The organism is Brevibacterium sp. UCMA 11752 (assembly GCF_021532235.1).
Classification (GTDB): Bacteria; Actinomycetota; Actinomycetes; order Actinomycetales; family Brevibacteriaceae; genus Brevibacterium; species Brevibacterium antiquum.
On the sequence record NZ_JACBOS010000003.1, the window covers coordinates 1,611,366 to 2,534,111 of the forward strand.

Annotated in this window: 806 protein-coding genes, 7 tRNA genes, 3 rRNA genes, 1 other RNA gene, 5 pseudogenes and 1 riboswitch (2 of these 823 running past the window's edge); of the genes and pseudogenes, 501 read left to right on the forward strand and 321 right to left on the reverse strand. The window is 62.6% G+C overall.

What is annotated here, in order from left to right; translation table 11 throughout:
* Positions 1-723: the 3' portion of an enoyl-CoA hydratase gene (locus tag HU144_RS07170; RefSeq protein ID WP_235350745.1), read on the forward strand. 36 nt of this gene lie to the left of the window's left edge; only the last 723 of its 759 coding nucleotides appear in the window; its start codon lies off the left edge, out of view; it ends in the stop codon at positions 721-723.
* Between the two features lie 181 nt (positions 724-904).
* Positions 905-2,536: a long-chain-fatty-acid--CoA ligase gene (locus HU144_RS07175; protein ID WP_235350746.1), complete on the forward strand. Its 1,632-nt coding sequence runs from the start codon at positions 905-907 to the stop codon at positions 2,534-2,536.
* A gap of 112 nt (positions 2,537-2,648) precedes the next feature.
* Here HU144_RS07175 and HU144_RS07180 read toward each other — a convergent pair whose 3' ends face one another.
* Entirely contained in the window at positions 2,649-4,592 is a 1,944-nt protein-coding gene (locus HU144_RS07180) for an FAD-binding monooxygenase (protein ID WP_235350747.1), read from the reverse strand.
* Between the two features lie 134 nt (positions 4,593-4,726).
* Here HU144_RS07180 and HU144_RS07185 point away from each other — a divergent pair, with 134 nt between their 5' ends.
* Positions 4,727-5,509, forward strand: a complete 783-nt coding sequence (locus tag HU144_RS07185) for an IclR family transcriptional regulator (protein WP_235350748.1) — start codon at positions 4,727-4,729, stop codon at positions 5,507-5,509.
* A 21-nt stretch (positions 5,510-5,530) separates the two neighbouring features.
* Here the strand turns inward: HU144_RS07185 and HU144_RS07190 are convergent, their stop codons facing one another.
* Complete coding sequence (locus HU144_RS07190; protein WP_235350749.1) at positions 5,531-6,394, reverse strand: hypothetical protein; 864 nt, start codon at positions 6,392-6,394, stop codon at positions 5,531-5,533.
* A gap of 85 nt (positions 6,395-6,479) precedes the next feature.
* Here HU144_RS07190 and HU144_RS07195 point away from each other — a divergent pair, with 85 nt between their 5' ends.
* Positions 6,480-7,433 (forward strand): 3-hydroxyacyl-CoA dehydrogenase NAD-binding domain-containing protein, encoded by a 954-nt coding sequence (locus HU144_RS07195; protein ID WP_235350750.1) that lies wholly within the window; start codon positions 6,480-6,482, stop codon positions 7,431-7,433.
* Positions 7,434-7,511: 78 nt separating this feature from the next.
* Here the strand turns inward: HU144_RS07195 and HU144_RS07200 are convergent, their stop codons facing one another.
* Positions 7,512-7,865, reverse strand: coding sequence for a nuclear transport factor 2 family protein (locus tag HU144_RS07200; protein WP_235350751.1), 354 nt, complete (start codon positions 7,863-7,865; stop codon positions 7,512-7,514).
* A 177-nt stretch (positions 7,866-8,042) separates the two neighbouring features.
* Between HU144_RS07200 and HU144_RS07205 the strand changes: the two genes are divergently transcribed.
* From HU144_RS07205 to betT, 3 genes are all read left to right on the forward strand, one after another.
* Entirely contained in the window at positions 8,043-9,422 is a 1,380-nt protein-coding gene (locus HU144_RS07205; protein ID WP_235350752.1) for an NAD-dependent succinate-semialdehyde dehydrogenase, read from the forward strand.
* 127 nt (positions 9,423-9,549) lie between these two features.
* Positions 9,550-10,929, forward strand: a complete 1,380-nt coding sequence (locus HU144_RS07210) for a short-chain fatty acid transporter (RefSeq protein WP_235350753.1) — start codon at positions 9,550-9,552, stop codon at positions 10,927-10,929.
* Positions 10,930-11,157: 228 nt separating this feature from the next.
* A complete protein-coding gene (gene betT, locus HU144_RS07215) occupies positions 11,158-13,227 on the forward strand; it encodes a choline BCCT transporter BetT (RefSeq protein WP_235350754.1) in 2,070 nt (689 codons plus the stop codon).
* Between the two features lie 129 nt (positions 13,228-13,356).
* Here the strand turns inward: betT and HU144_RS07220 are convergent, their stop codons facing one another.
* A complete protein-coding gene (locus tag HU144_RS07220) occupies positions 13,357-14,241 on the reverse strand; it encodes an aspartate dehydrogenase domain-containing protein (protein WP_235350755.1) in 885 nt (294 codons plus the stop codon).
* 91 nt (positions 14,242-14,332) lie between these two features.
* Between HU144_RS07220 and HU144_RS07225 the strand changes: the two genes are divergently transcribed.
* Together HU144_RS07225 and HU144_RS07230 are read left to right on the forward strand one after the other, a co-directional pair.
* Positions 14,333-14,959: a DNA-3-methyladenine glycosylase I gene (locus tag HU144_RS07225; RefSeq protein ID WP_235350756.1), complete on the forward strand. Its 627-nt coding sequence runs from the start codon at positions 14,333-14,335 to the stop codon at positions 14,957-14,959.
* Between the two features lie 35 nt (positions 14,960-14,994).
* The gene (locus HU144_RS07230) at positions 14,995-15,438 is read left to right on the forward strand and encodes an NUDIX hydrolase (protein WP_235350757.1); all 444 of its coding nucleotides are present in this window, start codon (positions 14,995-14,997) and stop codon (positions 15,436-15,438) included.
* Between the two features lie 39 nt (positions 15,439-15,477).
* On the opposite strand, the gene HU144_RS07235 is transcribed toward HU144_RS07230, so the two are convergent.
* From HU144_RS07235 to HU144_RS07245, 3 genes are all read right to left on the reverse strand, one after another.
* Positions 15,478-15,957 (reverse strand): hypothetical protein, encoded by a 480-nt coding sequence (locus HU144_RS07235; protein ID WP_235350758.1) that lies wholly within the window; start codon positions 15,955-15,957, stop codon positions 15,478-15,480.
* A gap of 13 nt (positions 15,958-15,970) precedes the next feature.
* A complete protein-coding gene (locus HU144_RS07240; protein WP_235350759.1) occupies positions 15,971-16,618 on the reverse strand; it encodes a hypothetical protein in 648 nt (215 codons plus the stop codon).
* 315 nt (positions 16,619-16,933) lie between these two features.
* The gene (locus HU144_RS07245) at positions 16,934-18,103 is read right to left on the reverse strand and encodes a helix-turn-helix transcriptional regulator (protein WP_328284278.1); all 1,170 of its coding nucleotides are present in this window, start codon (positions 18,101-18,103) and stop codon (positions 16,934-16,936) included.
* A 46-nt stretch (positions 18,104-18,149) separates the two neighbouring features.
* On the opposite strand from HU144_RS07245, the gene HU144_RS07250 reads away from it, so the two are divergent.
* Together HU144_RS07250 and HU144_RS07255 are read left to right on the forward strand one after the other, a co-directional pair.
* The gene (locus tag HU144_RS07250; RefSeq protein ID WP_235350761.1) at positions 18,150-19,319 is read left to right on the forward strand and encodes an integrase; all 1,170 of its coding nucleotides are present in this window, start codon (positions 18,150-18,152) and stop codon (positions 19,317-19,319) included.
* A 439-nt stretch (positions 19,320-19,758) separates the two neighbouring features.
* Complete coding sequence (locus HU144_RS07255) at positions 19,759-19,983, forward strand: hypothetical protein (RefSeq protein ID WP_198396593.1); 225 nt, start codon at positions 19,759-19,761, stop codon at positions 19,981-19,983.
* Positions 19,984-20,160: 177 nt separating this feature from the next.
* Here the strand turns inward: HU144_RS07255 and HU144_RS07260 are convergent, their stop codons facing one another.
* Entirely contained in the window at positions 20,161-20,706 is a 546-nt protein-coding gene (locus tag HU144_RS07260) for a hypothetical protein (protein WP_235350762.1), read from the reverse strand.
* Positions 20,707-20,983: 277 nt separating this feature from the next.
* Here HU144_RS07260 and HU144_RS07265 point away from each other — a divergent pair, with 277 nt between their 5' ends.
* Together HU144_RS07265 and HU144_RS07270 are read left to right on the forward strand one after the other, a co-directional pair.
* Positions 20,984-21,973, forward strand: coding sequence for a YihY/virulence factor BrkB family protein (locus HU144_RS07265; RefSeq protein WP_235350763.1), 990 nt, complete (start codon positions 20,984-20,986; stop codon positions 21,971-21,973).
* A 26-nt stretch (positions 21,974-21,999) separates the two neighbouring features.
* A complete protein-coding gene (locus tag HU144_RS07270; RefSeq protein WP_235350764.1) occupies positions 22,000-23,205 on the forward strand; it encodes an MFS transporter in 1,206 nt (401 codons plus the stop codon).
* Positions 23,206-23,217: 12 nt separating this feature from the next.
* Here HU144_RS07270 and HU144_RS07275 read toward each other — a convergent pair whose 3' ends face one another.
* Positions 23,218-23,577: an ArsR/SmtB family transcription factor gene (locus HU144_RS07275; protein WP_235350765.1), complete on the reverse strand. Its 360-nt coding sequence runs from the start codon at positions 23,575-23,577 to the stop codon at positions 23,218-23,220.
* A gap of 16 nt (positions 23,578-23,593) precedes the next feature.
* Between HU144_RS07275 and HU144_RS07280 the strand changes: the two genes are divergently transcribed.
* Entirely contained in the window at positions 23,594-24,082 is a 489-nt protein-coding gene (locus HU144_RS07280) for an SRPBCC domain-containing protein (RefSeq protein ID WP_235350766.1), read from the forward strand.
* 23 nt (positions 24,083-24,105) lie between these two features.
* On the opposite strand, the gene HU144_RS07285 is transcribed toward HU144_RS07280, so the two are convergent.
* Complete coding sequence (locus HU144_RS07285; RefSeq protein ID WP_235350767.1) at positions 24,106-24,636, reverse strand: DoxX family protein; 531 nt, start codon at positions 24,634-24,636, stop codon at positions 24,106-24,108.
* 102 nt (positions 24,637-24,738) lie between these two features.
* Here HU144_RS07285 and HU144_RS07290 point away from each other — a divergent pair, with 102 nt between their 5' ends.
* Positions 24,739-25,299, forward strand: a complete 561-nt coding sequence (locus HU144_RS07290; protein WP_235350768.1) for a TetR/AcrR family transcriptional regulator — start codon at positions 24,739-24,741, stop codon at positions 25,297-25,299.
* 286 nt (positions 25,300-25,585) lie between these two features.
* On the opposite strand, the pseudogene HU144_RS19515 reads toward HU144_RS07290, so the two are convergent.
* Both HU144_RS19515 and HU144_RS07295 read right to left on the reverse strand, forming a co-directional pair.
* Positions 25,586-25,696: pseudogene (locus HU144_RS19515) on the reverse strand (methyltransferase); the annotation flags it as partial.
* A 25-nt stretch (positions 25,697-25,721) separates the two neighbouring features.
* Complete coding sequence (locus HU144_RS07295; protein WP_328284279.1) at positions 25,722-27,149, reverse strand: MDR family MFS transporter; 1,428 nt, start codon at positions 27,147-27,149, stop codon at positions 25,722-25,724.
* A gap of 343 nt (positions 27,150-27,492) precedes the next feature.
* On the opposite strand from HU144_RS07295, the gene HU144_RS07300 reads away from it, so the two are divergent.
* Positions 27,493-27,972, forward strand: coding sequence for a hypothetical protein (locus tag HU144_RS07300; RefSeq protein WP_235350769.1), 480 nt, complete (start codon positions 27,493-27,495; stop codon positions 27,970-27,972).
* Positions 27,973-28,021: 49 nt separating this feature from the next.
* On the opposite strand, the gene HU144_RS07305 is transcribed toward HU144_RS07300, so the two are convergent.
* The 3 genes from HU144_RS07305 to HU144_RS07315 form a co-directional block, all read right to left on the reverse strand.
* The gene (locus HU144_RS07305) at positions 28,022-29,029 is read right to left on the reverse strand and encodes an aldo/keto reductase family protein (RefSeq protein ID WP_235350770.1); all 1,008 of its coding nucleotides are present in this window, start codon (positions 29,027-29,029) and stop codon (positions 28,022-28,024) included.
* A gap of 31 nt (positions 29,030-29,060) precedes the next feature.
* Positions 29,061-29,753, reverse strand: a complete 693-nt coding sequence (locus tag HU144_RS07310; RefSeq protein WP_235350771.1) for a GntR family transcriptional regulator — start codon at positions 29,751-29,753, stop codon at positions 29,061-29,063.
* Between the two features lie 61 nt (positions 29,754-29,814).
* A complete protein-coding gene (locus HU144_RS07315) occupies positions 29,815-31,110 on the reverse strand; it encodes an MFS transporter (protein ID WP_235350772.1) in 1,296 nt (431 codons plus the stop codon).
* A 196-nt stretch (positions 31,111-31,306) separates the two neighbouring features.
* On the opposite strand from HU144_RS07315, the gene HU144_RS07320 reads away from it, so the two are divergent.
* Both HU144_RS07320 and HU144_RS07325 read left to right on the forward strand, forming a co-directional pair.
* Positions 31,307-31,795, forward strand: coding sequence for an enoyl-CoA hydratase/isomerase family protein (locus HU144_RS07320; RefSeq protein ID WP_235350773.1), 489 nt, complete (start codon positions 31,307-31,309; stop codon positions 31,793-31,795).
* A gap of 71 nt (positions 31,796-31,866) precedes the next feature.
* Positions 31,867-32,721: a sulfite exporter TauE/SafE family protein gene (locus HU144_RS07325; RefSeq protein WP_235350774.1), complete on the forward strand. Its 855-nt coding sequence runs from the start codon at positions 31,867-31,869 to the stop codon at positions 32,719-32,721.
* Between the two features lie 12 nt (positions 32,722-32,733).
* Here the strand turns inward: HU144_RS07325 and HU144_RS07330 are convergent, their stop codons facing one another.
* Together HU144_RS07330 and HU144_RS19405 are read right to left on the reverse strand one after the other, a co-directional pair.
* The gene (locus HU144_RS07330; protein WP_235350775.1) at positions 32,734-33,435 is read right to left on the reverse strand and encodes a hypothetical protein; all 702 of its coding nucleotides are present in this window, start codon (positions 33,433-33,435) and stop codon (positions 32,734-32,736) included.
* 72 nt (positions 33,436-33,507) lie between these two features.
* Positions 33,508-34,458, reverse strand: coding sequence for an AraC family transcriptional regulator (locus HU144_RS19405; RefSeq protein ID WP_235350776.1), 951 nt, complete (start codon positions 34,456-34,458; stop codon positions 33,508-33,510).
* Positions 34,459-34,538: 80 nt separating this feature from the next.
* On the opposite strand from HU144_RS19405, the gene HU144_RS07340 reads away from it, so the two are divergent.
* From HU144_RS07340 to HU144_RS07350, 3 genes are all read left to right on the forward strand, one after another.
* Positions 34,539-35,336 carry an NAD(P)H-dependent oxidoreductase gene (locus HU144_RS07340; protein WP_235350777.1) on the forward strand — a complete coding sequence of 266 codons (798 nt, stop codon included), beginning with the start codon at positions 34,539-34,541 and terminating at the stop codon, positions 35,334-35,336.
* Positions 35,337-35,510: 174 nt separating this feature from the next.
* Entirely contained in the window at positions 35,511-36,662 is a 1,152-nt protein-coding gene (locus HU144_RS07345; RefSeq protein ID WP_235350778.1) for a GmrSD restriction endonuclease domain-containing protein, read from the forward strand.
* A gap of 173 nt (positions 36,663-36,835) precedes the next feature.
* Entirely contained in the window at positions 36,836-37,927 is a 1,092-nt protein-coding gene (locus HU144_RS07350; protein WP_235350779.1) for an HNH endonuclease family protein, read from the forward strand.
* An 11-nt stretch (positions 37,928-37,938) separates the two neighbouring features.
* Here the strand turns inward: HU144_RS07350 and HU144_RS07355 are convergent, their stop codons facing one another.
* Together HU144_RS07355 and HU144_RS07360 are read right to left on the reverse strand one after the other, a co-directional pair.
* On the reverse strand, positions 37,939-38,445 hold the full coding sequence (locus HU144_RS07355) for a PaaI family thioesterase (protein ID WP_235350780.1): 507 nt from the start codon (positions 38,443-38,445) through the stop codon (positions 37,939-37,941).
* Between the two features lies 1 nt (position 38,446).
* The gene (locus HU144_RS07360; RefSeq protein WP_235350781.1) at positions 38,447-38,881 is read right to left on the reverse strand and encodes a PaaI family thioesterase; all 435 of its coding nucleotides are present in this window, start codon (positions 38,879-38,881) and stop codon (positions 38,447-38,449) included.
* A 75-nt stretch (positions 38,882-38,956) separates the two neighbouring features.
* Between HU144_RS07360 and HU144_RS07365 the strand changes: the two genes are divergently transcribed.
* The gene (locus HU144_RS07365) at positions 38,957-39,463 is read left to right on the forward strand and encodes a winged helix-turn-helix transcriptional regulator (protein WP_235350782.1); all 507 of its coding nucleotides are present in this window, start codon (positions 38,957-38,959) and stop codon (positions 39,461-39,463) included.
* 30 nt (positions 39,464-39,493) lie between these two features.
* Here HU144_RS07365 and HU144_RS07370 read toward each other — a convergent pair whose 3' ends face one another.
* Positions 39,494-40,651: a calcium:proton antiporter gene (locus HU144_RS07370; protein WP_235350783.1), complete on the reverse strand. Its 1,158-nt coding sequence runs from the start codon at positions 40,649-40,651 to the stop codon at positions 39,494-39,496.
* 213 nt (positions 40,652-40,864) lie between these two features.
* Entirely contained in the window at positions 40,865-41,317 is a 453-nt protein-coding gene (locus HU144_RS07375) for a MepB family protein (protein ID WP_235350784.1), read from the reverse strand.
* 200 nt (positions 41,318-41,517) lie between these two features.
* On the opposite strand from HU144_RS07375, the gene HU144_RS07380 reads away from it, so the two are divergent.
* Entirely contained in the window at positions 41,518-42,150 is a 633-nt protein-coding gene (locus tag HU144_RS07380) for a DUF2268 domain-containing putative Zn-dependent protease (protein WP_235350785.1), read from the forward strand.
* Here the strand turns inward: HU144_RS07380 and mdlC are convergent, their stop codons facing one another.
* Entirely contained in the window at positions 42,151-43,758 is a 1,608-nt protein-coding gene (gene mdlC, locus HU144_RS07385; protein WP_235350786.1) for a benzoylformate decarboxylase, read from the reverse strand. It abuts the gene before it with no gap.
* 43 nt (positions 43,759-43,801) lie between these two features.
* Positions 43,802-44,152 (reverse strand): ArsR/SmtB family transcription factor, encoded by a 351-nt coding sequence (locus HU144_RS07390; protein ID WP_235350787.1) that lies wholly within the window; start codon positions 44,150-44,152, stop codon positions 43,802-43,804.
* A 120-nt stretch (positions 44,153-44,272) separates the two neighbouring features.
* Between HU144_RS07390 and arsB the strand changes: the two genes are divergently transcribed.
* Genes arsB through HU144_RS07405 form a run of 3 tightly spaced genes read left to right on the forward strand, consistent with a single transcriptional unit; the run spans position 44,273 to position 47,329 of the window.
* Positions 44,273-45,370 carry an ACR3 family arsenite efflux transporter gene (gene arsB / locus HU144_RS07395; protein ID WP_235350788.1) on the forward strand — a complete coding sequence of 366 codons (1,098 nt, stop codon included), beginning with the start codon at positions 44,273-44,275 and terminating at the stop codon, positions 45,368-45,370.
* Complete coding sequence (locus HU144_RS07400; RefSeq protein ID WP_235350789.1) at positions 45,367-45,825, forward strand: arsenate reductase ArsC; 459 nt, start codon at positions 45,367-45,369, stop codon at positions 45,823-45,825. The genes arsB and HU144_RS07400 overlap by 4 nt, the downstream gene beginning before the upstream one ends.
* Complete coding sequence (locus HU144_RS07405; protein ID WP_235350790.1) at positions 45,818-47,329, forward strand: flavoprotein; 1,512 nt, start codon at positions 45,818-45,820, stop codon at positions 47,327-47,329. Before HU144_RS07400 ends, HU144_RS07405 begins: the two co-directional genes overlap by 8 nt.
* Here HU144_RS07405 and HU144_RS07410 read toward each other — a convergent pair.
* Positions 47,280-48,047 carry an MBL fold metallo-hydrolase gene (locus HU144_RS07410; protein ID WP_235350791.1) on the reverse strand — a complete coding sequence of 256 codons (768 nt, stop codon included), beginning with the start codon at positions 48,045-48,047 and terminating at the stop codon, positions 47,280-47,282. The two genes, HU144_RS07405 and HU144_RS07410, sit on opposite strands and share 50 nt — an antisense overlap.
* A gap of 26 nt (positions 48,048-48,073) precedes the next feature.
* A complete protein-coding gene (locus HU144_RS07415) occupies positions 48,074-48,712 on the reverse strand; it encodes an isochorismatase family protein (protein ID WP_235350792.1) in 639 nt (212 codons plus the stop codon).
* A gap of 164 nt (positions 48,713-48,876) precedes the next feature.
* Between HU144_RS07415 and HU144_RS07420 the strand changes: the two genes are divergently transcribed.
* Positions 48,877-49,926, forward strand: coding sequence for a GlxA family transcriptional regulator (locus HU144_RS07420; protein WP_235350793.1), 1,050 nt, complete (start codon positions 48,877-48,879; stop codon positions 49,924-49,926).
* Here the strand turns inward: HU144_RS07420 and HU144_RS07425 are convergent.
* The 4 genes from HU144_RS07425 to HU144_RS07440 all read right to left on the reverse strand — a co-directional run bounded on the left by HU144_RS07425 (position 49,919) and on the right by HU144_RS07440 (position 52,823).
* Positions 49,919-50,419 carry a DoxX family protein gene (locus HU144_RS07425; RefSeq protein ID WP_235350794.1) on the reverse strand — a complete coding sequence of 167 codons (501 nt, stop codon included), beginning with the start codon at positions 50,417-50,419 and terminating at the stop codon, positions 49,919-49,921. The two genes, HU144_RS07420 and HU144_RS07425, sit on opposite strands and share 8 nt — an antisense overlap.
* 139 nt (positions 50,420-50,558) lie before the next feature.
* The gene (locus tag HU144_RS07430) at positions 50,559-51,125 is read right to left on the reverse strand and encodes an NADPH-dependent FMN reductase (protein ID WP_235350795.1); all 567 of its coding nucleotides are present in this window, start codon (positions 51,123-51,125) and stop codon (positions 50,559-50,561) included.
* Entirely contained in the window at positions 51,122-52,300 is a 1,179-nt protein-coding gene (locus tag HU144_RS07435) for an LLM class flavin-dependent oxidoreductase (RefSeq protein WP_235350796.1), read from the reverse strand. The genes HU144_RS07430 and HU144_RS07435 overlap by 4 nt, the downstream gene beginning before the upstream one ends.
* Positions 52,301-52,373: 73 nt before the next feature.
* On the reverse strand, positions 52,374-52,823 hold the full coding sequence (locus HU144_RS07440) for a MarR family winged helix-turn-helix transcriptional regulator (protein ID WP_235350797.1): 450 nt from the start codon (positions 52,821-52,823) through the stop codon (positions 52,374-52,376).
* A 213-nt stretch (positions 52,824-53,036) separates the two neighbouring features.
* Between HU144_RS07440 and HU144_RS07445 the strand changes: the two genes are divergently transcribed.
* Genes HU144_RS07445 through fdhD form a run of 3 tightly spaced genes read left to right on the forward strand, consistent with a single transcriptional unit; the run spans position 53,037 to position 56,046 of the window.
* A complete protein-coding gene (locus HU144_RS07445; protein ID WP_235350798.1) occupies positions 53,037-54,536 on the forward strand; it encodes an FAD-dependent monooxygenase in 1,500 nt (499 codons plus the stop codon).
* 59 nt (positions 54,537-54,595) lie between these two features.
* Entirely contained in the window at positions 54,596-55,147 is a 552-nt protein-coding gene (locus tag HU144_RS07450; RefSeq protein WP_235350799.1) for a MogA/MoaB family molybdenum cofactor biosynthesis protein, read from the forward strand.
* 5 nt (positions 55,148-55,152) lie between these two features.
* Positions 55,153-56,046 carry a formate dehydrogenase accessory sulfurtransferase FdhD gene (gene fdhD, locus HU144_RS07455; protein ID WP_235350800.1) on the forward strand — a complete coding sequence of 298 codons (894 nt, stop codon included), beginning with the start codon at positions 55,153-55,155 and terminating at the stop codon, positions 56,044-56,046.
* Positions 56,047-56,088: 42 nt separating this feature from the next.
* Here fdhD and HU144_RS07460 read toward each other — a convergent pair whose 3' ends face one another.
* A complete protein-coding gene (locus tag HU144_RS07460) occupies positions 56,089-57,495 on the reverse strand; it encodes an MBL fold metallo-hydrolase (protein ID WP_235350801.1) in 1,407 nt (468 codons plus the stop codon).
* Between the two features lie 375 nt (positions 57,496-57,870).
* Here HU144_RS07460 and HU144_RS07465 point away from each other — a divergent pair, with 375 nt between their 5' ends.
* Positions 57,871-58,230 (forward strand): hypothetical protein, encoded by a 360-nt coding sequence (locus tag HU144_RS07465; protein ID WP_235350802.1) that lies wholly within the window; start codon positions 57,871-57,873, stop codon positions 58,228-58,230.
* A 48-nt stretch (positions 58,231-58,278) separates the two neighbouring features.
* On the opposite strand, the gene HU144_RS07470 is transcribed toward HU144_RS07465, so the two are convergent.
* From HU144_RS07470 to HU144_RS07490, 5 genes are all read right to left on the reverse strand, one after another.
* Complete coding sequence (locus HU144_RS07470) at positions 58,279-59,451, reverse strand: PQQ-like beta-propeller repeat protein (RefSeq protein ID WP_235350803.1); 1,173 nt, start codon at positions 59,449-59,451, stop codon at positions 58,279-58,281.
* The gene (locus tag HU144_RS07475; protein WP_235350804.1) at positions 59,451-60,398 is read right to left on the reverse strand and encodes a cytochrome c biogenesis CcdA family protein; all 948 of its coding nucleotides are present in this window, start codon (positions 60,396-60,398) and stop codon (positions 59,451-59,453) included. Before HU144_RS07475 ends, HU144_RS07470 begins: the two co-directional genes overlap by 1 nt.
* The gene (locus HU144_RS07480) at positions 60,398-61,141 is read right to left on the reverse strand and encodes a DsbA family protein (RefSeq protein WP_235350805.1); all 744 of its coding nucleotides are present in this window, start codon (positions 61,139-61,141) and stop codon (positions 60,398-60,400) included. The genes HU144_RS07475 and HU144_RS07480 overlap by 1 nt, the downstream gene beginning before the upstream one ends.
* Before the next feature lie 84 nt (positions 61,142-61,225).
* A complete protein-coding gene (locus tag HU144_RS07485; protein WP_235350806.1) occupies positions 61,226-62,464 on the reverse strand; it encodes a hypothetical protein in 1,239 nt (412 codons plus the stop codon).
* A gap of 6 nt (positions 62,465-62,470) precedes the next feature.
* Complete coding sequence (locus tag HU144_RS07490; protein WP_235350807.1) at positions 62,471-63,205, reverse strand: DsbA family protein; 735 nt, start codon at positions 63,203-63,205, stop codon at positions 62,471-62,473.
* A 142-nt stretch (positions 63,206-63,347) separates the two neighbouring features.
* Between HU144_RS07490 and HU144_RS07495 the strand changes: the two genes are divergently transcribed.
* The 5 genes from HU144_RS07495 (at position 63,348) to HU144_RS07515 (ending at position 68,608) form a co-directional block, all read left to right on the forward strand.
* Positions 63,348-63,923, forward strand: coding sequence for a hypothetical protein (locus tag HU144_RS07495; RefSeq protein ID WP_235350808.1), 576 nt, complete (start codon positions 63,348-63,350; stop codon positions 63,921-63,923).
* Positions 63,920-64,309: a BlaI/MecI/CopY family transcriptional regulator gene (locus HU144_RS07500; protein WP_235350809.1), complete on the forward strand. Its 390-nt coding sequence runs from the start codon at positions 63,920-63,922 to the stop codon at positions 64,307-64,309. The genes HU144_RS07495 and HU144_RS07500 overlap by 4 nt, the downstream gene beginning before the upstream one ends.
* Positions 64,306-65,292 (forward strand): M56 family metallopeptidase, encoded by a 987-nt coding sequence (locus HU144_RS07505; protein ID WP_235350810.1) that lies wholly within the window; start codon positions 64,306-64,308, stop codon positions 65,290-65,292. Before HU144_RS07500 ends, HU144_RS07505 begins: the two co-directional genes overlap by 4 nt.
* Before the next feature lie 93 nt (positions 65,293-65,385).
* Positions 65,386-66,660, forward strand: coding sequence for an MFS transporter (locus HU144_RS07510; protein WP_235350811.1), 1,275 nt, complete (start codon positions 65,386-65,388; stop codon positions 66,658-66,660).
* A 151-nt stretch (positions 66,661-66,811) separates the two neighbouring features.
* Positions 66,812-68,608, forward strand: coding sequence for an MFS transporter (locus tag HU144_RS07515; RefSeq protein ID WP_235350812.1), 1,797 nt, complete (start codon positions 66,812-66,814; stop codon positions 68,606-68,608).
* Positions 68,609-68,752: 144 nt separating this feature from the next.
* Here the strand turns inward: HU144_RS07515 and HU144_RS07520 are convergent, their stop codons facing one another.
* From HU144_RS07520 to HU144_RS07545, 6 genes are all read right to left on the reverse strand, one after another.
* Complete coding sequence (locus HU144_RS07520) at positions 68,753-69,508, reverse strand: 4'-phosphopantetheinyl transferase family protein (protein ID WP_235350813.1); 756 nt, start codon at positions 69,506-69,508, stop codon at positions 68,753-68,755.
* Positions 69,505-70,188: an ABC transporter permease gene (locus tag HU144_RS07525; RefSeq protein ID WP_235350814.1), complete on the reverse strand. Its 684-nt coding sequence runs from the start codon at positions 70,186-70,188 to the stop codon at positions 69,505-69,507. The genes HU144_RS07520 and HU144_RS07525 overlap by 4 nt, the downstream gene beginning before the upstream one ends.
* A 112-nt stretch (positions 70,189-70,300) precedes the next feature.
* The gene (locus HU144_RS07530) at positions 70,301-71,284 is read right to left on the reverse strand and encodes an ATP-binding cassette domain-containing protein (RefSeq protein WP_235350815.1); all 984 of its coding nucleotides are present in this window, start codon (positions 71,282-71,284) and stop codon (positions 70,301-70,303) included.
* Positions 71,284-71,490 carry an MbtH family protein gene (locus HU144_RS07535; protein WP_096159599.1) on the reverse strand — a complete coding sequence of 69 codons (207 nt, stop codon included), beginning with the start codon at positions 71,488-71,490 and terminating at the stop codon, positions 71,284-71,286. The genes HU144_RS07530 and HU144_RS07535 overlap by 1 nt, the downstream gene beginning before the upstream one ends.
* 40 nt (positions 71,491-71,530) lie before the next feature.
* Positions 71,531-82,111, reverse strand: a complete 10,581-nt coding sequence (locus HU144_RS07540; protein WP_235350816.1) for a non-ribosomal peptide synthetase — start codon at positions 82,109-82,111, stop codon at positions 71,531-71,533.
* Positions 82,112-82,167: 56 nt separating this feature from the next.
* Positions 82,168-82,392 carry a hypothetical protein gene (locus HU144_RS07545; protein WP_235350817.1) on the reverse strand — a complete coding sequence of 75 codons (225 nt, stop codon included), beginning with the start codon at positions 82,390-82,392 and terminating at the stop codon, positions 82,168-82,170.
* A gap of 187 nt (positions 82,393-82,579) precedes the next feature.
* Here HU144_RS07545 and HU144_RS07550 point away from each other — a divergent pair, with 187 nt between their 5' ends.
* The 4 genes from HU144_RS07550 to crtI all read left to right on the forward strand — a co-directional run bounded on the left by HU144_RS07550 (position 82,580) and on the right by crtI (position 87,121).
* Entirely contained in the window at positions 82,580-82,939 is a 360-nt protein-coding gene (locus HU144_RS07550; protein WP_235350818.1) for a hypothetical protein, read from the forward strand.
* A 113-nt stretch (positions 82,940-83,052) separates the two neighbouring features.
* A complete protein-coding gene (locus HU144_RS07555) occupies positions 83,053-84,588 on the forward strand; it encodes an SDR family oxidoreductase (protein ID WP_235350819.1) in 1,536 nt (511 codons plus the stop codon).
* A 14-nt stretch (positions 84,589-84,602) separates the two neighbouring features.
* Complete coding sequence (locus HU144_RS07560) at positions 84,603-85,490, forward strand: phytoene/squalene synthase family protein (RefSeq protein ID WP_235350820.1); 888 nt, start codon at positions 84,603-84,605, stop codon at positions 85,488-85,490.
* On the forward strand, positions 85,487-87,121 hold the full coding sequence (crtI, locus tag HU144_RS07565; RefSeq protein WP_235350821.1) for a phytoene desaturase family protein: 1,635 nt from the start codon (positions 85,487-85,489) through the stop codon (positions 87,119-87,121). Before HU144_RS07560 ends, crtI begins: the two co-directional genes overlap by 4 nt.
* On the opposite strand, the gene HU144_RS07570 is transcribed toward crtI, so the two are convergent.
* Genes HU144_RS07570 through HU144_RS07615 form a run of 10 tightly spaced genes read right to left on the reverse strand, consistent with a single transcriptional unit; the run spans position 87,085 to position 94,785 of the window.
* On the reverse strand, positions 87,085-87,255 hold the full coding sequence (locus HU144_RS07570) for a hypothetical protein (RefSeq protein ID WP_009884241.1): 171 nt from the start codon (positions 87,253-87,255) through the stop codon (positions 87,085-87,087). The genes crtI and HU144_RS07570 overlap by 37 nt on opposite strands.
* A 3-nt stretch (positions 87,256-87,258) precedes the next feature.
* Entirely contained in the window at positions 87,259-88,086 is an 828-nt protein-coding gene (locus HU144_RS07575) for an SDR family oxidoreductase (RefSeq protein ID WP_235350822.1), read from the reverse strand.
* Positions 88,083-89,582 (reverse strand): cryptochrome/photolyase family protein, encoded by a 1,500-nt coding sequence (locus HU144_RS07580; protein ID WP_235350823.1) that lies wholly within the window; start codon positions 89,580-89,582, stop codon positions 88,083-88,085. The genes HU144_RS07575 and HU144_RS07580 overlap by 4 nt, the downstream gene beginning before the upstream one ends.
* Positions 89,582-90,064 (reverse strand): TspO/MBR family protein, encoded by a 483-nt coding sequence (locus HU144_RS07585; RefSeq protein ID WP_235350824.1) that lies wholly within the window; start codon positions 90,062-90,064, stop codon positions 89,582-89,584. The genes HU144_RS07580 and HU144_RS07585 overlap by 1 nt, the downstream gene beginning before the upstream one ends.
* Positions 90,065-90,094: 30 nt before the next feature.
* On the reverse strand, positions 90,095-91,675 hold the full coding sequence (locus HU144_RS07590) for an FAD-dependent oxidoreductase (protein WP_235350825.1): 1,581 nt from the start codon (positions 91,673-91,675) through the stop codon (positions 90,095-90,097).
* Positions 91,672-91,995, reverse strand: coding sequence for a lycopene cyclase domain-containing protein (locus HU144_RS07595; RefSeq protein ID WP_235350826.1), 324 nt, complete (start codon positions 91,993-91,995; stop codon positions 91,672-91,674). Before HU144_RS07595 ends, HU144_RS07590 begins: the two co-directional genes overlap by 4 nt.
* Positions 91,985-92,338: a lycopene cyclase domain-containing protein gene (locus HU144_RS07600; RefSeq protein WP_235350827.1), complete on the reverse strand. Its 354-nt coding sequence runs from the start codon at positions 92,336-92,338 to the stop codon at positions 91,985-91,987. Before HU144_RS07600 ends, HU144_RS07595 begins: the two co-directional genes overlap by 11 nt.
* Entirely contained in the window at positions 92,335-93,549 is a 1,215-nt protein-coding gene (locus HU144_RS07605; RefSeq protein ID WP_235350828.1) for a cytochrome P450, read from the reverse strand. Before HU144_RS07605 ends, HU144_RS07600 begins: the two co-directional genes overlap by 4 nt.
* Positions 93,550-93,560: 11 nt before the next feature.
* Positions 93,561-94,625 (reverse strand): polyprenyl synthetase family protein, encoded by a 1,065-nt coding sequence (locus tag HU144_RS07610; RefSeq protein WP_235350829.1) that lies wholly within the window; start codon positions 94,623-94,625, stop codon positions 93,561-93,563.
* Positions 94,618-94,785 carry a hypothetical protein gene (locus HU144_RS07615; protein ID WP_235350830.1) on the reverse strand — a complete coding sequence of 56 codons (168 nt, stop codon included), beginning with the start codon at positions 94,783-94,785 and terminating at the stop codon, positions 94,618-94,620. Before HU144_RS07615 ends, HU144_RS07610 begins: the two co-directional genes overlap by 8 nt.
* Positions 94,786-94,858: 73 nt before the next feature.
* Between HU144_RS07615 and HU144_RS07620 the strand changes: the two genes are divergently transcribed.
* From HU144_RS07620 to HU144_RS07635, 3 genes are all read left to right on the forward strand, one after another.
* Entirely contained in the window at positions 94,859-95,413 is a 555-nt protein-coding gene (locus tag HU144_RS07620) for a MarR family winged helix-turn-helix transcriptional regulator (protein ID WP_235350831.1), read from the forward strand.
* 64 nt (positions 95,414-95,477) lie between these two features.
* Positions 95,478-95,792: a general stress protein gene (locus HU144_RS07625; protein ID WP_235350832.1), complete on the forward strand. Its 315-nt coding sequence runs from the start codon at positions 95,478-95,480 to the stop codon at positions 95,790-95,792.
* Positions 95,793-96,205: 413 nt separating this feature from the next.
* On the forward strand, positions 96,206-97,291 hold the full coding sequence (locus HU144_RS07635; RefSeq protein WP_235350834.1) for an aldo/keto reductase: 1,086 nt from the start codon (positions 96,206-96,208) through the stop codon (positions 97,289-97,291).
* Positions 97,292-97,337: 46 nt separating this feature from the next.
* Here the strand turns inward: HU144_RS07635 and HU144_RS07640 are convergent, their stop codons facing one another.
* Genes HU144_RS07640 through HU144_RS07670 form a run of 7 tightly spaced genes read right to left on the reverse strand, consistent with a single transcriptional unit; the run spans position 97,338 to position 102,955 of the window.
* On the reverse strand, positions 97,338-98,381 hold the full coding sequence (locus HU144_RS07640; RefSeq protein ID WP_235350835.1) for an NAD-dependent epimerase/dehydratase family protein: 1,044 nt from the start codon (positions 98,379-98,381) through the stop codon (positions 97,338-97,340).
* Entirely contained in the window at positions 98,378-99,193 is an 816-nt protein-coding gene (locus HU144_RS07645) for an S-methyl-5'-thioadenosine phosphorylase (RefSeq protein WP_235350836.1), read from the reverse strand. The genes HU144_RS07640 and HU144_RS07645 overlap by 4 nt, the downstream gene beginning before the upstream one ends.
* Complete coding sequence (locus tag HU144_RS07650) at positions 99,186-99,719, reverse strand: hypothetical protein (protein WP_235350837.1); 534 nt, start codon at positions 99,717-99,719, stop codon at positions 99,186-99,188. Before HU144_RS07650 ends, HU144_RS07645 begins: the two co-directional genes overlap by 8 nt.
* A 1-nt stretch (position 99,720) precedes the next feature.
* The gene (locus HU144_RS07655; protein ID WP_235350838.1) at positions 99,721-100,947 is read right to left on the reverse strand and encodes a molybdopterin-dependent oxidoreductase; all 1,227 of its coding nucleotides are present in this window, start codon (positions 100,945-100,947) and stop codon (positions 99,721-99,723) included.
* A gap of 3 nt (positions 100,948-100,950) precedes the next feature.
* Positions 100,951-101,604, reverse strand: coding sequence for a class I SAM-dependent methyltransferase (locus HU144_RS07660; protein WP_235350839.1), 654 nt, complete (start codon positions 101,602-101,604; stop codon positions 100,951-100,953).
* Positions 101,601-102,278: a TIGR04282 family arsenosugar biosynthesis glycosyltransferase gene (locus tag HU144_RS07665; protein ID WP_235350840.1), complete on the reverse strand. Its 678-nt coding sequence runs from the start codon at positions 102,276-102,278 to the stop codon at positions 101,601-101,603. The genes HU144_RS07660 and HU144_RS07665 overlap by 4 nt, the downstream gene beginning before the upstream one ends.
* Positions 102,275-102,955 carry a glycosyltransferase family 2 protein gene (locus tag HU144_RS07670; RefSeq protein WP_235350841.1) on the reverse strand — a complete coding sequence of 227 codons (681 nt, stop codon included), beginning with the start codon at positions 102,953-102,955 and terminating at the stop codon, positions 102,275-102,277. The genes HU144_RS07665 and HU144_RS07670 overlap by 4 nt, the downstream gene beginning before the upstream one ends.
* A 79-nt stretch (positions 102,956-103,034) precedes the next feature.
* Between HU144_RS07670 and HU144_RS07675 the strand changes: the two genes are divergently transcribed.
* From HU144_RS07675 to HU144_RS07685, 3 genes are all read left to right on the forward strand, one after another.
* Complete coding sequence (locus HU144_RS07675; RefSeq protein WP_235350842.1) at positions 103,035-104,327, forward strand: hypothetical protein; 1,293 nt, start codon at positions 103,035-103,037, stop codon at positions 104,325-104,327.
* A gap of 130 nt (positions 104,328-104,457) precedes the next feature.
* A complete protein-coding gene (locus HU144_RS07680; RefSeq protein WP_235350843.1) occupies positions 104,458-105,396 on the forward strand; it encodes a quinone oxidoreductase family protein in 939 nt (312 codons plus the stop codon).
* A 104-nt stretch (positions 105,397-105,500) separates the two neighbouring features.
* Complete coding sequence (locus HU144_RS07685) at positions 105,501-106,652, forward strand: XdhC family protein (RefSeq protein WP_235350844.1); 1,152 nt, start codon at positions 105,501-105,503, stop codon at positions 106,650-106,652.
* Here the strand turns inward: HU144_RS07685 and HU144_RS07690 are convergent.
* From HU144_RS07690 to HU144_RS07705, 4 genes are read right to left on the reverse strand one after another with little or no spacing between them, the layout of a single operon-like run.
* Positions 106,618-107,307 (reverse strand): nucleotidyltransferase family protein, encoded by a 690-nt coding sequence (locus HU144_RS07690; protein WP_235350845.1) that lies wholly within the window; start codon positions 107,305-107,307, stop codon positions 106,618-106,620. The genes HU144_RS07685 and HU144_RS07690 overlap by 35 nt on opposite strands.
* A gap of 22 nt (positions 107,308-107,329) precedes the next feature.
* Positions 107,330-109,402, reverse strand: coding sequence for a xanthine dehydrogenase family protein molybdopterin-binding subunit (locus HU144_RS07695; protein ID WP_235350846.1), 2,073 nt, complete (start codon positions 109,400-109,402; stop codon positions 107,330-107,332).
* Positions 109,395-110,429, reverse strand: coding sequence for an FAD binding domain-containing protein (locus HU144_RS07700; RefSeq protein WP_235350847.1), 1,035 nt, complete (start codon positions 110,427-110,429; stop codon positions 109,395-109,397). Before HU144_RS07700 ends, HU144_RS07695 begins: the two co-directional genes overlap by 8 nt.
* Complete coding sequence (locus HU144_RS07705) at positions 110,426-110,938, reverse strand: (2Fe-2S)-binding protein (protein ID WP_235350848.1); 513 nt, start codon at positions 110,936-110,938, stop codon at positions 110,426-110,428. Before HU144_RS07705 ends, HU144_RS07700 begins: the two co-directional genes overlap by 4 nt.
* Before the next feature lie 270 nt (positions 110,939-111,208).
* Here HU144_RS07705 and HU144_RS07710 point away from each other — a divergent pair, with 270 nt between their 5' ends.
* Positions 111,209-112,483 carry a dicarboxylate/amino acid:cation symporter gene (locus HU144_RS07710; protein ID WP_235350849.1) on the forward strand — a complete coding sequence of 425 codons (1,275 nt, stop codon included), beginning with the start codon at positions 111,209-111,211 and terminating at the stop codon, positions 112,481-112,483.
* A gap of 66 nt (positions 112,484-112,549) precedes the next feature.
* On the opposite strand, the gene HU144_RS07715 is transcribed toward HU144_RS07710, so the two are convergent.
* The 6 genes from HU144_RS07715 to ku all read right to left on the reverse strand — a co-directional run bounded on the left by HU144_RS07715 (position 112,550) and on the right by ku (position 118,379).
* On the reverse strand, positions 112,550-113,293 hold the full coding sequence (locus HU144_RS07715) for a class F sortase (protein ID WP_235350850.1): 744 nt from the start codon (positions 113,291-113,293) through the stop codon (positions 112,550-112,552).
* Between the two features lie 42 nt (positions 113,294-113,335).
* Positions 113,336-114,145, reverse strand: a complete 810-nt coding sequence (locus tag HU144_RS07720; protein WP_235350851.1) for a hypothetical protein — start codon at positions 114,143-114,145, stop codon at positions 113,336-113,338.
* A 219-nt stretch (positions 114,146-114,364) separates the two neighbouring features.
* Complete coding sequence (locus HU144_RS07725) at positions 114,365-114,565, reverse strand: CsbD family protein (RefSeq protein ID WP_235350852.1); 201 nt, start codon at positions 114,563-114,565, stop codon at positions 114,365-114,367.
* A 99-nt stretch (positions 114,566-114,664) separates the two neighbouring features.
* Positions 114,665-116,092 carry an MFS transporter gene (locus tag HU144_RS07730; protein WP_235350853.1) on the reverse strand — a complete coding sequence of 476 codons (1,428 nt, stop codon included), beginning with the start codon at positions 116,090-116,092 and terminating at the stop codon, positions 114,665-114,667.
* A 71-nt stretch (positions 116,093-116,163) separates the two neighbouring features.
* Positions 116,164-117,414: a cytochrome P450 gene (locus tag HU144_RS07735; protein WP_235350854.1), complete on the reverse strand. Its 1,251-nt coding sequence runs from the start codon at positions 117,412-117,414 to the stop codon at positions 116,164-116,166.
* Between the two features lie 29 nt (positions 117,415-117,443).
* Positions 117,444-118,379, reverse strand: a complete 936-nt coding sequence (gene ku, locus HU144_RS07740) for a non-homologous end joining protein Ku (RefSeq protein WP_235350855.1) — start codon at positions 118,377-118,379, stop codon at positions 117,444-117,446.
* A gap of 170 nt (positions 118,380-118,549) precedes the next feature.
* On the opposite strand from ku, the gene HU144_RS07745 reads away from it, so the two are divergent.
* The 6 genes from HU144_RS07745 to HU144_RS07770 all read left to right on the forward strand — a co-directional run bounded on the left by HU144_RS07745 (position 118,550) and on the right by HU144_RS07770 (position 124,906).
* The gene (locus tag HU144_RS07745; protein ID WP_235350856.1) at positions 118,550-121,126 is read left to right on the forward strand and encodes an ATP-dependent DNA ligase; all 2,577 of its coding nucleotides are present in this window, start codon (positions 118,550-118,552) and stop codon (positions 121,124-121,126) included.
* A 186-nt stretch (positions 121,127-121,312) separates the two neighbouring features.
* Entirely contained in the window at positions 121,313-121,495 is a 183-nt protein-coding gene (locus HU144_RS07750; protein WP_101584734.1) for a hypothetical protein, read from the forward strand.
* An 89-nt stretch (positions 121,496-121,584) separates the two neighbouring features.
* Positions 121,585-122,478: an SDR family oxidoreductase gene (locus HU144_RS07755; RefSeq protein ID WP_101574662.1), complete on the forward strand. Its 894-nt coding sequence runs from the start codon at positions 121,585-121,587 to the stop codon at positions 122,476-122,478.
* Between the two features lie 69 nt (positions 122,479-122,547).
* Complete coding sequence (locus HU144_RS07760; RefSeq protein WP_235350857.1) at positions 122,548-122,823, forward strand: DUF6480 family protein; 276 nt, start codon at positions 122,548-122,550, stop codon at positions 122,821-122,823.
* A gap of 50 nt (positions 122,824-122,873) precedes the next feature.
* Positions 122,874-123,674, forward strand: coding sequence for an SDR family NAD(P)-dependent oxidoreductase (locus tag HU144_RS07765; RefSeq protein ID WP_235350858.1), 801 nt, complete (start codon positions 122,874-122,876; stop codon positions 123,672-123,674).
* 50 nt (positions 123,675-123,724) lie between these two features.
* Positions 123,725-124,906, forward strand: a complete 1,182-nt coding sequence (locus HU144_RS07770; RefSeq protein ID WP_235350859.1) for an NAD(P)/FAD-dependent oxidoreductase — start codon at positions 123,725-123,727, stop codon at positions 124,904-124,906.
* Here HU144_RS07770 and HU144_RS07775 read toward each other — a convergent pair.
* A complete protein-coding gene (locus HU144_RS07775; protein WP_235350860.1) occupies positions 124,890-125,411 on the reverse strand; it encodes a flavin reductase family protein in 522 nt (173 codons plus the stop codon). The two genes, HU144_RS07770 and HU144_RS07775, sit on opposite strands and share 17 nt — an antisense overlap.
* Before the next feature lie 299 nt (positions 125,412-125,710).
* Here HU144_RS07775 and HU144_RS07780 point away from each other — a divergent pair, with 299 nt between their 5' ends.
* On the forward strand, positions 125,711-126,127 hold the full coding sequence (locus HU144_RS07780) for a ChaB family protein (protein ID WP_235350861.1): 417 nt from the start codon (positions 125,711-125,713) through the stop codon (positions 126,125-126,127).
* A 37-nt stretch (positions 126,128-126,164) separates the two neighbouring features.
* Here the strand turns inward: HU144_RS07780 and HU144_RS07785 are convergent, their stop codons facing one another.
* From HU144_RS07785 to HU144_RS07795, 3 genes are all read right to left on the reverse strand, one after another.
* On the reverse strand, positions 126,165-126,758 hold the full coding sequence (locus HU144_RS07785; protein WP_235350862.1) for a helix-turn-helix domain-containing protein: 594 nt from the start codon (positions 126,756-126,758) through the stop codon (positions 126,165-126,167).
* 61 nt (positions 126,759-126,819) lie between these two features.
* Entirely contained in the window at positions 126,820-127,806 is a 987-nt protein-coding gene (locus HU144_RS07790; protein ID WP_235350863.1) for a malate dehydrogenase, read from the reverse strand.
* Between the two features lie 409 nt (positions 127,807-128,215).
* Entirely contained in the window at positions 128,216-129,070 is an 855-nt protein-coding gene (locus tag HU144_RS07795) for a glycerophosphodiester phosphodiesterase (protein ID WP_235350864.1), read from the reverse strand.
* Between the two features lie 299 nt (positions 129,071-129,369).
* On the opposite strand from HU144_RS07795, the gene HU144_RS07800 reads away from it, so the two are divergent.
* Entirely contained in the window at positions 129,370-131,280 is a 1,911-nt protein-coding gene (locus HU144_RS07800; RefSeq protein ID WP_235350865.1) for a glycosyltransferase, read from the forward strand.
* Here HU144_RS07800 and HU144_RS07805 read toward each other — a convergent pair.
* Positions 131,233-132,351 carry a magnesium and cobalt transport protein CorA gene (locus HU144_RS07805; RefSeq protein WP_235350866.1) on the reverse strand — a complete coding sequence of 373 codons (1,119 nt, stop codon included), beginning with the start codon at positions 132,349-132,351 and terminating at the stop codon, positions 131,233-131,235. The two genes, HU144_RS07800 and HU144_RS07805, sit on opposite strands and share 48 nt — an antisense overlap.
* Positions 132,352-132,508: 157 nt before the next feature.
* Between HU144_RS07805 and HU144_RS07810 the strand changes: the two genes are divergently transcribed.
* The 7 genes from HU144_RS07810 (at position 132,509) to HU144_RS07840 (ending at position 143,196) form a co-directional block, all read left to right on the forward strand.
* Positions 132,509-133,771, forward strand: coding sequence for a CDP-glycerol glycerophosphotransferase family protein (locus HU144_RS07810; RefSeq protein WP_235350867.1), 1,263 nt, complete (start codon positions 132,509-132,511; stop codon positions 133,769-133,771).
* Positions 133,772-133,925: 154 nt separating this feature from the next.
* Positions 133,926-134,315: a glycerol-3-phosphate cytidylyltransferase gene (gene tagD / locus HU144_RS07815; RefSeq protein WP_235350868.1), complete on the forward strand. Its 390-nt coding sequence runs from the start codon at positions 133,926-133,928 to the stop codon at positions 134,313-134,315.
* Between the two features lie 118 nt (positions 134,316-134,433).
* Positions 134,434-135,264, forward strand: a complete 831-nt coding sequence (locus HU144_RS07820; protein ID WP_235350869.1) for a CDP-alcohol phosphatidyltransferase family protein — start codon at positions 134,434-134,436, stop codon at positions 135,262-135,264.
* Positions 135,261-136,184 (forward strand): glycosyltransferase family 2 protein, encoded by a 924-nt coding sequence (locus tag HU144_RS07825; RefSeq protein ID WP_235350870.1) that lies wholly within the window; start codon positions 135,261-135,263, stop codon positions 136,182-136,184. Before HU144_RS07820 ends, HU144_RS07825 begins: the two co-directional genes overlap by 4 nt.
* A 171-nt stretch (positions 136,185-136,355) precedes the next feature.
* On the forward strand, positions 136,356-138,476 hold the full coding sequence (locus HU144_RS07830; RefSeq protein WP_235350871.1) for an acyltransferase family protein: 2,121 nt from the start codon (positions 136,356-136,358) through the stop codon (positions 138,474-138,476).
* Between the two features lie 110 nt (positions 138,477-138,586).
* Positions 138,587-141,247: a hypothetical protein gene (locus HU144_RS07835; protein ID WP_235350872.1), complete on the forward strand. Its 2,661-nt coding sequence runs from the start codon at positions 138,587-138,589 to the stop codon at positions 141,245-141,247.
* A gap of 53 nt (positions 141,248-141,300) precedes the next feature.
* Complete coding sequence (locus HU144_RS07840; protein ID WP_235350873.1) at positions 141,301-143,196, forward strand: glycosyltransferase; 1,896 nt, start codon at positions 141,301-141,303, stop codon at positions 143,194-143,196.
* Positions 143,197-143,211: 15 nt separating this feature from the next.
* On the opposite strand, the gene HU144_RS07845 is transcribed toward HU144_RS07840, so the two are convergent.
* A complete protein-coding gene (locus tag HU144_RS07845) occupies positions 143,212-144,492 on the reverse strand; it encodes a CDP-glycerol glycerophosphotransferase family protein (protein ID WP_235350874.1) in 1,281 nt (426 codons plus the stop codon).
* Between the two features lie 228 nt (positions 144,493-144,720).
* Here HU144_RS07845 and HU144_RS07850 point away from each other — a divergent pair, with 228 nt between their 5' ends.
* The 5 genes from HU144_RS07850 (at position 144,721) to HU144_RS07870 (ending at position 151,315) form a co-directional block, all read left to right on the forward strand.
* A complete protein-coding gene (locus HU144_RS07850) occupies positions 144,721-145,863 on the forward strand; it encodes an acyltransferase family protein (RefSeq protein ID WP_235350875.1) in 1,143 nt (380 codons plus the stop codon).
* Between the two features lie 473 nt (positions 145,864-146,336).
* Complete coding sequence (locus HU144_RS07855; protein WP_235350876.1) at positions 146,337-148,109, forward strand: CDP-glycerol glycerophosphotransferase family protein; 1,773 nt, start codon at positions 146,337-146,339, stop codon at positions 148,107-148,109.
* Positions 148,091-148,813 (forward strand): IspD/TarI family cytidylyltransferase, encoded by a 723-nt coding sequence (locus tag HU144_RS07860; protein WP_198396702.1) that lies wholly within the window; start codon positions 148,091-148,093, stop codon positions 148,811-148,813. The genes HU144_RS07855 and HU144_RS07860 overlap by 19 nt, the downstream gene beginning before the upstream one ends.
* Positions 148,803-149,873, forward strand: a complete 1,071-nt coding sequence (locus tag HU144_RS07865; protein ID WP_235350877.1) for an NAD-dependent epimerase/dehydratase family protein — start codon at positions 148,803-148,805, stop codon at positions 149,871-149,873. Before HU144_RS07860 ends, HU144_RS07865 begins: the two co-directional genes overlap by 11 nt.
* An 89-nt stretch (positions 149,874-149,962) precedes the next feature.
* A complete protein-coding gene (locus tag HU144_RS07870) occupies positions 149,963-151,315 on the forward strand; it encodes a polysaccharide pyruvyl transferase family protein (protein WP_235350878.1) in 1,353 nt (450 codons plus the stop codon).
* A 259-nt stretch (positions 151,316-151,574) separates the two neighbouring features.
* Here the strand turns inward: HU144_RS07870 and HU144_RS07875 are convergent, their stop codons facing one another.
* Together HU144_RS07875 and HU144_RS07880 are read right to left on the reverse strand one after the other, a co-directional pair.
* Positions 151,575-153,515 (reverse strand): CDP-glycerol glycerophosphotransferase family protein, encoded by a 1,941-nt coding sequence (locus HU144_RS07875; RefSeq protein WP_235350879.1) that lies wholly within the window; start codon positions 153,513-153,515, stop codon positions 151,575-151,577.
* 161 nt (positions 153,516-153,676) lie between these two features.
* The gene (locus HU144_RS07880) at positions 153,677-155,413 is read right to left on the reverse strand and encodes a polysaccharide pyruvyl transferase family protein (RefSeq protein WP_235350880.1); all 1,737 of its coding nucleotides are present in this window, start codon (positions 155,411-155,413) and stop codon (positions 153,677-153,679) included.
* A gap of 264 nt (positions 155,414-155,677) precedes the next feature.
* Between HU144_RS07880 and HU144_RS07885 the strand changes: the two genes are divergently transcribed.
* The 5 genes from HU144_RS07885 to HU144_RS07905 are packed head-to-tail and all read left to right on the forward strand — an operon-like array spanning position 155,678 to position 161,897.
* Positions 155,678-156,739, forward strand: a complete 1,062-nt coding sequence (locus tag HU144_RS07885; protein WP_235350881.1) for a TetR family transcriptional regulator C-terminal domain-containing protein — start codon at positions 155,678-155,680, stop codon at positions 156,737-156,739.
* Positions 156,736-158,283 (forward strand): ABC transporter substrate-binding protein, encoded by a 1,548-nt coding sequence (locus HU144_RS07890; protein ID WP_235350882.1) that lies wholly within the window; start codon positions 156,736-156,738, stop codon positions 158,281-158,283. The genes HU144_RS07885 and HU144_RS07890 overlap by 4 nt, the downstream gene beginning before the upstream one ends.
* Position 158,284: 1 nt before the next feature.
* Positions 158,285-159,238: an ABC transporter permease gene (locus tag HU144_RS07895; protein ID WP_235350883.1), complete on the forward strand. Its 954-nt coding sequence runs from the start codon at positions 158,285-158,287 to the stop codon at positions 159,236-159,238.
* On the forward strand, positions 159,235-160,152 hold the full coding sequence (locus tag HU144_RS07900) for an ABC transporter permease (RefSeq protein ID WP_198396709.1): 918 nt from the start codon (positions 159,235-159,237) through the stop codon (positions 160,150-160,152). Before HU144_RS07895 ends, HU144_RS07900 begins: the two co-directional genes overlap by 4 nt.
* Positions 160,152-161,897 carry an ABC transporter ATP-binding protein gene (locus HU144_RS07905; RefSeq protein ID WP_235350884.1) on the forward strand — a complete coding sequence of 582 codons (1,746 nt, stop codon included), beginning with the start codon at positions 160,152-160,154 and terminating at the stop codon, positions 161,895-161,897. Before HU144_RS07900 ends, HU144_RS07905 begins: the two co-directional genes overlap by 1 nt.
* A gap of 154 nt (positions 161,898-162,051) precedes the next feature.
* On the opposite strand, the gene HU144_RS07910 is transcribed toward HU144_RS07905, so the two are convergent.
* Entirely contained in the window at positions 162,052-163,443 is a 1,392-nt protein-coding gene (locus HU144_RS07910) for a polysaccharide pyruvyl transferase family protein (RefSeq protein WP_235350885.1), read from the reverse strand.
* Positions 163,444-163,688: 245 nt separating this feature from the next.
* Here HU144_RS07910 and HU144_RS07915 point away from each other — a divergent pair, with 245 nt between their 5' ends.
* The 5 genes from HU144_RS07915 to HU144_RS07935 all read left to right on the forward strand — a co-directional run bounded on the left by HU144_RS07915 (position 163,689) and on the right by HU144_RS07935 (position 169,052).
* Positions 163,689-164,147 (forward strand): hypothetical protein, encoded by a 459-nt coding sequence (locus tag HU144_RS07915; protein WP_235350886.1) that lies wholly within the window; start codon positions 163,689-163,691, stop codon positions 164,145-164,147.
* Between the two features lie 714 nt (positions 164,148-164,861).
* Positions 164,862-165,362 (forward strand): DUF1206 domain-containing protein, encoded by a 501-nt coding sequence (locus HU144_RS07920; RefSeq protein ID WP_235350887.1) that lies wholly within the window; start codon positions 164,862-164,864, stop codon positions 165,360-165,362.
* 5 nt (positions 165,363-165,367) lie between these two features.
* Positions 165,368-165,757: a DUF1206 domain-containing protein gene (locus HU144_RS07925; protein ID WP_235350888.1), complete on the forward strand. Its 390-nt coding sequence runs from the start codon at positions 165,368-165,370 to the stop codon at positions 165,755-165,757.
* Between the two features lie 46 nt (positions 165,758-165,803).
* Positions 165,804-166,670, forward strand: a complete 867-nt coding sequence (locus HU144_RS07930) for an ABC transporter ATP-binding protein (RefSeq protein WP_328284280.1) — start codon at positions 165,804-165,806, stop codon at positions 166,668-166,670.
* 447 nt (positions 166,671-167,117) lie between these two features.
* Entirely contained in the window at positions 167,118-169,052 is a 1,935-nt protein-coding gene (locus HU144_RS07935; protein ID WP_235350889.1) for a glycosyltransferase, read from the forward strand.
* Positions 169,053-169,125: 73 nt separating this feature from the next.
* On the opposite strand, the gene HU144_RS07940 is transcribed toward HU144_RS07935, so the two are convergent.
* Together HU144_RS07940 and HU144_RS07945 are read right to left on the reverse strand one after the other, a co-directional pair.
* Positions 169,126-169,680: a cache domain-containing protein gene (locus tag HU144_RS07940; RefSeq protein ID WP_235350890.1), complete on the reverse strand. Its 555-nt coding sequence runs from the start codon at positions 169,678-169,680 to the stop codon at positions 169,126-169,128.
* A 130-nt stretch (positions 169,681-169,810) separates the two neighbouring features.
* Positions 169,811-170,575 (reverse strand): winged helix-turn-helix domain-containing protein, encoded by a 765-nt coding sequence (locus tag HU144_RS07945; protein ID WP_235350891.1) that lies wholly within the window; start codon positions 170,573-170,575, stop codon positions 169,811-169,813.
* A 99-nt stretch (positions 170,576-170,674) separates the two neighbouring features.
* On the opposite strand from HU144_RS07945, the gene HU144_RS07950 reads away from it, so the two are divergent.
* From HU144_RS07950 to HU144_RS07965, 4 genes are all read left to right on the forward strand, one after another.
* Positions 170,675-171,718 carry an ABC transporter ATP-binding protein gene (locus HU144_RS07950; protein WP_235350892.1) on the forward strand — a complete coding sequence of 348 codons (1,044 nt, stop codon included), beginning with the start codon at positions 170,675-170,677 and terminating at the stop codon, positions 171,716-171,718.
* A gap of 14 nt (positions 171,719-171,732) precedes the next feature.
* Complete coding sequence (locus HU144_RS07955; protein WP_235350893.1) at positions 171,733-172,917, forward strand: ABC transporter substrate-binding protein; 1,185 nt, start codon at positions 171,733-171,735, stop codon at positions 172,915-172,917.
* Between the two features lie 111 nt (positions 172,918-173,028).
* Positions 173,029-173,823 carry an ABC transporter permease gene (locus tag HU144_RS07960; protein ID WP_235350894.1) on the forward strand — a complete coding sequence of 265 codons (795 nt, stop codon included), beginning with the start codon at positions 173,029-173,031 and terminating at the stop codon, positions 173,821-173,823.
* 8 nt (positions 173,824-173,831) lie between these two features.
* Positions 173,832-174,635 carry an ABC transporter permease gene (locus tag HU144_RS07965; protein ID WP_235350895.1) on the forward strand — a complete coding sequence of 268 codons (804 nt, stop codon included), beginning with the start codon at positions 173,832-173,834 and terminating at the stop codon, positions 174,633-174,635.
* 193 nt (positions 174,636-174,828) lie between these two features.
* Here HU144_RS07965 and HU144_RS07970 read toward each other — a convergent pair whose 3' ends face one another.
* Complete coding sequence (locus HU144_RS07970; RefSeq protein WP_235350896.1) at positions 174,829-176,613, reverse strand: DEAD/DEAH box helicase; 1,785 nt, start codon at positions 176,611-176,613, stop codon at positions 174,829-174,831.
* 391 nt (positions 176,614-177,004) lie between these two features.
* Between HU144_RS07970 and HU144_RS07975 the strand changes: the two genes are divergently transcribed.
* The 4 genes from HU144_RS07975 (at position 177,005) to HU144_RS07990 (ending at position 180,157) form a co-directional block, all read left to right on the forward strand.
* Complete coding sequence (locus HU144_RS07975) at positions 177,005-177,421, forward strand: GlcG/HbpS family heme-binding protein (protein ID WP_235350897.1); 417 nt, start codon at positions 177,005-177,007, stop codon at positions 177,419-177,421.
* Positions 177,421-178,563 carry a glutathione-independent formaldehyde dehydrogenase gene (locus HU144_RS07980; RefSeq protein WP_235350898.1) on the forward strand — a complete coding sequence of 381 codons (1,143 nt, stop codon included), beginning with the start codon at positions 177,421-177,423 and terminating at the stop codon, positions 178,561-178,563. The genes HU144_RS07975 and HU144_RS07980 overlap by 1 nt, the downstream gene beginning before the upstream one ends.
* Positions 178,564-178,605: 42 nt before the next feature.
* Positions 178,606-179,829, forward strand: a complete 1,224-nt coding sequence (locus HU144_RS07985) for a serine hydrolase domain-containing protein (RefSeq protein ID WP_235350899.1) — start codon at positions 178,606-178,608, stop codon at positions 179,827-179,829.
* A 97-nt stretch (positions 179,830-179,926) separates the two neighbouring features.
* Positions 179,927-180,157, forward strand: coding sequence for a GPGG-motif small membrane protein (locus HU144_RS07990; protein WP_235350900.1), 231 nt, complete (start codon positions 179,927-179,929; stop codon positions 180,155-180,157).
* Here HU144_RS07990 and HU144_RS07995 read toward each other — a convergent pair.
* The 4 genes from HU144_RS07995 to HU144_RS08010 all read right to left on the reverse strand — a co-directional run bounded on the left by HU144_RS07995 (position 180,144) and on the right by HU144_RS08010 (position 183,810).
* Positions 180,144-180,911, reverse strand: a complete 768-nt coding sequence (locus HU144_RS07995; RefSeq protein WP_235350901.1) for an OBAP family protein — start codon at positions 180,909-180,911, stop codon at positions 180,144-180,146. The genes HU144_RS07990 and HU144_RS07995 overlap by 14 nt on opposite strands.
* Before the next feature lie 81 nt (positions 180,912-180,992).
* Positions 180,993-181,724, reverse strand: a complete 732-nt coding sequence (locus tag HU144_RS08000) for a GAF and ANTAR domain-containing protein (RefSeq protein ID WP_235350902.1) — start codon at positions 181,722-181,724, stop codon at positions 180,993-180,995.
* 247 nt (positions 181,725-181,971) lie between these two features.
* Positions 181,972-183,447 carry an alpha,alpha-trehalose-phosphate synthase (UDP-forming) gene (locus tag HU144_RS08005; RefSeq protein WP_268826153.1) on the reverse strand — a complete coding sequence of 492 codons (1,476 nt, stop codon included), beginning with the start codon at positions 183,445-183,447 and terminating at the stop codon, positions 181,972-181,974.
* Between the two features lie 66 nt (positions 183,448-183,513).
* Positions 183,514-183,810, reverse strand: a complete 297-nt coding sequence (locus HU144_RS08010; RefSeq protein ID WP_235350904.1) for a hypothetical protein — start codon at positions 183,808-183,810, stop codon at positions 183,514-183,516.
* A gap of 288 nt (positions 183,811-184,098) precedes the next feature.
* Between HU144_RS08010 and HU144_RS08015 the strand changes: the two genes are divergently transcribed.
* The 3 genes from HU144_RS08015 (at position 184,099) to HU144_RS08025 (ending at position 188,149) form a co-directional block, all read left to right on the forward strand.
* Positions 184,099-185,472, forward strand: coding sequence for an NAD-dependent succinate-semialdehyde dehydrogenase (locus tag HU144_RS08015; RefSeq protein WP_235350905.1), 1,374 nt, complete (start codon positions 184,099-184,101; stop codon positions 185,470-185,472).
* 109 nt (positions 185,473-185,581) lie between these two features.
* Positions 185,582-187,384, forward strand: a complete 1,803-nt coding sequence (locus HU144_RS08020; protein WP_235350906.1) for a thiamine pyrophosphate-requiring protein — start codon at positions 185,582-185,584, stop codon at positions 187,382-187,384.
* A gap of 75 nt (positions 187,385-187,459) precedes the next feature.
* Positions 187,460-188,149, forward strand: a complete 690-nt coding sequence (locus HU144_RS08025; RefSeq protein WP_235350907.1) for a peptidyl-tRNA hydrolase — start codon at positions 187,460-187,462, stop codon at positions 188,147-188,149.
* 7 nt (positions 188,150-188,156) lie between these two features.
* Here the strand turns inward: HU144_RS08025 and HU144_RS08030 are convergent, their stop codons facing one another.
* On the reverse strand, positions 188,157-188,333 hold the full coding sequence (locus tag HU144_RS08030) for a hypothetical protein (RefSeq protein ID WP_180959282.1): 177 nt from the start codon (positions 188,331-188,333) through the stop codon (positions 188,157-188,159).
* Positions 188,334-188,499: 166 nt separating this feature from the next.
* On the opposite strand from HU144_RS08030, the gene HU144_RS08035 reads away from it, so the two are divergent.
* Positions 188,500-189,138, forward strand: a complete 639-nt coding sequence (locus HU144_RS08035) for a hypothetical protein (protein WP_235350908.1) — start codon at positions 188,500-188,502, stop codon at positions 189,136-189,138.
* Between the two features lie 121 nt (positions 189,139-189,259).
* On the opposite strand, the gene HU144_RS08040 is transcribed toward HU144_RS08035, so the two are convergent.
* On the reverse strand, positions 189,260-189,802 hold the full coding sequence (locus HU144_RS08040; RefSeq protein WP_235350909.1) for an alkaline shock response membrane anchor protein AmaP: 543 nt from the start codon (positions 189,800-189,802) through the stop codon (positions 189,260-189,262).
* 114 nt (positions 189,803-189,916) lie between these two features.
* Here HU144_RS08040 and HU144_RS08045 point away from each other — a divergent pair, with 114 nt between their 5' ends.
* Complete coding sequence (locus HU144_RS08045; RefSeq protein WP_235350910.1) at positions 189,917-191,449, forward strand: deoxyguanosinetriphosphate triphosphohydrolase family protein; 1,533 nt, start codon at positions 189,917-189,919, stop codon at positions 191,447-191,449.
* A gap of 163 nt (positions 191,450-191,612) precedes the next feature.
* Here HU144_RS08045 and HU144_RS08050 read toward each other — a convergent pair whose 3' ends face one another.
* The 3 genes and pseudogenes from HU144_RS08050 to HU144_RS19520 all read right to left on the reverse strand — a co-directional run.
* Positions 191,613-193,790: a choice-of-anchor G family protein gene (locus HU144_RS08050; protein WP_235350911.1), complete on the reverse strand. Its 2,178-nt coding sequence runs from the start codon at positions 193,788-193,790 to the stop codon at positions 191,613-191,615.
* A gap of 517 nt (positions 193,791-194,307) precedes the next feature.
* Positions 194,308-196,221 carry a hypothetical protein gene (locus HU144_RS08055; RefSeq protein WP_235350912.1) on the reverse strand — a complete coding sequence of 638 codons (1,914 nt, stop codon included), beginning with the start codon at positions 196,219-196,221 and terminating at the stop codon, positions 194,308-194,310.
* A 426-nt stretch (positions 196,222-196,647) separates the two neighbouring features.
* Positions 196,648-197,670: pseudogene (locus HU144_RS19520) on the reverse strand (choice-of-anchor G family protein); the annotation flags it as partial.
* A gap of 588 nt (positions 197,671-198,258) precedes the next feature.
* On the opposite strand from HU144_RS19520, the gene lhgO reads away from it, so the two are divergent.
* Positions 198,259-199,464, forward strand: coding sequence for an L-2-hydroxyglutarate oxidase (gene lhgO / locus HU144_RS08060; protein ID WP_442862644.1), 1,206 nt, complete (start codon positions 198,259-198,261; stop codon positions 199,462-199,464).
* 98 nt (positions 199,465-199,562) lie between these two features.
* Here the strand turns inward: lhgO and HU144_RS08065 are convergent, their stop codons facing one another.
* Positions 199,563-200,087 (reverse strand): Dps family protein, encoded by a 525-nt coding sequence (locus HU144_RS08065; protein ID WP_235350914.1) that lies wholly within the window; start codon positions 200,085-200,087, stop codon positions 199,563-199,565.
* 376 nt (positions 200,088-200,463) lie between these two features.
* On the opposite strand from HU144_RS08065, the gene HU144_RS19410 reads away from it, so the two are divergent.
* The 12 genes from HU144_RS19410 to HU144_RS08125 all read left to right on the forward strand — a co-directional run bounded on the left by HU144_RS19410 (position 200,464) and on the right by HU144_RS08125 (position 207,700).
* Positions 200,464-201,225 (forward strand): hypothetical protein, encoded by a 762-nt coding sequence (locus tag HU144_RS19410; protein WP_235350915.1) that lies wholly within the window; start codon positions 200,464-200,466, stop codon positions 201,223-201,225.
* The gene (locus HU144_RS08075) at positions 201,218-202,396 is read left to right on the forward strand and encodes an SRPBCC family protein (protein WP_235350916.1); all 1,179 of its coding nucleotides are present in this window, start codon (positions 201,218-201,220) and stop codon (positions 202,394-202,396) included. Before HU144_RS19410 ends, HU144_RS08075 begins: the two co-directional genes overlap by 8 nt.
* Before the next feature lie 32 nt (positions 202,397-202,428).
* Positions 202,429-202,839, forward strand: coding sequence for a gas vesicle protein GvpJ (gene gvpJ, locus HU144_RS08080; RefSeq protein WP_198396735.1), 411 nt, complete (start codon positions 202,429-202,431; stop codon positions 202,837-202,839).
* A complete protein-coding gene (locus HU144_RS08085; protein ID WP_235350917.1) occupies positions 202,836-203,588 on the forward strand; it encodes a GvpL/GvpF family gas vesicle protein in 753 nt (250 codons plus the stop codon). The genes gvpJ and HU144_RS08085 overlap by 4 nt, the downstream gene beginning before the upstream one ends.
* 8 nt (positions 203,589-203,596) lie before the next feature.
* Positions 203,597-203,848, forward strand: a complete 252-nt coding sequence (locus HU144_RS08090; protein WP_235350918.1) for a gas vesicle protein GvpG — start codon at positions 203,597-203,599, stop codon at positions 203,846-203,848.
* Positions 203,849-204,316, forward strand: coding sequence for a gas vesicle protein GvpO (locus tag HU144_RS08095; protein ID WP_235350919.1), 468 nt, complete (start codon positions 203,849-203,851; stop codon positions 204,314-204,316). It begins immediately after the preceding gene.
* Between the two features lie 82 nt (positions 204,317-204,398).
* Positions 204,399-204,830: a gas vesicle protein gene (locus HU144_RS19415; protein ID WP_328284281.1), complete on the forward strand. Its 432-nt coding sequence runs from the start codon at positions 204,399-204,401 to the stop codon at positions 204,828-204,830.
* 11 nt (positions 204,831-204,841) lie between these two features.
* Entirely contained in the window at positions 204,842-205,792 is a 951-nt protein-coding gene (locus tag HU144_RS08105; RefSeq protein ID WP_235350920.1) for a gas vesicle protein, read from the forward strand.
* Positions 205,789-206,112, forward strand: a complete 324-nt coding sequence (locus HU144_RS08110) for a gas vesicle protein K (RefSeq protein ID WP_232488392.1) — start codon at positions 205,789-205,791, stop codon at positions 206,110-206,112. Before HU144_RS08105 ends, HU144_RS08110 begins: the two co-directional genes overlap by 4 nt.
* The gene (locus HU144_RS08115) at positions 206,109-206,984 is read left to right on the forward strand and encodes a GvpL/GvpF family gas vesicle protein (RefSeq protein ID WP_235350921.1); all 876 of its coding nucleotides are present in this window, start codon (positions 206,109-206,111) and stop codon (positions 206,982-206,984) included. The genes HU144_RS08110 and HU144_RS08115 overlap by 4 nt, the downstream gene beginning before the upstream one ends.
* Entirely contained in the window at positions 206,981-207,136 is a 156-nt protein-coding gene (locus HU144_RS08120) for a hypothetical protein (RefSeq protein ID WP_235350922.1), read from the forward strand. The genes HU144_RS08115 and HU144_RS08120 overlap by 4 nt, the downstream gene beginning before the upstream one ends.
* A gap of 198 nt (positions 207,137-207,334) precedes the next feature.
* Positions 207,335-207,700, forward strand: coding sequence for a VOC family protein (locus tag HU144_RS08125; protein ID WP_235350923.1), 366 nt, complete (start codon positions 207,335-207,337; stop codon positions 207,698-207,700).
* Between the two features lie 37 nt (positions 207,701-207,737).
* Here HU144_RS08125 and HU144_RS08130 read toward each other — a convergent pair whose 3' ends face one another.
* The gene (locus tag HU144_RS08130; protein ID WP_235350924.1) at positions 207,738-208,259 is read right to left on the reverse strand and encodes a CinA family protein; all 522 of its coding nucleotides are present in this window, start codon (positions 208,257-208,259) and stop codon (positions 207,738-207,740) included.
* 104 nt (positions 208,260-208,363) lie between these two features.
* On the reverse strand, positions 208,364-208,780 hold the full coding sequence (locus HU144_RS08135; RefSeq protein WP_235350925.1) for a ChaB family protein: 417 nt from the start codon (positions 208,778-208,780) through the stop codon (positions 208,364-208,366).
* Positions 208,781-208,929: 149 nt separating this feature from the next.
* On the opposite strand from HU144_RS08135, the gene HU144_RS08140 reads away from it, so the two are divergent.
* Entirely contained in the window at positions 208,930-211,077 is a 2,148-nt protein-coding gene (locus HU144_RS08140) for a catalase (RefSeq protein ID WP_235350926.1), read from the forward strand.
* A 15-nt stretch (positions 211,078-211,092) separates the two neighbouring features.
* Here the strand turns inward: HU144_RS08140 and HU144_RS08145 are convergent, their stop codons facing one another.
* Positions 211,093-212,157, reverse strand: a complete 1,065-nt coding sequence (locus HU144_RS08145) for a hypothetical protein (protein ID WP_235350927.1) — start codon at positions 212,155-212,157, stop codon at positions 211,093-211,095.
* A 371-nt stretch (positions 212,158-212,528) separates the two neighbouring features.
* Here HU144_RS08145 and HU144_RS08150 point away from each other — a divergent pair, with 371 nt between their 5' ends.
* Entirely contained in the window at positions 212,529-212,834 is a 306-nt protein-coding gene (locus HU144_RS08150) for a hypothetical protein (RefSeq protein ID WP_235350928.1), read from the forward strand.
* Here the strand turns inward: HU144_RS08150 and HU144_RS08155 are convergent.
* Entirely contained in the window at positions 212,831-213,487 is a 657-nt protein-coding gene (locus HU144_RS08155) for a TetR/AcrR family transcriptional regulator (protein WP_235350929.1), read from the reverse strand. The two genes, HU144_RS08150 and HU144_RS08155, sit on opposite strands and share 4 nt — an antisense overlap.
* 353 nt (positions 213,488-213,840) lie before the next feature.
* Between HU144_RS08155 and HU144_RS08160 the strand changes: the two genes are divergently transcribed.
* From HU144_RS08160 to galE, 3 genes are all read left to right on the forward strand, one after another.
* Complete coding sequence (locus tag HU144_RS08160; RefSeq protein WP_235350930.1) at positions 213,841-214,881, forward strand: baeRF2 domain-containing protein; 1,041 nt, start codon at positions 213,841-213,843, stop codon at positions 214,879-214,881.
* A 149-nt stretch (positions 214,882-215,030) separates the two neighbouring features.
* Positions 215,031-216,623: an FMN-binding glutamate synthase family protein gene (locus HU144_RS08165; protein ID WP_235350931.1), complete on the forward strand. Its 1,593-nt coding sequence runs from the start codon at positions 215,031-215,033 to the stop codon at positions 216,621-216,623.
* Positions 216,624-216,754: 131 nt separating this feature from the next.
* A complete protein-coding gene (gene galE / locus HU144_RS08170) occupies positions 216,755-217,753 on the forward strand; it encodes a UDP-glucose 4-epimerase GalE (RefSeq protein WP_235350932.1) in 999 nt (332 codons plus the stop codon).
* Between the two features lie 60 nt (positions 217,754-217,813).
* Here the strand turns inward: galE and HU144_RS08175 are convergent, their stop codons facing one another.
* The 5 genes from HU144_RS08175 to HU144_RS08195 are packed head-to-tail and all read right to left on the reverse strand — an operon-like array spanning position 217,814 to position 222,527.
* Positions 217,814-218,479 (reverse strand): DUF6320 domain-containing protein, encoded by a 666-nt coding sequence (locus HU144_RS08175; RefSeq protein ID WP_235350933.1) that lies wholly within the window; start codon positions 218,477-218,479, stop codon positions 217,814-217,816.
* Entirely contained in the window at positions 218,476-219,879 is a 1,404-nt protein-coding gene (locus HU144_RS08180; protein WP_235350934.1) for an alcohol acetyltransferase, read from the reverse strand. Before HU144_RS08180 ends, HU144_RS08175 begins: the two co-directional genes overlap by 4 nt.
* Positions 219,876-220,838, reverse strand: a complete 963-nt coding sequence (locus HU144_RS08185; RefSeq protein WP_235350935.1) for an alpha/beta hydrolase — start codon at positions 220,836-220,838, stop codon at positions 219,876-219,878. The genes HU144_RS08180 and HU144_RS08185 overlap by 4 nt, the downstream gene beginning before the upstream one ends.
* Positions 220,839-220,893: 55 nt before the next feature.
* On the reverse strand, positions 220,894-221,646 hold the full coding sequence (locus HU144_RS08190) for a class I SAM-dependent methyltransferase (RefSeq protein WP_235350936.1): 753 nt from the start codon (positions 221,644-221,646) through the stop codon (positions 220,894-220,896).
* Between the two features lie 14 nt (positions 221,647-221,660).
* Positions 221,661-222,527, reverse strand: coding sequence for an alpha/beta fold hydrolase (locus HU144_RS08195; RefSeq protein ID WP_235350937.1), 867 nt, complete (start codon positions 222,525-222,527; stop codon positions 221,661-221,663).
* A 54-nt stretch (positions 222,528-222,581) separates the two neighbouring features.
* On the opposite strand from HU144_RS08195, the gene HU144_RS08200 reads away from it, so the two are divergent.
* Positions 222,582-222,947 carry a MerR family transcriptional regulator gene (locus HU144_RS08200; protein WP_235350938.1) on the forward strand — a complete coding sequence of 122 codons (366 nt, stop codon included), beginning with the start codon at positions 222,582-222,584 and terminating at the stop codon, positions 222,945-222,947.
* A 127-nt stretch (positions 222,948-223,074) separates the two neighbouring features.
* On the forward strand, positions 223,075-224,883 hold the full coding sequence (locus HU144_RS08205) for a formate--tetrahydrofolate ligase (RefSeq protein ID WP_235350939.1): 1,809 nt from the start codon (positions 223,075-223,077) through the stop codon (positions 224,881-224,883).
* A 39-nt stretch (positions 224,884-224,922) separates the two neighbouring features.
* Here the strand turns inward: HU144_RS08205 and HU144_RS08210 are convergent, their stop codons facing one another.
* The 6 genes from HU144_RS08210 to bla form a co-directional block, all read right to left on the reverse strand.
* Positions 224,923-225,540 (reverse strand): response regulator transcription factor, encoded by a 618-nt coding sequence (locus HU144_RS08210; protein WP_235350940.1) that lies wholly within the window; start codon positions 225,538-225,540, stop codon positions 224,923-224,925.
* Entirely contained in the window at positions 225,537-226,664 is a 1,128-nt protein-coding gene (locus HU144_RS08215) for a sensor histidine kinase (protein WP_235350941.1), read from the reverse strand. Before HU144_RS08215 ends, HU144_RS08210 begins: the two co-directional genes overlap by 4 nt.
* Before the next feature lie 20 nt (positions 226,665-226,684).
* Positions 226,685-227,281 carry a DUF6069 family protein gene (locus HU144_RS08220; protein WP_235350942.1) on the reverse strand — a complete coding sequence of 199 codons (597 nt, stop codon included), beginning with the start codon at positions 227,279-227,281 and terminating at the stop codon, positions 226,685-226,687.
* A gap of 89 nt (positions 227,282-227,370) precedes the next feature.
* Positions 227,371-228,144: an NAD(P)-binding domain-containing protein gene (locus tag HU144_RS08225; RefSeq protein ID WP_235350943.1), complete on the reverse strand. Its 774-nt coding sequence runs from the start codon at positions 228,142-228,144 to the stop codon at positions 227,371-227,373.
* A 107-nt stretch (positions 228,145-228,251) separates the two neighbouring features.
* Positions 228,252-228,719 (reverse strand): SRPBCC family protein, encoded by a 468-nt coding sequence (locus HU144_RS08230; protein WP_235350944.1) that lies wholly within the window; start codon positions 228,717-228,719, stop codon positions 228,252-228,254.
* A gap of 86 nt (positions 228,720-228,805) precedes the next feature.
* Entirely contained in the window at positions 228,806-229,720 is a 915-nt protein-coding gene (bla, locus tag HU144_RS08235; RefSeq protein WP_235350945.1) for a class A beta-lactamase, read from the reverse strand.
* 147 nt (positions 229,721-229,867) lie between these two features.
* On the opposite strand from bla, the gene HU144_RS08240 reads away from it, so the two are divergent.
* Both HU144_RS08240 and HU144_RS08245 read left to right on the forward strand, forming a co-directional pair.
* A complete protein-coding gene (locus tag HU144_RS08240) occupies positions 229,868-230,842 on the forward strand; it encodes a LysR family transcriptional regulator (RefSeq protein WP_235350946.1) in 975 nt (324 codons plus the stop codon).
* Positions 230,839-231,738: a serine hydrolase gene (locus tag HU144_RS08245; protein WP_235350947.1), complete on the forward strand. Its 900-nt coding sequence runs from the start codon at positions 230,839-230,841 to the stop codon at positions 231,736-231,738. The genes HU144_RS08240 and HU144_RS08245 overlap by 4 nt, the downstream gene beginning before the upstream one ends.
* Here the strand turns inward: HU144_RS08245 and HU144_RS08250 are convergent.
* On the reverse strand, positions 231,731-232,738 hold the full coding sequence (locus HU144_RS08250; RefSeq protein WP_235350948.1) for a helix-turn-helix transcriptional regulator: 1,008 nt from the start codon (positions 232,736-232,738) through the stop codon (positions 231,731-231,733). The two genes, HU144_RS08245 and HU144_RS08250, sit on opposite strands and share 8 nt — an antisense overlap.
* Before the next feature lie 108 nt (positions 232,739-232,846).
* Between HU144_RS08250 and HU144_RS08255 the strand changes: the two genes are divergently transcribed.
* Both HU144_RS08255 and HU144_RS08260 read left to right on the forward strand, forming a co-directional pair.
* Positions 232,847-233,248, forward strand: coding sequence for a VOC family protein (locus tag HU144_RS08255; RefSeq protein ID WP_235350949.1), 402 nt, complete (start codon positions 232,847-232,849; stop codon positions 233,246-233,248).
* 94 nt (positions 233,249-233,342) lie between these two features.
* Positions 233,343-233,699 (forward strand): response regulator transcription factor, encoded by a 357-nt coding sequence (locus HU144_RS08260; RefSeq protein ID WP_235350950.1) that lies wholly within the window; start codon positions 233,343-233,345, stop codon positions 233,697-233,699.
* Between the two features lie 186 nt (positions 233,700-233,885).
* Here HU144_RS08260 and HU144_RS08265 read toward each other — a convergent pair whose 3' ends face one another.
* The 4 genes from HU144_RS08265 to HU144_RS08280 all read right to left on the reverse strand — a co-directional run bounded on the left by HU144_RS08265 (position 233,886) and on the right by HU144_RS08280 (position 237,549).
* Positions 233,886-234,722, reverse strand: coding sequence for a MetQ/NlpA family ABC transporter substrate-binding protein (locus HU144_RS08265; RefSeq protein ID WP_235350951.1), 837 nt, complete (start codon positions 234,720-234,722; stop codon positions 233,886-233,888).
* 56 nt (positions 234,723-234,778) lie between these two features.
* Positions 234,779-235,453 carry a methionine ABC transporter permease gene (locus HU144_RS08270; RefSeq protein WP_198396768.1) on the reverse strand — a complete coding sequence of 225 codons (675 nt, stop codon included), beginning with the start codon at positions 235,451-235,453 and terminating at the stop codon, positions 234,779-234,781.
* Positions 235,453-236,421: a methionine ABC transporter ATP-binding protein gene (locus tag HU144_RS08275; protein WP_235350952.1), complete on the reverse strand. Its 969-nt coding sequence runs from the start codon at positions 236,419-236,421 to the stop codon at positions 235,453-235,455. Before HU144_RS08275 ends, HU144_RS08270 begins: the two co-directional genes overlap by 1 nt.
* A gap of 192 nt (positions 236,422-236,613) precedes the next feature.
* Positions 236,614-237,549, reverse strand: coding sequence for a MurR/RpiR family transcriptional regulator (locus HU144_RS08280; protein ID WP_235350953.1), 936 nt, complete (start codon positions 237,547-237,549; stop codon positions 236,614-236,616).
* 71 nt (positions 237,550-237,620) lie between these two features.
* Between HU144_RS08280 and HU144_RS08285 the strand changes: the two genes are divergently transcribed.
* From HU144_RS08285 to HU144_RS08315, 7 genes are all read left to right on the forward strand, one after another.
* The gene (locus HU144_RS08285; RefSeq protein WP_235350954.1) at positions 237,621-239,153 is read left to right on the forward strand and encodes an AbgT family transporter; all 1,533 of its coding nucleotides are present in this window, start codon (positions 237,621-237,623) and stop codon (positions 239,151-239,153) included.
* A gap of 48 nt (positions 239,154-239,201) precedes the next feature.
* On the forward strand, positions 239,202-241,127 hold the full coding sequence (locus HU144_RS08290) for a CocE/NonD family hydrolase (protein WP_235350955.1): 1,926 nt from the start codon (positions 239,202-239,204) through the stop codon (positions 241,125-241,127).
* Between the two features lie 107 nt (positions 241,128-241,234).
* Positions 241,235-242,824, forward strand: coding sequence for a gamma-glutamyltransferase family protein (locus tag HU144_RS08295; protein WP_235350956.1), 1,590 nt, complete (start codon positions 241,235-241,237; stop codon positions 242,822-242,824).
* Between the two features lie 229 nt (positions 242,825-243,053).
* Positions 243,054-244,070 carry a glycosyltransferase gene (locus HU144_RS08300; RefSeq protein WP_235350957.1) on the forward strand — a complete coding sequence of 339 codons (1,017 nt, stop codon included), beginning with the start codon at positions 243,054-243,056 and terminating at the stop codon, positions 244,068-244,070.
* The gene (locus HU144_RS08305) at positions 244,067-245,662 is read left to right on the forward strand and encodes a glucosyltransferase domain-containing protein (RefSeq protein ID WP_235350958.1); all 1,596 of its coding nucleotides are present in this window, start codon (positions 244,067-244,069) and stop codon (positions 245,660-245,662) included. Before HU144_RS08300 ends, HU144_RS08305 begins: the two co-directional genes overlap by 4 nt.
* A 70-nt stretch (positions 245,663-245,732) precedes the next feature.
* A complete protein-coding gene (locus HU144_RS08310) occupies positions 245,733-246,245 on the forward strand; it encodes a GtrA family protein (RefSeq protein WP_235350959.1) in 513 nt (170 codons plus the stop codon).
* A gap of 292 nt (positions 246,246-246,537) precedes the next feature.
* Entirely contained in the window at positions 246,538-246,900 is a 363-nt protein-coding gene (locus HU144_RS08315) for an iron chaperone (RefSeq protein WP_235350960.1), read from the forward strand.
* A gap of 536 nt (positions 246,901-247,436) precedes the next feature.
* Here HU144_RS08315 and HU144_RS08320 read toward each other — a convergent pair.
* Entirely contained in the window at positions 247,437-248,018 is a 582-nt protein-coding gene (locus HU144_RS08320) for a TetR/AcrR family transcriptional regulator (RefSeq protein ID WP_235350961.1), read from the reverse strand.
* Between the two features lie 97 nt (positions 248,019-248,115).
* On the opposite strand from HU144_RS08320, the gene HU144_RS08325 reads away from it, so the two are divergent.
* Positions 248,116-248,520 (forward strand): DoxX family protein, encoded by a 405-nt coding sequence (locus HU144_RS08325; protein ID WP_235350962.1) that lies wholly within the window; start codon positions 248,116-248,118, stop codon positions 248,518-248,520.
* Positions 248,521-248,612: 92 nt separating this feature from the next.
* Positions 248,613-249,392 (forward strand): CPBP family intramembrane glutamic endopeptidase, encoded by a 780-nt coding sequence (locus HU144_RS08330; protein WP_235350963.1) that lies wholly within the window; start codon positions 248,613-248,615, stop codon positions 249,390-249,392.
* Positions 249,393-249,595: 203 nt separating this feature from the next.
* On the opposite strand, the gene HU144_RS08335 is transcribed toward HU144_RS08330, so the two are convergent.
* Positions 249,596-250,270 carry a MerR family transcriptional regulator gene (locus tag HU144_RS08335; RefSeq protein ID WP_235350964.1) on the reverse strand — a complete coding sequence of 225 codons (675 nt, stop codon included), beginning with the start codon at positions 250,268-250,270 and terminating at the stop codon, positions 249,596-249,598.
* A gap of 63 nt (positions 250,271-250,333) precedes the next feature.
* On the opposite strand from HU144_RS08335, the gene HU144_RS08340 reads away from it, so the two are divergent.
* Together HU144_RS08340 and HU144_RS08345 are read left to right on the forward strand one after the other, a co-directional pair.
* Positions 250,334-251,545 (forward strand): MFS transporter, encoded by a 1,212-nt coding sequence (locus tag HU144_RS08340; protein ID WP_235350965.1) that lies wholly within the window; start codon positions 250,334-250,336, stop codon positions 251,543-251,545.
* A gap of 29 nt (positions 251,546-251,574) precedes the next feature.
* Positions 251,575-252,201 carry a hypothetical protein gene (locus HU144_RS08345; RefSeq protein WP_235350966.1) on the forward strand — a complete coding sequence of 209 codons (627 nt, stop codon included), beginning with the start codon at positions 251,575-251,577 and terminating at the stop codon, positions 252,199-252,201.
* A gap of 52 nt (positions 252,202-252,253) precedes the next feature.
* Here the strand turns inward: HU144_RS08345 and HU144_RS08350 are convergent, their stop codons facing one another.
* Genes HU144_RS08350 through HU144_RS08365 form a run of 4 tightly spaced genes read right to left on the reverse strand, consistent with a single transcriptional unit; the run spans position 252,254 to position 257,103 of the window.
* On the reverse strand, positions 252,254-253,561 hold the full coding sequence (locus HU144_RS08350) for a DUF6716 putative glycosyltransferase (protein WP_235350967.1): 1,308 nt from the start codon (positions 253,559-253,561) through the stop codon (positions 252,254-252,256).
* A complete protein-coding gene (locus HU144_RS08355) occupies positions 253,548-254,729 on the reverse strand; it encodes a hypothetical protein (RefSeq protein ID WP_235350968.1) in 1,182 nt (393 codons plus the stop codon). The genes HU144_RS08350 and HU144_RS08355 overlap by 14 nt, the downstream gene beginning before the upstream one ends.
* Positions 254,726-256,132 (reverse strand): alpha-2,8-polysialyltransferase family protein, encoded by a 1,407-nt coding sequence (locus HU144_RS08360; protein WP_235350969.1) that lies wholly within the window; start codon positions 256,130-256,132, stop codon positions 254,726-254,728. Before HU144_RS08360 ends, HU144_RS08355 begins: the two co-directional genes overlap by 4 nt.
* Positions 256,132-257,103 carry a glycosyltransferase family 2 protein gene (locus HU144_RS08365; protein ID WP_235350970.1) on the reverse strand — a complete coding sequence of 324 codons (972 nt, stop codon included), beginning with the start codon at positions 257,101-257,103 and terminating at the stop codon, positions 256,132-256,134. The genes HU144_RS08360 and HU144_RS08365 overlap by 1 nt, the downstream gene beginning before the upstream one ends.
* Positions 257,104-257,329: 226 nt before the next feature.
* On the opposite strand from HU144_RS08365, the gene HU144_RS08370 reads away from it, so the two are divergent.
* Entirely contained in the window at positions 257,330-259,087 is a 1,758-nt protein-coding gene (locus HU144_RS08370) for a polysaccharide pyruvyl transferase family protein (RefSeq protein WP_235350971.1), read from the forward strand.
* Between the two features lie 618 nt (positions 259,088-259,705).
* Here HU144_RS08370 and HU144_RS08375 read toward each other — a convergent pair.
* From HU144_RS08375 to HU144_RS08390, 4 genes are all read right to left on the reverse strand, one after another.
* Positions 259,706-260,332: a hypothetical protein gene (locus HU144_RS08375; protein ID WP_235350972.1), complete on the reverse strand. Its 627-nt coding sequence runs from the start codon at positions 260,330-260,332 to the stop codon at positions 259,706-259,708.
* A gap of 590 nt (positions 260,333-260,922) precedes the next feature.
* Complete coding sequence (locus tag HU144_RS08380; RefSeq protein ID WP_235350973.1) at positions 260,923-261,810, reverse strand: N-acetylneuraminate synthase family protein; 888 nt, start codon at positions 261,808-261,810, stop codon at positions 260,923-260,925.
* Entirely contained in the window at positions 261,807-263,183 is a 1,377-nt protein-coding gene (locus tag HU144_RS08385; protein ID WP_442862645.1) for a cytidylyltransferase domain-containing protein, read from the reverse strand. The genes HU144_RS08380 and HU144_RS08385 overlap by 4 nt, the downstream gene beginning before the upstream one ends.
* 166 nt (positions 263,184-263,349) lie before the next feature.
* Entirely contained in the window at positions 263,350-265,299 is a 1,950-nt protein-coding gene (locus tag HU144_RS08390; protein ID WP_235350974.1) for a dolichyl-phosphate-mannose--protein mannosyltransferase, read from the reverse strand.
* Between the two features lie 175 nt (positions 265,300-265,474).
* On the opposite strand from HU144_RS08390, the gene HU144_RS19420 reads away from it, so the two are divergent.
* From HU144_RS19420 to HU144_RS08450, 12 genes are all read left to right on the forward strand, one after another.
* A complete protein-coding gene (locus tag HU144_RS19420) occupies positions 265,475-266,122 on the forward strand; it encodes a DUF4190 domain-containing protein (protein WP_235350975.1) in 648 nt (215 codons plus the stop codon).
* A gap of 221 nt (positions 266,123-266,343) precedes the next feature.
* The gene (locus HU144_RS08400) at positions 266,344-266,793 is read left to right on the forward strand and encodes a DUF4190 domain-containing protein (RefSeq protein WP_235350976.1); all 450 of its coding nucleotides are present in this window, start codon (positions 266,344-266,346) and stop codon (positions 266,791-266,793) included.
* Between the two features lie 88 nt (positions 266,794-266,881).
* Positions 266,882-267,352: a DUF4190 domain-containing protein gene (locus HU144_RS08405; RefSeq protein WP_235350977.1), complete on the forward strand. Its 471-nt coding sequence runs from the start codon at positions 266,882-266,884 to the stop codon at positions 267,350-267,352.
* Positions 267,352-268,362 (forward strand): 16S rRNA (cytidine(1402)-2'-O)-methyltransferase, encoded by a 1,011-nt coding sequence (rsmI, locus tag HU144_RS08410; protein WP_235350978.1) that lies wholly within the window; start codon positions 267,352-267,354, stop codon positions 268,360-268,362. Before HU144_RS08405 ends, rsmI begins: the two co-directional genes overlap by 1 nt.
* Before the next feature lie 654 nt (positions 268,363-269,016).
* Positions 269,017-269,748 (forward strand): hypothetical protein, encoded by a 732-nt coding sequence (locus HU144_RS08415; RefSeq protein ID WP_235350979.1) that lies wholly within the window; start codon positions 269,017-269,019, stop codon positions 269,746-269,748.
* Positions 269,749-269,981: 233 nt separating this feature from the next.
* Complete coding sequence (gene metG, locus HU144_RS08420; protein ID WP_235350980.1) at positions 269,982-271,577, forward strand: methionine--tRNA ligase; 1,596 nt, start codon at positions 269,982-269,984, stop codon at positions 271,575-271,577.
* On the forward strand, positions 271,577-272,497 hold the full coding sequence (locus HU144_RS08425) for a TatD family hydrolase (RefSeq protein WP_235350981.1): 921 nt from the start codon (positions 271,577-271,579) through the stop codon (positions 272,495-272,497). The genes metG and HU144_RS08425 overlap by 1 nt, the downstream gene beginning before the upstream one ends.
* A 333-nt stretch (positions 272,498-272,830) precedes the next feature.
* Positions 272,831-273,973: a resuscitation-promoting factor gene (locus tag HU144_RS08430; protein ID WP_235350982.1), complete on the forward strand. Its 1,143-nt coding sequence runs from the start codon at positions 272,831-272,833 to the stop codon at positions 273,971-273,973.
* Between the two features lie 559 nt (positions 273,974-274,532).
* Positions 274,533-274,826: a co-chaperone GroES gene (gene groES / locus HU144_RS08435; protein ID WP_009883265.1), complete on the forward strand. Its 294-nt coding sequence runs from the start codon at positions 274,533-274,535 to the stop codon at positions 274,824-274,826.
* Positions 274,827-274,862: 36 nt separating this feature from the next.
* Positions 274,863-276,452 carry a chaperonin GroEL gene (groL, locus tag HU144_RS08440; protein WP_235350983.1) on the forward strand — a complete coding sequence of 530 codons (1,590 nt, stop codon included), beginning with the start codon at positions 274,863-274,865 and terminating at the stop codon, positions 276,450-276,452.
* Positions 276,453-276,724: 272 nt separating this feature from the next.
* Positions 276,725-277,567, forward strand: coding sequence for an ABC transporter ATP-binding protein (locus tag HU144_RS08445; protein ID WP_235350984.1), 843 nt, complete (start codon positions 276,725-276,727; stop codon positions 277,565-277,567).
* Entirely contained in the window at positions 277,564-278,985 is a 1,422-nt protein-coding gene (locus HU144_RS08450) for an FtsX-like permease family protein (protein ID WP_235350985.1), read from the forward strand. Before HU144_RS08445 ends, HU144_RS08450 begins: the two co-directional genes overlap by 4 nt.
* Positions 278,986-279,043: 58 nt before the next feature.
* Here the strand turns inward: HU144_RS08450 and HU144_RS08455 are convergent, their stop codons facing one another.
* From HU144_RS08455 to HU144_RS08470, 4 genes are all read right to left on the reverse strand, one after another.
* A complete protein-coding gene (locus tag HU144_RS08455) occupies positions 279,044-281,653 on the reverse strand; it encodes a PEP/pyruvate-binding domain-containing protein (protein ID WP_235350986.1) in 2,610 nt (869 codons plus the stop codon).
* Between the two features lie 70 nt (positions 281,654-281,723).
* Positions 281,724-282,845, reverse strand: coding sequence for a hypothetical protein (locus HU144_RS08460; RefSeq protein ID WP_235350987.1), 1,122 nt, complete (start codon positions 282,843-282,845; stop codon positions 281,724-281,726).
* Entirely contained in the window at positions 282,829-283,224 is a 396-nt protein-coding gene (locus tag HU144_RS08465) for an SRPBCC family protein (RefSeq protein WP_235350988.1), read from the reverse strand. Before HU144_RS08465 ends, HU144_RS08460 begins: the two co-directional genes overlap by 17 nt.
* Positions 283,225-283,293: 69 nt before the next feature.
* The gene (locus HU144_RS08470) at positions 283,294-284,811 is read right to left on the reverse strand and encodes a class I adenylate-forming enzyme family protein (RefSeq protein ID WP_235350989.1); all 1,518 of its coding nucleotides are present in this window, start codon (positions 284,809-284,811) and stop codon (positions 283,294-283,296) included.
* 72 nt (positions 284,812-284,883) lie between these two features.
* Between HU144_RS08470 and HU144_RS08475 the strand changes: the two genes are divergently transcribed.
* Positions 284,884-285,486, forward strand: a complete 603-nt coding sequence (locus HU144_RS08475; protein ID WP_235350990.1) for a TetR family transcriptional regulator — start codon at positions 284,884-284,886, stop codon at positions 285,484-285,486.
* Positions 285,483-287,180, forward strand: coding sequence for an acyl-CoA dehydrogenase family protein (locus tag HU144_RS08480; RefSeq protein ID WP_235350991.1), 1,698 nt, complete (start codon positions 285,483-285,485; stop codon positions 287,178-287,180). The genes HU144_RS08475 and HU144_RS08480 overlap by 4 nt, the downstream gene beginning before the upstream one ends.
* A 23-nt stretch (positions 287,181-287,203) precedes the next feature.
* Here HU144_RS08480 and HU144_RS08485 read toward each other — a convergent pair whose 3' ends face one another.
* The gene (locus tag HU144_RS08485) at positions 287,204-287,650 is read right to left on the reverse strand and encodes a hypothetical protein (RefSeq protein ID WP_235350992.1); all 447 of its coding nucleotides are present in this window, start codon (positions 287,648-287,650) and stop codon (positions 287,204-287,206) included.
* A gap of 105 nt (positions 287,651-287,755) precedes the next feature.
* Between HU144_RS08485 and HU144_RS08490 the strand changes: the two genes are divergently transcribed.
* From HU144_RS08490 to HU144_RS08555, 14 genes are all read left to right on the forward strand, one after another.
* Entirely contained in the window at positions 287,756-288,766 is a 1,011-nt protein-coding gene (locus HU144_RS08490; RefSeq protein WP_235350993.1) for a pseudouridine synthase, read from the forward strand.
* A gap of 107 nt (positions 288,767-288,873) precedes the next feature.
* On the forward strand, positions 288,874-289,536 hold the full coding sequence (locus tag HU144_RS08495; protein ID WP_235350994.1) for a GntR family transcriptional regulator: 663 nt from the start codon (positions 288,874-288,876) through the stop codon (positions 289,534-289,536).
* Between the two features lie 246 nt (positions 289,537-289,782).
* Entirely contained in the window at positions 289,783-291,309 is a 1,527-nt protein-coding gene (gene guaB, locus HU144_RS08500; RefSeq protein ID WP_235350995.1) for an IMP dehydrogenase, read from the forward strand.
* A gap of 368 nt (positions 291,310-291,677) precedes the next feature.
* Entirely contained in the window at positions 291,678-293,402 is a 1,725-nt protein-coding gene (locus tag HU144_RS08505; protein ID WP_235350996.1) for a pyridoxal phosphate-dependent decarboxylase family protein, read from the forward strand.
* Positions 293,399-294,922, forward strand: coding sequence for a lysine N(6)-hydroxylase/L-ornithine N(5)-oxygenase family protein (locus tag HU144_RS08510; RefSeq protein WP_235350997.1), 1,524 nt, complete (start codon positions 293,399-293,401; stop codon positions 294,920-294,922). The genes HU144_RS08505 and HU144_RS08510 overlap by 4 nt, the downstream gene beginning before the upstream one ends.
* Positions 294,919-297,489 (forward strand): GNAT family N-acetyltransferase, encoded by a 2,571-nt coding sequence (locus HU144_RS08515; RefSeq protein ID WP_235350998.1) that lies wholly within the window; start codon positions 294,919-294,921, stop codon positions 297,487-297,489. Before HU144_RS08510 ends, HU144_RS08515 begins: the two co-directional genes overlap by 4 nt.
* A 209-nt stretch (positions 297,490-297,698) precedes the next feature.
* The gene (locus HU144_RS08520; RefSeq protein ID WP_235350999.1) at positions 297,699-298,721 is read left to right on the forward strand and encodes a LacI family DNA-binding transcriptional regulator; all 1,023 of its coding nucleotides are present in this window, start codon (positions 297,699-297,701) and stop codon (positions 298,719-298,721) included.
* A 119-nt stretch (positions 298,722-298,840) separates the two neighbouring features.
* A complete protein-coding gene (locus HU144_RS08525; protein WP_235351000.1) occupies positions 298,841-299,935 on the forward strand; it encodes a substrate-binding domain-containing protein in 1,095 nt (364 codons plus the stop codon).
* A 20-nt stretch (positions 299,936-299,955) separates the two neighbouring features.
* Positions 299,956-300,780, forward strand: a complete 825-nt coding sequence (locus tag HU144_RS08530; RefSeq protein ID WP_204232885.1) for an ATP-binding cassette domain-containing protein — start codon at positions 299,956-299,958, stop codon at positions 300,778-300,780.
* Positions 300,777-301,988: a sugar ABC transporter permease gene (locus HU144_RS08535; RefSeq protein WP_204232884.1), complete on the forward strand. Its 1,212-nt coding sequence runs from the start codon at positions 300,777-300,779 to the stop codon at positions 301,986-301,988. Before HU144_RS08530 ends, HU144_RS08535 begins: the two co-directional genes overlap by 4 nt.
* Positions 301,989-302,223: 235 nt before the next feature.
* Positions 302,224-302,327, forward strand: a riboswitch (TPP riboswitch).
* Positions 302,315-303,211 (forward strand): hydroxyethylthiazole kinase, encoded by an 897-nt coding sequence (gene thiM / locus HU144_RS08540; protein ID WP_235351001.1) that lies wholly within the window; start codon positions 302,315-302,317, stop codon positions 303,209-303,211. Its footprint overlaps the riboswitch before it by 13 nt.
* Positions 303,208-303,978, forward strand: a complete 771-nt coding sequence (gene thiE, locus HU144_RS08545; protein WP_235351002.1) for a thiamine phosphate synthase — start codon at positions 303,208-303,210, stop codon at positions 303,976-303,978. The genes thiM and thiE overlap by 4 nt, the downstream gene beginning before the upstream one ends.
* Positions 303,975-304,841 (forward strand): bifunctional hydroxymethylpyrimidine kinase/phosphomethylpyrimidine kinase, encoded by an 867-nt coding sequence (gene thiD, locus HU144_RS08550; protein ID WP_235351003.1) that lies wholly within the window; start codon positions 303,975-303,977, stop codon positions 304,839-304,841. Before thiE ends, thiD begins: the two co-directional genes overlap by 4 nt.
* 93 nt (positions 304,842-304,934) lie before the next feature.
* Entirely contained in the window at positions 304,935-305,666 is a 732-nt protein-coding gene (locus tag HU144_RS08555) for a TenA family protein (protein WP_235351004.1), read from the forward strand.
* Positions 305,667-305,770: 104 nt separating this feature from the next.
* Here HU144_RS08555 and HU144_RS08560 read toward each other — a convergent pair whose 3' ends face one another.
* Both HU144_RS08560 and HU144_RS08565 read right to left on the reverse strand, forming a co-directional pair.
* A complete protein-coding gene (locus HU144_RS08560) occupies positions 305,771-306,115 on the reverse strand; it encodes a hypothetical protein (RefSeq protein WP_235351005.1) in 345 nt (114 codons plus the stop codon).
* 15 nt (positions 306,116-306,130) lie between these two features.
* A complete protein-coding gene (locus HU144_RS08565; protein ID WP_235351006.1) occupies positions 306,131-306,325 on the reverse strand; it encodes a DUF1648 domain-containing protein in 195 nt (64 codons plus the stop codon).
* Between the two features lie 647 nt (positions 306,326-306,972).
* Between HU144_RS08565 and HU144_RS08570 the strand changes: the two genes are divergently transcribed.
* Entirely contained in the window at positions 306,973-308,790 is a 1,818-nt protein-coding gene (locus tag HU144_RS08570) for an HNH endonuclease signature motif containing protein (RefSeq protein WP_235351007.1), read from the forward strand.
* 31 nt (positions 308,791-308,821) lie between these two features.
* On the opposite strand, the gene HU144_RS08575 is transcribed toward HU144_RS08570, so the two are convergent.
* Genes HU144_RS08575 through nadA form a run of 4 tightly spaced genes read right to left on the reverse strand, consistent with a single transcriptional unit; the run spans position 308,822 to position 313,979 of the window.
* Positions 308,822-310,111: a cysteine desulfurase family protein gene (locus HU144_RS08575; protein WP_235351008.1), complete on the reverse strand. Its 1,290-nt coding sequence runs from the start codon at positions 310,109-310,111 to the stop codon at positions 308,822-308,824.
* A 1-nt stretch (position 310,112) separates the two neighbouring features.
* Positions 310,113-310,997, reverse strand: a complete 885-nt coding sequence (nadC, locus tag HU144_RS08580; RefSeq protein ID WP_235351009.1) for a carboxylating nicotinate-nucleotide diphosphorylase — start codon at positions 310,995-310,997, stop codon at positions 310,113-310,115.
* A complete protein-coding gene (gene nadB, locus HU144_RS08585; RefSeq protein ID WP_235351010.1) occupies positions 310,991-312,688 on the reverse strand; it encodes an L-aspartate oxidase in 1,698 nt (565 codons plus the stop codon). Before nadB ends, nadC begins: the two co-directional genes overlap by 7 nt.
* A 7-nt stretch (positions 312,689-312,695) precedes the next feature.
* Complete coding sequence (nadA, locus tag HU144_RS08590; protein WP_235351011.1) at positions 312,696-313,979, reverse strand: quinolinate synthase NadA; 1,284 nt, start codon at positions 313,977-313,979, stop codon at positions 312,696-312,698.
* 396 nt (positions 313,980-314,375) lie between these two features.
* On the opposite strand from nadA, the gene panB reads away from it, so the two are divergent.
* From panB to HU144_RS08605, 3 genes are all read left to right on the forward strand, one after another.
* A complete protein-coding gene (panB, locus tag HU144_RS08595; RefSeq protein ID WP_235351012.1) occupies positions 314,376-315,236 on the forward strand; it encodes a 3-methyl-2-oxobutanoate hydroxymethyltransferase in 861 nt (286 codons plus the stop codon).
* Positions 315,236-316,102: a pantoate--beta-alanine ligase gene (panC, locus tag HU144_RS08600; RefSeq protein WP_235352673.1), complete on the forward strand. Its 867-nt coding sequence runs from the start codon at positions 315,236-315,238 to the stop codon at positions 316,100-316,102. Before panB ends, panC begins: the two co-directional genes overlap by 1 nt.
* A 324-nt stretch (positions 316,103-316,426) precedes the next feature.
* The gene (locus HU144_RS08605; RefSeq protein ID WP_235351013.1) at positions 316,427-317,974 is read left to right on the forward strand and encodes a mechanosensitive ion channel; all 1,548 of its coding nucleotides are present in this window, start codon (positions 316,427-316,429) and stop codon (positions 317,972-317,974) included.
* Positions 317,975-318,136: 162 nt separating this feature from the next.
* Here the strand turns inward: HU144_RS08605 and HU144_RS08610 are convergent, their stop codons facing one another.
* Positions 318,137-318,907: a LysE family translocator gene (locus HU144_RS08610; RefSeq protein WP_235351014.1), complete on the reverse strand. Its 771-nt coding sequence runs from the start codon at positions 318,905-318,907 to the stop codon at positions 318,137-318,139.
* A gap of 226 nt (positions 318,908-319,133) precedes the next feature.
* Between HU144_RS08610 and HU144_RS08615 the strand changes: the two genes are divergently transcribed.
* The 8 genes from HU144_RS08615 to HU144_RS08650 all read left to right on the forward strand — a co-directional run bounded on the left by HU144_RS08615 (position 319,134) and on the right by HU144_RS08650 (position 326,608).
* Complete coding sequence (locus HU144_RS08615) at positions 319,134-320,036, forward strand: LysR family transcriptional regulator (RefSeq protein ID WP_235351015.1); 903 nt, start codon at positions 319,134-319,136, stop codon at positions 320,034-320,036.
* 83 nt (positions 320,037-320,119) lie between these two features.
* The gene (locus tag HU144_RS08620) at positions 320,120-321,253 is read left to right on the forward strand and encodes a GuaB3 family IMP dehydrogenase-related protein (RefSeq protein ID WP_198396842.1); all 1,134 of its coding nucleotides are present in this window, start codon (positions 320,120-320,122) and stop codon (positions 321,251-321,253) included.
* Entirely contained in the window at positions 321,213-322,301 is a 1,089-nt protein-coding gene (locus HU144_RS08625) for an SURF1 family protein (RefSeq protein ID WP_235351016.1), read from the forward strand. Before HU144_RS08620 ends, HU144_RS08625 begins: the two co-directional genes overlap by 41 nt.
* Positions 322,302-322,303: 2 nt before the next feature.
* Positions 322,304-322,741, forward strand: a complete 438-nt coding sequence (locus HU144_RS08630) for a DUF3817 domain-containing protein (protein WP_235351017.1) — start codon at positions 322,304-322,306, stop codon at positions 322,739-322,741.
* A gap of 44 nt (positions 322,742-322,785) precedes the next feature.
* On the forward strand, positions 322,786-324,366 hold the full coding sequence (gene guaA, locus HU144_RS08635; RefSeq protein ID WP_235351018.1) for a glutamine-hydrolyzing GMP synthase: 1,581 nt from the start codon (positions 322,786-322,788) through the stop codon (positions 324,364-324,366).
* 93 nt (positions 324,367-324,459) lie between these two features.
* On the forward strand, positions 324,460-325,188 hold the full coding sequence (locus HU144_RS08640; RefSeq protein WP_235351019.1) for a biotin transporter BioY: 729 nt from the start codon (positions 324,460-324,462) through the stop codon (positions 325,186-325,188).
* Complete coding sequence (locus HU144_RS08645; protein ID WP_235351020.1) at positions 325,185-325,955, forward strand: energy-coupling factor ABC transporter ATP-binding protein; 771 nt, start codon at positions 325,185-325,187, stop codon at positions 325,953-325,955. The genes HU144_RS08640 and HU144_RS08645 overlap by 4 nt, the downstream gene beginning before the upstream one ends.
* Positions 325,952-326,608 carry an energy-coupling factor transporter transmembrane component T family protein gene (locus HU144_RS08650; RefSeq protein WP_235351021.1) on the forward strand — a complete coding sequence of 219 codons (657 nt, stop codon included), beginning with the start codon at positions 325,952-325,954 and terminating at the stop codon, positions 326,606-326,608. The genes HU144_RS08645 and HU144_RS08650 overlap by 4 nt, the downstream gene beginning before the upstream one ends.
* Before the next feature lie 52 nt (positions 326,609-326,660).
* On the opposite strand, the gene HU144_RS08655 is transcribed toward HU144_RS08650, so the two are convergent.
* Genes HU144_RS08655 through HU144_RS08690 form a run of 8 tightly spaced genes read right to left on the reverse strand, consistent with a single transcriptional unit; the run spans position 326,661 to position 336,058 of the window.
* Positions 326,661-328,214: an ABC transporter substrate-binding protein gene (locus tag HU144_RS08655; RefSeq protein WP_235351022.1), complete on the reverse strand. Its 1,554-nt coding sequence runs from the start codon at positions 328,212-328,214 to the stop codon at positions 326,661-326,663.
* Positions 328,211-329,752, reverse strand: coding sequence for an amidohydrolase family protein (locus HU144_RS08660; protein WP_235351023.1), 1,542 nt, complete (start codon positions 329,750-329,752; stop codon positions 328,211-328,213). The genes HU144_RS08655 and HU144_RS08660 overlap by 4 nt, the downstream gene beginning before the upstream one ends.
* Positions 329,753-329,779: 27 nt before the next feature.
* Complete coding sequence (locus HU144_RS08665) at positions 329,780-331,267, reverse strand: amidase (RefSeq protein ID WP_235351024.1); 1,488 nt, start codon at positions 331,265-331,267, stop codon at positions 329,780-329,782.
* A complete protein-coding gene (gene menC / locus HU144_RS08670; RefSeq protein WP_235351025.1) occupies positions 331,264-332,379 on the reverse strand; it encodes an o-succinylbenzoate synthase in 1,116 nt (371 codons plus the stop codon). Before menC ends, HU144_RS08665 begins: the two co-directional genes overlap by 4 nt.
* A gap of 3 nt (positions 332,380-332,382) precedes the next feature.
* Positions 332,383-333,201 (reverse strand): ATP-binding cassette domain-containing protein, encoded by an 819-nt coding sequence (locus tag HU144_RS08675; RefSeq protein WP_235351026.1) that lies wholly within the window; start codon positions 333,199-333,201, stop codon positions 332,383-332,385.
* The gene (locus HU144_RS08680) at positions 333,198-334,205 is read right to left on the reverse strand and encodes an ABC transporter ATP-binding protein (protein ID WP_235351027.1); all 1,008 of its coding nucleotides are present in this window, start codon (positions 334,203-334,205) and stop codon (positions 333,198-333,200) included. Before HU144_RS08680 ends, HU144_RS08675 begins: the two co-directional genes overlap by 4 nt.
* 8 nt (positions 334,206-334,213) lie before the next feature.
* A complete protein-coding gene (locus HU144_RS08685) occupies positions 334,214-335,101 on the reverse strand; it encodes an ABC transporter permease (protein ID WP_235351028.1) in 888 nt (295 codons plus the stop codon).
* Positions 335,102-335,113: 12 nt separating this feature from the next.
* Positions 335,114-336,058 carry an ABC transporter permease gene (locus HU144_RS08690; protein WP_235351029.1) on the reverse strand — a complete coding sequence of 315 codons (945 nt, stop codon included), beginning with the start codon at positions 336,056-336,058 and terminating at the stop codon, positions 335,114-335,116.
* 143 nt (positions 336,059-336,201) lie between these two features.
* Between HU144_RS08690 and HU144_RS19525 the strand changes: the two are divergent.
* The 3 genes and pseudogenes from HU144_RS19525 to HU144_RS08705 form a co-directional block, all read left to right on the forward strand.
* Positions 336,202-336,291 (forward strand): annotated as a pseudogene (locus HU144_RS19525) (AsnC family protein); the annotation flags it as partial.
* Between the two features lie 281 nt (positions 336,292-336,572).
* Positions 336,573-337,148, forward strand: coding sequence for an Lrp/AsnC family transcriptional regulator (locus HU144_RS08700; RefSeq protein WP_235351031.1), 576 nt, complete (start codon positions 336,573-336,575; stop codon positions 337,146-337,148).
* 177 nt (positions 337,149-337,325) lie between these two features.
* The gene (locus tag HU144_RS08705) at positions 337,326-338,051 is read left to right on the forward strand and encodes a cysteine hydrolase family protein (protein ID WP_235352674.1); all 726 of its coding nucleotides are present in this window, start codon (positions 337,326-337,328) and stop codon (positions 338,049-338,051) included.
* Here HU144_RS08705 and HU144_RS19530 read toward each other — a convergent pair.
* Complete coding sequence (locus tag HU144_RS19530) at positions 337,950-338,402, reverse strand: glycosyltransferase (RefSeq protein ID WP_442862646.1); 453 nt, start codon at positions 338,400-338,402, stop codon at positions 337,950-337,952. The two genes, HU144_RS08705 and HU144_RS19530, sit on opposite strands and share 102 nt — an antisense overlap.
* Positions 338,403-338,454: 52 nt before the next feature.
* On the opposite strand from HU144_RS19530, the gene HU144_RS19535 reads away from it, so the two are divergent.
* The gene (locus HU144_RS19535; protein WP_442862647.1) at positions 338,455-338,709 is read left to right on the forward strand and encodes a hypothetical protein; all 255 of its coding nucleotides are present in this window, start codon (positions 338,455-338,457) and stop codon (positions 338,707-338,709) included.
* 28 nt (positions 338,710-338,737) lie between these two features.
* Here the strand turns inward: HU144_RS19535 and HU144_RS19540 are convergent, their stop codons facing one another.
* Complete coding sequence (locus HU144_RS19540; RefSeq protein WP_442862648.1) at positions 338,738-339,190, reverse strand: glycosyltransferase; 453 nt, start codon at positions 339,188-339,190, stop codon at positions 338,738-338,740.
* Positions 339,191-340,076: 886 nt separating this feature from the next.
* Here HU144_RS19540 and truA point away from each other — a divergent pair.
* Together truA and HU144_RS08720 are read left to right on the forward strand one after the other, a co-directional pair.
* A complete protein-coding gene (truA, locus tag HU144_RS08715) occupies positions 340,077-340,931 on the forward strand; it encodes a tRNA pseudouridine(38-40) synthase TruA (RefSeq protein ID WP_198396849.1) in 855 nt (284 codons plus the stop codon).
* A 226-nt stretch (positions 340,932-341,157) separates the two neighbouring features.
* Complete coding sequence (locus HU144_RS08720) at positions 341,158-343,839, forward strand: bifunctional metallophosphatase/5'-nucleotidase (protein WP_235351032.1); 2,682 nt, start codon at positions 341,158-341,160, stop codon at positions 343,837-343,839.
* Position 343,840: 1 nt separating this feature from the next.
* On the opposite strand, the gene HU144_RS08725 is transcribed toward HU144_RS08720, so the two are convergent.
* Both HU144_RS08725 and HU144_RS08730 read right to left on the reverse strand, forming a co-directional pair.
* Positions 343,841-345,979 (reverse strand): hypothetical protein, encoded by a 2,139-nt coding sequence (locus HU144_RS08725; RefSeq protein WP_235351033.1) that lies wholly within the window; start codon positions 345,977-345,979, stop codon positions 343,841-343,843.
* Positions 345,976-348,492: a hypothetical protein gene (locus tag HU144_RS08730; RefSeq protein WP_235351034.1), complete on the reverse strand. Its 2,517-nt coding sequence runs from the start codon at positions 348,490-348,492 to the stop codon at positions 345,976-345,978. Before HU144_RS08730 ends, HU144_RS08725 begins: the two co-directional genes overlap by 4 nt.
* A 265-nt stretch (positions 348,493-348,757) precedes the next feature.
* Here HU144_RS08730 and rplM point away from each other — a divergent pair, with 265 nt between their 5' ends.
* From rplM to glmM, 3 genes are all read left to right on the forward strand, one after another.
* Complete coding sequence (gene rplM, locus HU144_RS08735; RefSeq protein WP_009883872.1) at positions 348,758-349,201, forward strand: 50S ribosomal protein L13; 444 nt, start codon at positions 348,758-348,760, stop codon at positions 349,199-349,201.
* A gap of 35 nt (positions 349,202-349,236) precedes the next feature.
* Positions 349,237-349,752, forward strand: a complete 516-nt coding sequence (gene rpsI / locus HU144_RS08740; RefSeq protein WP_235346413.1) for a 30S ribosomal protein S9 — start codon at positions 349,237-349,239, stop codon at positions 349,750-349,752.
* A gap of 251 nt (positions 349,753-350,003) precedes the next feature.
* Positions 350,004-351,356, forward strand: coding sequence for a phosphoglucosamine mutase (gene glmM / locus HU144_RS08745; RefSeq protein WP_198396853.1), 1,353 nt, complete (start codon positions 350,004-350,006; stop codon positions 351,354-351,356).
* A 25-nt stretch (positions 351,357-351,381) separates the two neighbouring features.
* Here glmM and HU144_RS08750 read toward each other — a convergent pair whose 3' ends face one another.
* Positions 351,382-353,244: an ABC transporter ATP-binding protein gene (locus HU144_RS08750; protein WP_235351035.1), complete on the reverse strand. Its 1,863-nt coding sequence runs from the start codon at positions 353,242-353,244 to the stop codon at positions 351,382-351,384.
* Positions 353,245-353,370: 126 nt separating this feature from the next.
* Positions 353,371-354,408, reverse strand: a complete 1,038-nt coding sequence (coaA, locus tag HU144_RS08755) for a type I pantothenate kinase (protein WP_235351036.1) — start codon at positions 354,406-354,408, stop codon at positions 353,371-353,373.
* 143 nt (positions 354,409-354,551) lie between these two features.
* On the opposite strand from coaA, the gene glmS reads away from it, so the two are divergent.
* The 8 genes from glmS (at position 354,552) to HU144_RS08795 (ending at position 363,073) form a co-directional block, all read left to right on the forward strand.
* Entirely contained in the window at positions 354,552-356,426 is a 1,875-nt protein-coding gene (gene glmS / locus HU144_RS08760) for a glutamine--fructose-6-phosphate transaminase (isomerizing) (RefSeq protein ID WP_235351037.1), read from the forward strand.
* An 82-nt stretch (positions 356,427-356,508) separates the two neighbouring features.
* Positions 356,509-356,931: a holo-ACP synthase gene (locus tag HU144_RS08765; protein ID WP_235351038.1), complete on the forward strand. Its 423-nt coding sequence runs from the start codon at positions 356,509-356,511 to the stop codon at positions 356,929-356,931.
* A gap of 70 nt (positions 356,932-357,001) precedes the next feature.
* Positions 357,002-358,309 carry a M20 metallopeptidase family protein gene (locus HU144_RS08770; protein WP_235351039.1) on the forward strand — a complete coding sequence of 436 codons (1,308 nt, stop codon included), beginning with the start codon at positions 357,002-357,004 and terminating at the stop codon, positions 358,307-358,309.
* Positions 358,310-358,319: 10 nt separating this feature from the next.
* Positions 358,320-359,975: an NAD(P)H-hydrate dehydratase gene (locus HU144_RS08775; protein WP_235351040.1), complete on the forward strand. Its 1,656-nt coding sequence runs from the start codon at positions 358,320-358,322 to the stop codon at positions 359,973-359,975.
* A 70-nt stretch (positions 359,976-360,045) separates the two neighbouring features.
* On the forward strand, positions 360,046-361,269 hold the full coding sequence (gene alr, locus HU144_RS08780) for an alanine racemase (RefSeq protein WP_235351041.1): 1,224 nt from the start codon (positions 360,046-360,048) through the stop codon (positions 361,267-361,269).
* Positions 361,269-361,907 carry a tRNA (adenosine(37)-N6)-threonylcarbamoyltransferase complex ATPase subunit type 1 TsaE gene (tsaE, locus tag HU144_RS08785; protein ID WP_235351042.1) on the forward strand — a complete coding sequence of 213 codons (639 nt, stop codon included), beginning with the start codon at positions 361,269-361,271 and terminating at the stop codon, positions 361,905-361,907. Before alr ends, tsaE begins: the two co-directional genes overlap by 1 nt.
* Complete coding sequence (gene tsaB / locus HU144_RS08790; protein ID WP_235351043.1) at positions 361,904-362,587, forward strand: tRNA (adenosine(37)-N6)-threonylcarbamoyltransferase complex dimerization subunit type 1 TsaB; 684 nt, start codon at positions 361,904-361,906, stop codon at positions 362,585-362,587. Before tsaE ends, tsaB begins: the two co-directional genes overlap by 4 nt.
* Before the next feature lie 24 nt (positions 362,588-362,611).
* On the forward strand, positions 362,612-363,073 hold the full coding sequence (locus tag HU144_RS08795) for a GNAT family N-acetyltransferase (RefSeq protein ID WP_235351044.1): 462 nt from the start codon (positions 362,612-362,614) through the stop codon (positions 363,071-363,073).
* A gap of 68 nt (positions 363,074-363,141) precedes the next feature.
* Here the strand turns inward: HU144_RS08795 and HU144_RS08800 are convergent, their stop codons facing one another.
* Both HU144_RS08800 and HU144_RS08805 read right to left on the reverse strand, forming a co-directional pair.
* On the reverse strand, positions 363,142-363,777 hold the full coding sequence (locus HU144_RS08800) for a LysE family translocator (RefSeq protein ID WP_193081393.1): 636 nt from the start codon (positions 363,775-363,777) through the stop codon (positions 363,142-363,144).
* Between the two features lie 69 nt (positions 363,778-363,846).
* Positions 363,847-364,593 (reverse strand): biliverdin-producing heme oxygenase, encoded by a 747-nt coding sequence (locus HU144_RS08805; protein WP_235351045.1) that lies wholly within the window; start codon positions 364,591-364,593, stop codon positions 363,847-363,849.
* Positions 364,594-364,736: 143 nt separating this feature from the next.
* Between HU144_RS08805 and HU144_RS08810 the strand changes: the two genes are divergently transcribed.
* Genes HU144_RS08810 through HU144_RS08825 form a run of 4 tightly spaced genes read left to right on the forward strand, consistent with a single transcriptional unit; the run spans position 364,737 to position 367,930 of the window.
* Positions 364,737-365,684 (forward strand): aldo/keto reductase, encoded by a 948-nt coding sequence (locus tag HU144_RS08810; RefSeq protein ID WP_226829718.1) that lies wholly within the window; start codon positions 364,737-364,739, stop codon positions 365,682-365,684.
* The gene (locus HU144_RS08815) at positions 365,681-366,280 is read left to right on the forward strand and encodes a hypothetical protein (protein ID WP_235351046.1); all 600 of its coding nucleotides are present in this window, start codon (positions 365,681-365,683) and stop codon (positions 366,278-366,280) included. The genes HU144_RS08810 and HU144_RS08815 overlap by 4 nt, the downstream gene beginning before the upstream one ends.
* The gene (gene tsaD / locus HU144_RS08820) at positions 366,277-367,356 is read left to right on the forward strand and encodes a tRNA (adenosine(37)-N6)-threonylcarbamoyltransferase complex transferase subunit TsaD (RefSeq protein WP_235351047.1); all 1,080 of its coding nucleotides are present in this window, start codon (positions 366,277-366,279) and stop codon (positions 367,354-367,356) included. Before HU144_RS08815 ends, tsaD begins: the two co-directional genes overlap by 4 nt.
* The gene (locus tag HU144_RS08825; RefSeq protein ID WP_235351048.1) at positions 367,343-367,930 is read left to right on the forward strand and encodes an NUDIX domain-containing protein; all 588 of its coding nucleotides are present in this window, start codon (positions 367,343-367,345) and stop codon (positions 367,928-367,930) included. The genes tsaD and HU144_RS08825 overlap by 14 nt, the downstream gene beginning before the upstream one ends.
* Positions 367,931-368,079: 149 nt before the next feature.
* Here HU144_RS08825 and HU144_RS08830 read toward each other — a convergent pair whose 3' ends face one another.
* From HU144_RS08830 to HU144_RS08845, 4 genes are all read right to left on the reverse strand, one after another.
* Positions 368,080-369,207 carry a glutamate--cysteine ligase gene (locus tag HU144_RS08830; RefSeq protein ID WP_235351049.1) on the reverse strand — a complete coding sequence of 376 codons (1,128 nt, stop codon included), beginning with the start codon at positions 369,205-369,207 and terminating at the stop codon, positions 368,080-368,082.
* A gap of 62 nt (positions 369,208-369,269) precedes the next feature.
* Entirely contained in the window at positions 369,270-370,367 is a 1,098-nt protein-coding gene (locus HU144_RS08835) for an ABC transporter ATP-binding protein (RefSeq protein WP_235351050.1), read from the reverse strand.
* A gap of 8 nt (positions 370,368-370,375) precedes the next feature.
* Complete coding sequence (gene xylB / locus HU144_RS08840; RefSeq protein ID WP_235351051.1) at positions 370,376-372,028, reverse strand: xylulokinase; 1,653 nt, start codon at positions 372,026-372,028, stop codon at positions 370,376-370,378.
* Positions 372,028-373,098 carry a sugar-binding transcriptional regulator gene (locus HU144_RS08845; RefSeq protein ID WP_235351052.1) on the reverse strand — a complete coding sequence of 357 codons (1,071 nt, stop codon included), beginning with the start codon at positions 373,096-373,098 and terminating at the stop codon, positions 372,028-372,030. The genes xylB and HU144_RS08845 overlap by 1 nt, the downstream gene beginning before the upstream one ends.
* A 190-nt stretch (positions 373,099-373,288) precedes the next feature.
* Between HU144_RS08845 and HU144_RS08850 the strand changes: the two genes are divergently transcribed.
* The 5 genes from HU144_RS08850 (at position 373,289) to HU144_RS08870 (ending at position 379,881) form a co-directional block, all read left to right on the forward strand.
* The gene (locus HU144_RS08850; RefSeq protein ID WP_235351053.1) at positions 373,289-374,647 is read left to right on the forward strand and encodes an ABC transporter substrate-binding protein; all 1,359 of its coding nucleotides are present in this window, start codon (positions 373,289-373,291) and stop codon (positions 374,645-374,647) included.
* A 77-nt stretch (positions 374,648-374,724) separates the two neighbouring features.
* Positions 374,725-375,675, forward strand: coding sequence for a carbohydrate ABC transporter permease (locus tag HU144_RS08855; protein ID WP_235351054.1), 951 nt, complete (start codon positions 374,725-374,727; stop codon positions 375,673-375,675).
* Positions 375,672-376,595 (forward strand): carbohydrate ABC transporter permease, encoded by a 924-nt coding sequence (locus HU144_RS08860; protein WP_198396873.1) that lies wholly within the window; start codon positions 375,672-375,674, stop codon positions 376,593-376,595. Before HU144_RS08855 ends, HU144_RS08860 begins: the two co-directional genes overlap by 4 nt.
* 53 nt (positions 376,596-376,648) lie before the next feature.
* Complete coding sequence (locus HU144_RS08865) at positions 376,649-378,145, forward strand: mannitol dehydrogenase family protein (RefSeq protein WP_235352675.1); 1,497 nt, start codon at positions 376,649-376,651, stop codon at positions 378,143-378,145.
* A 101-nt stretch (positions 378,146-378,246) separates the two neighbouring features.
* Positions 378,247-379,881, forward strand: a complete 1,635-nt coding sequence (locus tag HU144_RS08870) for a glycoside hydrolase family 3 N-terminal domain-containing protein (RefSeq protein WP_235351055.1) — start codon at positions 378,247-378,249, stop codon at positions 379,879-379,881.
* A 116-nt stretch (positions 379,882-379,997) separates the two neighbouring features.
* Here HU144_RS08870 and HU144_RS08875 read toward each other — a convergent pair whose 3' ends face one another.
* From HU144_RS08875 to HU144_RS08885, 3 genes are all read right to left on the reverse strand, one after another.
* Positions 379,998-380,867: a C40 family peptidase gene (locus HU144_RS08875; RefSeq protein ID WP_235351056.1), complete on the reverse strand. Its 870-nt coding sequence runs from the start codon at positions 380,865-380,867 to the stop codon at positions 379,998-380,000.
* Between the two features lie 434 nt (positions 380,868-381,301).
* A complete protein-coding gene (locus HU144_RS08880; RefSeq protein WP_235351057.1) occupies positions 381,302-382,138 on the reverse strand; it encodes a sulfurtransferase in 837 nt (278 codons plus the stop codon).
* 49 nt (positions 382,139-382,187) lie between these two features.
* A complete protein-coding gene (locus HU144_RS08885) occupies positions 382,188-383,459 on the reverse strand; it encodes a class I SAM-dependent methyltransferase (RefSeq protein ID WP_235351058.1) in 1,272 nt (423 codons plus the stop codon).
* A gap of 162 nt (positions 383,460-383,621) precedes the next feature.
* Here HU144_RS08885 and rsmA point away from each other — a divergent pair, with 162 nt between their 5' ends.
* The 3 genes from rsmA to HU144_RS08900 are packed head-to-tail and all read left to right on the forward strand — an operon-like array spanning position 383,622 to position 386,205.
* On the forward strand, positions 383,622-384,530 hold the full coding sequence (gene rsmA, locus HU144_RS08890; protein WP_235351059.1) for a 16S rRNA (adenine(1518)-N(6)/adenine(1519)-N(6))-dimethyltransferase RsmA: 909 nt from the start codon (positions 383,622-383,624) through the stop codon (positions 384,528-384,530).
* On the forward strand, positions 384,527-385,477 hold the full coding sequence (locus HU144_RS08895) for a 4-(cytidine 5'-diphospho)-2-C-methyl-D-erythritol kinase (RefSeq protein ID WP_328284282.1): 951 nt from the start codon (positions 384,527-384,529) through the stop codon (positions 385,475-385,477). The genes rsmA and HU144_RS08895 overlap by 4 nt, the downstream gene beginning before the upstream one ends.
* Positions 385,477-386,205 carry a FadR/GntR family transcriptional regulator gene (locus tag HU144_RS08900; protein ID WP_235351060.1) on the forward strand — a complete coding sequence of 243 codons (729 nt, stop codon included), beginning with the start codon at positions 385,477-385,479 and terminating at the stop codon, positions 386,203-386,205. Before HU144_RS08895 ends, HU144_RS08900 begins: the two co-directional genes overlap by 1 nt.
* 86 nt (positions 386,206-386,291) lie before the next feature.
* On the opposite strand, the gene HU144_RS08905 is transcribed toward HU144_RS08900, so the two are convergent.
* Positions 386,292-387,695 carry a GntP family permease gene (locus tag HU144_RS08905; RefSeq protein ID WP_235351061.1) on the reverse strand — a complete coding sequence of 468 codons (1,404 nt, stop codon included), beginning with the start codon at positions 387,693-387,695 and terminating at the stop codon, positions 386,292-386,294.
* Positions 387,696-387,768: 73 nt separating this feature from the next.
* The gene (locus HU144_RS08910; protein ID WP_235351062.1) at positions 387,769-388,266 is read right to left on the reverse strand and encodes a gluconokinase; all 498 of its coding nucleotides are present in this window, start codon (positions 388,264-388,266) and stop codon (positions 387,769-387,771) included.
* Positions 388,267-388,460: 194 nt separating this feature from the next.
* Between HU144_RS08910 and gndA the strand changes: the two genes are divergently transcribed.
* From gndA to HU144_RS08925, 3 genes are all read left to right on the forward strand, one after another.
* Entirely contained in the window at positions 388,461-390,023 is a 1,563-nt protein-coding gene (gene gndA, locus HU144_RS08915) for an NADP-dependent phosphogluconate dehydrogenase (RefSeq protein WP_235351063.1), read from the forward strand.
* Between the two features lie 99 nt (positions 390,024-390,122).
* Positions 390,123-391,265, forward strand: a complete 1,143-nt coding sequence (locus HU144_RS08920) for an alanine--glyoxylate aminotransferase family protein (RefSeq protein ID WP_235351064.1) — start codon at positions 390,123-390,125, stop codon at positions 391,263-391,265.
* Positions 391,266-391,441: 176 nt separating this feature from the next.
* The gene (locus HU144_RS08925; protein ID WP_235351065.1) at positions 391,442-392,284 is read left to right on the forward strand and encodes a formate/nitrite transporter family protein; all 843 of its coding nucleotides are present in this window, start codon (positions 391,442-391,444) and stop codon (positions 392,282-392,284) included.
* On the opposite strand, the gene HU144_RS08930 is transcribed toward HU144_RS08925, so the two are convergent.
* Positions 392,281-393,039: a MerR family transcriptional regulator gene (locus tag HU144_RS08930; RefSeq protein ID WP_235351066.1), complete on the reverse strand. Its 759-nt coding sequence runs from the start codon at positions 393,037-393,039 to the stop codon at positions 392,281-392,283. The genes HU144_RS08925 and HU144_RS08930 overlap by 4 nt on opposite strands.
* 41 nt (positions 393,040-393,080) lie before the next feature.
* Between HU144_RS08930 and HU144_RS08935 the strand changes: the two genes are divergently transcribed.
* Positions 393,081-393,569, forward strand: coding sequence for a DUF6194 family protein (locus tag HU144_RS08935; protein ID WP_235351067.1), 489 nt, complete (start codon positions 393,081-393,083; stop codon positions 393,567-393,569).
* 310 nt (positions 393,570-393,879) lie between these two features.
* Here the strand turns inward: HU144_RS08935 and HU144_RS08940 are convergent, their stop codons facing one another.
* From HU144_RS08940 to HU144_RS08955, 4 genes are all read right to left on the reverse strand, one after another.
* Positions 393,880-394,929: a homocysteine S-methyltransferase family protein gene (locus tag HU144_RS08940; protein WP_235351068.1), complete on the reverse strand. Its 1,050-nt coding sequence runs from the start codon at positions 394,927-394,929 to the stop codon at positions 393,880-393,882.
* Between the two features lie 217 nt (positions 394,930-395,146).
* The gene (locus HU144_RS08945) at positions 395,147-396,184 is read right to left on the reverse strand and encodes an acyltransferase family protein (RefSeq protein ID WP_235351069.1); all 1,038 of its coding nucleotides are present in this window, start codon (positions 396,182-396,184) and stop codon (positions 395,147-395,149) included.
* A gap of 74 nt (positions 396,185-396,258) precedes the next feature.
* Positions 396,259-396,603, reverse strand: a complete 345-nt coding sequence (locus HU144_RS08950) for a TraR/DksA family transcriptional regulator (RefSeq protein WP_235351070.1) — start codon at positions 396,601-396,603, stop codon at positions 396,259-396,261.
* Positions 396,604-396,625: 22 nt separating this feature from the next.
* Positions 396,626-398,455, reverse strand: coding sequence for an ABC-F family ATP-binding cassette domain-containing protein (locus HU144_RS08955; RefSeq protein WP_235351071.1), 1,830 nt, complete (start codon positions 398,453-398,455; stop codon positions 396,626-396,628).
* Positions 398,456-398,770: 315 nt separating this feature from the next.
* Between HU144_RS08955 and HU144_RS08960 the strand changes: the two genes are divergently transcribed.
* The 11 genes from HU144_RS08960 (at position 398,771) to bioD (ending at position 411,548) form a co-directional block, all read left to right on the forward strand.
* Entirely contained in the window at positions 398,771-399,841 is a 1,071-nt protein-coding gene (locus tag HU144_RS08960) for a BMP family lipoprotein (RefSeq protein WP_235351072.1), read from the forward strand.
* A gap of 74 nt (positions 399,842-399,915) precedes the next feature.
* On the forward strand, positions 399,916-401,514 hold the full coding sequence (locus HU144_RS08965) for an ABC transporter ATP-binding protein (RefSeq protein WP_235351073.1): 1,599 nt from the start codon (positions 399,916-399,918) through the stop codon (positions 401,512-401,514).
* The gene (locus HU144_RS08970) at positions 401,511-402,743 is read left to right on the forward strand and encodes an ABC transporter permease (RefSeq protein ID WP_235351074.1); all 1,233 of its coding nucleotides are present in this window, start codon (positions 401,511-401,513) and stop codon (positions 402,741-402,743) included. Before HU144_RS08965 ends, HU144_RS08970 begins: the two co-directional genes overlap by 4 nt.
* A 1-nt stretch (position 402,744) precedes the next feature.
* Complete coding sequence (locus tag HU144_RS08975) at positions 402,745-404,043, forward strand: ABC transporter permease (RefSeq protein ID WP_235351075.1); 1,299 nt, start codon at positions 402,745-402,747, stop codon at positions 404,041-404,043.
* 28 nt (positions 404,044-404,071) lie between these two features.
* Positions 404,072-404,566, forward strand: coding sequence for a cytidine deaminase (locus HU144_RS08980; protein WP_101573074.1), 495 nt, complete (start codon positions 404,072-404,074; stop codon positions 404,564-404,566).
* A gap of 147 nt (positions 404,567-404,713) precedes the next feature.
* Positions 404,714-406,003, forward strand: a complete 1,290-nt coding sequence (locus HU144_RS08985) for a thymidine phosphorylase (RefSeq protein ID WP_235351076.1) — start codon at positions 404,714-404,716, stop codon at positions 406,001-406,003.
* Between the two features lie 85 nt (positions 406,004-406,088).
* Entirely contained in the window at positions 406,089-406,742 is a 654-nt protein-coding gene (gene deoC, locus HU144_RS08990) for a deoxyribose-phosphate aldolase (protein ID WP_235351077.1), read from the forward strand.
* A 334-nt stretch (positions 406,743-407,076) separates the two neighbouring features.
* Entirely contained in the window at positions 407,077-408,327 is a 1,251-nt protein-coding gene (gene bioB, locus HU144_RS08995) for a biotin synthase BioB (protein WP_235351078.1), read from the forward strand.
* Positions 408,320-409,654, forward strand: coding sequence for an adenosylmethionine--8-amino-7-oxononanoate transaminase (locus tag HU144_RS09000; RefSeq protein WP_235351079.1), 1,335 nt, complete (start codon positions 408,320-408,322; stop codon positions 409,652-409,654). Before bioB ends, HU144_RS09000 begins: the two co-directional genes overlap by 8 nt.
* On the forward strand, positions 409,651-410,784 hold the full coding sequence (locus tag HU144_RS09005) for an 8-amino-7-oxononanoate synthase (RefSeq protein ID WP_235351080.1): 1,134 nt from the start codon (positions 409,651-409,653) through the stop codon (positions 410,782-410,784). The genes HU144_RS09000 and HU144_RS09005 overlap by 4 nt, the downstream gene beginning before the upstream one ends.
* Positions 410,781-411,548: a dethiobiotin synthase gene (bioD, locus tag HU144_RS09010; protein WP_235351081.1), complete on the forward strand. Its 768-nt coding sequence runs from the start codon at positions 410,781-410,783 to the stop codon at positions 411,546-411,548. The genes HU144_RS09005 and bioD overlap by 4 nt, the downstream gene beginning before the upstream one ends.
* Positions 411,549-411,760: 212 nt before the next feature.
* Here bioD and HU144_RS09015 read toward each other — a convergent pair whose 3' ends face one another.
* The gene (locus HU144_RS09015; protein WP_235351082.1) at positions 411,761-413,659 is read right to left on the reverse strand and encodes a phospho-sugar mutase; all 1,899 of its coding nucleotides are present in this window, start codon (positions 413,657-413,659) and stop codon (positions 411,761-411,763) included.
* Between the two features lie 103 nt (positions 413,660-413,762).
* The gene (locus HU144_RS09020; protein ID WP_092106854.1) at positions 413,763-414,572 is read right to left on the reverse strand and encodes a purine-nucleoside phosphorylase; all 810 of its coding nucleotides are present in this window, start codon (positions 414,570-414,572) and stop codon (positions 413,763-413,765) included.
* A 46-nt stretch (positions 414,573-414,618) separates the two neighbouring features.
* Here HU144_RS09020 and HU144_RS09025 point away from each other — a divergent pair, with 46 nt between their 5' ends.
* Together HU144_RS09025 and HU144_RS09030 are read left to right on the forward strand one after the other, a co-directional pair.
* Positions 414,619-415,647: a GNAT family N-acetyltransferase gene (locus HU144_RS09025; protein WP_235351083.1), complete on the forward strand. Its 1,029-nt coding sequence runs from the start codon at positions 414,619-414,621 to the stop codon at positions 415,645-415,647.
* 119 nt (positions 415,648-415,766) lie between these two features.
* Positions 415,767-417,140 (forward strand): amino acid permease, encoded by a 1,374-nt coding sequence (locus HU144_RS09030; RefSeq protein WP_235352677.1) that lies wholly within the window; start codon positions 415,767-415,769, stop codon positions 417,138-417,140.
* 23 nt (positions 417,141-417,163) lie between these two features.
* On the opposite strand, the gene HU144_RS09035 is transcribed toward HU144_RS09030, so the two are convergent.
* The 8 genes from HU144_RS09035 to HU144_RS09070 form a co-directional block, all read right to left on the reverse strand.
* Positions 417,164-420,850, reverse strand: a complete 3,687-nt coding sequence (locus HU144_RS09035; protein WP_235351084.1) for an FtsK/SpoIIIE domain-containing protein — start codon at positions 420,848-420,850, stop codon at positions 417,164-417,166.
* A gap of 142 nt (positions 420,851-420,992) precedes the next feature.
* Positions 420,993-421,430 (reverse strand): pilus assembly protein TadG-related protein, encoded by a 438-nt coding sequence (locus HU144_RS09040; RefSeq protein WP_235351085.1) that lies wholly within the window; start codon positions 421,428-421,430, stop codon positions 420,993-420,995.
* 4 nt (positions 421,431-421,434) lie between these two features.
* Entirely contained in the window at positions 421,435-421,881 is a 447-nt protein-coding gene (locus HU144_RS09045; protein ID WP_235351086.1) for a hypothetical protein, read from the reverse strand.
* The gene (locus HU144_RS09050; protein WP_235351087.1) at positions 421,874-422,278 is read right to left on the reverse strand and encodes a TadE family protein; all 405 of its coding nucleotides are present in this window, start codon (positions 422,276-422,278) and stop codon (positions 421,874-421,876) included. The genes HU144_RS09045 and HU144_RS09050 overlap by 8 nt, the downstream gene beginning before the upstream one ends.
* Positions 422,275-422,508, reverse strand: coding sequence for a hypothetical protein (locus HU144_RS09055; RefSeq protein WP_235351088.1), 234 nt, complete (start codon positions 422,506-422,508; stop codon positions 422,275-422,277). Before HU144_RS09055 ends, HU144_RS09050 begins: the two co-directional genes overlap by 4 nt.
* Before the next feature lie 111 nt (positions 422,509-422,619).
* Entirely contained in the window at positions 422,620-423,558 is a 939-nt protein-coding gene (locus HU144_RS09060; protein WP_235351089.1) for a type II secretion system F family protein, read from the reverse strand.
* Complete coding sequence (locus HU144_RS09065; RefSeq protein ID WP_235351090.1) at positions 423,555-424,484, reverse strand: type II secretion system F family protein; 930 nt, start codon at positions 424,482-424,484, stop codon at positions 423,555-423,557. The genes HU144_RS09060 and HU144_RS09065 overlap by 4 nt, the downstream gene beginning before the upstream one ends.
* Positions 424,481-425,704 carry a CpaF family protein gene (locus HU144_RS09070; protein ID WP_235351091.1) on the reverse strand — a complete coding sequence of 408 codons (1,224 nt, stop codon included), beginning with the start codon at positions 425,702-425,704 and terminating at the stop codon, positions 424,481-424,483. Before HU144_RS09070 ends, HU144_RS09065 begins: the two co-directional genes overlap by 4 nt.
* 440 nt (positions 425,705-426,144) lie before the next feature.
* On the opposite strand from HU144_RS09070, the gene prfB reads away from it, so the two are divergent.
* The 6 genes from prfB (at position 426,145) to ssrA (ending at position 431,710) form a co-directional block, all read left to right on the forward strand.
* Positions 426,145-427,263, forward strand: a complete 1,119-nt coding sequence (gene prfB / locus HU144_RS09075) for a peptide chain release factor 2 (RefSeq protein WP_143923462.1) — start codon at positions 426,145-426,147, stop codon at positions 427,261-427,263.
* Positions 427,264-427,695: 432 nt separating this feature from the next.
* Positions 427,696-428,385, forward strand: a complete 690-nt coding sequence (ftsE, locus tag HU144_RS09080) for a cell division ATP-binding protein FtsE (protein WP_235351092.1) — start codon at positions 427,696-427,698, stop codon at positions 428,383-428,385.
* Positions 428,382-429,296, forward strand: coding sequence for a permease-like cell division protein FtsX (gene ftsX / locus HU144_RS09085; RefSeq protein ID WP_235351093.1), 915 nt, complete (start codon positions 428,382-428,384; stop codon positions 429,294-429,296). Before ftsE ends, ftsX begins: the two co-directional genes overlap by 4 nt.
* 1 nt (position 429,297) lies before the next feature.
* A complete protein-coding gene (locus HU144_RS09090) occupies positions 429,298-430,527 on the forward strand; it encodes a M23 family metallopeptidase (RefSeq protein ID WP_235351094.1) in 1,230 nt (409 codons plus the stop codon).
* 181 nt (positions 430,528-430,708) lie between these two features.
* Positions 430,709-431,179, forward strand: a complete 471-nt coding sequence (smpB, locus tag HU144_RS09095; RefSeq protein ID WP_198396913.1) for an SsrA-binding protein SmpB — start codon at positions 430,709-430,711, stop codon at positions 431,177-431,179.
* A gap of 154 nt (positions 431,180-431,333) precedes the next feature.
* Positions 431,334-431,710, forward strand: a transfer-messenger RNA (tmRNA) gene (ssrA, locus tag HU144_RS09100).
* A gap of 168 nt (positions 431,711-431,878) precedes the next feature.
* On the opposite strand, the gene HU144_RS09105 is transcribed toward ssrA, so the two are convergent.
* The 4 genes from HU144_RS09105 to speB all read right to left on the reverse strand — a co-directional run bounded on the left by HU144_RS09105 (position 431,879) and on the right by speB (position 438,142).
* Positions 431,879-433,531 carry a thiamine pyrophosphate-binding protein gene (locus tag HU144_RS09105; protein ID WP_235351095.1) on the reverse strand — a complete coding sequence of 551 codons (1,653 nt, stop codon included), beginning with the start codon at positions 433,529-433,531 and terminating at the stop codon, positions 431,879-431,881.
* Between the two features lie 327 nt (positions 433,532-433,858).
* Positions 433,859-435,394: a sodium:solute symporter gene (locus HU144_RS09110; protein ID WP_235351096.1), complete on the reverse strand. Its 1,536-nt coding sequence runs from the start codon at positions 435,392-435,394 to the stop codon at positions 433,859-433,861.
* A gap of 49 nt (positions 435,395-435,443) precedes the next feature.
* Positions 435,444-437,129 (reverse strand): thiamine pyrophosphate-binding protein, encoded by a 1,686-nt coding sequence (locus tag HU144_RS09115; protein ID WP_235351097.1) that lies wholly within the window; start codon positions 437,127-437,129, stop codon positions 435,444-435,446.
* Positions 437,130-437,131: 2 nt separating this feature from the next.
* Entirely contained in the window at positions 437,132-438,142 is a 1,011-nt protein-coding gene (speB, locus tag HU144_RS09120; protein WP_235351098.1) for an agmatinase, read from the reverse strand.
* Positions 438,143-438,277: 135 nt separating this feature from the next.
* On the opposite strand from speB, the gene HU144_RS09125 reads away from it, so the two are divergent.
* Entirely contained in the window at positions 438,278-439,741 is a 1,464-nt protein-coding gene (locus HU144_RS09125) for a PucR family transcriptional regulator (RefSeq protein WP_235351099.1), read from the forward strand.
* A 36-nt stretch (positions 439,742-439,777) separates the two neighbouring features.
* On the opposite strand, the gene HU144_RS09130 is transcribed toward HU144_RS09125, so the two are convergent.
* The 7 genes from HU144_RS09130 to HU144_RS09160 are packed head-to-tail and all read right to left on the reverse strand — an operon-like array spanning position 439,778 to position 446,077.
* Positions 439,778-440,887 carry a histidinol-phosphate transaminase gene (locus HU144_RS09130; protein WP_235351100.1) on the reverse strand — a complete coding sequence of 370 codons (1,110 nt, stop codon included), beginning with the start codon at positions 440,885-440,887 and terminating at the stop codon, positions 439,778-439,780.
* A gap of 23 nt (positions 440,888-440,910) precedes the next feature.
* Positions 440,911-441,705: a tetratricopeptide repeat protein gene (locus HU144_RS09135; RefSeq protein WP_235351101.1), complete on the reverse strand. Its 795-nt coding sequence runs from the start codon at positions 441,703-441,705 to the stop codon at positions 440,911-440,913.
* The gene (locus HU144_RS09140) at positions 441,702-442,784 is read right to left on the reverse strand and encodes a vWA domain-containing protein (RefSeq protein WP_235351102.1); all 1,083 of its coding nucleotides are present in this window, start codon (positions 442,782-442,784) and stop codon (positions 441,702-441,704) included. The genes HU144_RS09135 and HU144_RS09140 overlap by 4 nt, the downstream gene beginning before the upstream one ends.
* Positions 442,781-443,755: a vWA domain-containing protein gene (locus HU144_RS09145; protein WP_235351103.1), complete on the reverse strand. Its 975-nt coding sequence runs from the start codon at positions 443,753-443,755 to the stop codon at positions 442,781-442,783. The genes HU144_RS09140 and HU144_RS09145 overlap by 4 nt, the downstream gene beginning before the upstream one ends.
* Positions 443,746-444,198: a hypothetical protein gene (locus HU144_RS09150; protein WP_235351104.1), complete on the reverse strand. Its 453-nt coding sequence runs from the start codon at positions 444,196-444,198 to the stop codon at positions 443,746-443,748. Before HU144_RS09150 ends, HU144_RS09145 begins: the two co-directional genes overlap by 10 nt.
* Positions 444,185-445,069, reverse strand: coding sequence for a DUF58 domain-containing protein (locus HU144_RS09155; RefSeq protein ID WP_235351105.1), 885 nt, complete (start codon positions 445,067-445,069; stop codon positions 444,185-444,187). The genes HU144_RS09150 and HU144_RS09155 overlap by 14 nt, the downstream gene beginning before the upstream one ends.
* Before the next feature lie 12 nt (positions 445,070-445,081).
* On the reverse strand, positions 445,082-446,077 hold the full coding sequence (locus HU144_RS09160; RefSeq protein ID WP_235351106.1) for an AAA family ATPase: 996 nt from the start codon (positions 446,075-446,077) through the stop codon (positions 445,082-445,084).
* 620 nt (positions 446,078-446,697) lie between these two features.
* Here HU144_RS09160 and nrdH point away from each other — a divergent pair.
* The 4 genes from nrdH to nrdF all read left to right on the forward strand — a co-directional run bounded on the left by nrdH (position 446,698) and on the right by nrdF (position 450,642).
* Positions 446,698-446,946 (forward strand): glutaredoxin-like protein NrdH, encoded by a 249-nt coding sequence (gene nrdH, locus HU144_RS09165; RefSeq protein WP_092106910.1) that lies wholly within the window; start codon positions 446,698-446,700, stop codon positions 446,944-446,946.
* Position 446,947: 1 nt separating this feature from the next.
* Positions 446,948-447,361 carry a class Ib ribonucleoside-diphosphate reductase assembly flavoprotein NrdI gene (nrdI, locus tag HU144_RS09170; protein WP_235351107.1) on the forward strand — a complete coding sequence of 138 codons (414 nt, stop codon included), beginning with the start codon at positions 446,948-446,950 and terminating at the stop codon, positions 447,359-447,361.
* A 5-nt stretch (positions 447,362-447,366) separates the two neighbouring features.
* Complete coding sequence (nrdE, locus tag HU144_RS09175; RefSeq protein WP_235352678.1) at positions 447,367-449,493, forward strand: class 1b ribonucleoside-diphosphate reductase subunit alpha; 2,127 nt, start codon at positions 447,367-447,369, stop codon at positions 449,491-449,493.
* Positions 449,494-449,661: 168 nt separating this feature from the next.
* Complete coding sequence (gene nrdF, locus HU144_RS09180) at positions 449,662-450,642, forward strand: class 1b ribonucleoside-diphosphate reductase subunit beta (protein WP_235351108.1); 981 nt, start codon at positions 449,662-449,664, stop codon at positions 450,640-450,642.
* Between the two features lie 205 nt (positions 450,643-450,847).
* Here the strand turns inward: nrdF and HU144_RS09185 are convergent, their stop codons facing one another.
* The 7 genes from HU144_RS09185 to sdhC form a co-directional block, all read right to left on the reverse strand.
* Positions 450,848-451,963 (reverse strand): FUSC family protein, encoded by a 1,116-nt coding sequence (locus HU144_RS09185; protein ID WP_235351109.1) that lies wholly within the window; start codon positions 451,961-451,963, stop codon positions 450,848-450,850.
* A 230-nt stretch (positions 451,964-452,193) separates the two neighbouring features.
* The gene (locus HU144_RS09190) at positions 452,194-452,358 is read right to left on the reverse strand and encodes a hypothetical protein (RefSeq protein ID WP_198396930.1); all 165 of its coding nucleotides are present in this window, start codon (positions 452,356-452,358) and stop codon (positions 452,194-452,196) included.
* Between the two features lie 364 nt (positions 452,359-452,722).
* Positions 452,723-453,976, reverse strand: a complete 1,254-nt coding sequence (locus tag HU144_RS09195; RefSeq protein WP_235351110.1) for a D-alanyl-D-alanine carboxypeptidase family protein — start codon at positions 453,974-453,976, stop codon at positions 452,723-452,725.
* Between the two features lie 141 nt (positions 453,977-454,117).
* The gene (locus tag HU144_RS09200; protein ID WP_096157341.1) at positions 454,118-454,915 is read right to left on the reverse strand and encodes a succinate dehydrogenase iron-sulfur subunit; all 798 of its coding nucleotides are present in this window, start codon (positions 454,913-454,915) and stop codon (positions 454,118-454,120) included.
* Positions 454,915-456,675, reverse strand: coding sequence for a succinate dehydrogenase flavoprotein subunit (sdhA, locus tag HU144_RS09205; RefSeq protein ID WP_096161678.1), 1,761 nt, complete (start codon positions 456,673-456,675; stop codon positions 454,915-454,917). The genes HU144_RS09200 and sdhA overlap by 1 nt, the downstream gene beginning before the upstream one ends.
* Before the next feature lie 10 nt (positions 456,676-456,685).
* A complete protein-coding gene (locus HU144_RS09210) occupies positions 456,686-457,138 on the reverse strand; it encodes a succinate dehydrogenase hydrophobic membrane anchor subunit (protein ID WP_009885235.1) in 453 nt (150 codons plus the stop codon).
* 1 nt (position 457,139) lies between these two features.
* Positions 457,140-457,517, reverse strand: a complete 378-nt coding sequence (sdhC, locus tag HU144_RS09215; RefSeq protein ID WP_235351111.1) for a succinate dehydrogenase, cytochrome b556 subunit — start codon at positions 457,515-457,517, stop codon at positions 457,140-457,142.
* A gap of 316 nt (positions 457,518-457,833) precedes the next feature.
* Between sdhC and HU144_RS09220 the strand changes: the two genes are divergently transcribed.
* The 5 genes from HU144_RS09220 (at position 457,834) to HU144_RS09240 (ending at position 463,193) form a co-directional block, all read left to right on the forward strand.
* Complete coding sequence (locus HU144_RS09220; RefSeq protein ID WP_235351112.1) at positions 457,834-458,949, forward strand: mannose-1-phosphate guanylyltransferase; 1,116 nt, start codon at positions 457,834-457,836, stop codon at positions 458,947-458,949.
* Positions 458,950-459,089: 140 nt separating this feature from the next.
* The gene (locus HU144_RS09225) at positions 459,090-460,316 is read left to right on the forward strand and encodes an amidohydrolase (RefSeq protein ID WP_235351113.1); all 1,227 of its coding nucleotides are present in this window, start codon (positions 459,090-459,092) and stop codon (positions 460,314-460,316) included.
* A 56-nt stretch (positions 460,317-460,372) separates the two neighbouring features.
* On the forward strand, positions 460,373-461,506 hold the full coding sequence (locus HU144_RS09230) for a BMP family ABC transporter substrate-binding protein (protein WP_235351114.1): 1,134 nt from the start codon (positions 460,373-460,375) through the stop codon (positions 461,504-461,506).
* 89 nt (positions 461,507-461,595) lie between these two features.
* Positions 461,596-462,702, forward strand: coding sequence for an adenosine deaminase (locus tag HU144_RS09235; protein WP_235351115.1), 1,107 nt, complete (start codon positions 461,596-461,598; stop codon positions 462,700-462,702).
* A 131-nt stretch (positions 462,703-462,833) separates the two neighbouring features.
* Positions 462,834-463,193 (forward strand): hypothetical protein, encoded by a 360-nt coding sequence (locus tag HU144_RS09240; protein ID WP_235351116.1) that lies wholly within the window; start codon positions 462,834-462,836, stop codon positions 463,191-463,193.
* On the opposite strand, the gene HU144_RS09245 is transcribed toward HU144_RS09240, so the two are convergent.
* From HU144_RS09245 to HU144_RS09265, 5 genes are all read right to left on the reverse strand, one after another.
* A complete protein-coding gene (locus HU144_RS09245) occupies positions 463,169-463,543 on the reverse strand; it encodes a hypothetical protein (RefSeq protein WP_235351117.1) in 375 nt (124 codons plus the stop codon). The two genes, HU144_RS09240 and HU144_RS09245, sit on opposite strands and share 25 nt — an antisense overlap.
* Entirely contained in the window at positions 463,522-464,718 is a 1,197-nt protein-coding gene (locus HU144_RS09250) for an FAD-dependent monooxygenase (protein WP_235351118.1), read from the reverse strand. Before HU144_RS09250 ends, HU144_RS09245 begins: the two co-directional genes overlap by 22 nt.
* Before the next feature lie 39 nt (positions 464,719-464,757).
* Positions 464,758-465,471, reverse strand: coding sequence for a hypothetical protein (locus HU144_RS09255; RefSeq protein ID WP_235351119.1), 714 nt, complete (start codon positions 465,469-465,471; stop codon positions 464,758-464,760).
* Positions 465,472-465,636: 165 nt separating this feature from the next.
* On the reverse strand, positions 465,637-466,323 hold the full coding sequence (locus tag HU144_RS09260; RefSeq protein WP_235351120.1) for a GNAT family N-acetyltransferase: 687 nt from the start codon (positions 466,321-466,323) through the stop codon (positions 465,637-465,639).
* 78 nt (positions 466,324-466,401) lie between these two features.
* On the reverse strand, positions 466,402-466,896 hold the full coding sequence (locus HU144_RS09265) for a MarR family winged helix-turn-helix transcriptional regulator (RefSeq protein ID WP_235351121.1): 495 nt from the start codon (positions 466,894-466,896) through the stop codon (positions 466,402-466,404).
* Between the two features lie 195 nt (positions 466,897-467,091).
* On the opposite strand from HU144_RS09265, the gene sucC reads away from it, so the two are divergent.
* The 3 genes from sucC to HU144_RS09280 all read left to right on the forward strand — a co-directional run bounded on the left by sucC (position 467,092) and on the right by HU144_RS09280 (position 470,666).
* Positions 467,092-468,261: an ADP-forming succinate--CoA ligase subunit beta gene (gene sucC / locus HU144_RS09270; RefSeq protein WP_235345914.1), complete on the forward strand. Its 1,170-nt coding sequence runs from the start codon at positions 467,092-467,094 to the stop codon at positions 468,259-468,261.
* A gap of 18 nt (positions 468,262-468,279) precedes the next feature.
* The gene (sucD, locus tag HU144_RS09275; RefSeq protein ID WP_198396941.1) at positions 468,280-469,176 is read left to right on the forward strand and encodes a succinate--CoA ligase subunit alpha; all 897 of its coding nucleotides are present in this window, start codon (positions 468,280-468,282) and stop codon (positions 469,174-469,176) included.
* A 278-nt stretch (positions 469,177-469,454) separates the two neighbouring features.
* Complete coding sequence (locus HU144_RS09280; RefSeq protein WP_235351122.1) at positions 469,455-470,666, forward strand: threonine aldolase family protein; 1,212 nt, start codon at positions 469,455-469,457, stop codon at positions 470,664-470,666.
* 58 nt (positions 470,667-470,724) lie between these two features.
* Here the strand turns inward: HU144_RS09280 and HU144_RS09285 are convergent, their stop codons facing one another.
* A complete protein-coding gene (locus tag HU144_RS09285; protein WP_235345912.1) occupies positions 470,725-471,129 on the reverse strand; it encodes a universal stress protein in 405 nt (134 codons plus the stop codon).
* 194 nt (positions 471,130-471,323) lie between these two features.
* Here HU144_RS09285 and HU144_RS09290 point away from each other — a divergent pair, with 194 nt between their 5' ends.
* Positions 471,324-472,619, forward strand: a complete 1,296-nt coding sequence (locus HU144_RS09290) for a class I SAM-dependent methyltransferase (RefSeq protein ID WP_235351123.1) — start codon at positions 471,324-471,326, stop codon at positions 472,617-472,619.
* 18 nt (positions 472,620-472,637) lie between these two features.
* Here the strand turns inward: HU144_RS09290 and HU144_RS09295 are convergent, their stop codons facing one another.
* Both HU144_RS09295 and HU144_RS09300 read right to left on the reverse strand, forming a co-directional pair.
* Positions 472,638-473,324, reverse strand: coding sequence for a response regulator (locus HU144_RS09295; RefSeq protein ID WP_235351124.1), 687 nt, complete (start codon positions 473,322-473,324; stop codon positions 472,638-472,640).
* Complete coding sequence (locus HU144_RS09300) at positions 473,321-474,484, reverse strand: sensor histidine kinase (protein WP_235351125.1); 1,164 nt, start codon at positions 474,482-474,484, stop codon at positions 473,321-473,323. The genes HU144_RS09295 and HU144_RS09300 overlap by 4 nt, the downstream gene beginning before the upstream one ends.
* Positions 474,485-474,636: 152 nt before the next feature.
* On the opposite strand from HU144_RS09300, the gene HU144_RS09305 reads away from it, so the two are divergent.
* Together HU144_RS09305 and HU144_RS09310 are read left to right on the forward strand one after the other, a co-directional pair.
* A complete protein-coding gene (locus HU144_RS09305) occupies positions 474,637-475,056 on the forward strand; it encodes a hypothetical protein (protein WP_198396947.1) in 420 nt (139 codons plus the stop codon).
* Positions 475,053-475,286: a hypothetical protein gene (locus HU144_RS09310; RefSeq protein WP_198396948.1), complete on the forward strand. Its 234-nt coding sequence runs from the start codon at positions 475,053-475,055 to the stop codon at positions 475,284-475,286. The genes HU144_RS09305 and HU144_RS09310 overlap by 4 nt, the downstream gene beginning before the upstream one ends.
* A 2-nt stretch (positions 475,287-475,288) precedes the next feature.
* On the opposite strand, the gene HU144_RS09315 is transcribed toward HU144_RS09310, so the two are convergent.
* From HU144_RS09315 to HU144_RS09325, 3 genes are all read right to left on the reverse strand, one after another.
* Positions 475,289-477,808 (reverse strand): ABC transporter, encoded by a 2,520-nt coding sequence (locus tag HU144_RS09315; RefSeq protein ID WP_235351126.1) that lies wholly within the window; start codon positions 477,806-477,808, stop codon positions 475,289-475,291.
* Between the two features lie 63 nt (positions 477,809-477,871).
* Positions 477,872-478,837, reverse strand: coding sequence for an HAAS signaling domain-containing protein (locus tag HU144_RS09320; protein WP_235351127.1), 966 nt, complete (start codon positions 478,835-478,837; stop codon positions 477,872-477,874).
* Complete coding sequence (locus tag HU144_RS09325) at positions 478,834-479,181, reverse strand: PadR family transcriptional regulator (RefSeq protein WP_096145910.1); 348 nt, start codon at positions 479,179-479,181, stop codon at positions 478,834-478,836. Before HU144_RS09325 ends, HU144_RS09320 begins: the two co-directional genes overlap by 4 nt.
* 212 nt (positions 479,182-479,393) lie before the next feature.
* On the opposite strand from HU144_RS09325, the gene HU144_RS09330 reads away from it, so the two are divergent.
* Entirely contained in the window at positions 479,394-479,837 is a 444-nt protein-coding gene (locus HU144_RS09330) for an acyl-CoA thioesterase (protein ID WP_371860657.1), read from the forward strand.
* Between the two features lie 40 nt (positions 479,838-479,877).
* Here the strand turns inward: HU144_RS09330 and HU144_RS09335 are convergent, their stop codons facing one another.
* From HU144_RS09335 to HU144_RS09360, 6 genes are all read right to left on the reverse strand, one after another.
* The gene (locus tag HU144_RS09335) at positions 479,878-480,222 is read right to left on the reverse strand and encodes a TfoX/Sxy family protein (RefSeq protein WP_235351128.1); all 345 of its coding nucleotides are present in this window, start codon (positions 480,220-480,222) and stop codon (positions 479,878-479,880) included.
* On the reverse strand, positions 480,219-480,590 hold the full coding sequence (locus tag HU144_RS09340) for a nuclear transport factor 2 family protein (protein WP_009885139.1): 372 nt from the start codon (positions 480,588-480,590) through the stop codon (positions 480,219-480,221). Before HU144_RS09340 ends, HU144_RS09335 begins: the two co-directional genes overlap by 4 nt.
* 90 nt (positions 480,591-480,680) lie before the next feature.
* On the reverse strand, positions 480,681-481,121 hold the full coding sequence (locus HU144_RS09345; protein WP_235351129.1) for an SRPBCC family protein: 441 nt from the start codon (positions 481,119-481,121) through the stop codon (positions 480,681-480,683).
* Positions 481,114-481,467 (reverse strand): ArsR/SmtB family transcription factor, encoded by a 354-nt coding sequence (locus HU144_RS09350; RefSeq protein ID WP_235351130.1) that lies wholly within the window; start codon positions 481,465-481,467, stop codon positions 481,114-481,116. Before HU144_RS09350 ends, HU144_RS09345 begins: the two co-directional genes overlap by 8 nt.
* Positions 481,468-481,616: 149 nt before the next feature.
* On the reverse strand, positions 481,617-482,996 hold the full coding sequence (locus tag HU144_RS09355) for an APC family permease (RefSeq protein ID WP_096145906.1): 1,380 nt from the start codon (positions 482,994-482,996) through the stop codon (positions 481,617-481,619).
* A 14-nt stretch (positions 482,997-483,010) separates the two neighbouring features.
* Positions 483,011-484,747, reverse strand: a complete 1,737-nt coding sequence (locus HU144_RS09360; protein ID WP_235351131.1) for an amidohydrolase — start codon at positions 484,745-484,747, stop codon at positions 483,011-483,013.
* A gap of 36 nt (positions 484,748-484,783) precedes the next feature.
* Here HU144_RS09360 and HU144_RS09365 point away from each other — a divergent pair, with 36 nt between their 5' ends.
* From HU144_RS09365 to HU144_RS09375, 3 genes are read left to right on the forward strand one after another with little or no spacing between them, the layout of a single operon-like run.
* Complete coding sequence (locus tag HU144_RS09365) at positions 484,784-485,416, forward strand: TetR/AcrR family transcriptional regulator C-terminal domain-containing protein (RefSeq protein ID WP_235351132.1); 633 nt, start codon at positions 484,784-484,786, stop codon at positions 485,414-485,416.
* A 5-nt stretch (positions 485,417-485,421) separates the two neighbouring features.
* The gene (locus HU144_RS09370) at positions 485,422-485,871 is read left to right on the forward strand and encodes an ASCH domain-containing protein (RefSeq protein WP_009885145.1); all 450 of its coding nucleotides are present in this window, start codon (positions 485,422-485,424) and stop codon (positions 485,869-485,871) included.
* A 34-nt stretch (positions 485,872-485,905) separates the two neighbouring features.
* Positions 485,906-486,538, forward strand: coding sequence for a maleylpyruvate isomerase family mycothiol-dependent enzyme (locus tag HU144_RS09375; RefSeq protein WP_235351133.1), 633 nt, complete (start codon positions 485,906-485,908; stop codon positions 486,536-486,538).
* A 33-nt stretch (positions 486,539-486,571) separates the two neighbouring features.
* Here HU144_RS09375 and HU144_RS09380 read toward each other — a convergent pair whose 3' ends face one another.
* The 8 genes from HU144_RS09380 to HU144_RS09415 form a co-directional block, all read right to left on the reverse strand.
* Positions 486,572-487,036: a GNAT family N-acetyltransferase gene (locus HU144_RS09380; protein ID WP_009885147.1), complete on the reverse strand. Its 465-nt coding sequence runs from the start codon at positions 487,034-487,036 to the stop codon at positions 486,572-486,574.
* Positions 487,037-487,170: 134 nt separating this feature from the next.
* Positions 487,171-487,252: transfer RNA gene (locus tag HU144_RS09385), tRNA-Leu, on the reverse strand.
* A gap of 63 nt (positions 487,253-487,315) precedes the next feature.
* A complete protein-coding gene (bcp, locus tag HU144_RS09390; RefSeq protein ID WP_096157327.1) occupies positions 487,316-487,789 on the reverse strand; it encodes a thioredoxin-dependent thiol peroxidase in 474 nt (157 codons plus the stop codon).
* 84 nt (positions 487,790-487,873) lie between these two features.
* Positions 487,874-489,616: an acetyl/propionyl/methylcrotonyl-CoA carboxylase subunit alpha gene (locus HU144_RS09395; protein WP_235351134.1), complete on the reverse strand. Its 1,743-nt coding sequence runs from the start codon at positions 489,614-489,616 to the stop codon at positions 487,874-487,876.
* Between the two features lie 3 nt (positions 489,617-489,619).
* Positions 489,620-491,308, reverse strand: a complete 1,689-nt coding sequence (locus tag HU144_RS09400; protein ID WP_235351135.1) for a carboxyltransferase domain-containing protein — start codon at positions 491,306-491,308, stop codon at positions 489,620-489,622.
* Positions 491,305-492,129, reverse strand: a complete 825-nt coding sequence (locus HU144_RS09405) for a putative hydro-lyase (RefSeq protein ID WP_235351136.1) — start codon at positions 492,127-492,129, stop codon at positions 491,305-491,307. Before HU144_RS09405 ends, HU144_RS09400 begins: the two co-directional genes overlap by 4 nt.
* Positions 492,126-492,926, reverse strand: coding sequence for a LamB/YcsF family protein (locus HU144_RS09410; protein WP_235351137.1), 801 nt, complete (start codon positions 492,924-492,926; stop codon positions 492,126-492,128). The genes HU144_RS09405 and HU144_RS09410 overlap by 4 nt, the downstream gene beginning before the upstream one ends.
* 2 nt (positions 492,927-492,928) lie before the next feature.
* Positions 492,929-494,209, reverse strand: coding sequence for an NRAMP family divalent metal transporter (locus HU144_RS09415; protein ID WP_235351138.1), 1,281 nt, complete (start codon positions 494,207-494,209; stop codon positions 492,929-492,931).
* A gap of 203 nt (positions 494,210-494,412) precedes the next feature.
* On the opposite strand from HU144_RS09415, the gene HU144_RS09420 reads away from it, so the two are divergent.
* Positions 494,413-495,051: a GntR family transcriptional regulator gene (locus HU144_RS09420; protein WP_235351139.1), complete on the forward strand. Its 639-nt coding sequence runs from the start codon at positions 494,413-494,415 to the stop codon at positions 495,049-495,051.
* Positions 495,052-495,520: 469 nt separating this feature from the next.
* On the opposite strand, the gene HU144_RS09425 is transcribed toward HU144_RS09420, so the two are convergent.
* The 6 genes from HU144_RS09425 to HU144_RS09450 all read right to left on the reverse strand — a co-directional run bounded on the left by HU144_RS09425 (position 495,521) and on the right by HU144_RS09450 (position 500,568).
* A tRNA-Lys gene (locus HU144_RS09425) sits at positions 495,521-495,596 on the reverse strand.
* Between the two features lie 110 nt (positions 495,597-495,706).
* Positions 495,707-496,027 carry a GroES family chaperonin gene (locus tag HU144_RS09430; protein ID WP_235345867.1) on the reverse strand — a complete coding sequence of 107 codons (321 nt, stop codon included), beginning with the start codon at positions 496,025-496,027 and terminating at the stop codon, positions 495,707-495,709.
* Positions 496,020-496,310 (reverse strand): DUF3618 domain-containing protein, encoded by a 291-nt coding sequence (locus HU144_RS09435; RefSeq protein ID WP_198396968.1) that lies wholly within the window; start codon positions 496,308-496,310, stop codon positions 496,020-496,022. Before HU144_RS09435 ends, HU144_RS09430 begins: the two co-directional genes overlap by 8 nt.
* A gap of 93 nt (positions 496,311-496,403) precedes the next feature.
* On the reverse strand, positions 496,404-497,147 hold the full coding sequence (locus HU144_RS09440; protein ID WP_096161197.1) for an ASCH domain-containing protein: 744 nt from the start codon (positions 497,145-497,147) through the stop codon (positions 496,404-496,406).
* A 54-nt stretch (positions 497,148-497,201) separates the two neighbouring features.
* Positions 497,202-498,773 (reverse strand): hypothetical protein, encoded by a 1,572-nt coding sequence (locus HU144_RS09445; RefSeq protein WP_235351140.1) that lies wholly within the window; start codon positions 498,771-498,773, stop codon positions 497,202-497,204.
* Positions 498,774-498,882: 109 nt separating this feature from the next.
* Entirely contained in the window at positions 498,883-500,568 is a 1,686-nt protein-coding gene (locus HU144_RS09450; protein ID WP_235351141.1) for a hypothetical protein, read from the reverse strand.
* Between the two features lie 224 nt (positions 500,569-500,792).
* On the opposite strand from HU144_RS09450, the gene HU144_RS09455 reads away from it, so the two are divergent.
* The 5 genes from HU144_RS09455 to HU144_RS09475 all read left to right on the forward strand — a co-directional run bounded on the left by HU144_RS09455 (position 500,793) and on the right by HU144_RS09475 (position 505,723).
* A tRNA-His gene (locus tag HU144_RS09455) sits at positions 500,793-500,865 on the forward strand.
* A 192-nt stretch (positions 500,866-501,057) separates the two neighbouring features.
* Positions 501,058-501,486 (forward strand): organic hydroperoxide resistance protein, encoded by a 429-nt coding sequence (locus HU144_RS09460; protein WP_235351142.1) that lies wholly within the window; start codon positions 501,058-501,060, stop codon positions 501,484-501,486.
* 71 nt (positions 501,487-501,557) lie between these two features.
* Positions 501,558-502,436, forward strand: a complete 879-nt coding sequence (locus tag HU144_RS09465; RefSeq protein ID WP_235351143.1) for a ribokinase — start codon at positions 501,558-501,560, stop codon at positions 502,434-502,436.
* Complete coding sequence (locus HU144_RS09470) at positions 502,433-503,332, forward strand: dihydrodipicolinate synthase family protein (protein ID WP_235351144.1); 900 nt, start codon at positions 502,433-502,435, stop codon at positions 503,330-503,332. Before HU144_RS09465 ends, HU144_RS09470 begins: the two co-directional genes overlap by 4 nt.
* A gap of 141 nt (positions 503,333-503,473) precedes the next feature.
* The gene (locus tag HU144_RS09475; protein ID WP_235351145.1) at positions 503,474-505,723 is read left to right on the forward strand and encodes a choice-of-anchor I family protein; all 2,250 of its coding nucleotides are present in this window, start codon (positions 503,474-503,476) and stop codon (positions 505,721-505,723) included.
* A 34-nt stretch (positions 505,724-505,757) separates the two neighbouring features.
* On the opposite strand, the gene HU144_RS09480 is transcribed toward HU144_RS09475, so the two are convergent.
* From HU144_RS09480 to HU144_RS09525, 10 genes and pseudogenes are all read right to left on the reverse strand, one after another.
* Entirely contained in the window at positions 505,758-506,576 is an 819-nt protein-coding gene (locus HU144_RS09480; RefSeq protein ID WP_235351146.1) for a siderophore-interacting protein, read from the reverse strand.
* Positions 506,577-506,730: 154 nt separating this feature from the next.
* Positions 506,731-508,050 (reverse strand): glutaminase, encoded by a 1,320-nt coding sequence (locus tag HU144_RS09485; RefSeq protein ID WP_198396975.1) that lies wholly within the window; start codon positions 508,048-508,050, stop codon positions 506,731-506,733.
* A 231-nt stretch (positions 508,051-508,281) separates the two neighbouring features.
* Positions 508,282-508,635 (reverse strand): antitoxin, encoded by a 354-nt coding sequence (locus tag HU144_RS09490; protein ID WP_235351147.1) that lies wholly within the window; start codon positions 508,633-508,635, stop codon positions 508,282-508,284.
* A gap of 45 nt (positions 508,636-508,680) precedes the next feature.
* Positions 508,681-509,979 (reverse strand): M20 family metallo-hydrolase, encoded by a 1,299-nt coding sequence (locus tag HU144_RS09495; protein WP_235351148.1) that lies wholly within the window; start codon positions 509,977-509,979, stop codon positions 508,681-508,683.
* 44 nt (positions 509,980-510,023) lie between these two features.
* Positions 510,024-511,313 (reverse strand): Na+/H+ antiporter NhaA, encoded by a 1,290-nt coding sequence (gene nhaA, locus HU144_RS09500; RefSeq protein ID WP_235351149.1) that lies wholly within the window; start codon positions 511,311-511,313, stop codon positions 510,024-510,026.
* Positions 511,314-511,428: 115 nt separating this feature from the next.
* On the reverse strand, positions 511,429-511,578 hold the full coding sequence (locus HU144_RS09505; protein ID WP_235351150.1) for a hypothetical protein: 150 nt from the start codon (positions 511,576-511,578) through the stop codon (positions 511,429-511,431).
* A 65-nt stretch (positions 511,579-511,643) separates the two neighbouring features.
* Positions 511,644-512,372, reverse strand: coding sequence for an LmeA family phospholipid-binding protein (locus HU144_RS09510; RefSeq protein ID WP_235351151.1), 729 nt, complete (start codon positions 512,370-512,372; stop codon positions 511,644-511,646).
* A gap of 49 nt (positions 512,373-512,421) precedes the next feature.
* Positions 512,422-513,174 (reverse strand): LutC/YkgG family protein, encoded by a 753-nt coding sequence (locus tag HU144_RS09515; RefSeq protein ID WP_235351152.1) that lies wholly within the window; start codon positions 513,172-513,174, stop codon positions 512,422-512,424.
* Positions 513,171-514,700 carry a lactate utilization protein B gene (locus HU144_RS09520; protein WP_442862649.1) on the reverse strand — a complete coding sequence of 510 codons (1,530 nt, stop codon included), beginning with the start codon at positions 514,698-514,700 and terminating at the stop codon, positions 513,171-513,173. The genes HU144_RS09515 and HU144_RS09520 overlap by 4 nt, the downstream gene beginning before the upstream one ends.
* Before the next feature lie 302 nt (positions 514,701-515,002).
* A pseudogene (locus tag HU144_RS09525) lies at positions 515,003-515,692 on the reverse strand ((Fe-S)-binding protein); the annotation flags it as partial.
* Positions 515,693-515,914: 222 nt separating this feature from the next.
* On the opposite strand from HU144_RS09525, the gene HU144_RS09530 reads away from it, so the two are divergent.
* Both HU144_RS09530 and HU144_RS09535 read left to right on the forward strand, forming a co-directional pair.
* Positions 515,915-516,661: a FadR/GntR family transcriptional regulator gene (locus HU144_RS09530; RefSeq protein ID WP_235351153.1), complete on the forward strand. Its 747-nt coding sequence runs from the start codon at positions 515,915-515,917 to the stop codon at positions 516,659-516,661.
* Positions 516,662-516,698: 37 nt separating this feature from the next.
* Complete coding sequence (locus tag HU144_RS09535) at positions 516,699-517,619, forward strand: SCO6745 family protein (RefSeq protein WP_235351154.1); 921 nt, start codon at positions 516,699-516,701, stop codon at positions 517,617-517,619.
* Positions 517,620-517,627: 8 nt separating this feature from the next.
* Here the strand turns inward: HU144_RS09535 and HU144_RS09540 are convergent, their stop codons facing one another.
* From HU144_RS09540 to orn, 3 genes are read right to left on the reverse strand one after another with little or no spacing between them, the layout of a single operon-like run.
* Entirely contained in the window at positions 517,628-519,319 is a 1,692-nt protein-coding gene (locus HU144_RS09540) for a SulP family inorganic anion transporter (protein ID WP_235351155.1), read from the reverse strand.
* The gene (locus tag HU144_RS09545; RefSeq protein WP_235351156.1) at positions 519,316-519,705 is read right to left on the reverse strand and encodes an ArsR/SmtB family transcription factor; all 390 of its coding nucleotides are present in this window, start codon (positions 519,703-519,705) and stop codon (positions 519,316-519,318) included. Before HU144_RS09545 ends, HU144_RS09540 begins: the two co-directional genes overlap by 4 nt.
* 56 nt (positions 519,706-519,761) lie before the next feature.
* Positions 519,762-520,331 (reverse strand): oligoribonuclease, encoded by a 570-nt coding sequence (gene orn / locus HU144_RS09550; RefSeq protein ID WP_232488494.1) that lies wholly within the window; start codon positions 520,329-520,331, stop codon positions 519,762-519,764.
* Positions 520,332-520,536: 205 nt separating this feature from the next.
* On the opposite strand from orn, the gene HU144_RS09555 reads away from it, so the two are divergent.
* From HU144_RS09555 to HU144_RS09565, 3 genes are all read left to right on the forward strand, one after another.
* Positions 520,537-522,156 carry a hypothetical protein gene (locus HU144_RS09555; protein WP_235351157.1) on the forward strand — a complete coding sequence of 540 codons (1,620 nt, stop codon included), beginning with the start codon at positions 520,537-520,539 and terminating at the stop codon, positions 522,154-522,156.
* Between the two features lie 171 nt (positions 522,157-522,327).
* Complete coding sequence (locus tag HU144_RS09560; protein ID WP_235352680.1) at positions 522,328-523,272, forward strand: tetratricopeptide repeat protein; 945 nt, start codon at positions 522,328-522,330, stop codon at positions 523,270-523,272.
* Positions 523,273-523,325: 53 nt separating this feature from the next.
* On the forward strand, positions 523,326-525,065 hold the full coding sequence (locus HU144_RS09565; RefSeq protein ID WP_235351158.1) for a hypothetical protein: 1,740 nt from the start codon (positions 523,326-523,328) through the stop codon (positions 525,063-525,065).
* 83 nt (positions 525,066-525,148) lie between these two features.
* Here HU144_RS09565 and HU144_RS09570 read toward each other — a convergent pair whose 3' ends face one another.
* Both HU144_RS09570 and HU144_RS09575 read right to left on the reverse strand, forming a co-directional pair.
* The gene (locus HU144_RS09570) at positions 525,149-525,637 is read right to left on the reverse strand and encodes a hypothetical protein (RefSeq protein ID WP_442862650.1); all 489 of its coding nucleotides are present in this window, start codon (positions 525,635-525,637) and stop codon (positions 525,149-525,151) included.
* Positions 525,634-525,984 (reverse strand): hypothetical protein, encoded by a 351-nt coding sequence (locus HU144_RS09575; RefSeq protein WP_235351159.1) that lies wholly within the window; start codon positions 525,982-525,984, stop codon positions 525,634-525,636. Before HU144_RS09575 ends, HU144_RS09570 begins: the two co-directional genes overlap by 4 nt.
* A 124-nt stretch (positions 525,985-526,108) precedes the next feature.
* On the opposite strand from HU144_RS09575, the gene HU144_RS09580 reads away from it, so the two are divergent.
* The 10 genes from HU144_RS09580 to HU144_RS09625 all read left to right on the forward strand — a co-directional run bounded on the left by HU144_RS09580 (position 526,109) and on the right by HU144_RS09625 (position 539,228).
* Complete coding sequence (locus tag HU144_RS09580; protein WP_235351160.1) at positions 526,109-527,320, forward strand: cysteine desulfurase family protein; 1,212 nt, start codon at positions 526,109-526,111, stop codon at positions 527,318-527,320.
* Positions 527,317-528,510, forward strand: a complete 1,194-nt coding sequence (mnmA, locus tag HU144_RS09585) for a tRNA 2-thiouridine(34) synthase MnmA (RefSeq protein ID WP_235351161.1) — start codon at positions 527,317-527,319, stop codon at positions 528,508-528,510. Before HU144_RS09580 ends, mnmA begins: the two co-directional genes overlap by 4 nt.
* Before the next feature lie 59 nt (positions 528,511-528,569).
* The gene (locus HU144_RS09590; RefSeq protein ID WP_235351162.1) at positions 528,570-530,555 is read left to right on the forward strand and encodes a S9 family peptidase; all 1,986 of its coding nucleotides are present in this window, start codon (positions 528,570-528,572) and stop codon (positions 530,553-530,555) included.
* On the forward strand, positions 530,548-531,681 hold the full coding sequence (locus HU144_RS09595; protein ID WP_235351163.1) for a hypothetical protein: 1,134 nt from the start codon (positions 530,548-530,550) through the stop codon (positions 531,679-531,681). Before HU144_RS09590 ends, HU144_RS09595 begins: the two co-directional genes overlap by 8 nt.
* Positions 531,678-533,849 (forward strand): NAD-dependent DNA ligase LigA, encoded by a 2,172-nt coding sequence (gene ligA / locus HU144_RS09600; protein ID WP_235351164.1) that lies wholly within the window; start codon positions 531,678-531,680, stop codon positions 533,847-533,849. The genes HU144_RS09595 and ligA overlap by 4 nt, the downstream gene beginning before the upstream one ends.
* A 73-nt stretch (positions 533,850-533,922) precedes the next feature.
* Complete coding sequence (locus HU144_RS09605) at positions 533,923-534,441, forward strand: hypothetical protein (RefSeq protein ID WP_235351165.1); 519 nt, start codon at positions 533,923-533,925, stop codon at positions 534,439-534,441.
* 236 nt (positions 534,442-534,677) lie between these two features.
* Complete coding sequence (gatC, locus tag HU144_RS09610; RefSeq protein WP_235351166.1) at positions 534,678-534,983, forward strand: Asp-tRNA(Asn)/Glu-tRNA(Gln) amidotransferase subunit GatC; 306 nt, start codon at positions 534,678-534,680, stop codon at positions 534,981-534,983.
* Positions 534,983-536,485, forward strand: coding sequence for an Asp-tRNA(Asn)/Glu-tRNA(Gln) amidotransferase subunit GatA (gatA, locus tag HU144_RS09615; protein ID WP_235351167.1), 1,503 nt, complete (start codon positions 534,983-534,985; stop codon positions 536,483-536,485). Before gatC ends, gatA begins: the two co-directional genes overlap by 1 nt.
* A complete protein-coding gene (gene gatB / locus HU144_RS09620) occupies positions 536,482-537,963 on the forward strand; it encodes an Asp-tRNA(Asn)/Glu-tRNA(Gln) amidotransferase subunit GatB (RefSeq protein WP_235351168.1) in 1,482 nt (493 codons plus the stop codon). The genes gatA and gatB overlap by 4 nt, the downstream gene beginning before the upstream one ends.
* 179 nt (positions 537,964-538,142) lie before the next feature.
* The gene (locus tag HU144_RS09625) at positions 538,143-539,228 is read left to right on the forward strand and encodes a hypothetical protein (RefSeq protein WP_235351169.1); all 1,086 of its coding nucleotides are present in this window, start codon (positions 538,143-538,145) and stop codon (positions 539,226-539,228) included.
* Positions 539,229-539,278: 50 nt separating this feature from the next.
* Here HU144_RS09625 and def read toward each other — a convergent pair whose 3' ends face one another.
* The gene (gene def / locus HU144_RS09630; protein ID WP_235351170.1) at positions 539,279-539,851 is read right to left on the reverse strand and encodes a peptide deformylase; all 573 of its coding nucleotides are present in this window, start codon (positions 539,849-539,851) and stop codon (positions 539,279-539,281) included.
* A gap of 472 nt (positions 539,852-540,323) precedes the next feature.
* Between def and cysK the strand changes: the two genes are divergently transcribed.
* The 8 genes from cysK to HU144_RS09670 all read left to right on the forward strand — a co-directional run bounded on the left by cysK (position 540,324) and on the right by HU144_RS09670 (position 548,680).
* Positions 540,324-541,250 carry a cysteine synthase A gene (gene cysK, locus HU144_RS09635; RefSeq protein WP_235351171.1) on the forward strand — a complete coding sequence of 309 codons (927 nt, stop codon included), beginning with the start codon at positions 540,324-540,326 and terminating at the stop codon, positions 541,248-541,250.
* Between the two features lie 125 nt (positions 541,251-541,375).
* On the forward strand, positions 541,376-542,056 hold the full coding sequence (epsC, locus tag HU144_RS09640) for a serine O-acetyltransferase EpsC (RefSeq protein ID WP_235351172.1): 681 nt from the start codon (positions 541,376-541,378) through the stop codon (positions 542,054-542,056).
* A gap of 291 nt (positions 542,057-542,347) precedes the next feature.
* A complete protein-coding gene (locus tag HU144_RS09645) occupies positions 542,348-543,526 on the forward strand; it encodes an LLM class flavin-dependent oxidoreductase (RefSeq protein WP_235351173.1) in 1,179 nt (392 codons plus the stop codon).
* The gene (locus HU144_RS09650) at positions 543,523-544,257 is read left to right on the forward strand and encodes an NAD(P)H-dependent oxidoreductase (protein WP_235351174.1); all 735 of its coding nucleotides are present in this window, start codon (positions 543,523-543,525) and stop codon (positions 544,255-544,257) included. Before HU144_RS09645 ends, HU144_RS09650 begins: the two co-directional genes overlap by 4 nt.
* Before the next feature lie 2 nt (positions 544,258-544,259).
* Positions 544,260-544,724 (forward strand): MarR family winged helix-turn-helix transcriptional regulator, encoded by a 465-nt coding sequence (locus tag HU144_RS09655; protein ID WP_198396999.1) that lies wholly within the window; start codon positions 544,260-544,262, stop codon positions 544,722-544,724.
* 54 nt (positions 544,725-544,778) lie between these two features.
* Positions 544,779-545,726, forward strand: a complete 948-nt coding sequence (locus HU144_RS09660) for a 2-hydroxyacid dehydrogenase (protein WP_235351175.1) — start codon at positions 544,779-544,781, stop codon at positions 545,724-545,726.
* 158 nt (positions 545,727-545,884) lie between these two features.
* The gene (gene ilvD, locus HU144_RS09665) at positions 545,885-547,597 is read left to right on the forward strand and encodes a dihydroxy-acid dehydratase (protein ID WP_235351176.1); all 1,713 of its coding nucleotides are present in this window, start codon (positions 545,885-545,887) and stop codon (positions 547,595-547,597) included.
* A 141-nt stretch (positions 547,598-547,738) separates the two neighbouring features.
* A complete protein-coding gene (locus tag HU144_RS09670; RefSeq protein ID WP_235351177.1) occupies positions 547,739-548,680 on the forward strand; it encodes a D-2-hydroxyacid dehydrogenase family protein in 942 nt (313 codons plus the stop codon).
* A 114-nt stretch (positions 548,681-548,794) separates the two neighbouring features.
* Here the strand turns inward: HU144_RS09670 and HU144_RS09675 are convergent, their stop codons facing one another.
* Together HU144_RS09675 and HU144_RS09680 are read right to left on the reverse strand one after the other, a co-directional pair.
* Entirely contained in the window at positions 548,795-549,616 is an 822-nt protein-coding gene (locus HU144_RS09675; RefSeq protein ID WP_198397003.1) for an aldo/keto reductase, read from the reverse strand.
* Positions 549,617-549,808: 192 nt separating this feature from the next.
* Positions 549,809-551,182 carry a PTS transporter subunit EIIC gene (locus HU144_RS09680; RefSeq protein WP_235351178.1) on the reverse strand — a complete coding sequence of 458 codons (1,374 nt, stop codon included), beginning with the start codon at positions 551,180-551,182 and terminating at the stop codon, positions 549,809-549,811.
* Positions 551,183-551,355: 173 nt separating this feature from the next.
* Here HU144_RS09680 and HU144_RS09685 point away from each other — a divergent pair, with 173 nt between their 5' ends.
* The gene (locus HU144_RS09685; RefSeq protein ID WP_235351179.1) at positions 551,356-551,589 is read left to right on the forward strand and encodes a glucose PTS transporter subunit EIIB; all 234 of its coding nucleotides are present in this window, start codon (positions 551,356-551,358) and stop codon (positions 551,587-551,589) included.
* Between the two features lie 64 nt (positions 551,590-551,653).
* Here HU144_RS09685 and HU144_RS09690 read toward each other — a convergent pair whose 3' ends face one another.
* On the reverse strand, positions 551,654-553,708 hold the full coding sequence (locus HU144_RS09690; RefSeq protein ID WP_235351180.1) for an HPr family phosphocarrier protein: 2,055 nt from the start codon (positions 553,706-553,708) through the stop codon (positions 551,654-551,656).
* 83 nt (positions 553,709-553,791) lie between these two features.
* Between HU144_RS09690 and HU144_RS09695 the strand changes: the two genes are divergently transcribed.
* Together HU144_RS09695 and HU144_RS09700 are read left to right on the forward strand one after the other, a co-directional pair.
* The gene (locus HU144_RS09695; RefSeq protein ID WP_235351181.1) at positions 553,792-554,748 is read left to right on the forward strand and encodes a MurR/RpiR family transcriptional regulator; all 957 of its coding nucleotides are present in this window, start codon (positions 553,792-553,794) and stop codon (positions 554,746-554,748) included.
* Entirely contained in the window at positions 554,745-555,197 is a 453-nt protein-coding gene (locus HU144_RS09700; protein ID WP_235351182.1) for a PTS sugar transporter subunit IIA, read from the forward strand. The genes HU144_RS09695 and HU144_RS09700 overlap by 4 nt, the downstream gene beginning before the upstream one ends.
* A gap of 71 nt (positions 555,198-555,268) precedes the next feature.
* On the opposite strand, the gene HU144_RS09705 is transcribed toward HU144_RS09700, so the two are convergent.
* Positions 555,269-555,787 (reverse strand): adenine phosphoribosyltransferase, encoded by a 519-nt coding sequence (locus HU144_RS09705; protein WP_235351183.1) that lies wholly within the window; start codon positions 555,785-555,787, stop codon positions 555,269-555,271.
* 31 nt (positions 555,788-555,818) lie between these two features.
* Between HU144_RS09705 and HU144_RS09710 the strand changes: the two genes are divergently transcribed.
* Entirely contained in the window at positions 555,819-556,448 is a 630-nt protein-coding gene (locus HU144_RS09710) for a protein-L-isoaspartate O-methyltransferase family protein (RefSeq protein ID WP_235351184.1), read from the forward strand.
* 368 nt (positions 556,449-556,816) lie between these two features.
* On the opposite strand, the gene HU144_RS09715 is transcribed toward HU144_RS09710, so the two are convergent.
* The 4 genes from HU144_RS09715 to HU144_RS09730 form a co-directional block, all read right to left on the reverse strand.
* On the reverse strand, positions 556,817-557,239 hold the full coding sequence (locus tag HU144_RS09715; RefSeq protein ID WP_235351185.1) for a hypothetical protein: 423 nt from the start codon (positions 557,237-557,239) through the stop codon (positions 556,817-556,819).
* Positions 557,240-557,299: 60 nt separating this feature from the next.
* Positions 557,300-557,545, reverse strand: coding sequence for a hypothetical protein (locus HU144_RS09720; protein WP_235351186.1), 246 nt, complete (start codon positions 557,543-557,545; stop codon positions 557,300-557,302).
* Between the two features lie 168 nt (positions 557,546-557,713).
* Positions 557,714-559,567, reverse strand: a complete 1,854-nt coding sequence (locus HU144_RS09725; RefSeq protein WP_235351187.1) for an ABC transporter ATP-binding protein — start codon at positions 559,565-559,567, stop codon at positions 557,714-557,716.
* Positions 559,564-561,390, reverse strand: coding sequence for an ABC transporter ATP-binding protein (locus tag HU144_RS09730; protein WP_235351188.1), 1,827 nt, complete (start codon positions 561,388-561,390; stop codon positions 559,564-559,566). Before HU144_RS09730 ends, HU144_RS09725 begins: the two co-directional genes overlap by 4 nt.
* Before the next feature lie 345 nt (positions 561,391-561,735).
* Here HU144_RS09730 and HU144_RS09735 point away from each other — a divergent pair, with 345 nt between their 5' ends.
* The 5 genes from HU144_RS09735 to serA all read left to right on the forward strand — a co-directional run bounded on the left by HU144_RS09735 (position 561,736) and on the right by serA (position 568,529).
* A complete protein-coding gene (locus HU144_RS09735; protein WP_235351189.1) occupies positions 561,736-563,673 on the forward strand; it encodes an acetolactate synthase large subunit in 1,938 nt (645 codons plus the stop codon).
* Positions 563,670-564,182 carry an acetolactate synthase small subunit gene (gene ilvN / locus HU144_RS09740; RefSeq protein ID WP_198397014.1) on the forward strand — a complete coding sequence of 171 codons (513 nt, stop codon included), beginning with the start codon at positions 563,670-563,672 and terminating at the stop codon, positions 564,180-564,182. The genes HU144_RS09735 and ilvN overlap by 4 nt, the downstream gene beginning before the upstream one ends.
* 148 nt (positions 564,183-564,330) lie before the next feature.
* A complete protein-coding gene (ilvC, locus tag HU144_RS09745) occupies positions 564,331-565,362 on the forward strand; it encodes a ketol-acid reductoisomerase (protein ID WP_143922433.1) in 1,032 nt (343 codons plus the stop codon).
* A 151-nt stretch (positions 565,363-565,513) separates the two neighbouring features.
* Positions 565,514-566,806: a GNAT family N-acetyltransferase gene (locus HU144_RS09750; protein WP_235351190.1), complete on the forward strand. Its 1,293-nt coding sequence runs from the start codon at positions 565,514-565,516 to the stop codon at positions 566,804-566,806.
* Positions 566,807-566,936: 130 nt separating this feature from the next.
* Positions 566,937-568,529, forward strand: coding sequence for a phosphoglycerate dehydrogenase (gene serA, locus HU144_RS09755; RefSeq protein WP_235351191.1), 1,593 nt, complete (start codon positions 566,937-566,939; stop codon positions 568,527-568,529).
* Positions 568,530-568,565: 36 nt separating this feature from the next.
* On the opposite strand, the gene HU144_RS09760 is transcribed toward serA, so the two are convergent.
* Positions 568,566-569,360, reverse strand: a complete 795-nt coding sequence (locus tag HU144_RS09760; protein WP_235351192.1) for a phosphatase PAP2 family protein — start codon at positions 569,358-569,360, stop codon at positions 568,566-568,568.
* A gap of 34 nt (positions 569,361-569,394) precedes the next feature.
* Positions 569,395-570,246, reverse strand: coding sequence for an HpcH/HpaI aldolase/citrate lyase family protein (locus tag HU144_RS09765; protein WP_235351193.1), 852 nt, complete (start codon positions 570,244-570,246; stop codon positions 569,395-569,397).
* 189 nt (positions 570,247-570,435) lie between these two features.
* Between HU144_RS09765 and HU144_RS09770 the strand changes: the two genes are divergently transcribed.
* A complete protein-coding gene (locus HU144_RS09770) occupies positions 570,436-571,473 on the forward strand; it encodes a 3-isopropylmalate dehydrogenase (protein ID WP_235351194.1) in 1,038 nt (345 codons plus the stop codon).
* A gap of 151 nt (positions 571,474-571,624) precedes the next feature.
* Positions 571,625-572,716 carry a branched-chain amino acid aminotransferase gene (locus HU144_RS09775; RefSeq protein ID WP_235351195.1) on the forward strand — a complete coding sequence of 364 codons (1,092 nt, stop codon included), beginning with the start codon at positions 571,625-571,627 and terminating at the stop codon, positions 572,714-572,716.
* A gap of 391 nt (positions 572,717-573,107) precedes the next feature.
* On the opposite strand, the gene HU144_RS09780 is transcribed toward HU144_RS09775, so the two are convergent.
* Complete coding sequence (locus HU144_RS09780) at positions 573,108-573,680, reverse strand: hypothetical protein (protein WP_235351196.1); 573 nt, start codon at positions 573,678-573,680, stop codon at positions 573,108-573,110.
* Positions 573,681-573,841: 161 nt separating this feature from the next.
* On the opposite strand from HU144_RS09780, the gene HU144_RS09785 reads away from it, so the two are divergent.
* The 10 genes from HU144_RS09785 to HU144_RS09830 all read left to right on the forward strand — a co-directional run bounded on the left by HU144_RS09785 (position 573,842) and on the right by HU144_RS09830 (position 584,542).
* Complete coding sequence (locus HU144_RS09785; RefSeq protein WP_235351197.1) at positions 573,842-575,380, forward strand: MFS transporter; 1,539 nt, start codon at positions 573,842-573,844, stop codon at positions 575,378-575,380.
* Positions 575,381-575,465: 85 nt separating this feature from the next.
* The gene (locus tag HU144_RS09790; RefSeq protein ID WP_235351198.1) at positions 575,466-576,944 is read left to right on the forward strand and encodes an HNH endonuclease; all 1,479 of its coding nucleotides are present in this window, start codon (positions 575,466-575,468) and stop codon (positions 576,942-576,944) included.
* A gap of 115 nt (positions 576,945-577,059) precedes the next feature.
* Positions 577,060-577,698, forward strand: coding sequence for a GNAT family N-acetyltransferase (locus tag HU144_RS09795; RefSeq protein WP_235351199.1), 639 nt, complete (start codon positions 577,060-577,062; stop codon positions 577,696-577,698).
* Between the two features lie 26 nt (positions 577,699-577,724).
* The gene (locus tag HU144_RS09800) at positions 577,725-580,004 is read left to right on the forward strand and encodes a prolyl oligopeptidase family serine peptidase (protein WP_235351200.1); all 2,280 of its coding nucleotides are present in this window, start codon (positions 577,725-577,727) and stop codon (positions 580,002-580,004) included.
* A gap of 46 nt (positions 580,005-580,050) precedes the next feature.
* Positions 580,051-581,139, forward strand: coding sequence for a lipoate--protein ligase family protein (locus HU144_RS09805; RefSeq protein ID WP_235351201.1), 1,089 nt, complete (start codon positions 580,051-580,053; stop codon positions 581,137-581,139).
* Positions 581,136-581,636: a hypothetical protein gene (locus HU144_RS09810; protein WP_235351202.1), complete on the forward strand. Its 501-nt coding sequence runs from the start codon at positions 581,136-581,138 to the stop codon at positions 581,634-581,636. The genes HU144_RS09805 and HU144_RS09810 overlap by 4 nt, the downstream gene beginning before the upstream one ends.
* Positions 581,597-582,463: a peptidase E gene (locus HU144_RS09815; RefSeq protein ID WP_235351203.1), complete on the forward strand. Its 867-nt coding sequence runs from the start codon at positions 581,597-581,599 to the stop codon at positions 582,461-582,463. The genes HU144_RS09810 and HU144_RS09815 overlap by 40 nt, the downstream gene beginning before the upstream one ends.
* Before the next feature lie 263 nt (positions 582,464-582,726).
* Positions 582,727-583,512, forward strand: coding sequence for an FAD-dependent thymidylate synthase (thyX, locus tag HU144_RS09820; RefSeq protein WP_235351204.1), 786 nt, complete (start codon positions 582,727-582,729; stop codon positions 583,510-583,512).
* Between the two features lies 1 nt (position 583,513).
* Positions 583,514-584,092 carry a maltokinase N-terminal cap-like domain-containing protein gene (locus HU144_RS09825; protein ID WP_235351205.1) on the forward strand — a complete coding sequence of 193 codons (579 nt, stop codon included), beginning with the start codon at positions 583,514-583,516 and terminating at the stop codon, positions 584,090-584,092.
* 15 nt (positions 584,093-584,107) lie between these two features.
* Positions 584,108-584,542 (forward strand): HIT family protein, encoded by a 435-nt coding sequence (locus tag HU144_RS09830; RefSeq protein ID WP_235351206.1) that lies wholly within the window; start codon positions 584,108-584,110, stop codon positions 584,540-584,542.
* Positions 584,543-584,606: 64 nt separating this feature from the next.
* Here HU144_RS09830 and HU144_RS09835 read toward each other — a convergent pair whose 3' ends face one another.
* The 3 genes from HU144_RS09835 to HU144_RS09845 form a co-directional block, all read right to left on the reverse strand.
* Entirely contained in the window at positions 584,607-585,659 is a 1,053-nt protein-coding gene (locus tag HU144_RS09835) for a zinc-binding dehydrogenase (protein WP_235351207.1), read from the reverse strand.
* 68 nt (positions 585,660-585,727) lie between these two features.
* Positions 585,728-586,708: a 3-methyladenine DNA glycosylase gene (locus tag HU144_RS09840; protein WP_235351208.1), complete on the reverse strand. Its 981-nt coding sequence runs from the start codon at positions 586,706-586,708 to the stop codon at positions 585,728-585,730.
* A complete protein-coding gene (locus HU144_RS09845; RefSeq protein WP_235351209.1) occupies positions 586,705-589,488 on the reverse strand; it encodes an ATP-dependent RNA helicase in 2,784 nt (927 codons plus the stop codon). The genes HU144_RS09840 and HU144_RS09845 overlap by 4 nt, the downstream gene beginning before the upstream one ends.
* Before the next feature lie 73 nt (positions 589,489-589,561).
* On the opposite strand from HU144_RS09845, the gene HU144_RS09850 reads away from it, so the two are divergent.
* The 5 genes from HU144_RS09850 (at position 589,562) to HU144_RS09870 (ending at position 593,600) form a co-directional block, all read left to right on the forward strand.
* Positions 589,562-590,368 carry a fumarylacetoacetate hydrolase family protein gene (locus HU144_RS09850; protein ID WP_235351210.1) on the forward strand — a complete coding sequence of 269 codons (807 nt, stop codon included), beginning with the start codon at positions 589,562-589,564 and terminating at the stop codon, positions 590,366-590,368.
* A gap of 166 nt (positions 590,369-590,534) precedes the next feature.
* Positions 590,535-591,947: a glutamate--tRNA ligase gene (gltX, locus tag HU144_RS09855; RefSeq protein WP_235352682.1), complete on the forward strand. Its 1,413-nt coding sequence runs from the start codon at positions 590,535-590,537 to the stop codon at positions 591,945-591,947.
* Between the two features lie 2 nt (positions 591,948-591,949).
* Positions 591,950-593,239: an alpha/beta fold hydrolase gene (locus tag HU144_RS09860; protein ID WP_235352683.1), complete on the forward strand. Its 1,290-nt coding sequence runs from the start codon at positions 591,950-591,952 to the stop codon at positions 593,237-593,239.
* Positions 593,240-593,417: 178 nt separating this feature from the next.
* Positions 593,418-593,489 (forward strand) — tRNA-Gln (locus HU144_RS09865).
* 38 nt (positions 593,490-593,527) lie between these two features.
* Positions 593,528-593,600: transfer RNA gene (locus HU144_RS09870), tRNA-Glu, on the forward strand.
* 196 nt (positions 593,601-593,796) lie between these two features.
* Here HU144_RS09870 and HU144_RS09875 read toward each other — a convergent pair.
* Both HU144_RS09875 and HU144_RS09880 read right to left on the reverse strand, forming a co-directional pair.
* On the reverse strand, positions 593,797-594,708 hold the full coding sequence (locus HU144_RS09875) for a DUF4282 domain-containing protein (RefSeq protein WP_235351211.1): 912 nt from the start codon (positions 594,706-594,708) through the stop codon (positions 593,797-593,799).
* 72 nt (positions 594,709-594,780) lie between these two features.
* Positions 594,781-595,749 (reverse strand): aldose 1-epimerase family protein, encoded by a 969-nt coding sequence (locus HU144_RS09880; protein WP_235351212.1) that lies wholly within the window; start codon positions 595,747-595,749, stop codon positions 594,781-594,783.
* A 180-nt stretch (positions 595,750-595,929) separates the two neighbouring features.
* On the opposite strand from HU144_RS09880, the gene galT reads away from it, so the two are divergent.
* Both galT and galK read left to right on the forward strand, forming a co-directional pair.
* Positions 595,930-597,066, forward strand: a complete 1,137-nt coding sequence (galT, locus tag HU144_RS09885) for a galactose-1-phosphate uridylyltransferase (protein ID WP_235351213.1) — start codon at positions 595,930-595,932, stop codon at positions 597,064-597,066.
* On the forward strand, positions 597,063-598,301 hold the full coding sequence (galK, locus tag HU144_RS09890) for a galactokinase (protein ID WP_235351214.1): 1,239 nt from the start codon (positions 597,063-597,065) through the stop codon (positions 598,299-598,301). Before galT ends, galK begins: the two co-directional genes overlap by 4 nt.
* A 47-nt stretch (positions 598,302-598,348) precedes the next feature.
* On the opposite strand, the gene HU144_RS09895 is transcribed toward galK, so the two are convergent.
* The 4 genes from HU144_RS09895 to HU144_RS09910 all read right to left on the reverse strand — a co-directional run bounded on the left by HU144_RS09895 (position 598,349) and on the right by HU144_RS09910 (position 602,214).
* Positions 598,349-598,669, reverse strand: coding sequence for a hypothetical protein (locus HU144_RS09895; RefSeq protein ID WP_235351215.1), 321 nt, complete (start codon positions 598,667-598,669; stop codon positions 598,349-598,351).
* Between the two features lie 17 nt (positions 598,670-598,686).
* Positions 598,687-600,384 (reverse strand): sodium:solute symporter family protein, encoded by a 1,698-nt coding sequence (locus HU144_RS09900; protein WP_235351216.1) that lies wholly within the window; start codon positions 600,382-600,384, stop codon positions 598,687-598,689.
* Between the two features lie 329 nt (positions 600,385-600,713).
* Entirely contained in the window at positions 600,714-601,463 is a 750-nt protein-coding gene (locus tag HU144_RS09905; protein ID WP_235351217.1) for a DeoR/GlpR family DNA-binding transcription regulator, read from the reverse strand.
* A 34-nt stretch (positions 601,464-601,497) separates the two neighbouring features.
* The gene (locus HU144_RS09910) at positions 601,498-602,214 is read right to left on the reverse strand and encodes an IclR family transcriptional regulator (RefSeq protein WP_009882470.1); all 717 of its coding nucleotides are present in this window, start codon (positions 602,212-602,214) and stop codon (positions 601,498-601,500) included.
* Positions 602,215-602,410: 196 nt separating this feature from the next.
* Here HU144_RS09910 and leuC point away from each other — a divergent pair, with 196 nt between their 5' ends.
* From leuC to HU144_RS09945, 7 genes are all read left to right on the forward strand, one after another.
* Positions 602,411-603,901 carry a 3-isopropylmalate dehydratase large subunit gene (leuC, locus tag HU144_RS09915; protein ID WP_235351218.1) on the forward strand — a complete coding sequence of 497 codons (1,491 nt, stop codon included), beginning with the start codon at positions 602,411-602,413 and terminating at the stop codon, positions 603,899-603,901.
* Between the two features lie 13 nt (positions 603,902-603,914).
* Positions 603,915-604,514: a 3-isopropylmalate dehydratase small subunit gene (leuD, locus tag HU144_RS09920; RefSeq protein ID WP_235351219.1), complete on the forward strand. Its 600-nt coding sequence runs from the start codon at positions 603,915-603,917 to the stop codon at positions 604,512-604,514.
* A gap of 199 nt (positions 604,515-604,713) precedes the next feature.
* Positions 604,714-606,030 (forward strand): UDP-N-acetylglucosamine 1-carboxyvinyltransferase, encoded by a 1,317-nt coding sequence (gene murA, locus HU144_RS09925; RefSeq protein ID WP_198397047.1) that lies wholly within the window; start codon positions 604,714-604,716, stop codon positions 606,028-606,030.
* Positions 606,027-606,794 carry a lysophospholipid acyltransferase family protein gene (locus HU144_RS09930; protein WP_235351220.1) on the forward strand — a complete coding sequence of 256 codons (768 nt, stop codon included), beginning with the start codon at positions 606,027-606,029 and terminating at the stop codon, positions 606,792-606,794. Before murA ends, HU144_RS09930 begins: the two co-directional genes overlap by 4 nt.
* The gene (locus HU144_RS09935; RefSeq protein WP_235351221.1) at positions 606,791-607,804 is read left to right on the forward strand and encodes an NAD(P)H-dependent glycerol-3-phosphate dehydrogenase; all 1,014 of its coding nucleotides are present in this window, start codon (positions 606,791-606,793) and stop codon (positions 607,802-607,804) included. The genes HU144_RS09930 and HU144_RS09935 overlap by 4 nt, the downstream gene beginning before the upstream one ends.
* Before the next feature lie 77 nt (positions 607,805-607,881).
* Positions 607,882-608,415 carry a YbhB/YbcL family Raf kinase inhibitor-like protein gene (locus HU144_RS09940; protein WP_198397050.1) on the forward strand — a complete coding sequence of 178 codons (534 nt, stop codon included), beginning with the start codon at positions 607,882-607,884 and terminating at the stop codon, positions 608,413-608,415.
* A 54-nt stretch (positions 608,416-608,469) separates the two neighbouring features.
* Entirely contained in the window at positions 608,470-609,585 is a 1,116-nt protein-coding gene (locus HU144_RS09945) for a D-alanine--D-alanine ligase family protein (RefSeq protein ID WP_235351222.1), read from the forward strand.
* A 447-nt stretch (positions 609,586-610,032) separates the two neighbouring features.
* Here HU144_RS09945 and HU144_RS09950 read toward each other — a convergent pair whose 3' ends face one another.
* Together HU144_RS09950 and HU144_RS09955 are read right to left on the reverse strand one after the other, a co-directional pair.
* Positions 610,033-610,335 carry a hypothetical protein gene (locus tag HU144_RS09950; protein WP_235351223.1) on the reverse strand — a complete coding sequence of 101 codons (303 nt, stop codon included), beginning with the start codon at positions 610,333-610,335 and terminating at the stop codon, positions 610,033-610,035.
* A 900-nt stretch (positions 610,336-611,235) separates the two neighbouring features.
* A complete protein-coding gene (locus HU144_RS09955; protein ID WP_232488460.1) occupies positions 611,236-611,754 on the reverse strand; it encodes a DUF3515 family protein in 519 nt (172 codons plus the stop codon).
* 32 nt (positions 611,755-611,786) lie between these two features.
* Between HU144_RS09955 and HU144_RS09960 the strand changes: the two genes are divergently transcribed.
* From HU144_RS09960 to HU144_RS09980, 5 genes are read left to right on the forward strand one after another with little or no spacing between them, the layout of a single operon-like run.
* Positions 611,787-612,860, forward strand: a complete 1,074-nt coding sequence (locus HU144_RS09960; protein ID WP_235351224.1) for a thiamine-phosphate kinase — start codon at positions 611,787-611,789, stop codon at positions 612,858-612,860.
* A gap of 1 nt (position 612,861) precedes the next feature.
* Positions 612,862-614,526, forward strand: coding sequence for a DAK2 domain-containing protein (locus HU144_RS09965; protein ID WP_235351225.1), 1,665 nt, complete (start codon positions 612,862-612,864; stop codon positions 614,524-614,526).
* A complete protein-coding gene (locus tag HU144_RS09970) occupies positions 614,523-616,670 on the forward strand; it encodes an ATP-dependent DNA helicase RecG (RefSeq protein ID WP_235351226.1) in 2,148 nt (715 codons plus the stop codon). The genes HU144_RS09965 and HU144_RS09970 overlap by 4 nt, the downstream gene beginning before the upstream one ends.
* Positions 616,671-616,701: 31 nt before the next feature.
* Entirely contained in the window at positions 616,702-617,496 is a 795-nt protein-coding gene (locus tag HU144_RS09975; RefSeq protein WP_235351227.1) for an RsmD family RNA methyltransferase, read from the forward strand.
* Positions 617,493-617,774, forward strand: a complete 282-nt coding sequence (locus HU144_RS09980; protein WP_235351228.1) for a hypothetical protein — start codon at positions 617,493-617,495, stop codon at positions 617,772-617,774. The genes HU144_RS09975 and HU144_RS09980 overlap by 4 nt, the downstream gene beginning before the upstream one ends.
* A gap of 103 nt (positions 617,775-617,877) precedes the next feature.
* On the opposite strand, the gene ehuA is transcribed toward HU144_RS09980, so the two are convergent.
* From ehuA to ehuB, 4 genes are read right to left on the reverse strand one after another with little or no spacing between them, the layout of a single operon-like run.
* A complete protein-coding gene (ehuA, locus tag HU144_RS09985) occupies positions 617,878-618,696 on the reverse strand; it encodes an ectoine/hydroxyectoine ABC transporter ATP-binding protein EhuA (RefSeq protein ID WP_268825867.1) in 819 nt (272 codons plus the stop codon).
* Complete coding sequence (gene ehuD / locus HU144_RS09990) at positions 618,683-619,342, reverse strand: ectoine/hydroxyectoine ABC transporter permease subunit EhuD (RefSeq protein WP_101571292.1); 660 nt, start codon at positions 619,340-619,342, stop codon at positions 618,683-618,685. The genes ehuA and ehuD overlap by 14 nt, the downstream gene beginning before the upstream one ends.
* Complete coding sequence (gene ehuC, locus HU144_RS09995) at positions 619,339-620,142, reverse strand: ectoine/hydroxyectoine ABC transporter permease subunit EhuC (protein ID WP_235345774.1); 804 nt, start codon at positions 620,140-620,142, stop codon at positions 619,339-619,341. The genes ehuD and ehuC overlap by 4 nt, the downstream gene beginning before the upstream one ends.
* 24 nt (positions 620,143-620,166) lie before the next feature.
* A complete protein-coding gene (gene ehuB / locus HU144_RS10000) occupies positions 620,167-621,048 on the reverse strand; it encodes an ectoine/hydroxyectoine ABC transporter substrate-binding protein EhuB (protein WP_235345773.1) in 882 nt (293 codons plus the stop codon).
* Positions 621,049-621,163: 115 nt separating this feature from the next.
* On the opposite strand from ehuB, the gene HU144_RS10005 reads away from it, so the two are divergent.
* The 7 genes from HU144_RS10005 (at position 621,164) to mutM (ending at position 626,089) form a co-directional block, all read left to right on the forward strand.
* A complete protein-coding gene (locus HU144_RS10005; RefSeq protein ID WP_235351229.1) occupies positions 621,164-621,925 on the forward strand; it encodes a GntR family transcriptional regulator in 762 nt (253 codons plus the stop codon).
* Positions 621,922-622,410 (forward strand): pantetheine-phosphate adenylyltransferase, encoded by a 489-nt coding sequence (gene coaD, locus HU144_RS10010; protein ID WP_235345771.1) that lies wholly within the window; start codon positions 621,922-621,924, stop codon positions 622,408-622,410. The genes HU144_RS10005 and coaD overlap by 4 nt, the downstream gene beginning before the upstream one ends.
* Positions 622,411-622,413: 3 nt before the next feature.
* Positions 622,414-623,601: an MFS transporter gene (locus tag HU144_RS10015; RefSeq protein ID WP_235351230.1), complete on the forward strand. Its 1,188-nt coding sequence runs from the start codon at positions 622,414-622,416 to the stop codon at positions 623,599-623,601.
* A gap of 121 nt (positions 623,602-623,722) precedes the next feature.
* Positions 623,723-624,241: a YceD family protein gene (locus tag HU144_RS10020; RefSeq protein ID WP_198397064.1), complete on the forward strand. Its 519-nt coding sequence runs from the start codon at positions 623,723-623,725 to the stop codon at positions 624,239-624,241.
* 2 nt (positions 624,242-624,243) lie between these two features.
* Entirely contained in the window at positions 624,244-624,447 is a 204-nt protein-coding gene (gene rpmF, locus HU144_RS10025) for a 50S ribosomal protein L32 (RefSeq protein WP_009885115.1), read from the forward strand.
* Between the two features lie 3 nt (positions 624,448-624,450).
* Positions 624,451-625,155, forward strand: coding sequence for a ribonuclease III (rnc, locus tag HU144_RS10030; protein ID WP_235351231.1), 705 nt, complete (start codon positions 624,451-624,453; stop codon positions 625,153-625,155).
* 10 nt (positions 625,156-625,165) lie between these two features.
* Positions 625,166-626,089 carry a bifunctional DNA-formamidopyrimidine glycosylase/DNA-(apurinic or apyrimidinic site) lyase gene (gene mutM, locus HU144_RS10035; protein ID WP_235351232.1) on the forward strand — a complete coding sequence of 308 codons (924 nt, stop codon included), beginning with the start codon at positions 625,166-625,168 and terminating at the stop codon, positions 626,087-626,089.
* Between the two features lie 131 nt (positions 626,090-626,220).
* Here mutM and HU144_RS10040 read toward each other — a convergent pair whose 3' ends face one another.
* The 3 genes from HU144_RS10040 to HU144_RS10050 all read right to left on the reverse strand — a co-directional run bounded on the left by HU144_RS10040 (position 626,221) and on the right by HU144_RS10050 (position 629,391).
* Positions 626,221-626,649, reverse strand: coding sequence for a hypothetical protein (locus tag HU144_RS10040; RefSeq protein WP_235351233.1), 429 nt, complete (start codon positions 626,647-626,649; stop codon positions 626,221-626,223).
* A 568-nt stretch (positions 626,650-627,217) separates the two neighbouring features.
* Positions 627,218-629,056 (reverse strand): BCCT family transporter, encoded by a 1,839-nt coding sequence (locus HU144_RS10045; RefSeq protein ID WP_235351234.1) that lies wholly within the window; start codon positions 629,054-629,056, stop codon positions 627,218-627,220.
* Positions 629,057-629,318: 262 nt separating this feature from the next.
* Positions 629,319-629,391 (reverse strand) — tRNA-Asn (locus HU144_RS10050).
* A gap of 86 nt (positions 629,392-629,477) precedes the next feature.
* Here HU144_RS10050 and smc point away from each other — a divergent pair.
* The 18 genes from smc (at position 629,478) to HU144_RS10140 (ending at position 648,184) form a co-directional block, all read left to right on the forward strand.
* Complete coding sequence (smc, locus tag HU144_RS10055) at positions 629,478-633,077, forward strand: chromosome segregation protein SMC (RefSeq protein ID WP_235351235.1); 3,600 nt, start codon at positions 629,478-629,480, stop codon at positions 633,075-633,077.
* 199 nt (positions 633,078-633,276) lie between these two features.
* The gene (locus tag HU144_RS10060; protein ID WP_009885107.1) at positions 633,277-633,678 is read left to right on the forward strand and encodes a hypothetical protein; all 402 of its coding nucleotides are present in this window, start codon (positions 633,277-633,279) and stop codon (positions 633,676-633,678) included.
* Between the two features lie 180 nt (positions 633,679-633,858).
* Positions 633,859-635,001 carry a signal recognition particle-docking protein FtsY gene (ftsY, locus tag HU144_RS10065; protein WP_235351236.1) on the forward strand — a complete coding sequence of 381 codons (1,143 nt, stop codon included), beginning with the start codon at positions 633,859-633,861 and terminating at the stop codon, positions 634,999-635,001.
* 131 nt (positions 635,002-635,132) lie between these two features.
* Entirely contained in the window at positions 635,133-636,353 is a 1,221-nt protein-coding gene (locus HU144_RS10070) for an ammonium transporter (RefSeq protein WP_204232472.1), read from the forward strand.
* A 256-nt stretch (positions 636,354-636,609) separates the two neighbouring features.
* The gene (gene ffh, locus HU144_RS10075) at positions 636,610-638,226 is read left to right on the forward strand and encodes a signal recognition particle protein (RefSeq protein WP_198397071.1); all 1,617 of its coding nucleotides are present in this window, start codon (positions 636,610-636,612) and stop codon (positions 638,224-638,226) included.
* A gap of 160 nt (positions 638,227-638,386) precedes the next feature.
* On the forward strand, positions 638,387-638,797 hold the full coding sequence (gene rpsP, locus HU144_RS10080) for a 30S ribosomal protein S16 (RefSeq protein ID WP_235351237.1): 411 nt from the start codon (positions 638,387-638,389) through the stop codon (positions 638,795-638,797).
* A 1-nt stretch (position 638,798) separates the two neighbouring features.
* On the forward strand, positions 638,799-639,029 hold the full coding sequence (locus tag HU144_RS10085) for an RNA-binding protein (RefSeq protein ID WP_009885102.1): 231 nt from the start codon (positions 638,799-638,801) through the stop codon (positions 639,027-639,029).
* A 301-nt stretch (positions 639,030-639,330) separates the two neighbouring features.
* The gene (rimM, locus tag HU144_RS10090; protein ID WP_143922491.1) at positions 639,331-639,831 is read left to right on the forward strand and encodes a ribosome maturation factor RimM; all 501 of its coding nucleotides are present in this window, start codon (positions 639,331-639,333) and stop codon (positions 639,829-639,831) included.
* A gap of 8 nt (positions 639,832-639,839) precedes the next feature.
* Entirely contained in the window at positions 639,840-640,667 is an 828-nt protein-coding gene (trmD, locus tag HU144_RS10095; RefSeq protein WP_235351238.1) for a tRNA (guanosine(37)-N1)-methyltransferase TrmD, read from the forward strand.
* Between the two features lie 175 nt (positions 640,668-640,842).
* Positions 640,843-641,184: a 50S ribosomal protein L19 gene (gene rplS / locus HU144_RS10100; RefSeq protein WP_143922493.1), complete on the forward strand. Its 342-nt coding sequence runs from the start codon at positions 640,843-640,845 to the stop codon at positions 641,182-641,184.
* Between the two features lie 33 nt (positions 641,185-641,217).
* Positions 641,218-641,841 (forward strand): signal peptidase I, encoded by a 624-nt coding sequence (gene lepB / locus HU144_RS10105; RefSeq protein WP_235351239.1) that lies wholly within the window; start codon positions 641,218-641,220, stop codon positions 641,839-641,841.
* Positions 641,842-641,934: 93 nt separating this feature from the next.
* A complete protein-coding gene (gene lepB, locus HU144_RS10110; protein WP_235351240.1) occupies positions 641,935-642,639 on the forward strand; it encodes a signal peptidase I in 705 nt (234 codons plus the stop codon).
* Positions 642,639-643,370 (forward strand): ribonuclease HII, encoded by a 732-nt coding sequence (locus HU144_RS10115; protein WP_235351241.1) that lies wholly within the window; start codon positions 642,639-642,641, stop codon positions 643,368-643,370. Before lepB (HU144_RS10110) ends, HU144_RS10115 begins: the two co-directional genes overlap by 1 nt.
* Positions 643,367-643,684, forward strand: coding sequence for a DUF2469 domain-containing protein (locus HU144_RS10120; protein WP_092107263.1), 318 nt, complete (start codon positions 643,367-643,369; stop codon positions 643,682-643,684). Before HU144_RS10115 ends, HU144_RS10120 begins: the two co-directional genes overlap by 4 nt.
* Positions 643,685-643,888: 204 nt before the next feature.
* Entirely contained in the window at positions 643,889-644,287 is a 399-nt protein-coding gene (locus tag HU144_RS10125) for a YraN family protein (protein ID WP_235351242.1), read from the forward strand.
* Complete coding sequence (locus HU144_RS10130) at positions 644,284-645,834, forward strand: YifB family Mg chelatase-like AAA ATPase (RefSeq protein ID WP_235351243.1); 1,551 nt, start codon at positions 644,284-644,286, stop codon at positions 645,832-645,834. The genes HU144_RS10125 and HU144_RS10130 overlap by 4 nt, the downstream gene beginning before the upstream one ends.
* Positions 645,831-647,114 carry a DNA-processing protein DprA gene (dprA, locus tag HU144_RS10135; protein ID WP_235351244.1) on the forward strand — a complete coding sequence of 428 codons (1,284 nt, stop codon included), beginning with the start codon at positions 645,831-645,833 and terminating at the stop codon, positions 647,112-647,114. The genes HU144_RS10130 and dprA overlap by 4 nt, the downstream gene beginning before the upstream one ends.
* 113 nt (positions 647,115-647,227) lie before the next feature.
* Positions 647,228-648,184 carry a tyrosine recombinase XerC gene (locus tag HU144_RS10140; protein ID WP_235351245.1) on the forward strand — a complete coding sequence of 319 codons (957 nt, stop codon included), beginning with the start codon at positions 647,228-647,230 and terminating at the stop codon, positions 648,182-648,184.
* 18 nt (positions 648,185-648,202) lie between these two features.
* Here the strand turns inward: HU144_RS10140 and HU144_RS10145 are convergent, their stop codons facing one another.
* Positions 648,203-649,153 carry a D-alanyl-D-alanine carboxypeptidase family protein gene (locus tag HU144_RS10145; RefSeq protein WP_235351246.1) on the reverse strand — a complete coding sequence of 317 codons (951 nt, stop codon included), beginning with the start codon at positions 649,151-649,153 and terminating at the stop codon, positions 648,203-648,205.
* Here HU144_RS10145 and HU144_RS10150 point away from each other — a divergent pair.
* The 10 genes from HU144_RS10150 (at position 649,128) to HU144_RS10195 (ending at position 657,981) form a co-directional block, all read left to right on the forward strand.
* Positions 649,128-649,310 (forward strand): hypothetical protein, encoded by a 183-nt coding sequence (locus tag HU144_RS10150; protein WP_235351247.1) that lies wholly within the window; start codon positions 649,128-649,130, stop codon positions 649,308-649,310. The two genes, HU144_RS10145 and HU144_RS10150, sit on opposite strands and share 26 nt — an antisense overlap.
* Before the next feature lie 587 nt (positions 649,311-649,897).
* Positions 649,898-650,863 (forward strand): 30S ribosomal protein S2, encoded by a 966-nt coding sequence (gene rpsB / locus HU144_RS10155; protein WP_198397080.1) that lies wholly within the window; start codon positions 649,898-649,900, stop codon positions 650,861-650,863.
* Positions 650,864-650,897: 34 nt separating this feature from the next.
* On the forward strand, positions 650,898-651,725 hold the full coding sequence (gene tsf, locus HU144_RS10160; protein ID WP_198397081.1) for a translation elongation factor Ts: 828 nt from the start codon (positions 650,898-650,900) through the stop codon (positions 651,723-651,725).
* 174 nt (positions 651,726-651,899) lie between these two features.
* Positions 651,900-652,652 carry a UMP kinase gene (gene pyrH, locus HU144_RS10165; RefSeq protein ID WP_143922504.1) on the forward strand — a complete coding sequence of 251 codons (753 nt, stop codon included), beginning with the start codon at positions 651,900-651,902 and terminating at the stop codon, positions 652,650-652,652.
* Between the two features lie 151 nt (positions 652,653-652,803).
* Positions 652,804-653,361 (forward strand): ribosome recycling factor, encoded by a 558-nt coding sequence (gene frr / locus HU144_RS10170; protein ID WP_198397082.1) that lies wholly within the window; start codon positions 652,804-652,806, stop codon positions 653,359-653,361.
* Positions 653,361-654,401: a phosphatidate cytidylyltransferase gene (locus HU144_RS10175; RefSeq protein ID WP_235351248.1), complete on the forward strand. Its 1,041-nt coding sequence runs from the start codon at positions 653,361-653,363 to the stop codon at positions 654,399-654,401. Before frr ends, HU144_RS10175 begins: the two co-directional genes overlap by 1 nt.
* Positions 654,402-654,512: 111 nt before the next feature.
* The gene (gene rlmN, locus HU144_RS10180) at positions 654,513-655,820 is read left to right on the forward strand and encodes a 23S rRNA (adenine(2503)-C(2))-methyltransferase RlmN (RefSeq protein ID WP_235351249.1); all 1,308 of its coding nucleotides are present in this window, start codon (positions 654,513-654,515) and stop codon (positions 655,818-655,820) included.
* Between the two features lie 83 nt (positions 655,821-655,903).
* On the forward strand, positions 655,904-656,464 hold the full coding sequence (locus HU144_RS10185; protein ID WP_198397085.1) for a DivIVA domain-containing protein: 561 nt from the start codon (positions 655,904-655,906) through the stop codon (positions 656,462-656,464).
* Entirely contained in the window at positions 656,457-657,140 is a 684-nt protein-coding gene (locus tag HU144_RS10190; protein WP_235351250.1) for a hypothetical protein, read from the forward strand. Before HU144_RS10185 ends, HU144_RS10190 begins: the two co-directional genes overlap by 8 nt.
* A 43-nt stretch (positions 657,141-657,183) precedes the next feature.
* Positions 657,184-657,981: a N5-glutamine methyltransferase family protein gene (locus tag HU144_RS10195; RefSeq protein WP_235351251.1), complete on the forward strand. Its 798-nt coding sequence runs from the start codon at positions 657,184-657,186 to the stop codon at positions 657,979-657,981.
* Positions 657,982-658,304: 323 nt separating this feature from the next.
* Here HU144_RS10195 and HU144_RS10200 read toward each other — a convergent pair whose 3' ends face one another.
* Positions 658,305-659,504, reverse strand: coding sequence for an acyl-CoA dehydrogenase family protein (locus HU144_RS10200; protein WP_235351252.1), 1,200 nt, complete (start codon positions 659,502-659,504; stop codon positions 658,305-658,307).
* 99 nt (positions 659,505-659,603) lie between these two features.
* Between HU144_RS10200 and dxr the strand changes: the two genes are divergently transcribed.
* Both dxr and HU144_RS10210 read left to right on the forward strand, forming a co-directional pair.
* The gene (gene dxr / locus HU144_RS10205) at positions 659,604-660,845 is read left to right on the forward strand and encodes a 1-deoxy-D-xylulose-5-phosphate reductoisomerase (protein WP_235351253.1); all 1,242 of its coding nucleotides are present in this window, start codon (positions 659,604-659,606) and stop codon (positions 660,843-660,845) included.
* 1 nt (position 660,846) lies between these two features.
* Positions 660,847-662,340 (forward strand): M50 family metallopeptidase, encoded by a 1,494-nt coding sequence (locus HU144_RS10210; RefSeq protein ID WP_235351254.1) that lies wholly within the window; start codon positions 660,847-660,849, stop codon positions 662,338-662,340.
* A gap of 21 nt (positions 662,341-662,361) precedes the next feature.
* Here the strand turns inward: HU144_RS10210 and HU144_RS10215 are convergent, their stop codons facing one another.
* Complete coding sequence (locus tag HU144_RS10215) at positions 662,362-663,810, reverse strand: serine hydrolase domain-containing protein (protein WP_235351255.1); 1,449 nt, start codon at positions 663,808-663,810, stop codon at positions 662,362-662,364.
* A gap of 193 nt (positions 663,811-664,003) precedes the next feature.
* On the opposite strand from HU144_RS10215, the gene ispG reads away from it, so the two are divergent.
* A complete protein-coding gene (gene ispG, locus HU144_RS10220; protein WP_235351256.1) occupies positions 664,004-665,152 on the forward strand; it encodes a flavodoxin-dependent (E)-4-hydroxy-3-methylbut-2-enyl-diphosphate synthase in 1,149 nt (382 codons plus the stop codon).
* 59 nt (positions 665,153-665,211) lie between these two features.
* On the forward strand, positions 665,212-666,090 hold the full coding sequence (locus HU144_RS10225; RefSeq protein WP_198397093.1) for a GNAT family N-acetyltransferase: 879 nt from the start codon (positions 665,212-665,214) through the stop codon (positions 666,088-666,090).
* Positions 666,091-666,333: 243 nt separating this feature from the next.
* Here the strand turns inward: HU144_RS10225 and HU144_RS10230 are convergent, their stop codons facing one another.
* Both HU144_RS10230 and HU144_RS10235 read right to left on the reverse strand, forming a co-directional pair.
* A complete protein-coding gene (locus tag HU144_RS10230; protein WP_235351257.1) occupies positions 666,334-666,750 on the reverse strand; it encodes an RNA-binding S4 domain-containing protein in 417 nt (138 codons plus the stop codon).
* Between the two features lie 17 nt (positions 666,751-666,767).
* Positions 666,768-667,580, reverse strand: coding sequence for an NUDIX hydrolase (locus HU144_RS10235; protein WP_235351258.1), 813 nt, complete (start codon positions 667,578-667,580; stop codon positions 666,768-666,770).
* A 241-nt stretch (positions 667,581-667,821) separates the two neighbouring features.
* Here HU144_RS10235 and HU144_RS10240 point away from each other — a divergent pair, with 241 nt between their 5' ends.
* Together HU144_RS10240 and HU144_RS10245 are read left to right on the forward strand one after the other, a co-directional pair.
* Entirely contained in the window at positions 667,822-669,669 is a 1,848-nt protein-coding gene (locus tag HU144_RS10240; RefSeq protein WP_235351259.1) for a proline--tRNA ligase, read from the forward strand.
* A 13-nt stretch (positions 669,670-669,682) separates the two neighbouring features.
* Positions 669,683-670,489: a TSUP family transporter gene (locus HU144_RS10245; protein ID WP_204232448.1), complete on the forward strand. Its 807-nt coding sequence runs from the start codon at positions 669,683-669,685 to the stop codon at positions 670,487-670,489.
* An 89-nt stretch (positions 670,490-670,578) separates the two neighbouring features.
* Here HU144_RS10245 and HU144_RS10250 read toward each other — a convergent pair whose 3' ends face one another.
* Together HU144_RS10250 and HU144_RS10255 are read right to left on the reverse strand one after the other, a co-directional pair.
* On the reverse strand, positions 670,579-671,598 hold the full coding sequence (locus HU144_RS10250) for an aminoglycoside phosphotransferase family protein (RefSeq protein WP_235351260.1): 1,020 nt from the start codon (positions 671,596-671,598) through the stop codon (positions 670,579-670,581).
* A complete protein-coding gene (locus tag HU144_RS10255; protein ID WP_235351261.1) occupies positions 671,595-672,572 on the reverse strand; it encodes a hypothetical protein in 978 nt (325 codons plus the stop codon). Before HU144_RS10255 ends, HU144_RS10250 begins: the two co-directional genes overlap by 4 nt.
* 131 nt (positions 672,573-672,703) lie before the next feature.
* On the opposite strand from HU144_RS10255, the gene rimP reads away from it, so the two are divergent.
* The 22 genes from rimP (at position 672,704) to HU144_RS10365 (ending at position 696,735) form a co-directional block, all read left to right on the forward strand.
* Positions 672,704-673,168 carry a ribosome maturation factor RimP gene (gene rimP / locus HU144_RS10260; RefSeq protein ID WP_204232445.1) on the forward strand — a complete coding sequence of 155 codons (465 nt, stop codon included), beginning with the start codon at positions 672,704-672,706 and terminating at the stop codon, positions 673,166-673,168.
* Between the two features lie 83 nt (positions 673,169-673,251).
* Positions 673,252-674,214, forward strand: coding sequence for a transcription termination factor NusA (gene nusA / locus HU144_RS10265; RefSeq protein ID WP_235351262.1), 963 nt, complete (start codon positions 673,252-673,254; stop codon positions 674,212-674,214).
* A 77-nt stretch (positions 674,215-674,291) separates the two neighbouring features.
* Positions 674,292-674,561, forward strand: a complete 270-nt coding sequence (locus tag HU144_RS19190) for a YlxR family protein (protein WP_328284284.1) — start codon at positions 674,292-674,294, stop codon at positions 674,559-674,561.
* 132 nt (positions 674,562-674,693) lie between these two features.
* A complete protein-coding gene (infB, locus tag HU144_RS10275; RefSeq protein WP_235351264.1) occupies positions 674,694-677,726 on the forward strand; it encodes a translation initiation factor IF-2 in 3,033 nt (1,010 codons plus the stop codon).
* Positions 677,727-678,000: 274 nt separating this feature from the next.
* Positions 678,001-678,429, forward strand: coding sequence for a 30S ribosome-binding factor RbfA (rbfA, locus tag HU144_RS10280; protein ID WP_235351265.1), 429 nt, complete (start codon positions 678,001-678,003; stop codon positions 678,427-678,429).
* Between the two features lie 205 nt (positions 678,430-678,634).
* Positions 678,635-679,546, forward strand: coding sequence for a ligand-binding protein SH3 (locus HU144_RS10285; protein WP_235351266.1), 912 nt, complete (start codon positions 678,635-678,637; stop codon positions 679,544-679,546).
* A gap of 13 nt (positions 679,547-679,559) precedes the next feature.
* Positions 679,560-680,477: a tRNA pseudouridine(55) synthase TruB gene (gene truB / locus HU144_RS10290; protein ID WP_235351267.1), complete on the forward strand. Its 918-nt coding sequence runs from the start codon at positions 679,560-679,562 to the stop codon at positions 680,475-680,477.
* A 120-nt stretch (positions 680,478-680,597) separates the two neighbouring features.
* Positions 680,598-681,221 (forward strand): hypothetical protein, encoded by a 624-nt coding sequence (locus HU144_RS10295; RefSeq protein ID WP_235351268.1) that lies wholly within the window; start codon positions 680,598-680,600, stop codon positions 681,219-681,221.
* A complete protein-coding gene (locus HU144_RS10300) occupies positions 681,205-681,582 on the forward strand; it encodes a hypothetical protein (protein ID WP_442862651.1) in 378 nt (125 codons plus the stop codon). The genes HU144_RS10295 and HU144_RS10300 overlap by 17 nt, the downstream gene beginning before the upstream one ends.
* A 73-nt stretch (positions 681,583-681,655) precedes the next feature.
* Positions 681,656-682,594: a bifunctional riboflavin kinase/FAD synthetase gene (locus HU144_RS10305; RefSeq protein WP_235351269.1), complete on the forward strand. Its 939-nt coding sequence runs from the start codon at positions 681,656-681,658 to the stop codon at positions 682,592-682,594.
* Between the two features lie 92 nt (positions 682,595-682,686).
* Complete coding sequence (gene rpsO, locus HU144_RS10310) at positions 682,687-682,956, forward strand: 30S ribosomal protein S15 (protein WP_009882989.1); 270 nt, start codon at positions 682,687-682,689, stop codon at positions 682,954-682,956.
* A 417-nt stretch (positions 682,957-683,373) separates the two neighbouring features.
* Positions 683,374-685,593: a polyribonucleotide nucleotidyltransferase gene (locus HU144_RS10315; protein ID WP_235351270.1), complete on the forward strand. Its 2,220-nt coding sequence runs from the start codon at positions 683,374-683,376 to the stop codon at positions 685,591-685,593.
* Between the two features lie 68 nt (positions 685,594-685,661).
* Positions 685,662-686,915, forward strand: coding sequence for a M16 family metallopeptidase (locus HU144_RS10320; RefSeq protein WP_235351271.1), 1,254 nt, complete (start codon positions 685,662-685,664; stop codon positions 686,913-686,915).
* Positions 686,916-687,034: 119 nt separating this feature from the next.
* Positions 687,035-687,676, forward strand: coding sequence for a TetR family transcriptional regulator C-terminal domain-containing protein (locus tag HU144_RS10325; protein WP_235351272.1), 642 nt, complete (start codon positions 687,035-687,037; stop codon positions 687,674-687,676).
* Positions 687,677-687,782: 106 nt separating this feature from the next.
* Entirely contained in the window at positions 687,783-688,952 is a 1,170-nt protein-coding gene (locus tag HU144_RS10330) for a Glu/Leu/Phe/Val dehydrogenase dimerization domain-containing protein (RefSeq protein WP_235351273.1), read from the forward strand.
* Between the two features lie 4 nt (positions 688,953-688,956).
* Positions 688,957-691,083: an acetate--CoA ligase family protein gene (locus tag HU144_RS10335; protein WP_235351274.1), complete on the forward strand. Its 2,127-nt coding sequence runs from the start codon at positions 688,957-688,959 to the stop codon at positions 691,081-691,083.
* Positions 691,080-692,807 (forward strand): thiamine pyrophosphate-binding protein, encoded by a 1,728-nt coding sequence (locus HU144_RS10340; protein ID WP_235351275.1) that lies wholly within the window; start codon positions 691,080-691,082, stop codon positions 692,805-692,807. Before HU144_RS10335 ends, HU144_RS10340 begins: the two co-directional genes overlap by 4 nt.
* Positions 692,804-693,970 carry an acyl-CoA dehydrogenase family protein gene (locus tag HU144_RS10345; protein WP_235351276.1) on the forward strand — a complete coding sequence of 389 codons (1,167 nt, stop codon included), beginning with the start codon at positions 692,804-692,806 and terminating at the stop codon, positions 693,968-693,970. Before HU144_RS10340 ends, HU144_RS10345 begins: the two co-directional genes overlap by 4 nt.
* Positions 693,971-694,166: 196 nt before the next feature.
* Positions 694,167-694,793 (forward strand): superoxide dismutase, encoded by a 627-nt coding sequence (locus HU144_RS10350; RefSeq protein ID WP_092107348.1) that lies wholly within the window; start codon positions 694,167-694,169, stop codon positions 694,791-694,793.
* Between the two features lie 121 nt (positions 694,794-694,914).
* Positions 694,915-695,487 (forward strand): GNAT family N-acetyltransferase, encoded by a 573-nt coding sequence (locus tag HU144_RS10355; RefSeq protein ID WP_235351277.1) that lies wholly within the window; start codon positions 694,915-694,917, stop codon positions 695,485-695,487.
* Between the two features lie 40 nt (positions 695,488-695,527).
* The gene (dapB, locus tag HU144_RS10360; protein ID WP_235351278.1) at positions 695,528-696,277 is read left to right on the forward strand and encodes a 4-hydroxy-tetrahydrodipicolinate reductase; all 750 of its coding nucleotides are present in this window, start codon (positions 695,528-695,530) and stop codon (positions 696,275-696,277) included.
* Entirely contained in the window at positions 696,277-696,735 is a 459-nt protein-coding gene (locus tag HU144_RS10365) for a tetratricopeptide repeat protein (RefSeq protein WP_235351279.1), read from the forward strand. The genes dapB and HU144_RS10365 overlap by 1 nt, the downstream gene beginning before the upstream one ends.
* Here HU144_RS10365 and HU144_RS10370 read toward each other — a convergent pair.
* On the reverse strand, positions 696,698-697,993 hold the full coding sequence (locus tag HU144_RS10370) for a heparan-alpha-glucosaminide N-acetyltransferase domain-containing protein (RefSeq protein ID WP_235345713.1): 1,296 nt from the start codon (positions 697,991-697,993) through the stop codon (positions 696,698-696,700). The genes HU144_RS10365 and HU144_RS10370 overlap by 38 nt on opposite strands.
* Before the next feature lie 147 nt (positions 697,994-698,140).
* Between HU144_RS10370 and HU144_RS10375 the strand changes: the two genes are divergently transcribed.
* The 4 genes from HU144_RS10375 (at position 698,141) to HU144_RS10390 (ending at position 703,699) form a co-directional block, all read left to right on the forward strand.
* Entirely contained in the window at positions 698,141-700,138 is a 1,998-nt protein-coding gene (locus HU144_RS10375; protein WP_235351280.1) for an NADH:flavin oxidoreductase, read from the forward strand.
* Positions 700,139-700,160: 22 nt separating this feature from the next.
* Positions 700,161-700,928 carry a TetR/AcrR family transcriptional regulator gene (locus HU144_RS10380; protein ID WP_235351281.1) on the forward strand — a complete coding sequence of 256 codons (768 nt, stop codon included), beginning with the start codon at positions 700,161-700,163 and terminating at the stop codon, positions 700,926-700,928.
* A gap of 166 nt (positions 700,929-701,094) precedes the next feature.
* Complete coding sequence (gene dapA, locus HU144_RS10385; protein ID WP_198398283.1) at positions 701,095-702,018, forward strand: 4-hydroxy-tetrahydrodipicolinate synthase; 924 nt, start codon at positions 701,095-701,097, stop codon at positions 702,016-702,018.
* Positions 702,019-702,052: 34 nt separating this feature from the next.
* A complete protein-coding gene (locus HU144_RS10390) occupies positions 702,053-703,699 on the forward strand; it encodes a ribonuclease J (protein ID WP_198398311.1) in 1,647 nt (548 codons plus the stop codon).
* Positions 703,700-703,884: 185 nt separating this feature from the next.
* Here the strand turns inward: HU144_RS10390 and HU144_RS10395 are convergent, their stop codons facing one another.
* The gene (locus HU144_RS10395) at positions 703,885-705,861 is read right to left on the reverse strand and encodes an L-lactate permease (protein WP_328284285.1); all 1,977 of its coding nucleotides are present in this window, start codon (positions 705,859-705,861) and stop codon (positions 703,885-703,887) included.
* A 215-nt stretch (positions 705,862-706,076) separates the two neighbouring features.
* Here HU144_RS10395 and aceB point away from each other — a divergent pair, with 215 nt between their 5' ends.
* The 4 genes from aceB to HU144_RS10415 all read left to right on the forward strand — a co-directional run bounded on the left by aceB (position 706,077) and on the right by HU144_RS10415 (position 711,928).
* Entirely contained in the window at positions 706,077-707,681 is a 1,605-nt protein-coding gene (aceB, locus tag HU144_RS10400) for a malate synthase A (protein ID WP_235351282.1), read from the forward strand.
* Positions 707,682-707,826: 145 nt separating this feature from the next.
* Positions 707,827-709,287 (forward strand): FAD-linked oxidase C-terminal domain-containing protein, encoded by a 1,461-nt coding sequence (locus HU144_RS10405; RefSeq protein WP_235351283.1) that lies wholly within the window; start codon positions 707,827-707,829, stop codon positions 709,285-709,287.
* On the forward strand, positions 709,284-710,435 hold the full coding sequence (locus tag HU144_RS10410) for an FAD-binding oxidoreductase (RefSeq protein ID WP_235351284.1): 1,152 nt from the start codon (positions 709,284-709,286) through the stop codon (positions 710,433-710,435). Before HU144_RS10405 ends, HU144_RS10410 begins: the two co-directional genes overlap by 4 nt.
* A gap of 107 nt (positions 710,436-710,542) precedes the next feature.
* The gene (locus HU144_RS10415) at positions 710,543-711,928 is read left to right on the forward strand and encodes a heterodisulfide reductase-related iron-sulfur binding cluster (protein ID WP_235351285.1); all 1,386 of its coding nucleotides are present in this window, start codon (positions 710,543-710,545) and stop codon (positions 711,926-711,928) included.
* Between the two features lie 6 nt (positions 711,929-711,934).
* Here the strand turns inward: HU144_RS10415 and HU144_RS10420 are convergent, their stop codons facing one another.
* Together HU144_RS10420 and HU144_RS10425 are read right to left on the reverse strand one after the other, a co-directional pair.
* Positions 711,935-712,396: a universal stress protein gene (locus tag HU144_RS10420; protein WP_235351286.1), complete on the reverse strand. Its 462-nt coding sequence runs from the start codon at positions 712,394-712,396 to the stop codon at positions 711,935-711,937.
* 13 nt (positions 712,397-712,409) lie between these two features.
* Positions 712,410-713,909, reverse strand: coding sequence for a CitMHS family transporter (locus HU144_RS10425; RefSeq protein WP_235351287.1), 1,500 nt, complete (start codon positions 713,907-713,909; stop codon positions 712,410-712,412).
* Positions 713,910-714,051: 142 nt separating this feature from the next.
* On the opposite strand from HU144_RS10425, the gene HU144_RS10430 reads away from it, so the two are divergent.
* Together HU144_RS10430 and HU144_RS10435 are read left to right on the forward strand one after the other, a co-directional pair.
* Positions 714,052-715,872: a sensor histidine kinase gene (locus tag HU144_RS10430; RefSeq protein ID WP_235351288.1), complete on the forward strand. Its 1,821-nt coding sequence runs from the start codon at positions 714,052-714,054 to the stop codon at positions 715,870-715,872.
* Positions 715,869-716,528, forward strand: a complete 660-nt coding sequence (locus HU144_RS10435; RefSeq protein ID WP_235351289.1) for a response regulator — start codon at positions 715,869-715,871, stop codon at positions 716,526-716,528. The genes HU144_RS10430 and HU144_RS10435 overlap by 4 nt, the downstream gene beginning before the upstream one ends.
* Before the next feature lie 363 nt (positions 716,529-716,891).
* Here HU144_RS10435 and HU144_RS10440 read toward each other — a convergent pair whose 3' ends face one another.
* A complete protein-coding gene (locus HU144_RS10440; protein WP_235351290.1) occupies positions 716,892-718,181 on the reverse strand; it encodes an MFS transporter in 1,290 nt (429 codons plus the stop codon).
* A gap of 157 nt (positions 718,182-718,338) precedes the next feature.
* Between HU144_RS10440 and HU144_RS10445 the strand changes: the two genes are divergently transcribed.
* From HU144_RS10445 to dapF, 12 genes are all read left to right on the forward strand, one after another.
* Positions 718,339-718,884 (forward strand): ArsR/SmtB family transcription factor, encoded by a 546-nt coding sequence (locus tag HU144_RS10445; RefSeq protein WP_235351291.1) that lies wholly within the window; start codon positions 718,339-718,341, stop codon positions 718,882-718,884.
* Positions 718,885-719,326: 442 nt separating this feature from the next.
* Entirely contained in the window at positions 719,327-722,095 is a 2,769-nt protein-coding gene (locus HU144_RS10450) for a DNA translocase FtsK (RefSeq protein WP_235351292.1), read from the forward strand.
* Between the two features lie 107 nt (positions 722,096-722,202).
* On the forward strand, positions 722,203-722,877 hold the full coding sequence (pgsA, locus tag HU144_RS10455; protein WP_235351293.1) for a CDP-diacylglycerol--glycerol-3-phosphate 3-phosphatidyltransferase: 675 nt from the start codon (positions 722,203-722,205) through the stop codon (positions 722,875-722,877).
* Positions 722,878-722,881: 4 nt separating this feature from the next.
* Positions 722,882-723,406 (forward strand): CinA family protein, encoded by a 525-nt coding sequence (locus HU144_RS10460; RefSeq protein WP_235351294.1) that lies wholly within the window; start codon positions 722,882-722,884, stop codon positions 723,404-723,406.
* Positions 723,407-723,602: 196 nt separating this feature from the next.
* The gene (locus HU144_RS10465; RefSeq protein ID WP_143922548.1) at positions 723,603-723,932 is read left to right on the forward strand and encodes a helix-turn-helix domain-containing protein; all 330 of its coding nucleotides are present in this window, start codon (positions 723,603-723,605) and stop codon (positions 723,930-723,932) included.
* Positions 723,932-724,159 carry a DUF3046 domain-containing protein gene (locus HU144_RS10470; RefSeq protein WP_101619758.1) on the forward strand — a complete coding sequence of 76 codons (228 nt, stop codon included), beginning with the start codon at positions 723,932-723,934 and terminating at the stop codon, positions 724,157-724,159. The genes HU144_RS10465 and HU144_RS10470 overlap by 1 nt, the downstream gene beginning before the upstream one ends.
* Positions 724,160-724,471: 312 nt before the next feature.
* Positions 724,472-725,584, forward strand: a complete 1,113-nt coding sequence (gene recA, locus HU144_RS10475) for a recombinase RecA (protein ID WP_235351295.1) — start codon at positions 724,472-724,474, stop codon at positions 725,582-725,584.
* Positions 725,565-726,311: a regulatory protein RecX gene (locus HU144_RS10480; RefSeq protein WP_235351296.1), complete on the forward strand. Its 747-nt coding sequence runs from the start codon at positions 725,565-725,567 to the stop codon at positions 726,309-726,311. Before recA ends, HU144_RS10480 begins: the two co-directional genes overlap by 20 nt.
* 39 nt (positions 726,312-726,350) lie before the next feature.
* On the forward strand, positions 726,351-727,847 hold the full coding sequence (gene miaB / locus HU144_RS10485; protein WP_235351297.1) for a tRNA (N6-isopentenyl adenosine(37)-C2)-methylthiotransferase MiaB: 1,497 nt from the start codon (positions 726,351-726,353) through the stop codon (positions 727,845-727,847).
* A gap of 1 nt (position 727,848) precedes the next feature.
* On the forward strand, positions 727,849-728,502 hold the full coding sequence (locus tag HU144_RS10490) for a hypothetical protein (RefSeq protein WP_235351298.1): 654 nt from the start codon (positions 727,849-727,851) through the stop codon (positions 728,500-728,502).
* 12 nt (positions 728,503-728,514) lie between these two features.
* Positions 728,515-729,471: a tRNA (adenosine(37)-N6)-dimethylallyltransferase MiaA gene (gene miaA / locus HU144_RS10495; RefSeq protein ID WP_235351299.1), complete on the forward strand. Its 957-nt coding sequence runs from the start codon at positions 728,515-728,517 to the stop codon at positions 729,469-729,471.
* 106 nt (positions 729,472-729,577) lie between these two features.
* Positions 729,578-730,573 carry a diaminopimelate epimerase gene (dapF, locus tag HU144_RS10500; RefSeq protein ID WP_235351300.1) on the forward strand — a complete coding sequence of 332 codons (996 nt, stop codon included), beginning with the start codon at positions 729,578-729,580 and terminating at the stop codon, positions 730,571-730,573.
* Between the two features lie 82 nt (positions 730,574-730,655).
* Here dapF and HU144_RS10505 read toward each other — a convergent pair whose 3' ends face one another.
* On the reverse strand, positions 730,656-731,270 hold the full coding sequence (locus tag HU144_RS10505) for a class I SAM-dependent methyltransferase (RefSeq protein ID WP_235351301.1): 615 nt from the start codon (positions 731,268-731,270) through the stop codon (positions 730,656-730,658).
* Positions 731,271-731,380: 110 nt separating this feature from the next.
* Between HU144_RS10505 and hflX the strand changes: the two genes are divergently transcribed.
* Together hflX and HU144_RS10515 are read left to right on the forward strand one after the other, a co-directional pair.
* Positions 731,381-732,856 (forward strand): GTPase HflX, encoded by a 1,476-nt coding sequence (gene hflX / locus HU144_RS10510; RefSeq protein ID WP_235351302.1) that lies wholly within the window; start codon positions 731,381-731,383, stop codon positions 732,854-732,856.
* Positions 732,853-734,820, forward strand: coding sequence for an ATP-dependent DNA helicase (locus tag HU144_RS10515; RefSeq protein WP_198398264.1), 1,968 nt, complete (start codon positions 732,853-732,855; stop codon positions 734,818-734,820). The genes hflX and HU144_RS10515 overlap by 4 nt, the downstream gene beginning before the upstream one ends.
* Before the next feature lie 166 nt (positions 734,821-734,986).
* Here HU144_RS10515 and lexA read toward each other — a convergent pair whose 3' ends face one another.
* Positions 734,987-735,742 carry a transcriptional repressor LexA gene (gene lexA, locus HU144_RS10520; protein WP_235351303.1) on the reverse strand — a complete coding sequence of 252 codons (756 nt, stop codon included), beginning with the start codon at positions 735,740-735,742 and terminating at the stop codon, positions 734,987-734,989.
* Positions 735,743-735,976: 234 nt separating this feature from the next.
* Here lexA and HU144_RS10525 point away from each other — a divergent pair, with 234 nt between their 5' ends.
* The 9 genes from HU144_RS10525 (at position 735,977) to HU144_RS10565 (ending at position 744,056) form a co-directional block, all read left to right on the forward strand.
* Positions 735,977-736,309 carry a LysM peptidoglycan-binding domain-containing protein gene (locus HU144_RS10525; protein WP_198398262.1) on the forward strand — a complete coding sequence of 111 codons (333 nt, stop codon included), beginning with the start codon at positions 735,977-735,979 and terminating at the stop codon, positions 736,307-736,309.
* A 9-nt stretch (positions 736,310-736,318) separates the two neighbouring features.
* Entirely contained in the window at positions 736,319-737,452 is a 1,134-nt protein-coding gene (locus tag HU144_RS10530; protein WP_328284286.1) for a histidinol-phosphate transaminase, read from the forward strand.
* 101 nt (positions 737,453-737,553) lie between these two features.
* Positions 737,554-738,150 carry an imidazoleglycerol-phosphate dehydratase HisB gene (hisB, locus tag HU144_RS10535; RefSeq protein ID WP_143922560.1) on the forward strand — a complete coding sequence of 199 codons (597 nt, stop codon included), beginning with the start codon at positions 737,554-737,556 and terminating at the stop codon, positions 738,148-738,150.
* Positions 738,147-738,749 (forward strand): hypothetical protein, encoded by a 603-nt coding sequence (locus HU144_RS10540; protein ID WP_235351305.1) that lies wholly within the window; start codon positions 738,147-738,149, stop codon positions 738,747-738,749. The genes hisB and HU144_RS10540 overlap by 4 nt, the downstream gene beginning before the upstream one ends.
* Positions 738,746-739,375, forward strand: a complete 630-nt coding sequence (hisH, locus tag HU144_RS10545; protein WP_235351306.1) for an imidazole glycerol phosphate synthase subunit HisH — start codon at positions 738,746-738,748, stop codon at positions 739,373-739,375. Before HU144_RS10540 ends, hisH begins: the two co-directional genes overlap by 4 nt.
* Before the next feature lie 76 nt (positions 739,376-739,451).
* Positions 739,452-740,189, forward strand: coding sequence for a bifunctional 1-(5-phosphoribosyl)-5-((5-phosphoribosylamino)methylideneamino)imidazole-4-carboxamide isomerase/phosphoribosylanthranilate isomerase PriA (priA, locus tag HU144_RS10550; RefSeq protein WP_198398258.1), 738 nt, complete (start codon positions 739,452-739,454; stop codon positions 740,187-740,189).
* Between the two features lie 4 nt (positions 740,190-740,193).
* Complete coding sequence (locus tag HU144_RS10555; protein ID WP_235351307.1) at positions 740,194-740,940, forward strand: SseB family protein; 747 nt, start codon at positions 740,194-740,196, stop codon at positions 740,938-740,940.
* A 96-nt stretch (positions 740,941-741,036) separates the two neighbouring features.
* Positions 741,037-742,383 (forward strand): M20 family metallopeptidase, encoded by a 1,347-nt coding sequence (locus HU144_RS10560; protein ID WP_235351308.1) that lies wholly within the window; start codon positions 741,037-741,039, stop codon positions 742,381-742,383.
* A gap of 35 nt (positions 742,384-742,418) precedes the next feature.
* Positions 742,419-744,056, forward strand: a complete 1,638-nt coding sequence (locus HU144_RS10565) for an AbgT family transporter (protein ID WP_235351309.1) — start codon at positions 742,419-742,421, stop codon at positions 744,054-744,056.
* 60 nt (positions 744,057-744,116) lie between these two features.
* Here HU144_RS10565 and HU144_RS10570 read toward each other — a convergent pair whose 3' ends face one another.
* Entirely contained in the window at positions 744,117-745,124 is a 1,008-nt protein-coding gene (locus tag HU144_RS10570) for an NmrA family NAD(P)-binding protein (RefSeq protein WP_235351310.1), read from the reverse strand.
* 159 nt (positions 745,125-745,283) lie between these two features.
* Between HU144_RS10570 and HU144_RS10575 the strand changes: the two genes are divergently transcribed.
* Positions 745,284-745,937 (forward strand): TetR/AcrR family transcriptional regulator, encoded by a 654-nt coding sequence (locus HU144_RS10575; RefSeq protein WP_235351311.1) that lies wholly within the window; start codon positions 745,284-745,286, stop codon positions 745,935-745,937.
* A 31-nt stretch (positions 745,938-745,968) separates the two neighbouring features.
* Here HU144_RS10575 and HU144_RS10580 read toward each other — a convergent pair whose 3' ends face one another.
* Both HU144_RS10580 and HU144_RS10585 read right to left on the reverse strand, forming a co-directional pair.
* The gene (locus HU144_RS10580; RefSeq protein ID WP_235351312.1) at positions 745,969-749,418 is read right to left on the reverse strand and encodes a DEAD/DEAH box helicase; all 3,450 of its coding nucleotides are present in this window, start codon (positions 749,416-749,418) and stop codon (positions 745,969-745,971) included.
* Between the two features lie 146 nt (positions 749,419-749,564).
* The gene (locus tag HU144_RS10585) at positions 749,565-749,936 is read right to left on the reverse strand and encodes a DUF1844 domain-containing protein (protein WP_204232392.1); all 372 of its coding nucleotides are present in this window, start codon (positions 749,934-749,936) and stop codon (positions 749,565-749,567) included.
* Positions 749,937-750,208: 272 nt separating this feature from the next.
* Between HU144_RS10585 and infC the strand changes: the two genes are divergently transcribed.
* From infC to HU144_RS10620, 7 genes are all read left to right on the forward strand, one after another.
* The gene (gene infC, locus HU144_RS10590) at positions 750,209-750,889 is read left to right on the forward strand and encodes a translation initiation factor IF-3 (protein WP_198398250.1); all 681 of its coding nucleotides are present in this window, start codon (positions 750,209-750,211) and stop codon (positions 750,887-750,889) included.
* Between the two features lie 98 nt (positions 750,890-750,987).
* Positions 750,988-751,194, forward strand: coding sequence for a 50S ribosomal protein L35 (gene rpmI, locus HU144_RS10595; RefSeq protein WP_009885053.1), 207 nt, complete (start codon positions 750,988-750,990; stop codon positions 751,192-751,194).
* A 102-nt stretch (positions 751,195-751,296) separates the two neighbouring features.
* Positions 751,297-751,686, forward strand: coding sequence for a 50S ribosomal protein L20 (rplT, locus tag HU144_RS10600; protein WP_009885052.1), 390 nt, complete (start codon positions 751,297-751,299; stop codon positions 751,684-751,686).
* Positions 751,687-751,791: 105 nt separating this feature from the next.
* Positions 751,792-752,682, forward strand: a complete 891-nt coding sequence (locus HU144_RS10605) for a TrmH family RNA methyltransferase (RefSeq protein ID WP_069600389.1) — start codon at positions 751,792-751,794, stop codon at positions 752,680-752,682.
* Positions 752,683-753,077: 395 nt separating this feature from the next.
* Positions 753,078-753,860, forward strand: coding sequence for a hypothetical protein (locus tag HU144_RS10610; protein WP_235351313.1), 783 nt, complete (start codon positions 753,078-753,080; stop codon positions 753,858-753,860).
* 214 nt (positions 753,861-754,074) lie between these two features.
* Positions 754,075-754,734, forward strand: coding sequence for a pentapeptide repeat-containing protein (locus HU144_RS10615; RefSeq protein ID WP_235351314.1), 660 nt, complete (start codon positions 754,075-754,077; stop codon positions 754,732-754,734).
* Positions 754,735-754,791: 57 nt separating this feature from the next.
* Positions 754,792-755,139 (forward strand): SdpI family protein, encoded by a 348-nt coding sequence (locus HU144_RS10620; protein ID WP_235351315.1) that lies wholly within the window; start codon positions 754,792-754,794, stop codon positions 755,137-755,139.
* A gap of 33 nt (positions 755,140-755,172) precedes the next feature.
* Here the strand turns inward: HU144_RS10620 and HU144_RS10625 are convergent, their stop codons facing one another.
* A complete protein-coding gene (locus HU144_RS10625) occupies positions 755,173-756,828 on the reverse strand; it encodes an acetolactate synthase large subunit (protein ID WP_235351316.1) in 1,656 nt (551 codons plus the stop codon).
* A gap of 229 nt (positions 756,829-757,057) precedes the next feature.
* Between HU144_RS10625 and pheS the strand changes: the two genes are divergently transcribed.
* From pheS to HU144_RS10650, 5 genes are all read left to right on the forward strand, one after another.
* Positions 757,058-758,101: a phenylalanine--tRNA ligase subunit alpha gene (pheS, locus tag HU144_RS10630; RefSeq protein WP_235351317.1), complete on the forward strand. Its 1,044-nt coding sequence runs from the start codon at positions 757,058-757,060 to the stop codon at positions 758,099-758,101.
* A 1-nt stretch (position 758,102) separates the two neighbouring features.
* Positions 758,103-760,691 carry a phenylalanine--tRNA ligase subunit beta gene (gene pheT / locus HU144_RS10635; protein ID WP_235351318.1) on the forward strand — a complete coding sequence of 863 codons (2,589 nt, stop codon included), beginning with the start codon at positions 758,103-758,105 and terminating at the stop codon, positions 760,689-760,691.
* A gap of 88 nt (positions 760,692-760,779) precedes the next feature.
* The gene (locus HU144_RS10640; protein WP_235351319.1) at positions 760,780-761,661 is read left to right on the forward strand and encodes an SDR family oxidoreductase; all 882 of its coding nucleotides are present in this window, start codon (positions 760,780-760,782) and stop codon (positions 761,659-761,661) included.
* A 51-nt stretch (positions 761,662-761,712) separates the two neighbouring features.
* Entirely contained in the window at positions 761,713-763,974 is a 2,262-nt protein-coding gene (pabB, locus tag HU144_RS10645) for an aminodeoxychorismate synthase component I (RefSeq protein ID WP_235351320.1), read from the forward strand.
* Complete coding sequence (locus HU144_RS10650) at positions 763,971-764,744, forward strand: aminotransferase class IV (RefSeq protein ID WP_235351321.1); 774 nt, start codon at positions 763,971-763,973, stop codon at positions 764,742-764,744. Before pabB ends, HU144_RS10650 begins: the two co-directional genes overlap by 4 nt.
* Before the next feature lie 172 nt (positions 764,745-764,916).
* Here the strand turns inward: HU144_RS10650 and HU144_RS10655 are convergent, their stop codons facing one another.
* The 3 genes from HU144_RS10655 to HU144_RS10665 all read right to left on the reverse strand — a co-directional run bounded on the left by HU144_RS10655 (position 764,917) and on the right by HU144_RS10665 (position 767,698).
* The gene (locus HU144_RS10655) at positions 764,917-765,390 is read right to left on the reverse strand and encodes a hypothetical protein (RefSeq protein WP_235351322.1); all 474 of its coding nucleotides are present in this window, start codon (positions 765,388-765,390) and stop codon (positions 764,917-764,919) included.
* Positions 765,387-766,742: a hypothetical protein gene (locus HU144_RS10660; RefSeq protein ID WP_235351323.1), complete on the reverse strand. Its 1,356-nt coding sequence runs from the start codon at positions 766,740-766,742 to the stop codon at positions 765,387-765,389. Before HU144_RS10660 ends, HU144_RS10655 begins: the two co-directional genes overlap by 4 nt.
* A 236-nt stretch (positions 766,743-766,978) precedes the next feature.
* Positions 766,979-767,698, reverse strand: a complete 720-nt coding sequence (locus HU144_RS10665) for an aspartate/glutamate racemase family protein (RefSeq protein ID WP_235351324.1) — start codon at positions 767,696-767,698, stop codon at positions 766,979-766,981.
* Between the two features lie 105 nt (positions 767,699-767,803).
* On the opposite strand from HU144_RS10665, the gene HU144_RS10670 reads away from it, so the two are divergent.
* The 4 genes from HU144_RS10670 (at position 767,804) to dctP (ending at position 772,278) form a co-directional block, all read left to right on the forward strand.
* Positions 767,804-768,754, forward strand: a complete 951-nt coding sequence (locus HU144_RS10670; RefSeq protein WP_235351325.1) for a LysR family transcriptional regulator — start codon at positions 767,804-767,806, stop codon at positions 768,752-768,754.
* Positions 768,754-769,290, forward strand: coding sequence for a TRAP transporter small permease (locus HU144_RS10675; RefSeq protein WP_235351326.1), 537 nt, complete (start codon positions 768,754-768,756; stop codon positions 769,288-769,290). The genes HU144_RS10670 and HU144_RS10675 overlap by 1 nt, the downstream gene beginning before the upstream one ends.
* 23 nt (positions 769,291-769,313) lie before the next feature.
* A complete protein-coding gene (locus HU144_RS10680; RefSeq protein WP_235351327.1) occupies positions 769,314-770,858 on the forward strand; it encodes a TRAP transporter large permease in 1,545 nt (514 codons plus the stop codon).
* Between the two features lie 139 nt (positions 770,859-770,997).
* Positions 770,998-772,278, forward strand: coding sequence for a TRAP transporter substrate-binding protein DctP (gene dctP / locus HU144_RS10685; RefSeq protein ID WP_235351328.1), 1,281 nt, complete (start codon positions 770,998-771,000; stop codon positions 772,276-772,278).
* Between the two features lie 152 nt (positions 772,279-772,430).
* On the opposite strand, the gene HU144_RS10690 is transcribed toward dctP, so the two are convergent.
* Positions 772,431-772,820 carry a GIY-YIG nuclease family protein gene (locus HU144_RS10690; protein ID WP_235351329.1) on the reverse strand — a complete coding sequence of 130 codons (390 nt, stop codon included), beginning with the start codon at positions 772,818-772,820 and terminating at the stop codon, positions 772,431-772,433.
* Between the two features lie 333 nt (positions 772,821-773,153).
* On the opposite strand from HU144_RS10690, the gene HU144_RS10695 reads away from it, so the two are divergent.
* The 3 genes from HU144_RS10695 to HU144_RS10705 all read left to right on the forward strand — a co-directional run bounded on the left by HU144_RS10695 (position 773,154) and on the right by HU144_RS10705 (position 776,875).
* The gene (locus tag HU144_RS10695; RefSeq protein WP_235351330.1) at positions 773,154-775,169 is read left to right on the forward strand and encodes an ABC1 kinase family protein; all 2,016 of its coding nucleotides are present in this window, start codon (positions 773,154-773,156) and stop codon (positions 775,167-775,169) included.
* A gap of 110 nt (positions 775,170-775,279) precedes the next feature.
* Positions 775,280-775,921, forward strand: coding sequence for a hypothetical protein (locus HU144_RS10700; protein WP_235351331.1), 642 nt, complete (start codon positions 775,280-775,282; stop codon positions 775,919-775,921).
* A 42-nt stretch (positions 775,922-775,963) separates the two neighbouring features.
* Entirely contained in the window at positions 775,964-776,875 is a 912-nt protein-coding gene (locus HU144_RS10705; protein WP_235351332.1) for a patatin-like phospholipase family protein, read from the forward strand.
* Positions 776,876-777,150: 275 nt separating this feature from the next.
* Here HU144_RS10705 and HU144_RS10710 read toward each other — a convergent pair whose 3' ends face one another.
* Entirely contained in the window at positions 777,151-777,759 is a 609-nt protein-coding gene (locus tag HU144_RS10710; RefSeq protein WP_235345654.1) for a MurR/RpiR family transcriptional regulator, read from the reverse strand.
* A 27-nt stretch (positions 777,760-777,786) separates the two neighbouring features.
* A pseudogene (locus tag HU144_RS19545) lies at positions 777,787-777,966 on the reverse strand (hypothetical protein); the annotation flags it as partial.
* Positions 777,967-778,219: 253 nt separating this feature from the next.
* Here HU144_RS19545 and HU144_RS10715 point away from each other — a divergent pair.
* From HU144_RS10715 to HU144_RS10745, 7 genes are all read left to right on the forward strand, one after another.
* A complete protein-coding gene (locus HU144_RS10715; protein ID WP_235351333.1) occupies positions 778,220-779,965 on the forward strand; it encodes an ABC transporter substrate-binding protein in 1,746 nt (581 codons plus the stop codon).
* A gap of 7 nt (positions 779,966-779,972) precedes the next feature.
* Positions 779,973-780,917: an ABC transporter permease gene (locus HU144_RS19425; RefSeq protein ID WP_235351334.1), complete on the forward strand. Its 945-nt coding sequence runs from the start codon at positions 779,973-779,975 to the stop codon at positions 780,915-780,917.
* Positions 780,917-781,912 carry an ABC transporter permease gene (locus HU144_RS10725; protein ID WP_101598523.1) on the forward strand — a complete coding sequence of 332 codons (996 nt, stop codon included), beginning with the start codon at positions 780,917-780,919 and terminating at the stop codon, positions 781,910-781,912. Before HU144_RS19425 ends, HU144_RS10725 begins: the two co-directional genes overlap by 1 nt.
* Positions 781,909-782,757, forward strand: a complete 849-nt coding sequence (locus HU144_RS10730) for an ABC transporter ATP-binding protein (protein ID WP_101571011.1) — start codon at positions 781,909-781,911, stop codon at positions 782,755-782,757. The genes HU144_RS10725 and HU144_RS10730 overlap by 4 nt, the downstream gene beginning before the upstream one ends.
* Positions 782,754-783,569 carry an ATP-binding cassette domain-containing protein gene (locus HU144_RS10735; protein WP_235351335.1) on the forward strand — a complete coding sequence of 272 codons (816 nt, stop codon included), beginning with the start codon at positions 782,754-782,756 and terminating at the stop codon, positions 783,567-783,569. Before HU144_RS10730 ends, HU144_RS10735 begins: the two co-directional genes overlap by 4 nt.
* Before the next feature lie 87 nt (positions 783,570-783,656).
* The gene (locus HU144_RS10740) at positions 783,657-785,180 is read left to right on the forward strand and encodes a S10 family peptidase (RefSeq protein ID WP_101598521.1); all 1,524 of its coding nucleotides are present in this window, start codon (positions 783,657-783,659) and stop codon (positions 785,178-785,180) included.
* A 73-nt stretch (positions 785,181-785,253) separates the two neighbouring features.
* Positions 785,254-786,981, forward strand: coding sequence for a DUF885 domain-containing protein (locus HU144_RS10745; RefSeq protein ID WP_235351336.1), 1,728 nt, complete (start codon positions 785,254-785,256; stop codon positions 786,979-786,981).
* 66 nt (positions 786,982-787,047) lie between these two features.
* Here the strand turns inward: HU144_RS10745 and HU144_RS10750 are convergent, their stop codons facing one another.
* Positions 787,048-788,553 carry an amidohydrolase family protein gene (locus HU144_RS10750; protein ID WP_235351337.1) on the reverse strand — a complete coding sequence of 502 codons (1,506 nt, stop codon included), beginning with the start codon at positions 788,551-788,553 and terminating at the stop codon, positions 787,048-787,050.
* A gap of 203 nt (positions 788,554-788,756) precedes the next feature.
* Here HU144_RS10750 and HU144_RS10755 point away from each other — a divergent pair, with 203 nt between their 5' ends.
* A complete protein-coding gene (locus HU144_RS10755; protein WP_235351338.1) occupies positions 788,757-790,856 on the forward strand; it encodes a GmrSD restriction endonuclease domain-containing protein in 2,100 nt (699 codons plus the stop codon).
* Positions 790,857-790,994: 138 nt separating this feature from the next.
* On the opposite strand, the gene HU144_RS10760 is transcribed toward HU144_RS10755, so the two are convergent.
* Complete coding sequence (locus tag HU144_RS10760) at positions 790,995-791,771, reverse strand: IclR family transcriptional regulator (protein WP_101570998.1); 777 nt, start codon at positions 791,769-791,771, stop codon at positions 790,995-790,997.
* A gap of 76 nt (positions 791,772-791,847) precedes the next feature.
* Here HU144_RS10760 and HU144_RS10765 point away from each other — a divergent pair, with 76 nt between their 5' ends.
* Genes HU144_RS10765 through HU144_RS10785 form a run of 5 tightly spaced genes read left to right on the forward strand, consistent with a single transcriptional unit; the run spans position 791,848 to position 797,304 of the window.
* Entirely contained in the window at positions 791,848-792,828 is a 981-nt protein-coding gene (locus HU144_RS10765) for a 2-dehydro-3-deoxygalactonokinase (protein ID WP_235351339.1), read from the forward strand.
* A complete protein-coding gene (locus tag HU144_RS10770; protein WP_235351340.1) occupies positions 792,821-793,435 on the forward strand; it encodes a 2-dehydro-3-deoxy-6-phosphogalactonate aldolase in 615 nt (204 codons plus the stop codon). Before HU144_RS10765 ends, HU144_RS10770 begins: the two co-directional genes overlap by 8 nt.
* Before the next feature lie 48 nt (positions 793,436-793,483).
* On the forward strand, positions 793,484-794,632 hold the full coding sequence (dgoD, locus tag HU144_RS10775) for a galactonate dehydratase (RefSeq protein ID WP_101644277.1): 1,149 nt from the start codon (positions 793,484-793,486) through the stop codon (positions 794,630-794,632).
* A gap of 36 nt (positions 794,633-794,668) precedes the next feature.
* On the forward strand, positions 794,669-796,003 hold the full coding sequence (locus HU144_RS10780; protein WP_235351341.1) for an MFS transporter: 1,335 nt from the start codon (positions 794,669-794,671) through the stop codon (positions 796,001-796,003).
* Positions 796,000-797,304 carry an MFS transporter gene (locus HU144_RS10785; RefSeq protein ID WP_235351342.1) on the forward strand — a complete coding sequence of 435 codons (1,305 nt, stop codon included), beginning with the start codon at positions 796,000-796,002 and terminating at the stop codon, positions 797,302-797,304. Before HU144_RS10780 ends, HU144_RS10785 begins: the two co-directional genes overlap by 4 nt.
* A gap of 145 nt (positions 797,305-797,449) precedes the next feature.
* On the opposite strand, the gene HU144_RS10790 is transcribed toward HU144_RS10785, so the two are convergent.
* Entirely contained in the window at positions 797,450-798,667 is a 1,218-nt protein-coding gene (locus HU144_RS10790; protein WP_235351343.1) for a hypothetical protein, read from the reverse strand.
* Positions 798,668-799,346: 679 nt separating this feature from the next.
* On the opposite strand from HU144_RS10790, the gene HU144_RS10795 reads away from it, so the two are divergent.
* The 5 genes from HU144_RS10795 to HU144_RS10815 all read left to right on the forward strand — a co-directional run bounded on the left by HU144_RS10795 (position 799,347) and on the right by HU144_RS10815 (position 810,871).
* Positions 799,347-802,271 carry a RecB family exonuclease gene (locus HU144_RS10795; RefSeq protein ID WP_235351344.1) on the forward strand — a complete coding sequence of 975 codons (2,925 nt, stop codon included), beginning with the start codon at positions 799,347-799,349 and terminating at the stop codon, positions 802,269-802,271.
* Complete coding sequence (locus tag HU144_RS10800) at positions 802,268-805,699, forward strand: UvrD-helicase domain-containing protein (protein WP_235351345.1); 3,432 nt, start codon at positions 802,268-802,270, stop codon at positions 805,697-805,699. Before HU144_RS10795 ends, HU144_RS10800 begins: the two co-directional genes overlap by 4 nt.
* A gap of 52 nt (positions 805,700-805,751) precedes the next feature.
* Positions 805,752-806,903 (forward strand): hypothetical protein, encoded by a 1,152-nt coding sequence (locus tag HU144_RS10805; RefSeq protein WP_235351346.1) that lies wholly within the window; start codon positions 805,752-805,754, stop codon positions 806,901-806,903.
* A gap of 576 nt (positions 806,904-807,479) precedes the next feature.
* A complete protein-coding gene (locus HU144_RS10810; RefSeq protein ID WP_235351347.1) occupies positions 807,480-809,363 on the forward strand; it encodes a hypothetical protein in 1,884 nt (627 codons plus the stop codon).
* Positions 809,364-809,668: 305 nt separating this feature from the next.
* On the forward strand, positions 809,669-810,871 hold the full coding sequence (locus tag HU144_RS10815; RefSeq protein WP_235351348.1) for an IS110 family transposase: 1,203 nt from the start codon (positions 809,669-809,671) through the stop codon (positions 810,869-810,871).
* A 299-nt stretch (positions 810,872-811,170) separates the two neighbouring features.
* Here the strand turns inward: HU144_RS10815 and drmC are convergent, their stop codons facing one another.
* From drmC to drmD, 5 genes are all read right to left on the reverse strand, one after another.
* Positions 811,171-811,887, reverse strand: coding sequence for a DISARM system phospholipase D-like protein DrmC (gene drmC / locus HU144_RS10820; RefSeq protein WP_235351349.1), 717 nt, complete (start codon positions 811,885-811,887; stop codon positions 811,171-811,173).
* Between the two features lie 7 nt (positions 811,888-811,894).
* Entirely contained in the window at positions 811,895-813,937 is a 2,043-nt protein-coding gene (gene drmB, locus HU144_RS10825; protein WP_235351350.1) for a DrmB family protein, read from the reverse strand.
* Complete coding sequence (gene drmA / locus HU144_RS10830) at positions 813,934-817,758, reverse strand: DISARM system helicase DrmA (protein WP_235351351.1); 3,825 nt, start codon at positions 817,756-817,758, stop codon at positions 813,934-813,936. Before drmA ends, drmB begins: the two co-directional genes overlap by 4 nt.
* A complete protein-coding gene (locus tag HU144_RS10835) occupies positions 817,755-821,477 on the reverse strand; it encodes an Eco57I restriction-modification methylase domain-containing protein (RefSeq protein ID WP_235351352.1) in 3,723 nt (1,240 codons plus the stop codon). Before HU144_RS10835 ends, drmA begins: the two co-directional genes overlap by 4 nt.
* Positions 821,478-821,905: 428 nt before the next feature.
* A complete protein-coding gene (drmD, locus tag HU144_RS10840; RefSeq protein ID WP_328284287.1) occupies positions 821,906-825,157 on the reverse strand; it encodes a DISARM system SNF2-like helicase DrmD in 3,252 nt (1,083 codons plus the stop codon).
* Positions 825,158-825,583: 426 nt separating this feature from the next.
* Here drmD and HU144_RS10845 point away from each other — a divergent pair, with 426 nt between their 5' ends.
* On the forward strand, positions 825,584-826,747 hold the full coding sequence (locus HU144_RS10845; RefSeq protein ID WP_235351354.1) for a hypothetical protein: 1,164 nt from the start codon (positions 825,584-825,586) through the stop codon (positions 826,745-826,747).
* A gap of 135 nt (positions 826,748-826,882) precedes the next feature.
* Here HU144_RS10845 and HU144_RS10850 read toward each other — a convergent pair whose 3' ends face one another.
* Positions 826,883-827,857 (reverse strand): quinone oxidoreductase family protein, encoded by a 975-nt coding sequence (locus HU144_RS10850; protein WP_235351355.1) that lies wholly within the window; start codon positions 827,855-827,857, stop codon positions 826,883-826,885.
* A 44-nt stretch (positions 827,858-827,901) separates the two neighbouring features.
* Here HU144_RS10850 and argC point away from each other — a divergent pair, with 44 nt between their 5' ends.
* The 15 genes from argC (at position 827,902) to HU144_RS10925 (ending at position 846,145) form a co-directional block, all read left to right on the forward strand.
* Positions 827,902-829,011, forward strand: a complete 1,110-nt coding sequence (gene argC, locus HU144_RS10855) for an N-acetyl-gamma-glutamyl-phosphate reductase (RefSeq protein WP_235351356.1) — start codon at positions 827,902-827,904, stop codon at positions 829,009-829,011.
* Entirely contained in the window at positions 829,008-830,186 is a 1,179-nt protein-coding gene (gene argJ / locus HU144_RS10860; RefSeq protein ID WP_235351357.1) for a bifunctional glutamate N-acetyltransferase/amino-acid acetyltransferase ArgJ, read from the forward strand. The genes argC and argJ overlap by 4 nt, the downstream gene beginning before the upstream one ends.
* The gene (gene argB / locus HU144_RS10865; protein WP_235351358.1) at positions 830,183-831,184 is read left to right on the forward strand and encodes an acetylglutamate kinase; all 1,002 of its coding nucleotides are present in this window, start codon (positions 830,183-830,185) and stop codon (positions 831,182-831,184) included. The genes argJ and argB overlap by 4 nt, the downstream gene beginning before the upstream one ends.
* Positions 831,177-832,394 (forward strand): acetylornithine transaminase, encoded by a 1,218-nt coding sequence (locus HU144_RS10870; RefSeq protein ID WP_235351359.1) that lies wholly within the window; start codon positions 831,177-831,179, stop codon positions 832,392-832,394. Before argB ends, HU144_RS10870 begins: the two co-directional genes overlap by 8 nt.
* 93 nt (positions 832,395-832,487) lie before the next feature.
* Positions 832,488-833,411 (forward strand): ornithine carbamoyltransferase, encoded by a 924-nt coding sequence (gene argF / locus HU144_RS10875; protein WP_235351360.1) that lies wholly within the window; start codon positions 832,488-832,490, stop codon positions 833,409-833,411.
* Positions 833,408-833,953: an arginine repressor gene (locus HU144_RS10880; protein WP_235351361.1), complete on the forward strand. Its 546-nt coding sequence runs from the start codon at positions 833,408-833,410 to the stop codon at positions 833,951-833,953. The genes argF and HU144_RS10880 overlap by 4 nt, the downstream gene beginning before the upstream one ends.
* 102 nt (positions 833,954-834,055) lie before the next feature.
* Positions 834,056-835,528 (forward strand): argininosuccinate lyase, encoded by a 1,473-nt coding sequence (gene argH / locus HU144_RS10885; RefSeq protein ID WP_235351362.1) that lies wholly within the window; start codon positions 834,056-834,058, stop codon positions 835,526-835,528.
* A gap of 82 nt (positions 835,529-835,610) precedes the next feature.
* Positions 835,611-835,856 (forward strand): type II toxin-antitoxin system prevent-host-death family antitoxin, encoded by a 246-nt coding sequence (locus HU144_RS10890; RefSeq protein WP_235351363.1) that lies wholly within the window; start codon positions 835,611-835,613, stop codon positions 835,854-835,856.
* Positions 835,857-835,949: 93 nt separating this feature from the next.
* Positions 835,950-836,057, forward strand: coding sequence for a type II toxin-antitoxin system RelE family toxin (locus tag HU144_RS10895; RefSeq protein ID WP_328284317.1), 108 nt, complete (start codon positions 835,950-835,952; stop codon positions 836,055-836,057).
* Between the two features lie 71 nt (positions 836,058-836,128).
* Positions 836,129-837,415 carry a tyrosine--tRNA ligase gene (gene tyrS / locus HU144_RS10900; protein ID WP_235351364.1) on the forward strand — a complete coding sequence of 429 codons (1,287 nt, stop codon included), beginning with the start codon at positions 836,129-836,131 and terminating at the stop codon, positions 837,413-837,415.
* 298 nt (positions 837,416-837,713) lie between these two features.
* A complete protein-coding gene (locus HU144_RS10905; protein WP_101570952.1) occupies positions 837,714-838,115 on the forward strand; it encodes a YccF domain-containing protein in 402 nt (133 codons plus the stop codon).
* Positions 838,116-838,658: 543 nt separating this feature from the next.
* A 16S ribosomal RNA gene (locus HU144_RS10910) occupies positions 838,659-840,190 on the forward strand.
* Positions 840,191-840,626: 436 nt separating this feature from the next.
* Positions 840,627-843,739: ribosomal RNA gene (locus HU144_RS10915) — 23S ribosomal RNA — on the forward strand.
* A gap of 157 nt (positions 843,740-843,896) precedes the next feature.
* Positions 843,897-844,015: ribosomal RNA gene (gene rrf, locus HU144_RS10920) — 5S ribosomal RNA — on the forward strand.
* Together the 16S, 23S and 5S rRNA genes form the textbook arrangement of a ribosomal RNA operon.
* A gap of 333 nt (positions 844,016-844,348) precedes the next feature.
* Entirely contained in the window at positions 844,349-846,145 is a 1,797-nt protein-coding gene (locus HU144_RS10925; protein WP_235351365.1) for a BCCT family transporter, read from the forward strand.
* Between the two features lie 157 nt (positions 846,146-846,302).
* Here HU144_RS10925 and HU144_RS10930 read toward each other — a convergent pair whose 3' ends face one another.
* The 4 genes from HU144_RS10930 to HU144_RS10945 all read right to left on the reverse strand — a co-directional run bounded on the left by HU144_RS10930 (position 846,303) and on the right by HU144_RS10945 (position 852,128).
* Positions 846,303-846,716: a PaaI family thioesterase gene (locus HU144_RS10930; protein WP_219618927.1), complete on the reverse strand. Its 414-nt coding sequence runs from the start codon at positions 846,714-846,716 to the stop codon at positions 846,303-846,305.
* A gap of 232 nt (positions 846,717-846,948) precedes the next feature.
* Positions 846,949-848,511, reverse strand: coding sequence for a GMC family oxidoreductase (locus HU144_RS10935; protein ID WP_235351366.1), 1,563 nt, complete (start codon positions 848,509-848,511; stop codon positions 846,949-846,951).
* A 13-nt stretch (positions 848,512-848,524) separates the two neighbouring features.
* The gene (locus HU144_RS10940; protein WP_235351367.1) at positions 848,525-850,003 is read right to left on the reverse strand and encodes an aldehyde dehydrogenase family protein; all 1,479 of its coding nucleotides are present in this window, start codon (positions 850,001-850,003) and stop codon (positions 848,525-848,527) included.
* A gap of 997 nt (positions 850,004-851,000) precedes the next feature.
* The gene (locus tag HU144_RS10945) at positions 851,001-852,128 is read right to left on the reverse strand and encodes a hypothetical protein (protein WP_235351368.1); all 1,128 of its coding nucleotides are present in this window, start codon (positions 852,126-852,128) and stop codon (positions 851,001-851,003) included.
* Here HU144_RS10945 and HU144_RS10950 point away from each other — a divergent pair.
* The 24 genes from HU144_RS10950 (at position 852,075) to HU144_RS11065 (ending at position 877,012) form a co-directional block, all read left to right on the forward strand.
* The gene (locus HU144_RS10950) at positions 852,075-853,262 is read left to right on the forward strand and encodes a hypothetical protein (RefSeq protein ID WP_235351369.1); all 1,188 of its coding nucleotides are present in this window, start codon (positions 852,075-852,077) and stop codon (positions 853,260-853,262) included. The genes HU144_RS10945 and HU144_RS10950 overlap by 54 nt on opposite strands.
* A complete protein-coding gene (locus tag HU144_RS10955; protein WP_235351370.1) occupies positions 853,259-854,296 on the forward strand; it encodes an HAD-IIA family hydrolase in 1,038 nt (345 codons plus the stop codon). The genes HU144_RS10950 and HU144_RS10955 overlap by 4 nt, the downstream gene beginning before the upstream one ends.
* A complete protein-coding gene (locus HU144_RS10960; protein WP_235351371.1) occupies positions 854,289-854,576 on the forward strand; it encodes a hypothetical protein in 288 nt (95 codons plus the stop codon). The genes HU144_RS10955 and HU144_RS10960 overlap by 8 nt, the downstream gene beginning before the upstream one ends.
* A complete protein-coding gene (locus tag HU144_RS10965; RefSeq protein WP_235345614.1) occupies positions 854,573-855,376 on the forward strand; it encodes a TlyA family RNA methyltransferase in 804 nt (267 codons plus the stop codon). Before HU144_RS10960 ends, HU144_RS10965 begins: the two co-directional genes overlap by 4 nt.
* Entirely contained in the window at positions 855,373-856,314 is a 942-nt protein-coding gene (locus HU144_RS10970; protein ID WP_235351372.1) for an NAD kinase, read from the forward strand. Before HU144_RS10965 ends, HU144_RS10970 begins: the two co-directional genes overlap by 4 nt.
* A complete protein-coding gene (gene recN, locus HU144_RS10975; RefSeq protein ID WP_235351373.1) occupies positions 856,315-858,018 on the forward strand; it encodes a DNA repair protein RecN in 1,704 nt (567 codons plus the stop codon).
* A gap of 15 nt (positions 858,019-858,033) precedes the next feature.
* A complete protein-coding gene (gene steA, locus HU144_RS10980) occupies positions 858,034-859,272 on the forward strand; it encodes a putative cytokinetic ring protein SteA (RefSeq protein ID WP_235351374.1) in 1,239 nt (412 codons plus the stop codon).
* Complete coding sequence (locus HU144_RS10985; protein ID WP_235351375.1) at positions 859,265-860,221, forward strand: copper transporter; 957 nt, start codon at positions 859,265-859,267, stop codon at positions 860,219-860,221. Before steA ends, HU144_RS10985 begins: the two co-directional genes overlap by 8 nt.
* Position 860,222: 1 nt before the next feature.
* Positions 860,223-861,092, forward strand: a complete 870-nt coding sequence (locus tag HU144_RS10990; protein ID WP_235351376.1) for a hypothetical protein — start codon at positions 860,223-860,225, stop codon at positions 861,090-861,092.
* The gene (gene murJ / locus HU144_RS10995; protein ID WP_235351377.1) at positions 861,089-862,813 is read left to right on the forward strand and encodes a murein biosynthesis integral membrane protein MurJ; all 1,725 of its coding nucleotides are present in this window, start codon (positions 861,089-861,091) and stop codon (positions 862,811-862,813) included. The genes HU144_RS10990 and murJ overlap by 4 nt, the downstream gene beginning before the upstream one ends.
* A complete protein-coding gene (locus HU144_RS11000) occupies positions 862,810-863,955 on the forward strand; it encodes a glycosyltransferase family 4 protein (protein WP_235351378.1) in 1,146 nt (381 codons plus the stop codon). The genes murJ and HU144_RS11000 overlap by 4 nt, the downstream gene beginning before the upstream one ends.
* A 33-nt stretch (positions 863,956-863,988) precedes the next feature.
* Positions 863,989-865,125, forward strand: coding sequence for a group 1 glycosyl transferase (locus HU144_RS11005; RefSeq protein ID WP_235351379.1), 1,137 nt, complete (start codon positions 863,989-863,991; stop codon positions 865,123-865,125).
* A gap of 8 nt (positions 865,126-865,133) precedes the next feature.
* Positions 865,134-866,816, forward strand: coding sequence for a CTP synthase (locus HU144_RS11010; protein ID WP_268826220.1), 1,683 nt, complete (start codon positions 865,134-865,136; stop codon positions 866,814-866,816).
* Between the two features lie 12 nt (positions 866,817-866,828).
* Positions 866,829-867,518, forward strand: coding sequence for an NUDIX domain-containing protein (locus HU144_RS11015; protein WP_235351380.1), 690 nt, complete (start codon positions 866,829-866,831; stop codon positions 867,516-867,518).
* A gap of 10 nt (positions 867,519-867,528) precedes the next feature.
* On the forward strand, positions 867,529-868,476 hold the full coding sequence (gene xerD / locus HU144_RS11020) for a site-specific tyrosine recombinase XerD (protein WP_235351381.1): 948 nt from the start codon (positions 867,529-867,531) through the stop codon (positions 868,474-868,476).
* A gap of 39 nt (positions 868,477-868,515) precedes the next feature.
* Entirely contained in the window at positions 868,516-869,385 is an 870-nt protein-coding gene (locus tag HU144_RS11025) for a ParA family protein (RefSeq protein WP_235345602.1), read from the forward strand.
* Positions 869,386-869,459: 74 nt separating this feature from the next.
* Entirely contained in the window at positions 869,460-870,233 is a 774-nt protein-coding gene (locus tag HU144_RS11030; protein ID WP_328284318.1) for a segregation and condensation protein A, read from the forward strand.
* Positions 870,230-870,862, forward strand: a complete 633-nt coding sequence (gene scpB / locus HU144_RS11035; RefSeq protein ID WP_235351383.1) for an SMC-Scp complex subunit ScpB — start codon at positions 870,230-870,232, stop codon at positions 870,860-870,862. Before HU144_RS11030 ends, scpB begins: the two co-directional genes overlap by 4 nt.
* An 18-nt stretch (positions 870,863-870,880) precedes the next feature.
* Positions 870,881-871,741, forward strand: coding sequence for a pseudouridine synthase (locus HU144_RS11040; protein ID WP_235351384.1), 861 nt, complete (start codon positions 870,881-870,883; stop codon positions 871,739-871,741).
* On the forward strand, positions 871,738-872,865 hold the full coding sequence (locus HU144_RS11045; protein WP_235351385.1) for a prephenate dehydrogenase: 1,128 nt from the start codon (positions 871,738-871,740) through the stop codon (positions 872,863-872,865). Before HU144_RS11040 ends, HU144_RS11045 begins: the two co-directional genes overlap by 4 nt.
* Positions 872,862-873,521 (forward strand): (d)CMP kinase, encoded by a 660-nt coding sequence (gene cmk, locus HU144_RS11050; protein ID WP_235345598.1) that lies wholly within the window; start codon positions 872,862-872,864, stop codon positions 873,519-873,521. The genes HU144_RS11045 and cmk overlap by 4 nt, the downstream gene beginning before the upstream one ends.
* Positions 873,518-875,029 (forward strand): ribosome biogenesis GTPase Der, encoded by a 1,512-nt coding sequence (gene der / locus HU144_RS11055; protein ID WP_235345597.1) that lies wholly within the window; start codon positions 873,518-873,520, stop codon positions 875,027-875,029. The genes cmk and der overlap by 4 nt, the downstream gene beginning before the upstream one ends.
* Positions 875,030-876,307 carry an AI-2E family transporter gene (locus HU144_RS11060; protein ID WP_235351386.1) on the forward strand — a complete coding sequence of 426 codons (1,278 nt, stop codon included), beginning with the start codon at positions 875,030-875,032 and terminating at the stop codon, positions 876,305-876,307.
* Positions 876,308-876,391: 84 nt separating this feature from the next.
* A complete protein-coding gene (locus tag HU144_RS11065) occupies positions 876,392-877,012 on the forward strand; it encodes an L-threonylcarbamoyladenylate synthase (RefSeq protein ID WP_235351387.1) in 621 nt (206 codons plus the stop codon).
* A 44-nt stretch (positions 877,013-877,056) separates the two neighbouring features.
* Here the strand turns inward: HU144_RS11065 and HU144_RS11070 are convergent, their stop codons facing one another.
* The 5 genes from HU144_RS11070 to HU144_RS11090 form a co-directional block, all read right to left on the reverse strand.
* On the reverse strand, positions 877,057-877,761 hold the full coding sequence (locus HU144_RS11070; RefSeq protein WP_235351388.1) for an ABC transporter ATP-binding protein: 705 nt from the start codon (positions 877,759-877,761) through the stop codon (positions 877,057-877,059).
* Positions 877,761-878,531, reverse strand: a complete 771-nt coding sequence (locus HU144_RS11075; RefSeq protein WP_235351389.1) for an ABC transporter ATP-binding protein — start codon at positions 878,529-878,531, stop codon at positions 877,761-877,763. The genes HU144_RS11070 and HU144_RS11075 overlap by 1 nt, the downstream gene beginning before the upstream one ends.
* Positions 878,531-879,661 carry a branched-chain amino acid ABC transporter permease gene (locus HU144_RS11080; protein ID WP_235351390.1) on the reverse strand — a complete coding sequence of 377 codons (1,131 nt, stop codon included), beginning with the start codon at positions 879,659-879,661 and terminating at the stop codon, positions 878,531-878,533. Before HU144_RS11080 ends, HU144_RS11075 begins: the two co-directional genes overlap by 1 nt.
* The gene (locus HU144_RS11085) at positions 879,658-880,524 is read right to left on the reverse strand and encodes a branched-chain amino acid ABC transporter permease (protein ID WP_235351391.1); all 867 of its coding nucleotides are present in this window, start codon (positions 880,522-880,524) and stop codon (positions 879,658-879,660) included. The genes HU144_RS11080 and HU144_RS11085 overlap by 4 nt, the downstream gene beginning before the upstream one ends.
* A gap of 85 nt (positions 880,525-880,609) precedes the next feature.
* The gene (locus tag HU144_RS11090) at positions 880,610-881,833 is read right to left on the reverse strand and encodes an ABC transporter substrate-binding protein (RefSeq protein WP_235351392.1); all 1,224 of its coding nucleotides are present in this window, start codon (positions 881,831-881,833) and stop codon (positions 880,610-880,612) included.
* A gap of 382 nt (positions 881,834-882,215) precedes the next feature.
* Here HU144_RS11090 and HU144_RS11095 point away from each other — a divergent pair, with 382 nt between their 5' ends.
* Together HU144_RS11095 and HU144_RS11100 are read left to right on the forward strand one after the other, a co-directional pair.
* Positions 882,216-882,959: an SDR family oxidoreductase gene (locus tag HU144_RS11095; protein ID WP_198396432.1), complete on the forward strand. Its 744-nt coding sequence runs from the start codon at positions 882,216-882,218 to the stop codon at positions 882,957-882,959.
* Positions 882,960-883,034: 75 nt separating this feature from the next.
* Positions 883,035-884,234: an acetyl-CoA C-acyltransferase gene (locus HU144_RS11100; protein ID WP_235351393.1), complete on the forward strand. Its 1,200-nt coding sequence runs from the start codon at positions 883,035-883,037 to the stop codon at positions 884,232-884,234.
* A 93-nt stretch (positions 884,235-884,327) separates the two neighbouring features.
* Here HU144_RS11100 and HU144_RS11105 read toward each other — a convergent pair whose 3' ends face one another.
* A complete protein-coding gene (locus HU144_RS11105; RefSeq protein WP_235351394.1) occupies positions 884,328-886,886 on the reverse strand; it encodes an HNH endonuclease signature motif containing protein in 2,559 nt (852 codons plus the stop codon).
* A gap of 314 nt (positions 886,887-887,200) precedes the next feature.
* Between HU144_RS11105 and HU144_RS11110 the strand changes: the two genes are divergently transcribed.
* Both HU144_RS11110 and HU144_RS11115 read left to right on the forward strand, forming a co-directional pair.
* Positions 887,201-888,517 (forward strand): MATE family efflux transporter, encoded by a 1,317-nt coding sequence (locus HU144_RS11110; RefSeq protein ID WP_235351395.1) that lies wholly within the window; start codon positions 887,201-887,203, stop codon positions 888,515-888,517.
* A complete protein-coding gene (locus HU144_RS11115) occupies positions 888,514-889,218 on the forward strand; it encodes a GNAT family N-acetyltransferase (RefSeq protein ID WP_235351396.1) in 705 nt (234 codons plus the stop codon). The genes HU144_RS11110 and HU144_RS11115 overlap by 4 nt, the downstream gene beginning before the upstream one ends.
* Positions 889,219-889,306: 88 nt before the next feature.
* Here the strand turns inward: HU144_RS11115 and HU144_RS11120 are convergent, their stop codons facing one another.
* Both HU144_RS11120 and HU144_RS11125 read right to left on the reverse strand, forming a co-directional pair.
* Positions 889,307-890,605 carry a M1 family metallopeptidase gene (locus tag HU144_RS11120; protein WP_235351397.1) on the reverse strand — a complete coding sequence of 433 codons (1,299 nt, stop codon included), beginning with the start codon at positions 890,603-890,605 and terminating at the stop codon, positions 889,307-889,309.
* Positions 890,598-894,614, reverse strand: coding sequence for a non-ribosomal peptide synthetase (locus HU144_RS11125; RefSeq protein ID WP_235351398.1), 4,017 nt, complete (start codon positions 894,612-894,614; stop codon positions 890,598-890,600). Before HU144_RS11125 ends, HU144_RS11120 begins: the two co-directional genes overlap by 8 nt.
* A 198-nt stretch (positions 894,615-894,812) precedes the next feature.
* Between HU144_RS11125 and HU144_RS11130 the strand changes: the two genes are divergently transcribed.
* Positions 894,813-896,027: a metal-dependent hydrolase family protein gene (locus HU144_RS11130; RefSeq protein WP_235351399.1), complete on the forward strand. Its 1,215-nt coding sequence runs from the start codon at positions 894,813-894,815 to the stop codon at positions 896,025-896,027.
* A gap of 198 nt (positions 896,028-896,225) precedes the next feature.
* Entirely contained in the window at positions 896,226-896,726 is a 501-nt protein-coding gene (locus tag HU144_RS11135; RefSeq protein WP_235351400.1) for a DedA family protein, read from the forward strand.
* A 75-nt stretch (positions 896,727-896,801) separates the two neighbouring features.
* Here HU144_RS11135 and HU144_RS11140 read toward each other — a convergent pair whose 3' ends face one another.
* The gene (locus tag HU144_RS11140; RefSeq protein WP_235352689.1) at positions 896,802-898,202 is read right to left on the reverse strand and encodes a sugar porter family MFS transporter; all 1,401 of its coding nucleotides are present in this window, start codon (positions 898,200-898,202) and stop codon (positions 896,802-896,804) included.
* Positions 898,203-898,483: 281 nt separating this feature from the next.
* On the opposite strand from HU144_RS11140, the gene HU144_RS11145 reads away from it, so the two are divergent.
* Positions 898,484-899,914, forward strand: coding sequence for a sodium:proton antiporter (locus tag HU144_RS11145; RefSeq protein WP_235351401.1), 1,431 nt, complete (start codon positions 898,484-898,486; stop codon positions 899,912-899,914).
* Entirely contained in the window at positions 899,911-901,134 is a 1,224-nt protein-coding gene (locus tag HU144_RS11150) for an MFS transporter (RefSeq protein ID WP_235351402.1), read from the forward strand. Before HU144_RS11145 ends, HU144_RS11150 begins: the two co-directional genes overlap by 4 nt.
* A 169-nt stretch (positions 901,135-901,303) precedes the next feature.
* Here HU144_RS11150 and HU144_RS11155 read toward each other — a convergent pair.
* Positions 901,304-901,377 (reverse strand) — tRNA-Pro (locus HU144_RS11155).
* A gap of 232 nt (positions 901,378-901,609) precedes the next feature.
* Here HU144_RS11155 and gcvH point away from each other — a divergent pair.
* The 4 genes from gcvH to HU144_RS11175 are packed head-to-tail and all read left to right on the forward strand — an operon-like array spanning position 901,610 to position 904,934.
* Entirely contained in the window at positions 901,610-902,014 is a 405-nt protein-coding gene (gene gcvH / locus HU144_RS11160; RefSeq protein ID WP_143923801.1) for a glycine cleavage system protein GcvH, read from the forward strand.
* Positions 902,014-903,033, forward strand: a complete 1,020-nt coding sequence (locus HU144_RS19550) for an FHA domain-containing protein (RefSeq protein WP_442862652.1) — start codon at positions 902,014-902,016, stop codon at positions 903,031-903,033. Before gcvH ends, HU144_RS19550 begins: the two co-directional genes overlap by 1 nt.
* Positions 903,034-903,085: 52 nt before the next feature.
* Complete coding sequence (locus tag HU144_RS11170; protein WP_235345580.1) at positions 903,086-903,529, forward strand: bifunctional nuclease family protein; 444 nt, start codon at positions 903,086-903,088, stop codon at positions 903,527-903,529.
* A gap of 10 nt (positions 903,530-903,539) precedes the next feature.
* Complete coding sequence (locus HU144_RS11175) at positions 903,540-904,934, forward strand: class II 3-deoxy-7-phosphoheptulonate synthase (protein WP_235351403.1); 1,395 nt, start codon at positions 903,540-903,542, stop codon at positions 904,932-904,934.
* Positions 904,935-905,078: 144 nt separating this feature from the next.
* Here the strand turns inward: HU144_RS11175 and HU144_RS11180 are convergent, their stop codons facing one another.
* Positions 905,079-907,154, reverse strand: coding sequence for a protein kinase domain-containing protein (locus HU144_RS11180; RefSeq protein WP_235351404.1), 2,076 nt, complete (start codon positions 907,152-907,154; stop codon positions 905,079-905,081).
* Positions 907,151-908,269, reverse strand: coding sequence for a lytic transglycosylase (locus HU144_RS11185; RefSeq protein WP_235351405.1), 1,119 nt, complete (start codon positions 908,267-908,269; stop codon positions 907,151-907,153). The genes HU144_RS11180 and HU144_RS11185 overlap by 4 nt, the downstream gene beginning before the upstream one ends.
* 156 nt (positions 908,270-908,425) lie before the next feature.
* Here HU144_RS11185 and HU144_RS11190 point away from each other — a divergent pair, with 156 nt between their 5' ends.
* On the forward strand, positions 908,426-908,776 hold the full coding sequence (locus HU144_RS11190; RefSeq protein ID WP_198396418.1) for an Rv2175c family DNA-binding protein: 351 nt from the start codon (positions 908,426-908,428) through the stop codon (positions 908,774-908,776).
* A 33-nt stretch (positions 908,777-908,809) separates the two neighbouring features.
* Here HU144_RS11190 and HU144_RS11195 read toward each other — a convergent pair whose 3' ends face one another.
* Together HU144_RS11195 and HU144_RS11200 are read right to left on the reverse strand one after the other, a co-directional pair.
* Positions 908,810-910,015, reverse strand: coding sequence for a polyprenyl synthetase family protein (locus HU144_RS11195; RefSeq protein WP_235351406.1), 1,206 nt, complete (start codon positions 910,013-910,015; stop codon positions 908,810-908,812).
* Positions 910,012-910,554 (reverse strand): hypothetical protein, encoded by a 543-nt coding sequence (locus HU144_RS11200; protein WP_235351407.1) that lies wholly within the window; start codon positions 910,552-910,554, stop codon positions 910,012-910,014. Before HU144_RS11200 ends, HU144_RS11195 begins: the two co-directional genes overlap by 4 nt.
* A 66-nt stretch (positions 910,555-910,620) precedes the next feature.
* Between HU144_RS11200 and dinB the strand changes: the two genes are divergently transcribed.
* Positions 910,621-911,880 (forward strand): DNA polymerase IV, encoded by a 1,260-nt coding sequence (gene dinB / locus HU144_RS11205; protein WP_235351408.1) that lies wholly within the window; start codon positions 910,621-910,623, stop codon positions 911,878-911,880.
* Between the two features lie 130 nt (positions 911,881-912,010).
* Complete coding sequence (locus tag HU144_RS11210; protein ID WP_235351409.1) at positions 912,011-912,421, forward strand: DUF3040 domain-containing protein; 411 nt, start codon at positions 912,011-912,013, stop codon at positions 912,419-912,421.
* Positions 912,422-912,874: 453 nt separating this feature from the next.
* Here HU144_RS11210 and HU144_RS11215 read toward each other — a convergent pair whose 3' ends face one another.
* Genes HU144_RS11215 through HU144_RS11230 form a run of 4 tightly spaced genes read right to left on the reverse strand, consistent with a single transcriptional unit; the run spans position 912,875 to position 917,595 of the window.
* Positions 912,875-915,247 carry a transglutaminase family protein gene (locus HU144_RS11215; RefSeq protein WP_235351410.1) on the reverse strand — a complete coding sequence of 791 codons (2,373 nt, stop codon included), beginning with the start codon at positions 915,245-915,247 and terminating at the stop codon, positions 912,875-912,877.
* A complete protein-coding gene (locus HU144_RS11220) occupies positions 915,211-916,359 on the reverse strand; it encodes a DUF58 domain-containing protein (RefSeq protein WP_235351411.1) in 1,149 nt (382 codons plus the stop codon). The genes HU144_RS11215 and HU144_RS11220 overlap by 37 nt, the downstream gene beginning before the upstream one ends.
* A 4-nt stretch (positions 916,360-916,363) precedes the next feature.
* Positions 916,364-917,353 (reverse strand): AAA family ATPase, encoded by a 990-nt coding sequence (locus tag HU144_RS11225; RefSeq protein ID WP_198396412.1) that lies wholly within the window; start codon positions 917,351-917,353, stop codon positions 916,364-916,366.
* Positions 917,354-917,367: 14 nt separating this feature from the next.
* Positions 917,368-917,595, reverse strand: coding sequence for a hypothetical protein (locus HU144_RS11230; protein WP_235351412.1), 228 nt, complete (start codon positions 917,593-917,595; stop codon positions 917,368-917,370).
* Positions 917,596-917,949: 354 nt separating this feature from the next.
* Between HU144_RS11230 and mraZ the strand changes: the two genes are divergently transcribed.
* The 5 genes from mraZ to HU144_RS11255 form a co-directional block, all read left to right on the forward strand.
* Positions 917,950-918,381, forward strand: coding sequence for a division/cell wall cluster transcriptional repressor MraZ (gene mraZ, locus HU144_RS11235; protein WP_009883133.1), 432 nt, complete (start codon positions 917,950-917,952; stop codon positions 918,379-918,381).
* Positions 918,382-918,547: 166 nt separating this feature from the next.
* Positions 918,548-919,510: a 16S rRNA (cytosine(1402)-N(4))-methyltransferase RsmH gene (gene rsmH / locus HU144_RS11240; RefSeq protein ID WP_235351413.1), complete on the forward strand. Its 963-nt coding sequence runs from the start codon at positions 918,548-918,550 to the stop codon at positions 919,508-919,510.
* Positions 919,507-920,073: a hypothetical protein gene (locus HU144_RS11245; RefSeq protein ID WP_235351414.1), complete on the forward strand. Its 567-nt coding sequence runs from the start codon at positions 919,507-919,509 to the stop codon at positions 920,071-920,073. The genes rsmH and HU144_RS11245 overlap by 4 nt, the downstream gene beginning before the upstream one ends.
* 49 nt (positions 920,074-920,122) lie before the next feature.
* On the forward strand, positions 920,123-921,904 hold the full coding sequence (locus tag HU144_RS11250; RefSeq protein ID WP_198396409.1) for a peptidoglycan D,D-transpeptidase FtsI family protein: 1,782 nt from the start codon (positions 920,123-920,125) through the stop codon (positions 921,902-921,904).
* Positions 921,904-922,746, forward strand: partial view of a UDP-N-acetylmuramoyl-L-alanyl-D-glutamate--2,6-diaminopimelate ligase gene (locus tag HU144_RS11255; RefSeq protein WP_235351415.1) — the 5' portion only. Its footprint extends 720 nt past the window's final position; the window shows 843 of its 1,563 coding nt (coding positions 1-843); it begins with the start codon at positions 921,904-921,906; its stop codon lies beyond the right edge, outside the window. The genes HU144_RS11250 and HU144_RS11255 overlap by 1 nt, the downstream gene beginning before the upstream one ends.

Sequence of the window (922,746 nt, forward strand, 5' to 3'; positions counted from 1 at the left end):
GTCGTGACTGTCACGATCAATCGCCCCGAAAGCCTCAACGCGCTGACCAGGGAGACCCTTGAAGGAGTCGGGGATTCCGTCGCCGAGGCGGCAACCACGGCTCGTGCGCTCATCATCACCGGCAATGACCGGTCGTTCAGTTCAGGTGCCGACCTGCAGGGGTCCGTGCAAGGGGGAGGGCTCGGCCTTGATCGGGCCAACGCCATCATCCGATCGATCATCGATCTGCCGATTCCGACCATCGCCGCGGTCTCCGGCCCGGCCGCCGGCATCGGCTGCTCCCTGGCCCTGGCCTGCGACTACACCGTGATGAGCGAAGAGTCCTATCTGATGCTGGCCTTCACCAAGATCGGGCTCATGCCCGACGGCGGGGCAACGGCACTCGTGGCAGCCTCGGCGGGCCGGCATCGAGCCATGAGGATGGCCCTGACGGCACAGAAGGTGTGGGCGAAGGAAGCAGCGGATTGGGGCCTGGCCAGTCTGGTCACTCCGGCGGGCGAGCACCTGAGCCGGGCGCAGGAGATTGCTGCGCAGTGGGCTCAGGGCGCACCTCTGGCCTTCGCGGCCTCGAAAGAAGCCATCAACGCGGCGACATTGACCGAACTGGACGATGCATTCGATCGGGAGCTCACAGGGCAGACGGACCTGCGGGCGAGTAAGGACTTCGCCGAAGGAGTCGCCGCATTCATTGAGAAGCGCGGACCGAACTTCATCGGCGAATAGCCGACGGGCCCGGAACTCGACGACCATGCGTTTCTCGACGCCCACACGTTTCTAATTGGTAACGTTGCAGCGAAAGCTGTGAGCGGTATCACTTGCCGGGATAGTCTGACGATGAAAATAGTCCGGATATCTGCACGGCACCTCCACCCCAGCACGACCACCAGATGACCAAAGGAGTCTCATGCTTACAGGCATTCCATCCACTCTCGGAGACAGCTACCAGCTCAACACCACCAGTCTGATCCGCCATGCGGCGACGGTGTTCGGCGAGTCAGAGGTCGTCTACCGCCGGTCCGACGGCTCCTGGGGCCGTTCGAACTATGCCGATGAGTACAAGCGGATGGCTCAGCTGGCCCACGGTCTGGATCAGCTCGGTGTCGGCGCAGGCTCGATGGTCGGCGTCATCGACTGGAACTCCCGTCGCCACCTCGAACTCTACTTCTCGGTGCCCGGCGTCGCCGCCACCATGCTCCAGCTCAATCTGCGCCTGGCTCCCGAGGACCTCGCCTACGTGGTCAGCCACTCGAAGTCCGACTGGATCTTCGTCGACGAGTCCCTCCTCCACGTCGCCGAGGCGCTCGCCCCGAAGCTCGACGTCAAGGGCTGGGTCATCATGACCGACAAGCCCGCCTCCGAGATCGAGACGACGCTTGAGAATGTCGTCTTCTATGAAGACCTCATCGCCGACAAACCCGAGACCTACGACTGGCCCGTCGTCGACGAGAAGACCGCAGCCTATGCCGGTTACACAACCGGAACGACCGGCCGCCCCAAGGGCGTCTACTACTCCCACCGGTCCATCTACCTGCACACCATGGGCGGTCTGGCCGCGCTGGACGCGACCTTCGACGACTGCATCATGCCGATCACCCCGATGTTCCACGTCTTGTCCTGGGGTTTCCCGCAGAACGCTGTCGCCGCCGGTGCCAAGCTCGTTCTGCCCGGCAAGTTCGCCGCAGAGGAGTTCGGTGCCATCGGCCAGGCATTCATCGCGGAGAAGGTGACGCTGGCCAACGGGGCTCCCGCGATCTTCACTCCGATGCTCGAGATGATGAAGAATATGCCCGAGACTCCGGACCTGAGCGGAGTTCGTCTCGTCTCAGGATCCTCCGAACCGCCGTTGTCGATGATGCGCGGATTCAAGGAGATCACCGGCGCCGATGTGATCCACGGCTACGGTGCTACCGAGACCACCCCGCTGGCGACGACGAACTGGGCGCTCAAGTCCGGTATGGACCTGAGTGAGGAGGAGCGCTGGGACCTCAAGCGCTCTCAGGGGCTTCCGATCGTCGGCGTCGAGGTCAAGATCGTCGATCCCGCGGGCGCTGAGATGCCTCGCGACGGCAAGTCCGTGGGCGAGATCGTCATGCGCGGTCCGTGGATCACGGAGTCCTACTACCAGCTGCCCGACAACGCAGACCGCTTCCTCGACGGCTGGTGGCGCTCAGGTGACGTCGGCGTCATCGACGCGCACGGGTACCTGAAGATCACCGACCGGCTCAAGGACGTCATCAAGTCCGGCGGCGAGTGGATCTCCTCGATCGACATGGAGAATGCGATCCTCGACAATCCCAACGTCAAGGAAGCCGCCGTCATCGGAGTCCCTGATGCGAAGTGGGACGAGCGCCCTGTGGCCTACGTCGTGGCCAACGACGGCAGCGAGGTGACCCGTGAGTCCATCATCGAGACGCTGGGCGAGCGCTTCGCCAAGTGGCAGATGCCCGATGAGGTCAACGTGGTCACGGAGATGCCGCGCACCTCGGTGGGCAAGCTCGACAAGAAGCTGCTGCGCAAGAACTGGGAAGAGAAGTAAGCGTCATAGAGAAGTAGGCATCAAAGAACAGGAGGAGTGCTGGGGCCCAGCCGAACCCCAGCGCTCCTCTTTCTGTTGTCGCCTGCGGGCAGCTGCTCAGGCCGCGGCCTGCTCAGGCTGCAGGCAACATGATCCGGGAGAAGAATTCGACGAGATCGGCATGGGCGTTGAGCGGCAGCACCGTGGCAACGTACTGGTCCGGGCGGACGATGACCAGGGCGCCCGCACTGCGGTCGATGCCGCGGGCGTCGAAGATGTCTGGACCCGATCTGAGGTCCGGGCAGAACATCTTCTCGTAGTCGATGAGACCGAAGCGTCCCTTGCGCGGCAGCAGGAGCTGCGGCATCGACTCGACAGACAGGTCACGGTGACCCTGTTGGAAGATCGCACGGACGTCGAAGACCGCATCGGGGTCTGCCCCAGCAGGCGTGTGGCGGCGAACCGGGGAGTCAGGTGCCCTGGCGAGGAAGTCGCACAGCTGGTGAATCGCCGAGCTCGTCGAAGCTGGATCTGCGCTGTCGGCGAAGACGTAGAGGCGCCAGCGACCATCGGCCTGCGCCTGATGTCCGAGTTCGAGAGGCTTGGCGTCGGCGAGGCGGATGGTGGGAGCCGAGTGGAAGCGCTCGCCGATCGGGAAGCCGGTCGCGAGATGCTCGTGGGTACCCTCGCCGGTGATCATGTTAGGCGGATAGTCGGTGGCGAAGCCAGCGGTGAACCGTCCGCCCGCGGTGAAGATCTCCTGCCGTTCGGCAGCGCTCATGCCGCCCGCATCCGGATCATTGGGATCGGCAGGCTTCGCGGCCATGGCCTCTGACCAGGTGAGGTCGAAGTCGATGAGCTCCTGGGCGATGGCCTGACGTTCCTGGGCGTAGGTATCGAGGAGCGTGCTCGGACTGCGGCCCTGCAGCACCGCGGCGAGCTTCCACCCCAGATTGAACCCATCCTGCATTGATACGTTCATGCCCTGACCGGCCTTCGCCGAATGGGTGTGGCAGGCATCGCCGGCGATGAACACGTGCGGTGAACGGGTGCCGCGCTCCGTCTCGGGGACGTCATCGAAGCGGTCGGCGATGCGCTGGCCCACCTCGTAGACCGACCACCAGGCGATGTCGTTGACCTCGAGCGTATAGGGGTGGAAGATCCGCTGCGCGGCTTCGATGATCATGTCCGAGGTGAAGCGACTGCGCGCACCGGAGTCGTTGGGATCGAGATCGCCGAGGTCGACGTAGAGGCGGACCATGTACCCGCCCTCGCGCGGAATGAGCAGAACGCTGCCGCCGGACGCTGACTGGATCGCCGACTTCAGCCGGATATCGGGGAAGTCCGTGACTACGAAGACATCCATGACGCCCCACGCGTGGTTGCGGGCATCCCCATTCATCTCAATGCCCATCGATCGGCGCACGGCTGAGTGAGCGCCGTCGCAGCCGATGACGTACTTCGCGCGGATCGTGCGCGAGGCCATTGGCCGGCCGTCGGCGGACTCGGCCTCGGAATCATTCGGGGCCAGGGTGACGGTGGCAGGGTGCTCGGACTCGGCAGAGTCATCAACACTGACATCGGTGACTTTGAGGCCGTAGTCGGGGACGAGCCGTGAGGGGGAGTCGGCCATGCGTTCCAAGAGGTAGTCCTGCATGCGGGCCTGGTTGACGATGACGTGCGGGTATTCGGACAGTCCCTCTTCGACGTCGTCCATGCGCCCGGTGCGAGCGATCTGGGTTGGGTCCGCCTCGGCTGGACCCCAGAAGGTCGTCTCGTTGACCCAATAGGCTTCGCGTACCAGGCGCTCGGCCAGGCCGAAGGCGCCGAACATCTCGACCGTCCGGCAGGCGACTCCGTCGGCATGACCCAGCTCGAGTGGTCCCTCGCGCCGTTCGATGACGCGGGTGGTGATATCGGGGAACTCGGCCAGCTGTGCGGCGAGAACGGTTCCCGCTGGCCCCGAGCCGACGACGAGGACGTCGACCTCCTCGGGGAGCCCCGGCGTCTGCGCCTGGGTGCTCGCAGAAGGCTTTTCGGGGTCGCCTGGCTGGAATCCATTGAGGTAGAACTGCATGCCGCTCCTATCGTTTGCAGAATCGTCATCGATCAGTGACGTGTCTGATTCCACTGTGGTCGTGGTCACCACCAGGGGGCAAAAAAATTCTGCTATGTGGAAAAGATGCGGCGGCGGGGCACTACGATGAGCGGATGGAACGTCGTGTGGTGGCCCAGGAACCGGCTCATCTGCTCGGATCGGTCGACAATGCGCTCCGTCTGCTGCAGAGGCTGCGAGACACCGGGGCCGTCTCGATCACCGATGCCGCAGCCGATCTGCAGGTCAGCCCCTCGACCGCGCATCGCCTGCTGAGCATGCTCGTCTACCGCGGCTTCGCCATCCAAGACGAGTCGCGCATCTATCACCCGGGACCGGGAATCGTGGCCAATGTCGAGGCCCAGTCGGCCCATCGCAGTCTGCTGCAGATCCTGCACCCACATCTCGAATCACTGTCGGAGACGACCAGAGAGACCTGCAATCTCCTCGTCCGCGTCGGCACCACAACGCGCTTCTTGGCAAGTGTTGAGGGCCCCGATCGGATTCGGATCGGCAGCAGGGCCGGAGAGATCCTGCCTGCACGCCTGACCTCGGGCGGGCAGGTGCTGCTGGCCGACCTCTCGTCACAGGTCCTCGCCGGTCTCTATACCTCGAATGCGGCCCGTACCTCGGGCGAATTCCTCGACGCCGAGGCGTTCAATCGCTTTCGACGCCAGCTCGACCACATTCGAAAGACCGGATCGGCGCTCAACCGTGAACGAACCGAACGCGGAGTCTCTGCTCTGGGAATGCCCGTGCGGGGACCCGAGGGGCCGATGGTGGCCGCGATCAGTGTGTCGGTTCCGAGTCCGCGGGATAAGGCCCTCGGCTCGGAGCGAATTCGATCGGCGCTCAGTTCAGCCTGCCAAGCAGGAGCCGCCGACCTTATTGGTGGCTGACTCAGCTTCAGGGTGGTGGCCTCAGGGGTGGTGGAGCAGGTATGTGCCGCCCTTGAGGCAGGTGTCGAGGACCCAGCCGTCGGCGACGAGCGCGGTCAGCGAATCGCGCAGGGCGCTGCGCCACCGTGAGGCGAGCTCAGCGTCCTGGCCGCGCAGCGTCTCGATGTCGGAGGGAATGTCAAGGGAGACCAGACCGGCTTCCTTGGGCACCTCGGCGACCACGGGCTCGCCGCTGTCGTCACTGCGCAGACATGCGAAGGCACCGTCCGCCTCGGCGAGGGTCGCGCGGGCGGGCTTGTCCAGCGGCCAGGACACGACCATGCGGTCACTGGCCTGACCGACGTTGACGCCGTCGCGCATCTGTCCGTAGAAATCTTCGAGGTATTCGACCATCCCGACGCCCAGGCGCTGGAAGTTGAAGTAGGCGTTGCGTGCCACCAGCGGATCGAAGGTCCAGGTCATCTCCGTGATGCCGAGGTTGAGGCACCACAGACGCTGGTGCAGCTTCATCGCAGAACCTGCTCCGCGGCCGATGACCTGGTGCCGCACGCCGGCGATGTGTGAGTGCATGACCGTTCCCAGCGGCTGGCCGAAGAAGCCGATCGTGACTCCGATCATCTCGTCGGGCTCATCGAGGCTGTACGCGGCAGAGACATAGTTGCCCGCATGGGCGAAGGCGACGATGAGCCCGGGCTCAAGCACATTGGTGCCCGTCTCGTCGACGCTCCACACCTCGTCGAGCAGCAGGGCGGCCTCGGCGGCTTCGGCGGCAGTATGGATCTCGCGCACCTCGATCCGTGCGGACTCGGCTGCGGCAGCGTATTCGTCCTCGGCCAGGGCGATGATCTCCGAGTCCACTGTTGTCAATCCTTCGCGCGGTGTCATGGTGTTATTGTGCCACTGAAATTCCCATCTGAACGGGCCCGGACATGCTTCTGAGCGGCATTCGCACAGGTATAGCCTTGAGGATATGAGCTACTGTGTTGCTGTCATCGGGGCCGGGACGATCGGCCGCTCCTTCGCCTGGCTGTTCGCTCGCTCTGGGTATTCGGTGCAGGTATTCGACCCCAGAGACGACCTCGCCGAGGTGGTCACCAGTCTGCAGGCCGACGTCAGTGCCGACGCTGCCGCCCACGGCATGCTCGCCTCCGAACTCGGGTCCATCGGGCTCGCCGAATCCGTCGAAGCCGCCGTGGCCGACGCCTCCTTCGTGCAGGAATCCGGACCGGAGGATCCGCAGGCCAAGCCGACGCTGTTCGCTCAGATCGCTGCCGGTGCTCCGAAGGACGCGATCATCGCGACCTCGTCCTCGACCATTCCCGCGTCACTGATCGCCCGACATCTGCCGGCCGATGTCGCGGCACGCGTCATCGTCGGCCATCCGTTCAATCCTCCCCACCTCATGCCCCTGGTGGAGGTGGTTCCGGCCCCGGCGACCAGCTCCGAGACTGTCGAGCGAGCCCTCGAGTTCTACCGCAGCTGCGGACGTGAACCAGTGGCGCTGAATCGCGAAGTGCGCGGCTTCGTCGGAAATCGTCTCCAGAACGCACTGATGAAGGAAGCGATCTCGCTGGTGGAGAACGGAGTCATCTCAGCCCCCGACCTCGACGCGGTGATGAAGAATTCTTTGGGCCTGCGATGGTCCGCGGTGGGGCAGTTCGAGGCGATGCACCTCGGCGGGGGAGAGAAGGGCATCCGCGGGTTCATGGACCACATCGGGACCTCGTTCGCTGAGATCGGGCAGCTTCCGCTCGACCTCAGCGATGAGGGGATGACCGAGGTCTATGACCAGGTGGAGCAGGCCTACGGCAATACCCCGAGCCCGGCCGGCGCCGAGGCGCGTGATCGTGCTCAGCGTGCGGTGCTCGAATCGCGTGGTCACGGTGGTGCGCACTCGGAGGGGGCGACGCCTGCGCACGGCTGACGCGGGTCCCAAGCGCAGTGACCCGTGAGGCGAGTGTCTGGTGCCATGCGGCCCAGGCCCGAGCGGTATGCGGTTCGCTCAGACTGCGGCTTGGTAGAAGTAGGTGGTGCGTTCGGCGATGAGGCCCTCGGTATCGAAGAGGAAGAAGTCGGCGAAGCCCACGGACGTTTCGGTCCCGTCCTTCAGTCGGCCGGTGAAGACCCCGCGGCTGGAGGCCCGGTCGCCGTCGACGAGGATCTCCGCCAGGGAGTGTGACCCGGATTCGATGACGCGCTCGCCATGGTAGAAATCGGTGATCTGAGTTCCGATCATGGTCGGATATCCGGGCCGATCGTAGTGACCTTCGGCCGCGAAGAGTGCCGAGGTGGCACCCGCGTCTCCGGCATCGACGGTGGAGTAATAGCGCTTCACGAGTTCAGTCACACTGTCCATGGCAACACAGTAACAGCGATCACATTCGAGGCCGTGTTCAAGGGGTGGGATGGGGAATTGCCGCCGAGGTGATTGGGCCATAGCGTGGGAGATGAATCCATTCGTCGATCGGTGCCGGAGACTCGGTTCCGCGCCGTTGGATCGAGGTCAACAACCCCCGCAGAAATGAGGCTCGACATGTCCACCATGTATCGCGTGACCAACCCGGCAACCGGCGAAGTGGCCGAAGAATTCGCCACAGCGACCGACTCAGAGATCCTGGCCGCACTCGATCGATCCGCGACCACCTTCACCGAATGGAGTCAGACTTCCGTGGCCGACCGCGCCGCGATCCTCGTCCGCGTCTCCGAAATCTACGCGGAGCGGGCCGAAGAGCTGGCGAAGGTCATCCAATTGGAGATGGGCAAGGCAGTCCCCGAAGGCAAGGGCGAGGTCGGACTGAGCTCCGCCATCTACCGCTACTTCGCCGATAACGCCGAAGCATTCATGGCCGATGAGCCCCTGCGCGGACCCGATGACGGAACCGCGATGATCCGCCGCAAGCCGGTCGGATCCCTGCTGGGCATCATGCCCTGGAACTTCCCCTACTACCAGGTCGCACGCTTCGCAGCGCCCAACCTGGCCCTGGGCAACACGATCCTGCTCAAGCACGCCCCGCAGTGCCCGCGTTCGGCTCAGATCATGGAAGAGATCTTCATCGAAGCCGGACTGCCCGAAGGTGCCTACATCAACATCTATGCGAGCAACGAGCAGGTCGCAGACATCATCCTGCCCGACCCACGCAACCACGGAGTGTCCCTGACCGGTTCCGAGCGCGCAGGTTCGGCTGTGGCCGCCGAAGCCGGCAAGAACCTCAAGAAGGTCGTCCTCGAGCTCGGCGGATCCGACCCCTATATCCTCCTCGACACCGCCGATGTGGAGAAGAGCGCGAGCACCTTCTTCAAGACGCGCATGGGTAACACCGGGCAGGCCTGCAATTCTCCCAAGCGCATGATCGTCATGGATGACGTCTACGACGAGTTCCTGTCATCGATCACCGAGGCGGCCAAGAAGTTCACCCCCGAAACCCCCGGTGCTGAAGGTTCCCGGCTGTCCCCGCTGTCATCGACTGCGGCTGCCGATCGCTTCATCGAGCAGGTTCAGGACACGGTCAAGGACGGCGCCACTCTGCTCGCCGGCGGCAAGCGCTACGACGGTGGCGGCGCCTTCGTCGAACCTGTCGTCCTCGCCGATGTGGAGAAGGGTATGCGCGGCTACTACGAAGAGCTCTTCGGTCCCGCCGTCATCGTCTACCGAGTCAGCAGCGAGGAAGAGGCCGTCGAGATGGCCAATGACACCCCGTTCGGACTCGGCGCCGCTGTGTTCTCCAACGACCTGGAGCGGGCAGAGCGCGTCGGTTCCCAGATCGACTCCGGAATGATCTTCCTCAACACACCAGAAGGCACGCGCGAGTACCTGCCCTTCGGCGGGGTCAAGCGCTCCGGTGTCGGACGTGAGCTGGGACCGTTGGCCATGGATGAGTTCGTCAACAAGCAGATGGTGTTCAAGAAGAGCTGAGGCTGAACTCCTGACGCACCACGTCGTCTGAGCCGCCTGCCACTCTCAGAGCGCTGATCGCATAGGCGATCAGCGCTCTGATTGTAAGCTGAGGACACACACAGTCTTTTCTCAGCAGGAGGATCTCATGTCGGCACCGAAGCCGTCGCCCCAGGTCAACGCCGCGGCCTCACAAGGGTTCATGCGTCCGATCAACCGCTTCCTCGAACAGTGGATTCCGTCAGCACTGACGTTCGCCATCGTACTCACCCTCATCGTCGCCGTCCTGGCATTCATCCTCACCGGGGCCAGCCCGGTCGATGTTGTCACCGGTTGGGGTGAGGGACTGGCAGGACTCCTCGAGTTCATGACCCAGATGTGCCTCATCCTGCTGCTGGGCCACATTCTCGCGAACACCGGACCGGTGCAGAAGCTGCTGACATGGCTGGCTCGAGTTCCCGGCAGCCCGGCCTTCGCCTATGTCTTCGTCTTCCTCGTGGCCGCGATTGCCAGCCTCATCACGTGGGGCCTCGGCCTTGTCGTCGGTGCCCTGCTGGCGCGTGAGATCGCCGTGCAGGCGCGCAGCCGCGGATACAAGGTCCACTTCCCGCTGCTCGTCGCCGCCGGGTACTCGGGCTTCGTGGTCTGGCACATGGGCTACTCCGGTTCGGGCCCGCTGACCGCAGCAACACCCGATTCCTTCCTGGCGAAGTCGCTGGGCGGTGAAGTCATCCCCGTCAGCGAGACCATCTTCTCTACTTGGAATCTGCTCGCCATCCTCGGCGTCATCGTCGTCTGTGGGGCTCTCTTCTACCTCATCGCGCCGAAGAAGGACGCAGCCGTCTACGAGTTGCCTGAGTCGATCACCTCCGAATCGAGATCCACTTTCGACGAGGAGGTCGTGACTCCGGCCGACCGCATCGACGCCTCGCGGATCCTCACTCTCATCGTCGGCCTGGCACTCGTGATCTACCTGATCATCCACTTCGCCCAGGGCGGGGGACTGACGCTCGACATCGTCAACTGGTCCTTCCTCGCGCTCATCTTCCTGCTCGTGAAGAACCCCTTCGAACTCATCCACCTGACGAAGGAAGCCGCCTCGAACGTCGGCGAGATCCTGCTCCAGTTCCCCCTCTACGCGGGAATCCTGGGCATCATGTCCGGCACCGGCCTCATCGCCGTATTCTCCGACGCTCTCGTCTCGATCGCGAACCCGACGACCTTCGGCGTCCTCGCGCTGCTCTCGGCAGGTCTGGTCAACTTCTTCGTACCCTCGGGCGGTGGACAGTTCGCAGTCCAGGGGCCGATCATGCTCGACGCCGCCAACCAGTTGGGAGTCGATCCGTCGATCGCGATCATGGCGGTCTCCTACGGTGACCAGTGGACGAACATGCTGCAGCCCTTCTGGGCTCTGCCGGTGCTGGCGATCGCGGGACTGAAGATGCGTGACATCCTCGGGTACACCTCGGTGACCTTCATCGGATCCGGGGTCGTCATGGCCCTGGCTCTGTTGCTCGTCTCCCTGTGAGCCGAGGCCGGATCGACAGAGTGTGAGCGAAGAGACGGACCGGCGCTGTGATCGCCACAAGGTGCTGTGACGGCCACAAGGTGCCTGGTGAGGTCACAGTTTGACCTCTATCCGGTTACCGACGGTTACGATATGGTAGCCTGCATGGTTGGTCTTCACCGGGAGCCCGGTGTGCAGAAACAGGGAAATCGATGTGGACGCGAAGTCGTCCGCTGAAGGAGTGAGCCGATGACAGCCACAGTGGACAAACCTGCCAAGTCGCCGAAGGGCGGTGTGAAGAAGGTTCTGCCGCCGGTGAACAAGCCGGTCTTCATCGCAGCAGCCCTCGGCACTCTGGCCATCACACTCTGGGCCTTCTTCGCTCCGGCCAACGCCGAGGCTGTCCTCGGTGCAGTCGTCGGCTGGACGTCGGACTGGTTCGGTTGGTTCTACGTCCTTCTCGTGGCCGTCGTCCTCGTCTTCGTCATCTACCTCGCCGCGTCCAAGTACGGAAACACGAAGCTCGGCCCCGAACATTCGAAACCCGAATACGGGCTGTTGGCCTGGGCCTCGATGCTCTTCGCCGCAGGCATCAGCACCGACCTCATGTTCTTCGCCGTGGCTGAACCAGTCACCCAATATCTGGCACCGCCGAGCACGGAACCCGAAACAGTCGAGGCCGCCCGTGAGGCCACCGTCTGGACCCTGTTCCACTACGGCATCAGCGGTTGGGGGCTCTACGCCCTCATGGGCATTGCCCTGGCCTACTTCGCCTACCGGATGAATATGCCGTTGGCGATCCGCTCCGCACTCGCCCCGCTCTTCGGCAAACGCGTCAACGGCGGACTGGGCGACACCGTTGACTTCGCAGCACTGCTGGGCACCGTCTTCGGTGTGGCCACCTCCTTGGGTATCGGCGTGGTCATGGTCAACGTCGGTCTCAACACGGTCTTCGGCCTTCCCATCGGTGTGGGCTCACAGATCGGCATCGTCGTCGTCGGCGTCGCTGTTGCGACGCTCTCGGCCGTCTCCGGCGTCGACAAGGGCATCAAGTTCCTCTCGATCCTCAATGTCTTCCTGGCAGTGGCACTCAGCCTCTGGGTCCTGGTCGCCGGCAACACCAAATTCCTGCTCAACGCCTTCGTCCTCAACGTCTTCGACTTCGTGCGGATGTTCCCGAACATGGCGGGACAGACCTTCGCCTTCGAAGACACCGGAACGTGGATGACCGACTGGACTCTGTTCTTCTGGGCTTGGTGGATCGCCTTCGCCTCATTCGTCGGTCTCTTCCTTGCCCGCATCTCGCGCGGACGCACGATTCGTCAGTTCGTCCTCGGCACCCTGACGATCCCGTTCATCTACATCTTCATGTGGATCTCGATCTACGGAAACTCCGCCCTCGACCTCATCCGCAATGGGGACAAGGAGTTCGGTGAGAAGACGATGCTCAACCCCGAGGGCGGGTTCTATGAGCTGCTCTCGAACTACCCGGGATTCGTCGTCATCGCAGCACTCGCGACGATCACCGCGCTGCTGTTCTACGTCACCACGGCCGACTCCGCTTCACTCGTCATGGCCAACCTCTCGTCGCGCCTGCCGACCCCGCAGGACGACGGTCGGCCGGGGCTGCGCATCTTCTGGGCTCTGGCTACCGGTGCGCTGACGATTGCCATGCTCATCGTCGGCGGTGTCGGGGCATTGCAGAACGCAACCGTCGTGATGGGTCTGCCGTTCGCCTTCGTCGTCATCCTCGTGATGGTCGGTCTGTACAAGGCGCTGCGGGTCGAGGCACACCGAGTCGACAGCGTCTCTCAGAGTCTGCCTGGTTCCTTGGCAAGACGCTCGCGCACAGTCGACGGTCATGAGCCTTGGCAGCGTCAGCTCGGTCGAGTCCTGTCCTTCCCCAGCGGAAGCAAGGCACGCGACTTCGAACGTGAGGTCCTGCTGCCCACCTTCGAAGAGGTCGTGGCAGAGATGGTCGAGCGCGGTGTCGACGCCCACTGCGGTCGTGTCGACACAGAAGGCACGTTCGTCGAAGACGGTGAGCTCATCCAACTCGAGGTCGACGGAGAGGGACAGTACCCGTTCCGCTACCAGATTTGGCCGCACAAGGTCAGTGTTCCTTCGTTCGGCGGACACATCCCGCGCGGAACCGAGGACTACTTCCGGATGGAGGTCTACCTCGACGGTGGGACCGGTCAGGGATACGACGTCATGGGCTACTCGAAGGAACAGCTCATCGACGACATCCTCGACAAGTACGGTCGTCACGTGGAGTTCCTGCAAATGCAGGAGAACATCGCTCACCCCGACGACTGACATCGTCTGCACCCTGTCCCCGGTCCAGCCATCTGCCCTCGAGGTTGATGTCCGTGCCGGGGACAGCTGTGTGTCTCGGGGCAGTTGTCTGTGATCTGGCAGCCACTGTCTGTGACCCAGCAACCACGGTCAGTGCCGGCGCAGGCCCTCCACACATGTCCGCAGGGTCCGAGCGACCGAGAGCGCAGTGAGACCGCTGGTTGCCGGGTTCTCCGGGCTCGGCGTCGACGAGATCGAGAATGTGAAGTCACCTGCCGATCCGCTTGCGGTGATCTCGTGGTGCGAGTCCACCTGACTGGGATCAGCCCTGATCTCCACCTGCGTCCGGTGCAGAGCCTCCTCCATCAGCTCGTCATTCTCGGCTGCGTCGGATCCGAGCCCACGCGTCGCCCAGGCAAGCGCGACGGTGATGTTGACGTTGGCCGGGAACCTTACGATCGCCTCGGCGGGGGAGCCGGTGAAGATGGTCTGCGCCCCATCTGCCGGAGTCAGCTCATTGAGCCGGCGAACCTCCTCGGCGTCCATCCACGGTTGGATGAGACCGGCCGGGGCCTTGGCCGTCCTGATCGACGCGTCGTCGAGAGCCTGTGCCTGAGCAGCGGCCTCGAGGACATCGAGCCCGCCGATCGCCCCATTCGTCACATGCAGCTCGCCCGGGCCGGCCAGAAGCGCCTGCCTGGTCGATCGATGCGCGAGGGCACCGACGCTGGTGAGCACGATCGGAGTGCCAGCGGCCACCACGGCCGGACCATAGGCCTTGGCAGCTGGAACCCCCGCACATTCGACCACGGCATCGGCCGTGAGCTCGGCCCAGCGCGGACCCTCAGGATGCTCGACCTCAATGAGATCGGCTCCCAGGCCCCGATGCTCGGAGTGCTTGTCGAGGTCTCGGACCAGCGCTGTCAGCCTCAGCCGCCCACTCGAAATCTCCGGATGCAGCAGCCGTGCGACATGTCGCCCGATCGCCCCGAAACCAATCATCGCCACCGTTGCCGTTTCCCGCTCTGGACTCATGAGATCAGGGTACACATCGCCACTGACGCGCAATGTCAGTGCACCGGGGTACCGTAACGGTGTGGATGAGCGAGGCAGTGGAGAGGGACCGATGACAGAGACGAATGCCGGCGATGGAACAGCCGCAGACGGCGCGGTGGCAGGCGAGGACGGGCTCGCCCGAACACCGTGGGCCTATGGTGACCCGCTGCTGCGCACGTACTACGACACCGAATGGGGTATGCCCGTTCGGGACGAATCCGGGATGTTCGAACGATTGAGCCTCGAAGGATTCCAAGCCGGATTGTCGTGGCTGACGATTCTGAAGAAGCGTGAACGCTTCCGACAGGTCTTCAAGGACTTCGACGCCGAGGCGGTCGCGAAGTTCGGTGAGCCCGAGATCGAATCTCTGCTCGCCGATGCGGGAATCATCCGGCATCGCGGCAAGATCGAAGCCTGCATCGGCAACGCCAAGGCAACATTGGCGATGCGCGAGGAAGGTGGCCTCGGCGATTTCATCTGGAGCTTCCAACCTGAGACCACCCCGCGTCCCCGCGTACTGAGCGAGATTCCCACCACGAGCCCTGAGTCTCTGGCGCTGTCGAAGGCGCTGAAGAAGAAGGGGTTCCGGTTCGTGGGACCGACCACCATGTATGCGCTCATGGAGGCGGTCGGTATGGTTGACACGCACGTCCTCGGATCCCATCGCCGAGGTGCCTCCGGAGTCTGGAACGACTGACGGAAAGGCTGACGAATGACTGACGAAAGGCTGGAATGAACGATATCCGAGTCAGCGCACTCGTCCTGCTGCACCCGTTCGAACCTCTTCTCCTCATGGTTCGCAAGGAGGGCACGACGTCGTTCATGCTCCCCGGCGGCAAACCCGAATCCGGTGAGAGCGCCGAAGAGACGATCATCAGGGAGATCAGCGAAGAACTGGGCCTGGCGCTGGAGGCCGACTGCCTGGCCCCGCTGGGCACCTTCGCCGCGGATGCAGCCAATGAAGCCGACCACAGAGTGATCGGGGACGTGTTCTGCTATGAGGGCCTGCCCGCTGAACTCGACGTCGATCGCATCAACCATCAGGCCGAAATCGCTGAGGCCGCGTGGTTTCCCTACGCCCCGATGCCGGTCGACACCGCTGAGCGTCAGTTCGCTCCACTGACCCGTCTGCAGGTCATTCCCGCGTTGGAAGCACGAGGCCTGCTCGCGCGATGAGGCTCGCGCTGTGAGGCTCGCGCGGTGAAGCGATGAGGCTCAGACGCCTCCGCGTTGGAATGCCAGCTCGAGCACGAACAGGTGGACGGCATGCCCCAGCACCAGGCCGGCCGTGAGGAAGCTGAGGACGATGTCGAAGACACCGAAATCCGTGTAGGCCGGAGGGTCAACATACCCGGGGGACTGCAGCAGTGTGGATCCGACGGCGGTTGATCCCACCAGGATTGCGATCAGACCGCTCGTCGACAGTTTTCCCATGGCCGCGAAGGCCAACAGCAGTGCTGTCAGAAGGAGGACCAGCAGCGCCATCAGGTCGTAGCCGGGTCCGAGACGCACCACTTCCTCCCACAGGTTTCCGTAGATGATCGAGCTGTCTGGTTCTGACTCGTAGTAGGGGAAGAACGTCAGCGAGATGACCAGCAGGCACAGCGGTCCGTAGAAGCGGGCGTAGATGGCGTTGCTTCGCGTGATCCGTGAGTTGAGGAGTTCGGCTCGGATCATCTGCTCGGGCAGAGTCATGTGCTGTCTGTCCTTACTGTCGGTCATCGCTCGTCGAATTCGGTGACTTTCGGGCCACGACGGCGGTTGCGGCTGCGGCGAAGACGAGGGTGAGCATGCTCAGGCCGACGCCGAAGACCGAGAATCCCGGACTCGGCGGGGCCTGAAGCCCGTTGCTCGTCTGTAGCCCGATGCTTCCCACCGGTGTCGTGGCCGCGCCGGTTCCGGCACCGGTGTCTGTACCGCTGGTGGGGATGACGGGCAGGACCGAGAACGATTCGCGCAAGTGCTTGTCGTCCATGCTCTGCTCCGAAGTGATCTCAGCCTGGTAACCGCCCGCGTAGGCGTTGAGCGGTCGGCCGGGTGGGCCGCCGATTGGAAACGTCACGGTTCCATCGGCTCGAGCTCGTCTTCTGTCGTGGATGGCTTCGATGCCTTTCGGTGTGGATGCGATTTCGAGTCGCACCTCCTCACCTGGAAGGAAGCCTGTGGCCGTGATGGTCACCGCTTCGCCGTCGGTGATGAAGTCGGTGGTGGCGACGGCCCGTGGACTGATGTCGATGACCCTCGGCACTCCGTCTGCGTATTCGTCGGCCGCAGCTGGGCCAGGTTGCAGGGAAGTTCCCAGAATGCAGGCGGCGGCCGTGATGGCCAAGGCGATCCGCCATTTAGGTGGACGCATGTGTATTCTCCAAGCGAATGTCGATTGCGATTGTTCAGATGTGATTGGGTTCTGATTGAATTCGTCCGCAGGCATTGAAATGGACCATTGCCTCGGGAAAAGAGAACTGTGGTGAAAATCGACCACAATGATTTCTCGGAATAGTCGCGGTGTAACTTCGGCGATTGCTAAGAAAGCTACAGTTCGACGATTGCAGGAGACAAGGAAAGGACAAGACTCACGAGTCATGCCCGCGAAAAGCCGCGTGACACTATGGATTTCGCGGACACGTCGGGTGAGGATCGTTCGGTGTTGGACTCAACCGCTAACAGCAGGCTATATCGAGGTGGGACGGTGCGCAGCAGCCGGTCCTGCCTGCGTCGTCGCACGCAGCAGTCGATCCGAGAGTGCACGGAGCTCCGCATTGAGCTCCGGTGAGTCCTCGACGACGAACTCGACGTCGAGCCTGGCCAGCGTCAACGCCATGGTGCTGACAGTCTCGGCCCCGATCTTCACCGTCGAGCGTTGTTCGTCGAGAGCTTCGACGGTACCTTCGGCCGGCATCAGCATCTTCATGACCTCGGATGCCTCAGCGTCTACGGTGACTGTGGCTGCGTGTTTCCACCTGCTGGCCGAGACGTTGCGCTCGACATAGGCTCCGATGTCTTCGGCCGGGAGGGCCCGGGGCTCGAAGCGTCGGCCTCCGGGCAGTTTGGGCACGATGTGTTCGACCCGGAAGATCATCCAAGCCTCTTCCCCGGGGTCGAAGGTGAGGAGAAACCAGCGATGCTGATGGTTCACCAGCCGGTAGGGCTCCACCTCGAACTCCCCGCCGCGCTCCCTATTCGACGGTGTGCCTCCTGGATCCGAAGAGGCGCCGGTCTCTGAGGTGTAGGTGAATCTGAACCGCTCGTGGCTGTGACAGTACTCGATGATCAGGGTCAGCAGATTCGGATCGACGATCGGCATCGGATGGTTGCCGGCCAGCGGGACTGTGAAATGGGCGAGGTTCTTCACACGGTTGCGCACGGTGGCGGGCAATATCTGCTCGAGCTTCGCCAGGGCCTGCGCCGAAGTCTCTTCCATTCCGCCGATGATGCAGCTCAGACCGGAGTGGAGCCCCACAGCAACGGCGACGGCTTCGTCAGGGTTGAGCAGCAGCGGCGGCACAGCAGATCCGCCGGATCCCAGGCGGTATCCGCCCTCCCCACCGCGGGTTCCCTCGACAGGGTAGCCGAGGTCGCGCAATGTGCCGATGTCGGTGCGTACCGTGCGTGAGCTGACGTTGAGGCGCTCCGCCAACTCCGTGCCGGACCAAGTGCGAGGAACCATCAGCAATGACAGTAATCCGAGTAGCCGCGCTGCAGTTTGTGACATTTTCTGTTGTCTCCCTCGATTTAGGAAGACCTCCTGCCTAATCAAACAATAGCATCGGAGTTCTGAAATCGTAATGAGCTGCATGCGGCAGCGAAGTCGTGACGAAAATGGAGGAACAGAGGAATTCATGCATACGCAATTAGCTCCTCATTCTGGTTCGAGGAGACAACGCGGGATGATCGTCAACGATTATCTGGATCGCTACAGATCAGCTCGGAAGCAGGACAAAGGCTGGATTCTCGACGAGATCGTCGTAATGACTGGGTGGTCACGGGACCATGTCCGCAGGCTCTTGGCCCAGTTGGCACGAGGGCAGAGGCCGGCGCTGGACGAAGCTGACAGGCCGCGTCGCAGAGAGGGCAAATATTCCGACGAGGCCAGGGCTGCATTGGAGCAAGTCTGGGATTGGTCCGGTCGGCAGAGTGGAAAGTATCTGGCCGCCGCCATGCCTGTGCTGCTCGATGCTTTGGAGCGTCACGGTTCGCTGACAGACGGTGTGGATGGATACAGCCGGGGAGTGCGAGACGAGCTGCTGTCCGTCAGCCCGGCCTCGATCGACCGTTACCTGCAGTGTGCCCGAACCTGTGACTTTGCGACTCGCAATGTGTCAACGAGGCGCTCTCACGCGCCCAGTGCCGAATTCCTCGACTTCGCCGGCGGGGAGAATGAGAATGAACCTGGCTTCTTCATGGCCGATACCGTTGCCCACACGGGCCCAGCCCTCAGCAAGGGTTCCGTATTCACCCTCAACGCTACGTGCCTGCACACTGGGTGGGTGTTCACTCGAAGCCTTGCAGACAACGCTCCTGACCTCGTCGCCGACACTCTGCAGTGGTCGCTCGACGAAATTACGGGCATTCCCTTCTGGGTCAACGCCGTCGAATTGAGCAACGCATGTGAGAGGGTCCATGAAGCGGTCGCCTCGTGGGCGCAGGCACTTGATATCCACTACAGCCCCGTGTCGAAGGATCATCGGCGAGACCGACTGCCGGAGGCTTCGAAGCATCAGCACCTGGTCCACGAGTACGGGTTCGTCAATCGCTATGACACCGAGGAGGCCAGGTGGGCGCTCAATCAACTGTGGAGGGCAGTCAATGATCGGTTGAATTTCTTCACGCCGATCCGGAAACCCGTCGCCTGGGTCAGGGACTCGGCCGGTCACCGCAAGCGGATCTACGACGACCCTGCGACGCCGCTGCACCGTTTGAGCGTCGCGGGCATCATGTCACCTGTTCAGGAGGCCGAGCTGATCACCTACCGCAACAGCCTCAACCCCGCGAAGCTCGCTGCAGATATCAGCCAGTGGCAGCACGAACTCAGTGAGATCGCCGATCTGGCGGGGTGAGTGGGCTGTCGCTCGTGGCGGGCGCTCCGGTAATCAAAACTTCAATCTTAGCAGGCAACCCTGCCAGGAAGCCACCCCGAAAGCGACTTTGGGGCAAGTCGATTTTGGGGGATTACAATCGCGTAACTTCCGGGTACAGTAAAGATCGATTGTGATCTGACGAACCTTCGAAACTCGGCACAATGTTACGTGCCAACCCGAGTCTGAATCGCACCCGTTCGACTGGGATGCGGTCTTTCAGAAGGGACTGACCGAGGGTGGAGACGGACCACCTTCGCTGAGGATGTCGGTGTGCAGCCCGGCCGTCCTCGAGCACCGGGCGAACCGGTTGTCAGAAGAGCGTCTTGGGAGATGGCTATGGAGTTGCGTGCACTGATGGAAGAGAACGACTGGTGAGGGCAAGCGGGAGCCTGGCGCGGCGCAGCGTACGGGAGAACTCATGATCCAAACCGTCGCCATCGCCATGATCGCCTATGCGGGAGTGGCCGTGTTCATCATCATCCTGCTGTTGTCTAAAGCCGATTATGGACGATCATGGCGCGATCGCAGAGATGCGGCGCGGATGGGATTCTTCGTCCCTGTCTGGCCGCTGTTGGTGGCGTACCTGATCTTCCGCGCGGTATCGCGCATGTGGCACATGGCCGATTGGGGTCAGGCCCGCTGAGGATGGTGCCTCCGATTGTCGGGGCCCTGACGCCAGCGTGACTGACATCAGCGTGCTGACCTCTGTCACGCCGACGTCGGATATTCACAAGATCAGATGGGCAAGCGCACTGCAGCCCACCTTGTGCCAGTCTGGGCTCGGGCTCAGTCGTTGCTTCGACTCAGTCTGTGCTTCGACTCAGTCGTTGGGCTGTCGCGAGTAAGCGATGAGCGCCCGGTACAGATCGAGCGGTGCGCAGTTGGCACCCTTGGCCAGTGACTTCACCAGTTTCCGATAGGTCTGGTAGTCAGTGTGATTCGGGTTGGGCGATTCAAGCAGACCGTATTCGTGGAGGACACCCGTGGCGCGCGAGTCCATGATGGTGAATTTCTTCGGGTCATACACGGTGAGCAGAGTGCTCGCGAGCGGTCCGCCGACACCGGGCAGAACCTTGAGGAACGGCAGCCGCAGATGGTTGGGTGTGTCCTCATCGAGGGACACTGCGGTCACATAATCGATGTCATCGGAGTCGAGGCCCTCAAATGTCGCCTGAGCAGCAATGGCCTTCCACTCGGCGACCTTGAGGAAATGCTTGCGCTTGTACGACTCGCGCTTGACGACCTTGGGCCCAATGGAATCGAAGATCTCAGCCTCGGCTTCCGTGACCATGTACTGAGGTTCGAACCGCAGGACGAATGCCGTGTCAATGACGCCGCTGGAATGGGTTTCGGTAGAGGAGTTCATTCCGCGATTGTACAGAGGGGCCTTGACGTGAAGATGAACATCTGACAGCGCCGCAGTCACGCCGTACCGTCATTGAACCGTCACTGAACTGTCGCTGAACCGCCGCCGCACTGTTGCCTGAGCGCGCGGTCCGCAGACTTCCTTGTCCAAGGCGCTGAAACCTGGAATGGGAGAAACCTGGGGCGGCATGGCGGAGCTGAGTGCACGCTGTGTACGACTACGATGTCAACGTATCGCAGAGTCCCCAGTCGGCTGTTCCCGCGGTCAGGAGAATGTCATGGCAGAAAAGATCCCCACTCATGTCGAGGCACTCGCGACTCGTTATGAGACGCCGGCGCGCGAGCCCTCGTCACAGCCGGTTGCCTCCTCCGGCCATGATCGAGCGCTGAGAGACCGACTGGGAGATCAGATGAGAGACCGGACGCAGTCGCCGGAACGCGGCAAGAAGAGTATCGTCACCAACACGATCCGGCACGTGATCAGTGACCAGGGACTTGATCTGGCGGCGGGCTTGGCGTTCTACGCGTTGCTGTCGATGGCCCCGGCCACCCTGGCGCTCGTGTCGATGCTCGGCGTCGTCGGGGAGGCGAAGTCCACCACCGAGGCGGTTCTGGGCCTGGCCTCGGACCTGTCGGCCGAGGCAGCCGAGGCGGTCCGCCCGCTCGTCACCGAACTGGCATCGTCACCGGCTGCCGGTCTCACCCTTATTGCCAGTGTCGCCGTCGCGATCTGGTCATCATCGAAATACGTCGGTGCCTTCGGTCGCGCGGCGAACCGAGCCTACGCGGTTGAAGAGACCCGGCCGCTCTGGAAGCTCAAGCCGATGATGCTGTTCATCACCCTGGTGCTTCTGCTGCTGATGGCCGGACTTGGCCTGCTGCTTGTGGTCTCTGGGCCGATTGCCGAGTCGATCGGGCGTCTTGTCGGCTTGGGACCGGTGGCCGTGATGATCTGGAGCATCGCCAGGTGGCCGGTGGTGATCTTCTTCGTCATGCTCCTGATCGCCCTCCTCTACTATGCGACTCCGAATGTGAAGAAGTCGAAGTTCCGCTGGTCGAGCATCGGAGCCTTCGTCGCGCTGATCACGCTGATCCTCGTCTCTCTGGGGTTCGTCCTCTATATCAACAACTTCGACAACTACAACGCCACCTACGGTGCCATCGGCGGTGTGATCGTCGGATTCGCGTGGCTGTGGATGGTGAATTTAGCCCTGATCTTCGGCGCAGAGCTTGACGCTGAGATCGAAAGGTCCCGGACTTCGGACTGAGATGGTCGGTGCCGTATGGTCAAATCATGAGCTCCGACAGGTCTGATGCTTCGACGTTCACCCCAGCACTGCTGGGTCTCGTGTGGACCGCGATGTTCGGATTTTCGGCGTTCTTCTTCAGTTATTCGACGATGGTCTCGATCGCGGCCGTCAACGGACTCTCGACAGTCACCGGCGGTTCGGTCCTGACGACGATGATGATCGGCGTCATCGCTGCACAGCCCTTCGCGCCGTGGGTGGGCAGGGTGCTCGGCCTCAAAGGCGCACTGTTCTTCGCCCTCGGCCTGCAGCTGCTGGGACAGATCCTCGGTCTCCTCGTGCCCGCTCCGCTGCTCGGACTCGTGCTGGCCGGACTGTGTGGGGGAGTGGGGTTCGGGCTCTTCGTCGTCCTGGCCAATGCCGCCGTGCCGTCCACGACCTCCCCGGGCCGTATCGGCAAGGCGCTGGGGATCTTCGGAGGAATCACCTCTCTGGCCTCTGCCGTCGGCGCGCCGCTCGGGTTGTGGCTGGTCGGCACGGTCCCCGTCTGGACCTTCAGATTGATTGTGTGCTTTTCGCTGCTCCTCGCGGTGCCGACTGTCGTGAAATTCCTGCCAGGCCGAGAACGCACACCCGCGAAGGCTTCGACGAACGATTCCGGGGCGACGGTTCGCAGCGGCACGAGAGGGCGCAGGTCTCAGCGAAGGGCAAGTCGAAGCCTCGGCGAAATCCTGTATCTGGTCATCATGCTCTCCCCGTTCCTCATCGGCATGGTCGTCTTCGGTCTGATCATCGGATTCGGCCCGGGCGAGGACGTCGCTGGAGCTGCTCTGTACATCGGCGCAATGCAGGTGTCGGCCGTGGTCGGACGGTTCGCCGCCGGAGCCATCGCCGACCGTTTCTCCCCGTTCGCACTCAACCTTCTGGGCCTAGCCCTCGCCATCATCGGGCTCGTCGTCACCGTCGTCGCATTCGGCGGAATACTCTTCCTCGCGATGATGATCATCGGCCATGGGCTGGGCACACTGCAGTCGGCGAGCCTGGTGATGGCGTTTTCCAACGTCAGCACTCCGGCGAAGGCCAGTGTTGCCTGGAACATGAATTTCGACATCGGATTGGCCATCGCCGGAGTCCTCGGCGGACTCGGGTTCACCTACCTCGGAGACTCTGCGACGTTCCTCGTCTGCGCCCTGCTGCTGCTCTTCGCCGGTGTCGGGTCCTGGATACTGCAAGCTCTGCGCCGCTCACACTAGGCTCTGCGCCGGTCACGCTGAGTCTGTGGACTGGTTCTCCAGGTCGGCCAGCAGTCCCACAGCGGCCCGCGTGTATTCGCCGATCCAGCGATCGTGGATGCGCTTGATCGGCAACGGGGCCAGCGCCAGCTGACGAGTCCTGCCGAGACGCCGCCCGCCGATCAGCTCCGCTCGCTCCAGGACGCGAATGTGTTGGAGGACCGTCGTGCGATCGAGGTCGGAGAAGGCGGCACAGACCTCTCCGGTTGTCCGGGGCTCGTCGCGCAGCATGTCGAGGATCCGGCGTCGGGTGGAATTGGCCAGCGCCTTGAACACGGCATCGTCGCGTTCATCTTCGTCGACGGGTGAAGCCATTCCATTTGCTGACGACATGTGATAAAAATATCACATGAATGATGAGCAGAGCACCAAAGATGCACAGCTGGAAGAACTGTCTTTCACCGTCATGGGCTACATCTCGAAGACCCCGCATGAGACCTTCGAAGCCGTGGCCGATCCGGCGCAGCTCTCGAAGTACTTCACCACAGGCGGTGCGTGCGGACGTTTGGAGTCCGGCGCCGAGGTGACCTGGGATTTCGCGGACTTCCCCGGTCGGTTCCCGGTTGAAGTTCTCGAGTCCGTTCAGGATGAGAAGATCGTCATCGCGTGGGAAGGCACGGAGCATGCCACAGCGAAGTCCACGACGACGACCTTCGAGTTCTCGCCCGTCGATGACGGAGCACGGACTCTAGTCACGGTGACCGAGAAGTCGTGGAAGACGACAGTCGGGGGCGCAGAGGGTGCCTTCGGCAACTGCATGGGCTGGGCCGGAATGCTCGCCGCTTTGAAGGCCTGGGTCGAATACGGCATCGACCTGCGAGAAGGCTTCTACAAGTAGTCAGCCCGGTCTTCTTCAGGTGATCAGTTCGAAGGGATCCGATCAGCGGACTCAGGGGGATGGGGTGGGGCGCTGGTCAGCTTTACTCCTCGTCTCGCCTGAATGTGCCAAACGAAAATCGACGAGGTTGCTGCCAGGAAGATCGCCTGTAGGGCGGTCCTCGGGAGCAGGGTGTCATCCCAGGCCAGGTCCGTTCCGGTTGCACCGGTTCCGGAAAGAGCCTTGTAGATGTTGGCCGGAAACATGGCGATGAGCATCAGTGAGAGCCCGCCCGCAGCCCAAGGGCGAGTCCCCGCCCAGAGCAGTCCGAGCGCGCCGGCCAGCTCGAGAACTCCGGTGAGCGTGACCAGAAATTCCGGTGCGGGCATACTCGGGGGAACCATCGATACGAGCTCGGCGCGCATGCCGATGAAATGCGAGGATCCGGTGACGAGGAACATCACGACGACGCCCGCGCGAACGGCAATTTTCCAGGGCCGCCACGACGGCCTGAGCGTGCGACCGATGAGGTGGACAATGATCATGGTCACCAGAAGGAATGCCAGGGGCGCCATTGGGTGGTCTCCTTTCGGGTGGAGCGAGGGAACTTGACGCTGTAAAGATACCCATAGATCGAATATCTTGTCAATGAAAAGATTCCTCGCTAGGATCCACTTATGGCCTATCATCACGGAGATTTGCGCCGTACTCTGCTCTCAGCAACCGCCTCGGCGATCGACGAAGAAGGCGTTGCGAAACTGAGCCTGCGCGCTGTAGCCAAGCGGGCGGGTGTCTCCAACGCAGCTCCGACCCACCATTTCGGGGATAAAGCGGGCCTGTTGACGGCGCTGGCTGCCGAAGGATACGACCTCATGGCTGACGCGATGTCGGAGTCGGGACGGCGGTTGAGCCTCGTAGACATGGGAGTCGCCTACGTGACTTTTGCGCTCGATCATCCTGCGCATTTCTCCGTCATGTTCCAGCCGCACATGCTCCGCACTGACGACGCTGATCTCAACCGCGCGCAGCTCAGGTCGCGGATCGCTCTCAGCGAAGGCACCACGCAGTCAGTTCAAGATGCCGGGGGCGAGCCGAACGAGGATGCCCAGCTTGCCGCGTGGTCGCTCGTCCACGGCTATGCGACGCTGGTGCTCAGCGGAGCCATCACGGAGCCAGACCCGGTTGCCCGCTCTCGGACCATTGCGAGTCACTTCGCTGCAATCGTTGAACGGTCCTGATCTGCAGACAATCCGATGGATGTTGCAGGGCATCTGGGCTCGCAGAGGACTGGGCGGCCCTCGTGAATCGGCAACGACCTCATCTTTCGGGCCGTGCTCTGCTTGGCTCTGCATCGAGTTTGGCCAGGCCTCCGTTGAGGATCGACTCGGCCTGCAGGTCTGGTAGAACCATGACCCTGTCCTCATCGGCGGCGATGCAATCACCCGGGTGGCACACCACTTCTCCGATGGAGGTCGGGACCTGATGGCGTCCGGGGCCGTGGCGATAGGACCCGCCGGCATCACGAATACGCTCGACGATCAGCTCACCGATCAGAGCGCGCTCCGTCTCTGCGCTATCCTCAATGACGACGACATCGCCCGGACGGATATCGGCGATCGCGTCATGGATCGCCTTGTTGTCGCCGGACCTGTCAGCTCCCTCAGTCCTCTGCCTTCAGCCCGTGCGAGTTCTTGATGAAGAAGGACCCGATGACGCCGAATATGCCGATGACCGCGGCTACGAAGAAGGCGACGTCGGCACCGTGGACCAGACCTTCGACTCCGTAGACTTCGGGGTCGCGTGTTGTGGAGACCATGATGGTGACCAGGACAGCGGTGCCCACCGAGGCGGCGATCTGTCGGAGGGTGTTGTTGAGTGCAGTCCCGTGTGGGATGAGACTCTGGGGCAGCTGATTGAGTGCCGCCGTCGTCACCGGCATCATCACCATGGCCACACCGAACATACGGATCGTGTTGACCACGGCGAGGAAGGTGAACGAGGTGTCGGCCTCGAGATCGGCAAACAGGAATGTGGTGACGGTGAGCAGGGTGAACCCGGCAACAGCCAGCCACTTGGCGCCGATGGCGTCGAAGATTCTGCCTGTGACCGGCGACATCAGCCCCATCACTGCCGCACCCGGCAGAAGCACAAGGCCCGATTCCATGGCGGAGAAGTCGTTCATGTTCTGCATGTAGAGCGGCAGGATCATCATGCCGCCGATCATGACGATGAAGACGCACATGCCCAGTGCGGTGTTGAGGGTGAACATGCGGTAGCGGAGCACTCGGAACTCGAGCATCGGCTGGTCCAGCTTGAGCTGGCGCGGCACGAAGATGGCCAGCGAGATCACACCTATGGCCAGCGGGATGAGTACTTCCAAGCTCAGCCAGCCTGCGTCACCGGCGGTTCCGAAGCCGAACAGCAGCCCGCCGAAGCCGAATGTCGAGAGAATGATGGAGAGGACGTCGAGCCTTGGGAAGGTGCGTTCGGTGACGTTCTTGAGGATGAAGTAGGCGACGATGATGTCGATGATCGCGATCGGCAGCATCATGTAGAAGAGAACTTCCCACGGCAGGTGATCAACGATCCAGCCGGAGAGGCTCGGGCCGATGGCCGGGGCGAAGGCGATGACGAGTCCGAACGTGCCCATCGCTGTGCCGCGCTTCTCCACCGGGAAGATCGCGAACAGAATCGTCTGCATCAGCGGCATGATGATGCCACCGCTCGAGGCCTGAATCACACGTCCAAGGAGAAGGACGGGATAGGTGGGCGCCAGCGCACAGACGAGTGTGCCGACGATGAAGAGCAGCATTGCGGTGAGGAACAGGCCGCGTGTGGTGAATTTCTGGATCAGGAAAGCCGTGATCGGAATCATGATGCCGTTGACCAGCATGAAGCTCGTCGTCACCCACTGCGCGGCGCTGGCCGTGATGTCGAAGGACTGCATGAACGCGGGCAGTGCGGTGTTGAGCAGCGTCTGGTTGAGGATGATGACGAAGGCACCGGAGACGAGGACTGCCAGGACCACATTCCGATTGATCGGCTTGCCATCGGCTGCTGTGTACTGCCCGTCGTCCTGTTTTGTCACTGAAATTCCCTCTTTCCCTTCAACGTCTGCCTTCGCCGGCGCAGTCGGCAGCGGTACAGATCCGACCATCCGCATCGCGTCGGTGCTCAACCGGGCCGTGCGAGTCTACTCCCCGTCGGATCGGACTCTAGGGACAGGGTATCGGCAGAGGTCAAGGCACAGGTGTCATGGAGATGTCTCGGAGGCGACCGCCTGGCCTCAGTCCTCAGGTGAGAAAGGCTCATAGCGGAGGAGAACATGTCGGTGTCCATGTCGAATCAATGTCCGTGTCGAAGGGAACGCTGCAGAGCTTCGCTTCGCATTCGACATCGGCGACAATGGTGAGGAGCGAAGGGAGACGGGAATGGCCTTCAGTAGATGGGGCACACTCGGTCGGTTCGTGCTGCTGACTTCGGGTATCGGCGCTATAGCCGCACTGGGTCTGTATCTGTTCAACGCGCCTCCTGCCAGCTTCTTCGAACTGTTGGAAGGGCTCGCCTATATACTCTTCTTCCTGGTGCCAGGTGCCGTTCTGGGACTGATTATCGGAGTGCCGGCCTACGGAGTACTTCGTCTCAGTCTTCGTGCGCTGCCGGGTCGTAAATCTGCTCTCGCCTTCTTCTTCGTCCTCGGCGTCATTTCGGCGCTGATCGGGTTCGCAGTGCTCCTCGTTCTGACCGGCGGCCCGTCAACATATACCTTCGAGTCGCTGGGAGACGTCATGCGAGCACTCGGTGGGCCGGCCTTGACGGCTGGAGTCTTCACTGCTGCCGCGTCATTCCTCATTGTGGAACCCCGCAGCAACACTGCACAGCTGACTCCGCTGCGCAACAGCAACAGCTAGTAGCTGAGGAGACTTTCAGAGACGCCTATCAGCCGATGCTCCTACTCGCTTACACGATCCGGGTCGGCGGGGACTTGGTCTTCGACGGATCCGTTTCGGGCAGATCACCGAGGGCGTCATCGATGCGCGCGAGCACCTCGGCGTCGAGCTTCACCCCGGCCGCGGCGACATTGGACTCCACCTGCTCGGGACGTGATGCGCCGACGAGAGCGGTCGCAACATTGTCGTTGGCGAGCACCCAGGCGATGGCGAGCTGCGCCATAGTCAGGTTCAGGTCGGCCGCGATCGGCTCCAGCTTGCCCACAGCATTGAGCGTCTCATCGTCAAGATAGCGGTCGGTGATCATGTCCTTGCCGCCCTTCTCATCGGTGGCACGTGACCCGGCAGGGGCAGGCTGGCCCGGCTTGTATTTGCCGGTGAGCACACCCTGGGCGATCGGTGACCACACGACCTGCGAGATCCCGAGTTCCTTCGAGGCCGGGACGACCTCGGACTCGATGACGCGCCAGAGCATGTTGTACTGCGGCTGGTTCGACACGAGCTGGATGCCCAGGTCACGGGCCAGATAGTGTGCTGCACGCAGCTGATCGGCGTTCCACTCGCTCACGCCGATGTAGAGTGCCTTGCCGGCGCGCACGAGATCCGCGAACGCCTGCATGGTCTCTTCCAGCGGTGTCTCATAGTCGTACCGATGGGCCTGGTAGAGGTCGACGTAGTCGGTGCCCAGGCGGGATAGGGAGCCGTTGATGGACTCCATGATGTGTTTGCGGGACAGCCCGGTGTCGTTGTGACCTTTGGGGCCGGTTGGGAAGTACACCTTGGTGAAGATCTCCAGGGACTCGCGACGCTGACCCTTGAGCGCATCACCGAGGACCTGCTCGGCAACGGTGTTGGCATACACGTCCGCGGTGTCGAAGGTCGAGATGCCGTTGTCCAGGGCTGCATGAACGCACTTCGTTGCCGTGTCGTTCTCCACTTGGGAGCCGTGGGTGAGCCAGTTTCCGTAGGTGATCTCCGAGATCTTCAGGCCGCTGTTTCCAAGATATCTGTGCTCCATGGACCCAGCCTACTGCTGGAAGGCGCGCTTGTCAGTGCTGTCGGAGCATCGTGGATTCGAATGCCGCTGACGTCCTCGCCGAGGTGGCCGTGGGCGGTGCGTTCTCCGCGAGGTGTCCGCGCAGGATGTTCGCGAACCCGGTCGAGTCGCCCGTGCGCAGGTGTTCGACCAAGGAGACGTGCTCGGCGATGATCTCCTCGCACCGGTCGAGGAGGCGGTCCCCGGAGGCGAAGAGGATGAAGCGGTGTCGGTCGGAGAGCTGGGAATAGAGTTCGAGCATCACGTGGTTGTCACCGGCTTCGACGAAGCCGCGATGGAACTGCAGCGTCAGGTCGATGAAAGCGGCGATGTCACCGGCGTCGAAAGCCTCGCGCTGAGCGTGAATCGAGGCGTCGAGGGCATCCGCCAGCTTCTGCCGCAGCGCATCCGGGGCCCGGTCGACGGCCGTCGTCTCCAGCACGAAGCGGGCATCGGCGAGTTCGGCGACGGTGCGCTCATCGACTCCTTGCACGATGGCCCCGCGCTTGGGATAGATGACGATCCACCCCTCGTCCTGGAGGCGAGCAAGAGCAACCCGCACCGGTGTGCGGCTGACCTTGAGGTCGGATGCCAGGCCGGTCTCGCCCAGCATTGTCCCAGGCTGGTGAGTGCCGTTGAGGATTTGAGCGCGGATGAGCTGGTAGGCGCGCTCGGCCGCACTCGGGGTCTTGCCGCTGCTGGTCATGACCGCAATCCTCTCATCTGCCGGATCGGATTCCCTCCTGCGTCTGTGTCAATCTGCCCTCTCAACTTACATGCGAAGCTTCCTCGACGTCCTCCACCGAGCCGGATCTCTGCGTCCGCCCGGGCCAACGCATCAGAGGAACGGCCCGGATTGAGAATGCCAGGGCGATGAGGAGCACGATGCTGGCCATCATGTTGATCCACAGGAAGCCTCCGGCCTGCAGCACGGTGCCGGCCAGACCTGCCACGAGAGCGCCGCCGAGGTTCATCGCCGCATCCGATGCACCCTGCAGGGGGACCTTCGCATGACGCGGCACCGAGGCTGTGAGCAGCGCGGACCCGCCGATGAGGAACATCGACCAGCCGATGCCGAGGAAGATCAGCGCCGTGCTGAGCAGAATCATGGACGAGACCTCGGCGGCGGCGTCGACGACGCCGAGGGTGATGGCGGTGGCGAAGATGACGACGCCGCCGGCAATCACCGTTCCTGGTCCGAAGCGATCAGCCATCCACCCGAATACGGGGGAGAGGGCGTACATGCCGGCGATGTGCACGCTGACGACGATGCCGATCGCGCCGAGAGAGAACTCCTGGTGGTCCATGTGCACGGGCGTCATGACCATGACGTTGGTCATCATCATCTGACCGGCGATGATCGTGACCATGGCAAACAGCGGCACCGGGCGGGCAGCGGCGAAGCGCAGCGCCGGACCAAGCTTCATCGTCGCAGTCTCAACGGCGGGCTCATCGGACTCAGCGCTCGCCTCGGTGGCTCCCGGTTTGATCTTCTTGGTCAGCGTCGATGCGACCAGGGTCGCCAGCCCGAAGGCAGTCATCGAGATCAGGTAGGGACCGGCCAGTTCGTTCATGCCCAGTGCCGCGCCGAGGTGAGCGCCGGGTTCGGTGAAGCTGGGCCCGAGGACAGAGCCGATGGTCGTCGCCCACACCACCAGTGACATGGCCCGCCCAGCGGATTTCGGATCGACGAGGTCGACGGCCGCATAGCGAGCCTGCAGGCCAGATGCGGTCGCGGAGCCGCACATCATCATGCCCACCATGAACAGGGGCAGGAACGAAAACGCGACGCCGAGGAGGACGACCGTCGCACCCAGGGCGCCGATGCCGAATCCCAGCGTCAGTGCGGTTCGCCGACCGGCTTTGCCCGCCAACACGGCCAGGGGGTAGGCGATGAGGCCGGCACCGAGGATGACGCTCATCTGCGCGATGCCCGCCATGGATGTCTTGCCGGTGATTTCCTCGGCCAGCAGACCGCCGACCGCGTAGCCGGAGGCGATTCCGGCTCCAGAGAGCAGCTGCGCGGTGATCAGTTTGGCCTGTGCCGAAGTGCGGGTCTTCATCGACGCCTTCCGTGTTCTGTGGAATATACTCACACAACGTATCTTGGATCCATCTTGGATACAAGACGATCTCACCCCGGGCGGGGCCGCTCCATGGCGATCGTGATGTCCTTCGCGTCACCTCGGCGTGGGACGATATTGGGGCCGACTCGCACCCGCACCAAGCCGTTCCGCATTCACCGAAAGTGAGCCCTCGATGATCCGACCCACCCGTAGCGAGAATGGGATCCTCACAATCACGATCGACAACACCACCAGCGCGAATGCGCTGCGCCCGGGCATGCTCGACGCTCTCATCTACGCCTTCGAAGCGGCATCGGAGAATCACGAGCTGCGCGGTATCCTGCTCACTGGCGCGGGTGACAAAGGCTTCTCCGCAGGAATGGACACCGCACAGTTCAACCACTCGAATCCGAGCCGGGCATTTGACACGATCACCCAGCTGGGGCAGGTGTGCGAAGCGATCAAGAACATGGACAGATGCGGCTTCCTCAACACGGTCGTCGAGGACAGTGCGGTTGCAGCCTGGGCGCTGGAGTACCTCCACGAGACGATGAAGGCCGATCGTGCGGTCATCGCGCAGCAGAAGCGTCTGCACCGCACGTGGAAGAACAGCTTCGAACGAGAGGCGCTGGCCGACAGCCGGAAAGAGTTCGCGCTCGCGTTCGCACGGAAGAACGACTGACTGGCTACAAGGACTGAGCGACGAAGCGGCCAGGGTTGCCCGCCGAGGTGCCCGTGGGGTGAGATGGGCGAGTGGACTTTCTGGGATTGGTGTTCGTCGGCGCTCTGGTCGGACTGACCACTGTGCTGTTCGGATTCGGCGGCGGCTTCGTCACCGTCCCCATCATCACCCTCGTCCACGCCGACCTCGGCAGTGACACGGCACGGGTGGCCGCAGCCACCTCGGCGCTGGTGATGCTCGTCAACGCCGTCGTCTCCACGATCTCAACCAAACGCGAAACCTTGACTCACCTCAAGGGGGAGTGGTGGCTGTTCATCCTCCTGGCGGCAGGTGGGGCGTTCGGCGCTTTCTGCGCGAAATTCGCACCCGAAACGCTCGTGAAGTGGGGCTTCGTCATCTACATCGCCGTGACTGCGATCGACCTCCTGGCCCGCCCCGGCTTCTTCCGCCGAGGTGGGGCGAAGGCTCGCACGAAAGGTGGGAAGGGCGGCGATAGCCGGGATGGTGGAGCCAATGGAGTCGGAGGCGATGAGAATCTCGGTGAGGGTGGTCGAGGCATCGCCGCCCTGTTCGGGTTCCCGATCGGAGGCTTGGCGTCTTTCCTCGGCGTCGGCGGCAGTGTGATGACCGTGCCGATGATGCGCCGGTCCGGGGCGACGATGACCGTGGCCACGACGCTGGCCAACCCGCTGACCTTGGTCATCATGCTCCCCGCGGTCCTCGTCACAATCACCACTCATGCCTCCACCGAGGTCCCGGGAATGGTCGGCTCTGTGGATCTGCGCTCGGCACTTGCTCTCCTCATCGGTGCGATTCCGCTGATAGTTCTGCTGCGTCGTCGAGTGCCCAAGATCCCGGAGATCATCCACGCCTGGGGCTACGTCATCCTGCTGATCACAGCCGGAGTCGTGGTCGCTGTGTCGTGATCGGACCTCGTCCTATCCGTCCCGACGGCGCTCACGCAGCACGGCGGGCAGGCCGAAATAGATGGGCGGTCGCAAGGAGACTTCCGGCGCACGGGCGGAGAATCCGGTGCCAGCAGTTCCCGTGCTATTGGGTCCGGTGCCACCGGATCCCGCGCCAGCAGATCCTGTGTCGCTCGCCCCACTCAGCGTCCATGCGCTTTCCCAGCTGATGAGTTCACCGGCGTGGCAGACGGGATCGCCGCCGCCGTAGGGCGGTTCGGCCCACAGCCAGAGGTTGATGCCGTACTCGATGAGGGTGAGCTTCTCTCTCTGTTCCCGGGCCGTGTTCTCTTTGACCAGCGCCGCACGCACCCTCGCCGAGGCGGTCTCGAGCTCCGTCCACCCGTCCTGTCGGTGGGGAAGGAATATCCACGTCCCCGCGGGGACGTCGGCGGGCACAACCTCCTTCGCGCTCATGGCCGTGATGAAATCGTCCGTGGCACGGGTGTCGGTGTCTGAACCAGCGCTGCCCAGAAGCTCGGCGAAGCAGGTGCGGGCCACCTCGGCAGTGGGGGAGACGATGAGAATGTGGGGCGCCTCGGCCTGGACCTCGGCAAGACTGAGGCGGGTGAAGGGGTTCGCACGCATCGTCGCCAACACCTGGATCCAGTGCTCGGGAACCGGGGCGTCAGTGATCAGGCCAGTGGTCTGCGGTCGTTCTGCATCGTGTCGCAAGATCGCCTCCCTTCTTCCTTCGTCACCGACGAATGCGTTCTCCTCCACCATGGCACGAGCCGGTGTGCTGCCTCAGCTCTTTGCCTGTTTTCCTGTCGCCTGACGGTGCTGACTGGGCCGGACGCCGTATTCGCGGTGGAAGGCGGTGCTCAGAGAGTAGCCGCTGGAATAGCCGACCTCGTGGGCCACGGACTCAACTGTGGCATCGGTGCGCTCGAGGAGGTCGGCGGCCAGGCACAGTCGCCACCCGTTCAGATACGACATCGGAGGCTCGCCCAGCAGATCCGTGAAACGGCGCGCCAAGGTGGCACGCGAGACGAGTGCCTGACGCGCCAGCGCCTCGACGGTCCAAGCTCGGTGTGGGGCCTCGTGCATGGCTGTCAATGCGGTGCCCACGATCGGATCTGAATTTGCCCGATACCAGCCCGGCGCCCTCGCCTCAGGCAGGGCGAACCAGTCACGCAGGGCACCTGCGAGCACCAGATCGAGCAATCGGTCGAGGATGGCCTGCTGTCCCGGTTCCTCACGCAGGATCTCTGCCTCCATCAGCTGCAGCGCCGCTGTGCGCTGCACGGCCCGCGGCACGACGAGGACCCGTGGCAGAGTGTTCAGCAGGCGATCGGCGATGCGCCCCGTGACGGTGAATGAACCGGTCAGCATGGCGTCATCTGCATCCAACTGCACCCCGCACGTTCGAGCGCCCAGAGCAATGTTCTCGGACTGCGCGCCGCCATCAGCGAAGCAGACTCCGGTCTGGGTCTGAACGTACATGGGGATGGGATTCGCTGCGGGGTCGCTGGTCACGTCGAAGGGTGCTGGTCCGACGACGATGGCGATGTCGCGGGGGAAGAGCTCATGGGATACTTCGCCGTCGACGATCCATGCTTCCCCGCGCAGCATCGTGATCAGTGACAGGGAAGCGTCCTCTGCAAAGGTGGCGCACCAAGGCGGGTTCGCGAGAGTCCTGCCCACCAGAGCGCCAGAGGAGCGGATGTGTGTGAGTACATCGGAGAGCGTGTCCACTCTCTCAGTTTAGACGCTGAATGATTTTTATGAGACTGTGGGCGATTCTGCGTCTCACTCATGTGCGGTGAAATTGGCATATGAACTCATTTCATGAACCTACGCCAGGCCGCGCCCACTGGGTCTACACGCACCCACGGGCAGACTCCTTCAACCAGCATCTGTTCCGGGCAGGTTGCTCTGCACTTTCCGAACATTATGACGTGACTGTGTCCGACCTCTACGCCGACGGATTCGACCCGGCACTGAGTGAGCGTGATCTGGGAAGCCTGTCCACGGTCCCCGGCAACGTCTCGGACCTGGCAGGCGAGGCGTATGCACGTGGCGAAGTTGAACCCGAGGTCAGGCGAGAACAAGAGGCCCTGGCGGCCTCTGAGCTGCTGGTGCTGCAGTTTCCGCTCTGGTGGTACGGGCCTCCCGCGATGCTGAAGGGGTGGCTTGACCGGGTGCTGCAAACCGGATTCGCACAGGGGGACGTCGACGAGGACACAGGGCTGCCGCGCCGGTATGGCGACGGTCGGCTGATGGGGAGGAGGGCTCTGATCATTGTCACCGCTGGGGACGACCAGCGCACGCTGAGCCCGCGCGGAATCAGCGGCGACCTGGAATCCCTGTTCTTCCCGTTGACGCATGGTGCCTTGTGGTATGTGGGGATCGAAGCGCTCGACCTCCACGTGGTCTATGACGTGGCCGGTATCGGCGACGCCGGGCGCGAGGAAGAACGACAGCGACTGACGGACCGGCTGGCGGGCCTTCCCCGCGAGCGGGTCCGCCCGTATCGGACGATGCTGGGCGGAGATTACGACCGCAGGACCCGGGCCCTGGTCGACGATGTGAACCCCGGACGCGTGGACCTGGGCATCCACCTCAGCGACTGAACGGGTTGGGGGAGTGACCTGCACGACGTCGATAACGAATGCGTCTCTATGTGTCCGCAAGTCGTGCAACGGGTGCGGTTCAGCCATACACTTTCTGTAGTGGATCGGGGGTCGGCAGCAGTGCCGGTCACGGTCCACGACCACGTTCCCACCCCTTTGCACGACTGGACACCCATGCCCTTTTCCGCCTTCCTCAACCATGCCTCGAACCGTCTGCGTGCCGGAATGGTCTTCGCCTTCATCACAATCCTCAGCCTCGCACTTCTCTCCGGCTGTGCCGATGGCGGCGACGTCGATACCAGTGCCGATGATGCATCCTGGACCTCGGAAACCAGCCCCGCGACTGAAGAGGCCACGGAGCCGGAAGCCGAGCCCGAGACCACAGCACCAAACGAGGACGCCGAGGACAGCGAAGGCCAGGACACGCCGGCGGAGACAGAACAGGGCCGCGCCGGCGGAACGACTGCCGCTACAGCTCTGGCGATGCTTCAGGAGCTGGAGGTCAAGGGCAGGGCTCCGAAGACCGGCTACGACGGGGACCTGTTCAAGTGGCGATCGGATGCCGACCACAATGGCTGCGACACCCGCAATGACGTGCTGCGCCGGGACCTGAACGACATCACCCTCAAGGCTGGGACGAAGGGCTGCGTCGTCATCGCCGGCGATCTGAACGACATGTACAAGGGCGAGACGTACGCCTTCGACCGGGACCCGAACAACATCGACATCGACCACATCGTTGCCCGCTCCAACGCCTGGCAGACCGGTGCCGCAACGTTCGACGAGGACACGCTCAAGGAATTCGGCAACGACCCGCTCAACCTGCTGGCCGTGGACTCGAGCCTCAACCGGCAGAAGGGCGACGGGGACGCCGCGACCTGGCTGCCACCGGCTAAGAGCTACCGCTGCGAATACGTCTCCCGTCAGATCGCGATCAAGCACAAGTACGAGCTATGGGTCGTCAAAGCTGAGAAGGCCGCGATGGAGCGAGTCCTCAGCGCGTGTGATGATCAGCCCGCGTTCACGAAGAACGTCGCATGGCCAGAACTCGGCGCGGGCGACAATGTGAAGACCGCAGACGACACTCCGACGACGAAGAGACCGGCATCGTCCGGTTCGAAGTCGAGCACTGGTTCGAAGTCGAGCTCCGGTTCGAAGAGCAATTCGGGTGAGAAGTCGACGTCATCCGGCTCGGGATCGTCGGGCTCGAACTTCTACAAGAACTGCACCGCGGTTCGTGACGCCGGTGCCGCACCTGTTCGCCGAGGTGACCCGGGGTATGCGTCTCACCTTGACCGTGATGGTGATGGAATCGGCTGCGAATAGTCGTCGAAGGCGCCGAACATGAGAGTTTTATGACAGTTTCGATTTCAACAGATAACGAATCGGTTACCGAATGCTCAGGGTCGTTCCCTATAGTGACAACCTGCCCTAGCATTTCAAGCGTGTCCAATTCGATGAACTCCGCAGTCGCGACTCGCAGCACTCGAATTCGGGCAATGTCCCTTTTTGCCATATTTGTTCTTGCCTTGCTCTCCGGGTGCGGCGGCAGCGGTTCAAGCCAGGTCAATGGAAGCGAAGTTGCCTGGTCGACTGGCGGAGGCGGCACAGCAGATTCCGACCCGGTGCCCTCACGACCTTCAGCCTCGGCGGCACCCGGCCAGGAAACTCGACCGCACAATGACCGGGAAGTGCCCGCGAATTCGGGTCGTGATGTCGCCGCGCAGAACGAGTCGAAGCCTGCAGCCGATGGTGAAGACGGCAGCGATTCTCCACAGGACAGCGCAGGCACCGCCGGGTTGAGCCCGGCACGGGCGATGCTCGACGAGCTTGAGGTCAAGATCAAAGACCACAGGACCGGTTACGACCCGGAACTCTTCGACTGGACCTCGGACGTCGATGACAACGGCTGCGATACACGCAACGATGCGCTCAGACGCGACCTCAAGGAACTTAAGATCGAGGCGGAGACCAACGGCTGTGTTGCCATCGCCGGTGATCTCGACGACAAATACCTTGGTGAGTCATACGCCTTCGAGCGTGGATCCGCCAATGTCGACGTCGATTACATCGTCTCCGGCTCCAACGCCTGGCAGACCGGTGCCGCAGGCATGTCCATCGACGAACTGCGGGACTTCGGAAACGACCCGCTCAACCTGCTGACCGTGAGCGCAAATGTCATTCGACAGAAGGACGGCGGCGACGCAGCCGCATGGCTGCCGCCGAACGAGGACTTCCGATGCGAATACGTATCCCGGCAGATCGCGATCAAGCACAAGTACGGACTGTGGGTGGCCTCTGCTGAGAAGGACGCGATGGAGGCCGTGCTCGACACGTGTGCGGATCAGCCCGCCTTCGACGGGGAAGTAGCCTGGCCGGAACCGGGCGAGGGCGAGAGCGTCAGTGCCGAATCAGCCACCGAAGAGACCCCCGCAGGGACTTCGGACGAGCCCTCGGGAGCAAACTCAGCAGAATCCTCAACGAGTCCGACCGATGGCGCCACAAATCCGAATGACGGCGACGCAGACTCGACCGACGGCCGCGCGGATGGCTCGACCGATGAAACAGGGTCCGCAGCACCGGAGGAATAGACCGCGCGCTACTAGGCTTCCAGCGGGAAGACGAGCAGACTGCCCGAAGCTGTGGCGACGGTCTTGCCCTTGTTGTCGACGACTTCGCCTTCGGAGAAGATCACTCGGCGACCGGGCTTGACGACTCGACCTGTGGCGACAAGCGGCCCGCTGTCGGCCGTGACCGGGCGCAGGTAGTTGACCTTGATCTCAATCGAGGTATAGCCGGTGCCCTTCGGCAGGGTGGTGTGCGCTGCGCACCCGAGCACTGAATCGAGCAGGGTGCAGACCAATCCGCCGTGGACCATGCCGATCGGGTTGTAATGGGACTCATCCGGATGGCCCCGGAAGGTGACCGTGCCCTCGCCCACCTCGGCGATCTCCATGCCCATATGGGAGCCGATGGGTGCCCCGGGGATTTCACCGGCCGCCATCTTGCGCAGGTAGTCGATGCCGTCCAGCGTCGGCAGAAGTGCCAGCCCCTCCGAGGGGTCGCTCCACGTCACCGTTGTTTCGCGCGTACTTGGTTCGGTGCTCATCTCAGTTGGCTTCCTTCGGCATGGGGACGTTCTGCAGGCGCAGCTGGCCACGGGCAAGAACTTTGTCCGAGGAGGTGTCGGTGATGATGACCTCCCACAGCTGCTGGGTCCGGCCCTGGTGCAGGGCAGTGCCCTCGACTGCGACGCGCGCACCTGTCGTCGGGCGCAGGAAGTCGGTGGCGTTGTGGATGCCGACGGCGAACTCGCCGCGATCGGATACGGCGTGGCTGGCTCCGATGCTGCCGGCGCTCTCCACGAGCGTTGTGTACACGCCGCCGTGGACGACGCCCCAGGGCGTGTGATGGTCGGCGCCCAGGTCGGCATGCCCGCGGACTGACGTACTCGTGACCTCGTCGATGATGAGTCCCGAGGCGGCGACGAATTTGCTGGCCGTCTCAAGTGAGACGTCCGGAAGTGAGTCTGACTGCGGATTCATGAGTTCTCCTTCGAGCTGGCTGAATAATTTGAAGTTAGCCTACAATGGATCAGGCGGTCAAACGAAGGAGCGCATATGGACTGGCTGGATTTCGATACTGCCGACTGCTCGATCCAGAAGACGCTGGACATCATCGGGGAGAAATGGACCGTGCTCATCCTCCGTGAGGCGTTCAATGGAGTGCGCCGGTTCGACCAGATCCGTGACCATGTCGGCGTCTCGGACCCTGTGCTCTCCGACCGGCTGCGCAAGCTTGTCACCGCGGGAGTCCTCGCGGTCAAGCCCTACCGCGAGGTGGGACAGCGAGCCCGCAAGGAATATCGGCTGACGGACAAAGGTCTCGACCTCTACCCCGTGATGATCTCTCTGCTGCGATGGGGAGACAAACACGGTTCTGGGCAGAATGTCGGATCGGGCGGTGGCCAGGATGTCGGCCCAGGCGGCCCACAGCTCGAAGTTCTGCATCGCGACTGCGGCGAACCAGTGAACGCCATCGTCGAGTGCGCCGCGGGCCATCCCATCTCCTCACCCCGGGAATCCGTGACCCGCATGAGCGACGCCGATCGATCCCGCGCGAGCTGAAATCGAGCGCAGTGCCAGCGGCGGGCCGACTCAGGAGAAGAGCGTGATCCCGAAGATCGCGAACACGACGAGGTGGGCCGCACCGTGCATGGCTGTGACTCTCTTCGCCGCAAACGAGGTCACCGACAGCAGCAGCGTGACGCCAAGCAGAAGCAGGTTCGCCGGGGACTCCGCAAGCACGATCGGCTGATCGGTGAGCAGCCCGATGAGCAGCACAGTCGGAATCGTCAGCCCGACCGTGGAGACCTGCGCCCCGTGGCACAGGTTGCTCACCCGCTGGATCTCGCCCTGCCATGCCGCTCTCACCGAGGTGATCGTCTCCGGGAGGAAGACGATGAGCGCAATGACGACTCCGGACAGAGCCACAGGAGCGCCGAGGCGGCCCAAGCCGTCATCGAGCAGCGACGCCATATCGTGGGAGAGCAGGACGATCGGAGTGACCGTGGCGATGAGCAGCACCAGACGCACGATGATCTCGGTGCGGTGGGTGGAGATGATCTCGACGATGCTCAGTTTCGGTGGCACGGAATCGCTCGCACCCACCTCGGCGGGGATCTGGGTCAGTCGCGGATCGACCTCGTGGAAGTCCGCGGCCTGGGCGCCCATCTGACGGTAGAGGAAGAAGGCGTAGATGCCGATCGTGAGCACGATGATCGGGATCTCCTGCCATTCCTCGTAGCTGCCGTTTGCGCCGATGAGCGCCGGCAGGGCGAAGGCGAGAGCGGCGAGGACGATGATGAGTGACAGATACGTTGAGACGCCCGTACGGTTATGGGCGAGGCTGCCGTGGCGCAGCCCCGCGACCAGCAGACACAGACCGATGACGGCATTGAGAATGATCATCGACACAGCCATGACTGAGTCACGGGCGATCGTGGCGTGCTCTCCGGGGCCGAGGAGGACGGCGGCGATGAGAACCACCTCGATGAGCACGATCGAGAGCGTGAGCACCAGCGAACCATAGGGATCGCCGAGGCGGCGGGCCAGATGCTCGGCCTCGTGGACGACGCCGAAGGCGCAGATGAGGATGACTCCGACGATGATGATCAGGGCGGTGACGAGGAGCGGGCCCGCAACGGGCGGAGTCAGCAGTGGGCCTGCGAAGAGGAGAGCGGCGAAGGCGCCCCAGCCGAGTATCAGGCGAACGATGGCAGAGGGAGTGAGGATGCTGCGAATGGCGGCAGTCATGACGGGCATTCCTGTTCTTCGAGGCCGTCCTCATCGTGACTGATGCGTTCGGGTCGTCCCGACCGCTTCTTTCCTAAGGTGCTGATGTCCAGGATATCCAGTCGAGACTATGGGGGACAAACTGCGACACCGTTCTCCGAAAGACTCTCGAGTGACAAGTCAGCCGATTGATATTGCAGCCGATGAATGAGTCAGTCGGGTCATCCGAACGATTCAACAGATCCGTTCGAAGAATGGAGCTTGTCTGCGTTGAGTTCGAGTCGCTTGGGGATTCAGCGAGGTGGACCACGGCGGGTAGAGGCGGAATCCGCGTTTCCCGGGTGAACGTCGGGAAGAGTAGATTCCCAGCTCGACCAGGCTGGCGGCAGTGAATGTGAAGACTCCGAAGTGTTCTTCTTCGGAGACGAACACGAGAAGGCCTGCGCAGTCATCGAAGCCGTCCTCGCCGCCGGAGAACGGTGCGGTGACGCCCTCCGGTGTGCGACCCCAAGCGGCCACGAATGCGCCCGGTTTGGTTGGAGTGACGCGGGCAGTCCGGATCCGCCACCAGGTCGCGTCGAGCATGGCACGGCCAGACTCATAATCGCTGTTCTGCTCCTCAGCGACCACCTCTGTCGGGGTCAGGCCCATTGTCTGCGCGTAGTGTTCCAATGCCCTGAATCCCATGCGGATCAGCTTAGGCGATTCACCTTGACCTTGACGCGACGTCAACATCTACCGTCATACCTATGACTGTTTCACTCATTGACAGTTCCTCAGGAATGCGTCGAATCGGAATCGCTGACCCACAGCATCGTGCCGACTTGGTACGTCAGCTGTGGGAGCCGATGGCTGGGATGTATCACTTCCTCCCACGAGGCGTCGACATGGCTGAAGTGCACAGACAGAACTTCGGATTTCCCTTCGTCGATTCAGGTGATTCGGCAGACCTCATCCGTGAGGCCCTTGACGCCCTCATTGAAACAGACGCCTGGCAGCGTATCGAGACAGCACTCGCCCGTGGAATTAAGGCCCTGGAAGCGGGTGATCCCGGCGCCAAGATTCCCGACCTCAAGGTCCTGCTGGTGCTGGGGGATCCCGGCAACGAGCACTTCATGAACGAGGTGCAGGGACTGTCTGGGTTCGGAGGGATCAGCGGCTGCATCGTGTTGACTCTCTGGCCCACTCCGCGCGTACTTCAACGATTGGAAGCTATCGCAGTCCACGAGCTCGATCACAATGTCCGCTACTCGCCTGGGCGCGTGGTGTGGGATTCGGCCACGGTCACCGTGGGAGAACACGTCGTGTCCGATTGGGTCCTCGGTGATGCCACGGCGCGCCAGTTCGGAAGCGAGCCCGTTGGGCTGCCGACCGGTGCAGGCTATGCGGCAGGAGTCCGACTCGTCGGCGCCGGTCTTGATGCGGGCGGAGGCACTGCGGCTGCGAATGTCAGACGGCCGGCCGTAGACATCATCGAGACCGCTTTGCTGCGTCTCGGACTGAAGCCGCTCAACCCTTAGTCACGAGACGATCGAGGCGTCGATGAGCACCGGGCCCGACGCTTCGAGTGCCTCCCGATAGGCGGCAGCGAACTCGGCACGGGTCGACGTCTGCTTGGCCGGGACCCCGTAGCCCTGGGCCAGGGAGACGAAGTCGATCCCGCCCAGGGTCAGACCAGGAACCTTGGGCACGCCCATGCGCTGTGCAAAGCCGGCCAAGGCGCCGTAGCTGGAGTTGTTGATGATGACGAACACGGTTCGCGTCTGCAGCTGGGCGGCCGTGTACAGCGCAGTGATGCCGTAGTTCGCGGAGCCGTCACCGACGGTCGCAACGATCGTCTTCTCCGGTGCTCCGATCGACATTCCGACGGCAACAGGAAGCCCGAAGCCCAGACCGCCGGAGGCTGGGAAGCTGTACATTCCTGGTCTGTCGATGGCGACTCGTTCGAGGTAGTCGAGGTCCAAGGTGGTGGTCTCGTTGACGTAGGACACCGAGTCATCGACGTGCTCGTTGAGCACTTCGAGTACCTCTCCGCCGGTCATTCCCTCCGCCGAGGTGGCCGCTGGGCTCATGATCCGTGAACCGCGCTCGCCGCGACGAGTACCGCGATCGGTGATCTGCTTCGCGAGAGTCACGGTGGTGCGGCCGACATCAGTGATGACGGCTTTGCCGAACGGTGCCCGGGTGGCCTCGCGCGGGTCCTGGGTGATCTGGATGACCTCGGTGCCGGGAGTCAGGTAGTTCGAGGGCTCCCAGCGGTGATATCTGAATACGGCCGCACCCAGGACCAGGACGAGGTCATGGTCGGCCAGCTGGTCGCGCACGGACTGGATCCCGGGGACAAGGACTCCCTCGAAGTTCGGGTGGGTCGTCGGGAAGGGACAGCGGGTGGGCGACGGGGCGATGTAGACGGAGGCGTCGAGCTTCTCCGCCAGCGACATCGCTGCTTCCATGACGCTCGAGTCAGCAACGGCGGCGGCATCCACCTGGGGGCCGACCACGAGGGCCGGACGCTTCGCCCCGTTGAGGGAGGTGAGCAGCTCCTGTTCGAGCTCCGGATCAATACCACGCCCGGTCGACACCGATCGCTGCGGCAACAGTTCGTCATCGTCGAGTGCCGGTTCGTCCCAATCGTCCAAGGGCACCGAAACATAGACGGGACCGCTCGGCTGGGTGGCTGCTTCGAATGCGGCTTGGGACAGGGTCCGGGGGACGTCGGCGGCAGACAGCGGTTCGTGGGAGTACTTCACCAGCGGCGTCGGCAGTGCGGCGGCATCCGCGCTGGCCAGCATCGCTTCCTGACCGACCGTCCGGCGGACCTGCTGGCCGGCGAGGACGACCAGCGGAACGTGGCCGTAATGAGCATTGGTCAGCGCGCCCATACCGTTGCCGGAGCCGGACGCAGCATGCAGGTTGACCAGAACCGGACGTCCGGTGACGCGTGAGAAGCCTTCGGCCATGCCGACGACGACCTGTTCATGCAGGCCGAGGACGAAGCGGAAATCATCGCCGAGTCCCGCGAGGAACGGCAATTCGTTCGATCCGGGGTTGCCGAATATCGTCGTCATTCCGTGGGCGCGGAAGACATCCAGGCTTGCCTGAAGGACAGTCTTGCCAGTCGTGGCCATTGACCTCTCTGCTTTCGTCCGGGGGAGTGGTTCGTGTTGCATCTTACGCAGGGGAGAGGAATGCAGCGATGCGCTCCAGGGTCTCTGCCGCCAGCGAATAGTACGACCAGATGCCGCGCTTCTCACGGTGAAGGACTCCCGCGTCGACGAGGATCTTCAGGTGGTGTGAAACCGTGGGTTGGCCCAGCCCGACCGGATCGATGAGGTCACATGCGCAGGCTTCATTGCCTTCGTGGGCGGCGACCAAGGAAACCAGGCGCAGCCGTGTCGGGTCGGCCAGGGCTTTGAAGATCCGAGCGAACTCCCGTGCCCGATTCTCGTTCAGAGGCTCGCCGGTCAGTGTCGTGCAGCAGGCCGCCGAGGCGGGTGCGGGCAATGTCTGTTCAGTGGTCACTCCTCCATTATGCCTATACATTGACAGTTGTCGATATGTAGTGCTTAGATTCATATCGATAACCTTCGATGTTTGTGGCCGGGGAATCTCGGCCCTGAACAGATTCGTCCCAGGAGTCCGATGAGCACCCCAGTGACAGCCCTCACCAGTGAACCGGCACAGACCAAGCTGTCGACCCTCGATCGTTTCCTGCCGGTGTGGATCGTCGCAGCGATGATCCTCGGTCTGCTGCTCGGCCGGCTTGTGCCCGGACTCGCTGCGGCCCTGGATTCGGTCAAGGTCGCCGATGTGTCACTGCCGATTGCTCTGGGACTGCTGGTGATGATGTATCCGGTGCTGGCCAAGGTCCGCTACGACGAAACCGGGCGCGTGCTCAGCGACAGAAAGCTGATGATCACGTCCCTGCTGATCAACTGGTTGGCCGCTCCCGCCTTCATGTTCGCTCTCGCGTGGCTCTTCCTGCCTGACCTTCCGGAATATCGGACGGGATTGATCATCGTCGGCCTCGCCCGCTGCATTGCGATGGTCTTCATCTGGAACGATCTTGCCTGCGGGGACCGTGAAGCCGCTGCCGTCCTCGTTGCCATCAACTCGGTCTTCCAGGTCTTCGCCTTCGGTCTCCTCGGCTGGTTCTACCTGCAGTGGCTGCCGAACCTGCTCGGATTGCCGACGACGAGTGGCGAATTCTCGTTCTGGGCGATCACGCTCAGCGTGCTCGTCTTCCTCGGTATTCCGCTGTTGGCCGGGTTCCTCACTCGCCTCATCGGCGAGAAAGCCAAAGGACGGACCTGGTACGAAGACCGGTTCCTGCCGAAGATCGGGCCTTTCGCGCTCTATGGACTGCTGTTCACCATCGTTGTGCTCTTCGCCTTCCAGGGTGACGAGATCACCTCGAACCCCTTGGACGTCATGCGCATCGCTCTGCCGCTGCTCCTCTACTTCACCGTCGTCTTCGCCTTCGGCATGGTAGTGGGCCGTGGCCTGAAGCTGGGCTATGAGAAGACGGCCACTCTGGCATTTACCGCCGCGGGCAACAACTTCGAACTCGCCATCGCAGTGGCCATCGGCACCTACGGAGTCGCCTCCGGACAGGCCCTGGCAGGAGTCGTCGGTCCGCTCATCGAAGTACCCATCCTCGTCGCCCTCGTCTACGTAGCACTATGGTCACGTCAACGTTTCTTCACCGAACAGACCGGACGATCGGAGTCCCAGAAATGACAACTGCCGAACAGAAACCGACCGTCCTCTTCGTCTGCGTGCACAACGCCGGCCGATCGCAGATGGCCGCAGGATTCCTCCGCGAACTCGGAGGCGACCGAGTCGAGGTCCGCTCCGCCGGCAGCCAGCCCGGGAAAATGCTCAACCCGACCGCCGCCGAGGCGATGGCTGAGATCGGCATCGACATCACCGACCAGCACCCGAAGATCCTCACCCCGGACACGGTGAAGACCTCGGATGTGGTGATCACCATGGGCTGCGGCGACGCCTGCCCCATCTTCCCCGGCAAACGCTACGAAGACTGGGAGCTCGATGACCCTGCGGGTCAGGGAATCGAGACGGTGCGCACCATCCGCGATGACATCCGCGCCCGCGTCGAGAGCCTGCTGACCAGCCTGTCCACAACCACGGCCTCTGCAGACGACGCGCTTCCAGACAGGACGACTCATGACTGACACCACCACAGGCGAACTCCCCGTTGCCGTCATCGGTGCCGGGCCGGTTGGTCTTGCCGCCGCGGCGCACGTCATCGCTCGCGATTTGGAGCCGCTCGTCTTCGAGGCAGGTGCGACACCTGCGGCCGCTGTCAGCGCGTGGGGCCACGTCGGTCTCTTCTCACCGTGGAAGTACAACATCGACGAGGCTGCACGAGCGCTGCTCGGGCCGACAGGATGGGTGGAGCCCAATGGCGACGACCTGCCCACCGGGGATGAACTCGTCGCCGAGTACCTCGCTCCCTTGGCAGCAACCCCACAGCTGAACAACGCGATTCGCACGCAGACACGAGTCATTGCGATCAGCCGCGTCGGCAAGGATCGCACCCGCACTCCGGGGCGCGACGACACTCCATTCCTTGTTCGGACTCAGAACGAGCTCGGAGCAATTTCGGATCATCTCGTTCGTGCCGTCATCGATGCCTCAGGCACCTGGGAGACCCCGAACCCGCTTGGCCAGGCGGGGCTGCCGGCCATCGGTGAACCCGAGGCCCGAGAGGCCGGACTCGTGACCTCACCGCTGCCCGATGTCCTCGGCCGGGACCGGGCACAGTTCGCCGGCCGTCACACGCTGGTCGTCGGAGCCGGTCACTCGGCGGCCAACACTCTGCTGGCTCTGGGAGAGCTCCGCGAGGCCGAACCGGCCACCCGTATCAGCTGGGCCATACGAGGAACTGATCCTGCCGGTGTCTACGGTGGTGGCGACCAGGACGGACTCCCAGCCCGCGGAGCTTTGGGCACCCGATTGCGCAACCTCGTCGAAGCCGGACGCATCGAGGTTCACACCTCGGCGACCATCACGAGGCTAGGCATCACAGACCGGAGCGCCACCTCGGCGACCAGCATCGGGCACAACGTCACAGCTTCAGGCACTGCAATCGAACTCATCGTCACCGGTACCACTCCAGACGAATCAGTCTCCCTTGACGTTGACCGGGTCGTTCCCACCACAGGATTCCGGCCGGATCTCAGTTTCCTCCGCGAAATCCGACTCGACCTCGACCCGATCGTCGAGGCGCCCACGGGCCTGGGCCCACTCATCGATCCGGAACACCACAGCTGTGGAACCGTCGCACCACACGGAGCTCGCCTCCTGGGCCACCCGGAGAAGGACTTCTACATTGCGGGGATGAAGTCCTACGGCCGCGCGCCGACGTTCCTCCTGGCCACCGGTTACGAGCAGGTCCGTTCGATCGTCGCCGCGATCGCCGGCGATCAGGAAGCGGCCGACAAGGTCGAACTCGTACTTCCGGAGACCGGAGTGTGCTCGGCAGACATCGGTTCGTCATGCGATGCACCATCAGTCGGTGCGGTGACTGCCGACAGCAGTGGGTGCTGCGAGGCCGCGCCTGCACAACCGGTCTCGCTTGGTATCCCCACCGGGCTGGAGCACGGTCGCAGCGCATCCACAGGAGTCAGAAGCGCAGGACCTCTCCATCCTCGGGCACCAGCACACGGTCGGTGATCGCGTGCGCCGATGCTGCGGCGCGAACATCTTCGCGTGTGGCGGGGCAGTGGTTCAGCGCTTCCAGATGGGAGGCCACGACCTTTGCCTGCGGAGCGAGTCCTGCCACCTCCACGACGTCCTTAGGCCCCATGATGATGGGCCCCAATGTCGAAGGAACCGCCTCGCCGGTATTGAGGACGACGACATCGGGAGCAACCTCGGCGAGGTTCCGTCGGACCTCATCGGTCATGATCGTGTCGCCGGCGATGTAGACGACAGGGTCGTCGTCATGTCGCAGGACCACACCCATGACCTCCCCGATATCGGGCATCGACTCGAGGATCTCGTCGGAACCGTGCTGGCCGCCCGCGCGGGTGAACTCGACACCGGCGACCGTAGTGGTGGACTCGAGAATCCGCACATCGGTGAATCCCTCGTCGGCGATCAACGCGGCGTCCTCGGCGTGCTGGGCGAGGATGGGCGTGTGACGCGGCAGGAGAGCCGCGGCCGCAGGGTCCCAGTGATCAGCGTGGGTATGCGTGACCACGATGACGTCTGGTGTGAGAAGCTCGTCGAGGGAAACGACGAGGTCGACCAGAGGATTGCGGCTGGTGTCCCCGGTTGCACAGGGGAACGGGGGCATCGAACCCTTGGCCCCGAGCATCGGGTCGATGAGGACCGTGGCGTCGTCGTACGACATCACCATCGTGGCGTTGCGCACCTGCGTCATCTTCATTGTTGGAGTTGGCCTTTCAGTCTGGATCAGTTCTGCCCTGCCTTCTGCGCACCCGTGACTGCCGAACTGCCCAGGTCTCCCTTCGGCAGCGGCTCCTGAGAAGTCAGTGCCTGGGTCCAAGCCTCGGTGGTCGCGACGGACGCCCAGTTCGAATGCAGGAGCGCCATCAGCGTCGTGTGCACGGTCTTGGCATCGGCGAAGCCGGCATCATTGGCGATATTGATGGCACCGGTCGCATCGGAGAGCACTTCTGTGGTGAAGCCGAGAACCTCAGCCCCCGCCGCCGAAGAGAGGATGCAGTTATTGGTCATGTAGCCGACCAGCGTCACAGTGTCGACGTCCTTCTCGCGTAGCCACGTCTCCAGATCGGTGTCTGCGTAGACGGAGCCGTATTCCTTGACCACTGACTTCCAGGACTCGGTACGACGGCTTTCGACCTCTGGGTGGAGAGCGAATCCAGGCTGATCCGGGTTGAAGACCGGGGCGTCGGTGCCCATGGTGTGCTGGAAGACGGCGACGGGAATGTCGGCAGCAACAGCGGCGTCGATGGCTGCAGTGATCTTCGGCAGTGACTGGTCATGGCTCGGGTACTGGATCTCCAGGGGGCCGTCGAAGTACTGCTGCTGCACATCGACGAGGACAAGGGCACGGCGGGCGGTAGTCATAGCGAACTCCAAGGTTGTGGTGAGTGAGAACGTGGCGCGCAACTGCGGCACACCTCCAGTGTGCGAGAGCCGACCGCGCACTACCAGTAGCACAAATGCTCATCTACGATGGAATTACGCCAAAGTTCAAGTGCCTGCCACCAGTCAATCAGGAGGAGCCCGACGTGCGCATCGCCATCTATGCCTTCACCGGCATCACCATGTTCCATCTGTCGGTGCCGCAGATGGTCTTCGACGAGGTTGCCCGCCAGGGTCTCGCACCCTGGGCGACGGTCCTGTTCTCCGACGACGGTGAGCCGATCACGACGGCGGAGGGGTATCAGATCACCGGGGTGAGCGGGCCGGAAGCGGCATCCGGCGCCGAGGTTGTCGTTGTCCCGTCCTGGTACGACGATGGTCGCCCGGCTGGGCAACCCCTGCGACAGCTGCTCGTTGACAGCCATGACCGGGGTGCTTCCATTGCCGGACTCTGTCTGGGCACGTTCCCCATCGCAGACGCGGGTCTGCTCGTCGGCCGCAGGGCGGTGACGCACTGGCAGGGGTTCGACCAGCTCACGGCTCGACACCCGGATCTGGAGATCGACGATTCAGTTCTCTACATCGACTATGGCGATGTCATCACCTCGGCGGGCACAGCCTCGGCGTTGGATGCCTGTCTTCACATGGTGCGTACGAGATTGGGGGCCGACGCTGCGAACCAGGTGGCACGCAGCCTGGTCATCGCACCGCACCGCGACGGTGGGCAGGCGCAGTACATTCAGCGACCGCTGCCGGAGCATGCCGATGACGACCCCATCTCTCGGGTTCTCGATTGGGCAGTCGATCACCTCGATGAATCGCTGCCGGTCGAGAGGTTGGCCGAGGTTGCACACATGAGTGTGCGGACATTCATCCGCACCTTTCGGGCATCGACGGGGGCGACGCCTGCTTCGTGGGTGCGTATGCGTCGCCTCGATGAGGCCCGTCGGGCGCTGGAGACCACGAGCGTGTCGATCGATCAGATCGCCGTGAACTGCGGATTCGGCAGTGTGGTCACTCTGCGGCAGAACTTCGCTGCCGCGTTCAAGACGACTCCTTCGGAATATCGTCGCCGGTTCGAAGCGCGGCCTGCTTCAACTGGGCCAACCCCAGTCGGGCCAACCCCAGCCGGGCCGACCTCAATTGGTTCGGCGTCTGAAACCGCTTCGGCGTCTGATCAGCCTGCGGCTATTTAGCCGGCGTCCGTTCGGCCGGAGCGGAATCTGCGCTCGTTGCTGCGGCGCTTCGCGACTGCTTCGACCCCTTCTTCCCTCTGAGCAGGAACCTGTCGACGCTGAAGCGACCTGGTCCCATGGCGGCCAACAGCAGGGCGCCGGCAGCCAGTGCTGCGACGAGTTCCCAGCCGCCCTGGTCGACGAACGGCACGGGGACCAGGTGGACGATGACCAGAGCTCCGACGAGGTTGGCCGCCAACAGGACCCCGACGATCGGAGTCAGGGCGCCGAGGATGAGGAGCGCGCCGCCGATGAGCTCGACGAACGTGGCGAACGGCGCCGCGATGTCCGGCAGCGGCACGCCCATCTGTGCGAATGACTGAGTAGTTCCGGCAATGGTCCACTCATTGAACTTCTGCCAGCCGTGGGCGATGAAGATGGCGCCGAGGGTGACCCGAGCGATGACGGTGATGATGTCGCGAGCGATGGTCGGGAATCCGGTCGTGGCGTACACAGCGATCTCCAGGGTTGATTGAAAGTGCAACTACAGGGTATGCGCTGGGCTTGGCAAGACGCTGACAGCAGTTTCGCTTGTCATCTGAGACAATCGCGGACGGCCGTCGCTGACGACGCTGGCCGTCGGAGTCTGATACTCAGAACCCGTAGGCGGCGTCCCTCGCCTCCCGGATCGAGGCGTAGGTCCGTGTGAGCACGAGGGTGTCCTCGACGAGCCGGTCGAGGCGGGCGATGACATCGGTGTTGACGATCTGGTTGCGCAGCAGGTCCTTCTCCTCGACGAACACATAGGGCTGCACGACCTGAGCCTTCATATACGTGAGAATCGGCTGCAGCTGCTGCTGGGGGATGAGATAGTGCTTGGCCGACCCGGCGGTCGCGACCATGGCCACGACCTTGTCGCGGAATGCATTGACCGGCAGCAGGTCGAAGATGTTCTTCAGCGTCGCCGGAATCGAGGCCTGGAAGATCGGCGTGCCGATGATGATCGCATCGGCGTCCATGAGAGCTCGGGTGACACGACCGGTGTCACCGGTGTACTCGGTGAAGTTGCGTCCGTCACTGAAGACCATGTCGACCTCGGCGAGGTCGATGAGCGTGGCCTCGACGTCAGGGTCCTGGGCCATGACCGTCTGAGTGACATGCTCCATGACGGTCCGCGTCTTGGTCCCGACGTTCGAACCAGAGATCGCAACGAGCTTCATCGGGCAGTCTCCTCGGAGGCATGGTGGTTCGCTGCCGGGGCAGTCGTGGCAGAGGTGGGAGTCGGTGCGGCCGTGTACTTCTTCAATGCGGGGATGATCTCGGAGCCGATGGTCTCGATCTGCTTCATCACCTGGTCATAGGGCATGCCGCCGAAGTCGATCTGTCCCAGGTAGCGCTGATGGCCGAAGGCCTCGTGCTGATGGAGAATCTTCTCCACGATCTGCGGGGGGCTGCCGAGGTTGACGATGCTGTGCGGGTCCACCGCCTGGGCGAAGAGTTGCTTGGGCATGCCCTGCCCATTCGTGTGCTTCATCCCCTCGTTGATATGCGGGTAGAGACCGCGCAGCGCCTCCTGCGAGGTCGCGGCGACGTGGAAGAAACCTGCTGTCGCAATCGGCAGCGTGCCAGGATCGAAGCCCTGGTGACGTGCCGCCTCCCGGTAGGCATCGACTGTCGGCTTGAACGACGAGGTTGTCCCACCCAGGTGCGCCATGACCATGGGCACCCCGGCCAAGCCCGCCTTGATCGCACTCGTCGGGGCACCGCCCACGGCCCGCCAGATCGGAAGCGGATCCTGTGCGGGGCGGGGGAGCACCTCGGCGTCGTTCAGCGGCGCACGGAACTTGCCCCTCCAGCTGAGCTTCTGCTCGCGATTGATTCGGCCCAGCAGCTGGAATTTCTCTTCGAACAGCTCCTCGTAGTCGCGCAGATCATAGCCGAGCAGTTCGAAGAGCCCGACACGAGAGGCTCTGCCGGCGACGAGTTCGGCCCGGCCGCCGGAAATGTGGTCGATCGTGGAGAAGTTCTCGAACACGCGAACCGGGTCCGAGGTGCTCAGGATCGTTGAGGTGCTGCCGATGCGGATGGTGCTCGTCGCCTGGGCGATCGCACCGAGGATGACGGCGTGAGCCTGCGAGGCGAAGTACTCCTGGTGGCTCTCACCGACGCTGAAGAAGTCGAAGCCCGCGTCCTCGGCCGCCTGCGCATAGCCGATGAACTCTCGGATGCGCTCGCCCGCACTGATTCTGGACCCGTCGGCTGGGTTCGGCAGATGATCGCCGAGGCTGTACATCCCGAACTGCAGTCCCTGATCGGGCGTGAACCCGAAGTGATCCATCATGTTCAAGTGATCCATCATGTTCGCAGGCTCAGTGTGGGCGGTGGTTTCGGTCATGATCTCTCCTCGGTGACGGCGGCTTCGAAAGTATCGTTTGCCATGTCAACTGATGGGTGCGGAGAAAAATTCCCTAGGGCTTTTCGTCTGCCTCGCGACGCTTGACGCTGTGCTCGTAGAGCTTCTTCATCAGCGCATGCAGCTGTGTCTTCTCATCCTCATCGAGGGCCTCGTCGAAGAGCGCGGACTGGAATTCGATCTGGGCCGGGTAGGCCTTGTCGAGCCGCTGCCTGCCGACGTCCGTCAGAGAGATGAACTTCGTCTTCCAGTCCTGGGCGCGCGAGATCAGACCATCGCGTTCGAGCCGGGAGACCATGCGGGACACACCTCCGCCGCTGACCGTGAGCCCCTTCGCCAGATCCGACTGGGTGACCGGTTCAAAGGCGCGAATATGGCTGAGCATCTCGAACTGGGCGATGGTGAGATCGAAGTGGTGCAGGTGAGTATTCGACATCTGGTTGCTGTTCTGAACGAAACGCACCATGCGCAGCCAGATCAACGTGCTCAGCGACAGATCCTCCATCGCGCCTCCTATGATCTCGGGCCGAGTGTGTCGGCGGTGCTGCCTGATGGTCAATCTACATCGTGGCGAAGCGACAGATGATAGAGACAGACGACGAAGGCAAGGAACTCAAAGTTCCTTGCCTCTATTTACTTTATAGTGCAGATGGGGACTTGCGGCAAGACCCCTTTGGTGAAGGAGACTAGTACCTCGCGTTGAGAGAGTGGAGCAGTTGTGACTGAAGTGATCATCGTCGGTGCCGGGCCGACCGGCTTGATGCTGGCCGCAGAGCTGGCTCTGGCAGGGGTGGACAGCGTTCTTGTCGAGAGACGAGCAAACCAGGAACTGGTCGGAACGCGTGCGCTGGGACTGCAGTCGCGGACCCTTGAGATGCTCGATCAGCGCGGCATCGTCGATCGTTTTCTCGATGAGGGCCAAGTCGCTCAGGTCTTGGGGTTCGGCAACACGCGACTGGGCATCATCGACTTTCCGTCACGACACCCGTACGGATTGGGCCTCCGGCAGCAGCGCACCGAACATATCTTGGCCGGGTGGGTCGAGGAGCTCGGGGTGAGAATCGACTACGGCGTCGACGTCACCGGATTCGATCAGGACCGCAGCGGAGTTGAGGCTCAGCTGTCCGATGGTCGTGTGCTGCGCGCTGACTACATCGTCGGCTGCGACGGAGGGCGCAGTCGGATCCGCAAGGCCGCGGGGATCGATTTTCCCGGTTGGGAGCCGACGATGAGCAGCCTCATCGCCGAGGTTGAGCTGACCGAAGAACCGGAATGGGGAGTCCACCAACACGAATTCGGAACGCAGGCGTTCAGCCAGCTTCCGAACGGCCGGGCAAGTCTCGTCGTCTCTGAGAAGGAGCCACAGGAGAGCTCGGAGCCCACTCTCGATGATCTGCGCTTCGCGCTGACCGAGGCGTGGGGACAAGACTTCGGAGTTCGCGATCCGAGTTCGCTGACTCGCTTCACCGACATGGCTCGACAGGCCGCTGCCTATCGTTCTTCCCGGGTGCTGCTGGCCGGTGACTCGGCGCATGTCCATTCGCCGGTCGGCGGCCAGGGCCTCAACACAGGAGTCCAAGATGCTGTGAACCTGGGCTGGAAACTCGCACAGGTGGTCAGAGGGACATCGCCGGACAGTCTCCTCAACACCTATCACTCGGAACGTCACGCAGTCGGCGCGCGAGTCATCCACCACAACCTGGCCCAGACGGCACTGATGCGAATGGACGACCGTGTCAACGCCCTGAACGAAGTGATCGATGGCTGGCTCCACATGGACGAGCCGCGCAAATCACTTGCCGGCGACCTCTCCGGCCTCGCCATCCGCTACGAGGCGCGAACCGACGTTGCCGGTACAGCCGATGCTGCCAATGGAACCGATGACGCCAGCTCAGACGTGCACCCACTGGTGGGTCGTCGCATGCCCGACCTGGATCTCCACACTCCAGCGGGGGCACGGCGAACATTCACGCTTCTCCACAGCGCTCGCCCAGTGCTGCTCAACCTCGGCGATGCCAGTGATATCGACATCACAGCATGGGCAGATCGTGTCGATCGTGTCGATGCGCGCTACTACGGTGTGTGGGATCTGCCGGTCATCGGCGAGGTGTCGGCTCCCACTGCCGTGCTCATCCGCCCGGACGGCTATGTGGCGTGGGTCGGGCAATCGTCGGCCGCAGGGCTCAGCGAAGCGCTGGGATTCTGGTTCGGTCTCTAGCTCTTCGTGGAACAATGGGTGGCAGAGCTCGCGTGTGCGCCGGGAAGAAGGATTGATTCGTGAATAGCCAGAACTCAGCTGTCGGTGAGACTGACGACCGCCTCGGCGCGGGACGGACTGCCGCCGTCATCATCGCCTCCACCTCGGCAGCCAGGGGAGAGGCGGCCGACACCACCGGCCCGATCCTCGTCGACTGGCTGCGCACCCGCGGATACGAGACTCCCGATGCCATCGTCGTCCGTGACGGCGAACCGGTCGGCCAGGCACTGCGCACGCTCCTCATCGACACCGACGAAGACCGGCGCCCGCGCATCATCGTCACCAGCGGCGGCACGGGACTGGCACCGGATGACCGGACCCCGGAATTCACCGCCGAACTCCTCGAGCGGCAGTCACCGGGGCTCGTGTACGCGATGTGGCGCAAGGGCTTGGAATCGACCACCTCGGCGGTGATGAGCCGCGGAGTCGCCGGCGTTCGCGGCCGCAGCTTCGTCATCAACTTCCCCGGCTCGAAGGGCGGAGTCAAGGACGGCATCACCATCATCGATGACCTCCTCGAACACATCCAGACCTCGATCGAGGACACCACCGACCACGGACCACGGGTCTGATCGCCATGGTGCAGCGCAGGGCCGTTCGTGCCCGAGTCCACAGATTCGACGCCACCGGAGAGATCTCCGCCGGCCCCGACTCCCTGGCTGGGGAAGAGCCGCTGGAGGTCCGCCTCAACGGGGAGCAGTTCTCCGTCACCATGCGCACACCCGGCAACGACATCGACCTTGTGGCCGGCTATCTCCTCTCCGAGGCGGTCATCACGACCATGGCCGACATCGAGGAGATCGACTTCTCCACCGGGCTCGCTCCCGACGGGACCCGGAACCACAACGTCGCGGCTGTGCGGCTGCGACCCGGAATCTGGAGCGCCGAGGCGGCCCCCGCCCGATCCGTCTATACCTCGTCCTCGTGTGGGATCTGTGGAACCGCGGCCATCGACGCGGTGACGAAGACGTCCCCTTACCCCCTGATCCCGGCCTCCTTCCACCACGATGAGGACGACGGTGAAGAGTACCGGTTTCCGCCCCTGCTCTCGGCCGCACGCATCGGTGAACTGCCCGACCGGCTGCGCACACAGCAGGACGTCTTCGACAAGACCGGAGGAGTCCACGCCGCCGCACTCTTCGCCGTCGGCGAGGATCCGAACGATGAGCCGGAGCTCCTCGTCGGGCGTGAGGACGTGGGCCGTCACAACGCCGTCGATAAGGTCATCGGCTGGGCGATGTCACACTACGGAATCGGTCTGCCGCTGAGCCGCACGGTCCTCCAGGTCTCAGCGCGCGCCTCATTCGAGCTCGTCCAGAAGTCCGCAATGGCAGGCATCCCGATGATGTCGGCCGTGAGCGCACCATCGGCACTGGCCGTCGATCACGGCAAGAGTGTGGGTGTCAGCGTCATCGGCTTCAACCGCAGGGGCCGTTTCAATGTCTACTCATACCCGGAGCGGGTGGCCTGAGCCCCGGCCTGATTCCGGGCACGGTGTTTGTGGCCCATCGGGTCACTGCACCTGGAGTCCCTGCCTCTTCAGGGCTGCCTGCCAACCGAGATAGCTGCCCTCGAGTTCGATGACGCGGTGCCCGGCTCGCCGCAGAGCACTGGAGGCCACCGAATTGCGCACACCGCTCTGGCAGAAGCTGACGATCGTACCCGAAGCCGGCAGCCGATCCTGATGCCACAGGACCCGCCCCGCACTCAGCTGCACTGCGCCGGGGATCGTGCCCTGCGCGAATTCCGATTTGTTGCGAACGTCGAGCAGGAGATCGTAATCGGTCGAGTCGAGGTCCTCCGGCCCCACCAGATCGGGGACAGCTGCGGGAAGGCCGTCGGTGCTGGTGACATAGCCTTCGGTGGTGTCGATGCCGACCCGAATGAAGTGGCTTCGCAGATGCTTGGCGGTGTCCGGGCCATCGGCCAGAAGCACGAGCGGCCGAGGGTCGGACTCCGGATCAAGCACCCAGCCCGCGTGGACGGCAGGCTTGTTCCAGGCTGGAATGTTGATCGCGTCCTGCACCGTGCCCGCATGGACACCGTGCTGATCTCTGGTGTCGATGAAGGTCAGAGAGGCGTTCCTCAGGCCCTCGCGGACTGCAGCGACACTCAGTTCTGGCAGGTCGGACTGTGGACCGAGAATCGCGGGGCCCTCCCGGTTCTGTCGTTTCATGCGGCCGAAATAGGAAGGAGCGTCCGGTTGTCCGTCCAGCAGCTCGTCGACGAAGCCCTGCTCATCGCTGGCTGCGAGATGGCGACCCCACCATGAGAAGGTGCGTTCGTAGCCGACCGTGGTCGACGGTACGGACCCAAGCGCCTTGCCGCAGGCACTTCCGGCACCATGCGCGGGCAGGATCTGCACATAGTCGGGAAGAGGCAGCAGCTTCTCACTCAAGCTGCGATAGAGCTGCGCCGCCCCGACATAGCGGGTATCGACTCCACCAGCTGCCTCGTCGAGGAGGTCAGGTCGCCCCAGATCGCCGACGAAGACGAAGTCACCGGTGAACATGAACCCGGGCTCCTCCGCTGTGGCGGTGTCGGTCAGGAGGAATGAGAGGTGTTCGGGAGTGTGTCCCGGCGTGTGCACCGCCTGCAGGACGAGGTTGCCTACGGTGATGGTGTCACCGTCGGCCAAGCGTTCGCCCTCGTAGCCGTATTGCCAATCAGCTCCGCCTTCACCGGACAGATGGGCAGTGGCGCCGGTGGAATCGGCCAATTCTCGGGTGCCGGAGAGGAAGTCGGCGTGAATGTGCGTCTCGGTGACGTGGACGATGCGCATCCCCTTGGCTTCGGCCAGCTCCAGGTAGGCGCTGATGTCCCGGCTGGGATCGATGACGATGGCGTCGCCGGTGGCCTGACAGCCGATGAAGTAACTCGCGTGGGAGAGGTCCTCATCGTAGATTCGCTCGAGTAACATGATGTTTCTCCTGTCGCGCCGCCAGGGTGAGGCTGCTGCACCGTTGCAGGGCATCGTCGTAGATGCTGTGAGTCAGACCTTGGGCGAGTTCCTCGAGGGTCAGCCATACCCGACTTATTGTCGGGGGACTCAATTTCAGAATACGCCGCACGGGCGGCGGGGGACAGGCATCAGCGGTCATCTCTAGGTCACGAGACGTCATCAATGTCGACGGCGAGGCGTGGCACATTGGTCTGCTCTGTGGCGAGTCAGTCGGGCCCGAATCCACCGCGGGAAGGAACAGCAGATCAGCCTTCAGTGGGAGGTGGCCCCGGCAGGTGCGCGCATACGCTGAATTCCTGGGCTACCCCGCCCAATTGAGACAAAGGATTCGCCATGACCGAGCTCACCATCAACAACAACCGACTGACGATCATCTTTCCCGGGTGGGAGCGAATGATGGCACGACGCCGTTTCCATTCTGTTCCCCTCGATGCGATCCGCGCCTTCGAAGTCACCGGGTGGCCGTCGGAGTTTTTGGGTCTGCGATCTGGAATGAACATCTCCGGCTACCGGAAGCTCGGCACCTATCGGCACCCGAACGGCACACGTCGTCTCGTGGCGATGAAGACCGGTGAACCGGTGCTGCGCATCGGCTTGATCGAAGGCTCTGAGAACGGGGGATTCGATGAACTGCTCATCTCCACTCCCAATGCCGAAGAGGTGAGCGCCGCGCTGCGAAGGTCACCGAGGTGAGCGCCGCGCTTCAGGACTGAACTTGCGCAGCTGCGGTCGGCGGCAGCACTAACCTTCTGTGGATTCCTCGACCACCCTGTCTGTGGCCAGCAGGGTCCGGTCTCCGGCTCGAAGAGTACCCACACCCCTCGATGTGAAGACGTCGGGAACTGCCACGATGCCCGAGCCCTCGGCAGGGTAGCCCCTGGCGATGCTGCCGGTGGCTGCGTTGTGGACCCGCAGACTCTCGCCCTCGCGCAGGTAGATGAGCCCGCCGACGGCAGCCTCTAAGACCACGGGCTCGGGCAGAGAGACGGGCAGTTCGTTCGTGGCCGTCTCATCGATGACCGTCAGGCCCTGCTCGTCCCTTGTGATGATCATCTCCGAGTTCGCATCTCGAGCGATCTCGCTGGCGGACTCGTCGAGGACATCACCAGTTTCTGCATCGATGACGGGCCCGGTCCCATCGTCGGCATCGAGGTGGATGAGACCGTCGACCTGTTCGGGGAAGGCTGTGAGCCCCTCGACGCTCCAGTTGTGATCCGCCAGCGGAATCTCCCACGCGGTGTCTCCTCCGTCCGAGGCGGAGAGAGTGTCCTGATCAACACTGAGGATCGTCCCCTGATACTCGCCGAGGACTCGCGAGGTCGAGGATTCCTCATCTGCGACTTCACCGGAGTCAGAGTCGAGTGCCACAGCTTTTCCGTCATCGGTCTCGCCGTCATCGTCGGCGGGCGAGAAGACCGTTCCCGGGCCGTGCAGCGGACCGGGCACGTCTGTCGGGCCCCACCGCTGCTCACCCGATTCGAGGTCATAGGCGCTCGCCGTCACCTCGGTGCTGCAGCTTTCGTCAGATGCCGAGTCGGTGAGCACCGCCAGCGGCCTCCCCTCACTGTCGGCGGTCACGGTGAACCCGGTGCAGCCCGTGGGTCGCTGGGCCTGCCACAGGGTGGTGCCGTTGCTGTCGACGGCGCTGAAGTCCAGCCGATCCTCGCTGCTGCCTGCGGACAGGAACACATCGCCGAGGTGCTTGACGTCGAGATCCCAGTCCGGCTCCACGAGCTCGAGCGGTTCGACGATCAGAGGCAGCTGCAGGTCGGAGGCATCGACTGCGTCGAGTTCCGTACCGACCTGCTTCGGTTCGCGTTCGAGCTCGGGCGGTTCCTCGGCCGAGGTGCAGCCAAAGAGGGCCAGTATGGTGGTCAGCCCGATGGTCAGACTGACGAATCCTCGCCTGGCCATCAGGGCCTTCGCTCGTCTCTGACCCGGTTCGGCGCCTTCGCGGTCTCGGTCCCGGTCTCGGTCTCCGATCCGGTCGCAGTCTCTGTCTGCTCCTGACTCTCGTCCCTGCCCGTCCTGTCCCTGTTGCGACGGCGCTCATGCCGGAACCACAGGGCGATGGCGACGACTGCCAACAGGCAGACGACGAGGATGTCGACCGTGGTCGACGTCCAGGAGCTCGCCCATTCCTGAATATGGGCAAGGGTTGAGGTTGAAACCAGAGACGGTGCCGAGACCAGACCGTTCGTCATCCAGAACACGATGCCGATGAGGACCATCAGGGCTCCGGTGATCATCGAGATGACGGGTAGCCGGCGGCCGAAGAAGTTGACCGAGCCTCCGCGCATGACCGACCTGGCTCGCGGCCCCATCCGCGACCACAGGGCCGCGATGATGAACAGCGGCACGACCATGCCGGCACCATAGATCGCCAGCATCACACCGCCGAGGAATACGCTGCCTCTCGTGGCCGCCAGAGTCAGGACCGCGCCGAGGATGGGCCCGGAGCAGATTCCGGCAATCCCGCTCGTGGCACCCAGGAGGAAGGTCTTCGTTGCTCCTGTCGCCGTTGCGGACTTCGACCTCATGGCGTCGGCACCCGGCAGCGCCCGAGCGGGGTCGAACCCGAATCCGAAGAACTGGACGATGCCGAGGATGACGAGGATCACCGAGGCGACGAGGACGATCGTTCCGCGATAGGCCGTGAAGATTGCTCCCAGGGTCCCTGCTCCCATCCCCAGGGGGATGAGGACGAGCAGCATTCCAACGTAGAAGATGACACCGTGGAGCAGCAGTCGTGACCCGGCCCCTACCGTGGAGCCGAAGAAGGCTGGCAGCAGCAGTGCCGCGCACGGGCTGAGCAGTGCGAGGACTCCGCCGATGAAAGCGCTGAGTAATCCGATGTCCATCAGTTCGCTCCTTCCAATTTCTGTTCTATGGCGTCGACGAAGACGCTGGTGGGTTGGGCTCCGACGTAGGGTTGATCGCCGAGGATGAACGTCGGAGTCGAGAAGGCGCCGAGTTCGGTGCCCATCTTGGCGTTCTTGTCGACAGCCGCGGCTGTTTCAGAGGAGTTCATGTCTTTCTCGAACTGGTTCATGTCGAGGCCGATATCGGCGGCCACGGATGTCAGCGCTTCGGGAGAGAGCTCCTCCGGCGGACGTGGTTTGCCTCCGGCGAACAGCTTCTCGTGGAACTCCCAGTGCTTATCCTGCAGAGCGGCCGCGTATGCCGCCTTGGCGGCCTGTTCGGACGCGGAGCCGAAGACGTTGACCTCGCGCCATTCGATGCGCAGATCATCGGAGTCGACGTAGTCGAGCATCTTCGGCAGAGTGTCCTGAGACCAGGCCGCACAGTACGGGCACTGATAGTCGGAGAAGACGACGAGAGTAACCGGAGCATCCACAGGACCGTCGGCCAGAGGGTCGTCATCGTCGCTGTCGAAATCGCTGACATCCTTCTGCTGGGGATCCTCGACCTCGGTGACGACGACATCCGACTCCTTCTGTCCGGCGGCGGTCGTCTGGCCAGAGTCGTCGCCCTGCTCTCGATCCATGAAGAGGATCATGAGCACGAGAGCCAGGGCCGAGGCGGTGACCACGAGAGGTATCCACCAACGGTATTGGGGCCTGAGCGCTTCGTGTCTCGGCATATCACCACTCCTGAATTGCTATGAAACTTAATAAAGTGCATGTCATGGCGGACCAGTGCTGCCACGTTCATTCCTGACTCGTGATCAACAGCGGTGTCTGTGGATCACCGATGAGCGCGGCACCGGATTCGGAGATGTGGTGTGGGGCTCCGAGCTGCTTGGTCGCCTTGAGCAGTGGAGTGTCCTTCTTGATGGGACTGCCGTCGCGAGCGGCTCTGGCTGTGACTGACTGCTCCTCCTGGTCCGAGTCGCTCTCGTTCTCCGGCTCGCTCCCACTCTCTGAGTCGAAGGTGATGAGACCTGTGCGCCCACTGCGGAAACCTCGGCGTGGGCAGGCAGCGGTGTGCTCCAGCGTTTGGTCCCATCGGCGTCGAAGCCGTGCAGTTCGGACCCGACCGTGACCAGGGTGTCGCTCGATGAATCGAACCAGGCCCCAGAGATCTCGGAATCGACGGTCGCACCCGAGCGCATGTCGATCAGAGTCCGCATGTCGCTGCCGGCGTCGCCCAGCAGTGCATGAGTGGTGCCGATCGGTTCCCAGGGCACCTCCCTGGCCTCGGACGTTGACATGCTGAACTCCTCGGCGGCTCGGTTCCATAGCTTTTGTCCATCGAGATCCTCGCCGACGATGTCACTGCCCTGGCTGCGAACGAGATGTTCACCGAACAGCGCCACCACACGTGGCGAGGCGTCGCCACCTTCACCTGCGTCCTCTCCTTCGGCGGCGACCACGTCTCCGGTGGCCGGGTCGAGTGCGGTGCGGGGACCGCTGGGTCCGATGTAGTCCTTCGGTGCGCCTGCGAAGATGAGGCCGTTGCCCAGCATTGCGCCGGGCGTCTCCACCGGTCCCCACTGTTTCTGACCGGTCTTGAGGTCATAGCCGCTAGCGGTAGGTGTGAGTGAGTTGCCGGTCGAGAGGTCTTGGTCCATTAGGACTGCAATGGGCCCATCATCGGTTGTGGTGACGAGATAAGCGGAACAGGCTCGTGGACGCCGCGCAGTCCACAGGACCTCCCCGGTCGAATCGACAGCGCGATATTCGAGGCTGTCATCGTTCTCGTGCATCGACAGGAACGTCCCGTCCGCTTCCTGGGCTGAGGCGTCCCAACCCGGGTCGACGGTGCGAGACGCAGCGGAATCGCTGTCTGCCTCCCCATGATTGGAGCTCAAAGCTTCACCGGCAGCGAAACTCGGAGCTCGTGACCCAGCCGAGCTCGGCTCGGATGACTGGGACTCCGAACCGAACGCAGAGCAAGCGCTGAGCGGCAGGACGACGGCGAGCGCGAGTGGCAGAACCGCTGAGGCGATGGGCCGTGGTCGCACGCCGCCTTACCCTTCCGCCTCGGCGAGGGCATCGTCGACGGCACCGACGAATTCCTTGGTCGGTTGGGCACCCACAAGGGGTTTGCCGCCGATGACGAACGTCGGGGTGCTGGCCACGCCCAGGGAAGAGCTCTCTTGGGCGTTGGCCTCGAACTCCTCGTGAGCGTCGACCGAGTTCAGGTCTCCCTTGAACTTGGTGGGGTCGAGGCCGAGTTCCTTGGCCGTGGACACCAGTGAGTCGTCGTCGAGCTCGGATTTCGGAGGGTGCTCACCGCCTTCGAACATAGCATTGTGGAACTCCCAGTATTTGTCCTGGAGGCCGGCGGCATAGGCTGCGCGGGCCGCCCTTTCGGACTCCTCACCGAAGACGGCGAGGTCACGCATCTCAATGCGCAGATCACCCTTGTCGACGTATTCCATCATGGTTGGCAATGTCTCCTCGTTCCAGGTGGCGCAGTAGGGGCACTGGTAGTCGGAGAACATGACGAGAGTCACCGGCGCATCGACATCGCCGACGGCGCGGCTGTCGTCTTCGACCCGGTGCTCGACGAACGACAGGTCGACCTCTTCGCCCTCGGAGCCTGAATCGCTGCCGGAGCCCGCTTCGCTCTGCGAGTGTGCGTTCGCACTGTCGTCAGAGGGGCCTTGGTTGGCGATGACCACGCCGATGAGCACCGTAGCGAGAACGATGACGGCTAAGGGCACGAGCCAGACCATGGGGCCGCGATCGGAACGGAACACGGGAGCCTCCTTGAAAATGTCGGGTTGGGAGTCGGATCGGCACGCATTCGAGGCAGCGTGCCATGGAACTTTACTATCTGGCATAGTATACTAACTTCCATAGTAAACGTTTTGTCCGAAGCTGCGCAACGAAGGGACCCTCATGCTGTTCTCCTACCTCTCTGAGGCGGCCCAGTCGCTTCGGATATGGGGCACCCGCCGCATCGTCGTCGCCATCGCGGCGGCCGGTGCTTCCGTGTTCGTCATCGGATTGTCCACGGTGCTGATTCCCAACTCCTTCTTCTCCAGAGACATCCCTCCCGAGTGGTGGGACTACCCGGTCTGGATTCTCATGTCGGTCCTCTTGGGCCTGCTCATTGCCACCTATGTCCGCGAGCCCGGCCCTCGCAGAACCGGTTCCCGTGGGAACAAAGACGTTGCCGATGCGGTCGACGATGACTTGGCCGATGAGGACGTGGTCGATGAGAGGGCTGAACGTCGCGGCGGCACCTTCGGCACCGTGGGCGGCATGCTCGGATGGTTCGCCGTGGGGTGTCCTGTCTGCAACAAGATCGCGCTTCTGGTGCTCGGCTACACTGGGGCTCTCACATACTTTGCGCCGTTGCAGCCTGTGCTGGCGGTGCTGTCGGTCATCCTGCTGCTGGTCGCGGTGGTCGTCCGCCTCAAGGGGCAGTTCTCCTGCCCGGTGCCCAATCGTGAAAGGAGCCGTCTGTCATGACATCAGCGTCGGATTCGACTGAGAAGTCATCACCGATTCGCCTCGGTGCTCTCGAGCAGCAGGTCATGGACCTGCTGTGGGACGAGGGGGCGTTGACGGTCAGGCAGATCATCGAGGCCTCGGACAATGTTCCCGCCTACACGACGATCGCGACCGTGCTGACGAACCTTGAGCGGAAGGGCCTCGTGCGGCGTGAGCGACAGGGCCGATCGGTGCTGCACCGTCCGATCATCAGCCGCGAGGAGCATGCGGCGACGCTCATGCAGAAGGCGCTGCTCAACGGGGGAGACCGGGCGGCATCGATCCTGCACTTCGTCGAAGGCATCGGAGCCGAGGACGTCGAGCTCCTCCGTGGCTATCTCAACTCCAAGGAAGAACGCGGATGAGTCTGCTGCTCATCGGCGCCGGCGCAGTCGCTCTGTTCGCCCTCATCTCCTTCATCGGTCCTCTTCTCGTGAGAACGGCCGCGCCGGTTCTCATGCGGGTACCGCGGTTGGCCGTGTATGGGCTCCTGTTGGTGTCCCTCATGTGGTGGGCCGTCGTGGCAGCGCTGAGCCTCATGGCGGCCTCGCTGTTCAAGGGTCCGGATGTTCTGCCCGTTCCCCTTGCCGATGTGTGCCAGCGGTGCCTCATCGCAGCCAGTCCCTTCCCCGGGCTGGCGCAGGTCGACACATTGGTCCCGGTCGTCCTCTTCCTCATCTTCCCGCTTGTGCTCTCGGTGGTCTCCGCCGTCTGGGCGCTGCATCAGCGGACTCGTCGCAGGCAGGCGAATTCGGCTGCAGCTCAGCGACTGCGCCGGGACTCGGCGGTCGCCGATATCAACGGGCATTCACTGAACGTCCTCGATGGTCGGGCCCCGTTCGCGTTCTCAATGCCACAGAAATACGGCGGTGTGATCGTCTCCGAAGCTTTGTGTGCGACCTTGGAGAAGAATGAGCTCACCGCCGTGCTCGAGCACGAAAGAGCCCACGTCGAGGGCGGGCATCATCGGGTGATGGCAATCGTCGACACCTTCGTGCGACCGCTGTCGTTCATTCCCTTGTTCGCCGAGGTGGCTGCTTCCATTCCCCTCTACCTCGAGATCATTGCCGACAGCCGAGCTCGGCAGGTTGCCGGCACGCCGGCTCTGGCCAGCGCTCTCCTCAAGATCGGGCAGCCCGCGAGCCACAGCGACCACCTCGGCGGCCTCCATGCTCTCAATATCGCCGGACCTGACCGCATTCGACAGCTGGTCTCACCGGCCACTATGACATCCGGGGTACTGCCGGTGGTGGCTCTGGTCAGCGTGCTCGCGGCATTCGTCACCGTCTTCTCCTCAGTCTTCTACTCCTACGCCACGGTGCTGGCCACCGGATGCGCCATACCCTGACTCACCTCGGTGAAGTGGTCACCGCTCGGACTCAAACCACTTCGACCACTCAGATGCATATCATGCTGGAAGGGAGCATGAGGAGAGCGCTGAGTGGATAGTCGAGAACAACAGGGGCCGAGCAGGGGAATGCTGACGGTCCTGCTGGGCGCTGTCGGTGCCGGACCGCTTCTGCTCTACGGGCTCAGTGCTGTCAGCGACTCGATCATCGTCGACCTGGGCATCTCGGAGGCTCAATTCGGTCTCCTGGCCACCGCCTGCTTCACCTGTGCGGCCATCGGCAACGCCACACTGGCACGTGTCGCCGACAGGCATTCGGACATGTCCCTCATGACCATTGTCTTCGCACTCGCCGCCGCGGCATTGGCGCTGGTGGCGGTCCCGGCGGGATTCGGAATGCTGCTCGTCGCTGCAGCCCTGTCGGGCATTGCACAGTCCTTCCCCAACGGGGTCACCAACCGGATCCTCCTCGAACGCGTTCCGGTGCAGAAGCGGATCGGCTGGGTGGGAATCAAGCAGTCGGGGGTGCAGGTCAGCCAGCTGGTGGTCAGTGTGGTCTTTCCGCTGCTGGCCGCGGCCGCAGGGTGGCGGGGCGCGGCCCTGGCCATCGCACTCGTCCCGCTCGTCCTTATGGTGATGACCTGGCGTGCGCTGCGTGCCGCACCGCTGTTGGCCGAGACGTCGGCACCGGTTGCCGAATCTGATCCCGGCGAACCCGATCTCGCCGAGGCTGACGACGCCAACGCTGATCCTGCCGCACCGGTGACGCCGGCACCAGCCACCTCGCCGCGGTACCCGGGCATGATGTGGGCACTGGCGGCCTTCGGCCTGCTCAACGGCATCGGGGTCCAGGCAACCAATGTCTATATGCCGCTGTTCTCCGTGCGCGAGTTGGACTTTCCACTCGTGCTCGGCGGTGTCACCGCCGCGGTGGCCGGTGCGATCGGTGTGGCCGCCCGAGTCGGTTGGGCCAGGCAGATGGCCCGCGGTGCTTCCGGGCCTCGCGTGCTGCTGCTTCTTGCGCTCATCGCCGTCACCGGTGCCGCCTTGTTCTTCGCCGCTGGTGTGACCGGATGGGCGTGGCTGCTGTGGATCGCGGCGGCACTGCACGGCACCTCGGCACTCGGCGTCTCTGTGGTACTCATGAGCGCTCTCATGCGGTCGATTCCCGCGACCGCGATGGCGTCGGCAAGTGGAATGGTCACCGCCGGCATGTTCACCGGGTTCGCGCTCGGCCCTGTTGCCATGGGGCTGTTGGTCAGCTCACCCGGTGGCTTCTCGCTGGGCTGGGCCGTTGTCGGACTGGTCTACCTGCTCTGCGCGCTGCTCGCTGTTGTGCTCATTCGCGCAGCGAACAGAGCAGCCTGATCCGGCCATTGATGCGACTGTTCCGAACAGCGGAGGATACTCTCCCTCAGACAGTCACACCAGGTCTTGTCTGTTGTGTGGAGTCTGCTTAAACTTCCCGATAGATGGCGCAGACAGGTAGCCGGTGCGAACTGATACAGCGAGGTGTCTGATGAGCAAGGATGTTGAACTCGGAACCATCACAACCGATGTGCCGGCTCGGATAGACCGACTCCCGTGGGCTCGATTTCACTGGATGGTTGTCGTCGGCCTCGGCAGCGTGTGGATCCTCGATGGACTCGAAGTCACAATGGTCGGCAATGTCGCCGCCCGAATGACAGAGGAAGGCAGCGGCATCTCGATGACCGCCGGACAGATCGGCACCGCGGGGGCCATCTACGTGCTGGGGGCGTGCGTCGGCGCCATTGTCTTCGGTCAGCTCACCGACAGGTTCGGTCGCCGCAAACTCTTCCTGATCACCCTTGTCCTCTATCTCGTCGCCACTGTGGCCACGGCGTTCTCCTTCTCACCGTGGTACTTCTTCCTCGTCCGCTTCCTCACTGGTGCCGGAATCGGCGGCGAATACGCGGCCGTGAACTCTGCCATCGACGAGCTCATCCCCGCCCGGGTGCGCGGACGCATCGACCTCATCATCAACGGGTCCTACTGGCTCGGTGCTGCCGGAGGAGCGGCGACGACCTTGTTCTTCCTCAACACCGACATCTTGCCGCAGATGATCGGCTGGCGACTCGCCTTCGCCGTCGGCGCACTGCTGTCGATCTTCGTCTTCGTCGTGCGCAAGAACGTGCCGGAGAGTCCACGCTGGCTGTTCATCCACGGACAGCAGGACGAGGCCGAACGCATCGTTGAGAATATCGAGACCGACATCGAGGAAGCGACTCAGGACAAGCTTCCGGCACCGGATCAGACGATCACGATCCGCCAACGCAAGACGATCTCCTTTGCCGAACTGGCGAGGGTCGCATTCAAGCTCTATCCGCGGCGGGCGATTCTCTGCCTGCTCCTCTTCGTCGGTCAGGCCTTCCTCTACAACGGAATCACGTTCAACCTAGGCGGCATCTTCAACGGCTTCTACGGGGTGGCCGCGGCGAGTGTGCCGATCTTCATCATTCTCTGGTCTTTGAGCAACTTCGCCGGGCCCGTTGTCTTGGGCAGGCTCTTCGACACTATCGGACGCAAACCCATGATCGCGTTCAGCTATCTCGGATCAGCGGTCGTTGCAGTGGTCCTCGCGTTCGTCTTCAACGCGGACATCGGCAACGCCTGGGTCTTCCTCATCATTCTCGTCGTCTGCTTCTTCCTCGCCTCCTCCGGCGCCAGCGCCGCGTACCTCACCGTCAGTGAGATCTTCCCGATGGAAACCAGGGCCCTGGCGATCGCCTTCTTCTACGCGATCGGCACCGCCGTCGGTGGCATCGCAGGGCCACTGCTCTTCGGCAACATGATCGAGTCAGGTGACCGGTCGCTGGTCGCGATGGCATTCTGCATCGGCGCAGGGGTCATGGCTCTGGGCGGGGTCGCCGAGATCTTCCTCGGTGTCAAGGCCGAAGGTGCGAACCTCGAGGACATCGCCCGCCCCCTGACAGCCGAGGACGCCGACGAGGCCAAGGATGAGGTCGAGGAGAAGAAGTCTTCTGAGGAGGGGGAGCGGAAGGTGCCGCAGAGCCGAAGGCAGAGGCTGCGTCCTGGCCCCGGTTCGGCGGGGATGTACTCCCCATGGCCATCGGTGTCCTCACGCGATGTCCCACCCGAGGTCTCAGCCAACGAGGTGCAGGGCATCATTGACTACGTCGGCGACATGCAGCCTGTCTCAGAGACGGAGCTCTACCGCGCCATCGGTGCCCGCCATTGGGGCCCGGGGCGTTTCCACTCTTCGGTGCGCGAAGCGATCAGGCAGGGACACATCCGGCGCAATCGTCGCGGCAGACTGGAATTGACTGCCCATTGAGCGGAAATGACGGGACTGCACAGGCGTCCCGCGTAGAATCAGGACTATGCGTAAACGTGTGCTCTTCATCGTCTTGGCCGTCATCGCGGTGCTCGGATTGATCGCCGGTATGCTCACCGGCACCCCCACGTGAGGGCCGCCCCGTCACTCGATGAGAAGGTCCGAGAGGGTCAACGCTGTGACAGGCAGCCGGTCGGCGCAGCTGAGTGCCGCCGCATGAGAAGGACGACAGGGCACGGAAGCCAGGTTCAATCCATCGATGTCCGGATGGTCGGGGGCTCTGATCGACGATGCCCAAGCACCGCTGCCGTCGAGAGATGACGTTTCCTCACCGGTTCGGACCACTTCGGTTCGGACCACTTCCAGCTTGTTGGGCTCCACACTCAGACCATGTCCAGTCGTCTTCAGCGCAGCTTCCTTGGCTACCCAGAGTTCGAGCCGCCTCCGATCTGAGTTCGTGCAGGCGGAAGTGCGCTCACCTGGGGCCAGCACGTAGTCATCGAATCCGGGGAAGACCTCGCTCGGAAGACCTTCGATGTCAACGCCGATCGGTGAGGACGGCGGCGCAGAGCCGACCAGCACCATCGTTCCCGAACGCGACAGGCTGACTTCTGCGTCCGTGACCTGGGGCTTGCCGTGTGGGCCACCGCAGCTGCGGCAGCAACGCGTGAACTCCAGGTCACCAGCACTGCGAACATCGGCGCCGAGTCGACGAGCAGCGACGAGGCGCAAGACGAGATGTGCACAGCGATAAGCGATCCGATCGGATGCGTGGCGCAGGCGATCGGAGCGCTTCACCTCAGCCGGTGAGAGCAGTGAGGCGAGCCAGGGGTGAGCCGACTGAGTCTCGCGCATCTCGTTGATGTCGCACACCAGGTACTCGATCCCGGCAGCGGTCATCTCTTGCTGATCCCCCGGTACTGGGTCACCGCAACGGTGGAGAAGATCGCAATGACTGCCACGCAGCTGATCACCGCGTAGAGCATCGGGTTGTCTGCCGCCCATCCGGTGCCTGAGGTGTACCCGGCGGGGGAGACATTGCCGAACAGTTCTCGGACGCTGGTTGCCACTGCAGTGACGGGATTCCATGAGGCGATCGCCTGCAGCGGTCCAGGCAGTGAATCGACCGAGACGAAGGCACCGGAGAGGAAGGTGACCGGAAAGAGCCAGATCAGGCCGAGGCTCTGAGCCACCTCGACACTTCGCGCTGTCAATGCGATGAACGCTCCGATCCACGACATGGCGAATCCGAAGAGGAGCAGGAGCAGGATGCCGAGGAGCGCTGACCATGGGCCTTCGGTGATGCGCCACCCGATGATCAGTCCGCAGACCATGGTGACGGCGAGGGAGATCACACCGGTGGCCAAGTCGGAGGTGGTCCGGCCCAGGATGACTGCCACGCGGGACATCGGCAGCGATCGGAACCGGTCGATGAGCCCCAGCTGAAGGTCCTTGGCGAGGTAGACGGCCGTGAATGAGGAGTTGAAGGTCAGCGTCTGGGCCAGGATTCCCCCGATGAGGAACTCCCGATAGGGTGCGCCGCCCAGGCTGCCGCCGAAGACGAATGCGAGCAGGAACACGAAGATCACCGGCTGCACGACGCCGGTGACCAGTGCTCCGGGGTTCGACCCACGTTGAGGAGATTGCGCCAGGCGATGACGGAGCTGTCGCGTGCCGCCGAGGTGATGGTGCTCATGCTCCCACCTCGACTTCCGACTGCGGCTGAGGCGATGGTTCCGCAGTGGCCGGGCTTCCAGTCAGCTCCAGGAAGACGTCGTCGAGCGTCGGACGGCACAGTGCCGCCTCGGTGACGACGACACCGGCTCGGTCCAGGGCGCCGAGCACCTCCAGCAGAGTCTTCTGTCCCTGCGGGGCCGGGACTGTGAGGCGCTGACCCGTGGAATCGCGCTGCGGTGTGACCGAGCCTCCGAGGATACGCTCGATGACGCGCAGTGTCTCGGCGAGGAAATCGGGGCTGACCAGGGTCAGCGAGATGCGTTCTGCGCCGAGGCTGACCTTGAGTTCGTTCGAGGTCCCCTCGGCGATGACTCGACCGGAGTCGATGACGGCGATACGATCCGCCAGCTGATCGGCTTCCTCCAGATATTGGGTCGTCAGCAGCACGGTGGTCCCTTGGCTGACAAGAGTGGAGATGACGTCCCAGGTGTCCAGCCTGCCGCGTGGGTCGAGGCCGGTGGTGGGCTCGTCGAGAATCACCACCGGTGGCCTGTAGACCAGAGCCGAGGCCAGGTCGAGACGCCGTCGCATGCCGCCTGAATAGGCGCCTGCTCGTTTGTCTCTGACGTCGACGAGGGCGAACTCCCTGAGCAGTTCGCGAGCTCGAGCTCGCGACTCGGCGCGGCTCATCCCGTAGAGGCGGGCGACCATGAGGAGGTTCTCGTAGCCGGTGAGCTTCTCATCGACTGCCGCATACTGTCCGGACAGTCCGATGCTGCGGCGCACGGCGGTGGGATCGGCTGTCACCGAGTTCCCCGCGACGGTCGCGTCTCCCGAGTCGGGACGGATCAGCGTGGACAGAACCTTGACCGTGGTGGTCTTGCCTGCCCCATTGGGCCCCAGCAATCCGAAGATCTGTCCTTGGTCGACCTGCAGGTCGATTCCGTCCAAGGCTCTGAAGCTGCCGTAGTTCTTCCTCAGTTGGTCAATGCGGATCACTATGACGCGATCTCGGCGAGCCGGCGCGGAGTGATGTCCGTCCAATTCGCCTCGACGAATTCGAGGCATTCATCGCGCTGCGCCGGGCCGAAGGCGATGACCCAGCCAGCGGGTGCATCGGCGAACGTCGGCCAGAGGGAATGCTGTTGGAGGTCGTTGACGAGTACACGGAAAGTGGCGGTGGTGTCATCAAAGGGGTTTTGCACTTTTCCTCATCTCCTGTCGATTGCTGCTGAGATATAACGCTTACGTCTGTGGTTCGGCGTCATCGTCCAAGTGGATTGCCATCACGGGAAGAATTTCTCGAAGGGCAGGCACTGTGAGCATGTCTGCGTGTCGTGCCGGGACTTCGGTGACGTGAATGTGACCAGTGACATAGGGCCGCCATGATTCGGCAGTGGGGGTGCCGGGCGGAACATCCTGGGTGGCTGTGAAGACCACGACATCGCCGGCGAATGTCTCCGCTGGAGATTCCCGGATCAGTCGCGACATGGTGAAGAACCCGTCGGTCATCGCCGTCATGGTCTCAGTCGAGACATTGCCCAGCGGATCGCCGAGTTCGCGCAGCACCTCCAAAACCCCTTCGTCATCGAGGTCGTCCGTACCGACCCGAGCGCCAGGATGATTGGCACCGAGGTAGTCGGCCCACAGCTCCGGACCCACGACCATGTCGTCGGCACCCTGACCGTCGGGGAAGGCGTCGAGGATCCCGAGGAAGGCAACGTCCTCACCGAGCTCCTGCAGCCGCGCGGCCAGGCGGTGCGCCAGAATGCCGCCGAAGGACCAACCCAGCAGGTGATACGGACCCTCCGGCTGCACCGACCTCATCTGCGTGATGTAGTCGTCGGCGAGCTCGGTCAGCGTGTGAGCAGTGATCTGCTCCGGGTCCTCCGGTGCCAGTCCCGGCATCTGCAGGCCGATCAGCGGACGCTGTGCATCGAGGCCGTGGAGCATCGTTGCGAAGCCCCAACTGATGCCGGTGGCCGGATGCACTGTGAACAGAGGAGCCTTCGTGCCCGTCGTTCGCAGCGGAAGCAGACGCTGCAGGCTGTCCCTGACCGAATCAGCGTTCTCCTGGCCAGCTTCGGCCACCAACTGCTCGACTGTCGGCGAGCGGAAGAGGGACTGGACCGAGAGCTCGGCACCGAGGGCCTCGTTGACGGCTGCGATGAGCGGTCGGGCGAGGAAGGAGTGGCCGCCGAGTTCGAAGAACGACTCGTCGATCCCGACACGGGGCAGGGAGAGCACATCGGCGAAGATGGCGGCCACGGTCTCCTGAAGTGGCGTGCGAGGTGTCGAACGCGACCCGACCTCTGTCTGTGATGGGTCGGGAAGGGCTGACTCATCGATCTTGCCGTGCGCAGTCAGTGGGATCTCGTCGATGACGACGATCCGCGGCGGGACCATATAGTTCGGCACCATCGACCGCACATGTCGCCGAGCCTCATCGGCGAGGTCTGCACGCGACTCTCTCGCTCCCGGGGCATTGGTCCCGGTCGCCACGACATAGCCGACCAGCGCCATGGTGGCGGCATCAGCACCGAATGGCCTCACGAGTGCGTCCTTGACGTTCGGAGCCGAGCGCAGTGCTCGTTCGACCTCGCCGAGTTCGACCCGGAAACCGCGGAGTTGGATCTGGTTGTCGCTGCGACCCAGGAAGCCGAGGTCGCCGTTGTGATGACGAACAACGAGGTCCCCGGTCCGGTACATGCGTTCGCCGGGCTCACCGTAGGGATCACTGACGAAGCGTTCTGCGCTCAGTCCGCTGCGGCCTCGGTATCCGTGTGCCAACTGGTGCCCGGCGAGATAGAGCTCTCCAGTCGTCCCGGCTGGCACATGGTGGAGTCGTTCGTCGAGCACATAGCCGCGCATGTGCTGCAGCGCCGAGCCGAGAACCGGAGTCGCGGAGGCGGCGACGGGCCCGGCAAAGGCGTCGACAGTGGTCTCGGTGGGGCCGTAGAGGTTGTAGGCACTGATGCCCGGACGTTCGCGCAGCCACCCCCAGAGGTCCTCATCGATCGCCTCACCGCCGAGGGCGAGAGTCACAGGAGCATCTGCCCTGGCTGCCTGGTCGATCAGTTCCAGGAAGTCTGGTTCTGTTCTGAGCTGACGCAGGTAGCTGGGGGTGGTCTCCCAGAACCCGATACGCAGATCGCGGAGCAGGCGTGCCAGCTGCTGTGGGTCGCGCTGGACCAGTGTGGAGGTGATGTGGACGCGGTGCCCGACCATCATCCACAGCAGGGGGTCCCATGCGGCGTCGAAGCCGACACCGGTGGTGTGAGCCACCGTGATCTGCTCGGCAGCGGTGGCCGGGGTCGGCAGATAGGTGGCGCGGTGGGAGGCGAGCAGGTTCGCCAGCGCATCGTGGCCGACTTCAACGCCCTTAGGCCGTCCGGTCGAGCCGGAAGTGAAGGTCACATAGGCCGCCGGATCGAGTTGTCCCGCCGGAGGCGTCTGTTCCGGTGGCGCAGCCACCGAGCCCGACCACGGCCAGGTCGACCGGGCATCGTCGACTGTGCCGTCGAGGGCCGAGATCTCGACGATGGGCGGGGCGATCCCGGCCTCGGCGAGGACAGGTGCCAGCTCCTCAGCGGTTCCTGTTTCGGCCAAGACGATGCTCGGTGTCGCATCGGCCATGATCGCAGTCGTGCGACCTGCGGGGTAGTCGATGTCGATCGGGTTGTCGGCAGCACCGGACTTGAGAACGGCCAGGGTGGCGACGATGATGCCTACGCCGCGGCTCAGCCGCACGGATACCGTCGACCCGGGCCCGGCACCGAACCTGAGGAGTTCGCGGGCCAGCAGATCAGAGGCTTCGTCGAGTTCCCTGAACGTCAGCGAGGTCTCGGCTGATTCCACCGCGGTGGAATCGGGCAGCTGGCGCACAGTGGTGGCGAAGACATCGAGGACCATCGGCAGGGAACCCGAGGAGACCGGACCGGCGAGTTGGTCGATTGCGTGAGTGACCTCTGCAGTCTCGAGGAGGCAGATGTCCGAGATCGACCGCTCGGGCTTCTGCACGAGCTCGGCGACGAACCGGGACAGATTCTCACACATGTCGCTGATCGTCGCGGCCTCGAACATCGAGGAGTTGTAGTCGAGCACGACGTCCAGGCCAGGTTCGGGAGTCGACCTGCCTGAGGCGGTCCTGCGGAAGGTGAAGGAGAGGTCGAACTTCGCGTCTCCGGTCTCGACCTCCGGTTCGATGCTCGTGTCGACTCCCGGGAGGTCGAGGAGGGGAGAGGCCGTATTCTCCAGGGAGAGCATGGTCTGGAACAGAGGATGGCGACCCAGCACCCGGGGCGGATTGATGGCTTCGACCAGCCGCTCGAATGGTACGTCGTCGAGTTCCAGCGCGTCGATCACCGCGGTTCGGGTACGCGCAAGCAGGGTGTGGAAATCCGGTTGGGAGGAGACATCGGTGCGGATCGGGACGGTGTTGACGAAGAGCCCGACCATGTCCTCGAGCTCTGGGTCCGAACGTCCGGCGCTCGGCGAGCCGATGACGACGTCCTCACTGCCCCCGACTCTGCTGAGGAACCCGGCGAGCACTGCGTGCAGTGCCATGAACAGGCTGGCTCCCGCCTCGGCGGCGATGGCGGTCAGTCGTTGCGTCGTGCGGTCGTCGAGGTGGAAGTGATGGTGACGGCCGGCTTGACGGGCGGTATGCGGACGAGGATGGTCCGAGGGCAGCGGCGTTTCGGACGGAATGCCCGCCAAGCGATCGCTCCACAATTGGGTTCTGTGCTCCAGGAGCGGACGATCGTCACCGACAAGAGTCTGCGTTTCAAGCACATGACGCTGCCACAGAGCAAAGTCAGCGTACTGGACGTCGAGCTTTCGTCGCATCGGTTGGGCGGAGCCGCGCAGTGCGGCATAGGCGGTCGCCAGGTCCTGAGTCAGCGGGGCCAAGGACGCTCCGTCGGTGGCGATATGGTGCATGATGAGGTGAAGGACCCATTGGTCTCCTTCGGCGAAGAGGACAGCCCGCAGGGGCAGGTCGGTGCTGAGGTCGAATCCTCGGGCGGCTTCCCGGGCCATCTCCTCTGTGGTCGCGGCCGGCGACGGGGTGGTGCGGCGATCGAGGATGCCGTGTCCGGCCTCCGGTGGCAGGATGTGCTGGACAGGACTGCCATCGATGGTCGGATAGATGGTGCGCAGGATCTCGTGGCGAGTGATGACCTCGTTCAGAGCCTGGGCGAGGATATCCGGGTCCAGGTCTCCCTCGAAACGAGCCGCGAGAGAGATCGTGTAGTCGGAGGCCCTGGTGTCGAGCTGATTGAGGAAGTGCATCCTCGCCTGCCCGAAAGACAAGGGGATCGCGTGAGGGCGAGCACCCTGGGAAGAGCGTTTCCACTCGGACAGGCGCAGCCCCGAAGTGGCACCGGGGTCAGCGGTGGGCACCTCTTCGGTGCGTGCCGACCTGCCTTCATCCAGTCCGGCCGGCAGGCTGCGGGACGAGCCATCGAGGCGGCCCAGCAGGGCCGCAGGAGTGGGAGCATCGAAGATCGTTCGCAGCGGAAGATCGGCGTCGAATGCCTCACGGATGTGACCGATGAGGGAGACGGCGAGCAGCGAATGACCGCCCAGCTCGAAGAAGTCGTCGTCGAGTCCGACATGCTCGGCCTCGAGCACGAGCGAGAACTGCTCACACATGGTGCGTTCGTCCGGAGTCTGGGCGGCGCGGGAGGACCGGGCTCCCGACAGATTCGGAGCCGGCAGACGACTGCGATCGAGTTTGCCGTGAGATGTCAGCGGAATCGAGTCGACTGGAATGAGCACGCGTGGGACCATCGGTGCCGGAAGCCAGCGGACGAGGTGGTCGCGGATGGCGCTCTCCTCGACGTCGCCGGCATAGTAGCCGAGGAGCCGTGCCGATTGCGGGTCCTGCGGGTTGTCGACTACGGCCGCAGCCTGTTCGACGCCCTGGCAGGCGGTCAGCGCATTTTCGACGTCTCCGAGCTCGATCCGGTATCCGCGCAGCTTGATCTGGTCGTCGTCACGGGAGATGAAGTCGAGGCGTCCGTCCGAGGTTCGACGGACCAGGTCACCCGTCCGGTACATGCGCTCGCCGTCACCGAGCGGGTTCGCGACGAACCGCAGCGAGGTCTCTGCCATACGGTTGACATAGCCGGTGGCGATTCCGTCTCCTGCGAGATAGAGCTCGCCGACGACGCCATGGGCAACTTCGCGAAGATGCTGGTCCAGGACCAGAGCCTGAACGTTCCTGACCGGACGACCGATCGTGGTGTGCTCTCCTTCGATCTTCGCGATGACTGAGTCGACGGTGAATTCGGTGGGACCGTAGAAGTTATAGGCTCGCGCACCCGCGTGCTGGGCCAGTTCACGCCACAGGTCATCAGGCACGGGTTCTCCGCCAAGAGCGATCGTCAGCACAGGGGCCTTGCGGTGCTGCGCCTCGCCACGGCCGTCGGCGTGATCGACGCGATCGGCGTCGTGTTCGAGGGTCCCGATGTGGTCAAGGAGACCGGAGGCAATCAGCTGACGCACAAATGAAGGTGTGGTCTCGAGCGCATCGATCTGCTGCACACGACAGAATTCCACGAGCGCCTCGGCATCTCGGCGCACATCCTCGTCGACGATGTGCAGGCTCGCTCCGGCCACGAGCCAGAGCACCGGGTCCCAGGCGGCGTCGAAACCCAGACCGGCGGTGTGTGCGACCCTGATCGACTCTTCGCCCAGACCCGCCTCGGCGAAGATCGTCTCCCGATGGTGGGCCAGGAGATTGGCCAGCCCGCGATGAGGCACAGCGACGCCCTTGGGTGTTCCGGTGGACCCGGACGTGTACATCTCATAGGCGCGGTCATCGAGATTCGGACGATAGTCGTCTCCGCGAGCGAATGCCGGATCGGCATGCAGATCTGCGGTGGAGATGGCTGTGCCCGCTCGCACCGGCACGTCGGGGGAGTCGATGACGACGGCGACCGGGTCGCTCACGTCGAGGATCAGCCGGATCCGTTCCTGCGGGTAACTGAGGTCGATGGGAACGGCGATGGCTCCGATGCTCAGCACCGCCAATGGCACGATGATGGCATCGGCGGATCGGGGCAGAGCGATAGCGACCCGCTGACCGGGTCCTATACCCCGACGGCTGAGCGCGCGGCCGTAGCGGTGCACGCGGTCCCCGAGTTCGGCAAAGCTGAGTTCGGTGCCCTCGGCCACGAGTGCGGTCCGCTCGGGTTGACGGTGGACAGTGGTGTCGAGCGCGTCGATGATCGTCGTCTCGACTCGCTCGCGATCGGCTCCGCGGCTCTCCTCGCGAAGAGTGTCGAGCTCTGGTTGGCTGAGCACCTCGACGTCTGAGAGAAGACGGTTCGGTTCGGCGGCGAACTGTTCGAGCACGGCCACGAACCTGGCGGCGATCCCGCGGGCAGTGGAGTCGTCGAAGAGTGCGGAGTCGAATTCCAGGGAGCCGCTGATCCCGGCCGCCTCACCACGGCGTTCGGCCAGATCGAGGAGCAGGTCGAACTTCGCCTCCGAGACCTGCGGGCCGGAGTCCGGCTCGACGTTGAGGTCGCCCATGTCGATATCGACAGGCGCCGTGTTCTGCAGTGTCAGCATCACCTGGAACAGGGGGTGAAGACCTTCGGAACGCGGTGGGTCGAGCTCGTCGACGACGCGCTCGAACGGGGCATCCTGATTGGCGTAGGCCGCGAGGTTGGATCCGCGGACTCGGTCGATGACGTCGGCAGCACTCGGATTGCCTGAGGTGTCGGTGCGCAGGACGAGCGTATTGACGAAGAACCCGACGAGTTCGTCGAGCTTTGTCTCGGTTCTGCCTGCGACGGGGGTGCCGATGGGGATGTCACTGCCCGCACCGAGCTTGTCCAGCAGCACGGCGAATGCCGCCTGCAGCACCATGAACAGGCTGGCATTGCGCTCGCTGGAGAGTCTGCGCAGTCCGGCATGGACCGTGGGGCTGATGTCGACCGGAATTGCACGGGAGACAGATCCTGCGATCTGCGTGTCTCTGGACCGGTCGGCTGGAAGGCGCAGCTGTGAGGGTGCGTCGGCCAGCGACTCCTTCCAAAATGCCAGTTGGTGGGAGAGCGCACTGTTCGGGTCGTCCTCGGTTCCGAGGGTCTCTCGCTGCCACAGGGCGTAGTCGGCGTACTGCACGGGAAGAGGGGGAAAGGCCGGGGCCCGTCCCTGCCCGCGAGCGCGATAGGCGGTGGAGAGGTCTCTGGCCAGGGGGCCGAGTGACCAGCCGTCGGCGGCGATGTGGTGCAGAGTCAGCAGCAGCACATGATCATCCTCGCTGAGCCTGATGAGGAGTGCCCTGATCGGAAGTTCTCTGGAGACGTCGAATCCTCGGGTGGCCTCAGCTTCCACGGTGTGGTGGACGAGTCCTTCACTGACGCCGACCGTGGACATAGCGATGCGGGCGTTGGCCGGATTGAGAATGACCTGCTCGGGCTGCCCGGCCGTCCAGGGGAAGACGGTGCGCAGGCTCTCATGCCGCGCGATGACGTCATTGATGGCCGATTGCAGCGCATTGACGTCGAGTCGTCCGCGCATGCGCAGAGTCAGAGGAATGTTGTACGCCGCGGAACTCGGATCGAACTGGTTGATGAACCACAGACGGGCTTGGGCATATGAGAGTGGTACCTGGGTGGGTCGGTCTGCGGCGACGAGCTCATGACCCGAATCGTCGGTGATGGCCTTCGGGTCGAAGCAGGCGCTGAGCTCGCGGACGGTGGGGTGTTGGAAGACCTCGCGCAGGGCGGGTGCGGTGGCGAAGCTCGTGCGCAGGGAGGCGACCAATTGGGTGGCGAGCAGCGAGTGTCCGCCGAGTTCGAAGAAGTCATCGTCGATGCCGACGGAGTCGATGCCCAGCACGTCGCTGAAGGCCTCGGCCACGATCCGTTCTTGGGAGTCTCTCGGCGCTTCGGATTCGGAACGTGCCGATTCCGGTTCTGGGAGGGCCTGGCGGTCGAGCTTGCCGTTGACTGTGAGTGGAATGCTCTCAATCTGCATGATGAACGAGGGAACCATGTAGTCCGGGACACGGGCCTTCATGCTTCGGCGCACCTCGGCGGTATCGAGCTGCGAGGGAGAGGTGACGAAACCGAGCAGCTGAGCATAGCCGGCCTGGTTCTGCCTGAGTTCGACGACGGCCGAACTGATCCTGGGATCAGACTGCAGGGCGAGTTCCACCTCAGAGAGTTCGACTCGGTAGCCGCGCAGTTTGATCTGCTCATCGGCGCGGCCCAGAAACTCGATGCCGCCGTTCAGGGGCCGGCGGACGATGTCTCCGGTGCGGTACATCCTCGAACCATCGTCGGCGAACGGGTCGGCAACGAAGCGCTCAGATGTCGTTCCGGGACGGTCCACATAGCCGCGCGCCAGGTTGAGCCCTGCGATGTAGAGTTCTCCGGTGGCCTGTTCGGGCACAGGGGCCAGCCGGGAATCGAGGACATAGTGCCGGGTGTTCGTGACGGACTGGCCGAGGATCGGCGACGTGTCGGCAGCGATGGTTGCGGTCAGACTGTCGACGGTGGTCTCTGCCGGTCCGTACAGGTTGTAAGAGGTCATTCCTTCACGTGCGGCCAGCTGTTTCCAGAGTCCGCTGTCGACTGCTTCTCCGCCCAACGCGACGACGCTGGGGTGGCCGTCCGCGCCGAAGCTGCTGTGAGCCAGCAGAGCCTTGATGAAAGAGGGCGTCGTCTCGATGGAGTCGATGCCATGGGTGGTGAAGTAGGCCGTCAGGGCCTCTGGGTCGCGGCGAGTGAGCGAGTCGATGAGGTGGAGTTCATGTCCGGCGAAGAGCCAGAGCAGCGGGTCCCATGCGGCGTCGAATGAGATCCCTGCGGTGTGTGCCACCCGCAGCCCGCGACCGAGGCGTTCAACGGCCGGAGCGAAGATGGTCTCCTGGTGGCTGAGGAAGAGATTGAGCAGCGACTGATGTTCGACGCCGATGCCCTTGGGTCGGCCGGTCGACCCGGATGTGAAGATCACATAGGCGAGGTCGTCGGGTGCCGGAGTGGCCCCCGGCACCGTCTGCGAGGTCCTGGACGACAGCGCAGCGGCGAGCACGTCCGAATCCAGGTCGATGACAGGTCGGTCTGTGAGAATCGTGGTCTCTCCGTCAGGGCCGGGCACGCTTGAGGAATTGAGTACAAGGGCCGGGGCCGCGTCGGCGACCATTGCTTCGATTCGGGCCGCCGGATGATCGGGATCGAGAGGAACGAATGCAGCTCCCGCCTTGAGGACCCCGAGCACAGCGACCGGCATCGCCGTGGTCCGTCCGATGCGTGCGGCGACGCGTGTGCCCGGACCGGCGCCCTGCTGGCGCAGATGGCAGGCCAATTGTGTCGAACGGCGATCGAGTTCGCAGAAGCTGAGATGCCCGTCATCGGCGACCACGGCGGAGGCGAAGGGGGTCTGATGCGCGTGGCTGACGAATTCGTCGACCACGGTGTGGTGGGGGATGTCCTGGATTCGCCCCTGTCCGCCGGCGATGACCTCGTCTGCCTCGCTGTCGTCGAGCAGAGACAATCCCGCCAGAGACTGAGCGTGACCGGGTTCCAACTGAGCGTGACCGGGTTCCAACTGGGCCAGGACGGAGAGGAAGCGTCCCAGGTGATCGGCGAGACTTTCCTGGGAGTAGAGCTCGGCATTGGCCTCAAGCCGAACGATCGCAGTTCGTGAGTCCCTGCCGGAGGAGTTCTGGTCCGCTCCCAGGCCGTGGACGATGATCGACAGATCATCGACGGGCCCCGTGGACAGAAGATGAAGGGAGGCCTGAGTTTGACCGAAGCTGATGTCATCGACGGCAGGGAAGATGTTGACCGAGGGCCCGATGTAGCTCGTATCGGTATCGAGTTCCTGATATTGGAATCGTTGGTGGATGAGTGTCGAGCGCAGGGCGGAACCCGTGCTCTCAAGGAGTTCGGGGAAAGTGGTCTCGGGTGCAGTGGTCAGCTGCAGCGGCAGGATCTTCGACATCATCGACGGCACGGATTTGGCCAGGGGGCTGCGCCGGGCCGTCACAGGCAGGCCCACGGAGACGGTCTTGCGACCTGTCATCCTGTGCAGATAGGTCGCAGCCGCTGCGAGGATGAGCGTCGGTGCCGATTGGGCACTCGCCAATTGTCTGGCCAGCTCCGGGGGTATGTCGGCGTTTGCCGTGACCAGCTGTTTCGCCGAGGCAGGCGGACGTCCCGCCAAGCCCGTGGCGGTCTCCGACTCGGCGATGGTCTGTGACCAGAAGTCGGCATCCGTGCGGAAACGCTGTGACGCCCGGTAGTCCGCCTCCTCGGCCACCAGGGCCTCCAGGCTGCCGAAAGGCGAATCCGATGGCTGCGCGGCAGGATCAGCCAGCTCGCCGTACAGCTGCGACTCGCGTCGCAGGACGAGCACGGCAGAGTAGCCGTCGACGAGGAGGTGGTGGGCTCGCTGGTAGAAGATCCAATGGTCCTCGCCGAGGTGGAACAGCTCAGACCTGAGCAGCTCACCGGTCTCGAGATCGTGAACGGTGGCGAGGTCGGCTTCCATGAGGGCCTGGGCCTTTGCCATGGATTCGTCGACCGACCCGCCTCGCAGATCATGGAAGTGTAGGTGACTGCGAGGCGAGCCGTGCTTTTGGAAGACTCCCTGCTCGTCTTCGCCGAAGACGACGTTGAGCGAATCGGCCTCGGCTACGGTGGTGCCGACGGCACGTCGCATGACATCGACGTCCAGAGGCCCGAGAATTTCGACGTACAGCCCGATCTGGAATGTCGGGTTGTCGGGTTCGATCTTCTGGGCATACCAGATGCCTCTTTGTGCGGACGTGAGTTCGATGCGGGGGGAGTCTTCAGTCATTGTGTCTTTCGAACGCGAGAGTGTGATGCGGTCTTGCTGAAACGGCAGAAGAACGGTTACTGGAACTGTCCGATGTTGATCGTGCCGATGAGGTTCATCAGATCTCCGAGATCGATGAGCGGTCCTTCGATCAGTGAGCTGGAGGTGTCTGCAGAATCTGTCTGTGGTGCTTCAGCTGCCGAAGCTGCGCCGGGGGCGGCGAAGACTCCGACCATCACGGCGAGAGTTGCGATTGCGGCACCGCCGATGGTCCGAAGACCTGTGCGTTTGAGGCTCAACATTGTCCCTGTCCTTTCCTGACACGGCGTGCAGATCATCTGCACCGGGCAAGCAGAACTGGTTCGGAGGGTTCGTGCGTTTGGATTGACGATTCGCGAGATTTCTCGGAATCCTCAGACTGACAGCTGCTGAGAGCCGCGTTGACGCGCACGCTTCACGCCTGACCGAAAGCAGAGCATAATAGAACGTATGAACGAATATCAGCGACCAGAATGGCTCAGTCGATACCAGGACTTCAAGTCGCTGTGCTCAGACGTATCGGGGGAGTACATCCGCTTCTACCTCACCACGGGCTGCGAGCAGATCAGCTATACGCATTCCCAGAACACCGAGGGGCTGCCGAACTACTCGTGCCGCCTCACGGCAGAAGACGGTACGGTGCTGCTGTTGCCGCTCGACGACTGGCGGCACCGGATGGAAGAGGTGCCTGGCCTGGTGCGCACCTGGTTGCAAGAGCATGCGGATCTCAAGGGCTGCAAGCCCTCAAAGTCGCACTATCAGGGCGACAGGTACTGGTTCGAGCAGTGGCAGCTGGCGAATCCCTGGTGAGCCGGTGACGCGAGCTGATCTCTGGGTGCACGCACACTGAAGCGTCGCATGGTCGTGAAGCCGCTACTAGTGCATTACTAGCCAAGCTAGCGAATATTGCCTATGGTGACAGAATGGCGCATTCGCAACCCGAAACCATTGACCCCTCGCCCCTCCCGCGAACCGTTCTTGTGCTCGGGGCCACCGGTTATATCGGGGGGAGGCTCGTCCCTCGCCTTCTGCAGGCCGGCCACCACGTTCGCGTTGCCGTGAGATCGCCGCACAAGCTCGAACAGGTGCCCTGGGCCGACGAGGTCGACATCCATCGCGTCGATCTCGACGATGGAGACGGCCTCCTCGAGGCCGCAACCGGAGCTGAGGTCATCCACCATCTGGTCCACTCGATGGGATCGGGGCGTGACTTCGAAGACAAGGAAGCCGCAACGGCCAGGCGGGTAGCCGAAGCGGCAGAAGCCGCCGGCGTTCGACGTATCGTCTACCTCGGCGGACTCCACCCCGACAAGACTGACCTGTCCATGCACATGCGCTCGCGAGCGGCGGTCGGCCGGATTCTCCTCGATTCGTCTGTGCCCGCCGTCGCGTTCCAGGCAGGCATCATCATCGGATCAGGCTCGGCATCATTCGAGATGGTTCGTCATCTCGCCCTGACATTGAGACTGATGCCGGCGCCGAGGTGGGTCAGCAATCACGTCGAACCGCTGGCGGTCCGTGATGTGCTCTACTACCTCCTCAAGGCCGTCGACATCGACGGCGACGTCAACCGTACCTTCGACATCGGATCCCATGATGTTCTCAAGTACGCCGAGATCATGAGAAGATTCGCTGCGATCGCCGGACTCAAACCCCGGCACGTCCTCACACTGCCTCTGCCTGCACCCACACTGTCCGGCATCTGGGTCGGACTCGTCACCCCGCTGCCGTTCGCACTGACGCTGCCGCTCGTCCAGTCGCTGCAGGAGGACGCGGTGACCAAGGACCGTGATGTCGACGAGGTCATCCCTCCACCGCCCGAAGGACTGCTCGACTTCGAGCAGTCCGTGCGTCTGGCTCTGCTGCGCGAAGCCGAAGGAGCCGTCGACACCAATTGGGATGCCGACGCCGGAGGGCTTGCCCAGGCGGCGAAGCCGCTGCCGAACGACCCCGAATGGGCAGGAGAGCGCGTCTTCACCGATGATCGAACACTGCACTTCCCCGATCTGACTCCCGAACAGCTCTGGCCGGTCATCGAAGGCATCGGTGGGAAGAGTGGCTGGTACTCGTGGCCGTTGGCATGGCGGGTACGGGGCGTGTGGGACAAGATCGTCGGCGGCGCCGGCCTGAATCGCGGGCGGAGACTTCCGGATCGGCTTCGGGTCGGTGACCCGGTCGACTGGTGGCGAGTCGAAGAGCTCGAGCCTGAGCGTCGACTGCTCCTGCGGGCAGAGATGCGGGTTTCGGGCAGAGCCTGGCTCGAATTCACCACCACCGATGCCGGTCAAGGCTGCGACTTCAGGCAGCGGGCGATCTTCATTCCCAAAGGAGTTCGCGGTCGGATCTACTGGGCCTTCGTCTCCCCATTTCATCGACTCATCTTTCCTGCCATGGCGAAGAACATTGCCGCGGCTGCGAAGAAATCTCACCCCGGGCGACGTCAGAAAGGAATTCGTTAGCTAAGCTAACGAATATGTTCCCGCAGACGCACGAAGTGTTCAGCCACACGGCCCAGCAGGCGGCAAAGGTCGTCATCTCGAACTATTCGACGTCCTTCGGCCTGGCCACCAGACTCCTCGGGCCCACCTATCGGCACCACATCCGCAACATCTACGCCCTTGTGCGGATCGCCGATGAGATCGTTGATGGTCTTGCCGCTGATGCTGGACTTGATGCAGGCGAGCAGCGGCAGCTGCTGGACAACTTCGCTGCCGCAACCCGCAGCGCACTGCACTTCGGCATCAGCGACAACCTCGTCATCCACGCGTTTGCGCAGACGGCCAGGACTACCGGAATCACGTTTGATCTCATCGAGCCGTTCTTCGCCTCAATGAGGGCAGATCTGAGCGCCCCGAGTGCGCCCATCCGCAGTCTCCCTGCGGACGAACACCGGGAATACGTCTACGGTTCCGCCGAGGTGGTCGGCCTGATGTGCCTCAAGGTGTTCCTCAGCGACCAGAACCGCACCCCCACCGAGGTTGAGACCCTGGAATTCGGTGCGCGGCAGCTCGGGGCGGCGTTTCAGAACATCAACTTCCTCCGCGATCTGGCCGACGACAGTGTGCGCCTCCATCGCAGCTACCTCACCACTGAGAGTCGACTCTCAGACTCCGACAAGACCGCGTGGGTGATCATCATCCGACAGCAGCTCGCAGACGCTCGGGCCACGTTCTCGCTGCTGCCGAAGGATGCCAGAGCAGCGGTGAGAAGTGCTGCTGCACTCTTCGCCGCTCTCAACGACAGGATCGCTCTCACTCCCGTAGAGCGCCTCTATCAGGAGCGTGTGCGCATCCCCAACGTGGTGAAGGTGCGTCTGGCATCGCGAGCCATCCTGTCCACCGCGAGGGAAGGCCGGCCATGACACAACGCATCGGTGTCATCGGTGGAGGTGCGGCAGGCCTCGCCACCGCAGCCCTGTTGGCACGCGAAGGACACACGGTCGACCTCTTCGAGCAGAATTCCACGCTCGGCGGTCGTATCGGTTCGATCGAGCGGGACGGCTATCGATTCGACACCGGGCCCTCCTGGTATCTGATGCCGGAGGTCTACGAACATTTCTTCAACCTCGTCGGGACCTCTGCGAGTGCCGAATTGGATCTGCGCAGTCTTGACCCGGCCTACACCGTATTCAGCCCCGGCTCGACATCCGCACCAGCGCAGACGATCACGATTCCGCACGGCAGAGATCGAGTGCTCGAGGTATTCGAACGCGTCGAGAGGGGCAGCGGCCGTTCTCTGAGCCGATACCTGTCATCGGCCGACCGCACCAAGAACATGGCGATCGATTACTTTCTCTACAATCCCTTCACCTCACCGATTTCGATGCTTCGGTCAGAGATCATGACCGCGCTCCCGACCTTGGTTCGTCAGCTCGGAACATCGCTTGAACGCTTCTCCTCGGCCTCGGTGAGGCATCCCGTGCTGAGACAGATCCTCCAATACCCGGCAATCTTCCTCGGCACGGACCCGCGGACGGCACCTGCGATCTACCACCTGATGAGTGCCTTGGATCTCGACGACGGAGTCCGATACCCGATGGGAGGATTCAGAACCATCGTCGACGCATTGACCCGCATCGTCGCAGAATCCGGAGTCCGCGTGCACACCAACGCCGCGGTGGAGCACATATCTGCCGTCCCGCGCAGCGGTCGACGCCGGAAAGCCACCGGTCTCGTCTGGACGGATCACGAGGGCCGAAAGCACGAACACCGCTGTGACATCGTCGTCTCCGCCGCTGATCTCCACCACACGGAGACTCAGCTCCTCGATCCTGTCGATCGGAGCTTCCCTGCAAGCTGGTGGGAGAAGGTGACGAGCGGGCCGGGCGCCATTCTGGTATTCCTCGGAATTGAGGGCGAAGTCCCGCAGCTTCCCCATCACTCGCTGTTCTTCACCGACGACTGGTCGACCAACTTCGACGACATCTTCGGCCCTCGACCGAAGATCTCCTCCCCGGCATCGGCCTATGTGTGCAAACCCAGCCACACCGATCCCAGCGTGGCACCACCCGATCACGAGAATCTATTCATCCTCATACCCGTGCCCGCTGATGCAGGCCTGGGCGCAGGCGGCAGCGATGGGCAGGGAGATCCCCGCATCGAGCGTGCAGCGGATCGAGCCATCGATCAGATTGCGCAATGGGCAGGCATTCCTGACCTGAGAGCTCGGATCAGATTTCGGCAGACACAGGGCCCGACGGATTTCTCCAGCACCTTCAATTCGTGGCTGGGCGGGATGCTCGGGCCTGCCCATACGCTGCGGCAGAGCGCGATGTTCCGCCAGCAGAATGCCTCCAAGAAGGTGGAGGGACTCTTCTACGCCGGTGCAACGACGGCACCCGGTGTCGGTGTGCCGATGTGCCTGATCAGCGCTGAACTGGTTCTCAAACACATCCGAGGAGACTCAAGCCCGGGCCCACTGCCGGTCGCCGGCGGCATCCTCGACGCAGCGATGTCTCAGCCGTTGAACTGCTCGAGCTCGTCTGCGCTGTAGTAGTGCTGGGCCAGGTCGTTGACCCGAACGAGGTACTTGCCCCGTTCCTCGTCGAAGACCTCGACCTTGCCGGTGTTGCCATTCATGGGTTCGCCAGTGATCGTCACGGTGTCGCCTGTGTTGAAATCAGCCATACCTCAGTTTAGGCGCGCCCTCGCGCGATCGCGTAACTGGTGCCGGTATCCGTGGCGAGACGTCGGAAACTCCAACGATCCGATGAAGTCACGGAGGCGGGTGTTCTCGATCCGTCTTCCCGCCTCGGGCTCTTCCCTCAGGTCTGGCGGAGCCGAGACGTTCAGCGAGGAGGCCAGGAATCCCACGACCTCGCCCAACTGAACTGGACACGAGTCCGCAGCATGTAACAGCTGCGGCGGGTCAGAAGTGAACAGCAGAGCTTCCAAGACTCGGATGAGATCTCGGCAGTGAATGCGATTCGTCCAACGTCGGTAGTTCACTGCTCGGCCGGAGAGGACTCCGTCGACGAGGCGAGAATCCTCGCGACCATAGATCCCGGCGGCCCGCACGATCGAGGCGGAAGGGAACGTGCTGCGAATCAGATTCTCGGTCTCCCAGAGAGTGCGTGCAGGACCCGACTCAGGCCGGGGCACAGTGTCCTCATCAGCGGTCTCGCCAGGCGACGCGCTGCCGAGGACCCGAGTCGAGGACACGAGGATCACCCGCTTGGGCCGGGATCTCAGAATGCTGATCAGACCCTCGACTCCACGGCCATACGTCTGCTCATAGCCCGCATCGGAATAGTCATCGGGAGTCAGCGTGATGACCACTGCATCGATGCCGTCGATGGTGGTGTCACCAGGGTTGCCGAGGTCCACCGCAAGCGTCTCGAATGAGTCAGGAAGCTGCTCGGGGTGTCGGCGTGCACCGACGACCTCATGGCCGCTTCGCACCAGCCGCATGCCCAGGCGAGTTCCGAGATCACCACATCCTGCTAGAAGCACCTTCATGATCGGACCGCCTTCGTATCGTCATCGCCTGCGGACACAGTTTCTGCGGACACAGCTCCTGCGGACATATTCTTCATCCGGTCGTAGGCACTCAATGCGGCCTGTCGCGAATCCGCGAGGTCAACGATGGGAGCAGGCGCCGCTGCTGGGGGATACGGAAGCCAGTCGTCGACGTAGGCGCCGTCGGGATCGAAGCGTTCGCGTTGGCGTTCGGGATTGAAGACTCGGAAATAGGGAGCGGCATCGGCTCCGCTTCCCGCGACCCACTGCCAGGAGACCGGGTTGTTGGCCTCATCGGCGTCGACGAGGGTGTCCCAGAACCACTGCTCACCGCACCACCAATGCTGGAGGATGTTCTTGGTGAGAAAGCTCGCCGTGACCATCCGAACTCGATTGTGCATCCACCCGGTCTCCCACAGCTGGGCCATGCCGGCATCGACGAGTGGATAGCCTGTGGTCCCCGACCTCCAGTGGGCCAGAGCCTCATCGTCGTCTTCGTAGGGGAAGTTTCGGAACTCACTCCTGATCGGCGTGTAGTCGATGTCGGGGTAGTGGTAGGTCAGATGCCAGGAGAATTCGCGCCAGTAGAGCTGACGGACCCACGCTGCGCGGTCGTCTGGGGTAACGGACGTCGTCGTCTGGGCGGTGTGGAGGAGCTGCCGCGGTGACAGTTCTCCGAACCGCAGCCTCGGCGAGAGTCGAGAGGTGCTGTTGGCATCCGAGGGAACATCCCTGGTAGAGCTGTAGCCGTCGATGCCCACCGCCAGATCGTCGAGCTGGTCGGCAGCGGCCCGGGTTCCCGGCAGCCAGTGGCAGGCGATGGTGTCCTGCCACCATCGGGGGCCGTGGACTGCAGCGAAATGTCCTGAACCGGTCCCAGTGCCGTCGAGGAGTCCCAGTCCGTCGAGGTCGGATACGGCTGTGCAGTCTCGCGCGGATTCCACCAGGGACGGGTCGATTGGTGACTGTGGTTCGGGCGTTGGCAGCACGTCACCGACTTCACGTCCTGACACGGCTTTCCAGAACGGGGTGAAGACCTTGTAGTGGTCACCACCTTGAGGTGCGGCCGTCCAAGGTTCGACGAGGAGAGACCCGGTGTGGGAATGGACAGCGAGGCCCTGCTCGCGGAGTACGGTCTTGATCTGGCTGTCGAGAGCCCGGGAGGCGGGGGCGTAACGGCGCGACCACCGGACCACGCCGACGCCGAGGCTGTCGGCCAGCTGCGGAATGATCTCAGCCGCCTCTCCTGCAGCGAAGAGCAGAGGAATTCCCAGATCAGAGAGTTCTTGGTGGAGAACTGCCAACGATTCGTGCGCCCACCACCGGCTGGCCCCGCCCAGTGGCCTTGGCCCCAGTCCCTGACTGTCGCGAGCCTCACGAATCCACACGGCGATGACGCGGCCATCGGCACGCGCCGCCGTGAGTGCTGCGTGGTCACTCACGCGCAGGTCATCACGAAACCACACCAGAGTGAGGTCCTCGTCGGTCGTGCCCATCAGCGACCGCTCGGATTGAGACGCAGGATCTCCGCGTTGAGAACTGTCGCGAATCCTACCCACGCCGCGTACGGTGCGAGCGCTGCAGCCGAGACCCGATCGACCTTGGCAGCCTTCGTCAGCAGTCTCAGCGTCGATGCTTCCAATACGGCCGAGGTGAGGAGAGAGGCATCCGGACGTCGAGCGGAGAAGAACAGCCAACTCCATGCCACATTGACTGCCATGTTCGCCTCCAACTCACCCAGATACGCTCGTCGGTCCCGACTGTTCGGCATGCGATTCAGAACGCGGCCCGATGCGAATGCTGTCAACGAATACAAGGTTGTCCACGCGGGCCCGAAGACCCGGCCCGGTGGTTGCCAGGCAGGCTTCTTCAGGTTCGAGTACCAATCGGAGTCGACCTTTGTGCTGAGTGCACCGAGCGTGGCTGCTCCGGCACATACAGCCGACGGAAGGATGAAGCGTTTCCAGTCAGTGCTCATGAGTTCCTCTCTGTGATTCGCAGTGATGTCTCATCCACCCAGCCTGCCCAGCACCCCGCGCCCCAGGCGCACCAGGCCCCCGAGCACGCCGCGTCTCAGCAGTCCGCGAGTCGGTGGTGACCACAGCGGGGTTCCTTCGACCCTCCACGAGGCGAGAAGGTGATTGGCCGCCATATAACCGGTGGTCGCGGCCCGTTCCATGAGTGCCACAGGCAAGTTGCAGCGCACATAGTCACCGGCGATGACCAGACCCGGAATCGGGGTGGCAGCTTCGGGCCGCTCATCCCAGGGGCGGGTGTCCGTCAACGCGCAGTCTGCTTCGATGAGCAGCTCCTGGTCCACGATGGGCAGATGGGCGGTTTCGGGGTAGACCTGATGCAAGTCCGAGAGCAGACGGGTCACGATGCTTGCCCTGTCCCGCTCAGACGGATCAGCGTCGATGTCGAGCGCGTAGGCGTGAAGTTCCAGTACCGAACCGTTGTGTGATTGCGCCCACTGCTTGGCCCCTTCCTCGAAGCGTTCGAGCACAGAGACATTGTCGAGGACGTCATATCCGCTGGTGCCCAAAAACTCTGGCCGATGGTCAGCCACGGGTGCACCGAGCCAGAGACGCAGCACCGCGAAGGCGGGTGCGTTGGTCAGCGAGTCGATGTTCTCCAGCCATCCCTGCGCGGCTGCAGCGGTGCGGACGGGCGAGTCGCGGCTGGCTGTCAGCAGCTCACGAGCTCGCGCGGGATCGGCCGCGAGGACAACTGCATCGCCGTGGACCTCCTGTCGCTCGGTCGCCACCATCCAACCCGACGAGGTGGCTTCAAGCGAGGTCACCATCTCCCCGGTGTGGATCTGCACACCGATTTCGGTGAGATAGTCGGCCAGAGGGGCCCAGAGCGCGGTGTCGTAGTCATCGACGGGGACGTCGAAGAGCAGGCCCTCTGCCGATCCGGCGAAGTAGGTGTGGAACATGGCGATGAGCTCACCGGCGGAGAAATCTTGCGGATCGGCGAAGAAGGAGCGTGCGAAGACCTCAAGAGCCAGATGTCGGGCTTCGTCGGGGAAGCGCAGCCGGTCGAGGAAGTCGGCGGCGGACTCACCATCGTAACGTCGATAGGTGGCGGGGAACTCGACGTCGATGAGTTCAACCGCAGCCGGGATGTCGACGTCGAGGAACCGGCGGAGGGGGAACGTCGGACTCTGCCAGACGAACCCGAGGAGATTGAATGGTGGAGTCCGGGGGATCGAGGCGAAGGTGTCCGTGGAGCCTCGGCGATGGCGGAGGGGGTAGTCGTCGACGGGCCGCAGGCGGTGAAGCTCGGGATCTGCCCGACTGAGCAGATCGCGAAGGTTGTAGTACTGCCGAAAGAATGCGTGGAATCCTCGGCTCATGGTCCGATCGTCCCCGACCGGCCATGCGCCCACACGCCCGCCGAGGTGGTCCTCGGCCTCAATCACAGTGACCTTGACGCCGTGTTCGGCGAGGATCGTGGCCGCGGCCAATCCCGCGATGCCCCCGCCGATGACCGTGACCCGTTTGGGTCTGAGAGGGCGAAGACGTCCCTGCGGTGCGGGGATGTACTGCGCACGTCGATCTCTGGGTCGTGGTCCAGGTGTCATTCGGTGCCCTTCTGCAAACGGTTGAGCTGCCATTGCCACACCATGAGCACAGAGGTGATCATGGCGAATCCGAATCCGAAGTCTTCGATCGGGATGTCCCAGGGGAAGCGCAGATTCAGGAACTGAGACGGGTTGTAGATGACGATGGGATCGGTCAGTTTGGTCAGCCAGCCGTCGACCAGGCATTGGAATCCCAGGCAGATGGCGAGCGCGATCCAGTACTTCGCGCGTCGGAAGATCCCGCTGCGAAAGACGAAGGCCTCGAGCCCGATGACGACCAGCATCCCGAGGATCGTCATCAGCGTGTATTCAGGCATCATCGTTGCCTCCCTTCCTGCTCTTGGCCTTCTTCGTGAAGAAGTTGAGCACGGTGCCCACTGCCTCGTAGCTGAGCAGGGCGCAGATGGGGATGACGATGAAGAAGACGATCTCTTCCAACGGCAGGTTGCCGAGGTGGATGCCGGTGACGTATTTCGGGTTGTAGGTCCAGTGATCGCGGGAAATGGCGACAATGTCCCAGAGCGAGAAGATGAGGACGATCGGAACAAGAGATCCGATCAGGATCTTCCAGCGTCGATACACCTTGGCGGAGAACACCAGCTCCAGAGGAAGTGTGATCAGCAGGCAGGCACCCATCAGCGCCAGATATTCGAATGAGCTCATATCGGCTCTCTCGTGGCTGCTGGACGCGACCTTTCCATCAGGCTCAGGTCCATGCCGCGCAGACGGTACCCCTCGATGAGGTTGTCCCAGCTGACTTCGGGCTTCCGAAGGATGCGTGGGCCGGTGGCCAGGAGCTTGTGGACAAGGGCATCGGTTTCGTAGAGAGCCAGGGGCTGGCCGGGGCACGCGTGGGCTCCGTCGCTGAAGCTCAGCCCCGTCGCGGCCTTCCCCCGTCCGAGATAGCGCCCGGGGACGATCGCCTCCGGGGCGGTTCCCATCGCGTGTGGGTCGGTGTTGGTCTGTCTCACACACACGTCGATCAGGTCGCCTGCGGAGATGGTGTGGGGGCATCCGTTGTCCGAGACCTCGATATCGGCTTGCGCTCGACGGTAGAGGTGGCCGACGACAGGGTCGAGGCGGATGATCTCCTCGAGGATCTTCAGACGGGTGGGCTGTGAGGACTCGGTGTAGCGACGGCCCAGCTCTTCGTCCGTCAGCAGGTGCCAACACGCCATGGTGATGAATTCGCGAGTCGTCACCATGCCGGCGGTGCCGTAGGTCATGCACTCGACGAGGATGTCGGCGGTGCTGTAGCCGGCGGAGAGCAGATGCGAGAGCACATCGTCGCGGCGTCGGCTGCGCCGGGAGCGGATCGCCGGTTGCACATCGTGAACGTAGAACCGTCCGATGGGCAAGAGGCCGTTGACGGCCGCCTGGGCCCATTGCCGACGGGTTCGGCCCATCGCAGGAGCGGCGAGGTCGACAGGCGGCTGTCGGAAGAACCCGACGAGACGCTTGGCCATCGCATCGGTGGAGGACTCGGTCAGTCCCACGATCTCGGCGGTGACTTCGACGGAATAGTTCAGAGCTGCCTCATCGAGGCGAAGCCCGCCGTTCGCGACGGCGCGGTCGACGAGGGCTTGAGCGCGCTCGTTGATGAATTCTCCGTACTTCGCAGACACCACTGCGGGGGCGAAGTAGCGAGCGACCTCTTTGCGCTGAGAATCGTGATCGTCACCGTCAGAGATCAGTATGGGGTGTTTCCGAAAGTACCCGCGCGGGATCTTCTCTGCGGTGAATCCTGCCTGAGTGGTCCGATGACGCGCACGCAGCACGGTTGTGGCTGCCTCGTAGGAGCGGATCCTCCACATGGTTCCATCGTGCTCGACGCGTGGTTCGGTCTCATCGTGTACTCCCGCTGCTTTTCGCATGCCCCCCGAGTTCATGCGATGCGCGAGCTGCAGTCGGAGGTCAGCTGGATCAGCTGGCGGCTCAACGCCGACGGCAGGGCTGCATCGGAGATGAGTCGATACAGGTCCTCGCAGCGCTGAGTGATGATGGATTCGACGAACACGAGAGCTCCTGATTCCTCGATGATGGTCCGCAGCCGATCACCATCGGCATCGCTCAGCGTCCTATCCCCGAAGAAGGGGCGGACCTCGGGCCAGGACGGATCGGAGCGAGCGAACGTGATCAAGAGAGTCTCCTTGCCTTCACGGAGATCACTGACATTGGATTTCCCGGTCTCCCGTTCATCGCCGAACAGTCCGAGTACATCGTCGCGCAGCTGGTAGATGACTCCGATCTGTGCAGCGATAGCGGCCAGTTCGGCAGTCTGGGTGCTGCTTGCTCCGGCCAGAACAGCCGCGATGAGCAGGGGAGCCCGAAACGAGTACACGGCGGTCTTCTGCCCTGCCATCTCGAGGACCTCCTGGGAACGCGCCTCTTCCAGATGCAGGCTCAACCACACATCTGAGTGCTCTCCCGCGGCACTCTGGAACACCGTGTCATCGAAGATGTCGAGGATGGCCCGACGTTTGGCGTCGTCGACATCGAGCCGCGCCAGCAGAGAATGGGCGAGGGTGAGCATCAGGTCACCGGCCAGCAGCGCTGTGGCGTCTCCCCAGACTTGAGCCTCACGCCGGCCGGCGCCGCGGCACAGTGCGTCAGAGGCGAACTCTCCGGAGATATTCGCCTCACCACGACGAATGGTGTCATTGTCGATGACGTCATCGTGGATGACGAGTGCGATGTGCAGCAGCTGCATGGCGCAGGCCGCGTCGACGGCGGCTGCCTGGTCATGTCCGCCCAGGCCGCGATGTGCGTCCAGGAGCAGGCGTGGTCGGATCAGCTTGCCGCCTGTGGCCATGTGTGTGAGTGAGTCCCAGAGCAGTCCGTACTGTGCAGAGAATGTGCGAGAACGGTGCCGTCCCTCCGTCAGCACCTGGGAGAGCCTGTCCTGGAACGAGAACGCGATGTCATCGAGTGGGGTGATCGAATCAGTCATTGTGTCCCGCCTCGGCGATGTGCTCTGCGATCTGCGGTGCAAGTTCAGGGACGTGCTCGACCGACCACGGGCTGAACGCCCACGGGGCAGAGTTCGTTCTCTTCGTCAGTGCACGCCGTGTGAAGAGGAGACGGCCGTGTCGGTCGACGAGAACAACCATTTCCACTGTTCGAACCCACTTTCGTTAGCCAGGCGAGAGATCTAATCTAGTGTAGCAACGGTATGCTGTCATCGTGTCGAGCACAGAGCGAAGAATCCACCCGGATTCAGAATTGAAGTACTTTTCGAACGATTTCGAGTTCTCCGATCGTTCGCAGCTGACGCAGTCCGAAATCACGCAGTGCATGTCCGTTATGGAGTCGCTGCGCCTCTGGCGGGAAGCCGATCGGGCGCTGGCGGAGGCGTCCAGGCGGTATATGCGCCTCAATGAGAGTGACATGCGCGCCATCCGAATGCTCATGCTGGCGCAGAAGCAAGGGCAGATCATCACTCCCAGGGACATTGCCGTTGAGGTGGGGATCTCCAGCGCATCGACGACGAAGCTCATTAACCGCCTCGTCGCTGCAGGCCACCTGATCCGTGCGCCGCATCCCAAAGACCAGCGGTCGATCTGCATCAGTGTGACGCCTGAGACCGCACAGGCGGCACGTGAGACGATCGGCCGCCAACACGCGCGCCGCTTCGATGCCGCCGCCGCCATGAGCAGTGACGAGCGTGAGGTCGTCATCCGGTTTCTCACGGCACTGGCCGAAGCCGATGAGCCGCAGGGAGATCTCACAGCGCAGTGACTTCGGTGGACGCTTGGTGAGATACTGCCGGTAGTCACTGGTTCGAATGAGGAGCTGAACTGGAATGAAGCCAACGGTGAAGGCATTTCAGGACGATATCGGGTTGCTGAACGAGCTGAAGAAGCAAGCATCGAAGGGTGTGCCGAAGGAAAGTCTCCATGTGTTCGCCCACGATGACGAACGCATCGACTGCATCGTCGGCGATGCCACCTCCCAGCCTGCCGATATCGCGGACTTCGTTGCCGATCGCTGGAACGAAGAGGAATCTGAGCTCAGAACCGTCTTTCGCGGATTCGGCTTCGATCCAGAAGAGTGCGATGACCTCGAGACGAAGCTCGAGAGCGGAAAGCTCCTGTTGGTGATCGGTCAGCCAAACTGATCGCGGTCGAGTTGCCCGATACGGCATTATCGCGGACAAGCTGCGATCAGGCCACCCCCTTCCGTCGGTTGACATGAGTCACTAGCATGACCACTCCACACTGATCCACCGCGACAAGAGGAGCGATCATGGCAGTCTGCGATACCTGCGGAAATGACTACCACAAAGCATTCACAATCACCCGAGGCGCGGAGACCGGTGTCTTCGACAGCTTCGAGTGCGCAATAGCGAAGATGGCCCCCAGCTGCGCGCACTGTGGCTGTCGCATCATGGGCCACGGCGTCGAATCCGGGCAGACCACGTTCTGCTGTTCTCACTGTGCTCGTGAGATGGGTCATTCGTCTGCGACGGACTCGAAGAGCTGAGATCTCCTCGAAGAGCTGAGATCTCAAGGAAGATCAAGGAGACCGACGATGGAATATACACGACTGGGCAATTCGGGTCTGTACGTGTCCAGGGTGGCGCTGGGGACGATACCCTTCGGCTCAGGGGGAGGGTTCGAGAAGATTGCAGGCGTTCGGGGTCACGACGCGGATCGTCAATTCAGCGAGGCACTGGAACGCGGAGTGAATTTCATCGACACCGCCAACCTGTACTCGGCTGGCGACGCGGAACGAGTCCTCGGCGAGATCATGGGCAGCAGACGCGACGACGTCGTCCTCACGTCAAAAGCGCGGATGCCCACAGGCGACGGGCCCAACGACTCAGGGGCGAGTCGGCACCACCTGATCCGGGCTGTCGATGACAGCTTGAGTCGTCTGCGGACCGACCACCTGGACCTGCTCTACATCCACCAGTGGGACGGACAGACACCGATCACCGAGACGATCGCCACTGTCAACGAACTCATCAGAGTCGGAAAGATCCGGTACTGGGGAGTCTCCAACTTCAACGGCTGGCAGTTGGCGAAGACGGTGTATGAGGCGAAGCTGGCCGGTCTCGAGGGGCCCATCGCTCAGCAGGTGTATTACACCCCCGAAGCCAGGGAGATCGAGTACGAGATCATTCCGGCCGCTCGCGACCTTGGCGTCGGGACCTTCGGGTGGAGTCCGCTGGGCGAAGGGCTGCTCAATGGGAAGGTGCGACGCGGCAAGCAGACTCCCTCGGACACTCGGCAGGGAACGGGTTGGCCGGAGCCGCATGTCACGGATTGGGCCCGCGCCTACGATCTCATCGAGCTTCTCGATGAGATCGCCGATGACGTGGGGTGGTCGATTCCTCAAGTGGTGATTTCCTGGATTCTGGGCCGCCCTGGAATCAATGGGACGGTCATCGCGGCGCGCAGCTTCGAACACCTCAAGGAGGACCTCGATGCCGCTGAGCTGACCTTGCCCCAGGAAGCACGCGATCGTCTCACCACTGCTTCGCAGCTTCCCGCTTATTACCCGCTGTGGCACAGGATGATGACGGCTCAGGACCGGCCGGAGGCGGCGGAGTCCGAGTACTGTGCCGAACAGCACGAACACGTCTTCGGTCCCGGGACCAAGACAGAGTTCTGAACACGTACGGCTGGGGGACGAGTCGGTCAACCCGAGGGAAAGCGCCCTATCGGTGGCGCAAGGGTGCCGTCGCGAGTTCGGCGATGCCCTCGTCAGGTCCGATACGCGCCTTGAATCCCAAGTCTTCGAGAGCAGCCCGAGGCGAGGCCGCTACGTGTCTGACGTCGAAGGCCCGATATTCGCCGTTGACCACCGGCTCCGGTCCGCCCATCACCGTTGCCAATCGTCGGGCCATGTCGCCGATGGTGTAGGTCTGTCCCGAGCAGATGTTGTAAGCCCTTACCCCAGGACTATGTGCCCCGACCGCTTCGATGGCGGCGACGTTCGCGCGGGCGAGGTCGGCAACGTGGACGAAGTCGCGTATTTGGTTGCCGTCCTCGAATACCTGGGGCGGTTGACCGCGCTCGAGTGCCGAGCGGAAGATGGCTGCGACCCCTGAGTAGGGTGTATCCGCCGGCATGCCGGGCCCATAGGCATTGTGGTAGCGCAGTGCGATGGCGTGGCCCGATTCCAATGTGCACCAGGCGGCGGCGTAGTGCTCCTGCGCGATTTTCGACGCGGCGTAGGCAGTGCGTGGAGCGAAGGCCGCGTCCTCGCTGATCAGGTGTGGCTCGATCTTTCCCCCGCAGTGCGGGCAGCGAGGGTCGAACAGGCCCTGCTGCAGGTCTCTGTCCTGCCGGGGGGCCGGGGGCACATCGCCGTGGTCGGGGCAGGTGTATCTTCCCTCACCGTAGACGACCATGGAAGAAGCCAGTACCAATCGCTTCGTTCCGGAGCGGGCCATCGCCGCCAGCAGGGCAGCGGTGCCGAGGTCGTTGTGGGTGGCGTAGCCGGGCAGGTCCTGGGCGTCGACGCCGTTGCCCACCGTGGCGGCCTGATGGCACACGACGTCGACATCGGCCAGCAGCTCATCCAGCAGAATCGGATCACGGATGTCGCCGTGCACCACACCTGCGGGCAGCACTGCGGTTGTCCCATGGGCCTGTTGCAGCAGCATGTCGACGCCGGTGACTTCGTGACCGGCCGCCGTCACCGCCTCGGCGATGTGTCGTCCGATGAAACCGGCCGCGCCGGTCAGCAGCACCTTCATGGCAGCTCCAATGGCAGTGTCATACCTGTCAGCGACTGGGAGCAGCTGCATGAACGCTCGGCCGATAGGGAAGCGATCACTCTTCGCAGACTCGATTTCAGCTTTTCGTTGTGCTCGGCGAAGACTCGGAAGACGTCCGCCTGGTCGACGGCGTGCGTCGAGTCGATGCCCGCGTCGAGGTCGGTCACCAGCGCAGCAGTCGCGTAGCACAGCTCGAGTTCACGCGCCAGGATCGCTTCGGGTTGGCCGGTCATGTTCACGACGTCCCAGCCCTGTGCTGCGTACCACTGGGACTCAGCGCGGGTGGAGAACCTCGGACCTTCGATCACCACCATGGTTCCGCCGTCGACCGGCGGTTCGTGGTCATCTGCAAGCCCGTCCAGCAGGGCCGTGCGCAGCCTGGGGCAGTACGGATCCGCGAATGAGACGTGGCAGGCGCCCCTGTCGAAGTACGTCTGCTCCCGGCCGTACGTCCGGTCGACCAACTGGTCCGGAACCACCAGTGAGCCGGGCCCTAGGTCCGTATTGAGCCCGCCGACTGCGCACGGCGCCAGCACCTGCCGTACTCCGAGGCTGCGCAGCGCCCACATATTGGCGCGGTAGTTCACGCGGTGCGCAGGGAATTCGTGGCCTCGTCCGTGCCGGGGCAGAAACGCCACGGTGCGGCTCGTGTCCCCGTGTTCGAACCTGCCGGTCGCGATGGGCGCCGACGGCGGGCCGAAGGGCGTTTCGACCTCAATCTCCTGTGGGTCATCGAGGAAGGTGTAGAAGCCGGAGCCGCCGATGATGGCGATGTCGGGTGATTCAGTCATCACGCTCTCTTTCGATTGATCGCATTGTTCTCAGACGGCCTGCGCCGTAACGGATTGAGTATGCCAGGACACTGAGGCAGCAGAACAGGACCGTGAGCCACAGCCAGCGTCCGAGGAACGGATCCTGGGTGTGGCCCGTGGCAGCCAGGTGGCTGCCCTTGCCCTGCTCGATGATGCCGGGGAAGAAAAGCAGGAGCAGCAAGCCGCTGGCCAGCACGGGCACCCGGATGTAGTTGACGATTGGCACCCGCAGGCCACGTCTCCGGGGTGTCCGCTCAGCTCGGAGGACGGCATTGAGCACACGGTCCGCCGCGGAGCAGAGCGGAAACAGCACGAGGTCGACGGCGATGGCCCCGCCCAGGAACCAGACCGCAGGGGATTGCCACCATACGTCCGAGTCGAACAGCTGATCCGGGCCCAGCTCCAGCACCGCGTATCCGGCCAGAAGGAAGCACCCGGTCAGCACCAGCAGGTGCCGAGGTCGGGCTCCATAGATCTGTTCGAACCATCCGGGGTGTGCTGGCATATCAGGTCCTGAACTCGATCGAGCGCACCCATTTGGTGTTGTGCACACCGGGCAGGGCTGGAACGATGATCCGCGCGGGAAAGCCGTGATCGATCGACAGGTCTGCCCCGTTGACTCGCAGGGCGAGCAGCGAGTCCGGGTCGAGTACCTGGTTGTGCTGCAACGCGGCATCGTTGAATGCGCCGGATCTCTGAAGTGATTCCACCTGTGCCGAGGCTGGTTCGCCGACTCCGGCCAGACGTGCCAAGTAGGCCAATCGGACGCCGGTCCACGTCTGCGTTGTCGACCATCCCTCCACACACGCGATCGGCAGGTCAGCGGTATGTTGGGGCATCGCCAGCAGCTGCGGCCGGCTCAATGAGACGTCGCCGTCGCCGCCGCGCAGAGTCAGTCGCCAGACCTCGCCCGTGTCGTCGCGACTGATGCGCGCGGCCGCGGCCGTCCGGTTGACCTGAAAGTCATTGGGCCCGTCACCCAGCACGCGTCCCCGAGGCAGCAGCGCGGACAACGGCCGGAGCACTCCGCCAATCGTCTGGCCGACGCTGAGAAGGAGCACAAGTGCGGAACCTCCACCGACAAGGGCCAGGGCACCGCGGCGGCTCATAGTCGGCGGAGCCGGGTCAGATGACACCAACCCATCGGCATCGGGCGGCTCCGGGTGAGTTTCGGCCAGGGGAGTGCGCAGCTCAGTGCGCAGGGACCGGGAACGCAGGGACTCGATCATTCTCGGCAGCTTGAGGCACACGTGCGCTATGAATGCCGCGATGAACACCCACGCCCCGAAATAGTGCGCTGCGTAGAAGCTGAACCCGAAGATGTAATCGTACTGAATGTTCAACACGCCTGTGGCCAACTCGAACAGGACGCTGCCGACGAGGAGCAGCAGGGACAGCCGTTCGAGGGCGTGCGCCGGAGAGCGTACCGGCGGCAATGTGAACAGCTTCGGCGTCACCGACCACAGTTTGGCAAGCACCACGGGAATGATGACCATGCCGAGGACGACGTGGATCCCCTGGTTGAGTTGATAGAGCCAGGCAGGACTGGTGGGCCACTGGAAAGTCGGCAGCTTCAGCCAGCCCACGTCCCCCGGTATAGCCTGGCCCAGCTGTGGTGCGTATGCGAGGTAGGAGAGCAGACCGGTCAAGGTAACCACCGGCAGCGCGGCCAGCAGCACCGCACCGAACACCGAGGTCAGCCACGGCCCACGGATCGGACTGCGCCAGCGCATCGGCTAGGCGTGCCCGTCACGCGTCAGCGCGGCCATGTATCGGCCCTCATGCTGGTGCAGTCGGCAACCGTGGAAGCCTGCTGCAGCAGCAACCCCGGCAATGGCCTCAGCATCGACCTGCGACCAGTTGAACGCTCCGGTCAGCTGTCCCTGGACGCGCAATCGAACACTTTCATGCACCAGGCCCGTCCCGGGGGCATCGACCTCGACCAGGACTGACCCATCCGGATGCACCAGCTGACGAATCCGCCGCAGCAGTCGGACCGGATCGCCGCCGATCCCGACGTTTCCGTCTGCCAGCAGAGCGTCCTGCCAGCAGCCTTCGTCGGGCACGTCATCGAAGACATTCATGTGAACTGCGACCGCCCCGCGTTCCTGGGCCAATTTCACTGCGACGAGGGAGATGTCGATGCCCAGGGCCTTCTTGCCGCGCGCAGTCAGGGCCCCCGTCAGACGCCCTGGACCGCAGCCGACATCGAGGGTCGGACCCGTGCAGTGGTCCAAGAACAGTGCATGGTCCGTCGCGTCGGGCGCACTCGTCCATTGCTCGACGTCCAATCGGGTCGCTGTGCCATCGGCCCTGATTACGTCGCAGGCGTGGCCCGCCATGGCCGCGTTCAAAGCGTCCAGGGGTGCGAAGTCAATGGTTTCGGTCATGGTTGGGACCCAATCTGTTCACGGTCGCCTGCCCGAGCGACCTCAGCGGCGAAACGGCTGTGCGGAATGAGGGAAGCGACCGCGTGTGAGTCCTCCCAGTAGTCGACATCGGCCATGACGGGTACGGAGGCGACCCTGGCGCCGCTGCGGACGAGCGCCGCCTTGGTCTGAACGCCGGTATCAGGCCTCGACATCGCCACCGTGTCCAGGCAGGACGTCCAACGGGGGCTTCGTGCTGCCAGTATCCACCAACCTCCGTCCTCAGCCAGGCCCAGCGCTGCGTCATGGCATTCCAATGCCGCTGCCGCCGTCTGCAGGCTCTCTGTGGTGACTTGAGGTGTGTCCATACCGATTTGAACGACCCCGTTGCCGGCATCGGCGTCGTGGTGAGCGGCAACGAGCCGGGCCGAGAAGGAGCCTCCGCGCTGGGCGATGACGCGGTGCCTGCCGCATGCCGAGGCGAGTTCATCTGACTTTGCCGCCTCGGCGAGGTCACCGGTCATCGCGATGACCACGGGCCACCCCAGACCGCCCACGACGTCCAGCGTGTCCAGCAGCGAGGCCGCGGCGATCCGTGCTGCCGCGTGATCCCCGACAGCTGTCGCCAATCTGGTTTTGGCTTGGCCGGCAACCGGCGCCTTGGCGACCACCAGCATCGTCGGTGGTTCGCTCATGTCAGCACCCTGGCGAAATCGGTGATGGTCCGCCACGTCCCCAGCAGTGTTCCCGAAACCTTGGACTTCGTGCCTCGCGCGCGCCTGCGGTAGACGATGTCCCTCTCGTGCACAGTCCAGCCCGCCCGCGAGGCCTTGATCATGAGCTCAAGCGGATAGCCGAACCGTCGGTCGGTGATATCCAACGCAAGAAGGTCGTCCCGGCGGCAGACCCGCATCGGAGCCAGATCATGCACACCAAAGCCGCTGCTGCGTCGGATCCACCAGGCCAGGACAGCTGTTCCGGCTCGTGCATGCCAGGGCCAGACGCCGTTTCCCTCTGGTCTTCGGCGTCCGATCGCCATCGTGGCCGCCCCTCTGCTCACGACCGAAGCCAGCTCGGGCAGGTCGGCAGGATCCATCGAACCATCGCCATCGAGCACTGCCACCAAGGGCGCCGTGGCCGCGAGGATTCCGGCGTGAACCGCAGCGCCGTAACCGGCGACATCCTCGTACACGACTTCGGCGCCCAGGCTGCGGGCGACCTCGGCGGTGCCATCGACCGACCCGTTGTCCACGACGATCACGTTCATGCCATCGGGGATGGTGCTGAAGACTCCGGGCAACGCCAGCGCTTCGTCGCGGCACGGAATCACCACAGTGCAGGCAAGCGGCTCACGTGCGAGAGGATCATTCATAAGGTGACAGTACCAGTGTTAAAATGTGATTGTGCCCACGCAAGCATCCTTACTTTCCCGCCGGGCCTGGACTGCAGCGATGGTCAGTACACTCATCGGTGTGGGGTTGGTCGCCGCCGCCATCGTCTGGCCGCGCGCGACGGGAACGGATGTTTTCATCCACTGGCCCCCCTTGAAGGCGAGATGGACACCTGATCCGGCACCCACCTTGGTGCTGCCGGTGCTCGTGGCACTGACCGGGTTTCTGTGCTGGCGACGCATCAGCTCCGCACTGAACTGGGGCCCCTATCTGGTTGCGGTCTTCGCCGGATCCTGGCTGTGGACGGCCGCGTTGGCCCATGTCGGCGGCAAGGAAAGCGTCAGCAAGGTGTTTGCACGCCCCAGCGAATACTTCGTCGATGCCAAAGAAGTGTCCTCGATCCCCGCGTTCTTGTCCGGATTCATCGAAAAAGTGCCTCTGCGTGCGCCCGACCACTGGCCCATTCACATTGCCGGGCATCCACCGGGCGCGACGCTGTTCTTCATCCTGCTCGACCGGATCGGCATCGAGGACCCGTACACAGCTGGTGTCATCGTCATGACTCTTGGTTGCACCGGAGTCGTCGCAGTTCTGCTGACCGTCAAGACCTTGGCCTCGCAGAAGTTCGCCCGCCGCGCAGCGCCCTGGCTGATAGCCGCGCCCGCGGCGATCTGGATGGGCGTGTCCGCTGATGCGCTGTTTACGGCAGTGGCCGCCTGGGGACTGGCGCTTCTGGCGCTGGCCGCGACAACAGACCGCAGCTCACGACTGATCGGCTTTGGTCTCCCCGCAGGGCTGTTACTCGGCCTGAGCGTCTATCTTTCCTACGGACTGCTGCTGCTGGGGATCCTCGCCATCGCTGTGATCTATCTCGGCGGCAGATGGACGGCACTGCCCTGGGCACTCGGCGGTGCGCTGCTCGTCGTTGCGGCATTCACCCTGGCCGGATTCCGGTGGTGGGAGGGGTTCCCCGTACTGGTCACCCGCTATTACGACGGGATCCAACACAAACGGCAATTCGGCTATTGGGTGTGGGCGAACCTGGGCGCCTGGACGTTCACCAGCGGACTGGCGGTATGGGCGGCCTTTCCCCGCGGCATCGCCGAAGCGTGGCGGGGGGCCGACAAGGGGCGGCGCGTGGTCGCTGTCCTGGGGTGCGCCGGCTTCGTCTCGATCCTGGTGGCGACGCTGTCGGGCATGAGCAAAGCCGAGGTCGAACGGATCTGGTTGCCATTCACAATCTGGACATTGGTGTTGCCATCGCTGTTGCCGCTGCGTTGGCAACGGCCCCTGCTTGCCACACAGATGGCATCCGCGGTCGCCATCGAGTGCCTCTTGACGACGCAGTGGTGAAGGTTGCGCAGTCGGAGTGGACATCCTTCGGATGAACGGACGGTCGCGGTGTACGTGACGAGGCTAGCCGCGAAGTGGCGACTCGCGTAGCCTCGAACCAGACTCATTTCCTCGTCGTCAGGAGGTCGACATGCAAGTCGTCGGATTTCATCAGCCAGGTGGGCCTGAGGCGCTGGAGGTCATCGACCTCCCGACTCCGCCCCCGGGCGCGGGAGAGGTTCTGATTCGCGTTCATGCGGCGTCTGTGAATCCCACCGACACCATGCTTCGCAGCGGCACACGCGTTCGGCGAACCGAAGAGGAGCCCCAGGTGCGGGTGCCCGGAATGGACGCCGCCGGAGTCCTCGAGGAGCTCGGAGACGGCGTTGAGACCGATCTCGCAGTCGGCGACCATGTGATGGCAGTGGTCGCGCCTACGGGAGCGCACGGTGCCTATTCGGAACATATCGCCGTGCCCATCGAGTCAGTCGCCCGCGCCCCGCACGGGTTCGACGATCAGGAGGCGGCCACGTTGCCGATGAATGGGCTCACCGCCCGTCTGGCGTTGGATACCCTCGGGCTTGAGAAGGGCAGCGTGCTCGCGGTGACCGGTGCAGCCGGCACGATGGGCGGGTACGCCGTGCAACTGGCGAAGAAGGACGGGCTCACAGTCATTGCCGATGCCAAAGACTCCGACGAAGAACGTGTCACCGGGCTTGGAGCCGATCTCGTGCTCCGCCGAGGCGACGACTTCCCGCAGCTCATACGAGAGCGGTACCCCGACGGTGTGGCTGGCGTGATCGACGGAGCGCTGATGCACGAGAAGATCGCCCCGGCCGTCCGCGATGGGGGCACAGTCATCACGGTGCGCGGATACGACGAAGCAGGTGAGCGCGGTGTCACGTTCACGCCCATCTGGGTCGTCGACTATGCACGAGAGCACGGCAGACTCGATGAGCTCCGCCAACTCGCTGAGGACGGAACGCTCACTCTGCAGGTGACGGAGACATTCTCCAAAGACCAGGCTCCGGCAGCGCATCGTCGCTTGGAGGCAGGCGGCGTCCGCGGGCGACTCGTCCTGGAATTCTGATCACGAGCGGACTCCGGGACGAGGCTCAGGCACCCGTCATCGGTGCCGAGGTCGCGCTCCTCGTGCCACAAGATGCGATGGAACACAGGGTATAGGCTCCTAACATGTTGGACGTCCTCACCGCCGCACAGCAGCGGCTCTACGATGCGGAGGAACCGCAGGACGTTGCGGTCGCGACCATCGTCGGGACCGATGGTTCGGTGCCGCGGCCGGTGGGGACCTCGATGCTGGTCGACGCTGCAGGCGAGGTCCACGGTTCCCTCACAGGAGGATGCGTCGAAGGCGCCGTCCTCGAAGCTTGCCAAGAGGCGCTCGCCACCGGAGCGGGCACAGTTCAGAGATTCGGCTACAGCGATGACGATGCCTTCGCCGTCGGTCTGATGTGCGGTGGCAGCATCGACGTGCTCGTCCAGCCCTTCAGAGCCGGTCGCTCGGATCTGCGACAGGAAGCCGATCAGCAGGATCCGATCGCGATGGTGATGAGACTTCCCGCTGTCGACCACGATGAGTCCTCCAGCGCCCTTGCCGTCAGCGAAGACGCACTCGAGAAGAGTTCCGGACCGGCTGCGGGCTCTCTTGCCGCGGGTCTGGGCACGGTCGTCCCGCCCTCGGTGCTCGACTCCGCGGTCAGTCATGCTGAGTCGATGATCCGCAGCGGGAGCACGGGCACAGTCCGCATCGCTGCGCCCGAAGGCGACCGCAACCCGATCGATCTCTTCATCGAGACCCGGATACCACCGGCCCACCTGGTCATCATCGGAGCGAACGCCTTCGGGCGGGCCCTGGTGGAAGCTGCCCTGCCACTGGGCCACCGCATCACGCTGTGCGATCCCCGCCCCGCCTTCACCGGCCCGACGTCGTTTCCCGGCGCCGAGGTGGTCCGAGCCTGGCCGCACCGTTTCCTCACCGAAGCTGCCGACTTGGGAGCGGTCGATGAGCGCAGCATGATCTGCGTCCTCAGCCACGACCCGAAGGTCGACATCCCCACACTGGTCCGTGCGCTCGACCTCGACGTCGCCTATGTCGGGGCGATGGGCTCACGCCGCAGCGACCGCGACCGACGCAAAGCCCTGCAGGAGGCCGGAGTCGACAGCAGAGCGTTGGAGCGGCTGCACTCTCCGATCGGTCTCGATGTGAACGCGATGACGCCCGCCGAGGTGGCCGTCTCGATTCTCGCGGAGATCCTCGCTGTGCGCGGCGGCAGGACGCAGGCCGTGCCCCTCAGCTGCCGGTCGGGGGCACTGCACCCTCACTGACCGTGCGATCCGGTCGGTCGAGAAGATGCAGATCCGCGGGCACATCGATGTCGTCGCCGTCGTCGAGGTCGCTGCAGTCGACCAGCGCAACGATGTCACGGTGGGCGATGAGCAGCTCGCGAGCACCGATGTCATCATGGGCGGCAGCGGCCACCTCGGCGGTCCAGATCGCATCGAAGACAACAGGGTGTCCACGGTGCAGCCGCCCGCTCCGATCACGATGGGCGGCCGCGGTGATGGCGCCAGGACGATGAGCGGCGATGACGCGTTCGACTTCCGCCGGGCAGATGCCAGGTCGGTCGACGGGCGTCACCAGGACAGTGCGTCCGGGGCCGATCGAGTCCAGGCCGCGGCGCAGCGATGAACCCATTCCCTCATCCCACTCAGGATTGTGAGCGACTCGGACATGATCCCGGCCTTTCAGAAGTGTCGCGACCTGCTCGGCTCCGGCTCCGGTGACGACCGTGACGTTGCAGCAGCCTCCGGAGAGCAACGATTCCACGAGGGACTCGACGAGGGTGCGGCCGTTGCTGGACAGCAGTGCCTTCGGTCCCAGGCCCAATCGACGACCTGCGCCGGCGGCGAGGACGAGCCCGCACGGGCCCTGCAAGGCTGCAGAGTTGATCGGCGGCTCCCGGTCGGGGCTCGCGGTCATCGTGGCAGGTCGAGCTTCGCTGTCATCGGGGCAGGAACGCGTCACCGAAGAGCGGCAGATCGCGCACCCGCACCCCGGTCGCGTTGTAGGCGGCATTTGCGAGTGCTGCCGCCGCACCCACGATGCCGATCTCCCCGATCCCGCGCGCCCCGAGCGGGCCGGCCTGCGGGTCCTGCTCGTCGAGCCAAGCCGCTTCGATGTCTGTCACGTCGGCATTGACGGGAACGTGGTATTCGGCGAGGTCGTGGTTGACGACGTGGCCGAACCGGGGATCGAGTTCGCCCTTCTCATGAAGCGCCATTCCCAGGCCCATGGTCATCCCGCCGATGAACTGTGAACGAGCGGTGCGCGGGTTCACGATCCGTCCGGCGGAGAACATTCCGAACATGCGGTTGACACGGATCTCGCCGGTGGCGGCGTGGATGCGGACCTCGGCGAAATGAGCACCGAAGGAGTGCAGAGCGAACTTCTCTGCTGCCGGGTTCGCCTGTGCCTCACCCTGCGATTGGGCTCCGGATGCGGGATCGGTTCCGTGCTCGCGTCGGAACGTCTCGGCCGCGGCGAGGACCGCAGCACTCCAGCTCGCCAACCCGGTGGAGCCGCCGGCGACAGTCGCGTTCGGCAGGTCGGTGTCGCCGATCTGCAGCTCCACCTGCTCGATGGGAACGTCAAGGGAGTCCGCTGCGACCTGGGTCAGGGCAGTCCAGGTGCCGGTGCCCAGATCCGCGGCCGCGATGGCCACCTCGTAGCCATCAGAGGTCCGGCGGATCCGTGCGACAGAGCCGGGCTGCCTGCCTGCCGGATAGGTGGCGGAGGCGACACCCATTCCGATGAGCCAGCCGTTATCCCGCCGAGTGCGCGGTTGAGAACTTCGCTCGTCCCAACCGAAGCGCTCCGCCCCTTCGCGGAGGCAGTCCACGAGACGGCGCTGATTGAACGGCAACCCGGTGTCCGGGTCGTTCTCGGGGTCGTTGCGCACACGCAGCTCGATCGGGTCGATTCCGCTGGCCACAGCAAGTTCGTCCATGGCGATCTCGATCCCGACCATGCCCGGGGCCTCCCCGGGAGCTCGCATCCACGAGGGCACGGGCACATCCAGAGGAACCACTCGCTGGGTGAGGCGGCGATTGTCGCCTGCGTACATCATGCGGGCCGGCTTCGTCGCCTCCTCCGGGAACTCCTTGGTCTGCGACGACATGGACACCGCGTCGAAGGCGAACGCTGTGATCGTGCCGTCGGCTCGTGCGCCCAGACGAACATGCTGCAGGGTCGGGGCCCTGTAGCCGGTGATCGAGAACATCTGCTGCCGGGTCACGGCGTACTTCACGGGACGTCCCGGCACCGCTTTGGCCGCGAGTGCGGCCAGCATCATATCGGCGTGGGGCACGCCCTTGGAGCCGAAGCCCCCTCCCACATGCGGGGAGACGATGCGAAGCTGGTCAGGCTCGAGACCGAGGATGGGTGCCAGTGTCGACCGTGTGGGGTGCACGCCCTGGGTCGACGTCCACAGTGTCAGTTCGCCTCTGTCCCAGCGGGCGATGGTGGTGTGCGGTTCCATGGGGTTGTTGTGCTCCATGGGAGTGCTGTAGCGCTGATCGATGCTGACGGCAGCCTCGGCGAGGGCCGAGTCGACATCGCCGACGGTGACGTCCCCGCCGCCGGACTCCGGAGTTCGGGAAGCAGGATGGTCCTCCCGCAGCTCGACATCATGGTCCTCCTGCACGTAGCTGACGGTGATGAGGTCCGCAGCGTGGCGGGCCTGCTCCGGGGTGGTGGCGATGACAGCACCGAGGTACTGTCCGCGGAATCCGATCTCCGGAGAGCGCAGGATCGCCAGCTCCGCGTCATCCGTGCTCTGCAGGGCCGGTGCGTTCTCGTGGGTGAGCACATGCACGACCCCGTCTGCTGCCTCGGCCGCCGAGGTGTCGATGGTGGCTGCGCGTCCCCGCGCGATCATCGCCAGGAGGGGGCAGAGGTAGAGAGGGTCGTCGACCGGATGCTCGTACGCGTAGGTGGCGCGGCCGCGGACCTTGTCGGGTCCGTCCAGACGCACCTGCCGGGTGCCGATGGCTGAGGTTGCCAGCAGATCACTCATGAGCGTCCTCCGTGGTGTCGTCCAGCTTCGACTCCAGGCCGCCGGTCAGCTCGGTGAGCACCGTCGTGATCGCACCGCGCGCCATCTGGACCTTGAAGCGGTTGCCTTCCAAGGGCTCGGCGGCCGCGAGTTCAGCATCGGCGGCCTGCAGAAACGTCTCCTCGTTCGGCTCCGCGCCTCGCAGCACTGCCTCGGCGGCGCGTGCACGCCAGGGTTTGTGGGCGACGCCACCCAGAGCGATCGCGGCCTCGCGGATCACCGGCTTCGGTCCCGAGTCATCGACGTCGACCGTGGCGGCGACCGAGACCAGCGCGAAGGCGTAGGACGCACGGTCACGGATCTTTCGGTACGTCGAGCGTCCAGCGCGTGGGGGAGGGAGTTCGAGGGCGGTGATGAGCTCCCCGTGCTCAAGGATCGTGTCCCGCTCGGGTTGCTCGCCGGGCAGCCGATGGAGTTCGTCGACCGGAATCCGGCGCTCACCGTGAGGACCGAGGACGACGACAGTGGCGTCGAGAGCGGCCAGCGCGACCGCCATATCTGACGGGTGGGTCGCAACGCAGTCCTGTGAGGCGCCGAGGATCGCGTGGTAGCGGGTGTAGCCGCCGATGGCCGAGCAGCCGGAGCCGGGTTCGCGTTTGTTGCATGGCGTCGAGGTGTCCTGGAAGTACACGCATCTGGTGCGCTGGAGGAGGTTGCCGCCCATGCTCGCTGCGTTGCGCAGCTGACCGGAGGCACCTGAGAGCAGGGCTCGCGAGAGCATCGGATAGTCGCGGCGGACTCGCAGGTCAGCGGCGGCATCGCTGTTGCGCACCATCGCACCGATGCGCAGTCCCGAGTCATCGAGGCCCTCGATGTCGGTGAGGTCCAGGCCGTTGATGTCGACGACCAGTCCCGGTTCCGTGACACCGAGCTTGAGGTGATCGACGAGGTTGGTTCCGCCTGCCAGAAACACCGCGTCCGGTCGCTCGGTGAGCACGGCGACGGCGTCAGCGGTGTCGGTGGCGCGTGTGTAGTCGAAGGGGTTCATCGCGACTCCTCGGCGGCTTGGCTGACGGCCGCGACGATGTTCACGTAGGCTCCGCACCGGCACAGATTGCCGCTCATGCGCTCGCGGATCTCCTCATCAGTGAGGTCGACCGGAGCCTCCAGATCCTCAGTGACCACGCTCGGGGCGTCGTCGGCCGCTTCCTGCAGCATGCCGGCGGCCGAGCAGACCTGGCCCGGAGTGCAGTAGCCGCACTGGAAAGCGTCCTGTTCGAGGAATGCGCGGTGCAGCGGGGAGAGTTCACCGTCTGTGGCCAGGCCCTCGGAGGTCGTGACGTCAGCAGCGTCATGGGTCAGCGCGAGCGCCAGGCAGGAGTTCAGCCGGCGGCCGTCGACCAGAACCGTGCATGCGCCGCATTGACCATGGTCGCAGCCCTTCTTGGGAGACATCACCCCCAGTCGGTCGCGCAGTGCATCGAGCAGAGTGGTTCGGGGGTCCACGGCCAGCGTGTGCTCCTGGCCGTCGACGGTGAGGTTCAGCGGATGGTCCACGAGAACCGCCTCCAGACAGCGTTGTCGACGTCTGTCAAACCTACCCCCGCTGCGGGAGGTGGACAAGGGGGTCGTCGCGAACAAGCCGGAGTATCAGAACACCCGCGCTTTCGGAACACCCGTGTCAGAGAACCGGGCAGTCATCAGATCGGGGAAATGCCGGTCATCTCGAGACGGACGTGAGTTAGAGTGACAATTGGTCAGTATCATTGCGGGCCGGGATGCCACCATCTCCAGCTGGCACTCATCTGCGAAGGAGCACCGTCGAACATGTCACGGATCCTCGTACGCATCTGGCACCGTTACCGGGATACAAAACTCCTTGTGAAGATGACAGTCGGCTTCGTGCTGGGGCTGATCGTTGCACTGGTGTTCGGTCAACAGGCTCAAGTGCTCTCACCAATCGGTGACATTCTGCTCAATCTCCTGCAGCTGGTCGTCATCCCCATCATCATGCTGACGTTGATCGACGCGGTCAACACCACGCAGTCCGGAAGCCTTGTCAGGGTTGCCTTCAAGACCTTCGCCTTCTATCTGCTGACGACCGTCGCCGCCGTCATCATCAGCCTGTCGCTGGGGCTTCTCATCAACCCGGGAACGGGGCTCAACCGTCCTGAGAACGGCACAGAGACGCCCGAACCGCCGTCGTTCACCGACCAGCTCGTCGGAGTATTTCCTGAGAACCTCTTCCAGGCCCTGACCGATGGCAAGATTCTTGCTCTGATCTTCGTGTCCATGATCATCGGCCTCACGCTCGCGGGTATGCGGCGCTCGTCGGACGCGACGATCTCGGACTTCGGAGCCCTGCTGCACAAATTCGTCCTGGCAGCCAAAGAGATGACGTTCCGCATCCTCGCCGGCATCCTCCAATATGCGCCGTTCGGTGTCTTTGCTCTCGTGGCCAGCGATATCGGCAGTCAAGGATTCGATGCACTGGCAGCCCTGGGCAAGCTGACCGGGGCCGTCTATGCGGGACTGGCTGCGCAGATCCTGCTGATCTACATTCCATTGCTGCTGATCAATCGGGTTCCGATCGGCGGGTTCTTCCGAATCGCCGGTGAGCCGATGGCCACGGCGTTCACCACCCAGAGCAGTTCCGGCACGATCCCGGTGTCGCTGCAGGCGACGAAGAAAGCGGGAATCCTCCAGGAGGTCGCGGGCTTTGTGATCCCGCTGGGAGCGACCATCAACATGGACGGCGCAGTCATCCGCCTGGGAGCCTCGGTCGTGCTGGCCGCCAATATCGCCGGACATGACATGTCCCTCCTCGAACTCGGCGCAATCGTGCTCACCGCCACATTCGTCTCCATCGGCACTGCAGGAGTCCCCGGCGCTGGACTCATCGGCCTGACGATCCTGTTGCAGCAGGCTGGGTTGCCACTCGAAACTGTGGCGTTGGTCGCTGGTGTCGACGTGATACTCGGGATGGGGGCGACGATGATCAACATCACCGGCGACCTCGTCGGAGCCCACCTCATCGACAAGAGCGAAAGGCGGATCAGCAGGAGACACGCAACCTCGACAAGCGAGGGCAGCCCTTCGTAGCAGTGTGGCCGACGGGGGCGATGGTATCGACTTCGCAGAAGGAGCGAGTCCACGACGGTCGGGGAATCAGTTCTGACTGATCAGATGGCCGGTGACGACGATGTTGTCCTCGTAGTGGCCGGTCTGTTCGTCGAAGTCCCCACCGCAGGTGATGAGTCGGATCTCCGGGTCCTTCGTATTGCCGTAGACCTGGTAGTCGGGGAACGAGTCCTTGCCGTAGTCGGTGACGTCATCGACGCTGAAGGTGGCCTTCGAACCATCCTCGCGGGTGACGGTGAGTGTGTCGTTGCGGTGCAGGGCACCGAGGTCGAAGAAGACGGCGGGCCCGTCTTTCGCGGAGTCGACGTGTCCGACTATGAGTGAGGGCCCGACCTCACCGGGTGTGGGAGAGCGGTCGTACCAGCCTGCCGGTGCGTCCTTGCCCAACGGAGGGACTTCGAGCTCATCGTCGTCCGTGAGACCAAGCTTCATGATGCTCGTGTCGACGTCGATGGCCGGGATCGTCAACTGCGTCGGCGCCGAGGCACCCATTGCGTTATCAGGTGCGGTGTCTGCAGCGACATCGCTTGGGGTGCTGGGGTCAGTCTCGGCGGGCGAATCGGTCTCTGCAGTTGAAGGGGCAGGCGCGGCAGGGTCATCGCTGCTCTCTGCAGTGGCAGATTCGCTGCTGGACGCTGCATCCGGCTGGGGCGGTGACTGGCCGCGGACGAGGCCGATCGTGATGAGTATCGCCGCGACGACGAGCAGGGCAAGACCCACCGCGGCCCAGGTGTTGATGCCGCGATGAGTCCTTGCCTGCTTGTCAGTCATGACTGGTGTCTTCCTCTCCGCTGTGGGACAGCCTGGACTCGATCAGTGAGCGCTGGTCGTCTTCTTCTTCCGCGAGATCACAAAGGCGGCTCCCGCTGCGACGAGCACGCCGCCGCCAGCGGCCAGCATCACGGTGTCATCAGTGCCAGCGGTGCTTCCGCCACCGGTGTCAGGTCCACCCTTGGGCGGCTGTCCCATCTGGCTGTCCGCGAGAGTTCCGCACAGTGCAGGAGCAGTGGCGGCCTGCGGCAGGCTGTCATCGAGCGGGCTCTTCGCGTCCTGGACATCCTTCGACAGGTTCTCTGGGTTGAGGCCGTGGACGACGACAGAGGCGCGGCCGTCCTTGATGGCGTCTGCGGTCTTGTCATCGAGATCGATGGTGCGCTTGTATGTCGCCGAGCCGCCCTTGACGCCGGCGTGGTCGACATCGACGGCCGCTTTGGCACTGGTGTCACCGGAGTCCGTCAAGGTCGTGGCGACTTCACCGTAGGCGGCTCCGCCTTCGGGTGTGTTGACGATGCCGTCACCATTCTCGTCGGCTGAGGGTGTGGGGCATTCGGCGCTGCCATCGGCCTTCACGTGGATGTGCTGGACGTGCGGGTAGGGCCCGTCCATGAACGTCTCGGCCAGGCCTTCGACGTGTTCGGTGACCATCGCCTGATTGCCCTTGAGGGTGATCATGATGTCTCCTGATGCTCCGCTGTCATTGATTTCGCCGAGGTCGGCCTGGTAGGTCCAACTGTCTTCGCCGCCGGTATCACTCGCGGTCGCCGCGGCTGCGGGGCCTGTTGCCAGACCGAAGGCAGTCAAGGCAAGGACGGGTGTGAGCATGAGCTTCTTTGCTGTGCGCATGGTGCTTCCCTTCTCTTCTGTGGACAGTCCCGTTCGGGACCGCACATTGTGTATTCGGAGAAGTCGGCTCAGCGGATTGCTCGTCAACCGTAGTTTTTCGAATTCGCACTCATCAGGTGTCCGAGCAGTTTCCGCGGCGTCCATGCCGCGATGCTTGAGATACACAGAGGAATGGGAGCGGCAATGAACTGCCACTCCCATTCTCAGATCAGTTGCGTCTCAGCTCTCAGGGGAGTCCTTGAGCGAGTTGGCGACGCCGCGAGCGGCGTCCTTGGCTTTCTCGCCAGCCTCTTTGCCTTTGGCCTGGACCACGTCGGCTTTTCCCTCTGCCTGGAGAGATTCGTCATTGGTGGCCTTGCCGGCAGCGGCTTTTGCCTTGCCCTTGAATTCTTCGGCCTTGTGGGAGTTCTCTTTGCTCATTGCTCTTCCTTTCGGTTGGGCAGCAGGTCCTGACCCATACGAGGCCTGCGGCCTATCTGTCATAATCGCGCCATCAGCAGGGCTGGCGCAAGGGGGTTCTCAGACGCTGTCATCAGCCTCGGCACCCTTGTCGTTGAAACCGATGAGCTCATAGCCCATGTCGGCAAGCTCCTCGTCTTCGGAGCCCGGGGGAGTGACGCCGTTGATCGGACGTCCCGCCGTCTCATTGAAGAAGTGGATGCCGATGAGGCCGATGATCCCGGCCCCCGCAAGGTAGAAGGCCGGGAACAGATCGAACCCGGTCTTTTGAATGACGAAGGTGTTCACCGCTGCCGTGGTCCCACCGAAGATGGCGGTGGAGATGTTGTAGCCGATGGCGAAGCCGGAGAACCGCACCTGGGTGGGGAAGATCGCCGGCAGCGTCGCCGAGACGCAGGACTGCATCATCACCTGCAGCAGCGCGATGATGCCCAGTCCCAGGAATTGGAGCCCGCGGCTTTCGGCGTGCATGAGCATGAATGCCGGGATGGCGAGCACAATGAAGCCGATCGCCGAGGTGTAGAGCACCGGTTTGCGCCCGATCGTATCCGTGAGCCTGCCCAGCGGACTGACGACAGCTATCATCGCCAACAGCAGCCCGACGAGCATGAAGTTGCTCGTGACCTCGGAGTGGCCCAGAATGCCGCTGAGGTAGGTAGGCATGTACGTCAGCACCATGTACTGGCCGACGTTGAGCAGCACGACGAAGGCCATGAGCATGAGGATCTGTTTCTTGTACCCGGTGAACAGCTCCTGGAACGGCTTCCGGTTGGCCTGCTGCCGTGAAGTGGTCTGTGAGAACGCCTCCGGTTCATCGAGTTTCATCCGCAGCCAGAGGGCGATGGCACCGAGGGGGAGGGTCAGCAGGAAGGGCAGTCTCCACCACCCGGCCTCCATGCCGTCCGAGCCGACGACGACCAGGAGGATGGTGCAGACGAATGCCGCCGAGGCTGTTCCCGCCAGGGTGCCCATCTCGAGGAAGGACCCGCAGAAGCCTCTGCGTCTGTCGGGTGCCGATTCTGCCATGTAGACGGCGGCACCGCCGTACTCGCCGCCGGTGGAGAAGCCTTGGACCATGCGGCACAGCAACAGCAGGATCGGTGCGAATGCCCCGAGTGTGGCATAGCCGGGCAGAATTCCGATGAGCGTGGTCGGAATCGTCATCATGATGATAGTCAGAACCATCACGTGCTGGCGGCCGACCTTGTCGCCCAGGGGCCCGAGGATGAAGCCTCCCAGGGGCCGGAAGACAAAAGACAGAGCGAGAACTGCGAAAGTGAGGACGACACCCCACTCGCCGGGGAAGAAGGCGCTGGCGATGTAGACGGAGACATAGGAATAGACGCCGTAGTCGAACCACTCGACCGCGTTGCCCAGTGCCGAACCGCCGATGGCTCGCTTGAGCGTGCGCTTCTTCTCGGGTGGCATCTTCGTCATGTCGATGCCGTCAGGGGTGGGGATCTTCTCATCGTGTGACGAATAGTTCATTCCAGTCCCTTCTTCGCTGTCTACGGTTTCCGCTCGCGCCTGGCCGGCACCTCTGATCAGATACTCGTACCTCAGATGTCTGAACCTGGTCTGCCCGAGTAGTGGAAGACGAACCCGCTGCGCGGCAGTGCGGGGAACTGGTTGAGGGGAATGGACAGGTCCTGCGTGGGCACGTCGAGTCCGCTGCTGACCAGCAGACGCACGGCTCGTTTGAGGATTTCGACCGTGCTCCATTCCCCGGGGCAACGATGATTCGCGGAGTGCCTGCCGGCACCTTGCGCGATCAGCGTGTTGGGGCGCTCGTCCCAGCTGAAGCCGCGGAAGCGCTCGGGCTGAAAACTGTTGGGGTCCGTCCACAGTCTGTGATCGTGACAGGTGCCGTAGAGGTCGAGGATGACACGGTCGCCTTCGTCGAATCGGTGCCCACGCCAGAGGAAGGGCTCACGGACTCTGCCCGGGACTGCCGGGAAGAACGGGTAGAAGCGACGGACCTCCTGGACGAACGGTTCCAGATCGGACTCGTCACCGGAGGCGAACGTATCGCGCCAGCGCGGATGGTGAACGAGAGCGACAGCGGCGAAGACGATGAAGCGGGCAACCGCCGCAATCGGACGCAGGATGTTGATGAGTTCGACCGCGGCCACCTCTGCGGAAAGCTTCTGGCCAGTGGAATCTGTGTGATGGGCGAAGACGAAGAGTGCAGAGCCCGGCGCCGGTGACAGAGCCCCCTGACGAACCTTCTCGATGAGACCGGCCGCCCAGGTTTCGGTGCCGCGTCTGCGCCACTGCGCATACCAGTTCGCAGGGCCGGCTTTGGCAACGTGATCGATCATCATGCCCAGTTCACTGCTCAGTTTCCGGACATCGGTCGCCTCCAGGGGGACCCCCGCCCACCGGCAGGCTGTGCGAGTCAGCACGTCCCGGGCGAAATCATGAAGAACGATGCGTCGTGGCCCAGGACGCGTTTCCAGCGTCTCGGCCCACTCTTCGTCGAAGATCTCCCCGAGGTCGGACATCGCGTCCTCGCCCATCAGGGACAGGAATGCCTGCTTTCTCCGGTGGTGCTCGTCCCCGTCCAGAGCTTGGACTGACCCCTTGTCCTGCAGCAGGTGCTGAACACTCGGGGGCACGGCGGCCTCTCGGGTGAACCGATTGCCCTCATAGAAGAGCCCAGCTGCTTCCTCGCCCCGGATGAATGTTGTCGGCTGAAGGAACAGTCTCGTGGTGAAGAGATCGGTGTCCCATGTGTCACAGCGAGAGGAGACGAATGCGTATCCCTCGTTGAGGAAGGAGGCGGTGCTGTCGAAGGGACGGCGTATCATGCGAACTCCTCTGCTGTTCTTGCTTCGCGTTATCCTGTCTTCTTCTTCGCACCCGACTTCGAGGACGAGGACTTCCCAGACGACGACTTCGAGGACGACGACTTCCCAGACGTACTCTTCGCACCCGATTTGCTCGAACTCTTCTTCGACCCGGATCTGCTCGAGCCCTTCTTCGAGGAGCGTGAGGTGTCGACGGATTTGCGCAGCGCCTCCATCAGGTCGATGACGTCGCCGCCGGGTTCTTCGTCCTCGTCCTCGTCAGGGAAGGCCTTTTCCAGGTCGAGGGTCTCTCCCTTGTCGATCTTCGCGTCGATGAGCTTGCGCAGTTCGTCCTGGTAGTCGTCGTTGAACTCCTCCGGTGTGAAGTCCTCCGAATACGATTCGACGAGTTTGGCTGACATCTCCATTTCCTTTTTGGAGATCTTCGCCTGGGAGTTCACGCCCTTGAAGTCGACGTCGCGGATCTCATCGGCCCACCGCAATGTCTGGATCATGAGCACCTTTCCACACACTCGCAGGACCGCCAGTCGGGTGCGGGTGCGCAGAGTGATCTTCACGATGGCCGTGCGGTCGGTGTCTTCGAGCGTCTGCCGCAGCAGCAGATAGGCCTTCGGCGTCTTCGACGTCGGCTCCAGGAAATACGATTTCTCCAGCATGATCGGGTCGATCTGATCGTTGGGCACGAACTGGAGGACGTCAAGGTCGTCATTCTCATCGGCGGGCAGAGCTTCGAAATCGTCTTTCGTGAGAATCACGCGGTTCTCGCCGTCGTCGTAGGCCTTGACCATGTCGTCGAACTCAACGACTTTCCCGCACTCCTGACAACGGTGTTGATTGCGGATGCGTCCGCCGTCCTTCTCATGCACCTGGTGCATGCTGACATCGTGGTTCTCGGTGGCCGAGTACAGCTTCACCGGCACGTTGACGAGACCAAACACAATCGATCCGGTCCAAATGGCTCTCATCCCTCCATTGAAACTCAGTCTCAGCACCTTGGCTACCCCCATCGGCTGGCCCTGCTGGCCGCCCGACCTGGAAGGGCTCCAGCGCGAAGGTGGTCGTGGCATCGCCACCGTCCGTGCCCCCTCGTGCACTCTGCTGTGAGCGGGTACCGTACAGACCACAGGAGGTGTCCATGTCACGCCAGGAACAGAAAGTCACCGTCGACGGGCATCGGTTGACGCTGACCAATCTCGACAAGGTCTTCTATCCCGAGACAGGCACAACCAAGGGCGAGGTGCTCGACTACTACGCTCGCATTCACGAACATCTGATCCGGCACGCCCATGACCGCATCGCCACCCGCAAACGTTGGGTCGACGGTGTCGGCACACCGCAGAAACCGGGAGACGTGTTCTTTGAGAAGAACCTCCCCGATTCCGCACCATCGTGGCTCACATCCCGTTCCATCCGTCATTCCACCGGATCCAAAAGGTACCCGCTGGTCCAGGACCGTGCGACATTGACCTACCTTGCCCAGATGGCCTCACTCGAGATCCACATCCCTCAATGGCAGGTCGCGAAGGGGTCATCCGACCCGGGCACCATCGAGTCGACGACACGGCATCCTGACCGCATGGTCTTCGACCTCGATCCGGGGCCAGGACGCGAACTGGCCGACTGTATCGAGGTCGCACAGCTGGTGAGAGACCTGCTGACCGGGATGGATCTCGACGCCTACCCGGTGACCAGCGGCTCCAAGGGGATCCATCTCTATGCGCCGCTCGATGGATCGGCATCAAGCCAGCAGATCTCCGACGTCGCCCACGAGTTGGCGCGCAGCCTCGAAGCCGATCACAAGGACCTCGTCGTCTCAGCCATGAAGAAGACGCTGCGAGAGAACAAGGTGCTCATCGACTGGTCTCAGAACTCAGCGGCGAAGACGACAGTGGCCCCCTATTCTCTGCGCGGCCGGTTCACCCCCACAGTGGCGACACCGCGGACCTGGGACGAACTCGACGACCCGCCCGCTGTCGAGCAGCTGCGCTTCGAGGAGGTCCTTGATCGGATCGATGACCTCGGCGATCTGCTCGAACCGTTGGCGAAGACTGCCGGCGATTCAGCAAATCCGACCCCCACCTCGGCGGGAGCCGCACCCGCTTCGACGAAGGAATCGTCGAACTCATCGAAGGCGCCGCGCGACCGCCTGGACATCTATCGGTCCAAACGGGACCCGAAGCACACCAGCGAACCGGTGCCCGACAGCCACGGAACCAGCGGGGACGAGCTGTCCTTCGTCATCCAGGAACATCACGCCAGCACCCTGCACTGGGACTTCCGACTCGAACACGAGGGTGTGCTGGTCTCGTGGGCACTGCCGAAAGGACCGCCCACCGATCCGAAGCACAATCATCTGGCCATCCAGACCGAGGACCACCCGCTCGAATACGGAAGCTTCGAAGGCACGATCGAGAAGGGACAGTATGGTGCGGGCGAGGTCACGATCTGGGACTCGGGGACCTACGAACTCGAGAAGTGGAAGGAGGGACGCGAGATCATCGCTGTCCTCCATGGGGCCGAAGACGGCGGCCTAGGGGGAGAACGACGATTCGCACTGTTCAACACCGGCGAACACGGGCCGAACAAGGAACCCGAGAAGAACTGGATGATCCACCTGACCAAGGACTCATCCGCGAACTCATCCAAGAACTCGCCGAGACGGGGCAAACCTTCGCCTGAGCACGCCGATTCCAAGCGAAGCGGGTCCACGGGCCCCGAACGCACCGGTTCCACAGATGTCCAGCCCACTGACATGGCACCGATGCTGGCCAGTATTGGGGACATCGACTCCGTTCGCCGACAGGCCGAGGACTGGGCATTCGAAATGAAGTGGGACGGCATCCGAGCGCTCGCCTCCGTGCGCGCCGGCACCGATGATTCGTCCGGGTCGATCGCGCTGACCAGCCGCAATGGTCACGATATGACGAAGACCTACCCCGAACTCATCGAGCTCGCCGACTGCGTGGACGCTGATTGCATCCTTGACGCAGAGATCGTCGCACTGGGCCCGGGCAGTCGCCCCGACTTCGGGCGGCTGCAACGCAGGATGGGGCTGACGCGTGAGAGGGACATTGAGCGTGAACGTGAGCGCACACCGGTGTACCTGATGGTCTTCGATGTGTTGAACGTTGGTGGCGCTTCATTGCTGAAGACCCCATATCTCGAACGACGTGAACGTCTCTTTGGCCTGGTCACCGAGGGTGAGCACATCCATGTGCCGGCGGCCTTCGAAGGAACCGTCGACAAGGCGATGGAGGCCAGCCAGGAACTCCAGCTCGAAGGCGTCATGGCGAAGCAGACCGACAGCACCTATCTGCCGGGCCGTCGGACACACACCTGGGCCAAACTCAAACACACCTCCACTCGCGACGTGATCATCGTCGGGTGGCGCACCGGCAAAGGGGAGCGTTCCGAGACCTTCTCTTCGCTGCTGCTGGCAGCCCACGGAAAGGACGGTCTGGTCTATCTGGGTCGTGTGGGCACCGGCTTCGACGACCACCAGCTGCAGGCTCTGCGGGCGCAGCTCGATCGCCTGAGCCGGAAGACACCTTCCCTGGATGTTCCTGCCGCCGAGTCACGTGATGCGAACTGGGTGCGGCCAAGCCTCGTCGGTGAGGTCCGATACGGAGGTATCACCGAGGCTGGTCGTCTGCGTCATCCCGTATGGCGCGGACTCCGCGAGGACATCGACCCGGAGGAGGTCACCGCCTGAGCCAGGAGGGGGGCCGAGCATGTTCTCCCGCAGGCCACGTCGGTCACAACGGGGGTTACGAGACTCCGAGGAGACTGTTAATGTGACGGCACCGGGACAGTACGGAAGCTTCAGAGAGCCCCGTGCTGACCAAGATCGCAATGAGTCTGATGATCGCGGATGCGGCATCAGTGAGAAGAGGCGACGATGACGAATGATCGAGATGCCGAGAGCATGGAGGAGACCCTCAACACTGTTCCCGATGAAGCGCCGCACGATGTTGCTGAAACGCCCGGAACAGATCACTCCACTAAAGAACACGATGATGAGTTGGTTGATGAATGGGAAGACGAGTCTTTTCCCGCGAGCGACCCGCCAGCGCATTACTGAACGGCTCATCTCTCAACAGGCGGCTTATCTCTCAACAGACCCTGGCCAGCCGAAGCGAATCGACCACCAGTTGAAAGGAGCCACAGCTCATGAGCGACCAACTGACTTTCCAGGATCCGGTGAAACGATTTCCGGACATCTCTCCACCCAAACAGGACCAGCCTGAGCCGGGCCTGGACGTTGAACTGATTCCAGGCACTGACCGTGGCGAACAGAGCTATCGCGGCACCGGTCGGCTCAAGGGGCGCAAGGCGCTGATCACCGGTGCCGATTCCGGCATCGGCTCGGCAGTCGCTATCGCGTTCGCTCGCGAAGGAGCAGATGTCGCCCTGTCGTACCTTCCTGCTGAGGAGGACGACGCACGCCACGTCTGCGACGTCATCCGCGAGGCCGGCGGCACAGCGGTGCCACTGCCTGGTGACCTCGCCGACCCCGACTACTGCCAGCAGGTCGTCCATGATGCGGCAGACGGGCTGGGCGGACTCGACGCCTTGGTGAATAACGCGGGGCGCCAGATCGCGGTCGAAGAGATCGAAGATCTCTCCGATGAGCAGTGGGGCAATACCTTCGAGACCAATATTCGCGCCATGTTCCGCGTGACGAAGACGGCAGTCGGCTATCTGCCCGCCGGCGCAACGATTGTGAACTCGACGTCCGTTCAAGCGTATTCTCCATCGACCCACCTGCTGGACTATGCGTCGACTAAAGCTGCGATCAACAACTTCACCAAAGGACTGGCCACTCAGCTGGCTCCACGCGGCATCCGAGTCAACGCAGTTGCTCCCGGCCCGATCTGGACACCCCTTCAGGTCTCTGACGGTCAGCCGAAGGAAGCACTGCCCCATTTCGGGAAGAACACTCCCTTGGGGCGAGCCGGTCAGCCGACTGAGCTCGCGCCAGCTTATGTGTTCCTCACCTCGGCGGAGTCGAGTTACGTCCTGGGTGAGACCCTCAACGTCAATGGGGGCCAGCCCACGCCGTGACAGAACGTTCTCGGCCAACACCGTTGTAGGCCCCGGCCGGCAAAGCGACACCGGAGGATGTGAATACGAATGAATTCGAGAAACGACGGAATCCCAGACTCATCGAAGCACACCACTGGCAACCCCAACCTTGATCCGGACCCCTCAGGTGACCCCGATCTTGATGGGGGAGGCAGTGTCCAACCCGGCGCCACGCCACCGGAATCCAACTCAGCCACGGCATCTCCGCCACACGCACCCGATAGGAGACCTCCGCGGACGAAGTGGGTGGTCGTCGGAATCGGCGCACTACTGGCCATCATCATCCTGGTGTTCGTCGCCTACGCCGTCGGTCTGTTCAGCTGACGCCAGCTATTCGAGGCGAAGAGGTCGCAAACGCTCTGAAGGGAGACTCCATGGATCTCAACATTCGTGGACGCAAAGCACTGGTCACCGGCGCCGATTCAGGCATCGGGTTCGCCACGGCACAACTGCTGTTGGCTGAAGGTGCCACAGTCGTCATGACTGACCGTGAACCGGACAAACTCCATCACGCAGTCCAACAGCTGCCGGGTTCCGAAAACCGCCCACACGCCATTGCCGCCGATGTCACTGATCCTGCAGCCATCGAGAGACTTGCGCAGAAGGTGGAGGACGAAGTCGGCGACCTCGACATCCTCATCAATGTTGCCGGGATCCATGGTGAAGGTGGTCTGTTCCACGAGATCAGCCAAGAGGGATGGGACCATACAATCGATGTCGACCTGATGGGGCCCGTGCGTGTCACGCGGGCTTTCCTCCCGGGCCTGAGGCGCGGCGGCTGGGGGCGGATCGTCTTCGTCTCCTCCGAAGACGCGGTCCAACCCTATGACGACGAGCTGCCGTACTGCGCTGCCAAAGCAGGACTCCTCTCCCTGGCCAAGGGTCTCTCCCGCACCTACGCCTCTGAGGGGCTGCTCGTGAACACAGTATCGCCGGCATTCATCGAAACCCCGATGACCGACGAAATGATGAGCAAACGTGCCGAAGCGTTGGGAGTGCCCTTTGATGAGGCGATTGCGTCGTTCCTGCGCGAGGAACGGCCATTCATGGAACTTGGCCGGCGGGGCAAACCGGAAGAGGTGGCCCACGTCATCGCATTCCTGTGCTCCGACGCCGCCAGCTTCGTCAACGGTTCCAACTATCGCGTCGATGCCGGATCAGTCGCCACAATCTGAATGTTGTGACCACGGGCACGCGGTAGACGATATGAGAAGGAGTCTGAACCATGCAGGATTTTCGCTATCTGATCCTCGGCGGAGGAATGGCCGCTGACGCAGCTGCCCGTGGCATACGGGAGCTCGATTCCGACGGTTCCATCGCGATCATCAGCAACGATGTCGATGAACCCTACACACGACCTGCACTGAGCAAGAAGCTGTGGACAGACCCGAGCTTCGGACAGGACGACAACTACCTGTCGACCGTTGCCGACACCTGGGCACAGCTCCATTTGGGCACTGAAGCGACCAGCGTTGACCCTAAGGCAAAGACGGTGACGGCCTCGGACGGAGAGTACAGTTTCGAGAAGCTGCTCTTCGTCACGGGTGGGCAACCGAAGCAGATTGACCTCGAGGAAGGTCAGCGTGTCGTCTATTTCCGCGGGTTCGATGATTATCGTCGCCTGCGTGAATTCGCTGGAAGGAATCTCAATGTTGCCGTGATCGGAGGCGGGTTCATCGGCACCGAGCTGGCGGCGGCACTGGTGCAGAACGCAACGAATACGACGCTTCTGTTCGACGATGAGACTCTGTGCGGTTCCGTCTTCCCGCCCGATCTCGCCGATCATTTTCACCAGCTCTATCGCGACCAGGGAGTGACTCTGGTCCCCGGCACCAAGGTGACCGGTGGCCGTGCCGAGGGCCAGCAGGTTGCACTTGACTACGGCGATGGCACTCACGAGTTCGATGCTGTCGTGGTGGGCCTGGGAATCGATCCGTCAACCGATCTGGCCGAAAAGGCAGGAATCGCTGTTGATGACGGAATCACGGTCGACGGGTCCTTGCAGACCTCTCACCCTGACATCTATGCAGCCGGTGACGTTGCCCATTACCCTGACCGGATCCTCGGCCGACAGCGCGTCGAGCATGTGGACAATGCGACCCAGATGGGCACCGTGGCCGGACGGATCATGGCAGGGAGTGACGAGACCTACACGCACACACCGTATTTCTACACCAACGTCTTCGACTTCGGCTATCAGGCGGTGGGAACGCTGAGTTCAGACCTGCAGACGATCGAGGACTGGCAGAAACCGCAGACGGAGGGCGCGGTCTATTACTTGAACGACGAGGGCCGGGTGCAAGGCGTGCTCCTGGTGGATCTGGACGGCGGTCTGGACACTGCTCGGGCCATCCTGGCTGAAGACTGGCCCCACTCCCGCAGCGACCTGGTCAGCCGCCTGCCTTAGGATCGATCGCTCGTGAGTCATTGTCGCGGCCTGCAGAGAGGTCGCCGATGTGGGACAGCCGCAGGGGCGCGAAGGGCCCGGTGGTCTCACTCGAGATCACCCGCGCGGTGATGCCGACGTGGTCGCCTCCGTCGTCGAGCATGGCGATGCGCTCGACGACTATCCGGTTGGGCAGAGCACTGAGCAATGGCACCCCCTGCTCGGTGGAGTGGGTATCGAGACCGCGGAACTTGTCAGTGTCCTCACCAGATCGGGCACCGAAGCGCTGCGCCATGGCGAGATCTAGGGCAGTGAGAAAGTGAATCGCGAAATGGGTCGCCCGCAGACTCACCTGATAGGTGTGGTTGGCCTTCGACAGCCAGAAACCGTACTGCTGAGGAGACATGCTCGACTGCGAGTGGAATCCCACCAAGCAACCTGCACATTCGTTCTCTGCAGCGGTGGTCACTACGATCAGAGCGGCATCCGTGGACACCATCAGGTCGTCAAACGTCTCCTCATCCATGGCGGATCCCTTCTGCGTCAGCGTGCTGCAATGAGCCGAGTTCGGTGTTAGACCCTGCGCTGATGCGCCGGATTTCGTATTCAGCGGTGTCGTCGTGCGTCAAACGTACGCCCCTGCTCAACGGCGGACAAGAGTCACCGGCCCCGGAGTCATTTCAGTCGGTCTCAGCACACCGGCGATAGTGGGGCGCGACGATATCGACGCCGAGGATGTGCGGCACGGTTCCTGACATGCGAAGGTGATCTGCGTTACCGTCGGAATAACCGTGACACCCGCGTACGTGAGGAGAAGTGGTCACCATGCCGAAGATGAGCAGCTCAGGAGTGCCGAAGAAGTCAGAGCTCCCAGCGACCTTACGACATTCGGATGCCAAGGCCCAGCGCACTTTCGCGAAGACCTATGACTCCGCAATGGAGGAATACAACGATGAAGAGCGCGCCCACCAGGTGGCCTACGATGCGCTCAAGCACACTCACGACAAGGTCGGTGACAGATGGGAACCGAAATCCTCACCGGGGCCATCCGACGCACAGGCCAAGGGCGGGAAGAACACCGATCGCCCGACCGCTGGCGGGGTGGACGCCAATGCCACGAAGGATCACCTGTACCAAATGGCAACTTCGCTGAAGATCCCGGGACGTTCGACGATGACCAAGAACGAACTCGTCGAGGCCCTCGAACGTGAAAACAACAAGCAGACGAAGAAGAGCGCCTGAAGTCTGGCCGAGGCCTGAACCTTCTGAATACCGGGCCTCAGAACACTGGGGGAGTCATCGTGGCGATGATGACCGCCTCGGCGTCTCCGATGACACGGAACCAGTGCGGCTGGTCGCCCTGGTAGGTGATGCTGTCACCCGCTGCCAGCGTGTATCCGTCCTCGCCGACCTGGAAATAGCAGGTTCCCTCGAGGACGAACAGGCACTCCTCGGCGCGGTGATGGTTGAAGGGCACCGATTCGTTGGAGTACCCCGCCGGGACACGCACCTTGAGCACCAGCAGCTGACCGTTCATGGTCGGAGTCAGCAGCTCGTAGACGAGTCCGCGGTCGGTGACCTGCAGCTGCCGACGCTTGTCGGCGCGGACCACGCGATTGTCGGCCGGTTCCTCACCCTGGGTGAAGAACCGGCCGACGGGCACATCGAAGGCCTTCGCGATCTTGAGCAGCGTGAGATATGCAGGATTCCCGCGACCGCGTTCGATCTGGCTCAGCAATCCCTGGCTCACCCCGGCGACGCGGCTGAGGTCGGTCAGGGTCATCCCGGCCGATTCCCGCAACTGGTGGATGAGCGCACCCATGTACTCGACACTGGGATCAGCCGCATTCGGCGGGACATTCTCGGTGCTCATGGGTGCCTTCGGTCACGGGGTCATCTGAAGCTGAGAATATCAGCACCCAGCCGACACGATCTCAGATCAGACCGAGAGCGGTCACCGTCTCACGTTCCTCGGCGAGCTCAGCCGTGGTGGCGTCGATCATCTTGCGGCTGAAGTCGTTGATCTCCAGTCCCTGCACGATCTCCCAGTTCCCGCCCGAAGTTGTCACGGGATAGGAGGAGATCAGCCCCTCTGGCACCCCATAGGAGCCATCGGAGACCACAGCCATCGAGGCCCAGTCGCCTGCGGGTGTGCCGTGCAGCCAGTCGTGGGCGGCGTCGATCGTCGCCGCGGCAGCGGAGGCCGCTGAGGAGGATCCACGCGCCTCGATGATTGCGGCACCGCGCTCGGCAACCGTGGGGATGAGATCGTTCTCGATCCAGGCTTGGTCGCCGATGACCTCGGCGGCATTCACCCCGCCGATCTCTGCGTGGTAGATGTCGGGATACTGGGTGGCTGAGTGGTTGCCCCAGATCGTCATCCTGGATATGTCGGCGACCGATACTGCGGCCTTTTTGGCCAGCTGTGCTAGGGCCCGGTTGTGGTCCAAGCGGGTCAGCGCGCTGAAACGTTCGGCGGGGATGTCGGGCGCATTGTGCATGGCGATCAGCGCATTGGTGTTGGCCGGATTTCCGGTGACGCCGATGCGGACGTCGTCGGCGGCGACTGAGTTGAGGGCCTTGCCCTGGGCGGTGAAGATCGCACCATTGGCCTCAAGGAGGTCGCTGCGCTCCATGCCCTGAGACCTGGGGCGAGCGCCGACGAGCAGGGCGAGGCTGACGCCGTCGAAGATGTGCTCGGCCGAATCGCCGATCTCAACCGAGTCGAGAGTGGGAAAGGCGCAGTCCTCGAGTTCCATGACCACGCCTTCCAGGGCGGTCAGTGCTGGTGTTATTTCCAGCAGGCGCAGCTGAACTGGAGTCTGAGGGCCGAAGAGAGCGCCGCTGGCAATGCGGAAGAGAAGACTGTAGCCGATCTGACCGGCCGCACCGGTGACGGCGACTTTGATGGGGGTATTCATCGATTGTGCTCCTTAGCTGTAACGGGAGTTTGCCGCAGGCGATGCAGGCTGTCCTCTCGTGTGCAACGGCGTTGTTCATCGGTGAATACGCCGTGAGGTCACTTCAGTGAAGAGGAGGCCGAGCGGCATGACGAGGAGTCGACTTCCTTGTTGAGGCCCGTCAAGGTCGCTTGTGCGGCATCGCTGCGTTGGACATCACTGCGACTCCTCAGGAGAGAAGTGTGTGACGAGCCGATTCTATCGGTTCGCCGCCAAGGGGCATCATGAACGCGTCATATTGTGTCTCCGCACACTCAGTTCGCGCTCACCCGGTGGCCCGGGCCTCACGAGTTCGGCCTCGGAAAATCATCAGAGCTCTGTTGACTTTCCGAGGCCGAAGACGTTGCTCGCTGTTTCGGGGCGTCGCCGGCTAGTTCGTCCAGGCGTCGTCGGTGAAATAGCCGTCGATCCAGCCGGGCAGGCGGTGCCCGTCCTTCGACGTCGCGAGGGTATAGGGCGCAACGTGGAAGCCTGCCTTGTCGAGTTTGCGCAGGTCTCGGGTCGGCAGATTCTTACTGGGCCCAACCCATTCGATGCCGGCATCGGAGATCTCGTCGAACGATTCCGTCGGCAGCGTTGCTCCTGTGAGGTAGAGCGAGGTGTAGCCGCGTTGCGCGATTGTCTTCGCCGCGTCGAAGTCGAAGGACTGGACGACGAGTGAGTCCTTGAGTCCGCGTTCGTCGAAGACATCGAGAACCTGATCGACCTCCGCCGAGGTGGCCCCTGGCTTGATCTCGGGAACCATGACGACATCCCCGCCGAGTTCGTCGAGTGCCTCATCGAGGGTGACCGTCTGCGCCGGCGCTCCACCCTGCGGGTGCTTGATGGTCGCGGAGTCCCATTCCTCGCGACTGAGATCGCGGATCTTGCCACTGACACCGTTGAGGGTGCGGTCGGCTGTGTCGTCGTGGATGAGGACCGGGGTGCCGTCTTCGAGGAACTGAATGTCCATCTCGGGCAGGAATCCATCCTTCGCCGAGGCGGTGAATCCCTCCATGGACTCCTCCGGATAGACGTCGGCTCCGCCGCGGTGGGAGACCGTGACGGGAAATTCGAGTTCGGCGACCTTGTCAGGTGCTGACGGTGCGGATTCAGACGGCGAGCCGAGACCGTGGGCGGAAGCCGAGACGACTCCGGTGCTGACGGTTGCAGCCAGGGTGAGGACTGCCGCGGCGAGGATCGATGACGGACGGGGACGGAATGATTTCTGCTCTGAAGTAGTCACTCCTGCGACGCTAGGGATGCCGAACGACATTACAGCGACAGGGGGATGAACGGTGGGACTAGAGAAGACGAAGGGCAGGGAACGTCAGCTGCTGGCGGCCTACTTCGGTGTCGCCAATGTTTGTAGGTAATGTTACGAACAGGTCACATTTGTCGTTTAGTTGCGATTATCACATTCAAGTGTCGGTCGTGAAAAAGCCATGGAGGCCGCGCATTTATGCTGGTCTGCAGCCTGTTGCGCCCCGGCCGATAGGCGGCGTCTGGCAGAACTCAGCTACTGAGACATCTATAGTTAGATAAATGAAATTCATCCCTAAATCCCCCTCGATTCAACCGAAATATCCCCACCGTTTCCCTCACAGGGGTGTTCTTCCTGAAGGGCACTACTACACACTGACGTGGGGCATTTCGTATGACTTCGGGGGCATGACGACTGTGGCCCTGGAGCGGAGCTCGGCCTTTGCGCGCCAGGACAACCGGCAGGTCGAGATCTTGACCCTCAGTGCCGAACTGAAGGACCAGGATCGAGAGCGAGAACTTCGGGCCGAGGGACGAATCGATCGTCGAGTGCACCTGCGCAATATCTGGAAAGACCTCACTTCCTGGTCTGACCGAAAGCTGCGAAAGATGGTCGGCACGTCCGAGCTGGACCATACGGCCATCAACGATGTCCTGAAACGCTCCGGCTCGGAGTGGACTGAAATCCGCAGAGACTCAGATGAGAACGACCTCCAAGTCGATCGCTATCGCGATAGTGGGGCACTCCTGGTCAGCGACCGTCTGGACTTGAACAAACGCGGGATACGAGGAGGCAGGAGAATCAGCCTCTTTGATCGTGAGCAGAACGTCATCGCTCAATGGTCAACTGCCCGTGCGCTCTACCAGGCGTGGCTCGATGTGGTCATCGGCAGCAAGCCGTCGTACCTAATCTCTGACTCATCGTTCGCCGGCGGTCTGGTCGTCGATTACAGACGCGACAACGTCATCCTTTGCCAAGTAGTGCACAACCACTTCCTCGATAATCCCAATGGAAGCAACTTCGGCGAACTGACCGAGGGAAAATTCAGCTACATGAGGCGCCTCGACTCGTTCGACGTCGTCACCACACTTACCGATCAGCAACGTCACGATATGGAGGAAGCGGCACTGTCTGACAGATTCAGAACGGTATCGAACCTCACCGAGAAATTGAAAGGTGATCCGAGCACGCCACGTGTACGTAAACTGGGCGCCATGGTGGCGCGGTTAGTGCCGCAGAAACGAGTTGAAGACGCCATCAGGGCGATCGATAAAGCCTCCGCCCAGGCGCCAGGGGTGACTCTCGACGTCTACGGCGAAGGTGAGGATCGGCCCGAACTCGCAGACCTTATCGACGGCATTGGCATCACAGATTCGGTCCGAATGCACGGTCACATTCCCGGGGCAAAAATCAACTTCCGTACGAGCGCTTTCAGCCTCCTCACGAGTCGCTTCGAAGGCCAGGGACTCGTGATCCTCGAAAGCATGTCAGCTGGCTGTATCCCCATCTGCTACGCCATCGACTACGGACCAACCGACATTATCGAAGACGGTGTCAACGGGTTCGTCGTTCCACCCGGAGACGTTGACGCACTGGCTCAAGCAATACTTCGATTCCTCTCCATGCCCGAAGACGAGGTTGAGAAGATGCGGCGTGCCGCAATGGCCCGAGCCGCCGACTTCTATGAGGCACCCATCATTCGGCGCTGGGGTGAGGTGTTGAACGAACAGTCATTCGAGCCCATCGTCCATCTTGATCGGCTGCGTGCGGCACTCACCGAAGCGACATCGACTGATGAAAATATCGATGTCATCATCGACCTCGAGAGCCTTGAGGAGTACAAGCCGGACAGCGTCTACATTTCCTGGAAATCGCGCATCGGAAACTTCTATGGCCGTGTGGAGGCGAGCTTCGATGACGGCGTCGTTCGTGCAACGATCCCAACAAGTCGTCTCTTGCTCATTCCCAACGGTTATCTCGATATTTCAGTAGATCTCGTCTCTGGTCGCAGCTTCAACCGAGCTCGCATAAAGAGCGATAACTCGAACATATGCAATTTGGGAGATTCATTCCGCCTGTACACAACCAAGCACGCCAACCTCAGTGGTCAGCTTCTCCAGTCTCAGTACAGCTCAAACTCGTCCTCACATCCACTTCTTCACCTTGAAAACGATGTAAAGGACTACGCCTAGACCTACCATCAATCCGAGTGCCATGGGATAGCCGAACGCCCAGTGCAGTTCGGGCATGTCGTCGAAGTTCATACCGTAGATCGCTCCGATCAGGGTGGGGGCGAAGAGAATCGCGGCCCATCCTGAGATCTTCTTCATGTCTTCATTCTGACGCTGGGCAACCAGGGTGGAGTTGACGTTGAGGATCTGTGACAGGGCTTCGCGTAGTTCGGCTGCCTCGGCGAGGACTCGAGTCAGATGGTCGGTGACGTCGTCGAGGTAGGCCTGCAGCTCGGTTGGGATCGAATATTTGGCGGCACCGTTGCCCAGTCTCTGGGTGAGGCGGTTGAGGTGCGTCGTCGTATGGAGGACGTCGATGACCTCTTGACTGAGCAGATAGATTCGTGCCGCTGCCGCGGTGTCTCCGCTGAAGACCTGTCGTTCGATTCCGTCCTTGTCGTCCTGCAGGCCGTCCAAGACAGGGAAATAGGTGTCGACTGCGGTGTCGAGCAGCCGGTAGAGGAGCGCCTCGGGGCCCAAAGAGAGAAGCTCCCTGTCCGAGGTCCACTGGCGTTTTTCCTCCCTGAAATAGGCGTCCATGTCTTCAACGCCTTGGGGGATGGGTGATCCGTCGATGAATCGATCGTCCTGGCAGATGATGACGAGAACATCGTCCTTCATCAGCAGGTGGAATTCCTTGAACTCGACCTCCTCGGCCGAGTCGATGTAGACCGCGGATTTGAGGACGACGAAGAGAACATCGTCGTAGCGATCGATCTTGGGGCGTTGGTTTGCATGGAATAGGTCCTCGACGAGGACCGGGTGTAGCTCCCACACCGAGGCGACTTCGGCGAGAAGTTCCGGCGTGGACTTGGGGACGACGATCTGAGTAAATGATGCCGAAGTGGGGGAGTGATCGGTCTGTTGCTGAGCAAGGGCTTCGGCGAAGGCCGACGAGACCGACAGGTCGCCGGGCTCGCTGTCGACGATCCGGTGACTGAGCAGTACCGGCTTCTCAGATTCGCGTAAGGCAACCGTGCTGCGTTTGCGCTTGGAGATCGGTTCGGATTTGTGCCTGCGTACTCGTGCCATGGTGAATCTTTCGGTCGACTAAGACCCAAACGTAGCCGAGTTCGAGGAGGTGGGCACAGTTCTTCACTCAGCTCGAACGATCATAATGCCAAGTCATGTTGCGTAAAAAAGGAGAGTCGGTTCAGGGTCTTCGAATCTGCATGTGCACAATAGTCCTATGACCAATCTTCCGGAAGACCTGACGCATCAAGCGGTCAAGGGCGCCAATTTCGCACAGTCGGCGGCCAAGCTTGGAGCGCGAAAGTTTCGCGACCGCATTCACGAGTCGAGGCTCCCGGCTGACTTCTATCCTCAGGACACGGACGAATTCATTGCCGCTGCGTACTTCGGTGTAGGGATGGACTCGGTGTATCAGCTTGAACAGTGGCTCTGGCCGTTCGAGCAGCTGGAAGCAGAGTTGAAGCGATCAGGCCACAGTGATCAGCCATTTGGAATCATCGTTCGCAGCCCAATGGTCGCGAAGCACTTGAGGAACGTCACCCATCTCCCGGTTCGATTCTCGCGTCTCACGAAGGGCCTTGACGCGTTCATGACGTCCTCGTCATTGAGAACCGTCTTCTATGTCAACCAGTCAACTCCGAATTTTCAGGCATTGCGTTATCCGAACCCGGCCCACGTGCATCTCAGCCACGGTGAGAGCGAGAAGATCTCCATGATCTCCAACCAGCTCAAGGCCTACGATTATGTCTTCACCGCAGGGGAAGCGGCGAGGGAGAGAATTGAGCACTCCCTGGTGGGGATGGACTCGAAACGTCTGCTCGATGTCGGTCGGCCCCAACTGGACCGCCCGCGTGAGATTGCCCAGGCATGGCGTGAATTCGACGCCGACGCTCCTGCAGGCACGACCGTGTTCTATGCGCCGACGTGGGAGGGTGATTCGCCATCGATGGCCTATGGCACCCTTGCCGACAATGGGGCCAGGTTTGTCTCCGCCATGCTGGCTGCGGGGTATCGTGTGATCTTCCGCCCGCATCCGCGTACAGGAGTGCGCGACCGCAACTTCAAAAGGGCCTTGGACGAAGTCCGTTCGATCATCGAGGCGGATCCGAGGGGATTTATGGATCTCACGTCAGATGTTTCGTGGCAGTTCGATGCAGCCGATCGGGCACTGGTGGAGATGTCATCGGTGGCCTTTGACTGGCTGTCGACCAGCAAGCCGCTGGTGATGATCAAGCCCTGTCATTCTGACTCCATGGTGCTGCCCGGCGGCCTGCTCGATTGCAATCCCACTATCGGCAAAGGTTCAGAGGACAGTCTCATTGAGCTGTTGTCCGATCAGACAGATTCTGTCGAGACGGCTGCACGACTGTGTGAGCACTATCTGGGCTCAACCGTCCAGGGAGCGCAAGTCAATCGATTCATTTCGGCTGCCAAGCAAGTCATAGCCGAACGCAACAGTAGCCTGACTGGCTGCTCATGAGAGACGCGCATATGAGGGAGTCACGATCAGCGGCCGGCCGTCGAGTGAATTCAGACCCCAGGTAACAAAATGGTAAAGTTGCGATGAAATTCTTTGGGTACCTGTGTCCAGTCATGCTGGACTGTGCTCTCCTGGACGATTGAAATGAGGACTGATGCGCCGAGTCATTACCTATGGCACCTTCGACCTGCTCCATTACGGTCACATCCGTTTGCTACAGCGGTGCAAAGAACAAGGCGACTATTTGGTTGTTGCACTCTCCAGTGACGAGTTCAACGCCGGCAAGGATAAGAAGTCCTACTTCTCTTACGCAGAGCGCAAACACATGCTCGAGGCGATTCGCTACGTTGATCTTGTCATCCCGGAAGATAATTGGGAGCAGAAGGTCACGGACGTCGATAAATACCATATCGACACCTTTGTGATGGGCGATGACTGGGAAGGCAAGTTCGACTTCCTCAAGGATAAATGCGAGGTCGTGTACCTGCCCCGCACCCCTGAAATTTCAACTACTCGGATCAAGACGGAGCTCGGCAAGTCCTGACTGCCCCGTTGCCATCCTGTTTCATTTCACCCCTGCGCGTTCTCAGGGGCACCCGATGTGGTGAAAGTAGAATGCCCCACAACACTAAACACTTGCCTTGAAGCAGAGAGGAGCGGGTGTGTCTACACGGGAACCGCAGAGCCACCCGACCTTGGCTGAGCTTCGGGCTAAAGCTCAACCCATCGAAGTTCGCAGTCGTAAGAATGCCGAGCACTGGAGCGCGCAGCTCTATCTCAGACACTTTTCGATCTATTTCACGATGATTCTCGTGCGTACGAGGATCAGTGCAAACGGAGTCACAGGTCTGATGATCCTCGCCGGCTGGTGCATTGCCGCCAGCTTGCTGATTCCTGGGATCTGGGGAGCAGTCCTTGCGGTGTTCTTCTCCCAGGTTCAGATGTACATCGACTGCTGCGATGGTGAAGTGGCCAGATGGCGCGGGACCAGCGGAGCAAAGGGCGTCTTCCTCGACAAAGTCGGGCATTACACTACGGAGGGCCTAGTCGCTGCAGCGCTGGGCATTCGAGCGGTGGGGGAGTGGAAGCACCTCGGAGACGATCCCGCCGGAACCTACCCTTACCTGCTGGCCGGAACCGTCCTGGCTGGATTCGTTCTGCTGAATAAAGCACTCAATGACATGGTTCACGTCTCGAGAGCGTTCAACGGCCTGGACAAACTCGCGGACTCACAAGCGGCGACTGCGCTGAACCCGGGGTTTGTTGCGAAGCTCAAAAGAGCAGCTCGATTCGTACCGTTCCATCGCATCTATCATTCTGTGGAGATGTCGATCCTCGCCTTGGCTGCGAGCATCGTCACCATTATTGCGGCGTCGGCTGGTGCTGTTCCTCTGTTCGGTGAGCGTTGGCTTGTCGTTATTCTGGCGCCCTTGTGTCTCCTATCTGTCATCGGACACTTCATGTCGATCATGGCCTCGAGGAGGTTGTCATGACCGATCCTTCGCGCATTCTGTCACAGCGTTTCGAAGAGAGCCGCAAATACTCATTTGGTGTTGTCGTCCTGTCACAGGGGAAGCGATTGGACGACCTCAACCGCGGATTCGAATCCTTGCTGGCGCAGAAGGGCGTCGAACTCGACGTCGTCTGCGTAGGCAATGGCTGGGACCCCGAGGGTATACCAGCCGAGGTCAAGACTCTCGCGCTACCGGAGAACTTGGGGATCCCTGCCGGACGAAATGCTGGAGTTCCGCACGTCAAAGGTGAATTTTTGTTCTTCCTCGACGACGATGCATGGTTACCGGACGACACCACACTGATGCGCATGGCTCAACTGATGCGGACGAAACCCAGAATTGGTCTGATCCAACCTCGGGTAGAAGAACCTGGCGGGCCGGATGCTCCGAAGCGATGGATCCCGCGTCTGAAGAAGGGCGAAGCCGAGCACTCCTCCAACGTCTTCTCAGTCTGGGAAGGTGCCGTCTGCATGCAGCGGAAGGCATTCGACGAATGCGGCGGCTGGCCAGGACCATTCTGGTACGCCCACGAGGGCATCGAACTTGCCTGGAGAGTGTGGGACGCAGGTTACACAGTCTGGTATATGGGTGACCTGGCAGTGGCACACCCCGTGATCGATCCCAGGCGGCATGACGAATATTTCTACATGAATGCAAGGAACCGCGTCTGGTTGGCTCGGCGCAACCTGCCGTGGCCCTTCAGCTGGGCCTACGTCGGTTCTTGGACACTGATGCAGTGTGTGAAATGGGCGAACAAGCCACATCAGCTGCGGGCATGGATGGAAGGGTGGCGCGCGGGTTGGAGGCTCGATCCATGGGCAGAGGACGAGGACCGACGGAAACTCTCGAAACGAGGCGTGTTGAGGATGTCTCGACACGGACGCCCTCCCGTCGTCTGAGCCGAGCACGCGCGCGAATCTCTGTGATCTGCGCAGGGTTCTGCAGAAATTCTCATTTCGCTCGATCAGAATCGATACGCAGCGCCGCGCAATGCTCCGCAGGCATGAGGAACGACAGCGACCGCAGCCGGGTCCGATCCAACCGGTTGAGAAATGTTTTGGAAGCGATAAATGCAGTTGACATCCACGCACGTTGAAAAACCACCGAGCACGGACGCTAAGCCGCGCAGGTCAGGATTCCGTGCCGATATTCAAGGGCTGCGTGCCTTGGCCGTCGGCATCGTCCTGCTCTACCATTTGTGGCCGAATCGTTTCGTAGGCGGATTCATCGGCGTCGACGTATTCTTCGTCATCTCCGGTTTTCTCATCACTAGTCACCTGATCAAGTCTCCGCCGAAGAACTGGCGGGATGTCACTCACTTCTGGGCTCGACGAATCCGGCGTCTGCTCCCGGCTTCTCTGCTCGTGCTCTTCGTCGTTGGAGTGGCTACTTATCTGGTGGCTCCACAATCGATCTGGGTCGATACCGGACGACAGATCTTTTCCGCCGCGCTCTACGTGGTCAACTGGGACTTCGCGAGTTCAAGCGTTGACTACCTTGCGGCGGACAACGCTCAATCTCCGATACAGCACTTTTGGTCGCTGTCGGTCGAAGAACAGTTCTATTTCGTCTGGCCCATGCTCATCGGTCTCGCATTTCTGGTCGGTAAGAAGGTGGGACGTCCAAAGCAAATCGTGGGCTTCACTGTCGTCGCCGTCTTCGCCGCTTCGCTGGCGTTTTCAGTCTGGTACACGATCGTGCAGCCGGCCATGGCCTACTTCATCACTCCGACTCGTATGTGGGAGATGGCTGCTGGTGGGCTCGTGGCAGTGTTCGTCATCTATATTCGGCCAAAACGGCTCCCCTTAAGCTCGCTGATCGGGTGGGTCGGACTGGCAGGAATCGTCGCAGGTACATTCCTTATCCGTGCGGACATGCCGTTCCCCGGTTATATTGCGCTACTCCCAGTGGTCTCGACAGCGCTGGTCATCGTGGCTGATTCCCGTGGACGCTTCTCTGTGCTCCCGCTTCTGTCGCTGAGACCGGTGCAGTTCCTGGGCGACATCTCGTACTCTGTGTATCTCTGGCATTGGCCACTCATCGTCCTTGTTCCCTACTTGTCAGAAAAGCTGGGAACTACGGAGAACCTTGGCCGCTTGGACAAGGCATTGATCATTCTCTTTTCGATCGTTGTCGCGTGGGCGTCCACGACCTGGGTCGAAAATCGCTTCCGAAAGACTTCGCTCCTGAACAGCCCGAAAAGGACCTTTGGGTTTGCGATCGTGGCCATGGCGCTTGTCAGCGCGCTCGGCCTCAGCCAGATGTGGGTCTCGGACCGGATCGTCGAGCAGAATAAGGACAATCTCGAAATTGCGATGTCTGACCCGGACTCCTGTCTGGGCGCAGCAGCATTGCTTCCCAGCGCGAAGAACAACCCGAAATGTGATGATACGGATTCTCTGATGATGGAACCGGCTGCCGCTAAGAACGACAAGTCAAAGGCTTATGCAGACGGGTGCTGGGCGAGCGAGCCATACACTGATCGCCCCGAATGCACATATGGTGATGGCGAGAAGCAAGTCGCACTGGTCGGCAATTCGCACGCGGGCCACTGGCTGCCGACTCTTGAAAGACTGGCTGAGAAGAACGACTGGACTATCACCACTTTCCTAGCCTCGAACTGCAGCATCTCGACTCTTCCGCAGGATCTGGGTACCCCAGAGGGAGTCAAGGGCTGCCAAGACTATTCTGATTGGGTAGTCGATCGCACAACAAGCGGCGGATTCGACGCAGTGATCACCTCGGAACGTCAGTCGACACCACTGGACGGAATGTCGTGGGAAGAGACTGAGAAGAAGGCACCTGAGGGACATGAGGACATATTGCAGAGCTGGGTCGACGCAAAGCTAGATGTTGTCGTCGTCAGAGACACTCCTTATCCAGGAGGGGACGACATCCAGGTGCCCGACTGCGTAGCCAAGCATGAGGATGAGCTCGAAGAGTGCTCGGGAACTCCGGAATCATGGCACTGGATGGATCCTCTTGCCGCGTCAGCTAAGGAGATTGACTCGAAGCATATGTCAATCATCTATCCCGAAGATTGGTTCTGTCCGGACGGACGATGCGAACCGGTCATCGGCGGAGTCATCACCTATTTCGACACGGCGCACATCACCGCCACATATGCGAAGACTCTGGCTCCTCAGTTCAATGACAGGTTGCGCCAGACCGGCTTGGATACCTTCGACTGAGTGATCAGCAGAACGATCTCTTGCCGATTCATCAGGCGAATTCGATACTGTAAAACCGATTGATCGTGACAACCGACGGACCACCGAAACCTCTGCAAAGGACTAGGCGAGTGAGCAATCAACGAAAAGCGACCGACCGTTTCATCAGCAAAGGAAGAGAGCTGATCAAACCCGTGGTCCACGGCATCGCTCGGCGTGCTCTTCCTGCTGTGGAAAGGGCTTCCGGAACCAGATACATTCGAGAGCGTGGCGAAGCAGGTGCCAAAGGAACCTCGAAGTCCGTTGGCGGCTCGAAGAAGATCGCGGCTGACACAGCTCGTTCTTATCGGAATCTGGCTACTGGTCTCAAAGGTCGTACCGCCGCTGATACCGACGGCTGGACAGTCGCGCCGACGAAGAAGGAAGTCGAGGCCAAACTCCGTGAACTCGCACGCCTGAAGGCAGATTCAGTTCTGGCTGAAGCTCTGATCAGCGGGTCGTCATTGGGCGGGTCAATGGTCGAGGCGGGCAGAGCGCTCATCGACGCTGGTCTCCACGGTGAGGCTGTGTCGATCGGATTGAACCTGCGCCGTCGGCCCGAACACGATCAGATCGGCCGAGTCCTATTGGGAATGGCATACCACCGCTCATCGGATCCGGACGTTGCTTGGGCCGAATTCGAACGCGTTGAGGATCGTGAACTCATCACCGCCGCGGCTGTGGAGTACTACCCAACCGCCATTGACACACTTGGTGATGAAGCGCTTCCGCTCATTGAACGTTCAAACCAGACGGGCGACACTGAGCGATGGACCTCCAAGGCTGTGCTGCGCACAGCCGAATCCGCCTTCTGCATCGATGCCTTCGAACATGTCCGCACGCTTATCGAGAGTCGCCTCGCATGGGGAGCCGACAACCTTGAGACGTCCATCCATTACGAACTCACGAGGATGCGAGATTGGCTTCCGGGCGGAGTGCATCTGCAGCCTCTTCCGACGACACCTGGGAAGCGCAACTTCGGTGTGCTCAGCTACGACCAGCCCGGCATCCGCTCGCGCAACATCGGCGACTACATACAGACGGTGGCTTCAATCGGACACCTCCTGAGATATGAGAATCTGAGCTTCACGGGAGACCGCGGGCTGACGGAGCTCTTTTCGAAGCTGCGGAAATCAGTCAAAGCCGAAAGGAAATACGAGGGCCCCGAAGCTGAGCTCAACCTGGTCGAGGTCTATCGTGACGGCAACGTTTACCAAGACATCCCAGAAGACACGTGGTACATCTCCTTCGGGTGGTATATGCACGACATCTTCGGAAAATCATTCAATATTCCATTCCATCCCAATCTCCGCCCGATCCTGCTGTCGGTGTTCATCCGGTATCCCGAAATGCTCACCCCAGATGCCATCGCCTATCTGAAGAAATATGGGCCGGTGGGCTGCCGGGACTGGCAGTCGGTGGCAGTGCTGCGGGCCGTCGGAGTTCCGGCCTTCTTCTCAGGCTGTCTGACCACGACCATCGATACGGTGTTCCCAGCCCGCGAGCCTGACCGTCGTACCGGCACACTGCGGATCGACTGGATGAAGGGCGGCAAAGGGCCCAAGAAGAAGCAGACTGTCACCGCGATCCGAGACAAGACTTTCCCGGAGAACCTCGAGTTGGCGCGGAGCTGGGTCGGCGACTACGCCTACAAGTACAAGCGTGTGCTGACGTCGCGGCTGCACGCCAACCTTCCGGCGCGGTCGGTGGGCGCCGAGGTCGAGTTCGAACCCAAGAACAAGTCGGACTCTCGATTCGGCGGACTGTACGGAATCAATGACGCCGAGTTCGATGCGATCCGAACCGGAATCCTGGACAAGCTCTCAGTGATCATCCCACTCATCGCATCCGGAGCCGCGGAGAACGAGGTCTATGCCAAGTGGACTGAGATCACCGAAGCCGATATGGCCGTTGCAGACGAATACCTCGCCACGGCCCATCTGCCCGACGTCGCGAGCGCTGAAATCGCCACCGCGACTAACGCGGCCGAACGACCCCTGCCCGAAGCAGGGACTGCCGATGTCTATCTGTCGGTAAACAAGGGCGAAGAGCACCTGGTGGGCGCGACTGCACAGTCCATAGACGATCATGCCTCCGGTCCTTATCGGCTGTGGGTGGCATCGGGCGCTCTCACCGCGGATCGAGTCGATGACATCCGGTCTAAACTGACCAAGGGAACGATCCGTGTGCTCGACCCTGTGTCCATTCCTGGCATCAACGAGAAAGACGAGCTGGTCCAGGCCCTCCTACCGACGCTGTTTGCCGACAATGAGAAGCTTGTCGTCATTCCAGCCGCGGCTGAGGTGACCGCAGACATCGCAGAACTTGCGAGTATCGACTTGGGCACGTCTCTTCTCGCAGCGAAAAGAGACGTGAGGAAGACTCGGACCAGCGGTCTCACCCTCATGCGACGGGTAGCCAGCTCATTCAAGGATGACTACGAGAGTGCGCTGGACTTCGTCTTCGCCAGCCACAGCACGCTGAGTGAAGACTTCGTACTGTTCGATCCACAGGTTTCCGTGCTCAATCTTGCCCGCCTTCGCAGCGAGGGCATAGCAGAACGAGTCATCGGCCTGTTGAAGAACGTTGGTATCAACTATGTTGACTCCCTCCAGATCTCGGTGGGCGGGCGATATATCGAACTCGACACCGATTGGAACGTTCGCGCTCACTGGGAGACTGCAGACAGCCCCAAGATCGTGAACTGGCGACGTCAGGTTCGTCATCACGGTCATATGGCTCTGCCGGCGTGACACCAGCCGTGGTCAACGATGACACAAGTGGGAACTGAGGAAGGAAGCAAACAGTGAGCCTGATTAATCGACTGTTCCATGGCGCTCCTGATGTCAGTCGGGAGACGGTCGACCACAAGGTTCCCCTTGGGACCGACGCAGTGCATGTCTACAACGCTGTTTGGGGCATCCCGGAATCGATCGGAGGGATGACGACGGCTGCACTGCGTCGGATCCGCAGTTTTCAGGAATATGGTCATCCGCTGTCGCAGACGCTGCTGACTTTCAGTCCACGAATGGATGTAGACGCAACTCGGGCTCGGCTCCTCTCAGAAGGACGGATCGACGAGCATGTCGAGCTGGTCAACATCTGGCAGGACTTACGTGACCGGTCTGACTCTGACCTGGCCTCATTGGGTGGGAAGACTCCAACAGTCCCCGTGCCTCAGGCGGACGGTGAAGTTGAGAGCATCACCGAGTTCTACGATGTGTTCCGCACTTCGAGCACCAGCGGTATCGTCCGTCGTGACTATCTGCGGGCCGATAACAGCCTGCTGCTCACTGATGTGCATGATCCCAAGATCGGTCGTCGCTTCGTTCTCCACTCGGCAGCGGGCGACCCGATCGCCGAATGGAATCGACCACGAGACTTCTACAATGCCTGGATCACGGCGACTATCATTGACGAGCCTGCCGTCCTCATCGTCGATGACAAGAAGATCAGTGAGTTTGTCCACGAGATCTCGGATCGTTCATTCGCGCTGGTCCTGTTCATGCACGGCTCCCATCTTCGCCATCCCTGGAACGGACCGCATGGGGAGTTTCTTCGTCGTCGAGTGGAGACCATGCGCAACTTCGACCGCTTCGACGCTGTCGGGATTCAGACTCAACAGCAGGCTGAGGCGGTCACGGCCACGGGAATCTGCGGTTCGAACATCAAATTCCTGACAGGTGAGCTGCCGTCCGGGGCTGTTCTGGCCGAAGCACCGACGGACCGCAAGGTGAACAGCGCTGTGATGATCGCCAACCTCATTCCGCTGAAGCGGGTGGATCATGTGATCAGAGCTGTAGCGCTGCTGAAGGACAGGGGAGTGGACATCACGCTCACGGTCCTCGGAGAGGGCGGCGAACGTCAAAAGCTCGAACAGCTCATTGCGGACCTCAACGTCAAGGACCGCGTGGAACTCCCAGGATACGTCAACGACGTTCCTGAACGACTGCGATCTGCGTCCTTCTCCACTCTGACCAGCACCAGTGAGGGGCTGCCGCTGGCGATGATGGAATCAATGGGTGCCGGATGCGTGCCCATCGTCTACGACATCACCTACGGCCCCAGAGATCTGGTGGAGCAGGGACACAACGGCTTCGTCACTCCTCGAGGTGACATCGGGGCACTGGCCGATCAGATTGAGGCGTTCCTAGGACTCGGCCCGGAACGCATCGCCTCGATGCGGAGGGCCGCGATGACGACGGTAGAAGAGTATCTTCCAGGAGTCGGCTACCAGCGTTGGAAAACGGTGCTTGAAGCGCTTAAGCCTGTGCCACTTCCGAACATCGGCCCTCGGGAGTCCGTCCAAGCGATCAACGCGAACGCACTGCGAGTCACCCCATCTGCGCAAGGGTCACGTATCGAACTCGAGTTCGGCCAAATCCAGGAATCGGCCGCGGCTCCCTTGCAGCTCGTACTGGTTGGACGGAAGCGGAACAACTACTTCCTGTGTACCGATCCGATTGTCGAACGCCGGGCGTTTGGGCGTGGAACGAAGATCGTATTCGACATCGCCGCTGACAAATTCTCCGAGTCGAAGGGCGAGACCTTCGATGTATGCCTGCGACGTCCACAGGATCCGTGGAACGCTAAGCGAAGAATCCGACCGCCGAAAGGCTACGCTCCGAAGAGCGTCGGTGCCCGAGAGTGGTACTCGACGAATCTCGGCAACTTCTCTGTACGTCCCCGGCCTCTGGGCTGAGACCAGAAGCCACAGCTACTCGTCGCTAGCCTCGGCGTTGGTGCTCTCGAAATGATACTTGGACATATCCGACGTTCTATTGGCAATCAGCGTGCTGATGGCATCCGCGAAGAGCACGGTCGACGTGCCCTTCTTTCCTTCACCGAAGTAGTGGCGGCGTAGTTCCTGGCGGGCCTCGGCCGACCCATCGTCCGTCAGCTGCTCTCGCAGCAGAGCATCTGTCTGGTTCACGGTCGTTCCGTCGATAATGGGCGTAGCTCGACTGACTGGTGCCTCGTCGTTGAGCTTTGCTGTATCGTCACGGCGATCTGTCAGCACCAGAGGCTTCTCCGGGTGCATATAGAGGTAGTCGAGACCGACGCTGGAAATGTCCGTAACGAGCAGATCGACGGCATCGAACATCGCGAGGATGTCACCCTCCATCAGGATCTGATGCTGCAGAGACTCGTCGGTGATGGATTCGTTAGCGGTCTCGATGAGTTCTATGATGCGTGCATTCGACTCCGCCATGGCGGTGTTATTGGAGGCTGCAACACGGGGGTGCGGCTTGTAGATGACACGAGTATCGTCGAGGCCCAGTGCGGCTTCGATGATCTTAGGGCCGAACAAGTCGACGGACGTATAATTGTTCGCGTCGTTCTCGCCCTCCCACGTCGGTGCGTACATGATGGTCCTCGTCGACGAGGCCTCCAACTCGGGAACCCTGTCTATGTCCAACTGAGGCCTCCCTATCTTGGTCAGAGCAGACTCATCAAAATCGATGAGTGATTTGCGGTACCGGTTGATTGCGGCATCGCCAGCCACGAAGACCTTGTCATACGACTTCGCCTGGTTGGAGACCATGCTGAGTTTGTCAGACTCACCATGATTGACGTGAACGTGGACCATAGGTGCGAACCCGAGTGACTGGAAATTCGACATTCCGTTGTTCACATAGAGTGCCAGCTTGAAATCGTTGGCATGGTAGAAGGTGTGGAGTGGATCGAATCTGCGTTTGAGGACCATGGGCAGGCGCGTGATCTCACGAGCCTGAAGCAATGAGGAGGGCTTGCGCAGCACGAGAACGACTCTGTGCGTCCGGTGGAGCTCTTCGAGAACCGGTATCCACTGACTGAGCTGGTAGAACTTGGGCTTACGATCACCGAAGTAGACGACGACGTCGCCCCTGACATAGCTGCCATCGTAGTCGTCTTCGAGCTGCTTCCAGCGTTCTGTGCCCCTGATCCATTTGCTGGTCTTCTTCCATGCAGACGACCGCACAGCCTTCAGCGCTGTCTTACGAACCAGGTTTTTCACAGTGGACCTTTCATTGTGCGGGCGGAGCGGGGCAATCCATCTCGCGATCGATGCCTTGACAATGATACTGGCTATCGACTGCACCATGCTGGTCTCGAACCATGGTGATGAATGACTCGACCATCCCGATTAAGCGTTCGGGATCGAGGAACCTGAACCTTGGTCCGAGTGTGGTTGTCTGGATGCCGGTAGGTGAGTCATGAATGAGTGTGTGCGTGGACATCCTTGATGACGCTTGAGACACATTCACCTGTGTTCGAACCTGCATTTGCAGGTTCGGTGTCCAACTGCTTGTCCGAAATGCTCCTTGCAACCGTCACAGCCCGGATTCACTCGGTATGGTTGAAGATCATGAAGACTCGCGACTTCAGGCTGGACAAAGCTAAAGGCCTGCTCATCTTTCTCGTCGTTTCAGGGCATCTTATGGAACGGCTCCCTGGCTGGGACATGGGGTACAGCCGTGTGCTGCTGACTGGAATTTACTCATTTCATATGCCGGCATTCGTTTTGCTTGCAGGAATCACGGCGAGGTCAAATCGCCTAGTTGATCGGACCCTTGTCTTTCTGGTCCTCGTCGTGACAGCCCAACCCATACTCTATTACTGGGCTGATCTCTTCGGGAAACCACCTAGTCTCGAATTCGGTGAGCCGTACTGGATCACCTGGTTCCTACTTGCAATGGTGTGGTGGCTTCTCTTGCTACCTCTCGTTGAACGGTTTCCAGTGTTTATGTTGGTCGCATCAATTGCGATGGGCTTGTTGGGCGGAATCCTTCCTGAAATCGACTATGAGTTCACCGTCGGGCGGTCGTTGACGTTCTTCCCGTTCTTCGTGATCGGGAAGCTCTACGGACAGCGTCTGCTGACCTGGGCTGCAGAGATGAAGATGGCACAAAAGCTGGGGTTGTCAGTTTTGGCCCTTCTGCCAATGGCTGTCTTCTATCTTCGTGATTTCGACCATCGATGGTTCTACGGAGCACGGGGTTTTGAGAACTTGGGAGAATCGATTCCCTACGGTGTGGGAATGAGGACTCTCATCGCTGCAAGCGCTTTGTTGACGATTGTTGTTCTCTTCGCTTGGTCTGAGTCTCTGCCTTCGTTCCTCATACCAGCAGGACAGCACACACTCGCGATCTTCATCTTGCACGGTTTCATTGTCCGGGCCATTGATGAGCCACTCAACACTCTCCTGGACGAGACTTCAGGTTCAGTAGCGATAGCACTGAGCATTGTCCTTGCAGGCCTTGTCACGTGGTTGCTCTCTTGGCGAAGGCTGGACCAAGGCATTCGCTGGTATAGCTCAGCCCTGGCCACGCTGTTTCGTAGGGTGCTCCCGCCATACCGGACGCGGAAACCTAAGTCTCGTCACTGAACCCACATGGACTTTGCCCGGTATCCGCGGCCCGTTTGCTGGCGTTCGTTCTGGCAGATGACGGCACAGTCTTCAACGAAGTCGCCCGACTCAGATTCTTAGCAATGGACTGGCAAGGTGTGGGTGAAGTTTGAGAGCCAAGGGGCGGCTGAAGCCTCTGCAGTCGGCACTGCTGTCTGCTGTTCTTTTGGCCCACCGCTCAGATTGATTGGTCCTATGGCTGCTATGAGCCGCGCCGAAGTACAGATTTGCTGCGGCGAACCGGTAAGCAACGAGCACCAACCGTGTGTCGACGAGGCTTCTTCGAAGGATTCGAGAGCATCCGAAGTATTCATGTGAATTTCGTTGCAACTTCAATCGGGGACGCAGCGGGTCGGTTAGAGAGCGGCGTCTACTGCTCCTGTTATGCTGTCTGAATTACGAAACGGTGAACTACGCGTATCGAACGATCACATGCGCACGCAAGGGGAAATGTGTCAGAAGAACTAGAAATAGTCGACATAAAGTGGGAGCGGGTCAACGTCACCTACATTGTCGAGTTCACTGGTGACGAGGTGGAGGCCTTCTACCTCACGTCAAACGCGAACCCCGGTGAGAAGCTGTATCCCATTGCATTCGAGCGAGTAGACACCACTCGATATGAGTTGACGATCAACGTCACGCTGTTTAATCGTCGAGGTCAAGTGCCCAATGGAACCTACTTCCTTGTAGCATTGACAGGTGTGGATCTTCACCCCGCGAATTTCCCACTGGCCAATGTAGGCGAGCTGGATGAACACTCTAGAGCCTTCGTCTACAACAAGAATCGTTCTGCATACACTGTGACATTCGGAGTCTCAGACAACGATGGTGCGCCATATTTTCTGATGCGCACTTATTCGTTCGGTCGTTCCGCAGGGAAGCCGTCGTCGACACGTGCTCGAATGAAATCAAAGTTGAAATCGAAATGGGTCAAGGCCAAACGTAAGACATTGCGTGGCGTATTCGCTGTAGCCGCCAAGACGCGACCTGCCGAGGGAAACAACGTTCTGTTCGCTTCCGAGGCGCGACCGAACATGCAGGGCAATCTGAAAGCAGTCCACGACAGGATGCTTGAACGTGGTCTCGATCAGGACTTCAACTTCGGCTATTCATTCCGAACCGGCCGGACCAGCTCGCGCCAGAATGCGCTCAACCTCGCCTGGCAGATGGGCAAAGCGAACACCATTCTCATCGACGATTACTTTGCCGTCTTGAAAGATCTCGGAGATCGAAACAAGCAGAAGATCATCCAGCTGTGGCATGCGGGTAGCGGATTCAAATCGGTTGGATACAGCCGTTTCGGGCAGTACGGGTCACCGAATCTCCGTAACGCGCATCGCCTGTATTCCTACGCAATCTGCGGGTCACAGCATCTGCGTGACGTATACAGTGAGGCATTCGGCATCGAGAGGGAGGCCGTCTTGGCGACAGGGCTGCCCCGAATCGATGGATTCCTCCGAGAGGGTCGAGCCGACGAAATCCTCCCGGAATTTGAGGCTGAATTTCCGGATTCCCGAGGCAAACGGAAGATCCTCCTTGCTCCGACATTTCGCGGACGGGGCTCGGGCGATGCCCACTACGATTACGAGGAGATTGACTTCCCCGCCCTCTACGAGGCATGTGGTCAAGACACCGTCGTCCTATTCCGCCAGCACCACTTCATTCCAGAACCGGCCCCAATTCCTTCTGAATTCAGTGATCGGCTCATCGACGTCGCTTCGTTCCCAGATACCAACGACCTGTTGCTGATCTCAGACGTTCTTGTCACGGACTACTCCTCAGTCATCTACGAGTATTCGCTGCTGGAACGTCCGATGATTTTCTTTGCCTACGACCTTGAGACGTATTCGGCGACGCGGGGTATGCACAGGGCATACGAGGAGGCGGCTCCTGGAAGTATTGCCACGACGTTCGACGAATTGGTCGCGCTGATGAGAGAACCTGAACTGAGTGTCGAGAAGACGAAGGAGTTCGTGCGGGAGAACTTCGATCACGTCGACACAAACAACTCAGATAGAGTTATTGACACTCTGGTTCTTGCTGATCCGATAGTCGAGTTCGCTTCCGATGGTCCGATCAGCTACGACGATCTGAGAGATCGTGATCTCGAAGAAGATCCGGAGCATGATGCAGAAGAGCACCTAGCAACTCCTGCCGATGATGATGCAACTGCTGTGGCCGGTGTAGAAGAAAATAAGGAGAACCAATGGCAAATATCGCGGTAGTCTTCGCCGGAGGAGTTGGAGCCAGGATGGCTCACAGTTCCAGGCCCAAGCAGTTTTTGGAGATTCACGGTCGCCCTGTCATCGTCCACACGCTGGATGTCTTTCAGCAGCATCCAGAAATCGACGCCATAGCTGTTGCGATCCTTCCGCAGTTTCGAGAGCAGCTGGAGCGGTTGGTCAATCGATACGAGCTCGATAAGGTCAAATGGATCGTTGACGGCGGATCGACGGGCCAGGAGTCCAGACACAATGCGCTGAAAGTCGTCGCTGAGAGCAACGATCCGGATAGCCTCGTCCTCATCCACGATGGAGTGCGTCCGCTCATCGACGCAGACCTCGTCACTCGCAACATTGAGAGCGCACTCGAGTTCGGGTCCGCTATCACTTGCACCAAAATGACCGAGACTGTTGTGGTTGAAGAGGGGGCCGGCATCAAGGATGTCATCCCCCGCGATCCACTCTGGACAGCGCAAGCGCCCCAGACGTTCCGTCTGAAAGACGCACTTGCCGGATACGATCGTGCCGTCGCCGAAGGCGAACACGACTCCATTGATACGTGCACTCTTCTGCATGGCTTCGGCTACGACGTCCATCGGGTTGAGGGCCCACGTACGAATATCAAGATCACCACGGCTTCCGACTACTATGTGTGCCGGACATTCTTGACGCTCATAGAGGATCGGGAGGCATTTGGTGGCGAATGACGTTGCGCTCTTTGACTCACCAGTATTCCAGGAAGACGTTCAGCAGATAGTCCAGGAGCCTCTGCCGTGGGAAGCGTACCGCGGTCAGAACGTCCTCGTGACTGGTGCTTCTGGGATGATCCCGTTATATATCGTCGGGGTGCTCCTGGCAGCAAACGACGAGCACGGACTCGGAATGCATATTTCAGGCATGGTGCGCAACGTCGCCAAGGCTGAGCGTCGACTCAGCGGGGCGCTTGCGCGAACAGATTTCACGTTAGTCGATGGCGACGTAGCTGAGCCAATGGAATTCGACCAGAAGTTCAACACCGTATTTCACGGAGCGTCTCCCGCCCGGCCTGTACTGCACAACGGCTCTCCCGTTACAACACTCAAAGCCAATACGTTGGGAACGATCAACCTTCTGGACAGTCTGGTCGCTGCAGGCGGAGGTTCCTTCGTCCTCCTGTCATCGTCGGAAGTGTACGGCTCTGTATCGGGAGTTGATCTCATCCAGGAAGATTCAGTCGGGGCGCTGCAGCACTTCGCACCGCGGGCGAGTTATTCAGAAGGCAAGCGGATTGCTGAAACAGCACTAGCCGCATATTCCGCAGAATTCAGTATTCGACCGTTGACTATTCGATTCGGTCATATCTATGGGCCTGGGATGGCTCTTGACGACGGTCGCGTGCAAGCGGATTTCCTGGCCGACGTCGTTCGCGGACGCGACATCAAGATGATGAGCGCGGGCGCCCCTACACGGACGTATACCTATGTGGCAGATGCGGTGCTCGGGCTCTTCTACGCACATCTGATTGGCAGCGATTCCGTCTACAACGTGGCCGATCCTCAAGGCAACGTGAGTATTCGACAGCTCGCTCAGAAGTTTGCTTCTGCGCGACCGGAGCGCGGCCTGAAATTGGCATTCGCCAATGAGGCTGATAGTGGTGCATATTCGCCCGTCGCTTCTTTAGGGTTGGCCTCTGACCGAATTCAGTCTTTGGGGTGGGCCGCGAAAACAAATCTCGAATCCGGCGTATCGCGTGCAATCAGATCTTTTGAACAGGGACCGTTAATCTAGCCGTACACGTGCATTCCTGGGGCAGCTCAAGTCTCCGAAGAATGCGGAGCAATGACGATGCGTGCGCCGACTCTACGAATAGAGCAGAAGTGAAGAAGACTCGAATCCTTCTATTGACCAATAGAGACTCTGACAACGTAGGCGATCAAATAATTGAGGCCTCAGTCATCAGCCTGTTGAAGACTGTCGCAACGAATTTGCGCCTCGACGAGGACTCTTTTGAAATATCGAGTCGTGCGGCCGGGATCATCAGCAAGAAGTATCTGAAGACGGGCGACGAGTCATTGCTGCTTTCCGCGAGAAAAGCAATCTCGAATGCTGATCTGTTGATCTTCGGGGGAGCCCCACTCTTCAATTACAAATATCAGTCCTTCTACCGCAGGACGATTCGAACGGTGGAACTTGCGCAAGAATACGGAGTCCCGACGCTGTTCTCAAGCATCGGGGTCGAACCGTACTCAGAAGATGATCCTCGTTCACAGGCCCTTAAGAAAGCTCTGAATCTTCCGGTCGTTCGACAGATCACTACCAGAGATGACTTGCAGTCGGTATTGAAGTATGTGGAAGGATCCCAGATATCGACTTCCCTTGTCGCCGATCCCGCAGTGTTTGCGGACAGGGTATTCGAAAAGGTCGGGGAGCTGCCCGCATCCTTTGCCAAGCAGGGTGTGCCGACGATTGGGTTGGTCGTTACTCGCGGCGGAATCTTTGCTGACAACAGCATCGATTTTTCAGAGCGTGACCAACAGGACCTCTGGCTTGGCGTGATCAAGCTGTTGGAGGAGCGAGGGTACGGGTATCGGTTATTCACCACTGGGCACTTTACGGATGAGATATTCCTCGATTCCTTAGTGCGGCAACATGGTGTCCCTGGGAAGAACGTAACATTCGCGGTGAACTCCCCAGACGAGCTGATCCACGAGTTGCGAAAGTGCACCGCAGTGATCGCCTACCGATTGCACGCAAGTATCACGTCATTCGCTCTAGGTACGCCTTCCGTGGGCTTGTCCTGGAACTTCAAGGTGACAGAATTCTACAAAGAAGTCGGATATGCCGAACGCGCGATCAGCCCGGACGAATGGAATCCGCGCTCCATTGTCTCGGCAGTGGAGGCTGCACTCAACGGGGGCGTGGAGAAAGACGACAACTATCTGTACACCGTTTACGCAACGCTGTTCGCAGGAGTGAAGGGCGTCCTCTCACCGAACGAGCCGGTAGAGCCCTATTCTTTGGACGAAGTCGTCGAGGCGCTACCACGCAGTTCGAAGACACCGTTGCGTGAATATCGCGCGAAAGTACAGCGAAAACTCAGACGTTCATATGATTTCTACGCCAATCAGACGAAAGCGCACAACGTCGTAGCGAAGAAGGCGCGGGTTCTGCCAAGAGTTCAACGAGTTCAACAACGCATGAAGCGGATGCTGCGCAAAGTTGTGGCGTAACCGTCTTCTCTCAAAGCCGAGACCGAGGCTGTGGTCGCGGTTCGCGCTGCTGAGCAGTGATCTCTGAGTCTGGAGGGGTCGAACCTCGCGTGGACTACTGTCCGTTCAGTTCGTAGTCGATTGAGCTCCACTATCACCGGCGCCTGAATTCGTCACCGTTCTTCCAGCACAAATCCAAGCTCGGCGCAGCCGACCGCTCACCGGCGGTTGCTGCGAGACGGGGTACCCACGAGGTCTAGGGTGAGCTACGTTCGAATTGCTAAGATCGTTGTCCGAAACCAGCTCGCTTGCGCAGCCACCGGTACGACCGTGAGATGAGCTTTCGTCTTCGCGTTCCATAAGGGAGCACGTAAGCCGTTGCCCGTTCCTTAGAGGTGCTGACGTGTGTTGAAAGAGCTTTCCACTTGTCTGCCGTCGTTACGGTGCCAGAGCTGGCGAAATATGCAAGTGCCAACTCTTCGTTGGGAAGGTCTGCTGCGAGATATACGTTGTCGAACTTCGCATCATCCAGACGTCTACGATACTCTCGCGAGAAGATCTTGCGCAGAGACGGGCTTTTTGCCAACTGGGACTGCGTTGTCTCGAAATCCACATAGTATTGGTTCGAGAAGTCGTTGAAGGCCGCTGCCTCGTCTGACAGAACGACAGGGGACTCGGCCTCATATGAGTACGTGGAGATGTCATCTCCGAATGATTTGATCTGCGCCATGGATTCCTTTCCAATGGACGCATTGCGTTCAACGATAAGCACTGTCTGCTCAAGAGGCGAAGCAGCCGATTGCATCAATGACTGGAGGAAGTTGGTGGCTCGTGGGCCGGGGCGCAAGTCTCCGGCCCAGAAAGCGGCGGTCGGTCGCTTGCCGTGCGAATTGCGAAGCTGGACGCCTTCGGTACTGTCTTCAAAGAGAAAATTGACTGCGCGCTTAGAGGCGTATCCGTCATCGTGAGGGCAGAAGCGCTCCTTGGCTGCTTGGTATTGACTGCCCTGGAGTGGCCGTGACGAAAAGTCAAAGTCCGGACCAAGCTGCGTGACCTCGGCAGCTACCGACCCGATGGCCTCTAGTAGCTCATTGCGTGAAATGGCAACGTTGCCCGGCAGCTCGTCGACGCTGAGATTGACGCCGCGAGTGCGGGCATAGTTCTCAACATCGTAGAGATAGTGGATGATTGGGCGTCCGGTGGGGAGGAAGTCAAAGAAGATGCTCGAGAAATCGGTGATAAGGACATCGACGACAGAGAGCAGGTCATTCGAACTTATGTCGTGGGGCGGGATGATGATGTTGCCGATCTGGTCCCCGACGGATGCGTCTTTGATCAATCGGTCCATCCGATGATGGCCACGGTACAGCAACTGAATATTCGGACCGGACATGGCCTTGAGATCGTCGATTAGCTGATCGGTGTCGACGACGTCTTTGTCATTCTCCGAACGCCACGTGGGTGCGTAGAGGACCGTGGGGCGGTATGTTCCGGGTGAACCGTGAGTCTCCAGCCCGAGCGATTCGCGTAGATGTGTCTTCTGAGCCTCATCCGCGTTCAGTGTGCGGTCGACCCGTGGGTAACCGATCTCGGCGATCACTGCATTGGAGACACCCCTCATTGAGTACGCCGAGATGATCTTATCTGTGGTGAACTTACCAGGGGTGAGAATATGTGTTGCTTTTGTGAATGTGGCATTTCCCACCGGAGAGCCGAATCGTGCTTTGGGCGTATTGCGGCCTAGAGATTTGTAGGGCACTCCGTGCCAAGTATTCAAATATTTCTGCCGCTCTCGACGTGTATAGAAGACCGGCAGATTTGCGTTGCAGACAACGTAACCAGCGGAGGCTAGGAAATACGTGTAGGAACGAGTGTTGCGGCGGACAAATATTACGTCTGAGGCGTTCTCGTACTCTGGAGCGATGCTTCCTCGAGCGTCAACGGACCAAACGTGCAGAAACTCACCATGCTCAGGGTGTGCTCTTAGGTACTCAAAAATCCCATATGGGTTGTCGCCCATGCGGGCGCCCGACATGGACTCGTAGAAGATCACCTTTGTGTTGACGGGAGCATCGATGCTGTCTCTTGCGTACTGATCGCGGACTCCTTTCGACTTGGCGTTCTTACCGAGGGGCTTCTCCCAGAATTCTTCGGGGTCGAGCTCGGAATTCAAATCCGCGCTTTCCAATGCATCGCGAAGTAGAGAATTATCCTGGTTCATCCAGCAGCGTCCTTTCGCCTAGTCGAATCTTCCCGAGTATAGCGGTTTACGGTGATCCTCTGGCTGATATCGGGGTGTGCCAACGTCACTACAGGCGAGAACGAGACCCTGCTTAAGCCAGACGCAGTTCGCGAGTTCGCGATGATTGCGGGTGGTGACCACTACCTAGTCGAAAATTTGTTCTTGAGCTCAACGAATTTGGATTTCACCGATGGTTTCGACGTTTCTATATAGACTTTTCGCCATCTTGCGACGAAGACTGCCGAGGAAACGCTATTAACTGGTACGTGTGGAATCCGGCCCCCGTCGTCAAGCACCATCTTTCGATAATCAAGGTCGGCTCCCTTGGTGTCTCCGTGTATCACTGTGCCGTCGTTGAGCAACCAGAACCACCGGTTGTCTATTCTGAATCGGAGGGTCCACCCAGCTAGCCGATGTGTGGGCGTCTGGAACAGGTTTGGCCCCATCGTTCCGGTGCCGTCGTTGCTGTTGATTGATCCTGGAGTCGAATATTCTAGTGCGCCGCTCTTCAGCTTCTTTACCTTGAGCCCTTGCTGATGATTCTCGCTGATCCCTACCGCGGTGGTGTTGCTGGAATTGACCAGAGCCCCGCTGTGGAAGTGTGTCGTATAGGTGATCTCCCTACGCCTAGCTTCCAGCCTTGATCTATCGGCTGTTGACGAGGTTCCAGTTGACGCCTCTGCCTCATGCAGGGCGGTGAGGAGGAACTCTTCTGATTGCCTGCGGCGATTGTCCAAATGCGTTCTAGCCCGTGTGAAATCCACGGTGTCGCCGAGGTTTGCAACGCTGTCTTCGGGAGAAAACTGCTGGCTTGTGAGACTGAACTCGGAGAGGAAGTTCGGCACTTTGTTCCCGTTACGTCTACAGACGAAGAACAATGTATCGAAGATGAGTGAAAAGCAGCACCCGTGGAATGAATTTGTGAAAACCGCATCGGCATGAGCGATGTAACCGAGCCACTCCTCTGCGGAAACGTCGTAGCGTGGTACGTGTCTGACTCCGGGATCAGTTAACTTTCCGTGCGGGAGCGGCCGGTCGGAGAGCTCTACAACTGTGAGGCTGTGGGCTTTGGCGTATTCGACGGCCTTTGCGACTGTGTCAGTGGATCTTTCCATGACGTAATACAGAAGAACGTACTTCTGTTCTGGTGGAGGAATCGCGACCTTGGTCCAGAATTCTTGATCGTGCAGAAGAACAGGGTCGACCACAGTCGGTACGGTTCGTCCAGTGTTCTCTTCTATGTACTGACTGAAGTCTCGTTCTCGAGCGCTGATCGAATCGATATCCTCAAGGTAATTGAAGAATTCCTTGGCGGACTCTGGCTCAAAATCGGATCGTGCACCTCTGCTTGGTGCATAGGCGATCTTGGGTTTGCCTTCAAACGCCTTGCTGCCAAGCATGTACCCGCGATCGAACGAGTAGTCGGGTAGCCAGGGCTGCCAGATGACGGCTGTCACACAGATGTAGCAGTCTATTCCGGGATCTTCGACTTCGAGCAGGTCCGAATCGTACACCTCAGCGGTGAAGCCCATGTTCTCGGATATGAACGCTTCGAACTTGTCGTAACGGGCCTTGCGCTCTTCAGTTGGTGCTCGATAGCCCATCGCCACTTCGGTCCATCTTCTTGCGTCCGCATTTCTCTGCTTGACTGCGGCGGGTGAGTTGGCTTTTGCCGCGATGGTTGATCGGTACTTGGCTTCCGCGAATTTGGCTGGTTCCCGAAGGTCCATATTTTCAAAATGGACTGGCTTGTAGTCAACGAAAGTCGCGTCATAGCTGCGGTTCGTCAGATACTGCTGAAAGGCGAAGGCATGCAGGTTGCAGGCAAAATTGAGGTAGTCCGCGTAGCGGTTAATGCCAATGAGGCCAATTTTCATTGATCGCCCCCTTCGCGAGACTACAACAGTTGAGTAGCTAGCTCATACGAGAGGCAACCAAGATGCGGTAGACCCGCTCGAGTTTCACCTGGGCGCGTTTATGCAATGAGCCCGACGTGTAAGGAACGTCCCAACACGCTGCGACCAGATGCATCCGAATCTCGGAAGGCAGGCACAGGTTCCGTCAGGCGACAACATCACGAAAAACTAACAAACTCCCCAGTAACTATTGCCAAAATCGCAACTTCTGTGCAGAATGTAGTGGTGGTTGAGACGAGCAATGGTGCAGGCAACAGCCAGGAGTCCCTGCTGAGCCGTGTCCGTGACGCGATCCGAACTGCTGGAATCAACCACAGCGAAGTCGCCCGCAGCATCGGCATCGAGCCGAGCAAACTCTCCAAGTCTCTGGCTGGGACACGGAACTTCCGGGTCGAGGAGATCTCGGGTATCGCCTCCCTGACCAACGTCAGTACGGACTGGCTCACGACCGGACGGTCGATACAGCCACCTCGGCGAGCGACTGTTCCACATTTCCACGCCGTCCCAGGAGGCGCACAGACCAGAACCGATGAGACCGCTGGAGTTGGTGGCAGCGCGGCGTCGCGGGACTTACCCGAGCCATTGCCGGACCGGGCGAAGACTGGGGCAGGGGAGTGGATGTCGAAGGGCAAACGCAACCGGCACAAGATCGTCGTCGCGGCCTGGGAGCTCTACGCCGACCGGGGTGTTGACGATGTGCGTACGGAAGATGTCGCGCGGGCCAGTGGGCTGAGCACCTCGGCGGTCAACTATCACTTCCGCTCCAAGGCGCAGCTGTTGCAGGCCACACTGCGCCACACCCTCGACGTCCTCTCCGGCATCCGCGGGCTGATCGATCCCGAAGATCCTTTGAGGACTCTGCGCGAATTCGCGCGCGTCCACGCCGGCGTCAACGACAAGATCCGACGCGTCTGGTCCATATGGGTCCAAAGCTGGGCCCGGGCTGCCGTTGACGAGCACGCCCGAGCCACCCTCACCGAGGTGTACTCGGAGTGGTTCGAGATGTTCGCCTCCGTCGTCCTCGCCGGCCAGAAGGTGGGCACCATCCGCGCCGGTGACACCATCCTCATGGCCAAGGGCCTGAGCGTCTTCATCGACGGGCTCGGCGTTGCACGCAGCACGGGTCAGATGAGCATCACCGATGCCGAAGCGCTGCAGATGCTCGATGACTATCTCAGCGAACACATCGCGGCCACCGGGCGCGACCAGGTCCTGGCCGCAACGGACTCGCCTGGCACCACGACACCTGACCGACCCGCACCGCACCCGCAGGAAGAAGGCACATGAACACACCGAATCGAAGACAAGCGCTGGGGGCCGGGCTGTCGATATCAGCACTCGCCGGCTTGAGCGCCTGCGGGGGCGGCTCCGTCGGTGCCGCCGACGCAGGGAAACCAATCAAGGGCGGAAGCCTGCGCGTGGGAGTCACCGGCGGCAACTCCGCGGATACCGTCGACGCCCACATTCCGGTCAACAGCGGCGACGTCTGCCGCGCCGTGAACCTGTACAACGCGCTCTACGGGTGGGATGACGACTCTCAGGTCGTGCCGCTGCTGGCGGAGTCCTTCGAATCCAACGCCGACGCCACCATGTGGACGTGCACCCTGAAGCAGGGCATCAAGTTCTCCGACGGCAGTCCGATCACCCCGGACGATGTGATCTTCACCTTCAAGCGGATCACGGACCCCGATGATCCCAAGACCGCGGCAGCGAACTTCTCCATGCTCGACAAAGTCGTCGCCAAGGATGACCGCACCGTGGAGTTCCACCTCAGTGAGGCCAACGGACTGTTCAAGGACGCAGTCGCCGAATACACCGCGGCGATCGTCCCTGAAGGCTACGACCCGGAGAACCCCGTGTGCTCAGGGCCATTCAAACTCAAATCGTTCACCCCGGCCCAGTCGACGGTGCTCGTGCCCAATGAGCACTACTTCGACTACGACAAGATGTACCTCGACGAGGTGCAGCTGCTGAACTTCAACGACTCAGACGCACTCATCAACGCGCTCCTTTCAACCCAGGTCGACGCGATCGCGCAGATCCCTGTGGCACTGGTCGAGGTCATCGCCGCCGATGAGCGCATGGCCATTCTCAACTCCGAGACCGGCATGTGGCTGCCGCTGACCATGCGGGTGGACAAGAAGCCGTTCGACGACGTCAAGGTGCGCCAGGCCTTCCGCCTCGTCGTCGACCGGGAGCAGATGATCGAACAGGTCCTGTCCGGCTTCGGCACCGTCGGCAACGACATGTTCGGGCCGCTGAGCGAGAACTATCCCGAGTTCCCGCAGCGCAAGCAGGACATTCCGAAAGCCAAGAAGCTCCTCGCCGAGGCGGGCTACCCCGATGGTCTCGACGTCGAGTTGGTGACGGCACCGATTCAGTCCGGTGCCGTCGAATCCGCTCAGGTCTTCGCTCAGCAGGCCGCCGAGGCCGGCATCCGGGTCAAGATTCGCAGGGTCGACGCGACGACGTTCTTCGGCGAGGAATATCTGCAGTGGGACTTCGCGCAGGACTTCTGGTACACCCGAGATTTCCTGCCGCAGGTCATCTCCTGCGCTCTCGAAGAGTCGCCGTTCAACGAAACTCACTGGGACGACCCCGCCTTCAACAAGGTCTTCGACAAGGTCCGCGGCATTCCCGAGGTCGAGAAGAGACGCGACGGCGAACACGAACTGCAGAAGATGCTCTACGACGAAGGCGGCTACATCGTGTGGGGATTCGCCAACCAGGTCGACGCTTTCCAGAAGTACGTCGGCGGGCTGGTCAAGAACTCCACCGGGCGGCCCCTGGGCGGCTGGCGGTTCGACCGCGTATGGATCGGAAAGGTGTGACATGTTCGGAAAAGTCATCGGACGTAGGCTGATCTTCTCCGCCTTCATCCTCCTCGCAGTCTCCCTCCTCGTCTTCGGCGCCACGTTGCTGCTGCCCGGCGACGCGGCTCGAGCCATTCTCGGCCAGCAGGCCACCCCGGAGCGCATCGCCGCCCTCAATGAGCAGTTGGGTCTCAACCAGCCTGCCTGGCAGCGGTACTTCTCCTGGCTGGGTGGACTCTTCGTCGGCGACTTCGGCACCTCGACGGCCAGCGGCGGTTCCGTGGCGCAGCTTCTCGGCGAGCGAGTCGGAAACTCGTTCATCCTCATGGCCGCAGCCGCCATCATCTCAGTGCCTCTGGGCATCGGCTTGGGCGTCTACCAAGCGCTGCACCGTGGTGGCCGACGTGATCAGGCCATGACGGGCCTCAGCCTCGTCTTCGCGGCCATGCCGGAGTTCGTCATCGGCATCGGCCTCATCGCGATCTTCGCGACTTCCGTCTTCCAGATTCTGCCGGCCGTGACCCTGGCTCCGCCGGGCGAACCCGTGTGGGGTCGACCCGAGCAGCTCATCCTGCCTACCCTGACCCTCATCCTCGTCGTCACGCCCTACATTGTGCGGATGATGCGCGCGACGATGATCGAAGTCCTCGACTCCGGTTTTGTGGAGATGGCCCGACTCAAAGGCGTACCCGAGACACGTGTCATCATGCGCCATGCTGTGCCCCACGCGCTGGGACCGGTTGCGCAGGTCGTGGCGATCCAGCTGGCGTGGTTGGCCGGCGGCGTGGTCGTCGTCGAGTTCCTGTTCCGCTATCCCGGTCTGGGCCAAGCGCTCATCGATGCGGTGACCTACCGTGATGTGCAGGTCGTGCAGGCGATCTCCATGCTTGTGGCCGCTGTCTACGTCGTGGTGAACCTGGCGGCCGATGTCGTCGGCATCCTCACCAACCCGAAGCTGAGGAGTGCAGCATGAGCACGAACACGAATAGCCTCGACGACCTCAAATCCGCAGCGGTCGACGGTGGTGAGGTGCCCAAGGAATCACAGACCACCTACACGCCGTTCTTCAAGCGCGTGCTGGCACAGAAGCAGGGCAAGATCGGTCTGACACTGACCATCATCGTCCTGCTCCTGGCCTTCTGCGGACCGCTGCTGCTGCCCTGGGCCACCGGCAACACGGCAACCGAATTCGTCGCCAAACCCTTCAGCCCACATGGGCTCTTCGGTTCGGACAACCTCGGCCGCGATGTGCTCTCCCGGTTCTTCGCCGGTGGACTCACCCTCATCGTGTATTCGGTCCTTGCCACCGCGCTCGGCATGATTCTGGGCGCGATCATCGGCATGCTCGCAGCCTATGTGGGAGGGACCTTCGATGCGATCATCATGCGCCTCAACGATGTCATCCTCGCCGTCCCACAGCTGGTGTTCGCGCTGCTGGCCATCACCGTGCTGGGTCCACAAGGGTGGGTGCTGGTGACCGTCATCGGCGTCACCCACGCCCCACGCATCGCCCGCGTTGCACGTTCAGCAACTCTGGGCGTCATCACCGAGGACTACATCCTCGCCGCAGAGATGTATGCGATGCCGCGGTGGAAGGTGCTGCTGCGTGAGCTGCTGCCCAATATCACCGGGCCGCTGAGTGTTGAGGCCGGGCTGCGCCTGACCTACTCGATCGGCTACATCGCGTCTCTGTCGTTCTTGGGACTCGGCCTGCAGCCGCCCGCGGCTGACTGGGGCCTGATGATCAACGAGAACCGGATCGCGCTGAGCATCCAACCCTGGGGTGTGCTGCTGCCGGTGATCGCCATCGCGCTGCTCACCATCGGCACCAACCTGCTTGCGGACTCCTTCGCCAGGGCCACCGCATCGACGTCAGTGGAGGCATGATGACCACCGAGACAGCCACCGTCCATCATGATGATGCGAACCTTCCCAATGAGAAGATCGTTCTGCGTGTGACCGATCTGAAGATCGCGACGACTGCTGGTAATGAGATCCTCCACGGCGTGAACTTCGCGCTCAGCCGCGGCGAGATCCTCGGCCTCGTGGGGGAGTCGGGATCGGGTAAGACCACGGCCGGTCTGGCCTGCATGGGCCACTTCCGGGAAGGCCTGAAGTTCGCTTCCGGGTCCGTGAGCCTGTGGCCCCGCGGTGATGACACCGCCGTCGAGGTGGTCGAACTCGACGAGGTGGCCGTGCGGTCCCTGCGCGGGTCGCGGATCGCCTACATCCCCCAGGACCCTGCACTCTCGCTCAACCCAGCGATGCGTGTGGGCGAGCAGATCCGTGAGGTCCTCGACATCCACGAATTCGGCAACTCCGAGGCCGAACGCACCGAGCGGGTGGCCGCAGTTCTCGTCGATGTCGGACTGCCCGGTGACAAGGCATACCAGAAGCGGTGGCCGCACCAGCTCTCCGGCGGTCAGCAGCAGCGCATCGGCATCGCCATGGCCTTTGCCATGTACCCCGATGTGCTCATCCTCGACGAACCCACGACCGGTCTCGACGTGTCCACGCAGGCCGTCGTCCTCGATACGATTCGGCAGATGACTGTGGCGAACAATGTCGCCGGTCTCTACATCACCCACGACCTTGCGGTGATCAAGGACATCTCCGACCGGGTGGCCGTGATGCTGCGTGGTGACCTCGTCGAAGAGGGCCCGGTGACCGCAGTGCTTGAGAACCCTCAGCACGAGTACACGAAGATGCTCATGTCCGCCGTGCCGGACCTTGCCGGTCGCAAGACCATCGGCGAAGGTGCGGCAGCGGAACCAGAGCCCGAGCCCAAGGCCACACACATCCTCGTAGTGGCAGGGCCGTCAAAGTCGGAGTCGTCTGAGGGCACAGCGGACTCTGCGGAGGGCACAGCCACCTCGGCGAACGCACCATTGCTGCAGACCACGGACGTGGCGCTCGCCTACGGGAAGGCGCAGATCCTCAACGGCATCAGCCTCACCTTGGAACCCGGCGACTGCACTCTGCTGTTGGGCGAGTCAGGGTCGGGTAAGACGACTCTGTCGCGCTGCATCGCCGGACTCAACGACGACTACTCCGGTGCAGTGCGTCTGCGCGGGACGGAGCTCGCGAAGTCGACGCGCAAGCGCACGAACGAACAGCGTGTGGGCATCCAGTACGTGTTCCAGTCGCCGTTCTCCTCGCTCAATCCCAGGCGTTCGATCGGGCAGTCGCTGACGGTGCCGTTGGAGATGAGCGGTGAGGGAACGGCGGCAAGTCGGAAGGCGCAGGTCGAAGAGGCCTTGGACGCTGTGCGTCTGGGCCGGTCGTTCTATCATCGTCGGCCGGGCGACCTCTCCGGCGGTGAGCGGCAGAGGGCTGCGATCGCCAGAGCGCTGGTCAACCAGCCGTCGGTTCTCGTCTGCGATGAGATCACCTCGGCACTCGACGTCAGTGTGCAAGCTTCGATCGTCGGCCTGTTGCGGACTCTGCGCGAGGAGCACCACCTGGCGATGCTCTTCGTCACGCACAACATTGCGCTCTCACGTCACATCGCCGACAACCTCGCGGTGCTCAACAAGGGAGTGATCGTCGATTACGGTCCGACCGGCTCGGTGCTGGAGAATCCCACGCACGAGTACACGCGGACGCTGATCGCGGACGTGCCGAAGTTCTGAAGCGTCTGTGAGCTGCGCGGCCTTCTGGCGTCGCAGCACAGTCCCAGTCGGATAGCTCATGTATGGACTAGGACAGCCCCTACCGCAGCTACACCGGACCACCGGTGTCCCGCACCCGGCTCAGATAACTGCGCCGGGTGCATGACGGGTCCGATCAGCGGCCGGTACGACGCGCTACCCGTCTTACGTACCCCGCGAGTCGAGTCGAGAAACGTCGATTGATCTCTGTCTGAAGTTCTGCGTTCCGCTGAGTGAGTGACTCCACTTCTGATGAGAGGGAGTCAACTTCTGACGACAGGGAGTCAACCTTCTTTGTGAGCGTGCCCAACGTCGTCCGATTCTTGCGCTCTGATGTGAACTGCTTGAGGTACGCCCTTTCAGCTTTCCCTAGTTTACGGCGAAGGTCGAACTCATCCGTATCAAGGATCTGCGACCTAGCCACCAGAGAGTCCGCGACTGACCGGAAGGCATACCTTTGTACACTGGCGTTCGTATTAAGCACATGGGCGCCTAACGCCTCATGTATGTAGTTGTACGTGGACATCAGATAGGCCGTGTACTTGGGGTTATCTTCGGGCGCCGAACTTGCCTGATCGAGGATCTGGAATGTTTGTTCAGCATTCCACTTATCGAACGGAAGCACGCGCTCCGTGTGTCCTATTGCCTCGTAGAAATGGGGCAGTTTGTCATTCCACTCCAGAGCGACAGTAGGAATGCCAAACGAGTAGGAGATGATCGAGGAATGCATTCGTATGGATGCAATTTTTGATCGGGTCGCGATCGCCTGGACAACCTCTCGGGTCGTTTGCGGGAGGATGATTTGCTCATCTGAGAGACCGTGTTTCTTGGCGAAGAATCGCAAAGTATTGTTGTCTCCCAAGCTCCCATTCGTATACAGCTTGGGGGTCATGCCGTGGGATTCTGCGAGAGTGACAAGGTTGGCCAGGTACGACATTTCCTGCGAGAGTCCCCAGTCACGCTGGTTAGCTCTGAACAATCCGCCGCGGACTACATTGATCCCGATCGTGCCATCGGGAACGACGTCAGTCATTCCATAGACAAACTTGGTCCAAGTTGCCGGATCCGCAACCTGTCGCACCTCGAATGTTGCGTCCTTGGCTACTTCTTGGAAAAGAGGTAGATTCTCGCGAATAGACAGAGCTCGGACACAGTTCTTGTTCACGATCTTGGCTATAGCGTCGACTCGACTATCGTCGGCACCCATGTTGTTCAAGCCCATCGAGGAGAACACCACGGGAATCCCACGCTCGTCGGCTGCGGCGGTGATCCGGTCCATATACTCGTAGAATCCAAGATATGACTGGCCGAAGAGCCCACCGCCGCAAAAGAAGATGGCATCACAGCGTTCGAGTTGAGATTTTTCGAAGCCCTTCAGCGACAGCGGAACGAGCTCATAGTCGTCGGAGCTAAGGCCATAGTTCTCCAGAGCAACTTCGAGCAACGCGAGAAAACTGGTGCCAATGAGGTTGTCGCCGAAATTGTCGTCGACATAGGACACTGTTGCAATTCGTAGTGACGAGGCCATGTGTTGGACACCTTCAAGTTATCTGCTAATGAGAAGCGAGGGATTCTAGACGAGCTGCGAGCGAGTCTAACTGATCAGTGGACTAGAGAGTATGAACAGGGCACCGGCAACGGATCCAACCCAAACCAAGACACACCTACCTCATCGAACCGCTTCAGTGAGCGGACTCAATCCGCGTGTCAGCCGCTCGTGATTCCTGGCGCACCGTCAAACAGTCCGACGTCGGGCTTGCGAGGTGACCCTCAATGGCGTTTGAAGGCAACGACCATCTAATTGAAGTCCGAGCTTTAGTCGACCAAGTGCAACCTGAATCAGTGGAGTTTCACGAAGTGTCCGCGCGCCGTTTCGACTCCGGGCCGGTCGGCGAGGGCGGAGAGACCTCGATCGAAGTCCAGATCAGAAAAGGTTCAGAAGGTTTTGGTGTTCGCTTGAAAGCCACGGCAGAAGTGGCAGTCGCCGAGGCCGTCGTCAGCGTAGCCGGCAAGTATTCTGTGTCCGAAGGGGCCGACCCCAGCAGTCGGTCGATCAAACAGTTCGTCAACGAAGTTGCTGTCATGACCGTGTTGCCCTATCTCCGTGAGGGAATGGCCACGATCACTGCGAAAGTGTTCGGAACGGCGCTGTATATTCCGATCATTCCGCGGGGCAATATTGCCGTGGAGCTGGACCATGAGGGCGTTGCGAAAGACGTCGCTCAGGCGTAGTCGGGTCAGCCGAACGTCGATCCACCCCGGCGCCGGTCATTACGGTGAAGCCGCTGCGGTGATCTGGGCTGAGATGCCAGCTGACCGCCGAGCACTCAGGTCACCTTCTGCGGGAAGCCCTGACCGCACCTGCCAAGTCACCCGCGAACTCCTGCCGGGTGAGCTGGGTGAGCCGGCCGATTGCCCTGATCAGACCGTCGGATCCGCGGTAGCCGAATCACCGCTTTCGAGCCCTGTGTTCGGCAGTGTCCACGATCGCCTATCGTCGACCTCGGAAGCGACGCGATCAGAGCACGCGCACAGGTCCTTGCGCCCGAGGACCGGGTGAGTACGAGGTGGAGCACGGGTTCGTTATGGATGAAAGGACAGTCAGACATTTCACCAACGAAGTCCGTGTGATGACAGTGTTGCCATATCTGTGTGAAAGCGTGGCCACGATTACGGTGGAGGTATTCGGCTCGTCTGTACATCTGCCGATCATTCCACGCGGTGAGATCGCCATCGACCTCGCTCATCACGGTATGGGCGAACGTGCTCAATCTTCTCTGGAGCCCCTGCCCACGAAACGTGGCTGGCCCGGCGGAGGCTTTCTACGAGCCAACGCGGGATTATGGTCGCGGCCGATGCGCAGTCTCTGGGTGTGAATGCGCCACAGCTGTAATCATTCGGTCTCGGAGTCGCCGCCGGAATGGCGGTCGTCCGCGGTGCTGTTGTGTGGCAAAAGCTCTCCACGACGGACCTTCGGTTCAAGGCCCGGCAGCACGCTGCAGCGATCGCGCGGCGAAGATGAGTACCTCCGGCGCCGCCGCCGCGGGCGCGGCCACGGATTCAAAGACTTTCGAGGTGATAGCGCGAGCCGGCTTCGCAATGAACGGGCTGCTCCGCGTGCTGATCGGCGCTACCTCGATCCGCGTCGCGAGCGGCCACAGTGGGAGGCCGAGCCAGGCCAGCGTCATGACCGATATCGCCAACGTGCCCGAGGGGTTCATCGTGCTCTGGGCGGCGTTTTTGGCTTTCGCAGCGCTGGGAGTTTGGCAAGCGTTAGAGGTCGTGTTCGGTCACCGGTACCGGACCACACGCCACCGCGTTGTTCAAAAAGGGGGTTCGATCCGCCTGACCGTCATCTATATCGCTCTCGCGGTTGCCACTGCGATGTTCGCGCTTGGCGTGTCGGACAGCAGCAGAAGCCGCGCAAAAAATCAGACCTCAGCCTAGAACTGATGCAAACGCTTCAAGGACGTCTGATACTGGCTGCCGTCGTCGCAGTGATATTCCGCTTTGGTGTGTTCTTCGTCGTCAAAGGCATTCGGCGCGGCCATCGGAAGAACCTGGACACCATCGACGGAGGGTTCGGGCGGACAGCCGTCGTCCTCGGCGCCATCGGTTATATAGCCAAAGGCGCAATCGTCTGTTTCGCCGGAGTGCTAGTGGCCTATTCCGCGCTTGCCTTCGTTCCGAGGAAGGCTGAAGGCATCGGTGCCGTATTCCAAACCATGCGCCAGCAACAATTCGGCCCCGAATTGCTGAACGCAGCGGGCGTCGGGCTCATCAGCTATGGCCTCTTCCTGGCCTGTCGAGCGAAAATCGGGACGATGGCAAACGACTATTGACCTGTCATCATGACGCCGTCGGAACGCCCTTCGTATAGCCAGCGGGATGGCCCGCAAGGCCACTCACATTCTCGTCTCCACGGGTGGGCCGAAGGACGCGACCGAATCTGCAGGAGCGCAGGGTCGAGCGCATTCTGCCGACGGCACAGCCGCCTCGGCGAATGCACCGCTGCTGCAGACCACGGATGTGGTGCTGGCTTACGGGAAGGCCCAGATCCTCGACGGGATCAGCCTCACTCCGGAACCCGGTGACTGCACGCTGCTTTTGGGCGAGTCAGGGTCGGGTAAGACGACCTTGTCGCGCTGCATCGCCGGCCTCAACGATGACTACTCCGGCACCGTGGCACTGCGCGGAACGGAGCTGGCGAAGTCGACGAGGAAGCGGACAAACGAACAGCGAGTCGGCATCCAGTACGTCTTCCAGTCACCGTTCTCCTCACTCAACCCGCGCAGGTCCATCGGCCAGTCACTGACCGTGTCGTTGGAGATGAGCGGTGAGGGCACCGCAGCGACCCGGAAGGCGCAGGTCGAAGAGGCCTTGAACTCGGTGCGGTTGGGTCGCAGCTTCTACCATCGCCGCCCGGGCGACCTGTCCGGTGGTGAGAGGCAAAGAGCCGCGATCGCCCGCGCACTGGTTAACCAGCCATCGGTGTTGGTCTGTGACGAGATCACCTCGGCACTCGACGTGAGTGTGCAGGCCTCAATCATTGGGCTGCTGCGCACACTGCGAAAGGAACACCAGCTGGCGATGCTCTTCGTGACGCACACTATTGCGCTCTCACGCCATATCGCTGACAACCTTGCAGTGCTCAACAAGGGCTCGATCGTCGATTACGGCCCCACCGCCGAGGTGCTGGAGAACCCGAAGCACGAATACACCCGCATGCTCATCGCCGACGTGCCGAAGTTCTGAGGGGGCTGCTTGGTCTAGCCAATAATCGGCGACGAGTACAGACGAACAGCCTGCGGCATCAGCATTGGGAGCGTTCCGTCAGGTCCTCCAGATGCAGAGCGGCAAGCGGCTGTAAAGTTCATGCCGCAAGCCAACATTTTCCGGTAGAAGTATGAGAAGTACTGTCGATAGTTCGCGGGCCTGCTTTGTGAGTTTCGTCGGACTCTGGATGAGTGGACCGCCAGCCCTTAATGTATTTCCAAGCAGGCGTGGTGCGCAAGAGTGCAGAAACCTCACTGATAAACTTAAGAAGTGATTTTTAATCGGATTCGAGTGCGTAGTTTAGGGGCTGGGGAATGCGTGTTTCTGCACAACAGCCTGCGGGGCGTCAGCGGAACGCGGTGGTCGATGTCTTTGCCTTGCACGCATCGCGATCGCCTTCGGACTCCTTGTTCGAGGTAGGTTTGAATGCTTGATTCTGAGACCGGTCACTTTCTGCCTGACCACCACTATCTAATTCGGCATACTCTCAGCGACCAGGCGGGTGGGGGGATGCAGGCGATGCTTCGGCGAGCAAGCGCTTTCGCCGACTACTATGGCATGCCTGTCGACTTGCTCACGTATGGATTTCAGCCGGAACTGACCTACTTCGAAGCGTCTCTTCGTGAATCTGGAAGATTAGCTCCGGAGGTACGCGTGCAAAATTTGTGGAACATCCTGTCGGAAATCACTCGAGAACCATCCGCTGAGCTATTTCAAGAGTGGCACGGAGGCAAGCCTTTAGGGCAGCCGAGCGGAAGTTCAGAGCCTAACGGAGTCATGGACAGCGGTCTTCAGCGTATGACGCAGTGTTGCGGAGACTCTGAGGAAATCGAATCCATCGACTACCGCCGAGAGGACGGAACTCGATTTGTCAGCGATATTCGGATGGAAGAGGGGTCGGCACTCCGAAGGAAGGTAGCGCTTTTAGCTCCCGACCAGCACATCCTGAAATCGTGGAACAACGTGACGGATATGTTTGCATGGCTCTTGACGAAAGGATTGGGGCGAGAGAATTCCGTCATAGTGGTCGACCACCCGGCTATGGCCAATTCGATTGCTCGGAACGGCTATATTGCTCCAAACAGTGTCCTCATAAAGTGCTACCACAGTAACCATTCGGCCGCACAGTCGGACGTCGGGTTCGGGGTCCTTTCGAAACGGCACATGGTGTCGATGGAACGAGCTGATGTGTTCGATGCCAACGTCTTCCCGTCGTCGGGCCAGATTGATGCCGTTGCAGATCTGATAGGTGAGTCCTCAAACTTGTGGTCCATCGGGAACATTATCGAGCCGGCGGTTGGTGCTTCGTCAGAAGAGGAGCATCGAAAAGACACGGGTGTTGTCATTAGTCGACTTGTCCGCGAGAAGAACGTAGATCACGCAATCGATGCCGTCCTCATGGCCAACTCTGAGCGATCGGCGAACGAGGCACCCACCATGTTGTCGATTTTCGGAACTGGCACTGACCAGTCGAGGCTGGAGGGCCTCATCGACGAACACGACGTAGGCGATCAGATCAAACTTCTCGGGTACACAAATGACGTCTATGACGAGTTCAAACAAGCATCATTCTCGATACTTCCTACAAACCAAGAGGCCTTTGGACTGTCCATCGTTGAAAGTATGGCGTGTGGTTGCATACCGATTGTCTACGATGTCCCCTACGGGCCGGGAGAGATCATCACGGACAGAGTCGATGGGTTCTTGGTGCCTTTCGGAGATATTCGTGCGATTGCAGACTGCGTGCGAACACTGCGAACGATGAGCGACCTGGATTTAGAGAAGATGCGGGACGCCGCGAGGAACCGAGCGAGCGACTACGGCAGTCGGGAGATTGCTCAAGCGTGGGCCCGCGTGATTGACGTCACACGGAACCGCAAAGACAGCACAGCGAAGTCCGCAATAGCCCAGCGGGAGCTTCAGATAGCGTCTATCACTCCACTTGATGGTCCAAATGGCCCGTCAGCGGCGACCCCATCGCTTGACGTCGAGTTGTGTGTCGATTCACGGATCAAATCTGCCGACCTGCCAGGTGTAAAAGTGTTCTTGTCCTTTCGTGGCAGGGGGAGCACTTTGCGTATCCGCGTCCCAGGCTTCCTACGAATAAGGCGACACGGTTTCCTACGCCGACAGCAAACATTGGTCATGAAGTTTCCCATACCGACTTCGCAATTAAACCGTGCGCCGCGAGAGATCATGGACACCTTTGTGCGTATCAATGATGGGGTAACAGTCCGCGAATTTCGTCTCAAAGCGGCGGGAGTTGACTTGGCGGCGTTCAAATTGCCTGCTGTGCTAGATGCTTATGAGACTAAAGGCGGATACCTCAGCCTTCGTAAGCCGATTCGTAGGGACTTTTGAGCTGACTAGACTCTCAAGCGTCAACTATTGGTACTGGCCCTTCTGGGGAATCGGCCCTTCCGGGAGGACGTCCTCAGCGAGGGGCCGCGATCGACAGCAGGGTTCCGGGCGCGAGCGTGAGGTCGTAGGCCTCGAGCTGCTCGGATTTGAGCCGGCTGCCTGTGGCGAATTGTGGATCGAGGCTGATGGCGACCAGATCGTTGTTGGACAGCAGGATTGCATTGGGGCTGACGACTTCCAGTAGCGATTCGATTTCTTCCTCCAGGCTGCGGACCGTCATGTCGATTCCTGCGACCCCGTAGAACTCGCCGGATATCTCCAAGGGGGCGGTAAAGGTGAACGCGAACTGGTCTGTGCACATGTAATCGACGAAGGGGCCGGTCATATGCGGACGCCCCGTGGTTGCAGGCACCCGGTACCATTCGATGTCCTCGAGTCCGGCTTGATATGTGCCGAGCTCGGTCAGATCGGCGTCAAGAGGCAGTGGCTCCACACGACTGTTCTCGCGCTGCGTCACCCACCACAGCAGGGACCGAGATCGGGCAAGCACCGTGGGGTGGACGCTGACGATGCCCGCGCCAGCGAATTTGCGTGTGGAGTCGAGCACGTCGAAAACGACTTCCTCCATCTGTGCTTGAAGTGACCGGGAATCGGTGGATATCGCGTCGATTGCAACGGTCGAAATTCTCTCAATCGTCTCTGGAACTCGAGCATGCCAAGCGGTGATGACATCAATCAACCTTGTGATCTCAGGTGTTTCAGCGATTGTTCTCACGTTCGTGCCTTTGTGCGTCATTGCGTCTGGACAACAGCCATCTCAGTGAGATGGTAACAGCTTCCCCACGGGCCGCGATCGCGGCGTCCGTGTGTCCTGAGATCATCTCATCGAGCATTGTCCCATTGAGAGCGAAGATCGAACTGCGGAGGTCGGTGTCGTCCAACCCGATCCACAGGAGTGCCCCGAAATCATTCTGAATTCGGATCTGTTCGTGCACCAGACGAACCGATTGGGACTCACCTGCCAAGCGAAGATCCAAACCACCTTGAACCGACCGAGCTTCGGCGCCGTCAGCGGGATCTGCACGCAGAAATGTCTCGCGCACGGCGCCCAGATTCTGCTCGAGGCCCATGGCGGAAATCGTCCGCAGCACACCATCGACGATCGTTCGGTAATAGGTGGCCAGATCGGTGATCTCTGCGCGAGAGAGCGCGGCGATACGTCGCTCCAGCAAGGCCTGTGCGTGACTGGAATCGACCGCGACGAAGCTGCCGCCACCCCGCCCTTGCTTGGTGTAGAGCAGATCAGTGGCACGCAGATGTTGGAGTGCTTCTCTGACGGTGACGAGTGAGACTCGAAACCGCGATGCCAGAGCCGACTCCCCGGGAAGTCGATCGCCTGGGGCGAGAACTCCCGTCGCAATGGCGTCTTCAAGCCGTTGTCGGATCCTGGAAACCAGCGCCTTCTCTCCGATCGGGGCGTAGATGGCCGCAGTGACCGAAGAATGTGAACGGCTATCTTCCATATGCCCATTATCCGAGTGGATACTGAGAAAACCTTGAAACATATGGTTTCATGTGTTTATATGATTTACGACACAGACAATTGGCTTGAGGAGCGCACCATGACAGCAACCGCGGCAACCGCGATCTCCCTTCGGGGCGTTGAGCGCCGATTTGGTGATGTCGCCGCAGTCGATGGGGTCGATCTGGATATCACTGAAGGAGAGTTCTTCTCGATGCTGGGTCCATCCGGTTCCGGAAAGACCACGGTGCTGCGGCTGATCGCCGGCTTCGATGAACCTACAGCCGGCACGATCGAACTCTCCGGCAAACCGGTCCAGCGACTCGCCTCCTACGACCGCGACGTCAACACGGTGTTCCAGGACTATGCGCTCTTCCCGCATCTCAACGTGATCGAAAACGTCGAATTCGGTCTGCGCATCCGCAAGGTGGCCAAATCTCGCCGCCGCCAACTGGCGCGAGAGGCCCTTGAACGGATGAGGCTGGGGGCCTTTGAACAACGCAGGCCAAGCGAACTCTCCGGCGGACAACGGCAGCGTGTGGCTCTTGCCCGTGCCATTGTCGTGGATCCGAAGGTCCTCCTGCTGGATGAACCCTTAGGTGCACTGGACAAGAAGCTGCGCGAGCAGATGCAGGTCGAGCTCAAGGACCTGCAGCGCAACCTCGGCATCACTTTCGTCTTCGTCACCCACGATCAGGAAGAGGCTCTGACCCTCTCTGACCGAATTGCCGTCTTCAGCGACGGGCAGATCCAACAGGTCGATACACCGGAGAATCTCTACCGTGCACCAGCGACAGAGTTCGTCGCATCATTTGTCGGAACATCCAACCTCTTCGACGAAGAGCACTCCCAGCGACTGTTGGGTATGAACGGAACGTTCACAATCCGACCAGAGAACCTGCGGGTCACATCTGCCGCAGATGCACCCACCGGGCGGTTGACGGGAACGGTCCGCAACCGGATGTTCATCGGTGCGAACCATCGGACGATCATCGATGTCGACGACATCGCAGTGTCCGTTCTCGAACCTGCCGCCTCACCCAGCCGCAGCCTCGGCGAGCAGGTCAACCTCGATTTCAACGACTCTGACGTTCGGAAACTCCGGGCGGACGAACAATCAGCGGCACACGTCGCACTTGATTAAGGAGAACAGTGAAGATGACACTGACAAAGCGCGCCAAAGGAGGCGCGGCCCTCATTGCGGCGCTGGCATTGACGTTCGGGATGAGCGGTTGCGGAACATCCTCAGGTGAGAAATCTGATTCCGGGGCCACGGAGCTGAAGGAACTCGGCAAGGCCGAGGGCGAGGTCTCGCTCCTGGCGTGGCCGGGGTATGTGGAGGACGGGTCGAACGATCCCGATGCGGATTGGGTGACTCCCTTCGAAAAGGAAACCGGCTGCAATGTGAAATCCCAGACCTACGGCACGAGTGATGAAGCGTTCAACCTCATGAAGCAGGGTGGGATCGATGTCGTCGCCGCCTCCGGGGACCTGTCTCTGCGACTCATCGCCGCGGGCGACGTGCAGCCGATCAACAACGATCTCGTTCCCAACTATGAGAATGTCTATGACTTCCTGAAGAACCGTGACTGGAACTCACTCGATGGCAAAAGCTACGGTGTTCCGCACGGCTACGGGGCGAACCTTCTGATGTACAACAAGAAGGAATTCAAGAAGGCCCCAACCTCGTGGGACGTCGTCTTCGATAAGTCCGACGAGCATAAGGGCAAAGTGACAGCCTATGATTCGCCGATCTACATCGCTGATGCCGCGGTCTACCTGATGGATCACAATCCGGAGCTGGGGATCAAGAACCCGTACTCGCTTGATGAGAAGCAACTGGATGCGGCCGTCGAGCTGCTGAAGAAGCAGAGTCCGAATGTGGCGGAGTACTGGTCGGATTATCTGAAGTCTCTGCAGGGCTTCGAAAACGGCTCGGTTGTCGCTGGCACAGGATGGCAGGTGACGATGAACGAGCTCGACCCGAAGAAGTTCGGTTCCGTCATCCCCGATGAGGGGACCACCGGCTGGAGCGACACCTGGATGGTCTCGGCGGATTCCGAGCACACCACCTGCTCGTACAAGTGGCTCGACTACATGTCCAGCGCCAAGGGTTCGGCAGCAGCAACTGAGTACTTCGGCGAAGCTCCGAACAACCCAGGTGCTTGCAAAGAAGCCGAAGATCCGAACTTCTGCGATACCTACCATGCCGGGGACGAAAAGTACGCCGAGGGCATCTGGTATTGGACGACACCAATCAGTGAGTGCCTTGACGGGCGAACCGACGTCAAATGCACAGATTACGCCGCGTGGACCAAAGCGTGGCAGCAGATCAAAGGATGATCAAGAATGAGCCAGTCCAGTAATACAGACAGCCGAATTCAACCTCCGCCGAGAACCGCGGGGCGACGCCTATCGAGCTTCTTCGGCTCGCACCAAAGGTTGTCGCTGACCGTGCTTCTCGCGGCGCCACTGGCCTGGCTCATTCTCATCTACATCATTGCGCTGCTCCTGCTGCTCGTCACAGCGTTCTGGTCGACCGACAGTTTCACTGGTCAAGTCGTCCAAGACTGGACATTGAGCAACTTCCAAGCAGTGTTCACCGAGGCCCTGTACAGGGCGGTGACGGTGCGTACCCTCCTCATCGCAGTCTCGGTGACGGTCATCGACGTGCTCATCGCTCTGCCCGTCGGGTACTTCATGTCGAAGGTTGCCGGCCCGCGGCTGCGAGGCGCGCTGGTTGTCGCGTTCCTCATGCCGCTGTGGGCCGCGTACCTGGTCAAGGCCTATGCCTGGCGCACAATCGTCTCGCCTCACGGTCTGCTCGAGTCGATCGGAGCCTCGCCCGGACTGGGAATCGCGGCCACCATCATCACCATGTCCTATATCTGGCTGCCCTATGTCGTGATGCCGGTGTACACCGGGTTCGAAAGGATCCCGAACAGCCTCATCGAAGCAGCCGGTGACCTGGGGGCAAAGGGGTGGAAGACATTCACTGCGGTGATCATCCCCTTGGTGTGGCCATCGGTCATCGCCGGGTCGATCTTCTCGTTCTCGCTGACTCTGGGTGACTACATTGCCGTGCAGATCGTCGGCGGATCGCAGCAGCTTCTGGGTACCTTGATCTACTCCAACGTCGGAACCGGTGGCAATATGCCTTTGGCTGCGGCCACGGCGTTCATTCCGATTGCGGTCATCCTGATCTATCTGACCGCTGTTCGCCGTACCGGCGCACTGAAGAATCTTTAGGACACTCCATGAGAATTCCCCTGCCGGTCAAAGCCGTGCTCAGCGTCATCGTCTGTGCGGTCCTGGCCTTTGTCTATGTTCCTCTGCTCATCGTCGTCATCAACTCCTTCAACTCCAGCCAATCGCTGGGTTGGCCACCGCAGTCATTCACCTTCGAATGGTGGATCAGGGCATTCAGCGACCGAGGTGCACTGTCGGCTCTGGGAACGAGCCTCCTAGTGGCAGCATGTGCGACGGTGATCGCGCTCATCCTGGGCACCCTGGCTTCCCTGGCCCTCGACAGGTTCGATTTCTTCGGCAAAGAGAGCGTGAATCTGCTGATCGTCCTGCCGATCGCTCTGCCCGGGATCATCACCGGTATCGCTTTGAATAATGCGTTCACGACAATGCTGGGGTGGAAGCTTGGTCTGCTCACCGTGATCACGGCACACGCCACGTTCTGCATTGTGACCATCTACAACAATGTGTTCGCTCGAATGCGCCGGCTCTCCGGGAATCTTCGTGACGCGGCGATGGACCTCGGGGCCGATTCTTTCACCACGTTCCGCCTGGTGACCTTCCCTCAGTTGAGAAGTGCTCTGCTCGCCGGTGGTCTGCTGGCGTTCGGGCTGTCATTCGATGAAATCATCGTCACGCAATTCACTGCCGGTACCGGCGTGCAGACCCTGCCGATATGGATCTTCGACAACATGTTCCGGCCAGGCCAGGCTCCGATCGTCAACGTCATTGCGACCTTCCTCGTCATCGTCTCGATCATTCCGATCATGCTGGCGAACCGCATTGGAGGAAAAGCAGCTACTGGAGCGCCGTAAACACTCGAAAGAAGCCACTGCCTCGGCCAGGCATCGCCTCCTGGTTCACACGTGGCCGTGTTGGTGGGGGAGACCCCGAAGCACGAGTACACGCGCACGTTGATCGCGGACGTGCCGAAATTCTGACACCTCGGGCAGAGCACAAGAGATGTGCTCTGCCCGAGGTGAGTTGTTCAGCTGTGTGTAAGTAGGCTCAGCTGTTGCTTGAATAGACCGTGCGTGATCCGCCCTGGCTGCGGTGGCGTCCCCGAGTCTCGGCACTCGTGCCTCGGTTATCGGATCCGCGTCGGTTGCCGGTGTTCCCACGAGTGTTGCTGCGGGTGCCTTCGCTGCGGCGGTTGCCTGAAGCGCCCGCACCTGAACGACCGCCGCGGCCGTTCGCTGCGGGGCGTCCCTCCTGGGCATTTCCACCCGAGCGGCTGCCCTGCGAGTTGTTCCTGGCGGTGCGACCGCCCGAAGCGTTTCTGGAGTTGCGGCCGCCTGCTTGGCCACCGCGACCGCTTTCACCGCTGCGACTGTTGTCTCCGCCGCGGCTGTTCTCACCACTGCGTCGGCTGTTTCCGCCGCGACCTCCGCGACGACGCCCGGATGAGCGCTGGCCGCCCTGCGGCTGCTCCGCCTTCTGCTTCTCTGCTGCGGCCTGGATTGCGATCTGCGGATCGACATAGTCAGCGGTTTCGCCCACCAGGTCGGTTACCACGGGGGATTCCGCTGTGACCTTCTGCGGAGTCACTTTGATCGCTGCCTTGCGCAGCAGCACCATCGTGTCCTTGCGCTCACCTGGCAGCATGATCGTCACAACTTCGCCGGAGCTGCCGGCACGTGCTGTGCGACCGGAGCGGTGCAGGTAAGCCTTGTGCTCGGTCGGTGGATCAACGTGGACGACGAGTTCGACGGAGTCGACGTGGACTCCTCGGGCGGCGACGTCTGTGGCGACGAGCACGCGCACGTTCCCCTCGCTGAACGCTGCCAGGTTGCGATCTCGTGCCCCCTGGGACAGGTTGCCGTGGAGATCCACGGCGGGAATGCCCTGCGCGGTCAGCTGCCGGGTGAATCGCTTCGCCCGGTGTTTGGTGCGGGTGAAGAGGATGCGGCGGCCGGTGCCGGAGGCGAGCCGCTGGATCAGATCGTTCTTGTCCTCATCGGCGACCTCGAAGACGTGGTGCGTCATGGCGGAGACGTGCGAATTGGGATCGTCTACGGAGTGGCGGATCTCGTTGTGGAGGAACCGGCGCACCAGTTTGTCCACGCCGTTGTCCAAAGTCGCAGAGAAGAACATCCGCTGGCCGTGCTCCGGAGTCTTGGCGAGGATGCGGGTGACACCGGGCAGGAAGCCCAGATCGGCCATGTGGTCGGCCTCGTCGAGGACGGTGACCTCGATGTCATCCAGGGAGACCAGGCCCTGCTGGAGCAGGTCCTCGAGCCGTCCTGGGCAGGCAACGACGATGTCGACGCCTGCATTGAGCGCGATTTCCTGGCGTCTCTGCTTCACGCCGCCGAAGATGGTTGTCGTCGACATACCGTAGGCCTGGGCCAGGGGATCGACCACGTTCGTGATCTGGGTTGCGAGCTCACGTGTGGGTGCCAGGATGAGACCGCGTGGAAGGCGGCCCTTCTTCCGGCCGGCAGCCCCGGCCTCTGACAGGCGCGTCACCATGGGAATGGCGAACGCGAGTGTTTTGCCGGAGCCGGTCTTGCCTCTGCCCAGCACGTCACGGCCGGCGAGAGTGTCCGGAAGTGTGTCCTTCTGGATGGGGAAGGCCTCGGTCTTGCCCTCCGCGCGAAGACGATCGGTCAGGGCAGAGGGAACGCCGAGCTCGGTGAAAGTGACGGGAGCGGCATCTGACTTGTCCGCGACGGCATTCGCCGGCTCGGGGTTCGCGGCCTTCGGTGTGGCTGGTCGTCGCTGCCTCGTGGAGGAAGAGACGGAATTCGTGCTGGAGTCATGTGGGGGAGTGATGGGATAGCCCTTCGACATGCCGGAGAACTCACCGATGCCACCGAATGGTGACGGGAGCCGGTTCCGGACAAGGTGTGGGAACGCCGTTTGGCGCTCTCGATCGCCGAGAGGAAACGGCTTCGGAAACACGCGCCGGATATTATTCACGGCCGCAGAGACGAGGCGTACTGTCGACGCAGGGAACCCGTAGACGGGTTCGCAGGTACTACCAGCATACATGCCTCAGAGGTGTCGGTTCGACGTTGCCGCCTCAACGTCAGTCATCTCATACTTCCGGATGCCCGCAGTGCCTCCCATCGCAGGGGGTTCCCTGCTGCGAACTGCGGGTCCACAATGGCGCGTAAGGCGATTTCTGGTCGCGCGCGCAGATGACCGCGTGCACAGAGGACCGTCTGGAAGGAGTGCAATCATGACCAGCACCATCAAGGATGTTTCGCTCGACCAAGCACAAGGCGCCGTTGACGCAGGGCGACGACGAGCCCTCGAATTGGATCTGCTGATGAACGTCGCCGTCGTCGACGTCGGCGGCAACCTCAAGGCCTTCGCCAGGATGGACGGGGCGTGGCTGGGCAGCATCGACATCTCGATCAAGAAGGCTCGCACCGCCCGGTATTTCGATATGCAGACAGCCGAACTCGGCCCCACCGTGCAGCCGGGACAACCGCTCTATCACATTGAATTCTCCAACGGTGGACTGATCACCTTTCCCGGTGGCATTCCACTGACCCTTACCGATGACACCGTGATCGGTGCCGTCGGCGTGAGCGGATCCACCGTTGACAACGATCAGGCCGTCGCCGAGGCGGCCGCGGAGGTGATCTCCTGATGAAAGCAGTCGTGTACAAAGGACCACGTGAGGTTGCGGTCGAAGACGTCAAGGACCCGGTGATCGAGGATCCGACGGACGTCCTCGTCCGCATCACCTCGACCGCGATATGCGGTTCGGATCTGCACATGTACGAAGGCCGCACCGATGCTGAACCCGGAATCACGTTCGGCCACGAGAACATGGGCATCGTCGAAGAGGTCGGCCAAGGCGTCACTCGGGTCGGAACCGGCGACCGCGTCGTGCTCCCGTTCAATGTGGCCTGCGGATTCTGCGACAACTGCCGCGCCGGCAAGTCCGCGTTCTGCCTCACCGTCAACGAACCGGGTACGGCAGGCGGCGCATACGGGTACGTCGGAATGGGCCCTTACGGAGGCGGGCAGGCAGAGCATCTGCGAGTGCCCTTCGCAGACTACAACTGCGTACCACTGCCGCCGGGCGATGAGTATGAGAAGGACTTCGCGATGCTCGCCGATATCTTCCCCACCGGTTATCACGCCACGGAGCTGGCCGGTGTGCAGCCCGGTGAAACGGTTGCAGTCTACGGGGCCGGCCCGGTGGGGATCATGGCCGCGTACTCCGCTCGGCTGAAGGGCGCCAGTCGCATCTTCGTCGTCGACCATGTGCCCAACCGACTGGACTTGGCCCACGACCTGGGAGCGGAGCCGATCAACTTCGACGACGGCGATCCGGTCGAACAGATCACCGACGCCCTCGACGGCTACGGCACCGATCGCGGAGTCGACGCCGTGGGTTATCAGGCCACGGCCGCTGATGGTGAAGAGCAGCCGGCCACGGTGCTCAACCAACTGGTGGGGACAGTTCGCCACACCGGCGGAATCGGCGTCGTCGGACTCTACCTGCCGTCTGATCCCGGCGCCCCTGACGAGCACTCGGCCAAGGGTGAGCTGTTGGTCAAAATGGGTCGACTCTTCGAGAAAGGGCAGTCGATCGGCACAGGCCAGGCCGATGCTAAGCGCTACGCTCACCGGTTGCGCGATCTGATCATCGCAGGTCGTGCCGAACCCGGCTTCGTCGTCTCCCAGGAACTGCCGCTGAAGGATGCCCCCGACGCCTATGACAGGTTTGACCGCCGTGAGGAGGGGTATTCCAAGGTCGTCTTGCACCCCGGCATGGGATGATGATGAGCAGACCCCGGAGCTGAAGGAGCTGTCTGCCCACTGATGATCGACCTCAAAGATGGTGGCACGTACACGATGGAAGTCGACCAAGGCAGGGCAGATGGCCTGCTCCGGGCTGGGGCCCTCGATCGCCTGGTCACGGTGTTCCGGCATCACGCCGGGCAGTGCCAGGGCGGGATGGCCTTCAGCGTCTACCGTGCCGGCGAACCGGTCATTCGGTTCCGGGCCGGTGTCGCCGGCAAGCGCACAGACACCTCGGCGAGGGTGTGGGACGAACGGACCCTGGCGGTGTTCTTCTCCGGCACCAAGGGCCTGGTCGCGACGATTGCGGCCAAAGCTGCGGGGGAGGGGTTGCTGGATGTCGACGCTCCGGTCGCCGACTATTGGCCGGAGTTTGCGGCAGCCGGTAAGGGGGCGGTGACCGTCGCCCAGGTCCTCTCACACACGGTCGGCCTGCCCTATGTCGATCCGGATCCTTCACTGGATGCGAACAACAGACCGCGCGTCGGCGACGAAAAGTGGGCGTTCCTCGACTCCCGGGCAATGGCCGCCATCCTCGCGCAGCAAACTCCACTGTGGGAGCCAGCGACCAAGGTCGCCTACCATGCGGTGACCTACGGGTACCTGATGTCGGAGATCATCCTCCGCGCTACCGGCCGCACCGTGGCACAGTGGCTGCAGGACGACCTCGCCCAACCTTTCGGCCTCGACCTGCACCTGGGATTGCCCGCCGAGGATGAAGACCGTGTAGCCCCGATCATCCAGGCTCCTGGCTACTCGATTTCGACCTATCTTAAGAACGACCCTACGCGTCGGGCTGTCATCGACCGCATGTATGCCTCACTCCTGGCACCGAGCCTGCCGATGAACACCCGAGCCTTCCACGCCGCGGAGATCTCAGCTGGTGGCGGGATGGGCACTGCAGATGCGATGGCGAAACTTTACTCACTGCTGGTCACGCCCGGTCACCTCGGCGGGGGCATCGTTTCAGCTGACGCGATGGACAACGCTTTGCGGACACGCTCAGAGGGACTCGACGTCCTCAACGACCGGCCCCTGCGCTTCGGCCTCGGCTTCGAGCTCACCGACCCGCTCGGCACCTATGGGCCCGTCGACGAAGCCTTCGGACACTCCGGTGCCGGTGGGAGTCTGCACGGGGCATGGATAAAAGAGGGGATCGGGTTCTCATTCCTGAGCAACGAGATGCTCACGGAGAACGTCGACCGGCGGGCCAAGGATCTGCTGCAGGCGCTTGCTGGGCGGTGAGCACGCTGAGGCTTTCTGCACCCCCTTGTCAGGTGACGCTGAGAGTGCCACGCTGAAAACAACTCCTACTCGTCCTCAGGAAGCGAAGGAGAAGACAATGCTCATCATTTTTTGGGTCGTGGCGGCGATTCTCACCGTCTCAGGCGTCATCTTGCTGTTCCGGAAAGAGTTTAAGTGGGGCATCATCCTCATCATCGTGGCGTGCATCGTCGGTCCCTTGCTGGCGAACTTCTTCGGAGGGCCTCCGGCAGGCCCGAGAAGCACAAGTGAGTCTTCCCCTTCGTCGGACGCCGCCATCGTATCGATGAGGGTGGTCAGTCAGGTCTGAGCGTCGACCGGAACGGCACATCCTCTGTGGTCGTCTGCAGGCTCCTGCCGCGCTCCCAATGATTGGCTCCAGGATCGACCTGCGGGGTCGGGATGTCCTCCCGACTGGCTCGTTTGCTCTGGGTCGACACTCCGACTCTGGCATCCCTGGCCCGGATGATGTCCTCGTTCGCCTGTCCGTCGGCGGTGAAGCCCATCATCAGCTGCGGAACACCGTAGGGGAAGTCCTCACGGTCGTACTGCCATGTGTGGAAAGTCTTGCCGTAGGTCGACACCAGATCTTTGAAGTAGGAATGTTCGGCGATCTCCGGCACTCCCGGCGCCGTGAGGATGCCTGACTTCACCTCATAGTGGTGACTGTGCCACAGCTTCTTCTCCGCAGCGGGGAGAGTGCGGAATCGTTCCTCGCTGATGATGTATTCGATGCCGATGAGTCGGGCATCGGTGGCATTCCTATCGAAGATCACGCATTGGTGGAGGTCGTGACGAAGGTGGATGCAGAAATGTGCGGCTTCGACCTGCCGCCCCATGTCATCGGCATACATGTGCAGTCCGTTGAGATACGTGCTCATGGCATCGATTGGGTATTTCGCTTGGAGTGCTCCGGACGCCAAGTCCAGCACACGGTGCTTGAGCGGATGACCTTTGCCGACCTTGACTTTCGTGACGAGCTGTCGGCCCAGTGTCGCACCGACCGTGGCTGCTGCTCCGGTCACAATTCCGAGTCCGAGGGATGTCAGCTGGGGCACGTTCATATCGACAGGCTAGCGTCGATCGGTCGGTTACGTAATCCCCCTCATTCGACCCGCATCAATGGCTGGAGAACACCGTGGCGATCAATCTTCGAAGGCGGTGATCGGTGCCGACTGACCAAGAGAGGCAACCAGGTCCTCCGCCAGGTCGCGCAGCTTGATATTCCTATGTGACGAGGCGGTCTTGAGGATGGTGATGGCTTCATCCTGGCTGCACTGAGCCTGTGCCATGGTGATGCCCACAGAGATATCGATGATCGTGCGCGACTCCATTGCGCGTTGTCGAGCGTCTGAGAGTTCCTCATACCTCGCGATTCTGATGGCCACGCGCAGGGCTCTCGAGACCAGGTCGGCGAATCGCTGAGCGGTGGCTGACCTCCTCTCGGTGAACGCACCGGGAACGGTAGTGTAGAAGTTCATCGCGGCCTTGGCCGTGGCATCCAGTTCGAGGGGGATTGCGAGCACGCTGCGCAGTTCATGTTCGCGCACCGCCGCCATGTAATCTGGCCACCGAGTTTCGTATTGGACATCAGGGACCTGCACCACCTCTTGATAGGTTTGGGCGTGCAGGCAGGGGCCTTCCATGAACCCAGCCTGAACCTCATCCATCTTCCGGGCCTCGGCGTCGCTGCTGCCGACGATGATGGTGCGCTTGTCTCGTTCAAGCGTGATTCCGGCCAGTACGCGAAGATCTCCGGTTACTTCGCTCGCTGCCACTGCGGCGAGCTCATTCAAGAAATCAGCGAGCTCCCGGTCTGCAGCGAGAAGGTCGTGGAGCAGTTCAGCCGTTGACAGCTGTGCGGGCGTGGAGTCCATGACGGGCTCCTTCCAGAAAGAAGTGCAACCCGTCACCAGGTCGGTTCACAGATTGAGCTCAAGCCTACGCTCCGTGGTCGTTGTCTGCTGTGAACCTTCTGATGACCTTCAGGGTGATGGGGCAAGTAACCGTGATGGCCATTCGGCGACGTCGAACGTCGACTGAGGCACTCCTCCTCATCAGCACTTTGCAATGGTGGGCAGCCTCCAGCGTTTCAACGGCCTCGCAGTATCTGAAGCTTCAGAGTCATCGCGCAATGTGTACATGACGTTTCCTCGGCAGGAGGGACGAGCGGGGACCGCGTGCCGGCGGCCCCTGCTGCGCCCTAGGACTGATCGGCCGAGATATGTCGTGGTTCGCTGCGAGGTCAGCCGGCTCCAGGGCCTCGAGGAAGGTTCGAACCCACCATCGGGCATCGTGGTCGGTGACGATCTCAGCCATCGAATCGATGCGTCGTCGTGCTTCGTCGTCGGTTATCGCCACTGCCCGGCATACGGCCAGTTTGAGTTCGTCGATGTCGTAGGGGTTGACCAGCAGCGATTGGTGGAGCTCCGCAGCCGCACCGGCGAATTCGGATAGGACGAGGCTGCCCCCACGGCCATGACGAGCAGCAACGAACTCCTTGGCGACAAGATTCATTCCGTCACGGAGTGAAGTGGCGAGGAGAGTGTCAGCGGCGAGATACATAGACACCATCTGCTCAAGCGAATACGACCGGTGACAGTAGTAGATTGCGGCGCGTCCAAGAGAACTGAATCGACCGTTGATGCGTCCCACCAGCTGTTCGACCTCGGCACGCAGTTCGTCGTTCGATGAGTGGCCTTCTCGTGACGGGACAGCAATCTGGACCAGCGCCGTCGTCTTGGGGTCGATGGCACCCTCGTTCAGAAGCTCTTCGTATGCACGCAGTCGGTGGACGATGCCCTTCGCTGGGTCAAGCTGATCGATTCCAACGAGGAGTTTCTCCGGGTTGCCGAAGCTCATGCGCATCCGACGTGCTTCCAGCTGAGTCGTCGCGGCCGCCGCGAGATCACGGATGGTGCAGGCATCGATCGACATGGGAAAGGTGCCCAAGACTTTGTCGAGTGCGCCAGACTCAACGTCGGAGAAGTGCAGTGCTGCGCTGCGAAAGTTATTCAGGTCTGAGTCCTGCTGGAAGCCGATCACATTCGCGCCCAGCAGCCCACGAACAATGTCGGCCCGCCACGGCAGCTGAGCAAACAGTTCTCGCGGAGGAAAGGGGAGATGACTATAGAATCCGATGCGAACATCCGGACGTTGCGCGCGGATCATCTCCGGGACGAGTTGGAGATGATAGTCGTGGACCCACACGGTCGCCCCAAGCGCGGCTGAGTCGACCGCTGCCTGAGCGAAGCGAGCATTGACCGAGCGATACGCGTTCCACCACGCAGAGTGGAACTCGGGGCGAACGATCACGTCGTGATACAAGGGCCACAGTGTGGTCTTCGAGAACCCGTCGTAGAAGGCGAAGTGCTCCTCAGCTTCGAGGTCGAGCGGAACGAGCCTCACACCGTCGAGCTCGAACTGCTTGCACTGCTCAGCACTGGTCGAACCGACCCACGCTCCACCGCGATCCCGCAGCATCGGTATCAGACTTGAGGCGAGTCCGGGAGACAGAACCGAGCGCCCAGAAAAGCGTTCGACCGGCAACCGATGAGAGACGACGACGAGTGAACGTTTCGCATCCTCTCCTGACCTCATTGTCTCTGCGCCGACGCTGCGGTCGTGGGCAGGCCGTGTGGGAGGAGTTGTTTTGAACACCGAGCTTCAACCTCTCTCCGGAAGCGAGGAATCATGCTGTTCTGGAGCCTGAGTGTTTGCTCGGAGATGTTTGAGGGCGATCGGGCAGGTGATCGTCGTCTTCAACCGTCGGTTCAGGCTCTCGTCCCATGCGCGTCGCATCAGTTCTCTGCAATGGCGCTCTGCCTCTGCCATCTCGATAGCTTCGCAGTAGATGAACAGCATCTCGTTCTCATCGATGGAGTAATGCAGAGAAGCGACGAGCTGGCCGGGAAGGTAAAGGTCGAATTTGGACGCACTTCGATTATTGAGCATCGTATACACACAGGCCCCATGAGATAGCGGGCCGACTGCTTGACCGGTATTCACTATATGCGCAGTTATCTTCGATCGGCAACCTTCGGTTCATCGCAGTGGCAGCCGCCTCCGTCATCCGTCTCCGATTTCGCACACGAGGGCTCACACTGAGACACCGTGCAGTGAGGGCGAAGAGCAATTTTAGCGGCAGATCGTCGATCTGGGGAGGGCTAGCAGGAACCGCCTGGATTTGGGACGGTTGATTGACAGGCCGCAACAGGGCCTCGGAAGCTCGGTTCCACGAAAGGAGTCATCATGAGCGCGAAATTCGCAACCATCAATCCCGCGACAGGTGAGACCGTCAAGGAATTTCCCACAGCTGACGATGCGACTATCGCAGCGCTGATCGAGGACTCGGATGCAGCATTCCAAAAATGGCGCACCACCCCGCTCGAAGACCGAACCGCGCCTCTGTCCAAGGCCGCCGACCTCATGGATGACCGCAGAGACGAACTCGCCGCCCTGCTGACACTCGAAATGGGCAAACTGCCCGTTGAAGCCCGAGCAGAGGTCGAACTGTGCGCAAGTATCCTGCGCTACTACGCCGAAGAAGCCCCGCGACTCCTGGCCGACGAGAAGCTGTCACCGAACAGCGGAGGCCAAGCGGTCCTCAAACACGAGCCGATCGGACCGCTGCTCGGAGTGATGCCGTGGAACTTCCCCTACTACCAGGTGACACGGCTGGCCGCACCGAACCTCGCGGCAGGCAACACGATCATCCTCAAGCACGCCTCGAACACTCCCCAGTCCGCGCTGGCCTTCGAACAGATCATGTCAGATGCACTGCTTCCGAAGGACTGCTACCGCAATGTCTTCGCCGACAACGATCAGATCCAGACGATGATCGCCGACGAACGGATCAGGGGAGCCTCCCTGACCGGATCGGAAGCTGCCGGCTCTGCGGTAGCCGGAGGGGCCGGCACGAACCTGAAGAAATCGATCCTCGAACTCGGCGGCAGCGACCCGTTCATCGTTTTGGACGACCAGGATCTCGAGGCCACGGTCAGTGCGGCAGTGGCCGGACGCATGGCGAATTCAGGACAGAGCTGCATTGCGTCGAAGCGCTTCATCATCAATGAAGACATCTACGACGATTTCGTGGCGCTGCTGACGGAGAAGATGTCGCAGTTCGTCGCGGGCGACCCGAATGATCCAGACACAACAATGGCACCGTTGTCCTCCGAGCAGGCGGCCGTCGATCTCATAGAACAGGTTGAGGACGCAATCGACCACGGCGCACATGTGCACACAGGCGGCAAACGCGTCGATCGCGCTGGCGCGTTCGTCCAGCCAACGGTGCTGACAGGAGTGACGCCGCAGATGCGTGCCTACTCGGAGGAGCTGTTCGGCCCGGTCGCGGTGGTCTACTCCGTACACGACGAGGACGAGTCGATCGCCTTGGCCAACGACTCCTCGTTCGGCCTCGGCGGGACCGTGGTCAGCGCCGATGTCGAGAAAGCACAACGAGTGGCAGACCGGGTCGACACCGGGATGGTCTGGATCAATCAAGCCACCTGGACCGAACCTGACCTCCCATTCGGCGGTACGAAGCGTTCAGGCGTGGGACGCGAACTCGGAGCCGAAGGAATACAGGAGTTCGTCAACAAGAAGCTCATTCGGACTCCCTGACCCCTCACGGTGGAGCCAGTCGGCTCCAAACAGTGAGAGGTCGTGACACCGGAGCCCGAGAAGCCGGCACAGAGAGCAAACCGGACAAAGAACTGCGAAGGTGATAGCAATGGCGACATCAGTGAGCGACTTCATCATCGATCGACTCATCGAGTGGGGGTTGCACCAGTGGTATGGCTATCCCGGCGACGGCATCGGCGGCTTCGACGGTGCTATGGGCCGTGCCGAGCGAGACGGCAAGGACTTCCGGTATGTTCGGCCCACCCATGAAGAGGAAGCCGCATTCATGGCCACCGCTCACGCGAAGTTCACCGGCGAAGTCGGCGTGTGCATTTCGACTTCCGGGCCCGGGGCCATCCACCTCATGAACGGTCTCTACGACGCCAAGGGAGACAACGCACCGGTCCTCGCGATCGTCGGTCAGCAGGCGCGAGTATCACTCGGGTCCGAATTCCAACAGGAGATCAACCTCGAACGCATGTTCGCCGACGCCGCAGTCTTCGTCCAAACCGTGGCCACACCCATGCACGCCCAACTCGTCGTCGACAAAGCGGTGCGGATGGCGAAGGCCTACCGGGGGCCCGCCGTCGTGATCCTGCCCGCCGACGTCCAAACCATGGATATGGAAGAGCCCACAACTGAGCATTTCGTCTCCCGCAGCGGCATCGGCTTTGTGGAGGATCGGCTGCGGCCCGATGACAATGCCCTTGTCAGAGCCGCAGAGGTGCTCAACGCCGGGGAAAAGGTCGCGATGCTCGTCGGACAGGGCGCCATCGGTGCCACGGATGAGGTGCTCGCCGTGGCCGATCGCCTCGGTGCCGGTGTCATCACCACGCTCCTGGGCAAACAGGTCGTGCCCGGCGACGTGCTCTACCACACGCAGCAGCTCGGGCTTCTGGGCTCACGACCGAGCTACGACATGATCCAGAAGTGCGACACCCTCCTCATGGTCGGCACGAACTACCCCTACGGTGAGTTCATGCCTCCAACCGGACAGGCACGAGGCGTCCAGGTCGACCTGTCGCCGCGACATCTGGGAATCCGCTATCCGACCGAAGTGAACCTATGGGGAGATGCGCTGACCACACTCTCAGCCCTGCTGCCGCATCTGGACCAGCACAGCACCGAATGGCAGCAGAAGATCGCCAGCCAACAGCAGAACTGGAGGAAAGAGAACACGCGGGTGGCGCAGACCGAAGCCGACCCGATCAATCCCCGCAGCGTCTATGTCTCGCTCAACGAGAAGCTGCCGGACAACGCGATCATCACCGCCGACGCAGGAAGCACGGCCGACTGGTACGGCTTTCACATCGAACTCGGCCCCAACCAGATGGGCAACCTCTCTGGCCGGATGGCTTCAATGCTTGCGGCCATGCCCTACGCCGTCGCCGGGAAGTTCGCTCACCCCGAGCGGCCCGTGGTGTGCACGATCGGCGACGGTGCCTTCCAGATGATGGGAATGAACGGTCTGCTTACGGTCAAACGTCATTGGAAAGAATGGGCGACCCCCTCCTTCATCGTGCTCATCATCAACAACGGTGACCTCAACCAAGTCTCCTGGGAGATGCGCGAAGCAGGAGATCCGCGGTGGGACACCGCGCAGATGGTGGAGTCGATGGACTATGCCGGATATGCGGAGCTGCTGGGCCTCAAAGGTGTGAGAGTGGAAGAGCCGAGTGAGATCGGACGCGCCTTCGACGAAGCATTCGCCGCCGACCGACCGGTCGTCCTCGATGTGAGATGTGATCGGAACACGCCACCCTTGCCTGCACATATCGCACTCGCGCAGGCCCAGGGGCTCGCCGAATCGCTCCTGTCCGGTGACCCCGAGATGGGGCGCGTGGTCAATCAGAGTTCGCGTGCGGCCGCGGCTCGACTCTTCGCCCGTATGGGTCTGATCACAGATGACTGAACCACGGTCGGCACGCGCATCCCAGGAATGAGCCGATCACTCCACGAGTGCGACTGCGCTGGCTAGGATTGCACCATGACCGAGCACATGCGCAGACACGAGTACGACCACGAGATTCCGTGGTCCCTGCCGATCGTGGTCCGGCGGTCGAAGACGAACATCGCCCGCAACATCGACGTCGTCGAAGCCACCGCCCGAGCCGTCGTCGCCTTCCTCGACGACCCGCGCTCGCAACCTGAGGGCGAATGGCACGAAGCGGTCGAGTACTGGCGTGACGGGGCCATCCGCAAGGTCGTTCGCCGCGGAGACGGGCAGAAACTCGACGATGCACGAGCCTTGGGCTGCGTTGAGGTGAAATTCGGCGGCACGGATGACTTCGGTCCCGCCGAGGCGTTTGTCTTCCCTCCGGGTCCGGTCGAGCCGCTGCCGAAGGAGTTGAAGAAGCTGCAGGTCGGCGGCACCGAGTTCCCCGATGAGGGAGGCACCTCAGTGACCGCGGACATGGCCGTCGTGACGATCGAACTTTCACCGCTGGTGACGCTGACGACGGGGAAAGCCGCGGCACAGTGCGGCCACGGTGCGCAGCTGGCCTACGAGCAGATGCCCGCCGAGGTTCGCGATCGGTGGCGCGAAGCAGGATTCAGTCTGCGCGTGGTCACACCCACGAAGGCCGAGTGGGCAACAGATCATCGACCCGTGAGCGTCGTCGACGCGGGCTTCACCGAGGTGGACGGACCCACCGAGACCGTTCGAGCCTGGTGGTGAGGGGCGGCTACTCCGCGGCGTCCTCTTTCTCGTCGTCGTAGAGGGGACGTGTCTTCGTACCGTTTCCGAATTCGTCGAGGATGATCATGTGCTTGACCATCTCACCGGCCTCTTCATCCCAGACGTCGATGATGTCGCCCGGATGGGTCCCCGGCTGATAGAAATCTTCGTTGACTCCAGTCATTGAACTCACCTCCTGTTGTGCCTATGACGCTACGCCACTGTGATGCAAGTCTCAAGGATTGTGGGCGGCTGGCCGGGGATATCATTGTCCGGGGCCGCTCAGCAGGGAGCGGCATGGATGAGGGGATCGTGGTGCCCGGGTGACGTTCAAGGCCCAAGTAGTCTGCATGTTCTTTCCCGGAGCAATTCTCCTCCTCATCTGTGGAACATTGGTTCATACCCTGCCGGGCCTCGCCCAAGGGGTGGGGGCAATCGGTGCCCTCGTGCTCGTCGGGTGGCCGATCTTCACGATCGTCGTCCACGTCCGTCACCGCCGCCGCCTCAAACGTTGTCTCAATGCGCATGAGTCCGAACCCGTGAGCATCACCGAGGTGCGCAGCTTCGTCGAAGACTTCGGCGTCCGAGAACCGTTGCACGCCTTCGTCACCAGTGTTGAGGCTTTCATCCTCACCATCGGTCTGCCGGTGCTCTTTCTTGGCGGCATTGGGATCTTCTGCCTGGTCACCGTCAATGACGACCCTGGCAAAGGGGCCTTCAAAGCCTTCGCCGGGGTCGGGGTGCTGGGCCTTCTCGGCGCCTATCTGGTCTTCCTCGTGTTCGGACGGAACAAGCGCACGCTGAGAATCGGCGGCGTCGCACTGATCGTATTCGGCCTCGCGGGCACCTTCGCGGTCGCCTCGGTGCTGGTCGAAGAGGGGATCACCAGTGTGAGTGACATCGTCATGGCCGGTGCCAGTGTGGTGATGACTGTTCTGGGGATATGGCTGGTGGTCACCGGGCGGAACACCTTCAAGCGCACGGACTGATCCCGGCGGGCAGGGCGCTGCCGTCGCCTCGAGATGCAACGACACCCTCGAGATCCAACGAAGCGGCCCGCTGGAATGAACTGGTTTCCAGAAGCAGGCCGCTTCGTCGTATCCCTTGCTGTCACACGCTGGTGCGGGCCTTGCGTTCCTGATCAAGCCAGTAGCACAGCTCGGGCTTGCTCACTGCAAGACCGTTCGGAGCCCAGAGCACCTTTTCCTCAGTGCCGTCCTCTGACGTGCTCGTCGCCACTCCGGGGCCGGCCGCGGCCTGGCGCTCAGCTTCTTGTACGGTGATGACCAATTCGATGAAGACGTTCGAGTTCTGCTTCACCGCGCGGACGTCGACGAGCTGTGACCAAGGGACGAGTCGCGCCTTGGCGGTCTTCATGGTGATGCCTTCGGGGGAGACCGTCAGCGCCGGAGTGCGGGCGAAGAGCCTGCGGACCATGACGATGAGGCCGAGGAGGAAGAAGACGACTGCGATCCAGCCGATGATCATCCACATGATGCTGCCGCCGAAGGCCATCGCAAGACCGATGAGGATGAAGATCACGCAGGCGATGATGAGCCCGATGGTCTTACCGCGCGAGAAGAGGAAGGGTACGGGCTGACCCTGGGCGAGAGTCGCCGCCCATGCGTCAATGTCCTTTTTCGGTGTGGCCATGCGAGCGGGTCTCCTGAGGGTGCGCGGCGCCTGAGTAGGCAGAACACCTTATGGTAGACCAACGCCGCCTTGTCGTACCCGGCCGGGGTAGCGATTCTGTAGGCTGGGGCCATCATGACGGAGAGACTGAAACTTCACAACGACGGTGGACGCGACCGCGACGTCGCCGAGGCGGGTCAACCTGGCGAGGACGAGTTCCGTGTCGATATCGAACGGATCCGATTCTCCCCCTTCTTCTCACGGCTGGCCGCCGTGACCCAGGTGATCCCGCAGGCCGGTTCAGGCACAGTCATTCACAACAGGCTGACGCATTCGCTCAAGGTCTCCGCCGTGGCCAGGTCGATCGCCATCACCTTGAACAACTCCGACGAGCGCACTCGATCAGTGCTCGCTGAACTCGGCGGGTGCGATCCGGTGGTGGTTCAGGCTGCTGCCGCAGCCCACGATATGGGGCACCCTCCGTTCGGCCACCTCGGCGAGAAGGAACTTGATCGTGTCTCACGGTCGGTGCTGCGCCTGCCTGACGGCTTCGAGGGCAATGCGCAGACCTTCCGCATTCTCACAGCACTCGACAGCTGTGATGCCACGGCTCGGGGGCTCAATCTCACTCGGGCGGTCAAGGCCGCAGTGCTGAAGTACCCGTGGGCGCGCAGCGATTGGACGCAGCATCAGCGTCTGAGTTCGGCCGAGATGCCCAGGGGAGTCGGTGATGAGGTGTCGCAGGGAGCGATGAAGTTCTCTGCCTACGCGACCGAGACGGCCGAGATGCACGATGCACTGTCGGTGTTCCCGCGCATGGGCCGGTACCAGCAGACGCTGGAGTGTGCGGTGATGGATGTCGCCGATGACATCGCCTATGCGGTGCATGACCTCGATGATTTCTACCGGTCGAACATCCTGCAGTACACCAGTGTCTCTGCCGAGTTGGGCCGGTGGCTGGGCGACTGCCGTGAGCTGGAGCAGCTGCATGACACGGAGCTGGATCGCCGCCGGCCGGGCCATGCGCTCGAGTCGATGTGGCGCCACATTCAGGAGAAGGACCCGTGGATCGCCGATGAGGATGCGTTCCGACAGTCGGTGCAGCGGGTCAATCGAGATCTTGTCGAGGGGCTGCTGGCAGTGCCCTATGACGGGGGACTGGAGGCCGACCGGGCCGTCACCGCGTTCACGCGGCGGTGGATCGATCGGCTCAAGGCCTCCATCGTCGTCGATGCGCAGCCACATGTCCGCAGCGGGCATGTGCGCCTGTCCGACACCGCCTGGCACGACGTGGTGGTGTTGAAGTTCGTCCACTCGAGGTTCGTGCTCGAACGTTCAGATCTCGCGGTGTATCAGCGGGGGCAGACCCGGATCATCGCCTCCCTGGTGGAGGGTTTCCACGATTGGCTGCGCGATCCCGACGAGGCGACCACGATTCCTCGGCGTCTCCTCGATTCGGTTGAGGCCGCCACCGAGGAGTACCAGGAGCTCTACGACAGGGATCCGGCCAGCCTCGGCGAAGAGGGCGCCGGTGCCATCGTCAGACTGGGACGGGCCCGGGCGGTCGTGGACTACATCGCTTCCTTCACCGATGCGCAAGCCATGTCCGTCAACGCCCTGATCACCGGTTCCTCGGAAGAGCCGTGGGAGGCCGGACGCGGACTGTAACCGTGTGCAGTGCGCGTGCGTTCGTGGTTCTGACGCTTTCAGTCGGACGAAAGAGTTCAGGCAGACGAAGGATTTCAAGCAGACGAAAGGCGGGGCCGGAGTTTTCACTCCGACCCCGCCTTTCGCGTGGTGTCAACCGTTCAGGCGGTCACGAGACTAGGTCTCAGAGGCCTGCACGGTGGCGGCGCGTCAGGTAGATCGCGATTCCACCACCGGCGACGAGGAGGGCAGCGAGCCCACCCAGAGCCAAGGTGCCGTTGGCACCGGTGCGGGGCAGGTCGCCACCGTCAGCGGCAGCCGATGCGTCGACATCGTTGCTGGCGTTCGCGTCATCAGCTGAGTTCGCCGAGGAGTTTGCCTCGTCGTTGCTGTCAGCGGAGGCGTTGGCGTCATCGGTGGCAGCTGCGGAGTCATCCGCGTTGGCCGATGCGTTCACGTCAGCGTTGGAAGCAGCCGAGTCATCAGCGTCAGCCGTTGTGTTGGCCTCTTCGTTGGCGGCTGCCGAGTCATCAGCATCTGCGGTAGCGGAAGCCGAGTCATCAGCGTCAGCGGTTGCCGAAGCCGAGTCGTCTGCGTCAGCGGTTGCTGCTGCGGAGTCGTCTGCATCTGCAGAGGCCGAGTCATCGGCATCAGCGGAAGCGGTGTCGTCAGCGTTTGCGTCATCGCCTGGTGCTTCGTCGGCTGCGGTCGCACGGACCGAGGACGAGGCCAGGTTGATGTCAGCAAGTGCGTCGGCTGCCTGAGGGGCGGCCTGTGCGCCGCCCGCTGAGGGGACGCCGCCTGGCAGCAGCTCGAGGCTGACGGCGTTGACGGTGAAGCCGTCAGCGTCGGTGCCCTTGACGTTGCTGTCTTCAGCAGGATCGCGCTTGGTGGGCTGCTCGTTGATCGTCAGGTCGACGATCTTGTTGAGGCCTTCGAAGACGGGGTCGAGACCCGAGAGGATCGGATCGACGGCGTCGGTGACTCCGCCGGTGACCTGGTCTGCTGTGGTGTTCACGATTCCACCGATAAGCGGCTGGGTGACTCCCAGGAGTCCCTTGAGCAGGGGATCGGTGATCGTGTTGATCAGGCTGCCGAGGTCGACTCCGGCGACTTTGAGATCGGTGGTGATCTTCGGGTCGCCTTCGCCGGTGCCGGCAAGCTGGCCGAGGGTCGCATCGATGTCGATCTTGCCGTCAGCTGGGATGCCCGCAAGTGAGCCCTTAGCAGGCAGGGAGATCTTGGCATGAGCGTCGTTGAGGCCGTCTTTGAGAGTCTCGTTGAACTTGCCGCTCAGCGTGCCGAGAGCTTCAGCAACTGCGTCGGTGATCTTTCCGATGGTCTCGGAAGTCAGGACCTGGGTGTTGGGGTCGAGGCCGTTGAGGTCCTCGCCGTTCTCACCGTTGACGACCTTGGCGAGGTCGATCTTGATGTCACCGTTCTTGAGGTCGATCGAGGCGATGCCCGCCTTGTCTTCAAGCTTTTCGTTGACGACGTTCTCGACGACGCTGTTGAGAGCATCCTGAGCTTCAATGTCAACGGTGGTGCCTTCGCCGCCGAGGCTGAGGTCAGCCACACCGGCGTTGAGGTCGATGCCAGCGTTGGCCAGCTTGTCAGCGAGGCCTTCCTTGGCGATGACATCTTCGAGGGTGCCGCCGGCTCCGTCGACAACCTTGGTCAGCGATTCGTTGAGGTCGCCCACTGCTGGGCTGGAGACGGTCATGACGCCGTCGGCGACAACGTACTCGGAAGAAGCTTCGTCAGATCCCTTGGCCTCTGCGGTCGAAGCAACCGCACCGAGGGAGAGCGAGAGCTCGTCGACGATGTTGTCGGTGACTCCGTCGATGCCGGCCTGTCCCAGAAGCTGGGTGAGGTCGACTTCGGCGTTTCCGTACTCACCGTTGTTGATGTCGTCCACGTTGAGGGCGCCATCCTTGCCGACTGCACCGGCACTGGCCTTGGCGCTGTCTGCCGAAGGAGCGTAACCGTAGGAGTTGAGCGCTCCGGCTTCGCCGAGCTTCAGGAGGCCTTCGCCACCTGGCTGGCTGATGACTGGCAGCGAGACGCCGTCACCCAGATCCAGATCGATGGCGCTCAGTGCTTCTGCATTGAGAGGGGTCTTGGCTTCCTCAGGATTGCTGGGGAAGCTGCTGTATGCACCAGCAGCATCGACGAGCTGATCGTCGAGGAGATCCGACTGGACCAGCTGGCCGAGCGACTCAGCGTCTTCGTTTGGGTCCTGCTCGATGGCTGCAGCGCTGGGTGAGGTGACCATGACAGTCAGCCCCAGAGCGGTGACTGCGGCTGCGCTACCGACGGCGATCTTTCGCACGGGCGGCTGCCCGTTACGGAGCTTCTTCATACTTCTCCACTTCCATTTGTGAGGATCGACCGACGGTGTTTGCGTACAAGGGACATGGTGCTTTTCGGCCGAACGGATTTCACCCTACAAGGTCATTGGCAAATAATGCGAAAGTAATGTGAAAAGTAACGGAACTGTAACGGGAACTGTGTGCTCGCAGGTGGGTGGGGTGCAAGTGAATGATCAATGAACGATGCTCAGGGGTGTCGGGTGAAGACATTTTGGTGTAGCCGAGGTCATTCCTTGAGATGCTGGGGATCGCATTCGGCACGCCCGCGCAGCCAGGGTCCCTTGTGTCTCAGTGTGTGAAATGGCAATACTTTTGGTCGAACTAAAGTCCGACTTCTGTGGGTCGAGTCACGGAGCGTAATATGACGAAATTGTCATGTGTGGCGTGTCGGTAATTACTTATGAGTAACGACTATTTATGTTGCAGGTCACAAAGACGGCGGGGCCGGAGCTTTCACTCCGACCCCGCCGCTTAGGCGCTCAGCTCAGTGGCTGAGTGTCATGTGTATCAGTGCTGACCTGCCGAGGCGCGGTAGCGGCGGGTTCCGTAGATCGCCGCTGCACCGCCTGCAATCAGCAGGGCTGCGATGCCAGCCATGGTCAGGACGCCGTCGGCGCCTGTCCGTGGCAGGTCTCCGCCGTCGCTGCTGCCTGAGGCGTTGGTGCTGGCACCGGCTGAGCTAGCCGAAGCGTTCGACTGGCTCGAAGAGCTGGCCGAGGCTGCCTGATCGGAATCTGCGGATGCAGCTGCCTTGTCAGCATCGTCATCCGAGGAAGCGCTGGCTTCTGCACCATCGGCGTCTGCAGAGGCTGATGCCTCTGCTTCAGCTTCGGCGGCGTCAGCTGATGCCGAACCTTCGGGGTCAGCGTCAGCATTGCCCTCTGGATCCGCAGAGGCGTTAGCCGCAGCCGCAGCCGAGGCTTCAGCCGAAGACTCAGCATTGGCTGCAGCGCTTGCTGCTGCTGCCGGATCGGCGTCAGCAGCTGCGGTGGTGTCAGCGTTAGCGGAGTCCTCATCGGTTGCGTCGGCTGTGGCAGTGGCTGCTGCCTCTGCCGAGGCCGAAGCATTCGTCTCTTCAGTCGCGTCAGCTGAAGCTTCAGAGGAGGCTTCCTCGTTGGCGGCGGATTCTGCGGCTGCTTCAGCGTTTTCGTCAGCTGCTGCCGATGCTGTGTTGTTGGCATCTTCGTCAGCTGCGGCCTGTGCGGCTGCCTGCGCCGATGGGTCACCATCGTCATCTGCAGCTGCTGAGGCTGAAGCGGACGCCGAGGCGTTCACATCGGCGGTCGTGTCATCGCTGGCGTCTGCGACTGTCGAGTCGTCAGCATTCGCGGCGGCCGAGGCCGATGCTTCGCTGGACGAGTCTGCTGTCGATGCCGCGCTTGCCGCTGCGGCAGGGTCGGCATCGGCCGCGGCTGTGGTGTCAGCGTTGGTCGAGTCCGAGTTGTCCGCATTGGCGGCTGCGTTCGCTGCCTGCTGTGCCGAAGCGTTGGTTTCCGTGGTCGCGTCGGTCGAAGTCTGCGAGGAGGCTTCTTCGTTGGCGGCGGATTCTGCGGCTGCCTCAGCGTTGGCGGTTGCTGCTGCCGATGCCGTGTTGTTGGCATCTTCGTCAGCGGCGGCCTGTGCTGCTGCTTCGGCTACGGCATTGTCATTGTTGTCAGCGTTCGCCGAAGCTGAAGCCGAAGCTGCAGCATTCACATTCGCATCAGCATCGTCTGCAGCGTTAGCGTTCGAGTCATCGGCTTCTGCTGTTGCAGAGCCTTCAGGATCGGCCGAGGCATTGGCTTCAGCTGCGGCCTCAGCAGATGCGTCGTTCGAGGAATCCGCGATTGCGGCGGCCTCGGAGGCTGCGGCTGGACCAGCATCGGCGGCAGCGGATGCTTCTGCATTCGTGTCGTCGGTGTTGTCAGCCTGTGCTGCCGCATTGGCAGCGGTGGTTGCCGAGGCATTCGTTTCCGTGGTGGCTTCAGCAGAAGTGTCCGAAGAAGCGTCTTCGGTTGCTGCAGACTGCGCAGCAGAAGTCGCGTCGATATCGGCAGCAGCAGAAGCTGTAGTGTCGGCGTCGTCCGTTGCAGCGGCCTGGGCGGCTACGTCAGCGGATCCGTTGGAGTCATCATCCGCGGTTGCTGATGCGGCAGCAGATGACGAAGCATTCGTGTTTGCATCCGGGTCTGGCTCTACGGGTGCTTCATCAGCAGCACGAACCGAAGAAGACGCCAGGTTGACATCCGCCACAGCAGCTCGTGCTGGTGAGTTGGGTAGCAGTTCCAAGCTCACGGCGTTAACAGTGAACCCGGAGACATCTCCTTCACCTTCAACCTGACTGTCTTGGCCCTTCTTTGTTGGCTGCTCGTTGATTGTCAGATCGACCACATCAGTGAGTCCGTTGAATACTGGGTCAAGGGGATCGATGACTGACTTCACTGCGTCGGACAATAGGCCAGCGACATCGTCAGCTGTTGAGTCGAGCACGGTCTTCACAATCGGACCGAGAGTGTCCAGTAGAGAAGTGATCAGAGGTTCGGTAATAGCGTTGACAATTTGGCCAGCGTCGACAGTAATGTCAGGGACAATGGGCAAGTCGATCGCAAGTTTCAAATCGGTTGTGATTGTCGGCTTAGTGTCGTCATCTCCGGTAAGCTGCCCGAGCGTCGCGTCAATGGTGACTTTTCCGTCCACATTGCCTACGCCAACAAGTGCTGAAAGCGATGCTGGCAGTTCGATCTTCAGGTGAACGTCGTTCAAAGCGTCTTTAACGGTAGTGGTGAGACTGTCCGTCACCGACCCAACTGCTTCAGCCACCGCTTCAGTGATTTTGGTGATTGTGTCTGCGCTAAGTACTTGTGTGTTGGCAGGCAGTCCGTTAAGGCTGTTTGCAGTGTCGGCGCCGACGATCTTGGCAAGGTCGATCTTCACATCGCCAGTTGAGAGATCAATTTCTACGATTCCAGCGTCGTCCGCAAGCTTGGTCTTAATGATGTTGGCAACCACAGAGTCGAGCGCATCGCCGACTTCGATTGACGCTTTGGATCCTTCTCCGCCGATTTTAACCTCTGCGAGACTACCGCTACCGATAGGATTTTCCAGAAGTTTTACGTCAACTCCTGCATCTAGCAACGCAGAAGCGAGGCCGGCTTCTCCCAGTGCACCGTCGAGGGTGTCTCCAGCCTTGTCGACAGCTGTATCTAGAGCGGCGGAGACATCTTTAACCGCAGGACTCTTGATTGTCAGAACACCGTCTGTAACAACATACTCTGACGAATACGTTGAACCCTTAGCCTCTGCAGTCGATCCGACAGCTCCCAGTTCGACGCTGAGTTCCGAAACGAGCGTGTCAGTCAACTCATCTATACCGGCCTGCCTGAGGACAGATGTGAGATCTACCGAGGCGTTCTTGAAGTCGCCGTTGTTCTCGTCATCGACGTTGAGAGCCCCGTCGGCGCCAACGGCGCCCGTGCTCGACTTCGCTTGGTTGTATGCGGTCGACTTGGAGTAGGAGTTGAGAACACCTGTGTCTCCTAGGTGGATCAGGCCGCCGCCATCCTCGCCGCTGATAACAGGCAACGAAATGCCGGGCACATCGACACTGAGGAGGTCGTTGAGTACCTCTGCGTTGATCGGCGCTGTCGTCTCACCTTCGGCTGTTGGGGAGCTGTTATAAGCCGATGCTGCCTTCAGCGCATCGATATTGAGCAAGCCAAGGTCGACCAGCTGGGCGTAAGCTTCGGCATCCTCAGAGGGTCCAGTGTCTGGGCGGGCAGCGGCTACACCTGGTGACGTTGTCATCAGGGTGAGCCCTAGCGCTGTGGCGGCGGCAACGCCTCCGACAGCTATCTTGCGACCGGTCGTGTGCCGGCCTCGGAGCATCTTCATGGTTCTCCACTCGTTCGAAACTTGAACATCCGCTGGACGGAAACAGGCAGTCTCCTGGCAGATCCCTCACAACAATACGTAGTAACAAAAAAGTAATCACAAAATCACGGGCAAAGTTACAATCTCGTTATAAAACTGAACGGGCGTTCTCGCTCGAGATTGTGAATTCTCCATGAAGTCAAGCTTCGGAGGGTTCTGCTGTCCTGTCGTTTCTGGCCCATCTGCTGAAGGCGGCCATGGCGTTCTGGTCTGGATGTATGAGCGTCTTGCGAGGTCATAGCCTAGTAGATCAACACCGCCTGGACTTCCGCTTCTTGAGGGAGGGTGGCTCGAGAGAAGTCGGCAAGGTCATGCTGCATTGTCATTCTGTGGTAACTACTGAAGTGACTTGCTAGTAATTTAAATCATGACAAGTTTGTTGGATATGAGACCGTATCGCGACCATCGGCAGAAAGTGCGGTCATTTCGAGACCTGAACCCCGGCTGCTGGGCTGGGAGAAGTCTGTCTGTGGCCTGTTTGCGCGGTGCACAGCGCCGCAATAGGGTCATCACAACCGAAGCAGCAGACGAAGGGGTTGAAGTGTGGGCGTGAAGAAGCGTTTTGCTGTGATCGGCGCTGGCATCATCGGCGCGGCTGTGGCTCGCGGTCTGGTCCAGAAACACGACGGTGCAGACGTCACCTTGTACGAAAAGGAAGACCATCCCGCAGCGCATCAGACGGGGCACAATTCGGGCGTCGTCCATGCCGGTCTCTACTATGAGCCTGGAAGTCTCAAGGCGCTGCTCTGTCGTCGAGGTGTCTCGCTTCTGCTGGATTTCGCGCGCGGACACGACGTTGCATTCGAAGAGTGCGGAAAGGTCGTCGTCGCGACGAACGATGTTGAAGTCGAGCGGTTGAACGGAATCCATGCTCGCGCCCGAGCGAACGGTGTCCCTGATGTCGAACTGCTGGACCGCGACGGACTTCTCGAGGTCGAGCCGAATGCTGAGGGAGTGGCGGCCCTGCACTCACCGCATACCGCAATCATCGACTATCGAGGGCTGACGGAAGCACTCGTCGCCGATTTTCGTCGTAGCGGCGGTCGGGTTCGCTTCTCTGCGGAAGTGAAGAGGATTGAGCAGCGCAGCGGGAGCGCCGGCACCACCGCGATCGTCCACTCGGGCGTCGACTCGCAGGAATTCGACCAGGTCATCACCTGCGCCGGCCTGCAGGCGGACCGACTCGCAGCACGCTCAGGCGAAGACAAGAGCCCCAGCGTCGTGCCGTTCTTCGGTCAGTACTTCATCCTCGAACCGCGCTTCAATGATGTCGTCAACGGCCTCATCTACCCGGTCCCAGACCCGAAGTACCCGTTTCTGGGCGTCCACGTGACCCGCCGCATCGACGGCGGCCTGATGATCGGACCGAATGCCTTCCTCTCCTTCTCCCGGGAGGGGTACAAGGGTCTCGGCCTCAACGTCCCCGACTCCCTGGCGGTGGCAACGGATCCGGGATTCTGGAAGTTCGCCGCCGGCAATATGGCAACGGCTGCACGTGAGATCGGCGGGGTCCTCTCGATTGAGAAGTTCGTCGCCGAGGCCGCCCGCTACGTCCCGGCCCTCTACGGAGCCGACGGTCACCGGGCCACTAGGGGAATTCGCGCTCAGGCGATGCACCGGGACGGCAACTTAGTCAATGACTTCGTCATCGATCGTGCGGGAGCCACGATGTTCGTCCGGAATGCACCCTCGCCCGGAGCCACCTCGGCGCTGGCGATTGCCGAACATCTCATTGACACCGCGCCCCTCACCTGAACTGTGTCGGGATGCCGCGATCGGTGTGTGAGTTTTGAAAGGCCCCACCTGCCGAACAAGCAGATGGGGCCGGAGGCTGATCAGTTCAGGTCATCGGCTCACTGGGGCGTACGGGTCTCGGCGCTGATGAACCAAGCCTGCTGTTCGAGCTGAGCGATATATTCGTGGAAGAGATCCGCGGTTGTCGGATCAGCGGAATCGACCTCATCATGGCAATTTCGCATAGTCCCCACCGTTGTCTCGATGGTCTTGACAATGTGATCAATGGCTTGGTGAGTCGTGATCTCACCGTCAGGGAACTCAGGCAGCCGGGTCTGCTCGGCCACAACTGCCGGCCTGCCATCTGGTGATCCGTGAAGAGCACGCATCCTCTCGGCCATCGTGTCGCTTCCGGCACGAGCGATGCTCACTACTTCGTCGAGGTTGAGATGGAGATCTCGGAAGTTCGTGCCGACGATGTTCCAGTGCGCCTGCTTGGCCGTCAGGCTGAGAGCGATGAAATCGACCAACACGCCTTGCAGGTTCTTAGTGAGGGCTTCAGAAGCTACGAAACCCCGCTCGGCGTTCTCTCGCTGCGTCTTCTCTGAGCCATGGGGTTCAGGAACGTTGACTGACTGTGCCATGTGACTTGCTCCAATCCCTCCGGTTGCCGGAGTAGAACACCACCATATCCGTGTCGACCATTGGCTGAAAGCCCCCTTAGAGCAATCCCGACCCCCCTTGACGGATTGGTAGTCAGCAGGCAGATTGAAGTTGTAAGGGCACATCGCTCTTGGCTTCGAACCAGATGCGAAGCTAGCAGACACAGAGAGGAATCTGCTGCAGCTCCGGACAGGAGAACTTCAAAACACAGGTGAAGACCTGTCTCCCCTGTCACCTCGGAGAGACAATTCATATAACGACACGGCATGGTGGACCATTCTTGGCGGCATTGTCGGAACACCGTGTTCAAGGGTCCGATAACCACATGCGTACTGCGCAAAGATTCGGAGGTACCCAGTGAACGACAAGATGAAACTCACAGGCCTGATACTTGCGGGCTACATGCTCGGCAGAACCAAAAAATTGGGCTTAGCGCTGACAATCGCCTCCTCGGTTGCTGGGACGACTGCGATGAAGAATCGCGAGAGCCTCGTAGGCGGATTGAAGGAGTTCGCGGACTCCTCTCCGGAGCTCAAGAGCCTCCAAGAGAAGATCACGGGACGTTTGGCAGACTCCGGGAAAAGCGCGGCCAAGGCCTTAGCCGCTAAAGGCGTCGACCAATTGAGCAGCAGGCTCCAGGATCAGACCGAGAAGATGAAAGCGACCCTGGACGAGACGGCTGAGAATCTCGATCCCAGCTCGGATGAAGCAGACGAGCCGGTCAGCGAAAGCGCCGAAGACGAGGCACCTGAGGCAGAGGACGAGCAGGCCGAAACGGAAGAGGCCGAGGAACCTGAAGCCTCCGAGGAGCCTGAAGCTTCCGAGGATTCGGACGAGCCCGTAGAGTATGAACCGGCTGCGGAGGAAGAAGCTCCGAAGAAACCCGCTCGTAGGCGGTCCTCATCATCGAGCCGTTCAACGAGCAAGACAGCTGCGTCGAGCCGGACAGGTGGAACATCCAAGCGTTCGACCACCTCAGCCAAGTCAGGCACGACCTCGACCAAGTCAGGCACTAGGTCAGCCTCAACGCGAAAGCGTTCGACTGCGGCGAAGAAGCCTTCTGCTGCGGCGAAGAAGCCTTCTGCTTCCAGCAAGTCCAAGGAGGCTTCCAGTGAGTGATGATTCCATTTTCGGTGGCCTGAAGAACCAGGTCGCAGACTACGCTAAGACCCTCGGCCGCAAGGCGCTGAGTTCCGCTGGCGACCAGGTCGACAAGATTGCCGATCGGTTCGATGGTTCTGGCGGTGGCAGCGGAGGATCCTCAGGCGAGGCTGCAAAGGCCGGTGCCGAGGAGATCGCTGAAGGCAAATCACCAGCCAAAGCAGCGCTCTCTGCCGCTGCAGCGGGGGCCAAGGACAAGATCAAAGGTGCCTTCGGCGGAGGATCGGGCGGCTCCGGCGGTTCCGGCGACTTCAAATTCTCGAACATCGTCGAAACAGCCGATGTCGGTGTTCCACTGTCCGTGGCCTACAACGCATTCACGAGCTTCGAAGACTGGCCCGACTTCATGAAGAAGGTCGAGAACGTCGAATGGACGGACGACGTCAAGCTCAGCGTCAAAGGCCAGGCCGTCTGGTCCCACCGCACGTGGGAAGCGACGATCACCGAGCAGGTTCCCGACTCGCATATCGTGTGGGAATCGACCGGCAGCAAGGGATACATCAGTGGCAGCGTGTCATTCCACGAGGTCACTCCGACGCTCACCCGCATCATCGCGATCGGCGAGTACCACAAACAGGGCTTCGTGGAAGGTGTCGGTGCTCTGTGGTTCACCGTTCCACGCCGGTTCCGTCTCGAGCTGAAGTTCTTCGTCCATCACGTAATGACGCAGACGATACTCGATCAGGAAGGCGTCGAAGGCTGGCGCGGAGAGATCCGCGATGGCGAACTCGTCACCTCTCACGAAGATGCCCTCGAAGAGGAACAGGCGCAGGCCGAGGAAGGCGACGACGAATACGAGGATGCCGCGCCCCAAGACGAGGGGGAGGCGGATGAAGAGTCGTCCGAGACCGCCGAAGACGAGGAACCCGCCGAGGGCTACGAAGACGAACCCGCTGAGGACGAACCCGCAGAAGATTACGAGGACGAACCCGCAGAATACGAGCCCGAGGACGAAGAACCCGCCGAAGACGCACCTGAAGAGGAACCCGCAGAAGACGAACCTGCGGACGAGGAACCCGCCGAAGGTGAGGAGGAGCCGGTCGAGGACGCAGACGAGCCAGTGGAATACGAAGAAGACGAACCAGAAGAGTACGAAGAATCCACCGAAGATGAGGAAGGACGCCAGTAGGCGCCCGACCTGTTTGAAAGTAGGTAGCGAGAATGAGTACAGGAACCGTTGAACGCTCACGCGGCAGCTATGTCGATCGTCCATCGTCGAGCTCGTTGGCAGACGTCGTTGAGATCATCCTTGACAAGGGGCTCGTCATCGACGCATATGTTCGAGTCTCACTCGTCGGCATTGAAATTCTGACAATCGACGCCCGCATCGTCATCGCCAGCGTGGACACCTATCTGCGCTTCGCCGAGGCGACCAACCGACTCGATCTGACTCAGCAGGGCGGTCGCGATCTGCCGGAGATGATGGGCGGCATGATGCAGGACGGCGCTAAGGGCAAAACCCAAGGAGCCGTGGAAGGCGTCAAGAATGCGTTGACGTCCGATGACGATGAGGACGAAAAGCCGAAGCGTCGCACCAAGCGTCCCGCCCGCAGCTCCTCGGACTCCGAATGAGCGAAGACACCGTCGTTGACAGCGACAAATATCTGTACGGCATCGTCCTGACAGATAGCGGCCTCCCGAGCGGAGCTGACGGTGTGCAAGCAGGCCAGCTGCACACCGTCAGCTCCGGCAGGGTGGCGGCAGTGGTGTCCGATCTCGTCGAGCCCGACATTCTGGGTACCCCAGATGATCTGAGGGCCCACATCGAGGTGCTCGACGGGATTGCCACCACGCAGCCTATTCTTCCCCTCGCCTTCGGGACCGTGGTCCCGGGGGACACAGACATCGCCGGCGAGGTACTCGCCCCACGCGAAGCCGAGTACACCGAGGCTTTGGAGAAGCTGTCAGGACATGCGCAGTTCACTCTTCTGGCTCGGTACGATCGCGACACGGTTCTCGGTGAGATCATTCTCGATAACCCTGAGGCTGCTGAGCTGAGGGGGAGAATCGTCGGCACGAGCGAGGATGAGACGCGCACAGAGCGCATCCGCCTCGGCGAGATCATAGTGAAGACGATGGAGAGCTGGAAATCGTCCGAAGCTCCTCCGCTTCTCGAGCAGCTGGCGCCTCTCACCGCTGACATGTCAGAACGAGAGTCTGGGCAGGCCGAGGACGTCACCGAGGTGGCGGTGCTCCTTCGCCATGACGCGATCCCGAAGTTCAATGACCTAGTCGATGAGATGGCGGAGGCTCATCAGGAACGTTTGAGGTTTCGGCTCGTTGGACCGCAGGCCCCCTACGACTTCGTACCGGAGATATAGGAGCTGTCATGGGAATCTTTTCGGCGATCATCGGCGCACCCTTGGCCCCGCTCAAAGGCACTGTCTGGGTCGCTGAACAGGTTCGCGACGAAGCCGAGAAACGCCATTACGACCCCGGTGCGATTCGACGGCAGTTGGAAGAGGTTTCGGAAGCCAAAGAATCCGGCGCAATCAGCAAGGACGAGGCCGATGAACTTGAGCGCGATCTTGTTGCCCGATTGCTTGAATCCACCCGTCGACGAAACTCGAAGGAGCGCTAAATGAGCGACCAGGCCAGTACAGAAGAGAAGCCCACAGGCGACACCAAAGCGTCTGCAGACGGGCGAACTGAGCAGGGGAGTGACGAGAAGCGACGCCCACGACGGGCCGCGTCGGGTGAATCTTCACGCCGGACCTCGTCTGCAGAGTCATCGTCTGGAACACGGCCCACGAGGTCGAACCCCAAGGAGACGAAGAGCGGGTCGGCCGGGGGCAGGGTCTCCGCGGTCCAAGCAGTCAAGAAGGCCGTCGAGCAATTCAGCGACCTGACCGGCAGAGCGCCCGAATCCGTCGTCGGAACGAGATGGAACGAGGACCATTGGGCGGTCAGGCTGGAAGTCGTGGAGTCACGGCGAATTCCCGACACCGCGGATCTGCTGGCCGAATACGACGTGGAACTCGACGCGCAGGGCGAGCTCCTCTCATACAGCCGAAAGGACCGTTACGTGCGTGGTCGGCCTACCGAGTGATCAATCCGCCCCGTCCGACCTGGTCGGACCACTTTCCATACCCACTCGGGACAGAGGCAGCAGCCGATAGGAGGCCGACGACATGAGCATCATGAACCAGTCGAACAGTGCGATGCAGCCACAGCGCAGCCAGGAGGGCACGCTTCTTCAGGTGGTGGAGACGCTGCTGGACAAAGGTCTCGTTCTCAACGCCGACATCATGGTGTCGGTGGCGGGTGTGGAGCTTCTCGGAATTCGCATCAGAGCAGCTCTTGCCTCGTTTGAAACCGCGGCACGCTACGGTTTGGACTTCCCAGCTGGCACCGACAGAGACACGGTGGCGTGGAAAGAGGCGATCGAGCAGAAGGACACCTGCCCGGAATGTGGCAAACGTGCCGAGCTGGCGCAGCTGATGAACGAGTACTGCCCGTGGTGCGGCTGGCAGAGTGCTCATTCCGAGCGTGTGGAGGCGGGGGAGTCAGCGGCGCTCAATAAGTCTTCTGGTGACTCTGAACGCTCGTCCGACAGCGAATAGGGCACAGCCAGATGGCTGAAGACGCGATCATGCAACCCACCCGGGATCCTCGTGCGACACTGCCGGACCTCATCGAAGTGCTCCTCAACAAAGGTGTGTACCTCAACCTTGATCTCCTCATCTCGGTCGCAGACATTCCGCTCATCGGAATCAACCTGCGTGCAACCATTGCCGGAATCGAGACCATGCTCGAATACGGAATGATGCGCCAGTGGGACAAGGAGACCCGAGAATGGGTGCAGAAGTCGGTGCGCACGCACCTGCCCTTGGCCGAGGGGGAGGAAATACTGGCGAAGATGGCCGGCGGGCACTACCAGGACAACTTCTACCGCACCTGGAGACCTGGCAGCGCCTATCTCACTTCGCAGCGACTCATCATCCACAGGCGCGATCCGGCGGAGACCCTGTGGCAGGCGAAATTGAGCTCGATCGAATCCATCACTACGCTGCGAGAACCGTCGATCGGGGGCGAAGAGCGCACCAGAATCTTCGTCCGACTCGATGACGGCAGCGAATCGAAGCTCTCGGCCCTGGAACCTGAGCGCCTGATCTCCCTGGTCCAGGAGCAGCGAGGCGCAGCGGCCGAGACCTCCTCCGGTCGAACGCTGGGGAATCCTACTCAGCCGTTGAGACATGGCCGAATGTGGTACCTGGAGACTGTGGCGACGGGAGGCACCTGGCGGGGCGGTGAAGCCAGCCTGACGGAGAAGGAGCTGACCTGGAAGTCTCCGATGGACAGCCGTGCTCTGGTGAGGGCATCCGCGGGCCAGATGCGAGACCTGCGCTGGGAACGTCACAACAATCCCACCGACGGGCGCCGGATCCTCACCTTCGACACAGACCGTTCCACCGTGCGTCTGGCCGCAGACGACATCAGTGACTGGCACGAGGAACTCGAGCGGTGGCGCACGGCAGACCAGCCGATCCCCGCCGAGGCGAAGATTGATGGAGGAGAAGAATGACACTGAATGTGGATGAGGAGAGCCTCAAACACGGCGTACTCACCTTGGTCGTCACCCTCGTCGAGGTGATCCAGGAAGCGCTGGAGACTCAAGCTGTGCGACGGATGGAAGGCGGAGACCTCACCGATGACGAGCAGAACCGCCTCGGCGAAGCACTCCTCGAGCTCGATGAGGCGATGGACCAGATCAAGGCGGAGCACGGCATCACCGGTTCCGTCGACGATCTGCATCGCGGACTCGACGATGTTGTCGACGAAGTCGTTGACAAGCTCATCAATCCCAGCAGATGGGCCGAAGAGAACGCGAAGGACATTCAATGACAGACCGCACCCCGGCCGCAGGCCAGGCCTCGGCCGTCGAGAATGAGCCGTCCAGACTCTATGTCTACGCAATCGTGTCTGCCGAAAGCTACGCTCCGACGACCACCGGCATCGACGGTTCGGCCCTGCACATGGTGGGCGACGCGAATGGTCCACGAGCGGTGGTTCATACTCACCGCGGGGGCCCTTACGACGGACCCGATGACGACGTCAAACGATGGGTCCTTGAGCACAGCGAGGTCATTGAGGACGGTTGGAAGGGGGCCGGAAGTGTGCTCCCGGTGTCGTTCAATGTCATTGTCCGTCCGGACATCGACTCGGGCGCGTCGGCGACCGCGCAGCTCGAAAGGTGGCTCCAAGCGACCAGCTCATCGCTGTCCGAACGCTTAGAAGAGCTGGGCGGAACCTCCGAGCTGCGCGTCGAGATCGCCCTTGATCGGAGCGCTTTCCTCGACGGCAACGAGGAGATTCGCAGTATCAGAACCGATATGGCTGAGCGTCCGGCAGGCGTGCGCCGGCTGCTTGAGAAGCGTCTGGAGAAAACCGAGAAGGAACTCGCCGATCGTGCCGCCGACGATCTCTATCCCGCGGTGAGAGCCCGGATCGCGGAACGGTGTCTGGCCATCGAGGAGTACCGCACGCCGGCCCGTAACGCGGGACAGACTCCCATTCTCACGGCGTCTTGTCTGGTGACGGAGCCCGGCATTCAGAACCTCGGCGCCGAACTCACCGCCATCCAGAATGAACTCCCTGACACTGAGATCCGCTTCCTGGGGCCGTGGCCACCGTACTCATTCGCGGATATGTCCGATTCCGTCGCTGAGATGTCCGGCACTGAAGCGCAGCAGCGCGAAAGTCAGGAGAGCACTTGAGAGTCGCAGTCACCGGGGCCACCGGGAACGTGGGCACCGCGATCCTGAAGGTTCTCGCGCAGACCCCAGAGGTCACCTCGGTGGTGGGGATCGCCAGACGAATGCCGAGGTATTGGCCGGTGTCGATTCCATCATCCATCTCGCGTGGCTGATCCAACCCGACAGCGACCGTGATCTGATTGACGCAGCATCGGAGATGAAGCGCTGCTTCCTCGCCTCCTGGATGCCCTTGCCGCATCCCCGGGGCATTCAAGATCCACATCTGCTTTGCAGACGGGGCTTGCCGATAGGCCTCCTGGCGACCAAGATGGACATCAGCAGCACACCGTCGGACGGAAGAAGGATCAACGATGATCGGTACCTTGAACACGACAGCCATGGACTGCCCCGTTCCCTTGGACACCGCCAAGTTCTATCAGGCGCTCCTCGGCGGCTACATCTCTCCAGACGAGGACACGGATTGGGTCAACCTGTTCGAGCCGTCAGGGAGGCAGATTCTGTCCTTCCAAAGGGCGGACGACTATGTGGCTCCGACCTGGCCGGACAACACCGTCCCATTGCAGGTGCACATCGACATTCGGGTCGATTCCTATGAAGATGCCGAACCGACCGTCCTCGCCGCAGGCGGGAAACTGATCGATGATTCCACACAGCATCCTGATTTCCGGGTTTATGCCGATCCGGTCGGCCGACCGTTCTGCCTGGTGCTGTGCTGATTGCCGAAGACACTCTTGGTCGCCGACTAGTCTGCCGTCAGCTCGTTGACGTCTGTTCCGGCATATTGTCGTAGCGTTTCTGGAGCGCCTCGAGCAGCATTGCCAGCGCGCGTTCCTCGGTGTTGGACAGGATCTTGATCGGATCCCCTTGGAATCTGTGAAGCTCGGACTGCACCTCGTCGTCAACGAGAACTGCGATCCACGTGGTTCCCGGCTCCTGCCCGTCCTGGCTGGTTGGGCCGCCTGCACCGGAGGCGGCTACACCGGCATCGGCTTCCATCAAGCTGCAGACGGAACGCGCCATCGCTTCAACCGAGGCTTGGGAGATGACCGAACCGCGCGGCACATCGAGAAGACGGTGCTTGACCTCGCTCGAGTATGCCACGACGCCGCCAGCGAACCAGCTGCCCGAACCGGGTGCGGCAGCTAGCTGGCTGGAGATCTTGCCGCCGGTGAGTGATTCTGCGACGGCCACACGGACTCCGTGCTCGTCACACAGCTCGGCAAGACTGCCGGCGATCTTGGCGGCGATCTTCTCCTGCTTCTTATAGCTGGTCACATGCGTACTCTACTCTGGTCCACGGTCGGTGGTCAGGGCGTGAAACACGGTGCGTTCTCGATCCGGTATGACCACCAAGGTCGTGAATGACCTTGACATGACTGTCACGAGTTCTTGCTGGTCGCCCGATTGCTCTCCTTCTCAAGGGCATCGACGAGCTGCTTCTTGGTCATCGTCGATCGCCCGGAGATATTGAGCTTCTTCGCTTCCTTGTACAGATGGTCCTTCGACGCATTCGCATCGATACCACCAGCGGTCTCGCGGTTCGTATTCTTACCACCAGCGCTCTGTGCGTCTGAGGGCCCGGAGGACTTCTTCGGCTCCCAACTGTCGCCGACCTTCTCATAGGTGTGCTTCAGTGCGTCATAGGCGACCTGGTGTGCGCGCTTCTCGTCGTTGTACTCCTCCATGGCGGAGTCGTACGCCTTGGCGAACGTGCGTTGAGCCTTCTGATCCGACTTCTTCAGGGTGGACGGCAGTTCCGACTTCTTGGGTTTTCCTGACGCAGTGGTTTTCGGCATGATGACCACATCTCCTCACACGTGTAGAGGTCACGGTTGTCGCCAGGATAGCCCACATACACAATCCCCGTAAGGGGGATTGTGTTCGCGGGAATCTGGTCATAGCGTGACCCTGAACAGCAGCAATCGCCGAGGTGAGGACAGCAAAGATGCCATCCGAAGACAGCCCGTTCATCCCAGGAAAACCGGCGTCCTCAACGCCGAAGTTCGATGAGCCACAGCATCCGCAAGGTCCTCCGTCGCCGAAGTCGGACCAGAGTGGGCCTAAGCCGACGACTCCCACCGGAGCCGACAGCGCCGATGGGCAGGCCGAACAAGGACAGCAAGGCGAATACCATACGACGGCGCAAGGCGGCAGACTGCCAGACACGAACCATTCGCTGAAGGCGGGGCCCCGAGGGCCAGTGCTCCTGCAGGACCATCACCTGCGGGAGAAGATCACCCACTTCGACCATGAGCGCATCCCGGAACGGGTCGTCCATGCCCGTGGAGCAGCCGCGCACGGGACCTTCGTGTCATACGGAACGGCGAGCAACGTGACGAAGGCAGGCTTCCTGCAGTCCGATGCCCAGACCGAGGTATTCACACGCTTCTCAACCGTCGTCGGATCACGCGGGTCAGCCGATGCCGCTCGAGACACTCGAGGCTTCGCCACGAAGTTCTACACCTCCGAAGGCGTCTTCGATCTCGTGGGCAACAATTTTCCGGTGTTCTTCATCCAAGACGCGTTGAAGTTCCCCGATATCGTTCACGCTGCCAAACCTCACCCGGACCGTGAGATTCCACAGGCACAGAGTGCACACGATACATTCTGGGACTTCGTGTCTCTGCATACCGAAGCGACCCATCACACCATGTGGCAGATGTCGGATCGTGCGATACCTCGTTCCTTTCGTATGATGGAAGGCTTCGGCGTCCACACCTTCCGCCTCGAGAACGCCGCCGGCGAGACTTCGTTGGTGAAGTTCCATTGGAAACCGCAGAACGGGGTCCACTCCCTTCTCTGGGAAGAGGCGCAGATGGTCAATGGCTTCGATCCGGATTTCCATCGCCGAGACCTTGCCGATGCGATCGAAGCGGGCGCCTATCCGAAGTGGGAGCTGGGGCTGCAGGTGATGCCGGACTCCGAAGACGAAATGTTCGAGGGCATCGACCTTTTGGACCCCACCAAGCTTGTGCCTGAAGAGCTCGCCCCGGTCAAAGCAGTGGGGGTGCTCACCCTTGATCGGAATCCGGAGAACTATTTCGCCGAAACCGAACAAGTGGCATTTCATCCGGGTCACCTCGTACCGGGAATCGATGTCACCAATGACCCCCTGCTGCAGGGACGCCTGTTCTCCTATCTCGATACACAGATCAGCCGCCTCGGCGGACCGAATTTCAGCGAGCTGCCGATCAACCGTCCCCGGTGCCCGGTCAATGACATGTTCCGCGACGGAATGCACCAGACAGCGGTCCACCAAGGCATAGCACCATACAAACCGAATTCCCTTGATGGGGGAAACCCCTTCTCAACCGACGGCGAACATGCACTCATCGACATTCCACAGCGTGTCGCCGAATCGGTGAAGGAACGACGAGCACCGAAATCCTTCGACGACCACTTCAGCCAGTCGAGTCTCTTCTGGAAGAGCCTGACCGCAATCGAGCAACAGCATCTGGCAGACGCCTTCATCTTCGAGCTCGGCAAATGCTATGAGGAGACGATTCGGCGCCGCGAACTGAAGAACATCGCCGCGATTGATGCCGAACTCTGTGAAACAGTGGCCACAGGTTTGGGTTTGGACGCCCCTCAAGCCGGTGAACAACCACCAAAAGAGGTCACGCCAAGCCCCGCACTGTCCCAAATCAAGGGGCTATGGCCCGTCACCGGTCGGAAGGTGGGCATCGTCACCTCCGCGGACACGCCTTTCGCGCAGATCACAACGGTGCGAGCGGCTGTTGGCAACTCAGGCATGGTGCCCCTGCTGATCGCTCCGAGAGGTGGCAGATTGGGCGAGGGCAGCGAATCGATCGCAGTTGAACGCACGTACGCCACGATGAGATCGGTGGAATTCGACGCTGTGGTGCTGACCGAAGGGATCGAAGCGTCGACGGAAGTCGACCTGCTGATCTCCGAATCCTGGCGACATCTCAAGGCGATTGCCACCTGTGGCAGCGCTGTGCGCCTGCTTGAAGAACCGGGGATCGGGCACAGCGATCCAGGAATCTTCTGCGACGGCGAGCCGGGAGAGGTGACGAGGCAGCTGATTGAAGCGCTCAGCGAGCATCGGGCGTGGGCGCGCGCCGAGATGTGAGGCCGGCGACAGCAGTCAGCCAGACTCATCTTCGGAGTAGACACGCATTCGCAACCGCTGTGCATGGGTGAGATTCTTGATGTCGGCATCCGAATCGAAAGTTGAGCCCAGCGCGCCGGCGACGACCCCCAGAGCGGCGCTGAGCCATGCAATGTCCAGGTAGTTGCTGAAGGTAGCGGGGGACTTGATGGTCTGGCTCATAAAACCCGGATCGATGATGATCAGACTTCCGGCGAGAATCCCAGCGACAAGCGAGACGTACAAGGTGACGACGCAGAGGAGCAGCGTCAGGATCGTGGACAGGTTGTAGTAGAGGACGACTGGAGCCAAGCGTTCGCGGACGGGGCGATCCCATAGGCGATTGACCGTGATGAGCCAGGCGACCATGACGGCAATGGCGATCACACCGATTGAGATCAGTCGTACGACCGACAGGTGGTGCGACATCTGCCAGATGGAGTTGTAGAAGATGCCGAACGCTCCGGTTGCTGAGGCCGCTGCCAATGCCCGCGACAGTTTCGACGCCATCCGCACAGGATTGTTCGCGCTGGTCATCCCCAGAACGAGACGTGGGCCGCCGGTGAAGGTATGGGCGTGAAGGGTCTGGCTCCCCGACTCAGTTCTGTCGGACCAGTGGCCCCACCGAGGCATGAACGGGTAGGTGTCGGCGGGAGGGCCATAGGGGAGCAGCTGATTGGCACAGCTGGTCAGCACCTGCTTGACTCGACGTTTCGAGGGCCAGGCGCCCAAGGTGGGGTACGAAACGACAGCGACCGTCCTATCGGCCAATATTTCAGCGACGAGTGGTTTCCCATCCGTATGTCTGGGGATACCCGTCAGCATGAGAACCGCGTCGACATCGGGGTAGCTGTTGACGAATGAGTCGAGAACCGCCAGCTCCAACTGATGGTCGGATTGCACCCGAACGGTCTGAGTGCACGTTTCGAGATATACGTCCATGTCGAAGACCTGGCGCAGCTCCTCCTCGAGTTCATCCGTGAGCGAAGCTATCCGCTTACTTGCGGCCCCGGGGTCCGCGATGATGAGCACATGCAATAGTCTCGTTGCCGATTCGGTCATCCGAGCCTTCTCCCTCCCGGCACCATGAGGAGCCTGGTTGTGCGGGTTGCGACCACAATACGATTACTTCCTGGAAAAGTCCCACATGCACACGAGACCCCGTCTGCCCTTGAGCTTCGTCGCGCCTTCCTTTGCCGACGATGCGGCAGCAGCACGGAATTCCGTTCGGTAGACGAAGGGTGCGGGAGATGGAGTGCGGGCGACAGAACTATTGCTATGCACAGTCTGTGAGGTAATGTGACGTACGAAACGTTTACGCAGTAAACTTCGGATTCAGATCACCGGCCCGAGCAGAGAAGCGCCCGGCATCGAAGCTCTGCAGTGAGTGCGAAGCACAGGACACGACAATCACCGAACTGAGAGGACTCGCTATGTACACACTGCTCAATAATCAGGAAGCTTCGAAGTTCGATCTCTATCTCCCGGGAAAACTTGTGGCCTCTCTGCACTATACGATCGACGAGAAGGAGGTCATGTTCATCTATTGTGAAGCGATCGAGACCCTCGAAGCGGCTCGTCACTGCAGAGAACTCATGACCAGGTCCCTCAAAGATGTGCGCAATCGCCACATGAGGGTCACCGTCACATGCCCTATTGCGCTGAAATTCCTCGATTCCCCCTCAACTGACCTGCCGCCCGGCAGCCGCACGATCGTGTCCGGGGAGACATCGAGCTAGGAGGCCAAGTTGCTTCGTATGCGCTCGATCAGATCGTCAAGACCATCGTCGAATTCGCGCTGGGAGTGGTCTTCTGCGAGTTTCACCTGCAGCTCTTTGAGAGTCGGATACTGTTCGAGAGAGCCCTCCTCGATCATCGAGGCTTCTTCAGGGCTGATTGCCACGCCTGCAGCCGCGACTTGAAGCAGCAGAGCGCCGAGGAGGAAGCTCGTGAATGTCTTGTACGCATCCACGGCAGCAGAATCCGAAAACCCGAAATCTCGCAGAGCGGCAAGGAAGTGGTCAACCCATTTCAGGCTGCGCAGAGGCGGGCGCAACCATGGTGCCTCTGGAGGATGCGCGGTGACCAGGGGGAAGATCTTCGGGTGTTCAAGTGCCAGATTGCGCATGGCGTTGGCCACATGTTGGAAGTAGTCTTCCCAGGAGTTCGGCTCTGCCGTCATCAAGGTGTCGTTGAACAGATCGTCGATGACCTGATGAACGACGGCAGCGACCAGCTCGTCCCGGCCGGCGACATGTCTGTACAGCGCCATTGCCTCGACGTTGAGCGTTGCCCCCAGCCGACGCATCGTCAATGATTGGATTCCATGCTCATCGATGAATGCGATGGCGGCTTCGACCACGTCATCGCGATTCAGTCGCTGACGAGCCATCGTTCACCTCTTCCGTCGGATGGTTCATATGTCTGCGGTGCCTGTACTCGACAGTAGCGCAGGTGGCCGATCCCCATAAGAGGGGTCAGGGTCTCACATAAGAGGGGGTAGGGGCTCACGGGTTCGGAATTTCTCAAATTGATGTGGCGATTCGAATGGGTATTTACAAGCACAGGGATAGGTGCAAGTCTGGGGAGACCAGACGTATATGTGGCATGGACGAAGAACGGAGCTGATTGAGCCACCGTGAGTCGGCTGAGGCGAAGGCCGAGTGTTCTGCCTGATCGCCCAGCCTTTTTTGGACTTCCCCCGGTCGTCGGCAGACGCCGACGAGAACAGATGAGGAGCTGATGATGAACCTCGAGAATTTGCGCACGGTATATGACAACCAGGGACCTTTCGCTACCGTCTACCTGGAGGGACGCTCGCCCGCGGCTGATTCCGAGCAGCAGGTGCGACTGAGGTGGGACGGACTTCGGGAGAACCTGGCGAATGCCGGGGCAGCGGAAGAGATCCTGTCACATCTCGACGACACCATGATCGTCGACGACATCTCAGAGGTTCAGGCCGACGGGCGAACCGTCGTTGCCAACTCGGCCGGGGTTGTCCTTGACGAGCACTGGGACGCTGCGCTCGGCACAGGCGACGCTGCGCACTATTCTGAGGTTCCTGAGCTGGGCGCCTATATCCGTGAAGGAACTCGCTTGGTGGACGTGGTCCTCATCATCGCCGATCAGGAGGGCGCCACCATCCGTGAGCTGCGGGTATCCCCACAGCATGAAGCAAAGCAGCACGATGAGTCGCTCATCACCGGCGACAATGATGAGGATATCCACGCACCTCGAGAGGGGGCGATGTCCCACAACCAGATCCGGCGCCGGGCCGATGAGATCATCAAAGACAACGCCCGCGCAGTTGCCGAGCATGTCGATGGGATTGTGAGGGCCCGCGTCCCGGACCTCGTTGTCGTTGCCGGAGAAGTCCAGGGTCGCACCGCAGTGAAGTCCGAGCTGTCGACCAGAGTCAATGAGCTGATGCACGAGATCTCACAAGGAGGCACGGACGACGATGCGGCTGAAGAGGCACTTTATGCCGCCTTGAAGTCCCTGGCTTCCGACCACATCCAGGTTAAGCAGAGCGAACAGATGGAGAACCTGTCCTACAGCAAGGCTCACAGCCTCGCAGTGGAAGGTCATGAGAAGGTCTCTCAAGCCGTTCAGCGGGGCGCCGCAGCGACCGTGCTCCTCAACTACGACGTCGGATCCGAAGGCGAGGGAGCGATTCTGGCCGAGGCTGTACTTTCCTCAGCAGACGTCGGCCTCATCGAGGGTGAGGCGGCCGACGGAATCGCGGCGATCCTGCGCTATGACGTCTCAGCGGCCTTGGCCGACTGAACAGCTCGTCACGCTGGCCGGCCAGGGGTCGTGACTCTAGCTGCCCAGAGGCCGTGACACTGGCTAGCCGGTGACCGAGTGCAGATGCGGGATGCTGCCTTCTCAGCCGGAGAACACGCCACGAATTGGATGTGTGTGAGGAGAGCAAGATGGGCCGTTTCCTGATCCTTGGATCATTGTTCGTGGTGCTGGTTGCAGTGGGCTGGGCTGCGGTCGCGGGGGCATGGGCCTGGTGGGTGCTGGGAGCAATTGTTCTGGGCCTGGCGGGTGTCGCCATCTACGACCTGACGCAGAAGAAGCATTCGATTCTGCGCAACTATCCGGTGGTCGGTCATATGAGGTTCCTGCTCGAAACTCTGCGGCCCGAACTTCAGCAGTACTTCATCGAACGCAACTGGGACGGTCGGCCTTTCGACCGTGACATCCGCTCGATCATCTACGAGCGGGCTAAAGGCATCCACGGAGAGAAGGCCTTCGGCACGGAGCGCGATATCAGCGCCGCCGGGTACGAATACCTGCTCCACACCACTGCACCTGTCGCGCAGCCGGAGCAGACTCCACGGGTGCTGATCGGTGGTCCGGACTGCTCGCAGCCCTACAGCATGTCACTGCTCAACGTCTCCGCCATGAGCTTCGGATCTTTGTCGCCCAACGCCGTCCTGGCACTGAATAAAGGTGCGGCGATGGGCGGCTTCGCTCACGACACTGGGGAAGGTGGGATCTCTCCTTACCATCTCGAGAACGGCGGCGATCTGGTGTGGGAGCTTGGGACGGGATATTTCAGTGCCCGTACTTCCAATGGTGATTTCGATCCTGAACAGTTCGCGGATCAGAGTTCCCGGGAACAGATCAAATGTGTTTCGCTCAAACTGAGCCAGGGCGCCAAGCCAGGTGTTGGGGGAGTGCTGCCGGCCGCCAAGGTCAATGCGGAGATCGCCCGCACACGGGGCGTTCCCGAAGGCGAGAAGTGCGTCAGCCCGTCGGCGCACAAGGTGTTCGAGACGCCGACCGAACTCATCGAATTCATCGCCCGAATGCGAGAGCTTTCGGGCGGAAAACCAGCTGGTTTCAAACTCTGCGTCGGGTCCAGGTCTGAAGTCTTGGCTATGTGCAAGGCGATCCTCGACGTCGGCACTGCGCCGGACTTCATCATCGTTGACGGTGCCGAAGGCGGCTCGGGAGCAGCACCTCTGGAATACGAAGATCACGTGGGCACTCCGCTGACGGACGGGCTGATCACCATGCACAACGCCTTGGTGGGAACCGGCCTGCGCGAGCGGATTCGCATCGGTGCCAGCGGAAAGGTCGCTGCGGGAAACGACATCGTCAAACGCCTCATCCAGGGCGCCGACTACACCAACTCGGCTCGCGCGATGATGATGGCCGTCGGCTGCATCCAGGCGCAGATCTGTCATACGGGACTGTGTCCGGTCGGAGTCACGACACAGGATCCTAAACGGCAGCGTGCTCTCCACGTCGGAGACAAGAGCCAACGCGTGCTGAACTACCACGAGTCCACCGTCGAACAGGCAATCGAGATCATGGCATCGTTGGGGGTCAACGACCCCAAGGATCTCCACCCGGGGTTGCTGCAGCAGAGCAGCGGCAGCAATGAGCATCGTAAGTACGCCGATCTCTACGAATGGCTCAAGCCCGGAGAACTGTTGACTCAGCCTCCTGAGTCCTGGGCCGATGATTGGAACGCGGCAGACTCCGGATCCTTCGGTTCGCGTCGAGCATAGTGCCTCGCTGGAATCTCGGTTCAGGCACCCAGTACTCTTAGGTGAATACCGTGGTCGGCAGCGGTGCTGACCGGGTAGCAGACCACGTGTGGCCATCACTTGCAACCGAGGCATGAAGGAGAGGACGAGGCATGACAGTTCTGGTGACCGGAGGGGCCGGATACATCGGCTCCCACGTAGTGCGGCTGCTGTCCGAACGCGGCGACGACGTTCTTGTCGTCGACGACCTTTCCACTGGTATCGAGGCTCGCGTCACCGGCCTGCCGATCGTCAGCATCGACCTTGCCGCCGCCGACGCCGAGGATCGTCTCGTCGCTGCGATCGAGGAGCATTCGGTGGACTCGATCATTCACTTCGCCGCGAAGAAGCAGGTAGGGGAGTCGGTCGAAGAACCCATCATGTACTACCGCCAGAACGTCGGCGGACTCACGAATGTCCTCGCCGCAGCCGAACGCACCAACATCGAATCCCTTGTCTTCTCGTCTTCGGCCGCGACCTACGGCATGCCCGATGTCGAGATGGTCGCCGAGGACCTCGACTGCCGACCGATCAACCCCTACGGACAGACGAAGCTCATCGGCGAATGGATGATCGACAATGCGATCACCTCGGCGAGGATGCGCGGTGCGAAGTTCAACGCCGTGAAGCTGCGCTACTTCAACGTCGCCGGAGCCGGCTGGCCCGAGCTCGCCGACACGGCAGTCATGAACCTCATCCCGATCGTCCTCGGCCGCATCGCAGACGGCAAAGCGCCCATCGTCTTCGGCGACGACTACGACACCGCCGATGGCACGTGCATCCGCGACTACGTCCACGTCAAGGACCTCGCCGAGGCGCACATCGCTGCACTCGACTACATGAAGTCAGGTGCCACCTCGGAGACGGTGTTCAACGTGGGCACCGGCACCGGAGCATCGGTGAAGGAAGTCATCGACGCCATCGCCGAGGCGACCGGACGTGAGATCGTGCCCGAAATGGGCGAGCGTCGCGCAGGTGACCCACCCGCCCTCGTCGCCGACGTCTCCCGCATCGGTGCGCAGTTGAGCTGGAAGGCCGAGTTCGACCTCGACGAGATCGTGCGCAGTGCCGTTGAGGCAGCGGGGATGCTGCCCGAACGGTCCAGTGACTGAGCTCGAAGCCTCGGCGAGGGCTGCTCTCGACTGGGCGCGCAGCAGATCTGTGCGCGAGGTTCAGACATGCAGGCGCCTGGCGAGTTCGAGGCGGACTTCCCGGCCCCGAGCAAGCTGCAGCAGCACCAGAGCGAAGATGCTGAGGCCACCGCAGAGAGCCGATGGCAGGGGGTACGTGACCCAGCCGAATGCGAGGAACACGATGGGCGCCAGACCCAGCACCGCCGCCAAACCGCTGTAGAGGATATGCTCCGTCGCCTCGAAGCGCATCGCCCTGACCGTGATCAGGAGGGCAGCGATCGAAGAAGCGCAGACGATCGGCAAGGCGTACGTCAGTGACCAAGCACGCCAGCCGGTGAGGTAGTCCCAGTAGACGCAGACCAGACCGATGAGGACGACGAGATAGATGGTGCCCTTAGCGACATTGCGTCGTTTGCGAACTGCCATGAGGACCACAAGCCACATAGCGGTGACCCCCAGCCAGCCGGAGCGAAGCACTCCGAAGCCTTCGGGTTTGTGGCCCAGCAGGAGCTGGGCCGCCAAGGACCCAGCGATCACGACGAGCGAGGTCAGGAACAGTATCCTGAGCAGCCGGCGCCTCGAGAACGTGAGGGGAACCGTCGGCAGCGGACTCGGCACCGCGTCCCCCATGACAGGAGCGTTACACAGGGGACATCGGGTCCAAGCGCCCTCAATGGCGACGGAGCACTCGGGGCATCGTTTCATGATTGCCCCTCCGCGATCTCATCCTCGGTGACTCGTTCAGCGGCGACCGTGACATCGACCCCCTCGGCAGTGAGCATCCGAGTGAATTCCCTGATGTGATCGGTTTCGACGAATGGTGATGTGAAGCTGACGGCGAGAAGTCCGGCGTGGGACGTCGCGCAGAATTGCGGGCGGACTGCGGAGACATGGAACAGGACGCGGCCCACATGCGAATCAGCTGGTTCGGGCAGGCTCATGCGCCCCAAGTTCGAGACGGCGACGCTCAGACCACGGTTGCTGTGCCTGTTGGCCATCCCGAGGATGACATCTTTGAGCGGGCGCGGCATGATCCTCAACCCGGGCATCCGCTCGACTCGGATGAACCATCGCAGCTTCTTCTCCAGCGCCTCGTGGGTCGCCTGGGGCAAGAACTGGCTCTCGAGCTGTTTGCAGATCGAGCCGAGATCGTCCTCGCCCTGGCCGTAAGTGTGTTCCACACGGACGGTTGCGAAGAAGTTCCGTGCAGACTCCGAGGGAAAGAACTGGCGCAGATTCACCGGCACCGAAGCGGCCAGAGTCCGAGCCCGTCCCAGACCACCCGAGGAGATGCGAATGGACTCGAAGAACAGTGCCGTCAGGTACATCGTGAGCGAGACGTCGGCGGCTCGCGCAAGCCCGAGCACAGCGTCCGTGGGCATGGTGAGTTCGACAGCGCGTGTGCGGTTGTCCAGGGTGCGGGTTCCTCCGACCCGGTGGACCTTCTTCTCCGCCGGACGGCGCAAGCGGCTGATCTTCCAACGATCGGCAGGCGACTGGGAGCTGTTAACGAAGGAGAATGTGGCCGACCGGGCTGCCCGGCTGAAAACGGAACCGGACGCGGGCGACTGATGCCGTTGCCGGAAGTGATCCGCAAAGCTGTCGATGCTCAGCCCATGTACCGGTTCGGCCGGTGCCTCGTCGACTTCGGTGTTGTCTTCGAGCTGCGGACTCAGGTCGGAGTCGGGATACCGCAGTCTGATGTATGCGTTCACCAGGTCGGAGAGGAACCATGCCGCACCGGTGCCATCGGACAGCGCGTGGAAGACCTCGAGGCTGATCCGCCGACGATGGTGGACAACGCGGAACAGCAGATTGCGCCGACCAGCCTGGTAGATGGGGGCACACGTGTGCTGCTCATCCGCGGTGACCTGCGGGTGCATGTCACTGTCCTGCAGGTAGTACCAGAATAGGCCGCTCTGCAGCACTGCGTGGTAGAGCGGGTACCGGTGATAGGTCTCGTCCAGTGCCTGCTGCAGCAACTCGGGGTCCACGTCGTGATCCACCTCGGCACTGAGGCGAAAGACTTTGGGATCCGCGGCGCTGCGAGCCGCGAGGAAGATGTTCGAGGCGTTGTCGAGTCGTACCCAGTCCCGGTGGGTCATTTCGACTCCTGGGCAGGCTGCTCGCCCTCGACTGTGTCGTCGTTGAGGAACGCGTTGATCACCTCATAGGCTTCTTGGACGGACTGGGAGAACCTGGGCAGCGAGATGAAGCCATGCAGCGCTCCGGCTACCCGGTGTATCCGCACCGCGTTCCCGGCTTCGGTGAGGGCGTGTCCGTAGGCCTCACCCTCATCGCGCAGCAGGTCCAACTCCGCGGTCATCACCAGGGTCGCCGGTTGGTTGGAGAGGTCGTCTGCCACCAGCGGAGCGACAAGAGCGTCGAGCCGCTGCTGACGGTTGGGAACGTAGAGGTCGAAGTAGTCTTCGACCTCGGTGTTGGTGAGTAGATAGACCTCGCCATGGGTGCGCACCGAGCCGAATGGGGAGGACTTCGGGTCGTGGTCCCAATGCGTCACCGGATAGAGCAGGATCTGCCGGTTCGGTAGGCGAAGTCCGCGTTCTCGCAGCAGCAATGAGATGACAGCAGCGAAGTTCCCTCCGGCAGAATCTCCGACCAGGACGATCTGGTCGGCGTCTGCGGCACCCACCCGATGCGGTTCGTCCAGCAGCAGTCGGGCGACGTCGTAGCAGTCCTCCAATCCTGCCGGGAACGGGTGCTCCGGCGCGAGCCGGTAGTCGACGGAGGCGACGACACAGCCAGTGAGGTCCGCCATCCGGGCACACGCCGGAGTGTACGTCTCGATGTCTCCGGTGACCCAGCCACCACCATGGAAGAAGACGAGGACATCCTCGCGGCGTTTCTCCTTCGGCTGGAAGATCCGGACAGGGACATGGGAGTGTCCGTCGCGAGCTAGGTGGTGCCAGCGCGAGGTCCTATACGGTGGCATCAGCAGCACGGCGAGCCGGCGCTGCATCCGGCGGACCTTCTCGTAGTCCTCACGCATGTTGAGCCGGGGCGCGGCGAACAGGCGCAGCACTGCTCGAGACAGTCTGTTCACGCGCGGGAGCCGGTTCGGGGAGTGGAATCTTCCATGCCGCCAGCTTAGAGGCAGGTCAGTTGGGTTTCCGAGCCGCGATGAGATGGCGAGTGGAGTGCGCGACGAATGGGTCGCCTCGGCGGAACCGGCCATCGAGTTCTTGCAGCTGGGACGGGTAGTCCTCGACGCTGAAGCCCGGCACCCACCAGGGGCATTTGCGCAGGATCCAGATGACGGCACCGATATCGTAGAACTCCATGCGGCAGCGCGCAGTGCGCAGGCTCTCGAGTGCGAGTCCGGCCGCCTCGGCGTCATGGACCTCTGTGTCAGGATGGCGGCTCCTGCGGTTCTCCGGCTGGGGCCCGACGAAGAACTCAATGAGTTCGAACGCCGAGGCCGGTCCGACGTGTTGGGCGAAGTAGGTGCCTCCGGGGACAAGGACCCGCGCGATCTCCGACCACTCGGGACGCACCGGATGGCGAGAGCTGACCAAGTCGAAGCTGCCATTGGCGAAGGGGAGACGCTCGGGGCTGGCCTCGACGACATCGACCCCGCGCGGGCTCAGGCGCTTCCGGGCGGCGACGACATTGGGCGGGTGGGCCTCAGTAGCGGCCATGCGCGGTGGCAGCAGTGGAGCCTCGTCGATGACCTCACCACCGCCGGTGTCGATGTCGAGGGCGGCGCTTGCAGTGGACAGGCGTTGGGCGAGCAGTTGGGCGTAGCCCCACGGTGGCCGTTCTTCGGTGGCGCGTCCGTCGAGCCAGGAGAAATCCCACCCGGCGACATCGGCGGCCTGTGCCTCGGTGACCAGTGTGTCGAAGGTGCGCATAGTGCAATCGTTGCCTATGCGTCGAGTGCTTGTACAGGTGGTCCTGCGAAATCGGTGGCAAGCCAGGCCTTGACCTCTGTTGCGAGTGACGACGGTGCTTCGAGGGGCACGAGGTGCCCAGCTCCCGGGAACCAAGTGACTTTGGGATTGCCAGGCAAGGTGCGGGCGAGTCGCTCGGCCTGTTCGGCAGGTATCCACGGATCGTCCGCTCCCCACCCGATGCGTGTCGGACAGCGAACCTCGCCGAGGCGGTTGACGATCGGGTCCGTGTGCTCGGGCCGTAAGCTGGCGATCTGGTGGTAGAAGGCTGGTTGACCTGCGCCTGTGCACCAGGGAGCCGCGAGTTCCTGGACTGACGAGTGGCCAAATCCCTCGCCTCCCGCGCCGGCGATGTATTCGGTGACAAGGGCGCTGTGCAGTTGCGGAGGAACTGCCGCGAAGACCGGTTCGTTCTCAGCCACCAAGCGGAAGAACGGTGAGCCCCATGGGTCCAGGGTCACGATGTCGAGCAGGTACAGCGAAGCGAAATCGCGGTTCTCGAGCAGGTGCGCGCCCAGGGCGACGGCTCCTCCGATGTCGTGGGCGATGACATGCGGCTTCTGAATGCCCCAGATGTCCAGAAGCTCTGCCAGACGACGACGTTGGGTGACGAGGTCAACGGCAACGGCCTCCTCGGCGATGGAATCACCGTATCCGGGCATGTCCCATAGAAACACTCGATGATGGAGGCTGAGCTCGCGGGCCAGCGGCAGCCACATCCGCGATGACCATGGTGTTCCGTGACAGATGACGATATCGCCGAGGTTGTCTTCGTCTGAGGTCGGTCCGATGACCTGAGTGGCCACCACGGGGCCGTCGTGAAGTGTGATGTTCTCTTTCATATTTCGAACGTAGAACTTCAGGTCAACCTGAAGTCAAGGTGTCATCATAGTGGCATGAAGATCGGTGAAGCGGCGCAGCGCCTGGGGATCGCCGCACATGTGCTGCGGCATTGGGAAGACGAAGGGGTCGTGGTTCCTGACCGCACGGCCACAGGCCACAGACTGTACGAGTCTGAGCATCTGGCTCGGTGTCGGATCGTGCTCTCCTGCCAGGACGTGGGGATGAGTCTGGCGGAGATCCGGGCGATCGTGCACCGTGGTGAAACGGGGCGTGCGGAGATCATCGCGGCACGGATCGCCGCCATCCGGGCCCAGCGCTCTTCACTTGATTCAGCTGAGAGGTTCCTGCTCCATGTTCGTCAGTGCCGGCACGACCTCATGGCCAGGTGTCCGGAGTGCTCGCAGTATTCGCAGGCCTGATGCCCAAGGCCCGAGGTGAAGTTGAGATATGGCGTTCACGATTGCTCAGCAGCGCCACCTCGGTGTCGGGTGAATTTCATCCTTCGAAGGTGGTCACAAAACACCTCAGAAGCGGCATGATGGCACTATGACCACAGATATGGATATTGCGCTCAACGCCGAGCTCGACTCGATCATCGATATCGCCGCCGGCCTGGGTCTGAAATCACAGGACATCATTCCCTACGGATGGACCAAGGCCAAGGTCCCCATCGACGTGCTTGACGCCGCTGCCGAGACCGCCACCGATGGGAAACTCATTCTCGTCACCGCCATGAGTCCGACACCGGCAGGTGAGGGTAAGACCACGACGAGCATCGGACTGGCCGACGGTCTCAACGAACTCGCCCGGTCGAAGCCCGAAGTCGGCAAAGCTATCCTCGCGCTGCGTGAACCGAGCATGGGGCCGGTCTTCGGCATGAAGGGCGGAGCAGCCGGCGGGGGATACGCCCAGGTGGTGCCGATGGAGGACATCAACCTCCACTTCACCGGTGACTTCGCGGCCATCGCAGCTGCGAACAACCTCGCCGTGACCATGCTCGACAACCACATCCATCACGGCAATGAACTCGACGTCGACGTCAGGCGCGTCCACATCCGCCGCGTCGTCGACCTCAATGATCGAGAGCTGCGCGGCGTCGTCGTGGGCCTCGGCGGCCTCAACGGGGGAGTGCCCCGTGAAGATGCCTTCGACATCGTCGTCGCCAGCGAGGTCATGGCGGTCTTCTGCCTCTCGACCTCATTGACCGACCTCAAGGAACGTTTGGGACGGATCGTCCTCGCGCACAGTCGCTCACGAACCCCGATCACGGTCGCCGACGTCGGTGCTGCCGGCGCGATGACTGCTCTGCTGCGTAATGCGCTGGAGCCCAACCTCGTCCAGAGCCTCGAGCATTCGCCGGCATTCATCCACGGTGGTCCGTTCGCCAACATCGCCCACGGCTGCAACAGTCTGCTGGCGACGAAGGCCGCGCTGACCTTGGGTGATTGGACCGTGACCGAGGCCGGCTTCGGTGCCGACCTGGGTGCAGAGAAGTTCCTCGACATCAAATGCCGCGCCGCCGGCATCTGGCCCTCGGCCGTAGTCGTCGTCGCCACCTTGCGAGCGCTGAAGTACCACGGCGGCATCGAGGTCAAGGACGTGCAGACGCCCAACACCGAGGCGGTGATCGGGGGAATGAGCAACCTCGAACACCACTGCGGGAACCTGCTCAACATCTACGGGATCACCCCGGTCGTGTGCTTCAACCGGTTCCCCACCGACACCGACGAGGAGATGGCAGCCGCGATCGCGCACCTGCGCTCGAAGGGCATCTCGGCCGTCGAGTCCACCCACTGGGCCGATGGCGGCAAGGGTGCGCTCGCCCTCGCCGAGGCGGTCGTTGAGGCTGCCGGTGGTGTGGGAAATGCCGGCGCTGCCGTCGACGATGGCTCAGTGTTCGTCGCGGGAACAGCCTCGGGTGATGCTGAAGCTCCACCACCTGGCACTTCGTCAACCGGCACCTCGTCGGATGGGTCGCCGCGGGCACAGTACAGCTACGAACTCGACCTGTCCCTGGAGGAGAAGATCCGTACGATCGCACAGCGGATCTATGGCGCGGCCGATGTCGACCTGCCGACCACGGTCACACGCAAGCTCAAGCAGTTCACTGACGAAGGCTACGGTGATGCCCCCATCTGCATCGCCAAGACCCAGTACTCGCTGAGCACGGACGCGAGCCTGCGCGGTGCACCCAAGGATCACATCATCGAGGTCAAGGACGTGCGCCTATCGGCCGGTGCGGGCTTCGTCGTCGTCATCGCCGGTGACATCATGACGATGCCCGGCCTGCCCAAGGTGCCCTCGGCTCTGAAGATCGATGTCACCGAGGACGGGAACATCACCGGGCTGTTCTGAGCCACCAGAGTCAATGCATTGAGACGCGGTTGCGGCTGTTCAGACCCAGCCCTCGTGGCGGGCGCTGTGCAGTGCCTCTGCGCTGTTGCGTGCCCTCATTTTGCCGATCGCATTCGAGAGATAGTTGCGAACGGTGCTCGGTGACAGGTGGAGAGCAGAGGCGATGTCGGCAACAGGTGTTCCACCGTCTGAGGCGATGAGCACCTGGACCTCACGGTCCGACAGCGGATTCTCCCCGGCGCTGAGCGCCTGTGCTGCCAGCAGCGGATCGATGACCGTCTCACCGGCGACAACCCGACGGATCGCCGCGGCGAGTTTCTCCACTGGATCATCCTTGACGAGGAATCCTCGTGCGCCGGCATCCATGGCACGGCGCAGATACCCGGCTCGTGCGAAGGTCGTGACGAAGATGATGTGTGTGTCGGTCTCCTCGTGGGCTCCGGACAGGTGCAGATCTTCGAGCGCCTCGAGTCCACTTTGACCCGGTAACTCGATGTCGAGGAGAAGCACATCCGGGCCGAGGTCCTGGACCAGCTGGGTCACCTCCTCACCGCGCCCCGATTGCCCGACGACGGTGATGTCGTCTTCGAGGTCGAGGAGGCTGATGAGCGCAGACCTCATCAGGGTCTGGTCCTCGACGACGGCGATTCTGATCATGACTGGTCCTCTCTCATCGGCACAGTGACCGAGACTGCGAATCCTCGCTCATCGGTGAGGATGTCTACTCGACCGCCGAGGCGCTCGGCCCGTTCGCGCAATCCGGTCAATCCGGATCCCCGCTCGCTGCCGTTCGCACCCCGACCGTTGTCGCTGATGTCCAGAGTGGCGGTCCCGTCGCGGACGGCGACCGTCATCGAACAGGTCGAAGCGTGCGCATGGCGCAGCACATTGGTCGCGGCTTCTCTGACCACCCAGGCAAAGAGCGTGTCCGTGGCCCGGTCGAGTGGGGGCAGCGGGTTTGTGACCTCGGCCTTCACCCCTGCATCGGCGAGGGCATCGGTGGCAAGTTTAAGCTCCTCGGTCAGCCGGATCTCGCGATAGCCGACGACCGCCTGACGGACGTCGGCCAAGGCGGTGCGACCGATGTCCTCGATATCGCGAGCATGCGTGGCCGCAGCCTTAGAGTCCGCCTCGGCGAATCGTCGGATGGCTTCAGACTTGACCACGATGACCGACAGCGTGTGTCCGAGGAGGTCGTGCAGGTCTCGTGAGAAGCGCTGACGTTCTTCGACGACGGCCAGCGCGGCCAAGCGGCTGCGCGTGGCCCGCAGCTGTCCGACCAAGTCGGCGAGGCAGCGGATGAGGTAGGTGCTGGCCCCGGCCATGACCGTGGCGAAACCGAACTGGAGCGCATTGCTCAGCGACATGGTTGCGAATCCCTCGGCGAAGGTGCCGCTGATCGACAGTCCCATGACGAAGCCGAAGGCCGCACGGCGTCGAATCGCCGTTGCCGCGGCGATGGCGAGCAGCGGGTAGAGGAAGCCCTGACCACCTTGAGAGAAGACGAACTGGATGACGACGAGGGCTGTCAGCCCGAGCGTGCACAGTTCACCCGCCCACTGCGGCCCATCGCTGTGGGCCACGATGATCGTGACGACGTAGACGACTGCGATCACGAGATAGATGCTCAGGGTGAAAGTGTTGCCGGCCATCGCGTTCGACACGATCGGTGCCAGAAGGAGGATGGGCAACCAGATCAGGGCGAACACTGGCCCGCGGGTGCGTGCGACCCAGCGAGTGAGCTCGTCATTGTGGTCCGTGGCAGGAGCTTGTGTGGTCATGGGTGCCTCCGTTTCGTACATTACTCGGAGACCGTCGGGGTTGCGGCGACAGCGTGGTTCGGATCGAAGCTGGCTGGCTGCGTGCGGCGGCGATTGCGCTGTGGCAGGACGAGTCTGAAACCGGTGAGCACGGTGGCGCCGACGACCAGATGCATGAGCTCGAGTACCAGCAAAGACGTGCCTGAGGCTCCCGAGAAGGGAGGGGCGGCCAGTGACGCGAGAAGGACCACGCAGCCGAGCACCGTCCATTCGGTCAATCCGCCGCGCAGACTGCGCAGGACGATGAGCGCCAACCACGCGGCGCAGCCGACGAGCAGTGCGGTGGAGACGACCGCCGCGGGTCCAACCGTTGTTGCGGCAGTCGAGAGGGAGACCCCGGCGACCGGAACGGCCACGATCCAGATGGTCAATGCGGCTGCGGCCGCGGCAGCGATCGTGACGAGTCCGCCGAGCAGGGTCCGGCGGCGGGACGGCCTGTCAGGTACAGGTGCTGATGTGCTGTGATGGCGCATGGCGAGCCTCTCATCGAATCTGATGCCGGAATCTCCGACATCATCAACGCTATTGCGGCTCAGCCAAGCGGAGTAGGGGGCACAGTACCGAAAGGGAAGTGACATATGTCCTGCAGGGCACCTCGGCGATCCTTGGTTCTGTTCCAGCGGTGATCGCAGAGGGCTGGCAAGCACAGCGCGTGAGAGCGGTTTCCTCAGTCCTTGCCGGTCACTCGGGCGAAGACGCGGTCGAGAGAGGTCGAAAGTGCGGCGACGTTGTTCTCGTCCATCCACTCTCTGTGAAGCATCTCGTTGAGGCCGCCCGGGGTCTCGTGCCCGGCGACGAGATCTGCGAACGAGGAATCGGTTGTGGCGAGCTTGTTGCCCAGTCCGGCGAACTGGCCGCGGACGATGCTGTCGGCATCAGTTCTGCCCCACCCCTGCTGCACAAGCCAATCTGCGATCGTCTGCAGGTAAGCGTAGTAGGCCGACATCGTCGCAGTGGTGGCCGACAGTGTGCTGAAGAGCTGTTCCGAATCCGCGACGACGGTGCCGCCGAGGGCGTCAAAGAATTCTTCGACGCCGAGGTGAGCGGGGTAGACCGGAGTGACGCCTTGGCGCTCACGCACGGGCGGCAGCGGGATCACACGGACGATGGTGGGGTTCTGCGGCAGCAGTGGGGAAAGCTCCTTGACCGAGACTCCGGCAACTGCACTGATGAAGGTGCGATCCGCGGGAATGTCGAGTTCGGTGAGCACCGCTTGGGTCTGCTGGGGCAGCACCGCGAGGATGATGTGCTCACTGCAATCGATGACTTCTTGATTGCTCGCACAGACCTTGACCCCGTCGAAGTCGTTCGCCAGCTTGGCTGAGCGTTCGGCATTCCTGGGAGAGAGGAAGAAGTCCGGGTGATCGTCACCGCCACATGATCCTTCGACGATCGCAGATGCGATCTCGCCGACTCCGATGATCCCGATTGCGGATGTCATTGCGGTCCTCCTGGTGACGTCGTTGTAAACGTGGGAGCGGGGGAAGCCCCATAGGCGCATTGTGCCACTGCTCAAGAGGCGATACAGCGGAGACTCGGAATCCAGGCTCAGCGCTGTTCGATGACCTTCTTGATGGCAGCGAGGGTCTCTGGGATGCCGGCTCGCGCGGCCGAGGTTCGTTCGGCGATCTGCTCGGCGGCTTGGTCCCCGTATTTCTCCTCGAAGAAGGCCTGCCCCTCCGGCAGGAACTCCCACGACTCGGTGAGCAAAGTGCCTCCATCCATTGCCTCCACACGGTAGGTCCAGTGAACCCGGCCCGGCCCCACGCTCCACCCGAAGGCACGCCCATCATCGGCGACGACAACCTGGCTTCGGGTCTGCCACTCACGACCCGGGGTGACGTTGCGCCCGGTGAACCACGCTCCCATTCGTGGACCGTCGCCCTCGTCCCACCAGCACTCTTGGCAGATCGGTGACCATTCGCCGGTTCGGGTCACGTCCGAGACAGTCTCGTAGACGGTAGCCGGATCGGCATTGATCAGGATGGAATCGGCAAAGGTCAGAGATTCGGTCATGCTGGCAACTTTACCGATTTCTCAGATCGGCTCCGACTCGCAATGTGTCAACGTGGTGCGCATAGCACTACGCTGCGACGGTCTCCTCATTCGAAGCTGCCGAGAACGGCCTCCGCAGCTGCCTTGACGATGGCCGGCCCGTCCTCGGAGTCCGGATCTTCGGTCTCGGTGAGCACTGTGATGACGATGGGGTCCTCACCCGGCGGGTAGACGAAGGCGATGTCGTTCTGGATGGCATCGGAATGTCCCGACTTGTCCTTCACGATCCACTCCTCTGGTGCACCCGCGCGGATGAGGGGGTCACCGGTCTCATTGTCCGACATCCATTCGAGCAGCACAGCACGGTCGTCCGGAGACAGTCGGTCGGGGTTGAGCAGGCCCTGCATGTCAGTTGTGTAGGCAGCGGGAGTCGTGGTGTTGTCGGGGCTGCCGGGGTCGATGGCGTTGAGTTCCGGTTCTTCGTCGATGACCTCGGTGGTCGGGTCGCCGGCGTCTTCGAGCGCCTCATCGAGTCCCTGGGGTCCGCCGATCTCGTCGAGCACGATGTTCATTGCCGCATTGTCACTGACCCGCAGCGCGCTTTCGGCAATATCTTCCAGCGGCAGTCCGGTATCGACGTGTTTCTCCGTCACCGGTGTCCAGCCGGCGGCGTCGACATCGGCCTGGGTCCATGTCACCACTTCGTCGAGTTCTTCGGGTGTGGTTGCGGCGAGCAGTTCGGCCACCGCGAACACCTTGAGCGTCGATGCGAATCCGAAGCGCTCATCGGAGCGATGGTCCACGGTTGAACCGTCTCCGGTGTCGATCGCGCTGACTCCGACTCTCGCTTCGTATTCGTTCTCGACTGCTTCGAGCTGCGCTGTGACCTCCTGCTGCTGCGTTCGGTCCGGACTCGGTGTCGGACTGGCCGATTCCGTCTGCGCGTCGGCGGGTGAGCAGCCAGTGGCCATGACAAGCGTCAGGGCTGCTGCGGTCAGAAGCTTCACTGGTCGTCTGTTCATATGGTTGATCCGTTCTCTCATCGGTTCACATCTCATGCCGGGTTCGCCCTGCTGAGAACTACTGTTCACGACTTCTCTCATGCGGTCGAACACGGTTTCAGTGCATCGCATACCGAAAACGCATAACAGGACGCATACTATGGGGTGATGGACCTGATTGAGGCCTGCCGTACATTCACCGCCGTCAGCGAGCTGGAAAGCATGACTCTGGGCGCCGCGGCCAATGGAATTCCCCAGCCGGTCGCCAGCAGGCGCATCGCCGGGCTGGAGAAGCAGTTCGGGGCACGGCTGCTCGACCGGACTGGCAGGGGAGTCAATCTCACACCGTTCGGCCGTGACATGCTCGCCTCTGCGACGCGCTTAGTCGAACTGGCCGATGAGATGATGCTCGATGCCGACAGAGCCAAGCTCCGACCGGTCTCCCTCGCAGTGCCGACGTCGTGCGCGACGCGCGACCTCGCGGTGTTGGCCGCCTCGGCGAATTCTCGGGGCCTGCGCATCGACTTCCATACCGGACCGCCGAGCCGAAGGGATGAAGACCTCACCGCTCGTCGGGTCAGAGCGGCACTGCGATCCGTCCCCGCCCAAGAAGGCGTATGGGCCGTTCCGCTGGGGTGCGCACACCGGTCCGGGATGCTGCATCCGGTGCGGATCGCCGATCTGCGGAGGGCACGGACACGGGTCCCGGGCGACGGCGTGAGGCTTGCAGGTCAGAGGCTCAGGTTGTTGAGCGAGGACAATGTGCCGCATGTACGTGATCGTATTCGGCGGGCCGCGGAAGAGTCTGGCCTTCTGCCGTATCAGGTGGTGACGGATCTGTCCGATCCCGCTGCTGTCGCCGGGGTCCTGGGGGAGGGGGACCTGTTGGTCTGCAGCGCGGACGAAGCCGCGAAACTCGAACTCTCATGGGCTCCGCTGCTTGATCCGGTCGTCGCGAGGGGATATGTCCTGGCAGCCACCTCGGCGGACGATGTCTCGGTCCTCGGGGAGTTCGACGAGGAGATCGCCGACTGTCTGGGCGCGACTTCGGGCGCTCCTGCCTCGACTACGTCGACCGGAGTCGAATCACCTACAGGAGCTGCGTCGACCGGAATCGACTCACCGAGCGAGGCTGCGCAATGAGGAGCGAGGCACGACTGGCCAGGGAGGTCGGCGATGAGCTCGAGGCCGCGGGACTGCGCGCCCGGATCGTGGTCCGCGACCTCGATTCGCAGGCTGAGATCTCGATCGCGGCCGACGGGCCGGTTCCGCTGGCCTCTGTCGTAAAGGTGCCGATCGCCCTCGCCGTCCTCAACCGCATCGCCGATGGTCGGCTCGAAGCCGATCGCCAGGTTCTCGTCGAGCCCCGCCGATGTGAGGCCGGAAGCCTGATGGCTACGAGCCGCTTTCGCCATCCCGCGCGGATCGCAGTTGATGATCTGCTCATGCTCTCGGTGTGCTTCAGCGACAACACGGCCACCGATGCCCTGCTCGACCTCGTCCCCACCGAGGTGGTTCAGCGTGACCTTGACGACCTCGGACTGGGCGGAATCCAGATCCGACACCACCTCGATGCACTGGTCCGGACTCCTCTTGAGAGTCTTCCGCCCCCAGAGGCTCACCTTGCCTACGAACTCGCTCACGCGAACCCCACGCAGGGCGCTGGGCATCGGATCTGGCAGCTCGACGTCTCGCAGGCGAATGTCGCCACAGCTGCAGGGCTGACCGACCTGCTTGCTGAACTGTGGCGCCCCGAGAGGATCGACACTTCGGCCGCTTCCCGGCTGCGAGAGCTCATGGCTGGCAACGTCGTGCGCCACCGACTGGCCCCCGACCTCATGTCCGATGTGGCACGGTGGTCGTCGAAGACCGGCACTCTGCTGCACCTCCGACACGAGATCGGAGTCGTCGAGCACGCCGATGGGCAGACCATAGCGGTCGTGGTGCTCAGCGAATCGAGCAACTCGGCCGCGGTGCAGCCAGCCGCGGAGGCGGCTCTGGGAGCAGCAGCGCGGGCACTGCACGATGCGCTCAGATGAGCTGATCGAATGACAAGTCTCGGCCGTACTCGATCAGCTCGGCGCCGATCCGTGCCAACTCGGCGCGAAGCTCGGGCGGTGACAGCACTTCGACCGTTTGCCCCCACCCGGCCAACTGTTCGGCCAGTGCGACGATGAGGTGGGCCCTCACCTCGGCGATGGTGAAATCTGAGTCCCCGGTGACGACGGTGAAGTACCTGCCGAAGTGTGCGGAGAGGATCGAAACGGTCCAGTTCGGACAGCGGATCGTCGCCGTGACGGATGAGCGAAGCGCCTCCACCTCCTCGACATGCGCGGCCCAGTAGGAGGCGAGGTCGAAATCGAGATCAGTCGCCGAGGCAGTGATGTGTCCCGAAGTCATACCGCCGGGGGCATCGGCATTCGGTTCCACAGCCTCCGCCTCGGTGATGCGGTCAACGCGATAGGTCCGCACCCTGTCGGTGCGGGCGACGAGGTACCAGGTGCCGGCCTTCGCCACGAGCCCGAGCGGACTCGCAGCATGCATGTCGGTGGTTCCATTGCGCCCGGTGTACCTGATGTTGAGGGTCTGGTGATGCACGAGCGCATTACGCAGAGTGCCGAGGCGTTCGTGTCCGTCGTCTGTTGGTGGCGCTTTTCCCCACGTGGTGTGGTCATAGTGGATGCTCGTGGCCAGTGCCTCGGCTTCGGCTCGCAGTGACTCGGGGAGGGCGCGGATGAGCTTGCGGGTGGCCACGCGGGTTTCTGGACCGGAGAGGCCCGCGGTGCCGAGCATCCAGAACAGGGCCCGTGCCTCGTGTCCGGAGAATCCGGTGAGGTTCGTCCTGGCCCCGCCGATGAGCTGCCAGCCGCCGCCTCGACCGGGCTGAACATAGACAGGCACGCCGGCCGTGGACAGTGCCTCGAGATCGCGGCGAGCAGTGGCGATCGAAATCTCGAGCTCCTCAGCAACCTGGGCAGCGGTGACCTTCCCGCGGGTCTGCAGGAAGAGCAGCAGGGCAAAAAGTCGGTCTGCGCGCATAGACGAAGTCTCTCACTAAAAGTGCTCACTTGATGATCACTTTGACTGTGAGACTCGGAGATATCGACCGCACCAGGCGGATGGCAACGCAGAGCGAAGGACAATGACATGAGCATTCTCAAAGGGCTGACCACGATGGTTCTCACCGCAGACGACGTCGACGCAGCAGCCGAGTGGTACGCAGATTTCCTCGGGCAATCTCCCTATTTCCGGCAGCCGCCTGAGGGGCCGGCCGCCTACGTCGAGTTCCGGATAGGTCCAGACGAGGACGAGCTGGGCATCATGGACCGCTCGTATGCGCCGGAGGGAACGGCCGCGGGAAGCAGTTCGGTCACGCATTGGCATGTCGAGGATGTGGAGAAGATCTTCACCGACCTGGTGAGCCGCGGTGCGACGGTGCACACGCCCCTCACGCCGCGTGGACCGGAGTTCGTGACCGCTGCGGTGATGGACCCGTTCGGCAATGTGCTCGGACTCATGTACAGCCCGCACTGGTCTGGCCAGCACTGATCTCGGCAGCACTGGTCAGGCCAGCACTGATCGCGAAGTGAGACGGGATGTGGCGCCGCAGGCGGACTCAGGCGTCGCGCTTGCGCAGCACCAGATGACCCAACAGCAGTCCCGCCGCGGCCCAACCCAACAGCACCAAGACCGCGGTCGGCTGGCGGGAGGCGCGGCCTTCCTCTCTCCGCGGTTGGCGCACCGCGTGATCGATCGGTTCCGTTCCGGGCCCCGACCCGATGCCGCGGCGCAGGAATCCGTCGCGGCACTGTCCGCTCGAGAGCGCGATGTGCTTGCGCTGGTGGGAGCGGGAAGAGCGAACTCCGAGGTAGCGCGAGAGCTCTACCTCACGGAAGGCACCGTCAAAGGCTACGTCAGCGCGATCCTGAGCAAACTCGGCGCCGAGAATCGAGTGCAGGCTGCGATCCTGGCCCACCATGCCGAGTTTATCGCGGAGTGATCGTCGGCGTGCCGAGATCGCCGTTCGGCGACGCAGACCCTCTGGACCAGGAGGTCGAGGCACCCATGAATGTGGGCCCGCGTGCGATTCTGACTCAGAAATCGCACGCAGGCCCACAATGACGAGCTTCAGGAGCGTGAAATGCTCACTTGGAACTCAGAATCTCACGATTCAGAAGCCTCCACCTCAGAAGCTGGGCAGGACCGATCCGTCGGACCACTTCTTCTCGATGAACTTCTTCACCTCGGGGGAGTGGAGGAGCTCGTCGAGCTTCTTGATGTTCTCATCGTCCTTGTTCTCGGTGCGCGTGGCGAGGAAGTTGCCGTAGGGGTTGTCCTCGGCACCTTCGAGCAGGATTCCGTCCTTGGCCGGGTTGAGGCCGGCTTCCAGGGCGTTGTTGCCGTTGATGACCGAGGCGTCGACGTCTTCGAGGGTGCGCGCCAATTGAGCGGCGTCGGCTTCAACGAACTCGACCTTCTTCGGGTTGCCCTCGACGTCGGAGAGCTTCGCATCGACCGCGTCGACACCGTCCTTGAGTGTGATGACCTTGGCCTCTTCGAGCATCTTCAGTGCACGGCCCTGGTTGGCAGGATCGTTGTTGATGCCGATCTTCGCACCCTTGGGCAGGTCCTTGACGTCCTTGATGTCGTTCGAGAACAGGGCGAAGGGCTCGAGGTTGATCGGGTCGAACGCGGTGAGCTCGTAGCCCTGTCCTTCGATCTCGGAGTCGAGGTAGGGCTTGTGCTGGAAGTAGTTGGCGTCGATGTCGCCATCGGACAGAGCCTTGTTGGGCAGGGTGTAGTCCGTGTATTCGGTGACCTCGATGTCGAGGCCGGCATCCTCGGCGAGATTCTCGTCGACGAAGTTCAGGATGTCGCCCTGCGGCACCGGGGTGGCACCGACGGTGAGCTTGGTGATGTCGCCGTCCTTCTCGCCGACGGAGTCGGTTCCGCCGCCGACGAGGCCGCAGCCCGAGAGTAGCAAGGTCGCACTCGCAGCGATGGCGATGAGTTTGGTCTTCATGGTTCTCCTTGAGTGATGTGCTTCGTCGCAGTGACGAGATTTCAGGTGGTTCAGGTTCAGCGGTGGTCGACGGCGCGGGCGATGCGGTCGCCGATGAATTGGATGAGGGTGACGATGACGACGAGGACGATGATGCAGGCGATCATCGTGTCCGCCTGGTAGCGCTGATAACCGTAGGAGATTGCCAACGCACCGAGTCCGCCTCCGCCCACGGCCCCGGCCATGGCCGTGTAGGACACCAGAGTCACCGAGGTGACCGTTGCGGCTCCGATCAGGCCGGGCTTCGCCTCGGGGACGTAGACCTGCCGGACCACCTGCCCGTTCGACGCCCCCATCATCAGTGCCGCCTCGACCTTCCCTTCCGAGACCTCACGCAGGGAGTTCTCGACGAGGCGGGCGTAGAAGGGGATCGCACCGATGGTCAGCGACACCACGGTCGCCTGCCAGCCCAAGGCTGAACCCACGACGAAGCGGGCGAAGGGGATGAGGGCGATGATGAGGATGATGAAGGGTATCGAGCGCGTGATGTCGACGATGATCGACAGCACTCGGTAGAGCACGGGACGCGCTTTGAGCCCGCCTTTTGAGCTGGTGAACAGCCAGATACCCAGGGGCAGTCCGATGAGGACGGCCAGCCCGGTCGACCACAGGGTCATGAGCAGGGTCTCGATGGTGGCGGGCAGCATCTGCTGCGTGATCGCCGGGTTGTCGAACCATGTCGGATCGTTCATCAGGCTGCCACCTCCGCGTAGATTCCGTCGGCTTCCAGAGCCGTGATGAGCTCCTTCGACGCAGCGGCAGAGCCGACCGTGAAGCGGATTCGCCCGACCTGGCTGCCCTCGATGGTTTCGACGGCACCGGCGAGGATCGCATCGGCGCTGACTCCGGCCGACTGCGCGCTGGTCAGGACCTTGGGCAGGCTCGTTCCGGACAAGGACACCTCGACGAGTGCGGTGTCCCCGTCATCAAGGCCGATGGGCGGAAGGGGGACGAGATCCTTGGCCAGGGTTGAGCCGGGTTCGGAGATCACCTCGGCGAGTTTGCCGGTCTTGGCCACGCGACCATCGGCCAGGAGAGTCACCGAGTCGCAGATCTCGCGGATGACGGACATCTCGTGGGTGATGATGAGAACGGTGATGCCCAGGCGATCGCGCAGGGAGCGGATGAGGCCCAGGATCTGGTCCGTGGTGGTGGCATCCAGCGCCGAGGTGGGCTCATCGCACAGGAGGACCTTGGGTTCGGCAGCCAGCGCCCGGGCAATGCCCACGCGCTGTTTCTGTCCGCCGGAGAGCTGGGCGGGGTAGTTGTCGGCACGGTCGCCGAGGCCCACGATCTCGAGCAGCTCACGGGCCTTGGCCAGACGTTCGGACTTGGCGACGCCGGCGATCTGGAGTGGGTGGGCCACATTGTGCAGGGCGGTGCGCGAATCGAGGAGGTTCACGTGCTGGAAGACCATGCCGATGCTGCGGCGAGCCTCGCGCAGTCCCGAACCGGACTGGTCGGTGATGTCCACCTCGTCGATGGAGACAGTGCCGGAGCTCGGGCGTTCGAGTCCGGTCAGACACCGAATGAGCGTGGATTTGCCGGCACCGGAGCGGCCGACGATGCCATGGATCTCTCCGGCGGGGACCGACAGATCGATCTCCTCCAGAGCGACGGTGTCTCCGAACACCTTCCGCAGACTGCGCAGCTCGATCACAGGCGGCTCCTCTTGTGGGTGGGATGGGGTAATAGCGACATGAACCTACGGTTCAGTAGTGCCGATGATTCAGCATGTCAAGGAGTCCGCTCTGCCTCGGGCATCGGCGTCATAAAAAGACGCACAACCGGGCGTTCGTGACCAAGGACACGCGGTTTGGGTGCATTCGCCCCACCTTCGCGGGATCGATGCTCAGGGTGACTTCTTGGCACGGGCATCCTCGAGAGCGAAATAGATTTCGTCATGAGCCCGAATGGAGTCAACCCCTAGTCCATCTAACTCCTCTGTGATCACAGCAAGAAGAACATGGATGAGGGCTGATGCTGCGACAAGTGAAGGGAAATGTGAACTTCCCTCGGCAGGGATGACCAGCATGTCATCGATGTAAGGCGTCAGGTGGGAGAATCGGGTGTCAGAGATGAGCATGACCCGAAGCCCACGGTCCTTGGCTACCCTGGCAATTGCTTCGAACTCGGCGGGAGTGCGCCAAAAATTCATGATGAGGATGACATCTCCGATGTCGGCGGAGGACATCGCAGTGTGAGCGGCCCTGCCGCCCCATCCCACGGGTATCGTAGTGAGGCCAAGTCGCGCACCGACATGAGCGAACTGTGTCAACGGGCCCAAATAGCTTCCCGACCCGTAGAGGAGAATCTTCGCCAAGGCTTCGGGGTGCTCATGAGTGCCATGGATGAGGTTGTGCGCAAAATTGCGACACATCTCGGGGTCGAGTGAATTCCTCAAGTTGTTCATGGTCACGACATCAGAGAGAAGCGCCGCGTCGATGACAGAACCTTCATGATTGGAATGGATCTCCAATAGGTCATTGGCATCGAGGTCGGCGAGAAACATTGCGCGCAGCTCCTGCTGCAGATCGGTCCATCCATTGCATCCGAGTAGTTTTGCACTGCGCATTACGGTGGCCGGGTCCACCCCGACGCGACGAGCGAAGTCAGCGACCGTCGCAGACGTTGCATACTGCGGCGAGCCCGCTAATGCTCGAACAACGCGCGACGATTGCTTCCCCAGGCGGCGATGTCCGAGCTTGGAGAGAATCCATTCCTCAACGCGACTCACTGGGTCGGCAGACTGAAATTCACGGTCTTCATCAGAACTTTCGTATTGCATAATCCCTACTTTGCAATATAGCCTCGTGTTTGTCACAGAGTCGTGCCCACCAGATGTTGAGGAACTCATACATGTCCGACAAGCACACCTTGAGCCGACCCGGGGTCGGAATCCGTACGCTCAATGTAATAGAAAATATAGGAAACCGACTGCCGCACCCAGTCTGGCTCTTCGTTGTACTTTCGATCGTGCTCGCGCTGGCCAGCGCTTTGTTGAACCTCGGCGGAGTCGTCGCAGTCAAGCCAGATGGCGAAGAAGCACCCATCAACAATCTTGCCAGCATTGATGGCATCCGCTTCGCTTTATCAAGCGTGATCGACAACTTCATGACCTTTCCGCCTCTGGGCGTTGCTCTCGTCGCCCTGCTCGGACTGGCGGTGGCAGATCGTTCTGGGTTGATCACGGCATTCATGCGCCAATCGCTGGCACGGGTCTCACCGCGGTTTCTCACGCCCGTCGTTGCCTTCACTGGTTCAGTGGCACACGTGGCGGGTGACGCTGGGTACATCATCCTCATTCCACTTGCAGGAATCATCTACCGCTCAATGGGGCGAAGCCCTATCACCGGTGCACTCGTCGCATTGGCGGCGCTCTCCGGAGGATCGTCAGCAAGCCCGATCCTCATTCCCAATGACGCCATCTTCTCCGGATTGACAACCGCAGCCGCACAGACTGTCGACCCGAACTACGTGATGACTCCAGTCGGCAACATCTACTTCACCGTCGTCTCCTCTCTGTTTCTCACCCTTGTCATCACCGTCGTTGTCGATGGTTTTCTATCTAAACGCATCGAGGCAAGACTTCCTGTCGACACCGCCAAGCTCGAAGAAGCTCACCATGAACCTCTATCTTCCATTGAGATCAAGGCACTGCGGAATGTCGGAATCGCCCTAGTCGCGTATACGATCGCCATCGTCCTCGCGATGATACCGGCCGGATCTCCTCTGCGTGGAGAGGACGGCGGCGTCATTGATTCGGTGCTGATCAAAAGCGTCGCAGTATTCCTAGCACTGTTCTTTGCCATCGCAGGAACGGTATATGGAATCACGATCAAGAAGATCCGGACCAGCTCGGACATTCCAGATCTTGCCGCCGACGGACTCAAAGACATCACACCCATCTTGGTGCTGTTCTTTGCCGTTTCTCAGTTCCTTGCCTACTTCAATTGGACCAACATCGGAACTCTCATCGCCACTCGCGGCGCGCATTTTCTCGAAGGTATCGATGCTCCCGTACCGATCATCTTTGGCGGCATGCTGGTCATCGTCAGCGTCATGAACTTCTTCATCACCAGTGGAAGCGCTCAATGGTCTCTCGTTGGTCCCGTCTTCGTCCCGATGTTCATGCTCTTGGATATCTCACCAGAGACAACTACTGCGCTTTACAGGATCGCCGATTCCTGTACCAATATCCTGACACCTATGAGCCCCTATTTCGCGCTGACCATCGGAATCATGCGTGGATATCGCAAAGACATCGGAATCGGCAGTCTCTTTTCACTGACCCTTCCTCTATCGATCGCGCTCTTCGCCGTGTGGACAGTCGTCTTCGCGCTGTGGTACCTCATTGGTCTCCCACTCGGCCCTGGCGCACCAATTCGTTGAACTCGTTAGTGAATGCTGTCGAACGAACCCGGAAACGAAAGAGATGAAGTGAACGAACCACGCACTGCCCCACAGTCGGCCACCGATCGCAACGCCTATTCCAGTTGGCGACTCTCACCGACGGCATACAGCGCCAAACGCAGTTTCGACTTCGAGGTACCCGTCACCCCGCAATCTCTCTACATTTCCATGGCTGACGAGGTTCGGCTGGCGGCCGACGTATTCCTCCCCTCGGTGTCTGGGGCGCCAGCGGAGGGAGAACGTCCAACCATACTGATCTTCACTCCGTACTACCGCCGATTCGCGCTCGAGGCCGACGCCGATTCGTCAGCGGTAGAAACGTCACCCAACACCGCCCGCTATCGCGATTTGTTCACACCCGCCGGATACAACGTCGTCGTCGTTGATGTGCGCGGCACTGGCGCAAGCTTCGGCCATCGGGAAGGCTTTCGTTCGCCCACCGAACGCAATGACTATTACGAGGTGGCGGAATGGGTGTGCCGACAGAGCTGGTCGGACGGGCGAATAGGCGTCACCGGAATCTCCTACCTCGGCGCAGCAGCTGACTTCCTTGCGAGCACCGGACATCCGGCGGTGAAGGCAATCGCACCCCTGTTCTCGGTATGGGACACCTATGAGAACAATTATTTTCCCGGTGGAGTCCAACTCTTCGATCTTATCGAGTCCTATTCGCAGTTGATGATCGGACTGGACCAGGACGATCGGGAGGCAATTCGACCGTTCGAATCATACGCACACCCAGCATTCGACGGTCCTGCTCCTGTTGATGAGGGCCTCAACGAAGTGGACCGGGATGCAGCGCTTCTTGATCACCGGGCGAACTATCGTCATGCCGACATGATGCGCGAGTTCGTGATGAGGGAGAAGCCACTGCCTTATGATCCGGACTACTCGTCGGCCAGCTTCAGTCCCTACTTCTATAGCGACGGCATTCGAGAGGACGTGGCAATCTATTCGGTATCCGGTTGGATGGATGGTGCCGGGTATGCCAACGGAGCGATAGCGCGCTTTCTGACGAAGAATCGGAACCCGCATCACTTGCTGCTCGGGCCCTGGGACCATGGTGCGCGCAGTCATGTTTCGCCGTGGAGCGACGAGGGGAAACCCGATGAGGTCTGGTGGTTCGAGATACTCCGTTTCTTTGACGAATATCTTGCTGGTCAGGACACCGGCATTCGCGAGGAGGCTCCGGTCCACTACTACACCATGCATGCGGAAGAATGGCGATCGAGCACGTCCTGGCCATTGGCCTCCGCGACAACACGGTATGAACTTGCCGCTGATGGAAGTTTGAAACTGCAGCCGAAGACTGCCGTGGCAAGTGAGCTGGTCGCCCAGTCGAACGTACGGGCTGACCAGCATTCGACGATCACACGCGATTGTGACCTGGTCGACTACGCGGTCGATTTTGGTGCGGGGACTGGAAACAGTACAAGATTTGAGCGCATTGCTGGTAAGTCGGTATCGAGGTACTACTCCGATTGGCAGGGCCGAACTGACCACCACCTCGTCTTCGAAACATCTGCATTGAACGAGAACATCGAACTCGTGGGACATGCAATTGTCACCCTCCAATTGTCGAGCGATCAGGCCGATGGCACGGTGTTCGTCTACCTCACCGAAGTGGAGGCGGATGGGACCGAACGCTACGTCACCGAGGGGCTGCTGCGCCTCATTCACCGAGTGGAGTCCGATAATCCAGGCACCATAGAGACAACCTGGCCTTATCGCTCCTTCAATGAAAGCGATGCGCAGCCAATGATCCCGGGCAAACTGGAATCAGTTCGCATTCCGCTCCTCCCCACGGCCTGGCGTTTTTCACCGGGCAGCTCAATTCGCCTGTCCCTTGCCGGCGCTGATGCCGACCATGCAACTCAAAGTCCGCACGGTCGCCCGCCTCATTTGAAGTTCGGAGTCAACGGTCCGTCCACCATTGAATTCCCTACAAGTTGACCGATAACTCTGAACAACTGAAGTCACGATCTTCGCTCACCGCTGAGCCATACCGAGGAGGCCCCTTGCATTTCACCCCCGTTCCCCGAAAGAACTCGTACAGGTCAATGATCGTCACGCCACAGCCTGAGGCCACCGATGCAGGCGCGATGGTCCTGGGCAACGGCGGGAACGTCGTCGATGCAATCGTTGCGGCATCTCTTGTTCAATCGGTTGTCGATCCGCTGATGTGCGGAATCGGCGGCATGGCCGTTATCAACATCACTGCGCCCGACGGGCAGCGAATCATTATCGACGGTTTGGGATCTAGCCCCGCGGCTGTCACGCCCGACATGTGGGAAGCCGATCTTCTGGGCCCAACTCCCGATGGATTCGGATACAGAACAAAAGACTACGTAAACGAAACCGGCGCCCAGGCGATCATGACCCCTGGAACCCTGAAGACTCTCGCCGTTGTCCACGGGCGTTTCGGTTCTCTGCCCTGGTCGGATCTGTTCGGTGAGGCCTTGCGGTTGGCCGAGAGCGGTTGGATAGTACGTCCCCACCTGCAGACCTTGATGGTTCAGGATGAGACCAAATACGGCCGCATGAACTTCGGCGATAAATTAACCTCGACGCCTGATGGTCAGCGAATCTATGCCCCGAGCGGAGGGTTACCCAAGTTGGGCGACATCATTTCCAATCCTGACCTTGCCGAGGTGCTGAAGCATATCTCTGCTGAAGGTGCAGAAGATTTCTACCACGGAGAACTGGCGCAGGCGATCAGTGACAGTGTGCAACTCGACGGCGGCGTTCTCAGCGCCGATGACCTGGCCCAATACACGGTGAAAGACCTGACGCCTATCACCGGACACTACCGCGGGCTCGAGCTGTCACTTCCTCCACAGCCCGCTGGAGGTGTGCAGACCATGCAGACACTGGGCATCATGAATCACCTCGACTTCTCGACCCTGGATCACAACAGCCCCGAGCACCTGACGGTTATCGCTGAAGCAATGAAGCATGCACTGCGCGACAAGGAGGACTTGTGGAATCGTGGCCAATCCACGGACGACGACTATTCCGCGCTACTCGATCCTTCGAGATTGGATGAGACCGCACATCGGATCCGGAATGGTGAGAAGGTAGACGTTGACGGTCCACGGTACGAGTCCAGGAACACAACTCATCTCAATGCCATGGATGCCGAAGGCTTCACCGTCTCGATGACGCATACGCTGGGAAACCCCTCCGGTTATATTCCTCGCGATCTCGGATTCATGCTCAACGGCGGAATGAGTACGTTTGATCCTCGTCCTGGAACAGCGAATTCGATCGAGCCGGGGCGGAGGCGCAACACCACATCCTGCCCCACTATCGTGTTCGATGATGCCGGTCCGATGATGGCGATCGGCGCACCGGGGGCCTCGTGGATCACGCCGGCCATTGTCCAGACGATCTCGAACGTCATCGATTTTGGGATGAACGTCCAGGACTCCGTTTTGGCACCCCGAGCCGTGGCCACCTCGAACACGATCGATATCTCCAACAGGATCCCGCGCTCGACGGAACTCGGTTTGCACGATCGCGGCTATGAGGTCAGACGCTCTCCATTGAGTTACGCGTTCGCTGGAGTTCATGCGATCACGCGTCACAACGGAGTGCTTTCCGGAGCCGCCGATCCACAGCGCGATGGGTATGCAGCAGGAGTTCGCTGAGTAAGACGGGATCTATTGGTGCGCCCCACCTTCGCGGGATCGATGGACAACCTCGGTGGGGAAGTGACGGGAGTGTGAACGTTGGCGGAAGCTGGGGGAAAGCAGCGGCGCAGTTCGCGTTCTCGTAACCTCACCGTCACTTCGCGCCCGTATCCCTGAGTAGCTAAGGCTCATGGCCGCTTGCTGTCTCGGCACGGTGGTCTGGCGAGGACGACGATGGGAATACCGCATGCTCGAGGACACCACCAGGATCGCTGCGATCGTCCCCTGCCACAATGAGGAGATCACGGTTGCGACGGTGGTCAACGACCTGAAGAAGGCTGTCCCCGGGATCACCGTCTACGTCTACGACAACTGCTCCACCGACCTGACCTCGCAGAGAGCCGCCGAGGCGGGCGCGATCGTTCGCAAGGAGAACTCCCCGGGCAAGGGCAACGTCGTCAGGCGTGCGTTCGCCGATATCGAGGCCGACATCTACGTGATGATCGACGGCGATGACACCTACGAGGCCTCCCACCTTCCCGAGATGATCGAGACCCTGGTCTCCGGGCCGTATGACCATGTGCTCGGGGTGCGCCAGGACAATCAGGAGTCCACCTCCTACCGGCCCGGGCACGAAGCCGGGAACATGATGTTCAATCGGCTCACCGGGTGGCTGTTCCAATCCCAGGTCACCGACATGCTCTCCGGCTACCGGGTGTTCTCCCGCAGGTTCGTGAAGTCGTTCCCCGCTATCAGCAAGCGCTTCGAGATCGAGACGGAGCTGACCGTGCACATGATGTCGTTGCGTCTGCCCAGCACCGAGGTGCCCATCGACTTCCGTGACCGTCCCGATGGCAGCGAGTCCAAACTCTCGACGTTCAAGGACGGGTTCCGCATCCTCGGCCTCATCTCCGCCCTGGTCAGACACGAACGGCCGAGGCTGTTCTACGGTGTCATCACCACGATCCTGGCCGCATTGTCACTGCTGTTCGGGTTGCCCGTGGTCTGGGAGTTCTGGCAGACCGGACTGGTGCCCAGGTTCCCGACGGCCATCCTCGCCGCTGCCCTCATGGGACTGGCCTTCCTGCTCGGCAGTGTGGGGCTGACCTTGGACGGTCTGCGCCGTGCCAGGCGTGAGACTTCGCGGTTGGCCTACCTGGGGTTGCCGGCGGTCAGTGTGCCTGAAGCCAGCACCTCGGAACTTGACCTGCCGCGTCAAACTGTTCGTCAGTCGCCAGCAACGAGGACCTCGCTCGCCTCATGACGGCACCGAAACCAACGAATCGGGCGACGAGCACGACGAATCGGGCGACGAGCACGACGGTGAACGGTTCCAAGCTGCGAGGCTTCTTCGCCTCGGCGCTTGCCTGGGACGCCTTCCTTGCGCTGCTGACACTCATGCCGGCACTGGTCTTCACCGCGCTCTTCTTCCCGGGGCGAGCCAATGTCGACATCGCCAACCAGTATGCTCAAGCCACGGGCGACATCCCGTTCTCCGACTGGCACCCACCCGTCATGAGCGCCGTGTGGCGGGCTCTCATCAGCATCACCGGTGCAGCCGGCAGCCTCTTCGTCCTCCAAGTCGTCATTCTCGCGCTCGCCTGCTGGGGCCTCGGCGTGATCGTGCACCGGTGGGGCGCACCTCGGTGGATATCGCTGGTCGGGCCGGCAATCATGGCCACCCCGTGGGTGGTGTCGCAGATGACGACCATGTGGAAGGACACGCAGATGGCCGTGGCCATGCTGCTGGCCGTGGTCCTCCTCATCATCACCCGCTTCGTCCCGAAGACGTGGCTGCTCTGGATCCCGGCTCTGATGCTGCTCGTGTATGCGTTCGGGCTGCGGAAGAACGCCATCTTCGCCATCGTCCCGATCGCGGTCTATATCGGGTACCTGCTGGTCAAGCGGCTGCGCAGCAGTCGACGTTTCTCTAAGATCACGGGTCGGTTCGGCACACGGGTGGGCGCTCGTTTCGCCGCACGGCAAGGGATTGCGACGGCTGTGGCCTCGCTGCTCGTCCTCGTCGTCCTGGGCGCGGGCGTCAAGGCCACGGACTTGGCCATCGCCTCGCAGGAAGATGTGCAGGCCACCGGTCAGATCTCGCAGATCTTCCTCGACGACGTCATGTTCTCCGTGCCCAACGGCGATCTCCAGGCCTCGGACGCCCCTGCCGAGCTCAAGGACAAGATCGGCACAGCCCGCGACAAATGCCTGGAGAAGGGCGAGATCTGGGATGCCTACTGGAACTGCTACGGCAAGGGAGCGACCGGGGAGCCGTTCTCACCGATCGGCCACCAGGAGGAGCTGAAGGACCTGTGGTTGACCGAGGTGATCACCCACCCACTCCGCTATGCCGAGTACCGGGCGGCCGTGTTCTCCTTTTACTTCTTCACTTCGGCCGTGGAGTACTGGCCAGCCGCGTGGCACTACGACGCCGATAAGGTCGGCCTCGAACAGGGCAATGACAAGGCCGACTACATCGTCAAGCCCTATGTCGAAGACTTCGCGCTCGACACGTTACCGATGCTGTTCAAGCCGTGGTTCTGGACCCTCCTCGCAGGCCTCCTCCTGGTCTTCGCATACCGCGCTCGAACCCGGGGTGCGACCTCGGTGAAGACCGCCGGCACACGGGCCTTCTGGCCCGAGATCACGATGCTGTCCACCTCGGCGCTGTTCTATGTCTTCGGATATTTCCCGATCGTCCCGTCGAACCATTTCCGATATACGTTCTGGCCGGCGCTGGCCGTCACCACCGCGCTGCTGTTCGTCCTGGCGATGTGGCGGAGTCGGAGAGGCCCGACAACCCGGCGAGGTTCGACAGCCACGGATGATTCGAGCCCGGGGGAGACCCTGTGATCGCCGGGCACGCCGCGATCGGGGGCATTCAGCGAGTCCGAAACCTGGCCGATTAGACTCGGTGACTGTAATGAAAGAGTCATTTTCGGCCCGTATGCGGCGCCTCGCGGTGGAAGTGTTCAAATTCCTCACTGTCGGTGGTTTAGGCTACATCGTCGACGTGGGGCTCTCCAACGTCCTCGCCTACGGCCTGGGATCGATCCCCCCACTGCTCGAGGGCAGCCCCATCAAGGCGAAGATCGTCTCCACCATCATCGCCATGATCGTGGTGTGGATCGGCAATAAGCTCTGGACCTACGGGGACCGGACCACCGATTCGAACCTGCGCGGCATTCTGCTCTTCGCGGCCGTCAACCTGGCCGGAATGGCCATCTCCGTCATCCCGTTGGGCGTGACCTGGTACCTGTTCGACATGCGTGACCAGCTGACCTACAACATCTCGACGAATATCATCGGTGTCGGCCTGGCCATGATCTTCCGCTTCTACGCCTACCGGACGTGGGTGTTCAAGGATGCCTCCCGGGACGCCGAGGTGGTTGTGGAGCTGGACGAGCCCCGCACCGTTCCCGACGACCGTAAGTAGGGTTGCAGCGCTGACTTCATCGGCACAACGGTGGAGCTTCGAGCCTCCTGTGCGGGCACCGTCGTTTCGGCGCTCCACCGTTGTGCCGTAGCGAGGACTGACGCGACTGGGAGCCGAAGCCTATAGTTGGGCAAACCAGGAAGCGGGAACATCGGCGACTGGTGTGGAGGCACAGGTAATGAAGACAGCGGAGTCCTACCTGGGCAGGACCTGAAGTCCTCAAACGTTCCGATGGAGCACGGAGCAAGTAGTGCATCGTTGCTTGCGGGACTACGAATAGAGGGGAAATGTGATGAGTGAAAAGGCGACGACCGTCGACGAATATCTTGATGGTGTTGATCCGGCGTTCCGAGCGGAGCTACAACGGATTCGTGCGCTCGTAACCGAGCTCGTGCCGAACGTTGAAGAGCCGATAAGTTACCGCATGCCAACACTGAAATACAAAGACCGCGCATTGGTATATTTCACCGCCTCAAAGAAACACATGAGCCTATTCCCCTCGTCTTGGGCGATCGAAGAGTTCAAGGACCGACTAGAGGACTACAAGACCACTGTGCACGCGATTCAGTTCACGCTGGCGAAGCCGCTGCCCACCGACCTGATCGAGGACCTCGTGTGCTTCCACCAGCGCCAGATTGACGAAAACCGACAATGAACAATCCCCATATGGCCGTCCATGGGCGACGAATGCGAAGACCTCGCTTGGGCTCAGGACATGTTCGTCGACAGTGTTCGTGCGCGCAAAGGTGATCTGACGATCATCGAGCTTCCTGCGGCAGAACACAGATTCGAGAACTCAGGCCATGTTGATGGTCGGCGAGCAGGAGGCGACCGGCTATGAAACCGGTTGAGAGCCTCCTGCTCAGCAGACTTGCAACACCTCGGCTACCAGGGATGAGGTGCGTCGACAACTACTTCCTCAAGCGACGATAGGCGCGAGCCGACAAGGGCAGGAACACGGCGGTGATTGCCAATGGCCAAGCGATTGCAGCAAACAGGCTTGAATCAGCCAGCCATCCACTTGTGACGCCTGTGGGGTTGCCGAACAGTTCCCTGGCTGCCGTCGCTGTTGCCGATATGGGATTCCACGCTGCAACCGCGCCTAGCCAGTCGGGCATGAATTCCGGAGCGACGACGACATTCGACAGGAAGCCGACTGGCCACACCAGGACCTGGAGAATTCTCGGAGGACTATTTCGTGAAGGGCAACGCCTGCGTGGCAAGCCTCAGCGTGTCGATCTCACGCGTCAGAGCCGATTCTGCAGTTGGCAGCGCTCTGCTGACGACGAGGCCATTGACCACACTGAGAAGGAAATGCGCCCTGGCCGTGTTGTCACCTTCTTCCAACGCCCGCTGCTCAACGAGGATTGCGAGCCACGTCTCAACGCGGCGCGCGGCCTGTTCTTCAAAGGCAATGTGTGTCGCGCGGATGTCGTCAGGAGCTTCTGGACTGATGTAGTTCCGGTACAGCTCGCTCCATCGAATCCGGGCCTCATCTCCTGTACCGATGGCAGCGACGAGCCTGCCCAAATTGTCGACGAGGCGTTGTCGTGCCGGCAGCGCCGTGTCGTGAATGCGATCGTCGGGCATTGCCGAGTCATACATCGAGGCAAGTACGGCATCGAGTAAAACTCGTTGCGTCGGGAAGTAGTGTCGCAAAGTTCCCATCCCGACCCCAGCCCGTGCAGCCACTGCACGGACAGTCAGGCGTTGCTCTCTTCCCTCCTGAACCATCGAGGTGGCCGCGTCCAGGATCTTGCGTTGTGTGCTCATGATTTCTCCCCCCGAATTGAAGCAACATCATGCTAGCACGGTGTGCTAGTCTTCGATTAGCACAACGTGCTAACTGACTATGACGAATGGAGCCGACATGACCACAACATTGCCCTCCGCCCGTACTCGACCCGTCGCCGGCAAGATCACCCTCTGGGCGATGCAAGTATTGCTGGCCCTTATCTTCGTGTTCATGGCTTTTCCGAAGGCGATGGGCAACCCGATCGCCGTCGCGCCGTTCGACTTGATTGGGCTCGGTATCCCCGGCATGGTTGTCGTCGGATGGCTGGAACTCGCTGGGGCAATCGCTCTGCTGATCCCCCGGTTGTGCGGCCTCGCTTCGATCTGCCAGGTCCCGCTCATGATCGGCGCGACGATCCTGAGTGCCCTAGTCACTCCGAACTTGGTCGTCATTCCTGCACTTACCTTGGGGCTGGTATGTATCGTGGCCTGGTTCCGTCGCTATGACATCGTTGCTCTGATTCAGATTGTTCGTCGCTGATGCACACTGCCGGGGGAGAGTACCGTCCGGACTCTTCTGTTCGCGCCGACGAAGAATGCGACCCGCCGAACCTCTCGCCAGGAAGGACAGATATGACCGAGTACTCCCCAGGAGATGCTGACCGTACGACCAAAGAGCCCTCTCCTCGGCACACTGTTCAGCGCCCCAACCCAGACAGAGCCGTCCCAGAACGCGTCTCGGCAGCCGGTGTGGCGCCGGGCTGGCGCGAGCTGGTCGTCGCAGTCCTCGTGTACCTGGCTACGTATGGGCTCGTGTTCCTGCTCCTGCCGCTGATCGCAGACGATGCCGTGTCGGGCGTTGTCGGGCTGTTCGTCTCCGGGGCCATGGGAATCGTGGCGTTCTTGGCCGCATGTCTCGTTCGACGCCGCAGGCTCAGTATCTTCGGGATCCGTAGAGCTCGACCGCGCTTCCTCTGGATGGGTGTCGGCTTCGGGCTCGCGGCCTATCTGCTGGGGGTGGTTGCCGCATTTGTGTACATCGCGGCAACAGGGGACGCCCAGAACGTTCAGACCAGCTATCAATCCGCTGCTCGGGGCAGTGCCGGAGTCCTCGTCCTGACGCTCGTCGCTGGCTCCATTGTCACGCCGATCGGTGAAGAACTGATGTTTCGCGGTGTGGTCGCCAACGTGCTGTTTGCTCGACTCACGGCGTGGGTGGCGGTCCCGCTCAGCGCTCTGATCTTCGCCGTTGCCCACGGCATCAACCCCGTCTTTCCCGTCGCTTTCGTCGTCGGAGTTCTCGCGGCCCTGCTGTTCAAGTGGTCGGGCTCGATCTGGCCCGGGGTCATCATTCATGGGGTCAACAACGCCACAGCGCTGGTCGTTCCGTTGGCGATCTCGAGCCTGGTCTAGTCGGTCCCGATTCTGGTGGTCTGCGCCAATGCCCACGCTTGGACACGAGCCGCTGGTCCAAGCACGAACTCCAGAGGGCCCAACGCCGAGTGGAGATCCACCGCCCCAGGTGGCGGGAAGGCTACCCATACCCGTAGCGAGCAGTTCCCCTCTGCCAGTGAGAACAGCGGAAGGCGCACCACGGCGGCGGCCCGCGCAGGACCTCACGTGAGGCGACGGACGAAAGCGCGCTGCCAGTCATTCAGGTCACGTTCTGCGAGTGTGAGTAGCAGACGGGATTCCATTTCCGTGACGGTCGGCACCTGACTGAGGAACTCCGAGACGATGCCGTCGATGTCCGCTACGAGATTGTCGAGTTCGGCAGTAGTCGTGTTCTCGTCGATGGCCTCGAACCGCCTCTGCGCTGCAATGATCCGGGATCGCACCTCAGGGCACTGCAGCGTCTCGGCTAGGCGATCGGCCCGCTCGCCGTCTCCGTACAGGTGAGCGAAGAGGGTGGAGGCAGAGATATCCGACGGTGTCATGACGAGCGCAGCGGCCAGCTTTGACAGCCCGATACGTCCGGCAGCGCGGGCTGCGGCCAAGCGCTCCCGCTGGTCGGTGAGGGCCGCGATGCGCTGACCAAGTGCGGCATCGACCTCGTCGAGGGTCTCGTCCCCCGACGCGCCAAAGCCAGCGACAATGGCGCCAGCGTGCTCCAGAGAAAGACCAGACTGGGTGAGCTGACGGATCCGCACCAAAGCGACGAGGTGGTCAACCGTGTAATCCCCGTATCCGTTGGCGCGGCGTTCAGGCTCGGCAAGGACACTCTTCTGGTTGTAGTAGCGGATCGTCCGGACAGTCACGCCAGCGAGATCCGCGAGTTCTCCGATTCGCATCGGTAACCATCTTACAATCGTCGACTTGACCACGACGTGGCGTCACGGTTTCAGATAGACGATATGGAACGTATTCGCTTCTTTTACCTTGTTTCTTTCGCCACGTCGCTCCTGGGTAACTCGATCACCGCGATCGCATTGCCTCTGGTGGTGCTGTTCACCACAGGCAGCCCATTGGGTGCGGGCATCGTGGCGATTGCCGCCGCGGTGCCAGCGGCCCTTGCCGGGTTGCTTATGGGCGCGCTCGTTGACCGGTTCAATCGCCGAACCGTCGCCATCCTCTCCGACGTCATCTCAGCGGTGGCTCTGCTCATCCTGCCGATCGTGCATCTGACGATCGGGTTGAACTTAGGCTGGTTCGTCGCCGTCGCCATTCTGAGTTCTTTTGGGGACGTCCCCGGCATCACCGCACGAGAGGCGATGCTGCCGGCGATCGCGAAGGCGGCGAAGCTCGACCCCTCTCGGCTGATCGGCATCCGAGAATCGCTGTCCGGGGCATCGCTGCTGCTCGGACCGGGAGCCGCCGGCATCCTCGTCGCCGCTCTCGAACCGGTCTCAGTGCTATGGATCACCTCAGGCCTGGCGGTATCCGCGGCGCTGCTCACTCTCGTCATCCCCGCGCGCGCGACCGTGCTCGCCGGCGAGACCGCCGAGGCCCCTTCCTCGAAGTCCGCGATGTCGATGTTCCGCGGCCTGGGGATCATCTTCCGCTCGCCGCTGCTGCGTGGACTCGTGGCACTCGGACTGGCCCTGGCGATTGTGCTGGCTGCCACCCAGGGAATGGTCATGCCCGTCCACTTCGCCTTCCAGGGCGAACCACAGTTCGTCGGATTCGTCCTCAGCGCTCTAGCCGCCGGTTTGATGGTGGGCGGTGGATTCTTCGCCGCCCTCGGCCACCGCATCCCGCACCGTGTCTGGTTCATCGCCGGTCTGATCATCGTTGCGGCAGGCTTCTCGATCATCGCCATCCTTGGCCCGGTGTGGTCCATCTTCGCCGGAGCAGTCGTGGTCGGCATCGGCGGCGGTGCCATGAACGCTGTAATTGGACTGGCCTTCGTCGAAAACGTTCCCGACGCCCAACGCGGAACGGTGCTCGGCGCCCAGAACGCGCTGATGACGCTGGTCCCCGCGTTGGGCATCGGAGCCTCAGCCGTGCTCATTGAGGCCGGCGGCATCCAGCTGACTGCCGTCGCTCTCGCCGGCCTGTGGATTCTCGCGACCATCGCCGCTCTCCTCACCCCCCGCCTCCACCGACTCGGCCACGCCGAAGCCTGACACCGACTGATGACAGAAAGGACAACACCATGAAGATTCTGAGAAACTTACGAACGACGCTGCGAGAGAACTGGCGCACCTACATCCTCCTCAACGTCGCAACCTACGGTGCGCTGGTCGTGATGATGAGCGTGACCTCGCTCATGCCCGGAATGCGAGAAGAGGGAGTCGAAGGGTCGACGGCTTTTACTAACCTGCCCGGTCTCTCGGCCGTCGTCGACGCCTACGCCTCCGGCAACGTCATCGCGGCAGCCCTCCTCACCTTCATCGCGAACCTCCTCTTCGCAGCCGTGCTCACCACTACCCTGCCTTCTCTCATCATCCCGTTCTTCGCAGTCGTCGCAACGGTGGGGCGTGCCGGCCTCATCGGGATGTGGCTTGCCCCGGGGTCTCCCGGCGAAGCGCTCGCGCTCATGCCCCACGCACCGATAGTCATCATCGAATTCCAGGCCTACATCTTAGCCGCGCTCGGCGCTGTCATTATCTGGCGAAAGACACTCGGGCACCGACGACACGGATCCCTCTCAGCGTGGGCCGGATACCGGATCGGCATCCAAGACAACGTACGCCTTTATCCCGTCATCATCGCCATACTCGTCCTCGCCGGCTTCCTTGAAGCCATCGAAGTCATCTACCTGAGGCCTCTCCTCTACTGACACCTCGGCGAGTCATTGCTCGGCAGTCAGTCCGTTGAGGTTAGCCCGGATTTCAGCGCGAGTACCGCAGCTTCCGATAGGCGCGGATGACCGGGGCGGGAGCTATGGTCCGCAGTTCCGCCCGAATGAGAAGTCGCTTCTGCCTCCACACTGCACGGCGCCTATTCGGCAGCTGACCGGCCCTGGCACGTGTGGCCAGCAACGCCAGATGATGATGCATTCTTCCGTCGTCGGAATGGAAGTAGTTCTGAGCCAACCACGCCGAAGTGGGGAAGCCGATTGTCCCGGCTGCGACCTCGGCGAGGGTCCCCGTAGCGCCGGAGTCCGCGAAGGCCTCATTGAGCAGGTGACGGTCGAAGCCGAAATCGGAGATCAACAGAGTGGGGATGCCACGGTCGAAGGCTTCTAGAGCCGCCGTCGATGACACCGTCACCAGCGCGGCACCCGGCACGAGGAACTCGTCGAGAGGACCATAGCCGAGCCCGATGCGATCGGCGCCTGAAATGCCTTGGTCACGCAGGGATTCGAGGATGTCGAAGTACGAGTGCTGTTCGTGATGAGTTTCGTGCTCACCCGGCCGGGAACGCATTTTGATGATGGTGCTCGAGCCTTCGTGACGAGAGGCGAATTCGGCGAGGGAACGAACGATCGCCTCGCGATCGTCGAGTGTTGCGGGCACCTTGGCCTGCGGCGCGAACACGAGTGTCTGGGGGACGCCGACCTGTGTGAGGGGCTCGGGGGCTCCACCAGTGACGGCTGGCTGGGGGATCCCGGCACGTTGCGGGATCCCCACTGAGCGCAGCATCGGCAGACGGGCCAGGTAGATCTCACAGGGCACTTGCGTGAGTGCACTGACCTCGGTGTACTGCGCCACCTCGGCGAAGGAATGGGTGATGAACGCATCCATCAGCCGGCGATAATTCATGCCCTTGCAGCTGGCGGGCAGCCCCATGCCGGGCAGGCCCGAGACCAGAGCAGGGCGCTGTTCGAGCAGGTGCGCGGTGAGGAAGAGCTGAGCGACGATCGGGCCGGTGGCGGCCCCGAGCACGATGTCGGCATGATGATCGGCGATGATGTGAGCCACGTCGGTGCGCTTGATGACGGGGATGCTGCGGCCAGCCCAGGCGGTGCCGGCGATGGAGTGGATGATCTGCTCAGAGGTGGGCAGGATCGGGCTGTCGATGAGGTAGACATGGGCCTCGATACCGGGCAGAGAACTCAGCAGCTGGGTCGCCCATTTGAGGTAGGACTCGGAGTCGGAGACAGAGACGACCCGGATCGGTGCGTCAACGGTCGACGAAGCCGGTGGATCAGTGTGCGGTGAGCGATCCGTGTGTGATCGTGGTTCAGGAGTCGACATCTGCCTTGACCGATTGGGCATTGAGGGACTTACGCAGACTATCGGCTGAGGCTCCGGTCCACCATTCTGCTGGAATCTCGGTGACGGCGATCGTCACGTCCGGGTTGAGTGTCGACAGGGAGATCGCTGCGGTGCTGGGCAGGCTGCGGATGATGGAATTCGGCGGCAGATTGACCAGGCGCAGCTCAATCGGCAGACCAACGTGTTTGATGCGCACGCGCTCGTCACGGTCGAGCTCGGCCAGGAACTCGTCGGTCTCGCGGCGGTGCGGGTAATAGGTGATCGGTCCGTTGGCCATGAGCTCTTCGAGCCAGGCGCGGTAGGCATCGGCGTGGATGAGTCCGTCGGCGACCAGGGCCGAGCCGATGACTGGGTTGTCCCTCGGGTGGCTGCCGCCGGTGGGCAGGGTCTGCAGGTGTTCGAACTTATGGCGGGTGATCTCCGCACCTGTTTTGAGGAAGGCCTTGCGCATGGTCTTCGACACCGGCAATGCGGTGTGCCAGCGCAGTTTCCCTGCCGGGGCCAGACCACGAAGCCGGTCCGCGACGTGTGCGGACATGACCGCGCGTGAGGCCTTGAGTTTCTGTCGCGGGCGCACGAGGGGTCCGCGTTTGGCGGTGAGGATCTCGATGGTCGAGTAGGTGGCCAGACCGTCGTCGAGGATGACGACCTCGGGCATGCGACGTTCCAGGTAGGCCAGCGCAAGTGCCTTATGGACCTGCCCGGAGCAGGCATCGCCGATGTAGATGCGATCGAAGACCTGTTTGCGTAGGACTCCGGGCTTGGCTCCGACACGTTCGAGGGTGATGTTCTTCGGCAGCCAGGCGGAGTCGAAGGCATCGAGGAAGGAAGTCATGCCCTTCGCATTGGCTCGGGCCCGAATCAGCAGGTCCTCGTCCGGTTCGTGGGCTTCGAGTGCGGAGAGGAACTGGAGCGGCGACTCGACGAAGGCGATCGAGGTCAGCCGAACCTTCTTCGACTTCTTCGCCTTCTGCGGTGAATGTTCAGCCGCCGGTGCGGCTTCCTTCTGGGCGGGGGCTTCTGCGTCCTTCGTGATAGTCATGGTGACCTCGTCTTTCTTCGGGACCGACTTCTTCTTATCCAGTTGCTGCTTGTCCAGCTGCTTCTTGCTCGACTTCTTCTTCGCGGAACCCTTCTTTGCCATCATCGGTCTCGCCCACCTCCAAGCTTCGAGCTCAGCGTCGACCTCACCTTCGGGACGAGCTTCGGTGCGTCGATGGAGATCCCGTAGGTCTTCAGCGTGTGCTGAGCGCGCTTCGCCTGCGAGCGCAGACGTCGCTTGGCTGAGCTGAGCCCCTTGCGATGGCGTGGAATCTCCAGCTGTCCGGGCAGGTCCAACTTCGACAGGCGCTTGCGTTTGAAGTACTTCATGTCCTCACCGCTGACGGCCGATTCGAGGAACTCGATCGCGTTGCCTCGCAGGTGGGAAGCGGTCTCGGACTGCATGCAGTAGGTGACGGCGTCGATGAGCGGACCCAGGTCCTGCAGGGCATGTCCGCCCGTGTGCAGGGCATCGACGATCGTCAGCGGGATCCGGTTGCTGTTCTGGTACGGGGCGAGGACCTGCAGCATCATCGAGGTGCCGATCGCGGCCGTGGCGGTCCCGAACAGGGCACGAGCCGTCGCGAGTCCCGTCGAATAGCAGGACACGACGAGCTGCGGTCGGGTGGTGGCGATGACGATCTCGGCCAGCAGGGGCACATCGGCGAGGACGAATTCCAGTCCCAGTTCGTGGCTGCGTTGGCGCAATGGTTCGATCGTCGTCCGCGCCGAGGTGGGGTGGGGTTTGAAGATGACAGTGGAGAGTCCGCGAGCCTTGACCTCATCGATCATCTGCAGGTGCAGATCCAGCTCTTCCTCGGCGGTGATGAGGTCGATCTGAGCGAGGTACTGGCCGAGGACCATGGCAGCGTCGGGGACCGGATCGGCGAGATCCGCCGCCGCCAACTCCGGAGCCACCTCGGCGGCCATGTCCTCGATGACCGACTTCAGATCCGCAGCCGGCAGGACCACACGATCGGGGGAGTGCTCGGCCAGCTGACGTGGGGTGATGCCCGGCAGAAGATCCGTGTAGTAGATCGTCGACAGCCGCTGGTACTGGGGCAGGGACAGCGGATTGCGGACCGGACCGTAGCTCATCAGCCCATCGGAGTGGACTGAGATCTTCGCCGTGGTGAAGATCTGGGTGAGCACACCGGCCGGATGACCGGGCAGTGACTCGACGATGAGGTCGATGGTCTCGTCATCGGCGATCGCCCATTCCGAGTGCAGCCACCGCTGCATGAGCGGGGCACGTTCACCGGAGATGCCGAAGGCCTTCGGGTGGTTGGGCCAGATGGTGGCGTTCCAGTCGATGATGAGATCGAAGTGGGTCAGCAGGCTGGCCGAGCCGGGCATGTCATCGGCGGCCGGCGTCAGCTCTGGGGCGAAGGAGTTGTTGGCGATGACGAGGATCCGCCGCTCCTTCGCCTCACCGAGGTGTCCGGCGCGGATCAGGGCAACGATGTTCGCGAGCTGGTACTGGGTGGAGATCTGGATGATCTGGGTCATCAGCGGGCCCTCCTGACGATCGACTCGATCACGGGCAGTCGGTGCTCCCCGTAGTTGTGCAGGGCCTGGTCGATGATGTCGTTGTCGACGCCCTGCAGGGTGTTCACGGCACCCACGTTGAGCTTCGACCTGACCTCGTGGTTCATCGAGGAGCCGCGGTTGTGGATCTGGAAGTAGAGGATGGAGAGGAAGTTGCGGACGGCCTTGCGTTCGAAGCGACGGAACTCCGGCTTCTCCTCGAGCATCGCGAACACGGAGCGGAATGCGGGGATGAAGTCGAGCTGGCGTTCGTCGAAGATCGCCGTCAACGAGGTGGCGCTGCCCTTGCGATAGCACAGACCGGCGGTGTCGACGACGGCGAAGCTGTCGGTCTCGAGGTGGTGGCGCCAGGTCCAGGGGCGATCCTCGCAGGTCCGCAGGGCCGGGTTGAACTCGAGCAGGCCACGCTGCGCCATGGACCGGGAGTAGATGCCGGTCCAGCACTCGGGGAAGTCGACCATTGTCGAGGCATCGTGGGGGAGGATGAAGTCCCTGGGGTTGAGTGCCGTGTTGTGGGTGAGGCAGGGGGCCGTGCGCAGTTTGCGTTTGAACCCGTTGACGATGAGGTAGTTGGTCTTGACGAAGTCCACGCCCAGACCCGTGATCGAATCCGTCAGGGAGCGCAGATGGCCAGGGGCGTACCAGTCGTCGCCGTCGAGGTAGGTGATCGTCTCACCTGTGGCAGCTTCCAACGCGGTGTTGCGTGCGGTGGAGACGCCGCGTGACTCCGCGTTGTGGATGGTCACGAGGTTGAGGCGGTCGGCGAATTCGGCAACGACTCCAGCCGTGTCATCGGTGGACCCGTCGTTGACGACGATGACTTCCAGTTCGTCACGGGCGAAGCGCTGGTTGACCAGGCTCTTCAGGCTCCCGCCGATCGTTTCCTCGGCGTTCTTCGCAGCGATGATGACACTGACGACTGGGACTGTCATTGGGTCCTTTCGCGGTGGTGCTGTTCACTCGTGGAGTTCGTGTCGTGCGCTGGTGTGTGCACGGCTTCTCCGGGGCGGACGGGCTGTGTGGTTCGCATTCGATTGATCGTAGAATTCCTAAGCGAACGGTGGGTAGCGCCGAGGTTGACGGTTCAGACAGCGCGAATTCACCTGGCGTTCGCTTGCCGCCCATAGTCACGTTGTCGACCACTCATAGCCTGATGTGATGCCGAACCTGAAGCTGTTCCACTTCGACATCCCGACCTGGGGAAACTACGGCGACAAGGCCCTGTTCCCCGTGGTCAGGGACGCCTTCCGGGTGATGGGCGGCGGCGAGGCGGTCGGCACCCATGTTGTATCGGGCCGAGCGCCGGGCCGAGCGCCGGACTCTTCGACGGTCGGTCAGGTCAACTTCACCTCGGCGGCGGCACTGCGACGCGAGGTGGACATGGCCCTGGTCGAGCGGATCAATTCATCGGCCGATGCTGTTGTCATCGGCGGTGGCGGACTGTTCCTCCAGGACACGAACCCGAATCGGCTCTCCGGCTGGCAGTGGAAGATCTCCGCCGAGGCGCTCGCCGCCATCGAAGTTCCGCTCATCATCTATGCGCTCGGTGACAATCGGTTCCGCGGTCAGCCCGAGTTCGACGAACTGATGCGCACCCATGTCAGCCAGGTCCTCGACCAGTCCGTGTTCTTCGGCCTGCGCAACACCGGCAGCATCGAGACGATGTCTCGTTTCCTGGGCGCCGGCGGGGATCGGATCCGCTTCCAACCCTGCCCGACGACTATCGCGGGTCTCCTTTATGAGCCATTGATCGGTCGGCGCCCCGATCCGAGCCAGAAGATTCTGGCGATCCAGATGCTCGTTCATCCGCGCCAACAGGCTGCCGGCTATGACGCCGAGGTGATCCACCAAGCCACGATCGAAGCCGCCCGCATGCTTGTGGCCAAGGAGTGGACCATTCTCAGCGTTCCCTTCCACCCCGATGACGCCGAGGTGTCGAGGCAGTTGGTTGCCGAGGTGCCCGAAATTGAGGAGGTCAGGCTGTATGGCTCCGACGTCGGGTTCTTCGCCGGCTTCGATCTGTTCGCCAGAATTCCCTATGTGCTGGGCGGTCGTGGGCATGCGCAGATGATCCCCTTCGGAGTCGGCTCGATCCCGATCTCCCTCGACCTGCACGCCAAGCTGGGCTACTTCGCACACGACATCGGGCACCCGGAATTCGTCGTGCCGGTGGGGCCGGAAGGAATGGCGGAGGAAAGTGCGACCGCGGAAAGTGGCACCGGCGTCAGCGGCGGCGCAGTCAGCGGCGACGGTGCCGGGCCTGACGGTCCGGGTGGCGACGTGGCGCGGCGGGTACACGCGTTGGCACAGCGGATCGTCGACACGATCGAACATGCCTACGCGCAGGGCAATGACCTGCAAGACGACCTCGCATCGACGCGGCAGAAGCACTTCGACACCACTGCAGAGAATCATGCCGACATCCGCGATGCGCTGCGGCCCGCGTCGGGCCCGGGCGCAGACGTAGATCCTCGTAAAGACTCCGACATCCGAGCCGAGGAGTTCCACCTCGCGGCAGTCGCCGAGGCTGAGGAGTTCAGCACCGCTCAGACGCGAGAACTCTCGAAGACCCGTCGCGAGCACAAGCAGAAGCTCGACGATGCGGCCACGGAGCGCAAGGCACTCGAGGCGGAACGTGAGAAACTCTGTGCACAGCTCAAGCACAAGGAGACTCTGCTCGAGCGACAGTCTGCGGAGCTTGACGCCCAGACCACGAAACTCGCCACTCAGACTGCGGAGAAGAACCGGCACGCCGACGATGCCGCCGACCTGCGGAAGCGGCTCGCCGAATCCGACGCACAGCTCAGGTCGGTCAATGACCGTACAGCCACCGCCGAAGCGAAGGTCCTCATCGACAAGACGGCGCACGGGCTGAAATGGAGAGCACGGAGAATCAAGCGCGCAATTAAGCGCTGAAGAACGGTACAACCACCCAGAACGGTTCGACCACCGCGGCGAAAGAACACGCAACGACCCCACCACCTCGGCGAGTTAATGATGCCACAGTGTGGATGTAGCCCGGAAGCTGGTTGCTAAGGCGCCCGAGGTCGAGGAGATCAGGCTGTGTGGGGCCGTCTTCGGATTCTTTCCCGACTTCGATCTTGGCTCGTCCGCCTCTATGTCCTGGGAGGTCGTGGACACTAGCAGATCCGATTGGCGCGAACGGGAAGCCCGGAACTGTGTCTGTGGTGCTTCACGAGCGGACCAACCATAGATTCACTTCGATCCGTCTATTTAGCTATTCGCGAAGTTCCCCCCATGCGAAAGAAGTTTCGGCTATTTCGGATTGAAGTTGTTCGAAGAACCGTTGTTTGGCCTCCTCTAACGATTCAATGACATCTGAATCCGATACGAGTACTCGAATTCTCTCACCGCGAACGCAGAGTCTTGCCCAGAGCATGCGTAGGTTGGGGCCATCGGACTCGATTGAGACTCTGTCAAGCTCTCCATCTTTTAGTAGACGTTGCAACGCTGGAAAGACGATCTCGTCTATCCGATCTATACTCCACTGATTTGGATCCGGGATTTCCATGCCTAGCTCGTGAATTTAACTTTGCCGGCAATTTTTATGGTACCAATATCTAATCCAACCGGGAAAGAGAATTTATCGCTATATTGAATTGTTTGATTGTCTCTAGCGGTAAATGTGCCATGGAAGTGGTAGTTTTTATCCACTTTATGATCTGCCTGCCTACCTTGCCTTTTTCCAGCAACTGTCGAATCCATGCCTCGTTCCTTAATCTTTCCGGTAATTCGCTTTTGAATATTATCGTTTATCCAGAATCCCCATGGAGATTCATTGTTTCCGCACTTGTGCTGCATTTCTATGTGACCGTTTGAATCTATCTGACCAAATGGTGTGCTGCATTTTAGTTTAAACGTCTTCGAGTTAGTTGCGTGTGTGGCTGTCCCGCCAAGTTCTGGTGTGACTGGGCCATTTGATTCGGGGCTATCCACTAAGTTTTCCACCTGAGACTTCGCGGATTCTCGCGGAATCGGTTTAGCAAATTTAATAGTCAGGGTTGATTCAAATCCGTCGGACTGTTCTGTAATTGAATATTCTTCGACAAGTTCGCTGGCTTGCGCAATACCTGTTGGGCTTAAGATAAGAGAGGCGGATATTGCAGCGAGGGCAACTATGCCAGGCGACCGAAGTCTCATTGTCTTCATCCGTGATTGGCTTATTGTGTAATGGTGTTTGTCGGAATATGATTGAACTACCGTGGAGCGTATCATGCTACGTTGTCGTAGCGGAGGTATTTCTTGATCGAGCTGGCCTGGCGTCTCAGTCAAGTTTGGCTTCCAAGCGGTCAACAAAAGCGGTGGAGCTCAGTGGTCAGTCTCATGGTGTGGCACCTACAAGATGAAATCTAAGCAGAAGAAGACTGCAACCTTTTCGGGGTCAGCGAGATCGAGCAAGTCGCGTCCTTGCGCGAGAAGGCTTATGAAGGACACAGTTTCGGGCAAGAACTACTACACGAGAGCGACGTTCTGCACAGGCCTGTAGATGCTTAGATACTTCAGCGCGCTCCCGTTTGCCCTGCCTGCTTTCGTCGCGGGAACAGTCGCCTCGGCCCTCTTGCGAAATAGTTTGGGGCGCGGGGTGGCCCACTCGACGTGGGCGGATTATGGCAGTCCCGCTACTTCGGTGCGGGAACACGACAACGGCCCCACCACCTCGGCGAGGTGAAGGGGCCGTTGGCAGCCGATCAGATCAGAGCGCGATCAGATCAGCTGAGGATCAGGTCAGATCAGACGCTGACTTTGCGCAGCGAATCGATCTTCGACTCTTCGCCCGGCATGACGCGCTTCTCGCCGTCGCCGAAGGCGGTTTCGAGAACGCGCACGCCCTTGACGAGCGAGGTGAACTCGCGTGGTTCCATCGAGGCGGACTGGTCCGAGCCCCACATCGAGGAGTCCAGCGTGATGTGGCGTTCGATGGTCACGGCGCCCAGTGCTGCGGCGGCGAAGGAGATCTCGAGGCCCAGCTCGTGGCCGGAGTAGCCCACGGGCACTCCGTAACGCTCGCGCATGGCGGTGATGGCCTTGAGGTTGACCTCTTCGGGAGGCAGCGGGTAGGTCGAGGTGGCGTGCATGAGGACGAGCTTGTCGCGGTCGAAGACCTCGACGGCTGCATCGAGCGTGGCCCAGTCGGACATGCCCGAGGAGCACAGGACGGGCTTGCCGGTGGCAGCGATGGCGCGGAGGAGTTCGAAGTCCGTCAGCGAGGCGGAGGCGACCTTGTAGGTCACAGCGTCGAACTCGTTTTCGAGGAAGTCCACGGAATCAGTGTCCCAGGGGGAGGCGAACCACTGCAGTCCGACTTCCTTGGCGTAGCGGTCGATCTCGGCGTATTCTTCCTGGCCGAACTCGACGCGCCACTTGTAGTCGAGGTAGGTCATCTCGCCCCACGGGGTGGAGCGCATCTTCGACTTCTGGTGTTCGGGCACAGCCACATCGGGATTGCGCTTCTGGAACTTCACGGCCTGGGCACCGGCGGTGACGGCGACATCCATGAGCTGCTTCGCGATCTCGACGTCGCCGTTGTGGTTGATGCCGATTTCGCCGATCATGTACACGGGCTGATTCGGGCCGACGAGGTGATTGCCGATGGCCACGGGGGCGAGTTGATCAGTCATGAAACCTGCTTTCGATTGGTACGCAAACCTTCTGCGTGATTCGTGAGCAACGGCTGTTGCTGCTGGATGGATGGTCGGTGAGCATTGGTGTGTGAGTCGGAGTCCAGTACGGATGTCAGACCCCGTGTCGGCAGCTGCTGCGTTGCCTGGTCTGGCACTGGAATGAGGTCGCAGACTTCACGGACCGCTCCCTTTCCGCCGGGCCGATCGAGGACCACTCGAGCCGCTGCGAGCACCTTGGGGTGGGCGTCCGCGACTGCGATGGGCCAGCCGACGACGTCGAAGGCTTCGAGGTCGTTGATGTCGTTTCCGACGTAGGCCACCCGGGTTGCGTCGAGGCCCTGTTCATCGATCCACGACTGCAGAACCTTCGATTTATTGTCGACGCCCTGGGTTACGTCCACGTGAAGTTTTTCCGCCCTGCGGGTGACGACTGGGTTGCGTTCCTTCGACAGGATCATGACAGGCAGCCCCGATCTGACGAGGCGTGAGACTCCCATGCCGTCGCCGCGATGGACGCGGACCTGTTCGTTGCCGTCCTCATCGACGTAGGCGCCGTCGTCGGTATGGACTCCGTCGAAATCGGTGACGAGGGCGTCGACGTCGATGACCTGCGCGGTCTCCTGCGTGGAGGCGATCGCGCGGACCAGTGACAGGTCGGACATGTCGTCGATTTCCCGGGCGTGCTCGGGCGGGACCTCTTCGATCGTGACGCGGCCGAAGAAGCGGTGCTCGTGTTCGATCAGGCCGTCGGTGCGCATGACGTAGAACGCGCCGGTCTCGTTGTAGTGCTTGGCCCTGTCCTGGCGACGCGGCCGGAAACTGGCTTCGTGACCGACGGCGACTGCCGATTCGCCATCATCGAGACGCCACAGGAACGAGTGGTCCTCGACGGCGGAGAACACGACGTCGGCGTCCCCGTCACGCACGGCGGCGACCGCGTTGTCGATCGAGGCCGAGTCGATGAACGGCGAGGTGCACTGCATGAACACGGTGGTGTCGAATTCCTCGCCGAGGTTGGCCAGCGTGTAGATCAGAGCCGATTCGCTGGTCGCGGTATCACCGGCGATGTCAGCGGGACGGTGGGACACCTCGGCGCCGGCGCGAATCGCCTCTGCGGCAATGCCCTCATGATCGGTCGAGACGACCACGCGGTCGATGCTCGGCGTTGAATTGGCTGCGTTGATCGCGCGCGCCAGAAGCGAGACCCCGGCGACCTTCTGCAGGTTCTTCAACGGAATTCCCTTGGAGCCGCCCCGGGCGGGAATGATCGCCACGGCCCGATGCGGCCGTGCTGCGCTCTCATTGTCAGCGGGCGCTGTGGCCACGCGATCGGTGGGCGCTGGGGGAGTCAGAGTCGATTGGTAGTTCACAATGATTCGACGCTAACGACGGCATATGGCCCCCAGGTGAACGATCAATGTCGCCGAGGCGACGCCTTCGTGGCGGGTGTATGTCGAGGTGCCATGTGGCAGGGTTTCTCGCCCGAGGCGGGGCTGAGTCGTCAGCGCCAGGTGACGTCGGAATGGCTGGGAGCGGTCAGCGCCAGGTGACGTTCCACATGCGGTTGTTCCAGGCTTCGAACGGGATGACTTCGCCGGTGTAGACCGGCCAGAAGTAGGCGAAGGCCATGATCGCGGCCACAAGGATGAGGCCCACGGCCATCCGACGGCCGAACAGGGACCAGGGGATTCGCGTGCCGCGACCGGCGAAGAGAGGGCCGCGCGGTTGGGGAGCGAAGTGGGTGGAGCCTGCGGGGTCGGTCGGGATGCTCGGGTCGGTCAGGAGGCTCGGATCTGCGGTAGGGACTCGGCCCCAGAGGAGTGTGAGGCAGTAGGTGAACGCGAGGACGACGAAGGGCACCATGACGATCGTGTAGAAGGTGAAGATGGTGCGTTCCTGGTAGGCGAACCAGGGCAGCCAGGTGGCGGCGAGTCCGGCCAGGATGACTCCGGCGCGAACATCTCGGCGGATGATCCAAGCGACCAGTGCGACGAGGATGGCGATGGGCGCCAGCCCCCAGATGACCGGATTGCCGACCGAGGTGATCGCCGCAGAGCAGTGCTCAACGGCGCAGCCCATACTTCCCTGGTCAGGGGATTCGTAGTAGAAGGAGGTCGGCCGCCACTGGACGATCCACCCCCACGGGTTCGACATATAGGGGTGTTCCGAGTCGAGGCCGACATGGAACGAGTACGCCGTGTAGTGGTAGTGGGCCAGAGACGGCAGCCACAGCAGCCAGTCCGGCAGCGCACTCCACCAGCCGCCGTTCTCGAACGCCCACTGCCGGTCCCAGGCACCATCGGATCGGATCCAGCCGGACCACGTGATGATGTAGGTCAGCAGCGCCACGGGCACGAGTTTGATGAACGCGGGAATGCTGTCGCGGATGAGCATGCCCAGCCAGGGGTGGACGGTCCCGGCGCGGTGACGCGAGTGCACGTCCCAGGCGACGACGAGGATCCCGAATGCGGCAACGGCATAGAGCCCCGACCACTTCACTCCCATCGCCAGACCCAGGCTGATGCCTGCGGCGATGAGCCAGGGGCGCACGCCGAGGCGGGGCCCGAAATTGATCAGATCCTTGCTTCGCGATGGGTGACGGTGGCGATATCGCTCTGCTTCCGGGCCCGATGTCGAGCCTGCCGGCGGTGTGGCCGAGTATGCCGGGGGAGCGACCGACGCTGTGAAACGGGCGAGGCGCTTCGTGACGAATTCTCGGTCGAGAACGATGAAGGCGAAGGCAAGGAGGATGAAGGCCATGAGGATGATGTCGAGCAGACTCGTGCGCGAATGCACGAAGTGCTCACCATCGATCGAGAGCAGGCCAGCGGCCACACAGGCGAAGAACGCGGAGCGGAAGAGCTTCCACGCGATGAAGCCCATGAGGAAGATCGTCAGGGTGCCGACGATAGCGACGGAGAACCGCCAGCCGAAGGAATCGTCGGCGCCGAAGAGATGGATGCCGGCACCGATGATCCATTTGCCCAACGGTGGGTGGACGACATATTCGGGAGTGGACTCGATGACGCTCGGGTCGCCGGCGTTGAAGGAGTCATCGGCATTCTCCGGCCAGGAGCGTTCGTAGCCGAACTTGAAGACTGAGTAGGCGTCCTTGACGTAATAGGTTTCGTCGAAGATCAGACGGTGAGGGAAGTCGAGATTGAAGAGCCGGAGGACGCCGCCGATAGCTGTGATGATCAGCAGGGCCGGCCACATCCAGATCGGTGCGCGAGTCGCCCACATTCCAGCGCTGAAGGTGCGCCTGCGGATGGCAGCGGCATTGGCGCGGATCGATTCGCGCCGGTCAGCACGACGTTCCCGGGCGATGAGCTTGGTGGCAGCCGAAGCCGCTGCGGACGAGGGAGAGTCGGCTACTGAAGTCGCTGCGGATGAGGGGGAGTCGGTTTGGGCGTTTGTGGGGTCGGTGGACTCATCCGCGGGGTCGGTGGACCACCTCGGCGCCTGGGGATCTTCGGGTTGAGTCATTATCGTCAAGTTTAAGGTCCGAGGAGACGCTTCTTCCCATCTGGTCCTCAGGGTGAGTCGTTCATGTGCGGCGGGAGATCGGCGCGAGCGGCGGGTTGGGGGACGTCGGCGTATTGTCCTTCGGACCCTCAGGACGACTAAGGTAGTCCTCAACAGGCGGCAAACGAATGAAACGGTGAAGAGCGTGTCATACAACCCGAACTATCGCCCGAGCGATCCACCACAGGTCGGATCCCAACAGTTCAACAATGGGTACGGCGCGTCACAGCCGCAGCCAGGGTACGGCTCAGGCCAGTACCAGTACCAGGACCAAGGCCAGTACTCGAACCCGAACCCGTATTCGAACCCGAACCAGTATCAGCAGCCCCAGTCCGGCCCAGCGGTCTACATCCAGCCGGGCACGTATGGCTACAGCCAGCCGGACGCGTACGGGTACAGCCACCCGGCGGGATACAGCCAGCCGATGACCTACGGGGCACCGATGATGGTGCGGCCAGCAGTGAACACCCTGTCGGGCTGGGCGATGTGGATGGGCATCATCGGGCTCGGCGGCGGCTTGGTCTGCAGCATCTTCTCCCTGGTCCCTGTCATCGGCATACTGTTCTCAATCGTGGCGATGTTCCTGTGGATCGCCCCGATCCTCGCCGTCATCTTCGGTCACGTGTCTCGCGGCCAGATCAAGAGAACCGGCGAAGACGGCCGAGGCCAGGCCACCGCAGGGCTGGTCATGGGCTACATCGGCATCGGCTTCGCTCTGCTGATGATCGTCATCTTCATCGGCGTTCTGGGTCTTGGATTCCTCGCTGCCGGGATGAGCTACTGAGGGATCGTCAGGACCGTCGTCGGGAGAGCCAGGTGCTGGGAAACCGTCTTTGGGAGGCACAGCTCATGAGAATCCATTTTCTGCCCTGACACCGGTGGTGCAGGATTGCAACAGGTTCGCCCCCGTCGAAACTGTGCGGCTCGATAGCGTTGTAGTCAGACGCAAGGGGAGCATCCCTTCAGCAGGGATCATCCCGTGAGCGCAACAGGAGCGAACCAGATATGCACACTCGGCAACTGTCCGCCAGCGGCAGCAAAGAAGCTTCGGGTCATTCGGCAAATGGTGGCTACCCAGGCTATTCCGCCTACTCACAGTCAGCCGCATACGGACCCAACCCGGGGTTCGGACCCAACCCGGGATTCGCGGGCCCCGTCACGTACATCTATCAGCCGATCGCGCCGACCAACACGGTGGCGATCATCGCCATGGTGCTGTCACTTGCAGGGGCCATGACATCATTTGTCCCCGCAGGCATCGCCGGGATCGTCATGGGCCACATCGCTCGCAGACAGATACGTCAGCGGGGCGAACGCGGAGACGCGATGGCGCTGACCGCACTCTGGGCAGGCTACCTCGGGACTGGATTCTGGCTGATCTTCTGGGGCCTCTACATCGGGGTCATGGTGCTCGCAATCATGATGGGCGTTGCTGCTGAAGAAGCGACCTATTGACTGAACTGAGACGCATCTGTAACAACCTCACCTTTTGTCCCAGAGAACGACTCGGTACCGTTGTAGGCATACGCAAGGAGAACGCGCCATGAGCAGTCAGAACAACTGGAACAATCCAGACATGTACTACCAGCAGCCGCAGTCAGGCCCCGCAGCGGGCAGCGGCTACACCAATGCGAATGCCAACTACGGCGCTGCAAGCTATAATCCCAACGCCGCGTATAACCCGAACGCCCAGTACACCGGTGGGGCACCCGGGGTGGCCTACGCCTATCAGCCGCTTCCGCCCACGAACACTCTGGCGATCATTGCTCTCGTCGCCTCGATCTTCGGAGTGATGAGCAGCATCTTCCTCGCGGGCATCGCCGGAATCATCATGGGTCATATCGCCCGTAAGCAGATTCGGCAGTCAGGCGAACGCGGAGACGGTATGGCCGTCGCCGCGCTGTGGGTCGGCTACGTCGGCACCGCACTGTGGCTGCTGTTCTGGGTCGGCTACGTCGGAATCATGGTTCTCGTCTTCGGAGTCGCCATGGTCGGTGCGGGGTCAGCCGGTTGATGTCCGGAAGACCGGACACCGACGCCACCCATGATCACGCGGCCGATGACCACGCCGCCGATGACCACGCCGCCGATGACCCCGTCGCCGATGATGCGGAATCCTCCCCGGTTGTGCAGGACGACGTGGACGAGGTGCACGAGGACGTCGACCCAACGGGTTCTGACCCTGCCTCAGCCTCAGCCGGCGGCAAACTCGTCCTGGTCGGGACTCCTATCGGCAACCTCGGCGATGCAAGTGAGCGCATGCAACGCGCCATCGCCGGCGCCGATGTCATCGCAGCCGAGGACACTCGCCGTTTTCTGTCGCTGACGCAGCGTCTGGAACTCACACACACCAAACGAGTCATCAGCGTCTTCGACCACAACGAGCAGTCCCGGGCACCCGAGCTGGTCGAGCTCATCCGCTCCGGCCAGACCGTCGTCCTGCTCAGCGACGCGGGTATGCCGGCCGTTTCAGATCCCGGGTACCGTGTCGTCAAAGCATGCGCGGAGGCTGGACTTCCGATCACCTCCACACCCGGACCGTCAGCCGTGCTCATGGCTCTGGCAGTATCCGGGCTGCCCAGCGACCGGTTCAGCTTCGAAGGTTTCCTGCCGCGCAAATCGGGGGCACGCAAGAACCTCCTCGAGGAGCTGCGCGGTGAGAAGCGGACCATGGTGTTCTTCGAAAGCCCTCACCGTATCGCCGACACGATGGGTGACTTCCTTACGGTCATCGGTCCAGACCGGCCCATGAGCATCAGCCGCGAACTGACGAAGACCTACGAGGAGACCCTGCGCGGTACCGTGTCCTCGCTGCGCGAACTCGCAGCCGACGGACTGCGCGGGGAGCTGACTCTTGTCCTCGCAGGAGCAACCGCGGTCGAGACTGCCCCGGAGGATCACCTCGAGGCCGTCGCTGAACTCGTGGGGTCAGGAGTGCGCGCGAAGGATGCCGCGGGGCAGGTCGCGAAGCAGTTCGGACTGTCCAAACGTGAGATCTACGAGGCCTGGCTGCACCGGGAGTGAGACCCGAGGACCCTCCGAGTTGCGCGTATGAGGGTGTGGATAGATCCGAGCACCGTGTTCCACAGTCGAAGTCAGATTGAGTTGGTTGCAAGCAGCTCACTCTGACTTCGACTGTGTGTATCCTGGCACGGCTCTCTGGAAACAGCGCGGCCGAGCTAGCAGGCTGACCGTGCAGCTGCTCAGATGAGGATCAGCCACTTACGTGCGAAGCCCTGTGAAGGAACGAATGACCTCGGCGTAAGTGTCCGGTGGACGAATGCAGCTCGTCCACAGGGCTCGTCTTCGGTCTGGTGAATGTGGGTTCCGTCAGCTGACTATGACGTGATGTACAACGTTGTCTATTTTCGTGATCTCAGAGCCGCAGGTGCGACGACGACGCTCATCCGTTCGTCACTGGGCTGCTGTCTGCCCAAATTATGCCGAGGAGTGTACTCGGTGGTCCGGCGATGTGGCGCTCCTGCCCACAGCGTCTTCCTGATCTTCGCAGAGAATGACGAGTGGATTCGTTATCACGAAGAGGGCACATACCTGGAGCGCTCGCAGAGACCCAAATACCTCGAACACCTCGATCGCCTACGGGTCCTCACCTATCCGTCGTATCGATATGGTGATGTGGTCTGGGGCGTATCGGCTGCGCGACTTCATAAACTCGGGATGTTCGGGATCGACTCTCATCCGATATCTGTTATCAATCCGCGGGCCGGTTCGAGAAGCGGTGAGCTCGTTCGCCGTCAACGTCGGATCATAGCTGGGGATGTGGAGATCCGGGACGGGGTTGCTGTGACGAACCGGGCCAGAACTGCACTCGATCTCATTGGTGTCCTCGGTCCCGCAGGGGGATTCGCTGCTATGGAGCAAGTGCTCCGCGCCTCGATGCTCGGCGACGACGAAGACGCAATCTTTCGAAGAGGTTACCCGCAAGACCTCATGTACCACTTGCCCGAGAAAGTCTCCGAGCTGTTCGGTCCGGGGAGAGCTCGAATGGCCGCCGGGCGGAAGCGCGCACTGACTCTGTGTGGGTTGGTCTCGCCGCTGTCAGAAAGCTACGCGGAGAGTCGTGCTTCGTTGAATCTGCACCTGTTGGGGCTACACGATTTCATTCAACAGTTCGACGTCAAGGAGGGGTACCGAACCTTGACTCGACTGGACTTCCTATTCAAAGCTGCCAAGGTCGCACTGTATGTGGACGGGACCCAGAAATACGTCGATGCCGGATTCGACCGGATGAATAAGGAGAGCCACCAGCACAACCGTCTGCTGTCCATGGGATACACAGTGATCCGTTTCAAGTTCAACGAGGTCCCCGACATGGGGACCTTTTCACGGAAGCTGTTTGCCCAAGCACCGCAGCTGAAGAAGAGTTGTCAGAAGAAGACGGCTATCTGAGGTCGTTGCAGGCGCAGGAGAGGCGTCGGATGTGGGGCTCCCCAGTCGAAGTCAGGTTGAGTTGGTTGCAACCAACTCAACCTGACTTCGACTGGAGAACGGCCCCTACTCCGCCCACCCCGCGGCTGCGCACCACCTCTGCGCCCCAACGCACCCACCCGTCCGCGCTCGGGGGTCCAGTCCCGCGGACCCTTGCGCGCCTGCGGGCTGGCGTCCCTTAGACTGAGTGGCCTATGGGTTATTACTTGACGACAGCTATCGCTTACCCCAATGGGGCCATCCACATCGGGCACGCATATGAGTACATTGCGGCCGATACGATCGCGCGCTTCAAGCGCCTCGACAACCACGATGTGTTCTTCTCAACCGGCACCGATGAGCATGGTCTGAAGATGCTGCAGGCAGCCAACAAGCTCGGGATCACGCCCAAGGAGCTCGCCGACGACAACGCGAAGAACTTCCGCGACACACAGCTCGCGCTGGGTTCGACGTTCGACCGGTTCATCCGCACCACCGACGAGGACCACTACGAGTCATGCAAGGCGATCTGGCGCAAGCTCGAAGAAGCCGGCGACATCTACCTCGACACCTACTCCGGCTGGTACTCGATCCGCGACGAGGCCTACTACGCACAGGACGAGACCGAGGTCGTCGACGGTGTTCGCCTGTCCACGGAGACCCGCACCGAGGTCACCTGGACAGAAGAGGAGTCCTACTTCTTCCGTCTGTCCAAGTACCAGGACAAGCTGCTCGAGCTGTACAAGGACCACCCGGAGTTCATCGGCCCCGATTCGCGCCGCAATGAGGTTGCCTCCTTCGTCGCCTCGGGCCTGAAGGACCTCTCCGTCTCGCGCACGACGTTCGACTGGGGAGTGCCCGTGCCCGGCAACGAGAAGCACGTGATGTACGTGTGGATCGACGCGCTGACGAACTACATCACGTCCGCCGGATACCCGAACGACGAGGAGTCGTTCAAGAAGTGGTGGCCCGCCGATGTCCATATCATCGGCAAGGACATCATCCGCTTCCACAGCGTCTACTGGCCCGCGTTCCTCATGAGCGCCGGCATCGAGCTGCCGGGGCGCGTCCACGCCCACGGGTTCCTCTTCAATGCCGGTGAGAAGATGTCGAAGTCCGTCGGAAACGTCGTCGACCCCATCGACCTCGTCGACGCATTCGGCCTCGACACCCTGCGCTTCTTCCTCTTCCGCGAGTTCTCCTACGGCAACGATGGGTCCTACACGAAGGACTCGATCATCACCCGCAAGAACTCCGACCTCGCTAACGAGTACGGCAATCTCGCCCAGCGTTCGCTGTCGATGATCGCGAAGAACTGCGAGGCACAGGTTCCCCGTCCCGGTGAGCTCACCGAAGACGACGAGAAGCTGTTGGCATTGGCCCGCGCGGTCCCCGACACCGCCCGCCGCCACGTCGACACCCAGGCCCTCCATCTCTACGTCGAGGCCTGCTGGAAGGTGCTCTCCGAAGCCAACCGCTACTTCTCCGCCCAGGAACCCTGGAAGCTGAAGAAGACCGATGCCGACCGTATGGCCACAGTGCTGTGGGTGACGATCGAGGTCGTGCGCATCATCTCGATCCTCATCCAGCCGGTCATGCCCGATTCCGCCGGCAAGATCCTCGATCTCCTCGGCGTGCCCGAGGGCAACGGTCAAGCCGGTGCGAAGGTGCTGCCGACCGCGACTGACAGTGGTGCCGGCGCCGAGGTGGATCCTCGTTCCTTTGCTGCGATCGACTTCCCGCTGGAGCCGGGCATCCCACTGCCGAAGCCGGTCCCGGTCTTCCCCAAGTTCGTGGAGGAGACCGAATAATGGCCTCTCGCGCCGCCGGAACCTATCCTCCGGTGCCTGAGCCGCTGGCCCACCCCGTCGTCGATACCCATACGCATCTCGATATCTGCACGGGCGTGCGACTGCCCTTGGGCACCGGCGAACCCGAGCCCGAGGTCAGGCCCGACGAGGACGAAGAGTTCCCGAGCCTCGACTTCTTCTTCGACACCGCCCAATCTGCTGGAGTCCAGCGCATCGTGCAGATCGGCTGTGACCTGCCGGCCGCACGGTGGACGACCGAGCTGGTCACGCAGCAGTCACGGCAGGGCCGTCAGTGGATGCTCGGCGGTGTGGCTTTGCACCCGAATGAGGCGCCGAGGCTGGCCGAACGAGGCATGCTCGACGATGCCCTCACAGAGATTGAGTCACTCGTGGCCTCCACTGACCGTATGCGTGTGGTGGGGGAGACGGGCCTCGACTACTTCCGCACCGGTGAAGAAGGTGTCGCCGAACAGCAGCGCGCCTTCCGTGCTCACATCGAGATCGCCAAACGCACGGGGAAGGCCCTGCAGATCCACGACCGTGAAGCCCACGCTGACGTGCTGCGAATCCTCCGTGAGGAAGGTGCCCCCGAAGTCACGATCTTCCACTGCTATTCCGGCGACGAGGCGATGGCCCGCGAGTGCGCGGACGCCGGATACTACATGTCCTTTGCCGGCAACCTCACGTTCAAGAACGCCGATGAGCTCCGACGTGCCGCGGCTGCGGCTCCGCTGGATCGGCTGCTGACCGAGACCGACGCTCCTTTCCTCACCCCGCACCCGCACCGCGGCAAGCCGGGCGGTCCGTATCTGGCCGCGGTGACGGCACGCAAGCTCGCCGAGGTGCGCGGGATGAGCGAAGAGGATCTCTGCGCCGCAGTGTGGAAGAACGCCGAGACCGCACTGGGAAGCTGGGACTGAACGGTCACCGCGGCGAGGGCGGGACGAAACGACCACCTCGGCGAGGGTGGGACTGACGCTCGATCAGCCACCTCGGCGGGGAAATGTCACGATTGTGACCAAGCCCGGAAACACGGGGAAGTCCTGGTCAGAGCGCCAGCTCAGGGACCCCCGCTGTTACATGTTCGTAATGTTTTGCGTATCTTGTAACGAATCGGTTACAGTAGATGAGTTGATGACCTCTGCCCCAGGGATATTTTTGTGATTGATTTTCTCAAGAACCGCAAAGTGCAAATTGCTGCACAGGCGGTCGTGATTACCGGACTCGTGGGTGGCACGGGTGCCGTGGTCACCATGAACAAGCCAGTGACATTGGATGTCAATGGTCAGTCCGAAGAAGTTCGGACCTTCGGCGGAACCGTGGGGGACGTCCTCGACAGCCGCGACCTCGACATCGAGAAGAGCGACCAGATCAAGCCAGGCGTAGACAAGAAGATCTCGCGGGATATGACGATCACCGTCAACACCGCGAAGGAAATCTCACTGTCCGTCGACGGCAAGAAGAGCGATGAGACCACGCATGCGAACACCGTCGGTCGGGCATTGGCCGACCTCGGTGTGGACGCGAAGAACGCGGATCTCAACACCAAGCCGAATCAGAAACTCAAAGATGAAGGCAACGACATCGATGTGACGACCGCCAAGGATCTCACAATCGTCGCCGATGGCAAGGACCACAAGGTCTCGGCCGCAGCAGAGACCGCCAAGGAGGCCCTCGCTGAGACCAAGCTGAAGCTCGACAAGGACGACTTCATGTCTGTGCCTCTCAGCTCCAAGGTCTCCGACGGCCAGGTCCTCACCCTGAACCGCGTGAAGAACGACACGGTCAAGGAGAAGGAGGCCATCGAGCCTAAGACTGAGACCAAGAAGTCGGACTCCCTCTTCGAGGGCGAGACCAAGGTCGAAGACGAAGGCAAGGCGGGCCAGAAGCAGGTCTCCTACAAGGTCAAGACCGTCAACGGCGATGAGGTGAAGAAGGAGAAGAAGGCCGAGAAGGTCCTCTCCAAGCCTGAAGCCAAGGTCGTCATCGAGGGCACCAAGAAGAAGGAAGCCCCAGCTGAGGAGCCAGAAGACTCCGGCAGCGGTTCGGACGCCGGGACCGGCGACGGCGGCTCCGACAGTGGTTCGGGCGGCTCCGACGACGGTGACAAGAGCACCGGCGGCGGCTCCGGCGGTGGCGGCAACATGAGCACCCAGGAGATCAAGGACATGCTCGGCGGACCAGGAACCAAGTGGTACTCGGTCGTCGAATGCGAGTCGAACTTCGACCCGAAGGCATCGAACGGCAGCCACTTCGGTCTGTTCCAGTTCCTGCCAGAGACCTGGCACGCAATGGGCGGCAGCGGCAACCCGTCTGACGCCAGCCCGCAGGAGCAGTTCGACCGTGCCAAGAAGCTGCAGGCTCAAGAGGGCTGGGGACAGTGGGCCTGCGCCTGAACCAGAGTGCAGCCGCTGATCTGAAGCTAGCTGATCTGAAGCAGGCTGACCTGAAGCTATAGGCACACGAGCTGAAGCGATAGACAGCAAGCACCAAGTGCGGATCCGGGAGTATCCCGGGTCCGCACTTCTGCATTCACCGCCGATGCCGCATGAGCGCTCTCCGCTGACGATGCGCGGGGATGTGTTGGTGCGAAGCGGCCGCTCCACGGCAACTGTCGGCCGCTCCACGGCAACTGTCGGCAACTGTCGGCGACTTGTGGTCGAAATCGCCCACGATCGTCGACCGGGACTTGCCGACTGTTCGGTCTCCAGGGCGTCTCAGGACCGTCTTCGAACACCTTTTCTGGGGTTTCGCCCAGAGCGTGGACAATCCTTGGCACTCGAGTTGACCGAGTGCTAAGAGCGTTCTAAAGTCGAATTAGCACTAGCACTCATTGAGTGCCAGTTTTATGAGACGGTCGATCTGCTCGGCACCCGCGACGACGAGTGGATCATGGCATACGCCGCCGTCTGACTCAAAGAAGAATTGAACCCCAGCGAAGGGAGAGGGCCCGATATGTCGGTCTCCATCAAGCCACTCGAAGATCGGATTGTCATCCGTCAGGTCGAAGCAGAGCAGACTACCGCCAGTGGTCTGGTCATTCCCGAAACCGCCAAGGAAAAGCCTCAGGAAGGCGAAGTTGTCGCAGTGGGCCCAGGCCGCGTTGCTGACAACGGAAACCGCGTCCCAGTTGACGTGGCCATTGGCGATAAGGTCATCTACTCCAAGTTCGGCGGCACCGAAGTCAAGTACGCAGGAGAAGAGTTCCTCGTGCTCTCGGCTCGTGACGTGCTCGCCGTCATCGGCTGAATCCCCTGAACAACTACTTCACTGACAGGAGGACGAATGCCTAAGAATCTTGAATTCAACGACGAAGCTCGTCGCGCACTCGAAAAGGGTGTGAACACTCTCGCGGACACCGTCAAGGTGACCTTGGGACCCAAGGGCCGCAATGTCGTGCTCGACAAGAAGTGGGGCGCACCCACGATCACCAACGATGGTGTGACCATCGCTCGTGAGGTCGAGGTCGATGACCCGTACGAAAACCTCGGCGTGCAGCTGGCCAAGGAAGTTGCCACCAAGACCAACGACATCGCCGGTGACGGAACCACCACCGCGACTGTCCTGGCGCAGGCCTTCGTCAACGAAGGACTGCGCAACGTTGCCGCCGGCGCCGCACCAGGTGCCCTCAAGCGCGGAATCGAAGCCGCCGTCGAGGCTGTCTCCACCGAACTCGGAACCATCGCCCGCGATGTCGCCGACTCCTCGGAGATCGCACACGTCGCCGGTCTGTCCGCACAGTCCGAAGAGATCGGCAAGCTCATTGCCGATGCCTTCGACAAGGTGGGCAAGGACGGCGTCATCACGATCGACGAGTCCCAGGCCGCATCTGTGGAACTCGAGATCACCGAGGGAATGCAGTTCGACAAGGGATACCTCTCGCCGCACTTCGTGACCGATGCTGATCGCCAGGAAGCTGTGCTCTCCGACGCGCTCATCCTCATCAACCAGGGCAAGATCTCCAACATCCAGGAGCTCCTCCCTGTGCTTGAGAAGGTGCAGCAGGCCGGAAAGCCTCTGTTCATCGTGGCCGAGGACATCGAAGGCGAAGCTCTGTCGACGCTGGTCGTCAACAAGCTGCGCGGCATCATCAACGTTGCCGCCGTCAAGGCTCCCGGATTCGGTGACCGCCGCAAGGCGATCCTCGAGGACCTCGCAGTCCTCACCGGTGGCCAGGTCGTCACCGCTGATATGGGCATGAAGCTCGACCAGGTCACTCTGGAAGAGCTCGGCAACGCCCGCACCATCACCGTCACCAAGGACAACACCACCATCATCGATGGTGCTGGCTCCGACGAGGACGTCAACGGTCGGGTCGCCCAGATCCGCAGCGAGGTCGAGAACACCGACTCCGATTGGGACCGCGAGAAGCTGCAGGAGCGCTTGGCTAAGCTCTCCGGCGGTGTCGCAGTCATCAAGGTCGGCGCCGCCACCGAGGTGGAGCTCAAGGAACGCAAGCACCGCGTCGAAGACGCAGTGTCGGCTACCCGTGCAGCCATCGAAGAAGGCGTCGTCGCCGGCGGTGGATCGGCTCTGATCCACGCATCCAAGGTTCTGGCCGGAAACGACCTGAGCCTGACCGGCGATGCAGCCACTGGTGCTGACATCGTCAAGCGCGGCGTCGTCCAGCCACTGCGCTGGATCGCTGAGAACGCCGGCCAGGACGGCTACGTCGTCGTGTCCAAGGTCGAGGAGCTCGCTTCCGGCCAGGGATACAACGCCGCCACCGATTCCTACGGCGACCTCATCGGCGCCGGAATCATCGACCCGGTCAAGGTCACCCGCTCGGCACTGCGCAACGCCGCTTCGATCGCCGCACTGGTTCTCACCACTGAGACACTGGTCGTCGAGAAGAAGGAAGAAGAAGAGGACTGAGTCCCCATCTGATTCGCATCGGCGCGCAGCGACTGCGCTGAACTGATACACCTGTGGCCCGGAACAATGTTCCGGGCCACTCGTGTATTCACCATCAGTCAGCCAGACACTCCACCAGCGACCTGTTCGGCCTGCTGGTCGACATCCAGCCTCGCAAACGACGCGAATTGCACAGGCGGCTCACACCTACTGATCAGTCAGATCCTATGTTCCTTGCCGTGGTGGGTCGCTAGTCTGGATGAGACAGTTTGATGCACCAATGTAGGGACCATATGACGACCGCCTCACCGATGCCCATCGCTCAGCTTCGTAATGTCTCGAAGATCTTTGATCCCGACGGGGCAGCGCTGGTGGCTCTCAACCAGGTCTCCCTCGATATCGCCCCTGCCCGACTGACGGCCGTGATGGGACCCTCGGGTTCGGGCAAATCCACGCTCATGCATATTCTCGCCGGACTCGATCGGCCGAGCTCGGGCACTGTGCACATCGGTGAACGTGAGATCACCGCATTGCACGAGGACGAGCTCACGGCCTTGCGCCGGCAGCGGATCGGCTTCGTGTTCCAGGCATTCAACCTCGTGCCGACCCTCACCGTCAGGGAGAACATCGTCCTGCCCTTCGAGCTCGATGATCGAAGGCCCAATGCCGATGAACGCGCCTGGATCTCCAGCATCATCAAGCGGCTCGGCCTCGACGGGCGGCTCAAGCATCGGCCCAGCGAGATCTCGGGCGGACAGCAGCAGCGCACCGCCATCGCCCGGGCCCTGGCCACGAGACCAGACATCCTCTTCGCCGACGAACCGACCGGCAACCTCGACGGCCGGTCGGGGCGTGAGGTCATGGCCATCATGTCCGAGGCCGTGCGCGAGCTCGGACAGTCGATCGTGCTCGTGACCCATGATCCGATCGTGGCAGCCTATGCCGACCGCGTCGTGTTCATCGCCGATGGCACGCCCGTCTCAGAGCTCAACGACTCGATCAGCGCCGAGGTGATTGCACAGACGATGCTCGATCTCGACGCGAAGGCCGAGGCCGCGGAGAACGCAGCCGCCGGATCCCCGCAGCATCCCGTACGGTCCCCGCAGTATGCCGCGGAGACCGGAGGGCGCCGATGAACCCGATGCGGGAGATCCGGACCAACCCGCGTCAGTTCGCACCCAGCTTCCTCGTCGTCTTCATCGCTGCGCTCTTCGGCACCGTCATCATGCAGGGCATCGAGATCCTCACAGCCTGGATGTCCTCGGCGAAGATCGTCTCCGAGTCAGACACGGCGCAGGGGCTGCTCACCACGGTGGGTCTGGTCTTCTTCGTCATTGCGCTGTTCGTCTCAAGCATCGTCATCGCCAATACGTTCTCCATCATCATCGCCGGTCGCAGCCGTCAACTGGCACTGCTGCGTCTCATCGGAGCTTCCTCGCGACGGTTGCGCCGGGCCGCCTCGGCGGAGGGGCTGCTCGTTTCGATACCCAGCGCCGTCGCTGCGTTCCTCGTCTCCACCGCGCTCGCGAAGGGTGCGGCGGCCTACCTCGGCGGACAGATCACCGTGGAGCCGGATCTGCTCAGTCCTAAGATGATCCTCCCGGGGGCCGCGACCATCGTCGTGACCTGGTTCTCAGCGTATCTGGGTGCCCAACGCATCAGCGGCATCTCGCCGATCGAGGCCACTTCGCAGGCTGTCGAACGTCGCCCCGAGGATGCGCGTGCATCGATGGGGGCCCTGGCGGGTGCACTCATCCTGCTGTCCATGGGGATCACCCTTCTCATCAGCGGCGTCGTCGGCGCCAGCGGGAACACGGTGAGTGTCCTTGGTGTGCTCCTCGTCGCCGTCGGTGCCGCTCTGACCTTCGTGGGCGTCATCGTCGGCAACCCCTGGATCCTTCCTCCGCTGCAGACGCTCACCGGCTTGCTGCTCGGCCGTACGGCAACCGCGCGTCTGGCTGCGTCGACGATCGCCCGTCACCCCACTCGCAATGCGCGCACGGTGATCGGTCTGGTCATCGGCATCACCCTCATCGTCATGTTTGCCACGGCCATGACGACATTTCGAGACCAGCTTCTCGACTACGCCGAATCGCTCGGCGACGACGGGTGGGGCGGCTTCGAGGATGTGCTGAAGACGATCATCGACCAGACGATGATGTTCTTCCTCGGCATGGTCCTCTTCTCCGTCGTCATCGCCGTCATCGGAGTCGCGAACGCGCTCACGCTCTCCGTGCGGCAGCGCACGCAGGAGATCGGTCTGCTCATGGCCCTCGGTCAGACGCCGCGACGGGTGCGACGCATGATCGTGGCCGAGGGCATGCAGCTGAGCGTGACCGCCTGCCTGGTCGCGGTGCCCCTGGGCATCGCATTCGGTTGGATCGGTGCCCTGGTTCTGCTGTCCCCGTTGACCGGATTCTTCGCTCCGTCCGTGCCCTGGTGGGTCATCATCTCCGTCGTCGCCGGCTCTCTTCTGGCTGTGCTCGCCGCCAGCCGTGCCCCGGCGCGGGCGGCCACGTCGATCAGCCCCGTGGACGCTCTCCAAGCGGTATAGGTGATGACCCTCGCCGAGGTGGTCGTGCAGTCCCGGACTGACCTCGCCGAGGTGGGTCTCAGTTCGGTGTCACCGTGCCGTTGCTGCCGTTGACGCTCACCGTCTGACCCGAGGTGAAGCGGCTGGTGGCATCGCGGACGGCCATGACTGCGGGCAGGCCCAGCTCACGGGCTGTGACCGCACCGTGGGAGAGTGCACCGCCGCTTTCCGTGATGACGCCGCTGGCCTGGTAGAACAGAGCCGTCCAAGCCGGGTTCGTGGTTCGGGCGACGAGGATCGCCCCGTCCGGGAAAGACGAGAAGTCCTCGGGACTGTGGACGACGAAGACCTCGCCCGTGACCTCGCCGGGACTGCCGGCAGTTCCCTTGATGAAGTCACCGTCTGTGTCATCACCGACCTCGGGGGCACGACCGTGCTCCCATTCGGGGGTCCGCTCGACCGCTTCCTGGTACCCGGCCTTGTTCTTCTCCGCGATCGCGGTCAGGCCGGCCAGAGCCTCGGCGGGGGAGTGCTGCCCGTCGGCAGCGCGGATCGCCGCGTCGAGAGGCTCATAGTTGATGAAGTAGACATCCATGGGATCGGTGAGGACACCGTGGTCGACGAGTCGCTGACCCAGCTCGCGCAGGGCCCGTCGCATCGGCAGCGTCAGGCGTGTGGTCTGGTAGTGCTCGAGGTCATCGAGCGCCGTGTACGAGCGTGCCAGGCGGATGACCTCCTGCACCAGATAGCGCAGCTTCTCCGGGGCGGCATTGACCACGGCCCGTTCGGTCTCGGCCTGCAGGACCTTGCGCTCCAGATCGGAGTCCGCAGAGGCGTTCGTCGCCCGGTCGGCCAGCAGTCGGACCTGATCGAGGACGATGTGCGGGGCCTCGACCCAGGTCGGATGGTAGGCGTCGAAGTCGAGTTCCCGGTGGCCGTGCTTGGCGAGGAAGGTCGCGAACTCGTCGAAGAACTCGGGGAAGTCACCGAGAACCGCCAGCCCGTCCTCGCCGGTGTGGCTGCGCAGCGTCGACAACAGTTCGGGATTGCTGCGCACAATGCGTGAGAGCTCCCAGAGTTCGGTGTTGACCTGCGAGGTCTTCGTCTCCGTCGATGCCAGCAGTCGCTCGAAAACGAGGCGCGCCGTCTCTTTGTCCAATGCCATCTCGAGCATGTGCGAGAGCGCGCCGTAAAGTGTCTGCTGCGTCAGGGAGATCGCGATGTTGGGGCGGAAGTACTCCGTGCCGAGGTCGCTGATGGCGATCACGTGAGCCCACACCTCGGCCAGCGATTTGTCCTCCAGCGGTTCGTGGGAGAGCTTGCCGATGCCCATGAGGTACGTGTCGAGGTCTCGCATCCACCGCACGGGAAGTTCCTGCACCCAACCGAACTGAGAGGCGATCTCCGGCAGCGATTCGGTGATGGTCTCCACGCTGGAAAGCATCTTCGTCGGCAGTCTCCCGGCGTAGAGATCGACGGCCGTCTGGTTGCCGTAGATGTAGAAGTCACGCATCACGAACCACTTGTCGTCGAAGGGCGGCAGACCCATGAGGTCGAAGCTGTGGTTGAGTGAGTAGTGGAATCCTGCCTCGACAAGGTCCCAGGTCAGAGGCGTGACCGGAGTGGGGAATCGTTCGGCCGATTCGTCGCGGGTCCAGCGGGGTGCGACGCGAGTGATCGGCCGCGACTGCAGGAGGAAGAGGTCGTCACCGCTGAAGGCCCACTCGATGTCCTGTGGGAAACCGAAATGATCCTCCGCGCGGACGGAGAGATCGGCCACCGCTCGGGCCTGCTCCGCAGTCAGTGCCGGACGAGTCCGCTGATCCTCGCCGAGGTGGACGACCGTCGTCCTGGCACTGTCGTGTCCGCCGTGATCGTCGTGATCGTCGTGACCGCTGTGATCGTCCTGTTCGTTGTGATCGCCGCGACCGTCGTCGTTCACCTCGTCGGCTTCCGTAGGCTCACGCATGACGAGGGCCTTCGGTTTGTCCGCGATTTCGGTCGCGACCTGGGTTCCGTCGGCGCGGGCGATCCGGAACTCGTCGACGGGTTCCTCCCCGCCGACGACGGTCTCGCCCAGTCCGAACGCCGCATTGATGAGGACTTCGTCCGTGTTGCCGCGCACTGGGTCGACAGAAAACGCGACGCCTGCTGCCTCCTCGGCACCGACTGCGACCATGAGCTGGACGACGACGGCCATCTTCGCCTCCAGCTGTTCCACGCCGAGCTGCTGGCGGTAGCGGAAGGCGTGCGGATTCCACAGGGAGGCATAGCAGTCGCGCACCGCCTCGGCGATGGACTTCGTTCCGCGAACCCCGAGGTAGGTGTCGTGCTGTCCGGCGAAGGCCGCCCCGGGCAGATCCTCCATGGTCCCCGAGGAGCGGACCGCCACGGCCTGACCGTTCAGGCCGGCAGCCTGGGCCGCCGCCTCGAAGTCGGCGAGCCACGCATCGGGGACAGGAGTGCTGCGGATGAGCTCGCCGATCGCCTCGGCGGGGTGGTCTGTGTCCATGAGCTCGCTGATCCGCGACTGCAGGGGTGCGACGAACTGTGTGTAGGCCTCGGCGGTGACGATGAAGCCTCCGGGCACGGGCAGATGCTGCGCGGACTTCGCGAGGCTGGCGCCCTTGCCGCCGCTGGTCGCAAGTTCGGTGGCGAGAGGATCGGTGAAGCTGAGGGTGAGGGTCACGAGTGCTCCTAGAGGGGTCTCAGGTGGGGCGGGCTGATATCGAGGGGACAGTGGACGGTGGTCGATCGGGTCACAGACGGAAGCGACGCAGGCCCAGAAGCAGCCAGCCGCCCACCGCACTGACGAGGCCGATTCCGATGACCAGGGGCCAGAAGAAGGCGGCAACGATGAGTACCGGTACCCAGACCATAACCGCTGCGAAACCGCCGAGGAGGCGGAAGAATGTGACAGTATTGCGACCGTCCGCGCGCGATCCGGCAAAGCCTGCTGCACCGAGCACGGGAGCAAAGAGCCACATGAGCGCGAGCCCGACCCAGCGCAGGACCGTGATCGCAGGACTCGCTGCGGCGGGTGGCCCGTCAGCCGCAGCTGTGGAGGTATCACGCTGCAGGTCCAGGAAGGCCTTCGCGAACGTGGCCGCTGCGCCCGGTGTTCTGCGGGCGACGTTGAGCGCATTCGCCTGGATCCGCTCGAAGGTCTCTTCGTCGGGACAGTTCACCGAAACCTCGTCGAGGGCCGATCCCAGCGCCGAGGCGACCTCGGCCTCCCATACGGATCGATCCTGGCCATTGCGATAAGGAATCATGATCGGCCTCCCGCGGACCACCTCGGCGCGGGAGCGGAACCTGTCAGGAGTCGAATAGAACAGGCCCACCGGGATCACCTCGAGATCGATGCCCTCCTCGAGCAGGGTGCAGGCGATGCGGGCAGCACCGGATTTGTAGGGTTGGGGTCGGTGGCCCCATTCGCTGCTGGCTTCGGGGAAGATGCCCAGGTCACCGCCTCGGCGAAGGTGTGAAGTGCCGGCTTCGACCGGACTGGCCACCGATGCTGGGTCGAGGTTGTAACGTTCGACGTCCTTGGGTCGGACGACGGGGATGCCGGCGATGAAGAGACGCAGGAACCAGTGGCGGATGAGCTGGATCGAGATGAGGAACTGCGTTCGCGGGAATGCGGCGAGCACCTGATGGCCGTCGATGGCGCCATTGCGGTGGCTGGAGATGATGAGGCGCGGGCGAGGATGCTCGTGTGCTGCGGACTCAGCACTGAGATCCAGGACAGGGATGCGGCCGAAGTACAGGGTGCGCATCGCGGCATTGATGAACCGATGCCCCCACCCCAGGGAGGCTTCAGGTGGCAGGGCGGCGTCGCGTCCCAGGGCAGCACTCGGCCGCTCAGCCTTCGAGGACATCGCGGAGTCGTTCCAGATCCTTCTGCACTGCTTCGATGTCGCGGGCGAATTCCTCATCGCTGACGTTCGGGAGGCGGTAGACGGTGAAGACGACCTCGCTGACATCCTCATTGTGGAGAATTCGCAGCGGATTGTGTACGGCGGTCCCGTCGGGGAAGATCACGTCGTGGTCGAGGATGCCGAACTCAATGCCGGGCCGGAAGCTGACCTCGACCTCGCCCATCGGCGAATCGGTGATCCAGCGTCCGGCCTCATTGCGGATGCCTTCGCTCAGACCGGCCGCCCACTGTGGGAGGTTGGCTGGATTGCCGGCGAAGACCGCGATGTCGGAGGGGTCCCGGCGGATCGTCTGTGAGATGTGGCGCGCGTCGAAGCTCATGCACCAAGTGCACCACAGCTGTCACGATCGGGCCAGGGCTGAGAGCGTGTGTCCGGCACTACCGTGACCTCAGCCGGCAGCCACCTCGCTGCGGAGTTTGTGCTTGAGCAGCTTGCCCGAGGGATTGCGGGGGAGCTCCGCAGTGATGATGACCTCGCGCGGCAGCTTGTACCGCGCGAGCTTGTCGGCGAGGTAGTCACGCAGCTCCTCGACGTCGAAGGGCTGCCCGTCGGCAGTCGTGATGAAGGCGACGACCTTTTCGCCCCATTCGGCATCCGGCTTGGCCACCACTGCGACATCGGCAATCCGTTGGTGGGCAATGATCGCCTCCTCTACTTCGAGGGAGTAGACGTTCTCACCGCCGACGATGATGACGTCCTTGCTGCGGTCGACGATGAAGAGATAGCCGTCCTCGTCGAGCTTGGCGATATCTCCGGTCTTGTACCAGTCGCCCTCGAAGGCGGCCTTCGTCGCCTCGGGGTTGTTGAGATACTCGCGCATGCGGGTGTCACCAGTGAACCAGATCTCGCCCGTCTCCCCGGGGCCGGCATCTGCGCCGTCAGCCTTGACGACACGCATGGCATTGCCGACCATCGCCGTCCGCCCCACCGAACCGGCCTTGCGCAGTTGATCCTCCGGCCGGAGCATGCAGCCAGTGGGCCCCATTTCGCTCATTCCGAACAGGTTGAAGAACTGGTCGGTTCCATAGGCGTCGATGAGCATGGCCGCGGTGGACCGGTCGATGGGCGATCCGCCGTAGTTCCAGCGTCGGATAGTCGAGAAATCATAGTCCGAGAATTCGAGGCCGAGCTTCTTCGCCGTCATCACGGGTGCGACATAGGCGATGGTCGGCCCGAAGAAGGTGGTGATCTTCTCTTCGGCGATGATCGTCATCGAATCCACCGGATGGAACGCACGCTGGAGGACAACCGTGCCGCCGGTGAGGATGGTGGGAATGAGGCTGATGTTCAGAGGAGCCGAATGCCAGATCGGCATGCAGATGAGATAGCGGTCGTCGCTGCGATAACCCATATTGAGATTGATGAGGGTCGCGACCTGGGAGATGTTGCGGTGAGAATGCACGCACCCCTTGGGTGAACTTGTGGTGCCCGAGGTGTAGAGGATCTGCGCCACGTGCTCGTCCGTGAAGTCACCCGGTATGGCAGGTTGGGCCGCCTCCAGCGCAGAGTCGAAGCTGTCCGGTGCCGCGGATTCGGTCTCCAACCAGGTGATGCCCGGGGCGCCCGCGCGCGCAGTCTCGGCCAACTCGGCGCTGACGATGCCCAATTTCGCACCGGAATGCTCGATCGTGTACTTGACCTCTGGTGCCTGCAGCTTGTGATTGACCGGAACGACGATAGCTCCCAGATACCAGGCGCCGAAGGCCGCGAAGACGAACCCCGGCACGTTGAAGGTCATGATTCCGATGGTGTCACCAGCCACGATGCCCTTGTCTTCGAGCACACGGGCCGCCTTGAGAGCGTAGTGGCGAAGCTCGCCATAGGTGTACCTCTCATCCCCATAGACCAGCGCTTCGTGATCCGGGTCGCGCAGGACGGTGGAATCGAGCAAGGTTCCCAGCTTCATTGCTTCTCCTTGTGACGAGTGCCATACTTTCAACAATTGAACCACGATTCATTTCTTTGTGGAAGGGCAGCTGTGGCCTATCGCGAAACTCCCAGAACTCGCGCCAGAGCCGAGCACAGACGCGCCCGAATCGAACGCGCAGCACACCAGGTCATCGCCTCTGGCGGGTTCGAATCAGCGAGCATCGCCGCTGTCGCGCGCGAGGCCGAGTGCAGTGCAGGTCTCATCTACACCTACTACGAGAACCGCGACGAACTGCTCGGGATCGTGTTCGCTCACGCAGCCGGCCACGAACTCGCCGTCGTCGAAGCAGCCATCGGGCAGACGGGGGACGCCGGGGGACTCGTCGATGCAGTCACCGAGGTCTTCATCCGGCGTGCCGTCATCGGCCGCGCACTCGCTCACGCACTCCTGCTCGAAGACGTTCCCAGCACCGTTCAGATCGAACGCCGGGCGCTGCGACGCGGATACGTATCCGCCATCGCATCGAGGCTGGAGGAGCTCTCGACCAGCGAGATTCCCGCCGAGGTGGTGGCCCGGTCCTTAGTCGGATCCATCTCCGAGAACCTCGTCGACGTACTCGACCCCGAACGGAGTCCTCCGAACTCAGCCGACGTCGAATCCCTCATCGCCGCACTGTCCACATTCGCGCGCACAGCCATAGGAGAACAATGAGTCACGCACCCTCTGCAGCCCGACCGGAAGCAATGACCAGGCCCAGCACATCCGCCACGCACGATGTCTTCAACCAGGCGCCACCTCGGCGAGACATCAACGAATTCACCCTCAACACGGCACTCCGCGAGGCCGTGGACAGATACGCACCCCATGCGTCGAGGGCTGAGCTGGAGCGGATCGGGGGACTGGTCGGCAGTGCGGATTTCATCAATGACGCACGTCTGGCCAACGAACACGGACCGGAGCTGAGGACCCATGACGAGTGGGGCAATCGCATCGATGCGATCGAATTCCATCCTGCCTACCATCGCATCATCGGCGATGCACTGCGCAGTGGTGCGCACTCACGCGCCTGGACCCATCCCGGTCCAGGTGCGAACGCGGACCGTGCCGCCAGATTCATGCTCTTCTCCCAGATCGAACCCGGCCATGCCTGTCCGGTGTCGATGACCCATGCCGTCATCCCGTCTCTGCAGGCCGACCCGAAATTGTCCGACTTCTGGGTCCCGAGGGCCACCGCGAACGACTACGACCCGAGGCGCATCGACCCGGCTGAGAAGACTGCTGTCACCTTCGGGATGGCGATGACCGAGAAGCAGGGCGGCTCGGATGTGCGAGCGAACACCACCCGCGCGGTCCCGGACGGCGATCACTATCTCATCACCGGGCACAAATGGTTCTGCTCGGCGCCGCAGTCCGATGCGTTCCTCGTGCTCGCCCACCTCGAAGAGGGGCTGAGCTGCTTCGTCGTCCCTCGCATCCTGCCCGGCGGCGAGCTCAACACAGTGCGGATCCAGAGACTCAAGGACAAGCTGGGCAACAAGTCCAATGCCTCCTCCGAGATCGAATTCGACTCCACGGCAGGTTGGCTGCTGGGCCTACCGGGCAAGGGCGTGCGCACGATCATCGAGATGGTGTCACAGACTCGGCTCGACTGCATCCTCGGCTCCACCGCGGGCATGCGCCAGTCAGTGGCAGAAGCCGCATGGCATGCTCGAGGCCGGGCTGCATTCGGTGCGACGCTGATCGACCAGCCCCTCATGCGCGCCGTCATCGCCGATCTGCAGCTCGAGTCCGAGGCCGCGACCTTCACCGCCATGCACCTGTCCGCCGTCCACGATGACGATGGCGGTGATGCGGCGGACTTTCGGCGTCTGGCCACTGCTGTCGCCAAGTACTGGATCTGCAAACGCGGTCCCGAGCACGCCTATGAGGCGCTCGAATGCCTGGGCGGAAACGGCTACACGGAGGCGTTCCCTTTGGCCCGGCGCTATCGCGAACAGCCGGTGATGGCCGTATGGGAAGGATCCGGAAATGTCATCGTCCTCGACGTGCTGCGCGCCCTGGGCCGTGAACCGCGAGCAGCAAAGGCCTTCCTGGGCTACCTCGAAACCGGGCTGGGCCGCCACCCGGACTTCGACGCCGCCTATGAGGAGCTTGCCGCTTCCCTCCACAGCTCGCTCGAGGCAGTGACCAGCGAGGATCCTGCCAGAATCGCAGGCATCCAGCGCAGCGGTCGTGTCATGGTGGAGAAGATGGCGCTGCTCCTGCAGGCCACGATTCTCTTCGATTCCGCCCCCGCCGAGGTGGCCGCAGGGTTTGTATCGGCACGGTTGGGTCCCAACCGGGGCCGGGAATACGGTGCCCTGCCACGCGACGTCGACATCGACTTCCTCGTCGAGCGCGCCTGAGCTGTGAGCCGCTGTGGGCCGAGTCAGTCTCTGCGGTGGGCGGATCGGCAGCGGCGCCGGTCGAGGCGGAGATTGCGCGAGCGGATCCTCAGCAGGCGCATCGCGCATTCCGGAGGTCCGCTGAAGGTCGGGCGAACCATACGTCTGAGACTTGGGCGGGGAGCATTGTGTTCGTCGGCCTCCCACTCCTCGTCGCGGAGCTGCCCGATCTCCGACCGGTCGATGAACGCTTGGAGCTCGGCGATGAGCTTCAGCTGGAGGTCGTTGACCGACTCGACGCCTTCCGAGTATTCGAGGGGGATGTCGACGGCCTCCCAGTTGGCGACGACCCTGACAATCCACTTTCGTGCGTCGGTCGGGTCGTGATTCATCCCGTAGCTGTCCCATTCGTCGTTGGCGAACATGCCGAGAACGACCGGAGCGATGACCTTGTTGAGGAGGAACTCTTCCGTCAATTCGGTGTTGTCCATACCTCCCACCATAGGACTCCACGCTCCAGATTTCTCGCAGGCCCACGGCAGGTCCCGCAGGTTCAGAGCCGAGTGCGGCATCACGTGGACAGTTAGACTGATCCGATGCCACGCAGCCCGCTTTCACCCCGAGAAGGGATCTCCGCGACCTCGCTGCGCGCTCCCGGCGGGAAGGCGACGCACGATAAGAACCATCTTCCGGTCCCGGACACGATCGGCGGGTGGCTGGAGGAAGAGTTCCCCGACGCCGATGATGAAGCGCGACGCGGCCTGCTGAGCACAGGCGATATGCGCGATGAGACGGGTGAGCCGGTGAACTGGGATGATTCCGTCATCCCCGGCGGCTTCTACTTCTTCCACCGACCTGTTCCGGTCGAGGAGCGGATTCCCTTCGAAATCAGCATCGTCTTCGAAGACGAGGATCTGCTCGTCGTCGACAAACCCCACTTCCTCGCCAGCACTCCCAATGGGCGGTTCGTGCGCGAATGCGTCGTGACGCGAGCTCGCCAGGATTTCAACCAGCCCGACCTGGTGGCCATCCACCGCCTCGACCGCGTCACAGCGGGACTGCTCATCCTGTCGAAACGACCCGAGACCCGTGGTCGATATCAGAGTCTGTTCCAGGACCGATTGGTGACCAAGACCTATCGCGCCCTCGCAGCGATGCCGCCGACGGATATGGAGTTCCCACTCAGCAGGGAATCCAGGCTCGTCAAACCGCGCGGCGGCAGACAGGTCCTCGAGGTCGACGGTGAGCCCAACGCCTTCAGCACGATCAGCCTGCTGGGTGAACGAACCCCGACCTCGCCGAGGTGGTCCGACGCAACCGTGCCCCCGCCTCGGCGATCGGTGGGGGAGTGCCCGTCGATCGGCGAGTACGAACTTCATCCGTTGACGGGCAGGACCCATCAGCTGCGGGTGCACATGAACTCGCTCGGGCTGCCCATCCTCGGCGATCCGGTCTATCCTGTCGATCTGTCTCCGGACCCCTACGATTTCAGCTCACCGCTGCAGCTGCTGGCGGCGTCGATCGAGTTCGACGATCCGCTGACGCGGCGCCCGCGACGCTTCGAATCCGGGCTCACTCTGGGGCTCACTCTGAGACCGACGCCGTAGACGCCGTGGACCGCTGGAGACGTATATTGTGTCTCGACTCGGCATCATCGTCGAGAGCTGCGCCCGGGCTTTGCCCACGAGCGGTGGGGACACGGTAGCCTGGTGATATGAGTCCAAACGCACCCGGATGTACCTCAGAGGCGATCGTTGCCCTGGTCCGGTCCCGAATCACGACCGGCGAGTACCCTGCCGGCTCTCCGGTCCGGGATGGTGCGCTGGCGAAGGAATTCAACGTCTCGCGCAACACTGCTCGTGAATCCCTGTCCCTGCTCCGCTACGCCGGTCTGCTGACACAGGAGACGAACCGCGGCTTCTTCGTCCGTACCTTCGACCTCGACGAACTCAAGGACCTCTACCAGGCCCGACGTGTCTTCGAGATCCGTGCCGTTCAGGAATCACAGGACGCCACGGAGGCGGCGATGAGCCGTGTCGAAGCATCGGTCGTCCGTGCGGAGACTGCTCCCAACAACGAGAGCTGGACCGACGCACAGGAACACTCCGCCTCATTCCACCGGGCAATCGTCGGACTGCTCGGATCGCCGATGCTCGACGAGTTCTACGTCAACCTCATGGCCCGGCTGTCGACGACGTTCGCCCGCTCGAAAGAACCAGGCAAATACCACTCCCACTGGGCAAACCCGCACCGCGACATCCTCGAGAAGATGCGCTCGGGGGACCGACACGGAGCCGAAGGCCTGCTGCGCATCCATCTCGATGACTCGGAAGCCTCGACGCTCGACCTGGCGCGCTCTGTCGGCGAGGGCCGCTGACCACGTAACAGCAGGACCGCCTCGGCGGGAGCGCTAGGTGGTCGTTTTGGACTGATTTTTCTGCGCTGAACCAGACCAAAACGTCCAGTTAGCCGATGCAGCGACGGATGGACCGCCTCGGCGAGAAGGAACCCTGCTGCCGGTGTCGGCAGTCTCACAGTGCTCGGTACTTGAAACGCTGGATAAGCGGTGTATGACTTCGATAGCATTGACCCACCGAACTCACCGCGTCGAAAGGCTGTACCCATGGGGATTCCCGAGCAGGAAACACAGGCCGCAAACGATCCGTTCTCGCTGACGGGCCTCACGTATGACGATGTCCTCCTCCTGCCCGGTGACACCGATGTCATCCCTTCAGATGCCTCCACCACGACCCGCCTGACCAAAGAGATCGAGCTCAACATCCCGCTGGTCTCGGCCGCCATGGACACCGTGACCGAGTCGCGCATGGCCATCGCCGTGGCCCGCATCGGCGGACTGGGCATCATCCACCGCAACCTGTCGATGGAAGACCAGGCCGCCCAGGTCGACTACGTCAAGCGCTCCGAGTCCGGGATGATCAACGACCCGCTGACGATCACCCCCGAGAAGACTCTTGAAGAACTCGACGAGATCTGCGGAAAGTACCGGATCTCAGGTCTGCCCGTCGTCGATGAGAACAACGTGCTGCTGGGGATCGTGACCAACCGCGACCTGCGCTTCGTCACCCGCAGTGAATTCCCGACCCGCACCGTGGCCGACACCATGACCCGGATGCCGCTGATCACCGCCCCGGACGGCGTCTCCCCGGAGAAGGCCTTCGAGCTGCTCGCCGAGCACAAGGTCGAGAAGCTGCCCCTGGTCGATGAGAACAACGTCATCAAGGGCCTCATCACCGTCAAGGACTTCGTCAAGACCGAGGAATACCCCCTGGCCACGAAGGATGACGAGGGTCGCCTGCGCGTGGGTGCGGCCGTCGGATTCCACGGCGATGCCTATGAACGCGCAACCCTCCTCGCCGAGGCGGGCGTCGACGTCCTCGTCGTCGACACCGCCAACGGACACGCTCGCGGTGTGACCGACATGATCAGGAAGATCAAGGCCGATTCGACGTTCGACAAGGTCCAGATCATCGGCGGAAACGTCGCCACGAAGGAGGGCGCACAAGCCCTCATCGACGCAGGTGCCGACGCCATCAAGGTCGGAGTCGGGCCGGGATCGATCTGCACCACCCGTGTGGTGGCCGGCGTCGGTGTCCCGCAGGTCACCGCCGTCTACCTCGCCGCTCAGGCGGCCCGCGCGGCCGGTGTGCCGGTCATCGCAGACGGCGGACTGCAGTACTCCGGCGACATCGCCAAGGCCATGGTCGCCGGCGCGGACACCGTGATGCTCGGCTCCCTGCTGGCCGGCTGCAGCGAATCGCCCGGCGAACTCATCTTCGTCAACGGCAAGCAGTACAAGGCCTATCGCGGCATGGGCTCACTGGGTGCCATGGCCCCACGTCAGGGCAAGTCCTACTCGAAGGACCGCTACTTCCAGGACGACATCGACACCGACACCGACCTCATCCCGGAGGGCATCGAGGGCCGCGTCGCCTACCGCGGACCGCTCAAGCAGGTCGCACACCAGCTCACCGGTGGTCTGCGCCAGTCGATGTTCTACGTCGGCGCCCCCACCATCGCGGACCTCAAGGCCAAGGGCAAGTTCGTTCGCCTGACCACAGCGGGCCTCAAGGAGAGCCACCCGCACGACATCCAGATGACCGTCGAAGCACCGAACTACGTCGTCAAATAAGGGTCCTCGGAGACCGTTCTCTGACAGCGCGTCGCGACTGTTCTCTGGCTGTCCCGCGATTGCCGACGGCCGTAGCTCCTGCCTCCTGGGCAGGGACTACGGCCGTTTTCGCTGTCTCAAGATGTCAGACGAATCGCCCGGATGTGATGAAAGCCACGTGCGATTTTTTAGGCCGTATACACCTGTCGTCGACCGCGGGCTTGGCCGCGCGAGGATTGACGAAGACGCTTCTTGCGCCGGGCTGAGGTCACTTGTGTAGTGATATTCGGCAGTACCACTTGCCTTGCTTCTCGCTTTACTTAGGGTAGGTTTCCCTAATGTAGTCCGGCCTTACCGGACCCTGAACCGAAGGAGGCAACCGTACCGCTATGACTTCACTGCTCTCTGACACCCCGACTCCACTGACCGAGGCGAGCCCAGCTCCACTGAACGAGGCACGATCGCTGCCCGATGCAGCTCCGAGCGATGCACCATTGCTGCCCGATGCAGCTCCTCTGTCGAACACTTCGCTGCGCACTGAGGATGCCCTGCTGGGGTCGCACAGCGCCGATGCCTACGCCGAGCTCATGCACGAGGTCGTCGATGCACTCGCCCAGCGTTTCGCGAGTGTTGACGCGCCCACCTCGGCGAATGACCGGACCAGCCTGGAAGCCGAGGTCGCAGACTTCGACCTGGACGGACAGGGGATCGGGAACATCGCAGCCCTGCGTGAGGCCGATGATCTCTACGCCCGCAACGCCGTCTGGTTCCATCACCCCAGCTACGTCGCCCACCTCAACTGCCCCGTCGCCGTGCCAGCCGTCGCGGCCGAGGCGATGCTGGCTGCGATCAACACTTCCGTCGACACCTACGACCAGTCCGAAGTCGCCACACTCATGGAGCGCCGCCTGGTGCAGTGGGCCTGCCGGCACGTCGGATTCTCCGGTGGCGACGGGATCTTCACCTCGGGCGGCACCCAGTCGAACCTGCAGGCACTGTTCCTGGCCCGCGAGAATGTTCTGCGCGCACAGCAGGCACAGAGCGCACAGCAGGCACAGAGCGCGCAGCAGGCGCAGAGCGCAGAGCAGGCACAGGTGCTCGGCAGTGCCCAGCCCGGCCGCGGCGAGCCGTCACGCCGCGAGATCATGTCTCAGCTGCGGATACTCACAACCTCCCAGACTCACTTCTCGATATCCCGCGCCGCACACATCCTCGGCCTCGACCCCGAGGCCGTCGTGACCGTGGACACCGACGCCGCCGGACGCATGGACGCCGAGGCTCTGGCCGAGCTGATGCGCGACATCGACGACACCGGCGGCATCGTCATGGCCGTCGCCGCCACAGCCGGGACCACCGACCTCGGCGTCATCGACCCGCTCGACGCCATCGCCGAGATCTGCGAGAACGCGAACGTGTGGATGCACGTCGACGCCGCATACGGCGGGGGACTGCTGTGGGCACCACGACGCAGACACCTGCTGCAGGGAATCGGCCGCGCCACCTCGGTGACCATCGACTTCCACAAGACCTTCTTCCAGCCCGTGTCCTCAAGCGCACTGCTGGTACGCGACCTCGCCCTGTTCGACCCGACGCTTCATCACAACGACTACCTCAACCCGGCCGCCGAGGCCCAGGGTGCCGATGCCGAACCGAACCAGGTCGACAAATCCCTGCAGACCACCCGACGCTTCGATGCCCTCAAACTCTGGACGACTCTGCGCGCCCGCGGTGCCGCAGAGATCGGTTCGATGGTCGATGACGTGTGCGATCTGGCCGCCGAGGTCCGAGAACTCCTCGACGCACAGCCGGACTTCGAGGCGCTGGGAGCAACCGACCTGAGCACGGTCCTGTTCCGGTTCGCCCCCGCGGCCGCCGATTCTGCCACCGCCGATGAGCTGGTGCCGATGATCCGCCGCGTCCTCTTCCGCTCCGGGCGCGCAGCGATCGCCCGCACCACCATCGACGGCACCCCCTGGCTCAAACTCACCCTGCTCAACCCCGACACCACGGTCGCAGACATCACCGCCGTGCTCGACCTCGTCCGCGCCACCGGCCACGGGATCCTCGCCGGCCGGCACCTGGAGAGCACGACCCTCGAAGGAGGCGCAGCATGAGCACACCTGAGTCACACATCCACGACATCGTCGGCATCGGCATCGGACCCTTCGGCCTGGGACTGGCCGCCCTGTCCGACCCCCTGCCCGATGTCGACGCCGTCTTCCTCGACCAACGCGAGGAATTCCGCTGGCACCCGGGCATGATGATCGAAGGTGCGACGGTCCAGGTCCCGTTCCTCGCCGACCTCGTGACCATGGCCGACCCCACCTCGCGCTTCTCCTTCCTGGCGTTCCTCAAGGACAGCGGCCGGCTCTATCCCTTCTACATCCGCGAATCCTTCTACCCTCTGCGCGCGGAATTCGACGAATACTGCCGATGGGTCGCCGCTCAGTTGGACACTCTGCGCTGGAACCGCACAGTCACCTCGGTGACCAGGAATGATGACATCTACACCGTGACCGCCGAGGTGGCCGATCAGTTCGGTCAGACGCTGAGGACCGAGTCCTACCGCGCCCGCCACCTGATCCTCGGTGTCGGCACCGAACCGGTCCTGCCACAGGCCCTGCAGAACCTGGAGACTGAGGGCACAGGCCCGGTCATCCACACATCGAAATACCTCGACCACAGAGACGCACTGCTCGAGAGCGGATCAATCACCATCGTCGGCAGCGGACAGTCTGCGGCCGAGATCTACCGTGATCTCATCGACGACGCTGAAGCCCGTGACGTGCGACTGGACTGGGTGACGCGCTCACCGCGCTTCTTCCCGATGGAGTACACGAAGCTGACCTTGGAGATGACGTCCCCGGAGTACACGGATCATTTCCGAGCCCTGCCCGATGACCTGCGCGAACAGCTCGGACGTGAACAGCGAACCCTGTACAAGGGCATCAGCGCCGAGCTCGTCGACGACATCCACGACACCCTCTACCGGCTCAGCCGCGGAGGCAGGAAGCTGCGCACCAACCTCCTCGCAGAATCAGAGCTGATTGCCGCCGACCACGATGCGAACACCGGCGACTATGCTCTGCGCTTCCGCAACACGGCACTGGACAGGTGCTTCGACCGGCGCGCCGGATCGGTTGTCTCTGCCACCGGCTACAAGTCCCAGGTCCCGGCCTTCCTCTCCCCGCTGGGAGATGAGATCCGCCTTGATGCCAAGGGCCGCCTCGACGTCAGCCGCCACTACACGGTCAACGACGCAGGCACCATCCACGTCCTCAACGGCGAAGAGCACACCCACGGAGTCACCGCACCCGATCTTGGCTTCGGGCCCTGGCGAGCATCGGTCGTGCTCTCACACGTGACCGGGCGCGAACCGTACCCGATCGAGAAGACCATCGCCTTCCAGACCTTCGGAGTTCCGGACGACGGGGCTATCGACGACGGAGCTCTCGTCAACGGAGCTCTCGACGACGGGGCTCTCGACACGACTCCTCTGAGTGCTCAGGACGACGTCGAATCGCACTTCGACTTCGCCGACACTGACACCGATTCCGACTCCGATTCCCAGCCTGATTCCCAGCCCGACTCCGATTCCCAGCCCGCAGACGACAGGGAGATGTCACACGTATGACCACCGACCTCATCAACGACGCACCCGCACCCTCAACGGCAAGCTCCGCGCTCACCGTGGACATCCGAGCCGTGGACCCAGCCCGGGATACCAAGAACATCCACGTGTGGTTGACCCACCCGCGCGCCCACTACTGGCAGATGACCCACCTCGACGATGCCGGAGTCCGCGACTACCTCGGCGCCGTCCTCGGCTCCGCCGACGAGAACGGCTGGGTGGGATCGGTCGACGGCATCGACTGCTTCTACGTCGAGACCTATCTGCCCTCCACGCTGATCCCACACGATGTTGTTCCCATCGGACCCGATGACATCGGAATGCACCTGCTCGTCGCCCCGCCTGATGGCGATGGAGTCCGGGGACTCACGAACCAGATCATGGCCGAGGTCATCGACTTCTGCCTGCGTCCGATCGAACGAGGCGGCCGCGGCGGTCACCGAGTCATCGTCGAACCCGACGTGCGGAACACCGCAATCCTCGAGAAGAACCGGGCGGCGGGTTTCAGTCCGGTGAGCGAGGCGACCATCATGATGGGGGAGGAGCGGAAGCGCGCCCTGGTCAGCGTCTGCGCTCGTGAGGACTTCGAAGCCAGCGAGCTGGTCACACTTCTGAGCCGTGAAGACGTCGAGGCCGTCCGCCCTGATGACGAAGACCTCGCCTCGCTCGCCGCGACTGCCGAGCCATATTCCCATCTCAAACCCGACACCTTTGCAGTCGCCCAACGCCACCTTGTGGCCAAGGCACTGTCCGAGTTCGCCCACGAACGACTGATCGCCCCGGTCCGCGCCACCGGCCCGGATGCCGGGCCCGATGACTGGGAACTGACGATCGATGACACCGGATCGAAGGACGCAGGTCAGCCCGAGGACGCAGGTCAGCCCGAGGACGCAGGTCAGCCCGGGGACTCAGATCGGCCCGAGGACGCTGCCGAGTTCCCGGATGGTGGCTCCGTCACGTACTCGTTCAACGCCCGAGTCCTGCCGCTCGAGCACTGGGTCATCGACGAGGCCAGCATCACCCGCCGACGAGGTGACACGCAGCTGGGACTCGACGCGCAGGAACTCGTCGTCGAGCTCCAGGATGCCCTCGACATCCCGGAGAACCTGATGTCGACCTACCTCGAGGAGCTCGCGTCGACCCTGGCCAGCAGCGCCTTCAAACTCGCCGAGGCGGTCAACGGTCACCGCCCGGACTCCACAGATCTCCTGACCTCCGACTTCCAGGCCACCGAGGCGGCCATGACCGAGGGCCATCCCGGCTTCATTGCGAACAACGGACGCATCGGATTCTCCCTCAGCGATTATCGGAAGTGGGCCCCAGAGAACGGGCTCACCACCCGCATCGAATGGGTGGCGGCGACCCGCGAGCACAGCCACCTCTCACTCGGTCAGGGATTCGACGAGGCCGCACATACCGACTGGGCACTCAGTGCCGAGGAGCGCGAACTCTTCGACTCACGAATCCGGTCAGTCGGCCGTGATCCGGAAGACTTCCACCTCCTTCCGGTCCATCCTTGGCAGGCCGACCACCGGCTCGCGATCACCTTCGCCGCCGACATCGCCCGCGGAGATCTGTTGCCCCTGGGCGCTGGCCTCGACGAGCATCAGCCGCAGCAGTCCCTGCGCACCTTCTTCAACCGAACACGGGCCGATGCCCCGTATGTGAAGGTCGCGCTCGCCGTACAGAACATGGGGTTCCTGCGCGGACTGTCTCCGAAGTACATGCGCGATACTCCGGCCATCAATGACTGGGTCGCCGAGGTGATCGGCACCGATCCCGCCTTCGGGGACGCCGGGTTCCAGGTCCTGCGGGAACGCACTGCGCTCGGCTATACCGGGGATGTCTACCACCGAACGCAGGAGACGAACCCGCACCGCAAGATGCTTGCCGCCCTGTGGCGGGAGAACCCTTTGACCGTGCTCGAACCTGGCCAGAAGGTCGTCACCATGGCGTCCCTGCTGCACCGCGATCACAGGGGAGTCGCCTTCGCCAGCGAACTCATCCGCGCCTCAGGTCAGGCGTCCGAGGACTGGGTGCGGTCCTACTTGAGGGCCTACCTGCACCCGCTCGTCCACGCACTGCTGGCCCACGATCTGGTGTTCATGCCGCATGGGGAGAACCTCATCCTCATCCTGGACGACCACGTCGTGACCGGTGCCTTCATGAAGGACATCGGCGAGGAGGTCGCCGTCCTCGGCCACCGCGAGCTGCCGGGTGACGTCGAGCGGATCCGGGCGCTGGTCCCCGGCGATGAGAAGGCCCTGTCCGTGTTCACGGACATGTTCGACGGAGTGCTGCGCCACCTCGGCGGGATCCTCGATGCCGATGGTGTGCTGAGTTCGGAGTCGTTCTGGACCTTGGTCGCCGAGGTGCTCGATCATTACGAGGCCGAGCATCCGGAACTCGCCCAGGGTCTGGCCGGGGATGTGGACCTGAGAGCCGAACGTTTCGCCCATTCCTGCCTCAACCGTCTGCAGCTGCGCAATACCGTGCAGATGGTCGACATCGGCAACCAGGCCGAATCGCTGCTCTACGCAGGAACGATGAGGAACCCCGTGGCGCGCTGAGCCCACCGCACGATCGTGTAGAGCACTGCACCGCACCCGCCGAGGTGGCCGCTGGAACCCAGCGGCCACCTCGGCGTGGATGCGGGGTCCGGGCCGAATCGCCGGACCATCTGCGACCATGCGAGCGCCAGCGGCTATCATCATTCCTATCGGTCGCCCGCGCGCAGACCGCAAGCGGTCCGTAGGATTCCCGACTCAAAGGTGTGGTCATGGCGAAGCAGAACGATCGGCCGACCCTGGCCACGGTCGCTTCGCGCGCAGGAGTCAGCATCAAGACCGCTTCCCGAGTGCTCAACGGCGAAAAACATGTGGCCGCGTCGACCGCTGAGAAGGTCGAAGACGCTGCGGCTGAGCTGGGATTTCGCCTCAATTCCACGGCCAGGCGCCTGCGTGCCGGTGGCAGATCTCCCTACATCGGTGTGGTCATGAGCGACGGAGATGACCCCTTCCAGGCTCGTCTCTTCACCCTGCTGGAGGCCGAGCTGAGCAGGGTCGGACTGCGCCCGGTCGTCACGGTCACCGCCGACGATCTCGACCGTGAACGCGGCTTCCTCGAGGAGTGCCTGGCCAATGACATGACCGGAATCTGCGTCATCCGATCGCACCCGGACGCCGCACGGTTCTACACCGATGCGACGTCGGCTGACGTGCAGATCGTGTCCTTCGACCCATCGACTGCAGGGGCGGGTGTCGACCTCATCGCCGGTGATGAGGAACGTGCCGGACGTCTGGCGGCGACTCAACTGCTCAATCACGGGCATATCAGCCTCGGCGTCATCGGCGATCATTCGACCAGTCCCATCACGACCGCCAGGCTCGCCGGAATCCAATCGGCCTTCGCCGGACGCTCGGACATCGGGTGGCGCGCCTACATGCGCGAAGACGCCCACGACCTGGCCAGCGCGAAGAACGTCGTCGCGGCCTGGCTGGGTTCGCGCAGCGCGCCCAGCGCACTGATCACCCTGTCCGGGACCCTGACTCAGGGAGCCATCGACGCCTGCCGGCGCCTCGATGAATGGCCGGCTCTGGTGGGCATCGACGATTTCCCTGCCGCGGACCTCTTAGACGTGACCGTCATCGATCGTGATGTCAGCTCCATGGCCGCCGAGGCGGTACGACGTCTGCAGGATCCGCCGGGTTCCACGTCGGGTAGAGATCCAAATCAGGAGCCGACTCAGGTTCCCGTGCACGTGATCGCTCGCGGCAGCGGCGAGGAATCTCCGGACAAGTGACACTGTTCGGAAAGAGACCCCGAACACAATTTTTCGCCGAAACAGTTGACACCGAGCTCCGATCAGCGAATTATATTGATCAGCCTGACAACGTTGTCAGAAAAATTGAAAGGGTCACAATGAGGCACAACCTGCAGTCTCGGAAGAAGTTCGCCGTTCTCGGCGCCTCGGTTGCTATCGGCGCTCTCGCGCTCAGTGGCTGTGGGAGTCAGAAGGGACAAGGCAATGAGGAATCCGGCGGCGGTTCGGCCGGAGACGGTGAAGTCACCATTGCTCTGCTGCTCCCGGAGTCCAAGACCACCCGTTACGAATCTCTGGACAAGCCGAACTTCGAGAAGTACGTCAAAGAGGCCAACCCTGATGCGAAGGTCGAGTACCGCAACGCGAACCAGGACGCGACCCAGCAGCAGCAGCAGTTCGAAGCCGCTGTGACCGAGGGCGTCGACGCCATCGTCCTTGACCCCGTCGATGCCTCGGCGGTGTCATCGGCTCTGTCGAAGGCCGAGGCCAAGAAGATTCCGGTCATCGCCTACGATCGCTTCTTCGAAGGTGCGACCTATTACACCTCGTTCGACAACAAGAAGATCGGCAACCTCCAGGGCCAGGCCGTCCTCGACGGGCTCAAGGCCGAGGACAAGGACCCGAAGTCGGGTCCGGTCTGGATGGTCAACGGCGATCCGAAGGACCCGAACGCCGCAGACTTCAAAGCCGGTGCCGAGGAGACCCTGAAGAAGGCCGGTGTCGACATCACCGAAAGCCACGACACCCTCGATTGGAACCCGGACGACGCCCGCCAGTGGGTCGAAGGTCAGCTGCAGAGCGCGGACAAAGAGCCGATCGCCATCTACTCAGCCAATGACGGCACCGCCGGTGGTGTTCTCGCCGCCACCAAGAAGGCCAAGGTGAAGCCGGTCGTCACCGGGCAGGATGCTGAGGTCGACGGTCTGCAGAACATCCTCAGGGGTGACCAGTACGCCACGATCTACAAGTCGATCCCACCGCAGGCTGAGTTCGCTGCGAAGGCAGCCGTTGCACTTGCCGGAGGTGAGGAACCGAAGGGTGGTACAACCTATAAGGACACTCCGACGGACTTCGTCGAGGCCAAGGTCGTCACGAAAGACACTGTGAAGGACATCGTCGGGGATCAGATCAAGGCTGAAGACATCTGCACCAAAGACGTGAAGAAGCTCTGCGAAGACGCCGGCGTCAAGTAGAAATCGGCGAGTAGGAATATATGAATTCTCAACCCAACGATCCGGCGCCCGCGAGTACGCGGGTGCCGGAGACCGGAGCCGAACCAGTCCTCGAGCTGCGCGGAATCAACAAACGATTCGGCGCAGTCCAAGCTCTGACCGATATCAACCTGACCATCGGCCGCGGTGAAGTCGTCGGCCTCGTCGGCGACAACGGCGCCGGCAAGTCCACCCTGGTCAAGGTCATCGCCGGAGTCCACGGAGCCGACGAAGGTGAGATCATTCTGGGCGGACGATCCCAGAAATTCGCAGCGCCGAAGGACGCACAGAAGGCGGGAGTCGCCACAGTCTTCCAGGACCTCTCCCTCTGCGAGAACCTCGACGTCGTGGCCAACCTGTTCCTCGGCCACGAGAAGACCCGCGGCGGTGTTCTCGACGAGGTCACCATGGAAGCAAGGTCGTGGGAGCTGCTGCGCAGCCTGTCGGCGAAGATCCCCAGTGTCAGGGTGCCGATCGCGGCTCTCTCCGGCGGTCAACGTCAGACGGTCGCGATTGCCAGGTCCCTCCTCGGCGAACCCTCGATCGTGATGTTGGACGAGCCGACCGCGGCCCTCGGCGTTGCGCAGACCGCCGAGGTGCTCAACCTCATCGAGCGGCTGCGTGAACGTGACCTCGGAGTGCTGCTGGTCAGCCACAACATGGCCGATGTCCAGGCCGTGTGCGACCGTGTCCATGTTCTGCGTTTGGGCAAGGATGCCGGTGACTTCCCAGGTGACGAGCGCACGGACGTGCTGGTCGCCGCGATCACGGGAGCCAACGACAACGTCGTGACTCAGAGAGCGACCCGGAGGGGTGAGCGTCGATGACCCGCAACTCGTTCATCACCGACGAACGCATTTCGAGCGAGGGGTTCCTTGCGACATTCGTTCGTCGAGTCAAGGAGGGCCAGCTCGGCTCATTCCCAGTGATACTGGCGCTCATCGTCATCGTCGTCGTCTTCCAGTCGGCGAACAGCAAGTTCATCTCACCGGCCAACTTGGTCAATCTCTCCACACAGGTCGCGTTCTTGGCGATCCTGGCGCTGGGCATCAACCTCATCCTGCTCCTCGGTGAGATCGACCTGTCGTTGGCTCAGCTGGGTGGACTCTCTGCCTCACTACTGGGTGTGCTGGTGGTCAGACAAGGGGTCCCGCCCCTGATCGCGCTGGTCATCATGCTGGTGTTGGGCCTCGTCGTCGGAGCGATCCAGGGGTGGTTCTTCGCGGTGGTCGGCATCCCGGCCTTCGTGGTCACACTGGCCGGTCTGCTGGCGTTCACCGGACTGACTCTGACGACCTTGGGAGTGCAGAAGAACCTGTCGATGGCCGATACCTTCGCCTTCGACTTTGCCAGCTTCTACTTCCCAGCCATCTGGGCCTACGTGTTCGGAGCAGTTGCAGTCATCGGCTTCGGTGCCGGGATCATCTACTCGAAGCTGCGCCGTCACAACGAGGGACTCGACAGCCCGAGCTGGACCTCGGTGATTGTGCGCATCGTGCTGCTGGCAGCCATCGTCTTCGGCTTTCTCATCCTGGTCAATCAGGACTTCGGACTGGCGATGCCGTTCTTCCTCATGATCGTCATCGCGATCGGAATCGACCTGGTGCTGCGCAAGACCAAGTACGGGCGTTCGATCTACGCTGTCGGCGGCAAGGTCGAAGCCGCCAGGCGCGCAGGTATCAGGGTCACCTGGGTGCGCATCAGCGTATTCATGGCCGCCGGTGTTCTGGCAGCATTGTTCGGCTTCATCAAGACCGGTGTGACGACAAACGCGGGATCGACGCTGGTGAGCACGCAGGACCTGCTCAACGCGATCGCCGCCGCGGTCATCGGCGGCACCTCGCTGTTCGGCGGTCGCGGCACAGCCTGGGCCGCCGTGCTCGGTGCCCTGGTCGTCGGTGCCATCAACAACGGTCTGTATCTCATCGGCTTCAACTCCGATGCCCAGCAGATCATCACCGCGCTCGTCCTGCTCACGGCCGTCGTCATCGACGCCCTGAGCCGCCGCGGACAACGCTACGTCGGACGCGGTTAGCTGCCGAGAGACGCAGATAGCCCCGCTCGATGCGGTAGCGAAACGTCGAGAGCAGAGCTGAGCCTCGAGAGCGCACTCCCTGGAGTCTGCTCTCGACGCTCAGCTCTGCTCTCAATGAAACCTGTTCCTCGCCGAGGTGGGGCTGAGGTTCCAGCTCGGCAGTCCCGGGGCCGCTGCATCAGCCCTTCTCGGGCGCCGGCATCGGCGGTGCTGGGACTGAGCTGATACAGTCGTGGGCAATGACATGGGGTGCCTGACGCCGTTCGCGTGAGGCTGAGAGAACACCCATCGAACCTGATCTGGGCCATACTAGCGAAGGGATCGTCATGGTTGACTTCGACCTGCGTTCTGCCAATACACGACTGCGTGCGAACAATCCACTGATCCAATGCATCACGAACACCGTCGTGCAGCAATTCAGTGCCAACGTGCTCCTGGCCATCGGCGCCGCTCCGGCGATGCTCGACCACGATGCCGATGCCGCACAGTTCACCCGCATCGCCAGTGGACTGCTGGTCAACTTCGGCACCGCCACGAACCAGCAGTTCCTCGCCGCCGACGCCGCCATCGACGCAGCCAACGAAGACTCCAAGCCATGGGTGCTGGACCCGGTGAGCATCGGAGCCGTCGACTTCCGCACCACGCGAATCCGCCGCGCGGCGAACTCTTCACCCACAGCCATCCGCGGAAACGCCTCCGAGATCGCAGCCCTGGCCGGCATGGGTTTGGGCGGGCGAGGTGTGGATTCCACTGACGAAGTTGATGCGGTGATTCCCGCCGCGGCCGCACTGGCCCGGTCCACGGGTGCCATCGTTGCCGTCTCCGGACCAAGGGACGCGATCGTCGCTCACATCGACGGTGCCGATCGTGTCGTCCGCCTCGACGGGGGTCACTCCTATATGCCACTGGTCATCGGCACCGGCTGCTCACTCGGCGCAGTCACCGCTGCCTATCTCGTGGGCGCAACGACCGCCTCGGCGAGGTTCGAGGCCGTCGTCGCCGCCCACGCTCACTTCAAGGTTGCTGGTGAAGCTGCCGCTGAGGGAGTACGCGGACCCGGCAGCTTCTCCGTGAACTTCCTTGACGTGCTGCACACGGTAACGGGCGAGGAGCTGGCAAGGATCCAGGTCGAAGCAGGCACAGTCGCAGCAGGCACAGTCGCAGCAGGCGCCGTCGGGGCCGACGCGGTCGGGGCCGACGCGGTCGACGGAGCACAGTCATGAGCCCCTCGATTCCCGAGGTGAATTCCCGCCTGGCCGGTATCGACGCACGCCTGGCCGGAATCGATACTCGGCTCTACCTCGTCACGGACTCGGCCCAGTGCCGAGAAGCCGGACGCAGCGTCGCCGATACCGTCCGCGAAGCTGTGGCCGGGGGAGTGGGGATCGTGCAGGTCCGGGACAAGGACATCGACGACGATGCGTTCTACACGCTGACCTGCGAGGTCATCGCCGCAGTCGACAGCGCGGTGGCCGACAGTACGAGCCTCGACTCCGCTTCGGCAGGCGCGGAACGCAGTGTGCCCATCGTCCTCAACGACCGCGTCGCCGTCGCCCAGCGCCTCCTTGCCGAAGGTTCGCACGTCCACATTCACGTCGGACAGTCGGATACTCCGGTCGAACAGGTGCGCGAACTCATCGGCCCCGAACCGCTCATCGGCCTGTCGGCGGCCAACAGCAGCGAATTCGCAGCCGCCCGGGACTCCGGCGTTGTCGACCTCGTCGGAATCGGGCCTGTCTACGACACCACGACGAAGACCGATGCACCCGATGGGATCGGGCCGGACCGCCTCGGCGAGCTGGTGAGCGAAGCAGAACTTCCGGCGGTCGCCATCGGAGGAATCAGCACTGCTCGTGCCGCCGAACTGCGCGGCCGGGGACTTGTCGGGATCTGTGTGGTCTCGGCGATCTGCCGCGCCGAGGATCCGCGTGCTGCAGCCGAGGAACTGCTCGCACAATTCGGCGACGGACGTGCGGAGGCAGCGCGATGACCACGCGTCCACCCATCGCACTGTCCATCGCCGGCACCGACCCCAGCGGGGGAGCCGGCATCCACGCCGACCTCAAAACCTTCACCGCCCGCGGAGTGCTGGGCACCACGGCCATCACGGCTCTGGTCGCGCAGAATACGCACGGCGTCTCTCGGGTCTACGGAATCGATGATGACTTCGTCTCGGATCAGCTCGACAGCGTCCTGGACGATATGCCCGTCGACGCCACGAAATCGGGGATGCTCGGCTCACGGTCTCTCGTGGAACTCGTCGTCGCGCGAGCGGCCCAGAGCCACCTGGGCTTCTACACCGTGGACCCGGTCATGGTCGCGACCTCCGGGCACCGCCTCCTCGAGGTCGATGCCGTGGCCGCGGTCCGTGACCACCTGCTGCCGGTCTCCGACCTCATCACCCCGAACCTGCCCGAGGCGGCGCTGCTGATCGGTGACGATGAGCCGGTGGCGCAGAATCCGCAGGAGATGTTGGCCCAGGCCAGACAGCTTGTCGACCGCGGGCCTCGCGCGGTGCTGCTCAAGGGCGGGCACGCGATCGAGGGTGATGTCGCCGACGTTCTCGTCACGGCCGAAGGCACGGTCACCGAGTTCACCCACCCGCGAGTGGCAACCCCGAACACCCACGGCACCGGGTGCACATTGTCGGCCGCAATCACCGCCGAGGTGGCCGTGCTCAAACGTGAACGTGCAGTTGACGAGGTGGGCCCGGATCTACTCCACGAAGCCGTCGACAATGCCCTGAACTATCTGGCCCGCGCCTTGAAATCCGCCGCGAACTGGCAGGTCAGCCTGGATCCGAAGGGCGCTCACGGTCCCGTCGACCATCAGGTCGACATCGTCCGCCGCTAGAACAACCAGCTAGACACCCGGATGGCTTGCCATCCGGGAACCGCACAATGACGCTTCGGGGCCGCCGTGGTCCCTTGAATATGGGAGATATCAATGACGACAGACTTTTCCGCAGGACCTCAGACCACTCAGCTGTGGGACCGGGTGCGACCAATCGTTGAGGAGATCGAGAGGCTGCCGTTCCTCGGCCAGCTGGCCGACGGCAGCTTGGACGTGAAGGCATTCACGAACTACATCATCCAGGACGGGATCTACCTCACCGGCTATGCCAAGGCGATGTCGTTCCTCGCTGCGCGCGCCAACGACCGTGACGCATCACGATTCTGGGCCAGCTCCGCCGCCGAAGCGATCTCGGTGGAAGAGGAGATGCACGGAGAGCTGCTCGCCGATTCTCGCCTGGCCGCAGCCCACGAGGACCTGGTCAACAGCGGGGCCGGATTCCGAGCCTCACCGACGACCATGGGATATGTGTCCTACCTCGTCGCCACCGCCGCCAGCCGCTCCTACGGTGAAGGTGTGGCCGGAGTGCTCCCGTGCTTCTGGGTCTACGCGCATATGGGCAAGGTGCTCGTCGAGCGGGCCGGAGCGATGAGTGCGGACCACCCGTACCGGACCTGGGTGCAGACCTATGACTCACCCGAGTTCGACGAATCGACCCGGCAGGCTGTCCAGCTGCTTGAGCAGGAGCTCACCAATGCCCCCGCCGAGGTGGCCGCACAGATGCGTGCCACCTTCGAGCAGGCCTGTGTGTACGAACTTCACTTCTGGGCCTCGGCGCATGCGCTGCAGGACTGGGACGCCGGAGTGTTCGTGCCGCAGAGCTGAGCACCATTCGTCAGTGACGAGGCTTGGCCGGGATCTGCGGATCTTGCGGTGTAAAGCTCGGTCCGGCAGATCGTCTCGGTTCATCTTTCGGCCTATATTTCGGTCTATCTTTCGGGTGTGAGCTCGCGGTCGTCTCTGCCGCCGGGTTTGAGACGGCGGAAGAGATTCCACATTGCGATTGCGACGATGGCAAGGAAGACGCCGGTCGGGAGGACCAGAAGGCCATCCGGCCACGATTTGCCGATCCCGACGCTGAGCGTCTGCGCCAGAGACAATGCAAACAGCAGAGCACACGCGCCAGCAGTGATTCGCATGAACTCCATCAGACAGTCGACGAGATAGACCCGTTCGCCGCGTTGCAGCCAGTACTCCTTGTGAGGAATGTTGATGAGGCCGATCGGCAGCTTCTCAAATATCCAGCGGATGGAGAGCACCACTGGGATGCCCACTCCCAAGGGAACGAGTCATCCGAAGACTTCACCCTTTGGCGACCAGTCGTCGGGCTGACTGTTTGCCCCGAAATGGCTCGGCACCTGGTCGGGTGCGTTGAACCAGAACCAGAAAGCGACACCGATGAGGACCAGGAGGGACGCCACTGCGAAGAGCAATGCGGCGGTTCCAGGGCGTCGGCTCGTGTCCGGCTTCGTTGAGGAAGGCACATTGCAAGGCTATCGGGTGCCGGGTGCCGGTTATCGGGCATCGGTGATCGGCGATCCCGTTGAGACAGATCAGGCCGGGTGGTTTCCTGACGGTCCGCTTCTGCCCGGGGCGATAGGCCCCAACAAACCCATTGCGTGCCATCCGCGACGCAGAGTGGTCCACAGGAGAACATGGTCGACTTCCATCAGGGGCACGCGGTCGTGTCTCGGACAGGCAAATCGTCCGACAAAGAAAACAATCGTGGCGAAGCACACCCCGATGATAAACAGAATAAGCAGATCCATGACGGCCTCCTCACGCCCGTATCGAATGCGTGTCTCCATTTTCCACCCGGGTAGAAGAGAAAGATAGGGCCACCTTGCAAGAAGTGGCCTGCGTGCCGCACTCGGTTCCTCATATGCGTTTGCCCGCGAGATCATCGTCACCGAAGTCGGAAGTGACCATGTGGCCGAGATGATACTTCGACCGATTGGGGTTTTACGTCCTGACCTGGGGTGTTGCGAGTCTTTCCGATTTTTGAGCCAGCAATTGATACGAGAATTGAGGAATGAACGAACTGAAATAGAAACTCAGGGTGCAATTGGGTGAAATGAATGTATAATTAAGGGAAGAGCAACGACGATGTTGGCGAATGGACTTCAGTACCATGACTCTCACCCCCGACCGCACACCAGGAAACCCGGAAGAGCGTGACCCACGCCCCGGTCACGGTGATGCTGTGGCGGGTTCAGGTGCCGCTGATGCTTCGTCTTCTGCGGGAGAGTCGTCCTCTTCGGCAGTGGGACAGCAGTCTCTGTTCGACCAGCTCAAAGACTCCAACCTCGACCTCACCGGCCACCCACTGGCGGGCAAGTTCGAATCCCTCGCGGCCGTGCCGACTGGTAAACCAGAGGTATCGAATGATCGCGGTCAGGCGAACGAAGATGTGGAGCCGACAGCCAGCACTTCGGACGCAAGCGTTTCGGAGGCTGGGTTTTCGGGGGCCACAGAGACCACCCAGAGCACCGATCCGGTGGCTGGCGACGGCAGTGGCAGCGAAACCAGCAGCCCGAGTCCTCATCCTCTGCTTTCGAGCGAAGAGTGGACAGATCTGTCACGGTTCGCTCCCGAAGTCACGACCAGCCTCACCGCGCTCAGCGGACTCAAGGACGGGCTGCGATCCTTTGACCGGCCGATGGGTCCCGATGATGCGATCAAACTCATCGACGGACTCGAAGCACTGGGCCGAGTCAACGAGGCCCTATCAACTCTGGCTCTGGCCGTGTGTGAACGAGTCGGAACGCCCACCGACTATGGTGCGAAGACAACGAAGGCCCTCATCCAAGACAGGCTCAACATCACCGCCCGGGAGGCCAACCGTCGGACCGATATGGCCAAGAGCCTCGGCGGGAGAGTCACTCTGACCGGACAAGCACAGCCACCACTGTTTCCCCTGGTTGCTGATGCCTTCAATGAAGGTAGACTCTCAGCCGATCAGGCCAGGGTCATCAAAGACTGTTTGACGAAGCTGTCCACGTGGGTCAGTCAGGATAATCGTGATTATGCCGAGTCGACTCTCGTTGAGAAGGCCCCGAGCGTGCGGGTCCATGACCTGCGGGCGATCTTCGCGCGGATCCTGGCCCATATCGATCCCGACGGTCAAGAGCCAACAGATGCCACGGATCGGACCATGTACAAGGTGACTTTGCATGCTCGTGATAATGGTGATTGGGAGATCTGTGGTCTCCTGGACCCGGTCACGGGTGGTGTCCTCAATGGGTTGCTGACGCAGAGAACGAAGATCGCGAAGAGCGTTGAGGGCAGTTTAAGTGCGGGTGGATCCGGTACGGAGTCTGGTGTCCTCGAAGACGGAACTCTCGTTGACATGACGGGTCAGCGACTGTCTGCCCAGGAGTGGATCTACGAACGCTTCGCGACTCTCATTGGCCGGATCGATATGACGCGGACCGGTCAAGGTTCGCCCTACGCTCTGGTGGTCACGGCAAAGGCTGAAGACCTCGCCAACGGGACTGGTGCTGGGGTGACGGGGACTGAGAATCCGGTCCCCATCAGTGAGCTTGTCCGTCATGGTTTGAACGGGGCGGTGTTCTTCGATCTCATCTCTGACAAGGCGAAGACGATGCAGGTGGTCACGGAGAATCGGTTTGCCAATGCCAAGCAGATCGCGGTTCTCACGGCTCGTGATCAGGGGTGTACGTTCCCCGGGTGTGATGCTCCGCCGGGGTGGTGCGATGCCCACCATATTGTTGAGTGGGCACAAGACGGTAAGACGGATGTCAATAATATGATGTTGAGTTGTTCTGCCCATCACCATCTTTTGGATAGGTCGGAGTGGGAGACGGTGATGCTCAAAGACGGGCGTCCTGCGTGGGTGCCTCCGGCATCGATTGATCCGGCCAGGCGGCCGGTATTGCATGCGAGGTTCGTGGCTCAAGACGTCATCGACACACTCTTCAACGAGTGACTCTTCAGGTTACTCAAGCCGCTCAGGCCACTCAGGTGTAGCTGAGAGCCAAATTCTTCACCGCCGTAGATACGGCATGCGCTGCTCGATGACCCTCTTCGCCGGTGAAGTCTGCCGGGAAGGTGAAGCGCACACTGGTCTTGGCGAGATCATCGTCGATGCCCAACCCCGTGAGCACATGCGATGGCTCATCTGAGCCGACGGCGCAGGCTGAGCCACTTGAGGCAGTGACGCCCAGGCGTTCAAGCTCGAGCAGCACGGCCTCGCCGCTTGTACCTGAGAAACAGAACGAGGCGTGATTCGGAGTGCGCAACGACTCACTGCCTGTGAGGAACGCCCCGGGAACCGTGGCCAGAACCTCGGCGATGAAATCATCTCGGATGGCTTGGACACGGCCGGCGGTTTCGGTCCGCTCCGCCTCGGCGAGTTCCAACGCGGTGGCAAAGGCGACGGCGAGGGCAACGTTCTCTGTTCCCGACCGACGCCCAGACTCCTGACCACCGCCGTGGATGAGGGGTTCGAGAGGGATCCGTGCACGAATCGCAGCGACCCCGATTCCCTTCGGCGCACCGACCTTGTGCCCGGCCAGGCTCATGGCGTCGACGCCGAGCCCACCCAACGGGAGCCATCCTGCAGCCTGCACAGCATCGGTGTGGAAGAACGCGCCGGCATCGTGAGCAACCCTGGCGAGGGCTGCAATATCGGCGACCGTGCCGATCTCGTTGTTCGCGTACCCCAGGCTGACCAGGAGCGTGTCCTCGCGCAGCGCCGAACCAAGTGCTTCGACCGTGATCGTGCCATCGGGTCCGACGGGCACCTCCGTGATCTCGAACCCGTGCCGCCGAACCAGGAAGTCCGCCGCGGCGAGCACCGCCTCATGCTCAAGGGCAGAGGTCACGATATGGCGCCGAGCTGGCCGACCATACGACGCCGCACCGGAGTCAGCAACGCCACCGAAGCCAGCAACGCCACCGAAGCCAGCAACGCCACCGAAGCCAGCATCGCCACGGGAGCCAGCATTGCCATCGGCTCCAGCCCCGAGAGCGATACCGATGATCGCAAGATTGTCGGATTCGGTGCCGCCGCTGGTGAAGATGATGTCGGTGCTGCGCATGCCGAGCACCTTCGCCACCCGTCGACGCGCGTCCTTGAGCGCGTCTGCCGAGGTACGGCCGACCTCGTGATGGCTCGACGGGTTGCCGAACGCACCGGTCAGATATGGCCAGGCCGCCTCGAGCGCCTCCCTGCGCACGGGTGCCGCCGAGGCGGTGTCGAGGTAGAGCGGAACACCGCCGCTATCGAAGGGCGATTCGAGCGCCATATCAGCCCGCGTCCAGAATCAGGTCGAGGCCCAGGTCGATCGCACGGACACTGTGCGTCAGCGAACCCGAGGAGATGACGTCGACCCCGGTGTCGGCGATGTCTGCGACGGTTTCGATGGTGACGTTGCCGCTGGCCTCAACGATCGCACGTCCGGCGATGAGCTCGACTCCTGCACGCAGATCGGTCAAGGTGAAGTTGTCGAGCATGATGATGTCGGCACCGCCGTCGAGCACCGCATGGATCTGCTCGAGACGATCGACCTCGACCTCGATCGTCGTCGTGTGTGACAACTGAGACCGAGCCGACCGGATCGCGGCACTGACATCGGCGTTCTCACCAGCGAGAACAGCGAGGTGGTTGTCCTTGACCATGACCGCGTCAGAGAGCCCGAACCGGTGGTTGTGCCCACCACCGCAGACCACCGCGTGCTTTTCGAAGGCCCGTAGTCCGGGCGTGGTCTTGCGGGTGTCGACGATGCGCACACCTCGACCGTCCGTGTTCGCGCCTACGGTATTCGACGATGCCGCATCGACGAAGGCCCTGGTCTGCGTCGCGATTCCGCTCATGCGCTGGCAGAAGTTCAGTGCGATCCGCTCGGCTCGCAGAACCGCACGTGCCGGCCCCGAAACCGTAGCCACTGTGTCGCCAGCTGCGAAGGCATCTCCATCGATGCTGGTGAGATCCACATCGACGCTCGGGTCGACAAGGGTGAAGGCACGAGCGAATACATCGATTCCAGCCAGGACTCCGGCCTCGCGTGCGCTCAGCTTCGCCGTCGCCGAGGCAGTGGCCGGGATGAACGTCTCGCCGGTGATGTCGCCCCACGGTGCGTCCTCGTCGAGAGCAAGCCGGAGTGCGGAGTCGATGGTTGTGGCGCTCAGCATGAGGCGGCCTCCTGAAACAGGGAAGTGGTGGGAACGGGTTCAACGGATGCAGGCTGTTGTCGCGTCGGCAGTGTGCTGGACACAGGGAAGTCGGTGCGGGTGTGGGCACCTCGGCTCTCCTGTCGGGCGAGGGCATGAGCCGCAATGTGGCGCGCGATGAGAGTGAGATTCGCGGTCTCGAGTCCCTCACGATCAGTCACCGACGGGCCTCCCTCGTGGTCTGTCGAGGACCGGCCTCCCCCACGATCCGTCAAGAACGGGCCACCCTCGCCGAGGCGGTCGAGCAGTGCCCGCAGCCCTGTTTCATTTCGTTCCACGCCGAGGTGGGCCCACGCGAGATCCCTCAGCTCGTCCCGCGACATAGGCATGGAGGCACAAGTAGCATCGCCGAGTTCTCCTCTGAAGTCCGGCATCGGCTCCATCGATTGCGTAACGTCCGCCGCAATCGCCTCAGCCGCGCGGACTCCGAACACCGCACCTTCGAGCAGAGAGTTCGACGCCAGACGGTTGGCGCCGTGCACACCGGTGCAGGCGACTTCACCGACTGCGAAGAGTCTGTCGACCGAGGTTCGGCCGTCCAGATCGGTGGCGATACCGCCCATAAAGTAGTGCGCCGCCGGAGTGACGGGGATCAGATCGGTGGCGAGGTCGAGCCCGTGGGCCGCAAGACCGCGTGTGATGGACGGGAAACGAGCGGTCACCTCGGGGATGGCTCTGGCATCGAGATGGCAGAACTCCCCGTTCTGTGCCGCCATCGTCCGGTGGATCGCCAGGGCCACGACATCACGTGGTGCGAGCTCAGCTCGGGGATCGATGTCGGGTATGAAGCGGTGACCGTGTGCGTCGAGAAGCACGGCACCGGCACCGCGGACCGCCTCGGAGATGAGGAACCCCGCGCCAGCAAGCGCAGTCGGGTGGAATTGAAAGAACTCCAGGTCGGCAATGTCAGCACCGGCACGGATCGCAGCGGCCAGACCGTCACCGGTCGCAGACAGCGGATTCGTCGTGTGTGCGAAGAGCTGCCCAGCGCCACCCGTTGCCAACACCACCGCATCGGCAGCCACCATTTCGAGCGCACCGTCCTGGAGCAGGCTGACGCCGGTGGCCCTCTTAGAAGCGACGGCATCGACCGCGCGGCCATTCGCACTGACCGTCGGTGGGTGACTACGCGGGCCGGTGCCCGCCCACGCGCTGCCGCGATCGTTAGTCTCGCTGACGATGTCGACGAGCATCGAATGCTCACGCACAGCGATTCTCCCAGCGGCCGCCTCGGCGCGGGTGGCCTTGACCAGGGCACCGGTGATCGCACGACCGGTGGCATCGCCGCCGGAATGGAAGATGCGCGCCACGGAATGCGCACCCTCCATGCCCCTGGCCCAGCGCCCGGAGACATCCGTGTCGAAGTCGACACCGGCGGCGGCGAGTTCGAGGATTCGGTCGGGGCCCTCGGTGCACAGCACGCGAACGGCGGCCTCATCACTGAGTCCGGCGCCGGCGATCAGGGTGTCGTCGATGTGCGACTCGACGCTGTCCTCGGCAGCGAGGACACCGGCGATCCCACCTTGAGCCATGGCCGTATTCGACTCGCCCAGACCGTCTTTGGTCACGACGGTGACGTCATGTCCATCTGCCAGTCGTAGGGCGGCGGTCAGTCCCGCGATCCCGGAGCCGATGATGACGATGTGAGCCATGAGTCGCTCAGATCCGGGGCTTCGCGGCGAGCATTCGCTCAAGAGACACCCGAGCAGGATCGGCCACCTCGGCGTCGACGGAGATCTGGTTGATCACCTGGCCGTCGATCAGGGACTCAAGGACCCAGGCAATGTAGCCGGGGTGGATCCGATACATCGTCGAGCACGGGCACACGACAGGATCGAGGCAGAAGATCGTGTGCTCGGGATGTTCGGCTGCCAGGCGTTGGACGAGGTTGATCTCGGTGCCGATGGCGAATGTGGTCGGCTCGGTCGCCTCGGCGATGGCCTTCGTGATGTAGGCAGTGGACCCGGATTCATCGGCCGCGGCCACGGTCTCCTGTGGGCATTCGGGGTGGACGATGACGCGCACATCGGGGTGATCGACGCGTGCCTTGGCGATCTGCGCGGGGGTGAAGCGCTTGTGCACCGAACAGAACCCCTGCCACAGGATGACCTTCGAGTCCTCGATCGTGTCGGGGGAGTTGTTGCCCAGAGGCCGCGCCGGGTTCCACAGCGGCATGGCCTCAATGTCGATGCCCATGTTCAGGGCGGTGTTGCGGCCCAGGTGCTGGTCGGGGAAGAACAGCACGCGCTGGCCGCGCTCGAACGCCCACTCAAGGACCACCTCGGCGTTGGAGGAGGTGCACACGATGCCGCCGTTGCGGCCGCAGAATCCTTTGATTGCGGCCGAGGAATTCATGTAGGTCACCGGAATGACCGGAACCTTGCCCTCCGAATCAGGCTCGTCGCCCAGCAATTCGATCAGCTGCTCCCAGCAGTCCTCGACCTGGTCGATGTCGGCCATATCGGCCATCGAGCAACCCGCAGCGAGGTTGGGCAGGATGACCGACTGCTCAGGTGTGGAGAGCAGATCGGCGGTCTCGGCCATGAAGTGTACGCCGCAGAAGACGATCGCCTCAGCCTCGGGATGATTCTGGGCTGCCTTGGCAAGCATGAACGAGTCGCCGATGTAGTCCGCGTGCTCGACGACCTCGACCCGCTGGTAGTGGTGGCCGAGGATGACGACCCGATCACCGAGCTTCTCCTTGGCACGGATGATCCGGTCATTGAGCTCCCCCGCCGAGGCATCCCTGTACTCAGCGGGGATCTCACCCTGGCGTGGGGCTGCGACGGGAATCGGATCGTCCATCGAAGCGCCGGGCCCGTATCCGGGCTTGACATCGACGTCCCACGGGGCATCGATGAGGTCGGTTGAACACATATCGTCGTTCGCACCCTTCGCGGAGATGTCTTTGAGGGTGAGCTCGATCGAAGCTGTTGTGGTCATCATCGTCCTTCGCAGAGTGGAGCGGTGCTCCCATGGAATGGAGCTGCGCGCCCCTGAAAAAGTTTTGCGCAGATTTGAGCTTAATCATCAATGCTCGTAATGTAAAACACCACCGTGCGGTGGACCAGGGTCGATGATCTAGTCTGGAAACTGGCTCGCAATCCGAGTCGACCCGAACGTGAACCCGCGTGATTCGGCCGGCGCCACAGCTTGCCGCCGACTTGCGCCTACGCGGCGCTGACGATGCGCAGCCACCCAGACGAAGGCCGACCGAAGAGGATGCCCATGCCCCTGCCCCAGAATCCGACACCAGATCGTCCCGAGAGTTCCGCACCGGCAGAGCCCGAGAGTTCCGCTCCAACACGGCCTGAAAACTCCACGTCCGACCAGCCCGAGATGACTCCGCCTTACGGGGGCGGTCCCAGCCAGACTGCAGCTGCCGGTGTATCCGCGGCCCCACCTCGGCGCGTGCGGACTCTCGACCTCATCAAGGCCAAGTCAGAGGGTCGGCGCTGGGCGATGCTGACCAGTTATGACCAGTACACAGCCGCACTGTTCGAGCAGGCCGGAGTCGAGGCGCTGCTGATCGGAGACTCCGCGGCGAACAATGTCTACGGCCACGAGACCACTCTGCCCGTCACCGTCGATGAGCTCATTCCACTGGCGCGAGCGGTCTCCGGTGCGACCTCGCGGGCGCTGATCGTCGCGGACCTGCCCTTCGGCAGCTATGAGATCTCCGATGAGCAGGCGGTCGCGACGGCAGTGCGGTTCATGAAGGAAGCCGGTGTCCACGCGGTCAAGCTCGAAGGGGGAGTGGCCGTGGCCTCGAGGATCAAGGCGATCACGACCGCCGGCATACCGGTGATGGCACACATCGGATTCACGCCTCAGGCCGAGCACAACCTCGGCGGGTACAAGGTCCAGGGTCGTGGGGATGCCGGTGATGCGCTGCTGGCCGATGCTCGTGCCGTCGCCGAGGCGGGGGCGTTTTCCGTGGTCATGGAGATGGTTCCAGCCGGATTGGCTGCCCAGGTGACGGCGGAGATGGCGATTCCGACAGTGGGGATCGGCGCCGGAGCCGACTGCGATGCCCAGGTGCTCGTCTGGCAGGATATGGCGGGTCTGCGCACGGGCAAGGCGCCACGGTTCGTCAAACGGTATGCCGACCTGCATTCAGTGCTCTCCGATGCTGTCGGCCGCTATGTCGATGAGGTCAGAAGCGGCGAATTCCCCGAGCCCGAGCGGAGTTTCCAGTGATGGAGGTCGGTGGAATCCAGGCCCTGCGTGCCTGGCGGAAACGGCAGTCGGGCACCGTGTCGCTGGTGCCGACGATGGGTGCCCTGCATTCTGGTCATCAGGCGCTGATGGACAGGGCCCGAGCATCGGGTGATTCGGTGGTGACCAGCATCTTCGTCAACCCGCTGCAGTTCGGCACCGACGAAGACTTCTTCCAATACCCGCGACCCTTCGAAACAGACTTAGAAGTCTGCGAGGCCGCGGGAGTGGACTTCGTCTTCGCGCCGGCGCTGGGGGAGATGTATCCGTCTGCGCCCGAGGTCACCGTGTCCTCCGGGCGGATGGGTGCGGTGTACGAAGGCGAGGCGAGGCCCGGGCATTTCGACGGAGTCCTCACCGTCGTGGCCAAGCTCTTCACCCTGACGGCACCGGACTCGGCGGTCTTCGGCCTCAAAGACATCCAGCAGTTCTGCCTGGTCAAACGCCTGATCTCCGACCTCAACTTCGACATTGAGTTGATTGGTCTGCCAGTCGTCCGCGACGCAGACGGACTGGCGATGTCGAGCCGCAACGAATATCTGGCACCGGCGGATCGAGCGGCTGCATTGGCGATTCCTCGCGCACTGGACGCCGCGGCCCAGGCAGCAGCCGACTGGTCTCCGAGCGATGAGCCTCCAACCGTCGTCGAGAGAGCGGCGAAGCTGGTGCTCGACCCCGCCTCCGATCGCGGCGACCTCACTCTCGGCTATCTCAGCCTTGTCGATGCGCGAACTTTTCAGCCCTGTGCGCCCGACTTCCGTGGGCAGGCGCTGCTGCTCGTATCCGCGACGGTCGGGGGAACGCATCTCATCGACAATGTGCCACTCGAATTCGTCAGTTCTCCATGAATTCGCGAGTGATTCACCTTTTGGAAGATTGATGGATTCTCTTTGCGGCATTCCTCGAATTCTCTGTTTCGGATTGGGATATTTCGATCATGTCATCGCTTCGACGCCGAATTGTGATCTGAATATATAGGAATTGTTAAGATGCTGAAATGCCCATGTGGATGGGTTTGCATGACTTTATCGATCGCGTCATTATTCGGCTCTAAGCAGTCATCTGCCCTTGTTCTGAGTGTCTGATGTGAATAGACTCCACATCAGCAACAGTGGAAATAAGAGTGTTCATTCGCCACGAATTCGAGTGATCATTCGCCTCAGCCGAAGGAGATGACGGAAATGCAAATGTCGGACTTGTGGTCGGTTCTTGCGAAAGTGGGACTGGCGATACTCATTCTTATCGTTACATGGATAATTGCATCGATCGTCAAATGGGCGATCGGAAAACTGGTGGCGAAGGTCCCGGCATTGCAGCGTGACGGCAATGATGGGCAGCAGATCGGAAAATCGATCGGGCAGATCGGGAGCCTGATCATCTGGCTGCTCGGCCTCATCGCCGTTCTGCAGCTGTTCAACCTCGACCAGGTGCTCACACCGCTGCAGGGTCTGCTCGACGGAATCTTCGGCTTCCTGCCGAACATCATCGGTGCCGGGGTCATCTTCTTCATCGGATTCGTCTTTGCGAAGATCGCCAAGCAGCTGGTCCAGACTGCGCTCAATGCCGTCGACCTCACCAAGCTGACATCGAAGTTCAGCTCGCTGGGAGACCGCGCCACAGGAGTCGTCGGTGCATCGACGGGGGCCGAACCGCAGCACAACAACATCAATGCTCAGCAGGCCGCCTACGACCAGCCTCATCAGGGTCAGCCGGGTCAGCCGGGTCAGCCCGGTCAGCCCGGTCAGCCGGGTCAGCCGGGTCAGCCGCAGCAGGGTGCCGGAAACCCGAACGCCGAGGCGAATGCCAAGATCTCGTCGCTGGCGGGCAACCTCGTCTTCGGAATCATCATCATCGTGGTGTCGATTTCGGCACTCCAGGTCCTGGGCATCGCGGCCATCTCACAGCCGGCACAGCAGATGTTGGAACTCTTCCTCAACGCCATTCCTGCCATCATCGCGGCCGGCATCCTGCTGGCCATCGGCGGAGTCATCGCGAAGTTCCTCGGCAACCTGCTTGAAGAGCTCTTGCGTGGAGTCGGCACAGATCGTGCTGTCAGCTCTCTCGGAATCGCTCCCGAGGGCACCAGCGCCTCGAGCGTGATCACCAAGGTCGTCCAGGTGGCCATCATGATCTTCTTTGCGATCATGGCGACTCGGATGCTCGGGTTCCCCGAGATCACGAACATCCTCAACGAGATCCTCGACCTCGGCGGCAGCGTCCTCTTCGGCGCTGCGATTATCGCTGCAGGCTTCTTGGTTGCGGGCTTGATCGGAAAGTTCATCACGAACTCTCTTGCGAGCAAGGTTCTGCGTTACTCGGCCATCGCACTCTTCATCGCGATGGGTCTGCGTTATATGGGACTGGCCGATTCGATCATCAACCTGGCCTTCGGTGCTGTGGTCATCGGGGGTGCGGCCGCTGCTGCACTCGCCTTCGGCTTGGGCGGTCGCGATGCCGCGGCGAAGATGCTCGACAAGGTCGATGTCGAAGCCGCTGTCGACAATGACGGTGGAGCCGATCGCCATTCCGGCAGCGCCAACACCGCCGGCAGTGGAAACAGCGGAATCGGAACCGGCGGAGTCGGCGGCACCGGACACGGCGGAGCCGGAACCGCAGGACATGGTTCGGCCGGAACTGTCGGGCACGGCGGAGCCAGCGCCGGAGACGACGGTCCACTCGGTGGTCCCGGTGGCAGCGGTCCCGTACCGCCTGCCAGCTGACCAGATGACATGACGAAGGTGCGGGCCGGGGACTATTCCCGGCCCGCACCTTCTTCGGCTTCAGTTTCGCCTGCAATACGTTCGCCTGCAATAGGTTCGCCTGCAATACGTTCGCCTGCAATACGTTCGCCTTCGTTGCGCCCGCCTCGGCGTCGCTCGGCGCTACACCGGGATGGCGATGACGGCGATGCCCATGACTACGAGGACAGCGGCGGAGACCGCTTCGATGTAGAAGTCGGTGCTCCTCCTCTGGAGGGCGGCAGCTGCCATGCCGGCGATGAAGGCGAGAAGAATCTGGTAGGCCAGCATCAACCCGATCACGACCGAGATGAGCAGCAGGTAGTCGACGCCGGCGGCGGAGGACGGCACCAGGGTCGGCATGACGGCGAGGAAGAACAGTCCCGCCTTCGGGTTGCTCAATGAAGAGAACAGGCCCCGACGATACGAGATGACCGACCGCAGCTGTCCCCACGACTTCTTCGCACCGGGTTCAGTGCCGACCCCGGTGCCGGCGATCGCATCAGCAGGGGAGCCGGCACTCACCTCGGCACCCACCTCAGCGGTCTCAAGCTCGCCGAGGTCATCGGTGGCCGCCACGATCTCGCTGACCTGTCCGCGCGGGGGTGTTCCACGCAGTTCGGCGCGGATCCGCAGGGCCTGCCGGGCAGCCAGCACACCGAGCAGACACAGGTAGAGCCCGCCGACGACTTTGAGGACCAGCAGTGCAGAAGGGAAGGTTGTGAGCAGCGCGGAGATTCCGGTCAGCGCTGCGATCATCCAGACCGTCATGCCGGTCGCGGAGCCGAGCGAATAGATCAGACCTGCCTTGCGGCGCAGGGCTGAGAGACGAACGGTGAGGATCGTCTCGGGGCCAGGGGTCACGGCAAGGACGGTCGCAGCTCCGGCGATGGTGATGAGCTCGGCTCCGGTCATGGTGCTCCTTCAAGGACAGCGACCAGGCAGGTGACCTGGTCGGAGTGGAAAATGCGACGCTGCACGATGACGGCCCGCGATGCTGCGTACGAATCGCTCTGACCCGGACGCGAAGGGCTCTTCCCCAAGTCTGCCGCAGGTCACCCCGAGAGAACAGATTGGGAAAAGCAATCATTTGCTAACGACCATTCGGCATGACCGAACGATCATCGACTAGTCTGAGGGCATGTGGGATCTCAACCGACTGCGCATCTGGCGGGCCGTCGTCGCCACGGGCTCGGTCGTCGACGCAGCGAGGAGCCTCAACTACACATCGGCCACGGTCAGCCAGCACATCACCACCCTGCAGAAGGCCGTCGGAGTTCCCCTCTATCGCAGGTCTGGGCGCGGCATCGAGATCACGGATCTGGGCAAACGACTGGCCGAGGAATCTGCGGACGTCTTCACAGGTCTGAACAGGCTCGACACCGTGGTTGAGAGCTTCCGCACCGTGAATCGGCCCCGAATGCGCATCGCGGCTTTCACCTCCTTCAACGCCGGGCTGCTGCCGGGGATCATCGAACCGGTCGCACTCGAACATCCCGACATGCGCTTCGACATACAGCTCAATGAACCGGCCAAGGTTCGCCGCAGCCACTGCACGATCGAGATCCGCAGCGAAGTGCCACAGGATGACGAGGTCCGCCTGCCCGGAATGATGCGCACGGTCCTCTTCGACGACCACTACCGGGTCGTGGTCTCGGACAGGCACCGGTTCGCGAGCCTCGAATCCATCCCATTCAAAGACCTCGAAGACCAACGGTGGGTCGACTACGACCTGTGGGCCGGTCCGACGAGCAAGGTCGTCGACCTCGCCTGCGCCGCGGCCGGATTCGAACCCCGGACCTTCGCCGCCTCGGAGGACGAGTTCGCCGCGCTGGCCCTCGTCGCCTCGAACCTGGCCATCACCGTCCTGCCGCGTCTGTCGTCTGCCCAGCTGCGACCTGGTCTGAGAGCCGTGGGCCTCACCGATCCCACGCCCGTGCGCCGCGTCGTCATGCATGTGCGCGAACGCGAAGCGCACCTTCCGCACGTGCGGTCCTTCGTCACCGCCACCGAGGCAGTTGTGGCTGACTACCTGGCCCGCTGAGAGGCCGTACTGCCCAGGGAGACGCACCGTTCCTCATAGTGAGCTGAGTCTTCGGCGTCAGGGCGGTGGGATAGGCTGTTCGGGTGAGTTCTGAAATCGAAATCGGCAAAGGCAAGCGCGGTCGTCGCGGCTATTCACTCGACGATATCGCCGTCATCCCTGCTCGGCGCACCAGAGATCCCGAGGACGTGTCGCTGGACTGGCAGATCGACGCCTATAAGTTCGACCTCCCATTCATCGGTGCCCCCATGGACTCCGCCATGTCCCCGGAGACCGTGATCGCCCTGGGCAAGCACGGTGGCCTGGGCGTTCTCGACCTCGAAGGACTGTGGACCCGCTATGAGGATCCCGCTCCGCTGCTGGCCGAAATCGCCCAGCTGCCGGCCGAGATGGCGACCGCACGGATGCAGGAGCTCTACTCCGCACCCATCCAGGCAGAACTCATCACCTCTCGACTCGAACAGATCCGCGAAGCAGGAGTCACCGTCGCCGGTGCCCTGACACCACAGCGGACTCAGCAGTTCTACAAGACCGTCATCGACGCCGGTGTCGACATCTTCGTCATCCGCGGCACCACGGTCTCTGCCGAGCACGTGTCCTCGCAGTCCGAGCCGCTCAACCTCAAGCAGTTCATCTACGAGCTCGACGTGCCAGTCATCGTCGGCGGCGCCGCCACCTACACGGCGGCACTGCATCTCATGCGCACCGGTGCCGCCGGTGTCCTCGTCGGCTTCGGCGGGGGAGCGGCGGCGACGACACGCAAGACCCTCGGCCTCCACGCGCCGATGGCCACCGCGATCGCCGATGTCCACGCCGCTCGGCGTGACTACATGGATGAATCCGGCGGTCGCTACGTCCACGTCATCGCTGATGGCGGACTGGGCACCAGCGGTGAGATCGTCAAAGCCTTCGGCGTGGGGGCCGACGCTGTCATGCTCGGCACCGCGCTGGCCCGGTCGACCGAGGCTCCGGGCCGCGGAATGCATTGGGGCGCCGAGGCGCATCACCCTGAACTTCCCCGCGGGCACCGCGTGGAGCTGGGAACCGTGGGCAGTCTCGAACAGGTTCTGTTCGGACCCGGACGCACCGCCATCGGCGAACTCAACCTCGCCGGTGCCCTGCGCCGTGCTCTCGCGACCACAGGCTATGTCGATCTGAAGGAATTCCAGCGCGTGGATGTCACCGTCTCGCCCTATCAGCCTGGATCGGTGGTTTGATCTGTTCCGCCTGGCGCTGACCCCCAAGTGGTTGGGGTCCCTGCTCTTCGTGCTCATCCTGGTCACCTGCTTCGTCGGACTCTCCGCATGGCAGGTCGACCGGGCTCAGCACAAGAACGAAGCCGTCGACTCGGCGAATGTCGAAGAGATCGTGCCGTTCAATGACGTCATGGAGGCCCAGGCCCCGATGCCGGGAATCCTGGCCGATCAGCGGGTGAGCCTGTCCGGACACTGGCTCCCGGACGATCAGGTCGTCGTCCCCGGGCGCGTGCTCGATGGGGACAACGGCTACTGGGTTGTGACGATGTTCGCACCCGATGATGCCCGCCTCGGCGATTCGGCCGGCCCCGATGCCTCTGACAAGACCATTGCGATCCCCGTGCTGCGCGGCTTCACCACCGATGAGAAAACCGCCATGGAGTCCCGTGCGGCAGAGGGCCCAGTCGAGATGAAGGCGCAGATCGGCCCCGTTGAGGGTCCGATGCCCGGCAACTCGCTGCCCGAGGGGCAGGTGCGCAGCGTCTCGACGTCACAGCTGATCAACCTGTTCCCCGACCTTCTGACCTATTCGGGCTTCCTCATCCCCGAGGAGGCCACTGGGGATGCCGCTTCCATCGCGACCGACGGTTTGTCCTTCGTGCCGCCGACGACGACGCGGGAGGAGGGCGGATTCGATCTGCAGTCCGCTGGCTACGCGATCGAATGGCTCATCTTCGCCGTCATGGCCCTGTATATGTGGTGGCAGCTTCTGCGCGACGACTTCGTGCGCCGCCGGCTCGGCAGCGACCCTGATTCTCAGGATCCGACAAACCGAGTCGAGTATGTTGTCGTCAAGTCCGCAGGCCAGGCCTCGATCGATCCCGAGGTGATGTCGGGGCTGACCGGCCTTCCTGCCCACAGGCATGGAGCGAAGAAGCCTCGCCGCCGTCGCGGCAGACCCGAAGCAGGCAACAGACCCGCAGCCGGCGGCAGCGACGGGCCGACCGACGACGACTCGACCGACACCAACGCCAATTCGACCAACACCACCCCGACCGGAGGAAACTGAGCGTGAGCGAAGAACCCGAGTCCCTGGATTCCCGCCCCGACTTCGATGACGGCGATGTGTGGAGTGTCAAGCGCTTCACCTCGGCGCGCAACGCCCTGAAGTTCTATCGCGTGATGGCCATCATCACGGGAACGATGCTCCTCATCCTCACCGTCGAGATGATCTACAAGTACCTCATCGCCGCTGATTCCTCGACGGCGCTGAACTTCGGCGGCTTCAACCTGGCCGCCGCGATCGCAATCTGCCACGGCTGGTGCTACGTCGTCTACCTCATCGGCTGCTTCTGGCTCAACCAGCAGATGCGTTGGACTTTGGGCCGCTACATCGTCTTGGCCCTGGCCGGCGTGGTTCCGGTGATGTCGTTCATCCTCGAACGCAGAATCAACCGCCAGGTCGAAGCCGAGCTGGCAGCGGCCGTGGTGGTCGCTCCCAAGAGCTGAGGCCAGTAGTTGGGCACTCGGTGCCCGGTGTTTAGAATTGGGTCATGACGCAAACCCAGAGCACACAGGTGCCTCCTGTCCTCGTGGTCGATTTCGGTGCGCAGTACGCGCAGCTCATCGCCCGACGGATCCGCGAGGCCGGACTGTATTCCGAGATCATCGCCCATGACGCACCGGCCGCGGAGTTCGCGGCCAAGAATCCGATCGCCATCGTGCTCTCGGGCGGACCCTCGAGCGTCAACGACGAGGGCGCCCCCGGATTCGACACCGCTGTCTTCGATCTCGGCGTGCCCACCATGGGCATCTGCTACGGCTTCCAGCTTATGTCGACCACCCTCGGCGGACGGGTGGCCAAGACCGACAAGCGCGAGTACGGTTCGACCCCGGTCACGATCTCCAGCACCGGTTCGCTTCTGGCCCAGACCCCGAACAGCTACAAGGTCTGGATGTCTCACGGAGATTCCGTCGCCGAGGCGCCTGCTGATTTCGATGTGCTCGCATCGACCCCGGACACCCCGGTCGCCGCCTTCGAGTGTGCGGCACGCAAGTTCGCCGGTGTGCAGTGGCACCCCGAGGTCCTCCACTCCGAGTACGGACAGCAGATCCTCGAGAACTTCCTGTTCGATGTCGCCGGTCTCACCGCCGACTGGACAAATGCTTCGGTCATCGACGAGCAGATCGAACTGATCCGGCAGCGCGCCGGTTCGAAGAAGGTCATCTGCGCCCTCTCAGGCGGAGTCGACTCCTCCGTGGCGGCGGCACTGGTTCACGAGGCCATCGGCGACCAGCTCACCTGCGTCTTCGTCGACCACGGTCTCCTGCGTGAGAACGAACGCGAACAGGTTGAGAACGACTACGTGAACTCGATCGGTGTCCGTCTGGTCACCATCGACGCGCGTGAGCAGTTCCTCTCCGAACTCGCCGGCGTCACCGATCCGGAGACCAAGCGCAAGATCATCGGCCGCGAGTTCATCCGCACCTTCGAGCAGGCCGCAGCCGACCTCGTCCTCGAGGCCAAGGACGAAGGTGAAGAGATCGGCTTCCTGGTCCAGGGCACGCTCTACCCCGACGTCGTCGAATCCGGTGGCGGATCCGGGACTGCGAACATCAAGAGCCACCACAATGTGGGCGGGCTGCCCGATGACATCACCTTCGAACTCATCGAACCCCTGCGGGCCCTGTTCAAGGACGAGGTCCGCGCCATCGGCCGTGAGCTCGGAGTCCCGGATGCCATCGTCTCCCGCCAGCCGTTCCCCGGCCCCGGGCTGGGAATCCGCATCATCGGCGAGGTCACGGAGGACCGCCTGGCGATCCTGCGACGTGCCGATGCCATCGCCCGCGAAGAGCTGACCAAGGCCGGCCTCGACGGAGAGATCTGGCAGTGCCCGGTCGTCCTCCTCGCCGACGTCCGCTCCGTGGGAGTCCAGGGCGACGGACGTACCTACGGCCACCCGGTCGTGCTGCGCCCGGTCTCCAGCGAAGACGCGATGACTGCGGACTGGACACGGGTTCCCTACGACGTCCTCTCGGTCATCTCCAACCGCATCACGAACGAGGTCGACGACATCAACAGGGTCGTCCTCGACGTCACCTCCAAGCCTCCGGGCACCATCGAATGGGAATGATTCTGTTCCCCGACTACAACTCCTGAACAGTGTTCAGTTAAGGTGGGTGGTGCCCGAATAAGTCTCGGGTGCCACCTCACCATCGGAGAACTCATGTCACAAGCGCACACCGGCACCACCGCCTCGGCGAGGGGCTCGCGAAGGAACTCTGCCGGCAGAGCCGGCGATATCGCCCTGATCGCGGTCTTCGCCGCTCTGCTGGCGGCATTCGCGATCATGCCGCCGGTCCCAGTGGGCCCGGCCGGTGTGCCGATCACCCTGCAGACCTTCGCCATCGCCCTCTGCGGCCTGGTGCTGGGACCGTGGCGCGGCGGGGCCGCTGTCCTGCTCTACGTCGTCCTGGGCCTGCTCGGTCTGCCGATCTTCTCCGGTATGAGCGGCGGCATCGGCGTGCTCGCCGGTCCCAGCGCCGGCTACATCACCTCGTTCACGCTCTACGCATTGGCCACAGGCTTCGTCGCCCGCTGGGCCATTCGCCGCTTCCGCGGAACGAAATTGTGGGTCGCGCTGTTCCTCGGGGCACTCGGCTCGAGCCTGCTGCTCAACCACCCGCTGGGCATCCTCGGGATGTCGATCAACGCCGACCTGCCCCTGGGCGTGGCCGCCGTCGCCGACCTTGTCTACTGGCCCGGCGACATCATCAAGAACGTCCTCGCCGTGTCCGTCGCGATCCTCATCCACCGGGCATTCCCCGATGTCCTCCGCCGCCGAGGTGGCCCGACGGTGGTCCCGAACGCGAGGACTTCGGGCGCCGGCTCTGCGGGTGCTGGCACCGAAGGAACCAGTGTTGAGGGTGCAGCCGAAGGCACTGCGGCACAGTGATCTTTAGACGCAGACCAGATCCCGATTCCGCAGAACCGGCGGGGGAACAGATCTCGTTCTCCGAGGTCTCGGTCGGAGTTTTCGACGACACCCCGACCGGAGACGTCTACCGCCCGATACTGACCGACGTCAACGTCACTCTGGACGAGCCGACGGTCGCGATCATCGGCGCCAATGGGTCCGGGAAGTCCACGCTGCTGCAGCTGTTCAACGGGCTGGTCACAGCCGACTCCGGCCGAGTTCTCATCGACGGACTCGATCCGGTTGAGGAGGCGAAGCAGGTCCGCTCACGGGTGGGCTTCGTCTTCACCGACCCTGCCGCGCAGCTCGTCATGCCAACCCCGCTCGAAGACATCGAACTCTCCCTGCGCAGACGCGTTCCGAAGGCGGAGCGCCGTGCCGCTGCTCTGGCTGTGCTCGAGGAACTGGGCATCGCTGACCTGGCTGAACGCAGTGTCTACGAGCTCTCCGGCGGACAGCGGCAGCTCGTGGCTCTGGCCGCCGTTCTGGCTGTCGACCCGCAGGTCCTGGTCCTCGACGAACCCACCACGCTGCTGGACCTGCGCAACAAGGAGAAGCTGCGCAAACTCCTCGCAGACCTTGTCGCCAGTCGAGGGGTGCGCGTGATCTTCTCGACCCACGACCTCGACTTCGCTGGGCTGGCCGACCGTGCCCTGGTCGTCGATTCCGGCCGCATCGTCCACGACTCCAACCCCGCCGAAGCGACCCGAATGTACCGTGAGCTGATCATGAGTGACTCCCCATGAGCAGCCGGTTCCGGGCAGGCAGTCGGTCCCGTGCCGGCATACGGCCACGACCGCAGCTGTTCGGGAAGGTTGCGCACACTCCCGGTTGGCTGCACAGAACGGCTCCAGGGGTGAAGCTTGCCGTCATCGCCCTGATCGGAGTCGTCGCACTGATCTTCCGCGACCCGGTCATCAACTGGTCGATGTTCGCCGTACTCGTGATCCTCGGCTTCACTGCGAGGCTGAGACCGCACCACTTCCTCAAGACCTGGATCTATGCGGCAGTGCTGATCATCATCGTGGTGGCCATGCAGTACTTCTTCGGATCGCTGCGCGCCGGCCTCACAGTCGGCGGCACCGTCTTCGCCTGTGTGCAGGCCGCGCTGCTGCTGACATTGACCACAACCGTGGCGCAGCTGCTCGACACCTTCACCGTGATCGTCTCACCGCTGCGATTCCTCGGCGCCAGTCCTGACACGATTGCTCTGACCGCAAGCCTCATGGTTCGCGCCATCTCCCATATCTCCGGACTGCTGGGGGAGGCTGATCGTGCTGCCCGAGCCCGCGGCCTCGATTCGAGCATCAAGGCCAGAGTGGTCCCCGCGATCCTGCGCTCGGTGAAGTACGCCCAAGACACAGGCCGGGCACTCGACGCTCGCGGAATCGTGGACTGAACGGGGCAGACGGAATCCGTGCCGAACTCGACGGTTGACTGTGCTTTGATGTCTATTTCGTACCGGGGCGAACATTGTAGAAGATGTCCCCGGAAGCAGCGGTGAACTCGTGGCCGTCGAATCCTGACCTGATGCCAGTTGTCGTGGACCGCGCACCGAATTTGAGCGCGGGCAGGTAATCGTAGAAGGCCTTCTGCAGATCATCCTTTGCAGAGACAGCCTGATCGGTGCTTGGAGCATGAACGATCGAGTCGAAGGCGTCTTCGATCTCCGGACTTTCAGTCCACCCGGGCCACACGGGATCGAAGAACACCTGGGTGAGAGGCGTGGAAGTCGGTGAGAACCCGGTGATGAAGATTTCATAGCTCTTGTCATCCGTTCGGTTCTGGAGCACTGTGGCCCAATCGGTGACGATGAGTCGAGACTTTATTCCGACGTCGTTGAGCTGCTGATCCATGACGACAGCGTTGTTGTAGTGTTCTTCGTACTCTCGGGACGTAAGGATGCGAACTTCCTCACCCTTGTAGTCCGCCCTGTCGAGAAGTTCTGCCACCCGCTTCGGACTTGGATGGTTGTAAGTGTCGAGGCCTTCCGTCGAGTACCAGTCGGAGGTCTTGGGCATGAGCGCCCCGTTCGTGTCGTAGAGCTTTTCCGACGAGAACGCGGCCTTCTGGATATCGTCGATGTTCGTTGCGGCCAGGACAGCTTTGCGCATATCCGGATCGGACATCACCCCGGTCTTCTTATTGAAGATCGCCGCGTTGAATCCGTTGTCGCCTGTTGTGAGGTTGATGTTCTCATCGCTGTCGAGCATGTCCAAATTGTCTGGAGGCAATGCGTTCGCGGCATCATATTCGCCGGTCTGGAGTCCGGACATTCGAGTGGAAGGATCATTGACGAAATAAAAGAACATTGAGTCGAAGGCGGCCTTCCTCGCGCCCGCGGTTCCATTCGTTTCGCCCTTCGGTGAGACATAGTCATCGAACCGAGCCATCTGAACATACTGATCGGTGTTCCATTTCTCCATTGTGTAGGGTCCTGTACCGACGAATTCTTCGACGGGGTCGTCGCCTGCCGCGTCGAGAATCTCCTTGGGCTGGATCGCTGGGAGTTGTCCCTGGTCGGCGATGAGTGGGAGTGCGAGGAAGAGCGGTTCGGGCAGCTTGATCTCCACCTTGTCCGACGATGACGACGAGACCTTCGCATCTGAAAAGAAGAGCTGCCCCACCGATGCCTTCGCAATCCACGCCTCGAGCGAGGCGACGACATCCTCGGCCTCCATTGTCGATCCGTCATGGAACTTCACGTTCTTGCGGAGGGTGAAGCTGACAAGGGTTCCGTCATCCGAGAGCGAAAACGACTTAGCCAGCACAGGTTTGACCTGGTTGTCGGCATCGATGGTGATCAGGGGTTCGAAGAAGTTGCGAGAAATGTCGCGCGTCGCCGTGGATGTGGTCATCAGAGGATCGAGCGTCGGAGGCTGAGCGTTCCACGCGACGATGAAGCTGTTGCCTTCACCACGCTGTGCGTCGCCGAGCCCGCCGCCAGTGCAGGCACTCAGAGGGAGCAGCACAGCTAAGGCCGCTCCAAGCAGCAATCGTCTCATTGCGTGCCTGCCTGTTCTGCCACTGAGGCGGTCGCCAGAAGCGCGCGGCCGCCCTTTGCCACCGCGGTCTCGGTGGTCTCACGATTCTCAATGAGCATTTCGCCGTTGACGAAAAGATAGACGACACCCACAGCGGTCGTCACAGGGGCGGGTTCGAACCGCGGCACGGCTGTATCGATGTCGATGATGACGATATCTGCATCGGCACCTACACCGAGGTGGCCCTTTGCTTCGAACGAGGGTGCGCTCCTTGCCAGGATCCTAGCCGGGATGTCACTTGAGCGGCTGACGACGTCACTGAGGTCCATGAGGCCGGTGTCCCGGTGCAGCCAAGCGATGGCGCGGATGAAGCACGAGCCGCTTCTCGGGTGGACAGCGTATCCGGGAGGAACAGGCAGTGCCGTTGGGAAGGGCTTGCCCTCATCGCCTCCTGTGAGCCGGGTCAGTGGCATCGCATCTGAGGCAAAGGCTGCTCCCGGGAACGAGAGCGTGGAGATCAGCTCATCGACTCCCACAGGCAGATCGGGGCCGTAGTACTGAATGAGGCACAAACCGCCCGGGTCCTGAGCTCGCAGCTCGGCGAGCCTGTCGTAGGACGACACCTGTTCCGAACCTGGCAGATAGGTGATGGTAGAGGCGGGAGTACTATTGCTCCGGAGAATCTCGGGAGACAGGAAATCGGCGCCGATCACCGTGGACGCGAACTCGAATGGGTAGGATTCCGTGGTCATCGGCAAGCCGCGGTCGATCGCATCCGAGAGCACTCGAGTGGATTTCTTAGCATCCCCGGCATTCGAACTGGCGAAATGGCAGATGTGAATGCGCGCACCTGTCGACTCACTGAGTTCGACGAGTTCGCTCACGGATTCGTGAGCAGTATGACCCTCGATCTCGGCACCGTAGCGTGCATGGACGAACAGCGTCGTGTTGCGATCCGCCGCGAGTCGAGCCAAGGCGTGGAGTTCTGCGGAATCGATGGCGGGTGCGTAGCCGAGCAGGACCCCGATCCCGATGGCGCCATCATCGAGTTGCTGGGACACCAGTTCAATGATGGCGCGCCGCTCCTCCTCAGACGCTGGCTTCGCCCAATTGCCACTGCCTTGCATTGCGCTGAACATCTCTAGCGGGAGTGTGGGAAGGCGAGCTACCTGATCGGAGTCCATTCCTTCCATGACCATCATGCGCGCAAGCAGCCAAGATGCGGAATACCCGTAGTTCAGAGCTCTCCCTTCCTCCGCGGCTGCGTTGAGCGTGCGATTCAGTGGTGCAGCACCGCATTCGAGTTCGAGACTGGTGGTGACGCCGTCGTAAGCCTGGAGGAGATGTCCGATCTCGTTCTGGGCGTGACTGTGCATATCGACGAATCCCGGAGCGACAACGAATCCCGTAGCGTCGATGGTGTGGGCAGCCGTGATCGGCTCGCTGTCGACGTGGACGATGCGCCCATCGGTGATGCCGATTGTGAGCACCTCGTCGATGTGATGACGTGGGTCGACCACTCGGCCGCCCGTGATGAGTGTTTGGCACTGTGATGTCATGAGATGAGTTCCTTCCCGAGTCCTCGCTCAGCGGATGTCTGGATACTGGTCAAGAGGCCGTGTTCGATTGATGTCGGGGACAGAATTCCATGAGCCGATGCGGTCTTCGACCCGTTTGGCGATCTCGAGCAGCCTGGCTTCATCACGGAATCGTCCGACGAGCTGAATCCCCACTGGCAGTCCCATGTCGGTGAAACCCACTGGAACCGAGATCGCCGGATGGTTTGTCGTTGTGATGATGCTGGGAAGCGTCATCCAGTCGAGGTAGTCCGACATCAGAGTCCCGTCGATCTCCCGGGGATAGCGTATTCGAGCGTCAAAGGGAGGAACTTGAACCGTAGGGGTGATGAGAACGTCCACTGTCCGCAGGAAGTCAGCCATTGCCGACCACGATTGGGACTGCGCTGTCAATGCGGCGGACGCTTCTTGGCCGGTGACACGACGTCCGGCTTCTATGTTCCACAGGGCGTCATCTTTCATGCGATCGCTATGGTCATCCGCGATGGGTCCCAAGCTTGCTAACATCTGAAGACCGCGCAAGGTGCGGAAGGCTTCTTTGGCTTCAGGCAGAAGCGGATGTGCACGCTTGATTTCGAAGTCCGCGCTGGAGAGTTCGGCCACTGCTGCCTCCACGACGGACCTGACCGAATCGGCGACGGGAAACATTCCTGAGAAGTCCAGCGAATACGCGGCGGTGATCATTGGTTCCCCAAGCGTGGAGCCTAAGGTTGACGTTGCCACTTCCTCCAAGGCGGCAGTGTCGACGGTGTAGGAGAATGGGTCGGCAGGGCTGAACCCGACCATGTTCGCCAATAGTCGAGCGGTGTCTCGTACCGTACGAGCCATAGGCCCTTTGACCGAGAGCGTCCCGTACGCGAAGCCGTTGGGGGAGTTGGGGACGGTTCCCAGTGAGGGGCGCAGTCCGACGACATTGCAGAAGGAAGCTGGGTTGCGCAGTGAACCGCCCGTGTCGCTGCCGTCTGCGATGGGAAGCATGCGGGAGGCGAGGGCCGCCGCCGCTCCGCCGGAACTTCCTCCGGCTGAATGATCGAGGGAATACGGGTTGCGAGTAAGCCCTGTGACCTCATTGAATGTATGCGAGCCCAGTCCGAATTCCGGGGTATTCGACTTCGCCACGACCACCGCACCGGCACGTTTCATTCGCTCGACGAGGATATGGTCTCGTGTCGCAACTCGATTCGCGAAAATCGGGCTGCCCTGGGTATGGCGAAACCCAGCGGCGGGGATGAGGTCCTTCACCGCCACAGGCAGACCTGCCAAAGGGAGACTCTGCCGTTCGTTGAGGGACAGCTCATCGATTCGCTGTGCTTCGGCTAGGGCCGCCTCAGGATGAACATCGAGTAGAGCATTGATACTCGGATTCGCAGCGGCGATACGTTCAAGATGCGAAGTGACCACCCGGACAGCTGTGAATTCACCGCGATGGACACCAGCGACGAGGCCGAGAGCTGTTGAGTCGTCGAGGTTGATGTCTGGTGTAGTGGGCGCGCTCATCGACCGTCGACCTCGACCGAGTGCTCGGATGTGGTGATGGCTTCGAGTTCTGCCACATCGATATCGAAACCGATGCCGAGTCCTTGCGGGACGTCGACGCTGCCACGGTTCATTGTGACTTCTGGGATGATGACATCTCTCTTCCAGTAGCGAGCCGATGGTGCTGTATCTCCTGGCAGTGTGAAACCGGGGAGTGAGGCGATTGAAAGGTTGTGGGCCCGGCCGATGCCGGATTCGAGCATTCCTCCGCACCACACGTCAAGGCCTTCGTCTCGGCACAGCGCCTCGATGTCCTTTGCTTCGCTGATTCCTCCGACGCGTCCGATCTTGATGTTGATGATCCGGCAGCTGCCCAGTTCGATGGCCTTGCGTGTGTCGGCGAGGGAATGGATGCTCTCGTCGAGGCAGATGGGTGTGCGAAGTGCCTGCTGAAGGTGACGGTGGTCGACGATGTCGTCGTGAGCAAGTGGCTGTTCGATCATCGTGAGATTGAGATCATCGAGATGTCGGAGATGGTCGGTGTCGGCCAGTGTGTAGGCATTGTTTGCGTCGGCCATAAGGGGAACATCGGGATGTTCGGCTCTCACAGCGCGCAGGAAGGACAGATCGGCCCCAGGCTTGATTTTGACCTTGATTCGGGCGAAACCTTCGTCGACAGCTTCGGACACGAAATCGACGAGTTGGTTCTCTGAGTCCTTGATGCCGACGCTGAGTCCGACTTCGACGGATTCTTTCGTCCCCCCGATGGCGTTCGCAAGAGAGACGCCCTGCGTCTTTGCCCAGAGGTCCCAGATCGCTCCTTCCACGGCAGCCTTGGCCATGTTGTTGCGCTTGATTGGCGCCAGAATGTCACGGATTTCGCGCGGATGAGTGATTTCGGCACCGATGAGGAGAGGGATGAGTTGCTCGATGAGCACGAGTTCGCAGCCGGAGGTGTATTCCTCTGAGTAGTAGGGGTAGGCGAATGCACCGCATTCGCCGAAACCTGTCTTGGCACCGGAGGCGGCCTCGACGATGAGGAAGTCACGGTTGGACTGAGTGGAAAAGCTGGTTGTGAAGGGCGTGATGAGGTCGAGTTCGGCGCGGCGGACGGTGATCTTTTCGATGTTCAATGTTCAGCCCTTTGCAGAGGTTCTCTGGGACGGATGGTGGATCGGTACAGAGGCGAGAAGGCGCTTCGTGTAGTCGTGCTGTGGGTTGGCGAACAATTCCGCGGTATCTGCCTCTTCGACGATCTTTCCCTGATGCATGACGCCGACTCGGTGAGCGAGGTATCGGACGACGGACATGTCGTGGGTGATGAAGAGGTAGGCGAGTCCAAGATCAGCCTGCAGGCTGCGAAGCAGGTTGAGGATTTGTGCTTGGATCGAGACGTCAAGCGCCGACACGGGCTCATCGCAGATGATGATCCGAGGTGAGGCGACAAGTGCACGGGCGATGCCGATCCTCTGCCGTTGCCCTCCGGAGAACTCGTGGGGGTAGCGCTGGGCGTGCTCATCCGAAAAGCCCACTGCTGAAAGGGCTTCGTCGACCTTGGAGCGCAGCGTTGTCGGATCCTTTTCGCCGATGATGCGCAGAGACTCCTCGAGAATGCTGCGGATGCGCCGGCGTGGGTTGAGTGAGGAGTAGGGGTCCTGGAAGATCATCTGCACATCCCGATTGGAACGCTTGGTGCTCTGCGTCAACTTCGACCCGTCGGCGGCACTGACATTCACTTCTCCTGCAGTCGGTGTGATCAGTCCTTGAAGCAGGCGACCGGTCGTTGACTTGCCTGACCCCGACTCTCCGACGAGTGCGTAGGTTCTTCCTGCTGTCAGAGACAGACTCACCTGATTCACTGCTTTCGTCTCGGCCACAGTGCGTCCCACAAGCGATCGAGTGACGAAGGTCTTAGACAGATTTCGCGCTTCCAGCACAGTCTGTTCGTGGGTCATCTGGCCATTCCGTTCTTCACTGGAGAGTTCCCGATGAGCTCCTGGCTGCGGATACACCGTGACGTGTGGTCGGGAGAGAGAACCTCGAGTTCGATAGTCCTTTCACGACATTCCGGTAGTGCGAAAGGACATCGATCGGCGAATCGGCACCCGCTAGGCACATTGTGCAATGTCGGGACGACTCCTGGAATGATTGGAAGGTCCACGCTGGGATCGGAACCGACATCTGGGGTCGAAGCCATCAGCCCTCGAGTGTAGGGATGTGCCGGGTTGTCGAACAGGGTGTGGACATCCGTGGATTCGACGACCTCGCCCAAATACATGACGACAACGCGGTCGCAGATCTCCGCCACGACGCCGAGGTCGTGGGTGATGAAGAGAATGCCGGCGTTGAACTCGTCTTTGAGTTCGATGAGCAGCCGGAGGATCTGCGCCTGAGTGGTGACATCGAGAGCCGTCGTCGGCTCATCGGCGATGAGCAGTTCCGGATCGCAGGACAGAGCCATCGCGATCATCACACGCTGACGTTGCCCTCCGGAGAGCTGGTGCGGATATTGTTTCATTCGACGCTCCGGCTCGGGGATTCCAGTCTTGTCGAGGAGGTCGACGGCCGCTGACCGTGCGCGGCGCTTGCCGATTTTCCTATGGGCGAGGACTGCCTCGGTGAGCTGGTCGCCAATCGTGAATACCGGGTTGAGCGCGCTCATCGGGTCCTGGAAGATCATCGCGATCCGGTTCCCACGAATTCGACGCATCGCTTCGTCACCGAAAGTAAGCAGATCCTCACCGTCGAAGTTCATCTGTCCCGAATAGCGCGTTGACGAGGGGTCGAGGAGTTGGAGGATCGACTCGGCAGTCACACTCTTTCCACACCCGGACTCACCGACGATGCCGACGACTTCGCCCTGGGCAACATTGAAGGAGACTCCGTCGACGGCTGTCACTGTGCCATGCTCAGTGTCGAAGCTCGTGCGCAAATCGATTACGTCCAGCAGCTTGGTCATCGTGGTGCTCACTTCCTACGGTTGAAGGTCGGGTCGAGGAGGTCTCTGAGCCCATCACCGAGGAGGTTGACGGCAAGGATCGTCGACATGATGAACGCTCCGGGGAACACCGTCATCCACCATGCGCTGTAAATCAGAGTCTTTCCGTCGAGGAGCATATTTCCCCAGCTCGGAGCCGGGGGTGGGACACCAGCGCCGAGGAAGCTCAACGCGGCCTCGGTGATGATCGAATCGGCAAACACGAAAGTCGCCTGAACGATGAGTGGCGAGAGGACATTGGGAAATATGTTGATCCACAGAATCCGGAACAGGGATGCCCCCTGCGAGCGCAAGGCCTCGACATAGGTCTGTTCTTTGGCGACGAGGGCCGCCGAACGCACGATCCTCGCGACATAAGGGGTGAAGACAATGCTCAGCGCTATGATCACGTTTGATGTCTGCTGGCCCATTGCGGCCATGATGGCGATGGCCAGCAATATGGCGGGGAATGCCATCAGGCCATCAGAGATACGCATGAGGATGGTGTCGGCGATTCGATTGTACGCAGCGAACAGCCCGACAATCGCCCCAAGGACCGAGGTGATTAAGGCTGTCACCGCACCGACGAGTAGAGAGACCCTGGCGCCGGCGACTGCTCTTGCGAAGGTGTCTCTTCCGTAGTTGTCCGTGCCGAAGAGGTGGTCGAGGCTTGGCGGAGCGAGCCGTTGCGACGGATTGAGTGTAAGAGGATCGCCGGCAAACACGGGGCCGAGTATGGCAACGGCAACGACGATGGCCAGGACGATGCCGCCGGTCATCGCCAACTTATGTGCGCCGAAGCGTCGGAGGAACATCGAGCGTCGTGAGTAGGTCTTGTTGAGGCGGTTGAGAGAACCGACTGTCATAGTGTCTGTCATGATTGGTCCTCCTCAGGAATAGCGCACGCGTGGGTCGAGGACGCTGTAGAGAACGTCGACAAGGAAGTTGATGAGGACATAGGACACAGCGATGAGGAGGATGACCCCTTGGATGACGACGATGTCCCGTCGTTCGATTGAGTTGACGATCAACTGTCCGATACCAGGAACATTGAACACGGTCTCCACGACGGCGGCCCCGGCGACGAGTGTGCCGAGCGTTTGCCCAATTGTGGTGAGGATGGGCATAGCCGCATTGCGCAGGGCATGTTTGTAGATGATGCGATTGCCCGAGAGCCCTTTGGCTTTCGCCGTCTTCAGGTAAGGCTTCGACAGGGTTTCGAGCATACTGGTGCGTGTCATTCGGGCGATCAGTGCCGCCTGCATGCTGCCGAGGGCGACAGCGGGAAGGAGCAGGTACTTCAACGTTTCGAAAATTCCGTCTTCGAGCGGTGAGTACCCGGCGACCGGTAGCCACCCGAGCAGAACAGCAAAGATAAGCATGAGGAAGAGACCGAGCAGGAAACTGGGCACCGAGATTCCTAAGAGTGCTCCGACCATCACCGTCTGGTCTGTTCCAGTTCCCTGTTTGCGGGCGGCGACGATGCCTGCGGGCACACCGACCAGGATGGCAATGATCTCAGCGAAGATCGCAAGGTTGATCGTCGGCGCCAACGCGGCTTGGATGACGGTGGCTACCGGGAGCCCGATGAAGAACGACTGGCCGAGATCGCCTTGCAGCGCGCTGACAACCCACGTGAAGAACTGCGCGTAGAGAGGTTCATTGAGGCCAAGGCTCTGTCGAAGTGTTTCGACCTGGGCAGGGGTGGCCTCCGGCCCCAGCATCACTGCGGCGGCATCACCGGGCATGAGATGGATGAGGAGGAAGGTAACTATCGCAACCACGATGAGCACGGGGATCAAGGCTGCGGCTCTGCGCAGGAGGAAACCAACCATATGAACTCCTGTCGTTGACGCACATCACATCCGTGGAGGCTGCGTCCAGTATTCAGTCAGCGAATATGGAGGTCAATGTATTCGCGCACAATGGTGATATCGGACACACTGATGACTGTTTTTATGCATGAGAAGGGAGGGCGGTGGCTGAAAATCACACGAATCAGAAGATTCTCGAGGCGCTCCACATCGATGGCCGTGCATCTTGGCAGAAGATCGCCGAGGCGATCGGTGAGAATGAGAGGACTGTTGCGCGGCGAGGGAACGCTCTGATCAGCGAAGGCATCGTGAAGATCGTTGCGTTCAATGTGCCTGCCCATGGTTTCGTCGTCGCAATCAACAGCGGCCCGGGACAGGCGAGAATGACCTCGATGGCACTGGGCAAGCTCGACTCGACGATGTGGGTTCACCTGACAACCGGAACTAGTGACGTGATCGGTGCGGTGGCGGTGCCCGGCACTGAGCAGGAAGAGTTTCTCCTCGACGAGATTCCAGCGATACCCGGAGCTTCACAGTGGCAAGCCTTTCCCGTCCTCCGCTACTTGAGGACGGCTCGGATCTGGCGGCCGGGTTGCTCACCTCGGCACAGCGCGAAGGTCTCATCGAAGCCTGTCCGCAGGCTCCAGAGCTCAAGTTGGGCTTTGAGATCGATCTCGATGACGAGGATGCCACGATACTCAAATCATTGAAGGAGGATGGACGGAAGAGTTATGACGAGCTCGCCCGTCAGGTCGGGACGTCGGTTGCAACTGTCAAACGCAGGTTGGATCGACTCCGCCGTGAGGGGAAGCTGCAGATTCGTGCAGCGATTGCTCCCTGCCACCTCGGGCTCCAGACAGAGATCGTAATGTGGTTGCGTGTTCGGGACTCCGATATCGAGCCCGCAACTCAGGCGCTGGTCGGCGACGACACGATCAAGTATGCCGTTCGAATTGCCGGAGATTGGACCTTTGTCCTTAAGTTCGACGTCGTTGACCGTCATTTCGTAGACGCGTTCTTGAGGTCGCGAGAATGGACACAGTACGTCGATTCCAGCAGCATGTCGGTCGTGGTCGCGACGACTAAGCGCAACAATACGAGAAGCTCCTAGATCTCTACTTGGCCGCCGTGTGCATTGCGAATGTCCTCCGAATCAGGTCAGATGCGGGCGGTCGATCGGGAGGAGTATCCTCGGCGAAGAAGTGGTCCTCGATTCCAGGACCAGGTGAGCTGCACCCTCGCGAGGAGACACACAATGGCTGCGAACCATCGTCCCGTCCTGCTCGCTATGGACTTCCAGAACGGCATCGCCGGTGATGAGGCCTTCACCAAGACCGGCGTCCTCGAACGTGCCCGCGATGCTGTCGCTGCTGCCAGGGAGAAAGACATCCCTGTCATCTGGGTGCGCGTGGCATTGCGCGACGGTCACCCACAGCTCCCAGAGACCGCATCATTCAGGCAGATAGCGGCCCATGGTGACCTCGATGAGGCACACGCTTCGACGAGCATCCACGAGACGCTGGGGCGGCATGAGGGCGAACCGATCGTGACGAAGCGCCGCATCAGCGCCTTCACCGGCAGCGATCTCGAAGTTCTGCTGCGAGGCTACGGTGCCGACACTCTGATCCTCGCCGGCGTCGCCACCAGTGGTGGTTCTCTCTCGACCATCCGGCAGGCCGCCGACCTCGACTTCCGCCTGACGGTGCTCTCCGACGCCTGTGCAGATCGCGATGAGGAGGTCCACCGAGTACTCACGAGACAAGGTCCCTTTTCCCAAACAGGCCACGGTACTCACCGTCGACGAATGGACTGCGCACACCTGAAACGGCGTTGCTGGGTCCGATTGCGAACTTGCCGCCAGCACCCCGCAGGTCGTTTTTTTCGTCGAGAGCACACCTCAGCATCGAGCGTCTCACGTATAAGCGTGGGCTGTCGACGCCAAGGTACGCGCTCGACGCTGATCGGTCTCAGAAGCTTGAGGGATCCTCGACATCGGCACCTGTCTGCACGGTGAAGCCGCGGCCCAGTACCTGCGGGTGCGGGTTCTCGATCGCCCGCGAGTAGTGTCCGATGAGCTGTGAGCACACGCTCTTCCAGCTGCGCGGCTCTGCACCTGATGACGTCCGGCGACTCCGAACGCCCGACGCTTCGCCTCATCGCCGAGGAGGTCCGTGACATGCCCGCGCATCGCCGCTCGATCCTTCGGAGTGTAGAGCCACCCCGTGTGGGAGGAGTCGACGACGAGATCCAGCGGGCCGCCTCGGGCGGGGGCGATGACGGGCACCTCGGAGGCCATGGCCTCCTGGATGGTCTGGCAGAAGGTCTCGAGCTCGCCGGGGGCGACCATGACATCGAAGCTCGCCACCGCCTGGGCCAGGGCATCGCCGCCAGGAAACCAGCGAAGTGCGCATTCGGCAGTGAGCGTTCGAGCCGAGCTCGCCACACGGGCCGTCGCCGACGATGACGAGCTTCGAGTCGGGCACATCGTCCAGAACGGCCAGATCCTCAACCTGCTTCTCGGCCGCGAGTCGACCGACGTAGCCGATGATCTCTCACCGTTCGGTGCCACGGACCGGCGCCAGGCCTCTGATCGGTGGCTGGGGTCGAAACGGGAGGAATCGACCCCGCGGGCCCACAGATCCACCTCGGCGACTCCGAGTCCGGACAACTGATCGAGGGTGTAGCTCGATGGGACCAGAGTCAGGGAGGCGTGCTGATGGATGTTGCGCACATGCGACCACAGCATGGCCTCGATACCGTGCATGCCGTACCGCGCGGCATAGGCGGCACCTCGGTCTGATAGATCGCCACCGTCGGCAGATCGAGGCTCTGAGCGGCCAGGAACACCACGCCAGCCGAGCAAAAGGGGCTGGCCAGGTGGACGACGTCGGGGTTGAAGTTCTCCAGCAGTCGTTTGATGCGGCTGACTCCGCCGGGAGCCACACGGACCCGACGGTATTTCGGCAGGGCGATCGATGGAACACGGATGATGCGGGCTCCTGCGACCTCCTTGGGTCCGTCGCGCGTGTGCCCGGTGCGATGATGAGGACTTCGTCGCCGCGGTCGGCCAGATGGTCGAGGACGCGGAGGAGTGAGTGGGTGACCCCATTCATGTTGGGGAGGAAGGACTCTGCAATGATGCGCTACTCTCACAGAACTCAGTTCACCCCCTCAAGGTGAAGGACGGGCGACATCGAGGCGTCTCTCCGGCGACGAAAGGCCGAAATCGCTGCGCACGGTCGGATCTGGAATCGTGCACGATCGGGGGTGATGCAGAAACAGTGGGGATTCCGGTGACCAGCCGGCGGCTGTTCGCGACGGGTCTGAACCCCGAGTAAACTTAAGTGTCGGGAATGCGAAAAAGAGGGGAGACGAGATTGGTCTGGTTTCGTCGTCGGGGTATGCGTCCTCGCCCTCGTCGTCCTCGCACTGGCCCTCACCTTATTGAGGTTCAACCAGCTGTCGATGGCCCGCTCGCTCTGCGATGAGGCCAAACGCCAGCTGCTGGTCGAACTCCGCGGTCGGCACGCCCTTGTGCCCGCCTACATCGGGACCCTGCAGCAGGTCACCACACGAGATCTCAGCACTGTCGAGCTTGCGCTCGCCTCGGCCGAGCGTGCACCGTTCGGCCCTCGCGGTGCGGCCGCGGAACGCGCGCTGACCCGAGCCGTCGACGATGCGGCACAGATTCCCAGCCAGGTCAGCGACAGAGCCAGCGCCTCTGATTCGGCCCTGGCGATGCAGACGGGCCCCCGTGAAGAGCTCGACACAACGATCGCGCTTCTGCACGGCCAGCTGAACGTGCTGACCGAACGCATCCGGTCCGGGCCCGCATCTACAACGCGAATGTCGATCTCTACCACCGTCAGCGCGAACGAGCCTTGTCGCGGATGTTCCAGAATGTGTTCAAGTCCCGCGAACCCTTCACCGAAGCCCGACCTGAGGGCCCCTCCGCCGAGGCGGAGTCTGAGCAGTCGTTCACCGAGGCGGAGTCTGAAGAACAGTCTGGAGCCCGGGACCACACACGACCAGCCGGATCATGACGCGGTTCCGCATCGACCTCGGCTACCGCGGCACCGACTTCCACGGCTGGGCGAAGCAACCCGGCCTGCGTACCGTACAGGCATCGCTCGAGGCTGGGCTGTCCCGGATCACCGGCGACGAGGTGGCCACCGTCGTTGCCGGGCGCACCGACGCGGGCGTCCACGCGAGACGACAGACCGTCCACATCGACCTGCCCGCAGCAGGCATCGAGAAGCTCATCGGCAAGGCCTCCCGGTCCGCCGAGGCGGCTCTGCTGTCGCGTCTGCGCGGTGTCCTCACGGTCGATGACACCGATGACATCATCATCCATGCCGTATCCGAGGTGTCGGGGGACTTCGATGCCCGGTTCTCCGCACTGTGGCGGACCTACCAGTACAGACTCGCCGACCGTCGGTCCTTCATCGACCCGCTGCTGACCCCCGTGACGCTGCGGCACAAGGGCGAACTCGACGCCGAGGCGATGGCCGAAGCCGCGCGAGAGGCCCAGGGCCTGCACGACTTCCTTCCCTTCTGTAAGCCCCGGGCAGGTGCGACGACCATCCGCACCCTTCATGAGCTCGACGTCTCCCGGGATCAGGAAGCGGTCATCACGATCGATCTGCGTGCCGATGCGTTCTGCCACCACATGGTCCGTGCCCTGGTGGGCGGGCTGATCAAGGTCGGATCCGGCACTTGGCCGGTGACTCGTCCCGCCGAACTCCTCGCCGAGGCGGACGCCGGCATCGAACCCGATACGCCGATGTTCGTCACGCCCGCACACGGGCTCGTCCTCACCGGAGTGGGTTATCCCGAGGCAGAATTCTATGCCTCCCGCGCGGCCCAGACGATGGCCCGTCGCACTCAGGATTAGCGCCTCATGCTCAGTATGTGGCCCCTCATGCTCCGCATGTGATCAACGTCGGCTGGGTGCCTTGTCATCTTTTTGAGAGAATCCCTCTTCCCAGATGTGAAAAGCCTGTGTACATTCACATGTAGGTAACTCCCCGTTCTCTTCGGCACTGCAGGATGAGTCTGCTTGATCCTCGCGAGGCACAGTGGTTGTGCAGTGGATGAAATGACCAAAGGAACTTGAACACATGTCGAAACTTGTGATGAAGATGTTGGCAACAGGAGCGGCAGTGTCGATGCTGACGCTGCCAGGCGCCGCTCCTGCTGTTGCCTCGTCCCTCGGAGGTGATTCCGTCAGGCAAGCACCCGCCGAGGCCAGCCTTCCCGACCCATCCTCAGACAACTCGTCACCTGATGACTCATCCGATGCAGCCTCGTCCGCTGCCGACGCCGAAGCCGCTGCCGACGCCGAAGCCGGTCCCGACGCCGAAGCCGGTCCCGACAACACTGCGGACAAGACCGCAGACAACACTGCGGACAAGGACGCCTCTGCTCAGGCGGCAGCCGAGGGCACTAAAGTCCAGCTGCTCAACATCACCGACTTCCACGGACGAATCGCCGAGGCCGGCACGCAGCTCGCCTCGGTCGTCGAGGAAGAGCGCGCGAAGTATGCGGCGCAGGAAGGCACAGCCGGAACCGGGTTCCTCTCCGCCGGTGACAACATCGGAGCCTCCACCTACGTCTCCTCCTCTCAGCAGGACAGCCCGACACTGGACGTACTCAATGCCATCGGCACCCAGGCGTCGGCCGTCGGCAACCACGAGTTCGACCAGGGCATCGACGATCTGACCGGCAGAGTCTCCTCCGAATCGGACTTCCCCTACCTTGCCGCCAACGTCTACGACAAGGGCACCACGGACGTCGTCGACGGGCTCGACGGCTATACGACGATCGATGTGGGCGGTGTGAAGGTCGCCGTCATCGGCGTCGTCACAAAGGACACCAAGTCCTTGGTCTCACCCGCCGGCATCGCCGGCCTCGATTTCGGTGACCCCACCGACGCCGTCAACCGTGTCGCCGGTGAGATCGAGGCGCTGCCCGATGACGAACAGCCGGATATGACGGTTGTCGAGGCCCACCTCGGCGCCTCGAGCACCGAGAGCCTGGGAGATGCGCAAGCATCGAACGCCGAATTCGACAAGCTCGTGAGCGAAGCAGATGCGTCCGTCGACGTGCTCTTCACCGGCCACACCCACCTGCCGTACTCGTTCGAGGCCCCTGTGCCCGGCGAGCCCGACCGGACTCGCCCCGTGGTCGAGGCCGGCAGCTACGGCGAATACGTCGGCCAGGTTCAGCTCGAAGCAGATGCCGAGGGAAACTGGACGACCGAGAACTCCGATCTCATCAAAACGGAGAAGAAGAGCTACGATTCGCCCGTCGTCGATGAAGTCGCGAAGATCATCGCGGACGCCGATGAGAAGGCGAAGGTCCCGGGCTCTGTCGTTGCAGGTGAGATCAGTGAGGACATCACACGCGCCACGAAAGACGGCGAAGAGGACCGCGGTGCGGAGAGCACCCTGGGCAACCTCGTCGCTGACGCCCTCAAGGACGGAGTCGAAGGCACACAGCTCGACGAGGCCGACTTCGGCATCACGAACCCGGGCGGACTGCGCACGGACCTCAGATGCGATGACATCTACAACACCGAGGACAAATGCGAAGTCACCGCCGCTGAACTCAGCTCGGTCCTGCCCTTTGCCAATGACCATGGTGTCGTGACGATGCAGGGCTCCGACGTCATCGGGCTGTTCGAAGAGCAGTGGCAGCCAGCAGATGCCTCGCGGCCGTTCCTCCACCTCGGCATCTCCGACGAGCTCGAAGTCGTCTACGACTCCGATGCGGCGAAGGGCGAGCACGTGAAATCTGTCGAGGTCGATGGCAATAAGCTCGACCCGAACAAGGAGTACAGGGTCGCGACCCTGAGCTTCCTCGCCGCCGGGGGAGACAACTTCTCCTCCTTTGCCAAGGGCGAATTCGAGCTCTCCGGGCTCACTGACTTCGAGACCTGGGTCGACTACTTCGAGAAGAGCACGGACGAGAACGAGAAGGTCTCGCCGGACAACGACGAACGCCAGGCCGATCTGGCCAAGGACGTCATCGACAACGGTGACCTCACGGTCGATCTCGCTGCCCCCGACAATGGCATCGAGCCCGGTGAGAGCAAGGACTTCGTCCTCAACACCACCGCCGAGGCGGAGGTCCCAGGACCGGTGGACGTGACCGTTGACCTGCCCGAGGGATACACCGTCAGCGCCGCTGACTCCGAATCGGCCGGAGCCCAGAAGGCAGCGAAGTCGGAGACGGCGAAGGCCCCCGAGGTGAAGGTCGACGCTGCGGCGAAGACGATGACCTTGGAATCGATCCCAGCCGGTGCCAGCGACGTCGCCATCAATGTCACCGCACCCGATGATGCCTCCGGTGAGGTCACCGTCGAGGTGGGTCTGAAGGCCGGCGAGGGCGAGTGGTGGGATGACAACCCGCTGCCGGTCAGCCACGAATTCGATGCCACGGCACAGATCGGCGATGAGGCGAATGCGGCGGCCGGCGATGACGGCGGTGTCGATGGCACCTCTGACGTTGCAGGATCGGATGCCGACTCCAACGCCAGCGCCGACGGTGGTGCCGGTGGTGCCGGTGGTGCCAACGCATCGGGATCGGATGCGAATGCCGACGGCGCAAACGCGGACGTCTCCGGGGCCGCCTCGGCGAATGCGGACGGCAGTGGAGTCGAAGCCGACGGCTCGAAGGACGGCGGGGACCTGCCTCGCACCGGCTTCGAAGCCTTGAACCTCGTGGCTGCGGCACTCGCACTCATCGTTGCGGGCAGCATGGCCGTGACCATGGTGCGTCGGCGCAAGACCACCGTGTGAATCAGATGCGGGATTGTTCCGTCTGACCGTCGCTGTCTGCCGTCTGCTTCGTCTCGAAGGTTTCGAGGTGCACGAGGACGGGGACGAGGAAGAGGATGCCCACGGCAGGGACGACGATTCCCGAGTCGTTGATGATCGTGCCGACGCCCAGCAGGATGGCCAGGCTGATCATGCCCGCTCGCAGCAGTGTGATCCGATTGTAGGCGTCGGTCATCCCCTGCAGCGAGAAGCGCTGCGGTTCCAGTGCCAGCCAGAACACGCCGATGATGATGAGCGGCAGGACCAGCGTCATCCACGACTGGGTCAGGATGTCGATATTCATGCCGATCTTGCGGGCCAGCACGCTCAGGGCCTCGCCGCTGATGATGGAGTCGAAGAAGCGGCCGAAGTGGGTGCGCTGATCGGCGGGACGCAGCCAGTCGATGAACAGGACCGCCAGCATGACGAAGCCTGCGATGCCCACGGTCAGTCCCATGCGTTTGAGCGAGAATCGGATTCCCGCGGCCGCGAGGACGAGGTAGGCGACGCCGATGATCAGCGTCGGGACGGACCCGAACTTCGTGCCCAGTCCCGGAGCGGCCAGGATGACGCTCGAGACGAGGATCGGCACGGTGACGATGATGATGCGCATGATCGGTCTCGTCGTCAACGATGCGAAGCCGGCCACGGCCAGCAGCAGAGCACAGCAGTAGAGCGCGAGAGCGGAATTTCCGATGCCGTAGAACCTCGATGCGATGAGCAGCGGTTCGCCCAGCAGCGTTGACATCTGGAGCTGAGAACCGGTGGTGACGTCGTAGGCGAGGACGAGGACCGTGACGACGCTGACGAAGAGCACCGGCCCGAGTTTGTACCCACGCCACGGACCCAGCAGCGCGATGGCCCCGAGTATCAGTGACCAGCCGGCCAAGGCTCCCAGCATCGCAATATCAGGGTTGGTCGCCCTCTCCCAGGGCACGGTGTTGACGAGATAGGTCGACACCGGCATGGCTGCGAAGACGATGCCCAGCCGGTAGGCCCCGGAATGGACGAGGGCGCGATGGTTCTTGCGCAGGAACCAGGCCAGGACCAGCAGGCCGACCATGAGGGAGGCGACGACGGGGAAGAACCAGGTGGACAGCTCGTTCTGGGTCTTCACCGCCACCTGACGGTCGAGAACGGCCTGGAAGCGCGATTCCCAGCTGCTGTCTGCGCTCTGGTTGGCCATCGGGGCGCCGGCCGCGTTCCGCATGGCCTGCCCATCGCTGAGTTCGACGAGCGTCGGGGCGATATCGGGCACCTGAATGAGGCCCGGTTGGCGAGTCGACGAAGAGCTCAGCAGTCCGGCAGTCCCGCCAGGACGCAGCATCATGGTCGACTGCATCGACGAGCTCTTGCCTGAACCGTCGGCGATCGACGAGAAGATGATCGGCGAGGTGCCCACGGTCAGACGTTCGGGGTCGTCACCGTCGACCCACCCGGCGGCTGCCAGAATCTCTCCGAGATGTGTGTCAAGTGCTTTGAGGGAGTACCCATCCGAGGTGGTGTCGCCGAGGTCGACGAGTGTGAGCTCACCGTTCTGTGAGGCCCGATTCGCCTTCTGGGCCAAGTCGTCGCCGATCGGTGACCAGTTGTCGACATTGCCCCTGTGGTCGGCCGCCGCGATCGCGGCACCGGGCCCGAAGGCAGCGATGTCGGGCACCGACTCCGCCAGATCGCCGAGGCCGGCGTCGTAGTTGTCGCTTCTGGCGACCTGGGCATAGACGTCCCAGTCGGAGACCCAGCCGTCGAGCGGCGGAGCCGGTTCGCGACACTGTTCACGGGGTTCGTCGGCGGCCCGTCGTCCCGAACCCACGCCGAGCCAACCGTCGACGGGGCAGCTGGTCGCCCGTACGCTGCGGGGAGTGATGGTGCCGATCTGCGCGGTCTGCATCATCCTCCACAGATTCGGAGTGGTGCGTGGATCGAGGTCCTCGAAGCTGAAACCGGAGACGCCGATGAAGATGGGACCCTTGCCCGCCGAGGCGGCTTCCGCTTCCGATGCGCTCTGTCCATCCATGCCCCGAGTCGGCGCGGCTTGAGAGACCTGCGGCATCCCGAGGACGAGCAGGGCGATGACGAAGAGTCCGAGCAGCATGCGCACGGACAGCGAGGATGTTCTCATGCTCGATCCGCCTTCTTACCGGCGAGAGACTTCACTGCGACTTCCTCTGTCGCGTATTCGGCGCTCAGCGCCAGCAGGTAGGGCAGGAGCACCATGGCACCAGTCGACGGCACGGCGATGCCGGAGTCCGTGAGCACCAGTCCCACGGCCATGCCTGTGACTGCGGCGAGGAAGCCGAAGTGGACGTCCTGGTCCGAGAAGACCTGCGGCAGGCGTCCCCGCCACTTGTTCGCCAGACGACCGGCGCGACTGGTGGCAGCGATGCTGGGGAAGTGGAGCAGATAACGGAGGAAGAACAGGATGGCGATGACCGCGAGGGGAGTCACGATCGCCAACGCCGGGTTGATCTGCATGATGTGGAGATTGGCGCCGAGCTTTCGCCCGACCACCTGCAGCGCCTCACCGGTGACGATCTGGTCGAAGAAATTCCCGAAGTGCGACCTGGCCCCCGGCTCACGCAGCCAGTCGAGGAACGCGATGCCCAGCAGCACGGCCAAGGAGGCCAGCCCGATGAGCATGAGGCGGAAGATGGAGAGGCGGATGCGGCTGACGAGAGCCAGCAGCACGAGAAGGCCGGCCAAGGTGGCGATCGTGCCGCCGAACTTCGCTCCCCAGGACGGATTTCCGGACACGAACACTGCAAGCAGTCCGAGGACGAGGGGAAGGATGACCACCATCCGGCGATGCCCCTTGGCCCGCAGCCAGGAGATCGCAAGACCCAGGAAGATGAAGAGGCTGACGATGAAGATCGCCGCACCCTGATTGCCCAGGCCGTAGTAGCGGCCGCCGACGATCGGGTTGTAGCCCAGCAGCGAGTTCCCCTGCAGATGCGAACCGGTGATGAGGTCTGCGGAGAGGATGAGGAAGCTCAGCAGCGAGAGTGCGGCCACACGTCCGCGCCAGGTCCGACCCCACGGCGGAAGCAATGAGGCACCGAAGAGCAGCGCGGCTGAGACTGCGATCGAAACACTGAGGCCGACCCCTGGGTGCGGGAGTCTGGCCCACGGGAACAGGCCGGCCAGGAATGCGCTCATCGGCAGGGTCGCCACCGCGAGTGAGGCCCAGGCGAGGAATCTGTGCACGGTCGGGGCGATCGTCGCACCGCCTCGGCGACCGAGGAGATTCCGGCTCAGGAGGAGCCCGCACAGGATGAACAGAAGATAGAAGGTGATGTCGAGGAGCAGGGAGAACGTCGACAGGTGCTGGTAGATCGACGTCGCCTTCTGGGACTCGGACACCAGGTCGTCGATGCGTTCCTGCGGGTCGTCATCGGTGGGTGTGTTGTCGAAGGAGATGCCGCTGGGGGAGGAGACGCCGAACTGGTCGAGGATTCCCGGGGCGATGTCCGTGAGCTGCAGGAGGCCGGGGGTGCGGGTACTGGCCGAGGACAGGCTGCCTGGTTCGTAGCCGGGACCGGAGGCGATGAATGCACGCAGCTGCGGCAGACTCGAACTGTCGCCGAGGCCGGCGACCATGATCGTGGGCTCTTCACTTCCCGGTGTCGCTGAATCGCGGGCCTCCTCCAGCTTGGCACCCAGACGTTCGTCGGCCTCGGCGACGCGTTCCTCGCGGTCGAAGAACACGGGGACGGTGTAGGAGTATTCGGGGATCGGATCGTAGAGCCAGGCCGAAGAGCCGATCGAGCCCAGATCGACTAGGTCGAGCCGGCAGCCCGTGGCCGCGGCGTCATCGGTGTAGTTGGCCACGATGCCGTTCTCGTCGGCCACGGCGTAGGCCGCTCCCGGGCCCTCGGCGGCGACGCAGGATTTCAGCTCTGAGTCGCCTCCTGATTTCCCCTGCTCCCGGACGAGGCGGGCGAGCATCCCGTAGTCCACCGAGTAGCCGGAATCGACGTTGGGCTCCTTGATGGACTCGAAGTCCTCGATCGTCGCGGTGGCGGTGCCCTCAGCGGAACTGTCGGCGAGATCTTCATCACTCGATCTCTGTGCCTCGGCGCCTGATTTCGTGGCGTCATCCGCATCATCCAGTGCCTTCTCTACGACACCGTCGCTGGTCGACGGGGCACTCAGAGGGGGACAGGCGGCCCTGCTGCCTTCCTGTTCCGGATCGGTGGGTGGGCCCGCCTGAGCGCGGGCGCCGGCGCCCATGGACAGCCAGCCGGACCCGGGGCAGGTGGCCGAGCCGATGGTGCGCACATTGAGGTTGGCAGCCGACCCCTCGGAGAGGAGCTTATAGAGGTTGGGCGTGCGCACAGGATCGATATCGTTGATGGTCAGACCGGGTATGCCGTAGACGATGGTCTTGCCGGCGGGCCCCTGCGAGCCTGCCGAATCCTCACCCGATGTTCCGGTGTTTCCCGATGCTGCGGTGGCTGACGATGCTGCGGTTCTCGCAGCCGATGCGGAGGGTGATTCGGTGGCCGATGACTCCTGGGCAGCGGCAGTCGGTGAGAGTGCCGGTCCGAGGACGAGGATCAAGAGCCCGAGAACTGATCCCAGCACCAGGAGTCTGAATGCGGGAAGGCGCGTGGGCACGAGGGATGGAGGCGGCACAGCTCAATAGTATCGGCTCAGCTTTCCACCCGCTCTGGCACTGGCCTGAGCGTTTGCTCCGCGGGAGAGAATGCATGTATATTTGATTGTCGTTGTGTGTGTCCGTCGTGCTCCCTTACATAGCCTCATGCGTTGCAGGCCCGTAGGTGAGGGGACGACTTCGATGGACAGACCCGATTCAAGACAACGAGTGCCTTGACTCATCAGACTCACGACCGGATGAGTCATCAGCACTACACCAAGAGATACGAAAAGAAGGCTACTTTTGCGTACGTTCACACCCAAGCCCGGCGATATTGAGCGCCAGTGGCACGTCATTGACGCCACTGACCAAGTGCTCGGTCGTCTTGCTGCCCAGGTTGCACGCCTGTTGCGCGGCAAGCACAAGACCACCTTTGCTCCTCATATCGACACCGGTGACTTCGTCATCATCATCAATGCAGACAAGGTCGCATTGACCGGTGCGAAGCTCGATCAGAAGCGCGCTTACCACCACTCGGGTTACCCGGGCGGTCTGAAGAGCGTCAACTACGCCGAGCTTCTCGCCACCAATCCCGAGCGCGCAGTCGAAAAGGCTGTCGGCGGTATGGTTCCGAAGACTCGTCTCGGACGTGCCCAGATGCAGAAGCTGAAGGTGTACCAGGGTGGAGAGCACCCACACGCCGCTCAGAATCCGCAGCCGTACGAACTCAGCCAGGTCGCGCAGTAAAGCGCGCCCCAGCTCTAGACATACCGAGGAGAACCGTGGCTGAAGAAACCACTACTGCGACAGAATCTGTCGAAGAACCAACCGTCACCGAATACACGTCTGAGACCCCTGAGTCAGCTGGCCTGGGCGAGCAGACCGCTGGTGGACGCGGACAGTCCCTGACCGCTCCCGGCAGCGCAGTCGGACGTCGCAAGCAGGCAATTGCTCGCGTCCGCCTGATCCCCGGATCCGGTGAATGGACCATCAACGGACGTACTCTCGAAGAGTACTTCCCGAACAAGCTGCACCAGCAGCTCGTCAACGAGCCCTTCCGCCTGCTCGACCTCGAAGGACGTTTCGACGTCATCGTGCGCATCGGCGGCGGCGGACCTTCCGGCCAGGCCGGAGCCGTTCGTCTGGGCATCGCCCGTTCGCTCAACCAGATCGACGAAGAGTCGAACCGTGCTGAGCTGAAGAAGGCAGGCTACCTGCGCCGCGACGCACGCGTCCCCGAGCGCAAGAAGGCCGGTCTCAAGAAGGCACGTAAGGCACCTCAGTTCTCGAAGCGCTGATTCTGCTGTCAGGACTGCGCCTGGTCTGCCGCTGAAGCGCAGCCCCCGACAGTTCAGCTCGAAGAACACCGCAATGCGGCCCCGAACCGGATTCGGGGCCGCATTTCGTGCATTCACATGCTTTTCGCCCTCCCCCGCCTGGACACAGGCAGCTTCATCTCATACCGATTTCGCGGGTCGTACGGTCCGGCACCACCGCCTCGGCGGCGCCATGGACTAATATCGACGAGAAATTGAGGAAAGGACTTTCCATGACACGACTCTTCGGCACCGACGGTGTCCGTGGACTTGCCAACCGCGACATCTCCGCCCGGCTGGCACTCCAACTCTCCGTTGCAGGCTCGCGGGTTCTGACCCGCGGTTGGCCGGAGGGCAAGCGCCCCTTCGCCGTCGTCGGCCGCGACACTCGAGTCTCCGGTGAGTTCCTCTCCGCCGCGATCTCCGCGGGCATCGCCTCCGCCGGAGTCGACGTGCTCGACGCGGGAATGCTGCCCACCCCCGGCATCGCCAGCGTCGTAGCGGACACCGGTGCCGCCTTCGGCGTCGTCATCTCCGCCTCCCACAATCCGATGCCGGACAACGGCATCAAGTTCTTCGCAGCAGGCGGGACGAAGCTCGATGACTCCGTCGAGGACTCGATCCTTGCAATCCTCGACGAGGATTGGGTCCGTCCCACCGGCGCCGAGGTTGGTCGCATTTCCCGTTACCCCGCCGCTGCCGACGAATACACGGAGAAGCTCGTGCGGTCCCTCGACGCCGAGGGCACACGTCCCCTCTCCGGGCTCAAGGTCGTCGTCGACTGCGCTCACGGTGCCGCGTCCATCGTCGGACCCGCTGCCCTGCGCCAGGCCGGTGCCGAAGTCATCGTCTCCGCCGCCGAACCCGATGGCTTCAACATCAACGACGGGGTCGGCTCCACTCACCTCGAACCGCTCCAGCGTCTCGTCGTCGAAACCCAGTCCGATCTGGGTGTGGCCTTCGACGGCGACGCCGACCGATGCCTGGCCGTGGACTCACTGGGTCGTGTCATCAACGGTGACCAGCTCATGGGCATTCTGGCGATCGGCCTCAAGGAGCTCGGCGAGCTGAAGGGCAACACGCTCGTGACGACCGTGATGTCGAACATCGGCCTCAGACACGCGATGGACAAGTACTCGATTGAGACCGTCCAGACCGCCGTCGGTGACCGCTACGTCCTCGAACGCATGCTGGCAGACGGTTACGTCCTCGGAGGGGAGCAGTCCGGGCACGTGCTCATGCTCGACCACGGCACGACCGGCGACGGCGTGCAGACGGCTCTGCACCTGATGAAGCGCATGGCCGATTCGAAGCGGACGCTGGCCGATCTGGCTGCCGAGATCCCGCAGCTTCCCCAAGCACTCGTCAACGTCAAGGGCGTCGACAAACACGGTGTGGACCACCCGAAGGTCACGGCCGAAGTCAACGCCGTCGAGGCCGAACTCGAAGGCTCGGGTCGTGTGCTGCTGCGGGCCTCGGGCACCGAGGCGCTGATCCGCGTCATGGTCGAAGCAGAGACCGAAGACATCGCCCAGGCTCAGGCCGAACGTCTGGCCGCCAACGTCAAGGACAACCTGGGGCTGTAGGAATTCCTCGTCGCGGTTGCTCCGCTCAGCTCGCGGCGAACTGGGTGGCGTAGAGCTCCGCGTAGCGACCGCCCTGGGCCAGCAGCTCGTTATGAGAACCCGACTCGACGATGCGACCGGCCTCGACGACGAGAATGGTGTCGGCCTGGCGGATCGTGGAGAGCCTGTGCGCGATGACCATGGCGGTGCGGCCGCTCATGGCGCGAGAAAGCGCCTGCTGGACTGCCGCCTCATTCGTCGAGTCCAGGGCAGAGGTCGCCTCATCGAGGACGACGACCTCTGGGGCGGCCAACAGCATCCGAGCGATCGTCAGACGCTGACGCTCACCGCCGGAGAGTCTGTAGCCGCGCTCACCGACGATCGTGTCCAAGCCATCGGGCAGCGAGGCGATGACGTCGTGGAGCTGCGCGCCGTCGATGGCCTCATACAGCTCAGCATCCGTGGCCTCCGGCTTCGCCAAGGACAGGTTCGCCCGGATGGATTCGTGGAACACGTGCCCGTCCTGAGTGACCACGCCGACGGTGCTGCGCAGCGTCTGGGCAGAGAGCTCGCGCACGTCTACTCCACCGATCGTGATCGACCCGGAGGTGACGTCGTAGAGACGGGGCAGCAGCGAGGCGATCGTCGATTTCCCGGCGCCCGAGGAGCCGACCAGGGCGACGGTGTGCCCAGCTGGGATCGTGAAGTTCAGGGTGTGGAGGACCTCGTCGCCGCCTCTGGTGTCGAGCACTGAGACATCCTCGAGGCTGGCGAGGCTGACCTGTTCGGCGCTGGGGTAGGCGAAGCCGACGTTGGAGAATGTCACATCAAGACCTCCGGAGGGCAGTGGCTTCGGTGCCTTGGGCTCCTTGATGAGGGGGACGAGATCGAGGATCTCGAAAACGCGCTGGAAGCTGACGACGGCGCTCATGATGTCCAGTCGAGCGTTGGCCAGCATTGTCAGCGGCGTGTAGAGCCGGGTCAGGAGCAGTGCGAGGGTGACGACCTGGCCGGCGTTGAGGTTGCCCACCACCGCCTGGGCACCGCCGATGCCGTAGACGAGGGCCAAGGCGAGGGCGGAGACGAGCGTCAGCGAGGACACGAACGTCGACTGCAGCATGGCCACCTTGACGCCGATGTCGCGGACCTGAGCGGCACGGTCGGAGAACTCCTCGTTTTCGGTCTTGGGGTTGCCGAAGAGCTTGACCAGGGTCGCACCTCCCGCGGAGAACCGTTCGGTCATCCGCGTCGACATGCTCGCAGAGTTGTCTGCGGCCTGGAACTGCAGAGAGGCAAGCTTTCCGCTGAGCAGCTTGGTGGGGATGATGAAGAGCGGCAGCAGCAGGATCGACATGACGGTGACCTGCCAGGAGATGGTGACCATCACGCCGACGGTCAGCACCAGGGAGACGAAGTTCGACACGATGCCCGACAGTGTGTTGGAGAACGCACGCTGGGCTCCGATGACATCGGTGTTCAGACGTGAGACCAGGGCACCGGTGCGGGTGCGATTGAAGAACGCGATCGGCATCTTCTGCACATGGTCGTAGACCGCGGTGCGCAGATCGAAGATGAGACCCTCGCCGATCTGCGAAGAGAGGTACCTGTTGAAGATCGAGATCGCGGCGTCTGCGATCGCCAGACCCCCGATCGCCACGGCCAGCCAGATGACGGTCTCGACGGGTCCGCCACTGGTGATCGCGTTGACGACGTCACCGGCGAGCACGGGGTTGAGGACGCCGATGACGGCCGTGCCGACGGACAGCGTGAGGAAGACGATGAGCTTCTTCTTGTGCCTGGTCGCGAACGAGGCGATGCGACGGTAGGTGCCCGGCTTGATCGAGGTCTGCGGAGTTCTCTTACTCGACACCGAGGTGTACATCACCCTGTGCGCTGACTGCATACTCATCTCGTCGCCTCCCTCACCCGGCCCTTCCCGGGCAGGTCCGAACGTTCACAGACTTCAACCTCCGGACCTGCAGATCTATTTCTCAATCAGCTCAGGGCGAAGTTCCACCGTGAAGCAGCCGACCATTCAGAGCTTGCGCAACTGGACCTTGCGGATCGTGTGGTCATCCGATTTGTGCAGCACGAGGTCGGCACGACCCCGGCTGGGCTGGACGTTCTCACGCAGATTGGGGAAGTTGATCGAATCCCAGATCTCCGTGGCCAGGGTGATCGCCTCGTCGTCGTCGAGCTTCGAATAGCGGTGGAAGTAGGAGTCCGTGTCCTGGAAGGCACCGTGCTTGAGCTTGAGGAACCGGGAGATGTACCACTGTCGGATGTCTCGGGACCGGGCATCGACGTAGACGGAGAAGTCGAAGTAGTCGCTGATCGACAGCCCCAGGGTCCCGTCGCTGCGGGGCCGGGCGGGCTGGAGGACGTTGAGGCCTTCGACGATGAGGACATCGGGGGAGCGGACAACCACCTCGGCGCCGGGGACGATGTCGTAGGTGTGGTGCGAGTACACGGGGGCACGCACCTCGGGGGAGCCGGACTTCACGGCGGAGATGAACCGCAGCAGTTTGCGCCGGTCGTAGGACTCGGGGAAGCCCTTGCGCCCTGTGAGCCGTCGACGATCGAGTTCGGCGTTCGAGTAGAGGAAGCCGTCGGTGGTGATGAGCTCGACGCGAGGGGTATCGGGCCAGCGGGCCAGGAGTTCGCGCAGGACACGAGCGGTCGTCGACTTGCCGACGGCGACGGACCCGGCCACGCCGATGACGAAGGGGGTGCGCTTGGCCTCCTGCGGTTCGAGCCCGATCTCGTGCAATGGGGAGAAGAACTCCCGCGTCATGTCGTGCTTGGCGCGGCGGGCGGAGACGTAGAGGTTGAGCAGCCGCGACAGGGGCAGGTACACCTGAGCCACCTCGTCGAGGTTGATCCGGTCGCCCAGACCGCGCAGACGTTCGATGTCGCGCTGCTTCAGCGGCAGGGGAGTGGCCTGGGCCAGAGTGCCCCAGACCTCGCGGTCGAACTCCCAGAACGGGGACGTCGGTTCGACCTCGGGCTTGCGCCCGATGTTGAGGCCGGCCAGGCGTCGCGCACGGTCAAGGATGGGATCGACATGAGACATGAGCACAATTGTGTCATGCGTCATGTCTGAGCTGAACGCCGAGGTGGTCCGTGAGATTCCGAACGTGATCTTCGTGATCGGCGAGGTGATGGTCGGGCAGGTCGATTCCACGTTTCTTGACTCGACTGCGTAAAATTCCACTCATGTGTGGAATCGTTGGTTATGTATCCAAAGCAGACGTTGACAATGCTGATCACTCGGCGCTCGATGTGGTGCTCAGCGGCCTGAAACGGCTCGAATACCGGGGCTATGACTCTGCGGGAGTCGCCCTTGTCACTCCTGCCGGTGATCTGGAGACCGCGAAGAAGGCCGGCAAGCTCTCGGCGCTGACCGATGAGCTCGAGGTCAACCCGCTGCCGAAGGCTCAGACCGGCATCGGACACACCAGGTGGGCCACCCACGGTGGACCGACCGACCTCAACGCCCACCCGCATGTGGCCGACGGTGGAAAGCTGGCGCTGATCCACAACGGCATCATCGAGAACTTCGCTCAGCTCAAGCGCGATCTCACCGCCGAGGGTGTTGAATTCCAGTCAGAGACCGACACCGAGGTTGCGGCCGCTCAGCTGGCCAAGAACTTCCAGGAGACCGGCGACCTGACGAAGGCCATGCGCGTGACCGCCACCCAGCTCGAAGGCGCCTTCACCCTCCTGGCCGTCCACGCCGACGCTCCCGGACAGGTCGTCGCCGCACGCCGCAACTCGCCCCTGGTCATCGGCCTGGGCGAGGGAGAGAACTTCCTCGGCTCCGACGTCGCCGCCTTCATCGACTACACCCGCACCGCCGTCGAGATCGGTCAGGATCAGGTTGTGACCATCACCCCGGACTCAGTGGTCATCACGGACAACGACGGCAACGAGGTCGACGGTGTGCAGTACGAGGTCGACTGGGACGCAGCTGCTGCGGAGAAGGGCGGATTCCCCTCGTTCATGGACAAGGAGATCCACGACCAGCCACAGGCCGTCGCCGACACCCTGCTGGGCCGCCTCGACATCGACGGCAAGCTCACCCTCGACGAGATGCACATCGACGAGACGGTGCTCAAGACCATCGACAAGATCGTCGTCATCGCCTGCGGCACCGCGGCCTACGCCGGCCAGGTCGCCAAGTACGCCATCGAACACTGGTGCCGTGTGCCCGTCGAGGTCGAGCTCGCCCACGAGTTCCGCTACCGCGACCCTGTTGTGACCGAGAAGACCCTCGTCGTGGCGATCTCCCAGTCGGGAGAGACCATGGACACGACCATGGCCGTGCGACACGCACGTCAGCAGGGCGCGAAGGTCATCGCCATCTGCAACACCTTCGGCTCGACCATTCCCCGCGAATCCGACGCCGCGCTGTACACGCACGCCGGTCCGGAGATCGCGGTCGCCTCGACGAAGGCCTTCCTGTCCCAGGTTGTGGCCTGCTATCTGCTGGGCCTCTACCTGGCACAGCTGCGGGGCAACAAGTTCCGCGACGAGATCACCACCATCCTCGAAGAGCTGCAGACCATCCCGGAGAAGGTTCAGAGCGTCCTCGACAACGGCAAGCAGCAGGTGCTCGAGCTCGCCCGTCGCAACCAGGACGTCGGCTCTGTGCTGTTCCTGGGCCGCCATGTGGGCTTCCCTGTGGCCATGGAGGGTGCGCTCAAGCTCAAGGAGCTCGCCTACATCCACGCCGAGGGCTTCGCCGCCGGTGAGCTCAAGCATGGTCCGATCGCGCTCATCGACGACGGCCAGCTCGTCATCATCGTCGTGCCCAGCAAGCGCGGCCGCGATTCGCTGCACGCCAAGGTCATCTCGAACATCCAGGAAGTCCGGGCCCGCGGCGCGAACACCGTCGTCATCGCCGAGGAAGGGGATGAAGAGGTCCGCGAGTTCGCCTCCGAGGTCATCTACGTTCCCCAGACGACGACGCTCATGGCACCCCTGCTGACGACGGTTCCGCTGCAGATCTTCGCGATGGAACTGGCCACGGCCAAGGGCCTCGACGTGGATCAGCCACGCAACCTGGCCAAGTCCGTGACCGTGGAGTAAGCGGTCTGGCGCAAACGACATCGAGTCGGCACCGGGACTGGACAGTGCGGTGCCGACTCGCTTACAGAGTTGAGGGAAGAGCATGGCGATTCTGGGAATCGGGACTGATATTGCCGATGTGCCTCGGTTCGCCGAGCACATCGAGCGCGTTCCCGAACTGCTTGATCGCCTGCTCACCCCTGCCGAACAGCTCAAACGCAATGGCAGACGTCGCACGGATGCCTCTTTGGCGGCGAGATTCTCTGCTAAGGAGGCTCTGAAGAAGGCGATCGGCTTCCCAGGGTGGCTGCCTTGGCAGTCCGCCGAGGTGGTCCCCGCCCGGTCCGGTGCGCCCTCGTTCCGCCTGCGGGGACTCGTGCTCGAACACTTCCACCGCATCGGCGCCACGAACATCCACCTCTCCATCACCCATGACGCGAACCTCACGATGACCTTCGTCATCGTCGAAGGCGAAGGGCCATCGCTGAGTCCCAGCGTGGAATGGGATGCGGAGCATTTCGGGTAGGCAGATGGCTTCCGTACTTCGGCACCACACTTCGGCACCACCTCGGCGCGGTCGGCAATAGACTCAGACCATGAGCTCTCCTTCCAACACCGATACTTCCCACACCGACACTTCCCACACCGAGACTGCAGCCACGCCCGCCACTGCCCTCGACATCCACCTGCCCACCGCTGAGGACGCAGCGGACATCGCGGACGGGTTGGTCACTCTGCGCCGGGCACTGCATGAGAACGCCGAGGTGGGGCTTGATCTGCCCATCACCCAGAAGCTCGTCCTCGACGCCATCGAAGGCCTTGACATCGAGGTGACGAAGGGCAACGGACTCACCTCGCTTGTCGTCGTACTCCGCGGTGGTCAGCGCGCCGAGGACTCGACCGGTGTCGTCCCCGCCGTGCTGCTGCGCGGAGACATGGACGGACTGCCTGTGCCGGAGGCGACAGGCTTCGACTTCGCGGCCACGACCGGGCGGATGCACGCCTGCGGCCACGACCTGCACACGACCGGCTTGGTCGGTGCACTCAAACTTCTCCACCGTGACCGGGACTCCCTGCCTGGAGACGTCGTCTTCATGTTCCAGCCCGGTGAAGAAGGCTATGACGGGGCCGGGAAGATGATCGACGAGGGTGTCCTCGATGCCGCGGGCCCCAGGGTGAAGGCCGCCTTCGGCATTCACGTCTCCGCAGACCAGGACCTCGGCGTCGCCTACTGCCGACGCGGCTCGTATATGGCAGCGTTTTCGAAGATGTCCATCACCGTCCGCGGCAAAGGCACCCACGCCTCCCGCCCGGCAACGGGCCGCGATCCCATCCAGGTCGGTGCGATGCTTGTGGGTCAGCTCCAGGAATACGTGACCAGGCGCTTCGACATCTTCGACCCCCTGGTCATCACCGTCGGCCAGTTCAACGGCGGCACCGCCCCGAACGTCATCCCCGACTTCGCGCAGCTCGTCGTCAGCATCCGCACCTTCTCCGACGAGGTCACCACACGAGCCGAGGCCGAATTGCCGCAGCTGGTCACCGAACTGGTCGCCGCTCACGGACTGGAAGTCGAGGTCGACTACGAGCGGGTGCTGCCGCCGACGATCAACAATGACGACGAAGCCGACTTCTTCCTCGAAACCTTCGCCGACCTCTTCGGACCCGACCGTGCCGTCGTCCGACCGAACCCGATCCCCGGCTCCGAGGACTTCTCCCGCGTGCTCGAACAGGTTCCCGGCGCGTACGGCCACTTCGGCGTGGCACTGCCGAACCTGCCCGTCGAGGAACGCGAAGCCAACCACTCGCCCCGAGCCCGTCACAGCGACGAGGGACTGGCCGATCAGGCTCTGTTTCTGGCTCACCTGGCCGGACGCAGACTCACCCGCCTGGCCCAGGAATGAGGAGGCACTGATGTCAGTCTTCGCCTACCCCAGCACCGTCATCGTCGAGGCTGAACGACCCCTCCTCGACGCGGGCGTCGACCTTATGGCCTGCGCTTCTCGAGCCTTGGCCCACTTCTGCGCCGATATGCTGCGAGAGTCTCGGGGCCAGATCTTCGGCTCCCGTGTGTGCGTGTTCGCAGGTCCTGGCAACAACGCCGGAGACGCGCTCTTCGCTGCCGCGGCACTGGCCCGGCGCGGGGCCCACATCACCGTCGTCACACTCTTCGACCGCACCCACGATGAGGGACTGGCCGCGGCTCGGCGGGCGGGAGCCGGTGTCATCGCCTTCCCGAGTTCGGACGAGACCGCTGACCCGAGCGTCGAGGCGGCCGGCCAGTGCAGTGCCGAGGCTGGGGCACATCTGCGCGCCGATGTGCTGCGGGAACTCTCCCGGTCCGATCTCGTCCTCGACGGCATCCTCGGCACCGGCGGCCGACGCGGCCTGCCCGAGCACATCGCCTCGCTCATCCGCGACTGGCGACACTCTAACGGAACAAGCCTTTCTGCCAGAACAAACAGTGCTGCCGGCGCCGGCACATCCAGGTCCGGCACCGGCACGTCCACCACACAGACGCTCATCGCTGTCGACATCCCGTCTGATCTGTCCCCGGCTGAAGCAGGTTCCGAAGACAGGATCCACGCCGACCACACCGTGACCTTCGGCGGACTCAAAGCCGAGCTGATCGACCCCCGCGTCGCCGCGTTCACCGGCACCGTCCACCTTGTCGACATCGGCCTCGAACTGCACGAGGACCAGGCCACCGCCGAGGTTGTCGACACCGGTGATCTCAACGCGGGCTTCCCCCGCCCCAAACCGGATGGCCACAAATACTCTCGCGGAGTCGTCGGCATCCTCGCCGGGTCTGAGGAGTACCCGGGTGCAGGAGTGCTGACCACCACCTCGGCGGTCAACTGCGGGGTCGGCATGGTCCGGTCCCTGGGATCGCAGATGGTCGCCGAATACGTCATCGGCCTCCACGCCGAGGTGGTCACCGCCTCGGGCCGCATGAACGCCGTGGTCATGGGTCCAGGCAACCCAGAGGACGAATACGTCCACGCCTGCGTCGACGCGTTGGCGAACACGAACGTTCCCGTCATCCTCGACGCTGGGGCGCTGGACATGGTCGGACGCGCAGAATCGGTCAAGGGCACATGGCTGGCCGAGAGGCCCGTGGTCCTGACTCCGCATGCCGGTGAGCTGGCCCGGCTGCTCAGCCGCCTCCTCGGCGAGATCATCACCTCGAGCCGGATCAACGCCGACCCCATCGGCTGGGCGCGGAGAGCCGCACAGTCCAGCGGCTGCATCGTCCTGCTCAAGGGACACCAGACCGTCATCGCCGCCCCGGACGGGTTCTGTGTGCTCCCCGAGGTCGGACCGGCCAGCCTGGCCACCGCGGGGTCCGGGGACGTGCTGGCTGGGATCATCGGTGCTCTGGTCGCGACCTTCCACGCGAAGAATCAGCATGAGCCAGCGTTGCCGGAACGCGAACTGGCCCACATCGTCGGACTTGGCGTGCTGGTGCACAATGCTGCGGGTCGACGGGCCGTGAACGCCGGAGCACTCGGCGATGCCGTCGCCGAGGTGGCTGGGGAGCTCATCCACGGAGGATCCCTGATCGAGTGATCGCGTCCCGTCATCGAGTCAGCGGGTCCCTGTCGGAGTGAAAGATGACGGTCCACGGTATTCTTATCCAGTGACATCAACCGATACCCCAGGGGCACTGGTGAGGGCTGAGATAGACGTGACCGCGCTGCAGGCCAACGCCGCTGTCCTCGCCGCACGGCTCGCCCCCGCCCGACTCAAATGCGTCGTCAAGGCCAACGCCTACGGCCACGGCATCGACATCGTTGCCCCGGCGCTGTTCGCCGCCGGGTGGCGGGACTTCTGCGTGGCCACTGTCAGTGAGGCGCTGCACCTGCGCGAGCTGCTGGGAGACGACGTTGCCATCACAGCATGGCTGTACGGACCGACCACTGACCTCGACGCTGCCGTAGCCGCCGGAATCGAGTTGGGCGTGTCCACAGTGGACAGCCTCGATCGACTGCAAGACGCGGCCCGCCGCACGAACTCCACCGCCCGCCTCCACCTCAAGGTCGACACCGGGCTCGGACGCAACGGCCTGGCTCCTGCGGACTGGAAGCGTGCACTCGAGAAGCTGCAGAGCCTGGATGCCGGGCCCGAGTCGGATGAGGCCGATGCGAGTGCGGTTGCCCCGGATCTTGAAATCGTGGGCATCATGAGCCACTACGCCGTCGCGGATGAACCCGAACGTGTTGAGACCGCGCAGCAGACGCACGTCTTCGGCTCAGCCTACCGGGAGCTCACGGCGGTGCTCGACGAGGCCCAGGGGCGCCTCGGCGAATCGGAAGGACTCGAGGTCCACATTGCGAATTCGCCGGCCGCGCTCACGCTCTCACCGTTCCCGGGCACCTCGGCTCGGGTGGGCCTGTCCCTGTACGGTCTCTCCCCGCTCGAAGATCAGAGTGCGCAGGATCTGGGACTGGTGCCGGTGATGCGACTGGTCTCCCAGATCGTCAACCTCAAAGACATCCCCAGCGGTCACGGCGCATCCTATGGGCTCACCTTCACCGCGGCGGCCGACACCCGTTTCGCTCTGGTGCCCGGCGGCTACGGGGATGGGCTTGCCCGTTCGGCATCGAATAGGGCCGAGGTCTCCATCCGCGGCAACAGGTATCCCGTCGTCGGCCGGATCGCGATGGATCAGATGATCGTCGAGGTCGGTGCCGGCGAGGTCGCCATCGGCGATGAGGTCGTCATCTTCGGCCCCGACGGTCCCAGCGCGGCCGAATGGGGAACCTGGGCGGACACGATCAACTACGAGATCGTCACCCGCATCAGTGAACGCGTCGACCGCGTGGAAGTTCAGCCACAACCTGTCGACGGCGGAGGTCTGTGATGAAACTTCAGCTGACGTCCCTTGACCAGATGAGGACCTTCGCCGAGCTGCTTGCCGGGCACCTGCGGGCAGGTGACCTCCTCATCCTCAGCGGCAACCTCGGCGCAGGGAAGACGACATTCACGCAGTCCCTGGGCCGTGCCTTGGGAGTCGCCGGGCGGATCACCTCACCCACCTTCGTCATCGCCCGCGAACACCCGTCGTTGCACGAGGGCCCCGCACTCGTGCATGTCGATGCCTACCGACTCTCCGGCGCCGAGGAGCTCGGGGACCTCGATCTCGACTCGGAGCTCGAGGAGTCGATCACAGTCGTCGAATGGGGTGCGGGACTCGCCGAACAGCTGAGCAGCGACTACCTCGGACTAACGATCACGCCGATGTTCGACCTCGCCGCCGACGGCAGCGGGGCCGAAGGCGACGCGACTGCCGACGATGACGCCGACGAGGCTGCCGAGAAGGCTGCTGAGGATGACGCCGACGAGGACGAACGCCGCCTTGTCGAACTGCACGGCCACGGCAGCTCCTGGGATGCACGGCTGCAGCGGGTGAGAGACTCGCTCCGGACCCTGGCAGGTGCGATCGAGGTCAGCGAATTCGACGGGTCAGACGGGTCCGCCGACGAGGAGGACAGCCAGTGATCATACTCAGCATCGATACCTCCCAGGCCGCCTCGGTGGCTCTGGTCGACACCGAATCCGGGACCGTCCTGGCGGCAGAGCAAGCCGATGACCAGCGCAGACACGTCGAGTTCATCGGACCCGCTCTGGCCAAGGTGCTTGCGAATTCGGCCCAGCCGGACCTCGTCGTCACCGGAATCGGTCCGGGACCATTCACCGGGCTGCGCGTGGGAATCGCCGCAGCCATCGCGGTCGGTCAGGCTCGTGGGATCCCGGTCAGGGGCCTTCTGTCTCAGGCCGCGCTCGCCGAGGAGCTGCGCCGAACGAATACTCAGACCACGGGGCCGGTGCTCATCGCCGCGGATGCACGACGCAAGGAAGTCTATTTCAGCGTCTACGAGAGCTCAGACGCGTCGCTGCAGGCCGGACCCTTCGTTGCGAAGCCTGCCGAGGTCGACGATGTCCTCGCAGCTGAAGGCCAGACGGACATCAGCGGCCGCCTCGGGCGCGGATTTCTCCTCTATCCCGAGGTCCTCGGACAGTCCGGCTTCCCTGCGATCGTCGACCCACGCGCCGAATACCTCGCGTTCGCCGCAGCCAGCGAGATCGCGGCCGCGCGAGAGCTGGCCGAACCGGTTCCCGAATACCTGCGCGAGCCCGACGCCAAGTCGACTCCGGTGCGTGAGAGCACACTGAAATGAGTGCCCTGAAATGAGTGCCGGGAAATGAGTGCAGGCGCGTCGCACGAACAGGCAGGCATCGACGAACTGCGCTGGTGGGATCTGAGCGAGGTCGCGGACCATGATGCCGCCATCTTCGGCCCCACCGCGTGGACGCTGACGTACTACTGGGCTGTGAAGGCTCAGGCCGGAACGGCGATGTTCGCGGCACGGACCCCCACCTCGGCACTGGCCGGGTGGATCGTCATGTCAGCCGCCGGCGGTGAAGCGGACGTCATGACCATTGCCACCACCGAAGTCGGACGCGGTCAGGGCATCGCGCGAGAGCTGCTCCGGGTCGGGATCGACTGGGCCCTGAGCCGAGGGGCCCAGGCCGTGCATCTCGAGGTTGATGAGCACAACGAACCGGCACTGGGCCTCTACCGTTCCTTCGGATTCTCCGAATGGGGCAGGCGCCCCGACTACTACCCGGGTGCCGACGCGATCCTCATGCGCTTCCACCCATAAGTCGGAGTCGCCGAGGCGCTCACGGACTCAAGCTGCGTGCAGTCGGCAGGCCACAAACAGTGGTCGGTCTACGCCCGAGCTTCGGTCGCCAGGCGCACGCCGAGTGCGATCATCACCGCGGCGCTCGTGCGATCGAGCCAGATCTTGACCCGTTCACGGGTGAGGATGCCGCGGGCACGGGTGGCAAGAAGGACGATGGCGGCGTGCCACACTGTGCCGATTGTCAATGCGATGGCCACGAGCAGCACACCCCATCCGGCGGCCGTCGGGACTGTCGGCAGGAACTGGGGCAGGATGCTGATGTAGAAGACCCCGACCTTCGGGTTGAGGAGGTTGCTGGTCATGCCGCTGCGGACCGCACTGACAGTGCTCTGGGAGGGAAGATCGTCAGCCTCGGTGGCCGTTGCTCGGTTGCGGGGCAGAGATTTCCAGATCGCGGTGCATCCGAGCCAGACCAGATAGCAGGCTCCGGCGATCCGCACCACATCGTAGGCGAGGGTGGACGCCGCAAGCAGGGCTGTGAGGCCGATGAGGCTGGCAACCGCCCAGACGGCGTGGCCCATTTCGACTCCGATGACGGCGGCGAAGCCGGAGCGCCTGCCGTGAAGCAGCGTTGACCTGAGGACGATCATGAGATCGATCCCGGGTGTGGCAGCCCCGATCACGGCCACAAGGGCCCATGCCAAAAGCTGGTGTGAATCCATGTCTGTCTCTCGAACTGTTCGTCGTTGCAGCGGGGATGCTGCTTCAGCTTACATCTCCCGGTTCCGCCGTCAGGAGCGGCCGAGCACGGCTGCCGAGACAGACGAAGCTGCGGGACGGGTGGCAGTGGGACCGGCAGCAGCGGGACGGCCGGAAGCGGGACGGTCGGCTGTGTGACGGTCGGACAGAGACGTCAGCTCCGAAAGAAGTTCGCCATTGAGTTCGAACGCGGTCATCGTCTCATCGATGACGGTCTGCTCGTTCCCACCGGTGCCTGCTATGTCGTTGAGGCGCAGACGGTAGGAGTCCTTGTACGGTTTCGTCTTGCCGAGTTCGGTGAAGTCCCAAATCGTCAGTGCGCTGGCAGGGGTGTCGTAGTGCCTGCCCATGAGCGCTCCGATGGCCTGCCCGCCGGAGAGATCGCCGAGGTAGCGCGTGTAGTGGTGCGCGATGACCTGCTCAGGCTTGTCGAGTTGGCCCAGATGTCGTGCATATGCTTCGGCGCTGCGGGTGATGGGCAGGTCGACGTCGTTGAGCGTGAACTCCTCCGAGCCGGTGAGTTCCTGCAGGTCCCGGACGATGCGTTCAGCCCGGAACAGATTCGCGTCGTGAAAAGGGGCAAAGATCGGGTCCTCGGCGAACTCCCGGGACTTCGCCTCAAGTGCTGCGTAGATGACCGTGTACTGCTTGAGCAGGAGGGCGTAGGCGCGTGCGTCGAGCCTGCCCTCCATGAGATCGACCATGAAATTCGTGTGCTCGACCTCGTCGTGGATCGTGGCTGTGCTGGCCTTGAGGCGAGCTGAGAATGGTTCAGTCATGATGTTTCCTCATTGAGAGATCGATGATCCGGAAGTGTCGTGATGGTCAGGGCTACTACAGTACTTGTTTTCATCTTAGCCGAGCCTGCCCTAACCTGCGTCCCATACAGCCGCCGACCACTGCCAAAGGGTAGGCTGGAGCCATGGAAAGAGTGCAACTTGCTGACACGAATCTGATGGTCCACCCCCTGCATCTGGGAGGCAATCCTTTCGGTTGGGGCGCAGACCGGGATCAGAGCTTCGCAGTCCTCGACGCCTACGCCGAGGCGGGAGGAAACTTCATCGATACAGCGGATGCCTACTCCGTGTGGGTCGACGGCAACTCCGGCGGTGAGTCGGAGACCATCATCGGCGAATGGATGGCCTCGCGTGGCAACCGCGATGACATGGTCATCGCCACCAAGGTCGGAGCGCATCCGAAGCACAAGGGGCTCGACCCCGCCAATATCCGCAAGTGCATCGACTCCTCCCTGCGTCGTCTCGGCACGGACCACGTCGATGTCTACTACGCCCACGCCGACGACGAGAGCGTCGATCAGGTGGCGGTGGCGGAGACCTTCGACGCCTTGGTGCGCACCGGGAAGGTCAGCTACCTCGGCGCCTCGAATTTCACCTTGGATCGCCTGCAGTCGGCGATGAAGATCAGCGCGAAGTACTCACTGGCGTGCTACCGCGTCGTCCAGGATCGGTACAACCTCGTGGCCCGCAGCGCGGTGGATGCACAGAAGCAGGCCTACCTGCGGTCCAACGGCATCGCCGAACTGCCATTCCACTCCTTGGCCTCGGGATTCCTCACGGGAAAGCACACCGGCGGAGACTCCACCGGAAGCGTGCGCGGTGAACGCGTCGCCGACTTCCTCGACAACCAAGAGGCGCTTCGGGCTCTCGAAATCCTCGATGACGTGGCCTCGGCGCATAACGCAACCATGACCGCAACCACACTGGCCTGGCAGCTGTCACACGATTTCATTCCCTCCACCATCGCCTCGGCGCGGGTGCCTGAGCAGCTGACGGAGCTGCTCGCGGGAACCGAACTGCAGCTGACCGAGGACGAGATCACGGCCCTCAACGAAGCATGGGTGGAAGCATGACGAGCACGAGTCCACGCCTTGTGAAATGGGAGAATGGCACCGATCTTGTCATCGAACTGCCGCTGGCGGTCGACATTGCGACCGTCTGGTCCAAGCTCGTCGACAGTGAGACCGCTGGCTCCTGGTTCGCCTCCTTCGCAATCGACGAGGCAGCTGGCGAAACTGACAGTGCCGAGACCGGCGGCGATGACAGCGTTGACGCTGCCGGCGACGGTGGAGAGTCCAACCCCACGATCACGTTCGACCTCGGAGAAACCCAGCTGCACGGCGAGATCCTCAGCTACGAGGCCGAGGATCATGTTCTCGTCGAACTCGAGGACTTCGGCGTGCTGGGAATCCAACTGCTTGCTCTTGAGCTCACGGACGGGGACGCAACCCTTCTGGTCTTCACCCAGTCTGCGCCCGACGCTGAGAGCGCGCGCCTCAAAGCCGCGGACTTCGGCCCGATGTGGGATACCCACATGCGCCTGTTCGCTCGGGCACTTGGACTCGACGCTGTCGAGGTCGAGGAGGCAGAACTGCTCGCTCTCTATGCGGACCTCGAACTTGAGGACAGCGAAGTCGACGACAGCGAGGACGGGGCGAACGAGGCATGAGCGAACCCCTGGTGCTGGGCATCGAATCCTCGTGCGACGAGACCGGAGTCGGAATCGTTCGGGGCCGGACGCTGCTGACCAACACGGTCTCCTCCTCGATGGATGAGCACGTACGCTTCGGCGGCGTGGTCCCCGAGGTCGCCTCACGCGCACACGTCCAGGCCATCGGACCGGCCATCGCCTCCGCCTGCGATCAGGCAGACATCGCGCTGAGTGACCTCGACGCCATCTCCGTGACCGCTGGCCCAGGCCTCAGCGGTGCGCTGATGGTCGGAGTCGGTGCCGCCAAGGGCCTCGCCGCGGCGCTCAACCTGCCGCTCTACGGGGTCAACCACCTTGCCGCACATGTGGCGGTGGACCTCATCGCCACCGACGTCGACGGCCTGACCACGCCGACCATCGCACTCCTCGTCTCCGGTGGGCACACCGAGATCCTGCGCATCGGCGATGTCGTCGATGACATCGAACTCATCGGCGCCACGATCGACGATGCCGCCGGCGAAGCCTTCGACAAGACCGCACGGCTGCTGGGACTCAACTACCCGGGTGGGCCGAACATCTCCAAGGCGGCTCTCGGGCAGCTCGACGGAAGCGGAATCCCCGGTGACCGCACCGCTGTGAAGTTTCCCCGCGGACTGGCGAAGAAGCAGGATCTGCGCGATCCAGAGCGTCGCTTCAACTTCTCGTTCTCCGGACTCAAGACCGCCGCTCTGCGGGAAGTCACGAAGGCCGAAACACTGGGAACGGACCTGCGGGTCGCCGACATCGCAGCAGGATTCGAGGACGCCGTCGTCGACGTCCTCGTGACCAAGACCCTGTTGGCGGCGGCCGACACCGGAATCAGTCACGTCGTCCTCGGCGGGGGAGTCGCCGCGAACTCCCACCTGCGCGCTGTCCTCGGAGCCAGGTGCGCCGAGGCGGGGGTGGAGCTGAGGGTACCGCCGTTGAGTCTGTGCACGGACAACGGAGCCATGGTCGCAGCTCTCGGTGCCGAACTCGTCCGCCGTGGAATCGGACCCAGCGACCTGTCATTTGCCGCAGTCTCTTCATTGGATGTCGATCATGTCCTCGTCTGACCCGAACGCCGGCGACCAGAACGCCTACACACACGAACGCAGCGGTGCCTCACGCGATGAGACCGCGTACGGTCCGAACTCGAAGGATCTGCCGGACTACCTGCCGCCTCGGCGATCAGGCGATGGATGGACTCTCGGCTCGGACGGGAAGAAGCACTGGGGGCTCAACGGGGCAGCAGGGCTGATGCTGCTTGACCCTGCGCAGGGGATCCTCATGCAGCACCGCGCCCTGTGGTCGGTTGAGGGAGGAACCTGGGGCTTCCCCGGCGGCGCCCGTGACCTGGGCGAATCCGCTCTCGACGCGGCCGTCCGCGAGTCCTGGGAAGAAGCAGGTGTCCCCGACAGCGACGCCTCGGGCATCGAAGTCCTCGAGACCCATGTCCTCGACCTCGGGGACTGGTCATACACGACGGTCATCGCCCGGGCCCTGCGTCATCTCGAACCGGTCATCAGTGATCCTGAGAGCATCGAGCTCGCCTGGGTGCCGATCGACCAACTCACGGATCTCAAGCTGCACTCCGGTGTCGCTGCGTCCCTGCCGGAATTGCTGGAGCTCCTGCGCCCCTACCTGTGAGTCGCGGCCGCTGACGGGCTGCAGCGGACCCCGACGACGGCTTCATCGACAAACGGGGCCAGCGTCGACAAACGCGTTTGTGCGTGCGTATATCGACGCTTGACCCGTTTATCGGTGGGAGGGTGCGGCGGGCTCGCGGTCCGAAGACCTCAGGTATACGAGGTGCGCAGGTCGCTGATCAGGGAACGAGTCACCTCGGTGAGTGATTCGCTGTCCTTGAACACGTTCTGCAGCCGCTGGTAGGGCACACCGCGGTCGATGATCGAAGTGATGGAGTTCAGTTCGTCGACGCAGCCCAGCCGCTGTGCCACAGGGGCCAGGCGCGCGACCTCATCGGCCAGGCATTCGGTGACCAGGCGTTCATCGGCTTCGGCGTTCTCGATGATGATGGCGTCCATGCCGTAACGGGCGGCACGCCACTTGTTCTCGTCGTGGAACCAGTCCGGCATCGTCGGCAGGGTCTCACCGGCGTCGAGGCGAGCGGAGAAGTCGTCGACGAGGCACTGGATGAGGGCCGTGATCGCAGTGATCTCCTCGAGCGTGGGAAGACCGTCGCAGACCCTGACCTCAACGGTTCCCCAATTCGGGGCGGGACGAATATCCCAGCGGATCTCATTGATGTTGTCGATGATGCCGGTGGTGAGCATGTCGGCCACGTACTTCTCGTAGTCCGACCACGCCTCGAACTGGAACGGCAGTCCCGCGGTCGGCAGCTGCTGGAACATCATCGCCCGGTTCGACGCGTAACCGGTGTCGGTTCCGCCCCAGAAGGGTGATGATGCGCTCAGCGCCTGAAGGTGGGGGACGTAGGCGAGGAGGGCGTTGACGATCGGCAGCACCTTGTCGCGGGAGTCGATTCCGACGTGGACGTGGACGCCGAAGATGAGCATGTTCCGACCCCACCACTGGGTGCGGTCGACGAGCTCGAGGTAGCGATCCTTGGCGCGAACCTCCTGGGACTGCCACTGGGCGAACGGGTGTGTGCCGGCGGACATGAGTTCGATCCCACGGTCCTCGGTGAGCGTGCGCAGGGCACCCATGGACGCGGCCAGATCCTCGGCGATTCCGGAAACCTGCTTGTGGACACCGGTGACGAGTTCGATCGTGTTCGTGAGCATCTCACCCACGATCCGCTTCTCGAACTCGGGTGCACGCTGCGCGACATCGGCGAGGAGAAGCTCCGCGGCGGAGGTCAGATCAAGGCTGTCTCCGTCCAACAGAGCCAGTTCCCATTCGACTCCGATGGTGGAGCGGGGTGAGCGTGCGAAATCGACCATGGATCGATCATAGTATTCCGCACCGGGTTTTCTGGCTTCTGACCGTTTATCGGCCGTCACATTCAGGCCGCATGCTCACTCTCGTCAGACAGTCGTGCACCGGATTGCGAATCGAAGAGGTGGAGGCGCGAGAGCTCCGGGACGGCTCTGACGCTGTCACCTCTGGCTACGCGCGTGCGCCCGCTGACCCTGGCGACGATCGGAGTGTCATCGCCGCCGGTCGTCGCCCGACCATGCACGTAGGCATCGGCGCCGAGCTCTTCGATCAGATCCACACTGATTTCCAGGCCGCCGGTCGGCTCGAGGCGGAAGTCCTCCGGTCGGATTCCGGCCGTCACCCGATCAGCTGTGAGCTCCGAGAGCTGCGCGCGGCTCAATCGGATCTCGGACTCGCCGAGGTGCAGCGCCCCATCCTGGAGCGGAAGGTCAATGAGGTTCATCGCCGGAGAGCCCATGAAGCCTGCGACGAAGAGGTTGGCGGGGCGGTCGTAGAGGGCCCGCGGAGTGTCCACCTGCTGCAGCCGTCCGTCAGCGAGCACCGCGACGCGATCGCCCATCGTCATCGCCTCGACCTGGTCGTGGGTGACGTAGACCGTGGTGACGCCGAGGCGGCGGGTGAGGGAGGCGATCTGTGCACGTGTCTGGACCCGCAGTTTGGCATCGAGGTTGGACAGCGGTTCGTCCATGAGGAACACCTGCGGAGAGCGCACAATGGCGCGTCCCATGGCTACGCGCTGCCGCTGCCCGCCGGAGAGGGCCTTCGGCTTCCGATCGAGGTAGGGTTCGAGGTCGAGCAGCTGAGCGGCCTCACGAACTCGCTCATTGCGTTCGGCCTTGCCCACACCTGCGATCTTGAGTGCGAAGGCCATGTTCTCCCCGACGCTCATATGTGGGTAGAGCGCATAGTTCTGGAACACCATCGCGATGTCGCGTTCGCGGGGAGAGACGCCGGTGACATCGTCCTCACCGATTCTGATGTGCCCGCCGTCGACGGGTTCGAGGCCTGCCAGCATGCGCAGAGTCGTGGACTTTCCGCAGCCTGAGGGACCGACCAGAACGAGGAACTCGCCATCGGCGATGTCGAGGCTGATCTCGTTGACCGATGGAGTCAGCGCCTCTGGGTACTGGCGCATTGCCTTATCGAAAGTGACTGTTGCCATGGTGAATCTCAACCTTCCACGGGTGCGTGGGCACCCGACGATCCGCGGTGATCATTGTCTGAGTTCTCGTCGGCGGGGGTGGTGTCGCCGGTGATTGTGGTGGGAGCAGTGTCGCCGGTGAGGCTGGCTTTGGGAGGGACGCCGGCATCGCGAGTGACGCCGGCATCGGGGGTGACGCTGGTGTGGGCGTAAGAGCGGTACTGCTCGCGTACACGTGATGGTCTCGGGTGCAGAGTCGCGACGAGCTCGACCTGCCACCTCGGCGAGGTTCCGGTCAGTGTCCAGGCCGCTTGACGGGCGGCCCCGATGGCCACGTACTCGGCCTGTTCGGGGACGTCGATGGGAACGGTGAAGATGTCTCTGGCCACCTCGCGCACTGCTGGGTTGCGGGCCGCCCCGCCGATGAGGAGGAGCCGTTTGACGCTCAGGCCCTGTCGCAGCACCGCCTCGAGTCCGTCGGCCAGTCCGCACAGCATGCCCTCGACGAACGCTCGAGCGACGTTCTCCGGGGACGAATTCGCCAAGGTCATCCCCTCCAGGCGGGCTGTCGCATCCGGAAGATTGGGGGTGCGCTCGCCTTCGAAATAGGGGACGAGGATGAGGCCGTTCGCCCCAGGTGCCGAGGCCAGTGCCAGCGCAGCCACGTCGGTATGACTGGCGCGCAGCAGCACTGCCGCGGAGTCGAGGACGCGGGCGGCATTGAGCGTGGCGACGAGCGGAAGGCGCCCCCCATCGGCCGAGGCGAATCCGGCGACCATTCCCGAAGGATCGTTGATCTCGAGTCGGGTGGGACTGAAGACCGTGCCCGAGGTGCCGATCGAGATGACGACGTCGCCCGGGCCGGCTCCGAGTCCGAGTGCAGCGGCCGCATTGTCCCCGGCGCCGGGCCCCACGACGATGCCCTCGGGAGTGTGGCCGGCGCTCTCATGGGGCCCGAGGACACGGGGCAGGACGACGGTCGCGGTGTGGGGTGTGCTGTCGGGGCCCCGGCGAGCATCGGGTCCGGCTGCTTCCCGTGCTGTGGCGCCGAATGCTGTGTGGAAGAGTTCGAAGTCGTAGCGGCCGGTGACCGCGGAGAAGTACGCGGTTCCGCTGGCGTCGGAGGCATCGGTGACGAGCGCCTCGAGGTCAGGGCCCCGTGGGGCGGATGAGCTGCTTGGTCCACAGCCCAACAGCCGCCAGGTCAACCAGTCATGGGGCAGTGCCACGGCTGCCACGCGGGAGGCATTGTCGGGTTCATGATCGCGCAGCCACCGCAGCTTGGCCCCGGTGAAGGATGCAACAGGAACGATGCCGGCACGGTCGACGAACTCATCTGCTCCGATCTCGTCGATGAGTGCCCGTGCTGCCGCGTCGCTGCGCAGATCGTTCCACAGCAGAGCGTCGCGGATGACCTGCCCGTGACTGTCGAGAGTGATGAGGCCGTGCTGCTGTCCGCTGATGCTGACGGCGGCGACGTCAGCGAATCCACCTGCGGCAGAGATCGCCTCCTGCAGGGCCGACCACCAGGCTTCGGGATCGACCTCCGTCCCGACGGGGTGCGGGGCCGATCCGCTGCGCAGAATCTCACCTGTGGCGGGATCGACGATGACGACCTTGCAGCTCTGGGTCGAGGAATCTACGCCGGCGACCAGTTCGCGCGGTTCGAGGTCGGCGGCCATCACGGCTCCTCGGTCCGCGCGGCTACCGGTATCTGAGCCTGCGGCGCGGCCTGCGAGGCGGACTTCGGGGTGGCCTGCGAAGTGTTCTGCGGGGCGGCCGGCGAGTTGTTCTGCGGGGCGGCCTGTGCCCCGGGCACCGGGCTGTCGAGGATCTCTCGGGCCAGCGCTTCGTCGACGATGGCGACATCGAGGATTCCGGCGGCGCAGGCTGCACGGACGGCCTCGGCGCGTTGTGCTCCGCGAGCCACACCGACGGTGGTTGCTGCGCTGCGCAGCTGGTCCAAGGTGACGGCGATGACGCGATCGTCGATCGTGTCGACCTCGGCCCCTGCAGCATCGAAGAGGCGCCCGGAGGCTTCGGCCACCGCACCATCGGCCAGCCCTGCCGCTCGCTGCTCCGGGCTGCATTTCTCCCAGACCGAGGACTGTTCCTGCGCCCACGCGGCGACCGAGATGACCGCGAGATCGAGATCGTCTGCGGCAGAGAGGGCACTGGAGATCTCAGGCAGAGCACTGAGATCTGCCGCGGTATCCGCCTCGGTGACCAGCAGCGGAGCCGGCAGTCGAACCATGGTCACGGCGGCATCCTGTCCCAAGCGGGCGAAGATCCCGGCGCTGGGCCGATGCGAACCGAGTTGAAGCGCACCGGCGAGCTGGACGATTGTGCAGCGGGGGAGTGCGGGGGCGAATTCTGCTGCTGCGTCGAGTGTGCGCGACCAGGCCAGTCCGATGCGCATCCCCGAGCGGGCGTGACGATCGACGTAGGAAAGCGCGGCACGACCCATTCGCTGTGCGGCGTGGGTCTCGTGTTCGAACTCGACGATGACGGCCGACCTCAGCCCGAGCGCGGCAGCGAGCCGTTCGGCCCTACCGTCCTCGTCAGCGGCATCGGCTTCGATCGAGATCGTGACGACTCCGCTGTCAACGGCCTCTTGCAGCAGACGAGCGATCTGGAACCGGCTGAGTCCGTGCGCTTTGGCCAACTCCACCTTCGAGCTGCCCTGGACATAATGCTCTCTGGCCAGTTGAGCCAGGAACCGGCGGTGTCTGGCGGTGGGTGCTGGGCTCATGACTCTCCCCTTCCGAACTCACGGAGACCACACTCACAGCGACCAGCCTGCCGCTCATATGTGATCTATTGCACATCTGATCAGATTATGACACAGTATTGCACATGTGAGCACGGATGCTCATATGTATTTCGTCAAGCACACCCGATGGCGGGCGGCAATCCCGCAATGACGAGGGAAGGCAATTACGATGAAGCAGAAGATCACGGGCCGGGCTGTCACAGCGGCGGCCATCGGAGTGGTCGGAGCACTCACACTCGCAGGGTGTGGTGGCGCCGGGGGAAGTTCGAGCGGCGGGGGCAACGAAGAAGTCAACGTTCTCATGGTCAACAATCCGCAGATGCAGGACCTGCAGAAGCTCACCGCGGATCATTTCACCAGTGACACCGGCATCAAGGTCAACTACACGGTGCTGCCGGAGAACGAAGTCCGCGCCAAGATCGGGCAGGAGTTCTCCGCGCAGGCCGGCAACTACGACGTGGCTTCGATGTCGAACTACGAAGTGCCGACCTACGCCAAGAACGGGTGGCTGACCCCGATGGATGAAGGCGTCGTCGATGCCGAGGGATTCAATCAGGACGACATCCTCGCCCCGATGGCCGAATCGATGACCTACGAGGACAAGATCTACGGAGAGCCGTTCTACGGGGAGGGATCCTTCCTGATGTACCGGAAGGACATCTTCGAGAAGGCGGGCGCGACGATGCCGGAGAATCCCACCTGGGACGAGGTCGCCGATCTGGCTGCGAAGGTCGACGGTGCCGAGAAGGGCACCAAGGGCATCTGCCTGCGCGGCCTGCCCGGATGGGGAGAGATGTTCGCGCCCCTGACCACTGTGGTCAATACCTTCGGCGGAACCTGGTTCGATGAGAACTGGGACGCACAGGTCGATTCCAAGGAGTTCAAGGAGGCGACGAACTTCTACGTCGATCTCATCAAGGACCACGGCGAATCGGGAGCACCGCAGGCCGGGTACACCGAGTGTCTGACCAACCTCCAGCAGGGCAATGTGGCGATGTGGTATGACTCGACGGCGGCAACAGGAACCCTCGAAGCCGATGACTCACCAGTCAAGGGCAAGATCGGATATGTCGCAGCCCCGGTGAAGGAGACGAAGTCGAGTTCGTGGCTCTACACGTGGGCCTGGGGAATCCAGAAGGAAGGCAAGAACCAGGATGCCGCCAAGCAGTTCGTGGCCTGGGCCTCGTCACAGGACTATGAAGAGACCGTCGCCGAAGAACTGGGCTGGCAGCACGTGCCCGCCGGCAAACGCACCTCGACCTATGAGAACCCGGACTACCAGAAGGCTGCGGAACCGTTCTACAAGCAGACCGAGGACGCCATCAACTCGGCAGATCCGAAGAACCCCGGTGTGCAGCCGCGCCCGACTCTCGGAGTGCAATTCGTGACCATTCCCGAATTCGCCGACCTGGCCACGGGCATCTCCGAGGACGTCAGTTCGGCGATAGCCGGACGCACCACGGTGGACAAGGCGCTTGAGAAGGGACAGAAGCAAGCAGAGAAGGTCGGAGACAAGTACAAGAAGTAGCAGAAGCGCCGGGCGGAGACGTTCGCGTCTCCGCGCAGGCACCCGGCCCCACTGCCACCCATCACCGGAGGTTGTCCATGTCAGCTCCTGCGCAAGATCGCCGCACTCAGGCGGCGCCCGCGCCCACATCGCCCAGACCCGCATCCTCGAGCGCTCGAGAGCGGTGGTCGCGGCGAGTCCCCATGCTGCCGGCGCTGATCTTCGTCATCCTCGTCACGCAGATTCCCTTCGCAATCACGATCGTCATCTCGTTCATGAAGTGGAACGCGGCCTATCCCGATGACATCAGCTTCGGCACCCTGCAGAACTACATCACCGTCTTCACGAATGCGGACCTGCTGCGCGCGGTGTTCGTCACCATCGGGCTCACCGTCTCGGTCGTGCTGGTCTCGGCGGTGCTGGGTCTGGCCATCGCGCTTCTCCTTGACCGGAAGTTCATCGGCCGCGGGTTCGTGCGCACGCTGATGATCACCCCGTTCCTGATCGTGCCCGTGGCTGCGGCGCTGCTGTTCAAGCATGCGATCTTCAACCCGTCCTACGGATTGGTCAACGGACTGCTGACCAGCGTCTTCGGTGACAACGCCCCGCAACCGGATCTGATGAGCACCTATCCGCTGTTGGGAATCGGCATCGTCCTCGTCTGGCAGTGGACCCCGTTCATGATGCTCATCATGCTGGCGGGTCTGCAGTCGCGTCCCATGGACGTCTACGAGGCGGCACTGGTCGACGGCGCCGGACCGGGTCAGACATTCCGATTCATCACATTGCCGCACCTGCGCCGCTATATCGAACTCGCGGCGCTGCTCGGCACCATCTACATCGTGCAGAACTTCGACACCGTCTTCACGATGACCTCGGGCGGACTCGGAACCGCGAATCTGCCCTATGTCATCTACCAGGAATTCTTCGTGGCCCAAGACTATGGAGTCGCCTCCGCCGTTGGCGTCATCGTCGTCATCGCCTCACTTGTCATCGCGACCTTCGCGCTGCGAACCGCGTCCACTCTGCTCAAGGAGGAGAACTCATGAGCACCCCAGACATCACGGCCACCACCCCAGACATCACGGCCTCGCCAGGAGCAGAACGTTCCCGGCAGAAGGCGAGGGCGCAGAGACGCCCGGGTCAGCGCCGAATCGGCAAGGTCCTGCTCGGTCTCTTGGCCTGGCTGGTCGGCCTCCTCTTCGTGTCCCCGCTGCTGTGGATGCTGCTGACCAGCCTGCATGCCGAGACCGACGCCTCGACGAACCCGCCCAGCTTCTTCGCGCCGCTGACGCTGGAGTCCTATTCCAACTTCTTCGGCGGCGGCAGCGGTGCGAGCCCCTGGCCCGCCCTCATCAATTCGGCGGTTGCGGCGATCGTGTCCACCCTCATCGTCTTGGTTCTGTCGACTATGGCCGCGTACTCGCTGGCCATTCGTCGGATCCAACGCTGGTCGGATGTGCTCTTCTTCCTGCTCTCGACCAAGATGCTGCCGATGGTCGCGGGACTGCTGCCCGTCTATCTGGTCGCGCAGGCATTGGGCATCCTCGACACCTGGCTCCTGCTCATCATCATCTACTCCGCGATGAACATGCCCATCGCAGTGTGGATGATGCGATCATTCCTCGCCGAGGTGCCGATTGAGGTGCTCGAGGCCGCTGAGCTCGACGGTGCCCGGCTTCCTCGAGTGTTCATGCAGATTCTGCTGCCCCTGACCGCTCCGGGCCTCGCAGCCACGGCCCTCATCTGCTTCATCTTCTCGTGGAACGAGCTGCTCTTCGCCAATGTCCTGACCTCGACGGCGGCATCGACGGCGCCCGTGTTCCTCACCAGCTTCGTCACCTCCCAGGGACTGTTCCTGTCCCAGGTGTGCGCGGCCTCGCTGATCATTTCGGTGCCTGTGCTCGTCGCCGGCATCGCCGCCCAGGACAAACTCGTCCAGGGCCTGTCGATGGGTGCGGTGAAGTGATGTCGACTTCCCCGGATTCTGCACACGTTGACCGTGCCTACCGAGACACGGACATGCTGCCCCTGCACGGAACGAACCTTGAACGGATTGCGGCCCGCGGCGTCACCGTCCCCGACTACGACCGGAGCACAGTGACTCCGGGCATCGTGCACTTCGGCGTCGGCGGCTTCCACCGGGCCCATATGGCCATGGTCCTCGATGACCTCATGAGCGCGGGAGAAGCCACAGACTGGGGGATCGTGGGAGCCGGCGTCCTGCCCCACGATGTGCGCATGCGAGACGCACTGGCCGGACAGGATCACCTCTACTCGCTGACACTCAAACACCCGGACGGCACCCGCGAACGACGGGTGATCGGATCGATCATCGACTACCGCTACGGACCCGACGATCCGCAGGGACTCATCGACCTCCTCAGCGAGGCGAGGATCCGCATCGTCTCACTCACCGTCACCGAGGGCGGATACAACGTCAACCCGGTGACCGGGGAGTTCATCACCGAAGATCCGATGATCGTCGCAGATGTGGCCGCATTGGCCGCGGGGGCGCTGCCGGGCACGGTCTTCGGATATGTGATCGAGGCTCTGCGCCGCCGCCGCGATGCAGGTGTGCCCCCATTCACCGTGCAGTCGTGTGACAACATCTCGGAGAACGGGAATGTGGCGAAGAAGATGTTCTGTGCTTTCGCCCGGCTCGTCGACCCTGAGCTCGCCGACTGGATCGACGAGCATGTGGCCTTCCCGAACGCGATGGTCGATCGCATCACCCCGGCCACCACCGATGACGACCGGTCCGACCTGCGCGGTGAAGTCGGGATCGATGACGCCTGGCCCGTGGTCGCCGAACCCTTCTTCCAGTGGGTGCTCGAGGAGAGGTTCACCTCCGGCAGGCCCCCGTACGAACTGGCCGGAGTCCAGGTCGTCGACGATGTCAGGCCCTACGAGCATATGAAGCTGCGTCTGCTCAACTCCGGGCATCAGGGGCTGGCTTACTTCGGTCTCCTCGCCGGCTACACCTATGCCCACGAGGCGATGGAGAACCCGGATATCGCGGTCTACCTGCGCAGATACATGGATGAGGAGGGCACACCGAGCCTTGAACCGCTGCCGGGCATCGACCTCGACGGATACAAAGACTCACTCATCGAACGCTTCAGCAATCCCGAGATACGCGACACCTTGGCCCGACTCGGTGCCGAATCCTCCGACCGCATCCCCAAATGGCTGGTCCCCGTCATCGGTGACAATCTTGCCTCAGGTGCACCGGTCGAGGTCTCGGCCGCGATCTGCGCTTCGTGGGCTCGCTACGCCGAGGGCAGCGATGAACAGGGGGCGCCGTTCATTATCGTCGATCGTTTTGCCGCCCAGCTGCAGCAGGTCGCGACGTCACAGGCAGCCGATGCCTTGGCCTTCGTCCGGCAGGAGCAGTTCTTCGGTACTTTGGCTGACGAGTCCCGTTTCACCGAGCACTACCTGGCGGCTCTGGGCTCCCTGCACGAACGAGGCGCGAAGGAGACCGCCAGGCGACTCGCCGCCCACGAGAGGCTCTGAGGAGGCGCCGACGTCCGAAACAGCGCCGACGTCCGAAGCAGCGGTGGCACGCCCTGTGCGCGTTCAACCGTAGGTTCATCTTCGACGATTAGCATGGTGCTATGCGCTCCAGACTTGGCATCATCGCTGCAACCGCCGTGCTCGCCCTGACCGGTTGCTCCGGGGGAACGTCCGACCCGCAACCGGAGAAGACCGGGGGAGCCGGAGCCCCGCAACCGGCGCAGAAGGCCGAACCTGAAAAGGCCGCCGAGCCCGCAGACATCGGCCCCGCTGACTTCGCCGACGAGGCGAAGGAGATCGTCGAATCGTTCTCCGACGATGAGCTGGCCGGGTCCCTCATCATCGGCACCTGGTCGGGCACCGACACCCAGACCGGGGTCAATCTGCTGAAGAACAACAACCTCGGCGGGGTCATCGTCATGGCCGACAATCTGCCCGAGAATCCGACTCCTGACCAGGTCAAGGGTGTCACCGAAGCAGTCAACGGCGCACGTTCGAAGGGACAGCCCGTGTCGATCGGCGTCGATCAGGAGGGCGGTCCGGTCTCGCGGCTCGGCACCGGCGCGCTGCCGTTCCCACCGCTGATGGCGCTCTCAGCGGCCCAGGATCCCGAACTGACGCAGACCGCGACCAAGGTGCAGGGCCAGAACCTCAGCGACCTGGGCTTCACCATCGATTTCGCCCCCGACGCCGATGTCACAACCGGTGAGAAGGACGTGGCCATCAACGTACGTTCGGCCGGTGACGATCACAAGGCCGCCGCCGAGGTGGTCGCCCAAGCCGCGACCGGATACCACCTCGGCGGTGTCGCCAGTTCCGCGAAGCACTTCCCCGGCCACGGTCGACTTCACGTCGACTCCCACGAAAGCCTGCCGGTGTCGAAGAAGAGCATCAAGGAACTCGAGGACACGGACCTGCTGCCGTTCAAGTCCGCCGTCAAGGCCGGCATCCCGATGGTGATGATGGGACACATCGGCCTGCCGGATGCGAAGACGACGCCGGCAACGCTGAATGAGAAGGCCTACAAGTCACTGCGGGACACGCTCGACTTCGACGGAGTCATCATCACCGACGCCCTCAACATGAAGGCCGTGGACCAGAACCAGAGCGGGAAGGAGACCGTCAAAGCACTGTCCGCCGGCGCCGATCTCGCGCTGATGCCACCGGATTCTGCCGCCGCACAGAAGGCGGTGGCCAAGGCCATGGAGGACGGTGACCTGAAGAAGTCCGATCTGCAGAAGAAGGCAGAGCGCGTGGTGGCGATGCAGCTGGCCACCGCCGAGACCCAGAAGACGATGACCGACGATTCCGGTGGGGACGACTCCGGGCCAACCGGTTCCGAGAATCCGCAGAAGGTCCTCACCGATGTGGCCGAGAAATCACTGACGGTCCTCAAAGGGGAGTGCGCATTCGAGGGCACCGACTCGATCTCCATCGTCGGCGGCAGCGAGAAGGAGAAGACCGAATTGACCAAGGCGGCCAAGGACGCGGGTCTCACAGTTCGCTCCGGAGGGACGAGCGTGAGCCTGAGCCCGGACACCTCCGCCGAGGTGGCAGTCGGCACCGCTGCACCGTGGACGATGCGAAATACCTCGGCACAGTCGGCCGTCACGGCCTACGACAGCAATCCCAATGCGCTGAAGGCCGTGGCGAAATGGCTCAAGGGCGATCTCAGAGCCTCAGGCAAGCTGCCCGTCGACTACGACGGAAGCGACAAGGCTCCAGACTGCAGCTGAGGCAGCGCCGCTGACCGCAGCAGCGCCCCAGACCGCAGCAGCGCGGCAGGGCACGAAAAACCCCTCGTCCGGCTGGGACCATCAAGCCGGACGAGGGGTTTCTTCGTATAACTGGATCAGAGAACGCGGATGAAGGTGACGTCACCCATCCAGCTGTAGCTGCGCTTCGAGGTGCCTGACCCTGGTGAGCCGGCATCGTACATCTGTCCGTCACCGGCGTAGATGCCGACGTGACCTGGGTGCCAGATGAGGTCACCGGGCTTGGCCTCCGACTGGGAGACGACCTGGCCAGCGGCCTTCTGTCCACCTGAGTTGCGAGGCAGATCGACACCGACCTTGCCGTAGACCCACTTGGTGTAACCGGAGCAGTCCCAGCCGCTCTGAGAGGTCCCGCCGTAGACGTAGGGTGTGCCGGTTCCCTTCTCTGCCCAGCTCATGACCTGCTCGGCCTTCGAGCCGTCCATTGAGCCTGCATCGGAACCGGAGTCCTTGCTCTCGCCCTTGTCCTCGTCGCCGGAGTCCGAAGAACCGGTGTTGGCGGAGTCGTCCTCTGCGGGTTCTGGAGCCGGAGCAGCCTCGTCGGCTGGTTCGTCTTCGGCGGTCTCGACGGGTTCTGGCTTCGGCTTCGGCTTCGGTTTGGGAGCGGCCTCAGCAGTGATGTTCTCGACGTCGACACCGATGGAGGCGCCCTGCTTCTTGTCCTTGTCCTGAGAAGAGGAGCCTCCGTCCGCAGCGACGGTCGCCGACTGGTTCTTGAACTCGACCTGTGTCTGTGCTTCTGACTCCGCGGAGACTGAGGCTTTGTCCTCGGCCCCTTGTCCTGCTGCCGGAAGGACTGCTGCGGTGAGCAGGCCACCGCTGGCAGCGACAACGGCTGCACGGCGTCCGAAGACGGCGGAGTTGGCGTTCAGGATATCGGTCAGTTCGGTCAATGGAGTTTTGACCTTGGCTTCTGCGGCGCGGCGGCCATGCTGCTTATTTGCCACGTTTTCCTCTCGTCACCTATTGGAAGAATCCCAACCGCCACTTTCGGTCCTTAGTGATTTCACATCGAGCGTGGCGTGCGGTTCTCGCTGTGAAGTCGGCACTCTCGCGACCGACCTTCACAACTGTAACCAATCAGTGACCTAATGTCACGTTTTCGTTACATTGGACGAGAATTTTTCATGGAAGTGTGTAACAGTGCAGGTCAGAAGCCTGATGAGCGTTGAAGTTTCTGTAACAGTTGCGCGTTTGCCTGGTGTTGCCCGGTGGTGATATGACCTATCTCTCGTCATCTTCCCTGCCTGTATGTAACAGATCGGCCTATGCAACAGACCGAAAATGACATTTTTGCGACAAGGAATGCCCACTCGAGAACGAGGGCAGAAGTTCGACTCAAAGGGAGCAGTTCGACTATGCGGGTGAGGCCGGTGGGTCCTCAGGCTCCAGTTGCGACCGGGCGGGCAGGGTCGGATGACCATCCCGACCAGCTGGCTGGGTACAGGCTCGTCTCAATACCGAGGCTCGCCAGGGCCAAGGCATTGTGGCAGGCGCTGACGCCTGAACCGCAGTAGACGCCGACGGGCTGGTCGAGAGCGCCGAGGGCCGAGAAGCGCGATCGCAGGGACTCCTCGTCGAGGAACTTTCCGTCTGCGGTGTTGTCGCTGGCGGGCGCGCTCGTGGCGCCTGGAATGTGGCCAGCCTGTGAGTCGAGCGGCTCGGTCTCTCCGCGGAAACGATCGCCGGCGCGGGCATCGAGCAGGACCCCTGTCCATGCTGCTGCCGCGTCGGCGTCGATGACGGGCATCGAATCGGGGGAGATCGTCACGGTGCTCGGCTGTACGGGGTCACTGGCTCCGGTGGCCAATTCGCCTCCGGCGGCAACGAAGGCCTGCAGGCCGCCGTCGAGGACACGTGCCTTCATTCCCGCCCACTGCAGCAGCCACCAGGCGCGCGCGGCGCCCTGGCCCGAGTTGTCGTCATAGACGACGACGTCGGTGAGCTGGTCGATGCCCCAGGCCCGGACCTGGTCCTGGAATGCTTCGGCAGTCGGCAGCGGGTGTCGTCCCGCTGTGGGGTCGGTCTCGGAGTGTGCGGCGAGTTCGGTGTCCATGTCGACGTAGATGGCTCCTGGAATGTGCCCGGCGGTGAAGTCGTCACGGCCATCGGGCTTCTGCAGTGTCCAGCGGACGTCGAGCAGCCTCGGCGTGGATCCGTCATCGGAGAGGCGAGCGAGGAGTTCGTCGGCGGTGATGAGAACGTCGGAGCGGTTCATGGGGGATTCTCCTAGTGGGGTGAAGGGAGTTCAGCAGGGTTGGGGCGGATCAGCAGGGTTGGGTCAGGAGGACGGCATGACGATCGCCCAGGCGGGTGAAGACCAGTGTCGCCTTGTCTCCGGCCGGCAGCTTGAGCTGACGCCTGACCTGGTCAGGAACAATATCAGCTCCGCGCTTCTTGATCACGACCGAGCCGATGCCGCGGCTGATGAGGGCCTTGCGCAGGCTCGGGATCTTCGCCGGCAGCACATCGGTGACCTCATAGGCGGTGACCCCGGCTGAGGCCGGTCCGATCGGTTCGACGTCCGTTGTCAGATAGGCGATCTTCGGGTGGACGCGGCGAGCCTGCAAGGGTCCGCACAAGGCGGTGACGAGTCCGGCGCGCACGATCGCGCCGTCGGGTTCGAGGAGGTACTGACCGAGCTCACCGATGCCGTTCTCATCGTCGGCGGGAAGATCATCTTCGTGGACGAGGAGTGTGCGCTCGCCCATCACAAGGGCGCTGCGTCCGGGACGCTGCCGGGCCTCGCCGAAGTAGAGGCAGACCTCGACGACTTCGCCGAGGTGGGAGACCCATTGCGCCTCGGCCTCGTCGGGGATGAGGCTGTGGTCGAGTGCCGGTCCGAGTTTGACGCCTGCGGCCTTCGCCGCGAGCGCCTTGTCGATGACCCAGGACAGAGAAGGAGAGAAGTCTGCGGGATCGAAGATGCGAGCGGTGGAGCCGCTCTTGGTCCCCTTCCCGACCGTGCGGCGGGCCGGGTCGAACCACAGGGCGTCGAATGCAGAGGTGTCGATATCTTCGGCGCGGGCGTGCTCGATGCTGGCATTGGCCAGGTGGCGGAGGTTGAAGCTGGCGATGGCGGCAGTGACCTCGTCCGCGTCGACGGCGGTGACCTGGGCGCCCATCCCGGCGAAGGCGAAGGAGTCGGCTCCGATCCCACAGCCCAGATCTGCGATCGTGGGTGCGGAGTCTGCCGCCTCTGCGCCGGTGTCCTGGCCGCCATCGGTGTTCGTGTCGCCGCCGGTGTCCTTACCTTCGCCGAGGAGGCGGCGGGCGTGATGGGCGGCCACCGGCAGCCGTGTGGCTTGGGCCAGACCGTCGCGAGTGAACAGCATGTCCTCGGCGAACGGACCGAGTTTCTTCACGGCGTCCTTGCGCAGCTGGGCCTGCGTGAGCAGGGCGGCGGTCACCTCGGCGGAATAGCCTTCCTTGCGCAGCGCCGATGATCGGGCGAGCTCATCGGCAGGCAGGTCCTCGATCCGGTCGAGCCGGTCGAGGACGGAGACGTCGAGGAGTTCGGTGAGTGTCTGCGGATCCATACTCTTCACCCTATCGTCCTGGCATCGGTCATCTGACTGCGCTGGCCAATCGAGAGCCTGCGCTGCTCGGCCATCTGCCTCCGATGTTGCAGGAGCATAAGGAAACGGCGACAGAGGCGTTCGGTGATTGTGCCTGCTAATGAGTGCTGTAAGTTGTTGGCTGTGACGTTATTGACCGCACGCGACATTCGCGAAATCGCCGCCGACATCGGTCTGCGCCCGACTAAGCAGAAGGGGCAGAACTTCGTCATCGACCCCAATACCGTGCGCTCGATCGTCACGTCCGCGAAGCTTCAGGACCGCAGCAGGGTCGTCGAGATCGGTCCCGGCCTGGGATCGCTGACGCTGGGACTGCTGGAAGCCGGACACCATGTCACCGCCGTTGAGATCGACGACGTCCTGGCCGCCCGCCTGCCTGCCACGGTTGAGAAGTACGGGAAGAGAGCAGAGGGGCACGGGCAGAGCACAGCCGCTGCCGACGAGACCGCGAACTTCGAACTCGTCAATGCCGATGCGCTCAGAGTCACCGAGTTGCCCACGGCCCCCGACGCTCTGGTCGCGAACCTGCCCTATAACGTTGCGGTCCCGGTGCTGCTGCACTTCCTCGAGATCTTCCCGAGCCTGGAGTCCGTGCTCGTCATGGTCCAACTCGAAGTCGCAGAACGACTCGCTGCCGGCCCCGGATCACGCACCTACGGTGTGCCCAGCGTCAAGGCCCAGTGGTACGGCGAGGTCACTCTGGCCGGACGCATCGGCAAGAACGTGTTCTGGCCGGCCCCGAACATCGACTCCGGACTCGTCCACATCGACGTGACCCGCACTCACCGTGACCCGGAGCAGCGTCGTCGCCTCTTCAGCGTCGTCGACGCAGCCTTCGCCCAGCGCCGCAAGACCCTGCGCGCCGCCCTGGCCACGTGGGCCGGCAGCCCCCAGCGAGCAGAAGAGCTGCTGCGTGCTGCAGACGTCGACCCCAAGACGCGCGGCGAAGCCCTCGGAGTCGCAGACTTCGAACGACTCGCCGCAGCGGGCGCCGCACAGGGTGAGGCTTCCGCAACGGGAAGCGCACAATGATGAGCGCACAGCTGCACTCGTGCCCGAGGACCCTGACACCGGTGAAGGTGCAGGCACCGGGCAAGATCAACGTCCACCTCGGCGTGGGTGGGGCCGGCGAAGACGGATACCACGAACTCGCGACGGTGTTCCAGGCCCTCAACCTCAACGAGACCGTGACTCTCGTCCCCGGCGGGAGTTCCTCGATCGTCGTCGGCGGTCGCTATGGTGACGCCGAAGTGCCCCAGGGCGAGTCGAACTTCGCCCGCAAGGCCATCAACCTCCTCATCGCAGCCCTCGAAGACGAACGCGACGTCGACGTCCTGCGCGAGCTCGACATCGTCATCGACAAACAGGTCCCCGTCGCCGGCGGCATGGGCGGGGGATCGGCCGACGCGGCCGCAGCACTGTGCGGTGCCGCCCACCTCGTCGGGGGAGTCGACGAGTCGATCCTCCACGACTGCGCGGTCGGAGTCGGCGCCGATGTCGCCTTCCTCCTCCATGGGGGAACGGCCATCGGCCACGGACGCGGGGAGAAACTCACCCCCGTCCTCACCCGCGGATCATTCCACTGGGTCATGGCCACCTCGGCGGGGCAGCTGTCGACACCGGCGATGTACTCACGATTCGACGAACTCACCCCGAACCCCGAACCAGCGGTCGTGCCCGCCGAGGTGCTCACGGCGCTCGCCGCCGGCGACCCGGACACCCTGGCCACAGCGGCCGCCAACGACCTCACCGATGCCGCGATATCGGCCATGCCCGAACTCGCCGAGGTGATGGAGGCCGGGCGTGCAGCCGGTGCCCTCCTGCCCCTGCTCAGCGGCTCAGGCCCGACGATCGGCTTCCTCGCCCGCGACGCCCACCACGCCCTTGACCTCGCGGTCCTGCTCCAGGCCACGCGCGGAGTCAAGGAAGCGCTGCGGACCACGGGACCTGCCCCCGGCGCCCACATCATCGAGCACTGATGGCCGAAGCGAAGGACAGCGGCAACCTCCACGAACGTCTTCTCAATTCGATCGGCACTGACATCGTCACCGGTGACCTGGAAGCGGGAACGGTCGTCCGGGCCGAGGAGCTGCGTGTGAGGTACGAAGTCTCGCTGTCCGTGGTGCGCGAAGTGGTGCGTGTTCTGGAGTCCCTGGGGATGGTCAAGCCGATCCGCCGCCTGGGGCTGGTGATTCTGTCCATGCGGGAATGGACCATACTCGACCCTCTGGTGGTGCGGTGGCGAATGGCCGCAACCCCGGCAGTCCAACTGCGTTCCCTGACCGAACTGAGAGTCGCGATCGAACCTCAGGCGGCACACTTGGCCGCCGTCCATGCCTCGGCCGAGGCGGCCGAGGAGATCATGGGATTGGCCGCCAGAATGCGCACCAGCGGACGCAAGGGCGATGTTGAGGCGGTGCTGGAGGTCGATATCGCCTATCATCGGGCAGTCCTGAGGGCCGGCGGCAACGAACTCTTCGCTTCCTTCGACTCGGTCGTCGCCGAGATCCTGCGCGGTCGAACGCACGCCGGACTGATGCCGAAGTTTCCCCATCCAGAGGCGCTGCAATGGCACTTCGACGTCGCCGATGCCATCGGCAACGGGGACCCCGATCGTGCTCATGCCGCGATGACGAAGATGATGGATCGAGCCTTCGCAGAGATGGAAGATGCCTGGGCAGGCCAGCCGCGCCTCAAGACGGACTGACGGGTCTCCGGACAGGCGAGGCTGACGACTCTCAGGACAGGCTGAACGCCCCTCAGGGCAGGCTGACGACCCTCCAGACAGGCTGGTCAGAACGCGCTGACGACACCGTAGAGGGCGAGGCTGAGGGCGAAGCCGACCAGACCGAGAATGGTCTGAGCCACGGTCCAGGTCTTCAGAGTGGTCTTCGTGTCCATCCCGAAGAACCGGGAGACCAACCAGAAGCCCGAATCGTTGACGTGGCTGGCGACCACGGAGCCTGCGGCCAGAGACAGCACGATGGCGACGACCTGCAGACTCGAGAAGTCCGGGTTGCCGACGACGACTGGCTGCATGAGTGCCGCCGCAGTTGTGAGCGCGACCGTGGCTGAACCTTGGGCGATGCGCACGATCGCGGCGATGACGAATCCGGCCACGATGACCGGCAGACCCAGTGCCGCCAGGGAGTCGGCGATGGAATCTCCGATCCCGCTGGCTCGCAGCACACCGCCGAACATGCCGCCGGCTCCGGTGATGAGGATGATCGAGCAGACTGGGCCCAGAGCCGAGTCGACGATGTTCTCGACCATGCTTCTGCCCTTCTTCTTCCGCCACCCCAGCAGCCACATGGCCGCCAATACCGTGATGAGCAGGGCGATCGGAGTCTCACCGAGCATGCGCAGCGAAGTGACCAGAGTGGACTCGGCATCGACCCAGCCGGCCTCACCGGCGAAGTTGAGGCCGGTGTTGAGGAAGATGAGCACAAGCGGAAGGGCAAGCAGGACGAGAACCGTGGAGAGTTTGGGCGAGGACCTGAAGTCGGCGAACTCCTCGGCTGGATCGTGGGCCAGGAGCGAGGGAACCGAGACCTCGATTCGCTTGCCGATGAAGAGCCCGAACAGATACCCGCACAGATACCAGGCGGGGATGGCGATGATCAGACCGCAGATGAGGACGAGTCCGACGTTCGCGCCCAGAAGCCCGGACGCGGCCACGGGTCCGGGATGCGGAGGGACGAAGATGTGCATGGCCGAGAACGCGATCGCCGATGGCATGGCGTAGAGAAGCAGAGATCCGCCGAGGCGTTTGGCCACCGTGAAGATGATCGGCAGCATGACGACGAGACCGGCATCGAAGAAGATCGGGAAGCCGAACAGCAGCGAGGTCAGGCCCAAGGCCAACGGCGCACGCTTCTCTCCGAAAGCCTTGATGAGCGCATCCGTGAGCACCTGTGCCCCACCCGAGAGTTCAAGCATCCTCCCGAGCATGGCCCCGAGCCCTACGAGGAGTGCGACGCTGGCCAGGGTGGACCCGAAGCCGTCGTACATGACGGGGACCAGATCCCCGGGGGCGATTCCCGCGGCCAGGGCGGTGACCACACTGACCACGACGAGCGCGATGAAGGCGTGAAGCCTGAAGCGGATGATGAGGACGAGCAGTACGGCGATGGCCGCTGCGGCGAGGCCGAGCAGCGCCGGGGCCGACAGCGTCCAGTTGAGTTCGATCTCAGTCACAGTTTCCTCTTCCTTGAGGTTGGGTCGTGGTCAGGTGGAGGTTCGATAGTGGTCAGGTGGCGTTGGAAAGTTCTCAGGTGGCATGGGGGAGACGCTCGATGATGTATCGACGCACCTCGGCGGGGGAGAGATCGATGGGCGCGAGGAAATGTGCTTCCTCGACGGTGAGTGGTTCCAGCGTCTCCAGCTGGGAGTCGACAAGCGTCGGTGACATGAATTCGTGTGAACGGCGCGCGAGATGCTCGACGATGATCTCGCGGTCCCCGGTGAGATGGACGAAGAAGGTGGCTGGTGCCTGTGTCCTCAGATAGTCCCGATAGCTGCGTCGCAGCGCGGAACAGGCGACGATGGGCGGTGGAGTCGAGGTCAGCTCACTGGCCACGGACTTCAGCCACGGCCACCGGTCCTCATCGTCGAGGGGGACTCCGGCGCGCATCTTGGACTTGTTGTCCTGGCTGTGGAGATCGTCGGCGTCGACGAACTCGACTCCGAGCTCCGCAGCCAAGCGGCGACCGATCAGTGTCTTCCCCGTGCCGGACACCCCCATGATGACAAGCGGGGGAAGATCCATCTCAGTTGGCCTCTCGTAAAAATATGATGACATTGCTAAACTGCACTCATTAAATCAGATTTATAGAAATCTAAATGAGACGGGTGAAACTGTCAACCGCTGCGAGAACCTGTCAGCTGGGACAATTCGCCGTAACTGGACATTTCGCCGTCACTGTCAGCCATGACTATCAGCCACGAGGAAGAGGATTGGGTATGACCGCGGAAGTGGGCGTGATCGGCACCGGAGTGATGGGCTCGAACCTCGCACGAAACCTCGCACGGAATCTGACCGGCCGGACTGGAGCGCGAGTCGCCATCTACGACCGCGACGTCGACCGAGCTCGAGCACTGGCGGCCGACCATCACGAAGCGGACTTCCTCGTCGCCTCATCGCCGGCGGATCTGGCCAGCAAACTGTCGGGTCCACGCGTGGCGATCCTCATGGTCAATGCCGGCCCGGCCACGGACTCGGCGATCAGCGACCTGCTGCAGGTGTTCGAACCCGGAGACATCATCGTCGACGGCGGAAACTCGCTGTTCACCGACACCATCGCCCGCGGCGAGAACGCGGCCAAGGCCGGCATCGAGTTCGTCGGGGTCGGCATCTCCGGGGGAGAGGTCGGTGCGCTTGAGGGGCCATCGATGATGGTCGGCGGCACCGAATCCGCGTGGGCAAGACTGCGGCCCATTCTCGAACCCATCGCCGCTGGTGCCGAACCCATCGCGGCTCGTGCCGAATCCGGCGACGGGCGTCCCGAACCCAGCGCCGGGCGAAGCGCACAGGCGGCCCCGGAATCGTGCATCGCCCATGTGGGCACCGATGGGGCCGGCCACTTCGTCAAGATGATCCACAATGGGATCGAGTACGCTGACATGCAGCTCATTGCTGAGGCCTTCGCACTGCTGAGGAGCAGGCTCGGTCTCACCCCTCCTGAGATCGCAGAGGTCTTGAGAGAATGGAACCGAGGAGATCTCGAGTCCTATCTCATCGAAATCACCGCCGAGGTCCTCGACCACACCGATGCAGCCACAGGCGAGCCGTTCGTCGACATCATCGCCGATTCCGCCGGAGCCAAGGGCACCGGCGGCTGGACGGTGAAGACCGGCCTCGACCTTGGCGTGCCTGTCGCCACCATCGCCGAGGCGGTCTCGGCCAGGTCCCTGTCCGCGGCCTCCGTACTGCGCTCCTCCGGGACGGCGTTGGACGGTCCTTCGACGCTCACCTCGGCGTGCGAGGAAGCCCGCGATTCGGCGCTCGACGATGGCTCCGCCTCGGCGCCGGTCGACCGTGACACGGTCATCGAGACCGTGCGGCAAGCGCTGTTCACGGGAAAGATCCTCGCCTATGTGCAGGGCTTCCACGAGATCGCCGCAGGTGCGCAGGAGTACGGCTGGAACACGGAACTCGGTGAGGTTGCCAGGATCTGGAGGGCGGGCTGCATCATCCGGGCCAGATTCCTCGACCGGATCACGGGAGCCTTCGACGCCGATCCGAATCTGAGCTCACTGTTGGCCGCTCCGTACTTCCGGGATTCACTCAACGCCGGGCAGCAGGCTCTGCGGGATACGGTCGCCGATGCCGCCTCCTCGGGCGTGCCGATTCCGGCCCTGGCCTCGGCACTGTCGTACTTCGACGGCATCCGCACCTCAAGGGCTTCGGCGGCGCTGGTGCAGGGTCAGCGGGACTTCTTCGGATCCCACACCTACGGGCGCACAGATCGACCGGGAACCTTCCATACGCTGTGGTCGGGTGATCGCAGCGAGGTGGCGCTGTGATCACTGAGGTCTGTTCCGCTGGAACGTCTCTTCCGCGGCGACGTCTCTTCAGTTGAGCGGCAGTGGCCCAAACTCGTCGAACGTGGCAATGTTGGTGACATGACTCTGCCACATGAAGATATCGATCCAGACGGCCTGCTCGAATACTCGGTGGTCTTCACCGACCGATCACTCAACCACATGTCGGGTCGGTTCGTGTCCGTCATGCAGGACATCAACCGCATCCTGCGCGAGGCCTACGACGCGCACAGCGTCGCCATCGTCCCCGGTGGCGGCAGCTACGCCATGGAATCAGTGGCCAGGCAGATCGCGACGGGCAAGAAGTGCCTTGTGGTCCGCAACGGCCTGTTCTCCTTCCGCTGGTCGCAGATCCTCGACGCCGGATCCATCGCCAGTGAGACGACCGTGCTCAAGGCGTCCCCTCTCAGTGACGAGCACCAGTCGGCCTGGGCTCCTGCCCCCATCGCCGAGGTGGTCGCCGCCATCGAACGCGAGCGCCCGGCCGTCGTGTTCGCTCCGCACATCGAAACCGCCTCCGGCATGCTTCTGCCGGACGACTACGTGCGCCAGGTCAGCGACGCGGTCCACAGCGTGGGTGGTGTCTTCGTCCTCGACTGCATCGCCTCGGGTGCAGTCTGGGCCTCGCAGGAGAAGCTGGGCGTCGACGTTCTCATCAGTGCGCCGCAGAAGGGCTGGAGCGGTTCGCCCTGCGCCGGCTACGTCATGCTCAGTGAAGCCGGCCGCGCCGCCGTCGACGAGTCCACCTCGACGAGCTTCGCCATGGATCTGAAGAAGTGGCTGTTCATCGCCGACGAATACGAAGCGGGCCGGGCACCGTACCACGCGACCATGCCCACCGATTCGCTCGCGCACAATGCCGCCATCATGCTCGAGACGAAGGAACGCGGCTTCGACAAGCTCGCCGCCGCACAGTTCGAACTCGGCGATAGGGTCCGCAAGGTCTTCGCCGATCGCGGACTGCCTTCGGTTGCGGCACCGGAATTCGCCTCACCCAGCGTGGTCGTCGTCCACACGGACAACCCGCAGCTGGCCACCGGCGCTCAGTTCAAGGAAGCCGGAGTTCAGATCGCTGCCGGCGTGCCCCTGCAGTGCGACGAGCCCGAGGACTTCTCCACCTTCCGGATCGGTCTCTTCGGCCTCGACAAACTCGGCGACATCGACGGCTCGATCTCCCGCCTCGAAGCCGCACTCGACTCGATCGGCGTGACGCCCCAGGGCTGACGCCTGACGCTGAATCCTCAGGGACGGTGCCGCAGATCAGGTGCCCCACACCAGGAGCGCTGAAACATCTCGTTGCAACGGGGTGTTTCAGCGCTCCTGGTGTGTAGTGAGGGGCGAATCGCTCCAAGTGTGCAGCGGGTCCACCAACGTGCAGGTCTCGCGAATACACTGTGACAATGACTCAGAGAGAGCAGCGTCAGCGACTAGGGACGAATGACTTCGACCTCGAAGACGAATTGGTCGATGAGGCAACAGCGACCGTGATCACAGGGGCGAAGCGCCTGAACCGGAAGTGGCCGGAGCTCGTCGTCACCGGGTTCTTCGGCGGTGTCGACGTGGGCCTGGGTATCCTGGCGATGATTCTGGTCAAGCAGGCGACGGGGTCAGACGTGCTGGCCGGTCTTGCCTTCGGCATTGGTCTGCTGGCGCTGAGGCTTGCCCACTCAGAGCTGTTCACCGAAGAGTTTCTGCTGCCCATCAATGCCGTGATCGCGGGTCAGGCCAATGTTCTTCAGGTAGTCCGCCTGTGGGCGGTGACCCTGGTGACCAACCTCGTCGGGGGCCTCGCCTTTGCCGGGCTGATGGTTCTGGCGCTTCCTGACTACCACTCGACGATGATCGACACGGCCATGAAGTACATCGACCAACCATCCTTGGTGGTGATGATCGCGCTGTCGCTCTTGGCCGGTGCCACCGTCACCTTGTCCACCCGGATGTCACAGGGCACCTCGAACGACGTCGTCCTCGCCATCGTCAGCATGGCATCGGGTCTGCTGCTCATCGGCCTCGGCATGCTCCACGGTGCCCTCAACGCGATCGTCATCTTCGCAGCCATGTTGGCCGGGGCGGATATCTCGATGCTGGATCTGCTGAAATGGTTTGGAATCGTCATCCCGTTCAACATGCTCGGCGGGCTGCTGCTCATCACTCTGCCCCGGGTGGTTCGGACCTATCGTGTGCTTCGAGCATTGCGCAAGGGCACGGTTTCCCTCGAAGATCTCGAGACGCAGCCCAGCTAGGCGGTGTTGGCCATACCGTTGTTGACGGCTGACGAGCTCAACAGACCTGCGAGGTCTGAGCCCGCGCACAGGAGCGCCTCGGAGCGGGCGGCGATGCTCTTCATGCGGTCCTGGAGGGCATCGCGCGCGTCTGTAGTGTCACCGAGTGAGCGCAGGGACGTCATGACACTGTGGACTGCGGGTATCCGATATCCGCCTGCGCGAAGAGCAGCGACGATCCGGGCGTCTCTCACAGCGTCGGGCGGGTAGCGCCTGGCGGAGAGGTGCTCCGCTCGTTCGGGAGTGATCAGGCCTTCTTGTTCCCAGAATCGCAGGGTGGACGAGCGTACGCCGAGCGCGGCGGAGAGTTCGGTGATGCTCATCGTGTCGCCTGGTGCTGGGGGAGCGTCGTGGGCGCTTTCATCGACGATGCTGTCGAGTGCGCGGAGCGCGGCGACCGTGTCGCCCCGGGAACGCGCGAGGTCGACGTGGAGCCCGACGATTCGAGCGACGGCTTCGTCATGTGTCACATGGTGTATCTCGCGCATCATTGCGCGGGCGACCACGGGGCCGACCGCGATCGCCAGCCCGCGATATGCGCGCAGCGCGGTCACGTGCACGCCGGTGAACTGTCGGTATCCGTTGGGTTGACGAAGTGCCGACGGGATCACCTCGAGGCGTTCGAGATCTCGGATCTGCTGCACAGAGTAGCCCGAGGCAGCGGCGAGACGGCTCGTCGTATACCGCTCTGAATCATGTGCATCCGTGCTCGTCATGCGATAACCCTCCATAAGCACTTCAAGTTCATACTTGAAGTATGTCTATGAAACAGATCCTTTCAGAAATTCGGACCTACGACGGCCTCCTCGAGCTCGCGCCCACTCCAGGGAGCGAACACCCCGAGATCTCTTGGGGTGACTTCTTCTTCTACTACGCCCCGGACGAGCAGTTGCCGCGCAATCGCCAGCCGTATGCGACGATCGTGACGAAGGACTACCCGGACGATACTCAGTCTCGTCTCGACGCCGATGGTCGCTGGCGGCTGAATATCCACGTCGGATCAGAGGTCTTCACCGATCTGCTCGGTTACCCGCCCGAGGAGATCGACGAGATGGGGGTGGACTACGGCATCACCGACGCGTTCTTCCCTCACCCTCTGTATGGCGCATACGGGTGGGTCTGCGTCGTGAACCCGGGGAGCGAAACCATCGAGCGTGCTCTGGAGGCGCTCCATGGTGCTCATCTTGCCGACCGGCGGCGAGTGGAGCGCCGTCAAAGCCGGAGCAATGCTTCGCGAAACGCATGAGCTGGCCGAAGAGTTCCTCTACGCCCGCACTGGCTCTCAGAGCAGGAGCGATCATCTGGAATCTGCATGACAACTACCACCGATCCCGCGGCGCACACGACGGACAACAGCCCGCGTCCGCGGCTCCGGTGATCGTCAACAACGTCATGACCCGCAACTGCTGGGCGATGACCGCCGCTCGCTGCTGGCACCGGTAGCTGTGCTGCAGACACTCAGTGCCATAACCTCCCGTTGCGGCGGGCGGTTATGGCACCTGAGGTGCGTTGAGATGCAGACTCCTTCGTGCAGGCGGTGCTGCTGATTGCCTGCCTCAGGCGGTGGAGCCGAGCGCGACGACGTTGTCGGCGAGGCGTTCGTTGTCTCCGTACATGAAGTGGTTCTTCATGTTCTCCGAGAACCGGCTGGCATCGGTGGTCAGTCCGACCGCCTCGGCGACCTCACGGATGTGCATCGGAGTCGCGCCGCAGCACACGCCGATGTAGTTGACGCCCAGGTCGTGGACTTCCTTCGCGAAGGCACCGATCTCGTAGCGATTCGTCTGCAGCGGATCGAGAGCCGTGGGGAAGGTGCGACCGTGCGGGGAAGCCACCTCGGCGCGGGGGTCTGAGAGGTTGAAGAACGTGGGCTCATCCTTGGTCGTGCGGTAGGGGATGGGCAGGGCACCGACGTGACAGGACACGGCCGCGCGGATCTCCTTCAGCCACGGCAGCATTGTCGCGGGTCCGCGGAAGCAGTTGAGGCCGACGACGTCGACGCCCAGCTGTTCGAGCTTCTGTGCGGTCTCGACGATGCCGACGCCATCGGCCATCTCCTGGAAGGCCATGGGAGCGAGGGTGAGGACGACGGGCAGTCCGCTGGCCTTGGCGATTTCGGCTGCAGCAATGGCTTCGCCGGCGAAGTAGAAGGTCTCACCGATGATGAGGTCGGCGCCTTCATCCACGGCCCAGCCCACCATCTCGGTGAACATGGCACGGACCTCGGCCTGGCGATCGGTGTTCTCGGGATCCCAGATGTTGGAGTTCGAGATGTTTCCGGCCATGAAATTGCCGGGCTTGGCATCGGCAACGCCACGGGCGATCTGCAGGGCGGAGCGGTTGAGAGGTTCGAGCAGATCCTCCTTGCCGATGACCCGCATCTTCTCGCGGTGTCCGTTGTAGGTGAAGGCCTCGACGATGTCCGAGCCGGCACGTTGGAAATCCACGTGCAGGGAGCGCAGGGCATCGGGGAATTCGAGCGCGACCTCGGGCACGAACTCTCCGGCGGACAGGTAGCCGCGCTTTTCGAGTTCGAACAGGAATCCCTCGGCGCAGATCACTGGTCCGGCATCGAGGCGTTGGGTCAACGGGTTGGACTGAGTCATGAGTGCTCTCCGTACGGAAGGTAGAGGACAGGCGATTGAGCTCGCTCAGGCTGAGGGCCCGAACTCTACGCATATAACCATCTTTGGAAATGTTACCGAGGTCACATCGACTTAATTCTGTCATATGACGCTCGGAGTCACTCTCAGCGACTCCGAGGTTCTCGTCAGACTAGAGGATGGGCTCCGTTAGGGGAAGGGTGTGGAAAGAAGCCTTCTCCTAGCCTCTGCCGGAGGATCTATCCGAGTGTCTGCCGGGTTCCGGACGCAAGGATGCAAACGGTGCGAGCAGCAGTCGAGTCACGGTTGAGGAATACCAACGCAGTGCCTTCTCGAACGGTGCCCACGAAAGCACGTACGTGGCGAGGAGAGCGACGAAGAAACAGACGACGAGGATCAGGGGAGAGCTGAGTACGCCCTCGACATCATCGAGCAGAGGCTGAAGACCGCGGACGACGAACCCGTGGAGGACATAGACAGCCAGGCTGTTCCGGCCGATCTTCGCGATGATGGTGTCTTTGTCGCCGACCCACATGAGCAGCGCCAATGTCATCAGCAGTGCTCCGATGTCGACGATGAGGCGGATGCCGACGCCCTCGGGGATACTGACATCGAAGTGGGCGAAGTTGAGGCTGCCGTAGAACCACTTGTAGTAGACCTCATCGAGGTAGAAGTAGCCGATCGCGCCGAAAGCAGTCGCCGTGAAGAACAGCTTCTGCCAGATGCGCAGGCTGCCGGCCCAGTTGAGAATCTGCTTGCCGTAGAGCTTGCCGATGACGAAGAAGGGCCAGAAGATCATGGACCGTGACGCCGAGAGCTCCGTGTCGAGGATCGGCAGAATTCCACCGAAGAGCCCCACCACCACCGAGGTGACAAGGATTGTTCGTGGGAATCGTTCGATGAACGGCACGGTGATGATCCAGCACGCCATCGACAGCAGGAACCATGTGTACCAGAACGGGGTGAGGAAACTGTAGTCAGGATTGAGGTCGAAGACCCACATCCATCCCCACATCAGAGGCAGGACGGTGAACAGCAGGACCAGGAAGGTCAGGACGCGTTCGGGCAGCCTCGTCGACTTCGCTGTGATGCCGGCCAGGAAGACGAAGGCCGGCATGTGAAACGAATAGATGAGGTACATCGGCGCACGAAGGACATCGTCATCCCACGGTGATGTCCTGGCCAGCAGGTGGCCGAGGACGACAGCGAAGATGAGGATGCCTTTGGCGCGGTCCAGTCGGTGATCTCGTATGGGCACCACGCCACGATAGCGCGTCCGCGCCTCGAAGCAGAAAGATCTCATCGCGCCCTAAGGCGGAATCCAGGGGCTGTTCAGCTTGCGCAGGCGACGCAGGTCGGCGCATAGGGGCGAATCTCCAACCGCGCCTCGGGGATGGGGTTTCCGCAGTTCGTGCAGATTCCGAAGGTGCCGCGCTCAAGCCTCTGCTCCGCCTCGGCGATGGCTATCAGGCGCTCCTCGGACTGGCGCAGCAAGGTGTCCGCCTGTGATCGTTCGAAGGCGAGAGTCGAACCTTCAGGGTCGTGCTCGTCGTCGCTGTTGTCACCCTCGCGTGCCGCCGAGAGATCTTTGATGTCCGAGGACAGTGTGGCGATGAGCCGCCTGGTCGCGGCATCTTCTGCATGCAGGAGCTCCCGCACTCGATCCGAATCGGCCATCAGCCCTCCTCGCCGTTCATCATCAGGCGTCCAGAGCCTCGTTGGCTTCGAGCCAGCGCTCCTCCAACTCGGTCATTTCGTCCTTGAGCTCCTGCAGGGAAGAGGTGAGCTTCTGCAGCCCTTCGAAGTCGGTCTGGTCGTGGTCGGCCATCTCATCGTGGGCACGGGCGATGCGCTTGCTCAGCTTGTCCATACGACGCTCGATCGAGGAGACTTCCTTCTTCGCCGCTCGGGCCTCGGCTCCGGAGAGTGCGTCTGCGCCCGAATCAGCAGACGAATTCGCATTGCCCGAGCCGGAGTTCCCTGCACCTCGACCGGTGACAGTTCCCTTCGACCCACCGGATTTGGCGTCCTCGGCACGCAGCTCCAGATATTCGTCGACGCCGCCGGGCACGTGCCGCAGACCGTGATCGAGGATCGCGTACTGCTGATCGGTGACGCGTTCGAGCAGGTACCTATCGTGGGAGACGACGATCAAGGTCGCCGGCCAGGAGTCGAGGAGGTCCTCCATCGCCGCCAACATATCGGAGTCGACGTCGTTGGTCGGCTCATCGAGGATGATGACATTGGGCTCGGACATGAGGAGCAGGAGCAGCTGCAGGCGGCGCTTCTGTCCTCCGGAGAGTTCCTTGACGCGGGCCGAGAGGTGCTCTTTGGCGAAGCCGAGGCGTTCGAGGAGCTGTGCCGGAGTGTAATCCTTGCCTTCGATGTTGAAGCTCGTCTTCGACGCCGACAGAACTTCGCGGACCTTCTGTCCGGCGATGGCGTCGAGTTCCTTGAACTGCTGGTCGAGGACTCCGACCTTCACGGTCTTCCCGCGCTTGACCCTGCCCTCATCCGGTTCGAGTTCACCGGAGATGAGGCTGAGCAGGGTCGACTTGCCGGCACCGTTGGGCCCCAGGATTCCGGTGCGTTCGCCGGGGCCGATGCGCCAGGTGACATTGTCAAGGATCTGCTGATCCCCGAAGCTCAGTGACACATCGAGGAGGTCGACGACGTCCTTGCCGAGTCGGGCCGTCGCCATCTTCTTCAGTTCGATCGGATTGCGCACCTCCGGGACATCGGCGATGAGCTGGTTTGCCGCCTCGATCCGGAACTTCGGCTTCGAGGTCCGGGCGGGAGCACCTCGGCGCAGCCATGCCAGTTCCTTGCGCATGAGGTTCTGGCGCTTCTGTTCGGTTGCGGCAGCGATTCGGTCGCGTTCGACGCGTTGGAGGACATAGGCGGCGTATCCGCCTTCGAAGGGTTCGACGATCTGGTCGTGGACTTCCCACGTCTTGGTGCAGACCTCGTCGAGGAACCACCGGTCGTGAGTCACCAGCAGCAGAGCACCGGAGTTCTTCGACCAGCGGTTCCTGATGTGCTTGGCCAGCCACGAGATACCGTCGACGTCGAGGTGGTTGGTGGGCTCATCGAGGATGAGCAGGTCCCAGTCTTCGATGAGCAGTGCCGCCAGAGCCACTCGTCGGCGCTGGCCTCCGGAGAGGCTGCCGACTGTGGCGTTCCAGTCCAGGTCGGCGATGAGACCCGAGATGATGTCGCGGGCTTTGGCGTCGCGGGCCCATTCGTGGTCGTCCATGTCGCCGACGACGGAATAGCCGACGGTCGCGTCGGAGTCCATGGTGTCGCGTTGGCTGAGCATGCCCAGGCGCATTCCGCCCCGGTAGGTCACGCGGCCGGAATCGGGTTCGATGGTGCCGGCGAGCATGCCCAGCAGGCTGGACTTGCCGTCGCCGTTGCGGCCGACGATGCCGATCATGTCTCCGGCGTCGACGCCGAGCGTAACCGAGTCGAAGACGATGCGGGTGGGGTATTCGAGGTGCAGGGCTTCAGCCCCGAGAAGATGTGCCATATCGCCTTCTAGTTTAGTGCACAAGGGGGCCGGGACCAGCATGGGCGGGCAGTCGGGGGACCGGGGACGGAGTCGGTGCCCGGGATGGTCGAGCGTCGGGGTGAGGCAGAGCGAACATGAAGTTATGTTGCGTTTTCATATCGGTGTCGACGATTCGGATGCTAGTGGACCCTGTTATGGGTCTGAGGTGAATTAGACTGACGGAAAATTCATTGAAATATGAGTGATCATCCAGTGGTTTCACAAATTCGGCGGAGGACTCTGCGCCCGATCGACGCCAGTGCTGGACATGAGCAACTTGAGAAAAGAGTAAACGTGAAGAAGCTCGTATCTGCGGTGTCGATTGTCGCCGCATCTGCCCTCGTTCTCTCCGCCTGCGGATCCGGAGACAGCGGGGACTCCAAAGCTGAAGACTTCCTCGGCTGCATGGTGTCGGACTCCGGCGGCTGGGATGACCAGTCGTTCAACCAGTCGGGCCGTGAGGGTCTGACGAATGCGAAGAAGAACCTCGGTATAGAGGAAAAGCTGGCCGAGTCGCAGGGTGACGCGGACTTCAAGCCCAACGTGGACAACATGATCCAGCAGGGCTGCAACCTCACCTTCGGCGTCGGCTTCCTGCTCGAGGACGCGATCCAGGAGGCTGCTGAGGCCAACACGGACCTCAACTTCGCTCTCATCGACTCCACCTTCTCCGATGCTGACGGCAAACCGGTGACGCTGGACAACGCTAAGCCTGTTGTCTTCAACACGGCTGAGGCCGCCTACCTCGCCGGCTATGTGGCTGCGGCATCGTCGGAGTCCGGCAAGGTCGGGACCTTCGGCGGCATCCAGATCCCCTCGGTGACCATCTTCATGGACGGATTCGCTGACGGCGTGAAGAAGTTCAACAAAGAGAACAAGAAGAACGTCAAGCTCCTCGGCTGGAACAAGGAGAAGCAGGACGGATCGTTCTCCGGCGACTTCGAGAACCAGGGGCAGGGCCAGGCGCTGACCAAGCAGCTCATCTCCCAGGGCGCCGACGTCATCATGCCCGTCGCCGGTCCTGTCGGACTGGGTGCAGCCGCGGCCGCGAAGGAAGCCAAGGACGTCAAGCTTATCTGGGTCGACTCCGACGGATACGAGTCCACGGAATACGGTGACATCATCCTCACCTCGGTGGTCAAGCAGATCGCCAACGCGGTCGAGGACACCGTCGCCGAAGCCCAGAAGGGCAAGTTCTCCTCCGAGCCCTACGTCGGCACGCTCGAGAACGAAGGCGTCGGGCTTGCTCCGTACCACGACTTCGATGACAAGGTTCCTGAGGACGTGAAGAAGAAGGTCGAAGAGCTCAAGAAGCAGATCATCGACGGATCGCTGACCGTGGATTCCGAGAGCACGCCCAAATAAGCGAATAGGTTAAACTGCAGGGCCGAGTGGTTTCGGCCCTGCAGTTTTCGAATTTGTGAGGAGTACCGGAAGCAGTGAAACTCGAGCTTCGCGGGATGACGAAGGTGTTCGGATCGTTCGTGGCCAACGACCACATCGATCTCACCATCGAACCGGGCGAGATCCACGCCCTGTTGGGTGAGAACGGCGCCGGAAAATCCACCATGATGAACGTCCTCTATGGACTCTACGACGCCGACGGGGGAGAGATCCTCCTCGACGACAAGCCTGTGACCTTCGCCGGTCCTGGTGATGCTGTGGCTGCCGGGATCGGCATGGTCCATCAGCACTTCATGCTTGTGCCCGTGTTCACCGTCGCCGAGTCGGTGGCGTTGGGCTATGAGCCGACGAAGTCCATGGGACTCATCGACCTCGCCGAGGCACGGAAGAAGGTCAGGGAGATCTCTGCCCGCTTCAACTTCAACATCGACCCCGACGCCCTCATCGAGGACCTCCCGGTCGGTGCCCAGCAGCGCGTGGAGATCATCAAGGCACTGTCGCGCAACGCGAAGATCCTCATCCTCGATGAGCCCACCGCGGTGCTCACCCCGCAGGAGACCGACGAGCTCATCTCGATCATGCGCCAGCTCAAGGAGCAGGGCACCTCGATCGTGTTCATCACCCACAAACTGCGTGAGGTCCGGGCGATCGCGGACTCCATCACCGTCATCCGCCGCGGCAAGATCGTCGGTGAGGCCTCCCCTGATTCCACCGAGGCGGAGCTGGCCAGCCAGATGGTCGGCCGTCACGTATCCCTGACGACGGAGAAGGATGACGCCGATCCCGGTGACGCCACCTTCCAGGTCCGCGGCCTGACCGTCGTCGACAAGGCCGAGAACGTCGTCGTCGACGATGTCAGCTTCGACGTCCGCCGTGGTGAGATCCTCGCCGTCGCCGGCGTCCAGGGCAATGGTCAGACGGAGTTGGCCGAAACGATCATAGGGTTGACCGACCCCAGGTTGGGTTCGATCACTCTCGATGGGAAGGACCTCGTCGGCAAGTCCGTCAAGGACCGTCTGGGTTCCGGCATCGGGTTCGTTCCTGAGGATCGGTCCACCGACGGCATCATCGCCGAGTTCACGATCCGCGAGAACATGATCCTCGACGTCTACGACCGCCCTCCGTATGCCAATGGCCTCAATCTCAAGTCCGCTGTCATCAACGACGAGGCGAAGAAGAAGGTCGAGGAGTTCGACATCCGCCTCGGCAGCGTCGTCGACCCGATTGCGACTCTGTCGGGAGGCAACCAGCAGAAGGTCGTCCTCTCCCGTGAGCTCGGCCGCGACCTGCGCCTCTTCATCGCCAGCCAGCCCACCCGCGGCCTCGACGTCGGCTCGATCGAATTCGTTCACAAACGTGTCATCGCCGAACGCGATGCCGGCACACCCTGCCTCATCGTCTCGACGGAACTCGACGAGGTCTACGGACTCGCCGATCGGATCGCGGTCATGTACTCGGGCCGCATCGTCGGCATCGTCGGTGCCGACACCTCGCGTGAAGCCCTGGGCCTGATGATGGCAGGCGTCCCTGCCGATGAAGCTCTCGCCGCCACCGCGGCACCTGAGAAGAGCGACGCCGCCACCGCGGCATCCGATGACAACTGCGCCACCACCTCGGCGGAGGAGACGAAATGACAACCGATATCTCCCCGGCGGCACCGTCGGCGACCCCGCCTCCGAGCGCCGAAGCCCAGCCGGACAAAGAACCGAATCTGCTGCAGGAAATCCTGTCCGGTTCCTGGTTGGTTTCGGTGCTGGCCATCGTCGTCGCCCTTCTCCTCGGCGGTGTCCTCATCGCCGTGTCTAACGCCGAAGTCGTCGAAGCGGCGATGAACATCTTCGCCGCCCCCGGGGTCTTCTTCTCAACCCTGTTCTCCACCGTCGGCGACGCCTACTCCGCACTGTTTCGCGGTGCGATCTTCGACTGGGACGCCCGCACCACCGAGCGCGCCATCAGGCCCCTGACCGAATCCCTGGTCAGCGGCACCCCGCTCATCCTCACCGGCCTGGGCATCGCCCTTGCCTTCCGTTCGGGTCTGTTCAACATCGGCGGTCAGGGCCAGGTCATCCTCGGCGCCACGATCGCAGGCTTCCTCGGCTACGCCCTCCACCTGCCGCCCGTCGTGCACATGCTCATCGCAGCCGTCGGCGGCATCATCGGCGGCGCGATCTGGGCCGGCATCGCCGGTGTGCTCAAGGCACGCACCGGCGCCAACGAGGTGATCGTGACGATCATGCTCAACTCCATCGCCGGCTACCTGTTGGGCTACCTGCTCAAGCAGAGCTGGTTCACACACACCGACTCGGCGAACCCGCAGTCACGGACACTCGATGACTCATCGCAGATGTTCCTGCTCCTGCCCTCACCGTTCCGTCTGCACTTCGGCTTCATCATCGCCATCCTGGCCACGATCTTCGTCTGGTGGCTGCTGGAACGCTCCACGATCGGCTTCGAATTCAAGGCCGTCGGTGCCAACCCGCATGCGGCTCGCACGGCAGGCATCTCCGTGTCGAAGGTGACGATCCTCGTGATGATCGTCGCCGGTGCCCTCGCCGGACTCGGCGGCGCGGCTCAGGTACTCGGCACCGAGTACAAACTCACCGGCGGAATCAGCGGCTCGATCGGCTTCGACGCCATCACCGTGGCTCTGCTGGGGCGGTCCAAACCCTTGGGGACGTTCCTCGCAGGTCTCCTGTTCGGCGCCTTCAAGGCCGGCGGCTACCTCATGCAGTCCCAGACCGGAACGCCCATCGACATCGTCCTCGTCGTCCAGTCCGTCATCGTCCTGCTCATCGCGGCCCCACCACTTGTGAGGTCGATCTTCCGGTTGCCCACACCGGTGCTCAAGCGGAAGGAGGCCTGACATGAGCGCTCAGAACACCGCCGCTGCGAGCCCGGCAGCGAAGTCCTCGGCACAGTCCAAGGCACTGACCCCGATCGCGTGGAAGTTCCCGATCACCTACTCGATCCTGGCCCTCGTCTCGCTCATCTTCTTCGGCCTCATCGGTCGTGACGGTGATACGACGTTCCGGATCGCGACCGGCGGAGACCTCTTCGCCATTCCCGATGTCGTCGTGTCCTCGACCGTGGCAGGGCTGGTCCTCTCGCTCATCCTCGTGATCATGGCCGCAGCCTCGATCTACCTCGCCATGAAGCGGATCACCCTGGCCGGATGGTTCCCGATGGTCTTCGGCATCCTCTTCGTCGTGTCCTTCCTGGCCTGGGCCGGGGGCGGCAGCGGCGGCGTGATCCCGCTGACCACGCTGTTGGCCGGCGCCCTGGCACTGTCCGTGCCGCTGATCTTCGGCGCCATGTGCGGGCTCGTCGGCGAACGCTCCGGCATCATCAACATCGCCATCGAAGGTCAGCTGCTGGCCGGTGCCTTCCTCGCCGCAGTCGTCGCCTCAGTGGTCAAGAACCCCTATGCGGGTCTCCTGGCAGCCCCGATCGCCGGCGCGCTGGTGGCTGTGGTTCTCACCTTCTTCGCGGTGAAGTACTGGGTCAACCAGATCATCATCGGCGTCGTGCTCAACGTCCTGGTCGTCGGAGTCACCAGCTTCCTCTACTCGACGGTCCTCACACAGAACCCGGGCCTGTGGAACTCCCGGCAGCAGCTGCCTAACCTGCCGATCCCGCTGCTCTCGGACATCCCCATCCTGGGACGGGTGCTCTTCGACCAGAACATCCTCGTCTACATCATGTACGTCGTCGTCATCGCCCTCCAGATCTTCGTGTTCCGCTCGAAGTGGGGGCTGCGGATGCGGGCCGTGGGCGAACACCCGAAGGCTGCCGACACAGTGGGCATCAAGGTCAACTTCACCCGCGTGCGCAATACCCTCATGGCCGGTGCCATCGCAGGCCTCGGCGGTGCCTTCTTCACCGTCGGATCGGGCCTGGCATTCGGCAAAGAGATGTCGGCCGGACAGGGATACATCGCCCTTGCAGCGATGATCCTGGGCAAATGGAACCCGAAGGGTGCCCTGCTTGCCGCCCTGCTGTTCGGCTTCTCCAAGAGCTTGGGCAACACTCTGCAGTCCATCGGAACTCCGGTGGCAAACGAGCTGCTGCTCATGCTTCCCTACATCGTCACGGTTCTCGCCGTCGCCGGTTTCGTCGGCCGGGTTCGCCCACCGGCGGCCGAAGGCGTGCCGTACGTGAAATAGTCCAACCCTGAAGAGAGAGGTATCCCCTATGACTTCCACAGATGTCGAAGCCTCTGAACACGTGTGGAGCGTGGAACCCACCCCCGTTTCGGTCGACGACCTGAGCGAGGACACCTGGTCGCTGCTGCGAGATGAGGCGATGAGAGCGATGCGCTGCGCATACGTTCCGTATTCGTCCTATCCCGTGGGCGCGGCCGCACTGGTCGATGACGGTCGAATCGTCAGCGGCGCCAATATTGAGAATGCCTCGTTCGGGGTGACGCTGTGTGCAGAATGCTCACTCGTCTCCGATCTGTTCATGTCCGGCGGAGGCCGGATCGTGGCATTCGACTGCGTCGATGGTGCGGGAGCGACCCTGGCCCCGTGCGGACGCTGCCGGCAGCTCCTGTTCGAACACGGCGGCACGGAGATGATGCTCAACATGCCCAGCGGCAGGGCTCCTATGTCAGTTGTGCTGCCCGATGCCTTCGGACCAGATCATCTGAGCGGTGATGCGCCGGGCGCAGGCTCCGCCAAGCACTGACCCCGATATCGCCGAGGTGGCCCCGCGATCCGAGCGCCACCTCGGCGATCAATGGTGACCACCAGAACGGTCACCCCAGTGGCCGCCACATCGGCCACCCCAGTGGCCGGGTCGTCGGCCACACTCGAAGAACGAAGGACTGACACTGTGAGCGTAGAGGCATTCGATGCCGTCGACGTCATCGCCGCCAAACGCGATGGCCGTACCCTGAGCAGAGAGCAGATCGACTGGGTGATCGATGCCTATACCCGCGGTGTCGTCGCCGATGAGCAGATGGCCGCACTGGCCATGGCGATCTTCATCAATGACATGGAACCTGGTGAGATCGCGGACTGGACGCAGGCGATGATCGCCTCGGGCGAGCGGATGGACTTCTCATCCCTGTCCCGCCCGACCTCGGATAAGCATTCGACAGGGGGAGTCGGGGACAAGATCACCCTGCCTCTGGCCCCGCTGGTCGCGGTCTTCGACGTCGCCGTCCCACAGCTCTCGGGTCGCGGGCTGGGCCACACCGGGGGGACCCTGGACAAGCTCGAGTCCATTCCGGGCTGGCAGGCGGGTCTGAGCAACGAGGCCATCCTCGACCAGCTCGAGGACCTCGGCGCGGTCATCTGCGCCGCAGGCTCCGGCTTAGCTCCTGCGGACAAGAAGCTCTATGCACTGCGCGACACCACCTCGACGGTCGACTGCATTCCACTCATCGCCTCATCGATCATGTCGAAGAAGATCGCGGAAGGCACCGAAGGACTTGTCCTCGACGTCAAGGTCGGATCCGGCGCATTCATGAAGGACCTGGCCAAGGCCCAGAAGTTGGCTCGGACCATGGTCGACCTGGGCAAGGCGGCCGGGGTCAGGACCTCGGCGCTGCTGACCGACATGTCCACCCCGCTGGGGCTCACAGTCGGCAACGCCCTCGAGGTCCGCGAGTCCGTCGAGGTCCTCGCCGGCGGCGGCCCCTCCGACGTCGTGGATCTCACCGTCGCCCTGGCCGAGGAGATGCTGCGTCTGGCAGGGAAGACCGACGTCGATGTGCGTGCCGCCTTGGGTGACGGCCGGGCCATGGACGTGTGGAAGAAGATGATCCGGGCCCAGAACGGTGACCCCGACGCCGCTCTGCCCGTCGCCGAGCACACCGAAGTCATCACGGCGCCTGCGTCCGGCGTCCTCAGTCGGCTCGATGCATTGTCCGTGGGAGTCGCCTCCTGGCGCCTGGGTGCCGGACGAGCACGCAAGGAGGACCCGGTCCAGGACGTGGCCGGCATCGAACTCCACGCCAAGCCTGGCGACACCGTTGCCGAAGGCCAACCGCTGATGACCCTGCACACGGCGACTCCAGAACGCTTCGCCCGAGCGATCGAATCTCTCGAGGATGCCGTCGAGATCGGAGGCGACCTCAGCGCGGTCTCCGCGTCGATCGTGCTCGAGAAGATCACCTGAGTCGCCGTCACGCGCATTGCATCACCGCAGTACCAACTCACGCAGTACGAATCACACCGCACCATCCACCTTGGAGGACAACCACATGACCAGCAGAGCCGAAGTCGCAGCGATCATCGACCACACGCTGCTCAAGCCCGAAGCCACGTCTGCAGACGTGGAAGCACTCGTGTCAGAGGCGAAGGACCTCGGCGTGCTCGCGATCTGCGTCTCCCCGTCGATGCTTCCCGTCACCGATCCCGGCGAGCTGGTCGTGGCCACCGTCGTCGGCTTCCCCAGCGGCCAGGTCAAGCCAGAGATCAAGGCCGCCGAGGCTGCACAGGCCGTCGCTGACGGTGCCGACGAAGTCGACATGGTCATCAACATCGGTCAGGCCATCGCTGGAGACTTCGATGCTCTGGAGGCCGACATCCGCGGAGTCGTCGACGCCAGCGGCAGCGCCCTGGTCAAGGTCATCATCGAATCCGCGGCGCTCAGCGACGACCAGATCGTCGAAGCCAGCCGCCGCGCCGAGGCTGCAGGGGCAGGCTTCGTCAAGACCTCCACAGGCTTCCATCCCGCAGGCGGAGCCAGCGCACACGCGGTCTCACTGATGCGCGAAACCGTGGGCGATCGCCTCGGCGTCAAGGCCTCCGGCGGAATCCGCACCGTCGACGCTGCAGAAGAGATGATCGCTGCAGGAGCCTCACGTCTCGGGGTGTCGGGATCCGCTGGGATCCTCGGAGGACTCAGCGACTGAGCGTTTCCTAGGCGGCTCCTGCCCGCGCGCTTTCTACAGTCGAAGTCAGATTGATTTGGTTGCAACCAACTCAATCTGACTTCGACTGTATGTGTCCGGGCTGCGGCTGCTGTTCCCCGCTCGCTGCGCCTACACTCAGAGCCCGAAGAAGTCCTGCCACGCCATCAGACGGGTGGAGACGCTCACCACCGGTGGTGAGCCGAGTGGCACTTTGTTCACCGACGTTCCGGCCATTGATCATTCCGAAGGCAGAGGACCTCTGACGGCAGCGGATGCGGCTGCGTCCGTAGAGCTCGATTTTGCTCGCTCCTGAACAGTGTTCAATAATTGGTTCATGGTCAACTACTTGTCACTCGCCGAGCGTGTGCTCTCCGGCACCCCGGCCACCGCCTCCGATGCCCGCGCGATCCTGTCGTCCCCGAATGAGGACCTGCTTGACATCGTCGCAGCCGCAGCCCGGCTGCGACGCGAGCACTTCGGCAAGCGCATCAAGGTCAACTACCTCGTCAACCTCAAGTCCGGACTGTGTCCGGAGGACTGCAGCTACTGCTCGCAGCGCCTAGGCTCCGAAGCGGAGATCCTCAAGTATTCCTGGCTGCCCAAGGAGGAGGCCAAGCGCCAGGCGGAGTTCGGCCTGGCTGGAGGTGCCTCGCGCGTCTGTCTCGTCGCCTCCGGCCGCGGTCCGTCGAACCGGGATGTCGAGCGCGTCTCGGGAATGGTCGAGGAGATCAAATCTGCCACTCCCGGCGTCGAGGTCTGCGCTTGTCTCGGATTCCTCAAGGATGGCCAGGCGCAGCGCCTCAAAGAGGCCGGGGTCGATGCTTATAACCACAACCTCAACACCGCTGAGTCCCACTACGCCGACATCTGCTCGACGCACACCTTCGCCGACCGGGTCGACACCGTCGACAGGGCTCGCCGCGCCGGGCTCTCCCCATGCTCGGGACTCCTCGTCGGCTTGGGCGAGACGAACGACCAGATCATCGAGGCGATCGAATCGCTCAAGGCCGTCGACTCCGAGTCGATCCCGGTCAACTTCCTCATCCCCTTCGACGGCACTCCTTTGGAGGGCACCAACACGTTGACCCCGCAGCACTGCGTGAGGATTCTGTGCGCTGTGCGCTTCCTGTGCCCGGATCGCGAACTGCGCATCGCCGGCGGCCGCGAAATGCACCTGCGTTCGCTGCAGTCGCTGTCGCTGAATGTGGCCAATTCGCTGTTCCTCGGCGACTACCTCACTTCGGAGGGTCAGGCTGCCGAAGAGGATCTCGACATGATCGTCGATGGCGGGTTCGAGATCGTCGGCGCGGAGAGTGCGCAGCAGTTGCGCGACGAGCTCAAGGCCCACCGGGCAGCCCATCAGGCTGCCTTCGACGGCGAAGCACCCGGCCATGCGAACGGCGACGATACGTTCGCTGCCGGCACCGGCGCATCGTACGAGACTGCACCGACTCCAGTCGCAGCCGGCACACTGCCGTGCGGCAAACCGCTGGCGCCTGTCGGTTACGAGGCTGGCAACTCGGGCGTGACGATTCCGACAATCCGTCGCCGCGGTGCTGGCACAGAGGTCTCTCCCAATGCCTGAGCCGGTGCGGTCAGATCCCCAGAGCACGTTGGAGAGGGATGCCGGTCTCCTGTGGCACCCCTATGGTCCGCTCGATTCTGGGGCGCATTTTTCAGTTACCGGTGCGGCCGGTCCCTACGTGGAACTGTGTGATGCGTCCGGCACGACACATCGGCTCCTGGACGGAATGAGCTCGTGGTGGGCGGTTGTCCACGGCTACAGACACCCGGTCATGGACGCGGCACTGACAGCCCAAGTTCGCTCGTTCTCGCATGTCATGTTCGGCGGTCTGACTCACGGGCCGGCCGTCGACCTGGCCGAGCGTCTCGTCGCGGTCACACCGGCCGGACTTGACCATGTCTACCTGGCCGACTCGGGCTCGGTCTCGGTCGAGGTTGCGCTCAAGCTCGCCATCCAGTACCAACGGGCTCGCGGACGCGACCGAGGACGTTTCCTCGCCCTCGAAGGCGCCTATCACGGTGACACGAGCGGAGCGATGAGCGTATGTGATCCGGTTGGCGGGATGCACGCCGATTTTGCCGGACTGCTGGCCTCTCAGCTGTTCCTGCCACGCCCTCCGCTGCCCGAGGCTTCCACCACCGAAGTCGAGGCATGGGTGGCCCGGGCCGAGAACCTCGTCGACGCGCATGGGTCCGAACTCGCCGGTATCATCGTCGAGCCCCTCTTTCAGGGCGCTGGCGGTATGCGCCCCTATCATCCGGCCGCCTTGCGGGCGCTCCGGCGGCTCGCCACCGAGATCGACGCTGTGCTCATCGCCGATGAGATCGCCACCGGCTTCGGCCGCACCGGCGCCGATTTCGCCTGCCGGTCGGCCGGCATCACCCCGGATGTCATGTGCCTGGGCAAAGCGCTGACCGGCGGCTATCTTACGCTGGCAGCCCTCATGTGCAGCGGCCCGATAGCCGAGGTCATCACCGCCTCCTCTCACCGGGCGCTCATGCACGGACCGACCTTCATGGCCAATCCGCTGGCCTGCGCGGCAGCCACCGCCTCGGTCGGGCTGCTCTTCGCCGATGACACGAGCGGCTGGGAACCGGCCATCGCCCGCATCTCTCCGGCTCTCGAATCCGGTCTCGCCCCGGCGCGACAGCTGGCGCACGTCACCGAGGCGCGTGTGACCGGTGGCATCGGCGTCATCGAACTCGATCGCCCGGTCGATGTCGGACTCACCACGCGCATCGCCGCAGAGCATGGCGTGTGGCTGCGGCCCTTCCGGCAGCACATCTACACGATGCCGCCCTACATTTCGACGCCGGAGACGATGGAGACGATCACAGCAGCGATGGTCGCAGCCGCCGCGGCGCACTCCGAAGGAGAGCTGCAGTGAATGCCATTGCCTCCCGCCTTGCCGCTGCAGCCGAACGCCGCAGGTCCGCCGATCTGGACCGCAATGATCTGGTGCTCAACGGACTTGACCTCGCCTCCAACGACTACCTGGGCCTCTCGCAGCATCCGATCGTGCGTGCGGCGGCGATCGAGGCGATCGAACGCTATGGCACCTCAGCCAGGGCCTCGCGACTCGTCACCGGAACCACACCCGCCCATCATCGGTTGGAAGCCGCGCTGGCCGAACGGCTGTGCCACCCGGCATGTGTGACGTTCTCCAGCGGATATCTGGCCAACATCGCCGCGGTCACGACCTTGGCCGGGCCGGACACACTCATCGTCTCCGACTCCCATAATCACGCCTCACTGATCGACGCCTGTCGCCTGACGAAGGCCTCGCTGACCGTCGTTGCCCACAACGATCCGAGCGCCGTCGAAACCGCCTTGGCTGATCGTGAGCAGGCAGAGGCACTCGTGATCGTCGAATCGGTCTACTCCGTCCTCGGCGACGCAGCCGATCTGCCGCGACTGATTCAACTCTGCGTCCGCTACGATGCTCTGCTGCTCGTTGACGAGGCTCACGGGATCGGCGTGGCCGGTGTCGAGGCACACAGCGGAATGGGCGCCGCCGCAGGCCTGAGCGAACACCGTGACCGGCTCGTCGTCACTGCGACCCTGTCGAAGTCGCTCGGCTCCCAGGGAGGAGCGCTGCTGGGTTCCGAGCTCATCCGCGATGCCGCCGTCAACACTGCCCGCTCCTTCATCTTCGACACCGGGCTCGCCCCGGCCAATGCGGCAGCTGCCCATGCAGCGCTTGGCCTCATCACTCGCGACAAGGTGGCATCGATGGAAGTTGCGCGCGCCCAACTCGCAACTGCGCTTGAGGTGCCGATTCCTGCCGGCGCTGTGCTCTCAGTGCCGATGCCGACTCCGGAATCCGGAGTGCGAGCCCGCGCTCTGCTGCGTAGGGAGGGGATCCTTGTCGGCTGCTTCCGCCCGCCATCCGTCCCTGATGGGATCACGCGGGTGCGGCCGACCGCGCGTGCTGGTCTGAGCTCCGATGATCTGGCCCATGCCTGTGAGCGGATCCGGTCGATCACCGACGCCTGTGGTTCGACGGCAGCACAGTGATTCCGCGCTTCCTGCTCGTCACGGGAACGGACACCGGTGTCGGCAAGACTATCGCTGCTGCGGCGCTGGCCGCGACGCTGACAGCCGCCGGGCGGCGGGTCGTCATGTGCAAGCCGATCCAGACGGGGCACATCGGCTCTGACGACCCTCAGCGTGAGCAGCTTGAAGCCGACTACAGCGATGTCGTCACCGAATCCGACGCTCAGATCATTGCCCGGCTGACCGGAATCCATACGTTCACGAATATCACACTGCGTCTGCCGATGGCTCCGCTTCCGGCTGCCCGCGTGGAGTCGGCCGGATCTGTGTCTTCTGCTGCCGGCGCAGTTTCGATCCTGCCCAGCGCAGCCGAGCATGCAGAGCTCATCCGCACAGTTGCCGAACGCACCAGTGCTGACCACGTCCTCATCGAAGGCTCAGGGGGAGTGCTCGTCGACTTCGGAGGCCATACCGCCGCCGACATCGTCGCCTGCCTATCGGCCGACAGAGACTCCATCGGTGCCGTCATCGTCGCCCGCTCGCGCCTGGGCACCCTCAACCACACCGCTCTGACCGCCGAATCGCTCAGGAGTCGGCAGATTCCGGTCACCGGCATCATCATCGGCTCGTGGCCCGAGCCTGCGCCGATGGTCGACCGTGACAATCGCTCTGCGCTGTCCGCTATCGCCACCATCCTCGGCGCGGTTCCCGCCGGAGCCGGTCACTGCCTCGGGCGCGGCGAGTTCACTGCACAAGCACCCGGTTGGCTCCATCTGCCTCAGTGAGAAAGATATGACTGCGCTGCTTCACACGTGTATCAGGCAGGTTCGAGCCACCTTCTGAATTGGCGCTGGTCGTCATTGCACTCAACCTCACAGGAGCCGCGGCAGTCCTGACTGGGGAGGGGCTGCCGCTTCCAAGCCACTGGAGATGCGCCCAATCCTCGAGGCACTCACCATGATCAGAATTTGTGCCAACATCCGGGTCAGGTATCGGATCAGAGACCGAAGAAGGCCTTGAGCTCGGTGCTGATAGAGGTCAGACGCTCCGTCAGGGCCGGTGTGAGGGAGGCACTCGCCGAGGTGACCGGCAGCCGCATCCCTGCACTGACCGCGGCCCGGGTGTCGGCGTGGATCGAGGCCTCCAGCTCGGAGGGTTCGGCGACGACCTCGAGGTAGCACTTGAGCTTCGGCTCCGTGCCCGAAGGCCGGATGATGACTCGGGAGTTCGACTCCGAGAGCAGCAGGATCCCGTCGGTGGGAGGAATGTCTCCGTAACCGGCTGAGAGGTCGTGGATTTCGACGACGGGAGATCCAGCCAGGGACACCGGCGGACTCTCCCGCAGCTTCGCCATGGCCGTAGCGATGAGAGAGACATCGTCGAGGCGAAAGCTCAGCGGGGCGGTGGCGAAGAAGCCGTCGCGCTTCCGGATCCGATCGAGTTCTGCCTCGATGCTCGACCCGTGTTCCTTCAGCCTCGAGACCAGCGCTGCGAAGGTTACGGCCGCAGAGATTCCGTCCTTGTCGCGCACCGCAGACGGGTCGACGCAGTAGCCCAGCGCCTCCTCGTAGCCGAAGACGAGGCCGGCGACGCGGGAGATCCACTTGAACCCGGTGAGCGTGTTCGCCGCCGCGAAGCCATGACTGGCGGCAGCTGAGGCCAGCCCTCGAGAGGACACAATCGAGTTCGCAAACACCAGAGCAGGTGATTCCGCACCCCCGCCAACGACGTCCGATGCCTCGGTTTCGACCGAATCCGAGGCGCCGGGCGAGGATCCGAGCTGTGCCGCATGATGCGTCCCGGCAGCCAGCCGGACCGCGGCATCCTCGCCCAGCAGCAGACCCACCTCGTCGCCGGACAGCTGCCGGTACCCGGACGCAGTCGAGGCATCCGGAATGGCCGCGGAGAACCGGTCGGCATCGGGGTCGTTGGCGATGACGAGTTCGGCACCGACCTCACGGGCCAGCGCATAGGATTCGTTGAGGGCCCCGGCCTCCTCGGGGTTGGGGAACGAGACCGTCGGGAAGTCCGGATCCGGAGCCTGCTGCGAGGGCACCGGGTGCACATCGGTGAAACCGGTGCGTGTCAGAGCCGCCTCGGCGACGGAGGCTCCGACACCGTGGAGCGAGGTGAGTACGATAGACAGCTCTGACTCTGCTCTCACCCCCAGAGCATCGATGCGAGCCAGGTAGGTCTCGACGATTGAGTCATCGAGGTGTTCCCAACCGGACTCGGCACGCGGGACCGAGGCCACAGATTCGACTGCCGCGATCTGCTCAGCGATGAGAGCATCAGCGGGACTGACGATCTGAGCACCGGCACCAGCCTGGGCGGCGGACGGATTGGTCTCGATCGCCAGCAGCGGACGCTGGCCCAGGTAGACCTTGTAGCCATTGTCAGCAGGCGGATTGTGGCTGGCGGTGACCATGACACCGGCATCGGCCTGCAGGTGGGACAGGGCGAAAGCGAGCAGCGGAGTGGGCAGCTGATCGGGCAGTTGGATGGCGGTACCGCCGGCCGCCGTGACGACGGCGGCTGTGTCGGTCGCGAAGTCTGAGGACTTGTAGCGAGCATCGCATCCGATGACGACAGTGAATCCCTCACCCACGGTGTTCAGGAGGAAACGGGAGAGACCTGCTGCGGCGCGGATGACGACGGCGCGGTTCATACGGTTCGGTCCGGCCGCGATCTCTCCGCGAAGCCCCGCGGTGCCGAAGGTCAGGGGGCCGGCGAAGCGATCTTCGAGGTCGGCCAGAGCCGTTTCGTCACCGGTCGTCGCGGCGGTGAGGATTGTGCGCAGGGTGGTTGCTGTCTGCTGGTCGGGGTCGTCGGCGATCCATGCCTCGACGACGTCGGCATCGAATCCGTTGCTGAAGCGATCGGCTACTCGGGTCATGTCTGTCCTTGTCCGGTGTTGTCGGCGAGAGGGATGCGGTTGGGCGGGCGAGTGATGCCGGTGCGTCTTCGGGGCAGCAGCTGCTCAGAGTGTCCGGGCTCGCTCAGAGCTTCGAGACGATGTCGGCGAGCAGCTGTGAGATCCGCGGTGCGGCTGCGACTCCGGCCTCGATGACCTCGGCATGGGAGAGCGGGGTCTCCTGGATGCCGGCGGCCAGGTTCGTGACCAGAGAGATGCCCATGAGTTCCAGACCGGCCTGACGTGCGGCGATGGCCTCCAACGAGGTCGACATTCCAACGAGGTCGGCGCCGAGGACTCCGGCCATGCGCACCTCGGCGGGAGTTTCGTAGTGCGGTCCCCGGAACTGTGCGTAGACGCCCTCGTCGAGGCTGGGGTCGATCTCCTTGGCGATGGCACGCATGCGCGGGGAGTACAGATCGGTGAGGTCGACGAAGTTCGCACCTTCGATGGGGGAGGTGCCGGTGAGGTTGAGGTGGTCGGAGATGAGGACCGGGGTGCCGGCGGCCCAATTGCGATTGAGTCCTCCGCAGCCGTTGGTGAGCACCAGGTTCTCGCATCCGGCGGCAGCGGCGGTGCGGACCCCGTGGGCCACAGCGCGCACGCCCTTGCCCTCGTAGTAGTGGGTGCGGGAACCGAGGACGAGAGCGTGCTTGCCGCTGGCTTCGATTCGGATCGTGCGCAGGGTGGCGCCGTGGCCTTCGACGGCGGGCGCGTGGAAGCCGGGGACGTCCGCGGCCGAGATCTCGCTGATCGTTTCGCCGAGGAGCTCGGCTGCTCCGCCCCATCCCGAACCGAGAACGAGAGCAATGTCATGGGCCTCGATGCCGGCTTTGGAGTTGATGGTCGTGGCCGCGGCGCGAGCGGCGGCGGTAGGATCGCTTAAGTCAGTCATGACGCCAAGATTATCAAGTTCTCGACCCGTTCAAGGAGCGCACACAATGCCGATCAGAGACCTGACCGATGGTGACGACCTGCGGTTGAACGAGGTGTTCGCCGACGCCGATACGCCGGCCGCTCATATGGCCAGGTCCCTGTTCCGCCCGTCCTCGGATTCGCCTCTGCTGCGATCCGTCATCGCCGAGGTGGTGCCTGAGGTTCCCGTCGGTGCTGCCGCGATCGCGCAGTCCCCGCTCCACCCGTACCGGGCGTGGGTCCACGTCGAGGTCGCGGCCGAGGAACAAGGCCACGGTCAGGGACGAGAACTCTTCGAAGCAGTGTGTGCCGAGACCGTCGGGACTGCCCTGGAAGGACTTGACCTGCGCACACGTGTACAGGCCGGGAGCTCAGGTGCGGGATTCGCGCAGGCCCTCGGCTTCGCACCGCTGACGACGACACGGGTGATCAAGGTCGCCGCCGGTGCACTGCCGCCCAGCGGTGGCGGACGTGCCGAAGACCTCGAGATCGTGGCCACCGGATCGGTCAAGCTCACGAAGGCCTTCCTCGCGTGGTACACCGCCGTGAACAAGGACGACGCTGTCGGTCCGCTGACGATCGGTCAGGTCAACAACGCGTTCCTCTCCGAAGCTGCCGGTGCCCACGGTGCCGCACTGCTCAACGGCGAGGCCGGCTCGTCCGACGACTCTGGACTCAGCGCCTTCGCCGTCTCCTACGCTCGCGAGGCCGACCAGACTGGTGTCGAGATCACGGATGCCATGCCGGCACCAGGCGATGACGAAGAGGCCCCCACTGAACTCATCATCGGGTCGATGTTCGAAACTCGCGAGGAAGCCGCCGACACCACGAGCGAGCTGTTCAGGGCAGCGATCGCTGACGCCGAGCTTCTCCTCGCCCGACTCTCCGTCGATGCCGACGTCGTCCTCGAAGTCACAAGTGGCATGCCGGTGGTCTCCGCCCTGGCAGACCGTCTGCTCGAATCCGGCCAGGCGAGCGAACTCTACCGTTACGAAACACTCACGGGTCCTCCTGCCGACCCTCGCCGAGTCGAGACTGCTGCCGGCAGAATCTGACAGAAAGTAGGACACCAGTGTCTTCGGCTGACAGTGGGGGCAGAGAGACGATCACCCCTGACACTCACACCCAGAACGTGGGCCTGCGCAGGGGACTGACCGCCCGGCACATCCGCTTCATGGCTTTGGGTTCGGCCATCGGCACGGGGCTGTTCATGGGGTCTTCGGAGTCGATCCAGGCCGCAGGCCCGTCCGTGCTGGTGGCCTACATCATCGGCGGTGCCGCCGTCTTCATGGTGATGCGTGCGCTGGGCGAAATGCTGGTCCGCCACCCCGTCTCGGGATCCTTCGGCCAGTTCGCCTCGCACTATCTCCACCCATTCGCCGGTTTTCTCGTCGGCTGGACCTTCGTCTTCGAGATGATCCTTGTCGCCGTCTTCGACGCCACCGCCATCGGCGTGTACATGGGCTTCTGGTTCCCTGGAGTACCTCGCTGGACCTGGGTACTGGCCGTTGTGCTCTTCATCGCCGCGATCAACATGATCGGCGTCAAGGTCTTCGGCGAGCTGGAGTTCTGGTTCGCACTCATCAAAATCGTTGCGATCATCGCCCTCATCGGCGCCGGCGTGGCCATCATCATCTTCGGCTTCGGCATCGCCGACCACGATCAGATGGGTCCGCGTGCACTGTTCGACCACGGAGGAGCGTTCCCACACGGACTCTGGGGTCTCCTCTCATCATTCACGATCGTGATGTTCGCCTTCGGGGGCATCGAGATCATCGGAGTCACCGCCGGTGAGGCACAGAACCCGAAGAAGGTGCTGCCGGCCGCCATCAACTCGGTGCCGGTGCGCATCCTGCTCTTCTACGTGCTCACCCTCGGCGTGATCATGTGCATCCTGCCCTGGAACCAGATCACCTCGGAGATCAGCCCCTTTGTCGCGATCTTCGACTCCGTCGGCTTCAACGCGGCAGCCGCCATCCTCCAGGTTGTGCTCATCACGGCGGCGCTCTCGGCCATCAATGCCGATATCTTCGGAGCTGGTCGGATGCTCCACGGTCTGGCGGAACAGGGGCAGGCACCGCGTTCCTTCGCCCACACCACTCGCAACGGAGTGCCGGTGATGACCGTGATCACGATGATCGTGGCCCTGCTCGTCGGCGTGCTCCTCAACTACCTCTACCCCGACCAGGCCCTGTTCCTGCTCGGCGCATTGGCGACGTTTGCGACAGTATTGGTGTGGCTGGTCATCCTCACGGCTCATATTCGGATGAAACGGGTGCTGGTCCAGGAGAACCGACTGCGCAGTGAGTTCCCGATGCCGCTGTGGCCAGCGGGGTCCTGGGTCACGGTGGCATTCATCCTCTTCGTCATCGTCATGGTCGGAATCGTTCCTGATTCCCGTCCGGCACTGTGGGTAGGTCTTCTCTGGGTCGGCGCGCTGTGGCTGTGCTACTTCGCCTTCGTCCGGGGTGAGGGTCGCCGACACTACCAGCTCATCGACCACACCGAGCCGCTGCCTGCAGGCAGACACAAGGAGAGTACTGACTGATCGTCGGCTCGAATCGTGATCGGTCAGACGACCTCCACCGTGAGATCAGCGGTTCTCTCAGCTGAGAAGAGCCTCTCCGCTGAGAAGAGCCTCACAGCTTGAGTTCGCTGCTCGGTGACGAACCATGCCGTCCCCGGATCCCCATCGAGTGGCGGCAGCCTGAGCAGACCCAGATTGCTGAGGTCCTGCCTACTGTGGGCACCGAGGATCAGCATCGGACCCAAGCCCTGCACCTTAGCCAAGGGGGAACCGTAGCCGGGAGTGAACCGCACCGGCATGGTCACGACATGCAGGCCGCCGTCGAGGAGATCGAAGGCGTCCGGTTTCGTCTCCTGATGCGCATCGTCATGGACCGTGAGCGCCCGACTGCTGACTGCCGCCGCAGCGGAGCACGTCTGCCGCAGCATGGCCGCGGTCGCACTCTTGCCAGACTGCGGTGATCCGCGGACACTGAGAACCTCTCCGTCACGGACCGGATTCCACACGACGAGCGTCCCGAAGGGGTCGATTCCCAGCGGGATCCCCGTGCTCGCCGAATCCAGCCGCGCGGCCACGTGTCCCGGCGCCTCCGTGAGTCCCGGTGCCACCGTGAGTCCGCGCCATCGTGGTCTGAAGCGTCCGCGCCCGTCATCGCAGTCGTCCGCCCGGGCGATATTCTGCCGGTGCGGCACCAGCTGCACATCGGCGCCGTCACCGCCGGCCTCCTGCGCACTGGGGCCGACGAGCACTGCCCTGTATTCGGGCCATGTTCCGACGAACCGCTGCCGAGACAGTCCGACGCTGAGTCCATCACCTCCTGCACCGGGCGGGAAGATCACCTGTGATGTGAAGGCCGCGCTTGTGCTCGTAGACGTGCGGCACCCGGCCAACAGGAACGTCAACCCCAAGCCAGATCCGTGTTTGAGCAGCCGTTCCGTCTCGGCGGCCATCTGGTGGTCCATGGAGTCGATGAACTCATTCCAGTTGCTGCAGACAATGATCGTGGCCGGCAGGTCTGCGCCGGTGGGACCGTCTCCTCCTGCAGGAGTACGGTGCAGATGGTCGAGGATCGTGTGGAACCGCCACCCGGTGTCCATTCCGCAGGTGACTTCGGCCCAGCCCATAGACGATGCGATGCGTCCCAGCGCCACGATGCGGTGAGTCGCAGCGGCACTGGATGCCATTCGTCGCATGACTGACGTGATGACATCAGGATCGGTGCCGACGATGATGGTCGAGCCATCGACAGCAGGAGAATATGACCAGGTGCTCTGCTTCTGGTGGCTGGGAATGTCCACGATCCCGGTCACCGTGGTGCCCGTCACCCCTGGATCATTCTCTTCTGAGCCACCCTCACCAGACAACGATGAGAGCAGCACAGGGACATTCTCAGGATCGGGCAGTGGTGGGAGAACCACAGGACGAAGTGGATGAGGCGATAGCTGTGATTGCTCGCAGGACTCACGATGGGCCTGTTGGAGATTGCCGACGCGGATTCCGTTGACGCTGTGTTGGGTGGGAAGACCTCGGCCGGGCTCCCACGGTCGGAGACGAGGCCGATGACGCACCTCGGCGGCGGCAGAAGTGGAGGTGGGGACCGCGACCCGGAACTCAACGACCGACGAACCCGAGTCGAGGCACGCCGCTCCCGGTCTGTCCGGCGGCAGATGTGCGGCATCGTTGACACCGATGACGTCGAAGGAGTCCGCATCCTCGCGCACGCGCAGGCACACCCTGATGTTGATATTGGCCTTCATCTGTCCGGTGACGACGCCGAGCGGGCGCTGCGTGGCGAGGATCAGATGCACTCCCAAGGACCGGCCCAGCGCTGTCAGGTGCTCCAGCAGATCAGCTGCCTTCGGATGGGTCGCCATGAGTGCGTGGAATTCGTCGATGACGACGACCAGCCTCGGCGGGGGATCGTCGAGTTCGAGGACATCGGAGCATCCGTGATCGGCCAAGAGCCGTTCGCGACGGGTGATCTCGGCACGGACGGAGACCAATGCGCGGAAGGCCGCTGCCGAATCGAAATCATCGAGGACGCTGTCCGTGTGCGGCAGATCCTCCAACGGGGCAAATGTCGCCCCACCCTTGAAATCGATGAGGACGAACGTCAGCCGCCGAGGTGGGTGTTCCAGGGCCATTGCAAGCAGCCAGGTCTGGAGCAGAATGGATTTCCCGCTGCCGGTCGTGCCCGCCACGAGGGCGTGGGGACCGTCGTTGAAGAGGTCGAGGGTGACGTCCCCGTCGTCTCCGCGTCCGATCGTCACCGGCCCGGGAGGAGTTCGTGCCCAGCGGTGGCGAATGGCTTGTCGCCCGTCGTCGTAGAGGTCGCCGAGGCCGTGGTTCGGCAGCCTCTCGGCCCCGGTTCTGCTCACCTGCCGTTGGTCGAGGGTGAGGTACCGGCCGGGTGGCATGAGTGCGGCGATGAGCGTTCTGCCCGGCACTGGGCCGTCTGCTGCCGATGAGTCGTCGGTGCGTGCCTGGGCCAGACTGCCCAGGGACAGCGAGATCGATGCGGTGGGCGCAGGTGCGTGCAGCTGCAGCGTCGTCGGATTCTGGTCGGATAACCGCACGTCGATCGTCGACTCGCTTTGGTCCTCGTGGCGGCTTCCCTGCAGCTCCGGCAGTCGGAGCAGTTCAGGAGAGGGGCGCCAGTCGTAGGTGGAGTCGGCCAACCAGGACAGGGCCATGCGACGCAGCTGTTCGTGATCGCCTGTGACAGTCACCGAGGTTGTGCGCGGGTCGATGCGAAGCGGCACGTCGTCGATGATGACCGCTCCATCGAAATGGTTGGTGCCCTCGCGGAGTTCATCGGCAATGGTGATGGGGCTGCGAGCAGATCCGAAGCCGAGGCACAGACCCGAACTGGTCTGCAGCCAGAGTCTGTGTTCGGCGACCAGGGTGTCCAAGCTCTGCCGTGCTGTCTCGACCGCTGCTCGTCGGTCGATGACACATCGGGCGCAATCGCGGACGTACCGACGTTTCTCCATGACATAGGCGACGTATCCGGAGATGGGTGCGGAGACGCTGAAGAGGAGGAACCACCACATTCCGGTGACGAGCGCGAGCACTCCACCGATGGCGATGGGGATGAGGAATGCCCACCATTGGGGAGGTTTCGCGGGGCGAGGGTCGTCGATGGCTGCGGGCGCCACGTGTGTGGGCTCGCGCCCGGTGCTGGTGGAGGCTCGAGGAAGGGGAAGGCGTGAGCAGGCTTCACTGGCCTGGGTTCTGGCAGGGGAGGTCGGTGCGAAGATCGTGGTGCCCAACGACGAGTATGTTCGCTCTCTGGCCGGACTCAGCTCCAGTCGCGCTGGCTGGCGGGACATGCAAGGGTCGACGATGGTCAGACAGTCGGGATGGCTGATGCGGCTGAGCAGAGGGGAGCGGGGGTCGATGCCGATTGTGAACCCCGAATCGGGCCCCGCGAGCACTGAGACGGAAGCAGATCCGGATCCGCGACAGAGAAGGAACACTCCGAGAACTGTGACAGGGTTCAGCGACTGCCACCGCCCCCAAGCCATGGATCTCACCATGGTCTCCGGGTTCTCTTGTGTGCCGGGGTCCCTCGGCAGTCGGTTGCCTGCGACGAGGTCGGCCGAGGTCAGGATAGGACCGAAGACGGTGCGAAATACCTCAAGGACTGGCAGCTCAGAGTCTGCCTCGATCACATCGGTGCGAATGTTCGCATTGGCGTCGATGCGATGAATGAGGCCGAGCGTGTTCATGCTCTCAGGATCACGAGCTGTGCCGCACCGGGCAAGGGCTTCTCACCCCGCTGTGGACAAGAAGCCTGTGTCCACAGGCTATTCGAGCAGAAGTGGGGGAGACATCAACAGGAGAACACGTCGGAGTCGTTGGATTGGAGCCTCACGAAATGCGCAGCGAGCCCCGAGCGTATGCGGTGGCCTGCAGCTCGATGAGGTCGGGGACGAAACGTGACAGCAGCGCGGGCGTGTAGTCGGCTCGCAGACGGATCACGACCGAATGCTGCCCGTCCGCATCGGCACTGAGCTCCACATTGTGCAGTCCCTGCGGGGTCGGCACCGCGGCGACATAGCGACTGGCAGCTCGTTTCGCAGCAGGTGGTGAGAACACGAGCCCGGGCTCACTGCCGGGAGCCGGTTCGAACGAGTCGGAGGCGGCCAGCGCCGCAGAATCCGCCACGCTCTGCAATTCTCGTCTGGTCATGTGCAGATCCGTCAGCGCTGCGATGAGGAAGGCCAGCAGCAGGGCGATGACGACGAAGCCGATCGCCAGTGGAGTGATCGACCCTTCATCCGCGTGGCCCCGGTGCTGCTTTGGCATCATCTCAGGCCTCACCTGCGGTGGCGACGACATCGGTGTGGGTGGCACGAAGAGTGATGTGCGGCGAATGCTTGGTGCCGAAGAGGAGCGGGAACCCGGGCAGAGACACCTTCGTCTCGACCCGTGCGGTGATGAGGGAACCTGCCTGTCCACAGGGTCCAGAGCATGAGTAGTCGATGGTGATGGGGACACCGGTGAGTCCGAAATCGGTGAAATGCATGTCGGCAACTTGATGGGCCCTGCGTTCGGAGGGGTCGGCATCGCGGGCGGCGATCCGGGAGGCCGAGATCGCCGTCGACGTGGTGGCATAGCTGGCGGCCTGCAGCTGGGAGATCGCGAGCATGAGATAGACGACGGGGATGAGCAGCACGATCGAGGCGAAGATGAATTCGATGACGGCCGTGCCCGCATCGGGATGGTCCTCCGGCATCTGTGCGTCAGTCTCAGTCACTGTCGACGTCCTCAACGATGGACCGTCCGCTCAGATCCCACACCTCGGCAGGACCCCACAGGCCGAGGACGGGCAACGGCGTCCGCACTCGGACCTCGACGATGTCGACTTGACCGCGTTCCCCCGTTGTGACGGTGATCGACTGAGCATAGCGCTCGCCCACAGATACGGTGATGAGCTCGGAAGCCAGGCGTTTGCCGTCTGCCATTGACTGATCGGCGAGGCTGGCTTGGCGGGCACCGGCGATGGCCGAATCGATGACGGTGTTGCGGACGTGGATGACCAGACCGATCTGCAGGGTTCCAGCCAACACGAGCGCCAGGAGCGAACCGATGAGGGCGAACTCGGCGATCGCGGAACCGGAATCAGCCCGAGCTTTGCAGTCCTGGTGACTCACCCGGCGCCCCGAACCTTGTTCATCGCGTCCTGGAACATCGAGGTGAAGGCTTCGCCGGCCAATGCCCACAAGGCGACGACCAAACCAGCTGTCATCAGCGTGATGAGGACCCAGCCGGGAACATCACCACGGTCCGGTCGGTCACCTCGGCGCTCGCCTCGGCGGTCTGGGTCGTCAGTTGAGAGGCCGATGACGAACACAGCGAATCGGTTCATCAGGTGGTGGAACATGGTGTCTCCTTCTGCAGTGCAATCGGTTGGCGGGCTAATCAGATGCTGAGGCGATCAGACGGTGGCGGGACCGGGCTGCGAGTGCGCGTCGGCTCAGGTCATGGACGCAGATCATGGGCTCAGGTCGAGGACGGTGAGTGAGGGAAAGACGGCGAAGATGACGGTCACCGGGAGCACGAAGACGACCACAGGCACCAACATTCCAATCTCCTTCTTCCCCGACAGCTCGAGCAGACGACGCCGTGATTGTTCCCGCACATCGGCAGCTTGGGCGCGGAGGACCTCCGCCAGCGGGGTTCCGCGGGTCATCGACACGGCCAGACCGTCCACGAACTGCACGATCTCGGGGATGGCGATCCTGGTGGCCATCGCGTCGAGCGCATCGACGAGTGGTGTCCCGGTTCGCGTCGTCGCCAGCGCTGTGCGCAGCTCATCGATGAGGTCTCCCGAACAGGTGCGGCACACCCGTTCGAGTGCTTCGACAATTCCCTCACCAGCGGTGATGGACAGGGCAAGGAGTTCGGCGACGGTGGGGAACTCTGCGAGGACACGCGACTCGTGACGAGCGATGGCTTGGCTCAGGCGCCAGTCGTTGGTGATGTGTCCGGCGATGCCGCCGCTGATGATGAGAACGAGGGTGACAACGGGGGAGAAGCCGCGTTGAGCCGAGAGCAGGCCGGCCACGCATCCCGCGGCGATCATGCCTGCCAGAATGCTCAGAACCTGGTTGATGCGGAAGCGCTCCAGGGATGCACCCCCGCCGAGCCGGTTGATCCGCAGGTTCAATGTGGCGTCGGTGGTGATCCGGGATGTCACCCACATGGTGGCGCCGAACGTGGCGGACTTGAGCAGTCCCAGCAGCCCCTCCGTGCGGGGAGTCGGCGGAGCGTAGATGTCGACCAGTGATTCCTGATCACGCAGATACGGTGCGATGCGAGATGACAGCGTTGGTCGCCGCAGAGGCGGCAGGGAGAGGACGAAGATGCAGAGTGCGAGCCCGTTGAAAGCCCCGAGAGCAAGGATTGTGAGCGGATCGGTCAGCGCGCTCACAGCACCTCACTGCCTTCGGCCGAGCGGCGGAACGACGAGGAGGACAGGGATGATCCTTCAATGACACGCGGTTCTTGCGGGAGCCTGCCGATCCGCTTCATCGCCTGATATGCCAGCAGCGAGACGACGAATCCGGAGGCCAGGAGAAGCAGACCGGTCTGGGAGTTGTAGGCAGCCGCTGTCTCCGGCCGGGTCGACAGGAACGCGAGCACCACCCAGGGAGCGGCCACCGCCAGCCGAGCACCGTTGACCGTCCACTGCTGCCGGGCGGAGAGTTCATTGCGGGTGCGGGCATCGTCGCGGACGAACTGGGCGAGGGCTCGCAGCATCGTGCCGAGGTCACTTCCGCCGACCTGCCTGGTCACGCTGAGTGCGACGACGATCCGGTCGGCCACAGGGTCGGCGCTGACCTGGCGGAAGCGTTCAAGGGCGATGGCGAAAGAGCCGCTGGCCCGGTACTCCTCGGCGAAGACTTCGAACAGCGGTCGCAGAGGTTCAGGCCCCCGGTGGGCCAGCGAACTCAGAGCCTCGGGCAGTGACAGGCCGGCGCGCACACCGGAATTGAGATGGTCAAGGGTCTCGGGCCACAGTTCGCGGCGCATCACCTGTTTGCTCCGAGCACGATGTTGAAGCAGTCTGTGCGGCAGCCACGAGGCGAAGAGACCGAAGCACAAGGCGATCGCCCAGGAGCCGGTGAGGACAGTGGCGACGACGCTGACGATGATGAAGACGGCGATCGAGATGAGGATCAGGTGGCTCGGGTGCAGCCGTGGGAAGCCGGCCCCGGTGAGCATGTCGTCGAGTTCGCGTACCCATCGTCGCTGCACCCGTCTCTTCGACTGTTTCTGCCACAGCGACATCCACAGTAGGAAGAGACCGGCGCCGAAGCACGCGCCGATGAGAAGACTGAATTGGGAATAGCTCATGCGGCTTCCAGAATGGAATGGAGATCTTTGCCGATGGCGGCGAATCGTTCGCCGAGGTGGCCGAACCCCTGTCCACGAACCAGCTGTCCCTGCGGCGAATGGAAGATCGTGTCGAGTTCGACGACGTCGCCTTCGACGCCACCGGGGACGGCGCAGATCTCACTGACGAGGCGGGTCCCGTTCGCGTCACGTCGCAGGTGGACGACGACGTCGATGCTCACTGCCACGGTGGGGACGACGAAGGAAGAGGAGATGTTGGCCCCGGCCAGAAGCGGCAGAGTGCAGATCTTCGTGATCGCGGCGCGGGCGGAGTTCGCGTGGATCGTTCCCATGCCGGGCAGGCCGGAATTCAAGGCCACAAGCAGGTCGAGGCTCTCGGCCTCACGGACCTCCCCGACGATCATGCGGGTCGGTCGCATGCGCAGAGCTTCCTTGACCAGAGAGCGCAGGGTGACCTCGCCGGTGCCCTCAAGAGACGGCTGGCGACACTGCATCGGAACCCAGTCGCGGCTGGGCAGGTTGAGTTCGAAGACCTCTTCACAGGAGATGATGCGCTCTCTGGCGGAAATGGAACCGGCCAGAGCATTGAGCATGGTGGTCTTGCCGGCCTGGGTTGCCCCGGAGACTAAGATATTCGCACCGCTGGCCACTGCCGCATCAAGGAATCTGGCGGCCGCCGGTGTCAGGGATCTCTGGGCGACGAGGCCGGCGAGGTTGCGCGGACGCTGAATGAATTTGCGAATGTTGACCGCAGGAAAGGAACGGGTGATATCGGGCAGGACGACATGGAGTCGGGAGCCGTCGGGAAGCATGGCATCGACGAATGGCTGTGACAGGTCGACCCTACGACCTGAGGTGCGCAGCATTCTCTCGATGAGATCATCGAGTTCACCTGCGGTCAGTTTCGTCGTCGTCAGCTGATGGAGCCCGTCGATGGCGATGAAGACTTCGCTGGGAGAGTTGACCCAGATCTCTTCGACCCGGGGATCATCGAAATAGTCCTGCAGCGCACCGAAGCCCGAAAGCTGGTTGTCGATGGAGCGAAACGTGGCTTCCTTGTCTTCCAAGGGCGGAAGATCCGCGACCAGGCTGCGCTCGTCGTACTCAGAGATGACAGTGCGAATGACCTCTCGCGAGCGTTGCATATCGGCGCGAGGGTCCACGTCGAGGTCTCTGATCCTCTTATGAACTTCGCTCTTGATGACCTCGGTGGCTTCCACATTGAACCCCTGGCGTCCCGAATACGAATCATGTTTCTAACAGCTGGATTTGTTTTTAACCTATATGTAGTCGAATCAAGAATCCAGTGATTTCTCGAATCTGTGGATAACTCTCTTCGTGGCGGGAAAATGTCATAACTGTAGTTTCAGCACGAAGATTCAGGGTCGACTCGACACTGCATCCGCATTGCGCATTCCCGTAATCGGGTATAGATTCTCATCACTGTTGCAGGGCTTTCCGCTCAAGCCTCGCGCACTACGGACCGCGTCACCGGCGGGATGACTTGATCTCCTGCCGGTGGCGCTCAACTGTGCCGGTGCCCACCCGATCCCGCGCCGAGGTGGTACGACATGACGTACCACCTCGGCGCCGGTCGTCGCTGGGAGTCGGCGCCGAGGATTCAAGCCTGAGGGCCGCGATGCACTAGGCTTGACTCATTATGGCCATTGATTATTCTGCTGAAATCGCCAACCTCCGTCAGACCTACAAGGCGATCCTGGATGTGTCCGATCTGGACAACCTTCGCTCCGAGGTCGCCGAGATGACGGAGCAGGCATCGGCGCCGTCCTTCTGGGACGATCCGGACTCGGCGCAGAAGATCTCGGCCACGCTCTCGCACAAGCAGGGAACCCTGGAGAAGCTCGAGAAGTTCGGTGAACGCATCGACGATGCCGAGCTGCTCATCGAGATGTCCGAGGACGAGGGCGATGAGGACTCGAAGGTCGAAGCCGAACGTGACCTCAAGAAGCTTCACGACCAGTTGGCCGAGCTCGAGATCTCGACGCTGCTCAACCACGAATACGACGAGCGTTCGGCCGTCGTGACTGTGCGCTCCGGCGCCGGCGGCGACGACGCCACCGACTGGGCGCAGATGCTCATCCGCATGTACATCCGCTGGGGCGAGAACCGCGGGTACAACGTGCAGCAGCTGGACACCTCCTACGCTGAGGGCGCGGGCATCAAGTCCGCCACGATCCAGGTCAACGCCCCCTACGCTTACGGAACACTTTCCGTGGAAGCCGGCACCCACCGTCTCGTGCGCATCAGTCCCTTCGACAACCAGGGACGTCGCCAGACCTCCTTCGCCGCCGTCGAGGTTGTGCCGCTCATCGAATCCACTGACCACGTCGAAATCGATGAGAACGACCTGCGCATCGACGTCTACCGGTCATCGGGTCCCGGCGGTCAGTCCGTGAATACGACCGACTCGGCCGTGCGCATCACGCACGAACCCACCGGCGTCGTCGTCAGCATGCAGAACGAGAAGTCCCAGATCCAGAACCGCGAAGCCGCGATGCGCGTGCTGCAGTCACGCCTCCTTGACCTCAAGCGCAAGGAAGAGGCAGCGCAGAAGAAGGAACTGGCCGGTGACATCAAGGCCAGCTGGGGCGACCAGATGCGCTCCTACGTCACCCACCCGTACCAGATGGTCAAGGACCTGCGCACCGGCTACGAGGTCAACAACCCCTCGAACGTCTTCGACGGTGACCTCGACGGCCTCATCGAAGCCGGAATCCGCTGGCGCAAGGAGCAGGAGATGGCCGAAGAGGCTTCCTGACCTCTGGCCGCAGCAGGCTGACCCTCAGCCACAACAGGCTGACCTTCAGCCGCGGCATGCGGAATTCAGTGACGATTGCGTGACTGACAGCTTTGAGTGTGGGCTTGCGTTCGTTTTTCTCGAGGAATTCGAACGCAAGCCCACACTCAACTGCCGTCGAAAGCTGCCGTCGAAAGCTGCCGTCGAAAGCTGCCGTCGAAAGCTGCCGTCGAAAGCTGTCGGCGAAAGCTGCGCCTCCAGCGGGGCTGGCGAAAGCTCTGCCTCCAGCGGGGCTGGCGATAGTGCCTCTTCCCGCGCATGCCGAGCTCGCGCCTCGGCGGCTGTGAACTTCCTCCGATGCGCAACACACGCCCTTGAGCCTCCCAGAACATGACGGAGCTGTTACGTACAGTGGAAGCGGCCGAGCCATCCGCGACATGATTGAAGACCCTCTTGATCAAATTCGACTCAGTTTCGAAGTCCTACGACGCACGCTCCCGCAGAGCACTCGACGACATCTCGTTCGAGGCCGAGCGCGGAGAATTCGTGTTCCTCGTCGGGGCTTCGGGCTCGGGTAAGTCCACGGTCATCCGCCTCATTCTGCGCGAAGAGGTCCCCAGCACCGGGCGCATCCACATCGCCGGAAAATCGGTCGTGAAGATGCCCAGCTGGAAGGTGCCCTACCTGCGGCGGGGGATCGGCACAGTCTTCCAGGACTTCCGCCTGCTGCCGAACAAGACCGTCTTCGCCAACGTCGCCTTCGCCCTCCAGGTCATCGGCAAATCCCGGGCGTCCATGTCGACCCTGGTCCCCGATGTGCTCGAGACCGTCGGACTGGCCGGTAAGGAGAAGCGCTACCCCAGCGAACTCTCCGGCGGTGAGCAGCAGCGGGTGGCCATTGCCCGTGCCGTCGTCAACAAGCCGGGTATCCTGCTCGCCGATGAGCCCACAGGCAACCTCGACCCGACCACAAGCGCCGACATCATGTCGGTGCTTGAGAAGATCAACCGCAACGGAACCACAGTGCTCATGGCCACTCACGATGGAGAGATCGTCAACCGGATGCGAAAACGAGTCATCGAACTCTCCGAGGGGATCATCGTCCGCGACGTCGAAGAGGGCACGTACGGAGTCGCCTCATGAGGGCCGGATTCATCCTCTCCGAGGTCTGGTCAGGGTTGCGCAAGAACGTGTCCATGGTCCTGTCCGTGGTGCTCGTGACCTTTGTGTCCCTGCTCTTCGTCGGCGCCGCGATCCTGCTGCAGATGCAGGTGGGCCAGATGAAGGACTATTGGTACGACCGCGTCCAGGTCTCCGTCTTCCTGTGCCCACCCGACTCCGAAGCCACCAACTGCGTCGAAGGCGAAGCCACCGATACGCAGAAGAAGAACATCGAAGATCAGCTGAAGAGCTCAGAGCTTGCCCCCTACGTCGACGAGGTCTACTTCGAAGACAAAGGTGAGGCCTTCGAGCACTTCCAGGACCAGTTCAAGGGCACCAGCCTCGAAGGCACCGTTCCCGAAGACGAGATGAACGAGTCGTTCAGGGTCAAACTCCAGGACGCTGAGAAGTACGACATCATCAAAGAATCGTTCTCCTCGACCCAGGGCGTCGAGGAGGTCGTTGACCAGAACCAGCTCCTCGATCGCCTGTTCAGCGTCCTCAATATCGCCACCGTCGTCGCGGTCGCGATTGCCGGAATCATGCTGCTGTGCGCCATGCTGCTCATCGCCACGACCATCCGACTCTCTGCGTTCTCAAGGAGACGCGAGACGGGAATCATGCGCCTGGTGGGTGCGTCGAACACCTTCATCCAACTTCCGTTCCTGCTCGAAGGTGTCATCGCCTCGGCGATCGGTGCGACCCTGTCTGCCGGTGCACTGGGACTCCTCGTCCACTTCGGCGTCAGCGGCTGGCTGGAAGCGCAGGCGACGGGCTTCAGCCTGATCTCCGGAGTCAACGTCCTCATCGTTGCCCCGATCCTCATCGCCATCGGTGTGATCATGGCCGGTGCATCATCCCTGATCACCTTGAATAAGTACACGAAGGTCTGACATGAAACGCAGACTCGGCTTAGCGGTTACGGCAGCGGTGCTGGCTGTCATCCTGCCCGTCAGCTCGGCGGGGGCCAATCCCCGCGATGACAAGAGCAAGGTCGATGACCGGGTCAAGGAGCTCCAGCAGGAGTTCGAGGGACTCGACGAGGACCTGGCCCGAGTCATCGCCGAACGCGACGCGGCGGAAGAGAAGCTGCCCGACGCTGAGGCCGCGTCGAAGAAGGCCGACGATGCTCTGAGTGAGGCCATCGAGAAGGATGACGCCATGGCCGCTCGGCTCACCTCGGCGGAGAATGCACAGTCGGACCTCAGGACCTCGATCAAGGACGGCGCGGAGGAGATCGACAAGCACAAGACCTCTGCCGCGCGCATCGGGCGTCAGGCATATCAGAACTCGGGCATCACCTCTGACCTGGCGATGCTGCTGCAGATGGCCGAGGGGACAAGCGCCGACGGTGGAATCGGGCGCGTGGACTCCGCCGTCCGGTCACAGCAGCGCACGATCGACAACCTCTCCGAGCAGCGAGCGGTCAACAAGAACAACGAGGAGCGCCTTTCGGGTGTCACCGATGAGATCTCGGACCTCAAGGACGAAGCCGCCGAGGCGGTGTTGGCCAAAGAGGCTGCACAGATCGACGCGAAGAAGAAGTCCGATAGCCTGGCCGACATCATCTCCGCGAAGGACGATGCGGAGAAGACGATCTCTGACAACAAAGCCACGACCGAGGAACAGCTGCAGAAGGAGCAGGACGAACAGGACCGGCTGGCGAAGAAGGTTCGCGAGTGGGAGAAGGAGCAGGAGAAGAAGGGCAAGTTCGTCTATGGAGACGGCGAGCTGGCCAATCCGGCCGAGGGGTATCCCATCACCTCGCCCTTCGGCTACCGTATCCACCCGATCACCGGTGCGAAGAAGCTGCACTCGGGCACCGACTTCGGCGTCCCCTGCGGCACCCCGATCCGGGCCGCCGGCGACGGCATCGTCGTGACCTCGGGATGGACAGGCGGCTACGGCAACCGCGTCGTCATCTCCCACGGAAAGATCAAGGGCGACTCGATCGCCTCGACGTACAACCACAACACGGACCTCAAGGTCCACGATGGTCAGAAGGTGAAGAAGGGTCAGGTCATCTCGGATTCGGGTACGACCGGCGCATCCACCGGCTGCCATCTGCACTTCGAGGTCATGAAGAACGGCGGATACGTCGATCCGATGCCCTACATCTCCTGACCGCAGCCGATTGAGCCCGGCCTCGCCGAGGTGAGCCTTCGGTAGGCGGCACCGTGGCCTTTCGCACGCGATATCATTGAGATAGAATTGTGGGTCTGCGTGTCTACCCGGTTGAGCAGTCTTCTGAGACTGAAAGCCGGGGCCGGACAGGCTGATTTGAGACAGAGGAAGGAGGCCGGTCATGCCGAAGGAAACTGGCAAGAAAGTCATCGCGAGGAACCGTAAGGCGCGCCACGACTATCTCATCGAAGATACGTGGGAGGCCGGTCTCGTGCTGAGCGGAACCGAAGTGAAGTCACTGCGAGAGGGCAGGGCGTCGCTGACCGACGGGTTTGCGCTGATCTTCCAGAACGAAGCGTGGCTGGAGGGTGTCTACATTCCCGAGTACGCACAGGGGACATGGACGAACCACACTGCGCGCCGTCGCCGGAAGCTGCTGCTGCACCGCGAGGAGATTCTCCGACTGTCGCAGAAGGTCAAGGAGTCGGGGCGCACCCTCATTCCGCTGGAGCTGTACTTCGACGGATCGCGCGTCAAGGTCGAGATCGCGTTGGCCAAGGGCAAGCGTGAATGGGACAAGCGTCAGGCCCTGCGTGAAGCGCAGGACAAGCGTGAGGCTGAGCGGGCGATCAAGTCCAAGCAGTTCCTCTGAACCTGGCCCTCTGACATCGAAGATCTGATTGAATTCCCGTCCGCGGGAATGCAATTGGGTCGTGTGGTGTTGTGGGAGTATGCTGGTTATTCTGGTCGGCGCATGAGCCTGTTTGCGCAGGTGGATGAGCTGGGCAGTTTTGGTAAAAGAATATGGGGATGATCGGTTTCGACGTCGGACACTGCGACGGGAGAAGCGGGCCGAGAATGTAGAGTCATCTCGTTAATGTCCTCTGCAAAACAATAGGTGCTAAGTCTAATAACCGCACCGATTTCGCCCTCGCTGCCTGATTAGGCCGAGCTGCGAATCCGTCAGTCTAGAGTTGCTTCCACTCTAGGTCCTGGCGTCGCTTAGGGAGCCACTGCTTCAGATATTCGTTGAGGGTATCTGTGGGACTTTTACTCAACTCCGTTCGTTGGTCCACATGTTCGTGTGAGGGCCAGAACCTAAGAAACTACTTCACGAACTGCGCCCGGAGAAGTCCTGACAATCTGCCGACGGACGCGGGTTCGATTCCCGCCATCTCCACTTCAAAGCCCTGGGTTCCTTGTGAACCCAGGGCTTTTTCTGTTGGTTCCCGGCACCCTTGTTCCAGGGACTCGTCTCTCCCCGACCTCCAGAACACGAATGATCAGGACTGAACGACTCTGGCAATTTGATGTCTGAGTGGCCAGAACCTGGATACGTCAGCGCCGATCTCTACGAGTTCACACGGATGACTTCCTCCTGATACGGGGCAATGACCGCACCCGAGATCCGCAGGTCAAGCACCAGGAACCTCCGATCGTCGACCGGAGTCGCCTTCCATTCGTTGACGACTTCGAGGTCGGCCAGCGAGTGGACGGCAACCCCGCGGCCTCCGGCGGCGCTGCCCAGCGCCGCGAAGTCGATCTCATCGATGAGCATCGGTGCCTTATTCAGTCCCTTGAGTCCGTACAGATTCACCTCTGCACCATATGCGGCATCATTGAACACGACGGCCATGCCGCGGCCTCCGGCTGAACGGATTGCGGTGTCGAGGTCTGACAGGGCCATGGCGCCACCCCCGTCGCCTGTGGTGAGAACGATCGTCGAATCCTGATTGGCGCGTGCCGCTCCTGCAACGCTGTGCCAGCCGAGACCGATCGACTGGAACGCAGTGCCGACCATCGCCAGACGGTCGGGTGCGCTGGGCTCCCAGAACATGTTCGCCCACGCGATGAAGTGACCACCATCGGAGACCACAACTCGGTCCTCGGGCATCAGCTCACCGAGGCGTGCTGCCGCAGCACGTGGGTCCAGGCGACCATCCTCGGCGAATTCCGTACCCATTTCGTAGGCACGGTCGGCAGCCGTATCCACGGTCTCGCGCCACCCGCTCGCCACCGCACCCGAGGCCTCCAGTCGTGTGACCAGCTCGCGGGCAGCAAGTTTCACATCACTGCGGATGAAACCGGTGACCCGGGCATTCGTGGCCCGATCATCGGTGTCGATCTGCCAGACCGCAGTCACCGGGTGGAACAGCTCGCCGAAGCGCATCGTGAACTGGTTGAGCGAAGCCCCGAAGACGACGGCGAGGTCCGCCTCACGGATTCGCTCCATGGCCTCAGGGGCGCCGAATCCTCCGGCGACGCCGAGGTCATGGTCAGCGTCCGGGAAGACATTGCGGCCAAGAGCGGTCGTCGTAGTCAACGCCCCTGTGGCTTCTGCCAGGGCGCCGAGCTCGGCCTCTGCACCTGCCAACCACGCTCCTCGGCCGGCCAGCAGGATCGGTCGTTCCGCCTCGGCGAGGGCAGCCGTCAGACGAGCGAGCGAGGTCTGTGAGAACTCGGACGAGGGTGCCAGGGGAGTGGGCCGCCCGGGTCCTGGAACCGAGGGAATCTCACCGATGTCGAGGGTTGCGACATCGTAGGGGATCGCGAGGACAACGGGCACTCGGTATGTCAGCGCGTGTTCGATTGCGGTGACTGTCGCGGCCGCCGCATCGACGCGACCGACGGTATAGGTGCGCACGCCCACCGCCGAGGCCATGGCGATCTGGTCGACGTCCCAGGGGCGTGGGCCGGACGTGGGTTCGTCACCGACGACAAGGACAAGTGGAACTTTAGCCTGCGCGGCTTCGGCCAGCGCAGTGAGGGTGTTCGTGAACCCGGCGCCGTAGGTGGTGGTGGCCGCGGCGATTCTGCCGGAGGTGCGGAAGTGCGCATCGGCGGCGACGACGGCACCGGCTTCGTGGCGAACGGCAGTGTAGGTCGCCGAGGTGGAGGTCAGAAGAGCGTCGAGGAAGTAGGCGTTGCCGTTGCCCATGAGTCCGAAGACTTCATCGATGTGGCGGGCCAGAGTGTGGGCGACGTGTGCCGAAGTGTGAGCCATCAGGGGCCTTTCGCGGATGAGAGATATGGAAGAGAACGATCCATATATGTCTCACACGCGGGTCCCGCGGCTTCGCGCTCCTTTTTCGAGCGCCGGCTGTTCGGCAGCAACCGGATCCCACGTTGGCACCGGCCTGACACCATCGAATATAGATCACGGCAGGCCGGTCGGCAAAGTTCGTCTGGGCCACATGGACTCAGCTGGACCGCGAAACGGGCCGAGCGTCGAAAAACGCACGCGCGCATGAGAGATTCGACGCAGCGTGCGTTTTTCGATGGCGGGTCCGCGGCGCAGCCAGCTGTGGGACTGCTGGTGGTTGGGGGCCCGCTACCTGTTCAGGCGTTCCTTCCATGCGGCCATGACCTCTGGTGGTGTCGGCTTCGATACCAGGGAGCCGATGACGTAGCCGAGCAGTGATGCGATGAGGCCCAGGTAGATGGCCTCGTTCGAGTAGATTCCCATGGTGATCATGATGACGATCGTGGTGAGCGAACCTAGGATCATGCCCGCCATGACGCCGATGATGTTGCCGCGTTTGAAGATCAGACCGCCGAGGATGGGAATGAAGAGTCCGGCAACCAGCAGGTTGTAGGCGACCGTCAGTGCCTCGACGACACTGGGCATGATCATCGCGAGGATGAGGGTGACGACGCCGAGTCCGATGAGGTAGATGCGAGAATCACGGATCTCGTCTCCGGTCTCGCGGACCAGGGACTTGACCAGCGTCGACTTCGTCGCCCCGCCGGAGCTGAGAGGAGAATCGTCGCCGTGCACCGAATCGGCGTCACCGGACGAACTGACCCCACCGGCTGCTTCGGCGGTCACCGGAACGATGTCCTTGCGAGCAAGCAGGGGTTCGACGATGTCCTGGCGGCACACCGTCGCAGCCGCCATGAGCGAGCCGGAGGCCGTCGACATCATTGCGGCCAGTGCCGCGGCGAGGACGAGTCCGCCCAGGAGAGGCGACATCGCAGCATCGACGACGGCGACGAACACATCGTCTTGGACTTCGATGCCGGGAACGATCTTCGTGGCGGCCATGCCGATGAGCGCACCGGCCACAGCGTAGAGGAGGCAGTAGACGCCAGCCGACAGGCCGCCCCACCTGGCCACGCCCGGGCTGCGGGCAGTGAACACGCGCTGCCAGATATCCTGTCCGATGAGCAGCCCCAGAGTGTAGATGAGGATGTAGCCGAGAATCGCCTGCCAGCCGATGCCCACCGGGCTGGTCTGCTCGGCCGGCAGCGATGAGAACAGCTCACCGATGCCACCGGATTTGCTCAGCACGATCGGCAGCATGATGAGGAAGATGCCGATGGTCTGGATGAAGAACTGCACGAAGTCGGTCAGCGTGATCGACCACATTCCGCCGAGCATCGAGTAGAGGATGACGATTCCACCACCGATGAGCACGGACCAGAACTTATTGATGTCGAAGAGCGCGTGGAAGATCGTCGCATAGGCGACCGTCGACGTCGTGGAGATCATCAGCCCGTAGGCGGTCATGATCGCGCCCGAGACCAGGCGGGAGCCCTTTCCGTAACGCAGCTCCAACATCTGTGAGACCGTGTAGATCTCCAGCTTCTGAATCCGCGGGGCGAAGAACAGCGACAGCACGATGATGCCCAGGCCGATGCTGAACACGAGCCACATCCCTGACAGGCCCGAGGTGTAGCCGAGGCCGACGCCGCCGATCGTCGAGGCCCCGCCGAGGACGACGGCGGACATCGTGCCCGTGTACAGCCACCCGCCCAGGCGGCGGCCTGCGACGAGGAAATCGTCCTGATTCTTCGCCTTGTACCGGCCCCAGATTCCGAATCCCACCATTGCGGCGAGATAGATGATGACGACTAGAGAGTCCACGTCGACCCTTTCATGATTGATTGCGCGAGCAATCGGCTAAGTGGGTGCCTCAGCACCCGACGGTGATGTGAATGGTGGTGGGAATGTTCCGATCGAGCGCCTCGGCGACGGCGGTCGGGAGCAGCTCGTCGATGTCGGACTCAGCAATCGTGACTCCGACTCCGCCCATGGACTGGCCCAGGGCCGCGAAGTCGGGACGGGCGAGTCTGACTGCGAACGGCTCGATCGTCCGGTCGACCATCTGAGCTTCGATTTCGGCGTATCCGCCGTTGTCGACGATGACGAAGGGAATCCCCAGCCCCAGTTCGCCCGCCGTCATCAGCTCCTGGATGGAGAACATGGCAGCTCCGTCTCCGAGGATGCAGGCCACGGGGCGCGCATCGTCGGCCAGCTTCGCCCCGATGGCCGCAGGAATTCCGTAGCCCAAGGTCGCAAAACCGGGCATGTAGAGCAGCTGATCGGGTGTGCTGGCCGTGAGCGCGTGCACCGATCCGTCGTACGTGACCTGGGACGAGTCCCCGGCGACGACCAAGGACGGTCCCGCGCCCTGTTCGACGAGGCGAGTGACACGAGCGCCGATGGACTCGAAGTCGAAGTCCGAATCCCAGGAGGCTCGGATCTCCTGAACGCGTTCGGCTCCGCTTCCGGTGGAGGTGACTTCTCTCGCCGAGGTGGTCGTGGGCGCGTTCTCGTCCAGCTCGGTCATCAGCGCGGTGAGGAATTCCCCCGTATCGGCGCAGGCGAGGATGTCCCCGCCGAGGTTCTTGCCCAGCTGGTCGGGGTCGATATCGCAGCGGATGACGACCTGAGTGGAGGCGTCGTCGCGGATGCCAGCCGATGTCTGGGCGCCGATGAGCCCGCCCCAGAGGTCGGAGTCGGCGAGTTCGGAGCCGAGGACGATGAGCACATCGGCTGCCGCGGACTCGGCTTGAACGCTGGGGAAGCGAACGTTGGAACCCAGGGACAGCGGGTGGTCCTCGGAGATGATGCCCTTGCCATTGGCGGTTGTGGCCACTGGGGCATCGAGTTCCTCCGCGAAGGCCCTGACCGCGGCGCTCGCCTTGCGGGCCCCGCCGCCGGCGACGATGAGCGGACGAGTGGCACCGGCCACCGCCTCAGCGGCACGGGAGACTACTCGTGGATCCAGGCCCGGACGGCGGCCCGGGATCCGCGTCGGCACACTGCCGTTCCAGACGCCTTCGAGCACGTCGAGGGGAACCTCGATGTGCACGGGACCGGGACGTGAGGAGGAGAACATGGCGAACGCTTCGGCGACGGCCTGCGCAGCACCCTCGGCCGTGCGGGTGCGCTGAGAGGAGACCAACAGGCGGTTCAGCGCTCCGGAGGAGTCCTTTGTTTCGTGCAGCATTCCGACATCGGCGCGCTCGAGCCCGGTGGGCACACCGGGGGAGAGGATGAGCATCGGGCGTGACTCCGCATAGGCGGTCGCCGCGGCCGTGATGACATTCGTCAGCCCCGGACCCGAGGTGGTGATGACGACTCCGGGTTTGCCGGAGACGAGGAAATATCCGTCGGCACCGTAGCCGGCACCCTGCTCGTGGCGTGGTGTGATGGCACGGATGCCGAATTCGCTCAGGTGTCGGTAGAACTCGAGATTGTGTGTGCCGGGAATTCCGAAGATCGTGTCGACGCTGTGCGCGGCGAGGGTCGCGATGACGGCCCGGCCGCCGTTGCGGAACTCCTCGCCGGGCGCGATGTTCTTGTCATCTGCCATCGTCAGACTCCGAGTGCTTCGCCGCTGGGACCCGACGGTCCGGTGAGACCATTGGCCTCGGCAGCCCACAGGGAGAGCATTTCGTAGCCGACATGGGCGGCGGCGAGTCCGGTGATCTCGGCATGGTCATAGGGGGGCGCCACTTCGACGATCTCGGCTCCGACGACATTGAGCCCCTGCAGTCCGCGAATCGAGTTGAGCAGTTCGCGGCTCGTCATGCCGCCGGCCTCGGGGGTGCCTGTGCCGGGGGCGGCAGCAGGGTCGAGGACGTCGATGTCGACGGACAGGTAGACGGGTGCATCGCCGAGTCGTCTGCGGATCCGAGCCACGACCTCCTGGACGGACGAGAACTGGTAGTCGTCGCTGCGGATGATCTGGAATCCGAGCACAGCGTCGTCTTCCAGGTCCTTCTCGCCGTAGAGCGGTCCGCGGATGCCGACATGCATGCAGGACTCGAGGTCGAGCAGACCTTCTTCGCTGGCGCGGCGGAACGGGGTGCCGTGCGTGTACGGGGCACCGAAGTAGGTGTCCCAGGTGTCGAGGTGGGCGTCGAAGTGCAGGACCGCGATCTTGCCGTGCGTCTTGTGCAGGGAACGCAGGTTCGGCAGGGCCAGTGTGTGGTCGCCGCCGAGTGTGAGCAGCTTGGCCCCATCAGCACGCATCTCATCGGCGGTCCGTTCGACCTCGGTGATGGCCTCTTCGATGTCGAAGGGGTTGACGCCCAGGTCACCGCAGTCGGCGACCTGCTGCCAGGTGAACGCGTGGACGTTCGTTGCCTGGTTGTAGGGGCGCAGCAGCTTCGAGGACTGGCGGATGTGAGCGGGACCGAATCGTGCGCCCGGACGGTAGCTGACGCCGGCGTCGAAGGGGACGCCGAGGATCTTGACGTCGATCTTCTCACCCGGTCGCTGTGCTTCGACCTCGTCGATGCGCGGGAGCAGGCCGAAGGTCGGTGGCCCCGCGAAACGTGGTGTCTGGCTGTAATCGGCGGGTCCAATGGGCTGAGTCGACATCGGCTCTCCTCTGAAATCGTGAATGCTCTCGGTGGTGCGTGATTGCCATCAGCCTAGGACGTGGCTCACACTACGCGAATATCCATCATGGAGTATTTGGAAAAGAGGATATCCATTGCGGATAGTATGGATCCCATGGTCACATTGGGGCAGCTCTGGGCACGTCAGGAACTCGCGCTCGACGTCGTCGTCGATTCGCCGAGCGCCGGATCGGCCGACGTTACGATCGTGCACTCCTCGGAGCTGCCCGCGGTCGACGAATGGTTGGCCGGGGGAGAGGTCCTGCTCACGATCGGCGTCGGCCAGGACCTCGGAGGCGAGGGCGTGGGTGACTATGTCGGGCGCCTCAAGCGTGTGGGTGTCCTGGCACTCGGCATCGGCCTGGGTTCCGCTTTGCCGTGGCAGGCGCTTCCACCGGCACTGATCGAGCATGCAGAAGCTCAGGAGCTTCCACTGTTCGGGGTCCCCGAACCTGTTCCGTTCGTCGCAGTCGTCGATGCCTTCACGAGAATGCGTGAGGAGGAGACGACCCGAGAGCTCACCCGGGCCAGCAGTGCGGGGCGGCGGTTCGCCACCGACCTCGCGCACCAGGGGCCCGCCGCGCTTGTCGCTGATCTGGCCAGCACTTTGGGCACGGACGTTCGGTTCGTCTCACCCACAGGCAGGGGACTGACCGGCACCGATGCCGAGAACCTTGTGCGTCATGACCTGATTGCCGAAGCTCTCAAACCCTCGATGGCCCCACGTCTTCTGCGTACTGAGCTGGGAATCGTCGAAGCCGTTCCGGTCGGAGACGAGCAGGTTCGAGGATGGATCCTCGCCCCCGCCGAGGTGACCGGCAATCCGCGCACCCGTGGCCTGCTGCTGTCCACTGCAGCGGCACTGCTGAGTCTGAGCGTCACAGAGGTCCCACCTCGGCGATCGGATTCAGAGCTCTTCACGACTCCCTTGACGGCAGGACAGGCTCGGGCCGAGTGGGTGCGTGAGACCGGCCTGGCTCCGGTCTCGCGAGTGAAGTTCACGGTCTTCGGCAATGTGCGTGGTGGAGTCCCGGAGACGCTGATGGGTGATCTGGGTGATGGAACATCCCTGGTCCGCGCCGGTTCGATGCTCGGGGTCATCGAACCCGGTACTCAGAGTGCGGACTCGGGCCGCCTCGATGTGGCCGAACTGGCAGCGGATCATGCGAGTACGGTCGATCGGGTTGCGGAGGTCACCGGACTCGACAGGCTGTTTGCGAAGATGATCCCACTGACCCAGGTCCACCACACCTGGACCGTATGGCGAACGCAGAACGAAAGCGCGACCTCGGATGTGCGGGCGCTGCTGTCGTCGATCGATGAGTCAGCGGCGCAGAGATTCGTCGACCGAGTACTGGGCACACTCCTGGCTTCACGCGATGAACAGGACCTGCTGCTGACGCTGCGAGCGTTCATCGCAGCAGGAGGAGTGCGGGATGCGATCGCTGCTGAACTCGGCATCCACCGCCACACAGTGCGTGCACGGATGGCGAAGATCGAGACGCTGTTGGGCCGCGACCTGAACCGGGCGGAATCGGTCCAAGCCGTGGCCTTGGCCCTTGAGCTTGCAGAGCTCTGAAAGGTGCCCCGGGCCGGCCCGGCCGGCTCGATGTGCTCAGCCGAAGTGCTCGGAGTAGAAGGCTGCGGCGATCGCGAGGACACGGTCGAGCCCTTCTTGTTCACCGATGCTGATACGCACCCCGTCGCCGAGGTTGCGCACCGCAATGGCCTGCTCGACGCAGGCATCTTCAAAGGCTGCCGACAGCTGGCCAAGGGGCAGCCACACGAAGTTCCCCTGCGCTTCAGGCACGTCCCAACCCTGCTCGCGCAGCGCGTGGGCGAAGCCGTCGCGAACGGCCGCGATCTCCTTGGCCCGGACGTCGACTTCATCGCTGTGGCGCAGTGATTCCAGGGCGGCCGCCTGGCTGATATCGGTGACACCGAAGGGGATGACGGCCTTCAGCAGCCCTTGGATCACGGCGGTGTGAGCGAGGGCGTATCCGACCCGCAGGCCTGCCAGGGCATGAGCCTTGGAGAAGGTCCTGACCAGGACGACATTGGGATGATCGGCCACAAGGTCGACGCCATTGACAACACCCTCGGCGGTGGCGAACTCCCAATAGGCCTCGTCGAGGGCGACGAGCACATGATCTGGCACCTGCGTGAGGAACCGGCGGACCTCATCGTCGCGAAGTGCTGGTCCCGTCGGATTGTTCGGGGAGCAGAGAATGATGAGAGTGGTTCGATCGGTGATCGCCGCCGCCATGGCCTCCAGATCGTGTCGACCGTCGTCGCGTACCGGCACCTCGACCCGTTTCGAGCCGGCCAGCCCTGTCGTCTGAGGATACATTTCGAATGACGGCCAGGGGTAGATCGCTTCCGTGGTGGCGTCCGAAGTGATCTGAGTCAGTGCCACGAGCAGTTCGCTGGCGCCGGTGGTCACGACGAGTTCATCGATGCTCACGCCGAGGCGCTCGGCCAGCTCGGTGCGCAGCGCCAGTGCTCCGTCATCGGGGTACAGAGCGGGGTTCTTCGCGTGAGCGACCATGGCGTCGGTGACCGCCGGCAGCGGCTCGAGGTAGTTTTCGTTCGAGGACAGCTTGAACGAGGCGAGCCCGTCGATTCGCTTGGGCGCCTTCCCCGGAACGTACGGCGGGAATGTCTTCAGCGAGGCCCGCAGCCGCGGGGTCGAAGTGCTGCCAGCAGAGGTGTCCGGAGAGTTCATGGACTCATGATTTCACAGTTGCCTCACCACGGTTTGTCCGGGGCGGAACGGCCCCCATCGCCGCCGGGGCCCTGCTGGCGCTGCTGACGTTCAGAGTCCTCGCCGCGCTCCTTCAGCTTGTCGCGCTTCTTCTCCTCTTCGGACTTGCTTTCCGAGTCGTCGGATTTCTCCTCGCCTTCGCCGGAGTTCTGATCCTCGTCCTTCTTCTTCGAGTCGTCTCCGGAGTCGCCGTTCTTCGGATCCTCGCCCTCGGAGCCATCTGAGTCGTCGCTCTCGGTGCCTTCCTGCTTCGACTTCTCTCCGGCCTTCTTGTCCTCGACGCGCTTCTTCGCTTCGTCGCTCTTCTGCTTCTCTTCGCTCTTCTTGGGCTGGCATTCCTTCGGAGCATCTTCCAAGGTCTGCAGCGACTGGTCGTAGAGTTCGTCCGACTGTCCTGGATCTTGGTCCGCGACCTCGTCGGCGAGTTTCTCATACACGTAGGACAGGTTGATCCTCACGGCACATTCGTCACGGACAGGGGCGATCTCAAGCGCGGATTCGAGGTCTGCCTGCGCCGGTTCGAAATCGCCGACGGCCGCCTCCGCGGTGCCGCGGTTGTAGTAGCCGATATGGCGTTGGATCGGGCTGAGTGTCAGGAACGCGGTCGAGGCACTCTTCGCTCCCGGGAAATCATTCGACGCATAGCGAACCTGAGAAGCCGCGCCGAAGTAGAGGGTCACAGCCACATAGCCGAACACGAGGAGGAGGACGGATCCGATGATGAGGTTGACGCGAGAGAGCCGGCGCATCGTCGACCAACTGCGAGTGATCCGGTTCATGACCGTCCTCCTCGTGGTGTGGGCGCAATCGTGCGCAGCCGCAGCAGCTCGCGGACCCCGAAGACCATTTCGACCGCGATCCATGCGAACACGAGAAGCAGGGGGACCCAGAAGTATTCGTCGACGGTGACCCGCCCATCCTTCTTGACCAGCGTCTGATCGTACTTCGGGGCTGTGTACACGCTCGACATCGAGGCTCCGCCGTCACGGTGGTGGTACTTCACACCGAGGTCGTCAGCGATATGTCTGAGGTTCGTCTCGTCGATCGTTGAGATCCCAGGATTGCCCTGTCCGTCGAGGATGTACTCGTCGTCCGTTCCGGCGGACCCGGCACCATCTCCGGTCCCGCCGGTGTCACCAGGATCACCGAGACCGGGCTCCCCGCCTGGACCCGCACCGTAGCCGAAGGGCTGGGACTCCTTCATCTTTCCGCCTTGAGACGTTCCGTATCCGAAGACCGCGCCGCTGTCGATGCGGGAGGAGAAGGATGACCACGAGTCGACGGGGGACTCGGCGGTCTGCTCGCCGTCGCCGAAGTAGAAGACGAGGTTCTTGTTGTCCGGACGATCTTCCTGATTGGACTTCATCCGCTTGTCCAGCTCAGCACCCGCCTCGGTGATGGAGGATCCGTTCGAGTTCACTGACATCTCCGGACTGAGGACGTCCACGGCCGAAGCGAACGCCGCGTGGTCGGTCGTCAGGGGCATGACCGTCGATGCAGTCGAGGCGAAGGAGATGATACTCATCCTGGTGCCGGGGAACTGCTCTGCCAGCTCCAACATGTCCTTCTTCACCCCTTCCAAGCGGGTCTTGTCACCGTCATAGTCCTCGGCGGCCATCGAGGTCGTCGTATCGACGAGGAAGTAGACGTCGGCAGCTGCCTCATATTCCTCGGTCGAGGACTTGATGGGAATGCCCGGTCGGGCCAGGGCGAGGGCGAGCACGGCGACGATGCCCATGCGTGCGAACCATTTCCAGCGTGGTCCATCCCCGCGCACTGCCGGGATGATGCACACGGTCAGCAGGGCGAGGACGAGGAAGCCCCATCCGAACCAGGTGAAGACGGGATCGAAGATCATGATTTCGTCCTCCAAGCCAGAACGAAGACACCGGCGAGGCCGAAGACTGCGATTCCGAGGGGAACTGCGGGCATGTCATGGACGACGGTGTAGGAACGGCCCGGAGTGTTCTCGGCCTCCTGGCTCTGGATCTCTGCGACGATCCGATCGATCGTCGATGCCGAACCCATGTCGAACTGTTTGCCTCCGGTGCGATCGGAGACCGACTCCAGTTCCTTGGTCTGCGGGTTCGTGAGCACCGACGGGGGAGAGAGGCTGTAGACCCTGACCTCGGAGTCCACAGCGATGTCGGTGGCTTCGTCGAGGTCGAACAGAGGGTCACCGGCAAGCATGTTGTCGGTGGCGAAGATGATCGAACGAGACCGATCTTCGTCCTGACGGTCGAAATTGTCCACGCAGGAGACGAGTCCGTCTCCGATGAGGGAGGAACCGCCGATGTTGGGAGGCGAGGTCGACCAGGAGTAATCGGTGCCTTCAGAGCCCCAGGTGCGGAAGCCCTCCTCGGCTTCCTCGAGATAGTTCTGGACCATGTCGTAGTCATCGGTGAGCGGGAAGGCGGAGACTGCGGTCGAGTTGAACACGGTCATTCCGATGCGTTCACCGTCGAATCGGTCGACGAGCTCCTGGTAGGCCTCGAGGAGGTCGGCGTCATAGCCGAGCATCGAACCGGACACGTCGAGGCAGAGCATGACATCTCGCAGCTTCTTCTCCGGATTGACGGTCTCGACCCAAGCGGGGCGAGATATCCCTGCAAGGGTGGAGAGACCGGTGAGGGCGATGACGGCGAGGAAGGCGACGGTTGTCATCAGACGGGCCCGCATGGCTTTGCGGAAACTGGGCAGGCTTGTCATACGGCCGCTGTGCGCCACGGCCAGTGACGACGCGGTGGCCTTGGGTCTGCGGAAGAAGAATACTGCGGCCGCGGCAAGCACGAGGAGGATGAGGGCCAGCCACCAGAACATCAGGACCATCGGGTCACCAGCTTTCTGGCGCCGGCGATCTGGGGTCCCAGATCATTGGCATCGTCCTCGGCGAACTCTGCTTCGTAGAGGCCGGACAAGGACTCCGCGAGGTCGTCGAGACCCGCCACAGCGGCATCTCGGTAGGTGAGGTGTTCGGCCTTGACGCCCCATGCGTGATGGGCGAACTCGCGCACGATCTTCGCCAGTTCCCGAGCAGAATCGCGGACATCGACTTCGCCCGCATCCAGTTTCGACTCGACCGCGGCGATCCGAGACATGAAGGTGCTGCGGACAGGGATGGGAATCCGCGGTCGGGACTTCATCCCTGATCCCGCCGCCGCGCGCAGCAGCGGAGCGAACAGGTTGAGGACGGCGGCCAGCAGAACCACGGCGGCGGCGACATACCACCAGACCGAGATCTGCAGGGGGCCGACGAGCTCAGCGGGGCCCACGGCGGTGCCTCAGCAGAAGAGTGTGGAGGTTGCCCAGGGCTTGGTCCGGATGGGCGATTTCGGTGTGTGAGATTCCGAGCTTCGAGAGCAGGTCGATTCGATGCTGCTTGCGGCTTGCTTCTGCAGCGAGGAATTCATTGCGTACGTTCGGGTTGGCCATCACGGAGGTGGGCAGGCCGACATCAGGACGGGAGACGTCGAACGGCGCCGAGGTGGCCGGCAGCTGTGCCAGGTCCGCGTCGGTGATCGTGATCCACAGGATCTCGTGCTGGGCACGCAGGCGTTTGATTGTGGCTTCCTCCTTCGCGCCGAGCGGAGCCTGGTCGGAGATGACGACCACAAGCATCCGGTGGTTGATGTGCGAGGCGATCCACTGCAGCTGCTCATCGATCGAACCGTCTCCGTCGGTGCCCGCCTCGGCGAGGATCTGCTGCAGAAGGTTTTCCAAGTGGGCTTCGCTGCCCTTTCGGGGGGACGCGGTGGTGCGCTGTGCGCTGCCGTGGATGAGCATCACGTCATCACCATGGCGGACGGCGAGGTATCCGGTCATGCCGGCCATGAGGATCGCGAGCTGTCGCTTATCGACCCCGGCCGAAGTCACAGCGTCGAAGTTCCGGGACGAGTCGACGACCAGCGCGAGAATGTGCCTGCGGTGGGCGACATAGCGTTTGACCAGCGGGTTCGAGTGTCGGGCCGTGGCCTTCCAGTCGATGTCGCGGATCTCGTCGCCGGGAATGTAGTCGCGCAGGTCATCGAAGTCGAGGCTGTGCCCGTGGAAGACAGAGGAGTAGTCCCCGTCGAGGAGCCTGCGGGTGCGACGGTGCGCGTGGATGGTCATCCGCGCTTTGATCCGATTGAGCAGAGCAGTCATCGATGCACCCGATCAGGGAGTGGGGACGGCCATGAGGAGGGCATCGACGACCTGTGCGCTCGTGATGTTCTCCGCTGCGGCTTCGAAGTTGAGTTGGATGCGGTGAGCGAGGATTCGGTGGGCAAGATCCTTGATGTCTTCGGGGATGACGTAGTTGCGGCCACGGATCATCGCCAGCGCCCGTCCCGCGTTGGTGAAGGCGATCGAGGCGCGGGGGCTGGCGCCATATTCGATGAAGGGAGCCAGGCGACCCAGATACTTCGTGGTGTTCCTTGTCGCATGGACGAGCTCGACGAGGTATCGGGTGATCGACGGGTCGACATAGATGGTGCGCGCATATTGCTGCAGCGTCTCCACATCCTCGAGGCTGCACGAGGGCTTCGGGACAGAGTCGCGATCGAAGACACCCGAATCGAGTCGCGACAGGATCTCCATCTCCTCATTGGGGTTCGGATGGGTCAGAAGGTCCTTGATCATGAACCGATCGAGTTGAGCTTCGGGCAGCTGGTAGGTGCCCTCCTGTTCGATCGGGTTCTGCGTGGCCATGACGAGGAAAGGACGGGGAAGTTCGAACCGCTGGCCGCCGATCGTCGTCTGCTTCTCCTGCATCGCCTCGAGCATGGCGCTCTGCGTCTTCGCCGACGAGCGGTTGATCTCATCGAGGAGGACGATGTTGGCGTGCACAGGGCCGAGGACTGTATTGAAAGAGCCTTCGTGGGCGTTATAGATCTGCGAGCCGATGATGTCTGCAGGCAGCAGGTCGGGCGTGCACTGGATGCGGGAGAACTTGCCATCCACAGCATTGGCCAGCGCCGCCGCCGCAGTTGTCTTGGCAAGCCCGGGAACACTCTCCAGGAGAAGGTGGCCGCTGGAGAGGAGACCGATGAGCAGACTCTCACGCAGGCGCTGCTGTCCGACGACGAAATGGTCCAGATAGGATTCCAGACCGCCCAGGATCGATTGAGCGTGTGCGATCTCTTGAGTGTTGGCGGGTGCCGTTGCCGTCATGGTGGTGCCTCTCGAATCTCAACTGGCTGACAGAACAAGCATATGGGTTGACCCTGACACCGGACTGGACTCTTTCGTGTCAGTACCGACACATACCATTTGAAGACCGACACGCAAGTGTGAAGGACGGCGCGAAAGAAGCAGGGCTGACCGTGGGAAGGAGGTCGGAGCGACCGTGGAATTGGGATGGGAACGCCCGTTCAAACGGGTGGAGACGGCCGCGAAATGGGACGCCGGGCGTTCGGAGAAGGAATCGAATGTGACACGCCGAGGAAGTACCCACAGGGGAAAATTTTATCTGTGGACAGGTGTGGAAAACGGTCCTGGGCGAAGTGTCTGAATATGGCTTTTCGGCCCCATGGGCCAGTGTCCTCGCAGGTGATCGAACTACATCGGTGTCATTCATGACTTGTGGATGACTGTGGACGGTTTGAACACAGGTTGTGGATGGTCAAAAGAACACTGGTGTAACACTGGATATAGGGGTAGAGTCGATCACGAACACAACATCTAGTGGTCACACTCGGGCATGATCTGCGTGATATTCGTCATTGTCAAGGTCATGCACCCGGTGGAAATACCGTGAAGTCTAAGCCGAAGTGCAGAAATGAGGAGTCGCGATGATCACCGTGTACACCAAGCCAGCTTGCGTCCAGTGCAACGCCACGTACCGTGCGCTCGATGCCAAAGGGCTGAAGTACAAATCGGTCGATCTCAGTGTCGATGAGAATGCCTTGGATGTCGTCAAGGCCATGGGCTACATGCAGGCTCCCGTCGTTGTCACGGATAACGACCACTGGTCAGGTTTCCGTCCGGACAAGATCGCCACTCTGGCCGGAGAGCAGACCTCGGTTTCCGTTGTAGCCTGACATGCTCCTGGTCTACTACTCGAGCAGCTCTGAGTACACCGACCGATTCGTCAGCAAGCTGCGGCACCCCTCACGCCGACTTCCCCTGCTGACAAAAGATGAGACGCTGGCGATCGACGAACCGTTCGTCCTTGTGACTCCCACCTACGGAGCCGGCCCCAACAGAGGCGCCGTCCCCAAGCAAGTGATCAAGTTCCTCAACATCGAATCGAATCGCCGCCACCTCGTCGGCGTCATCGGCGCCGGAAATACGAACTTCGGCGAAGAATACTGTCGCGCGGCACGCAAAGTGGCCGCGAAATGCAATGTACCCGTGCTGTACCGTGTCGAACTCCTCGGAACCCCAGAGGACGTCGAAGCAGTGAATTTAGGATTGGACAAACTGTGCGCGAGCTCGCAGAAGACCGCAATGTAGAAGACATCATCCGCGAAGAGACGGATCTTGACTACCATGCGCTCAACGCCATGCTGAATCTGTATGACCAGGACGGTCGGATCCAGTTCGAGCGTGACAAACAGGCTGCCAGGCAGTACTTCCTGCAGCATGTCAACAACAACACCGTCTTCTTCCACGACCTCAAGGAGAAGCTCGACTACCTCGTCGAGAAGGAATACTACGAGCCCGAAGTCCTCGATCAGTACTCCTTCGACTTCATCGAGGAGCTGTCGAAGCACGCCTATTCGGCTAAGTTCCGGTTCCAGACCTTCCTCGGTGCTTTCAAGTTCTACACCTCCTACACGCTGAAGACCTTCGACGGAAAGCGCTACCTCGAACGCTTCGAAGATCGCGTCGTCATGGTCGCACTGTTCCTCGCTCGCGGCAACGAGATTCTGGCTAAGCAGCTCGTCGACGAGATCATCCACGGTCGCTTCCAGCCGGCCACCCCGACCTTCCTCAACGCGGGCAAGAAGCAGCGCGGCGAGCTCGTCTCGTGCTTCCTGCTGCGCATCGAGGACAATATGGAGTCGATCGGCCGCTCCATCAACTCCGCACTGCAGCTGTCGAAGCGCGGCGGCGGTGTGGCCTTTGCACTGACCAATATCCGCGAGTCCGGTGCACCGATCAAGAAGATCGAGAACCAGTCCTCGGGTGTCATCCCCGTCATGAAGCTGCTCGAAGACTCCTTCTCCTACGCCAACCAGCTGGGTGCACGACAGGGTGCCGGAGCTGTGTACCTGCACGCTCACCACCCCGACATCTACAAGTTCCTCGACACCAAGCGCGAGAACGCCGATGAGAAGATCCGGATCAAGACTCTGTCATTGGGCGTCGTCATTCCGGACATCACGTTTGAATTGGCCAAGCGCAACGAGGACATGTACCTCTTCAGCCCCTACGACGTCGAGCGCGTCTACGGCATGCCCTTCTCTGACGTCAACGTGACAGAGAAGTACGAGGAGATGGTCGACAACGCAGCCATCAAGAAGAACAAGATCAACGCACGCGAGTTCTTCCAGACCTTGGCAGAGATCCAGTTCGAGTCCGGTTACCCCTACGTCATGTTCGAAGACACGGTGAACAAGGCGAACCCGATCGACGGCAAGATCATCATGTCGAACCTGTGTTCGGAGATCCTTCAGGTCTCCGAACCCAGCAAGTACGACTCCGATCTCGGATACGACGTCGTCGGCAAGGACATCTCCTGCAACCTCGGTTCTCTCAACATCGCACTGACGATGGATTCCGAGAACTTCGGGCGGACCATCGAAACCGCGATCCGCGGACTGACGGCAGTCGCTGAGACCTCTGACATCCAGTCGGTTCCCTCGATCGCTCGCGGCAATGACATGTCGCATGCCATCGGACTCGGGCAGATGAACCTTCACGGCTACCTTGCCCGGGAGCACATCTACTACGGTTCGGATGAGGGTCTCGACTTCACGAACATGTACTTCTACACCGTCGCCTACCACTGTGTGCGGGCGTCGATGGAGATCGCCAAGGAACGTCAAGCCGCCTTCGCCGGATTTGAGAGGTCGAAGTACGCAACCGGTGAGTACTTCGACAAGTACACCGAGGAAGCGTGGGAACCACGCACCCAGCGTGTGGCCGAGATGTTCACCGAAGCCGGCGTGCATATCCCAACTCAGGATGATTGGCGTGAGCTCAAGGCTGCAGTTGCCGAGCACGGCATCTACAACCAGAACCTGCAGGCCGTTCCACCCACGGGTTCGATCTCGTACATCAACAACTCGACGTCGTCGATCCACCCTGTGGCCTCGAAGGTCGAGATTCGCAAGGAGGGCAAGATCGGGCGTGTGTACTACCCGGCACCCTTCATGGACAACGACAACCTCAAGTACTACCAGGATGCCTACGAGATCGGCTATGAGAAGATCATCGACACCTACGCTGAGGCCACGAAGCACGTGGATCAGGGGCTGTCGCTGACCTTGTTCTTCATGGACACCGCCACAACTCGTGACATCAACAAGGCGCAGATCTACGCGTGGCGCAAGGGCATCAAGACCATCTACTACATCCGGTTGCGCCAGCTCGCGCTGGAGGGCACCGAGGTCGATGGCTGCGTATCCTGCATGCTGTGACCGATGGGTTCAGCGGGTCGGTGTGAACCGGCCCGCTGAACCCATGACCCGGAGCCCGCGAGTTCTGCGGACCTGAGTCCGCACAACTCGCGGAGCCGGGCAGAAAGCATTCTCAGTCTGCTGGGCAGACCACTCGTACGTACGACGTACCTGCAACTTGGAAGAGAGATGGAAACGTTGGAGAACCTGACTTTGGCGTCGCACGTCGACGCCATCAACTGGAACCGTGTCATCGATCCCGTCGATGATGACGTCTGGGATCGCCTGACCGGAAACTTCTGGCTGCCTGAGAAGGTGCCGCTGAGCAACGACATCCCCTCGTGGGCGACACTCACGCAGGAGGAGAAGACGCTGACGATGCGCGTCTTCACCGGTCTGACGCTGCTCGATACGATTCAGGGCACCGTGGGTGCGATCTCCTTGATTCCCGATGCGGTGACACCGCATGAGGAAGCAGTGATGACGAACATCGCGTTCATGGAGAGCGTGCACGCGAAGTCATACTCTTCGATCTTCTCGACCCTGTGCTCGACGAAGGAGATCGACGAGGCGTTCCGCTGGTCGAGGGAGAACACCTACCTGCAGGCCAAGGCTGACATCATCCTCAGCTACTACCGAGGCGATGACCCGCTCAAGCGCAAGGTTGCCTCAACACTGCTGGAATCATTCCTCTTCTACTCGGGCTTCTACCTGCCCATGTACTGGTCTGCACATGCGAAGCTGACCAACACTGCGGACCTCATCCGCCTCATCATCCGTGACGAGGCTGTCCACGGCTACTACATCGGCTACAAGTACCAGAAGGGCCTGGAGTCACAGTCCGAAGAGCGCAAGCAGGAGCTCAAGGACTACACGATGAACCTCATGTTCGAGCTCTACGAGAACGAGGTCGCCTACACCCATGACCTCTACGACTCTGTGGGTCTGGCCGAGGACTGCAAGATGTTCCTCCACTACAACGCCAACAAGGCTCTGATGAACCTCGGGTACGAAGCGATGTTCCCGAAGGAGGTCACCGAGGTCAACCCGGCGATCCTCGCGGCTCTCTCGCCCAACAGCGACGAGAACCACGACTTCTTCTCCGGATCCGGCTCCTCCTACGTCATCGGCAAGGCCGAACAGACGGAAGACGACGACTGGGACTTCTGAAACACAAGGTCAGCGGCTCATCCAGGCAGGAGTGCTTGGGTGGGCCGCTTTCGTGTGGGGCCACAGTTCGGCCACCATCGGGCAGCGGTGAAGCTATCGAACCGGCCGAGGAGGACATCGTCTTCCAAAGGGAGAACGCACGGACAATGCTTGAGGTCCAAGACCCTGCAATTCATCAGGGCTGGAGAACTGAGGCTGAAGGGTGTCAGCCAGATTCGCGAGCCGATCGTGCCGAGGCGACGTCGTCGACGATGACAGCGATATGCTGCATGCTTGCGATCAGCGACCCATAGAGGGGCCAAGAACGCTCCGGGAGCCCCTTGTCCTCGACCATTCTCACGGACAGCTGTTCGAGCCGCTGGTAGATCGGCTCCACTTCCGCATCGGGGTCGGCAATCGCCCGTCCTGCATCCCGGACGACGGAGGTCCATTGCTCACGGAACCGCGTGTCCCATTGGCCGTTCTCATACGACCCTTCGCGCAGAGTTCGCGTCAGATGGCGCAGATGGGAGATGCCTTCATCCACGCGCTGCAGGATGTTCTCGTAGCTGGCATCTTCAGAAGATGTCTGGGAATCCTGAGCCTCGTCCGATGGAATGCGCTTGCGGCGAAGGCGATCACGCGGATTCGCCTTCTGGCTCTCACGGGCGAATCTGACCGACTGCCATGCCGAGTTCAATTCGTGGCTCATCGATTCGGTCTCCTTGAACCAATCATCGGCTTCGGCGGTGTCCCAGTCGTCATCCAGTTCATCTGCCATGTCGACCAACATGTCACCCATGCGCCGGTTGATGCTGTCGACGTACCGTGCTGCCTGCTGATCCCGCAGAGGCGGAATCACCAGGAGGTTGACGACGATGCCGACGGCGACGCCTATGCAGAGCTCCAGGATCCGCTCCCCGAGAAAGGGCTGCTGACTGTCGAAGCCGCTGCCGAGGACGAAGATTCCGGTTGTTGCAATCGCAATACCTTCATCGCGGATCCACGGCAGCCGCGCAGCAGTGAGGCCGACCAGGAGCGCGAGAGCAAAAGTCCAGACGCTCACCCCCAGGTAGTTGCCGATGACGAAGGACAAGGCAACACCGAGGGTTGAGGCGATCGTCGACTGCGCTCCGCGAGACAGCGAGCGGTGGACTGTGGCATGGACTGTCAGCAGCGCCGCCCAGGGAGCCAGGAACGGCATCTGGGAATTCAGGACATTATCAGACAGCCACCAAGCGCCGGTGGCTGCGATCACCGTCTTGACGACCTGCAGGATGTCGGTGATGACGTCGGGGCGTCTGGCCAGAAGCGATAACTGGGGTCGCGAGTTCTGCTGCAATGGTCGCCCTTTCGGACAGAGTTCATGTCGGACAGAGTGCATGGAGTTATCACCCTACAAGGCACATATGGTACGTGACTGGCACGGGCGAGGGGCAGTGGGCGGAAAATGGAAATGCCCGACATGTCGCAGATGAAACCTGCGACATGTCGGGCAGTGATCAGGCTGTCTTGGTTCTCGCTCTGCTTAAAACCCAGCAGTGCGAAGGAAAACCTGACAGACGGCGGCGATCAGGCCGCCAGCGGCGTGATCTCACGCAGCGATGAACCGGTGAACAGCACGACGCGGCCGGTCATGTCACTGATCGTGACTTTGCCGTTGCGGGTGCTGATCTTAGGATCAATCAGTCCTGCATGCTCAATGGCACGCTGGACCCACTGTGGGAACTGAGTCATCGTTCCCTCCTTTCTTAGCTACTTCGTCGAACGGCATGCATCAACGCATACCGTTCTCATTGTTTTCGTGGTGGCGACGGGGCAGTCGCCGAGGTGCTGGCCGAGTACCGGAGCGAATCGGATGCTGGCCTGCTGAAATGTCACCGTGGTGTGGGTTGATCCTTCACGATGGGGGATCTGCGATTCGAAGTGAGACAGTGTCCGTGGCGAATCATTTGCAATGTCGAACCTGGATCTGATTTTTCGCTCATGAGCGACGTGTCATCGTGCTCAGCGGATCAGATCGTTCAATGAAGCCGGACGACTTCGAACGCAAGACATCAGCTTAACCGCATCGGAAACGATAAGTCAAAACAGTGGTTGATCAGCGGAAGGTCTTGCCCCGACGCAGACTCAGCAGGATGATGAGCGCGGTGATCAGAAGCGCCGCCGCAACGACCAGCATTCCGACGGGGAGCAGCGTTTCATTGGAGACGCCGAGGATCTTCGCCGAGGCCTTGGACTCAGTCGCCTCTGCACCATCGCCTGAGTCAATCTCGGTCCCGACCGAAGCGGCGTCGGCGCCGCCGGCATCACTGCCGCTCTCCGAGGCAGTCGCATCGGCACTCGGCGTCATCGACTCGCCGACAGGGACTGTCTGAAGAGACTTCGGATCCTTCTGGGCGAAGTCCCATTCGAGCAGGTCGACCGCGGCTTGGCGGGAGTTGTTGTCGATGCCGAGCATCGTCGAAACCACACGGTGGCCGTCGCGTTCGGCAACGGCGATATAGGCGCCCTTGGCTTGGCGGGTGAATCCGTTCTTCAGGCCCAACCCTCCATCGACCTGACCGACGATCTTCGTGTGGTTCTGAATCTCGTAGCCCTTGAACTCCTCCTCGGTATCCGGGTTCTTGCCGCCCGGGAATTTGTACGTCTCGGTGCTGATGACGTCCATCAGATAGTCGTTCTCGCACACCGCCCATGCCAGCTTCATCATGTCTGAAGCCGTCATGTGCTGATTCGCGTCGTCGAGGCCTGAGGTGTTGGCTGCATGAGTGTTCGTCATGCCCAGCTCTTCGGCCTTCGCGTTCATGAGCGCCACGGCCTTCTCCTGGCCTCCGGCGGCCCGGCCGAGGGCGTTCGCGGCATCATTGGCACTCGACATCAGCATCGCGTGGAAGAGCAGATCGACAGTGTATTCGTTCTTCTGCATGAGACCGACCTTGGTGCCGTCGATCTCCATGTCCTCGAACTCTGCCTCGACCTTCTGTTTGGGATCGTCGAGCACGTCGACAAGAGCCAGAGCGGTCAGGAGTTTGATCGTCGAGGCGGGTGCGTGCTTCTTGTCGATATCGTGCGCCGCCTGAACTTCTCCCGTGTCGAGGTCTCCCACCAGCCACGACGTGCCCACCGGCTGCGGCGGCTTCGCTCCATCGCCGAGGTCGGCCGGCGATTCGTAGACCTTCTCCTGCTTCTCACCCGGTTGGCCCACACCGTGCGAGGCGCCGGGGGAGAGGACCAACTGCGCCCCGATCAGCAGCAATGTGAGTACGGCGCTGACGATGAGACGAAGTCCTGAGCGAAGTGAACGGGGGAAGGCCGCAGCACGCGTCAGAGAAGCAGGATGGTGAGAACGCATGCGCACCAGTCTACGACCGTGGACAATTGAGAGCTGTCAGGAAACCCGGTGCGATACAGCACAGGAGATGCAACCGCGTGGACGCGAAAAGCGGCCGTGCACGAAAAGTGCACGACCGCCTCGGCGATTCAGATGTTCAGATCAGAATGCGCGCTGCAGGACTGCCTGCTTCACCTCGGCGATGGCCTTGGTGATTTCGATGCCACGAGGGCAGGCCTCGGTGCAGTTGAAGGTGGTGCGGCAGCGCCACACGCCTTCCTTGTCGTTGAGGATCTCCAGGCGCATGTCTCCGCCTTCGTCACGCGAATCGAAGATGAAACGGTGCGCGTTGACGATGGCAGCTGGGCCGAAGTACTGGCCATCGGTCCAGAACACGGGGCACGACGAGGTGCATGCGGCGCAGAGAATGCACTTGGTGGTGTCATCGAATGCCTCACGCTGCTCGGCCGACTGCAGACGCTCACGCGTCGGCTCGTGACCGGACGTGATGAGGAACGGCATGACCTCACGGTAGGACTGGAAGAAGGGCTCCATGTCGACGATGAGGTCCTTCTCCAGAGGCAGACCCTTGATCGCCTCGACGGTGATCGTCTTGGACGTGTCAAGATCCTTCAGCAGGGTCTTGCAGGCCAGACGGTTACGGCCGTTGATGCGCATGGCATCGGAGCCGCAGACACCGTGGGCACAGGAGCGGCGGAAGGACAGCGAGCCGTCCTCCTCCCACTTGATCTTGTGCAGGGCGTCCAGGACACGGTCGGTGCCGTACATGGTGACCTTGTACTCCTCCCAGTGCGCCTCTTCGTCCTGTTCGGGATCGAAGCGTGCGATCTGGAAGGTGCAGTCGAACGACGGGATCGAACCGCTGTCGCCGGCCACATGGTCGGGCAGGTCGATCTTAGAGGCCGGCTCCGGGGTTTCGGTTGAGGTATCGGTGCTCATCAGTACTTACGCTCCATCGGCTGGTAACGGGTGACGATGACGGGCTTCGTCTCCAGACGCATGCCCTTGATGCCGTCGGTCTCGGAATCAGGATCGAGGTACGTCATCGTGTGATGCATGAATCCTTCGTCGTCACGATCCGGGAAGTCCTCTCGGAAGTGCCCACCGCGTGATTCCTTACGGTGGATGGCGGCGACGGAGATGACCTCGGCGAGTTCGAGCAGGAAGTTCAGCTCGACGGCCTCGAGGAGGTCGAGGTTGAAGCGCTTGCCGCGGTCCTGAATGCCGACGTTGTTATAACGTTCACGCAGTTTCGCGATCTCGTCGAGCGCTTCGCGCAGGGTCTCATCGGTGCGGAAGACCTGGACATTGGCGTCCATGAGCTCCTGCAGATCCTTGCGGATGGCGCCGATGCGTTCGGTGCCGTCCGAGGTGCGCATCTTCTCGAGAAGTGCGACGGTGTCGCCCTCGGCACCCTCGGGCAGCTCGACGAAGTCAGCTGTCTTCGAGTATTCCGCGGCGGCGATGCCGGCGCGCTTGCCGAAGACGTTGATGTCGAGCAGCGAGTTCGTGCCCAGACGGTTCGAACCGTGCACGGACACGCAGGCAACCTCACCTGCGGCGTAGAGGCCGGGAATGACGTTGTCGTTGTCCGCGAGCACCTCGGCGCCGATGTTGGTCGGAATGCCGCCCATGGCGTAGTGCGCGGTCGGGAAGACCGGCACCGGTTCTGTGTAGGGCTCCACACCGAGGTAGGTGCGGGCGAACTCGGTGATGTCGGGCAGCTTCGCATCGATGTGTGCGGGCTCGAGGTGCGTGAGGTCGAGCAGGACGTAGTCCTTGTTCGGACCACAGCCGCGGCCTTCGCGCACCTCATTGGCCATGGACCGGGCCACGATGTCACGAGGAGCGAGGTCCTTGATCGTCGGGGCGTAGCGTTCCATGAAGCGCTCACCGTCGGAGTTGCGCAGGATCGCGCCCTCACCACGGGCTGCCTCTGAGAGCAGGATGCCCAGGCCGGCCAGGCCGGTCGGGTGGAACTGGAAGAACTCCATGTCCTCGAGCGGGATGCCCCGGTTGTAGGCCACGGCCATGCCGTCGCCGGTCAGGGTGTGGGCGTTCGAGGTGGTCTTGAAGACCTTGCCCACGCCGCCGGTTGCGAAGACGACCGACTTGGCCTGGAACAGGTGGATCTCGCCGGTGGCCAGTTCGTAGGCGACGACGCCCGCCGGACGGCGGACTCCGTCGACCTCGGTCATGGCCAGGTCGAGGACGTAGAACTCGTTGTAGAACTCGACGCCGTGCTTGACGCAGTTCTGGTACAGAGTCTGGAGGATCATGTGACCGGTGCGGTCGGCTGCGTAGCAGGAGCGACGGACCGGGGACTTGCCGTGGTCACGGGTGTGACCACCGAAGCGACGCTGATCGATCTTGCCTTCGGGCGTCCTGTTGAAGGGCAGCCCCATCTTCTCGAGATCGAGGACGGCGTCGATGGCTTCCTTGGCCATCACCTCGGCGGCATCCTGGTCGACCAGGTAGTCACCGCCCTTGACGGTGTCGAAGGTGTGCCATTCCCAGTTGTCCTCTTCCACATTCGCCAGTGCGGCGCACATGCCGCCCTGGGCCGCACCGGTGTGCGAACGTGTGGGGTAGAGCTTGGTCAGGACTGCGGTTCGGGCACGCTGGCCCGATTCGATCGCTGCACGCATCCCGGCGCCACCGGCACCGACGATGATGACGTCGTATTGATGTACCTGCATGTTTCTCCTTCTATGCGGCCGAGCAGAACGACGCCAGCAATGCGGGGTCGGCTCCGGCCGGGCAGGGATCGAATGTGAAGATGACGAGCGTGCCGAGCACGATGACGATGATCGAGGCGATGTAGAGGATCACCTGGAGCGCCATGCGGGTGCCTGGCTTCTCGGCATAGTCCATGATGATGGTGCGCAGGCCGTTGGTGCCGTGCAGCATTGCCAGCCACAGCATCAGCAGATCCCAGATCTGCCAGAACGGGCTGGCCCATTTGCCGGCCACGAACCCGAAGTCGATGGCCTGGACGCCTTCTCCGGCCCAGAGGTTCACGAAGAGGTGACCGAAGATGAGGATGACGAGGACGACGCCGGAGATGCGCATGAACAGCCATGCGAACATCTCGAACTTCGAACGTGTTGATTTGTGGCGCGAGTAGCCGGTGCGCGGAGCCGGGATCGATGTTGTGCTCATGTCATCCTCCGAACGTGTGCATCAGCTGGCGGGGGATGAAGGCGATCATAATGATGAGCCATACGATGATGACTCCCCAGAACAGCTTCTTCTGATTCTTCGGTCCGCTCTTCGAGAAGTCGACGAGAATAACGCGAAGGCCGTTGAACGCATGGAATGCGATTGCGGCAACGAGTGCGATCTCGCCGATAGCCATGACCGGTGTCTTGTAGGTTCCGATCACGGCATTGTAGGCCTCGGGTGAGACGCGAACGAGTGCAGTATCGAGCACGTGGACCAGCAGGAAGAAGAAGATTCCGACGCCTGTGACGCGATGCGCGACCCAGGACCACATTCCTTCATTTCCTCGGTACAGAGTGCCCGTAGACGCTTTGGCCACGGAGCATCCTCCATCTTGGATTAATCGACTGTGTACATCAAGAAACTACGCCGAACGCCGCCTGGTTGCCAGTCGAGCCACGCCTGAGCGTGGTGGATCACATTAAGTTCCTGGCAGTTCCCTCACAGCCGTCATTCTCGGATACGACGAAATTCAATTACATCACACCCTTGTGTGCTAACTATTCTAGCCGTCGGGCTGACCTGGTGAGTCGGGACCCTCTCCGGGTTTCGGCCAATCCGGTTACGGTTCTCCTCACCCCGACACGGCGGACAACATCGGTCAGAGAATGCCCGAACTTTGAGACACTGATGATGTGAACACACACTTCCACGCCATCATCCCCGCCGGCGGGTCCGGAACCCGGCTCTGGCCGCTCTCACGCAAGGCATCGCCGAAGTTCCTCCATGACGTGCTGGGTACGGGCCGAAGCCTGATCCAGTCCACCTGGGATCGTGTCGCACCGCTCGTCGGACCCGAGAACGTGTGGGTCGTGACGGGAGAGAGCCACCGCGACCAGGTCGCCGAGCAGCTTCCCGAGATGCCGGTCCACAAGATCCTCGCCGAACCGTCCCCGAAGGATTCGGCAGCCGCGATCGGTCTCGCAACCATGCTCATCGCCAAGGAGGACCCGGACGCGATCGTGGGTTCGTTCTCCGCCGACCATTCGATCACCAACGTCGACGAATTCCGGCTCGTCATCGATCAGGCCTGCGTAGCCGCTGAAACCGGCGATATCGTCACAGTCGGCATCATGCCCCGCAATCCCGCCACCGCCTACGGCTACATCGAGACCGGTGATCTGCTGGGACTCGACGGTGCGCCGACTGCCCGGCGCGCCATGGCCTTCGCCGAGAAGCCGGCCGCGAGCACCGCCCGCACCTACGTCAACTCCGGTCGCTACCGCTGGAACGCCGGCATGTTCATTGCCCGAGCCGCTGCCCTCCTCGAAGTCCTCGAGACCGAGGATCCGACCCTGCACGCGGGACTGTCGCGGATCGCTGAGGCCTGGGGGACCGATGCCCAGGCGCAGGTGCTCGCCGAGGTGTGGCCCGGGTTGGAGAAGCGCGCCATCGATTACGTTGTGGCCGAGCCCGCTGCCGCGGCCGGCCGTGTCATCGTCATCCCCGGTGACTTCGGCTGGGACGACGTCGGCGACTTCGACTCGGTGGCCCGTCTGCGCCAGCCGGTGCCCGGAGAACCCGCCGGGGTCATTTCTATCGGTCAGAACTGCGACCTCCTCGAAATCGATGCCTCAGGGGTCGTCTTCTCCGAATCCCAGAAGCCGCGGACGGTTGCGATCGTCGGCCTCGATGACCTCGTCGTCGTCGACACCGAAGACGTCCTGCTCATCACCTCCCGCTCCCATGCCCAGGATGTGAAGAAGGCCGTCTCTGCCGCCGGTGAGCGCGGACTCGATGACCTGCTGTAGGCAGGCGCTGAATCTGGTCTCCGAAGCCGTCTCCGGGACTGGAGCTCATTCAGTCTCCGGGACTGGAGCTGCGTGCGGAGTATGTCGAAATTGGTCGCAGTGCGCCCAAATGTGACGCTGAGTGCTTAGCATTGCAGTCAATGTCTCAGATATCCGAACCGCGCCCCGACGGCGTCGCGCTCCCAGAAGGACCAGACGTGATCAGCTCGACAATTGCTGAGATCGGTGCAGAACTCATCGATTTCCGCCGCGACATCCATGCGCACCCGGAATTGTCCTTCCAGGAGTTCGACACCACGGCCAAGATCGTCGCCCGTCTTGAGGCGGCCGGTCTGTCACCTCGGCGGCTCGAGGGCACAGGCGTCGTCTGCGAAGTCGGCGAGGGTCCCATCGCCCTGGGGCTTCGAGCCGACATCGACGCGCTGCCCATCGATGACCTCATCGACGAGGACTTCGCCTCAACAGTGCCCGGTGTGGCACACGCCTGCGGCCACGACGTGCACCTGACCGGACTCGTCGGCGCAGCCATCGCCCTGCAGCGACTCCACGAATCCACACCCGGCGGACTCGGCGGACGCGTCCGCCTCATCTTCCAACCCGGGGAGGAAGTCACCCCTGGCGGGGCGCTGCGCATCATCTCCCAGGGTGTCCTCGACGATGTGCCCGAGGTCTATGCCGTCCACTGCGACCCCAATGTCGACGTCGGTCGGATCGGTTCGCGCATCGGTGCCATCACCGCAGCCGGCGATACCGTCATCATTCGCCTCTCCGGTCATGGCGGGCACACCTCGCGGCCCCACCTGACCGAAGACCTCGTCTACGCGCTGGGCAAACTCGCCACCGATCTGCCCTCGACGCTGGGCCGACTCATCGATCCGCGCCACGCGATCTCCCTGGTCTGGGGCGAGATCAGCGCCGGCCACGCGGCCAATGTCGTCCCCAGTGAGGGGATCCTACGCGGAACCCTGCGCTGCCTCGACGTCGACGGCTGGAATCAGGTCGCCGAGGTGCTGCCCGAGTTGGTTGAGAGGATCGCCGGCCCGTACGGGGTCGACGTCGACCTCGACCATCGCCGAGGTGTTCCGCCGGTGGTCAACACCGAAGATCAGGTCGCGCTCATCGAGTCTGCGGTCCGTGGCGAACTCGGCGAGAACTCCGTCCAGCTGACCCCGCAGTCGATGGGCGGGGAGGACTTCGCCTGGTACCTCACACATTGTCCTGGGGCGCTGGTGCGCATGGGCACCCGCACTCCCGGGGGAGCGACGTATGACATCCACCAGGGTGACCTGCTCATTGACGAGGGCAGCGTCGAGATCGCTGCCCGCATCTTCACCGCGACCGCGCTGAAGGTCCTCGAGAGGAACTGATGCCCCACCGGGACTCAGGCGGAACCGATAATCTTGGAGACATGAGAGTGAAGGTCATGAGCACGGTGCTGGGCGCCGGCTTCAGCGCATTGAGCCTGGTGGCACTGAGCGCCTGCTCGATGACGGCTCCCGAGCCAGTCGAAGATGCCACGCTCGGGTGCATGATCTCGGCTCCGGCAGGATTCGACGATCACTCGGCCGGGGCTCTCACCCTGGCGGAGACGGAGCTGGCACGGTCTCAGGGACTGTTCTCCGCGACATCGAGCCAGCGGGTGACCAACTCATCGGCCACCTCGGCGGCTCTGAAGAGGATGAACGATAAGGACTGCGCGCTGACGACAGTGCTCGGGCCCGGGGGCGCCGACGAACTGGCAGACCAGGCCAGAGCCCACTCCAAGGGCCTCTACCTGGGTGTGGCCAGTGGTCACGATGACTTCCCGGACAATGTGCTCAGCATTGACTTCGACCTCGTGCCGCCGGCCTTCATCGCCGGGTACATTGCGGCCACGGCGAGTGAATCGGGTGAGGTCGCCACGGTCGTGTCACGAGGGTTCCCACAGGCGGAGAAGATTCTCGACGCCTTCGATGCCGGCGTCGACCTCTACAACGACGAAGCCGATGAGGATGTCGAGCACGTGAAGTCCTTCCGGGAGGAAGCGGTCGATGATCGGACCGTCGCCGACACCAGCGATGCGGGGAAGGACTTCTTCGACGCAGCCCATGATTCGGACGTCGATGTCCTCGTCCCCTTCGGGTCGGCGGCTGCGATGGGAGTGGTCACCGCGGCCACCGAGAAGCAGCAGGCTCTGACCACCGAAGAGCCGAAGCCGGAGGACAAGGGAGAAGACCCGTTTCTGCCGAAGGTCATCTGGTATGGAGCACCGGGGGCCTTCAGCGACACGATCATCGCGACCATCGAACCCAACATCCGCAGGGGTCTGCGGAGCATGTTCCCCGAATGGCCGCAGAGCAAGAATCCCGACGAGGTTGCCGAAGCGTCGAAGGAGGATCCCACCGAGATGGGTGGATTCCTCGTTGCCGACCGCCGCTACAAGGGCACGATCGACAACGGCGGTGTGAGGATCGCCGCCGAGGACGGTTTCCTCAGCCAGACGTCCGACGCAGGGCGCAGCATCGCCGATCTGCGGGAGCGGATCAAGAGCGGGGACATCGATCCAAGGAAGTCCTGAGCACGGGGTGAGGCACCGACGGCGGTGACATCGACGGCGGGGCATGTTTCGCACATCGTTCTTCCACGCTGATCCGATAAGCTGTGCGGGTGTTGAATAATCCCGCTGGTGTCGCAGCAGACGACCCGATCCTGCAGTTGCCCAAAGTCTCCCTCCATGATCACCTCGACGGTGGCCTGCGCCCCGCCACGCTGATCGAACTGGCTGCCTCTGTCGGCCACGAACTGCCCGCCACCGAACCGGATGCGCTGGCCAAGTGGTACCGCGACTCCGCGAGCTCCGGTGATCTGGTCCGCTATCTCGAGACCTTCTCGCACACGGCTGCCGTGATGCAGAGTCGAGAGGGCCTGATGCGGGTGGCCAAGGAATGGGTCCTCGACCAGGTCACCGACGGCGTGTTCTACGCTGAGGCCCGCTGGGCTCCGGAGCAGCACCTGGAAGGCGGACTCGAACTCGACGAGGTCGTCGAAGCCGTTCAGGAAGGACTCGAAGCCGGAGTCATCGAAGCCTCCTCGGACGGCAAGTTCATCCGCGTCGGTCAGATCATCACAGCCATGCGCCAGGCGGACAATTCCATGGCCATCGCAGAACTGGCCATCAGGCACCGCGAGAAGGGATCCGAATCCGGAGTCGTCGGCTTCGACATCGCCGGTCCTGAGAACGGCTTCCCGCCCTCGGCGCACCTGTCCGCGTTCAACGCACTCCACCAGGCCTATGTGCCCGTGACGATCCACGCCGGTGAGGCTGCCGGCAAGGACTCGATCCACGAAGCTCTCACCATCTGCCATGCCCAGCGCATCGGTCATGGTGCCCGCATCGTCGAGGACATGGACATCGTCGAGGGCGAAGGTCAGCTGGGCAGCCTGGCTGCTTGGGTTCTCGATCAGCAGATTCCGCTCGAGCTGTGCCCCAGTTCGAATCTGCAGACCGACATCGGCGGCTCCATCGCCTCCCATCCGATCACCGGACTCAAAGACTTGGGCTTCGCTGTGACCATCAACCCGGACAACCGACTGATGTCAGCGACGTCGGTCACGCGTGAGATGCGTCTGCTCGTCGATGAGGCCGGCTGGACTCAGACAGACCTCGAATGGGCGACTGTCAACGCTGTCACCGCGGCGTTCCTGCCCCTCGACGTGCGCGAGCGCATGCTCGACGAGATCCTCATTCCAGGGTTCGCCCGGGTGAATATTTGAGTTCACGGGACAGGAGTTCGAACACACCCGGCGGCTCTTCTCCGTCGGGTGGTTCATCGGCGTCGGGACGATCAACAGGCACGGGCGATTCGTCGGCGTCTGACGGTTACGGTGTTCCCACCCCACGAGCGATGCTGCTGGTCGTTGTGGTTCTCGGGATTCAGGTGCTTGCCCTGCTGGGGTCCGCCCTGTCATTCATCCTCACCGCTCTCAGTGCAGGTGCTCTTGCAGGTTCGCTGCTGGGGCTGGCCGTCATGTTCCTCATCTTCGCTGCCGGCGTGGCCGCTGCGGCGCGCGGATCATGGAAACTGCATCGTTGGGCCCGGCCGGCGGCGATCGCCTTCGAACTGCTCGTCATCGTCTTCGCCTTCAGCGTCATCGCCGGAACCCTGTGGCTCGGGCTGGCCTGTCTGGTCACGGCGCTTGCTGTGCTTCTGGGGTATTTCCTGCCCTCGGTCGTCGACGCCTACAACCGGGCACTCGAAGGCTGAGGCCTCGGACCTCGGTGCCGCATTCCCTCGAATCGTGTCAGGACGTTCGTCAGCCGCTGAGCCAGCGGCGCGAGTTCGACAACTAGCGCCTCGAACTCATCGAGGACTTGTGCGTCCCAGCCGGCGTCGGAATGATCGTTGGTCGCGAAGGCTTCATCGGCCGTGGGCCTGATCTGCCAGTCGATGGTTGCGTTGAGCATCCGGGCGACGAGGGCATCTGCCGCCCCCGCTGCAATGGACGGGATTCCCTGACGTGCCTCGCCCGTGATGTGACACATCGGGCGAACAAGCTCTGCCAGCCGCCAGCCGCCAGCCGCCAGCCGCCAGCTCAGGCGCTCGGCGGGTGCCACTTCTGTACGCTGGCGGCTTGGGCCGCCGTGACCTTGGCAGGCGCAGCAGAGAAGATCGCATCTCGGATTCCGGACAGGAACGGTGACTGCATCTGGAAGACGGCACCGAGAATTCGAGACTTCGCTGCAATCGACTGACTGCGCCTCTTGCGCAGCCGGTCGTAACGCCGCAGCTGAACGTCGACTCCTCCTGCTGACGTCGACGTACCCGCTGAGCTCACCGAGTCCGCTGGGGACACTGGGCCGGACGAGTCCGCGATGACCGGTGCCAGCAGCGCGGTCAGCGTCGCTGCATCCTCGAGGGCCTGACCGCCGCCCTGACCCAGATTCGGGGTCATCGCATGGGCCGCATCGCCGAGGAGGACGACGCGTCCCCGGTGGTAGGTCGCCAGGGGAGTGGCCAGGTCTGAAATCGCGGTCCGCCGGATTCGGTCACTCGGTGTCGTGGCTATGAGCTCAGCGATCGGTGCGTGCCAGGAGGAGAACAGGTCCCGCACAGCCGCCTTCTCATCGGCGAAACTCGCGTGCTGGGGCATGTTCGCCACCGCGAACCAGTACACGCGCTCGTCCTTGAGTGGAGCGATGCCGAAGCGCAGGCCCCGACCCACGGTCTCGCCAGCGGCTCCATCGAGGTCGACCGGGCGTTCGGTGATTCCACGCCAACTCGAATATCCCGAATAGCGAGGTCCGATTCCGGACTTGATGGTCTCTCTCACCTGGCTGTTGAGACCATCGGCACCGATGACGAGATCGAAGTTTTCCTGGGGACCGGGTCCGACCGTCACCGTTCCAGCGATGCTCGCCGAGGTGACGAAGGCGTTGGTGCGCACGGTTCCCTCATCGAGGGCATCGAGCAGTATCCGATGCAGGTCGGCTCGGTCGACGATCCGCAGCTCTCCGACGCTGTCGGTGGGAAGGCGTGCGATCCAGCGTCCGTCGGGGCGTCGTTGGCCCGCAGCGAAGGACTCTGCCTTCTTGTCAGTGATCGCTGCGAACTGAGGGCCGAGGCCCAGGGATTGGAGGGCCCTGAGCCCATTGGCGAAGACGGACAGACCTGAACCCCCGGCGCGCACCTCGGCGGCCCTTTCGAACACGGTGACCTGTGCGCCGGCCTTCTGCAGGCCGACGGCGGCTGAGAGTCCGCCGATGCCGGCTCCAACGATCGCGATCTTCATGGGGTGTGGTTCTCTCGTGCGAGTTCTGAGGTGTCTGCCTTACTGCTGAAGGTACTCCCCGCAGGCCTCGGTGAGGAAGTCACCAGCGACTCCACCCTCTTGGTTGAGGCTGGCTGCGGTCTTCTGAATGCCCCACCAGACCTGGGGAGAGGCGCCCCACTGCTGACGGAAGTCCTCACGCTTATCGGGGTCATCGGCCAGATCTTGAGCGGCCAGCGAGATTCGGTCCTGAGCGTCCTCGGCCGTGCACCGAGCCTCATCATCGGGGCCCTTCGGGTCGAGCTCCGGTATGTCATCGGAGTTCTTCGCCTTCAGGGTGTACGCGGACCCGCCGATCTCCTCAACGGTGAAGGTCCCCTGAACGAGCAGGAACGGTGACTTCTTCGTATCGACGTTCTCGGCATCGACGGTGACACTGACACTGTCCGGAGTGTCGGCGGTGATGGTGGCCTCACCGGAGTCGGGAACGTCGGGGTTGCCGGTGTGGACATAGACCTTGAGGTAGGCCTCGGACTTGTTCGCGGCCGCCTCGGCGAGGCCCTGCCACAGGGGATCGGCGTCCTTCGCTCCGCCGGGGGAGGAGTCGACGATGGAGACCTTCGGAGCGTCATCGGGGGTCTCGACCGGGGTGACCTCCTCTTCGCTGACGGAGGGACGCGGGGCCGGCCGGGTCTCCTCCGAGGTGGGAACGCAGGCTGTCATCGTGGCCAGCACTGCGGCGGTGGTCAGGAGGGCAAGAGAGCGAATTCGCATGGTTCCTCGTGAGGTGGTCGTCGTGGCGGTGCCGGGCCCAGGGCCCGGTCTCGCCTTCCAGCCTAATCCGAGAGGTCGCGCTCGCACCGGTGGACGCGCTGGCCTGGGCCCGATTGCTGGGGTCCGACTGCTCGGCTTGCATCGAGCTCGTGCGTTCACTGCTGTCTACTGTGCTCGGTTCGGCATGAGATCGCTCAGGCTGACCTTCTGCGCTCCGGCCTCGTCGAAGTTGTCCTCATCGAGCCACCGCACATAGGCCGCGCGCAGGCTGGGCCATTCGGTGTCGATGATGGAGAACCATGCGGTGTCGCGGTTGCGGCCCTTGATGACGAGGTGCTGTCGGAACAGACCTTCGAAGGTGAAGCCGAAACGCGTCGCTGCCTTCTTCGACGGGGCATTGTCGTTGTCGCACTTCCATTCGAAGCGCCTGTACCCGCTGGCGAAGGCAAGGTCGGCGAAGAGGAAGAACGCCTCGGTGGCTCCTCGAGTCTGTGACAGGGCCGGTCCCCACAGGATGTTGCCGATCTCGATGACGCCGTTGTTCGCATCAATGCGCATCAGCGCCTGTCGACCCTCGGCCCGCCCGGTGCTGCGGTCGACCACGGCGAAGAACAGCGGATCGGTCGATTCGGACGCTGTGCGAATCCACTCGTCGAAGTCCGAGCGTGCGGTCTGCGGCGTCTGCGGCAGGTACCGGAAACGCTCATCCGATCCGTCCGCCGAGGCTGCTGCGAAGAGTGAATCCGCATGGAGCTGGGGGTCGAGGGGCTCGAGGTCGACATAGCGACCGTGGATCGTCTCCCGCCGAGGTGGTTTGACCCCGGTCCAGTCGGTGAGGTTCGCGTCGGTCATGACATCTCCTTCTCGTTCGTCATTGAACTCTTCCTTCCGTCGGACTGGGTCTGCCCGAGTGCACCCTGTGACAGGTGCTCAGTTCTCGTCGGCGTCGAATCCGGTCGAGAGCTGCCGCAGCAGTGAGGCGAGCTTGCGACGTCCTGCCGGAGTCAGGTCGCTGAGGATCTCGCGCTCCTTGACCAGCAGGTCGGCAAGAGCGGAGTCGACCGTGGCGCGGCCAGCGGCCGTCAACCGCACGAGCACACCTCGGCGATCTCCGGGGTCTGGCAGTCGTTCGACCCAGCCGGCGGTGACGAGTCGATCGATGCGGTTGGTCATGGTGCCGCTGGTGACCAATGTCTCCTGCAGCAGAGTTGAGGGGGAGAGCTGATAGGGCTCACCGGAACGGCGCAGGGCGGAGAGCACGTCGAAGGCCCACCCCTCGATGCCGTAGTCGCTGAAGCTGGACTTCCGTGCCAAATCCAGTTGGCGGGCCAGCCGTGAGACGCGGGAGAGTATCTCCATCGGTGACACGTCGAGATCCGGGCGCTCGTGGCGCCATGCCGCGACAATCCGATCAACCTCGTCCATGTTCCGATTTTACGTCCAGATCAAGATTCTTTGGACCAAAGATACTTTTTAGCGAGACATTTCTTACTCATTGGCTGATTTGGCCTGCACGTTTGGATGGACGGGGCCACTTGGGAATAAAGTGGTCATGGTTGTTGCATCCGTCAACGCACCTGCGGGGCCAAAAGACCCGGCAGTAGAAACGAAGGAATACACGTGGATCTTTTCGAGTATCAAGCACGTGACCTGTTTGAGAAGCACGGAGTGCCCGTGCTCAAGGCTCAGGTCGCGACGACACCAGAAGCAGCGAAGAAGGCAGCCGAAGACCTCGGCGGCGGAGTAGTCGTCGTCAAGTCTCAGGTCAAGATGGGCGGCCGCGGCAAGGCCGGCGGCGTCAAAGTTGCGAAGAATCCTGAAGAAGCCGAAGCTCGCGCCAAGGACATCCTGGGTCTCGACATCAAGGGCCACATCACCGAAAAGGTGATGATCGCCGAAGGCGCAGACATCGCTGAAGAGTACTACTTCTCGGTCCTCCTCGATCGGTCCAACCGCACCTACTTGGCCATGTGCTCCAAGGAAGGCGGAGTTGAGATCGAGCAGCTCGCTGAGGAACGCCCGGAAGCTCTCGCCAAGATACCAGTCTCTGCCATCGACGGAATCGATGCTGCGAAGGCCGAAGAGATCGCCAAGGAAGCAGGCTTCGACGCGGAGACCGCCGCTAAGGTGGCCCCCGTGCTGATGTCCCTGTGGACCGTCTTCGAGAAGGAAGACGCATCCCTCGTTGAGGTCAACCCGCTGGTCAAGACCGGTGCCGGTGACATCATCGCGCTCGACGGAAAGGTGTCTCTCGATGAGAACGCCGACTTCCGCCAGCCTGAGCACGAGGAGCTGCGCGACGACAGCGCAGAGAACCCACTCGAGCTCAAGGCCAAGAAGCTCGACCTCAACTACGTCAAGCTCGACGGCGAAGTCGGAATCATCGGAAACGGTGCCGGACTCGTCATGTCGACCCTCGACGTCGTCGCCTACGCCGGTGAGAAGCACAGCAACGTCAAGCCTGCCAACTTCCTCGACATCGGAGGCGGAGCCTCTGCTGAGGTGATGGCCAACGGTCTCGAGGTCATCCTCGGCGATGAGCAGGTCAAGTCAGTCTTCGTCAACGTCTTCGGCGGAATCACCGCCTGTGACGCAGTGGCCGACGGCATCGTCAAGGCCCTCGAGATCCTCGGCGACCAGGCCACCAAGCCGCTCGTCGTCCGCCTCGACGGAAACAACGTCGAAGAAGGACGTGCGATCCTCAAGGAAGCCGCGAACCCACTCGTCACTCTGACCGACACCATGGACGGTGGAGCCGATAAGGCCGCCGAACTGGCTGCTGCCAAGTAAGGAAAGGTCTTTACATAAATGTCTATCTTCCTGAATTCCGATTCGAAGATCATCGTCCAGGGCATCACCGGCGGCGAAGGAACCAAGCACACTGCGCGCATGCTCGCAGCCGGATCCAACGTCGTCGGCGGTGTCAACGCCCGCAAGGCCGGCACCACCGTCAAGCACAACGACAAAGACGGCAACGAAGTTGAGCTGCCCGTCTTCGGATCAGTCGCCGAGGCAATGGAAGCCACCGGTGCCGACGTCTCCGTGGCCTTCGTGCCGCCTGCATTCTCCAAGGATGCGGCCATCGAAGCCGTTGACGCCAAGATCGGTCTGCTCGTCATCATCACCGAGGGCATCCCGGTCCAGGACGCCGCCGAAGTCTGGGCACGTGCTCAGGCCGCAGGCAATGCGACCCGCATCATCGGACCCAACTGCCCGGGCATCATCTCGCCAGAGGCATCGCTGGCAGGCATCATCCCTGCCAACATCACCAAGAAGGGCAAGCTCGGACTGGTCTCCAAGTCCGGCACGCTGACCTACCAGATGATGTACGAACTGCGTGACCTCGGCTTCTCCACTGCCATCGGAATCGGTGGTGACCCGGTCATCGGCACCACGCACATCGATGCGCTCGAAGCGTTCGAGAACGATCCTGAGACCGAAGCCATCGTCATGATCGGCGAGATCGGCGGAGACGCTGAAGAGCGTGCCGCTGCCTACATCAAGGACAACGTGACGAAGCCGGTCGTCGGCTACGTTGCAGGCTTCACAGCTCCCGAGGGCAAGACCATGGGCCACGCCGGCGCCATCGTCTCCGGCTCCTCAGGTACCGCTGCGGCGAAGAAGGAAGCCCTTGAGGCTGCAGGCGTGAAGGTCGGCAAAACCCCGACCGAAACCGCCGACCTCATGCGCGAACTCCTCGCCTGAGTCGTCCCGCTCGACAACAGCGCGGTCAGGGTGCGACCGCTCAGCACACACGCTGGGCAACTGCACCTTGACCGCGCTTTTGCGTGTCCGCAGGAAAGTGAGCGGCTGGCGGCGGCGCGTACCGATGCGTCACGCACCGGGAGCAGCAATTCACACCCGGGCTCGCTTTCCCTCCAGTTGGTTCAGCAACCCATCCCGCCAGCATCAAATCACCCCGTTGCAACGGGTGGTTGTGGAACGGACTGTGCGGGGCCGGCGCGGGAGGCTAATCTGAACGTGTGAATGATCAGACACCGCTGTCCCAGAACATACCGGCCGGCCAGGCGACGCCACCCGGCCAGGCGATGCCCCTCGACCAGGCGACGCCCCTCGACCAGGCGACGCCCCTCGACCCGCAGCCCCTCGACCCGCAGCCCGTCGACCCGCAGCCCGTCGACACCTCGCCTTCGGCTCACCCGCGCAACTTCGGCTCCGACAATTGGGCCGGTGCCCACCCGGAAGTCATCGCCGCAATCACGGACGCCAATGTCGGACACACTCCCGGATACGGGGGCGACCCCTGGACCGCGCGCCTCGGCGAGGTGATGAAGGGCCACTTCGGCCCCTCCGCCCAGGCGTTCCCGGTCTTCAACGGCACCGGCGCCAACGTCCTCGCGCTGCAGTCGGCGCTGCCCCGCTGGGCGGCCGTCATCACCGCAGCCTCCGCCCACATCAACTATGACGAAACCGGCGCACCGGAAAAGGTCGGCGGACTCAAGATCATTGGCGCAGCTACCCCCGACGGGAAGCTGACTCCCGAGATCATCGAAGGCGCGGTCCTCGGCCGCGGCAACGAACATAACGCTCAGCCCTTGGCCGTGAGCATCTCGGAATCGACCGAGTGGGGCACGACATACACGCCGGAGGAGATTCGCCAGATCGCCGAGACGGCTCACAGGCTCGATATGATCCTGCATGTTGACGGTTCGCGTCTTGGCAATGCCGCGGCCTACCTGAACACTGAGCTCGGATCGCTGACGACGGCGACCGGCGTCGACATCATCAGCCTCGGTGGGACGAAGAACGGACTCCTCGGCGCAGAAGCGATCGTCGTCCTCAACCCCGACATCGGCCAGGGGATGAAGTTCCTGCGTAAGATGAACCTGCAGCTGTCATCGAAGATGCGATTCCTCTCCGCCCAGCTGGGCGCCCTCTACGATGGCGAGCTGTGGCGCACCTCCGCGAGTCACGCCAACACCATGGCCCAACGATTGGCAGCTGGCCTCGCCGAGGCGGCCGCCACCGGCCGTGCACCCGATATCTCGATCGTGGCGAAGACCGAATCCAACGTCGTCTTCGTGCACATGCCTGAGGAGGTCGCAGCACGAGCTCGGCAGAAATTCGCCTTTGCCGACTGGCCCATGGCCAAGAATGTCGTGCGCCTCATGTGCGCCTTCGACACCACTGCCGAGGACGTCGACGACCTCATCGCAGCCATCGTCGAGGCCTAAGCTACAGCGTGCTCAACGGTAGGTATGTGCTGCGTGGGAGTGAGTCCTCCCCAGCGCACTACTTCTTCTTGTCGGCCTTGACAGAGACGACAGGAACGTCGGCGTCGAGGATGATGCGCTGAGCGGTTGAGCCCATGATGAGTTTGCCGACGGGGGAGCGGCGACGCGATCCGATCACGATCATGCGGGTGTCTTCGGTCGCCTCGGCGAGGGCGAGGAGCTCCTCAACAGGGTCATTGCCGCGTAGGAACTGCAGGATCTCATGGGAGACCTCGGATGAGCGCAGCGCCTCTTTGAGCTCGTCCATGTCCTGATTCGTCGCGACACCGCGTTCGTCGGGGGTCTCTCCGATGCCGGCATTGAGCACGATCACGGTGTCATCGAAGGCCCTCGCCTGGTCGATGCCGAACGTGACGGCAGCCTTGCCTTCGGGTGAGGGGGAATAACCGACGAGAATTGTCATGATCTCTCCTGATACGACACTGGACGAAGCTCCCTCAATTAGTAGCACATCTGCGTGCTGCGACGCTCCTCAGTCCGCCCCAACCTGCACGCAAATCAGTCTCAAGCTGCACCGCAGATCTGTGTGAATCGGTCGTTCCTGGTGGTGGCGCATCCGCGACTGAAGCAGGGGCTCAGTCCGACTAGACTGTTCTAATGCCTTCTACCCTCCTGTCGCCGGATTCTTCTGCCCGCCACCGCAGTCAGGAGCTGCTGGAACAGTTTCCCGAGCTCGCTGCAGTTCCGGGATTCCCACAGGCCAGGATCCTCACCGACTATGTCCTGGGGAGACGCAGCGGAGAGCTCGACGTCTCCGGGCGTGCGACGGAAGGAACATTCGTGGACGCCGAGGCGGTTGCCGGGCTTCCGCACGAGGTCCTCATCGTCGATGACGGCCAGGGACTGCAGTCGCGGCTGTTGAGCGAGATCGTACCCGTGCGCACCTACAACGATCGTGTGGACGAAGCGCGCACCGTCGCCGAGGTGGCAGATCAGGCCAGTGCCATCGACGATCTCGCTGTCTTCGCCCCGGAAGCGCAAGAAGTCTGGGCGATCGTCAACGCACCGAAGGCCACCCAAGCGTTGGCCGAGACGATCGCCGCCGTCCAGGCGCACGTGACCACGATCGTCGTCATCGGCCGCAGCGATTCGATGAGCCGAGCCGTGAACAAGGAATTGGCGCGTGGTTTCGCCCGCGTCGATGTCTCGCCAGGCGTCGGCAAGCACCGCATGATCATCGGCAGCCGCCCGCTGTCATCGCCGAGCCTACCGAGCTTTCCCAAGCACAGCAGAATCGATCATCCGGCCACAGGTCCGCTGCAGGTCAGAGCCCACGGAGCCTGCTTCTCCGGGGTCAAAAGCGATGAAGGCTCGGCCGCGCTGCTCACGGCTCTGGCAGCCGAATCTGAGTCCGCCGAGGCCCAGTCTTCCGAGGCCCGGTCCGCCGAGACTCAACTCGCCGAGACTCAACTCGCCGAGGCGGGACCTGGGTCCCCGAACTCGGTCCTTGACCTCGGGTGCGGGAACGGATGGCTGCTCACAGCTGCGATGCAGGTGACGGCCGCGGAGAAGGGCACCGGAGTGGACGTATCGAAGGCGGCGGTCGCCTCGACGAGGGAGACCGCAGACGCGAACGGACTCGATGTTGAGACCATCCTCGCCGATGCCACGGATGTGCAGGCTCTGACAGGCGCAGACTCTTCGGTGCGCACTGGCGGGCACGACCTCATTCTGCTCAATCCGCCGTTCCATCAGGGCACGACCATCGAAACAGCCACCGCTGCGGGACTCATGCGCACAGCGGCCGAGCTGCTGGCACCTGGTGGGCGGGTCTTCACGGTCTACAACTCACACCTGCACTACCGCGAGACCTTGGAGCGTGTCATCGGACCCAGCGAACAGGTCGCTCGCACCAGCAAGTTCACCGTCGTCCGCAGCCTCAGACGCGGTTGAGCTCACGCGAGCGATCACTCATGTCTGGCCGTTGCCTTCCGGCACCGCATCTCCGGGGACGACAAGCCCGGACTCGTAGGCGAGGACGACCAGCTGTGACCGGTCACGTGCTCCGAGTTTGCCCAGCAGCCGGCTGGCGTAGGTGCGCGCAGTCTCCGGGCTGATGAACAGGCTGGCACCTACCTGCTGGTTCGACTCACCGCGACCGATACGTGCCAGAACCTCCCTCTCGCGATCGGTGAGCGCCTCGAGCAGTTCGGGTCGCGGCATCGCCTTCTGCCCGGCGTTCAATCGTCGCAGCACCGTATTGGTCACCGACGGGGAGAGGAGCGAATCACCGCCGGCGACGGAGCGGATGGCCGAGCGCAGATCGGCCGGTCTGATGTCTTTGAGGAGGTAGCCGCTGGCGCCGACCTGGATGGCGGACACGATGTCCTCATCGTCGTCGAAGGTCGTGAGCATGACGACCTTAGTGGAATTGAGCCCAGGGTCGCGGGTGATGAGCCTCGTCGCCGTGATCCCATCCATCACAGGCATCCTGATGTCCATGAGCACGACATCGGGAGCCAGCTGTCGCACGAGGCCGAGCCCTGCTCGACCATCTGCCGCCTCGGCGACGACATCGATATCTCCATCGCTGACGGCCAATTGGCGCAGTCCGGTGCGCACGAGTTCCTGATCGTCGACCAGCAGAATGGAGATCATGAGTCGATCCTCCTCGGCAGCGTGGCATGCAGGGTGAAGCCCCGATTCGGGGCGGACCGAGTGCTGAGTTGTCCGCCGAGGAGGCGCACCCTCTCGCTTATCCCCTTGAGTCCGTGTCCTCCCGCGCTCTCTTCTCCGAGCGTGGCAGCGGAATCGGTTCCAACTCCGTCGTCAGCCACTGTCACAGTGACGTCGTCAACGCTGAGTCCGATCTCGACGCTGACAGCCGTCGCCGAGGCATGTCGGAGCACGTTCGTGATTCCCTCCTGGACGACGCGGAAGATCACAGCCTCGACAGGGGAGGGCACCTGGCCGGGTGAGAGCCCGACCTTTGACGAGATCGAGATCCCCATGGACCTGGCCTGTTCGAGGAGAGCCTCAACGCCGTCGATGCCGAGGGTGGTGCGGGTCGTTTCGTCCCCGGAGCGCAGGAGACGGACCATGGATCGCAGATCGCTCAGTGACTCTCCGGCTTCGGCGCGAACACGGTCAAGCGCATCTGCTGCCTCCGAACGATCCTCTCCACCCTGTTCGATCGCCTCGATGCCGACCGCAGCATGAAGAGAGATGACCGAGAGCTTGTGCCCAAGCGTGTCGTGGAGGTCGCGGGAGAGCTGCAGTCTCTCGTGCTGGATCTGTCTCTCGGATTCCTTGCGCAGGTGCTCGTCCTGGAGATGGAGCAGCTGGGTGTGTTGGTCGAGAAAGCGTCGGTGGGAGGCCACAGCATGTCCGAGGGCAATCGCCGCAGCGATGAGTGCGATCGTTGAGATCGACTCGGCGCCGAGAAGACGACCGAGCGGAAGCGAATCATCACGAATCCGAAAGGCGGTCGACACAAGGAACACCACGGCTCCCGAAACGACGGCGAATCGGGTCAGCCCCACCTCGGCGACGGAGAAGAGCGCAGCGACCACGGGGAGAGCGACCCCGATCGGGACGAGGTCAAGGCTGTAGTAGGCGAAGGTCCCCAGGACGCTGAGGACGACGACGGACCTCGGCAGTCCGCGCCGCAGAAGAAGCACGGCGCCGAACCCGAGCGCGAAGACGAAGGGCAGCGACCGCAACGGTGTCCCAGCGTCGATCTGTGCCAGTGCAATGATGGCTGCCAACGACACTGTCACCACAATGGCGAGAATGGCGTCGGTTCTTCGCGGTCCCATGATCCCAGCATAGAGTCGTCTCACCTCAGTGGGCACCGCCGGAAGCGCCCGGCAATGTCGCTTCTCGACGTACGGGACGGTCCTCAGAACTCGACGCCGGTCGCGCGTGTGAGCCGATTCGGCAGGATGTCCAATGACCCTAATCTTGAAGAATGAAGTATTTTCGCGAACTCAAGTGGCCTCTGCTCATCATTCTCGGGTTGCTCGGCCTCGTCCGTCCCGTGGCGCGTATCGCCCTCGAGAGCTCCGGGCTTCCCACCCAATCCATCGCTCTCGGAATGACGGCGCTCGTGACACTGGTGTGGGTGCTGGCCCTAGGGCTGTCTCGGTCGGCGAACCCGCTCCTCAGCGGGGGCATCGTCGGACTCGTCTACGCCCTCGGTGCCATCATCCTCAGCGGCATCCTGTCCCCGATTCTGCTGGGCCACCTCGAGGGGCCGTTGGCGCAGCCCCTGGCCATCATCCCCATGATCGTGACGAACGCTGTCTGGGGTGTCGTCGCCGGGGGACTGGCACTGCTCGTCCGCCGTCTGCGATGGGGAACCTGGACTCTGAATCGACTCGGACAGTGACCGGGAACGAAGCCCGCCGAGGTGGTCGGCTCTGGGCGCGTGTCATCGGTCTGATGATGCTCGGGTTCATTGGAGGAGCCCTCGCCATGATCATCGTCAACGACCTCATAGCAGGGATCTGGCAGGAAGCGGTGCTGGTCATTGCCCCGGTGAGCCTCCCTGTCGGTGCGCTCGCCGGAGCCGGGTTGGCAGGTGGCTTCGGGTACAGACGGCTGACCCGCCGGAACTGAAGTCAGCCGTCTGCAGCGCCTGAGCCCGCTGTGCCGAATCGACGTGCCAACACCGAGGCCGTGGCCCCGACACCTGCCGTGGCGACCTCGTCCGGCCGGCCGGAGGCGACGATGTGACCGCCCTGGGGACCAGGTCCAGGGCCCATGTCGATGAGCCAATCCGAGCCGGCGGCCAGCTCCATATTGTGATCGGCGATGAGGATCGTATCGCCCTCGTCCACGATCTGGCGGAAGAGCCTCCCCAGGACCCGAGCATCACTGGGGTGCAGGCCGTTGGCCGGCTCATCAAGGATGAATAGTGAGCGCTCACGTCGCTTCCTGGCTCGCATCACCGCGGCCAGCCGCAGCCGCTGCGCCTCACCGCCGGACAGCGTCGCCGAGGACTGTCCGAGCAGCAGACCACCGAGGCCGACCCTCTGCAGGACCTCGAAATGGGCGACGAGACCGAGGCGTTCGGCGAACACCGTCGCCGCCGCATCGATCGACAGATCGAGGACATCCGCGATGGTCAGCTCCTCGACTGTGACCTCGAGTGTCTCCTCTATGAATCGGCGGCCCTCGCATTCGGGGCAGGTGCCGCTGGAGGCCGGCAGGTGGACGAGATCGATGGTGATGATGCCCAGGCCCTCACAGCGGGGGCAGCGTCCCCGGGCGGTGTTGAAGGAGAACTGTGAGGCGGTGAAGCCACGACTGCGCGCCAGATCGGTCTTCGCGAACAGGCTGCGGATCTTATCGAAGATGCCCAGGTAGGTGCCGATGACTGATCGCGGGGACCGGCCGATGGTGGACTGATCGAAGCTGACCACCCGGTCGAAGACCTCGAGCCCGGCAGCATCGGCCTCGGCAAGATCTCCTCCCTCACCACCGCTGCCACTGCGCCGGGATATCGTCGACGGTTCCTCCTCACCATCGAACGGGGAGGCTCCAGCGCTCCTGGCCAGTATCGCCACCGACCGCAGCACCGAGCTCTTGCCCGCTCCGGAGACTCCAGTCAGAGTGGTGAGACCGCCGATGGGAAAGGACAGTGCCAGACCGCGGAGGTTGTTCGCCGACAGACTGGTGCACCGAGCCCAATCTTCGAATTCCTGGGGTGCTCGCCAAGGTTCGCTGGGAGCCTCATTGCGCAGGCGGACAGCGGTCGAGCTCTCCCCGTCGAGTGCCTCGGCGACAGGTCCGGAGAACATGAGCTGGCCTCCACGTGCACCTCCGCCGGGACCGAGCTCGATCACCCAATCACAGCGGCGCACGATCTCCATATCGTGTTCGACGAGGATGACCGTATTGCCCGCATCGCGCAGAGCCTCGATGTGGGTGAAGAGGTGATCAGTGTCCTTCGGGTGCAGACCGGTGGAGAGTTCGTCGAAGACATAGACCATGCCGTGAAGGCCGCTGTGCAGATGGGCTGCCAAGCGCAGTCGCTGCAGCTCACCGGGGGAGAGGGTGGCCGCTGACCGTTTGGGCGGAAGGTAGCCGACGCCCAGGCGCTCGATCACGTCGGTGCGCTTGTCGAGTTCGTCGAGGAGGACGTGGGCGGCCTCATCTGTGGCTGCGGAGAATCGCTTCGATTCGCTGGGGCCGCGTTCGAGGTCGGCGGCGATGGCGGCGTTGATCGTCACGGCTAGGTCTGTGAGGCGGTGGTCGCCCACCTCGGCGATATTCGCCCCGCCGATCGTCACCGCCAATGCGGCAGGGTTGATGCGACTCCCATGGCAATCGGGGCAGAGGTCGTTGCTGAGGAATTCCTCGGTGCGCTCGCGGATCGTGGCACTGCTGGTCGTGACCATTGTGTCGAGCAGGTACCGGCGGGCGCTGCGGAATTTGCCTGTGTATTCGCGGGCGACGTGGTCGAGTATCTTCTCCGGCTCGACGGTCACGGATGGTGTGTCTTCCGTGGTCAGCAGCCAGGTGCGGGTGTCAGCGGGCAGGCGCTTCCAGGGAATGTCGACGTCGATTCCCAGTGCCTCGACAAGGTGTTTGAAGTTCCGGCCCAACCATCCTCCCGGCCAGGCGGCGATGGCGCCCTCGCGGATGGTCAGGGTCTCGTCGGGCACTGCGGCGTCGAGGTCGATGTCATGGATGCTGCCCTTCGCCGCGCACGTCGGGCAGGCGCCTTCGACCGTGTTCGGGGAGAATGCCGAGGCAAGCAGACGGCCCTGGTTCGCGGGGTAGTCGCCGAAGCGGGAGAACAGCACCCGCAGCAGATCAGAGACCTGTGACAGGGTGCCCACGCTCGAATTCTCCGGGGGAGTCGACACGAGCTGTTTGACTGCAATTGCGGCAGGAAGGCCCGTGATCCGGTCGACCTGGGGCGCGGAGACCGCGCCGAGGAGGTGACGGGTGAACGGGGAGACCGATTCGAGGTAGCGGCGCTGGGCTTCGGCGTAGATGGTGTCGAACGCCAACGACGACTTGCCCGAGCCCGATACACCACAGATGCCGATGAGCTGCCTATGCGGCAGAGAGACGGAGAAACCGGACAGGTTGTGCTCGCGAGCGCCGACGACGCCGATCTCTTCGGTCATGAAATGGCCACTTCCTCTCGTCCGGGTGCAACGGTGAGGTTGCACCCGGACAAGGCTACGCGGTCAGCGGTTCGCTCGGTGGGCGCGCCACGTGCTGATCTGATCCCAGATGACGATGGCCCAGATTGCGATGACGGTGATGATCTGCTGCACCTCGGCGCCCGAAGCGGATGTGAGATCCGGGTGCAGCACCTGCTGCGTCAGCAGAGCGATGGTGAGGAAGACGGCCATCGCCACGTCGAGGACCACACCGGTGATGATCAGCGCGGCACTGGTCGAAGAACGGACCAGCTTGATGACTTCGATAACGGCCATGAGGGCCAGGAAACCCCAGTAGCCGAGCAGCCATCCTGATCCCAGGTCGGGATTGATGAATGTCTCGCCGTTGTTGAGATGCCCGACGTAGACCAGCGAGGTCGGGATGAGCGGGATCAGCGCCAGAAGGACGAGGAAGATCAGGTTCAGGACCGCCTCGGCGCGGATCTGGTTCGCCTTCGCATCCGTCGCGCGCAGCTGATCGACTGACCAGTCCTTCTTCGTGCCGGCGATCTTATCTGCTGCACCTCCGCTCATCTCTTTGTCGCCGAGGGCGAAGATGATCGTGATTGCGGCGAAGGCCGTGAGCAGCGCGACGATCGTATTGCCGACGAGCTGACCGATGAGCGCCCCGATCTGGACCTCATCGTTGGTGGCGATGAACGCGATTGAGTTCGTCACGGCCGCGGCCACGGCGACGAGCGGAAGCACCCAGCGTATCGCCCAGATGAAGACCGGGTAGGACTTCGGCCCGATGAGATGCTGTGGCGAGTTCGTGTACTCCCGGGAGAGCTGGGCCGGATCGCCGAGCTCTTCGAGCACCTCGCGTTCGGCAGCCGCGGTCTGCTCGTCTGCAGGATGTTCCAGGTCGCCGAGTCGGTCTTCGACCATATCGTCGATTGTGGCCTTGATCTCTGCCGCGATGTCACCTCGGGAGTCCTCCGGGAGGTGGCTGACCACATTGTCGACGTAGATGGTGGTGAGCGCACTCATGGTGTTCCTTCTTTCCAGAGTTTCGTGATGCTGGTGTTGAGTTCCAGCCATTGGGAGTGGAGTGCTGCGGCGACTTCGGCACCACTGGTGGTGACGCTGTAGTACTTGCGTGGACGCGCCTGTTCGGTGTTCCACTCGGCACTGAGCAGCCCTTGTTTCTCAAGTCTTCGCAGCAGGGGGTAGAGGGTGTTGGCCTCTGTGGCGATGCCGGCTTCGGTGAGAGTCGTCAGCAGGGAGTACCCATACTGAGGCTGACGGCAGGCAACGAGGCTGGCGAAGACGACGGTGCCTCGTCTCAGCTCTTGTTCGTGTGTTGCCAGTGCCTGCTCTTCATCCTCGTTCATGCTTCACACAATAGTGTGTGACACACACTATTGCAAGAGGCGGGGTATAGTGTGAGGCCGGAATTAGGTGAAGAGGTGGGGTGAAGCGCGAGAATCTGCAGGAGTGCCGTGATGAAACCAACTGGAAATGTTCGCTTCGTACCCGAAATGCCGGCGAAATATCCCTCGGCTAGCCTGTGCTCAAGAGCGAGAGAACAGCGATAGGGATGGCGATGAACGACTCGGCAATGACCTCGGCGAATACGACTCATCGAGTCGATGGAATGAACTTCTACACACGCAAGTGGGTTCGCCCAGAGGACCTCAACGCGAACGGCTCGCTCTTCGGTGGAAGCCTGCTGAAGTGGATCGACGAGGAAGCTGCGATCTACGCGATCATTCAGCTCGGCAGCCACAGCGTGGTCACGAAACTCATCTCCGAGATCAACTTTGTAGCTTCGGCTCGCCAGGGGGATCTCATCGAGATGGGGCTCGTCGCAACTCGTTTCGGCAACACGTCACTGACGATGCGAGCTCAGGTGCGCAATATGATCACGCGCAAGTCCATTCTGAGCATCGATAGAATCGTCTTCGTCAGCGTAGGGGAGGCGGGGCAGCCAGACCCTCACGGCTATTCATCGATCACCTATGAGCGCGATCGCATGCCCGTGGTGTGAAGCGGCGGGTACTGGCCAGCTGGTCGGGCCTCACAGGGCCTCACCTAGGTGCTCGGTTGTAGTCGAGCGCAAATGAGAGCCACAGTTCCAGGGGGGCCTCGTCGACGAGGTGGTCGGCGGCGACGGTGATCCAGCCTGGTCCCATGGTTCGTCCCGTTCCCATCTCGGCCTGTTGGGCCCCGGGTTGCTCCAGCAGCAGTCGGTCGTGGTCTTCAGCGGCGATCCTGACCAGCAGGGAGCCGTCCTTGCTGGCGCTGACGATCATCTTCTCGTTGACCATGAACGAGCGACCGCCGAACATCGAGACCTCGCGTTGAACGGGTTCATCGGCGATTGAGGTGCGGATGCGTTCTGCGAGTGACCTTTGCGCGGATGTCACCGTCATTGCGCACCTCGGTCCGGATCCGGCGGGCCATAGGAGAGTCGGTCGAAGATGAGCACACTCTCGCTGATCAGGCCATCACGAACTGTGAAGAACTCAGCTGCCGGTGCAGTCGTCGTCGCTGCCGTTTCGGGGTAATAGAACAGTGCGACCCTGTCGGAGTCGGCGAACTCGGCAATGTCGGTGATGCCGGTGAGCGTCGGCGCGAATCCGGCGATGAACGACTGATAGGCCTCCTTGCCGTCGAGGTCGACTCCTGGGGCTCGGCATGCGATGTCCTCGTCGATGAGATCCATCGCCCCATCGATATCACCGCTGGTCCACGCGTGGTGATATCGGCTGACGACGTTTTGGGCCGATTCGTAGGTCATGAGAAGCTCCTCTGCGATCGATGGTTCCGTGTGAGTGTGCAAACGGATGTGTGTGAACTCTGGCACAACGCAGCTTGTTGTATTGTCCCGTCAGGTCATTGTCGCGTCTGGCTGCCAGTCATCGATTCCTGCATCTCCGCCCGAACCGGCGATGATCAGGCGGGGGAAGAAGTGCGCCCAACCGTCGGCGTGACCGCGGACCTCAGCGTCGGGCAAGTGCGAATGGAGCAGATCGACCTGCGTTCCCGATCCAATGGCGGTGAGGGTGAATTCGACCCGGGACGCACCAGGGGGAAGGTCCGCGCTGCCGGCGAATCCCCATGACACGACCACACGATAGGGGCGACTGACCTCGGGGAATTTCCCTCGGACGGGGTGCCCCGCGATGTCGACGGCGAATCGGCCCCCAGCCGTCGCCTCCAAATCGGCGTACTGGCCCATCCAGGCCGTCATGCCTGAGTTCGTCGTCAGGTACTCGAAAACCGTCTCCGGCGAGGCGGCGATCTTGATAGAATCTCGGAATTCAGCCATGGGTCTCGCCGCCTGCATTCTCGGGTTCGTCTCGTGCCTCGATAGCAGCCTTGAGCTCCGAGAGTTTGGTCGGCCAGAAGTCGTCGAGGTAAGAGCGAACTGCCGCAAGGCCATCGGTCTCGACTGCGAACAGGTGGCGTGTGCCTTCGCGGACGCCGACGGTAAGGCCGGCTCTTCGAAGCACGCCCAGATGGTGCGATGTCGTCTGCTGGGACAGTCCGACTACCTCGGCGATGGACCCGACCGGGAGCGGATGGCCGCGGATCGCATGGAGAATCGACCGGCGATTGCTGTCGGCGAGCGCTCGCAGTGACAGGTCGAGGTCGATGTCGGGTTCAGCAGTCATCGTCGGCATCCTTTCGCTCGGATGCAGACAGACTACCACAAATGAATGTTTGTACTCATAGGTGTTGGTGGAACAGGGGGCTGTCTAGGCTACGAGAAGCGTTGCCTCACATGACTGCTCGTCAACTCGTTGCACTACGGGCCCGCCCCTTACCCCGCGAGATCCAGTGTCGGAGTCGGACGGCGGAATCCGCGGGTGACGAACGCAAGGTACCCGATGCCGAGGGCCAGCCAGATCGCACCGATGAGCAGCGTGCGCGGTGACAGGCTCGTCCACAGCCACAGGGTGAGGCAGAAGCCGATTCCGGGCAGGACGATGAAGTTGATGATCGCGCGCGATCCGCGACGATTCCCATCGATGATGAAGTGCTTGATGACCGAGAGGTTGACCGCGGAGAACGCGATGAGTGCACCGAAGCTGACCATCTCGGAGATGAAGCTGAGGTCGACGGCCAAGGCGAAGAGCGATACCACTCCGACGCAGAGTGTCGCGAGGATCGGAGTGTGGAAGCGTGGCGACAGACGCCCGAAGAAGCGCTTCGGCAGGACACCGTCACGACCCATCGCGAAGAGGATGCGTGAGACCGAGGCCTGAGATGTCAGCGCGGAGCCGCAGGCCCCGGCGACATAGGCGGCGGTGAAGAAGATCGCGAGGAACTCTCCACCCGCAGCTCCCATGACGTCGAGGGCTCCCGAATCGACGTCGGCGAAGTCATTCGACGGGTAGACGAGCTGAGAAAGGAACGAGAGCACGATGTAGATGAGCCCGCCCGTGACGGTGGCGATGACGATGGCACGCGGGACGGTGCGCTGCGCATCTTTGGCCTCCTCGGACAGAGTCGAGACCGCATCGAAGCCGAGGAACGACAGACACAGGATCGCGGCACCGGCCATGACATTGCCGAAACCGGGTGCGCTGCCGTCACCGGTGAACGGTGCCATGAGATCGACCGTGCCCGAGCCTGACATCGACGCAATGCCGAGCGCTGCGAAGGTCAGGATGAAGATCGCCTGGGCCGCGATGATGACGATGTTCGCTCGTGCCACGGACACAATGCCGATGACATTGAGCGCCGTGACGAGAACGATCGCCGTGAGCACGAACACCCAGGCAGGGATCATCGGGAACGCTGCGGACAGATAGATGCCGACGACGAGGTAGTTGATCATCGGCAGGAACAGGTAGTCGAGCAGCAGCGCCCACCCGGCCACGAAGCCGATGCCTGCCCCGAAGCTCTTCTGCGTGTATGTGTAGGCGGACCCGGCGAAGGGCAGCTCGTGCGCCATCTTCGCATAGGACCTGGCAGTGAAGACCATCGCGAGGAGAGTGATCACGTACGCCAGCGGCACCCGACCTCCGGTGACCTGAGTGACGATGCCGTAAGTCGTGAAAATAGTCAGCGGCACCATATAGACGAGGCCGAAGAACACGAGAGACGGGACCCCGAGAGCACGCTTGAGCTGCCCTTCGCCGCCATCGTGATGTCCTCTGCCACCTTGGGGCGCGCTGGTGTCGTGTGAGTCGGACATGGTGGTCCTTTCGCTCAGGTCGATGAATGCACGGCAACGCCGCCGAGGTAGGTGGTGCGAACGGCCATCTTCGCGAGTTCCTGCGGTGTCACGTCCCGAGGGTCGTGATCGAATCGGATGAGGTCTGCACTCGCCCCGGGGCGGATCTCGCCCCAGACTGCGGGGGAGTGATCGGCGAAGGCCTGGTGGGCCACTGCGGTCGAATAGCAGTCGAGGGCACGGTCGATGTCGACGATCTCCTCCGGAGTCCACCCGCCTGCGGGTTCGCCCGCATCGGTCTGTCGGCTCGTGCCGATCGCCAGGCCCTCGACGGGTGTGCCCGAGGTGCACGGCCAGTCCGAACCGAACGACAGGCGTCCACCGCGTTCGAGGATGGTCCGCATCCGGTACTGATGACCGGCCCTCTCCTCGCCGAGGCGGGGGAGGGTGAGCACGGTCATGAGGTCATCGAGCTGCGCCCACAACGGCTGCATGTTCGCGATCACCCCGAGCTCGGCGAATCGTGAGAGGTCGTCGGCATCGACGAGCTGCGCATGGGCGATGACCGGCCGGCGATCCCGTGGACCGTTGCACGTCATCGCCGACTCGATGGCATCAAGGGCCTGGCGGACGGCGGCATCGCCGATGGCGTGGATGCGGACCTGGAATCCGGCCGCGTCGACGGCACGAACCGCTTCGGCCAGGGTCTCGCCTTCCCACACCCGCAGGCCGTGATTGTGCAGGGACGAGCAGTACGGTTCGAGCAGCGACCCGGTTTCGTTCTCGACGACGCCGTCGGCGAAGAACTTCACGGTCCGGGCACTCAGCAGCGGATCGCCGCGCACCTCGACGCGCCTCCTGGCCTCGACCATGGCAGGCAGCTGCTCAGCGAAGTGACGCGGATCCGCATAGAGGGCGAGATTGAACCGGACCTTGAGTCTGCCCTGATCCGAGGCGGCCAGATAGGTCTCGACATCGGCCGGTTCGACCCAGGCGTCCTGGACCCAGGTGACCCCGCGCTCGAGGTAGTAGTCGGCTGCCCGTTCGAGCGCGCGCAGCCGCATGGCCTCGTGCAGCGGCGGACGCACGGCGTCGACGAGATCGACCGCGCCCCATTCCCGCAGTGTCCCCAGTGGCGAACCATCGCCTCGGCGAGGGATCTCACCGAGCTCTGGTTCGGGTGTGCCGGCGGTGATGCCGGCGAGTTCGAGGGCCCGGGAATTGCACCACACTGTGTGATAGTCCCAGGCGCGCAGCACCACGGGTCGGTCCGCTGCAGCGTCGTCGAGCCAACGGGAGTCAAAGAGCCCGCCCTCGACGAGGCTGCCGTCATAGGAGGCGCCGGTGATCCACTCGACCTCAGGGTTGGCTTCAGCAAAACGTCGCACCTCGGTCACGATCTCAGCGACGCTGGCACAAGCGCGCACCTGCGGTCCCTCCGCTTCGAGCCCGCCGAAGATCGGATGGGCATGACCATCGCCGAAGGACGGCATGAGGAAGCCGCCATCGAGGTCGACTGACTCGGACGAGTCTGCGGGTGGGTGCTCGAATGAGGACGAGTTCAGGTGCCGGTCGACCTCGGCGGAACCGATCGCGATGATGGTGCCGTCTCTCACGAGCAGCGAGTCGGCGGTGCCGCTCGAGGCTCCGCGCCAGATGGTGCCGTTGTGGAAATGCGTCAAGGCCAATTCGCTTCGTCCCCCGCTTCGCTGCGTGTGATCTCTGACCCGCCACAGCGCACGAACAGTGTTCGTATTTGTGACTGAGAACACGATACACTCCGAGGGAGGACAGGGAAAGAGGTCGGCATGAGACTCAATCGGGAACGACTCGTCGACGCCGCGCTCGCCCTCGTCGACGACGACGGATCCGAGGCGCTGTCGATGCGCACTCTGGCTGCTCGTGTCGATCGGCAGGTGTCGTCTCTGTACAACCATGTGTCGGGTCGAACCGAACTCATCGAACTCATGCGCGCCCGCATCGTCGCCGACATCGATGTGGCGGCGTTCGCCTCGGTGGGCACATCTGCGAGGGCGATTCCATGGGAGAGGGCACTCGAGTTTTGGGCACGGTCTTACCTGCGAGCATTCGCCGCCCACCCCAATCTCATCCGCCTGCTGGCGACGACGGAGATTCGGGATCTGTCGACGTACGAGATGTACGATGCGGTCATCGCCGGCCTGCGCCGAGGCGGCTGGCCGGAATCGAGGATCGTGGCGGTCATGCGCACGGTCGAAGCCCATGTCCTCGGATCCGCCCTCGACATCATCGCTCCCAGTGACCTCATCGCACAGGATTCGGCTGATGTCCGGTTCTCCGAAATCCGTACCGCCCTCGACCCACGATTCGTCGAGACCTCTTCGGCGACTGCCGCATTCGAGCTCGGGCTGAACGCACTCATCGATGGGCTGCGGCTGCAGCTGGAGGCAGGAATTTCGTGAATAGTATGTTGCTCGAAGACTTCTGGTCGGCCGCACGGTCCGCAGTACCGGAGCTGCCGGTGCACGCACCCCAGCCGTGGGCCTTCGGTGCGACGCCCGAGCATGCCGATGACCTCCTCGCATTGGTCCTTGACGGGACGAAGACCGGCACAGCCTCTGCGCTCTGTGACATCGAAGCCGAAGGGGAAGAAGTGCCCAGAGTCGGTGAAGTGAGCATCATCCTCGACGGCCGCGACAGTCCCCGAGCGGTCATCGAGACCACTGCCGTCGTGACTGTTGCCTTCGACGAGGTGACTGCTGAGCATGCTCACGCCGAAGGCGAAGGCGAACGGACCTTGGCGGCCTGGCGGGAGATCCACGAGAGGTTCTGGCGAGACTACAGCCAGAGCTCAGAGGGTTTCGCCTCGGATATGCTCGTAGTGTGCGAGCGGTTCCGGCTCGTGTTTCCACGGTGACCTGTAGACGCAGGTAATCGGACGGAAGGATGAAGTGTCTGAAACTGTCGATTGGTGGAGTCTCATCCATGCCGAACGTGCCCGCTTGGTCAAACTGCTGGAGACGCTCGAGTCTGAGCAGTGGAGCGCTGACACGCTGTGTTCTGATTGGAGCGTCGACGAGGTCGTTGCCCATCTCAGCGCGGCGGCGAACACGGGCAGGTGGGCGTGGATTCGCAGCATCGTCGCCGCCGGATTCAACGCTGACCGGCACAATGCCCGACTCCTGGCCAGGTTCCGAGGGAGGTCGCCGGAAGAGGCTCTGGGGATCTTCCGCACCTGCATCACGGCCACGATCGTACCGACGAAGGACTATCCTGCGTTCCTCGGCGAGGTCATCGTCCACTCTCAGGACATCGCCCGGCCACTCGGGCTGACTCTGACTCCCGACCCCAGCGCAGTCCTTGAGGTCGCTGGCTTTTATGCCGCGAAGGACTTCGCCGTCAACAGCAGGACCCTCGTCAAAGGGCTGACTCTCGTCGCAGACGATGCTGACTTCAGGGTCGGAAGCGGACCGGCGGTCAGAGGCAGGCTCCTGGATCTGGTGATGGCGATGGCGGGACGTCCGGACTTCGCTTCGCTGCTTGAGGGCGAAGGCGCCGAAAAACTGCGAACTCGCATGAGTTGAGGTCCGCGCACAGACGCTTGAGAAACTTCGTCCTTATGCTTCCTTCGGCTTCGCGTCGTAGGTGAGCCAGTTGGTCTTCGTCGCCACCTTGTCATAGAGCACCTGAGCTTGAGCATTGTCGTCGGCAGTGATCCAGCGGACGACCGAACGCCCTTCGTCCGCGGCGATCTCCTGAAGACGGGCGATGAGCGCACGTCCGGATCCTGTTCCGCGGGCCTGAGGATCGGTGAAGAGGTCATCGAGCCAGAGACCGACCGTGCCGGTCGACGGACGCGAGAATCTCCGGAAGTCCGCGATTGCGACGATGCGGCCATCCGCCTCGGCGACCAGGCCTTGGCATTCGTGTGCTGTATCCATGAGCCAGCCCCACACCCGGGAGACGATGTCCTCGGATTCCGGCAGGTGATAGAACTCGCGGTAGCCGCGGAAGAGCTCACGCCAGCGAGCCTCGTCTGCCGAGTCAACAGGGCGAACGGAAGTGGTCGACGAATCTGCCATGACTGTCCGGGCCTTTCCTTATAGTTCTGCGGGGTGACATGTGAGCGCCGCAAGGCGACATGTACTGCAAGAGTATGTGAAAAAGCCCCTGGCCGGGAGGATATTTCCCGAACCAGAGGCCGTTCTCCGCTCTGTACGCGAGGGGGGACTTGAACCCCCACGTCCGCAGACACTGGAACCTAAATCCAGCGCGTCTACCAATTCCGCCACTCGCGCGCGACGTCCTCAAGATTAGCAGGACGAGGGCGCGATGCTGAAACGATCAGATAACGCAGCCGGTCAGGCGGCGTCGATGCCCAAGGCCTTGCGCACACGAGCCACATGACCGGTGGCCTTGACGTTGTACTGTGCCAGTTCAACGGCGCCCTCAGCGTCGATGACGAGCGTCGAGCGGATGACGCCCTGGACGACCTTGCCGTAGTTCTTCTTCTCCCCGAATGCGCCCCACTCTTCCATCATGGACTTGTCGGGGTCGGAGAGAAGGTCGAAGTTCAGCCCCTCCTTCTCCGCGAACTTCTTCAGCTTCTCCGGCTTGTCCGGCGAGATGCCCAGAACAACCAGTCCGGCAGCAGACAGCGCCGAAAGCGAATCACGGAAGTCGCAGGCCTCGGTCGTGCAGCCGGGAGTCATGGCAGCAGGGTAGAAGTAGACGACAACCCGCTGTCCCTTGAATTCGCTGAGGGTCACGGACTTCCCATCCTGATTGGACAGGGTGAAATCCGGTGCGGTGTCGCCGACTGACAGACGTGGCATAGTGTCTCCTCTTCTCGTTCGGAACTTCTCCGAAGTTCTCAGTTCACAGACCACTCTAGTCCGAGACCAGGACACAGGTCAGCCTCACCCGATGCGAGCGATGACCTCACCGACAGCCACCATGTCGCCGACCTTCGCCACCTGCTTCAGGGCACCTGCCGCCGGTGCCTGCACCCGGGTCTCCATCTTCATCGCCGACAGCACAGCGACATCGTCGCCCTCGGCCACCTCAGCACCGTCGGCGACGAGATAGTCGACGAGGTTGCCGGGCACTGGAGCGCTCACGGCCCCATCCGCAGCGCCTCCCTCAGATCCGTCCGAACCGATAGCACTGGCAGAATCGTTGCCAGCGCCGCCGGCGGTGCCCAGTCCAGCCAGCAGCGCAGTCGGCAGTCCGAGCCGGGTGAGTCTGCCGTCGATTTCGATGTCCATACGCTGCAGCGAGGACTCGGGAATCGGTGCCGGCCGGTCCTGCGTCGTCATGCGGGGGAGGAGCTCGGATTCGATCCACTGGGTATGGACGCCCAGCTCGGCTCCGGTGAACGCCGGATCCCTGAGAATCTCAAGCGAGCAGGGAAGCACCGTGGCAGGCCCTTCCACGTGCAGTTCCTTGGCAGCAGTGACCGTGCGCGCGATCGCAGAATCACGGTCGGGTCCGTGGACGATGAGCTTGGCGAACAAGGAGTCGAAGGCCGGTTGTACGCTGTCACCGGCACGGACACCAGCGTCCCAGCGCACCCCGGGGCCACCCGGCACGGTCAGGGTATCGATGCGGCCCGGAGTGGGCAGGAAGCCGCGTCCCGGGTCTTCGGCGTTGATGCGCAGCTCGATGGCATGCCCGCGGGGCTCGGGAGTCGACGACAGCGACAGCCCCTGGCCGAAGGCGATCCGGAACTGTTCGGCGACGAGATCAACGCCGGACACCGCCTCGGTTACGGGATGTTCGACCTGCAGCCGGGTGTTGACCTCGAGGAAGGTCATGGTGGAATCGGCGGCGAGCAGGAACTCGACGGTGCCGGCACCCCGGTAGTCCACGTCGGCGCAGATGGCCTCGGCCGAACGGTGCAGGCGCTCGCGTTGATCGGCGCTGAGCCCGGGGGCGGGTGCTTCCTCGATGAGTTTCTGGTTGCGGCGCTGGGCTGAGCAGTCGCGGTCGCCGACGGCTACGACCCGTCCTCGGCCGTCGCCGACGATCTGGACCTCGACGTGGCGGGGACGCTCTAAGAACTTCTCAACGAAGCACTCGGAGCGTCCGAAGGCTTCCACGGCCTCACGGGTGGCCGATTCGAAGGCGTCGGCGACCTCGGCGAGGTCGTGGACGATCTTCATTCCGCGCCCGCCCCCACCATGGGCTGCCTTGATGATGATCGGCAGTCCGTGTTCGGCCGCGAAGGCCTCAACCTCGCCGGCGTCCTTGAGCGGCCGGTCGATGCCCGGGGCCAGCGGGGCGCCGACCTTCTGAGCCAATTGGCGGGCGGTGACCTTGTCACCGAGCGCGGTGATCGTATCCGCGGTCGGGCCGATCCAGATGAGGCCCGCGTCCTCGACCGCAGCAGCGAATTCGGCGTTCTCGGACAGGAAACCGTACCCGGGATGAACGGCATCGGCCCCCGACTTCTTGGCCGCGGCGATGATCGCGTCGATGTTGAGGTAGGTCTCGGCCGCACTGGATCCCGGCAGGGAGTAGGCCTCATCGGCCAGCTGGGTGTGCATGGCTTCGAGGTCCTGGTCGGCGTAGACGGCGACCGATGTGTGGCCGTAGTGGGAGCAGGCGCGGATGACGCGGACGGCGATTTCGCCGCGGTTGGCGATGAGGATCTTCGGCATGATTCAGTGTCCGTTCTCCGGTGAGTCGTGTGTGTGGTCGGCGTCGTTCTGTCGAGGGTCGTCGGTGACGAAGCGGATCTTGACCCCGGGTGCCAGCTGTGCTGCCAGGTCCGTGTCATCGACGCTGGCGATGATCGGATAGCCGCCGGTCAGCGGGTGGTCGGGGCCGAAGAGCACAGGCTGTCCGTTCGGCGGGACCTGCAGTGCCCCGGTGGCAGCGCCCTCGCTGGGCAGCTCACCGGTGCGGGAGCGCTCGAGTGGGACGACGCCGGCGAGCCTGAGCCCGACGCGATCGGATTCGTGGGTGACCGTCCACTCCTGGCCCAACAGAGTCTCGACTCCTGCCGAGGTGAACCAGTCATCACGCGGTCCCAAGGTCACCGACATCTCGATGGTCTCGCCCGGTGCGGGCAGGTGCCGTTCGTGGCCTGAGCCGCGGGCCGGATCGACGAGGTGGGGTGCCGACTCCGGTCGACCGAGGGCAACCGTCGTGTCCGGTTCCAGTGGTGCCGGGCCGAGATGGGCCAGGGTATCGGCCGAGGCGCTGCCCAGTGCGATCTCCGTCTCGATCCCGCCCCGGAAGGCGATATAGGCTCGGGTTCCGCGCTCGGTCATGCCGAGTTCGAGTTCGTCCCCGTCGTCCAGTGAGAAGGCCTCGCCGAGGTGGTGCCGGAACACGGCACCTTCGGCAGATGTCACGGTGATCGCGGCATAGGCCCCGGTCACAGCGGCCACACCGGCACCGTTGATGGCCAGCTTCGTCCCACCGCCGAAGCTCTCCAGCCCGGCCGTGGTCTCGGCATTGCCGACGAGGCGGTTGGCGGCCTGCAGCGCCGAACGGTCGGCGGCTCCGGCGCTTGAGACGCCCATGGCGGCGAAGCCGGGCCGTCCGAGGTCCTGGATGAGCAGCTGAAGTCCGGGGCGAATGACCGTGAAGGCATGCGCCGATGCGACTTCTCCCGGCTGTGACGATGACTCCGGCTGCGCAGGCGCACCCTGCTGCGAGGGCGAAGACGGTTCCGCGCTCGCCTCGCCGACATCAGTCTGATCGGCGACCGTGACTGATTCCCGTTTCGCCTCGCCGAAGGTCACGATGGTCCCGGGGACGAACAGGGCCGGCGGTTCGCGTTCGAGGTCCCAGAGTGTGGCGTCGGTGCGCCCGATGAGCTGCCAACCACCGGGGGAAGCACGAGGGTAGACGCCGGTGAATTCCCCGGCCAGGGCCACAGCTCCGACGGGCACACGGGTGCGTGGTGAGGACCGGCGGGGAACGTTGAAGATCGGATCGTCGCCGGCCAGGTAGCCGAATCCGGGGGCGAATCCGGAGAACGCGACCTGCCAGCGTGCACGCTGATGCCGGGTGATGACCTCGGCGGTCGACAGCGACAGAAGATCAGCCACCTCGGTGAGGTCCTCGCCGTCGTAGTGGACGTCGATCGTGACCTCACGGGGCTCGGTCGAGTCCGTGCCTGTGTGCTCGAGACGGCGGATCCGGTCGGCAAGCACCGGTGCCGAGGTGCGGGCTGGGTTGAAGCGAATGAGCACGGTTCGGGCGGCTGGGACCAGTTCGTCGACGCCGTCGAGCTCAGCTGCCTCCAGCGCTTGGTGCAGGTGCATCGTCGAGGCCAGGTCGGGACATTCGACGAGGAGATGACGGCGAGAGGCGGTGTGGAAGTCGAGGCTGTCGATCATTGGCGGTAGTTGCCTTCCGGCGCATCGGTGATGAACATCCTGCCCGGCGAGTGCGTGATCGCGAACGGTGGGGCCGAGGCCTGGATGGCGAGCTGGGGTGTGACGCCGCACGCCCAGAAAACTGGGATGTCGCCGTCCTGGATTGCCGGGGCATCGCCGAAGTCGGGGGAGTGGAGGTCGGTGATGCCGATCTGTTCGGGTTCACCGATGTGGACGGGGCCACCGTGGACGGCGGGGAAGCGGTCGGTGATGCGCACCGCCTCGGCAACCTGTCGGGCAGGGATGGGGCGCATGGACACGACCATGTTGCCATGGACCCGACCGGCGGGCTGGCAGGCGATCGAGGTGGAGTACATGGGGACGTTGCGGCCGGCATCCTGGTGGCGGATCGGGATGCCCGCGTCCAGCAGCCCGGTTTCGAAGGTGAAGCTGCACCCGATGAGGAAGGACACGAGGTCGGGATGCTGGGACCAGGCAGCACTGGCGTCGTCGACCTCGTCGACGAGCGACCCGTTCTCCCACAGTCTGTAGCCGGGAATGTCGGTGCGCAGGTCACTGCCCGGGGCCAGGGCTGATTCGACCTGCCCAGGCTCGAGGACGTCGATGACCGGGCACGGCTTCGGATTGCGTTGGGCGAAGAGCAGCATGTCGAAGGCCCAATCGGCCGGAACCGCGATGAGGTTGGCCTGAACCAGACCAGGAGCCAGACCCGAGGTCGGTTCCGTGGACCCGGCCCGGATGCGCTCGCGGGCCTGCGCCCCAGCCGAGGTCTTTGCCCCAGCCGATCTCTGTGCCCCAGTGGAAGGTCGTGCGTTGCTCATCGACCGGCACCGGCGAACGCAGCGATCCTTACACCCGAGGATTCGAGGAGCTCACGCGCCGCGCGGGCCATGTCGATCGAACCCTGACTGTCGCCGTGGAAGCAGATCGACTGGGCGTCGACATCGACGAGGCTGCCGTCGATGGCCTCGACCTGCCCAGTCTGGACGAGTCTGAGCACGCGTGCGGCCACGGCTTGCGGGTCATGCAGCACTGCATTGGGTTCTGTGCGAGCGACCAGCGAACCGTCGGGGTTGTAGGAGCGATCGGCGAAGGCCTCGGCCGCAACCTTCAGCCCCGCCTCGGCGGCGACGCGGTTGGCCACACTGCCGGCCAGACCGAGGAAGACCAGGGAGGAGTCGACGGCCTTGACCGCGTCGACGACGACCTTGGCCTGCGCCTCGTCACGAACAATGGCGTTGTAGAGGCCGCCATGGGGTTTGACATAGGCGACCGAGCCGCCGACGGCTGCGGTCAGACCCAGGAGGGCACCGATCTGGTATTCGACCTGTGCCTGCAGGGTAGCGGCGGGAACGTCGAGGGGTCGGCGGCCGAAGCCCTCGTAGTCGTCGTAGCCGGGGTGAGCGCCGATGACGACTCCGCCCTGCGTCGCCGCTGCCAGAGTCGTCCGGATGCCCTCAGGGCTGCCGGCGTGGAACCCGCAGGAGACGTTGGCGCTGGAGACCAGGCCCAACATGGCCGAATCGTCGCTGATGACGCGGTCGGGAACGTTCTCCCCGAGGTCCGAGTTGAGGTCGATGCTCACCGTGCTGGTGGCGTTCTTATCTGTGGCGGTCATTGTCACCCTCCGATTCCGATCATTGCGAAGATGGGGCCGACCGATCCGACGGCCGTGTACCACATCACCAGTGTTGCCGCGGTGCCGATGATCAGCAACCACCTGGGGTACTTGTCGACCCGCAGCAGGCGTGGCCTGAACCAGCCGATGTACATGAAGATCGTCAGGCCGATCGGCAGGATGAGTCCGTTGAATCCGCCGACGAAGACGAGCAGGGTCGCCGGTGCTGTTCCGACGATGAGGTAGATGATGAGGGAGACGGTGATGAACGCGACCGTGGCCAGCTGCAGCGGCCATCCCTTGCCGAGGCGCTTGGAGAACGCGGACAGGAATGTCGCCGAGGTGTAGGCCGCCCCGATCACCGAGGACAGTGCCGCGGCCCAGAAGATGGCACCGAAGATGCGCATTCCGGCATCGCCGAGGACGGCTGCGAACGCCTGACCGGCAGGGTTGGCGGCCTGACCGCTGAGGTCGAGGACGACTCCCGAGGCCACGACGCCGAGGATGGCCAGAAACAGGATGTAGCGCATGACGCCGGTGACGAGGATGCCTGTGAGCGCCGAGCGCATCACTGAGGGAGCATGCTCCGGTCCGGTCTTGCCCGAGTCGAGGTAGCGGTGGGCTCCCGAGTAGGTGATGTAGCCGCCGACGCTGCCGCCGACGATGGTCGTGATGGTGGCGAAGTTGATGGTGTCGGGCAGGAAGCTCTGCTTGATCGCTTCGCCGACCGGTGGGTCGGAGGCGATCGCGACGATGACGGTGAGGATGATCATTCCGACGCCGAGGACCATGACGACGGTGTCGACGACCTTGCCTGCGCGTTTGAACAGGAAGATGCCGATGGCCAGCACACCGGTGAGCAGACCACCGAGCTTCGGGTCGACGCCGAGGAGGGCGTTGAGTCCCAGCCCGCCGCCGGCGATGTTGCCGATGTTGAAGGCCAGACCGCCGATGACGATGAGGATCGACAGGAGGATGCCCGTGCCCGGGATGGCGCTCGAAGCGAGCTGGGCGGCCCGCTTGCCCGAGGACGTGATCATGCGCCACACATTGAGCTGGATGGCGATGTCGATGAGGATCGAGATGAAGATGGCGAAGGCGAAGGCTGCGCCCATCTGGGCGGTGAAGGTCGCCGTCTGTGTGATGAATCCCGGGCCGATCGCCGAGGTGGCCATGAGGAAGATCGCGCCGAGGATCGCGCTGCGGCTGACCTTGACCGAGGACTTCGCTGTCTGGTCATCGGGCACCTGATCGTGCGGCGTCTGTTCTTGTGGCTGTGACATGGGGTCTCCAAGTTGCCTGGAATGTGGTCTGCATCCCGATGCGATAGGGGGCCAGCCGCGGTGGTGGTCCGCATCACTATCGGAGAAGCGTTAGACAATCTAGCATGGATTGTTCAACAAGAATAGATCTGAGTCACAATGCAGTTCTGGAATTGTCCTCACGATTCTGGACGATATGTTGCCCCGATCACTAGGATGGAACCGTGAATCACGAATCGTCCCTGGTCAATCAGCTCACCGACCGACTCATCGCCGGCGAGCTTCGCCCCGGTGTCCGTTTGTCCGAAGCTGCCTTGGCGAAGGAGTTCGATGTCTCCCGGAACACGCTGCGCGAAGCCTTCCGTGTGTTGGGGGAGCAGGGGCTGGTCAATCACATCCCCCATCGTGGGGTCTCGGTGGCCTCGCCGAACACTTCGGACGTCATCGATATCTACCGGGTGCGGCGGCACATCGAATGCTCAGTGCTCGAGAACGCTCCGAAGAACCACCCGGGCGCCGAGGAGATGCGCCGGGCCGTCGAGGCTGCGCACACGGCCGCGGCCTCCGATGATTGGCTGCGGGTGGGGACGCTGAATATGTCCTTCCACAATGCCGTGGTCTCACTGTCGGACAGTTCGCGTCTGATGCGCTCATTCGGGAACGTGCTGGCCGAGCTGCGCCTGGCCTTCCTCAAGGTCGAGGTCCTCGACTTCCTCCATGCGCCGTTCGTCGAACGCAACCAGGAGGTTCTCGACGCCTACCTCAATGAGAGCCCGAGGGGGGCGGCCGCGAAACTCGGCGCCTACCTCGGTGACTCCGAACGTCAGGTCCTCGGCGCATATGCGCGGGCCGGCCAGGCCTGAGCGCACTGATCTCAGCACAGGGCGCGCTCGGGCCCGACTGCTAGACTGAGTACGACGTGTTTGTGCAAATTGCATACGCCCATGTCGGCCCAGAGCCTGCATGTCTAATGGCAGATCAGACAGTGGTCGATCTGCAAGGAGTGCGCAATGAAGTATGCACCATATCTCTGTCCCGACTGCTACGGCCGTCTCATTGACACCGCCGCTGCTGCGGATCCCGGTGAGGGAATCAACCTGAACCCCATGCTTGAGTGCGCAGACGGCTGCGGCGTTTCGGAGAATGCACTCAAGCCGTATAGAACCCGAATGAACGGCAGGGTCCGAGCGGCAGGCAGGGCGCCGGTCCGATCTGCGTCTAAGGCACCTGCTCGACGCCAGCGCTAGCAGCCCGCACCCCGGGCAGCTGTATGCCATAGGAGATTAACAAGAAACCGCCGTTCGGATGATCCGAACGGCGGTTTCTTGGCTGTGGTGCACCCCCCGGGACTTGAACCCGGAACCCACTGATTAAGAGTCAGTTGCTCTACCAATTGAGCTAGAGGTGCGAGCTGCGCTTGCCGCGCAACGAGAATTAATATTACTCAGGTTGCCAGGGTTCTTGCAAACTGAGAACCGCTCATTTGAGGTTTTGTGAGGTAGCTCGCATCCTTGCAGGTCAGAGGTACATCCCGGATCTCGATTGTTCCGGTGGTTCGGAGATCGCGTGGACGTCGCGCTCACGCAGGAGCACATACGCGCTCCCCTCGAGCTCCACCTCGGCGAGTTCCTCAGGGTCGTAGAGGACTGTATCGCCGAGGTTGGCCTGCCTCACGTGTGGGCCGGCCGCGACGACCTTGCCCCACACGAGACGTTTCCCCATGCTTGCGGTTGCCGGGATCACGATCCCGGCCGAGGATTTGCGCTCCCCGGCCTCCTCACCCGGATCCAGAAGGATCCGGTCATGCAGCATGCGGATCGGCAGAGAAGCTTCAGCCACGTTTGCTGCGGCCGGAGAGACCCACGATCAGTGCGGCCACGCCGAGGACGGCGCCGACACCGAGTGCGACCACTTCGGGCTTGACCGAGCCGCTCTCCTCATCGACGACGCCGGACTTCGCCTTGTTGGCGGCGCGAGTCGCAAGGACCTTCGGGTGGACACGGCCCACAAGTTCATCGATGTTGTCCGCGATGCGCTCTTCGCGCAGGCGAATCGATTCCGCCAGCTGGCTGGGTGACGCTGAGTCGACGGTCACATCTGAGGTGTAGACATTGTCAGTCATCGGGGCAGGTCCTCCGGGTCGAGAATACATTCATGCACGTGACGGGGTGCCAGCGTGCCTCGTGTCAAGCTTAACCGCTTGATTCTCCCAGTGTCAGATATTGACCGCGGAGAGCCGAAAAGTCAGGATCTCGACGTCGGCGTCTTCGGGCATGGTCGGATAGTGATCGCGCAGATTGGTCACATATCCCTCGATGCTCGACCCAGCCTGCAACTGCAGAATCTGCGGTGTCAGCTCGCTGAGGCGATGGGTGTTCACCGAGGTGATGTCAACGGGCAGCGGCCCGTGTTCGGTGTGTTCGAAATAGGCCAAGGCAGGGCCTGGCGAGTGGGATTCCTGCCACCGCACGGTCAGGTTCTTCCTCCCAGAGGTGGTCGCCTCGTAATAGCGAGGGTGGAACCTCAGGAGGCGTTGGGGTGCCGAATCCGGCTGACGGTAGTAGTGGGGGACGAGCGCGGAGATCGGAGCGATCATGGCAGACCCGGCAGAGCTGGCAGGCCCAGCAGAGCCAGATCTGGGGACTGCGACGAGTGCGTCGGGGTGCAGGTCGAGGATTACCTGACGGCAGCGTCCGCAGGGGGATAGGAGGCCCCGGCCGCCATCTCCGGCGGCTGCGATCGTGACCAGCGGACCTGCTCCGGCGGCTGCCGCATTGCCGATGGCGACGAGCTCAGCGCAGGGCCCGCCGGTGAAGTGGTGGACGTTGACGCCGGTGTGGATGCGACCATAGGTGTCCATGACGGCGGCTGCCACCGTGTGATTCTCATCGGCTCCGAGTGTGGCTGCCAGAGATTCGGCGACGTCGATCACCTCGAGTTCTGAGTCGTAGAGGTCCATGCTGTGATCTTAGAACAGCATGGACCTGTGAGGTGGGCTCAGTTCTGAGGCGGGTCAGTTCTGCTTATTGCGTCGGCTGACGATCCAGATGATGAAGCCGACGGCGGCCATACCTGAGGCTGCGAGGATGAAGATCGGCCACGAACTCGCAATAGTTGACACAATCGACTCACCGAACGAGGTCGATGGTGGTTTGTCGCTGCGAGGCTTGGGAGTTTCGCCTCCGGTGATGAGGTCCTTGTCATCATCCGGCACTGGAGTGTCAGGGTTCTGCGGGACGGGATCCGAGTAGTCCGGAGGTGGGGAGTCGCCGTTTCCGGGCAGCCAATCGTCGCCGACATCTCCAGGAATCTCATCGCGTGTGTCCGAGGAACCGTTGCCGGTCGCAGGGTCTGGGGTGGAGTCATCGCCGACTGGCCCGCCATCGCTGTCGCTGGAGGTTGTTCCGGAGCCGTCTTTGTCTGCGGAGCCTTTGTCGTCCTTGTCCGAGCTGCCTTTGTCATCGGAGCTGCCTGAATCGGAGCCGTCGGATATTGATGAGGAGTTCGAATCAGAATTCTGCTTGGACGAATCGGCGTCTGACGATGACGAGGTGTCGGATTCCTTAGAATCAGCTTTCGCAGAGTCTGAGGATTCGGAGTCGGAGGAAGTGTCGGACGAGGACTTGCTCTCCGAGTCCGATGAGGTGTTGGAATCCGAGTTGTCGCCGGCAGAGGTTTCGACGTCCGTGCCGTCGGTGCTCGACTCCGAATCGGTGGAGGCGCTCAGATCTGCGTTGTTGGCTGAGTCCTTCGCACCGTCATCGGTGGTGTCTGCGCCGCTGTCATCCGCCGTGCCGCTGCTGTCAGCTTCCTGATCGTCTGTTGCGTTGGCTGTGTCCCCGCCGTCGCTGTCGTTCTTGTACTCGTCACCTTCTATGACAGTGACTGTTCCGCTCTCGGACTGAATCTTCCATTCAGGGTCGTGATCGAAATACTCGAACTTCATCGGCTCCGAGGTGAGCGAAGACGCATCGACGATATAGCCTTCGTCGTCGAACTTATACTCTTCAGGAACGTTGGAATCGGCTTCCGAAGGCACCGGTTTTCCGCTGTCGTCAGTCTCTGCCGCTTGGCTTTGTGAGTCCTGAGTCGGTACCCGTTCCTGTGACTTGGGGCCGCTGAACGTCTCGTTGTTCCAGCTCTCGGGTATCTCGGCGGGATCTACTTTCAGTGTTTTTTCGGTGTCGTCCCACTTCGGTTCCAATGGCGTTTCAACCGCGCAGGGGTCCCCATCGGAGGTGTCGTCGTCAGGCGCGCACTTGGGATCGTCTGTCCCGCCGTCGTCGTCCGCATTGGCCTCGGGGGTCGCCCCTTCGTCTCCAGCGGCGTTGTCGGCATTGGAGTTCTCGGAACCGGAATCAGCCGTGGCGGAATCTATCGCCTCACCTGGGTCCAATGCTGTTGCACCTTCGGGAGATCCGTCAGGATCGGAAGTGGTGGTCCCCGAGCTTGATGAGCTGGTCTGGTCGGAGTCCGTGACACTCGCATTCGCATGAGCGATTGTGCCTGTGATCGGCAGGAGCATCAGGGCAAGAGCAGTGCCGAGGGCGGCCGCCGTGCGGCTGAGCTCGTGTGTAACTGGCACTGTGTTCCTTCGCAGTGGGGGCTCCGGCATCAAACATACAAGGGGACATGACAGACAGGCACGTCGCTGTCCATCCTAATGGCTACGCCCAGGGTGAGAAAGTCAGAGTCTATTTCTCGCTCGTTTCGGACGTCTTATCGTAAGCGCGAATCGTCGAATCGGCGCCGTCGACGATGGCAGTTCCGCCGTCGTTGGTCAGCGCCAGCAGGTTGGTGTCTGTGCGGTAGGCGTGCTTGCCCGCCAGCAGGCAGGAGTCGTCGTTGTCGACGGTGCAGGGGACGATTGTGCCCCGCGGTTCAGACAAGTGGATGTCCTTGCTGGAGGTGTCCATGAGCAGCAGCCCGGATTCCAGATTGAAGAGGTACGGGCCGATGTACGCCCGCTTTCCGCCCTGCCCGCGCACCCATGACATCTCCCCGACGATGTCTGTTGTGGTGGTCACAGTCGACAGGATGGACCCGTCCTCCAAGGAGTGGACGACGAGTTGGATGCGGTGGCCGGAGTTCGTCGAGGCCCCCTGCTCACCCCACAGGGTGATCGCTTTGCCGTGGCCCGCAGAGACCCATTTGATGATCTGGAGCTCATCGGCGGGTGCCTCGAGCTCGATGGAACGTTCGTCACCGGACTTGATGTCCTTCGCCTTGACGGGACCGTTCCAGTCGGAGCTGAAGAGCTCGTCGTTCTCGATCGCCATCGGCGTCGACCCTGATTCGGGAGTCGGGACGTTCTCGAGTCCATCTGCGCCGAACGTCGACAGTCGGTTGCCCGACTTGATGAGGATGCTTTTGCCGGCCGATGTGATGCGAGCATTCTCCGGCAGCTGGTAGGACTTGGGCTTGTCCGCACCGTCGATGAGCGCCTCAGCAGTATTACCGGCCTGCCACAGCAGTGCGGGCTTGCCGTCGATCATCGTGTCGACGGCGAACGTCGGGGCTTCGCTGGTCTTTCCCGAGTAACGGGTCTTTCCTGTGCTGGAGTCGAGCACCTCGAGCTTGCCCTCGTCGACGACGAGCACACCACGATCCGAGGCTGTCACTGAGGCGTCCTGAGGGATCTTCGTCTCCCACTTCGGCGAGTTGTCGAACCCGGGGACGACGTCTTCGGTCTTGTTGACCGAGAGTTCGGAAGCGGGATTGATCTGCTTTTCGGATTCGATCGTCTGCGGCGAGTCCTGGGAACCGGCCGGGACGATGTTCGGAATGACGAAAGCCCCGATCATCAGGATCACGATGCCGATGAGCACGAGGCCGGGCACGGTGATCTTCTTCAGGCGCTGGGGCCGGCTCTGCGGGGAGTTCCTGTGCTGTGGTGCATGCTTGCGCACCCGAGTGCGCTTGACCGTCGGAGCGCTGGGGGCAGCCGGTCCCGAGAAAGGGGTGCCCAGGGGGTAGTCGTCCCCGCTGCCCGCCTCGGCGTCGGCCTTCGGCTGCTGCGGATGCGCTGCCTGCTCCTCAGCAGAGGTGATGTCCATCGCCGAGGTGGTTGCGGCCTCATCTGCCGAGGTGTCCCCGTTCGACGCAACAGGTGCCGCCGAGGAAGAAGAATCCTGAGGTGGCACGGGAGGAGGCGCCGGGGATGCTGAAGCGGCGGGGGCGATCTTGCCGGTCTCGTCGAGGAGGACGTCGACTTCCTGCTTGCCATCGTCGATGGTCACAGGCACTTGGGTCGCTGTCTCCCTGGCATAGTCGCCAAGGTAGGTCATGGCCTGTCCGGTGTCGGAGTAGCGACTCGTCGCCCCATTGAGGGTGAGATAGGTGAACCCGTCCTGAGAGACGGAGATCAGCGCACGAGCCATGTACAGGGTTCCTTGAATAAAATTGAGGGTGGGACCGTGACAATACTATTGAATACGGTCGGGTGCTCCTACCGTTTTTCCGAAACCGTTATACATCGCTACTGAATCGTTGCACGTCAGGAGATCTGTGTCTCATTGTGCACCATATGGGCTGTGAGTTTGCCCGGGTGCCGGAGTGAGGTTAGGATATATCTTGCTGTCTGCGCCAAGGTGCAGCACATGTGGTGGGTATAGCTCAGCTGGTAGAGCGCCGCGTTGTGGTCGCGGATGTCGCGGGTTCAAGTCCCGTTACTCACCCCGAGCAGACAAGCCCCGGAGTCCGAGAGAAATCAAGGATTCCGGGGCTTTTCTCATCCCTGTTCCTCTTTCAGCTGATCGCAGGGCCACCCCCTGGACTTCCATCGGTGAAGTGACAATACTCGGTCTCAGGTGCCTTCTTCGTGAGGGACCCGATCTGTGAATCATGATTCGACGAACAGGAGACGGTTTATGAATACCCCAGAGAGCATTGCCTACACCGCAAAGGCCGAGATCACCGGGGGCCGCGACGGTCACGGCGCCACCGATGACAAGGCAGTCGACGTCGACCTGCGCACCCCCAAGGAGATGGGCGGACCCGGCGGAGGGACGAATCCGGAACAGCTCTTCGCTGTCGGATACGGAGCCTGCTTCCAAGGCGCGATGGGCCTGGCCGGCAAGGAGCTCGGGGTTGACACCTCGAAGTCCGTCGTCAACTCCGAAGTCGGAATCGGCAAGGAGGGGGAGAGCTTCGGCATCAGCGTCAAGCTCACCGTGACCATCCCCGGCGTCGACCAGGACACCGCTCAGAAGGTCGTCGATCGTACCCACGAGCTGTGCCCCTACTCGAAGGCCACTCGCGGCAACATTCCGGTCGAGCTCGTCGTCAACGGCTCCTGACCATCAGTTTCTGACCATGTCGGCACCCGAGGAAGGTTTCCCGGGTGCCGACATGGGTGATGGACGACCACATGAGCATTGACCTTGATCTCACAGTCGTCGGCAGCATCAACGCCGATATCACCGCGATCACGCACCGACTGCCCGAAACAGGTGAGACGGTCGGCGGTGGGCGCCTCATCCACAGCCCTGGCGGCAAGGGCGCCAACCAGGCCGTAGCCGCGGCACGACTGGGCGCACGGACGAGGATGGTCGGCGCCGTCGGCTCTGATGCCACGGGCACGGCGATGAGACAGGCTCTGCAGAACGCTGGCGTCGGGACCGATGACGTTGCCGTCGTCGATTCGGAGACCGGAACCGCTCTCATCATGGTCGATGCGCACGGCGAGAATCAGATCGCGGTCTGCGAAGGCGCGAACGCGCACGTGAGCATCGCTGGTCGCAGCTTCCCGGCGCAGGAGACCGTGCTCACTCAGCTCGAAATCTCCCTTGACTTGATAACAGAATTGTCACATTCCGTCGAAGGACGGTTCGTCATCAACGCAGCCCCGGCTCTGCCCCTGCCCGCCGAGGTGGTCGAGCGGGCCGATCTCATCATCGTCAATGAAACCGAATACGATCTGCTCCCGCAGCTGCGCGAGGCTCGGCTCGTGGCCATCACCTATGGTGCGAAGGGATCTGCTCTATACGAACGCGGTCGGCAGGTGGCCTTCGCGAACGCTCTGCCGCGCCGTCCGATCAGCACTGTCGGTGCCGGAGACGCCTTCTGTGCGGCACTGACGATCGCGCTGGCCTCGGGTCACTCCCACAACCGAGCACTGGCGGTGGCCAACGCCGTCGGTGCCGATGCCGTGATGGACCCTGCAGCCCAACCAGAATTCCACCCACTCGAGCACTACCTTTCATCGACGACATCCACATCGACGACATCCACGGAGACGAAGACATGACATTGTTCACGGGCCTGAGCGCCTTCCCCCTCACCCCGATCCGCGACGAGGAGATCGACGAGGCTTCGTACGTGGGGTTGATCCAGCGTCTCGTCACGGCCGGCGTCGATTCGATCACCGCCCTTGGCTCGACCGGGTCGTACGTCTACCTCAGCACTGAAGAACGTGCTCGAATCGCACGGCTGACCGTCGAGCATGCCGACGGGATCCCCGTGTTCGTGGGCATCGGCGCCCTGCGCACGCGTGAGGTCGTGGCCAATGTCCGCTCGGCGGAAGCCGCTGGCGCCCAGGGGCTCCTGCTCGCCCCCGTCAGCTACCAGCAGCTGAGCGCCGACGATGTGTTCGAACTCTTCCGGACGGTCACCTCGGCGACCGATCTTCCCATCGTCGTCTACGACAATCCGGGCACCACGCACTTCACGTTCACCCTTGATCTCTACGCACGGCTGGCCCAACTTGAAGGCGTGGTCTCGATCAAGATCCCTGGACAGGAGATGTCGCCACCGGACTTCACCACACATGTCGAGCGGATCCGTGCCGCCACCGACAATCAGGTGACGATCGGGATCTCCGGCGACGCGTTCGGCGCTGCCGGCCTCACCGCCGGCTGCGATGCCTGGTACACGGCAGTCGGAGGAACCCTGCCGACTCCGATGCTCGCGATCACACGAGCCGCCCAGAACGGCGAGGCAGACCAGGCGTTGGAGCTCTCCGCCGAACTGCAGCCGCTGTGGGATCTCTTCGCCGAATTCGGCGGCAGCCTCCGAACCACCGCCGCCATCGCCGAACATCTGGGTTTGGTCGCCCCGCATTCGCTGCCGCTGCCGATCCTCGGTCTCACCGATGCCCAGAAGGGAAAGGTCGCGGAGGTGGTGGAGACCCTCAATCTCGACTGACCGGCCCGGCGCGGACTTCTCCGGAGCAGGACAGTTCATCCGGAATCCATCCAGAGTTCGAGGCAGGGACAGGCGCTGTGCCTATATATGAGTGGTTGCGGGCAGTTTCGCCCTCTCGATCACCTCGACTCCGTAGAACCGATGACGCATCCTTCCACTTCGCGCTCAATCACGGCCGCACTGACCGCCCTGCTGCTGGCCACGGGCCTGAGCGCGACCGCGACGGTGATCGGCTCCGGTGGGGCATCGGCGGCAGAGGTGGCGGAACCGATCAGCCATTCCGCCCCGGACGCGAGCCTGAATCTCGGGTTCCTCGGCTCCCATGAGACCGGCCAGTTCGACGAGTCCGCCGCGGAGATCACCGCTGTTCACGGCGACACCGCATTCACCGTCAATGCTCAGGCCGCGACGGTCGACATCATCGACATCTCGGATCCGGCGAAACCTGAGAAGACAGGTGAGGTCACCGGCTCCGGTGTCGCGAACTCCATCGCCGTCCGCGATGACGGGCTCGGCGTCGTTGCGCTTGAGAACGAGGACAAGACCGCACCGGGAACGCTGATGTTCTTCGACGCAACAACCACCTCGGCGACGGTGCTGGGAACGGTCCCGGTCGGATCGCTGCCGGACATGGTGGCGCTGACCTCGGATGGTTCACACGCACTCGTGGCCAACGAAGGGGAGCCGTCCGGGGACTTCGCCACGGATCCCGAAGGTTCCGTGGCCGTGGTCGACCTGCCCGCCGAGGTGGCCGCACCGAAGGAATCGGACGTGCACACCGCTGACTTCCACGACTTCGAAGAAGGCGGTTCGAAGACGCTGCACGACGACGTTCGCGTGTTCGGGCCCACGCCGCACGAGGATCTGCCGATCTCTCGCAATCTCGAACCCGAATACATCACCGTTGCAGGCGACAAGGCCTACACGACCCTGCAGGAGGCGAATGCGATCGCCGTCGTCGACATCGCCACAGCTGAGGTCACCGACGTCCTGCCGCTGGGCTTCAAAGATCATGGGCAGGCAGGGAACGGGCTCGACGCCTCAGACCGCGACCCAGAAGACGCGCCGGAGACGAACATCGCAGAGTACCCGGGACTCAAGGGCGCCTACATGCCCGACACGGTCTCCTCATTCTCTTCCGGAGGCACCGACTACTTGGTCACCGCGAATGAAGGAGACTCAAGGGAATGGGGCGACTTCGTCGACGCGGCCAGGGTCAAGGACCTCGGCGAGGACGAACTGGCGCCCGTGTGCGAGAGCTCTCCGCTGGCCGGCCAACTCGGTGACGAGGCTCTGGGCAGGCTCAACATCATCACCGACCTGGGCTTGAGCGAGAGTGGTGACTGCTATGAGGAGCTCTACGCCTTCGGCACCCGCTCCTTCTCTGTATGGACGACGGATGGCGCACTCGTGGCCGACTCGGGCGACAGCTTCGAACAGTTGACCGCAGAGGCGATTCCAGACTTCTTCAATTCCAACCACTCGGAGTCGAATCGTGAGGGACGCAGCGATGACAAGGGCCCAGAGCCCGAGGCCCTGACCATCGGTGAGGTGGGGGAGACAACCTACGCTTTCGTCGGCTTCGAACGGGTGGGCGGAATCGCCGCCTTCGACCTCAGCGACCCTGCGAACCCGAAATTCGTCACCTACTTCAACAACCGTGACTTCTCGGTTTCCGTTGAAGACGAGATCGAGGACGACTCCGATCCCGAAGCTCTGCTCTCCAAGGCCGGCGACCTTGGTCCGGAAGGAATTGCCTTCCTGGGTGCTGATGAGTCTCCGACAGGCGAAGCGGCCCTCGTCGTCGGCAACGAAGTCTCAGGCACCACCAGCCTGTACTCTGTCGCCGATCTCAACGACGACGGCGCGGGCGCCGATTCCGATGACTCGGCGGATGCAGGTGCTTCGGTCGACTCCGACGCTTCGGTCGACTCCGACGCTTCGGTCGACTCCGATGGTGCAGCCGAAGATGCCCGCGCTGACTCCGATGGGACAGAGTCCGACGCGGCATCGACCACTGCCGACTCAGACACTGGAGACGAAGCCGACTCAGACACTGGAGACGACGCGAACTCGGGTTCATCGTCGACGGGCTCGGAATCGTCTGCGGCAAACGCCTCGGCATCATCCAACGCCTCGAACTCGGGGGCGAAGGGCGACGCAGGTTCGTCCGATGGAACAGACGCGGCTGACGACAACGCGGGCTCGCTCCCGCGCACCGGTGCTGATCTGGGCCAGTACCTCATTCTGGGCGGAATCGCGCTGGCTCTCATCGGCTTCGGCGTCCTGGCCGTCTTCCTCACACGTCGCCGCGGCCAGCGCCGCCGAGGCGAACGAACCGGTTCGGCAGGATCGATCGTCGAGGGCCTCGGCTCAGCCAGCTGGGACTGAGCGCTGGCGCGACGTCAGTCGAGTTGACGCTGCGTCAATCGATCTTGCCGATGGGTTCGCGCTTCTCGGCCTGGAACTGGTCCTCGGCACGACCGCGTGCCCAATAGGCTGAGATCGACAAGGACTCCCGCGGAACATCGTGTTCCTTGAGGGCCTTGCGGATCGTCTTGATCGTCTCCCGCTCACCGTGGGCGAAGACCTGCGGGATGTCCTCCGGCCAGTCGAGACCGCGGACTGCTGCGATGAGCTCATCGTCGTTGTCGACCCAGGTCACGGTGATGCCGTCCGGCGTCTCGGGCAGCAGTCGGTCTGCCTCATCGGGGACGGCGGCGATGACGAGGCCCCGCGCCTCGGCGTCCATGGACTCAAGGGCGGTGCTCACGGCCGGGATCGCGGTGTGGTCGGCGATGAGCAGGTGCCAGGAGGAATCAGGGCTGGGCCGGTATTTGCCGCCGGCACCCACCATGACGAGGGTGTCGCCTGGCTGTGCCGATGTGGCCCACGGGCCCGCAACGCCCTCATCGCCATGGATGACGAAGTCCAGTGTCAGCCATTTCTCGTCCTCGTTGACCTCCCGCACGGTGTAGGTGCGGTTGCGGGGCAGCTGCTCGGGAGTGTTCTCCCGCAGTTCTGTCAGATCATAGGGCGGGACGAGGCCGTGCCGGGGATCGGCGAACATGAGCTTGACGTATTTGTCGGTCGCCTCGTTGATGGACAGGGCGTCGAAGCCCTCGCCGCCGACCCTGACCCGAATCAGGTTCGGGGTGATCGAGGTGACGTCTTGGACGGTGAGGATGGCTTGCGGGCGGGGCGGGCGAGCTGAGTTGTTCTGCGTATTGGGAGCAGCCGACATGGAGAACCTTCCGGGTATGCGATCGCGCCGGGCTGTTCTTATGGGCCGCCTCGGCGAGGGCCTCAAACTGCGCCTGTTTGATCAGGTTAGTTAGCCTAACCTTAGCAAACGCCGGTGGTGGGCACTCACATCGGGTACCCACGTCGCGGCGACGTCAGACGGCTCTCTGAGACCAGTCCTCACGCAGCCGACGCAGGCCCTTGAGCGCCTTGGGGGAGTCGACGTATTCGACGTCTGGCAACGCGGAACTCGGGCTCTTGCACAGGAGCATGTCTTCGGGGTCCATGAGCGCTATCCGCTTTCCGTCCTCCTCGAGGCGACTCATCGCCTCGGTGAGCATGCGCCTGGCCACCCCGTTGATCTCATTGACCCGGCGCAGGTCGAGGACGAAGGCCTCAACATTGGATTCGGGGGCGTCCATCGTCCGGATGACGTTTTCGGCACCGCTCCACTGGATGAGGCCCTGCAGGCTGCAGATGCGGACCATGACACCTTGAGAATCCACGAAGCGACGGTCACGGCGGATGATCGAGCGAGCAGGCTCGGGTGCGTCCATGATGTGAAGACTCAGTTCGCGGGAGAGAGTCCTGAAGATGTTGGCTCCGCGAACGCTCGTCCCGTGCTTATCCAGCCGCGGAGAGAAGGTCGCGATCCCGACCTGCCCGGGCAGGACCCCGAAGACTCCGCCGGAGACACCGGACTTGGCGGGTACGCCGACCTCTGTCATCCAGTCACCGGCAGCATCGTACATTCCACACGTCATCATGACGCCGAGAACCTGGCGGTTCACGCGAGGTGAGAGGACCTGCTTGCCGGTGACCGGGTTGAGTCCGCCCGCTGCCAGAGTGGCGGCCATGATTCCCAGATCCTTGGTGGTGATGAGGATCGAGCACTGGGCGATATACCCCTGGACCACCTCGTCGGGCTGGTCTGTGTAGACACCATAGGACCGCAGCATATTGGCGATCGCGACATTGCGGTAGGCCTCACCCCATTCGCCTTCAGCCACCGAGTCATCGACGCGCAGCTGGCGGCCGGCGAACTCGGACAGGCCGGCTCGCACGATTTCGATCCGTTCGGCCAGCGAGGTTCCCGGTTCGCCCAGGAGCGAATGGATGACCATGGCACCGGCGTTGATCATCGGGTTGAGCGGTTTGCCGGACATCTTGTCCAAGGAGAGTTCGTTGAAGGCCTCCCCGCTGGGTTCGACACCGACCATGTCGAGGACTGCGGCCAACCCCTCCTGCTCGATCGCCATGCCGTAGATGAAGGGCTTCGACATCGACTGGATGGAGAACTCGAACTCCGAATCCCCGGAGGTGTATTCGATCCCATCGAGTGTGGAGATGCAGATGCCCAGCTTCTCGGGGTCGGCCGACGCCAGATCCGGAATGTAGTCCGCGTTCGCACCAGACCGGTCTGACCTGTGACGATCGAGCGTCTCGTCCAAGAAATCAGGGATAGGGGATCGCATTGCACCTCCTGCAGCGTGGTGAAGATCGTGGGATGAGAATGGGCTGACTGCGTTGCGGACCGCAATAACCCGACTGCTATTCTCACACACCCCGTGCTGGTGAGGAGTCCAACACGGGGCAGAGAACTGGGCTGTCGCAGTCGTCGCAGAGGCCCACCACCCGCATCCCCGATATGCCACCGGATCGGGCCAGATATCCCGAACAGGCGCTGACCCCCGAAGTGAGAATCCTCAGGGGCGAGTTTCGCCCTCGTCGTTGCGAGGATTCACATCGGGCCGCTGTTCGCCGGCCGGCCGCTGCTCGTCAGTGGAGCGCTCACCAGGGCGCTGATCGCCGGCCGGGCGCTGGTCATCGGACTGGTTGTTCTCCGAGTCGCCATCGCTGCCGACTGCACGATCGGCGGCGTCTCTGGCCTTCTGGATCTTCTCGGTGTGCTTGCCCTTGGTCAGGGACTCGGCGACTCCTGCGGCCTTGTCGAGAATCGAATCAGTGGCCTTCTCTCCCTTTTCGGAGTTGAGCTTTTCGCGAACCTTCGGGTCGTTGGCCAGGTTCTTGGCCTTGTTGATGAACTTGTCGAATGGCATGATGTGGCCCTTCTCAGCAGACGGTCGTGTCACCACCGATCTTAGTCACTTTGACTGTGCTCCACCTGACTGCGCAGTCCCACGGGAGGCCGCAGGCCCGCCTGACGGAGCAGCTTGGTCGATGCGCAGCACGGTCTCGAGCAGGACCTCGATTCCGGGCAGGATGTCATCGAGTTCGGTGAATTCCTCGGGACAGTGGCTGCGGCCATCATGTGAGGGAACGAAGATCATGCCCACCTGCGTCTTGGCGGCGATGATTCCCGCGTCGTGGCCGGCACCGGAGAACATTGTGGCCCTGGAATGACCAAGGTCATCGGCCACCTCGGCGATGGTCGACGTGATCGGTTCGTGCAGGGGCACGGGCGCATCGTCCGTCGTCCACTCCATCTCCACGCGCACGCCGCGCTTGTCAGCATTCTCCCCGGCAGCATCGGTGAGCCTGCGCTGTGCCTCATGCAGCCAAGAACCGTCAGGGCCGCGGAACTCGCCCTCGAGACTGGCATTGGCCGAGACGACGTTCACGGCTTCCGGAGTGAATTGGATCTGACCACTCGTGCCGCGAGTGTTCGTCCCTGACTCGGCGATCGATTCGACGGCGAGCACCGTGCCGGCAGCGGCACACCCTGCATCGGCACGGACATCCATCGGGGTCGTGCCTGCATGGTCCTGACGGCCGGTGAAGAGCGCCTTGAAGTGGTTGATGCCGGTGATCGTCTCAACGACGCCGATCTGTTTGCCGATCCGCTCCAGCTCGGGTCCCTGCTCGATGTGGAGTTCGAGGAAGGCGGTGACCTTCGAGAAGTCGTAGCGCGCGTCTAAGAAGGCTTCCGGGTCGATGCCGGAGTCCGGCAGAGCAGCGGCGAGGCTGCGGCCGGTGGTGTCGGTGGCGGCCAGGGTGGTGCGGTCGACGAGTCCGGTCATCGCCCGGGAGCCGACGCAGAAGAAGCCGAAGTCGTTGGGCTCTTCGTTGAAGAAGACCACGATCACGAGGTCATGGTCGAGTCGAATGTTGTTCTCCCGCAGCAGCCGCACGACCTCGATGGCACCGAGGACACCGGTGATCCCGTCGAAACGGCCCCCGCCGTCAACGGTGTCGGTATGGGACCCGAGCATGATCTCCTGCCCGCCGAGGCGACCGGGCAGCACCCCGATGACGTTTCCTGCCCCGTCGACTCGGGTCGCCAGCCCTGCCTGCTTCATCAGGGTGCGGGCATAGTCGCGTCCGGCGATATCGAACTCGCTCAGAGCCCGCCTCGTCCAGCCCGGACGTTCGGAATCGACGAGGGTTGCGAGTTCGGCGAGTTCGGAGCCGAAACGTTCGCCTACGGGCGTGATCGTGCTCATCGTTGAGCCTTTCTGGTGGTGCCGTCAGTGGTGGTGTGCGGTTCTCAGAGGTGGTCCACATCCAGGGTAGCGCCCTCAGCCGTGCGGTACCGAGAGTTCCTGCTGCCCAAGACCAGCGTGGCCAACAGGGCGGCGATGACCGAGGCGCTGAGGATTGCGACCTTCGCATAATCGTGTTCAGGGGCGCCGGGGATGAAGCTGAGTTCGGCGACGAGGAGGGAGACCGTGAACCCGATTCCGGCGAGCAGACCGACACCGGCCAGATCCGGCCACTTCAGACTCGGGTCCAAGCCCGCCGAGGTGAATCTGGTGACCAGCCACGTCGACGCCAGGATCCCCAACGGTTTGCCGACGACGAGGGCCGCGATGATCGCAAAGGTCAACGGCTGGGAGAACGCGGTGGCCAGACCGTCGAGTCCGCCCACGGCCACACCTGCGGCGAAGAATGCGAATACGGGCACCGCGAATCCCGCGGACAGGGGCCGGAGGCGGTGTTCGAGCACCTCGGCGAGGTTCGGGCGGTCATCGTCATCTGCCTGACGATCCTGACCTCCGCGCCGGCGGCTGGCCAGGGCGGGGATCGTGAACCCGAGGAGAACACCGGCAATCGTCGCATGGACACCTGAGGCGTGCATGAGTGCCCAGGCGATGAGCCCGAGGGGCAGCAGAATCACCCACGCGGCCCAGGCTCGTTCGACGAAGAACGTTTGGAAGCGGGCGGCGATGAGACCGTAGACGACGATGACCGCGACTGCTGTCAGGAGTGGAACGAGAGAGATGGTCTCGGTGTAGAAGACGGCGATGATGCCGATCGCCAGCAGGTCATCGACGGCGGCGAGGGTGAGGAGGAAGATGCGCAGAGCCTTGGGCAGGTGGGAGCCGATGATCGCGAGGATTGCGACAGCGAATGCGATGTCCGTGGCCGTGGGAATCGCCCATCCGCGCAGCGTCTCCGGGTAGGAGGTCAGGAGAGCTGTGTAGATGATGGCGGGGACGATGACGCCGCCGGCTGCGGCGGTGATCGGGACGATGGCAGTGCGGAATCTGCGCAGATCTCCGTGGGTGAATTCGGTCTTCAGCTCCACCCCGACGAGGAAGAAGAAGATCGCGAGCAGGCCGTCGGCGGCCCAGGTTCCCAGGCTCAGCTGCAGGTGCCAGGCGGCGGGGCCGAGCTCGACGTCTCTGAGAGCGAAGTATGAGTCCGCGAGGGGAGAGTTCGCCCAGATGAGGGCCACGACGGCGGCGATGACGAGGAGTCCGCCGCCGACGGTGTCCTGGCGCAGAGACGCGAGCAGGCGAAAGCCGGTGCCAGGTGCTGGAGATGGTGAAGTCACGGTGATTCCATTTCGTTGCCGGAAGATGTGCTTCTCCGGCCCGAAATGCATGCGGGCGCTCTGTCAGAGCGATCAGTGATCGAGCGCCGAGGCGGTCGTGCTTTTGACGGTCTGCTCAGAAGGTGGGCCGGAGTCGTTCTCCAGCCGGAAGTGGAGCTGTCCCCGACAGCATCATGCCCCACGACGTGATGTAGCCGTTGGTGCCCGGGTGTCCCAGGACCCACACTTTCGGTGTGAATACAGCGCCGGGTGTGGTGGGAGTCATCACCGTCAGTGTACGCGAAAGCAGAATGCTCACGCACGTTCAGAGCCTCCCCAGTCGTCCCCGGCTCAGTTCAGGGAGATGCCGGTGCCGTGGAGGCTGATCTTCAGACCGGCATCAGTGGATTCGATGTCGGTGAGCTCGAGGCCGGCGGGCAGGAAATCGAGGTCGATGACGATGTCTGAGATCGACGAGGTCAGAAACGACGGGAGCGAGTCGATGTCGACCTCGGCGGATCCGAGTCTGATCGTCGTGGCGTTGACCACGACCCGTCGTGACTGCGCCTTCGATTCGATGCCGATGAGCAGATCCTGTCCGAGCAGCGAGCCTTTGAGATAGAGCCCGCCGTCGATCGTGGTGAACGACATGCCATCGGGCAGCGAGGCGTGTTCGGTGGCCAGCGAGTCGATCGTCGACAGCGGAATCACCGCGCTCGCATCAACCGTGCCGATCGGGCGTGAGGTGTCGACGGGAACGTCGAAGAGCTCGGCATCGACGTCGGTGAAGTCGACGTTCTCATACTGCGCCCGATCAGCAGTGACACGAACGGTATCGAGAGTTCCCCCGGCCATCTGCGTCAGCACGGGGAAGCCCTCGACGTTCACATCGGCATCGCCATAGGGCTCGAGTCCGGCGGCGATCTTCTGTTCGGTGGTGAAGTCGACGACCCGGTCGGCGGCGATGAACCCGACGAGGAGGGTGGCCACGACGATGACCGCGGTGACGATGAGCGTCGTCCGGCGAGATCTCCGTCGAGGCGGTTCGTGCGGGTACTCCAGAGTTCGGGCCGTCGTCATGGACCCCATTCTTCCGTACGGCGATTGCCTGTGTCGTGCTGGGACCGACTCACGAATCGACGATGACCACGTCGAGGGTGCGCGGACCGTGGACGCCTTCGACACGTTTGAGTTCGATGTCGCTCGTCGCCGAGGGCCCTGAGATGAAAGTCAGAGCCGCATCCGGAGTCAGACGTGCGATCCCCTCGGGAACGATGTCGACGATATCGGCGACGCGGACGATGCACACGTGATGGTCGGGCACGAGCGTGATCGCCCTCCTGCCGCACTCCGGCGATCCGTCGAGGACGATGGTTCCCGTCTGTGCGATCGCCACCGCCGAGGCTGTCACCACTGCCGCCTGTGCGTCGAGTTCGGGGATGGACAGTTCCTGACCGGGAGCATCGACCGAGATCTCACCGGTGAATGACGCCAGCCAGGAATCGTCGAGCCCGCGTGGGACGACGATGGTCGACCCCGCGTCGAGAAGCCCGGCGATGGTCTTCGCCGGGTCGCCGCTGACACGGTGGACATTGGCCTTGTAGTCCTCGAGGCGGTCGATGAGAAGCTCGATGAGATCCTCACCCGTGTGCGTTCCCGTTCGCAGATATTCAGCGCTCTGGTTGACCGTCCCGCCGCCGGCGGCGGGAGGCCCCGGGTCCGTGTTCTCCTCGGTGCCCTCGTGCGAGCCGGCGTGTCCGGTGGCTGAGGACGAAGCTGCGGGGACGGTCCCGGAAGCAGACGAGACATACTCGCCCCCACCTCGGCGACCGAGGGCCTGATTGATGCGGCCAAGAATCTCTTCACGTGCGGTGTCCGTCATCTCTCGTCGTCCTCTCCCTCTGCGCGGGCCTCATTCTCGGCCCACAGCTGTCTGAAGCTCTTCTCCGGCAGGGCGGGGATGTCACGGCTCGAGGTCCATGCCCCGGCGATTCCCGGCAGAGAGTTGATCTGTTTGTCCCCGGCCACCGCGTGGGCGATCGGCAGACCGGATTCGGCTGCGGCCATCCTCTTGCCATCGCCCATCATCCACGAGGCACCGGTGAGTGCCGCGTCGAGTTGGGAGGAGACGGGGGAGTGGTTGGCCTCGACGTCCTCGCCGCGCAGGTGGACGAGGATCTCCGGGATGTTGATCTTGACCGGGCATACGTCGTAGCAGGCTCCGCACAGACTCGAGGCATAGGGCAGCGAGCCGTTCTCCTCGGCTTCGACGCCGGTCATCAGAGGCGAGAGGATCGCACCGATCGGACCCGGATACGTCGACCCGTAGGCATGCCCGCCGGTGCGCTCATACACGGGGCAGACGTTCATGCAGGCCGAGCAGCGGATGCAGTTGAGCGCGCTGCGCCCGTGCTCATCGGCCAGGGCACGGGTGCGTCCGTTGTCGAGGAGGACGAGATGGACGTTCTGGGGGCCATCGCCGGGGGTAGCGCCCGTCCAGAACGAGGTGTAGGGGTTCATCCGCTCCCCGGTCGAGGAGCGTGGCAGCAGCTGCAGGAAGACTTCGAGATCGTCGAAGCTGGGCAGCAGCTTCTCGATGCCCATCACCGTGATCAGGGTCTCCGGGAGGGTCAGGCACATGCGGCCGTTGCCCTCTGATTCGACGACGCCGAGCGTCCCGGTGTCGGCGATGCCGAAGTTCGCTCCGGAGATCGCGACCTTCGTGGTCAGGAACTTGTGTCGCAGATGCCTCCGGGCCGCCTCGGCGAGGACCGCGGGCTCATTCGTCAGCTCTCCTGCATCGGGCATCTTCTCCATGAAGATGTCGCGGATCTCGTCACGGTTGCGGTGGATGGCGGGCACCAGGATGTGGCTGGGCTTATCGTCGCCGAGCTGGACGATGAGTTCGGCCAGGTCGGTTTCGAAGGCGTCGATGTCCTGGGTCTCGAGGTGCTCATTGAGTCCGATCTCCTGGGTCGCCATCGACTTCACCTTGATCACCTCGCGACGGCCGGACTCGAGCACAGGAGCGTTGGCTTCGACGAGCTCTGTGACGATGGTGTTGGCCTCATCGGCGTCCCGGGCCCAGTGGACGACTCCGCCGGCAGCGGTGAAGTTCTTCTCGAACTGCGCCAGATACTCGGGCAGATTCTCCATCACCTGGTTCTTGGCCCGAGAGCCTGCTTCGCGCAGGGCCTCCCAATCGTCGAGTTCGGCGACGACCTCGGAGCGTTTGTCGCGGATCGTGGCGGTCGCATGTCCGATATTGTTGCGCAGCTGCTGATTCGACAGGTGCTGGTGCGAGACCTTCTCGAAGGACTCGTCTTCGACGATGTTGCCCTGTCCGCCCGGGATCTCCTGGTCGTCGTGTCGTGTGGACCGCAGCAGCGGCATTCCCAGAAATGTCATCGCAGACTCCCTCCGCTCACGGTTGCTCCTTCACTCTGGACCCGAAGCGGGTCCTCCTTCGTCGACGCCAGGATCCGGGCCAGGTGGACCGTCGACTGGCCGACTCGCAGACCCGACTGCTGCAGGCTCGGTTCCTGCGGCCGCGTGCCCTGTTCGCCGGGGACACGGTGATCGTCGTCATCGGCACCGACGACCGCGGTGAGGCCATCGATGGTGTCATCGGCTCCCACTCTGCCGCTCGTCTGCTTCACATGCACCGCAGTGACGTCGGGGGTGCCTTCGAAGTTCCCCGTGCGTTGGAATCGGGAGAGTCCGCCGCCCATGTGGAGCAGACAGGACGCGTCTCCGCCGGTGCACACCTCGGCGCCGGTGGACTGGACGGTCCGAATCTTGTCCGCGAGCATCGCCGAGGACACTTCGGGGTTCTTCACCGAGAACGTCCCACCGAATCCGCAGCAGGAATCCGCGAGCGGAAGTTCGACGTAGTCGATCCCCTCCACCGAACGCAGCAGATCGCTCTGCCGGTCACCGAGGCGCAGCAGGCGCATCCCGTGACACGAGGGGTGGTAGGTCACCCGGTGCGGGAAATACGACCCCAGATCGGCGGCGGCATCGGTGATTCCTAAGACATCAGTGAGGAACTGAGAGAGTTCGTAGGTGCGGTCGGCGATGTCGGCGGCCTCGGTGGCCAGAGCCTCATTGCCCATCCGCCTGGCGACCATGGGCTGCTGATGTCCCAACGAGGCCACGCAGGAGGCCGAGGGGGCGACCGCGGCGTCCCATTCGGTGCTGGAGAAGGCGCGGGCGTGGGCGGCGATCACGGGTTCGGCCTGCGCGAACTTTCCCGAGTTGATGTGCATCTGGCCGCAGCAGGTCTGACCCTCGGGGAAGATCACCTCGTGACCCAGCCTGCGCAGAATCGTCACAGTCGCCTGCGCGACCTCCGGATACATGACATCGACGATGCACGTGGCGAACAGTGCAATCTTCATCTGACCTCCAAGCCGAGTTGCCTGCAGTGCCAAGAATCGGATCCGGGGCATGATCCCTGAGCGGGGACCGCTCGAATGCGACGGAAGTGGTTCTTGTCACAAATGTGGTCAGACCATAACATAGGGGGATGTCCCAGCAGAGAACTCGGCGCTGATGCCGGTGACGACTGCGCAGATACCGGGCGTGCTGCCGAAGTCGCGGACGGTGAAAGGGCAATTAGGATGAATAAGGCTTATGAAATTGTCCTTGCCGGAATTGAGCGTGCATTCCTCGACGGCAGCCTCACCCTCGGAGATCGGCTGCCGGGGGAGCGGAGCCTGGCCGAGCGCTTCGGCGTCTCCCGGTCGAGTGTGCGAGAGGCCATCCGCATCCTCGACGCCGTCGGCCTCATCCGCTCCGCCGTCGGATCGGGACCAGGAGCCGGATCGGTCATCGTCTCCGAACCCGCGGTGGGCCTGTCACGGGCACTGAAGCTTCACGTCTCGGCCCGGCATATCGCCCCCGCAGACGTGCTGACGACGCGAGTCGTCCTCGAATCCGATGCAGTCGCCAATGCCGCGAAGGCCGTCGCCCAGGTCGCGACCGGTCCGAACGCACGGACACCTGGACCGGGCGATGTCCACCTCAGGCGAGCCGGTGAACTCCTGGCGAAGATGCGCGACCCCGGCATCGCCAAAGAGCGCTTCCATGATCTCGACGCCAGATTCCATCGTGAACTGTGTGCCGCGGCAGGAAACCCGGTTACCGACATCATCCTCGCCTCGCTGTCGAGCAGCATCCTCGACTATGTCTCCGCGGCTGCTGCCGCCACCGACGACTGGTCGTGGGTGCAGGCCGAACTCACGCGTCAACACGCTGGTCTCCTCGACAGCATCCTCGCCGGCGATGCCGAGCGGGCTCGACGCGAATGCGCGGCCCACATCCACTGGTTCGCCACGACCACAGGCATCGACGCAGCTGACAGCTGACCGGAGAATGCGACCACCTGACCTTAGGATTGGCACCATGAACTCGCAGCGCACGCAGAACATCAGGACCGTCTCCTCCCGCCTCAACTCATTCCACTCGGCCATGTACTTCTCCGAGACCGTGGGCCGGAAATATGCCGAACACGGACTCGAACCCGGGGTCGAAGGGAATCTGGCGGCACGATCTGCCCCGATGGGGCGTGTGAACGCCGGCGTCGTCAGCGCCGCCTACTACAACTACTCGCATTCCTACCTCGCAACCCAGTTCCCGAAGCTGTGGGACACGGTCTCTCCCGAGACGATGGTGCAGGTGCGCTTCGATGCAGTGACCGCCTTCATGTCCGAGCTCTTCGACGTTCGCGAGGACATCGCACTGCTCACCGAGGCGGCCACGGAGCTGGCCACGGCCATGACCCCCGTGCTGGCGAACATGGATTTCTCGGGCCGGGCACTGGCCCAGGCCACGACGGACGCACTGGCCGCGCACACACCGAAGACCGCATTCGAGCAGCTGTGGAACGTGGCCACCATCGCCAGAGAATTCCGCGGCGACGGTCACGTCGCCTCGCTCGTGACTGCGGGTGTTCCGGGCATCGACGCCCTCATGCTCGACGTGGCCACGGGTGCCTCCTTCAAACCGCGTGCGGCACAGAAGACCCGCGGATACACCGATGAGGAATGGAAGACTGCGCAGACGCGCCTGGCCGAAGCCGGTCTCCTCACCGTCGGTGAAGACGAACGCGGATTCGACCTGCCTGCCATCACCGATGCAGGACGTGACCTGAAGGAACAGGTCGAACAGCTCACCGACGGCACCGTGGCCGCCGCCTGGTCAGCTTTGACCGATGAGGAGATCGAGGCGCTCGTGTCGCCCAGTCGCAGTCTGATCAAGGTGCTGGCGCAGTCCGGAGCCTTCCCGTCCTCGGTCTTCGCCCAGCCGGCGAAGAAGACCAGCTGAAGCGCGGCTCAGCTGCGAGCCGATGCCCGCTCCACATGTGAGCGGGCATGCTCGATCGCACTGGGCAGATCATCGAAGAGGTGCCTGTTGTCCCTGAGCGCACGAAGGACCCCGACGTGCCGGAACAGATCGACGTGGGAGTCCTTGACTCCCTTGATGAGCACCGTGATCCCGCGGCGTTCGAAGGTGTGCACCACCTCGGCGAGGATGCGGGCGCCGGAGGCATCGACGAGTTCGAGCTGGGACATCCGCAGAATCACCACCACGATTCCGTCCAGCTCCATGACTTCGTCGAAGATGCGGTCGGATGAGGCGAAGAACAGCGGCCCATCGAAGCGCACGATCGAGATCGAGTCATCGCCGGGATATGCGGACTCTCCGGCGGAGACCTCTTCGATCGTGACTCCGGTCGTCCGGGAGAGGTTGCGCAGAGCAAAAGCGGCAGCCACGGCCATGCCGATTCCGACGGCGAAGATGAGGTCGAAGGAGATCGTGATCAGCGCGGTGACGATGAAGCCGAAGGCGTCTGAGCGCGTCGAGCGCATGATGGCTCGCACCGTTGTCAGGTGAACCATCCGCACGGCGGTGACGAAGAGAACGCCGCCCAGAGCCGCGAGGGGAATCTGCCCCACCGGCGCGGCTGCGGCGAGGACGATGGCGAGCAGGACGAGGGCATGGACGATCGATGCCAGCCTGGTGCGACCACCGGCACGGATATTGACAGAGGTGCGGGCGATCGCGCCGGTGGCGGGCATGCCGCCGAAGAGTGAAGAGCCGATGGACGCGATTCCCTGTCCGACGAGCTCCCGGTCGGGACGGTAGGCACCGGAGTCCGACATCGAGGAGGCCACCCTGGCAGAGAGCAGCGATTCGATGGCTGCCAGCGCGGCGATCGTTCCCGCGGCCGGCAGCAGCCCGCCGATGGCGCCGAAATCGATGTCGGGGATGCTGGGCAGCGGCAGCGAGCGTGGAATCTCTCCGATGGTCGCGAGGGGGTTCGGAACGAGTGCGGCGAGGACCGTGACGATGATGATGCCGACGAGCGATCCGGGGATCGAGGGGTGGATCTTCGGCGCGATGACCATGCATGCGACGACGATCGCGACCGCCGTCAGCGAATAGGGAAGATAGGACCAGTCGGCCTCGCCGATGAGCTGACCGGCCGCGACAAGTGCGTTCGTGCTGTGCTCACCAGGCTGCGCATCGGTCGCCGTCGTGACGAACGGGATCTGCTGCAAGAAGATGATGGCCGCGATTCCCAGGGTGAATCCCTCGATCACGGGCCAGGGAATGAAGGAGACCGCACGTCCCAGACGCAGCAGTCCGGCGGCGACGACGATGATCCCGGCGATGAGCGTCACCGCCACCACAGCCTCGGCGCCCTGGGTGGCGACGATGGGCACGAGCACGACGGCCATGGCGCCGGTCGGTCCCGAGATCTGAACATGCGAACCGCCGAAGACCGCGGCGAGGAGTCCCGCCACGATCGCAGTGATCAGTCCCTGCTCCGCAGTGAGTCCTGAGCTCACACCGAAGCCGAGCGCCAGGGGAAGTGCGACGATGCCGACGGTGACGCCGGCGACGAGATCCCTCGGCCACGACCGGCGGGTCTCGCCGTAGTCGGAGGCGCTGGGCAGCAGTGAGCGTGCCCGTCTCAGGCCGCTGAGTATGGCCGCGGAGGCGGTGGCGGATGAACTCATGAAGCGGACTCGGTTGCGGACGCGGGTCCGCCTGGAATCTGCGGCAGCGTCTGGGCCTCGGCCAGGCGGCCCTCGTCGTCTTCGAGTATCGACAGCAGCAGTGACCGGGCCACGGAGAGCAGCTCGGCGGTGCGTCGGTCGGCCAGACGGTAGTAGACATGGCTGGCCCGCCGCTCGGATTCGACCAGGCGGTGTCGGCGCAGAACGGCGAGGTGCTGGGACAGGTGGGAGGCTTCGAGTTCGGTCTCGGACTGCAGGTCGGTGACGCTGACCTCCGGAGCACCGGCGAGGAGTTCGAGGATCCGAATCCGATAGGGGTGGGCCAACCCTTTGAACAGGTTCGCTTTGACCTCGTAGAGGGGGCGCTGCTGGTGACTTAGTGGCATGATGAAATCATCATTTCACATGGTCGCCTGAAACGGCGAATGGCTCTCAGGCCGAATCAGCGGGAGATGTGTGAGCTCACCTCGGCGGCGATGGACTTCGCCTCGTCCGATGTGGGTCCTTCGGCGGAGAAGACCGCCCGGCGGTAGTACTGGAGCTCGACGATCGAGTCGAGGATGTCGCCGAGGGCACGATGGCCGCCGTGCTTCTCCGGTGACTGGAAGTAGGCGCGGGGGAACCACTGTTTGCTCAGTTCCTTGATCGAGGACACGTCGATGATCCGGTAGTGGAGGTGATCGACGAGCTCGGGCATCTGCTTCGTGAGGAAGACCTTGTCGGTGCCCACCGAGTTGCCGCCCAGCGGTGCCTTGCCCGATTCCGGGACGTGCTTCTTGATGTACTCGAGCACCTGGGTCTGTGCCTCGGCGACCGTCGTGCCGGCATCGAGTTCGGTGATGAGTCCGGAGCTCGTGTGCATCTGGGTGACGAAGTCGTTCATGTTCTCCAGCGCCGCGGCGGAGGGTCTGATGACGATGTCGATGCCCTCGTCGAGGGGGTTGAGATCGAAGTCGGTGACGACAGCCGCCACTTCGATGAGTTCATCCCTGACTTCGTCGAGGCCGGTCATTTCACAGTCGATCCACACAATTTTGTCGTTGCTCACCAGTCCAGCTTAAGGCAGAGTGGCGGCTCTGAGCATTCCGCCCGGCTGTGCGCACCGACACACGCTGAGTACGCGCACAAAACCAATACGCGCGCAGTGACTTAAACTTGGATTGTCCCACGAGTGAACGTGGGGCCAGAAGACACTTTGTTGAGGGAAGGGTTCGTACGTGCGCTACACACTTGCTGTGATTCTCATGGTGGTGGGTGTCGTTGTCGGAGGCCTCGGTGTTCTGCAGAAGACCCTGTGGGCGCCGGACGACCAGATCACCGCGACCACAGAGATCGATGCAGACACACCGGCCGTCGTCATCGACCCCGGGATGCTCAATCTCTACGAAACCCCCGCAACACTCGAAGTCAAGGGCTCGGGGGATCTCACGATCGCCCAGGCGCCGGCCGAGAACGTCGATGCGTGGGTGGGCGACTCAGCCTCGGCGCATGTGACCGGGCTGGCACCCGAGGGCAAACTGACGGTGAAGGCCCAGGACGGCAAGGCTAAGGTGCCCAACCCGGCCGGGGCGGACCTCTGGACCTCCGAAGTCACCGGAACCGACTCCGTGACCCTTGATTGGACCGACGACGCGAACCGGACGGGCTTCCTCATCGCCGGCAGCGGTGAGCCAGGCGACGTCAAGACCGTCACCATCTCTTGGCCCAGCCATGCGGAGACCCCCTGGGCCATTCCGCTGATGATCATCGGCGGTGCGCTGTTCGTCGGCGGCATCGTTGTCCTCTTCTTCAACCGCAACAGCGCGAAGAAGGAGAAGAACCGACGCACGGCCCGTCAGGAGCGCCGTCGCAAGCTGGCAGAATACGGAACCGCATTCGCGATCGTTCCGGTTCTGGCTCTCAGCGCCTGCGGACCTGAAGAGCTGCCCAAGCCTGAGCCTTCGGAGGCCCCGAGCTCTGCCGCGGCCGGAGTCAATGACGACCAGGCCAAACGGATCCTCGACTCCGTGGCCGAAGACATCAAGGCAGCCGACAAGGGCACAGACAGCACCGAGCTGAAGAAGAGCGCCACAGGGCCCGCCCTGCAGCAGCGCGAGGATGCCTACAAGGTGAAGAAGAAGGTCAAGGATCAGAAGCTGCCGCCGGCAGTGGCCAATGAGAAGGTCGTCGTCAACTACACCGCGGCCACCGACTCCTGGCCGCGCATGACCAGCCTCATCACCTCGGCGGGCAAAGACACCCAGCTGCTCGTGTTGACTCAGGAAGATCCGCGCTCCGATTACAAGCTGTGGTCGCAGACCCAGCTGGTCCCGGGCACAGAACTGCCGGAGATCCCCGATGCCAGGCAGGGCTCGCAGCTCCTTGATCCCAAGACCAAGGACTTCGCGATGACACCGGAGAAGGCAGTGTCCGACTACGCGAAGGCGCTGGGCTCGGGGAAGGACTCGAAGGAAGCGAAGAAGTTCGAGTCCGATGACTTCTCGAAGTCGATCTGGAAGAACCAGCAGGCGCAGAAGCAGAGTGCAGAAGACGGCAAGGCCGAGGTCAAGTACAAGTACACCCCCGGCAAGGAGATCGTCGCGCAGGGAACTGCAGGCGATGCCGCTGTCGTCACCGGAGTCATCGAGGCCGAGTCCACGATCTCTCCGGAATCGGTTGACGGACGCACCGGAACCCTGACTCTCTCGAGCCCACAGAAGGAGCTGACCGGATCCGACAGCACCAAGCAGCCGGTGACGACGAAGACCACTCAGGTCCTGACGTTCCTCGTGCCCAAGGACGGCAAGGCGCGCCTCATCGGCGGACTGGAGACCCTCAGCGGAGCCGAACTGGAATAGTCCGCACCGGAAGAATAGTCGCAGGTCCGGCGGTGTTGATACGTTCTATGCTGGATGTCATCAGCACCGTCGAAGCTTGAGAGTTCCCGACGAACGTCTGGACCAAAAAGCTCCCGACGGACGCGCACCGTAGAAATTCGCACTTCCCGCAACAAAGGAGACCACGTGTCAATGGATCCCTCGCAGGACAACACGCAGCCCAACCAAGGACTCGATCTGTCCGCGGTGCGCAGCAGAAACCTGCCCCATGAGGAGCAGAGCGGTGGACAGGGGCAGGCCGCTGGCGGACCTGCTGACCCGAATGCGGTTGCCGTCCCGGCGCTGACCTTCGACGTCGACGAGGCCAGCTTCACCGAGGTCGTCGCAATGTCGGATCGGGTTCCCGTCGTCATCGACCTGTGGGCGGACCGGAGTGAAGCGGCCAAGCAGCTCTCGCCGATCGTCCAGCGCGTCGTCGAATCCTTCGGCGGCCGACTGGTCCTGGCCCGGGTCGACGTCGATGCCAATCCGCGACTGGCGCAGGCCTTCGGCGTCGAGTCGATCCCGAATATCATCGCCATCGTCAAAGGTCAGCCTGTCCCGCTGTTCCAGAGTGCACTGCCCGAGCAGCAGGTGAGGGCCTACTTCGATGAGCTGCTCAAGCTCGCCGGAGAGAACGGCGTCACCGGACACGCCGTCGTCGCCGGAGCCGAGCAGGAACCAGCAGGTCCTGCCCACCCGGAGGCCGAAGAGGCGCTGAGCCGGGGAGACTTCGACACTGCAGAATCCCTGTTCAAGACAGCTCTGGCCGCGTCACCGGCCGATGAGGAAGCGAAGTTCGGTCTGGCCAGAGCCGGACTGGGCCGCCGCCTCATCGACGCCGATCCGCAGCAGCTCATCGCCACTGCAGATGCGAACCCGAAGGACTCCGAGGCGGCCAAGGCGGCTGCCGACGCAGAGATCGTCGGAGGCAACCCGAGCAGTGCCTTCAACCGACTGATCTCGCTGATCCGCGTCAGCGCGGGCGACGAGAAGGAAGCGCTGCGACTGCGGGTGCTCGAACTCTTCGAAGTCCTGGGTGCGGATGATCCGGCCGTGACCAAGGCACGCACAGCATTGATGAGGGCCTTGTTCTGATCCAGAGAATCCGTCTCACCACAGCCATACTGTTCACGTTCGCAGCGGTGATCGTGGCAGTACTGGTCATCTCCGCGCTGTCCGTCGTCGGCACCGACGAGGTCACGGAGACCAAGGACTTCACCGTCAAGGACGGCGCCCACGCTGTCGTCCTCGACGAGGCGATCGTTCCCTATTCGGGCACCAACGTGACCGTTGAGGCCGCGAACGCCGATGGCAAGAAACTGTTCGTCGGCACGGCGAACGGCGTCGACACCGACAGCATCCTCGACGGAGTGGCGCAGGAGCAGATCAGCAACGTCGAGTTCCCCAACACCGTCGAGCACCGGTTCATCCCCGGTGACGACGCTCCCGAAGCGACGCTCACCGATAGGGACTGGTGGACCAGCAAGGACACGGGAGAGAAGGTGGCGAAGACCTTCGACCTCGACGCTGACCCGCAGGTCCTGGTCATCGCCGCCGCGGACGAGGGCGAAAATCTTGATGGAACCACAGTCTCGCTGAAGATGCGTGTGGAGGGAGTCCTGGCTTTGAGTTTGGTCGGAATCGCGTTGGGCATCATCTTGACCGGATTCGGCGCCTACTTCTTCCTGCGCTGGTTCAACGGGCGCATCCGGCCCGAGAAGAAGCGGTCGGTCGCCCGAAAGACCGGTCGCGGTCGCGGTCGCGGCCCAGGCCCGGGGCCCGGTGCCGGCCCGGGCCCCGGCGCTGGGGCTGACCCCAACGGGCCTATGACGAATACCGGCAGGGTGCGGAGTTCTCGCCTCGTGAAGAACCCTGGCGGCGCGACGGCGCAGCCACCTCGGCGGGCGAACTCACGGGGCAGACGATCGCTGCGCATCGTCACAGCCGCGTCGCTGACGACCGGGTTGGCATTGAGCGGATGCACCGCACTGCCGGTGGCGCAGCCGCACAGCCCAGACATCACGCCCTATGAGCGCGCGGCGATGCGCCCGGGTGAGGCCGGGGAATTCATGACCGGCTACACCGAATCACTCGATGAGATCCTCAACGATGGAGGAAAGGACCTCGAAAAGATTCAGGGCGAGCCCCTGATCGATCGGACCCGCGCACAGATGCAGATCGCGAAGAAGGCGAAGCAGAAGCTGCGGGCACCGAACTTCAGCGAGGTCGTCGCCGGCAGCCCGAGCTTCACCGAGTACCCGATGTGGTTCTACGCATTCGGCACCGCAAAAGGGGACGCGAAGCTCACGCAGGTCCAGCTGGCCACCCGAGAATCCGCCTCAACCGAGCCGATCGTGCGCACTGCCTCCTATATTCCCAGCGATCAGATGCCGACGCTGATGGCCGACGGGAAAGGGGCCGTCAAGCCCGGCCCAGAGGGATTCGACAAGGAGATGACGGCGACCGCGGACCAGGTCTCGAAGTTCCTGGCCGACGGCAAGGCCGACGCCGCGGATGCCGACGGGCTCAAAGAAGGCGGATTCAAGGACTTCAGAGGCTACCTGGGTGACCTGCGGGGTAAGGACTCAGGATTCGACAAGGTCGATATCTCCTGCAAGCCCTATGAGAAGCTCGACTTCACCTCGATGACCCTGAGCACCGAGCACGGCGCCATCGGAATGGGCGAGGTCCGCTGCACCCTGACGATCGAGATCCCCGACGACTATTCGGTCGACCTGGGCGACACCATCGAAGCGGTGAAGACCAACGACAAGGATGGAAACACCGTCAAGGTCGACACCGCCCACCCGTATGTGCTGATGAAGACCGGTGATGAGCTGAGCGCCGTGGCCACCGATTGGAACGTGCTGTCCTCACGCATCGAGTGAGCGCAGCCGTCTTCACGCAGCGAGTTTCAGGACCAGTCAGGCCCCAGGATCAGTCAGGCCCCGCCGAGGTGGGGCCTGACTTCTCAGCTGGTGCGGATTCTGCGCCCCACGAGGTAGAGCCACCACAATCCGACGAGGGGCAGGATGAGCGGGATGTATCCGTATCCGCTGCCGAAGGATGACCACACGGAGGGCTTGGCGAAATCCTCCGGATGGGTGAAGCTGAGGATGCCGACGATGATGACGCCCACGAACTCGACGAGACAGGCGCCGATCGCGATCCGGTGCGAGGTGCGGTTGCCGATGACCAGGCAGATCGTGGCCACGATGTAGATAACGGCGGCGATCACAGACAGCGAATACGCGACCGGGGCCACGTCGAACTCGCGGATGACCTGATAGCCGGCGCGCGCAGTCGCCGAGAGCGCGAAGACCCCGTAGACGGCCGTCAGTGCTCGGCCTGGGCCGGTGTGCATCGCCGAGAACGGTGAGCGGTTGCGCTTCGCGGCCCGTTCCTTCTTCGCCGAGGCGGCCGCTGCGCGGGCACCGCCATCGTCGTTTCGCTTCTTCACTGCCAAATCTGGTCCAATCTCTCGATCATGACGATCACCGTCAGTCCTGCCGCCGCGAGCACTCCTGGCCCCCAGCGGCTCAGTTCCGCGAACGCCCAGAAGCCGGCCAGAGCGATGACGAGGATCGCGGTGATGACGTAGCCGAAGTACAGGAGCGGATCGATGCCGTGGGTCGACCCGAATGTGGCGATCGAGAGAACCAGCTGCACGATGAGCAGGAGCAGAAGCAGAGCGGTCGCGCCGAGCAGCAGTTTGCCGGCGGGGCGGTTGCGAATGGTCTCGATGATCGACCAGATGGCCAGGACGGCGGAGACGGCATAGAGCACGATGGTGAAAACGGTGAACACCCGGCCCAGTTTAGTCGGCGTGAACGCGGCCCCGGAACGTCAGGTGCCCGCCGACGGCCCAGCATCGGGTGAGATGCGGCACTGATCCTGGCCGAAGTGCCCTTCACGGCCTAAAATAGGGAGAGTGCCGATTTACCTTGACCACGCAGCCACCTCGCCGATGCCGGCAGAGGTGCTCGACGTCTACACCGCTGAGCTGAGCCGACGCGCCAATCCTTCGGCCCTGCATGCCGTAGGTCAGGCCGCGCGGATGCGCATCGAGACGGCTCGTGAGGACATCGCCCGTGGTGTCGGCGCCGTAACATCATCCGAGGTCATCTTCACCTCCGGCGGCACTGAGGCCGACAACTTCGCGCTCAAGGGCCTCTACCTCTCGCGTAACAACTCCACCTTCGAGGCACCGGTTCGCCCACGCGTACTCACCACGACGATCGAACATCATGCGATCCTCGACTCCGTGGAATGGCTGGCCAGTCAGGGTGCCGAGATCGTCTACCTCGACGTCGACGAAGAAGGACGCCTCGACCTCGACGCGGCCCTGGCCGAACTGCGCAGCGCCCCAGAGCGCACTGCACTCATCTCCATCATGGCCGCGAATAATGAGATCGGCACACTCCAGCCGATCGCCGAAATCGGTGCAGTCGCGAAGGAACTCGGTGTTCCCTTCCACATCGACGCCGTGCAGGCTCTGGGCCAGATTCCGCTGAACTTCGCCGAGCTCGGTGCCACCGCCATGTCGATCACCGCTCACAAGATCGGCGGACCCGTGGGCATCGGTGCACTGCTGCTCGACCGCGGTGCCGCCCCCGCGCCGATCCTCCACGGCGGGGGCCAGGAACGCGGTGTCCGCTCGGGCACACTTGACGTCGCCGGTGCCGTGGCCTTCGCCAAGGCCGTCGAACTCGCCACCGCCGACATCGAGACACGAGCCGCCCGCTTCTCATTCCTACGCGACCGTCTCATCGCCGGCATCGAGGACACAATCGTCAATGCCACATTGTCCGGTCGCCGAGGTGGGGGCAGGCTTCCCGCGAACGCGCACTTCACGTTCTCCGGATGTGAAGGCGACTCCCTGCTCTTCGGCCTCGACGCGAGAGGACTGGCGACCTCGACGGGTTCGGCCTGCTCAGCCGGGGTCTCACGTCCCTCACATGTGCTGCTGGCCTGCGGCATGGAGGAAGACGTCGCCAGATCAGCCCAACGATTCAGCCTCGGCCACGACTCGACCGAAGAAGAGGTCGATCGTCTTCTCGAGGTTCTGCCCGAGGTCGTCGAACAAGCACATCAGGCCGGAATGGTCTCGGCCACTCCGCGCTGGATGCAAGGAGCATCATGAAAATTCTCGTCGCCATGTCCGGCGGAGTCGACTCATCAGTCGCTGCGGCACGTGCCGTCGACGCCGGCCACGAAGTCGTCGGCGTCCACCTCGCCCTGTCCCGCATGCCCGGAACCCTGCGCACAGGTTCACGCGGCTGCTGCACCATCGAAGACTCCAGGGACGCCCACCGCGTGGCCGGGATGCTCGACATCCCGTTCTACGTGTGGGACTTCTCCGAACGGTTCAAAGAGGACATCGTCGATGACTTCATCGCCGAGTATGCGGCCGGACGCACACCCAATCCGTGCATGCGCTGCAATGAGCGGATCAAGTTCGCGGCCCTCCTCGACCGTGCCCTGGCACTGGGCTTCGACGCCATCGCCACCGGCCATTACGCCGAGGTGCTCCGCGACGAGGACGGGCGACCGGAACTCCACCGCGGCGAGGATCTCGCGAAGGACCAGTCCTACGTCCTCGGTGTGCTCTCCGGCGATCAGCTCGAGCACTGCTACTTCCCGATCGGCGCGACCGCGTCGAAGGCAGAAGTCCGCGCCGAGGCTGCCGAGCGCGGATTCTCCGTGGCCAACAAGCCTGATTCCTACGACATCTGCTTCATCCCCGATGGTGACACGAAGGCGTGGCTGGCGGACAAGATCCCCATGCGCCCAGGCCTCATCAAAGACGCCGAGGGCGAGACCCTGGGCGAACACGACGGTGCGATGACCTACACCATCGGCCAGCGCAAGGGCCTGGGCATCCAGAAGCCCGCGGCCGATGGTCAGCCGCGCTTCGTCACCGGCCTCGACCCGGCCTCGAACACCGTCACGGTGGGCTCCCGCAGCGATCTCGGGGTCTCCCACCTGACCGGGATCCGGACCACATGGGCCGGACCGCCGCCGGCAGACATCGGCAGCGAACCGGTGACCGCCATCGACTGTGAGGTCCAGATCCGGGCCCACAGCGACCCGGTTCCGGCTCGGGCCTGGCTGGGAGACTACATCTCCGAGGCACCCGAGCATGAAGTGAACCCGATCGTCGACGAGGTCGACGTGCCGGCCGCACGACCTGCCGGACAGCTCATGCACATCGACGTCGACGAGGAACTCTCCGGCGTCGCACCCGGGCAGACCATGGTCATCTACCGCGGAACCCGGGTCCTGGGCCAGGCCACCATCGATGTGACAGCCAAGGACCGCCTCGGCGTCTGAGGACAAGGACAGCCTCGGCGTCTGAGCTGTGCTCCTCGCCCCTGCGTTAACCTGGGGGTATGAAGGAATTTCCCCAAGATGTCGTCACGGCACCTTTCGGAACCTGGTCATCTCCGCTGAGCGCTGCGGAGGTGGCCGCCGGTTCCGCACCGATCTTCGATGCCGCATTCCGCGGTGAGCACATCTACTTTTCCACGAAGGTTCCAGCGGAGAATTCCCGCACCGGGCTGATCCGGACCTCACTGTCGCATCCGGGACTGAAGGAGCAGGTGCTGCCCGCGGAGTTCAACATCAGGTCCTCCGTGCACGAATACGGGGGAGCCGCCTGGGCCCTGGACCCCAGCAGCGAGGTCATCTACTTCGTCAATGCCTCCGACCAGCGGATCTGGCAGATCATTCCGGGCAGAGCCCCGCATGCGCTGACCCCGGACACCTCGGGCCGCATCCGGTACGGGGACCTGACGATGACCAGTTGGGGTCTGCTGTGCGTGCGTGAGGACTGCCGGTCCACGCACAGGGAACGAGCCATCGTCCTCATCACCAGGCACGGAACGACGAATGTGCTCTCGCGCCATTCCCACTTCATGGCCTGGCCCCGACTGTCCCCGGACGGCTCCACATTGGCGTTCATCGGGTGGGAGCACCCCAACATGCCCTGGGACTCGACGAGCCTGTGGCTCATCGACGTTCGCACCCAGGACACTCCCGTCGCCGCGGTCATGCACGGACATGACGTTTCACTCCTGCAGCCGGATTTCACCTCGGACTCCTCGCTCATCGTCAGCTCCGACCACAACGGTCACTGGGCCCTGTACTCATTGGACTTCGAACCGATCGACTGCCTGGCTCGCGACAGACGTGTGGCTGCGAAGGGCTCCGGGGAGGAGAGCGACGCCGGTGAGGAACTCGACATCTCCGCGCTGCGGCCGGTCCTCGACACCGGCGCCGAGATCGGCGGCCCGCTGTGGCAGCTGGGCACCACTTGGCATCTGAGCGACGACGAGGAGATCTGGGCCCACTCCCAGTCCGCGACCGCCTCCCTGATCAGAGCGAAGCACGACGGTGAGGCCGAGGAGATCAGGCCGCAGGGGGAGCGGTTCGGCAGCCTCGAACTCCATGACCTGAGCCGCAGCCATGTTCTCCTGACCGGGAAGTCCGCGGACTCGACCGGAGCTCTGTACGCCGTGGACCGGGCCAGCGGCACCTTCATTGAGATCGCCCAGGAACGCCTCGATGCCCATCAGGACTACTATTCTCGCCCCCGCGCCCGGGTACTCGGCGGTGTCCCCGTCGTCATCCACCCACCGCACAACCCGCGATTCACCGCCCTCGGCCGTGAACTTCCGCCCTATGTGATCTCCATCCACGGCGGACCGACAGGTCAGGCGACCCCTGACATGTCGGCCCGGTCCAGCTACTTCGCGTCCCGGGGAATCGGCGTGATGGAAGTCAACTACGGCGGCTCGACCGGATACGGGCGCAGATGGCGCGATCGCCTGCGCGGACAGTGGGGGATCGTCGACGTCTCCGACACCCTCGCCGCCCTCGAAGCACTCGTGGCCGAGGGGCTGGCCGACCCTCACCGCATCGCGATCTCCGGGGCCTCCTCCGGTGGATGGACCGTGCTGTCGGCGCTGGCCTCATCGGAGGCATTCGCCTGCGGCACCTCCTATTTCGGTGTCACCGACCTGATGCGCTTCGTCGTCGACACCCACGACTTCGAGAGGCATTACATCGACGGTCTGGTCGGTCCCTGGCCGGAGGCACAGGACGCCTACATCACTCGGTCCCCGATTCGACGGACGAGTCAGATCAACGTTCCGGTGGCCATCATGCAAGGCGATCGGGACCCGATCGTACCGCCCAGTCAGGCCCAAGAATTCGTCGATATGTTGGAACTGACCGGAGTGGAGTACATTTACCGTCTGTACAAGGGTGAATCCCACGGATTCGTCCGCGCCGAAACCATCATCGATTCCCTGGAAAGCGAGTTCGGGTTCTATGCCGACGTCTTCGGAATCCCACGCAGCCGCAACCATGGCTGAACCAGTCGAGACTCCAACCACCCTTCGCCCGGCAGGGACGACCACCGGAGTCTGGATCCCCGGCCCCAGAGCAGAGACCGGGCCCGGCTCCATGTCCGGTGCTTCCGGATACATCGCGAACAGTCCCGTTCGTGAGGCGGCCGCAGCGGCCTTCACCCACCTCGGTGAGCAGCTGCCACCGGTGCCGCTGAGCGCCCATCGAGCCGAGGATCGGTGGGGCGCCGACGCGATCGGCCGTGGCGTCGGGCTGCTGACCGACCTCCACGTCGACCGGGCCTCCTTCGGCTGGCGACTGACGAGCGCAGCGGGGCGAGACGAACGACTCGAGTCCTCGGCGCTGAGTGAGGCCTTCGACGCCATCGCCGAATACGGGGACGGCTACACCGGTGGGGTCCAGATCTCCCTGCCGGGACCCTGGACCCTGGTCACCGCGCTGAGCCTGACTTCCGGGGCTCCTGTGCTCGGCGATCTCGGCGCCCGCCGCGATGTGATCCAGGCCTATGCCTTCGGTCTTGCCGCCTTCGCCGACAAACTCTCCACACTCGGCATGCAGCCCGTGATCCGCCTCGTGGAGACCCGCCTGCATCCGGTGCTCACCGGCACCTGGCCCACGGTCTCCGGCTGGGCCACCCTGCCCGCGGTCAACGAGACCCAGGTCTACGCTGCCCTGCAGTCGACGCTGCGCCACCTGCCCCCGGTCCTGCTCAGCCTCCCCGACTTCGACCCTCTGCAGCTGCAGGGCAAAGAGATCACCGCCGCCGAGGTGGTCCGCAACTCCGGTGCCACCGCCGTGTCAGTGCCGTTGGCTAGCCTGAAGGCACAGAGTTGGGAACAGCTGGCTATGATCGCCGAAGCCGGGATCGGAACATGGATGGGGCTGCCGCCGGCCGCAGGTTCGAGACCACAGGAGGTCAAGCACTGGCTGAACCGGACCATGACGCCGTGGAACCGCATCGGTATGAGTGCGAAGAGTCTGCGCGATTTCGGAGTCCTCGCAGGCGAAGAGCTTCCGATGACCTATCCGCCCCTGCTGACCTCGGTCGAAGGGGACGGTGCGAAGAACATCAGCACGGGAACGATGATGATCGCCGCAGGCCTGCGGCGTGCCTTTGAGGAGATCGAATGACTGCAACGCCCGACAACTCCGAACTGTCGGATGCCACCGCCCGTGCTCAGGCGCATGCTGATCTCGTCGAGAAGATCGAAGAGCAGCGCGCCGCCTACTATGCGGATGATTCGCCGCTCGTCTCCGATGCCGAATACGACGAACTCGTCCACAGGCTCGAAGACCTCGAGGAGAAGTTCCCCGAACTCGTCACAGACTCCTCACCGACGCAGACCGTCGGCGGCAGCGTCGACACCTCAACCTTCGATCCGGTCGAGCACATCGGTCGGATGTACAGCCTCGACAATGTCTTCGACTTCGAGGAGCTGAGGGGATGGTACGACCGGGTCCGCGCGGCCACCTCGGCGAGGTCGAAGTTCCTCTGCGAACTCAAGATCGACGGACTCGCCGTCAACCTCCTCTACCGCAACGGCGAACTCGTTCGCGCCGCCACCCGCGGTGACGGCCGCATCGGTGAGGACATCACCGCCAATGTCCGCACCATCTCCGATATCCCCGACCACCTCGACACCGACTACCCACCCGCCGAGGTCGAAATCCGCGGGGAGGTGTTCTTCCCGCTGGAGAAGTTCACCGAGCTCAATGCCGCCCTCGTCGAAGAGGGCAAGGCCCCGTTTGCGAACCCCCGCAACTCGGCCGCGGGATCCCTGCGCCAGAAGGACCCGGCCGTCACCGCTGTGCGACCGCTGCACATGCTCGTCCACGGCATCGCCGTATGGACCCCGGCCGATGATTCGCACCCTGAACCAGCTCACCAATCCGAGGTCTATGAGCAGTTCCGGTCATGGGGGCTGCCCATCAGCGAATATTTCAAGGTGCTTGAGACGATCGATGAGATCGAAGAGTTCATCACCTACTACGGCGAGCACCGCCACGATGTCACCCACGAGCTCGACGGCATCGTCATCAAGATCGACGACATCGCCGTCCAGGAGACCCTTGGCTACACCTCACGAGCGCCGAGGTGGGCGACGGCCTTCAAATACCCGCCCGAAGAGGTCACGACGAAGCTGCTCGACATTCAGGTCCAGGTGGGAAGAACCGGTCGAGTCACCCCGTTCGCGGTGATGGAGCCGGTCACCGTCGCCGGCTCCACGGTGGAACGAGCGACCCTGCACAACGGCTACGAGGTCAAGCGCAAGGGCGTGCTCATCGGCGACACGGTCACCCTGCGCAAGGCCGGCGATGTCATTCCCGAAGTGCTGGGCCCGGTGGTCGCACAGCGCGACGGCAGCGAATACGAGTTCGTCATGCCCACCCACTGCCCTTCATGCGGAACCGAGCTGGGGGAGCAGAAGGCAGGGGACAAGGACAAACGCTGCCCGAACTCCCGGTCATGCCCCGCACAGCTTGCCAACCGCATCTTCTACCTGGCATCCCGCGCCGCCTTCGACATCGAAGCCCTGGGCGAAGAGGCGGCGCTGGCACTGACTGCTCCGGCCGAGCCCGAGCAGCCGCCGCTGACCTCTGAGGCATTCCTCTTCGACCTCACTGCCGAAGACTTGGCCGATGTGAAGATCTGGCGGAACAAGAAGGTCAAAGGGGTGGAGACCGGCGAGCGTGAACTCGTGCCCTACTTCTACACGCGAGCTGTTGCGAAGAAGCCGAGTGCCCCGAGCGCCAATACGACAAAGCTCTTCGAGGAACTCGACAAAGCCAGAGATCAGGACCTGTGGCGAGTCCTCGTCGCACTCTCGATCAGGCACGTCGGCCCGACCGCAGCACGCACCCTGGCCGCACACTTCCGCACACTCGAGGCGATCCGGGCCGCTGAGCTCGAAGAGCTCTCAGCCGTCGACGGCATCGGATCGACGATCGCGGCGAGCATCCGCGACTGGTTCGCCGTTGACTGGCACATCGAGATCGTCGAAGCGTGGGCTGCCGCCGGAGTCCGGATGGAGGACGAGGGACAGGAAGCAGGCGCGCAGACCCTGGAAGGTCTCACGATCGTGGCCACAGGCTCTCTGAGCACATTCACGCGTGACGGGATCAAGGAGGCGATCCTCTCCGCCGGTGGCAAGGCCGTCAGCTCGGTGTCGAAGAAGACCGACTATGTGGTGGCAGGTGAGAATGCAGGATCGAAGCTGGACAAAGCCGAATCACTGGGAGTCAGGGTCCTCGACGAGGACACATTCCGCACGCTCCTGGAGACCGGCAGTGTGGACTGATCAGCCATCGAATTTCAGGATCGTCACAGGCATATTCAAGTGGGGAAACAGCTCAGTCTGAAAGAGTGAAGGCATGAAATCAATCCCCCGGTTGGTCGCTGGCACTGCTGTCGTCCTCGCCGCTGTACTCACCACTGCTCCGGTGACAGCCGGCATCGCCGACTTCGTTCTCAACCCGGGACAGCCGCCGATCAAACGCGCAGCCCCTGCACTCTCCGGTTCGACCGCTGAGCTTCTGGCGCCGGTGAGGTCTCGTGGCGAAGACCGCGACGGCGTCGACAACGACACCTCTCACGGCACAGAGTCCGACGGTGAGCAGCCGAACGATTCGTACCGTCTGCACGGAGGCCCCAGCGAAGCAGCCGGCACGGTATCGCAGGCCAGTGACTTCGTCGTGCGGGCCGGAGATTCGGCGGGCTTGGTCGCACACACCGCTGCCGACGCCCAATCGCGTGTCTCAGATCTTGCGAAGGACCTGCAGACCGGTGTTGACGCCGGTGAGTACACCCAGGACGACGCAGACAGGGTGCTCAGCGAGCTCTCGAGCTACATCAAGGGCGAACGCACGTGGCCAGAGCGCACCGAGGCCTGAGCTCAGGATCCTGAGCCCAGGCCCTGTCTGAGTCCGGAATCCTGCCTGAGCCCGGAACTCCGCCTGAGCCCAGGACCCTGCCTGGCGACACTCGTGCACCTCGGCCTGGTTGGGCAGTGAAGCTCGGCGAAGCTGCGCAGTGAAGCTCGGCGAACCTCACATCGATCCGATCTGAAGCGGTCCGGCAAAGAGACTAGACTTGCTGACGAGTAAACAGAGACGATGAAAGGCAGGGAATGACGGAGTCCTCCGCAATCACCCCCGAGCAAGTCGAGCATTTGGCCTCGCTGTCTCGGATCGCCATGGGCGAAGACGAGCTGAAATCGCTCGCCGGTGACCTCAGCACCATTTTGAGCAATGTCGCCAGGGTCAACGAAGTGGCCGGCGAGAACGTACCGGCGACCAGCCATCCGATCGCACTGTCGAATGTGCTGCGCCCCGATGTCGTGGGCGAGACCCTGACCAGCGAGCAGGCTCTGGCCTCGGCTCCGGCATCCGCCGATGACAAATTCCTCGTCCCACAGATCCTTGGGGAGGAATGATGAGCGAACTGATCAATAGGAGCGCCCTTGAACTCGCCGCAGGATTGAAAGCCGGCGAGTTCTCCTCCGTCGAGGTGACCCAGGCTCACCTGGATCGCATCCACGCCACCGAAGCCGACTTCGGCTCCTTCATCACCGTCACCGACGATCTCGCGCTGGAGACGGCCAAAGCAGTCGATGCCGAACGCAGCGCCGGTGGAGACGTCCACGCCCTGGCCGGAGTGCCCGTGGCGCTCAAGGATCTCGTCGTCACCGAAGGCGTGCGCACGACAGCGGGCTCGAAGATGCTCGAGAACTGGGTTCCACCCTACGAATCCACCGTGCACAAGAAGGTCAAGGCCGCCGGACTCCCGGTCCTGGGTAAGACCAACCTCGACGAGTTCGCGATGGGATCGACGACCGAGCACTCGGCCTTCGGCACCACCCACAACCCGTGGAACCTCGAGCACGTTCCCGGTGGTTCCTCCGGCGGCGCTGCAGCAGCCCTCGCCGGTTTCCAGGCTCCGCTGTCGGTCGGCACGGACACCGGCGGATCGGTGCGACAGCCCGCCGCGTTCACCGGCACCGTCGGTGTGAAGCCGACATACGGTTCGATCTCACGTTTCGGCATCATCGCCATGGCCTCGAGCCTCGATCAGGTCGGTCCGATGGGCCGCAACGTCGCCGACGCCGCTGCTCTGCACGAACTGCTGGCCGGGCACGACCCGCTCGATTCGACCTCTTTGCCGGACCCGGTGGCAGGTTTCGTCTCTGCAGCACAGACGTCGGATCTGGGGGGCAAGAAGCTCGGTGTCATCAAGCAGCTGCGTGGTGAGGGCTACCAGGACGGCGTTCGCGACGCCTTCTCCGCCGCCCTCGATGTCGCCGCCGCTGCTGGTGCTGAGATCGTCGAGGTCGACTGCCCGTCGATCTCCTACGCACTCGACGCCTACTACCTCATCATGCCTTCCGAGGTGTCATCGAATCTGGCCCGCTACGACGGCATGCGCTACGGGCTGCGGGTCGACCCCGAGTCGGGCCCGGTCACCGCTGAGACCGTCATGGCAGCCACCCGCGCAGCCGGTTTCGGCAATGAGGTCAAGCGCCGCATCATCCTCGGCACCTACGCGCTGTCCGCCGGTTACTACGACGCCTACTACGGGTCGGCACAGAAGATCCGCACCCTGGTGCAGAACGATTTCGCGAAGGCCTTCGCACGCTGCGATGTCCTCGTCTCACCGACGGCACCGACGACCGCGCTGAAGTTCGGCGCCGAGGCGGCATCCGACCCGATGGCCCTCTACCTCGGCGACGTCGCGACGATCCCAGCCAACCTCGCCGGAATCCCGGGACTGTCACTGCCCGCAGGACTGGCCGACGGACTGCCCGTCGGATTCCAGATCCTCGCCCCGGCACGTGAGGATGTGAAGCTGTACGAGGTGGCCGGCCCGCTCGAAGCCGCCTTGGAAGCCTCCGGGACTCGGGTGCTCGATACTCTCGCGGAAGGACTGACCACCAAGTGAAATACGAAGAGGCGATCAAGAAATACGATCCGGTCATCGGCATCGAGGTCCACGTCGAGCTCGGCACCGCGACCAAGATGTTCGACGCCGCCCCCAACACCTTCGGCGGGGGACCGAACACCAACATCACCCCCACCTCGCTGGGACTGCCCGGCTCCCTTCCCGTCGTCAACGAGAAGGGTGTGGAGTACGCCATCAAGATCGGCCTGGCGCTGGGCTGTGAGATCGCAGAGACCTGCCGCTTCGCCCGGAAGAACTACTTCTACCCGGACGTTCCCAAGGACTTCCAGACCAGCCAGTCCGATGAGCCCATCGCCGCTGAGGGTGAGGTCGAGATCGAGCTCGAAGACGGAACGATGTTCACCATCCCCGTCGAGCGCGCCCATATGGAAGAGGACGCGGGCAAGAACACCCATATCGGCGGCGCCACCGGCCGCATCCACGGAGCCGACCATTCCCTGGTCGACTACAACCGCGCCGGTGTGCCCCTGGTCGAGATCGTGACCCACCCGATCACCGGGACAGGGGATCGGGCCGCCGAGGTGGCCTCCACCTACGTGCGCACGCTGCGCGACATCTTCCGCGCCCTCGACGTCTCCGAAGCACGCATGGAACAGGGCAACGTCCGAGCCGATGTCAACGTGTCCCTGCGCGAGAGCCCCGATGCTCCACTGGGCACCCGCACAGAGACGAAGAACGTCAACTCCTTCCGCTCGATCGAACGCGCGGTCCGCTACGAGATCGCCCGCCAGGCGACCCGGCTCGAAGCCGGAGAGAAGATCGTGCAGGAGACCCGTCACTTCCATGAAGGCACGGGGGAGACCTCGTCGGGGCGCCCGAAGTCCGACGCCGATGACTACCGCTACTTCCCGGAGCCCGATCTGGTGCCTCTCGTCCCCAGCCGCGATTGGGTCGAGGAGCTGCGGGCGACTCTGCCTGAACTGCCTGCGCAGAAGCGCCGCCGTCTTGCAGGCGTGTGGGGCTTCTCCGACCTGGAGATGCGTGACATCGTCAACGCCGGTCTGCTCGAAGTCATCGAGGAGACGGTAGACGCCGGCGCGAAGCCTGCAGCGGCACGCAAATGGTGGACCGGTGAGGTCGCCAGGCTGGCCAACCAGAAGGATGAGCCCACCGCCGAGCTCGTCACACCGAAGCAGGTCGCAGCTCTGATCGGACTGATCAACGAGGGCAAGCTCAATGACAAGCTCGCGAAGGACGTCCTCACAGCCGTTGCCGACGGAGAAGGCGAACCGGCCGAGGTGATGAGTGCGCGTGGTCTCGAGATCGTCGAAGACACCGGTGCGCTTGAGGCCGCCGTTGAGGAAGCCATCGCTGCGAACCCCGACGTGGTCGAGAAGATCAAGGGCGGGAAGATGCAGGCCATCGGTGCCCTGATGGGACCGATCATGAAGGCCACCCGCGGTCAGGCCGATGCCGGAAAGGCCAAGGACCTGATCCTGGCCAAGATCAACGGCTGATTTCTTAGGCTCTCGCTTCAGCAGGCGACCGAACAGAACTCAGGATTGATCCAGCCACACCCTCTAGACTCGGATACCAAAGAAGTCCGGAGGGTGTGGCTGTTCGCATTCTCACGGGCCAGACGCTGACAGCGCCGGACCAGGATTCGGCGGATCAGGCGTGAGGGTGCCATCCGTACGTGGAGGTGAATGCGGTGTCCCAGTCGTGGAAGTCGTTGTGGAAGAGCGAATGCGGGAAGTCGATCCCGATCTATCGCATCCTTGTGCCCGAAAGCGTCAACCAGGGCATTATGAAGGCCTGGAACGCTCGCGGGTACCGCTACACCGCCGGAGCACCGAGCGCGATCATGCTCACCGGGGGAATGCGTCGGAACTTCTTCCGCTCCAGCATGCTGTTCAAGGGCGGCACAGGCGCTGGAGCCGCCGTCACTGCGGGCTTCGCCGCGCCGGGCGGTTTGGCGCTGCTGTCCGGATTCGCCGACGCCGCGCTGACATTCGGAGCGCTCGGAGGAGTGACCGCAGTGGGCACCGGTGTGTTCGCCGCAGTCACCGGACCGAAGTACTTCCGTGATCCCAAACGGCTGAGCCGGAAGAACCGTCAGCAGGTCGGACAGGCACAGTGGATCACGCCCGCTTCGCTGGGGTTCCAACCTGGCCGCAAGGAAGGCCGCGACACCGATGAGCAGCGACTGTTCCACCTTTCGGTGACGATCGCGCGAAAGATCGTCCGGACACGCGCCTGGACCCACCCGATCCTGCGCGACCACGTCTCACGTGTCGACCTCGACCATGCTGTCGCCTCGATCGGAGTGCGACTGGCCGAACTGGTCAGGCTGCGTGAGGAGATCGAGAGCATCAGGGACGCGGGCACCGCGAAGTCGGTGGAGACGTACCTGTCGAAACTCGCAGTGGCCTTCACCTCGATGGCCAACCGTGTGCTGTCGATGCACGAGTACTATGAGCATCTCATCGCTCTCGACGAGCAGCTCATGCTGCTTCACAATTCCGAACGCTCACGTGAACTCGGCGACCGCGTCCTCGACGTTCTGTCCCGGACGGCCGCCGATGACTCTGCGGACTGGCAGTTCAGGGAGCTGCGGATCGATGCTGAGTCACAGTCCTCGATCATCTCGGGCCTGGTTGCCGAGCTCGACCAGACCGCAGACGACTTCGACGATTTCGACACACGTCTGGCGGCTGCCCAGGAGTCGATCGACGCGCTCGAACCCAAGCCCTCATCGGGGCAGGACCGCCGCCTGGAGTGATCCGAACGCAGACGTCGGGGCCAGTGGTGTCGGAGTCAGTGGTGTCGGGATCAGTGACCGAAGGGATCGGGATCGACACCTGGCGTCCATGAACGCCCGGGAACGTCATACCCGTTGGCGGCCTGCTCCTTCTTCCACTTCTTCGACCAGCGCTTGTCGAGTCGGTCCACATAGAGCGTGCCCTGCAGATGATCGTATTCGTGCTGCATGATGCGGGCGAACCAGCCTTCAGCGGTCAGAGACACCGATTTGCCGGTCTCATCGACACCGTTGACCGTGACACGATCCGCGCGCTTGAGTGGAAAGTCGAGACTGGGTACCGAGAGGCACCCTTCGGTCTCCTCATCGGGATCCGGCCGAGTGTCGGGGATCTTCGAGGCGATGAGCAGCGGGTTGATGAAAGTACCGCGTCTGCGCACTCCTGCGTCATCCTCGGCGTTGAAGACGAAGATGCGCTTGGCCACGCCGATCTGCGGAGCGGCCAGGCCGACACCGTTGCTGGCATCGAGGGTCTCATGCATATCGGCGATCAGGGTGGCGAGATCGTCGTCGAAGTCGGTGATCTTCTCCGCACGTTGGTGCAGCACAGGCTCGCCGTAGATGACGATGGGATGAATAGGCATGAGGACAATCGTATCGGCTTTCCCCACAGCATTCCGCCTGCCCTTTTCGCCCGATGCTCTGCACGGTCAGTCGCAGATCCACGATCGTCTCGGCGTCTCAGATTCGCACTCCTTCTCCAGTGTCGAAACCGTGCTGCGGCGTATCGACGGTGGAGCGTCAGGGGTGGCAAAACCGACATTCGCAGCCTTGATTGTTCAGCGGTTCTCTCGGATCAAGCCCTTCTTGCCGCGGTCAGAAACGGGTTCTCCAATGACTATGAATCGCGATGGCATGATATTTCGCCCGAAGCGAACATGGATTGTTGAGCAACCGTATGGGGAACAACCTCGAATGTGCCGTGGTTATGATGGTGATGAACCGTCTCGGTCCACGAGACGAGATCAGCAGCTGAAGCCTTCGGCTGATGGTCGCGTGACTGATTCGTCACAGCCCTCAGCACCGGGCGAACAAACAAGCTTGAAAGGACATGTCTTGACCATCTTCAACAATGTTTCCGAACTGGTCGGCCGCACTCCGCTCATTCGCGTGAACAAGGCCAGCGAACGTTCCGGCGCAGAGATCGTCGCTAAGCTCGAATCCTACAATCCCGCGAACTCGGTCAAGGACCGCATCGGTGTCGCGATGATCGACGCCGCCGAGGCCTCGGGTGAGCTCAAGGAGGGCGGAACCATCGTTGAAGCGACCTCCGGCAACACCGGCATCGCCTTGGCCATGGTGGGCACCTCACGTGGATACAAAGTTCTGCTGACCATGCCGGAGTCGATGTCGAAGGAGCGTCGTGCACTTCTGCGCGCCTTCGGTGCCGAACTCGTGCTCACCGAAAAGGCCAAGGGCATGAAGGGCGCCGTCGAGAAGGCGGAAGAGCTTGCCGCTGAGGGTGCGGTGCTCGTCCGCCAGTTCGAGAACCAGGCCAATGCCGACATCCACCGCGCTACGACGGGTCCGGAGATCCTGGCTGACACCGATGGCAAGGTCGACATCTTCGTCTCGGGCATCGGCACCGGCGGAACCATCACGGGAGCCGGCGCCGCTCTGCGTGAGGCCAACCCGGACGTCAAGATCGTCGCCGTCGAGCCCGCAGCCTCCCCGCTGCTCTCCGGTGGAGACGCAGGCCCGCACATGATCCAGGGGCTCGGTGCCAACTTCGTCCCCGGCGTGCTCAACACCAAGATCTACGATGAGGTCATCACCATCGAGAACGAGGAATCCTTCACCCGCGCCCGCGAGGTCGCGAAGGAAGAGGGGCTGCTCGTCGGAATCTCGTCAGGTGCCGCACTCATCGCCGCAGAGCAACTGGGTGCACGCCCTGAGAACGCAGGCAAGCGAATCGTCGTCATTCTGCCCGACTTCGGCGAACGCTACCTGTCGACTCCGCTGTTCGCCGAGTACATGGACTGAGCGGAGGAACTTCGGCCGAGCACTGCCAGAGGCAGATGCAGGTTGATTGGTGAGGGCGTCAAACACATGTTTGGCGCCCTCACCGCATTGAGGATTGACGATCACGAGCGTGAAGGACTGTTGAGATGAAGGCACTGTGGACTCTGGCGGCTGGGGCGATCGGCGCAGCCGCCTACGGACTGAGCCGACCCGGGGTGCGCGCGGCTCTGCGCGAAGACCTCGATACCGTTCGCAGACGCGATCCTGCGGCCAGGAACGACTTCGTCTCGCTGGTCTCCTACCCGGGCATGCACGCGATCTGGGCACACCGCGGGTTGCACCGCCTGTGGCAGAACGACACCACCAAGGTGCCGGCCAGGCTGATGTCCCAGGCCGTGCGAACTCTGACTGGCGTCGAGATCCATCCCGGCGCCCAGATCGGTCGACGCTTCTTCATCGACCATGCCAACGGAGTCGTCATCGGCGAGACCTCTGAGATCGGTGACGACGTGATGCTCTACCATCAGGTCACCCTGGGTGGAACGTCGATGGAGCAGACGAAGCGTCACCCGACCATCGGCAATCACGTCCTCGTGGGAGCCGGTGCGAAGATCCTCGGACCTGTCGTCGTGGGCGACAATTCCTCAGTCGGCGCGAATGCGGTCGTCGTCAAGGACGTCGCCGCCGACTCGAGTGCAGTCGGAATCCCGGCAAAGGTCAGGCCCTATAAGAAGCCCACCGGCGCCGAGGCGGCTATCTCGGATGCCGATAGTGCGCGGTCCAAGTACGCCGACTTCGAACTGATCGACCCCGCCATCTGGATCTGATCGCCAACCAGATCTGAGCGCCAGCCAGATCTGAACGAGAGGCTTGCTCACCTGCCTCACCCAGAACCGCAGTCTTCGCCGGGCCCGCCCCGTCGGCATCCCTGGAGGATTTCGACGCGGAGGGCCCGGCGATTGCTGTCTCACGGAGTCCGAGGGCGCCGCGTGATCACTGTGTGACGAAGTTAGGGAATACTTACCCGGCAGTGTCTGTTAAACTTTCAACTAGTTACTTCAAAACTGAAGTTATTCAGTTCAAGGAGAGTTCGCGAGCAGCGAGCAGAAGGAGCAGGCATGGAACTCGGAATCTTCACCATCGGAGACGTCACCAGCGATCCCACCAATGGGACGACGGTGTCTGAGAATCAGCGCATCAAGAACACGGTCGAGATCGCCAAAAAGGCTGAAGAGGTCGGCCTCGACGTCTTCGCCACCGGTCAGCACCACAACCCGCCGTTCGTCGCACCCGCGAACCCGCCGGTCCTGCTTGCGAACATCGCGGCCCAGACGGAGAAGCTGCGTCTGTCGACAGCCACCACGCTGATCACCACCACCGATCCGGTGCGCATCGCCGAAGACTACTCCTATGCTCAGCACCTCTCCGAGGGACGCATCAGCCTGATCATGGGGCGTGGCAACACGGGCCCCGTCTACCCCTGGTTCGGCAAGGACATCCGCTCGGGCATCCCACTGGCGGTGGAGAACTACAACCTGCTCTACCGCCTTTGGCGCGAGAAGAACATCGATTGGGAAGGCAAGTTCCGCACGCCTCTCAACGGGTTCACCGTGACACCGACACCACTCGACGATGTCCCACCCTTCGTGTGGCACGGATCTATTCGGAGCCCCGAAATCGCTGAGCAGGCCGCCTACTACGGCGACGGATTCTTCCACAACAACATCTTCTGGCCGATGTCGCACACCGCCCGCATGGTCCAGCTCTACCGTCAGCGCTACGAGTACTACGGACACGGAGCCGCGCACCAGGCGATCGTCGGACTCGGCGGTCAGGTGTTCATGCGCAAGAACTCGCAGGACGCCGTCAACGAGTTCCGTCCGTACTTCGACAATGCGCCGGTCTACGGCCACGGCCCCAGCCTCGAGGACTTCTCGACGCAGACCCCGTTGACCGTCGGATCGCCCCAGCAGGTCATCGAACGCACACTGAGCTTCCGCGACTGGGCCGGTGACTACCAGCGCCAGCTCTTCCTCATCGACCATGCGGGCCTGCCGCAGAAGACGGTGCTGGAACAGCTCGACCTCCTCGGCGAGGAAGTCGTTCCGGTTCTGCGGAAGGAATTCGCGAAGGACCGTCCGGCCGATGTTCCCGATGCACCGACACACGAGTCACTCGTCATCCGTCACCGCGAAGGCCGAGACCCCATCCCCGGCGGCGGTCCCGGATCGCGTGCCTATGCCGACCGTCAGGCCAAGGCTGCAGAGCAGAATGAGACCCAAGGAGCTGATCGATGATGCGCATCCTCAGCATCACGACCTCGCTGAGCGAGGACTCGACCACACTGAAACTCTCGAACAAGATCATCGCGGCGGCCACCTCGGCGGCAGACGATGCGGGATTGAGTGCGGAGACCGACCACATCAACGTGCGGAACCTGAGCTCAGACCTCACCGATATGGCCCTGACCGGGTTCCGTTCGGAGAACCTCGAAGCGGCATTCGCACAGGTCGCCGAGGCGGACGTGATCGTCACCGTCGCACCCGTGTACAAGGTCGCACCAGTGGGCCTGCACACCTTGTTCTGGCAGCTCATCGACGAAAAGGCACTGGCGAACAAGCCCGTGCTCATCGGCTCGACCGGCGGCACACCGCGGCACTCACTGGCCGGGGAGAACGTGCTGCGTCCGATGCTGTCCTACCTCAAGGGCATCGTCGTGCCGACGACGGTCTTCGCCGCGACCGATGATTGGGGCAGCATCGAAGGCGGCCGCAGCCTCAACGCCCGGATCGCACAGGCCAGCGAGGAGCTGATCGGATTGGCAGCGAGCCTGAACGGTGTCGGCGCCGGTTCGAGCGCCGGCCCTACTGACGAGAGCGCAGGCCCTGCTGACGAGGGCGACGACACCGACACTGCGTCCACGACGACCGGCGAATTCGGCCGGCGTGGCGCGCGGCGAAACCCAAGCATCGATGATGAGTTCGATCCCGAACTCATCACCCCCTTCGCTCAGCTGCTTGAGGGATGACGATGGTCGAGATCAAGCTCGGCCGGGATCGTGACGCGCTTGCGCAGAGATCGTGGCGGCTGTACTTCGAGACCTCGCAGCGTCTCCGGCAGAACCTCGAGGGCAACCTCAAAGACAGGGCCGGTCTGACCGTCAGCGACTACAACACGCTTCTGCTGCTGTGGGAGGAGCCGACTCACCTGCTGACGATGAGTGTGCTGGCCAAGAAGTTGGTGTTCTCACCCTCACGGCTCAACTACCGGATCAAAGTGTTGGAAGACGCCGGTCTGGTGACGAAGACAGAATGCACGGAGGACAAGCGGGCACACAACGTCGGCCTCACCGAGGCTGGAGCGCAGGCCTTCCTCAGCGCGGGACGTCAGCACCGGGAGAACATCGACGAGGTGTTCCTCTCCCACGTCGACGATGAGGAGCTCGAGGTCATCGAGCGAGTATTCGCAAGGATCGGCAAGGCGCTGCCCGAATAGGATCTCCCTGATCAGACCCTGCCCGAGTGAGGCTGTTCGTGGGACAATGTGTCTATGTCGATCAAGACCATTGCCTTCCCAGATTCTGAACTCCGCAACCGCGTCATCGCCCGGATACCGGCCCACCAGCGTGCCAACGTCGACCTGGTCGTCTACTCGGACGCCGAGAAGTCGGCGAAGCTGAGCCGAGACGATGTCGATGTCGTCGTGCTTCCGTACCTCGATTCGGGTGCGACCATCGAACTGCTCGACGAGCTGCCGAACCTGAGCCTGGTCGTCACCCAGACCACCGGCTACGACCCAGTCGCGCACCTTCCCGAGCGCGGCATCCAGGTGGCGACCGCCTCGGGCGTGCACACCGGCGGAACGGCCGAGCTCGCCCTGACTCTGACCTTGGCCAGCCTGCGCGGCATCGATGACGCCGTGCGCGCGCAGAGTGCAAGGATCTGGAACCACAAGCGCAACCGTTCCCTGCAGGACCGTCGCGTCATGATCATCGGCGCCGGTGAGATCGGGTCGGCGATCGCCGATCGATTCGCACCCTTCGAAGTCGACCTCACACGGGTCGCGACGAGGGCACGCGAAGACGATCGCGGGATAATCCACAGCGTCGAGGAGCTGCCGACGCTGCTTCCCCACACCGAGGTGGTCGTCCTCATCACGCCTCTGACCGAGTCGACGAACAAGCTTGTCGACAAGGACTTCCTGGCCCAGCTGCCCGACAACGCTCTCATCGTCAACGTCGCTCGAGGCAAGGTCGTCGACACCGACGCGCTCGTGGCCGAATTGAGCACCGGTCGTCTCCATGCCGCCCTTGACGTGATGGATCCCGAACCTCTGCCGGAGAACCATCCGCTGTGGGGGACGCCGAACACTCTCATCACACCTCATGAGGGAGGTGACACCTCGGCGTTCGAGCCTCGGGTGGTGCAGATCCTGGCCGAGCAGGTCCGTCGTCTCAACGACGGCGAGCAGCCGCTCAACCTCGTCTCCACGGAGTGATCGGGACTCTCTTCAGGGAGTGATCCGGACTCGCCCTACGGAGTGATCGCAGCAGCTGACGAAGAACAGCCGGCAAGTTCTCGATGAACTGCCCAAAACAAGTTCCAACATGCGAGAACTTGGCATATGCATGCCGGACTCCGGCGTAGAGTGCCTGCATGAGCATTGATACGAACTCCACCACCCCGGACATCAAACCCCGATCCCGCGACGTCACTGACGGACTCGAAGCCACTGCCGCACGCGGCATGCTGAGGGCAGTCGGAATGGGAGATGACGACTGGGCGAAGCCGCAGATCGCCATCGCGACCTCATGGAACGAGATCACCCCGTGCAACATGTCTCTGCAGCGTCTCGGCGCGGCTGCCAAGGAAGGCGTCCACGAATCGGGTGGATTCCCCTTGGAATTCGGCACGATCTCCGTGTCCGACGGCATCTCCATGGGCCACGAGGGCATGCACTACTCGCTGGTCTCCCGCGAGGTCATCACCGACTCCGTTGAGACCGTGATGAGCGCCGAGCGTCTCGACGGATCCGTCCTCATGGCCGGCTGTGACAAGTCGATCCCGGGCATGCTCATGGCATCGGCCCGTCTCGGCCTGTCCAGCGTCTTCCTCTACAACGGTTCGATCATGCCGGGCACCGCGAAGATGGAGGACGGCACCGAGAAGGAAGTCACCCTCATCGACGCCTTCGAAGCAGTCGGCGCCTGCCGTGCAGGGACCATCAGCCAAAAAGACGTCGACTCCATCGAGCGTGCCGTCTGCCCAGGTGAAGGTGCCTGTGGTGGCATGTACACGGCGAACACGATGGCCTCGGCCGCTGAGGCGATGGGCATGTCCCTGCCGGGATCGGCTGCACCACCGGCCATCCACCGCGATCGCACCATGTTCGCCCGCAAATCCGGCGACGCCGTCGTCAACCTGCTGCGTCAGGGAATCACGACCAAGGACATCATCACCCGCGAATCGCTGCACAACGCGATCGCCGTGGTCATGGCCTTCGGCGGCTCGACCAACGCGGTCCTCCACCTTCTGGCCATCGCCCACGAGGCCGGTGTCGAGCTCAAGCTCGATGATTTCAACGAGATCGGCGACAGGGTCCCGCACCTGGGCAACGTCAAGCCCTTCGGCCAGTACGTGATGAACGATGTCTTCAAGATCGGCGGCGTGCCGGTGATCATGAAGGCTCTCCTCGACAACGGCATGCTCAACGGTGACTGCATGACGGTGACCGGCAAGACTGTGGCCGAGAACCTCGAGAGCATCAATCCGCCGGACCCCGACGGCAAGATCCTGCGCGCAATGAACAACCCGATCCACGCCACCGGCGGCCTCACCGTGCTCAAGGGCTCGATGGCTCCGGAGGGTGCGGTCGTGAAGTCCGCTGGCTTCGATGCCGATGTCTTCGAGGGCACCGCTCGTGTGTTCAACCAGGAGAAGCCGGCCATGGATGCCGTGCTGAACGGCGAGCTGAAGAAGGGCGACGTCGTCGTCATCCGTTACGAGGGACCCAAGGGCGGACCGGGGATGCGCGAGATGCTCGCCATCACCGGTGCGATCAAGGGTGCAGGCATCGGTAAGGACGTTCTGCTCATCACCGACGGCAGGTTCTCCGGGGGCTCGACCGGCCTGTGCATCGGCCACGTCGCGCCCGAGGCCGTCGATGGCGGACCGATCGCGCTCGTCGAGGACGGCGACAAGATCACCGTCGACATCGCGGCCCGCTCGATCGAACTCCACGTCGAAGAATCGGTCCTCGCCGAGCGTCGCAAGACCTGGACGATCCCCGAGAACCACCGCCTCACCGGTGTGCTCGGCAAGTACGCCAAGCTCGTGCAGTCGGCCTCCACCGGAGCCGTCTGCTTCTGAGCAAGGACCACCCGATGATCTGATCATCGATCAGTCTCCCAACTGAAACGCGGGGGAGTGATCCATCGCCGAGGCGGTGCGGACCGATGTCCGCACCGCCTCGGCGAGCATCAGGGGCCGACCAAGATGAGAGGGACAGGCATGCACATCGTCGTGCTCGACGACTACCAGAACGTGGCGGCAGGTTACGCGAATTGGGAGGCGCTGGGGGCTGAGATCGACTTCGTCTCCCGCCCGATCCGGGACACCGAGGATCTCGTGGCGACGGTGGCCGGTGCCGAGGTTGTCGTTGCCATGCGTGAGCGCACCCTCTTCTCCGCCGACCGATTGTCACGCCTGCGTGATCTGAAGCTGCTGGTGACCACCGGCCGAGTCAACGCCTCCATCGATCTGGACGCCGCCCGCGCGCAGGGGATCACGGTCTGCGGAACAGAATCGACCACCTCGGCGACTCCGGAGCTGACCTGGGGACTCATCCTCTCCGTGCTGCGCAGCATCCCCACCGAAGATGCCGCCATGGACTCAGGTGGCTGGCAGTCCACCGTGGGCGGTGACCTCTTCGGGCACAGGCTCGGGGTCATCGGATTGGGCAGACTGGGCACCCAGGTCGCCCGTGTCGGAGCAGCTTTCGGCATGGACGTCGTGGCCTGGAGCCAGAACCTCGATGAGGAGCGGGCGGCCGATGTCGGGGCACATGCGGTGAGCAAGGAGGAGCTCTTCGCCACCTCCGACGTGCTGACCCTGCACTACAAGCTCAGCGAGCGCAGCCGCGGACTCGTCTCTGCCGCGGAGCTGTCGCTGATGAAGCCGAGCAGCATCTTCATCAATACTTCGCGAGCGGGCCTCGTCGACATGGAAGCACTGAAGGACGCATTGGCAGAAGGTCGCATTCGCGGCGCGGGGATCGACGTGTATGACACCGAACCGCTGCCAGTCGACCACCCTCTGCGCAGCACTCCGAGGACCGTGCTGACCCCGCACCTGGGCTATGTCACCGACGACACTTATCGAATCTTCTTCACTCAAGCCGTCGAGGACATTGCCGCGTGGATGGCGGGGGAGCCGGTTCGTCAGCTCACCTGAGTCAGCGAAGTCCGGAACGGAGAAGAGCCCACCCAGACGCAGCGAAAAGGCCCGCCGGGAGCAAAGGTGCTCGGCGGCGGGCCTGAACGCTCAACGTCAGTTCAGTTCAGAACGTCAGTTCACGTCGGCAGGATCACCGGACACGCGACCGCCGTTTTCCAACGCATCGATGGCGGCCACCTCGGCGTCGGTGAGTTCGAAGTCGAAGACATCGAAGTTCTGGGCCATGCGATCGCGGTTGTTCGACTTCGGGAAGACCACATGTCCGCGCTGCAGGTGCCAGCGGATGATGGCCTGTGCCCAGGACTTGCCATGGGTTGAGGCGATCTCACCGATGACGGTGTCGGCGTAGTCGACCTTGCCCTGTCCCAGCGGGCCCCAGGCCTCGACCTTGATGTCGTGCTCGGCCAGCAGCGGACGGGTCTCGACCTGCTGGAACTGCGGATGGCATTCGATCTGGTCGACGGCCGGGATGATGCCGGTGTCGAGGATCTGGGGCAGGTACCGGTGGTCGAAGTTCGAGACACCGATCGAGGTGGTCAGACCCTGATCGCGGTAGGAGGGGAAGGCCTCCCAGGTCTCGACCGAGTTGTTGTTCTCCGGCGTCGGCCAGTGGATGAGGTAGAGGTCGACATGGTCGAGGCCCAGCTTCTCCAGGCTCTCGCCCAAGGCGCGCTTCGATTCCTCGGCGCCGTGGCGGTCATTCCACAGCTTCGTGGTGACGAAGAGTTCATCGCGGGCGATGCCGGACTTGGCGATCGCGCGGCCGACACCTTCCTCATTGCCATAGACGGCGGCTGTGTCGATGTGGCGGTAGCCGACCTCGAGAGCGTCGGTGACGATGCGCTCGGTCTCCTCGGGGTCGACCTTGAAGACGCCGAAGCCCAGCTGGGGAATGGTCTTGCCGTCATTGAGTGTGAGTGTGGGAACCGTCAAGGTGCCGCCTTTCGTCACGGATTGGGGGGTCTGTCGTACTGCAGTGCCAGGCACCGCGGTGGCGGTGCCAATGCGAGCCTATAACGCTGAGGCGGGTCTGCCGTATTCCTGAGATGGTCGCCAAAGAACCTCGGCGCTGCTCCACGGCGCTGATCCACGGGTGTTGAGCCTCGCCGCCTATCGAAGCCGGGACTAACTTCGTCCTTCGTCCTGGGCCCGCTTCTTACCTGTGGATCTGTCGGCGGCCTCCTGCGCCTCATCGAAGACCGAAGGACCACCGGTGCCGGCCTCGTCGTCCTCACGGCCGGGCGTGTGCAGGTTGAATCTGATGATCGCCCAGCGAAAGAGGAAGTAGTAGATCACCGCATAGGCGAGGCCGATGACGAGGAGCAGCAGGACGGGACCGATGCCCCCGGACAGTTCGGAGGCACGGCCGAGGTTGAGCACATAGTCGATGGCCCCGGCGGAGAATCCGAAGCCGGACTTGATGCCCAGGGCGTTGACCACCGCCAACGATGTACCGGTCAGGACTGCGTGCACCGCGTAGAGCGGGAAGGCCACATAGGCGAAGGCGTACTCCAGCGGTTCGGTGATGCCGGTGAGGAACGCCGTCAGCGCTACCGATAGCATGATGCCGCCGACGACCTTGCGGCGCTTCGGATGGGCTGTGCGGTAGATCGCGAGAGCCGCTGCCGGCAGCGCGAACATCATGATGGGGAAGAACCCGGTCATGAACGATCCTGTCCAGGCTGCTGTCCCATCGACTCCGCTGTAGAAGCAGGTGATGTCACCGTGCAGGGTCTCACCGGAGGCATTGGTGCACGAACCGAGTTGGAACCACGGCAGGTTGTTGAGCAGGTGGTGCAGGCCGAAGGGGATGAGCAGCCGATTGACCGTGCCGAAGACGAAGCCCGTGCCCGGGTTCGAGCCGTGCTCCATGAGGAATCCTCCCACACCCTTGTTGATGAGCGTGTCGAAGACGGGATAGATGATGGCCATGACCACGGCGATGAGCATCGCCGCGACCGCCGTGACGATCGGGACGAAGCGTCTGCCGCCGAAGAATCCGAGGTAGGCGGGCAGCTTGGTCCGGTGGTAGCGCTGATAGAGCAGCGCGGTGACGATGCCGATGATGATGCCGCCGAGCACACCGTAGTTGATCACCATCTCGCCGTCGCCGCTGTCCGATCCGAACGAAGGGGCGAGGGCCGTGAACACTCCGTCGAGAACCATGTAGCCGACGACAGCCGCCAAGGCCGTGGAGCCGTCGGCCTTCTTCGCGAAGCCGATCGCTACGCCGACGGCGAAGATGAGAGGGAGGTTGTCGAACAGGGCCGAACCGGCCGCAGCGAGCGTATCAGCCACCGGCAGCAGCCACGGTGCGAACTGGGCCAGTCCGTCGGCACCGAGCATGTCCGGTTGCCCGAACCGCTGCAGCAATGCCGCCGCTGGCAGCACCGCAATGGGCAGCATGAGAGATCGCCCCACGCGCTGCAGCTGAGCGAAGCCGGGAATTGACCGCTTTTTCTTCTTCTGCGGGGCATCATCGGTGGATGCAGTGGTCATCGGATTCCTCCTAGTGGTGATGCGCCCGGTAGGGGAGTTCCTCCACAGGCGGTGGCCCGCCGGCGAAGTGTGCGTTTCCGGCACTGTCCGTGGGTCGCCGTAGACTTGTGACGAACATCGCAGAAAACAACCCCGGCACCGGTACGTGAGTGCGGGAGACGAAGGCAGTTGGTATGAGCAAAGCAGAGCAGATCGTGGCCGGACTCGGCGGCGCGGACAATATCAATGAGGTCGAAGCGTGCATCACGCGGTTGCGCGTGGAGGTCGGCGACGAGGATCTCGTCGACGAGCGTGCCCTCAAGGGCGCGGGAGCCTTCGGGGTCGTCGTCCAGGGCAGTGCCGTGCAGGTCGTCGTCGGTCCCGAGGCCGACAGCCTGGTCGACGATATCGAGGATCTGTTCGACTGAATCGAGGATCTGCTCGTTGGGTTCGGGCCGACGAGGGCCAGCGCCGAGGTTGTTCCACCGCATCTCAGGCCTCCCCGGTGGCGGCCGCTGCCACAGCCGCGACCGCAGCGGCGGCGTCCGTGCCGGACGCGCTGACCTCGACATCGTGTCCCGGGTCGATGCCGAGTCCCATGATGTCCATGACGCTGGTCGCCGAGGCGGTCGCATCGTCGCCGGTCCGACGCAGGGTGACCTCGGCGTCGAGTGCCTTCACTGCCCGGGCGAGCAGAGCTGCCGGCCGAGCATGGAGTCCTGTCGGTGCCGTGACATGGATGGTGCGCTGAATCGTATCGGTGTGGGTGTCCGCGTCGACTTCGGCGGTGGTGTCCGAATCGGTGACGGACGCTTTCGCCCTTGCATCTGGTTCGGCCTGCGCGGACTGCTCGTGTCCCGCAGCATCAGCATCGTCGCTGCTCCACAGGGTCCCGTCCAGTGTCTGTCGGGCTCGATCGCGAGCCTGCTCAAGGCTCACCTCGGCGAGGCGAGCGGCGACGCGCTGCAGAGCGGGCGCCGACATCGACAGCGTCGAGACCCCCAGGCCAACGAGGATGACGGCGAGCTCGGGATTGGCAGCGGCTTCCCCGCAGACCCCCACGGGAAGTGGGGCCGCATCAGCGGGCGTGCGGGAAGCCGAACGCGGATCTTCACCGGCACGGGCGGCACCTTGAGCGGTGGCTTCGATGAGTCGGAGTACAGCGGGGTGCCCGGTCGACTGCAGATCCTCGTAGTCGCCGAGCTCGCGGTCGAAGGCCAGTGTGTACTGTGTGAGATCGTTCGTGCCGATGCTTGCGAAGTCGACCGGGCGCAGGACGGAGTCGGCGCACAGTGCCGCGGCCGGGGTTTCGACCATCACACCGGCGGAGTCCAGTCCGGCGTCGCGGACGAGCGAGGCGAACCGGGCGGCCTCCGATGTGGTGGTGATCATCGGCGCCATCACCTTCACCTCGGCGGTGGTCGGCTTCGACGCGCGGGCGATCGCCTCGATCTGGCGTGCCAACACCTCGGGTGCGAAGGAATGCGTGCGGAAGCCGCGCATGCCCAGAGCCGGATTGGGTTCGCCACGGTTGCCCCGAAGGAACGGCACAGGTTTGTCCGAACCGGCGTCAAGGGTGCGGATGACGACGGGACGGTCAGGGAAATGGGAGAAGATCTCCGCGTACACGTCTGCCTGTTCGGCCACGCTGGGCTCTTCGTCGCGATCGAGGAAGAGGAATTCCGTGCGCAGCAGCCCGATTCCTTCAGCACCGGCCGCAGCGGCGGCGCTCGCCTCTGCAGCAGAGCCGACATTGGCCAGCAGCGGGATGCGTCTCCCGCAGGCGAGCTGGCCGTGGCCCGAAAACGCCGGTGCGGTCCGCCGTGTTTCGGCGAACTGTGCGGCCCGGTTCTTCTCGGCCTCGGTGGGATCGTCGCTGAGGACTCCGGTGGAACCGTCGACGAAGACCTCGGTGCCTGTGCGGATGTCGATGACCTCGTCGCCGGCTCCGACGATGGCAGGAATGCCCAGTGCCCGGGCGAGAATCGCCGAATGGGACTGTGCTCCGCCGGTGGCCGTGACGATAGCCAGCACGGCAGCGGGATCGAGACCCGAGGTGTCGGTGGGGGACAGTGCCTCCGCGACGAGGACCGACGGTGTCGTGGGCAGGGTGATCGTGAGAGAGCCGCCGCGCAGAGCGGTGATGATCCGGTCCCGGATGTCATCGACGTCCGCGGCCCGCTCTCCCAGATACCCGCCGACTGCCTCCAGACGTGCCCGCAGCTCGCCGGTGGCCTCCCAGGTTGCCCGCTCGGCCGTGAGCTGTCTGTCCTGGATGTGATGGTTCGCGAGGGCAGTGAGTGCGGGATCGGCGGCCATCTCCGCCGTCGCCTCGAGCACATCACGTGCTGTTGACTGCGCGGCGCACGCCGCTGCCGACTGAGATTCTGCAACGGCCGAGGCCGCGGCGTGGAAGCGCTCGAGTTCGAGCTCTGTCTCGGAATCGGCCGGACGTGGTGTGTCGGAGGGTTCGACGACCGTGCGCATCACACGGTGGACCGGTCCCAGGATGCAGCCTTGGCTCGCACCGATTCCCTGCACCCTCACGGCTTCTCCTCGCCCCGACCTCGGTGTCGGAGCCTGATAGTGATCTTTGACACATCGTCAGTCTAGGTGCAAAACTCCAATTTATGGGAAGTGGTGCGGAGAAGAACTCCATCGGAGGTGTTGTGGGCACCGCCACCGACAGCGCGAGCGCAGTCAACTCTGTGACCCCTGCTTCCCTGCTGGTTCGCCTGCGCTCACTTGTGCCCACGCTCAGCCGCGGTCCGGCTGCGGTGGGACGCACTGTGCTCGAGGATCCCCGTGTGGCTGTGCCCATGACCGTCCAGCAGCTCGCATCGCATTCGCTGGCCTCTGAAGCCTCCGTGATCAGACTCGCCCAGGCCGCCGGTTGCCGCGGCTTCCGGGAATTTCGCACCCTGCTCGCGGCAGCCACCGCGCAGGAAGAAGTGAGCCGACCCAGCGGGCTGCCCGCCGACATCAGCGCCGACGACGATGCCGTCACAGTCGTGGCCAAACTCGCGGCCGAGGAGCAGCAGGCGCTCGCCGATACCGCGGCCTCCCTCGACATTCTCGCGCTGGAGGCTGCGGCCGACGCCATCATCTCGGCACGACGAACGGTGATTGCCGGCATCGGAGCATCGGGGCTCGTCGCTGTGGACCTGTCGACGAAGCTGGAGCGCATCGGACTCACCTCGCGCGCCGTCACCGAAGGTCACATGGCGATGACGCTTGCCGTGCTCATGGAACCCGAGGAGCTGCTCATCGTCATCTCCTCCTCGGGAGAGACCTCCGACATCGTCGAACCCCTCGCCGCCGCACTGGAGTCCGGGGTGCCCACGGTGGCCCTGACTGTTCGTCCCCGCAGCACCCTGACCTCGGCCGACCACGTCCTCATCGGCGTCGCAGCCCGGGAGTCGGGCATGCGATCGGCTGCGATGAGTTCGCGAACGGGCCAGCTCTTCATCGTCGACGTTCTCTTCACCCTTGTATTCCAACGCCGTGGGGCTCGTGCGCGAGACGCCGTCGGCACCTCCCACCGCCGCCTGGCACCCCGTCGCAGAAGGGCAGGAAACCAACCATGACACTGACGATCTCCTCACCGGTGAACGGCACCGTGATTCCACTCGCAGATGTTCCCGACCCCGTGTTCGCCGAGGCGCTTGTGGGCCCCGGAACGGCGATCGATCCCGGAGGCTCAGCCTCCGTCACGGCCCTGGCGCCGGTGTCCGGCACTCTCACCTCTCTCAAGCCCCACGCATTCGTCATCGTCACCGAGGCCGGTCCGGGGGTGCTCGTCCATCTGGGCATCGACACCGTCGAACTGGACGGAGACGGATTCACCATGCACGCCGAGGCGGGGCAGACGGTGCACACAGGTGATCGGCTCATCACCTGGGACACCGCACCCGCCCGAACCGCTGGCAGATCTCTGGTCGTGCCGGTCATCGTGCTCGAGGGGGAGGCGGAATCGCTGACGGTGACGGAAGAGGGTTCCGTGAGCGCCGGGGATCGGCTCCTCGAGCAGGCTTGAGTTCGCGGCAGGGACGTGTGGACTTGTAGTCTGTCCGGTCGGGACGGGTCCCGAGCAGGTCGGTGTCGACCTCAGTCTTTGAAGACGGTGTGCACATCGCCGGTGAGCTTGCGCCCGCCGAGCGCTTCGAGCTCGAGGACGACCGCCGAGCCGATGACCTCCGCGCCGAGGTCCTTCACGAGCGCATGAGCGGCAGTGAGCGTCCCACCTGTGGCGAGGATGTCATCGACGAGCAGAACGCGTTCGCCGGACTTGAGCACATCGGGGCCCTCGATCGTGGCGGTTCCGTACTCGAGCGAGTACGACACTGCTGCTGCCGGTCTGGGAAGCTTGCCGGCCTTGCGGATGGGCAGGATGCCGACACCTGTCATCGCCGCGATGGTTCCGGCGAACAGGAAACCGCGAGCTTCGAGGCCGCCGACGATGTCGAATTGTCCCTCGAACGGTGCGATGAGCGCCTCGGTGACGGCACGCATGGCGGCACCATCTGCAAGCAGGGGAGAGATGTCACGGAAGTTCACCCCCGGCTCCGGATAGTCGGGAATCGAAGTGATCAGTGTCTTCGCGCGTTGGAGATCTGTATTCGTCACGGGTCAACGATACTCGGTGGGGAGTATCGTAGTGGACACCGGAATGGGGGTCGCCATGGAGTCCAAGCATCCACAGGTCTCGGTCCCAGAGGCCTTTTCCCAGGTGCCTCGTGAGCTGTTCCTACCCGAGGAAGAACGACACTTCGCCTCCAGCAATGTGCCGCTGTCAATCGGCGAGAGGCAGACGAACTCCCAACCAAGCACCGTTGCGGACATGCTCGAGCTGCTCGAACCGCGGCCCGGGCATCGGGTGCTCGACGTGGGCTCAGGCTCGGGGTGGACAGCGGCTCTCCTCGGCGTCCTCGTCGGTCCGCGTGGACAGGTGACTGGCGTGGAACGCCACCATCGGCTCATCGAACGCGCACGGGCGTCGCTGCGGCGGCTCGATCCTGACACTGTCGATCTGAGCAACGTCGAGATCATCACTGCGGACCCGGGAACCCTCGGCCGGCCGGATGCTGGCCCATTCGACCGGGTCCTCGTCTCGGCTGAAGCACAGACTCTGCCAACCGAACTCATCGAGCAGTTGAGGGTCGGCGGCGTCATGGTCATCCCCGTGGCAGGGGAGATGTTGAAGGTCGTGGTCACCGGATCCGGTGACCACGACGTCTCCATCACGCGGCACGGACAGTACCGCTTTGTCCCGCTCATCCGCGACTGATCGCGTGACTTCTTCCGGGAGCGAAGCTTCCTCCGCAGGCAAGTCGTAAACTACGGCAGCCATCAGCTACGTGTACCCACAAAAGCACAGTGCAGGTGGTGTGCTTTTGCAGGTTGGGGTATCTGAAGTGAGGTATTTTATTAGTGTTTATTGTCATATGATGACATTAGATGCAATATTGATGCATGTACCAGGTATTCGACACTGCTCGATTGCTCAAGCTCGGGCTGTCTGAGCGTGATATTCGCAAGGCGGCCGCATGCTGCTTGGAACGCGTCGCCCGCGGTCGATTCGCTGTCCGACGAAGATGTGACAATGAACGGCATCGGCGAGTTTGGGAATCTGTCGACCAAGAAGATGCAGATCTTCTAGTGAATACGAACGATTTTCGCGATGTCCTCGAGCGACTGAAAGTTCTCATCAGAGCTCGCGCAGATAGAGTGAGCGATCGCCAGCAGAGCGCGGGTGGCCGAGTGCGAAATGAAGTCTTCTCCCATATTTCGGCCGCTCTCCTGTGGACGCTTGAGGTCGCTCGGCCGATCGAGGGGCGCGTTGAAGTGATTCGGCCGGGTATCAGCCGGCGCCACGCAAATCTGATCGTCAGAAGACGAACGCTCCCGCCGGAGCATGTTGCCAGAATCGGAGATGTCGCCGTCACCACTCTTGCTCGGACCCTCGTCGATGTCGCCCGAGACTACGGCTTGGACGTGAGTGTTCCTATGCTCGACAATGCATTGCGACGAAACCAAGTGTCGAAGGCTCAGCTCTTCGACGTGGTACAGGCTGCCCATGAGGTGAGGAACGAGAATCGGGTCACTGAGGCAATCAGCTTGACGGATCCCCTCAGAGAGTCACCTGCCGAATCGATTGTCGCAGTTCGGTTCTTCGAAAACGGAATCCTCGATTTCGAGTCTCAGGTCGAAGTCCGCGATGCGCAGGGTCGCTTCATAGCCCGTGTCGATTTCCTGCATCGAGGGGCGATGATCATCGTGGAGTTCGACGGACGAGGCAAATACTTCCTCGACGACCGTGATCACAGAGTCGCCTTTGACAGAGAACGTGAGCGTGAGCGGCAGCTGAGAGCGCTTGGCTATCATGTCGTGAGGATCTTTTGGAAAGATCTATTTCGTCAGCAGAAGTTCACCGAGCTGGCTCGACTGGTAAGGGCACGTATGGCTCAGTCACCAGCTACGTGAACCCACAAAAGCACAGTGCAGGCGGTGTGCTTTTGTGGGTTGGGGTAGCTGGGAGCAAGCAACTGCCATTCACACCAGCGAGTCCCGCCACGCCTTGTGGAGTTGGGCGAACTTGCCTGCACCGGAGATCAGCTCATCCGGCGTGCCGTCCTCGATGATGCGCCCGGAGTCCATGACGAGGACACGGTCGGCGATCTCCACGGTCGACAGCCGGTGGGCAATGATGATCGCGGTTCGGCCTTCGAGGACTGTCGCCAGCGCCTTCTGCACCAGCCGTTCGGAGGGGATGTCGAGGTGGGCGGTCGCCTCGTCGAGGACGACGATGTCCGGGTTCGCCAAGAACACGCGGGCGAAGGACACAAGCTGGCGCTGTCCCGAACTCAGCCGGCCGCCGCGCTTCTTCACATCCGTCTCGTAGCCCTCGGGCAGATTGCGGATATAGGGGTCGAGGCCGACGGCCACAGCAGCGGCGAGGACCTCGTCATCACCGGCATCGGGATTGCCGATGCGAATATTGTCAGCGATCGTGCCCGCGAACAGGAACGACTCCTGGGTGACCATGACCACGCTCTGACGCAGCTGAGCATCGTCGAGATCACGCAGATCCACCTCGTCGATGGTGATCCGACCTTCACTGGGATCGTAGAACCGCGTGACCAACTTGACCAAGGTCGACTTGCCCGCGCCTGTGGCGCCCACGAGGGCCACGATCTCTCCCGCTGGGATGCGCAGGTCGAACCGGGGGAGGACATCGGGACCGTCGCCGTAGGAGAAGCGGACATGGTTGAGATCGATCGAGCGCCCGCTGGGCTTCGAAGCCAGCTCCTCCGCCGCCGAGGTGGTGCCTGAGGTCTGGTGGGCACTGTGAGCAGGCAGGGCCTTCGGACTCGTCGGTGCCACCACCTCGGGGTCGGTGTCGAGGACGGCGGCCATCTTCTCCAGCGCCGCCGAGGCGGACTGATAGAGGTTGAATGACTGAACCAGTTCATCAAGTGGACCGTAGAACCGGCGCAGGTAGAGGATGAACGCTGCGAGCACGCCGATCTGAGTCCAATCCTCGATGACGAGCCACGCGCCGACGATGATGATGACCGTCTGCGTGACATTGCCGACCAGCCGAGTCCAGCCCGCGAACCAGGCCACGCCGCGCAGAGCATCGGTGTTGGCGTCGCGGTACTGGGTGTCCTCGTCCTTGAGGGTGCCGCGGCGATCGGGCTGCCGGCGGTAGGCCTGAACAGCACGGATCCCGCCCATGGTCTCGACGAAGTGGACGATGACCTTGGCGATCGAGGTCCGAGTCCGACGGTAGGCGTTGCGCTGTGATGTGTGGGCGGACTTGGTGATGAAGAACAGCGGAATGAACCCGAGGAAGACCACGATGGCCAGGGGCACGTCGAGGACGATGAGAGTGACGGCGATGAACGTCATCTCGAACAGGGCCAGCGCCGTGTCGAAGAGCGAGTAGGTGAGGAACTGCTGCACCGACTCCATGTCAGAGGTCTGCCGCGACACCAGCCGACCCGAGGTCGACCGCTCGTGATACCCCAGGTCGAGGCGTTGGATGTGATTGAACAGCCGGGAGCGGAGAGTGTAGACGACCTTCTGGGCGGTGATGCCGACCAGCCTCGTCGAGGCGAAAGCGAGCACCGCCGAGGCGATGGCAGAGATGACGAATGCCGATACGGCCCGAATCAGCGGTCCCGGATCGCCTTCGACAGCTTTCGGGACACCATTGTCGAGCGCATCGGCGATGAAGATCGGACCGATGACGAGGAACAGTGCGGTGAGCACGACGATGACGAACAGGAAGATCGCCATCGGCAGATGCGGGCGGACCAGTGAGAGCAGCAGCGCACGGGCCTTCTTCGCGATGTCCGGCGGAAGCTGCTCGACCTCGTCCTCATTGAGGCGTGGAATGCTCATCGAGTGCCCCCTTCCGCCGAGTGCTCCGCTGCCGAGTGCTCCGCCGCCGAATGCTCAGACGCCGCGGATGCGCTCTGTGTGCGCGCGGTCGTGGCAGTCGCCGCGCCCATGAGCTCACGGTAGAGCGGTGAGGATCCCAGCAGCTCGTCATGGGTGCCCAGCGCGACGATGCGGCCCTCGTCGAGGACGGCAACGGCATCGGCCAGCGCCGAGGTGGACGGACGGTGGGCGATGATCAGCGTCGTCGAATCGGGCAGGATCTCCCGCAGCGCCCGTTGTACCCGATCCTCGGTATCGACGTCGACCGCGGACAGCGGGTCGTCGAGGACGAGGATGCGGGGCGCACCGATCACCGCACGCGCCAAGGCCAGGCGCTGCCGCTGCCCACCGGACAGAGACAGGCCCTGCTCGCCGACCTGCGTATCCAATCCCTCCGGCAGTCGCTCGACGAAGTCCTTCGCAGCCGTGATCTCCAAGGCCTGCCAGATCGCGTCGTCGTCGACCCCGGGCGCACCCATGCTCACATTCTCAGCCACCGAGGTGGAGAACAGGATCGGGTCCTCGAAGGACACGGACACCAGGTTGCGCACCTCGTTGACGGGCAGATCGCGAATATCGGTGCCGTCCACGCGCACGGAACCGCCGGTGACGTCCTGCAGGCGTGGGACGAGGGAGGCCAGAGTCGTCTTCCCCGACCCGGTCGCACCGACGATGGCAAGGGTCTGGCCCGGCTCGATATGCAGATTGAGGTTCGTCAGGGTCTCACGGTCGGTGTCGGCGAAGTGGAAGGAGACGTCCTCGAAATCCAGCTCACCCTTGTAGCGACCTACATCGGGGGCATCTTCGATCCGACCGTCGGCGTCGGTGATGTCGTGCCGGATGTCGATGACCTCCCAGTACCTGGCCGCGGCGGTCAGGGCCATGAGGGCATCGGCGAGGAGGAAGCCGAGCATTTCGATCGGCATCCGCATCACCATCGAGATGGTCACGCCGGCGACGACGGTGCCGATCGTCGTCCACCCCTGCACGACGCCCCAGGTGCCCACCGCCACGATGGCGGCCTGGGCGAGTGTGGGCAGAAGGATCAGCACACTCCAGAACCAGGAGTCGAGCTTCGCCTTGCGCACTTCGATGCTCTGGAACTTCCGTGACAGCAGGGAGAACCGCTGTGCCGCCCAGGGGGAGCGGCCGAAGGACTTGAGGATCCGGATCCCCTGAATCGACTCCTCGACCTCGGTGGTGATCTCACCGACGGTGTCCTGGGAGAGCCGGGAGGCCTCTCGGTACCGCTTCTCGAAGACGGTGACCGTCGCAATCGTCGGTACGGCCATGATCAGCATGATCAGACCGAAGACCGGATGCAGGAAGGTGAGGATGATGGTGCCGATGATGATGATCAGCGGGGTCGTCACGAGGAAGGGGATCCCGAAGGCGAAGAACCGTCGCAGCTGGGAGAGATCATTGATCGCGCGCGAGAGCAGTTGTCCTGATTCCCACGAATCGTGGATGGCCACCGAGGTGTACTGGAGTCGGTCGAAGAGACGTGATCGCCAGGTGATCTCCCACTGGGCGACGACCGGAGCGACGAGGAGTCTGCGACCCCACAGTGCCACCGCCTCGGCGATGCCGATGACGAGGACCCCGAGCACGGGCAGCCACAGACCCGAGAGATCACGGTGGGCGATGGGGCCGTCGATGATGTGACCGGTGATCAGGGGGATGATCAGTTGGATGCCGTTGGCCAGGAGTGTGAGGGCGAGTACAGCGATGTACACGCCGATGCGAGAACGCAGATCGGGCCAGAAACGTAAGAGGGGACGCACCTTTGAGAGCCTAGTCGGGGCGCGTGTCGTAGTCCATGGTTCTCACAATCGAACCTTCCCTTGCTCCGTGGGCGGCTTGATAGCCGCGATTGCGGACCCCGGCCTTCGGTCTCACCCTTCAGTCGACGTCAGTCCCAAATTTCGAGACGATCCATTGCGACGTTTGACACGCTTATTGCCAGCGGTGAACTATTGAGCCATGACTCACCTTCTTGTCGTCGTTATTACTCAGCGCGCGGATCTTCCGTAGCCTGTCAACACGACACGTTCCGCGCGCCCCTACCGAAACCGGAGGGGCTTTTTTCATGCGGAGACAAGATGGATCACTAGGAAGGATACGAAACGATGGCAGCCACGCCCTCGGCCCAGTCAGCGGGAACTGGCACTGCGCCCAGCCCAGCCCCGGTGACCGCGACCCCGTCAAGCATTCGACGCAACTCGACCCCTGAGGTCCTCACCGGAGCACAGGCGATCGTCCGCAGCCTCGAGCTCCTCGAAGTCGAGACGGTCTTCGGCCTTCCCGGCGGCACCATCCTTCCGACCTACGACCCGCTGTTCGAGACCGATAAGATCCGCCACATCCTCGTTCGCCACGAACAGGGAGCCGGGCACGCGGCCGAAGGCTATGCCGCAGCATCGGGCAAGCTGGGCGTGTGCATCGCAACCTCGGGTCCGGGTGCGACGAACCTCATCACAGCGCTCGCCGACGCCCATATGGATTCCGTCCCGATCATGGCCATCACCGGTCAGCAGAGCTCGAAGCTGCTGGGCACCGACGCCTTCCAGGAGGCCGACATCGTGGGAATGACGATGCCGGTGACCAAGCACAGCTTCCTCGTGACCAAGCCCGAGGACATTCCCTCGGCGATCCTCAACGCCCATCACATCGCGACCACTGGCCGGCCGGGCCCGGTCCTCGTCGACGTCACCAAAGACGCACAGACGGGCACCGCTCCCTTCGTCTGGCCCGAGGAGCCGCAGCTGCCCGGGTACCGTCCCATCCTCAAGCCGCATGCGAAGCAGATCCGCGAAGCCGTCCGGCTCATCTCGGATGCCCAGCGCCCCGTGTTCTACATCGGCGGCGGTGTCATCCGCTCCCAGGCGGAGAAGGAGCTGCTCAAGCTCGCCGAGGCGACCAACATTCCCGTGGCTACGACCCTGATGGCCCGTGGTGCGTTCCCCGATTCGCACCAACTGCACCTGGGAATGCCGGGTATGCACGGCAGCGTGCCTGCTGTGACCGCCCTCCAGAAGTCCGACCTCCTCATCACCATCGGCGCCAGGTTCGATGACCGAGTCACCGGCAACCTCGATTCCTTCGCCCCGAACGCGCAGGTCATCCACGCCGATATCGACCCGGCGGAGATCGGGAAGAATCGTGACGTCGACGTCGCCATCGTCGGTGATGCCCGCGAGGTGCTTGCGGAGATGCTCACCGAGATGCGCGGCAAGTTCCCCAAGGCTCTCGAGCGTCAGCGCGAGCCCTGGTGGCGCTTCCTCAATCGCCTCAAGACGACCTACCCGCTGGGCTATGACACACAGGATGAACTCTGCGATCCGCAGTATGTGATCTCGCGGATCTCGGCCCTGACCGGACCCGAGGCGGTCTACGCGGCCGGTGTCGGCCAGCACCAGATGTGGGCCGCTCAGTTCGTCGAGTTCGAGCGTCCCAAGTCATGGCTGAACTCCGGAGGGCTTGGCACCATGGGTTACTCGGTACCCGCAGCGATGGGGGCGAAGGTCGCCGAACCGGACCGGGTGGTCTGGGCCATCGACGGCGACGGATGCTTCCAGATGACTAACCAGGAACTCGCGACCTGCGCGCTCAACGACATCCCGATCAAGGTCGCGATCATCAACAACTCGTCACTGGGCATGGTTCGTCAGTGGCAGACCCTGTTCTATGACGGCCGGTACTCCAACACCGATCTCAACACCGGCCATGAGACGATCCGGATCCCCGACTTCGTCAAACTCGCCGAGGCCTATGGCTGCCTGGCCCTGCGCGTGGACAGCAACGACGACGTCGATGCTGCGATCAAGACGGCGCTGGAGACCAACGACCGTCCCGTGGTCCTCGACTTCACGGTCCCACCGGACGCCATGGTGTGGCCGATGGTCGCCGCCGGAGTCTCCAACGACGAGATCGAATACGCACGCGGCATTCGCCCCGAGTTCGACGGCGAAGGCGACGAGCAGGCCGAGAACCAGATCGCGGACGCAGGCACGGAAGAAGACGGCACGGTTCGCTCCGTGGCACAGATCGAAGGAGGCCTGGAATGAACAACCGGCACACACTCTCAGTCCTGGTCGAGAACAAGCCCGGCGTGCTCACTCGCTTCACCGGCCTCATCGCCCGCCGCGGCTTCAACATCCACAGCCTCGCAGTGGGCGTGACCGAACACGATGAGCTCTCGCGAATCACGGTCGTCGTCGACGTCAAGGACGTGCCGCTGGAGCAGGTGACCAAGCAGCTCAACAAGCTGGTCAACGTGATCAAGATCGTCGAGCTCGAACCGGCCACCTCGGTGCGACGAGCCCACATCATCTACAAGGTCAAGGCCAACGCCACCACCCGTCCGCAGGTCGCTGCGGCAGTGGAGATGTTCCGTGCGAAGATCGTCGACGTGGGTCCCGACTCCGTCAGCGTCGAAGCCACCGGCGAGCTGGGCAAGGTCGAGGCCCTGCGCGAAGTCCTCGAGCCGTTCGGGATCAAGGAGATCGTCCAATCGGGCACCGTGGCCATCGGCCGCGGATCGAAGTCGATCACCGACCGCGCTCTGCGCAACTGAACCTGTGACACTGCGCAGCTGAACCCTGCGCAGCTGACGTCCTCACGTTCCACTTCGTGGAACGTGAACCATCTCAACAAGTGAACAGCAGTACCGAACTGTGAAACAATGGGGGCGTACCCCAAACCTCTGAAGGAGCAAGAGAACTATGGCAGCAGAACGCTATTACGACGACAACGCAGATCTGTCCGTCATCCAGGGCAAGAAGGTCGCCGTCATCGGCTACGGCAGCCAGGGCCACGCGCACTCACTGAGCCTGCGAGATTCCGGTGTCGAGGTCCGCATCGGCCTCAAGGAAGGCTCCGCCAGCCGCGACAAGGCCGCAGCCGAAGGCCTCGAGGTCGGCACCCCGGCCGAGGTCTCCGAATGGGCCGACCTCGTTGTGATCCTCGCTCCTGACCAGGTTCAGGCCGAGATCTACAATGCTGAGATCGCGCCTAACCTGTCGCCCGGCAACGCTCTGCTCTTCGCCCACGGCTTCAACATCCGCTTCGACTACATCCAGCCGCCAGAGGGCGTCGACGTCATCATGGTCGCACCCAAGGGGCCCGGACACGTTGTGCGTCGCGAATACGTCGATGGACGCGGCGTCCCTGTTCTCGTGGCCGTCGAAGCAGACGCCACCGGCAGCGCCTGGGAGCTCGTGCTCTCCTATGCCAAGGGCATCGGCGGACTGCGTGCAGGTGGCATCAAGACCACCTTCACGGAGGAGACCGAGTCGGATCTCTTCGGCGAGCAGACCGTACTCTGCGGCGGCACCTCCCACCTCGTGCAGTACGGCTTCGAGGTCCTGACCGAAGCCGGCTACCAGCCGGAGATCGCCTACTTCGAGGTTCTCCACGAGCTCAAGCTCATCGTCGATCTCATGGTCGAGGGCGGAATCGCCAAGCAGCGTTGGTCGATCTCCGACACCGCTGAGTACGGCGACTACGTCTCCGGACCTCGCGTCATCACCCCGGACGTGAAGAAGAACATGGAAGCCGTCCTCGCGGACATCCAGAACGGCAAGTTCGCCGAGCGCTTCATGAACGACCAGAAGAACGGTGCGGCCGAGTTCAAGGAACTGCGCTCGAAGGAAGAGACGCACCCGATCGAGACCACAGGCCGCGAACTGCGCAAGATGTTCGCGTGGCTCAAGGATTCCGATGACGACTACACCGAGGGCACTGCCGCTCGCTGATCGTCACACCACGAAGCCCCGGAAGGCCGCTTGGCCTCCGGGGCTTCGTCGTACCCGCTCCAGACGGAACACGACTATGCCACTGCTCGAAGCGACTATTTCCACTCATTGGGGACCCGCAATCCTGGTGATGTGAATTACTGTTGGAATCGTGACGAATTACAGGTTCGAGAACTTCAAGCCCGCCTTCGACGAGTCCACCGGCGCCCCCGATGAACGTACGCAGGGATACTTCGCGTCGACGAGTGTGGGGTTCCACGACGCCCGGTCCACCGATGATGCGCTGAAGAACCGTGTCGAGCGCGCCATCGCCGACGGGCGGAATCTCACCGCCGTCTACGCGAAGCAGGAATACGAACACGCCCTCGACGCCAGCGTTCCCGTGGCGACCTTCGCGTGGTTTGAGAAGCTGGTCAACGTGGGCGGCGGGCGTCTGGTGCCCGGTCACCTGATCACATGGGTGACAGTGCGCCCGACGCATCGCCGACGCGGACTGCTGCGGTCACTGATGACGAGCGACCTCGCCGAGGCGAAGGCCGACGGATACCCGTTCGCCGCACTGACAGCGACCGAAGGTGGGATCTACTCCCGCTTCGGCTTCGGCGTCGCCACCTGGGCCCACTCCATCGAGGTCGACACCTCACCCGGTTTCAAAATGGTCCACGAACCCGATCGTCGAGTCGAGATGTGTCTGCCCAGCGAACTGCGCGAACTGGCCCCGAGGATCTACGGGGAGTTTATGCGCACCTCCCCGGGTGCGATGGAACGCCAGCAGACCTACATCGAGCGCGCCACCGGTGCATTGAACACCGATACAGGCGAAGCCGACCGCGGTGTGCGTGCCGCCCTGCACTTCAACGAGCAGGGAGAGCCCGACGGCTACGTGTCCTATAAGTTCGCCGGCTGGTCGAAGAATCCGCCGACGATCGATCTCATCGACTTCGTCGCGGTCACCGACGCCGCCTATGCCTCACTCTGGTCGTTCCTGGCTGCCATCGATCTGTCGACGAGAGTGACATTCGGAGAGTCCGCCGAGGACTCGCCGCTGCCCTGGCTGCTCACCGACTCCCGCCGCGTTCGAACCGTGTCCACGGAGGACAACATCTGGATCCGGATCCTCGATGTCAAGGCGGCACTCGAAGCCAGGCCCTGGTACGTGCCCGGCACATTGGTACTCGAGATCGACGACTCACTCGATCTGGCTGGCGGTCGCTACACGATCACCTCCGACGGTGAGAACGCCGTCGTCGAAACCGCCCCCGATTCGGCCTCTGCCGATCTGAGCATGGGCATCGCGGAACTCGGCTCCCTCTACTTCGGCGGCGCCGACCCCGTCATCCTCGCCCGCGCAGGACGCATCGACGAGAACGTGCCGGGTGCTGCCGTACGTGCCAGCTCGATGTTCAACCTGGGCCGGATGCCGTACTCACCCAACGGGTTCTGAACTCACTCAACGGTTTCTGAGACTCACACCTGAGTGAGCGGAGACTCCCTTCCCAGAGTTTGAGACTTTGTGAAAGCATTCACAAAGTCTCATAAGATGGACGCGTCCCGGACGCAACAGGAGGAACTCAGTGCCCAAGCCCATCGTGCTCATCGCCGAAAATCTGTCACCGGCCACCATCGATGCCCTCGGAGGCGACTTCGAGATCCGTCACACCGAAGGTGCTGACCGCTCTCAGCTCCTCAGCGACATCGTCGATGCCGATGCGATCCTCGTCCGCTCCGCCACTCAGGTCGATGCCGAGGCGATCGGTGCGGCGAAGGGTCTCAAGGTCATCGCCCGTGCCGGCGTCGGACTCGACAATGTCGACGTCCCGGCGGCCACCTCGGCGGGTGTCATGGTCGTCAACGCTCCGACCTCGAACATCATCTCCGCGGCGGAGCTGACCATGGCCCACATCCTCGGGTCCGCACGCTACTTCGGTGCCGGCAACACCTCGCTCAAGGCGGGGGAGTGGAAGCGTTCGAAGTACACGGGCGTGGAGCTCTACGAGAAGACTCTGGGCATCGTCGGACTCGGTCGCATCGGCGGTCTCGTGGCCGAGCGTGCGAAGGCATTCGGCATGCGTCTGGTCGGCTACGACCCCTACATCACACAGGCTCGCGCCGCACAGATGGGCGTCGAGGTCGTCGACCTGCCCGGGCTCTTGGCCGTGTCCGACTTCGTCACCGTCCACATGCCCAAGACCCCGGAGACGATCGGCATGATCAGCACCGAGGAATTCAAGATCGCGAAGTCCGGCGCTCGGTTCATCAATGTGGCCCGCGGCGGCATCATCGACGAGGACGCCCTCGCCGAGGCGATCGCCGTAGGTGAGGTCGGCGGCGCCGGCATCGACGTGTGGAACACCGAACCTCCGGAGCACTCGGCGCTGATGGAACTCGACGCCGTCAACGTCACGCCCCACCTCGGCGCATCGACCGCTGAAGCACAGGAGAAGGCCGGCGTCGCCGTGGCCAAGTCCGTGCGCAAGGCCCTGGCCGGAGAACTCGTTCCCGACGCGGTCAACGTTGCCGGCGGAGCCATCCACGAGGACGTGCGCCCGGGCATTCCCCTGGCCGAACGACTCGGCCGAGTCGTCAACTCGCTGGCGAACTCCTCTGTCACTCACTTCAAGGTCGAGGTCAACGGCGAGATCGCAGACAAGGACGTGTCCGTCCTCAAGCTCTCCGCGCTCAAGGGCCTGTTCAAGGACGTCGTGTCCGATCAGGTCTCCTACGTCAACGCACCGCTGCTGGCCGAGGAGCGTGGCATCGGGGTCGAACTCGTCACCGATCCGTACTGCGAATCCTTCCGCAATGTCACGCGGCTGACCGCGACGACGAGCGAAGGGCAGCGGATCTCGGTCTCGGGCACCGTGACCGGTCCGAAGCTCGTGCAGAAGCTCACCGAGGTCAACGACTTCGACCTGGAGATCGAGCTCACCGACAACCTGCTCATCTTCCGTTATGAGGATCGTCCCGGCATCATCGGTCAGCTGGGCCAGGCTCTCGGCGCCAACGACATCAACATCGCCGGCATGCAGGTCTCGCCTTCGGCGACCGACAACGATGCACTCTCCGTGCTGGCAGTCGACTCGGCGGTATCCGAGGAAGTCGTCAAGGCAGTGGCCGGAGCCGTCAACGCATCAGCGTTCAGCGGAGTCTCACTGAGCGAGGACTGAACTCCACCGGAAACAGCAGATCGAAGAAGGACCCGTTCACCTCTGACGATGAGGTGAACGGGTCCTGATCGTCACCCAGGTCCAGAGCTCGTCGGCGAGCACTGCAGCCGAGATGCCGATGAGGGCTCCGGCGATCGTGTCGGAGAGCCAGTGCACCTGCAGCGCTGTGCGCGACCACATCATCAGCAGGATCCACGCGAAGGCCAGGACCATCGACCAGTGGAACCGCAGGCGCACCGGTTCGAGCGGGGCAGTGATCTCGGCCGGAGCGGCTGCGGTTTCGGTGGGGACAGTCTCGGTGTCAGTAGGGACAGGCTCGGTCTTGTTCTCCGGTGGGATCGCCAATGGGGCGACTGCACCTACCTCGGCCAGACGCAGCATATGCGCACGGGAGGCAATGAATGCCAGCCCCAAGGCCAGTGCGGCCGCGCCCATGGAATGGCCCGAAGGATAGGAATAGCCCAGGGAGTCATAGAGCTGCTCACTGGGGCGGACCCGAGTGACCACGGCCTTGAGCAGCTCGGATAGGACGATTCCCATGAGCATGGTGGTCACGAGGACGCCCGCCGAGCGGAATCGTCGCAGGAGGATGAAGATCGCGGCCAGCAGGCCGGTGCAGATCACGGCCCCCGTACCCCCGCCCACCTCGGCGAGGATGACCGCCAGCCAGTACCCGGAGGTGTCGGGCTCAAGGCCGACGAGATTCAGCCAGTCCTGGTCAACGGTCGTGGGCCCGGAGACATCGACCCTCAGCCACAGGCCGAAGGCAACGACGAGGAGGACCGCCGGCAGGGTGGACCACAGAATCCACGAGGGTTGACGGACCGACACTATTGAGGGCTCGGACTCAGACTCAAGATCAGGCTCAGGCGTTCCAGAGTCCGTAGGTCGATGCCAGTGACGCAATCTTCTTCGCGCGGGCCAGGCGTGGCAGGTATGAGCCGTCCGTGATCTCGGAGCCGCCCTCGGCAGCCTCGAGAAGCTGGCGGGCCCAGTCGCGCTCGTCTTCGCTCGGGCTCATCGATTCGTTGAGCGTCACGACCTGATCGACGTTGAGCACGAGCTTTCCGGTCATGCCCATCATGTGGGTGACCTCGGCGTCCTGGCTGACCTGTTCATCGGTGGCCGTCGCTGCGGAGGGTCCGTCGATCGCGCCGGGAAGACCGCCCATACGCGAGGCGATTGTCAGTCGTGAGCGGGCATAGGCCAGTGCCATCGGATCGCCGGAGAAGCCGGTGTCCTTGCGGAAGTCGTTCGTTCCGAAGGCAAGACGAAATGTGCCCGGCGCCTCGGCGATCTTGGTCGCGTTCTCCACACCCATCGCAGATTCGAGCAGAGCGATGACCGGGAGTCCTGCCTTCGCACGCATCGCGGTGTAGGAGACCTGCTCGGGACGTTCTGTCTCGGGCAGCATCACTCCGCGCAGGCCGGGGAGCATGGCGATGGAGGCAAGGTCGTCGTCCCAGAACTCGGAGTCCATCTTGTTGATCCGGACCCATGCGGACATGCCGCCTTCAAGCGCACGTACGACATTGTCGCGGGCGGCGAGCTTCTTGTCGTCGGAGACCGAGGCCTCGAGGTCGAAGATGACGGAATCCGATTCGGAGATCTGCGCCTCGGTGAAGATCTCCTCCTTGGCCGCGTTGACCAACAGCCAGGAGCGGGAGAGCTTGGCGGGAAGTGCGGCGGCACGGGCGTTGCGGATCGTTTCTGTCAATGATCGACTTTCTCTGGGGTTTCGGGGTGTTCCTCCCATCTTCGACGCTCGGGCCGCGGAATTGTAGTCGGGAACGAAGTTTGAGACATGAAATTGTGGATCACGGGATTCACCGACCCCGGCAGCCGAGATGTGTCCGAATAGTAGGACGATCAAGTTGCATGCTGAGATGAGTTCTAGTCTGAGTCCATGAAGTTTTCAATTGCAGTCATGCCCGGCGACGGTATCGGCAACGAGGTCGTCCCCGAAGGCCTCAAGGTCCTCAAGCGCGCCATCGAGGTGTCCGGCGAACCCGTGGAACTCGATCTCACGGACTATGAAGTCGGTGCCAAGCGCTGGCACGAGACCGGCGAGACACTCACGGACGACGAGCTGGAATCGCTGCGTTCCCACGATGCCATCTTCTTCGGCGCCTGCGGTGACCCAAGTGTGCCGTCGGGTGTGCTCGAGCGAGGTGTGATCCTCAAGATGCGCTTCGGCCTGAGCCACGCAGTCAACCTGCGTCCCTCGAAGCTCTTCGCTGGAGTCACCAGCCCGTTGGCCGACCCCGGCGAGATCGACTTCGTCGTCGTCCGCGAAGGCACCGAAGGCTCCTACACCGGAATGGGCGGCTCGGTGCGCACCGATACTCCCTACGAGGTCGCGACCGAGGTCTCGATCAACACCTGGTACGGCGTGGAGCGGGCAGTCCGTGATGCGTTCGAACGTGCACAGGCCAGGAACAAGAAGCTCACCTACGTCCACAAGCACAACGTCATGGTCCACGCGGGTCACCTGTGGCGTCGCGTCGTCGAGAAGGTCGGCGCAGAATACCCAGAGGTGACATTCAACTACGAGCACACGGACGCGTGCACGATCTACATGGTCACCGACCCCGGCCGCTATGACGTGATCGTCACCGACAACCTCTTCGGTGACATCCTCACCGACCTCGCCGCGGCTGTCACCGGCGGCATCGGTCTGGCCGCCTCGGGCAACCTCAACGTCGAAGGCACGGGACCGAGCCTGTTCGAGCCCATCCACGGATCGGCACCGGACATCGCCGGACAGCAGATCGCCGATCCGACCGCTTCGATCCTCTCCGGTGCGCTCATGGCCTCGCACCTGGGGCTCGATGTCGTGGCGAAGTCGATCGAGACCGCTGTCGAAGCCGATCTGGCCGACCGCGACGGAACCAAGCGATCCACCGCCGAGGTGGGCGACGCGATCGCTGCTCGCCTGAGCTGACAGGGCCTGCAGGGACCGAGGTTGGGCACGACCACCTCGGCGCGGCGAGAGCCGACTGGACGATTCGTGAGCCATCACCCCGGTGCGACGCGCACCGGGGTGATGGACTACCCTGACAGTGTCACTCATCACAAATGAGAAAAGAGTTCTTATGACTAACTTTGCCGTTCTCAAGAATGTCCAGCCGCAACCCGAGCTGGTGCGCGAGAACATCAAGAAGGACCCCGGATTCGGGCTCTACTTCACCGACCACATGGCCCATGTCAGGTACACCCTTGACGATGGATGGCACGCTCACGAGGTGAAGCCGTACGGCCCGCTGGTGCTCGATCCTGCGTCTGCAGTGTTCCACTACGCGCAGGAGATCTTCGAAGGTATGAAGGTCTACCGCCACGCAGACGGCTCCGTCTGGACCTTCCGTCCCGAGCGCAACGCCGCGCGCATCAACAAGTCCGCCGAGCGTCTTGCGCTGCCGCAGATCTCGGAATCCGACTTCATCGAATCGATCAAGGCGCTGGTCTCACTCGATCAGCAGTGGGTTCCCACCCCTGAATCCGAAGCCGACGAATCGAGCCTGTACCTGCGCCCCTTCATGATCGCCACCGAACGGTTCCTCGGCGTGCGCTCCAGCCATGAGGTCGACTACTACGTCATCGCCAGCCCCGCCGGGCCCTACTTCTCCGGCGGCATCAAGCCCGTCTCGATCTGGCTGTCGCAGAACTTCAACCGCGCCGGCGCCGGCGGCACCGGATTCGCCAAGTGCGGCGGCAACTACGCGGGCTCGCTGGCGGCGCAGAACGAAGCTGCAGCCCAGGGCTGCCAGCAGGTGCTGTTCACCGATGCGGCAGAGAACAAATACGTCGATGAGCTCGGCGGAATGAACCTCATGCTCGTGACCAAGGATGGCCGCCTGCTCACCCCGGAGCTCGGTGATTCCATCCTCGACGGTGTCACTCGCCGGTCCCTGCTCGACCTCGCCCCGCAGCTGGGCCTGAAGCCGGAAGAGCGCAAGATCTCCGTCGAAGAATGGCGTAAGGGAGCTGCCAATGGCGACATCGTCGAAGCCTTCGCCTGTGGCACCGCCGCAGTCGTGACTCCGATCGGCCGTGTCATCGGCACCGAATCCACGATCGACCACGGTGAAGAGCCTGGTGAGAAGACCATGGAGTTCCGTAAGACTCTGCTCGACATCCAGTACGGTCGCGCCGAGGACAAGAACAACTGGATGGTTCGTCTGGCCTGAAGTCTGGGGGCTGCTCAGACGAGGCGGCTCGGGTCGTCCTACATTGAGAGGGTCGGGTGCTGCGATTTCGATCGCGGCACCCGGCCCTTTTGAGCTGCAACAGGACTTTTTGATGTGGCATGCGAATTTCGACAGAACGGACGCTGGGGTTCAAGGAGGCATGGCTCGGCTGGCGTGACACAGTCGACGTGGCTCGGTCTGCTCGACACAGTCAACGTGGCTCGGCAGGCGTGGTTCAGAAGGTGGACATGGTTCAGATGGTGTGGCGAATCCGCGAGAGCACGCGAGCTACCGAAGCCGCGTCGACGAGGTCGGAGTCGGTGAGGCCGCCGACCAGGCGATCGGCTGCGATTCCGCGGCTCAGGTCCTCCGCCGCGCCGCCCGAACGGAGTTAGACAGCCGCGAGCGGAGAAGCAGAGACTCCCTCCAAGGGAGTGTCGGTCGACCGGATGCGGAATGCCGTTCTCAACATGAATATTCCGCTGGCCAGAAGGAGCCAGGTGAGCGGGAGGACACAGACCCCGAGGACGACGTCGCGTCCTGCCCCCAGTGCGATCAGCAGGGTGGCAATAGCGATGCCGCCGAGGACTGTGAGACCGCCCAGCACGAAGTCTCGGCGAAAATAGCTGCGCTGTCCGATCCTCTTCGACAGGCGAACAACACCTGCCCGGCCCATCACGACTCGAACCACGCCACTGCGATCGGCGACGAACTGCATCAACGACGCTGCACCCCAACGAGTGAAGACGATTGTCACCGCAGTGCCGAGGACGATTGAGACCGGGATGATCCAGAGCAGTGAACTTGGCTCAGGTAGGAGCAGCAGCGCGATTCCCAGCCACAGGGCCATGCCGACGACGAAGATTCCGCAGGCGCTGACGCTGAGCCGAACCCGCCTGGGTGTGGTTCCCGTTGCAAGTGCATTGACGATAGCCGACGAAGGCGGGACTCCGTTGCGGAACATGGGCTGTGCCCTCCTGTTGGTCGAGTCCTCCTGGGGATCCGTTGGCTGGAATTCTACAGAGTCGCGCAAACGCCTCCGACTTCCATCGGACTGGATCCAAGCGCGCAGACAAGATGCAGGCAATTTTACTCACAAATGCGTTAAAGAGGTATTGTGGCCTCGTGTCTACTGCAACCTCGGCGTCTACGCCGACCGCTTCCGAAGTCGTCGCCAACCTTCCGTGGCGGTGGCGAACCCAAGGTGCCATCTTCATCATCGGCGGCCTCGGGTTCATGTTCGACGCTTGGGACGTCGCCCTCAACGGGTTCCTCATCCCACTGCTCAGTGACTACTGGAACCTGAGCGTAGGCCAGGCCGCCTGGATCGCTACGGCCAACCTCATCGGCATGGCGTTGGGTGCCTTCATCTGGGGCGGCATCGCTGATGTCATCGGCCGCAAGAAGGCCTTCACACTCACACTCCTCGTGTTTTCGATCTTCACCGTCGCTGGAGCCTTCTCTCCTGCGTTCAGCTGGTTCATCCTCTTCCGATTCCTCGCTGGATTCGGGCTCGGCGGATGCATCCCCGTCGACTATGCCCTCGTCGGAGAATTCACCCCCAAGAAGCACCGTGGTCGGGTCCTGACCGCAATGGACGGTTGGTGGCCGATCGGCGCCTCGCTGTGCGCCTTCGTCTCTGCAACGCTGCTGGACGTGGGGGATTGGCGCCTCATCATGCTTGTCATGATCGTGCCCGCGCTGCTGACGGTTGCCGTGCGTTTCGGAATTCCCGAATCCCCCCTCTACCTTGCTTCCGTCGGACGGTACGCCGAAGCCGACGCCATCATCTCCCGGCTCGTTGAGCGCACCGGCGCCGAGGTGACGACGTGGACCCACGATGTCCCCACCGCGGGCGCGACCGACGCTTCCGGTGCCAGCGGCACGACCGCGCCCCAGGCCACCGACACGACCGCGGCCCGGGCCACCGACACGACCGCGGCCCAGGCCACCGGCACGGGCGACGTAACCGGCGCGGCCCAGGCGCCGGTGAAGACATCGGACTCGGCTGGAACGGTGACTTCCGTCAACAAACAGCTTCGTGCAGCCAGCGGCCAGCTGGTCCAGCTCTGGCAGTACTCGGCGAAGACGACTCTCGTCTCCTGGTCGCTGTTCGTGTCCGTTCTCCTTGTCTACTACGCGGCACTGACGTGGCTGCCGGGCATCCTGAAGAAGCAGGGCATGGGCGATCAAGCAGCATTCATGGTCACCGGGTCGATGACCGCAGTGGGCATCCTCGGCGTCATCGTCTCGGCTCTGATCGTCGAACGTGTGGGCCGAAAATGGGTGCTCGGCGTGACCTCGATCGTCTCCGCCCTCCTCTTGGTCGGCGCTGCAGTGTTCATCGAGGCCTCAGGCTCAGAGCTGACCTTCGCCGCTAAGGCCAGCATCATCGGATTCGGGTTCGTCGTGCAGATCGCGATTCCCACTCTCTACACCTACGTGTCGGAGTTGTACCCGACTCGGCTGCGAGGTTCGGGGTTCGGCTGGGCATCTGCCGCCTCACGCATTGCAACCGGTATCGCTCCGCTGGTCTTCGGTGCATTCATGTGGCCAGTCCTCGGACTGACAGTGACCTTCATCCTCACGGGACTGCTCGTGATCGTGGCCGTGGTCCTGATGGGACTGCTTTCGCGCGAGACCACGGGCGAAGCGCTCGATTGAGGTTCTCATCGCTTGGCTTCACCTCTGACCTGGGTTGACACTGATCGGAAATCTCGTGTCAGGACCGACCGCTACTGTGATTGATATGGAAGCGGAGTCGGTTTCAGACGTGATCACCGAGATTCATCGGTGGCGCGAAGTGCTGTCCGATCTGCCGCCAGCGCAGACGGAGGACGAAGCGATCGACAGAATCACTGCGTTGGAAGAACTGACCTCAGTGAGTGCGGCAGCTCAGGCAAGAGAGACGCTGACATTCGACATGCACCGTCGGAATCGTGAAGCCGAAGAAGGAATGTCGCGCCGCAGACAGGGCAAGGGCCTCGGTGCCGAGATCGGGTTGGCTCTGAAGGTCTCACGGGCCAGAGGCAGCAAACTGCTCGGCTTCGCGAGGTCCCTGTTGATGGATCTGCCGAAGACCTATGCCTCCTTGAAGAGCGGAGACATCTCAGAGGAGAAGGCGCGAGTTGTTGCGAAGGAGACCGATTGGCTCCCCAGGGGCAAGCGTCACCAGGTCGATGATCGGATGGCCGACCGCCTCGCCGAGGTGGGTGTCGGTCGGCTGGGCAACGAGGTTCGCGCACTGGCTCAGCAGCTCGACCAGAAAGCAGCCGTCGAACACCTCGACAGATGTGTGGAAGAACGTGCCGTCACTGTGCGTCCTGCACCAGGAAACATGGCGTATCTGACAGCGCTCCTGCCCCTGTCACAGGCGGTGGCGGCGTATTCCAACCTGTCGAGATCGGCACAGTCCATCGTCGGGACAGGACTGTCCGAAGGGCGAACTCAAGGACAGGTCATGGCCGATCTCTTGGTCGAGAGAACCACGGGCCAAGACAGTGCTGAGGCTATTCCTACCGAAGTCCACGTGGTGATGAATGAGAACAGCCTCTTCGACCCAGGCGAGACTCCAGCCTGGTTTCCCGGCTTCGGCCCGATTCCGGCAAAGACGGCACGCGAATTCATCGCCCAGAACGAAGCTTCAGTCTTCATCCGCAGGTTGTACACGCGTCCGTCCGACGGACAGCTGGTACGAATGGACTCGAAGCGACGTGAGTTCTCCGGACTGCTTCGACGCATGGTGGTCATCCGCGATGACGTCTGCCGATCACCGTGGTGCGATGCCCAGATCAAACACGCGGACCACTCGCAGGCATTCGCCGCGGGTGGTGAGACCGACTGGGACAATGCATCGGGACTGTGCGCTGCCTGCAACTTCCTCAAGGAGCTGCCAGGTTGGCGACACGAGGCCACAGCAGAAGAGTTGGTCGTCCGGACTCCCACAGGGCACAGATATCCGATCGGCACCAGACCGCTCGGGACCCCGACGAGGAATTCCAGTGAGCTTCCCCGCTCCAATCTCGCCAACGAACCGACATCGAATGAAGCCAGCAACCCCAACACCTTCACAGTGAGGATTCCTCCATTTCGAAAGGTCGAAGCGCCGAGGCTTGAGGGAAGATTCGAATCCCTCAAGGTAGATATGTGGCACCGTCGTGAAGAGCCGCCGAGCGAGGTGGAGATGTGCCTTGTCGGACAACTGGCCGAATTCGTCTCTGCAGTCTGATGCACCAGGCTCTCGGCACTCTGATGCACCCGGCAGAGCATCATGTCCTCGGCCGCGCAGCGAGAATTCCCTCTGAGTTCAACTGCGCGACTGCCGACGTGGCTAGGCTGGGAGCATGGACGAATATGCCGAGTGTGAGGTTCTCGGAACTTCACCTGCAGAGCTCAACGTCGAACTCGTGTGGGGTCTACCAGGTGGGCTGGGCCAAAGCTGGGAACCCGTCGGCTCCGCAGCCGGAATCCCGGGAATGCTGCCTCCTCCCCACGAGGTCGAAGAACTCTACGCAACGGCGGCAGCCGAACCGCCTTTGAGCGAAGATCCGACGCACGCGTCACTGTTCGCAAACCTCTACGACCTCTCGGTCCGAAATGGTCAGGTCCTCGTCGTGGCAGGGCGATCCGACGGGCGCTTACGATCGATCGCCTACGGACATTTCTGGTCGTGGCTGGAACAGGATTACGACTGGGCACATGAGCTCCGCTCGGCTCTCGGAGACGCCGCTCAGACAATCGAATGGTCTTTCGCGCTCAACCTGTTGGCACGTGACCCAAATCTGCGCAGTTCTGGTCTCGGACGGGCCACTCTGCAGACGTGGCTGGCCGGAATCAGCGGATACAGCTGCTGGCTGCAGACAAGTGACATCGACAGCCCCGCCCGCCGACTCTATGAGAGCCTCGGATTCTTCACGCTCGGTCATGGGCCGCTGGCACCCAACGGCAATCCGGGGCTGGTGATGTTCAGGCCAGCAGCCTGAGCCGAACCGTTCACTAGAATGGTGGCATGCGCAAAGAAGCTCCGGCAGACAATCAGAAGACCGAAACCTCCACCACGGCCGCAGAGCCGCAGAGCACGGAGTCGCAGAACACTGCCCCGATGCCACACGACGAGAACCTGTGGCTCGAAGACATCCACGGTGACGAGCCGATGGACTGGGTCAGGGACCAGAACGCGAAGACCATCTCCCGGTTCCAGGACGACCTGTTTGACTCCATCGCCGGAGACATTCGGACGGCGTTGGACTCCGAGGGCAAGATCCCGATGGTGGCCAAACGCGGTGAGTACTACTTCAACTTCTGGCGTGACTCCAAGAATCCCAAAGGCATGTGGAGACGAACCACATGGGACAGCTACGTCTCAGATTCCCCCGAGTGGGAGATCCTCATCGACCTCGACGAACTCGGCGCAGCGGAGGAGACGCCGTGGGTATGGGCCGGAGCCTCGGTGCGTCGTTCGGACGATTCCCGAGCACTCGTCTCACTGTCTCCCGACGGTGGCGACGCCCACCGGGTGCGCGAATTCGACTTGGTGACCAAGACCTTCGTCGACGGCGGCTTCGATCTGCCCTCGGCAAAGACTCGCTTCGCGTGGTTGGACGATGACACGATCATCGTCGCCACCGATACCGGCGAAGACTCACTGACCACATCGTCCTATCCGCGACAGGCTCGTGTCCTCACGCGCGGACAGGCCATCTCCGATGCCCCGATCGTGGCCGAAGTTCCCCACGACCATGTCGCCATCTTCGTGGGCAGCGATGTGGGAGCGGCAGCAGCCGACGCGGTCGACCGAGCGTTCGCCATCGATGCCATCGACTTCTTCAATACGCAGCTCAGCTTCATCGACCTCGACGCAGTCACCGATGAGTCGGGGCCCGTCTCAACCGTCGCCTCGGCGTGGGAGAACAACTGGACCGTCGTCGAGGTGCCGACCGATGTGGAAGTCGGGTTGGAAAGGGACAACGTCCTCTTCCGTCCCCAATCTGAGTGGATTCACGAGGATTACTCGGTCCCGGCCGGAGGTCTGGCCGTCGCTGACATCGCCGAGGTGAAGGCCGGGACAATCGCACCGACCGTCATCTTCACCCCGGATGAGCACACGTCCCTGCAGTCATGGACGTGGACACGGGACTACCTGATCCTCGAGCTGCTGACCGACGTGCAGTCGCAACTGAGCGTTCTTGACCCGAACGACGACTTCTCGTCGTCCTCCCTGCCAGGACTCCCCGCCAATCACATGGTCGGGTTGGGAGCCGTCGACAAACATGATGACGCGAGCGCCAACGACTATTGGCTGGTGAGCACGGGGTTTCTGACTCCATCGACCCTGTCGTACGGGAGCCTGGAATCGTCGAAGGGTGACAGTGAGCCCGTCGTCATCAAGTCGGCTCCAGCACTCTTTCCCAGCGACGGGTTCAGCGTCGAACAGCACTTCACCACCAGCGAGGACGGGACGAAGATCCCCTACTTCCAGATCGCCGACAGCACGCTGGTCCTCGATGGGAGCAATCCGACCCTCCTGGACGGTTACGGCGGATTCGAAGTCAGCCGGACTCCGGCGTACTCCCCGGTGATGGGCATCGGCTGGTTGGGTCGCACGACGACCGGAACCCGACACGATCCCGCCGATCAACATACCGATGAGACCGCCGAGGCACCGATTCCCGCAGGACGTCGTGGGGTCTATGTCCTCGCCAACATCCGCGGCGGTGGAGAATACGGGCCGCGGTGGCACACCTCGGCGATGCGGGAGAACCGGATGCGAGCCTATGAGGACTACGCCGCCGTCGCCCGAGACCTCATCACCCGTGGGGTGACGAACCCGTCGAGCTTGGCCTGCGCCGGCGGATCCAACGGTGGGCTGCTGGTGGGGAACATGCTCACACAGCACCCCGAGCTCTTCGGTGCGATTTCGTGCGGAGTGCCTCTTCTGGACATGCGCCGCTACACCAAACTCAGCGCCGGCTATTCGTGGAAGGCCGAATACGGTGACCCCGATGTGGCCGAGGACTGGGCGTTCATCCAGAAGTTCTCGCCCTACCATCTGCTCGAAGACGGCACAGACTATCCGCCCGTGCTGTTCTGGACGGCGACCTCTGATGATCGTGTGGGACCAGTGCAGGCACGCAAGATGGCTGCGCGGATGCAGAATCGCGGCATCTCGGATGTGTGGTTCTTCGAAGACACGGAAGGCGGACACTCAGCGGCATCGGACAACAGACAGGCGGCATTCACCCGAGCCCTGAGCTACCGGTTCCTGTGGAACTCACTGACCGGAGAGTGAGCAAGTTCATAGCCTCGAAGAAGCCCCCGAGAGTAGGTTTGGAACCATGACGAACGACATGCACGAACCCCAGCGTTTTCACGCCGAATACAAGGTCATCGGCGGGAAGCTTGTGGTCGCCGATGTGGAGACCGACGGGAAGCACATCACCGAGGTCAAAATCTCCGGTGACTTCTTCCTCGAACCCGAAGAGGCCTATTTCGACCTCGCCCCCGCTCTTGTAGGCGCCAGCGTCATCGCCGACAACGCGAATCTGCGGCAGCGCCTCGATGCGGCGCTCGCCGGGTACGGCTCGGAACTGGCGATGCACGGATTCTCCACCTCGGACATCGCCACCGTCGTCCGCCGTGCTCTGGGGTCGGCGGCGAACTTCACCGACTTCGACTGGCAGGTCATCCGCGGCCAAGTGCTGCCCACGCAGCTCAATGTCGCACTCGATGAGGTGCTGCTGGAGGAAGTGGCGGCGGGACGTCGGAAACCGACGCTGCGATTCTGGGAGTGGGACGACACCGCCACGGTGATCGGAGCCTTCCAGTCCTATGTCAACGAACTCCGCCCAGAAGGCGTGGAGAAGTACGGCGTGCAGGTTGTGCGTCGCATCTCCGGCGGGGGAGCGATGTTCATGGAAGGCGGAAACTGCATCACCTATTCGATGTTCGTGCCGCCCTCGTTGGTCGCCGGCCTCGACTACGAGGAGTCCTACGTCTTCCTCGACCAGTGGGTGCTGGCAGCGCTGAAGAGCCTCGGCGTCGAGGCCTTCTACAAACCGATCAACGACATCTCATCCACCGGCGGCAAAATCGGGGGCGCGGCACAGAAGAGACTGCGCGATGGCACTCTGCTCCATCACGCGACGATGAGCTACGACATCGACGCCGACAGGATGGTCGAAGTCCTGCGCATCGGTGAGGCGAAGATCTCCGACAAAGGAGTCTCGAGCGCCAAGAAACGCGTCGACCCCCTCCGCAGCCAGACCGGCGAGGCGCGCAAGGACATCATCGATGTCATGGCCGATACATTCGCCGACCGCTACGGAGCAGACTTCGACACCTTCACCGCCGATGAACTGGAGAAGGCTCAGATCTTGGTTGACGAGAAGTTCGGCACCGAGAAGTGGACACACCGGGTGCCATGAGTGTGTCCCCAGGCGATCAAGGCCCCTGGTGGCAGGCCCAAGCGATGGCCCTTGCCGTGGAAGCGCAACGCCGGGAGCGACGGCAGGGAACCGTGCTCATCATCGTTTCGGCCGTGTTCGTGGCGGTCTCGTTGCTGTGTATGTTCGTCGGCGTTCTCCGCTTGATCGGTCTGGTGTGTCTGGTCTTCTTCGGTGCCTGTCTCTTCGGCGGCATCCTGAAGCGCAGGGACTCCAATTCCCGGACCACCTTCGTGCTCACGCTGTGGGTGGCGCTGCTGATGGGGCTCGGGATGGGACTCATGTTCATCTTCACACTCGCATCAGCGCTGACCTACGGGGCGAGCGGTCATCAGATCGTGGTGCTCGTCGTCGCAGCAATCGGCTTCCTGTTCTTCGGAATCGGTGCCATGGTGGCATTGGTGAAGGCTGGCCGAACGGGGCGGGAAGCCCGAGACCAATGGCAGAGCAGACGACCTCACGGGCCCACAGGGCGATGACGGATGATGCTCTGACACCCTCGACGATCATCGCTCTCGGTGGTGGCGGGTTCTCGATGTCGGAGTCCGGGACATCCGCCATCGATGACTACCTGCTTCGGCTGGCTAACACCGTCCACAGCAGACGCAGGACAGAAGCCGACCACCGCCGAGGTGGTGGCGAGCTCCCTCGCGTGTGCTTCGTCCCGACCGCATCGGGAGACAATCCCAATTACATCCACCGATTCGAGGCCGCGTTCGCCGGACGGGCCGAAACATCCGTGCTCTCGTTGTTCGGACAGAGCCCCTGGGGCTACCAGGACCCGAAGCTGCTTCTGAATATGGATCTCATCTACGTCGGTGGGGGATCCACCGCCAACCTGCTGACGCTGTGGCGTGACCACGGAGTCGATGACATGATGGCGCTCGCCGCTTCGCGGGGCACCATCCTGGCCGGAATCAGTGCCGGTGCCAACTGCTGGTTCGAGGCCTCGTCGACAGATTCGTTCGGGCCCCTGGCTCCGCTGAACGACGGCTTCGGACTCATCCCCGGAAGCGCCTGTCCGCACTATCACGGTGAACCCGGGCGGGCCGAGACCTTCCGAACATGGATCGAAGCCGGTCAGCTTCCTGGCCCCGGACTTGCCATCGATGACCATGCTGCGGTCGTCTTCGAAAACTCCAGAGCCGCCTCGGTGATTGCGGAGAAGTCCGAGGCACACGCCTACCTCGTCGACGGCCGAGGCGAAACACGACTCGACGCCGGCGGCGACAGAGGTGTCGACAGCGATCCTGTGAACGGCACCGACACCCACGCCGGCACTGTGCCCAGACAGGTGCTGCGATGAAGGATGAGCAGCAGACGGAGGCTCTCGCCTTCGCTCAGCGGCAGCAGCGCGGCGCCGCGTACCCTTCGTCTGCCAGCGCCGCACGCCCCCTCCCCAGCCAGCGCCGCATGCCCCCTCCCCGGCGGAACGGCCCTCCCGACAGTTCGCTTTTTCGCAGGCGATGAAGGTGTCTGGAAACATTCGGCACGGACCGTCGGACCACCTCGGCGATCTGGTCTGTAGGATTGGGAATCAATCAAGCCATACCCTGCACAAGGAGAGCCATGCGCCAGGTCGAACCGTCCGTAGAACTGCTCGCTAAACCCAGCATCGACTGGGAATCGATGAGGACATACCTCGACGAGGTGGGCGGAACTACCTGGGCGGATCGTGTCGAAGAGGCCGAGTCCCCGGACGCCGAGGACATCGTGGAGTTCTCCGGGCGCATGTGCTACCGCTCGTGGGAGCCGGGACTGAACCCGAACGTGTCCCGCGTGCGCACGGATTCGGCCCAGTATCTGGGCAACGTCATCGCCTCCCAGCATGGTTCGGTGCTCGAACACGCGAACTTCACCTTCGTGCTGCACAACGTCTCGCGGGTGCTCACCCACGAACTGATCCGCCACCGTGCAGGATCGGCGTTCTCACAGGAATCCCTGCGCTACGTCCGCCTGGCCGACATTCCGTTCTGGTTCCCCGAATGGGCACGTGAGGACTCGGAACTCATGGAACGCTCCCTCAAGGTCCTCGACACGCTCGAAGAGCACCAGAAGTGGATGACCGAGCACTTCGAACTCGACGAAGCCAGCACCAAGTTCTCCCACAAGAAGCACATGACCTCCTTCATGCGTCGCTTCGCTCCCGAGGGCCTGGCCACCGGCATCGTCTACACCGCCAACCTCCGCTCCCTGCGTCACGTCATCGAGATGCGCACCGCCAAGGGCGCTGAGGAAGAGATCCGATTGGTGTTCAACAAGATCGGTGAGGCCATGCTCAAAGAGGCCCCAGCGGTCTTCTCCGACTATGAAGTGGTCGACGGGGAATGGATCCCCGGGACCCGAAAGGCATGACATGGCTGACATCTACAACGCCGAACTCAATCCCGGAAAACTCGACGTCATCTCTGCCTGGCTGACCAAGCAGGCGTGGGCAGCCGAGGCCGATGTGGCTCCGGACTCGCTGCAGAAGGTCAGCTCCTACCGGTTGGATGATCCGGAAGGCAAGGTTGGGGCCGAGATCCACATCGTCGCCGCCGGTGACCGTGTCTTCCAGGTGCCCCTGACCTACCGCAGCGCAGAGTTGGCAGGTGCCGACAAGCACCTGATCGCCACCATGGAACATTCCATCCTCGGCAAGCGCTGGGTCTACGCCGGGATGGGCGACCCTCTCTTCCGGCAGCGACTGGACCACACGATCGCCACCGCCGGGACTTCTGCGAAGCAGTACCAAGTCGATGACGAGGGCAACAGAATCGAAGAGATCACCGATGTGGCTCATGCCTGGGGCACGGGTCCGCTTGCCGGAGCCGAAGACGTGCAGGTGCTGTATGAGCTCAACCTCGACTCACCGGCGGAGGGATCTGATGCGGGACTGCTCTTGGGCCGTTGGTCGGGCCAGGAGTCCGCGGTCGTCCTCGCCGTCATGGTGTGACGGGCTGACGCGCCGATGAGTCAGGACTGCCTGTTCTGCGGGATCGTCGCAGGTGACGTGCCGAGCGCGAAGGTCGCTGAGACGGATACGACCATCGCGTTCATGGACATCCAGCCGGGCTCCGACGGGCATCTGCTCGTCGTCCCGAAAAGTCACAGCACCGATCTGTGCGATATCCCGCCTGCCGACCTTGCCGACGTGGCGATCGAATCGCAGCGCATCGCGAAGCAGGTCTTTGACGTCTGGGGTGCCGATGGAGTCAACCTGCTCAACTGCTGCGGCAAGGACGCCTGGCAGTCGGTGTTCCACTTCCATATGCACGTCATTCCGCGCTACCGCGACAAGGGCAAGGACCGGCTCAGGCTGCCGTTCGCACCCGGAGTCCGCGGTGACGCCGAGCTGAACGAGGATCTTGCAGCGTCGATGAGGTCGTCGCTGGAGGATCGCTGAGCCAACTCAGCGGCCAGAATGCACCAGGTCGACGACCGGAATGCACTGGCTCAGCGACCCGATTTCACCGATTGAGGTCGATGATCGTCATCCCCGAACCGGTATTTGAGCCCAGAGCCTCCATGGCTGCTGGCGCCTCCTCGAGTCCGATGACGTTCGTGACCAGATCCTGCGGGCGCAACTTGCCGTCGACGACGAGGTCCAGCATCTCCGGGTATTCGGCCGCGGCCGTCCCGTGGGAGCCCAGCACGCTGAGCTCGAGGCCGATGACTCGTCCCACGTCGACGACAGGCGGCGCGGCCAGCAGTCCGATCTGCACGTGTCGACCCAAGGGCGCCAGCGAGGCGATCGCGGCAGTGATCGTGTCCTCACGGCCGAGGGCATCCACGCTCACTGCCACACCTTCGGGGCATCGATCCGAGATCTGCGCGACCACCTCGGCGGAGAGTTCGTCCGGGTTCTTGCCGGTGGCGTTGACCGTGTACGCCGCTCCATGCTCACGCGCCCGGTCAAGCGCAGCCTCGCTGACGTCGACCGCGATGACCCGAGCACCGATGGCACGGGCGATCATGATCGCAGACAGGCCGACTCCGCCGCAGCCGAAGACGGCAACTGTCTCACCCTCGTGAAGGTTCGCCCGCACGCGCAGTCCGTGGAAGGCTGTGGCGAATCGGCAGCCGAGTCCCACCATCGCCGAGGCGGGGAGATCCTCCGGAACAGCGATGAGATTGGCATCGGCGTTGTGGATGACCACCTGATCCGCCCAGGATCCGAGGTGGGTGAACCCGGGCTGAGTCTGATCGGGACACACCTGTGCGTTCCCGCTCAAGCACCACTGGCAGCGACCGCAGCCGCACACGAATGGCACGGTCACACGCTGTCCGGTGTGGAATTTCGTGACGTTGGGCCCCGCTGAGGCTATGCGTCCGACCAGCTCGTGCCCGGGCACGTGGGGCAGCGTGATCGTCGAATCGTGGCCTGACCAGGCGTGATTGTCGCTGCGACACACTCCGGTGGCTTCGACGTCGATGACGACGCCAGAACCGGGGGTGGAGGGAGGCTCGATGTCTCTCAGCTGAGGGAGGACAGAGAATTCTTCATAGACGATTGCGCGCACACATCGATCCTATGCAGAGGCGTTCCTGTTGCACAGCGCGGTCCACACTGTGTGCCGGCCGACGAAATCTACCGGGCGTGGATTCCGACGTGGTTCAGAGCGTCGAGCAGTCGCTGCCGCAGGTCCTGCGCACGTTCGGAGAATGCCTTCTGCCGGTCCATGTATTCGGCCTTGCCCGCGGCGGTTTCGATGGCGACGACACCGTAGCCCCATCCGCGCAGATCGTAGGGTGAGGCCTCCATATCGAGGGTGCGGATGTCGAGCGCCAGATCGAAGCAGTCGACGACGAGGTCGGAGGGGGCGATGGGGCCGATCTTCATCGCCCATTTGTACAGGTCCATTCCTGCGTGCAGACAGCCGGGCTGTTCGTTGGCCACCATGGACTCGCGGGTGGGTTGCAGTGTGTTGCGGGGCCGGGCGGGTTCGGTGAAGAAGCGGAACGCGTCGTGGTGCGAGCACTGGATCCGGTGGCTCTCGACGACGGCATCGGTGGCCTCATGGCTGAGGCGCAGCGGCACCTGCTGGTGGCGGCGCTGTTCTTCGCTGAGTTTGTAGACCATTGCCCATTCGTGGATGCCGAAGCACCCGAAGTTCGCCTCACGGTGGAGGGTCGACTGGAGCAGTGAGGCGATGAACTTCGCCCCATCGCCCCGGTCTTCGCGCCAGGCTTCGACATCGACCTCGGCGACCGTGCCGGCAAGGTTCGTTTGGTACCAGCGTCGGTCGAAATAGGACCGATCGGCTTCAGTGGCCAGTTCGAGCAGCACGCCGGGGCCGGGGTTCCATTTGGCCAGCTGACCCGCTTTGAACGGATAGTAGGTGAATAGGAAGTCTTCGACCGGGTGCTTCTCGCCCTTGAGACGGCGGGCGAGGTGCGCATCGGTCCTGTCTGCGATCCTCGTTGCGTGATGATCACGCAGGCCGCGCCACCTGGACGCGCTGATCGCAGCACCGGCGGTTCCTGCAGCACCGGCGGTTCCTTCGGCAGCATCATTGGCAGCACCGAGCAAGTCGGTGCTGTCGGCTGTCAGCGAGGCGGCGGAGGTCACCGCTTCATTGTCCCAGACCGCTTGGTCCCGCGCAGCGGGGGTGCTGTCAGCGGATCCTCGGGCCATGAATGCTTCGGATACCGTCCGCGGTTCTCCGCTCTGACGTGGGAATACGCATTTGCCCAGAAGGATGCGAGATCGCTGGTGACCGCCAACGGTCGACGGGCGGGGGACAGAAGGTGGACCACAACGGGCACCCGGCCCTCACACACGTTCGGAGCCGTCTGCCAACCGAAGCACTCCTGGAGCCTGACCGCGAGAACCGGCCCCTGCTCGGACTCGGAATCCGAATCCACAATGTCGGGATCGGGGTAGTCGAGGCGGATCCGTGAACCGCTGGGCACCTCGATGCTCACCGGCACCAACTCCTCGAAGCGGGCCGCCTGCGGCCAGGGCAGGAGCGTGCGCAGCGCCGACACCAGATCGACCTTGCTCGGGTCCGCCCCACGTGCGATCCGATCCAGGGCCGCCGGGCACCAGTCGATCAGGGTCTGGGACAGCCGCGACCAGCGCACGTCCGGCCACGGAGGCCCATAGACGGCGTACAGCAGCCCCAATCGGGACCGCAGCTCTTCGAATGCCTCGCTGGGTCGCAGAATCTCGCGGGCCCCGCGCTGGCGCACAGACGCGGCGATCGCCGACCGGGCCAGATCCGGGCTCGCCTTGATCGGCGTGGCAGTGAGTTCGATGCCGCCGAGGCGGGTCCGGCGCACCGCACGCACCTTCCCCTGATCGAAGGTCGCAGTCTCCTCGGTCGCCATCAGTCCGGCGCCTGCAAGCTCAGCGGTGTCCTCGTCGATGACCACAGCAGCCCTGATTACGGCGCAACCGCCCGAGAGTCCGACGTCGGAGATCGCCAACCACGGGCTGCCCTGCAGAGACGAATTCCGGGGCAGGGACGCCGCCGTGCCGGATGCCAGCAGATACTCGGACGCAGAGGAGCTGCGCAGCCGCCCGATCTGCAGCGGGTGGGCAAGCGCCACCACGAGACCCAGATCATCGGGGCGCAGGGAACCACCCCGAACTGAGCTGTGGTCCTGCGCTTGGCGGACTGCTGCGTCGCGGCTGGCTGTGTCGTTCCCGGCTGAATTGCGCCCGGCAGCCTCGCGTGCAGCAGAGTCTCGTGCAGCACCGCCGGGCGGATCCGAGAACTCCGCGGCCAGGCCCGCGAAGCGCTTCACATCGTGGACGAACCGCCGGTCCTTGCTGCGCCGCAGCTCGCGCAGGGTGGCCACGAGGTCGGCGCCAGGAGCCCGCTGCTCAGATTCGATCACAGCGATCGCCTCGGCTGCCGCGGTCGGGGACAGCATTGCGGCTCCGTCGAAGAGACCTCGCGCCGACCACACGGAGGCGGGAATCCGGGCGATTGCCCGCCCCAGCTCCGTCACGGTGACAGCGGCGTCCCTGAGCGCCCCAGCCTCGGCGCTCGCCCTGCCTTCACCGACCGTCTTCTCTGCGGATTCTGCGATCTCGATCGCCCCGAGGGCCACGAGATTCTCTATGGCCAGGCGGTGCGGGCCCTCTGGCATCGGATCCGGCAGCAGGTCCGTGTCGCCGCCCCACACGGCGAGGGTCAGGACTGCCGAAGTGAGATCGGAGGTCGCGATCTCCGCCGGTGTGTGCTCGGGCAGACTCGCCCAATCCGGTTCGGACAGGCAGCGATAGACCGTGCCCGGGCCCAGCCGTGAGGCGCGACCACCACGCTGAGTTCCCGAAGCCTTGGACTCACGGGTCGTGACCAGCCCCGACATTCCACGACGAGTGTCCAAACGCGGGCCTCTGGCCAGTCCCGAGTCGACGACGATGCTCACCCCGGGAACAGTCAGAGCCGACTCCGCGACCGAGGTCGACACGATCACGCGACGATGGCCAGCCTCGGCGGGATGGGGGCGCAGGATCGCATCCTGATCCTTGGCCGGAGTGCGTCCGAGCAGAGTGTGGACTTCTGTCCCCGCGTCGGTGTGAGGCGACCGGGTGATCCGTGCAGCGATCTCCTCGACTTCCCGGGCGCCGGGGGCGAACACGAGCACGTCGCCGCGCTCGTGCCGAGACAGGGAATCGATGGTCGTTCGCGCCACGTGATCGAGGAAGTCCCAGGTCACCCCGCGTGCATTCAGAGGTCGCTGCTTCGCCGGTGCCCACCTGACGTCGAGGGGATGGACCTCGGCGGCGACCGAGAGCAGCACGGCAGTGCTGTCTCCGGAGCCCAAGCGTCTCGCCCACAACCTGGCATCAAGGGTCGCCGACATGACGACGAGACCAAGGTCATCGCGCAGATCGACGAGCTCTCGACACAGCGCGAACGTCAGATCGGTGTCCAGTTGCCGTTCGTGCACTTCATCGAGGATGACCGCCGAAACTCCTGCCAACTCGGGATCGCGCAGCAGCCGGCTGAGCAGCACTCCCGTGGTCACGAACTCGATTCGCGTGCGCGCAGAGGTTCGCGATTCGCCGCGAACCGTGAACCCGATGTCCTCGCCGAGGCGGGTCCCCGTCAGCGTCGACAGTCGCCTCGCCGCTGCTCGAGCCGCCATGCGCCTTGGCTGGGTGACGATGATGCGCCCCAGGTCAGCGGATGAATCAGCGGGCCCGGTCAGTCTCCCGGTCAGATGCTCGGCGATGAGCGGGGGCACCAAGGTGGTCTTGCCGGTTCCAGGCGGGGCCTCGACGACCAGACGGGGGAAGGTACCGACAGAGGAGTGCGCCAACTGGTCGATGAGCGCAGCAGCGGGCAGGCCCGCAGAGATGGTCTGCAGGTCGAAGCGTCGAGAATCGGGCATGTCCCCAGTGTCTCAGCCGAAAGCCTGAAAGCCCGTGTGCCAGGGACTCAGGCGACTGACTAGACTGGGGCACATGCGTATTGCCAGATTTGTGCACCAGGATGAACCCAAATACGGAGTCGTCGAAGGCGACGTGCCGCAGATTGAGGACGGCACGTGGGACACGTCCGGTCTCAGCCTCGCCGTTCTCGACCAGGACCCGTTCTTCGCTCCGGCCCAGTCGACGGGGGAGCGGCTGAAGTTCGACGATGTTCGTCTGCTCAGCCCGATCCTGCCGCGGTCGAAGGTCATCGGCGTCGGCCGCAACTTCGCCGATCATGCCGCCGAGCTCGGCAATGAGGTGCCCGTCAGCCCACTGACCTTCTTCAAGCCCAACACCGCGGTCATCGGCCCCGGAGACCCGATCCGTCTGCCCGCCATCAGCGAATACGTGTCCTACGAAGCCGAGCTGGCCGTCATCATCGGGCGCGTCGCCAAAGGCGTGAAGGCAGAGAACGCCTTCGACTACGTCCTCGGCTACACCGCGAGCAACGATGTCACACTGCGGGACATCCAGAAGTCGGACAAGCAGTGGACCCGGGCGAAGGGCTTCGACACCTCGAGCCCACTTGGACCATGGATCGAAACCGAACTCGATGTCGATGACCTCTCCATCCGATCCTGGGTCGACGGGGAGCTGAAGCAGGACGGCACAACCGCCGACTTCATCTTCGACATCCCGACGATCATTGAGCACCTGAGCGAAACGATCACCTTGCTGCCCGGAGACGTCCTGCTCACCGGCACTCCCGCCGGCGTGGGCCAGATTGTCGCCGGAAACCGTGTCGATATCGCTATCGACGGCCTCGGAGTCCTTACCAACATGGTCATGGACGCCTGAGACCAGCACACACATCACCAGCTCAAGCCCCACACCGCAGCAGCCCCACACCGCAGCAGCCCCACAACGCAACAGCCGCACAACTCGCAGCACCAGAGACCGAAGGATCACAGTGAGCGTCAAAGTTCGTTTCTGCCCATCACCCACCGGCACCCCGCACGTCGGTATGGTCCGCACCGCCCTGTTCAACTGGGCATATGCGAAGCACACCGGCGGAAAGTTCGTCTTCCGCATCGAGGACACCGACGCCGCCCGTGACACCGAGGAGAGCTTCGGCCAGGTCCTCGAGGCCATGAAGTGGCTCGGCCTCGACTGGGATGAAGGCATCGACGTCGGCGGACCCGACGGGCCCTACCGCCAGTCCCAGCGCGGCGACATCTACGCCGGCGTGATCGAGAAGCTCAAGGCCGCCGGACACATCTACCAGTCCTACTCGACCAACGAAGAGGTCGAAGCCAGGCACAAGGCCGCAGGCCGCGACCCCAAGCTCGGCTACGACGGCTACGACCGGGACCTCACCGCCGAGCAGATCGCCGGTTTCAAGGCCGAGGGCCGCGAACCCGTCTGGCGTGTGCGCATGCCCGCCACCGACGTCACCTTCACCGACCTGGTGCGCGGAGAGATCACCTTCCGAGCGGGCACCATTCCCGACTACGTCGTCGTCCGTGCGAACGGTCAGCCGCTGTACACCCTGGTCAACCCCGTCGACGATGCCCTCATGGGCATCACCCATGTGCTGCGCGGTGAGGACCTGCTGTCCTCGACCCCACGTCAGGTCGTGCTCTACGAAGCGCTCAAGGACATCGGAGTCGCCGAGGCAACCCCCGAGTTCGGTCACCTGCCCTATGTGATGGGCGATGGCAACAAGAAGCTGTCCAAGCGCGATCCGGAATCCAACCTGTTCCTCCACCGCGACAACGGCTTCATCCCCGAAGGCATCATCAACTACCTGGCCCTGCTCGGCTGGTCCATCGGACCCGACCGAGACGTGTTCAGCGTCAAGGAGTTCGTCGAGGCCTTCGACATCCACGATGTTCTGCCTAACCCCGCCCGCTTCGATGTGAAGAAGGCGACGTCGATCAACGCCGACCACATCCGGCTCCTCGACGTCAGCGACTTCCGTGACCGTCTCGTGCCCTATCTCCAGGCCGCCGAGGTGCTCCCGGAGAAGCCATCGGAGGCTCAGCTGGAGATCCTCAGCCAGGCGGCTCCGCTCGTGCAGACGAGGATGAACCTCCTCGGTGAGGCACCCGGCCTGCTTGCATTCCTGTTCACTCCCGATGCCGAGCTGACCATGGCCGAGGACGGTCTGAAGACCCTGAAGGATTCGGCGCCCGAGGTGCTCGCCGCCTCGATCGAGGTCCTCGAAGGAGTCGAGGACTGGACGACGGACACGCTGCACGAAACGCTTCAGGTCAAACTGGTCACCGAGATGGAGATCAAGCCTCGACTGGCCTTCGGCCCACTGCGCGTGGCCGTGTCGGGACGTAAGGTCTCACCACCTCTGTTCGAGTCGATGGAGATCCTCGGCAAGGACTCGTCACTGACTCGCCTGCGGGCACTGGCAGCCCAGCTGTGACGATGCTCAATCAGGCGGCCTGGACGAGTGGGGGACTGCACCTGAAGGACGTGACCTTCGAAGCCCCGCTCGACCACTTCGGTGGGGGAGCAGGACGGTCCGCGGCCACCTCGGCGCCCATCGAGGTCTTCGCCCGGATCACCGCGGCCGAGGCCGACAGCACCAAGCCGTACCTCGTGTACCTGCAGGGCGGTCCGGGTGTCGAAGCACCCAGACCCACCACCCCCGTCGGCGAGTCCACCTGGTTGGCGCGAGCACTCGAGGACTTCCAAGTCGTCATGCTCGACCAACGCGGAACCGGGAGATCGAGTCCCATCGGCTCCGTGGACGGACGCATCACCGGTCTCGACGGGCTCGGCGAGGCCCCTGCAGACATCGCTGCGGCGCTGAGCCACTACCGTGCCGATTCGATCGTCGAGGACGCTGAGATCCTGCGCCGCGGGCTGGGAGTCGACTCCTGGTCGCTGCTGGGGCAGTCGTTCGGAGGATTCACCGCCCTGCGGTATGTCTCCGCGCATTCGGAATCGCTGAACGAGGTCTACTTCACCGGCGGACTGCCGGCGATCGGCACCGACCCCGCCACCGTGTACGCCACGACGTGGGAAGGCATGAAGCGGAAATCAGAGCAGTTCTACCGAGCATTCCCCGGTGACCGCGACAAGCTCGCCCGGATCATCGACCTCGCCGAGGCGGATGGGGGCATCGCGCTGCCCGGCGGAGCCCGCGCCACGACGGAACGCATCCGGCTCCTCGGGCACTTCCTCGGAGCCTCCGACGGACCCGAGAAGCTGCACTACCTGCTGGACCTGGACCCCGCCTCGGCGGCATTCCGTCATGATCTGGCTGCCGCACTGCCGTTCTCTGGACGAAATCCGCTCTACGCCGTGGTCCACGAGTCCTGCTGGGCCGACGGTGCGGTCACCAACTGGGCAGCTCGGCGGGCAATGCCTGCGGACGTCGAATCCGATCCGACCCTTTTGGCCGGCGAGCACGCCGGGCCCGAGTCACTTGCCGAGGATCCGGAGCTTGCCCCCTTCGCCGAGGTGGCCCAGATCGTGGCACAGCACGAATGGCCCAGGCTCTACGACGTTGATGCGCTGCGGGCCTCAAACGTGCGCGGAGGCGCAGCGGTGTACTTCGAGGACGCCTACGTTCCTCCGGAGTACTCACTGGCCACAGCGGACCTCCTCGACGGAGTCACGCCATGGGTGACGAACGAGTACGAGCACAACGGACTGCGTGCTGACGGATACCGGGTGCTCGATCGCCTCATCTCCCTGGCGCGGACGTGAATTCGTTCGTGCACGTGGCACATCGTTCGAGCGAGAGGCAAATCGTTCTCGCTGGAAGCAATGTTAAGAAGGTCACACCGGAAATGAGCCCCGATGATTTGGAGTCGAGCGGGGGGTTTGTGTAGAGTTATATCTCGTTGCTCAGGGAAATTCCTTCGGGGATGAGCCTGGATAACATTGGGGTATGGTGTAATTGGCAGCACGAGTGTTTCTGGTACATTTAGTCTAGGTTCAAGTCCTGGTACCCCAGCGAACAGCATCGGGAGTATGACTCTGAGCTGTTTATTGGCCCCCGTCGTCTAGTGGCCTAGGACGCTGCCCTCTCAAGGCGGAAACGGCAGTTCGAACCTGCTCGGGGGTACGGTTGAGTCCCGCATCGAGGAATCGGTGTGGGGCTCGCTCTAATTCACGGCCATTCTTCTGCAGAAGTGCGAGCCGCCTTGAGCCTCGCCGGTCCGGATGTTGCTGAAGCAGTTCGCTCTGAGTCACAGGGCTCGGCGTCGAAGCCGATCACTGCAACTCAGAGCGAATGAACTCAGAGAGACTGCTGAGGCGACTCAGCGTCCGAGGGAGTCCGCGATCCTCTTCGTGTTCTCCGCAGTCTTGACGTTGGCCACGATGAGCTCGAGGGCCAATCGGACGAAGATCACCCAGAGGGCCGGAATGATCCAGCCGAAGATGATCGCCAGCAGCAGCGGCCACGGGCTGAAGCTCGGGCCGTCGCTGAGATAGCTGGTCGCCGCTCCCGCTGCTGCACCTGTGACGATTCCGCCGATGATGGATCCCAGCCAGGACAACGCGGCCACAACGATGGCGATGATGTAGATGAATCCCGCCCATCGCACGGCGATGAGATTATCGAAGCGGAAGTCGAAGAGCGACTTGAAGAAACCGCCGCTTCCGCCAGGCTTCTGCTGCGCTGCCGGCTGCTGGAAATTGCCCACCGGAGCGTGCTGAGAGCCGGCGTAATTTCCTTGGTTGTATGCAGCGTAGTCAGCATCCTGATAGTACTGACCCTGCTGGGCTGGCTGCCCGTATTGACCGTACTGATTCTGTGGGTCGTACTGACCACCTTGGTCGTACTGATCCTGAGGCGTGTACTGGCCACCTTGGCCGCCTTGCCCAAATTGCTGCTGCTGACCGAACTGGCTCTGCTGGTTGTACGGTTCCGACTGACCGAACTGGCTCTGTTGGCCGTTGTGCTGATCGGCCTGGCTGTACTGACCGCTCTGACTGAACTGTGAGCCTTGGCCATACTGGGCAGTGCCAGCATGCGACTGGGGGTCCCCTGGCTGTTCACCGAGACCGGGATCGTGAGCAGAGGGTACGTTCGCAGATGGTTCATGGGCCGTCTGTTCGTCGGCCGCGGGATCCTGCGGCCGGTTCAGGTCAGGATCAGGCTGATCGCCTGGGATGTTCTGATTGTTCTCTTCATCCGAACCGGAGTACGGGTTCTGTGGTGTCGACATAATCTTCCTTCGCACGAGTTGAAGCCGATAGTCGCAACTTATCAGTGCAAGCTGACTTTGCAGCCAGAACTCCTAACGCAAGGAGATGCTCCATTCCACGCTGAGTTCGCCCTGCGCGTCTATGACATCGAAATCCGAACCCGAGGCGAAGGCGTTGGGTGGACACGTCATCGGTTCGATGGCGATGGCGCTGCGGCGAAGCTGCGGGTCGAGTTCGTCTCCGGTGCACAACTGCCAGGCCCGGAAGTTCTCATCCATTCCGATGGTGACCGTCCTGTCGTCGGCTCCTCTCAACCTCACGCGCGACCACCCGTCGTCAGCGCGCTGCGGGGTGCCGAAGGCGTCATCGAGGATCGCCGGGCCAAGAGTGCGCAACGCGCGGAAGTCCTTGCAGAGGACGCAGGATGCTTCTTCAGGCCCGTGATCGGCGGGGATATACGATCCGGTGTCGAAATGCCGGATCGCCTGGGGGATGAGTCTGTCATCGGTCTCGAACCAGGTCTCTGCCGGAATGAGGAGCTGTGCCTGATCGACTCGTTCCGCGCCCGGATGGACCCAGGGATGAAAGCCGAAACCGAAGGGAGCGGGCTCCTGCCCGATGTTTCGCGCGAGAGCCAGGACCCGGAGCTCGCCACGGTCCTCGTATTCATGCCCACATTCGCCCTCGTCTTCACTCTCGACGAGGGTGTAGGTCACCTCAAGGGACAATTCAAAGGGATACCCCGGCGGGCCGGAGATGTCTGTTTCGAGCCGTACCGAGACTTCATTGCGTTCACTGACTTTCCAGTCGGTCTCGGCCACAAGACCATGCAGAGACGTTCCGCGTGAGACCTCGGTGATGGGCAGCTGGTGGGAGCGGCCGTTGAAGTCATAGCGTCCTTCGGCGATACGGTTCGGCCACGGTGCCAGCACAGCGCCATCGAAGGCAGACATCTGGACGACGACAGGACGACCCCCGACGGTGTAGTCGAGCAGAGCTGCTCCGCCTGTGGAGACGACTGCGCTGTCGTCGCCCAGGGCGAGCTCGATGAGATCGGTCATGCGACTCCTGAGCAGCTGGTGAGCGGATGTTCCAGTGTCCCAGAATTATACGCGAGATCTGGGATCTCTCCCATGCAGATGTTAGCATTATGATCGAAAATGATCAGTTTTGGGAGGTCTGATGGGTCAGTGCCGTTTTTCTCAATTCCACCGACGAGCCGTTGAACTCGTGGGCGTCCATTGAGCACGCATGTTCGTCGGAACACGCTTGCCGACGGCAGAGACATCCTGTTCTTCCAGGACGCAGATTCGACGGCGGCACCAGCTGCCGAGGACCATCGCCCCGCAGAACCGCGTCCGACCGGCGGACAGCTGCGCTTCGATCTGCTCACCGGCGAGTGGGTGGCCGTGGCCACACATCGCCAGTCGCGGACACATCTTCCCGCAGCCGCCGAATGTCCCCTCTGCCCCTCGACACCCGGACGACCAACCGAGATCCCCGTCGCCGACTACGACGTCGTCGTCTTCGAGAATCGGTTCCCTTCGCTGGGGCCTTCACTCGGAGTGGTGCCTGCTGATCCGAGGCAGAGATTCGCCGAGGCGGCCTCCGAGTCCGCACTGATCGCCCCGGCCCATGGGCGCTGTGAGGTCGTCGTCTTCTCGTCCGAGCACAACGGATCGTTCGCCGACCTCGACCCCGTGCGTGCCCGCACGGTCATCGATGCCTGGGCGAACCGGAGCAGCGAGCTCTCCGAACAAGAGGGAATCGAGCAGGTCTTCGTGTTCGAGAATCGTGGTGAGGAGATCGGTGTGACGATGAACCACCCACACGGCCAGATCTATGCCTATCCGTTCGTCACCCCGCACACCGTAATCACCTCGGCTCGAGCGGTGCAGCACAGACGTGAGACGGGCAGGCCGCTGATGGGCGACGTCCTCGACTTCGAACGCGGCTCGGGGGAGCGGATGGTCCTTGAGTCGGCATACTTCTCTGCCTTCGTGCCCTTTGCAGCTCGGTGGCCGGTCGAAGTTCACATCGTCCCGCATCGGCAGGTGCTGGGACTCGACGAACTCGACGAGGCCGAACGCGACGACCTCGCTGGCATCTATCCCGAGGTGCTGCGAAGGATCGACAACCTCTATTCGACTCCCACTCCATATATCGCAGCTTGGCATCAGGCGCCGGTCAACTGTGCCGACCGCTCGGCAGAGTGGATGCATCTCGAGATCACCAGCCCCAGGCGTGCTGAGAACAAGCTGAAGTTCCTCGCCGGATCCGAAGCGGCCATGGGAGCTTTCGTCGGCGACGTCTCCGCCGAAGAGACCGCTGCACGGCTGCGTGCGGCGTCGCCTGCGCTCAAGGACGGTCGCAGATGAGCGCGGCCACTGCTGCGACGGGTCCGAGCCTGCGCCGCGAGTTCGAAGCGGTGTTCGGCTATCGGCCGAACGACTGCTTCCGTGCTCCGGGGCGTGTCAATCTCATCGGAGAACACACCGACTACAACAACGGGTTCGTCCTTCCCATCGCCATTGACAGGGCTGTCCACGTGGCCATCGGCCGGCGTCCTCAGGACCGTTCGGAGGACCATGGACACGAAACTGCGGCACCGCCTCGGCGCGAGGAGAGCATCCGGATCGTCTCCGACCATCGGGACGAGTCGGGCGAGAGGCTCGCAGGCCAGTTCGCGGCCGAAGAACTCGTACCTGGAGCTCTGCCGAGCTGGCTCAGCCATCCGGCGGGTGTCGTCGATGAGATCGCCAAGACGACGGGCACAGTCGTCGGCGGCATCGACCTCTACATCGAATCGAGTGTCCCCGTGGGAGCCGGTCTGTCTTCCTCCCATGCCCTTGAGGTGGCGGTCCTCATCGCCCTCGACGAGATCTACGGGCTCGGACTCGACGATCGAGAGAAAGCCCTGCTGACCCAGCGCGCCGAGAACGACTTCGTCGGCGCTCCCACCGGAATCGTCGATCAGGCGGCCTCGATCATGACCGAGGCAGGGCATGCACTCTTCCTCGACTGTCGGGACCTCCGGACTCGACAGATCCCCTTCGATCTCGAAGCCGAAGGGCTGGCGCTGCTCGTCATCGATACCCGCGTGTCCCACTCCCACAGCGAGAGTGGATACGGCGACCGGCGGCGCACCTGTGAGGAGGCCGCCAGGATCTTCGGAGCCACGAGTCTGCGCGAACTGGATGAGAGCGTGGACCTTGGCCCGCTCAACGAGGAGCAGAAGAAGCGGGTGCGGCACGTCTTCAGTGAGAACGCCCGGGTCCGGGCCACCGTCGAACTCTTAGACGGCCACAGTGATGAGAGCCGCAGCATTCGCGGAATCGGCGAACTCCTGCTTGCCTCCCACGAGTCGCTGGCCCTCGACTATGAGGTCTCATGCACCGAACTCGACACCGCTGTTGCGGCGGCCATGTCGGCCGGCGCGATCGGAGCGCGGATGACCGGCGGCGGCTTCGGGGGATCGGCGATCGCACTCGTCGACGCGGCGAGTGTCGACCGGGTCGGCGAGGCCGTGCGCGCGATGTTCGCCGACCACGGATTCCGCAGGCCCGATATCTTCGCAGTCAGCCCGGGAAAGGGCGCTGGCAGAATCGCCTGACTCCGCGGCAGAATCGACCGACCGCGCAGCGGAGCCGCCTGGCCGGGCTAGGCGCGGGTATCGCCGGTCTCTGTCGTGCCGGTCCCGTCAGTTGCCTCGTTCCCGTCGCCCACCTCCGTCGACTCATCGGCGATGATGCGAATCGGGCGCAGCCTGGCCCAGGCGATGAAGAAGACTGCTGTGAGGATGAGGCCGATTCCGGTCCAGAGGTTGGCATCGATTCCGCCGGTCCGCTCCGCCTCGTCGGGGGTGTAGTCGACCATGCCTGCGATGACGAGGATGATTCCGAAGATCCCCAGCAGCACGCCGATGAAATTTCGGATGTCGAAGGCACCTGCGGTCTTGGTCAGTTCGGTGGCTTTGCTCATTGTTCTCACTTGCTCCTTCAGCCGAAGACCACGTTGAGGATGATGACGAGGACCAGCGCGACTCCCGCAACGGGCACCGGGCGTTTCCAGATCGGGGGCTTCGGTTCACTGAGATCGTCGAAGTCGGTCTTCGGCGTCTCCGAATAGACGAGCCCACGCAGTTCATGGGCAGGCTTCGGTGCGGTCCTGAAGGTGACGATCACCGAGAGGACGATATCGACGACGAACGCCGTGCTGGCGGCGAGGAACGCTGCTCCCTGACCGGGCAGGTCGAACACGCCGGTCTCGCTGAGGACGAAGACCGCGACGGCCGAGAGGGTGCCGCCGACCAGGCCGACCCAGCCGGCAGTCGGGCTCATGCGCTTCCAGAACATGCCGAGGATGAAGGTGGCGAACAGCGGTGCGTTGAAGAAGCCGAACAGAGTCTGCAGGTAGTCCATGAGGTTGGCGAAGTTGCCGGCGATGAGGGCGGTGAAGATCGCGACGATGCAGGCGCCGACCGTGGCGTAGCGGCCGACCTTGAGGTAGTAGGCGTCGTCGCGGTCCTTGACCACGTACTGCTGCCACAGGTCATAGCTGAAGACGGTGTTGAACGCAGAGATGTTGGCGGCCATGCCGGCCATGAACGCGGCGAGCAGGCCGGCGATGGCAACGCCGAGGAGACCGTTGGGCAGAACCTCGCGCATGAGCAGCAGGAGCGCATCGTTGTAGGTCACACCGGTCTGGGACTGGGCGGTCGCCTCGTCGACGCTGGACGCGATCTGCTTGAACTTCGTCATCTGGGTCACGAGGACCGCCGAGATCATTCCGGGAATGATGACGATGAACGGAATGAGCATCTTCGGGAAGGCGCCGAGGATCGGAGTCAGTCGTGCGGCATTGATGCTCTTCGAGGCCATGGCACGTTGGACCTCGACGAAGTTCGTCGTCCAGTAGCCGAAGGAGAGCACGAAGCCGAGCCCGAATACGATCCCGACCACCGAGAGCACCGGGTTGGAGAATCCGGAGAGCTGCTCTCCCGGCCAGCTGCTCAGCTGCTCTGCCCCGAGCATGCCGTCATTGCTGACCTTCGCCACGAGACCGTCCCAACCGCCCACGCGATTGAGGCCGATGATCGTCAGCGGCAGCAGGGCCGCGACGATGACGAAGAACTGAAGCACCTCGTTGTAGATGGCAGCGGTCAGCCCGCCGAGTGTGATGTAGGACAGAACGATGGCGGCAGCGACGACCAGGGCGATCCACAGCGGCCAACCGAGGAGACGATTGACGATCGTGCCGAGAAGGAAGAGGTTGACGCCGGCGATGAGGATCTGAGCGACGGCGAAGGACAGTGCGTTGACGAGGTGGGCGCCGGTGCCGAAACGCCTGCGCATGAACTCGGGAACGGACCGGACCTTCGAACCGTAGTAGAAGGGCATCATGACCACGCCGAGGAAGAGCATCGCCGGGACCGCGCCGATCCAGAAGTAGTGCATGGTCGGCATGCCGTACTGGGCGCCGGTGGCTGACATCCCCATGATCTCTACTGCACCGAGGTTCGCCGAGACGAAGGCCAAGGCTGTCACCCACGCCGGAAGGCTGCGCCCGGAGAGAAGGAATTCGATGCTCGAGGAGATGCCGCGCTTGGCGAACCAGCCGATTCCGAGGACGAATACGAAGTAGATCGCGATCAGCAGATAGTCGATCCACTGAGCGTCCAGGCGGATGTCTTCCAAGGTTCCTCCAACGTCTTCGGTGAATGGCCCCTTGTGATCAAAGCCACCTCAAACGGATACTCTAGAGGACAGATCGACCGATCTCCAGTGATCGAACATGAAAAGTTTTGATTGTTTATGATCGCTCGCCTGTGAGCGGGGATCCTTCCTCCGCCCTCGGCGTGTCGGAGGCAGCCACGACCTCGCCTGCGCCAGTACCTTCGCCGTCGGCCCCGTCGGCCTCAACTCCGCGTCTGCGCTCACGCTCCTTCGCCTGGACTCGCGAAAAGAGGACCTGTGCGACCGAGACGAGAATCCCCACGAAAGCCTCGCCCGGCGCAGGTCCTCGCTCAGCTCGCCGAGGTGGTGGTGACCTCGACATCGACGCCGGCGATGCGCAGTGCATCCAGCTCGGAGTCATCACTGCCGGAGTCCGTGATCAACTGGTCGATCTCCTCCGTGGGGACCGTGAGCACCGAGGAGCGCAGGCCGACCTTCGTGTGGTCGACGAGTGCGGTGACCTTTCCGGCTCCGGCGGCCATGGCTCGGTCGGTGTCGGCCACAGGGAATGCGGGAGTGGAGAGGCCGAAGTCCGCGGCCAGCCCGTTGCCCGAGAGGAATACCGTGTCCGCTCTCAGGCCGGTCAGCTGTGAGACCGTGCCGCCGCCGACGAAGGCTCGGATCGAATGGCGCAGAATTCCCCCGACGACGATGACTTCGACGTCGGGGGAGGAGACCATCGCCTCGGCGACGAGGAGGGAGTTGGTCACGATGCGGATGCCCGAGCGATCGCTGAGCTCCTTGGCCAGCAGCTCGGTCGTGGTGCCGGGGCCCAGGGCCACGACGTCACCGTTGCGCACATGCTTGGCTGCGGCCCGCGCAATCGCGGTCTTCTCAGCCAGTGCCTGCTCGAGCTTCTCTGCATACGACGATTCGCGGGCGCTGGAGAAGGCCACCGCGCCTCCGTGGGTGCGGGTCAGGCGTCCTTCATCGGCGAGCTGATCGAGATCGCGACGGACCGTCACCGCTGAGGTGCTCAGCAGATCCGAAAGGGCGGCGATGGAGACCGCACCGTCTCGTTCGATCGTCTCGATGATCACGTTTCGTCTTTGGGCGGCGATCATTAGGTTGTTCTCAGCCTCTGATGAGAGCTTCGCTCAAGGTCCGAGCCGCTTCGATGATGGACTTCGCGTGCAGGCGTCCCGGTTGACGTGTCAGACGGTCCACGGGACCGGAGATCGACACGGCGGCCACGACGCGATTGCTGGGTCCGCGCACCGGGGCCGAGACGGAGGCGACGCCTCGTTCACGTTCGGCTATCGACTGCGCCCAGCCTCGGCGACGGACACCGGAGAGCATGGTGGCGGAGAAGCGGGCACCACGCAGGCCGGTGTGCAGACGGTCGGGTTCCTCCCAGGCCAGGAGGACTTGGGCGGCGGAACCCGCGCGCATGCTCAGGGTGGCACCGATGGGCACCGAGTCGCGCAGGCCGACGGGACGTTCGGCAGCGGCCACGCACAGGCGCAGGTCGCCCTGACGGCGGAAGAGCTGCGCGGACTCGCCGGTCTGGTCGCGCAGCTGGCCGAGCACCGGTCCGGCCGCAGCGAGCAGGCGGTCCTCGCCGGCGGCCGAGGAGAGTTCGGCCAGACGTGGGCCGAGGACGAAGCGACCCTGCAGGTCACGTCCGACGATGCGATGGAATTCGAGCGCAACGGCCAGACGGTGGGCAGTGGGTCGGGCGAGTCCGGTCAGTGAGACCAGTTCGGCCAGTGATGCGGGTCCAGCCTCAAGGGCGGAGAGAACCATTGCGGCCTTGTCGATGACTCCGACGCCGCTACCATTGCTTGTCATAGACACTATTGTGCGCGTCTCAGTGGGCGAGATGCAAGTTCGAAATGCGATACGGGCGAGTAGGTTTCCTGTACGAACTCGTTGAGCGCACATCGCGCACTCGCCGAGTGGTCAGATCGAATGTCACCCACGCCCGAACACGGGCCGTCACAGCAGTAAGCACGTACAGGCAATCCCTGTACCAGCGGGAGGAATCATGCCACGCACTTTGGCCGAGAAGGTCTGGGCCGATCACGTCGTATCCCTGGGCGAAGACGGTGCGCCCGACCTCATCTACATCGACCTCCACCTCGTCCACGAGGTCACCAGCCCGCAGGCATTCGACGGTCTCCGACTGGCCGGGCGCCCCGTGCGCCGCCCCGACCTGACGATCGCCACGGAGGATCACAACACTCCGACCTGGGACATCGACAAGCCCATCGCCGAGCCCACCTCTGCCACGCAGATCGAAACCCTGAGGCAGAACACGCAGGAATTCGGCATCCGGCTGCACAGCCTCGGCGATGCCGACCAGGGAATCGTCCACGTCGTGGGCCCACAGCTGGGCCTGACCCAGCCGGGCACCACCGTCGTCTGCGGTGACTCGCACACCTCCACTCACGGCGCCTTCGGTGCGCTGGCACTGGGCATCGGCACCTCAGAGGTCGAGCACGTGCTCGCCACCCAGACGCTGAGCCTCAAGGCGTTCAAGACGATGTCGATCACCGTCGACGGCGAACTGCCCGAAGGCTCGAGCGCCAAGGACATCATCCTCGCCATCATCGCGAAGATCGGCACCGGCGGCGGGCAGGGCTACGTGCTCGAATACCGCGGTTCGGCGATTCGTTCGCTGTCGATGGAAGCACGGATGACCATCTGCAATATGTCGATCGAGGCCGGAGCCCGCGCCGGCATGGTCGCCCCGGACGAGACCACCTTCGACTACGTCAAGGGCCGTCCGCACGCACCCGAGGGCGAAGACTGGGACGCCGCGGTCGAATACTGGAAGACCCTGTACACCGACGAGGGCGCCACCTTCGACCACGAGGTCGTCCTCGAAGCCAAGGACATCGAACCGTTCGTGACCTGGGGAACCAACCCGGGCCAGGGACTGCCGCTGTCGGCCTCCGTTCCCTCGCCCGATGACTTCGCCGACGAGAACGACAAGGCATCGGCCGCCAACGCCCTGGCCTACATGGGTCTGACGCCGGGCACCCCGCTGCGCGAGATCGAAGTCGACACCGTGTTCCTCGGTTCGTGCACGAACTCACGCATCGAAGACCTGCGTGCCGCCGCCGAGGTGGTCCGCGGCCGGAAGAAGGCCGAGAACGTCCGCTTCATGGTCGTTCCCGGCTCAGCGAAGGTGCGCCTGCAGGCCGAGGACGAGGGTCTCGACACGATCTTCAAGGACTTCGGGGGAGAGTGGCGCTTCGCCGGCTGCTCGATGTGCCTGGGCATGAACCCGGACCAGCTGGCCGACGGCGAACGCTGCGCCTCGACCTCGAACCGCAACTTCGAGGGTCGTCAGGGCAAGGGCGGGCGCACCCACCTCGTATCCCCGCTCGTGGCAGCGGCCACCGCCGTGCGCGGGACGCTGTCCTCACCCGGTGACGTCAAGGATCTCCCACGCGACGCCGAACCGGTGGCGTGGACGGACGATAAGCCCACCTTGACACTGACACCCACCCCCACCTCGGCGAACGCTTAAGGAGTGAAGACTGATGGAAGCTTTCAGCACACATACCGGCATCGGCGTCCCGCTGCGTCGCGCCAACATCGACACCGACCAGATCATCCCGGCGAAGTTCCTCAAGCGGGTCACCCGCACCGGGTTCGAAGACGCCCTGTTCTACCGGTGGCGGACGAACGATGACTTCGTCCTCAACGACCCCGACTTCTCGGCCGGCTCCGTCCTCGTGGCCGGACCCGATTTCGGCACCGGCTCATCGCGTGAGCACGCCGTGTGGGCGCTCAAGGACTACGGTTTCCGCGTCGTCCTCTCCTCGCGCTTCGGCGACATCTTCCGCGGCAACTCCGGCAAAGAGGGCCTCCTGGCAGCTCAGCTGGAACAGGACGACATCGAACTGATCTGGAAGATCCTGGAGAACCACCCGGGCACCTCGATCACCGTGGACCTGAACGAGAAGACCGTGACCTGCGATTCGGTCACGGTGACGTTCCAGATCGATGATTACACGCGCTGGCGCCTCCTCGAAGGCCACGACGACATCAGCCTGACCCTGGCCAAGGAAACCGAGATCTCCGATTTCGAGTCCAAGCGGGCGACGTTCAAGCCGACGACTCTGCCCGCGAAGGTCTGAAGCTTTCTCAGCGAAAGTCTGAAGCTTTCTCAGTGAAGGACTGATCCCTTCTCAGTGAAGGCTCGAATCGTCGAACGCGACGGTCTGAGAGCCGTGACACAGGGGACCCACGCCGCGTCTGCGCTAGTCTTGGACGAGTCCGGACTAGTCTGGGCCACGTCCGGATCCTACCGGGTGCAAGTGTGACGCAGGGAGGAACATGCTCGAAGTTCGCGGCGGTAATCCGTTAGGTGGAACCGTCCAGGTCAGAGGTGCCAAGAACTTGGTTCCCAAGGCCATGGTCGCCTCATTGTTGGGAGAGACGCCCTCCGTGCTGCGCGGGGTGCCGCAGATCAGGGACGTTGAGATCGTCACCGGTCTACTCGAGCTCCACGGGGTTCGGGTCACGCCCGGGGCCGATGGACAGCTGTCCGACGGTGAACTTCACCTGGACCCCTCCGATATGGCACAGGGATCGATCGTCGACATCGACGCACACGCCGGTTCCTCACGGATCCCGATCCTCTTCTGCGGACCTCTCCTGCACAGTCTGGGCCAAGCGTTCATTCCGGATCTGGGCGGCTGCCACATCGGCGACCGTCCCATCAACTTCCACCTCGATGTGCTGCGGCAGTTCGGTGCCGAGGTCGACAAGACCTCCGGCGGCATCATGCTCACCACCCGGGGACGACTCCAGGGGACGAAGGTCGAACTGCCCTTCCCCTCTGTGGGGGCCACCGAGCAGGTTCTGCTGACCGCGGTCCGCGCCGAAGGTGTGACCGAGCTGCGCAATGCGGCCATCGAACCCGAGATCATGGATCTCATCGCCCTGCTGCAGAAGATGGGCGCGATCATCACCGTCGACACCGACCGTGTGGTGCGCATCGAGGGCGTGGAGAGCCTGCGCGGATTCATCCACCGCGCGCTGCCGGACCGCAATGAGACCGCCTCGTGGGCCTCTGCCGCGCTGGCCACCGGCGGAGACATCTTCGTCGAAGGTGCCTCCCAGCCCGAGCTCATCACCTTCCTCAACGTCTTCCGCCGCATCGGCGGCGAATTCGAGGTCGAGGAGACCGGGATCCGTTTCCGCCACCCCGGCGGCAAGCTCACGTCCTTCGCGCTGGAGACCGACGTGCACCCGGGCTTCATGACCGATTGGCAGCAGCCGCTCGTCGTCGCCATGACCCAGGCCGAGGGCCTGTCGATCATCCACGAGACCGTGTACGAGAACCGCTTCGGCTTCACTCACGCGCTCGGTGAGATGGGCGCCCAGATCCAGCTCTACCGCGAATGCCTCGGCGGCACACCCTGCCGCTTCGGGCGCCGCAACTACCAGCATTCAGCCGTGGTCTCCGGGCCCACCGAACTCACCGGAACACGCATCGACGTGCCCGACCTGCGGGGTGGGTTCAGCCACCTCATCGCAGCCCTGGCAGCACGCGGCACCAGCCAGGTCCACGGCATCGAGCTCATCAATCGCGGATACGAGAACTTCCTCGACAAGCTTCTCGGTCTCGGGGCCGAGGTGGCCGCATGAGTGCGGTGACCGAGCCGGACTCGAATGATCACGACCTCGTCTCCTTCGACCCCGCCTCAGTGCGTGCGCAGAACCGGGCCGGCACCATCGCCGCCACCGCTGCCTTCGGGCTCATGAGGACGGCCACGAAGATGACGGTCACGGGGGCCGAACATCTGCCGCCGCCGGGCAAGGCCGCCATCATCGCCGCCTACCATGCGAACCACCTCGACCCGATTCTCGTGGGCCTGGCCCTCAAACGTCACGGTCGAATGCCGCATTTCCTGGCGAAGTCGTCTCTGTTCTCGGGCGTTCTCGGAACGATCCTCAAGACGATCGGCCAGATCCCCGTGCTGCGAGCCTCGGGGCAGGCCGGGGACTCGCTCGAATACGCCAAAGATGCTTTGGCCAATGGCCAAACCGTGGTCATCTACCCCGAAGGAACCTTGACCAAGGACCCAGACTTCTGGCCCCAGCACTTCAAATCCGGCACTGCCCGGCTCGCCCTTGAAACAGGAGCCCCGATCATTCCCGTCGCCCACTGGGGGCTCAACGGAATCTATCCGCGCGGATCTCGGCTGCCGAGGTTCAAACCGCTGAGCCACGACTGCGTCGTCAGATTCGGGCCTTCCCTCGACTACGAGGACCTGTGGCCCCACCGCGAGGAGAAGAGGGCCAAGACGGTGCTCACCCACCGTCTGACGAACACCATTGCAGCGATGGTCGGCGAGCTTTCGAACCGTGAGCTGCCGGCGAGATTCCACAACAAGGAGGTCGGCGAATGAGCGTCGAGAAGACCGCAGTGCTGGGCGCCGGATCATGGGGGACAACCTATGCCGCCGTCGTCGCCGATGCCGGATTCCCCGTCACCCTCTGGGCTCGCCGGTCCGAGGTCGCCGAGGAGATCACCTCCTCACACACCAACGAACGGTACCTGGGCGACCGGGCCCTGCCTGAGCTGCTGAGTGCGACCGCCGATGACATCGCCGCCGTGACAGACGCCGAGGTCATCATCCTCGCCGTTCCCGCGCAGACTCTGCGGGAGAACCTGAGCCGGTGGAAGCCGCACCTGCGCCCAGGTGTGAAGCTCGTGAGCCTGATGAAGGGCATCGAGGTCGACACGGGCAAACGGATGTCCGAGGTCATCGCCGAGGTCGCCGAGGTGGACTCCACCCAGATCGCGGTCGTCTCCGGCCCGAACCTGGCCCGTGAGATCGCCGATCGTCAGCCCACAGCCACCGTCGTGGCCTCGGAGAGCATCGAGACCGCCGAGGTGGTCGCTGAGATCAGCGCGAACGGCTACTTCCGGCCCTATACCAACACCGACGTCGTCGGTGTCGAGATGGGCGGTGCCGTGAAGAACGTCATCGCCCTGGCAGTCGGCATCGCCGATGGTCAGAAACTCGGCGACAACTCGAAGGCCTCGATCATCACCCGCGGCCTGGCCGAGACCTCTCGTCTGGCCGCTGCCATGGGCGCCCAGCCGCACACCCTCTCGGGGCTGGCCGGACTCGGCGACCTCGTCGCCACCTGCGCCTCACCACTGTCGCGGAACAGGACATTCGGGCGCCACCTCGGCGAGGGTATGAGCCTGGATGATGTCATCGCCCACACCTCGCAGACCGCTGAGGGAGTGAAATCGGCGACCGCCATCCTCGCCCTGGGCCGCAGGTACTCAGTCGACCTGCCGATCACGGAAGCCGTGTGTGCGGTCCTCGGAGGAAAGCTGAGGGTTGACGAACTCGCCGGTTTGCTGTTGTCTCGGAAGCGTAAGCACGAGGGGCCACCAGCCTGAGCAGCTCAGGCTGTCCGGCACCACAGCGTACGATCACTGCATCGCACGACCACTACATCGCGTTACAAGGAGCAGACATGAGCGTCAACTCACCGTTCTACAACCTTTCTGATGTCCCGACATTCACCCTCACCAGTACAGATATCGAGAACGGGGCCGAGCTGAGCGGACCGCAGCTCTCGGGCGCGATGGGCGTCGACGGCGGCCAGGACGTCTCCCCGCAGCTGTCCTGGTCGGGCTTCCCCGCAGAGACCAAGGCCTTCGCCGTGACCTGCTATGACCCCGACGCTCCCACCGGCTCCGGTTTCTGGCACTGGGTCGTGACCGACCTTGACGCATCGACGACCAGCCTGCCCGCCAACGCCGGCGATCCATCGGCAGACTTGTTGCCGGCAGGAACAGTGACCCTGCGCAACGATGCGGGCGAACCTCGCTTCGTCGGTGCCGCCCCACCCCAGGGCCACGGACCGCACCGTTATTTCTTCATCGTCACGGCACTGGCGGAGCCGCTGGGCCTCGACGAATCCGCCTCACCGGCCTTCGCCGGATTCAACATGTTCTTCAAGGGCATCGCACGTGCGTGGCTGGAATGCACGTTCGAGCTCAAGTGAGCTAGAGTTTTCCAGTCCGTACAAACGGTCACGCGCTTACGACCAAGGATTTCTATGCCTGAATCTGATCACCGGCCACTCGTCGCAGTCCTCTTCGGCGGACGATCGAGCGAACACGCCGTCAGCTGCGTCACTGCTGCCGGGGTCATCCAGGCCATCGACACCGACGCCTACCGTGTTCTGCCGATCGGCATCACGAAGGCCGGTGTGTGGCGCATCGTCGAAGACTGGTCGACGATGGCCTTCGACCCGGCTGACATGCCCGAGGTCGTTGACAACGGAACCGAGGTCATCCCGCCGATCTCCGCGCAGGGCTCACCTCTGCTGCAGCGGGACGCCGAGGGCCAGTACACCGAGCTCGGATCCGTCGACGTCTTCTTTCCTCTCCTGCACGGCCAGTACGGGGAAGACGGAACCCTGCAGGGCCTGTTCGAACTCAGCGACACGGCCTACGTCGGCTCCGGCGTCTTCGCTTCGGCGGCGAGCATGGACAAGCACTATACGAAGTCCCTCATGGCCCACGCCGGAATTCCGACGTGCCCCTGGGAGCTCGTGACCGAAACCATGTGGGAATCAGAGCAGGCTGATTCTGAGGCTCGGATCACCGGACTTGGTCTGCCCGTATTCGTCAAACCGGCACGGGCAGGATCCTCGATGGGAGTCAGCCGCGTCGAGTCCGCCGAAAGTCTGGATCAAGCGCTGCGCTCTGCCTTCGAGCATGACTCCAAGGTCATCGTCGAACCACAGGTCGTCGGCCGTGAGATCGAGTGCGCGGTGCTCGGCTCGGTTCATGACCGTGAGGTCCGCGTCTCGTTCCCCGGAGAGATCGAAGTCTCAGGCGAGCACTCGTTCTATGACTTCGAGGCCAAATACCTCAACCTCGCCGATGCGCAGCTGACCTGTCCGGCGCGCGTCGATGAGAAGACGACGGCCCGGATCCAGGAACTCTCGGCTCAGGTCTTCCGGCTCTTCGACTGCACAGGACTCTCACGAGTCGATACCTTCGTCACAGATGCCGGTGACGTCCTCATCAACGAGATCAACACGCTCCCAGGTTTCACCCCCACCTCGGCGTACCCGTTCATGTGGTCGAACTCGGGCATCGAGTACCCCGCGCTCATCTCAGAACTCATCACCATCGCCCTAGTCGACCACGCCCGCACCCACTGAGTGCCGAGTCACGCACCCACTGAGTCCCGAGTCACGCACCCATTCAGTCCCGCTGGATCTGGGGCACGCACGCGCTGAGTCACGCACCCATTCAGTCCCGCTGGATCTGGGGCACGCACGCGCTGAGTCACGCACGATATGAGGGTGTCTGCAGTCCCTGAGCACACCTGTAACCCCGAGCACACCTGGCGGGCATGCTGCATCTGCCATTGGTCATCGAGCGGACTACTTAGCGTCGAGGGGCCACGCTATAAACTCGCCCCTCGTCGATAAGTGGTCCCGCCGGTGCTGATGGCCGACGCTGCTCCCGAGCTTTGGCGCGATCTCAGGTGCGTCGAGACGGTAGCGGGGGTCGTTTCAGTGTCGGGGCGGCAACTTGTGACCATGGGCGCCGTGGTGGTTTCGGGCTGACCGCAATGTGCCGCTGTCCTCTTGAGCCTCCGCCTGTCAGCCGAATTCAGCGATTGCTGCTCTGATCTTGGTGAACTCTCTCGCCCGGAAGAGATCTGCCCAAACGAGGTTGAAGACGCGGTATCCGGCGTTGAGCAGCTTCATATGTCGTTCATGGTTCTCAGAGCTGGCGCGATCTGGACCCGCGTTGTTGAGATAGTACTTTCCCACTCCATGGAACTCGACGATCAGGGGATGCTTGTCATGCCGGAAGTCATTGCGGGCGATCCACGCTCCGGCAGCGTCGTAGGTATTCACCTGCGGAATCATCCCGATGATGTTGAAACGAAAGAACTTCACTGCGCATAGCGCCTCACCCGAGGATTCGTGAGCCGGACTGGCCAAGTCGAAGGCTTGGGCTGCCCGCCTGCAGCCTCGTGTGCCCGATCGGATGCTGCTGTGCAGTGATTCGTGGGACGCGAGACCTCGACGCAGTGCCTCAGAGATGAAAGGTACCGAGACTTCAAGCGGATAGTCAGTCGCAAGGTCGACAAGTGTTCTGCCGACAGTTGTCACAGGCAAATCGCCGACATGTGTGAGTTCTTCGGAATTCGGCGAACGGTCACGGGTCCGCAGAGTCTTCTTCGCTCGGTGAAATCCGGGCCGAACCACCTCCGCCGAATCGGTTGCAGGAAATGGGGGGTCCAGACCGTGTATGAGTGCTGCGGATACGTGAGAGAAGACCGCTTCTGACGGGAGTTCGTCGGCATAGGAGCGGATCAGCACCCTGAGCCACTCCGAATTGTCTCGGATGTCCCCATATCGTCGCGGGTAGTCTGTGGCAGTGGTGTTGTGTAGTAGGTGGAGCGGCATGTGGTCCGTCGTGTTGCAAGGCGAGTCCAAAACGAAGTGCCCGCGACGTATCCTGCGCAGGCAACAGTTCAGTGCATCGCGAATGTCTGCCTCGGTGAATCCGAGGTCATGGAGTGCCTTGGATCTAAACACCGAGACCATAGTGCCATTATGATCCTCAAGTGATATTAAATGCAACAAAAGCCATTAAAAAATAGCAAAAAGCATGTAAAGATCACATTGGCCATCGCTCGCTGTTGACAGGCGCCTCAGGCTGCAAACGCCTCCTCGGTCACTTCTGTCGAGAGGGCTACTTTTCATCCAGCGGCTACCGTATAACGTCTCCCGTCGATGCTAAGTGGGCCGCTTGACGACAACTCATAATGCCTGGGCGAAGGTGTGGGTGGCTCAGCTGTCGAGGTCCTGGGCTCCCACGCACTTGGCCTCAGGCTTCACAGCGGTCAGCGCCGGTGAGATCGCTGCGAGTACATTGTTGCCCGATTCCGCCTTGCGGTTGACGAGGACCTCGACTGCCGGGGTGCGACCGTAGCTGGTGAAGACCCAGGTGTCGTCCTCCTCGGAAGCCTTGGAGATCCAGTCGACGCTGCTCACGCTCACACACTGATCGGTGGTCGGACCGGGTGGGGTGACCCCGCAGCGGACGACTGCGATGTTGGGATCTCCCCACGCCTTCGTGCCCTGGGAGGACGTCGTGCGTGACTTCGCGCCGGCGATCTCATCGGGCATGCGCAGCATGATGTCGGCGCAGTCGGGATTCTGTGCGTCCTGAGCAGGCTCGACGACGACCGTGCGCTCACACCCTGCCAGGCTGATTCCGGCAACCACAGTGGCGATGGCTGCCAGGGCGATGGTGCGCGCCTTCCGAGGCGAAGGTCGAGGCGACGGGCGGAGGCGACGAGATCTCATACAACTACCGTATCTCCCGATAACCTTGAGCCATGACTCGACTGTCCGAACTTGGCGAATCACACGTGCTCGAACGCATCCTCTCTCACAATCGCAGCGGTTCGCAGGTGATCATCGGACCCGGAGACGATGCCGCGGTGACCGCGGTTGACGGCAACCTGGTGTCGACCGCGGACATGCTCGTGGAGAACGAGGACTTCACCCGCGCCTGGCTCGACTGGGGCCGGCTCGGGATCAAAGCCGCAGCGCAGAACCTCTCCGATGTGTGCGTCATGGGCGCCAGGCCTCATGGGCTGCTGGTCTCACTGGCCGTGCCGAACTCGACCGAGATAGAGGACCTCGAAGCGCTCTTTGCCGGCATTGTCGCCGAGGCGGGGCGTGCCGGTGAGGAACTGGGCTGCGAGATCCCGATCATCGGCGGAGATCTCTCATCCTCTGGCCTCATCGTCATCGCGATCACTGCTTTGGGCACCGTCGCCGATCATGCAGCGATCACCCGCTCGGGTGCACGGACGGGCGACTCGATCTACCTGGCAGGAACCATCGGACGCGCGGCAGCCGGGTTGGATCTCCTCTTCGCCGGTGTCGACGGGAACGCCGGGAACGACGGGAACGCCGGGGACGCCCGGAACGATCCTCAACTCGATGAAAGCCTGACGACACTCATCACCACCCAACTGGCTCCACAGCCGGACTATGCGGCCGTCCTGAACATGGGGGCCGCCTCGGCGATGATCGATGTCTCCGACGGGCTGAGCACGGACTTGGGACGGATCGCGTCGGCCTCGGGAGTCCACGCTCGCATCGACCGCGCCTCACTCCAAGAGCTCATCGATGAGCTGCTGCCTGCAGCACGGCACCTGGTGGGCGCCATCGAGGGTGCTGAGTCGGACGGAGTGACCGCACAGTCTGCCGCAGAGGCCGAGGAGTTGGCGTTGACCTGGGTGCTCAACGGGGGAGAGGACCATGGTTTCGTCGCGTCGTCGGCGCAGTTCGACACACCTCCGGTAGGCTGGCGGAGAATCGGAGAGATGAGAGTCGGCAACGGGGTCAGTCTCGACGGCGCACCGGTGCCGACGAGCGGCTTCAGCCATTTCGGGAAGTGACATGAGCGGACCCAATCAAGCCATCGGCCTCAACGGGCGTCTGGCCGCCAGGTGGGCTCGGCGGGCCGTTGATCGTCTGCGCAAGGAACGCGTCGAAATCGATGAACTCAACGTCTTCCCCGTCCCAGACGGTGACACCGGCACGAACATGTACCACACCCTGCGCGCCGCCTACCTGGCTGTCGAAGAACTCACCGGACCAGTCACGCTGCCCCAGGTCGTTGCGGCTCTCGCAGAGGGGGCAGGACGCGGTGCTCGCGGAAACTCCGGACTCATCCTCGCAGTCGCACTCCAAGGCGTCGCCGATGCGCTGGACGGCGTGACCGTAGCGACGCCCGAAGCCATGGCCGCTGCCCTCGAACTCGCCTCCGCCAGGGCTCGGCAGTCTGTGGCCAGACCTGTCGACGGCACCATGCTCACGGTCCTCGACGCCATGGCCACGGAGGCAGCAGAGAAGGCTGAGAATGGGGTGAACCTCATCGAACTCATCTCCGCGGTGCGCCTCCGCTCCCGCTCGGCACTGCGTGAGACCACCGGGCAGCTGCCAGTGCTGCGCGAAGCCGAGGTCGTCGATGCCGGTTCGACGGGGATCGTGGAGCTCTTCGATCTCCTCTACGCCACGGTCACCGGCCGGACACCGCAGGATTCGATGCTCGGCGAAGTCACCAGGTCACCGCGCATCGTCCATCAGGCCAGTGCCGATGAACTCGAGATCGTCGCCATCCTGGCCACGTATCCGGCATCCACAGATTCCGAAAAGACGAGGAACACCCTCGCCGAGGCGCTCGATGACCTCGGCGGGACATCGATCGTCATCAACGGACCCAAGGTTCACGTCCACGTCGCCGACGAGGCCACAGCCGTGACCATTCTCGACCACCTCGCCGGCTACGGCATCGCCCGTCTGGACATGGAAGACCTGCGTCTGCACGAGGAAGAGGGCGAAACCCACCTGGTGGCCATCGTCTCGGGCACCGGACTCCTCATGCACTGCGCGCTCAACGGGGCAAGTGCCCTGACGCCGGATTCCGGTGACGTGCGGGCCATGACCAAAGACATCATCGCAGAGGAAGAACGTGCGGTCATCGTCGTCCCCAGCTCGACGACCGTCCTGAAAGCACTGGGACAGGTCTCCGGTGGACAGGTGGTCCGCTCCCGCAACGTCGCCACTCTGCTCTCGGCGCTCGCGGTCCATGATCCCTTCGCCCCGTCCGCGGAGATCTTCGCCGATATGACCGAGGCTGCCGCCGGCACCCGTGTGGGCACCATCGTCTCGGCCGAACAGCTTGCCCTCAACCCGCCTACAGGTGCCCTGCCGGTCATCGACGATGTTCCGGGAGCGAATTCGGATCCTGACTCCATGCTCGACTCCAGCACGGTGGGCATGCGCAGGATTCCGCTCTCCCATCCCTCGCAGTTCTACCGGGTCTTCATCGACGGGAAGGTGAAGACTCAGAGCACCGAACTCACGACCCTGGTCGAGAAGCTCGCCGATCGTCTCCTGGGCGCCGGGGGAGAGCTCCTCACCGTCGTCCACGGTCCCGGGTGTGCCCCCGATGTCCTCTCGCACCTGCGGGACTGGATCGGCAAATCACACTCTCAGGTGAGGTTCCAGGACATCGACTCGAGGGACCGGGCGACGCTCCTCATCATGGGAGTCGAATGAGCGCCCGCCTCGACGACTACTTCACCGCACGAGACCGCGGTGCACTCAAGAAACGAGGAATCACCTCGGTGGCGGATCTCTTCCGCTTCTTCCCGCGCAGATTCCTCGTGCCCGGAGAGAAGACGCCCCTGGGCGGACTCCCGTTGGGGGAGACCGCGATTCTCCAGGCCGAGGTCATCTCCGTCGACACCCGGCGCATGCAGAAACGCCGCGGCACCATCACCGATGTGATCGTCCACGACGGACAGCAGTCGATGAAGATCGCCTTCTTCAACCAGCGCTGGCTGGACAGCCAGCTGGTGCCCGGACTCACCGTCGTCTTCGCCGGGAAGGTCGAAGAATACCGCGGGCAGCTGACCCTGAACTCGCCCACCTGGCTCAATCGGGACGAACACGATGAGAAGTGGACCCCGGAGGACCTCAACTCCCCGTTCCCCGTCTACTCACGGGTCAAGGGCATCGCGCAGACACGACTGTGGAAGGCCATCAAGGTTCTCCTCGACGTCGCGGACCCTGCCGAGTTCGAGGACCCCCTGCCGACCGCCATGCGAGAGAACCTCGACCTGCCCGACTTGCGCACCGCATTCAACGATATGCATCGGCCCAGGTCAGCAGCGGCGACGGAGAAGGCCAAACAGCGCTGGAAATGGGAGGAGGCGCTCGCACTGCAGGCGGAGTTCGTCTCCCGCAAGGCCGATTACGAAAAGCTCGAGGCCACTCCTCTGCTCAACGTCGGAGCCAGAAGCGAACGCTTCGACAACAGTCTGCCCTTCTACCTCACCGCCTCACAGCTGCGGGTCGGAGAGGAGATCGAAGCAGACATGGGCAGGCGTTCGGCGATGCACCGCCTCCTCCACGGCGACGTCGGCTCCGGCAAGACCGTCGTGGCGCTGCGGGCCATGCTCACTGCCGTCGATTCGGGAGCTCAGGCTGCGATGCTCGCGCCCACAGAAGTGCTGGCCACTCAGCATTTCCGCTCCATTGAGAACCTCCTCGGCGACCAGATGGCGCTGAGCCCTCTGCTCTCGGGCGATGACCAGGTGAGGGTGGCGCTGCTGACCGGGTCGATGCCGGCCCGGGAACGCAAACAGCTGGCACTCGACCTCGCCACCGGTCAGATCGACATCGTCGTCGGCACACATGCGCTGATGTCGGATACGACGATGTTCGACAGACTGGGCCTCATCGTCGTCGACGAGCAGCATCGGTTCGGCGTCGAACAACGCGAGGCACTGCGGGCGAAGGCCGGACTCAAAGTCCCGCACACCCTCGTGATGTCCGCGACGCCGATCCCGCGGACCGTCGCGATGACGGTCTTCGCCGATCTCGATGTCTCCACTCTCGACGAGATGCCCGCCGGCACCAAGGACATCACCACCCACGCTGTATCACTGGGGGACCACCCGAACTGGCTGGGCCGAGTCCTCCAACTCATCGACGAGGCGGCCGAGGACGGCCGCGGCACATTCGTCGTCTTCCCACGGATCGACCCCTCCGACATCGAAGATCCCGAAACGGGCGAGGTGGTCGGCAGCAGAGAGGGAATTGAGGACCTGCGGGACAAGCTGAAGAACTCCGATGAGCTCGGGTCCCGTTCGATCGAGCTTCTCCATGGGCGGATGTCACCGGTGGAGAAGGACAGGACGATGGCTGCGTTCGTCTCCGGCGAGACCGACATCCTGGTCTCCACGACCGTCGTCGAGGTGGGAGTCGACGTGCCGCGGGCGACCATGATGGTCGTCTTCGAAGCGGAGCGATTCGGTGTCGCTCAGCTCCACCAGCTGCGCGGCCGCGTCGGACGAGACGGCAGCGCAGCCATGTGCTTCCTGCTCACCCAGGCATCCGAATCCGATGAGAGCTTTGAGCGCCTGAGTGAGGTCGCTGGCACCCTCGACGGTTTTGCCCTAGCCGAGTACGATCTCGGCACCCGGGGAGAAGGCGATGTGCTCGGAGCATCGCAGTGGGGCGGATCGTCGCTGAAGCACCTGTCCATTCTGCGCGATGCGCCGATCGTCGAAGAGGCGAGAACCATTGCGGAGAAGATCATCTCCGTCGACCCCGATCTGAGTTCACTGCCGGCCCTGCGTACCTTCATCAATAGAGTCCTGCCCGCCGAATCGGCTCACTTCATCGAGGCGAGCTGATGTCGGATCACCCCACTGAGGAGGAAGCGCAATGAGAATCATCGCTGGTGCTTTCAAAGGATCCAAGCTCGTCGCACCGGGCGGATCCAACACACGCCCGACCTCAGACCGGGTCAAGGAATCCCTGTTCTCCATGCTCGATGGCTATGGGGTCCTCCAAGCCGCGAACGTCCTCGACCTCTTCGCCGGCTCCGGCGGACTGGGATTCGAAGCCATGTCCAGGGGTGCGGCCGAAGTCGATTTCGTCGATTCGGCCAGCGCTTCGGCTCGAGCAGTCGAGTCGAATGCCCAGAAGCTCGGAATCGATCACTCGACTCGGATCCATTCCTCGGATGTCGTCTCCTTCCTCAGCTCCCAGCGTGGTCCGGGACAGCATACGTCGGTGCAGCGGCGACCCGAAGGACTTGCAGGAGGAGCGGACCCCGAAGGCCACGCAAAGGGAGCGGACGACGGAGGGCGAGCATCGCTTGGCAGCGGCCTTGATGAGGTTCAGGACGGTCAGGTGTTGGAGGCCCGCAGCGATCGTGATGACGATGGGGGTCGCATCTTCGACCTGGTGTTCATGGATCCGCCCTACCCGTTGGGGGAGGACGCCGTCACCCAGATCCTGGGTCGACTCGCTGGGCTCCTCGACATGGAATCCATCGTTGTGGTCGAGCGGGCATCACGAGCGCCCGAACCGACGATGCCGGCCGCCCTTGAGGTCTTCCGTTCGAAGACGTTCGGTGAGACCGCACTGTACTTCGTCCAGCTCAAGGCCGAATCTGAAGAGGCAGCGGATGTCGCCAGCGGAGCAGGTGCAACGGCAGCAGACGAGTCGGCGTGAGCTCTCACCGTCCCTGGTACCGCACACCCTGGGTGTTCGCGGCCTGCGGGGTGGGTCTGCTGCTCCTCTGGTCGGCACTCAGGTGGCTGAGAAGTCAGTCGGAGGCTGATGCGGGTGCTGGCGGGAGCGACGCGGGCACGAATGCAGCGGATCCGGTGGGGCGCTCCGATGTGTTCTGGGCCGGGCCTTCGGACATCCTGTTCTGGGTGGCCATGGTGCTCATCGCCGTTGCAGTCGTCGTGAGGGTCTGGCGGCTCGTGCGCCGCATCCGCAGCTGAGGCCCACCGCAACGGCTGAAGCCCACGAAACAGCTGAAGCCCACGGAACAGCTGAGGCCCACCGGATCGCACACCGGTGGGCCTCAGCTGATCGATCGTGAAGCTACTGCACGCTGGAGAGAAACGTGCGCGTCCGCTCATGCTGCGGATTGTTGAAGATCTGATCCGGCGGGCCCTCTTCGAGGACCTGGCCGCCGTCGAACATCATCACCCGGTGTGAGACCTCGCGGGCGAACTGCATCTCGTGAGTGACCAGGAGCATCGTGATGTCGGTCGTCTCTGCGATATCGCGGAGGACTCCGAGGACATCTCCCACAAGCTCCGGGTCGAGAGCCGAGGTCACCTCGTCGAGGAGGAGGATCTCCGGACTCATCGCCAGTGCCCGTGCGATAGCCACACGCTGCTGCTGACCGCCCGACAGGCGAGTGGGATGCTCATCGGCCTTGTCTGCAAGTCCGACCTTGTCCAACAGTGACTTCGCCTCCGTTACGGCATCGGCCTTGGATCTGCCCAGCACGTGGATGGGCGCCTCGATGATGTTCTCGAGCACCGTCATATTGGGGAAGAGGTTGAACTGCTGGAAGACCATTCCGATCCGCGTCGTCATGGCGCGGGTCGTCTTCGACGGCAGTTCGACTCGCTTGCCGTTCTTCTCCGTATGTGTCAGCGGTTCGCCGTCGACGAAGATGTAGCCGCCGGTCAGTTCCTCCAAGGTCATGACGAGGCGGAGGATCGTCGTCTTTCCCGAGCCGCTGGGCCCGATCAGAGTTACACGCTCCCCGGGAGCGACGCTGAAGTTGAGGTCCTTGAGGACGGTGGTCCTGCCGAAGGACTTCTCCACGTCTTTGAACTCGATCGCCGGTGTGGCCGAGCTTGCGGGGTCTGCCGTCGGAGTTGATGAGGTGCTCTCAGTAGGTGGCAAGGCGCTTGTCCAATCGTTGGATGAGCAGGGACGTCGGGTAGCTGGCGGCGAGGAAGATGATCCCGGCTAAGGTGAAGGCTTCCGTGTAGGCGAACGTGGAACCGCCGAAGTCCTTCGCGGAGCTGACGAGTTCGACCACCGAGATCGCGAACAGGTAGGGGGTGTCCTTGAACATGGCCACGGCGTAGTTGCCCAATGACGGGATCGTGGCGCGCAGCGCCTGCGGGAGGACGACGGCGGTGAACGTGCGCACCGGTGGCAGGGACAAAGCTGTGGCAGCCTCGCGCTGACCCGGAGGCACCGAATCGATGCCCGCACGGTAGCTTTCTGACATGTATGTCGAATAATGGATGCCGATGACGATGCAGCCGATGACGAGCGCCGGAATGCTCTTCAGTCCAGGGAGGTCCGAGAACGCAAAGTAGACGAACATCAGCTGCACGATCAGCGGCGTATTGCGGACGAAGGCGACGAGCAGTCTGACCAGCCAATTGATCCAGCGGGGCAGTGAGCGTATAGCCACGGCAATGAGGAGGCCCAGAATCGCGGCGATGATGGTGCCGACGACTGTGGCGATGAGTGTGTTGACGAATCCGCGGAGGAGGATCGGCAGCGCTTCGGCGGCGAATTCCCAGTTCCAGATCACAGGCCACCTCCTTGACCGGCAGGACCTGGCTTGGAGGCCCCGTCGTTGGCAGCAGCATGAGATTTGAGATGATCGCGCTTCGATTCCACACGAGCATCTCGACGGGCTTCACGTCGATCGGACCGGGAGTTCGGGCGTCTGCGTCCCAGCCGTTTGGTGGCTTGGCGTTCGAGAAGGTTCATGCCCTCCTGGATCAGCCACGCGATGACGAAGTAGATGAGGAGGCCGACGGTGAACGCAAAGTAGGTGTCGCCGGTTGACTGGCGCAGCTGTTGGATCTTGTCCGTAAGGTCGCTGAGCGTGATGAAGAAGACCACTGCCGTGCCCTTGAGGAGCTGGATGAGCAGGGTAGCCAGGGACGGGATCATCAGGGCCCACGCCTGAGGGAAGATGACGCGGATCATGCGCCGTGTCGGTGAGAGACTGAGCGCGATGGCTGCCTCCCACTGGCCGGGGTTGACCGTTTTGATCGACGATCGGACCACCTCGGCGGAGTAGGCACCGTAGTTGAGCGATAGGGCACCGATACCGCACATCAGGGGATCGAGTTCGACTCCGAGGAGCGGAAAGACGTAGAAGAGCCAGAAGATCTGGACCAGCAGCGAAGTGCCGCGGAAGAATTCGACGATGATCCTGGCAGGGATGCGCATCCACGCGTGAGGGGAGGTCATCGCGAGTCCGAGGATGAGGGCGATGATGATGGTGCCGATCGAGCCGGCGATGGTGAGGATGAGCGTCGTCTGAATTCCCTCCCACAGCTGTGGGAGGAAATTCAGCAACGTTGTGACATTGTCAGTCATGATCGGCAGCGACTAGGGGCCGGTTCAGGACTTGGCAGTGGGCAGTTCGCCCTTGCACAGCTGATCGGTCGTGATCTCACCGTCAGGGCGCTCTTCCTTCGTGAAGCCGAAGTCACCGACGACATCGAGGTACTTCTTCTCGTCGCCGACGATCTCGTCGAGCTTCTCATTCCACTTGTCGCGGAGTTCGGTGTCATCGGTGCGGAAGACTGTGGCACCGGCACCGATCTGTGGGACTCCCTTGATCTCCTGGACGAAGGAATCGCCGACCTCGACGCCCGCGTCCTTATTGTTCTTGGCCATCCAGTTGAGTGAGATGGCGGTCAGCGCGAAGACATCGGCACGGCCCGTGGTCACGGCGTCCATGCCGTCCTGCGGAGTGCCGACCTTCTGCGATTCGATGCCGAGGTCCTTGGCGTAGTCTGACTCCACTGCGCCAGTCATGGTCGCGAGCTTGAGACCCTTCTTCTTCACATCATCGATGGTCTTCATACCGTCCTGCTTGCCCTTCTTGGTCATCAGGGCGGTGGTGTACATGAACTCCGGGTTGCCGAAGGCGGCCTGCTCACAGCGATCGGGGAGGATGGACATGCCCGCTGAGATCGCACCGAAGCGGTCGGCGTTCAGCCCGGGAATCAGCGAACCGAATTCGGTGTTGACGCCCTCGACGTCGTCGACGCCGAGTTCCTTGAAGACAGCCTTCGCCATAGCCACGGAGGCTCCCTGGAGCTCGCCGTCCTTTTCGAAGCTGTACGGAGCCTCACCGGCGAAGCCGACGGTGATCTTTCCATCGTCGACGGCCTTCTGGAGAGCGCTCTTATCGGAATCGCTTCCACCGCATGCTCCCAGTGTGAGCGTCAGGGCGATGATCGAGGTCGCGGCGGCAAGCCCCTTGATGGCTTTCATAGCTGTCCCTTTCATTGAACGTCGACACATCTTCGTGACATGCGTCTCAAGAACACTATTCAATACTTTTGTTGTCCGGATGTCACACTGTCAGACAACGTTATATGATCGTGATATGCCTCAACCCCCAACCTCGGAGCTTCCTGTCCTGCGCAAGGTCATCAGATCCTCGACGATCGACCTCATCGCCGACCAGATTCGGAACGCCATCTACAGCGGCTCACTGGCACCGGGGCAGTCCATCAACGAGGTGCGCACGGCGGAACTCCTCGTCGTCTCCAGGCCCTCACTGCGGGAGGCTCTGCAGCGACTCGTCAGCGAAGGGGTGATGACACACGCGCCCGGCCGAGGCGTCTGGGTCAAGCGGATGACGACCGACGACATCGATGACGTCTATGCCGTCCGAGAGGCCATCGAGGCGCAGGCGGTGAAGATCGTCATCCGCTCGGGCAAGCCGATTGCCCGCATCCACCAGGCGCTGGCCAAACTCGAGCTCGCGATCGAGGAGAACACCGCCCGCACCATCGGCGACGCCGACCTCGACTTCCATCACTCGATCGTCGCCTGCTCCGGGTCGGTCAGGCTCAGCGGCCTGATGAAGGTTTCGATGGTCCACACTCGGTTGCTCTCACTCTCCGACCCGCGCGGATATGAGGTCAGGTGCGACCTCATCGAGACACACAGAGAACTGAACGAGGCGATCGCAGTCGGGAACGAAGCACGGTCCCTGGCAGTCGTGGGCAGGGTCATGGCCGGAGCCGCTGCTCGACTGCACAACCCCCTGACGGAACCCGGGGCTGTCATCGTCAGAGCCGACGATCAGGACGAGCTCGTCGACGACCAGTGGTCGCAGCTGAGAGATAAGATGAGGTCATGAAGGTTGTCTGCCCCGGTTCCTATGACCCGATCACCATGGGTCATCTCGATGTCATTGCCCGCAGCGCCCGACTCTTCGACGAGGTGGTCGTTGCCGTCGTGCACAATCCCAAGAAATCCGGACGATTCGATCCCGAGGTCCGCGCCGATCTCATCCGCGCCTCGCTGGCCGACGATGAGCGGACCCGAGAGACGAAGAACGTCACCATCGAGACCGTCGCCGGGGGCCTCCTCGTCGACTACTGTGCCTCCATCGGAGCGCCTGCAGTGGTCAAGGGGCTGCGCTCGGGCACGGATTTCGCCTACGAGCTGCCGATGGCACTGATGAATAAGCATCTGAGCGAGTTGGAGACCATCTTCGTCCCCGGCAGCCCCGAGTACGAACACGTCTCGTCCTCGCTCATCAAGGAAGTTCACTCCGGCGGCGGGAACATCGAAGGTCTCGTTCCGGGCGCAGTGCTGTCGGCGCTGAACGCCAGCCGCTGACGCATGCCGATTCCCTCTTCCTCCTCTCGGGCGTGGTTCCTCGGCCTCATCTTCCACACCGTGGTCGCTCATGCCACCTACAACGGCGTGCGCGTTCTCATCTCCTACCGGACCCTGGAACTCGGCGGCAGCGGAGTCGTCCTCGGTCTCATGACCGCCTGCTATTCCCTCGTGCCGCTGCTCACGGCACTCCTCGTCGGCCGACTCGTCGACCGCGGATACGCCACCGCTGTGCTGTGGACGGGAACGATCCTGTCGATCGTGCCCGTCGGACTCGCAGCGATGGCCCCCAACCTCGGCGTGCTCCTCATCGCCACGATGTGCCTGGGCCTGGGACAGCTGCTGACGACCGTTGCATCGCAGGCGCTGATACCACAGAGCTTCCCCGCCTCGGCGCTGACCTCGAAGTTCGGCTACCTCACCCTCGGCGTCTCGATCGGGCAGACGATCGGTCTGCCCGTGGCAGGAGCCATCGCCGGTGCGACGGACGGTGCCCCGCAGATCGTCAGCGCCCTGTGGTTCATGACGGGGATCTCCGCGCTGACACTGGTTGCTGCGGTCATCGTCATGCTCCGCGGCCGGACCCCTCACGTCTCCCGCGCCGAGGCGGCCAAGGGTGCCCGTACGCCCTGGTCCCTGCTCTCGATCCGGGGGATGAAGCCCGCGATCCTCGCGTCGATGACGACTCTGGCCGCCGTCGACCTGATGACGGCCTACCTCCCGCTCATCGGACAGCAGAACGGGCTGTCGGTGACGACGGTGACCTGGCTCCTGACTCTGCGCACACTCGCCTCGGTGATCTCGCGGCTGATCATCGGGCAGCTCACCCGCAAATGGCGCAATCTCTCGCTCCTGTGGACCGCCTCGGCGGCAGCAGGTGTCTGCATCATCCTCATCCCGGTGTTCACTCAGCCGTGGATGCTGGCGATCCTGCTGATCCTGGCCGGATTCTGCTTCGGACTCACCCAGCCGCTGACGATGACCTGGGTCTCGACCTTGTCGGATCCGGCCAATCGGGCGGCGGTTCTGTCGATCCGCCTTGCCGGCAACCGACTCAGCCAGGTGGCGATCCCCTCGGCGGCCTCCCTGCTCACCGTCGTCGCCGGATCCGGAATCGTGTTCACGATCTCCGGGGCACTGCTCCTGGCCGCCGGCGGGGTGACCTGGCGCAACCAGCACGAGAAATGGTGACTAGGAACACCTGCGCATACTTCGAAGCTCGATTGGTAATGACAGGCGATGATGACTAGAATGGTGAGTCGCGTGTGAACGCAGGAGTAAGCATCCTCAATCACGTAAAGGAGGAGTGAGCATGAAGAAGCAGTCTGAGTTCGTCTACGATCTCAGGTCGATGGGATTGCTCGGTCATCCTGGTGAATGGGAACGGGTGAACACCACCCTGTCTGCTCCAGCGGATCTCAAGATCGAAGTGATCGGGGTCGCAGAAGGTTCACCACTGACACTCGAGCTGATGTTCGAAAGCGTGTCGGAGGGAATCTACGTGTCGGGCACAGTCTCGGCCACGGCCCGCGGCGAAGACGTGAGGACTCTCGACGAAATCGAGTTGCCTATAGATGTCGACATCCAAGAGATGTATGTCTATGAGCAGGCCGATGGCGACGAGGATTCCTACCTCATCGACCGCGATCAGCTCGACCTCGAGCCCGCGATCAGAGACGCTGTTGTCATGGCTCTGCCCTTCAGTCCGTCAAAGGACCGGAGTGAAGAGTTCAGCTTCACCCTCGGTGAGGACCTTGAGGTCGACGACAGCGAATCGGATTCGCCGTTCGCATCATTGAAGAGTTTGTTGGATGAGAAGAAAGAGAGCTAGACGTGGCTGTTCCAAAGCGTAAATTGTCGCGCAGCAACACCCGCCACCGTCGTTCGCAGTGGAAGGCACAGGCTCCCAGCCTGGTCAAGACTGTGGAGAACGGTCGCGTTGTGTACTCGCGCCCTCACCAGGCCAAAGTTGTCGAAGACGCAGCCGGCACCCCGCTGTTCCTTGAATACAAGGGACGCAAGGTCGCTGACGTCTGACCTGTGGAAACTGACACCACAGCAGAACTGCAGAAGAGTCTCGGGATCGATATTGATCCCGAGACTTTTCGTCTCGCCCTGACACACCGCTCCTTCGCCTTCGAAGCCGGCGGCATACCCACGAACGAGCGCCTCGAATTCCTCGGCGACTCCGTCCTGGGCCTCGTGGCCACCGAGTCGCTGTACTACGACAACCCGGATCTGGCCGAAGGTTCACTGGCCAAGATGCGCTCTGCCGTGGTCAACACCAAAGCCTTGGCGTCGATCGCGCGCAGACACAAGATCGGCCCCCACATACTCCTGGGCAAGGGCGAAGAGCTCACCGGCGGCCGCAACAAGGACTCGATCCTCGCTGACACTGTCGAGGCCCTCATCGGCGCGACCTTCGTTGCCCGCGGACGTGAAGAGGCCTTCGCCTTCGTCCACCGCCTCATCGACGGCATGCTCTCCGACGCAGTGAATCTGGGTGCCGGAATGGACTACAAGACGACCCTGCAGGAAGCAGCGGCCGATCTTGATCTGGGCGCCGTGAGCTATGAGATCGTCTCCTCGGGGCCAGACCACGCCATGGTCTTCACCGCCACCGCCCTTCTGGGTGAAAACGGCTGGGGCACCGGCGACGGCTCGTCGAAGAAGAACGCCGAAGCGGCAGCCGCGGAAGTCGCCGTCAAGGCCATCCGCACCATCTACCCGGACTACACGCGCTGAGGCATTCCTGATGCCCGAGCTTCCCGAAGTAGAGAGTGTGCGCCTCGGCGTCCACGAATGGACTGCCGGCACCACCATCACCGGCGCCGAGGTGATCGACCCCCGAATTCTCGGCACCACGTCCCAGCGTCGCATCAATGCTTCCGCAGCCGACGAGTTCGTCGCAGCGGTGACCGGGCGGCGAATCATCGGCGCCGAACGTCGCGGCAAGTTCATGTGGCTGACATTGGGGGAGGACCTCGGTGCCGGCCCGGCTGCCGAGCCGGCGGCCCCCGAACTCAGCCTGCTCGTTCACCTCGGCATGAGCGGACAGCTGCGCGTGCACGATGCCGCTGACGAGATCCACAAGCATACGCGGGCGATCCTCCACCTCGAGCGGGGGAGCGAGAGCCTCCAGCTGCGCTTCATCGACCAACGGATCTTCGGCCATCTCGGCGTACAGCCCCTGGTGCACGCCTATGGTCGGCTCGTGCCCGCCTCGGCGAATCACATTGCAGCCGATCCTCTGGAGCCGGCCTTCGAACCCGGCCTCGCTCTCGAACAGCTCTCCCGCAAGCGGACGGTAGTCAAATCAGCGCTGCTCGACCAGTCCCTGGTCAGCGGCATCGGCAACATCTATGCCGATGAAGCACTCTTCAGGGCCGGCATCCACCCTCTGGCGATCCCCGCTCGCACTCGCAAGTCCCGCCTGGCCGCGGTTCTCGACTCAGCCTCGCGGGTCATGAGCGATGCGCTGGCCGTGGGTGGGACCAGCTTCGACGCCCTCTACGTCAACGTCAACGGGGAGTCCGGATACTTCGACCGTGCCCTGCTCGTCTACGGGCGCGGCGGCCAGGAGTGCGTGCGCTGCGGCACCGAGATCGAGAAGATGACGATCGGCGGACGAGGCAGCCACTTCTGCCCGAACTGCCAGCGCCCGCCGCGGTATCGCTGATCGTTCTGCTAGTCTTTCGGCGACGTTTCACGCCACCTAGGACGGACGTCGCAAACTTTCGCAAAGGGCTTCCCAGTACGAGCCCGGGCTCCGCGACCAGCGGCTGGTCTGGGGGCGCCGAATGTGGGTGCCTAGTAAGCCGTGTTGTATCCGCGTTCGGTGTGGTCCCAAATTTTGGCTACGATAACTGATCCGTCTCCGGCCTTTGCGCCTGTAACTTTCTCGACGACATCACGGGTGTACTGGTATCCCCATTCGCCTTTGTCAGGCTTGGAGGAGATGGATACCGTCTTGTAGTCGAATTTCACGCCCTCGCCGACGTCTTCGAGGACTTTCAGCGTCCGAGCCTGGTCTTGGAGTTCTGAGTTTTTGGATTCGACGCCAACCATAAGGTCGCTTCCGCTGTTGAGTTTTGCTCTGCCCTCATATTTGTCGGCGATGTGGTCGTTGAATGTTTCGATGTCTGCGAACTCGAGCGGGGTTTCTTCGGGGTCACTGCCTGAGCATCCAGCGATGGCGAGCAATGCAGCGAGTCCTACTGCGGTTGTTGTTCGTCTCATGTATGCACTCTATCGGAGGGCGCGGACGCTAAAACTGCCCACGTCTGTCGTCCTTTCTAGGACGACTAGTTTCGCCCTTACCTGTCAATTGCATTAAGCCGCGTTTGTCACCGTCTGTTTGAGGACGGATCCGATGTGCCACCTGGTCTCTTTGATGGCGGTCTCGCAGTAGCCGCCGAGGTGTCCGCGGCGTCCGACTTGGTGGATGGTGGGCACGGGGACGGGGAGGATGGCTGCTATGTCGACGGCGGATGCGTGAATGTCGGTGGCTTGAGTGAGGAGTCCTTGCCTGCCTGCTTCAACGTCGATGGTGGTGCTGCAGGCCTCGTCGTTGTCGTTTCAGTTGGTGCATATGGTTCCGGTGCGTCCGTCTTTAGCGTAGACGGCTTGTCCGACGCGGTACCAGTAGATCGGACGCGCCGAGACTGCGTAACGCTGTCGCCTCGGCCCGTGTCGGCATTACAACACCGATGCGACAGGCGAAAGGCGGCCGGCGAGACTCTCATCGAGTCTCACCGGCCGCCTCTGGCAATCACCGATGTCGCGCGGTCAGCACCGCGACAAGGGGTTACTTGACGGTGTCGCCGTGCTCGTGATCGGCGTCATCGAGGTCAGACGATTCGGAAGAGCCCGCCTCGGCGTCTTCCTTGTCGTCTTCGATCTCCTCGACAGGAAGCTCTGACGTCTCGAGTCCGAAGACCTCTCCGTCGTACTCGTTGACGGCCGTGGCGACCGACTGCTCGAGGACGTGATTGGCCAGCTGTCCCTGAATGATCAGCGGATCTCGCGAGAGGTCCTTCCATACGGCCACGCAGAGAAGCAGCATGACGATGACGAAGGGCAATGCCGCCACGATCGTGATGTTCTTCAGACCCTCGAGGGCCTCGGCGGGATCAGAACCTCCGGCCAGGAGCATCACCGCTGCCACTGCACCGGTAGCCACACCCCAGAAGAGGACGAGGCCCTTGCCGGGCTCCTCTCGACCGTTGGCCGACAGCGTGCCCATGACGATCGACGCGGAGTCGGCGCCCGTGACGAAGAAGATCGCAATGAGGATGACCGTGACGACCATCAAGATGATGGCGATGGCGTTGGGCAGAGGCAGAGCGCCGAGGAGATCGAACAGGATCGTATCCATGTTGATGTCCGGTTCACCGTCGACGATCTTCGCCAGGGCCTTGACTGTGCCTTCGCCGCGCTCAGCGCGTTCCTGGATGCCGATGGCTCCGCCACCGAAGATCGCGAACCAGATGGTCGAGACGACCGAAGGGACGATGAGGACGCCGAGAACGAACTGACGCACGGTGCGGCCGCGCGAGATGCGGGCGATGAAGAGGCCGACGAAGGGCGACCATGAGACCCACCAGGCCCAATAGAAGACCGTCCACGAGGACAGCCAGGTGTTGACGTCCTGGCCATTGGCCGCGGTCCGGGACGCCATCTGCGGCAGATCTTGGATGAACGAACCGAGAGAGGACGGAATGACGTTGAGGATGAACAGCGTCGGCCCGCCGATGAACACAATCAGCGCGACGATGATCGCCAGCACCATGTTGATGTTCGACAGCCACTGGATGCCCTTCTCGACACCGGACACAGCCGAAGCGACGAAGGCCGCGGTGAGGATCGCGATGATGATGACGAGAATCGGCGAGGAGACATCGGACATGACGCCCGCTGATTCGATGCCGCCGCCGATCTGGATCGCACCGAGGCCCAGCGAGCAGGCCGAGCCGAAGAGCGTCGCGAGGATCGCGAGGATGTTGATGACCTTACCGCCGGCACCGTTGACCGCACGTTCGCCGAACAGCGAGGTGAACATCGACGAGAACAGCTGGGAGCGACCGAGACGGAAGGAACCGTAGGCGACGCCGAGGCCGACGATCGCGTACATGGCCCAGGGGTAGAGGGTCCAATGGAAGAGAGTGGTGCCCATCGAGGTGCCCATTGCCTCGGCAGTGGATCCATCGACCGTGTTCGGCGGGGGAGACATGTAGAAGAACAGTGGCTCACCGACGGCGGAGAACACCAGCCCGATGCCCATGCCGGTGGCGAACATCATCGAGATCCACGATGAGGTCTTGAACTGAGGCTTCTCATCGTCCCTGCCCAGCGGGATGCGTCCGAACTTGGACAGGGCGACGATGATGACGAAGATCGTGAAGATCGTGGCGGCGATGACGAAGAGCCAGCCGAAGTTGTCCATGACGCCGGTCAGCATGGTTCCTGCGACAGCCCCGAGGCTCTCGGGAGAGAAGAAGCCCCAGATGACGAAGGCAACTGCGAGCACGCCGGCCGTGAAGAACACCACTTTGTCGACGCCCTTGCGGATCAGCGGTCTCTGTTTTGTGGTCGGATTCTTCAGGCGCCGTATCAGGTCCTGAGTCTTTGTCGTTTCACTGCTCATAGGGATGCGTGCCGGTCAGCAGCGTCGCAGGTGTCCTGCAGGCGGTCGTGATCGGCGCTCCTTCCTGTTCATGGACGGCATTGATTGTCTTCGGCCGATTGGGGCGCGGAGTCCAAACTGGTCCGATTTGTCAGTTTCCTATCGGTTCACACCATTGATCTTCTTAGATGAGACGCGAAGCTGGTCAAGACTTCGCCGTTGTGACGGCGATTCTTCCCGGGCATGGTCAAGGCCCCGCCGCGAACGACGGGGCCCAGATCAGCTCCCCCGGCTGGGCTCGAACCAGCGACCCTTCGATTAACAGTCGAATGCTCTGCCAACTGAGCTACGGAGGAAAGGCACCTCATTCGGCGCACGAGGGAACACTCTATCAAAAGATTCGAGAATTGTTGGAACTCCTTCGGGATATGCTGGGTGGACAATGCATCTCAAAAGCCTGACCCTGCGAGGATTCAAGTCCTTTGCCTCGGCCACGACTCTCAGATTCGAGCCGGGCATCACCTGCGTTGTCGGCCCCAACGGCTCCGGCAAGTCCAACGTCGTCGACGCGCTGTCCTGGGTGATGGGCGAGCAGGGTGCGAAGAATCTGCGCGGCGGAAAGATGGACGACGTGATCTTCGCCGGAACCTCGAAGCGTCAGGCATTGGGCCGCGCCGAGGTGGCCCTGACCATCGACAACACCGACGGAGCCATTCCCGTCGACTACACCGAAGTCACGATCTCCCGCACGCTGTTCCGCACCGGGGGAAGCGAATACGCCGTCAACGGGACCCCGGCACGACTCCTTGACATCCAGGAGCTGCTCAACGACTCGGGCCTGGGCAAAGAGATGCATGTCATCGTGGGGCAGGGTCGTCTCGACGCGATTCTGCACGCCGATCCGATCGAACGTCGCAGCTTCATCGAGGAGGCCGCCGGCGTCCTCAAGCACCGCAGGCGCAAGGACAAGGCCGTCCGCAAACTCACCGGCCTGCAGACGAACCTCGATCGCCTCTCCGATCTGCGGACCGAACTCAACCGGCAGCTGGGGCCGTTGGGGCGCCAGGCCGAGGCCGCGCAGAAGGCTGCCACCGTCCAGGCCACCCTGCGCGATTCCGCTGCACGACTGCTGGCCGATGACACGGTGCGCCTGCAGGCCTCCTTGGCCTCCACCTCGAGCGCTGAGGGCGAGGACGGCAGCGACCGCATCGGCGACCTCGAGCATCGCCGCTTCCGTACTGAGCAGCGACTACAGGAGATCGAGGCACGTCTGGGCACTCTTGACGCCGAGCTCGAGGATCTGCGCACCGCCGAATCACGGACACAGACCCAGATCGTGCGTGCCAGAGGAATCGCCCAACGTGCCGAGGACAAACGCTCACACCTGCTCTCCGAGGTCGCGAGTCTGGGCCGCCGGGAGACGAAGTCGCCCGAAGAGCTGAGGTCCCAAGCCGAGCACCACAAAGAGGAGCTTCGCACCGCGGAGGAGGCGGTGGAGGAATCCGCGGCAGCACTGGATCGCAGTCAGATGCGCAAAGAAGAGCTTGCACTGGCACTGAAGAAGGCCGAAGACGAGGTCAAAGCCACACAGCTGGCCATCACCGAGGCGATCAAGAACAGGTCGGCACTGCAGTCGAAGAGCTCCCAGGCGCGTGAGCGCATCAGCGACCTCACGGCTCGGATCGAATCCAACCGGGAAGAGATCGACACCGCATCGACCCGCATCACCGAACGCCGCGAGGAACTGAGCACCGCTGAGGCGGCCGTCGAAGGGGTCGAGGCAGGAGAGAGCGAACTCGACACGGAGTACGAAACCGCCAAGGACGCCCAGACCACGCTGGAGACCGACCTCGAGGGACTCCGAACGCAGAAGGCGAAGACCGCATCGGAGCTGGCATCGGCAGAGGCCCGAGCAGAGGCGCTGTCCCTCGGCACAGCCTTGGAAGCCGATCTCGAGGACATCGTGAACGCGGATCTGCCGGGAGTCGGCTCCGCTGTGACCGAGCGGCTGTCGGTGGCCAATGGGTTCGAGATGGCCGTGGCGGCAGCCCTGTCGAACACGGTCTCAGGTGTGCTCGTCGACTCCGCTCAGGTAGCACTGACAGTGCTCGACCACCTCGGCGAGGACACCAATGTCCACCTCACGATCCCGGCAGGGGCGAGGACGGGCGCTGCAGCAGGCGCCGGCGCAGGTGCCGGCAAGGGCTCGAACCAGTTGACCAGCACGAGCTCTGCGACCATGGCGCTACCCGAACTCAGCGGGACCGGCGACGGTGCACCGTCGGTCCGGTGGCTCAGCGATGTGGTCAGCAGCGACGTGCCCGAACTGAACGAACTGCTGAACTCCGCGCTGGAGACGGTCGCGTGCGTTGACGATGCTGCCAGCGCGCTGTCCATCATCGACTCCCGCCCCGAACTCACGGTGGTCACCCTCGGCGGTGAGATCCTCACCGCAACCCGGGTCAGCCGGGCACGCACCGCCTCTGGCACCCGCCTGGCCTCACAGACCGCGCTCGAGGAGACTCGCTCCTCCATCACCGAACTGCAGCAGGCGCGGACCCGAATCGATGCGGACATCGACGGGGTCGAGGCGAAGCTGGCCGAGGCGAAGGCAACAGCTTCCGCGGCGCTGGAGAAACTGCACTCCTCGGACGCGGCGATCATGGCGGCCGGGGAGGAAGTCTCGCGAATCACGGGCGACATCACCACAGCCCAGACTCGACTGCAGCGGGCCAAGGACAACGAAGCGGAGCTCGCGACACGCCTGGAGACGGCCGAACGCGAGGCCCGCACCGCCGAATCCGCACTCGCCGGGGCAGACGACGTCGAAGAGGTCGTCGACACCACCGAACGAGATGAACTGAGCCGGAAGGTGTCCCAGTCCTCCGAAGACGTCATCGAGACCCGAATCAGTCACAAGGCGGCCACGGATCGGGCTCGATTCCTCTCCGAGCGGGTCGACTCCCTGCTTCGCCAGGCAACGGCAGAGGAGACCGCACGCGAGCAGACCCAGCGGACGATCGCACGTAAGAACAGATCGGCCGCCTCGGCGCTGCTCATCGTCGGCACCGCACAGAACGCGACTTCAGCCGCAGAGACGACGGTGTCCGAGCTCGGCTCCGAGATTCAGGTCCTCGTCGAAGAGCGCGGGCAGCTGCGGGAGGAGAAGGGCCGCCTCGGCGAGGAACTGGGCACCACGCGCACAGAACTGCAGCGACTCAAGGACGCTGCCGCCGAAGCCGAACTCGCCAAGGAACGATTCCGGCTCAAACTCGAAGAGATCGAGAACCGGGCGGGGGAGGAGACCGGACTCGGCCTCGAGCGGCTGGTCGAACTCTATGGCCCTCATATTCCAGTCCCGGCCTTCGACGACAGCGAGGAGGAACGTCCCTATGTGCGGTCCGAGGTCGAGAAACGACACAAGCAATCGGCCGCCGCCCTCAAACGCATCGGAACGGTCAACCCCCTGGCACTCGAGGAATACGAGGCACTCAAGGAGAGGCACCAGTTCCTCGAAAAGCAGATCACCGACATCGAGTCCTCGAGGAAGGACCTGATGAAGCTCGTCGACGAGGTCGATCGGCACGTCGAACGGGTCTTCGCTGAGGCCTATGCGGACACCGCGCGGGAATTCGAAGACATCTTCTCCCGCCTGTTCCCCGGCGGTGAGGGATCCCTGAGCCTGACCGACCCCAACGACATGCTGACCACCGGAGTCGACGTCCACGCCCGGCCCGCGGGCAAGAAGGTCAAGCGACTGTCCCTGCTCTCCGGCGGTGAGCGGTCACTGGTCGCCGTCGCCATGCTGGTGGCGATCTTCAAGGCCAGGCCCAGCCCGTTCTACGTCATGGACGAGGTCGAAGCTGCCCTCGACGATCTCAACCTGTCCCGCCTGCTGACCGTGTTCGAAGAGCTGCAGGACTCGTCTCAGCTCATCGTCATCACCCACCAGAAGCGAACGATGGAGATCGCCGATGCACTCTACGGGGTGACGATGCACGGAGATGGCGTGTCGAAGGTCATCTCGCAGCGGATCCCATGAGCGGCAGCCATTCGCGGGAGGCCGATTCGGCAGAGATGTCCAGGGGAGTCCCAGGGAATTCTCCAACAGGCTCACGGCCCCTGAACACGAATGTCGTGGATTTGGACGATAGACTTGAGCGCAGGGAAGCATTGTCGAAAAGCTTGAGGAGCGGGACGTCCATGGCCGAGTCGGCTGAATCACGAGGTGACTCGCGAGCATGAATGCAGTACTCGTCGTCATCGTCGGACTCGCCGTATCGTTCGCGCTGGCCCTCATCGTCGTGCTCCTCGTCGCACTGCCGGGCCTGAGAGCTGAGGGTCGCCTGAAGTACTCATCCGATGTGCAGCGGTTTCGACTGCCGGGGCAATGGACCGGGTACGACGACGAGGTCCACGAATTCTTCGGTCATGACGACGGCACCTCCCACCTCGCGACTCGCGAACAGGCCGCGGTCACCGCGATCCGGGACCACTCCTATGTCCTGCGGCCCCAGCCGCGCCGTCACGCCGCACCCTCACTGCTGACGGTGAGGCCGCGCACCCGTCATTGGAAGATCCCTGAGTCCGGCACAGGGTGGAGAACCACAGCCGGCCTGCTCTTCGGCAGCCGAGGTTCCTGACCGGACCACACGACATCATCACACGCGCCCCGAGACAGCGGGGCGCTGGGGTGCGGGCCACCGCAACGCACAACGGCCTCGAGCCGATGCGTGCAACACGGCCGGCTCAGCACCCCTGACCGGCGGTCACCGCGCGAGAACGTGGGGCCAGGGAAGGTAATCAAAGGAGGACGTACGTCAATGGATCAGCCGATCATATTGCTCATCGTCGCAGCCATCGTCTTCATTCTGGTCGTCGGGCTGGGCATCACCCTGCGCGTCAACGCCAAGAAGAAGGGGCTGCGCGATGAACGCAGCATCGACGCCGATGTCACCGGCGAACGGGGGATCGATGACATCTCCGAGGCGGTCGCCAAGGAGAAGGCTGCCACACGCGGATCTGAGGTTCCCACCGAACCAGGGAACCGACTCGTTCGTCTGCGCGAACGCCTCGCGAAGTCCAATTCCGGACTGGGCCGCGGGCTACTCAGCCTGCTCTCGCGGGACAACCTCGACGAATCGACCTGGGAAGAGATCGAAGACACCCTCATCCTCGCCGATGTCGGAGTCGACCCGACCACCGAACTCGTCGACAGACTGCGCGAACGCGTCAAGGTCCTCGGTACCCGTGAACCGGAAGAGGTCAGGGGACTGCTTCGGGAAGAACTCATCAAGCTCGTCGATCCCTCCATGGATCGTGAGCTTGCCACCGCGGGCACCGACGGTGACCCAGCCGTGATGCTCGTCGTCGGAGTCAACGGTGCCGGCAAGACGACGACCGTGGGCAAGATCGCCCGTGTGCTCGTCGCCGAAGAACAGAGCGTGCTGCTGGGTGCTGCCGATACGTTCCGTGCCGCGGCCGCCGAACAGCTGTCCACCTGGGGCGGTCGCGTCGGCGTGGAGACCGTCCGCGGCGAGGAGGGGGCCGACCCCGCCTCCGTGGCCTACTCCGCCGTCGAACGCGGCAAGGAAGACGGCACCGACGTCGTGCTCATCGATACGGCCGGACGTCTGCAGAACAAGATCGGCCTGATGGACGAACTCGGCAAGGTCAAGCGTGTGGCCACACGCCCTCTGGGCGAAGGACACGAGATCGACGAGGTGCTCCTCGTCCTCGACGCCACGACGGGGCAGAACGGAATGCAGCAGGCCAAGGTCTTCGCCGAGGCGGTCAACATCACCGGCATCGTGCTGACCAAACTCGACGGCACCGCCAAGGGCGGAATCGTCGTGGCCGTCCAGCGTGAGCTCGGGGTTCCGGTCAAGCTCGTCGGTCTCGGTGAGGGTGCCGACGATCTGGCGCCGTTCACGGCCGAAGGATTCGTCGACGCACTGCTCGACTGACCGTAATCTTCAGCGTGAGAGCACCTGTGTCACATGCTGGAAACATGATCGACTCACTGGTGTGACAACTGTCATGGACACTGTCACTGTTCGGTTCTAAACGGAGCCGACAGAGACGTGAAAGAGACGACATGGAACTCGACGCAGTGAATGTTTGGATGATGGTCGCGGCCGGTCTGGTCCTGCTTATGACCCCTGGTGTGGCCTTCTTCTACGGCGGCATGACCCGAATCACCTCGAGCATCAACATGATGATGATGGTGTTCTCGGCAATGGCGATGGGCGGACTCGTCTGGGTCCTCTTCGGATACGGACTGAGCTCCGGGGATTCCGTGCTGGGGATCTTCGGCAATCCGCTGTCCCAGATCGGCCTCGCCGACGCAGTCGCCAACGAACCCGAAGCCCTCATCTCGATCGGCTACGGCTCGACCTTCGCGATGATTGCGATCGCACTCATCGCCGGTGCCGTCGCTGATCGAGCGAAGTTCTCCACCTGGCTGGTCTTCGCCGGACTATGGGTCGCCTTGGTGTACTGCCCTCTGGCCTTCATGGTCTGGGGCGACGGACTGCTCAGCGAGTCAGGTGTGATCGGCAGCGCCTTCGGGCCCGCGATCGACTTCGCCGGCGGAACGGTCGTGCATATCAACGCCGGAATCTCCGCCCTCGTGCTCGTCGTCGTCATGGGTCGTCGGGCCCGCTATTCGACACCGCACAAACCACACAACATTCCGATCACCGTTCTCGGTGCCGCGCTGCTGTGGTTCGGCTGGTTCGGATTCAACGGTGGAGCCGCCTCGACGATCGAGCAGGCCGGACTGATCTGGGTCAACACCCTGGCCGCCCCTGCCGCCGGAATGATCACCTGGATCGCGATCGAGCGGATACGGGCGACTCGCCCCAGCAGCATCGGCAGCGTCTCCGGCGCGATCGCCGGTCTCGTGGCTATCACCCCCGCCTGTGCGAACGTCGAACCGTATGCGGCGATCATCATCGGAATCGCGGCAGGCGCAGGAGCTGTGCTCGCTGTGGAGGCGAAGAACCGCCTCCGCTACGACGATGCTCTCGACGTCGTCGGCGTCCACCTCGTCGCCGGTGTCATCGGCACTGTGATGATCGGACTCTTCGCGGTCCCGAGCGCAGACTCGGCCGCCGGCCTCTTCTACGGTGGAGGACTCGGGCTCCTCGTATCGCAGATCGTGGCCACGATCGTGGCCCTGATCTACGCCGGAGGCGTGACCTTGGTGATCGCCCTCGTCCTGCGCAAGACCATGGGGCTGCGCATCGACCCCAGAGACGAGCTGTCGGGCATCGATGCCTTCGAACACGCGGAGCAGGCCTACTCGTTCCGCTGAATCCCGAAATCTCCCGCCAGGGGGCCGGTCGGTCTCACCGGCCGCCTCGGTGAGGGGGAGTGCGTGAGCGTACTCACCGATCGCCTCGGTGGGGTGGAAGCAGCCACCCCACCGAGGCGATCGGTCATTCAAGGCCCATCGACAGGGTCCGGGCTGAGGGGGTTGTGGGCGCTTTCCCAGCTTTCTCGGTTTCAGTCGGACACCGGTGAGTTGTTAGGCTAGGGAGTCGACCAATTATCGTGAAGAAGGCTTGTACGTGTTTAATTCTCTCTCCGACAGGCTCACCGCGACGTTCAAGAACCTGCGCGGCAAGGGCCGGCTGTCCGAAGCCGATGTGGATGGCACCATCCGCGAGATCCGTCGCGCCCTCCTGGACGCCGACGTCGCCCTGCCCGTCGTTCGTGCATTCACCGGACGCATTCGCGAGCGGGCGCTGTCCGAAGAGGTCTCGGGCGCGCTGAACCCGGGCCAGCAGGTCGTCAAGGTCGTCAACGATGAACTGGTCGGCATCCTCGGCGGGGAGACCCGTCGCCTGAACTACGCGAAGCGCCCGCCCACGGTCATCATGCTCGCCGGCCTGCAGGGTGCGGGTAAGACCACTCTGGCCGGTAAGCTCGCCTATTGGCTGAAGTCCGAAGGTCACCGTCCGATGCTCGTCGCTGCCGATCTGCAGCGTCCGAACGCGGTCAACCAGCTCGAGATCGTCGGAGAGCGTGCAGGTGCTTTCGTCTACGCACCAGAGCCCGGCAACGGCGTCGGCGACCCGGTGCAGGTGGCCACCGATTCGCTTGAAGTCGCTAAGTCGAAGCTCCACGATGTCGTCATCGTCGACACCGCCGGTCGTCTCGGCATCGACGAGGAGCTCATGCAGCAGGCTGCCGACATCCGCTCGGCAGTCAACCCGGATGAGGTTCTGTTCGTCATCGACGCGATGATCGGTCAGGACGCGGTGAAGACGGCCGAGGCCTTCCTCGAAGGCGTCGACTTCACGGGTGTCGTGCTCTCGAAGCTCGATGGTGACTCACGCGGCGGTGCCGCGCTGTCCGTCGCCGAGGTGACCGGCAAGCCGATCATGTTCGCGTCGACCGGTGAGTCGATGAAGGAATTCGAACAGTTCCATCCCGATCGGATGGCTGACCGAATCCTCGATATGGGCGACATCATGACCCTCATCGAGCAGGCCGAGAAGAACTTCGATGAGAAGGAGACTGCGAAGCTCCAGAAGAAGGTCGAAGCCGGTGAAGACTTCGACCTCAACGACTTCCTGACGCAGATGTCGGGCCTGAAGAAGATGGGCTCGATGAAGAAGATGTTGGGCATGATGCCCGGCATGAGCCAGTACAAAGATCAGCTGGAGAACTTCGACGAACGCGAAGTCGACCGCGTCGAAGCCATCGTTCGGTCGATGACTCCGGCAGAGCGCACCAACCCGAAGATCCTCAACGGATCACGTCGGGCGCGCATCGCCAAGGGTGCAGGCACCACAGTGACCGCGGTCAACCAGCTGATGGAACGATTCACTCAGGCGCAGAAGATGATGCGCGGGATGACTCGCGGCGGCGGTATGCCCGGAATGGGCGGAGGCGGCGGCATGCCGGGTATGGGTGGTATGCCCGGAATGGGTGGAATGCCCGGCGGCGGAGCGAATCGCAAGAAGAAGGCTGTGGGGAAGAAGAAGGGCCGCAAGGGCGGCCAGTCGGGCAACCCCGCCAAGCGTGCCCAGCAGGCTCAGGCGCTTGAGGACAAGAAGTCCGGCAAGACGAAGGATCCGGTCGGCTCGGCCTTCGGAGGCGTCGATCTCGACGGTGACGAAGACTTCGATATGAAGAATCTGCCGAAGGGCTTCGGCGGGATGTTCCCAGGTGGAAAGTAATAGGGCTTTCTGGCACAATTGAGTCTTGTACTTTTGCTTCCGATGTGGGCCCTCTCTTCCACGTCGAAGTGATAGTCCAGGTCACAGACTCCAACAGGTCAACCCCACGATTCTTCTGGAACCTCTGTGCAACAAAAACACAAAAGGAGACACCACTAAAGTGGCAGTCAAAATTCGCTTGACCCGCATGGGCAAAATCCGTGCACCGTTCTACCGCGTCGTCGTGGCCGATTCGCGCACACGTCGCGATGGTAAGGCCATCGAACAGATCGGCATCTACCACCCGACACGCAACCCTTCGGTCATCGAGATCGATTCGGAGCGTGCGCAGCACTGGCTCTCCGTCGGTGCTCAGCCGACCGATCAGGTTCGCACCCTGCTCAAGCTCACCGGAGACTGGCAGAAGCACACCGGCATCGGCGAAGCAGTGAACACTGTGAAGCCACAGCCGGAGAAGGAAGCCTACGTGGCTCCCACTGCCGGATCGGTGATCAAGGAGGCCATCACTCCTAAGGGTTCGGACAAGGCTGCGGAAGCACCTGCTGCTTCCGAAGAGAGCGCTGAAGCCTGACATGTTGGCTGATTCGCTCGAACACCTGGTCCGCGGCATCGTCGATCATCCAGACGATGTTGCTGTTCGATCCCGCTCGTCACAGCGCGGGACCACGCTCGAGGTTCGGGTTCACCCGGAAGACCTCGGTCGTGTCATCGGTCGCGCGGGGAGAACCGCAAAGGCTCTGCGCACCGTGATCAACTCTCTTGCCGGCCGCGAGTCGGTGCGAGTGGACCTCATCGAGGCGTAACACCTTCATCGGGAAAGGGGGACGCGGCGTGTCATCGCCGCGTCCCCCTTTCCTGTATTCACCGGACTGCTGTCGGCTAGTCACCGCACTTCAGTTGGCTAGTCACCGCACTGCTGTCGGTGACGACGGTCGTTGCAATCCCGATGCGGCGCAGATATGTCGAACCCAGCGGACTAAACTGTGTGCTGGAAGTGAATGCGGACCCACATCGTTACGGTCACTCGCGCCTTCACACAGATCTTCACACGCACGAATCTGAGCGCTTTCATGAACGAGCGCTTTCATGAACACGAGGAGCAGTATGGACACGGTGATCGCCCGGTTGGGCAAACCGCACGGCATCAAAGGCGAATTCACCGTCGAGGTGCGCACCGACCGGCCGGATGAGCGATTCGTCCCCGGTCAGACCTACTCCACCGATCCCGATATCGGTGAGCTGACTCTGACCTCGGCGAGGTGGCACCGGGACCGTCTGCTGCTGAGTTTCGATGAAGTCCCCGATCGGAATCGGGCAGAGGAGATCCGAAACACCCTCATCCTCAGTGATCAGGTCGAGGACGAGGTCGAGGATGACGCCTGGTACCTCGAAGACCTCATCGGGCTTCGTGTCCTCGAGGGTGAGACACAGGTCGGGGAGATCGTCGACGTGACCAACGGCACCGCCCAGGATCTGCTCCACATGAAGCACATCGACGGACACCAGGCGCTCATTCCCTTCGTCACTGAGATCGTCCCCGAGGTCGACGTTGAAGGCGGATGGGTCAGAGTCACGCCTCCGGCTGGTCTCTTCGACGCCTCGTGAGTCCAGCCATGAAGATCGACGTCGTCTCCATCTTCCCGGAGTATCTCGCCGGGCTTCAGCTCTCCCTCATCGGCAAGGCCGTGGATCAGGGGGTGCTCGACCTGAACGTGCACGACCTGCGTGACTTCACCTTCGACCGGCACAACACCGTCGACGACTCACCGTACGGTGGGGGCGCCGGAATGGTGATGAAGGCCGAGCCGTGGGCGCTGGCACTCGAGCACATCCTCGGCGGGGATTCTCTTGGGACAACCAGCGTCGAGCAAACGGACGGTGCAGACACCGGCGACAAGGAACCTGCCGCAGCAGGCAAGCCGATCCTCATCGTGCCCAGCCCTGCCGGCCCCGTGTTCAACCAGCGCATCGCAGAGGAACTCTCCGACGCCGACCACCTCGTGTTCGCGTGCGGACGGTATGAGGGGATCGACCAGCGAGTCATCGACTGGTCGGCCGAACATTTCGATCTTCGCCCCATGAGCATCGGAGACTATGTGCTCAACGGGGGAGAGGTCGCCTCGATGGTGATGATCGAGGCAGTCAGCCGCCTCATCCCCGGAGTCATCGGCAACCCCGAGTCACTGACAGAGGAAAGCCATGAGGACGGGCTCCTCGAATACCCGATCTACACGAAGCCGGCCAGCTGGAGAGACCGGGACGTGCCCGAGATCCTGCTCAGCGGAAACCACGGTGCGATCGCACGGTGGCGCAGGGACCGCAGGCTCGAACGCACAGCCGAAGTCAGGCCGGATCTGCTGGCTGAACTCAACGGTCTCGACAAGCAGGATCGCGCCGTTCTGGAACGGTTTGAGTCCGGGGACGATTCCGTGAAAGAATAGGTCGTCGCGTTTGTTGGCATTCACCTGCTTCAGGGGGATGGATGCCCAAGACCGTTCTCAGATGCCAGCATCGGAGAATTTCGGGGAGTGATCCCGACAGACGATCCAATCACCGGTTGAACCGGTCCGATATGCGTGTCCTCGACCTGAAGCTGGGGACACATGGAGAAACACAATGCAGAAGCTTGATGTTGTTGATGCAGCCTCGTTGAAGTCTGACGTTCCTGAGTTCCGCCCAGGCGACACCCTCAACGTTCACGTGCGCGTGATCGAAGGATCGCGTTCGCGTATCCAGGTGTTCAAGGGAATCGTCATCCGTCGCCAGGGCGACGGAATCCGCGAGACCTTCACCGCTCGTAAGATCAGCTTCGGCGTCGGAGTCGAGCGCACCTTCCCAGTGCACTCGCCCATCGTCGAGAAGCTCGAAGTCCTCGCCCGCGGTGACGTTCGTCGCGCCAAGCTGTACTACCTGCGCGAACTGCGCGGCAAGGCTGCACGCATCCGCGAAAAGGCCTGATTATTGCCTGGCACTGTGGGTAATGATCACGCCGTGCCGAATAACCAAGAGAACGCGACCTTCGGGTCGCGTTTTCTTTATTCGGGCCGCCTCTGGAAGATCGTGGCTGTCATCGCGATTCTCATCATCGTCATCGGCGGATCGGTTCGCGGGTTCCTCATCCAGCGGTTCACGATCCCCAGCGAATCGATGGAGCCGACTCTCGACGTCGGCGATGACATCACCGTGTGGCGTCCCGATGCGCTGAGTTCAGACATCCAACGCGGAGACATCGTCGTCTTCGACGGCCGTGGCTCCTTCGTCGACGATGCTCTGCCGACCCCGCTGCAGAAGGTGGGGTCATGGGTTGGGCTCGGGAACCGAGACGTCTACTACGTCAAACGCGTCATCGCTCTCGGCGGTGACACACTCCAATGCTGCGATGCGCAGGGGCGGCTGCTGCTCAACGACGAACCCCTGGAGGAGGACTACGCGCCGCACCCGGCCTCATCCACTGAATTCTCGATCGAAATCCCTGCCGACACCATGTGGGTGATGGGGGACAACCGGAACAATTCTGCAGACTCGCGGGCACTGATGGGCAAGCCAGGAGGCGGATTCATTCCGCTCGACCGTGTCATCGGGCCCGTGATCGAGCATGGTTCCTCGGTCGACTGAGATGATCGCCGCCTGAAAGATGCCGCGGCGGGGTGCTGGTACGCTCATTTCAGTCCCATTGCGGAACCTGTGGTCCGATGCGAAAGCGAACGAATGTCAACCGAATCAGAAGCTTCCCCACCTTCACCCTCGAAGAGATTCCTCCGTGGCCTGCTCGAGACCGCAGCGATCATTGTCGTCGCGATCCTCATCTCCACCGCACTCAAGACCTGGGTCGTCCGCTCGTTCTACATCCCTTCGGGATCGATGATGGAGACTCTGCAGATTGATGACAGGGTCCTTGTCAATCAGCTGGCGCCGAATTTCGGGCCGGCCAACCGCGGCGACATCATCGTCTTCGACGACCCCGACCATTGGCTCAGCCCTGAAGAGATCTCGGAGTATGAGCCCAATCCTCTCCTCGAGTTCGTCGGACTGGCTCCCGCTGACGGGGGCCAGCAGCTGATCAAGCGCGTCATCGGCGTCGGCGGGGACACCGTCGAGTGCTGCGATGCGCAGGGACGCATCCTCGTCAACGGCGAACCCATCGATGAGACATACCTCGACGACGGCACCGCACCGTCGGAGGTGGACTTCAAGGTCACCGTCCCAGAGGGCCACTATTGGGTGATGGGTGATAATCGCAGCAACTCCGCAGACTCCAGGTACCACGCCGACACGCAGCCCTATGTGTCCGAGGACAACGTGGTGGGCACTGTCTTCCTCATCAACTGGCCCTTCAAACACTTCAGTTGGATGTCCAACCCCGAGTCGGTCTTCGCCGACGTCCCCGACTCCGAAGGAATCACCGGCAGCTGATGGCACAGATCGGATTGCACGACCTCAGCTGTGAGCGCGCCCTGCTCGCAGAAGGCTACGAGTTCGTCATCGGCATCGACGAGGTCGGTCGTGGGGCACTGGCAGGGCCGGTCAGCGTGGGAGTGGCCCTCTTCGACCTCAGAGAGCTCACCGGCGCCGAGGTGCCTGCGGGCATTCATGATTCGAAGCAGCTGAGCGCGCTTTCGCGTCAGACCGCGACAGATCGAGTCAACGGGTGGGCGCGAGCCACGGCAGTAGGGGCGACGACGCCGAGCGAACTCGACGAACTCGGGATGACCATGGCACTGAACCTGGCGGGCCGTCGGGCACTGTGTGACATGCTGATGCCTCTCGTCGGCTCAGCGGTTCTTCCACCATCGACGATGGTGCTCCTCGACGGCAAACATGACTGGCTTTCAGCTCCACTCACGCTCGACTGCCTGGGGATATTCGGGCCCGCAGCAGACCTGGAACTGCCTCAAGTGCGGACCGTGATCAAAGGTGACGGCAGTGTTCCTGTCATCGCCGCGGCAAGTATTGTGGCAAAAGTGCACCGAGACGAGGCGATGATCGCACTCGCCGAGGCTCATCCCCAGTATGGTTGGGAGTCGAATGTCGGGTACGGAACCAGCAGACACCGTCGGGGCATCGCCGACTTCGGCCCCAGCATTCACCACCGGAGAAGCTTCCGCCTGCTAACGGCGCACGATGCGAAGGAGGGATCGTCATGAGCACTGATGATCTGGACGATTACGAAGCTCAACTGGAGCTTCAGCTCTACAAGGAGTATCGCGATGTCGTGGGACTCTTCGCCTACGTTGTCGAGACCGAACGTCGCTTCTACTTGGCCAACCACGTTGATCTCAAGGCCCACAACGACGCCGGAGATGTCTACTTCGAACTGACGCTGCGAGACGCTTGGGTGTGGGACAGCTACCGGTCGGCGCGTTTCATCAAAACCGTGCATGTGCTGACCTTCAAAGACGTCAACATCGAGGAGATCGCCAAAAGCGATCTGGAACCACCGACGTCGATCAGGGGCTGACGGCGGCCAGCGGCCAACAGCTGATCAACCAGAAGTGATGATCTGATCAACCAGAGGCGCTGCTACTGGAGAGGCACTCGCACGCTTAGGTCTGTGGACCGGACCTCGACTTGCACGTGATCGGCCTGTGGACGACGAAGCGCCGTCCACAGGCCGATCGTCTGCTCTTGTCACGTCTGCATCGCCGGTGGTGGTCTGTCACTCATGGGACCAACATCTGGCAGACGCAGCACAACGACACCGGGAATGCGTCAGCGCGCTCTGGGACAGACAGGGGAGGACCTGGCAGCAGAGTTCCTGCAGCGGCAGGGCATGGTCATCATCGAACGCAACTTCAGATGCCCACGGGGAGAGATCGACATCATCGCCCGAGACGGTGAGACCATCGTCTTCGTCGAGGTGAAGACCCGCAGAACGCTCGCCCTCGGATCTCCCCTCGAAGCCGTGACCAGGGCGAAGTTGAAGCGGATCAGAATGCTGTCGGCAGTCTGGCTGCGTGGGCAGAGCGACTTCTTCGCCGCCATCCGCATCGATGCCCTCGGCATCGTCATGGAACCCGAACCCGAGTACTCACATCGCCGCAACCTGCAGGTCGACTCGTGAGCGAAGAAGCGAAGCTCAACGTGATCGGACGTGCCTCCGCCGTAGCGCTCTGGGGGCTGGCAGGCAAGATCGTGTCCATCGAAGCCTGCGTCAGCGCCGGCCTGCCGGGCATCGACATCGTCGGTCTGCCCGACGCTTCCGTGAGCGAATCCCGGAAACGACTTCGCGCCGCACTCGCCTATCTGGGGATACCCGTGGCCACGCAGCATCTGACGATCAACCTCACTCCAGGCACGGTGCCGAAGATCGGCACCGGATTCGATCTGGGAATCGCCGTGGCCGTACTCAAAGCTCAAGGCGTCATCGACGAAGCCGACACTGAATCGATTATCCACTGCGGTGAACTGGGCCTTGACGGGCGCATCCGCCCCGTCACCGGTGTGCTGCCGAGCCTGCACAGCGGCCTGCAGGCCGGCTTCGAACGATTCGTCGTGCCCGTGGGCAATCGACAGGAATCAGCACTGCTCGGGGGAACCAGGGTCCGAGCCATCGCCTCGCTGGCCGAACTGATCAACATCTACGGCGGAGACCTCAGCGTCCCGATGCTGCCACCGGTCATCGACGCCGAAACTGTCGACCCGGAGATTTCCGAACGCCACGACCTCTCCGAAGTCCAAGGCCAGGCTGAAGCACGATTCGGACTCGAAGTCGCGGCGGCCGGTGGGCACAATCTGCTGATGCGAGGCACACCGGGAGCCGGGAAGACGCTGCTGGCCCAGTGTCTGCCGGGGATACTGCCACCATTGGACGACCCACAGGCGGTCGAAGTGGCGGCGGTGCGCTCGCTGCGTGGAGAGCTGCACAGCGGCGAAGGGCTCGATCATCGGCCTCCATTCGAAGCGCCCCACCACCGCAGCACCGCCTCGGCGCTCATCGGTGGGCGCAGACCCGGGTCGATCGGAATTCTCAGCAGAGCCCACCGCGGCGTCCTCTTCATGGACGAAGCTCCCGAGTTCTCACGCGATGTACTCGAAGCACTGCGTCAGCCGATGGAGGCTCGACAGGTTCACATCCATCGGGCCTGGGGCTCCATGGTGCTTCCAGCATCGTTCCAACTGGTGATGGCGGCGAACCCCTGCCCCTGTGGAGCTGGAATGCGCGGAGCCGACTCCACGTGCCGGTGCACTCCGATGGACAAGCGCCGCTACCGCAATCGACTCTCCGGTCCTCTGCTGGATCGCGTTGACCTGCAACTCGAACTGTTCCCAGTCTCACCGGCCGACATCCGCCTTGGTGGGGCACAGGAGGACAGCGGTGCCGTCGCCGCACGGGTCAGACTCGCCCGGCAGCGACAGGCTGACCGATACGTCGACTGTGAGTGGACGCTGAACTCGAACGCACCCGGGGCCTGGCTGCGTGAGCACTTCTCCCTGAGTCCGAACAGTCTGCGCGACCTGGACCGCGCACTCGAGACAGGAAGGATCACCATGCGTGGATACGACCGAGTGCTGAGGGTGGCAACGACCCTGGCCGACTTGGAAGGGGCCAAGGCGCCGACACCGGACAAGATCACGACGGCGCTGGCTCTGAGGACACAGGACTCATGAACGACGACATTAAGAACGACGACATTATTGACGACGAGAGTGGAGACATTCGAGCGGCTGTGGCCGCCCTGCTGAGGATCGGCGAACCCGGCGACGGACTGCTCACAGGACTCGTTGACGAGATCGGTCCGATAGCAGTGCTCAAGCTGATCCGGGCCGTGGCAGCAGGAACATCATCAGCGGCCGAGGCCGCCGACAGCCTGACGCCGATCGTGAACGCGGTCGCGGGCAGCGGACAGCTCGGAGAGGCACTCGATCGGTGGGCCGTGCGAGGCGAGGATGCGCAGGGATATCGTGACCTCGAGGCAGTGCAGAGACTGGGCGGGCGGCTCGTCATCCCCAGCGACGACGAATGGCCGATTGCTCTGAGCGACCTCGGACCGGCGGCACCACTGGGGCTGTGGGTCAGGGGCAAGGCGCGACTGAACGCAGCGCTGCAACGGGCAGCCGCTATCGTCGGAGCACGAGCGGCCAGCAACTACGGCACCAAATGTGCCTCAGACCTGGCCTGGGATCTGGCAGCGAGGGGCCTGACCATCGTCTCCGGCGGAGCATTCGGGATCGATGCGGCCGCCCACCGAGCAGCCATCGCCCGCGACGGCACCACGATTGCCTTCATGGCTGGGGGAGTCGACCGGTTCTATCCGGCGGCCAACACCGAGCTGTTCCACCAAGTGCTTGAGTGTGGAGCGATCGTGTCCGAAACCGCTCCCGGGATGACTCCGATGCGACACCGCTTCCTGCTCCGAAACCGTCTGATCGCCGCCTCGTCCCAGATCACCGTCATCGTCGAGGCCGGTTGGCGCAGCGGAGCACTCAATACCGCCAGGCACGCACTCGAGCTTTCACGTGAAGTCGCGGCATTCCCTGGATCCGTGTATTCGGCGTCGTCGACGGGCACCCACAGACTCATCCGGCACCGTGAAGCGGAGTTGGTGACCAGCTGCGAAGACGTCATCGAACTCATCAGTGCGGCCCAACCGAAGCTGTTTGACGACGGCAGCCTTCCATCCGAAGACCCGCGCACCCTGTCCGAAGGCCCGCGCCTCCGCTCCGAGGGACCGGGCCGGTCGCCGGCAGATCCGATCGACGACCTCGCCGAACGAGAGAAGATCTGCCTCAATGTGCTCTCGGCGACCAAGGCGCTGGATGTCGGAACCGTGGCGGCTCGGGCCGGACTGACAGTGCCGAACACACTCTCCGCGCTCGCAGTCCTCGAACTCGCCGGTCTGAGCGCTCGCCGCGATTCCGGCTGGGTCAAACTGCGCAGACAGAAATGACTCTTTGAGGCAGACAGTGATGAGATGTCGAAGCAGAAAGAGATGAGTCCTCGATAAGGAGCCGCTGAGTGAAGGTCCACCGCGTGGCCCGGGCGATCGCGTAACCTGGGGCTGTGACCCCTCCCATGACCATCGCCGAGGTGGTGTCCGGCTATGCCGACCACCTGAGATCACGCGACGTCTCCGCCCACACCTCGCGGGCCTACATCTCAGATGTCACAGACTTCTTCGACCACGCGGCCCACTCGCCGGCTGCCCGCACCCGAGCGGGCACCTCCGAGCCCAGCGTGGGCGACATCGATCTCAACGATCTGCGTTCGTGGCTGATCACCCTCGACGATGCCGGAGCGGCTAAATCGACCGTGGCCCGGAAGATCGCAGCCGTGAAGTCCTTCTTCGCCTACTGCGTGAACCACCAGGGACTGACGAACAATCCGGCGGCGCGCCTGCGGACTCCCAAGAAGGACTCTCGTCTTCCCACCGTCCTCAAACCTCAGCAGGCTGCCGAACTTGTGTCCCGGGGGCGTGCTGCTCACACCGAGGCTGACAGCAGCGATCCAATTGACGCAGCTAAGTGGGCCAGGGACGCAGCCATCCTGGAGATGCTCTATGCCACGGCAGTGCGCGTATCAGAGCTGACCGGGCTGAACCGCAGCGACGTTGACCATCAGCGTTCGATGATCACTGTCCTGGGCAAGGGGAACAAGGAACGACGCGTCCCCTTCGGCAAACCCGCCCAGTCGGCATTGCAGCAATGGCTGACACTGCGGGAGACCTTGGTCTCGAACGCCAGCGGTGATGCGCTCTTCCTTGGTGTGAGAGGCGGACGAATCGGAGCCAGACAGGTCAGAGAACTCGTTCATCGGTACGGCTCCGATCCCAGCGCCCCCGATATCGGCCCGCACGGGCTGCGGCACTCGGCGGCTACGCACATGCTCGACGGGGGAGCGGACCTGCGACAGATCCAGGAGCTGCTGGGGCACTCGACTATGAGCAGCACGCAGATCTACACTCATGTTTCGATGCAGCGACTGCAGGAGACCTATCGGCAGGCCCACCCCCGGGCCTGATCTGACTCGCTGGGGGCTTCACTTTCGGAATTCCCAGTGCCACGGCTCAGGCAGCGAACCGCTCTGACGGGCCCAACCGGGATGGATCCATCCGAACTTCGGTGCGTTGGCACGCATCCACTGGTGTTCGGCGGTGCCGAAGGAGTTGATTCCGCCTCCTAGGTCGACGGCCAGCGCCCAACCGTGATTCGAGGTTCCGGGAGTCGCTGCCATCCGACCCTTGCGTCTCTTCAGGATGACCTGGGTGTCATAGTCACGGTAGGCATCCGTGACGGAGATCGGAGTCGAGAATCTGGCTTCATAGGCGTGGGACATCCGGTCGAAGGCCGCTTGGGCATCACAGCGCAGCATCTGTCCGGCTGCCGATTTCAACGCGCACATTGCAGCGGCGGGGATTCGACCATTGCGATGTCCACCCCAGGCACCTGCTCCTGATGTCGTGGAGCCCCCGGTGTGTTCCTCTGCCGGTTTGCGTGACAGCGGCAGGAGGATCGACTGCTCCTGCCCGAAGAAGCCTGCCGGGTCGATGTACTTCTTCACACCTGCTGACTTCCAGGCACCGATGTGCAGGCACGATTCGTCGCAGTGACCGCCTTCGGCAACTGTTGCTATCTCCGCACCGGCGGGAAACGCCTCTCCTATCTCCAGCGTCGACTCGGCCGGTTGGAAAGAGATGACGTATCCGGAGTCCGTCTCGATGCTCATGGTCGCGGTCCCGGCCACAGAGCCGCGGAAGCGAATGGTGCCTGCAGCGGGCGCACGTACCGGTTCACCACTGACCGTGAGGACATCGATGCCGCGATGTCCCGCCAACCATGCCTCTGAGGGCGGATCGAAAGCCTCGGTGATCTCCATCGCAGGGACGGGCGAGACCCACGTGGGTTGAGCCTCGGACGCTGGTTCGGCAGCTGCCGTCCGGCCCGGTGCCCCCACCTCGGCGAAGGTGAGGGCCAAGACGATCAGAGCCATTGCAGCAATAGGTCGCAGCCACGACGATGCCGGCCGCGACGATGCCGGCCGCGACGATGCCGGCCGCGACGATGCCGGCCGCGACGATGCCGGCCGCGACGATGCCGGCCGCGACGATGCCGGCCGTGATCGAACCGAGGTGGAGCGGACGGAGTGAGGAGAATCGACGAAGAAGTCCATGGACCCATGGAAGCCCGGTCGCTTCGAGATGTCAGGCGCACGGACAGCGCCTGTGGACGACCCGCTGACGTGCACAGGTGAAACGAACACAAGTGGTGTGGCGATGCACAGGAAAAAACGAGTAAGTGGCGAAGCGCAGCGCCTGATCAGACAGGTGTGGAGGTGCTGACCCTGAACGGCCGGGCGCAGCCTCGGTGCAGATGAACCAAGGTGGGATCAGGATATCCACACCTCAGTGGACATGAGTCGAACGAGATCTCCTGTCCAGAGCGGGCCAAATGCCGGCCAGGGTGTGATGCAGCCCATTCCTCGGGTGCTGGATCGATTGGAAAAGCCTTGGGCAACGGGGATAGGATGGCCTCAGCAGAAGCGTGTCTTCTGACTACGCGTATTCGATTTCTTCTCCATCCCATGGTGCAAATAGTCCGCGAGGGCGAATTTGTGGGGCGGATGAACCGAATACCAGGAATCAACCGAAAAGGTCACTGTTGCCGACGGCTCAAAGCCGACGGACAGCACTGACGTAAAAGCGCCTTCGGGCGCAAGAGAAAGGAGGGCGTCGGCATGGCCGTCGTCACCATCCGCCAGCTGCTCGACAGCGGCGTTCACTTTGGACACCAGACCCGTCGTTGGAACCCGAAGATGAAGCGTTTCATCTTCACCGAGCGCAACGGCATCTACATCATCGACCTGCAGAAGTCGCTGGGCTACATCGACTCTGCATTCGAATTCGTCAAGGAAACCGTGACCCACGGTGGCTCGATCCTCTTCGTCGGCACCAAGAAGCAGGCACAGGAATCGATCGCCGAACAGGCCAAGCGCGTGGGGCAGCCCTACGTCAACCAGCGTTGGCTCGGCGGTATGCTCACCAACTTCCAGACCATCTCGCTGCGCCTGCGCCGCCTGAAGGAACTCGAAGAGATCGACTTCGACGACGTTGCAGGTTCTTCGCACACCAAGAAGGAACTGCTCATTCTCCGTCGCGAGAAGGACAAGCTGGAAAAGACCCTCGGCGGTATCCGCGACATGCAGCGGACCCCTTCGGCTGTCTGGATCGTTGACACCAAGAAGGAACACCTTGCTGTCGACGAAGCACGCAAGCTGGGCATCCCGGTCATCGCGATCCTCGACACCAACTGCGACCCTGACGACGTCAACTACCCGATCCCGGGCAACGACGACGCCATCCGCTCGGTGTCCCTGCTGACCCGCGTGATCGCCGACGCAGTTGCAGAGGGCCTCATCGCCCGCCACTCCTCGGACGACGACAGCGGAGAGAAGAACGTCTCCGCCGTCGAACCGATGCCTGAGTGGGAACGCGAACTGCTCGAGGGCAACGCTCCTGCCTCTGAGGAAGCTGCCGCTCCAGCTGCAGACGCTGCTGAGAAGCCGGCCGCTGACGCCGCTGCTGCGGCTGAAGAGGCGACCGACGAGCCTCCAGTTGAGGCCGCTGCTGAGGCCGCTGACAAGGCGACCGAAGCACCTGCCGCAGAAGCTGCTGCAGACTCCACCGAGTCCACAGAGTCCTGATTTCCTTTAACTCCACCAACTTTTAGGAGAAAGAATGGCAAACTACACTGCCGCTGATATCAAGGCGTTGCGCGAGAAGACCGGCGCCGGAATGATGGATGTCAAGAAGGCTCTTGACGAAGCTGACGGCGATCAGTCGAAGGCCATCGAGTTCCTCCGTGTGAAGGGCCTCAAGGGCGCCACCAAGCGTGAAGGTCGCTCCACCTCCGACGGCCTCGTGGCCACACAGATCGACGGCGGCGTCGGAACGATGATCGAGCTCAACTCGGAGACCGACTTCGTTGCGAAGTCCGATCCCTTCGTTGCACTCGCCGACGAAGTTCTGGCCCTGGCCGTTGCCGAAAACGCTGATTCGGCCGAGGCTGTCCTCGAGTCCACGAAGGACGGCAAGCCCGTCTCGGAGTTCATCACCGAAAGCGGTGCGACCCTGGGCGAGAAGGTTGCCCTTCGTCGCGTCGGACGTCTCGAAGGCGCAAACGTCGAGTCCTACCTGCACCGCACGAACAAGGACCTGCCCCCTCAGGTGGGCGTCCTGCTGGCATACGAAGGTGACGACGCAACTGTCGCACACGACGTCGCCGTGCACATCGCAGCGATGAGCCCGAAGTACTTCTCCCGTGACGAGGTCCCTGCTGACCTCGTGGAGAACGAACGTCGCATCGCTGAGGACACCGCGAAGAACGAAGGCAAGCCTGAGAAGGCTCTGCCCAAGATCATCGAAGGCCGCGTCAACGGCTTCTTCAAGGAGAACTGCCTGCTCGACCAGGGATTCGCCAAGGATCCCAAGCAGTCCGTGAGCAAGGTCCTCGAAGCTGCCGGCGTCAAGGCCACCGGATTCCTGCGTTTCCGCGTCGGAGCCTGAAACACCATTGACCGTTGAGCGAGTCGCTTTCCGACCCGCCCAACAGTCGTCTCGCTTGAGAGTGAACTCATAAGCGGCTGACGGGGTCGGACCATTCGGTCCGGCCCCGTTTTCGCTACACTGACACCGACGACTCATCCGGGCTCCTACCTGCCCAGACGGAAGAAGGACTAAATGACATCCACCCCGGTTCACGAATCCAGCTACGCCAGCAGACCGGTCCGCACCCATCGCCGCCGTGTGCTCCTCAAGCTCTCGGGCGAGGTGTTCGGCGGAGGAAAGATCGGAGTCGATCCCGATGTCGTCGCCGCTGTCGCCAGAGAAGTCGCCCCCACCGTCGACGAGGTGGAAGTCAGCATCGTCGTCGGCGGCGGAAACTTCTTCCGCGGAGCAGAGCTGTCCCAGCGGGGCATGGACCGCACGCGCGCCGACTACATGGGCATGCTCGGCACCGTGATGAACTGTCTGGCACTGCAGGACTTCCTCGAACAGACAGGCGTCGATACCCGGGTTCAGACTGCGATCCCCATGTCCCAGGTCGCCGAGTCCTACATTCCGCGCCGGGCCATGCGCCACATGGAGAAGAACAGGGTGGTCATCTTCGGCGCCGGAGCCGGACTGCCGTACTTCTCCACCGACACCGTTGCCGCGCAGCGTGCCCTGGAAATCCACGCCGACGAAGTCCTCATCGCCAAGAACGGCGTCGACGGCGTCTACACCGCCGACCCGAACATCGACCCCACAGCAGAGAAGATCAGCGAGATCACCTACCAGGAGGCGCTGCAGAAGGGCCTCAAGGTCGTTGACGCAACCGCATTCTCCCTCTGCATGGACAACAAGCTGCCGATGCACGTCTTCGGCATGGAAGGCGAAGGCAATCTGCGCAAGGCGATTGTCGGCGACAAGATCGGCACCGTAGTCAAATAAAGCCCCAGGGCACATTGCCCTGGGCACTCAGCGCCTCGAAACACCTCCTCAGACGAAATCCAGGACTCTCCCTGGATCAATCGAGTGCGGCATTCGTGAGCTATGACCCATAGAATGAACCCAAAGCTCCCATCGACGGAAAGAGTGAGTCGTGATTGAAGAAACACTGGCAGAGGCCAGAGAGAAAATGGACAAGGCCGTGGAATTCACACAGGAGGACTTCTCGTCCATCCGCACCGGCCGCGCCAACCCCGCGCTGTTCGCTTCGATCGAGATCGAATACTACGGTGCGCCGACCCCGCTGCAGCAGCTGGCCTCATTCCAGACCCCGGAAGCCCGCACGATCCTCGTGACTCCCTACGACCGGGGAGCGCTGGGCGACATTGAGACTGCTCTGCGCAATTCGGACATCGGCGCCAACCCTGCCAACGACGGCAACGTCATCCGCGTGGTGCTCCCGGAACTCACCGAGGAACGCCGCAAGGAATACGTGAAGATCGTCAAGGGCAAGGCCGAAGACGGCAAGGTGTCGATCCGCAACATCCGTCGTCACGCCAAGGAGACCCTTGAGCGCATCAAGAAGGACGGCGAGGCCGGTGAGGACGAAGTCGCACGCGGAATCTCCGAACTCGACGATCTGACGAAGAGCAAGGTCGACAATGTCGACAAGCTTCTGTCCCAGAAGGAAGCTGAGCTCCTCGAGGTCTGATGATTTCGTTGACCGGGCCAGACAACCCAGCGTCAGATCCGGCTCCCCTCGGGGGGCCGGATCCGGTTCCGCATACGTCAGGGTCTGACGCCCCATTCCCGAAGCGCAGGGACCTGCGCAACTCCGGCAAGGACTACTCGCCGGAAGAGCCGGAGACCAACCCGGCCGCGGCGACCAACTCTGCCGCGGAGACCGGGAAGAACGTCCCCGAGGTGGCAGAGAAGGACTACGGGAAGGCCGGACGGAACCTGCCGGCTGCGATCGGCATCGGGCTGCTCATCGGCGGAATCGTCCTGGCCTCCCTCATCGTCTTCCCGATCTCCTTCCTCTTCATCATCCTCATCGCCATCGTCGCCGCGATGTGGGAGCTGGCCAACGCACTGTCGCGTTCGGGATCACTCGTGTCGCGGATACCGACCATGGTCTCGGCCGCCTGTATGGTGCTCGCGACCTTCGTCGGCGGCCGCGAGGCACTGTGGGTGACCTTCGCCGCCAGCGCCGGCGCGGTGATGCTCTTCACCATGGTCGAGCGACGCAAGAACGCGGTCAAAGATGTCTCGCTGTCCCTGTTCGCGCTGACCTATGTCGGACTCATGGCCTGCTTCGTCGTGTACCTGCTGACCCAACCCGACGGCAATCTCTACGTCATCCTGTTCCTCGCCAGCGTGGTGGCCTCGGACACCGGCGGCTACGTCTTCGGCGTCCTCTGGGGCAAGCACCCGATCGCCCCGAGGATCTCCCCGAAGAAGTCGTGGGAGGGCTACATCGGCTCGGTGGTCTTCGCCGCAGCAGTCGCGACGACCCTGGCGCTGACGCTCTTCGATGCTCCGTTCTGGACCGGACTGGTCTTCGGAGTCGTCATCCCAGCCTTCGCCACGCTCGGCGACTTCAGCGAATCGATGATCAAACGCGATCTCGACCTCAAGGACATGGGAACTCTGCTGCCAGGTCACGGCGGTGTCATGGACCGACTCGATTCGATCCTGCCCACCGCACCGGTTGCTCTGGTGATGTTCTCGGTTCTGCCCGGCTATCTCTGATCCGCTGCGATCCGACTCGTATCGGCGTCCCTCACGCGCCGATGACTCTCACTTATCCGCCGTGGCGGCGCACACACCCCACGAGAATTGCTCTCATGAGACAATGGACGAGTGAGTTCTCAAGCAGGTAACAGGCAGACCAGGCCCGTCGTCGAACACGCAGACGGCACGACGTCGAAGACACCGACGCGTGATGGCCGTCCGCTGCTCAATTTCAAATCTCCGCGAGCCAGTCAGCCGAAGCAGCATCTGGCCGACATGACGATGGACGAACGCATCGACGCGGTCAAGGAGATGGGACTGCCCGCCTTCCGCGCGAAGCAGATCTCGACCCACTACTTCTCGCACTACCAGACCGATGTCGAGTCCATGACGGACCTGCCCAAGGACCTGCGGGCGGACCTGCAGGAACGGTTCTTTCCCCACCTCCTGACCGAGGTTCGTCGTCTGCGAACCGCCAACGGCGACACGATCAAATTCCTGTGGCGCCTCTACGACGGCGCGCTCGTGGAATCGGTGCTGATGCGCTATCGCAACCGCGTCACCCTGTGCGTCTCCAGCCAGTGCGGCTGCGGCATGAACTGTCCCTTCTGCGCGACAGGGCAGCAGGGTCTGACACGCAATATGTCCGCGGCCGAGATCGTCGAACAGGTCATCCGTGCCAACCAGGTCATCGCCGCCGGCGAACTCGCACCGGCACCCGCAGGGGACATGCCGGCGGAGGGGGAGACAGCGCTCGGTGCCGAATCCGATGAGGACCAAGGTGAGACCTCTGAGGCCACGGTCGACGCATCCGACACGACCACCTCGGCGACGGGACCCGAACGGGTCTCCAACATCGTCTTCATGGGCATGGGTGAGCCACTGGCCAACTACAAGCGAGTGATGAACGCGGTGCGCCGGTTCGTCGAACCCGCACCGCAGGGATTGGGAATGTCGGCCCGCCGGATCACCATCTCCACGGTCGGCCTGGTCCCGGGCATCAACAAGCTCGCGGCCGAGGACATCCCCGTCACTTTCGCCCTCAGCCTCCACGCACCCGATGATGAGCTGCGCGATGAGATGATCCCGGTCAACACCCGGTGGAAGGCCGATGAGGCCATCGACGCCGCGTACAACTACTACCAGGTGACGGGACGTCGCGTGAGCATCGAATACGCGCTCATCAAGGACATGAACGATCACCCCTGGCGGGCAGAGCTGCTGGCGAAGAAGCTCAACGCTCGCGGTCGCGGCTGGGTCCACGTCAATCCGATTCCGCTCAACCCGACTCCGGGCTCCGTGTGGACCGCGTCGGAGCCGGAGGTGGCAGACGAATTCGTGCGCCGGCTCGTCGACCAGGGGATCCCCACGACGATCCGCGATACCCGCGGATCGGACATCGACGGAGCCTGCGGACAGCTCGCTGCCGCCGACTGAGAAGTCGCGAACACGCATTTTCCGCGTCCGCCATTTATCATGGTGGAAATGACCAATACGCACGATTCGCTTCTGGAGGCAACATGGCGGACACGACTTTCCCCCGAATGTCCGGATGGAAGAACGGCTACGACCCGAAACAGGTCGACAGCTTCTTCAAGCGTGCGCGCGAATCCTTCGAACGTCCCACCCCACAGCCCGGCGACCTCGACTCCCGGGCGGTGCGCACGGTCGGCTTCGATCTGGTGCGCAAGGGATACCACGTCGCCGTCGTCGATGCCGCACTCGACCGACTCGAAGACGCCTTCGCCAAACAGGCACGTGACCGCCTCATCGCACAGTCGGGCCAAGATGCCTGGGTATCCGAACTGACACGTGTGGCCGCGTCCCTGCGGGGACGCCTGGTCCGCGAACCCGGTGAGCATTTCGACAATCCGGCCCCCGGCGTCATCGGCTACGACATCGAACAGGTCGATGACATGTGCGAGAAGGTCAACGCCTACTTCACGCAGGGTGTCGCGATGAGCGTCGACCAGGTTCGCCGTGTCCTGTTCAAGACGGCCAAAGGCAACAAGGCCTACGACGAGGACCAAGTCGATGCCTTCATCGACCGCGTCGTCGAAGTGATGGCCTCCGTTGACTGATTTCCACTACTTCGAACAGCCAAGCGACACGTCCTCAGGCTCGCTCAACCCTGTGTTCGAGCTGCTCGACTACCCGATCGTCATGGGCGGCGCCGATGACATCGTCCTGACCGGTCCGACTCCGGACAGACCACTGGTCGATGGCCGCGAAGTCACCGATCCGCGGCTGATCAGAGCACTGTCGAAACCCGATGAGCTCGACCGCGCCGAGGTGCTGGATCGGAGCGCGAAGTTCGCCGGTGTCCTCCGTGCCATGGGGATCACCGGCAGCGAGGGCGAGCGGATCCTCATCGCCGAGGATGTGCCGCCGATCTCGCGGGCGTTGAGCATCCTCGGTGCCATCCGCATCGGACTGAGCATCGATGTACGCTCCGAACCCGCCGCCGACGACAGCACAACAGACAGCACCACGGTGTTCGTCCACCCGATCGAAGCACCACCCGTCGAATCGGGACGGGCGTCGGTCAAGGCCATCCGCTCACGCTTCGAAGGCGTGGGAATCGCGATTGCGGGGGAGACAGCGAACCTCGATCAGGCGATGAGAGACTCACGAGTCGAGCCGACAGAAGTGGTCGCACTGACACCCGACCAGGCTCTCATCCACACCGACGAGAAGTCCCTCGACGCACGATCGAGCCTCGAGTGGCTGACCCGGGAGATTCTCGCTGAGGCCTGACGCCTCCGCTCCACACGAATCTGCGCAGCCCGACCAGCCCACGGTGGCGGCCCGACTGCGCGCAGCAGGGTGCGTCTTCGCCGAAGACGAAGCCCGCATCCTCATCGATGCGGCGACGTCCTCTGCGCACGTGGCGAGATCGCCCGGCCTCGCAGCTCAGAAGAACAATGGCCTCCTGGCCGAACTCATCGCCCGCCGAGTTGCCGGCGAACCTCTCGAGCAGATAGTCGGATGGGTCGAATTCGCGGGGCAGCGACTACACGTCGCCCCCGGCGTGTTCGTGCCTCGGCAGAGAACCGCGCTGCTGGCGAAGGCGACGATGCGCGCCGTGGAGGCAGCCGGGGCCGGGGCACGGTTCCTCGAAGCCTTCTGTGGAGTGGGGCCGGTGGCTACTACGGTGTCCCGGGCACTGCCGGAAACGCAGATCCACCTCGGCGATCAAGACGATACGGCGCTTGAGTGTGCACGGAAGAACGTCGGACCACGCGCTGACTGTCACCGACTCACATGTCTGGAGGGTCTGCCGCAGTCTCTGCTGGACAGCATCGATGTCATCTCCGCAGTCCCGCCCTATGTTCCCGACGCTGCTGCGGAGTTCCTTCCCAGAGAGGCGATTGAGCATGAGGCACCGACAGCGCTGTTCGGAGGAGCTGACGGTTTGGACCTCGTGCGCTGCCTCATCCGGGACTCAGGCGAGTGGTTGGCCCCGGGAGGGGTGCTGCTCATCGAACTCGGCCGCGAACAGCGGCACACGGCTGCTGACTTCGCAGAGACCCGGGGATTCAGCGCCAGTTGCCTCCTCGGCGATGACTCGCAGACCACTGTGCTCGAGCTGCGGTGACCGGGGCCAGCAGGCCACACGACCTCAACTGATGCCTGAAAGTTGTGCCAAGCGCCCGGCAGTAGTACCCGGCGCCTGACGCCTGGGGCCCCGCAGTTGTACCCGGCACCTGACGCCTGACAGTAGTGCCCGCGCAACGTCGACAACCGCTTGCCGGAAGTGTGGGAGTACAGCATTTGTGCTCTACGTACACACTTCCGGCAAGCGGTTGCTGTCCGGCACTGAGAGCAGGCGCGGCGCCCCTGCAGCCGCAGGCGCGGCGCTCAGCGCAACGAGGTGCTGCCGCTGCCGCACTGCAGCCGCTGGCGCTCAGCGCGTGAGCGTCAGTTGGCGAAGGCGTTGATTCCGGTGAGGCTGCGGCCCAGCGTGAGCTGATGGACCTCGTGGGTGCCCTCATAGGTGAGCACGGTCTCGAGGTTGACGGCATGGCGCAGCGGTGGGTATTCGCTCGTGATGCCCGAACCGCCGAAGAGTGCGCGCAAGTCACGGCAGACGTTCATCGCGGTGTCGACGTTGACCATCTTGCCCAGGCTGATCTGCTCGGGACGCACTCCCTGCTCCGAGTCCTTGAGCTTACCCAGATGCGCGGCGAGCAGCGTGATCTGCGAGTACTGACCGAAGGCCTTCGCAAGCTTCTGCTGGCTGATCTGGAACGAAGACAGCGGACGGTCGAACTGAATGCGGGTCCCGGTGTACTCCAGCGCAGACTGCAGGGCGTCGCGGGCAGCACCGGTGACGCCGAAGACGATTCCGTAGCGGGCCTCGGACAAGCACGACAGCGGCCCCTTCAGGCCCTTGGCCTTGGGCAGCATGGCGTCTTCGGGCAGGCGCACGTTGTCGAGGACGATTTCGCCGGTGATCGAGGCTCGCAGTGAGATCTTGCGGTGGATCTCCGGCGTCTGGACGCCCTCAGTGTCGCTGGGGACGACGAATCCGCGGACAACGGGCTTGCCCTTGGAATCGGTCTCCTCGGTCTTGGCCCACACGACCATGACATCGGAGACGGGGGAATTCGTGATCCACATCTTCGCGCCGTTGAGGATCCAATCGGATCCGTCCTTCTTCGCGGTCGTCTTCATGCCCGAGGGGTCGGAGCCGACATCCGGTTCGGTCAGACCGAAGCAGCCGATGGCCTTGCCTGCTGCCATCTTCGGCAGCCATTCGTCCTTCTGCGCCTCGGAGCCGAAGTGGTGGATGGCGAACATGGCCAGTGATCCCTGGACCGATACGAGCGAACGCAGACCCGAGTCCACGGCTTCGAGCTCCCGGCAGGCCAGACCGTACTGGGTGGCGGTGGATCCGCCGCATCCGTAGCCATCGAGGTGCATGCCGAGGAGGCCGAGTTCGCCGAGGCCCTCCGCGAGCTCTCGGGCGGGGATCGTGGCATCGAGGAAGTAGTCGCCGATCTTGTCGCGGACGTTCTCATCAAGCCATTTCTTCACGATCGACGCGAACTCGAGGTCATCTTCCTCGAAGACCGAATCCAATCCCAGAATGTCGTCGGGGCTCAGCGTTGCACTCATAAAAACCTCTCTCGCCTTTGATTCGCATTGCATATCTCACGTCGCCGATGACACCGATGTCGAGTCATTTCCCAGAGAACTTTGGCATTATCGGTAGGCGTGAGCAAACGTAGAATCATTGTAGTCGGCTCGACTGGTTCGGTCGGCACCCAGGCCCTCGATGTCCTGACAGAGAACGCAGCGGACTTCGAGGTCATCGGCCTCGCTGCCGGAACCCAACTCGATGCGCTGGTCGTCCAAGCCCTCGATTTCTCGGTCCCCGTCATCGGTCTCACCAGCCCACCTGAGGGTGGCCCGAGTGAGATCCGGCAGCGTCTGGAGCAGGCCGCAGGTGAACGCGGGATCAGTGATCCCGTCCGTGAGATCCACGTCGGCCCCGATGCCGCCGAGGTGGTCGCTGGGGCAGCTGCCGACATCGTCCTCAACGCTGTGACCGGAGCCGCCGGACTCGGTGCGACCCTGGCTGCTCTCGACCGCGGCACCGACGTCGCGTTGGCCAACAAGGAGTCTCTGATCATCGGCGGCTCGATCGTCCTCGATGCTGCGGCCCGGACCGGAGCCGCCCTGATCCCCGTCGACAGCGAGCACTCCGCGATCGCCCAGGCTCTGCGCTCGGGCACCCACGGCGAGGTGAGCAAGCTCGTCATCACCGCCTCCGGCGGACCGTTCCGCGGCATGACCCGCGATGCGCTGCGCCGTGTCACCCCGGCTCAGGCACTCAAACACCCCACCTGGTCGATGGGATCGATGATCACCATCAACTCCGCGACCCTGGTCAACAAGGGTCTCGAAGTCATCGAGGCCCACCTCCTCTTCGACATCGACTTCGACCACATCGAAGTCGTCGTCCACCCGCAGTCCCAGATCCACTCGATGGTCGAGTTCAGCGACGCCTCGACGATTGCGCAGATCTCCCCGCCGGACATGCGCCTGCCCATCGCCTATGCCCTCGGCACTCAGAGCGACGGCCAGACTCGGCGGCTGGCATCCGGAGCGGTGGCCAACAACTGGGGACAGCCGATGCACTGGTCCTTCGAACCCGTCAACCACATCGCCTTTCCGGCACTGGGCCTGGCCGTTGAAGCAGGACGGAAGCGGAAGAGCTTCCCCGCGGTGTTCAACGCCGCAAACGAGGTCCTCGTCGAAGCCTTCATCGGCGGTGAGATCCCGTTCACCGGAATCGACAAGGGAATCGAACGGGCGCTGCAGGCCCACGAACCCGCCGCCGAGCACACCGTCGAGACCGTCCTCGCCGCCGATGCCTGGGCTCGCGAGTTCGCCCGTGAGGACCTGAGAGCCCAGACCACGTCCGCACAGGGCAAGAACGTCGGCGGCTCCTGATATGACAGTCGTCCTCTACATCATCGGGATCGTCCTGTTCCTGATCGGGATCTCGATTTCGATCGGACTCCACGAGCTCGGCCACCTGACACCGGCGAAGAAGTTCGGAGTCAAGGTCACCCATTACATGGTCGGCTTCGGCCCCACGGTCTTCTCCTTCCGCCGCGGCGAGACGGAATACGGCATCAAGGCACTTCCGCTGGGCGGATTCATTGCCATGCCGGGAATGTACCCCCCGCTCAAGGCGACGACGCGCCGGGCCGGTGCGACCTCCGGCAGCGCTGCCCAGCACGCTGACGACGCGATCGGCGATGACCACCTCGGCGATGGTGCGGTTGAGGGAACCGCCGACACCGACCTCGCCACCGATGTTCCCAGCCGATCGCGGAGGCAGCGGCGCGGGCGCCTGTTCGAGAACACGATGGCCGATGCCCGGGACTACTCGAACCAGGAGATCGAACCGGGGGAGGAGCACCGGACCTTCTACGCCCTGAACGTGCCCAAGCGGCTCGTCGTGATGTTCGCAGGCCCCCTGGTCAACCTCGTTCTCGGGATCATCATCATGGCGATCTCACTCATCGGCATCGGGATCATGACCCCGACGACCACGGTGCAGACCGTCGTCGAATGTGCAGTTCCCGCCTCTGAAGCAGCGGAGCGTCCCGCGGACCAGAAGAAGAGCTGTCAGGACGATGATCCGCTCACCCCCGCATGGGAAGCCGGAATCAAACCAGGCGATGACATCACCTCTGTCGCCGGAGTCTCCACCGACAGCTGGGACGAACTCTCCAGCGTCATCAAGGACCATGCCGGCCAGCGGGTCGACGTGGAGTTCACCCGCGATGGTCGCACTCAGAACGTCAACGTCCCGATCATCGCCCATGAGCAGGCCCGTGTCGATGACAGCGGACAGCCCGTGATGAACGCCGACGGCACACCGCAGACCGTGACTGAGGGATTCTTCGGCGTCGGTCCCGTCCAAGAGCGTCAGGGACTGCCGCTGAACGAGTTCCCCGGTGCAGTCTGGGATCAGGTCAGCGGCGTCTTCCACGCAATCGTGACCCTGCCGGTCAAGCTCGTCGACATCGCCGAGGTGGCCACCGGTTCGAAGGAACGTGACGCCGAGGGTCTGGTCGGGATGGTCGGAGTCGGCCGGATAGCCGGCGAGATCGTGTCGACGGACCAGCTCCAGATCGTCGACAAAGCCCAGGTGGGGCTGGGCATGTTGGGATCACTCAACATCTTCCTGTTCGCCTTCAACATGATCCCGCTGCTGCCGCTCGACGGCGGACACATCGCAGTGGGCCTCTACGAGGGCGCCCGCCGGCAGATCAACACGATCCGCGGGCGCGGCAAGATCGGGCCCTTCGACACGGCCCGGCTGCTGCCTCTGACCTACGTCGTCATCGGTCTGATGCTGTGCATGACGGCGCTGCTCGTCTACGTCGACCTCGTCAAACCCGTCACGCTCGACGCGATCTTCAACTCCGGGTAGGCAGACTCCGGAGAGGCACCCTCAGCTGCTCAGCGAGATCGTCTGCACCTCGCCGAGGTGGTCCAAGCTCACCGTGATCGTCGCAATCGTGTTCGTCGCAATCGTGTTCGCCGAGTCGGTTTCGCCTCCGGTCCGCGAGTCAGGAACAGTCACGGTCCCCTTCAGTGGAGTCGTCATGGTGACATCCTCAGGTGTGAAGGGTTGGCTCAGCTGCAGCCCGTGTCTCCACGCGTCGAATCGTTCACGGCGTTCGGCACGGGGCTCGTCGAGGTCCATGTTGACGGTGAAGAGTTCGTCGGCGACGCTCTCGTCGAAGTCGATGACCAGGTTCGCTGCCCGCAGCACGGTCGCGGACTGTTCGGGTGCGACGAGGTGGTGAGGCGCCGGCACCGAGGTGGATGTGCGTGTCAGTCGCAGACCGGGATCGCCCGTGGCCGCTGCCCAGCCGGCGTCGACGGCGTCTCTGACGGTGCTTTCGGCCGGGTAGTACGTCGTATTGCCGAACACGACGATGCTCAGGCCCAGGTCTGGGAACCAGCGCATGTGTGAGCCGTACCCGGGGTAGCCGCCGGAATGGCAGACGACGCGACCGAAGCGGGAGTCGAGACGGGGCTGCAGGCCGAAGCCGTAGTTGACGGATTCGGTATGGTGCTCGCTTCTCTGCACCTCGACGAGTCGATGCGACTGCTGGTTGTCCGTGAGGATCCGCGGCAGTGCTCCCGGCGCATAGGCGTCGAGGTCGTCCAGGGCGTCCATATGGGCATTCATCCAAGTGCCGATGTCGTTGACCGTGGAGATGACTCCGCCGATCGGGGAGAAGACGCCTGGGCCGGTGAGTTCGGCCGGGTGGCCTTCGCCGTTGCGGTCGATGCGGATGCCGGGCATCAGGTCTGGGAAGTCGGCGACGTCGAAACCGGTGCGACTGAGACCGAAAGGATGCAGCACCTCGGCGGTGACGAATTCGATGAACGACTTCCCGGTCAAGGACTCCGTGACGAGCCCGAGGAGTGCGTAGCCGAGGTTGGAGTACTCGTATCCGGTGTCGGCGGGAGCGATGGGGATGGCTCCGCGCTTGATGTAGTCGATGAGTTCGGTGCGCGTCATCGCCTCCACCCGATCGGCCCAAGGGTCGTCCTTCGTGAACCCGGTGCCCATCGTCAGCGCCTGTCGGCAGGTGCGGTCGGCAATCGAAGTGCCTGCAAGTTCGGGGATGATCCGGTCCAGCGGGCTGTCAAGATCCAGACCATCGGCGGCGAGGAGACCGACGGCGGCGGCCGTGAAGGACTTCGTCATCGACGCGATCCGGTACGGAACGTCGCCATTGGCAGCTGTCCCCGTCTCGCCTCGGCGAAAGACACCCCAGGCGAGTGTTCCGCCCTGCTCTGCGAGGGCATCGGCTGCAGTCTCGAGGCGACCGACGATGGCCTGGACATCGGGGTGGGTGAACGGCACGGAAGCTCCTCGGCTCATAGATATCTCCTCTACTCGGATCTGCTCGGATCTTCTGATCGGACGGCAAGTTTCCTTCACAATACCTGCGAAATGATGCTGTGGTGAGCGATCACACCGTGGTCGAGGAGCCCGGACACGGTTTGAAGTCCTACAATATGAATGACTCGAACGATCAGTCTGGTCACTAGTCGTCAATGAAGGGATTGTCTTCGTGACATCGGTCAACCTCGGAATGCCTGCCCCACCGCCTCCTGTCCTCTCGCCGCGACGGAAGACGAGACAGATCCAGGTCGGAAAGGTCGGCGTCGGTTCCGATTTCCCTGTCAGCGTCCAGTCGATGACGACGACTCAGACCACAGACATCAACGCCACCCTGCAGCAGATCGCCGAGCTCACAGCCTCGGGCTGTGACATCGTGCGTGTGGCCTGCCCGTCGCCCGATGATGCTGCGGCGCTGCCGGCGATCGCGCAGAAGTCGCAGATTCCGGTCATCGCCGACATCCACTTCCAGCCGAAGTACGTCTACGCCGCGATCGACGCCGGCTGTGCCGCTGTGCGCGTCAACCCCGGCAACATCCGCAAGTTCGACGATCAGGTCAAGGAGATCGCGAAGGCGGCAAGTGACGCCGGAACCTCGATCCGGATCGGTGTCAATGCCGGATCGTTGGACAAGCGGATCATGGAGAAGTACGGCAAGGCCACTCCGGAGGCGCTCGTCGAGTCCGCCGTGTGGGAGGCATCGCTGTTCGAAGAGCACGACTTCCACGACTTCAAGATCTCCGTCAAGCACAACGACCCTGTGGTCATGGTTCGGGCATACGAGATGCTCGCTGAGCGCGGCGACTGGCCCCTGCACCTGGGCGTGACCGAGGCCGGGCCCGCCTTCCAGGGCACGATCAAATCCGCCACCGCCTTCGGCGCACTGCTGTCGCAGGGCATCGGCGACACGATCCGCGTCTCTCTCTCGGCTCCTCCCGTGGAGGAGATCAAGGTCGGCAACCAGATCCTGGAGAGCCTCAACCTCAAACCTCGCAAACTCGAGATCGTCTCGTGCCCGTCCTGTGGACGTGCCCAGGTCGACGTGTACTCGTTGGCGGACAAGGTCACAGCTGGACTTGAAGGTATGGAAGTTCCTCTGCGAGTCGCTGTCATGGGCTGCGTCGTCAACGGTCCCGGTGAGGCGCGCGAAGCCGACCTCGGTGTGGCCAGCGGCAACGGCAAGGGCCAGATCTTCGTCAAGGGTGAGGTCATCAAGACCGTGCCCGAGGCCCTGATCGTCGAGACCCTCATCGAAGAGGCTAATCGCATCGCAGCGGAGTCCGACGCCCCGTCCGGATCTCCCGACGTCGTCGTCGGCTGATACCCGACCCGTTCGGAAAATTGTCCGGTGTGTGAGGATCAGAACAAGGAGGCTCTCCCGTGCTGAGAGTCACTCGTCTGGGACATCAGCACACCGGTTGGCTGAAGAGTCTGCTCGCGCTCAACCCGTGTGAGAACGTCTACCTCATCGCGCTGCTCGAAGTCACGGGTACAGCGCAGATGGGCTCACCCGCCGGTTCCCTGCTGGGTGTCTTCGATGGCGATCGGCCGGTGGCAGCCTACTGGGTGGGCGGCAACATCATTCCCGTGGCGGCGACCCCGGGAACGAATCAGGCATTGGCGCAGAAGCTCAATGCCGATGGGCGCTACTCCTGCTCCCTCATCGGTTCCCGTGAGATCATCCTCGATCTGCACAGCCGCCTGAACTGGGGACGCCCCCGCGGCATCCGTGACCGGCAGCCGCTGTTGGCGATCAGCTCAGACCCCTTGATCGAACCCGACGAGGCGGTGCGACTGGTCACGGTGGAACAGCTGCCCGCGGTGTTCTCAGCCAGTGTCGACATGTTCACCAACGAGGTGGGCTTCTCTCCGATCGAAGGCGGCCAGTCAAGCTACCTGGCTCGCGTCCGCAACATCATCAGGGGTAAGAACTGCTTTGCCCGCATCTCGGACACACTGCCCCAAGGTGGCCCGGTGCGACGCTGGCCTGCGACGGATCAGCCCGAGCAGGTGCTGTTCAAAGCAGACATCGGCATCCGGGCACCGCGCATCGTTCAGGTTCAGGGCGTCTGGGTCCATCCCGACGTGCGGCAGCAGGGTCTGGGTGCCGCAGGAATGGCGGCAGTCGTGGCGCAGACCAGGGCGGCCGGGCACTCCACTGTGAGCCTCTACGCCAATGATTACAACGAGGTGGCCCTGCGTATGTACACACGGGTCGGCTTCGAACAGGTCGGCACCTTCGCCACGATCATGTACTGACCGGCCGCAGCGACGGCTTCCGGCCGGCCCCCGACCGGTCTCCGACCAGCCCCGGACCGGCCACGGGCCAGTGACAACGCGTGGCAGAATCTCGCGTCGAGAGCAGAGCTTCGCGTCGAGAGCAGAGCTCAGAATGGAGAGCCGACTTCAGGGAGTGTGCTTTCGAGGCTGCGGTCGTCTCTCGACGACGTCAGTCGCAGTGACGGCAGCGGCCGCAGCGACGGCATGAGTGCAGCGACGGCTTCAGAGGTCTCGGCGACCTCGGTTCCGAGGCTTGGCCATGTCGCCCAGGAACTTCTCCATCTCCCGGCGGTCCTTCTTCGTCGGCCGACCCAAGCCCTTGTCTCTGCGGGGGACGAATCCGCGCAGAGCAGGATCCGGCGGCGGGGTGAGATCCTCATAGCACTGCACTGCGATCGATGACTGCGGACGTGTGGGTACGAAGCCGGTGATCTTCCAGATGAACTCGGTGCTGGCCTTGCGTACGCGCACCTCTTGGCCGATGGAGACCTTCTGAGCTGCCTTGACACGCTGGCCCTCGACTTGGACGTGACCGCCACGGCAGGCCTGAGTGGCCAGGTTTCGGGTCTTGAACATCCTTGTCGTCCACAGCCACACGTCCACGCGAACGTGCTTGCCGGGTGAGCGGTCAATCTCCACAGTCAGCCTCCACTACCTCAGTGTGCACCATCATCAGCGTCGGTCCTGGGGCCTGCGATGTCTGCATCGCGACGCAGGGCGATCTCGGCGCGGCGGGTGAATGTCTGGGCGGGGCGGCCGCGTCCCTGGGACACGGCCTGACCGGTGGGTGCCAGCAGCGGCAGCATCGTGCGGCGGAAGGTGTCTGCCTGCAGATCCTCTCCCGAGACGATCTCATGCAGCTCACGCAGCTGCCGCAGCGAGAACTCGTCCGGAAGCAGCCCGAACGGGTCGGGCGTGCGCTCATGCAGCGAACGCAGGCGGTGGACCGCAACTCGGACGATCTCCTGATGTTCGGCGCTGAGCTCACGGACCGAATGCACGGGTGCCAGTTTGCGCCGGCGCGCGTCCTTAGGGTCGGGCTCGGTCTCCGGGGAACTCGCGTCTCCGAATCCCACATCTCTCGTCGACAGCACATCGAGGTGCGCCACCGAGATCACCCACCCGCGATCGTCACGATCGGGCTGGTCGAAGACATGGAGCTGAACTGGGGCGCGATCGATGAGCCGCGCCTTTTCACGCAGGCACCGGGCAACAGCCTCGGCGAGCCGCTCCTGGGGCCGAAGAATCGACCCCGGCAGCTGCCACGCGCCGTCGCCGGAATGGGTGAGGAGCACGTGCAGGCCACGTCGGGGGACGGGGCAGAGGACCGCGGTGTCGACCGCGACCGAGGGCCGCGGGAACTGCGTCAGTTGAGTGGAATCAGGCATGCTCTTCGTATCGGTCAGCGAGTCGGTCGGGTCAGCGAATCGGCCTGAATCGCTCAGGCCCTGGTGGACGTGTGTGCCCACCAGTCTAATTCGCTTCCATCACCTGAGAAATCCAGGCCCTTCACCTGACGAATCCGGGCCTATCACTCGACGGATCCATGGTCGGCTCGCGGCAGAATCGGACCTGCCAGATGTCTGTCCTCGGTCGCCGGTCTGACCGGTTCTGCCTCATATCTGATCGGTTCTGCCGCATAATTGCCGTGCGGATACTCGCGTGCGATAGTGTTCGATCTGAGTCTTGACAAGTTGAGGAGTATCACCCATGGCCCTGCGCATGTCGTCCCTGTTTGTGCGAACCCAGAAGGAGGACCCGGTCGGAGCCGAGGTCGCCAGCCACAGACTTCTGCACCGTGCGGGATACATCCGCCGATCGGCCCCGGGGATCTACACTTGGCTGCCGTTGGGACTGAAGGTCCTGGGCAAGATCGAAGCCATCGTGCGCGAGGAGATGGCCACAGCCGGATCACAGGAAGTCCATTTCCCTGGTCTGCTGCCCGCCGATCCGTACCGGAAGTCCGGCCGCTGGGAGGCCTTCGGTCCCGATCTGTTCCACCTCAAGGACCGCAGGGACAACGACTACATCCTCGCCCCCACCCACGAAGAGGTCTTCACCCTCCTCGTCAAGGACCTCTACTCCTCCTACAAGGACCTCCCGCTCTCGATCTTCCAGGTCCAGACCAAATACCGTGACGAGGCCAGGCCCCGCGCAGGCCTGCTGCGCGGACGCGAGTTCATCATGAAGGACGCCTACTCCTTCGACATCGACGACGCCGGACTCGACGCCTCCTACGAAGCGATGCGCGTGGCCTATTTGCGGGCCTTCGCCCGTCTCGGCCTGCCCTGTCTGCCGGTCAAGGCCACCCCCGGAGCCATGGGCGGCTCCGGCACCGAGGAGTTCATCTACCCCTCCGAGGTCGGCGAGGACACCTTCGTCCGCTCACCCGGAGGATACGCCGCCAACGTCGAGGCCGTGACCTCGATCGTGCCCGAGCCGATCTCGTTCGAGAACTCACCCGCCGCACACGTCGAGGACACCCCGGACACACCTACCATCGAGTCCCTCGTCGATGCCGCAAATGCGAACCACCCTCGCGAAGACCGCGCCTGGACCGCCGCCGATACGCTCAAGAACGTCGTCTGCGCCGTCACCCACCCCGACGGCACCCGCGAGATCATCGTCATCGGCCTGCCCGGCGATCGTGATGTCGACCTCGACCGCGCCGCCGGCACAGGAATGCTCGGCAACGGCGAAGTCGACCTCGAAGCCGCCACCGCCGAAGACCTCGCCGCCCACCCGGAACTCGTCAAGGGCTACATCGGACCGGGCCTCGACCTCGACAATCAGGTCCTCGGTCTCGAGGGCACCTCGAAGCTCCGGTTCCTCCTCGACCCACGTGTCGTCGAGGGTACCCGGTGGATCACCGGCGCCAACGAACCAGGCCGGCACGTCTTCGACCTCGTTGCCGGTCGCGACTTCATCGCCGACGGCACCATCGAGGCCGCCGAGGTGGTCCTCGGTGACCCCGCACCCGACGGTTCGGGCCCGCTCGAGTTGGCTCGCGGCGTTGAGATCGGTCAGATCTTCAAGCTCGGCCGCAAGTACGCCGAATCCCTTGACCTCAAGGTCCTTGACCAGAACGGCAAGGCCACGACCGTGACCATGGGCTCCTACGGCCTCGGCGTCACCCGTGTCATGGCCTGCATCGCGGAGGAATATCACAGCGATTCCGGTCTCCTCTGGCCCCAGCACCTGGCCCCGGCCGATGTGCACATCATCGAGGCAGGCAAGGGCGAGGAGATCGCCGAGGCGGCCGAGAAGCTGACATCCGAACTCGAATCCGAGGGCGTCACCGTCCTCCTCGACGACCGCTTCAAGGTCTCACCCGGCTTCAAGTTCGCCGATGCTGAACTCATCGGCATCCCGACCGTGATCGTCGTGGGTCGCGGACTGGCCGAGGGCAAGGTCGAGGTCCGCGATCGACTGGCCGATGAGAAGTCAGAACAGCCTGTCGCCGAGGTGGTCGCAGCCACCGTGGCCACGGTCCGTGCAGCCTACGCCAAGGCCGATGCCGCGGCAGACGAGGCGCTCTCCGAAACCTCCGCACGTTGAACCGACGCAGGTGATGGAGGCACTCACCGCAGGCATCGATGTCACCCTCGGTATGCTTCTGTGGCTCCTGGCCGCAGGAGTTCTGGCCGGCTGGATCGATGCCGTCGTCGGCGGCGGAGGTCTGATCCAGCTGCCGGCACTGCTGCTGGTGCCGGGAATGACACCGGTCCAAGCGGTCGCCACGAACAAGGTGGGCTCGATTGCGGGTACGACCGCCTCGGCGGTGACCTATCTGCGCACGATCACCCCGGACAGGTCGGCGACGATCCCTGCCGCCGCCACGGCATTCCTCGGAGCCGTCTTCGGCGCCAAACTCGCGACCTTGGTCCCAGGTGAACTCTTCACACCGATCATCCTCGTCGCTCTCATCGGGGTCGGAGTCTTCACGGTCCTCAACCCCAGCCTCGGCGCCGATGCGAGCCTGCGGTTCGGCGAATCCTCGAAACGTCATCACGGGCTGTCGTGGCTGATCGGGCTCACGATCGGCGTCTATGACGGAGTGCTCGGCCCGGGCACCGGATCCTTCCTCGTCATCGCGTTCGTCACAGTCATCGGGTTCTCATTCCTCCAGGCCTCAGCCACTGCGAAGGTCATCAACTGGGCGACGAACTTCGGGGCACTGGTCTTCTTCATCCCCGATGGCCAGGTCGTATGGGCGCTCGGTCTCGTCGTCGCCGTGGGCAACGTCGCCGGTGGAATCTTCGGTGCGCGCACGGCACTGAAGAAGGGATCCGGATTCGTGCGGGTCGTCTTCGTCGTCGTGGTCTCCGCGATGATCATCAAACTCGGCTACGACGTGGTCTCCGGCCTCATCCACTGAGGCATCCCCTCGCTCAACCTCCCCGACGTCACTGATTGCGCCCGGCGCCATGCGGTATTAGTGACGTCGGGGAGGTTGAGTGGGGGTGCTCAGCCGATGGGTTTGAGCGCGTGGGCATTGACGCCGGCGACGTCTGCTCCCGACAGTGCCCGGGCAACCCACAGAGACCTCGCGGCATCGGCCAACGCACCGGTCGATCCGCTGCGGGCTGACCTGAGGTACCAGAACATGTTCGTGACCTCCCGAGCGACGGCCGCACCCATCCCGTACTGCGGGTCCATGCCCGCGCACAGCGCGAGGTCGGTGGCGAATCCGCGCAGCCACGCGGCCTGGGCCTGCGGATGTTGGGACGGAATCTCCGCGAGACGGTTCCACAGCACCGGCGCCAAGGTGTAGGCGGTCGGTCCGGACAAGGGCTGCGGGTCGATGGCCTTCCAGGTCGAGATGCCCGCGGCATCGGGGTTGCCGGCGAGGATGTTGTAGTAGTGCAGATCGGCGTGGATGAGCCAATTCTCCTCAGACGCGGCAAGAGTGCGCATCCAGTTGCGCGCGAAGGAGAGCAGGAGAGAATCACCAGGGCCTGCCTCAGTCCAGCCGCTGAGCAGACCCGCATCGGCGTCAAAGGTGCTCAGCCATCCTGCGGCCACATCCTGGACACGCAGGAAATCGGAACCCGAGGGGATCTCAAGCGACTTCTGCAGGGCACCCCAGACCGGGGGCACATCGGCCAGGGGCAACACGGAGAGATTGTCCTTCGTTCGCAACCGCTCCTGCAGGGTGACCCTGAAGCTGTGATCGTCCCTGATCACCCGGACAGCGCCGTGCCCGTTCCACATCTTCAGCGCCCGCAGCGCCTGCGCATGTGCAGCCGATGCCGCCGAGGTGGGGGCGGCGAAGCGCAGCACCCCCTGATAGTTCTCCTGAGTCAGAACCGGGATGACGAGGCTTTCGCAGCCGGCCCAGGGTGAGCCCGGTACTTCGTCGAAGCTCAGCTTCCACCGGTCGATGAGCTCATTGGCCATGAAATCCAGTGCGGCGACCCAGGACGAGGTGCGGTACTCGCCGATGATGTCGCGAGTGGAGTTGTACAGGACCGGGGGGACCTTCACTTCTGCGCCTCTGCCTCTCCCGAATCTCCGGGATACGAGTACCGCAGCACCTGCGGGCTGGCGAAGATGGTGCGTGTTCGAGCCGACTCCCACAGCCGCAGAGCGGCCTCCGAATCCCTCTGCAGCCAGGGAAGGATCGCTGCTGCCACACCGTCTTCGAGGGCCAGAGCCAGTTCCTTCGCGGTCTCCGGGTCACGTGGGATGGGGTCGAGTTTCCACGAGGGAGCATCAGGTTCAGCGTTCTTCTCACCGAGCTTTTCGAGCATCTCGCCGGCCAGTGAGCCTAAGGACTCCAGTCGCGCCACGGCACTGCTGCGCTCGCGTGACTTCGTGTCGAAGTTCACAGCGAGCCGCTCATAGCCATAAGTCGCTGCCCTGGCCTGGTTGAGGATGTCATTCCACACCGGGGGAGAGGTCGAATCGTCCGCGGATGGCGGCTGCGACTCGGGTGAGTTCGAAGCCGCCGCGGGTTCCGATGAGCCGGAAGCGTCGGCAACGCCGGATTTGCGTGAGTCACGGATCAGGGCGTCGGCGCTGCGAATGAACTCTGCGTGCTCGGTGCCCGCAGTCAGCGCCAAACCGGTTGCCACGTCCACAAGCACCGGAATGAGGGTCGAGCCCAATGTCGGTAGGGCGGTGAAGACGGCATCCGACACCACCTCGGCGGCCTCGATGTAGGTGCGGGGATCTTCCGACGGTGGGGGCTCGGTGGCCATTTCGGTTGGTGGCGACCACACAGGACCGATGGCGTCCCGGAGTTTCTGCAGGTCCTCACCAGCGGTCTCCGGGTCGTTGTCTCCGGCGGTGGTGGCGGCGAGGATTTTGGCGATGCGGTTGCGCAGCTGGTTCGTCTCATCGAGGGTCGGCACGTCCGGGGGAGTATCGATTCTCACACCGCATCCCGACAGCAGGCTCAGACTCGCCCCGCCCACACCGTAGAGGAGAAGAGCGCGGCGGCTGACGGGAAAACGCATAGGCCAATCCTAGCGGATGCTTAACCTCGCCCGGGGAGTCGCTTAGGGTGGTGCTAAGGCAAATGGCAGGGCAGAAGAGACGTCGCCGCGCGGGGCACACCGTCGTCAGCGGGACGAGGACTGGAGGACACATGGACGAGGACGTGGCGCAGATCGAGAAGATTCTGCGGGAGCCGCTGCAGACCTCTGGGTTCTACCTGGAGTCGGTGAAGGCCGTGGCTGCCGGACAACGTCGGGCGCTGACGGTCGTCGTCGACCTTGATGAGTCCAGCACAGAACCCATGTCGATGGAGAAGATCGCCGAATCCAGCCGACTCGTCGGCGACGCCCTCGACGAGGTCGAGGTCTTCCGCGACAAGCCCTATCAGCTCGAGGTCACGAGTCCAGGAGCAACGAGGAAACTCGAATCCCCGCGGCACTTCAAACGGGTACTTGGTCGCCGACTCGAAATCAGCACGAAGAAGGACTCCTTCAAGCTCGATCTCGATGATGTGGGGGAAAACTCAATTTCTGGAATCGATCCCGCCAGTCGGGAGAAGCGGACAGTCTCGCTCGGTGACATCGTCAAGGCGCAGGTCGAACTCAAATTTCGGTGAGCGTAATCTGAGATAGAATGTCACGCCTGCATAAATGAAGACCGACAATTCAATGCTCGAGGGAGCCGGAGAGGATATAGGCCATGGATATCGACCTCAGTGTTCTGCGCATTATCGAGCGAGAGCGGGAGATTCCGCTCGATACTCTGATCGAACTCATCGAACAAGCTCTCTTCCTTGCCTATCAGAAGACCGAGGGCGCGTGGCCAGATTCCCGCGCCGAGTTGGACAAGACCTCCGGCGAAGTCCGCATCCTCGCCGTCGAGTTCGACAACGACGACAATCCGATCGGCGAATTCGACGACACTCCCACCGGCTTCGGACGCATCGCTGCGCAGACGGCTCGCCAGGTCATCCACCAGCGTCTGCGCGATGTCGCAGACGAATCGGTGCTCGGCAGCTTCAAAGGCCGCGAGGGTGAGATCGTCTCCGGCACCATCCAGCAGGGCCGGGACCCGCAGATGGTGCAGGTCGACCTCGGTGATGTCGAGGCAGTTCTGCCGCCGCACGAGCAGACTCCCGGCGAGTCATACCGCCACGGAACGCGCCTGCGCGTCTATATCGCCGACGTCCACAAGGGACCAAAGGGAACATCGGTCACTGTTTCGCGTACGCACCCGAACCTCGTGCGCCGACTGTTCGCGCACGAAGCACCGGAGATCGCCGACGGCACTGTCGAGATCGTCTCCCTGGCTCGTGAGGCCGGCCACCGAACCAAACTGGCAGTTCGCGCCACGAAGCCCGGTGTGAATGCGAAGGGCTCATGCATCGGTGAACTCGGTTCCCGCGTGCGGGCCGTGATGAACGAGCTGGGCCAGGAGAAGATCGACATCGTCGACTACAGCGACGACCCGGCCAAGTTCATCGGCCATGCACTGTCACCAGCCAAGGCGACGAAGGTTGACATCCTCGATGCCGATCTGCAGGAATCACGCGCCATCGTGCCCCGTGACCAGCTCTCCCTGGCCATCGGCAAGGAAGGGCAGAACGCACGCCTGGCGGCCAAGCTCACCGGCTGGAAGATCGACATCGTCCCAGGCGAATAGGCATCGGGCGTGATCTGAACCACTCGGGGTGTGGCACGGGTGGGGACGGAAGTGCTGTAGAATTATGTACTGTGATTGTGGGCGCGGCACCTCGAAGGACGTGCATCGCCTGCAGGCAAAAGGCCGACCGGGACGAACTCACACGATTTGTGATTCGACCCGATCAGCATCCAGCCATCGTCCATGACGTGTCAGCGACACTTCCGGGACGAGGAGCCTGGGTGCACCCGGACGCCACATGCCTGAAGAAGGCATTGACGACCGCATCCTTCGCTCGAGCCTTTCGAACGAAGGTCACCGCCTCGGACCTGCCGAGGATGGATACCGAACCCAAGAAGAGCGGGTAGCCCGAATGGATGACAAGTTGTGAGTGTCGTGCGATGACACCGCTATCGGAATTCGAGAGAGCAGTGAAATGAGAACTGCTCTTCATTGATGAGGTTCTTTCCTGACCGGGAAAGAACCCGGACAGGAGAACTGTGGCAAAGCCCCGTGTCCATGAGCTCGCAAAAGAGCTCGGCACTACAAGTAAGAACGTCCTCGAGAAACTCCAGGGCCTGGGCGAATTCGTTCGCTCCGCTTCCTCGACCCTCGAAGCACCCGTTGTGCGCAAGGTGAAGGAAGCATTCGCCGAGTCCGCTCCGGCCGACTCCGGCGACAAGACATCCGGCGCATCCGCCGACTCGAAGCCGGCTGCTAAGCCAGGCGCCAAGCCTGCCGCGAAGCCCGGAGCTCCCAAGCCCGGTGCAAAGACTTCTGCCAAGCCAGGAGCCAAGCCCGGCGCCAAGCCAGCTTCGGCACCGACCGAAGCAGCTGAATCCACGCCTGCAGAGGCGAAGCCCGCAGCTAAGCCGACCGGTGCGAAGCCGAGCGCGAAACCTGCTGCAGAAGCCAACCCCGCTGCAGAAGCCAACCCCGTTGCAGAGGCGAAGCCCGCTGCAGATGCCGAGGTTGCTGACACGGACGCGTCCGCTGGAGACACCAAGTCTGCTGATTCCCCGGCAGAGCCGGCCAAGCCTGCGGCCCGCTCGAACGCGCCGAAGCCTGGTGCTGCTGCGAAGCCCGCTGCGGCTCCCAAGCCAGGTTCGGCACCCAAGCCGGGCTCTGCTCCGAAGCCGGGCGGTCGCTCGCCGGCCCGTCCCGGAAACAATCCCTTCGCCCCAGCACAGGGCATGCCCAAACCGGCAGGACGCGGTGGACCGAAGTCCGGCAATCGTCCCGGCGGCCAGGGGGGCCAAGGCGGTCCGGGTGCGCGCCCGGGCAACAACCCGTTCGCAAACTCGCAGGGGATGCCGAAGCCAGGCCAGAAGCCACCTCGTGCATCCGGTGAGGAAGGCGCAGCAGGTCCACGTCCGGCACCACGTCCGGGCGCACCTCGCCCCAACCCATCGATGATGAAGAACTCTGCGCTGAACAAGCCGGCTCCAGGCCGCGGTCGAGGCGGAGGACGCGGCAACGCGCCCGCCGGCGGCGGCGCACCCGGTGCGCCAGGCGCAGCTCCAGGCGGTGCACCTGCAGGTCGTCGCGGACCCGGCGGCGGTCCAGGTGGTCGTGGTTCAGGTCGCGGTCGTGGAAGCACCCAGGGTGCATTCGGCCGTGGAGGCGGTCCCCGTCAGAAGGGACGCAAGTCGAAGCGGGCCAAGCGCGCCGAGTTCGAGCAGATGCAGACACCGTCGGTTGGTGGCGTCTCTGTTCCACGCGGCGACGGCAATACTCCTCTGCGTCTGCGTCGCGGATCCTCGCTGGCCGATTTCGCTGAGAAGATCAACACCGATCCGACGAACCTCGTGACGGTGCTCTTCCACCTCGGCGAGATGGCGACCATCACCCAGTCTCTGGATGAGGGCACATTCGAGGTCCTCGGCGAGGAGCTCGGCTACAAGATCGAGATCGTCTCACCCGAGGACGAAGACCGTGAGCTGCTCGAGACCTTCGACATCGACCTTGACGCGGAAGCCGCGGAAGAGGCCGACGAGGATCTCACAGCACGTCCACCGGTCGTCACTGTCATGGGTCACGTCGACCACGGTAAGACCAAGCTGCTCGATGCCATTCGCTCTGCGAACGTGGCTGCCCGCGAAGCCGGCGGAATCACCCAGCACATCGGTGCCTACCAGGCCGAGGTCGAACACGAAGGCATCGATCGCAAGATCACCTTCCTCGATACACCAGGTCACGAGGCGTTCACCGCTATGCGTGCCCGTGGTGCGAAGTCGACGGACCTCGCGATCCTCGTGGTCGCGGCCGATGACGGCGTGATGCCGCAGACCGTTGAGGCACTCAACCACGCTCAGGCGGCGAACATTCCGATCGTGGTCGCAGTGAACAAGACCGATAAGGAAGGCGCTAACCCCGCCAAGGTCATGCAGCAGCTGACCGAGTACAACCTGGTTGCCGAGGAATACGGCGGCGAGACTATGTTCGTGCCGATCTCTGCGCTCAAACGCGAGGGCATCGACCAGCTGCTTGAATCCGTGCTGCTGACCACCGATGCTGCGCTGGACCTGAGGGCCAATCCGGACAAGTCCGCTCGCGGCATCGCGATCGAGGCCAAGCTGGACAAGGGCCGTGGCGCGGTTGCGACCGTGCTCGTCGACTCCGGCACACTGCGTCAGGGAGATGCCATCGTGTGTGGCACAGCCTACGGACGTGTGCGTGCGATGTTCGATGAGAACGGCAACCTCGTCGAGGAGGCGGGACCATCCCGTCCGGTCCAGGTGCTGGGGCTGTCCTCCGTGCCGCGTGCCGGTGATACGTTCATCTCCACCGAGGACGATCGCACCGCCCGTCAGATCGCTGAGAAGCGTGACGCCATCGAGCGCAATGCTGCTCAGGCTCGCGGTCGCAAGCGCATCAGCCTCGAGGACTTCACCAAGGCACTCGCCGAGGGCAAGGTCGACATGCTCAACCTCATCCTCAAGGGCGATGTGTCCGGTGCTGTCGAAGCACTGGAGGATTCGCTGCTCAAGATCGATGTGGGCGACGACGTCGACCTGCGCATCATCCACCGCGGTGTGGGTGCGATCACGGAGAACGACATCAACCTGGCCACGGTCGACAACGCGATCGTCCTGGGCTTCAACGTCCGTCCGGAGGCGAAGGCTCGCGACCTGGCCGAGCGCGAAGGCGTCGATGTCCGTTACTACTCGGTCATCTACCAGGCGATCGACGACATCGAGAGCTCGCTCAAGGGCATGCTCAAGCCGGAGTACGAAGAGGTCCAGACGGGCACCGCGGAGATCCGCGAAGTCTTCCGGTCCTCCAAGTTCGGCAACATCGCCGGCTCCATCGTTCGCGATGGTCACATCACCAGGAACGCGTCTGCTCGCGTCACCCGTGATGGAGTGGTCGTCGGGGACAAGGTCAAGATCGAGTCCCTGCGTCGCTTCAAGGACGATGCCACCGAGGTCCGCGAAGGATTCGAGTGCGGCATCGGCCTGGGCAGCTTCAACGATCTGCGCGTCGGCGACATCATCGAGACCGTCGAGACGCGTGAGAAGCCTCGCGACTGATCGACACGTCGCTCTCCCATACCGGGTTCTGAACGGGGAATGTGCGAGCGGGTGGCATGAGTCCACTCGCCAGCACACCTCCCGGGCAGGACCCGGTCTGCGGTTCGCAGGCCTCTGCGCTGTTCCGCACTGACGTCCCCGGCGATGAGAGAATGTGCCGGGGGAGTTCTCCCCAGACGCACAGACACACAGACTTAGACACAGACAGATACTCAAGTGGCAGTTCCAACCGAACTCAGTCACTGTCACAGTTCAGACGAAGAAGGAAGTCACCATGGCAGATGCAACTCGGGCGCGTAAGATCGCCGACCAGATCAAGGTCATCGTCGCCAGCACGATCGAACGCAGACTCAAGGACCCCCGTCTCGGTTTCGTCACGGTCACCGATGTGCGCGTGACCGGAGATCTGCAGCACGCCTCGATCTTCTACACTGTCTTCGGCGACGGGCAGGATCTCGAGGCCACAGGCAAAGCACTGGAGTCCGCGAAGGGCTTCATCCGATCAGAGGTCGGCAAGGGCCTGACGATCCGACTGACTCCCAGCCTCGAATTCATTGCCGACGCCGTGCCGGAGGCCGCCGCTCACCTGGACGGTCTTCTCGCCAAGGCCGCAGCAGATGACGCACGGGTGGCCGGACTGGCCAAGGACGCGAAGCCCGCGGGAGACGAAGACCCCTACAAGAGGGCCGACGAGGAAGACTGACTGGTCACAGCGCTATAACGAAGCACCGGTGCGACAGTGCTCCGGCTGTGTCCTCTCGGTTGAGCGCAGCGGGCCTCGTGCGAGCAATCGCGATCTCTGTCACTCTCGGGAAAAAACTTCACGTAACAGTTTTGTAATCTTTCACTTCTAGTTTAGACTTTTTCTGGTAACGAAATGATTACGACTCTGTTAAGGGATTTCTGCATTGGGTAAGCACTCTTCGCCAAAGCCTGGCTTCGCTAAGCAGCTGGTCCGGGATCTGACTCCCGCCGGCAAGGCAGGCAAGGCCGGCAAGCGCTCGGCCGGTCGGCACTCCTCGGACGCGCCGTCGACCGCCACCTCCGTGCTGGCAACTGTCCGGCAGCGTCCCGTCGTTGCCGCGATCGCGGTTCCGGCCGCAGCCACCGCTGCCGTCGTCGGCTCCACTGTCGTCATGAGCCCGCCCGAGGCCGGCAATGTCACGACCGAGGCTGCTGACACCTCAGCGCAGGAGGCGAAGTCGAGCCCCTCGGCCGTCAGCCAGGATGAGATCGACGCCCAGCGCGAGAAGGCCGGCGAAGAGTACCTCAAGGACGTCAAGGACGATCCCAAGTACAAGAACAAGACCTCGAAGACGACACTCGACGTCAAGACTCCCAAGCCCAAGCCGTCCCCGACCACGGAGAAGGCTGAGACGGAGTCCGGCGGTGCGAAGTCGACTGAGGAGAAGTCCACCGATTCGGATGAGAAGTCATCAGAGGGTTCAGACACTCCAGAGGGCATCTCGAACGAACCATGCTCGGTCTCGTCCTCGATCGAATCCGGACTCCAGCCCAATGCCGTCAACGGCTACCGCGCCGTGTGTGCGAAGTTCCCCGAAGTCAAGACCTACGGTGGCGTTCGGCCGGGGTCGGGCACCTCGGATCACTACACCGGCGGAGCCGTCGACATCATGATCACCGGGTCCACCGGCGACCGCATCGCCGAGTACCTGATCCAGAACTCCGGAGCACTCAACGTCAAGTACGTGATCTGGGAACAGCGTATCTGGAACCCGGGCAGCGGTTGGAGCAGCATGGAAGACCGTGGTTCACCCACGGACAACCACTTCGACCACGTGCACGTCTCCTTCAACTGATCGAACCTGACACGTGAGTGATACTTCCCCACAGGGTGTCCTTGTCTGCGACAAGCCCCAAGGCCTGACTTCCCACGGCGTCGTCTCCCGGATTCGGCGCTGGTACGGCACCCACAAGGTCGGCCATGCCGGAACCCTCGACCCGATGGCCACGGGCGTGCTCGTCCTCGGGCTGGGTCGCGGGACCAAACTCCTGGGCTACATCACCGGTGTGTCCAAGACCTATCTGGCCACGATCCGTCTCGGCTCGGCCACGCCGACCGATGACGCGGACTCCGAGCCGGACCTCTTCGCCGAGCCTGCGGCACTGGCGGCAGTCACTGATGATGGGATCGCCCACGGCGTCTCGGCCTTGACGGGATCGATCGACCAGGTTCCCAGCGCGGTCTCCGCGATCAAGGTCAACGGGCAACGCTCCTACGCCCGCGTCCGTGCCGGTGAAGACGTTGAGCTCAAGGCGCGCCGAGTCGAGATCTCAGACTTCACCATCCTCGCCACCCGCTACTCCGTTGCGCAGGGCCACATCGATGTCGACGTCGAAGTCGACTGCTCGTCGGGGACCTATGTTCGTGCACTCGCGCGAGATCTCGGCAGCAGCCTCGGCGTCCATGGTCATCTCACCGCTCTGCGGCGCACTCGAGTGGGCGCCTTCAGTCTCGACGAAGCGGTGACGATCCCCGATGATCTCGACACCGACGCACCCACTCTGACCTCTCTCGCCGAGGTGGCCCGGACGCTGCTCCCGACCGTGCACGTCGATTCCGCGGAGGCCAAAGCCCTGATGCAGGGCAAGACGATCGACACCGATCGAAGCCCGGATCAGGGTGATGAGGTGGCCGTGATCGTCGGCGAGGAGCTCGTCTCGATCGCCGAGGTGCGAGCCGGGGGAGTGCTGAAATCCCAGACGGCCTTCGCCATCGACCTTGCCTGAGAGCACAACGACGCCGCGGGCAGCACAACGTCACTTCGGGCAACACAACGTAATCGCTTGTATTTGATAGATACAACTGAAACGGTTGTCTATCGTGGTGGACTTTGGTGTACTTGAGTCATGTACGTCATGACCATCGACCAGCGAGGATCTCGTGAGCGCACCGATGAGGTGCCCGGGTTGCTCGACATTCTGGCCCGCGTTGAGACCCAGCGGGGCTTCGAGCGCACGATCGGCGATGAGGTACAGGGCGTTCTCGACTCACCCGAACAGGTGACTCTGGCCGTCCGTCTGCTGGCCGCACGAACCGGGTGGCATATCGGAATCGGCATCGGCCCGGTCGACACCCCATTGCCGGCTTCCACCGCCGAGGGCAGGGGGGAGGCCTTCTACGCGGCCAGGCGCGCGGTCGAGGCGGCAAAGGGTGCACCCGCTCATCTTGTCGTCGACCCGGAGACAGCGCACTCGAGCCTGGCTGAAAGCGCTCTGCGCCTGGTGGTCTGGACGTTCGAGAACATCCGGTCCCAGTCTCGGCGCTACATCGACCGCAGGCTCGACCATCCCGACTCCACTCAGCACGACATCGCTGAACACTTCGACGTCTCCCAGCAGGCTGTGTCCAGGGTGCTCTCCCCGGGCGGTGTGGAACTCATCGAGGGTGCCTGCGCACTGTCGACCTTTCACCTGGCCCATGCAGGAGAGACCGGGGACAGCGACTCTCAGGCAGGTGACCATGTGGTTTGACGTACTCATCGCTGCTATTGCGGCGATCGTGTCCGCAGCAGGTGGCTACCTGCTCGTTCCGCTGTTCCTGCGTATGACCCACGACGGGCCCGGCTCGAAACCTCGGCGTACCGGCAGCGAGGACATCGAAGTCCTGCGCGGCGGAATGTGGATCGGCATCGTCGAGCGCGCACTCATCGCCGGAGCCATTGTGCTGGGGAGGCCCGAACTCATGGCCGTCGTCGTCGCAGTCAAAGGGCTCGGGCGCTTCGCGGAGATCAAATCCTCGGCGGCCGCGGGCGAGCGATTCATCATCGGAACGTTCCTCTCCATCGCAATCGCATCCCTGGTCGGCGTGATCGGCTGGGCCATCATCTCCTGAGGCGTGCGTGGGTTAGCACGTGAGAACATCTCTGCGATAACCTGAGTCGGTGCACGGAAGGAGCAAGCGTCGAGTGGAGCTTTATCACGGACTGAATGAGGTCGGGACCGACGATGTCGGCACCGTCGTGACCCTGGGCAACTTCGATGGGGTCCACCGCGGTCACCAGACTGTTCTCCAAGCCGTAGCGGCACTGGCCAGCGAGCGATCACTGCGCTCCGTGGCCATGACCTTCGACCCGCACCCGCGCACAGTCCACCGCCCTGATGAGCCGACGCTGATGATCACGAGCACCGAGCAGAAGGCCGATTTCATCGCGGACACCGGCATCGACGCCCTGTTCGTCCAGCACTACGACCTCGACTTCGCGGCCCAGAGCGCCGAGGAGTTCGTGCGCACCTACTTCGTTGAGGCCCTGCGCTGTGAGATCGTCGTCGTCGGTGATGATGTGCGCTTCGGCAAGGACAACGAAGGCACCATCGAGACCCTGCGCCACCTCGGCGAGAAATACGGATTCCGGACCGAGACGATCGAAGAGGTCGGACGCGGGGGACGGTACTCCTCCTCGCGGATCCGGGAACAGATCGTCGGCGGAGATGTCGCCGAGGCTGCTGATCAGTTGGGTCGTTACCACCGGGTCGAAGGGTCCGTCGTCCACGGCGACGCCCGCGGTCGCGATCTCGGATTCCCGACCGCGAACCTGTCCGAAGATGCCGCAGGCCTCATTCCCGCCGATGGTGTCTATGCCGGGTGGGCGACATTCTCCGAAGAGGATCAGGCATACCCCGCAGCCATATCGGTGGGCACCAACCCCACGTTCGAAGGCAGCGTTCGACGGGTCGAGGCGCATGTCCTCGATAAGGAGTTCGGCGAATTCGACGTCTACGGCAGGCACATGACCCTCGAGTTCGTCTCACGCATCCGTGGGCAGGTGACGTTCACCGGCATGGACGAGCTCGTCGTGAAGATGCACGAGGACATTGCCGATGTGCGCGAGGTGCTCCACACCTGATAAACTGAACCTTGCCGTTTTCACCGGCCGCGGTTCGATAGTGCTGAGACTGACAGGTCTCGGCGCCGCGCAACGATCAAAAGGAGAAGTCCATGGCTCTCAGTACTGCTGAAAAGCAAGAAGTCATCAAGGAATATGCAACTCACGAGGGCGACACCGGTTCTCCCGAGGTTCAGGTTGCGCTGCTGACCCGCCGGATCACCGAGCTCACCGAACACTTCAAGGATCACAAGCACGACCACCACTCGCGTCGTGGCCTGCTGCTCCTCGTCGGCCAGCGCCGCCGGATGCTCAAGTACTTGCAGCGCGTCGAGATCGAGCGCTACCGCTCGCTCATCAAGCGCCTGGGCCTGCGTCGCTGAGACCAGCCCCATGACATTGAGTGCGACTCGGACGAACTGACACAGACTCGAACGAGACACCTCAGACGAAACGAAGCGTCCTGCATCATGCAGGGCGCTTCTTCGTCTTTCCCGGCAGCTCGACTGCCCGTGGCATGCCGGAGACTGCCCATGGCATGCCCGGGTGGAATGCGAGGCAATGGCTCACAGGGGCAACTGCGGTAGACTTCAACGTGGACAACCATGCCATGGACGTTTCGGTCCTCGGTAGTGGCTTCCGGAAGAGCACGCATGCGCATGCTGATTCCGTGGGCCCCGATCGATGACCGGCTTGGATCCATGGGGTTGTCCGAGCCAATATCCACCGGATCGACGCGGGCTTTTTTCGCCTTCATTCTTCGAAGGTGTCCGCGTACCGGTTACAAACAAGGAGATTACGTGGGACTCAACCCTGAATCCGCCGTAGCGCACATTGACAATGGCAGCTATGGTTCACACACCATCCGCTTCGAAACAGGACGGCTTGCACAGCAGGCCGCCGGTTCTGCCGTCGCCTACCTCGACGACGAAACCATGCTGTTCTCGGCCACCTCGGCGGGCAAGAACCCCCGTGAGGGCTTCGACTTCTTCCCTCTGACCGTCGACGTCGAAGAGCGCATGTACGCCGCGGGTCGCATCCCCGGTTCGTTCTTCCGCCGTGAAGGACGCCCCTCGACCGACGCGGTCCTCACCTGCCGCCTCATCGACCGCCCTCTGCGCCCCTCCTTCGTGAAGGGACTGCGCAACGAGGTTCAGGTCGTCGTCACAGTGATGTCGATCCACCCCGACCACATCTACGATGCACTGGCCATCAACGCGGCCTCGATGTCGACTCAGCTCTCCGGACTGCCCTTCTCCGGCCCCATCGGCGGCGTGCGCATCGCACTCATCGACGGCCAGTGGGTTGCCTTCCCGAACCACTCGCAGCTCGACGACGCCGTCTTCAACATGGTCGTCGCCGGCCGTGTCGTCGGTGACGACGTTGCGATCATGATGGTCGAGGCAGAAGCCACCGACAACGCCATCGACCGCATCAAGACCGGTGCCCCCGCACCCACCGAAGAGGTCGTGGCCGAGGGACTCGAAGCCGCGAAGCCCTTCATCAGCGAACTCTGCCGTGCGCAGCAGGAGCTGGCGGACAGCGCTGCCAAGCCCACCGTCGAATTCCCTGTCTTCAAGGACTACCAGGACGACGTCTACGAGGCTGTGCGCGAACTCGCCGAAGCCAAGCAGACCGAGAACTTCCAGATCGCTGACAAGCAGGAACGCGAAGCAGCAGGCGAAGTTCTGCTGTCTGAGCTCTTCGACAAGCTCGGCGAACGCTTCGCCGGCCGCGAGAAGGAAATCGCCGGTGCCCTCAACGCACTGACCAAGCAGGTTGTGCGCAAGCGCATCCTCACCGAGCAGATCCGCATCGACGGTCGCGGTCTCAAGGACATCCGTCCGCTGACCGCCGAGACCAACGTCATCCCACGCGCTCACGGCTCGGCCATCTTCGAGCGCGGAGAGACCCAGATTCTCGGTGTCACCACGCTGAACATGCTCAAGCTCGAGCAGCACATCGACTCTCTGTCGCCTGTGACGACGAAGCGCTACATGCACCACTACAACTTCCCGCCCTACTCGGTCGGAGAAACCGGTCGTGTTGGCAGCCCGAAGCGCCGCGAGATCGGACACGGTGCATTGGCTGAACGTGCACTCGTGCCGGTTCTGCCCAAGCGCGAGGACTTCCCCTACGCCATCCGCGAAGTATCAGAGGCACTCGGATCCAACGGTTCGACCTCGATGGGTTCGGTCTGCGCATCGACTCTGGCCATGCTCTCGGCTGGTGTGCCGCTGCAGGCTCCCGTCGCAGGCATCGCCATGGGACTCGTCTCCGACGTCATCTCCACCGACACCGGTGACCAGACCGCATACGCGGCACTGACCGACATCCTCGGTGCCGAAGACGCCTTCGGCGACATGGACTTCAAGGTTGCCGGTACGCGTGACTTCATCACTGCGATCCAGCTCGACACCAAGCTCGACGGCCTTCCCGCCTCGGTGCTCGGTGCCGCCCTCAAGCAGGCGCAGGAAGCCCGCATGGTCATCCTCGACGTCATCGCCGAGGCTATCGACGCTCCGGCAGAGATGGCTCCGACTGCTCCGCGCATCATCTCGGTGAACATCCCGGTCGACAAGATCGGCGAGGTCATCGGACCCAAGGGCAAGATGATCAACCAGATGCAGGAAGACACCGGCGCTGACATCAGCATCGAAGACGACGGAACCGTCCTCATCGGTGCCGCCGACGGAGCAGCCGCAGAGGCCGCCCGCTCGATGATCAACGCCATCGCCAACCCGCAGGTGCCCGAAGTCGGCGAACGCTACCTCGGAACCGTCGTGAAGACGATGAGCTTCGGCGCATTCGTCTCCCTGACACCGGGCAAGGACGGCCTGCTGCACATCTCCGAGCTGCGTAAGCTCAACGATGGCAAGCGCGTCGAGGACGTCGAAGACGTCGTCGGAGTCGGCCAGAAGGTCCAGGTCGAGATCACGAAGATCGACGACCGCGGCAAGCTGTCACTCTCGCCTGTCAGCGACGATGACGATGAAGCAGAAGAGGAATCAGACAACTGATACTCAAAGATTCTCACACCGGGGAGGGCAGCCGAATCGATCGGTCTGTCCTCCCCGGTGGTTTGACAGTGACCACCGAACACATGCCCGGACTGGCGTCGGAGACCATCGGCATCTGGGTCGCGGCAGGTTCGCGTGACGAATCGACCGAGACCGCCGGATCGACCCATTTCCTCGAACACATGCTCTTCAAGGGAACGCCGACGAAGGACGCGAAGACGATCGCGGCAGCCTTCGACCGGACCGGGGGAGACTCCAACGCGATCACAGCCAAGGAGCTCACCTGCTACTACTCGCGCTGCCTGGTCACGGACCTGTCGGACATCACCTCGCTGCTCGTCGACATGGTGTCGAACTCGAACCTGGACGCCGAGGAGTTCGAGCGCGAACGCGGCGTCATCATCGAAGAGCTGGCGATGTCTGCCGACGACCCCGGTGACGTCCTGTTCGATGACTTCGACGAGCTCATCTTCGGCGACCACCCATTGGCACGTCCGGTGGGGGCGACCAAGGACCAGATCCGCGTGCTGGGTCATCACACACTCCTCGAGCACCATTCGACGACCTATGTTCCCCCGCGTCTGGTCATCGCCGCAGCCGGCGGAGCCACCCACGAGGAAGTCCTGGGCATGGTCGATGACGCATTAGCTCAGGCCGGTGTCGGCTCACAGGCCGGCTCACACACCTGGGACAGCCCCGCCGCGACAGCAGGCCGGGTGCCCGACCGCAGCGCACGTGAGGTGCCGACGTTCAATTCGGGCCGCTCACACACGGTCAAAGACACCGAACAGCTGGGAATCCTGCTCGGCTGCGAGGGTCTGGAAGAGGGCCATCCGGATCGCTTCGTCTATTCGGTGCTGCTGACGATGCTCGGCGGAGGAATGTCCTCCCGACTCTTCCAGAGCGTGCGCGAAGAACGCGGTCTCGCCTACGCCGTCAACTGCATGGCGAGCCAGTTCACCGACTTCGGAACGTTCGGCATCTACGCCGGCTGCACACCGGAGAACGGGCAGGCCGTCGTCGACCTGGCACTGGCCGAATGGGACCGTCTGGCGCAGGAGGTGCCAAGTCGCACCGAGTTGGATGCGATCGTCTCCCAGCTCTCGGGTTCGATGGTCCTCGGACTCGAGTCCTCGGCCGCACGCATGAATCGACTGGCCCGATCGGAGATCTTCGGAATCCCACTCGAATCTCCGCTGGACCTCATCGAACGCGTCCGATCGGTCACGGCTGAGCAGGTGTCGACGATGGCAGGAGACCTCATGGCTCGCCCGAAGTCGCTGTCCCTCGTGGGGCCCCAGGCCGACGTCGTCCTGCGCTGAGGTTGAGATGACGCCAGCCTGAGGCGATGCCCGCAGGCCCCGAACCATGAGCATCTAGAATGGCTGTACAACAAGATTCTTGTTGTACGGCCAGTTCTGTCTGTGTGGGGGAGAGATTCATGCCGCGAAAGAGTGCATCGGTCCGCCGGGAGGAGATTCTGGCCGCGACCGTGGAGGAGATCGAGAGCACGGGCCTGCGCACCCTCCGAGTCGCCGATGTGGCGCAACGGCTGGGGCTGAGCCCGAGCCTGGTGATCTACCACTTCGTGACGAAGGAGGCACTCGTCGCTGCAGCCTTCGCACACGCCGGGGAGAACGACCTCTATCGCGCGCGTCGACTCGCCGCGACACGGAAGCCGGCAGCGCAGCGGCTCAGAGACGTCGTCCAGTGGTACATGCCGTCAGGCTCGACGAGGAGCTGGAAGATCTGGATCGACGGGTGGTCTGCCGGACTCTTCGACGATGGGGTGAAGTCGACGTTCTCCAGCCTCGACCGAGAGTGGAAGACAATACTGTCCGAGCTCATCGTCGCTGGACTCGAGGCGAAGGAATTCCGATTCAGCCACGCTCGAGAAGCCACGGAGGCGTCGGCGAACGGGCCCACTGGCGCCACCGTTTCAGAGATGGCCGATGACTGCGCCACGAGGATCCTCGCGTACCTCGACGGGCTCGCGGTCCAACTCATCTTCAACCCCGAATCCGTGACGCCTGCGACCCTGGCGAACTGGGTCGATGCCTTCGTCGCGCGCGAATTGGACTGAGCTTCGCACTTACCCCGAATCGCTCTTGACGCGGCAGGCCTCCGACGGTCAGACTGATGGTCTGAAGCTAACTGAATGGCGGTTCAGTAAAATTATGGGGAGCAACATGTTCATGGACATCACATGGCAGGATCCGGTCACCGGCGCACACGGTTTCGTCGTCATCGACACGCTGGTGAGGGGAACCGCTTCGGGCGGTCTGCGAATGCGTCAGGGATGCACCCTCGAAGAGGTGCGGGGACTGGCTCAGGGGATGACGCGCAAGGAGGCGATCCATCTGCGGCCGGGCCGGCACTACGTTCCCGTCGGCGGCGCGAAGGGCGGCATCGACTTCGACCCACGTGCCCCCGGAGCCAGAGACATCCTCGAACGCTTCCTCGTCGCCATGAACCCGATCATGCGCGCCTACTGGGCCCTCGGCGAAGACCTGGGCGTGCGCCAAAGCGATATCGACGACATCCTCGCACAACGTGAGCTCGGAAGCGGGCTGGCAGCCGTCGAGAAACTGCTCACAGACCCGCAAGCCGCCACAGAGCGAGCCGCGACGGCCTTCTCCACGATTGTCGACGGTGTGGGACAGGACGAACTCGTCGGTGGACTCGGAGTGGCCACCTCGGTGATCGCTGCACTCGAAGCCGAGGGGAGAGACCCGGCCAACTCGAGCGCAGTGATCCAAGGATTCGGATCGATGGGCGGCGCGAGCGCCCGGTTCCTCGCCGAGGCGGGGGTGGCCATCCTCGGCATCGCTGATGCCGATGGGTTCGTGTCCAACCCGGCCGGCCTCGACGTCGAGGCCCTGCTGGCGACACGGGATCCCTTCGGCGGCATCGACCGGGCCGCACTGCGGCCCGAGGATCTGGACGGTGACCGTGGAGACTGGCTGGCCGCCGACTGTGATGTGCTGGTCCCCGCCGCTGTCAGCTACGCGATCACGCCTGAGAACTGCGAGACCATCACCGCCGGGCTCATCGTCGAGGCCGCGAACATGCCCGTCCTGCCTGAGGCCGAAGACCGTCTGCAGGCTCGCGGTGTCACAGTCGTTCCCGATTTCCTGGCGAACTCTGCGACGAATGCATGGTGGTGGTGGGTGACGTTCGGTGATGTCGATGGCAGTTGGGAGACCAGCAGGTCGATCGTGACGAAGACTCTGCGCGATCTCACGACACAAGTGCTGGGCGATGCCGGCCGGCAGCACATCACCCCCAGGCAGGCAGCGCAGGCGAGGGTCGACGCGAACCTCGAAGCCCTCCGGGCCGACTCGATGGCAGATCGCTAGAACCATGAACCGGTTCTTCGACCCCGGCAGCGTCGCCATCCTCGGAGCCTCGAACGACCCGGCGAAATGGGGGTTCTGGCTCTCCGCAGGTGCGCTGCAAGGCACCGGCAGGCGTCGGGTCTACCTCATCAATTCCCGAGTCGCCTCAATCCAGTCCGAGCCCACGTTCGCGAGTTTCGCTGACCTGCCGGAAGCCCCGGAACTTCTGGTCATATCGATCCCAGGCACGGGGGTTGCGGCCGTGGTGGACGAGGCGCTTGCCGCTGGCGTGACGGCCTTCCTCATCATCTCGTCCAGGGTTCCCGGCGCCGCCGAGCTGGCAGAGCGCATCGTGTCTGCGGGGGCACGTCTCATCGGGCCCTCATCCTTGGGCGTCGTCGATTCGGGCAACGACCTCCTTCTGGCCTGGGGGAACTTCACCCCAGGCTCTCTGGCCGTGGTGACGCAGAGCGGTCAATTGGGAACGGAGATCGCCACCCTCTCCGCGCGCAGCGGACTCGGAATCTCACGTTTCGCCTCCATCGGCGGACAGTCCGATGTCCGGGCAGCAGAGATCTTGAACACACTCGTCGACGATGCCGACACCACACAGGTCGTTCTCTACCTCGAATCCTTCACCGGCGGCAGTGCCCTGGTCTCGGCCATGCAGGCACTGCGCGCGGCCGGAAAACCCACGATGATCCTCACCACGGGCCAATCGGACGCCGGCGCCAGGCTCGCGAAATCGCACACCGGATCACTCACCTCGGCGATGGACACGGTCGATGCCGCCTGCCGCGCCGCCGGTGCGATCCGACTCTCGACACCCGGTGAGGCGGTCGAACTCGCCGGTTTCCTCGCCACCTCGTGGCTGCCTGCAGGGAAGCGGATCGCCATCATCTCCGACTCCGGCGGACAGGGCGCGATCGCGGCAGACCGAGCCGAATCCCACGGACTGCGCGTCAACGTCCTCGACGCCGCCACCAGTGACCGCATCGCAGAACACCTGCCGCAGGCCGGGCACATCGACAACCCGATCGACCTCGACGGGGCAGGGGAGGCGGACCTGTCGGTGCATTCGCGTCTCGTCGCTGAGCTCCTCGCCGATGAGGCCATCGACGCAGTCATCCTCAGCGGATACTTCGGCTGCTACGGCGAGGACATCCCCTCTCTCCTCGACGCAGAACTGGCCGAGGTGGGGCAGCTGGGCGACACCGTACGCTCGCACCGCAAGCCGCTCATCGTCCACTCGATGAGCGCCGATTCGCCCGCCGTCGCCGCGCTGTGGGAGAACTCGATACCCGTCTACACCTCGATCGAATCGGTCATGCGCGTCGTCGCCGGAGCAAGCTTCTACGCCTCACACGCCGGGCGCATCACCGAAGCTCTGGAACGCTCGGGTCCGGTCACCCCCTGGGGGACCGGCTACACGGCGGCGCGGGACACGATCTCGGCAGCTGGGGTGCCGGTGCCGCAGGCTCTGACCGTGAGGCGCGGAACCGAACTCGCCGAGGCGATGGCCAGTTCGGACCTGACTCCGCCGTTCGTGCTCAAAGCCGGTTGGCCCGCACACAAAACGGAACTCGGGGCGATCGCGCTGGGCCTCAGCGATGCCACAGCCCTCGAACACGCCTATACGGAGATGGTGGTCCGCCTCGGCGAGGGCGAGTACATCGTCGAGGAGATGGACACCCGCGGTGAGGCCGTCGAAATCCTCGTCGGTGGCCGACAGGACGAGAACTTCGGGCCCATCGTGATGGTGGGAGCCGGAGGAACCGAGACCGAACTCTACGGCGACACCTGGCTCGAGCTGGCACCGGTGACGCATGCGGAAGCACTCGACATGGTGTCCCGACTGACATGCTATCGGCTGCTCACCGGGTGGCGTGGACGGCGTCCGGCGGACCTTGACGAACTGGCCGAGATCATCGTCTCGGTCTCCCGTCTGGTCGCTGGCAGCAATGAGATCCAAGAGGTCGAGATCAACCCGGTGCGCGTCACCCCCGATGGAGCGCTCGCCGTCGATGCACTCGTCGTGACCAACCGAGACGAGGAGGACGATGGCAGCACCGATGACGACAGCGACAGCAGTGGAATCACTGACAGCCCCGACAGCGACGATGATGGCAATGGCGATAAGGAGTCACGATGACAGAGGAACAGTCAGAGATCACAGGCGGTGCACACCTGGCCCGGGCGCTGACAGCCGAGGGAATCACACGAGTCTTCGGAATCCCCGGCACCCACAACCTTGAGATCTTCGCCCAGTTGGCGGCCGAGGGCATCGACATCGTCTCACCTCGCCACGAACAGGGAGCCGGGTACATGGCCGACGGTGCGGCCCGCGTCACCGGCGCGGTGCAGGTCGTCGTCACGACGACGGGACCGGCGGTGTTCAACGCGCTGACCGCGCTGCTGCAGTCCTTCACCGATTCGGTTCCAGTCCTGCTCATCAGCCCCGGCATGCCGCTGACCCACCCGGGACGCGGCAACGGACTCCTCCACGAGGTCCGCAACCAGAGCCAGGCGATCGAAGCAGTCCTCGGTGACAGCCATCGGGTGACAAGCCCCGGTGAGGTGTCCCTGGCAATCGGACAGGCCCTGTCGCGCATGCGCACAGGGCGCGCTCGCCCCGCCTACATCGAGATCCCCCTCGACCTCATCGAAGCAACTGGTCCCGGTTGGGCCCACCCTGCGGTGGCCCGTCCCCATCCGAGCCCCGAGCCCTCGGCAATCAAGTCCGCCGCCGAGGCGCTGGCAGACTCCCAGCGTCCCCTCCTCATCGTCGGGGCCGGGGCCCGCAGTGCCGGAGTCGAGATCGAAGAGCTCTCCCGGGTGCTCGGGGCCGGGGTCATCCTGTCCTCGAACGCGAAGGGCACGATCGACGATGAGTTCGAGAACAACCTCGGCGCCATCGGAGTCCTCGAAGTCCTGCCGGAGGTGCTCAGTGCTGCCGATGCTGTGGTGGCCATCGGCACTGAACTGGCTCCCAGCGATTTCTGGCCCGAACCGATGCCGCTGCCGCACACGGTTGTGCGCATCGACCTCGACGAGGTGCAGATGCTGCGCAATGCCCGCGTCACCCACCCCATCCCAGCCGATGCCACGGACGCGACGATCGCGTTGACGCACCAACTGCACCAGACCAGGTCGACCAGCCGCTCACGGGCCGCAGTCGAGTGGCTGCGCGGCTGGCAGGACACGATCACGGCCGCAGCCAAGGATGAAGGAGCACCCTGGGCGCAGCTGTGCGGCGGGCTCAACGACTACACCACCTCGGCGATATCACCGGTCATCGTCGCCGCGGATTCCACGATGTGCTGTTACTACGGTGTGCAGACCGGATGGATGGCACGCCGAGGTGATCGCTTCCTCTACCCGGCAGGCGCCGGAACCCTGGGGTACGGTCTGCCCGCAGGAATCGGTGCGAAACTCGCCGTGCCCGCAGCCAGGGTCGTGGCGATCGAGGGCGACGGGGGAGCGATGTTCACGATCGCCGAACTCGCCGCGGCAGTGCAGGCGCGAGTATCACTGTCACTCATCATCGTCGACAACGGCGGGTACGGGGAGATCCGCAACGAGATGGCCGACCGCGGCGATACCCCTGCGGGAGTGGAACTGCTGGGACCCGACTTCCCGGCCCTGGCTCAGTCGATGGGCGCTCGCGGTCTCCACGTCGAGACCCAGGAGCAGCTGGCGACGGCACTGCAGCAGGCCGAGGACTTCGCCGGACCCACCCTCATCCACATGACCGAGGACTCCCGCGCGGCTACGGACATGCTGGGTGCGGCCCGGCAGGCACAGAGTTCGCACGAGTCGACACAGAGTTCGCATGAGACGACACAGAGTTCGCACGAGAAGAAGGACCTGACATGAGCTATACACCCTGGCCGCTGAGTGATGAGCAGAACGACATCATCGAGCTCTGCGCCACCTTCGCCAAGGACAAGATCCGACCCGCAGGCCCCGGCGTCGACGAAGCGGACACCGAGTCCCCGGTGGAGCTGTTCCGCGAGGCGGCACGCGTGGGCATCACCGACTTCATGATCCCCGAGCAGTACGGGGGCGGCGGCTTCACCGACGTCTTCACCCAATGCCTCGTCCAAGAGCAGCTGTGCTTCGGGGACCCAGGCATCGGCAACCTGCTGTGCTCCAACGGCTTCTTCGCCGATCCGATCCTGGCACTGGGTACCGAAGAGCAGAAGGAGACCTGGCTGCGTCCCCTGACCGGACCAGACCCGGTCTTCACGGCTCTGGCAACGACCGAACCGGGTTCTGGATCCGACTCCGCCTCGATCACCACCAGGGCAGAGGCTGTTGACGGCGGTTACCTGCTCAACGGGCAGAAGGTCTGGATCTCGAACGCCGGACTCGCCGAGGGCTATGTGGTCTTCGCCAAGACCGATCCTGCGCAGCGCTCACGTGGGGTCACCGCCTTCCTCCTGCCCAGGGAAACCGAGGGTATGGAGTTCGGGGCCCCGATGAAGAAGATGGGCCAGCGGGCGATCGTGTGCAGGGAGATCTTCTTCTCCGACGCGTTCGTGCCGACCCACAACCGCCTCGGCGAGGAGGGGCAGGGCTTCTACGGGCTGATGCGCACCTTCGACATCTCCCGTGTGGTCCTCGGTGCGGCAGCGCTGGGCACAGCCAGAGCAGCCTACGAATACGCCCGCGACTATGCGCGTGAGCGCACACAGTTCGGCAAAACGATCATCGAACATCAGTCCGTGGCCTTCCGGCTGGCAGACATGTCGGCGCGCATCGATGCCGCCTGGCTGCAGGTCCTCAACGCGGCCCGGATGATCGATGCCGGTGACGGCGTGGAGCGGGAGAAGGTCACCGCCGCGGCGGCCATGGCGAAGCTGGGTGCCTCGGAGACGGCGATGTTCTGCACCTGGGCCGGAGTCCAGACCTTGGGCGGGTGGGGCTATTCGCGAGAGCATCCGGTTGAGCAGTGGATGCGGGATGCGAAACTCGAGGAGATCGAGGAAGGCACCTCAGACATCATGCGGCTGCTCATCTCACGAAATCTGCCCTGAACCGGGGGCGTTGCCCCGCTGTTGGGCGTATGGCGTGTGGATGCATTCGTGCGGTGCCGCGATCTTTTCCGAGGTCACTTGGCGTCATCTGGAATAGTCCTCACGATTACCGTGTTGTTCGAGATGAGACCCTGCTATAGGGTCGAAATGAAGCCGCCGACTCTGGCGGACATCAATTCTCTTCAGGAGGAATTTCATGGCTGAGCAGTACGTCCTTCCGGAACTGCCCTACGACTACTCCGCACTTGAGCCGCACATCTCGGCTCGCATCATGGAGCTGCACCACGACAAGCACCACGCAACCTACGTCAAGGGAGCCAACACCGCCGTTGAGCAGTTGGCTGAAGCCCGCGAAAGCGGCAACCTCGCCAACGTGCCGAAGCTGACGCGCGACCTCGCGTTCAACCTCGGCGGACACGTCAACCACTCGATCTTCTGGAACAACATGTCTCCAGACGGTGGCGACAAGCCCGTCGGCGAACTCGCAGCAGCCATCGACGACCAGTTCGGCTCCTTCGACAAGTTCCGTGAGCACTTCACCACGGCAGCCACCACGATCCAGGGCTCCGGCTGGGCCGTGCTCGTCTACGATCAGCTCGGTGGAAACCTCTTCATCGAACAGCTCAAGGACCAGCAGTCGGACATCCAGCTCGGCGGAACCCCGGTTCTCCAGCTCGATATGTGGGAGCACGCCTTCTACCTCGACTACCAGAACGTCAAGCCTGACTACGTCAAGGCCTGGTGGAACATCGTGAACTGGGCAGATGCAGGCGCACGCTTCGACCGCGCCGTGGCTCAGACCAAGGGACTCCTGCTCGGCTGATAGCCGTACAGACCCAGAAACGGCGGCTCCGACCCATCGCGGCGGGGCCGTCGTTTTCGTATCCGGGGACTGGCCTGCAGACCGCGACAGGTTGCACCCGAGTCCTCGTTAAGCTGTGGCCATGGCCGAATTCCTCAGACGCTGGCGCCGCGATGATGTGAGTGCTCTCGCCGACATCTATGCCCGAGCCGATACCGACCTTTTCAACAACATCCCCGACGACCGCTCACCAGCAGGTGCGAAGGCATGGCTCGATAGGATCCGAAGTGCCGAGGACGAGGGGACCGCGGCGGCCTACGCAATCGTGGCCGCTGACCTGTCTCCGGTCGGCAATGTCATGGCAACAGCCATCGAGCAGCGCCATTCGACGGCCTGGATCTCCTACTGGCTCGAACCCAGTGTTCGCGGGCACGGACTGGCCGCGGCCGGAGTGCGCAGCCTCATTGACCATCTCCATGACGAACTGGACGTCTATCGCCTGGAACTGGGATACCGCGTGGACAATCCCGCATCGGGCGCAGTCGCCAAGAGCGCAGGATTTGCAGTCGAGGGCAGAGAACGCGAACGCCTTCTCTACGCGGGGGTCCGGTTCGACACCGAGGTGTGTGCCCGCCTGCGCGGAGATCAACGAGCCTCGGGTCGTCGACTGCCGATCACGTCACCTGATGACGGTGGCAGCGCCGTGAGTCGTTAGACTGGCCTGCGGAGATCGTCGAGCAAGGAGTTACGAACTTATGAATGCGATTCGGGTAGCCGTCATCGGAGCACAGGGCCGCATGGGCGCCCACGCTGTCGACGCCATCACCGAGGCCGAGGGCCTCGAACTCGTTGCGAGCCTGGGCAGCAGCGACTCCCTGGAGAGTCTGCTCGAGAAGAGCGTCGACGTTGCGGTCGAACTCACGGTTCCCGCCTCGACGGAGGCCAACGTGCGCTTCCTCGTCGAGCACGACATCGACACCGTGGTCGGAACGACCGGCTGGGACGCTGAGAAGCTGTCCGGTCTCGAAGAGCTCCTGGCCAAGCATGCGGAGACCGCTGTGCTCATCGCCCCGAACTTCTCGATCGGCGCGGTCCTGGCCATGCGCTTCGCTGAGCTGGCCGCACCGTACTTCGACTCCGCCGAGGTGGTCGAGATCCACCACCCGCGCAAGCTCGACGCTCCATCGGGAACGGCCAACCACACTGCGCAGCGAATCGCGGCAGCCCGGAACGATGCCGGCCTGCCTCCGGTACCTGATGCCACCGAAATCGATCCCAACGGTGCTCGCGGCGCAGTCGTCGACGGCATCCACGTGCACGCGATCCGACAGCAGGGCATGACAGCCTCGGAGGAGATCCACTTCGGTTCCAGCGGCGAGGCCCTGACGATCCGGACGGACTCACACTCCACCTCGGCGTTCATGCCGGGAATCGTCACCGCAGTGCGGTCGATCTCCGACTACACCGGCCTTCTGCACGGCCTCGAGAATATGCTCGACCTCTGATGTCCAAAGGCAAGGTCGGGGCGATCGTCGTCTCAGTGGCGCTCGTCTTCTACTTCATCCTCATGGGGCATCGAGCCTGGGTTCTGGTCAGGGAACCCGATCTGATTCCACGACTGATGGGCATCGCCCTCTTCATCCTGCCGCTCATCGGAGCCTGGACGCTGATCGTCGAACTCATGTTCGGTGCCCGGACCGAGAAGTTGGCGCGCATCCTCAAATCAGAGGGTGGGCTGCCCGTCGATGATCTTCCGCGAACTCCGGGCGGGAGGATCATCCGCGAATCCGCCGACGAAGCCTTCGGCCAGTACCAGGCCGAGGCAGAGGCGACACCCGAGGACTGGCGCTCATGGTTCCGCCTCTCCTGTGCCTACGACGCGTGCGGAGATCGCAAGCGCGCCCGATCAACGATGCGCAAGGCCGTCACGATGCATCGGGCGGGTGTGAAGCAGAATTCCTAGCCGGCCCGGGCCCCGGAACCGGCGACGCGGATCGGATGATCGCCGCGACCCCACCCTCAAGCGGGCCATGGGCGCCGATCGCCAGCTTCCACATCAGAGCGAAGCCGATGAACACGAGAGCATGCAGACCGAACTCGACGGCCTGCGGTGACATCGCCTCACCACCGAGCATCGGATTGGCCTCGATCCAGGGACGAGTGATCTCGAGCAGGACGACATGGGCGGAGTACACGCTCAAGGGCATTGAGCCGGGAGCCGTCAACGGCGCCAGCACCCAGGTGCTGCGCCCCAGCAGCATCGCCAGCGACTGACAGACGACGATGGTCGTCAGCGCGGTCCCGGCCGTGGACAGCAGGTCGAAGGGCGTGCCTGAGTGCGGGCCCGCGATCGCCAGCCACCACCACGACGTCGTCGGCGTCACCCCATAGCTGCCGGTGAACAGCGCCGCATTGAGATCGGTCCCATACAGCTCGGACACCCGAACCAGCACAGGACCGCCTCCAGCGAAGTTGATGAGCAGCCAGGAGACTCCCTTGCCGACGAGAAACAGTCCCAGACCGGCGGCAAAGAGAGACATGAGGTGCCTGCCGATATCGACCTTCGCGACCGCCATCCCCAACAGGATGTAGGACAGCCACTGCAGAATCGGGTAATAGCCGGTGAGCACCAGGTCGTGGAGCATCGTCCCAGGGGTCGCGAAATCGAACCATGACATCGACGAATACATCGGCTCCAGGCCGAACTGGCTGCGGACGAGCATCGAGAGCACAGGACTGAGGACCATCCAGGCACCGGCGATGACGAAGAGTGTGCTGGCCCGCAGGCGCAGGAACAGCATCGCAATCGCGAACATGACCCCGTAGTTGACGAGGATGACAGCCAGCAGCGACGAGATCGACCCCAGGCACAGTCCGATGATGACGATCGCTCCCGCCCGGATGAGCACACTGGGCACGGCATCGCGCAGACGTCCCGAAGCTGCCATCCGCGAACGCGTCGAGAGTACCAGCGAACAGCCGGCCAGGACCGCGAACAGTGCCGAGGCACGCCCCGCGAACACAGCTGCCCAGGTCGGGAGGCCCTCGGGATCGGACAAGGCGAAGATGTGCGTGACCATCATCGCGAACAGGGCGATTCCGCGAGCGGCGTCGAGGCCGATGAGTCGGCCGGCGGGGCTCAGGCGATCACGGACCGTTGTCCTGTCATCAGTCGTTGTGCTGCCAGCAGTCGCCGAGGTGGGGGAGCGGTGTGAGCTCATGCCTCGATTCTCACATGGTCAGGCACATCCCGGTTGTACTGAGTCGAGCACTTGGGTGTTCTGAACCGAGCATGGGCCTTCCACAGTTATTCATACCGTGATATGAATTACCTGTCAGGACCCACCCCGCATGCATCAAGGACGATCATGTCTTCACTGTTCCCTCACCTCTTCGAACCCATCACGCTGGGCGCGAAGACCATTCGCAACCGGATCGTGTCCTCGGGCCACGACACCGTACTCGACGACCACGGGATGATCGGCGACGATCTTGTCGCCTATCACGAAGAGCGCGCCAGGGGCGGCTGCGGTCTCATCGTCCTCCAGGTCTCAGGCGTCCACGAGACCGCCCGTTACACGAACCATGTGCTCATGGCCACCGACGATTCCTCGGTGCCCGGATACCGGGCCGTCGCCGAGGCGGTCCACCGTCACGGTGCCACCATCTTCGCTCAGCTCTTCCACCCGGGACGCGAGGTCATGGACGGCGAGCGTGGCATGGCACCTCGCGCCGTGGCTCCCAGCGACGAACCGCAGGAGAGGTTCAAGGTCGTCCCCGAGGCATTGAGCACCTCCGCGATCAAGGACATCATCGCCGGGTATGCCACCGCCGCGAAGCGCATCGCCGACTCCGGCATCGACGGCGTCGAGATCGTGGCCAGCCATGGGTACCTGCCCATTCAGTTCTTCAACCCGCGAGTGAACACGCGCACCGATGAATACGGAGGCAGCCCGGCCAATCGTCGTCGTTTCCTCGCCGAGGTGGTCGCCGGGGTTCGCGAAGCGGTGGGCCCAGACGTCGTGGTGGGCCTGAGGATCTCGGGCGAGGAGAAGACCGAGGACGGTCTGGTCGCCACCGAAGTGCTCGACCTCATCGGCCACCTCGACGCGATGAAGGTCGCGCGTGGATCCGGTGAGCAGATGGACTGCCTCGACTACTTCTCGATCACCGCCGGAGACTCATCGACCCTGCAGGGTGCGGTGCACATCGTCCCCTCGATGCAGATCGATCCGGCCTATGCCGCGACCCTGTCCGAACAGGTCAAGAAGATCACCGACCGACCGGTGATGGTCGCCGGACGGATCAACCAGCCCCACGAAGCAGAGAAGGCCATCGCCGAAGGCCGCACCGACATGGCGATCATGACCCGGGCGATGATCTGCGACCCGGCCATCGCCAACAAGGCCCAGGACGACGCGGTGGACGAGATCCGAGCCTGCATCGGCTGCAACCAGGCCTGCATCGGGCACTTCCAGATGGGCGTGCCCATCTCGTGCATCCAATATCCCGAATCGGGTCGGGAGTTGACGTTCCTGCCTCGGCCAAGGGTGAGGACCCGACGTCGAGTGCTCGTCATCGGGGGAGGCCCCGCCGGGCTCAAGGCGGCAGCGGTGGCAGCCGAACAGGGCGATGACGTCGTCCTCTGCGAACGCGAGTCCCACCTCGGCGGGGCCGTGCTGCTGGCGCAGGAGCTGCCCTACCGGTCCGAATTCGGGGGAGCGGCGACGAACCTGAGCGCCGAGGCGCGACGCGCAGGAGTCGACATTCGAACGTCGACGCCCGTGACCCAGCAGATGCTGGCCGAGGTTGCCCCCGATCACGTGATCGTCGCGACGGGCGCCAAGGCGCGTATGCCACGACTTGAGGTCGACGATGAGGCTTTCGTCATCGGTGCCCGCGACTATCTGAGCGCCCAGCCGAGTCTGCCTTCAGGCCGTGTGCTCGTCGCCGACTGGAAGGGCGATTGGATCGGTCTGGGCATCGCCCTGCGCTTGGCCGAAGCCCGCGTACCGGTGACACTGGCGACTGCGGCGAACTTCGCCGGAGCCGCAATCCAGCAGTACACGCGCACACTGCTCATGTCCCAGGCTCTGCGGGCGGGAGTCGATTTCCTCAACGACGCCCGCCTCGTCGGAGTCGATGCGTCGACCGGCTACCTGCAGTCGACGCTGTGTGAGATCGTCCACGAGGTCGACGGCGTGGCGGCGACTATCGTCTCCGGCGCACCGCAGTCCGTGACCCCAGATCTCGATTTCGGGTCCGCGAGCGTTCGCACGATCGGGGATGCCGTGGCACCGCGGACCGTCGAGGAAGCCGTCTTCGAGGGACTGCAGGCCGCGAGCAGGTTGGCGGGCGTCTCGTGAGCATCGTGAGATCGGCCATCTCGTGAGCCCGCGTCCTCAGCACTCCGCGGCAGAGGTCGCGTCCAGGCGCAGCGCCATCGTCGAATCCGCCCTTGACCAGATTGCCCAGCACGGTCCGGAAGCCGTGCGGATGAAGGACATCGCCGAGGCAGCTGAGCTGTCCGTGGGTACTCTGCAGTACTACTTCGGGTCCCGGGAGTCTCTGCTCGACCATGCCTTCTCGACCCACGGCAGCAGTGTCGTCGACGCCATCGCGGGCCTCACCCAGGAGCAGGGGACAGCGTGGGACAGGCTGCAGTCGAGTCTGCGCGCCGTCCCGAGGATCGGTGACCTGCAGCGGCGCTCGCAGGTGTGGATCGAACTCGTCGCCGCCTCGCCCCGCAACGAGTTCCTGCGGGGTTCGGTCGACGCGATCTTCGACACATGGAGTGCCCACTTCCGGGCGCTGATCGCCAGCGGCATCGACGACGGGAGTTTCCGGCCGCACGCCGATGTGGATCTCATCGTCGACACTCTCATCGCGGTCATCGACGGCTTCGATGTCGGTGTGGCCGCCGGTCGCAGTGCCCCGACGCCCGATCGGATCGCGGCATCCCTCGAACTCACCGCCAGAAGCCTGCTGGGCGTCGACGAAAGGGCCGGAGCCGATGTCGCTGCCGCCGGCTCTGCCGCTGCTGCCGCCGGCTCTGCCGCTGCTGCCGCCGGCGCTGCTGCCGCCGGCGCTGCTGCCGCTGGCAGCGCCGCAGCCGGTGCAGGGGACAGTACAGGGGCCAGCGCCCGGTCGGTGTGATCTGTCTCTCGTGGTCTCACTGCCTTGTACGGTCCCAGCTGAATGCCGCGTCCGCCGCCGATGAGCGGCATACGGCCACGGGTGACAGACGGCGATAGGGAAATGCACTGGTGGCGCGCGGATGGCCACTGCCGCAGTCATGAGCTGTGCGCGGTATCCTTTTCGTATGGCGATTCTCGGTGACAGCGCAGCAGCCGCTGCAATTGATGCGTTCGGTACGGTCGGCACGGCGATGGTGACGCCGTTCAAGGACGACGGAACCATTGATTATCCTGCCGTGGAGAAGGTTGCGAACCACCTTGTCGACCTCGGCAACAACATGCTCGTGGTGTCCGGAACCACCGGCGAATCACCGACGACGACCGATGATGAGAAGATCGAACTGCTCAAGGTCGTCCGCGGTGTCATCGGCAACCGGGCGAAGATCATTGCGGGTACCGGCAACAACGTCACCTCGCACACCATCGATCTGTCCAAGCGCTCGGCCGAGGCCGGTGCGGATGGAATCCTCATCGTCACGCCCTACTATTCGAAGCCGACACAGCCGGCCATTGCCGCCCACATGCGCGCAGCAGCCGACTCCACCGACCTTCCCGTCATGCTCTATGACATCCCGGGACGATCGGGCGTGCCGATTCGGACGGAGACTCTCCTCGAGTTGGCCGATCACCCCAACATCCTCGCGGTCAAGGACGCCAAGGGCGACCTCTTCGCCTCGGCGCAGGTGATGAACCGCAGCTCGCTCGTCTACTACTCGGGTGAGGATGCGCTCAACCTTCCGCTGCTGGCTCTCGGCGCCCTCGGTGTCGTCTCCGTGGCGGGCCATGTCTGCACACCGCGGTTCGCTGACATGGTCGACGCCGTGGCGAACAACGACCTCACCACCGCCCGCGCGATTGCCCATGAAACGGCAGACATGGTCGACGCGCTCATGAACCACATGCCGGGAGTCATCTCGGCCAAGGCCGCACTACAGGCCCAAGGAATACTTGACAACCGCGGTACGCGAATGCCGCTGCTCCCAGCAGATGACGAGCAGATGGCCCTCGTGACCGCCCAATTGACCAGGAGTGGTTACCTCAGTGAATAATGCATTGACTCAAGAACTGAAACTTCCGCCGAAGATGGACCCGGAAGCCGTCCGCATCGTGGCGCTCGGCGGCCTCGGCGAAGTCGGCCGCAACATGACCGTGTTCGAGTACCACGGCAAGCTGCTCATCGTCGACTGCGGCGTCCTCTTCCCGGAGGAGGACCAGCCCGGCGTTGACCTCATCCTCCCCGACTTCGCGTACCTCGACGATCGCCTCGACGACATCGTCGGCCTCGTCCTCACCCACGGGCACGAAGACCACATCGGAGCCGTGCCCTACCTGCTGCGCCGCAAGGCCGATATCCCGATCCTCGGTTCGAACCTGACGATCGCTCTCATCGAGGCCAAGCTCAAGGAACACCGGATCAAGCCGATCACCCGCGTGGTCAAAGAGAACGACCTCGATCAACTCGGTCCCTTCGACCTCGAGTTCGTCGCCGTCAACCACTCGATTCCCGACGCTCTCGCGGTCTTCATCCGCACCGGCGCGGGCAATATCCTCCACACCGGCGACTTCAAGATGGACCAGCTCCCGCTCGACGGCCGGATCACGGACCTGCGCGCCTTCGCCCGCCTCGGCGAGGAAGGCGTCGACCTGTTCATGACGGACTCGACGAACGCCGAGGTCCCCGGATTCACCGCTCTGGAGAAGGACATCGGGCCGGTTCTCGAGAACCTCTTCGGCCACGCCGAGCGCCGGATCATCGTCGCCTCGTTCTCCTCGCACATCCACCGCGTCCAGCAGGTGCTCAACGCCGCAGACGCACACGGCCGCAAGGTCGCACTCGTCGGCCGGTCGATGGTGCGCAACATGAAGATCGCCGAGGACCTCGGATACCTCGAGGTTCCCCGCGGTGCTCTCATCGACATCAAAGAGGTCGACAAACTCCCCGATGACCAGGTCGTGCTCATGTGCACCGGTTCGCAGGGCGAGCCGATGGCGGCCCTGTCACGCATGGCCAACCGCAGCCACCGCGTCGAGGTGGGCGACGGCGACACCGTCATCCTCGCCTCCTCACTCATCCCCGGCAACGAGAACTCCGTGTTCAAGGTCATCAACGGGCTGATGAAGCTGGGCGCCAACGTCATCTCCAAGGCCGACGCCAAGATCCACGTGTCCGGACACGCCTCCGGCGGCGAGCTGCTCTACTGCTACAACATCGTCCAGCCCCGCGGCGTCATGCCCGTCCACGGCGAATGGCGACACATGCTGGCCAACGCCAGGCACGCCGAGGCGACCGGAGTGAACCCGGACAACATCGTCCTCGCCGACGACGGTTGGGTCGTCGACCTCAAGGACGGCCACGCCGAGGTTGTAGGCGCAGTCGACTGCAACTTCGTCTTCGTCGACGGCTCCTCAGTCGGTGAGATCACCGAGGCGGACCTCAAGGACCGTCTCGTGCTCTCCGGCGAAGGCTTCGTCACGATCTTCATGGCCATCAACAGCCAGTCCAAGTCCCTCATCGCCGGGCCCGAGATCCACGCCCGCGGTGTAGCCGAGTCCGATTCTGTCTTCGACTCGATCATGCCGAAGGTCACGAAGGCCGTCGAAGATGCACTCAAGGACGGCAACACCGACCAGTACCAGCTGCAGCAGGTCGTACGTCGCACTGTGGGACGCTGGGCGTCCTCGAAGCTGCGTCGCAAGCCGATGATCGTCCCCATGGTCGTCATCGTCTGAGTTCGTTCGACACAGTTGATTCGACAGAGTTCGTTCGCCAAAGCACACACAGACCGACCGCCGCGCACCGCCTCGGCGACTGTCGAGTCTTCTTCAGATACCTGAACCTGCAAAAGCTCCCCACATGTGGGGAGCTTTTGCAGGTTCAGGGTGCCGATGCGGTGAAATGGCGGCGTGCCGATGCCTCAGGACTCTGAGGACTGTGCCTCTGAGGACTGGGCCTTCGGCGTCGGAGTCGCCTTCTTCGCAGGCCGTGGTTCCGTCGTGGCCACGAGCTCCTTGCCCGGCGATCTCCGGGCAAGAAGGACGGTCGCGATCAGGCCCACGAGCACCGCTCCGAAGACCACGGTTCCGGCGTTGAACCCGAGTCCATTGATGCCGATGAATGCCAGGGCACCGGCGGTGAGTGAATAGACGAGCATCGGGATGGAGGTGCGCCTGATGAGCTCGCCCTCGCGTCCGATGAGACCGACCGTGGCAGAGGCGGCCACGACATTGTGGACGGCGACCATATTCCCTGCTGCACCACCCACAGCCTGAGCGGCAACGACCGTTTCAGGACTGGCCGCCCCGATCGCCGTTCCGGTGGAGAACTGGAACTGCGAGAACATGATGTTCGAGACCGTGTTCGAACCGGCGACGAATGCGCCCAGGGCTCCGACGAAGGGGGCCAACAGCGGCCAGCCGCTGCCCACCGTGCTCGCGGCCGCCTCGGCGAGGGTGACCGGCATCGAGTCCAGGCCGGAGGCGTTGTAGTCGCTGCCGGAGTTGATGAACACACGCACCAGGGGCAGCGAGCACAGCAGCGCCACGGCGGCACCGGCGATCTGCGAACCTGCGATCTTCCACGAACCGGCGATCTGCGAACCGGTCATCCGGTGAATCAGGTAGGTGCAGAGGCAGGCGATGACGAAGATGAAGCCCGGGGACCACAGGAAATCCATATCCGAACTGATTGCGGTGCCGAAGATCTCCTTGATATTGATGACGGCAGGCCCGGTGAGGAATTCCTTGACCGGGGGCACATTGCGAGTGACGAGCAGGAGCGCGACCACGATGAGATAGGGCGACCACGCTCGGATCATCGACATCTTCTTCGTCAGCTCCGCTGCCTCATCGGCCGGGTCCACAGTGCCCATCCAGTGCTTGGGCCACATCTCGCGTGGGGCGAAGTCCCAGTTCTTCTTCGGCATGAGGAATCCGGACTTGCTGGCGGTGACGACGATCGCCAATCCGACGAGACCGCCGATGAGCGAGGGGAATTCGGGACCGAGCAGATTTGCCACCAGGAGGTAGGGCACGATCATGGCCAGGGCCGAGAAGATGGCGAACGGAGCGATCGCCAGGCCGTCGGCGAAGCGCCTGGTGCGACCGAAGAATCCTGTGAGCATGCAGGACAGCAGCAGCGGGATGAGAATTCCGCAGATGGCGTGCATGAGAGCGACCTGGGTGGCTGTGTGGGCGATGAATTCTGACTGGCTGAGACCGAGTTCGGAGGCTCTGGCCGCAACATCGGCAGACATGCTGCCGTCTTCCTTCGACAGCCCGGTGCCGATTCCGACGACCATGGGTGTTCCCACAGCGCCGAAGCTCACCGGTGTGGACTGGATGATGAGACCGGCGAGGACCGCGGCGATGGCTGGGAAGCCGAGGGCGAGCAGCAGCGGGGCGACCACCGCGGCGGGAGTGCCGAAGCCTGCCGCTCCTTCGATGAAGGAACCGAAGAGCCAGGCGATGATGATGACCTGGACGCGTCGGTCGGGAGAGATCGAGACGAAGCCGGCGCGGATCGTCTGGATCGCGCCCGAGCGCGTGACGGTGGCCAGCAGCAGGAGGGCTCCGAAGACGATCCACAGCAGCCCGATGGCGGTGAGCAGTCCTTGCACCACCGAAGCGCTGATCGTCACCCAGTCGATCTGCCACGCGAAGTTTGCAACCAGGGCCGCTGCGACCAGGCCGATCGGCATCGCATACTTCGCGGGCCAGCGAAATCCGATGAGCAGGATGCCTGCCAGGAGAATGGGGGCGAGCGCCAGAAGCGCTGCGACAGCGAGGTTGTCCATCGTGAATCCGATCCGCGGCGTCGTTGCCGCTTGGTCGAGGAGTCCGACCCGGCGCCTCTGATCGATTGACCAGCAGACGATATGGTGCAGACTCTGCAAACGAAGTACCTTCGTTCATCGTGCCTGGTGGTGTGTTGTACCGTCAAGGGACCCGCCAGTCTCACCTCGAGGGAAGCGTTTGACGAGAGGTGCATCACCTCCTATTCTTTTCGTTGTGTGAACAATAAATTTCACGATGTGAAAGTTTCGCAGCCTAAACCCCGCTGCCAGCAATACGCAACGCACCCCTCTGGTGCACCGAAGGAGAACCACCGATGACTGCTCAAATCGAGAATCTGGACATTCCAGAGGGCATGGAGATCACCGGCGAACTGCCGGACGGGGCAGAGAAGGTACTCACCCCCAAGGCCCTCAAGCTCATCGTCGAGCTGAACCGGAAGTTCAACGGCACCCGCCTCGAGCGCCTGGAGGCCCGTAAGGAACGCCAGGCTCAGATCGCCGCCGGCACCGATCTCGACTTCCTCCCCGAGACCGCCGAGATCCGCAACGATCCCAGCTGGAAGGTCGCACCACCGGCACCCGGTCTCGAGGACCGGCGCGTGGAGATGACCGGACCGACGTACAAGAAGATGACGATCAACGCCCTGAACTCCGGAGCCAAGGTGTGGCTGGCCGATCAGGAGGATGCGAACACCCCACAGTGGGATTCGGTCATCGGCGGGCAGCTCAACCTGCTCGACGCACTCAACCGCGAGATCGACTTCACCTCGCCCGAGGGCAAGAGCTACACGTTGGCCCCCGACGAGGAGCTGCCGACCATCGTCGTCCGCCCCCGCGGCTGGCACATGCCCGAGAAGCACATCCTCGTCGACGGCGAGGAGACATCAGGCTCGCTCGTCGACTTCGCGCTCTACTTCGCCACCGCCGGACAGCTCCAGATCGAAAAGGGCAAGGGCCCGTACTTCTACCTCCCGAAGATGGAATCCCATCTCGAGGCACGCCTGTGGAACCAGGTGTTCGACCACGCAGAGGACTCCTTCGGTCTTGACCGTGGGACCATCCGCGCCACCGTGCTCATCGAGACCTACCCCGCAGCCTTCGAGATGGAGGAGATCCTCTACGAACTGCGCGAGCACTCCGCAGGTCTCAATGCCGGTCGCTGGGACTACATCTTCTCCGTGATCAAGAACTTCCGCGCCCGCGGTGCTGACTTCCTGCTGCCCGACCGGTCTGACGTGACGATGACGGTGCCGTTCATGCGCGCCTACACCGAGCTCCTTGTGCACACCTGCCACAAGCGCGGCGCACACGCCATCGGCGGCATGAGCGCCTTCGTGCCGGCGAAGGACCCGGAGGCGAACGAAGCCGCATTCAACAAGGTCCGCGAGGACAAGTCCCGTGAGGCCGGCAAGGGCTTCGACGGCTCCTGGGTCGCCCACCCCGGCATGGTCGCACTGTGCAAGGAGGTCTTCACCGAGACCTTGGGTGAGAACGCCAACCAGATCGAGAACAAGCGCGATGACGTCTCCGTGTCGGCAGCCGAGCTCCTCGACGTCAAGTCGACTCCAGGATCGATGACGGAGCAGGGTCTGCGGACCAACGTCTCCGTCGGCATCCAGTACCTGCGCGCCTGGTTGGAAGGAAACGGCGCCGTCGCCATCAACGGACTCATGGAAGATGCTGCGACTGCAGAGATCTCACGGTCCCAGGTCTGGCAGTGGATGGACGCCGGAGTCGAACTCGACACCGGAGTCACCGTCACCGCTGACTTCGTGCGCCAGGTCGTGACCGAAGAGGTTGCGAAACTCCCAGGTCAGGAGTCGGACTGGAAGGATGCCACCGACACGTTCCTGTCCGTGGCCGTCGCAGACGAGTACGTCGACTTCCTGACGCTGCCGGCCTACGCGCGTATGCCCTGACAGACAGGACCGTGCAGGCCCTGAGTCTGCGCGGGTCAGGAGTCTCACCACGTAAGAACGCCGTCGAAAATGTGCCGCGGAGCACATTTTCGACGGCGTTCTTCGCTAAGCTCGACATCATCGACGCAAGGAGGCGGGAGTGGACATGAGCAGAATCGAATCGGTCCTCACACGGATCGAACCACATTTGCCACCAGGGGCGATCGTCACCGACGAGAACGAGCGCAAGACCTACGAGTGCGACGGTCTGGCCGTGCACAGGACCGTTCCAGCGCTGGTCATCCGCGTCACCTCCACCGCCGAGGTGGCCCTGACCGTGCGTGCCTGCCATGAGTTCGACGTCCCCTTCGTCGCCCGCGGTTCGGGCACCGGGCTCTCCGGTGGGGCCCAGCCGCACGCAGAAGGCGTGCTCATCGTCATGTCGACGATGAGGGACATCCTCGACATCGATCCGCTGGCCCAGCGCGCGATCGTGCAGCCTGGCGTCATCAACCTCAATCTCTCCAATGAGGCCAACCCCGACGGCTACTACTTCGCCCCGGATCCCTCGAGCCAGAGCGTGTGCTCGATCGGAGGCAACGTTGCCGAGAACTCCGGCGGCGCCCACTGCCTCAAATACGGTTTCACCACCAACCATGTCACCGGCCTCACCCTCGTCACCGCCCAGGGAGACACCGTCGAAATCGGGGGACAGGCTCCCGAATACCCCGGCTTCGACCTCCTCGGCGTGCTCTGCGGATCAGAGGGGACACTGGGCATAGTCACGGAGGTGACCGTGCGTCTGACCCGGCTGCCCGAAGCCGTGGAGACGCTGCTCATCGGGTTCGAGTCGACCGATGCGGCAGGAGAGGCGGTCAGTGACATCATCGCCGCGGGGATCATGCCCGCCGCCATCGAGATGATGGATGCGTTGGCTATCGAGGCCGCAGAGAAGGCCGTGGCCTGTAACTATCCGGACGGTGCAGGTGCCGTCCTCGTCGTCGAACTCGACGGACCGGCCATCGATGTCGATCTCGAGCGGGAGACGGTCATCGCCAGGGCGAAGGACCACGGTGCCGGTGAGGTTCGCGTCGCCGTCGACGATGTCGAACGCGGTCTGATCTGGAAGGGCCGGAAATCGGCCTTCGCCGCCGTCGGTCGGATCAGCCCCGACTACATCGTCCAGGACGGAGTCATCCCACGATCCCGGCTCGGGCCCGTGCTGGCGTCGATCTCGACGATCGCGGAGGAATGCGGAGTGCGCGTTGCCAACGTCTTCCACGCCGGCGACGGCAACCTGCATCCGCTCGTCCTCTTCGACGGCAGCATCGAGGGCCAGACCGAACTCGCAGAGACGGCCTCGGGTCGCATCCTCGACCTGTGCCTGAGCGAAGGTGGATCGATCACCGGCGAACACGGAGTCGGATCCGACAAATCCAAGTTCATGCCGCGCATGTTCACGAACGAGGATCTCGACACCATGCAGATCCTGCGCTGCGCCTTCGACCCTGACTATCTGTCCAACCCGGGAAAGGTCTTCCCGACACCACGACTGTGCGGGGAACCACCTCGGCGAACATCGGGGGAGCATCCCCTCCAGGCAGCAGGAAAGGCGGAGCTGTTTTGACCGCGGAACTTCCCAGATTCGCCCGACCCGAGAGCGTCGAGGAGCTCTCCGAGATCATGTCGGCCGCACACCGAGACGGACACAGCGTCGCTGTCTACGGCGGCGGAACGGCCCTCGACGATCACCCGCCGGGTCAGACACCGGGTCTCTTCATCGACATGAGCGGACTCAACCGGGTGATCGAACATTCTCCTGGGGACCTCATCCTCGTCGCCGAGGCAGGTGCACCGATCGCCGCTCTCAAGGACGTCGCTGACACCGGTGCCCAGGAGCTCCTCTCGGACTTTCCTGCGGATCGAGTCGACTCCGGGTCGACACTGGGAGGCGCCATCGCAACCAGAGCCGTGGGACCACGGCGAATCGGCCGTCTGCCTTTGCGTGAGGTCGTCCTCGGCGTCACCGTCGTCCTCGCCGACGGCACCATCGCGAAGGCCGGTGGCAAGGTTGTGAAGAACGTGGCCGGCTACGACATGTCAAAGCTCATGACCGGATCCTGGGGCACACTGGGGATCATCGCCAGCGCAGCGATCCGGCTGTACCCGAAGCCGGAAACCCAGGGCTACGTCGAGATTCCCGGCGCCGAGGCTGCGCTGAGAGTCCTCGGCTCCCAGATCGCGCCGGCGGCCGTCGAAATCGACCGGTCGCCGGGTGCAGAGGCCACGACCGTCGTCATGGTCGAAGGACTCGCGGAGTCGGTCGAGTCCCGAACCCGGCAGATCATCGAGGCCTACCCCGGTGCGAAGGCGGGCATCGAGCCGAGCTGGTGGGCACGGCGGGCTCAGGCCCCCGTGACGATACGGGCCTCGGTCTCACCGGCGCTGGTGCCGGAGCTGGTGGCTCAGATCGCCCGACTTGAAGACGCCATCGGCTACCCGATCCAGCTGCGCGGCAGCGCCATGGGAGTCTTCGACCTCGGCGTCGGCGCCCCCGACATGGACCCTGCGATCGCAACACGGGTAGTCCTCGAACACCTGCGGACCTGGGATCGCAAGCAGCTGGTTGCGACGCTGCTGTGCGCACCGCCTGCAGTGTGGAACGAGATCGACGCCTGGGGCGAGATCCCCGGGTTCGCGCTCATGGCCACCATCAAGGACCAGTTCGATCCGAACGGTCTGCTCTCACCCGGACGTGGAATAGGAGGACTGTGATGTCATGCGATTGCGGTGGCGCAGGAGGCTGCCAAGGCGGCGGTGCCCCAAGCCAGAGCGGTGGTGTTCCGGGCCAGGTTTCCGGAGCGACGGCGTTGGAGGAGACGATGGCCTCGGCCGGCCAGATGACCATGCAGATGGAACCTCCGACCATGGACCACTCGGCCTTCGACGTCTTCAACCCGCCGGACCCGAGTCTCATCGCCGACTGCGTCCACTGCGGCTTCTGCCTTCCCGCCTGCCCGACCTACCAGCTGTGGGGAAATGAGGAGGACTCACCGCGCGGACGCATCTACCTCATGGAGAAGGGCCTGGAGGAGGGGCCGATGAGTGCGTCCATGGTCGAGCACTTCGACGCCTGCCTGGGATGCATGGCCTGCGTCAGCGCCTGCCCGTCCGGAGTCCAGTACGACAAGCTCATCGAAGCCACCCGCGGACAGGTCGAACGCAACGGAAAACAGCATCGCAGCCGCGGCGAGGTGGCGCTGCGGGAGGCGATCTTCCAGCTGTTCCCGTACCCCGATCGTCTGAAGACCATGTTGGCACCCCTCAAGCTCTACCAGCGGACGGGACTGTCATCGGTCATCCGCAAGTCCAAGATCCTCGAGAAGCTCTCACCGACTCTGGCCACGATGGAGGCCATCGCACCGCCGGTGACCAAGAAGGTCACCATCCCGGCGTCGAACCCACCACGCACGGCCGAAGGCGAAAGCCTGCCTGTCCGGTCGCGGGTGGGGATGCTGCTGGGATGTGTGCAGCGAACCTTCTACCCCCAGGTCAACGCCGCAACGGTGCGTGTTCTCAACCTGGAAGGCTGCGAGGTCGTGGTGCCCCAGTCACAGGGCTGCTGCGGTGCCCTGTCCGTCCACGCCGGGCGCAGCGAAGAGGGCGAGGACTTCGCACGCAGAATCGTGGACACATTCACCTCGGCGGACGTGGACTATCTGGTCGTCAACTCCGCAGGCTGCGGATCGACGATGAAGGAGTACGCCGACATCCTCGCCGATGATCCCGCTTACGCTCAGCGCGCGAAGGAGCTGGCGGACAAGGTCAGGGACGTGACCGAGATCCTCGTCGAACTCGGACCCAGCGCCCCACGGCACCCGGTGGCCCGCGGAGGGCTGCGTGTGGCCTACCACGACGCCTGCCACCTCTCCCATGCCCAAGGTGTGCGCAACCCGCCACGTGAGCTGCTGGGCCAGATCCCCGGGGTCGAACTGGCTGCGATCAAGGATGCCGACACCTGCTGCGGATCGGCCGGAATCTACAACCTGGTGCGCCCGGAAGCGGCCCGCGAACTGGGGGACAAGAAGGCCACGAACATCGCCGCCGCAGGGGCCGATCTCGTCGTCACCGGCAATCCCGGCTGTCTGCTGCAGGTCACCGACGCCCTTCGACGACAGGGTGAGGCCACACTGCCGACGGCGCACACGATCGAACTCCTCGACGCCTCACTCACCGGTGCAGGAGCAGGGGACCTGTTGGCACGGTGAGCCGCGCTACTTGACGATGAGCACCGGGCACTCGGCCTCGAGGATCACTCTCTGCGTGCTTGAGCCCAGAAGCAGCTTCACCACGGGGGAGCGGCGCTTGGAGGGCATCACGATGAGCTTGGCCTGCCACGCCTCGGCGAGGTCGATGATCTGGGAGGCCACATCGGAATCGGCGCGTTGGATCTCGAACTCGAGGTCCGCCTCGGCGAGCCGAGCGGCCAGTTCCTTCGTCTGGGACAGGGCACCGGTCGACGGAGCGGTCGTCGTATCCGATTCGAAGTGGACGGCGCGCACAGCCGCGTTCTCTCGCCGGGCGCCGGCGATCGCCTGCTCGAGGAGGGCCGTGGAGGAGTCCGAGCGGTAGGCCAGGACGACCGTGGCCTGGGCATCGTCGATGCCGGCCGAGGCCTCCACGCGCAGCGAGGGCGCCGGGAAGCGGTGACGAGGGGCTGAGTAGAAGTCAGTCATATCGGTCGTGTTCCTATCCGATTGCGATGACGCCGATGAGGACGCCGACGGTCAGCATCACCAGGGACACGATGAGGGCGCGCCACAGGACCTTCTTGTGGTGGTCTCCGAGTTCGACTCCCGAGAGTGAGACGAGGAGCAGGATCGCGGGCACCAGCGGTGACTGCATGTGCACCGGCTGGCCCGTGATGGAGGCTCTGGCCATATCGGCCGCGGAGATCCCGAAGTGACCGGCGGTCTCGGCCAACACGGGAAGGATGCCGAAGTAGAAGGCGTCATTGCTCATGAAGAACGTCATCGGGATCGAGAGCAGCCCGGTGATGACGGCCATGTAGGGGCCCATGGATGTTGGAATGACATCGACGAGCCACTCGGCCATGGCGTCGACCATGCCGGTTCCGCTCATGATGCCGGTGAGAACACCGGCGGCCATGACCATGGCGACCACGGCGATGATCGCCGAGGCGTGCGAGGCCAGCTCTTCCTGCTGTGCCTTGATATTAGGGAAGTTGACCATGAGGGCGATGACCATGGCGATCATGAACAGGTAGGGCAGGGGCAGCAGATCGGCGATGAGCATGACCATCACGGCCACGGTAAGCGTCAGGTTGAACCAGAAGAGTTTGGGACGCAGCGTCGCCCGGTTGGGGTCGAGCGCGGTGTCGGTCAGAGCGGAGCCGGAACCGGAACCGGCTTCTGAACCCTCTTCGGCACCCGCGGTCTGCGCGAGCGATGATCCTGCCGAGGCTGATGCGCCGTGATCGGATCCCGACGCGGACCCGGTGCTGGGACCGGAATCTGAAGCCGAGGCTGAACCCGCGTTCGAGCGGGCGACGGCACCGACGAGCTCGGAGCGCTTCGATCCCGAACGGGACTCATCGACCCAGGTCACACCGTTCTTGGCCAGGCGACGTCGTTCGGAGATGCCGAGGAAGTAGGCGAAGACGAAGCACACCAGCAGGCCCGCAGTCAGAGCCGGGACCATCGGAGCGAAGATCTCATTGGCATCGATCTGCAGGGCCGAGGAGGCGCGTGCCGTCGGACCGCCCCAGGGGACGATGTTGAGAGTGCCGTTGATCAGACCCGCGACACAGGTCAGCACCACTGGCGACATCTCCAGGCGCTGGTAGATCGGCAGCATTGCGGCGGTGACGACGATGAACGTCGTCGACCCGTCGCCGTCGAGGGAGACCGCTCCGGTCAGCAGGGCGGTGCCCATGACGACTTTGACGGGATCATGGCCGGCGACTCTGAGGATGAACCCGACGAGTTTGTCGAAGAGCCCGACGTCGATCATGATGCCGAAGTAGATGATGGCGAAGAGCAGCAGCGCTGCCGTCGACGACATGTCTGCGATGGCGTCCATGACCATTTCGCCGATTCCCAGGCCTGCGCCGGTGAACAGTCCGAATACGGTCGGGACGATGATCAGCGCCAGGATCGGCGAGAGTCGCTTCGTCATGATCAGCGTCATGAAGACGATGATCATTGCGAAACCGAGAACTACGAGCACGTGCTTCTCCTATGAAGGCGGATGTGATGCCCGATACACCCTAGATCGCGTTCTGGTGCGGCGCGCGTTTGTGTGCACTGAACACGTTCTGCCTTTTTGGCACCTTTTGCGCATTTCGCTCATGCGTGGTTAGTGTGGGTCGGTGCGACGCCCCACCCGATCCTTCTCACGCCGTGTGCTGCTCAGCCAGCTCGCGGTCATTGTGGTGACGTTGGCGCTGGTGACCGGAGTCTTCGCGTGGATGGGTGCGCGCTCGGTCACCGAGGTCACCGAGACCAAGGCGCTGGCGACGGCACGGACGCTGGCGATCGATCCCGAAGTGAGGAAGGGCTCGACCCAGGCCTCGGCCCAGCCTGCAGGGGAAGCCGAGGAGGCGATCACCACTCCGCTGCTCGAGATCACCGATGACCTGCGAGACTCCTCGGGCATCGTTTTCGCGGTCATCACCGACGACCGGGGCATCCGACTGACCCACCCGGACCGGGACAACATCGGCAAACGGGTGTCGACCTCCCCGGATGAGGCGCTGGCGGGCCGGGAGTCCGTCACGCATGAGCGAGGCACTCTCGGTGAGACGGTGCGTGCCAAGGTGCCGATCTATTCCACCTCCGATGACGAGACCGTCGTCGGGGAGGTCTCCGTGGGCATTCACGCTTCGGTGCTCGATGCCGACCTGCGAAGAGAATTCCTCGTTCTCGGCTCGGTCACCGTCCTCGCCCTGGTCATCGGCGTGATCGCCTCGCTCGCACTGGGACGCAGGCTGCGCCGCGAGACTCTGGGCGTGGGTCCCGAGGAACTCGCGGAGATGGCACGTGATCAGGGTGCAGTGCTGCGCGGCCTCGACGACGGAGTACTGGCGTTCAGCTCATCCGGAGAGCCGACCCTGAGCAATTCGACGGCCGAAGAGCTGCTCGGGATCGCCCATGTCGATGCCGACGAAGACGATGTCGACACACGCGAGGACACTGCTGCCTCGGTCACGGGCGGACCCACGAGCGCCTCACAGGCGGACGTACCTGAGGTGATCAGAAGCATGATGCTCGAGGCACCCGATCACGGTGCCCTGCGTCGGCGAGTCACCGTCGGCGATCGGATCCTGTTGGCCACGGCAGTTCGCGTGAGCCGTGATGGGGTCTCTGTCGGCGGGGTCGTGACCCTGCGCGATGAGACCCAGGTGCTCACGATGGCCCGTCAGCTCGAATCGGTGACGTCGATGGCCCGGGCCCTGCGCACCCAGCGCCACGAGTTCGCCAACCGGCTGCACACTGTCCTCGGCCTCGTCGACACCGGTGCCACCGATGAAGCACGCAGCTACCTCGCCACGATCCTGCGGACCGGACCGATCGCCACCCCCGTCGAAGGCATCGAGGTGATCTCCGACCCGTATCTTCGTGCGCTGCTCGAGGCGAAGGGGACCACCGCCGCCGAGGCGGGTGTGGCCCTTGCAGTCACCCCGGATTCCTTGGTGCTGGGTCGGGTGAAGGAGCCCGAAGACGTCACACTCATCCTCGGCAATCTCATCGACAATGCAGTGCGAGCGGTGGTGACGAATGCAAGCGGCAGGGGAGCTGACGGCGCTTCTCGAACCGATGACGTGTTCGGCAGAGTCGAGGTGACGCTGCTGGGCTCCGGTCCGGAGCTGCACGCCGTCGTCACCGACTCCGGTGGGGGAGTCGATGACGCTGATGCCGAGTCCATCTTCGACGAGGGGGTCAGCCGCGCCGATGGCCTGGATCCAGAACATGGCCACGGCATCGGTCTGGCGCTGTGTCGACGGACCGCACGGCGACACGGCGGCCTGGTGTGGCTGCTGGCCGGCCACGATCCTGAACTGGGCGGTGCCGGCTTCGCCGTGCGCCTGCCCGATGTGCTCAGCGACGATGTGGACGACACTTCCGCAGGTGACGACCATGCAGATGAAAGCCCTGCAGACGAGCGTCGCACAGACGACAAGGAGAGATGATGGTCAACGTTCTGGTTCTCGACGACGACTTCTATGTGGGGCAGATCCACTGCCGCTACGTCAACGAGGTCGCAGGATTCCACGCCCTGGAACCGGTCAGAGATCTGCGAACCGCGCGCACGATCATCGCCGAGGAAGATGTGGACCTGCTGTTGGCCGACTACGTCCTGCCCGAAGGCAACGGTGTCGACCTGATCCGTGAGACCGATGTCGATGCCATCGTGCTCTCGGCCGTGGCTGATCGCGACGTGGTGCGCTCGGCCCTGCGGGCAGGAGCGATGACCTATATCATCAAACCCTTCGCTGCCGAGGAGCTGCAGGACTTCCTCAGGCGCTATGCCCGCTTCCGGCGCTATTGGGACCGCGAGAAGGTCAGCCAGCCGGAGCTCGAACGTCAGCTGCGCAGTCTGCATGACGTCTCCTCGCCGGGGAGCGCACCGGCCAAGGGATCAGGTTCGTCAACCAGCGGCCGGATCCTCGAAGCACTCGAGAGCGCTGACCAGCCACTGACGGCGATGGAGGTCTCCGAAGTCGTGGGCACCTCCCGCGCGACTGCCCAGCGCCACCTGGCCAAGCTGGCCGAGTCCCGAGCCGTGACTGTCTCGCTCCAATACGGAAGCACCGGCCGACCCGAGCACCTCTATGGAGTGGGCTGAGGGGTCAGCGATCCGGATCGCACGCCCGACCGTTCCGCCGAGGAAAGTGTGAGTATGAATGAAAGAATCAGAATCAGGATCAAGGCACATTGGGTCAACAGTTGGTTTCTGAAACTGGTGTCGAAACCCGTGGCGGTGGTGGGTCGTGCAGAGCACCCGCTGGACTGGTCAAAACCCACAGAAATCGAGATTGAGCAGAATACATCGGTCCGGATCGGTGTCGGTGTCCGGTATTTCGGGAGAGGAAAGTTGCTCGGTGTCTCGATGACCGAGGTGCCGGCATACAGCACGCTCGAACTCAGGCCAGACGTCATCACATATCGCAACGGATTCTGGAATCACGAACCATTCAAGTTGGTTGAGCTAACCTCGGTCGTCCCCGGCGGCACCAAGCAGGTCCAGCTCGCGCGGCAGAGTCCGCATCCGCAGGAGCGGGGAGGCGAGCACGGGAATCGACGCGGCAAGCGAACAGGCCGCGAGAATCCACATCGTCGTGGACACGCCGAGCCTGTCACCGAGGAATCCGGCGAGCAATGAACCCAGCGGCATCGGCCCCCAGACGAGGAACCGAATCGAAGCGTTCATGCGTCCCAACAGCGGCTTCGGACACAGGCGCTGGCGGAAGCTGACCTGGGCGACGTTGTAGACGACGACCGCCCAGCCGGTGACAAGACTGGCTGCGAGCATAGTCGGGAAGACCGGCAGAACCGTGGCCAAAGGCATCCCGAAGAAGCTCAACCCACCGAGCATTGCGGACACCGAGATGCTCGTTCCCTCACCGAGTCGTGCCTGCACCGAGGCGGCACTGAGGGCACCGAGGATTCCCCCGATCGCACTGGCCGACATGATGATGCCGAGCTGAACTTGGCTCAGTCCCAGTGTCGTCAGCACGAACAGCACCAGGAGGGCGAAGATGCCCGAGGCTGCGAAGTTCGTGAGGCCCGTGCATGCGATGATCCGGCGTAGCAGGTTGTGCCCGAGCACGAAGCCGAGTCCTTCACGGATCTCGGAGATGAAGCCGGTTCGGGTCGCCGGTTCCGGCGGTGCTTCACGGTGGCGGATTCTGCTGACGAAGAGACTCGACAGGCCCATGCAGACACTGGTCAGGCCGACTGTCAGCGGGGCTCCGATGGCGGCGACGAGTCCGGAGGCCAAGGTCGGTCCGACGACTCCTGCTGTCTGCTGACTGGCCTGAAGCTTGCCGTTGCCGTCCCCGATGGATTCGCCGTCGATGAGGTCGGGCAGATACGACTGATTGGTGATGTCGAAGAAGACGGTGACGATCCCGACTCCTGCCGCCACCAAATAGAGCTGGATCATGCTCAGAGCACCGAGCGCCCAGGCCAGCGGGATCGTCAGCAGGATGACTGCGCGCACGATGTCGCCGGAGACGATGACGATCTTCTTCGGCTGCCGATCGATCCAAGCGCCCGCCGGCAGACTGATGACGAGGAATGCTGCCGATTCCAACGCCGCGAGAAGACCCATCTGGAAGGCATTCGCGTCCAAGAGACTGACTGCGATGAGGGGGAGTGCGAAGAAGACGAGCTGAGACCCGAACACCGAGACGGTGTCGCCTGCCCACAGTTTCATGAAGTCGCGATGGGCCCACAGGGGTGAGCGTCTCGAGCGTGCGGTGCCGGATGTGACCATGGCTCGTCCTTGAGTCGGGGTGTCGTGATCTGATGGGGAGAGCAGATCAGGAGTGATTGAGAACTCTCAATCGCAAGTCTGTCAGCAGTGATTGAGTTAAGTCAATCACTGCGAGGTGACCAATTGACTTCTCCCGATCGCTCGTTAGCGTTGAGGTATGAATGCTGAGCGCGCCGAAAATACAGCGCGGACTGTCGCGCGAGCCGTCGAGCGCCGTGATGCCACCGACGCTGAAGCGAAGGCCTTGGCCTCGAGTCTGCGCATTCGCATCCTGCGGCTGTGCCTCGACGAGGCGCTGAGCAATCGCGAGATCGCCGAGGCGACCGACCTCAACCCCGCGACATCGCTTCACCATGTGCGGATGCTCGCCGACACGGGTTTCCTCGAGGCGCAGGAGTCGAGGCGGGGACGCCGAGGTGCGCGGGAGATCCCCTACCTAGCGACAGGCAAGAGCTGGTACATCGATGTCGGCGACGTGACGAATCCGATGATCGAGGCCTTCACCGCCGAATTCACTGCGGCTCCCTACGAGGAGCGGACGATGGGGCGGATGGCGGCGATGCTCACTGATGATGAGGTTGAGGAGTTCCGCGGCCGCATCGATGCTCTCTTCGAAGAGTTCCGCTCCCGCCGCAAGAAGCCGGAAGCCAAACAGTGGGGGCTCTTCATCGCCATGCACCCGAGCAGCCACGCACCCGAGTAACCACGAGCGATAGCCATCAAGACGCACGCTACGCGGCGATCTACGACGTTTCCGAGGGGCCAGAGCGGGACGACTTCGAGGCCTATGCGGCGATGGTCGCGGAGCTCGGAGCCACCTCGGCGTTGGAAGCGGGATGCGGAAAGTCTGAACCAGGTGCGTTAGGTGGTCATTCCGGGCTGAAATTCCTCGGGCGGATCAGCCCGGAACGACCATCTAGCGCGGCTGCACAGATAGGCTGACGGCGCGCCGAACCCTGCGGATTTACTGGGCAGGAGCGCATAATCGCCCTAAGATAAGAAGCATGGCGACCAGAACGACTTCCCCCGCTTCTGGTAAAGGAAAAGGCACAGCGCGCAAAACTGCTGGTCGGACCGGGCAAGCGGGGAACAAGGAAGACCCCGGGACAAACGTTGTCACCGGTGCGTGGAGGGGAGTGGCCCACATGGCCGGAAACCGTGCGCGAAAGATCCTCAGTGACGAGCCGAGCGATCAGTCACCGACCAAGAGAGACGGCACTGCCTTCTTCCTCATCGGTCTCTCGATCATCATCGCTGCCTTCGAATGGTGGAACATCCCCGGCGCCATCAGCGACGTCGTCCGCAACGTCGTCGAAGGCACCTTCGGCAGAGTGGCACTCGCGCTGCCGGTGATCTTCACCTGCTACGCGATTCGACTGTTCCTGCGCGGAGACGATAACCGGGGCAATAACCGGATTCTCATCGGTATCATCCTCCTGCTGCTCTCCGCATCCGCACTGGCCCACATCTCCGCAGGCAACCCCACATTCACCAACTCCACTGATGCTATGGCCAACGGCGGCGGCGCACTCGGCTTCGTCGTCTCATCGCCACTCGTGATCGCAACCACCGTCTTCGTGGCCGTGCCGCTGCTTGTGCTGCTCGGTCTCTTCTCCCTGCTGGTCATCACCGCAACACCCGTGCGTTCGATCCCCAAGCGTCTGATGGATCTCTACCTGCGTCTGACCGGGGGAGCGCGCCCCAGTTCTGAGAAGCAGGATGGGCAGGAGTCGACCGACCTCGTCGCTGAGAACGCGCGCACCTCCACCCTCAAACCCGTCAGGGGTACCAAGCGCCGGTCCAAGAAGTCTGAGCCCGGTGTCGGCGGTGCCGAGGATGACACGACGACCAAGGCCTACGACAAGGCCTACATCCATGAAAACGACGTCAGCGATGAAGAAGCCGACACCACCGTCATCGAACGGCCGAAATTCAAGCCGGGTGAGCGTCGCCCGACGAAGGCCGAGCGGGAGACCGCCGCGCTGAAGAAGACCATCGGGATGGACGACGACTCGACCACGGCGGCGAACAAGTCCGACTCGGGAGCCGCCTCGGCGCCGGTGCCTGTCACGAACGCTCCGGTGGCCCCACCCACTGAGCAGCTGCCCGAACGGGTCGAGCAGCTCACTCTGGCTGGGGACGTCACCTACACGCTTCCGAGCTCGGACAACCTCACGCCCGGCCCGCCCGCGAAGGAGCGCTCCGAAGCCAACGACCGTGTCGTCGAGGCACTGCGCGACGTGCTCGAGCAGTTCAAGATCGACGCACAGGTCACCGGCTTCTCACGTGGCCCCACGGTCACCCGGTACGAGGTGGAGCTGGGATCGGGCACCAAGGTCGAGAAGGTCACAGCGCTGTCGAAGAACATCGCCTACGCGGTGGCAAGTGCCGATGTCCGCATCCTCTCGCCGATCCCCGGCAAGAAGGCCATCGGCATCGAAATTCCGAACTCCGACCGTGAGAACGTCTCCCTCGGCGATGTGCTGCGGTCGAAGGCCGCCCGCAAGACCGAGAACTCCCTGGTCATCGGTGTGGGTAAGGATGTCGAAGGCGGATTCGTCGTCGCCGACCTGGCGAAGATGCCCCACCTGCTGGTCGCCGGTGCGACCGGTGCCGGTAAGTCAAGCTTCGTGAACTCCATGATCACCTCGATCATGATGCGCGCGACCCCCGACGAGGTGCGCATGATCCTCGTCGACCCCAAGCGCGTGGAGCTGACGATCTACGAAGGCATCCCGCACCTCATCACCCCGATCATCACGAACCCCAAGAAGGCCGCCGAGGCGCTCGAATGGGTTGTGCGCGAAATGGACGCTCGCTACGACGACCTCGCGAACTTCGGATTCAAACACATCAACGAGTTCAACAAGGCCGTCCGGGAGGGCCGCGTCCAGGTTCCTGCAGGATCGGAACGGGTGCTCCAGCCCTACCCCTACCTGCTGGTCGTCGTCGACGAGCTCGCCGACCTGATGATGGTCGCCCCACGCGACGTCGAAGCCTCGATCCAGCGCATCACCCAGCTGGCCCGGGCGGCCGGCATCCACCTGGTCCTGGCCACACAGCGACCCAGCGTCGACGTCGTCACCGGCCTCATCAAGGCCAATGTGCCCTCACGTCTGGCATTCGCGACCTCATCGCTGGCCGACTCCCGAGTCGTGCTCGACCAGCCCGGTGCGGAGAAGCTCATCGGACAGGGTGACGCACTGTTCCTGCCCATGGGTGCTGCCAAGCCGATGCGTGTTCAGGGTGCCTGGGTCAACGAGTCCGAGATCGAAAAGGTCGTCGAACACGTCAAGGGCGAACTCAAGCCGAACTACCGTGAAGACGTTGCGGTGGAGAAGCCGACGAAGCAGATCGACGAGGAGATCGGCGACGATCTCGAACTCCTGCTCCAGGCGGCCGAACAGGTTGTCACCACGCAGTTCGGCTCGACCTCGATGCTGCAGCGCAAGCTGCGCGTCGGCTTCGCCAAGGCCGGACGCCTCATGGACCTCATGGAATCACGAGGCATCGTCGGACCCTCCGAGGGGTCGAAGGCCCGCGACGTGCTCGTCCGGCCCGAGGATCTGCCGGGAACCCTGGCGATCATCAAGGGCGAGACCCCTCCGGACGAGGAGCCGAGCCAGGCATCGGCCGACGGCGGCACGGACGACGACGGCTCCGGCTACGGCGCCAGCCGAGCGCCTGGTGCAGGCGGGCAGTCGGCGGCGGCAGACTACGACGAGGAGTTCGAGGACTTCGGAGGCTCGGGGGCAGGCGCCTCGGCGAGGTCATCAGGTTCTGGTGCCAACGATCGTTACGCGACGGGAGTCGGGCATGCCGAAGACCTGCATGTCGGCGACGTCGACCCCGAGACAGGGCTGGAAGTCGTCGAGACCAGCGGTGAGGACGCTTGGTCGCTCACGGGCCGCTGACTCCAGCGACACAGCAGAACTGAGAATCTGATTACGGCGTGGAGCCGGCTGCTGAAATGAGTGGCCGGCTCCACGCCATTCACATGTCACTCCGATAGGCTTGCTACGTGAATGATCGATCAGAGAACGGCGCCCCGGGACACGCACCGGCAGAGCCCAGCCCGTGGAATGTTCCCAACGCCCTGACCGTATTGCGGATCCTGCTCGTTCCCGTCTTCCTCGTCCTCCTCCTGGCCGACGGAGGCCAGGACATGACCATGCGGTGGTGGGCACTGGTCGTCTTCCTGCTGGCGATGGCCACGGACAAGATCGACGGAGATCTCGCACGCAAATACAACCTCATCACGAACTTCGGCAAGATCGCCGACCCGATCGCCGACAAATCTCTGATGGCTGCGGCACTCATCGGCCTGGCCGCGATTGCTGAGATCCCTTGGTGGGTCCCCATCATCATCCTCGTCCGGGAACTCGGCATCACCGTGCTGCGGTTCTTCATGATCCGCATCGCCGTCATGCCCGCATCCAGAGGCGGCAAGATCAAGACCGTGCTGCAGACCGTCGCCATCGGACTGTTCCTCCTCCTTCGCCCCGTGGCGCAGATCGTCCCGGAAGGTGTGACCTTCGTACTGCTGATCCTGGCCTGGCTGATCATGGTCGCCGCCATCGTCGTCACAGTCGTGACGGGAATCGACTACTGTCTCCAGGCCGCGAAACTTGCCAAGGAATCGCGCGGGGGAGACGGGACTGCCGAGACCGGAGCCTCCGACTCGAGTCCGAAGTGAGCCTGTGAACGAGACCGAACTCTTCTCCCGAAGTCAGCACCTCATCACCACCTGTGCACAGGTGGGACTCTCGGTCGCTGGAGCGGAATCACTGACCGGTGGTCGCTTCGTAGCCACGCTCGTCGATGTTCCCGGAGCCTCCGCCGTGGTGCGCGGCGGACTCATCACCTATGCCACCGACCTCAAGTCCCGGCTTGCCGGAGTCGATGCCGACCAGCTCGAAGAGACAGGACCCGTCGACGAAGTCGTCGCGGCTCAGATGGCTGCCGGTGCGGCCAGGGAATGTGTCTCCGACATCGGGGTGGCCTGCACCGGAGTCGCCGGACCCGAACCGCAGGACGACAAACCGGTCGGTCTCGTCTACACGGCCATCGCCTTCGCCGGAAAAGCACAGGTCAGCGAGCATCATTTCGCCGGAGATCGAGACGCTGTGCGCGCACAGACGGTCGCTGCCATGGTGGCAGACCTCGACGACTTCGTCACCCGGCTGGCGTTCGGTCCCGACTCGAACGGCCCCGAAGAATCATGACGGTGCCGCTGTGGAATAAGTTCAGCCTCCGCGAAGTTGACCAGGTAATGGCAATTGGACGAATATGCACCGGTACCTTCGAATGGACTGGCAAAACCATCAGGTCACGCACCCAGGTTGGCGCTCGGCATCGACCGGGCTGTAAAGTTGACTACACCATCACGACTATTCACGGAGGCAAAGGGAGGGACGCGCAATGCTACTGAGAGTTGAAATCGGTGACGCACTGCGCTCCGTACGCCGGCGCCAGGGGAGGACCCTGCGCGATGTCTCCACGGGAGCCAGCGTATCGCTGGGCTACCTCAGTGAGATCGAACGCGGACAGAAGGAAGCCTCCTCGGAGCTTCTCTCCGCGATCTGTGAAGCACTCGATCTGCCGTTGTCGGCTCTGCTGTCATCGGTCTCCGATCGTTTCGCGCTCGAAGAGGGTGTCGAAATTCCCGACACCATTCCACAGGAACTCTCCGACAAGATCCTCGGTCGCCCAGGTGGATACCCGGTGCCACGACTGGCAGCCAAGCCCTAATGCGCCACACCCTCTACTGGGTCCTCATGAACGAGGAGTTCGGAGAGGCTCGTGCTGCATCGCTGCACACGGACCTCGCACTGAGCAGCCTGGGCTCCCGGACCGCCGAAGAGGCATTCCGAGCAGGCATCGAACCCCGCGACATCTGGATCGCTGTCTGTGATGCCTCGGGCGTGCCCGAATCACACCGCCTGGGCAAAGAGAAACCACGTTCACGCCCCTTCTGAGGTTGTCCCTCCGTGAGCTGTCATTCCCAGGACTGTTCATCATCATTCGAATCCTGCCGCTTCGCAGTGCGACCTCGCGGGTGACTGAGTCTGGTGATTGGGCAGGGAGTGGAGTGACCTCAGGTGCGAAATAGTGCGACACGCGCCGACATATAGAACACTTGTTCCCATGTCGGTTATGCTGGTAATGAATCACGGGACCTGTGACCATGAGTGGCTGATTATCCACGGGGGAATTCGTTCCTCTGTTGTTATGTCAGTGCCACCTTCTAGCCTTGGTCTCAACGGAAAACGAAACTTTTAGGAGAGACCATGGCTCGTACACCGAAGAACCTGCAGATCCCAACCGGCGGAGATAAGTCGAAGGCACTGGACGCCGCGCTGGGACAGATCGACCGCAACTACGGCAAGGGCGCAATCATGCGTCTGGGCGAAGGTGTTCGCGAACCGATCGCCTGCATCCCCACCGGTTCCATCGCACTCGACATCGCTCTGGGCATCGGGGGCCTGCCCCGCGGCCGTGTCGTCGAGATCTACGGCCCGGAATCCTCGGGTAAGACCACAGTGGCTCTGCACGCTGTCGCCAATGCTCAGAAGACCGGCGGAATCGCGGCCTTCATTGATGCTGAGCACGCACTCGACCCGGAATACGCGAAGAAGCTCGGCGTCGACACCGACCAGCTGCTCGTGTCTCAGCCGGACACTGGTGAGCAGGCACTCGAAATCGCGGACATGCTCATCCGCTCCGGAGCGCTCGACGTCATCGTCATCGACTCCGTCGCGGCCCTCGTGCCGAAGGCTGAGATCGAAGGCGAGATGGGCGATAGCCACGTGGGTCTCCAGGCACGGCTGATGTCACAGGCCCTGCGCAAGATCGCAGGCGCGCTGTCCCAGTCGAAGACCACCGCGATCTTCATCAACCAGCTGCGTGAGAAGGTCGGTGTCTTCTTCGGCTCACCAGAGACCACTTCCGGTGGCAAGGCTCTGAAGTTCTACGCCTCCGTGCGCATCGACGTACGACGCATCGAGACCTTGAAGGAAGGCCAGGATGCGGTCGGCAACAGAACCCGTGCCAAGATCGTCAAGAACAAGATCGCTCCGCCGTTCAAGCAGGCGGAGTTCGACATCATCTACGGCCAGGGCATCTCCCGCGAGGGCAGCCTCATCGATATGGGTGTCGAGAACGGCATCGTCCGCAAGTCCGGATCCTGGTTCACCTATGACGGCGATCAGCTCGGTCAGGGTAAGGAGAACGTTCGGAACTTCCTGCGCGACAACCCAGGTCTGGCTGAGGAGATCGAACTCAAGATCAAGCACAAGATGGGTCTGATCAAGGTCGACGAGCCCGAGGCCGGAGCAGAGACCGACCAGGTTGAAGACAGCACAGCAGAAAGCTCGAAATCGGATGACGTCGAAGTCTCCTGACCCGATCGATCGAGGCAGCGATCTCGCCGAGTCGAGACCCCACAGGGGAGATTCGGCGAGATCAGATGCGCCGACCGCGAAGCTGGATAAGCTGCGCGAGGCCATCACCGAGATCGACCAGCGGCATGCCGAGGGGGAGTCGGAGTACTTCGCTGAAGCCACCTCCGGCCCGGATCCTTCGCTGTCCCCGAGTCTCACGTCTCGCGCGGACCCTCCTTCATTCGCTGACGCGCTGTCGTTCGACGATGATGATGAGCCCGAGGACTTCGACGCCGCATACGCGAAGGCGAAGAAGACGGCCATGAACATGCTGGCCATGCGCGACCATGCCAGTGGCGAACTGCGCGACAAACTGCTCAAACGTGACTTCCTGCCGGCGGCCGTCGATGAGCTCATTGCCAAACTGCGGAAGTCCCGGCTCCTTGATGATGAGGAATTCGCTCACCGCTACGTGCGCGCTCACCGGGAACGACGGAAGCTCTCCCGATCAGCTCTCAAACGAGAACTGAGCAAAAAGGGATTGCCCGCAGAGATCGTCTCCGGCGCCGTCGACGATGTGGACGGGGAAGACGACCTCGCCCGCCAAGTCGCCGAGAAGAAGGCCGCATCGACACGCGGACTCGACTACGAAGTCCGCGAACGTCGAATCCTGGGTATGCTCGCCCGACGCGGATTCGCCTCCTCAGTCTGTCTGAAAGTGACACGCGAAGTCCTCGCCGAAGACTGAACAACTCCGATGACAGACAACAGCTAGAATAGTTGCGCCATGACTGAACTGATTGATGCACCCACCTCCACCGAGAAATCACCTCGCAGCTACGAGGTGAAGACCTACGGCTGTCAGATGAATGTCCACGATTCCGAACGGCTCTCCGGACTTCTCGATGATGCCGGCTATGTTCCTGCAGACACCGATGACCAAGCCGACGTCATTGTCTTCAACACCTGCGCGGTGCGGGAGAACGCGGACAATCGCCTCTACGGAAACCTCGGTCAGCTCGCTCACGTCAAGGAACGCAACCCCGATTTCCAGATCGCAGTCGGCGGCTGCATGGCACAGAAGGACCGGGACACGATCGTCAAGAAGGCCCCTTGGGTCGACGTCGTCTTCGGCACCCACAACATGGGATCACTGCCGGCGCTGCTCGAACGAGCCCGACACAACCAGGAAGCCCAGGTCGAGATCCTCGAGAGCCTCGATGTCTTCCCTTCGACCCTGCCCAGCCGACGCGAGTCGCAGCATTCCGGGTGGGTGTCGATCTCGGTCGGATGCAACAATTCCTGCACCTTCTGCATCGTTCCCAGCCTGCGCGGCAAGGAGAAGGACCGCAGGCCCGGCGACATCTTGGCCGAGGTTGAAGCACTCGTCGCCGACGGAGTCGTCGAAGTCACGCTTCTGGGCCAGAACGTGAACTCCTACGGCGCAGAATTCAGGGACAAAGGCGCATTCGCGAAACTGCTTCGCGCCGTGGGCAATGTTGAGGGCATCGAACGTGTGCGTTTCACCAGCCCGCATCCGGCGTCATTCTCCGACGATGTCATCGATGCCATGGCAGAGACTCCGACCGTGATGCCGCAGCTCCACATGCCTCTGCAGTCCGGGTCCGACACGATCCTCAAATCGATGCGCCGGTCCTACCGCACCAGCAGATTCATGCGCATCCTGGATTCCGTGCGCGAGAAGATCCCGCACGCAGCGATCACCACCGACATCATCGTCGGATTCCCCGGAGAGACCGAAGAGGACTTCTTGGGAACCATGGACATCGTCCGCCGTGCGCGCTTCTCGCAGGCATTCACCTTCCAGTACTCCATCCGTCCAGGCACTCCCGCCGCCACGATGAACGATCAGGTGCCCAAGCACATCGTGCAGGAACGCTTCGAACGACTGACGGCCCTCCAGGATGAGATCTCCTGGGAGGAGAACACGGCACAGATCGGTCGAGAGGTCGAAGTCCTCGTCACGACCAGACCTCATGATGACTCACCACGACTGACCGGCCGTTCTGCGGACAATCGACTCGTCCATGTCGGAATCCCGCAAGGAGCGTCCATGCCGCGTCCCGGTGACTTCGTCACCGCTACCGTGACAGATGCCAAGCCCTTCTTCCTCTTGGCCGACTCGGGTTTCGGTGTGCGATCGTCCCGAGCAGGCGATGCCTATGACCGCGCCCAGGCGGATAGCTGCGGAGCCCCGGCGCCCGGCCAGACGAGCGGCGGATCCACCAACCTGGGCATGCCGACCCTCCGCATTCGAAGCTGAGATGCCCTCCTTTGCGATCATCCCGGCGGCCCCGATCCTCCTGGCCGGCGTGGACTTGGCGGAGACCGCCACAGCTGTAGCGCTGCGAACGTCGATCGAGTCCGCTCTGCTGACCAAGGAGTCGTGGGCACTGCCGGTCAGCAGCCTGCCACCGTTGGCCGGCCTCGGGGGACTGGGGATCGATCGTGGCATCGACACCCGCACGAATGAGCTGCTCGACGGCGAGGACTGGGTTCAGGCTGTGTCCGAACTCAGCCCTGCCAGCCGTGCAGACTGCGAATTCGCACATCCTGCCATCGCCGTGGCACTCCTTCACGCCAACGCTTCCGGAGTGCGAATCGGCCCGCTGGGCAGCAGTGACGATCTGCTGGTTCCCATCGACCTGTCCGTCGCAGCCTCGGACAACGCCCCGTTGGCCCCTGTACCCCAGGCGGCGGAGGCCGATGACAGGATCGTTCGCTCACTCCAAGCCGGGGATATCGGGGCGGTCTCTGCTGCGATCGCTGTGGCAGCCGACGTGCACGCGGATCTCGACCTCCTCGAAGCCGCCGCTGTGCATATGCGGGCTCATGGAGGTTGCGACTATTCGTTCACCACCGTCTTCGACGAACGCGTCCACGAGGTCCGTTCGCTGTGCGGGACCGGGACGTACTGAAATGAGCCGAACTTGAGTGCAGTCGACCAGCCGACCATCACGATTGCCGGAGCCACAGCCACCGGCAAATCAGATCTCGCGCTCAACTTGGCCGAACACCTCGGCGGGGAGATCGTCAACACGGATTCCATGCAGTTCTATCGGGGTATGGACATCGGTACCGCCAAACTCCCCGTCGGGCAGCGTCGGGGGATTGCCCACCATCTCATCGACATCCTCGACGTTCGTGAAGAAGCGAATGTGCAGACGTTTCAACGACAGGCGCGTGAGGCCATCGCTGACATCCGAGCCAGAGAGAAACGTCCCATCCTTGTGGGTGGGTCAGGATTGTACGCGCGAGCAGCGACCGATCTGATGGAGTTTCCCGGCACCGACGCCGAGGTGCGGGCGCGGATCGAATCCGAGGTCGACGCCGATCGCTGGGGCAGGCACCGGCATCTGCAGGAGCTCGACCCAGCCGCGGCTGCGAAGATCACCCCCAACGACTCACGACGCATCGTGCGTGCCCTCGAAGTAATCGAGCTGACCGGACGCCCCTTCAGCGCTCAGCTGCCCGACTACCAGGAAATCGAACCGACCCTCCACCTGGGTCTGAGCGTCGAGCGCAGAACGCTGCACGAAAGAATTGCGACCCGGGTGGGAACCATGTGGGAGCAGGGCTGGGTCGACGAGGTGCGCGATCTCCTCGATTGCGGTCTGGCCGAAGGCAGGACCGCGTCCCGTGCCATCGGATACGCACAGATTCAGCAGTATCTGGCCAGCGAACTCGACAAAGACGCCGCCCAAGAGCAGACGACGATCAGGACTCGGCAGTTCGCCCGCAGGCAGGACACGTGGTTTCGCAGAGACCCGCGCATCGCCTGGATCGACGCGACTGCCGGTGACCATGAGGCCAATGTGGCCAAGGCCCTCGAAGTCCTTGCAGACACGACAGCGAACAAAGCAGACACGGCAGATCCCGAGAGGTGACGACAGTCCACGGGGGTTGAAGACAGTTGACACGGGTTGGAGATAGTCCACGAGATCTGAATGCCGACTGTGTCACGTGCAGGTCTGTCACCGATAGGATGAGATCATGAGTTCCTCCCAGTCACCATTCGCCGACATCGCAGACACCGTCTTCATCAAGGGCCACGGCACACAGAACGACTTCGTCCTCTTGGCCGACGATGACAGCGATCTGGAGATGCATCCGGAGACGATCGCGCTCCTGGCCGATCGTCGGTCGGGACTGGGCAGCGACGGGGTCATCCGCATCGTCCGTTCCGCAAGCAGCGGGATTCCCGGTGCCCAGGAACAGGCCGAGGCCGGAGCCGAATGGTTCATGGACTACTACAACCACGACGGCAGCCTCTCCGAGATGTGCGGCAACGGAGTGCGAGTCTTCGCCCACGTGCTCGTGACGACCGGACGAGTCGCGGCTGACGCCAGAGAGATCCTCGTCGGCACGCGTGATGGCATCAAGACTGTGCGCACTGTCCTCAACCCGGCACTGGGCACGCAGACCGGAGACTCAACCGCGACAGCGCCGGCAGGGCAGACGCCGCCGGGTTCCGCAGCCGACGCCTGGTACATGATCGACATGGGCCAGTGGTCTCTCGACGACAGCGATGACGTTCTGGTTTCGACCTCCGGCATCGAAGTGCCCCGCCCCGGCATGCGAGTCGAGACAGGCAATCCTCATACCGTGGTCGCACTGGCGGAGTCGGCTGAGCTCGAAAGCGCTGAGCTGCGGGACGCACCGGTCCTCGACCCGGTACCGCCACAGGGGTCGAACATCGAATACATAGTGATGGAACCCGCGCGCAGCGATGTGGCAGGGGGAGAGGGCGCCCTGCGCATGAGGGTGTTCGAACGCGGAGTCGGCGAGACTCGCTCCTGCGGTACGGGAGCCTGTGCTGCCGCCATCGCCGCACACCACTGGGCAGGTCCAGCATCGCCTCTGCAATGGCGGGTAGATGTTCCCGGAGGCCAGCTGCGCATCGGAATCACCCCGAATGAGGACGGTACACGCGGCAGCGTCACCCTCTCCGGACCGGCAGTCCTGGTCGCCAGCGGCACAATCAGCTGACACACGCCAGCCGCTGAGCAACGCCTGCCGTCGATGAACTCCAGCCGTCGATGAACTCCAGCCGGTCACACGGGTGGGGCCATCAGTTGCGGTCGATGGTGAGGACCCGGTAACCCTTCGAAGATCCGGTGCGAACGACGCTGAATCCACTTCCCAGAGTCTCGATGAGCCACTTCTGGAGCGAGTCCGCACCGAGATTCTTGGACACGACGAGATCGGCACGCCCACCGGGAGCCAGCCGCGGCAGCCAGGTGGTCAGCAGCTCATGCAGTGCCTCCTTGCCAACCCTGATCGGCGGATTCGAACGGATCGCACTGAACTGCAGGTCGGGTGGGATCTCTTCGGCGGTGACGGGACGGATCGATTTCAGCCCGAGGCGCTTCGCGTTCTTGGCAGTCGCATCAAGGGATCGGGAGTTGACGTCGAGTGCCCACACTCGGACGTCCACCTCGGCGTCCTTGGCACTCAGCGCTGCGTCCAAGGAAATGGGGCCCCAGCCGCACCCCAGATCAAGGATGTCGCCCGGTTCTGGCACCGGCAGATGTCGCAGCAGAACCGCGGTTCCCAGGTCCAAACGGGTGGGGGAGAAGGTCCCCGAAACGGTCTCGACCGTGACTTCACGGCCTGCGAGGTCAAGTGTGAGCTCGCGTGTTTTGGCCTCGCTGCTGGGCGATTCGGTGAAATAGTGCTCTGACACCGTTACAGTCTAGACGGCTGTGGGAGAATTGATGGACACCTCTCTGATCTGAGAGGAAACTCTCCGCGCGGCAGCAGTGCCGCAGAGAGTGGAAGCGAACAAAGGAATGAATGACGTCCACTGACAAAGAACGTCGGGACGCGATGCTCGACCGCGTACTCGCACGAGGCGCCCAGGCACTGGGCACCAACGAATCAAACGTCGACGACGCCTCGCAGTTCGATCTGGCTGAGAGGGCCGCACTCAAACGAGTCGCCGGCCTGTCCACCGAACTCGAAGACATCACTGAGGTCGAATACCGTCAGGTCCGCCTGGAGAAGGTCGTCCTCGCAGGACTCTGGAACACGACGCAGGCCGATGCCGAGAACTCGATCAGGGAACTCGCCGCCCTCGCAGAGACCGCAGGATCAGAGGTCCTCGACGCGATCATCCAACGACGTGAGACCCCGGACCCCGGCACCTACCTCGGCAAGGGCAAGGCGGCCGAACTGGCCGAGATCGTTGCCTCCGTGGGCGCTGACACCGTGATCATCGACTCCGAACTCGCGCCCAGCCAACGACGCGGACTCGAAGACGTCATCAAGGTCAAGGTCGTCGATCGTGTAGCTCTCATTCTCGACATCTTCGCTCAGCACGCGAAGTCCCGAGAGGGCAAGGCCCAGGTCGAACTGGCTCAGCTCGAATACCTCCTGCCGCGCCTGCGCGGTTGGGGCGAGTCACTGTCCCGACAGGCGGGTGGCCGAGTTGCCGGCGGTGCCGGAATCGGTTCGCGCGGTCCCGGTGAGACGAAGATCGAACTCGACCGCCGTCGGATCAGGGCCAGAATGTCGAAGCTGCGCCGACAGATCACCGCGATGGCACCGTCGAGGGACACGAAGCGGAAGAACCGCGCCCGCAATCACATCCCCTCGGTGGCAATCGTCGGCTACACCAACGCCGGCAAGTCCTCACTGCTCAACCAGCTCACCGACGCCGAGGTGATGGTTCAGAACGCGCTCTTCGCGACCCTGGATCCGACCGTCAGACAATCCCGCACCGCTGAGGGCATCACCTTCACCTACACAGACACCGTCGGTTTCGTCCGGAACCTTCCGCACCAATTGGTCGAAGCGTTCCGGTCGACATTGGAGGAGGCCTCGGACTCGGATCTGCTTCTGCACATCGTTGATGCCTCGCACCCCGATCCGCACGGACAGATCCACGCCGTCCGGGAAGTGCTCAACGACGTCGACACGGGAGACATCCCCGAACTCCTCGTCTTCAACAAGGCCGACATCGCCGATGAAGCAGTGGTGACAGGACTCCACGCCGAGTACCCGGAAGCACGATTCGTCTCCGCCGTGACCACGGAAGGAGTCGCCGAGCTCGTCGAAACGATCGAGGCGATGCTGCCCTCGCCGAACATCGACGTCACAGTGCTCCTTCCCTATGAACGAGGCGACCTCGTGTCGAAGATCTATGCCCTGGGCACGGTCGAGCACGAAGAGCACGGTGCTGAGGGAACCGCCATGCAGGCGAAGGTTCCGGCAGACCTGGCCGCGGAACTCGCCGACTTCCGACGTCCGGACCTGGTCATCGGCGAGTGAGCACCGTCGAAGATCTGCTCGAGTCCGCCGTAGGGGCCATCGGCGGCTCGACCAGGAAAGGTCAGACAGAGATGGCCGAGGCGGTCGCCTCGTCGGTGGACAAGGGCATCCACCTCTTGGTCCAGGCCGGAACGGGCACAGGCAAATCTTTGGCGTACCTGGTCCCCGCGGCCGAGTACTCCAGTCGGACGGGTAAGCGCGTCATTGTGTCGACGGCCACCTTGGCCCTGCAGACACAGATCATCCACAGGGATCTGCCGCGACTGTTCAAGGCAGTCAAGAAGACCCTCGACCCGCTGCCGAGGGCCGCCCTGCTCAAGGGCCGACGCAACTATGTCTGCAAACACAAACTCTCCGGCGGCTATCCCGATGAGGGCGAGGGAATGCTCTTCGACCTCGGTGCCGATGCGGAGGCCGGACGGAAGCCGACCGACCGGTCGGGCCTGGGCGAGGAGATCCAGCGGATTCGGACGTGGGAGAAGACCACGGACACCGGCGATCGCGACGATCTGCTGCCGGGAGTCAGCGACAGGGCGTGGTCAGAGGTCTCTGTCAACGCCTTCGACTGCCTCGGGTCGAACTGCCCGCTGTACACCGAATGCTTCGCAGAGCTGGCCCGCAACAACGCGGCCGAGGCCGACATCGTCGTGACCAACCATGCGCTGCTGGCCATCGACGCCTTCGGCGAGAACACCGTGCTGCCCGAGCACGACGTCATCATCATCGACGAGGCTCACGAGCTCAAGGACAGGGTCACGAACGCCCTGTCCGGTCAGATCAACACCAGCATGCTCGCGGCCGCCACAAGCTCCGTGCGCAAGCACACGATCGTTCAGGACGGCGTCGTCGCGCTGCTCGATTCAGCGGCTGCGGCACTCGAACGAGCTCAAAGCGGTGTCGGCGAAGGTCTGATCATGAACATGAGCGAGGCACTGTCCCTTGCGCTGGCGCAGATTCGTGACTCCACTCGCCAGATCATCAACGACATCGGCGGCAAGACAGAAGACTCCGACGCCGGCCGCCAGATGGCCAAGGCCCGCTGCCAGGAGATCTTCGAACTCGCCGAGCGCTTCTGCTCCCCGGGCAAGAACGACGTCGTGTGGCTGTCTCGAAGCACCTTCCGCGAGCGCGAGACCACAAACCTCGTAGTCGCGCCGTTGAGTGTTGCCGGCACCATGCGGTCAGGGATCTTCGAAGAGTCAACGGTGGTGGCCACCTCGGCGACTCTGTCACTGGGTGGCAACTTCGACGCGGTCGCAGCGTCGCTGGGACTGTTCGGTCCCGACGCACCCAAATGGGACAGCCTCGACGTCGGATCACCGTTCGACTACGGCAAGCAGAGCATCCTCTACGTCGCAGCGCACCTGCCGCGCCCGGGTCGCAGCGGCCTGAGCGAACAGGCACTGGATGAGCTTGAGGCACTGGTCACCGCTTCGAAGGGCGGTGCGCTGGGACTGTTCTCCTCGCGAGCGGCTGCGAATGCCGCAGCCGAACACCTGAGGACGAAATTGGACCTTCCGATCCTTCTCCAGGGCGATGACGGACTGCCGTCTCTCGTCTCTCAGTTCACTGCAGACGACCAGGCCTGCCTGTTCGGCACCATGTCACTGTGGCAGGGAGTGGACGTACCGGGCCGGACCAATCGCCTCGTCATCATCGACAGGCTTCCGTTCCCCCGGCCCGATGACCCACTGATGCAGGCAAGGTCGAGAGACGCCGACGATCGGGGCGTCAACGGCTTCATGGCCGTCAGCGCCACTCATGCCGCACTGCGCCTGGCCCAGGGTGCGGGCCGTCTCATCCGGTCGACCTCGGACAGGGGAGTGGTCGCGGTCCTCGACTCGCGCCTGCGCTCGGCTCGGTACGGCGGCTATCTGGTGAACTCGATGCCGACGATGTGGCCGACGACGGATTCGGCACTCGTGAAGAGCAGCCTGGGACGTCTGGCAGCAACGGAGAAATGACCGGAGTCTGACACGCGCTGAGCCCCGTCCGACAGCACTCGGCCCCGTCCGATAGCACTCCGCCTCATCGAACAGCACTGTGCCCCGTCCGAGATCGGACGGGGCACAGTGCGTTGGAAATTCAGCGGTCGGAAGACCTGAGGGCCATCAGACTCAGGCGATCATGTCAGAGGCGGCGAACGACCGAGACGACGAGACCCATGATCTGGGCGTAGGTGCCGTCGATCGGTTCGTAGTCCTTGTTGTGGGGGAGCAGCCACTGCTGCCCGGCCTTGCGCTTGAGGGTCTTCACGGTTGCTTCGCCATCGAGCAGCGCCGCGACGATCTGACCGTTGTCGGCGGTGTGCTGTTTGCGCACGACCACCCAGTCATCGTGACAGATGGCTGCCTCGATCATCGAGTCACCGACGACCTTGAGCAGGAACATGTCACCCGAGCCCACGACCTGCGTCGGCAGAGAGAAGACGTCGTCGATCTCCTGTTCGGCCAGAATGGGCCCGCCCGCGGCGATGCGACCGACGACAGGAACCTGGACGGTGTTGTTGGCCAGCTCCTCGTACTTGGCGCGCTCAGCTTCTTCCTCTTCGAAGGGATTGACGACTTCGATGGCACGCGGGCGCTTCGGGTCTCGGCGGACATAGCCGAGGCGTTCGAGCTGAGAGAGTTGGTGGGCCACGCTGGAGAGTGAGGCGAGTCCGGCCGCTTTGCCGATCTCACGCATGCTCGGCGGGTAGCCGTTGGTGACGACTGCGCGTTCGATGGTCTCGAGGACCAACCGCTGTCGCGGGGTCAGACGAAAATCGCCCTCGCCGGTGGAGCCTTCCGGAATCGAGACGTCCTCGTCATCGCTGCGGGCGGCCGCGATCTCGCTGGCGACGTCCTCATTGCGGGGACGGCCCCTGCCTCGTTTGTTCTGAACCATTGCTCGTTCCCCTTCGTTCTATTCCCGCCGACCTCACCGCTGGATCCTCACGTCGAGAATTCTCGTGTCAGTGCCGCCTGAGATGGTTCTTTCAGATCAATCAACAACGCTGGTTCTCTCTCATTGTCGCATAAATGTTCGAGTTGGACTGGACATATGTTCGATTGGCATGTTGAATAGAACAGACGTTCTACCTATTACGGGTGGAATCGTACGAAGGGAAGAGGTTAAGCGATGTCTGCACAGAACCAGGAACTGCGTTTCACCACTCGTGGACGCCAGGCGATGCGCCTGCTTCGGACCATGGTGTGCGCTCTCGTCATCATCGGCGGAGCATTCTTCGTCGCCACGCAGTCGTTCTCGGCCGCCGCCGGAGCAGAGACCGAAGACATCGGCATCGACACCGAGGCGGTCGTCGTCGGCGAAGGCGAGTCGCTGTGGGCCGTCGCGTCGAACCTCGGAATCGAACGCGACACTCGCGATGTCGTTTCCGAGATCGTGGAGATCAACCATCTGTCCTCGCCTGTGGTGCACCCGGGTCAGACCCTGGATGTGCCCCAACGCTAGACTGATGCGGTGGGAAATAACGAGTCTTTGCCAGTGCGTTCGGACCTAGTCGGCCTCAAGCCCTACGGGGCTCCGCACCTGGATGTGCCGGTGCAGCTGAACGTCAACGAGAACGCCTATCCGATTCCGGACGTGGTCGTCGAAAGCATGCGGTCGGCCGTCGACGATCACTTCGCCGGGCTCAACCGCTACCCCGACCGTGAGTTCGAGGAGCTGCGCGAACATCTGGTCACCTACCTGCACGGAGTCAACGACCGAGCCGGTCAGACCGTCGGACTCAGCCCCGACATGATCTGGGCGGCGAACGGATCGAACGAGGTCCTCTCCCATATCGTGCAGGCATTCGGAGGACCGGGTCGCACGGTCCTCGGGTTCACTCCCAGCTACTCCATGCACCCACTGATCACCACGGGTACCGGTGCCACCTGGCAGTCATCGGCGCGCAAGGATGACTTCACCCTTGATGCAGAGACCGTCGGCGCCGAGGTTGCTGAAGCCGATCCAGACATCGTCTTCCTGTGCACACCGAATAATCCGACAGGAACATCGATCGGTCTCGACGTCATCGAAGCGGCGTACGACAACTGCTCGGGCATCGTCATCGTCGATGAGGCCTACGCCGAATTCTCCAGGCCCGCACAAGCCTCGGCGATGACGCTTCTGGAAGGTCGTCCCCGTCTGGTCGTATCGCGGACGATGAGCAAGGCCTTCGCCTGCGCAGGGCTGCGCCTAGGGTATGCGATCGCGGCCCCGGATCTCATTGACGTCCTGCGCCTGGTGCGTCTGCCCTACCACCTCTCGGAAATCACTCAGGTGCTGGCCTGCACCGCTTTGGAACACGCAGACGTCCTCCTGGAGAACGTGGACCGGCTCATCGACGCTCGCGACCGAATCTCGGACCACCTGAGCAACGTCGGGATCAGTGTCTATCCCAGCGATTCGAACTTCGTCCTCTTCGGCAACATCGCCTCACCACATGAACTGTGGCAGAAGCTCCTGGACCGCGGAATTCTCATCCGTGACATCGGCATCGACCACCATGCTCGGGTCAATGCAGGCACAGACGAGGAGACCACCGCGTTCCTCACCGCAGTCGACGAGATCCTGTCCGAAGACCCCGGTATTCTGCTGGAATCGAACTGAGATCCCGGCCTTGAGATGCGCACGCTGAGTCGCACCACTTCGCTCGAGTCAGGGGACAATGGTCCTCAGACGGCCCCCACCCTTCCTACGAAAGGCCATTCATGAGGCAGGCACAACGCTCCCGTACGACCTCGGAATCTTCGGTCACCGTTTCCATCAACCTCGACGGAACCGGCCAGTCCGACATTTCGACGAGTGTTCCCTTCTTCGACCACATGCTCACAGCACTGTCGAAGCACTCACTTATCGACATGGAGATCAAGGCCGACGGCGATACGCACATCGACGTCCACCACACGGTTGAGGACACCTCAATCGTCCTGGGCCAGGCATTGAGCGAAGCACTGGGCGACAAGTCCGGCATCCGCCGCTACGGGCTGGCCGCCGTTCCATTGGACGAGGCTCTGGCCCGCTGCGTCGTCGACGTGGCCGGTCGCCCGTACTTCGTGCACGAAGGAGAACCCGAGGGTCAGCAATACCACCTCATCGGCGGACACTTCACGGGATCGATGACCTCGCACTCCCTCGAATCCATTGCTTTCCATGCCGGTCTCACCGTGCACCTCGACCTGCTGCGCGGCCGGGATCCGCACCACATCGCCGAAGCCGAGTTCAAAGCCTTCGCCCGCGCTCTGCGGGAGGCAGTCGAGCCCGATGAGCGCAACAGCTCGGTACCCAGCACCAAGGGAGTCCTGTGAGCACCACCGTCGTCGTGACTCCGTTCGGAGTCGCCGAGCAGCTGGCCGCAGCCTGCGTGCTGTCGAACATCAAGGGGACAATCGTTCCCATCGGTGATTTCACCGGAATCGTCTTGGCCGACACGGATGTCCAGACAGGCAACGAGGCGGCCGCGGCGATCTCGAAACTCTCCGGCAAGCACGAGGTCCTCCTCCTGGCCCGCAGTGAGGAGCAGATCGACGCCGGTCACTACCGCCACGGTGCCCGCGAATCGGATGTTCCGGCAGGTCTGGCGCTGAAGAACCTTCCAGACGTCCTCGAGCAGCTCCTGCTCGAAATCGTGTCAGCCGACGAAGTCGAGGGCAGCATACCCACCTCCTCGATGACGAAGCTGCAGGCCAGTGCCGCCACGATGTCTCCAGGTCGGGCCGCCGTGGCCCGGACTGCGCTGCTGTGGATCGTCGTAGCGGTCCTCGCCGGGCTCATCACCGCCTTCGGCATCACGATCGGGCTCAGCGGAAACACCATGGCCTGGGTGGTCGCTGTCTTCGGCGCGATCGTCCTCGGCTTCTCCCTCTGGAGGATCTACAGCGTCCTCACCAAGGGAGCGAAGAAATGAGCACGGTCGCTGTCTTGGACTACGGCGCGGGCAACGTTCGTTCGGCCGTTCGCGCAGTGGAGGCGGCCGGTGCCGAAGTCGTGCTCACAGCAGACCGTGCCATCATCGATGGTGCAGACGGATTGCTCGTTCCCGGTGTCGGGGCCTATTCGGCAGTGATGGCCGGTTTGACGCGAATCGGCGGGGACGACCTCATCCGCTCGTGGCACGAAAGCCAGCGGCCTCTGCTCGGCATCTGCGTCGGGCTGCAGGTGTTCTTCGCCCGCGGGGAAGAACACAGAGTGAAGACGGAAGGCATCGGACTCTGGCCCGGCGCCGTCACAGCACTCGAGGCTCCGGTCGTGCCGCACATGGGATGGTCACAGGTCAGTGCACCGACAACCTCACAGATGTTCGACGGTGTCGCCGAAGAGCGCTTCTACTTCGTCCACTCATATGCGGCAACCGACACTCCACCGAACACCATGGTGACCACAGCAACCCATGGCAGCAGCTTCATCGCGGCAGTCGAGGACGGCACCACGTGGGCAGCACAGTTCCACCCCGAGAAGTCATCCGATGCGGGTGCGCGTCTGCTGCGCAACTGGCTCGGCTCCTTCCCCCAGGGCCGCGAGGCAGCCCACTAGCATTGTCCATACGCTCCAGTTCCACACACTCCGGTTCCTCCAGCTCAGTCTCCAGAGCCTCTTGAGAAAGGTCACAATGACTCAAACCCCCAACAAACTCGTACTCCTGCCGGCCGTAGACGTCGCCGACGGCAAAGCCGTGCGCCTCGTCCAGGGCGAAGCCGGAACCGAAACCGACTACGGTTCCCCCATCGACGCCGCCCAGGACTTCGAAAGCCGGGGAGCGGAGTGGATCCACCTCGTCGACCTCGACGCTGCATTCGGTCGCGGATCGAACTCAGACCTGCTCAACCAGGTCGTCAAGGCTGTCGGCATCAAGGTCGAGCTCTCCGGCGGCATCCGCGACACCGAGAGCCTCGAACGGGCTCTGGACACTGGTGCTGAGCGGGTGAACATCGGGACTGCCGCGTTGGAGAACCCGGAGTGGACCGCCGATATGATTTCGCGTTTCGGCGATCAGGTCGCCATCGGGCTCGATGTGCGCGGAACAACTCTCGCCGCCCGCGGCTGGACCCAGGACGGGGGAGATCTCTACGAGGTTCTCTCGACTCTTGAGAAGGCAGGCTGCGCCCGTTACGTCGTCACCGACGTCCGCAAGGACGGCACTCTGCAGGGGCCCAATGTGGAGCTGCTGAAGTCGATGGCGGAGAAGACTGATAAGCCGATCGTGGCCTCGGGTGGAGTCTCCAGCCTTGAGGATCTGCGGAACCTGCGCGAGCTGGTCCCATTCGGCGTGGACTCGGCGATCGTGGGCAAGGCCCTGTACGCCGGAAAGTTCACCTTGGAAGAAGCTCTCGAAGTCGCCGGAGGCTGAAGAAGTGACATTCGACTCGGCCGGTCAGCCATGGGAAGGCCGAGAGCTCAAACCCAACCCGTTCTCGGGCGACTCAGGTCTGGCCGACACGGGTCTGCTGGAAGCGCTCGGACGGGTCAACAGGGAACCGTTGGAACCTCAGGCCCATCTCGACGTGGTCCAAGCGCTGGCGGGTGCCAGGCTGTATGCGCCGATCGTCCCGGTCGCGACCGAACATGAAGTCGGCGAGCACGGTCACATGGTCGACAACGCCTCGGAGATGGCGATGGTTCGGCTTCAGGCCGAGGACGGGCGCGAATGCACCCCCGGCTTCTGCTCGATCCCGCCGCTGACCGCATGGCACAGTGACGCCCGACCGGTGCCCATAGAATCCGAGCGCCTGGTGCTCGGAGCGATCGAGGCCGGCTCCCAGATCATCGTCCTCGATCCGGGTACTTCTCAGCCCTTTCTGCTCCGGCGTCCGGCCATGTTCGCCTTCGCCCAGGGACAGTTCTGGACGCCGGCTTGGGCCGACGCCGAGGTGGGGCAGGCGCTGGTCGCGATCGCCGAGGATTTTCCTTGGCTGTCCCAGATCAGCCTGAGCCCCGGCAGTGCCCGAGTCCATGTCGAAGGACCCGAGGTCGGCATTCGACTCGGGGTGCGCTCTCAGGTGCCCGCCGAGGAGATGACACGATTCCAACAGGCTCTGGCCGCCGACGAGACGATCGTCGAGAAAGTGGACTCGCTGGCTCTCCAGATCGCCGAGTCGTAGACTCCCGACTCGCAGCGCGCCCGATCCTTCCGATCGAGTCCCGAATATAGGGAAGAGGCATGTGCACTTGCCCGATGTCTCCTATGCTTGTTCTCCATGAGTGAGATTCGCGATCTGAGCCATCCGACCGTCCCAAACGCGAGCTATCTCGACCAGATCGCCGCCGAGACTCAAGCCCGCAGCGAGCGAGCAGGCGAGTGGAGTTCCGGGTTCAATGGGGCTCCAGAGTCGAGCACTGCAGGCATCGCCGCGGGTCTCGCAGCGGCCCGGTCTGATCTCGACACACTGCTGCACACCATCCACTCATTGGCAGAGACCGCGTTCGTCGAATACGAATCCGTGAACGCCATCGCCTCATTGCTGCGCTCACGGGGCATCGAGGTCGAGACCGGGCTCTTCGGCGTCGAGACCACCCTGCGCGCGACCACAGGTTCCGGGCAGGGACGCACGATCGCGATCCTCGCTGAATACGACGCACTGCCTGAGATCGGTCACGCCTGCGGGCACAATCTCATAGCCGCCTCAGGGGTCGGAGCATTCCTCGCCCTGCATGCCCTCTGGGAACAGGACCCTGGAGCCGTGCCCGGCACCGTGGTGCTGCTCGGGACTCCCGCGGAAGAGGGCCACTCGGGCAAAGAGGTCATGGCCCGCGGTGGAGCATTCGAGGGGATCGATGCAGCCATCATGGTCCACGGCTACGGGTATGACTGCGCGGACCAGGTGTGGTTGGGCAGGCGCCTGCTGACCGTCATTTACTCTGGGATCGCCGCCCACGCCTCGGCGCAGCCGTTCATGGGCCGCAACGCACTTGACGCGGCGAACCTCTTCTACCAGGGCCTCGGCCTGATTCGCCAGCAGATGCCGCCGATCTCCCGTCTGCACGCCGTCATCGCTGACGGCGGAACCCGGCCCTCGATCATCACGGAAGCCGCCACAGTGCAGTGCTATGTCCGGTCGAAGTTCCCCGAGACGCTCAAGGAGCTTTCGGACAGGGTCGAGGAGGCGGCGAAGGGAGCGGCACTGATGACCGGCACCGGAGTGGAGGTGGATTGGGATGAGCATCCGCCCTCCCTTCCGGTGCGCTCGAACTCAGCTCTCACACAGCGCTGGGCCGTGCACGAGGAGACGCAGGGGCGAACACCGTTGCCCGGTGGGGTGCTCGATGAGTCAATCGCAGCGTCGACCGACTTCGGCAATGTCTCCTACCGGATACCCGGCATCCACCCACTCATCAAGACCGCCGACGCCGAGGTGGCGCTGCACACCCGCGAGTTCGCGGCAGCCTCGATCACACCTGCCGCCGAAGACGCCGCCCATGACGCCGGATATGGGCTGGCGTGTACGGCCTTGGACTTCCTCGTCGACGACGGACTGGCCGCCGAGGTGGTAGCGGAATTCGAGCGCGACGGAGGAGCGGTCGACGTGGAGAACTACTTCAGCTAGATACAGATCGACTTCAACCAGATAAAGGAAGACACATGTCAACGACGACATCAGCGAAAGTCGGTATCGGCCAACGTCTGCTGGACGGGATCGAACGGCTCGGGAACAAACTGCCGGAGCCGTTCACCCTCTTCCTCGGACTGTTCCTCATCACCGGAGCGATCTCAACGGGCATGGCATTGGCCGACGTGTCGGTCTCGATTCCCGGCAGCGACGAGACCGTGGCGATCAAGGGACTGTTCACCGGGGAAGGCATGTCGTGGCTGACGACGACGATGGGGGAGAACTACATCGGGTTCCCACCCTTGGCCACCGTGCTCCCGATCCTCCTGGCGGTGGGCGTGGCCGAGAAATCGGGCATGCTCGCCGCAGCCGTGCGAATCGCCTTCGGCAAGAGCCCGCGCTGGCTGCTGCCCTATGCCGTCGGCTTCGTCGGCGTGGTCGGGTCGATCATGGCCGATTCGGCCTTCATCATCATCCCGCCGCTGGCTGCGCTCGTGTTCAAGGCCGCCGGGCGGCACCCGATGGCCGGGCTCATCGGCGGATTCGCCGCCACCGGGGCCGGGTATTCGACCTCGATCGTGCCGACCAGCCTCGATGCACTCTTCGCCGGCATCACCACCTCGGTGATGGGGACATTGCCCGACACCGACTATTCGGCCGTCAACCCGGTGTCGAACTACTTCTTCAACATCGTCGCCTCGATCGTGCTGGCGGTCATCGCCGGTTTCATCATCGACAAGCTCATCGAACCGAACATGGTTCGCAAAGGCGTTCCGCGCGAATACGCGGATGCCAAGGGATCGGGCCTGGCCAAGGAGTATCAGGCCAAGGACAACCCCTACGGCGAGAACTCCGTGTCCGCCGAGGAAGTCGAGGAATCACAGAAGGAGGTCAAGGCCGAACTCGAACCCGAAGAGAAGCGGGGCCTGGTATGGTCCCTGGCCTCAGCACTGATGCTCACGGCGGTGGTGCTCTTCGCCGTGCTCATCCCCGATTCGCCGTGGCGCAACGAGGACGGCGGCTTTCTGCCGAAGTCGCCCCTGCTGTCGTCGATCGTCTTCATCGTCTTCGCCTACTTCATGCTCATGGGCGTGGTCTACGGCTTCGTCGTGCGTACCGTGCGGTCGATGAACGATCTCGTGCGGATGATGAGCCAGTCGATCATCGACATGATGTCATTCCTCATCCTCGCCTTCATCCTCGGCCAGTTCATCGCCCTGTTCAACTGGACAGGGATCGGATCCTGGATCGCCGTGGCCGGCGCCTCCGGTCTCGAAGCCATCGGACTCACCGGATTCGCCGCTGTCCTCGGCTTCATGCTGCTGGCCAGCCTGCTCAACCTCTTCATCGTCTCCGGCTCCTCGATGTGGACGCTCATGGCCGCGGTGTTCGTCCCGCTGTTCGCGCTGCTCGGCTACGAGCCGGCCTTCATTCAAGCCGGGTTCCGCGTCGGCGACTCGGCCACCCAGGTCATCACCCCACTCAACCCGTACATGATCGTGCTGCTGGGCCTCGTGCGCCGGTATGAACCCAATGCCGGGCTCGGGACGATCATCTCGAGGATGGTCCCGTTCGTCATCCCATTCTGGCTGGCCTGGGCTGCGCTGCTGGCGATCTGGTTCTTCTTCGACCTACCGCTGGGCCCCGGCAACGGCATCTTCCTCAAGTAGGACGACTGTGAGGGCCGGACCGTCCGGGTTCGGCGCACCAGTTTCCATGTCGAGGTGGCGTCACAGCATCTGCCTCACGCCCTCACGCCAGTCGGTTGTGCCGAGTTCTTCAGCGAATGCCCCTGACTCAATGACGCAGGCGGAGTACCAGATCGGGGAAAGTTGATTGAGTTCGTACATCGAGCGTTCGACGATCCCTGCAACGCGAGTCGTCCAGCGGGGGAGGGAGAGCGGACTCTTCGGCCTGGTGCCCAGATGCTCGTGAGTGAACTTCGCAATCTCGGCGAGAGTCGGATTCGACGAGGGAGCGATGAGGAGGCGATGCGTCCCGGTGGGGACGTCTTCGAGCAGCTGTCCCGCACGGATCATCGCGGCAGCGAGGTCTTCGATCACGGTGATGCCGTGGGGGACATCGGAGCGTGCGGGCACACGGGCCCGACGACCCTTGGAAATCGGATCGGTGATGCACATCTTCACTACAGAGGACATCGGCTGCGCGCTCCGGCCGAGCAGATCACCGGCAATGATGCTCGCCGAGGTGGCCGGGTGTTCCAGCCTCGCCTCCATGAGCTGCTGTCTGATCCGTCCCTTCTCTTCAACAGGTGCAAATGGCGAAGACTCCGTCACCGGGCTGGTGAGGCCGACGAACGCGTAGACCGATTCGGGGAAGATGACCGGAATGCCCAGTTCCGCGGCGACATCCATGATCGTCTTCTCCAGCTGCGGTAGAACCTGTGCCCAGACTCGGCTGTCATAGGGAGCATGAACGCAGGCGAAGATGACATCGCTGCCTGCAGCGGCTTCGAGCAGCTGCGCAGGGTCGGATGCGTCGGCGCGAACACGGGCGATAGTGGCGTGGTCGGCTCGGTTGGCTCGGTTGGCTCGGTTGGCTCGGTTGGCGTTATCGGCGTACGCGGGCTCTGCCGATCCTGGGCCGGCTGTGGCGGTAACCGGGACGGCGGCTGGAGCTGAACGTGTTGCGACTGCAACGTGTACTCCTGCTGCCGTGAGTTGAGAGCCGATCTCGCTGCCGATCTGTCCATAGCCGATGACGAGTGCAGATTTCATGATGGTTGTCCTTCGCAGTTTCGTGATGCCGTGCGGACCGTCGAGTCCTTCAATAAATGAGAGCGCTGCTCTCTAAAGTCAGAATAGGCCGCCTCGCGCGGCAATTCAAGAGCACTGCTCGCTATTGTTATCTTTGCTCTCTCGTTCTAGGCTGAAGGCATGACGAACTCGACTCCGCGCCAGCGGGCCCGGCTGGAAACCGAAGCGCAGATCACCCGGATCGGGAACCGAATGCTTGATGACGACGGTCTCGATGGAGTCTCGCTTCGGGCCATCGCACGGGAACTCGGAATCGTCTCAAGCGCCATTTACCGGTATGTGAAGAACCGCGACGAACTGCTGACCATACTCATCCGCGACGCATTCACCTCGATCGCCGATGACGTGGATAAGGTTCTCGAACACGACACATCTGTTCTCACCGTCGGCGTGACGATGCTGGCTTGGTCGCGCAGGCATCCCAACCGGTGGGCGCTCATCTATGGCACGCCCGTTCCTGACTACCAGGCACCGCGGGACGAGACAGTGGTGCCTGGGACCAGGATCATGGTGACGCTGACGATCCTGCTCTCACAGTCCTCTCAGCAGACCTGCAACTCTCAGGTACCGCCGGCTCATGCATTGGAGGCGCTGCGTGAAGGACTGCGAGAACTGGGACTGGAGCCAGACGATCAGGTGATCATGCGCACTGTGGCTGTGTGGGCCGCGATCGTCGGCCTCATCAACGCCCTGCGATTCGGACAGTTCGGCCCCGGGGTCGAACTGGTCGAGGACGAACTGATGCAGGGACTCGTGTCGACGCTCGGATTTTGAGCGGGAGAACCAACCAGTGACGACGAGCCACTTACCCGTCGAGAAGACCGCGGATGTCCTCACTCGTGATCGCTGATGAGAAGCCCTCACCCTCATTGACGAGGGAGTCGAAGAGCTGTGCTTTCCTCTCCTGAAGCGCCAGCACCTTCTCCTCGATCGTCTTCTCCGAGACCATCCGATAGACCATGACGTTCTTCGTCTGCCCGATTCGGTGTGCGCGGTCGACTGCCTGAGCCTCGACCGCCGGGTTCCACCAGGGATCGAGGAGGAAGACGTAGTCCGCTTCCGTCAGTGTCAGGCCGAATCCACCGGCCTTGAGGCTGATGAGGAAGACGGGTGCGTCCCCGGCCCTGAAGTCCTCGATGACTGCGCCGCGATTGCGCGTGGAGCCGTCGAGGTAGGCGTAATTGATATTGCGATGATCGAGTTGTTCACCGACTCTGGTGAGGAACGAGGTGAACTGGCTGAAGATGATGGTCCGGTGGCCCTCGGCAACGATGTCGTCAAGGTGGGAGAAGAGTGCACTGAGTTTGCTCGATCCGATGTCTTCGTATTTCGCATCGATGAGATATGGGTCGATGGCCAACATGCGCAGGAGTGTCAGCGAGCGGAAGATCGCGAAGCGGTTGCGATCCATGTCGTTGATGAGACCGAGGAGCTTCTTCCTCTCTTTTTGCAGAACCGTGTTGTACAGCTCCCTGTGCTTGGTGCTGAGTTCGACGCTGAGAATCTGTTCCTGCTTCGGCGGCAGGTCGGCAGCGACTAGTTCTTTGTTCCGCCGCTTCATGAATGGTCGAATCCGCCGGCGCAGCAGGGCCATCCCCTCCGGGGCCTCGCCAGACTCGATCGGGGAGACGATCTCGCGCCGGAATTTCTCGAAGCCCGGAAGCAGTCCTGGTGAGGTGATCGAATACAGCGACCACAGGTCCGTCAGTGAGTTCTCCATCGGTGTGCCGGTGATGGCCAGGCGGAACCGGGCCTGGATCGCCTTCGCCGCAGTATGGACCTTGGCGGTCCTGTTCTTGACGAACTGTGCCTCATCGAGGACGAACGTGTCCCACACGATCGATCTGAAGGCCAGTGCGTCGAGGCGCAGAATGGCGTAGGAGGTGATGACGAGGTCCGCCTCCTCGATCTCCTCGGCCAGGGTGGTCTTCCGCTTCTTCTCTGTGGCCGAGACCGTGGCGACTCGCAGACCAGGTGCGAACTTCTCCGCCTCCGCTCGCCAGGTCGACATCACCGAGGTGGGTGCGACGACGAGGATGGGAGCGGCGTTCATGTTCGTGTTCTTGACGTGAGTGAACAGGCTCAGTGCCTGCAGCGTCTTGCCCAGGCCCATGTCGTCGGCCAGGATGCCGCCGAGTCCGCTCGACCACAGTGCTGCCAGCCAACTGAACCCCTCCTGTTGATAGGGCCGCAGTGTGGCGTCGATCCCTTCGGGCACGTCGAGAGATGGAATCTCGCCGAGGTGGCTGAGGGCTTCGACCGAGCGCCGCCATGAGGCTGCGGCAGCTGATTCGTCGACGAGCTCGTCGAATTCGGCCCACAGATCCATGTGATATCGGGACAGGCGGGGTGATTCCGGCTTCCAGTCCGCGATGACATCGGAGTCGGCGAGCATTTGTCGAAACTTGTCGAAGAAGGGTGCGTCGAGTGAGAAGTAGGCGCCGTCGGGCAGAACGATCATCGCAGCACCCTGCGCCAAGGCGACGAAGAGGTCGGCGAAGCGCACCTGCTGTCCGGCGATCGTGATGTCAAAGCGGATGTCGAACCAGTCGCTGTCCTCGGCTTCGTCGGTCGACATCGCGACCAGGGGCGCATCGGTGACTTCTCGATAGTCCGGACGACTACCGACCTCATGCACCTCGAGATGGTCGATGTCACTCAGGGCCGGCAGCAGTTTGTCGACGAGAACTGCTGTCTGCAGGTTGTCGAGGCCCACGGTGTCCGCCCGGCGAACCTCGCTCGGCAGTGTCAGCGGCATTGCGGTTGCGGCAATGGTGGTGCTCAGTTTCTCCAGTACATCGTCTTCGTGCTCGATGCTCCGGTTGCGATCGGCCAGCGGCCCGCGGCGGACCGGGAATGTCTGCACCGGGTGGTGGTAATGCCACTCCCAGGTCAGGTGCGCGCCATGGTCACCATACGTGACGGTGAGTGCGAGATCGGGAGGCACGAGCACAGGCAGGGCGACCGAATCGTCGGAGGAGACGACGGTGGTGGCGTAGGCGAGCTTGGGGTAGAAGTCAGTGAAGAAGTCACGGATCTGGCCATCGGTGATGGTGATCGGTTCCCACCGACGCAGCATCTGAACCACATCATGATTCGTCCTTGCCTCAGCTGGGGCAAGTACGATGGACAACCCACCGGAGGTCGAGATTCCGTAGAAGCCATGGTCATCGATCGGGCCGCAGAAGCCCTGGTCGAACGACTCTCCGTCAATCGTGACCAGGGAGCGGGCCTCGAGCCCGTCCGAGACCGCAACTACATCACATTCGGTCGACCCTTCCTCGCCTCGGCGAATCGAGAGTCCGCGGCTGGTGCCGACGAGTTCGATGCCCAGCGACCTCGCCTGATCGAAGAGATGCCAGAGCAAGGGCGAAGTGAACCAGTCAAGGACGACCGAGTCGTCATTCGTGATCAGGTGATTCGAGCTGATCGCGGACAGGCCGTAGAGCTGCGCGAACCAGGCCGCCTGCCCCTGTGCATATGCGCGAGTGTTTGAGTTGTTGGCGATGTTGGACCACGACACGTTTCCCTTGATCCAATTGCGGCGCGCACCTTCCATCAGCGGTCTCAGGGTGACGACGAGGTCTGTGCGACCGGTGAGCTCGGATCGTCTGATGGGGTGGGTTTCGAAGTTCCCGAAGCCCGTGCGTCTCAGCTCGGAGATCTCGAAGCCGAGGGCAAGGCGAGTCGGCGCGCTGCCGACCAGAGTGCCCCCGGGGCCGGAGGCCCATACTGAATCGTCGACTCGGTCAGCGGAGAACCCTGACAGAAGCGACTTCCAGTCGGATTCTCTTCGACTCTGTGATGACGGGGTGCTGCCATCAGGAGCCCGGCCTCGGGGGCTCGTGCGCGCTCCGCGCACGTGGGCGCTGCGCCAGTCGGCGTCGTCGGGGGAGCGGCGCTGGTCAGGATCGTGCAGCGCCGTTGAACCGAACGGTGCCACCTGCCGGATCGACGCCGCCATCAGTGCAGCCACCACGTGTTTGCAGTCTCCGCCCACAGGGCAGGTGCACATCGAGGAGATAACGGTGAACGATTTGGCTGTGGGATTGTGCCGCTCCAGCCGAACAGTGCTTGTGTAATCGTGTGCCGCGGTGCCGGAGACATCCGCCCGAAGAGTCATGGCCTCTGGGTCCCAGGTGGCCTGCCCGACCATTCCCTTGTTGGCATAGCTGCGCCCGCGCTCGTAGAACGTGGTGCCGAAGTAGTCCTGTAACTCCTTGGCACTCACGTACGGCAGTTCAACGGGAGGCATGCAACGATGGTCTCACTCGGCACTGACATGACAGAAGCGGCCCCCGACCAATGGTCGAGAGCCGCAGCGGATGTGAAGAGTCATCATGAATGGAGAGTCACCATGACTGGTGCGCGACGAGACTGCCGGCACACATCGTGCTTGTGTCAGCGAACGGGACCGGTGAACTTCTCGCCGGGGCCCTGTCCGGGCTCGTCCTGAATGGCCGAGGCTTCACGGAAGGCCAGCTGGAGGCTGCGCAGGCCATCGCGCAGGGGGCGAGCATGGTGGTCGCCGATGACGGTGGCGGCTCCGGTCACCAAGCCGGCAAGTGCGGTGATGAGCTTGCGCGCCTCGTCGAGATCCTGCAGCTCTGCTGCCGGAGCTTCGGGGGAGTCTTCGGCCAGTCCGCATTTGACGGCGGCAGCGGACATCAGGTGCACAGCTGCTGATGTGATGACCTCGACGGCTGGTACTTCGGCGATATCACGAGTGACATCGGCAACCGCCTCGGCGGGTACAGAATTTTCAGAACTCATGGGACTAGCTTGACATATGATTGACCCGGCGATTGCACGATCGACCTCGATGTGCGAAGTGTCATGAAGCGTAGTACACTGAATCGTGGTGCGAAGCGGGGTCTGACTCCCACCTTGATCGTGTAGAGCGATCGGGTCCAATGATCTGATGATCGACAGCCCGGGTGCAAGCTTGAGGCAGAAGAGTTCAGATCGAGGTGTATTCACTTGATGTGCTGCGGTTTCAATTCCGTTGCTCTGATGTGTGTGCAGGCTCCCTTGGCATGTGGTCAATGGGAGCCTTTTCTATTGCCACGACATCATTTGAGCTAAAAAGGAGTGAACACATCAGCGAGACGCGCATCAATGACCGGATTCGGGTTCCCGAGGTCCGGTTGGTCGGACCCAACGGTGAACAGGTCGGTATCGTTGCCATTCGCAAGGCACTCGACCTCGCTCGCGAGGCTGATCTCGACTTGGTCGAGGTTGCACCGCAGGCGAAGCCTCCCGTAGCCAAACTTATGGACTACGGGAAATTCAAATACGAATCTGCTCAGAAGGCCAGAGAAGCCCGCAAGAACCAGGCGAACACTGCGCTGAAAGAGATCCGCTTCCGTCTCAAGATCGATGAACACGACTACGAGACCAAGAAGGGGCATGTGACCCGCTTCCTGGCCGGTGGCGACAAGGTCAAAGTCATGATCATGTTCCGCGGACGTGAACAGTCTCGCCCCGAAATGGGCATCAAGCTGCTCAACCGCCTGGCCGAAGATGTGTCGGACCTGGGCACCGTCGAATCCTCACCACGAGTCGACGGACGCAACATGGTGATGGTCATTGGCCCACATAAGTCAAAATCCGACGCCAAGGCCGAGGCCCGCAAGGCATCATCAGATGCCAAGGGCAACGTCGCCGAGGTGAAATCCCGACGCGATCGCGTCGCTGCAGAGAAGCACGCAGCGCCCGACGCGTGAGTAGTAAGTACCGATTCGCTGGAGCCTGAACGGTTTCAGCGTGTGAAGTAGTTGGCGGTGGCCGCCACCGACAACGAAATGCAAAGGAGAACGGCTCGATGCCGAAGCAGAAGACGAACAGCAGCGCCAAGAAGCGCATGCGTGTGACGGGTACTGGCAAGATCATGCGTGAAGGCGTGAACAACCAGCACAAGTTCGAGGGCAAGTCCTCGGCCCGTAAGCGTCGCGTTGCGGAGGACCAGGTCCTCACCGGCGGAGATCGCGCCAAAGCCCGCAAGCTTCTGGGCAAGCTCAAGGGCAGGTGAGACCCTCTCGGGTCTCCAATCCCGGGCAGCCACGCATGTGGTTCCCATAGCTTGAACCAGACTCCGGCACCGCCGGCAGAACCAATTTTGAAGGAGTAACACGTGGCACGTGTTAAGAGAGCGGTCAACGCTCACAAGAAGCGCCGGGTCATCCTTGACCGGGCAAGCGGCTACCGTGGACAGCGCTCGCGCCTGTACCGCAAGGCCAAAGAACAGGTCATCCACTCGCTGGTCTACAGCTACCGTGACCGTCGCGCCCGCAAGGGTGACTTCCGTCGCCTGTGGATCCAGCGCATCAACGCCGGTGCTCGCGCCAACGGCATGACGTACAACCGCTTCATCCAGGGCCTCAAGGCCGCTGGCGTCGAGGTTGACCGCCGTATGCTCGCCGAGCTCGCCGTCAACGATTCAGCCACCTTCGCGCACCTGATCAAGGTTGCCAAGGAAGCTCTTCCGGCTGACGTCAACGCAGCGAAGACCGCCGCAGCCTGAGCTGCCGGTCCTCATACTCTCAACGGCCCCGAACTTACTTGGTTCGGGGCCGTTGAATTTGTCTCAGCACTTCCAGCACTTCCAGAACGCGGGTCGACAAACTCCATGAAGCTTCCAGACGTCATCTCCTCCACACAGTCGAAACGGATCAAGAACGCCGTCAAGCTGCTCAAGCGCCACGGCCGCAAGACCTCGGGGCAGTTCCTCGTCGAAGGGCCGCAGGCCGTGCGAGAAGCGCTGGATCGTCATGTCTCGCAGGACCTTGACGGGCACAATCCTGGTGTTCCGGAGTGGATGGGCTCGACCATCGATCCCAAGGGTGCTGTCGTCGACCTCTTCATCACCGAGGAAGCGGCCGAGGTTCATCCCGAATTCGTCGAGACCGTCAAGGGCGCACAGATCGACTGGAACATCGTGACCCCGGAGGTGCTTGCCGAACTGGCGACGACCGTGAACTCACAAGGTGTCGTCGCCGTGTGTGAACACCTCGATGTGGCCCTTGACTCGGTGATCGACAAAGAAGCTCAGCTCATCGTGGTGCTCTCGCAGGTCCGTGACCCCGGCAACGCCGGCACGATCATCCGCCTGGCCGATGCCGCCGGTGCTGATGCCGTGGTGCTCACCAACTCGAGTGTCGACATCTACAACGACAAGACCGTGCGTTCGACAGCTGGCTCGCTGTTCCACGTCCCCGTGGTCACCGGTGTGGGACTGTCCGAGGTGACCGAACTGGCCCGTGCCCGTGGACTTCAGGTCCTTGCCGCGGACGCCAACGACGATGCCCATGACCTCCACCACCCCTGGGACTCCGGTCTCGACCTGACCGCTCGCACCACCTGGGTCTTCGGCAACGAGGCGTGGGGGATGGGCGAGAAGGACCTGGAACTCTGCGACGCCTCGGCCGCCGTGCCGATCTACGGCAAGGCGGAGAGCCTCAACCTGGCCACAGCCGCCAGCGTGTGCATCTACGAGAGCGCACGTAACCAGCGGATGTGAGGCAACTGCCTCTCGTTCAACGCTGGGTCAAGTTTTCCCCGTTGCCTCGGAGCGAAAACCTCCTTCAGCGTTGAACGACAGTTTCGAATGGTGGGCAGAGCGTCATCGATCCGCCTGTGATGGCGAGTGGTCTGTTGTCCACAGGCGCTTCGTGTCATCTTGCGGTAAGTGTCGTCATCGCAGATGCTGATGGCATGTTCGTCTGTCTGAGCACTGCAGAACTCACGGCTGCTGGTTGGTCTTCACACCAGATCGACAACGCCCTGGCCTGCTGTCTCCGACGGGTGCGGTCCGGCCGATACCTCGTGAAACGACAGTGCCAGACGCCGATTCACGAGCACATCGCACTGATCGCTGGTTCCGATCGCACGCATCTCCCGGTGGAGACCGCGGGAATGAGGAAACGTGATGAGGACCTGCGCATTCTCGTCAGATCGTACGTGGGCGACCTTCCGCCAGGGGCAACACTTTCGCACAGAAGCGCTCTCATCGTGCATGGGCTGCCTATCCCTTACTTCGACCGCGATGAGTCCATAGTCGCCGAGGTGGTTCATCCGACTCATGGAGTCCGCCGGAACACCCTCCTGATGAGGCGCCGGGACTACGGATCAGCCGAGGTATGCGAGATCGACGGAGCACGCGTGACCACGTTGCTGCGCACCTTGGCCGATATTGCTCGCGACTATCCGCTTGCGTTCGCGGTCGCCGTTATCGACGCCGCTATCCACACTTCCCTGGTGACCTTGCCGCTGGTTAGGGAGTACTGCGAAGCGCACCCGGTGCGGACGCGTCAACGCCGGGTCGATCGGGTGTTGGGGCTCGCTGACGGTCGCCGCGAGTCGATCGCCGAATCCATCTGTGCTGTGCGATTCGTCGAGTTCTCCATTCCAGGGTTCGAACCACAGGTGACCATTCGCGATGAGAACGGGAACTTCGTCGCGCGAACCGATTTCGCAAATAGGCGAGCGAAAACTGTCGCAGAGTTCGACGGCGCTGGAAAGTACCATCTGCCGGGCCGAGATCCGCGACGAGAACTCGAGCGCGAACGTCAACGTGAGTACAGGCTGCGAAACCTCGGATATTCGGTATTCCGCCTCCGGTGGCAAGACCTCTTCTCCGCTGATGTGTTCCTCAGAATCAAAGCACGCGTCGCGAGCACCACAGGAACCACAGGCTGACTAGCACAAGCATCCACACTGCGCGGCCGCTCGTTCAACGCGGAGCCAGCTCTTCCCGCCGAGGCAACAGGGAAAGCCTGGCTCAACGTTGAACGACGGCGAAACATGCGAAACAGCGCGAAGACGGCTCGGTAGTATGCAGCTGGAAGTAGGCACTAGGAAGGCGGGTGTGCCCGACGGCATGTGTGTCACCGGAACCCGATACGGTGAGCCTATGACGACTGAAGCTCCTCGCGAACCCAAGATCAAGCTGACGAACCTGACGCCTGGCTACCTCGGTGATATCGGTCCGGAAGAGTTTCTAGAGGGCATGGAGTTCACGGACCTTGACCTCGCCGAGGTGGATTCCACCCAGGCCACGTACCTGGACTGTTCGCTGTCCCGCGTGAACTTCGGGGCAGCCGAGGACCCAGTGGATCTCACCGGTGCACGTTTCTCGGGCTCGAAGATCGAAGACTCCCGCGCCGATACATGGACGATGCCACGGGGAAGTTTCATCCATACCGTGATCTCTGGAACACGGATCGGTGCTGGAGTCTTCCATGACAGCGTGTGGGAGAAAACGACCTTCAACAACTGCCGCATCTCCTACCTCAATTTACGCGGAGCCAAACTCACCGACGTCGAATTTCGCGACTGCGTCATCGACGAGATTGACCTCGACCGAGCCAAGGTCAACCGAGTGTCATTCCCCGGCTCCACGGTCGGAGTGCTCCAGTGCGAACAGGCGACGCTGGGCAATGTGGACCTCCGGGGCCTGCAGCCGCACAAGATCTCCGGAGTCCACTCATTGCGCGGAGCCACCATTGATGAAACACAACTGATGCTCTTCGCCGATCTCTTCGCGCACGAACTCGGCATCTCGGTCGAATGACCGCCGACGAGGCTGGTCCAACGGATCCGTAAGGAGAGCAGGAGGGGAGCAGCACCGATGTTCTACCCGCCGATGATGGGCTACCTGATCGTGACGGCGGTCAGCGTCTTGATGATCGTCGCACAGCGCAGACAGGCGATCGGCAGGAACTCTGTGATCGGGATCCGGACGCGGCACACGCGCGCATCCGATGCGTCGTGGAAGGCAGGGCAGCGCGCGGGCAGGCCCTACCTCATTGCCATGGCCGCCATCAGCATCTGCCATGCAGTAGCGCTGTTCTTCGCCGAGATATCGGATGCCACCACAACTGGCCACGTCCTGTCCGTAGTCGGATGGGTGCTCGTAGTCATCTGCGCCGTCTTGGCAGGCAGAGCGGCAAACAGCGCCGCAAGGTCAGTTGGATAGTGCGGCAGGTTCAGCCGGACTCTGAAGTCAGCCCTACTGATTGTCCAGCGCCTGAGTCGCTCGCTCACCCAACTCATCGATGAGAACTCGCTCGTTCTCCGAATAGTCGATGGGCACGACGACGAGGTGGACTCCACCGGCGGCGAAGGCCGACTCGAGGACCTCGTTCATCTCGCTGACATTCTCGAGCCGATGCCCGGTTGCCCCGTAGGACTCGGCATAGGCGACGAACTCCGGATTGCCGAACGTGAGGCCGTAGTCGGGCATGCCGTCCACGGCCTGCTTCCACCGAATCATGCCATAGGAGCTGTCTTCGAGGACGAGCACCACGAGGTCAAGGCCGAGGCGAACAGCGGTCTCCATCTCCTGGCTGTTCATCATGAACCCACCGTCACCGACGACTGCCATGACCCGGCGATCCGGGTAGGTCAGTTTCGCAGCCATGGCAGACGGGAGACCGGCACCCATCGTCGCCAATGCATTGTCGAGCAGGAGAGTGTTGGCCCGGGTGGTGCGGTAATTGCGGGCGAACCAGATCTTGTACATGCCGTTGTCCAACGCCACGATCCCGTCGACGGGCATGACCGTGCGTACCTCGGCGACGATGCGCTGCGGAATGAACCGGTCATCGGTCGAACGCTCTTCGATCTTCTCCAGAATCCCTGCCCGCATCGGCAACAGTGCCCCGGCATTGGGCACATGACCGACGAGTTCCACAGCGAGTCGATCGAGGCTGGGGCCCAAGTCACCGATGGTCTCGACCTGCGGGAAGTAGACCTGCTCGACGACGGCTGCCCGGTAGCCGACGTGGACGACGGTCGGTCCGTTCTCGTCCATCGTGAACGGCGGCTTCTCGGTCGTATCGTGGCCGATGGTGACGATGACATCGGCCTTCTCGATCGCATCGTGGACGTAGTCTCGGCTGGTCAGGGCCGCGGTGCCCATGTACAGGTCGGACGAGCCGGACACGGATCCCTTGCCCATCTGAGTGGTGAAATAGGGGATGCGCACCCGGGAGACGAACCGTGAGAGCGCCTCGCTGCAGTCCGAGCGCGAGGCATCGGCGCCGAGCATGAGCAGTGGCCGCTTGGCATTCCGGATCACCTGGGCTGCGGCATCGACGGCGTCATCGCTGGCAGTCGCCCGTCCATTCGTGTGCGGTTGGATCAGGTCTGCATGCTCGACAGGCATGGCGGCAATGTCCTCGGGAAGTTCCAGGTGGACCGGGCCCGGCCGTTCGGACCGGGCGACGCGGAAGGCCTCCCTGACCATGGTGGGGACCATGTTCGCCGAGGTGATCTGTCGGCTGTCCTTCGTCAGCGGCTTCATCGTCGCCACAGTATTGACGATCTGGAAGCGTGCCTGCTCGGCTGTGCGGATCCCCTTCTGGCCGGTGATCATGATCACCGGCATCCCGCCGAGGTGGGCGTAGGCCGCACCGGTCGCTAAGTTGAGCGCGCCGGGACCGAGCGTGGTCAGACACACTCCTGGCTTGCCTGTCAGACGCCCATAGGTTGCGGCCATGAACGCGGCAGCCTGTTCGTGGCGGGTGAGGACGAATTCGATCGAGGACTGGCGCAGAGAATCGATGAAGTCGATGTTCTCCTCACCGGGGATGCCGAAGACGCGTTCGACTCCCTCGTTCTCCAGGGCCTTGACCATGACATCGGAAGCTCGCTGAGTCGTCATGTTTCGACACTACATCTTTTGGAGTGGGGCCTCGATGACTCAGCTCACAGATGTGGGCACGGACAGGGATCCGGTGGAGCCGCCTCGGCGAGGGTGGGAGCCACAGGAGCGGCGGGACACGATCCGGACGAGTGGTCGAGCACGGAATCACAGGCGATAGACTTGAGCGCAGCAGACAAACGGCATTGAAGTACGCAGAAGATGCAGATTACGCAGATGAAGGACATTGATGACTGACCAGCTCGACCCTCTGGATGAGTCGGCCGTGAACGCGGCCGTTGACGCGGCACTGAGCGCATTCGCGGACGCACGCACCCTCGACGATCTCAAGGCCGCGAAGATCGAGTTCACGGGCGACAAGGCCCCGCTGGCGCTGGCCAACCGGGCCATCGGCGGACTCGACAAGGCCGATAAGGCCGCCGCCGGCAAGATCGTCGGCAAGTCCCGCGGCCAGGTCAAGAAGGCCCTCGACGCCCGTCAGGCCGAGCTGGAAGCCGAGCGCGACGCAGCAGTTCTCATCGAAGAGTCCATCGACGTCACTCTGCCCACTGACCGCAACCGCCTCGGCGCTCGCCATCCGCTGTCCCTCATCCAGGAACAGGCCGCCGACTACTTCATCGGCCTCGGCTGGGAAGTTGCCGAAGGCCCCGAGATCGAATCCGAGTGGCTGAACTTCGATTCCCTCAACTTCGGACCCGACCATCCTGCTCGCCAGATGCAGGACACCTTTTTCGTCGACCCCCCTGAGGCCGGCCTCGTGCTGCGCACCCACACGTCCCCGGTTCAGTCCCGCTCACTCCTGCAGCGCGGTGTCCCGCTCTACATCGTGTGCCCGGGCAAGACCTTCCGCACCGATGAACTCGATGCCACCCATACCCCGGTCTTCCACCAGATCGAGGGCATCGCCATCGACAAGGGCCTGACCATGGCCAACCTGCAGGGCACCCTTGACGGCTTCGCCCGCGAGATGTTCGGCCCGGAGTCGAAGACCCGCCTGCGCCCCAGCTTCTTCCCGTTCACCGAACCGAGCGCGGAAATGGACTTCTGGTTCCCCAACAAGGTCGGCGGGCCCGGCTGGATCGAATGGGGCGGCTGCGGCATGGTCCACCCCAATGTGCTCAAGGCCGCGGGCATCGACCCCGACGTCTACCAGGGCTTCGCCTTCGGTATGGGCATCGAGCGCACACTGATGCTGCGCGAAGGAATCAACGATATGCATGACATGGTCGAGGGCGATGTGCGCTTCTCGGCACGTTTCGGAATGAAGGCTTGATATGCGCGTCCCACTGAACTGGCTGGCCGACTACGTCGATCTCCCGGCTAATACGGATCCCCATGCCCTGGCCGCGGAGTTCGCGTCGATCGGACTCGAGGAAGAGGACTTCTTCGGCCCCGAGATGACCGGGCCCCTCGTCGTCGGTCGCGTCCTCGAACTTGTCAAGGAAGAGCACTCGAACGGCAAGACCGTCAACTGGTGCCGTGTCGACGTCGGCCCCGCACACAACGAAGATGCCGATGATCCGAAGGACCCGCAGCCCGGCGAGGAACGTCCCAGCCGCGGCATCATCTGCGGTGCCCACAACTTCGTCGTCGGCGACCTCATCGTCGCCTGCCTGCCCGGAGCCGTCCTGCCCGGTGATTTCCAGATCGCTGCGCGCAAGACCTACGGCCACAAGTCCGACGGCATGATCTGCTCGGCCAAGGAACTCGGCCTCGGCGAGGACCACGACGGCATCATCGTCCTCACCGACCTCGGCCTCAGTGGCGAGCCCGGCGACGATGCGATCGCCCTCCTCGGACTCGACCAGGTCACCCTCGACGTCAACGTCACCCCTGACCGTGGTTACCAGCTGTCGATGCGCGGCATCGCCCGCGAGTACGCGCAGATGAAGGGCCAGTCCTTCACCGATATCGGCAGCCCCACCGTCGCCGAGGTCAACGCCCCCACCGATGACGGGTTCCCTGTCGTCATCGAGGACTCCAACCCCATCGACGGCAACGTCGGCTGCGACCAGTTCACCGCCCTGCAGGTCACCGGGCTCGACCCGGCAGCGACAACCCCGTTCTGGATGCAGCGCCGACTCATCGCCGCAGGCATGCGCCCCATCAGCCTCACCGTTGATGTCACGAACTACGTCATGCTCGAACTCGGTCAGCCCCTGCACGCCTATGACACGGCGCTGCTGGGCGAGGAGATCGTCGTTCGCCGCGCGCAGGCGGGGGAGAAATTCACGACCCTCGATGATGTCGAACGCAGCCTGGACGCCGAGGACCTCCTCATCACCGACCGCGGTGGACAGGGTTCAGGCACTACCAGCGGCAAGATCATCGGTCTCGCCGGTGTCATGGGCGGCGCCGCGGTCGAGGTCAACGATAAGACGACCGACGTGGTCATCGAGTCCGCTCACTTCGATCCGATCTCGATCGCCAGGACCGCACGGAGGCACAAGCTGTCCTCCGAGGCCTCGCGTCGCTTCGAACGTGGAGTCGACCCGTTGCTCGGCCCCGTGGCCGCACGCCGCTGCGCTGACCTGCTCGTCGAACTCGCCGGCGGGACACTCAGCCCGGCGACGACACAGGTCGGGCAGGTTCCCGAGCCCACCGTCATCGAGCTTCCGATCAAGCGCGTCGACTCGCTCGTCGGCGTCGACTACACCACCGCCGAGGTGACCGGGCTGCTCGAAGGCATCGGTGCAGGCATCGAGGTCATCGGCAAGGACCGTCTGGCCGTGACCGTGCCCTCCTGGCGCACGGACATCACCGCAGACGTCGACCTCATTGAAGAAGTCGCCCGCACCGGCGGCTACGACCGGATCCCATCGATCCAACCGGCCGCTCGCGCCGGACAGGGCATGACCGAAGCACAGCGCACCCGGCGCCGGATCTCTAATCTGCTCGCCGCCGACGGGTACACGGAGGTGCTGTCCTACCCGTTCACGTCCGATAAGCGTGATGATCAGCTGCGCCTTGAAGCCGACGATGTGCGCCGCAAGCACATCCGCCTGGCGAACCCGATGTCCGAAGACCTGCCGCTGATGCGCACCAACCTGCTCTCGACCCTGGTCGAACTGGTGGCACGCAACTTCGGTCGTGGAGCCAAGGATGTCGCCCTGTTCGAGGCCGGGCTCGTCTCCACCTCGGCGGGACTGCCTGCCGGTCCCGGACCACGGCACCTGCCCGGCTACCACCCGACGGATGCGGAACTCGAGGAGGTCTACGCCTCGGTTCCCGCCCAGCCGTACCACTACGCGGGCATCATCTCCGGCAACGTCGAACTGCCCGGCGTCTGGGGCAAGGGCCGCAAGGCCGAGGCCACCGACGTCATCGACACTGTTCGTCGTATCGCCCGTACCAACGGCATCGAGGTCACCGTCGACGCGGACCAGGTTGCCCCCTGGCACCCGGGTCGGGCGGCGAAGTTCCTCCTCGCCGACGGTCAGACTCTCGGTCATGCCGGTGAGCTGCACCCGAAGGTGTGCGAGAACCTGGGACTGCCCGCGCGGACCGTGGCCTTCGAGATTGATCTCGACGCCCTACTGGCACAGGATGATCTGCGGACCTGGGATGGTGCCCTGTCAACCTACCCAGTCTCGCGTCAGGACGTCGCCCTCATCGTCGACGAGTCACTGCCCACGCAGACTCTGGCGGCGACGCTGCGCGAAGGTGCGGGGGAGGAACTTGAGCTTCTCGAGACCTTCGACCTCTACACCGGTGACCAGCTGCCCGAGGGCAAGAAGTCCCTGGCCTTCCGCCTGACGTTCCGGGCACCGGATCGTACGCTCAAGGCCGATGACGCTTCAGCAATGCGTGAGGCTGCGACGCAGCTGGCCGCTGAGCGCCACAACGCTGAAGTCCGCAGCTGAGGACTGAACGCATGATGGCCCGGTCGGTTGCTTCGGTATCCCGGCCGGGTCCTGTCACATCCGAACCGAACATCAGAGGAGTCTGACCATGACCGAGAAGCTGCCCTACGGAACCAACCTGCCCACAGAAGGTGCGAGCGCGGGGGCGACAGCTGTGCCGTCCGAGACCATCGCGGTCGTGACCGGTGGAGCCCGCGGCATCGGCCGCTACCTGTCCGAAGCGTTCGCGAAGGCCGGCTACCACGTGGTCGTCACAGCCACCTCGGCGTCGAAGGCTGAGGCAGCGGCGGCGGAGATCGTCGAGGCCACCGGAGGAGCGGTCACCGGGTTGGAGCTGCGCGCCGATGACATCGACTCGGTGTCGGCGTTGCGCATTGCGGTCGCAGCGCTCGAATCTGAGAGTGGCCGCCGTATGCAGGTTCTGGTCAACAACGCCGGCCGCATCGAGTCCACCGAGGGCCCGCTGTGGGAGGCAGACCCGGAGAGCATCAAGGGTGTCGTCGACGCCAACGTCCTCGGCGTTGCCCTCATGGTCAACGCCTTCGCGCCCGTATTGATCACAAACGCCGAGGCGACCGGTCGTCCCAGCCGCATCATCGACCTCAACTCGGGGTCGGGAGCGCAAGGGACTCCGGCGTATGCCGTGTACTCGGCGTCGAAGGCCTCCTTGTTCCGTCTCGCCGATTCCGTCGTCCACTTCGGCCACGAGAAGGGTCTGCGGATCTTCGAGATGGCACCCGGCGTAGTCGAGACCGAGATGACGAAGTCGATGCCCGTCCATGACTTCCGCGGTGAGGGCGACTGGACGAGTCCGTCCCAGGTCACCGACCTGGCCGTGGCGTTGGCTTCGGGATCGCTCGATGCATTCACCGGTCGTTACGTGCGTGCCGGTGCTGACAGTGAAGAGTCCTTGATCGCCGAGGCGGCCGCTGGCTTGGAGACGTCCACGCGGCGGCTCGTCCTCGGCTGAACTCCTCGGTCTTCGCAGAGTTCACCGGCAGACTGACGCATCGGCAGAGCAGTGATCCGCACACTTCTCATCGACAACTACGACTCGTTCACCTTCAACCTCTACCACTACCTCGCCGAGGTCAACGGCATCCCGCCGGTCGTTGTGTCCAATGACTGGACCGACTGGCACCCGGGTGCACTGGTTGGGTACGACAATGTGGTGATCTCACCCGGGCCAGGTTCCCCGGACAAGATCGCGGATTTCGGCATCTGTGCTGAGGTGATTGCGACGGCGACAATTCCCATCCTCGGCATCTGCCTGGGGCATCAGGGGATCGCCCTGGCTCACGGTGGATCCGTCGCTCATGCTCCCAGCCCACGGCACGGTCGGCTCTCAGAGATCCGGAACTTCGGCGTCGATCTCTTCACCGGTCTTCCGCCGACGTTCAACGCGGTGCGCTATCACTCGCTGGTCGTCACCGACGTTCCCGAGGAGCTTGAAGTGACTGCCTATTCCGACGACGGAGTCATCATGGGTCTGCGTCATCGAACTCTTCCGCAGTGGGGAGTCCAGTTTCATCCCGAATCGATCTCGACCGAGCACAGCCTGGCGTTGCTGGGCAATTTCGCAAGACTGACCCGGGAGTGGGCAAGCGGAGAGACGGAACCCTCGACCACTGGGACTCTGGGTTCCGGGACTCCGAGCTCCAGAACTCTGTCCTCCGGCACCCTTGACCGACCCGAGCCGGTCACAGTGGTCCTTCAGGTGGAAGCCTTGGAGCTGTCGGTACCGGTCGAGACCATCTTCGCAGGGTTGTACGGGGACGCGGAGGAAGCTGTCTGGCTCGATGGCAATGACCCAAGCAGTGGTTCATCGAGGTTCACCATCATGGGTGCGCCTACCGGGCCGAACGGCCGAGTCGCTTCGGCGGATACGCGCACCGGCACAATCCGCATTCGATACACCGGAAGTACTCCGGCGGGTACAACAGCCACTGAGGCGACAGTCAGCAGCGGCCTGTTCGACTGGCTCGAAGCCGAACTGGACGCCATCGACGTCGAGGCTCCGGCGCTTCCCTTCGACTTCCGCCTCGGCTGGGTCGGATACCTGGGATACGAGCTGAAGGCAGAGGTCGGTTCGCCTAACCAGCACCACTCGGACCTGCCAGACGCCTCCCTGATGTTCCTCGACCGCGCTGTCGTCATCGACCACGATGAGTCGAAGGTCTACCTGCTGGCACTCAACGGACTCGGCTCGTCACCAACAGACTGCGAGACCTGGTGCGCCCAGGCGAGGGCTGCGATCCAGGAATTCGCTTCCGCCGACCCGTTGGCCCCTGGGGGACCGCACGTTGGCCCGGCCTCCCACACCGCTGCGCTTACCGCGACGTCGCTGATGGCCCGTCAAACCCGTAAGCAATACCGTGACAACATCGAGCGGGTGCTGGAGAAGATCACCGACGGTGAGACCTATGAGGTCTGTCTGACCAATATGCTCGAAGCCGAGGGAGAGTTCGACACTCTGAGCGCATACCTCGCTCTGCGAGCACAGAACCCGACCCCGTTCGGCGTCTATCTCGTGTCGAAAGACGCGACGATACTCAGCACATCTCCGGAACGCTTCCTGCGCATCGGCTCTGACGGTCGGGTCGAGTCCAAACCGATCAAAGGCACACGAGCACGCGGCCGCACAGACGAGGACGACACCGCGATCAAGGAGGAGCTGCAGTTTTCGGAGAAGGATCGCTCGGAGAACCTCATGATCGTCGACCTCGTCCGCCACGATCTTGGCGCCACTGCCGAACTCGGGTCTGTCGATGTCGACGTGCTCTTCGGCATCGAATCCTATGCCACTGTCCATCAGATGGTGAGTACGGTCAGTGCGGTCCTCGACCCCGAACATTCCCCGGTGGCGTGCGTCCGAGCGGCGTTCCCACCGGGATCGATGACCGGGGCGCCGAAGCTGCGGACGATGTCGATCATCGACGAACTCGAGACCGGTCCCCGGGGTGTCTACAGCGGGGCAGTCGGCTACTTCTCCCTCAACGGCGCCGTCGATCTCAGCGTGGTCATCAGGACGCTGGTCGTTGCCGATGGCACCGTTCGGTACGGGGTCGGTGGTGCAATCGTCGCCCTCTCTGACCCCGAGGACGAATACGCTGAAACTGTGGCAAAGGCCGCACCTCTGTTGCGACTGTTCGGCGACGCAGTATTTCCTGGAGCGGGCGAGAGCCTGCCGCTTGGTCGGGGTGTGAGCGATGCCAACCTCGATCACGAGGAACTCATCAATGATCACGAGGAACCAATTGATAGGGAAGGCACCGCGACATGAGGAGCTGGACTTGGGACCCACTGCGCAGAGAATTCGTGTCGGGTGGTGCAACCGGTGAACTCCGACTCGCAGATTCCTGGTTCGTCGGTGATGGCAGAGTCCGCGCATTCGAAAGGCATCGCCGACGATTCAGCAAGGCTGCTCTCGAGCTGGGGTGCACTGATGCGGACTCGACCGACTTCTGTTCAGCGCTCATCGACCTCATTCCGCGTTCGGGGGAGTGGTTCCCCAGAGTAGAGGTCCTCGGCGACGACGAACCTGCCCTCGGGTTTCGGCTGAGACCAGTACCGTCTCGCACCGACGAACTCGACGTGTGGATCCCACCATTCTCCGATCCGCGTCAACACCCGAAGACAAAAGGCCCAGACATTGGACGTCTCGGCGAGCTGCGGACTCGGGCGCACGAGGAGCATAGGTGCGACGAGGTGCTGCTCGTCGACGAACACGGGTTCGCCGTCGAATCGGCAACCTCGAGCCTGCTGTGGTGGGAGGACGAGACACTGTGCGTTCCGCATCCTGAGCTCGCTCAGCTTCCGGGCGTGACCACCTCACTGATCCAAGACGAAGCTCGCAGACGGTCCATCAGGATCGAGTATCGGCGGGTGCGACCATCCGATCTGTTGAGACACGAGGTGTGGCTGGTTAACGCTCTGCACGGAATCCGGCGCATCCGCGCCTTTTCCGGCCAGCTCAATTGCGAATGCGCTCGTGCGACGAAGAAGTTCTGGGAATGGAAGGCGTGGCTCGCTGTCCAGATGACACTTGTGTGACCGGAGCATCTGGTTCACAGCCTTTTGGTGGCTAAACAAAGATGACTCGTAAATCTCTACAGTGAGACGCAAAACTATTGATATTGATTGAAATATATAAACAATTACTGGCTTTCGCAGATGTGTATCGTTGGTCCTAGTCTTTGCCTTTGGAGTGCAGGTCGAGAAGATCCTAAAACTGAATCAAGCGTATAGCGCCGGCAACGCACTTGCGCATAAAATATACAAAGGCGGCGTCTATATGGGTGTTTGATCTGGCGATGTAGTCAGCCAGGAAATAGTCTTCGTAGGCCAAGACGATCGGAGGTTTCTGTGCATCCGTAAATTCATCGAATGGTTCACTATAAGAGAAGCTCTTGGGAGCCTCGATTAAATTGCCAATGATGCACTCTCCGGACTCTTGCAAGTCAAGAAGTCGAGCAAAACCTAAAGTTCTATCAGTTTCAGCGGTCGCACCTAAGAATGCCACCAGCGGATCCATGTGATAAACAGGGTGACCTTCAGATAAGTCAACCCCACTCACCATTTGACCACGCGTCTCAACGGGAATGTCATCATAAGGAATTAGTATGAAAATTCGGGCTTGATCATCTCGATCCTTTAGGGCCAACAAATGGAAGCCTTCGATGGATTCGGCGTCGATCATTGCGGGCCTCCAAGCGGGTCAAAATCAAATGGAAGACCGTCAGTGGTGGTCAGAAAACTGGTTGGTGATTTTCGATTACCGTTGGCAGGTGGATCGAAAGGGTCACTTAAGAACATGTTCAAACTAGCCGCCTCCGCTTCTCTATCTCTTGCAGAAGGCGGATCGGTTGCTTGATTTCTACCCAAGACTTTGTTACTAATTTGATGTAAGTACAGTGCCAGGGGAGGAGCTGTAGCTGTTGCTACGGTACTTGCTAGATCCAGCCCAAGCATCGCGGACAGCGGGGCGGACGTAATTCCTGCGAAGATTACCCCTTTCAGCTCCGATCCAATTCCTTGAAATTTCGATTTATTGTCGTTTCTAATTTCCGATGTGCGATTCCTGATCCTATTGATTAGATCCAGTCGATCTGCAATGTCAAGGTCGGTCGAAAGTAGTGTCAAGTCACCACGGACCGTATTGCGCCATTCGGTCATCTTGTCGCGTTCCCGAATCTTTAGAAGATCGGAAGGCTGCATCGTATCAATGAGCTCCTTGGCATAAGTGGGAAGAGATACCATATTTCGAAGTGCACCTTGTTCGCGGATGGTTTCCGAGTCTAGGGCTTCGGGCAACTTCAACGTGTTCGGAAGCCACGATGATCTGCTCTTTGCGATCCATTCAACTAAATCTGGCCCAGCAATCCAATCAGGCAAGTAGAGATCCATCGTTGTGGGATTCGAAGCTGTTTGGGTCAAAATTCGATTCAACATCTGGAACCACATAGAGAGGTCCTGCTCTATGTTATGACGCGAATATTCGCCGGCGGCGTTGTGGACGTAGCCATACCTTTTCTCAACAATCGGATAGAGCTCGTCGTACGCCTCATGAGCAATTCGTGAAAAATTCGATCTGGGCTCCAGAGGCGCATCTACTGCGTGATAATAGAGGAGTTGCTTCTGTTCCAATTCTGAATAGTCGATTATTCTTCTTAAGGCCCATACGAAGGAATTTACGCCAAAAGAAGAACTCAATCGACTTTCGCTTAGTGACTTGTCCGGATCCGAAGAAGTCGATATCTTGCTTAGTTCGTCTGGGACGACGACTTGATCTGCGTAGCTCAAAGATCTCGAAATGAATTGCTTTTCATTTTGGTATGGTTCAAAATGTTGGGCGATGTAGTCAGCGAGGAAGGCAGGGCGAAATTCATAACTGTACTTCTCAGGTATGGAATCGGGACCCTGTTGTTGGTATATAGAGATGATGTTGTGTGCGATGCGCGTCTCGTCTGATCGCGTTTGGGTGGACAACCAAAGGTTTTTGATAGTGGGTTCGGCGCCCATTGCTTGTGCCAGCATGTCGACTAGCTTCATTGCGATTGATCTCCTGCAGTGTGTTGGCTCACTGGAGTGCTGGTCCTTCGACGCTACCATTACCAGCCACGCAGTCTGGGTATGTGGCTTGCGTTCCACAGTGATCAATCTAGTTGTTGTCTAGCTCTTGGGCGCCCGTTTACCTGCGACAGAGGAATCGCCGTGATTATGTGAATGCAAATCGGCGAAGCTGGATCCTTGTAATCGCGGTCGATCCTTTTTGAGGCAAAGGGGAGTCAATTGCAAGCTCGGGTCAACGATGACTCCTCCGCCATCATCCACTCCACAATCGCCGCAACATGCGCATCAACCGAATCAATGGCCGACAGGGGAGCGGTCTCCGGCGGAATCAGCAACCCGATCTCCGTGCAAGACAGTGCCACAGCATCCGCGCCGCGAGCCTTGAGATCCTTCATGATCTCGGCATAGCGAACACGTGAGGCATCAGTGAACTTACCCTGAGTGAGTTCGTCGAAGATGATCTGGTCGACTTCGAGGCATGTGGCCTCGTCAGGAACCAGTGTCGCGATGCCCTGTGCCTCGAGCCGCTTAGTGTAGAAGCCGTCGAGCATCGTCCACTTCGTGCCGAGCACCGCCAGAGTCGAATGGCCCTGATGCTTGGCCATCGTCGCAATCGCGTCGACGATATGGATCAGAGGCGTATTGACCGCGGTCTCTACGGCAGGTGCGCACTTGTGCATGAGGTTCGTCGCGATTGCCACCGCCTCGGCGCCGCCATCAACGAGTCGCTGTGCCGTTGAGATCAGGGAGGTATCCATGCCCGTCCAATCCTCGGCGACCTGCATGTCGCGGATATCGGCGAAGTCGGTTGAGTCCAACAGGATCTGTGCAGAGTGATGTCCGCCGAGTCGCTCAGCCACAGCCGAGTTGATCTTCGTGTAGTACTCGATGCTTGAGTGCCAGCTCATTCCACCCAACAGGCCGATCCTGCGCATTGTTCGTCTCCTCGTCCTCGTGTATCAGTGTCTTCCCTCCAGTCTCGTCCTCACCAGGGACTCCCGGTAGGCCCAGTTGATTCTGCTATGACATAAGCTGGACTTATGGCAAATGTGTTTGAGCAGGCGCTCGACGTCGGCGAACCGAAACGTCTGCTGATCTTCGGCGCGATCGCCGAGGCGGGCAGCATCGGAGCAGCCGCACGCGACCTAGGCTGGTCACAACCGGCGCTGTCCCAACACATGAATGCGCTCGAAAAGGACCTCCGCGTCAAACTCTTCGAACGCACCTCTCGCGGCATCGTGCTGACCACCGCCGGCCAACTGACACGCATCCGCGCGAACGAAATAGCCACCTCGGTGACGGGTTTACGAGGCGACCTGGCCAGAGCATTCGGCCTCGGCGGACGCAATGTCCGGCTGGCTGGATTCCCCAGCTTCGTCGTCGGCCCCTTGGCGGCAGCCTTGGGAAGTCTCGCATCGTCCTCCGGTACGGGCACCGATTCCGTCCAGCACCATTCCTACGAGGTTGCCGAAACAGAACCGCCCGAAGCCATGACTCTGCTGGAGGCAGGCGAGATCGACGTGGCCTTCCTGTTCCATCACGAAGATGAGGAGGCACCGCGGCTGCCCGCTCACGACACGGTCGACCTCGGGGTCGATCATCTTGACCTGCTGGTCCCCGAACGATGGAACCGTGCTGGACAGATCACTCACCTCAGCGATGTCGCGGACCTGCCGTGGATCATGGGCTGTGTGCGCTGCCGCTCCACCGCCGAGCGTCTCTGCCGGCGTGCCGGCTTCGAACCACGCACACGACACATCACTGATAACCCGGGTGCGATCCAGTCGCTCGTCTCCAACGGACTGGGCGTTGCCCTTCTGCCGCGAAGCGCCCGTCGCTACTCTCAAGTGGCCGGCATCGACCCGATCGTCCTCGACGAAGCAGGGGCACGCAGAGTCACCGCGATGATCCCCGATGGTCTGCGCTCGACGTCGGAGGTCGAGGATCTGTTGGATGCGCTTCGTGCGGTGGAAGTTGCAGGTGATGTGTGATGCTGGCATTCACCACAGTCCTCAACAAGTGCCTGACGATCACCACGGCAGCGGCGATCATCATCATGATGCTCCACATCGTCATCCACGCGCTCACGCGTTCCCTCTTCGACGCCCCGATCTACGGCACCAACGAGATCGTCGAGTATTGGTACCTGCCGATCGTGGCATTGCTGGGCATCCCGGCCGCACAGTTGCAGAAGGAACACATCACCGTCACCATGGCCATCGACCGGGCACGGCCAGCCACCGCCTCGGTGTTCACAGTCTTCGCCTGCATCCTCGGCGCACTCGTCTCCCTCGCCTTCGCCTGGTTCGGTCTCATGAAGGCACTCGAGAACATGGCGATCGGCTCGACCGCTGACGTCTCCGACATCATCACCTGGCCGGTCTACTTCCTCGTCCCGATCGTTTTCATCCTCCTGGCCACGCTTTACGTCCTCGACGCCATCCTCATTGCCCGCGCCGGCGAACCCGAGGTCGACCGTGCCACGGGGCAACCGGCCGAGCACGATGCCGACACCAGAACCTACTGACGAGCCGCCGACGGAAACGACCTGTGAACGCAAATACTGATACCTCCGCAACCGGCCCGACTCCGGACGGCAGCACGCAGAACAGCCCTCAACTGCTGCCCTCGGGTTCCCGCCGGAGACCGCCCGGCTACCTCGCTCTGACTATCGGCTTCGGCCTTGTCGCCATCTGCCTGGTCGGCCTCTTCACCAGTCCCTCGGCGGCGATCGGCGGCGCCTGGTGCATCGCCATGATGCTGGTGCTGCTGTTTCTGTCGGTACCTGTCGCCATCGCCTTGTCTGTGCCCTCCATCGTCGGCGTCTACGCGGTTAGCGGCATCCCCGCGACCATGAATATCCTCTCGACGGCACCGTTCAGCGCGGTCTCGGACTGGACGCTGAGCGTGCTGCCGATGTTCATCTTCATGGGCATGCTGCTCACCCAATCCGGACTCTCCGGCAAGATCTACCGCGTGGCCGACCACTGGTTCTCCTGGCTGCCCGGCGGCATCGGCATCGGCACGACCTTCGCAGGCGCCGGACTCTCCGCGGTCACCGGGTCGACGATCGGCATGACCTACGCCCTCGGCCGAGCCGGCATTCCCGAGATGCTCAAGGCCGGCTACGACAGACGAATGGCCGTCGGGACGATCATGGTCTCGGGCATGACCGGCAACCTCATCCCACCGTCGATCCTCATGGTCATCTACGCCGGCATCGCCTCCGTGCCCGTGGGCCCGGCACTCATGGCCGGCGCCCTGCCCGGGATTCTGCTGGCGCTGTGCTTCGCCGTCTTCATCTTCGCCATCGGTGTCATCGCGCCGAGACTCGTCGGCCGCGGCGTCGATTCCGCCGACCGCACGACACCCACCTGGCACCAACGGCTGACGTCACTCGGCGGAGTCTGGGGTTTCCTGGTCATCCTCGTGGTTCTCTTCGGCGGCATGTTCTCCGGCATCTTCACCCCCACCGAGGCCGGAGCCGCCGCCGCACTGTGCTCCGTTCTGCTGTGCCTGTGGGAGAAACGCGGCGACCATCCCTGGCGAAAGATCGCGGACTCGGCCATGGCCACGGTGTCGGCCACCTCGGCGATCTTCTTCATCATGATCGGCGCGACGATGCTCACCAGCCTGCTCGCGATCACGGGGCTTGCCCCCATCCTCACGGGATTCATCAACGGCCTCGGGCTCTCGCGGGTGGGCTTCCTGCTCGTGCTCATCGTCCTCTACGTCATCATGGGCATGTTCTTCGACACCATGTCGATGATGCTGCTGACCATCCCGATCCTGCTGCCGACGCTCGAGACCATGGGAGTCAGCCCACTCTGGTTCGGTGTCTTCGTCGTCCTGCTTGGCGAATTCGGCATGATCACCCCGCCTGTCGGCATCATCCCCTACATCATCAACAGCATCGTCAAGGACAAAGCCGTCAACCTCGGACACACCATCACGCTGCGCGACATCTTCATCTCCCTGCTGTGGTTCCTCCCCGTCGCCGTGGTCTTCCTCGTCCTCCTGGTCGCCGTACCAGGCATGACCGAATGGCTGCCGGATCTCATCGAGCGCACCAGCGGTGGCATGGCCAGCAGCTGACCCTCGCCGAGGTGGCCCTGCAGTTCCGTCGCACACGCCGGTGCGGGGATTTCGGGAGGTGTGAGGGGAGTCATAACGAGGTGGACTCATTCAGCTCTATGATCTAAGGAAACTCTCAGTCATTGTTCAAAGGGGTCCCATGAATCGCATTCGGTCGGCGGCAGTCCGCCCTCTCACCGCCATCGCGACGCTCGCGTCGCTGGCGCTCTTGGCCGGATGCGCCGGATCTGTCGGCGGGAGCGATTCAGACTCGGATGCCTCCGCAGGGGAGGGCTTCGCCTACGACGCATCGCAGGACGAGATCGATGAGGCACTGGCCGATCTTGAACCCGTGACCCTGAAATTCCAGCCTTCGGCGATGTCGGAGAAGTCGATCCTCGCGCCGAACGGGCTCGATGTGAAGAAGGCGATCGAAGAGCGCTCGGGCGGGAAGATCACCGTCGACATCGTCTGGGGTCAGGCCATCGCCAACTACGCCGACGTCGATGATGCCCTGGCCGACGGCCGAGTCGATCTCGCCTTCACACTGCCGTCCTACACCCCGGCCGAATACCCGGCCTTCGACGCGCTCGGTACGGCCATGTCGACTCTGCCGTCGTCACCGGTCGCCAGCGACCTGGCCGCGAATGCCGCCGGTGTCCAGGCGGCGTGGGAGACTCCCGAGGTTTTGGCCGAGTTCGAGGACAAGAAACTCGTGCCACTCATCCCGATGCTCGCCGCCGGTGGGTATTCCACAATGTGTTCGAAGCCGATGGCGTCTCTCGATGATTGGAAGGGCAAGCAGCTGCGTGTCGGTTCGGCCGCCGCCGGTAAGCAGGTCACCAATCTTGGGGCCACTCCGGTGTCGCTGTCATTCCCGGAGACCTATGAGGCGCTGCAGCGGGGAACCGTGGACTGCGATCTCGGGCAGCTCGCCCCGAATGTCGAGGCTGGCACGTTCGAGGTCGCCCCGAATATCGGAGTCGCCTCCGATGCGGGAATCGCGCGCTCTGCCGGTGCCATCACAGCCGGGAAGAAATACTCGGAGCTGCCGGTGGCCTACCAGCAGATTGTGTTCGACTCGATGTCGACGACGTTCTCCACCATGATGGAGGTCGTCATCGGCGCCAAGGCGAAGGCCGTCGAGCAGGCGAAGGCCAACGACGGATCGGTTGAACCGTTCGATGACGACGTGCAGAAGCAGATGGCGAAGTACGCCAAGACGCTGTCCGATAAGACGGCGAAGAAGGCCGGCGTTCCCGACGCGCAGTCGACGTTGAAGACCGCAGGCGCCGACTGGCAGAAGAGTGTCACCGAGCTCGGTTATGACGACAAAGGCGACTTCGCTGCGCTTGACGAGTGGTACCCGAAGGATGCGAACTACGACGAGCTCGGAACGCAGCTCTTCGAGAAGGCCATGGCCGAGCATCGGCCGGAGTGAGTGTTGTCAGTAGTTGAAGGTGACTTTCAGGACTCGAATACACGAGCATGAAGTTCAAGCCGTTCGGCCGCCCACCCTTCGATCGGCTTCGAAATATCCGGCTTGGCTATCCCTAGCCAGCTAACCGGATTGATCGATTGCCCCTGATGCTGCTATTCAGGCAATAGCCTGGTGCTCAGATCGTCGAATGTCTTCACCACTGGAGTTCGGGTTGCGACCTGCAGCCATTCATCGGCGTCACTGAAATTGGTCCTCGAGATGTTGGCCATCGGTTGTGTTGCCGCTTGAAGGAGCGCTTCCAAATCCCGATTCAAGACGGTCGCATCGAGCTCGATGGAGGAGTACTCTTGGACCACTTTGACTACGCCATCTTTGTCGATTTCGTTGGCATCATCAGGACCATCGAACGCGAACCATGAGAATCGATTCCATCCTGAGCCGTGTTCGTCTTTAAGATGATCGTGGAGTCGACCTCCAATCCCTCTATCAGAATTGGCAAGGCCGACGTAATAGACATTGATGTCGTTGTAGAGAATGTACACGCCCCGTGCTCTGCGGAAATCTGCTATTCGTAGATTGCCCCTATTGAGTCCTTGCCGTCCAAGTAGTCTCCATGAGTGTTCACTCCAGGCGACTAGCTTGCGGTCCCAAAAGGTGCCAAACGCTCCAATAGTCATCTTCCTTGCCTTTCAGTAGTGGTCTCCAAAGCATCACCGTCTCGAGACTATTCTTAAATGCAGTCCGGGCGTGACGAACGTGAACATCATGATGCACTGCAAACTCTCAATCTCAGTGGGTCTTGATCAATTAGGCTGGTGACGGCGCACACCAGCGCCGCTCTGCGCATCTGATCGAACGACAGAAGGGCTTGACGGGTGACGATCCTCTATTCCATCGGGCTGGGCGTCCTCAGCGCACTTATCGTCGGCTTCCTCGTCCGGCGAATGATGTTCACCGGCACGGGTGCAGCTCGCAACACCATCGTTTCCCTCGCCATGGGGCTCTCGATCTGGCCGATCACCCTCCAGGCCTATCGCTTACTGGGAATCGCCGAGGGCGGCAAGTATCCGACCCTCGACATGAGCTTCCCGGCCATCATGGTCTTCCTCCTGCTGTTCGCCTGGTTCATCGTCATCCAGATGTTCGTGCTCCTGGCCATCGAGCTCGTCCTCCCGACAGGATCGCTGACCTCGCTGCTGCGATCGGCGCCGAAGATCCCCACCTGGTATCGCAGGCTCAATCGTTTGGCTCAGATCCAGAAGATCCTCATTCAATTCGGGCTCTCCCGCTACCTCAAACCGCGGATCCCGACCCTGCGGGTGTCCCTGCGCGAGATCGCATCGACCACGCGTGACGCGCTCGCCGCGGCCGGTGTCACCTTCATCAAGCTCGGCCAGTTCATCGCCACTCGTGGTGACATGATCCCGCACGAATTCGTCGAAGAGTTCTCGACCTTGCAGGCCGGTGTCCCGCCGGTGCCGTTCAGTGAGGTCAAAGGTCAGCTGGAGGCTCAGTGGGGCAAGCCCGTCGCCGAGGTGTTCGAAGAGTTCGATGAGGTCCCCTTCGCTGCTGCCTCGGTTGCCCAAGTCCACCGCGCAGTTACGTGGGAGGGCCGGGTTGTCGCCGTCAAGGTGCAAAGACCCAAGATCCGCAAACAGGTCCGAGCCGACTGCGATATCGTCCTCAGCCTGTCCGAGCGGCTTGAGCGCTCGACCGAGTGGGCCAGCAAGGTCGGCATCGGAAAACTCGCCCGCAGCTTCGTCGATTCCCTGCAGGGTGAGCTCGACTACCGCGGGGAGTTGTCCCATATCGAGGCTCTGCGCACAGCCGATGAGACGGGCCGCTCCACCTCGGGGACGGACTCCATGGTGCGCATCCCACGGGTGTACAAGGAGTACTCCGGTGAGTACGTCATCGTTATGGATCTCATCGAGGGTGTTCCGCTCTCACACGCCACCGAGGTTGTCGAGAATCTTTCGGAGCTGGCCAGAAACGAGATCGCCCAGGACCTCTTCCTCATGGTCGTCCGGCAGGTGCTGGGCAAGGGCATCTTCCATGCCGATCTGCACCCGGGCAACATTGTCATTTCACCCGCAGGAAGGGCCGGACTCGTCGACTTCGGGGCCGTCGGTCGCATCGACAAACGTGACCGCCGTGCGATTGCCCTGCTGCTCATGGCCTTCGACTCGCAGAACTCGCAAGCGGCGACGGCCGCAATCCTTGATCTCCTCGGAACACCGAGTGACGTCAACCTTCGTGAGCTGCAGCGCGAAATCGGACAGATCCTGCTCAAATACGGTGACGGCCTGCCGGGCTCGACCTCGGCGGCACTGTTCGGGGAGCTCATCGACTTCGTTGTCGACTTCGGTTTCCCCATGCCCGCCTCGGTCGCCACTGCCTTCCGTGCGATCAGCACACTCGAGGGGTCGATCATGAAGCTCAACCCTGAGCTGAATCTGCTCGCCCTGGTGACTCAGAATGGACGCACCCTTCTGCGCGAGGTCGGCGGACTGGGCGTCGATCGGCAGGAGATCGCACTCTACGGTGCCGCCGTAGCCCCGCAGATCGCAGAACTACCCGGGCAGCTCTCACGCATCGCCGGCCACCTCCAGGACGGTACCCTCGACGTCGGCACCAGCGGTCTGAACATTTCAATGATCAAGGGACTGCTCAAATCAACGGTCGAGCAGTTCATTCAGGTGATCGTGTCCACTGCGCTCATCCTCGGCGGTGTCATCCTCATGGCCGCGGACTTCGGTCCGCCGCTGGCGCCCGAGCTCAAGCTGTTCACGTACTTCGGGGCCTGGGTGCTGCTGGTCGGCAGCGTCATAGCGGCTATGGTACTGGCACCGGCGCTGCGACAGAGGATGGTTTGGGAAGGGCTGGGGTAGTTCCGCGCTCGCTGAACTAGCTTCTTTACGAATTGCTGATCTGGGTGCCTCGAGATACCTGGATTAAACGCTCGCGTTCTTGTGTCAGTGCCTGTTGCTACGGTTATTACATGCTTGAAATTGTGAGTCTTATTTTGGGGCCACCAGTTGTGGCAGGGATCATTGTCCAGCTATTCAAAGTGCTCGGACCTGGCAGGGTAAGTGAAAGAGTGAACGCACTCAAAGACGAACTCGAAGCGCTTCGGGCCATGGATGATGGAACTAGCTTGGGGAAGGCCGCATATGCAGTGAGCCGAGCTGACGTATTGACCGCAACAATAAATAGACTTTCGTCAGGGGGAGGGCGAAATAGTTTGGGCCTACTGGTTCTCTCGATGAGCTCATTTGTATTTGTGGCGCTTACTTCCAGCATCGCTCATCCAAGTGATCTCTTTGAGCATTTGCTTTTGTGGTCTGGCCTCGTCGCTTATTCGATTTTCGTCATACTTTCATTAATAGTGGGCATACTTACGGCTGTCGCTTCAGCGATCCTGCGCGCAGCTCTTTCGACGGGATTCCGGAAAGTTGAAGGTGTGCAAAATGATGAGTTGCGCGACGCGTTTGATGGCCTTAGGTCTGTATTTAGGCCTGTCAGCATAGGGGAAGACGAGCACTATCGGCTACGACCGCTGTATCAGTACACTCTAAGTCAGTCTGCCAGAACTCGAGTGCGCAGCTTTATGCGCGAGCTTGATTGTCCTGTCATTGACTAGAGGCACTCTCGGATCGGTCTAACACTCGTTAAGATGGCGAGCATGACGGATACAGGCCCGGCGACAGGACCAGCGGAAACGGCACGGATCAACGACACCGCACTCATCTTCGAAGGCGGCGGCATGCGGGCGTCATTGACAAGTGGAATGGTCGTCACGCTGCTCCAAGCGGGCCTGTCTTTCGACTGGGTCGCCGGGATCAGTGCCGGGGCGTCGAACACGGTGAATTATCTATCCGGTGACGCCCGTCGGGCGCGCAGATCATTTGTCGACTTCGCTGCGGATGAGCAATTCGGCGGTCTGCGCTATTTTGCCCGCGGACAGGGCATGTTCAACGCGGAGTACATCTACCAGAAGGCCGGTGGCCCCGAGGAAGCTCTGCCTTTCGACTGGGAGTCGTTCCAGTCGAGTTCCGCCGATATGAGAATCGTTGCGTTTGACGCAGTGACAGGTGAGGACGTCGTGTGGTCGCGGAAGGACACACCGCACATCGAAGATCTCATGGTTCGCGTCCGTGCCTCCTCGACGATGCCGGGTCTCATGCCTCCGGTCCACTTGGACGGACACGTCTTCGTCGACGGCGCGATGGGCGAAGATGGCGGAATCGCCTTGAGCCAGGCCCAGCGCGAAGGCTTCGAGAAGTTCGTCATCGTCCTCACGCAGGAGCGCTCATACCGGAAGGTGCCGCAGCGTTTTCCCGCCATCTACCGAAGCATCTTTCGTCGGTATCCGGCGGTGGGCGAGGCGCTGCTGACTCGGTGGAAGCGCTACAACGAAACGCGTGACCGCATCTTCGCTCTCGAAGCCGAGGGGAAGGCCCACGTGTTCGCACCGGAGCTTATGCCGGTCGACAACGGCACCCGGGATCTCTCGCGTCTCGCCGCAGCTCACCGCATGGGGCTCTCGCAGTCACGCCGCGAGCTGCCGGCGATGCGCGAGTTCCTCAATGTGTAACTGGGGGAGCGACCTCCGAATCCCGATTGACTTTGCATATGACGAGGCAATGCCAAGCTGAATATGATGAGGTCGGAATGGCTGCGTTGGCAGCCTCCCGCTACCCACTCTCCCTTCTCAAGCAGACCTCGACAATCGCGTCTTCGGCCGTGGCCTTGATTTCCGGCCTCACGTGTCGATGTCCATGAATGACGTTGGAAACTTGAGCCTATTCTCGGTCGAGAGACGGCCAGGTAAAGCCTGGCGCCATATGTGCGGGTTGTACGTCGGCAAAATCAGTCACTGATCACTGCCTGGGTGCGCGACCACATGGTCTGCAGTTCCTCGAGCATCGCGGCAGAATGCTGTGTGTCGACGTTCGCAATCGCACCCACGATGCTCTGGGCGACACTGACCGCGCAGGTCACTGAGGCCATCGGGCCGACGCCTTCGGAAGGGACAAGGACGAGTTGATCGGCGAGTTCGGCCAGTTGCGAATGCTGGTCGGCAATGACGATCAACCGCACCCCCCGTTCTTTGGCGAGTTCACACAGTGGAACGATGCTTGAACTGGTCTTCCAGATGGAAAAGGTCAGCAGGCAGTCGCCCGGCTGCAGTAGGCGAACGTCGTTGATCATGCTTGTTGTCGAACCATCACTGAGCGACACGTTATAGCCCAGGCCCTGTGCATTGTGAGCCAAAACTGCGCCCGGGGCCACGTATGCGCCAGTGGCAAGTACCTTGGTCGATCGCGACGAAGTGATCATTTCGGCAATTGTTGTGATTGATGCATCGGAGAGTGACTCTGAAAGAAGACCGAGGAGCTCGAGATCTTTGCGAATCGACTTCACAGCCTGACCCGTGCCGATGGTCGTGTTGCGAACAAAATGTTTGTCGGCATCCAATGACGAGAGAAATCGATTCCGAATCTCTGTCGACAGCTCCGACCAGCCGGTGAAATCGATGGCCTGCGCAGCTCGGACAACAGTGGCGACGTTGACCCCAGCCGCCTCGGCGAGTGCTGCAGCACTGCAGTACGAAGCTCTTTCCGGATCGTCGGCAATCGCCTTGAGTACTGTCGTTGTCCCCGGGGACAGTTTGCGTTGAGACATGAGGTGCTCCAGCCATGTCGCGATGATTCCCACTATGAATCTCCTATTGCAATGAACGTTGCGATCTGATTGTATACGAGGTGTGGTTGAGGTCACTTCTTCGCGGTTGGAGTGCCTGAAGTTCCGATCTTATCGCTGATAACAGCGGTAATGATGGAGTCGGAGGTTGCAACAGACACTGCAGGAGTTGGGGTGCGGTCACTCGCGGACTCTGAACCACGCATCATGACGGAACAGTCGAAGGAGACTTTTCATGAACAAGCGAGCTATGTCGATGGTTGCGATCGCCGCTGCTGCCACGATGCTTGTGAGCGCCTGTGGAAATGGGAGTTCGAGCAAGGGCGGGGACACTCAATCGGTCGTCGACGATAAGACGGGTTTCGCCTCGTACACCGGTGATCCGCAGAAGGGCGGCATCATCGAAGTGCTGGGTGGGGTCGATTTTTCCCACCTGGATCCTGCCATGGGCAGCGACGGCAACGTCCTCAACCTCTATAACCTCCTCTATCGCAATCTCACTCAGTACAAATACAACCGAGAATCCGGAGAACTCGAACTCGTGGGAGATCTGGCCGAAGGCACCGGAACCTCGAACGATGACGCCACCGAGTGGACTTTCAAGCTCAAGGAAGGCATCACCTTCGAGGACGGATCGCCGATCACGGCCGAGGACGTGAAGTTCGGTTTCGAGCATGCCTTCGACCCGTCGCTGGCCATCGGCCTCGATTACTTGCAGAATTACGTCAAGGGCGCCAAGGATTACGAGGGTGTCTTCGAGGACCCTGAAGGCCTCGACTCGATCAAGGTCGTCGATGATCGAACGATCACGATCGAGACGAATGAGCCGATGGCGGATTTCCCGAACGTCGTCGCTACCGCACCGGGAGCCCCTTTCCCGAAGGACAAGGTGACCAAGGTCGACCAGATTCAGAAGGATCCGATCTCGTCGGGGCCGTACAAAGTCGACGAGTACAAGCGCGGCGAGTCGCTGACGCTGGTCCGTAACGAGAACTGGAACGCCGAGACCGACGACATTCGCCCGGCCTATCCAGACGGCTTCAAGTTCACAGTCAGCCTCGATCAGAACACGATCGATCAGCGGATGATCTCCGGCCAGGGCGACGATGCCAACGCGGTCTCGGCGTCGACCAACCCGGTGGTCGCGGCCAACCTCGCGAAGATCACCCAGGATCCCAAGCTCTCAGAGCGCACGGTGCAGAGCATGCCCTCCTGCAACTACTTCATGGTCATGAACAACACCAAGGAGCCACTGGGGGATAAGAAGGTCCGACAGGCCATCAATTGGGCTGTGGACAAGTCGAGTGTGGTCAACGCCAGCGGCGGCCCGCAACTGGCCGATGTCGCCCCTAACCTGATGCTACCCAGTGTTCCGCAGTACGACGAAACTGATCCCTACGCCACTGAGGGAAACAAGGGTGATCCTGAGAAGGCCAAGGCCATGCTCAAGGAAGCGGGAGCGGAGGACCTCAAGCTGACCATGGACGTTCGTGCGCTGCCGATGTGGCAGGCACAGGCCGAGGCGGTGCAGCAATCGCTGAAGAAGGTCGGCATCGAGGTCAAACTCAACGTCATCGACCAGGCGAAGTTCTACGAGGTCCTGGCCACACCGAGCCAACAGAACGAGCTCGCGATCACCGGCTGGTGCTCCAATGGCTGGTTCTCAGGTGAACCGCTGTTGGGACCCCTGTTCGACGGTGAGCGAATCACGAAGACCGGTAACCTCAATCAGTCCCAGATCGATGATCCGAAGCTGAACAAGGCCCTCGCCGAGGCAGCAGTCATGCCCGATCTCGACGACAAGACAGCGGCCTATGCCGAGATCAACGAACAGGTCCTCGAGCTCGCTCCCGTCGTGCCCCTGGTCCGCCCGCGCCCTCTGCAGCTCGTCGGCTCGAACGTCGGCGGAGCGTTCGCCAATCCGTCCAAGACCGGATACATCGACTACTCGCAGTTGGGGCTACTCAAGCCGGAAGGATAGTTCACTCGTGACTGCTTCGCTTTCGAATCAGGTCGAGGAATTCGGTCGGCCCGGCCCGGGGGAGGATTTTTCCCCCGGGCAGGGAACCCTGAAGAGGATCCTGCGCAAACCGACAGTGATTCTGTCCACCGGGTTCCTCGTCTTCATCGTCCTCCTCGCGATCTTCGCTCCGCTCATTACTCAGCTTTCCGGCTACAGCCCCTACGAATTCGACGAAGGAGCCGTGGACCCAGCACTGGGTGGGTTGCCGCACGGGCAGTTCGGTGGCATCAGTGCCGAGCATTGGATGGGAGTCGAACCCCAGAACGGCCGTGACATCTTCGCTCGGATCGCCTACGGCGCGCGTGTCTCGATGCTCATCGGCATCGGCGCAACCGCGATCACCATGGTCATCGGCGTGGTCATGGGCGTGATCGCCGGTTTCCTCGGAGGGTTCGTCGATGCCGTGATCTCCAGGGTGATGGACTTTCTCATGGCGTTCCCAGCACTGATCTTCATGATCGCGATCCTCTCGGCCCTGCCGCAGGGGAACCGCCCTCTGTTGCTCGTCCTCGTGCTCAGTCTCTTCTCCTGGCCGGCCACAGCCCGCGTGATCCGCGGCCAGACTCTGTCACTGAAGAATCGTGAATTCGTCGAGGCGGCCCGAACATCGGGGGCCGGCTGGGTTCCGCTGGTATTCCGCGAAGTGCTTCCCAACCTTTCGGGAACCATCGTCGTCATGGCCACGCTGGCGGTGCCGACGTTCATTGCCACTGAGGCCGGACTGTCCTTCCTCGGCGTGGGAATCACTCCACCCGATCCCTCGTGGGGGCAGATGATCGCATCGGCGGTGACCTGGTACTCCAGCGATCCGATGTTCTTCGCCATACCGGGTATGTTCCTGTTTCTCACAGTGCTGTCATTCACCGTGCTCGGCGACAACCTCCAGAAGATCTGGGCGGGAGGACTCTGATGGCCATTTATCTCGTCAAACGACTGTTCGCGGCGCTGATCATCATGCTGCTCGTCGTGTTCTTCACCTTCGTCATCTTCTTCCAACTCTCACCGGATCCGGCCGCCAGCATCTGCGGCCAGACCTGCACCCCGGAGAGGATCGAGGCGATCCGGGACCAGTTGGGACTCAACGAACCGTTCTTCACTCAGTTCTTCACGTTCCTCGCCGCGATCTTCGTCGGCCGCGACTACGGTTCTGGTGCCTCGGTGGTCCACTGCAACGCCCCGTGCATCGGGTACTCGTTCCAGACCAACCAGGATGTCCTGCAGGGGATCGTCGATCGTCTGCCCGTCTCGGTGACCATCGCCGTCGGTGCCGCGGTCCTATGGCTGCTCTCCGGAGTCGCCGCGGGCGTGATCAGCGCCGTGAAGGAGGGCACCTGGTGGGATAAGGGAGCGATGATGTTCGCCCTGGCCGGGATCTCCCTGCCGAACTACTTCGTGGCCTTAGTCCTGCAATACCTCCTCGTCGTGCAGCTCCAATGGTTGCCGTTTCCGACGGTGGTCCCGTTCACAGACAGCCCAGTGCAGTGGTTCCAGGCCTACCTCATGCCGTGGATGGTGCTTGCCCTCATGTACGCATCGATGTATGCGCGGCTGACCCGGACCAATGTCATCGACACCATGGGAGAGAACTTCATGCGCACAGCCCGTGCCAAAGGCCTGGGACGCAGCGCCGTCCTCATCCGGCACGGACTGCGTCCGTCACTGACCCCGATCGTCACACTCCTGGGCGTCGACTTCGCCACACTGCTGGGCGGAGCCCTTATCACAGAGACGGTCTTCGGACTCAACGGCGTCGGCCGATACGCCTACGACGCGATCGCCGTCAACGACCAGCCCGTGATCATGGGAGTCACGCTCGTGGCAGCCTTCGCCGTGATCATCGCCAACATTGTGGTCGACCTGCTCTACCGGGTGCTCGACCCCCGAGTGAGAGTGAGCACCTCATGAGCGCACACCCGTCAAGAGCTGCAGGTGATGCTCCGGTCCTGTCCGTGCGGGATCTTCGCATCGAATTTCCGCTCGGCGTCGTCGTCGACGGAAGCTCGTTTGACATCGCACGAGGTCAGACGATGGGACTGGTCGGCGAATCAGGTTCGGGCAAGTCGATGACCTCACTGGCGATCATGGGTCTGCTGCCGAAGGAGGCGACGACAACAGGATCAGTGCGATTTCACGGCGATGAACTGCTCCACCGGTCCGATGCCTCGATGCGGCGGACCCGCGGCGACCAGATTGCGATGATCTTTCAGGATCCTCTGTCCTCGCTCAACCCCTACTACACGGTCGGTTTCCAGATCGCCGAGGCCTACCGTGCTCATAAGGGAGGTACGAAGGCAGCGGCGATGAGGAAGGCCGCCGAGGCGATGGATCGAGTGCGCATCCCCGACGCCGCCGGCCGCGTCGGACACTACCCCCATCAGTTCTCCGGGGGTATGCGTCAAAGAGTGATGATCGCGATGGCCCTCGTGTGCGAACCCGACCTCATCATCGCCGATGAACCGACCACGGCCCTCGACGTCACCGTTCAAGCCCAGATCCTCGACTTGCTCGCCGACGTGCAGGAGATGACGCAGGCGGCGATGCTGTTCATCACCCACGATCTGGCCGTCGTCAGCCAGATCTCCGACCATGTGACGGTGATGCGGTTCGGCCGGACCGTCGAACAGGGCACTGCGGAGCAGATCTTCTCGAACCCGGACAACGACTACACCAAAGCGCTGCTCGCAGCGACACCGCGCCTCGACGACGTCGTCGATCTTCCCGAGCCCATTCTCACGAAAGGGGGCAAATGAGCATGAGCGACATCGCCACGCCGCTGCTGGCAGCCAATGATCTGAGCAAGGAGTTCCGCACCGGCCGCAGAGAGACATTCACTGCGGTCGAAGGAGTCTCCTTCGACGTCCACCGGCGGCAGACACTAGGCATCGTCGGAGAGTCCGGTTCGGGAAAGTCGACCACGGCGCGGATGATCGCACGCCTCATCGATCCCACGTCCGGGTCGGTGGAGTTCCAAGGTGAGGAGATCACCCAGCGCTCCGGTGCATCCTTGCGGGACTTTCGCAGCGGGGTTCAGGTGGTATTCCAAGACCCTTACTCCTCACTCAACCCTCGTCACACCGTCGAAGAGGTGGTGTCGGCACCACTTCGCTATCAGAAGCGGACGGCCACGGGCGGCTACCGGAACATGGTCAAGGCGGCGATGGAACGAGTCGGACTCAACCCCGACCACTCCACTCGCTATCCGCGCCAGTTCTCCGGAGGGCAGGCCCAGCGCATCGGCATCGCTCGCGCCCTCATCGTCGAACCGAAGCTCGTCATCTGCGATGAGGCGGTCTCCGCTCTCGACGTGTCGGTTCAGGCACAGGTGCTCGAGCTGTTGGTCGACCTGCAGCGCGAACGCGATATCTCCTACATCTTCATCGCCCACGATCTGGCGGTCGTGCGACAGATCGCCCACAAGGTTGCCGTGATGCAGAAAGGCAGGATCGTCGAGCAAGGCCCGCGCGACGAGATCTTCGATGACCCGCAGCACGAATACACGAAGGCCCTGCTCTCCGCGGTCCCGAGCATTGATCCCCGCTGGGACGCGGGTCGGCGTACCTGACCGACACAACCACCTCGGCGCTCAGCATCGTCACCGACCACCGAATCTCCACCATCTCCACACACAGGGAAGGACCTCAACCCCATCATGCCTGATACACAGACTCAGTCACAGCCCACGAATCAGCCGGCAGACCCACCGCAGCCGGTCGATGACTTCGTCACCACTGTCCATGAACTTCAGCTGCCCGCCGGTCTGCTCCGGTATCGGGCCCAGGCGGGCCGTATGGTCATCGGCTCCGAAATCGTCGAGGAAGGCGTGTTCGCCGGACTCAAGCCCAAGGCACAGATCTTCCTCACCTCCTACACCGCCATCGCTGAGAGTACCGACGACGGTCAGGATGCTCAGCGTCCAGTCGTCTTCGTCTTCAACGGAGGCCCGGGATCGTCATCGGCCTGGATGCACATCGGTCTGTTCGGTCCACGGCGGGTGGTGGCCAACGACGTCAATGATCGCACCCCGCCGCCCTACGGTCTCGTCGACAATCTTGAGACGACTCTGGCTCACGCCGATCTGGTCTTCATCGACCCGGTGACCACGGGATACTCCCGCACCGCAGAGGGGGAGAAGCCGGAGGACTTCCACGGGTTCACTGGGGACCGCGACGTCGTCGGCGAGGCGATCCGGCTGTGGCTGACACGGAACAATCGGTGGATCTCACCGAAGTTCCTCGCCGGGGAGTCCTACGGAACCACCCGTGCCGCGGCCCTGGCCGGACATCTGGCCAAACGCCACGGAATCGCCTTCAACGGCATCCTCCTCATCTCGGCCGTCCTCGATTTCGCCACGATCGATTTCGCGGAAGGCAATGAAGCTCCCTACATCCACTACCTGCCGACGTTTGCCGCCATCGCGCACTATCACGGCAAACATCCAGGGCGCGAGCTCGAAGATGTCGTCGCAGAGGCGACGGATTTTGCCTATGGGGACTTCAGCCAAGCGCTCGCTCGCGGACACCGGCTCGAGGCCTCCGAACACTCCCGGATTGCTGCGAAACTGGCCGAGCTCATCGGGATCGATGAGAAGTTCGTCCGGCTCGCCGACCTTCGCATCGACGAGTTCACCTTCTTCACAGAACTGCTCCGCGATCAGCGACTGCGCATCGGTCGTTTGGACTCTCGCTTCACCGCGCATCCGGGAAAGGTCGCCTCCGAAGTGCTCGGCGACGACCCTTCGTATCCGGCGATCCAGTATCCCTACACCGTGGGAATCAATCATCTGCTGCGTGCCGAACTCGGATACGAATCGGACCTCACCTACGAGGTGCTGACATCCAGAGTCCATCCATGGTCGTACAAGGAGTTCGAGAACTCCACCGTCAACACTGCCGAAGATCTCGCTTTCGCGATGCGCATGAATCCGCATCTCAAGGTCTACGTGGCTTTCGGGTATCACGACTCAGCGACGCCGTTCGCCGCCTCGGAACACGTGCTTGCACACCTGCGCATTGCCGATGAGTCCCATGACCAGATCGTTCGTCGCTATTACCCGGCCGGGCACATGATGTATGTCGACCAGCAGGTCAGAGTCGAGCAGCTGCGCGATATCGCAGACTTCGTCGCTTGGTCGATCGGAGACGGAGCCAAGCCTGAGTCGAACCAACCCAACTGAGCCGGACACTCACGTGCACAGAGCCGGTCGGCAACGCAGCAAGACGATCATCATCGAGAACAGGAGAATCGACGTGCCCGAGAGCAATCATCGAGGCAGCTCACATGCAAGGGCTTCAGCCGAAGGCAGGAAGCTCGCCGCCATCATCAACGCGGAGTGGACATGGAGAGAGGCCGAATTCGGATCACTGTCTCAGAAGGCCTCCGTCGTCGACTTCTTGCCGGATGTCAGTGAGGCCTCGCAGCTGCGTCGGCAGCAGATGTGGGAGGACACACTCGGCAAACTCGCGTCGGTCAGTACCAATGCTCTCACTGAGGAGGAGACTATCGACTTCGATGTCTACCGCCAGCAGATGGTCACCTTGGTCGAGGCGCAGAGATACAGGATGTGGGAGAGACCTGCCACGGCAGATTCTGCTTTCTGGCGCACGCTCGCCTTCGACGCCTACCGTCTTGTGCTCGAAGACGTCGGTTCGGCTCGGGCATACATCAGCTTGCTCGGCGACATTCCACGGTTCTTCGATCAGCAGATCGAGAATATGAGGGCCGGAGTGGCTCGAGGCTTTGGGCCAGCCAGAGTGTGCATGAGCGGACGAGAGGAACCGGTGCGGGTCGTCGCCGAGACCGAGGACGTCACCGAGCTGTCGTTCTTCGGCCCGTTCCGAAAAATCCCGGCGGTCGTGCCCGAACAGGTTCGAACCGAACTCCACGAGGCGGCCGCGCAGGTGCTCTCGGCTGAGGTCGTGCCCGCTTACCGGAGACTTCTTGACTTCCTGACAACGGAGTATCTGCCGAATCTGCCGGAGTCTATCGCCGCGGTCGACCAGCCGGATGGTCTCGAGTTCTACCGGTCCCAGATCAGGGAGTATTCGACGACGGACCTCAGTCCGCAGCAGATCTTCGACCTCGGACAGGTCGAAGTGAAGAAGATCCGGGAGGAGATGGAGGACGTCGCCGTCGAACTCGGCTATCCCGACGACCTGCCGGGTCTGTTCGAGTTCATGCGCACGAGTCCGCAGTTCTATGCAACGACTCCTCGTCAACTGCTGTCCGAAGCCGCATACACGTGCAAGGCCTTCGACCGGGTGGTCCATCAGTACTTCGGGCGTCTGCCGCAACAGCGCTTCGCCATCATGGAGACACCGGCGGAGATCGCGAAATTCGACACGTTCGGCCGAGGTGCTCCCGACCGGTACCTGCTCAACACGTACAACTTGCCGGCGCGACCGCTGTATTCTCTGCCGGCACTGACCCTGCACGAATCTGCGCCCGGACATTCGTTCCAGATTTCGCTGGCCGAGGAGCTCGAGCTCGCCGACTTCCGGCGGCTCTACATCTCGGCCTTCGGCGAGGGCTGGGGCCTCTACACCGAACGCCTCGGCGATGAGATGGGGATGTACGAGACGCCGTTCGAACGCATGGGTATGCTCTCGTTCCAGATGTGGCGGGCCGTGCGCCTCGTGGTCGATCCGGGCATGCATGCGCTGGGGTGGAGTCGGGAACAGGCGCAGGACTTCCTGCGGGACAATACGGCGATCGCCGAACACGAGATCGTCACGGAGATTGATCGCTACATCTCCTGGCCCGGACAGGCCACTGCCTACTACCTCGGGCAACTGACGATTCAGCAGCTGCGGCAGGAGGCCGAGGAGACGCTGGGTGAGGACTTCTCGATCAGGGACTTCCACGACACGGTGCTCGGGATGGGCAGCGTACCGCTCACCGTGCTTCAGGCGCACGTGCGCGGACACATCCGCACGATTGCTGCAGATCGGCAGACTCAGGCGGCCGCCTGCCACTGAGCTTCTCGCCTCAGACCACGTCGACCCAGGTAGTACATAAGTCCGGCCGGAGTCGAGCCATGTCGCTTAGTGTTGCTCCGCTCGCTCTTCGGCGACCATCGATTTCACGTCCTCGCGGAGTTCTCTGGCGTCGTAGACGATGCCGGAGCGCAGAGTGAAGTCGACTCCGCCGACGCGATTGATGCCGGATTCTTCGGCCCGGAGATGACCGTGGCCGTAGAGGACCTTGAAGTTGCTCAGGGGGTTGTCCTTGACGATGAGCAGGTCGGCGATCTTGCCGGGTTCGACGGAGCCGAGCTCGTCGTCGATGCCGAGAAGCTGGGCGCTGCTCAGCGTGGCGGCGCGGACGACTTCGAGGGGGTGGAAACCCGCTTCGAGGAGGAGTTCAAGTTCTTCGATGAGGCCGAAGCCGAAGACCTTGTAGATGAAACCGGAGTCCGACCCGGCCGTGACCAAGCCGCCCAGGTTCTTGTAGTCGTTGACGAAGGACATCCATTTGACGTAGGCGTGGCGCCAGGCGATCTCGTCCCCACTTGTCCAGTCGCCCATGTAGGAGCCGTGTTTGTCGGCCGAGGGCTGGAAGAACTCCCACAGGGTGGGGGAGGTGAAGTCGGAGTGCCATTCGGAGGTGCGCACTCGGGCGGCGTCGCGGGACCCGACGTAGATGTTGAACGTCGGGCTCAATACGGTTCCGAGTTCGAGGAGCTCCGCGAGGGTCTCCTGCCAGGCGCTGCTGCCGCGCTCGGCGGTCTGCAACCACAGGTGGGCGCCTTGGCTGAAGCGCTGGGGTTCGCTGTTGTGGTTGTAGTCGGTGGGCACGTGCTGGAGGGTGCGGTCGCGGAACATCGCTTCGGGGATGCCGTACCAGTGTTCGATGCTGTTCAGTCCCCACCTCGCCGAGGTGAGGGCGTTGACCTGCGCGGCTCGACGCTGGTCGTGGTGACAGGCGGTCCGTAGACCACGTGCTTGTGCCGCTTCGACGGCGGCGCCGAACACAGTGGGGGAGGTGCCGAAGAACTTCACTCCGTTCGCTCCGCGGTCGGCGACCTCATTGACCCACGCGGTTGCCTCGTCAGCGGTGGCCGGGGTGGGTCCGTCGAGGGTTCCGGCACGCAGTGCAGGATAGATGTGCAAGCGCGGGGCCGCGATTTCGTTGGCTTCGGCTCGTCGGGCTTCGGAAACGGTCCAGTCGAGGCCGTTGAACGCTCCGAGTTCGCGGATGGTGGTCACGCCGTGGCCGAGCCAGAGTTTATAGACATAGTCGGCGTTCGGTGCCTGCTCGGGTTTGCCGATGTGAGCGTGGGAGTCGATGAGTCCCGGCAAGACGTAGGAGCCGTTGAGGTCCATGACTTTCGCGCCGTCGGACGAGGGACGTTCGGTGAGGCTGCTCGCACCGTTCGGTTCCCAGATTCCGGTGATCCTGTCGTCTTCGATCAGGATGTCTGCCGGCCCGTATGGGGCAGCGCCGGTTCCGTCGACGATCATGGCATCGCGGAGGATGAGCCTGGGGTAAGGCCCCGATCCGGTGCTCCGGGTGGGGGCGGCGATCTGGCCAGTGGATCCGAGCGTCATTGGCGGTCTCCTCAGTGGTTGGGCGTACGGGTGGTGAGCTCTTCGCTGAGCTTGTTCAATACTCACTCAGGCTAGCCGAACTGTTAGAGATTTGTGCAGGTCAAATGCTTTGTAGGACGCAGACGCGGATTACTAAGCAAAAACACGGAAAATGCTCAGACCCCGGAGAATCTCGGACCGTACATTACGGTATCTTGGGCAAGATGGAGACCTTCAAACGAACACCGATGCAGTTGTTCAACCTGCCTCAACATTTCGTCATTCCCCTATTTCAGCGTCCCTACGTGTGGAAAGAAGCTGAACAGTGGGATCCGCTGTGGAGTGATATCCGGCGTGTTGCTGAGCTGCGGATTGCGGAGCCGTACCGCGAAGCAACTCACTTCTTCGGCGCTGTCGTGCTCCAGGCGCAGGAAGTACAGAGTAGACGACTGATCGCCTGGAACGTCATCGATGGCCAACAGAGACTGACTACTCTGCAGATTGTCGCTGACGCAGCGTGTGCCCTTCTGGAAGAAGCAGATTATGTGAAACTGGCGAGCCAGCTGGATGATCTGACACACAACTCAGAGAAATACGTCGATGATGGCGAAAGCCGCCTCAAACTACGGCACCTGAATCGGGACGGCGCGGCGTTCACCGAAGTGATGCTCGCCGAGCCGCCCGTCAACTACGACCAGCTCAGGCAGCGAGACTCGCAGATAGTCGCTGCTCACCGCTATTTCTCAGCAGTGATGGAACAGTGGCTCGGCTCTCCGGAATCTCCGGACTTCGCAGATAAGGCGGAAGAACTGACGAATGTTCTCTTAGATGGGTTGCAATTCGTTTCGATCGAACTGGATGCTGCAGAGAACTCTCAGGAGATCTTCGAGACCCTGAATGCGCGTGGAACTCCGCTGACGGCTGCCGACTTGATTCGAAATTTCGTGTTCCAACGCCTGGAGCTTGAGGGCGCGGACACTGATCGCGCATATCGCGAAGAGTGGCCATTCGAGTCAAAGTTCTGGATGAAAGAGGTCAGCGTCGGTCGCAATTTCGTCAGTCGCAGTTCCCTGTTCTTCAACCAGTGGCTAGTCGCCATCACTGGTGAAGAAATCAGCCCGCAAGCTACCTTCTCGCGATTCAAATCATGGATCGAACATGATTCGAGGCGACAGATGAGCGACATTCTGCCGGAACTGCAAGTTCAGGCTGCTCAATATCAAGAACTCTCAGAATCGTCAGCCCGACCCGGCGGTAGCCTCAACTCGGCTCAAATGGCCTTCTATCGAATGGCGGCCAGCGGCATTGAAGTTCTCAAGCCACTTGTGATCTGGTTGTATGCGCCCGGACGCAATGTGTCGCAACATGACATCGACCGAATCATCAGAGCGGCCGAGAGCTGGATCTACCGCAGGCAGCTTCTTCGTCTGTCAGGCAGTAATCTAGGCCGCATCGTCGCTGATGTGATAGCCGCAAACGCTGAAGCGGACGCCGAAGACTTAGCTGATCGCGTCATTGGATATTTGTCACGGCTCAACGTAACCACGGCCTACTGGCCAGGAGATGAAGAGGTCCGCAATTCGCTGACCATCGAATCAGCGTATAGGCGCTTTCCCCGCGGACGCCTGCGCATGTTTCTTGAAGCTATCGAAGACCGATACCGTGCCGAAACGGGCCAGCCGCAGATTGAGCGCAATAACTATCCGATCGAGCATATTCTTCCGCGTGCTTGGAAGGACACCTGGCCGGCAAGCACCCTGGAAGCAGAGGAGGAGCGTCAGGAGCGCGTTCATCGATTGGGGAACTTAACACTGTTGACCAATTCATTGAATTCCAAGATTTCGAACGGTCCTTGGCGTTCGAAGCGTGCCGCACTCCTGCAGCATAATACGATCACGCTGACGGGCCGGGTCGTAGGCATGACTGAAAACCTTGAATGGGACGAAAAGCTGATCGATCAGAGAACCGCTGAGTTGATCGAAGAGCTGCTCAAGGTGTGGCCAGTGCCGGAAGGCCACGAGGGGCGAGTAATCGATCCGCAGACGAAGGCGGGAGACTGGGTGGAGCTCAAACATCTGATCGAGGCCGGGCTGCTGGCTGGTGGTGATGAACTCTCGGCAACACACCGTGACTTCACAAGCTCCAAGGCGAAGGTGACGGCGGATGGTGCCATCGAATTCGATGGGAAAAAGTACTACAGTCCGTCTGCCGCTGGTTATGCACTGCGTCAGAAGGCCACGAACGGCTGGTATTTCTGGGCCGTCAATGACGGTCGTCGATTGAGAGACGTTCGTGCGGAGTTTCAAAATGCCGCCACTGACTGAGGGGCCATGACCCCTCCAATCTCGCAGCTGCTTACCGAGTGGGCTTCCCCTAATAGTTGCGGGAGCTCTCGAGTTGCGTGAGATCCTCCAGGTATGTTCCTGCGAACGCAGGAACATACCTGGAGGAGACCCGAAGTCCTACCCCTGCCGGTACCCCAGCTTCACAGAAATCTCCCGCGCTGCTGCCTTCATCACCGGCACCAGTGCCTGCATCCGTTCCTTCGGCATGTAGGGACGAGTGGCCGACAGCGAGACTCCTGCAACAATGCTTCCGCTGCCATCCCGGATGGGCGCGGCCACACACCGGATCCCAGGTTCGTTCTCCTCGAGGTCGAGTGAGGCACCGTCGTGGGTATACCCGTGCATTCGATTGACGAACGCCTCCACCGCCGAGGCGTCTGTCCCCGGATTCTCGGCTGTGAACATCCGTTCCCACCGGTCCTCCTGGCCGAGCAGCAGCGCCTTCCCCACACCGGTGCGAGTCATTGGCATGCGGTGGCCTATGCGAGATCGCATCTCAGCACCGCGCGTCCCCGGAATCTTATGGAGATAGAGCACCGACTCACCATCCTCGACGGAGAGATGAATCGTGTCCTGTGTCCGGGCCGCGAGAGCCTCGAGGCTCTCCCTGGCGACGACCGGCAATGGATCCTGGTTGAGCGCGGTGAAGCCGAACTCGATGAGAGTGGGGCCCAGACGAAACTCTCCCGGTGAACCGTGCCGCAGATAACCCATGTGCACCAGCAGCTGGATCATCCTGTGCGCACTTGATCGACCGATTCCAGTGGTGTCGACGACGGACTTCAACGTGGTGGACCCGTGGGCGACGGCGCTGACGATCTGCAACCCTCTGGCCAATGTCTGAGTGCCCTGGGGAATCGCATCGCTGACAACGATTCCAGAATCTTCGTTCATTGCCCCAGTATGTCACCTATCCCACATATAGGGACACTGGTGGCGCATGGTGGAACGCCTGCCCATAGTGGCTCTTATGGCAAAACTGGCACCACCCGAGGCCCCGCAGATGATCGGCCTCGATTGGGGAACGAGCTCACTGCGAGCCTTCCTCATCGGCAGTGACGGAGGCGTCCTCGCTGAACGCAACGGATCAGACGGAATCATGGCCGTCGGTCCGGACACCGGCGACCTCAAAGGCGACTTTTCCCGGCTCGCTCACGCCGCCATCGGTGACTGGCTCAGAGATCACGGCCACCTCCCTCTCCTCGCCTGCGGAATGATCGGTTCGACCCAGGGAGTCGCCGAGGCTGGATACCTCGACCTGCCCACCGAACTTTCTGCCCTGGGTAGGCATCTGACGTCGGTCGAACTGTCCATAGGCGAACTCCACATCGTCCCCGGGCTGCAGAAGACATCGACCGAGACGACTGCCCCCGATGTCATCCGTGGAGAGGAGACCCAACTGCTCGGTCTGCTCGATGCAGAACAGGCCGATGCGACCACGGTGATCCTTCCCGGAACGCACACCAAATGGGTCAAGTGCCAGGGCCACCGCGTGACTGACTTCTCCACCTCGATGAGCGGAGAGATGTTCGGTCTGCTGAGCACCTCGTCGATCCTCAGCCGTCTGGCCGAACCTGCCGATGACTTCCACCCCGACGCCTTCGACTGGGGACTGAGCGTCGGAGCTGACGACCCAGCCGCGCTCACCGCCTCGATCTTCTCCGCACGCACCTGGGCCCTCGACGGACGACTGCATGCCGAGAAAATCAACGACTACATCTCGGGAATGCTCATCGGCGCCGAGGTGGCCGCCCAGCTCACGACCACAGCCGACTCTGCTGCCCCCTTCATCGTCTGTGGAACCGCGGACCTGACGATGCGATACTCACGCGCCCTCCGCCGACACGGACGACAGACGACAGAACCGGACCCGCGCGCCGCTGCCACCGGACTCTTCCGCATCGCCGAACAATCCGGCCTCGTGCCGACCAAGGAGACCACCAATGACTGACACAGTTCCCACCGGCCTCATCGCCATCCTCCGCGGGGTCCACTCCCACGAGGTCCTCGACATCGCCGAGGGCATCGTCGCTGCTGGGTTCTCCGCCATCGAAGTCCCGCTCAACTCACCGGACCCCTTGGCTTCGATCGAGGCGTTGGTCAACCGCTTCGGTGATGAGGTGGAGATCGGTGCTGGCACGGTTCTGACCGCCCGGCAGGTCCGCGACTGCAAGCGAGCCGGTGCCCGCATCATCGTCGCACCCGACACCGATACCGAAGTCATCCAGACCGCACTCGGGATGGGGCTCACCCCGTACCCGGGAGCCGCGACCCCGACCGAGGCGTTCGCTGCCATCAAGGCAGGCGCCACCAAGGTCAAACTCTTCCCATCCTCGGCAGTCGGAATCAGTGGACTCAAGGCATGGCGAGAAGTTCTCCCCGCAGGCACCGAACTCTTCCCTGTCGGGGGAGTGGGAGCCGACAACGCTGCCGAATGGCGCAACGCCGGTGCTGCCGGCCTGGGCCTCGGTTCCTCGCTCTATCGCCGAGGCGACCGCCCCGACGACGTGCACGACCGGGCACAGACCATCGCCTCGGCGTGGGTCCAGGCCCACTGAACCCAACGACGACACGCGAACGACAATGCCAGACGAAAGGCCAGAACAATGAAGATCACGTCGATGACGACGTACACCGTGCCGCCTCGGTGGCTGTTCCTCAAGATCGAAACGGATGAAGGGATCGTCGGCTGGGGCGAGCCGATCATCGAGGGCAAGGCCGCAACAGTGGCAGCCGCGGTCGATGAGCTCTCTGATCTCCTCGTAGGCAAAGACCCCGCAAACATCGAGGACCTGTGGACGATCATGTACCGCGGTGGCTTCTACCGCGGTGGCCCGATCCTCATGAGCGCCATCTCAGGCATTGACCAGGCGCTCTGGGACATCAAGGGCAAGGCGCTCGGACAGCCGGTGCACCAGCTGCTCGGTGGGAAGGTCCGGGATCGGATCCGCACCTACTCATGGATCGGCGGAGACCGTCCCGGCGACACAGCGGCGGCAGCCTTGGAGACGAAGAACCGCGGGTTCACCGCCGTGAAGATGAACGCGACCGAGGAGCTGCAGTTCATCGACTCCTACACAAAGGTCGACCAGGTCATCGAGAACGTTCAAGCGGTACGTGAGGCCACCGGCGACGATTTCGGCATCGGCATCGACTTCCACGGTCGCGTGCACAAACCGATGGCCAAGGTCCTCATCAAGGAACTCGAACCCTATCGACTCCTCTTCATCGAAGAACCGGTGCTCTCCGAACACTTCGGCTCGCTGCGTGACGTCATGGCCAACACCCCGACACCGATAGCACTGGGGGAGCGACTATTCTCCCGCTGGGACTTCCGCGAAGTGATCGCCTCCGGCGCCGTCGACATCATCCAGCCCGATGTCTCCCACGCGGGCGGCATCACCGAGACGCGGAAGATCGCGATGATGGCCGAAGCCTACGATGTCGCGCTCGCGCTGCACTGCCCACTGGGCCCGATCGCGCTCGCCTCCTGCCTGCAGGTCGATGCCGGCAGCTACAACGCGTTCATCCAGGAACAGAGCCTGGGCATCCACTACAACACGAGCAACGACCTGCTCGACTACGTCACCGACCCCACGGTGTTCAACTACGAAGACGGCATGATCGACATCCCCTCCGGACCCGGGCTCGGCATTGAGGTCAATGAAGAGTACGTCATCGAACGCTCGGCCGAAGGCCACCGGTGGCGCAACCCCATCTGGCGTCACTCCGACGGCTCCTTCGCGGAATGGTGAGCAGGCGGATTCGGTAAGAGAGAAGGACGTTCAAGGATGAACTCACAGACTGCAGTGACAAAGCAACGTCGTGCTGCCTCGCCGGGGCGAGCCCGGTGGTGGATCCTCGGCTGGCTGCTGGCAGCCATGATGATCAACTACATGGATCGATCGTCGCTGTCGATAGCGGCCCCGCACATGATCGACGAACTGGGGCTGACCGCTGCCGACATCGGGCTGCTGGGCACCGCGTTCTCTCTGACGTACGCGTTCTTCCAGCTGCCCGGCGGATGGCTGACCGACCGCCTCGGCGCAAAGCCGGTCTACGTCATTGCACTGGGCTTCTGGTCGATCGCGACCTCACTCATGGCATTCGGCCACCACATGTGGCACTTCATGATCTCGCGCATCCTGCTCGGCGTCTTCGAAGCCCCCGTCTCACCCACCTCGGCGAAGATCGTCTCCGAATGGTTCCCGCCGAGGGAACGTGGAGCGGCAGTCGGAGTCTACGACTCGGGAAGCAAATGGGGCCCGGCAGTGGCACCACCGATTCTCACGTTCCTCATCCTCGGGTTCGGGTGGCGTGCCATGTTCGTCATCCTCGGTGTGCTCGGCATCATCGTGGCGATCGGCTTTTGGGTCTTCTATCGATCCCCGGAACACGATCGGAGGGTCTCGGCGGCTGAACTCGAACACATCCGGGCGCGGGAGGAAGATGACAACGCTCCGACTGGGCATATCCCTTGGCTGCGTCTCTTCACCAAGCCACAGACCTGGGCGATGGTGCTGGGATTCGTCGCTGTGGTGTGGACCCTCAACATCTTCGTGACTTTCCTCCCGCTGATGCTCAACGACATCTATTCCGTCGCTGACGAGGCGCTTGGGTGGTACACAGCGATCCCGTTCGCTGTCGGTGGCATCGGCGGAATCCTCGGCGGATGGTTCACCACGAAGTACTCGAGGATGCGGTCTTATCTGGCGCCTCTTGCTTGCAAGCGGCGGATTGCTGCAGTCTACGGTGGGGCGCTCGCCATCTGTTCGATTCTCGTCGGAGTCACTACTGGCCACTTCGCTTTGCAACTGGCGGCGATGAGCTTGGCTTTGTTCTTCTGCGGAGCATTGAGTGCCGTGGGCTGGTCGATTCCCGCTGATGTCGTGACCGGAAGTCGTGTCGCATCGTTGGGGTCCATCCAGAACTTCGGCGGTTACTTCGCCGGTTCGCTCTCGCCCTGGCTCACAGGCGTGCTGGTGACGACAACGGGGTCCTACCTCATTCCATTCGTCGTCGGCGCCGTTGTCGCGGTGATTGCGGGGATCGCCTATCTGCTCCTGCTGCGTGCCCCGATTCGGCTAGACAGCACCGCCACAGAGATCGGAGACACCAGCTCATGACGAAAATCGCTGAGTACACGGCCACTCGGCCGACACGGATGCGCTACATCATCGCACTCCTGCTCTTCATTACCGTCGTCATCAATTACATGGACCGGGCCAACCTGTCCATCGCGATGCCGGCGTTGTCCCAGGAGTTCGATCTCACCACGGGCCAGCAGGGACTTCTGCTCTCGGCATTCGGGTGGACCTACGCCGCGATGCAGCTGCCCGGCGGGTGGCTCGTCGACCGGGTGAGGCCGCGGGTGCTCTATGCCTCCTGCCTCGTGCTGTGGTCACTGGCCACACTGTTCATGGGCATGTCCGGCGGGTTCGTCGCTCTCATCATCCTCCGGCTTTTGGTCGGCGGGTTCGAAGCTCCGGCGTACCCGATCAACAACAAGGTGGCCACGGCGTGGTTCCCGGAGCGTGAGCGCGGACGGGTCATTGCCTTCTACACCTCGGGGCAGTTCATCGGCCTCGCACTGCTCACCCCCGTGCTGTCCTGGCTGCAGACAGTGCTCACCTGGCACTGGGTGTTCATCCTCACCGGTGTCGTCGGCATCATTTGGGCTTCGATCTGGTGGTTCGTCTATCGCGAGCCGCGTGACAAGTCGGGAGTCAACCAGGCCGAGATCGACCTCATCGCCTCCGGTGGGGGACTGGTCGACGTCGAATCCGGTGCGACGAAGGAGACCAAGCCGAAGCTCAAATGGTCAGATCTGAAGGTGGTGCTCTCGCGGAGGAAATTGTGGGGCATCTACCTCGGCCAGTTCTGTCTGACGTCGACCCTGTGGTTCTTCCTCACCTGGTTCCCGACATATCTCGTTGACTACCGTGGCATGGACTACATCGAATCCGGCTTCATGGCATCACTTCCGTTCATTGCGGCACTGGTTGGTGTGCTTCTCTCCGGGTGGGTCTCGGACCTCATGGTCAAGAAAGGACTGACACTTGGCACTGCCCGCAAGCTGCCGATCATCATAGGCCTTGCGCTGACAGTGTTCATGCTCGGCGCGAACTATACGGATTCGACTGCGTTGGTGATCGTGTTCATGTCGATCGCATTCTTCGGCAACGGCTTCGCCTCGATCACCTGGTCGCTGGTGTCCGCGTTGGCGCCGGAAAGGCTGCTCGGTCTGACGGGAGGCATGTTCAACTTCATCGGCAACCTCTCGTCGATCGCGACTCCGATCGTCATCGGATTCCTGGTGACCGACATCGACTTCGCGCCGGCCTTCGTCTACATGGCAGCGATCACCATCGTGGGAGTGCTGTCGTACGTGTTCCTCGTTGGGAAAGTTGAGCGGGTGGAGAGTTAATTGAGGAGTGTGAGGAATCTGGTGAGGGCACAGTACCGTTTTGGGCAGCTGTTCAGGGCTTTCCACAAGATTGTTGGTCAGAGGACCATGGCATGATACTCACGCTGCCACCATTCTTTGCATCGGCCCCCTTGCCCGTTTCGTGTCATGACCGGCGCCGATGTGGCTTTACTTGATACGCGATGCCGTCGACGATGCGAATATGTCCTCGCACGTCGTGCGCCCGGCGATGAGACGTGGCAACGCTCATCGACAGCCGGCTCGCTCCGTTTCCTGGCTCCCACTGGGGCGGATCCGTCAGGCGATAGACGGCAGAGGGGGTCTTGCCCGTCGACTCGAGCCACTGACGAGCCAGCACTTTGTCGCCTGGTGCATTAGCAGTTGTAAGGTTTTCTTCGCGGGAAAAGAGCAGATTCAGCAGGACGAGTGCAGCATGGCCGAGTGTGTTGGCGTCGAATGATCGACGGCCCTCCCGGATTGGGATGTCCACATACAGATTAGTTCTGGAGTCGGTGCGGGCAGTGAAATTCACTTCGATCCACTTCTCGTGCAGAGACCCCGAGACTCGGTCGAATGCGACTAGCTTGCTTCCGCATCGTAAAGTGACCGGCTCTTCGAACAGCAACTCCCAGACAGGCCGATAGGTCAGGGCTGAAGCGAGGTACATTGTCTCCGACGCAATCGAAGTGCTCCTCGAATCAATCAAATAGTGCTCGACTTTTCGGCAGTCCCGACTGCGCAGGACGATCGCGGCCGCGGGGGAGAGATCCTGCAGCGGTTGCGCCGCACTTGCCTCGCTAGTGGGATTCGTCAGAACAGCGCACGCAGGGCTGAGCTCGACCTCAGCCAATAGTGCATCAATCTGCTCTGCGGACTTTTTGCTTGCTGCGGCATTCCACTGTTTGGCGAATACAACTGCTAGGGCGTCGAGGCCGAGTAGACCAAGTGCACGCTGTTCTCTTTTTAGCTGGCGTTCGGCGAGTCTCTCTTCATGAAACTCGACGGACAACTGCGCGATGGCCATCATCACCGGCTCAGTGAGATTACCTGCCTCACACACGATCCTCGGTACAGTTGGGAGTGGCTGGCACCCAAGAGCACAGAAGATACCATTGATCTTCTGCTCCCACGAGGCCGCGTCATAGGCGCTGCGCATCACAGTCGTGACATAGTCGCCGAACGAGCGTCTGCTGCTGCGGGCGAGAGAGTGCGCCCACTGTGCGAACGTCTCCGGCGTGCAGTATTGCGCCAGGTGTTCAGCCGCGTCATCGACAGTGACACGCGGGTCACCTTTGGTCCTCTTTGTCCACTCGTCAACGACCGCGGGCGAAACTGGAGCGAAGGCCAGCAATTTCTTGTGCATCTCGATAATCGCGGGCTTGAACCTGCCTCGCCGCTGCGACCCTCTACGTATCGGACCTAACCGACTCCCGGAATTCGTATCTTTCGACATTTTTGTCATCGAATGCCACTCTCCACGTTCACCCGAATATTGATTTCATCATGACATGCCGTTCGGACACCCGTAGTCGATGCTCGCCTTGTATCTGCGGATTTGTAGGGTGTGACGCCCGAAGATCGGCAATGACCGACCACCGGATGTAGTGAAGTCGTCTCTCTGCACGACTGGCGACACGACAACCGGGGGCGAAAGTACGGCGGAAAAGTCCGTTGCCACATCAGCAGAGGCAGTCGGCATCAAAGGTCCAGTACCCAACACTTTCGCTGGGCCGGGGCCTCCCAGGTGCTCATCCATGTGGGAAGGCTCGACCAAAGTCCGGATGGGTGCTGGATCGGCGGCGCGAACGTTCATTGTTGTCTCCTCTGTGACGTAGTGAGGACAACACTAGAAGTCACCACTGACACAGATTCTAAGCCCTGTTGAGGCGCCGTGATTTCATCGTGCTGCGAGCTCGTATTCGAGTTTCATCTCAGTCTGGAAACTTTTGACGCTTCACTCACTATTGACGGAGGAATTCTGGCTTATAGTTCTTCTGACACTACTGTAGTGATCGATTCTATTTCTTCCGGAAAGGCTGGGCATGCGCGTTGACTTCGGGTGGAGCCTTGACGGTGCTCCGTGGATGTCCGAGCCGTCTGGCGGCACCACTGTCGTCACCGGTCCGCTCGGATTCCTCGGGATCCTGCAGACTCGGCTCGGAGCCACCCGACCGACCGTCAATGTTGCGACCCGGATCGCCCAATACCGGGCGCTGATGGCGACTGCCGACCACGAATGGTACCGAGAATCCTTCACCGTCGACCCGTGGAACACTGCGGGCAACCTCCTCCGACTTCGTGATGACGCGATTGAGGCCGGATGGCGGCCAGGCGATGAAAGCGTAAGTTACGAGAATCAACCGCGACTGGTTGCACTGGCATCCATCGAATCTCACAACCGTCTCGGCCAGCGCGGCGATCAGCGGGCCAATTTCAACCCAGGCCCGGCCGACGACCTCCGCGAAGTCCTGACCTTGCTGAGAGAGTTGCCAGATGCTTGGCCCCTGGGCGTCTCACAACTTCGACTGCGCGATGACCGTAGCCATCTGCCACGTGTCTGGCAGGAAGTCATCAACGCTATAGAGGCCAGAGGAGTGTCCGTCACCCAAGCGGAACGAAGCACCAGAGTTCCCGCTGCTCTGTCAGTCGTCCGGGGTCCAGATGAATGGTCAACGGCCGAGGCCGCAGCACGGTGGTTGGCCAACTGCCCAGACGCGCGCAAGGTCTGCATCATCGCTGGAGACGCTACCGATGTCCTTGACCAGCAGTTGGTGCGTCGTGGGGCCGCCACTCTCGGCGTTCCCAGGTCATCGGCTATGAGTCCTGCCGGACAAGTCCTTCCACTCTTTCTCAGCTCCATCATCCCTCCGGTCGATGTGCGTCGGGTTGGAGAGCTCCTGAACTTCCGGTTCCAAGCAGCGACTGAGGATGAACCGGCACAGCCCTTTTCTATCCTTCCTCGCGCAGTGGCGAAGAAGCTGCTTGATGCCCTTGTCGAAGAGCCCGGGATCACCGACGACCCGGACTCCGCATGGATGACGGCCTTGAACACCTTGCATGACGAAGCAGCCCAAAGCAGGGCAGCCGAAAAGAATTGGGAAGCGGCTCAGACGATTGACGGTTTTCTCCGATCTTCACAGTCCCGTGCCCAGACACAGCCACTCGCCGATTCGATCAATAAAGAAGATCCGAATGCCGAAGCCGACAACACTCCAGGAACCGTTGCTCTTGCCACCATTCTTCCTGCACTCGACTGGCTGGCCCGGCGTATGCAGTCAATCGCCCGTCAAACGGACACTCGGACGACAGCCGCCACAAGTGCCAACGGCGACAGTTCCTTCGCCTCCCAGGCAGCGACACATATTTCGGCGTTCCGAGAATCACTCGAACATCTTGGGGAAGAGCGAGTCAGAGTCCGTGAACTCTTCGACATCGTTGACACCAGTGCTCCTGCACCCTTCGGCACCACGCAGGCGACTGCAGCAGCATGGACCGTCGTCACCGACCCAGCTCATGTTCCATTGGGTACTGAAACGATTGTCTGGTGGTCCTCACATCGCAGTGACTTCGCAGTGACGGACATCTGGGACCACGATGAAGCAGTCGCAATGGCAGAAACCGGTGCCACTGTCACTCCAGCCTCGCTGAAGGAGCGCCTCAACCAGGCGGCGGCACTCGACGGTGTCCGATCAGCGACGACGTTGATCTGCTTCTGTCCAGAAAACCTCCGTGGAGATCAGCCGTCTTTGCACCCCGCACTCATGCAGTTAGCCGAAGTCCTCGTCGAGTCCCATCCAGAACGATTCTCCGATGCAGGCATTGATGCCGTTCTGGACGACTCCTCGGTTGCTCGTCCCTTTGCCTCTCATCGAGATGGCGATACCTGGCAGCTACGTGGCGCATCCACGGCACTCACCGAAGTCGAGCCTGAAGACTTCAGCCCACCGGCCTCGGTCACTCGAACTCACCCCGGCGACTTCTCCCATCTGCTGCCGGAGAGACTTTCCTATTCTCAGATCGAGTTGCTCCTCAACGATCCGTTCGCGTGGACACTGCGCCATGGGCTCGGGTTGAAGCGAGGCTTCTCAGCCGAAGTGCCGACCGGAAATCAGATGATCGGCTCTCTCGTCCACTCCGTTGTCGAACACCTCATTCTTGACGGAGCGGCCACCGACGGCAGCGTTCCGTCTGACGAGACGATTTCTGCGACCTTTGATCGGCTGGTGCCCCGATTCGCCGCCGAGCTGCTCCTGCCTGGGCAGCAAGCCAGACTCGGGATGATCAAATCCATCTCGCTCTCCTCGTTGACGGCCTTGTTCTCGACGCTGGCTCGCCGAGAAATCAGCATCACAGGCGCCGAGGTGGATTTCGCCTCGTCAGTGACACTGTCCATCTCCTCTGAACCGACTACCTTCACTCTTGTCGGAACCAGGGACCTCGACGGGAGCTTCGCTGATGGTCGCCCTGCCGTCATCGACCTCAAATGGACCAACTGGCACAAGGGGTATCGAGCGAAGATCGACACCGGAGAGGCAGTCCAGCTCAGCGTCTACGCACACGCTGTCGGAACCCCGAGTAGCAGCAATCCACTCACTGCCTACTACCTACTCAAACAAGGTCGGTTCGTCTCTACTGATCTTGGGCTTGATCCCGACTTCAGCGGCGGTGCCAGAGACAACAACACGGTCGACAGCCTCGGCGTCGGCGATCCTTTCGGACTGTGGCCGCGCATTCAGAAGTCTGTCGAATACGCACTCACGTCTATCGTCGAAGGTCGATTCGAAGCTGTGATCGCCGACGACATCATCGCGGAGACCAACCGCTCGGAACAACGTCGATCCGCAGATGGGACAGAGGAACTCGGTCCCAAGAAGTCCGTCGCCGCCGAGGGCCGTCTCCTCATCGACCGTCCTCAGGAATTCAGCGACTACAACCTCATCTACGGCCTTGCAGGAGACTATTCATGAGCATGCATGTCATCACTGCTTCGGCAGGGTCGGGGAAGACCTACAAACTCACTGAACTGCTCTCTGAGAGGCTATCGAAACCATCCGCCGGCCGTGCCGAGCCCCTGCGTGCCAGCGAAGTCATTGCGACGACATTCACTGTTCGCGCTGCCTCCGATCTTGTTGATAAGACGCAGAAGCGTCTGCTTGACGATGGCAACATTCCAGCCGCCGAAGAGATCGGCACGGCGCTCATAGGGACGATTCATTCGGTTTCGGGACGGCTGGTCACCGACTATGCCATTGATGCAGGGTTCTCTCCTGAGGTGCGCATCCTCGACGAGGCTGAGCAGACCGCAGCTTTCAATGCTGCGATTGACGACCTCGTTGCTGAAGCAGAAGCCACGCATCGCGATCTGCTTCTGCGTACGGGGCATAACGGCCGACCGGAAGACTCCAATAAGTGGGGCCACGGACCCGCAGCGTGGTCCAACCTGGTGAAGCGAGTCGCCGAGGCAGCTCGTGAGAATAACCTCGGCGAACAGGAACTTCTGAAATCCGCCGAGGCTTCGGTGGGGTTGTACCTGTCTGCTCTCCCAGCTGCCCGAACGGACAACAGAGCAGAATGGCGAGATCAGCTTTCTTCCGACATCGATGAACTCCGTGACGCCCTGCGCATCGCAGAGGACAAAGAACCGGATTCGGAGCGTCCACCTCGAGTGGAGATCCCAGGAGGCAGCAAAGGGAACATCGAAGGAAGCATCATCACCCTGGACCGGTTCGTCCGTGACCTCGATACCGACGCCGAGGCGGGGGATCCCTTTGCCCGCACCGAATGGTCCACATGGGTCAAAATCGCGAAAGCGAAATACCCTAAAGCGCCTGGTGGTCAGGCTCCAGGGAAATACGCTGTGGAACTGCTCGCACAATCGAGCGCTCTGCTTGTCTCTCGCGAGCTGCTGGCCAACGCGGCATTCCAGAATGACCTCGCGACCCTCATCCGTTTGGTTTTCGACACAGCGATCTCATCCTTGGGCGCCTATGAAAACCACAAGAATCAGCTCGGTGTGATGGACTTCGTCGATCAGGAGGTCCGTGCACTCGACCTGCTGCGTTCAAATGAAAGAGTGCGAAAGTCCGTCGCGTCGAGATATCGCCTCCTCGCTGTCGACGAATTCCAAGATTCCTCGCCTATTCAGCTGGCAATCTTCACGGAGCTGGCCGAACTCGTCGACGAAGTCATCTGGGTTGGTGATCGCAAGCAGGCAATCTATGGGTTCCGCGGTGCCGACCCAGAGCTGATGAGTGATGTGTTCGGCGCACTCACTAAGGGGTCTTCTGGCCTGGGCATGGCGACGACGGAGAACCTCGGTGACTCCTGGCGATCCACCGACCCGCCACTTGAATTGTCGAACACGATCTTCAGTTCGGTGTTCGCCGATCAGCCGGAGGACGAAGTGATCCTCAACGTTCCGCCTCGGCGACAGGATCTGCGGGCTCTCGGAGGCCGGGAGCTGTGGGTGCCGAAGACAGAACCGGGCAAGGGACGCCAGCCGAAGCAGCCGCTGGCGAAGACGATTGCCGAGGGAGTTGTCGACTTCCTCTCTCGAACGCCGGGCCTAGGTGATCGAACTGTTGGCCCCGACGACATCGCCGTCCTCATGCGCACTCATGATGAGGTGTCGGCCGTGGTCGGTGCTCTCCGCGATCGAGGCGTTTCAGCTTCCGGATCGAAGATCAACTTGCTCGGCACCCGTGAGGGGCAGTTCGTCATGTCGGGATTGGCTGCAATCGCGGATCCGAAGGATACCGTCGCAGTTGCAGAACTCGTCACTCTCATGAGTGATCATGGCTCCCACGGCACGTGGTTCGAAACTGCTGCGCGGATCACCGACAATGACGAGCGCAAGCAGCAGCCCCACACCTGGTGGGATGATTCCAGCCTTGCCGGCCTCGCCGACCTACGAACGAGAGTGACTGAGTATGCTCCCGCTGATCTCGTCGTCGAAGTCATCGAGGCACTTGACCTGCATCAGCGGATCAAAGCGTGGTCGTCGCCGGAGACTCGCCTTGCCAATCTCGACTCACTGCGAAGTCTCGCCGCGGAGTATGAGGACACCGCCCACCAGACTCGGAAACCGGCAACAGCTTCGGGCTTGCTCGAACACTTCGCAGAGGTGGGGACGAAGTTCGAACATGGTACGGCCTACGGCTCGGTACTTGTCATGACAATGCATCAATCAAAAGGTCTGCAATGGCCGGTCGTCATCGTCGGAATACCAGCAGCGAAAGACCACGGTCACCAGGAAGTCAGTGTTGAGAAAGCTCCGGCCTTCGACGCCAGTAGGCCGTTGGCCGACCGATCAATCCGACTGCTGCCACGGGTGATCAAAAGCTATGAAGCGCTGAAGGTACGACTTGGCGAAACAGTCACCGTTCGAAACGGAACGGAAGCCGAGCACCAGGAAGCGGCCCGCCTACTCTACGTCGCGCTCACCCGGGCCGAGACATACAGCATCCTCGCGTTCGGACACCCTCAAGGTGTGAAGAACCAGTTGGAGACCTCGGTCGGCACGAAGTTCCTCGAATGGGATGTCCCCACCTCCGAAATCGGCACGGGATCGGCGATCAATGAGGACGGAGTTCTCAAAGTCGCTGACCTACGTGCGGGGGCCAGTGACGGAGACGCAAATTCGGCTGCATGGAAAGACCTGCGAATTCGGATCGGAGCGTATTCGGTTGCTGACAAACCAGAGACCTCGAGCGCAGCGATACGAGGCCGTTCGTCCTATTCGTACACCGATATTCCAAGGCACGGTGATGTACCAACAGAGGGTGTGCTGCCGGCGAGGTTCAGTCCGAGCAGTGTGCCCTCGACAGGTATTGACGCCGAGGTGAAGGTGATTGCCGATCTGGGTGAGCCGCTCGTTGCCGGTGGTGGGAAAGACTGGGACCGAGTGGGAGACGCAGTTCATGCGTACCTGGCGCTGCCACTCCAATCGTTGACGGAAGACATTGCCAGATCGGCAGCAGGACGAATCATCAACCGGTGGGGGACTGGCGGTTTACTCACGCCAGATCTACTCGTCGAGGCGGGCCGGCGATGGATGGCCTGGGTCGGGGAGAACTTTCCCGGTGCCGAAGTGTTCACGGAGGAACCTATTGCGTGGCGAAATAGGTTCGCTCAATCCAGCGAAGGATGGCTTGACGTGGTCGTCTATCACAAAGACGGGGAAAAGGTCCTCATCGATCACAAGACCTACCCGGGCGATGATGCTGTGACGCATGTGAAAGAGAACTACCTCGGCCAGCTCCATACCTATGCGATGGCGATCGCAAGTGCCGGAGGAACGCTGCCAGGCCGGATTCTGGTTCACCTACCTCTCAAAGCAGAAATTGTCGAGATCAGACTTGCTGCGTCTCAACAGACAGAAGCGGAACTCATATGACCTCTCATAGCCGATTGGCGCATGGGCGCACACCTATCCAAAGGAGGAACTCTTGAACATCAAGGACTATCTGCTGGAAGATTTCACACCGGTATATGGCACTGGGATCAGTCCGGATGCCTTCACGTCGTTCGAGACTGACGCTTTATGCGGTTGGATTGCTGAAGGACTGACTGGCGAGGGCGAATCAGCCAAGTACACGATCACTGTGGAGCCAGAGCGTGGTTCGGATACCCAACCGGACGGTCCTGAAAGTGCACCCTCAGATTGCAGTGGTGAGTCTCGAGATTCGGTGGAGGCCAAATGCGACGTTGAGATCGATGGAGTGAGGACCCCTATCCAGCATCCGTATACCAAACGGATCGGCGGTGTTGCGCCTGTGGTTGACTGGTACGACGCGATTGCCATGGAAGATGCCAAGGGCCGAACGCTCGAAAAACGTGCGCCATGGATCGGGGACGATCTTGGCAGCGTGCTGACAAGAGCAGAGCACAAGATTGTGTCCTATGACACTGAGGAAGTAGCAGTCGAGAGCTTCTCAACAGCACGTGAAATAGAGAAATGGCTTGACCGGGTTCTGGCTGAAACGCAGGTCCGAGCTGAAGTCTGGCAAGTCAGAAATGCTTTCGAAGCCGACGACCATCCGTTGCTTCGACGATTTGAAGATGACGAAGTGAACGGGTGGGTACCTATTCCATTTTCCACCGGCTTCATCTCAGAGGAATGGCTTCAGGCCGCTTTCGGAGACGGTCAACAGACTCCATTTGCTCATCTTCAGATGTCGGGAGCTCAGAGATTGAGTCTCAATGCTGACTACGCACTGTCGTGGTCTGAACTCAGTGAGTCAGCGGATCTTGTCCGTGACAACAGCATTCTGGAAGGTGGGGTCGATGACTGGCTGGTAGTACATATTGTCGGCTCAGATGTTGCCCTGCCATTGCCTTGGCCAGGGGCGAACCTCGCAGTTCACCACGATCATGATGGTGCCACTGTAGGAATCGACGTGCCCATCACCAGGTTGCAAGCAAAGAAGCATCGCAAAGAGCGACTGTGGGAAAGCGAATGGGGACGTTTCCTTGACGACAGCGCAACTCTCACAGAGGCCGAAGTATCGAATGGAATAGAGCGTGCAGAAGCCGCTCTGAACAAGCTCATTGCGGAGGAGGAATCATGCCGGTTGGAACACGTACAGATGGTGGAGTAGGTCTTCCCGATCTCGGCATTGAGGGGGACGGACCCAAGGGTTGCCAGTGGGACAGAAGCGTTTGCGTAGATTCGCCGACCCACTTCATTAGGTGGGGGACGCATGGTGATGACGATGCGGAACTGACGACGAGCGTATATTGCGCACGTCATTATGCCGTCGAGTTGGCATACTACACCGAATTCCATGTTCACGAGTGCACGGGCCCGGCTTTAGAGCATTTGTTGGAATACGGGAAAATCTTATAACGCTACATAATTGCACTTTAACCCAGTAAAATATATAACTTAAGCGGACTGCCCGCCTCCGGAGTTATCTAAACGGTAGGGTAGTAGGCATATGGCAACAGATAGTTTTAGCCAGATCGGCTCAAATTGTTAAATATAGTAGATACACTCAAGATCGGTATGGTGGCACTATAAAGCGGATTCCGTGTTTTTGTGGCATGTAGCACAATTAACTAAATAAAAACGTGAGTAGGAAATGAAGAAATGAACGTCTGCGCAAGAAGGGATAAGCGTTGCATTATGAGGCCCGACAAATATGTGATAAAAAGTTCGAGAAATGAGTGGTCGGATGACGTCTGATCAGCTGGGCATTATACCTGAAGGTGACGATCGAGGACTCGCTCGAAACCCAACCTCATCCGGAAGGAACCAGAACGCAACAAAAGTTAAGACTAAGAGGGTTTCTCAGAATGGCAGCAGAGAGGGTGATTTATGGAAAGAGATTCCGATTTGGATTAGAGCTACTCTAGTATTAGTCGGTCTAACGCTATTGTTTCTGACGGTCATTGCGCTCACGTATGCGATATATGTAATATTTAATATCCCCTTTCCTTCGCTTTTGGATCATATTGGTTCGAACAATGGGCAGGGAACCGCTGTGGTTGGAGATACGTTTGGAGGTCTTTTAGCGCCAGTCTTGACAGCGGGAGCCTTGGGCGCGACTTTGTGGTTCTCTTTGGCGCAAGTTAACGATGCGAGAAGCGCTACTAGAAAACAAATTGAAAGCTCGGAGGAAGATTCACGTCTACGGCGCGAGGAGGACGAAAAAGCGCGAAAAGATGAGATGTCTGCAGTAAATCGTCAGTTAGATCAGGCCTCTAGGCAGTTCAATGAGGAAATGACTAGGGCCGCGAATGATGCGGAGTTCTCGAAGGCCGAGCTAATTAATGCTTGGGTGGCGGACGCGAGGAGAAGCGACCAGGTCAACGCAACCTTGCATGGGGTCGTGATTACAAATCGTTGTGGATCTCTGGTGCACAATTTCGATCTTATGATATCGCGAACAAATGACCATTTCCAAAATGAACATGATGTTGTAGCGGTAGAAGGTGGCGGGGAAGTTTCGGATTCACTCCAAAGTTCGAGCCCCGCTGCGGGCTCAAGGCGACGTGCTCGTGCGGTTGAGAATGGTGGGCCGATTCATGACTCTGGACAAAATCGGGAATCAGCGATACCTCCTGGGGATTGGTTTGTCCCCTTTTTCCCCAATGACAGCGGCGTATTGAAATTCTCTTGGCAGAAGATTCTGCCAATTTCTGTCAAAGATGGAAGAAGTGTCGTCTCTATTCCGAGTGCTGAATCACATGCCTACGATTTGCGGCTTGAGCCGCACACTCGATTGAAATCTGGAACGGGGGCAAATAGTGGTGACCCAGATCTGCCATTCTATGTCATTGCCCGTCAGGCGTTTTATCTATATGGTCAGCTGTGGGAACGAGATGAACACGGAAAGTTGTACAAAGGGGTTGTGCCGGGGGATCGGAATCCGTGCAGTTGGGATGAGAGTGAATTGATGGGCAATGCTGCTTCCTTCAAACCCGTCGTGCGTGCGGAGTGGGCTGGAAATCGGCTGGGCAAGGTGTGGGAAATAGTAAGTTTAACGCTGAAAGAGTTGCTGAGTGATAAAAGCTGGGAACATTTGATGGCCTCACCTGACTCGGCCTTGGTTCCGGCTGACGGAGGCGCGATATCTCGAATATATCGAGTAACGTTTAAATCAGCTTCCTCGTCAGCTATCCGACTGTATATGAATGAAGATGTATATTTGGAGCTTAGCGCTTCGAACTCGAGAAGCGGCTCGCAATTTGGCGGTGAAGGGAAGCAACTGCTCTATCCTCGTGTCGAATTGGGTGGACTACCATCTCTTGAGGGTTATAAGATCGAGGTTACTCGTTATGGCTCGCGTGGATTTCCGGATATTAGAAATGGAGTTCCAACTCGTAAGTCTGTAGCTGCTAATACGGCAATACGTCACGCCGCAGTATCAGTCATTCGGTCGCTAACTGGTGAGGGTTCTGTGTCGACCCAAGGACTATTTGACGACCAGGCGTTGTTGAGGGACTACCGGTATTGGGTAGAAAATCGAGCTGTGTGGTTTGCTGCGTTGCAAGCAATGGTGAACATGGCCAATGACATCGTGGATGACCAGGCAAGGACGGCTTCTCGGGAATAGATCTGACGGAGACCGGCCCTTCCAGGTCTTCAGATTTGAGGGTCCAGACTGGCTGTGAGCGCCTGCTCGCGGATAGGGCCCCTATATTTATTGATAGGCCCAACACGGGGTCTGGTCGCTGGTCCTGGTATGGCTGATTTGCCCTGTCATTGATGATCCGGGGGGCCGCCAGGAATCCTGGACGCGCGTTGACTGCTGATAGGGGCTCGGCCCAGTCGATCTGAGGTCTCGTCGTAACGTGGGTGCCAGCATCGGGTGTCATGACTACCAACGGCCACTGGTTTGGATGGTCGAGGAGGACTGTCATGAACACCGATTACGACGTGTGGCTAGGCCTCGACGTCGGCAAAACCAGCCATCACGGGTGCGGATTCGATCCGACCGGTCAGCGGGTCTTCGATCACGAACTCCCGCAGGACGAGGCCGCCCTGAGAGACGTGATCACGAGCTTGCAATGCGACTGCGGTCGAGTGCTCGTCATCGTCGATCAGCCCAACACAATCGGTGCGCTTCCCGTCGCGGTCGCCAGGGATTGTGGTGCCGATATTGCCTACCTTCCGGGGTTGGCAATGCGCAAGGCTGCCGGCCTATATCCGGGGCAGGCGAAGACTGATGCGCGGGATGCGTTCATCATTGCCGACACCGCCAGAACTATGCCGCACACGCTTCGGTCCGTTGATCGTGAGTCCGACGTTTTGGCCAATCTCAAGGTTTTGGCCGCCACGGATGAGGACCTCGCTTATGACATCACGAGAGCGATTAATAGGTTGCGGTCCCTGCTGCTGCAGATCCATCCAGCGTTGGAGCGTGTATTCAAAGGCACGGTCCTGACTCGAACGATCGTGTTAGATCTGTTGGTTCGTTATCGTGGGCCAGCCGGGTTGCGGTCGGTTGGAAAGTCGGGGGTGAAGCGGTGGGCGAAGAACCACACTCGCAAGGACCCGTCGGTGCTCATCGATGCCGTCTTTGAGGCACTGGCCGAGCAGACTGTGATCGTGCCGGGTACCGAGGCGTCGGAGTCCGTGGTGCCACGTCACGCGATGCGGATCAAAGCGTTGAAGGCCGAACGTAAGGAGATCGAGGCAGAAGCCGAGGAGTTAGCTGATTCGCTCCCTCTTCTTCAGGTCTTAACGTCGATGCCGGGAGTCGGCGTTAAGACCGCGGCACAGATTCTCCTGGCAGCGGGCGATTTCAGCGCTTTTAGGACTCCCGGGCATTTGGCAGCGTATGCGGGTATTGCTCCGGTCACGAGACGGTCGGGAACCTCGATACGGGGTGAGTTCCCGTCGCGGGCGGGTAACAAGCGGTTGAAGAATGCGTTGTTCCATTCGGCGTGGGTCGCGTCATGTCACGACCCGCTATCGAAGGCCTACTACGACAGGAAACGTGCCGAGGGGAAGCGTCATAACGCGGCGGTGATGTGCCTAGCGCGCCGTCGGTTGAACGTGCTCTTCGCGATGGCCAAGCACGGGGCCTTCTACGGTGCGAAGACCCCGGCTGCTGCTTGACAATGAATGTAACGGGGCGCTGAGAGTATGGGTGACTTCACTGCCGCGAGGGTGCCGGCTAATAGTCGGCAAAACGACACTCCCCACGGTTGTGCTCAGCTGCGGGCTTCGCCCCTTGTTCCGGGGTGAGGATTCGAGTGAGTTTCTGTCATCACTGATGTACCCCACCACAGGCGTCGATTCAGGGTGGAATCCGGATTTCTTGCTTATACTCTGAAAACGATCGGTTAGTAATAGGTAGCTCCGTCCCCACTGTCGGCTACGTCCTGAGGCTGGTAGGGTCATTGGGGCTATCGCAGTCACAACGTGACTTGCTCATACACAGACCGTTCGAGGTCAGTGAGTTCCACCTCTACACGACGTGCAAGCTGAGGGTCGATTACTTTGAGGCCCAGTTCCACATTGTTGTTCTCAGCGCTCCAGGAGAAATTGGCGCTGGTCACGACCAGGGCCCGATGGTCGATCACGAAAAACTTCGCGTGGTTCCGGAGCGCATGCCCCTCGACGTACCGGGTGCGGAAAATCGTCGCGGGTGCCAGTTGCTGGGCGACGTCGATCACTGTCGGGGAACGGCCTCCCTTGGCGGCCTCCCGGTCAATGTAGATACGCATCTCGAGCCGTCGACGAGCAGCACGCCGGAGCGCCTGCCACATCCCCGAGCTGGTCTGAAAATTGTATGTCGAGCAGACAATCGATTCTTTGGCGTTTTCTACCAGACCGACGAGAGAGGTAGTAAGGCCACCGGACTGGGCTCGGAGCCCCGGCGTAGTCCACAGCAGTTCGTTCGGTGTCTCCACTGATCGGGCGCCAATAATCCCGCGTAGTACCTGTTTCACCCCAGCAGGGTCTCGCAACAAGTCTGCCCGCCCAAGTAACGCCTTGACGTCGGCTCGTGCGCCCACGCTGAGCCCCATCAACGCACCTAAGACGGACTCTCCCTCGTGCAGAGCACCGACAATCATCCGGGCGTCTGCGGTGCGGACCTGGCGTCCTAGTTTGTCGATCGGATCGGACATTAGCGTGTCACCACGTGCGGTCGAAGAAGCCCAGGCCAGGGAACCCGGGGAGGTCGACCAGGAAGCGGCGATCAAGGAACCTATTGGCGCGCTCGCACGAAGTCTCCGAAGCCATGGCACAAGTATGGCAGGCCGCACCATGGAGGAAATCTTCAGGATCCTGGGGTGTGCGATGCGTGCACACGGGATCCGAGGAGCATCGCCGGGCCTTGCGCAATGCCGTGCTGAGCGTTCGTTCGAGGTCGCGTCGCGTCGACTGCTGCACGAGCCCACCTAGAGTTCCGTCGCTGTCGCTCGCCGTCGTGATGAGGAGGATCCCGGCGGCAGATGGTCGGTCTTCTTCCTCGGGCCAAGCGTAGATGCGTTCGGAGATGCTTGCAGCTGAATAGCCCGACGACATCGCCATCTCCCGCATCAATACGTGTGAAAGCGTGTGCAGTAACCAGTAGCGCGGCGACTTGAAGCGCTTCAGATGGTCCTGCGCCTTCGCAGTGTCGGAGAGCCGTGCGAGGTAGTTGCGTTCATGGGCAGCGATATGCGCCTGGAAGATGTCACTTTTCCAGATGTCGCGTTCCCAGCTTCGGATCCGTTTGTCGTCGAACTGGAGAAACATGCCCTCGCCCCGGTCTTCCGTGGCGACTGTCCACAACGGTCGTCGTGACCGGGTCAAAGGTGCGAGGCGCTGGCCGAGCCCTTCGGCCCGCTCCATATCGTCGATTCGGGTGAACCCGACGAGGGCGTTCACCTTGCGTAGCTTGTCCACGGTATGGACCCGTGTGATCCCCAATTCGTTCAGCCGCGGATCCACGCCTCCCGCCGGCCGGGAAAGCACTAGTCCGCTCTGCTTGTCATCAACTCGGGGTCCGTCCAATGGCTTGGTGAGGTAGTGCCATTCCGGCTCGAGAAGACTAATGGGATCGAACTCGTCCAGTGCTTGCCGATGTTGGTTAGAGTCCCTCTCGTCATCTGCGTCAACCGCTACGATTGCTGCTTCGAGATCGTCGGCTGGCAGATCGGCGAGCCCCGACCCTGCATCCTTCAACCCGTCTCGAATCCTCGCGGCATCGTGCTTGAACGCGTCGAACCCAAACTTACCGAGCGTTTCAACGATCTGCTCCCCAGTACTCTGAGGCGTAGGAGCTTCCGCCCCGGGCATGACGATAATCGACTGCGTCGCCGAGAACCAAAGGTTCGAGGCGCCGAGCAGCATGAGACGAGCCTCGGCGTCGCATCCATCTGCGTCGAACCTTCCCAGATGCGGATGCCGGCCCCGGCAGCGAGGAAGTTTGGTACGACCGATCTCTCCCTGTGCTTCGTTCATTGGCCGTGAGGACTCACAGCTACGGCAGTGGATGGTCGCCGTCGATCCCTTGCCGACATTTCGCTCTGTCATCGCGAGCAGCGGAGTTTCCGCGTTCGGACAGCGGCCACCTTGATGCACCCACCACTCGTAAGGGAATTCGTCCAGGTGCCCGTTCGGGCAGGCCAGCAGATACCGTGCCGGGACGACGTCGGCTGTGTGGGGGCTACGCCCCGCTCGGCTGCCCCTCCTCTTCACATGCCCGGGGCAGCCCTCGTGCACGAACCTTGCCAGGTCCGGACGGAAGGGATTGGTGTTCCTATACGTGAAGTGGACGATGGGGGCGAGCCTGTCGCAGCCGGTGCATCGCACCCACTGCGGAAACACACGGGACGGCACACCGAGATCACTGCCCGACGCGTCGTTCCACGATGTCTTCGGTGCCCAGGGGAAGGGCCGCAGCTCAATGACCGAGTCACCCATGAAATAGCCCTGGACAGCCCTGAGCAACCGCGGGGCATGGATAGTAGCGGGTTCACCCTCACGGCGCTTCCAGATGCGGTTCCAGTCATCGAAACCACTCGGCATGACGGTGAAATGGGGGAGGTCCATCGCCGCCCCGGGGCCATAGGTGTAGAGGAGCGACGATGGTCGTGCTGAGCCGACACGGGCATAATTCTTCGACTTCCACCGTTCGGCATCGCCCAATGGGTCAAGACCGCTGTCGTCCTGTTCGTTGACCTCAGTCATTGGTGTCCCTCCTTCTTCGTACTGGCTGTCCAGGCCGGAGCATCCGCCATTTCGGGAGACAAGAGACGCTCTTTCACCGGCGAGACCAGGATGTTGATCTCGGGCTGCACTTCCCGCATCGAGTTTGCCACCGGGAACGGCACACCCTCCACGTTGCTAGGGGTACCGATATCTTCGAGTGACCGCATGAGCGGGACCTTGTCGCCCTTCTTCCCGATCCGCTCGTACACGAGGTGACGTTGCGAGGCGACGGTTTTTTCACGGTATGTGCGCCAGGTGTCCAAGCGATTCGTCAGCCGGGAGCGTACCTCTTCGCCGACTTCGACGGCTCCATCCGCATCGTGCGGAGCGTCCGAAGTCGAAGCGAGGTCCGCACGAGCGGCGAGCCGTTCTATGACTTCCTTGACGCGCTCCTCCCGAGCATGAATACGGTCCGCACCTTGCTCAGCGGATAGCCCGTCGTTGACCTGAGCTTCCATCACACGCATCGCCGCGATGAGCACCCCGGCGAGGGATCGGTCGAGGGAAGTCTCGGAGAAGGGTGTCACCGAGAGCGGTTCCACCTGCGAGTAGAAAGTTTCGTGATAGTGACGGAACTGCTCAAAGTGGGCAAGGTCCCGGGGTCGAGCCCAGTTGCCGAGCGTCACGATAAGGCCGGGCCGGGACGGGTCTCGCCCGACGCGGGACGTCGCCTGGATGTATTCGGCAGTGTTCTTGGGCTGGCCTACCATGAGCATGAGCCCCAGGCGGGTCACGTCAACGCCGACCTGCAGCATAGACGTGGCGAGCACGACGTCGATTGGCCGATCACCATCGCGTTGTTTCGGTTTTCTTCCGGCCTTGAACTCATGGGACCGTTCACGGATGGCCGCAGAGGTGTCGTACTCGTGGTCGAACTCGGTGCCCATCAGGTCCAGAGTCGCGTTGATCTCGCTGCTTCCCGCACGGGATGTCAGCTCGGAGATGTTTAGGCCTCCGGCAGTCCCCCATCGAAGCGGGAAGAACTTGCCAGGGCGTCGTTTCTTGAGCGCGGTCTGGACATCGTCCGCCACGTACCGGGCCATACCGGCGAGCTCTCGTGTGGCGTTGAAGTATCCGACCATCGTCAGATACGGATCCGTGCTGAGCGGATTTCCTTCCTCCGGAGCCATAGCCTTGTCGAGCAGCAATTGCCCCGAGGCCAGGAGCGTGCTGGAGACTGCGATTTCTGCTGCGGTCAGACGCACACCGGTCGTGGAAACGCCGATGTACCGCCTCCCGGGCGTATTGCGTGTTACAGGCAGTTCCCGGGAGAAATAGGTGTCGGCGACATCCAGCACCTGCGGCGGGAAGATCGCTGTGCCGCGTCCGTAGAGGTTCCGGATTTGCACCTCAGCACGACGCACGGTTGCTGATGACGCGACTACGAGCGGACGGACCTGTCGACCTTCGTAGTCGGTCCAGGTGCTTATGACATCTATGGCGACCTCGAACGCCCCGACGACTGTGCCAAGGGCTCCGGTGATCAGGTGCAGCTCGTCTTGGATGATGAGGTCCGGCGGACGCAGACGTCGAGCTGGGCGCTTGCCGTCGGCGTGGCTACTAGCGTTGCGATGCATTCTCGCAGAGCCCGACGTCCCGGCTTCTTTCCGATGTTTGCCGTTCAGACTGATGGTGCAGGATGACGAATCGTCATGGACGAAGCCATGGCGATCACACTTGTACTGTGGGTACCCGAACAACGAGGATGCTTCGCCTTCCCTTGCCAGGCGTGCGAACTTGTCCACTGTGGCGATGACGAACGCCGGGACGAGCCGGTAGATTTCTTCATCCACGGTGAGGACGGGTAGGCCTTCCTCAACCTTTGCGCCGACGGAGAAGGGGCACTGGCCCAAACGATCCGCGCACCGCACATAAACACGGCGCAATACATTGTCACCGGTGACGTTCTCGGGCCCTATCTCGATACCGCACCACGGGCAACGCTCGAACTGTAGGATCGTGAAGCCGTACTTCTTGCCCTCAGCCGCGTTATTGAGCTGCTCTCCTGCTTCCTCGTAGCGTTTAGGGGACACAGCAGTGCCGACCCAGAGTCCGATTCGGAAAGGTTCGGTCCCCCAGATCTCCGGTTTGTCGCGCCGTTCTAGCTCCGCAGCACAGACCATTGCGGTGGCGCGCTGGAATTGCTGAGCGGTGAGCAGTCGGAGCGTGTAGCGCATGAGCACGGACACGCCCGTCAGACCGTCGATTGGCCCGTCAGTTGTATCGAGTACGCCTTGACGCCGACGGATTGCGAACGCGAACGCGGCCAGCCCAAGGTAGGCCTCTGTCTTGCCGCCACCGGTCGGGAAGAATAATAGCTCAGCCTGAGCCTGTTCCCCCGACCTACGTTCGTGCTCCGGATGGACGAGAGCGGGGATCTGCAATAGGACAAAGGCGAGCTGGAACACTCGCCACGAGTGGGCACGGGGCCCTTTCTTCTCCACATCCGCCCGAGCACCATCTGGGGTATGGTCCGTTTCCGTGCTCCGTAGCTCGACTACTTGGCTCTGCAGACGTTGTTCAGCCATCACATGGTTCATGAACGCGAAGCATCGCAGTGCCTCCGTATCTTGGGTCAGGAATTTGACACCTTCACGCAGCCGTTTGGCGGCGATCCGTGCGGTCCAGGTGGTGGTCTCCGCCGTGTCCCGGAGGTGAGCAGGAAGGTGGGAAGCTTCTTCCTCCTGCGCGGTCAGCCATTTCTGGTAACCGTCGACGATTGGCAGCAACGCATTCTTCAACTGGTCGGCGTTCTCCGGGGTTGAGAGCTCCTGGAGCACTGCCATGTCCAACTCTGCACCCTCGACCTCTCGCGCCTGGGTCTGTGGGGTTTCGGATACAGGTAACCAAGTGGTACGCACCCGGGTGGCGCGCCGGTCGCCCTCCTTCACAGTCCAGTCTGCAGAGCACGTGCGTCCAATGGCAAACTCGAGCCGATTGCGGTACTGCAACTCAAGCCGGGCTTCCTCGTCATCCTCGGCGAGAGTGTGCTCAACCAGGACATCGCGAACGGGGAGGAAGATGGCTTCGGCACCCGCGTCTACCTCGAGGTGAGTCTGGTAGAGCCAGGCGTCAACCGGGATCTTGCGCGGCGTCTCTCGGTCGTTGCACAGCGAGACCTCGACGATCTGCATCGCGTTCTGCACGAATGCGTCGATGCGAAGCATGATTCGGTCCTCGAGGAGGACCTCGGCCGTATCACCCGGTGTGAGGGATCGTAGGTCAATGCGTCGGGACTGGATGTGCTGGCTGCGGCGATACTTCCGTCGTGGCCGCTCGCCAGGCTTCAGCGGGTTGTCAGGGTCCTCTGGTGGCGTCTCGGGCCGGTACGAGCCCCAGGACGCGTGGACGGTGACTGCCTTTTGGTCGAGTGGAACCTGAAACCGCAGCCCCATGGAAGCGGGGATCATGAGCCCACGACGAAGAGGGACGTCCTCGGAGCCCTCGTCCTCGTTCCCAGCGGTGTCCACGTCCACGGTGCCGACGGGCACGCCGCGTCCCAGCCGTGCCTCCAGCGCCGGGATGATCTCCTCGTCGGCGTCCTCGTCGACATCCTGCGTTATGGGACTGTTCGAGGCAGGGTCGGCGAGCTTCGCGGGTGCGATACGACCGACCAGATACATGGCATCCGGCTGGGCGTCGAGCAACTCGTCGTCACCGTGGGCGGGTCCAAGGAGGTCACGCTCGAGTAGGTCGGTGAAGTTCTCACGATCGGTCCAGGAGGTACCATCCGGAAGATCGCGCAGTTCGAGTAGGCGTTCCGGGTAGCGCCGGTTTGGTCCTTGGGTGGTAGCACTCATGAATCCGTTGTCCCTTCCGCGTTCACGTCACTCGAGTCTTCGTCTTTGTCATCGGGCATGGTAGCGGACCGTTCAGACGTTCGAGTCTCTTGGGATGCGCGTCTGTGATTCTCCTCGAGGAGCCGGTCGAGGATCTCCACGCGCGCCTCCGGACCAACCGTCCACCGCCGCATCTGTCGGTAGGTGTGGAAACCATGATCTAGGCTGATGTCATCCCAGCCGTATGCTTGTACAACTTTATGGTCGAGGTCTGTGTGGATTTTTCGCATTATTGCGATGTCTGGGTCATTCTCATCGTAAACGTCAGAATCGTTCACTAGATTATAGAGCGCAGTAAGGCCGAGGTCCCGGCGTAGCATTATTTCCTGGCGTTTTTCGTCGAGGGTGCGACCGATGGCGTTTAGACCACCCGTTGGTGCGGGTCGGGGGAATGTTTCAAATACGTCAGATGGTGTGTACCTCGGGTCGTTTCGCATGCCAGAACCGAAGCGTATAGCCCACATTTGATGAATTGACGATGAGAGAACAGCCTGGTCAGCGAAAGACCGTAGAGCAAATACCCCAAGCGCGTGACTGAACACTTGATTCGCTGGGACCCTTATCGGCATAAGGGTCTTGCTCACAAGAGCAATTACTAGAACTTTGTCGAGATCCTTGATTGCCAGTCGAAGTGCAGGCCGCTTTTCCCCATACTGCCAATACCGTTCAGGTAAGGGCTTACGGAGTTCATAATTCCCGAGCGTGTCCTTTCGCTGGCGCACTGGCTTCACCTGGTCCACAACGCGCGCGAATGGCAACCGGAACCGAGATGCCTCTTCTTCGGAACTCGCATTGAAGTCGATCACCCAACGCGACGCGTCGGTGCCTAATCTCGAGTTCAGGTCCTCGCCGTTCAGGTAGGGGTATAACACCTCGGCATTCTTGGGGTCTTCGTTGATCCACGCGTGTGCCTCGTGCTTCTCGATTACGAAACCCATGCCAAGAACGATGCAGCCCTGGAACGAAATGTCTGCATTCTCCGCGAGCTTAGTGGGTGCACCGTCGACGCGTCCCGCGGGTTCCAGCATGCTCGAGATTTTCGAAACGCTCACCCCATCGGCGTCGTGTGTCACGTCATCAGCAATTGGACCCTTAGTGCCCCAAACTGCGGCGAACTCCAGGTTTGCGCCCTTTGCTGGCCAGTGTCGGGATTGTACCGCTCGTGTGAGCACGAATCCCTGCTCCACCATTTGATCTAGGCCGACCTCGCGGGTGGCACCCTGTGCCACGGTGTTCGTAGCGATGAGACCGAGCGTCCCCTGCGGCCCCAACAAACTCAACGCACGTAAGAAAAAATACGCCACCAGATCGGCCGATCCGCGGCGGCGGCCAGCTAGCATATTTACGAACCAGTCCCGCACGTTAGCGCCCATTGTGCCAGTGAGCTTCTGCCCACCGAGAAATGGAGGGTTTCCCACTATCGCATCAAAGCCGCCGTGCCGAATTACGTCAGGAACGGCGATTGCCCAATGCAGTGGTTGCCAGCGTTCGTAATCGGTTTTGACCTCGGGTGTTAGGCCGGTCTCAATAATGGCATCCAGCATCGCTGAATCTTGATTGCGATCCGTCGCGAACGCCCGGTCGATGGCTATACGAAGATATTCGAACGCTGATTCGCTGCGCTTACCCGACTTCCCTCCAGTTCGTAGCCCAGAGGCGACTATGCCATCTGCCAAGCTGAGAAGCGTCTTTACCTTGTCTTGGTATTCGTCCCACAAGCGGCGCTTCGTCTTTGCTGCGCGCTGGGGGTCCGAATCATCGACAGGCGAAGCGAGGCGGCGACGTAAATTGGCAGCGTCACGAAGTACACCGTCTATATCGAGCTGATCGAGAAAGCCTCTCGCATTCCACGCGCCGAACATCTGCGGTGCGTCCGTACGTGATTGGATATTGGAGGAGTCCATGTGGATTGCTCTCAGCTGTGCCTCATCTGCAATTCCGAGCAGCGAGTTCCCGCAGAAGATCTTGTCGTCCACAAAAGAAAACGGTTTAGTCGGATCAAGAGAGACGAGCCACAGTGAGAGTTTGCACATCTCCACGGCCATGGCGTTAATGTCGGCGCCGTACAAGCAGGTTGCAACCACTTCCCGGAGGGCGCTGCGCCGTTGCTGTGTCGCGCTCCCTTGGTCGACGTCTTCCCGTTGATACGCCTCGACAAGGCGATCGGCAAGGTACTCCGCCGCAGAGACGAGGAACGCACCCGAGCCACATGCTATGTCCGCGACCTTCAGCTCGAGGATTTCATTCGAGCGCAACGGGACCCAGGCGGAGCTGTCGCCCGTCTGATACGGACCAGGGTTGTACACCAATGGCTCGAGCGCGTGTTGCACGACTTCTTGTGCGAGGTCCTTCGGGGTGTAATGGGCACCGGAAGTTGCTCGAGACGGCGTCTCGACAACTACGAGACCACCCTTTTCGATGACCAAGAGACGGTCCCGCAGATCACGCCGGATGATCCCCACGTAGGGGCGCAGACGCTCCCGTAGTTCCGAGTCTGGGGTGACAGCGTGCAGCAACGCCTCTCCGTCTGCGAGCTGATCTCCTGCGGCGAGTGCCTTTACGAGTTGCTTCTTCGTCGGCGGTTTCGATCCGGGCTGGTTCTTCTTTGTCCGGGCAATGATGTCGGCAGCGAGCGCGTCGTCGTTCCCGTCGGCAGTCTCGGCAAGATCTTCGAGCTCATTGAGGAGGATCTCCGGTTCGGCGCCGGCACTCCGCGAACCACCAATGAGACCGACGGTTGTTGACTCCACGATGGCCGCAGAGTAGCCGAGCAGTCCTTCGTATATGTAGCCGATCTGTTCTACGTCGATGTCACGGAAGGAGATGGGCCGCTTCTCACCGCCGATCTCCGCGCGTTGAAGCGCGCGGAGTACTTCGAGCATGACGCGGTCGGAGACCTGGATTCGCAAGCCGTTATTCCCCACCGCGGTGAGGAACGGGTATCGGGACGGGGCGAAGAGTGAACCCCCGTAGGCAGGAAGGCGCATGTCCTCGGTGGAGACCCCACTGTACAGGGCACGGGATGTCGCCAGTAGACGGTGCCAAGTGCGGCTGGTCGCGTCGAGGGACTGCCCACCCTCCTCAGTAGAACGCCGCTCCAGTTCGTCGAGTCTGCCGGACATTGCATAGCCCTCGGAGTATAAGGTGGAGGTCGGCATCAGATCGCGTTCCTCCGCAAACAAAAGGAACACCACGCGCATCATCGTCGTGACCGCTGCCTGATATACCTCGTCCGGGTCGTCCGACAACACCGGGTCGTCTTCCGAGCCCGCTTCGTGCAGAGCGGCGTCTGAGAAGGCCGCTACAAGTAGTTCGACAGCCTGGCGTACCTGCGCTCCGAGCTGTTCGGTGATCTCCTCAGCAGCGTCCACGGAATCCCGGAATAGAGCATCCAGTCGATCGTTGCGCAACCGGCTCGCGAGGCACCGCGGATCGAGCAAGGCACGGACTCCGTTGAAAACCTCGGGTTCCTCGATCCAGGTTTGTGCATCGACAATGCCACTGGCGACCATGAGACCGGGTTGTGCGCTCACGATCGCCCACCACCGACCGTCGGTGACGACGCCGATATGGACGTTACTTCTCCGAAGGAGGAGTTCCATGCGGTCGATGGAGCTCGCGGACCATCCGTCGGTTCCCGGGTCCCTCAGTGACGAGACTGAATCGACGATGAGCAGCATTGCGTACCGTTCACCGTCGCGAGCGAATACTCCACTTGCCCGCACTGAATAACGTCTGTCCGGGGAATGTGCCTCCGGCCATTGCTCGGTGGAGACAGCCGGCGCGTTCTGCTCGCCGTCGAGGACTAACTGTTGTTGCCACAGGAAGGCGTTGCGTAAGACTTGGCCGATCCAGCTGTCTCGAGCCCGTCTGAAATTTGTGAGCCGTGTATCGGTATCGTCCCCGGCGATCTGCAAGTTGTCCCAAGCGCGGTCGAACGCTGGCTTCGCATCACGGATGACGTCACGGGGTGTCGCTAGCGGGACAATTCCCTGCGGCCACACCTGCTTCAGTGCGGGGATCGCGACAAACGGGCCGTCGCGATCCACCAGCTCGAGCCAACGCCAGTGATCATGACGAGTCCGTGCACGGCGTCGTGCAGCAACCATCAGGCGAGCACTCCCTTCTGTACGTCTAGCGGGGTCACGGCAAAGACCACGGCTGCTGTGGTAACAAACGGCTGCGGGTTGTCGTAGCGTTCTTTGATGCTGCGTCGTTCGGCGTCTTCCTCTGCGTCGAGGCCTGCCAGCCGTTCTCTCATCCTGTCGATGTCGCGTTGCAACTGCCGCTCAGATGCCTCATCCATTATGAACAACATCGTCTCCTGCCCTTCGCGAAGCTTACGCTGTCGTACCTGGAGATCTGTCTGAGATTCTTCGAGGATCCTCCGGAAGGCCGTGTAGATTTCATGCGCATGACGGAGATCTTCTGTACGCCGGGCCTCGAGGTCGTGGCGCACGTCGTCACGGCGCTTCTGTGCGAGGGAGTCGACGCGTTCCTGTAACCGTTGACGAATACTGCTGCCGTCGTTCCACAACTGTGCGCACTGGGCGCGTACCGCTTCGTCCGCGAGGTCCGGATCTCCGTCGAGCGCCGTGTCAAGCAGGCGCTCGACCCGCTCCGCGGCAAGCTGCTTGCCGCGGAGCCGGACTCCTGCAATGAACATCTCCTCGTGCAGGCGTACTCCGCCTCGTCCGACCAGCACGAGTCGGCACACGGCGGCGACTGAGGATTGCTCTACCCCGTCGAGGGATACGGCCGTGACCCGGCGCAATTCGTGGCGGGGATCGTACAGCGCAGACCTGAGTGTCCGCCCGGCCTTTTGCAGCAGTGGATGTCCCAGATGGACGTGGACGAGCTCGTCGTCCGGAACGGCGCGAGCCGTCACAGCGTCGAAAGTGATCGGGCGGCGAGTCTCGGGGTCGAGCAAGGTGGTGAGCGGCCGAGTCGCGTCGGACCAGTCTTCGCCGAGGTCGGGGACTGTGAAGGCCCCGCCGTCGCCGACCGGTGCGTCTTCTGGAAGGTCCGAAAGCACCTCGTCGTTGCGTTCCAGCGGCGGCTGCGCGGAGAGACGCAATGCCGTCTGCAACACACGTTCGGCATTGCGTGGTGTCAGGTGCAGTAACTCCTGACGCGTCTCGAAAGTCTCGGCGAGAGCGGTGAGGCTGCTGTTGACGTCCCTGCCCCCGGCGAGGGCCTTATTGATGATCACCGATGTATCATCGTCGACGGGCAACCGTGCTTCGACCGTGGCCCTGCCAAAGTGGTTCTGGATCTCCGAGTCAATCACGAGGTTCACGGATCCCAGATCTGCTGCGGTTGTCGCGACTTTCTCCCCGATGCGCTCGAGGAAGTTGAGGTCGGCACCATAGATACCCTCCCGTTTTGGGGAGCGTTGTCCGCGCTGCGAGAGCTGGAAGATCTCCGGCGTGTGCTGTTGACCGTAACGATCGATCCGGCCGATGCGCTGTTCGAGACGTGCCGGGTTGAACGGGATGTCGAAGTTGACGAGACGGTGACAGTAATCCTGGAGGTCGATGCCTTCTCCGGCAGAATCGGTGGCCAGAAGCACGCGGATCGGTTCCTTGCTAGGGTCCGTCGTAAAGCGCGCGCGGATCCGCTCGCGTTCCTCTTTGTCAGTAGATCCTTGGATGATTCCAAGGCGTGTCGAGTCGTAGCCTTGTTGCTCGAGGTTGGTGCGGATCCAGTTGAGGGTGTCGGCGTACTCGGTGAAGATGACCACGCGTTCGTTGGACCAGTGCTTGCCGATCCGGACGATGACTTCGAGCCAGTCCATAAGAGCGCGTAGCCGAGTATCTGGTCGGACCTGGTAACTGTTGCCCCAATCACACAAGCGGACGATCTCTGCCGGTGTAGCAGCGCTTAGAGGGCTCGCGGACTTGGACTGACGTAGCGCCTCGGACTCGGGCTGCTCGACTAGCCCCTCTTCTTCGTCGGTCTGGCCTGAACCGAAGATTTCAGCGTAGTAATCGTCAGCCTCACTGGCGTCGGCCCAGTCTGCGAGACCGACTGTTGCGTCCTGGTACAAACCCAAGGTGCGGGAAAAAGCCCATGGTGAGGACAAAAACCGCTTCTTGAGGAGCATAGAGACGATGTCACCGGAGCGCTTCCTGCCGTTGCGATCCGCGCTCTCCTTGAGGAGACGATCGAGTTCGTCGAAGGTGTTTTCCTCGTCGTCGCTCGGGGTGAAAGGGATCGTTTCGAGTCGGCGTGGCTGGAAACCCTTCTCGATGATGTCGCTCTTCAGGCGACGGATGGAGACCTCCTGCAGTGCGTTCGGATCGACCGAGGCGCCTCGCTGGAACCGTCGATCGTCGATCATCTCCATGAGCGCGGTGAAGGACTCAGTATGCCCATTGTGTGGTGTCGCGGACAGGAAGAGCCGGTGTTCGCACAGCCGGGATAGCTCGCGTACGGCGACGGTCCGTTGGGAGTCGACCGCGTAGTCCGCGCCCGCTCGGCCGCGTGAAGGACTCGAGGGCGCGGCATGGTGGGCCTCGTCAACCACGAGGATATCGAAAGCGTAGCGCCGGGCGGAGTTCCGGTTCTCGAGCCCCGAAGTCACGTCTCGGAGAAGACGTTGAGCACGCACACCAGAAAGCCAGGCCATGCTCACGATCACGCGCGGGAAAATCTTGAACGGGTTGGCGTCCAGGCCGTGCGTCCGCCGCACTTGTGCCATCAGTGCCGAGTCGACGACGGTGAAGTCGAGACCGAACTTCTCAATCATCTCCTCCTGCCACTTCAGAGACAGGCTAGGAGGACACACGACCACGACGCTGCGTGCCCGGTGCCGCAACAGCAGTTCCTGGACCACGAGGCCGGCCTCGATTGTTTTCCCAAGGCCGACGTCATCAGCGAGTAGGAGATTCGTCCGAGGCTGCGCAAGCGCGCGACGCAGCGGCTCTAGCTGGTACGGTTCCACGTTCGCCCCGGAACGAAACGGCGCCTGGAAGGCCTTGGGATCCGCGCTCGTGACTGCTCCCCACCGCAGCGCGTCGACGAACGCCGCGAGGATACGGGGCTCGTCAAAACCGTCGGTGGTGATTCGCTCAGGCAGGCCCTGGTCCGGGGTGATGCTGTGGCCCAGTTCGAGTTCCCAAACGAGTGTCACTTCCTCGCCGAGCCGGTCCTCAGCAATGGACTGTAGGGTGACGATGTGATCGAGGCGTTGGTCGGCGTCATCAGCGGGACTCCGCGAGAGTCCCTGCACCCGAACATCCGTCACTGCCCAGAGTGAGCCACGGACGAGAACAACCTCGCCTGGCTTCGGAACTGGCGGCGTAACGGTAGCTGGATGGCTTCTGCCAGCGGTGAAGAATTCCGTACTAGAGGTCACATGAAGATCTTACCCACATCCGGCGAGATCATTTCTCCCCAGAGTTAGACATGTAGGAGGAGCGCCGCGCTCAAGCGGAAACTTCAGCGTCGAAGCTACTGCCAGATGTAGAGACTGGTGCAGAAACTCGTGACAATTCAGCTGCCACGCTGCGAATGCAGGTGACTCTTTGTGCTGTCGAATGTCGAAGGCGCACTACGACCGGTAGCGACCTAAAGGGAGACACCACGATGTTGCTGGCTCACCGCCGAGCCGATGTGGTGTGCAGGGTGGTCAAAGCTGGGGCGTACGAGGAGCTGAACCCGCCGGTTACTGCTTGCCAACGAGTACTACAACAGAATTGATATCACGATGGGTTCAGGCAACTGTAGACTGTTATAGCCCCGAAGAAGGCGAATCGGCAATTTAGAGAGAGGGAGTTTGTTTATGAGAGATAGCGACGATGCTTCAGAACCAGCTTCGTTTTTTCCTGAACTCGTGGAAGGCCCACGGGACGAGTTGGATAACTTCGCTCTTTCATCACAGAGTGCTCGGCTGTTTCGTACAACATACGTTCTTGAGTGCTTTGGGCGAGAGCGGCGGGGCGCCAATGTCAATCGGCGGATCGAGCATTGGTTGCAAGAGCGGAACCTAGAGATGTTTCCAGCAATTGCCGACGCGGACTTTTATGGGGAAGTTGAGATCAGGAGAATCTCGGAATCCTCTGTGAGTGCTGATGTAACTGAGTCCGAATACGTTACCTCCAGCTCGCCAGTCCAAGCCGTATCGGGTGTTAATAGTTGGGTGCTCTCGTCGTTGAAAGATGACGCGGAAGAGCTTGACTTTCTGGAATATGGGGCGAGTGTTGAGGACGCTATAAATAAGATGAAAGATCGGGGGCGCAGTAAGCTCCCCGTGTTCTTTTCTGGTAATGATCGCTCTAGTTTGATCGGGACGGTGAAGTTAGCGGAGCTCACTTTCGAAAAGATCGAAGAGAATTCGAAGCTGATTGAAAAAACAACCACACAGGTCCCAGTTGTCGGTACGAACGAGAAGTTGTTCGATTGGATACATGAAATTCTCAAGAATGGTTTCGTATACGGAAAGAATGATATCGGTGAAGTCGTGCAGATATACACGACTTTCGATGTTGCTCGATATATGAACACAATTTCTGAAATGTTCCTTCGAGCTAATGAGATCGAGGAACTGCTCCGTTCGTTTCTGTCGCGTGTACGTGAGTCAGATCTACGTGATGCCAAGAGGCGATTTAAGGATTTGACAGAGATTCCAATCGATGACGTTGGTGGTAAGTTTTTTCGTCGGAATGAAATTTCGCCGAATGGTGGCCAGGATTCTGAGCTTAGGTATGTTGACTCCTTGATGTTCGGGGACTATATGAAATGTATTGGCGATCCCAAAATTTGGGATGAACATTTCAGTGAAACTGGTATTCGGGGTATAGACAAAGAGCGGTGCCTGAGGAGTCTGAATGACGCTCGCCTGGCTCGCAATACGGTCATGCACTTCAATCGGAGTGACTCATTCGAAAAGTTGATTCCTTCATTCGAGTCGTTGGCAGTTTGGCTTCGTCGGGTATCCGACCGCTAACATGGTGTCGATCGCTGTGCCTCCCTCGTTTGGAAGGCTGCTGAGGTCTGTTACTCCATAGGTTGTTTCCACTAGGCGGCCTATGGAGCAGCAGTGTATGAGTGAGGCCGGCGCAGACCTTATGTAATGACTAAGTTATTCCGTCAGAATAACCTTCCCCGTGGTCTCTCGCCCCTCAAGCGCCCTATGCGCCTCAGCAGCATCAGCCAACGCAAACGTGGCTCCCACCCGGAAGTTCAACCACCCATGCTCAATCCCGTTGAAGAGCATCGCTGAGCGCTTCGCCAGTTCCTCCGAAGACCGCACGAACCACGCCAGCGAGGGCCGCGATAGGAAGATTCCGCCCGAGGAGTTGAGGCGCTGAATGTCGAACGGAGGTACCTGGCCCGAGGCTCCGCCGAAGAGCACCATCGAACCCAACGGCTTGAGTGAGGCCAGCGAAGCATCGAAGGTCGTCTTTCCGACTCCGTCATAGGCGACCTCGACACCCTCTCCATCAGTGAGCTCCTTGACCTTCGCGGTGACGTCGACACCATCGCCGTAGAGGAAGACCTCATCGGCTCCGGCCTTACGCGCCAGTTCCGCCTTCTCCTCGGTGCTCACGGTCGAGATGACGTTACCGCCCAGATGCTTGATGATCTGAGTGAGTAGGAGCCCGACACCGCCAGCCCCGGCATGGACGAGAGCAGTGTGGCCGGGCTTGATCTCATGGGAACTCGTGGCCAGGTACTGAGCGGTCAGGCCCTGCAGCGGCATCGCGGCAGCGACCTCGGTGCTCACACCCTCGGGTACGCGCAGCAGGCTATCGGTCTTGACGACGACCTGAGTCGCATACGATCCCGGACCCTCGTGCCAGGCGACACGATCGCCGACGGACCAGCTCGCCACGCCTTCGCCCACCTCGGCGATGTGACCGGTGCCCTCGGAGCCGACGATGTGCGGGTAGCTCATGGGATACGTGCCCGAACGACGGTACGTGTCGATGAAGTTCACGCCCGCGGCGGCGACGTCGACGAGGACCTCACCAGGACCGGGGCGAGGGATGTCGATCTCATTGAACTCGAGAACCTCGGGTCCACCTGCCCGCATCGCCTGAATAGCCTGGGTCATCACGCCTCCTGCATATAATTTAATGTGCTGGTATAGTTATACATATGAATGATCTTACGGTTGCCGTCTCCGGTGCCACCGGATACGCCGGGGGAGAGGTCCTCCGGCTGCTGAGCACTCACCCTCATCTCAACGTCACCACGGTGTGCGGACATTCCTCCGTGGGCGAGACGCTCGGCCGACATCAACCCCATCTTGCCCGATATTCCGATTTCGTGGTCAAGGAGTCCACCGCCGAGGTGCTTGCCGGCCATGACGTCGTCATCCTGGCCCTCCCGCACGGTCAGTCGGGTGCCATCTCTGCCGAGCTCGAAGAGTCGAGCCCGGACACTTTGATCGTCGACCTCGCCGCCGACCACCGCCTCATCAGCGCCGCAGCCTGGGAAAAGTTCTACGGCTCCAAGCACCAGGGAACCTGGACCTACGGTCTGCCCGAGTTGCTGACCACTGACGGTACGAAGCAGCGCGAAACCCTGAAAACCACGAAGCGCATCGCTGTCCCCGGCTGCAATGTCACCGCAGTGACGCTCGGGCTCGCCCCACTCATCCAGGCCGGTCTCGCTGCACCTGCCGGGCTCAATGCAGTCCTGGCCAACGGAGTCTCCGGGGCCGGCAAGGCATTGAAGCCTCACCTCACCGCGGCCGAGGTTCTCGGCGATGCCTCTCCCTATGGCACGGGCGGGACTCACCGGCATGTGCCCGAGATCGAGCAGAACCTCAACGGAGTCCTCGGCGCCGACGCAGCCGATGGCCCGACCCGGATCTCCTTTACCCCGACGCTCGTGCCCATGGCCCGCGGAATCCTCGCGACTATCACCGCCGAGCCGGGGGAGTCCGCACCGAGAACCGCCGAGGGCCTCCTTGACGCCGCGGCACTGAAAGACCAGCTGGGCCAGGCATTCGACCAGGCTTATGCAGAGGAACCCTTTGTCCGCGTCCTGCCTGAAGGCCAGTGGCCGCGCACTTCGTCGACGACCGGATCGAACCTCGCGCACGTCCAGTTCACCGTCGATGAACGTGCGGAGAGGATCCTCGTCGTCGTGGCATTGGACAACCTGGTCCGCGGTACAGCCGGCCAGGCTCTGCAGTCCATTCACCTGGCCCTCGGCCTCGATGAGACCACCGCGCTTCCCCTTGAAGGAGTCGCCCCATGAGCGTGACCGCACCACTCGGCTTCACTGCCGCCGGCCTCACCGCCGGACTCAAACCCAGCGGGACCAAAGACCTCTCGCTCGTCATCAACACCGGCCCCGACACTGCCGTCGCCGCCGTCTATACCTCGAATCGCTGCAAGGCCAACCCTGTCCTGTGGTCCCAGAAGGTCTCCGCCAACGGTCAAGCCCGTGCCGTTGTGCTGAACTCCGGGGGAGCGAACTGCTACACCGGTGACTTCGGGTATGAGACGACGACCCTGACGGCTCAGACCACCGCCGAACTCCTCACCGAAGCCGGCACCGCCACAGTGGCCGAAGACATTCTCGTCTGCTCGACCGGGCTCATCGGCGTCGGCGGTCAGGACTTCCGCGACACCATCATCGACAACCTGCCACCACTCGTGGCCGCCGCCGAGGACACCGTGGCCGGTGGCGAGCACGCCGCCGAGGCGATCATGACCACCGACACCGTGGCCAAGACCGCCACCCGAGAGGGCAGCAGCGGGTTCACGATCGGCGGCATGGCCAAGGGTGCGGGCATGCTCGCCCCCGGACTGGCCACCATGCTCGTCGTCATCACCACCGACGCGACAGTCGACCAGGCTGTGCTCGATCAGGCGCTGCGGGCCTCGACCAGTCAGAGCTTCGACCGCCTCGACACGGACGGGTGCATGTCGACGAACGACACCGTCATCCTCATGTCCTCCGGCGCCCACGAGGCAGCCGTCGATACAGATGAGTTCACGAGCCTGCTGCGCGAACTCTGCCTCGACCTCATGCACCAACTCCACGTCGACGCCGAGGGCGCCCATCACGACATCGCCATCACCACACAGGGTGCGGTCAGCGAATCCGAGGCCGTCGAGGTCTCCCGCTCCGTGTCACGATCGGCCCTGTTCAAGGCCGCGATCTTCGGTCAGGACCCGAACTGGGGACGCGTCGTCGCCCAGGTGGGAACCACCTCGGCGGCCTTCGACCCCACGGCCATCGACGTGAGCATCAACGGCACCGAGGTGTGCCGGGCCTCTGGTCCCTATGAGGACCCGGAGAAGGTCAAATTCGAGCGCAACGTCGACGTCGTCATCGACCTCCACGCAGGAGATCACACCGCCACGGTCTGGACCTCGGACCTCACCCACGATTACGTCGAAGAGAACAGCGCCTACTCCACATGAGCAACCCACACGACATGTCCACGAAGTCCACGGCCGCCCGGCTCGCCGCCGCTCAGGTCAAGGCCGAAGCCCTGACCGAGGCGCTGCCGTGGATCAAGACCTTCGCCGGTGCCACGATCGTCATCAAGTACGGCGGCAACGCGATGATCTCCCCGGAGCTGCAGCAGTCCTTCGCCGATGACATCGCCTTCCTCCGCTTCGCCGGCATCCGACCAGTCGTCCTCCACGGCGGCGGACCGCAGATCACCTCGATGCTGTCTCGCTTGGGTATTGAAAGCGAGTTCAAGGCCGGCCAAAGGGTCACGAGTGAGGAGGCCGCCGAGGTCATCCGCATGGTGCTGTCCGGTCAGGTCAACCGCGACATCGTGAGCCGCATCAACCGCAACGGCAATGCTGCCATCGGCCTCTCCGGTGAGGACGCGGACCTGCTGCTGGCGCACAAGACCCACGCCGAGGTGGACGGGCAGAAGATCGACCTGGGCCGGGTGGGCGAGATCGACCAGGTCAACACCACCGTCATCAACGAACTCCTCGACGCCGGTCGTGTTCCCGTCATCTGCTCGATCGCCTCGGAGATCGACGGGGAAGCGGGCAAACCGCTCAACATCAACGCCGACCTCGCCGCCTCGGCAGTGGCGAAGGCCCTGCAGGCGAACAAGCTGATCATGCTCACCGATGTGCCCGGCCTCTACGCGAACTGGCCCGACACCTCTTCGCTGATCTCTCGGATCGGGCCAGCCAAGCTGCGCGAGCTGCTGCCGAGCCTGGATGCGGGCATGATCCCGAAGATGACGGCGGCGCTTGAGGCCATCGAGCACGGGGTGCAGCAGGCCCACATCATCGACGGCCGAATGGCACACTCCCTCTTGCTCGAGGTCTTCACCTCGGAGGGCATCGGCACCATGGTCGAAGACACCGTCGTCGAACCCGCACCCTTAGGTGACGGGCACAAAGGCGAAGCACACGAGGCAACACAGGAGGAGACGAAGGATGAATGAGACAAACGCTGTGACAGACCAGGCCCAGACCTGGCGCGATGACTTCTCCCGCGTCCTCTCACCGGTCTTCGGCTCACCCCAGCTTGACCTCGTCCGCGGACAGGGCACTAAAGTCTGGGACGCCGCGGGCAAGGAATACCTCGACCTCCTGGCCGGCATCGCCGTCAACGCACTCGGCCACTGCCACCCCGCATGGGTCAAGGCCATCACCGAGCAGGCGTCGACCCTGGGCCACATTTCGAACTTCTTCACCTCCCCGCCGCAGATCGCACTGGCTGAGAAACTCCACGAGGTCCTCGACCTGCCCACCGGTTCGGCCGTGTTCTTCTCGAACTCTGGCACCGAAGCCAATGAAGCCGCCTTCAAGATGGCCCGCCGTGCTGGGGGTGGATCACGCCCGATCATCATCGCCGTCGAAGGTGCCTTCCACGGTCGGACCATGGGTGCGCTCGCACTGACGGCCAAGGCCGCCTACCGAGAACCCTTCGCACCCGGAGTACCCGGCGTCGTCCATATTCCCTACGGGGACGTCGAGGCACTCGCCGCCGCCATCAACGACACCACTGCCGCCGTCTTCATCGAACCCATTCAGGGCGAGGTCGGAGTCCGGCAGCACCCGACCGGCTACCTCACCAAGGTTCGCGAACTCACCCGGGAGGCCGGGGCCCTTCTCGTTCTCGACGAGGTCCAGTCCGGTGTGGCTCGGACCGGATCGTGGTTCGCCCACCAGGACCCGGAGATCGGCGAAGGCGTCGTCCCCGACATCATCACCTCGGCGAAGGGTCTGGGCGGGGGCATGCCGATCGGGGCTACCATCACTGTCGGCGATGCCAACACCAAACTCCTTGAAGCCGGACAGCACGGGACCACCTTCGGCGGGAACCCCATCGCCTGCGCGGCCGGACTGGCCGTACTCGAAACCATAGAGACCGACAACCTGCTCGGCCACACCCGGGAGACCGGAGCCTGGCTGAGCGAACAGCTGCTGACCATCGAGGGAATCGAGAAGGTCACCGGCGCAGGACTGCTCCTCGGCCTCGAACTGGCCGAGGGACTTAACGAGAAGGCGATCGCCGCCCGCGCGCTCGAGGCCGGGTTCATCATCAACCCCGTCGCACCCGGACGCCTGCGCCTGGCCCCACCGCTGATCATCACGAAAGACGATCTCGCACCGTTCCTGACCGCCCTGCCCGGACTGCTGCACGGCTGAACACCTCCGCCGCCCACCTAGCGGCCACCTCGGCGACCGGGCCATCCGCCCTCCCCGCCCGGTTGCCCCACACAGACTGACAAAGGACACACCATGACACGGCATTTCCTCAAGGACACCGACCTCACCCCGGCCGAACAGGCGCAAGTCCTCGACCTCGCAGTCGAGCTCAAAGCAGCCCCGTACTCGCGAACCCCGCTGGCCGGACCGCAGACCGCGGCAGTCATCTTCGACAAGACCTCAACGAGGACCCGTGTGTCCTTCGCCGCCGGCATCGCGGCGCTTGGCGGGCAGCCGCTCATCATCAACCCCGGTGAGGCGCAGCTGGGTCACAAGGAATCCATCGCCGACACCGCCCAGGTGATGTCGCGCATGGTCTCGGCCATCGTCTGGCGCACCTACGCCCAAGCCGGCCTGGAAGAGATGGCCCAGAACTCATCCGTCCCGGTCATCAATTCGCTCTCCGATGACTACCATCCCTGTCAGATCCTGGCCGACCTGCTCACGATCCGCGAACACCGCGGCGACGTCGCCGGTCAGACCATGACCTACTACGGGGATGGGGCCAACAACATGGCCAACTCCTACGTCCTCGGCGGAGTCAACGCCGGCATGCACGTGCGCATCGCCGCCCCCGCCGACTACCAACCGGCCGCCGAGATCATCGCCGAGGCGAACGAACTCGCCCAGACCACTGGCGGATCCGTCACCGTCACCGATGACCCGGTGGCTGCCGCCCAGGGCGCTGATGTTCTCGTCACCGACACCTGGGTGTCCATGGGACAGGACGCCGCCGGACGCGACGACGACGCGTCCCCATTCATGAAATTCCAGGTGTCCCAGGAACTCATGAACATGGGCAACGAGCCGATCTTCCTCCACTGCCTGCCCGCCTACCGGGGCAAAGAGGTCAGCGCCGCGGTCATCGACGGCCCCGCCTCGGCGGTCTTCGATGAAGCCGAGAACAGACTGCACGCGCAGAAGGCACTCATGACATTCCTGCTGGAGAAGCGATGAGCGAGAACACTGTGCCTGCGACAACGTCCTCGACGAATTCCGCACCTCTGACGAAGACCGCGCGGCAGCAGAAGATCATCGATCTCATCACTCGCAAATCCGTGCATTCCCAGATCGACCTGGCCGAGAACCTGGCAACGATGGGCATCACCGTCACCCAGGCGACGCTCTCACGCGACCTCGCCGAGGTGGGGGCCGTGAAGATCCGCTCCACGTCCGGATCCGTCTACGCCGTCCCCGGTGAGGGAGGCGACCGCAGCCTGCAGCAGTCCACCGGTGACAGTCTCGATGCGAAACTGCCCCGACTGCTCGAAGAGCTCCTCGTGTCCGCAGCGGCACAGGACAATACAGTAGTCCTGCGCACACCGCCCGGCGCCGCCCAGTATTTGGCGTCGGCGATCGACCGCTCCTCGATGACCGGGATCTTTGGCACAATCGCAGGAGACGATACTGTTCTCGTCATCGCGATGTCCTCCGTCGGGGGACAGGCACTGGCCGAGACATTCCTCGAATATGCGGCCGGAAACGCCGCCGAGAGCTGATACACCCGATACACGGAAGACCGATACACACGGGCCTGGAACACACAGCCAGACCTGAGACACACGCAGACCCGGCCGACCGGGAACTGGAACACCGAACCGATGGATTCAAACCGGCAGCGTGGAAGCGCCGACGGTGGGGAAGGACCTTTTGTGAGCGAACGACTGAGCCTATGGGGCGGACGATTCTCGGACGGCCCGGCCGATGCACTGGCCGCGCTGAGCAAGTCGACGGACTTCGACTGGCGCCTGGCCCACTACGACATCGCCGGTTCGAAGGCCCACGCAAAGGTGCTGCACCGCTCGGGTCTGCTGGACGATGATGAGCTGCAGGGCATGACCGAGGCGCTTGACGAACTCGGCCGCCGCGTCGAAACCGGCGAATACGTTGCCGCCGAATCCGACGAGGACGTCCACTCCTCACTCGAACGCGGACTCATCGAGATCGCCGGACCCGAGCTGGGCGGAAAACTGCGTGCCGGCCGGTCCCGCAACGACCAGATCGCGACCCTGGGACGCATGTACCTGCGCGATCACGCTCGTGACCTGGCCAGCCTGGTTCTCGACGCCGTCGAGGTCCTCATCGCCCAGGCTGAAGAGCACCCCGAAGCGCCGATGCCCGGTCGCACCCACCTGCAGCACGCACAGCCTGTGCTCCTGGCCCACCACCTCCTGGCCCACGCATGGCCGTTGCTGCGTGACGTCGCCCGGTTCGTCGACTTCGATGAGCGCGCCGGCATCTCCGCCTACGGTTCGGGCGCCCTGGCCGGATCATCCTTGGGCCTCGACCCACAGGCCGTGGCCGCAGATCTGGGCTTCAACGACTCGGCAGAGAACTCGATCGACGGCACCGCAGGTCGTGATGTCTTCGCCGAATACCTGTTCATCACCACGATGATCGGCATCAACCTCTCCCGTCTGAGCGAAGAGGTCATCGCCTGGGCGACCAAGGAATTCTCCTTCGTCACCCTCCACGATGCATACTCGACCGGGTCCTCGATCATGCCGCAGAAGAAGAACCCCGACGTCGCCGAGCTGACCCGTGGCAAATCAGGACGCCTCATCGGTGACCTCACCGGGCTGCTCTCCACGCTCAAGGCACTGCCCCTGGCCTACAACCGGGACCTGCAGGAAGACAAGGAGCCGGTCTTCGACGCCACCGACACCCTCGAACTTCTGCTCCCGGCCTTCACCGGCATGGTCGCCACGCTGAAGTTCAACACCGAACGCATGGCCTACCTGGCACCACGCGGATTCGCCCTGGCCACCGACATCGCCGAATGGCTCGTCCGCAAGGGCGTGCCCTTCCGCATCGCTCACGAACTCTCCGGAGAATGCGTGCAGTTGGCCGAGTCGAAGGATGCCGAGCTGTGGGATCTCACAGACGAAGAATTCGCAGGCATCTCCGAACACCTGACGCCAGACGTCCGCGAAGTGCTCACCACTCTCGGGTCGATCGACTCCCGCAGTTCCAAGGGCGGAACCGCGCGGTCCGCCGTGGACCAGCAGCTGGCCAATGCGAAGGCCGAGGTTGCAAAGCTGCGCGAGTTCGCCGATTCGGCTCGGAGCGTGTGAGCGTACTTCTTTACGAAGAAGCACGATTTCAGGAACGCTGTTGAGCATTGCGTACAACTTGTACAAGTTGTACGCTTGAGTGATGAGTTCAGTGACGTTATCCCAGTTCCGCAATCAGCAGAGTGACTACATTGCCGCTGCGCAGCGCGAGCCCGTCGAGATTACCTCGCGCGGGGCGGGCCGTCGTGCTGTCGTTGTGTCTCCGGAGTTCTATGACCGTGCTCTGCAGGCATTGGAGGATCAGGCTGATATTCGATCTGCCGCCGCGGCGCGTGATGAGTCCGAACGAGTCCCTCACGAGGACCTCGTCCGAGAGATTGGCAGCTGAGCTTCCTCGATGAGCTACTCGATCAGTTGACTAGCCGAGGATCCTCGTCCACAGGGGAGTATTCAGCTCAGGGGCGGTGACGGGGAACTTCGGATTCGGGTCGGCGACTACAGGATCATCTACGACGTATACGACGGAGAACTTCTCGTACTGGTGTTGCGCGTCGGGCATCGACGTGAACGCCCAGGGGTGAGGGACTAGCTCAGAACAACCCGTAGAATTGACCCCGTCGGCTTCTCGCCGACAATTCATACACATCTGAAAGGACCGAAGTGACCGACATCTTCAGTGAACTCAAGGCCCGTGGCCTCGTCTCGGTTTCGACCGACGAAGCCGCCCTGCAGAAGGCTCTCAATGAGGAATCGCTGACCTATTATGTCGGTTTCGATCCCACCGCACCCAGCCTGCACATGGGCAACCTGGTCCAGCTCATCACCGCCGCGCGTCTGCAGAAGGCAGGACACAACCCCCTGGCCCTCGTCGGTGGAGCAACCGGGCTCATCGGTGACCCCCGCATGTCGGGAGAACGCACGCTCAACCCGCGCGAGGTCGTCGAGGAATGGTTGGAAAAGATCCGGGCACAGGTCGAGAAGTTCCTCGACTTCAGCGGCCCGAATGCCGCCCAGGTCGTGAACAACTATGAGTGGACCTCCGAGATGTCGGCGATCGATTTCCTCCGCGACATCGGCAAGCACTTCCCGATGAACCGGATGCTGGCCAAGGAATCGGTCTCGGCTCGTCTCAACAGCGAAGCAGGAATCTCCTTCACGGAGTTCTCCTACCAGGTGCTGCAGGGCAACGACTACCTCGAACTCCACCGCCGCTACGGCTGCTCCCTGCAGACCGGTGGCTCCGACCAGTGGGGCAACCTGACCTCGGGCGTCGATCTCATCCGTCGCGTCGAACAGCACAGTGTCCATGCCCTGGCCACACCGCTGATCACCAAGGCCGACGGCACCAAGTTCGGCAAGACCGAGTCCGGCACCGTGTGGTTGGACGAGAGCCTGACCAGCCCCTACGCGTTCAGCCAGTTCTGGCTCAATGCTGATGACCGCGACGTCGTGAAATACCTCAAGGTGTTCTCATTCCGGTCCCTCGAGGAGATTGGGGAGATCGAGGCCGAGTTCACCGCGGCACCACACACCCGTCTGGCACAGAAGGTGCTGGCCGAGGACGTGACGACTTTGGTCCACGGCAAGGAGAAGTACGAGCAGGCGATCGCAGCGGCCTCTGCCCTGTTCGGTGGGGGAGAGCTTGCCAGCCTCGACGCCTCCACCCTGGGTGCTGCGACATCTGAGCTGCCTCGAGGTGATGTCAGCTCGACGCAGCTGGCTGAGGGCGTGCCCGTTGCCGATGCCTTCGTGACTGCCGGCATCGTGAAGTCCAAGGGTGAGGCACGTCGAGCCATCAAGGACGGCGGCGCCTACGTCAACAACGTCAAGGTCACCGGTGACGACCAGACCCTGACCCCCGCCGAGGTGCTCCCCACCGAAGGCGGAGGAGTGATCCTCCTGCGTCGGGGAAAGAAGACCCTGGGGGCTGTTGACATCATCAGCTGAGCACCATGATTGCCGACGACACCGTGTCCTTGATCGATTCGAGGGCACGGTGTCGTCGTATTCACCATCGACACGGTGAAAGCACCGGAGACGACGGCGAGCTGCAATGGACAAGCGAACGACTTGTGATCGTCGATGACAAGCCATTCACTTGTATCGGTACTCGGGCTGGCGGGTTGAGACTTCGGGACTTCGAAGCTCTGGGGGATGTCATTCGTGAGATATCTGGACAGCCTCATGGCGTCAACCGGCGTTGTGACCGAGACTGATATCAGTACTACGTCGAAACGAGGAGAACATGCGCACGCTGCTCAACATCATCTGGTTCATCTTCAGCGGACTGTGGCTGGCACTCGGCTACTACCTCGCCGGTATCATCTGCTGCATCCTCATCGTCACCATCCCCTGGGGAATCGCCTCCTTCCGGATCGGCAACTATGCCCTCTGGCCCTTCGGCCGTGAGGTCATCGAAACGAGGCCGGCAGGTATCGCAACGACGCTGGGCAACATCATCTGGGTGATCGTCGCCGGCATCTGGCTGGCCATCGGGCACGTGGTGACCTCGATCCCGCTCTTCGTCTCGATCATCGGCATTCCGCTGGGATGGGCGAACATCAAACTCATCCCCGTGTCTCTCATGCCCCTGGGCAAGGAGATCGTCGACAGCAACTCCCTCATGCCCGGATACCGCGGAGCCTGACCGTCCGCGCACTGTTTTGAGGGGCTCGCACAGCCCTCGATCCCCGGTATTCCGGGGCCCGAGGCTCCCGCAACTGTCCTGGTGACGGGCGTCACGTCGAGTTTTCCGGTTTCGAGTTGCACGCACTGGTCGGCCTGGTCTAGAGTTGTATCTCGTTGCCCCGCAGAAAACGAGTTCCTCGAGAACAGTTTTCACCCGGTATGACCAGCACAAACACAGTTTGAGCAGGTTGTTCACAGGATGGGGATGGCAACGACAATTGAAACTGACACCCCCGGTGTACGCCGCCATTTTGTGATGGTGTGTGGTGACGGGTGAGTGTGTGTGGTTTGAGAATCCAATAGCGTATTTGTTTGAACAGATAGTGATGCCAGAAACATTTATTTTTCTGGTAAGACAATCACATGTTCACACACAAGTCACGGCCCCCTCGCCGGGGTGGTGACGCCAGCGTGTGTGGACATGATTTTTTTAAGCTGACCGCGGTCACCCCGTGACCGTAGTGTTGGCTGTCTTGCTGGGATTCATTCGTAACATAATTTTTTTATGGAGAGTTTGATCCTGGCTCAGGACGAACGCTGGCTGCGTGCTTAACACATGCAAGTCGAACGCTGAAGCCTGGTGCTTGCACCGGGTGGATGAGTGGCGAACGGGTGAGTAACACGTGAGTAACCTGCCCCCGACTTCGGGATAAGCCCGGGAAACTGGGTCTAATACCGGATATGACAACCGAAGGCATCTTTGGTTGTGGAAAGTTTTTTCGGTTGGGGATGGGCTCGCGGCCTATCAGTTTGTTGGTGAGGTAATGGCTCACCAAGACGACGACGGGTAGCCGGCCTGAGAGGGCGACCGGCCACACTGGGACTGAGACACGGCCCAGACTCCTACGGGAGGCAGCAGTGGGGAATATTGCACAATGGGGGAAACCCTGATGCAGCGACGCAGCGTGCGGGATGACGGCCTTCGGGTTGTAAACCGCTTTCAGCAGGGAAGAAGCCCCTTGGGGTGACGGTACCTGCAGAAGAAGTACCGGCTAACTACGTGCCAGCAGCCGCGGTAATACGTAGGGTACAAGCGTTGTCCGGAATTATTGGGCGTAAAGAGCTCGTAGGTGGTTGGTCACGTCTGCTGTGGAAACGCAACGCTTAACGTTGCGCGTGCAGTGGGTACGGGCTGACTAGAGTGCAGTAGGGGAGTCTGGAATTCCTGGTGTAGCGGTGAAATGCGCAGATATCAGGAGGAACACCGGTGGCGAAGGCGGGACTCTGGGCTGTAACTGACACTGAGGAGCGAAAGCATGGGGAGCGAACAGGATTAGATACCCTGGTAGTCCATGCCGTAAACGTTGGGCACTAGGTGTGGGGGACATTCCACGTTCTCCGCGCCGTAGCTAACGCATTAAGTGCCCCGCCTGGGGAGTACGGTCGCAAGGCTAAAACTCAAAGGAATTGACGGGGGCCCGCACAAGCGGCGGAGCATGCGGATTAATTCGATGCAACGCGAAGAACCTTACCAAGGCTTGACATACACCAGACCGTCCTGGAAACAGGTCCTCCTCTTTGAGGTTGGTGTACAGGTGGTGCATGGTTGTCGTCAGCTCGTGTCGTGAGATGTTGGGTTAAGTCCCGCAACGAGCGCAACCCTCGTTCTATGTTGCCAGCACGTGATGGTGGGAACTCATAGGAGACTGCCGGGGTCAACTCGGAGGAAGGTGGGGATGACGTCAAATCATCATGCCCTTTATGTCTTGGGCTTCACGCATGCTACAATGGCTGGTACAGAGAGATGCGAGACCGCGAGGTTTTAGCGAATCCCTTAAAGCCAGTCTCAGTTCGGATCGTAGTCTGCAATTCGACTACGTGAAGTCGGAGTCGCTAGTAATCGCAGATCAGCAACGCTGCGGTGAATACGTTCCCGGGCCTTGTACACACCGCCCGTCAAGTCACGAAAGTCGGTAACACCCGAAGCCGGTGGCCCAACCCTTGTGGAGGGGGCCGTCTAAGGTGGGACTGGCAATTGGGACTAAGTCGTAACAAGGTAGCCGTACCGGAAGGTGCGGCTGGATCACCTCCTTTCTAAGGAGCACACATCAGAACCCCAACGCAGCATCCATTCGTGATGCTGGTTGGGCAGCTCAAGGGTGGAACATCCCTATCTGGCTCGTCCACACAGCGGTCTTCGAGGTATGTGCCTCGTGTGAGCGTGTTGGTGGGTGGATATGAATGAATACGTTATTGGGTCCTGGAATCACAGGCCCCACACAACACAGTCCTTCTTTGTGGCTGCGAGTGTGTGTGGTGTGGTGGTTTCATCTAACGGACCGACCCAGACCATAGTCACAGCGCTTCGTCGTTGTGGGTGTGGGTGGTGTTTGGTAGTGGTTTGAGAATCGTATAGTGGACGCGAGCATCAACAACACACCAGTGGTGTGTTGTTATGTAATGTGATTTTTCTTGTGAAATCCGAAAGTGTTTTTTTCGCGCACACAATCATCGACCATGAAAGTGGTTGGTATGAGTGTGTAAGAGCGCATGGTGGATGCCTTGGCATCAGGAGCCGATGAAGGACGTGGAAATCTGCGATAAGCCTCGGGGAGCCGATAAACGGGCTGTGATCCGAGGGTCTCCGAATGGGGAAACCCCGCCACATGAGAGTGTGGTGACCCGCATCTGAATATATAGGATGTGTGGAGGGAACGCGGGGAAGTGAAACATCTCAGTACCCGTAGGAAGAGAAAATAAAATATGATTCCGGGAGTAGTGGCGAGCGAAACTGGAAGAGCCTAAACCGTGTCAGTGTCAAGCGTGCTGGTGTTGCTGACAGGGTGTTGTGGGGTATGCGTGTCTCACCCAGCATGGTGGGGACGTTGATGTGTGTTGCGTGTAGTCGAAGCTGGTGGGAAACAGTACCGCAGTGGGTGAGAGTCCCGTAGACGAAACATGTGACCCCGACGTTGTGCATGTCCCCGAGTAGCACGGTACTCGTGGAATGTCGTGTGAATCTGCCAGGACCACCTGGTAAGGCTAAATACTTCCTGATGACCGATAGCGGATAGTACCGTGAGGGAATGGTGAAAAGTACCCCGGGAGGGGAGTGAAATAGTACCTGAAACCATGTGCTTACAATCCGTCAGAGCCTCCTTGTTGGGGTGATGGCGTGCCTTTTGAAGAATGAGCCTGCGAGTTAGCGGTGCGTGGCGAGGTTAACCCGAGAGGGGTAGTCGTAGCGAAAGCGAGTCCGAATAGGGCGAATGAGTCGCGTGTCCTAGACCCGAAGCGGAGTGATCTAGCCATGGGCAGGGTGAAGCGTGTGTAAGAGCGCGTGGAGGCCCGCACCCACTTCAGTTGAAAATGGAGGGGATGACCTGTGGTTAGGGGTGAAAGGCCAATCAAACTCTGTGATAGCTGGTTCTCCCCGAAATGCATTTAGGTGCAGCGTTGCGTGGTTCTTGCCGGAGGTAGAGCTACTGGATGGCTGATGGGCCCCACCGGGTTACTGACGTCAACTAAACTCCGAATGCCGGTAAGGTTCAGCGTGGCAGTGAGACAGTGGGGGATAAGCTTCATTGTCGAGAGGGAAACAGCCCAGACCATCAACTAAGGCCCCTAAGCGTGTGCTAAGTGGGAAAGGATGTTCAGTTGCGAAGACAACCAGGAGGTTGGCTTAGAAGCAGCCATCCTTGAAAGAGTGCGTAATAGCTCACTGGTCAAGTGATTGAGCGCCGATAATGTAGCGGGGCTAAGTACACCGCCGAAGTTGTGGCAGCACCCCTGAAGCCGTAATGGTGGGGTGTTGGGTAGGGGAGCGTCGTGCTGGCAGTGAAGTCGCCGTGTGAACGAGTGGTGGAGCCGGTACGAGTGAGAATGCAGGCATGAGTAGCGAAAGACGGGTGAGAAACCCGTCCACCGGATGACCAAGGGTTCCAGGGCTAGGCTAATCCGCCCTGGGTAAGTCGGGACCTAAGGCGAGGCCGACAGGCGTAGTCGATGGACAACCAGTTGATATTCTGGTACCGACATTCAACCGTCAATACCAAAACACACGATACTAACTTTCTGGCTCGTCCTTTGCGTCTTCGGATGTGATGTTGGCGAGTTGGCAAGGACCTGAGTGTGGAGTCGGTAAGCGCGAGGTGTGACGCAGGAAGGTAGCCAGGCCACGCGATGGTAGTCGTGGTCTAAGGTCGTAGCACGTGGGGGTAGGTAAATCCGTCCCCACTTTGAGTGTGAGAGCTGATGGGCGCCCCATTTTGGTGGGGTGATCTGGTGATCCTATGCTGCCGAGAAAAGCATCGGCGTGAGGTTGTGTGTTGCCCGTACCCTATAACCGACACAGGTGGTCAGGTAGAGAATACTAAGGTGATCGAGAGAATCGTGGTTAAGGAACTCGGCAAAATGCCCCCGTAACTTCGGGAGAAGGGGGACCATCCCGGTGAACAGGACTTGCTCCTGGATGTGCTGGTGGTGGTCGCAGAGGCCAGAGAGAAGCGACTGTTTATTAAAAACACAGGTCCGTGCGAAGATGTAAGTCGATGTATACGGACTGACGCCTGCCCGGTGCTGGAAGGTTAAGAGGACTCGTTAACCCTTTTGGGGGTGAAGCGGAGAATTTAAGCCCCAGTAAACGGCGGTGGTAACTATAACCATCCTAAGGTAGCGAAATTCCTTGTCGGGTAAGTTCCGACCTGCACGAATGGCGTAACGACTTCTCTGCTGTCTCAACCACGAACTCGGCGAAATTGCATTACGAGTAAAGATGCTCGTTACGCGCAGCAGGACGGAAAGACCCCGAGACCTTCACTATAGTTTGGTATTGGGATTCGGTGTGGTTTGTGTAGGATAGGTGGGAGACTGTGAGACTATCACGCTAGTGGTGGTGGAGTCGTCAAGTGAAATACCACTCTGACTATACTGGATTTCTTAACTTCGGACCCTGATCGGGTTCAGGGACAGTGCCTGATGGGTAGTTTAACTGGGGCGGTTGCCTCCTAAAGAGTAACGGAGGCGCCCAAAGGTTCCCTCAGCCTGGTTGGCAATCAGGTGTCGAGTGTAAGTGCACAAGGGAGCTTGACTGTGAGACGGACGTGTCGAGCAGGAGCGAAAGCTGGGACTAGTGACCCGGCCATGGCTTGTGGAAGCGTGGTCGCTCAACGGATAAAAGGTACCTCGGGGATAACAGGCTGATCTTGCCCAAGAGTCCATATCGACGGCATGGTTTGGCACCTCGATGTCGGCTCGTCGCATCCTGGGGCTGTAGTCGGTCCCAAGGGTTGGGCTGTTCGCCCATTAAAGCGGTACGCGAGCTGGGTTTAGAACGTCGTGAGACAGTTCGGTCCCTATCCGCTGCGTGCGTAGGAAATTTGTGGAGGCCTGTCCTTAGTACGAGAGGACCGGGACGGACGAACCTCTGGTGTGCCAGTTGTACCGCCAGGTGCATGGCTGGTTGGCTACGTTCGGGAAGGATAACCGCTGAAAGCATCTAAGCGGGAAGCCTGCTTCGAGATGAGATTTCCAACCCCATTGTGGGGGTGAGGTGTCCTATAGATTATGGGTTTGATAGGCCGGGTATGGAAGCACTGTGAGGTGTGGAGTTGACTGGTACTAATACGCCGATCACTCATACAACCACTTTTTGTTGGTTGGTGTGTGCGAGTAACGTTTACGGGTTTTATAAGACTTAACGGGTCATGTTGCATGATGGTGTTCGCGTTCGCTGTACGGTTCTTGGACCGCTACTACACTCTTCGAGCTTGGCTCAGGGGTGGTGGTGGTTTGTTGGTTTTGCGGTGGTGATAGTGGTGGGGAAACGCCCGGTTAACCGTTCCGATCCCGGTAGCTAAGCCCATTCGCGCTGATGGTACTGCAACTTGGTGGTTGTGGGAGAGTAAGTGACTGCCGCAATATTCTTTAATGGGGAGGCCATCCTGTCGTTGACAGGGTGGCCTTCCTGCTTTGGTTGGGGGTTATTCCACTTTGGCGGTGTGGCCCCTTTCTTGTATTCATGGCCTTGTGTGTTTTCAGGTGGGTGGGGTTGTGTTGGGGGTTGTCTCGTGTGTTGCGGGATGGCCCCTTTTTCATATTCACGTTGATGTGGCGCAGATCTTCATTGCATCGGGTAAGTGGATGGTGCGCAGCCCTTCGAGCAACAATGCAGAACCTTTCCGACCGTGATCGCTCCCACATCGTCACGGGTTGGGTAGTGTGGTGGTGACTTAACATAGGAAGGTACCGCTCATGCTCAACCGTCTGCACGATGCCCTCAGACTCCGGACGAACCCGGCGATCTTCTTTTCATCAGCCGCGGTCATTATCCTGTTCGTACTCGCGACCATCTTCTTCACCGACGCTCTCGACACTGGAGTCTCTGCAGCTTCGGACTGGTTGCTGACTAACCTCGGTTGGTTCTACATCCTCGGCGTCACCGTCTTCTTGGTCTTCCTCATCTACATTGCCGCATCGCGCTATGGCCGGGCCAAGCTCGGCCCAGACAACGAAGAACCGGAGCACTCGAACGGTGCCTGGTTCGCCATGTTGTTCGCCGCCGGCATCGGATCGATTCTCATGTTCTGGGGCGTCGCGGAGCCCGTCAGCCACTTCGGTGACCCGCCTCGAGGCTCCTTGGGAATTGAACCCGGCACCGTGGAAGCCGCCACGGACGCGATGAACTTCACCTACTACCACTTCACCCTGCACACCTGGACGATCTTCACCTTGCCGGCGCTGTGCTTTGCCTACTTCATCCATAAGAGGAACCTGCCACCACGCGTGAGCTCGATCTTCCAGCCGATTCTCGGGGAGAAGATCCACGGTCCCATTGGCAAGTTCATCGATGTCGTTGCCATCATCGGCACTGTCTTCGGCATTGCGGTATCCATCGGTCTCGGCACCCTGCAGATCAACGGCGGTCTGGCGGAGATCATCGGCATCCCGGAGAACGCACTCTGGCAGCTGATCATCATCGGTGTTGTCTGCGGTCTGGCGACTATTTCTGTATCCATGGGCCTGGACAAAGGCATCAAGGTCCTGTCGAACATCAACATTGTGATGGCTGTTCTGCTGCTGATCTTCATCATCGTTCTGGGACCGACGCTGTTCATGGCCCGCGGCATCTTCGAGTCGTTGGGCACCTACATCCAGACCCTTCCCGAGTTGGCGCTGTGGAATGATACGTTCGCCGATACCGGGTGGCAGAACACGTGGACGGTCTTCTACTGGGCGTGGACGATTACCTGGTCGCCCTTCGTCGGAATCTTCATCGCCCGCATCTCCCGCGGTCGCACGATCCGACAGTTCGTCATCGGTGTCCTCGCTGTTCCCTCGGCCTTCTCCATCCTCTGGTTCGGTGTCTTCGGCTACGCATCCTTCGACATCGAGTTCAACAAGGGTGGCGGCCTCGTCGATCGAGTCGTCGGCGAGGGGGACATCCCAGGAGCCCTCTTCGCGTTCCTCGAGCACTATCCGCTCTCAGGCCCTGTGTCCGTGATCGCCATCATCCTTGTGATCATCTTCTTCGTCACCTCGGTGGACTCTGCCGCGTTGGTGGTGGACACCATGAACAATGGCCACGAAGACTTCAATCCCTTGGGCCAGCGCATATTCTGGGCGGTCTCCGTCGCAGTCGTCACCGCCGCCCTGCTTGTCTTCTCAGGCTCGGGCGGGCTCGAGGCATTGCAGTCGACGATCATCCTCGTCGGGTTGCCGTTCTTCATCATCGCGTACTTCCAGATCTACGCCCTCATGCGCGCGTTGCGCGAAGACGCAGGTGAACTTCCACGAGTGCGAATGCGCAAATGGAAGAAGGTTCTCCCACCCGAGGAAGTCGAGCGCAGAGCCGACGATGATGACGTGTTCGGTCACGAGTACGACGATGAGGAAGAGGTCGTCACCGCACCCGAAGCGGTTGAGCCGGCACCCGAGTTCCGCGACCCCTACATCACCGACGAGAGCAAGCAGAAACGGCGTCATGGCACTCTCGCCAGCAGGACCGGCAGTGCCAAGAAGGAACCGCAGGCTCCGAGGTCATCCGAATGATGCGGTGATCCCCACCTAGAACAGGCGAATTGACTGGCCGTACCCGCATGTCGGGTATGGCCAGTCCTTTATCAGGTCATCGCCTTGAGTTTCGCGGCCGGTGGCCGGCTTCCGTGAGCCGGCTGCCTTGTCGTGTGCCGGCAGGGCAGTCGGTCTCCTATTTCCGCATTGCTGAAATGGTGCCGGATCCGACGGAGCACACGTATTCCTGCCCGTCTTTGATCGCACTGATTTCGACCTGGGTGACTGCCGATCGCGACGTGGCGGCTTGGACTGATGCTCGCGCGATGAGCTTCTCGCCTGCGGCTGGTCGCAGATAGGTCAGGTTGACCCCAGCCGTGAGTACTGCCGGGCCGAGCATCTGCCCACCGGCGAAGGTCAGGGCATTGTCGGCCAGATAGCATTGGACGCCGCCGTGGACGTAGCCATGCTGCTGAAGATGGTGCGGCGTCAGATCAAGTTCGAGGGTGACACCCTCGTCGTCGTATTGGCACAGCGTCGTGCCCATCATTGTGCTGAACGGCTGAGAAGCCAGAACGGACTGTGCATCCTCGAGTGAAGGGCTGGTCATCATCGACTCCGATTCATCTGTGGCTCATGTGAGGTCTTCGTCAGGTTACTATGTGGCCATTGCTGAGACTGCACATCGTCGCAGGCACAGAACCGGCCAGTACGCCATCAGCCCTGAGTCCTGAGACGTGAAGAGGAGGGCCCCGCTTGTCAGCGGAGCCCTCCTCGATGGTCCTATCACCTTGCGTCAGAACACAGATCAGTGTCGACCGATCAGTGTCAGGTGACGGTGATCAGGATCCTGATTTGATCATTTCGGCGCACTTCTCGCCCATCATCATCACCGTGATGTTGGGGTTGACCGTCGTGATCTCCGGCATTGCGGAGGCATCGACGACGCGCAGTCGATTGACGCCCTTGACCCGCAGCTGGGGATCCAATGGAGACGACTGGTCATCGGCTGCACCCATCCGCGCCGTGCCCACCGGGTGGTAGACGGTGTTGTGGGTGCGGGTGATGTAGTCCTCGATCTGCTCATCGGTCTGGACATCCTTGCCCGGGAAGAGCTCCTCACCGGCCCACTCGGACATGGCGTCCTGTGACACGATGGCACGGGCCTTGCGGATGCCGGCGATCATGACACGCATATCGTGGCCCTCAGAGTCGGTGAAGTACCGAGGATCGACGTGGGGCTTGTCCCGGAAATCACGCGAACGCAGACGCACGGTGCCGCGTGAGCGGGCATGCGTGACGTTGGGTGTCAGACAGAAGGTGTTCTCCGATGTCGGGTAGCCCTGACGCAGTGTATGCATATCGAACGGTACGGAACCGTAGTGCATCATCAGGTCGGGGCGGTCCAAGCCGTCTTCGGTGGGGGTGAAGATTCCGGCCTCCCACCACTGGGTGGAGTCGTCGACCATCGGCTTCTTCGCATCCCAGGCGATGACGCCTTCGGGGTGGTCCTGCAGGTGTTCACCGACACCCGGCGAATCCACGCGAACATCGACACCCACCTCGGCGAGGTGGTCCTTGGGACCGATGCCCGAGAGCATCAGCAGCTGAGGAGTGTTGATCGCACCGGAGGAGACGATGACCTCGCGCTTGGCCGCAATGCGCTTGGTGTGGCCGAAGGCGTTGTTGACGACGTGGACGCCGGTGCAGTTCTCCTCATCATCGAACTCGAGGACCTTGGCCTGAGTGTCGGTGAGGATCGTGAGGTTCTCACGGTCGAGGATCGGGTGCAGGTAGGACACCGAGGAGGACGAACGGGTGCCGTCGGCCTTCCGGTTGACCTGGAAGAAATTGGCACCGTTGATGACGGTTTCGCCTTCGTTGAACTGAACGCGGGGGATACCCTCCTGCTCACAGGCATCAAGCAGGGCAACACCGCAGGGGTCGTTCGGCGGCACATTCATCAGGTGCACGGGGCCGTCGTGACCGTGGTGGTCACCGGGAAGCTCGTTGTTCTCCAGCTTCTTGTACAGGCCGAAGGTGTTCTTCGATCCCCAGCCGGCGGCGCCGAACTTGGTCTCCCAGTCATCGAGATCCTCACGCGGGGCCCAGAAGGCGATGCACGAGTTGTGCGAGGAGCAGCCGCCGAGGACCTTCGCCCTGGCATGCCTCATATGAGAGTTGCCGTGCTCCTGCTTCTCGATGGGGTAGTCCCAGTCGAAGCCTGATTCGAGCAGTTCCATCCACCGGTTGAGGCTGAGGACGACGTCTTCGCCGACATCGGTCGGGCCCGCTTCCAGCAGTCCGACGCTGACCTCGGGATCCTCGCTGAGGCGCGCGGCCACTGCAGCGCCCGCGGAGCCTCCGCCCACGACGACATAGTCAAAGCTATGAGTAGTTTCCACGTTCTGACTCTCCTTATTTGCTGTGATCGGGGAACCAGCCGGTCACAGCCGGCTCGAGGTTCTGGTAGATGTGCTTGGCTTCCTGGTATTCGGCCAGACCGGTCGGTCCCAGTTCGCGGCCGGAGCCCGACTGCTTGTATCCGCCCCACTCGGCCTGTGGCAGGTAGGGGTGGAAGTCGTTGATCCAGATGGTTCCGTGGCGCAGACGCTGGGCGACCAGCTGAGTCTTGCCCGCATCCTGGCTCCAGACGGCGCCGGCGAGACCGTAGTAGGTGTCGTTGGCGATCTCAACGGCCTCGTCGACCGTGGAGAAGGTCTCGACGGTGACGACAGGGCCGAACGCTTCGTCGGAGACCACGGACATTCCACGCTTGACCTGATCGAGGATCGTGGGCAGGTAGTAGTAGCCCTTTTCCAGTTCGCCTTCGCCCCATGTGCCGCCGCAGCGCACGCGGGCGCCTTCGGCGACGCCCTTGTCGACATAGGCGGTGACCTTGTCGCGGTGGGCTGCGGAGATGAGCGGTCCGGTTTCGGCACTGTCATCGAAGGGCCCGCCGAGGCGGATCTGCTGAGCACGCTCGACGAGGCGGTCGACGAACTTCTCGGCAATGGATTCTTCGACGATGAGTCGGGCACCTGCGGAGCAGACCTGACCGGAGTGAACGAAAGCGGCGTTGAGCGCATTGTCGACAGCGGCTTCGAAGTCAGCATCGGCGAAGACGACGTTCGGGTTCTTGCCGCCGAGCTCGAGGGCGATCTTCTTCACGGTCGCTGCCGCGTTGGCCGCCAGCAGGCGTCCCGTGACCAGGCCACCGGTGAAGGAGACCATGTCGATGTCTTCATGGGTCGACAGGGGTGCACCGGCATCTGCACCGGCGCCGAGGATCAGGTTGCCGACTCCAGCTGGCAGTCCCAGCTCTTCGAGCACCTGCATCGTCAGGATCGCGGTGTGCGGGGTGAGCTCGGCAGGTTTGAGGATGAAGGTGTTTCCGGCTGCCAGGCACGGTGCGATCTTCCATGCGGCCTGCAGCAGCGGGTAGTTCCACGGTGTGATGAGGGAGCAGACGCCGACAGGTTCGTGGACGATGCGGCTGGCGACAGTGTCGGTGCCGGCGTCGACGACACGTCCGGCGTCGTTGGCGGCCAGTTTGCCGAAGTAGTCGAAGCAGTTGGCGATGTCGTCCATGTCGATCTCGGACTCGACGTAGCGCTTGCCGGTGTCGAGTGACTCGGCGCGAGCGAAGTCGGCCTTGCGCTCACGCAGGACCGACGCGAACTTGAGGAGAAGATCGCCCCGTTCGCTGGCGGGCACGCTCGACCAGACCCCCGAATCATAGGCCCGACGGGCGGCAGCGATTGCCAGCTCGGTGTCGGCTGGGCTGGCTTCGTCCACCTCGGCGACGAAACTGCCGTCGGCCGGATTGTGGATCTCTCTGATCCCGCCGTTCTGGGCCGAAACCCACTGTCCATCGATGAAAAGCGTGTTGGGCACGATGTCTCCTATTTCTTGATGGTGAATGTCGTTGAGAATGAGTCTGTCTGGTCCACCCATGTCGAAGTGCGAGTCAATGCTGTGTGCATATCCCCTCTTTCCGCTGGTGGTGACGCTTCCGAGAGCCACGATATGCGAACAAGGGCATCCGATGCTCAATCGAATGAACAGGGTCACAGATTGCCGACGATGCTGTGCGCACATGCGGCCTTGCATGGTCTCGGATGAAGTCTTCCGTGTCTGCACGAGGTCCGGAACAGTCGATGCTGTGCGCAACCTCGTGCTTCGATCTGTGCACTGAGTCTGCGGTGACAATGAGCACAATCGTTGGGACGTCGATCGGGTATTTGAAACACCGGGCAATCTGGCGACGCCGCCTAAGCTGATTTCCGGTATTGAGGTGCGATATCAGAAAGCAGTCAATTGCTGATGTAGTTTGGCGTGACGGTAATGCGATTGAAGATGGGAAATGAGAGGAGTAGACCAGCATGCTCGAATCTTCCACACCAGGCTTCATGAATCCCCTACTGACCGCGATGAGATGACCGTGTGCCCCGTAGGCCGTTGCCGAGGGCATGGTTCGCCACGATTCTAACAGAGCACCTAAAGGCGATCTTGATTCGAAGTTAAGACCTGATGCCTAATAGGGGAGTGGTCCGCCTAATCATTCGCCGCCGATTCGTCCGGTGAATCGCAGCGGCCGGAGACTGCGGATTGTGTGGCCCGGGCCCTGCTGGTGGCTGCGAAAGAGAACTTGGCGTGACCTTCACAGCACCCCGCTGACAATGAATACGTGTTCCCACGCACAGGACTTACCCGTTTCGAGTGGACTAGAATGGTGCGGAATCATTGAAAAGACTTTATAGGGAGAATCGTGGCCCCAGGGGATTCGCGAGACAGCCAGCAGAACCGCCGCTCGGACGGCGGGCGCCGCTCAGATCGCGACAGCAATCACAATCGTCGACAGGACTCCCACCAGTCCCGGGACGAGCGCGGGTCACGTAACTCCGATCGTCGCGACGACCGCCGAGGCGGCTACCAGGGCAACCGTTCTAGCGATGGTGAGCGTCGTGGTGGTTATCAGGGCAACCGTTCTAGCGATGGTGAGCGTCGTGGTGGTTATCAGGGCAACCGCTCTAACGATGGTGAGCGTCGTGGTGGTTATCAGGGCAACCGTTCCAGCGATGGTGAGCGTCGTGGTGGTTACCAGGGCAACCGCAGCCAGGACGGCGACCGTCGTGGAGGTTACCAAGGTAACCGTTCCAACGATGGTGAGCGTCGCGGTGGCTACCAGGGCAACCGTTCTAACGACGGCGACCGTCGCAGCTTCGGTGGCGACCGTCGTGATGATCGCCGTGGTGGCTATCAGGGCAACCGCAGCCAGGACGGCGACCGTCGTGGTGGTTACCAGGGCAACCGCTCTAACGATGGTGAGCGTCGCGGTGGCTACCAGGGCAACCGTTCTAACGATGGTGAGCGTCGTGGCGGCTACCAGGGCAACCGTTCTAACGACGGCGACCGTCGCAGCTTCGGTGGCGACCGTCGTGATGATCGCCGTGGTGGCTATCAGGGCAACCGCAGCCAGGACGGCGACCGTCGCGGTGGCTACCAAGGTAACCGTTCCAGCGATGGTGAGCGTCGTGGTGGTTACCAGGGCAACCGTTCCAGCGATGGTGAGCGTCGTGGTGGTTACCAGGGCAACCGGAGCAACGATGGAGACCGTCGTGGCGGTTACCAAGGCAACCGCTCCAGCGACGGTGAGCGTCGCGGCGGCTATCAGGGAAACCGGTCTAACGATGGTGAACGCCGAGGTTTCGGCGGAGACCGTCGCAACGACGGCGAACGTCGTGGTGGCTACCAGGGCAACCGCCGCGATGACCGCGGAGGAAGCCGACGTCGCGACAACAGCGGCGGAGACCGCGGTGGCTTCGGGCGTAGCAATAACGACCGCAGGGCCACGCGATCGACCGAAACCGGCGAATACGCACGCGAACAGCGCGCACGCCGTCCGCGCATCCAAGAGCCGCCGATTCCCGAAGAGGTCACCGGCAAGGAGCTCGACAAAGAGCTGTTGGGACAGCTGCGTACCCTCGACAAGGAGAACGCTGCAGCAGTTGCCAAGCACCTCGTCTCCGCCGGAGGGTTCCTGGATGTCGATCCGGAACTTGCCTACGAGCATGCGAAGGCCGCCATGGCCCGCGCGGGTCGCGTCGGCCTGGTCCGAGAAGCACTCGGCATTGCCGCCTATCACGTGGAGAAGTACGACGAGGCAGTTCGCGAACTGCGCACGCACCGACGAATCTCCGGCTCGAACGACAACATTGCGCTCATCGCAGATGCAGAACGTGGTCGTGACAAGCCTCAGAAGGCCATCGAACTGTTGGAATCGTCCGGTGAGCTCGAACTCGACAACGATGCTCGCACCGAACTCGTCATCGTCGCCGCCGGAGCGAAATCGGACCTCGGCGACCTCAAGGGTGCACGGGCTCTGATCGAAGCCGAGGACTTCACCCAGAAGCCAAGCGGTGCACTGGTGCGCCTGATGGCCGCGTATTCCGAAGTGCTGCGCCTGCACGGGGAAACCGAGATGGCCGACAAGTACGAAGAGCTCTCGCGTCGCACTGCCAAGGCCACGGGAACTCTCTTCGGGGACGAAGAGCCAGACCCCAACCTCGGCGTGGAAATCGAGACCGTCGAAGAGATCGAAGATGATGAGCCTGCCTCGCTCGACGATGCTCCTACTGAGGCTGAGGCTGAGTACGGCTCGGCACACGATGCCGATGCTGTTGGGATGGCTGGCGTTGACAACAGGGACGCTGAAGAACTCGAAGATGCTGAGTTCGACAAAGCCGAGACCGAGGTTCCGACCGCGGCTGGTTCAGACGCCGATGATGTCGATTTCGACGACGCAGACGCCCAGGACGCTGACAATGCAGAGTTCGACGAGGACGCTGGCGACGCCGAGACTCACGAGACCACCACGGCCAGCCTGGTTGCAGACAATGCCATCACAGATGCCGTTGCTGACGCGGCTGGAGACGATCACGTTCCGGCGAAGTCGAAGACGCATGTCTCGGAGAAGGAACTGAAGAAGGTCAAGGTCTCCGAAGAGGAGATCGAAGCTGAACTCGACGAACTGCTCGAGGACGCCGAAGACGCTCACGCGGAACCCGAAGAATCGGGCACGAGCCTCAAGCCTGCCGACAACGCGAGCTCAGAGGAGACGAACGTGTCGTATCGGCTGAACGGTCATCAGTGACGCCAGCCGCCAACGCAGCAGCATCGGTCGATCGACGTGCGCCTGAGGAATCGGGCGCACCGATCGACTGTGTGCTGTTCGACCTCGACGGCGTCGTCTACCACGGTCCGGAGCCGATCTCCGGAGCAGCGGAGGGCATCAACTTCCTCCACGACCAGTCCATCCCCGTCAACTATGTGACGAACAACGCCACTCGCACCGCCGAGGTGGTGGCCGAGCACATCTCCACGCTGGGAATCAGTACGACACCGGCCGAGGTGACCACCTCGGCGCAGGTGCTGGCCGGACGGCTTGCCGAGAGATTCGGAACCGGGGCGCTCATCTACCTGGTGGGCACGACCGGCTTGGCCGCGGCGCTGGAGTCCGAGGGGCTGACACTCACGCACAATCTGGATGAGGGCCCCGTCGCCATCGCTCAGGGCCTCGACCCGGGCATCACGTACGAGTCGATCGTGCGCGCCTGTGAAGCGATCACATCAGGCATCGAGTGGTGGGCGACGAATCCCGACTATTCGATGGTCGGTCCCAGGAGCCGGGTCCCAGGCAATGGGGCATTCATCGACATGCTCTCCAAGCTCACCGGTGCTGAGCCCACCGTCGTGGGCAAACCCTCCCCGCACATGATGGAGTTCGCGGCACGCAGGATCGGAGCCAAACGACCTCTCATGGTCGGAGATCGCCTCGACACGGATATCGAGGGCGGCAACTCAGCAGGGTTCGAAACCGCTCTCGTCCTCACCGGCGTCCACGACATTCGTGACGCCCTCCGAGCCAGTCCCGGTCTGCGTCCCACTTATATCCTGCCCAGCCTGCGCGGCCTGCCGAAGCTCATCGACGCCGAGGATACGCATGGATCCGCCGACGGAGAGCATGGATCCGCGGGCGCTCGGATCGTCGATGGTGAACTGCACCTGGACGATTCTGCCCATGTTGGGGCCGCCATCGTCCAGGACGCTCTCCGACTAGCATGGGAGGCGATGGACCGCGGCGAGGACGTGGCTCCAGGGAATCTGCCACGGAGGATCCATGACTGAACCGATGCACGAACCACAGCAGAACGACGAACCACAACAGAACGACGAACCACAGCAGGCTGAAGCGCTTAGCCAACCGGCATCGCAGAGCCGACCTGCACCTCAGGCAGCCACCCCGGCACCCACCCCGGCACCCACCCCGGCCTCTGCCAACGGCGATGTGCCGGTTGAAAACTGGCGCCGTGACCTTGAGCAGATCGACCAAGCACCAAGCGCCGAACGACACGGACTCCTGTCTGCACTGCTGGATGACCTCGACTCCCAGGTGAGTTCATTGTGAGCCGACTCGACCGCGAACTGGTCGAACGGGAACTGATCGCCACACGGTCCCGAGCGGCACGGGAGATCGCCGCCGGACGGGTCAGCATCAACGGCCGAGCAGCCGCGAAGCCCTCGCAGGATGTGAGCGACGCCGACGAGCTCACAATCACAGAACCCGACCCCTGGGTGGCGCGCAGCGCACACAAACTCCTCGGCGCACTGGACTCCTTCTCCATCACCGACTTCGCAGGCAGAACCGCGCTCGACGCCGGTGCCTCCACCGGCGGATTCACCCAAGTCCTCCTGCATCGGGGAGCGAAGGAGGTCTGGGCCGTCGACGTCGGACACGACCAGTTCGACGCGGGACTTCGCCAGGACCCAAGAGTCCGTGTCCGGGAGGGCCTCAACCTGCGTGAGTTGGAGAGTTCCGACGTGCCGCGAGTCGATGTGGTCGTCGCCGACGTGTCATTCATCTCCCTGCGCCTGCTGTTGGCTCCGCTGCTGGCAGCCACACAGTCCACCGGAGAACTTCTCCTCATGGTCAAACCCCAGTTCGAACTCGCCCGCGGTGCACTCGACAAGCACGGCGTCGTCTCCACCGTGAGCAAGCGACGGCGGGCCCTTGACTCCGTCCTCGCCGGCATCGCCGAACACGAGGCCCGCGTGGTCGACGTCGCGGGCTCCGTGCTTCCCGGTCCCAGTGGAAACCGGGAGTACTTCCTGCGTGTTCGACCAGGGAAAACACGAACCGAGTCCGATAGGCTCAACGAGGCGGACATCGCAACCCACCTGGACCAGATCATGAGAGGAGAGCCGTGAGCCGACACATCATGGTGCTGCTGCATCCCCAGCGCGAGGAATCAGCAGTGGCAGCAGTGAGCGTGTGGAAGGCGCTCCTCGACGACGGAATCACCCCAGTCGTCCTCGACGAAGAAGTCCTCGACTTCGCCGAACGCAGTTCCCACTCCGACGTGCAGCAGGAACTCCTCAGCCGCTGCGAGGTCATCGACCCAGCCCAGCTCGCGACCTGGAAGACCAGATGCGAACTCGTCATCGTCCTCGGCGGTGACGGCACTATCCTGCGGGCAGCCGAACGCTTCCACGGTTCCGGGGTCCCGCTCATGGGCGTCAACCTCGGACACGTGGGATTCCTCGCCGAGAGCGAAAGAGAGGACCTCGCCGAGGCAGTCCATCGGGCCTCCCAGCGTGACTACCTCGTCGAGGAGCGCCTCGCCCTGGACATCACCGTGTGGCACGAGGGGGAGGCCATCTACAACGCCTGGGCCCTCAACGAGGCCACCATCGAGAAGACGTCGAAGGCCCGCATGATCGACGTCGTCCTCGGCGTCGACGCCCGACCGGTATCCTCGTTCGGCTGCGACGGAGTCATCCTGGCAACACCGACTGGTTCGACCGCGTATGCCTTCTCCGCAGGCGGCCCCATCGTCTGGCCCGAGGTCGAAGCACTGCTGCTCATCCCGATCTCAGCCCACGCCCTGTTCACCGAACCGCTCGTCGTCAACCCAGACTCCCGCCTCGGCGTGGAGATCTCGCCGAGCAATCCCGACTTCTCCGCTGTCCTGTGGTGCGATGGCCGGAGAGCCCTCGAGCTGCCTGCCGGGGCGCGGATCGAAGCCAAGCGTTCACAGTCACCGATCAAACTGGCCCGACTTCACAAGGGTCCCTTCACCGATCGATTGGTGGCGAAGTTCCGACTGCCCGTCTCCGGTTGGCGGGGACCGATCGAGGAGGCGTAGATGATTTCCGAACTGAGGATCTCCCACCTCGGCGTGATCGCCGAAGCAGAGGTCGAACTCTCCACCGGCTTCACTGTCGTGACCGGTGAGACCGGTGCCGGTAAGACCATGTTCGTCTCAGCACTGAGCCTGCTCATGGGCCGCAAGGTCGGTGCAGGTGTGGTTCGCAAAGGCGCGGAGAAGGCCGAAGTCGAAGGCATCTTCTCCGCCGTCACCGACTCCGTGCGCTCCCGCATCGAAGAGGCCGGAGGCAGCGCCGAGGATGAAGCCATCATCTCCCGCACCGTGGCACAGAAGGGTCGCGCCCGCGCCACCGCCGGTGGACGCACCGTCCCCATCTCCGTGCTGACCGAAATCTCCGATGAACTCATCACCCTCCACGGACAGTCTGAGCAGCTGCGACTCAAAGGCCCCGCCCAACAGCGGCAGCTGCTCGACGCAGCGGGAGGCCCCGAACTCGAGGCCGTGGCCGGCAGATACCGTGCAGCATTTGAGAACTGGCGCGAAACCCAGACCCGGGTCGCCCGAATCAAGGACAGCACCGCGGCCAGACGGGAGAGGATCCTGTGGCTCGGCGGCTGCCTTGAAGCCATCGACAAGGTCCGCCCGGTCCCAGGCGAAGACGAAGCACTGACCGCGCAGGCTGCGAAACTCGGAGCCGCGGCTGAGATCACACAGGCCGTCGGCAGCGCCCACGACCTCCTCCTCGGCAGCGAACTCGACGATGCCGGCGCCGCCGTCGACCACGTGCACCAGGCCATCAGCGCGCTGACCGACGTGGAATCCGCGGACCCGGAACTGGCTCGAATCAAGGCCGCCCTCAACGACGCGGTCCTGCGCCTGTCCGACTCCGCCGCAGAGCTCAGCTCCTACCTGACCGGATTCGACGAACTGGGGGAGACCTCACTTGAAGAGACCGAAGCTCGCAGAGCCGAACTCGGATCACTGGCCGCCTACGGGCAGGACGTGGCCGAAGTGCTGGCCTTCGAAACACGCTCAGCTCAGGAACTGGCCGAGCTCGAAGCCGATGACCGCGACCTCGGACAGCTCGACGCCGAACTCGACGAAGCACGCAGCGCAATGGAAGCAGCAGGCAGCGCGCTGACAGAGATCAGAACCGCCACGGCAGCATCCTTCTCCCGAGCCGTGAGCGCAGAGCTCGCAGCCCTGTCGATGCCGAAGGCCCAGGTGACGTTCGAACTCACCGAACGGGAACCGACAGCACACGGCTGCGACGATGTCCGACTCACCTTCGCCCCACACGATTCCTCGGCCGGTGATGACATCGGCAAGGTCGCCAGCGGTGGTGAGCTCTCACGCGTGATGCTGGCCATCGAAGTCGTCCGCGCGGCAGGGGAGGCCATCCCCACCTACGTCTTCGACGAAGTCGACGCCGGTGTCGGAGGAAAGGCCGCCATCGAGATCGGCCGACGCCTGGCCAAACTTGCTGAGAATGCACAGGTCATCGTCGTCACTCACCTGCCCCAGGTCGCAGCCTGGGCGGACACCCACGTCACCATCGTCAAGGACGACGACGCCGAGACCGTGAAATCCGGCGTCAGAGAACTCAGCGAAGACGAACGCGTTATCGAACTCTCACGGATGCTCGCCGGAATGGAGGACTCCTCCTCGGCGAAGGCCCATGCAGCCGAACTCCTCGACTCAGCACGGCAGGTCAAGACCGGCCAGACGGCGCTGACATGAGAGAATGGGCGGACCATGAGAGTGCGTAGAACCCGGGAGAAGCCCACAGTCCCAACCAGGTCCGGCCCGGCTCCTGCCAGACTCGACCGGCGGACGAAAGACCTCACCAAGCGTTTGAGCGCAGGCGATATCGCGGTCATCAAACACGCCGACATCGACCGGATCTCTGCCGAGGCGCTCGTTGCCTGCAGACCCGCCGCAGTCATCAATGCGGACAAGTCGATCTCCGGTCGCTACCCCAACCTGGGGCCGGGAATCATCGTCGACGCCGGAATCCCGCTCATCGACGCCACCGGCCCGGAGATCTTCGACTTGGTCGAAGAGAACTCCCAGATCAGCATCTCCGATGACACAGTGCTCCTCGACGAGAAGGAGATCGCCACCGGCACCGTCCAGACCGCGGAGACGATCGCGGAGGACATGCACGCAGCCGAGGCCGGAATGAACTCCGTGCTCGTGGATTTCGTCGACAACACGATCGAATACATCCGCAAGGACTCGGACCTGCTCTCGGCCGAACTCGTCGTCCCCGAGGTAGACACGAATTTCGAGGGCAGACACGCCCTCATCGTCGTCCGCGGCTACCACTACAAAGAGGACCTCGCGATCCTCGCCTCCTACATTCGGGAGTATCGTCCGCTTCTCGTGGGCGTGGACGGTGGAGCTGATGCCATCATCGAAGCCGGGTACAAACCCGACATGATCGTCGGCGATATGGACTCCGTGTCCGACACTGCGCTGACCTCCGGGGCCGAGATCGTCGTCCACGCCTACCGGGACGGAAACGCACCCGGAACCGAGCGCGTCCATTCCCTGGGCGTCGACTGCGTCGCCTTCGCCGCCTCGGGCACCAGTGAGGACATCGCCATGCTGCTGGCCGACGACAAGGGCGCAAGCCTGATCGTGGCCGTGGGCACACACGACACGGTGATGGAATTCCTCGACAAGGGCCGAAAGGGCATGGCTTCGACATTCATCACGCGCCTGCGCGTGGGCTCGAAGCTCATCGACGCCAAGGGCGTATCGCTGCTGTACCGACAGCGGATCTCCAACCTGCAGCTGAGCATCCTGATCATCGCGGGCCTCGTCGCACTCGGTGTGGCACTGTTCGCAACAGCTGCCGGCCAGACGCTCATCGGGCTCGTCGGAGCTCAACTCGACGGGGTCTTCGGTTGGATCGGTTCCCTGTTCGGCGGCGACCCTGCTGCATCCTCAGAATCTTCCAGCATCATTCAAGGACTGACCAGTGATTGATTTTCGTTACCACCTTGTCTCTCTCGTCTCGGTCTTCCTGGCCCTGGCGGTGGGAATCGTCCTGGGCGCTGGACCGCTGAAGGAGCCGATCGGTGAGTCCCTGCAGAGCCAGGTCGACTCACTGCGCGCAGACCGTGACGATCTGCGCGCGAAGATCGATGCAGCCAACGGCAACATCGACAAGCAGAACGACTTCGTGACCTCTGCCGCCCCCGAACTCATCGGCGACACACTCAAGGGTGAAGACGTCAGCATCATCGGCGCACCGAACGCCGATCCCGAGCAGGTCGAAGAGGTCACCAACCGAATCAAGGAAGCCGGCGGAAAGATCGGCGGAGACGTCTCCTTCGTGGACAACACCCTGTCGCTGAAGGACTCCAAAGACTTCCTCACAACCTTAAGAGACTCGGTGCCGAGCCTGCCGAAGGACGATTCGACGGCGCTTCGGTCCGCCCTCGTCATCGCTCTGACCGGCAAGGCCACGATGCTCGAAAGCGGTAAGGACCGGGACGCTGCGGAGAAGAAGTCCTCCGGAATCTTCGACGCCTTCGTCGACGAGGGACGCCTGCGCACGGACACCGACCACAAGCCGACCTCGCTCTTCGTCGTCATCGATGATGAGAATTCGAAGCTCGCCGATGAGACCGAGCCCAGCCCCGAGGCGACCAATGACAAGGCGAACCGCACCCTCATCACCGATTTCATCAATTCGCTGACCTCTGACTCGAAGTCCGTGGTCGTGGCCGGAGACGCGGGCTCGGCCCAGAACGGGCTCGTGTCCATCCTTCGGACCGAGAAGTCGCGGGCCAGCACCGTCGACGGACTCGGCCTGGGAGCCGGGGCCGTCATCACCGTCCGCGCCCTTGCCGCAGGCGAAGCCGGAACCCACGGCCACTACGGCTTCTCCGATGATGCCGAAGAGATCATGCCGGGAAAGGGAAAGGACTGAGATGATCCGCTCACTCGTCAGCTCCGCCGTCGCCGGCCTCCTCGGCTACACGGCGACCAAGGCGATCCTGTCCTCGAAGCTTCGCACTCACGACAAGGTCGTGCGCACGAACCATGCCGGCCATGACGTCTCGCTCGTCGAAGGTCCAGCGGTCACCGCGGGACTGCTCGCAGGCAGCTTCCTCATCGAAGCTCCACGTCAGCGCGCAGCAACCCTGCTGGTGACCACCGTCGCCGGAGGTCTGGGTGCTGTTGATGACTTCCTCGAATCCGGTGACTCGAAGGGACTGCGCGGTCACCTCAGCGCCCTGGCTCATGGTCAGATCACGACCGGTGGGATCAAGGTCATCGGAATCCCGCTGGCCTCGATCGCGGCTGCGACGATTCTGCGGACCGGGCGAGACAGCCGCGGGCTGTTCTCCTCGAACTCAACGACGCCAGACCAGACCTGGTTCGGGTCCGCGGTCGACGTCGTCGTCACCGGGGGAGTCATCGCCGGAACGGCGAACCTGTTCAATCTGCTCGATCTCCGCCCTGGACGCGCCCTCAAGGCAGGGCTGCTGACGCTGTCCTTCATGCCCCACAAGCACGGCCTGACCTGGGCGCCCAGCGCAGCCATCGCCGGGGCCAGTGCTGCGGCGTGGCCAGACGACCTCGACGGTGCGGTGATGCTCGGCGACACGGGCGCCAACGCCCTCGGCGCCGCGCTGGGCACGATCGTCGCCGAGAACTCGACGGCCACCCAACGTGGTCTGGTGCTGGCCGGACTGGCCGGCCTCACCCTGCTGAGTGAGAAGGTCTCGTTCACCTCCATCATCGAATCCACCCCCGGACTGCGTGAGATCGACGCCTTCGGCCGCGAGGCCGTGTGAGTAAGCTGGTTCGAGTCTTCGCCTCTGCGGCGCTGCTCGTCTCGGTCATCACCCTTTTCACCCGCCTCATCGGGTTCCTGAGGTGGCTGGTCTTCTCGCCGACTGTGGGTGTCGGCACCGTCGGCACCGCCTATCAGTCGGCGAACCAGATTCCCAACATCCTCTTCGAAGTCGTCGCCGGCGGCGCGCTGGCCGGAGCCGTCATTCCACTTCTGGCGATTCCCCTGGCCCGCTCGGACAAGGAGACGGCGGGACGGATCGCCTCGGCACTTCTGACCTGGGCTGTCTCAGTCACCTTGCCGTTGAGCATCATCCTCGCGGTCTTCGCCGACCCGATCGCCAACCTGCTGATCGAGGATGGGGGCGAGCAGCACAGAGCCACCGCAGTCTTCCTGTTCATGTTCGCACCTCAGCTCGTCCTCTACGGCATCGGCGCCGTGCTCACCGGTGTCCTCCAGGCCCACCGGAAATTCCTCTGGCCGGCATTCGCGCCGCTGCTCTCAAGTCTCGTCGTCATCGGATGCTACTTCGCCTACCAGAGCGTCGGCGGCACCGACGGGACCTGGCAGTCCCACATCGGCTGGCTCGGCTGGGGCACCACCATCGGCGTCGCGGCCCTGGCACTGCCGCTGGCCCTGCCGATGCGTTCGACCGGTCTCACAATCTCGCCCACCTGGACCTTCCCTCCCGGCGTCGCCCACCGTGCACTGCGATTGGCCGGAGCAGGAATGGCCGCGCTGCTCGCTCAGCAGGCGGCAGTGCTGTCGACGCTGATAATGGCGAACTACTCCGGCGGTGAGGGCACCTACGTACTTTTCGCCTATATCAACGCGGTCTACCTCCTGCCCTATGGGGTACTCGCGATCCCACTGGTCACGGTCATGTTCCCCTCCGTGTCCGGATGGGTGGGGCGGACGAAGGATCCCGATTCGAGCGCCGAGGACCGAGAAGCAGCCACCCTGCGCCTGCACCAGCTGACGTCGACGACCACGACGGTCATCGTCAGCATCGGCCTGCTGGGCACGGTGATCCTGATGACCGCTGCCGGCGCCCTGGAGACGTTCTTCACTGCCATCGATGCTGCGAGCGGACATGGGTCTGCGCCCTTCTCCTCGATGAGCCAGGCGATCATGGTCATGGCCCTCGCAGTCCCCGGCTGGTCCTTCGTCGCCTGGGGGACGCGAGTCTTCTACGCCATGGAACGCTCCCGTCACGCGGCCGTGGCCACAACGGTCGGGTGGGTCTTCGTCATCGTCGGCATGGTGCTCGCGATCCTGGTCACGAACGCCGACGGAGACGCCGGCCTGACCCTCGTGGCAATCTGCGCCGGCTATGTCCTCGGTATGAGCGTTGCCGGCTTGTTCCTGCTCGTCTCGATGCGCCGGGTCCTGGGAGCGGTTGGCCTGCGCGGCATTGTGCGCCGCAGCCTGCACTCCCTGCTGGCCGCGGCCGTCGCCTCAGTCGCCGGTGTCCTCGTGTCCGGGTGGCTGGTCGGCCCTCTCGGCACCGCAGCCGTGGGGTCGGTGATCAACGGCGTGGTCTCCGCCCTTGTCGGCGTAGTGATCTTCATCGGCATCCTCGCCATCGACCGCAGCTATCTCACCGAGGTTCGCGGACTGCTGTCGAATCGCCGAGGTGGTCCCGACCTCGCCGAACAGACCGACCCTGCCGTACAGGCGCAGCGACCGATCACTCCGAGCGAGAATGAGGATGAGAGATGAGAATCGTCTACGTGCTCGGCACATCGACCGGGGGAGTGGGCACCCATGTGCGTGCCCTGGCCCGTGACCTCGCAGCCTCCGGCCATGAGCTCGGGGTCATCGGTCCCGCGTCCACCGATGAGCACTTCGGCTTCTCCTCTCTGCCCGGAGTCCGCTTCGCCGCACTCGACATGGGAACCGGAATCGGTGCCCGTGACGGTGCTCTGATCATCCGCCTGCGAAAGCTCATCGGCACCTTCACCGCCGAGATCGTCCACGCCCACGGCTTCCGGGCAGGCTTCGTCGCACTGCTGGCCGCGCGGTCCTTTCGGCATCGCCCCCGCCTCATCATCAGCCTGCACAACCGGGCCAGTGGTCAGGGGCTGAGAGCCACGGTCGAGACCAGTATCGAGACTCTGCTGGCCAAGGGCGCTGACCTGACGATCGGAGCCAGCGCGGACTTGGTGGACAGGGCGCGGGAGCTTGGCGCACGCGATGCCAGGTTCGTGCCCGCCGCAGCCCCGGAAGTCCAAGAGGTCCCCGCCGAGGCGGCCGTTGCCACTCGTGCGGCACTGGCCGCGGAGTTCGGATTCGGGCCAGACGCGCTCATCGTGCTCGCCGTCGGGCGTGTCGCACCGCAGAAGAACTATCCGATGCTCGTCCGGGCCCTGGGCCACCTCGGCGGGCGTCAACGACCAGAACTCGTCTTCCTCATCGCAGGAGCCGCCGACCGCGCCGTCCTCGAGGAGGTGCACGGGCAGTACGAGGACCTCGCCGCCACCTCGGCGGTGCCTGCTCTGCATTTCCTCGGCCCCAGAGACGATATCGCCGAACTCAATGCGGCCGCCGATATCTATGTGCTCACCAGTGTTTGGGAGGCGCGTGCACTGGTGCTGCAGGAGGCGCTGCTCTCCGGACGAGCCATCATCGCCACCAGCACGGGTGGCACGACGGAACTCGTCGGGGATGCGGGCATTCTCATCGATGACGATGACGACATGGGCCTTGCCGCAGCCATCGGCGAATTGGCCTCGGATCCCGCTCGCAGAGCCCAGCTGGCCGCCCTGGCCAAGGCCCGCGGAGCCCAACTTCCCGATGAGAGGGAAGTGGCCAAAGAACTGGTGGGCATATACACGGAACTCATGCCCTCCCAGGTAGGGTAGAAGCAGCGTCGATCTAATGAAAAGGATGAGGAAATGAGCGAATCCGGCGAGGTCCACCCACTCAGCGCAGACACGAGGATTCTGCATGTACTCGCCGAAACCACGGGTCCCGTCGTCGAAGTCGCGAAACTCGCAGTCCTCGGGCATCTGCGCGCCGGCTTCAAGGTAGCAGTCGCGGCCCACCGTTCGTTGCTGGGCACATTCGGAGTCCCCGAGGACCTGGCGGACAACTTCCGCGAGATCGAGCTGGCAGCCCGACGACGCTTCACCTTGGCAGATCCCAATACCGCATTCACTCTGCACAAGTACTACCAGCACGTGGACATCGTCCACGCCCACGGCCTGCATGCTGCGACTCTCGCCGGCCTCGCCTTCACCGGTCTCCCCGCCCGACTGCACCCGAAGGTCGTCGCGACGATCGAGTCCTTCGACGCAGCCGGCGTGATCGAGAAGACCGGCGCGGAGATCGTCGGCCGCACCGCAACCGCGCTCCTGGGCACCACCGAACCGGTCGTCGACTACTTCGGGGGCAAGGTCCCGATCGTCGAACGCGCCGAGCTCGTCCACCCGGACATCGACGTCGACCTCACCGTCAGAACACCGCGTGCACAGGTGCGTAAGGAACTCGGCGTCGAAGAGGGCACGTGGATGGTCGCCAGCCCCATTGCCCTGCGCGACCACACCGCTCTGGCCACGATCCTCGACGCGGCCGACCAGATCAACACGAAGCGGCCCGGCCGTTCCGTCGTCACGGTCCTCACAGGCACCGGCAAGGACCGGTCCACGATTGAGTCCGCCTTCGCCGACCGCGGCGTCATCGTCGCCCCGTCCGGTGACCTCGTCGACGTCGCAGCTGCCGCGGACGTCGTCATCGCCAGCGAGACCATGACCGGACTCAGCCATGAAGACCTCATGCAGCTGTCGAAGCCGGCGGTCTTCATCGGCAACCAGAGACGCGCTGGCATCTGGGGTGCTGCGGCCAAGGCCGTCGCAGCCGACGACACCGACGCGCTTCTGAGTGAGATCAATCATCTTCTCGACGACCCAGCCGGACGTGGATCGCAGGCTGTGGCCGCGAAGAAGCGCGTGATTGACGTGAACAACGGGGCAGCGATCTCTGCGACGCTGCTGGACCTCTACGCCGAAGTCGCCGAATCGTCGGATTCGTGAGCCCAACTTTGATAGGATCAAATCCCGTGGTGAATCGAACTGGCCCAGGCGGCACAAATACGGCAAAGCACATCTTCGTCACGGGAGGCGTTGCCTCTTCGTTGGGCAAGGGACTGACGGCTTCGAGCCTCGGCCACCTGCTCACTCAGCGCGGACTCTCGGTAGCAATGCAGAAGCTGGATCCCTACCTCAATGTGGATCCCGGAACAATGAATCCCTTCCAGCACGGCGAGGTCTTCGTCACCGAAGACGGTGCTGAGACCGACCTCGACATCGGCCATTACGAACGTTTCCTCGACGTTGATCTCGACGGCGCAGCCAACGTGACGACCGGACAGGTCTACTCCTCGGTCATCGCCAAGGAGCGTCGCGGGGCCTACCTCGGCGACACCGTTCAGGTCATCCCGCACATCACCGACGAGATCAAGTCGCGGATGCGAGCCCAGGCCGAACGTCCCATCGACGAACGTCCCGATGTCATCATCACCGAGATCGGCGGAACCGTCGGTGACATCGAATCCCAGCCGTTCCTCGAGGCCGCACGTCAGGTCCGACACGACATCGGCCGCGACAACGTGTTCTTCATCCACGTGTCCCTGGTTCCGTATCTCGGGCCCTCCGGTGAGCTGAAGACGAAGCCGACTCAGCACTCTGTGGCAGCACTGCGCTCGATCGGCATCCAGCCCGACGCGATCGTGCTGCGCTCCGACCGGGAGCTTCCAGATTCGATCCGCACGAAGATCGCCTCCTCCTGCGACGTGGAGTCCGACGCGGTCGTGTCCTGCGTGGACGCACCGAGCATCTACGACATTCCGAAGGTCCTCCACGACGGTGGCCTCGACGTCTATGTGATCCGTCGCCTCAACCTTCCCTTCCGTGATGTCGACTGGACGAAGTGGGACTGGGTTCTCGAGCGCGTCCACAACCCCGAGCACGTCGTGCGCATCGGCATCGTGGGCAAGTACATCGACCTCCCTGACGCCTATCTCTCGGTCACCGAGGCATTGCGCGCCGGTGGATTCGCCAACAACGCCAAGGTCAAGGTCGAATGGATCGCCTCCGATGACTGCGACACCGAGGAAGGCGCTCGTGAGCGTCTGTCCGGCCTGGACGCGATCTGCGTGCCCGGCGGCTTCGGCATCCGCGGCATCGACGGCAAGCTCGGCGCACTCGAATACGCCCGGACAAACGGCATTCCGACCCTGGGTCTGTGCCTGGGCCTGCAGTGCATGGTCATCGAATATGCCCGGAACGTCGCCGGCATCGACGAGGCATCCTCCTCCGAATTCGACCCCGATACGCAGGTCCCCGTCATCGCCACGATGGCCGAACAGCTCTCCATCGTCGAAGGCGAAGGCGACCTGGGCGGAACCATGCGCTTGGGCACCTACGAGGCGAAGCTCGACGAAGGCAGTGTCGTCGCCGGAGTCTACGAATCGACGCTCATCACCGAACGTCACCGTCACCGCTACGAGGTCAACAACACCTACCGTGATCAGCTGGCCACGGCAGGTCTCCGCTTCTCGGGCACCTCGCCCAGCGGTGAACTCGTGGAATTCGTCGAGCTGCCGGAATCCGAGCACCCCTACTACGTGGCGACGCAGGCTCACCCCGAGCTCAAGTCACGCCCGACCAAGCCCCATCCGCTGTTCGCAGGACTCGTGGCAGCGGCACTGAAGGCCAAGAAGTAGGCAGGGCCCCAATTGAGCGATCTGCGCGACGAGGCCTATACGCCGACCATCACCGCATCCGACGTGGTCTACCACGGAGCGGTGTGGAACATCCGGCGAGAGACCTTCGACCTGCCCGAAGCATCTGGGCTGGTGCGCGACATGATGGCTCACACGGGTGCTGTGGCCATCGCGTGCGTGGATGAGCAGGAGCGGATCCTGCTCATCCAGCAGTACCGCCATCCCGTCCGGGCCAGGCTCTGGGAAGTCCCCGCCGGTCTCCTCGATATCCCCGGCGAAGATCCCTTCGACGCTGCGAAGCGAGAACTGGCAGAAGAAGCCGATCTGCGAGCCGGGCGCTGGGAAGTCCTCACCGACTCCTGCCTGACACCAGGCGGCAGCAGCGAATCGATCCGCCTCTACCTGGCCCGGGACCTCGAGCTCATCGCAGACGAGGACCGGCACGCACGCAGCGAAGAGGAAGCGGGCTTCAGATTCCGCTGGGCCAGCCTCGACGAGGCTCTCGACGCAGTCAGCGCGGGGGAGATCACGAACTCGATCGCGCAGCTGGCGATCCTACAGGTGGATCGCATCCTGCGTGCCGAAGCCGCCGGGAAGCCGATCAGAACCCGCAGCGTCGATGCGCCCCGCCGTCTCATTGATGGCCGTGACGATGCTGCTGACCAGGGCACTGCCGGCGGCTCAGACCGACCGCGAGCCTGAGGTCTGAGCCATGGCCCGGCACGGTGCCGAACTGCTCCCGGAGCTGCCGCAGTCGCTGTCCCGCGCTTTTGAGACGTACCTGAACTCACTGCGGTTCGAGCGTGGGCTCTCGCGGAACTCCATCGATGCCTACGCCCGTGACCTGGCCAGGTACGGCACCTGGCTGAATGGGCAGGGGATCGGCCACCTCGGCGAGGTCGCACGCACCCATGTCGAGGCCTTCGCCCTCCACCTCCTCGATGAGAGCCTGGCCCCACGGACCCGTGCACGAGCTCTCGTCGCGGTGCGCCGGTTCCACGGATTCGCCCTCGGCGAGGGGCTGGCGGCTACGGATCCCGCATCCGAGGTCAGCCCACCACAGGAGGGCCTGCGGCTGCCCAAGGCACTGTCTCTGGACGATGTCGAAGCGATGCTGGCGACAACAGGCGGCGAGGAGCCCGCACAGATCAGAGCGGCCGCACTTCTGGAGCTGCTCTACGCAACGGGGGCACGGATCTCCGAAGCTGTCGGCGTCGACCTCGACGACGTCGATCTCGAGACCAGCCTCGTACGCCTCTACGGCAAAGGCGGGAAGGAGCGGATCGTGCCCTTCGGCTCCCACGCCTCCACAGCACTTGGCGCCTGGGTGTCACGGACCAGGCCGAGCATGGCAGCGAAGGCCAGATCATCAGCACCGGCCGGGGCCCTGTTCCTCAACGCGCGGGGAACCCGCCTGTCGCGTCAGACCGCGTGGCAGATCGTCAAGGATGCCGGCGAACTCGCAGGGCTGGAAGCTGAAGTCTCACCGCATACGTTCCGGCACTCGTTCGCGACACACCTGCTGGAGGGCGGTGCCGATATTCGCGTCGTCCAGGAACTGCTGGGACACGCGTCAGTCACGACCACGCAGATCTACACCAAGGTGTCAGAGGAAACATTGCGGGAAGTGTACGCGACCTCGCACCCCCGGGCGCGGTAGGGTTGGAGCCAAGAGCAACGAAAGGTGGCCATCCGAGTGATGAATACGCAACAGGCGCTGGATATTCCCAAGTCGAAATCCACTGACCCTGAGCAGCAGGACTTCGACGAGCCAGCACCGCTGGACAGTCACGGGCCTGCCCGCATCATCGCGATGGTCAACCAGAAGGGCGGCGTCGGCAAGACGACCTCGTCGATCAACCTCGGCGCCTCTCTGGCCGCCTACGGACGCAAGATGCTCCTCGTCGACTTCGACCCGCAGGGCGCACTGTCCGTGGGTCTGGGCGTCAATCCCTACGACCTGGAAATCAGCATCTACAACCTGCTGATGAATTCGCGTATGGATCCGCACGAGGTCATCGTCAGCACCGACTTCGAGAACATCGACATCCTCCCGGCCAACATCGATCTCTCCGCCGCCGAAGTCCAGCTCGTGGGCGAGGTCGCCCGTGAGCAGATCCTCTCACGAGTGCTGTCGAAGGTCACCGACGAATACGATGTCATCCTCATCGACTGCCAGCCCTCCCTTGGCCTGCTGACCGTCAACGCTCTGACCGCCGCGCACGGTGTCATCATTCCGCTCGAAACCGAGTTCTTCGCCCTTCGCGGCGTCGCACTGCTGGTGGAGACCATCGAGAAGATCCAGGACCGCCTCAATCCCTCCCTCGTCGTCGACGGGATCCTGGCCACGATGTTCGACTCGCGCACCCTCCACTCGAAGGAGGTCATGTCGCGCGTGACCGAGGCCTTCGATGACAAGGTCTTCGATACGGTCATCAATCGCACTGTGAAGTTCCCGGACGCCTCGGTCGCTGCCGAACCGATCACGAGCTTCGCCCCCAAGCACGCGGGCTCCGAGGCCTACCGTCGACTCGCCAGGGAGCTCATCGCCCGCGGAGGCGCACCCTGAGCGAGACCGTCAGTGAAGGGTTCCAGGTTGAGCTGGAGAACTTCTCCGGTCCCTTCGACCTGCTCCTGGGCCTGATCTCCAAACGTCGTCTCGACGTCACAGAGATCGCCCTCGCCGAGGTGACCGATGAGTTCATCGCCTACACGACCGGTCTGAGTCAACGGGCAGGTGCCAAAGCCGGTTCCAGCCTCGCCGAGATCTCCCAGTTCCTGCTGGTGGCTGCGACTCTCCTCGACCTCAAGACGGCACGTCTGCTGCCGAACGAAGACGGCGAAGAGGAACTCGACCTCGAACTGCTCGAAGCCCGCGACCTTCTCTTCGCCCGCCTGCTGCAGTACCGGGCCTATAAGTCCGTGAGCAGATTCTTCGCCGATGCCATGGCCGCGGGATCGATCAGGGCGCCGCGCAGCGTTGGACTAGAACCCGAGTTCCAGGACGTGCTGCCGCCGCTGGAGATCCATATCGGTCCAGGTGAGCTGGCTGGACTCTATGCGACTGTGCTCCAGCGCGATCACACGCCGCCGAGCGTCGCCGTCGACCATATCCACCTGCCGCTGGTCAGCGTCTCCGAGCAGCGCGGCCACATCCTCAGCCTGCTGCGCGCCGGAGATCTCGATTTCCAAAGGCTCCTCGACACGGCCGATAACACGCTGGTCGTCGTGGCCCGATTTCTGGCATTGCTGGAACTGTTCAAGGTCGGCCTCTGCGACTTCACTCAGGAGGAGCCGCTCGGACCGCTGTTCATCTCCCGCACCGAGTCCACCGACGACGGGGTGGACCTGCGCACCGAGGGGGAGTGGGACGGCGATGGGGATAGTGCCCACGATGACGAAGAGGGATCTGCATGATCGATGACGAAATTCTGGCCGGGATCGAAGCGGTCCTCATGATCAGCGACTCCGCAGTGTCGGCGAATGAGCTGGCCACTGCCCTCGGACTCGACGAGGACACGATCACGGATGCCATTGCCGAGCTCAAGGCCGACTACGACGGCGGAAACGGCGGCCGGCAGCGCGGATTCGAGATCCGCCTGGTCGCCGGAGGCTTCAGGATCTTCTCCCGCGGGGACTATCACGAGATCGTCAAGGACTTCCTCACGTCTGGCCAGAGCGCGAAACTGTCCCAGGCCGCCCTCGAGACACTCGCCGTCATCGCCTACCGGCAGCCGATATCGCGCCCGCGCATCGCCGCCATCCGCGGCGTCAGCGTCGACGGTGTCATTCGCACTCTGCTCCTGCGCGGACTCATCGTCGAAGCCGGGAAGGAAGCGACCACCTCGGCGCTGCTCTACACCACCACGCACCAGTTCCTCGACGCGTTGGGGATGAACAGCATCGACGACCTGCCGGAGATCGCTCCCTACCTTCCCGAGGACGCCGACGTCGCCGAATTGGGTGCCGACAACTCCGAGGTTCTGGCCTCCGCAGACGACGAAATGGCCGATCTCGACGAGGAGATGTCACGAGTTGACGATTGATTTGAGAGAATGGAGATTATGAGTCCATACCGTGATCCCCGAGCGCCAGGCGGGCGCAACAATCGTCCGACCCGAAAACAGCGATCCAGCACCTCTTCGAGGGGGTCCCAGCGTTCGCAGTCAGGCACGGGCCAGAAGTCGGATGCCCATGTCAGCGGGGGTGTGAGACTCCAGAAGATCCTCGCCGAGGCGGGCCTGGGCTCACGTCGTGCATGTGAGCAGCTGATCCTCGACGGTCGGGTCGAAGTCGATGGTGCCATGGTGACCGAGCTGGGCACCCGAATCGACCCCGAGACCCAGTCCGTGTACGTGGACACAATGAGAATTTCGACACAGACCGCGAAGGTCTACCTGGTGCTGAATAAGCCCGCAGGTGTCGTGTCGACGATGAGCGATCCCGACGGTCGTCCCTGCTTGGCCGACTACGTCAACAACCACGTCGAACGACTCTTCCACGTCGGTCGACTCGACACGGAGACAGAAGGGCTCATCCTTCTGACCAATGACGGAGAGCTGAGCAACCGACTGGCTCACCCGCGCTACGAGATTCCCAAGACCTACCTTGCTCAGGTCAAGGGACAGCTGGCCAAGGACGTCAGCTCCCGCCTCAAAGCCGGCATCGACCTCGACGACGGCTTCGTCAAGGTCGATGGGTTCAAACTCGTGGACTCGACGCCTGGCAAGTCGGTGGTCGAACTGACTCTGCATTCGGGTCGCAACCGGATCGTGCGGCGACTGCTCAAGGAGGTCGGCAACCCGGTCGAGCGTCTGGTGCGGATCAAGTTCGGTCCGATCACCTTGGACGAACAGAAGCAGGGCAAGATCCGCCCACTGCGCTCAGACGAGATCGGCGAGCTCTTCGAGGCCGTCGGGTTGTGAGAATCCACATCATCGGCACGGGTCTGCTGGGTGCAAGCCTCGGACTGGCGCTGAGCGCACAGAAGTACCAGGTCAGCCTCGAGGACACCTCACCGACTGCTCAGCAGCTGGCCGCCGATCTGGGTGCAGGGACGATCTGCGCCGATGGCGGCAATGGCAGCAATGGGGCCGATGACGGCAATGGCGGGGATCCGCAGATCGTCGTCATCGCCACCCCACCCGATGTTGCGGCCCAGACCATCGCAACGGCTCTGGAAACGTACCCGAACGCGACGGTCACGGACGTCGCAAGCGTCAAGACCAGCCTGCTCGAATCGGTGCGTGAACTCGTCGAACCAAGCGAACTCGACCGCTACATCGGGTGCCACCCGATGGCGGGCCGGGAGAAGTCGGGAGCGATCGCTGCCCGGTCGGACCTGTTCACAGCTCGACCATGGGTGATCTGCTCGGACGAGAACACACCGCACAACCGCCTCGGCGAGGTCGTGGCCATGGCGGAGGCCACCGGCGCCTCGGTCATCCACCTCGATCCGCGCATCCACGATGCCGCGGTCGCGAAGGTCTCCCACGTGCCGCAGGTCGTCGCCTCTCTCGTCGCCTCCCAGCTCCGGCATGCGCCGCTGGAGGAAGTCGCACTGGCAGGTCAGGGACTGCGAGACGTGACGCGGATCGCCGCCTCCGACCCGCGCCTGTGGACGCAGATCCTGGCCGGAAACTCTGAGGAGGTCCGCTCCGTGCTGTTGGATCTGCGGACGGAACTCGACGAGGTCATCACCGCCTTGGAGATGGGCCCGGGCGCGACCGGTGCGCTGGCCAAGGCCATAGCCTTGGGCAACGAAGGTCACGATCGGATCCCGGGCAAGCACGGACAGGCTCCGACCAAATATGCTGTAGTCACGATCCTGATTCCCGACACCCCGGGAACCCTGGCCACACTGTTCAAGGACATCGGTGACCTGAACATCAACGTCGAGGACTTCCGGATGGACCACGCACCGGACCAGAAGCTCGGAATCGTCGATGTCTCGGTGGTACCGGCCACCCAGCAGGAACTTGAAATCGGTTTGTTGTCGAAGGGATGGCAGATTCCTGAATCCGCCATCGAGAAAGAGGGAATTGCATGAGCGTCGTCGCCATTGACGGACCAAGCGGGGTCGGCAAGTCGAGCACCGCGAAGGAAACGGCCCGCCGATTGGGTTACAGCTACCTCGACACGGGTGCCATGTACCGTGCGATGGCCTGGCTGTGCCTCAACCGGGGTGTGAGCGACCCGGTCGACGTCCTCGAACAGGTGCGCGGGGTCGATCTGGAGATTTCGACCGATCCGGATGAGTTCTTCGTCTCCGTCGACGGACTCGATGTCAGCGAGGAGATCCGCGAACCCGAGGTGTCGGAGAACGTGCAGACCGTGTCTTCCGTCGTCGATGCCCGCGAAGAGCTCATCGACATGCAGCGGACCATCATCGCCGCAGCACCCGAGGGAATCGTCGTTGAGGGGCGTGACATCACGACCGTCGTGGCTCCGGACGCCCCGGTCCGTATCCTCATGACCGCTCGTGACGAGGTGCGCGTGGCCCGCCGGGCCAAGGAGCTCCACGGAAATGCCGACGCCGAGGCTGTCGCCGCCACCCAATCCCAGGTCACAGGCCGTGACGCCAAGGACTCAGCGACAACAAGCTTCCTAGAGGCCTCCGAAGGCGTCTACACACTCGATACCAGTGACATCGATTTCGACCAGGTGGTCGAGACGGTGCTGAAACTGGTGAAGGACTCACAATGACTGAATCAGAATTCCACGAGAACCCGGACGAGCATCTCGCCGAGCGTCTCGAGAGCATCAGCGACGAGGAGGCCGAGAAGAGGGCGACTGCTCTCGAGGCCGGTCTCTCCAGCTACGACCTCGAAGACGAAGACCGGGCACTGCTCGACGCCTACGGCTTCGAGTTCGAAGACGAGGAGTCCCGCGGGGCTGATCCCGTCCTGGCCGTCGTCGGTCGCCCCAATGTGGGCAAATCGACCCTGGTCAACAGGATCCTCGGCCGCCGCGAAGCCGTGGTCGAAGACGTCCCCGGAGTCACCCGTGACCGGGTGAGCTACCGGGCGGAATGGAACACGAAGGAATTCACCCTCGTCGACACCGGCGGCTGGGACTCCGATTCCAAGGGCATGGCCTCTCGCATCGCGATCCAGTCCGAGGTCGCAGTCGACATGGCCGATGCCGTGGTCCTCGTCGTGGATGCGACGACCGGCCCGACCGCGACCGATGAACTGGTCGTGAAGATGCTGCGGAGGAAGAAGAAGCCCGTCATCCTGGCAGCGAACAAGGTCGATGACGAACGCGGCGAGCTCATGGCCGCCGAGCTCTGGGGCCTGGGCCTGGGACAGCCATGGACGGTGTCCGGACTCCACGGTCGCGGGGTCGCTGACCTCCTCGACGAAGTGCTGACCATCCTGCCCGAGGTCTCCGCCGTCGAAACCCGCATCGAAGAGGGCGGACCGCGCCGGATTGCTCTGGTGGGTCGACCGAATGTCGGAAAGTCCTCCCTGCTCAATCAGCTCATCGGCTCCGACCGTGTGCTCGTGGACAATGTCGCCGGCACCACCCGTGACCCGGTCGACGAACTCATCGAGCTCGGTGACAAGCAGTGGCGGTTCGTTGACACCGCCGGCATCCGCCGTCGAGCACATCAGGCCAGCGGTGCTGACTTCTATGCGGCGCTGCGCACCCAGACCGCTCTGGAACGCGCTGAGCTGGCCCTGGTCCTCCTCGAGGTCCAGGAACCGCTGAGTGAGCAGGACGTCCGCATCGTCACGACGGCCGCCGAGGCCGGTCGTGCCGTGGTGCTGGCGTTCAACAAGTGGGATCTGCTCGACGACGAACGTCGCTACTACCTCGAACGTGAGATCGAACGGGATCTGGCACATGTGGCCTGGGCACCGCGAGTGAACATCTCAGCGAAGACGGGACGCCACGCCGACAAGCTGGTCCCAGCGATGGAAGCGGCTCTGGAGGGGTGGGACACGCGCATCCCGACCGGACGACTCAACGCATTCCTCGGGGAACTGGTCGCAGCGAACCCCCACCCGGTGCGCGGAGGCAAGCAGCCGAGGATCCTGTTCGGAACCCAGGCACAGTCTCGCCCGCCGAAATTCGTGCTCTTCACCTCCGGCTTCCTCGATCCGGGGTATCGTCGTTTCATCATCAGGCGTCTGCGTGAGACGTTCGGGTTCAAGGGAACCCCCATCGAGGTGTCGATGCGGATCAGGGAGAAGCGGAAAGGGCGCTGAGTGAGCGATGACGGTCAGGTCCGCGAGCAGCCGCAGGGGCTGACTCGGGAGCATCGTCCTTGGCATACGAGTCAGCCTGCCAGGGTGCTGGTAGTCGCGCTGACTCTTGCCGGTCTCGCGTATGCTCTGATGTTCTTCAAGGGACTTCAGGACATCGTCGCTCCAGTGTTTCTGGCGCTGAACTTCTACATTGTCGTCTATCCTCTGCAGAAGTATCTGACCAGGCTGAAGATCCCACGGGCAATCGGCGCCTGCGTCTCGGTGATCCTCGTACTTGTGATGATCTTCGGCTTCTTCGGGCTGACGGCATGGTCCGTCGCCGAACTCGTGCTCCTCATCCCCAGCTACGGCGAACGGCTCGTGGCGACCTATCAGAGCACCTTGGCATTCCTGTCCGACATCGGTGTGACGTCCACGGTGCTCGAAGAGCAGTTCAAGCAGTTCAACGTCAGATCCCTCATCGATGCCGTCTATCCGCTGCTGACCAATGTCTCGCTTGTTGCGGGTCTGCTCACCACTGTGGTCATGGCAGTGTTCTTCGTGGCCATGGACTCCATGGGCATCGACCGGCGCATGCGGATGCTGCTGGACGTCAAACCTTCGCTGTCGGCTTCGCTGGGCGGCTTCGCCAGCGGTGTCCGACGCTATTGGATCGTGGCGACGGTCTTCGGCCTCATCGTCGCTCTCCTCGACGTCATCGCCTTGGCGATCATCGATGTGCCGCTGATCTGGGTCTGGGGTGTGCTGGCATTCCTGACGAACTACATTCCGAACATCGGTTTCGTCATCGGTCTCATTCCTCCCGCGCTGCTCGCGCTCGTCGATGGCGGGTGGCAGGCGGGCCTGTGGGTCGTCATCGCCTACAGCGTGCTCAACTTCGTCATCCAATCGATCATCCAACCGAAATTCACAGGAGAGTCGGTCGGAGTCACACCGCTGGTGTCCTTCCTGTCGCTGCTGTTCTGGGTGTGGGTGCTTGGATGGCTCGGCGCACTGCTCGCGTTGCCTGCGACACTGCTGCTGAAGGCGCTGCTCGTCGACGCGGACCCGAAGGCGAAATGGGTGAACATCCTGATCGCATCCGACCCGGGGACGGCGAATTCGTCGACGCAGGAGCCACCGGTGTCGCCTCTCGGGACGGCAGAGGAGGACTCTGGGGACGATGTCCCCGGGACGGCGGTAGAAGGCGAGACGCCTGATTCACTTGATGAACAAGCTCCCGTGTCGACCTCGGGCAAGTCACCTGTGACGCGGGCAGACGAGTCGCCGACGAACTGACCCGCTGGGTCGACGGGCGAAGAATAGTCCGAACGATTGCGCCTGGCCCCTCGCCTCGCGCGCTGTGAATGGTTAGCATGAAGTATGGCGACACTACTGAATATTCATCCTGAGAATCCACAGAACCGAATGATCGACAAGGCCGTGCAGACTCTGCGCGACGGCGGACTGATCGCCTACCCCACAGACTCGTGCTATGCGTTGGGCTGTGCCTTAGACAACAAGGCCGGGATCGAGCGGATCACCCGCATCCGACAGTTGGACTCGAAACATCACTTCACTCTGATGTGCCGCGACTTCGCGCAGCTGGGACAGTTCGTGATCGTCGACAACTCTGATTTCAGGGTCATCAAGTCGATGACCCCGGGACCCTACACATTCATCATGAAGGCGACGAAGGAAGTCCCACGTCGTATGATGCACGCCAAAAAGCACTCGGTCGGTGCGCGGATCCCGGAGAATGTCACAGCTCTGGCACTTGTTGAGGCAATGGGCGAACCCATTCTGTCATCGACGTTGCTGCTGCCTGGCGCAGAGGACCCGCTGACCCAGGCCGACGATGTCGTCGATCAGATCGGCCACGATGTGGATGTAGTCATCGAGTCGGGAGTGCCGGGAACAGTTCCCACCTCCGTCATCGACTTCACCGGTCGGGAACCAGAGGTCGCACGCGTCGGGGCCGGAGACGTTTCACGCTTCGAATGAGCGTCAGCGGCTCGAACGAGCTCCAGTGGTTCGAACCAGCTCGCTCACAGCCCCAGGTAGGCTGCCTGCACCTGGGGATTGTCGAGCAGCCTCTCGGCATCATCGGCGAGCACTACGCGTCCTTCTGCCAGCACATAGCCGCGGTGAGCGATCGCCAATGAAGCCTTCGCATTCTGCTCACTGAGCAGCACACCGATCCCGTTCCTGTTGATCTGGGCAATCGACTCGAGCACCTGTTCGACAACTAGGGGAGCCAACCCCATAGACGGCTCGTCCAAGATCAGCAGACTGGGATCCGACATCAGTGATCGACCGATCGCCACCATCTGCTGCTGCCCGCCTGACAACGAACCTGCCGGCTGGGCTGACTTCTCCTTCAGAATGGGAAACAGCTCGAGCACTTCGCTCAGGATCTCCTCGGTGCGGGTGCGGTCCCTATGCGGGTACGTGCCCAGCCGAAGATTCTTCTCCACTGACATCTTCCCGAACAGATGCCGCCCCTCGGGGCAGTGTGCGATGCCGCGTTTGACGATGCTGTTGGGGCGCGTCCGTTGGATCGTCTGCCCGTCGTATTCGATCGTTCCCGACCGAGTTCGCAGAAGACCGCTGATGGTTTTGAACAAGGTGGTCTTCCCAGACCCGTTCGCCCCAAGGATCACCGTCAGCTCACCGGGCCGAGCGGTGATGCTCACCCCGTGCAGCACATCAGTCGCGTCATAGCCGACACTTACGTTCTCCAGAGAAAGCATCAGTTCTCCTCATCCTTGGTCGACCCCAGGTAGGCACGAATCACGTCTGGATTGCTCTGGATCTCCGAGGGAGAGCCGATCGCCAGTTTCTGGCCGTGGTCGAGGACGAGGATCGTGTCCGCCAGGTCCATGATCATCGACATCTTGTGTTCGACCAACAGCACCGACACCCCGCGACTGGGCAGGGAACGGATGAGGTTGCCGAAGTCCGTCGTCTCCTCCTCGGGAATGCCTCCAGCCGGCTCGTCGAGGAGTATCAGCTCCGGTTCCGTCGCCAACGCCATGGCCACGGCCGTGCGCTTCTGCACTTCCTGCGGCACATTTGAAGCAAGATCGTGGCGGAACTCGGCGACACCGCAGAAATCGAGTGCCTCGAGCGCCTTGTCGTGGTTGAGCGCCGATTCGCGTCGATGCCGTGGAGTGTGGAAGATCGCGTCGAACACATTGGACTTGGAACGCACGATGCGACCGGCCAACACGTTCTCCAACAGCGTGGAATCGTCGAAGAGGTGCGTCGTCTGGAAGGTTCGCGCAATACCCCCGTTGACCGAGTTGTGCGGAGACGACTGAGTGATATCACGACCGTTGAAGGACACGGTTCCGGCTGTGGGGCGATAGAACCCGTGGATGAGATTGAACAGCGTCGACTTGCCGGCACCATTCGGGCCGATCACAGCGGTGATCTGTCCTTCCTGCACATCGAGATCGATGTTCTTCACGGCATCGAGGCCGCCGAAGCGCTTCCCGAGCCCTCGAATTTCGAGCAGCATCACTTCTCCTCATCGTCGGTGGTGATGGTGTCAGCAGCCGTTCCCCTGGGCTCAGCAGCGCCATCACGAGTGGAGCCGTCTGCCTGTGCGGTGCTGTACGACTGGGCAGGCCCATCCTTGTGGACAGTCCCATCCTTGTGGACAGCCCCATCCTTGTGGGCGGAACCGATTCGTCGCTTCCGAGCTCGTTTGTCGATGAACCCGCCCAGATACCCCACGATTCCGCGAGGTGCGAAGATCACAAGAGCAATGATGATGGGTCCGAGCACGATGAAACGGTAGGCCTGGAAGTCCTGGAAGAGTTCGAACAGGAAGGTCACAATCATGGTGCCCACCAGTGGCCCCGCGACAGTGCCCATTCCTCCGACAAGGATGAACATCAGGAACTCGAAGGTCTTGTCCACGGTTGCCGCATCGGGGCCGATGAAACCGACCACGGAGGCGTAGAGGCCGCCGCCGATCCCGCCGAAGAACGCCGAGGCGGCGAAGGCGAGCTGTTTGCTCAGCCCCACATTGACGCCGATCGCATCGGCAAGGTCCTCGCTGGTTCGGATCGTCAGCAGCGTGCGTCCAACGCTGGAGCGTCGAATCGCGTAGGTGATGTAGACGCAAATCAGCAGAATGATGAAGACGAGGTAGAACATCGCTGTCGGATTGCTGAAGTCCACGAGGTCTCCTGCCTCGGGGAACTTCACATTGTTGACGCCGGAATGGGCGTGAGTCACCGCCTCCCACCGGCTGATGGTCAGGTAGATGATGAAGCCGATGGCCATCGTGAAGATGGCGAAGTACTCGTCCTTCGTGCGCAGTGCGATCAGTCCGGACAGGTACCCGATGGCAGAAGTGCCGACCACTCCAACGAGGAAAGCCTGCCAGAAGGACCAGTCGAAATCGGTTGTCAGCAAGCCGACTGTGTATGCTCCGATGCCGAAGAAGCCGCCTTGGGCCAGAGACAGCTGCCCCGTGAAGCCGAGGATGATGTTCATTCCGTAGACCGCAATCGCCGAACACAGGCCGACGGTGATCACTCGCATGATGTAATTCTCATCGCCGAATGCCACTGGTGTCAGGGCAATGATGAGCAGTACGGCCAAGGTTCCGATGATTCGAGGATTCTTCAATGCACTCATCGCTGCACCGCCTTTGCGAACAGGCCTGTGGGTTTGATCGCCAGGACCGCGACCAGAACGATGAAGGCCACTGCCTCGCCGACAGCCGAGGAGATGTACGTCGATGTCATCGTCTCGGCGATCGCAAGCGCGAAGCTGCCGACGATGGCGCCCGGCAGTGAACCCAGCCCGCCGAGGATGATGATCGCGAACACCTTCAGGTTGAGCGAATCACCCATGGTGGGGGAGAGGAGGTTGATGGGAGACACGAGGCCGGCGGCGATTGTCACCAGAAGTGCCGATAGGCCCAAGGTGAGCATCGAGACCATCGCGGGGTTGATTCCGACCAGAGCGGCTCCGGTCCGATCCTGCTCGATGGCCTCGATCGTCTGGCCGTGAATGGACCGTTTGATGAACCAGGTCAGAAGGGAGAGCACAACGACTGCAGTCACGATGATCACGATGCGCTGCGCGGAGATCTCTGCGCCCAAAATACTCAGGCTTCCGGAGATCGGTGTCTCCATTCGCCGGAAATCAGCACCCCAGATCGCCTGCGCGACGGCCTGGAAGAAGAACATGGCGCCGATGGCGGCAATCATGTGATGAGTGTGCGGTGAGTTGCGCAGAGGGTGGAAGACCAAGCGTTCGAGCAGCACACCGAGGACGAACAAGATGAGCGCTGCAATGCCGATGGCAGCCACGTAAGGCACTCCGACAGTGGTCAGAAAGAAGTACGTGACGTAGGCGCCGAGCATATACAGCGAACCGTGCGCGAGGTTGGGAATGCGCAGGACGCCGAAGACCAGGGTCAGGCCGATTGCGGCAAGGCAGTACACACCGCCGAGTGCAACGCCGTTGAAGAGCTGTTGGGTGAAAAGTGTCATGAAGCGAATCCTCACAGGACGTCAGACGGCGCGACAGCGGGGCATGAAGCTCATACCCCGCTGTGGGAAGCGCCGACGATGGTGACTACTTGGCGTCGGAAACCTGTTCGACGGGTACCTTCGTGTACTTCTCGTTTTTGTCCAGGTAGGTGACCTCCAAGTCAGGATTCATCAGATGCCCCTGATCAGTGATTTTGGTCGGGAAGCCGTTGACCTTGTACTTGTCGTCGACCTTGCTCAGCGCATCCGGCACTGCCGCCCGGATCTTCTCGGGATCGCTGGTGGTCCCCGCGACCTCCATCGCCTTGGCGATGATGGCGATGCTCTGATAGTTCAGCGCCGTCTCGCTGGTCGCCACCTTCTTCTCACCGGCAACCTCCGCGAACTTCTTCAGGAAGCCCTCCGTGCCCGGATCTTCGTATTCCTTGACAGGCAGCACTCCGACGGAGTTCGTCAGGTTCTTGGGCTTCGTCACGGTCGCCATCTCGTCGAGTTTCGCCTGGTCCATGACGAGGAAGCTGCCCTTGAAGCCCTGCTTCTTCGCTTCTTCCATGATCAGCGCGGTCGGCTGTGAGGGGCCACCGACGAAGATGCTGTCCGGCTTCTCGGACAGAGCCTTCGAGACTGGGCCCGCGAAGTCAGACACGGTGGCGTAGTCGATGCTGTTGTCTGAGCCGATCTTGCCGTCCGCCTTCTTCCACTCGTCCGTGATTGCCTTGGTCCACTGCTGACCGTATTCACTCTGTGTGCCGAGCAGCGCGAGCTTCTTGCCGCCATTCTTCATTCCCTGTTCGGTGAACGGCTTGGCGTAGGACTCGAAATTCGGCGGAATCATCATCGTCAGCGGATTGTCAGACTGCACGATGGCGGGATCCGAGGTGTAGGCGGAGATCATGAACTTGGATCGGCCGTTGTTGATCTGCTGAATCGCTTTGATCGCGCCGGCGTTGGGGGAGACGACGACTGGCGCTTTGTCCTGGTCTGCCAGTCGCTGAGCGTTGCTGGCCGCGGTGGAGGGCGCGTACTTGTCATCAAGGGATTTGAGCTCGATGGTGACCTTCTTCCCGTCGACCTCGAGCCCATCCTTGTTGAGGTCATCGACAGCCATCTGGAGGCCCGTCTGGACGTTCTCTCCATAGGCCGCGCCGCCGCCGCTCAGGGGGCCGGTATAGCCGATGACGACCGAGCCGTCGCCACCGGAGTCGCCGCTTCCACCGCCCCCACCACAGGCGCCGAGGGTCAGTGCGAATGTGCTGATCACGGCCGCCGCAAGCACAGGACGGCTCGCCCTTCGCGGGATTGAGGTCATCTTTTCTCCTTTGAAAAGTGAGACGGAGCAACAGCGCTCCTCAAGGTTGTCGGGATACCTGAGCGGAAGCCCGAAGCCAATCTGAACGAATATTCGATTGAGGCTTAGGAAGGAACCTATACATCATCAAATGTGATGTCAATCGCATTTCCGAAATCGCTGACATCTGTCCTTCGTTCTTGTAGCCCCGGTTCGTCCCTGGCATGCACCTGGTTCGCGCTGACGTCGGCATCTGGCGAAGTCGGGTGAAATCTGCTGTCCAATGTTTGAGCAAACAATCGTTCAGTTACCGTTGTGGTCTATGGTGGAACTTGCGAGTGGTGAGATCCAGGTCACCCTCCTCGTCATCAACTACGAACAATCATCTCGGAGGAAAATCGTCATGACTCGGACAGCAATCGTCACTGGTGGCGGCCGCGGCATCGGAGCCGCCATCGCCCAGCGCCTGGCCTCGGACGGAATGAACGTCGCGATCCTCGACATGGGCCCCACCGAAGACTCGGTTAAGGCTGTCGAATCCGCAGGTATGAAGGGGCTGGGAGTCGACACCGATGTCTCTGACGAGGCTTCTGTCGAGTCCGCCGTGAAGACTGTCGCGGAGACTCTCGGCGCTCCGACTGTCCTCGTCAACAATGCCGGCATTCTCCGGGACAACCTGCTGTTCAAGATGACTCATGAGGAGTTCCAGAAGGTCCTCTCCGTTCACCTCGGCGGGGCATTCCTGATGACCAAGGCCGTTCAGTCATACATGGTGGAAGCGAAATTCGGGCGCATCGTGTCGATGTCGTCGACATCGGCGCAGGGCAACCGTGGGCAGACGAACTACTCTGCTGCCAAGGCGGGGATCCAGGGGATGACGAAGACTTGGTCGATCGAACTCGGCAAGTTCGGGGTCACGGCAAACGCGATTGCACCCGGCCTTATCGAAACAGATATGACCAAAGCCACCGCTGAGCGGATGGGCGTGAACTATGAGGACTTCATCGCAGCGGGAGTCGGCCAGATTCCTGTGGCGCGCACGGGAAAACCCGAAGACATTGCCCACACCGCCTCATTCCTCGCTTCCGAAGGCGCCGGATTCGTCTCCGGTCAGGTCATCTATGTGGCCGGAGGGCCGAAGGACTGACCCGCAGCGAATTCTGGTTCCACGATCATCGCGGCGAACTCAGGTCCGGCGCACCACACTGAAGAAAGGCACGTCATGCGCGAAGCAGTTATCGTCTCCACCGCCAGAACTCCGATCGGAAAGGCGTACAAAGGAGCGTTCAACAACACTCAGGCCCAGGAACTTGCTGGCCACGCCATTTCTCACGCTGTCTCACGGGCTGGTCTGGAAGGGGGCGAAGTCGACGACGTCATCCTCGGTGCGGCCCTCCAGCAGGGCAGCCAGTCCACCAACGTCGCGCGCCAAGCGGCACTCCGAGCAGGACTCCCCACAACGGTCCCCGGAATGACGATCGACCGTCAGTGTTCCTCCGGTCTGATGGGCATTGCGACGGCAGCGAAGCAGATTCTCTTCGACGGTCAGGAGATCGCAGTCGGCGGCGGCGTTGAGTCGGTGTCGCTGGTGCAGAACGACAAGATGAACATGTACCGGGCGCAGGACCCGTGGCTGGTCGAACATGTTCCCGGAATCTACTACCCGATGCTCGCCACCGCCGAGGTGGTTGCAGAACGGTATGGCATCAGTCGTGAAGCGCAGGACGAATACTCGCTGTCTTCGCAGCAACGTACTGCCGCCGCTCAGGAGGCCGGCCGGTTCGACGATGAGATCGTACCGTTGCCGACGACGAAGATCGTCGTCGACAAGGAGACAAAGGAATCGTCGACCCAGCAGGTGACGCTTGAGCGCGACGAGGGGAACCGCCCATCGACGACATTGGAGAGCTTGGCAGGATTGAATCCCGTGCTCAAGCCCGGCGATGCGTCCAAGGTTCCGAGCATCACTGCGGGCAATGCCTCACAGCTTTCCGACGGCGCTTCTGCTTCAGTGCTGATGTCGGGCGATGAGGCGAGTCGGCGAGGCCTGGAGCCACTGGGCATCTATCGAGGTATGGCAGTGGCTGGCTGTGATCCCGACGAAATGGGGATCGGGCCCGTCTTCGCGATTCCGAAGCTGCTCAAGGCGCAGGGGCTGTCGATCGATGACATCGGACTATGGGAGCTCAACGAAGCATTTGCGGTGCAGGCTCTCTACTGCCGTGACCGGTTGGGCATTGATCCCGAGAAGTACAACGTCGATGGTGGCGGTATTTCAGTCGGCCACCCCTACGGAATGACCGGTAGTCGCCTTGTCGGCCATGCTCTCATCGAGGGACGTCGTCGCGGAGTCAAGTATGTCGTCGTCACGATGTGCATCGGCGGCGGCCAGGGTGCTGCGGGACTCTTCGAAGTCTGCTGAGTCAATATAACCGAGAGAAACACCAAGCCGGCCGGTACATCAGGGTTGGCTGATCCAATAGAACATACTCGGCCATCGGAACATGCCGAGCCATCAGAACGGTGGCTGTTCACCCGAGTCCCAGAACCACTGCTTCGCGTTCTGGCCGGGTAGGCGGGAGAAGGGATCGGTGTATTCGGCCCGGCTGGGGGACTGAAGTCCTTCGGCGGGACCAGCCGTCGGCTGTGCAGTTTGTGACTGCATGGTCGACGGCTTTTCTTCTGCCGTCTCTGATTTCTTGGGTCGGTTCTTCTTCCTGGGCGGATTCTCTGTGTCAGCAGGGGCAGGTTCCGTCGGACGTGCGGCTCCCGTCGGAGGTGCAGGACCCGTCGAGGACGCAGCTGTTGGAGGTGCAGCTGTCGAGGACGCGGCTGTCGAAGACTCAGCCGGTGGTGGATCAGTCGTCTGGGGCGGGGCTGTGGCGAAATACTTGAGGAAGAGCCTCGCGTGTTCGACGTTGATCGGATTGTCGGGCGGCATGACTTCGGTGGAGATTCCGTGCCTGAAAATGTATTCGAGCCGCCCAGGCTCTGTCATTCTGACTGAGAATTTCCGGTCTGTCTTCGCTTGGTGATGGAGCTTGCACAGATTGTGGAGATTGCCGAATCGAGTGTGGCCGCCGCTCTGTGGACTGTCGTGGTCAAAGGGAATGATGTGATCGACCTCAGTGAGCTCGGCACGGCGAGTGCAACCGGGCATGGTGCAGTTCATCCACTGGGCGGCGAGAGGCTGTCGAATGCTGTTGGGGATCGTGTAACTGGTTGCCTTGGCATCGAGTGGCGTGCCGGTCGCTGGGTCCGTGAGGATCCGTGTCCATGTCGATGCATAGCCGGCGAGCCGGCGCGCCATGTCGGCTGGAAGGGGAGAGCCGTCGGGAAGCATTCCGGCCAGATCGCAAACATCTGTGTCGGTCCACTGCTTTCCAGCGGTGTCGGTCGGAGAGAACGTGGTCGACGCTGTCGCCGTGGCTGCCTCTGTTCCTTCTGCAGCCGTGGTTTCTGCTGCGCTGGCTGCGTCGTCGGAGGCCGCCAGGAACTGGCTGAGCAGCGTGAACATAGGAACGGTGATCGTCGTCCGCGCCTGGTGGGAGAGCCAATACTCATGGGTCGGCAAGTCGAGGAGAACCTCGTAGCCGACTTTGCACTTTGATCCGTCAGGTTCGGACGAGGAGTCAGTGCCGAATGCTGTATCAGGATCGAGCCCGGTCGGCCAGAAAGGGGTACCGGGTGCTGGTCGGCTGTTCTTCAGCGCTTCGAGGAACCGTGGGTCGCGCAGCCAGTCGTCGGACGATGCTTGCCTCTGATCGTCCTTTTCGGCGTCGGCCGGTGCTGAGGCCTTGTCGTCCATCTGGCCGAAGGTCCGCTCGATGTAAGCGAGCAGAGATTCCTCGGGAGACATGGGGACCCCGTCTGGTCCCACGAACAGACCGTCGATCGGGAAGTCGGTACTCGCCGTCTCGCCAGTTGTGGTGTTGTTGCTGGTGATCCGCAGTTTCAGCTGCGGCCGAGTACGAGTGAATATGTCGAGCATGAGCGCATCGATGCCGCGATCGTCTTCGAATGACTCCCCGGGGCTCAGCTGGTCGCCGAACGCGGAAGTGTTGCCCTTGTAGACGGAGCGAGCAAATGCTTCGACTCTTCTATAGCAGGCGTTGAGCTCTGGGGCCGGCCCGGTGAGAGTGAGGTAGGCGGTGCCGTCATCACCCGTGCTGATATCGACTCGGCGGCGAACTGCGACCTTCTCAAGGGTCTCCTGCGCTGGTTGGGTCGCCGCGATCTTCAGCGCGAGAGAGCGTTTGAACGTTTCGATTGTGATATCCGCACGTCTGTCGGCCAAATAGTCATCAATGCTCGGCAGGTATCTGAATGCGACGTCCCGGCAACGACGCGTCACAAAGGCAACATGTTCAATGGTGAAATCTCCGTCTGTGCAGCGCTGGTGGAACTTCGGAAGCCCGTGCACCAACGTCATCGCAGAGGTGATGTGTTTATAGGCTCCGGACGTAGTCGCGCCGAGCAGTGCCGAGTATTCGCTGATGTCTTCGGCAAAAGCGTATTGATGCGACCATCCGTTGAACGTCGACGTGGGCCTGTACGCAGGGAAGTCGGGAAGCGGTTCGGGATGTTCTCGGGCTTCCCTCTGTTCACGACGCATCCTTCGCCCCGCTCCACGGTCCTTCTTTCGGCTTGACCCGTTAGCGGTGTCAGCGGTGCCAGCCGTGCCCGCGCCACTCGCGTCACCGGAGGCGCCCGCATCACCCCAGGTGCCCGTGTTGCCCGGTTCGGCGCTCGCCTTCGTGCTCTTCGCGGAACGGCGGCGGGGGCGCTTGCGGCTGGTGTGTCGGCGGACGGTCTCCGCGAGCGGCGCAAAGTCGTATGGAATCGTCAGGTCGGGACCCGCGAGGCCAAGGTAGTGCGCAACCTCTCGGGCGAAGATGCTGCTGGTTGCGTCAAGTGCCGCAAACTGTGCCTGGTCGCTGCAGGCGTAGACGGCCGACAGGTCGCTGAATGGCGAATCTTCATCGATATCAAGGCTGCGGCCGCTGAAGGCTGATGAGCTCGAGTCGTCCGAGTGCACACCGTAGTGAGAGCTGTCGTCGTCCATGTGCTTCATCGCGTCGCCTCCTCTCCACTGCGATGTGGAGTCTGCTGATAATTTGGCGCCTAGTCACAGTATAACTAAGAATAGAACGTAAAGCCAGTAAGATTCGAATAATAGACGAACAACGAACCGGAGAATAACAGATCCAGCACTTAGCGACGTCACTGTAAGACGTCTGTGTGCTTCCTTCGGTCATTACCGGAAGACAAGTCCTGTTTGTTGTTATATGATCTCATTCGCCACTGACACGAGAGCCTGCGCAACCGGCGCGAGAGCCTGCGCAACCGGCGCGAGAAGATGCGCCACCGATTCGTTAGACTCGATCCGTGGCAGCGATCGACAAGGACATTCTCCGTTTGGCACTTCCGGCCCTCGGAGCGCTGATCGCCGAACCCATCTTCTTGCTCTCTGACACGGCCATGGTCGGCCACCTCGGCGCCGGTGCACTGGGATCGCTGGCGATCGCGTCGACGATTCTGCAGACCGTCCTCGGGCTGATGATCTTCCTCGCTTATGCCACCACCCCACGGGTCGCCAGGCGAATGGGTGCCGGAGACCGCTCCGGTGCCATCAATGCGGGTTTCGACGGAATCTGGCTTGCTCTGTGCACCTCGGTGCTGCTGCTGGCGATCGGGCTGCCTCTGCTCAAGCCGGTGATCGCTGCCTTCGAACCCGGCGCTGAGATCGGCGAGGGCGCCTACTCCTATCTCGCCATCTCCTGGTGGGGCCTGCCCTTCATGCTCGTCGTCATCGCCGCCACAGGACTCCTGCGCGGACTGCAGGACACGCGCACACCACTCATCGTGGCTGCAGTCGGATGCATCGCCAACATCGGATTGAACGCACTCTTCATCTACGGCCTCGATATGGGAGTTGCCGGCTCTGCGCTGGGCACCGTCATCGCGCAAGCGGGGATGTGCTCCGTCTACGTGGCGATCTCGATCAGGGCGGCACGACGCTTCCACGCCTCCTTTCGGCCTGACTGGTCCGGGGTGCTCTCCTCGGCGAAGACCTCCGGTTGGCTGCTGGTGCGCAATGCATCCCTGCGCGCGGCTCTGATCATCCTCGTCTTCCTCGCCACTGCTATGGGAACGACCGAGCTCGCCGCGATCCAAGTCGCACAGAGCATCTTCTTCGCTCTCGCACTTGCCCTCGACTCGCTGGCGATTGCCGGTCAGGCCCTGATCGGACTGCAGCTGGGCGCACGGAACGTCGACGCGGTGGCCGCGATCAACCGGAGGCTGTGTCTGTGGGGCATCGTCTTCGGGGTCGTCGTCGGTCTCATCCTCTTAGCAGGTGCCGGAATCATCCCCCGCGGCTTCTCTTCGGACCCGGCAGTCGTCGCACTGATGACGAGTCTCCTTCCCGTGCTGGCCCTGAGCATGCCCATCGCCGGCTATGTATTCGTCCTCGACGGCGTCCTCATGGGTGCCGAGGACGCCAGATATCTGGCTCTGGCACAATTGGTTGCTGTGGGCGGATATGCGATCCTGCTGATTCCGATCGTCCTCTACTGGCCCGGTGCTCTGGGCCTGTGGGCCGCGTTCTGCATCGGCTTCGTCGGCCTCCGGGCGCTGACGTTGGGATGGCGGGTGCGCAATCGCAGTTGGATCGCTCGTGCGGTCGAGAAAGGAACCTCATGAACGAACGTCAGAACCAGGATTCCGCCGAGGCGGCCCGCCGGACCGAACTCAGGTCACGGATCCGCCCGCTGGGTCCAGGGACCCCAGACAAGGCATTCTTACCCTTCCTCGATCTGTGCTTCAACTGGTCGATGGACAAGCCGAGGATCGACGTCGATGAACTCCTCGAGCGCGACGATGCGGCCTTCTACTTCAAGGACTGGGGGCGCGAGGGTGATATTGCGGTGGCCGCCTATGCGAAGGACCCGAACGGTGGAGACGCCGCCGAAAACCAGCCTGCCGACGAGGAGCCCACCGACGACCAGTTCACCGGAGACCAGTCTAGCGACGGACAGGCCGGTGCCGCGGATTCAGACCCGGAGATCATCGGTCTCGCATGGCTGCGTCTGGCCGCGTTCGATGCAGTGATCGAAAAGTCAACCGACACCACCGCCGAGGCGCGTTCGCGCTTCACCGGGTACGGCTGGGTAGCCGGGGACATCCCAGAGCTGTCATTGGCGGTTCTGCCCGATCATCAGTCCCAGGGAATCGGCGGCATGCTCCTCGACGTGGTGTGCACCTTGGCGAAGATGAGCGGTTTCCCGGCCGTCAGTCTGTCCGTCGAGGACGGAAACGGCGCGGCTCGTCTCTACCACGACCGCGGGTTCGTCACGGTCGGGCGCAATGGAGACGCCGATATTCTCGTCCGCCAGCTCAAGTGACTGAACCGAGGTCAGCAATGAAATCAGGAGCCAGCCGAACCAGCCCAGCCAGCCCAGCCAGCCGAACTAGCTGAACTAGCCGAACCGGCTAGGCCAACTCGGGCAGGTCCTCTTCGAATAGCCACGGCCGGACAACCTCGGCGAGGTCGCGGCCGACCACACCAGAGATGCACTCGAGGAAATCCGAGGTATCGACCGAAGAATGACGATGCTTCGTCGTCCACTCGGAGATCGCAGCGAAGAAGTCCTCATCGCCGATCTCGAGCCTCAGTGCGTGCAAGCAGAGTGCACCGCGCTTGTACACACGGTCATCGAACATATCGGGACCGCCCGGGTCGCTGAGTACGAAGTCCTGCGGCTCGTTCGCCAGAGCCTCCCGCCAGGTCTGCGCACACTCATGCGCGCTGCTGCGGCCCGATGCCTCCGACCACAGCCATTCCGAATAGCAGGCGAAGCCCTCATTGAGCCAGATGTCTGACCAGCGCCGAGGCGTCAGCGAGTTCCCGAACCACTGATGGGCCATCTCATGGGCGACGAGTCGCTCGGCCTCCCACTCCTTGCCAAGATGGTTGGGCCCGAGCACGGACAGAGGCTGTGACTCAAGGGGGATCTCGAGCTCGTCGTCGGTCACGACCACGTCGTAGCGGTCGAAGGGGTAGGGACCGAACCGTTCGATGAACTCGTTCATCATGGAGTGCTGGATCTGCAGACGAGTGGACGCTGCGGTCCAATGCTCACCGGCGTAGAGGCCCAGGGAGACAGGAGAAGGCGCAGCACCATCCTCGGAGTCGATCTGGGTATGCCGGTAGCGGCCGATCTGCACCGTGGCCAGATAGGTCGCCAGGGGGGTCTGTGACTCGTAGGTCCATGCCGTGCGGCCGGCCTTGCGAACCTTGTCGACGAGTTCTCCGTTGGACACGACCGTGTATTCGGATTCCGTGAGCACACGGATGCGGTACTTCGACTTGTCCGAGGGGTGGTCGTTGCAGGGGAACCAGGTTGAGGCGCCGACGGGCTGCCCGGCCACGAGGACACCGTCCTCGAGCTCCTCCCAGCCCACGTCACCCCAGGGTCCGATCGCGGGCTGCGGGTTACCGACATAGGAGACGTCGATGCGCACCGGCTGGTTCTTCGGCAGGGAATCTGTCGTCAGGCGCAGCTTCTTGCCCCGCGTGGAGTACCGAACCTTCTTGCCGTTGACGGCGGCCTTCGTGACTCGCAGACCTGTGAGGTCCAGGAGGATCGTCTTCGTCTCCTGCAGCACACGACCCGTCAGGCTCGCGTGCGCGGAGAGGCGGTTGGGCCCGATCCGGTAGTCGAGGTCGAGATCGTAGTGGTCGATGGTGAGCTCGGCGCTGCCGACGTTCGGGGTGTAGGGATCAAGCATCGTGGTGCCGCCTTGCGGTTGCTTCGGGCTCGCTGGATCCGCCCTCAGGAAGTTCTGGTGCATCCACCCAGGGTATGACAGGATTGCCGCTGAAATAGGCGTGGGCCGGCACGAACTCTCCGCGCATGACCAGGGAGGTCGAACCCACCGTGGAATTGGTGCCCAATCTGGAGGCGGGCAGGATCACGCTGTTGGGCCCCAGAGTCGATCCCTGCTCCAACTCGACGGTGTCCAAGCTCATGACCCGGTCGTGGAAGAGATGGGTCTGGACCACGCAGCCGCGGTTGATCGTGGAGTTGTCTCCCAGGCTGACCAGGTCGGCTTCGGGCAGCCAGTAGCTTTCGCACCACACTCCGTGGCCGATCTTCGCTCCCATGGCCCGCAGGTACCACACAATGGCGGGAGTCCCCACGGCATTCCGGGCGAACCATGGTGCGGCGATGAGCTCGACGAAGCAGTCCGCCACCTCGTTGCGCCAGATGAACGATGACCACAGGGGATGCTCGCCGGCCCTGATGGGACCGGCGCAGATCCACTTGGCCGCGATGGCAAGTCCCGCCGCCACCGCACCAGCGGCCATCATCACGATGCCCGAAGTCAGCAGGGCGAGCCCGACAGAGGCCAGGAACGATCCGCCATCGCCAGCCGCGCCACCAGCCGCGCCACCTGCTGCGTCCGTCGCGCCCGTACCGGCTGCAGACGACCCCGCTTCCGGCAGTCCGAGGAGGAACTCGATCGTGAGGAGGACCGCGGCGACGAGTGCACCGGCGACCATCACCGAGGTGATCCGCAGGGTCTCGAAGAACGCCCGGGCCGATCTGACGCCGAGCTTCGGGGCATAGGTCAGCGCCTCATCGGCATCGACGGCTGCCCTGCGCAGCTGCACAGGGGGAGAGCCGAGCCACGACGAGCCCTTCTTCGCCTTCGCCGGGGCCGCCGACAGCACAGCAACCAGTGCGTTCTTGGGCACTCGCCGTCCAGGGGAGGCGATGCCCGAGTTGCCGAGGAAGGCGCGCTTGCCGACCTTCGCCTTGCCGGCTCGCATCCACCCGTGACCGAGTTCGTAACTGGCCACCATGGTGTCATCGGCCAGGAACGCACCCGCGGCGATGGTCGTCATCTTGGGGACGAACACCACCGTTGAGATCTCGGTGCCCGGACCCACCTTCGCTCCGAGCAGTCGCAGCCACCACGGGGTGAGCATCGAGGCATAGAGGGGGAAGAGGAGATCACGGGCCAAGTCGAGGAGGCGCTCCGTGGCCCAGACACGGTAGCCGTGCGCAGAACGGACCGGGAACTCTCCCTCTTCCATTCCGATGGACAGCAGCCGCACCGACACGAGGATAAACAGGGCCGTGCAGACGAACCAGATGCAGGCGATGAGAGGGGACCAGGCGAGAACGAGCAACGGGGACTCGACGACGCCGATGCCTGAGACCGCGATCATCAGCGCTATGCCCGGTACGGCAGCCAGATAGGGCAGAGCGGCGTTGAGCTGAGAGCCCACAGCATAGAGCAGGAAGGGCAGCCGACGGCGAGGCGGTGGAGCTGGCCAGCTCTTCTTGGCCTTGCCGATCCGGACAGCGGGGGAGCCGGAGTAGGATTGGTTCCGGCGCACCTTGCCGGTCACAGCCGATCCGGCTTCGACCAGTGCGCCTTCACCGATTCGGGTGCCCGGCATCAGTGTGGAGCGAGCTCCGATCGTCACGTTGGCACCCACGTCGATGGTGCCGATGCGCAGCAGGTCACCGTCGACCCACCAGCCCTTGAGATCGACCTCTGGCTCGATTGCGGCGCCCTCGCCCACAGTCAGGAAACCGGTCACCGGGGGAGCAGAGTGCAGATCGGCATCGGAGCCGATCCGGTTGCCCAGGAGCTTGGCGTACCAGGTCACCCATGGGGCACTCGCCACCGAGACGGCCGCCGCGAGATCGGCGATGTGTTCGGCCAGCCACAGGCGCTTATGCACCCACCCCGACCGCGGATAGTCACCCGGACGAATACCGAGCATGAGTGCGCGCGCGGCACCGGCGGAGATGAGCATACGGCCCCACGCGGTGACGAAGACGAGGAACAGGGTGATGACCACAGGCCAGGGGGTGACCGGGAGATCCGCGCCGAGGCTGCTGCCGAGATTCGCGAGCACCATCGCGATGACGACCCACCTGACCCCGCCGAGGATGTGGACCGGTACCGCGAGCAGAGTCTGGAAGACCTGCATCCCCCTCGAGGTCCGTGTGATCGTCCGCTTCGGGCGCCCGGCGCCCGCCGCGGCTCCGTCGTCGGAGCGGCACAGATTCGCGAGTGCGCCGAAGCGCGGGTGGGCATAGACGTCGCCGACGGTGACGCTGGGATGCTGGGTCCTCAGTCGGGAGACCATCTGCGCAGCTGCCAGTGAGCCGCCGCCAGAGGTGAAGAAGTCGCTGTCTGATCCCGGCCGTGATCCGAGCACTGCCGACCACTGTTCGGCGATCCACTCGACCTCGGGCTCGAAGGTCTCGGAGCTGTCCTCGGTCTCGGCGCCCTCGCCCATCGGCCAAGGCAGTGCGTTGCGATCGACCTTGCCTGAGGTCTTCGTCGGTAGTTCGTCGATGAGCGTCAATCGCGGCACAAGAGCCGCAGGAAGCTCGGCCCGCAGAGCCTGTTCCCATTCGGAGATGCGGTCCCCGAGATTCGCCGTGCTCGACGCGATGTAGCCGACGAGGATGTCCGAGCCCGCCGGAGTCTGCTTCACTGCGGCCGCAGCACCTTCGACATCGGGCAGGGCCTGGAGGGCGGCGTCGATCTCACCGAGCTCGATGCGACGGCCGGCGAGCTTGATCTGCTCATCGGCGCGGCCGACGAAGATCAGCCCCTCGGGGTCGCTGATGACGAGGTCGCCCGAACGATAGGCTCGGTCCCAGCCGAGGGTCGGCATCGGAGCGTACTTCTCGGCGTCCTTGGCCGGGTCCAGGTAGCGGGCCAGACCGATCCCGCCGATGATGAGCTCACCGGTCTGGCCGTCAGCGACCGGGATGCCTGCCGCATCGACGACGGCCAGGGACCAGCCGTCCAGGGGCAGTCCGATCCGAACAGGCTCGGAGCCATCGAGTTGTGCCCCGCAGGCCACCACGGTCGCCTCGGTGGGGCCATAGGTGTTCCAGACTTCGCGACTCTCATCGCTGAGCCTGCGCCCGAGTTCGGGCGGACATGCCTCACCGCCGAAGATGAGGAGACGCACGGCATCGAGACTGTCGGCGGGCCACAGTGCTGCGAGGGTGGGAACGGTCGAGACGACGGTGATGCCACGTGAGGACAGCCACGGCCCCAGGTCCATCCCGGACTTCACAAGGGCACGGGGCGCCGGGACCAGACAGGCGCCATGTCGCCAAGCCAGCCACATCTCCTCACAGCTGGCGTCGAAGGCCACGGACAGACCGGCCAGCACTCGATCTCCGGGTCCCAGCGGCTCCTCCTGACAGAACATCGCCGCCTCGGCGTCGACGAATGCGGCCGCACTGCGGTGGGAGACGGCCACGCCCTTCGGCTTGCCCGTCGATCCGGAGGTGAAGATGACCCAGCAGTCATCGTCGGGGGTCGGGCGACGCAGCTCAGATCGTGCGAGCGGACCCCGATCGGTTCGCGACTCGATCGCTCGGTCGGCGGTGATGACGCCGGTGACAGCCGCCTCGGTGAAGACTGTGTGCGCACGCTCATCGGGATCGTCGACGTCGACGGGAACGTACGCAGCGCCGAGCATCATCGTGGCCAGGATGGAGACGTAGAGATCGGCGGAGCCGGAAGGCACTCGGATGCCGACCTTGTCTCCCGGTCCTATGCCAGCAGCGGCCAATTGGAGAGCGAGATCACGGATCTCGAGGATCAGTTCGGAATAGCTGAGAACGCCGCGCCCGTCATCGATTGCGGGCTGATCACCATGTGCGCCCGCAACCTCGAGGAGGACGTCGATGAGCGTGCGGTCCTCGCGTGGTCGCGAAATCGCGGGGAATTGAGCCGAATGTATGGTCACAGGACTTCCGGGTCGGGGCTGGAGATGGACGACGGCGTGCGTGCCGCCAGTCACCGACCAAGACTATATATCGACAAGGTGTCTCGAACGTGAACAGAGCGGTGATGACATCTCAGACAGTGAGCTTGTTCACTATGGTGCAGGCTCTTCATTATCCTTAATCCACCTGCACTATTTTCAATGATGAGGAGAACGCCAATGGTCACAGTCTTCAAGAACGCCAAGGTCTTCGACGGAACCAGATTCCTACCGGGGCTGCGAGACATCGTCGTCGACGGAGGAGCGATCTCTTCGGTCACCGAGGGCGGACAGGGCTCACACGATGCCGGAGACGCCTATGTCGACTGTGCCGGCAAGACGATCATTCCCGGCGTCATCGACTGCCACGTGCACCTGATGAGCACCGGGGCCAGCAACTCCTCGTCATTCCATGATCCGTTCTCGCTGCAGTTCTACAACTCCGTCGAGAATATGGAGAAGACGCTCAAGGGCGGAGTGACCACCGTGCGCGATGCCGGTGGCACCGACCTCGGTGCGAAGGTCGCCGTCGAGACGGGCATCGTTCGCGGTCCACGTCTGTCGATTGCGGTGAACATCATGTCCCAGACGGGCGGGCACGGTGACTTCCACCTGGTCTCGGGCGCCGATTCGCCATTCCTAGCCCCACACCCCGGCCGGCCCTCGGGTGTGGCCGATGGTCTCGAAGGAGTGCAGCGCAAGACCCGTGAGCTGCTGCGAGCGGGAGCCGATCACATCAAGATCTGCTCGACAGGAGGCGTGCTCTCGCCGCGTGATGATCCCCGGCACTCCCAGTTCACCGAGGCTGAGATCGCAGTCATCGTCGCCGAGGCGGCTGCCCAGGGCGCGCACGTCATGTCCCATGCGCAGGGCGCACCGGGAATCAAGAATGCTGTCCGCGCGGGAGTGCGCTCCATCGAACACGGCATCTACCTTGATGACGAAGCCATCGATCTCATGCTCGAAAACGGCACCTTCCTGGTCCCGACCCTGCAGGCGCCGCAGGCGGTGATCAAGGCCGCCGAGGCCGGATCGGCTCTGCCTCAGTCCGTGGTCGACAAGGCCCACTCCGTGATCGAGGCGCACCAGGAGTCGATCACGAGGGCCCACGAGGCGGGGGTGACGATCGCGATGGGCACCGATGCCGGTGTCGGCCCGCACGGTGAGAACCTCGAAGAGATCAGTCTCCTCGCCGGCGTCGGCCTCTCCACCACCGAAGCGCTGGCAGCAGGGACCTCCGTCGCAGCCGAACTGCTGGGCCACGACAACATCGGCCGTATCGCTGAGGGGGCGCTCGCCGACCTCGTGGTCGTCGACGGTGACCTCAGCACCGAAGATGTCAGAGGAATCGAGTCGCGAGTGAGCTCAGTGCATTTGGGTGGCGACCTCATCTGAGGAGCCCGGCCGAACGCCTGAGCACGACAGCGGGAGAGTACGCCAGGTGAGGAAAGACTAACCTCACCTGGCGTACAATCGTGGCGTGAGCAATCGAAACCATCTGTGCAGTGCCAGTGCCAGTGCATGTGCATGTGCCGGTGCCAGTGCCGACAGCGGAGCCCCAGACGCAGCAGCCTGCAGGGACGACGATTCACGATGAACCCGCTGAACTGGTCGTTTCCCATCGCCGTTACGTGGCTCATCCTGTTCGGCATCATCCTGGCCCGCGCGGGAGGAACCTTCCTCCTGGGGCGGTTGGCGCGCAAGGGCATTCGAAAGATCGAACGCATCGACACGATCATGTCCGGTCCGAAGTACCGCAGAGCCGAAGCGATGATCGAGCGTTTCGGGGCACCGGTGATCGCCGTGAGCTTCCTCATGATCGGGGTCCAGACCGTGCTCAATCTGGCGGCTGGAACCAGCGGAATGAGCTATCGCCGCTATCTTCCCGCCCTCGTCGTCGGCGGGTCCCTGTGGGCCCTGATCTATTCGACCGTCGGCCTCATCGGCTTCAAGGCCCTGGCCACGGCCTACCAAGCGGAGCCCGGACTGACCATCGGGCTCGGCGCCGTCTTCGTCCTGGCCATCCTCGGCCTGTTCATCGGGCTGAAGAAGAAGGACGAGCAGACTGAGCCCGCCGCCCAGGGAACGGCCTGACCGGTCCTGCCCGGAACCACCTCGGCGTGACCGGCCCTCCCTGGGACAGTCCTCCCTGGGACAGCCTCGGCGGAATCAGTCGCGTGGACGCACCGTGAGCTCTTCGGTCATGTCCTCCAGCTCGATTCCCTTCGTCTCGGGAACCTTCCACCAGACGAAGAAGAACGAGAGTATCGCGAAGAAGGCGTAGAAGCCGTAGGCGAAGGTCAGGCTGATATCGGAGAAGATCGGGAACGTCGTCGAAATGGCGAAGTTCGCGATCCACTGGGCCGCTGCAGCCACAGCCAGGGCACCGGCACGGATCCGGTTGGGGAACATCTCGCCCAGGAGCACCCAGACCAGAGGGCCCCACGTGGCACCGAATCCGACGACGAACACATTCGCTGAGATCAGCGCGATGATCGACCACGGTGCATCCAACTGGGCGCTGGTGGTGCCGTCGGCGGCGGTGGCGAGCTCGGCGAACGAGAATGACACCGCCATCATCGCCAGGGAGATGCCCATCAGGAACGAACCGGCCAGCAGTATCTTCCGACGTCCGACCTTGTCGACGAGGAGAATCGTCACGATCGTCACGACGATGTTCGTCACCGAGGTGATGACCGAGGTCAGAAGGGCACTGGATTCGTCGAATCCGACCGACTTCCACAGCGTCGTGGAGTAGTAGAAGATGACGTTGATGCCGACGAACTGCTGGAACACGGACAGCAGGATTCCGATCCAGACGATCGGCTTGAGGCCGAACCGTCTGCCGATGAGGTCCTTGAAGGACTCTTTGTCCTCCCGTCGGATCGAGTCGCGGATCCGTTCGATGAGGGAATCTGTGTCGGTGACCCCTGTGAAGACACGCAGAACTCGAGCGGCCTCGTCCTCTCTGCCACGGGCCACAAGGAACCGCGGAGATTCCGGAAGCCCCAATGCCATGAGTCCGTAGACCAGAGCGGGGAGTGCCTCGACCATGAACATCCAGCGCCAGGTCTCGATTCCGAACCACAGCGGATCGGCGGCTCCTCCGGACAGTGAGGCCAGAAGCGCATTCGACAGGAGTGCCGCGAAGATACCGGTCACGATCGCCAGCTGCTGCAGCGACCCGAGGCGACCACGCACTCGGGCGGGGGACACCTCGGCGATATAGGCAGGAGCGATGACGGAGGCAGCGCCTACGCCGAGTCCGCCGATCATGCGCCAGATGATGAGATCAGTGACGCCGAAGGCCAGGCCCGAGCCGATGGCAGAGAGGAGGAACAGGACCGCCGCGACGACCATGACGGGGAGTCTGCCGTAGCGATTGGCCAGAGAGCCGGCGAACCAGGCTCCGAGCGCGCATGCCAGCAACGCCGAGGAGACGGCGAAGCCCTTCAGTCCGGCGCTGAGGGCGAACTCCTCTGCCAGGGCGTCGACGGCTCCGTTGATGACAGCTGTGTCGAAGCCGAAGAGGAATCCGCCCAGCGCGGCGGCCAGTGAGATTCCGACGATCCGGGAATTCACACGTTCTCGACCGTGCAGTCTGCCATCGGGGGATGGTGCGTTCTGAGACAAGCGAGTCTCCTCCTGAGGATGACATTCGGCACGCGGCTCGAATGGGACGTCGATGAGCTGCACCCCAGGGTATGCCACCGAGATGGTGTTGAGCACGCGACTGTCCGTGAAGTGGGCCACTGCGGGGAATGGACCCGGATGTCAGTAGAGTGGTGCCACGCGATCGTCGACGAGCTCGGTGGAACTCGTCATCACCGTTATGAGAAAGGGACCGCCGGATGGCTGTTGCCTGGTGGAGTATCCTCCCGTTCGTTCTGCTGTTGGGCTGCGTCGCAGTCCTGCCGCTCATCCCGGCCACCGAGAAGATCTGGGACCGCAATCTCGTCAAACTCTCAGTGGCCTTGGTCCTCGGCGTGCCGATCGCTGTGTGGTTCGTCATCGGCGGAGCCGGTTCCACCGTTTCCCACGCCTTGGTGGAGTACGTCCAATTCATCGTTCTGATCGGCAGCCTGTTCGTTGCCTCAGGGGGCATCTTCCTCGTCGGCGATATCAGGGCAACACCGAAGAACAACACGATCTTCTTGGCGATCGGCGCAGTGCTGGCATCGTTCATCGGCACCACAGGAGCGGCGATGCTCCTCATCCGGCCGATCCTCAACACCAACCAGGACCGCAGGCACCGTACCCACACAGTCGTCTACACGATCTTCATCGTGGCCAACTGCGGTGGGCTTCTGACCCCTCTGGGCGATCCGCCGCTGTTCCTCGGAATGCTGCGCGGGGTTCCCTTCGAGTGGACCTTCGGGCTGTGGCCGTACTGGCTGTTCGTCAATTCGCTGCTCCTGGTCAGCTTCTACGCACTCGATCGCAGAATGTATGCGAAGGAGCCCGCCGAGGCGCTGGCGAAGGATGCGGAGTACGCCACCAAGCTGGGGCTGCGCGGGGCGAGCGGACTCGCCTTCCTCGCTGTCATCATCATCGCCGTCGCCTTCATCCCCTCGATCGACATGCATGCGGTCGAATCCGGGCACGCGAGCCTGTCGCAGTACGTTCCCTGGCGCGAGGTCGTGATGCTCACAGCCGCAATCGCATCGTTCCTCTTCGGAGACCGAGGCGCCCGCTTCAACCTCAACAAATTCACATGGACCCCGATTCTGGAAGTCGGAGCACTGTTCATCGGCATCTTCCTCACGATGATGCCGGCGCTGGCCTACCTTGGTCAGATCGCGCATCGGATACCGCTCAATGAGATCTCTCTGTTCGTCTTCACCGGTGGCCTCTCCTCGGTGCTCGACAATGCTCCGACATATGTGACCTTCTTCGAAATGGCCTCTCAGGTGCAGGGGGAGCCCCGGGTGGCTGGTGTTGCAGAGACTCTGCTGATCGCGGTGTCCCTGGGCGCAGTCATGGGTGGAGCGATCACCTACATCGGCAATGGGCCGAACTTCATGGTGAAATCCGTTGCGGACTCGGCGAACGTGGCCATGCCGAGTTTCGGAGGCTATGTCGGGTGGTCGATGTCCCACCTGGTCCCGATCCTGGCGGCAATGGTGCTGCTGTTCATGACCGATGGCGTGTGGTGGAAACTCCTCGGGATCCTGCTGACTCTGCTCGTGCTCGGGCGGGCCGGGCTGAATGTGCGAGAAGGCCGACGTGAAGCGAAGGAAGGACCGGCATCGTTCGACCGGGCGAGCGAGTCCGGCGAATGAGCCATCGGCCCAGCTCCGGAGCCCGTGCGATAGCCGGCGTCGGTCTCTACTTCGGCTGCAACGGCCTCATGTTCGCGGCACTGCTGCCGTGGTACCCGCTGTTGGTCGAGCGACTGGGGCTGAGTTCCTGGGAGTTCGGGCTCGTCGTCGCTTCCTTCGCCCTCGGCGCCATCGCCTCCTCTGTCGTCCCGGCGCACCTCATCTCACGGTTCGGAGCCAATGCTGTCGTCGTTGGAGGCACTCTTCTCCTGGGACTCTCCGCGGCCGCCACAGCGTGGTCCGTCAATGGCTGGATGATGGCCGCATGCCTGTTCTTCGTCGGCTTCTTCGATGCCATTGTTGATGTGGCGCAGAACGTCGTCGGCATCGGGGTGCAGGAGAGTCTGTCGCGCGTCATTCTCTCGTCGATGCACGCGCTGTGGAGTCTCGGAGGGCTCGCCAGCGGTGCAGCTGCCACCATTGCTGCCGCGAACGGCGTGGACATGAGGGTCCATCTGGCCCTGATCGCGGTGGTGACTTTCATCGTGATCATGTCGGCCCGCAGGCTGATCGGAGACGTTGGCCAGAGCAGACGGCGGGCAGGAACGGGCGTTGACGCTGAGGTCGCAGCCGATGTCAGCGAGCCTTCGGGCGGTGCTCGACCAAGTTCGAAGCGTGCGGTTCTGCTGGTGGCGCTGCCGCTGGCCGTCGTCGCAATCTGCGGAACGGCTGTGGAGGACATTGCGAACAACTGGTCCGCGATAGCAGCTGTTGAGTTCAGCGGGGTGACTGCCGCAACCGCCGGAATCGCCTTCAGCATGGTCATCGGCAGTCAGTGTCTGGGCCGTTTCAGCGGCGACTTCCTGGTCCAGCGCTTCGGCTCCAGCCGGATCGCTCGCCTCGGGGGAGGCCTCATCGGCCTCGGCGGGATCGGTGTCGTCACTGCCTTCGAGCCGGTTCAGCTGTTGGTCGGCCTGGCACTCATGGGGTACGGATCGGCGACTCTGGTTCCAGGAGCGCTCGGAGCCGCTGCTCACATTCCAGGTGTGGGCAGAGCCGGAGGAGTGACGCTGGTCAACTGGATCATGAGGGTCGGATTCCTGGGTACCAGCCCGCTGGTGGGAATCATCGCAAGCCTCGGCACGCTCCGCTGGGGTCTGTCCGTGCTGATCGTCATCGGCGCGGTCACAATGATCTTCGCCGGTCGGCTCGGAGGAGCGCAGGAGCAGGCGGAACGATGACGTGAGACAAGCTGACGTGAGACATGCAGTGAACGATGTCGTGAGACATGCACCCGAATGTGCGCGCGATGTCGTGAGATTTGGCAGGGTCAGAAATGAGACAGACCCGAGTCAGAAAACAGAAATGTGCCGCAACATCGAGTGAACGATGTCGCGACACACCACACGGTCGGGCTAGCGGGATTTGAACCCACGACCTCTTCACCCCCAGTGAAGCGCGCTACCAAGCTGCGCTATAGCCCGTTTCCGTGCTGCTTCGGAAAGCAACGAGACCCACCCTATAACGATCCCCGGTCAAGTGCCAAAACCGCGTTTCGTGACCTCGAAAAAACGGGTATCATCCCAGGTAGTCACGTGAGAGGCGGGTGCGAGCCTGGGCTGGTCCTGCGGATCGGTAACATTTCTGTTTCGTGATTGTTATGAAATCACCTCAGGCGGCTATGCTTGGAGGACCAACAAGCTAAGAGGAGTCGACATGGCAAACCTGGATTATCCAGTGTCCTTGCGATACTCACGCGACCACGAATGGGTCGAGACCACGGACAACAGTGCAGTTGTGCGGGTGGGTATCACCGATTTTGCCCAGGAACAGCTGGGTGACGTCGTGTATGTCGATCTTCCTGATGTCGGCGATAAGACCACTGCTGGAGAATCCTGTGGTGAGGTTGAGAGCACGAAGAGCGTGTCCGATCTCATCGCACCCGTGTCCGGTTCGGTCACGGAAGTCAACGAAGGACTCGACGACGCTCCCGAGACCGTGAATTCATCCCCGTTCCAGGACGGTTGGATGTATCTCGTCGAACTCAGTGATCCAGAGCAGGTCGACGCGCTGTTGGACAGCGAGCAGTACCAAGAGCTCATTAAGAGCGAGGAGGCGTAATGTCGCAGAATAACGATCAAGGTCGTCCCAACCCCTCGCAGACCTGGTATGACAACGGTCAAGTGCCGCAATCGAAGAAGTTTCCGTTCGGCTCCGGCCATGGTGATGAGAGCGCGGACCCCGAGACGCGTCACAACCCGCTGGTCAATCCATATGGTCAGAACGGCGGCGGCAGCCAGGGCAACGTCCAGAACTATGCCCAGTCGCAGCCACAGGGCGGACCAGCTCCGCAGGAGACACCTCCCTACGGCCAGCAGCCCGTGAACAACGGATCGCAGGCGTCGCAGTACGGCAATGCTCCGCAGCAGAACAGTGCTCAGCAGCCCGGCTACGGTCAGTATGGTGCGCCGCAGAACCAGGGGCAGCAGGGCCAGTACAACGACGGTCAGCAGCCTTCGTATCAGCAGGGGCAGCAGCCTCCATACCAGCAGCCGCAGTACCAGCAGGATCAGGGGCAGTATCCTCCTCAAGGCAATCAGCCCCAGGGCGGTGGCTATATTCCACAGGATCCGAATGGTCAGGGCGGTCAGCCGCAGTACGGCAATCAGCCGCAGTACGGCAGCCAGGGCCAGAACCCGTACAACGGGAATGGTCAGGGCCAGCAGTACGGCAACGACCGACCGGGCTCCAACGATTCCGGCAGCCAGCAGTTCCATGGAATTCTGGATCCGCATACCGGCGAGATCCACCCTGTGCCCGACCTTGAAGGTCTGCAGGACACAGATGCGCTGCTCGTCGTCGTCTCGGGCCCGGACTCGGGTTCGCAGATTCTGCTCGACACCGATGTGGTGACAGTGGGGCGCAGCCCGAACGCGGACATCTTCCTTGACGATGTCACAGTCTCGCGCAAGCACGCCGAGTTCATTCGGACTCCAAGCGGATTCACGCTTCGCGACACCGGGTCGCTCAACGGGACCTATGTGGGTCGTCAGCTGATCGATTCAATTGAACTGCAGAACGGAGCCGATGTGCAGATCGGCAAGTTCCGGATGATTTTCCAGCAGCGTCCGCGCTCCTGACCGGGGGATAATGTCAAACATCGAAGTTGAGGTTGTTGGTGTTCGCATCGAAATGCCAGCCAACCAGCCGATCCTTTTGCTCAAAGCAACCGAACCGGCCTATTACCTGCCCATCTGGGTCGGAGCCATCGAAGCAAATGCACTCTCGATCGCGCAGCGGGGCCTGACCCCGCCGCGGCCGATGGCACATGCGCTTCTGCTCGACACGCTCGAAGCATATGAAGCATCATTGGCCGACGTGACAATCACCGGCCGCGACGGGCAGATCTTCCTGGCCGAACTTCATACGAACGATGGAAAGTCGATCTCGGCACGACCATCCGACGCGGTGACGCTGGCTCTCACGGCCCAGTGTCCCGTCTACGTCGATTCAGAACTTCTCGAAGAGTCCGGAATCGAAGCACCAGCGGCTGACGAAGAGGAAGTGGCCCAGTTCCGGGACTTCCTCGACAACGTCTCGGCCGAGGACTTCGAAACCGGTACCGAAACATCATGAAAGAACGATTGTGAGCCTCCATATCGATCCGGTATTCGCCAACAGGGACAGCGCCCCAGCGGGCACGAACGATCTCAGCGGTCTCGACGACTGGCGTGAGATGAATCCGCAGCAGCAGCCGACCTATCTCGATGGCCATGCCCTCGACGATTCGCTGACCAGCCTGCGCAGCTCTCCTCCGCTGGTCTTCGCGGGCGAGGCCGATGTCCTCAAACAGCGCATTGCAGCTGCTTCTCGCGGCGAGGCCTTCGTCCTTGCCGGTGGTGACTGCGCCGAGTCCTTCGCCGGCGCTCAAGCTGACAAGATCCGCGCCCGTGTGCAGACCGTGCTGCAGATGGCGGCGGTGCTCACCTACGGCGGTTCGATGCCGGTCGTCAAGATCGGTCGCATGGCCGGCCAATTCGCCAAACCCCGGTCCGCGGATACGGAGACGCGGGACGGCGTCACGCTTCCCTCGTACCGCGGCGACATCGTCAACGGCTATGAGTTCACCGAGGAATCACGCCGTCACGATCCGGCGAGACTGCTGCAGGGATACCATGTCTCCGCATCCACGCTCAATCTCATCCGAGCCTTCACCCAGGGTGGATTCGCAGACCTGCGACTCGTCCACGAGTGGAATCGCGGATTCCTGACATCGAACCCCGGCTACCAGCGCTATGAGCAGACTGCGCGCGAGATCGATCGCGCGATCCGCTTCATGGACGCGTGCGGAGCTGACTTCGATGCGTTGAGGACCACCGAGTTCTACGCCGCTCATGAGGCTCTCCTGCTCGAATACGAACGTGCACTGACGCGGATCGACTCACGGACAGGCAAGGCCTACGACGTGTCCGGACATTTCCTGTGGATCGGCGAACGCACCCGTGACATCGACGGAGCCCACGTGGACTTCCTGTCGAAGGTCCACAATCCGATCGGCGTCAAGCTCGGTCCGACGGCCACCGCAGACGAAGCGCTGGCGTTGGCTGAGAAGCTCGACCCGGATGCCGAGCCCGGCCGACTGACCTTCGTGACTCGCATGGGCGCAGGGAAGATCACCGAGGCGCTGCCGAAGCTACTTGCCGGAGTCGGTGACCGCCTGCCGCACGTGACCTGGGTCTGCGATCCGATGCACGGCAACACCATCACCTCGAATACCGGGTACAAGACCCGCCGGTTCGAAGATGTCATGGCCGAGGTCGAAGGATTCTTCAGCGCCCATCAGGACGCCGGGACCATTCCGGGCGGACTGCACATCGAACTCACCGGTGACGACGTCACAGAGATCATGGGCGGAGCGACCGAGATCGACGACGAGGGTCTGCGCCGTCGCTATGAGACACTCGTCGATCCTCGCCTCAATCACGACCAGTCACTTGAGATGGCCTTCCAGGTCGCGGAGTACCTGACTCGTCGCAACTGATGCGAGTGTCGGCTGACAGACGTCGACTCGTCTTCTCAGATACCAGAGAAGCAGGTGGCCGTGCGAACGAATCGCACGGCCATCTGTTATTTCATTCGGCTTCAGAGAAAGACCCGCAGTGGAGAAGGGTCCTGATCGATGTGATCAGTCTTCCTTCTTCTTGTCTTCGTCCTTCTTGCTGTCCTTGCCGTCGTCCTTCTTCTTCTCGTCCTTCTTGTCGTCCTTGGACTCTTCCTTCTTCTCCTTGCCCTTGGAGACGCGGACGATGATGAGAGAGTCATAGGGCTTCGCCTCAGAGCTCTTGGGCCACTGTGAGACCACTTTGCCCTTGGGGATGTCGTCGGAGAAGACCTCGTCCTTGCCCACACGGAATCCGCGTTTGGCCAAGGTCGCATATGCGGCATCGAAGGTCAGGCCCTCGACATTGGGCACGGGGGTCGGCTTGACTCCCTTGGACACAACGAGATCGACCTCGGTGCCCTTGGACAGGTCCTCGCCCTGCTTCTTCGACGCTGAGATGACATCGTCGTTGTCGACCGAGTCACTGTACTCTTCATCCACCTTGCCGAGCTTCAACTCGGCCTTCTTCAGTGCCGCCTCAGCCTCGTCGGAGCTGAGCCCCTTGAGCTTGGGAACGGGGAACATCTCTTCGCCCTTGGACACGACGACCGTGACGGTCGAGTCCGGGGCAAGTTCGGATCCGCCGACCGGGTCTGTTCCGATGACGACACCAGCTGGGACGCTGTTGTCGAAGACTTCCTTCGGCTGAGCGTCGAGACCGGTGTCCTCGATCTGCGAGGTCACCTTGTCAAGGTCCTTGCCCGCCAGCTGGGCCGGCACGATCGAGGTGGGCGCGGGAAGGTTTGCGATGACCAGCCAGGCCACAAGGGCGAGCACGAGCAACGCAGCCCCGACGGTTGCCGCCAGTCGTCGTCTGCGTCGACGGGTTGGTGCTGAAGTCGCCGAGGCTGTGGCTGCTGCCGCCGCGACTGCGGTCCTGTCGTCGGCCTCGTCTTCGCCGTGCTCGGGTTCGTTCTCGTCACCGTGATCGGTGTTGTCCTGGGAGGCACCCTCGGGGGAGGTCCCCGCATCGTCTGCCTTTGAGGCGGCAGCGGCACCAGCCGCACCGACACCAGCGGCACCGATGCCTGCGGCACCAGCCGCTGCGGCTGTCCCCGCCGCACCAGACTCTTCGTCGGTGTCAGTATCGGCGTGCTCCGCCTCGGCGTTCTCGTTGTCTTCGTCGTTCTGGAGGTAGGGGATCTCGTCGGTGCGCGATCGCTTCTCCTTCGGAGCTTCAGCTCCGAGATCGATGCTCGCTGTCAGCTTGGGGGAGTGCTCACCCGGTACGACATTGGGGTCGCCGAGGTCGAGTTCGCTCTCGCTCATCTCGGATCGGGCCTCGGCGAGGGCATGACGGAACTGCGCGGCGTCATCGGGACGGTCGGCGGGATCCTTTGACGTCGCCCACAGCACCAGGGCGTCAAGGCGCGGACTCAGTCCAGAGACCTGGTCTGACGGAGGCGGTACGGAATCGTGTACGTGACGATAGGCGACCTGGATGGGGACTTCATCCGTATAGGGCTGCATCCCGGTGAGCATCTCGTAGAACATGATGCCGACCGTGTAGAGGTCGGTGCGGATATCCGCGCCAGTCCGCGTGACGAGCTCAGGCGCCACATATCCGACAGTGCCGATCAGGGTCTTGGTCGTCGTCGCGGTAGTGACGGCGCGCGCCAAACCGAAGTCCGCGAGCTTGACCTGACCATCGGTGCCGAGGAGGACATTGTCGGGTTTGAGATCGCGATGGATGATTCCCGTGGAATGGACTGCTTCGAGTGCTGCGAGGATCGCATCGAGGACGACGATCGCCTGACGCGGAGTGAAGGTGCCCCGGTGCTTGAGCTCGCGGCGCAGAGTCACCGACGGCAGGTACTCCATCACAAGATAGACCGTGTCGCCGTCGCGGGCCTGGTCATGGATGGCCACGAGATTCGGGTGGGTCAGCCGTCCGGCGTTGATGGCCTCGCGTCGGAACCGTTCGACGAAGGTGTCGTCGCTGATGAGGTGGTCATGCATGACCTTGATCGCGATCTCACGGTCAAGGCGCAGATCCGTGCCGCGGTAGACCATCGCCATTCCACCGCGCGCGATCTTCGCGTCGATGCTGTACCGGTCATTGAGAATGGTGCCGATGAGCGGATCCGTACGGGCACTCATAGCGCCTCCTGCATTCGCTGTCGCTGCATCTGAACGGCACGGACGAAGGCCTTCGTCTCGGGCAGCAATCCCTCGGATCTCACGGAGCGAAGATCCTGATAGTAGCCCGCCAGTGCCTCGTTCTCCGATTCTGCAGTTTCGATCAGCCATCCCAAGATGACTGTTCCCGCAACGATGTTGTCGCCGAGATCAAGGAGATCGAGACTGCGGCCGACGATGTCGCTGGCCCACCTGCCCGATCGAGGAGTGACCTGCATGATGCCGATGGCATTCCCCGCCGAGACAGTGGTGTGCTGGAAACCTGATTCCTGCGCGGCAACGGCCTGCATGAGTGCCGGGTCGGCTCCGAGCTCCTCGGCGATTGAGGCAACGATGAATCGAGCCTGGGCCGGTGCCGGGTGAGTTCTCTGCAGGAGTGTGAATTTGTTCAGTCGTGCGGCTGCGAGCACATTGGGTCTGATGCCCTCGACTTGAGCGCTCGTGGCGACGCGCGGAATATCGGCCGGTGGCTGGGGCGGTGTGCGATGCCGTCGAGCCGTCGAATCTCTGAGCAGCAGCAGCTCGCCGACCTGGAGGAACGAGTCGTCGCCCATCGAATTCGCACGGCGCAGGCTGCCGGGCGACATCTGATGTCTGGCGGCGATTCCGGGCAGAGTCTCGCCCGGTGCGACGACATGCGAAGGGTCGGTATCGGGCAGGTCGTTCTTCTCAGGCAGGGACAGCACCTGACCCTGATGGAGATTCTGCCGAGGCGAGATGCGATTGAGCTCAGCCAGAGCGGGCACGGAAACGCCATGTTTGCTGGCGACTCCGTACAGAGTGTCGCCTTCTCTGGTTTTGTAGGTGCGACCGCCGTGCGTCACCGGAATGGTCTCACCGTTGGTTCCAGACGTCCATTGCGGCCCCGGCGCAGCCTGCGATGATGACGCTGGGGAGTCGGTCGGTGTGCCGGGCGAGCTCTCATGGTCGTCGGCACGGGGGGAGGGGGCCGCCTCGGCGAAGTCGAGGTCAGCGTTGTCTTGATCCGTGGGGATGGGGTCGGTGAGTCCCGGGATGGGGCCGGTGGAATTCACCTTTGAAGCAGCACGGATGTCAGGAGCGGCGGTAACGGGCACCTGAGGATTCCGTCGCATACGTGTCATCTGTCACCTGTTGACTTCATATCGGATGGGGAAGTTTCACACTCCAGACTATCGAGTGCCCGGGCTGCACCCGAGCATTCGACTCCGCATGGCGGGGTGTTTCTCTCAAATATTGCTAGGCTTGAGGATGTGAATACGGAAGAACTCGTCCAGGATTGGGCCACATTGCCAGATATCGCAGAGTCGACGGGTCTTGGCATCATGCAGGTGCGCAGGCTCTTGGAGGACGGTGCGATCTGCGGCTATAAGCACGGGACACCCAAAGTGATGCAGGTGCCGACGGCGTTCTTCGTCGACGGCTCGGTGCTGACCCCGTTGAAGGGCACTCTGAGCACATTGCGGGACGCGGGCTTCGACGATCGTGAGTCCATCCACTGGCTGTTCACCCCGGATGATTCTCTGCCCGGGCGTCCCATCGATCTGCTGCGGGCCGGCAATCGCAAAGAGGTCAGACGGCGGGCCCAGGCCCTGGCCTTCTGATCCCTCAGCCTTCTCGTCGTTCAGCAGGGTCTCTCAGCTCGTCCGATAGCTGAGAGACTCGGCGAACCCCTCGAGCTGCCTCTGGGCAGCGGCGCCGATCGTTGTCCGTGCTGTTTCAGCGTGGGCACCTTTATCCGCCCATTCGCGGACCACGGACAGTGCTTCGTCATACTTGGTCCGAATGAAGGATTCGACAGCGTCGAGGCCGCCCGATTCGGTGAGCATCTCCACGCACTCGCCGACCTCGTCATCGGAGAGATTCGGGTCTCCCAGACGCTCTGCCATGACCTGAACCTGCTCCGGGCGAAGGTTCTTCATGCTCTCGGCGATGAGTACGGTGCGTTTGCCCTCACGGATGTCATCGCCGGACGGTTTCCCGGTGGCAACGGGATCGCCGAAGATGCCGAGCACATCGTCGCGAAGCTGGAATGCCTGCCCGAGCGGTAGCCCGAACTTGGAGATCTCCGCGAGCTGTTCCTCGTCGGCACCGCCCAGGGCCGCACCGAGAAGGAGCGGCTGTTCGACCGAATACTTCGCGGACTTGTAGCTGAGAACCTCCCATGCCCTGTCGCCGATGCGTTCGTCCTCAAGCGGGACCACCTCGGCCAGGACGTCGAGGTACTGCCCGACCATCACGTCCCTGCGGAGCGTGGCACGCAGATCTCGTGCCAAGGGCGAAATGCCCAGGACTGTCTGGGATTTCTCGAAGAGCTCTTCGCTGAGGGCAAGGCAGATGTCTCCGATGACGATGGCTGCCGCGATTCCGAAGGGCTCGGCTCCGCCTTGGTAGCTGCGTCCGGCGTGATAGGACTCGAATTGGCGATGCAATGCCGGCTTGCCGCGACGCGTATCGGAATGATCGATGACGTCGTCATGGATGAGAGCGGCCGCATGGAGAAGTTCGAGCGAACCAGCGGCCTCGGCGACACCGCCGGTCATGCTGTCCCTTGCAGGATCGTCTCCGGCTGCCAGCTGGTAGCCCCACCACAGCAAGACCGGACGGATCATCTTCCCGCCCCGTGTGAAGTCGAGGAGCGCCTGCCCGATGTCGTGCGCATCGGGTGAGATCGTGAGGAACTCGGCCGCCTTCGATTCGAGGAACCCTTCGATTCCCGTCGACACCTCGGCGGCAATGGATTCGGGGGACTTGAGGGCTTCGATGGTGCTCTTCCGGCCGGACGCCTCTGGTGTCTGCGCGGTCTCCGCCTCAACTGCAAACGGAGAGTCGGCACCCATCATGGAACGATGTTCCCGCCGACTGTCACGATCGAATTCGCCTTCTTTGAAGGATCCTTGGCGATTGTGACGACGAGCAGACCTTCATTGTCCTTGTGTCGGAAGTTCACGACCTGGGCACTCTTCGTCTTGATCTCGTCGCCATACGTTTCGAATCCGGCCTTCTTCAATGCCTTGGAGTAGAACGTGAAGATGTCCTTGGGTTCGGCCTTGGCGCTCATGACCAGGCTGACCTCTTCGAGCTTTCCTGAATCGGCTCCGTTCTCGGCCTTCGCACGGGCGCTCGACAGGACAGTCGAGTCCGGGTAGGGCTTGAGGTATTTCGGGAGATCTTCGACGTCGGTGGAGGCAGCCTCGGAATCCTTGCTCGGCCGTTCGCTGCTCGCGGCCTCCGAACCTTCGGACGTCGAGGCTGCGGACGAAGACTGCGTCTTCTCCGGAGTGGGCGATCCTTCTGCCGCCTCGTTGGCCGGTCCCGAACATCCTGCGAGGACGAGAGCAGCGGCGAGGGGCAATGTCATGACAGTGGCGCGCGTTACCATGACTACAGACTACCCGGACTCGGCGACGGGAGCCGAAAGGAGCCAACGCAGACACATGAGTGCCCGATGAGTCGTAAACAGCTGTCACGATCCGGTGGCGATCTCAGCCGTCTCGGGACGGACGATGCCGGAGCCACGATGCTCCACCTGGACATGGACTCCTTCTTCGTCTCGGTGGAGCTTCTGAGCCGCCCGGAACTTCTCGGCCGTCCCGTCATCGTCGGCGGTCGCAGCGGGCGGGGCGTCGTGGTTTCGGCGAGCTATGAGGCTCGTGAGTTCGGTGTCCATGCGGCCATGCCCATGGGTCGGGCGATGAGTCTCTGTCCCTTCGCCGAGGTGATCCCTCCTTCGCATGGCCTGTACTCTTCGTATTCCCAGAAGGTCTTCGACCTGGTGGGTGAGGTGACACCTGATTTTCACCAGGTGAGTGTCGACGAAGCGTATATCGACGTGTCAGGAGCGGTGCGCAGATTGGGATCGCCGGTGCTGATCACATCCGAGCTTCGAGCCGAGATCGAAGCACAGACGGGGCTGAACGCATCGGTGGGGATCGCCGGCAGTCGAGTCGTGGCGAAGCTCGCGTCCACTCGTGCCAAACCGCGCGGACAGCTGCTCGTCCCGCTGGCGGCGACTCAGGAATTCCTCGATCCGATGCCGATCGAAGCGCTTCCAGGAGTGGGGGAGAAGACGAAGGATGGGTTCTTCAAGTACGGCATACGTCTGATCGGGGACTTAGCCGCAGTCGACGAAGCGTGGGCAGGTCGGGTATTCGGCGCCCACGGCCATCATCTGTGGCGCAGCGCCCACGGACTGGACTCACACGGCATGGACAGGCAGGTGAAGGACCGGTCGATCAGCGCCGAGCACACCTTCAACGACGACGTCTGGGATCTGAGTCAGCTTGAGCATGAGCTGCTGCGGCTGTCGGACAAAGTTGCGCACAGGGTTCGGGCCGAAGGCAAGGTCGCCACCACTTTGGGGCTGAAATATCGACTCGGTGATTTCACCACATTGTCACGATCGATCACTCTCGATGCTCCCACCGACCTCGCCCGTGAGATCTATGAGGCCCTGCGGCCGGCCATGAGGAACCTGCGAGAGCAGAAATCCAAGGGGGTGCGTCTGCTGGGTATCCGCGCAGCCGGTCTGATGGACTTCGCTGCCAGCGGGCGACAGGCGAGATTGGACGAGGCCGAGCACTCAGGCAGGGAAGCAGAGGTTGCTCTTGACGATGTGCGGAAAAAGTTCGGGACCGCTTCGATCTCGCAGGCGTCTCTGCTCAGAAGGCGCCCTGACCCCGAAAATACGGGTCCTGACCACGTTTAGGCAGTGAGGTGCCTCATAGTCTGAGGACGCAGTGAGAATCCAGGGGATGCAACGGTCCTCAAGATGTTTTTTCAGTGTTCAGAGACTATGATTGTGTCATCAGGCCATAGTAAGGAAACGGGGGTTCGAGATGCCACTCTCCGATCACGAACAGCAGCTGCTCGATCAGTTGGAGAAGCAGCTGCGCAGTGAAGACCCACGTTTCGCACGCAATATTTCAGAAACCCAGGCAGCTGCTAACGGGCCAGGGTTCTCCGCGAAGCGATTCGTGCTGGGTATTCTGCTCACGCTTGTAGGACTCGCCGCAACGATCTTCGCCATTTCGATGGTGACGAACAGCACATGGTGGATCATCCTCGGCGTCGTCGGCTTCGGGTTGATGGTTGCCGGAATGTACTGGGCTTTCAGCCGTCCACGTCAGATCGGCGACAAAGCCAAGCGTGCTCAGCCGTCGAAAGGTCCCCAGTCTGAGGCCAAGGGGCCGTCCGGTTTCATGAATCGGATCGAAGACCGGTGGGAGAAGCGCCAGCGCGGCGAATGATTCGCGCGGCACTCGGTAGAGCCGCTGAGACTGATTGTCAGCCGGATGTCCTGTAGGCCGATCGTCACTGCCCGCGGGTACTCTCCGAGTGATACTTGGCACACAATCCACCCCAGTGAAGCGTCCTCTGCAGAGAGGGCGCTTTTTCGTGCTCGATAGTGCATCGGCATCCGCAGTCATCATCACTCACCGGCTTCGGCACACGCAGCGCCGTCACGCATCGTGGTGGTTCAATCTCACCGACAGTGCTCCGGTGCTGGAACCAGGTCCACGCCTGATGCTGGTTGAGGACGCACTCGCCCGGTGCGGACGCACCTGCCCAATGAGGGCCGTAACGATGGCACCTTGAGCAGGCGCTGCCTCGAACGGACGCTGCCATGAAATAGGAGGTGCGCTGGAATAGGAACTGCCCCGGAGGCACAAGGCATCCGGGGCAGCAACAGGGCATCGCAATCAGCGCGGTGGATTGAAGATACTTGCCGGCCAGATTATGGCGGTGATCTTGTTTCCGGGCGACGCGTTGTCTGCGAGGTCGGTCCTGACTTCGTCTATGAGGGCACTGACCTCGGTTGACGAGATGTTCCTCTCACTCGCACCGTAGCGGTGGGCTTCAAGAGCGTCGACGAAGGCTGACAACGCAGTGTCATCGCCGGCGTTGCGTGACCCTGAGGGCGGGGCCGGGCTGCGCAGCGCGGCGAATCCATCACTGGAATCGCCACGTGCGTCAGACGACGAAGAACCTGGTTCCGCAGTGGGGTCCTCAGACTCAGCGGTCCCTCCACTGGCTCTGCTGGCCAATACAAGTTCGTTGTATCGCAACGTTCGGCTGGGGTCGAGGCTCTGACCATAGTCGGTTGACAGCGCCCGTATCTCCGTCCAGACCTTCTCGAGCTCGTCAGGGTCACGTGTGCGTCGACGCCGCAGAATAAGTCTCCACAGCGCCGGAATCGCTGCAATCAGCAGGATCGCAAGCACGATGAGACCCGCCCAGAGGTACGTACCGAGATTCGCACCAGCTGGTTCCCCAGCCGCTGATGTCTCGGGGCTGGAGCTCTCGGATTCCGCCGCTTCCGATTCCTCGGAGCCCTCTGTGGGCTCCTCAGACGGTGACGAGGTCTCTTCGGAGTCCTCCTCGGAGTCCTCTCCGGTGCTGCCGCTGGCAACCGTCCATTTAGGAGGGTCGCCGGCTGGACCGCCTGGAGTGGGTTCGAAGCGGACCCATCCGGCTCCCTCGAAGTACAATTCCGGCCACGCATGCGAATCCTGCATGCTGACTTCGAAGCCTTCACCGCTCTTGGTGCCTTCGCCGTAACCGACGCCGATGCGTGCGGGAATCCCCATCGTGCGAGCCATGATCGTCATGGCCGACGAGAACTGAACACAGTACCCCTTCTTATCGACGAGGAAGTCAGAGATCGCATCGCCGCTGGCTTTTTCGGGAGCATCCAGCGAGTATTCGAAGTCGCCGCTTCGGAAGTAGGCCTGGAGCAGGACAGCGGCTTCCCATTGGTTGTCCGCGTCCGCAGTGATCTTCTCGGCGGTTTCCTTCACGCTGCCGGGCAGGCTGTCCGGAACTTCGAGTTCCGTCTCGAAATCACCGGAGTCCACCGGTGCTGCGCTCTGCAGATCGTTGACGTCGGGGTTGATGGAGAGATACTCCATCGAATAGTCCTGTCCACCCGATTTCTCGCCATTGCCGACGATCGTCAGCGATGTCTCGTCATAGATCCAGCGCCTGTCCAAGCCAGTCGGCTGCTGTGGGGCGTACGGGGTGGGAAGATACTGCTGATCGTAGTCGTCGGAGACTGTGACGTCGATGCGCTCTTCCTTGTAGTTCTTCTCGCGCGGCAGTCCCTGCGGCCAGGGCAATCCCTCGTTCGCGATCGCAAAGGGGTCGAGGGGGAACGGGGTCGGTGCCCACGACTGGCCGTCAAAGGAGTTGATCGATGTCAGCCTGATCGGCTGCCCTTCGGATTCCGAGGTGGTGTATTTCAAGAGGGTCGAATCGTCACGGTCACCGAGATCGGCACGCAGGTCGAGGAACGGGTTCGTCACGGTGAGATCGCCCTTGTCGCTGGCTGCGCGATCAGGCAGGGTCGGAACCGGAGGCAGGAGCACGGGTGCTCCGATGCCGATTGCAACGGCCACAGCTCCAGCCACGGTTGCGGTCAGACCGCCGCGCCACTTGGCTGCAGGGAAGTAGGGGCTGAGCATGAGGATGAGGAATGCGGCCAAGATGGCGACGACGTGCCACCACATCACCTGGGTGGGGGCGAAGAAGACCGGGATCATCCACAGCACCAGGAGCAGAACGCCGCTCACCTTCGGGGCTCTGAGGTCGGAGACGAGTCCGTCGATGAGGATGGTGATCAGCGTGAACGCGATCGTGAGCATCGTGGTGAAGCCAGGAGTGCTGGGCGCTGGGGGAGTCGTGGCGTACAGGTCGCTGACTCCCGAGGACAGGAGGTCGATCACGGTGGTGAATGAACTGCCGGTGGGCACGACGCCGAGAATGAGCGTGCTCGGTGCACAAAGCACGAGGATTGCGATCAGACCCACAATGCACTGTGCGATGACGGCAGCACCTGTGGCCCGAAGGACCGGGACGCTACGGAAGATCGCGCCGACGAGAACGATCAGGAGAATTGCGATGAGCACGGAGGGAAGCCACGCGAAGTCGGAGAAGACGGCGGAGAGTCCGATAGCGGCCAAGACCATTGCCACGAATACGGCACAGGCCTCGAGCCAAGCCGGTGAATGTCTGTCTGCGCTGTCTGATGTTTCGGGGTTCATCGCTTCACCCGCTTCGAATCGAATGCGGTCCATGATTCCGGCAGATCCTCACTCAGTCCCACCATCGTCAGGTCAGTGATGTCGTCGAGGCTTCGGACGGTCACCGGAACGCGACGGGAGAATTGGGCCGCCAGCTCCTTTCCGCGAGCGTCGTCGACGGCGCAGATGACGATGTGGTTGGGATTGTCATGGGAAGGCAGTTTCACTCGGCCGGCCTCGACGAGGGCGGTGAGCAATCGCAGTCTGTCGATATCTCGCTGTCCTTTGAACCTGATCTGATGGCCGGGTGCGACGACGAAGACCTCATAGCCAGCACGCAGGAACGCCGTGCCGGCCGCGGCCGCGGCGGCCAGGAGGAATTCGATTTCCAGGGCGTCCGGGCGGTCATCGTCACCCTTGAGATCGACGACGATGAGCGCGTAGAGCGTCTCCTCGTCGGCTTCGTGACGGACCATGAGCTCACCGGACTTCGCGGTGCTCGGCCAATGGACGTGTCGGAGATCGTCTCCGGGAACATATTCTCGCGTGTGGAAGTCCCGAGCAGTGTGGCCGGCACGGACCTTGCCGTCATCCAGGCGGGCCGGTCTGATCGCCGAGTCGGTGGGAATCCGTGCGGGAAGGATCGGCACCGAGACAGCTACAGGGTAGCCGGCGATGACCTTCTTCTTCCTCGTCACCAGGCCGAAGGGGCCAGAGACAGTGATCAGCACAGTTTCCACTCCGCTGAGTCCACGACGATACGGGGTGAAGGACGTCAGGACGGTCTGAGAAGCTCCGTGGGCCAGAGGTGGAACTTGCCCGACCGTGGAATCGCCGAAGCCCTCGCCTGCCACGAAGCTGATTGTCGAGGACGGGATGGCCAGACGCCCGGTGTTTGTCACCAGTGCCTCGACCTGAACCTCTTTCCCCTCGTGGGCAAGCGGGTAGCGGTCTCTGGACTGAGGCAGCGCCACGGTAGGCAGCCCCGTCCGCAGCGTGATCGAAACGCGGCGGGTGCCCCAGGTGATCAGCAGTGCCGAAAGGATGACCAGCGCCAGAAGCAGAATTCCAGCAGGCAGCAGCCCGGGGAGCGCGAACCGATATGCGGTGATGATCAGTGCGACTCCGGCGAGGACGAAGATGATTCCTGAGGTGCTCAGACGCATGTGGTCACTGAACCGTCGAAATGGGCACGCGGGCCAGGAGGCGGCCGATCAGTTCGGCTGCCAGCTCCGAATCGTCACCGTCTCGCGGGATGATCCGGTGAGCCAAGATGTAGGGGGCCAGAGCCTGAATGTCATCCGGAGTCACGAAGGTCCGTCCCGAGAGCGCGGCGCGAGCCTTGGCCGCGCGGAGAAGGTGGACACCGCCTCGGGGCGAGCAGCCGAGGAGGATGGCCTCGTCATTGCGGCTGGCATGGAGGATGGAGACGATGTATTCGCGCAGCTCCCGGGCTGCGCTGACATGTCGGACGATTCCCCGAGCCTGGTTGATCTGCTCGAGGCTGGTTACCGGAGTGGCGCTGGATAGCGGATCGTGCTCGATCTGGTTGTCCAGAAGGTCGATCTCGTCAGCAGTTTCAGGGTAGCCCAGCGAGATTCGAGTCATGAAGCGGTCCCGCTGTGCTTCGGGAAGCGCGTACGTACCTTCCATGTCGATCGGGTTCTGAGTAGCCACGACGATGAACGGCGATGGCATCTGGTAGGTCTCGCCGTCGATGGTGGCCTGACCTTCGGCCATGCACTCAAGCATCGCGGACTGAGTCTTGGGGGAGGCGCGGTTGATCTCATCGGCAATGACGATATTGGCGAACACGGGACCCTGCCGGAACTCAAAGTGCCGGGTCTCCTGATTGAACAGGTTCACGCCGACGACGTCAGTCGGCAGCAGGTCGGGGGTGAACTGGATGCGCCTGACCGAACCATCGACGACCTTGCCCATGGCTCGTGCCAACAGAGTCTTTCCGACTCCGGGCACGTCCTCGAGGAGGACGTGGCCCCCTGCAAGGAGCGCAACCAGAGACAGTCCGACTGCTTCATCCTTGCCTTCGAGGACGGCGTTCATTGCTGTGCGTGCCCGTGAGGTGAGTTGCTGCACCCATTCGATGTGCTCGGCACCGATCACGGAATTGGCCTGAGTACCTTCTTGGCTGATCGACATGATCCCATTGTCCCCTATCCCGTCTCCTGCATCCACACGGGCATCGTTCGACCTTTCGAGCAGTCGTCGCTGACCTTTCCGCTGGTCACCATTCGGCCGTTCGGGCAGCCGCGTTCGGCATCACCGGCCGCGCCGGCGCGGGGGTCTGATTCTGGCATCTCGGCCACGGTGCCGGCGGCTGGGGGACTGCGCAGCTGCCCTTTCCTGTCCTGCAGAGCAGGCCCCTCCACATCACTCCCCACTTTCCTCCCCACTTTCCTCCCCACATCGCTCCACCAGAGATCCCCACTTCCCTCCCCACTTCCCTCCCCCGAAAAGCTCTAGGCCTCGGTCTTCCGCGCAAAATCAGGGATCTGGCCCCCTGATGGGCGCCGCGTCGAGGCGGCACTGAAGGCCGAAATGCACCGCTGAAGGCCGATTGCGCACCACTTCCGACTCGCCGACTGCAAATTTTCCCCACTTTCCTCCACCTATCTGACCTGGGGTTTTACAGGTCTAACAGGTGCCGTAGGGGTAAACCACTAGATTGGGTGGAGGGAAGTGGAGTACTGTGGTTGCTATCGGAGCCAATTGGGTTTCGAAAGGGGTGAGACGACATGTTCTTGGGCACTCATTTGCAGAAGCTCGACGACAAAGGTCGGCTCATCCTGCCCGCAAAGTTCCGGGAGGAGCTTTCGCCCGGTCTCGTATTGACCCGTGGACAGGAGAACTGCCTCACCCTGTTCCCCACCACGGAATTCGAAGCCGAGCACGAGCGAATCCAGAACGCGCCGAAGACGAATAAGGAAGCTCGCGATTACCAGCGTGTGTTCCTGTCGGCGGCCTTTGCGGATCAACCGGACAAACAGGGACGCATCACGGTCCCGAACATATTGCGGCAGTACGCATCACTTGATCGGGAAGTTGCGGTGATCGGCATGGGCAACCGCGTCGAGATCTGGGACTCACCGACATGGGATAACTACCTGGTCGGCGCTCAGCAGGCATTCGCTGAACGTGAGAACGAGGTGATTCCAGGAGTGATCTGATTCTGCTCGGGTTTGATCCTTGCCCGCCGTGTTCGAGTTTCGGGGAACTTCCCCGTTTCCGAAGTTCGGCAGTCCTGACACACTTCCCCGGTGCCAGGGCAGCGGCGGACAAGGTTCTGGCTCCAGCAGTTCACCCCCACGACCACCACCCACGAAGGACTCACCTATGAACGATCAGCACGTACCAGTGCTCCTGGAGCGCGTGGTCGAGCTCATCGGGGTCGGAGTCCAGGCCGCCAGAGACAATGGGCACACCCCCATCGTCGTCGACGGCACGCTGGGCATGGGAGGCCACTCCGAGGCCATCCTCACCGCCTTCCCCGATGTCCACCTCATCGGAGTCGACCGCGACACCCAGGCCATCGATATCGCCACGAAGCGACTTGCGCCCTTCTCCGACCGCATCGACATCGTCCATGCCGTCGATGACGAGATCCCAGAGATCCTTGACGACCTCGGCGTCGATCGCATCAGCGCCGTTCTCCTCGACCTCGGGGTATCGTCCCTGCAGCTCGACGAGGACGAGAGAGGGTTCTCCTACTCCCGTCCGGCGCCCTTGGACATGAGGATGGATCGAACCCAGACCCTGACCGCCGCCGAGGTGCTGGCCACCTACCCCGAAGCTGAACTCCGACGCATCCTCCGTGAGTACGGCGAAGAGAAGATGGCCGGCCGGATCGCGAAGATCATCGTCACCGACCGTGAAGATGCGCCATGGGAGACCTCGCAGCAGCTCGCAGCGATGCTGGGACGGGTCCTTCCCCAGACGAAGAAGAAGTCCCACCCCGCGAAGCGAACGTTCCAAGCCCTGCGCATCGAAGTCAACGACGAACTCGGTGTGCTGCGGACAGCTCTCCCGGAGGCACTGCGGGCACTGCATATCGGGGGAGTGGCGGTCATCGAGTCGTACCAGTCCCTCGAGGACACGATCGTGAAGAAGATATTCCGCTCCGCAACCACCACCTCGGCGCCGCCGGACATGCCGGTCGTGCCTGAGGAACTCCAACCGTGGCTGTCCGAAATCATTCGCGGTGCGGAACTGGCCGACAGCGACGAAGCAGACAGGAACCCTCGCGCCAAGAGCGTGCGATTGCGTGCAGTACAGAAGATCAGGGAGGCAAGATCGTGAGGAACGCTCAAGCGGCAATCCGCCAACCCCGCGTCACTGAACGGACGCGGCGCCTCGACGAGTCCGCCAGCCGGCCGGTACCGCCTCGGCTCAAGCTCCTGAAGTTCGAGCTGCCGAAGGCCAGGGTCCCGTTCTCTATGCTCTGCGTGGCGATCCTCGTCGCCACCCTCGTGGCGGTGCTGCTGCTCAACATCTTCATCTCCCACACCTCGTATCAGATCGACCAGCTGAATTCCGAGAAGGAACAGCTGGCCGAGCAGAAGGATCGACTGGTCGAAGACAATTCGTACCGCGAATCTCCGCAGAACATCTCGATCGCGGCCGAGGAGCTCGGACTGGTCCGCGACTCCTCGCCCGAGTTCCTCGATGCGAAGACCGGAAAGATCATCGACGCACCTCCGATCGACGTCAGCGGAGAAAAGAAGCCGACAGTTGTCCCCGGCCCGCGTGCCAATACCCGCGAAGACCTCCGTCCCAATCTACGATCGGATGAGAAGCTGCCAGTAGTCGGGGGCAGTCCCAGCAAGGACATCGCGCCACCGGCTCAGGAAACTCCGAAATAAGGAGAGTCCGACAGCCATTCGCCGACAAGCAAGGACCAAGGACAGTGCAATGGGCCCACGAGCCACTCGGGTGAAGAACAAAGGCGGACGAGGCAAACCCAACCTTCGCCTGCGGATGGCACTGATCGCGGCTCTGTCCATCCTGGTTCTCCTCGTGACCTCCGGACGGCTGATCTCGATCCAGGGCATGGATTCGATGAAACTGGCTGAGAAGGCACTGTCGAACCGACTCGTCACCAAGACCCTGCCCGCCTCGCGGGGTCAGATTCTGGCCTCCGACGGCACGGTCCTGGCTGACAGCGTCTCCCGATATCAGCTCGTCGTGGACCAGCAGAACGTGGCCCAGTACAAGGTTGACGGAAAACTGGTCGGGGCCTGGGGAGCAGCCGAAGCTCTGGCGAAGCCCCTCGACACCGACCCCGGACTGCTGTACCCGAAACTTGTCGGCGACAAACGCTGGAACCCCGTTGCCAAGGGACTCACCTCCGAGACCTGGCGGGCCGTGAAGAAGCTCAACATCCTCGGCCTCTCCGCCGAGGAGTACGCCGTGCGCTCCTACCCATCAGGTGCAGTGGCAGGGAACCTCGTGGGCTTCCTCAGCTCGGACGGCCAGCCTCAGGCGGGCCTGGAGATGGCCTACAACGACCAGTTGAACGGGCGCGACGGTCAACAGCAGTACGAACGCGGTGCTCGAGGCGAGATCATCCCGCTCGGCGACAACAACACGCGCAATGCCGTCGATGGCAAAGGCCTGCAGACGACGATCGACCCGGCCCTGCAGTACTACGCCCAACAGGCGATTGAGGAGCAGCGGAAGGAACATGAGGCCGAATCAGCCTCGATCGTCATCAAGGACATCGAGACCGGCAAGATCCTCACCGCCGCAGACGCACCCAGCGTCGATCCCAACTCACCGGGCAAAGTGGGCGGCACCGACCGTGGTTCGCGCATCTTCACCGACGTCTTCGAACCCGGCTCGACCGCAAAGATGGTCACGGCCGCGGCTCTGCTCGACCAGGGTCTGGTCACCCCTGAACAGGAGTTCACGGTTCCGGACAAGTGGAAGGCACCCAACGGAGAGGAATTCCGGGACTCGCACCCCCACCCGGACGAGAAGCTCACCTTCGCCGGAATCCTCTCCGAATCGTCGAACACCGGCACCATTCTGGCGGGCAACAAACTCTCGGAAGAACAGCGCTACGGTTACTTGAAGAAGTTCGGGTTCGGTTCGCCGACAGGCATCGAGTTCCCTGCCGAGACCTCTGGCATCCTCCACCCCTACAAGGACTGGGACGGCCGCACCAAATACACCGTGATGTTCGGCCAGGGCGTGGCCGCGAACGCCGTGCAGACCACCGATGTCATCGCGACGATCGCCAACGGCGGAGTGCATGTCCCCTCGAAGCTCGTCGATGGAACGGTCTCCCCATCAGGGAAGACGATCCCGAATCAGGCAGGCGAACCTCAACGCGTCATCAGCAAGAAGGCCGCTGACCAGACTCTGTCCATGCTCGAAGGCGTCGTTGCCGAGGGCACCGGCAAATCGGCACAGGTCTCCGGCTACAGGGTGGCGGGAAAGACAGGAACCGCGCAGGCACCGGCAGCCGAGGGCGGCGGCTACGACGGCTACACAGCCTCCTTCGTCGGCGTCCTCCCCGCCGAGGACCCGCAGATCGCGATCTCTGTGACGTTGCAGCGGCCCCGAAACGGCTATTACGGTGGAAGCGCCGCAGCTCCGGTATTCTCCGATGTCGCCGGCTTCGCCATGCGGCACCTCAAGATCCCACCGTCGACCGCAGATCCCCAGCTCCCTGCTCGAGAATGGAAATAATGCGCATCTCACAGCTGCTGCCAGCAGCCCCTGGAACCATTCATGGAGATCCCGACCGCGAGGTCGGGGGAGTCTCTCACGATTCGCGCACGGTATCGCCCGGCCACCTCTATGCCGCGCTGCCGGGCGCGAACGTCCATGGAGCGAAGTTCGCGCCGGATCTCATCGATCGCGGGGTCGCCGCGATCCTCACCGACGCGACCGGCTGGGACATGATCGCCCACAGTGTCGACCCGCAGACTCTCGCCGAGGTGACCGGGCTGATCGTGGAGCACCCGCGAGCCGTTCTGGGTTATGTCTCGGCCGCCGTGTACGGCACTTCGGGGCGCCCTCAGCTGATCGGTGTGACCGGAACCAACGGAAAGACGACGACGACCTATCTGGTCGACGGCATGCTTGAGGCCCTCGGTCATCGCACCGGTGTCATCGGGACAGTGGCGACGCTGATCGCCGGTGTCACCGAGCCGAGCGTGCGCACGACTCCGGAAGCTCCCGAGCTGCATGCCCTGTTCGCGAAGATGCGCGCTGCTGATGTCGACACCTGTGCCATGGAAGTGTCCTCACATGCTCTGAGCCAGCACCGCGTCGACGGTGCCCACTTCGCCGTCTCAGGTTTCACGAACCTCTCCCAGGACCATCTCGACTTCCACAATTCCATGGACGAATACTTCGGCGTCAAGGCCGAGCTGTTCACTCGCGCCTTCTCCGACACCGCCGTCATCGTCGTTGAGGACAGGTGGGGCGAGAAGATGGTCGAGGCGGCACAGGTGCCGGTGCGCACGCTGGGACGCGACGATCGCAGCGACTGGCGGATCGAACACACTCCAGGAGAATCAGACTTC

Excerpts from the sequence above, each read along its gene's own strand:
- HU144_RS07610 (WP_235350829.1), bottom strand. The coding sequence starts at position 94,625 with ATGACTGATTCGATCACCCCACTCGATGACATCGCGTTCTCGTTCCAG.
- HU144_RS08975 (WP_235351075.1), top strand. The coding sequence starts at position 402,745 with ATGAGCGCTCAGAACACCGCCGCTGCGAGCCCGGCAGCGAAGTCCTCG.
- HU144_RS08725 (WP_235351033.1), bottom strand. The coding sequence starts at position 345,979 with ATGAGAACATCCTCGCTGTCCGTGCGCATGCTGCTCGGACTCTTCGTC.
- HU144_RS07220 (WP_235350755.1), bottom strand. The coding sequence starts at position 14,241 with ATGAGTCCAGAGCGGGAAACGGCAACGGTGGCGATGATTGGTTTCGGG.
- HU144_RS10705 (WP_235351332.1), top strand. The coding sequence starts at position 775,964 with ATGACGGATACAGGCCCGGCGACAGGACCAGCGGAAACGGCACGGATC.
- xylB (WP_235351051.1), bottom strand. The coding sequence starts at position 372,028 with ATGGCCGCCGACCTCGAACCGCGCGAACTGGTCGCCGGCGTAGATTCC.
- HU144_RS10800 (WP_235351345.1), top strand. The coding sequence starts at position 802,268 with ATGAGCATGCATGTCATCACTGCTTCGGCAGGGTCGGGGAAGACCTAC.
- HU144_RS09970 (WP_235351226.1), top strand. The coding sequence starts at position 614,523 with ATGAGCGCCCGCCTCGACGACTACTTCACCGCACGAGACCGCGGTGCA.
- HU144_RS07765 (WP_235350858.1), top strand. The coding sequence starts at position 122,874 with ATGGATCTCAACATTCGTGGACGCAAAGCACTGGTCACCGGCGCCGAT.
- HU144_RS07340 (WP_235350777.1), top strand. The coding sequence starts at position 34,539 with ATGAACTCATTTCATGAACCTACGCCAGGCCGCGCCCACTGGGTCTAC.
- HU144_RS09700 (WP_235351182.1), top strand. The coding sequence starts at position 554,745 with ATGACACTGACGATCTCCTCACCGGTGAACGGCACCGTGATTCCACTC.
- HU144_RS08260 (WP_235350950.1), top strand. The coding sequence starts at position 233,343 with ATGACCCAACAGCAGTCCCGCCGCGGCCCAACCCAACAGCACCAAGAC.
- dapF (WP_235351300.1), top strand. The coding sequence starts at position 729,578 with ATGAGTTCCTCCCAGTCACCATTCGCCGACATCGCAGACACCGTCTTC.
- HU144_RS09495 (WP_235351148.1), bottom strand. The coding sequence starts at position 509,979 with ATGAGCACGATCACGCCCGTAGGCGAACGTTTCGGCTCCGAACTCGCC.
- ehuB (WP_235345773.1), bottom strand. The coding sequence starts at position 621,048 with ATGAAAGCCATCAAGGGGCTTGCCGCCGCGACCTCGATCATCGCCCTG.
- HU144_RS09660 (WP_235351175.1), top strand. The coding sequence starts at position 544,779 with ATGTCGATCAAGACCATTGCCTTCCCAGATTCTGAACTCCGCAACCGC.
- HU144_RS07775 (WP_235350860.1), bottom strand. The coding sequence starts at position 125,411 with ATGGATGAGGAGACGTTTGACGACCTGATGGTGTCCACGGATGCCGCT.
- HU144_RS08285 (WP_235350954.1), top strand. The coding sequence starts at position 237,621 with ATGTCCGACAAGCACACCTTGAGCCGACCCGGGGTCGGAATCCGTACG.
- rpsO (WP_009882989.1), top strand. The coding sequence starts at position 682,687 with ATGGCTCTCAGTACTGCTGAAAAGCAAGAAGTCATCAAGGAATATGCA.
- epsC (WP_235351172.1), top strand. The coding sequence starts at position 541,376 with ATGAAGGCACTGTGGACTCTGGCGGCTGGGGCGATCGGCGCAGCCGCC.
- HU144_RS07745 (WP_235350856.1), top strand. The coding sequence starts at position 118,550 with ATGTCACGCCAGGAACAGAAAGTCACCGTCGACGGGCATCGGTTGACG.
- HU144_RS09680 (WP_235351178.1), bottom strand. The coding sequence starts at position 551,182 with ATGACCACTGCATCCACCGATGATGCCCCGCAGAAGAAGAAAAAGCGG.
- coaD (WP_235345771.1), top strand. The coding sequence starts at position 621,922 with ATGAAGGTTGTCTGCCCCGGTTCCTATGACCCGATCACCATGGGTCAT.
- pheT (WP_235351318.1), top strand. The coding sequence starts at position 758,103 with ATGCGCGTCCCACTGAACTGGCTGGCCGACTACGTCGATCTCCCGGCT.
- HU144_RS08660 (WP_235351023.1), bottom strand. The coding sequence starts at position 329,752 with ATGACATCACAGTGCCAAACACTCATCACGGGCGGCCGAGTGGTCGAC.
- HU144_RS08445 (WP_235350984.1), top strand. The coding sequence starts at position 276,725 with ATGACGACCGCCTCACCGATGCCCATCGCTCAGCTTCGTAATGTCTCG.
- HU144_RS08000 (WP_235350902.1), bottom strand. The coding sequence starts at position 181,724 with ATGGACTCCACGCCCGCACAGCTGTCAACGGCTGAACTGCTCCACGAC.
- HU144_RS09295 (WP_235351124.1), bottom strand. The coding sequence starts at position 473,324 with ATGATCTCCATTCTGCTGGTCGACGATCAGGAACTCGTGCGCACCGGA.
- scpB (WP_235351383.1), top strand. The coding sequence starts at position 870,230 with ATGATCGATGACGAAATTCTGGCCGGGATCGAAGCGGTCCTCATGATC.
- HU144_RS09645 (WP_235351173.1), top strand. The coding sequence starts at position 542,348 with ATGGAACTCGGAATCTTCACCATCGGAGACGTCACCAGCGATCCCACC.
- HU144_RS11100 (WP_235351393.1), top strand. The coding sequence starts at position 883,035 with ATGCGCGAAGCAGTTATCGTCTCCACCGCCAGAACTCCGATCGGAAAG.
- HU144_RS09020 (WP_092106854.1), bottom strand. The coding sequence starts at position 414,572 with ATGACTGACTTAAGCGATCCTACCGCCGCCGCTCGCGCCGCGGCCACG.
- HU144_RS08325 (WP_235350962.1), top strand. The coding sequence starts at position 248,116 with ATGACCACAACATTGCCCTCCGCCCGTACTCGACCCGTCGCCGGCAAG.
- HU144_RS09265 (WP_235351121.1), bottom strand. The coding sequence starts at position 466,896 with ATGGACGAGGTTGATCGGATTGTCGCGGCATGGCGCCACGAGCGCCCG.
- HU144_RS09520 (WP_442862649.1), bottom strand. The coding sequence starts at position 514,700 with ATGACATTTCTGGGAATGCCGCTGCTGCGGTCCACACGACACGACGAC.
- HU144_RS07240 (WP_235350759.1), bottom strand. The coding sequence starts at position 16,618 with ATGCGTCCACCTAAATGGCGGATCGCCTTGGCCATCACGGCCGCCGCC.
- HU144_RS10850 (WP_235351355.1), bottom strand. The coding sequence starts at position 827,857 with ATGACCCAGGCTATTCAGGCGATGCGGGCAGGTGGACCCGAGGTTCTC.
- HU144_RS09065 (WP_235351090.1), bottom strand. The coding sequence starts at position 424,484 with ATGAGCTATTCCCAATTCAGTCTTCTCATCGGCGCGTGCTTCGGCGCC.
- steA (WP_235351374.1), top strand. The coding sequence starts at position 858,034 with ATGAGAGTGCGTAGAACCCGGGAGAAGCCCACAGTCCCAACCAGGTCC.
- HU144_RS07730 (WP_235350853.1), bottom strand. The coding sequence starts at position 116,092 with ATGAACTATTCGTCACACGATGAGAAGATCCCCACCCCTGACGGCATC.
- HU144_RS08810 (WP_226829718.1), top strand. The coding sequence starts at position 364,737 with ATGGAAAGAGTGCAACTTGCTGACACGAATCTGATGGTCCACCCCCTG.
- HU144_RS08825 (WP_235351048.1), top strand. The coding sequence starts at position 367,343 with ATGTCCTCGTCTGACCCGAACGCCGGCGACCAGAACGCCTACACACAC.
- HU144_RS07540 (WP_235350816.1), bottom strand. The coding sequence starts at position 82,111 with ATGACTGAAGACTCCCCCCGCATCGAACTCACGTCCGCACAAAGAGGC.
- galE (WP_235350932.1), top strand. The coding sequence starts at position 216,755 with ATGACAGTTCTGGTGACCGGAGGGGCCGGATACATCGGCTCCCACGTA.
- HU144_RS08480 (WP_235350991.1), top strand. The coding sequence starts at position 285,483 with ATGAGTCACGCACCCTCTGCAGCCCGACCGGAAGCAATGACCAGGCCC.
- HU144_RS08280 (WP_235350953.1), bottom strand. The coding sequence starts at position 237,549 with ATGCAATACGAAAGTTCTGATGAAGACCGTGAATTTCAGTCTGCCGAC.
- HU144_RS10370 (WP_235345713.1), bottom strand. The coding sequence starts at position 697,993 with ATGAGCTCACACCGCTCCCCCACCTCGGCGACTGCTGGCAGCACAACG.
- HU144_RS08510 (WP_235350997.1), top strand. The coding sequence starts at position 293,399 with ATGAGCACACCTGAGTCACACATCCACGACATCGTCGGCATCGGCATC.
- HU144_RS07470 (WP_235350803.1), bottom strand. The coding sequence starts at position 59,451 with ATGGCCAGGCGAGGATTCGTCAGTCTGACCATCGGGCTGACCACCATA.
- dapB (WP_235351278.1), top strand. The coding sequence starts at position 695,528 with ATGAATGCGATTCGGGTAGCCGTCATCGGAGCACAGGGCCGCATGGGC.
- HU144_RS08375 (WP_235350972.1), bottom strand. The coding sequence starts at position 260,332 with ATGAGACTTCGGTCGCCTGGCATAGTTGCCCTCGCTGCAATATCCGCC.
- truA (WP_198396849.1), top strand. The coding sequence starts at position 340,077 with ATGACGCGGTTCCGCATCGACCTCGGCTACCGCGGCACCGACTTCCAC.
- HU144_RS11225 (WP_198396412.1), bottom strand. The coding sequence starts at position 917,353 with ATGTCGATCAGCCAAGAAGGTACTCAGGCCAATTCCGTGATCGGTGCC.
- HU144_RS08795 (WP_235351044.1), top strand. The coding sequence starts at position 362,612 with ATGAGTGCAGGCGCGTCGCACGAACAGGCAGGCATCGACGAACTGCGC.
- HU144_RS09975 (WP_235351227.1), top strand. The coding sequence starts at position 616,702 with ATGAGAATCATCGCTGGTGCTTTCAAAGGATCCAAGCTCGTCGCACCG.
- rpsB (WP_198397080.1), top strand. The coding sequence starts at position 649,898 with ATGGCCGTCGTCACCATCCGCCAGCTGCTCGACAGCGGCGTTCACTTT.
- HU144_RS10725 (WP_101598523.1), top strand. The coding sequence starts at position 780,917 with ATGGCCATTTATCTCGTCAAACGACTGTTCGCGGCGCTGATCATCATG.
- HU144_RS08135 (WP_235350925.1), bottom strand. The coding sequence starts at position 208,780 with ATGCCGAAAACCACTGCGTCAGGAAAACCCAAGAAGTCGGAACTGCCG.
- HU144_RS08115 (WP_235350921.1), top strand. The coding sequence starts at position 206,109 with ATGACAGACCGCACCCCGGCCGCAGGCCAGGCCTCGGCCGTCGAGAAT.
- argB (WP_235351358.1), top strand. The coding sequence starts at position 830,183 with ATGAGCAACCCACACGACATGTCCACGAAGTCCACGGCCGCCCGGCTC.
- HU144_RS10255 (WP_235351261.1), bottom strand. The coding sequence starts at position 672,572 with ATGCGTTTTCCCGTCAGCCGCCGCGCTCTTCTCCTCTACGGTGTGGGC.
- HU144_RS09355 (WP_096145906.1), bottom strand. The coding sequence starts at position 482,996 with ATGTCCGACTCACACGACACCAGCGCGCCCCAAGGTGGCAGAGGACAT.
- HU144_RS08400 (WP_235350976.1), top strand. The coding sequence starts at position 266,344 with ATGCACACTCGGCAACTGTCCGCCAGCGGCAGCAAAGAAGCTTCGGGT.
- HU144_RS10740 (WP_101598521.1), top strand. The coding sequence starts at position 783,657 with ATGCCTGATACACAGACTCAGTCACAGCCCACGAATCAGCCGGCAGAC.
- HU144_RS07190 (WP_235350749.1), bottom strand. The coding sequence starts at position 6,394 with ATGACACCGCGCGAAGGATTGACAACAGTGGACTCGGAGATCATCGCC.
- HU144_RS07225 (WP_235350756.1), top strand. The coding sequence starts at position 14,333 with ATGACAGAGACGAATGCCGGCGATGGAACAGCCGCAGACGGCGCGGTG.
- HU144_RS09225 (WP_235351113.1), top strand. The coding sequence starts at position 459,090 with ATGTCTCAGATATCCGAACCGCGCCCCGACGGCGTCGCGCTCCCAGAA.
- HU144_RS07285 (WP_235350767.1), bottom strand. The coding sequence starts at position 24,636 with ATGGCGCCCCTGGCATTCCTTCTGGTGACCATGATCATTGTCCACCTC.
- HU144_RS11210 (WP_235351409.1), top strand. The coding sequence starts at position 912,011 with ATGCCACTCTCCGATCACGAACAGCAGCTGCTCGATCAGTTGGAGAAG.
- HU144_RS10735 (WP_235351335.1), top strand. The coding sequence starts at position 782,754 with ATGAGCATGAGCGACATCGCCACGCCGCTGCTGGCAGCCAATGATCTG.
- HU144_RS08035 (WP_235350908.1), top strand. The coding sequence starts at position 188,500 with ATGTTCTTTCCCGGAGCAATTCTCCTCCTCATCTGTGGAACATTGGTT.
- HU144_RS10115 (WP_235351241.1), top strand. The coding sequence starts at position 642,639 with ATGGCACAGATCGGATTGCACGACCTCAGCTGTGAGCGCGCCCTGCTC.
- HU144_RS09775 (WP_235351195.1), top strand. The coding sequence starts at position 571,625 with ATGACTAACTTTGCCGTTCTCAAGAATGTCCAGCCGCAACCCGAGCTG.
- HU144_RS09440 (WP_096161197.1), bottom strand. The coding sequence starts at position 497,147 with ATGGACCTCTACGACTCAGAACTCGAGGTGATCGACGTCGCCGAATCT.
- xerD (WP_235351381.1), top strand. The coding sequence starts at position 867,529 with ATGGCCCGGCACGGTGCCGAACTGCTCCCGGAGCTGCCGCAGTCGCTG.
- HU144_RS10040 (WP_235351233.1), bottom strand. The coding sequence starts at position 626,649 with ATGAGACGAACAACAACCGCAGTAGGACTCGCTGCATTGCTCGCCATC.
- HU144_RS07550 (WP_235350818.1), top strand. The coding sequence starts at position 82,580 with ATGAACGAATATCAGCGACCAGAATGGCTCAGTCGATACCAGGACTTC.
- HU144_RS08570 (WP_235351007.1), top strand. The coding sequence starts at position 306,973 with ATGACTCTCACCCCCGACCGCACACCAGGAAACCCGGAAGAGCGTGAC.
- HU144_RS09370 (WP_009885145.1), top strand. The coding sequence starts at position 485,422 with ATGTTGCTCGAAGACTTCTGGTCGGCCGCACGGTCCGCAGTACCGGAG.
- HU144_RS10750 (WP_235351337.1), bottom strand. The coding sequence starts at position 788,553 with ATGACGCTCGGATCCACTGGCCAGATCGCCGCCCCCACCCGGAGCACC.
- HU144_RS07640 (WP_235350835.1), bottom strand. The coding sequence starts at position 98,381 with ATGAAGGTGCTGCTGACCGGCGCGGCCGGTTTCATCGGACGACACATC.
- HU144_RS09955 (WP_232488460.1), bottom strand. The coding sequence starts at position 611,754 with ATGAGATCTCGTCGCCTCCGCCCGTCGCCTCGACCTTCGCCTCGGAAG.
- HU144_RS10085 (WP_009885102.1), top strand. The coding sequence starts at position 638,799 with ATGTTGGCTGATTCGCTCGAACACCTGGTCCGCGGCATCGTCGATCAT.
- HU144_RS09720 (WP_235351186.1), bottom strand. The coding sequence starts at position 557,545 with ATGATAGCCAAGCGCTCTCAGCTGCCGCTCACGCTCACGTTCTCTGTC.
- HU144_RS07175 (WP_235350746.1), top strand. The coding sequence starts at position 905 with ATGCTTACAGGCATTCCATCCACTCTCGGAGACAGCTACCAGCTCAAC.
- pyrH (WP_143922504.1), top strand. The coding sequence starts at position 651,900 with ATGACATCCACCCCGGTTCACGAATCCAGCTACGCCAGCAGACCGGTC.
- HU144_RS07685 (WP_235350844.1), top strand. The coding sequence starts at position 105,501 with ATGTTGGACGTCCTCACCGCCGCACAGCAGCGGCTCTACGATGCGGAG.
- HU144_RS10185 (WP_198397085.1), top strand. The coding sequence starts at position 655,904 with ATGGCGGACACGACTTTCCCCCGAATGTCCGGATGGAAGAACGGCTAC.
- HU144_RS09795 (WP_235351199.1), top strand. The coding sequence starts at position 577,060 with ATGGACGAATATGCCGAGTGTGAGGTTCTCGGAACTTCACCTGCAGAG.
- HU144_RS10390 (WP_198398311.1), top strand. The coding sequence starts at position 702,053 with ATGGACCCGGAAGCCGTCCGCATCGTGGCGCTCGGCGGCCTCGGCGAA.
- recN (WP_235351373.1), top strand. The coding sequence starts at position 856,315 with ATGATTTCCGAACTGAGGATCTCCCACCTCGGCGTGATCGCCGAAGCA.
- HU144_RS07270 (WP_235350764.1), top strand. The coding sequence starts at position 22,000 with ATGAGCTCCGACAGGTCTGATGCTTCGACGTTCACCCCAGCACTGCTG.
- rimP (WP_204232445.1), top strand. The coding sequence starts at position 672,704 with ATGGACGAGGACGTGGCGCAGATCGAGAAGATTCTGCGGGAGCCGCTG.
- HU144_RS10525 (WP_198398262.1), top strand. The coding sequence starts at position 735,977 with ATGTCTGCACAGAACCAGGAACTGCGTTTCACCACTCGTGGACGCCAG.
- HU144_RS09140 (WP_235351102.1), bottom strand. The coding sequence starts at position 442,784 with ATGATCTTCGATCCCGTCTTCACCTGGTTCGGATGGGGCTTCCTCGTC.
- HU144_RS09305 (WP_198396947.1), top strand. The coding sequence starts at position 474,637 with ATGAAGTATTTTCGCGAACTCAAGTGGCCTCTGCTCATCATTCTCGGG.
- HU144_RS10145 (WP_235351246.1), bottom strand. The coding sequence starts at position 649,153 with ATGGCTCTGATCGTCTTGGCCCTCACCTTCGCCGAGGTGGGGGCACCG.
- HU144_RS07980 (WP_235350898.1), top strand. The coding sequence starts at position 177,421 with ATGAAAGCAGTCGTGTACAAAGGACCACGTGAGGTTGCGGTCGAAGAC.
- HU144_RS08850 (WP_235351053.1), top strand. The coding sequence starts at position 373,289 with ATGAAGCAGAAGATCACGGGCCGGGCTGTCACAGCGGCGGCCATCGGA.
- HU144_RS09210 (WP_009885235.1), bottom strand. The coding sequence starts at position 457,138 with ATGAGCACAACATCGATCCCGGCTCCGCGCACCGGCTACTCGCGCCAC.
- HU144_RS11145 (WP_235351401.1), top strand. The coding sequence starts at position 898,484 with ATGGCTGTTGCCTGGTGGAGTATCCTCCCGTTCGTTCTGCTGTTGGGC.
- HU144_RS07185 (WP_235350748.1), top strand. The coding sequence starts at position 4,727 with ATGGAACGTCGTGTGGTGGCCCAGGAACCGGCTCATCTGCTCGGATCG.
- HU144_RS07940 (WP_235350890.1), bottom strand. The coding sequence starts at position 169,680 with ATGGAGGAAGTCGTTTTCGACGTGCTCGACTCCACACGCAAATTCGCT.
- HU144_RS11075 (WP_235351389.1), bottom strand. The coding sequence starts at position 878,531 with ATGCTGCTCGAAATTCGAGGGCTCGGGAAGCGCTTCGGCGGCCTCGAT.
- HU144_RS08345 (WP_235350966.1), top strand. The coding sequence starts at position 251,575 with ATGAAGATTCTGAGAAACTTACGAACGACGCTGCGAGAGAACTGGCGC.
- HU144_RS09960 (WP_235351224.1), top strand. The coding sequence starts at position 611,787 with ATGACTCGACTGTCCGAACTTGGCGAATCACACGTGCTCGAACGCATC.
- HU144_RS08925 (WP_235351065.1), top strand. The coding sequence starts at position 391,442 with ATGACTCAGAGAGAGCAGCGTCAGCGACTAGGGACGAATGACTTCGAC.
- HU144_RS08210 (WP_235350940.1), bottom strand. The coding sequence starts at position 225,540 with ATGATCAGAATCGCCGTCGTCGAGGACCAGACCCTGATGAGGTCTGCG.
- HU144_RS10890 (WP_235351363.1), top strand. The coding sequence starts at position 835,611 with ATGAGTTCAGTGACGTTATCCCAGTTCCGCAATCAGCAGAGTGACTAC.
- thiD (WP_235351003.1), top strand. The coding sequence starts at position 303,975 with ATGACCACGCGTCCACCCATCGCACTGTCCATCGCCGGCACCGACCCC.
- ilvN (WP_198397014.1), top strand. The coding sequence starts at position 563,670 with ATGAACAACCGGCACACACTCTCAGTCCTGGTCGAGAACAAGCCCGGC.
- HU144_RS10845 (WP_235351354.1), top strand. The coding sequence starts at position 825,584 with ATGAGAGATAGCGACGATGCTTCAGAACCAGCTTCGTTTTTTCCTGAA.
- HU144_RS07725 (WP_235350852.1), bottom strand. The coding sequence starts at position 114,565 with ATGAGCAAAGAGAACTCCCACAAGGCCGAAGAATTCAAGGGCAAGGCA.
- HU144_RS07505 (WP_235350810.1), top strand. The coding sequence starts at position 64,306 with ATGAGTCTGCTGCTCATCGGCGCCGGCGCAGTCGCTCTGTTCGCCCTC.
- drmB (WP_235351350.1), bottom strand. The coding sequence starts at position 813,937 with ATGACTGAGGTCAACGAACAGGACGACAGCGGTCTTGACCCATTGGGC.
- HU144_RS07480 (WP_235350805.1), bottom strand. The coding sequence starts at position 61,141 with ATGCCGAGACACGAAGCGCTCAGGCCCCAATACCGTTGGTGGATACCT.
- HU144_RS08180 (WP_235350934.1), bottom strand. The coding sequence starts at position 219,879 with ATGACCCACCGGGACTGGGTACGACTCGACAACGCCTCGAACATCTTC.
- HU144_RS07785 (WP_235350862.1), bottom strand. The coding sequence starts at position 126,758 with ATGAGCACCGAGAATGTCCCGCCGAATGCGGCTGATCCCAGTGTCGAG.
- HU144_RS10835 (WP_235351352.1), bottom strand. The coding sequence starts at position 821,477 with ATGCTGCTCATCGTCGATTCAGTCTCGTCACTGAGGGACCCGGGAACC.
- HU144_RS07910 (WP_235350885.1), bottom strand. The coding sequence starts at position 163,443 with ATGGCCTCGTCACTACGAATTGCAACAGTGTCCTATGTCGACGACAAT.
- panB (WP_235351012.1), top strand. The coding sequence starts at position 314,376 with ATGACTCCGCCTTACGGGGGCGGTCCCAGCCAGACTGCAGCTGCCGGT.
- dctP (WP_235351328.1), top strand. The coding sequence starts at position 770,998 with ATGAATCGCATTCGGTCGGCGGCAGTCCGCCCTCTCACCGCCATCGCG.
- HU144_RS07650 (WP_235350837.1), bottom strand. The coding sequence starts at position 99,719 with ATGCCAGCACACCCCGGATGGTTCGAACAGATCTATGGAGCCCGACCT.
- HU144_RS09815 (WP_235351203.1), top strand. The coding sequence starts at position 581,597 with ATGGCAGAGCAGACGACCTCACGGGCCCACAGGGCGATGACGGATGAT.
- HU144_RS09200 (WP_096157341.1), bottom strand. The coding sequence starts at position 454,915 with ATGAGCACCGATACCTCAACCGAAACCCCGGAGCCGGCCTCTAAGATC.
- HU144_RS09810 (WP_235351202.1), top strand. The coding sequence starts at position 581,136 with ATGAGTGTGTCCCCAGGCGATCAAGGCCCCTGGTGGCAGGCCCAAGCG.
- HU144_RS10210 (WP_235351254.1), top strand. The coding sequence starts at position 660,847 with ATGACAGTCGTCCTCTACATCATCGGGATCGTCCTGTTCCTGATCGGG.
- HU144_RS10480 (WP_235351296.1), top strand. The coding sequence starts at position 725,565 with ATGACGTCGAAGTCTCCTGACCCGATCGATCGAGGCAGCGATCTCGCC.
- mdlC (WP_235350786.1), bottom strand. The coding sequence starts at position 43,758 with ATGGCCACGACTGGCAAGACTGTCCTTCAGGCAAGCCTGGATGTCTTC.
- HU144_RS10120 (WP_092107263.1), top strand. The coding sequence starts at position 643,367 with ATGAGCACTGATGATCTGGACGATTACGAAGCTCAACTGGAGCTTCAG.
- HU144_RS07585 (WP_235350824.1), bottom strand. The coding sequence starts at position 90,064 with ATGAGCACTGACTGGAAACGCTTCATCCTTCCGTCGGCTGTATGTGCC.
- HU144_RS10015 (WP_235351230.1), top strand. The coding sequence starts at position 622,414 with ATGCCGATTCCCTCTTCCTCCTCTCGGGCGTGGTTCCTCGGCCTCATC.
- HU144_RS07995 (WP_235350901.1), bottom strand. The coding sequence starts at position 180,911 with ATGAACGTGCCCCAGCTGACATCCCTCGGACTCGGAATTGTGACCGGA.
- HU144_RS09350 (WP_235351130.1), bottom strand. The coding sequence starts at position 481,467 with ATGACTGCTGAACCCGACATCGACCTCGACCTGTCACTGCGAGCGCTC.
- HU144_RS11040 (WP_235351384.1), top strand. The coding sequence starts at position 870,881 with ATGAGTCCATACCGTGATCCCCGAGCGCCAGGCGGGCGCAACAATCGT.
- HU144_RS08155 (WP_235350929.1), bottom strand. The coding sequence starts at position 213,487 with ATGGCTCGTCAGCGACTGAATCGCGATGACGTGGTCGAAGCCGCCATC.
- HU144_RS10755 (WP_235351338.1), top strand. The coding sequence starts at position 788,757 with ATGGAGACCTTCAAACGAACACCGATGCAGTTGTTCAACCTGCCTCAA.
- HU144_RS08405 (WP_235350977.1), top strand. The coding sequence starts at position 266,882 with ATGAGCAGTCAGAACAACTGGAACAATCCAGACATGTACTACCAGCAG.
- HU144_RS08110 (WP_232488392.1), top strand. The coding sequence starts at position 205,789 with ATGACACTGAATGTGGATGAGGAGAGCCTCAAACACGGCGTACTCACC.
- gvpJ (WP_198396735.1), top strand. The coding sequence starts at position 202,429 with ATGAGTACAGGAACCGTTGAACGCTCACGCGGCAGCTATGTCGATCGT.
- HU144_RS07915 (WP_235350886.1), top strand. The coding sequence starts at position 163,689 with ATGGCGTTTGAAGGCAACGACCATCTAATTGAAGTCCGAGCTTTAGTC.
- HU144_RS07435 (WP_235350796.1), bottom strand. The coding sequence starts at position 52,300 with ATGACCGAAACCACCGCCCACACTGAGCCTGCGAACATGATGGATCAC.
- HU144_RS10670 (WP_235351325.1), top strand. The coding sequence starts at position 767,804 with ATGGCAAATGTGTTTGAGCAGGCGCTCGACGTCGGCGAACCGAAACGT.
- HU144_RS08140 (WP_235350926.1), top strand. The coding sequence starts at position 208,930 with ATGCCATCCGAAGACAGCCCGTTCATCCCAGGAAAACCGGCGTCCTCA.
- HU144_RS10570 (WP_235351310.1), bottom strand. The coding sequence starts at position 745,124 with ATGAAATCTGCACTCGTCATCGGCTATGGACAGATCGGCAGCGAGATC.
- HU144_RS09300 (WP_235351125.1), bottom strand. The coding sequence starts at position 474,484 with ATGGGACCGCGAAGAACCGACGCCATTCTCGCCATTGTGGTGACAGTG.
- HU144_RS08225 (WP_235350943.1), bottom strand. The coding sequence starts at position 228,144 with ATGACATCCGCAATCGGGATCATCGGAGTCGGCGAGATCGCATCTGCG.
- HU144_RS07180 (WP_235350747.1), bottom strand. The coding sequence starts at position 4,592 with ATGCAGTTCTACCTCAATGGATTCCAGCCAGGCGACCCCGAAAAGCCT.
- HU144_RS09395 (WP_235351134.1), bottom strand. The coding sequence starts at position 489,616 with ATGCCGAAGATCCTCATCGCCAACCGCGGCGAAATCGCCGTCCGCGTC.
- HU144_RS07760 (WP_235350857.1), top strand. The coding sequence starts at position 122,548 with ATGAATTCGAGAAACGACGGAATCCCAGACTCATCGAAGCACACCACT.
- rplS (WP_143922493.1), top strand. The coding sequence starts at position 640,843 with ATGCAGAAGCTTGATGTTGTTGATGCAGCCTCGTTGAAGTCTGACGTT.
- HU144_RS08340 (WP_235350965.1), top strand. The coding sequence starts at position 250,334 with ATGGAACGTATTCGCTTCTTTTACCTTGTTTCTTTCGCCACGTCGCTC.
- HU144_RS07810 (WP_235350867.1), top strand. The coding sequence starts at position 132,509 with ATGACCAATCTTCCGGAAGACCTGACGCATCAAGCGGTCAAGGGCGCC.
- HU144_RS08460 (WP_235350987.1), bottom strand. The coding sequence starts at position 282,845 with ATGTCCTCGAAGGCTGAGCGGCCGAGTGCTGCCCTGGGACGCGACGCC.
- ilvC (WP_143922433.1), top strand. The coding sequence starts at position 564,331 with ATGGCAGCAGAACGCTATTACGACGACAACGCAGATCTGTCCGTCATC.
- HU144_RS09155 (WP_235351105.1), bottom strand. The coding sequence starts at position 445,069 with ATGACTGCTCTGCTCAATCGGATCAAAGCGCGGATGACCATCCACGCG.
- HU144_RS08330 (WP_235350963.1), top strand. The coding sequence starts at position 248,613 with ATGACCGAGTACTCCCCAGGAGATGCTGACCGTACGACCAAAGAGCCC.
- tsaD (WP_235351047.1), top strand. The coding sequence starts at position 366,277 with ATGAGCGAACCCCTGGTGCTGGGCATCGAATCCTCGTGCGACGAGACC.
- HU144_RS08465 (WP_235350988.1), bottom strand. The coding sequence starts at position 283,224 with ATGAGCTTCGACGCGCGCCACATCTCACAGACGATCCGCCGGGACCCC.
- HU144_RS08255 (WP_235350949.1), top strand. The coding sequence starts at position 232,847 with ATGAGCATTCTCAAAGGGCTGACCACGATGGTTCTCACCGCAGACGAC.
- HU144_RS10870 (WP_235351359.1), top strand. The coding sequence starts at position 831,177 with ATGAATGAGACAAACGCTGTGACAGACCAGGCCCAGACCTGGCGCGAT.
- HU144_RS10620 (WP_235351315.1), top strand. The coding sequence starts at position 754,792 with ATGTTCTACCCGCCGATGATGGGCTACCTGATCGTGACGGCGGTCAGC.
- murA (WP_198397047.1), top strand. The coding sequence starts at position 604,714 with ATGCTCGAAGTTCGCGGCGGTAATCCGTTAGGTGGAACCGTCCAGGTC.
- HU144_RS07755 (WP_101574662.1), top strand. The coding sequence starts at position 121,585 with ATGAGCGACCAACTGACTTTCCAGGATCCGGTGAAACGATTTCCGGAC.
- nrdF (WP_235351108.1), top strand. The coding sequence starts at position 449,662 with ATGGAAACGTTGGAGAACCTGACTTTGGCGTCGCACGTCGACGCCATC.
- HU144_RS07850 (WP_235350875.1), top strand. The coding sequence starts at position 144,721 with ATGACGCTTGAGACACATTCACCTGTGTTCGAACCTGCATTTGCAGGT.
- HU144_RS07410 (WP_235350791.1), bottom strand. The coding sequence starts at position 48,047 with ATGAAGATGACGCAGGTGCGCAACGCCACGATGGTGATGTCGTACGAC.
- HU144_RS11195 (WP_235351406.1), bottom strand. The coding sequence starts at position 910,015 with ATGATGGGTGCCGACTCTCCGTTTGCAGTTGAGGCGGAGACCGCGCAG.
- HU144_RS10470 (WP_101619758.1), top strand. The coding sequence starts at position 723,932 with ATGCGCCACACCCTCTACTGGGTCCTCATGAACGAGGAGTTCGGAGAG.
- glmS (WP_235351037.1), top strand. The coding sequence starts at position 354,552 with ATGTGTGGAATCGTTGGTTATGTATCCAAAGCAGACGTTGACAATGCT.
- HU144_RS08520 (WP_235350999.1), top strand. The coding sequence starts at position 297,699 with ATGGCGAAGCAGAACGATCGGCCGACCCTGGCCACGGTCGCTTCGCGC.
- HU144_RS07260 (WP_235350762.1), bottom strand. The coding sequence starts at position 20,706 with ATGAACTCCTCTACCGAAACCCATTCCAGCGGCGTCATTGACACGGCA.
- dprA (WP_235351244.1), top strand. The coding sequence starts at position 645,831 with ATGAACGACGACATTAAGAACGACGACATTATTGACGACGAGAGTGGA.
- infC (WP_198398250.1), top strand. The coding sequence starts at position 750,209 with ATGGGAGCCTTTTCTATTGCCACGACATCATTTGAGCTAAAAAGGAGT.
- arsB (WP_235350788.1), top strand. The coding sequence starts at position 44,273 with ATGAGCACCCCAGTGACAGCCCTCACCAGTGAACCGGCACAGACCAAG.
- HU144_RS07645 (WP_235350836.1), bottom strand. The coding sequence starts at position 99,193 with ATGACTGAATCACCCGACATCGCCATCATCGGCGGCTCCGGCTTCTAC.
- mutM (WP_235351232.1), top strand. The coding sequence starts at position 625,166 with ATGCCCGAGCTTCCCGAAGTAGAGAGTGTGCGCCTCGGCGTCCACGAA.
- HU144_RS08775 (WP_235351040.1), top strand. The coding sequence starts at position 358,320 with ATGTCAGTCTTCGCCTACCCCAGCACCGTCATCGTCGAGGCTGAACGA.
- HU144_RS10730 (WP_101571011.1), top strand. The coding sequence starts at position 781,909 with ATGAGCGCACACCCGTCAAGAGCTGCAGGTGATGCTCCGGTCCTGTCC.
- HU144_RS07955 (WP_235350893.1), top strand. The coding sequence starts at position 171,733 with ATGACACTGACAAAGCGCGCCAAAGGAGGCGCGGCCCTCATTGCGGCG.
- HU144_RS07655 (WP_235350838.1), bottom strand. The coding sequence starts at position 100,947 with ATGCGCTGGCGCAGTCCGATCCGTGGGCCGTGGCTGACCTCGGTGTTC.
- coaA (WP_235351036.1), bottom strand. The coding sequence starts at position 354,408 with ATGTCTCATGTCGATCCCATCCTTGACCGTGCGCGACGCCTGGCCGGC.
- HU144_RS09480 (WP_235351146.1), bottom strand. The coding sequence starts at position 506,576 with ATGTCGGCTGCTCCCAATACGCAGAACAACTCAGCTCGCCCGCCCCGC.
- HU144_RS08090 (WP_235350918.1), top strand. The coding sequence starts at position 203,597 with ATGGGAATCTTTTCGGCGATCATCGGCGCACCCTTGGCCCCGCTCAAA.
- nadC (WP_235351009.1), bottom strand. The coding sequence starts at position 310,997 with ATGCTGAGCGCCACAACCATCGACTCCGCACTCCGGCTTGCTCTCGAC.
- HU144_RS08655 (WP_235351022.1), bottom strand. The coding sequence starts at position 328,214 with ATGAGACGATTGCTGCTTGGAGCGGCCTTAGCTGTGCTGCTCCCTCTG.
- HU144_RS08360 (WP_235350969.1), bottom strand. The coding sequence starts at position 256,132 with ATGACCCAGATCATCCAGATCTCCACCCAGTACCAGCTCGCGAACATC.
- rsmI (WP_235350978.1), top strand. The coding sequence starts at position 267,352 with ATGTCCGGAAGACCGGACACCGACGCCACCCATGATCACGCGGCCGAT.
- HU144_RS09780 (WP_235351196.1), bottom strand. The coding sequence starts at position 573,680 with ATGTTCCGCAACGGAGTCCCGCCTTCGTCGGCTATCGTCAATGCACTT.
- HU144_RS08650 (WP_235351021.1), top strand. The coding sequence starts at position 325,952 with ATGAGCAGCCGGTTCCGGGCAGGCAGTCGGTCCCGTGCCGGCATACGG.
- HU144_RS08800 (WP_193081393.1), bottom strand. The coding sequence starts at position 363,777 with ATGGATTCACACCAGCTTTTGGCATGGGCCCTTGTGGCCGTGATCGGG.
- HU144_RS07675 (WP_235350842.1), top strand. The coding sequence starts at position 103,035 with ATGGTCAGTACACTCATCGGTGTGGGGTTGGTCGCCGCCGCCATCGTC.
- HU144_RS09025 (WP_235351083.1), top strand. The coding sequence starts at position 414,619 with ATGCCGATCAGAGACCTGACCGATGGTGACGACCTGCGGTTGAACGAG.
- HU144_RS08380 (WP_235350973.1), bottom strand. The coding sequence starts at position 261,810 with ATGACTGATCAACTCGCCCCCGTGGCCATCGGCAATCACCTCGTCGGC.
- HU144_RS10580 (WP_235351312.1), bottom strand. The coding sequence starts at position 749,418 with ATGCCTCCCGTTGAACTGCCGTACGTGAGTGCCAAGGAGTTACAGGAC.
- HU144_RS07950 (WP_235350892.1), top strand. The coding sequence starts at position 170,675 with ATGACAGCAACCGCGGCAACCGCGATCTCCCTTCGGGGCGTTGAGCGC.
- thyX (WP_235351204.1), top strand. The coding sequence starts at position 582,727 with ATGCGCCAGGTCGAACCGTCCGTAGAACTGCTCGCTAAACCCAGCATC.
- gcvH (WP_143923801.1), top strand. The coding sequence starts at position 901,610 with ATGGCAAACCTGGATTATCCAGTGTCCTTGCGATACTCACGCGACCAC.
- HU144_RS10990 (WP_235351376.1), top strand. The coding sequence starts at position 860,223 with ATGATCCGCTCACTCGTCAGCTCCGCCGTCGCCGGCCTCCTCGGCTAC.
- HU144_RS11120 (WP_235351397.1), bottom strand. The coding sequence starts at position 890,605 with ATGCTTGATCCCTACACCCCGAACGTCGGCAGCGCCGAGCTCACCATC.
- thiE (WP_235351002.1), top strand. The coding sequence starts at position 303,208 with ATGAGCCCCTCGATTCCCGAGGTGAATTCCCGCCTGGCCGGTATCGAC.
- HU144_RS07515 (WP_235350812.1), top strand. The coding sequence starts at position 66,812 with ATGAGCAAGGATGTTGAACTCGGAACCATCACAACCGATGTGCCGGCT.
- HU144_RS07350 (WP_235350779.1), top strand. The coding sequence starts at position 36,836 with ATGTCCCTTTTTGCCATATTTGTTCTTGCCTTGCTCTCCGGGTGCGGC.
- HU144_RS07700 (WP_235350847.1), bottom strand. The coding sequence starts at position 110,429 with ATGAACCCCTTCGACTACACACGCGCCACCGACACCGCTGACGCCGTC.
- HU144_RS08205 (WP_235350939.1), top strand. The coding sequence starts at position 223,075 with ATGACCACAGATATGGATATTGCGCTCAACGCCGAGCTCGACTCGATC.
- HU144_RS07440 (WP_235350797.1), bottom strand. The coding sequence starts at position 52,823 with ATGGAGGATCTGTCGCTGAGCACGTTGATCTGGCTGCGCATGGTGCGT.
- HU144_RS08030 (WP_180959282.1), bottom strand. The coding sequence starts at position 188,333 with ATGACTGGAGTCAACGAAGATTTCTATCAGCCGGGGACCCATCCGGGC.
- HU144_RS10375 (WP_235351280.1), top strand. The coding sequence starts at position 698,141 with ATGTCTTCACTGTTCCCTCACCTCTTCGAACCCATCACGCTGGGCGCG.
- panC (WP_235352673.1), top strand. The coding sequence starts at position 315,236 with ATGGAGGTCGGTGGAATCCAGGCCCTGCGTGCCTGGCGGAAACGGCAG.
- tagD (WP_235350868.1), top strand. The coding sequence starts at position 133,926 with ATGCGCCGAGTCATTACCTATGGCACCTTCGACCTGCTCCATTACGGT.
- HU144_RS09035 (WP_235351084.1), bottom strand. The coding sequence starts at position 420,850 with ATGAACACGCTCGGCCTCATTCATCGCATCGACGCCAATGCGAACATT.
- HU144_RS08720 (WP_235351032.1), top strand. The coding sequence starts at position 341,158 with ATGTCGAAACTTGTGATGAAGATGTTGGCAACAGGAGCGGCAGTGTCG.
- HU144_RS08625 (WP_235351016.1), top strand. The coding sequence starts at position 321,213 with ATGTCACCGTCTCGCCCTATCAGCCTGGATCGGTGGTTTGATCTGTTC.
- HU144_RS11005 (WP_235351379.1), top strand. The coding sequence starts at position 863,989 with ATGAGCGAATCCGGCGAGGTCCACCCACTCAGCGCAGACACGAGGATT.
- argH (WP_235351362.1), top strand. The coding sequence starts at position 834,056 with ATGGATTCAAACCGGCAGCGTGGAAGCGCCGACGGTGGGGAAGGACCT.
- HU144_RS09490 (WP_235351147.1), bottom strand. The coding sequence starts at position 508,635 with ATGCCATTCGACAAGTTCATCAACAAGGCCAAGAACCTGGCCAACGAC.
- HU144_RS09560 (WP_235352680.1), top strand. The coding sequence starts at position 522,328 with ATGGATCCCTCGCAGGACAACACGCAGCCCAACCAAGGACTCGATCTG.
- HU144_RS07375 (WP_235350784.1), bottom strand. The coding sequence starts at position 41,317 with ATGGGATTCAGGGCATTGGAACACTACGCGCAGACAATGGGCCTGACC.
- HU144_RS09335 (WP_235351128.1), bottom strand. The coding sequence starts at position 480,222 with ATGACGGTGACATCCGCGCAAAGGTCACTCGCAGAACGCATCCGCACC.
- rsmH (WP_235351413.1), top strand. The coding sequence starts at position 918,548 with ATGAACGATCAGCACGTACCAGTGCTCCTGGAGCGCGTGGTCGAGCTC.
- HU144_RS07965 (WP_235350895.1), top strand. The coding sequence starts at position 173,832 with ATGAGAATTCCCCTGCCGGTCAAAGCCGTGCTCAGCGTCATCGTCTGT.
- HU144_RS08355 (WP_235350968.1), bottom strand. The coding sequence starts at position 254,729 with ATGATGGCAAAGAAGGGTTCCGCGAAGAAGAAGTCGAGCAAGAAGCAG.
- HU144_RS07300 (WP_235350769.1), top strand. The coding sequence starts at position 27,493 with ATGGCCTTCAGTAGATGGGGCACACTCGGTCGGTTCGTGCTGCTGACT.
- HU144_RS09590 (WP_235351162.1), top strand. The coding sequence starts at position 528,570 with ATGAAGGAATTTCCCCAAGATGTCGTCACGGCACCTTTCGGAACCTGG.
- HU144_RS09410 (WP_235351137.1), bottom strand. The coding sequence starts at position 492,926 with ATGACCGCCACAGATAAGAACGCCACCAGCACGGTGAGCATCGACCTC.
- HU144_RS10175 (WP_235351248.1), top strand. The coding sequence starts at position 653,361 with ATGATTTCGTTGACCGGGCCAGACAACCCAGCGTCAGATCCGGCTCCC.
- HU144_RS10450 (WP_235351292.1), top strand. The coding sequence starts at position 719,327 with ATGGCCGGAAACCGTGCGCGAAAGATCCTCAGTGACGAGCCGAGCGAT.
- HU144_RS09190 (WP_198396930.1), bottom strand. The coding sequence starts at position 452,358 with ATGACTCAGTTCCCACAGTGGGTCCAGCGTGCCATTGAGCATGCAGGA.
- smc (WP_235351235.1), top strand. The coding sequence starts at position 629,478 with ATGCATCTCAAAAGCCTGACCCTGCGAGGATTCAAGTCCTTTGCCTCG.
- gatA (WP_235351167.1), top strand. The coding sequence starts at position 534,983 with ATGAGCGAACTGATCAATAGGAGCGCCCTTGAACTCGCCGCAGGATTG.
- HU144_RS09845 (WP_235351209.1), bottom strand. The coding sequence starts at position 589,488 with ATGCCCGATTCTCGACGCTTCGACCTGCAGACCATCTCTGCGGGCCTG.
- HU144_RS10445 (WP_235351291.1), top strand. The coding sequence starts at position 718,339 with ATGAATGCTGAGCGCGCCGAAAATACAGCGCGGACTGTCGCGCGAGCC.
- HU144_RS08895 (WP_328284282.1), top strand. The coding sequence starts at position 384,527 with ATGATGAGCGCACAGCTGCACTCGTGCCCGAGGACCCTGACACCGGTG.
- rimM (WP_143922491.1), top strand. The coding sequence starts at position 639,331 with ATGGACACGGTGATCGCCCGGTTGGGCAAACCGCACGGCATCAAAGGC.
- HU144_RS08490 (WP_235350993.1), top strand. The coding sequence starts at position 287,756 with ATGCCACGCAGCCCGCTTTCACCCCGAGAAGGGATCTCCGCGACCTCG.
- HU144_RS07305 (WP_235350770.1), bottom strand. The coding sequence starts at position 29,029 with ATGGAGCACAGATATCTTGGAAACAGCGGCCTGAAGATCTCGGAGATC.
- HU144_RS08505 (WP_235350996.1), top strand. The coding sequence starts at position 291,678 with ATGACTTCACTGCTCTCTGACACCCCGACTCCACTGACCGAGGCGAGC.
- HU144_RS08195 (WP_235350937.1), bottom strand. The coding sequence starts at position 222,527 with ATGAAAGAGAACATCACACTTCACGACGGCCCCGTGGTGGCCACTCAG.
- HU144_RS08870 (WP_235351055.1), top strand. The coding sequence starts at position 378,247 with ATGCGCTCCAGACTTGGCATCATCGCTGCAACCGCCGTGCTCGCCCTG.
- HU144_RS09650 (WP_235351174.1), top strand. The coding sequence starts at position 543,523 with ATGATGCGCATCCTCAGCATCACGACCTCGCTGAGCGAGGACTCGACC.
- HU144_RS08470 (WP_235350989.1), bottom strand. The coding sequence starts at position 284,811 with ATGAAGCTGGGAACCTTGCTCGATTCCACCGTCCTGCGCGACCCGGAT.
- HU144_RS08830 (WP_235351049.1), bottom strand. The coding sequence starts at position 369,207 with ATGGTCGATTTCGCACGCTCACCCCGCTCCACCATCGGAGTCGAATGG.
- HU144_RS10490 (WP_235351298.1), top strand. The coding sequence starts at position 727,849 with ATGCCCTCCTTTGCGATCATCCCGGCGGCCCCGATCCTCCTGGCCGGC.
- HU144_RS11065 (WP_235351387.1), top strand. The coding sequence starts at position 876,392 with ATGGCGACACTACTGAATATTCATCCTGAGAATCCACAGAACCGAATG.
- HU144_RS07255 (WP_198396593.1), top strand. The coding sequence starts at position 19,759 with ATGATCCAAACCGTCGCCATCGCCATGATCGCCTATGCGGGAGTGGCC.
- HU144_RS07360 (WP_235350781.1), bottom strand. The coding sequence starts at position 38,881 with ATGAATCCGCAGTCAGACTCACTTCCGGACGTCTCACTTGAGACGGCC.
- HU144_RS09330 (WP_371860657.1), top strand. The coding sequence starts at position 479,394 with ATGAACGACTCGGCAATGACCTCGGCGAATACGACTCATCGAGTCGAT.
- HU144_RS09485 (WP_198396975.1), bottom strand. The coding sequence starts at position 508,050 with ATGCGATCCCCTATCCCTGATTTCTTGGACGAGACGCTCGATCGTCAC.
- HU144_RS10365 (WP_235351279.1), top strand. The coding sequence starts at position 696,277 with ATGTCCAAAGGCAAGGTCGGGGCGATCGTCGTCTCAGTGGCGCTCGTC.
- HU144_RS09530 (WP_235351153.1), top strand. The coding sequence starts at position 515,915 with ATGAATAAGGCTTATGAAATTGTCCTTGCCGGAATTGAGCGTGCATTC.
- HU144_RS10060 (WP_009885107.1), top strand. The coding sequence starts at position 633,277 with ATGAATGCAGTACTCGTCGTCATCGTCGGACTCGCCGTATCGTTCGCG.
- HU144_RS08430 (WP_235350982.1), top strand. The coding sequence starts at position 272,831 with ATGAACAAGCCAGTGACATTGGATGTCAATGGTCAGTCCGAAGAAGTT.
- HU144_RS10715 (WP_235351333.1), top strand. The coding sequence starts at position 778,220 with ATGAACAAGCGAGCTATGTCGATGGTTGCGATCGCCGCTGCTGCCACG.
- HU144_RS08165 (WP_235350931.1), top strand. The coding sequence starts at position 215,031 with ATGGGCCGTTTCCTGATCCTTGGATCATTGTTCGTGGTGCTGGTTGCA.
- HU144_RS11220 (WP_235351411.1), bottom strand. The coding sequence starts at position 916,359 with ATGCGTCTGAGCACCTCAGGAATCATCTTCGTCCTCGCCGGAGTCGCA.
- HU144_RS07195 (WP_235350750.1), top strand. The coding sequence starts at position 6,480 with ATGAGCTACTGTGTTGCTGTCATCGGGGCCGGGACGATCGGCCGCTCC.
- HU144_RS09285 (WP_235345912.1), bottom strand. The coding sequence starts at position 471,129 with ATGACAATTCTCGTCGGTTATTCCCCCTCACCCGAAGGCAAGGCTGCC.
- HU144_RS08215 (WP_235350941.1), bottom strand. The coding sequence starts at position 226,664 with ATGACCACACAAGCTCCTGCCACGGACCACAATGACGAGCTCACTCGC.
- rbfA (WP_235351265.1), top strand. The coding sequence starts at position 678,001 with ATGGCAGATGCAACTCGGGCGCGTAAGATCGCCGACCAGATCAAGGTC.
- HU144_RS08310 (WP_235350959.1), top strand. The coding sequence starts at position 245,733 with ATGAAAGAGTCATTTTCGGCCCGTATGCGGCGCCTCGCGGTGGAAGTG.
- HU144_RS08425 (WP_235350981.1), top strand. The coding sequence starts at position 271,577 with ATGGCCTCTCGCGCCGCCGGAACCTATCCTCCGGTGCCTGAGCCGCTG.
- HU144_RS10340 (WP_235351275.1), top strand. The coding sequence starts at position 691,080 with ATGACAGAGGAACAGTCAGAGATCACAGGCGGTGCACACCTGGCCCGG.
- HU144_RS07985 (WP_235350899.1), top strand. The coding sequence starts at position 178,606 with ATGATCGACCTCAAAGATGGTGGCACGTACACGATGGAAGTCGACCAA.
- HU144_RS08555 (WP_235351004.1), top strand. The coding sequence starts at position 304,935 with ATGACGACAGACTTTTCCGCAGGACCTCAGACCACTCAGCTGTGGGAC.
- HU144_RS09435 (WP_198396968.1), bottom strand. The coding sequence starts at position 496,310 with ATGACTGACAATGTCTACACCTCAGATGTGACCGTCGACTCAGCGTCA.
- HU144_RS19550 (WP_442862652.1), top strand. The coding sequence starts at position 902,014 with ATGTCGCAGAATAACGATCAAGGTCGTCCCAACCCCTCGCAGACCTGG.
- HU144_RS07475 (WP_235350804.1), bottom strand. The coding sequence starts at position 60,398 with ATGGACATCGGATTACTCAGCGCTTTCATCGGCGGAGTCCTCGCACTG.
- nusA (WP_235351262.1), top strand. The coding sequence starts at position 673,252 with ATGGATATCGACCTCAGTGTTCTGCGCATTATCGAGCGAGAGCGGGAG.
- ilvD (WP_235351176.1), top strand. The coding sequence starts at position 545,885 with ATGAGCATTGATACGAACTCCACCACCCCGGACATCAAACCCCGATCC.
- HU144_RS08515 (WP_235350998.1), top strand. The coding sequence starts at position 294,919 with ATGACCACCGACCTCATCAACGACGCACCCGCACCCTCAACGGCAAGC.
- gltX (WP_235352682.1), top strand. The coding sequence starts at position 590,535 with ATGGTCCGCACCGCCCTGTTCAACTGGGCATATGCGAAGCACACCGGC.
- tsaE (WP_235351042.1), top strand. The coding sequence starts at position 361,269 with ATGAAACTTCAGCTGACGTCCCTTGACCAGATGAGGACCTTCGCCGAG.
- lepB (WP_235351240.1), top strand. The coding sequence starts at position 641,935 with ATGTCAACCGAATCAGAAGCTTCCCCACCTTCACCCTCGAAGAGATTC.
- galK (WP_235351214.1), top strand. The coding sequence starts at position 597,063 with ATGAGCGCGGCCACTGCTGCGACGGGTCCGAGCCTGCGCCGCGAGTTC.
- HU144_RS09595 (WP_235351163.1), top strand. The coding sequence starts at position 530,548 with ATGGCTGAACCAGTCGAGACTCCAACCACCCTTCGCCCGGCAGGGACG.
- HU144_RS07925 (WP_235350888.1), top strand. The coding sequence starts at position 165,368 with ATGCAAACGCTTCAAGGACGTCTGATACTGGCTGCCGTCGTCGCAGTG.
- dinB (WP_235351408.1), top strand. The coding sequence starts at position 910,621 with ATGAGTCGTAAACAGCTGTCACGATCCGGTGGCGATCTCAGCCGTCTC.
- HU144_RS07200 (WP_235350751.1), bottom strand. The coding sequence starts at position 7,865 with ATGGACAGTGTGACTGAACTCGTGAAGCGCTATTACTCCACCGTCGAT.
- HU144_RS10960 (WP_235351371.1), top strand. The coding sequence starts at position 854,289 with ATGACTGAACCGATGCACGAACCACAGCAGAACGACGAACCACAACAG.
- HU144_RS09540 (WP_235351155.1), bottom strand. The coding sequence starts at position 519,319 with ATGAGTTCATCCGCCACCGCCTCCGCGGCCATACTCAGCGGCCTGAGA.
- HU144_RS09860 (WP_235352683.1), top strand. The coding sequence starts at position 591,950 with ATGCTCAATCAGGCGGCCTGGACGAGTGGGGGACTGCACCTGAAGGAC.
- HU144_RS10675 (WP_235351326.1), top strand. The coding sequence starts at position 768,754 with ATGCTGGCATTCACCACAGTCCTCAACAAGTGCCTGACGATCACCACG.
- HU144_RS08390 (WP_235350974.1), bottom strand. The coding sequence starts at position 265,299 with ATGACTCAACCCGAAGATCCCCAGGCGCCGAGGTGGTCCACCGACCCC.
- HU144_RS10605 (WP_069600389.1), top strand. The coding sequence starts at position 751,792 with ATGAAGCTTCCAGACGTCATCTCCTCCACACAGTCGAAACGGATCAAG.
- HU144_RS11105 (WP_235351394.1), bottom strand. The coding sequence starts at position 886,886 with ATGAAGCACATGGACGACGACAGCTCTCACTACGGTGTGCACTCGGAC.
- HU144_RS07635 (WP_235350834.1), top strand. The coding sequence starts at position 96,206 with ATGGAATATACACGACTGGGCAATTCGGGTCTGTACGTGTCCAGGGTG.
- HU144_RS07465 (WP_235350802.1), top strand. The coding sequence starts at position 57,871 with ATGACCGAGCTCACCATCAACAACAACCGACTGACGATCATCTTTCCC.
- HU144_RS08910 (WP_235351062.1), bottom strand. The coding sequence starts at position 388,266 with ATGGATCTTCCCCCGCTTGTCATCATGGGGGTGTCCGGCACGGGGAAG.
- HU144_RS09880 (WP_235351212.1), bottom strand. The coding sequence starts at position 595,749 with ATGACCGATCTCATCGAGCTCGCCCTGGGCGACGACAGCGCAGTCGTC.
- HU144_RS07560 (WP_235350820.1), top strand. The coding sequence starts at position 84,603 with ATGTTCCCGCAGACGCACGAAGTGTTCAGCCACACGGCCCAGCAGGCG.
- HU144_RS07975 (WP_235350897.1), top strand. The coding sequence starts at position 177,005 with ATGACCAGCACCATCAAGGATGTTTCGCTCGACCAAGCACAAGGCGCC.
- lexA (WP_235351303.1), bottom strand. The coding sequence starts at position 735,742 with ATGGTTCAGAACAAACGAGGCAGGGGCCGTCCCCGCAATGAGGACGTC.
- HU144_RS07665 (WP_235350840.1), bottom strand. The coding sequence starts at position 102,278 with ATGAGCGAACCACCGACGATGCTGGTGGTCGCCAAGGCGCCGGTTGCC.
- HU144_RS07945 (WP_235350891.1), bottom strand. The coding sequence starts at position 170,575 with ATGGAAGATAGCCGTTCACATTCTTCGGTCACTGCGGCCATCTACGCC.
- HU144_RS09460 (WP_235351142.1), top strand. The coding sequence starts at position 501,058 with ATGAATACCCCAGAGAGCATTGCCTACACCGCAAAGGCCGAGATCACC.
- HU144_RS10350 (WP_092107348.1), top strand. The coding sequence starts at position 694,167 with ATGGCTGAGCAGTACGTCCTTCCGGAACTGCCCTACGACTACTCCGCA.
- HU144_RS10565 (WP_235351309.1), top strand. The coding sequence starts at position 742,419 with ATGTCAACGACGACATCAGCGAAAGTCGGTATCGGCCAACGTCTGCTG.
- HU144_RS08050 (WP_235350911.1), bottom strand. The coding sequence starts at position 193,790 with ATGAAGAAGCTCCGTAACGGGCAGCCGCCCGTGCGAAAGATCGCCGTC.
- fdhD (WP_235350800.1), top strand. The coding sequence starts at position 55,153 with ATGGTGCAGCGCAGGGCCGTTCGTGCCCGAGTCCACAGATTCGACGCC.
- HU144_RS08095 (WP_235350919.1), top strand. The coding sequence starts at position 203,849 with ATGAGCGACCAGGCCAGTACAGAAGAGAAGCCCACAGGCGACACCAAA.
- HU144_RS08605 (WP_235351013.1), top strand. The coding sequence starts at position 316,427 with ATGACGGAAATGCAAATGTCGGACTTGTGGTCGGTTCTTGCGAAAGTG.
- HU144_RS09655 (WP_198396999.1), top strand. The coding sequence starts at position 544,260 with ATGGTCGAGATCAAGCTCGGCCGGGATCGTGACGCGCTTGCGCAGAGA.
- rpmI (WP_009885053.1), top strand. The coding sequence starts at position 750,988 with ATGCCGAAGCAGAAGACGAACAGCAGCGCCAAGAAGCGCATGCGTGTG.
- HU144_RS08665 (WP_235351024.1), bottom strand. The coding sequence starts at position 331,267 with ATGAGCGCGCCCACTACACCAGACATCAACCTCGACGACTCAACAGCT.
- argF (WP_235351360.1), top strand. The coding sequence starts at position 832,488 with ATGACACGGCATTTCCTCAAGGACACCGACCTCACCCCGGCCGAACAG.
- HU144_RS09685 (WP_235351179.1), top strand. The coding sequence starts at position 551,356 with ATGAGCAAAGCAGAGCAGATCGTGGCCGGACTCGGCGGCGCGGACAAT.
- HU144_RS10765 (WP_235351339.1), top strand. The coding sequence starts at position 791,848 with ATGGCAAAACTGGCACCACCCGAGGCCCCGCAGATGATCGGCCTCGAT.
- HU144_RS08245 (WP_235350947.1), top strand. The coding sequence starts at position 230,839 with ATGAGGAGCGAGGCACGACTGGCCAGGGAGGTCGGCGATGAGCTCGAG.
- HU144_RS10440 (WP_235351290.1), bottom strand. The coding sequence starts at position 718,181 with ATGGTCACATCCGGCACCGCACGCTCGAGACGCTCACCCCTGTGGGCC.
- HU144_RS10880 (WP_235351361.1), top strand. The coding sequence starts at position 833,408 with ATGAGCGAGAACACTGTGCCTGCGACAACGTCCTCGACGAATTCCGCA.
- HU144_RS07780 (WP_235350861.1), top strand. The coding sequence starts at position 125,711 with ATGCCGAAGATGAGCAGCTCAGGAGTGCCGAAGAAGTCAGAGCTCCCA.
- HU144_RS07320 (WP_235350773.1), top strand. The coding sequence starts at position 31,307 with ATGATCCGACCCACCCGTAGCGAGAATGGGATCCTCACAATCACGATC.
- HU144_RS11090 (WP_235351392.1), bottom strand. The coding sequence starts at position 881,833 with ATGACCTCAATCCCGCGAAGGGCGAGCCGTCCTGTGCTTGCGGCGGCC.
- HU144_RS11025 (WP_235345602.1), top strand. The coding sequence starts at position 868,516 with ATGAATACGCAACAGGCGCTGGATATTCCCAAGTCGAAATCCACTGAC.
- HU144_RS10785 (WP_235351342.1), top strand. The coding sequence starts at position 796,000 with ATGACGAAAATCGCTGAGTACACGGCCACTCGGCCGACACGGATGCGC.
- HU144_RS08365 (WP_235350970.1), bottom strand. The coding sequence starts at position 257,103 with ATGACAGTCCCAGTCGTCAGTGTCATCATCGCTGCGAAGAACGCCGAG.
- HU144_RS10435 (WP_235351289.1), top strand. The coding sequence starts at position 715,869 with ATGATGGTCAACGTTCTGGTTCTCGACGACGACTTCTATGTGGGGCAG.
- deoC (WP_235351077.1), top strand. The coding sequence starts at position 406,089 with ATGACCAGCAGAGCCGAAGTCGCAGCGATCATCGACCACACGCTGCTC.
- HU144_RS09875 (WP_235351211.1), bottom strand. The coding sequence starts at position 594,708 with ATGTCGACACCACAGAACCCGTACTCCGGTTCGGATGAAGAGAACAAT.
- hisH (WP_235351306.1), top strand. The coding sequence starts at position 738,746 with ATGAGCACGGTCGCTGTCTTGGACTACGGCGCGGGCAACGTTCGTTCG.
- sdhA (WP_096161678.1), bottom strand. The coding sequence starts at position 456,675 with ATGCAGGTACATCAATACGACGTCATCATCGTCGGTGCCGGTGGCGCC.
- recA (WP_235351295.1), top strand. The coding sequence starts at position 724,472 with ATGGCTCGTACACCGAAGAACCTGCAGATCCCAACCGGCGGAGATAAG.
- HU144_RS10330 (WP_235351273.1), top strand. The coding sequence starts at position 687,783 with ATGTTCATGGACATCACATGGCAGGATCCGGTCACCGGCGCACACGGT.
- HU144_RS08675 (WP_235351026.1), bottom strand. The coding sequence starts at position 333,201 with ATGACCCACGAACAGACTGTGCTGGAAGCGCGAAATCTGTCTAAGACC.
- HU144_RS10240 (WP_235351259.1), top strand. The coding sequence starts at position 667,822 with ATGGCCCTGCGCATGTCGTCCCTGTTTGTGCGAACCCAGAAGGAGGAC.
- HU144_RS11180 (WP_235351404.1), bottom strand. The coding sequence starts at position 907,154 with ATGAGTGCCCGTACGGATCCGCTCATCGGCACCATTCTCAATGACCGG.
- HU144_RS08125 (WP_235350923.1), top strand. The coding sequence starts at position 207,335 with ATGATCGGTACCTTGAACACGACAGCCATGGACTGCCCCGTTCCCTTG.
- HU144_RS07970 (WP_235350896.1), bottom strand. The coding sequence starts at position 176,613 with ATGTCGAAGGGCTATCCCATCACTCCCCCACATGACTCCAGCACGAAT.
- HU144_RS09930 (WP_235351220.1), top strand. The coding sequence starts at position 606,027 with ATGAGTGCGGTGACCGAGCCGGACTCGAATGATCACGACCTCGTCTCC.
- def (WP_235351170.1), bottom strand. The coding sequence starts at position 539,851 with ATGCCTATTCATCCCATCGTCATCTACGGCGAGCCTGTGCTGCACCAA.
- HU144_RS08305 (WP_235350958.1), top strand. The coding sequence starts at position 244,067 with ATGACGGCACCGAAACCAACGAATCGGGCGACGAGCACGACGAATCGG.
- HU144_RS09475 (WP_235351145.1), top strand. The coding sequence starts at position 503,474 with ATGACGCATCCTTCCACTTCGCGCTCAATCACGGCCGCACTGACCGCC.
- HU144_RS07720 (WP_235350851.1), bottom strand. The coding sequence starts at position 114,145 with ATGCGCACAGCAAAGAAGCTCATGCTCACACCCGTCCTTGCCTTGACT.
- HU144_RS07460 (WP_235350801.1), bottom strand. The coding sequence starts at position 57,495 with ATGTTACTCGAGCGAATCTACGATGAGGACCTCTCCCACGCGAGTTAC.
- HU144_RS09850 (WP_235351210.1), top strand. The coding sequence starts at position 589,562 with ATGCGTATTGCCAGATTTGTGCACCAGGATGAACCCAAATACGGAGTC.
- HU144_RS08045 (WP_235350910.1), top strand. The coding sequence starts at position 189,917 with ATGACGGAGAGACTGAAACTTCACAACGACGGTGGACGCGACCGCGAC.
- HU144_RS08025 (WP_235350907.1), top strand. The coding sequence starts at position 187,460 with ATGACCGAGCACATGCGCAGACACGAGTACGACCACGAGATTCCGTGG.
- HU144_RS07890 (WP_235350882.1), top strand. The coding sequence starts at position 156,736 with ATGAACACACCGAATCGAAGACAAGCGCTGGGGGCCGGGCTGTCGATA.
- HU144_RS07680 (WP_235350843.1), top strand. The coding sequence starts at position 104,458 with ATGCAAGTCGTCGGATTTCATCAGCCAGGTGGGCCTGAGGCGCTGGAG.
- HU144_RS09790 (WP_235351198.1), top strand. The coding sequence starts at position 575,466 with ATGGAAGCGGAGTCGGTTTCAGACGTGATCACCGAGATTCATCGGTGG.
- drmA (WP_235351351.1), bottom strand. The coding sequence starts at position 817,758 with ATGAGTGCTACCACCCAAGGACCAAACCGGCGCTACCCGGAACGCCTA.
- crtI (WP_235350821.1), top strand. The coding sequence starts at position 85,487 with ATGACACAACGCATCGGTGTCATCGGTGGAGGTGCGGCAGGCCTCGCC.
- HU144_RS09365 (WP_235351132.1), top strand. The coding sequence starts at position 484,784 with ATGAGACTCAATCGGGAACGACTCGTCGACGCCGCGCTCGCCCTCGTC.
- HU144_RS11130 (WP_235351399.1), top strand. The coding sequence starts at position 894,813 with ATGGTCACAGTCTTCAAGAACGCCAAGGTCTTCGACGGAACCAGATTC.
- HU144_RS11200 (WP_235351407.1), bottom strand. The coding sequence starts at position 910,554 with ATGGTAACGCGCGCCACTGTCATGACATTGCCCCTCGCCGCTGCTCTC.
- HU144_RS10930 (WP_219618927.1), bottom strand. The coding sequence starts at position 846,716 with ATGACCAGCCCTTCACTCGAGGATGCACAGTCCGTTCTGGCTTCTCAG.
- HU144_RS10005 (WP_235351229.1), top strand. The coding sequence starts at position 621,164 with ATGCCTCAACCCCCAACCTCGGAGCTTCCTGTCCTGCGCAAGGTCATC.
- HU144_RS10215 (WP_235351255.1), bottom strand. The coding sequence starts at position 663,810 with ATGAGCCGAGGAGCTTCCGTGCCGTTCACCCACCCCGATGTCCAGGCC.
- HU144_RS08085 (WP_235350917.1), top strand. The coding sequence starts at position 202,836 with ATGAGCGAAGACACCGTCGTTGACAGCGACAAATATCTGTACGGCATC.
- HU144_RS10790 (WP_235351343.1), bottom strand. The coding sequence starts at position 798,667 with ATGCACAAGAAATTGCTGGCCTTCGCTCCAGTTTCGCCCGCGGTCGTT.
- HU144_RS09040 (WP_235351085.1), bottom strand. The coding sequence starts at position 421,430 with ATGCCAAAGCAGCACCGGGGCCACGCGGATGAAGGGTCGATCACTCCA.
- HU144_RS07875 (WP_235350879.1), bottom strand. The coding sequence starts at position 153,515 with ATGAACCAGGATAATTCTCTACTTCGCGATGCATTGGAAAGCGCGGAT.
- HU144_RS10560 (WP_235351308.1), top strand. The coding sequence starts at position 741,037 with ATGAGTGAGATTCGCGATCTGAGCCATCCGACCGTCCCAAACGCGAGC.
- HU144_RS08450 (WP_235350985.1), top strand. The coding sequence starts at position 277,564 with ATGAACCCGATGCGGGAGATCCGGACCAACCCGCGTCAGTTCGCACCC.
- HU144_RS07600 (WP_235350827.1), bottom strand. The coding sequence starts at position 92,338 with ATGAGCTCATTCGAATATCTGGCGCTGATGGGTGCCTGCCTGCTGATC.
- HU144_RS09260 (WP_235351120.1), bottom strand. The coding sequence starts at position 466,323 with ATGACCGACGCGAACCTCACCGACTGGACCGGGGTCAAACCACCTCGG.
- HU144_RS07625 (WP_235350832.1), top strand. The coding sequence starts at position 95,478 with ATGAAGCCAACGGTGAAGGCATTTCAGGACGATATCGGGTTGCTGAAC.
- HU144_RS08370 (WP_235350971.1), top strand. The coding sequence starts at position 257,330 with ATGCCGAACCTGAAGCTGTTCCACTTCGACATCCCGACCTGGGGAAAC.
- orn (WP_232488494.1), bottom strand. The coding sequence starts at position 520,331 with ATGACCGGCCTCGACGAAGTCAGGGATGAACTCATCGAAGTGGCGGCT.
- HU144_RS10780 (WP_235351341.1), top strand. The coding sequence starts at position 794,669 with ATGAACTCACAGACTGCAGTGACAAAGCAACGTCGTGCTGCCTCGCCG.
- HU144_RS07935 (WP_235350889.1), top strand. The coding sequence starts at position 167,118 with ATGCTTGATTCTGAGACCGGTCACTTTCTGCCTGACCACCACTATCTA.
- dapA (WP_198398283.1), top strand. The coding sequence starts at position 701,095 with ATGGCGATTCTCGGTGACAGCGCAGCAGCCGCTGCAATTGATGCGTTC.
- der (WP_235345597.1), top strand. The coding sequence starts at position 873,518 with ATGACTGAATCAGAATTCCACGAGAACCCGGACGAGCATCTCGCCGAG.
- HU144_RS09825 (WP_235351205.1), top strand. The coding sequence starts at position 583,514 with ATGGCTGACATCTACAACGCCGAACTCAATCCCGGAAAACTCGACGTC.
- groL (WP_235350983.1), top strand. The coding sequence starts at position 274,863 with ATGCCTAAGAATCTTGAATTCAACGACGAAGCTCGTCGCGCACTCGAA.
- guaA (WP_235351018.1), top strand. The coding sequence starts at position 322,786 with ATGACGCAAACCCAGAGCACACAGGTGCCTCCTGTCCTCGTGGTCGAT.
- ligA (WP_235351164.1), top strand. The coding sequence starts at position 531,678 with ATGACTGCAACGCCCGACAACTCCGAACTGTCGGATGCCACCGCCCGT.
- HU144_RS07520 (WP_235350813.1), bottom strand. The coding sequence starts at position 69,508 with ATGACCGCTGCCGGGATCGAGTACCTGGTGTGCGACATCAACGAGATG.
- sucD (WP_198396941.1), top strand. The coding sequence starts at position 468,280 with ATGTCTATCTTCCTGAATTCCGATTCGAAGATCATCGTCCAGGGCATC.
- HU144_RS07235 (WP_235350758.1), bottom strand. The coding sequence starts at position 15,957 with ATGACTCTGCCCGAGCAGATGATCCGAGCCGAACTCCTCAACTCACGG.
- HU144_RS10770 (WP_235351340.1), top strand. The coding sequence starts at position 792,821 with ATGACTGACACAGTTCCCACCGGCCTCATCGCCATCCTCCGCGGGGTC.
- HU144_RS07710 (WP_235350849.1), top strand. The coding sequence starts at position 111,209 with ATGTCACGGATCCTCGTACGCATCTGGCACCGTTACCGGGATACAAAA.
- HU144_RS08040 (WP_235350909.1), bottom strand. The coding sequence starts at position 189,802 with ATGGCCACACCGAAAAAGGACATTGACGCATGGGCGGCGACTCTCGCC.
- HU144_RS09910 (WP_009882470.1), bottom strand. The coding sequence starts at position 602,214 with ATGACAAGCAATGGTAGCGGCGTCGGAGTCATCGACAAGGCCGCAATG.
- HU144_RS08750 (WP_235351035.1), bottom strand. The coding sequence starts at position 353,244 with ATGAGTATGCAGTCAGCGCACAGGGTGATGTACACCTCGGTGTCGAGT.
- HU144_RS07805 (WP_235350866.1), bottom strand. The coding sequence starts at position 132,351 with ATGGCACGAGTACGCAGGCACAAATCCGAACCGATCTCCAAGCGCAAA.
- HU144_RS07365 (WP_235350782.1), top strand. The coding sequence starts at position 38,957 with ATGGACTGGCTGGATTTCGATACTGCCGACTGCTCGATCCAGAAGACG.
- HU144_RS07990 (WP_235350900.1), top strand. The coding sequence starts at position 179,927 with ATGCTCATCATTTTTTGGGTCGTGGCGGCGATTCTCACCGTCTCAGGC.
- HU144_RS08200 (WP_235350938.1), top strand. The coding sequence starts at position 222,582 with ATGAAGATCGGTGAAGCGGCGCAGCGCCTGGGGATCGCCGCACATGTG.
- HU144_RS10650 (WP_235351321.1), top strand. The coding sequence starts at position 763,971 with ATGAGGAGCTGGACTTGGGACCCACTGCGCAGAGAATTCGTGTCGGGT.
- HU144_RS07245 (WP_328284278.1), bottom strand. The coding sequence starts at position 18,103 with ATGAATTCCTCTGTTCCTCCATTTTCGTCACGACTTCGCTGCCGCATG.
- leuC (WP_235351218.1), top strand. The coding sequence starts at position 602,411 with ATGCCACGCACTTTGGCCGAGAAGGTCTGGGCCGATCACGTCGTATCC.
- HU144_RS08295 (WP_235350956.1), top strand. The coding sequence starts at position 241,235 with ATGATCGTCACGCCACAGCCTGAGGCCACCGATGCAGGCGCGATGGTC.
- HU144_RS07695 (WP_235350846.1), bottom strand. The coding sequence starts at position 109,402 with ATGAGTGATCTGCTGGCAACCTCAGCCATCGGCACCCGGCAGGTGCGT.
- HU144_RS10575 (WP_235351311.1), top strand. The coding sequence starts at position 745,284 with ATGACGAACTCGACTCCGCGCCAGCGGGCCCGGCTGGAAACCGAAGCG.
- HU144_RS09380 (WP_009885147.1), bottom strand. The coding sequence starts at position 487,036 with ATGGCAGATTCGTCGACCACTTCCGTTCGCCCTGTTGACTCGGCAGAC.
- HU144_RS09800 (WP_235351200.1), top strand. The coding sequence starts at position 577,725 with ATGCGCAAAGAAGCTCCGGCAGACAATCAGAAGACCGAAACCTCCACC.
- HU144_RS10815 (WP_235351348.1), top strand. The coding sequence starts at position 809,669 with ATGAACACCGATTACGACGTGTGGCTAGGCCTCGACGTCGGCAAAACC.
- HU144_RS07580 (WP_235350823.1), bottom strand. The coding sequence starts at position 89,582 with ATGGGCACGACCGACGAGGACCTCACTCTGGTGTGGTTTCGTGATGAC.
- tsf (WP_198397081.1), top strand. The coding sequence starts at position 650,898 with ATGGCAAACTACACTGCCGCTGATATCAAGGCGTTGCGCGAGAAGACC.
- ehuC (WP_235345774.1), bottom strand. The coding sequence starts at position 620,142 with ATGACTGACAATGTCACAACGTTGCTGAATTTCCTCCCACAGCTGTGG.
- HU144_RS07900 (WP_198396709.1), top strand. The coding sequence starts at position 159,235 with ATGAGCACGAACACGAATAGCCTCGACGACCTCAAATCCGCAGCGGTC.
- HU144_RS09115 (WP_235351097.1), bottom strand. The coding sequence starts at position 437,129 with ATGGCAGATGACAAGAACATCGCGCCCGGCGAGGAGTTCCGCAACGGC.
- HU144_RS07380 (WP_235350785.1), top strand. The coding sequence starts at position 41,518 with ATGGCTGAAGTGCACAGACAGAACTTCGGATTTCCCTTCGTCGATTCA.
- HU144_RS08350 (WP_235350967.1), bottom strand. The coding sequence starts at position 253,561 with ATGTCGACTCCTGAACCACGATCACACACGGATCGCTCACCGCACACT.
- HU144_RS10020 (WP_198397064.1), top strand. The coding sequence starts at position 623,723 with ATGAAGAAGCAGTCTGAGTTCGTCTACGATCTCAGGTCGATGGGATTG.
- HU144_RS10625 (WP_235351316.1), bottom strand. The coding sequence starts at position 756,828 with ATGACGACTCAGCGAGCTTCCGATGTCATGGTCAAGGCCCTGGAGAAC.
- smpB (WP_198396913.1), top strand. The coding sequence starts at position 430,709 with ATGCCGAAGGAAACTGGCAAGAAAGTCATCGCGAGGAACCGTAAGGCG.
- HU144_RS09735 (WP_235351189.1), top strand. The coding sequence starts at position 561,736 with ATGGCAGCCACGCCCTCGGCCCAGTCAGCGGGAACTGGCACTGCGCCC.
- HU144_RS09770 (WP_235351194.1), top strand. The coding sequence starts at position 570,436 with ATGAAGTTTTCAATTGCAGTCATGCCCGGCGACGGTATCGGCAACGAG.
- HU144_RS09465 (WP_235351143.1), top strand. The coding sequence starts at position 501,558 with ATGAGCATTGACCTTGATCTCACAGTCGTCGGCAGCATCAACGCCGAT.
- HU144_RS10905 (WP_101570952.1), top strand. The coding sequence starts at position 837,714 with ATGCGCACGCTGCTCAACATCATCTGGTTCATCTTCAGCGGACTGTGG.
- HU144_RS09695 (WP_235351181.1), top strand. The coding sequence starts at position 553,792 with ATGGGAAGTGGTGCGGAGAAGAACTCCATCGGAGGTGTTGTGGGCACC.
- HU144_RS08705 (WP_235352674.1), top strand. The coding sequence starts at position 337,326 with ATGGACTTCCAGAACGGCATCGCCGGTGATGAGGCCTTCACCAAGACC.
- HU144_RS09945 (WP_235351222.1), top strand. The coding sequence starts at position 608,470 with ATGCCTGAATCTGATCACCGGCCACTCGTCGCAGTCCTCTTCGGCGGA.
- HU144_RS08920 (WP_235351064.1), top strand. The coding sequence starts at position 390,123 with ATGACTCTGCCACATGAAGATATCGATCCAGACGGCCTGCTCGAATAC.
- mraZ (WP_009883133.1), top strand. The coding sequence starts at position 917,950 with ATGTTCTTGGGCACTCATTTGCAGAAGCTCGACGACAAAGGTCGGCTC.
- HU144_RS07355 (WP_235350780.1), bottom strand. The coding sequence starts at position 38,445 with ATGAGCACCGAACCAAGTACGCGCGAAACAACGGTGACGTGGAGCGAC.
- HU144_RS08615 (WP_235351015.1), top strand. The coding sequence starts at position 319,134 with ATGTGGGATCTCAACCGACTGCGCATCTGGCGGGCCGTCGTCGCCACG.
- ku (WP_235350855.1), bottom strand. The coding sequence starts at position 118,379 with ATGAGAGCCATTTGGACCGGATCGATTGTGTTTGGTCTCGTCAACGTG.
- HU144_RS09015 (WP_235351082.1), bottom strand. The coding sequence starts at position 413,659 with ATGACCCGAGTAGCCGATCGCTTCAGCAACGGATTCGATGCCGACGTC.
- HU144_RS07800 (WP_235350865.1), top strand. The coding sequence starts at position 129,370 with ATGAAATTCATCCCTAAATCCCCCTCGATTCAACCGAAATATCCCCAC.
- betT (WP_235350754.1), top strand. The coding sequence starts at position 11,158 with ATGACAGCCACAGTGGACAAACCTGCCAAGTCGCCGAAGGGCGGTGTG.
- HU144_RS09505 (WP_235351150.1), bottom strand. The coding sequence starts at position 511,578 with ATGACTCCCACCACACCCGGCGCTGTATTCACACCGAAAGTGTGGGTC.
- speB (WP_235351098.1), bottom strand. The coding sequence starts at position 438,142 with ATGTCGACTCAGCCCATTGGACCCGCCGATTACAGCCAGACACCACGT.
- HU144_RS09605 (WP_235351165.1), top strand. The coding sequence starts at position 533,923 with ATGAAATCAATCCCCCGGTTGGTCGCTGGCACTGCTGTCGTCCTCGCC.
- HU144_RS08265 (WP_235350951.1), bottom strand. The coding sequence starts at position 234,722 with ATGAAGACCAAACTCATCGCCATCGCTGCGAGTGCGACCTTGCTACTC.
- HU144_RS10070 (WP_204232472.1), top strand. The coding sequence starts at position 635,133 with ATGGAACTCGACGCAGTGAATGTTTGGATGATGGTCGCGGCCGGTCTG.
- HU144_RS08020 (WP_235350906.1), top strand. The coding sequence starts at position 185,582 with ATGGCGACATCAGTGAGCGACTTCATCATCGATCGACTCATCGAGTGG.
- HU144_RS07555 (WP_235350819.1), top strand. The coding sequence starts at position 83,053 with ATGGCGCATTCGCAACCCGAAACCATTGACCCCTCGCCCCTCCCGCGA.
- HU144_RS10760 (WP_101570998.1), bottom strand. The coding sequence starts at position 791,771 with ATGAACGAAGATTCTGGAATCGTTGTCAGCGATGCGATTCCCCAGGGC.
- HU144_RS11215 (WP_235351410.1), bottom strand. The coding sequence starts at position 915,247 with ATGGACCGCATTCGATTCGAAGCGGGTGAAGCGATGAACCCCGAAACA.
- prfB (WP_143923462.1), top strand. The coding sequence starts at position 426,145 with ATGGCCATTGATTATTCTGCTGAAATCGCCAACCTCCGTCAGACCTAC.
- HU144_RS08220 (WP_235350942.1), bottom strand. The coding sequence starts at position 227,281 with ATGTCACTTCCCTTTCGGTACTGTGCCCCCTACTCCGCTTGGCTGAGC.
- HU144_RS10465 (WP_143922548.1), top strand. The coding sequence starts at position 723,603 with ATGCTACTGAGAGTTGAAATCGGTGACGCACTGCGCTCCGTACGCCGG.
- HU144_RS09400 (WP_235351135.1), bottom strand. The coding sequence starts at position 491,308 with ATGATCGACAGCCTCGACTTCCACACCGCCTCTCGCCGTCATCTCCTC.
- HU144_RS09510 (WP_235351151.1), bottom strand. The coding sequence starts at position 512,372 with ATGACGACGGCCCGAACTCTGGAGTACCCGCACGAACCGCCTCGACGG.
- HU144_RS09290 (WP_235351123.1), top strand. The coding sequence starts at position 471,324 with ATGCCTTCTACCCTCCTGTCGCCGGATTCTTCTGCCCGCCACCGCAGT.
- HU144_RS07250 (WP_235350761.1), top strand. The coding sequence starts at position 18,150 with ATGATCGTCAACGATTATCTGGATCGCTACAGATCAGCTCGGAAGCAG.
- HU144_RS07690 (WP_235350845.1), bottom strand. The coding sequence starts at position 107,307 with ATGACCGCGAGCCCCGACCGGGAGCCGCCGATCAACTCTGCAGCCTTG.
- HU144_RS08835 (WP_235351050.1), bottom strand. The coding sequence starts at position 370,367 with ATGGCAACAGTCACTTTCGATAAGGCAATGCGCCAGTACCCAGAGGCG.
- nadB (WP_235351010.1), bottom strand. The coding sequence starts at position 312,688 with ATGGCTCACATCGTCATCATCGGCTCCGGGATCGCGGGACTGACCGCC.
- HU144_RS07880 (WP_235350880.1), bottom strand. The coding sequence starts at position 155,413 with ATGAAAATTGGCCTCATTGGCATTAACCGCTACGCGGACTACCTCAAT.
- HU144_RS07370 (WP_235350783.1), bottom strand. The coding sequence starts at position 40,651 with ATGACTGCCGCCATTCGCAGCATCCTCACTCCCTCTGCCATCGTTCGC.
- HU144_RS07895 (WP_235350883.1), top strand. The coding sequence starts at position 158,285 with ATGTTCGGAAAAGTCATCGGACGTAGGCTGATCTTCTCCGCCTTCATC.
- HU144_RS09450 (WP_235351141.1), bottom strand. The coding sequence starts at position 500,568 with ATGGCTCGTGCGCTGATCTCCGTCTCTCAGGACGGGTTCACCTATCTC.
- HU144_RS10420 (WP_235351286.1), bottom strand. The coding sequence starts at position 712,396 with ATGACTGACTTCTACTCAGCCCCTCGTCACCGCTTCCCGGCGCCCTCG.
- HU144_RS07345 (WP_235350778.1), top strand. The coding sequence starts at position 35,511 with ATGCCCTTTTCCGCCTTCCTCAACCATGCCTCGAACCGTCTGCGTGCC.
- HU144_RS10610 (WP_235351313.1), top strand. The coding sequence starts at position 753,078 with ATGAGGAAACGTGATGAGGACCTGCGCATTCTCGTCAGATCGTACGTG.
- mnmA (WP_235351161.1), top strand. The coding sequence starts at position 527,317 with ATGAAAATTCTCGTCGCCATGTCCGGCGGAGTCGACTCATCAGTCGCT.
- miaB (WP_235351297.1), top strand. The coding sequence starts at position 726,351 with ATGACTGAACTGATTGATGCACCCACCTCCACCGAGAAATCACCTCGC.
- HU144_RS08805 (WP_235351045.1), bottom strand. The coding sequence starts at position 364,593 with ATGACTGAACCATTCTCAGCTCGCCTCAAGGCCAGCACAGCCACGATC.
- HU144_RS08485 (WP_235350992.1), bottom strand. The coding sequence starts at position 287,650 with ATGGACAACACCGAATTGACGGAAGAGTTCCTCCTCAACAAGGTCATC.
- HU144_RS07660 (WP_235350839.1), bottom strand. The coding sequence starts at position 101,604 with ATGACCGAAACCATTGACTTCGCACCCCTGGACGCTTTGAACGCGGCC.
- HU144_RS09195 (WP_235351110.1), bottom strand. The coding sequence starts at position 453,976 with ATGCGTTCTCACCATCCTGCTTCTCTGACGCGTGCTGCGGCCTTCCCC.
- HU144_RS10405 (WP_235351283.1), top strand. The coding sequence starts at position 707,827 with ATGAGCAGAATCGAATCGGTCCTCACACGGATCGAACCACATTTGCCA.
- HU144_RS08880 (WP_235351057.1), bottom strand. The coding sequence starts at position 382,138 with ATGAACCGCTCCGACGTTCTCATCACCGCCGACGAACTCCTCGCTCGC.
- HU144_RS07595 (WP_235350826.1), bottom strand. The coding sequence starts at position 91,995 with ATGATGCCTGAATACACGCTGATGACGATCCTCGGGATGCTGGTCGTC.
- HU144_RS09240 (WP_235351116.1), top strand. The coding sequence starts at position 462,834 with ATGCTGCTGGTCGTTGTGGTTCTCGGGATTCAGGTGCTTGCCCTGCTG.
- HU144_RS09160 (WP_235351106.1), bottom strand. The coding sequence starts at position 446,077 with ATGACGGCAACGGCACCCGCCAACACTCAAGAGATCGCACACGCTCAA.
- HU144_RS11095 (WP_198396432.1), top strand. The coding sequence starts at position 882,216 with ATGACTCGGACAGCAATCGTCACTGGTGGCGGCCGCGGCATCGGAGCC.
- HU144_RS08815 (WP_235351046.1), top strand. The coding sequence starts at position 365,681 with ATGACGAGCACGAGTCCACGCCTTGTGAAATGGGAGAATGGCACCGAT.
- HU144_RS08230 (WP_235350944.1), bottom strand. The coding sequence starts at position 228,719 with ATGACCGAATCTCTGACCTTTGCCGATTCCATCCTGATCAATGCCGAT.
- HU144_RS19415 (WP_328284281.1), top strand. The coding sequence starts at position 204,399 with ATGAGCATCATGAACCAGTCGAACAGTGCGATGCAGCCACAGCGCAGC.
- HU144_RS10655 (WP_235351322.1), bottom strand. The coding sequence starts at position 765,390 with ATGATCGACGCCGAATCCATCGAAGGCTTCCATTTGTTGGCCCTAAAG.
- HU144_RS09230 (WP_235351114.1), top strand. The coding sequence starts at position 460,373 with ATGAGCACGGTGCTGGGCGCCGGCTTCAGCGCATTGAGCCTGGTGGCA.
- HU144_RS08300 (WP_235350957.1), top strand. The coding sequence starts at position 243,054 with ATGCTCGAGGACACCACCAGGATCGCTGCGATCGTCCCCTGCCACAAT.
- HU144_RS10665 (WP_235351324.1), bottom strand. The coding sequence starts at position 767,698 with ATGCGCAGGATCGGCCTGTTGGGTGGAATGAGCTGGCACTCAAGCATC.
- HU144_RS09090 (WP_235351094.1), top strand. The coding sequence starts at position 429,298 with ATGAAACGCAGACTCGGCTTAGCGGTTACGGCAGCGGTGCTGGCTGTC.
- HU144_RS10640 (WP_235351319.1), top strand. The coding sequence starts at position 760,780 with ATGACCGAGAAGCTGCCCTACGGAACCAACCTGCCCACAGAAGGTGCG.
- HU144_RS09725 (WP_235351187.1), bottom strand. The coding sequence starts at position 559,567 with ATGAGCATTCCACGCCTCAATGAGGACGAGGTCGAGCAGCTTCCGCCG.
- HU144_RS08865 (WP_235352675.1), top strand. The coding sequence starts at position 376,649 with ATGCTGCCCCTGCACGGAACGAACCTTGAACGGATTGCGGCCCGCGGC.
- HU144_RS08105 (WP_235350920.1), top strand. The coding sequence starts at position 204,842 with ATGGCTGAAGACGCGATCATGCAACCCACCCGGGATCCTCGTGCGACA.
- HU144_RS10615 (WP_235351314.1), top strand. The coding sequence starts at position 754,075 with ATGACGACTGAAGCTCCTCGCGAACCCAAGATCAAGCTGACGAACCTG.
- HU144_RS08980 (WP_101573074.1), top strand. The coding sequence starts at position 404,072 with ATGACTTCCACAGATGTCGAAGCCTCTGAACACGTGTGGAGCGTGGAA.
- HU144_RS07930 (WP_328284280.1), top strand. The coding sequence starts at position 165,804 with ATGGCCCGCAAGGCCACTCACATTCTCGTCTCCACGGGTGGGCCGAAG.
- HU144_RS10125 (WP_235351242.1), top strand. The coding sequence starts at position 643,889 with ATGGGACCAACATCTGGCAGACGCAGCACAACGACACCGGGAATGCGT.
- HU144_RS07825 (WP_235350870.1), top strand. The coding sequence starts at position 135,261 with ATGACCGATCCTTCGCGCATTCTGTCACAGCGTTTCGAAGAGAGCCGC.
- HU144_RS10245 (WP_204232448.1), top strand. The coding sequence starts at position 669,683 with ATGGAGGCACTCACCGCAGGCATCGATGTCACCCTCGGTATGCTTCTG.
- bla (WP_235350945.1), bottom strand. The coding sequence starts at position 229,720 with ATGAACAGACGACCAGTGAAGCTTCTGACCGCAGCAGCCCTGACGCTT.
- HU144_RS09715 (WP_235351185.1), bottom strand. The coding sequence starts at position 557,239 with ATGGGCAGCCTGTACCACGTCGAAGAGCTGAGCCTTCGACACTTGGTT.
- HU144_RS09935 (WP_235351221.1), top strand. The coding sequence starts at position 606,791 with ATGAGCGTCGAGAAGACCGCAGTGCTGGGCGCCGGATCATGGGGGACA.
- HU144_RS08495 (WP_235350994.1), top strand. The coding sequence starts at position 288,874 with ATGAGTCCAAACGCACCCGGATGTACCTCAGAGGCGATCGTTGCCCTG.
- HU144_RS07405 (WP_235350790.1), top strand. The coding sequence starts at position 45,818 with ATGACTGACACCACCACAGGCGAACTCCCCGTTGCCGTCATCGGTGCC.
- HU144_RS08935 (WP_235351067.1), top strand. The coding sequence starts at position 393,081 with ATGTCTATGAAACAGATCCTTTCAGAAATTCGGACCTACGACGGCCTC.
- HU144_RS08175 (WP_235350933.1), bottom strand. The coding sequence starts at position 218,479 with ATGAAACGATGCCCCGAGTGCTCCGTCGCCATTGAGGGCGCTTGGACC.
- HU144_RS09535 (WP_235351154.1), top strand. The coding sequence starts at position 516,699 with ATGAACTCGCAGCGCACGCAGAACATCAGGACCGTCTCCTCCCGCCTC.
- HU144_RS11085 (WP_235351391.1), bottom strand. The coding sequence starts at position 880,524 with ATGACACTTTTCACCCAACAGCTCTTCAACGGCGTTGCACTCGGCGGT.
- HU144_RS09030 (WP_235352677.1), top strand. The coding sequence starts at position 415,767 with ATGGCTTTGGGTTCGGCCATCGGCACGGGGCTGTTCATGGGGTCTTCG.
- HU144_RS11115 (WP_235351396.1), top strand. The coding sequence starts at position 888,514 with ATGAACGAACGTCAGAACCAGGATTCCGCCGAGGCGGCCCGCCGGACC.
- HU144_RS09940 (WP_198397050.1), top strand. The coding sequence starts at position 607,882 with ATGAGCGTCAACTCACCGTTCTACAACCTTTCTGATGTCCCGACATTC.
- HU144_RS08970 (WP_235351074.1), top strand. The coding sequence starts at position 401,511 with ATGACAACCGATATCTCCCCGGCGGCACCGTCGGCGACCCCGCCTCCG.
- hflX (WP_235351302.1), top strand. The coding sequence starts at position 731,381 with ATGACGTCCACTGACAAAGAACGTCGGGACGCGATGCTCGACCGCGTA.
- HU144_RS11150 (WP_235351402.1), top strand. The coding sequence starts at position 899,911 with ATGAGCCATCGGCCCAGCTCCGGAGCCCGTGCGATAGCCGGCGTCGGT.
- priA (WP_198398258.1), top strand. The coding sequence starts at position 739,452 with ATGACTCAAACCCCCAACAAACTCGTACTCCTGCCGGCCGTAGACGTC.
- trmD (WP_235351238.1), top strand. The coding sequence starts at position 639,840 with ATGAAGATCGACGTCGTCTCCATCTTCCCGGAGTATCTCGCCGGGCTT.
- HU144_RS11170 (WP_235345580.1), top strand. The coding sequence starts at position 903,086 with ATGCCAGCCAACCAGCCGATCCTTTTGCTCAAAGCAACCGAACCGGCC.
- HU144_RS08770 (WP_235351039.1), top strand. The coding sequence starts at position 357,002 with ATGAGCTCTCCTTCCAACACCGATACTTCCCACACCGACACTTCCCAC.
- HU144_RS07605 (WP_235350828.1), bottom strand. The coding sequence starts at position 93,549 with ATGCGAAAAGCAGCGGGAGTACACGATGAGACCGAACCACGCGTCGAG.
- HU144_RS07715 (WP_235350850.1), bottom strand. The coding sequence starts at position 113,293 with ATGACTGACAAGCAGGCAAGGACTCATCGCGGCATCAACACCTGGGCC.
- HU144_RS08320 (WP_235350961.1), bottom strand. The coding sequence starts at position 248,018 with ATGAGCACACAACGCAAGATCCTGGACGCGGCCACCTCGATGGTTCAG.
- HU144_RS09830 (WP_235351206.1), top strand. The coding sequence starts at position 584,108 with ATGAGTCAGGACTGCCTGTTCTGCGGGATCGTCGCAGGTGACGTGCCG.
- HU144_RS08610 (WP_235351014.1), bottom strand. The coding sequence starts at position 318,907 with ATGACCGGAGCCGAGCTCATCACCATCGCCGGAGCTGCGACCGTCCTT.
- HU144_RS08315 (WP_235350960.1), top strand. The coding sequence starts at position 246,538 with ATGAGTGAAAAGGCGACGACCGTCGACGAATATCTTGATGGTGTTGAT.
- HU144_RS10810 (WP_235351347.1), top strand. The coding sequence starts at position 807,480 with ATGACGTCTGATCAGCTGGGCATTATACCTGAAGGTGACGATCGAGGA.
- HU144_RS07205 (WP_235350752.1), top strand. The coding sequence starts at position 8,043 with ATGTCCACCATGTATCGCGTGACCAACCCGGCAACCGGCGAAGTGGCC.
- HU144_RS07615 (WP_235350830.1), bottom strand. The coding sequence starts at position 94,785 with ATGGTTGTTCTCGTCGACCGACACGGCCGTCTCCTCTTCACACGGCGT.
- HU144_RS08270 (WP_198396768.1), bottom strand. The coding sequence starts at position 235,453 with ATGAACGATCCGACATGGTTCGACAACCCGGCGATCACGCAGCAGATG.
- HU144_RS07210 (WP_235350753.1), top strand. The coding sequence starts at position 9,550 with ATGTCGGCACCGAAGCCGTCGCCCCAGGTCAACGCCGCGGCCTCACAA.
- HU144_RS07570 (WP_009884241.1), bottom strand. The coding sequence starts at position 87,255 with ATGGCTGATTTCAACACAGGCGACACCGTGACGATCACTGGCGAACCC.
- groES (WP_009883265.1), top strand. The coding sequence starts at position 274,533 with ATGTCGGTCTCCATCAAGCCACTCGAAGATCGGATTGTCATCCGTCAG.
- hisB (WP_143922560.1), top strand. The coding sequence starts at position 737,554 with ATGAGGCAGGCACAACGCTCCCGTACGACCTCGGAATCTTCGGTCACC.
- HU144_RS09415 (WP_235351138.1), bottom strand. The coding sequence starts at position 494,209 with ATGTCACAGCCACAAGAACAGACGCCGCACGATCAGGTGCCCGATGAC.
- HU144_RS07670 (WP_235350841.1), bottom strand. The coding sequence starts at position 102,955 with ATGAATGATCCTCTCGCACGTGAGCCGCTTGCCTGCACTGTGGTGATT.
- HU144_RS07265 (WP_235350763.1), top strand. The coding sequence starts at position 20,984 with ATGGCAGAAAAGATCCCCACTCATGTCGAGGCACTCGCGACTCGTTAT.
- HU144_RS07790 (WP_235350863.1), bottom strand. The coding sequence starts at position 127,806 with ATGAATACCCCCATCAAAGTCGCCGTCACCGGTGCGGCCGGTCAGATC.
- argJ (WP_235351357.1), top strand. The coding sequence starts at position 829,008 with ATGAGCGTGACCGCACCACTCGGCTTCACTGCCGCCGGCCTCACCGCC.
- aceB (WP_235351282.1), top strand. The coding sequence starts at position 706,077 with ATGACTGCTCAAATCGAGAATCTGGACATTCCAGAGGGCATGGAGATC.
- HU144_RS09470 (WP_235351144.1), top strand. The coding sequence starts at position 502,433 with ATGACATTGTTCACGGGCCTGAGCGCCTTCCCCCTCACCCCGATCCGC.
- HU144_RS09340 (WP_009885139.1), bottom strand. The coding sequence starts at position 480,590 with ATGACCTACGAATCGGCCCAAAACGTCGTCAGCCGATATCACCACGCG.
- leuD (WP_235351219.1), top strand. The coding sequence starts at position 603,915 with ATGGAAGCTTTCAGCACACATACCGGCATCGGCGTCCCGCTGCGTCGC.
- HU144_RS08190 (WP_235350936.1), bottom strand. The coding sequence starts at position 221,646 with ATGCGCACCTTCGACACACTGGTCACCGAGGCACAGGCCGCCGATGTC.
- HU144_RS08575 (WP_235351008.1), bottom strand. The coding sequence starts at position 310,111 with ATGGCGCTCGAATCGCCCTTCGATAGCGGCGGTGTTCCGCTCTACCTC.
- HU144_RS09105 (WP_235351095.1), bottom strand. The coding sequence starts at position 433,531 with ATGGCTCACACTTCGGCACACGTCGCCCACACTCTGGCCCGCCACATC.
- HU144_RS09315 (WP_235351126.1), bottom strand. The coding sequence starts at position 477,808 with ATGACCGAAGAGATCGGCGTCGTCGGCGCTCGCGAGCACAACCTGTCC.
- HU144_RS10345 (WP_235351276.1), top strand. The coding sequence starts at position 692,804 with ATGAGCTATACACCCTGGCCGCTGAGTGATGAGCAGAACGACATCATC.
- HU144_RS10660 (WP_235351323.1), bottom strand. The coding sequence starts at position 766,742 with ATGAAGCTAGTCGACATGCTGGCACAAGCAATGGGCGCCGAACCCACT.
- HU144_RS09805 (WP_235351201.1), top strand. The coding sequence starts at position 580,051 with ATGACGAACGACATGCACGAACCCCAGCGTTTTCACGCCGAATACAAG.
- HU144_RS10355 (WP_235351277.1), top strand. The coding sequence starts at position 694,915 with ATGGCCGAATTCCTCAGACGCTGGCGCCGCGATGATGTGAGTGCTCTC.
- HU144_RS10335 (WP_235351274.1), top strand. The coding sequence starts at position 688,957 with ATGAACCGGTTCTTCGACCCCGGCAGCGTCGCCATCCTCGGAGCCTCG.
- HU144_RS10585 (WP_204232392.1), bottom strand. The coding sequence starts at position 749,936 with ATGAGTTCTGAAAATTCTGTACCCGCCGAGGCGGTTGCCGATGTCACT.
- HU144_RS07575 (WP_235350822.1), bottom strand. The coding sequence starts at position 88,086 with ATGAAGGTGCTTCTAGCAGGATGTGGTGATCTCGGAACTCGCCTGGGC.
- HU144_RS08955 (WP_235351071.1), bottom strand. The coding sequence starts at position 398,455 with ATGGCACATCTTCTCGGGGCTGAAGCCCTGCACCTCGAATACCCCACC.
- HU144_RS09895 (WP_235351215.1), bottom strand. The coding sequence starts at position 598,669 with ATGAGCAAAGCCACCGAACTGACCAAGACCGCAGGTGCCTTCGACATC.
- HU144_RS08885 (WP_235351058.1), bottom strand. The coding sequence starts at position 383,459 with ATGGATCCGCAGACACTCACCGAACTCCTCGACGTCTCCGTCCTCGAC.
- HU144_RS10200 (WP_235351252.1), bottom strand. The coding sequence starts at position 659,504 with ATGAGTGCAACGCTGAGCCCCGACGACATTCTGGGATTGGATTCGGTC.
- HU144_RS08250 (WP_235350948.1), bottom strand. The coding sequence starts at position 232,738 with ATGCGCGCAGACCGACTTTTTGCCCTGCTGCTCTTCCTGCAGACCCGC.
- ftsX (WP_235351093.1), top strand. The coding sequence starts at position 428,382 with ATGAGGGCCGGATTCATCCTCTCCGAGGTCTGGTCAGGGTTGCGCAAG.
- HU144_RS11250 (WP_198396409.1), top strand. The coding sequence starts at position 920,123 with ATGGGCCCACGAGCCACTCGGGTGAAGAACAAAGGCGGACGAGGCAAA.
- HU144_RS09135 (WP_235351101.1), bottom strand. The coding sequence starts at position 441,705 with ATGAACCGGATCACTCGCAGTTGGTCGACGATGCGCCGGCTCTCTCGC.
- HU144_RS08845 (WP_235351052.1), bottom strand. The coding sequence starts at position 373,098 with ATGAGCCCAGCACCCACCGCCAGACACCGCCGGTTCCTGGCTCAACTG.
- metG (WP_235350980.1), top strand. The coding sequence starts at position 269,982 with ATGGGTTATTACTTGACGACAGCTATCGCTTACCCCAATGGGGCCATC.
- HU144_RS08950 (WP_235351070.1), bottom strand. The coding sequence starts at position 396,603 with ATGGCCGATTCGGATCGAGTGCGGGAGCTCCTGCATGCAGAAGATGCC.
- HU144_RS07735 (WP_235350854.1), bottom strand. The coding sequence starts at position 117,414 with ATGATACGCCGTCCCTTCGACAGCACCGCCTCCTTCCTCAACGAGGGA.
- HU144_RS09405 (WP_235351136.1), bottom strand. The coding sequence starts at position 492,129 with ATGAGCAACGCACGACCTTCCACTGGGGCACAGAGATCGGCTGGGGCA.
- HU144_RS09125 (WP_235351099.1), top strand. The coding sequence starts at position 438,278 with ATGGTCACATTGGGGCAGCTCTGGGCACGTCAGGAACTCGCGCTCGAC.
- guaB (WP_235350995.1), top strand. The coding sequence starts at position 289,783 with ATGGGGATTCCCGAGCAGGAAACACAGGCCGCAAACGATCCGTTCTCG.
- HU144_RS08065 (WP_235350914.1), bottom strand. The coding sequence starts at position 200,087 with ATGGCACAGTCAGTCAACGTTCCTGAACCCCATGGCTCAGAGAAGACG.
- HU144_RS09515 (WP_235351152.1), bottom strand. The coding sequence starts at position 513,174 with ATGACGGACACCGCACGTGAAGAGATTCTTGGCCGCATCAATCAGGCC.
- HU144_RS11000 (WP_235351378.1), top strand. The coding sequence starts at position 862,810 with ATGAGAATCGTCTACGTGCTCGGCACATCGACCGGGGGAGTGGGCACC.
- HU144_RS07905 (WP_235350884.1), top strand. The coding sequence starts at position 160,152 with ATGACCACCGAGACAGCCACCGTCCATCATGATGATGCGAACCTTCCC.
- gatC (WP_235351166.1), top strand. The coding sequence starts at position 534,678 with ATGACGGAGTCCTCCGCAATCACCCCCGAGCAAGTCGAGCATTTGGCC.
- HU144_RS08900 (WP_235351060.1), top strand. The coding sequence starts at position 385,477 with ATGGCCGAAGCGAAGGACAGCGGCAACCTCCACGAACGTCTTCTCAAT.
- HU144_RS07415 (WP_235350792.1), bottom strand. The coding sequence starts at position 48,712 with ATGACTACCGCCCGCCGTGCCCTTGTCCTCGTCGATGTGCAGCAGCAG.
- HU144_RS08685 (WP_235351028.1), bottom strand. The coding sequence starts at position 335,101 with ATGACAGACACTATGACAGTCGGTTCTCTCAACCGCCTCAACAAGACC.
- HU144_RS07495 (WP_235350808.1), top strand. The coding sequence starts at position 63,348 with ATGCTGTTCTCCTACCTCTCTGAGGCGGCCCAGTCGCTTCGGATATGG.
- HU144_RS09965 (WP_235351225.1), top strand. The coding sequence starts at position 612,862 with ATGAGCGGACCCAATCAAGCCATCGGCCTCAACGGGCGTCTGGCCGCC.
- HU144_RS10415 (WP_235351285.1), top strand. The coding sequence starts at position 710,543 with ATGGCCTCGGCCGGCCAGATGACCATGCAGATGGAACCTCCGACCATG.
- HU144_RS07230 (WP_235350757.1), top strand. The coding sequence starts at position 14,995 with ATGAACGATATCCGAGTCAGCGCACTCGTCCTGCTGCACCCGTTCGAA.
- HU144_RS08535 (WP_204232884.1), top strand. The coding sequence starts at position 300,777 with ATGACCCGCAACTCGTTCATCACCGACGAACGCATTTCGAGCGAGGGG.
- HU144_RS09130 (WP_235351100.1), bottom strand. The coding sequence starts at position 440,887 with ATGAACTCTCCGGACACCTCTGCTGGCAGCACTTCGACCCCGCGGCTG.
- nrdH (WP_092106910.1), top strand. The coding sequence starts at position 446,698 with ATGATCACCGTGTACACCAAGCCAGCTTGCGTCCAGTGCAACGCCACG.
- HU144_RS09055 (WP_235351088.1), bottom strand. The coding sequence starts at position 422,508 with ATGTTCCACCACCTGATGAACCGATTCGCTGTGTTCGTCATCGGCCTC.
- HU144_RS08680 (WP_235351027.1), bottom strand. The coding sequence starts at position 334,205 with ATGACCAAGCTGCTGGACGTAATCGATTTGCGCACGAGCTTCGACACT.
- HU144_RS07275 (WP_235350765.1), bottom strand. The coding sequence starts at position 23,577 with ATGTCGTCAGCAAATGGAATGGCTTCACCCGTCGACGAAGATGAACGC.
- HU144_RS08335 (WP_235350964.1), bottom strand. The coding sequence starts at position 250,270 with ATGCGAATCGGAGAACTCGCGGATCTCGCTGGCGTGACTGTCCGGACG.
- HU144_RS09325 (WP_096145910.1), bottom strand. The coding sequence starts at position 479,181 with ATGAACGAGGATGAAGAGCAGGCACTGGCAACACACGAACAAGAGCTG.
- HU144_RS08145 (WP_235350927.1), bottom strand. The coding sequence starts at position 212,157 with ATGACCGAATCGGCAACGAGACTATTGCATGTGCTCATCATCGCGGAC.
- HU144_RS08930 (WP_235351066.1), bottom strand. The coding sequence starts at position 393,039 with ATGACGAGCACGGATGCACATGATTCAGAGCGGTATACGACGAGCCGT.
- HU144_RS10795 (WP_235351344.1), top strand. The coding sequence starts at position 799,347 with ATGCGCGTTGACTTCGGGTGGAGCCTTGACGGTGCTCCGTGGATGTCC.
- gndA (WP_235351063.1), top strand. The coding sequence starts at position 388,461 with ATGACCGCGGAAGTGGGCGTGATCGGCACCGGAGTGATGGGCTCGAAC.
- HU144_RS08150 (WP_235350928.1), top strand. The coding sequence starts at position 212,529 with ATGTACACACTGCTCAATAATCAGGAAGCTTCGAAGTTCGATCTCTAT.
- HU144_RS11080 (WP_235351390.1), bottom strand. The coding sequence starts at position 879,661 with ATGAGTGCATTGAAGAATCCTCGAATCATCGGAACCTTGGCCGTACTG.
- HU144_RS09000 (WP_235351079.1), top strand. The coding sequence starts at position 408,320 with ATGCCTGAGCCGGTGCGGTCAGATCCCCAGAGCACGTTGGAGAGGGAT.
- HU144_RS07280 (WP_235350766.1), top strand. The coding sequence starts at position 23,594 with ATGAATGATGAGCAGAGCACCAAAGATGCACAGCTGGAAGAACTGTCT.
- glmM (WP_198396853.1), top strand. The coding sequence starts at position 350,004 with ATGACACGACTCTTCGGCACCGACGGTGTCCGTGGACTTGCCAACCGC.
- HU144_RS09345 (WP_235351129.1), bottom strand. The coding sequence starts at position 481,121 with ATGGCTGAATTCCGAGATTCTATCAAGATCGCCGCCTCGCCGGAGACG.
- nrdI (WP_235351107.1), top strand. The coding sequence starts at position 446,948 with ATGCTCCTGGTCTACTACTCGAGCAGCTCTGAGTACACCGACCGATTC.
- HU144_RS09545 (WP_235351156.1), bottom strand. The coding sequence starts at position 519,705 with ATGCCACTAAGTCACCAGCAGCGCCCCCTCTACGAGGTCAAAGCGAAC.
- HU144_RS07290 (WP_235350768.1), top strand. The coding sequence starts at position 24,739 with ATGGCCTATCATCACGGAGATTTGCGCCGTACTCTGCTCTCAGCAACC.
- HU144_RS07590 (WP_235350825.1), bottom strand. The coding sequence starts at position 91,675 with ATGACACCTGGACCACGACCCAGAGATCGACGTGCGCAGTACATCCCC.
- HU144_RS11135 (WP_235351400.1), top strand. The coding sequence starts at position 896,226 with ATGAACCCGCTGAACTGGTCGTTTCCCATCGCCGTTACGTGGCTCATC.
- HU144_RS07545 (WP_235350817.1), bottom strand. The coding sequence starts at position 82,392 with ATGTTGAGCCTCAAACGCACAGGTCTTCGGACCATCGGCGGTGCCGCA.
- HU144_RS08160 (WP_235350930.1), top strand. The coding sequence starts at position 213,841 with ATGAACCTCGAGAATTTGCGCACGGTATATGACAACCAGGGACCTTTC.
- HU144_RS10925 (WP_235351365.1), top strand. The coding sequence starts at position 844,349 with ATGCTCAACCGTCTGCACGATGCCCTCAGACTCCGGACGAACCCGGCG.
- drmC (WP_235351349.1), bottom strand. The coding sequence starts at position 811,887 with ATGTCCGATCCGATCGACAAACTAGGACGCCAGGTCCGCACCGCAGAC.
- HU144_RS10045 (WP_235351234.1), bottom strand. The coding sequence starts at position 629,056 with ATGAGCAGTGAAACGACAAAGACTCAGGACCTGATACGGCGCCTGAAG.
- nadA (WP_235351011.1), bottom strand. The coding sequence starts at position 313,979 with ATGACCACAACAGCTTCGATCGAGCTCACCCTCAAAGACATCTCCGCG.
- HU144_RS08525 (WP_235351000.1), top strand. The coding sequence starts at position 298,841 with ATGAGGCACAACCTGCAGTCTCGGAAGAAGTTCGCCGTTCTCGGCGCC.
- bcp (WP_096157327.1), bottom strand. The coding sequence starts at position 487,789 with ATGCCACGTCTGTCAGTCGGCGACACCGCACCGGATTTCACCCTGTCC.
- HU144_RS08940 (WP_235351068.1), bottom strand. The coding sequence starts at position 394,929 with ATGACTCAGTCCAACCCGTTGACCCAACGCCTCGATGCCGGACCAGTG.
- HU144_RS09670 (WP_235351177.1), top strand. The coding sequence starts at position 547,739 with ATGCACATCGTCGTGCTCGACGACTACCAGAACGTGGCGGCAGGTTAC.
- HU144_RS08860 (WP_198396873.1), top strand. The coding sequence starts at position 375,672 with ATGAGCACCCCAGACATCACGGCCACCACCCCAGACATCACGGCCTCG.
- HU144_RS10295 (WP_235351268.1), top strand. The coding sequence starts at position 680,598 with ATGTACGTCATGACCATCGACCAGCGAGGATCTCGTGAGCGCACCGAT.
- HU144_RS07770 (WP_235350859.1), top strand. The coding sequence starts at position 123,725 with ATGCAGGATTTTCGCTATCTGATCCTCGGCGGAGGAATGGCCGCTGAC.
- dgoD (WP_101644277.1), top strand. The coding sequence starts at position 793,484 with ATGAAGATCACGTCGATGACGACGTACACCGTGCCGCCTCGGTGGCTG.
- HU144_RS07500 (WP_235350809.1), top strand. The coding sequence starts at position 63,920 with ATGACATCAGCGTCGGATTCGACTGAGAAGTCATCACCGATTCGCCTC.
- cmk (WP_235345598.1), top strand. The coding sequence starts at position 872,862 with ATGAGCGTCGTCGCCATTGACGGACCAAGCGGGGTCGGCAAGTCGAGC.
- HU144_RS08015 (WP_235350905.1), top strand. The coding sequence starts at position 184,099 with ATGAGCGCGAAATTCGCAACCATCAATCCCGCGACAGGTGAGACCGTC.
- HU144_RS09255 (WP_235351119.1), bottom strand. The coding sequence starts at position 465,471 with ATGCGAATTCGCTCTCTTGCCCTCCTGACCACCGCCGCAGTGCTGGCC.
- ftsY (WP_235351236.1), top strand. The coding sequence starts at position 633,859 with ATGGATCAGCCGATCATATTGCTCATCGTCGCAGCCATCGTCTTCATT.
- argC (WP_235351356.1), top strand. The coding sequence starts at position 827,902 with ATGAATGATCTTACGGTTGCCGTCTCCGGTGCCACCGGATACGCCGGG.
- HU144_RS11070 (WP_235351388.1), bottom strand. The coding sequence starts at position 877,761 with ATGCTTTCTCTGGAGAACGTAAGTGTCGGCTATGACGCGACTGATGTG.
- HU144_RS07860 (WP_198396702.1), top strand. The coding sequence starts at position 148,091 with ATGGCAAATATCGCGGTAGTCTTCGCCGGAGGAGTTGGAGCCAGGATG.
- HU144_RS08690 (WP_235351029.1), bottom strand. The coding sequence starts at position 336,058 with ATGGTTGGTTTCCTCCTGCGCAGAGCCGCAGCCTTGATCCCCGTGCTC.
- HU144_RS08415 (WP_235350979.1), top strand. The coding sequence starts at position 269,017 with ATGTTCGGGATCGACTCTCATCCGATATCTGTTATCAATCCGCGGGCC.
- bioB (WP_235351078.1), top strand. The coding sequence starts at position 407,077 with ATGGTCAACTACTTGTCACTCGCCGAGCGTGTGCTCTCCGGCACCCCG.
- HU144_RS08240 (WP_235350946.1), top strand. The coding sequence starts at position 229,868 with ATGGACCTGATTGAGGCCTGCCGTACATTCACCGCCGTCAGCGAGCTG.
- HU144_RS08855 (WP_235351054.1), top strand. The coding sequence starts at position 374,725 with ATGTCAGCTCCTGCGCAAGATCGCCGCACTCAGGCGGCGCCCGCGCCC.
- HU144_RS10325 (WP_235351272.1), top strand. The coding sequence starts at position 687,035 with ATGCCGCGAAAGAGTGCATCGGTCCGCCGGGAGGAGATTCTGGCCGCG.
- HU144_RS09250 (WP_235351118.1), bottom strand. The coding sequence starts at position 464,718 with ATGAAGATCGCGATCGTTGGAGCCGGCATCGGCGGACTCTCAGCCGCC.
- HU144_RS07315 (WP_235350772.1), bottom strand. The coding sequence starts at position 31,110 with ATGAAGACCCGCACTTCGGCACAGGCCAAACTGATCACCGCGCAGCTG.
- HU144_RS08640 (WP_235351019.1), top strand. The coding sequence starts at position 324,460 with ATGTCACAAGCGCACACCGGCACCACCGCCTCGGCGAGGGGCTCGCGA.
- HU144_RS10700 (WP_235351331.1), top strand. The coding sequence starts at position 775,280 with ATGCTTGAAATTGTGAGTCTTATTTTGGGGCCACCAGTTGTGGCAGGG.
- HU144_RS08530 (WP_204232885.1), top strand. The coding sequence starts at position 299,956 with ATGAATTCTCAACCCAACGATCCGGCGCCCGCGAGTACGCGGGTGCCG.
- HU144_RS08005 (WP_268826153.1), bottom strand. The coding sequence starts at position 183,447 with ATGAGGTCAGGAGAGGATGCGAAACGTTCACTCGTCGTCGTCTCTCAT.
- HU144_RS07400 (WP_235350789.1), top strand. The coding sequence starts at position 45,367 with ATGACAACTGCCGAACAGAAACCGACCGTCCTCTTCGTCTGCGTGCAC.
- HU144_RS09320 (WP_235351127.1), bottom strand. The coding sequence starts at position 478,837 with ATGAGTGCGCTCACCACCATCTACGTCGACAATGTGGTCAGCCACCTC.
- HU144_RS09145 (WP_235351103.1), bottom strand. The coding sequence starts at position 443,755 with ATGGTCCTGATGTTCTGGTGGCTGGCCCTCATCCTCCTCGTGCTTGCC.
- thiM (WP_235351001.1), top strand. The coding sequence starts at position 302,315 with ATGGTTGACTTCGACCTGCGTTCTGCCAATACACGACTGCGTGCGAAC.
- HU144_RS07430 (WP_235350795.1), bottom strand. The coding sequence starts at position 51,125 with ATGAAGCTCGTTGCGATCTCTGGTTCGAACGTCGGGACCAAGACGCGG.
- HU144_RS07830 (WP_235350871.1), top strand. The coding sequence starts at position 136,356 with ATGCAGTTGACATCCACGCACGTTGAAAAACCACCGAGCACGGACGCT.
- HU144_RS07310 (WP_235350771.1), bottom strand. The coding sequence starts at position 29,753 with ATGACCAGCAGCGGCAAGACCCCGAGTGCGGCCGAGCGCGCCTACCAG.
- HU144_RS07750 (WP_101584734.1), top strand. The coding sequence starts at position 121,313 with ATGACGAATGATCGAGATGCCGAGAGCATGGAGGAGACCCTCAACACT.
- pheS (WP_235351317.1), top strand. The coding sequence starts at position 757,058 with ATGACTGACCAGCTCGACCCTCTGGATGAGTCGGCCGTGAACGCGGCC.
- HU144_RS08765 (WP_235351038.1), top strand. The coding sequence starts at position 356,509 with ATGGCGATTCTGGGAATCGGGACTGATATTGCCGATGTGCCTCGGTTC.